Consider the following 922746-nt stretch of genomic DNA (forward strand, 5'->3'; position numbering starts at 1 on the left):
TACATACCTCCAAATGCAGCACCACCAACTACAACTAATATTAATAAAACTATAATAACTATTTTAAGTACATTTCCTTTTTTTGCGTTATCGCTCATTTTTTAGTGGCCTCCTTTTCATTTGCAACAATTAAAATATTTACTCTTCTATTTAAAGCTCTGTTTACTTCACTATTATTAGGAGCAATAGGTTGATATTCACCACAAGCAATCGATTTAAATCGCTCAGGATTCTTCTGCCCCTTAACATTTACAAAATATTCAAGTACATTCAAGGCTCTAGAAGAGGATAATTGCCAATTATTTGTATATTCATTGTTACTAATGGGCAAATTATCTGTATGTCCCTCTATCACAATGTCATTTGGCAAAGTAGCTATTAGAGAATTTATTGAATCTAACACCGGTTTACTATTATCTATAATTTCTACTTTTCCACTTTGAAATAATATATTTGCCTTAAGTTGAATAATAACTCCGCGACTATCAGTTTTTATCACTACCGTACCTTCTAGTTTTTTCTTTTTTATAAAGCTTTGAACCTTTTGATACACATCTTCTGTATCTTTACCAGCTGTTGTAGTGGGTACAGGTTCCCCAACTAATGGAACTTCTCCACTTTTTAAATTTAAATCTAAAATGCTCTTTCCTGTTTCCCCTGTGAGTACTGATTGAAGTGAGGTCGCAATTTGTTTGAACTTAGCTGCATCAACTGTTGAAAAAGAATATAATAAGACAAAAAAAGTTAGAAGAAGTGTCATGGTATCTGCAAAGGTACCCAGCCAAGCATCTGTTCGCATCTCTTCTCCACCAATTTTTTTTCTAGACATTGTCTGTCACCCCAGCTGCTTTGGCTTGCTCCTCAATAAATTTAGCTCTATCAACAGGTGATAGGTATGAGGTCAATTTTTCTTCAACAATTCTTGGATTTACTCCAGATTGAATGGCGAGTATTCCCTCAAGCATCATTTCCCGATTATTTACTTCAATGCTAGATTTATAATTTAGATTTTGCGCCATAGGAACCAATATTAAGTTTGCTAGTAATGCACCATAAAATGTAGTTATCAATGCTTTTCCCATACCAGAAGCCAGCGCTGAAGAATCATTTAGATTTGCAAGCATTTGAATAAGTCCTATAAGGGTACCAAGCATACCAAAAGCTGGTGCATACGCAGCCCAAGCTTTTAACATATTAGCTCCGTCACTATGGCGCCTTTCCATCTCTCCTATTTCTAGTTCCATAATCTCCTTTATTGTTTCAGGTTCTAGTCCATCCACCACCATTTGAAGACCTTTTTTTAAAAAGTTATTAGTTAATTGTGCCATTTCATCTTCAAGAGATAAAAGTCCTTCTCTTCTTGCTTTTTTAGATAGTGTTGTAAAGCTATTAATAATCTCAGAACTAGAAGATGTACTTTCTCTGAAAGATTGTACAATGACCTTAAGCACTTTATTCATTGCTGAAATAGGATAAGCTATGAGCAGTGCAGCAAAGGATCCCCCTACTGTAATTGCTATTGAGGCCGGATCATAAAATATTCTTAAACTTGTTCCACCAGATGCCATCCCCCATAAAGTTAGCCCAAACCCTACTACAATTCCAATAGTGGTTAAAATATCATGTTTTTTCATGCCATTGCCTCCTATAGCTTACCAGTAAATATCCTGTTTTTATATTTTATTATTTTATCAATCACTACGTCTGTACTCTCAAGCACAATGTACCTCTTGCCGTTTACTAAAGTTATTAATGTTTCTGGCATTGTTTCAATCTTTTCTATAACTTCAGCATTTAAGATAAATTCTTCTTTATTTAAGCCTGTAAGTTTTATCATGGGAACCTCCTATGATCTTATGTACTATAAATTCAAAGGAATTTGGTAAGTCTTAAATACTTTTAGTATTTGAAACTTACCAAAAATTCACTTTTAAATTTCAAGCCTTATGCTATCTTTTTAAGTTTATAATATCCTGTAATATTTCATCACCAGTGGAAATTGTCTTACCCGCTGCCTGGAAAGCTCTACTTGCAATTATCATATCAGTAAATTGCTCAGCTAAGTCTACATTTGACATTTCAAGCATTCCTTGAAGCATATCGCCGTAACCTGCGCTATTGTCTGGAACAGCTTTGTCAGTATTTTTTCCTGTCCTTACTATTGGAGCACCAGAGTTAGAAGTATTTTGATATATATTTCCACCTACTTTAGATAAACCACCAGGATTTTTAAAGGAAGCTACAGCAATTTGTCCTAATATTGCTACTTTACCACCCTCTAAAATAGCTTTTACTACTCCATCTTTTTCTATAGAAAATGTTTTAACCCTGACATCCCCATCACTAGTAGGAGGGACAGCATTAGCATCACCAAGAACAAAAATTTTCTCTGGTATAACAAGAGGGATTAGTGTTCCGCTTGGTTTTAAGGTTGTGCTATCTGCATTAACATAATTTAGAGTTGGCGACTTAGGTGGAGTAGTGGTTGACTTAGTCACGTCATAGTCTAAACTTGGCTTATCATCTACTTCACTAATAGCATAGCCTAGTACTCTTAATCCATCAGAATTCAATAAATTGCCTTCCTTGTCTAAAGTTAAAGCACCGTCTCTAGTGTAAAATAAATCCGTTCCACTAGGAGCATTTGCTGTATGTTCAGTTGGATCTACACCCACACCATCTGCGTTTGTAAGAGGCGTTTTACCTTTAGCTACCATTAAATATCCTTCACCATCCATAGCAACATCTAGATTTCTAGATGTTGGCTGCATGCCTCCTTGACCTACCAAGGTATCTATTCCTGCAACTTGTACTCCAAGTCCTACTTGCCTTGGGTTAATTCCTCCTTGACTTGCTCCCGGAGCTAGAGCTTGGGACATACTTTGGCTTACCATATCTTGAAATCTAACTCTTGAACCTTTAAAAGATGTAGTTCCCACGTTTGCTATGTTATTTCCTATAACGTCTAATTTAACTTGATTTGCTTTCATTCCACTTATTCCAGCATATAATGATCTTAACATAATATTACCTCCATTTTTTTAGCTAAATTCCAATAGAGTTTTAATGTAATTGCGATTTTTTATTATTCACTTTGCTTCTGTCTTTCCACAAAGTTAAGCCCCCTAAAAGGTCCAGCTTATATCATAACTACACTATCTATATTGGTTATTATATTTGTTTCGCTTTGATTTTTATCCATTGCGGTAATTACGGTCCTATTTTTAATACTGGTTATTAGGGCCATATCCTTATACAATATTAAGGATTGTTTTGCACCTTTACTGTCTGCCATATTTATTCCCTCGTTAATCTTCTTCATATCAGCATCATTAAAATCAATGTTGCGACTATTAAGCCTTTGTGCTGCATGAGAGGATATGGTGAAACATTCTTCTTTTTTTAATTGTTTATCTAAAACCTGTTTAAAATCTGTAATTTCTTTATTATCTTTAACATTATTTTTCTGTAAATTTACATAAGAATAATCCGAAAAATCTTTTGCATCGTACAGTTTACCATTTATTACTCTATATGACATAATATCACCTTACTATTTCCCATTAGGTACTTGTTCTTGCACTTTTATTATATTAGCATAATTTATATCCTTGGTAAGTTCTTTTCCATTTTCGTCCTGCCATGCAATGGTTAAATTGACACCATTTGCATCCCTAAAGACGCTTTTAACTGTACCCGTATACTTTTTACTATCTTTTCCATCAGTACCTTCTGGCACCAAAGCTTCCACCTGTTTACCCATTAAACTTACTGCACTTGAAAAGCTTGTGTTTCCATTTATATAATCCAATCTATAATCTGGTATATCTAAAATATCTGATAAGGAGTCCGCCGGAAAATCTTTTATAGAACCATCTATCAATTGCACTGATAATTTGGTTGTACCTGATTGTTTGTACACAGCTCTAACAGTTCCACCATACTGCATACCTTTTGCGTCAAAAGAATTAAGTGCCACTGTCTTTCCTACTAAGGAAGAAGCAGTTGAAAAGGACACAGTGCTATTTAAATTAGTCATTTGCTCTAGTGATGCAAATTGAGCCATTTGAGCTACAAATGCTGTACCATCTTTAGCCGTAGTTGGATCTTGGTTTGAAAGTTCGGCGGAAAGTATTCTTAAAAAAGAGTTCTTGTCCATTTCCTCGCCTTTTTTTACAATTCTAGTTCCTCTGTCAGTTGCTCTGGATAATTTATCTTGTTCTTCCTTGGTAACAGCTGTACTCCTAGGGTTAATTACAGGTGCTGTTATTGCTCCATCTATAGGCATATTTATCACTCCTTTATATATTTCGCGTACAAAGAACTAACTTATTTTTAAACAAATTTATTTACTTGATTTTCTTCTATAGCGTAGTTATTGCTTACAGAAATAGCTTCTTCTTCTAATCCACTATTTGTCCCTGAGTTATTATTTTTACTTCCATTGTTATTTTTCTCATTAGAGTCCTTATTAAAAAAGGTGGAATCCTCATAAATATTTATATCTAAGCTTTGAATTTTAATATCCATATTTTTTAACTTATCACTTATATCTTGAAGATTTCCATTTAGCAAATTAAAGGTGTCTTTATTTTGAGCAGATATACTAGCCTTCATGATTCCACTTTCCATAGTAAGCTTTATAGTTATTTCCCCAAGTTCCTTAGGATTCATTTTTACTGTTAAGTCCTTAATATTGTTAATTTCCATGAATTTAATATTTTTAATTACATCTACTGTAAAACTACTTTTATCAATGATTGTGTTTATAGTTTGAACCTTAGCAGTATCTGTGGCTTTTACAGTTTCAAATTGATTCATAAAATTAACTGCTTTTGTTATTTTCATCTCATCCTTATCTTTTCCAAGCAAATTGTTAAGAAATTTTTCTTCTGAGGAACTATTTCCTGAAAATTTACTTTCCTTAGACGAATCATTTGAGCTTTGTAACTGAACTTTAGGAATAGTTTCAGAAGTGTCCTTAGTGCTTTGCTGCATAATCTTTTTTAGTAGATTATCTTTAATTGATTTGTCCTCAATATTTACATTAAGGGCTTGCAAATTAGGAACCTTTAATAAGCTCAAATCTTTTTTTAACTCTGAAGTTACAGTAGTTAACTTTTGTAGCATATCGCTTATTTGAGAAGGTATAAGTTCTTTCCCTTTTGATTTTTCTAGCATTGAAATTATTTCAGTAAGGTCATTTTTTAATATGCCTTTTGCATCTGAAGTTAATTCTTCTCCACTCATTAACTTTGCTGCATCTATTAATTGTTCTGAGCCCATTAAGCTTTCTAGATTAATAGAATTAGAATCACCTTCCACGTTTATAGTTGCTGAATTTTCAGGAACATTTAGAAACATAGAACTTAGTAATTGAAGTAACTGCTGGAGTTGAGCCATTTGCGACCTAGATTTATCTGTGCTTTCCAACCCGCTTGATGAACCTTTAGAGGTTTGCTTAAGTTTATCTATAGCTACTTCTATGAGATTAATTATCTTTGATTTTAACTCAACATTCGCTTCAGAATTCTTCAAATCTTTTGGGGTACTGCTTTCAACTGTGCTCTTTTCAATGTCCACACTTTCAACATCTTTGTTTGCAACCTCATCACGCTGATTTTCATTGTTTGTTTTTTCTAAATTCCCCTCATTTACTTTCTGGTCATCCTCGCCCTTATTTACTTTCTGGTCATCCTCGTCCTTATTATTTACTTTCTGGTCATCCTCGTCCTTATTATACTTTTTCTGTACATTTTCATTGGAAGAATTCACAGATTTCAATTCATGGTTATCTAAAACCTTTTTAAAATCTTCACTTCTATTTGACGCCTTTGGAGCCTCTTGCTTTTTAGAAGTAGTATTGGTCATAACATTCATATTTACGTTCATTTTTTTCACCTCCTCTCCCTGTGGTTATTTCTAATAAAAGCATAAAGTGCAAACTCATCATTAGTTTTTTGCTCTATTAAATTTTGCTCTTTTATAAAAGCACTTTTCTGATTTTCTTTTAATATTTCAACAGTCTTTTTTTCAACTTGGCATTGTTTAAGTTCTCGTCTTTTTTGCTCTACTATCCCGTCTTTATCCTCTAAGACTACTGTGGTTTCGTCAATAGCCAAATTTAAGGCATTTAAATAATTTTGTTTCATTTTCTGCTGAACAATTGATTCATATGAATCTATATTTCTATGGACTTTATACTTTCCTTTTAAATTGTTTAGCTCCTCTTCCACAAGATTTCTTTCTCTTTGCGCTTCTTTAAAAACCAGTTTGCTTTTGTCTTCAATATCTTTTCTAATATCAAGAAGCTTTTGCAGTCTAAACTTATATATGTCTGCCAATTTGAAAACTCCCTTCCACTTATAACTTACCTAAAAACCCACTAATCAAATATATTTTTCAGCATATTTAAACTATCATTAAAATCTGTGGTTTCATTTATACCCTGTTTTAAATAAGACTCTATGCTATCGTTATACTTAATTGCCTTGTCAATTTTTGTACTACTTCCTTTTACATAGGCGCCGATATTTATTAAATCTTCTGAATCTTTATAAGTTGCCATAAGCTCCCTTGCTGTGGAGGCCGCTTGTTTATGGTCTACTGTAGCAATTTCAGACATTAACCTACTTACACTACCTAAAACATCAATAGCTGGATAATGGTTTTTAGCAGCAAGAGCTCTAGATAAAACTATGTGTCCATCTAGTATTCCTCGAACTGCATCTGCTATAGGTTCATTAAAATCATCACCATCAACAAGTACTGTATAAAAAGCTGTAATAGATCCCTTCTGTGACATTCCACTACGCTCCATTAATTTAGGTAACATTGCAAATACAGATGGTGTATATCCTTTAGTAGCTGGAGGTTCACCTATAGCTAGCCCAATTTCTCTTTGTGCCATGGCAAATCTTGTTACTGAATCCATCATTAGAATGACTTTTTTACCTTGATCTCTAAAGTATTCTGCAATAGCTGTAGCTGTAAATGCACCCTTGAGTCTTACAAGTGCTGGTTTATCAGAAGTTGCACATACGATAATTGATTTTTGCATTCCCTTTTCCCCTAAATCTTTTTCTATAAAATCCAGTACTTCTCTTCCTCTTTCTCCTATAAGTGCAATTACATTTACCTCTGCTTCTGCTTCTCTTGCTATCATTCCAAGAGTTGTACTCTTACCTACTCCACTACCTGCAAATATACCTATTCTTTGCCCTTCCCCGCAAGTTAAAAATCCATCAATTGCTCTAACGCCAGTAGGCAGCACCTCTGTTATTCTACGCCTTTTTAGTGGATCTGGTGGAGATGCATTAAGCGAATAAGTTGTATATTTACTAATTTCAGGTCCAACTAACGGATTACCCAATCCATCTAAAACTTTTCCAAACAATTCATCAGAGCATTTAACGCTTAAGGGACTTCCAGTTGGTACTACTCTGCAACCTGGTGATATTCCCACAAGTTCTCCAAGAGGCATTAGAATTACATCCTTATCGCGAAACCCAACAACCTCACACGAAATCTCTTCATTTGATATATTATAAATTTTACACACTTCACCTACAAAGGCCGTTATTCCTTTAACTTCAATAGTAAGTCCTATAACATTCTTTACTATACCTTCGGAATAAGTGTAGTTAATATCAGGAATTTTATTCATTAAATACTCAAAATTCAGATTTATCATAATAGTTCTCGCCTTTCTAAATCTATATTTGCTCTTCCTGAAAAACTTCTATTATTTTTTCTATACCGTAAGCTATGCTTACAATACTTTTACCCGTATCTTTTTCAATAACAGCAGTTCCATCATCTAAAAAATTATCTTCTATTACAAATATATCACCTTGAAAAGCAAGTTTTTGTTTCCAATTCTCAATTTCCTGCACTAAGGTAGCAAAATGAACACTATTACTTTTTATAATATAGGATTTTATATTTCTTTCAGCCTCTAGAGTATTAAAAATCATTTCGTTTAGGGCAGCTTTTTCTACTACTTCTCTTTTTAATATATTCTCAGCTATACTTACAACTAAGGCTTTTATATTCTGCTGCTTATCAATCAAATATTGATTATACTCACCTTTTGCTGCAGTTAATATTGAGTCAGCCATAGCTTTCACAATTTCTGCATCTGACATTGCTTTGACCATAGCTTCATTGTAGCCATTTTCATAGCCTTCCTTTTGCCCTTCTTTAAAGCCTTGAATTTTGGTATCTGCCGCATCCACAAAAGCTTTAGAAATGATTTTCTCACTTTCTATTCGTGCATTCTCTAATATATTGCCAGCTATGTTTTCAAAGCTTTCTATATTATCTCTTTTATTTCCATGACTTTCACCCATAATCTCGCCGTAAGTGACTTCTCTTAACTGGGTCTTTATTTCCCTATCGCCCTGCTCTACAACTCTTGAATTTTTTATGACTTTAAACGATGATTGCATCTTCGCCACCTCTTGAAAGTACAATTTCACCAGCCTCATCTAAACGCCTTAAGATACCAACAATTTTTTGTTGTGCTTTTTCAACATCCATAAGTCTAACTGGCCCTAAGAACTCCATGTCTTCTTTTAGTGATGCTGAGGCTCTCTTAGATTGATTTTTGAAGATACTATTAGCAACTTCTTCTGAACATCCCTTTAATGCAAGAGATAAATCCTTAGTATCTATTTCTCTTAAAATTCTTTGTATTGAAACATCATCTAAAGTGATAATATCTTCAAATACAAACATAGATTCTTTAATCTTTTCTGCAAGTTCTGCATCTTCTCTTTCTAGTCCTTCTGTAATATTCTTTTCAGTGGTTCTATCTACTTGGTTTAAAATATCCACAAGGGATTCTATTCCTCCAACCACAGCACTATCTGTTCTAATAACAGAGGATAATTTCCCATTTAAAACTTTTTCAATTTCCTTAACAACCATAGGAGAAATATTACTCATAGTTGCAATCCTATAGGATACTTCACTTTGCAAATCCAGGGGCAGAGCCGCCATTATCTGGGCAGCCTTGTCTGGTTGCATGTAACACATAATAAGCGCTATCGTTTGTGGGTGTTCATTAGATATAACGTTCAAAAGTTGATGAGCATCAGCTTTCCTTGCAATGGAAAAAGGTCTATATTGTTGTGTTTCTTCCATAACCTTGTCCAATATTTCCTTTGCCCTCTGGGACCCAAGTGCTTTTGAAAGTATATTTCTTGCATAATCAACTCCACCCTCTAAAAGAAAATCCTTTGCCTTATTCATTTCCATAAATTCATCTAGAATTGCCTGTCTTTGATCAGATTTAACTGATACTATATTAGCAATTTCATAGGTAATTTTTTGGATATCCTTTTCTGGCAATTTTTTTATTATCCCCGATGAAGCGTCCGGACCTAAGGTTATAAATAATATAGCCGCCTTTTGAATACCCGTAAGTTTTTCACCTTTAGCCACTATTTATCACCTCTCATCTTCAGTCAACCAAGACTTAATTATATCTGCAACCTGTTCTGGTTTCTCAGCAGCGTATTTTTTAACCTGTTTTTCCATATTGGATTTCTTATCATTAACTTCAAATTCAATTGGAGCAAAAAATTCTTGTTGCTTTGGAGCAATATTATCTCCAATTACCATATCAATGCCATCAGAAGCTTCTTCTCTGTTTTTACCTGACCTGCGTAGTGCCACAAATAATAAAATAAATAATAAAATAGCTCCTACTCCATATGCAATGCGTTTGTATAGTTCAGCTGAACTGGCTGCTTTATTAGCCTTTTCTATATCTACAAGTGCTTTTTCTGCGGCTTTTTTACTATCACTATTAAAATTCAAGCCTTCCACAGTTATAGAATCCCCTCGAGTTCCAGAAAAGCCTATAGCCTGAGCAACTAAATTATTAACAGAAGTTCTGGTATTTTGATCCAAATTACCATCTAGTACAACTGAGGTAGTAATTTTAGTAATCCCCCCAGGAGCTTTGACTGTATCTTCCACTACTTTTGAATTTTCATAATTTTTTGTTGAGTCTTTACTAACAACATTCCCATTTTTAGTGGTAGTAGGAGTAGAGTTTTGCGCTGCATTATCCACAGGACTACTGCTTAAATCAGTAGTAGTACTATCATTTATAGTCTGTGTATCATGTGAGCTTACTACGGTTCCCTGGGGGTCATACTTAACGATTTGTTTTTTAACTGCATCAAAATTGAGATCTGTATTAACTGAAACCCTTACTCCTGTTTTATAAACAGGCTCCAGCACCTTCATTATTTTTGCTTCCAAATTCTTTTCAACTTCATCTTTTACTTCTATTTGTTTATCCGTGGAACCAGTTAAATTATCTGCTTCCTTATCAAATAACCCCTCAGTTAAAAGTAAAAATTTATCAGATACTATGCTGACATTTTCCTTTGGAAGATTTTGTACAGCTCCGGTGAGCAATGCCACTATTGCCTTTACCTGTGCATTATTAAGCTTAGTACCCGCTTTAAGTTTTATTACAACAGAAGCACTAGCTGGCTCCGTTTCGCGAACAAAAGCTGTGTTTTCTGGTAAAACCAAATTAACCTTAGCTCCTTCAATTTCCGGAAAAGACTTAATAGCTCTTTCAATTTCTCCAGCTAAAGCCCTTTGGTACATGATTTTAGTTTCTGTATCCGTAGGTGCCATTTTTCCATTATCAAAAAGTTCAAATCCTTGGCTTCCCTCTGTAATCTTAACCTCTGACACAAGCTCCATTCTAAGGCTATCAATATCCGACTTAGGTACCAGTATGGAACTACCAGTCACCTTATATGTAACTTTTTTCTCTTTTAATTTTGCTAAAATAGCACTTGAATCCTCTGCCGTCATATTTGAAAATAGCACATCGTATTTAGTCGAAGATGCTAGTACTATAAAAGAACCAAGGGCCACTATAACTACGACCGCAAGTAAACTGTAAGCTATTTTTTTACTTTTACTTAAATCACCAAAACCTTGCGAAAGCTTTTTCCTCATTTCGAGAAGCTTACTCATACCCAGCACCCCTTACTATATCTGCATTCTATTAAATTCCTGGTAAGCCTCTACTAGCTTATTCCTGATTTGTACTGCTAGTTCTAGTGACAATTTAGCTTCCTCTGTAGCGAGCATTACCTTGTGTACATCCTGCTCTTCACCCTTTACAAACTTTTGAGTAATGTTATCTGATTCTATTTGTTTATCATTAACTTCACTTAATTTTTCTTCTAGGGTGTCTAAGAAATTAGTACTTTTCGTTGCACCTTCTACTGGGCTACTTTGAAGATCGTTAAATATTTTTGTATTATTGACATAAGCATTAATATTCATAAATCACTCTCCTATTTACCTATTTCTAAAGCTTTAGAGAACATATTTTTTATAGCATTCATGGAATTTACATTTGCCTCATATGCTCTTGTTGACGCAATCATATCCGCCATTTCATTCATAATATTTACGTTGGGCATAGTCACATAGCCATCTTTATCAGCATCTGGATGCGATGGGTCATAAACACGTCTTAAAGGCGAATCATCATCTACAATACCAACTGCCTTTACCCCTTTAAAACCATCTTTATATGTACCACTACTCTTATCTAATTCTTGTTGCAGATTCTCTTGAAATACAGCTATTTTCCTTATATAAGGTTGTCCATTTTCTCCCCTAGTTGTAGTTGCATTTGCAATGTTAGACGCTATGGTGTCCATCCTTAATCTTTCAGCGGTTAATCCACTAGAACTTATTCTCATTCCCCTAAAAACATCATTCATTTCTACTATTTACCTCCTCCAATAATATAACTTGTAAGTGCAATCTTACTATTAACTTGCTTAACTAGAGCATTAAACATTAGTGTATTAGCTGCTTGATTTGTCATTTCTAGGTCTATATCTACGTTGTTGCCATCTTGCCTCATACTGGTATTCTCGTCCCTTTTTACTGTAATATCACCACTACCACTGGCAGTTTGCATATGCTTCGAATTATCAGTTTTCATTATATCTTTACCCATGCTGTCATTTAATGTGTCTTCAAATGAAACATAGAATTTCTTATAACCTTTTGTATTAATATTTGCAACGTTGTTTGCTATAACCTTACTTCTAGTTGCGGAAGCATCCATACTTTTTTTCAACAAGTTATACGTATTTTCGCTTAGTGAACTTCCAATAATACCCACAATCACCATCTCCCATATTGTAGAATTAGACATATACTTTGAAATTCCTTCTTAAAATTTTAAATTTTACTAAAAACGACTATTTTTTTTTATTAGTCCTAATATATTCCACTATGATAATTACATTATATACTATTTTATTATCAAAGTGAAGATTTCTTTGTAATTTTTTATGAATTAAATTAACTTTAAAATTCAAACTGCCACATTTCACTGTTATAATGTATATTTTAGTGGTTATGTTTCGATTTTAACAATTATTATGGAGTTTTCTTTTTATTTACATTGCCCTTTTATATTATACATTATTGTTGTAATTTGTCTATTAAATTAACTAAATAAGGCAAAAAATAAATAACAAGTCAAAGATACAAATATCTTGACTTGTTATTTATTTATACATATTGTTTATAATTAGAATATTTGTTATTTTTCGTTCGTAATAAATTTAGTCATTTCAACTGTGGAGTAATTAAATTGATCATCTACCAAAACTGTATAGACAATGTAGTTTGTGTTTCTCTCTAATCCACTTATTGATATAGACGTCGACATAACTATATTAAAAGTAAAGTCACCCCTTTGTACAATTAAGCTATTATCTATATTTGGATAATTTAATAATTGTTTCTGATCTGGTGCCTGTGAATCGGCCTTCTGCACTACATAATAAGCTGTGGCAGCTTCTTTTACTTTAATATTAAGTAAGGCTGAGTTTACAGACACATTTCCCACATTAGGATTCTTGTATTCAAATCTTGGAGCATCTACGTCTAGGTCAGTGGTTAATATACCTGTACCTCCTCCTAGCGAATTTAGAAAGTATGCAAATTTACTCCTTAAATTTTTATAAGCAGCTGTTATATTCTTTTGACTTTCCTTTTTATTTTCTAGTGTATTGTTTATAATTTTTTCCACACTAGGTAGGTAAGCTGTTAAACTATTCATTTTGCTCAAGGTATCTTTTCTATCTGGACTAATTGTACCCACTGATGCTAACTTTTCATTTACCTCATTGAGTAAACTAATTAGTTCATCAGTCTTCAACATAATATTAACATAATATGCTGGTGAAACATTTCCAGCATTATCTACTACTACAATTGTATAATTTGGTTTTATACTATCTAAAGCAGCTTCTAGTCCAGTTGTATCTATTCTATAGGAAGTTTGATTTTTCACTTTGATTACTTTCCCATTTCCAGCTTTTACTGAATTCTCAAGTTGATCTATGGTAATTATACTGTCATAGTCTTTTACAATAAATACTCTTGCCTCTTCAGACTCTCCTGGCATCTTTGAATTTTCTGAAGTTTTAACTATAATCGGTTCTCCCGATTTTACAGCTATATTTGACAATAGTTCTAATGTTGACTTTTGATTATCTACTACAATACTGTCATTTGTATCTCTTAAAGAAGCTCCCCCCTCGAGTGATGCTCCCACACCATTAACTATAAATAACTTGTATTTTTTGTCTCGATATTCAGAACCATCTACCATACCTAAAGGTGCTTTGATAAATTTGTTCATTCCATCTCCAACTAATTTCGTAACGTCTTTGTTTTGCTTTTCCAAAGCTTTAAATGGATCATATGGATTAGAACCATCACTATTATACTTGCTATTCCATCCTGATTTTTCAATCCACTCTTTCGTATCTATATTTTCCCATTTCCATCCTTTTACTTGTGGAAGGTCTTCTACAGGTATAAGCCAAGCAGTTTCTCCTATAGCAGGTGCAACTGCTAATGTAATTTCTGTGTTCGCTTGCACTCTTTGTTCAATCATAATAGGCTTTTTAGGTAACATTTCTTCTTTGATAGTCACTATAGATGGAGTATCACTAGATACCCTACCTTCTACTTTTGGAACTCTTCCATAAACATCAGGACTTCCATAACCAGAATACCCAGTTGCTATATACACATCATAATTTCCAGCTTTAATTAGTGTTTTTTTACTATCAAGTTTACGAAGTTCTAATTTGTCACCAATTGATTTGTTATACAATTGTGTTCCATCCCAGGAATTAGACCTCATGCTATTTAAATTGTCCACAGCCTGAAAACTCTTCATATCTAATATTATCTTAGAAGGTACAATATAGACATATTGATCTAAAGGGCTATTTTTAACAGAAGGTGTCCAATTTGAAATTGTAAAATCCCTTACATCTACTCCTAAATTGGCATAATCAATATCTTTAGCAGCATTATCTCTTATTAGAGGGGCTTCTGCTTGTTTAACTTCTGTTGGTGCACTTTCAGCTCTTCCTAGTCTAGTTATAGTGACCCAAATACTTTTCCCATAAGCATCTAAATCTAATTTTGGAATTAATGCAATTTTATCTCTAGTTACTTTAGCTTCTCCTAATTTGTATTTAATTGCCTCATCACTATATACTCTTACTAGTTCTCCCTCTTGTATTTTACGTGATAAATAGCTTGCGGCCGTATCAATGTCCGCTACCTCAACTGAATCATTTTTACCGTTATTATTATAAATAGATATCTTATTAGTATCATTGAGCATTTCTGAAGGCAATACTAAATCTAAAGTTATAATTTTGTTATACCCAATTGCACTACCCTTATAGGTTCTAGTTCCATCTTTTACTGTTACCTTTACAGTATCCCAAATTACCACTAGTTGCTTCATAGTATTGTCACCCATTATAGCAGATACTTTTTCTGGTAGATATTTTTTCTCAAGAAATTTAATATCCTGATTAACATCACTAAATGCTACAACCACCTTTAAACTATCCATATTTAAAACATTATCTGTTGTGGTTTTGGAACCAATTTCTTGCGGTTTTATATTTATATTACCATTTAGAGCAACTCTAAAAAGTTTTCCTTTAGTTGTGTTGTAGTATATATTTCCTGCAACAATATTAATATATCCTACTGCATCCTCAGAAAGCTTAATTTTTTCTCCACTTCCATCAGTTTTAATCTTGTATAATTTATTTCCATCTTCAACATTACTATAATAAATCCACTCATCAAGTACATTTATATAAAAACCTTTGTTTATTTCTGAGGCCTTACCCTTGATTGCTACCACGCCACCGGTACCATCTTTTTTAACCTTGCTTATAGTTCCATTCCCTGAACAATAATAAACCCAGTCTCCGAATACTTGCAGACTAGTTGCATATTCATCACTTAATTTTCCTCTATAAGTTCCTTCTTTATTTATTACATAAGGTTTATGGCCATCAGCATGATTAATATAATAAATCCAATCTCCATCAATGTTAATATAAGCAACCTCACCAACTTGTGAATTGCTGCTGTTATTATCAGCTATAACTTGGTTACCATGATTTAGCACAGCATCAGAACCATTCTTCTTAACCTTATATAGTTTACCCCCATCTGAATGATTACTATAATAAATGTCCTCACCGGATAGTGTTATATAAGCTGCTTTATCATCTACCAATAACTGTTTTTGTGAACCATCTAATTTAGATTTATATAGTCTCCCTCCATCAGTGTAATTACTATAGTAAATATAATCTTGGGATACGTTTATATATTGGGCTTTTTCTTCACTAATTTTTTTATTAAACACTCCATCAAATGCCATTTTATAAAGCGCTTCCTTATCCGCTGGATTTGAATAGTAAATATATCCTTCTGAATCCAATGCAGCTATACCATTATTAACAATATTTCCGCCCGTATTTCCAGCTCCGAAGTCATCAAAGGTATATAGTGAGCATTGGGTTGTAAGGTTATACTGAATATTAAAATATCCTTTTGCAAGTACTGTTTTATCACTAGATAATATGGATATTTCTTCATTCATTTCACTAGAGGTATAAGCTATAATTTCCCCTATATTTTTAATGGAACTACTATGCTTTAACTTGAAATACATAGCACCTGGTACACCAACTAAATTAGTTGGTGTAACACTTATTAGTTTAACATCGCTTCTTACTACAATTTGTAAATCCACACTTGGTGATTGTAGCTTATACTCCTGAGTATTTGCATTCCATACGTATATGTGATTATTTCCTTTAGGATCTATATAAGTCATCTTATCATATTTTCTCGTTACATTAGTTCCATCTAATAAACCATATTTTAGTATACTTGAGAGCTGTTCATAATTTGCATCGTAGGTAAAATAAATATCATAACTACTATTTAAGATAATCTCATTAACTTCTTTAGAATGAGTTAATAAATAATCAGAGGAATATGCCTTGTCTGCAATTATAACCAGTCCATTTTCTCCTGGTAATCCAGCATATATATTTTTTATGTAAAAATCCATGATAGTTGGCTTTAATGTCTTTTCGCCATCTTTTGTCTTTATATTTGTAATTTCTATTCTATACCCCTTACCCTTTGTGTAATTCATATAGGGCTTAATTGTAAAAGACCTGTAATTGCTATAATCCACTATTAGACTAACCGATATAGCTTTGTCCGTAGCTTTATCATAAACTTTAACATTTTCATAATTTATAGAAGTTAAATCTACTTCTTTGTTAAAGTTTATCTTCCATACCTTATCAGGCATTACATTAAATTGATTAGCAATAGTCTTGCTATCAATTGATGTTGCGCCACTCGCCATACTTGAAACACAAAAGACACTTACCATTAGTACAAATATCAATGCACTAATAGTGCTTATAAATTTATTCTTTGTATACATAATTCACTCATCCCCCTAATTTAAAAAAACTCTATAATTTCATGTATTTCACTAAAATTCTTACACTGTTTATGGTTGAAGAAAAAAAAACTCAGAAAACTGAGTTCACTATCTAGATCTAAGATTCTCTAATACTCTTAAGGCATCCTGTGGTAATTTGTTTGATTGAGCCATCATAGCATTTCCAGCCTCAATAAGAATATTATACTTAGAGTATTCCATCATTTCCTCAGCCATATCTGTATCTCTTATACCACTTTCAGCGGATTGTATTTTATCTTCCATCTCTATTGTAGAATTATAGCTACTTTCAAATCTGTTCTCTAATGCTCCGTATTTACTTCTGGCACTGATAATAACATCAAGAGCGTTGTCTACAAGTGTTAGCGATCCGTCTATATTATTCACATCTATATTGACTGCAGTTCCAGTCTTAAGACCTAAGCCATCTGTAGTGAGTTTGTATTTTGGTATGTCAATTTTTTCTCCTACATTAGCACCTGTAGTGGTTTCAATTACTACTGACCCATCATTTTTACCACCTGTTAAAAGCTTAACTCCATTAAACTCAGTATTATTTGCCAAGTCATCTGCGGCATCTAACATTTGATTTATTTCCTTTTGGATTACTGCTTTATCCTCAGGAGTTGTAGCACCACCTGCTCCTACTAAGAGTTCTCTAACTCTTTGTAAGTTAGTAGTAATACCCTCAAGACCGCCTTCTGCAGTTTGCATCATGCTAACCCCATCTTGAGTATTTCTCGCCGCCATTTGAAGCCCTCTTATCTGCATTCTAAGTCTTTCACTTTGAGCAATGGCATTGGGATTTTCTTTGGAACTATTTATTTTAATACCAGAGGAGATTCTCCCTAAGGCAGAACTTTGCTTAGTAAGATTCTGGCTGTAGGCTCTATATATATTTAAAGAGGCAATATTCTTATTTAATCTCATAAAATCAACTCCATTAATTTTTTTTATTACTATCTTTTTTATTATATCGGATATATTTAACTTTACTTTAGGGATTTAGAGGTTTTTTCACTCCTTTACTTTCACTATCCCATTCTTTAAAAGCTTTACCATAATTTAAATACCATTAATATACAACCATATCAAATTCAAACAAGCTTAAGCAACTTTCATAGGAAACCATGGCATCTACTTCTGATATCCTATCACTGACTAGATTTCTATATAACATATATAGCTTTAAATGAAGATCTGGATTCGAATGCTTAACTTCTACCATTTTTTCAAATATGACATCCTCAACAGAAATTTTACTGTGTGGGCCAAGAATGCTAGAAACAAACCACTGCAGTTCCTCAATTTTTATTTTTAAATCCGGTTGATAACAAAGAAGACCTATTTCCTTTAGGTCTTTTATGATTTTCTCTATGGCTTCTACTTCAATTAACAGGGCCTTGTTGCTACCCATATAAAATCGCTCCTCTTGGTTTACAATGTTATTAAAGACTATTTAACTTTATTTATTGTTTCATTAATACTTCGTTTAAAATTGCAATAACTTTATATGAATTTCTATGAATGTTGTTTGATCTATTAATTCAAAATAATTCCTATAACAAAATAAGCAACAGTAGCTATTACTTTAGCTGCTGTTGCTTATTAAAATACTATTCTATATTTCATTTCCCGCTCCAATTATTTCTGTAGTTCTTCTCTTTCATTCATCAGTTCTCTATGCCCAAGTATCCAAGTTTTGTCCTACATTAGGGTCTACTGCAACGTTTAAATCATTTCTGTTATCTGAGTAGTAGTTTCCTTACCAGTCTCCATTGTCATCTTCATTACTACAATACCAGCTGACTCTTGTACTCTTGATTGACTCGTTGCCATTGATAATACTCCTATGTCCATAGCTATTCCTCCAATATTAGTTTTATTTTACACCGCTGGGTACTTGTAATGGCTTGCCTGAGCTTGCTACAGCCTTCAAGCTTCCTTATGTTAGGTGGCTGACACAATCCCTTTCCAATAAATGTATGAACGAAATGAATACGTTTATTGGTTACTTATACTTTTATTATAATTGCAGACTCCACATATGTTTTATATAATTCTCTGTTTTTGTTATTAAAATAAGATAATAGTCTATCACTACAAATCAATTTTTCTTTTACTTTACCTATATACATAGAATAGGTACTCCATTCATAATTCTGGGGCTTTTCAACCATCTTGGCTCTGACAGGATTCAGATGTATATATCGACTTGTTTCAAGCATTTGAGAATCTGATTCTATAAGTTCTGAAAAATATCTATCTTGAAATAAATGTCCAATATAGTTATATTTTTTATTATAGTATTTCGCATACTTACTACTTATTCTACCTATAAATTGTCCTAAAGGCTTATTTTCTGTTTTGATTATTATATGCACATGATTATCCATTAAACAATAGCATATTATTTCATATTTATCGTAGATATAATACTCCACCGTTTCTTTAATCAAAATTATATAATATGCAAAATCTTCTTTTTCTTTAAATATGTTATTCCTGTGATTACCTCTTGCAGTAACATGATAACTTGCACCAGGATACCATTCTCTTTTTATTGTTGGCATAATCAAAACCTCCACCTTATTTCCGTATTATTGATTATTGCCAAATTTCCAAAATTTACACCCCTGGGGTACTTGCGAAGGCTTGCCTAAGCTTGCTAAAAATTAAAAGTAGCCCTACCCACGAAAACAAAATAAGCACCAGCAGCTACTCCCATAGCCACTAATGCTCATTCTAATTTTCTTCCGTCTCTTGTTCTTCTGCTATCGCTATCTATTGCACTAACCTGTGCTGCCAAATTGTCTAGCCTATGATTCAAATTTCTTAGTTGTTGTGGAGTAACGACAGCCTGCTTACCTTGTTCCGCTATTTCTCTCATTTGTAACAGCTTTACTTCCTTGATGTTAAGCATCTTTTGCTTTTCCTGTGCCCACTTTATTTCCTGTTGTAGCTGTTTGTGTAGTTCTTCCTTCTTATCCTTCTGATTATCTGCAATTACATCTAAATTCTGTCCGATATTAGGATCTTCTACAGCATTATGTATCTTTTCTATCATTTGATTATCATTTTCTTTCCCTGTATGCATAGTCGTTTTCGTTTCTACTATACCAGCATGTTCTATATCAGCATGTTGTTGAACCTTTGATAGTGCTGCTATATCCATATGATTACCTCCTATCTACTATTTTTCCCAAATTACAGTTATCCTAGTTGGATGAGCCTGTTTAACATATTCCTCTAACAGTTTCATTTTTGCAGTAGCTGTCTATCCTGCACCCACTGCAACTCTTTCTCTAGTTCTTTTTATCTTTCATTACTACGCCCAAGTATCCAAGTTCTGTCCTACATTAGGGTCTACTGCAACATTCTTCATCATATCTGTAATCTGAGTAGCATTTTCTTTACCTGTATCCATTGCCATCTTCATTACCGCAATCCCAACATTTTCTTGTACTCTTGATTGACTCATTATCATTGATAGTGCTCCTATATCCATAGTTATTCCTCCTATTTTACATTATAGAAAAGAGCCAGAGTTTTCACCCTGACTCCTTAATATTACTTTTATAAGTTTATCAATTATCTTAATAATTGAAGAACTTGTTGTGGTTGTTGGTTAGCTTGTGCAAGCATTGCTTGAGCAGCTTGAGAAAGAATATTGTTCTTTGAGAATGTTGACATTTCTTTAGCCATATCAACGTCTCTGATTCTTGATTCAGCTGATGTCAAGTTTTCGCTTGAAGTTCCTAAGTTATTTATTGTGTGCTCAAGTCTGTTTTGCATAGCACCTAATGAACTTCTTTGACTAGAAACTTTCTTGATAGCATTGTTTACTGTTTCAATTGCAGTAGCTGCTCCAAATTTAGTAGAAACATCTACTGATTTTGTTCCTAAAGCTTCAGCTCTCATATCTGAAACAGAGATAAATGCTGTTTGTCCTGCATTTGCACCAATTTGAGTCATTATTGAACCATCTAAATCTGAACCTGCTGCTTCTTCTTTACCAAATACAAAAGTCATACTTTCTCCAACTTTCATGTTAGCTACAACGTCACCAACAGCTAAAGTAGTACCTCCTGTAATAAGAGCACCAGCAAATGTAAGAGTATCTTTATCTGTTACTGAGATATCAGCAGATACCTTACCATCAGGTCCAATAACTTTGTAATCAGCAGCAGTGTAAGCTCCTGCAGTTGCCTCTCCTATTCTCACTAGCATGTATGCTCCATCTTTTGCAGCAGCAGTAGCTGTAGTTCCAGCAACTGTATTCAAAGTGTCAAGGTCAGCAGTAACGATTTTTACACCTGAATTATTGTTTACTGTTGCAGTACCTTTTACTAATTCACTTACACCTTTTGCTGAACCATCCAACAATTTTTTAGTATTGAATTCTGTTGTATTACCAATTCTATCGATTTCAGTATTTAACTGTTTAATCTCTGATTGGATTTCTTTTCTATCAGAATCAGTATTTGTATCATTAGATGATTGTACTGAAAGTTCTCTCATTCTTTGTAGAATGCTGTGTGTTTCATTTAACGCACCTTCTGCAGTCTGTATTAATGATATAGAGTCTTGAGCATTAGCTCCAGCTTGGTCTAATCCTCTAATTTGTCCTCTCATTTTTTCTGATATAGCAAGACCTGCAGCATCGTCTCCTGCCTTGTTAATTCTTAAACCTGATGAAAGTTTTTCCATTGATTTACCAGCATTACTTGCGTTAATACCCATTTGTCTGTTAGCATTCATTGCGCCCATGTTGTGATTGATTATCATAATAATATTCCTCCTTGAAATTTTTGTAGGACATCCTTGTCCTCTATTTGATATTTATAGTTAAGCTCGTTGCGAGCCATACTAACTAAATTGTTGAAACGTTACTTTTGTAATTGTTGCTTTATTGTTGAATTTCATCATCCAGTGTTCTCAAGGCTTTTATAGTCCTTTCAACACCAAGTTGATTTTCAACAGTTAGGCAACTTTCTGCCGTCAATATTTGTTACTTACAACTGTGAAGTTTAATGTATATACAACTAACATCTTAATAGCTATTTATATTTTCAACTTCTATTATTTATATCGTAGACTAAATTATATACTTTATAGTTTTTTTAAAATTATTTTATAGATTTTAGTCTTTTATTCATTTCTATTATCATTATTACAGTTCTTCATAGAAAGTTTGTTAATATCAATTTGTATATTATCAACCTTATCCTCTATAGCATCAGGCTTTTCTGTATTTGCTGTATAACCATCATATAGTGAACCTATTTTAGTTTTCATTTCTCCATCCAATGTTGCTTCTAGCTTCTTTATTTCACTTTCAATACCATTTTGACCCCATAAAATTCTTCGGCAGTTTCTAGCGAGAATGTTAATATAAGCGTATACAATGGAGGTTGGTATGCTTCAAAATTTATTTTAAAAAGAGTTACCTACGGTATTTTAACCTCCATGGTATCACTCTCCATTTTTTCTAGTTTTAATACAATTAAAAATATTTCGAATATAAAAAACACTAGAATAATCTATTAAATTCTTCCAGTGTTTTCCCTTTTACTGCTATTTTTGATATAACCTATTCACGAAAATTCCCATCATTCCTATATTTGTTTATTAAACATGCTTGAATTAACATAAAAACTTTTATTATAATTGTTATTTGCATTTTTAGTTATTTGTATTTTATTTAATTCTTCCTTTGTACTTTCTTTCTTTGCTCTCATTAATTCCAATAATTCGTGTTGCACCTTTAATATATCCACTTCATCACATATACTCGCAAATTCTTCAGTGGTGTATTGTAGCTTTTCCATATTTTCAATAAGCATTTGTCTACTATCTAATAAATCATCTAATTTATAAATTTCGTCTTGCTGTAATGCTCTAATAAGTTCTATAGTTACCTGCTTGAATTGTACTAATCGCTGTGTCAATTCTTTCAAAATAACTTCCCCCTTCCATTTATTTTAGAAGGATTTTATTTTCCCCCGCCTAATTGTTGCGTTAACCAACTTGATTGGGAGTTCAGCTTATTCATAGCTGTTTCCAGTTTTGAAAACTTCAAAAAATAGCTATTCTCTCTAGATGATAAACTTTTTATCATCTCATTTATCTTTTTATCTTTCTTTATAATATCCTCAGATAATAAAGATTTAACATCCCCCTTTAGGCCTGCTTTTTGAACTAAAATGCCTTTTTTACCAGTTGATTTCGTATAATCTTGTAAAATATCATTTATTCTTTGAAATATACCTTGTTCTTTGTTTCTTGTACTTCTCTCTATACTTGTAGCATCTGCATTATATGAAGAATATGTTGTAGATTGCTTTGTAAACAAATTAGAAACCTGCTCACCTCTATTTTCAATAGCAGTTTTTAGTTTTTTCTCATCTATTATAATTTTCCCTCTTTGACTTGTATCCGGTGAGGTTGACAATCCGATTTCTGAAAGAGATATGCCTGCGCCTTCAACGCCTTCATAAAAAGTCCTTCTCATTGAGCTAAGCATATTTTCTAAATTTGGGTCACCATTTAACAATCCTTCTTTAGCCTTAATCTCCCATTGTTTAATCTCATCTTCCTTCATATCTTTCTTCTGTTCATCAGAAAGTGGAAGATACTTATATTGCTTCTTTTCATCAGTTTTTTGACTAACCTTATCCACTAGTTCATTATATTTATCTATGAAACCTTTAATTTTATCATAAGTTTTTTGGGAATTCCCAGTGACGGTAATATTATTTGTTGTGCCTGCCTTGGTTAATGTATAGTTAACTCCATCTATAGAAAAAGTATTACCTGGTTTTTCAACAGTTGTTGCTACAGCACCTATCCCTGGAGGAGTTATTATAACTTTAGCATCTTTTCCAGGGGTTACAGCTGCATTCAAATTTAATTTTGTTAAAACACCCTTTCCTCCGACCTCTGTTACATTTAATAATGCTGAACTTCCTGTTTGTAAACTCTCCATACTAAATTTTCCTGTTAGCTCGCTAAAATTTAGTTTAACAGCCCCAGTTGTACCTTGATTAACCGCATCTATTAATTGTGATATTGTAGCATCCTTTGATACAGTTATAGGGTTACTTTTTTTTGTTATACCATTAGAGTCTTTATAATCAAAAGTTAAAGTTCCACCATCTTCAATACCTAAGTCACTTAATTTTGTAGTATATCTATTAGGATTAATAACTTTCCCTACAAGATTATCCATATCGGTAACTACGCCCGTTGAAACCACTTTTACACTATCATTTGTTAAAGCATTAAATTTAATTCCAGCTCCGACTCCGGCTCCTTCTGACACAATTATCTTCCCATCTAATGTAGGTTGTTTAGCTAATTTATCATTTATATTAGCAACTAATGATTTTCTATCTGTTACTGGAGGAATATTATCAATAGTTATGCTTTCCTCTGTCTCTCCAACTTTAAACCTTATAGTTTTTCCTTGCCAATTTGCCAAAACAAAAGAGTCATTACTCTCATTTATTGCTACTCCATCTATCTTTGCCGCTGTAGCTAAATTTGTTACTTCCACTTTATAGCTTCCAGGCATAGCTCCCACAGACGCCGTAGCACTAACCCCAGCACTTTCTCCTGCTACGCTATTAGTAGCCGTTACATCAAACCCCGCATAGTTATTTTTACTTAACATATTAGTATCGGGTTTTAAGTTATCAAAATATGTGTCTTTAATAGCAGCTGTATCTGATAATATATCCCTATAAAGCTCCTGCCTCCACGATACTATTTGTCTATCCTGTTTCATCTTATCAACTTTCATGGTGTAAGGTTTCATCATTTGCTTTACTAGTGTTTCTGTATCCAGTCCTGAAGCCATCCCAGTAATTCTCATTTAATACAACCTCCTTTTACATAGTTGAGATTTAAAAATAATTTTTCTGCTACGCATAAAAATCTCCACTTTCCATTCTCAACTATCTACTTTCCACCTTTAGATACTTTATAAGCCTCATTCCAAGTATCTCTAACGTCTTCAATCAGTGGAATAACCTCATTCATAATCTCTTCACTTTTTTTAATATTAGCCTCCGTAAGTCGTCGAGTTATAAACTCATAAACTTTCATTAAACTCTCTGCCCATTCTCCACCTTTTGCCACATCCAAAGTTGCCATTAACTCATAAAATATATTTTGAGTTTTTACAATATTTTCGTGTGCCTTTTTAACATCTTTATCTAAGATAGCTTGTCTACCTATTTTTGAAAATTTTGAAGCCCCATCTACTAACATTAAAAGCAATTGATCCTTTGAAGCAAAATTAACACTATTATTTTTATAAGTACTGAATGCATTTCCATAAGCGTTCATTGCCATATTCCCTCACCTCTACTTTTTAGTATCTATAAAATTTCCCATAATTCTTTGCTCTTTTTCTAAAACCTCTTTAAAAACCTCTACGTCATATTGATTATTTATAAATGCACCTACAGTTATTTTATGGTTTTTCTTATATTTCAAAAGCTTACTACTAAATTCTTGGTAAGACTTTGAGTTATCTTTAGGATTTCTATCTTTATTTATACTTATTGAATCTTTTCTATGAACTACACCCGACTTTGTTGTATCCTTAACTCTCTGTCTTATTTCAACATCAATTTTATTTAATTTAAATTCCATAATACCCTCCCATCTTTATCCTAGTGGGTTACGCCTTTTAAGTCAAAATTCATGCCTTTTTATCTACTAAAACACCAGCCATTTCACACATTTTAGCTACCATATCTAGTATTTTTTTTGAGGGAAGTTCATTTATTACTTCATTAGTATTATTGTCTATTACCTTTACAATCATTTGGTTAAACACATCATGTTTTTCATATTGTAGATGGGTACTTTCACCCTCTAAAAATTTATTTATTTTATTTACTGCCTTCTTAACTTCTTTTTCACTATTATCTTTTTCACTTAGTGGATTATTACTTTCAGTAGGCTTTGAAACCCCAGTATTATTAGAAACTTTATAAGATTTATCAAAGCCCATAGTTTTATTTACACCAATACCTCCAATTTCCATGCTTTGCCCCCCAATTTATTTTTTTAATTTTTCTAAAGCTGACAAATCAAAAACCATAGCTCTTTGGTTTTCATCCGTCACTTCTTTATAAAGTTCTGACCTTAAAATGCTAATTTCTCTAGGTGCATTTATAGCAATTTTTACTGAGCCATTTTCAATTTTAACTATGGTTATTTCCACGTCTTCACCTATTAATAGGGATTCACCTTTTTTTCTACCTATTACTAACATTTATACATCCCCTTGCTTCTTTGGCGTAAAAAACAATTAACAATTGTCATCTTCTTTAAATAGAGGTTGTTTTATTTTGTATATATCATTATCTAATATTAGTTGTTCCCCTAATTTTTCTTTTATATTAATAATTATGGGAGCTTTTAGATTAGTAGTCATATCTTCAATATGTGAATTTAAAGTTACTGTAGTTAATACTAGTACTTCTTCCGGTTTATCTATTTGTAGTTCTTTTATATAGTTATCCGGTATTTTAAATTCGTAATCTTTAAGGATATTAAATGGAGATACTAATACTAACCCAACCTCAATAGCTTCAATTGAGTGTAATATACTAAAAATTTCATTACTTTCTAAAGGGAAAATTATAAAATTTTTCAATTCCTTAAATCCCGGTAAACCTTTTTTGAACACTATAACATCTTCATCACTATACTCTCTAACTCCATGATACTTAGTAATTAGCTCCATATTACAAATCAACTCCTTTTGTAAAAATCATTTTTCTCTTAATTTTCAACTCTCAACTATCTCAAGTAATCAAGTAATGAAGGCTGAAGTACCTTAGCGCTAGTTTGTAGCGATGCCATATATACAGTTTGCATAGTAGCATATTCCATTGTTTTTTCTGTAATATCTATATCTTCAGTTGCAGACAAGATTTCTGTCATATTAAAATTCTGATCTACATTTCTAGCTTCTGCGCTTTCCATTCTATTTTGTTTAGCACCAACCTCAGAACGGAGCTTTAAAATATTGGTCGTAACTTTTTGTATTCCTTCCAAGTCTGCATTGGTCAAAGCTTTAATATCATCAGCATAATTAGGATTAGCAGTGCCTGCTGAATCCGTCGGCTTCGAATCAAGATGACTAGTAATATCCCCTAATAATTTCATAAGATTCTCACCAGTACCCGTTCCATAGTTTATAACCTGTGATGCTGTAACATTATAATCCATAGTTACACCTTGGGATACTTCAACTAGGAGCTTTGAATTTATTTGATTATACTCTATAGTACTAGGGTCGGTATCAACTGGGGGATTGGGAACAACTAATTCCCCTCCACCAATCTTAGAATATACTAATTCGCTATTCAGCCCTCCGGTACCACCCGCTTTAGTTTCAGTAGGCTTAGTAGTTCCTCTTGTGCCTCCAAAAATATACTTACCATCAAAGCTGGTATTTAATACTTGTGAGACTTCCTGTACTCTTTGATTTATTTCATCTTTAATAGCTTGTCTTTGTTCACTACTGTAGCTACCATTTCCAGCAGATACTAAAAGTTCTTCAATTCTTCCAGCTACATTGCCTACATGTGATAATGCTGTATCAGTTGTGTCAAGCCAATTTGTTGTATTTTTAATATTACTATTATATTGTTTATTTGCATCTATATCTGAATACATCTGCATTATCCTGGAAGATTTAAAAGGATCATCTGAAGCTTTTGTTATTTGTTTACCAGAAGTCATTTGACCCTGTATCCTACTCATATTAGTCAAATTTGTTCTCATATCTCTTAAAAAATTATTTGAAAGCATTTTATTTGTTACTCTCATATCTTCACCCCTCACTTAATCCATGTAATTATATTATTTATTTTTTCAAGCCATTAATAACCACATCTAGAAGCTCATCCACGGTGGAAATAATCTTTGCGTTAGCTTGATAAGCATGTTGAAATTGAATCATATTAGCCATTTCTTCATCCAAGGATACACCTGATATAGATGTCCTTGATTCATCTAAGCCTGCTAATAGTAATCCATGGTTTTTTACAATTCTTTTTGCCTCTTGGGTCTGCACCGCGAGTCTATTCACGATATCCGTGAAATACCCACTAACTGTCATACCATTCAAATTGGACTTAACCATATTTACTCCTAAAGTAGCATCTAGATCAAATTTACCTGTTAAAAATTCTGCTCTTGTTTTGCCTGCATCAATGTCTTGAATTGCTAATCTAATATCTCTAAGACTTGAAATAGCCAGTGCTCTTTTCCCATCTGTTGGTCCTGGAGTATCCCCTATTCCAACCTTAATAAGCATAACATCATCAATAATCGCTTTCTTTATAGAAATATTTCCGGCATTAATGCTCTGTTCTCCAGCTGCAGTAGGATCCGTACTATTAACAAAAAATAAATCTTCCTCCGTGGCAGTTGCACTACCGCTATGCACCGCATTTATAGAAAATGCAATACCCTTAGCTAAATTATTCAACTCATTGACATACTTATCTATATCCGCTTGTACAGACATATAACCTTGTAGTTCTCCAGTTTTTGGAAGGAATAAATTTAACGTACCATCTGCTTTTTCAACATTTCCAGCCTTATCTGCCAAAAGCACCCTGCATTGATCTAACTCTTTATATTGTCCAGGAGTTAATTGCATGCTTATAGTTTCGCTTTTTTGGGACATATCTCCATTTTTATAATAAGTTACATTATATCCTTGCGTTGGATCATTTTTATCTTTTAGTTCAATACTGCTCACATAAGAAAACCTACTAACATCATCTTTGCCAATGGACTTTACAAGATATGCATCGTAACCATCCGCTTTAAGATCTTCTCCCCCAAGTCCTTTCTTATCAATAGAAATACCAAATTTTGCACTTAGTTGATCTACTAACAAATCCCTTTTATCCATTAAATCATTTGGTTCATTTCCACCAACTTTTACGCTTATAACCTGTTGATTTAATACATTTATTTGATCAAGCATATTGTTTATGTCTACTACGTTCTGCTTAATAACCTCTTGACTGTTGCCTTTTAATTTTATTAATTGATTATAAGTATTGTTTAGCTCATCAGTAAGTGCTTTGGATTGTTGTGCCACCACGGTTCTTGAATTTGAACTTTCTGGATGTAATGAAAGGTCACCCCAAGAATTGAATACCTTTGTGAGGAGAGTTGACACTCCTGTATCACTAGGCTCATTCATAATACCTTCAATTTGTGTAAGAAATTCCTCACGTCCCTCGTATAACCCGCTAGTTCCATTTTCCGTTCTTACCTGATAATCTAAAAAGCCATCTCTAATTCTTGATATAGATGAAATCTGTACACCAGTACCTAATTGACCTGGCCCCATAGCATTGTTCATGCTAGGCATACCAAAGGGCCTTGAAGCCTCCATTGTAGCCCTTTGTCTTGAATAGCCTTCTGTATTAGCATTAGCTATGTTGTGACTAACTACATCTAAAGCCTTTTGTTGAGCACTCATACCTCTTTTTGCTACATTAAAAGTTCCAAATAATCCTGACATCTCTTTCACCTCATACTATTTTTTTACTTTACCATACGCATTATAAATTGGTGTTTCACGTATTGGGTTTAATACATTCAATATTCTATTTGTAAAACTAAGTCCTTGTTTTATAAGTAACTCATTTGTATCCTTTTGTAGTACAACTTCCTGTAATAAGTTCTTAATTTTATAATAATTGTTTTCAAGCTCTTTATCTTTAAGTTCTTCAATTATGGACCCCATATCTCTGCTTTCTGTAAGCTTTCTTCGCTGCACTTCCATATGAGCTATGTTTTTATTAGCTTCTTTGATTTTGTTTACACAAGCTTCCAATCCAAAAATATCATTAGCAACTATACATCGGTGTTGCTCTTCAAGCTCTACTAACAGAACCATCACAGCTTCTATTTCCTGTATCATGACAACATTTAGTTTTTCTTTCATAACTAAATATCTCTCCCCTTCATAATCTCCATCATTCTACTAGCTGTTAATTTTGAATCCATCTTGTAGGTACCCTGAGATACTTGGTTTCTGATAGCTTCTATCTTAGCCTCAGAATTAATTGATTTACTATCCAATGATAATGCACTTAAGCTTTTTCCTGCAGGCGATAATTCTATGGTGTCTTTTTTTGCAGCAGTTAGCTTTGCTTCTGTTTTAGGTGTCTTGTTTTTGTAGAAACTAACCACATTATTCTTTACTCCATCTATTTTCATTCCTAATCACTCCTAGCTTTTTATATCTTAATACTAGATTCCTTCTAGTTTGTTCTATCTATTCCTATTATCGTATATAATCTTTCAAAGTTTATATACAATTTAATTATAAGTCAATATTAATAATTTATTTACTATATGTATTTATTTCTATGCGCTATTCCTAAAAGCATATTGCATTTATAATGCAAAAAATAAAAGGGAATAAATTTTCTTTATTCCCCAAATAAAAAAGGAATAACATAAATTCATTCCTTTCCTATACCTATATACTTTTTTCTTTAATCCTTATTTCATTCACTATTCAGATATAGCTTTAACTCTTTCTTCTCCACTAATTATACTAGTAATCCTAACTCCAAAATTTTCATCTACAACTACAACTTCACCGTAAGCTACCTTTTTACCATTAACTAATATATCTACTGGTTCTTCTGCTAGCTTATCAAGTTCAATTAGTGACCCAGTTCCCAAATTCAAAATATCTCTAATGTTCTTTTTAGTTTTTCCAAGTACTACGGAAATTTCTAATGGAACATCTAATATTAAGTCAATGTTTCTAGGCGAATTATAAACAGGAGATTTCGTTAGAGGCACAAATGCTGCTTGCCTAACTTCTACTTGCGGTTCCTGTCTTTCAATAGGTTTTGCGTAATATTCAGGTTGCACCGGAACACTGGTATAAGCTGCTTCCTGCTGCGCTGATGGTGCCGCAGGAGCTGGCTCTACTTTTGGTAATGCCTTCTCTGTACTAACTTCTTTAGGTGCTTCAACAACTTCTTCTGTACCCATCATAATATCTACTATTTTTTTAGCAGTTTCAACAGGGAGCACTTGCATTATAATGCTATCAACTAAATCGCCAATGGTCAATTTAAAGGCTACCTGAACAACTTCCTCATCTTCATCTATACTATCACTTAAGGGTGAAGTTGAGTCATCCCATATCTTAGATTGTGGCGGAGAAATATTTACTGTTCTGGCAAACATTGTTGCCATAGATGTTGCAGCAGAGCCAATCATCTGATTCATGGCTTCTGAAACAGCACTTGTTTCAATTTCTGAAAGCTCTGGTGTACCTTCTATTTTCCCATCTCCACCCATCATTAAACTAGCTATAACCGCAGCATCAGAGGTCTTCATTACTAAAAGGTTCCCCCCTGAGATACCACTTGTAAACTTAACGTCTAGTGCAATATTAGGCACTGCATAGTTATCTCTTAATTCTTTGAGTGTAGTGACTGTTACTACAGGCGTTGCTATATTTACTGGTTGACCCGTTATAGTTGAAAGAGCTGTTGATGCCGAGCCCATAGAAATATTTCCAACTTCACCTAGCAAATCTCTCTCAATTTCAGAAAGCTCAAACTTTTTTATAGGTTCTGAGCTCATTTCTTCCGAGCTCATGCCGCCACCATTTAAGAGAGCGTCGATTTCTTCTTGTGAAAGAAAGCCGTTACTCATAATTTTCCACATCCTTATCTATTATATCTAATATTTGAATTCCCCTGTTTTTACCTATAATACCTGGTTTACCTGTATAGCACAAACGTTCCTCTACAAACACTTTAACCGGGCTATCACTTGCATTATCTAATGTAATGACGTCCCCTTCCGTAAGTTGTAGAAATTCATTTACAGTAATATTTGTAGAACCGAGCATTCCTTTTATTGGAACGCTTACTATATTTAATCGCTCCTTTAATTTATTTCTAGATTCACTTACAATTTCTTCATCGTTTTCTCTAAACCAATATTGAACAACAAGTTTATCAAGCACTTTTTCAATACTTAAATAAGGTATACAAATATTTATAAAAGTACTATTATTGCTAAGTTCTACAGAAAAAGTAATTAATGCAACTGGTTCATTTGGCGCGAGAGTTTGATTAAGTGCAGGGTTAGTTTCTAATGCCTCTATCTCTGGTTCTACATCCAAAACATCTTCCCAAGCAAGTTTAAGGTTATCTATAAGCCCCGCATTAACATTTCTTAAAATATTTTTATCTATATCAGAAAATTCCTTGAGCTTAACTTTTCTGCTACCCATTCCCCCTAGAAGTATATCAATTACTTGAAAGGAAAACTGGGGATTAGTCTCAAATAATATAGACCCACTTAGTGGTGGCATTTTAAATACGGTTAAAATAGTAGGATTAGGAATTGAATGAATAAATTCCTCATAGGTTATTTGCTGAATGCTTTCAATTTTAACCTTTACATTATTTCTTAGCTGTGCGGATAAATAACTTGATATTATTCTTCCATAATTATCGTGAATGAGCTCAAGCGTTCTCAAATGGTCCTTTGAGAATTTTTGAGGACTTCTAAAATCGTATAATTTAATTCTGTGCTTTTCCTCTTCACCCGGGAGCTGATCTGGTTCTATTTCCCCAGAAGAAAGGGCAGATAAAAGTGAGTCTATTTCACCTTGTGATAATACTTCTGCCATATTTCTACCTCATTTCTCTGTATAAAATATGAATTTATCTTTTGGTAAGCTCTTATCTTTCGATTAGCTTACCAATCTCAATTAATGTTATTATTCTATCTTTAAAATTTATAACCCCTTTAATATAGGTTTTTTTTCTGTCAGTTTCAACTTTTTCAATTATTGATTCTTCTATTTCTAATACTTCATCAACTTGGTCTACAGTTACTCCTACAGATTCTTCTTGCAGGTTTAATATAATAATATTTTCTTGTGCGCCGCCCCCTTTTTCAATATCTAAAAGCAGATTTATATCTAAGAGAGAAATTATATTTCCTCTTAAATTAATTAAGCCCTTTATATAATCTGCAGACTTAGGTACCTTTGTTATTTCCATCATATCATTAATACTTTGAACTTTAGAAGCTTCTACTGCAAACTGCTCTTCATTAACTTTGAATACAACTACTTGCATAACTTTCCCCTCCTAGCCTACAACTTTTTTTATTGCCTCAAGTACTCTATCGGCTTGAAATGGTTTTACAATAAAATCTTTTGCTCCTGCTCTTATTGCATCCATAACCATACTTTGTTGCCCCATTGCGCTACACATAATTATTTTTGCAGCAGGATCAAAAGCTTTAATTACTTTGACAGCTTCAATTCCATCCATATCAGGCATTGTAATATCCATAGTTACAACATCTGGTTTTTCTACTTTATATAGCTCCACAGCTTTTATTCCATTACTTGCTTCACCCACAACCTCAAATCCATTTTTTTCCAATATATCTTTTATCATCATTCTCATAAATGCCGCATCATCAACAATTAATACTTTAGCCATTTTATATAACCTCCAATTAGTTTACACCTAGTGAATTTAGTATTTTCTCTAGTGATCCAGGCATTGGTATATAATAAAAATGCCCGTTTATTTTTTGATTTTCTTGTAAAAACTGTGTTTCTAAATCAAGTACATACTCATCAAATTGACCTGATTCAATAAATGTAGTAGATAGTATTGCGCCCATCATATCTAGTGCTACAGCTGGTACAGAAGGCAGAAGAACCAAATTCGTAAGTTTTGCTATGGCATTCATGAAAGAGCTTGAAATAATATTTCCTATTTCACATAATGCAGAACTTCCAATTTCCGTTATCTGCTGCTGCTGCGCGCCTAGTAAACTTGATATGATATTTAGTGCTGTTTCCTTATCTAGTGTAAAAAGTATATTACCTGGTATATCTCCAAGGACTCGTACAATTACACCAATTACAACTTCTTCAACTCCGATTTTAGCAAATATATCATCAAATGGAATAATATTTACTGATGGCACAGCCATATCTACTTTTTCATTCAGTAACTCTGATAAGGATGTAGCTGCATTTCCTGCACCAATATTACCTACTTCCTGTAGCACATCTAATTGCATAGCACTTAGCTCAGAATAGTCCATATATACCCTCCTTATACTAAAGCAGCAACGTCTAATATCAAGGTAACTAGTCCATCCCCTAAAATAGTTGCTCCTATATATTCTTTTAATCCTTGCAGTGTTTTTCCTAGAGGCTTTATTACAATTTCTTGTTGTCCTAGAAGCGAATCTACTAAAAGCCCTACTATTTTCTCTCCCACCTTTACAATAACAATGTATTTCTTATTTTTACTATTAGTTTCTACTTGCAATTTTTTATTTACTCTTACTAGTGGAATTACGGAATCGTTGTAAACAATAACTTCTTTATTATTAGTTTTTTTAATTAGTTCGTCTTTATAGTCTATTACTCTATCAATATAGCCAAGAGAAATAGCCATAGTTTCATCACCAATTTTCACAAGGAGTGCTTGAATAATTTGTAGTGTCAATGGTAATCTTATAATAAAAGATGTACCTTTGTCAATTTCACTTATTGCATCTACCGTTCCACCAAGAGCAGCAATTTTAGTTTTAACAACATCCATGCCCACTCCACGACCAGAAATATCTGTTACCTGCTCATTAGTGCTAAAGCCTTGTTCAAAAATCAAATTCTTTATGTCTGATTCCGACATTCCGTCAGTATTTATACCAACTTTATTCGCTTTTGCCTTGATTTTGGAAACGTCTAGCCCTTTACCATCGTCTTCAACCTTTATTATAGCTTTAGTACCTTCTGCATAAGCTATAAGTTTAATTGTTCCAATAGGATTTTTTCCTTTGGAAGTTCGCTCCTCTGAAGACTCTATACCATGATCTGCTGCATTACGAAGCAAATGTAATAGTGGTTCACCTATTTCATCAATAACTGTCCTATCAAGTTCGGTATCTTGTCCTTGTATTTGGAGCTCCATCTCTTTCCCAAGATCTTTTGACAAATCTCTTATCATCCTTGGAAATCTATTAAATACTACTTCTAGTGGAAGCATTCTAATTTTCATCACTAAATCTTGCAATTCTGAGGTGGCCCTAGCTACTTGTTCTAGTGTTTCATTTAGATCATTTAATTTATGAACACTGCTTATCTGTTCTAGTCTTGTTCTATGAATTACAAGTTCTGATACCATATTCATAAATTTATCTAATCTATCCAGTTCAACTCTCACAGATTGATGAGCCTTTTTATGAACTACCGCTTCCTTTTTATCCTTATTTATATCGACCTCTTTACCTTTAACATCCATGGTGGTCATATTTTTTACTGCACCTACATCAACTTTTGAAGCTTGTTCTATTCCTTTAAATTCTTCTGATTTATCATAGTGATTTTCCTTCGCTACATTAACCGAGGCATCCTCTACCATTACTTTCTCCACTTCAGAAATATTCAGCAAAATGTTGATAACCTCATCTTTTTCTTTACTAGTTATATAAATTAAATTTATTTCGAATTCAAAGTTTTCATTTTCTAATTCTTCAGCGCCAGGTATAGATTTAATTATTTCACCATATTCTTCTAAGCTCTTAAAAATGAGAAATGCTCTTGCTGACTTAAGCAGGGTATTTTCACTTAGTAGAATCTTTATTTCATAGGCATTGTACATTCTATCCATAGCTTGTTTAATAACATTAATGTCATATTCATTAAGAGAAATTCGCTCAGCACCATTATTATCGCTCTCCACTGTAACTGCGATTTCTTTTTTAATATTTTCAGTAGTGTCCTTTCCTTCTGCTATAGAATGCAGATCCTCTATTATATCCTCAATGGAAATTTCCTCTGAAATCCCCTCCGATATATTATTTACCATCTTTTCTAATGTATCCAGACATCTAAATAAAACAGTTACTACCTTTTCTGTCACTTTAAGCTTACCCTCTCTAAATTTAGAAAGAACATCCTCCATCTTATGTGTTAATTCAGCCATTTGGCTAAATCCCATAGTTGCAGCCATACCCTTTATAGTATGAGCTACCCTAAATATTTCATTTAGCTTGTCTATATTTTCTGGTTGTTGTTCTAAAATAAGAAGTGCTTCATTCAATGTCTGCAAATTTTCCATAGATTCTTCTAAGAACATTGACATATATTGCGATGTATCCATTTTTTCCCCTCCTTGTTGATTGTAAATGCCTTACATTTTTTTATAAATAAATGTTGATGCTTTTTCAAATCCATACTCTTTATAATTATATATACTCTCAGTGGCCCCAACAAAAAGTAATCCACCTTTTTTTAGTGACTCACTAAATTTTTTATATATTTTATCCTTAATATCTGCATTGAAATAAATAACTACATTTCGACACACTATTAAATCAAAATTGCTTTCATAATTATCTAAGATAAGATCATGCTTCTTAAAATCCACCATTTTTTTAATTACAGAATTAATGCAGTATTTATCACCCTTAACTAGGAAATATTTTTCAAGAAATTGTTTTGGTACATTTTTAACTTCTGCATAGACATATTCACCATTCTTTGCTTTTTGAAGTATTGTACTGTCTATGTCTGTAGCTACAATCCTATGACTCGCTCTTGGGTATAAATCATCCATAATCATAGCTAATGAATAAGGCTCAGCTCCAACAGAGCAGGCTGCACTCCAAATTTTAAGCCCTCCATTATATGAAAGTTCAGATTTAACTTTTTTTGAAAGCTCCTCGAATATTTCTGGATTTCTAAAAAATTCTGTTACGTTTATAGTAATAAAGTCTAAAAATTTCTGTTTTTGAGCCGCATCCCTCTTTAATAAACTAATATACTCTTCTACTGAACTCACTCCAACTCTTGACATTAAGCTTAAAATTCGCCTATGCAATTGATTGGATTTATAAGCGGCTAAATCTATTTTATATTCTTTTAAAACCCATTGCTGAAAATATATTAAATCCATAGCCATAATCATCTCCCCATTACAACTTTAGTGATTTCCTCAGCAACATTATCAAGGGGAACAACTTCATCTACTTTACCGGTTTCAAAAGCCGCCTTTGGCATGCCATATATGATACAAGTAGATTGGTGCTCTGCTATAGTAAATCCTCCATTGTCTTTAATAGCTGCTGTACCCTGCGCCCCATCTCGTCCCATGCCAGTAAGTATAACACTTAAAAGCCGTGATCCATAAACTTCCGCGGCGGATATAAAGAGCTTATCTACTGCTGGTCTAACTCCCCAAATACTAGGTTCTGTATTTAAATGTATCCTCTTATCCCTTCCTATTTCCATATGATATCCACCAGGAGCGATATAAACTACGTTTTTTGAAACTGTGTCTCCTTCCCCCGCTTCTACAACCTTTAGTTTACAGTTTAAATTAAGTCGCTCAGCAAAGGCCTTTGTAAAACCCATGGGCATATGCTGCACCACAAGGACTGGAACTCCTATATCTTCTGGCAGCGCAGTTATTACTTTATATAAGGCTTTAGGGCCGCCTGTGGAAGCTCCAATTACTACAGCCTCTACATAGTGCATTGTGGCTGTTCTACTGCGGAGGGTAGTCCCTGTGTTTGTAGCTACTTCATTTAATCCGATAGTACTATTCCTATTTAAGTCTATTCTACTTGATTTAACGCTTTTTTCTGACATTAAGGTGTTTTTACCCTCACACTGCATAAATGCCAGTTTTATTTTTTGCACCAATTCATCTCTAACTTTGTTAATGTCTAGTGATATTGCTCCAGATGGTTTTGCTATAAAATCGAAGGCACCTTGTTCAAGACATTCCATAGTTAATTCTGTACCAGCTTTAGAAACACTACTAAGCATAATAACCGGCACATTTATATTCATTTTTTTCAATTCCTTTAAAGCTTTTATACCGTCCATTTTTGGCATTTCAATATCCATGGTTATAACATCGGGTATTTTACTTACTATTTTTGTTAACAAGTCTTGCCCATTTTTTGCTGTATCTATAACTTCCATTTCTGCCTGCGCATTAATCATGTCAGAAACAATTTTCCTCATTAATGCTGAATCATCTACTACGATCACTTTAATTTTTTTTAACAATATATACCACCTCATTAACATTGCAATTAATCTAAATTTCCGTGGTTCCCATACCTACAGTTCTAATAAATAATGACCCACTTGTGGTATCAAATATTAAAGTTCTGCCTTTATTACCTCCAATGTCTTCTGAAAGTATTGGAATGGATAAACTTTTTAGTGCACTTTTTACCGCTATACCATTTCTATTTCCAATGTCCATGACTATTGTTTTATCTGGGAAATTAAACATGGAAGCTCCACCTGCTATTTTAGCTCTCATATTTTTGAGCGTTGCGCCTTTTTTTATCATAATCTCTACGAGTATGGGGATAGCTAAATCTGCAAATTTGATTTCGTTAGTTACTTTATTGAATTGGCTGCTATCTGGAAGCATTATGTGTGCCAATCCTCCAATACCTATATCTTTATCATAAATTGCAATGCCTACACAAGACCCAAGTCCCACGGTTATTAATTTATTTGGCGAAAAAGCCACATTTAAATCTGCAATCCCTACTTTTATTTCATTATATTCCATATTTACACCCTATTTATAATATTTGGATTTTTTCTTCTTCTGTCAATATAGCTGAAAGATTTAAGTATATAATTATTCTACCATCAATCTTAATAAGCCCCTTGATATATCTTCTGGATATTCCAGAAATGATTTCAGGTGAATCTTCTATGCTGTCCATCTTTACATCCTTAACTTCAGAAACAAAATCAACTATTATACCTATTTTACTATGGTTTTGCTTAGCAACTATTATCTTACTTCCTTCTTGTATCACTGCTTCCGGCAAATTAAATCTTTTTGATAGTGTTATAACTGGCAAAATCTTACCCTCATAATTTATAACACCTTCCACAAATTGTGGAGAGTCAGGAATTTTAGTTGACTTTTCGTATTCTAGTATTCTTTCGACTTCCATAATACCCGTAGCATAATACTCATTATTTATGCTAAAAATCAAAATCTTTATTTCTTGCTGCTTCATATTAAATCCCCCTACAATTGTAATTTATGGACTACTAATTCTCTGTTTTCATCTATAAATGCATGAACACTTTTACTAGGAGTATCCATTATGTATTCTCTTGTACCTATAATAAACCTAGTATTTGGATAAGCAACTTCTGCCCATATATGGCCATTATTTTCTACAATAAGCTTTGTTGCAACCCCTCCTAGTCCCCCAACTATTTTGCATTTAATTTCTTTTCCAGCTTTTATAACTCCACCTCTAGCTACACTTTTATCCTTTTGAAAGATTACACTATCACTTGCTTCTATTTGTGATATGTATTGTCCAATACCTCTAAAGATAATGTTACCTGAACTCTTAATTATTGAGTCTTGGCAATAGTCTAGCACTACATTAACAGGAAGAGTTAAATTCATGGAGAGTATAGCAATCTTATTATCAATAATTGTCACCACATCATTTAGTTCTTCATAGTTCTTGATATTAAGCGGACCTAAATTTAGTATTTTCTTTTTAATTATATATACTAGCTCATCCTGGTCCATGCCTTGTTTCAAAATCCTTTGAGCTACGCGAGTTGCAGTTTGAGGAAGTTTTTTAAATTTAGATTCTAGTAAAATTTTTATTAGTTCACCATCACTGGTATTTCTTTCTAAAAGGTTCATTTCTTTAAGTTGCCTTATAGAAGATGTTAATTTTGAAACATCGTTTTTCAGGCTATTTAAATCACTTAAATATTCTAAAATTAATACATCTTCTTTTCCTGCTGCAACATTTGCATGGATTACATTACCCTTTATCACAACATCACCACTGGCAATAATTTCTGCTTCTGCTACATTGTTTTTAATTAAAATGCAATTGCCGGATTCTACTTTCATACCTTCCAGTACACTGCCGGTTATAACTATATCTCCTACAAATTTAATATTTCCAGTTTTTAATTCCACATCTCCATTTATTTCATGAGTTTTATAAACGAAAAAAGTGTTTACCCTGACAGATGGTCTACCTTCACTTGTAGCCACCACAGTAAATTCATCTGAAAGCTGGCAACCTTCTCCTGTGGATAATATTATTTTTTTTGCAGCTTTAACTTTTATAATTTTGCCTGTAATATCTATTCCATCTTCTCCATTTTTTCCTGGACTTACAATAGCTAAAACTTGTCCTTTTTCTACTCCACTTACAGCACCTATAGCCTTGTAGTCTATAGAATCTACATTGTCACATTGCTGCTGGTCTTCTGCATTTACCTCATTGAATTTAATTTCCATACTATCATCTATTTCAGGTATAGGTTTCTTCCCAGTTGCAATTAACACTCCCGAAACTTCATCAGCCTTTGCACATTTTATAATGTTCATCTTTAAAATGCCATATGTAATATTATGATTTTGCAACTCATTTTTAATCTCGAGTTCTGTAAATTTCGGTGGCATAATTTCTTCTTTTACGTCTATTTCTAATGTGGCGGAGCTTTTGCTTTCAGCATCTTTTAGTTTATAAATGATAGTAGGATTATATACAATACTAATATAAGCTTCCATCTTGTCTTCACTTGTTCTTAAATTCATCTGCCTTTTAGCTTTCACTTCTTTAAATACAATTCCTATATTACTATCCTCATATACGGCAGTACTGCCACTTACGTTTTCTCCATTCACAGTTACTGTGATATTGTCACTCATAGAAATTGTTGCTGGTCTCCCACCTGGTTTAGGGTTTTTTACAATGACACTACCAAGGCGAATTTCTATAGTTCCATTTGTGACATCTTCAGCAGTATTTTTTATGTGTTCGTTTTCTTCATCATTTAAACCTTCTATTTCATCAATAGAAATTACAGCATGTTTTTTGAAAAAGCCACTTTTTTCCTCAAGTATCGTATATTTTATCTTTTCTACTGGAACCCCCAAACTAAAACTTGCAAGACTTAAACATTCCTGAATATTAGAGCCTTGGAATTTTTTGTCACATGCTTTAGCTACCAATATATACCACCTCTTTCTATAGAGAAATTATACCATAATTCTTCTATTCTTTTAATAACATTTCAATTGTTTTATTTGTTTATCGACCTATTTCCTATAAACTTTACAATTTTCTGTTTATCTTCTTTTAATTCATTTTGAAATCCCAGCATTATTGAATTTATTATTGGATTTTTTGAGGAATTAAAAGAAAATTCATCCACACTACTTATGGGTAGTACATTGGGTGAGGTTCCGGAAATAAAAAGTCCTGTTAAGGATTCAATGTCTCTTTTATGGACATTTTTTTCTTCAACTACTATATTTAACTTTTTGCAAGCCTTTATAATAAATTGTCTTGTTATGCCTGGTAAAACATTCTCTACCTTTGAAGTTAAAACTTTAGAGCCTATAACCATAAAAATGTTTGATCTACTACCTTCAGTAATAAAGCCAGCATCGTCCACTAGTATTGCCTCATACACGCTATTACTATCAATTTTCTCGTTTACTTTTTCTCTAAAGTCGCTATTTATAACTTTGGCATTAGGATTACTACGTTCCACCTGACACGTAATAGTTTTTACGCCTTCTTCGTATTGCTCTTTCGATGGGTATGCATGAGGTATGAAATATGCCAAAAATCTTTCAGTTAATGATTTGCTATTTTCATTGTGCACAGAATTAGGTTGATAATTGATAACTAATTTTATATTTCCCTGGCTTATATTATTTTTATGTATTAGTTCAAGAATTCCATCTATTATTTTTTCCTTTGTAATACATAAATTATATTTCATAATTTTTGCAGAATTTTCTAAGCGGCTTAAGTGCTCCATAAGAAATATAGGCACTCCATCACTTATCCTGATAACTTCATATAATGATTTTCCTATACTCATATTATAATTCTCAAATTCTTGCCTTTTCTTAAATTCGTCCCCAAATAAAAAGTATTCATTCATGCACTTGTCCATATATAGCTCCTCCTTTAAATTTTCTGGAGAGGTGAAAGTTATAAATTTCTATCTCTCTAGAATTTATTTTAAGTTATAACCTTTTTCTGGGTTTATACTACTATTTCCATTTTAGGATTTCAATTTTATCATGTGTTTTCCTGAAATTTATTAAGTAAGGATGACCCACCAAATTAAAAAGTGGCAAATCTGATAGAGAATCAGAAAACATATAAGAGCTTTCAAAATCCACTTCAATATTTTCCTTTTTCAAAACTTCTTTCAGTCTCTTTACTTTTTCTTCTCCCTTGCAATTTTCCCCCAAGATTTCATTTCTATGTAAGCCATTCTCCAGGGTAAACCTTGTTCCTATTACTTTATCTACTCCTTCTATGTTGTAGAGCTCCCTTAAATAGAATTCAGCAGATGCAGAAATTAAATAAATTTTGTAGCCCTCTACTTTCATCTTTTTTATCATCACAATAGCATCATTATATAGTATTTTACTTAACCTTTTTTCATAAAATTCTTTGACAATTTTTTTCATTTCATTTTCCTCTATACCATCAATGAATCGTATAAAGGTTTTCTTTACTGTTGAGGCATCATGGATCTTCAAAGCGTAAAAAATAGATGAATATATACTCTTAGGTAGATATTTTAATAATCTAGGATTTTTTCTCATCATAAAAAAATAAAATTCTACTAATGTCTCTCGTTTTGTTAGAGTGTAATCCACATCGAAAATAGCTAATTTTTCTTTCACTATTATATCTCCTCACTTATACCAACTTAATCTTACATTACTCTTATTGTACTCTATTTATATTATTATTAATATTGTTACCATTGAATCTCTATTCATTCCTTTATTTAAAGTTAAATCATCTTCTTCGAAGCTGCAATATTAACGACTTCAGAAGGAGATTTAGACTGCCACTGAATTTCCCTCTTTGTTATAGTACGTGAACCCGCTTATATAAATAGGAGACCTTCCTTCTAAAATGTCGTTAAAAAGAGCCGATGCATTTGCAACGACTCTTTTTATTGAACCCTATTTCTCTTCTTTAATCATTTCTTCATAATATGCAGTTACTTCTGCGAATTCTTCATCTTCTGGGATAATTAATTCGCCTGTTTCTTCATCTCCAATTACTTTGAAAAGATATATTGAATCGTCCTCAGGATTTTGAACTAATGCATATTCATTATCTTTATAAGTAAATCCATCTACTATTTCACATGGAACTACATTACCATTTTCATCTTCTAAATCTACAGTTAGTGCTTCTCCTTCGCCACAGCCGCAACCACAACCATCGTGTTCATCGTGATCATGACCACCACATCCACAGCCTTCATTTTCTTCATCTGAACCACATCCACAGCCTTCATTGTTTCCACATCCGCAGCCTTCGTTTTCTTCAGTTACGGAAGATATTTTTTTATCTTCATTCATAATGTGTTACCTCCTACATTTCAGTATATTTTATATTCTACCCTTAATTTGAAAATATTAAAAGTGTTTTTTTTAAATTTTATTGTTAAGTTATTGTTAAATCTTTTTATAATGTATTTTAACGACATTTCAGCATGGGCGATAATGATTTAATTACAAAGGAAGATGAAATTTAATTCATCTTCCTTTGACTTTGCAATTTTAAATACTATTTTTGATCAGCAAGTCTTTTGTAACTGTCTAATCTTTCCATAGCATCTTTTTCTGTTTTAACAAATAATGCTTCTGCTGTTTCTGGGTATATTTTTGCAAGTGAAGAATATCTTACTTCGCCCATTAAATATTCTCTAAATGAAGTAGTTGGTTCTTTAGAGTCTAGTATAAATGGATTCTTTCCTGCTTCTTTTAATTCTGGATTAAATCTATACATAGCCCAGTATCCAGATTCAACAGCTCTCTTAGTTTCAAATTGAGTACATCCCATTCCTGCTCTGATACCATGATTGATACATGGTGCATAAGCAATTATAAGTGATGGTCCTTTATAAGCTTCTGCTTCTTTTATAGCTTTTAGTGTTTGATTTTTATCAGCACCCATTGCTATTTGAGCAACATAAACATATCCGTAGCTCATTGCCATCATACCTAAATCTTTTTTCTTAGTTTTTTTACCTGTAGCTGCAAATTTTGCAATAGCTGCAGTTGGAGTAGATTTTGAAGATTGACCTCCAGTATTTGAATATACTTCTGTATCCATTACAAGAATATTTACATCTTCTCCAGATGCAAGTACATGATCAACTCCGCCAAAGCCTATATCATAAGCCCAGCCATCTCCACCAAATATCCATTGAGATTTTTTAACTAAATGATCTTTTTTACTAAATATTTCTTTTAATGCTTCATTATTATCTTTTTCAGATGCTAATAATGGTAACATTTTATCAGTTGCAGCTTTTGAACCCTCTGCATCTTGTTTGTTTTCAATCCATTCACTAATAGCTACTTTTAATGCATCACTTGTATTTAAAGTTAAGGCTTTAACTGCTGACAATTCAACCCTATCTCTTAATTGAGTAGTTCCAAGGAACATTCCAAGTCCAAATTCAGCATTATCTTCAAATAATGAGTTAGCCCAAGCTGGTCCTTGACCACATTCATTAACTGTATATGGTGATGCTGGTGAACTTCCTCCCCAAATTGAAGAACATCCTGTAGCATTAGCTATTAACATTCTATCTCCAAATAATTGAGTTATAAGTCTAGCATATGGAGTCTCTCCACATCCAGCACATGCTCCACTGAATTCCATTAATGGTTTTTCAAATTGACTTCCCTTAACAGTTGCAGTTCCCATTGGATTTTCTTTTTTAGATAATGATTGTTCGAATTTCCAATTTTTTATTTTTGCTGATTGTGTTTCATATGGTTTCATGATTAATGCTTTTTCTTTTGCTGGACATACTTCTGCGCAGTTACCACAACCAGTACAATCTTCTAAACTTATACCAATAGTGAAATTTAGTCCTTCAAAATTCTTTCCGCCTGCAGCTTTTTTACTTTCATAGCTTTCTGGAGCCTTTGCAAGTTCTGCGTCAGTTGCTAAGAATGGTCTTATTACAGCATGGGGACATACATACGCACATTGGTTACATTGTATACATTTATCCACTTGCCATTCTGGTACATTAACAGCAATACCTCTCTTTTCGAAAGCAGCTGTTCCTGCTTGTAGTGTTCCATCTTCTATTCCAACAAATGCACTAACAGGTAGGGAGTCTCCCTCTTGTCTGTTCATTACATCAGCTATATTTTTAATAAAATCCGGTCTAGCTTCTTTTTCAGTATCATTAGCGTCCACAGCCTGTTTCCAGCTATCTGGCACATTAATTTTAACAACCGATTCAATTCCTTTATCTATTGCAGCATTGTTCATGTTAATAACTTTTTCACCTTTTTTACCGTAAGATGAAATAACTGCTTCTTTAAGATACTTAACTGCATCTTCTACAGGAATAATGTCTGCAAGCTTAAAGAAAGCAGATTGCATTATCATGTTTGTTCTTCCACCAAGACCTATTGATTGCGCTATTCCAACTGCATCGATAATGTTGAAGTTAATATTATGAGTCGCAATATATTTCTTCATTGATGCTGGTAAATGTACTTCTAATTCTTCTGGAGTCCATATACAGTTTAATAAGAATGTTCCATTGTCTTTTATTCCTTTTAGAACATCATATTTATATATATAAGATTGATTACCACAAGCAACATAGTTTGCAGCATTTATTAAATATGTTGATTTTATAGCTTTCTTACCAAATCTTAAGTGAGAAACTGTAATTCCACCTGATTTTTTAGAATCATATGCAAAGTATGCTTGAGCATACATATTTGTATGGTTTCCTATGATTTTTATAGCACTCTTGTTAGCTCCAACAGTACCATCTGATCCAAGTCCCCAGAATTTACATTCTTTAGTTCCTTCAGGAGTTGTTGTTATTTCAGGTCCTGTTACAAGTGAAGTATTAGTAACATCATCAACTATTCCTACAGTAAATCCGTTTTTAGGAGATTCTGCTTTTAAGTTTTCAAATACTGAAACCATTTGTGCTGGAGTAGTATCTTTTGAACCAAGTCCATATCTACCACCAACTATAACTGGTCTGTTTTCTTTTTCATAATAAGCATTTCTTACATCTTGGAATAATGGTTCTCCAATTGATCCTGGTTCTTTTGTTCTATCGAGTACTGATATCTTCTTAACTGTAGAAGGTATGTATTTGAAGAAATGTTCCATTGAGAATGGTCTGAATAAATGTACCTTAAGTACTCCAACCTTTTCTCCTTTTGCATTTAAATAATCTATAGTTTCTTCAATTGTATCGCAAACTGAACCCATTGCTATTATTATTCTATCTGCATCTGCTGCACCATAATAATTAAATAAATGGTAGTCAGTTCCGATTAATGAATTTATTTTTCCCATATATGTTTCAACTTTTGCTGGAAGAGCATCATAGTATGAGTTTGAAGCTTCTCTTCCTTGGAAATATATGTCTGGATTTTGTGCCGTTCCACGAGTTACAGGATGCTCTGGATTAAGCGCATGATTTCTAAATGCATCTAGTGATTCTGTATTTATAAGAGAAGCTAGAGTTTCATAATCCCAAGTTTCAATCTTTTGTATTTCGTGAGAAGTTCTAAAACCGTCAAAGAAGTTTACAAAAGGAAGTTTTCCTTCAATAGCTGTTAAATGAGCAACTGGTGAAAGGTCCATTACTTCTTGTACGCTACCAGACGCAAGTAGTGCAAATCCAGTTTGTCTTGCAGCCATTACATCTTGATGATCTCCAAAAATATTAAGTGCATGAGTAGTTAACGCTCTAGCAGCTACATGGAATACTCCAGGTAGTAACTCTCCTGCTATTTTGTACATGTTTGGGATCATTAATAATAATCCTTGAGATGATGTAAAGGTTGTAGTTAATGCTCCTGTTTGAAGTGATCCGTGAACTGCTCCTGCTGCTCCCGCTTCTGATTGCATTTCCATAATTTTAACTTTTTGACCAAATACATTTTTTGTTTCCTTTGCTGCTAATTCATCACAATACTCTGCCATTGTTGAAGATGGTGTTATAGGATAAATTGCTGCCACGTCAGTATATGCATAAGCAACGTGTGCTGCTGCTGTATTACCATCCATTGTTTTCATCTTTCTCATTAATAAACCTTCTTTCATTAATAATATTGTAAAAGTGTTTTACGAAACTTTTTAAAGCTATTTTTTACATTTTCTTGTTTAGTTTGACCATAGGTCGTGCTTTTATTCAAAATACAAACTAAGTAATCTATAGATTACTTATAAATGATTTATAAATAATCTATAGATTACCGAGTCTATAGATTTATATTATTTAATGTTATTTAACTAAATTTTTTCCCATTTCTTCTGCTTCAACTAGTTGCTGCTTAGAAGGTGCTTCATTAATGGTTAATTTTTGTATAACATTAAATTCATAATCGTTCATTTGACTTTCCCATTTGTTCATAAACTCGCCATCATCCCATCCATAAGATCCAAATAATCCAGTAACTTTGTTACCTAGTGGTATCAATTTGAATTTATCAATGAAAGGTTGCATTTCCTTTTGTTCTATTCTATTGTTATCCATTGATGGACTTCCGAAAGCAACTACATCTGCCCTAGTTACATCTTCCACTGTAGCTTCACTAACTAGTTTAACTAGTACCTCTGCTCCTGCTGCCTCTGCACCTTTAGCTATGTGATTAGCTAGAACCTCAACATTTCCATTATTGCTCCAATAAATTATTGTCAATTTTCTCATTACTACCACCCCATGCTTTCATTATAATAGATAGTTTTAATTACCCTTTAATTATACATCATAATGAAAAATATTCAAGTTCTTTGTTATGAATATTGTATAAATATTGCATTATACTTTAATAATTCCTTAATAAAGTATATAACGGCTATTTTTCGCTAATTTTCGCCTAATTTATACTTTTCCCCACTTTTAATAACTACAGAACTGTAATCTTTTGAATCTAATAGCTCCTTAAAGCTCTTTTGAGCATCTACATCACCATGTACAAGAAAAATTCTTTTAGGTTTTATCTTCATATGGTCAATCCAATTAATTAAACCATTTCTATCTGCGTGACCAGAAAGTCCTTGCAAATTATATATTGAGGCAGCTACGGAAATATCTTCCCCGAAAATTTTAACCATTTTATTTCCATCTAAAATCTGTCTACCTAATGTCCCCTCAGCTTGATATCCTACAAATACTATAGAATTTTCACTTCTCCATAAACCATGCTTTAAATGATGTTTTATTCTACCTGCATCACACATCCCACTAGTAGATATTATTACCATACCCTTTTGAACCTCATTTAATTTCATAGACTCCTCTGCAGAATGAGTAAACTTAAGTCCCGCAAAACTCAGTATATTATTATCATGTTTTTCCATCTCTTTTGCCTCAGCATCAAAATATTCTCTGTTATTCTCAAAAATTCTTGTTGCTTTTTCAGCCAGTGGGCTATCCACAACCACAGAGAGGTTTTTAAGCATATCCTCATCAAAATAGGTGTTCAAGGCATATATAACCTCTTGGGTTCTACCCACTGCAAAGGATGGAATTAGAACATTCCCACCTCTTTCAAAAGTTTCTTTTACTATATTCGCCAGTTCCTTTAATACATCTTGGAAATTATTATGTACTTTGTCTCCATAGGTAGTTTCCATAATTACATAATCTGCACACTCTATAAATGTAGGATCATTTATAAGTGGAATGTTAATATTACCTAAGTCGCCACTATAAACAAGTTTTACAGGCGCTTCCCCTTTTTCTTCTACTTGAAGTTCAATAATCGCTGATCCCAGTAAATGGCCTGCATCTGCAAATACAATTGTTAAGCCATCAAAAGGTTTTATTTCTTCATTGTAAGGATAACTTTTAAAAAGCTTTAAACACTCTTCTGCACTTTTTAAGGAATACAAAGGCTCTATAGGCTCTAGCCCTTTTCTTTTAAGCTTCTTATTCTTCCAGGCAACATCCATCTCCTGAATGTGACCACTATCTGGGAGCATCACCTGGCATAGTTCCATTGTAGCCTTTGTACATAAAATATCACCTTTAAATCCACTCTCATATAATAGTGGGATTCTTCCACTATGATCTATGTGCGCATGGGATAATATCATTAAATCTATATCTGCTGGGTTAAATCCAAAATTCTGGTTTTTATCTCCCTCTCCATCTCTTCCTTGGTATAATCCACAATCCAATAAAATAGTTTTATCTCCTACTCTTAGCATATGGCATGAACCTGTAACACACTCCGCTGCTCCAAAAAAATTAAGTTCCATCTTATTCTCCTTTAATTTATATTATTATTTTTCACATATAATAAGCAAGGATATATTGTCATAATTACAGTTTACACTTTTTTTGGTTTTTTTATATAATAAATATTATTTAAAATAAAAAAAGATGAAGAAGTTTTACACTCTTCATCTTTTTCTATATTTTTCTATTAGATTAACTATCAAATCAATGCTATTTTCTGTGTTACTTGTATTCATTTTCCCAATATATTTTTCTGAGTCATTATACAATTCATTAATTTTCATTTGTAAATATTCAGGAGTTAACTCCTCATCTTGAATAACCATACTATACCCACTTTTTTCAAAAGATTTGGCATTAAGGATTTGGTCTCCCCTGCTGACACTCGCTGATAGTGGAACTAATAAATTAGGCTTTCTTAATGCTAAAAGTTCAAAAATTGCATTTGCGCCTGCTCTTGATACCACAAGATCCGCAGCAGCCAATAAATGAGGTAATTCATTCACTACATATTCAAATTGCACATAGCCAACTTTGTTTTGAACTGATTTATCCATATTATCCTTGCCACAAATATGAATAATATTATACTTCAAAATCAATTTGTCAAGCTTTGTCCTTATGGCTTCATTTATAACTTTAGATCCTAGGCTTCCACCAATAACCAGCAATATTGGTTTTTCATTTTTAAAGTCACATATTTCCTTAGCCTTTATTTTGCTTCCTAGAAATAATTCTCGCCTTATAGGATTACCAGTTACTACCCCTTTTCCACCTTTTATTTCATTTAAGGCCTCTGGAAAAGTTACACATACCTTTGTGCAATAGGGTGCGGCGAGTTTATTAGCAAGTCCTGGTGTAATATCACATTCATGTGCAATTACTGGCACCTTGGACAGGTATGCCGCAAGAACCACTGGTACAGAAACAAAACCACCCTTTGAAAAAACAATATCCGGTTTTTCAATTTTCATTATTTTTTTTGCTTCAAAAATCCCTTTAATTACTTTTAGTGGATCGGAAAAATTCTTTATATCGAAATACCTTCGAAGTTTCCCACTAGAAATAGGATAATATTTTATATTTTCACCCTCTATTATTTTTCTTTCAATGCCCTCTTTTGTCCCAATATATTGGATTTCATAACCTAACATTTTAAGTTTTGGTATAAGTGCAAGATTTGGTGTAACATGTCCTGCTGAACCGCCACCAGTCATTATTATTTTGTGCTTTTCCACTTTAACACTCCTTTAAAAAACATGCTTTGCTCAGTTTATTCTACATTATTATATACCAAATTCAATAAAAAGTTCTACTATTTATTAAAAATCGTGTTGTCCATAATTTTCTAAACAGTATATAATTTTCAAAACTACCCTTCAACTCACTATAATAAAAATGTAATCCCAGGATAAACTACTATCATACCAATAAAAACAAAATTAAAAAGGAGGAATTAAAATGGCAAACAGAACATTAGTACCACAAGCTAGAGAGGGATTAAACAAATTTAAAATGGAAGCTGCTCAAGAAGTTGGAGTTAATTTAACTAATGGTTACAATGGAGATCTTACTTCAAGACAAAACGGTTCTGTAGGCGGACAAATGGTTAAAAAAATGGTTGAGCAATACGAAAAAAACCTATAATTTAAATTTTAAATAAGTTGAGAGGTATATGCTAGTCATATACCTCTTAATTTTGATATTTTTATCTGAATCATATAAATATATGTATTTTTTTGATTCATTAAAATATAAGTAATATGTAATTATTTTTCAATTAATTAAGATTTTTCATATAATAACAACAATTAATTTAAAATGTTGTACTTGACTTATTTTCCTTCAATATTATATTATATATTTCAAATTTCTACACAAGATACTAACATAACACAAATAAAATATAAAAGGAGGAATTAAAATGTCAAATAGAACATTAGTACCACAAGCTAGAGAAGGGTTAAACAAATTTAAAATGGAAGCTGCAAAGGAAGTTGGAGTTAATTTAACTAATGGTTACAATGGAGATCTTACTTCTAGACAAAACGGATCTGTAGGCGGACAAATGGTTAAAAAAATGGTAGAACAATACGAAAACAATCTATAATTTAAATTAGTTGTTAAAGGGTATATGCTAGTCATATACCCTTTGATTTTGATTTTGATTTTGATTTTGATTTTGATTTTGATTTTGATTTTGATTTTACGTAAATCTTATAAAAATTTATAGTATCCTTTCATCTATTTAAAATATTTCATATATTTCATATATTTCATATAACTAAAGTTACAATTTAAAGTTTACTTGCCTTATTTACCACCAATATTCTATTATATATTTTAAGTTTCTGCACAAGATATCATCATAACAAAATAAAATATAAAAGGAGTGATTACCAAATGGCAAACAGAAAATTAGTACCTCAAGCTAGAGCTGGATTAAATAAATTTAAAATGGAAACTGCAAAAGAACTAGGTGTTAATTTTACAGATTACAATGGTGATTTAACTTCAAGAGAATGTGGCTCTGTTGGTGGAGAAATGGTTAAAAAAATGGTACAACAGTACGAAGAAAATTTATAATGATAGCTAAAATATAATAAAGACACAATGACGCAGGTCATTGTGTTTTTAATATTCAGCTTCGAAGAAGATGATTTAACTAAGTTTAAATTCTATGATTTTCAATTGAATAGATTTGTTCCCATTGTACTCATTTATTTGAGGTGTAAAAATTAAATCTAGTTTCATTCCTCTTGGATTTCCAAAATAATTCATATAGTCTTGTCCATAGGAATCTTTTAGCATTTCCATAAATTCATCTACTCTATTAAAAAATATTCCATCAATTGTTTTATTTGTTCCTGGCATTAAAAATTTTATTTTAATTGTATTAGCATTTTTCCCTAATATATCTATTTTTAAAACTGGAATGTTTTTTTCAGCAAGTAGTGGTGAGGGATTTCCTTTACCATAAGGCTCTAAAAGTTCTAATTCTTCAATTATCCCATAATTTATTCTATTTAGTGGCATTCTTTCATCGATTCTTACTTTAGGTATAATATCCTCATCCGTTAGCCTGCAGATATAATTTAACTTTTGCCTTAATTTTTCTATATTTTCCTCTTTTATAGAAAGACCTGCAGCCATTGGGTGTCCTCCAAATTTTAATAGTAGCTCTTCACATTTTATTAATTCCTCAAATAAATTGTATTCTTCAATGGATCTTGCTGAACCTTTAGGGTTGTCTCTTCCTTTAGTTAATATTATTGTTGGAACGTTAAAAGTTTCCCTAACACGCCCTGCTACAATTCCTGCGATACTCTCATGAATGGTATCTTTATAAATTACTAATACTTTGTCATTTCTAAAAGCTGAATGCTGCACAAGCTCAATTACCTTTTCCACATTTTCCGTTGTCATGTCTTGTCTTTTTTTATTAAGTTCAAATAATGTTTTAGCGAGTTCTGCTGCGCGAGTCTCATCTTCACAAATAAGAAGTTCAACTGAAATAGCCGCTGACTCTAATCTTCCTGTAGCATTTATGCATGGTCCTATTTGAAACCCAACATGATAGGATTTTATCTCTTTATCAGAAATGTTCAAAATGTCCTTCAAACATTTTAAACCAAGATTTTTTGTATTTGTTAACATTCCTAAGGCATTTTTAGCAATTATTCTATTTTCATCAATTAAATCTACCACATCACAAATAGTTCCTATTCCCGCTATTTCTATAAATTCCACTACAGCTTGTTTATTAATTCCAAGTTTTAAATATAGCGCTTGTACAAATTTAAGTGCAATACCTGCGCCACACAACTGTTTAAAGGGATAATTACAATCCACTTGTTTTGGATTAATAACTGCATCCGCTGGAGGAATCTTGAAAGTTCTAAGCCCCCTGCTATCTTCGTCAAAAGATAACTCATGGTGATCCGTTATTATAACTGTCATTCCTAGTTCTTTTGCCAATTTAACCTGCTCAGTTGCAGCAATTCCATTATCACAAGTCAAAACCACTTCAAAGCCTTCTGAACTAAGCTTTCTTATTCTATCACTATTTATCCCATAACCTTCAAGTTCCCTATCCGGAACATAGTATTCTACCAGTGCACCACATTTTCTTAATGATTTATACATTATAACAGTACTAGTAACACCATCCGCATCATAGTCTCCATATACTACTATTTTTTTCTTGTTTTCAATAGCGAGTTTAATTAATTCTGTGGCTTTTTCCATATCCTTCATTAAAAATGGATCATATAAATCCTCTAAACTAGCTGTCATAAATTTTTTTATATCTATTTTATTTTGAAATCCCCTATTAATTAAAATCTTAGCTATGACCTCACTTACCCCAGAGTCTTTTGCAAGGGTTCTAATGTCTTTAGAGGTACTTCTTATTAACCACTTTTTCTCCATATTTATCTCCTAATTAATTATTATTTCATATTTGGTTCTGAACTTTTATGGACAACAAAACTTAATGGGACCTAACCCTTTATGTCATTAAACCTTGCTAGGCATCAAGACTTGAATAGTAGCATTCACTAAAACTCTGTTTACTACTTCCATTATTTCCACTTCACTTATATTTTCCATCCCTTTAAATTCAGAAAAAATTACAGAACCATCTCCATACATAACTTCATATACACATAAATTCATACTAGTTTGAATAGATCTCTCTAACGCTAGCATCCTTCTTAATTTGTAACTTTTACATAGTTTTAAAACTGAGGCCTTTTCAAAATGGCCCTTTAATTTTTTAACTTCCTCAATTTGATTATTAATAATTTCTATGGTGTTATGTACATTTTCAAAGGAAGTCCCAAGGGTAATAGTAAAAAGTTTTATTCCTGTCTCATTTTTAATTTTACTACTTATATCATAGACAAGGCCTCTTTTAGTTCTAATTTCATCATATAGTATACTGCTTGTACCTTCTCCGAAAACCAAGCTAAATAGCTTTAGTGCACTAATCTCTCTATCATTTAAATTATGAATGGGGAAACAATATTGAATTTTAGCACCTTGCAAGTCATCTCTATATTGGAAGTAGGTACCTGGATTATTATTTTCGTATATATATTGCTGTGCATCTTCTATATGCTCATCTTCTTTAACTAGCTCAGTATTAAATGATTTTTTATTAAAATTACAAAGATACTTTTCCACTATGTCTGAAACACATTTAAAGCTCATAGAAGATATTACGCTCACTACGCAATTATCTGGGGCATAGTATTTGCAATAAAAATTTTTAATTCTGTCTACGGTAATGGAACGAATTGATTCTTCTGTACCTATAATTAAATTCTTTATTCTTCGCACATTAAACCCATTATAAAGCATGGAATCTTCGCAAAACTGATTAGAATCATCTTTCCACTCTTTTAATTCGGCGGAAATAACATCTATCTCTTCTTTGAACCCCTCCACTGGAAAAGTTGGATTCAAAAGTATATCCGAGTAAATTTCAAAACCCTTTTCAAAATCCTCATCTAATGTGGTTCCATAATATACTGCATAGGGATAATTAGTCATTGCATTACAAAATCCGAAGGTTTCATCACATAATTTATTAATCTGGTATTCCGTTCGGGAATTGGTACCCTTAAAAAGCATATGCTCAACCACGTGAGCAATTCCGAGTTCACTATTACCCTCACGATTTGCTCCAGCATTAAATCCTATGGTAAAGGAAGTTAAATTATTCTCTGCACTTTTATATAGTAACTTTACTCCATTTTTAAACGTAACTTTTTCCATTTAATCACCTTCTTTTTTTATTTTATTTATTTTTGTATTATTTTCGATTTTTTTGTTGTAAACTAATGTGTGTGGTAAATGACAATATTCACTTTATTAAAAGGGTGGTGAGTAAATTCTTAAACATATTTTATTTAAGAATAAAATTCTATGAATAAAAAGCATAAAAGAATACAGTCCTTGATTCAATTTATTAAGTATTCAATGGTTGGTGCTTCTAACATTATAATAGATATTATCATATTAAACATTCTTTCCTATACTACTGGCATAACTCATGGGAAAATATTATTTATTTTTAATCTTATAGCCTTCTCCGTTTATTCAGTTTGTGGGTATAAGTTAAATCAGAAATTCACTTTTAGTGGAACTCCACAAAAAAAAGCTTACTTTCAATACGCATCTGTACTATTTTTTAGTATGCTTTTAAATAGTTTTATGTTAATTTTATTAACTAGACACAACCCACTTGCTCATCATATGCATAGAGGATGGAATATAATGAAGTTAAATCATCTTTGGCTTAACATATGTATCCTAATAGATTCTATGACTATTGGTTTTCTTGGCTTCTTAATTAACAAATTTTTTGTTTTCAATAAAAAGAAAACACGCTAAAATAAGTTTTATTTAACTTTTTATTGCGTGTTTTATATTATTGTTTATTATCATCTTTTACTTATTATTTTTCAACTGTTGTTAACGTAACTTCCTCTACATAATCGTCTACTAGTGCATTAGTTAAGTTTTTGCCTCTACCTGCCCTATTCTGAACGTTTATATCCTGAAGTCTTATAGTCTTCTTTTCGCCTTTAAAAGAGCTCACGGTTAAACACAAATCTTGCTCAAAGGTTACAGCTATCTCATTTGAACCTTGGTCTTTTTTTGTTACTGCAGGTACCAAATCTACAAAAATAACTTCATCCTCATCATCTCTTAGGCTAATTCCTGTTACCCCTGAGGCAACTTTCCCCATAAAGTTAATAGTATTCACATTAAATCTTATGCACATTGCCTTTTTAGTCACCATTAGTATATCCTTATCTTCCTTATCACTGTTGATCTTTACAGAGGTTAATTTATCTTCTTCTGTCTTAAGCTTATATACCATGGCCCCGAAGAAATCTCCTTCTAATTCACAAAGCTTAGTTCGTTTTGTAAATCCTTTTTTAGTAAAGAAATATATACTTATGTCTTCATTGAAACTATCGATGGACACAATGTCTACTATTTTATCCTCAATATTGAAATTGTCAAGCAAGGTGTTAATAAATATACCAGTCTTATCAATATTCTGAATCATATAACTAGGTAATTTATGAACTGCGCCTTTTTCTGTAAATATAAGCAGTGTAGCAGATGATTTAGTATAGGTGCTTAAATGTGTATTGGTTTTTCTACTAGATATTTTTATTGCACCTTTTGCATTTATACTAATATAGAATTCTTTATAATCATATCCCTGCGTAAATTCTATTTTTACCACTTCATCCACTGAGGTGAGATTAAATAACTGAGTACCTATTGTATTTCTATCAATATCCTGAAGTACCGGCTCTTCCACAGAAAACTCCAACCCTTCCTTTGTTAATACCTTTAAGAAATTTTCTTGCCTTTCCTTATCAATTAACACAACATGAAGAAGTTTTTCATTTTCTCTTAGCCTTAAAGCAGATAATTTAGTATAGCTCGTCATAAATTTGTCCAAGTCTGTTTTCTTTATATTCCCTTTATTTGTAAAGAACATAAATTCCTTTTCAGCAGATAAATTTTCAGAGGAAAGTGTATCAACGATTTTCTCTTTTGTTAAATCTATACCTCGAAGTAGGGTATCAAGTCTTTCGCCTTTTTCCTTCCACTTATATTCCGGCACTAAATCGCCTCTTAGTTGATACATATTTCCAAGGTCTGTAAAGATCATTAAGGTATCTTTAGTACTTGCTCCGATTAAATATGTATTAAAATCTCCCTCTCTATACTCTATATCTTCTATATTAGTGTTAGACCTATTATAAGATTTCATAGGCACTCTTTTTATATAACCATCGTTAGATAGCGTTATCATAATATCCTCTACCATGATTAACTCTTCCACATCTATTTTAGCCTCATTATCATCTTCAATAATTTCCGAACGCCTAGGATCATTATATTTTTCTTTGATTTCTGAGATTTCCGTTTTTATTACTTTCAAAAGTTCCTTCTCATTTTCAAGAATTTTTTTATATCCTTTAATTAGTGCTTCCAGTTTTTTATATTCCTTTAAGAATATTTTTATTTCAAGCCCTGTTAGCCTGTATAGCATAAGTTCAAGAATTGCATCACTTTGAATACTCGAAAATCCAAACCTACTAATAAGGTTTTCTCCAGCATCCTTTTTAGATTTTGAACCCCTAATTATTACAATAATTTCATCCATTACATCTACTGCCTTAATAAATCCCTCTACAATATGGAATCTATTTTCAGCAACTGCTAGTTCATTTTGAGTCCTTTTAGTCACAACATCCTTTTGATGATTTAGGTAGTGCATTAATATGGTTTTAAGCCCCATAGTTTGAGGCTTTCCATTAGCCAACGCTACCATGTTAAAAGGTAAATTACATTGAAGTTCTGTTTTTTTCAACAGGTATTTAAGTACCTTACTCGCAGTTTCCTTATCTGTGGACTTTTTAAATTCAATTACAGATCTAAGTCCACTTCTATCAGACTCATCTCTAATATCTATGATGGACTCTAGTGCTTTTGCATGTTTTTTGTCCGCTGTCATATCAGAAATAGATCCAAGAAGCTTTGCCTTATTTTTTCTGTAAGGGAATTCTGTAATAACTATGCCAAGGCGTCCACTTTCTAATGTTTCAATTTTCATTTTAGAACGCAGAGTTACCTTTCCTTCACCACTCTCATAAGCAGCTTGTATAGCGTTTTTACCGATTAAAATGCCTCCTGTTGGTAGATCTGGTCCTTTAATATATTTCATTAGCTGTTTTGTAGTGATTTCCTCATTATCTGCATAAGCTAGCAATCCATCAATTACCTCGCCTAGATTATGAGGTGGTATGTTTGTTGCTATTCCTACAGCTATTCCAAAGGTCCCATTTACTAGCAAATTAGGATATCTAGAAGGCAGTACAGATGGTTCCTTTTCTGTATCAGAATAGTTATCTACCATCTCCACAACGCCTTTATCAATATCTCTTATCATTTCAAGAGCAATAGGTGAAAGCCTTGCTTCTGTATAACGCATAGCAGCCGCATTATCTCCATCTTGACTTCCCCAGTTTCCATGACCATCTATTAATGGTTTTCTTGTGGCAAAATCTTGGGCAAGTATTACCATGGCGCCATAAACAGAACTATCTCCATGGGGATGGTATTTACCAAGAATATCTCCAACTATTCTTGCTGATTTATAATAAGGCTTGTCTGGAAAGGCCTTTAGCATATATGCTCCATAAAGAATCCTTCTATGTACTGGTTTTAAACCATCTCGTACATCTGGTAGCGCTCTATCCCGGGCAACCTCCACGGCATATGGAAGGTAGTTATCTGGCATTGCTTCCTCTATAGGAGTCATTATTATATTATTGTCTTTAGGTACGTCAAATTTTTTTGCCATTTAATAAATCCCCCTTGCTAAAACTCAGCATATTTATACATGTAATTTTTTCTAGGTGCAACAACATCCCCCATAAGTAGCGAAACCATCTTTTCTGCCTTTGCTGCATCCTCTATAGTAACCTGCTGCAAGGTCCTAGTTGTTGGGTTTAGTGTAGTATCCCAAAGCTGATCTGGATTCATTTCTCCAAGACCCTTATACCTTTGGATAAGAGCACCTTTTCCAATTTCTTTTTTAGTCTGAACTAATTCCTCGTCACTATAAGCATACTTAGCCACTTCGCCATTTTTGCTCATCTTATAAACCTTATAAAGTGGAGGCATACCCATATAAAGATGGCCATTAGCTATTAGCGGCCTCATATACCTATAAATAAAAGTCATCCATAAGGTTCTAATATGATATCCATCAACATCCGCATCACTTAAAATTATTATCTTACCATATTTTAAATCTTTTTCATTATAATTATCTAAAACCCCTGTTCCAATGGCGGTGTTAAATATTTTTAACTCCTCACTTGCCAGTACATTTTCTAACTTTTGCTTTTCAGTGTTCATAATTTTACCTTTTGAAGGCATTATAGCTTGAAACCTTCTATCCCTGGCTTGCTTTGCACTTCCACCAGCTGAGTCTCCCTCCACCACTATAAATTCTGTAAAATCCGAATCTTTTAATGTACATACTGCAATCTTACCTGCAAGAGGAGCCGCTCCCTTACCTATTTTTTTTCTTTCAGCTTCATTAATTTTTTTTATTTTATCCCGCCTTGATGCGGCAGAAATAGCATTACTTATTAAGTTAGTGGCCATTTCTTTGTTGTCTTCTATCCACTCTAAAATTTTAGCAAAGCACAATTCATTCATCATGCTATATGCCTCATTATTTCCTAATTTGCTTTTAGTCTGACCTTCAAAGATTGGGTTGCTTATTTTAATTCTAACTATGGCAGTCATGCCTTCTCTTAAATCGTCACCTTCAAATTCCTTATCCTTATCTTTTAAAAGATTAAGCTTTTTAGCCCCTTCTTTAAATGCCCTTGTCATTCCTGTTTTAAATCCAGTTTCATGAGTCCCTGATTCTGTAGTTGGTATATTGTTAACATAACTGGCGATGTATTCTGTAGTAGAATCCGTAAATTGTATGCATACTTCGCCATATAATTGCATCCCATTGATTTCTTTTTCACCTTGAAAAAATATAGGATCCTTATGCAGAAGAGTTTTACTTTCATTTAGATAATCGATAAAATCTAGAAGGCCCCGCTCTGAGTGATATTCTTTTATAGGATTACCTTCTTTTCGATTATCTATAAATACTAAGGTAATTCCTTTATTTTGAAAGGCCAATTCTTGCAGCCTTTCATCAATTACATCTGATTTGAATTCCAGGGTAGTGAATACATCTTTATCTGGCATAAAAGTAACCTTACTACCTGTCTTTTTTGTTTCCCCAATGATTTTAAGCTTAGTCACTGGTGTACCAGGCATAAGTCTCTTTAACTCCTTATCATAAGAATATTCAAATCTTTGAGTGAAAATTTTACCCTTTTGACTTATTTCAACTAGCAGCCACTCCGATAATGCATTTACAACTGCAGCTCCAACTCCATGAAGCCCCCCGGAAGTTTTATAATTCTTATTATTAAATTTTCCACCAGTGTGAAGCTCAGTAAATACCATTTCTACACCAGATTTATTTTTTATAGGATGTATTCCTGTAGGAATCCCCCTACCATTATCAACAATAGTAACACTTTTATCTTTATTTAATATTATTTCAGCTCTATCACCAAAGCCGTTAGCTATTTCATCTATAGAATTATCTAAAATTTCCCATATGCAATGATGCAACCCTTTGCTTCCAGTAGAACCTATATACATACCAGGTCTTATTCTTACAGGCTCTAGTTTTTCTAGAGAAGTTAAGTCGGTTACATCATAGGTTTGAATTTCTTCCTTATCAAAACTCATATACATCCTCCAGTAATATTTTATTGTACATTTGTTATTTTATATGTTTATTTGCAAAAGGTAAAGGGCTTTAAATAAAAAAACAGAACATTAGTTTCTGTTTTTTGGTATTTTTATTCTTTTATATGATTTTAAACCAATTTTCTATTTCATTTGTGGCAGTTTTTATGTCTATTACCATAACTTTTAATTTATAATCGTATTTATTGGAGGTATGCATATACATAGGATCATAATGTTTAATCATAAGCTCGCGTACAACCTCATCATATTCTGATTTTAAAACAGATTGACAGTACCTGTCAACATTTTTTTCTCCAAGATATTTTTCCAGTCTTTTTAGACATTCAATTATTTCCTCATTACAGTTTTCAAATCTTGTATATTCCTTAACAATAAGATTTGTTCTAAACTCAATGTCTGCATCTACAAATAAATGTATACCTGTTTTCATTTTTTCAAATATAAAATCAGGTATCATAGTGTTTCCTATACGCTTGCTTTCTGCTTCAATAAACACAAAAGAACTTTTAGCTCCTTGCAACATATGATATATTTTAGATTCAAATGATTTTTGACTAGTGGTTTTTCCAAGTCCTACAGTCCCTAAAAGTGATCCTCTATGATTAGCAAAACCTTCTAGGTCTAAAACATCAAAGCCATCCTCTTCTAATTGTTTAAGTATTTCAGTTTTTCCAACACCAGTATTACCATGCAAAACAATATATTGAACACTATCATTAAGTCTTGGTAAATCTTCCATTACATACTTTCTATATCCTTTATAGCCCTCATTTATTCTCTCAGTATTTATGCCTAGGGAACTAAGTAGAATGCCAAGTACACCACTTCTCATTCCTCCTCTAGCACAAAATAACACGATTTTATCATATTGTTTATTAAGCTCTTTAATTTCATCATAAATATGGAGTAATTTTTTTGATGCTACTTCTAGCCCAATTCTCTTTGCTTTTTCAACACTTTCCCTTGTATATACAGTACCAATAATTTTTCTTTCCTCATCATCAAATAAGGGTATATTAATTGCCCCATTTATAGTTGCTTCCTCAAATTCACCTGGGCTCCTTACGTCAACTAATATATAATTTCCCTCTAGTTCTCCATATTCTATGGTTTTTAACATTAACTTTTCCTCCTTGTGGCTCTGGGGTAGAAAACAATTATTAATTGCTTTGTCCCATTTTATCATTTATCAAAATAACAACCGGCAGAATAAAGCTCTCCTGCCGGTTAATATGGTAATTCGCTGTAATTTCACTCTATTATTTTATCAGTTGTAGGCAATATTGCTGCAGCTAATCTTACAAGATATTTTAGGCTTTCACTATCTATGTTGCTTTGAAAATTTAATAATCCAATAGCGTTCTTTGCCATTTTAATAGCCTTTTCTTCTTTAAAGGCATTTTCGCTATTTTTGTAGTTTGATTCTACGTACTGAACTACTGCTGATACAATTTTAATAATTCTTTTTTCATTTTCACGTGTAGCTTCACTAGCAGATAGTCCTCCAAGTATTACATAAGCAAGCCCAAAATAGTCTTCCTGAATATTTATATCCTTATCCTTTAACAAGTAAACTAAGTAGCCAAGGCCTAATACTAAAAGCAGTATTAAAACATATTGAATAACTATCTCTATCATCAATATACCCCCCCTCATTTGAATTTATACTACTTTATATGCCATTCAAATGTGAAAGGGTACATTTTTTAATTAAATATAAAAATAATTATGTTTTATTTCTTAATTTTTATTATATCTCTATATTTTTATTATATCTACGATGGTCTCTATATGTGGAGTATGTGGGAACATATCCATAAGTACTACCTTTTGAACCTTATATCCGTTATCCATCATTTCCTTCAAATCAACTACTAGACTTTTAGGGTTACAAGACACATAAACTATGTGTGGCGCACCAAATTTTATAACATAATCTAAGGCTACAGGGTGAACTCCAGCTCTTGGTGGATCTAGAATAATGCAATCAGGTTTATCTTTAACTTCTTTAATAACCTTTGCTATATCCCCAGCTATAAACTCACAATTGTTAAGTCCATTAATTTTTGCATTTTCATTTGCAGCATCCACAGCTTCTTCTATTAATTCAATTCCCAAAACTTTTTTAGCTCTAGCTGCAACAATTTGTCCTATAGTTCCCGTTCCGCAATATAAATCAAAAACTACTTTTGATTCTGCTGAGCCTAAAAAATCCCTAACTAAGCTATAAAGTTTTTCCGCACCTTTTGTATTAGTTTGAAAAAAAGAAAAAGCATTTATCTTGAACTTAAGATCTAATATTTCTTCCATAATATAATCTTTTCCGTATAATATGTCAACTTTATCAGGGTGAACTGTATCTGCCAGGCCATCATTAAGCGTATGTATTATTCCTGTGATATTTCCATCACATTTTAATTCTTTTAGCATATTAGTTATTTCACTAAAATCAAAATCTATCTGAGTTGTAGTTACAATATTAACTAATACTTCACCAGTATTTTTAGCCTTTCGAATAACTAAATTTCTTAGATATCCAACACGCTCCATTATTTTATATTGTGGTATTTTTAATTCTTTAAAATAGTTTAATACTATTTTTAAAATCTCTCTAAAATCACCATCTACAATTCTACAATCATCCACAGTAACTATGCTGAAGCTTCTTCCTTTGAGATGCATACCAAGAGTTAATTCACCATTCTTTTGAAAGTCACCAAAGGTAAATTCCATCTTATTTCTATATTCAAATTGCTCCGGACTCTTTTCTATGCCTAAAAATTCAAAATCTTTAATTTCTGCAGCCTCAAACAACCTTAATACCTGTTGCTTTTTAAATTCTAATTGTTTTTCATAAGAAAGAAATTGATGGCTACAGCCTCCGCATAAGTCCGTAATATTGCATTGTGGCTGAATTTTATAGTCTACATCCTCAAGGACGCGTACAAGTTTTGCTTCCACACCATCCTGCTTCTTCTTTAACACCCTACCAATTACCTTTTGGCCTGGTAGTGTATTTTTAATAGAAACTTTTTCACCTTCGTAAAATGCTATGCCCTGCGCTGGAAATTCCATATCTTCTATATCAAATTCATATTCTTTTCTTTTTTGCATAGTTTTTTCCATGTCTCCTATCCCTTTGTAATAATTAGTCCGGATATTTTCTTACCAAGAGTACTAGATTTTTTACCACTTTCCATTATGCTCATATATAGTACCATAACCACCATAAAAATTATAAATGTCATTTGGAACTTTTGAGTTATAAAATATCCTGCTAATCTTAACAATGCATCTGCCACAAATACTGCTACTGTTGATATTCCTCCAATAACTACTAAATCTATAAGATTGGCTTTAAAAGTATCTATAAAGTTAGGTTTTATAGATTTGTAATCATTTGAATTTTGATTATCAATATCTATTAATTCTTCCTTTTGTCCTACAGATTTATTATTTATATCATCTGATTCCTCAATAACACTTTTGTTTAAGTCCTTTTGTTCTAACATTGTAAATCCTCCTCATATTCTACTATTATTTTTCATAACCTTATTTTATTAATCTGAAACGGGAGAAATACATATATTTTTTACTCCCATCTATATATAATACGTATTTATGTAGTATAAATCAAGAGGCTATTATGTCTCCACTGAAAATTTACAGGATACTTTTGTGCGGCACCCTAACTTTAGTTGAATTCATATATTTCTTTAATTTATATTAATAATCATTTATAATGATAGGGAAACCGTATATTTGCTTTTGATTTTAACAAAAATTAGGTAGGTGTTCTATGATTACTAAAATTATTCTTCTATGTATGGCTGGCTTTTTAGCATCTTTTGTAGATTCCATAGCTGGAGGTGGCGGCCTCATAAGTGTACCAGCCTTTATGCTTGCTGGACTCCCTCCTCATATGGTACTTGGTACAAACAAGTTTAGTGCCACTGCTGGTTCTTTTACTAGCTCTCTTGGATTTATAAAATCAGGTAAGGCAAATTTCAAACTTTTAAAATACCTTATTCCCTTTACTTTCATAGGTTCAATGCTAGGTGTTAAAGCAGTACTAAATATAGACCAAAAATTTCTAAATACACTAGTATTAATTCTTATCATGTTTATTGGAATTTATACTCTTTTTTCTAAATCTTTGGGACTCCAAGATAAATTTAAGGGACTTAGTAAAAAAAATGTGCTAGGTGGTGTTATCCTTGCTCTGTCTCTAGGTTTTTATGATGGTTTTTTCGGTCCTGGCACTGGTTCTTTTTTGGTCTTTGGATTTATAAATATCTTTGGGTTCAACTTTGTAACCTCCTCTGCTAACGCTCGAATTTTAAACTTTGTCAGCAATGTTACAGCCCTAATTTTATTTGCCCTTAGTGGTAAAATAAATTATATGTTTGGACTGCCCGTAGCAGTATTTATGATTTTAGGAGCTAAAATGGGAACAAGCGTTGCATTAAATAAGGGTTCAAAACTTATAAAACCTATATTTGTAACCATGTCCCTGGCTGTTGCCTTGAAAATGCTCATAAATATACTCCAATAATTACATAATAAATTCAAAAATAAAAAGTAGATGGCTAAACCCAACTACTTTTTTTATTATCATCTGATGCTATGTTATACTATTTTTTTAAGTTGCGAAGCCTTATATTCTTTTAAAAGTTTATTTTTAGCTACATCAATTATTATTACCTTAACGGTTTCATCGCAAATTTTAAATACCTTACCTTTTTCTTTTGTACCTATAATATTAACTGAGGTTCCTTGCATAAGTTTACTAACTTCACTATGGCCACAAAAATCACACTGCGTTTCACTATGAATCACCCTTTTACACTTCTTACAATAAAACAAGTTTGCCATTGAATACCCCCCATCTCTTATTAGAATTAAAATTATATATTCTAATATATTCAGCTTTTAACTTATTTTTCCTTTTAGATTAATAAATTTTTAATTTTTCTTAACTTCGCTAGGAAAGATAGGTTTCTTTATGTTAGAAACCACCATTTCAAATAATTTATCAATGTAATTGAATGCTATAAATTCACCATCCCCTATCATTTGTTTAATTTGCTTCTCACTAGCCCATTTTGCGTCTGCAACTTCCTCGTATTGAAGTTTTATATCCTTCATATCAACATTTTGCCTAACAAGCCAAATATCCTCAAAGCCACTAGAAAATTTAATGGTGAACAAAATCTCACCACTACTCATATCTAAATCAATTCCTAGTTCTTCCTTTGTTTCACGTATAGCTGCGACTTTACTACTATCCCCAACTACTGCAGACCCCGCAGCAGAACCATCCCACATATTAGGCCAGCCCTCTTTCCATGGCTGCCTCTTTTGGATTAAAAATTCTCCTCTGTCATTAACAATCCAAACATGAACCACCAAATGATAATCGCCTTCCTTCACAGGAACACCTCTTTCATGGGTGCGTCCAGTTTTTTCTCTATTCTTATCATAAATATCCCATAATTCCATAAAATTTTCCTCCTAAGAAAAAAGCAGATGATTTAATTCATCCACTTCAGATTATTATACTTTTCCTTGGTTATAATATTCAGCCACAATTTTAAACCCTTGCTTTTCTAATTCGCGCAATACAAATTTTTGAATAATATCAGAATGAATACTATCCTTTTGATAATTTTTCAAACCTTTTTCAATGCTCTTTGCTAAATTCTCGATATCTGATTCATTAAGAGGTTGATTCGCATCGTCTGAAGCTCTGTCTATGCTAGTTCTTATTCTGCTTAAATCAAATTCTTGAAGTCTTCCATCCCTTTTGATAACTTTCATAATTATCATCTCCTATGCATAAATATCACCCAATTATAATTTCTGTTATTACTACTAATAATATAAGACATTATCGCAATATTCAACCTTTTTTCAATTTTTGTAGGGACGATTCTCAATATCATTTTGAGAACCGTCCCTAAAGCCACTATCAAGAACATTAAAGGAATATAAAATTTCTCTTGCGCGCCTTGCAAAAGAACTCTAAACTGGAAATTCGATTAAGAAATTTCATATTCCTAATTCAGTTTTCCTACGTCTGTTCTATGATACATCCCCCATAAACTGAATTATCCGAGAGTAAATTTCAAAAGTAATTATTTACTATGTACAGCCATGCAAAAATGAATTTTATGGTAGGACTGTGTGAACAAACTAAAGTTACCAGAAATATTTAACATAAATCTACAGAAAAATTCCTGTAGGAATACTGATATTCCCTATGAAGTGATAGCAGTAATTCAACCCATATTCAAAAAAATGTTAAAAACAAATACAAGGATTTTTAAATCTATTGTGCGGAGCCACGAGGAATACCCAGAGGTTCTGCTGACACTTCTAAGACAGTGCGTCGAATTAGTACATTAAAATTTTTTTAATAGAATGCACTTATGATGTAATATAAAATAATAGTCATTTTAAATTTAGGTATTTTTTCTTAGATTATGCTAACAAAAGTATATATTGCGTAGAATGCGTTTGAACGTGCCTTAGTAATTTTAAAATAAATTTTAGAATCACTTGGCAAAGTGAACGCATTTTAGCAATATATACTTTTAGTTATAGCATAATATAAGAAAAAACTCTTAATCAAACTTTATATTTTTTAATTATAATCAGGAAGGTAAAAGCATGTAGGAGTGTGATAGATAGTATATAGTTAGTTTACAGACTCTTAGTTTATGTAGTGAAAATTTTTCGTAAGCAGCCCAGGACGGGCTGCTAGCACTTCTGAGACAGGACGTCGAATAAGTGCGGTAGAAAAATTTTCACGGAATAAACTTAGAGTCTGTTAACGAACGTTCTACTATCAGAACATCCTACATGCCGAACCTTCATTTTATACTTAAAATTATTTTCCTATATCTGTTCTGTAGTACATTCCCTCAAACTTAATTTTTTTCATATCAGTATAAGCTATTTCCTTGGCAATATCTAATGTTTCACCAATACCTGTTATTCCTAAAACTCTTCCACCAGAAGTCTTAAGAACACCATCTTCTTCTTTAGCCCCAGCTATGAATAACTTACCTTCTAGTTTATCCTGCTCACTTATCTCAAATCCAGTATTGTAGCTGACTGGATAACCTTTTGATGCAGCAATCACGCAGCAAGAATATCCACTTTTCCATTGTAAATCAAAGCTCTCAAGGTTCCCCTCAATAGCACTAATCACAAGCTCCACAAAATCACTTTTCATAAGTGGGAGCACAGCTTGAGTCTCAGGGTCTCCGAATCTCACATTATATTCAAGGGAATATACACCTTTACTTGTTATCATTATACCAAAAAATATTATTCCCCTATAATCCATTGCTTCTTCTTGAATTCCCACAAGGGTAGGCTGTAATATATATTTTTCAAACTCCTCTAATACTTTTTTGTTGCAATAGGGATTTGGTGCTATAACTCCCATACCGCCTGTATTAGGTCCCATGTCCCCGTCGAATATTTGCTTGTGATCTTTTGAGGATATAAATGGAAGTATTGTTTTCCCATCTGTTATAGAGAGAATAGATGCTTCTACACCTTCTAAAAACTCTTCAATTACAATTTTCTTACCGCTGCCTTTAAATATATCGAGTATCATAAAATCATTTATGCTACTTTTAGCTTCAATAAAATCATTGCAGATAACTACACCTTTTCCTGCAGCTAAGCCATCTGCTTTAATTACTATTGGATATTCGCACTTTTTCAAATATTCTAAAGCCTTAATTTCATTTTCAAAGACTTCATAGGCCGCTGTTTTTATACCATATTTCTTCATGAATTCTTTTGAATACGCTTTACTTCCCTCAAGTCTGGCTGCCTTTTGACTAGGCCCTAATATTTTAAGTCCATTTTTTTTGAACTTATCAACTATACCTTGTACCAGCAATTCCTCTGATCCAACTATTGTAATATCTATTCTGTTTTCCAAAGCAAAAGATAAAAGCTCATCTATTTTTGTAATATTAATATTCTCACACTTGTTTTCTCTTATCGAGCCGCCATTGCCAGGAGCACAATACACCTTTTCAACAGAGTTATTTTCTGCAACCTTTGATACTAATGCATGTTCTCTTCCCCCAGAACCAATTATTAACACCTTCATAATCCCATCTCCTATTATCTTAATAAGTCTCATGATGGAACAACCTGGTTATCCTCTCATGAGACTAATACTTAGAGCATATTCAGTTACTTTGGTAGATTAAGCCGTGATAACGGCTTATTAATGTTTAAAATGGCGAGTACCCGTAAATACCATTGAAATTCCATTTTTATCGCACATATCTATGGACTCTGCATCTTTAATAGAACCACCCGGTTGAATAATTGATGTTATGTTATATTTTGCAGCCAGCTCTACCACGTCTCCAAAAGGGAAGAATGCATCTGATGCCATTACATTCCCATTCCCTGCTCTTTCTAAGGCTTGCTCTGCTGCCCATATTCTATTTACCTGTCCTGCTCCAATTCCTTTAGTTACTCCATCTTTAACTACTACAATAGCATTGGATTTAACATATTTAACTACTTTCATTGCAAATATCAAATCTTTCATTTCTTCCTCTGATGGCTTGTTTTCTGTAACTACTTTAATATCATGAATTAATTTATCATCTGAACTTTGTACAAGTATGCCACCATCAACTTTAACCATCTGCATTTTGTCAGTTGCACCATTTGAACATAATATAACCCTTAAATTCTTCTTACCTTTTAATATCTTTAGAGCTGCCTCATCAAATGCTGGCGCAATAACCACCTCTAAAAATATCGCTGCAAGTTCCTCCGCAGTTTCACTGTCTACCTTTTTATTAAAAGCAACAATGCCACCAAATATAGACATGGGATCACAATCGTAGGCCTTTTTATATGTTTCAAGTACGCTACTTCCTATGGCAACTCCACAAGGTGTGTTGTGCTTTAGGCCGCAACAAGCAGTTTCCTCAAAATCACATACTACCTTCCATGCAATGTCCATGTCTTTTATGTTATTATAAGACAATTCCTTGCCATTTAACTGCTTAAAATCCTTCATAGCTCCATTTTCTGTGGTGCTAACATAATAAGCTGCGCTTTGATGTGGATTTTCACCATACCTTAAATCCATTTGTTTTTTATAAGAAACAGAAAGATATTCAGAGTATGTTTCTTCTCCAAGTAAGAAATTGCTTATAGCCGCATCGTAAGCTGATACTAAATTAAATACTTTACCTGCTAAATATTTTCTAGTTGCAAAATCTACTTCTTCTTTGGCATCCATTTTATTTATAATATTTTCATAATCTAATACGTCACTAAGTACTATAACATCCTTAAAGTTTTTAGCAGCGGCTCTGAGCATTGTTGGTCCACCGATATCAATAAATTCAACTTTTTCCTCAAAACTTATATTTTCTGTTACTTTATCAAAGAAAGGATAAAGATTAACTACTACCATATCAATAGGTTTTATTCCTTTAGCCTTGATAGTTGCCATATGATCCACATTATCTCTTATAGCTAAAATTCCACTATGTATTGTTGGGTGCAAAGTTTTAACTCTTCCGTCTAAAATCTCTTCAAAGCCTGTGATATCTGAAATTTCTACTACTTTTATACCATTGTCTTTTAAATATTTAAAAGTTCCACCTGTGGATATAATCTCTACCCCATTGTTTTGAAGTGATGTTGCAAGTTCTAAAATATTTTCTTTATCAAAAACACTTATAAGTGCTGTTTTAATCATAATTACTCCACCTCTCTATTAAGGCACATTTATTTTCATGTGCCTATGTCACATTCAAATACCTAGTACTTTTCTTCCTACAATTTTTATGGTTTTCTCGCTTATACATTTAATAGCTTCGGACAGTGCAATATGCTCTTGCTGTAAAACCCTTTTTTGCAATTGAATAGCCGTATCTTCACCATAAACCTTTACGACCTTTTGAATTATAATTGGTCCTGAATCTGTACCAGAATCTACAAAATGAACTGTACATCCTGAAACTTTAACACCATACTCCAGGGCTTTTTCATGAACCTTTATCCCATACATTCCCGGTCCACAAAAACATGGTATAAGGGCTGGATGAATATTAATTATTTTATTTTTAAATATCTCAAGAAGATCCCCTTGAAGTATCGACAGGAATCCAGCAAGAACTATTAAATCTACTCTACCGTCTAAAATTTTTAATATTTCATCTGAAAGCTTTCCACCATATTGTTTTTTATCCACTACATAGGTTTTTATATTTTTCGCTTTTGCTCTTTCTATGCCATATACATCACTCTTATCAGTAATCACCGCTTCTATGCAGCAGTTTAAATATCCACTTTCTATATTATCAATTATAGCTTGAAGATTGCTTCCGCTGCCTGATATTAATACGGCTATTTTAAGCAAACTCCGCCACCTCCAGCTTCAACGTGGCCAATTTTATATGCTCTATCTCCTAAATCCTCAATGGTTTTTATAACCTTTAGTGTATCACTATCTTCAACACATAATACATAGCCTATCCCCATATTATATGTATTAAACATATGTTCCTCAGTTACCCCAAGGGAAATAATATGTTTAAAGATATCTGGAGTGTTAAAACTGTTTTTATCAACTACTGCCGTAAATTTGTCACTAAACATTCTTGGTATGTTTTCATAAAAACCACCACCGGTTATATGTGCCATACCCTTTATATCAAATTTTTCTATAAGTTTTAGTACAGTTTTCACATATATTTTTGTTGGCGTTAAAAGTGTATTACCAATCTTATCTCCGTTAAATTCAATATCTAAATCTGGTATTAATTTTCTAACCAAGGAATATCCATTACTATGTAGCCCTGAAGACTCAATTCCTATAAGTGAATAACCATCTTTTATAGCAGAACCATCAATGATCTTGTGTTTATCTACTATACCTACTGTAAACCCTGCCATATCATATTCACCGTCTCTATAGAATCCTGGCATTTCAGCAGTTTCCCCACCAATAAGGGCACATCCAGCTTGAATACATCCCTCTGATACACCTTTTACAAGCTCTGCAGCTGTTTCAGCCTCGAGTTTTCCACAAGCTATATAATCTAAAAAGAAAAGTGGCTTTGCACCATGGCAAAGGACATCATTTACACACATAGCAACACAATCAATTCCTACAGTTCCATATTTTTTCATTCTAAATGCAATATCAAGCTTAGTACCAACGCCATCAGTACCTGAGACTAAAATAGGATTTTTATAACCCTCACCTATTTCAAACATACCAGCAAAACTTCCTAAATGATTTAAAACACCTTTTGTAAATGTACTTGCCGCAAATTCTTTTATTAATTTTACTGACTTGTATCCTTCTTCAATATTAACACCTGCATCTTTATAAGTTATCATGAATATCCCCTACCTTTCTAATCTTTCTTTATCACTTTCAAAGGGAGCTGATACTGGGTATCTGCCCTTAAAACAACCTAAGCAAAATTCAGTATTACCCAAGGATTCCAATAATCCCTCTATGCTTAAATATCCCAAACTATCTGCACCTATCTCTTGTCTAATTTCCTCAACGGAGACATTAGCTCCAATTAAATCTTTTCTATAGGGCGTATCTATTCCAAAATAACAAGGATATTTTACTACTGGTGAACAAACTCTAAAATGAACTTCTTTTGCTCCAGCTTTTTTTAATATCTCAACTAATCTTTTGCTGGTGGTTCCGCGAACTATTGAATCATCTATGAGAATAACTCTTTTACCTTCTACATTTATTTTTAGTGCATTTAGTTTTACGGATACTGCCCTTTCCCGAATTTCTTGAGTGGGACTTATAAAGGTTCTACCCACATATCTATTTTTTATAAGACCCATTCCAAAAGGTATTCCAGAAATTTTAGAATATCCTATTGCAGCCGCCATTCCTGAATCCGGAACCCCTACAACCATATCTGCATCTACAGGTGATTCTTTAAATAACTGCTCCCCTGCCAGCACTCTTGAAGTGTACACATTAATTCCATCAATAGTACTGTCTGGTCTTGCGAAATATATATATTCAAAGGAGCAAGTTGCATTTTTAGTTTTTTCTGCAAAATTAATGGAAGTAAGTCCATTTTCATCTATTATAACTATCTCACCAGGCTTTACGTCTCTTAAAAAGTCTGCACCTACTGCATCTAGCGCACAACTTTCCGATGCAATTACATAACTATTGCCTATTGTCCCTATACAAAGAGGTCTTATACCGTTTTGATCTCTAACGCCTATTAACTTTTCCTTTGTAAGCATAACTATTGCATAGGAACCCTTAATCGCCTGTATAGCATCAACTACGGCCTTTTCAACACCTTTTTTCGCACCTCTAGCAATTAAGTTTAATATAACTTCTGAATCTATTGAGGTTTGAAACATATATCCACAATCTTCTAAAAGCTCTCTTATGACATCTGCATTTACTAAATTCCCATTATGAGCAATAGCTATGTCTCCTAGTTTAAATTTACTTAAAAGTGGCTGCGCATTTTTTACTTCACTGCCACCTGTAGTGGAATACCTAACGTGTCCAATGGCCGCGTGCCCCTTCATTTCACTAATTTGTTTTTCATTAAAAACATCACATACAAGGCCCATAGCCTTTTCACAAATAAGTGTAGTTCCATCTGAATATACTATTCCAGCACTTTCTTCTCCCCTATGCTGCAAGGCATAAAGTCCATAGTAAGTTAAAGATGCTACATCTAAGTCCTTATCCGCTGAAAAAATACCAAACACACCGCATTCTTCTTTAAACTTATCTTCTTTAAAATCATTTTCTTTAATCTCATTTTCACTATCTGAAATGGATACTTCATCTAATTCTACAATTCCATTCAAAGAAATCCCTCCTTGTTTTCTAGTCTTTAAATATGTTTCCCGTTATTTGCATTTCACACATATATCTTATTTGTCACTAATTCTACTTAATATTTCCACGTAGGCCTCTGTAACATTACCTAAATCTCTTCTAAATCTATCTTTATCTAATTTTTCTCCAGTTTTAACATCCCAAAATCTGCAAGTATCTGGTGATATCTCATCTGCCAAAATTATTTCTCCATGAAATCTTCCAAACTCTACTTTAAAATCTATTAAATTAATATCTTTTTTAAGGAAAAGGTCCTTTAAAATATCATTTATTTCTGAAGCTAAATGGTATATCTCTAGTAATTCTTCAAAAGTTGCAAGTCCCATAGCTACTGCATGATAATCATTTATAAGTGGATCACCTAATTCATCATTTTTATAACTTAATTCAAACACTGTTGTTTGTAGCTTTGTGCCTTCTTCTATTCCATATCTTTTTGCCATGCTACCAGCTGCTACATTTCTTACAATTACTTCAAGAGGTATTATTTCAACCTTTTTACAAAGTTGCTCTCTATCACTTAACTTTTTAATAAAATGAGTTTTTACACCTTTTTTTTCTAATAATTCAAATAGTTCAGTAGTTATGCTATTGTTTAAAATTCCCTTATTCTCGATTTGAGCCTTTTTAATCCCATTAAAAGCTGTTGCATCATCTTTATAATATACTCTAATCTCGTCTTTATTATCTGTGCTGTACATTATTTTAGCTTTTCCCTCATATATCAATACTGAATCTCCCATTAATAACCACTCCTTAATATTTTTATTTTAAAATTCAAACTTTTCTTCATTCTCTGCTATAAATTTTTCTTTCATTTCTTTTCTATATTTTATTAATTTATTTTTAAGTTCTGAGTCTTTAAGAGATAAAATTTGAACTGCAAGCATTCCAGCATTATAGCTGTTATTAATGCCCACCGTAGCAACAGGAATAGCTTTTGGCATTTGTACTATTGAAAGTAGTGAGTCTATCCCCCCCATAGCGGCCTTAATTGGCACTCCAATCACTGGCATTACTGTTTGAGATGCAATTACTCCTGGAAGATGTGCAGCAAGCCCTGCGCCTGCTATAATGCATTCTACCCCTCTATTCTCCATTTCCTTTATTACTTGTACTAATCTCTCTGGTACTCTGTGAGCTGATAAAATATGTACTTCGTACTCCACATTAAATTCTTGAAGTACTATTGCTGCATTTTTCATTACCTCTTTATCTGATTTGCTTCCAAAAACAATTCCTACCTGCATTTAATTGCCTCCCTAAAATAAAATTACCAAATCTTATAACTACCAATAAAAAAAGGACTATACCATAAAAAAAATTATTCTAATGGTGTAATCCTGAATTAAACGCTCAATTCAAGATCCACCAATAGTGAGAAGTTACGGCTCCTCGTAGAAACTTCTAAGCCATATTCTTAGAAATATATTGATGAACTAATTTATTAATTTATATTTTCATATTAACATCTATTTTTCCATAAGTCAATATATTAATGCCATTGTTCATATTAACGTTCGTGTTTATATGCATATACGTACAATTATATACTTTATCAACATGAATCGTTCGTGTTTTTTAATATTTTAGTCCGTTTTTACTATGTTGAATTATAGAAATTCAAAAGCAGTAAGTATAAAAGTACTATACTTACTGCTACATCATATAAATTTTAGATTTTATTTAAAATAATTTACTCCTGCCTCAAATATTTTTTGGTCCTTTTCACCAATAATATTTGATGCAACATTTGAGCCTATTCTTTCAGAGTGACCCATTTTACCAAAAATTCTTCCATCTGCGCTAGTAATTCCTTCAATAGCGTACAATGACCCATTTGGATTAAAGTCTATATCATAACTTGGAGCGCCTTCAAAATCTACGTATTGAGTGGCCACTTGGCCATTCTCAAATAGTTTTTTAATAACTTCTTCGTTTGCTATAAATCTACCTTCTCCATGGGATACTGGGATGGTATGGATATCTCCAATTTTCAAATGACTAAGCCAAGGTGATAGGTTTGAAACTACTTTAGTTTGCACCATACGGGATATATGTCTACCAATTTCATTGTATGTTAAGGTTGGGCTATTTTCAGTTATATCAGTTATTTTTCCATAAGGGAGTAGTCCAAGCTTTATTAGTGCTTGAAATCCATTGCAAATTCCCAGCATCAAGCCATCTCTATTTTCTAATAGCTGACATATGCTTTCACTTATTATAGGATTTCTAAAAAATGTAGCCATAAATTTACCAGCCCCATCTGGTTCATCACCAGCACTAAATCCACCTGGTAGCATAACTATTTGGGAATTTCTTATCTTATCTGCTATTACTTTTATAGATTCTTCAATATGCCTTGATGATAGATTGTTTAATACTACTATCTCCACCTGAGCCCCAGCTCTTTCGAAGGCTTTCATAGAATCATATTCACAATTAGTACCAGGGAACACAGGAATTATAACTCTAGGCTTTGCAATTTTAATTATAGATCTGGATACTGATTTTAAATTTTCAACACTTACCTGGATTTTCTCATTCATATGATTTACTTTTGTACTATTTACTTTTGTAGAAAATACACTTTCTAATGATGCTTCCCAATTAGACAGAGCTTCTTCTAAACTAATGCTTTCTGAGTGCACAGAAATAACTGGCTTACTTTGAGTATTACCAAGTACTACAATATTTGCATTGTCTTTTATTAGCTCCTGAAGTACGCTGTTATCAATTTCCATTACTATACTGCCATAATCCTCTTTGAATATGCTCTCCACTTGAATATCCTCGTTAAATCTAAATCCTATATTATTACCAAAGCACATTTTCGATATAGCAGCTGACAAACCTCCAGTTCCTACTGCATAAGTGGATAAAGCCTTACCATTATCTATTAATTGTTTTACTAATTTATAGTTTTGACGAAGCTTCTCAAAATCAGGTAATCCATCCGCTCCAATAGTTGCGTAAATTAACACTACCTGGCTATCATATTTTTTAAACTCTGGAGATATAACCTTGTCTGTATTAACCAGATCTACTGCAAAAGATACCAAGGTTGGTGGTACATTCATATCATTAAAGGTACCTGACATGCTATCTTTTCCACCGATTGCAGCTATCCCAAATTGTTTTTGCACATGATAAGCACCAAGTAGTGCTGAAAATGGTTTGCCCCACTTAAGTGGATCCTTTGACAATTTTTCAAAGTACTCTTGGAAGGTGAGTTTAATATTTGCATAATCAGCTCCATTTGCTACTACCTTTGTTACAGAATCTATTACCGCATAGGCAGCACCATGGAAAGGACTCCATTTAGATAATTTAGGATTATATCCATATGACATTATTGTGCCAGTATTTGTATTTCCATTAAGCACAGGCAACTTTGCTACCATAGCCTGAATTGGTGTTTTCTGAAATTTTCCACCAAAAGGCATTAAAATTGTTCCCGCCCCAATAGTGCTATCAAACCTCTCAACTAAACCCTTTTGGCTACAAACGTTAAGATCTGACAAGGTCTCAATCCATAGTTTTTTTATTGATTTTGATTTTTCTGAATCTGTTTTTTTACCTTTTGAAAAGTAGTATTCACTTTCACTTGGTGCTTCCACTTTTACCTTAGTATATTGTTTAACTCCATTGGTATTTAGGAAACTTCTACTTACATCAACTATAGTTTTTCCCTTCCATATCATTTTAAGCCTGTTATCATCAGTTATTTGAGCTACTTCCACAGCCTCCAAATTCTCATCTTCTGAAAGTTTTATAAATATATTAACATCCTCACGTCTAACAACAACGGCCATACGCTCTTGGGATTCTGAGATGGCTAGTTCTGTACCATCTAGACCTCGGTACTTTTTAGGCACAGCATCTAAATTAATTACAAGTGCATCCGCCAGTTCCCCTATAGCTACAGATACCCCACCTGCACCAAAATCATTACATCTTTTTATTAATTTTGTAACAACAGGATTTCTAAATAGTCTTTGAATTTTTCTCTCTGTAGGTGCATTCCCCTTTTGAACTTCTGCTCCTGAAGTTAGTAATGAACTCTCACTATGCTGCTTAGAGGATCCAGTAGCTCCACCACATCCATCACGCCCTGTTTTTCCACCAAGAAGTATAACTACGTCACCAGAAGTTGGCTCCTCTCTAACTACATTTTCATAAGGTGCCGCTCCAATTACTGCCCCTACTTCCATTCTTTTAGCTACAAAACCCTCATCATAAACCTCGGAAACCAGGCCTGTAGCGAGTCCTATTTGATTTCCATAAGAGCTATACCCATGAGCAGCCTCAAGGGTTATTTTCCTTTGAGGTAGTTTTCCTTTAATAGTATCTGAAATTTTCACTCTTGGATCACCGCTGCCCGTAACTCGCATTGCCTGATACACATAACTCCTACCTGATAATGGATCTCTTATGGCTCCCCCAAGACAAGTAGCTGCGCCACCAAAAGGTTCTATTTCAGTAGGATGGTTATGGGTTTCATTTTTAAACATCACTAGCCATTTTTCTTTCTTTCCCTCAATGTCTGCTTCCACAATTATGCTACAGGCATTGATTTCATCTGAAACATCCAAGTCCTGTAATTTTCCTTTTTTTCTTAAGTCTTTCATCCCAATAACTGCCATATCCATCAGTGTAACATCTCTACCACTGGCACCATAAACAAACTCTCTAGTATCTAAATATTCTTTATAAGCCATTTTAATCCGTTTAGAATATTTACCCTCTTCTATGTCCACATCCTCTATCACAGTATTAAATGTTGTATGCCTACAGTGATCTGACCAATAGGTATCTATAACTTTTATCTCCGTTATAGATGGATCTCTCTTTTCAGTGTCTTTAAAATAATCCCTACAGTATTTTAAGTCTTCAAAGCTCATAGCTAGACCATTATCATTTAAGAATTGTGTTAAATTTAAATCATTCATATTAGTAAAGGAGTCTAATATATGTACTTGCTCTGGCTCAGTAAACTTTTGTTGTAAATCCACAGGCTTTTCCATATCTGTTTCTTTAGAGTCTACAGCATTTATGCAATATTCTTTAATCAACTCTATTTCGCTTTTAGCGATATTTCCCTTTAATATTATAACTTTTGCAGTTTTAACTATAGGCTTATCCTTTTGAGTTAAAATTTGTATACACTGGGCAGCTGAATCTGCTCTCTGATCATATTGCCCTGGCAAATATTCAATAGCAAATACGGTTTCACCTGCGTAAGTATTTATCTCTTCATCATAAACCTCATCTACTGTAGGCTCTGAAAATATTGTATTCCTAGATTTTTGATACTGATTCTCTGATATTCCCATAATATCGTATCTATTAATTAATCTAAGCCCTTCCAAGTTCGCTATAGCTAGATTTATCACCATATCTCTTAATAATTTTTCACCTTCAACATTATAGTTCGCTTTTTTCTCTACATATAACCTATATATTTTATTTTCCATGATTAATACCTCCAAAATATAAATTTATACGAATATTAAACATTAAATTTCTTTTATAATTCGTTATATTTATAGTATAGTATATTTTGTCTAATTATAAAAGCTTATTTTACTATAATTCTATACTTTTCTGATTTTAATACTTTTAAAAAACTAAATATAATGCAAAAAAACAGCATGGCATATATATACAACTATATACACAGCTACTTTCGTATTTAAATTTAATATATTTAAAATTTATGCTCTTCTAAACAACAAAAAAAAACACCCACTGTAAAGTGAATGTTTTTTATTGGTACGATTAAGCCTATAAGCCGAGTTCTGTATTAGACAATCATCTATCTAGGCCTATTGTTACCAATAAGCTCAAGCGATACACCCGAGAACGAGACGGGCAGTCCCATAATGTTCTCCTATTCGATCTTGCTCCAGGTGGGGTTTACATAGCCGCAAAGTCGCCATTGCGCTGGTGAGCTCTTACCTCGCCTTTCCATCCTTACTAGTATATTCAGAGGTTTAGCAAGCTAAACTACTAGAATACCTTTAGCGGTATATCTCTGTTGCACTTTCCTTAAAGTCGCCTTCACTGGGAGTTACCCAGCACCCTTGCCCTATGGAGCTCGGACTTTCCTCTCCACAATATTGCATGCAACATTGCGCAGCGATTGTCTGGCTTACTCGCATAATAATAATACCATAATATTAGCATAAATGCAAATGGTATTTTATACTATATAGTTTTATATGGATCCTGTGATTTTCGTGAAATTATAACTTCATTATCATACCCATCTTGTATCAATTGTTTTTTTAATTTTTCTCCAAATATTTGTAGCGGTGTCCACTCTGTTGCAAAATGCCCAGCATCAATTAACGCTATATGTTCTTCTTTTAGATCACTAACATGGTGATACTTAGTGTCCCCTGTAATAATGCAATCCGCACCTAATTTTATACTTTCATAAAAAAAATCTTCGCCACTGCCATTTATAATAGCAATAGTTTTTATTAAATCATTATGATCCCCTACATATCTTATAGCTTCTGTGTTAAATGTTTTTTTAACATTTTCACATAATTCACCTAAAATAATAGGCTGATCCAAGCACACTAATCTGCCAATACCTGAATGACTATCATCATAATTAAAGTTTTTTGATGGCTCTATAATCTTATAATTATTAAATCCTAATATCTCAGTAGCAATATCATTTAAACCACCGCAAGCAGAATCTAAATTTGTATGACTAGCATATACATTTATATCATTTTTAATTAGCTCAATAATTTTTCTACCTACTAAGGTATCCCTAGTAATAGTTTTAGGTTTCATGAAAAGAAGAGGATGATGATTTAATATAAAATTGCATCCATTATCCACAGCTTCTGAAATTACATCCATTGTGCAATCTAATGCAACTAAAATTTTTGTAACTGATGCATCACTGTCCCCAACCATTAGTCCAACATTATCATAATCTTCTTTTAGTGTAGCTGGGGCATAGTTTTCCATAATATCTTCAATAGTTCTTACTTTTAAAAACATTTTAAAAAACCCTTAAGTTTTTGTATAACATGATAGAGTTGCACTTTCCTATTTTTAGATAAAATTGTATCATCATTTAAACTATCATATACTTTTGAATATTTCAGTAATTTATACTCTATAAAACACTTCATAACTGCTTCTTTTTTATCTAATAATATTTTACTTATCTCATAATATATACTATCAAGTATTAGAGGTTTAGTATCATATTTCACCTTAATAATTTCATAAAACTTACCATCATCATTGCAAATTTCTTCATCAATGATATTATATCCAGCCACATACAAATACTCTCTTAAAACCTCTGCATTTTGAACTGGTTGAAGTATCATATATTTAAATTGTTTAACCACCTCTAAGTCAGCTTCTAAGATATCTCTTATTAAATTACCACCCATTCCTGCAATAATAGCTATCTCTGCCTCGCCCTTTTTAACTGTAGATAGTCCACTTCCCAGTCTACAACTAATTTGCGAACTAACGCCGCTTTCAGCAATATTATTTCTAGCCTTCTCAACGGGTCCTCTATTTATATCAGAGGCAATAGCACTTTTTATTACGTCATTCTTCACTAAATAGATAGGAACATACCCATGATCCGTTCCTACATCAATAACACTATCACATTTTTCTATCATACTTACAATTACATTTAATCTTATGCTAAGATCCATATTTCCCATCCTTATCTAAAGTTAATTAATATTTTAAACTGCATAATTAAAAATATCATGGCCACAATTAGTGACAAATATATAAATTTATATGCTGATTTTCTGTCATATTTTGCACTAAAATAGCTTGCATAATACATACAAAATAGCAATGCCATATTTAATACCCCGTAAATCATCTGGGTAAATGCAAATTGTTTGTCCGTCCCCATTTTTATTGGGTAGAAATTCGCATCAAAGTTTAAGGGCATACTATTAGGTATCATATGTTTTAAATATAATATAAATGGATTCAAGGTTAAAATTAACGTTAATATACTAACTATCATTAAAGGTATAATGAAATGCTTGTCTTTATGAAGGTTATAGCTATTATTTACTTTATATTTCCACTCTACTCTATTTACATTGTGATTTACTAGTGCTCCCTCAAATTTTTCATAATCTACAGGAGATACTGCATAATTCATATGCTGCGTTTTCAGATAAAAAACATTTTTATTATCTGTAACAAACATTCTAGATATGCCAATTTTATCAATAACAAATCTCCCCATAGCAAAGTTGCTAGCGGCTATACCATTAAGCTTAATCCCTTTAATTGTTCCACTTGACATAGTATATCCTTCAATTTCATTTAAGGGTATAATTACTTTTTTTAACGACCCAATAGCATAAATAGCAAAATTTTTGTCATCAATAGTGCATTTAAGTGATGAGTAAAGCAACATGAAGTATATTTGATATATATTTAATGACACTAATATAAGCTTTAACAGGCTAGCTACAATGTATGAATCGGTAAATTTTAATAATATTAAGATTAATATATTATATAGTGCAGTCATGAGTATAATATACCCTAGTCCGCGTCCTCCCTTAGATATATAACTATCCATTAAATCACCTTCTTAAGCTACATTATATCATATTTAAATCCATCTTGTAAATATTTACCCATAATTTTACATAAAGAAAAAAACACCTTAAATAAGGTGTTTAATCTAAATAATCTTTTAATTTTTTACTTCTACTTGGGTGTCTTAACTTACGTAGTGCTTTGGCTTCAATTTGCCTTATTCTCTCGCGAGTTACGTTAAATTCTTTTCCAACTTCCTCAAGAGTCCTTGCGCGTCCATCATCTAGTCCAAATCTTAATCTTAATACTTTTTCTTCCCTAGGAGTTAGGGTATCTAAAACATTGATTAATTGCTCTTTAAGCATTGTAAATGCTGCAGCTTCTGCCGGTGCTAGTGCATCATCATCTGGAATAAAATCACCTAAATGACTATCCTCTTCTTCGCCTATAGGTGTCTCAAGAGATACTGGTTCCTGTGCAATTTTCATTATTTCTCTAACTTTTGCCACAGGCATTTCCATTTTTTCAGCAACTTCATCTGGTTGAGGTTCCCGACCAAGTTCTTGAAGGAGTTGCCTTGAAACTCTAATAAGCTTATTTATAGTTTCAACCATATGCACAGGTATCCTTATTGTTCTCGCTTGGTCAGCTATGGCTCTAGTTATTGCTTGCCTAATCCACCAAGTAGCATAGGTACTAAACTTAAATCCTTTTCTATAGTCATATTTTTCTACAGCTTTTATTAACCCTAAATTACCTTCTTGAATAAGATCTAGGAATAGCATTCCCCGTCCAACATATCTCTTAGCTATACTAACCACTAGTCTTAAATTAGCCTCTGCTAGTCTTTTCTTCGCAACCAGATCGCCTTCTTCATTTCTTTTAGCAAGTTCAATTTCCTCAGCTGATGATAATAATGAAACTTTTCCAATTTCTTTTAAATACATTCTAACTGGGTCATCTATAGATATACCTTCAGGTATGCTAACATCAAGTTCTTCAGTTTCTGGTTCACTTTCAGCTTGAGCACCAGTACTAGGCGCCACTTCATTCATATCCCCAACAACATCTATTTCCATTGATTCTAAAACTTCATAAACCTTTTCTATTTGTTCTGGGCTTAGATCTATTTCATAAAGTTCATCCATTACTTCTTTATAAGTTAAGGATCCTTTTTTCTTACCTTTTTCAATAAGTTTCTTGACTATAGTCATTTTTGAGCTTTTATCCTTCATCATATTACCTCCTTTCTAAATACTATAATTGTTTTATATCTTTTTGCACGTCTATAAGTTTTTGGGCAAGTTTTATAGATTCTTCTAACAAACCTTTTGATTCATATTTTTTGATTTTATTCATAATTTCTTTTTTCGACTCCTCTAACTTGAATTTTTTTAGTTCTTTTATGCAGTCATTTATAAGTTTTTTATGATACTCTTCATCGCCATCAAATTCAATTTCCATAGTATTTATCCATTCTTTTGTACATTCTATATCATTACATCTAAACTCGATGTTTTTAATTTTTTCATCTTTTGCTAAATTTTTATATTCAACAATTAATTTATATATAATTTTATGACTTTCAAGTACTAATTGATCTATGGACAGGGTTTCTGTAATATAATCACAATTTTCCCCGCTTATAAACATGAACTTCAATAAATTTCTTTCAGCCTTAATATAAGCTGGTTCTAAATATAATTTTTGTCCAAAATCCTGTTGTATATTCATTTTTTGAGTTTTTTTTGAATTTTTGTCAATTTCTTCTCTTAATAAGTCATATATTGCTTGTTCTTTGATGCCTGTTTGTTCAGAAATCTTTTTTATATGAACATCTTTTTCAACAGGATCTAAATCTACAATAATTTCAGTTACCTTTTTAACATACTGTATTAGCATTTCACTATTCGAAAAATTTATTCCGTCACTTGCTCTTTTAATTCTATAATCTATTATAGGAAGAGCATCATCCACCAGTTTCTGAAAAGCCTGCTGTCCATTGTTTTTTATATATTCATCAGGATCCTTACCCTTTGGTACTATTAGCACTCTCAGATCAAAGCCTTCATTCCTTAATGTCTCTAGTCCCTTTAGTGTCGCTGCTTGACCTGCAAAATCAGCGTCATAGGAAATAATGACTTTATCTACATACTTTTTTAATAATTTTGCTTGATTAATAGTAAGTGCCGTACCAAGGGATGCAACGACATTTGAAAAACCATATTGATGAAGTGAAATACAATCCATATATCCCTCTACAATTATAATTGTTCGAGATTTATTATTTTTGATTACAAAATTCAATCCATAAAGATTATATCCTTTATGAAATAAGGTAGTCTCAGGTGAATTTAAATACTTTGGTTTTGAATCGTCTAAAACTCTTCCTCCAAATCCAATGACCTTCCCCTTATAATCAAACACAGGAAACATTATTCTATTTCTAAATCTATCATAATATGAACCTTTAGGACTTTTAATAATTAATCCTATATTTAGTAAATCGAGTTCAGAGTAACCTTTCTTTTTTAGGTATAATAACAAGCCATCCCATTTATCAATGGAAAACCCTAAACCAAATTTCTTCATAGTAGTTTCAGAGATTCCTCGGTTTACAAAATATGCTCCAGCTTTCTTATCCTTTCTTAAATTGTCATAAAAATACCTAGCAGCTTCTACATTAATATTGTACATTTTATTATATATGTCCTTTTGTACATTGTTTTCCTCATTGTCTATTTCTATACTAATGTTGGCTCGTTCAGCAAGGAGCCTTGCAGCATCAGGAAAAGTTACATTCCTCTCCTTCATAATATAACTAATTACATTCCCAGCTTCACCACACCCAAAACATTTATAAATTTGTTTGTCTTGAGATACAGTAAAAGAAGGACTCTTCTCATTATGAAAAGGACAAAGTCCAATGTAATTTCTTCCAGTTCTTTTAAGTTTAACACTTTCAGATATTACATCCACAATATCATTTTGTTCCTTTATTTTTCGGATGACATCTTCAGCAATCAATAATTTACTACCACCTTACTTATATAAATTCACAACGTATTCCTATTCGACAAAAAAGTGTATTATCCTTCTTTATATCCACTTTTTTTAATAATAATTATGCTTGCATATTATATATTCTTTATAAATTACAAATTTCCTTCAATATTTCTATTTTTTTATTTTTTTATTTTTAAATTCAGAATAAGTTCACTCTTATGGAAGTATTTACTGCTTTATTCTAATATTTTAATAAATAACAACTTTAGGGAGGTACAAATTATTAAAGAGCATTAAACAATAATCATCACTCATACCAGAAATATAATCTGCTACTCCTATATCTAATCCTTCCTCCTGAACTATACACTTGTAAAAGTCTGGCATTGCCTGTGGGTTGTTATAGTAGTATGTAAATACTTGCGTTACAACAAATTGAGCTTTTTGTCTTTCTTCCTTTAATATTTCTCCTTTATATATATTTTCAAACATAAAATTTCTTAAACCACCCAATGCACCTGATACGACTTCACTAAGTGATACCTCTATCTTATCCCTATCTAAGTTATTTAATGTATTAAAAATACAATCTCTAACTAAGGTATCTATTCGCTTGCCATGATTTGTGCCTAAAACTTCTAGGGCAGTCCTTGGTAACATTGACTCTTTTAATAATCCTGCTCTTATGGAATCATCTATATCATGATTAACATATGCGATTTTGTCGCTATACCTAACAACCTGACCTTCTAGTGTTTCAGCCTTTCCACTCTTTCTAGAAAAGCCACTATGATTGAGAATTCCATCTAGTACTTCCACGCTTAAATTAAGTCCAGCACCTAATTTTTCAATTTTTGTAAGCACTCTAATGCTATTTTCGTTGTGCCTAAACCCTCCTGGCAAAATATCATTAAGCACCTCTTCCCCATTATGAGCAAAGGGTACATGCCCTATATCATGCCCTAGCGCTATAGCTTCTATTAGATCTTCATTTAAACCTATACCTTTACCTATAGTTTTAGCTATTTGTGCAACCTCCAGGGTATGTGTAAGTCTTGTTCTATAGTGATCACTACTAGCCTTTATATATACTTGAGTTTTATGCTGCAGTCTCCTAAATGATTTACTATGTATTATCCTATCTCTATCTACCATATAGCAGGTTCTTACATCATCTAGCTCTTCTGATATTTTTCGTCCTTTTGAGTTTATAGATAAGGCCCCATAGGTCATAATTATATTACTTTCATTGGTTTCTATTCTTTGGCGAATGTTCATAAATTCCCTCCTGAACCGAAAACTATTTCTATAATTGCTTATATTATTTTTTTATACACCTTACTTAGTATTCTACAAATTAAATTAATTTCCCTTTTTTAATATTAAACGTATATTATATAAATTTTATTAATATCCTAATAATGTAATAATTTTTTAGGAGTGATATGATGCCCTCCACAGCTAAAAACATAAATAACATAGATTTATTATCTGAAGAAAACGTAAAAAAATACATCCTCCCTCAATATAACTTAACTAATGCTGATATATCGCAAATTAAATTTAAAGATACTGATAAACAAAGAGCTGTATATAAAGTGCAATACTTCGATGAATGCTATTGTTTAAAAAAAGTTTATTACAGCGTAAAGGATTTATTATTTGTATATTCAGCTATAGAATGGTTATATAGAAATGGTATCCATGTACCTCGAATCCTTAAGACAAAAACCAATAGCAGATATATAAACTACAATAATATGCTATTCATACTTACTCCCTGGGTAGATGGTATTAAATGTGACTACGATAATATAGATCATATACTAGCCTGTAGTAGCAATCTTGCAAATATGCATAAAGTAAGTATTAATTTCACCCCTATATGTGGTAGCAACATAAAGGAAGGCTACGGGACCTTAGGCACTTCAATGTATAAGCACTATGAAAGCCTTCTTAATTTCTCTAATTTAGCTTATAAATATGATGATGCTTTTTCGAGACTATATCTTGAGCATTTTGATTCGAGTAATAAGCTGGCTCAATGTTCTACCCACATTGCTTATGGTATGAACCAGGATAATCTTACAAAATCATTGTGTCATCTTGACTATGTTAATAAAAATATTATATTTGATACTAATAATGAAATATGGGTAATAGATTTTGATAAATGTAGAAATGATTATTGCGCCCATGATATTTCCTACTGTTTAAGGCGACTTCTAAAAAGAGACAGCACAAAATGGGATTTAGAGCTCGCAATAAGCTTTTTAGAATTATATGATAAAATTCTAACTTTAACCTTGGATGATTATAAATATATTCTTGTATATTTAGCCTTTCCCCAAAGGTATTGGAAAATATCAAGAGATTATTATGGTAATATTAATAAATGCAATAAAAAAGCTTTCTTAAATCTACTAAATAATTCAACTAACAAAAATGAATATCAATTAGATTTTGCTTTCGGGCTTAAAGCTTATATGGAAAATAAATTTAAAACAATTTTATAATTTATTCATAAGTAAAAAGCCACTGCAAAGCAGCGGCTTTTTGAGATAAATCTATTAACTACATCTTGGTGAAGACACTATTTTTTTCTTGGGTTATTTACTTCAGCTTGTGCAGCTATCATAAAAGACCAACCACTATATTTTACTATTATGGAACACTCTTGTAGCCATTGATATTATTAACTACTCCAATTTGTTAAAATCATTGCTATTCTTCTACAAGGTTTGTTTTAATATATTCAACAGCATTGTTACCTGCCATTCTACCACTATTTACAGCAAATCCTAGAGAATTGCCTGGTAAAACAAATACGTAGTCAGGGTTACAAATTGAATTTGCATCAGTTCCTGCGGCATATAATCCTGAAATAACTTTAAAATCATCGGTTACTACTTCTGTCATATCATTAATCTTAATTCCACCCAAACTTCCATATGCACTTGGTGCAAATTTTAAAGCGTAGAATTTCGAACCATCAATAGGAATCATATATTTATGATTTTTGCCAAAGTCCTTGTCTCCTGTTTTGCATGCTTCGTTGTAACTTTCCAACGTGGCTTTTAATCCCTCTTTATCAATACTTGTTTTTTTAGCCAATTCTTCAATTGAATCAGCAATAAATAAAACGTCACTTCCGTTTTTAATTGCTTCTTCCATTTCGTGATTAAAGTATGACATATCCATAGAAGATGTTACCACATTAATTAAATCTAAGCCATTCTCTTCATATTTTTTAATTAATTTATCATCAATAATTGAGAATGCAACACGGTTTTTCTGACGTGAAATAGCATTTACTGAAAATACTGGATTCTCAACAACTTCTTCATTGTAAAACCGTTTTCCATCTAAATTAACGAAAACATTAGGCTGACGGAAAGGCAGTTCTATTGGTGCATACCCTCCTGTATTTGGAGCAAAGAATACAAGTTCCATGTCCATATAATCTTTAGCTGCACCTGCATCCCATGCCATTTGAATTCCATCTCCAGTTAATCCTGGGATACGATATGAGAATAAGTCTTTTCCCCATTCATATGCAGTGTATTTCTTAATGAACTCTGGGCTATCTCCAAAACCACCTGTAGAAATAATAACTGCTCCAGCATAAACTTCTAATTCACCATCTTTATCATTAGCTGTTACACCAATAACTTCTCCCTCTTCTTTAATAAGACCCTTTACAGGTGTCTCTAATAATATTTTAACACCTAATTCGTCTGCTCTTTCTGTCATTGCTTTAATCATTGTAGCAGCTGCACGGAGTCCTGGATTTCCAGTTTTAGGCTTAACAATATGCCAAGTTGCTTCTGAGCCTGGAAAATATTTTGATGGTAATGCGAATTCCACGCCCATTTCCTGTAACCATTCAATTGTATCTGCTGACTGATCAATATATTTCTTAACTAATTTTGCATCTGATCTCCAGTGTGTATAGTCCATAAATTTTTCGAATGCTTCTTCTCTTGTAAGACCAATTAATCTTTCTTTTTGAAGTTTTGTTTCAACCCCAAGCAATCCCATTGCCATATTGGCACATCCACCTGTAGAATTGGCTTTTTCAAGCATCATTACCTGTGCACCATTTTCAGCTGCAGTAATTGCCGCTGCAAGTCCTGATGCTCCTCCTCCAATTACAACCACGTCTGTCTCAAATTCTCTCATGTTAATTTCCTCCTTTTATGTTATAAGTATTTATATTTATATTATTCACTTTTTCTACGTCTTTTGCGAGCCATCAATCCACCGCCATTTTCTATCTGCTTCTCAAAGCTTCCCACTGCAATCGGTTCAGATGGAACCTTAAGTACTACTGCTCCTGCTTTTTGAATTGCGAATGCTTCACATACTGTTACGCAATCTCCACATCTGTCACAAAGAGATGACCCAATCACATGAATTAAATCTTTGCCACCAGCAATTACTTTTTTAGGACACTTGTCTACACATTTACCACAGCCGTTACATTTTTCTGGTGCAACATAGTAACTGAAAAACTTCTTACATACTAAAGTATCGCATCTTTTTCTTTTTATATGTTTTTCAAATTGTTCCTGCTCATCTTCTATTATCTTTTTAGTGATTTTTCCAACTTCTTTACCATAATTACAGCAGGAACCTATGATTAAATCCTCTGACACTTCGGTTATAACTTCGATATCTCCATTGCGTCCAGTACCTTGGGTAATTCCTTCTGCCATTACATTAATCTGCAATATCCCCTCTCTGCAGATTACACATTCTCCACAGCTTGTACGTCTTATACTATCAGTAAATGCTCTCATCTTGTCAACAGGACATAGATTTTCTGCCTCTTGATTATATGCCTGAGTTACAAAATCCTTGATTTCTTCCACAGATGTTTGTTTCCATAATTTTCTTTCACGTAATGTCATACTTTTTCACCTCCTTTTATTTAACCTTGTACTGAGCCCATAATTTTGGTCTTGTAATCTGTGTACGCAAATCACACTGCAAGCATCTGTTTGCTTCCCTACAAGCTGAAGATTCACTTAAACAATGATTTACCTCTTTGAAGTTTTGAATACGGCTTTCAATAGCTTCACATCCATTTTTTTCTCTTTCAAGATATAAAAATTTTTCATCTTTACCAATGTATGGATCAAGCACAACATCTTCTGTTAATTTATCCTCAATTATTCCATCTCCACCCAATGCAACATCTATAGCAGACGCTGCTCTACGTCCAGCTGCAATTGCTCTAATTACAGAATTGGTTCCATATACTACATCGCCAACCGCAAACATATCACTGTCACTTATCTTCATTTCATCTTCAGTTACAATTGAATTGCCCCGTCCAGTAGGAACATTCCATCCTTCTGGTATTTCTGGTCTTTGTCCTATAGCAAAGATAACTGTATCTGCTGGTATAACATATTCTGAATCCGGTGCTATTTGAAGCTGCAATCTTTTATTTTCATCAAAACTAAATGATTCTACCTCCTGACACTTCACTCCTGACGCAGTAGTCCCGTCATTTTCAATATCCATAAATGTTCTGGAATTAAGGATTGTAATTCCTTCTTCTGTTCCTTCTTCTATTTCATCAGCACTTGCAGTCATATCCTCTCTGCTTTCAAGACAAGCAATTGTGACATCTTTTGCGCCTAATCGTTTTGCTACTCTTGCACAGTCAAATGCTACATTACCGCCGCCTAGAACTACTACTTTTTCTCCTAGGGGTACTGGCTTTTGAAGTGAAACTTTCTTTAGAAAATCTATATTTTCATAAACATTTTCACAATTAGCTCCGTCGATTGCTAAACGTATACCTTTTCCAGCGCCAATTGCTATTAAAATTTTGTCAAAGCCTTTAGCTTTTAAATCCTCAAGTGAAGACACATATGCATTAGTTACTATTTTAACTCCAATACTTTCTATCTCTGCGATTTCTGCCTTAACTGCTTTTCTTGGAAGACGATATTCTGGAATACCAGTTAATAACATTCCTCCAGCTACTGATGATTTTTCAAACACTGTAACCTCATGTCCGCATTTTGCAAGATTATATGCTGCTGTTAAACCTGCAGGTCCGCTACCTACAACTGCAACTCTTTTATTTGTTTTAGATTTAAAAGTAACTTTATCACGCCATAATCCCTGATCATGTTCAGCTGCAAATTTCTTTAATTCCCTGATTGATAAGGAATTATTGATTTCTTTTCTCCTACATGCATTTTCACAAAAGGCCATGCAAACATATCCCAATGAGTGAGGGAATGGTGCTTTTTCACGAATAACTGCAATAGCAGCCTGGTATTTTTCTTCTTTAATATATCTAATATATTTGGGAACATCAATATTTGCTGGGCATTCTGCCTTACATGGAACAAGACCAAGTTCACGATTGAAATTCTGTTTAAATACTCCCTCTTTATCCTGCAATGCTCCTGTAGGACAGACTTCTACGCAAGCTCCACAAAAACGGCAATTCTCTTTTGTTAGAGAATTGTGATTGCGAATGTCAACCATGATTCTATCATCTTCTGTCACTTCGTAATCTAGAACGTTGACCCCTCTAACTTCTTTACAAACTCGTACACAACGTCCACAGGACACACACCTATTCATGTCTCGTACAATAAGTGGGTTACATGTATTCACTGGTACACTATTTAATGTTCTTTTCAAACGAGAGGTACTTACTCCCAAGTATTGAATCAATGACTGTAATTCACATTTTAAATATTTCGAGCAAGTAGTACAATCATCAACATGATTAGCCAACATTAATTCCATTGATAGCCTTCTCATTGCATTTAACTTCTCTGTTTTTGTATGTATTACTATTCCATCTTCTACCTTAGTAGTACAAGCTGTCTTGATTTCGTCACATCCTTCTATTTCTACAACGCACAATCTACATGCGCCAATATCTGGCAAATCTGGATGATGACATAAATGAGGAATATACATGTCTGCTTCCAACGCTGCATTCAAAACGCTTTTATCTGATTCTACTTCTAAAGTATAGCCGTCAATTGTAATCGATACCATTTTCATTATTTACACTCCATTCCCATAATCTTTTCACTAAGTTATTTTATCTGCTTCCCTTAGGGAAGAATTAATACCTTTTTAAATATTTCTTCAACCCACTTGACTATTTTTTAACTATTAATTTATAATACAACTATAATCTTTGCCCTAAGGGCAAGGTCAATAGGGAAGTGTTAAAAAAATGACAAAATTATATTCTATCGGTGAAGTGTCTCGCATTTTGAATATACCACCAAAAGCATTGCGCCATTATGATGAGATAAATTTAATAAAACCTTCTTATATAGACGTAGATACAAGATATCGCTATTACAACTATGAGCAATTTTTTATCATTGATATCATCCGCTATTTAAACAAAATACTTTATGTTCCATTAGGAGATGTAAAAAAATTAATAGATGAGAATAAAGAAAATGACAAATTATTAACTCTTTTAGAGTCGCATAAAGAACAATTGGATAAAAAAATAGCCGAACTTAAATACTCTAAAAGAATCACAGATGGTTTGATAGCTGATATTAAATATCGAGAGAAGTATCCAGAAAAAAATGAAATATATGAACAGTATCTCATGAATCGTAATTTTTATTATATCAAACTAGATATTTCCATTTATGATATAGATAAGTACGTAAATCGAAATACTATTGATACCATCAATATAGATAATAGTGAGAACAACGTAATGTGTTCTATTTATTCCTTATCTAAATATGAAAAAACACAAAAGCTTCAGGTAAAAGGGTTTGGTATATTTTCCGACAAAAAAATCCCTGGATTAAAATCAAAAATCCTCCCTGAAGGCCGTTACATTACCAAACGGTTCCTTTATTCCGAAGAAAATTGTTCAGCCGCTCTGCGTGATTTGCTAAGATATGCACATACCACTAATATAAAACTTGATGATACAGTTTATTTAGTATCAAAAATGATCAACGTATCTGCTTCTTCAAAATACGATTATTACATGGACTTACAAATAATGCATCTTATATAAATCAATTGAACGAAAACCATAAGATACTTAATATGAAAAATGTTTTTTCACTGTTAACAGTTTAGGCTATTACAGTATTCCACAGAAATACATAGGAAATAACTATACTGTTATTGCATATTTATTACAAGTACGAAGTAATATTTAATTATATAAATAATACAACATATCATTTTGTATAAAAAACAGGGTATTGGAACTTAAAATTAAGTTCCAATACCCTATTCTTTTTATAGTGATAGCCTCAAATACCCATTATATAAAACTTTTTAAGCTATGCTTACACTATTTTTTTCTTGGATTATTTACTTCAGCTTGTGCTAGTGCAACCATAATAGACCAACCTCTATTTTTCACTATTATGGAACACTTCATGTAATTCAATACAAATCTAAAATTTTCCTTTCTAAATTATATATGCACTTTTTGTTTCGATTATGTTCTATGATAGTGTTGAATAAGAGATTATATTGAAGAGCTTGACCATCCCTTTTGTCATCTGCTTATTTGCAAGTTGCTGTTTTCTTCCATTCCCTTATGATATCGTACCTTCTAATATGGTGGCTCAGATTGATTTTTTACTTATATGTTAAAATTTAAGACATTGGCCATGACCAGTAGCCACAAATTTAGGATTTAATTGCGCTAAAGTCTGCTGAAGCTGTGCTCTTTGCTGAGGGTGCGGTACTTGCTGTGGTGTAATATTCTCTATTTCTGTTTGCCAATTACCTTCTATTACTGTACTGTGTGCATTTCCAAAGCGGAATACTAAATCACTGCTGAAGAATATTCCACGCTTGTTTTCCATGAGCAATAATCCTTCCCAAAGATGCATTTCAGATGGGTAATTGATGAATTCAAGCTCATAGCTATTAGAAATCAGTTTTTCTCCTGGTCTTTTAATTATTATATCATTTGTAATACCAAAGCCGCTTAGCTGTCTTGCTGTAACTTCCGAACAGATTGGCTTGACTTCAGGAAAATGCTTTAATATTAGTGACAGACCTCCACATTCATCTGATTCGAAGTGTGAAATAAAAATATACCTTAGTGTTCTACCAGCAAGAACATCTTTCAGCTGAGGAACCAAAGCTTCCGCCTGCTGTACACTGCCTGTATGAACCAATATAGATTCATCAGCTAATAAAAGATACTGATGAAAAGTAAGATCTATAGGTGGTACGTAAGAACTAAATTGATGTAAATCTTCATAAATACTTGACATTTATTTACCTCCTCCTGATAATTAGAATACAAATTTAAAATTTATTATTATTTTGTACAAATAATACATAGGTATTGATAACGTATATAGTTTTATTCTTCAACAACAGGAATCAAAAAAGCGCTAACATACAGATTTCTATCTGAGCGTAAAGCATGCATTTCTCCCGCAGGAACAATAAAAGCTTTACCTATTGTCAATTCCACTTCTCTATCCTCCAGCACACCAAAACCGTCACCTTTGATGCAGTAGAAAATTTCATCATGCTTTGGATGTTTGTGCAAAGCTACCTTCTTATCCGCAGGAATGTGATATACATTAGTTACAATGGATTTCTTAATGTTTTCTAAATTCATTTTTATTTCTCCTTTAATTGAAATTTTGATTTTAAAAATGATATTTTATTATATTTAAATCTAATGCTATGTTTAAGCTGCCCGTTGCATATGATTGTCTATGCTATTAATATTTCTATGACATAGAGTATAATAGCACAGTGTTGAAATCAATACGATTAAAGCAGATATAAAGTACATTAAATGGTAGTTTGTATGAGCTGCTATCATGCCAAGGATAAAGGCTCCTAGACCCATACCTGTATCATAGATTAAAAAGTATGTTGAAGTTGCAACCCCACTGCGGTTTCCAGGACATAGACTTACTGCCATAGTCTGAAAGGACGAGAAAAGCGTTCCATTGCCTACTCCGATAATTGCACCACTGGCCAGAAACATAAATGGCCCTTTTGCCAGTGCTAAACTAATAATCCCTACTATAAGAATGAAAAATGCCGGATAAATAACTGTATTCGCCCCGGAGCGATCGAATAATTTTAACACAAAAGGCCTAGATAATATAAGCATTATAGCATAACTTACAAAAAAGTAGGCAGCGACCTCTGAAGCCCCAATCTGTTTTGCATATATTGAAGAAAAAGTAGATATTCCTGCATAAGCAAAAGATACAAATGAACCAGCAATGGCTATTGACGCAACATTCGGTTCAAAATATCTTTTCAGACCCTGGTATTCCTGTACTATAACCTTTCCCTTTACTAATGTTTTAGGAATACGAACGATATTTCCAAATAAAAAAGATAATACAGCAAATATTGCAGTGGTGATAAAGAATAGTTTAAAGCTACCGTGTGCTATCATAGTAAGTCCTAGAAAAGGACCAATTACCATTGCCAAGTTCATAAAAGTAACGAAATACCCAAGCCCCTCTCCTCTGCGTTTTTCAGAAACGAGATCCGTAATAACAGTACAAAGTGCAGTATTGGCTAAGGCAAAACCAATACCATGGATAAATCGTAATATTAACAAACTAGAAAGATTCTTTACTTCAATATACATGATGCTGGCCACTAAAAACAAGGAAAGGCCTATGAGCAGCATTTTCTTTCTTCCGAGTTCATCTACCCATTTTCCGGCGAAGGGCCTGAATATCACAGACCCAATCAGAAACATGGTCGTAGCAAGACCTGCCTGCTGACCACTTCCACCCAATCCGTTGGTAACAAATAAAGGAAGTACTGCCATTTGAGAGTAAAATATCATAAATAAGAAAAAGCTGCTGATACAAATATATATATATTCCTTACTCCATACCCCATGTTCTTTCATATTTATTCCTCCATTTCATTATTGGCACTAACGTTGTTATGTGCGTTTATATTTTCAGCTATTTCTTCTAGTACTTCTTTCCATAAAGTTATTCTCTCCTCAGACAAACCTTTAAATACGCTTTCCATAATCTCTGATTCTATTAGAATTATTTTTTCATTCATTTCTTTTCCGCTTTCTGTTAGATACGCTAGAAATGATCTCCTATCTTCCTTATTGGGTCCCCTTCTTACAAGTTTCTTTTTCGCCAGTTGATCCAATAACCTGGTTATATTTGTCTGATCTTTCACCATTCGTATAGATAATTCCTTTTGACTTATGCCTTCCTGTTCTCCCAACCTTCGAATGACTCCCGCCTGCTCCGGTGTTAAATCGTAGGGTTTAAAAAAACTCATTGCAAACTGATTTAATTTTCGAGAAGCATTATTAAAGATAAATCCTATGTAATCATTAAGTTGCATTTTAACTCTCCTTTCTAAAAGTACTTGCTATAGCAATTATAATCACTGCATGTATATTTGTCAAGCAGTAGTAAAGCTTAGAACTTGCAGAGTTTTCACTATTACTCTTTTTAGTTGTAGATTTGAATTTTAATCTTTCAAATAATTTATTTAGCATTCCTTTATCCTATATTTTTGTGTAAAATAAGAAAGGGAGAAGCCACCTAGCAAAGTTTCTTCTCCAAATCTAAATAGAACTAAAAATAGCTCACAACCAAGTGGATTTTCTTAATGTTAAAGTTTCACAATATCTTACCCTCCCCGATTTATATTGCTGGGTTTAACTAATTAATTTATGCTATTTTTCACCCATGATTTTGTACCAAAATACAAAAAATCAAAAAAATAGGGTATTGACCTTAAGGCCAATACCCAAACTTTATTTTCTCTAAACCTTCATGTTATAAGGCTTTACGAGCTATCTTATACTATTTATTTTATTTTTTACTTGGTCTTGGATTATTAACTTCAGCTTGTGCAGCTGCAAGTCTTGCAACTGGAACTCTGAATGGTGAACATGATACATAATCAAGTCCAACATTGTGACAGAATTCAACAGAAGATGGGTCTCCACCGTGTTCTCCGCATATTCCAAGTTTTATATTAGGTCTAGCCTGGCGTCCAAGTTCAACAGCCATTTTAATAAGTTTGCCTACGCCTACTTGATCTAATTTTTGGAATGGATCAAATTCGTAAACTTTCTTTTCATAATAGTGTTTTAAGAAGGTTGCTGCATCATCTCTTGAGAATCCAAAAGTCATTTGTGTTAAATCATTTGTTCCAAATGAGAAGAATTCAGCTTCTTTTGCTATTTCATCAGCAGTAAGAGCTGCTCTTGGTATTTCAATCATTGTACCAACCATGTATTTTAAATCACTGCCCTTTTCAGCTATGATTTCATCAGCTACTCTTACTACTATATCTTTAACATATTTTAATTCTCTAACTTCTCCAATTAGAGGAATCATTATTTCCGGAACAATATTGTATCCTTTTCTATTCTTAACATCTATAGCAGCTTCAATAACCGCTCTAGTTTGCATTTCAGCTATCTCTGGATAAGATACTGCAAGTCTGCATCCTCTATGTCCCATCATTGGATTGAATTCATGTAATGATTCAACCGTAGCTTTTAGCTCATCAAAAGTTATTCCCATATCAATGGCTAATTCTTTTATATCCTCATCATCATGTGGTAAGAATTCATGTAGTGGTGGATCTAAGAATCTTATTGTAGCTGGTCTTTCAGCAAGTTCTTCATAGATTCCTATAAAGTCTTTTCTTTGCATTGGTAATAATTTTGCAAGAGCCACTCTTCTTTTCGCTTCGTCTTTAGCAACAATCATTTCTCTTATGCCCATTATTCTATCAGCATCAAAGAACATATGCTCTGTTCTGCATAATCCTATGCCTTCAGCTCCATATTTAACTGCTTGCGCTGTATCTTTTGGAGTATCTGCATTAGTTCTAACTTTAAGACTTCTTATCTCGTCAGCCCAGCCCATAAATGTTTCAAAGTAACCGCTTATTTCAGGTTCAACTGTTTTAATTACTCCAGCATATACATTTCCTGTACTTCCGTCCATTGAAATAAAGTCACCTTCATTATATGTTAGTTCACCTATTTTGAAAGTTTTCTCTTTTTCATTAACTTTTATATCTCCACAACCAGCAACACAACAAGTTCCCATTCCTCTTGCAACAACCGCAGCATGAGAAGTCATTCCGCCTCTTACTGTTAAGATACCTTCAGAGGCAATCATGCCTTCAATATCTTCTGGTGAAGTTTCAAGCCTTACAAGGACAACTTTTTCTCCAGCTTCGTGCCTAGTTTTTGCATCTTCTGCAGTAAAGCAAACTTTTCCACAAGCAGCTCCAGGAGATGCTGGCAGACCTTTGGCAATTACTGTAGAGTTCTTTAAATCTTCTACATCAAAGTTAGGATGAAGCAATGTATCTAGTTGTTTTGGGTCAACCTTCATCATAGCTTGCTCTTTTGTTAACATTCCATCTTCAACTAGTTCCACAGCAATTTTTAATGCAGCTTGTGCAGTTCTCTTGCCGTTTCTTGTTTGTAGGAAGTATAATTTCCCATCTTCAATTGTAAACTCCATGTCCTGCATATCTTTATAGTGAGTTTCAAGAGTATTAACAATAGCCATGAATTCGCCATATACTTTTGGCATATCTTTATGAAGTTGTGATATATCTTGAGGCGTTCTTATCCCTGCAACAACGTCTTCGCCTTGTGCGTTCATTAAGTACTCAGCATAAATTCCTTTTTCTCCAGTAGATGGGTTTCTTGAGAATGCAACTCCAGTTCCTGATGTTTCTCCCTTGTTACCAAATACCATTTCTTGAACACTTACTGCTGTTCCCCAATTTCCTGGAATGTCATTGAGTCTTCTATACACGTTAGCACGAGGATTATCCCATGATCTAAATACTGCTGTAATAGACTCAATTAATTGACTTGTTGGGTCACTTGGGAATTCTTCACCTTTATCTTCTTTATAGAATTCTTTAAATTGTATAACTAATTTTTTTAAATCATTAGCATCCAGTTCAGTATCGAATTTTACGCCTTTTGCTTCCTTCATAATATCCATAATGTTTTCAAAGTTTCTTTTTTCGACGCCCATAACAACGTCAGCAAACATTTGAATAAATCTTCTGTAAGAGTCATACGCAAATCTTGGGTTATTTGTTAGCTTTGCCATAACTTCTACTGTTTCATCATTTAATCCAAGATTTAAAATTGTATCCATCATACCAGGCATTGATGCTCTTGCTCCAGATCTAACTGATACAAGCAATGGATTTTCTAAACTTCCAAATTTCTTTCCAGTAATTTTTTCAAGATCAGCCATTTTAGAATGTATCTCATTAACAATCTCAGATGCAATTAATTGGCCATCTTCATAATATTTATTACAAGCTTCAGTTGTTACTGTGAATCCCTGTGGTACTGGAATTCCAAGGGTGGTCATCTCTGCAAGGTTTGCACCTTTTCCGCCTAGAAGATTTTTCATTGAAGCATTACCTTCGCTAAAAAGGTAAACATATTTTTTATTTTCCATTCCATACAACCCCTTCGATTATAAATTATATATGATAATGGGTATAAAGTGTCCAACCTAGAACAAACAGTACCCACTTTCACTCACTTTAGTTATTTAGCCATTTTCACCCATTTTCACAAATAATTTTGTAATATTAGTTTTGGATATTTTACCCATAACTTGAAATGTTTCTTTCCCACTTTCGAATTTCCTTTCTACCACAGGTAGACTGTCTACTTCGTGTTCTATAATCTTTTGTGCGGCTAAATAAATACTATCTTCTTTTTCAACAAACACTATATTGGGCATTCTAGTCATTATAATCCCTACAGGTACTTTGTGCATATCTGTACCACCCATAGCCATTTTAAGAAAGTCTTTTCTTGATACTGCCCCTACTAAATTGCCATTATTATGTATAAATAAAGTGCCAACATCATTCAAAAACAAATGTACTATAGCATCGTAAACCATTGTTTCTTCTGTTGCCATTATAGGTTTTGACATTACATCTTTAACTTTAATATTTCTTATATAATCATAAACTAAACTATAAGAGGGTTTCTTTGAATAAATATATCCTACCTTAGGCCTTGCGTCTAAAATACCTGTCATTGTGAGTATTGCCAAATCTGGCCTTAGTGCAGCCCTTGTTACTCCTAGCTTATTCGCTAAACGTTCACTAGTAATAGGTGGATTTTCTTTAACTAATCTTATAATCTCTTCTTGTCTTGGTGTTAGTTTTATTTTTCCCACCCTCTTTCTATTTTAACTTACTAAACATGATATATAATTTCTATTTTTGATATATTTGTTATATTTCCAATATTAGAAATACAAACGATTGCATAACGTATTATTATACTAGAATTTTACATACCATTTGTAACATTGTACCACATTTTTAATATATATTGTAGGGTTTTTTTATGATTTTTTGTTTAAAAAAATAAAATATTCCCATATTATTAATTTCTTATTAGCGATATTAAGGTAAAGTTATACAAATAGTTAAATTTTCCATTCTATAAAGCCAGCAATTGTCGATTGCTGGCTTTATAGAATGGAAAATCATTTTGATAGAGGTAGTTAAAAAGTGAAATTTTAAAATAAAATCATTATTTTTATTCCTTTTCCTCTGTTTTTTCCTCTTCTTTTACTTCTTCTTTGTTCTTATCAAATTTTACAGTATATTGGTATACATTTTCATTGCTATCATCTTTACTGCTTTTAGTAAAAGTATCTTTTTTGTCATTAAATTTTTCTTTTACGTCTTCACTCATATCGTTCATTTTACTTTTTACGTCTTCAACTGTATTTTTAATAATAGTATTAACTACTTCTATAGAACCATCTGCTTTAGTTATTTCAATAGTAACTTTGGTAAGTACTGCTGTTAATATTCCTATACCAATTAGCGCAGGCATAATATAGAGACTAATTAGACCTGCTGCAATACCAGCATTAACAGGTATGTCTACAACTACAGTTTCATCTTTTTTTATTTTTATTCTTGTAACATTTCCTTTTCGTACAATATCTTTTATTGTTGCTACAAGTTCATCCTTAGTAGAATACATTTCTTCCATATTAAATTTATTAACCCTTTTTTGCTTTGCTTCAATATAAATGAGTGCGTTAACTACGTCACTATCACATTCCTCTAATGCTTCCTTAGCCTCAGTATATGATACTCCTGTTCTCTCTTTTATTATGTCAATTTTTTCTAGTGTAATTTCTGACATTAAAATCATCCTCCTTATAATTTTTCTTGGTTAACAAATTTTTACTAGTTGTTATATTCTCTTAAATAATCAAACATTTCTAGACTCTTTGGTTTTCGTGCATAATTTTGAGAAATGATAATAGATAAAATTTTATATAACTCAAGCTTTGATTCTTTAGACACAACTATTCTATTAATCTTATCCATACCGAAATTATTTAAGAATTTTAATGTATTATATGTAGGGTTTGAAATATATATACTATTTACCTTTTCACAATCTTTACAAATAGGACCATAAGATTGTAAATCAATATTATTAGATATTGTTATTTTTTTTCTACATCTAACACATTGTTCAAAATCCAACCCATAACCTGTTGCCTTTAAAAGTTTTGTTTCAAACGCTCTTGCTAATATTTCTATATCCATAACGTCATTTTTTATAAAATAAAAGGCACTAACAAGATCTTTAAAAAGTTCACTATTAACATCTTCATTTTCCATGGATATATCAATTAACTCGTTAAAATACGAGGCATAAGTAATTGTGTCCAGGTTCCTTAACAATTGCTGAAAAGAATCTATAATTGTAACTTCATTTATTGTATATAAATTTTTACCTTTAAAAAGCACAAATTCGGCATAGCAGCAAGGTAATGTGGAGGACACATATTTACTTTTATTTTTCCTGGCACCCTTTGCTATGGCTGTTATTTTACCAAAATCCTCAGTAAAAAGCCAAACTAGCTTATCAGCTTCTTTAAACTCTTGTGTTTTTATGACAATAGCTCTAGTTTTTAAAATTGCCATAAAATCATCCCCTACTTATATCCCAATTCTTTCAAAATACTTGAAGTATCTCTCCATTCTTTTTTTACCTTTACCCATAATCTTAGGTTTACTTTTTCCCCTAAAAATTTCATTATATCTTGCCTTGCATAAGTAGAAATTTGTTTAAGTGTTTTTCCACCTTTTCCAATTATTATCCCCTTATGAGAATCTTTTTCACAAAGCATATTAGCTTCAATATGATACATGTTCCTTTCATCTCGTTTCATAGAAATAATTTCTATTGCTATTCCATGAGGTACTTCTTGGGACAATAGTTTCAAAGCCTTTTCTCTTATGATTTCAGTTATAATAAATCTTTCCTGTTGGTCTGTAATCATATCCTCTGGGTAATAAAGCGGTCCTTCTGGAATGTTCTCCACTACAAGTTTAGTAACTATGTCAACATTCTTACCTTTTATAGCAGCTATAGGTATTATTTCTTTAAAGTTAAAATACTCCGAATAACTCTGAACAGTTTTAGCTACCCTCTCTTGGGTATTCTCATCAATCTTATTGACTAATAAAAACACTGGGATATTACTGTCTTTTAATTGTTCAAGAATGTGCATATCACCTTTGTCAACTTCATCCCCAGGTGTAGTTATAAATAATATTACATCTACTTCACTGGTAGATTGTTGCGCCACTTTAACCATATATTCCCCTAGTTTATGTCTAGGTTTATGCATCCCTGGAGTATCTACAAATATTATTTGAGAATCTTTAGTTGTTAAAATAGTTTGTATATTATTTCTTGTAGTTTGGGGTCTATTAGACACAATTGATAATTTTTCCCCCATAATAAAATTTATTAATGTAGATTTACCTACATTAGGTCTTCCGATAATAGTTACGAATCCCGATTTAAACATATTTCCTCCTTCTGGTTATCTTAAGTAGATAGTATTTAGCAATCTCTTTCTATCTTACTTTAATAAATCTTCTTTAGTAAATGCGCCTGGTAATATTTCTTCCATATTCTTTATTATATAATCATCTTCACTTTTCACTAATATAATATCTATATCTTTTGTGGCAAATTCTACTATGACTTGTCTGCAAATACCACATGGATAGGTATGGGTTGACATATCTCCAACTATTGCTATAGCTTTAATTTTTTTATGTCCTTCCGATACAGCTTTAAAAATTGCAGTTCTTTCGGCACAATTAGTAGCACCATAAGAAGCATTTTCTATGTTGCATCCAGTATATATTGAGTCATCTTCCGTAATAACTGCTGCACCTACTTTAAATTTTGAATAAGGCACATAAGCATTTTCTCTAGCATCTATTGCAATTTTAGCTAACTTTTTATAATCCATTAATACACCCCTACACAATTAATTTAAGGCTCATGATAATAAATAACAATTAAAAATCACGTATACCAATTATATCATTAAATATTAGTATTTCAATAATATTATATATTATATTTTATTGGACTGAGTTGAACTACACATTATCCTAAAACTTTAAATAATAGCAAGGTTAATAGTGTCCCAAAAATGCCGCCAAAAATAACTTCTAAAATAGAATGAATTTGTGAATCAACTCTACTTTGTGCCACTATTGCAGCTAGCAAATAAGATAATACCATAATAAGTGGTTCCGTAGTTAATAAGGTTATTGCTGTGGCTACTGAAAAAGCTATGGTACTGTGACCACTTGGCATTCCTCCTCTAAATGGAGTTCCCTCATCATAAATTGATTTAACTACTACTGCAGCAATACAAACTATAACTAGTATAAAAAATATCATGTCAGGATTAGATTTTTTAAGCTTTGCCATCATTGTTTTATTAAAAGGGGTTAATCTATCCCAGAAGATAACATAGCCTACAAGGACTGCATTTATAGCAGTCACTAGCACTGCGCCTGCAGCAACATTCTTAGCAATCTTGGCTAAGGGGTGATAAAAATTTGTGGTAGCATCTATTGCACATTCTACTGCAGTGTTTATCATTTCAGCCACTATAACCAAGGTTATAGTCATGGTTATAATCAAAAGCTCTATCCTTGATAAGTCATAAAAAAAAGTGGCAGACAGCACTATTATTGTAGCTATCATATGTATCTTCATATTTCTTTGTGTTCTAATGGAATATATAATCCCCTCAATAGCGTAATTAAAACTATCAACCAATTTTTTAACTTTCATACTCAACCGCCTTTGAAAATATTGTAAGTAACCCAATTCTATTTAAATAATTATTAATATAATTTATCTAGATATCTTAAAATCACTCAATATTTCTTCTTCTCTTTTCCTCATAATTTTTTTCTCTGCCACCTCCATGTGATCATATCCTAACAGATGTAAAATTGAATGCACTGTAAGGTATGCACATTCGCGAATAAAGGAATGGCCAAATTCTTCACTCTGATGCCATGCTTTTTCTAGTGATAATGCAACATCCCCAATTACTAACCTTTCATCATTTAGATCACTTTGGTCAAATTTATAATTTATATACTCATCTTTAAACACCTTGTTTTGTGGATAATCCAGCATTGGAAACGATAGTACATCTGTTATTTCATCTATACCACGATACTTTAAATTTATTTTTTTAATTTCTTCGTTGTCAATTAATATAACACTTACTTCATTATCTATAAGAAGTTTTTCCTCTTTAAGTGTATATTCAATGACATCTTTTATGGCAGTTTCAAGCTCTGTTGTAACGTCTATCTTATTTTGCCTATTATCTATAAAAATCATACTTGTTTTACTCCTTTATTATCTTTTTCCCATTTATCCAAGGGATATTCTATTCTCTCATGGTATATTCCCGAAAACACTTTTAAAAATGCCTTTCGTATTTTTTCTAAATCTTTCAGAGTTAAATCACAATTATCTAATTGTCCATCATTTAGTCTGCCTTTTATTATCTTGTTGACCATTTCCTCAATTTTATTTTTTGTAGGATTTGGAATTGATCTCACAGCTGCTTCCACTGCATCAGACAGCATTATAATTGCGGCTTCGCGGCTTTCAGGATTTGGCCCCTGATATCTAAAATCCTCTTCCTTAATCTCATCTGGAGTCTCACTAGAATTTTTCATAGTTACATAGAAATATTTAACTAGTGTGGTTCCATGATGTTGTTGTATAACATCTTGGATCGCCATGGGTATCTTAAATTCTTTTGCAAGATCTAAGCCATCCTTTACATGTGAAATTATTATAAGTGTACTTAGATTAGGAGTTATCTTATCATGAGGATTATCATTTCCCAATTGATTTTCTTTGAAAAAATAAGGTCTCTTTATCTTGCCAATATCATGATAATAGGAAGAAACTCTGGCAAGCACTGGATTAGCACCAACTACTTCTGCTGCCACCTCGGATAAGTTCGCTACTAGCACAGAATGATGATATGTTCCTGGGGCTTCCAAAAGTAACCTCTTTAAAAGTGGGTGATTGGGGTTTGAAAGTTCTAAAAGCTTCACTGTAGTTACTATATCAAAAAAGCTTTCAAAAAACGGTAAAAATCCTATGGTAAGCACTCCAGATATAAGACTTGCAAGTGACACCATTCCAGCCTTTTTTAAAACATCAACTATACTATTACTTAGCAAAAATCCCATAGAAAGATAAAGGGCCAAGTTTATCATTGTAATATATATGGATGAATATAATATATCGTTTCTTTGTTGCATTTTCTTGAGTAACATAACCCCAATAATAGAGTTTAACACTGCTAATACAGTAATTTCAAAATTAAAATTAACTGCAACGCTAATTAGAATACAATTAAGAATATTTAAACCTATAGATACTTCATCGTCAATTAAAATGGCCATGAGCATTGGTATACAGGCTAGTGGAATTACGAACAGGGAAATTATACCTAATACTCTAGCCAGTAATATAGCTATTATACTAAGAATATTAAGCATAATTAATTTTTTTATATCCTTAAATATCTCCGGTTTATACTTATATAAATAAAACCATTGAAGTAATATGACTAAACACACTAGCCCTGCTAAACTTAAATATAAGGACCATTCAAAATTGGTGGTATTATCTAGGAGTCCTAATGATTGAAGCAGTGCCTTTTGCTGCGTGGTTATTGGTTCCCCTTCCTTTACAATAATTTGGTCCTTCTTAATCATGACAGGTTTAACGCTTTTTCTCGCAGCTTCCATCAGAAGCTCTGTTTTTTCTTTATCATATCTTGTATTAGGCCGAATTTCTGCATTTGCAATAGCCATCCCTATTTCTCTTATATCCTTTGTAAAATTCGAGTCGTTAAAAGCTGTAGCAATAATACCCTTCGCCATTATAATCTCTTCAGGCTTATCTTCATTAATTATAAATGATGCATTGAGTGTGGTCATTGTATCTATAAGAAATTGTTCTAAATCATCAGCCTTTTTCTGGTCTAAGCTTATTAAAACCTGATATTTTTCAATGTTAAAACCAGCAATTGGATTACTCGCCTTGAAATCTATTTTTTCCTTTTCTGATAATATCTTTCCAGTTGAACTTTTATTTAACTTGCTTACTGCAGAAAATAATTTCCTAAAACTAGCTATAGCCTTATCATTCACTGGGACTTTAATTGTTTTTTTCTCTACATTTTCTACAGCCTTAGTTTTACTAACTTCTGTGGATACTTCATTTTCAACTTCTCTAGGAGCTTTTATATCTATTTTTGCAATATCCCCCACATTTAGTGTATATTTTTGGGGAACTAAAGCTGTTACTAGAATCGAATACATAATAACTGCTGTAATTATAAAAATTAGATATGGCTTTGCTTTATTAAGCGTTATAAGTTCTCTAATATTTTTCATATTCTATCCCCACCTTTTCTTCTCAAGTATTCTAAAAAATATATGAAATATTATTATCTTTGAAATACTATTTATCTTTGATAATATCATTTATCTTCGAAATATTATTTATCTTCGGTAGCAATATTTTCTTCAGCAACAACCACTACTCTTATGATGTACTTATCTTTATCTTTTTTTACATCTACGATCTTATCCATAACCTTTACATTTTTATCTAATTTTTTTAAAATATTAGAATATATTTCCTCTGTTATCTTAGTTGCATCTGCATGTATATTTTTTTCCTGGACTTCATAATAAATTTCTTTGTCTATAAACTTATCGTTATTTTCTATTTTATCATAATTACCATATGGAATTAAGCTATTTTTGAGATAAATTTTTTTATTCAAAAATTTAATGTATAAATTACTTATACTATTTCCTGTTTTAATCCTTGATGTACTGGATAATGGAACTTCTTTTATCTCCTCGTAAAAAGTTTTCGCTATAACTTCTCCCTGCGCACGTACAGGGTAAAGACTTCCCTCTTTACCTTGCTCCCCCTTAACTAATATATCTCCCTTTTGTATTGAATCTCCTTTTATAACAACGGCTGTTCCTTCTGTGGTAAATACCCTAACTACTATACCATCTTTATTGGCTATCAAATCACGAGGTGTTCCATCCACAATTATAATAGGTGGTGATTGTCTTTCTATTACATCAACTTTTAGCTTAACACCTTCAATCCTAGCTTTTACCCACATTATCTCATCATTACTTCTTAGAATTCTATTTTCAATGTCGTAAACATCTATATTTTTCTTTCTGAGTCCCGTTGTAACTCCAAACCCCTTAATTTGATTACGTAATTCAAATGGGCTTATATAGTGTTCCGTACTAATTTCTATATTCCATACAAATGTAGATAAGTAATATATTATGCATGCAAACAAAATCACTCCAAGTAATAGTGCAGACCGACTTCTTATTTTCATTAAAAAAAAGGATAATCCATTCCTTCCTATAATAATAACTCTAGTATCCGTTTTTTTTGCAATTTTGCTAATTTCAACATAATCAGATAATTTAACATCTAACACTAGAGTTGTTATATTAACCTTTTTTATGTTTTTAGCTGCAATGCCATTTTTCCATAATAAATTAATAAATTTTTCCGGCATAAATGATTCAATTTCCATTGTAATAGTCCCTTTTTTATATTTTTTTAAATTATTCATTGCCTTCATACACAACAGATTTAAAGTTACCACTTAAAGTTATTGTGTTTCCCCCTATAAATAATATTTTAAAATTTTTCCCATATATAGAAATTGGTCCCACATTGGAATTTATCTTTATTTCTTCTTCCTCAAAAATTACTACACCTCTATGGTTTTCTATATTTATTTCATTATTGGCCAAAATAGTTATTTTGGGTAAATCTAGTAGTATATCCCTTGGCAAATCTAACTTACTCGCTATAGTTTCCTTTGTTTTAGAAAATTTATTTTCCATATATCCACCTCATAAAGTACTTCATATTAAATTTATGAAAAAAAAACACAAGAAATTACAGTTTTTAAATTTTATAATTTTCAAAGCAAAAAAAGACTCAGCACAGGCTGAGTCTTTTATTTATTTAAATATTGTTTTACTATTTCACAAGCAAGTTTACCATATGCTTTGCCCATAACTTAAGGCAACTCGGTAAACATAATTTTTTTCACGTGTTCCATGCTATTAGTTCCCAATTCTACTACTGTTTCTCTGAATGTCTCTAAAATTTCTAATTTATTTACTGCTGAGGAAGGTATTCGAACAAAATTTTATTTTATCTTGTTTGTTTCCATTATAAAAAATTCTATTTGAATTTTCTCTTTCTTGCAGCTTCTGATTTTAATTTCTTTTTAACACTTGGCTTTTCATAGTGCTCTCTTTTTCTTACTTCTCCAAGCACTCCACTTCTTGCGCATTTTTTCTTAAACCTTCTTAAAGCGTTCTCAATGGACTCGTCTGCTCCAACCTTAATTTCTGACATCATTATCCCTCCCTCCGCTAGCTCAATTCAATTTAAAAACAGCTAATGCGGGGCCTAAATAGCACATTTTTTATTATACAACACAATTTTACATAATGTCAACATTTTCATTGCTATTTTGATATATATAATGTATTTAAATATAGAATATACATCAAATTTTAACATTTAAAATTAGTTATATTTTAACCAGGTGGCCACTGAAGCATCCTGCCCCCCAATAAATGAAAATGCACATGCTGAACAGTTTGCCCCCCTTGCTGCCCACAATTACTAACAATCCTATATCCACTTTCTGAAATACCTAAAGTGACCGCAACTTCCCTTGCAACCATAAATATATGACCTATTAATTCTGATGACTCTTGTTTTAAGCAATTTAGGTCATCAATATGTTCCTTTGGAATAATTATAACGTGTATGGGTGCCTGAGGACTTATGTCATTAAATACTATAACTTTATCATCTTCATAAAGCACCTCACAGGGTATCTGCTTTTTTATGATTTTACAAAATATACAGTCTTCCACATAATCACCTCCTACTATCCTATTGCAATACTATCTTATTTAATATACTATTCAACATAAAGTTTTATTCTCCTGCTACATACATTTATTATTGCGCAATTATTCCGAGTCTTGAACTTCTCCAAGTATATAATCACCCATACATTCTGTGAATTTCGTCATATGAAATTCACCTGCTATATTTTTAGAGGCTCTTCCTACAACCTTTACATAGTTGTCAGTGTAGCCTTCATATTCATCTTCATTATTTTTAAATTTTTGCTCGTATAGTACATTCATGCATTTGCCACGGAAAGTATTTATATGTTTTTCTTCTAGCATATTATTAAGTGTAATAAGCTTGTTACTTCGCTCTTCTTTTATATTTCCATCAATCTGCTCTTTTATCTGTGCAGCTTTGGTGCCTTTTCTTGGGCTGTACTTAAAAATATGCATTTTTGATAGCTCTAATTCTTTTAAGAAATCATAGGTTTCATTAAATTCTTCCTTGGTTTCTCCAGGAAAACCTACAATTATGTCCGTAGTTATAGAAACACCCACTATATTTCGCCTTAAATTTTCTACTACGGTTTTATACTCCTGCGCTGTATACAGCCTATTCATTCTCTTAAGTGTCTGGTCACATCCGCTTTGAAGTGATAGATGAAAATGAGGACATAGCTTCTTAAATGACATTATTTTATCGATAACACCCTCTGTAAAGAAGGTTGGATCTATTGAACCTATTCTTATCCGTTCTATTCCTGGAACCTTATCCACTGCCTCTAGAATCCGAACTAAATTCCATCCGCCTTCTAAATCCAAGCCAAAGGATGCTATATGTATACCAGATAAAAGAATTTCTTTAAAGCCATTTTGGGCCAATTCATTAACTTCCGATATAATTTTTTCAGGTGACTTGCTACATACTGCGCCCCTTGCATAAGGTATTAAGCAATAAGAACAAAATCTATTGCAGCCATCTTGAATTTTCACAAAAGCTCTGGTTCTATCCTGATATTCACTAATATTTAAATCCTCAAATACCTTATTTTTTAGAACATCGCTAACCTGCACTACCTGTTTTGACTCCTCGCGAGCTCTATTTACCCAATAAACAATATCACCTTTATTTCGGCTACCTAAAACTACATCAACGCCTTCAATGCTTGCTACTTCCTCTGGTGCTATCTGTGCATAACAGCCCACCACGGCAATAATAGCATTTTCATTTGATCTTCTAGCGCGTCCTATCATCTGTCTTGATTTTTTATCACCCATATTAGTCACAGTACAAGTATTAATAACATATACGTCAGAAAAATCATGAAACTCAGCCACTTCATATCCTTCGCGAAGAAATTTTTCTACCATTGCTTCTGACTCGTACTGATTTACCCTGCATCCTAAAGTAGCGAAAGCAACTTTCATTCTATAATTCCCCCCAAATCTCCTAGTTCATACATTATCAAACTTAAACAGGTAAAACCTGCTGTCTCAGTTCTAAGTATTCTTGGTCCTAAAGTGATGATGCTAGCTCCTATTTCTTTTAATTTAATGATCTCACACTCTTCGAATCCACCCTCTGGGCCTATGACAATAGCAACTTTACTAATAGATTGTTTTTCTATGGTTTTCATTAATTTCTTTATACCATAGCCCTCTTCATTTTCATAGGGCACCACAACTAAATCCATTTGTTTTAAATTTTCTAATAAGTGATCAAATTCTATAGGCACATTAATTTGAGGTACCAAACTTCTTTTGCTCTGCTTACAAGCTTCAAGTGCTATCCTATTCCATCTATCTACCTTTTTGAATTCCGCAAGCTCAGTTTTAACTACTACTCGCTCTGTAATTATAGGTGTTATTGCCTTAACTCCTAGTTCCGTATTTTTTTGAACTATTAAATCCATTTTTGTTGATTTAGGCATACCCTGAAATAAGTATACTTCAATAGGACTTTCATTATTTATAGAGCTTTTTTCTAATAGATTTATATTTACCGATTTCTTATCTATTAAAGTTATTTCCCCTACATATTCACTACCTTCGCAGTTGTTGATACTTACCTTATCACCAACTTTAAGCCTTAATACCTTATATATATGTTTTACATCTTCGCCCTCAATAATAGCATTATTTTCTACTATATTAGCCTTAGGCACAAAAAATTTATGCATTATTTATTCTCTCCTCAACCTTATAGTTATTTTTCTATAACTTTGCAACTATACAAACCCATTCTCCCTCTATGTTTATCTCTTCAATTTTAAAACCACACTGAGTTAACTTATTTATTACCTCATCTTTTTTACTTAAGATTATTCCTGAGGAAATAAAATATCCACCTTCTACTATAAAGGATTTAACTTGCTCAGTTAAGAACATAATTATATCAGCCATTATATTAGCTATAACTATGGTGGCCTTTCCTTTAACAACTTCCATTAAGTCTCCGTATACTATCTCAATGTTATTTAAATCATTGTAACTAACATTTTGCTTTGCAGAATCTACTGCTACTGGATCCAAATCAACGCCTATGGTTTTCTTTGCCCCAAGTTTAGCCGCAGCGATAGACAATATACCCGACCCTGTTCCTATATCAAAAACAACTGATTGTTCGTCTACGTGCCTCTCAAGTGCTTTTATGCACATTCTAGTAGTCTCATGAGTACCAGTTCCAAATGCCATACCCGGGTCAAGCTCTACAATTATTTCACCAGGCTTTTTATCGTATTTTTCCCAGATAGGTTTTATAACTATTTTTTCTCCTACCTTTATTGGTTTATAATACTGTTTCCAATTATTTTCCCAATCTTGTTCCTTTACCTTCACTTCCGTAACCGTTCCTAAACCCTTATCTAGTCCAAACTCAGGCAATTTATTTACCCCTGTTTTAATTTCTTCCAAGTAGCTTTCAAATTTTTCATCTTCTTTATAGTATCCCTTAACTACAACCCCACTATTTGTGTCTATAATAGTTTCATCAAAATAGTCCCAATCTGTAGTATGATCTCGCCTGTAAATCATATCTAGTGGATCCAAAATAGAAACACCTTTTACACCAGTATTATATAGCATAGCTGACACTGCCTCAACTGCCTCACCGCTTGTTATTATAGTTACTTCAATCCAATCTTTATTCATAATTATTCTCCTTGCTTCTCCCTAAGGGTAGATATCATTTTTTATCCATATAAGTGTATCATTTTTGATATTTTAACACAATATTATAATAAAAAACTCCGTTTTATATAACGAAGTTTTTTATTATTAATTATTTACCTAATATTTTATCCACAAAAGACTTTTTACCATCTTCGCTAAAATCTATAATCTCACCACTAGCTTCCATATAAAGCTTTAAGGCTACCTTTTGCTTGTCATTCAAGGATTTTGGAACATCAACAATGACTTTTACGTATTCATCGCCTCTCCCATGTCCGTTAACTCTAGGTATACCCTTTCCCTTAAGTCTAAACACAGTACCAGATTGTGTACCTGCTGGAACTTTATATTTAACGTCCCCATCCACAGTTGGAACTTTAATTTCAGTTCCTATAGCTGCATATCCAAAACTTATATGAGATTCTATATGAATATCAATCCCATTTCTCTTAAAGGTTTTATGAGGAGTTACTCTGATATTTATATATAAGTCTCCTGATGGGCCACCTTTTTCTCCTGGTTCTCCTTGCCCTCTTAAGGGCATAACATTTCCTGTGTCAACTCCACCTGGAACATTAATTTTAATTTTTCTGTTTTTTCTCTCTTTTCCAGAGCCATGACAAGTTTTACATGGTTCAGAAATTATTTGACCACGCCCTCCGCACTTATCACAAGTGCTCATGCTAGCAAAGCTTCCAAAAGCAGTGTTTCTTTGAACTTTTATCTGCCCATTTCCACCACATTTGTCACAGGTTTTAGCAGAAGTACCAGCTTTAGCACCACTACCACCGCAATCATTACATTTTTCATTTTTGGTAACAGATATCTCTTTTTCAACACCAAAAACAGACTCCTCAAAGCTTAAATTTAAATTGTATTCTAAATCCGCACCTTTTTTGGGCCCATTTTGATTCCTTGAAGAGAAACCTCCTCCAAATATGTCTCCAAATATATCTCCAAAACCACCAAAGCCTGAAAAATCAGAGCCAGCATCAAAGCCTGCTCCAGCATCCGCTGAACCATATTGATCATATCTTGATCTTTTATCTGAATCAGATAAAACTTGGTATGCCTCATTCGCTTCTTTAAATTTGTCTTCTGCTGCTTTATTGTCTGGATTTCTATCTGGATGATATTTTAATGCAGCCTTTTTAAAGGCTTTCTTAATTTCTTCTTCACTAGCACCTCTTTCTATGCCAAGGGTCTCATAATAATCTTTTTTTGCCATGCTGTTTTTACACCACCTAAAATATATATGCTTTTATTATATAAAATATTGATTAAAATAATTCAATGGCATCTCTTCCAATGCCAACGGCATATTTTTTTATGCCGACGGCATGTTTTTTTATGCCGACATTACTAGTATATCGTTTTTCTACACTTATTGATATAATTTATTTAAATAAATTAAGGGAAGGGTAATTACCCCACCCTTATTTAAATGGTTTTATTGTTTATTTATCTTATTTTTTTTCATCTTCTTCTACTTTGAAATCAGCATCTACTACATTGTCATCATGTGGAGCATTTCCGCCCATGTCGCCAGCACCTTGATCTTGTGCTCCTTGTTCTTGCTGTGCTGCCTCTGCTTGGTATATTTTTGTAGTTACAGCATAGAAAGCTTCTGTTAACTCTTCAGTAGATTTCTTTATAGCTTCTGTGTCGTCTCCATCTTTTACTTTTTTAAGTGCTTCTAATTTGCCTTCAATATCTTTTTTATCATCTTCTGAAACTTTTTCTCCAAGATCAGTTAAGCTTTTTTCAGTTTGGTATACTAACTGCTCTGCGTTATTTTTAGCCTCAATTGCTTCTTTTCTTGACTTATCTTCTTCAGCAAATTTCTCTGCCTCTTTTACTGCTGCGTCAATTTCAGAATCACTTAAATTAGTAGAAGCTGTAATTGTTATTTTAGCTTCTTTTCCTGTTCCTTTATCTTTAGCTGATACATTAACTATACCATTAGCATCTATATCAAAAGTAACTTCTATTTGTGGAATTCCTCTTGGTGCTGCTGCTATTCCAGAAAGAGTAACCCTTCCTAATGTTTTATTCCCTGCAGCCATTTGTCTTTCACCTTGAACAATGTGAATTTCAACGGATGTTTGACCATCTGCCGCTGTTGAGAATACTTGACTCTTTTTAGCAGGAATTGTTGTGTTTCTTTCAATTAATGCAGTAGCTATTCCTCCTAGAGTTTCAATTCCTAGTGTTAATGGAGTTACATCAAGAAGTAAAACATCTTTAACTTCTCCAGTTAATACTCCGGCTTGAATTGCTGCACCAAGGGCCACACATTCATCAGGATTTACTCCCTTTGAAGGCTCTTTTCCAGTAAAGTTTTTAACTGCATCTACAACTGCTGGTGTTCTTGTTGAACCACCTACAAGCACAACTTTATCTATTTCACTAAGTGATAAACCTGCGTCTGCAAGAGCTTTTTTCATTGGCTCTATTGTAGCGTCAACTAAATCGTGAGTTAATTCATTAAATTTAGCTCTAGTTAAATTCATCTCTATATGCTTTGGACCTGTTGCATCTGCAGTAATGAATGGTAGGTTAATTGTTGTTTGCGTTGATGATGATAATTCGATTTTAGCTTTTTCAGCAGCTTCTTTTAATCTTTGAAGTGCCATTTTATCATTTCTTAAATCTATTCCATTATCAGATTTAAAAGTATCAGCTATGTGATTTACAACCCTTTGGTCAAAGTCATCTCCACCAAGCTTAGTATTACCATTAGTTGATTTAACTTCGAATAGTCCATCACCAAGTTCTAATATAGATACGTCAAATGTACCGCCGCCTAAATCATATACTAATATTTTTTGGTTAACATCCATCTTATCTAAACCATAAGCTAGAGCTGCTGCTGTTGGCTCGTTTATTATTCTCTTAACTTCAAGTCCAGCTATTTTTCCTGCATCTTTTGTTGCTTGTCTTTGGCTATCATTGAAATATGCTGGTACAGTTATTACCGCTTCTGTAACTGATTCCCCTAAATAAGCTTCAGCATCAGCTTTAATTTTTTGTAGTATATAAGCTGAAATTTCTTGTGGTGTATGTGATTTTCCATCAATATTTATTTTATGATCTGTACCCATTTCTCTTTTAATTGACATTATTGTTCTATCTGGGTTTGTAATTGCTTGCCTTTTAGCTACTTGGCCTACTAATCTTTCTCCATTAGCTTGGAATGAAACTACAGATGGTGTAGTTCTTGCACCTTCTGAGTTAGAAATTACTACGGGTTCTCCACCCTCCATAACTGCTACACATGAATTTGTTGTACCTAAATCTATTCCTATAATTTTTCCCATTATTATTTCCTCCTTGTATTCCTTTTAGTTTATATCATTATTATTTTAAGGTTTTATATTTTTTTATAATATAAATCTTTAATTTGCAACTTTAACCATACTATGTCTTAATACCTTATTTGCTCTTTTATACCCCTTTTGGTATACTTCAACTATTTCATTTGCTCCATACTGTTCATCTTCCACATGCATCACTGCATTGTGAAGATTTGGGTCAAACTCTCCTTCTGGGGCTAGTTCTTCCACTCCTAATTTATTAAAAGCATCATTGAATTGTCTTACCGTCATTTCTACACCAGTTCTTAGATCATCACCGCTTCCTTCAACAGAAAGTGCTCTTTCTAAATTATCTAGTACTGGTAGAACTTCTTTTAAAACATCGGCGCAAGCATCAGTGTATATGCCTTCCTTCTCTTTCACTGTCCTTTTTCTAAAATTTTCATATTCAGCCATTGTTCTTAAAAATTTATCTTTAATAGCAATAACCTCATTCTCTAATTTTTCGTTTTCTTCTTGTAGTTTTTTCATTTTTTTATTCATATCTTTCTCTTTTTCACTTTCTAAAAGTTCTATAAACTCTTCTTCTACTATTTCAGCTTCCTCTGGAGTTCCTTCTATATTACCCTCAGTTTCTTCAAGTTCAGTTTCATCAGCTGAGCTTGAATCTTCAAAGTCCATTGGTATTTTTTCTTCTTTTAAAATCTTTTCATTTTTACTATTATTTGTATGCACTCAACTATTCCTCCATTTCAGGCTCAAAGTAAATCTTTTTATTAAAATTTTATCTATGATCATCATAAATTTGAGCTATATTGTCATTTAATTCTTTAACTATTTCTGTTAACACGGATATAACTTTCCCATAGGGTATTCTTGTTGGTCCTATAACACCAATAGAACCCAGCGGTGTACCTGAGGCGCTATAAACCGCAGTTATAATACTGCATTCCCTAGCACATTCGACAAAATTTTCACCACCAATTTTGATTGTAATGTTACCTGTAATGTCTTTTGCATTTAGTAAACTATTTATACTTTCTTTATTATCTACTAAAATTAAAAACTCCCGAGCCTTATCAATATTGTTATATTCTGAGTAGTTAAATATATTTGTAGCACCCTGAATATATATTTCTGAAGTTTCCACTCCGGACAAACTATCATATAAGGCTGGAATAATACCGTCAAAAATTTCTTCATAAGAAGCTAAATTATTTTTTAAATTATTTATTACTTCTAAATTTATTTGTTCAATTGTAAGCTTCCCTAATCTAAAATTAAGTATATGGGTGAGTTTTTCTATGGTAGCACTATTAATGGGTTTACTAATCTTAATAACATTGTTTCTGATTATGCCACTATCGGTAATAATTACAAACAGGACACTTCCAGCATCTAGATTCATTAGCTGAATATACTTTATACAACTCTTTTGAACAGAGGGTGCCTTAACTATAGATGTAAGATTTGTAAGATGAGACAGCACTAGTGTTGCTTGTTTAACAATTTTATCAACCTCATATAGCGCAACATTAATAAGGTGATGTTTAATTATATATTGTTCCTCAGTTGATAATTCTGTGATTTGCATAAGTCTATCAACATATAATCTATAACCCTTATCTGATGGTTTTCTACCTGAGGAGGTATGGAGTTGTTCTATATATCCCATCTCTTCCAGGTCTGACATTTCATTTCTTATAGTAGCTGAACTAATACCTAAATCATACTTTTTAGCTATGGTTCTGGACCCTACAGGCTCACCATTGTTTATATAATCTGTAACTATAGCCTGAAGTATTTTAATCTTTCTTTCATCCATTTCCATAATATCACCTCTTTTATTAGCACTCACTACCATTGAGTGCTAACGAGTATGTATTAAAAGTATCATTTACTATGGTATTTGTCAATAACCCTCATTTTTCAATATAGCCATTTTATACTCATTGAGCCAGTTTATATTTATCATGCTCTATTTTTCTTTAATTTTCTAGTCAACTTCATAAAAGTTGAAGTGACCTATTTCATGTGGTCTTATAATTTTTTTCTTTTATTTATACCCTACTCTATAAAATGATTAGTAAATATATTGAGGTTTATGGTAGAAGAAACTCTGCCATAATTATATTAGATACTTCAATGCCTTCATGTGTTAAAAAAATATTATCATCATTTTCCACCATGAGTCCACAACTTGTATATTTACTTATTACTACCTCATAAACACTATGTATATCAATTTTAAATCTTTTTTGGAATTGACTTTTGCTAATGCCTATGGTCTTTCTAAGGCCCATGAACATAAACTCTTCCATGTCGTCTTTAGTTGAATTTTTCACTTTTTCTACTATTGCACTACCATGGACATTTATTTTCTCCATATATGCTTCTACATTTTCTTCATTTCTATACCTAAACCCATCAATATATGAATGAGAAGCAGACCCACAACCAATATACTCCTCCATTTCCCAATATACTAAATTGTGTCTACAAGCCATTTTGTCTTTTGCAAAATTTGAAATTTCATATTGTAAATATCCTTTTTCTCTTAAATATACTATTGTTTCATGGTACATAGCTCGATCTATTTCCTCATCTGGAAGCTTTAATGTCCCCCCCTCAAATCTTTTAAAAAAAGGTGTTCCTTCTTCTACTATTAAACTATAGCAAGATAAATGTTCTGGATTAAGTTCAGTGACGTTTTTCAATGTCTCTTGCCACTGCTCAAAAGTTTGACATGGCAGCCCAAACATTAAATCTACATTTATGTTATTAAACCCTAACTTCCTAGCCATTTCAAAACTTTGTTTGAAATCTTCTATAGTATGAATTCTCCCAAGGCTTTTTAGAAGCGAATCTTGAAAGGCTTGAAGTCCAATACTAAGTCTATTTACTCCCATTTTTTTAAAAAGCTCTAATATTTCCGTTGTAAAGGTTCCTGGATTTCCTTCTACTGTAAATTCTAAATCCCCGCGGGTATCTAATGCATCAATACTTTCTTTTATTATTCTCCAGCCCTCCAAAGATAAATAGGTGGGAGTTCCCCCACCTATAAAAATAGTTTTTATTTTTTTATTTTTTATACTATTAATTTCTTTGGCTAAGGCTACGGCATAATGTAGCATATGTTCCTCAATACCTGCAAAAGACGGAAAATCACAATATAAACACTTTTGCTTGCAAAAGGGAATATGTATATACAACGCAACTTCTTTCATATCTCATCCTCACTTTAAATATTAATATGCTTCAATCTTAATATTATATAAGCATTAATATTAAGATTAATCTACCTTAAGTATAGCCATAAATGCTTCTTGTGGAACTTCTACACTTCCAACTTGTCTCATTCTCTTTTTACCTTCTTTTTGTTTTTCTAATAATTTTCTTTTTCTTGAAATATCTCCGCCATAACATTTAGCTAAAACATCTTTTCTCATTGCTTTTACAGTTTCTCTTGCAATTATCTTTGCGTTTATAGCTGCTTGTATTGGAATTTCAAACATTTGCCTTGGTATGTGTTCTTTTAGTTTTTCACACATAACTCTTCCTCTATGAGAAGCTGTCTCCTCAGGAACAATCATAGAAAGAGCATCAACTTTCTCTCCTTTAAGCAAAATATCCAATTTTACAAGATTCGCTTTGATATATCCCTTTAATTCATAGTCAAAAGATGCATAGCCTTTTGTTCTTGATTTTAAGGCATCAAAAAAGTCATATACTATTTCATTAAGTGGCAATTCATAATTTACTACTACTCTAGTAGTTTCTATATAATTCATATCAATGTATACGCCTCTTTTTTGTTGGCATAACTCCATAACTGTTCCTAGATATTCTGATGGTGTTATGATAGAAGCTTTAACTATTGGCTCTTCCATATAATTAATTTCTGTAGGCTCTGGAAGATTTGTAGGGTTTGTTATTTCTATTAATTCTCCATTAGTTTTCATTACCTTATATATAACTGAAGGAGCGGTGGTAATAATATCTAAATTAAATTCTCTTTCTACTCGTTCTTGCACTATTTCCATATGCAGAAGCCCTAAGAATCCACATCTAAATCCAAAACCTAATGCAATAGAGGTTTCTGGTTCAAAACCTAAGGCTGCATCATTTAGCTGAAGTTTTTCTAGTGCTTCTTTTAATTCTCCATATCTGGCACCATCTACAGGATAAATACCACTAAACACCATAGGTATCGCTGGTCTGTATCCCTTAAGCGGTTCCTCAGCTGGTCTTGCAGCCTCTGTTACTGTATCCCCAACTCGTGCATCCCTAACATTTTTTATAGATGCAGTTATATATCCAACATCCCCAGCACTTAGCTCAGGTACGGGAAGATAATTTGGCACAAAAACTCCAACTTCTACTACATCATATATCTTATTTGTATTCATTAGCTTAATCTTTGTTCCTTGTCTAACTTTACCATCTCTAACTCTTATATAGCATACAACACCCTTATAGCTGTCATAGGAAGAATCAAAAATCAATGCTTTAAGTGGAGCTTCCGCGTCACCACTAGGTGGTGAAATCTTATTTACTACAGTTTCTAAAACATCCTCTATATTAAGTCCAGTCTTAGCTGAAATTAAAGGAGCGTCCTGAGCTTCAATTCCAATTACGTCCTCAATTTCCTTAATAACATCTTGTGGTCTTGCACTAGGAAGGTCTATTTTATTAATAACTGGTGCAATATCAAGGTTATTATCTAAAGCTAGATAGCAGTTTGCCAGGGTCTGAGCTTGAATTCCTTGAGACGCATCAACAACAAGCACTGCTCCTTCACACGCCGCTAAACTCCTTGAAACCTCATAGTTAAAATCTACATGTCCTGGAGTATCTATCAGATTAAATATGTATTCTTCTCCATTATCCCTTTTATAAATTAACCGAGCTGGTTGAGATTTTATAGTAATACCTCTTTCTCTTTCTAGGTCCATAGTATCAAGTACCTGTTCTTCCATCTCTCTTTTAGTTAGTGTACCTGTCTTTTCGAGTAGCCTATCCGCAAGTGTAGACTTGCCGTGATCTATATGTGCAACTATGGAAAAATTTCTTATGTATTTTTGTCTATCACTCTGCATTAATTTTTACCCCCGTTATTGTATATGAATTAATTATTATCTTTAGCATAACCTAACTATACTTTATATTCCACTTTTTATTATTGTTATGTGCCACAAAATATATTAGTTTTTACAAAACAACTTAAATTATATCATAAATGTCTAGAGCTTTGTCAACACAAAGTACTATTGCAAAGCAATTTATTTAGTTAAAGAGCTTAATATTCGTATTATTTTGAAAAAATCCCATTATATATCTCATCATATACTTCATTATATTTTTCTTTCATCTTATCAATAATTTTATTGTTCACATAAAATATATAGTTTACAGTCTCTATTTTTAGATCAATGGGTTTTAAAGTTAAATCTATTGTGAACTTTGACTTTTTTCTCAAATCTTTTGCCTTAGTAATATTAATTTCTGTGAATCCATATATAAATATAAAAAAGCAAAGCAACATAATAAGAATGTATTTAGTTCTACCTTTTTTTCGCATAAAAAGTGCCTCCTAGAGTTATCACAGATAGATAATAATTGCTAACTATTATCTTCACCTTAGTAAGGATGCACTTTTTAAAATATATTATTCACTTTTTCCATTTATTTGCTCTGCAATTATTCTAGCTAAATACTTACCAGTATTTTTTACCTCTTCAATAGTATTACTATTTGAACCTACTTCAATTAACACAGCATTATCACTTCTATTCTGATTATAGAAACCCATACCGTATTCATAAGTATATATTTCCCTGGGGTCTAAAAGACCCGTAAATAGTTTATTTGATATCCCTATCATGGAATCTATTAATTTCTTTTGTTTGGCATACTTAGGGTTTTTCTCTGTCACTACAAACATAAATTTAGCAACATTTTCCCCGTTTAATTTGGTAGTTACTGCCTTTATACTATCTCTATGTAAATCTATAATTAATTTAAAGTCTCCATATTCCTTTAAATATTTATCTAAAGTAGCTCCAGATTTTTTATAGGCCCCGTAATAATCTCCTTTATCATTCACAGTCTTATCATGTATGACTGCAATTCCATAATTTTTTTCTAGTTCCTCTTCTATTACATCTCCTACAGCCGTTACATTTATTGTTACATCCGAACTACTGCTAACTTTGGATGTATCTTTGTCTGAGGCTAGATAAGCTTCCGAGGTATGAGAATGATATATTAGCACTTCAGGCTTAGCATTATTTAAAGTTTTTTTCAATTTAGGATCATAAAGGTTTGCAATCACATTAGGTTTTTGAGTTGCAACTTCATTCTTACTTATTTGTTTATCTCCTAAATTAAAAGGGTTAAGAATAAATGTTTTTAATTTGTTCACTTCATTGCTATCCTTTTTTACATTTACATCCCCACTAATTTCATTTTCATTCAAATATGCAATTTCTTTTGTTATTATTGATATAGGATTAGAAATGTCTATTCCTAAAAATGATAGTGCTTGTAATTTTAAGCTAGTTTCATTTTTAATAGACTGATCTTGAGTGCTTACGGACTTAATTACAGATAATGTATTATTAACAGCCTTAACATAAAAGTAATTTATATAATTCCCTTCACTGTAGGCCTTAGTACTTTTAGGTAAAATGATCCCAAATAAAAAAATAATTAGTAATGTGAAAATACTAAAAGCAATTCTCACATTACTATCTTTTTTAATAGTGTATTTTGAAAAGTTCATTTTCATCCCCCCTGTTTTTACAATAATATGAGGGAATATAGAAATTTATTACTAGTTTAGGAACTTATTTATATCCTCAAGGTTCAGTGCTGGTTGCAAGGCTATATTAAGGCCGCTTGCAATGATTTTAGAAAGAGAATTTATAACCATATCAATTTCCTTTGGTGTAACTACAAGGTTACCAACATATGGATTTAATATCTCAGTTATCATCTTTTGTTTTTCCTGCTTATCGATGGATTTGAGCATATTGTAAAATTCTCCCCCTGCATTTGCAGTTCTAATCATCTCGTCAAGTACTAAATCAATGGTATCATTTGCTAGTGTTGCTGCATCCACTACTGTCGGAACCCCAATAGCAATAACAGGTACTCCCAGTGTTGCCTCGTTTATTTGCATCCTCCGATTTCCTATTCCTGCTCCAGGCGAAATCCCAGAAGTCCCTATTTGTATAGTTCTATTCACCCTATCCATTTTCCTAGAAGCTAATGCATCAATGCAAATTACTAAATTGGGTTTAATTTTTTCAACAATGCCTCTGATAATTTCACCAGTTTCCATACCAGTTATTCCTAGTACTCCAGGTGATATAGCACACACCGGCCTTATACCTTCATCTATGGAGTCCGGTACTAATTGTTTTAAATGCCTAGTCACCATTATTTTTGAAACAACTTTTGGCCCTATAGCATCTGGAGTTACATTCCAATTACCAAGTCCAACCACTAGAGCTGTCATACTATCTTCTAATTTTATTAAGGGCTTAAGTACCTTTCCCATTACAACACTTACCCTGTCCATAGCCTCACCATCATAGTGAACAAATTCTGGGATATCAATAGTTATATATGTACCTTTTGGTTTTCCCATCATTTTTTCTCCAACATCGCTTACTATTTTTACATTAGTAATTTTAATATCACCATCATTATACTCATCTACATCAACACCCGGCATCTCGCCATTACTGTCTGCACTGTATATCTCTTTAGCTTCCACTGCTAAGTCTGTTCTTATACTTATCATAATTTCACCTCAACTAATTTTTTAATATTAGCTTTTCCTAATAGTGTTTTCCTATTCTTATAAAAATATTTATTTTATTTAACATTTCTATAAAATTTAACATTATATTAAAATTTCTATATATAGGATAAATTTCACTTGAAGTGCTTTAATTTTAATGCTATAATATCAGTTGTCTATTGTCTAATTAATAGACTCGTATGCAGTTTTCCCCAAAACTGCTGATACGGATTAAATACAAAGGGGGGTGAAAATTAAATGGCAAATATCAAGTCAGCAAAAAAGAGAATTAAAGTTACTGAAGTTAAGACATTAAGAAATACAATGATTAAATCTGCTTTAAAAACTAAGATAAAGAAATTCGAAACAGCTGTCGTTACTGGCAATGTTGAAGAAGCTAAGGTTACATATGCAAACGTGGTTAAAGCTTTAGATATGGCTGTAACAAAGGGAATACTTCACATCAATAAAGCAGCAAGAAGAAAGTCAAGACTCGCAGCGAAGTTAAACAATTTAAGTTTAACTGCATAATAAATAACCGGTGATGTCCACCGGTTTTTATTTTTTTTGCTACATAACAGTCTTTATCATAAAGACTTCAATATTTATTTTATTATCAGTGGAAGTGCTTTTCAGTGTTTTTTCCGTATCAACACATAGTTCAATATTTCGCTTTAGAGCTTTTAAAGTAAACTTCATGCTCTGCGATATCATTTTTTCACATATATAAGGATGAAGCTTTAATTCATTAGCTAAAATTTCTTTTGATTTTCCGCTCTCAATACCTAATTTAATATTAAATAAAAGATTGAATTGTCGTCCCATCATAAATAATATGAGTGGAATCTTCTCTCCCTTATATATAAGTTCATTTAAAATATCCAGAGCCCTCTTAATGTTTTTCTGAGACAAGTAATCTACCAAATTAAAAATATCATTTTCACTCTTTTGAGGCATCATATCAAAAATATCATCTTTTGTAATATCTCTTCCCTCAGCATAAGAAATTAATTTTTCTATTTCATTAATTACAATATCCATATTATTGTCTACCTGATTACAAAATAGTGTAAGCTCCGCTTTTCCTATTTTACTACCTGCAGCTTCAAATAAATCCCTACATTTTTTTTGAAGAACTTCACCTCTTAATTTATCAACTTTTATAACACAGGCTTTTTTTTCTAATTTTTTAATTTTATTACTTGGCTTCTCTCTGTCACTTGAAAACACATAATATACAATTAGAACGCAATGAGGAGAGGGATTGCTTAAATATTCATTTAATAATTGGAAGTTCTCACCTTTCAAGTCCCCAGAACTTTTATTTGTGCCGCTATCATCTAAAAATGATGCTCTATATACCACCACTACTTTTTTATCGCTCATAAATGGCATTGTTTCACAAGCCTCAATAATTGTCTCAAAATCAGCTTTGTTACCATCAAATTTTGAATAATTTAAATCCACGAAATCACTTTTTAACACCTTATCAGTTATAAATTTAACATGGTGTTTTATTAATTTTTCATCTGATCCGCAAAATACATAACAATTATCTATTTCATTTTTCTTTAACTTTTTTTCTAAATCTGCAAAATTAATCAAAATATTTCCTCCAACTTCTATAAAAATTTAAAAAATTAATAATTTCAAAGCTTTATTTCCTATAATTATATATTTATTTATTATTGTACCTGTGGGTGTATAGGTTTCATCCACTTTCAGTTTTATAATGTTTTTATATACTGCAATTTCACTACCAGTATTATTAAATACCAGTTTATCATTAAAAGCCTCCAAATTAGGTTCTATATTTGATTTTTCTAAAAAGCATACCTGTGCTTCTAATTTATTACCGTGACTAATTAACCTAATATTACACCTGGCTGAAAGGTTCATAATTGAATCTCCACGGTAACCCCGAAAAACATTTTCTTTTTTTATAGGCACTTTTAAATCTTTAATATTGAAGTTACCTGTAGTCACTGCAATTGTATCATTTCTATATTGTACTAAAACTATATCATTGTTATTTACATTTATATAGCTAATCTCTGGAAAAACTTTATAATTTTGATATGCAAAAGCAAAAACAACACATAGGGGAAGGTACTTAAATTGCTTATATCCACTTTTAATTCCAAGATAACATAGATATAGCCCAAATACAACTAAACTTTCTATATAAGAAAAGTAAATTATTTCTGGTAACATTATGCCTAGGATTTTTTGAATGAATTCTATAATTGTTAAAATTGTATACAACCCGTAATTTATTAAATTAAGCAGTTCATGAAAACCACTAAGAACCAGTCCTATATTCCCTAAAACAACTACTAGGGTATAAAAAGGTAATAACAAGAAGTTGCTAAAAAGAAATCCTAGACTAAAAGTTTTCAGTGCAAAGACTGCGTAGGGCAATGAAAATATTTGAGAACTGATACTTAAACTAAAAGATTCGTTTAAACTGGCAGGCAGTTTATAGAGTACCTTTTTTATTTTCTTATTAAACATTATAATTCCAAGAACGCAAAGAAAGGAAAGCATAAAACCTATATCAAGAATAGAAAAGGGTCTAATTAACAATAATATAATTGCAGCTAGGCTAATAGATGAAAGACTATCGTATTTTTTATAAACTCTACTTGATATTTTCAGTATAAAAATCATTATAAAAGCTCTTATAGTAGGAGCTTGCCCTCCTGTAAATATCATATATGCAAAAGAAAATAAGAGAGCAATTTTATAACCAATAATAATTTCTAAGGTTTTATATACTATTGACATATGTAGTCCCGATACGCTTATAACATGACTAATGCCTAATTTTTTAAAGTCTTCCTTTTGAGTTTTTTCAATAAAGCTAGCATCTCCAAAGCATACACCCATAACTAGTGCAGTTTTTTCACTTCCGAGTACAAGATAAAATTTTTGGTATAAGTTTTCTCTAAAACTTTCAATCTTTGATATTAAGTCCTCATTACATATTTTATAATCTTTAACTGTATAGGTTCCAACTATACCTCTTTCATAAACCGGTACTTTTTTAAAATTGCCACTTATCCAAACATTTCTTCCCTCAGTTAATTTAAAAATATTGCCCTCCAAAATAATTTTCTTGTTATTAACTTTTGCATAGCAATAATAATTACTTTTGTCTGAAATTCTCACTTTAAGCTTTTGCGCCTTTGGTAAGTTAATATTAAAATAAGAATAATAATTTATAACCCCAATAATAAAAAAACAAGCTACCAGATAAAAAAATTTCTTCTCCATAGTAAAATGCATAACAGCCAAAAAAGATGCAGCTATAACTGCACCTAAAATAGGACTATTAATTAAAATTAAAAAAGTAAAGCATCCCATAAAAATTGACACTGCATAATACACTAAGGGTCTAACCATAATAAATTATCCTACTTAAAAATTTATTTATTAAAAAGAACATATTAATTTGTTCCATCCTTTTCTATTTCTATTATAATTTCAACATTGTGGATATTAGGAATGGCATGAATGTGTTTTACATGAGGTATTCCAGTTTTATTTCTTATTTTAAAATAGTTATAAGTAATTTCCTGCGCCGCACTTTCTGATAAACTATTATAATTAATAAAATAATCACTTTCTGGTATATCTAAAAAAATTGTGTTACTTCCTATTACCTTTGTTTCAAATATATTTTCAAGCATTTTCACACACACCTCCACAATTTTATTTTATCCAATAAATATTCATATTAATCAGGGTATTTTTACTTGTTTTTCATTTTTCGAGCACCCTTAGAAACTTTTTGACACCCTTGTTATATTTATCATATTAACTAATAACATTAACAAGGCACATGAAAATAAATATACACTGTAATACTAAATTAATAAGTAACAAACTATGTGAAATTTTATTTTTTGAAAAATGCTTTTCATATATTAGTGTTAAAGCGAATAGGTTTTGGTATAAAATAAAAATAACAAAGCCAATATGTTCTGTGCTACCAATAGCAACTTCACCTATCAAACCCGAAATTATAAAATATATTATGCTAGTTATAAAGGAATTCCTTATAGAAACTCTTTTTACATGCTTATAATTAATAATTTTCATAACCTTATCACTATTCCTATTTTGCAATAGAATTGACACCCCAGAGCAAGGTATAATTATAAAGTTCAAATATAAGAGATCAATAAGTGTAAACGGCATTTTCTCCCTAGTAATTAAGCTCACTAATATTATAAGAATTTCACTGAGCCCTACTGAACTAATAAATAGACCTAATTCACTTATATAGTTAATAATCTTTTTACTATGGTGAACTAAATTTATTATTTCACTGAAATCATTTTCTTGTAAAAATAAGCTTGATAGTTTTCGCACTACTGTGCTACATTCACTTCCTGTGGAAATTGAAATACGGGAATTATTAAGGTATTCCAAATCGGTTAGTCTATCCCCTACTGAAGCTATAGAATGCCCTTTATGATTTAAGGAATTCACAATTTCACTTTTATGTTTAGAAGAAATTTTAGAGAAAATGCTAACAGCCTCAATGTTTTTTTCAAATTCTTCTTTGTCCATATAATCTATTTCTATACCTGATAAAATTTCTTCTGTTTTGTGGGTAAGTCTTATTTGTTTTCCAAAAGCTAAACAAGCAAGCTTATTATCTTCTTCATCTATAATAAGCCTAATGTTTGCGTCCTCGCATTTCTCTATTGCAGCATAGGAATTATTTTTTATAGGATTCTCAAAGCCCATTAGACCTACAAAAACTAAATTACTTTCAATATTTTCATCAATGCTAGGTTCATAATTGAAATTTCTATATCCGAAAGCTATAACATTATACGCACTATTAGACATGCCTATATGAACACTTATAATAGTTTTAAGATCAGTTTCTTTAATTTCTTTTTCTACCCCATTAATTAAAATATGGGTACATTTATTTAATATGCTATCAAGACTCCCCGATACATTTGCTCTATACCTGTCCTCAATCTTATTTACAACAGTTTTTATCAACCTGTCAGAATCGTAGGGTATCTTAAAGATTCTTTTTTGCTCCATTTCTAACTTACTTTTTTCCGGGAATTTTTCATTAAAAAATTCAAGAATTGCATATTCTGCTAAGTTCTCAATAGAATTATCATTTCCCATATAGGCCTTTCCCTCAATACAAGTTTTAGCATCATTACAAAGCAATGCTATACTGGTTATTCTCTCCATAGTATCTTCCATAGCAATACCTTGTTTTTGCACATCAATAAGCATATTGTCACAGTACACTTGTTTAAAAATAAATATATTCTCAGAAATACACCCAATCTTCTTTGTAAATATTGTAGTAATGTTTGCAAGAAAGTATATAGCAGAAATATTCTTTATGAATATATTCTTCTTCTTAAATCCATTAAATATAATATTAAAAAATAAAAATAATATTATAATATAAATTGGCGAATAAAATGTCATAAAAACATATATAAGAGTATTTATAATATCATAGACTAAAAATTTATTATATAGGGTAAAAAGCAAGGTAATTGCACCCGCTACAATAGTAACTTTCGCTGCATTATTTGCAATTTTATTTAAGCTTTTAGTAAAAACCCTATTATCCTTTTTATATTCCAATAATGCACTTGCAATTTTACCAATTTGCGTGTTCATTCCTGTAGCAATAACTATACCTAGTCCAAATCCCCCAGTAACAATAGAAGATTTAAATACCATATTCTTTATTTGAGAAAGATTTATTACCCCTCCCTCTATTTTCATAGAGTACTTTTCCACTTCATATTTTTCACCGGTTACAGCAACTTCCTTTACCTTAAGATCTTCACATTCTGTTATTCTAATATCAGCTGGTACATAGCTACCATTTTCTAAAAAAACCATATCTCCAACTACTATTTCTTCACAAGCTATTTTACATCTCTTTCCATTTCGTAATACATATGAAAAAGCTGTATTTAAATTATCAATTGCCATTAAGCTTTTTTCTTCACTATAGTCTCCATTAATTAAATATACAACACTAATTATCATGATTAAAATTACAATGCATGCTATAATAGGTAACTTGTTATAAAATAACATAGCTATAAAAATGAATGATACAACCATCCATAATTGTCTTATTTCTTCAATAATCAAAGTTAAAAGGCTTTCAATTTCAGGCTTTAATATAAGGTTTTCGCCATGTTTTTCCCTCATATATACAATCTTATTTTCAGTTAGACCCAAATCAATGTCTGAATCTAAAATTTTCACTACCTTCGTCATTGTTTTTCCATACCATTGTTTCATATTACCCAACCTATCCTTTAGCATTTTTTATACAATATAATCTTCGTTGAATAAATAGGAGACTTTAGCATAAATAGCTAAAGTCTCACAATTTTAAAGTACAATATAGCAATTGTCTTACCTTATCAATTGGTTATTTTTAGATTGTCCCATTTCCATTTCTCCATCAGCGTATATGTACATTCCGAGGCCGTCTCTTTCATCATTTTGCCACTGACCTATATATTTATCTCCCTGAGACCAAGTATGGATTCCCTCGCCATGTCTAAGTCCATCTTTCCAGTCACCTACATAAGTATCTCCATCTGGCCAGCTGCAAATGCCCTGACCACATTTTTCACCATTCTCCCAATCCCCTGTATATTTTTCACCATCTGGCCAGGTATAAATTCCACTTCCATGTTTTTCATCATTATTCCACTGGCCTACATATTTTTCTCCACATGCCCATGTAAGAGTTCCCTCACCATGCATTTTATTATTCTTCCAAAGACCTACATATTTACTTCCATCCGTATAAATAAAAGTCCCTTGGCCATTTTTTACACCATTTTTTCTTTCACCCTCATAGGTTCCTCCGTGAGTATGTTCCTTTTGTGGAATTATCACATTATCTAACTTAACATTATGCATTGTTATTTTATTCATATTAGCTTTACTTAATTTTATATTTCTCATATGGTAATCGCTCCTTTTCCCTTGGCATACTTCACTTGTTATTTTATTTGCCATATATATATAATACTATATCATGCTTTCTTGAAAATTATACAATATTTTTTCGCAAAATAAAAACCTGTAGGAATTAATTCCTACAGGTAATTTTTATTAGATAATATTATCTTTGAAATCCTCTATTGTTTTGTTGTTTTTTAGCTCTTCTACAATCAGGACATCTTTGTGGTTCATTTTCGAATCCTTTTTCTTTGTAAAATTCCTGTTCACCCTCAGTGAATACGAATTCTTGTGAACAATCTTTGCATATTATAGTTTTATCTGCCATTTAAACATTTCTCCTTTTTAATTATATTAAGATTTAAGAGCTGATTTACTTTATATGCCTAAAAAGGTAATGTTTAAATCATATTAAATCTCGGTGTTGTTGATTTTGCAATCTCAACTCATTTAGAATAACATATATATTAGTGGTTTGCAATACTTTTCTTTAAAATACTTGAAAAAAATACTAACTATTCATTATTTACTAACTCTAGCTAAAGCTAAATTAATGGTTTCTTTAACAAGATCAATGGCTTGTAGTTTGCTATGTCCCTTATGTTTTATTTCTTCTTCTTCTTTTCTTGCTATTGCCTTAAATGGATATTCTTTTTCATTATTTTCAATAACTTCTATTACATAGCCTCTGTATTCTTCCATATTCCACCTCTTATTATTTATTTAAAATGTTGTTCTTAATCATATATTTCGCATATATTATTTAAAACTAAACAATAATTCAACTTAAAACTTCAAACATTTTAGCATAATTTATTATCCATAAATTTTCCTATTATATCCTCCTTTTCTAAATTCATTATAACACATTTTAAATAATTTGAATATTCTTTTATTAAAATTAACTTTTGCTAATCTTCTTCTTTTCTATGTTTCTTTTTTACTACTTTTAGCCTAAAAAAATCTTCTCTTTCTTTCTCTTCTAAAACTTCTGTAACAAACTTTACTATTTCCTCAAATTTAGGAATCTGTATATTTTGAAGTGCATTGGCTCTCTTTTGGGTTTTCTTTACTTCCATTGCTAATCTGTATACGGCATTTTCTACTTCTGCAAGCTCGTAAGTTAAATATTTTACATTATTAAATTCTTTCATGGCCTCATCAATGGATGCATTACTTCTGTAAAATCCATATCTTGGTTCTATTTCTTTTCTCTCGAAAGTAATTTTTGGTACTTCTACTCCCATTACACTTTTAAATAAAATTTCATAATCTTTAGCTTCTTCTACTGACATGGCTATGTCTTGTATATTTTTTATACCTGAATTTATGTTTGCAGATTCCAATGCCTTATATGCCTTTGAAAAAGTCATATTAACTTGATTTTGAAGTTCATGCGCCTTAGAAACATAAGACATCATTTCTCTTATTAATACATTTCTTTTTTTATCTAGTAGTTCAAAACCTTTTTCAGAAAAATCTAAGGAACTTTTAGCAGCCATTAAAGTAGATTTTGTTGGTGCAAAGGTTTCCATATTATTTCACCACTGCTTTATAATACTTTTCTAAAATTTTAGGTGAAACCCTATCCAGCTCACTACTCGGCAATATACCAAGAATCTCCCAAGCTAAATCTAAAGTTTCTGTCATATCCCTATTTTCATCAAAGTCTTGTTTCAAAAATTTTTCTTCAAAAGCTCTACCAAATTCCATATATATCTTATCTGTTTCCGAAAGCTCATCTTCTCCTATAACTTGTGCAAGTGCTATTACATCTTGCACCCTAGAGTATGCTGCAAATATTTGATTTGACGCGTCTCCATGATCTTCACGAGTAAAACCTTCTCCAATACCATCTTTCATAAGTCTAGAAAGGGAGGATAAAATGTTTACTGGCGGATATATATCTCTTTGTTGAATTCCTCTACCTAAAACAATTTGTCCTTCCGTTATGAACCCGGTAAGGTCTGGTACTGGATGCGTTATATCATCGTTTGGCATAGTGAGTATTGGTATTTGTGTTATACTTCCCTTTTTCCCTTTCATCATACCAGCTCTTTCATATAGGGACGCTAAGTCAGAATATAAATATCCTGGATAGCCCTTTCTACTAGGAACTTCTTCTTTTAAGGAAGATAGCTCTCTTAGTGCTTCACAATAGTTAGTCATATCTGTAAGTATTACAAGTACATGCATATCTTCTTCAAAAGCTAAGTATTCTGCAACAGTCAAAGCACATCTTGGAGCTATTATTCTCTCAACTATGGGATCATCTGCTAAATTTGTAAACATAACCACCTTTTCTAAGACTCCTGCTTCTTCAAAGCTTTTCTTAAAATAATTAGCGTCATCATACTTTATGCCCATAGCTCCAAATACTATACAAAAATTTTCATCTTCCTCGCTAGAAACTTTTGCTTGCCTTACGATTTGTGCAGCTAGCTCGTTATGAGCCATACCATTCCCAGAAAATATAGGAAGCTTTTGCCCCCTTATTAAAGTAGCAAGGCAGTCTATGGAGGATATTCCTGTTTGTATATAGTCTCTAGGGTATCTTCTAGCCACAGGGTTCATTGGCCTTCCATTTACGTCATATTTTTGTGAAGAATAAACTTCTCCCCCATTATCTCTTGGATCACCTATGCCGTTAAATTCTCTCCCTAATATATCCTTTGTAATAGCTATTTTAAAGGATTCCCCTTTAAAATGCACTGATGTATTTTCTACTGACATTCCAGTTGTTGTTTCAAAAACTTGTACTATAGCCTTATCTTTATAGATTTGAACAACCTTCCCCTTTTTTTTATATTTTTCATCCACCAATATTTCAACGATTTCATCATAGGCTACATTTTCTACATTAGAAAGTATAATTAAAGGTCCTTGCACTTTATTTAACATTAAGTATTCTTTTTTCATATTGCACCTCCTTGCTAGTCTCTGTAGGTATATTAATTATCCACCTATTTATATTTTGCTATAAGTTCCTCAAAATAACTTGATAATTCACTTTCTAAATCATCTATAAGTGATGGGTTATCATTTGGTATATTGTATTTCATTTTATAGAGCTTTTCCATTAATTCCTTATTCATTATAACGGATATTGGTATGCCAACTTTTACTGCCTTACCTCCATTATCATAAAAGGATTCTATAGCTTTAAGCATCTTATATTGTTTGGCTAATGGTACAAAAGTATCTACAGGATTATAAGCATTTTGCTGGAGGAATGCGATTTTAAGACATTTAGCTACTTCAATAATAAGCCTTTGTGCGTCCGGAAGCACATCTTCACCTACTAGTTTAACTATTTCCAGAAGCTTATTTTCTTCATATAAAAGCTTAAGCATCTTTGCCCTTAAATCCATTACGTCGCTCGCCACATTTTCCTCATACCAATCCTTTAGAAGTGTAGTGTATCCGCTATAACTAGATAGCCAATTTATTGCAGGATAGTGTCTTGCATAAGCTAGTTTTTTATCAAGGCCTAAAAAAGCTGAAACAAACCTTTTAGTATTTTGAGTTACAGGTTCCGAGAAGTCCCCCCCAGCAGGCGAAACTGCGCCAATTACAGTTACAGAACCCTCGCTGCCGTTTAAGTTTTCTACGTAGCCTGCTCTTTCATAAAACTCTGCTATTCTTGATGGTAGATAAGCTGGATACCCTTCTTCAGCAGGCATCTCTTCAAGTCTTCCTGATATTTCTCTTAGTGCTTCTGCCCATCTTGAAGTTGAGTCTGCCATTATAGCAACGTGATAACCCATATCTCTAAAATATTCTGCTATAGTTATACCTGTATAAATACTTGCTTCTCTTGCAGCTACGGGCATATTTGATGTATTTGCTATTAGCACAGTCCTATTCATAAGAGGCAAATTTGTTCTAGGGTCTATAAGTTTTGGAAAGTCTTCTAGAACTTCTGTCATTTCATTTCCTCTTTCTCCACAACCAATATATACTATAATATCCGCATCAGACCATTTAGCAAGCTGGTGCTGAGTTATAGTCTTTCCGGTACCAAATCCACCAGGAATGGCACAAGTACCGCCTTTTGCCAGTGGAAAGAATATATCTATAATTCTTTGTCCCGTGATAAGAGGTTTAAAAATAGTTTTTTTATCTTTTACTGGTCTTGGATTTCTTACAGGCCAATATTGATAAAGCTTAAGTTCATAAATCTTTTCGTCTTGTTTTAATTTAACAACCGTGGTTTCTATATTATAGTTACCATTTTCATTTACCTCAATTACAGTTCCAAACACCCCTGGTGGAACCAATATTTTATGCATTATTGATTCAGTTTCTTGAACATTTGCATATATATATCCTTCTTTTAATTCATCACCTAGTTTAACTGTAATTTCTACATACCAAAGTTTTTCTTCATCAAGAGAAATTAATCCTATACCCTCAGGTAAAAAGCCATGAGACATTTCATTTATTTTTTCAAGTGGCCTCTCAATTCCATCAAATATGTTTCCAAGTATTCCTGGTCCCAGTTTAAGAGAAAGAGGACTTCCAGTAGAAATTACAGGTTCACCTATTTTAAGTCCACTAGTTTCTTCATAAACTTGAATAGTTGCAAAATCTTCTTCCAATATTATGATTTCACCGATGAGCTTTTTAAAACCAACCATAACCATTTCTCTCATTTTAAAGCCCTTCATGTGCTCAGCTTTTATAACTGGACCATTTACTCCCATTATATTTCCTTCCATGTCTTTCCCCCATTCATAAATCAGTGGACAGATGCGAAATCTAGCTTACTCTATGGCTAGCATTTCCATAACTCTAACACCAATTAGTTCTTTGCTTTCTTCTAATTTGGAATATAGACTATTATCTATTTTAAATTTTCCTTCAATATCTTTTATTATTATGCCCCCTATAAAGTCTCCCTCTGAAATCTTTATTTCTGCATTTCGATCACTGTAATCTCTCTGCACGATTCCAATTTCACTTTGAAATTTTTCATAATCTTTTTTTAAAACTATAATATAATAGTTCCCTTTGTCTATTTCCTTTAAAGTCTTTTCTAATATACTTAGAAAATAAGGCTTATATTCCGTTAAAGACACAAATTCTACAAGCTTTTGTTTCAGATTTTCTAAAGCCTGATTAATCAGTTTTTCCTTGAGAGATAACACTTCTCTCTGCTTAGTAAGTCTTTCTTTTGCCACTATCGAATTTGCTTTAATATTAGATTTTTTTGTCACTTCCTTTTGAAGGCACTGCCTAAGCTCATCTATCTTTGCTTTTTCCATATTTATTCTTTTTTCAGCTTCTATACTGAAGACTTCTAATCTTCCCTCTTTTTCTTCATTTACCTTGTCATATATCATCTTAGAAAACAAACTTACCTTATCTTCAATGGTGGTCATAACCAACCCTCCTGCAAATTCTAATGCTCTTATTATAACTTAAGGCCTATAGCCTCTTTAACATATCTTAAAATAGCGTCACTACTCTTGCTCCAACCATGCCTGTCCGGAATTTCTACCAAAAGTAGTCTTTGCTTGGACAACTTTATTTTTCTTACTTCATCGGGTATTTTCGCTGCAATTTTCTCTGTTACTATTATTATTCCTATTGCCTTATCTTTCTTTAATTCTTCAATTTTTTTTACGATTTCCTCTTTTTCATGAAGAACAATGCCTTCTAGTCCTGCCATTTGCATACCTACAAATGTATCTACATTATCACTTATTAGATAACTTCTCATAACCCGCTCTCCTAAAATTACAATTTCGCAAGTATCATTATAGATACAATAAGTCCATATATAGCAATACCTTCTCCAAGACCTACAAAAATAAGAGTTTTCCCCAGTATCTTAGGATCTTCAGATACCGCACCTAAGGCTGAAGAACCAACGGCCCCTACAGCATAACCTGCACCAAGAGTTGCAAGTCCTGTAGAAAGGGCAGCTGCTAGATATCCAATTCCTGCAGCTGGGTTCACTGCTACTGCTACTGCAGCGTGAGCTACACTTGGAATATTTACTATTAAAGCCCCCATAATAACTGGTATAAATACACCTAAATTTATTTTAAGAGCTTTTTTAATTTTTTGTCTACCTAAAACATCTATCTTACTTTGCTCCACCACCCCATAAGTAATAGTAGCTATAACAACACAAAATGTTAACATTAATAATATAGTCATAATCGTTATTCCTCCTTATATTTTTTTATATGTGTCACTTCAATTTAACCTTCACAGGTTCAAAAGTAACACCCCCACCCTCATAATACCTACTAAACAATTCATAGTATTCCAGTCTTAGCCCTTGTATAAATACTATGAGCCCTTCAAGGCATATAATTATTACATTTCCAAGTACTAGTATTAGCACTGAAGCAACACCACTATTAGTCATAGAAGCTAGCGCAGCAAATGCAATAAACAAACCAACATGATTTAAAGCAAATGCACCTACTCTTACAAACGAGAGTGTATTAGAAAACATAGATAGTAAAGTTTCTACTACCTCAAAACTTGATTCTATAAAATAATCTTTAGCTCCAGCTTCAAATAATACTTTTTTACCTAAAATAATATTTGCTAGTGGTTGCTTTAACAATATCAATAATAGAAAGAAAATAAAATATATTATCCAAATGGTTGTTGGTAATAATGGATTTTTATAGACAATAGATACTACTAATGATAATGCTCCAATATAAAACATTAAACCTGCAAGACCTTCTTTTCCGAATATTGCCTGTTCTATGTCTTTTCGTCTTAAGCTATTAGTTATTCCTAAAACAAAACCTAAAATCAAGAAACCACATCCAAAAATTATTGTGGCAATTAGTATATCCTCAATATGTTCCATAGGCCTAATTAGAAGAGCTGGAATTACTGTTTCAGAGCCAAAAACACTTCCATATAAAAAACCAAATATAATAGAACTTATCCCAATCCTTTCAAAAATTCCACCAAAACTATTACTACCTAGCTTATTCTTAAGCAAAAACCCTGCTAATACCAATACTAATCCTTGTCCTATATCCCCAAACATAGCACCAAACATTAACGTATAGGTTATTGCCAAAAACATGGTAGGATCAATCTCATCATAACTAGGAATACCATACATCCCAACCATACTCTCAAACGGACTGAACAATTTATTATTTATAAGCATTGTTGGTGTAATTATATCTTTATTTGTTCTTTCATTAGGGTCCTTTCTAATAAATATAATTCTATCATCAAAGTTCGAAAGCAGCTTATTAAAGTTTTCCATATAGCTTTCAGGTATCCAACCAGAAATATAAAAAAATTCATTAGTACAAGCCGCACTTTTTTTTATTTCTCCAGACCTTTGCTCTAATTCATAACTATTTTGAATGTTTATTATAATTTCATAATTTTCATTTAGGAAATCATTAAGCCGTTTTTGAATTTCATCTATGGATTGTTGCACTTGGTTTATTTCTGCGCGTACTGTTACTGCCACTTCCCTCGGAATTCCTGTATAATGATCAGGCACTACAATTTTTTCGCAATTAGCAGATTTAAAAATTTTTTCCGTCTCTACTAACAAAAGTATTGGAGTAAATGCTATAAATATATCATAATCTTTTTCTGTATAGACAGATTGGATTACTGAAGGTATATTTTCATAATTGGCTTTTATTTTAAGCATATTTTGCTCTGGCACTTTGTATAAACCCATTTCAAAATTTTTCATAGTCGTAATATCTTCTATGGGAAGCTCTATTTTTTTTAAAAACTTTAGGGCCTCATAAGTGTTTTTAAGATAATGATCTTTCTCTTTCAAATCCTCGAGTTCTGTGTTTAAAATATTAAATCTTCCGTAGACTGACCATAATTGTTTTTCTATGGTGTCAAAATCAAATATCACTTCTTTAATGTGCTCTTTACTTATACCAAGGGTATTTTGAGCCTCTTGAAGTTTCTCAATATGTTTTAAACTAATATTATATTCTTTATCATACGCGTAAGGTCTTATATAATTTACGTCCATTATAACCTCTACATTATCCGAGGATGTTTTTAATATAAAATCTGACGAGTTTATTTCTTGAAAAGCACTTACTGGTTGCATACAGCCTTCAAGTGCTAACATTTTAGTTATTTTATCAAAATCTTCAATTTTCCCAACTAAATTAACCATATGCATTTTTTCTATAGACACAAAATCACCTCCTGCGTTCCTATACGATAGTTAAGAATTTATAACATGGACGAACCATAATTAATACACTCATTTGTGGTATTGCAATACCTCTTTTGTTCTATTATAGATATAATATCTCTTATTTCAATCCTATAAACAATAAGATAACTAATAACTACGCTAATATTTGTTTTATTTTCTCTAAGAATTTTATTGAAATATTTTTTTTGAAATTCTCGTTCTCGTTTTTCAATTAAATTAGGTTCATCCTTTTCATATATGGATGCATAGGGCGTTTTTTCTAATAGATTTTTAAATTCTTCTATATCATTTATGTAACAAAGTTTTCTAAGTTTCTCCTTAGAAAGTTTATACCCATTATAAATAGTATAGTTAAAAAGTTCCTCCGGAGGTATTTTGTAAAAAGTTTTCCCTCTATATATCCATCCTAAATTTAGAAGATCCGCTTCAAGACTAATAATACTATAGACTACTTCCTTGTTTTCCTTATCTAAATGCTGGAGTTCGCGTCGTATGGATGTAAAATAAACAAAATCAAGTTCCGTTTCAATTCTAAATAATCCTTTTGCACTTGTATCTTTAGCTAAATTTTTTAGGCTCTTATAATATATGCTACCTTTTAATCCGTCTATTACCTCTTCTACATTTTTTAAAGCTAATAAATAATCATACTTTATTGTATTTAACGTACTTCTTGCAATTAGCTTGTTTTCTATTTCTTCTTTACTTAGGCCTAAATTTTTACTTCTTATTATTACTTTTAAATCTTCTATTTCCCATCTCAAAAAAAGTGCTTTAATAAGATCCCTATATTCACCATTAAAATAATTTATAAATTTATTATAAGTACTTATATAATACTTATGTAAAATAATTTCTAAATCACCCCGATGAATCTTCTCTAAGTTATACCCTTCTAAAATTTCACCATAACTAGTTTCCTCTTTTAATACCTCAAGAGTGCTTTTAAAGTCTTTACAATTTAGCAATTTCAAATACTGGTCTTTGCTCATCCGCTTTCCCATCATAGCCCTTACCTTAGTATTTATGGCACTAAACTTAACAACACTTCCCATATATTTTCACTCCTATTGTGATTTTATTATTCTATTAAATATTTCATCAACTATTTTTAATTTATTTCTTTCATATTTCGTATTAATTATATTTAGTTCTTCTTCTTTTTCTTTTATTATGTTCTTAGATCTATTTTCAGCCTCTTTTATTATTTCATCACTTATAGTGCTTTTAATATTTTTAGATTCTTCTTGAAAGCTAACCTTCATATTCATTATAATTTTTTCTAGTTCAATTTCTTTTTCTTTTATCAATTCATCAATGCTATTTCTATAGCTTTCAGCATCTTTGTCTATACTCATTATTTTGTTCATTACAAATTCCAAAGCATCGCCCCCATTATTTTTAAAATAATCCATCGATTTGTTTTTTTCCTATAATAAAGAAAATAACTATCCTTTCATTATATTCTCTTTGAATAGTAATGTCTAAAGCTATTTTTGACATTATCTAAGCGTTTAGTAATGAATTTGAGTATTATTCCAATATATAACGTAAATAGCTAACTCTACCTGTGATTATCTCACATACCCACCTATAAACCTTGTCCTTTTAAACTATGTCTTTTTATTAACTGAATGTTGTAGTATAATTAAGTACTATTGCTAATTGTATTAATGAAGGAGGCTAATTATGAAGGATAACATAGAAGAAATTGAAGGTAACTTATTAAATTATCTTTATGAAAATAAAGCTGCATCCCCACAAAGTGTAGCAAAAATAAAATTGGGTATTGATTTAGGCAAGGGTAAGGGTGATCTTAGATTATTTAAGGCATCACTTGAATCACTAATTAATAAGAAGTTTATAAAAAAACAAGAGGACAGAGGGAATTATAAAATAAATGACACTGGAATCCAGCATATTGAAGGAAAAGAGAAGGTCGAAGAAAATTAAAAAAAGAGTTTAAATCTCTTTTTTATTCCTTAATAATATAGATAAAAAGGTTGACTATCTCTTATATAGTCAACCTTTTTTTTGCGCAATTCGCAATTAAAATTCATATTTTTTATGTAGTAGCCATGTGTTTTCTTGCCACTTATAAATTGATACATTATTAAATTTGCATTGAAAGCTACAAGGTTTAGTATTAACGTATTCCCAAATTTCAGGGTATATATCATTAATTTTTTTAGATGCAATGGTTACATGAAAAATCTTGTTTTTGCCATCTTTATTATCAAAGGCAATATAGGGCAATGAATCAATAGTATCAATGAGCTTGTCATGAAGTTCTTTCCCTTCCACAGACATTTCCACTTTCATATAAATAACCCGTAGGTCAAAGTGATCATAATTATTGATACCATAAGAAGCCCCGATACTCTCTTTGCTAAATATCTCTAATGCAATTTCTAAATCGTCAATACTTCCACCATATTCAAAAGGAGCTTTTATGGTAAAGTGCGCAGGCAATTTGGAGGATTTCGCACCGAATTTTTGAAATACTTCCCTCCGTAAATTATCATTTAAAATACCTGCTTTTCCATCTACTACACTTACTATTACATATCTCACTTTGTCACTTCCTAAATAATTCTTCTATTATTGCTTACAACAATGAAATTATAATTATGATAATAAAATTATGTGATTAAGCTGTGAAATCTACCTTCTAGCTTTAGCAACCTCAATATTTACTCTTCTTTTATGCAACTTATGACCAGAGCTATTTCTTAGGATATCATCAACAAGATTTTTAGGTACATCAATAAATGAAAATTTTTCTAAAATATCAATATTAAAAAGTTCATTTTTATTAATATTAGCAGTCTCGCATAGAAAGGCTATAATATCACTCGTCATAACTTCGTCCATTTTTCCGATAGATAAGAATAGTCTAACATTGCCTTCTGTTGATACAGAATCATCTGAATAGTTATTGTTAACTCCACTATAAAAAATAGTTTTTATTAGGGAAGCTGCTACATCATCTGCACCAAATTCACTAGTTAGAATTTTTCCAAGTGGAATAAAGTTATCATACAAATTTTCTGCTAAAGTTAATTTTATAGACTTTATAATAGTTTCTGACTTTGCTGCAAAAATATCTAGCATAGTAGGTATGCTTTTTTTAGTGATTACACTTTTAGTATCATTTTCAATTCTTCTTTTAGTAGATGATTCTCCTCTTGTAATAAGACTATAGGCTATACCTTCTTTATTGGCTCTACCAGTCCTTCCAATTCTATGGACATATGATTCACTATCTTGTGGTAAATCATAGTTTATTACATGAGTGACATCTTCAATATCTATTCCTCTTGCGGCTACATCAGTTGCTATTAAGTAGTTCAAATTACCATCTTTAAATTTTTTTAGAGTGTTCATTCTTTGGCTTTGTTTCATGTCTCCATGCATACCTTCTACACTGTACCCTCTAGGTTGTAATGCGACAACTAAATCATCAACACCCCTCTTAGTCTTGCAGAATAGTATACAAGTCTTAGGAGCATCAACATCAAGAATTCTACATAGTGATTCAAATTTATTTTTTAAATTTACTTCATAATAATATTGTTGTGTCTTCGCAACAGTCATAGATTTTTTTTCAATTGCGATAATTTTTGTATTAGTCTTCATATATTTTTTTGATAATATCTTAATAGCTCTTGGCATAGTGGCTGAGAAAAGCATAGTTTGTCTATCTTCACTTAAGTTACTTAAAATATCTTCAATATCTTCAATAAAGCCCATGTTTAACATTTCATCTGCTTCATCTATAACAAGAAATTTAGCATTGGCCAATTTCAAAGTACCTTTTCTAATATGGTCTAGTATTCTTCCAGGAGTTCCAACCACAATATCTACTCCTCTTTTTAAAGCTGAGATTTGTATAGCAATAGATTGTCCTCCATATATGGGTAATATCTTAATTCTTTCATATTTTGCAATTCGCTTAAGTTCTTCGGCTACTTGGATAGCTAGTTCTCTTGTAGGAGCTAAAACTATTGCTTGCACTTTTCCTGTTGATTTTTCCATTCTGCATATAATAGGTGCACCAAAGGCTAATGTCTTACCAGTTCCAGTTTGAGCCTGCCCTATAATATCAAAATCTTCCAAAGCAACTGGAATACTTTTTTCTTGAATGTCTGATGGGTATTGAAATTTTAAATCTTGTATAGCGTGAAGCACTAGTTCGTTTAGTCCTAGTTCATCAAATTTAATTTTGTTCATTCTTCTTCCTCTTTCATCTCGTATAGTATCAAATACGTCTCATATTAAAAGAGTATGTACAAAACAAGCAAATACTAAACTAAAAATGGAAATTTTAATTGTTTGTTATTTTTAAACTTTATATGCTATCGAATATTCTCTACAAACTGAATTTTTAATCCATTTGGATCCAATACGTAGAAAAACTTGTTATGTGGATTGGGCTGAAATGGTCCACTATGAATATCTATACCTTTGCCTTTAACAAAAGCCATCATTTTATCTACTGAGTCTACTTCAAATCCAAGGGAAATATCCTGTCCAAGGTTTACTTCTTTAATGGCTTCATTGCATATCAGTTCAACCTTTGTTTCCCCATCTCCTAAGAATGCAATTTCTACTCCTGGCCCTGCATTGAATCTTCTACTCACATTAAGCCCGACAATCTCCGTATAAAACATTAAAGATTCCTCTAAATTTCTAACCATTAATGTACTCCAGCAAAATTTCATAATTTGATTCCTCCCTTTTAAATTCTTTTATTATTTCTATATATACCCCTATTTTTCCTTCTGAATCTTAAATAAAAAGTGGCCTAGATACATAAAATTATGTATAGGCCGCAATATGTCTATTTAAATTGGCGGAAATTGCGACAGTTATCTCCCTGCTAATCTTTCTCTCCCCTGTTTTTTTGCAATAAACCACAACCTCATTAATATAAGTACACCAAGGGCACCAACGATGCCCTCTCCTATAAAAATAGCTCTTGCGGAAGAGGTATACATAGCAATTACAGATGGGAGTCCATCCCAAAGCCCATGCAACACAACCACGACAACATATGCTTCAATAACCCTTAAATTCAACTTAAATTTCCGCGGAGCACTTTCTCTTAAAAGTACACCTGCCAAAATAGCTGTCCAAGTACCATGACCTAATGGAGACAATATTCCTCTTAGTAGCGTTATAAATACAGTAGATGATAAACTTCCACCACTCTTTAAAAACATAGTAAAGGCATAACCTGAGCTCTCTAACGCTGCAAAGCCCATTCCTGCGGCTGCCCCAATAATTAAACCATCTAGCTCAAGGTCATGCTTTCTACTTCTGAAAATAACTAATACTCCAAGAATCTTTGCAAATTCTTCAATTATCCCTACCAACATAGTTGTTGAAAAGTTTAACTTATGAATAAAAATAGGTTCAAGTATTGCTGCTGCAAAGGTACCTAAGAACCCACCATAAAAGAAACCGGCAAGAGTCATAGCCATATTTACATTACTTAAGGTTCTTTTTTCATATAAAAAGGCCACATAGGTAACTGGTATAAGAAAATTGCCCAACATAACTATTGATGGAAACAGATTGGGGTTTTGTGTTAATACCAACACAACTAAACCTAATACGTAAATTATTAACCCTATTATTAATAATTTCCACCATTTATACCGTCTTTTTCTTAATTTTTCTTCCATATTTTCTAAAATCCTTTCTATTAAATTCTTTTAAAAATATAAGTTAAATTTAATATATATTGTCCCCTAATGACTAAAATTATAAATAATATTTTTGTTACGCAAGTAATATATTTTTCTAATAATTAAAACCACAAGCTTTTAATTAAACGGCTTGTGGTTTTTATTTTATAAAAATTTTCTTTATTACAATACAGAACTCACAAGTTTTTTTGTGTACTCATGAGAAGGTTCATTTAAAAGCTGTTTCGTATGTCCACTTTCAACTATCTTTCCTTTATACATAACTGCAATTCTGTCACATATATGTTTTACCACCTTAAGATCATGAGCAATAAATAAATAAGTTAAGTTTAATTCATCTTTTAGGTTGTCAAGCAAATTTAGTATCTGTCCTTGAACAGAAACATCAAGTGCAGATACAGGCTCGTCGCAAATAATAAAGCTGGGCCTTATAGAAATAGCTCTAGCAATACCAATTCTTTGTCTTTGCCCTCCACTCAATTGAAATAGGAACTTTAACTTATCACTTTCAGACAATTCTACTAGCCTGAGCAACCGAGATACTTCCTTATCCATATCCGAGCTTTTAACAATATGATGCAGTTTTAAAGGTTCCGTCAATAGTTCTTCTACTGTCATTTTAGGGTCCAATGCCCCTTGACTATGTTGGAATATAATTTGTAGTTCCTTTCTCATACTCCTCATATCATTATCATTTATTGCTGTCAGTTCTATATCCTTATAAAATATTTTACCTTCATCCTTTTATTATTTCTATATATACCCCTATTTTTCCTTCTGAATTTTAATAAAATCAATTTGAAGTTGGTTAATTTATATCTATTTACTACTGAATTTGGATACATTAATTGTAAATCGCCCATTAAAATCATAGAAAATAACCCTTCGGACAGTCTATATTTATTATTGAGACAGTCCAAAGGGTCATTTTGTTATTTTTTAGCTATCCACAATTGTTGATTTTCTGATAAGTATTTTTAAATTTTTATTTGTATTTCTCAATATATTCTAAAAGTGCCATGCTAACCAAATCCATGCTTTTATACTCTTTATATGTATCTGCAAAATCTTTAAACTGCCCCAAAACATCTGAATACAATCTAATAGTTGTGGTAGCCTTAAATTCTCCGTTAAGAATATCTTCATTAATTTTTAATTCTTGCGTTTGTGGTACATCAATTATAATTTTATAATCTGTTATTTGCTTTTCTGTTTCAGTTTTATCTGCTACTTTTTTCTGTTCTTTTACAAAGTCATAAGCTGAATCAATAGCTTCCTCTATGCTATCAGAATTAAAGCTCATGGAAGGAATTTCATCATCTAAAGTTAAACAAAATTTAGAACTTGATTGGATTTTCACCTTATATCCAGCATCTATTAGTTTTTCTAATTTATTCATTTCTCACACACCTTTTATTTATATTTTATTTTAAATATTTTTTCGAACCTCTTTTAGGATTATATTCTTCAGTTTGCTACCTAATATTTATAAATTTAATATGCCATACTTTAATATATATTATGTTTTATAATCATCTTCTTATGCATAAATTTAATGGTAATGTTTTAGGTATTGTATCAAATTGTTTTATACTATTTTTATTAATATTTCATGTAAAAAAATCACGCTAGGATAAGCGTGATTTTTTTATTAAATATATAATTTCCTGCATTATTTTTTATCTTTTTTTGACCATATTTTTAAACCTATAAGCAATCCAGCCCCAATTGTAGATGCAATTCCTGTATATATTGCTACTTTACCTGGGGTTGTTTTATTTTTGGGTGTTTTAACTGTCTTGTGATAATCTTCCATCAAATTTTCATACTGTTTCTTGTTGATATTTCCTATACCTATACCCATAACGCTACAATTCATGGCTGCAAAATAATTAATTTTTTCTGATATGTAACAGTTAAATGTATGTATTTTCTGAGGTGTTGAACTTCCATCATTCCATAATTCAACTCCAAATAATTCTTCATATATAAATTGATGTTGAAAAACAACTAAAGAGTAATTACCCCGTTTTGAGTGATATATATTAATATATCCATTTTTTGCAATTAGTTTGTCAATATGTCCTTTGTAGAAAACTAAAATGTTCTTAGATGAATTTTCATTCTTGATCTTATCAAATAATTCTCTGCCATCAAATGAATAAAATAATTCAACAGTAGTTATATCATTCTTCACTAATGCTAGTTTGATTATATCTATATATGAATCAATGTATTGTATATCTTCAGGAAGTTTATTTTTGTAATCATTTATTACCTTTTGAGTTTTTTTATTAAATAGACCATTGATAAATTCCATTTTATACACCTCTCTTCTTCCTTGTCAGTTTTGTTAGTCTTATTAGTTTATCATATTTTGCCCTCTTTGAGAATACTTACCCTATCATAATTTAATTTTCAAATGATTGTGTTGCATACTTTACCTGTAGTAGAAAATGCAACGCCAACACCAATCCGCTTGAATTTATCATTTAATATATTGGCTCTATTCCAGGGTGAATTCATCCAATCTGTACTCTACTATATGCTGAAAACAAATCCCATTTTTTATTAAAATCCATATTCCAAAACTTAATAAATATATTCTATGTATGTAGTGAACTCCCTTTTTTTCTAAAATGTTTTTGCATAAATGTAGTCCATCATGTTTTTATAATCATCAGCATTATATTCATCTTCACTAAATTCTTCACTAAGACACATTTCTAACTGCTCCCCTGTGGCTCCCATACCCATTTTTTTATCTACCCACATTTCAAAACGTTCCTTAATATCTCCCTCAAATTGGTTCCTGAAACTTGTATTATTTAGCATTAAATATCCCTCCTAAATAGATTTTTTAGTAAACCTTATACTAATATCATCCCCATTTTTAGGTGTTTTAATGCTTGTACGATTTCAGTTAGATTTAATTAATTTGCTCTAACCCCTTGTTTGTCAATCCGTTGTCAAAGCCAAAATAAAAAGCGGCCCAGATAACATAAAAATTATGTATCTAGGCCGCAATATGTCGATTTAATTGGCGGGAATATGTGTGAATCGAACACACCCATCGTGGTATTAGCACGACAACACAGTTTTGAAGACTGGCAGGCACACCAGCACCTATCTACTCCCAAGGACAGTGCTAATTATAGCATAATATTTCTTTATATTCAATAGTAATATGCATAATTCTGTCGAATTCTTTAATATTTAGTTCCTGTTCTAAATGTCTTTATACAATACCCTATCATTCTCTACCCTTTTAGTTAATTTAATTCCATCAAAATGCTCTAAAAGTGCTACTGCAAATTTTCTACTTGTGTCAAATACTCCTCTAGCTGAAGATGCTGCTATGCTGCCATTTTCTTTTATGTAATTGTAAACTATTGTTTTTGAGTTTTCATAATTTTCTTTTGTAAAAATACAATCCTCGGCTATTTTTATTAATTCTTCATTATCCATAAGTGAATCAAAAACCATTTTAAAGGCCTTTTTATCCTTTTCATTTATAGCTAAGTCAGTATATTTAGGTGTATTATATCTACCTTTATCATAAGCAGAAATAATGTTCTCTTTTAATTTTTCTTGCTCCACTGTATATTGTATCCTAAAATCGTATAAACATACAGATTTTTCATATACTTTTATGGAATTTCTATCTTCCATAAGAATTAACATTTCATCATAGATTTTTTGCTTAGTATTTTTGCCAAAAATCTTATTTTTGATCTCCTCTTTTGGCATACCTACCTTAAGTGGATTTTCATTATGATATGCCATTAAGATATTCTCTATTTCCTCAATCCTTTGCTTTAGAAAATTCTTATGTATGTATATTGCCTTATCTAAGGCCGTTAGTTTAATTATTATATTGTCCTCTACCAGTGTTTGTAATTTATTTTCTATGCTTTCTTCGTTTTTACCTAGTGCTTTTAAAATCACTGTAGTATCTGGGTAGTCCCCACTTAATTTTTTAACAGTATTCTCTAAAATATTTTCAGTCTTTCCACTTTCTTTAACTTTAAGTTCTTCTATATACTTTTCATTAAATCTTTTAGCCTTTTGCGCAACAGGTTCAATGACAATTCCACCGGCTATAGTATGCATAGGTGAATAGCTTCTAAGTACATATCTATCATTTCTTTGAGCATTTATGGATTTTTCCAGTCTTAATTGGACATAAGCACTTTCACCTGGCGCTATTTCTTCTTTATCTAATATAACAACCCTACAGAGGATTTCATCTGTTCCATGATATAATCTAACTCTCTGCCTATTAACTAGTGGTTTTTCTGCACTTTTTAGATAGTAAAGCGCACAATCTATTGAAAAAGAGGGTTCCATTATATTTAATTTAGAAACTACATCGCCTCTGCTTATTTCACTTAGTTTTATATTGGCTAGGTTTATAGCACATCTTTGCCCTGCTTCTCCAAACTCTTCAGGTTTATCATGAATTTGAATGCCGCGAACCTTTGTAACTACTTTTGAAGGATATACTTCTACAGTATCTCCCACCTTTATTCTTCCACTTATTATTGTTCCAGTTACCACCGTACCAAAACCACTTACAGAAAACACTCTATCCACAGGTAATCTAAAATGACCCTCTGTATCTTTAGCATCAACTTCTTCAGTGATTTTATCAATATCTTCTACAAGCTGCGCAAATCCCATTTTTGTTTTTGATGATACTGCATGAATAGGTGCATTCTCTAAAAATGTATCTTTAAATTCATCCCTCAAATCACCTTTAATCATTTCAATCCATTCAGCGTCCACGAGATCTGCTTTTGTAAGTACTATAATTCCTCTTTTAACATTTAGCAATTGCAATATTTCAAAATGCTCTCTAGTTTGAGGCATAATACCTTCATCCGCAGCTATTACGAGTAGTACCACATCTATGCTACTTATTCCTGCTAGCATGTTTTTAATAAATTTTTCATGCCCTGGAACGTCAATAATTCCAGCTCTTCTACCAGAGGGTAAATCGAAATAAGTGAATCCTAAATTTATAGAAATACCTCTGTCCTTTTCCTCTTTTAAAGTATCCGTCTCTCTACCGGTTAAGGCTTTAATTAAGGTAGTCTTCCCATGATCTATATGACCTGCCGTTCCTATAATAATATGCTTCATACAAGCAACATCCTTTCCATAAAAATATGGACATGTAAGCTAATTATACATTTTTCATGTTTTTAAAAGCCTCTACAATAAGTCCATAATCCTTTTCAAATAGTGTCCTAAGATCCATTATAACTTCATTATTATTAATTCTTACAATTATAGCTACTTCATTCATTCTTAAAGCCTCTTCTATTTGCTGCGCGCCGTAGCTTTCACTTTTTATTTTTATTACATAAGTTTCTATTTTTTCTGTGGGCATGGATCCCCCACCAACCATTGAGTAGTCATTATCTATTGTGAAAGTAAATTTATCAGTTTTATTTTGAAGTATTCTTTTTAGTTTTTTAGCTCTTTTCTTGAGTTCTTCCTTGCCACATAAAAGCATGTTTAAAGTCGGTATGTTTTTAATAGCCCCTGTTTCTTCTAAGTAATGCGTTAGCGTACCTTCTAAAGCTGCCAACGTCATTTTATCTATTCTTAGTGCCCTAGTTAATTGATTTTTTTTCATTCTATCAATATACTTCATCTTTCCTACTATAATTCCAGCTTGAGGACCACCTAGCATCTTGTCTCCACTAAAGGTTACTACATCTATACCCTTTTTTATGCTTTCCTGAACAGTTGGCTCATAGACAAACCCATATTTTGAATAGTCAATTAGCACTCCACTTCCTATGTCTTCAACTACTGGTATATCTTTTTCATTTCCTAGTTTTACTAAGTCTTCTATTGATACTTCTTCTGTAAAACCCATAATCTTAAAATTGGAGGTATGGACTTTTAATAGTACTCCTGTGTTTTCAGTAATATTATCTTTATAATCGTATAAATGAGTTCTATTAGTTGTACCTACTTCTACTAGTTTAGCTCCACTAAATTTCATGACCTCAGGAACCCTAAAAGAGCCTCCAATTTCAACTAATTGCCCTCTAGATACTATTGCTTCCTTTTCCCTACACAATGTATCTAGGGCAAGCATTACTGCTGCTGCATTGTTATTTACCACCATAGCAGCCTCTGCACCAGTTATCTTTATAAGAATATCTTCTATATGTGAATATCTTGACCCTCGACTACCTTTTTCAATATCATATTCAAGGTTGTTATAATTTTCGGCAACATTAACTACTCGGTCTATTGCATCCTTTGATAAAAGGGACCTGCCTAAATTTGTATGGACTACAGTTCCCGTAGCATTTATAACTTTTCTCAGTTTTGGACTATTCTTTTTATTTAATAGTTTAATAGAATGTCTTATTACTTCTTCTTTGGTTAAGGATTGTATTTCACCATCTAGAATTGCTTTTCTATAAACTTCTATAGTTTCTCTTAAAGAAGCTAATACAAGAACTCTTATATTGCTTTCCAACTGTTCTTTTATTGCTCCTTCTTGAAGTAGTTCATCTACCTTGGGTAAACTTCTTAATAATTCTCTATTCATTATATTTTCACCCCGCATTTATTTTGTTAATTAAATTAGTGCCTGCAGCGCTTTAGTATGGAGGATTTTTATTACTCCACAATTATATATTTATCTTGCAAAGGGATTACCTCTCCAATAATTTGTGATTGTAATTCTAATTCATTTAACCTACTCATGAGTTTTGTCGCCTCGTCACTTGTACAGGACACTAAAAGTCCACCTGAAGTTTGAGGATCAAATAATATGTCCTCTAACCATTCTGGTATGTTTCTAAGTTCATATTTACCTTCTAAGTATGCTTTATTGTTATAGTTGCCTGCAGGAACTAGTCCTATCTTTGCATACTCTTTAGCTTCTTTTATGTATGGTATATTTTCTTTGAATAATTTTAAACTTACATCTGATCCCTTAGCCATTTCATAGCAATGCCCCATAACACCAAAGCCTGTTATATCTGTACAAGCACTTATCTCATGCTGCATAATGATTTCTCCAGCATATTTATTTAAAGTACTCATAACCAAAACAGCCCTGTCATAAGCCTCTTTTGAAGCCATTTCAGCTTTTATTGCGGTACTAATTATACCAGTACCCAATGGTTTCGTTAAAATTAACACATCCGAAACATTACAGCCATAATTTTTAAGCACCTTATCTGGATGTACTATTCCCATAACAGATAGACCATATTTAGGTTCATCATCCTGTACTGAATGACCCCCTATTACTATTGCTCCAGCTTCTATTACTTTATCTGCTCCACCTTTTAAAATTTGTCCAAGTATCTCTATATCTAAACAATTAGGAAAACATACTATATTTAAAGCTAATGTTGGTTTACCTCCCATAGCATATACGTCACTTAATGAATTAGCTGCTGCTATTTGACCAAATGTATAAGGGTCGTCTACCACAGGTGTAAAAAAGTCTAATGTTTGAATTACTGCAATTTCATCGCTTAATTTATACACCGCTGCATCATCTGAGGTTTCAATTCCAACAATTAAATTTTCATTTTCCATTTTAGGTAATTTACCTAGTATCTCCGCTAAGGCCTCCGGCCCTATTTTTGCTGCTCAGCCAGAGGTTTTTGAAAGTTCAGTAAGTCTTTTTACCATGTTAAAACCCCCTTGTAATTCTCTATCATAGATAACAATTATTAATTGTTACTAAATCTTCAAGATAATTTTATACCATTACTCACTTTATGTCCACCTTATCTATAAATTTGCTTAAGGTCTTTTCTCCAATACCATCTACTTTTGTTAGCTCTTCTACAGACTTAAACCCTCCGTTTTCTTCCCTATATTTTATTATCCCATCTGCTTTAACGTCTCCTATACCTGTAAGCGTCATTAATTCTTCTTTATTTGCAGTGTTTATGTTTACAATAGCATTGTTTTTAGGAGAACTTGAAACTATAGGCTTACTAGTATTATTGGGGGGAATTTGTGTTTTAACTACCTCGCCCTTTTTATGAATCTCAACACAATCCTCATCATTTAACTTTATAGAAAGATTAGTGACTCCTAGATCTGCTTCTGGAGTAGGACCACCCGCTAGTTTTATAAGATCAATTACTCTACTTTCCTTTTTTATTTCATATACCCCTGGATTATTTACAGCGCCCTTTATATCTACTTTTATATTAATATCTTCTACTACATTTGATGAAACAGCTGTATTTGATTTTATAGCTATATTTGATTTAGTGGCAGCAACTCCCTTTGCATCTTTATTTTCAGAAGTTTTGTCAGTTTCTACAAATATATCTTTATAGTCTGTAGCATTAACGCTTTCTTTTGGACCTGACATTTTGTATCCAGCAATTATAAATACAATGCTTATGCATAGAATAACTATAGAACCAATTATTTTTTCTTTATTTTTCATAATTCCTCCTCTTTATTCTCTGTTACCATGGAACAATTTACCTTACATATAAAATTATTGACAATTTTTCGTAAATACTGTCGCTAACAAAGATTTATTTTGATATAATGTAAGTATTGAAAACTGGGAGGTAATCTATGAGGAAATTTATCATAATATTATTCACATCATTTTTTTTACTTTTTAATATAGCTCCAGCAGTACAAGCATTAATAACCCCTCCAGTGGCGTCCGCTGATAGTGTGGTTTTAATGGATGCCACTACAGGTAAAATACTTTATGAAAAAAATAAGAATTCTGCTTATCCCCCAGCTTCCACTACAAAGATAATGACTATACTTCTAGTCTTAGAAAAATGTAATTTAAGCGACGTGGTAACAGTAAGTAAAAAAGCAGAAATGACTGATGGTTCAAAAATATATCTCACTGAAGGCGAAAAGCTCCCTGTAAAGGAATTATTATATGGATTAATATTAGCTTCAGCTAATGATTGCGCTGTAGCCTTAGCAGAGCATGTAAGTGGCACCACAGAAAAATTTGCAGTGCTTATGAATGCGAGAGCAAAATCACTAGGTTGTAAAAGTACTAATTTTGTCAATCCCAATGGTTTATATAATGTTAATCATAAAACTTCTGCTTATGATTTAGCTTTGATTATGATGGAACTTACCAAACATGAAGAATATAAAGCCATGTCAACAACTCCTTCATATATGATGGCACCAACAAATAAATCTGTAGAAAAACGTCCTCTTTGGAATGGTAATAGACTAATACATAAAGGCGACAGCTACTACTATCCGGATTGTGTAGGTGGAAAAACAGGCTATACTATTCAATCACAGCATTCTTATATTGCCGTAGCTACTAGAAATGGTCAAAAGCTTATAGTGGCTCTTGTGCATGACTCCAAAAAGACTTTTTTTCCAGACAGTATAAAACTATTGAATTATGGATTTGATAATTTTGAGCTTTCTAAATATTTTAATAAGGATCAAGAAGTATCAAAATTAACTTTAGAGGATGGTACGTTGATTCCATTACTTGCCTCAAAGGATTTTTATGTTGTTAAAGCTAAAAATTCAACTGAAGCGGAAGCTCCGATAATTAAAACTGAGCAAAAAGATTTAAACAACTCTTCTATAACGAAAGGTGATGAAATAAGTAAGGCAACAATTACTTTTGGTAAGGATTCCTACAATTTAGATTTGTCTAGCGGAATCAATCACGCTAACCCACTATCCCTAAACAATGGGCTTTTAAAAGATGATTCAAAAAACTCCAAGAATTCCTTACTTTTAATTAACATAATAAAATATTTTGCAATTTTCTTGGCCGTGCTAATAGTATTTTTAAGATTAAAGCATATAAAAAGAAATAGATAATTTAAATAGTAAAAGAAGGTAACACATAAAGAAAGCCACAGGTTCATACTAAATAGTATATACCTGTGGCTTTCTTATATTTAACTTTCAGCTTTTAGTTTACATATCAAATTCGCTATATCCTCTGGAAGCTCCGTCTCAAGTATAAGCTCATCGCCAGTTCTTGGGTGTGGAATAATTAATTTATAAGCATGAAGTGCCTGCCTCTCAATATAACTTTCTTCTGAAGCTCCATAAAGGCTATCCCCATAAATTGGATGACCAATATGACTTAAATGAACACGAATCTGATGTGTTCTACCAGTTTCCAAAATCAATTTTAGAAGGTCTCCATTTTTATAAGATTCAATAACTTCATAATGAGTTACACTTCTTTGTCCCTCTTCCCAAACTTCCCTTGCTGCACCTTCTTCATTTGGTTTTCCAATAGGCAAATCAATAGTACCTGACTTGTTTTCCATATTGCCATGTACTACAGCCATATAGCTCTTCTCAAAGGTTTTGCACTGCATATCTTCGCTTTGCAACGTATTAGCCTTTTGCAGGTCTTTACTCTGCATGTCTCTAGCCAAGGCCATATGTGAAAATTGATTTTTTGCAATTATTATAAGACCTGAAGTATCCATATCCAATCTGCTCACTAGTCTAACAATGCATTTCTCATTTTTTTCTTTAAAATAATATGCAACTCCATTGGAAAGGGTTCCGAAGGGATACCCCTTTGTGGGATGAACCACTAAACCGGGACTCTTATTTATAACTATAAGGTCTATATCCTCATATACCACGTCGAGATTCATCTTCTCCGGTTCAATGTTTTGATGCTCATTACTCTTCATATCAATTTCTATTTTATCCTTTGAACTCACTCGATGATTTAACTTAGCCACTTTATCATTTACAGTTATTTTTCCACTAAGTCCTGAGCTTTTTAAAAATCTACTAGATAAATTCTCTGTAAACTTTAAATAATCTCTTAATTTCTCTTCATGAATATTTTCGACAACTATATAGGTTAATTTATTAGTCAACAGTAATTTATTACTGCACAATCGCGATTACTTCTATCTCTACTAATGCATCCTTAGGAAGTTTTGCTGCCTGAACGCAAGATCTAGCTGGGGGATTTGTAGTAAAGTATTTTGCATATACTTCATTCATATCTGCAAAATCATTCATATCCTTTAAAAATACTAGGGTTTTTACTACCTTATCTAAGGATGTTCCTGCTTCTTCTAGTATAAATTTTAGATTTTCTAAGGATTGTGCTGTAGCTTTTTTAATATCATCATTAATAAATTCTCCAGTAGCCGCATTTATTGCAAGGGATCCTGAAGTATATAATACATTCCCAACTTTTACTGCTTGAGAATATGGCCCTAGAGCTGCTGGTGCTTTAATTGTGCTTATAATCTGCTTTTCCATTTTTTTCTCCTCCTCATAACTTTAGTTAGTGTAAAAACTATCTAACTGTATATCATCGCTAGGTCAAAATATTAATACATATATTCATGGTCTTCACCTAACATAACTATTATATCAAAATTCTCCTGTTCTGACGATAAAAATTCAATATTATCTGTCTTAAAATCTTTTATAAGAGTAGTTTTTATGTCATTATTGCTATTATATACTATAATCTTAGTTTTACTAGTAGTCCCACCATTTTCTGTTACAGCCTTATTGTAACCTTTTGATACTAGATATGTTGAAAAATCACTGGCGAGTCCTGCTTTTTTAGTTCCATTAACTATTTTTATTCTGAGCTTTGATTTGTCAATATCTAGAACTTTATTATCATTTAATTTTGAAATGATCTCTTTATTTTTTGCGTCATCATATACTAAATATGATTGGCCGCTTATTGTCTTTAAATCACCTTTAACAGTATACATACTAAGCTGATCCTTATTTATGGTAGCAAATATGTATCCATATTTCATTATATCCTTAGCATCCATATTAGTTTCTACAGAACTTTGAATTGCTGATAAAATACTTGGAATCTTAATTACTATAGTGGGATTTTTCACTTTTTCCATGACTTTACTAATAAACATATGTTGATTTTCTATTCTGTCTAAATCACCATTTGCAAAGCCAGTTCCATCATTGTTTTTTCTCCATCTAAAAAATTCTTCAGCCTTTTTACCATTTAAATGAACTGTTGTACCCTTTTTAAAATGAATGCTTAAATTTTGCGTGGGGTCATCATAATTCATTGTTCTTGTTATATCCATATCAACACCACCAATAGCATCAATAACTTTCCTAAAACCTTCATAATTGATTTTACCATAGTAGTCAATTCTAATACCTAATAGCTTTTCAACAGCATCAACAGCAGAAGTTACACCACCAATAGCATGAGCAGCATTAATTTTTTGATTTTTTCCATCTATTGTAATTAGCGTGTCTCTAGGAATGGAAACCAAACTAATTTTTTTATCTTCTGCATTGTAATGTGCCACTATCATTGTATCTGTCCTTTTAGGATCATCTGCATTTGTGGCACCAGGAGTGCCTACATCAACACCCATAACTAATATGTTACAAGATTCTCCATCTTTAACTATTTGCTCTACCTCACCCTTACTTAACTTAGATGATATTCCTTTTTTAGATAAATCAACTGCACCATTATTAAAACTAGATAAATATAAATATAAAGCTCCAAAAATTAATACAAAGGCTACCACCACAAAAATAAGGGTACCCACTGCCATTTTTTTATAATTCACTGTTCTTTTTTCTTTTTTCTTTTCACTCATCTTCGCACCTTCTATTTTTACTTAATAAATAATTTCTTGCGTCAATTGTATCTATATGCAATAATTCCTTTTGGCTTATAACATATATAATGGTGTTCTCAAGAGACTGTATTACTGCTGCATCTAAATTAATATAACTTAAGGTTCTCAATGCTTCTACACCCTCGAATTTTCTTAATGGCTCAATGTAATCTGAAATATAAATTATTTTCTCTAAAATGCTCATGTTTTTTCTACCGGTAGTATGATACCTGATAGCCTTCAAAATATCATCATCTTGGATTTCCATTACTTCTCTGGCTATTAAACTCCCAACTACCCCATGCAAAATAGATGGATTATTTGTGTATATTTCGTCTATATGTATTTTATGCTCACTGGCCATTTTCATAAGCTGGTGGGCCTTCATATTCTTAGCGCAGTCATGAACTAATCCTGCAATTCTTGCACTTTCTATATTTTCTCCATATTTAACTGCCAGCGTTACCGCTGTTTCACTAACACCTAAACTATGTTTCAATCTGCTTTCGCTTAAATTCAATTGCAAATAATGAAAAATTTCCTTCTCATTCCACATTTAGCCCCTCCTAATATCCATCTTTTCAAGAAAATAATTACATATGGTTTTTCTCTTCTTTGCACAGCTTACTATTTATATAGATTGTGCACCTGTATAATTTCCTCAACGCCTCTGGGCAAAAGATAATTAACTTTCCTACCTGCTTTTATATTCTTCCTAATATTGGTTGAAGATATGTCTATAATTGGCATATTTATATAAATTATTTTCTTATTGAATTTTTGTTCTATATAAAGCCTCTGCACAGACACTTCTTCCGTTGTGAAGCCTGCCCTATTATAAACTACTAGCTTACAACTATTGAGAATTATATCTACATTTTTCCAATTAGCTAATTCCATTAAACTATCCACGCCAATTAAAAAATACCATTCTATATTAGGTTGCAATTCACTAAAAATTTCAACAGTTTTATAGGTATAGCTATTTTCTTTTTTATTTATTTCATAATCACTTATTTCAAATTGAGCTTCGGATTCTATTGCCCTTTTAACTAAATCATATCTAATTTGAGCATCTGTAATTTTTTTATTTTTTTTATGTGGTGGGTTTCCTGCGGGCATGAATATAACACTGTCTAAATGTAAATTGTATAACGCTTCATAGGCAATATGAATATGGCCGATATGAATTGGATCAAAAGTTCCTCCAAAAATGGCCTTTTTCAATGTAACACCTCTTTTATATTGTAGTCAGGAATTAAATATTTTTTCCTCTATGGAAAATAATAACACAAGTTATGATTTTCCATAGAGGAAAAAGCATGTAATTTTACATGCTTTTATGGTAATTCAATTGTGGGCTTTTTTAAAGACCTTTTATAAAATACGCATTTGCTTCCAATAGTTTGAACTGCCTCAGCGTCTATTGCCTCACTAATTATATCTGATGCTTCTCTAGCAGTGAGTCCACTATTATTTAGAACTTTAATTTTAATAAGCTCTCTAGATTCCAGTGCCTCATTTAACTGCTTTAAAAAGTTTTCTTCTACCCCAGCTTTTCCAAGCTGAAATATTGGTTGTAATGTATTGGCAAGAGTTCTTAAATAACTTCTTTGCTTACTTGTAATCATAACATCCTCCTAGTCACATTCTTATAAGATAAGAATTATTATTCCTTATCTTTTATAATAAGAATTCAAATTCAAAATTTTGTAATCTAACTGTATCTCCGTCTTGAATTCCTTTTGCAACTAGTGCATCAAATACTCCCTTGTTTTTTAATACCTTGTGGAAATATTTAAGAGAATCCGGTTCATTTACATTTACAGCATTTAATAATCTATCAACAAAGCTTCCTTCAACAACAAAAGTTCCTTCATCGTCTACATTAATAGTGTAGGTAAATCTCTTTTCTTCTATTATGAATTTATCTTCATCATTTATTACCAGTTCTGTAACTGGAATAGTAGATAACATTCTTGCTGCTTCTTTCATCAGTGCCTCTACGCCTTGACTTGTAGCTGCAGATATTTTAAATATTTTACTATTATCATATCCCATTTCGTTTAATTTTTTCTTAAAGTTTTCAAAGACTTCATCATCAAATAACATATCACTTTTATTAGCAGCTACTATTTGTGGTCTATCCCATAGTTTAACGTCATATTTTTTAAGCTCTTCATTTATCTTTATAAAGTCTTCTACAGGGTCTCTACCTTCAATTCCTGAAATGTCAACCACATGAATAAGCATTCTAGTTCTTTCAATATGTCTCAAAAATCCTATTCCAAGACCTACTCCTTCAGCTGCTCCTTCAATAATTCCTGGTATATCAGCCATAACAAAACTCGGTATACCTTTCACATTTACTACTCCTAAACTTGGTTTTAAAGTGGTAAAGTGATAATTAGCTATTTTAGGTGTTGCTTTTGAAACTACTGAAAGCAAAGTTGACTTACCTACATTAGGAAATCCTAGTAGTCCAACATCAGCCAGTAGCTTAAGTTCAAGCTTAATCCATCTTTCCTCTCCTGGCATTCCAGGTTCAGCAAAGTTTGGTGCTTGCCTTGTAGGTGTACAAAACTTAACATTACCTTTTCCGCCGTGCCCAGCTTTACAAACTGTATAGGTTTGACCATCGCGAGCTAAATCACACATTACTTTGTCTGTTTCAACATCTCGTACAATTGTACCCATTGGAACTTTTACAAACAATTTTTCTCCAGCTCTTCCATAACATTTAGACCCAGATCCTTGTACTCCATTTTCTGCTACAAACTTTCTTGCATAAGAAAAGTCTAATAGAGTAGTCATATTAGCATCTACTACGAGTATTACGTCTCCACCATCTCCGCCGTCTCCACCATCTGGTCCACCCAGAGCTATATATTTTTCTCTTCTAAACGAAACGGATCCATTTCCACCGCTACCTGATTTAACAAAAATTTTGGCTGTATCAATAAACATATATTTCACCTTACCTTAGCTCATTTTCTATTTTTTATATTAATTAAACTTTAGTTTCTTAGAATATTAATCTATAAGCTATATTATTATCAAAACCACATCTATAAATTTTAAAATCATCTATTTCTATATCTATTTGTTGCCATTCATCCATCCAACTTATTTCGCCTATCATTCCCTCATTATTAGTAACAAGTAAACTTTCGCCTAATTCATCTTGGAATATATAAATATAAACAAAGTTTTGACCAGTAGCTTCTATCTCCATAAATATAGTGTTAACTAAATCACTTTTTTTATTATATTCGTTTTCAAAAATCTTATCTTTAAAATTACTAATTTCAATATCTATTTCAACTTTAACTTCATTTGCCCATAATTTTTTAATGTTACTCTCAAGGCATAGTGAAAATCCATCATCTTGCAATTTATAAATTTCACTAATAATTTCATTTTGCTTCGATAATCTATCTATGTAATCCAAAGCACCTTGAGGTCTTTTAATTTGCAAATAACCATATATAACTTGAAGGTCATTCATGAAATCGTGCCTTTGTTTTCTAAGTAAGCTTATATAATTTTCTAATTCATTCATTACTATCCTCCGAAAGAGAATTTTAAAAAAGCACCCTTTAAGGGTGCCTTAAACTATTCAGCCATTGCAATTGCTTCTACTTCTTGATCAACAGGATAAACGCTTGCTTTTTTCTTAGTTTTTCCCATTCTTTCGAATTTAACAACTCCATCAACTTTAGCGAAAAGAGTGTCGTCTCCACCTATTCCAACATTGTTTCCTGGATGGATTTTTGTTCCTCTTTGTCTTACTAAAATATTTCCTGCAAGAACGAATTGACCGTCTGCACGTTTAGTCCCAAGTCTTTTTGACTCACTATCTCTACCGTTTCTTGAGCTACCTACTCCTTTTTTGTGAGCAAATAACTGAAGGTTAATAACTAGCATAGTATTACACCTCCTCTGTTTCTAGTTTTATATAATCACCATACGTAATTTCTATACTTTTAAGTCCAAGCATCATTGTTTCTAGTAAAACTTGACATCTTTCAATATCATCCAAAGTTTGATTTTCTAAATTTACATTCAGAAATCCATCTTCTATATAATACTTTACCTTAATTTTCAAAACTTCCTCAATCCCAATTACTGTAGTTTGAGAAATTGCTGAAATAGCAGAACAAATTAAATCTACATCTAACTGCTCTTCTTTTGGCATAGCATGACCTTTTATTTTAAAAGAAACTATTTTACCTGTTTTTCGAACAAATTCAACTTTTACCATAATTAAGCTTCAATCTTCTCGATTTGAATCTTAGTATATGATTGTCTATGTCCTTGTTTCTTTCTGTAATCTAACTTTCTCTTATACTTGAAAACTATAATCTTTTTAGCTTTTCCTTGTGCTAATACTTTAGCAACAACTTTTGCTCCTTCGACTAGAGGTTTCCCAACTACTAAACCATCTTCCTTGCCTACAGCAAGAATCTCATTTAATTCAATTGTAGTTTCAACTTCAGCATTCAATTTTTCAACGAATAAAACGTCTCCTTCTTGAACTCTGTATTGTTTTCCACCAGTAAGTACTACTGCGTACATAAATACACCTCCTTGATCCAGTCTCGCCATCCCAGGTACATACCACTATGTAAATTTATTGTAATCAAGTATGTTTCACAACCTTGTGTGAGCGGTCTACAAAAGACATTTTACCATATATCTGTACCTTTGTAAAGCATATTTAACCATATATCTTATATGTCTGCAAATTTCTTATTTGACTTGCGAAAATTAGCGATTCTACTTTGAATTTTTCTAAATGAGGTATAAAATCCACATATACACTATTTTCTAATGCTCCTATGAGCCTTACAAATTCTAAAACATCTTCCATAATATCCTTTTGGTATATTTGATCAATTTCTATATATATATCTTTTATGCCCTGTTCCTTATGAATCTTAGAAATTTCATTTTTTATCAAAAACTGAATATAGGATAATTTAACTCTACTACTTTTACCACCGCAATGCTTGCAAGGTTCCTCAATAAATTCGTATATAGACTTTCCACGCCTACGTCTTGCAATTTGAACTAAATTCAGCTGGGTAAAGGGATAAATTACGGTCTTATTTTTATCATCTGCAAATCCTACTCTTAGAGTATCTAGTATACTTTTCCTTACCTCTATATCCTCAATATCAATAAAATCTATTATAATGATTCCACTTAAATTTCGGAGTCTTATTTGTCTTGCAATTTCTTCTGCTGCCTCAATATTAGTACTTTGCGCAGTCTTTTGCAGCGAACGGCTCTTTACATTTTTTCCAGAATTAACATCAATTACATACATTGCCTCAGTTTTATCAATTACAATATTTCCTCCACATTTTAATGGAATCCTATGATTTCTTAGACTCAGAATTTCTTTTTCTATTCCATAATAGTCGAATAACATTCTGCTTTCATTATAAAGCTCTACTTTTACGGAGATATCAGATCTGTGCTCTGTAAATTTTTTTGCATAATCAAAATCACTTTCATTGTTTAATACTATTTTAAAAGTGTTTTTGTCTAAAATATCACGTAGAGTTCTGTTTAAAGCTCCAGCATCACTATATAGCAAAATAGGATTTCTTGAATACTGCGCATGTTTTATAATGCCCTTGTATATTGCATATAATTCTTCAACTTCATCATTTAGAATACTAAGGTCTACATCAAAGGCATTAGTCCTAATCATAACCCCTATGTCCTCTGGTTTATTTAACCCACTAGTCACCATAGCTTCAAAAGCACTATTGTTTATTTTTTTAGAAAAGCTTATGTCCTTATTCATGTTTACCACCACGCAGTAAACCCCTGCAATACCAAAGGCGCTAGTAACTTTTGCTCCCTTTTTATCTATTCCTTCTTTTAAAACTTCAACTATTATTTCCTCGCCTTTTTTAATCTTAGTATTATTAAACCTTTCATCTAAATACATATAACAATCTTTACTCTGCCCAATATCTATAAAAGCACACTTAATTGCTGGAACAATATTTTTTACTACCCCCTTATATATTTCTCCGGGGATAGGACCACTTGAATCCTCTTCTATGAAGCATTCCTTCAATTTGTTATTTTCTTTTATAGCTATTCTTAGAAATTCTTCTTGTCTTTCAATATATATTTCTTTCACTTTAACCCAGCTCCTGTTTTACTATTTTTAAAAAAACTCGCTAAGAGTGACTAATTTATCATCTTTCATTGCATACATTTCTTCACGTTCTATATCAACAAAAGCATCTTTATTAATAGACTCAATGTTTTCCACAATATAATCTGCTAATAAATGTGCAGATAAATTAGCGCGACTTCCACAAGCAATAAGCGCTGAAATAATAAGTATAGAGCCATCTACCTCATATTCAAATTTATAAGCTAGTGGTTTTATATTAACCATTTTTTCTCCACTTTTTTTACTAGTCTTAATAATGTTCCATTCTTCATTATTACAAAGGCTATTTAAAATTTCTATTACATCATCTTCCTGGGTGCACTTTAATTTAATTTTATATTTTGCAGCATCAATAATTGCCATAGCTTGTGATTGTTTTTTCCCCTCAACTGGTATAACTTTTACCACATCTAAAATTTTTATACCTCGAGGAGAGTTTTCATTCATTTTATCTTGAATATATTTTTCTTCTAATTCTGCACTTAAAACTATATCCATGTATTCACCCTTGGAATGTACTCCTACAGACAATGGCTGTGCAATAGACACCGCCATGTGAGGATTAAAGCCTTTTGAATATTCTATTGGAAGTTCTGCTCTTTTAATTATTTTTTGGAGAGTTCTCATTAAATCTAAGTGAGCAATAAATTTAATCTCACTATCTTTACTATACTTGATTAGATAACGCACTATGGAAACACGTCCCTTCTTTAAAATTAACATTAACACCGCAGTCTGTGCATCCTAGTTTACAATTTTGTGTTAATTCTGCTTTTTTAGCTTTTTCATTTTCTAAAATTAAGTACTCTTTATTTACTCCAATATCTATGAAATCCCATGGAAGTATCTCATCGTAACTTCGCTCTCTATAAGCGTAGAAACTACCATCAACATTGCATTCTTCTATGGCCTCTTGCCATAATTCAAATTTGAAATACTCAGACCAACCATCAAATTTTGCGCCCTTTTCAAAGGCTTTTATTATAACATCACAAATTCTTCTGTCCCCTCTAGCGATAACTGCCTCTAGGTATGAAACTATAGATTCATGATAGTTGTAGGTAACTGCCTTACTTGTTATAGCATACTTAACTGCTTTAATTTTTTCTACTGCCTCATCCATGGTGCATTGCGCAGCCCATTGGAAAGGTGTAAATGGTTTTGGTACAAATATAGCTGAGCTTGAAGTAACTCGGAGTCCTCTTTTTCTTACTTCTTTAGGGATTTTGAAGTATTCTCCTGCAACCTTATCTGATAACTCTGCAATACCACGAACATCTTCCATAGTTTCATAAGGAAGTCCCACCATGAAATAAAGCTTTATAGTTGACCACCCTGAAGCAAAAACACTGCTAGCAGCTTCCAATATTTTCTCTTCTGTAACACCCTTATTTATAATGTCTCTCATTCTTTGACTTCCTGCCTCTGGTGCGAAAGTTAAGCCAGTTTTTCTTGCCTTTTGTATTTCATTTATTAAATCCACAGAAAAAGAATCTATTCTAATAGATGGCAAGGATATGCTAACGTGGTTTTCCTTATTTTTTTCTATAAGTGTAGCTATAAGGTTTTGTATATCTGAATAATCACAAATACTTAGTGAACTTAGTGATATTTCTCTATATCCTGTACTTTTCAATAATATATCTGCTGCCTCTACAAGGGTAGCGGTGGTTTTTTCTCTTACTGGTCTATATATCATGCCCGCTTGGCAAAATCTACATCCATTGGTGCAGCCTCTAAATGTCTCGAGTATTACTCTATCATGTACTATTTCTATATATGGAACTACCATTTCTTCTGGATACGCAACCTGATTAAAATCTGCTACGAACCTTTTCTCAACGCGACTAGGAACATCATCGTATTTAGGTTTAAATTCGCGAATAGTGTTATCCTCGTTATAGGATACCTCATATAATGAAGGCACATAAATTCCTCTTATTTTAGATATTTCTCTTAGAAATTCACTTTTCATACCTTTGCCTTTGTACTTTTTATAAACATCTAACACGTCATTCATTATTTCTTCGCCTTCACCAATTTCAAAGAAATCCACTATATCATGAAGTGGTTCAGGATTATACGCACAAGGACCTCCAGCCATAATTATAGGTTCTTCTTCGCCTCTCTTTGAAGCTCTTATAGTTATACCAGACATATCTAGCATATTAAGTATATTAGTGTAACTCATCTCATATTGAAGAGTAAACCCTAAAAAATCGAATTCATTTAGCGAATCCTTGCTCTCTAGTGCATATAATGCTATATTATTTTCTCGCATTTGTTTTTCCATGTCTGGCCAAGGAGCAAAAGCTCGCTCGCAGTAGGTGTCTGCTCTAGAATTTAATACATGATAAAGTATTCTACTTCCTAAATGGGACATGCCCACCTCATATACATCGGGAAAGCAAAAAGCAAATCTTATATCTACACTTTCTATATCTTTATAGCAACAATTAAGTTCTCCGCCTACATATCTGGCAGGCTTTTCAACTTTAAATAAAATATCATCCGAAATTTTGTTCATAGAAATCCCTCCTAGTTTTTTCACTAAGGTAGCTAATAATTACACTTTATGTCTACCTAACGTTTCTTAGATTACATTATTTTATTTTAACACATGAAAGTTAAATCTCAAAATGAAAAATAATATTACAGCTTTGAAGAAGATGATTTAAGTATCTCAAATAAAATAACTAATGAACATAACAGCTTATTAAAGGCCGAAATATCCACTAGTTATTTTTCAGAATCCATTTCATAATGTAGCTTTTAGTTTCTTACTATTAATATATGAAAGTAAGCTTATATTACCATAGGCTTTTATCGCCCTAATTATTTCTTCTTCATACAAAATTTCCAGCACACTCATGTTTTCATCGAGTACCGTAAATATATTATACTTATTCTTATCTACCATACCTAGCGCCATTAATAAATCCTTGTTACAAAAGATAGATATACTTCTATTTTCTATATACCCTCTCTTTATAAATCTGTATTTCTTCTTGATAATATAGCCCATAATCAAATATACTATCCTTTCCTTCTCTTTTATTGAAGATATTAAAATAAATATAGAAATTAGTCCTAAGTTAAAGTTACTTTTTTTTGCTACCACACTTACAAAATATATAAACATGAAAATACTTCCGAGGGTCATGCTAACCCTAACAGAAATTTCATTAGCCTTTCTATATATAGTCTTAATACTAAGTATATCCCTAAGTACCCTTCCACCGTCCAGTGGAAAGGCTGGGATAAGATTAAAAATACCTATAGCTAAATTGCTGCTATATATTAAATGCAAATAAGGTATATTAAATAATATAAATAAAACATAAAAAACAGCTGCGAGTATTAGGTTTAATAAGGGCCCTGATAGTGAAATTATTATATCTTCTTTAGGACTTGCTTCATCTAAATCCTTCACCTTAAGTACTGCTCCTATAGGAAGTATTTCTATATCAAAACCCGAAAAGCCTAAAATTCTTGCAGTTAAATAATGCATTAACTCATGGATGAACACTAGAATAAAAGCTATTACAATTTCTCCTTTAAACCCTAATATTAACAATAAGATAATGTACGGCAGAAATAGCTTACTTATTCTTACCATTAATATCCCCCATAGTAATTACTAAATTGCGCAAGAAAAAACAAATTTTACTATAAATCATTAAAATCATTAAAGTCCAATATTTTTATCAATTAAATCATTTTCATTGGAAATTGTGTTTTTGATCTTTTCCATAAAATTCACTGTAATTACTCCTATATCTTTTATTTTAAAACCCTTAGCTTTATTTATTAATATACTATAATCATATTTTTTATTTAACACGTTCTTAGAATAATTATAAGCATATTGAGTTTTAGTGGTAACTACTACTTTGCACATGATTACAAGCATAAACAATATTAATACACCAATAAGTTCCCTTGTTAATCTTTTTATATAAAAATCCCATATTCTACTTTGTCCCATACTTTCACTAGAAAAATTATTTGTGCCCCTCTGTTTCTTAGCCAAATTATTATAATAGCTTTGATACTGCGTATTATAATTACCCATTTTATCCCCCTCATGCATTCTTTTACTATTTATATATATTTAAAATTTTCCATTTATATTACATATTATAATTAAAAAGAGAAAGTATATATTTATAATCTAAAAAAACAGCAATCATTGCAAAATATGCAGTGCTTGCTGTTTTTTGTTGCTTTATTCACGATTTCTTAAGCTTCTCATTAAAACTTCCGCTGTACCTAAATTCGTAGCAAGTGGAACACAATGGACATCACACAATCTAAGAAGTGCTGAAATATCTGGCTCGTGGGGTTGTACTGTAAGTGGATCTCTTAAAAAAATTATCATATCCATTTCCCCTTGTGCTAGCTTTGCACCTATTTGCTGGTCTCCTCCGAGTGGGCCTGATAAAAATCTGCTAACGGTCAGTCCCACTTTTTCGGTTATTAATTTTCCTGTTGTTCCTGTTCCGTATAACTCATGTTTCATCAGTGTATCCTTGTAACGATTTGCAAAATCAATAATATCGTCCTTTTTTTTATCATGTGCTATTAGTGCTATTCTCATATTTTCCCCCTCGTTAAAAGTTTATTTTCTTTTTCCTCATGCCTACATTTAGCACAAGTCCCAGTGCCATAAAGCCTGTTAAAAGCGAGCTTCCACCATAACTCATAAAAGGCAAAGTTATTCCTGTAATAGGCATAAGACCCATGGTCATACCTATATTTTGCATTATTGAAAATAATAAATTAGAAATAAATCCTACACAGATTACAATTCCAAAAACATCTTTAGAATTTTTCGCAATTTTTATTAATCGATATATTAACACTGCGTATAAAAGTATTAATACTAATGCACCAATAAGTCCCCACTCTTCTCCTAAAACTGCGAAAATAAAATCCGTATGGTTTTCTGGTACAGAATTAAATTGGACCCCTTTTCCAAAGCCGCGTCCAAGTATTCCGCCTGAGCCTAAAGCAAGTTTTGATTGAATAAGCTGAAGTCCATATCCTAGTTGATATTGCTCAGGATTTAGAAACGATGTAAGTCTTCCCTTCCAATAAGTTTTCATAAGTGGTGAATTCCATACTCCTACAATTAAAAGTATAATTGAGGTTAGCCCTCCAATTATAATCTTTTGATCTAGCCCTATACAATAAAATATCCCAAGTACTATAAAAAAACTAACCATAGTCATTCCCATATCTGGCTGAATAATAATTAATAGCATTGGCACTGCTGCATAAAATATAAGTGTAAATAAATTTTTAGGGTTATTAATTTTCCCTTCCATATCATCTAATTTTTTAGCAAGCATTATTATCATACCAATTTTAGCAAACTCTGAAGGTTGTATTCCTAAACTACCAATTTTTATCCAAGAAGTCGCACCCTTGGTAGTAGATCCCAAAACAAAGTCGTTTAGGATTAAAAATATTACACCTGCCCAATATATCAACACAGCGTAATTTTTAATTAAAATATAATCAAATATCAAAATAAAATACACTGTTATAAGCCCTAATATAAGCCATGCTATTTGCAATTTAAGATAGTATGTTCCATGCTCCTTACTAGTAGCACTATAAATATTTAAACATCCAAAAATCACGATACAAATTGCAAATATAATTGAACTATAATCCAATTCTCTTAAAAGTTTTTTATTAAGCTTTAGTTTCTGTAAAATCTTCATGCTTTGACCTACCTCCATTTCCAATATGATTATATCATATTGTGAAAAAAAAGCTATGCATAAGTTGTTAATTATACAGAGTCTTTACTAGCTTATCTTTTTATTTTTCTAATAGGAATACTTGCGATTAGTGCGGGCGCGCTTCCTTCACATTCTTCCGTTGTTGTTAATTTAACTTCAATTTCTCCGGTTTCTATTTCAGCGTATTTTGATATTACCGCTAGTATGTCAGCTTTAATCATTTCTAAAAAATCAGGTGAAAAGTCCGCTCTATCATGTATTAAAATCAGCTTCAATCTATCGCTTGCAATATCTTTTGAGAAAACCTTGCTAGAAAACAATTTAAATAAATTCATTAGAGTCCCTCCTCCTATATTCCTTTAAATATTTTTTTAAGAGAAGCAAAGAATCCCATCTCACTACGTGATGATCCATCTACTGTAGCGTATGGCACTTCAACTCCCATTATTCTTTTAGCAATATTTTTAAAAGCCATACCTGCCAAAGACTTTTCATCTAAAACTATCGGCTCCCCTTTGTTAGTTGAAATGGTAACTTTCCTATCATCTGGGACAATTCCTATTAATTTAATAGCCAAACATTCTATAATATCATCAACAGATAGCATATCTCCACTTTTTGTCATTTCATAGTTTATTCTGTTTATTATAACCTCATGTCTATCTAAACCCTTAGAATCCAATTTTCCTATTACCCTATCTGCATCTCTAATTGAAGTGAGTTCTGGATTAACCACTATAATAGCTCTATCCGCACCAACTATAGCATTTTCAAAACCTTGTTCTATTCCAGCTGGACAGTCTATAATAACATAATCAAATTCTTCTTTTAATTCATTTACTACTAGTAGCATATCTTTTATATTAACATCATTTTTGTCTCTAGTTTGAGCTGTTGGCAATAAATATAAATTGCTAAATCTTTTATCTTTTATTAAGGCTTGCTTTAGTCTGCATTTTTTTTCTATAACATCTACTAATGTAAATACTACTCTATTCTCAAGCCCCATTAGTACATCAAGGTTTCGAAGTCCAGTGTCTCCATCAATAACTACTACTTTTTTATCCATTGCTGCAAGCGCTGTTCCAATATTCGCTGTGGTGGTCGTTTTGCCTACACCACCTTTACCCGAAGTTATAACTATAGCTTCTCCCATGTTCATTACCTCCATTAAATATATTTATTCTCTAAATACGGTTCTACAATAATATTTCCATTTTTAATTTTTGCCACCTCAGGATATTGAGGCTTAAGGTTATCTTCTGGGGATCTTGTGACAATGTCACCAATTTTGAGTATTTGAGGTTCTAGCTTAAATGCAGCAATTATAGCTTTTTCATTACCATTAGTACCTGCATGTACAACCCCTCTTAAATTACCAAGGACAATTATATTTCCAGCTGCATATATTTCAGCTCCAGGATTTACATCCCCAACTATAACTATATTACCAGGATAATTTATACTTTGTCCACTTCTTATGGTTTTTCTCAAAAACTTAGTTTTCCCCTCATATATGCCTGTAAATAATTTAACAGTGGATTCATCTTGATCCTGAAAAATACAATCACTAATTAAAAATTCATCAAACAATATGTCTTTTAATTTTATACTTTCTTTTTCATTTATGTATTTAAGCTCAGTAGTGATTTTCAAAGTACTTCCTTTATAAAATCTTTTTCCCTGCGAAAGTTTAGAAACTAGTGACTCTAACATATCGTCAAAATCACTGAAATGATTCATATTTATAACTACATTTAATCCCTCTTTATTTCCTTTAATTATTATTTTATCTGTCACCATAATTTTAACCTCCTAGCTCTATTCTGGGGTTTATGGAACATTAAATAAATATCAATTTAGTATGCTATTTATTTTCATGTCTCTAAAGTAATTATTAACTGTTCCATCCATAATTGAACTTAAGCTAATATTTCAACATATTATCAGTAAATTCCTGCTTAATTTCAATATAAATATATATTTTTTATTTTTTTTCAATAGTTTTACTGTTTTAGGTGAAGATTTCTATGTTTTTTATATGCCTACCCATTAAATAAACTCTAACAAGTACATTGGTTAGAGTTTATTTAATATTTTAATTTATTTATAACTTATCTAATCATGACCATTGCCTGTTATTACAGTGGGTAACTTCACATTACTAGTTTTCTTATCTACATCATACATAAATTCATATTTAGGGGCTAGCTTAAGTAATTCTGCTTTAAAGTATTGCTCATAAACTGCTTTTGCAACTGGTGCAACAAATCCACCATGACCACCATCAAAAACCACTGCACAAATAGCTATTTCAGGTTTGTTATAGGGAGCAAATCCTATATAGTAACCATACGAAGTCCTTCCTAGTGCAGATTGAATATCCTCTTTAAAAGTAGCTGAACCCGTTTTCCCTCCATTTGGTATAGGGAAATCTCCAAAAGTATCATATGCCGTACCTCTAGCATCACTAGTAACTTCGAGCATTCCCTCTTTGATTATGTTAGTTGTTTTATTGCTTATTCCAGTCTTTTCTAAAATAACAGGCTTAGTTTCTTTAATTACCTTTCCATCTGGCTCTAAAATTTTATCGACTAAATGTAATTCATATCTATTTCCGCCATTTACCATGGTAGAAACATAATTTGCAAGCTGCAGAGGTGTAAAAGCATTAAACCCTTGGCCTATGGCTGCATAGTACTCATTAGCAACAGAATTAATTTCCACATTAGCAGAATTTATTTCTGTAAATATAGTATCAGCCATAGTTCTGATATTTATATCTGTATAATTATTCTTTTTTAATGATGGGGAAGCTTCAATAAGACCTTTTAGCGCACTTTGTACACTTTTTATAATTGATTCATAGGAACCCCTTGCGTCTTTTTTCATTTCAGTCTTAATAATATCAAGAAACACACTTTTGTTTTTATTTGTTTTTTTAATATCTTCTATTTCTTTGCTGGTTCCAATTTCCTTTTGCGAAACAAGATTAAGAGGTTTCTTTGCACTTTGTAAAGATTCCACAAGACTACTCCTATGAATATTAGCTAATATTTCTTTACTTGATTCATAATTATATACCTGTCCAAAGTTTTCTGGTATCTCGATGCCTGTAGCCGGTTTTTTATTACTACTGGGTTCTATACCAAGACCGAACTTCCAAGCATATTTTGCTAGCATGTCTAAACCAGTTTTGTTCTCTCCACCCTTTGCATAAAGTCTATCAGCTACATCATAAAAATAATAATTACAAGACTCCCTCATTGCCTTTTGAATGTTTACCCATGCATGTGAACCATGACTGACATTCCATATCCAACAAGCAGCAGTAACTGTCGGATATCGTTTAGTATATGGGCCATCATCGTATACTTTATAGTTCCCGTCTATAACGCCTTCTTCAAGTCCAGCGATAGCTGTCATAGGTTTCATTGCAGAACCCGGTGGTATTAAAGATTTAGTTGCATAATTGAATGTTGACTTTGGAAAAATATCATTATTATCCTTCCTAATTGTGGTATTACCCTCTATGCTTTTATCTAGTGGAAACATATAATCAAGTAGTATTTTTTCTCTTTGAGCCAAAGTTTTTTCCGCCATATCCCTATTAGTTAGCACTCCTTCAATATCCGCTAACCCTCTTTTTTGAATATACTCGAGTCCCATTTTCGCTATATTTGGATTTATATACAAATCATTCATTTCAGGAGTTAGCCCTCCAGATACTGCAAATAAATTAGGATCATATCCAGGTCTACTTGCCAGCGCTAATACCTTACCCGAATTAACATCAAGTACAACCACCGCACCTCTATTTGCATTAGTTGTATTTACATCCTTATCTATTCCTTGTTTTTGTCGACTGATCATCACTGCATCTAAAGATTTTTCTGCAGCATATTGCATATTTTTATCTATATTAAGTTGTATTGTTTGCCCGGGATAAATTTCAAGTTCCCCTAGGGTACTAACCTTACGTCCTTGTTTATTAACTGCAATACTTTCTTGCCCCTTAGTTCCCCTTAAAACATCTTCAAAGGCTGCTTCAATTCCTGAAGTACCTATATAATCCGAACTTATATCATAGCCTTGTTCCTCATACTTATCTTTGTCCCAAGGATTTATCTTAGAAATATATCCGAGGAAAGCTGACCCGAGATCACCATTCTTATAGACTCTAATCGGTTGAGTTGTAATACTAACACCTGGAATTTCAGGTTGCATTTGTTCAAAAATACCAGCGGTCTCAGGTGTTAAATTATTAGCGATAGTTATGGGCTTGTATCCAGAAAAACTCTGCATCTTTAAAGTATCCTTAACCAGCATATAGCGCCTAAGTACTTCTTTGCTTTTAGAAGCTATCATTTTAGTCATTCCGTATTGTTTTATTAGTTCATTAAAGACTTCCTCTGGAGTGATCTTTAAAAGAGCTAAATCAACTTTTTTAAGCTCCTCAGCATTTAGATCATCTTTCTTTTTACCATTATAAAGCTTTTTAATTACTATATCATCAAAGCCTCTATCTTTTTTAAATCTAAGTTCAATCCAATCCTGTGTTGTTTTATCTACAGTCTTACTAAAGTCAAAGCTGTACGACTTGGTCTTTTTATCTGAACTAGTCTTTACTTTAAGTAAAAACTCATCTGCCTGGACTTCCTTATTCTCATCAAGAATTTTAAATACATTGTCCATAGTGAGAAAGAAAGCATCTTCGCTCTCCTTTGTTTTAGTAAATGTTAATATATAGCTTTGTTTGCTTTCAGCGAATTTTTTACCATTGCGATCAATTATATCCCCTCTAGGAGCTACTGTTGATATTATCTTGTGATTTTGTTGATTTGCAGTTTCTCTATATAACTCGCCATTAATCACCTGTATATTAATTAGTCTCCAAATAATGGCGCCAAAAATCAAAATCATAATAATAATCAAAACATTAAATCTAGAAAACTCCTTCTTGTCTTTATTCTTCTTACTCACTATTTCACCAACCTTTTAAAATATTATTATAATTCAACTTAAGCTACTTGTTCCACATATTATTGGTAAATTCCTGCATAATTTGAATATAAGTATATTTTTTGTCAATATATTTACTATTTGTATATAAATTTTAATTTATTATATAATCCATAAATAAAATAAACTCTAACAAATTAATTTGTTAGAGTTTATTTAAAATTCCTATTTGTTTATAATTTATTTAATCATGACCATTGCCTGATATTCCAGTAGGTAGCTTCACATTACTAGTTTTCTTTTCTACATCATACATAAATTCATATTTAGGATCTAGCTTAAGTAATTCCGCTTTAAAGTACTGCTCATAAACTGCTTTTGCAACTGGTGCAACCCAGCCACCATGACCTCCATCAAAAACCACTGCGCAAACAGCTATTTGAGGTTTGTCATAGGGAGCAAAGCCTATATAATATCCATAGGATGTCCTTCCTAAAGCAGACTGAGTAACGTCATTAAAAGTAGCCGAACCTGTTTTACCCCCACTTAGTATAGGGAATTTTCCAAAAGTTTCATATGCTGTACCTTTAGGATCATTAGTAACTTCGAGCATTCCTTCTTTAATTAAATTAGTTGTTTCTGTACTTATTTTAGTTTTTTCTAAAACTACAGGCTTACTTTCTTTAATTGCTTTTCCATCTGAATCTAGAAATTTATCTACCAAGTGCGTTTCATATCTAGTTCCGCCATTTACCATGGTAGAAACATAATTCGCAAGCTGCAGAGGTGTAAAAGCATTAAACCCTTGACCTATGGCTGCATAATACTCATTAGCAGCAGTATTAATTTCAGTATTACAATTACTAATTTCCGAATATATAGTTTCTGCCATAGCTCTGATATCTCTCTCTGTATAATTATTGCTTTTTAATGCTTTAGAAGCTTCAATAATTTCATTTATAGAAACCTGAGAACTTTGTATAATTGAACTATAGGAATCTTTCTTATCTTTTTTCATTTCTGCTTTAAAGAAAGCCTGAAGCTTAAGTTTCTTTTCATTCAATTTTTTAATTTCCTGTATTTGATCATTAGTGCCATTTTCTTTTTGCGACACCGTATCAAGAGGTTTATATTTGCCTCCTATAGCATTTGTTCCCTTTTGCAAAAATCCTACCAGATTACTTATATGAATATTAGCTAATATTTCCTTACTAGATTCATAATTATATACCTGACCAAAGTTTTCTGGTATCTCTATACCTGTAGCAGGCTTTTCATTACTTTTAGGGTCTATTCCAAGACCGAATTTCCATGCATATTTTGCAAGTAGGTCCAGACCACTTTTATTCTCCCCACCCTTTGCAAAAAGTTTATCAGCTACATCATAAAAGTAATAATTACAAGATTCTCTCATTGCCTTTCTTAAAGATACTAATCCATGACCATAACCATGCTCATTATATAACCAACAGGCTGCAGTAACGGATGGGTACCTGCTATTGTATGGTCCATTATCATCTACTGTAGAATCCGCCGTTATAACACCTTCTTCTAGCCCAGCAATGGCAGTCAATGGTTTAAAAGTAGAACCAGGAGGTATTAGAGATTTAGTTGCATAATTGAATGTTGCTTTTGGAAAAATATCATTATTATCTTTCCTTATTTTAGAATTACCTTCTATACTTTTGTCTAGAGGAAACATATAATCAAGCAATATTTTTTCTTTTTCTGCTTTGGATTTCTCCGCCAAATCTTTATCTGTTAGTACACCTTTAATATTTGCAAGCCCTCGGTCTTGAATATACTTTGGTCCCATTTCATCTATTTTTGGATTTAATAAATTGTTAATTTCAGTAGATGAACTACCAGATATTGAAAACAGATTAGGATCATATCCAGGTCTACTTGCTAATGCTAATACCTTACCTGTATTAACATCAAGCACCACCACTGCACCTCTATTTGCATTTGTAGTATCTACACCTTGCCCCGTGTTTTTACCGGCTTTTTGTAGATTTACCATCACATCATCTAAAGATTTTTCTGCGGCGTATTGCATATTTTTATCTATATTAAGCTGTATTGTTTGCCCAGGATAAGTTTCAATTTCCCCAAGGGTACTAACTTTACGTCCTTGCTTATTAACTGCTATACTTTCTTGACCCTTAGTTCCCCTTAAAATATCTTCAAAGGCTGCTTCAATTCCTGAAGTACCTATATAATCAGAACTTATATCATAGCCTTGTTCCTCATACTTATCTTTATCCCAAGGATTTATCTTAGAAATATACCCTAAAAAAGCTGATCCTAAATCCTTATTAGGATAAACTCTAATTGGTTGAGTTGTGATACTAACACCTGGAATTTCAGGTTGCATTTGTTCAAAAATACCGGCAGCCTCAGGAGTTAGATTAGTAGCGATAGTTATAGGCTTGTATCCAGAAAAACTCTGCATCTTTAAAGTATCCTTAACCAACATATAACGCCTTAGTTCTTCTTTACTTTTAGAAGCTATCATTTTGTCCATTCCATACTGTTTAATTAATTCATTAAAGGCTTGCTCTGGAGTAATCTTTAAAAGCTCTACGTCAACTTTCTTTAGCTGCTCTGCATTTAAATCATCTTTCTTTTTATCCTTATAAAGCTTCTTAATAATTGCATCTTCAAAGCCCCTATCTTTTTTAAATCTAAGCTCAATCCAATCCTGTGTTCTTTTATCTACAGTCTTACTAAAATCAAAGCTGTATTCTGTAGTTTTTTTATCTGCACTAGTCTTTACCTTAAGTAAAAACTCATCTACCAGAATTCCCTTATTTTCATCAAGAATTTTAAATACATTGTCCATAGTGGGAAAGAAACTGTCTTCGCTTTCCTGGGTTTTAGTAAATGTTAATATATAACTTTGTTTACTTGTAGCTAATTTATTGCCGTTCCTATCAATTATATCACCCCTAGGAGCTACTGTTGATATTATCTTGTGATTTTGTTGATTTGCAGTTTCCCTATATAATTCGCCATTAATTACCTGTATATTTATTAGCCTCCAAATAATGGCACCAAAAATCATAATCATAATTATAACCAAAACATTAAATCTAGAAAATTCGTTTTTATCTTTATTTTTCTTACCCACTATTTCACCAACCTTTTAAAATCTCCACTCTTTCTTCATGTATTCCTTTTGAGAAAGTTTATACACAAATTTATACATGAAAATAGAAACTATCAAATTGTATATCCCACGATATAATACTACCTCAATATGTGTATATTGCTTTATCAAAAACATTATAGAAAATACCATTAAACCCTTTATAACACTTAACACAAAAGATGATACTATTGGCAGAAGTGCCTTTTCAGTAAATATACTTTTACCTATTTCAGCAGCTACAAGGCACATAAGCATATTTGTTAGCATATTGATTCCAGACCCATTTAAAAAATACAAATCCTGAAGGGCTCCAGTAAAAACGCCAATTATAACTGCATCTTTTGGAGAACTAACTATAGAATAACATAGTGCAAAAGTAAATATTAGACTTGGATATGCACCATTTATCTTAAGTAAAGGCATCAAAGTATTATCTAATATTAGAAATAGAATACATAAAAATACTAATGACAATACTCTTTTCATAATAAAATCCCTAATATTCTCTTCATAATACAACTCCTAATATTTTATTTCTCTAGTATCCTTAGGTACCACAATGAAAACTTCTTCAATCTTTGTAAAGTCAACGTATGGCTCTATTATAGCACTTTTCATTACTTCACCTTTATCCGAATAAACACTTAACACACTTCCTATTCTAATTCCAGCTGGATATATGCCCCCAAGTCCTGAAGTCTCTATTACGTCGCCCTTTTTTATAGCCGAATCTAAAGAAAGCCTCTGTATTTGTGCAAGCAATTTATTATTCTCATCTTTGTAACCTTTAACAATACCATTATTGTCTCCTGTTCTTTCAACAAGACCTGCCACTGCAATATTTTCATTAGATAAGCATTGAACAATAGCCCAATTATTACCTACAGAAGTAACCTGACCCACGAGACCTTCACCAGTCATAGCTATCATTCTTTTTTTTATGCCTTTATTTTCACCAACATTTATTATAAAACCATCGGAAAAATTATTCCCGCTTATTCCTTTTATGTCAGCACCTATGTAATTGTATTCAGTTCTTTTATCTGAAAACTTAAACATGCTTTTATAGCTTGCATTTTCTTTTATTGCAGCATCATATTCTAATGCTTTTGTTTGGAACTCGCTATTAGCTTTTTTTAGCTGCTCATTCTCTTTTTTAACATTTGAGAAGTTTGTTATAAATTTAAAAGAATTTCTTACTTTATAAAACCCATCATAAAATAAACCCTGCACTGAGTTTATAGTTACTCCCACACCGTTTTCCACGAAAGACATTTTTTCTCTATTCGCACTATACCCGATTATTGATAAAAATGTAACTGACAGTATTATAATAACTACTGCCAGTTTATTCTTTAAAAATTTCATCTATCTTCTTTTACTCATAACGTCTATGTTAACAAGAGCTTTTCCTGCTCCTATAGCAACACAGTCAAGTGGGTTTTCAGCTATGTGCACAGGCATATGAGTTTCGCGGTTTATAAGTGTATCTATTCCTTTGAGCAGTGCGCCGCCTCCAGTTAACATAATTCCTTTTTCCATTATATCGGATGCAAGCTCTGGTGGGGTTTTCTCCAATGTTGTTATTATTGCCTCTATTATTGCTTGAACTGGTTCACTTAATGCTTCTCTTACTTCCTTTTGTGTTACTTCTATAACTTTTGGAAGTCCTGATATTAAATCTCTTCCTACTATTGGCATGCTCATGTCATCATCCTCTAATACAAAGGCAGATCCAAGCTCAATTTTAATATTTTCTGCAGTTCTCTCACCTATCATAAGACTGTACTGTTTCTTAATAAACGCTATTATTGATTGATCCAGCTTATCCCCTGCCACTCTTAGAGACTTACTTGTTACAATTCCACCCAGTGAAATTATTGCTACCTCTGTAGTTCCGCCTCCAATGTCCACTATCATGCTTCCAGTTGGTTCATTTACAGGAAGTCCAGCTCCAATAGCTGCTGCCATTGGCTCTTCCATTAAATATGCCTCTCTTGCTCCTGCTCTTTTAGTCGCTTCCTCTATTGCTCTCTTTTCAACTTCAGTTACGCCTGACGGAAATCCAACTACAATTCTTGGGCTTGTAAATCCTTTTGAACTAACTTTACTTATAAAGTGCCTAAGCATTTTTTCAGTAATATCAAAATCTGCAATTACTCCGTCTTGCATAGGACGAATTGCAACAATGTTACCTGGAGTTCTACCTATCATTTGCTTTGCTTCTTCGCCAACCGCTAAAACCTTATTAGTATTTATGTTTATAGCTACAACAGAAGGTTCTCTTAAAACAATTCCCTTCCCCTTTAAGTAAACTAATGTATTTGCTGTTCCTAAATCTATTCCCATATCACGAGACGTTCCAAATATTCCCATTATAATTTCTCCTTTCGTATCTAAAGCATTCCCTTTTCTTTTAAACTTGTATAAGTTCCATTTCCAATAATTATATGATCAAGCAATTCTATCCCTAGTAATTTACCACATTCTTTAAGTCTTGCAGTAATGCTTATGTCTTCCTTGCTAGGAGTTGGATCTCCTGAAGGATGATTGTGACAAATAACCACGGAAGCACTACAGTTTTTAATAGCTTCATAAAAAACTTCTCTTGGATGAACTATTGACGTATTTAAATTACCAATCGAGATATCTTTTATGCTTATAATTACATTTTTTGTATTTAGCATAATTAACTTAAGATATTCTTTTTTCAAATATCTCATTTCTTCCATAAGATACTGTGCAACATCTTTTGGCGTTGTAATTTTATACTCTTCTCCAGATTTAAAACTTCTAAATCTTTTTGAAATTTCTGTAAGAGCCAAGAGTTGTGCTGCTTTAGCACTGCCAATACCCTTTAAATTCATAAATTCTTCTGCACTTGAACTTAAAAGTCCATTTAGTCCGCCACACTCAGAAATAATTCTACCACAAAGACTTATAATATTTTCATTTTTCGATCCTATTCTAAGTATTATAGCTAATAGTTCATTGTTTGAAAGTGTTTCAGCACCGTATCTTAATAATTTTTCCCTTGGTCTTTCATTTTGAGGCAAATCCATGATTTTGAACGTCATACCCATAAAACAACTCCTTTATAGATTGACCCCCATCTCCCTTAACATAAAATATAATTTATTAACCGGTAGCCCCACCACACTATAGTAGCAACCCTTTATCTCTTCAACAAATAAAGATGCTGCTCCTTGTATCCCATAAGCTCCAGCTTTATCAAAAGGATCTCCTGTTTCAATGTACTTGTTTATTTCGATCTGGTTGAGTTTTGAAAATTTTACTTCTGTACAAACATATTCAGTACTAATTTTTTGGTTTTCTGTGTTTATTACTGCAATTCCTGTGTAAACCTCATGCGTATTGTCACTTAAATCGCTAAGCATTTGAAAAGCTTCCACACTATCTTTAGGTTTTCCAAGAACCTTGCCCTTAAAATAAACAATAGTATCACAACCTATTATAACAGCTGGTTTGTTCATGCTGCTACAAATATCCATAGCCTTTCCTCTTGCTAAGTTCATAACGTAGTCCCCACAATTTCCAGAAAACGGTATGTCACTTTCTTTAAAATCACTTACCTTTATCTTAAAATTACTAGTTATTTTTTTTAATAGTTCCGCTCTACGAATCGAAGCAGAAGCTAAAATAATATCCACTACATCACTCCTAATATTTTCTATATAATATTATTGCCAAAATAATGCCTATAATAGACATAATATTAATATTAAAATTTATACCGAAAGTTATGGCTAATACTTTCAGATCTATAAGCATAGGATTACTCATGCCTATGGTGTATGTACTCTTCAAAAATTTCAGTGCATTTATATTATTTCCTAATAACTCACCTATAAAACTTCCAGAAATAGCTCCTATAAGTATGAAAAAAATAAAATATGAATTTCTTTTTTCTGCACTTTTCAAATTATAACCCCCACTTTACTTATATATCTTATACATTTTAACATTTAATAAATTCATTAACAAGTGTATAAACTATTATTCAAGAAAAGTTTATAATTAAAGTTCATTGAGTTAGCGTTGCAATAACTATAACGTTGAATTAAAAAAATACAAATAGATTATAAAAATCCATTTGCATTTTTTATATTTTAACTTATTTTACTTCATATTTCATCAAACTTCGTTACAATTTGTTTACAAAATACAAGAAAAATTAATAGCTATAGCTTTGATAGTTTCTTTATAAATTTATATATATATATATATCCTTCCTCTGTTTTTTCCTTTTTAACTTCAGCAGGCATTGCAGTTAAATAAGCTTTTATTTCCGCCATGGTTGCATAACTTGTACTTTTTTCATCTGCTCCTTGTAAAGATCCCAACCATTTTTTCAAATCAACAGTTTGAACTGCAGTAGTATCTTTTTCCGAAAGTTTATTTAATATTTTAAGGTCTGCATTTATCATTTCATTGATTTGTGAACTGGTGGAATCATTGCCAATTACTTTAAAATTAATTTTAGCATATTCTATTTTATTTGCTTGTAGCTGTTTAGTTATACTATCGATACTATCTTTGGGATAAATACCAAACAAAACTCTAACTGAACTCGCTTCTTCAATAATAAATGGTGTACCAAAGGTCATTAAACTATTTTTCAAGATCAATGCATTTGCCTTGTTACTAAAAACACCACATTGTATTCCTACATAGTCATTAATAATGCTTTCAGAAACTACTTTAGAAGCATCTGCAGGCTCTTTATTTGTTACCTTGTCCTTATCTAAACCTATTTTAGTAGTTTTATCATCTGCGGCTGCATTTGTACTATTCTTAGGTAATAGTTTGGAAAATATAGTGCCCAGTGCAATTGCTGCTATTATAATTAATATAAAAACCAGCATAAAATTATTTTTTTTCCTAGGTGGCTTATAATTATATCTAGTATATTTCACTCTAACATCTCCCAACTTAATAAATCCTTATTTAAAATATTATTATTTGAAAGCTAATTTTAGAATAAAAAAAAGAAAATAAATTAGGCATCTATTAAATAAAAAAATCCGACAAGTTCTGTCGGATTATATAATATCTAATTAAGTATTCTTCTAGCACCAGCATATCTTGTAGCGTAATAACTTTGACCTAAATTACTCACTGTAACTTTTCTACTTCCTGAGGAGGCATGTATAAACTCTCCATTCCCTACATAAATACCAACATGTGATACTGGGCCATCTGTATTAAAGAAAATCAAATCACCTTGTTTTAGGCTGTCTCTAGATACTGAACTTCCTTCACCTATTTGAGCACCTGTATAATGTGGTAAATCTACCCCAAAAGCATTATAAACATACTTTGTAAAACCTGAACAATCAAAAGATTTAGGTCCCGTAGCTCCCCATACATATGGCTTTCCAATAAAATCATAGGCATAAGAAATCAAATCGCTTTTGCTACCTGAAACTAATGAGTTCGTTGAAGTTTCACCTCTTGATAATCTTTTTTCTACTTCCTTTTTCTTTTTTTGCGCACTTCTATCCGGAACTTTAATAACCTTATCTGTTTTGAAAGTTGCAGAGCGAAGAACAACCTGTGTTGGGCCTTTAATGGCCACATCCGCTTTCACCATTTCCGTTTTCATACTTGTAAAAAGTCCTATGGTTAGTACAAAAATTGCCATTTTGACTAAGTTAAATTTAAAAATGCTCATTAGACACCCTCCTAAAGCTTCCGAAGTTAGCTGACGGGTTCGGGATGAAGGCTCCCTACTAATAAAATAATTACTATTTTCTAGATTAACCCCATATTTCTTGGTTCCTCCGTACCTATATATAAATAGGATTCAGCTTTATTTATTATAAATAATTACCATAGAAATGTCAATAATCTTAATGCCCTTTCAAAATAACTTTAGAAATGACCTATCTCACCTTCCACCACAATCTACTCTTATACTACTATCTAAGCAGTTACACTATTTAGAAAAGTGTGCCCCCCTTCTAAACGCGCTAATTAAACAAATTTCATTAGCAGATTATTTCTGGTGTCTTATTAATATATGTATGCATTATTTGGTTTTATTCATATTCAATTCTTTTTTCAAGATTAATATATCCTTGTCTTGGCTATTAATTTCCAAAAAATTACTTGTTACCCTACTTATTTCAAAGTTATTATTTTTCCATATTTTCAGCATACCATTATTATCAGCCGAAACAAAAGTATAGAAATTGCGTATTCCATAATTTTCATATAAATGTTTTAAAAATTCATTAATAATTGTAGTAGATATATCAAGATCATATAAATTAAATTCTATTAAATAACACATAATCCAGACTTCATTTGGATTTTTAAATTCTATTCTACCTTTAATAATTCCTATAAGTTCACCACCACGCATAACTTTAAGAAAGTACTCTCCCTCACTTACATAATATTCTAAATATCTTTGGTAAAATTCCTTAATACCGTAATCCTGTACAGCATCTTTATTAAACTCCTGTTGACTATTAACCCAATTTTCAATTTTAGTAATATCTTCTTTTTCTACACTCATGATGCTAACATCATCAAATACAATATCTATATTAAACATATTTACACCTCTTGAATAATTAGATTCTATGCTATTAATTAAATCCTATACTAATAATTAAATCCTACGCTAATAATTAATTCTACATTTCCTTTAAATTTCCTTCAATAAAAAAAAAGTAAATATTACTAATTTTCTATTCTTAATCTCGTAAAATTCCAGATAAAATTTATAACCCTATAAGTTTATATAGGGTTATAAAATATATAAGATTTATTTAATTGCACCTTATGTTGAACTTAAGATTATTTTTATTCCTCACTGTACATAAGTGTCAGTTTAACAATTCTTCTAACTATATCTCTTGCTTCTGCATAAGACATACCGCATCTAGTCAAAAGCCTAAATATTGCAGAATTATACCTCTCAATCCTTCTTACAATGGAATCAACATCATTATATTTCTGGTTAAATTTATTTGGATTATTATAGCCATCTTTAAAGGGATCTTTGTCTCCATACTTATCCATTTGTCTTAGCTCTTCATTCTCATCCCCATACTCTTTCATAGATGCATCCCCATACATCATAGCCATTGAATTAAACCCATTCGTGAACATATCTTCGTTAGATTGATTCATGCTCATATTTGGATTCATGTTCATATTTGGATTCATTTCAATATTAGGATTTACACCCTGCATGTAACCCATTGGCATTCCCATACTTGGGTTCATACCCATAATCGGCATGGCATTCATTTGCCCATATCCATATATCATAGGTTCAAATGGAATCATTTCATATTCTTCATTTATGTCTATATCCTCAAAGTTTCTATCCTCTAGATTCATCATTGCCCTCCCTATTTTCTAAATTACTAATACATTAACAATTTATGCTAGAGGTGTTGTTTTGATACTAACTTTTACAAAAAAAAAGAAAGGATATATTATCCAACTGCATTTCACATCGCTAAGTAATACTAATGCTTGTTCAAATGCATTTTACGTAATATACCTTTTCTTTAATGTGTTTAAATGAATAAAGAGGGGTTAATTACTCCCTCTTTATTGTGATTGCTACTTTAATCCTCTTACAGGTTTTCTCATGTTACTATCACCATTCATAGTAACAGGATTATTTTCTTTATTTTTAGCTGTTTTTTCCTGTTTTTCATCAGGATTATTCTTTACATTTTTCATAATTAACACCTCTCTCAGATGTTAGTTTTTCCATATTTCTTTTAAAAATTCATCTCTCCCGGATTTAGCTCTGTCTTCTTTATATTCTTCACTATTTTTGGTAGAAAAGTCTTGATGATAAATTTCTGCCTAATAAAAAAAAAGAAGCATTTACGCCTCTCTTGTGAACCTCACATAATTTAAATCACGTGCTTCTAAAATCACTCTTAGTTTTTCCCACGTCACAGTCCTCGTAACCTACTAACTCTATGGGCGTCTTACTTCGGATAGTCCCTACCCTAGAATTTTATTGTAGCATTATATAAAAACTAAAACAAAGGTAATTGTTGCCACTAACTCATGACTAAAAGTCACGGATTAGTGGCAAAACTTCAAGTATTCAAAAATCATAAAATCTTGGTGCGATAGACGGGACTTGAACCCGTATGGTCTCCCACACGCCCCTTAAACGTGCCAATGAATCAGCACCTCGCAACCCTCTGTTTTAGCCGTATTCGGTTAATTTACTCGTAAAACTATCACACGACCTTAGACGTATCTCTTATTTAAATTATACCTTTATTTCAATGTAAAATCAAGGTGTCATTATCTAGTTCAATGGTACAATCTAAGAGTGTTTGAAATACTCTAGACTATAAATACCAAAGTATCCTTGTCCTGCCGTTACAAGCCTTGGATACTTATAATTTATATATTCTGATATTCATTCATATCCGTTGATTTCATCGCGAAATAGACCTATTATAAATCATTCTATCGAACGGATGTTCACATATCTCCCAATTGCTTCATTCCTCTTTGCCAAGTAAATTTTGTAACAGACTTCACATTTTCTCAACGTGATGGAGGTGTCCATAATCCCTTTTAAGTATAGAAAAGAGGGTGTTATATCATATCCCGCGCTATTACCATATATCCTTTTGGTTATACTATTAAATGTTAATTTTAAATTAAGTATTAACCATAATAAACAGAAGTCTCTACATGAACATTTTATATGTAACTCCACATATTAAAAGGCGAATTATACTCTAAACTCCATTCAACCATCTTTTCTTCACAATCCTGGTCTTTAAACCCAATTTGTATATATAATTGTATTTTAGACCTATCCGTAAATGTGGATGGTAAATCAAACTCACCTGTATCAAACAATTCTTTAACAATATTATTTATTTCTGTCGTATCCATATCGAACTTTAAAGGTATAAGATTGAAACTCATTTCTTGGTCAGGAAATATATATGGCGCGATTTTTCTAGAATCATCATACATTCCATTATTATATACCCATCTATAGTTTACACTTAAATCCGTTGCTTCACTCTTACCAACATTTTTCAATTGTAATGATACATTCATATACACATGGTCATCTTCTTCATTATATTTGAAAATAGTTATACTATCATGTATATATACTTTCGGTGAACTCTCTATTTTGTAGGATAACTGACCAATTTTTCTAATTTGTTGGGTTTCACGAAGATAGAAGTATGTTATTACTGCTAATGTTACATTTGAGATAATCAAAATAATATCCCCTAACTTTAATGACTGAATCTGATTGAATAAAGAACCTATTCTTTCAATGTCCACTTTAAACGTAAGAAGACATAATATAAAAAATATGACCATTGGCATAATAACTTTTTTCATAAAAACTCCCCCCATTTTTCACCTTTCTATCGCTAAACTATTTAATTGTGTACATTCCCTAACTTACCACATATATTCATTATACAATCAATGGCACAACCTTTCAACTTTACTCTCACTTTGCTAACAATGAAAATAATCTACAACTAACTAGATGCTACTATTGGATGTTATCGAGGGATAGTTTCGGTTTTCTCAATCAATTTTATACACAACCTTAAATCTCCTTCAAATAGTTTCTTCATTGTTTGGGGCAGGATAATTAATGTTTTTGACTCAAAATAAAAAACAGAAGTTTATCACAAACTTCTGCCTTCTCTGTTTATCTTATAATATGTTAATTAAACGTGCTTAAATATCTAGTAAATACCCATCCTTTAACACATATATTTTCATCATCTGTATATTCTATCAATGTCCAATTTCTATCCTTATTTAAAACTCTCACTGATTGTCCAAATTTTAAATTATATATAATCCTAGAATTTGTGGAATTACTAATTCTAACATTCAAACAATCTGCCTTAACAAATCTATATTCATTTAATGCCATTTTCACATTTGAATCTTGACTCAAATTGATATAAGACTCTTTTATTACTTCCTTTTTTATATCCTTTATAATCTTATTTTTATCATTATACATTTCATACTTGCCTTGAATTTCTTGAACCGTAGTATTTATTACTGCCTTTGCATAATCAACATAATATGCATAGATTGGATAAATAAGAAACGTTATTATTAAAAAAACAATTACTGGGTGCTTAGTTTTTATTTTTTGAAGAACGTTTACAGTATTTTCTTCCCAAGAAATATCACTACTATTACATGAATTGAGTTCATCTATAGTTTCATTTAAATAATCAATTGTTCCATCTTCATTTATTTTCACATTACTGAAGTCTATATCCTTAAAATGTTTAAACCAATTGTTTTGATACGGTTTCATCATTGCGCTAATACCTAATGCCTGTGTACTAAGTGCTGAAATCCCACCAATATCTTTGAACTGATTGACCCAATTGTTTTGTAACTGAGTCACCTTTCCCACAATTCCCAGTGTTTGTGTAAGTGCTGAAAACATACTATTGTCTAAACCTTTGAACTGCTTGCCCCAATTGTTTTGCGTCTCTGCTATCACTGCACTTACACCCAATACGGGTGACATACTTGCTGAAATTCTATTGATGTCCTCGAGCTGCTTGCCCCACCTGCTTTGCATATCTGCTATCACTGCACTTACGCCCGATACCGCTGTCATACTTGCTGAAATTCTATTGATGTCCTTGAACTGATTACCCCACCTGCTTTGCATATCTGCTATCACTGCACTTACACCCAATACGGGTGTCATACTTGCTGAAATTCTATTGATGTCCTCGAACTGCTTGCCCCACCTGCTTTGCATGTCTCCCAACATTGCACTTACGCCCAATAATGGTGTCATACGTGCTGAAATCCCAGCAATGTCTTTGAACTGTTTGTCTAACTTATCAAATTGCTTTTTTGATGCTTCTTCATTTTCTTCGTCATTCCCCTCTTGATTTCCCACTATTTAATCCTCCATTTCATTAGTAATTTACCTATAAAAATAATTTTTCCTCATATTCTATTACACAACCGAACATATCACATATATTTATTATACAATTAATGGTACAATCTTACAACTTAACTCTCACTTCGCTAAAAATGTTAAATAATCTACAGCAGACAATATTTACTACTGTGAGATTTCATGGTGAGTAAGTTCATATCCTCAGTTAATTTTATAAGTACACGTAAATCTTCTTTATAGAATTTCTACTTTAATATAGCAGTTTTTTCCTGTCCTCTAAATTCTCTATATCATATTAGACCCAGTGTTGGAGGTACTATACTTATATATAGTGTTGGGCATGTAAAAATAAGGTGTAAAGTACCCCCCTCGGTATGCCTTGGTATCAAATATAACAAACAGGATTATGCCTGTTGTTACAGAATGGCAAAATAGACCACTTGAAAAAACATATTCATTTGTGTTTATGGACGCAATACATTACAAAGTTCGTGATGAAAAACATATTGTAATTAAAGCAGCTTATGTAGTACTAGGTGTAAATATGGATGGTGAAAAAGAGGTTCTTGGTATATGGGTAGGAGCAAATGAAAGTAGTAAGTTCTGGCTTTCAGTGCTTAATGACCTTAGAAACGGAGGCGTTCAGGACGTTTTAGTGTTTTGTATAGATGGCTTAAATGGATTTAAAGAAGCAATAGGATCTGTATATCCCTTTGCAAAGATACAACGTTGCATAATTCATCAATTAAGAGCAAGCATGAAATATATACCACATAAAGACAAAAAGGCTTTCGCCAAAGACTTAAAGGCAGTTTATAGCGCATTAAACGAGGATGTTACGCTTGAAAATCTAATATCTGAAAAGGAAAAATGGGGGAGTAAATATCCAAATGCAATAAAAAGTTGGGAAGATAATTGGGATAACCTTATAACTTTCTTTGTATTCCCAGATTATATTCGTAGAATTATATACACCACAAATGCTATAGAAAGTCTTAACAGCCAATTTAGAAAAGTCACAAAAACAAAACTTATATTTCCTAATGACGAGAGTCTTATGAAAATGCTGTATTTAGCTACTGAAAAGGTGAGTAAAAAATGGACTCGAGTATATTCAAATTGGGATGTGAATGGTAAAATAAAATGGAGAGATTTAGGCAAACAAAAAAGGAGAGAAATTACCAATATAGTACAATAATACTCCTTGCTCTGATAGAATAAAAGAGTTATTCATCAGAGGGGGAATGTAAAGTGAAGGTGTGGAAAGTGTTTGCTGAAATAAAAGAATTAAAGAATATAGGATTAAATAAATCACAGGTAGAAAGATATAGAGCCTGTAAATAATTTTGTGTAAACAGATTAAAAAGTACTCTTTCTTGGCAATAATTGAGATAAGCTAATTATCTAATATTGTAAGGAGGAGTATTTTTATGTCAGATATTTCTAAGGAAATTTTAAGAGATTATATTAATGAGCAAAAGTTTGCAAACCCAAATGAGGTTCTAGCTGCTATGAAGAGTATGTTCAGAGACGTTCTTCAGGAGGCGTTAGAAGCGGAGATGGATTTAGAACTTGGATATGATAAATATGATATATCGGAAAAACAAACTCAAAATAGTAGAAATGGTTACTCTAAAAAAACTGTAAAATCAGAACTTGGAACAGTAGAACTTAATATTCCACGTGATAGAAATGGTGAATTTGAACCTAAAATTTTGCCTAAGCATCAAAGAAATATAACTGGTATTGAAGATAAAATAATGGCCCTTTATGCAGCTGGAATGACTACAAGAGACATAGCAGAGCAAGTAAAAAATTTATATGATGTTGAGATATCCGCTGAAATGGTATCAAATATAACAAACAGGATTATGCCTGCTGTTACAGAGTGGCAAAATAGACCACTTGAAAAAACATATTCTTTTGTGTTTATGGACGCAATCCATTACAAAGTGCGTGATGACAAGCATATTGTAATAAAAGCTGCTTATGTTGTTTTGGGAGTAAATATAGATGGAGTAAAAGAGGTTCTTGGTATATGGGTAGGTGCAAATGAAAGCAGTAAGTTCTGGCTTTCAGTGCTTAATGACCTTAGGAATAGAGGCTTACAGAACGTTTTAGTGTTTTGCGTAGATGGCTTAAATGGTTTCAAGGAAGCTATAGGCTCTGTATACCCCTATGCAAAAATACAACGTTGTATAATCCATCAATTGAGAGCAAGTATGAAATATGTACCATACAAAGATAAGAAGGCTTTTGTAGCAGATTTGAAAGCTGTTTACGGTGCAGTAAACGAGGATGTTGCACTTGAAAATTTAATTTCAGCAAAAGAAAAATGGGGTAATAAGTATCCAAATGCAATAAAGAGTTGGGAAGATAATTGGGATAATCTTATAACTTTCTTTGTATTCCCAGATTATATTCGTAGAATTATTTACACCACAAATGCTATAGAAAGCCTTAATAGTCAATTTAGAAAAGTCACTAAGACAAAACTTATATTTCCTAACGACGAGAGTCTTATGAAAATGCTATATTTGGCTACGGAAAAAGTAAGTAGAAAATGGACTCGAGTATACGCAGATTGGGATCTTGTTATTAGCCAGCTCAATATATTATTTAGTGAAATCCTAAATGCAGGAGCGTAGCTTAGGGGACTCCGTCCCCAAACCCCTGAGGTTTATCGCTTTAGTTCTAACAGGAACGTTCAAAACGGGCAGCCCAAGGGGCCACCCGTTCCTGTATAGAAAATTAATAACCGCTCGGGTTGCTCCTCAGCATTGCCCTGTCCTGTTATTAAGCATGTATATTATTGACCAAATGTGCCAATAATATACTATAAAGGCATGACGAAGTTAAAATATTCGTCAACTTTAAATTACATTTTTTAACAAAAATATAAATCAATTTTTGACCATAGAAAGAGAATACACTCATAATGTTTTATTGTCGCTGGTCTTAAATTTCTAACTTTACAGTATCTTAAAAACTCATCGTATGCTTCATCAAATGTCTTTTGCCTATTATTTTTCATTTCAATCTTTACTCTTGCCATTTTTACCCTCCCATTTCAAAAAAAACAAAAACACGTCTACTGGAATAAACTCCCAATAGACATGTTCGTGATTTTGACACTTCTTCAAAAAATAAAAAAGTACCAACACCTTCAAAGTGCTGATACCACTGGTTTTAACATGGTGCGATAGACGGGACTTGAACCCGTATGGTCTCCCACACGCCCCTTAAACGTGCGCGTCTGCCATTCCGCCACTATCGCAAATATTGTTTTTAATATAAAGGGGAAAATCTTATAGTTATATTCGTTTATAAAACTTATAACTACAAGATTTATTATATATCAACTCAGTATAAATTGTCAATATACTAGTTTGTTCTTAAAGAAGTCTATGATTCGTTTGTTTTTAAAGAAGTCTTATATTTATCACCATATAATTTAAAATAAATATTATAATTTGTCTTTACCTTTTTTACATATTTATCAGTTTCTCCAAAAGGAATATTATCTATTTTTTTTCCATCCTTAGAGTATTGTTTATCACTAAGCCACTTTTGCACATTCCCACGACCACCATTATAAGCTGCTAGTACTAGCTCTATATCCCCATTGAATTCTGTATTTAGATTATTAATATACCAACATCCCATAGCAATATTAATTTCGTTATCATATAATTTTTCTTCCTTATAATCTTTTAATTTCATATTTTTAGCAATCCAAAGTCCAGTATCTGGCATTATCTGCATGAGCCCATAGGCACCTCTAGGAGAGATAGCTTTTTCATTAAAATTACTTTCTACTTTAATTACTGCTGCAACCAATAGGGGATCCACATTGTACCTTTGCGAATATTTAACTATGTGATCTTCATATTTCATTGGATAAAAGATTTTAAAAATACTTTTAATATTAATTAATATGATAACCAATAAAATTAAGGATAAAATTTTTATAATTGTTTTAAACTTCATTTTTTCACATTTAACCTTTCTAATTCTTTAATAATTAAATCTAGTTGTAACTTTGTGTTTTCAACGCTTCCACTATTATCAATAATAAAATCCGCGAACTTCTTCTTTTCATCTATTGGCATTTGGGCTCTTATTCTATCCATTGCTGCGTCTAAATCTAAAGCATCTCGAAGTATAATCCTTTGTATTTGAACGTGGCTACTTACCCAAACTAATATAGTTACATCCATACTGGTATGTAAATTATTCTCTATCAAAGTAGGCGCGTCAAGAAAACATAGCTTACAATTATTTTCTTCATAGGCTTTTATTCTATGATTTATTTCACTTATTATAAAAGGCATCATTATATTTTCAAGCTTTTTTCTCCGTATATCATTCTTAAATATGTAGTTTCCAAACTCTTTTCTCTTAAGTTGATCTTCCTCATCAAAAAACTCATACCCAAATTCCTCTTTAATTTGAGGGAGCACCTCAGGGTTTATTATAAAAATTTCTCTAGCTACAATATCAGCATCAATAATGGAAAGGCACTTTTCTCTTAGCATGTTAGTCACCGTGCTCTTTCCACTACCAATGCCACCTGTTATCCCTACCTTTAACATATGCAACTACTTAGCCTCATACCAAGTTTCTCCAATGCTTATTCCTACTTCTAGAGGAACTAAAAGCTTTATAACATTTTCCATCTGCTCTTTAACCAAATTTTCAACTTGCACAATCTCATCCTTATATACATTTAATATTAATTCATCGTGTACTTGAAGTATTAAAGTACTTTTTAATCCTGAGTCCTTTAATTTATCAAATACATTTACCATAGCTAGTTTAATAATATCTGCTGCACTTCCCTGTATTGGTGTATTCATAGCAAGCCTCCTGCCAAAGGACTGCACAATTTTATTTGATGAGTTTATTTCAGGGATAGCTCTTCTTCTATTAAAAATCGTGGTAACACAATTGTTTTCCTCAGCTTCAACCACTATATCTTCCATATACTTTTTAACATTTGGATATCTGTCAAAATACGCATCTATATAAATTTTAGCTTCTTTTCTAGATACATTTATATCCTTTGCTAAGCTAAATTCTCCAATACCATACACTATGCCAAAGTTTACTGCTTTGGCATTACTTCTCATAAGAGATGTAACCTCGTTTAAAGGTACATTAAATACCTCTGAAGCAGTTTTAGTATGAATGTCAGTATGGTTAATGAAGGCTTCAATTAAATTCTCGTCGCCAGATATATGAGCCAGTACCCTAAGCTCTATTTGTGAATAATCCGCAGATAAAATAACACACTTATCATTGTGTGGTATAAATACTCGTCTTATAGCTCTACCCATTTCATGTCTTATTGGAATGTTTTGCAAATTAGGTTCTGTACTTGATAATCTTCCTGTAGTCGCAACGGTCTGCATAAAGTTTGAATGTATTCTACAATCTGTATCAATTACAGCTTTTAGGCCCTCAATGTAAGTAGAAAAGATTTTTGTGAGCCCTCTATATCGAGTAATTTCTGTGATTATAGGATGCTTATCTACTAGAGCCTCTAAAACCTCTGCATTAGTTGAATATCCCGTTTTTGTCTTCTTTATAACTGGTAAATCTAATTTTTCAAATAATATCTTCCCTAATTGCTTTGGAGACTTTATATTAAACTCTTCTCCAGCTAGTGCAAAAATAGTGCCTTCCATTTCTTTTATTTCTTTAGCAAATTTTATGCCTAGTTCTTCAAGTTTATCCTTGTTTATTGTAAAACCCTCGGCCTCCATATATGATATAGCTTCAGTTAAGGGCTGCTCCACTGTATATAAAAGTTCTTCCATTTTATACTCTTTAATTTTTATTTCTAGTATTTCATAAAGGCTTTTTAGTAATGCTACTTTATTAATCTCTTTTGCATCACCCTCGCCTTCAATTCCGATTCTAAGATTTTCATTAATAAGAGATTCTAAACTATATTCACTTTGAGCTGAATTTATTAAATAAGCGGCTATCTCTGCATCAAATTTTACACCTTGTAGCACAATACCCATTTTATTAAACGCAGTGTATGCATTTTTTAAAGCGTGGCTTACCTTTTTAATATCCACACTTTCAAATAAAGTTTTTAATTGGCTTATAGTTTTTTCTTCATCTTCATTACATAAATCAATAACCTTAATAGTATAGTTTTTTTCCTTATAATTAATGTATATGTTATTTAAACACATTTTAGAAAATACGTTTGTGTCTCTAATATCAAAAGTTACATAAATAGTATCTTTAATTTCCACTATAAATTCCGCAAGCGCTGATAGTTTGTCTATTACAGTAGAATCCGCTGTGAATATTTCTTCAGGTGATTCCTGCTCATCTGTTATTTTGTTTATTAGTGATTTAAATTGTAATTTATAAAATAATTCTTTTACAGCACGTACATCATAATTTTCTTTTGATTTAATTGAATCTAAGTCTATTTCCATAGGCACATTTGTAATAATAGTAGCTAATTTTTTACTAAAAATAGCCTGTTCACTATAAGTTATTAAATTTTCCACAAGCTTTTTGCCACTAATTTTTTCAATATTCATAAGAACATTTTCTATACTCTTATATTCTTTAATAAGCTTATAAGCAGTTTTTTCACCAACTCCTGGCACACCTGGAATATTATCCGAGGCGTCACCCATTAAGCCCTTTACATCTATAAATTCAGTAGGGGTTACTCCGAAATCCTCTATTATACGATTTCTATCATATATTTCTTTTTCTGACATTCCCTTTTTATTTATTACAACTTTAACATTATCTGTAGCAAGCTGAAGTGCATCTCTATCTCCTGTCACTATAAAAACTTCTAATCCCTCTTTTTCTCCAATTACAGATAGTGTTCCTATTAAATCATCTGCTTCAAATCCATCTAATTCAAAAATGTCTATAGCCATTTTCTCTAAAAGTTCCCTAACTATAGAAAACTGTCCTATAAGCTCATCAGGCATTTTTTTTCTACCTGCCTTATAATCACTATACTCTTCATGACGAAAAGTAGGTGTCTTTCTATCGAAGGTCGTAACAATATAATCAGGTTCAAATTCCTCTTTCATTTTTAAGAGCATGCTTGTAAAGCCATAAACTGCATTAGTATATATCCCGTCTGAATTTGTTAGGGCTGGTAATGCATAAAAAGCTCTGTACATAAGACTATGACCATCTAAAATCAATAACCTTTCTTTAGACATTTTAAATCCCTTCTTTCTACTATGTTTGCAATTTTATTTTTAAAATATACTTAAATCTAATTCCTTAGATAATTCTTCTAAAACCTTTATACCACCAATACTATTACCTTTTTCATCAAGCGCAGGTCCAATTACTCCAACACCCATTCTTCTAGGTACTGCTGCCATTATGCCTCCACCTACACCACTTTTTGCTGGTATTCCTATATGTACTGCAAAATTTCCTGAACCATCATACATGCCGCAAGTAACCATTATAGTTTTAATTATTCTAGTGGCTTCTCTAGATAAAACTCTTTCATTTTTAGAAACTATTACACCAGAATTAGCAAGCATAGCTCCTATTCTTGCTATATCCCTACAATTGACCTCCATTGAACACTGTCTAAAGTATACATCTAAAACATCTTCCACATCACCCTCAATAACACCTGTACTCTTCATGAAATAGGCAAGTGATCTATTTCTATCCCCTGTAGCTTTTTCAGAGGTATAAACACCTTGGTTAATATTTATATCAGGATTACCTGTAATTTTTCTTGTAAATTTTAAAATCCTATTAAATTTTTCTTCTGCAGTATCACCTGTAATCAATGAAACTATTGCAATTGCTCCAGCATTTATCATTGGGTTTATAGGTCTTTGGTCAATATTTTTCTCTAAATTTATTATAGAATTAAAGCCAGCTTCTGTGGGCTCCATTCCTATTTTAGTAAACACATAATCTACTCCATTGTCAATTATGGCTAGCATAAGCGTGACAACCTTTGATATACTTTGTATTGTAAATTTTGTCTCATAATCCCCGGCAAAAAATTCTTCTCCATCAAGAGTAGTAACACAAATACCTAGTGCCTCTCCATCTGCTTTAGAAAGTTCTGGAATATACGAGGCAACCGCACCTTCCTTTGTAAAATGCCTATTCTTGTCAATAATAGTATCTAATATTCTTTTCATGTTATCCCCCTGCCTAAACAATACAATAAAATGTATTTTTTAAAATTAGTATTTACCTGTACACTACATATAATACTATACTTTGAATGGTATTTTCAATTCTTTGTGCAAATTAAAATGTTGACATTACTTAATGCGGAATGAATACCGTAAAGAAGACCAATGCGGATACACAAATTATTAAAAACTATATTTAACTATTGCATTAATTATAAACATATGGTAAAATAAATTTTGTCAGACATGCCGAAGTGGTGGAACTGGCAGACGCGCTGGACTCAAAATCCAGTGGTAGCAATACCGTGCGGGTTCGATTCCCGCCTCCGGCACCATATATTTTAAAGAAAGACTGTATCACTTAGCTTAAGAGCTATGTGATACAGTCTTTTTTATTAGTTTGCAACAATATTTGCAACAACTAGATTAAATCTATTTCTCCTACTAAAATTTTTAGAATCATTACCTTACCTTTATCCTCATAAACACTTAATACATTCCTATTCTAATTCCAGAAGGATATATGCGCCCAAGTCCTGATGTTACTATTAAATCGCTCTTTTCTATATCCGACTCTATAGAAAGACGTTCTATTTAGGGAGTCATGTATGAAGCTATTTTGCATGATGATACTATTTATACAGAAGTAGTTTTTTATATATTTAGTCTCCAAACAGTCCCCATTTTCATGTTTTAAACAACCCTCAAGAAATAACCAAACCCAGTAACCGCCGCAGTTACTAGGTTTCTATGGTGCGTGGAACAGGAGTCGAACCTGCGACCAACTGGTTCGTAAAGTGACGTTTTAAGTAATTCTAAATAGCCCTCAAACCGTCTTAAATACTCACTTTATTTTTTAAACTATACTTGTCTATCCCTATTAATATTAAACTATAAGGGGCAAATTAAAATGACCTGTTATTTTTCTTATCATTTATATAAATATCGAGTGCTTTAGTTTCTTTTATTACATAATAAAAAAGAATCAATTTATAAGCTTTCTATTATTCATACTTTTACATTGATTATTAATTTATAATACATTCAATGTAACAAGTCAACATGATATGTTACATTCAAATACTTTCAGTAAGGTTGTCCAAAGCTTCCTTAACCACAGAGGAATACACATGAGTATCACTGCTAATTTAATAATCTACAGCCATATCATCGGAAAAAATGACATTTCGCACGCAAAAAACTATTGGCCCATAAATGTGATTATGTTTTTTTATATCATAGTTTAATCCGTAAAAAGCCCAGGAAGACGACTTTTGTAATCAGCGCTAGGAGTTGTAAATTTATATCTTATTTGAAATTTTGAGAGAATGGGCCAAAACCTATATATATATATTCATTAACTTGAATTTTGACATAAATGATGGCAAAATCCCATGATAAACTTGCCATATTTAAAGGTATTTTACATACTCAGTCGAATTATATATAATATATTTTATAAACAAAGGGGGATTTTTCTATGACAATAATGATTTTAATAATTTTGGGGGCCGCTTACGGATATGGTTCATTTAGACTTGTATTAAAAAATTATGTTGATATGACCAACATTAAAGAAATTTCATATTCATTAGCATTCGGATTACTTACTTTTTTTCAACCAATAATTTCCCAAATATTATATTATAATGGAATAGGTATGCTAATGTCAATGCCAATGCTAATTTCAATAACAGTTTCATTAATTTTTCTATATGAAAGTAGCAAAGCTTATAAATCAAAGAAAAACGGTAAACATTTAACTAACGCATTTATGATATCAATTGTTATATTTATTATTTTAAGTATCTTCTTGAATATAATTATATCTTCGATTTTAGGTATAATTATATTAGCGAACTGGCTATTAATAAAGAAATTACCCCATGATATAAAATTTAAATTAAGCATAGTTTTTCTGATTATTGGTATTTTAATGTTGATTAGTGGAATAGTTGGCATAAATACAACCTCACAAAAAGCCTATCAGTTAGGAACTAGTATTGAAGATACAATTACAAACAATGTTAATACATATTTAAAAAATATTAGTGAAGATTTACAAAATGAAAATGAGATGTATTGGTGGCTAGCTTTAATTGGAGGATTTATTGCTTTAGAAGGAATTATTCTTTTCATAGGTTCAGGTAAAAAACAAAAACAAATAAGCAACAATTCAACAGAAAGAAATCGCACTACCAAGAATGAAAATTCGAACATTATAAAAGAAATTTCCAAACCCTTTAAAGATGATTTATTAGTTAATAAATCAAAAGAAACCGATTATGAATTGTCAAAAATTATATTTGAAAAATTAGATAAAGAATATAATTTACTAACTTTAAATATAATAACCCAAGAAAATTTTAATTCAAGAAAATCTAAAATATTAGATACGTTAAAATCAGAAATAATAAAGGAATGTATGCAAGATTTTATTTATACAATTTCACCTTTAGTTGATAAAAACATATTAACAATTACTGAAATCAAAGAAATATCTCAACTAATTGATAAAAAACAATTGCTTAATAAGCTAACTAATGATGAGTTATTTGAAATGTATTTAAATCCAAATTGTAACGATAATGACAATTTAACTCTTATTTCAGCTGAAATTAAAGGAAGAGGTTCTGATATAAATAAATTCAAACTAAGAAAAGAACTTATTGTTCTTAATGATATCGAGTTATTTTATAAATATAAAAACAATGAACTAGAAGTAGCTGCTGATATTTTGTATGAGCGTGGGATAGGTGTCAAAGACGTTATTTACATAAATAGAAAAACTAAAAAAAGTTTTGAAACTATTATAGAACAGTATGTTAATAGCAAAGATGTTTTATTAAAAGAAGCTAGCGATATTGTTTATCTTGGATTGTCTAAAGAGCAGTTATATGAAAAATTTTTATCTAGGCTAAATACGTTAAAAGAAAAGTTATATAAAAAAACTTTATCTATACGATATATGTTAAAAAACAATAAAAAATATATGCGTATTACTGGTATATGTGTTGTGATTATAATATGTTTTTTAAGTTGGCATTTTATTTTTAATCGTGGAATATTACCGGTTTCTAACACACCTAATGTTTCTCCGACAGTAGGAATTACTTTTTCTGATAAAAATTTAGAATTATTAATAAGAAGTTGTATTAATAAACCGACTGGCGATATTTTAAAGAGTGACCTTGATAATATAAGATTTATGGATACTCTCAATTTCAGTGGTAAAATTGCAGATCTTTCAGGAATTGAAAATTTGACTAACTTAACTACGTTAGATTTAAGTAATAATCTAATCACCAATATAGAACCTTTAAAAGGATTGACTAACTTAACTTGTTTGCATTTAAGTAACAATCAAATTAGCAATATTGAATCTTTGAAAGGATTAACTAAATTAGTTGACTTGAAGTTAGATAACAATCCGATTAGCAGCATTGAATCTTTAAATGTATTGACTAACTTAACTAACTAACTTAACTAGTTTGGGTTTAAGTAACAATCAAATTAGTAGCATTGAATCTTTAAGAGGATTAACTAACTTAACTTTTTTGGGTTTTGATAAGAATCAAATTAGCAATATTGAATCTTTAAGAGGATTGACTAAATTAGATTATTTGGATTTGAGTACCAATCAAATCAGCAATATCGAATCTTTAGTAGGATTGACTAACTTAACTTATTTGCATTTAAGTAACAATCAAATTAGCAATATTGAATCTTTGAAAGGATTAACTAACTTGGGTACATTGACTTTAAGCAATAATGAAATCCAAGATTATTCTCCAGTTAGTTCTTACTATGAAAAACTGGCAAGCCCCGATTTTACATTGCCATAAAGAATCCTTCCACATAATAAGATGTTATATTGAACCAAAAGAAGGAACCTTCTGGCTCCATTTGGTTCTTTCTTTTTAGATTTGATTTTCTTTTAGATAATTCTATATAACGGTTCGTTTAAAGTCAATATATTAACGAACTGATTATATGTATATTTGCCACCATATAATACCACTTTGAAGGCTATTAGTTTGCGTTCGTCTGCGGTATACTCCAAGCGAACTCGCTAAAATTATTTATGTATACAAAAATAGCCACTCTAAGCTCTTTCTTAATTTAAATTAAATTTAACACTCTAATTAAAAGTTTTATGATATATTCGACCTCTTCTGAACTCTCTTTAAGTTTAGATATTTCCAATGTACCAAATTTAATTGATATTGAATGTGCAGTTGAATTACCACTATCTCTATAAGAATTAACACGTTTTATAAAAGCCGTATCTAAATTTTTTTCTATATTTTTAAAATCCTCAAGTTTATTTTCAAAATTAGAAACTATTTGCGAAAAAGAATGGCATTTGTGATTATTAACGTCATAATATATTTCAATACTTTGGGCAGTATACTTTTTACGTAGAATATCTATCATTAAATTCTCCATAAACTTACGTAATAAAAATGGAATTACCGAATATATCCCAAAGTTGTATGCTCTGTTTATCTCATCATGTAAATCACGATAAAATCCATCTGGAACATCCACCAAATTAATAAATTTATTAAAGCTAATTTGAATTCCTTCTAATATTGTGCTATTACTATTATCTGAATTCATTAAGCTAATAAAATAAGCATTTTTAGTTGTAAATTCTTCCCCAGCACTTTTTAAAGCATTATTAAGAACGTATCCAACAAATGCTTTAGTTTTTTCTTCACCTACTTTATCAAATATTTTATTAAATGTCTCTAATACACAAGCAGAGTAATCGGGGTCCCTGAATGTTTGGCTCCTTAATAACCGTCCTCGTCGCACATACTCATCAACACCAAACATTTGAGAATGTACTTCCCATTCAGTATCCCAAGAAGCATCTGTTATTAATTTACATGCTATTGCTAAATATTGTTTCATCCTTTATGACCATTCCTTTCGTTTTCCTAAATTCACAAAGATTATGGATATTATAACTTCTAAAATATTCTATTTACACAATTCAACATGCATACATAATTATCCTTTATAATTTGTAGAGAAAATAAAAAAATCCAACCAACTGTTTCGTAATGTAGTAGCCAGTTTATTTCAACTAAGTTATATACCTGTGTTTGTCAATATAAAAGTTTAGCAATTGGTCTCGAAAAGTTGTGCACTTGCCAACACTAATTTTGTTCTTTTACAAAGGCTTTCGCCCAATCTTAATTAAAATTGAAGCCTATATGCACAACTTTTGGAGACCTTTTTCAAAAAAATATCTTTTATAGATTACCTGATTTTAAAATAATCTTACGAACTTGTTCGTAGATATCCTGTTCTTTCTTTTAAGAAGTTGTAGTTATTATTCATTATAAGAATAGCACTAAACCGCTAGCGCGGTGGTAAACCAAAATAAAATCAAATAAAGCTGATAATATAAGTATTTATTTGTTTATTGTATACAACTCCTTTAGATTGGAAAAAATTCAACTTTAAAGGAGTTGTTTTATTTATGACAAAAGAACAAGTTTTAGAAAAGTTAAAGTTTGATGTAGAACTCAGGGGTTTAAGCAAACATACTCAAGATGAGTACTATACCAAATGCAAAATCTTTCAAAACCACTTTGATAAACCCGCAACTGAACTTTATGAAAAAGATATTAGAGAATTTCTTCACTATCTCACAACAGAAAAAAAACTTACCTCTGGAAGTGTTAATTCCTATAATAGTGGACTTCGTTTTTTGTATGGTGTAACCTTGGATACTAATTTAAATTGTAAACAAATACCCCGCCACCGCAGAAATCGTAAGTTCCCAAATATTCTTACTAAAGATGAAATTCAAAGCCTCTTTAATGCCTGTGATAATTTAAGAGATAAATCCATCTTAATGACCCTCTACGGTGCAGGATTAAGACTTAACGAAGTCTCATGTCTAAAAGTTTCAGATATTGATAGTAAAAAAATGCAACTATTTATCCGTAATGGCAAAGGTTCCAAAGATAGATATGCATTACTTTCACAAGACAATCTAGAAATACTCAGAGATTACTGGAAAGAATACCACCCTAAAGAATGGCTTTTTTATAGCAGAAATAATACCGGCACCCATATTAACTCCAGATCAGTACAAAATATGTTTCACAAATACATAAAGAAAGCAAATATTACTAAACCAGTTACTGTACATTGTGTTCGCCATAGCTTTGCTACTCACCTACTTGAATCTGGAACAAGCATATTTCATATTAAACAGCTTCTTGGTCATTCGGATATCAGTTCAACCTGTTTTTATTTACATATGATAAACATTGAATCCTTAAATGTAAAAAGTCCTCTCGACATGTTGAAAAAACCAGCGAAAAAAACGCATAAGAATAATGATTGAAGTTCAAGATATTTTTCAACAATATGGTACAGAATATCGTGAAAAACATAAGCTTATGCTTGCTCAACTAAAAGCTATGTCTGCAATTGAAAAATGTAGGACTTCCCAATTAGGTGGTCATATAGACAAATGTGAAAGTTGTGGCAGTACTAAAATTTCTTACAACTCTTGTCGCAATAGACACTGTCCTAAATGTCAAAATCTTGCTAAAGAACGTTGGGTTGACTCTCAGAAAAGTAATTTACTTAACGTTGGATACTTTCATGTTGTGTTTACCATTCCAGATACCATAAATTTAATAGTATATCAAAATCAAAAGGAGCTACATGCTCTTTTATTTAAAGCTGTCGCTGAAACTCTTACAGAATTAGCATCTGACAAAAAATATCTAGGTGCAACACTGGGATTTACCTCTATTTTACATACGTGGGGACAAAATCTTATGCACCATCCTCATATTCATTGCATTGTACCCGGTGGAGGGTTATCTTCAATAGGAAAATGGGTAAGTAGTAGAAAAAAGTTTTTCATCCCAGTTAAAGTGCTTTCTCGCAAATTCAGAGGCAAATTTCTATATTATCTCAAACAACTATACAATGAAAATAAGCTTAATTTTTATGGTAGTCAGCAATATCTTTACAATGATAATGAATTTGAAAATTTACTTTCCTCTATATATTCAAAAGAGTGGGTTGTTTATTGCAAACCACCTTTTAAAAAAGCTGCATGTGTGGTTGAATATTTAGGTAGATATACTCACAAAGTTGCTATATCTAATAATCGTATCATCAATATTGAAAATGGTAATGTTACATTCAGATGGCGTGATTACAAAGAAAGTAGCAAGTGTAAACTAATGACCATTTCTTCTGATGAGTTTATCCGTAGATTTCTGATTCATATACTACCAAGTGGATTTATGAAAATTAGGCACTATGGTTTGTTAGGAAATCGAAACAAAACTACCAAACTTAAACTTTGCAAATACCTTACTAGTACACCTATTTTACTTAAAGAAAAAATATCAACGCTCCAGTTAATCAAAAATATCACAGGAAGAGATTTATCCAAGTGTCCATACTGTGGTTCAGACAACCTTAGTCGGTGTACATTATTTCCCAGATCTCCTCCTACAACTATACAAACTGCATAATATTAAAAAAATTGCATTATGGGGTAGGGGAAACTATGCCTACATTTCTATATTTAATGATGTTATTATGTGTTTATCACTTTGAACTTAACTATTTGTTCAACTAGCTCGTTAAATTTGGTATGAGGGGATTATTCAATCCCCATAAGTTCTAATTAAAATACCGCGGTTTCGTTCTATTTTAATTATCCAAAGTTAGGCGTACTTCTGTATTTTTTTCACACTCAGACTCTTATCTAGGGTTTGAGCTTTTTTTCGCGCCTAACTTCGTATAATTCGCTAAGAATAATGGGTAGTTAATATGACCCTTCCCCAATAAACTAGACACTCTAAACTCGTATTATCTCTTGTTTTCGTACAATAACTTAATATTTGGTTTTAAGCTACTTTAGCTTTTCGAGTAGCTTTATTATAATAGTCTTCAGGTGTCACATATCCATTTGAGGCATGGATTCGCTGCCGATTATAAAACACTTCAACATATTCAAATACGGCTGCACGGGCTTCTTCACGAGTCCTAAAGTGTGTACCATAGAGCCATTCACATTTTAATTTGCCCCAGAAAGATTCCATTGGTGCATTATCCCAACAGTTACCTTTTCGGGACATACTACATGTAAAACCATACTTTTTAATCAAATTTTGGTAGTCGTAAGAACAGTACTGTGAACCTCTATCCGAGTGTAAAATGACGTTTGAAGGCTTACCAGCACGTAGATATGCCGAATTCAATGCGTCAATAACTAATTCCTTTGTCATTCGTTCACTCATGGACAATCCAACAATTTTTTGTCCACATAAATCCAAGATTCCAGCGATATAAAGCCATCCTTCATCTGTCCACAGGTAGGTGATATCACTTACCATTTTTTCATTAGGTTTGTCCACAGAAAAGTCACGGTTGAGGATATTTTCTGCAACTGGAAGCTTATGGTTAGAATTTGTAGTGGCTATAAATTTCTTTGAAACCTTTGATTTTATGCCATTTTCACTCATGATATGTTCCACTCTTTTATGATTAATAGGACATTTACTTTTGGTGTTTAATATTCGTGTAATTTTTGTTGAACCGTAAACTTTATTGCTCTTTCCATGGATATCACTAATTTCCTTTAATAGAAGATTATTTGCTTTTGATCTCATGCTTTCTGGACGTTTCTCCCATGCATAGTAGCTGCTCCTAGAAACGGATAGGACCATGCATAGCTTCGCTAGATGGTAGTTCATGCGATTAGCCTTGATAAATAGAAATCTCTTTATTTGAGGTTTCTCGCGAAGTAGGCTGCCGCTTTTTTTAATATATCATTCTCCTCTTTGAGGTCCCTATTTTCTTTTTCAAGCTTATGAAATTTTTCATCTTCTGGGCTTAAGTGTCCACTACCTATAAATGGAGCCTTAGGAGATTTTCTATACTTATTTACCCAGCCCTGCATTGTGGTTGGCTTAACCCCTAAATCAGCAGCTACTTTTGACATCGACTCTCCTGTTTTTTCTAATCTCTTTACTGCTTCCATTTTAAATTCAGCACTATAACTTTTATTCATCAAAAATCATCCACCCTTCATTTTTAGTATAGCACGAGTTCCTCGTGTCTAACAAAGGGGGTATGGGTCAATAAATATAAATATTATCTACATATCCAATACGGATAATGTCACAAATACAGAAAAATATGTATTAACTAAACACACATTAAGCTAGTTTTGTTCAATCAGACAAAGTGGAATTTATCTCTTATTATATGAAAGATATAACATATAATCCAAAAATAATTTCATTATTAATTACATGTTATCAAAATTTTCTTGTAATCTTCTACATGTATACACATTATATTTCTCTGTATGCATAAAAGAATTGATCTTATAAAATTCCTCATATGTTTCATAAGAATCTATATATTGAAATAATGAAAAAAACTTAACTATATTATCAAAATAAATACCAGTATAAGATGACCAATATCTATCACCATATAACGCAAAATATTTTTCAATTAATTTATATAATTCAAACTGAGATTGATTAATTTCAAACCATTTCTGACTCAACAAGTTTTTTCTTTCAAAGTCTTCAGTTCTTATGCTATCTGTAGTCGCAATACCTATTTCCTTTGTATCAGCTTGAATAGCGTATGATATTCTTCCAATAAAGTTGCTTAATATATCAGAAATACGCACTCCAATCTTCCGCTTAGAATCTACTTCCTCTAATTTCCCATATGAGTAGTTTAAACCATATTGATAAACATGCGATTCTTTATCCATATATAAATAACAGTCAGAGTGCTCTATATTTATTTCTTTTAAATACTTATTAAATCCCTCATACACTAAAGTATAATCCCATGAGTATTTTAACTTTGTATCAAATCGAACTGGTAAATTATCTAATATATATAATAACTCCTTTAAAGTTCCTGTTTCATGCTTTTTTCTTGGAATATCTCTGGTTTTATCTATTACACTACTTAATAAATCCTTTATTTTATCAATCAAATCTTTTTCATACACTATATTCTCTTTAAAAAATTCAAGCATAACTGGAATACATCTATAATTATATAAAAACTTAATTAGTGAGTAATAAAACGCTTCAGTTTTTATAAAAGGCACATTAATTCCTTTAAATGATTGCTCAATTAGAATCTCAGTTTTACTAATCATTGTTATATGATAGTATGTTTTATTATCATATAACGTTTTAAAAAATTTTGAATAAAAAAACATCGCTTCTTCATTAAATGTTTTTAAACCATATGTAAAATTTCTTTTTTTAAAGCTTGTTCCTTTCACTTCCTGTTCATTATTGTATTCTCTTTTTTTCTTAAATTCATTCTCTATTATTCTATAATCCTCTAACAGGCAACTAATTTGATTTCTTGCTCCACCAATATAAACAGAAATATAAGTATCATTCTCGTTTTCTCCATAAATATTAACCGACTTATTCTTTTCAGTAATTTTACGTGTATGAAAAGATTCATCCCAATAAAATATGTATATCATAAAATCATCTCCTCAAGCTTCAACTCAAAATACAATCTTTAACTAAATAGCATCTATTTTAAAGAATAAATTACATAATTGTTTATATTTTTATTATATTTAGTAATTTTTTCTTTAGTTAAACAGCATTTTCATTTCAATAATATCATGATAGTCTAACCTACTTATTATTAACCCAATGGGTATATGGATAATAGGAAGTTGATAAACGGGTTAATATCTTGGATTGTTCAGTATAGATAGTACCATCAATTGTAAAATCATTTGCATTTTTTTACTTTATGTTAGTGTACAATATAATCGGAATACTATACCAAAAACCATGTCATTTATGATACGGTTCTCTGTATCAAATATTATGGTGTATTTATATTTATGTATATTATTTTTAGACTTTTTAACATACTTTTTATTCAATGCTAATAGATTTGGATATAAAATCCTCCAACAATGCAATAAATTCATTAATATGATTGTCATAAAAATACTTATTCCTATACAACTTACAATAATTTAATTCTTGGCCTATGCTAAAATGATCTGATAATTCGATATATTCCAATTCACTTGACCCATCTTTTTCATAATTTTTTCTCATATTATCTAATTTATTTATTATAAAATCTGTATTGTTACCATTTGATTTAATATAATCAATCCATTTATCAATTTTGATTTTATTTTTATATGCGTACGTTAAAACTTCCTTAATATCCATATACTTATTATAAACTTTATCCCCAAAAAGGATTTTAACTTCACTATCATCTAGTTCACTATAGGAATAGTTTAACAATTTAGCTATTACTGATAATCGCTTTTCATATAACCCTATCCCATTACTCATAGAAACTTGTTTATGTGCTGCATTTGCAGAACGATAATTATAAATACAAATAATTATAGTGGTCAAAACATAAATGGCTGTAATCATCACCATAATTGCACCATTATAATCCTGAACCAATTGAAACAATGATATAAGTTTCATGTTTACTTAGCCTCCTTCATAATTCTTTCAAAATGGTATAAATAAAAACAATAGCATAATGACTTTACTCTACTCCGTTCACTTGTCACTTCATTGAGATTTACTATAAAAATTTTATTCATAAATAGTTATTAATAAACAATTTGACCACAATAATCACATACATTTATTGTATACACCAAAAGTAACTTAATATTAAACCTATCTTGTTTTTTTAACTAGGTAAGTTATACATTTAAAAATTAAAGCAAGTTCTTCAGTCTAGTGATGCCAGATTAAAAATGAAGAGTATGAGCAAGTTTGCTGTAAGAAAATCCATCCAGGAGGATAGACTTAACATTTAAAATATATATGATCACTACTCCAAATATGTAAAGGTTGGTTTTGATGGATGCAAACCTCTCAGACTACTATATAAAAATCTCCATTACTTATGATAAGACTCAGCATGCCTCATTCTAAATTGATTAATTATTACTTACTATAAGTAACCCAATTAGCTTCCCATTATTAGCCTAATGGGTAGTTACCTGAATCAAATTTGAATATTCTAATTTGTAATTGTTATCTATTTAAAATTTTACAAAACAAATACACCTGAACAAAACTACCGTACTTTGAAAAATAAATTTTAAAGCTTTTTTATTTTTCGGCATTAAAATTACTAGATTATGATAAGATATTTTTTTAAAATTCACTTTTTCAAAACTTTATTTGAATTCATTTTTAAATAGCTAAAATCAAGATTTTGAACATATTCATTAACCAATTCTATTTTTTTACAATTCTTTATTTATACAATTTTCATATGAAGTCTTTATATAGTTTATAGTTTGCTCAATCGTTTTTATACTCCAGCGAGCAAATGTATCATTTAGGAGTTTTAAAGGCCATGAATTTGAAATTTCACGTAACACTACTTCCGAGCTTAAGTTTTTTAGTATTCCACTATTATTTTGCGGTGGAATTATTTTAATATATTCAACAGACTTAAAATGAACTAATTCATTCCTTATAGAAATGAGTTTGAACAAATCATTGTATAACGTTCCAATTTTAGGTGACCAATTACCATTGCAGAAAATATCTGCAATGACATTTATTTTATCAGTAAACCTTTCATTCCTTTGATATGCACAATGATCTTTTATCAATTCTTCAGGTATTTTTTCTCTAACAAACTTTGGTAATTCAGTTACTGGAATTGTTGTCAAAAAATAAATCAATTGGTTTAGAAATGCTTCTAGAGCAGAAACACTTAACATTAATGTTGATAAAGCAACACTTGTTTCTTTCATTAAATCATCAATAGGGCTATTTGCAATAAGTGATTTTGCTGACAATAGGTGAATACTAGCCATATCAGGCAGTTCATATACCTCTTCATATGCACCATTTTGAATAATTTCATACCAAGATAATCTAATTTCACCTTTGTTTAATTTTCTTAGTATTAAATTTAATCTACTTTTCTCATCTGTTAATGTTTTTTTAGATGTATCGTCAATTGCTTTGGCATAAGGGATAATGTTTTGTAGTCCTAATATCTTTTCTATTGATTCATATTCATAATCTGCTTCACCACAGCATTTTTCAAAAGTTTTTCCACTACCACATACACAATCTGATTTTGGACCAAATGATTTGCCATCTATATGTAATTTTTTAGAAATATCATTGATATTATTCATTTTACTTGCAATAAAAATAGCTACTGCTGAATTATCAGTTTTCTCAGAAATATGCATAGCGAATTTTAACACTTCTCTTGCTTTAGACATTTGCAAAGTCTTAACATAAATATCACTCAAATTTAGCAATGTTGATATTTCTTCTCTTGATGAGCCATATTTTCTTGTTAATTGTAAATCTCTCTTTGTATATGCTATGGCCTGCTTATAATTTCCTACTTTTAAGAAGTACAAACCTAATGAAGAAAAATTATTGGCAACACCAACCCAATATCCACATTTTATTTTTTGGTCTATTATTTCTTCCATTTGTACTAAACCTTGTTTTTGAATAGTTTCCGATTTATTTTTTAATAATATTGAAGCTTTATTAGATTTAGCGCCTAAATAATGATCTATATGATCATACTTACCCAATTCATAGTTTTCTATTAATTCATCATAAGTTTCAAGAATTTCACTATAATCCATGGCAACTCCAGTTTCTTCAGTATAATACATTAATATGCCCATTACTATTTTTGAATTTTCTAACAATATACCACTTTTTAAATTTGCACTAGATTTATCAGACCATTTAAGTAAATGAGTCATATTTTTAACCAATGTTACTGTTTCTAATGCTTCTCCCATATTCCCTAAATTTAATAAAACTTTTGCCTTAAGTGTTAATATAAATATTTCACCTTCATTACTCATTTTATTGAAATCAATTGAGTTATTTATAATATCCAAAGCTTTTTGATCTTGACCTACTAATATATAAAGTTGAGATATGTTATAATAAATCTCTTGTAATTTGGAATCACATAGATTAATTTTACTAATTAATTCCTCAATTAAATTGATACGTTGTTCTAATTCTCCGCGCTCCATATCTGAATTTCTAAGTGTTTCAATAATTAATTGGAGCAATTCGCTCTCCGATGAACTTTTTTTAAAACAGCAATTTTTATATTTTTTGCCACTCCCACATGTACATAACTTATTAGCCTGAGAATATTTTCCCATATGTTTCCCCCTATTGTTAAAATAAATAATACATTGATTGATTTAAAAGCAATATACTAACTAAAACTTTATACATTACGTTTATTATTTGATTTTCAAACTACACATTATAGACATAACCTTTCCAATTCATCTGATTTCTTTAGTAATTTTTACAGTTGATTATGACGAACTTTAAGAAAGAGACGACATAACTGAATCTAAAATTATGTTACCTCAATTCTACAAATTGGAATTTACAAATTGAAATCTTCAAAATCAATAAAATATGATTTATAAACGTCTCAACCGTTCTTCTAAATCTATATTAATTTTTTTCAGCATTTCGATAATTTCATCTTTATTTAATAACCATTTTATCTCATTTGCTTTCATACTTGTGATTAGTGGTTTTATAGTTTCCTTTGAAATTATATCATCGAAGAAAAACATTTCGAGTTTTTCTTTTTTACTCCAATCAACCACCTTCAAATCATCATTATCGAAATAGTTGCCATATTTCCCATTTGAAAAACAATTGTAAAGTGTTGGTGGCATTTGGTCATAATCATCGTACCGCTTATTATTTATACCCTGAACTGGCCATCTCATTACATTTGCTCTTGTTTCAGCCAATTTTGCAAAATAGTACATTTCTTCTACCACTTTCTCATTTCTAGGCAAATATATATCAATGTTACATTTGATTTTTTTCAAAAATCTATGTGGATCAGGGCCATATTTATCTTTCTTATAGAACTTTTCATCTGGATTCAAACAATCTAATACAAATTTCAGCGGTGTCCAAACAGAAAAAATGGTATCTGCACATAAATCTCCATTTAAATAAAGACAATCTAAATCATTTTCTGTTCTTGGCTCTTTTAGGCACATCCAATAGTTCAAAAAATTAATTATGTGATTATCTGTATAATTATCACCTAAATAACTCTGCATCTTGTTATCAACCATATAAACAACATCCTTTCTTGTATTTTACCATTCTGCATCTCGGTAAAAAATCTTATTTTGTCGTCAGCCTTACAAATTACTATTTGTCTGCATATTATATAAATAATTTTTACTTCGTCTTTTTTTACAAGTTTGACATAACTCTTTAACTTAGAAATGTCTTCAGATATCCTTGATATACCCCCCACCTATCAAGTCTTTCACATCTTTTGGACTTCCCATTATAACCATAATCTACAGTACCTAACTTCCATTAGCTATACAGTACAACCCACTTCATGGTTTAACATATATTTTATCTTATTTCGGCATAAAACTATTTTTTTCCTGCAATATTTGTAAAAATAGGTAAAAAAGAATAAAACTCTGAAATTATCCCAGAGCTTCATTAAATATTTTTAACTTTATAAATACTTCTTCACTACAGTTCTTACAAACTAGTACTCCACTTCTAATCTTTGTTACTACAAACTATTTAACAATCAAATGCAGACCTCATGTTATATTTAGTCTGCATTTAATCATTAGATTCTAAAGTTTATAATTCTATTTCGTTAAGTGCATCTCTTAGTTTTTTAATTCTTCTTCTGTTAGATTTACTCCCTACCCATCTTTTCATGTTCATTTTACAGGTAGAGCCTCGCTTCGCTCGGGTGAAAAATGGACAGGTTTCTCACCTCAGCTTGCTACAGTTATGATCGTATTCTAAAAATTTATAGTTTCAAACAAGTGAAACGTAGAGGTCAGAAACTCGTCCATTTTTCACGGCAAGTGGACAGGCCTATCAGCCACTTCGTCCCTCAGTAGCTGGGCTCGTTCACTTGCCACCATCCTACAAGTTTTAAAAAAAGTAGCTAGTCTTCGTAGTTTCCTTTTGGGTCATAATGCTTATGTTATTATATTAGATATACTTTATGAAATTTTATTATAATAATTATTTTAGTTTAAATATATTGTTGTTACTAATAGTATAGAGAATTGGGAAGTACAAGTTCTGGGCACGTATACCGTCACCAAAAAAAGAACAAGCTTCAGCATAAGAATCTCTAAATTTTCCATTGTTTTCGTCCCTCAAACCCTGGGAAACTAAGAGATTCTAATGCCAAAGCCGGTCCTTTTTTTGGTACCCGACGGCGTGCATCTATTCTAGTTAAATTTAAATTATCTATAATATAATTATTCTATTTTAATAATCAAAAAAATTCTAGTCTACGCAGCCCTTTCGATAAAGCTCGCTCCAGCCACCACCACCGCGACCTTTACCGAAAGGGCACTGTTATTCATAAAAGGTTCCTAAGTGCCCGTGCAATTAAGCTAAAGACCCGTGGCTCGATAAATTTCTAATACGAAATTTATCGACCCACTAGAATCTTAAATAGTTTTAAATAGTCGTTAATTTTAAATTTTAACTAACTGGATCTTGGCACGCATATGTAGTTTAATCATATCGTTCAATTAAAATACGTACACCAACAACTTTCATAACATCCAAATAAACATAGATTCAAAAGTTCCACTGGAGTTACCTTTCCCTTCCTTTTTAAAAACCCTTTATCATAAGCCATAGTATTAAATTTATCTTCAAAAAATATTTCCTTAACATCATAGATACTAATTTATGCTTTTATCCAAAGTCATTCCCATTATTATTTAAAATTAAACTATTATACCTTCTGACTATTGGATATTAATTGAAAATACTAGTTTGATGGCTCTAGGTAGAATCTCTGATTCACTAACATAAATTGTATGCGTTAGAAACCTGTTTATGTCTGCTATATCCGCCCTCGTATCAGACTTTCACTAACAAACTACTCCCAGGTCGGACACCCTAAAAAAGGTCAGCATTTATTATTGCTGACTTAGCTATCTATGATAGTAATATTATTAGATAGCTTTTATGACTTTCCTATATGAATATCATAAGTCTTTTCCCCTACAGCTTTAGCTGAATTTACATTAAACTCAACTTTAAGAATCTCTACTTCCGTTCTTGGTCTTTTATAGGAAATATTTACTTCGTCAGGTTTTTCAAAATTAATTTTTACTGCTTTCATTGCTTTAACAAGAATCTCTAGTATTTTTTCATAATTTTCATGGCTTTTATCTAACCCATCTTTCGTTGTTGTAAATGGTAGCGAATACTGGCTTTTTTCAGTAAGATTTAAATATCCTCTAAATCCATAATATTGCTCACTAAAGATTATATTTTCGTATTTATCACTTATTAACTTTAAATTCCAACCGGTTAATTTGCCTTTGTTTGTATCAACAACTAATCTTTCATTGAAGTATATATTCCAACCAGCTTCACTCATATTTTCTATGCCTTTATACACTTTAACATTACCTTTAAATTTATTAGTATTTATATCTTTTTCATATACTATAATATCATTATCTTTCTTAATGCCTATCTTTATTAGCTTTAATACACCCTCTTCTTTTAGATATATTTTAATACCTTTCGATATGCAATCCTTAAACTTTAATGCAATATCTTGTCTTAACTTTGAAATATATCCCTTTTTATTGAATTCACTTTTTATACCTTTATTAATTTTTGTGATTTTTATGGTTGTACCATTTATATAGGAGCTACAACATTCAGATAAATCTATTGCCCAATCTTGCTTTTTAACCCACTGATCTACGTCAATTTTTACCTTAAAATGATCTACATCCGTATGAGATTCTAATTCTATTAGCCTTCCTATTTTAAACATAGCTCTCTTCATTCCAACATTATATCTACCAACAATATTATCATACTCACATGAGTTTGTAGTGTCATTTCCGAACCTAAATACATTGCTTTTAGCACTATCTAAAGTTATTCCTCCACAATTATCTCTTATAATAAATGTATTATTTTCTATCTTTAAACTTATTTCAAATCCCTCTAGTGATTTGTACCCTCTAATTCGTTTTGCAGCATCAATTGAATTATCAATTAAATCAAAAATGGCACTCTCAAGTTTTATATCTCTAACCCAAGTTGTCGTAAAAAATTCTTTTCTTGGTAAAAGCTCAATTGAATTATCTATATTAATCATTCCTAATAATTACTATAGTATATTTTACTCTTCGTGATAGAAATTATGATTATAACCCCCATATTTTTTTATCAAACCCGTAGTTTAACAAACTTAATTACTTTTGGCATTGTGTATAATTTTCTATTTTGTATATATAATAGGGACTGTGTCAAAACAATCAAAAATCATTTTACCAAGCCCCTTCATAGCTACATATATTGTTCGTTTCACTTACAATCTATCTAAGTGGTCAGAGCCCTTACAAAAACTGGAACAGTTTTCGTTGCTTTATGAAGCCACCTATTTCTTTCTAAAATCAAATATTGGTTTCGGAATATTTTTCTTAACACTTGTTACTTTCTCATTACCTCTATCACCATTTTTCTTAGTGATTCTCTTTTTGGGGCTTTTAACAACTTTTTCTGATTTACTCAAGTCAAGAATATTTAGCTGTTCACTGTTATCTAATCCTAACTCAGCATAAAAATTTATCTGCTTACATTCTAAGCCAATATTCTCTTCATCTTTCGGCTTGGAGTCAACCATAATTGAAAGTACAGGATTAGTGGTTTCTTCTTCAATTGCTTGTATTTGCTCTGAATTTATTAAGTCAATAACATTTCCTACTTGTATATCATTAACATCTGCTTCTGCATCAACCTCATTAATGAATTCACCATTCCATTCCAGACGTATTTGTTCTGCTCGTCTTTTAATGCTGTCAATTAACCCGTCATTGGTAAGCATATTTGCATCAAGATATTCAGTCTCTGACAAATAATTAGGTCTAATTTCATTATTTTCAAGTTCTTCAAAAACCCATTTCATTGTATCATCTGGATTTCTGTAAAATTGACTCCCTCTTATTCTAATAAATTTCCAGCCTAGTCTTTCTAGAATCGCTTGTCTCTTCAAATCATTAGGTAGGTCATCTTGTGTATGCCATTTTTCTCCATCGCATTCTAAAGCAATATGCTTATTTCCATCTTCAATAACCATATCTATTCTATATGTGCCTACCTTCCATTGTGGTATAACTATGTAGCCTTGGTTCAAAAGACTTTTCATTACTTGTTTTTCAAAATCAGACTCAGCATGTTTTAGTCTTTCTTCATCTTTATCTACTGATGGGTTCATTGCATGTTTTATTAATCTAAGTCTTATATCATCTGGTTTAAGATCTATTTCCGGATTTAAAGAATGCACCACCCACATTTGGTCTTTTGCTCTACTAGCAGCAACATTATATCTTTTCCGAGCCAAGTCATTATTACCATCTTCACTTAGCAATCTAACTGGGCCACCTTTTTCGCTTGGGCCTTCAACAATACTTAGGAAAATCACATCTCTTTCATCACCTTGAAACTGAGATGCAGTTCCACATTGGATCTTACGGGATTCGTATTCTTTAGGATCAAGATTAAGCTGTAATAGTCTATCAATTTCATAAGCTTGTTCTTGCCCTAAAAGAGAAATGATCCCAAAGGTTTTCCCTTTATAAGCTTCATTTTCAACACACGCACATATCATTGCCGCAATGTGTTGTGCCTCAGTCTTATTAATTTTATCAGGCGATTTATATGCATTAGGAACTCTATATTCAATCACAGCAGGTTTTATTGCTACACCTGATGCATCTCTTAAAGGTTTTATTCTGCCATTGTAAGATAATTGATTACTAAACTCAATTATTTCAGGTAAACATCTAAAATGTTCTGTCAACATTAAAGGTTTAAATCCTGAAGCTTTTGCCATATCATAGACAGAAGTCTTACCATTAAATAAGTGATTATTAGGAATACCTTGTAAATGTTGTTCAATTAATGCATTAATTTCTTCAGTTTTTATTCCAACAGTATCAGGGCTTACTTGTTCATCATCACCTACAATAATAATTTTTTTCCCTAAATATAAAGCTGATAAAGATAATATACCTGCTTGACTTGCCTCGTCAATTATAACCACATCAAATTTATTTTTCTGTGGATCAAAATTCTCAGCTACACGATTTAAGGACATAATCCATACCGGTATAGCACTCTGACATAAAGGCATCAATTCCCTTGCTTTTTTTAATAGCATTGGGGCACTTTTACCAGTTCCTTTACCCACTTGTCTAATTGTAGCTCGCCATCCCTCAATGGCCTGAGTCTGAGCTTGAGTCTTATTCTTTATCTTTAAATGCCAAGCTTTTTCATAGGCAAGTCTCCTTGCATTTTGCATTAATAGGTCATTAATATTTCTCAATTCCTTTTGAATCATATTAGGATCATATCTATCAATTCGTTCAAGCTGGTTAGTAAGCTGACGCCACTTCCATGCTAGCTCTATGTCTTCTGGTAAATTATATTCGCCATGAATTCCATTTCTATTTTCAATAGCATGAGCCCATATTGGAGCATTTATCTTTAATTTCCTTATCAGTTCATTTCTTAAAGAAAATATTTTTCTTTTAGCATATAACTCAGTTATATTATAATAAGCCTCTTCATAAGCACTCACATCTTTTTCATTGACAGCGCGAATTAGTAGGTCAAATGGCTTTTTATATACTTTATACCCGTTCAAATCAAATGCATATTGATCCCACTTCTGTGTCAGTTTGTTTAGTAATTCAGAATTACATCTTTTACTTAAATCTGGTATGAAAATGCTTTTAAGTCGTTCTGAAATGGTTTCTATTGGCTGATCAATATCTATCACACAAAGTTCTTCAAACTTTATAATATCTTCCACATTAAATTGTACTTCTTGCGTTAACTTTATCCAATACTGTTCATGCCAATTTAATGATGACTGTATTTTTTTACGATGTTGTTTCACTTTTTGCTCAAAATCTTCTATATTTATAGCTGCATTTTCCGAGACTTCAAGTAGTAACTTATTAATTTTATTCAACAAGCTATTTCTCTTTAACTCATAAATAATTATTGCTCTAACTTTCTCAAAATCAGCTTTGTTTTCTATTTTTCTCTTATTATTAGTTATCCCATCACGAAGTCTTTTCCATTTAGGTTTTGTTACTCCAATAATAAAAGTCACTGGAATTTCTTTTCCAGAATCAATTATTTCATTTAAAATGACTACACTTTCCTCTAAAATTATTTGTTTTGGTATACATATATCATTATCGAATAAGATTTTTCTGTATTGTTCGTAGTTTTCCATTAGCTCATCTAATTCCTTAAAAACTATGGTCCATAAAGTAGTATATACTCCGTCTTTTATTGTTTTTGCTATAATAGCAAGCTGATATTCTTCCAGACTGTTTAGATCATCATAAATTAGTATTGCACTATTAGATATTTCTGATAGTATCTTTGTTTCAACATTATCTTTCAAAACAAGTTTTGGATTCCATCCAATAAGCTCCTCAGTTAATTTTATATAACTATCTGAATATAATTTAAATTCATCAAAAGACCATAAAAATTCTAAGGTTGGTAGTTCCTTACTTAACAAATTTTCTTCTTCAGTAGATATTTCTAGATTGGAATGATATAAATTACAAAAATCAACCACGGAAAGTGATAATCCTAATGTATCATCTTTCGTAGCTCCAGGTATATAATCATACTTACCATAGCCATCTTTTATAAACTTAGCAGCATTAATAGGTGTAACTGTCTGATTTGCAAATACAATATCTTTATATTCTAACGACCTAATTTGAAGAAGTTCTTGATTTTTTGTTTTTGATTTGTTAATAAGATCTTTTCTTTGAATTTCGAGTCTTTCAATTTTTTTCTTAGATTCATGTAAATCAAGTGATGTACCTTTTGCAGCAATTTCGTTAATGGCATCATCCATTTCTTTCTTTTGTGAACTGGAACTTAGTAGACTAATACACAAACTTTGGAGATTTATATCTTTGTTATACTTATCTTTGTATACTTTTTCTTTTAATACTGTTAGAGCTTTTTCTGTATGACTAGTTACAAGCACACTACTGCCTTGACTAAGAAGGTGACCTATAAGATTTGCTATGGTATGGGTTTTACCTGTTCCAGGTGGTCCTTGCACAAGAACTGCACCATAATTATTGAGATACTTAATTATTTTCAACTGCTCATTATTAGCTGGTAAGGTTAATAAAACATCTTCATCTATTCCACTTTGGTTCCAATTTTCACCAATGATTTCAACTTCCTGTTGCTCTTTATGATTACCTATCATATTTTCGAAAAAGTCTGGTAAAATAGCGTCTTCATTGCTCTCAATTTCTTCAATGATTTTATCAATAAACATAGAGAACCCTAGTGTTCTTTTTCTGAGAAACAAGATTGGTTCAGTCATAATCATAGGACCATTATAATTACTCTCAAAGCTTTCAACACATTTACCTTTTTCATCTAAAACATTAATAAGCCTCTGAAAAAGGCCCTTTGTGTTTGATGTATCTGCAATATGATACGCGTTTTTTTCAATATCTTGAATAATATTTGATAGCATTAATTGGTTAATTGATGGGATAATCCTTAGCATTGGTGTGTATAGTTCCGTCCTGAGCTCATCACATTTAACAATAAAAGATGGCTTATCCGCATCAAATTCTAAATGAACATTTTGAAGCAATACAGGATGATCAATAATTTTCAGGTCAGTAGTCCATCTAATACGTCCATCACCAAGTATAAGTTCTACGCTCTCAGATTCTTTCTTAATTTCAGAATATAGCTTAAATAATTTATTATATAAATCAAGTCCTTGTTGCTTTGGAATTTCTACTATTCTCCAATTTGTTCTTTCAGCTATCCATTTATCAAAAATCATCAGGCGATTCTCATCTTCATTAAAAAACTCTTCTTTATAACAAGCAACTAAGTTTGCTTTCCTAAACGCAGTCTTTTTCGCGCTACAATTAGGACATACCCATTCTTCAGAGATATCATCAAAGTCAGTACATACAGGAATATGAATGTCTTCATCTCCAACTTGTGGGTCATATATCCAATCACATTTAGAGCAAGCATACTTATATAAATGTATAGATCTAGCTATTACTTTTTCATAACGAACCTGTTCAACCCCAAGTTTTTCCCAACTGCCATCAATCCACTCAATAATTGATTCATCCGGAACAGGGCATGGCTCTAAAACAGGTCTTTTCACTTCCAATATTTTCAACCCATCAAAATCCTCAATATTATAAGCCGACCATACTTCCTTAATTTTCGGCAAATTTGAAATTTTCATACTCCACTTTTGATTATCAATTTCTGTTATAACTGGATTCGATAGTTCATTATAGTCTTTAAGAAAATTAAAAATACTTTTTATTTGAGCCACAGCTCTGCCTCCTGTTCTAAAGTTCTATGGAATTTAGAACTTGTTTAAAATTTTGCATTTCTTCCTCGGTCAAGGTTATCCCTTTGCCTATTTTACCTTCATCGTGATTCCAATCTCTTAAGTCAAACTTTCCAGGTCTATCATTCCAACTCACTTTATTTAATTCTTTTGTCCAATTACCTTTTTCAGAAAGAATTGCAATTCTTTCAACTATTTCATATTTTAAATCAGCCATTAATGTCCCCCCAAAAGCGTTCTTATATTATTAAAACAAAATAAATACATTTAAAATCCCAATATACATAACTGGCTTTACTATTTCTCTTATAAATCTAGTGTGATTATCTTCAAGAATATCTGAAACATTACCTTATTCTTATTCTATACCAATATCTATTGAGAAGATTCTTACTAAATTCCCCATCACTTTAATACCATTATAATTATTTCAACTAAATTATATAGCGGCCTTCCCTAATGCAATTATAGTATAATCCATATTTACCTAATATTCCATAAAAAGTTATAGATAGGTTCTCCCCTCATAATTAAACCTAAACAGAAAGCACAAGATGTATTGAATTCAATACATCTTGTGCTTTTTTATACATATTTATAATTACTGAATAGTTAGAATAATTTACAACACTCTATATTGCTGCATTTTTCATTATAAAACACTAGATAGCTTATATATCTATTATTGTACTCCTAAAGCCTTAAATACAGCATCTTCTGCGCCGCTGTAAAACATTATTTGAAATTTCGCATATAATTCAGGTGGCACTGTTGCTAAATCTCCCGCATTAAGCATTAGCAGTAAAATCTTTACCAGCTTTTAAATCACTAAAATACTCACTTCCTTTCGTTATATTCTCTTTTACGTGTATGACGATATTAGTTCATATTAAATTGTTATTATATACAACGTTTATTCTTAAGTTTATAAATCATCATTAAAAAAACTAGTATATTCCCATACTTTATTATATTTACTTGGATGCATTGGCTTATGACCTTTTGAATTTTTAAAGCAATAAGCTTTATGTTTATATTGTTTATTTTTCAATACTTTTAAAAGCTTATTTGTTTTATTTTCAAACATATTTTTAAAAGTTGAGTTCTCCCTGCATAGCTCTTTATTTATTCCCCATCCAACGAATATTTCATTTGCTTCATCAAGGTAACTTTTTATTTCATTCTTTTTTTCTAATTCATCATCTAAATTAATTAATTCCTCAGGTTTTGTTGTTTTATATGCAAATAAATTTAACACTATCATTTTATTAAATCCTTTTTTATCAAAGAATTCCATTAAAAAATCTACAGTGCCATCTCCCCTTAAATATGATGCATGACTTGGATTTAACATTATTGCTACTAAACATTTTTTTGAACCACTATCCACTCCCCACTCTCGTGATAAATAGTATCTATACTTTTGTTTCTCTTTAGTAACTATAAATTTTTCACATGATAAAATTTTTTCGTTTTTTATTTCAACCATATGTATCCCCCTTATTTTGTTTATTACATCAGTTTTATTATAGAGTTTTATAATTGTTCAAATAAAGTCGTTATTTAAGTTTATTTATTTTTTAAACATTGGTTTGTTTCATTTTTTTATCAATACCCTCCATAAAGTAAAAAATTGAATCTACTACAGTTTCATAAACCAATTTTGCTTCGTCTTCTGTAGCACCAACCTTAGAACCATGAGCAATTTCATTTCTCCATTTAAGAGCTTTCTTTTCCCAGTTGTTCCATGATGTGGACTTAGATAGTTTTATTTGATACAAATTCCACATTAACGGATTTACTTTTGTTGGAAGCTCAGTTGCTACTAAAAATCTTGAAATGCTATCTTCATCTAAACCATATTTTCTATAACCTTCACTTAAAGCCATATCAATATATATTTCAAAAGCTATTTCAGAAAACAATATACTTGTAAGAAAGTCTTCATTTATTAACTGTTCAAGTGCGAATTGAAGCATATCCATCCATGGAATATTATAATCATCAGTTTTAGCATTAATCATTATAAACACTTTCGTATTTTCACCAATTAGACTTTTATCCCCACCATCAGGTAGGGAAGTAAATATTCTAAACCCCTTTTTAGTGATATCAACTGCACCTACAAGAAAAGCTCCCATTGGCATAATCATTATCTTATAAATCTTTTTAATACTTTCAGGTAAATTAAAATATGTTTCATATCCAATTTTGACGTCTATAGTTTCATTAAACATATCATTAGCCAAAAAAGGAATTGGAATAAAATCTTCAAAAAATTTCAAACCATTTTTAAGACCTTCATAAACGGTAAATTGATTATTACATTCTGGATTTTGACAGGTAATAATAGGCTTTTCAAAATCACTTTGGTCAACTGACCAGCCCCTTGAACACTTGTTGCACTTCATCATAAATGCTCTAAGTTTTGAATGTTCCATAATTTATCCCCTCCTCAACTAATATAATTAGACAAGGAAAATTTTTTTCCTCTATGTTATTTAATTTTGTTTTTATATAATTATAAAATCTAAAACATAAGATTATGAAACATTTAATTAAGAGACACAAAAGAATGACTATAATTAACTCTACTTAGAATAGCTAAATTACTCATTTATCCTTGGCTTTATTTCCACATTCACATATAAAAAATATTTTATTATTATCATATCCCTATGTCTTAGGATAGTTGTCGTAAAGTCTATAATAGTCCATGGGATTTGGGGGACCAAGAGGAAGAATGATCAGTGCCTTCAGAAATCCAAACGTTTGGATTTCTGAAGGCACACCAATGCTACATTCATGCTCCTTACTGGTATCTCAGCTAAAGTTGCAAGTAATAGATTAGGGCATAGTACAATAAATATAACTATGGATTTGTATTCTCATGTATTAAAAGATATGAATGAAGATGCAGCAGATAGGTTGAATGATGTTATTTATAAATAAGGTTTTATACTATAGGTAAAACACCGAGATTATTATTTTATGATCTCGGTGTTTTTGTTTTAAGGACATTTCACAAAGAAGGCCCCCCAATTTCTATAATTTAGGAATAATTATTTATAATTGTTATCTGCCACAGGTGCATACAATGAATCGATACCTACTCTATCAAAAACAAAACTTCATTGGAAGTCCAACTCTCCTTCTGAAGTCTTAATATTTCAGTAGCGAATTCCCATAATAAAAACTTTTAAATTATAATTTTATTTACAACACATTAATGATTCTCGTCTATCTTTAATAATAAAAAATGTGCCTGGTCATGCAATTGTAGTCTATATTTTTCTATTTCCTCAATTGTATCAATATCTATTTCTCTTCCACCATGAACTAATTGATTTCTTAACTCACAAACGGTACTAATCCAATCTTGAGGTACTCCCCATAGATCTTGTGCACCTATATAATCCAAAAAACACTGATAAATCTTATTTTTAATTCCAGAACTTGTACGAAGCGTTTCAGTATGATATTTAGATCCTAAGATTTCAAATACATTCCAATAAGAAATAAATGTATCAATCGGATCTTCGCTCATCATGCCTTTTCTATATCAACTCATAGATTTTAGCAAAGGTTGAAGGTCTGCAGATTGTTGATAATCACGAGATTTATAAAAACACCTTTCAATCTGTTCCTGCTCAACAATTCTTTTAATAGTATAGTCTTTTTTATTGCGAGCATTAACATCATAGTAATACAAGAAAAGAGGCAAATCCAATTCACAGCATAAAACATCGACCATATTACTTAAAAAATATAGTGCTACTTTGTATGCAATAACAGCATTCGTAGCATATGCAGTAACACTAACAGTAATTCCTAATCTACTGTTTTGAATAACGATATCACTATAAAATTGATCCAAAAAACCCTTAGCTTGTCTTAAACTCATTCTACTCTTTACCTTTATATGTCCATCAACTTCAAATTTAACTTCCCAAATTAATCTAGGCATATTCTATCCCCCGCTTATATATAATTAATGTTGAAAATTCTTGTCTTAATAAATACCTTTTAATATAATATCTGTTTTTATTGTTGTAAATAATTCATTTATATCATTACAATTCTTCTGAATACATTCGTATTATATCTTCATTAAAATCTCTAAATCGTTTTAACTGCTCTATACGTTCCCTTATCTTTGTCTCTTTTACATCTTTATCTTCATCTACATCCAGGTCTAACAATTTTATAATAACCCCAGAATCTAAATTATCATATTCATCTACTACCGAAGCTCTAAGCCATTCTATGGTTTTCTCATCTGTAGCACAAACTGTAGCTTGTTTCAAAATATAATTTATCCATATCCGAGCTATCTTGTCAATTCCACTAGCCATATCCATCAAGCTATTAATTGACACTTGTCCTTCTGATTCCTCTTGATATTGCTGAGCATTATTTTGATTCAAAAAGAAGTAGCTCTCCTTCTCCGGGTTCATTCTCTCCAACGTTTTAAAAATAGGTTCAAATCTTTCAAATGGATTTTTATCAGGTTCGTAATAAGCACGATTTTTCCATAATTTTAATATGCTTTCAAAACACTTTTCTTCTGATATTGCCTTTTTCTCTCCGTCGGAATTCTCAATCTCTATCATTTGTTGTGCAATATAATGTGCCATCCATCGTGATAAAGTATCTACACTATCATCCAATCCTAGTTCATCAACTAGCATCTTTCCCAAATTCAATATTTCCATTTTCATCTGACAACACCCCTTCCCCAGATAACAAATAAATTTTATGTGCTGGTGGCATATATTTATCTTCTACAACAGTATTACTATATCTGTCTCTCACAACTCGTCTGCAAATTTGCACTTCCAACACTAGATTAAATCCTGTTTCTTTGCACAGATCTTTTAAAATATCCAACGTTGCAAGCATTCTCTTTCCTCTTAATATCTCTTTTTTTTCATACTCTCCAATTAAACGGCTCCAATTTTCGCATACTATTTTTACTTCTTTACGGTTACACTTATACCACTTATTTTTTAGTGAATTTTCTTCCAATCCTAATAATTCTTGATAGGTATCTCCCAGATCATAATCTGGATATGATATTTCACCTGCCCAAGGATCGAATCTATCAAGACCATCCTCTGTATTATCAGCTTTAATCCATCCCAACAGAACAAAAGGGTCAATATCACACTCCATACTTTCTTCTTTATAGTTTGGCAACTTATAATCATGTGAATTTTTGCAACTAACAAGTGCTGATAAAAGACCTTGTGATGCTTCTTTTGAAACAAGAGCTGAAGCTATTGATATATCTTCTCGGTACTGCCCTTGTCCATTTTCCCAATAACCTTTCACACATATTCTTCCATCCTTCATAACTAGATTATCTAAAAATTCAAATTTAGAGATGTTTGCTCTCCATTCTTTATCTTTTTCGTCATTCATCCATCGTGGTTCATCCAGAGGAACATTTCCTCGACAGTCCGCTAGCCAAAAACCATCCTGTCTAGTCAGACTATGCCGTTCTATCCATTCGTCCCAAGGATTTCTTTCATCCCAATCTTTTCTAAATATAATTGGCATTTTTTCAAAAAATCTAGCAGCAACTACAAACATTGCATGGTATGATAAGTAAAAATTATATCTTTCTACACTTGGATGCTGTTCATGTGAATGCCATGTTTTGTGCTCATACCGATGTGAATCCCACAATGAATGTCTTTGATCATGTACATAGCTACCATCATATAATATTTTCCATTCCTTGATAATTACATCACCGGCAAGTTTTGCTACTGTTTTCTCAGAGATGCCAAAAATCTTACCAAGTGGTTCAAACCAATATCTACCAAAGTCATATCCATGAGAAAACTTGACATCATCTTCTAAATCATCATTCTCGTAATTATTTTCTATTTTATCCCTATAATTAACTATATTTAAAGGAAACTGACTTTTTCCCATTAATAATATATTATCATATTCCTCCTTGCTATATGTATCAGGGAATGCTTTTTCAATACTTATCATAATATTTATAGCCTTCTTATGAATTAAAGCGTGAGGGATATTCCATTTCACATATTGAGAAAAAACATCAGCATATTGTAAAAATATTTCTGGATGCTCCATTGAAATTCTATCTACTGCAATTAATAAATATAAATGTGCATTCAAATTATAAAATGAAAATTTATTACTTCCAAAACAATCTACAGTATTCTTTTCGGCCCAAAGTAACAATGCTTTGATTTCATTATTACAGCCAAATTTCCCAAGCCTTTTGATGGCATGCACCGCATTCCATCGTGCCTCAGATTCAGGCGACCCAAGTGCAGACCAAATAAAGCCGGCAAAATTCATCTCAGGTGTATCAGCCGGCGTTAGCCATTCGCTCCATTTTCCATCTCCAAAATCATCATCAATACTAATTTCAAACCTGCTTAATGAAAACTCTAATAATGATCTTGCTTGTGAAGGAGTTATCATCTCTTGTATAGTTGTTACAAAATCGAAATACTCATCAGCTGTATCGATGTTTTCTTGCTTTGCTAACCCATCCACGATGCCCTCTGCAACTATTTTCATTTCATCATCACTTAATTTAACTGCAGAAAAAAACGCTATTTTTGAATACCAATTCAATAATTCACGTGAATGCATAGCTGCAATGGTTCTAATTATTAATGGCCATTTTCTTCTGAAACTTGGTTTATTCATCCACATTTCAGGTATATGTGGTAAAGCATCTGTTAACTCATAAAAACTAATAGAAGGAAGTTTAATAAACTTCTCCATGAACTCTACAATATTTTCTTGTGGTACATTGCTAAAGAAAATTTTCCAAAATACTTGCTTATTAAGATATGAATCTGAAATGTTTCGGAATCTAATAATTACTTCTTCGACATCCCTATCACTCATTAAATCTAATCCACCAAATATCGATTGTTTTTCGTCTTTAGTAATAACATGATGATTATATTTATCCTGAATGTGCATTTGCTTTAACTGTTCACTCTGATTTTTTCCCAACATCTTACACATTTCTAACACTTCATCATTTTCAATCATTGACTGATCAAGAAATTCTTTCAATTTATTCCATAAAGAAATTGGCATATCTAATATCTTGAAATACCTTATTGTTGCTTCTAATATATCCTTCCTGATTTTTTCTGCCTTAGCACTACTAATACAATTTATTGCTAAATTTAACATATCGCTATTTTTTATAAATGCAGATAAAGCCCATGTTGCTTCTGGTTTTATATAATTTGTTTTAGCGATTGTATTGGCTACAATTGGAAATTGGTCCTCAAACCACCCAACATCACGTTCTCTCCATCGACTTATTGCTGCTAGACCAGAAGCAGGAGATAGACTTGTGCATATTTTAATTGCTTCATCCCTATCCCAGTATTTCTCCCTTGCTATATTATCTCCAACCAACTCAGCGCAACGGATAAATCGATATGATAGCTCAGCTTCCTCGTTATATTCTTCTGAACAACGCTTTGCTATAACTGAAACAGCTTTCCAACGACTTGGTAGTTCATCTCCAAATCTTGAAACTTCTGTGATTGCCATATTAAAATATTCTGCTGCATCTGCTTTACTTATAGTCAAGGTTGCTCTTGCTAGTTCAACAAAATAATTTGCTTTTGTTTCTGTATCATCTTGAGATCTTATAATAGATTTGTACACATAGTCCTCTACATCATTTCGTATTACATTTAAATCATCTACTCGATTGGCCCCTCTTAAAGCTTGTATTCTTGAATCCATTAATATAGTATCGCATGACTGAATTCTATCTATGTAAAATGATTTAATTTCTTCTGGGGAACTTTGCTTGCTAAAAAGCATTATTTCAACACATACTTGTGCTATTTCAAATGGCAAGATATCATGCTTTCTGTATCTTGTACTCAATACTCCTTCAGTTTTAATACCTGCCTCATTTATAATACTATCTAATATATCATAATTTCCCACTAAAACACACAGCCTAACGTTATACCATGGCATTAATCCATAAAACACTTCTTTAATTTTTTTAACATCTTCTTCATCACTATATTTTTTTTTGTTAATCGTAAACTTTTCTGGAAGCCATTCCTCTTCCTTCGGATCACTAGATAATCCCAAATGCTTTCGTAAGGCTACAGTTCGCAAATAAACGATTCTTGCTTTATTTTTATAGTCACTATCAAAAGTAAGGGGTGCCCGTAAAGGAATGAATCGCTCTAACATCTTTAAGATTTTTTCACTATCAAGATGCCTAGCAATACATGCTTCTGCAAAAGAAAGCAATGCCTCCAATCTTTTATCATCATTAAAGTGATTATCTAAATTAGGAATTTTAAAATTATCTATATCAATCATTGATAGACATTTATCTAAAGATACTTTTTCTACAAAGCGTCCTACTTTTAACAATTCATTATTAATGCCTAATATAGCATATTCATTATTACATGATAGTATAGATATCTCGTCTACGTGTTCAAACCTTCCTAAGTCAATCAACTTCTTTATAAACCTACTGGAAATCTCAAAAACTAGTGATTCTGGGCTCCAGCCAGTCATAAATCTTACAGCTTCTTTAATCCCATTCAAGTTGTAATGAGCAAATATAAGTTCCACTATCTCATCTTCATGTAATTTATCTATATGAATTTTTTCTTTTTTTTCGTTTTTTCGATCTTCAAAATATAAGTCTAGCCAATGTTCTGCTGCCCTTAAATATGCACGTGCCTCGCCGTGATATTCCAAGATATTGGATAGTAATGAAGCAGAATAAACATTTTGTGAACCTTCCCAGGCTGCACTTATTGCTCTTTTAAATGCTAGTTCTTGCACCTTTTGTATATCTTGCAGTGGTGCGATTAAATCAATATTATTTTTAAATATCTCCAACTGGCGCTTATTACCTGCAGTTTCTTCTCCAGCAAGCATTGCCAACTTAGAAGCATCATAATATTGTTTTAATCTCAAAGCAGCCTTAAAGGCGAAATGCAAACGAAACATTTGGACATTTCTTCTATCGATAGGATTTTCGATTGGCAAACAATCCTCTGAAAGTGCCAGTTCTACCAATTCTCTATAGTACTCACCCTGTAGGTATAAAATTGGTAACACCTCAGCGACATATGTAAACTGAATTGCTAATGGTTTCAATTTTTCAATATAATCTCTCACTTGATTTACTGTTCCGAAATATTTTTTTCTAAACCACGTCTCAGTAGGCTCATCTCTAAATTGTACAACTGAATCAGAGACCCAAATGGGTCTACCTAAATCAGATATAAAGCTTCTAACTGTTGTTTCTTCAACTTCAGCCACAACTGCAAGGACTGAAATTGGTATAAATGGTGGCAATGATGCTAATCCACAACAAATTGCTTCAATTTGCTTTTGATAATCCTTTGAAAGCCTGTATTTAATCTTTTCAATTGCTCTATCTAATTGATATTCAATCTGCTTTTCAACTGTAGTACCTTTTGGACCCAATTCTTCTAAAACTCTATTTAAAATTCCATTTCCAAAAGCTATAGCATTTGCTTGAACACGAGGATTTCCAAAAGTTAACCGATGAAACTCTAATCCATCTTCTTCAGTAGCATTCGGAAAACTTTCCTTAAGATATCTAAATGTCTCATCTTTGTTAAAGGGTAACAATTCAAATTTATTTATTGAGTTTGAAGGTTCTAATAGTTCAATTCTCTCAGTCCTACATAGCACTATCAAATGACAATACTCTGGCAAATCTTCACGTAATAACTCATGAATAAAACATGTATCACCAAATTCATTGGCTACCATCTCAGCATTGTCCGCCGCATCAATTATGATAAAAAGTTTTCCATTTTCATTGCAACTTCTAATATTTTGAATTGATGTATTTAACCTTTGCAAAAACATCTTAAGTATTTCATCATCTAAAGCTATCGATAACGCAATTAAGGGATCACATAATCCTTTCCCGGCTAGTTCATTTGCAATTTGGACAATACCATCTCTATATCTATGTCTTGTCTGACTGCGATTTCTATAATTTCCCAAACCAAAGCAATCATACATAATTGTAACTGAATCTTTTGACAATAAATTTTCTAATACTATCACAAAAACTGATTTACCTATGCCGCCTGTTGCATGAACAATCACTGGCTCTTTTGATTTTACGATCTTACTTGATATTTCTAGATATTGACTTCTGATAATAGGTTCTTTTAGCCTTTCAAACACGGCAGGTGCTGGATATAAATCTCTCCTTGTAATACAGCCAAACCTCTTCAAAATATCTTCTGCACATATTATTCCGTCTGATTTTGGCAAAGCTTTCTCAGCTACTAATGCCGTTATTGAATCAATTTGAGGATGCCCTATATTCCCCGCTAACAATTTTCTTGTATCATATTGCAAATCTAGCCATTGGTTCTGAAAATCACCCAATCCATCTGAAAATTTAAGATGTTTGCAGAAATCTACCAACTCAGTGTCTTCTAATGTTGTATATTCTTTAAAAGTCTTTAAAAATTTCTTTCCGCATTCTTGATTCTTTTTAACTTTTTCCACTCCATCTTTAAAAACATCAGAAATATTTCTATTTGTTACAATATGAAAATCAATAATTTTGTTATCGTTCCTAGAATGATGGTCTTTATACCGTTTTGCGAAACCAACAACAGTATCTTTTAAATCACTCAAATTAAATGGAATGTTTTTATATAACGTTGTATGCTTCAGTTGATAATAATTAATCGCATCATTACCATCTTCTGATAAATAATATTCTGCTACATCAATAATGCATTCCCCTTCCAGATCCTGTTCTTTTGATCCTTCTATAACTATTGATTTAATGGGGGAAAATGGATTTAGCATTTTTAGGCAATATCTTGCTGCCCATCGATAATGAAAGGCATCACCAGCTCTTGAATATCTCACTATATCATTACTTTTTATCTTCTCTTTACTATTCATGCCGTTACTCGCCCCTATCTGTGTCTCTTTATAATTGTACAACAAACCTTCTTGTATGAAAGAAATTTTTACAAGTGTAACAAACACACCTTTTTAATAACGTTAATTTAAAATACTTCCCATTATTAGCCTAACGGGAAGATGCATAATAAGAAATTATACCTAATACAAATACATAAAAAAATATTTCAATTTCGTAAGTAAGATAAAACTCCTATAAACATCTTACATTCCAATTATAAGTTCTAGCGTTAGGTTTAGGCTGCATGCTTTTATTGTTCTGGTTAATTCACTCGAAGTTCATATTTTTTTGTTACCCACCCATCTAACGAACGCCGGAACCAAATATGAAAATATAACTTTTGTGCTATTTTCTATCTAATATTTCCTTTAGTTGTGCTATTAGCACATCGTCTTGCTTATTATCCATAAAGCCAAGCTGTTCTGCTATATCACGTCTTAATTTAAGAAAGGCTTCATCATTTAATCTACATTTGTCTTTTATATATCCTACAATAAGTTGCTTCACTTCATTCTCATCATTGAAATAATCCTTATTATCATTAAATAATTTTTTTATATAGCTATCTGGATATGCTATTCTCTTTTTAATTAATTCATCTACTTGATTTCTATGATAATTATATAGTGCTCCTATTTTAAACTTTTCAGTATGTAATGTTACATCTTTTGATTTGCCATGAGTTTTATCAATTGATATCTCATTTGTAAGAATATTTGCTTTAAATGAAAAATAATCATTTATACTATCTTCATAGGGATTAATATCATCAAATCCACTTTCTTTAGACCCTTTCAAAGATTGATTACATGATTTGCATACTGGTACTAAATTGTAAATTGACATAGAGAAGTAAGCATATCTACTTTTAGGTAAAAAATGATCAATGTCGGCTCTCATTTTTCCACTATCTGAAAAAATAGGAGTTATGTATTGGCGATTGCAATATGGACATACTCTTAGGCCACTTTCCATAACGAACGCATAATCACTCCATTCATCTCCAAAAATATCAATTTGCTTGAAATTATCCATTGTAATGTTAATATCTGTTAATTTCTTGAATTCTTTTTCAAATTCAACTGCTGATAAGACTTTTCCTATAGGCATTAATCTATTATTAATTTGGTTACTTAAATTGGGATAATTACTAATTAAAAGACCTACTATTTTTATCCGGACTTCTTCACAATTCTTACTTCGATTAGCTTCTTTCTTACCTTTTTTACTAATATAATAGTATAAATCTTTTACCTTAAAATTCTCATAACCAAATAATTTGTATAAATAACTATTATAAGACTCCTCTTTTGCATTATTTGAGCTTACTTTAAGCATTTTATAAATAATAGGAAAAAATTTCTTAATCTTTTCATTCAATTGTTTAAGATCATATGGTTTGCCTATTGCAAAAGCCTTATAGTTATTTTTAACAAAACCTATAAAATGATTATGTTGTTTTGTGAATTTTTTCTGGAAGCGAAAAACATCTAAATTAATTCGATGAGCTTCTCTAGCCGGATCATGTATATAATGTTGAGTTTTACTCTCAATAAGTTTAGGTAAGATTTTATTTTTAAAATAATCTTTGTGCCTCTCCTCTATTTTATTGGATAAATTAATCTTTATCATATATTAATTATCCTCCTGATTAGTATTTATTATATATTTAATTAATCTTTCTTTTTCGTCTTTGGATAAATCAGTATACTCACTTATAATATTTTTTAACCTTGTTGACTTATATTCATCTTCTATTTGTTGTATTTTAGATTCTAAAGAGATTTTTATTACCGATTCACCAATAATACTAATGATATATTTGCAATACTCTATATCTTCATAATACTTAGAAACATTAGATAATTGATTATCTATAATATAGTTTAATTTATCATAAACACCTCCGATAATTCTCTCAGAAAATTTCCCCATTGTGTTTTCTAAGTAAAATGAATCTTTAAATAAATTATAAATGTTTTGTCCAAATGTTTTTCCTTCTTTTTCCTTAACTTGTCCCTTTTCTAAATAAACAACATTAGTATCAGGTATATCTGCAAGAGTAATAGGCGAATGTGTTGTAAATATAACTTGAATTCTTTTCCCTGAAAACTGATTTTTAAGTTCATCTAATAGAAATTCAATAAAATTACTTTGCCATTCAGGATGGCAATATAAATCAATTTCATCAATTAATAACAATATGTTGTCTTTTGTACTCTTGATAATCTCTTGCGAAATGTGATTTAAAAATTTCAAGGTATTTAACCAAGAAAAGAAATTCAAATAAGACCTCTCTCCAGACGACATTTCAAGGTTATCAATTTTTATATATTTTAAAACAAAAGACTTCTCACTAAAAGCACATTTATTAATGAATGCTGTAAAGTTCAAATACAAGTCAGGATTATTCTCATAATTAATCACTTTTCCATAAATATGTGCCACATCATCCTTTGGCCAACCATTATTAAATTCATGTGTATTAACTATAATTTTACTATACTCTTCAATTTCGCTTACTGCCATTAAGTAATAATCTTTGTATTCGATACTGCTATGTTCTAAATAGTTACCTATGCATTTTATTACATCTTCGATTCCTTTAAGAGTTTTTAATTTACTACTAATACTTTCATCTATAAAATACAATTCAAACAGAAGATTTAAATATAATCCATCAATAATATTATTATAACTAATAGCAAAATTTCTATATAAAAGCTTCCAATTTTCTATCTTATTTTTAATAATACTAGGAAAATCTTGATTTGAATAATATGTAGATGGTGATTTACCAGGTACATTATGAATCAATTTTGGAGTAATAATGTTTGTAATATGTAACTCAGTCTGTATTTTTCCTTCAAAGGTCTTATTTTTTCTTAAAATATAATCAAAGTAAATAATATCGCATATCTCTTGCAGGTTTTGTTGAGTTTTTGTTGTAATAATCATATCCTGCAATCCATAAAAAAGATTGTCTTTAATTATTCCTATAGGAAACCCCACTAATTTTCTATAGAAACTTTTGGATAAAACCCCTATAGTCGAAATATTTAAAGCTACTTTACTTGTTTTACCATATTCCAAATAATACCCATTACTTTCATAATAACTACTGTTCGTCAAATAAACCTTTGTAATGTTAAATAACTCTTTTTCACTCTGCACAAAACTTCCAAAATCGTATTCGTCATTATTAACATTACTAATCAATATACCTTTCTGAACAACTTCTATATCATATTCAAAATTATGATAAACATTTAATTGCCATTTATCCTTCACTTTAAATCTAAAAACTTGAAGTGTTCTTTCAATTTCCTCCTGTTGTTTTTTAGTAATAAGATATTCTTCTCTTTCTTCCTTTTGGTTAGGCATAACTTCCATGTTATATATATAGTTTAGCAAAGTAGTCTTTCCTGAACCATTTTTACCAACGATTGCGCTAACATTACTAATAATGTCATTTTCAAAAATATTATAGTATAAATTATTATATTCTATACTTAACTTCCTTTTTTCTACATCAAATAATATATTATAAGATTTATTAAAACATACTCCACTTTTTTCAATAAAATTATTTTGTGTTTTATTTATCCATAAATAAATTAGCTCCATAATTACACTTCCTTTTGAACTATATACTTAATTAATTCTTTTTGCTCTTCATATGATAGTTTGTCATACTTTCCTATTATTTCACTGAGTTCTTCAGATTTACTATTGTTTTCTTGAAGTATGTCCGATGCTTTTTTTAGTTTCTCTTGCAAAGCAGATTTAATAATTGGCTCACCAATAAAACTAATAATTCTCTTTGCATCATCCATCTCTAAATCATTATATTTAAAAATATTTAGATTACTCTTTTCTACTATAATTGACTCCAAAAATTTACTTGCTTTTCTTATTTTTTCTTCTGCAAATTTACCTAGTACAAACTTCTCCTCCGATTCTTTTAAAAAAAATGCATCATTAAATAAAGTGTATATATTCTGTCCAAAGGTTTCCTTATGCAAATTTTTCGAATCATTTTTCCTTTGCTGCAAATATATAACATTACTCTTTGGAACATCCGATAATATAATCGGAGAATGTGTTGTTAAGATAATTTGTAAGTCACAATCCTTAAATATGGAAGGTAAAAAAAGTATTAGAGAATGAATAAAGAGTCTTTGCCACTCCGGATGATACGATAAATCTGCTTCATCAATAAGTAATAGTATATTATTGCACTTAGTTTCACCTATTGAGAAGTTGTTAACTACTTCCACTCCTCTACTACCATCTATTTTAGATTTTAAGGCTGAATATAATCTTGCATATAGACTTAAGAGGTTGTTTTCTCCAGAACTAAGTCCCCATGAAAAATTTAAATAATAAAATGAAGTACATGTCCTTCTATAAAAAACAAAAAATTCTTCAAATATTTCACGATTATTTTTTTCCATTTGGATTGAAAAAGATAAATGATTTATCAATCCCAATTCAGTCTTTGAAAAATAAAGGTTTAGTCTTTCATAATTTCGATTAAGCCATTCGACAAAATCTTTATATGGCTCAAGCCGTTCTGCATATAAAGAATTTTTTCTACTTAGATCTTTTTCTACTTCATTAAAAAAGCTGGTACAAAAAGATAATATATCTTCATTTTCATTTTCATTTAATGTTTCGTATGCCTTAAAAAAACTAAATAATTCAACTTCTCTTCTCTCTGGTACTATAGGTGACATAGCGATTTCTTTTATTACATTTAAAACTAAACTATTTACCATTAAATCACACCATGTCTGTTTACTATTCTGATGTAGCTTTTCATTAATCATATAGACAAGTTTATCTACTTTTTTATAAAAATTCTGCTTATATGGCGTCAAATTTTCACTTTCAATGTCCGCATATCTTTTTAATTGCTCACAAATATCCTTCATATAATGTTTATTGTCTACAAATGATACTTGAAGTTTATTAGGCATTTCAAAAGGGAGTATATTCTCAGAATTATTTGTTTTATAACTCTGTACAAAATCCAATTGCCTATAAATTTCATTATTGAAGAAATTAACTAATTTATCAGACGACAATTCTATATGACCACTTTCAACATTATTCTTATAATCGTGTCTTATCAGACCACCAATTGAAAAATCATATATCTGTCCATTTTTTTCATGCAAATAGTCGTTAATATCTAAAACATTTTGTAGATAGATTAATTTATTTTTTAGGAGTTCAGGCACTGAGTTGCCTTTATCTCTTTCATTACCAATTGTATTCATATAACTATATGGAAATATTTCAGGTTCTCCTAAATCTATTATATTATTTTCAATATGTAACTTATGTATAAAGTTCCCATTAACGAAAATTTTAATATTGGAACTCTCTTTATCAAAAAAAACAAAAAAACAACTTTTCTCTAAGTAGTTACCTTCATAGGAAATGCAATCTATAATACGTTTTAGTAGCGTTGTTTTTCCAGCTCCGTTATCTCCTACAATAACACTCAAATTGGTGATTTGCTCACCCCAAAACCCTAAACTTGAATTCATCCCTTTATTACAGATCAATGTTACTTCTTTCGGTCGATAACAAAATTTAAATTTATCACTAAAATTAAATTCTGTTTCTTTAAAACATTCATACTCTTCTATCCAAATATACAACAATTCCATCTCTTCACACCCATCTCTTTTATACTAATATTAGCTTTGAATATCTTCTGTTTTTTTATATTCTAGCAACTTTAAATTTAACTATCTCGCTTATTAATTTCCTTTATTGCCGGTGGGATTTCTGACCAATCAATATACTCTCCTTTAAAATCAAGTTCTTTTAGTAATATCCTTTCTAACAACGATGCCATACGCGTCCAAATGAGATAATCATCTTTTTCAAAAACATAATTACCATGTGCTGCAGTATTTCTCTTTTTAACGAAGTCTGATACCCAATCTTGTTCATAATCCAAATTATAATTTTTAAATAAATTACTTATTCTGGATTTAAGATTTCTTTGAATTAATGCCGATAATTTTTGTTTTATACCAGATTCATTAAAGTCAGACTTATCAATATCACCTAAAAGAGGGATTATGTTTCCTGACACCCATGATGCAAAACTCTGATCTATTTTTCTTCTCTCAACCTTTGTTATATAATGCGACTCTGTTTCAGGTATTACACATAGTACAAAATCTTCGATACAAGATCCCAATGAAGTGAATGGAGCTGGGAATACAAGTCTTTCTGAAGAAAAGTGCAACCCACTATGTAGCCTTTCAAGAGTTTTTCTCTTCTCTCCACTAAATCTAGCATATACACTAAATGTCTGCTTAATAAAGGATGTTAAATGAGGGTGCCTCATCTATAATATTAATGCTTAATTCTTCTAGTGTACTTACTATTGTGAACCCAATTTTACCCCTTCCACCTTTTTCTCCTTGTGGCCGTGTTAAAATACCTATTCTATCATCAGATAATTGAACTAGTCTCAAATCTTTCATTCCATCTGGTCCTACAAAAAATCTTTTTAATGAAGTTATATCATTGCCCTTATAAAATATAGTTCTCCACATTAAAGCACCTTCTACTTCTGTATGCTTGAATACTTCTACTCCTCCAATTAATAACTCTCCATTAATTCTTATGAAAAACGGATCTTGAAGTTGAAGCTTTGGGTATCCTTCTACTGGAATCCAATTTGCACCATCTTCTTGAAAAAAATATACTGTTGAACATTCACTATCTCTAGCTTCAACTCTACCTGCAATAATCAACTTACCCTTATCCATAAATGGAGCTGATATATTATATACATCATTTTCTCCTACATTAGTAAAATTTATTTTTCCTACATCATATATTTTAGGCTTTGATTTTAAATATTCATTTAATAATTCTTCGCAAGTTTTTATACTTCCATCTTAACAACTTATTACTTTAATTCCAAGCTACTTTTACTTGAATTATAATGTTTTTCAATTTATTATTATTGTGATCACTATTTGGGGTAGAGTCAAAAAATATTTCATGAATTAATATTTAGATTTGTTAATATAATTAAGTGATTAATATATTAAAGGAGTAAAGTTTTGAGAGTTTTTATTACTTTAGATATAAAAAAGTTGTTAAAACCCATTCTTTTAGTTGCCGCATGTTTCATTATGCTCTGGGTCTCTAGTAGTATTGTAAAATCTACTTCAACTATAATACAAATAGATAAAGAATACGTTATATTGGCTTACAATGATATTGGAATGCACTGTATTCAGTCTGATTACTCCTCTTTTATGATACTTCCTCCAGCAAATACTATTCGTGTACAAATATTTGAAAAAGGCATAAAGGAAGCCAAATTGATAAATGGTGGGGTAATAGTAGAGTATGTGGTTAATAATAATACTTCTTCCATTGATAAGATTAATTTTTGGGAATATGCAAAAGCTTATGGTTATAATTTAAAACCTAATGAAGGAATTACAGGTAATTACTTAAGCGGAACGTGTAAACTGTCTATGGATAAAAAATATTATGAGGCAGAATATATTCCCATCGCACCATATAATGATGGAAGCAAAATTATAAATCCATATCAAACCGTGACTATTACAGTGAAGAATGCAATAACTAAGAGGATTATTGCTGTAGAGGATGCAGTTGTTGCACCAGTTTCAACTGAAATGCTCTGCAGCAATTGTCATGGAAAAACTAATACAGATGCTAATATATTAAAAGCTCACGATAAAAATCAAGGCACTAAACTTTATGATGATTCAATAAACGGCACACCACACAGTTGTAATGAATGTCACCAAGACAATGCATTAAATGCTAAGGGGAAAGAAGGCATTCCAAGTCTTTCACTTGCAATGCACGATTATCATGCCTCTAAAATGACTATGTCAAGCCTCGAGATTACTTGCTATAATTGTCATCCAGGTGTGGAAACTAAATGTAACAGAGGAGTTATGGTAGCAAAAGGGTATACCTGCAGCAGTAGCAAATGTCATGGAGATATGGAGGTCGTAGCGAATTCTCTTAAACAGGGTAGACAGGCATGGCTTAATGAGCCAGATTGTGGTGATTGTCATGGAGAAAATTATGCATCTAATACTGATAAATTATACCGGCAGTCATACCTTCAGAATGGACCCGAGGCAATGAATGGTTATATTACCTGTGAGACCTGTCACAATAGTCCACATGCGGAATGGCCATCTACATTAGAGTTAGACAATCAAATACCTATAAAAATTTATGGTGTACCTGATTTTATTAGAAAATGTTCAGCATGTCATGAACAAAAGGGGAATGGAAAAATACACGGATATAAAGGAGTAGATTAAAAATGAATCTGGGTGAATTATTGCTTCTTATTGCTTTAATAATGAGTTTAGGAAATTTAATTGTAAGTTTATTCTTTAATAAAAATAAGTTTGTAAATTTTTATGCGAATATATTTTTATTTAGTTCTATATTTTGTATAACGGCTTCTACGCTACTACTTATTTATTATCAATTTACTTTCAATTTTCAATATGCTTATGTATTTAATCATATTTCAAGATCGTTAAAACCAATTTACCTTATTTCAGCTCTTTGGTCAGGACAGGAAGGCTCTTTTCTTCTATGGGCAATGATTGCAATGTGGATTAATTTGCTGGCACGTGGAGAGCATAAGTCCTATGTTGTCTACACCTTAATAAGTACCGTTATTTTGGTCTTGGCTTTTTCAAGTGCTCCATTTTCTCTTATGGATTACATACCAACTGAAGGAAGTGGACTCAATAAAGCGCTTCAGGATCCATGGATGGTAGTACATCCACCTCTTGTATTTATAGGATACTCTGCAATGGGGGTGCTATTTTCTCAAAGCTTTAGCAAATTTAATAGAAAATGGGTAATTGCTTCTTGGCTATTTCTTGGGGCTGGAATATTTTCCGGGAGTTTGTGGGCTTACCGAGCACTAGGATGGGGTGGTTACTGGGCATGGGATCCTATTGAGAATGCAGCTTTAGTTCCCTTTCTTATTTTAACTGCAATTGTGCATAATAAAAAAATATCTCATAAGCTTGCTATGATTCCTTTTATTTTAGCTGTCTTTGGAACGTTTTTAGCAAGAAGTGGAATTTTACAGAAGACATCAGTACATTCTTATGCCTCATCTTCAATAACATTACCACTCTTAATTGTATTCATTCTTTCGGTTTTAGTATTGATAGTGACCCTAGTAAAGGACAGGCTAAGGAATGGTCTTAGAGTTAAGGTTAAGGTTAACAAAGCAAAGACTTTATCAGCATTTCGTTATATTATATATATTTTTGCAGTATATATATTGTTTGGAACTGTCTTACCTATTTTTTCAGGAGTTTCAACTGAAATTAGTTTTTATACTCCAGCAGCATTGGGTTTTGCCATTTTTTCTTCAGTACTTTTTACAGTATACATGCGTAATTTATTTGAAAAGAATTTTCTAAAAATAATAATTATAAACACTATCATAATAATAATTATTTCTGCTACTACAGCTTTTTCATCTTTCCCATGGCTAATTATACTTTGGATATTGATGCTTCCACTTATCCCTAAAATAGTATTTTTCAGTACTTTTAAAAATATTTGGGCACACGTCTCTCATATTGGAGTTTTACTACTTATAACTGGTACTATTACATCTTCTGTATTTAGTGAAGAGGGAATTTTAATACAGTCAAATTTATCGAAAATCTCTTCAGGAAAAACTATGACTATTCATAAATTATTAGGTGATACCATCATTACTGAAGGTTTAAAATATACAACAAGACCTTTTATTTGGTTATTTTGGTTAGGAGGATTTATGATACTCGGGGGAATTCTTGGCGCACTTTGCTTCTCAAAAAGAGCAAGTAGTGAATCTTACCCTACACTGGGGTAGTTCTAGCTAATAGTCTTGGCACTTCATATTCCAAAAATAAGAACTAAAACAGTACCTAACTCTTTAAGCCCCATAAACGAGTGTTTGTGGGGCGGTATTAAACCTTTAAAAATAAGGCACCATTTTATTTTTGCCACAAATTCTGCTTCAGAAAGTCAATCATCATCTGCCACCCTTCCACAGCATCCGGCTTATCGCTCAATGTGAAGCCATGGACTGAGTCTTCAAAACGCTTATGGGTTACAGTTACGCCTGCCTGCAGAAGTTTATCTCTGAAATCCTCCGCTTCTTTGTAAAGCGAATCCCGGCCTGCTGTTAAGATCAGTGTGGGAGGAAATGATTGCACTTGGTCAATGGTAGCAAAAACAGGCGATATCAGCGGATTTTTTCTTTCCTCTTTGTTGTCGCAGTAGCATACATTAAATATGCGGCCCATTTTCGTAGATAGAGAACGTTTTGGATGTGGCTTAAGATATGGGTCCGTGAAAATATCTAATGGAGGGTAGTCCAATATCAGGCCTTTTGTGCCCAGCTCTTTCGTTTCAGCATCCTTCAGGCATATTGCTGTGCTAAAGTTAGCTCCGGCACTGTGACCGCCGATTGCAATCTTATCAGGGTCTATTCTAAACTCTTCTGCATGCTCCTTTGCATACTTTATTACTCCGTTTTTTTACTTTGCACTGCACTGTAAGTTCTTTGCACTTTTGATGTATTCCCATCCATTTCCTATCAGATTTGAGATAACTAGTGAATATCTAGCAAGAGTTTAGTCTATAATAGCTATATTGTAAAAAATAAAAAAAAGGTGTGATATTATGAATTCTATTATTTCTAGAGTTTCCTACTTAAACGGCTTAATTGAAGGATTAGGTATTACTAATGAAACTAAGGAAGGAAAAGCAATTACTGAACTTGCTAATATCCTAAAAGATATGGCAATAGAAGTTGAAGATCTTCAAAGAGCTCAAGAAGAAATTGAAGATTACATTGGTGCTATCGATGATGACTTATGTGACGTTGAAGATGAAATTTTTGAAAATGAAGATGAAAATGATGAGGATGAAGATGAATGTTGTGACGTTCATCTAGAATGCCCTCATTGTAATGAAACTATATATTTAGATAAAAATATTTTCAATGAAAAAGAAAAAATAACATGCCCAAGTTGCCATGAACTAATTGTATTAGATTGTGAAGATTAATTAAATTTTAGAATAGTATAAACTTTAAAGTTTATACTATTCTTTTTAGGTAAAGTAGGGGTAGTTTTTTTTTTTTTTAATTTCAAACAATCAATTATTAAGGGCAGACAAATATTAAAAATTTATAAATACTTAAATATATCATTTGAGTAAACAAATCCACATGATTTTCAAATATCTTGTGGATTTGTTTATAAATTATTGTATTAGGTTGTCGATGTAGTATTTTCCGATATTTCGGAAAGTGCGTCACCTGCTTCATTTACGAACTTAGGCTCAACCGCCAAATCTCCAAGAGAAAGTATTCCCACAACGGCGTTGTTATCAACGACTGGTAATCTTCGAATTTGATTTTCTGCCATCAAGTTTGCTGCTTCGTGTACATCCATGTTTAAATCCCCTGTTATAGGATTTAATGACATAATACTACTAACTTTAATACTTGAAATATTTTCACCTTGCGCTATAGACCTAAGTGTTATATCACGGTCTGTAACCATCCCTTCAATTTTACCATCTCTGCATACAGGAATTGATCCTACTTTTTTTTCCTTCATAATCTGTGCTGCTTTTTCAACAGTGTCATCAACATTTAAACTTGTAACTTCCTTAGTCATCACGTCTCTTAATTTCATAAAACCACCTCCAAATTTTATTTTAACCAATAGGTGTTTCTTTTATTTATAATTAAATATTTTTTTTATGGCTTATAGAAATAATGTGATGTAGTCACTAGCTAAATTAAATCGAAAAACAATTTTTTCCCATTAATCGGATAAAACAATATATTCGTCAAACTTAAACATTATCTCTTAAATCATTGCTTAATGAATATAACTGTACGAACTTCTATCCTAGCCACTGAACATTGATCGCATATGCACCTTGCATTAGTCTTGGTATAAAAGTAGGCATGGGAAGTAATATAAAAGAAGAAAAGAAAGCTGTGTATTCAGGTTATTGGCATTTATATAGATATAATCCTGATTTAAAACAAGAAGGTAAAAATCCTTTTGTATTGCATTCAAAGGAACCTATTTTGCCATATGAAGATTTTATCAATGGTGAAATTCGATATACTTCATTGAAAACAACATTCCCTAAAATAGTAGAAGAGATGTTTGCACTTTCTAAGAAGAATGACAAAGAAAGATATGAAACATATAAAAAATTAGCCGAATAAAAATTTTTAATGTGATTAGTGAAGAGCATAAATACATTTTTACAACATTTTTACAGGTATGAAAATGTATTACAAACACAAAATATATTATGAATTCACAATGAATGATAAGGGAGGAATAAATTATGAATAGAATTGATGATATAAAACTTGCAATGTATAAAAACTATATGTTAGCTGAATTAGGAGTTGAATTATATAAATTAAATAATAAAGATATTGAGTGTTTAGACGATGCAATATTATTTAGAAGTGAAGGAGATAAACTTAAGAATTTATTAAATTCTTATTAAAATTAAAATGATTAAATTTTATTAAATAGTATTAAATATGCAATAAGGTAATGATGAAATAATTCTGTTTAAGCCTTGAAACAGTTTTAATTTATATTTAAAGATGATAAAGATTCTAAAGATTGTGTCGTAGAATGGGAGGTGTCACAAATGAAAAATGAAATTAATAAAAGTAAAAAAAGTTATACAATAAGAAAAGTTGAAGATAACTTAAGTGGAATGTCAAATCATATTACGCAGGGATCAGATGTTGGTAGTGAGCCCTTTCCTTTTACAGAGGAAGATAGTCAACTGCCAACTACCCTAAAGGGATAGTGGCTTGTGAGTGAAAATTCAGAAGTCAGTTGAATAGCCTAAGTATTAAATTACTACATTATCTAAGAATATATAGGTACTTCAAGATACTTCGCTAGTCTTGAACACTACGAAGCCGACTAAATATTTCTGATTGGGTGAATGAATATCATTAATTACCCAATCATAATTGTCAATTCCTAATTCACTAGCAATTTCAATTTTAAATTTCTTTATTTTGTATAATCTTATAATATAATTTTTTAGCATCATCATAGTTAACAATTTATTCTCTATAAAATATTTAGTTGCATTTTTCATTATCACCTACATAAAAACTCTTTTCTCCTATTTTTATATCAATCAAAATAAACCCTCCTTCAGTGTAAAATATTCACCTTTTTATGATGATTATACCATATGAAATTTTCTTACATACACTAAATTAATTTGGTTATATTAACATTAGGATATTTATTTCTAAGAGGCAATTTTTTTCTGCACTCTTAATTCATGCAAGAAGGAGGTTCTTACAATGTCACATTTAGCTAAAAAAGATAATGTGGAAAGTAAAATTCCTAGCCAAGAAGCAAAAAAAGAATATGCTAAAACAAAGATAGAAGCTGGTAATGAAATAGCAGTTTCTAAAGATGTTAAAAAAATAGCAAAAATGTAAAAGTAAGTCTTCCTTAATATAAGTAGAAGGAAGGTGTCAAGGGCACCCTTCTCCTACTTATATTTTCACAAATTAAATTCCGTACAACCCTTGTTATTAGTAATATCTATGATTTTCCCTTAACCCATTAATTAAATATTCATTTTTTCAACTTCCGATTATATACATAATCGGCATACTTATGAAAACTATTAGTATATTCCTTTTGTTTTCATTACCGTTTAAAACTGAAGCATCACAATCACAATCACTGGTTCTTTGAAATATACACCTAAAGAATTAGAAGAAGCAATTTTACGTAATGGATTAGATGTTGTTCAAGTTGTTGAAACAAAGAAAAATATTTCTTATTGTATTATTTCGAGAATAAACTAATAAAATACAATACTGTGACACATTGCTCCATTAGACCTTTCACTTGCAGCCTCTCTCATATCCAATGTTGTTCCAGACTCTTTCTCTTTTAAATATTTTAATGCTATTTCAATATTGTCTAGTTTAGTTTTATATTCCTAGTTTCTTGCTTTCTTCGTTAACCTTTACTTTATCTTCTATTTTAGTATTATTAATAAAATCTTTCCAAACTTCATTTTCTGGTTTTATGTTATCCTTTATGTCACCATACTTTATTTCCAATTCTGCATAGTCACCAGCAGCATGATTAATTGCTATACCAATCCCAAAATAATCTTTCGTAAAGTAACCACAATATTCAAACGCAGCTGAATCAAAATAGCTAATTAAATCTTTATTTGTGGACAAACTCAATTCCTTTTCAATCAGACTTATAGCTGTCTTATCGTCTATTCCATTCAATGGCTTAGGTGTCCATACTCTATCTTTAACATTTTTAAGTTTTTCAGCAAAGTTATTATCTAAATTAATAAGATCTCTAAATTTAAGTATAGTTCCCTTTTCAATATTGATGTTTGTTGCATAAATATTGCTATCAGAATGCATTGACGTCTCAAGGCTGCCAATACCTTTGTATACTATACTTAGAAGCCTGGAGCTTTTCCACTTTATTTCATAGTTTGCATCTATAATTAAATCTTCTCTTTCCACATTAAAGTACGTTAATATATCATTTTTTATTAAGTCATTAATTCGTTTTTGCTTATTAACATCACTTAAATTGGCGATTTGAGGATAATTTATTTTAACTTTCTTATTTACATAGGTTTTAGTTATTATTTCAAAATTTAAAGCATTTGCTTTATCTGATTTATTTGCCGTTTGCGAAACTTCTGCATTTTGATTTATTATTTCGTTATTAGCCTGTTGCACCTTATTACTTGTAACCTTTGACGTACTTGTATTATTACTCATTGTTTTTGAGCCACAACCTCCAATAAAGATACTCAAAGATATTAATGAGATTAATATTATTTCCTTATTCATTTAATTATCCTTCCTTTTCGCACTTAATATAGTATCTCTATGAACTATTAAATGTTGCATTTTCAGTGACACGAAAGATAAATTTCTCATTATCAGAAAAAACATTAAGTCCAACTGAACTTTTGCATAGATTACATCCATAATAGTATTAATTATCTACACCTAATAGTTTAATACTTATTGGGTTATTAATATTTACAATTAAGTTACATATTATTAAAAAATAGTTACAGTAATGCTTTCGATTTAAAAGTTATTAGAAAGTAACAACTTCCAGTTTTACTTTGTCCTCAGGGAACGTAACAATGACTTGAAGTCTTTATTGTTATATAAATATTCTATAATGTAACGAATCCGTAACTTTGAATGTTATAACACCATATTTATAACAAATCAATTCATTCATTAATTTTAATGAGATAACAAAAGACTGCACTATTTTAAGTACAGTCTTAATTGCTCAATATAAGAAAGTATGAAGTCCAAGTAACTTTCAGAATAAATATCTACATTATTTGATGGATGCTTCATAAATTGACCGAATTGAATCAGATAACATCAAATTGAATTCTTTGTCTGTTTGCTGGGCTGTCAATCCTTGCGATAAGGCGCGTGAGAAGCTAGCTATCAGTTCGTTATTATGCGCAAGTTTTTCATTTGCTTCGCTTTGAGTGTATCCTCCCGATAAAGCCACAATCCGTAAAACATGCGGATTATCCATTAAATCGTGATAGAAGTTATCTACTGTTGGTATTGAAAGTTTAAGCATGACTTTGACGTCCTTGTCAAGGGCAGATAATTGATTGGAAATTTCAATTTTTAATAGTTTTTCTGATTTTCCCTTATCCGCGCTGTGGATATCAACCTCAGGTTCGATAATTGGAACCAACCCCGCTTCAGCTATTTTCTTGCCAATATCGAACTGTTGCTCAACTAATTTTCGAATTCCTTCTGAATTGGCTTCTTTAATGACTGAACGCATTTTTGTCCCGAAAATGTTTTTTTCAACCGCCCGTTTTAAGAGTTCATTCAAATTGGGAATTGGTTTCATGAGTTGAACACCGTTTTCAAGTTCAGCCAGCCCTTTATCGATCTTTAAAAAAGGCACAACGTTTTTGTTCTTCCAAAGAAAATCCGCGGTAAATTGATCACCAATTTTACGCTCCATAGTATTCTCAAATAAAATGGCACCCAAAATGTGCTCCGAATTGAATGCAGGGTTCGTGATAATACGAGCTCTCATTTCGTGTACCAAATTGAACATTTCTTCGTCATTTGAATAACAGTCTTTCGAAATTCCATACTGTAGAAGTGCAGTGGGAGTACTGCCCCCACTCTGGTCCAACGCAGCGATAAACCCTTTTCCAGTATGGATTCGATCCATTTGTTCCTGATTCATATAATTATCCCCTTTCATTTTTATTAACTGAATAATATCTTTAATTTTATTATAGCACTTCTTACGTACAGCTACATAGCTCTATTCTCATAAACAAGGAATTTGGAACCCCGTTTTTTTTATTCTTCATAACAAATAATTGGAGTTCCCTCTTCTATATTATCAAAAATGGTTTTAGCTAAATATATTGGAGCATTTATGCATCCATGGCTTCCTCTTCTCTTATATATCTCTCCTCCAAAAGAATATCTCCAGCTTGCATCATGTATTCCTATATTCCCGAAAAAAGGCATCCAATAAGTTACTGGAGCTTCATAACCAGGTCCAGTTAATGTTGCCCCCTTTTGTTTATAATTTAGCATATAAGTTCCAAGGACAGTAGAACGTCCTCTATTTGGATTCCCTGTTACTACAGAACCTTGTGTTATAAGCTTTCCATTTTTATAAAACCATAAATGCTGTCTTGTTATATTAACTTCTACATAAGTATTACCTATTTCATTTTCCGCCCTATATAAAGCCTTCTGAGTATATATAGGTTCTTTTTCAAATACATTACCAAGTTTTATATTTTCTAACAATGCTTCTGTTTCAGCCTCACGATTAATTTCCCATCCATAAAGTCCACCGCTAACTTCTACTATTTTCCCCATAGAGGTTTTAAATTTTCTTGCTATTCCAACGGTATCATATTTTTTACTCAATTTTTTAACATATTTCATAACTGCTATTTCGCTTATGACCGTTTCTAAATTTTTATCAACACTAAGCCACTCACTTATAATATTTCCATCTAATATTTCCACTTCACTTCCAAATTTATAAGTGATTTTTGCTTTCACATACTCATTTAGTAAATTCTTAGTAACAAGCGCTTTATCAGAACTTAAAGTGTACCTTGGATTTTCATAACAGTGGTCTTCATTTAAATCTAATTTTCTTACTCCTTTTAATATGCTCATTTCTATATCTTCATATAATTCATCTTTAATTATCTTATTTCCATATACTTCTTCAATGACTTTATAGGAACCATTTGTATACTTAAAGCTTACATTTTTAGGTTCTATAATATCTGTATTTAAACAATTTAATCCATTTATCTTATTTTCTAAATTATCTTTATTGTAAACAAATAAATCCTCAACATAATATTTTTGCTCCTTTAATAATGAAATTATCCATTTAAAGGAACTTAGCCACGGATAAACTTTATCAATACTATTTTTTTCATTGTACTCCATTCCTATATCTCGTCCTATTATTTCTTCTATTTCCCCATTTCTTTCTACTAACTGTAACTTATAATTTTTAACCTGATTTCTAATTATACCCTCTATATCTTCATGTGCTTTTAATGACACATCTACCCCATTTATTACTGTATTAAAAAAGGAATGCCTAGAAAAGTATAATGAAATAAGTAAATATATTAGTAAAATTGAAGCTATGAAAATAATAACATTTCCTGTACCCTTACTTTTAAAAAGCTTTTTTATATCAACATTCTTCATACCGATTTATACCTTTCGTCAAAAATTTAAACATAATAACTAGTATATAATATGTTTGTATTTTTGATTTTAAAACTAAATATACAGATAGTAAGCCTTAAATTCCTTAAATATAGGGTAAGCTCTTAGTTTGAACCTAGTAACAAAAGGGATACCACCTACTTTATCCTATAAGCCAACCATCTAGATAATCTTCCTACATTTTTAAAAGAAACTATATTGCAGAAAACTTCCGTTAGTTTTCCAAACTTCCTATAAAAAAAATTAAATGTTAAAAATGGAATCCATTGTTTTTTAGATTTTGGCAGTCTTTTCATTATATTTTTAAACGTGTACACTTCTTTATATATCCATAGATACCCATTATATAATTCCTCTGCTGTCATATTCTTGGGCTTGTATACAACACTGGCAGTATTATAACTCGCCAAATTAAAATCTACTATTCTATTTTCCGCGAGTAATGCTTTATATAACTTTGTGCCAGGGTAAGGAGTAAGTATATGGGAAGTTACAGTTTCTATTTTATTTTTAACTATCCATTCTAATGTACTCTTAAATATAAAGCCATCATCTTCATCTAATCCGAAAACAAAACTTGCATTTATCATTATTCCCCTCTTATGAACTTCATCTACAAGCTTCTCATATCTGCTTACACTATTTTGCACTTTATGAACACTTTCTAATGACTTACTATTTATACTTTCAAAACCTATAAAAAGACTTTGACAACCAGCCTCCTTCATTTCATCTAATAATTTAGGCATGTCCACTATATTAGAAGTAACCGCTGCGTTCCACTTTAATTTAAGAGGTTTTATTGCCTTTAATAATTCTTTTGTCCATTTGGGATTTCCAATAAAATTATCATCAATAAACATTATGTGTCTTGTTTTTAATGCATTTATATCTTTAATTACATCGTCTACAGGTCTATTAATATAAGTTTTAAGTACATTTTTGCAACTATTATAGCAGAAATCACATTGAAAAGGACATCCCCTACTTGTACTAATAATATTAGTATATAAGTATTTACTTTTATCAATTATGTCATAGTCAGGTGATACTATTTCTTTCCCAGCAATATTCTCCATATCATAATATATTTTTTTAAGAGAATTATTTTCTTTATCCTTAAGGATTTTTGCCCAAACTCTTTCAGCCATTCCAACACTTATTACGTCGAAACTATAAGCAGCGCCCTCTGGATCTGCTGTTATATGTATACCTCCTGCAATTACTGTTACACCACGGTTTTGGAACTCCTTTGATATTTCTACTGCTCTATTCATACCATCTACAGTAACAGTTATTGCTACCAAATCTACAGGTTCATTAAAATCTATCTTTTCAACATTTTCATTCTCAATAATAACTTCATGCTCTTTCGGCGTAAGATTTGCAATTGTTAATAAAGCGAGCGATGGAGACATTCTTGTTTTTAATTTTGTATCCATCGGTCTTTTCAGCATTGCAGGTTGAATTAATTTAATCTTCATATATTACCTCCAGACAAAACCTGTCCAATTTATATAATGTCTTAATAATTTTTACAGTTATTAATTATCTTTTTGCCATCACGCAATGTAAATTTACGACAATTGTCATATTATACTTGTTGCTAGATGTCTCTTCATAATCAAACAACACCTTATAAAATATATTATTAATATTATATCAGAATTTTTATTGAATAACAATAAAATATTATTGTTATTCAATGATATTTTGTAGTTCTTCTTATCTCTTTATAACCCTTGATATATCAACACTGTCAACATAGTACTTACTTTTTAACTTAGTTTAAGTAATACCTGTTTAACTTAACCTATAAGGGCAAAAAAAGGTGCAAATTTATTTTGCCACCTTATTAGTTGATGTAACCCGTATAATAGTTAAAAATTATTTTTTCTTAAATTCCTTATTATCTAAAATAATAACCCCTGACTTATCTTCCTTCGCTGCCTTCTTTGTGTGATTTACAAGTTGAATAACGTCCTTGTATGATTGTTTTGCTCCCTTTACAAGCAAGGGTACTCCTATAAAATCAATTTTTAGCCACCTAGAAAAAAATCCACCAAAGGTCATTGGTAATGGAACAGTTGGCGACGTATTGGAAAATATAATTTTCTCATTTAATAGATTTTGTTTATGAAGCATAGAAGATAAATTAAATAATCCTGGAATTAAAACCTTTGAACGTCCCCTGCCTACAACATAGACTTTGTTTCCATCTTCATCACTTCCATAATAAAAAAGTTCTCCACAATTGCCATATACTAACTTATTAAAGTTAGGTAATTCCAATATTTCATCCTTAGTCGGTTCTCGGGTTTCATCCAGCATTTTTAAGTGATAAGCAATTGCTAAAATAGATGAGTGGGTTCCTCCATAACAATTATATATGTATATTATTTAAATCACCTGATTTCTTATTTTTTTGATTTGTTTTAATAATTGTAGTATATGCATTAAACATCGATATTAATCATTCTTTGAACACACTTTCTCAAATGCCTTAAATGGACTCTAAGAGTAATTGTCGGAATGGAAATAACATTTAGTCTCTTAATAATTTCATTGATCTATGTGCACTTCCATCAGCATTAACAATATCATCATCTGTAAGGCCTGCCTCAACTGCAATATTATAAGCTTTACCAAAATCCCCTACATCCTCCGATTTGTGTGCATCACTACCCAATGAAAATTTAACACCCATATTCTTTAACTTTTTTATTGTTTCAATATCCATATTCCTATGAGCTCTGTTAATTTCCAATGCAGTATTTCTTTCAACAGCAACCTTTCCAATTTCGATAATATCTGGATTAACATGCTCTAAAGGATGATTTAATATTGTAATTTCATATTTTTTAATAGCATTAATTGCAGCTTCTGTATAATTCCTCAATAAAAATGGATTTTGTACTGCTCCAGGATGATAACCCACACAAATTATGTCCAGGTAATCAATTACTTCATCTTTAATATCTATATCCCCTTTTTTAGTAACAATATTACATTCTACGCCAAGAAGAATCTTAAAGTCATTCTCCTTCAATAATGAACTCTTATTAAGATCATCAATTAATTTACGTAATTTTTCATATTGATTTAGTTTCATCCCGAAGGTAATATGTTTATAACCATGGTCTGTTATGGCAATTTCTTTTAATCCTCTTTTTATTCCGGCTTTAACATTTGATTCAATACTTCCTTTTGCATGTTCTCCCAGAATAATATTAAATAAGGGAATATGTCCCTTTGCAATATTAGTATGAGTATGATAGTCTGCAATAATCTTAAAACTCATTTTATCCCCTCCATGGTTTAATATCTTTTAATTAACCGCTTCAAGATTAAATCTTTTTTAGTAATATCCACTATACCATCAATCAGTTCTTCTTTAGAAAGGCTCTTTAATATTTCATTTATTTCTGCATTTTTATCTGTTTCAATTATTACTTCATAATTATCATTTCCCTAAACTTCAAAAACATATTCATTATCTGCTTGTTCGTATGTTTCTACTATATTCCCATTGCTATAATAGTCATAACTTCTCTCAATAATCCTAGCATTCACATGTTTTTCGAAATTATTAATGTTCATATACTCCCCTGCATTCTTTTTTTCAAAGTTCATTTTAATTCATAACTGGAATACTTTTAATTTTTAACTTTTTTTATTATAATATACCTATAACATAAAATGGAGGAATTCAAATGAAGAGACGTAAAAATAAAAAGAAGAAATCTCCAGCAGATAAGGAATTTGATTTTGGTATATGTGAATTTAAATGCATTAATTGTAACCATCAATTTGAAGTTCCCTGGAAAGAAATATTTGAACTCCAAGAAATGACCCATGGCTTTGTGAGTTATGATTATATGAATAATGACTATATTGCTTGCCCTAAGTGTTATGAAAATGCTAATGAAGAATATTGTGATAATTGGTCACAGCCTTTTGATAGTGCAGACAAGCCTAAAAATAATGAAAATACTATTTCATCTGAAAAGTTTTATAATGACTGTGTTATAAAAATCGAAGATGATAGTATACCTTTTTAAGATATTCTTCCATTACAGAATTTGCCCATATTCTAAATTGGGTACCACGCGATAATTTCACCCTATATCCCACGATATACTTAACCAAACAGTTTTATCTTCCATATTCACATCAATTTTTGTTATGCCGTAGTGCAACGTAGAATCCTTGTTGATAAATTCTCTCAGCAATTTCTCTAGAAATTTTCACTATAGGCTTTGATTTTCCTAACAGATTTTCTTCTTTGTGAGTTTGCTTTTATGAATTGTATTTGGTATCATATGGTTTGTAACAACATTACAAAAAGCTATTAAAAAAGGTGGAGGAACAATGGATAATCAAGAGCAAAAACATCAGCGACGTGTTCGATATAAAGGCACTAACCCTAGATCTTATAAAGAAAAATATAAGGAACTGCAACCAGAGAAATATGCTGATACTGTAGCAAAAGTTATTCAAAAGGGCAGTACTCCTGCTGGTATGCATCGTTCAATTTGCGTAAAAGAAATATTAGAATTCTTACAAATTACTCCTGGGCAAACAGGACTTGATGTAACACTAGGTTATGGTGGTCATACTTTAGAGATGCTTAAATGTTTAAATTCAAAGGGGCACTTGTATGCAATTGATGTGGATTCTATTGAACTACCGCGCACCCAAGCGCGTTTAGAGAGCTTAGGTTATGGCTCTGAAATTTTAACAATCAAACAAATGAACTTTTCCGATATAGATCAAATTGCTTTCGAATCAGGGCCATTGAATTTTATATTGGCAGATTTGGGTGTCTCTTCAATGCAAATAGACAATCCTGAAAGAGGATTTTCATTTAAGAGTGAAGGGCCATTAGACTTACGGCTGAATCCTAATAGAGGTCAATCTGCCGCAGCTCGTTTAAAAACTATTTCGCTAGATGAATTACAAGGGATGCTTACAGAAAACGCAGACGAACCTAATGCTGCAGCAATCGCTCGAGCTATTATTTCCCAAATTAAAAAAGGAATAGACATATCAACAACAACACAACTCCAACAAATTATCAAAGATGCTCTGAAATTTATTCCGGGAAATAATAGTAACGATGCGATTAAAAAAACCTGTCAACGATGCTTTCAAGCATTGCGAATTGATGTCAATAATGAATTTGAAGTGTTATATGAATTTTTGGAAAAGCTTCCTACTACCCTTGCTGAGGGTGGGCGCGTTGCTATACTTTCATTTCATTCAGGAGAAGATCGTCTCGTTAAAAAATCTTTTCAACGCTTTTTTCGTGAAGGCGTCTATCGCGAAATAGCTCCCGATGCTATTCGGCCATCATCACAAGAATGTAATACCAATGGTCGTGCTCGCTGTGCTAAATTGCGTTGGGCTATAAAAGCATGATTTTTAATTTTCGGCACTTTATTTGCCTAAAAAGACAGCAATCTAGTCTTTTTTTATAATTCTAAATGATTTTATCAAAATAGCCTATTATAATCAATCTTCTTGATTATAATAGGCTATTAAAGGAAGAATGACACACTCCGTAGTTCATCGTTAGTGAATAATTTTCTTAAATGCGGCAAAAATTGTAGATTTAGAATTATTGCAACAATCTTCCTATAAAGCTGCATATGTTATATATTTTTCATAATTTGCGATTATCCTACACAATTATAAAACTTTATAAGAATTCATAGTATTCTACAACAATAAATAAAACTTATTTTAATTATTCTTACCGGCGATATTTATAGATTTGGATTCAGATGTTGAGCCGATAAAAACTATGTAGCACAAGAGGGCAATGAAAAAGCACAGTACTATAATTTTACTAGGTTTGATTTTCTCTTTTACTAAGTGTAATGCAGATTCTAAGTCAATATATGAATTTTCATAACTTATGGGCTTATTGAGGGCTAGTGCACTGGCAAATGTTTTATTATTGACACTATTTATTGAGTCTCCAGATCTTTGATCAATTGCCATGCAATTGAATCCTAGCTCATTCGACTTCGGAGCGATTGAAAGATACTCACCTCTACTAGATGTTTATTCCAAATGCCTACCCATGAAACTTCAATTTTATAATCTTTAAAAATATTTTTTAACTTTTCTTCTGAAATACCATCTAAATCATCAATTCCATCAGAGTATTCCTTCCTACTATCAGAGTCTCTTATTTTGTTCAAAGTTTCTTTTATAGACAAATATTATGACCTGGTTTCCTAAATCTAAACAAATCTGAACAAGTCAGAATATTCTAGATTTAGACACCTTCTCCTTCCATTAAAATAAATTTAATTTTTGAAGATAGATGCGAGCTTTTTACAGGTTTTTGCTCAGCTCCTAAATTTCCGAAGAAACTTCAGCAATCCCAGCGCGCCTTTAATTTTGATAAAATTAAAGTTCAGAAGAATTGGGGCAGTTAACCCAGCTTAGTAACTCACACAAGCCTTTCTCTACGTGTACTTGTGCAAGGATCTAGATTAAACATAAACTTATATTAAGCTAGAATCATATCTTTTATATTCTTACGATTCTCTATAAAGAATCTTGGATAACAATCCTTTTGCAAAATCATTTTCATTCTTTTTGAAACATTAGACCAATTACTCCATTCATTAGAATAATTAATATTTTCGTAAATCAGCTCTTCTTTTTTTATAGTTGGTATCGGTTTAAATAGGTTTCTATATAATCTAGGTACTTTTTCTTTAAATCCGTAGCTTCTTCTTGCTATAACCATAGCGGCACCATTATGAACATCCATACCAAATTGATGACAATACTTATACAAACCTATCTTACTTGTATACTGTGGTTTAACTTTAATAAATTCAACTCCATTTTTGTAACAAGCAGATTCTAATGTACAGAGCAACACTCTATAACAAAATTGTGCTGTTTTTCTAGCTATTTTAGAGTGAACATCTCTATCTTTAATAAATTTTAAATCTTCTACAGCTATTGCTGAACAATATGTTTGTGCTGTTAAGATTGCCTCTTTAACTAACTCACCACATAGATTAGTTCTTCTATTACCTCTTGCCGTCAAAAGTTCTGAGTTTTTTAAATAATGATGCCATTTATAATTTCCATTGTTATCTATCATGGTTAACGCCAACCCATCTGGATTAGTATCAATTCCTATAGTATAGTTATGCCCAGTACAAATTAAATCAGTTTTATCTAAATTAAAAGTAACATGTGCATACATTTTCCCTTCTTTAATAAGCAATTCAACTTGATAAGGTTCTTCCTTAGCCACTTGAGTTAATAGTGCAGGCTTATAATCAAATCCATTTATCTTACCAGTTTTCTTAGATAATTTTTGTGGTATATATATGGGAGTTAAAATCTTTTTATAAATTGGTTTTAACTTTGTATACGTTCCATCAGTTTTCAATCTAGGTTCTTTTACATTACATTCTAGTGTTGTTATTTCAAGAAAAGATTCTCCATTTTTAATAACAATTCTAAGATTAGGATTACCTTTTTTTGTTTTGTCCCCACGAGAAACAAATTGATTGTTTCGTCTACGCTGATATTCTTCCTTAGATATTAAGTCTTTGCAACGTTTGTAAAAGTTATCCTTTCCCCCAAATATAATTGAAGGTAACGTGTTATTTCTTTTATAATCCAAATAAGTACAAAGCTTTCTTAGTCTTTTATCTAGTTTAGATATGAGACCTTGTCTTTTCTCTGTTTTAACGCCTTTATCGAATTTTTTAAGAATAGCCTCTACCTTACCTTCATATTCTGTAATATTCAAATCTAATAATTTCTCTTGTGAAATCAGCGTTTGCCTAGCTTGTTCTATAGCGTCTTTGGATTGTCTTGAATTCAAACTATATTTTTTAGATATAATCTTATCTAAATTATAAATCTTAAATTCAGCATTAAACCTGTTTTCTTCAAGACGTTTATATGCATAATGTTTAGCTGGGCAAAAGTGTTCCATCATATCAACAATTATTTGAAAATGTTCAACGCTTGGATTGTAAAGTAAGCACCTTGAAGTTACCTTCATAATTATATTCACCACCTGTTCTACTCAGCTTTATTTAGAGCCAATTCATTTAAAGTCTTTTTAACTTTTCTCCCACCCCTAGCACCGTACAATTTAGCAGAAAAGCAGGTTATTATACTTATAATATCTTTAGTCATATCTTCGTTAACAGGGTTATTTTCATTACTTTCAAGGAATTCTACAATTATTCCTAGGTTTTTTAGCATTATTATTAAATAATTTAAACCAAATCTAGTTAATCTATCTGGATATTCTACAATTATTTTATTTATCCCATCTAAGTTAGATAACATTTTAATTAATTTTGGTCTTTTATCATTTAATCCTGAGGCTATTTCACTATATGTCTCAATAACTTCATAATTTTTATTTGAGCAATATTCTTTTAATCTTTGAGTTTGTCTATCCAAATTACCGCTTTCAAATTGTTTTTTTGTAGAAACCCTTGAATATATATAAACTTTATTATCTATATTTACAGTGGTATTCGCAACTCTGCCGAGCGTTAAAGTTTCTATTTCATCTAGTAAGTACCTTCTATGACCTTTTGGTGTTTTATAACTTTTAAGTATCCCTTCTTTGTCCCACACTCTCATAGTTTTAGGTGTTACGCCTAAAAATTGAGCAGCTTTCGTTATACTTACATATTCATGCATATATGATCACCTCTACTATTAGGTTAACCAATAATAGTATTTATATGTATATAAATGTTATTAAATGTTCATATATATTATAACTGCTTATACCTCCTTGTTAAGTATTACACAAATATTCCTTACTTTACATAATCCTATTGTTCTGTCAGATTATCTAACAAGTTCGACACAAAATTTATTTAATTATACCATTATTCCCTTAAATTAGGTTAAAAGCAAATGTATGCTTTTTATCTTATTTGGGGTAATGGTATCATCTGTGTCATATATTGAAAAGTAAAAATGTAATCATAGATAAGTCAGCAATATTTTCTACTCTAACAATGCCTTCACTATTATAAAACTAAAGCATATATTGATAGTAATAATTAAAGGAGGTCTTTAATGCTTATTCATGTAGTAAATGCAAGAGAGACATTATGGCAGATTGCAAACAACTACCGTGTCTCAATGACAGCAATAATAAACGTCAATGAGCTACCAAATCCCAATCAGCTTGTAATAGGTCAAGCATTGCTCATCCCAAGCGAAGATGTATTTCATACTGTGAAACCTGGAGAGTCATTGTGGAAAATTGCACAAACATATGGAACAACTGTTCAAATAATTCTCCAAAATAATCAGTTTGTAAATCCTTCTAATATATTTCCAGGATTATTAATATATATACCCGCTTCCAGGCATCGTATTCAATCTGGAGAAACATTATGGGCAATAGCCCAAATATATGGGGTTTCATTACAAAATCTAATAAAGGTTAATAATATTATTGATACAAACCTTGTTTACCCAGGTACTATATTAGTTATTCCGCATAAACAAAGGCCTCCTATGAGCGTAAATGCATATATATATGACTTGGGTGAAGACGCCGTTCCGATTATTAAAAAAGACGGTGAACATTTAACATACCTAAGTCCATTCGCTTATTTAATTAAAGAAGATGGAAGTCTTCAGGCAATTAATGATATTCCAGCAATACAAGCTGCTAAAGCGGAAAGAGCTATACCAATGATGTCCATTACAAACTTTACTGCAACCAGCAAAGGAGAAAACCTTGCAAATATTATATTAAATAGTCCTACAATTGTAGAAAGTTTACTTGCTGATATCATTAAAACAATGAAAGAAAAAGGATATATGGGAATAAATATTGATTTTGAAAATGTAATTCCAGCTGACCGTGAAGCTTATAATAATTTTCTTAAACGTGCAGTAAACAGCTTACATTCAGAAGGTTTTTTTATCTCTACGGCATTAGCTCCAAAAGTAAGTGGATCGCAGACAGGAACACTGTATGAAGCACATGATTATGAGGCTCATGGTAGAATTTGTGATTTTGTTATCTTAATGACTTATGAATGGGGTTGGAGAAAAGGTCCACCTCAAGCCATTTCGCCTTTAAATCAAATTAAGCGGGTTCTTAATTATGCTATTACGGTCATTCCTAGTGGAAAAACCTATTTTGGGTTCCAAATATATGCAAGAGATTGGCTCCTACCTCATATTGAGGGACAGGAAGCTGAAACATTCAGTTGTCAGGAGGCCATTTTAAGAGCTGTAAGATATGGTGCTGTTATTCAGTATGATACAGTTGCACAATCACCATTTTATCGGTACACAGATGAACAACTAAGAGCACATGAAGTATGGTTTGAAGATGCACGCAGTGCTCAAGCAAAGTTTGACGTGGTTAAAAGCTATAATTTAAAAGGAATAAGTTATTGGGTTCTAGGGTATCCATTTCCTCAAAACTGGGCTTTGCTTGAGGATAACTTTACTATCAAAAAAGAGAATTCCATACAAAAATTCTAAAAATCTCATTCTATATGGCATAATTAATATAACACAAGAAAAAATTGCTCACGTTATATTAATGTGAGCAATTTTTTTGATATTTTGCCTCCAAAACTCATATCATATGCAAAGCCAAAAGACGCCTTTAAAGAAACTGGTTTAAAGCTTGTGATCCACCTAATATTAGTTACCATACTTTAATTTATGTGCTAGACTTGTTAAATTATCTAGTGGGCCCATAAATATTCTTTTAATTTCATATGGGTTATCTTGTTTTGAAGTAAGTCCTGCATCTGTAGTTATTCCTAAATTACACCCTGCTGCTTTTGCTGCTTTTATTGTATTATAGTTGTATGCACCATAGGGATATGCCAAATAAACAACTTTTCTGCCTAATAGTTTTTCTAGTACTTGCTTTGTCTTAGTTATTGTAGCTAATTGATTTGTGTATGATAAAGTTGCTAAGTTTTCGTGCTTATTGGTATGATTTTCTACCCTAAATCCGTTAGCATCCATTTCTATTAACTGTTTTGAAGTCATCGAACCTGGATTTGTATCTATATCCTTTGATATCATAAATACTGTAGCCTTTTGATTATTTGCCTTTATTATTGGATATGCTAGTGTGTAATTATTTACATATCCATCGTCAAATGTTATTAATACAGGTTTCTTAGGTAAGGCTGTTCCCTTAGATAAGTTATCATAGAACTGATCTAAGGATATTGTATTATAACCATGTGTTTTTAGATAGTTCATCTGTGAGCTAAATGCTGATTGTAATATTACTAGACCATCTTGTTTAGCACTAATAGTTGTTAATTTATGATACATTAATACTGGTATTCTCTGAACTGTTGTTACTATTTTAATATAAGAACTTTCTACATATCCTGTTTTTCCGTTGTAACTTATTTTGTAAAAACCGTTTGAAGTTCCAAGAGTGTTTACCTTTGAATCCTTTGGTAATGGACCTATAATGGAGGAGCTGGATGAAGCAGTGCTTCTTACATTTATCGAAGATGACCTAATTAATACTCCTGTTGCTGCAAATACTATTTGACAGATTAAAGTTATTAATAATGCTACTATAAAAGCTATTTTCTTTTTCATAATTTATCTCCTTATAAACCTTTGACTTTTAATATGTCCTTTATAGCCTGTTTTGCCATTGTAAGTTATCTTGTAAAAATTATTTATCTTTCCGGTCATAATAATTTTGGTCCCACTTTTCATACTTCCCAATATAGAATAGTTTGTTCCTGCTCCACTTCTTACACTCAAGTCACTTCCTGTTGTTACCCCATACTGTGTTTCGTATACACTACCAAATACTTGCATATATTGACCCACACTACTTGTACTACTATTATAATTTACATTGTTGATACCTCCTACAGATATCAAGGTAATACCCATAATAGTAGTAGCTATAACTACTTTTGTTTTTAATGAACCTTGTTTAAATTGTGTTAAAATCTTAATATTTTTTAATCTAATTCCCCCTTGAAGCATAATATCATATACTATTGTTTATATCTTATCTAAAGTATAGGGGTGCTCAATGTAAAATAGGTTACAAAGAAGGTACAGTTTTTGCAGATATTTATCCTCTCTTTAATATACATCATTATTTTTTATCATTTATTCCTGTAACTCCAAATATAAATATTGCTAATTCAAAAATTGAGATAGATATAGTGACCTAATATCCTATTCACGTCAAAAGAAATTGACAGTAGCTACTGACTCAACTAGAAAAATATATACTACTCATGCGACGCATCGAATACAAACTGAATTTGTCTGTCAAAGGCTCCCTGGAGCCTATCTATCATTTTGTTAAAGGTATTGCCTAGTCTTTTAAGTTCATCATTATTGTTCTAACATCTTCTACTTGTTTATTTGCCTTAGTATACAAGTAATATTTTATTCCGTATAGAATTGAAGCATTTAAAATGAGTAATAGTAATGAAAACATCACAGCATAAACTATAGTTAGTTTATGCTGTGATGTTTGCACTCTTAATAATTTTAAAATTCATAATCAATCACCTTTAACAACATATCCAACACCTCTTACAGTAGTTATAAGTTTATCTTCAAATCCCTCATCAATTTTACTCCGTAAATACCTTATAAACACATATACTACATCGGTATCCCCCATGTAGTCATAACCCCATACCTCTTCTATTAATTGCGCCCTTGTAAGCCACATCAACTTTATATCCTTCATGATTTAATTACATTTCAACAAACATTGACATTAGCTTTTCATCTTCCACTAAAAGAATTTTAAAATCCTTCGAATTACCACCTTCTTTATAGAAAAATAGTGAGCTAGTAGCCCACTATATAATACTAATATACACTATTTTCATTCTCCGCAATCTGGGTCTGATCCATTTTTGTGATAATAAGGAAAATAACAATACTCAAAATTGTTATTAGGAAGATTGCACTGGTTCCTACCGTTCCTAAAGCAAGACCACCATCAGCACGGGGCTGTGATAAGAAGTCTCCAAGAGATGCACCAAGAGGACGTGTCAAGATGTATGCGATCCAAAAGGCGACTACTGCATTCAGCTTGAAGCGGTAGTGGGCAAATGCCACTACACCGATCAGTGCAGCAAACATGAACGCTGACTTCCAGTATCCAAATTTGAGACCTTCTGCTATGAGGTCACCAGCAGCAGTACCCAAAGCAAATGTGAACAAAATGGCAGACCAGTAGAACACTTCGCGCTTAGTCGTATAGATGCTATGAACGGATAGTGTCCTCTCCTTCGCATACCAAGCCGCAAAGGTCATCAGCAGTGCAATGAAAAAGATAATAGTGGTCGTTTCCAGAGGAACTCCGAAGTTGTCCACGAGGTTATCAGTGACCAGTGTACCGACTATACTTATCAGTACTACAGCGAGCCAGTAAATGCCCGTCACATACTTCCTCGACTTGAATTGAAAGAACAATGTAATAATCAAGATACCGATCATTATAAATGTCGTAATTGTCAAGCCCAAGTTCAAGTTTGTGTTCAGAAAATCTGCGGCGGTTTCCCCAACAGTTGTCGCCAGAACCTTAATGATCCAGAAGAAAATTGTGATTTCCGGAACCTTGTTGAGCATCTGTCTGCTTTTTGATTGAACGGATACGACTTCATCAGAAATAGTTGAATTTTTTCTATTATTATCTTTTTCCACTAAATAAACACTCCTTAGTTTTCATCATTTTGGTATTTATAACAAATGCGTAAACTTTTAAAAATAGTGAGCTATAGCATATAATTTTTATATGTCATTGTAGGATTTTACGTCTTAATCGGAATCTTATACCTACCTTTCCTCTTTTCATTATTTACATAGTACCTATCTTAAATTAAAAAAAATTAAAAATTAGATTAAAATTAGATTAGATATTACAAAATTATCTAGGAACTACATAGGTACCAGTTTATTTATATCTCTTCTTTTTTAACCCCCAAAAAAGCTTGAGCTGTACTAGAAGAAAATCACCTACGCCTTTCGGATTTTGTGCCTTTATTATTGAATATGCAATTTTGGGTGTAAACAATTTAGGATAATATACTATATACCGGTTTTCCCAAACTGTAGGCCCGTATTTTTTCTTATAATGGTATAAACCTTTAAATCCATAAAAACTATTAAGTTTTTTATATACAAATTCGAATAATTTACCAGCCACACCGCCCTCCTCAGCAGCATTTACCAGTGGTGCCAAACCTAATGTACCCCACTTTACTCCTTCTAATTTCATCTTATCAAAAGCCTCAATTGTAATTTTTTCCATAACTCCAATAGGAGCATTGTTCCTTCGCCTTGTAACATCTGCTAGATAACCATTCCCACCAATAAAAGGTGAGAATACAATAAAACCAAGCATCTCTTTTTCATTGTCATAGGCTGCAAAATATCTTCTGTCCATAGGATTATCCAGAGAGATTGTTCCTAACATAAAAGACAATTCACTGCTATTTTTGTTTTTAAGCCATTCATCTGAAACATCATTAATTTGCTGTTCAATTAATTTTTCCCTTTTCTCCAAGGGTTTATATTCTGATATCGTAACTCCTAAAGCAGAAGCATGATTTATCGCGTTTCTTATTTTAGCTGCTTTACCTCCTGCAAGGTTATATGTTTCAAGGTCAAACATAGCTTCCTCGCCACATTTTGTTTTGCCAAAACCAAGAAAAGTATATAACGGAATATGTTTTTCAAGTGTATGACAAAAACATATATCAAAATCATTTTGTTTGCAATGGGTTATAAATTCCGTTATAAGCAAAGGCATATCTTTGTCAGAGCATATTGGATCTCCAGCGCATACTGCAACTCCTGCAGCTGCAGTATATACTATTACCCCTTCAACGTTATAACTAAAAAAATATTTTTTGTCATCTTCAATAGCATTATATGAAAGAGAATTTTCACCGTATTTGTGAAGCAGTTTTCTTACCTTCTCTTTGTCAAATGCAGTGACAAAAGGCTGATCAAGAAATATACTATTCCTGAGACTTATTGGGTCAGACGCTCTTTTGAAATTTTTATAATTAAAAGCCAGAATTATAATAACAATAAATTCAACAATAATAGCAGGTTTAAATACGCTGTGAAAGTTGAGTACATGCATTAGCATTGAAACAGACAGCATACTTATCGAAATTAACCATGCCATTCTCATCCTTTTGTATAATCTGCAGCTTGTAAAAATCAATACAAATCCTGTAATAACAGAAATTGTTCTATGCAGTGCTAATATTTCGGGGCTAAAAAAGTAAAAGTATTTACTTATATACGAAACAACATGAATTCTATAATAATATTCATACAATATATTCTCAATTCCTAACATTACAGTGAGGAATACAGCAGTATTGATAATTATATTCCTAATAGCTTCGGTAATTACTCTTTTCAAAAAAACACATCCTTAAATAGTATATGATTGTATATGTAAACCCGTTTAAGGTGTCACTCTGGTTCTGACATTGTCTGCTGTTCAGAACCATTCATCTAAATTTATAACTTTATTAGGCTAGAGAGCCATGGGTAAGTGAGCTTGCTACTGCGATTGTGACGCGGCATGTTCACCTTCCTTAACATCCTTGCGGGTGACCGCCATGTAGCCGACAAGGCCTATGATTATAACCGTTAAGCCTAGGCTGACCAATCCAGTTCCCAGTCCAAGACCTCCGCGATTATGAGACACCCCCATCCAGTCCGCAAACGAGGCGCCAAGAGGACGCGTAACTATGTAGGCGAACCAGTAGGCGAAAATCTCGTTCAGACCAAACAGCCAGTAGGCCAAAGCCGGGATAGCAATCAAAAGGGCAAACAGTACACCCGCGAAGAAATAATAGATGTTATTTTAATGTTATTATGTTCTAAACTATATATTGGGAATCTTTCATCTCCGGTCTCCTTTCATTATTAGGATTTTCTATAAATTTCCCCTTATTACACACTATATATTTGTAACATTAAAAACAGATTAAAAAAGCCTTAGATTTAGTTTAAGAACTATTATAGATGTAAAAAAAACATCCTTTAGGATGCCAATATGCATTACTCCATTTATGCAGTTAATTAAAATATCCATGTTTTTCTCCTTTCGTTATCGGAACTTCTGTAAAATTTCCATATTTCATATTATATATTAGTAAAATTAACATATTATTTCTCTATTGGTACTGCATAAAATAAGCATACTAAACTTCCTATAACAATTAATAAACCTAAAATTGCGGGTAACGCCATAATTTCCACCCCTTTTTCTATTAATTTTTTATATCTATTATTACCATATTTTAAAATGGAATACAGATTTATGGAAATGTTATAAACCATTTCTTTAGAAAAAAAGGTCAAGTAATAACAAAGGAACAAATACTTGATAAGGTTTGGGCTCTTAAATGCATGTACCCTTCCATTTTAACTTTATTTTTGCTTTTGTAAGTTCATTTATTAGGAGTAGTACTGATATCCCAACAAGGATGCTAATACCGAAAATGGGTATAGGGATATATATAGCTATACTCTTATAAACCTAGATGGTTGCATTTAAGGGACGATATTTTTCTTAGCGTGCGAAATATCATTTTTGCGTATGCTACCAGAGCTCTCCGAGGGGAATGTAAGGGCGTTGACCTCAGAGAGCTCACACATAAACTTTATCCTGTAAAGTTTATGTAATATATAAAATTGGAATTATTGCTTCAGTTTATTATTTTTTGTGATACTTACTTAAGTTTTAAAATATTAAGAAATTTTTTAAGACAAATCTAAGAGTTTTTTAATGTAATTTTAATCTTAAATATCTATAATATAAAATATAATGAGGGTTTATTATTTGAATACTATAAACTTATCTTGTCTAATTATGTGTTTATATTTTATTTATCTGCTGTAATTAGTGATACTGTTAATTATCAAATAGAATGGAAATTTTAATATGCAGTAGAATAACAATTTATATGTTTAGTAGAGTAAGTCAAGATAACTTTATCAAGGCTATATCTATATGTTCATTATCCAACAGATGTTATAGCAGGAGCTATAATTGGAATATTATGCTAGAAATTAATCTTTATAATTTTATAGGAAGACCATGAGGCAAAGGTTGTTATTTTTTATTAAAATATATTATAGAAGGGATAGTTAAAAATGAATACGGAACTTTTCAGGTTAATAAATAATTTAGCAAATAAAAACATAATTTTAGATAAGACAATGATTTTCTTTTCCCAATATGTACCTTATATATTTATGGCAGTTATTGTAATAGTGTTTATTTTAGGAATTAAACAAAAAAAATATGAATATAGAAAAATTGCTTTTAGTACTGTTATTATAACAGTTATAAATTTAATGCTAAATTTAATCATTAGAAGTATATTTTATGTAGACAGACCTTTTGTTCATAATAAGGTGAATTTATTATTGCCTCACGATACAGCTTCATCCTTTCCAAGTAACCATGCTACTGGAACAATGAGTATAGCTTTAGGTTTAGGAAAATACAATAGGATACTTGGAATAATAATGACAATACTGTCAATGATTGTAAGCTTTTCAAGAGTGTATGTCGGACACCACTATCCCATGGATGTTATAGGATCATATATAATTGTTTTTGCAACAAGTTACATTTATAACTTGAAATTAAGAAGTAAAGTCGAGAATCTATATGAAATAGCTGAAAAGAAAATAGCAACAACATTAGGGGTTAAATCATTATACAACGAAGATTAATATTATTAAGATAACATGATCAAAATTTTAAGCTCATGTTATTTAAATTTATGGATAAAAAACTTTTAAATTTTAATATCTAACTCATAAGCATACACTCCTTTTTATGTTATTATTTGTTGTTTTATATTCGCAACAAGTATAACACTTAAAGTTAACTTTAAGTCAAGAGGTTATTTTTATAAGCAAAATTAACATATTATAAATTATCCTCATATAAACAGTTATCAACCGTAGATTACACTCTTCAATCTATCGTTTACTTTGTGATTGAGGCATAACTATTACTGTCACAAATTCTGATACCCGTTTACCTTTTTCATCCATCACTTTACTCAAATTATCTATTCGTTCCATCGAAGCATCTATTCTGGCAATCATTCCATTTTGTAAGCTTTGCATCTTAAGCCAATGCTTTTTTAATACCTCGCCAAAATTCGCTACCTCCATATTTTGATATATTGTACTTGATTTAAAATCATTTCTTACTATTGTCTAAATTCTACCACTTGGAGTAAACTCCAAGTGATAGCTTTTTAAAATTTTTCTACTCCAAGTCAAGCACTTTTTAATAGGAGAACTATTAAATATAAATAAAACTAAACCACTAAAAACGTTGGCAGACGAATACTTTTACGCCAATTTAAAAACTATTTTGTAAATTAATAAGAAAACTGTTTAATAATACCTTGTGCCATCATATCAGCCATTTCTAGAGCTTGACTTTCAATTTTGTCGTAAACTTTGATACCAGCTGCATAATCTTTGGTAAGCATGGCAATTGCTTCTGCTTTAACAAGTGCTAAATGTTCATGTAGCATTGCTTTCCAACTTTCTCTTGACCAATAAGGATTAATATTGCTTAGGAAATCAGCTATTTCATCAGCATTTTCGTACCATTTTTTTTCTGCTTCTGTGGCTGATTTGTTATCTCCTGCTTTAGCTGCCTTAACAAGCTGTGCTGCTATAACAAGATGGCTTTTTAATAAATCACTGAATTTTAAAGCATTTTTGTCTCCATAAAAAATCTTCAATGCATTAGCAAAATCTACTGGATTTTGTAGTAGCCGATTAACAACGAGGTCTTCATCTGGTAAACCAAAAACCATGCTCATTATGGCCATTCTTGTCCAGACTCCGTGCTGTTCCCAAAGCTTACGTATGTTATTCATTAAATCAACTTCTGCTTTAGTAATTTTCATTGGAATAGGGTAAAACCCTTTACGAAAATATTCATAGGGATATAAATACAAATTTATCACCACTCCTGAAATCATTATACTTTATTTTATGGTTATATAAGCAATATTGTTCTTGTCAAATTGGAAATCGCATCAAATTATTTGATATGTTTTTTGATACAAATAAAATACAACGAAGTATTGGTGGCGGTTGGAGCAAGCTTTATCGAAAGAGCTGCGTAGACTTAGGATTTTTCTTGATTATTAATATAGAATGATTAAATTAAAGACAATTTAAATTAAACTAGAATCAATACACGCCGTCGGGTACCAAAAAAAGAACTAGCTTTGGCATTAGAAGCTCTTAGTTTCCCAGGGTTTGAGGGACGAAAACAATGGGAAGCTTAGAGATTCTTATGCTGAAGCTTGTTCTCTTTTTGGGTGACGGTGTACGTGCCCAGACCTTGTCCTTCCAAATTCTCTATACTACAAACAACAATAATATATTTAAAGTAAAATAATTATTATAATAATATTTCATTAAAATTATTATATTGCAACCATACTGAGAATTCTTTGTTAAAAGCTAAATCTCCTCAAAAGAGGAGTTTTAGAAATTATCAACTATTTTAGTTTTTGAACTTCGGAAAGTGTGTTATCTAATGAATCTATTGCTGAAGTTAAAGCTTTTGTGTCCAGTGGCTTAATCTTTATTGCTGCATTTATTATCCCAAGAGGAGTCTCTACTTTCTCGTAAAGATCTTTATTCTTATCCTTTACACTATCCTCAATTGGCTTCCAATTTTCTTCTAACTTAGAGCTTTCTTTGATTGCTCCGTCTTCATTTTTGGCAACAAGCATTTCTTTCATATTCTTTAATGCATTACGCATATTTTTAGCTCCGTCTTCAATTGTAATATCTTTCTTACTTTCAGTTGACTGAGATTGATCAATCTTTAGTACCTGCTCAAGCTGCTCTTTTAGTTCAGCTATATTTTTACCAAGTGCTTTAGTATCAAGGGGTTTAATTTTAATTCCTGCATTTACCGCATCTAATGGCTCTTCAACCTTGCTGTATACCTCTTTGTTTTTATCTTTTACGGCATCCTCAATCGGCTTCCAATTTTCTTCCAATTTTGAACCTTCTGTGATTACTGCCGCCTCATCTTTAGCTTCTAGCTTTTCTTTCATTTTATTTAAAGCATCTATCATATTTTGCGTTCCTTCACTTATGGTAAGAGTTTTTTGTGACTCTTCAACCTTAGGCTGCACCTTAACTTGTGTATTTTGTTGTTCAGCTTTATTAGAAGCACACCCCGTAAGTGTAAGTACTGTTACTAATGCTGTTACTGCTACGAAACTTTTTAATTTTATCATTATTTTCCTCCTTTTAGTCGGAACCCGGGGTAATTAACCCATTCGTTCCACTCATCAATTACCCGTTAAAGTCCATTTAGGACTTTAACCCCCTAATTTTGTTTGAATTAATATTATTTTTAACTATCATAACTATAGCTCCCACTACTAAGACTATTTGTGGCACAACACTTTGCCAAGATGGATAAACAGCAAGCCATGATATAGTAGGTAAATTGTCACTTGAAGTTGCAGAAAGAACCCCTGCATTCTGTAAACCGTTAATTCCCATACCTGTAAACTTTAATCCTAGGTAAAAAACAAGGAGACTTGAAATTAGGAAAAAAGGTCTCATTGGAATACGTAGCCCTAACTTTAGCATTAGGAAGGCTACTATAACTAATATTGCAACACCTATGGCTATTCCTGATAATAATACAGGCAAGCCAACTGAAGATGCCATTCCTATATAAAACAGTACAGTTTCTGTACCTTCTCTAAACACTGCTAAAAAAGCTAGAAATCCTAATGAAAACAAACTTCCTTTAGCCAATGCCTTTGAACTTTTATTATGTATATAGTTTTGCCACTCATTTGCGCTTGATTTACTATGAAGCCAATAACTTACATAGATGAGCATCACAGCTGCAAAAACACCAGTCCATCCGGAAATTAAGAAGTTGTTATTTCCAAATGTTCCTGAACTAAACAATAGCTTAACTAAAATGGCTACGATAAAGCTTACAGCTAGCCCTATACCTACACCACCAAAAATCCATCCTTTCTTATCCTCATTTCCAGATTTTTTTAAAAATCCAAGAAGCGCCACAACCACTAGCAGTGCTTCTAAGCCTTCACGTAGAATTATTGTCATAACATCTACAATACTGTAAGTATTGTCACCTGCAACTTGAGACATATAACCAATCATTCTCTCTATAACCTTCAAAGCTTTCTCTGGTTGTTTTGGCTCCACTGACAAGTAAGCTTTTGAAGCAACCATATCTTTTTCAGCATCATTATATATTTTTTGAGATTGTGTTAAAATAACGCCTTCCACCTCTATCCACTTAGAACTAAAATCTTTCATGGATTTTAAGGCAGCATTATTATCTCCCTTTTTAATTTGATTCTTTGCATTCTCTAAAATTATAACTAAATCTTTAACTTGAACATTATTGTTACTTTTCTCGGTAGTTGAAACATTATATTTACCCTGAATAAAACTTTTGTTAGATTGCATTAGTTCTTTTAGTGCATCCAGTAATTTATCCTTTTGAACTGGTTCTTGAGAAAAAAGAAACTGTACCATACCCATTTTTTCTTCAATGTCACTATATGCTTGCTTTGATTGTGTTTTAATTGTATCTTCATAATTTACCCAAGCCTTAGTATATGTAGCGTAAGTTTCTTTTGCGGCATCTACCTCTCCAGATTTAACAAGGTTAAATGCTTTACTTAATACCGTATTTGCATCTGTTAAAGCAGTATTTGCATCTGAAGCCAGTACTGGCGTTGTTAGTATCAACATAGAAAGTACTGAAAACAATAACAAGTAAGTGATTTTTTTTAACATAATATGTAAGCTCCTTACAATTTTATTTATAGCATTTCATTATTATCCGTATAATTGCGTACTCCTTTTATATTATAGTTATATATACATGATAATAATTTTTAATAGCTATTGATATTCATTTTCATTGCCGTATTTATATTACGATACCCAACTAAAGTTGTCAAGTATTTACTAGAACAATAATATCCTAAATTTCTTTAGAAGCTTAATAATTATTCCATTTACCAAGATCTCATATTGCCCTATGGTAGATACCCTTTTGTGGGCCTGTGATTGTGCTACCAACCACTCCAATGGTTTTGATTACCACATTGTGACGAATGCTATGCTCACAATAAAAAATATACCAAAGCAAAAGCTTTGGTATATTTTTTTATTTATTTTCTATCGTATTATAAAAAGAGTACACCCATCTTCTATAAGTGGGTGGTGAATTTTCATTTGGCGTTAGCCAACCTTGTAGTAACCTCTTTTATTATTTTTTATAAATAAAGTAAATTGTTATATTTTTCTGGATATAGTAAATAATATTATTATGAATATTCAAGAGCGGAGGATTCATAATGACTAAAAAAATTACTAAATCAGCCTTATTTGGTGTTCAAAAACAACAACTTAAGCATTTAAATTCTAGCAATTATGAAGCTCTTAGAGGATTATGTTTTTTATCTAAAAACATGTATAACGTAGCTTTATATAATATTAGACAATATTATTTTACTGAAAAGAAGTTTCTTGGATACAACAGCAATTATCACCTATGTAAATATAATGAGAATTACACAATGCTTAATAGTAATTCAGCACAGCAAATGCTGAAAGTTGCTGATAGAAACTTCAAGTCATTTTTTGCTTTAATAAAAATGGCTAAAAAAGGAGAATATCAATATAGTGATATTAAATTACCTGGGTACTTACCTAAAGATGGATTTTTTAATCTTATCTTTAATGAATTTAATTCTTCTAAAGATAAATTTTCAGTACCAATGTCAACTACTTTCAAAAGGCTTTATGGTAAGGTTGAGATTAACATACCTTCAAATTTAAAAGGTAAGGCAATTAAAGAAGTTAGGATATTACCTAAAAATGATGCAAGGTTCTTTGAAATTCAATGGGTATATGAAATTGATGAGTTCAAAGGAAATTTAAATAAAAACAACACACTTGCTATTGATTTAGGAATAGATAATTTATGTGCTTGTACTATTAATGATGGTAAAGCATTTATAATTGACGGAAAAAAACTTAAATCCATTAATCAATGGGCTAATAAGGAAAATAGTAGACTCCAATCAATTAAAGATAAGCAAAAGATTAAAACGACCACTAAAGCTCAGAAGAAACTATGGAATAAAAGGAGTAATAGAGTTAATGATTATCTCAATAAGACCGTTAGGGTAATTATTGATTATTGTTTAAATAACGATATAGGTAGTATTGTAGTTGGTTATAACCCAACTATTCAAAGAAAAGTAAATTTGGGTAAAGTCAATAATCAAAACTTTGTTAATATTCCAATTGGTAATATAAGAGAAAGGCTGACTTATCAGAGCCAAAGATATAATATTAATTTAATAGAACAAGAAGAAAGCTATACTTCAAAAGCTGATTTTTTAGCAAATGATAGTATGCCTATTTATAGTGCTTTGAATAAGAAAAGATACTTATTTAGTGGTAAAAGAATATCAAGAGGACAATACAAATCATCTAAAGACTTGATATTAAATGCTGATATAAATGGCTCACTTAATATAATGAGAAAATCTAACATAAAACAAATTAACTTAAATCATAAAGAGTATTTAAACCCCATAAGGACAAGAATAGCTTAAATGTAGGCTGGGAATAGAAATATTTACAGTATAGGGCGTACTTGGACACGCCAAAAAGAATAAGGCTGCCTAATTTATTAGGTCCAAAGTTAAAGCAAACTTCTTTATAAAAAAGAATCCCCTTCCTCTACAGGTGGGGGAGGGTTCAAATATACTGTGTCCTTCAACAACAAATAAATCTGAACCAACTGTTAATATTAAGAAGAGTAATTTATATAAACATTTAATTTTTTCTATTATCTAAATCTACTTCTTTAGTTAATGCTATATCACATACTTGACCAAAATAAGCAAATTTTACTCCAAATAAATAAATAAATAAGTACTCCTAGCACTGCAAAATATAGAACTAAATATAATGGATTTAATATATAAGCAGGTACAGCACCATGCAATGTTATTGTTCCAAAGAACATAAATACGATTCCTGCTATCCATTTAATATAGGCCTCTGGTATATGTTTGCACATCCATGCTCCACCTAAAATTCCAATGCTATCTGCAACGAGCATTCCTACCGTAGTCCCCATCAAAATAAATAGAGGCCTATGATTTTCAGCTGCAATGGTTATAGTCATAAGTTGAGTCTTATCTCCCATTTCTGCTAAAAAGAATGCAATGGCCACTGTAACAATAGGCCCAAACCTTACTTTTTTATTGCCTTCTCCATTTAATTTGTCTCCACGAATAGTCCATAGTCCAAAAATCAAAAATGACACTGCTGCTACAATTTTTACAACATTCATTGGTATTACAGAACTTAAATAGCTTCCAGCAGCAACTGCTAATGAATGATTTAAAATTGTAGCTACTAAAACCCCGATAAGAACTTGTTTTGCTTTGTACTTGCTTGCCATAGCCATAGCAAGCAGCTGGGTTTTGTCCCCCATTTCCGCAACTACTACAAGTAATAAAGATTTAATAAATACTGTCATTATTCATCCTCCCAATTAAATAAATAATTTGAATAAAAACTAAAACTATCCTCCTTCCAACTTTTATTTTAGTTTTTATAAAAATATAGACTTTTAACACAATAAGAATACCCCATGCTAAATCCTTTTTTGATGCAAGTATAAGTAGTAAAAAAAAAGACCTCTAACACAATGAAAACATTGTGCTAAAAGTCTCACTTAACTAAAATTAGTTACGATAAAGCCAGACCAAAGGTCAGTATGTTGACTTTATCACCTTTTTCAAGGCAGCTACTCCCTCTTAACTTTGATTATTTATAACATCTTAATTTTACTATAAATTCAAATTAATGTCAATGAAAATCAACTTCAATATGTTGATTTAAAATAATCTCTACTATAATTCATATACCTTGTAACTCAGGCAAACTTATTTACTTGTCCGTTAAACCTTAAGACATGGGCCATGGCCCACAGCTACAAACTTTGGCTTTAATTTAGCTAAAGTCTGCTGAAGTTTTGCTTTTCGCTCTAAATCTGATACCTGATGCATACTAATACTATCTACTTCTGTCTGCCAATTGCCTTGTATCACCGAACCATTAGCTTTCCCCAGACGGAACACTAAATCACTGCTGAAGAATATTCCACGCTTATTTTCCATAAGTAGCAGTCCTTCCCACAGATGCATTTCCGAAGGGTAGTTGATGAATTCAAGTTCACAATCACCGAAATTTAGTTTCTCACCGGGCTTTTTAACTACTGTATCATTTGTAATTCCAAATCCACTGAGTTGCCTTGCTGTAACCTCAGAACAAATTGGTCTTGCCTCTGGAAAATGCTTTAAAATTAGTGATAGTCCTCCACATTCATCGGACTCAAAATGTGAAATAAAAATATATTTCAATTGTCTGTCTCCAAGAACAGCTTTAAGCTGTGGTACCAAGGCTTCTGCCTGTTGTATACTGCCTGTATGAACTAACATGGGCTCATCAGTTAATAATAAATACTGATGAAATGAAAGGTCAATAGGCGCAATATAACTGCTGAACTGATATAAATCCTCATAAATAGCCGACATATTATTGCCTCCTCTTATAAATTAGAATATGTTTTGAAAAAGTATATTAATAATAAATATACTTTGATTAAATACGAATATTATTCTTCCACAACGGGAATTAAGAAAGAAGTGACATACAAATTACTGTCTGAACGCAGGGCATGCATTACTCCAGCTGGGACAATAAAGGCTTTTCCAAAAGTCAATTCTACTTCACTATTTTCAAGTACTCCGAAGCCTTCACCTTTAATGCAGTAGAAAATTTCATCATGCTTTGGGTGCTTATGTAAGGTGACCTTTTTACCTGACGGAATGTGATATACATTATTTACAATAGAACTCTTAATATTTTCTAAATCCATGTTCATTTCTCCTTTAAATAAAATTTAATATATTTAAACTTAATATTGTTTGTTATAATTGTTTATATTTTCAACTATTTTACTTACTAGTTCTTTCAATAAAGCTCTTCTTTCTTCAGAAATTCCACTAAATGCAATATTCATTATTTCTTGTTCAGTTGGCATTATATTTTTATTCAGCCTCTTGCCCTTATCTGTTAGGTAAGTGAGAGATGCTCTTCCATCCTCTTTACTTTGTTTTCGTGATATTAAATCTTTTCGTTCTAACTGCCCTAATATTCTGGTTACATTTGTCTGATCTTTAGCCATTCGTATTGATAAGTCTTTTTGAGTTATACCTTCTTGTTCTCCCAATCTTCTAATGATTCCAGCTTGCTCTGGTGTAATATCATATGGTTTGAAAAAGCTTACAGTAAACTGACTAAACTTTCTATTAACGTTATTTAGAATAAAACCAATATACTTATCAAGCTCCAATTCCATTCCTCCAATTAATTACTTGCTATAGCAATTATATCTAACAGAAATTTTTAAGTCAAGCTTTTGGGGATTTGCGACATAAAAAATACCGTAAAATTTAAGAATAATACGGTATAAAGAACTTAATTTTTCCTCATAGGACTGCATGTTGTAAAAACTTTTTCTTGCCTCTTAAATCCTCATGCTCCATTCTCATAATTCTAGTTGGCCCAGTAATTTTTCTGTCTTCCATTTCAGTAAATAACACTTTTTCTTCTCTTTGATGGTGATTTTCTGCATCTAATATATTAAATATAACAGTCTTTAATGACTCTATTTCTTCTAAACTGTTATCATAGCTTTCAATATTTTGAATTTTAGTATTAATCTCTTCAAGTTGTGTCAAAAATTCATTGACATTCACATGCATTATTTTAAGTTACATATATATATAGATGAAATTTAGATGTAATAATTCATAGTATTATACAATTACATTCTTATTTAATTATATAGAATATTAATGTGAATTTCAAATATTTAACATATAATTATAAATTGTTTCTCAAATTCTAAATGAGACAATGCAGTATTTATGATAAATAAAGTTAAATAATACTGCGTTTGCGTTTCAATGGTATATGTAAGAGTCTTGATATTTTAGTATAAGTATATTAAGTTAAAGGCATTATAATATAGAATAATTAGTAAAGGAGATGTTTTTTATGAGTCAAAATAAAACCATAGCTGAAAAAAATCAAAATATTATACCTAATAGTGAAAATAGTCTGAGTCAAAATATGACTATAAAAGAAAAAGATCAAAGCCTTATTGCTAATAGTTTAGATAGTAAAAATGCTAAAAATGGATATAATGCTAATGGAAATGCTGGCGTACAGGCTGCAACGCAAGGAACTAGAAACAAAAACTAGATAAATCAAATTACTTAAAAATCTTAAAATGTGAAACACAGTAGATTTATACTTTCTCTACTGTGTTTTTTAGAATTAGATTTAATAAATATATTCAGGTAAAAAAATAATGAGTTTACCATTAAACTCATTATTTGTAAATATTCATTTTTTATTATATCCATTATTTATATAGCCCATCATCATCATTATTACAGCTATAAATATAGATAGTATTGCTGTAGTAAAAAATCTATCCGGTATTATATAACACAATCCACTCAACAAAAAAGTTGTGACTACAGAAATTTTTTTGAGCTTCTTTCTTCGCTTCTTACTTTTTATTCTCTTATTGATGTTATCTACGGGAGAAAAAATATACACAAGTAAAACAGAACTAGTCAATACTAATATTGAGGTAACGATATTTATCGATACATATTTACCAATAATGATTATTACCCAGAAAGTTATAAAACTAATAAAAAAACATCCCCAATAAGTTTTTGCATGGAATCCACCTGAAAATAATCTTATTGGACATAAAAATACAAAAGCAACTATGTAGTATTGTTGAAGTGAAAATAAATAGAATATAATATAATATGGAATAATCTTCGTAACTTCATCAAAAGAACAGAGTAATCCATATTCCATTTTTTTTAGTTCTAAGTCTGTAAATTGAGAATTAGTTTCAGAAATTTTTTTTACTATACAACCGATTAATTTATTCATTCGTCTATCCTTTTACATTATAAATTTAACTAAGAATTTAGTTTTCTGTGAAGCACGTTCTACAGATATGCTCCCATTATTACGCTCAACTAATTGTTTAGTAATATATAGACCATATCCATGCTCACCTTTTTGCTTAGTTTTTGTAGAAAAGCCTTTTTCGAAAATTTTGTTTTTTATTTCTTCAGGAATGCCCTCTCCATTATCTGCTATTTCAATGCAAAACTTGCTATCTTCTAAAAAAGTAGTAATAGATATTTCTTTATTTTCAGTATGTGATTTTAATTTGAATGCCTCAAATGCATTATCTACAATATTACTAATGATACTTATTAATTCGTCTTCTCTTATTTTTAACAAGCTAAAGGACTCATCAATTATTACCTTAAAATTTATTGCATTTTTAGTTGCATAATTATTTTTTATTGATAATAAACCATCTATATAATCATTTCCTGTATCTAAATATCTAAATGATGAATGAATTATGTCTGAAAGTTTTAATACATATTCATTTATTCGCTCAACGGTGTTAGGCTTGTTCAAGCAACACAATGCTTGTATAACATTTATATGGTTAGCATAATCATGTTTTTCTTGTCTAATTATATTAATTATTTCTTCCATATTTGAAATTTGATGCTCTTGAACTTTATATTTGTTATTTATATTTATCATTTTTTCTCTTTCTTTTAAGTATAGAAATGCTATTATTGAAAAAACAAAAAATATACTATAGACTAGCATATTATACATTTTGTTATTCTTAATATCTAAAACACTAAAGATTAAGATATATATAAATAGATTAAAAATTCCGATTTGTATTAAAAACTCTGAAAAAAGAGATTCTTCTTTATTAAGTAATTTATCTTTATAGTATATATTAAATTTAAAAAGTATTATGACAATACATACCTGTAGTAATTTGCATCCAATTAAAAAAATAAGTAAGTATTTAGAATTAGTCAAAATTTGATTTAATTCCACATTAAGAATAACCATTTCAATGAATTGAACTAAAGTTTCTGTAATAAATATTATTGAAAAAAACATAGAAAATATAATAGTCGAAAAATAAAGACTTATTTTTGTAATAAATGTTAATAGTAAAATAGAAACTACTATCATAATTAGTATACGATACACATCATTAACATAAAGTGTACTCAAATAAATTGCAAAAACATATATTATGCAAAATAACCCTGATTTTATTTTATATTCAATTATATACTTCTTTTTGTTAGTTAAAGAGCTAAAAACTCCTAATAATATTAACGCTTCTAATATATCAAGTATTATTTCTTTAGTCATATTCATATCTTCTCCTCAATAAAGTATTGACTCTTTTGTAATATTAGTGTCAATAAAATTCATGCGTTCTTTCCCAAAAGAGTCAACATTTTTACTTTAAAAATTCATCCGGACAATTAGGCTGATGTGAATGAAGTAGTGATGTTGGCACAATAGCCAATGTTCCAACAAATAATGCTATACATCCTATTATATTCATGGTTTTGCCAATTAATTTTTTCAATGTAACCCCTCCTTTCCCTAGAATTCACTAGTTTAAACTTGTTTTTTATTCACTATGTATTCTACAATAACAACTCATTTTCCTTTAAGTATCGTGTTACAAAAACCGACCTAAAACAAAAAAAATAAAGATTTTTCCCTGAGATTTGAGTTATTGTGTTGCCACTTGTAATTGTTTGTATACTCCATCACTTGCAAAGCATTTTGCCTGCACCTTGAATCAAAATTATTGCTGGATCTGTTTCTGCAGCAAGAACAGTATTTACATTTGCAAGATCAAAGTCTATATTTAATGCAACTTAAATCTTTGTACTGAGAATATTTTATTTATAGGAATAGTTGAAAGTGATTTTATCAATGATATAATAATACAATAAAATATTTCGGGCAATTGGAGAAAGTTTTCATAAAAAAAATTATATAGAATATAGGGTAGGTAAGATAATGAAAAATTATAAATTTAATTTAATTTTAGGGATAGCTTCTGCAGTTATCTTTGTATTGTTGATTATATTCACAAAGGGTTGGATGGATTTAATTCATCAGATGAAACATTTGCAAATTCAATGGATAATTGCTGCGGCCTTTTGTATGCTATTATATTGGATTTTTGAAGCTAAAATTTTGCAATGTATTTTATTTTTAACTGAAAAAGATTACAAATTTAAAAGAGCATTTAAAGTTACTATGATAGGCCAATATTTTAATTCAATTACTCCCTTTGCATCTGGTGGTCAGATAATGCAGTTTTATGCACTTACAAAACAAGGATTAGGAGCTGGTAGTTCTGGTTCAGCGTTGATGATTAAATTTATTATCTATCAAACAATATTAACTGTATATTCTTTAATTCTTATATTTTGGAAAGCATTTCTTTTCAGAAGTAACACCAACCATTTTTATTATTTAATAGGCGTAGGATTTGCAGTTCATGCTGGTGTAATTGTCTCCCTAATTGTATTTTCGACTTATCGCAAATTAACACACAAATTAATATTAGGGCTATCTAAAATATTAAAAAAGCTTAGATTGGTGAAGAATATATCAACCTTAGAAATGCGCATTAACGACAATTTAGACCAATTTCATAATAATATGGTGATAATAAAACATAAGAAAGTATTGGTTTTTAAAGCTTCTATTTATACAATACTTCAACTAACAATGTATTTTATTATTCCTTATTTTATCTATCTTAGTTTTGGAATGAAGGGTGCGCACATAGGCAGTATGATAGCCGGAACTGCATTTGTAATGATGCTAACTGCGATTGTTCCTTCACCTGGAGCCATGGGTGGCGCAGAGGGTGCTTTCTATATATTCTTTAGTTTATTTTTTGCCTCCAACAATATAATGGCCGCTATATTGTTATGGAGGTTAATTACATTTTACTCCTGCATAATTTTTGGTTTTTATGCTATTAAGAAGAATTAAACAAAGCTAATTAACACATACTAGCTAAGAAGATCTTTATTCAGGACTTAAAGTTGTAATATTACAACAATTTTAATGACATCTAAAACGTATCTACAGTAAGTATATAAAAGCATGAGGAGTAATATGTAACGTTTTTGTGAATAAGTTCACGAATTTAGTTGTATTTTGTCATAATTGGGCTAATTTCAAATTGAAGTTCTTGAATTAATACTATATAATATAAAAATATTGTAATGATAAATTCTATTATCGAGGTGTGTTTATGTTTTCAAAATTAAGAGAACTACTAATAGGTAAGACACTAAAAACAGAAGAATTAGAGGGAGAAAAATTAAATGTTTTTTGGGGACTACCTATTTTATCTAGTGATGCAGTTTCTTCCGTTGCATATGCAGGAGAAGAAATTTTAATTGTGTTAATTGGCGTTATAGGTGTTGTAGCATATAGATATATGTTTTATGCGGCGCTGTGTATTGTAATACTATTATTTATACTTGTTTTTTCCTACAGACAGACTATTGATAGCTACCCATGTGGTGGAGGCGCATATATAGTTGCAAAGGATAATCTTGGCACTATATATGGGCTTACTGCCGGAGCATCGCTTTCTGTAGATTATGTACTGACAGTTGCTGTAAGTATAAGTGCTGGAACTGCAGCATTAACTTCAGCTCTGCCCTCCTTGCTCCCTCATAAAGTAGCTATAGCTCTTGCAATGTTATTAATAATAACAATAGGTAACTTAAGAGGAGTGAAGGAGTCATCTAAACTTTTTGGAGTTCCAACATACTTATTTATTCTTTCTTGCATAGTACTTATTGTCACTGGCATTGTAAAGCACTTTATTTTTGGAATTACACCAGCACCGCTTTATCCAATACCAAAACAAATAGGTGACCTTACATTGTTCCTGTTTCTTAGAGCATTTGCTTCAGGATGTACTGCATTATCAGGGATTGAAGCGGTAAGTAATGGTATACCTAACTTTAAAGCACCATCATCAAAAAATGCAAAAGCTGTTTTGGCTTTACTAGCTTTTTTAATTCTATTTATTTTTGGTGGGTTATCTTTTCTAGCAACAATTTATCATCCAGTACCTCATCCAGATGTGACAGTATTTGCTCAAATTGCACAGCAAGTTTTCGGAAAAAACATTATGTTTTACACTATGCAAATTACCACTGCATTAATTTTAGTAATGGCTGCAAATACAGCCTATGCAGGTCTACCATTGTTACTTTCTTTAATGGCACAGGATGGATATGCTCCAAGGCAATTTTCTCAAAGAGGAAAGAGGCTAAGCTTTTCAAATGGGATTATACTACTCGGGTCAGCTGCTGCTATTTTAATTATTGTGTTTAAAGGTGATACTCATTTACTACTACCTTTATACGCAGTAGGAGTATTTTTATCTTTTACACTTTCACAGGTTGGAATGTTCTTAAAGTGGATAAGAATTAAAACACCTGGCTATAGACATAAGGCATTTATAAATGGATTAGGTGCTCTAATAACTTTCATTACGGTAATACTCATAGGCATGACAAAGTTTTTCCATGGTGCTTGGATAGTTTGTATTGTAATACCTTTACTTGTTTATCTTATGGTCAAGGTTAAACGACATTATACTAGTGTAGCAGAGCAACTTAAATTATCCTTAGAACAAAGACCTAATGAAGGAGTTACAACGAATAACAAGCAACATGTAATAATTCTTGTAGGGTCCTTAAATAAATCAACTTTAAAGGCATTAAACTGTGCTAAATGCTTATCACAAAATGTAGTTGCCTTTCATGTATCAACTGATACTGAAGCTACAGAAAAATTAGAACGAAAATGGGAAGAGTATAATCCCGGAATTTCATTAATAATAAAACATTCTTCCTATAGAGACATAATGAAACCATTAATGAATTTTATAGAATCTGAAGAACGTGCTTCAAAACATGGAGAAACTGTTACAGTAGTAATAACACAATTTATTACTACTAAGTGGTGGCATAATATACTTCATAACCAAACAGCACTCTTTATAAAGAGTATGCTATATAAAAATAGAAATGTAGCAGTGCTTACTGTCCCATATATAATAGAAGAGTAGAAACAGATTCGATTCTCGCCTCTGACACTTTTGTATTTGCAAAGCTAAAAACACCTAGGAATATTATCCTAGGTGTTTTTCTTCTTGTATTTGCCCCATCAAAATTTTATATCACCATTTTACCGCTCCATTTGCCACACCTATCTCCAAAGCAACCTACAGTTTTTTCTCCATCTTTTATTGCTATTACTTCGCAATTATTACCACAACCATTACACTCAATACTTCTAGGCACAAAATCATTAGCTGCTACTTCAAAGCCTTTAAAATTTGTTTTTCCCGTCCTCATAAGTTCTTCCTTTCCAAGCATTGCCGCTCCAATAGCACCCATTACATCATAGTGCTCTGGAACATAAATTTCAGTTCCTAGTGCTTTTTCAAAAGCTACTTTAATGCCTATGTTAGCTGCAACTCCACCTTGAAAAAATATTTTAGAGCGAATATCTTTTCCTTTCCCTACATTACTAAGATAATTCCGTACCATGGCTTCACAAAGGCCTCCTATTATGTCTTCCTCATTATACCCAAGCTGCTGCTTATGTATCATGTCAGATTCCGCAAATACAGCACATCTACCGGCTATTCTTACAGGCGCTTTTGACTTTAATGCATACTCTCCAAAATTTTCAATAGGTATCTCCAGCCGCTCTGCCTGCCTATCAAGAAAAGATCCTGTACCTGCTGCGCATACCGTATTCATTGCAAAATCTGTAACTATGCCATTCTTTAATAGGATTATTTTAGAATCTTGGCCTCCAATTTCTAATATGGTACACACATCTTTGTCAATTTCTAATGCTGCCACAGCATGAGCAGTAATTTCATTTTTTATTATGTCAGCGCCTATTAAAAAGGCAGCCATCTGTCTTCCACTACCTGTAGTCCCTACTGAACTTATTTGCTCACTATCATATTGCTCACTTAAAATTTTAAGTCCAAATTGGATTGCCTTTATTGGTTTACCTTTTGTTCTTAAATATAATTTTTCAATAACCTTTAAAGTATTGTCTAATAGTACAATATTTGTACTTACAGATCCTACATCAACTCCCATATAGTACATTGTTTTTCTTCCTTTCTAGCATATCTATAAATGCTTCTATTCTAGTAATATATCCTGCCTCTCCAGTCATTTCATCTACTACCAAAGTCATTATAGGAAAATCCTTGTCATTTGAAATTGCAGGCAAAATAGCTTTTGATACAATTTCTGGCATACATCCCATAGGGAAAATTTGAATTGCCCCATCAAAATTCTCTTTTTCTGCAAGTAGAACTTCCCCTATACATTCTCTAGCGTGCCCACCAATATAATACGGAAGATATTCTCTAGAGGCCATTCTTATGTCAATTGAGTTAATCTTAAGTGGGCTAAGTACTGCATCTTTAACCCACCAACTTGGAGTAAGCATTCTTTTAGTTGATACACCATAATCCATAAGTTTATCTTCTATATAAAGATTAGAAAATGGTTCGATTACAGTATAAATTTCACCAATAATTGCAATCTTCACTGGTGACTTATGTTCATTAATAGGAATAGCTCTAATTTTTTTCATATATCCTTTTAGGATATTTACCATGTCAGATGGTGTAATTGCTTTTGCAGCATTAATTTTACATTCTTTTAAAAGTCTCTTGAATTCTCCTTTGTTTACTTCATATCCCGTTAAATAATTTGCTGCAGTTTCGATTTTTTCTATTATCTCAATTACATCATAGGCTGTCTTTAGAGCTCTAATTTTTTGGACCTTACCTTTTGTGCTATTATTTGAAATCTTCGATAGACGATTTAACAATTCCTTTTTTCCTATGTCAAAAGGGCTATCAACTACAATAAAAGTTAGATTGTGCCCTATTTTCTTTAGAGCATTAATCTGTAATTCACAGTACTCACCAAATCTACAAGGCCCACAGCTACCAGGAAGAATTATGGTATCTGCTCCCATCTCAATGCTCTGCAAATAATTACCCATCATAATTTTATAAGGTAAGCACATTTCTTCTGGAGAGAATTTTGAACCTAGCTCTAACGCCTCATTGCTACTAAAAGGTGGAATTATGCATTCTATTCCCAGTCCATCAAATAGTGCTTTAGCTGCAAGATGTGTGTTGCCTAAATGTGGAAATGTTATTTTCATTATTCTTTTTCCTTTCAATCATATCGATAAAAGCCTCAATTCTTGTATCCAGACCGCCTTCACCAGTATGTTCATCAACTTTTAATATAAGTAGTGGAAAATCTCCAATTTTTTCTTTAATAAGCTCAAGTACCACAGAGTCAATTCCACAGGCAAATGAGGATATATATATTGCTCCGGAAGTCTCATTATCTTTTGCTATAGCAGTTGTAAATCCATAAGAATTTGTAGCAAAGGTCCAAAATGGTTTTTTAAAAAGAGCTTTTACTTCTAACTTAATTCGCTTCTCCTCTACATATTCTTCTGTTATTACCCCCACGCCCATTTCATTTAATTTTTTTACTATATTCATATTAATAAAAGTATCGTAAATATTATATGGATGACCTACTAGTGCAATAGTTATTTTAAATCCTTCATCTTTAATACCAAATTTAAAATTTCTCTGCTCTTCTAATGCACTGTTAAATGCACCTCTTATTTTACTAGTATCCTTCGTAATCATCCTCCCAAGTCTTTTGCACCAAGTATATAATTCCTTGTCACTGGTGGCATATATAGGTTCTGTCATAAGCTTTGGCATATTTGGAATGCTATATATTATCATTTCCGGAAGCCCACAAAACTTGGGACATATAAATTCCCGCGGGCGCACCCTCATAATTCTAGGTATTATTAATAAATCACATTTGTCCTTTATATCCATTATATGTCCATGAAATATCTTTATAGGCAAACAAGCCTCGTCAACACAGCATTTAACTCCTGCATTTAAAATATCCTTATTTGTATCCGCAGATGTAATTACTTCTGCACCGAGTTCAATTAAAAATCTTTCTATAAAAAGGTGGTATTTATAATATAGTAAGCCTTTTGGGACACCAACTTTCATAATTTCCTCCTTGTATTCTACTTTTTAGCACTTCTCTATTCTGAACTATTAATGTAAAAAATATTCCTAAAATATAAAAAACCTGGAACTTAACCTCCAGGTTTTTTACATTAATAATCCATTCCAAGTAATTCACCCTACTGTTTAACTTTAACTTTTAAGATAATCTTTTATTTAAAAATAAAAATATGCTAATATCCACATATTGTGTAATAAAAGATAATTTTGCAACATATTTTATTTACAAGGCAGTAGAAGGAAGTGATTATTTGAGCGTTAGTATAAAGAAATATATTTCAATTATAATATGTATTTTTTTCTCTTTAACCCTCTATGGATGTAAATATAAATTTAATAAAAATATTTTTATAAAAAATAAACCAAACACTTATTATTACACTAATTTATTAATGAAGGATTTATCTCTAGAAAAGCCAACAGAGCTTTATGCTCTTTATATGAATTTTTATAAGAAGAAGGACTTTTCTGTGGGGGATTTATCTACATTCACTGATTTTTTCAAATCATTAAATACTGATAGCTTCATACAAAAGCCAGCTAACCTGACAAATAAACCAATATATAAAATATTTTTAACCTTTAGTAAAAATAAATATATTATAAATGTATATAATGAAAATTTAATTTCCATTTATCCCTGGGATGGTGGCTATAGCATGGATTACATTGACACAACTAAAATGTACAAAGCTTATAATCTTTATGGACTCTGCAAATACCTTATACCTAAATAAGGTATTTGTTTTTTTTCTAGGATAATTGCATTATCCTCTATAAATAATCACATTATAAGTATATAATTTTGAATATAGATAATGCACATACAAATAAACAAAAATCCCATAACAATTGATAATTGTTATGTACAGAATATAACTACGAGGAGGTCATGCATGCAAGCTATAGATTTTAAAGAGATTAATCAAAAAATATCCAGAAAATTATTAAGCCCAAAATATTTGAAAACCCATGGTATCCCAAAAACTCTTGTAGAAAATTTTTTATCCAGCTCATGCTACATAGAAAACTTAAAAATTATGATAGAATGCGCGGATTTTACATGTACACGTACTCTTTTAATCTGTGAACAGGTTATGAGTGAGCTGTGCAATGATATATTACCTAAAGACATGCTGAGGTACTTATATAATTTTGCATTAAACAAGTCCTTTCCAGAGGCCGTAACCATGGTGCTGGGTAATAATCTAGAAACCGCCTCTGAACTATACCTAGCAGTTCTTAGAATTGTATGTAATGTACAAAAAAATTGTAGTGATAACACTTGGCAAAGTAACTACGCCATGAATTTTTTGCTGGAGGAAGAAATAGAGAATTTAGAAAATGACGATGAATATGTAAAATTTATTAAAGCTTTCAGGAAAGATTACGTCTATGAAATGATGAAACTAAATGGCGAGGTTTTTAAATATAATACTCTTGATCATATTTGTGGAGTACACTATCTTTCATTGCATCTCGCAAGGCAACTTAAGGACAAGAATGTTAAAATAGATTTAGGGAGAGTATCAGGAGCTGCTGCTGGGCATGATGTTGGAAAATATGGTTGCTTCGGTGATGATCTTAAAAGAGTTCCTCATTTACATTACTATTATACAGATCAATGGTTTAAAAAACATTGTATAAATTATATTAGAAATATTGCAATAAATCATTCTACTTGGGATTTAGAGCTTGAAAATCTTTCACTGGAATCGCTAATATTAATATATTCTGACTTTAGAGTTAAAAATCTTGAAACAAGCGAAGGTCCCACCATGAACATATTTTCCTTAGATAAATCCTTCAAGGTTATACTTGATAAATTAGAAAATGTGGATGAAAAAAAAGAAAAAAGATATAGAAGGGTATATGCTAAACTAAAAGATTTTGAAGATTATTTAGTCAGTATTGGCATCAACACGTCTCTAGAGAAAACGAAAAATCCGGAGATTCAGAAAACTCCAATCTATTCTTTGATGCAAGGACCTGATATAGTTCAAAACCTTAAATATCTTTCTATAAACCATAATATTAACTTAATGCATACCCTGCGTGATGAATTTTCTTTAGATGAAATATTAGAACAGGCTAGAAGTGAAAAAGACTGGAAAAATTTAAGACAATATATAATGGTATTTGAAGAATACTCTACCTATTTAACTCAAAAACAAAAGCTACAGACTATGAAGTTTCTCTATGATAATCTGACCCATCCTGAGGACGATATCAGACGTCTTTGTGCTCAGCTTATTGGATTACTTATAGCTATTTTTGATGAGGATTATAATAAGGAAATTCCCAAAAATGTAGATATAGAAAGCCCCAATATATCAAGTTCAGATTTATTTGTGGAATACTTAAACCTGCTACTTTATCCAAGTCACAAAATGATTATAGGTCATAGAACTTGGATGGGTTATAGCACTAAAATTATGGTTAACGCACTATTTAAAAATTGCAGAAAAAGCATGCTTATCTCCTACAGAAATATTATTCTTAAGTATTATGATGTATCACGTCCTAGTAATACAGAAACTCAATTGTTTTTATTAGAGACCGCAAAATATATTCCCATGGAACCATATGATGACAACTTGTCCACATTGTTTAAATATGTGATTTTAATGACAAACAAAAGAAGCAGTATTTTAAGACTTTCTGCCTTAGAAGTTATAAACTGCTTAATAATTAAGCTCCCAAAATTTAACTATTTAAAAGAAAATTTAATAGGTCAGTTTGCCAGTTACTACACTAAAAGTAAAATTCCCGCAGAAAATTTACTTAAACTTAGAATTTTTACTTTACTTAATATAAAAGCCTCTATTCCTATTTTTCAAGACTTCTGCGAGCAAGATTACGCAAAAATACCTGACATATTTTTAAGCAATTTAAAAACAGCAACCGATTGGATAAAAAAGAAAAACCAAATTGATTTATTATTAAATTATACTATAAATAAAGCCCCTTCAACAGGCCTTCACACAGCTATTCATTTTTGTAATTTGCTTAAAGTAAGTGCTGTAGAAAGTGTTCGTAATAGGGCAGGGATCTCCATACTTAAAATTATGCCAACACTTACACTACCTGAACGAAATGAAATTTCAGTAGAACTTCTTCGAGCACTAGAAATAGAAGGGCATAGATTTACTGAGTATATTCCGCCCTATCTAGGTGAAATACTTCTTTGGCTACAACCTGTGGAGTTAAATGAAATTATTGATGATTTGAAAATCAAAATAAAAATATCCAATGAAAATGTAAAACCTCTTTTTCTTAAGACTCTAGGTGTGTGCTTAGCTAATTATCCTAAGTATAAAAATAGATTTATTGAAAAGTCAGAGGATTATAATAATCGCCTATTAAATATACTTGGTATACTTTTAAACGGCCTAGCTGATTACAAAACAAAAGTTAAGCAAGCTGCTATAAGTACTTTTGGGAAAGATGTTTTTGGTTCTAAACTCCTATCTTTAGAGGAAAAAATTATTATATTTAAATTGTCTGCAAAAAAAATTCTTACATTAATTACAGAGGATGACACAGAAAAATTACTTTTCCTTACAAATTCCGCAGCACTGAATCATATATATAGATTTATATCAGATTTTAGCTTTTTTATAGGAGAAATCAATATACCTATTCCCTCAAAAACAGCTTTTTTCCCAGGTACCTTTGACCCATTTTCCCTTAGTCATAAAAATATTGCAAAATCAATTAGAAATATGGGTTTTGAAGTTTATTTATCTGTGGATGAGTTTTCTTGGTCAAAGAAAACCTTGCCAAATTTACTTCGTAAAAATTTGCTAAGTATGTCCATTGCAGATGAATTAAATATTTTTATTTATCCAGAAAACTTTCCAACAAATATTTCTAATCCAGAGGATTTGAAAGAGTTAAAGAAAAACTTTAGTGAATCTCAGGTTTATTTTGTTGCTGGTAGTGATGTTATATTAAATGCTACCTGCTATAAAAAACCTATAACTGAATTCTCTATACACAATTTTCCACATATAATTTTTGAGCGTGGAAAAAGCAAACAATTAGATGAGGCTACGAAAAAAATCCTTGGAGAAATTAAATTGATAAATCTCCCTTCTAGTTATGCTAGCATTAGCTCTAGTCAAATAAGGAATTATATTGACGATAATCGTGATATTTCAAGTTTAATCGATCCACTAGTTCAGCAGTATATTTATGAAAATGGTTTTTATCAAAGAGAGCCACAAGATAAGCTTTCACTGGCATACCCTCATATAGATATTGAATTTGCTGAAGAGTTTACTGAAGCTTTCATAAAAAAACTTTCTAATTCCTGTGATGACAAAGAACTTGTTTTCCAAATTTTAACTGAACTTTCGAAAAAAATAGCCCCAAAACTTGTAATAATTAAAAATATTCAAACCCATGAAATTCTAGGTTTTGCATCAATGCATTGGATTCGTTCAAATATTTTATACAGTGAATTGTATGATGATAAATTATCAAGATATGTTCGTGAAAATGCCTCTGGTAGAATTATTCTTATTGACCTAATGTATATAAACAATAAGGAAAAGAATAAAGAAAAGAATAAAATATTGGAACAAATACTTATTACAGAATCTTTAGCTTATGCATTATCTAAAGACTATGAATATGCAATTTTTAAGCCAATATTGCAAGAATTATATGCTCCTTCTTTAATAGAACTTCTATATTTGCATGGTTTTAAAAAAGTTGACACTACGGATCCTAGTTTAACGGCACTTGTGATAGATATGAATAACCCTTGCGTATTAAACTTAGATTTAGAAAATATTCTTAAGGAACCCTTTAGAAGCAGTGCAAGAGTAAAGCAAGTTATTTGTAGTACAAGAAAGAGTTTGCAGAAAGCTATTTCTAATTTGTATCCTGGTGAACTGGTATTATCCTTTGATAGTGATGTACTTCATCAGCAAATGATAAAAAAGGTTTGCAGTGAGAATAATGTTCCAATTAAAATGAGTCACACTAAACAAAATGGCGAAGCAATGTGTGTGCCTTATGGAGATATTCTTGATAGGTATATAGTTCCCAATACCGTTACTAAATCACTGCATACAGAAAAGTTTTTTAGGCCTGACATTAAAAAATTTCACATTGGAGAATTTCCTTATTACTTAAACCTTGAGCATCAAATTAAAATGATAAAGTCTTTTAATAGACCTGTAATACTGGTAGATAATATACTTCATAAAGGTTATAGGATGAAAGCTTTAGATCCTCTCTTAAAAAAGGAGGCGGTAAATGTGAAAAAAATCATTGCTGGTATCCTATCAGGACGGGGAAAAGATCTAATGGATATGCAACACCGCGATGTTGATAGTGTTTACTTTATACCCAAGCTTAAAATTTGGTTTAATGAGAATACACTATATCCCTTCATAGGTGGAGATGCGCTTTGGAGAGGCAGTTATCCAAAAAGGAACTTGCTTCCGTCCATTAATTTAATACTTCCCTATACTTATCCTGTTTTTATAAAAAATGCGATGCCTAAAAGCCTTTATGAATTATCAAGAGTGTGTATTGAAAATTCTATAGAGCTTTTAAGAGTTTTAGAAAATGAATATCATATTTTATATACTCGTAATTTAACTTTAGCTTCCTTAGGTGAAGTGTTTACTATTCCACGTTGTCCTGATATTGGACGCGATATGCAATATGATTTAAATATATCTCCCTCCCATTACCTAGAAAATGATTTACAACAATTAGGTAGATTAGATAATTTATTATAAAATATTGTGATAAACATAAGAATAAATAAAAAGAGGTGCTTAAAATGTTTTACTATATATGTCATGAGAAACTATTGATATCAAAGGAAGAATATCCGATTCAAGAGGAAATATCTGAGAGTGAAGCAGAAAAATATATTGGCATGATATATGCTCTTAATAAACTTAGCCCAGAACGTGGTCGCAGGAGTTTTTCTGTTTCCCATGAGAATTTTCTCTTTTTAAAAGAAGAAAATCTGAATTTACTTGTGAAGCCTGTAGCGCAGGCTTTAGGCCTTCCTCAGTGGCTAAAAACCGCTATTGAAAGTAATCGCGTTACATCTTTGAATACTATGTATCCTAATTGGGAACAGGTGTTAACCTATCATCAGCCTATTAAATGGAGAATAAATGTGGTAGGACTAGGTGATGTTGGTGGCACTTTGCTTACAGGTCTAAAACTTTTAGGTGTGGATAAGATTCAAAGTCTAGGTCTTTATGATAGAGATATAAATCGCAATGAACGCTACAAATATGAACTTAGTCAAATCCTTTCAGCAGACATGCATGAGTCTTCTATAAAAATAATCTCCTTAAAAGAGGAGGAAGTATTTGACTGCGATATGTTTGTATTTTGCGTATCCGTTGGAGTTCCTGAGGTTGGAAGTGAGTCTACAGATGTTCGACTAGTACAGTTTGAGGGCAATGCTAAAATTATTGGGCACTATGCCACCCTTGCAAGAGAAAATAACTTCAAGGGGATATTTGCTGTAGTATCAGATCCAGTGGATTTACTTTGCAAAAGTGCATATATTGAAAGCAATAAAGGCAGTGATGGTAATATGGACTTTATGGGCCTTGCTCCAGAACAAATTAGAGGATATGGCTTAGGGGTTATGAACGCTAGAGCCTGCTATTACGCCTCACAGCAAGATGCTACGAAACATTATATGAATGAAGGTAGAGCTTTTGGTCCCCATGGAGATGGCCTCATCATTGCCGATAGTATTATAAACTACAATGAGGTGCTTTCAGATGCACTAACTCATAGCACTAAGACCGCTAACTTAGAAGTTCGTTCTACAGGCTTTAAACCTTATATTGCCCCTGCGCTTTCTTCTGGTGCACTATCGATACTTGCAACCATTAATTCGAATTGGCACTACAGTGCTACATTTATTGGTGGTACTTTTATGGGTTGTAAGAATAGACTTCTACCTTCTGGAATTGAGCTTGAAACCTTAGAACTAAATGAAGTACTCTTGCATAAGCTAAATTCAACTTATAAACTTCTTAGTAAATCTCTATGATTTATTTGGTTTATTTAAGAAGAATATAGAAAGGGGATTTTTATGAAGGATTTATTTGTAATAGTACCAAGTAAAAATATATCTCCGATGCTTTCAGAAATGATATCAAAGGTTACTCGTTATAGCAATTATACTTTAGTGAAAGATTCTAACAATATTCCTGATCTTCAAAACAAGAAAATATTCTTTGCTTCTGAGAGCACAGATATTTGTTGTGATATTGCAATGTTGGAATTTTTCTCAAAACTATATAAAAAAGGTAATAAATGTCTTTCAGGTTCTGCTGCTGCAGTACTAGTTCATAGTAGTACTGAGCACGGTACCAAACGTACAAGTCAAGATATTATATATCTCGCAAACAACTTAGGTTGCTGCTTTATCGGGCACTGCGTAGTAGAAGCTACCTCTTCCCTTAGAAATTTTCTTACCTGGCAAAAAATTTTGAGTTTACCCTTAGAAGAAATTTGCTTGAACATGTGCTCTAGACTTCGAAACAGATTATTAGAATATAATCCAATTACCATAAATAATCCTAAAATATTAGTGCTATACTCAAGTCCACATAAAACTTCTAATACTTTGGATTTATGGCATATGGTAACGAAGAATCTTTCAGGTTATGATATTAAAGAACTACAAATAGAAAACGGAGAAGTTTTAGACTGTAAAGGCTGCTCTTATAAATTATGCACTCATTACGCCACGCAAAATAAATGCTTTTATGGAGGAGTCATGGTTGATGATGTACTTCCCTCCATTGAAAAATCTGATGCAATAATATGGCTATGTCCTAACTATAATGATGCAATAGCTTCCAATTTAACAGCTGTAATAAATCGGCTCACAGTACTATATAGAAAGATAGCATTTTATGATAAGAATATCTTTTCAGTGGTAGTATCCGGTAGTTCTGGAAGTGATTCTATTAGTAAACAATTAATTGGGGCCTTAAATGTAAATAAGGGCTTTACTTTGCCACCATATTTTTCTATAATGGCTATCGCTAATGACCCTGGTGAAATTTTTAAGGTTCCCCAAATTCATGAACTAGCTAAAGATTTTGCTGATAATATTAAAAAAGAAATAAAAGCCTAATATACTTCTATTTCATTTTAGGTATCTAAAAAAATAAACTAGCTACAGCTAGTTATTTTTTAAAGATGCCTTGATTTGAATTATAGTTTTATTCAAAATTGGATGAATAACATATGGTGCTATATCGCACAATGGCGCAAGCACAAACATTCTTTCCTGCATTCTTGGATGTGGCAATATTATTTCTTCTAGTGAACTAATAATATTATCATACAATAATACATCCAAATCTAAGGTTCTAGGACCCCATCTTATAACTCTTTCCCGTTTAAATTCCTTTTCTATAGATAACAGGAAGCGTACAAGCTCTAATGGATTTAAAAGTGTTTTCACCTCAATAGCACAATTTAAGAAGTCCTCTTGTTCTAGATATCCTACTGGTGTGGTTTCATAAAATTTTGATGTTTTTGTTATTTTAGTATGATGCGAATTATTAATAAGCTCTAGTGCTCCCTTAACGTTTTTTTCTTTGTCCCCCATATTTCCACCTATTCCAATATAAGAAGTATGCCAGCTTCTATCTACCTCTACTGCTGCATACTTAAGTGGCTTTCCGATAGGTGCCCAAGGCTTCTTGATTTTAACCACAACTCTTTGAACTAAATCGTATTTTAAAAGTATAAATTCCGCTAATTTTTCTGTAGCTTTCTCGATTAAATCGTAGCTTTCCTTTTTAAACTCTTCCTCAACCTGTTGGCAAAGCTCACCATAATGAACTGTTTTGGTTAGGTCGTCAGTAGTGCCTGCTTCTCTTAAACTAAGGAAAAGCTCTAGTGAAATTAAAAAACGTTGTCCTAAGTTTTTTTCCTCTTGAAATACGCCATGATGTGCGTAAACTTCTAAGTCTTTTATATAGATTTTGTCCATAATATTTTCTCCTTCATGTCACTCTTGTTTTCTTAAATTCTATATATAGCATCCGTCATAGCGCAAACTCTTTTATTCTCGAGTATATCATGCACTCTTATAAATTCGCAACCCTTCATTATCCCAATAGCTGTGGTTGCCAAGGTCCCCTCTAGCCTTTCACTTACAGGTAAATCCATTGCAAATCCTATCATGGATTTTCGTGAGGTTCCAAGCAGTATTGGATATCCTAAGCTATTTAGCTTTTCTAGGTTATTCATAGTTTTTAAATTATCCTCATAGCTTTTTGCAAACCCAATGCCTGGGTCTACTATTATATTTTCACGTTTAACCCCTGCCTTTATTGCAATTGAAATGCTTTCTTCTAAATCCGCTAATATATCCACCATTAAATTATTGTATTTTCTATTATCTCTATTATGCATTAAACAACAAGGCACATTATACTTAGCTGCGACTTTCGCAATGCACGCGTCCTTCTTAAACCCCCAGATATCATTAATCATAGCTGCTCCTGCTTTTATGGCAAGTTCTGCCACCTTACCTTTATATGTATCCACGGAAATAGGAACCTCTATTTCCCTCTTTAAAGCCTCTATAATAGGAACTACTCTTTTAATTTCTTCCTCTTCACTTACAAACTTATGTCCTGGTCTTGTAGATTCGCCGCCAATATCAATAATATCTGCTCCATCATAAACCATCTCTTTTGCATGCTTTATAGCTGCTTCAATATCATTAAATCTTCCTCCATCAGAAAAAGAATCCGGTGTAATATTTAAAATTCCCATTATATATGTTCTTTTTCCTATTTCAAAGTCTAAATTTCCTATTTTCATAAACTTCCTCCTATAAACATTAAATAATTATCTTCTAAAACAATAAATATATTTTTATAAAATTTAAATCTCGTTAGCTTACAATTTTCAACTAAGTTTTTAGTATGTTATCTTCATATTTTTCTTCTCCACTGGCCATTTGCAATCATAAATTGCACTGCACTTAGCACAATTTCTTGAAAGCTTGTCACTGCTATATAATATATAGCTTAAATTATTTAACTTTTCATTATTATTCCTATGATCTCCTATAGCATCTAGAATATCATCTATCTCCTGCATATCATATTCGCACTGCTCCAGTATATCTTTAGCAATCCTTACACTAGCGATATTATGAGGAATCATATTTTCATATTCTTCTCCTCGGCCTATATCATGCAAAAGAGCAGCTGCATAAATCATATATTTGGGTATATTAAAATTGTTTTCTAAACTTATTATGTACATAATTCTTGCCACATCTAAAAGGTGCTGCATATCATGCAAACAGAATCGTCTTTGTTTTTCTAAGCTTTCTATCTTTCTTAAATTATATTGAAAGCTATGATTTTCTATAATAAGATTGATTTTATCATTCATTAAATAATTATCTATGATTTCCACCCCTTTAGAGTAGTATATAGGCGCTTTGAAATAAATAACTAATCAGTATACTAGTCCAGTCTACTTTCATATTCTTTATTCCTTATTATTTTCTACATATCTATCATAATACCTTTTTATTTGTGATACAACCACACTTTCATTAAAAATTTTATCTCCGATTTTATTTATCTTCATTATGCCCATAATACTATTAGTTATAAAAACGCTCTGAGCTTCCATTAATTTATCTAATGTAAACTCTCCTTCTTGGATTGTAACTCCTATAGATAATGAGTTTTGTATAACAAAATCTCGTATAATACCCGGTAGTAATCCGCATTTAATCTTAGGTGTAAAAACAATTCCCTTTTGCTCAAAAAATATATTACTTATAGCTCCCTCACTTATAAATCCCTCTGTATTTAAAAATAGTGCTTCATTATAGCCTTTTTTAATAATCTTGTCCCGCTCAATTATATTCTCTACGTAATTAAAGGATTTCACATAAGTTAAATTCGAATATGCATTTCGCCGTGTCTCACTTAATCCTAAGGAAAACCCTGCATCATAATCACTTTGTTCATATGGAATTTCTCTTTTAGTAATTATGGTGTTTTTCTCAGATACCATAATCTTCAACACACAGTTTTTACAGCTAAGCTTTTCCACACCAGCATTAATTTCAGCTTCAGTAATCTTTTTATTTACACCAAGTGTGATAAGTCCACTATTTAATCTTTGTATATGAGCCCCAAGAAATATTGGTTTTTCTTTAACTAATATAGTCTCAAAGACTCCCTGTCCAAAGAAAAAACCACTATCTAAGGATATGATGCCTTCGCTTAAGTTCCCATTTATAAGTATCATAATACCCCCTTAGGTGCCACCCACGTGGGTGTACCAATCTATAAAACTCTCATCAGTGCCCTTGCTTTATCTAAGGTTTCATCATATTCACATTCTTCATCAGAATCCCAAGTTATTCCACCACCTACACCAAAATGAGCCTGATTATCTTTTATTAAGATTGTTCTAATAATTATATTCAAATCTACATTTCCGTCAAACCCCAAATATCCCAGTGCCCCCGTATATATATTTCGACCTACCGGCTCTAATTCATCAATAATCTCCATTGAACGTATTTTAGGTGTTCCTGTTATGGAACCTCCGGGAAAACAAGCCTTAATGCATTCTAGTGGGCTTATCCCCTCTTTTAACTGACCTACTACTGTAGATACCAAATGAAATACTGTGCTATACTCCTCTAATTTAAAAAGCTCTGTTACTTTAACTGAATTAGGCTTACATACTTTACTTAAATCATTTCGTTCTAGATCCACCACCATCAAAAGTTCAGCTTTGTCCTTTTCGCTGTTTATTAGTATGTTTTTATTTCTTAAGTCCTCTTCTGCATCCATTCCTCTTGGCATGGTACCTTTTATGGGTCTGGTTTCTACCATTCTATTTTTAATTGACAGAAATCTTTCTGGTGAAGAGCATATTATATTAAAATCTTCAAAGTTCATAAGTGCAGCAAAAGGAGCTGGATTTACATGTCTTAAGTCTTTGTATATCTCATATGTACTTTTACGAGTGTTACAACTAAATCTTTGAGTTAAATTCGTAATATATATATCTCCGCTTTTTATATAATCTCTTACCTTTGATACAGTATGGATATAATGATTCTTTTCAAAGTCTGAAGTAAATTTATTCACTATACTTCCTACTTCTTCATATGCAATTTCATGGCCATTTTCTATCCGCTCTGCAATACCTCGAATACTGTCTTTCTGCGGCTTAAGTATGCCTAGGGCAGTTATATAAACACTTTTGTAAAGATTATCTAAGATAATAATATTATCATAAAAATTATAGCAGCAATATGGTATATCTATATCCTCCTTGGCTATATTAGGTAGCTCTTCAATTTCCCTAGCAAGGTCGTAGGAAAAGTATCCCATACCTCCAGATACAAAGGGCAGATCAGTATTATTTTCTATAGAATATTCTTTTATAATTTTATCTAACTCTTCAAAGGTGTCCCCAATATATACTTCTTCGCCCTTATAGCACTGGCCATTTTTACTTTTAAATGTTAAAAAACAGTTGATCCCTATAAACGAATATCTTCCTAGTGTTTCCTCGTCCCTAGCACTATCTAATAATATAGTATTTAAATCCTCTTTAAATAGTGAATATATCTCAAATCCATCAAGCCTGGTGTGGAATTTTTCAATTAGCAGCTTCATTTTTTTCTCCTTAGTTTTTAACCTTTTTATTTTACATTCTAACCTCATCAATAAAATTTTTAAGAATTTCATGGCCATATTCCGTAAGCTCTGCTTCAGGATGAAATTGCACCCCTTCAACGTGATAATGCTTATGTCTTATTCCCATTATAACTCCGTCCTCAGTTTCACTAGTTATTTCTAATACCTCAGGCAGTGATGCTCTCTCTATTATTAATGAGTGGTATCTTGTAACCTTCATTGGACTCACAATATTTTTAAATATATATTTTCCTCTATGTTCAATTTCAAATACTTTTCCATGTACTGGCTGCGTTCCTTGAATAATTCTTCCACCAAACACCTTACCAATAATCTGATGTCCTAAACATACTCCTAAAATAGGTATGCTATCTTTAAAATGTTCTACTATTTCCATGCATTTTCCTGCTTGTTCTGGTGATTTTGGACCTGGTGAAATAATTATGGCTTCTGGTTTAATTCTCTCAATATCCGCAAATGAAATTTTATCGTTTCTATAAATTAATATTTCCTCACCTAGCTCTTCAAAGTATCTAACTAGGTTGTATACAAATGAATCATAATTGTCTATCATCAAAAACATAACCTATCTCCTATTCTCTTATAATTACCTATTATAGCAAATAATTTGAAGAAAATCATCAGGATTAAAATAAGAGCCATGATGGCTCTTATTTTTGGGGAAGGTAATCTTTTAATTGGTTCATAGCCTCTTCAGTAAGGCCTACTGTTTTTTCAGAGTTATCATCATATTTCAAAACAATTTCTCCTACATTATCTTTTATTATTGTAAAATTAGTTATTCTTCCTTTACCTGATTGGACTAAATCTTTTACTTCATCAATAATATTCATTATTAAAACACCTCCATTAAAATTATTTACTAAAAGTGGTTCATATATTCTTTAAAATTAAATGTATATTACTAATAATGTTATGAATTTGCTGAGTAATTATATTATTACTTGTAAATAATAATTATTATTTATTACAAACCCCTTTTAATATTCACCATTATTAGTTAAAATGATATTAGAAAGATAAAAATAAATAGAATATCATAATTATTTTTTAATTACTTGAATATTTTTTATGGTAAACTTTAAATTCGAGGTGATTATATGTACAATAGAGGTGATTTCCATCTTCATACAAATGCATCTGATGGAAAACTAAGTCCTAAGGAATTAATTTATACAGCTTCTACAAGAGGTTTAGATATTATTGCAATAACAGATCATGATACTACTTTAAATGTTGAAGAAGGAATTAGGGAGGGTTTAATTGAAAATATAAGGGTAGTACCTGCCATAGAGCTCTCCACTATTCACAATAAAGAAAGCATTCATATTTTAGGTTATTTTAAAGACGATAAGTATAAAAATGGAGTTTTTCAAAATTACTTAAAGGATATGGAAAATTATAGAGTATTAAGAGCTGAAAAAATAGTTGAGAATCTAGATACATTTTTCAAAATAAAATTAGATTACCAGAAAATTTTAGATGATGCTAAAGGTGTAATAGCTAGACCTCATATAGCTAAAGCTATAATCAATGCTGGTTACAAATATGATTGGAAATATATATTTGATAATTTGCTTTCAAACGATAGCCCTGCATACGTGCAAACCAAGAAAATTTCAACAGCTGATGGTATATCGATGTTAAAGAAAGTTAACGCATTAGTAGTACTTGCACACCCTGTGCTTATTAAGAATTCTTCTATAGATGAAATGTTGTGTTTTGATTTTGATGGTATTGAGGCCGTCTATCCAATAAATACAAAAAAACAAAAGTCTTTTCTAAAAGCAAAGGCTAAAGAATACAATAAGTTTGTTACTGCAGGTTCAGATTTCCATGGAATTACAACTTCAGATACAAGTCATGGTGTCATTGGTTCAGTTTTCCTAAGTCATAATGAACTAGCTATATTTGTAAACGAATTAGACAAATAAAAGGGATGTTTTCACATCCCTTTTTTTATTCACTAAATCTCAATTAAGAACGCTTCGTAAGCTCTACAAGCTTCATAAATATCTGCTTTACTTGCAATTTCCCATGGTGCATGCATGTTATGAAGAGCAACTCCTGAATCAATAACCTGCATACCATACTCAGCTAATATATAAGCTATAGTGCCACCGCCGCCTTGGTCCACTTTGCCAAGCTCTGATGTTTGCCATGAAATTTTATGTTTGGCCATTATAGCTCTAAGTTCTGCAATAAATTCTGGGTTTGCATCGTTGCATCCACCTTTTCCACGAGCTCCAGTATACTTGTTTAAAACTATACCTTTACCAAAGTATGCAGCATTACGTTTTTCCATAACTAATGGGAAGTTTGGATCAAAAGCAGCACTTACATCAGAAGATAACATTTTTGAATTAGCTAATGCTCTTCTTACTTTTAAATCACTATATTCTCCCATTAAATTAACAACTTCAGCTACTGTGTTTTCAAAGAATCTAGATTGCATTCCGGTTGCACCAATACTACCTACTTCTTCTTTATCCACAAGTAAAACAATACAAGTTTTATCTGTTTCTTTTATGTTCATTAATGCCTCATATGATGTATAAGCACAAACTCTGTCATCATGTCCATAGGCCATAATCATACTGCTATCTAGTCCATAACTCCTAGCACGTCCTGCAGGTACTACTTCGAGTTCAGATGATACAAAATCTTCTTCATCTATATCATATTTATCATTTAAAAGTCTTAATATATTTAGCTTAACTCTATTTTTAGCGTCCTTGTCTTCTACTGGTATACTTCCCATAAACACGTTTAAATCTTCGCCTTCAATACCTTTGTCTAAAGTCTTTTTCATTTGGTCTGCAGATAAGTGAATTAAAAGATCTGATATTCCAACTACTGGTTCTTTTTCATCTTCTCCTATTACTATATTTACTATTGTGCCATCTTTCTTAACCACAACGCCATGTATAGCTAAAGGTATAGTAACCCATTGATATTTCTTAACTCCACCATAATAATGTGTTTTAACTAATGCTAAATCAGAATCCTCATATAATGGGTTTTGTTTTAAATCCAGTCTTGGTGAGTCAACATGAGCACCTAAAATTTTAAAACCCTTTTCAATAGGCTCAGAACCGATTAAAAATAATGCTAAAGTTTTTCCCATGCAGTTTGCATAAACTTTATCACCAGCTTTTAATGTAGCGCCTGCATTTATATAAGTATCAATGTTCTTGTAACCGTTTTTTTCAGCTAAAATAGTAAATTCAGTTACACACTCTCTTTCAGTTTTACACTTTGACATAAAATCTATGTAATTGTCAGATAATGCGAAGACCTTTTTAAGATCACTTTTAGTGTATTTATCCCAAGCTAATTCATATTTTTTCTCTAAATCTTTAACATCAGACATGTTTAATTACCCCCCAATAGAATTACTTTTTATATTTACTATTCTACTAAATATTTTATTAAATTACAAACACCAAAACTGCCTTAAAAAAGTCTTTTTGGCTCTCATTGGTGCTAATTTTATCAAATCTTTCAAATCTTACAAATAAACAGTATCTTTATAGTGTTCACTATATATTTCTGAAATATTATTATCTGAAAATTGCATATTATCAAAATAATTTATTTTTTAATTTAATTATTACGAGCGGCGGTTACTTCTTCTATTCTCATATTTATGGTTTCAACAGGTGTTATCTTAGAATTTAAACTATATCTATAATTAGCTGCAGCAGCTTCTATAATCACTGCTATATTTCTACCAGGCCTAATTGGTAGCGTTATTTTTCTTAAAGGCACGTTTAGTATATCCATAAATTCATTATCTATACCAAGCCTATCGTATTCTTCATTCTCGTTCCACAGAGTAAGGGAAATCAATATGCTAATAGTCTTAGTGTTTAGAACGGAACTCATACCATAAATCGCTGGAATATCTATTATTCCCATACCCCTGACTTCCAGCATGCCTGAGGTTATATATGGACAACTTCCCATGAGTATACCATCAATTTCTTTAATGTCTACTGCATCGTCTGCAATGAGTCTATGACCCCTCTTTATTAATTCTAAGGCACATTCGCTCTTACCTATGCCACTTTCACCACTTAATAATATTCCAATACCATAAACGTCTACTAGAACCCCATGAAGTCTAGTTTCTGGAGCCAGCTTAGTGTCTAAGTAATTTGTAAGCTTACTTATAAATCTTGTAGAAATTAATTTAGTTCGTAAAACCCACTGTCCATTTCCCTTTGCTGCATTGAGAATTTCCGTATGAGGTTCCAAATGCCTAGTAAAAATAACACAAAGCGGATCTAATTTAAAATATTTGTTAATTCGTTTCTTCCTCAGCTCTACTTCCATGCAATCTAGAAAACTCCACTCTGCCATGCCTATTAATTGCACTCTCTTATTATCAAAATACTGGTAAAATCCTGCAATTTGAAGCCCAGGTCTATTAATATCACTAACAGTAATTAATTTACCCTTGTCCCCTTCTACTAAAATTTCCAAATTAAAATGCTCTATTAATTCCTCTATTGTAACAGCCATTAAAACTCCCCATTTCAAATAATTTATAAATTTATTGTTTTAGATCCTTCTGTTCTACTTTCACAATTGTATCTAATTGTGATCTAAAATTTCTTTTAACATTGTCAATATACCTTTGTCTTAATTCTTTTTGCTCTACCTTCTCCTCATCTGTAAGTCCCTGCTCTTTGCTTTTCTTATAAAGGAAATTTATCCTATTAGTTAACTCATCTATACTCATAATATCACTCCTATACTTTTTTCGACTTATTTATTATACCAAAAAATTATATTGCTATAATAGTAAAAATCAAACATATTCTATTTCTTATAATTATAGAACAAGAAAATTAAGACTTTTTTCGTCATTTACATATTATGTAAAATAGCTTTGTCAAACCCCTACATGGGTTTCCTTGGTATATTTTACCATATTGTGCTTAATTATTTTCCCAATTTATAGTCTATTTTGTAATTTTGTATATTTTATTGACTAAGAAAAAACCTAACATGATTTGAAAAATTTGGTATACTATATTTACTTTACAAAAATGAAATTTACGATAAGGAGTATAAATACATGAACAAGAGGTATAAAACTATGATTAACAAGTATAAATATGTAATCAAGAAGTATAAATATATGAATATTAAATTACGGCTTATAAAAAGAGAATTAGAATCATTAAGAATGATCCTACATTTTCTATTAAATTTTAAAAAGCCTACAGATAAAATAGTTGTATCTTGCAGTCAGCAATTAGATGAAGTTATCATTAAGTATGAAAAAGTTAAAGCCACTTGCAGAAAAGTGGCTTAACCCTCATTTTATTATTCTAAAAGAAGATTTATATATCTAATTCAAGTAAAATATCATCAATTTCTATATCTGCATCTTCACCATAAAAAACTACTGCGAATTCATTAAATTCATATGCATCTTGGGATATATCACAGCCAATAAATTCATACTCAATTCCCATTTGTTCCGCACATTCCTCCATAATATCTTCTACATTATCTGCTGCAATATCACTTAAATAAGGTAAAAAATACTCCTCATACCATTCCTCTTTATCCTTTTTAAAATCTCCTTCTTCATTCGCATAAGATGTAGCCGCTTCCATCTCTACTTTATCATAATAATATTTAAATTTTAAAGCTATGGTGTCCTTTTTATATTGAATTTCAGCTATATCTTTTAAATCATTTATTATTAAAAAATTTATTATATGTTGTTTATTCAAATAAATCCCCTCCATACTACATTTGTAAATTATTAATTACGACTTTATGCTTATTTAAATAATACTAGAAATAGCTTTATTTTTCTATAATAAATTGAAATAATATTAATTAATATATTTATATATCATATTCTTTACATTTGAATTACTTTTAATCCCTTATAAAAAAAGGAAAACTCCACTATTAAAGTAAAATTCCCCTTTTTCATCATAGATTTAATCAGTAAATTCCTAGTTTAAAAGTTGTAAATACGCTTCCACAAATTTGTCAGCCAACTCATATTCTTTGGTATCCGGAACAAAATTACATTTTAATCCTTCCTCTACCACTTTAAATTTTAAAGACTTTAGCCTTTGTGTAAGCATAGGAACTCCTTCTCCACTCCATCCATATGATCCAAAAGCTGCTGCAGCCTTACCTCTGTTGGTTATTGCACACACAAGAGATAAAACGTCCCAAGCAGGTTTTACAGCATCTTGATTAATAGTCGGAGAACCTATCATAATGCCACTAGCTTTTTCAATTAATTCCACAATATCGCTTAAATTCATGGATGTAATTTCATGAGCCTCAGCTTTTATACCATTCTCATTAATTTTCTCTGCTAAATATTTTCCAAGTTTTTCAGTATTACCATAAGCAGAAACATAAAAAATCTGAACATTTTTCTCTTTTATTTCCTCAATTTTAGCCCACTCTCTATAAAGGTCCACATACATTTTAGCATCATCTACATGTATAGGTCCATGGCTTGGTGCTATTATATCAAATTCTAAATCTTTGATTTTATCCAGGCCCATATTTATAAACTTTTTAAAAGGTCCCATTATAACATCAAAATAATATTTCATTTCATCAAAATAGTCACCTGAGCAGCCATCCGTTATGCAATTTACTGGTGAGTAGTGGCAACCCATTACATCACAAGTAAACAATATTTTTTCTTCCTTAACATATGTAAATATTGTATCAGGCCAATGTAAATTTGGTGCAGAAATAAATTTTAAAGTGTTTTTACCTAAAGAAATCTCTTCTAATGCTGGCTTACTATTAAATCCCTTATTAGTAATTTCTTTTAAATATTTTATAGCAGCGTTTGAAGCAACAACTACTGCCTCTGGATAAACTTCTAAGAACTTAGCTAACGAGCCACTGTGGTCGAGTTCTGTATGTTGAACAATTATGTAATCAACTTTTCTTTCTCCGATAACACCTTTTATTTTACCTAAAAACTCTTCAAAATAACCATCTTTAACACAATCTATTATAGCAACTTTTTCATCATCTATTATATATGAATTATAAGTAGTTCCTTTCTTTGTTTCCATTATAATATCAAATACCCTAAGCTCAGGATTGTTAACACCAATCCAATAAATATTGTCTTTTAACTTTGTTGTCTGCATACTCTAAATCCTCCTTTTGATTCTTTGGTGGTTTATCACGTTAATTTTATCTTTATTATTACAAGATTATATATACATATATTATCACATATATCAATGCTGTTCAACAAACAATAATTATTACAAAATAAATCAGGACAACCATGGTGGAATCTAGGGTAATCCTGGGAAATCATTAGGGACGGTTAACAATTATTTAATTTTAATTTATGCACAAATTCTTTTAAAAACATGTAAATTAAAATCGATAAAATTACCCATTTTTAACTTCCTTTCATTATCTTTTTCATGTTTTATATTGGTTTCTATATTTTAAAAAGCTTGTCCTATTTTATTTTATTTAAATATTATTATTTAATTCTCTATTTTTTTTATTTAATATAAGAAATTGATAGATGAAAATCCAAGTAAATATTCCTAAAACTTTTAACGGCTATTTTTAAATTGACTGCCAATCCTATTATTGAAAATTATACTAAACTACAAATAACCAAATTATTGCTAAGTACATACTTTGATAAATTCCCCAATAATATTTTCATATTTTTCGTCAGTTCCAATTAATTCAATACCGATGCTTGTTAATTTAGATATTCTAGCCTGTGTAATATTTCCAAGCACACCTGATATATCAATGGACTTAAAATTACCGAGGCTCTTCATTAAAACAATTGTTAATGCTTTTGCATGTAAAAGCTTTCTACTGTACTTAATATTAAAAAGACTCTTTGATATTTTCAACTTCAAGGATATGAATTCTATTATAGCTTCAGGCGTGAAATTTCTAAAAAGTATATTTCTTCCACTTCTATATTCTGTTTTTTCATCCTTAAATTCAATTTCTTCTTTTAATTTTTCGTCATCACATCCAAAAACAAGACTATAGTAGTTTTTCCTTGCATTTTCAAGTCCATCACCAAAAAATCCCAAGACAAATCCATAATCAACTATGTTGAAATGGTCACGTCTCTTACCAATATATATTCCTAAACTAGAAAAGGCATATTTTTCAGGACAATCTTTAAATTCACCTATATCTGTAGGGTTATTATGTATATATAACGATACAGTCTTCAAATATTGCTCATTATCAACTATTTTACTCTTGAATCTATCTTTAAAAAGATGTCCTTCCCTTTCATGTTTTTTATTAAAATACATTGCATAAGAAAAATTTATTCCGTGCATGACTTTTGATATATCTGCACCATTAGCATCAACCAATAAATGTGCATGGTTATCCATAAGGCAGTACCCGTAAATTTTAACATTATAAAGCTTTTTATACTTCTTTACAAAGGATAAATACTTTTCCTTATCTTCAGAATCCCTATATAAATCTACCTCACTGATACTTTTGCAGATAATATGAAATATAGCATCAGCTGCTTTTAATCTTTTCTTTCTTGCCATAGAAAATCACCCCTACTCATAAACTTTTCTTTAAATTATTGCCTACGAGTTGAGATGATATTCATATTCTTAAGTTAATAGTTTAAATAGTTGTTAACCGTCCCCAATGGTTGCCCAATGGTTGCACATTGATTGCTCAATGATTTTAGTCTAATAATGTTGAAGGTTTCCCTTTATAAAAGATATACTCCAAATGTAACGCCCTTGTAAGTACTACATATAATATCTTCTTGTCTAACTCGTTATCTCCATAATTTTCTTCGTCACAATTGTAAACAATACTGCAATCAAATTCTAATCCCTTAGTCATATATGAAGGTATTATTATTCTTTCTGACTGAAAGTTTTTATCAGTATTTTTTATTAACTCCCAATCATCTTTACTGTACTTTTTAAGTTGTGCTTTTATAAATTTACATTCCTTAAAGGTTTTTCCGATAACTGCTATGCTTTTCTTTCCACTACTCTTTACACTTTTCACTATTTCATCTAATTTTTCAGCAAAATCCTTTTCTAAGCTATAGGCTATTAACTCTGGTTTTTCACCGTGCCTTAGCACAGGACTCGCTGGTGTTATATAATTTTGTTGCTTTTGTAGTACCCTATTTGCGACATTTATTATTTCTATAGTAGATCTATAGCTTTGCGTCAGTGGAATATAATTTGCTTGTCCCTTGAAAACCTCAGTGATAAGCTTTTGCCAATTCTCAATGCCCTTATAATAATAAATCCCCTGTCCAATATCACCTACAATTGTGAAAGAATCATTAATTGCAATATTTTTAAGCATCAATAATTGAAAATTACTATAATCTTGAGCTTCATCTATTACGATATGAGAAAAATTAAATTTTTCCAAACCTTCAATTTTGTGTTTTAAATAAAGTAAAGCTGCTAAATCATCACTATCGATAATATTATCATTCATATTAATAATAGCTTCTGCTTTAATAAAGGCATATAGCTTTGCGGATATTTTTCTATCAGTAAGTTCATTAAAGATTTCTTCATCCACAAGTAAATTAAAATACAAGTCAATTACACTCTTTTGTGACCATTGTTTAAAATACTCATCCATGGCTTTTTTAGCATTAGCTTTGAAATGCTTTTTTTCCTCATCTCTTTTATCATAAAGTTCAATAATTTTCTTTCTTTTGGAAACATCATCATTAATATCTCTTTTTACGCTTTGGATGGATCTGTCATAGGTATCATCTATTTTTTCCATGATTTCTGGAATTAAATTCTTTAGCTTTAAATTAAAATATCTTCTAATTTCTTGTTTTCTTTTATTTACTGGGAAATGTATTAAATCCTTAGAGTATAATCTTTTTATTTCATTAGCATCAAATAATGTATACTGCGAGACTATAATATCCTCCACTTGGATATCTTTATTTTCTATATATTTTAAGTATCTATCCATAATGCTTTTAAATGTCATGCTTCCTTTAAATTTACTGCTAGTGGTTATAAATTTCACTTTGTCTTTATCCGTTTCTTCCATAACTGAAGAAAACTTCATATCCTTTGTATTGATTTTACCACCATATTTTAAGATGCTACAGGCAATATCCTCAAATGTGCTTTGTACAACACCACTTACGCCAAGACTAGGAAGTATATCAGAAATATAATCCAGGAATAGCTTATTAGGTGCTACAACTAAAATTTCTTGGGTTTCTAAATTTTCACTGTATTTATACATTAAATATGCTAGTCTATGTAGAGCCACTGTAGTTTTTCCTGAACCTGCAGAACCTTGTATTATCATCACTGTATTCTTACTTGCCCTTATAATTTCATTCTGTTCCTTTTGAATTGTAGCTACTACATCTTTGAGCTTACTTCCTATGCTTTGTTCTAAATTTATCTTTAAGAATTCATCTACTAATGCATTGTCCGTAGTTTCATCATTGGATGATCTTAAGATTATATCGTTAATACCTTCATCAAAAGCATTTTCTAACTTTTCTTCTTTAATAAGAAATTTACGTTTTAGAGATAGCTCACCTTCTACAAAACCTATAGGTGCCTTATAACTAACCTTACCTTGCTGCCCGTTATAATATAATTCTGCAATAGGTGCCCTCCAATCAATTACCTTTTCTTCTCCCTCACTGCTATCATTTAAAGCGAATTTGCCTATATAATAGCTCTCCTTGTCTCTTCTGCGCTCGCTAAAATCAATTCTTGCAAAATATGGTTTATGAACTGCTTCACTGTACTTTTGTAAATTCTTATTTGCAAACTCACAAACCTGCTGTGTTAAAGCTAATTCTTCATTATAGGTGCCACCAGAACTCTTCTTTAACATAGATACTTTTTTTTCTAACTCTTCTTGTTTTTCCGCCGCTAAATTAATTTGTTTATTTAACCACTGTACAGTTTCCTTTAGGTTGTTATTTTCAAATTCCATTTCACTCTTACTTATTGCCATTTCTTCAACTCCATTCTATAATGCATTTTGAAAAAAATAACTAATTCTTTAATAATAAAGATACTACATCATATACTTTAGTAGCATGAACTTTAAGGAGGTATTTATGAATATTTTAATAACTGGTGCGAAAGGTAATGTTGGAGCTTATCTTTGTAGTGTCTTGTCAAAGTCACATACTATATATGGTTTAGATAAAACTCAGCTTAACATAATGGATAAAATAGCTACTGAGAAAACACTAAATGAATTAAAGCCCGACTTTGTAATTCATACAGCATGCATAACAAATAAATATATTTGTGAGTATAATGAACCTTTGGCCTATGGTGTAAATACCCTAGGAACTTTAAATATTGCCAACTGTTGTAATTTTCTCAATATACCCATATTATACCTATCTAGCACAGATGTATACGGTGATATTAAATCTTCCCCCTATAGCGAGATTGATGAATGTATTCCAATAAACGCCTACAGCAAGAGCAAGTTAGGGGCAGAAGAATTAATCCAAACTATTTGCACCAAATATTTTATCCTTCGCAGCTCAAATGTATTTGGTGGCAATGATTGTTTTGTTAGAAAACTTCTAAAAGGTAAACATACTGCAATTTATCTGTTTTCTAATCCCACTCTTTCCATAACTTATATAGAAGATTTGACTGCAGTTATTCAGATGCTTCTAGCCACTGATAAATATGGAGTATATAACTATACAAATGAAGGTTGTTTATCAAAATCACAGCTAATAAATAGTATAATAGAATTAGGTAATCTTAATGTTCCATTGATTGTAAATTCAGATAAACTTTTATCAAATATCATCAAAGAACCTAAGTATACCTGCGTGAATAGTTCTCTTATAAAAGACTCCCTTAATATTGAAATTCCTCCTTGGAATGATAGACTTAAAGATTACATTAATAAGAAAAATTAAAATAGACTAGACTAATATACTAACTTGTTCACCTATAAATTTTAAATGTTAAAATTTTGTATCGCATTGACATTTAGACACTTTCGGAATAGAATATCAATATAGGTATACCCGCTATGGGTATGGAGGTGTTTTTATGTTAACTATGGACGATAAATCAATTAATGCTATTAGAAAATCAAATTCAGTTTTAGTGGCTAAGGCTGTAATAAATTCTTGTGGTTGAGGAGGCACACCTACAAGAAGTCTCTGGATTGAGACTCAGAAAAACTTTTCTCCCTCAGAACAATTTATTTTAATGGAATACGAGGATGTGAAGGTGTACCTTCATAAAAGCCTTATCCTAAGTAAGGATATACATGTATATCAAAAGATGAAGATTCCATTTTTCGGCTCCATATATGGAATCAAAGGTGTTAGATTATAAATCTCACTATATTTCTAAGTAACTATTTATCTACTATACCTGTGCGAATATTTCTTATATAATAAACTCCTTTGATATTGAAATTCCTTCTTAGAATTATATACTTAAAGATTGTATAAATAAATAACAAGTCAGTAGAGTAGTCTACTGACTTGTTATTTATTTATACTTTAATGGAATATGAGGGTGCTAAGGTATACCTTTATAAAAGGCTTACCCTAAGCGAGGATATACATGTATAAGTGTGAAAGCATTCAGGAGAAATTTCATACTTTATTAATTATTAACTAAATTCTTCATACTCAAATCTAAAACCCTAAAAGAGTGAGTCAATGCCCCTACAGAAATATAGTCAACTCCACTTCCAGCTACTTCCAAAATTTTATCTAAAGTTACATTTCCAGATGCCTCAACTAGTGCTTTTTTATTAATTAACTCTACGGCTTTTTTCATAGTTTTCACATCCATATTATCTAGCATTATAATATCGGCTCCAACTTCTAAAGCCTCATTAATTTGTTCTAAAGTTTCAACTTCAACTTCTATCTTTTTAACAAAGGAAACATTCTGGCGAATAATAGTAACCGCGGCCTTTATTCCTCCAGCAGCACTTATATGATTTTCTTTTATTAGCACACTATCTGAGAGATTGTATCTATGGTTACATCCTCCACCAATTTTTACAGCATACTTCTCGAATATTCTCATGTTAGGTGTAGTTTTTCTTGTATCTAAAATTTTCACTCCACTGCTTTTTAATTTATCTACATAAGTTTTAGTTAATGTGGCAATTCCGCTCATTCTTTGAAGAAAGTTTAATGCAGTTCTTTCGCCTATCAATATGTGTTTTGTTTTACCACTTAACCTTGCAATGCATTGTCCTTCACACACTTCGTCTCCATCTTTTTTAAAAAACTTTATATTAACTCCTCCGAGTATTTTAAAAACTCTCTCAAATACATGAAGTCCAGCTATTACTCCATCTTCTTTGGCTATTAAATCTACGCTACAGTTACATTCTTCCCCTATAATAAATTCCGTTGTGATATCGTTTTGAGGTACATCTTCTTTTATTGCCTCTATAATAAGATTATCAATAATTAACCAATTCATTCCTTATACCCTCTCCCATTTTCTTGAATTTATCTATAACTATAGTTTTATTAATTTCACTATAATCACTATTCCCCTTTTGTCTATTTATATCTTCTGAGTTTAGAAACATAGTCCTATCAATGGACTTATTTATAAACTCCGAAGCCCTTCTAGAAAAAACTAGAGCCTCCAATAGTGAATTACTTGCTAGCCTATTTGCTCCATGTACTCCCGTGCAGCTCACCTCACCGCAGGCAAATAAATTCTCCATGGATGTTCTAGAATGTAAGTCAACAGTAATTCCTCCCATGTGATAGTGTTGTACTGGGGTTACTGGAATTTTATGTTTTGTAATATCTATACCTCTTTGTAAACAGTGGTTGTAAATAGCAGGAAACCTATTAGTTATATAATCCTTGCCTTTAAATGAAATATCTAAAAACACAAAAGGCAAACCACCCTTTTTTTCTTCTCCATAAATTGCCTTAGAAACTTCATCTCTTGGTAGCAGTTCATCTACAAATCTTCTGCCATATTCATTTAGAAGTTTGGCGCCTTCCCCTCTTAGTGATTCTGATATCAGGAATTTCTCACAATTCACATTATGATCATATAGTGCAGTCGGATGAAATTGCACATAGTCTAAATTAGAGGTTTTAATGTTATGTCGCAAGGCAATAGCTAAGCCATCCCCTGTTAAGCTTCTTCTATTAGTTGAATTTTTAAAGAGACCTCCAATACCACCTGTTGCTAAAACGGTTGCCTTAGAATAGATATTCATTCTTTTTTCGCCTTTAGTTACCATGCCTCCAACACATCTATTGTTTTTAGTAATAATATCAACCAATGTAGTGTTTTCTAATATAGAAACATTTTTTTTATTTTTTAAAGCTTCTAACAAAGATAAGAAAAGCTCTTTTCCAGTTTCATCCTTACTATGAACAATTCTGCTGATGCTATGTGCACCTTCCTTTGTATATTTGAATTCTCCCTTTTCCACATCAAAGCTGGTTCCAAGATCTATTACTTTATTTATATTATCTATGGATTCATATACTAGAGTCTGCACTGCTTTTATGGAATTTTTAAATTTTCCTGCTTTTAGTGTATCCTGTATAAATAGATCGAAATCACTTTCATCTCTAGCTACTGAAATACCGCCTTGAGCTAAAAATGTATTGCATTTATTTACTACATCTTTAGTTATTAGAAGTATATTTAGATCTTCTCTTAAATTTAATGCGGCGTATAATCCAGCTGCACCAGTTCCAACTATTAGCACATCTACAAATACATCCATAAAATCACCTTGCCATTTCATGCATTGCTTTTAGACATTTCTCTGCGGCTCGTCTTACATCTTCGTCTAAGGTTATTTCATATTGTTTACTACGGAGACTGTTATAAACGTCCTCCAAGGTAGTTTTCTTCATACTTTTACATATCATAGGCGTCTTTGGTGTTATAAACTGCTTATTAGGATTTTTATTTTTTAGCTCGTAAAGTATACCTTCCTCTGTTACAATCATATATTTTTTGCCGGTGTCTTCAGAAGCGAATTTAATTATATCTCCAGTGCTTCCTATAAAGTCAGCTAGTTTTCTAATTTCTCTATTACATTCAGGATGAACTAAAATTTTTATATCACTATCACAATTTTTAACTTCCACAATCTCTTCTACACTTACAAACTCATGCACGCAGCAAAAACCATTCCATAAAATCATGTCCACACCGGTGGCTTTTTCATTTATATATTCGCCTAGATTTTTATCTGGTATAAAAATTATTTCCTCATTATTCAAATTATTAATTATTTTTAATGCATTGGAAGAAGTACAGCATATATCACTTTCAGCTTTAACTTCTGCTGTTGAATTTATATAACAAATAACCTTTGCCCTTGGATGCTCCTTTTTAAGTTCCCTTACATCTTCTCCATTAATCATATCTGCCATAGTGCATCCCGCGTCTATATTTGGAAGAAGCACTGTTTTTTCTGGTGAAAGTATTTTTGCACTCTCAGCCATAAACTTAACTCCACAAAATACTATAGTATTCTCATTACACTCTTTAGCTATTTTGCTGAGATAATAAGAATCCCCTACGAAATCAGCTATCTCTTGAATATCATCATTCTCATAATAATGTGCTAGAATCAAAGCATTTTTTTCCACTTTCAATTGTCGAATCTTTTCTTTTAACTCTTGCATTTATTTATACCTCTCTTTATGTATGTGTATACAAGTGTATATACACTTGTATTACATACTATAATAGCATTTGTGTAGTGATATATCAATATGCTCAGAAAAAAAAAGCATACCTTATGATATTGAAATCACATAGTATGCTCTTCTTACAGTATTATTTTTTACAATATATATCTTTTAAGAAGATTAAACTGTTCGACATGTAAGATGCTAAACAATTAATACTCCTCTAGTGCCCATTCCGCATTCAGAAATCTTCACAAAAGAGTTTATTCTTATATTAAGCTAAGAAAAGTATATATTGCGTAAAATGCGTTCGAACAAGCCTTAGTAATTCACAAATTATTTTATTTATAGATGCGTAAAGAAAAATGCATGTTTAAGCGATTTAGCGAGTTTGCATTTTTTAGCAGCTGTAAATAAAATAATTTGTAGAATTACTCGGCGCTGTGAGCGCATTTGTAGCAATATATACTTTTCGTTAACGCATAATTTAAGAATAATTACTCTTCTTCCTCTTCAGCTAGCTCATACATTTCTTCCGCTCTAGACATATACAGTATTCCATCTAAATGATCAATTTCATGACAGAAGGCTCTTGCTAGTAATCCCTCAGCTTTATAAGTTACTGGTTTTCCTTTAGTATTAATTCCTTCCACTGTAACATTTGTAGGTCTAAATACTTCCCCTTCATGTCCCAAATAGCTTAAACAACCCTCATAATCCTTTTCATTTCCTGACTGAGCTGTTATTTTAGGATTTATAAGTATTATTGGTTCTTCTTCTTCGTCTCCTAAATCAATTAAGATAACTCTTTTCAAAACACCTATTTGAGGAGCAGCAAGGCCTATTCCATTACCCTCATAAAGTGTATCCATCATATCGTCGATTAAGTTTAATATTTCCCCATTTACTTTTAAAACCTTTGCGCATTCTGTATTAAGACGTTTGTCCCCATATTGTAAAATCTTTCTAACTGCCATATCCATTCTCCTTTACTTATATTAATTGCTTTCATTAGCAATAAATTTTAATTTATTATATGTTATATTCTATTCTAAATCCTTGTATACATCAACTTATTTTTTACAAAAAAAATTAAGGTGTCATAAAAAACACCTTAATTATATCTTATTTATGTGGTAATTTTCTTAGCATCTGCTATTGCCTGAGCTTTTTCCATCATGCTTTTAACTTTCATAAGTCTAGTTAAAGCACCTCTTTCATTTTCTCCAAGCTTCATTCTTATATACTTTATAGTTTCTTGAAGCTGAGGGATGATCATGTATTCAAGGGCATTAACTCTTCTTCTAGTTTTTTCAATTTCGTCAGCCATGAGCTGACAAGATTTTTCTACCTCAGCAAGTTCTAAAAGCTTTGGCAAAATTAGATATAGCTTTTCTATGGCTCCATCAAGATCTGCTGAAGTACTAGCAAATCCATAGGGATATATACTGCCCGCATCATCTTCTAGTTTTCTTTTAAATTCCATTACCGGAACATTAACACCCATAAGATTTTTTGTGTCAACCTTTACGGAAATACTTTCTTTTGGATAAGCAATGGCTTCCTCTAGAAATTCTGAAGACATTAAGGCACTTGCCATAACAAAATCCTTAAAAGAGTTTTGTAATTCTTCTTCAACACTCTTCCTAAGTTCATTATTATGCTTTATTAGATCAATAAATCTTCTCATGAGTTCATCTTGTTTATCTTTTAATAATTTATGCCCACGAGCCGCTGTTGCTAATCTTTTTTTAAGCTTAGTCAGCTCCATTCTAGTTGGATTAACAGATAACCTTGCCATGTTTACTCACCCTCTTTTTTAGGTAAGTACTTCTCAAGATATTCATCTCTAATTCTCTTAAGTTCAGTTCTTGGTAGTATAGATAGGAGCTCCCATCCTAGATTTATTGTTTCATCTATAGTTCTATTAGTTTCAAAGCCTTGAGCTATATACTGTTTTTCAAATGCATCTGCAAATTTTGCATATGCTTTATCTGCATCAGACAAGGCTGACTCTCCTAAAATTACTGCTAGCTCCTTTGCTTGCTTACCTTGAGCATAGGCAGCAAATAATTGATTCATTGTATCAGCATGATCTTCTCTTGTTTTGTTTTTACCTATACCTTTATCTTTAAGTCTTGATAATGAAGGTAGAACATCTATTGGAGGCATAACGCCTTTTTTATAAAGTTCTCTACTTAAAATAATCTGCCCTTCAGTTATGTATCCTGTAAGATCTGGAATTGGATGAGTTATATCATCTTCAGGCATTGTAAGTATGGGGATTTGTGTTATTGAACCTTCAAGTCCTTTAATTCTACCAGCTCTTTCATATAACGTAGAAAGGTCAGTATAAAGATATCCTGGATATCCACGCCTACCTGGAACTTCTTTTCTTGCAGCTGAAACTTCACGTAGGGCCTCACAGTAATTTGTAATATCAGTCATAATTACAAGAACATGATATCCTTTTTCATATGCAAGATATTCAGCTGTAGTTAGAGCCATTCTAGGTGTAGCTATTCTCTCAATAGCTGGGTCATTTGCAAGATTCATAAATAATACAGTTCTGTCTATTGCACCAGTACTAGTAAAATCATCTACGAAAAATTGTGCTTCCTCAAAAGTTATTCCTATAGCTGCAAATACAACAACAAATTTCGACTCTGAATTTAATACCTTCGCTTGTCTTGCTATCTGAGCCGCAAGTTGAGCATGAGGAAGACCAGCTCCAGAAAAAACTGGTAATTTTTGTCCTCTAACTAAAGTGTTAAGTCCATCTATAGCAGAAATTCCCGTTTGAATAAATTCTGAGGGATAGTTTCTTGCTACTGGGTTTAAGGCTTCTCCATTTATGTCTAATTTCTTATCAGGAATAATTTTAGGTCCGCCATCTTTAGGCCTACCAAGTCCGTCAAAGACTCTTCCAAGCATATCTTCTGAAACTCCAAGCTCTAGTGGTTTACCTAAAAACTTAGCCTTACTGCCCTTTAGGTTAATCCCTGCTGAACTTTCAAATAATTGAACCATTGCTTTATCTTCATTTATTTCAAGTACTTTTCCACGACGAATGTCACCGTTTTGTAGTTCTATTTCAACTAGTTCATCATATCTAACTCCCTGGACTTTCTCTACAACCATAAGGGGTCCTACAACTTCTGATATGGTTCTGTATTCTTTAAGCACTAATAACCCCTCCTTCTGTAATTAACTTCTCTACTTCTTTAGATAAGTCTATATTTATATCATCTATTTTTGACATTTCAGTTTCAGGAATATATTTTGCTCTTGCTATTTTATCTCTTACTTCCATTTGTAATACCTTACTGAAATAAACCCCTGCTGCCAAAGCCTTTTGTGCTTCATCGTAAAATGCTAAAACTAACTTTAACATTTTATGTTGTTTATCCAAAGATGAATAAGTATCCACCTCATGGAAGGCATTTTGTTGCAAGTAATCTTCTCTAATTGACTTTGCAACCTCGAGTTTCAATCTATCTTTTTCAGAAAGCGCATCTATACCTACAAGTCTTACTATTTCTTCAAGCTTTGATTCCTCTTGCAGAATAGTCATAGCTTTCATTCTAAGTTCAACCCAATCCTCAGCAACATTATTATCTGTCCACTTACCTATTTTATCTAAATAAAGTGAATAAGAATCTAACCAATTTATTGCTGGAAAATGCCTTCTATAAGCAAGTTGTGCATCTAGTCCCCAAAACACCTTAACTATTCTAAGGGTTGCTTGAGTAACTGGCTCTGATAAGTCTCCACCTGGAGGGGATACTGCACCAATAACTGTAAGTGCTCCTACTCTCTCTCCATCTCCAAGACAAACTACCTTTCCTGATCTCTCATAAAAATCGGCTACACGTGAACCTAGATATGCTGGGTAACCCTCATCACCGGGCATTTCTTCAAGTCTTCCTGACATTTCACGAAGTGCCTCTGCCCATCTAGACGTAGAATCCGCCATTACCGCTACTGAGAATCCCATATCTCTATAGTACTCTGCAATAGTTATTCCTGTATAAACAGAAGCTTCTCTAGCTGCCACGGGCATATTAGAGGTATTTGCAATGAGCACAGTTCTTTTCATCAGTGATTCACCTGTTTTAGGATCTTTAAGTTCTGGAAACTCATTCAAAACATCTGTCATCTCGTTTCCACGTTCACCACAACCAATATAAACAATTATTTCTGCATCTGACCATTTTGCTAATTGATGCTGAACTACAGTTTTTCCACTTCCAAAAGGACCTGGAACACACGCAGTTCCTCCTTTAGTTACTGGAAAGAAAGTATCTATTACTCTTTGCCCTGTAACTAGTGGCTCTATTGGATTTAATTTACTAGCGTAGGGTCTTCCACGTCTTACTGGCCATTTTTGCATTAATGTAATTTTAGCAATGCCATCTGAAGTTTGTACTTCTGCAATTAATTCCTCTAAAGTAAACTCTCCTTCTTTTATAGAAGTAATAGTTCCTGAAATTCCATTAGGTATCATTATTGTTTGAGTTATAACACTAGTTTCAATAACTGTACCAATAGCAAATCCCGCTGAAACCTCATCGCCAACTTTAGCTGTAGGAACAAAATTCCATTTTTTAGTTCTATCTAAAGGTGAAACATTTACACCCTTTGTTAGGAAATTGCCGGCTATGGCTCTTATTGCTTCAAGTGGTCTTTGAATACCATCAAACATTGATTCCATAAGTCCTGGTCCAAGTTCTACACTTAGTGGTTCACCAGTAGACTCTACTGGATCCCCTGGTCCTAGGCCTGAGGTTTCCTCGTATACTTGAATTGAGGCTCTATCCCCTCTCATCTCGATAATTTCGCCAATAAGACCTTTTTCTCCAACCTTAACTACGTCATATATATTAGCTTCATCCATGTCTTTTGCAACAACTAATGGACCTGAAACCTTTACAATTCTACCAATTTTCAAGTTATCTCCCTACCTTTCTATAAAATATTTACGCCCACCGCTTTTTCCACATTATCTCTAATTCTTTGCATTCCTATGTTTAGTGAGCCTTGATTACTTGGTATTAATATAACGGCAGGAAGCATTTGTGCGTTATATCTTTTAATAGTTTCATCCAAATGCTGAGCTATTTGCTCTGTAACAAATATAACTGCATAATTATCTAATGCCATTTTATCTATAGTTTTTCTAGCCTCTTCAACCTCAATAACAGGATATACATCAATTCCAAGAGCTTTAAAAGCAAGTATTGAATCTTTATCTCCAACTACTCCTACTTTATGCATAAACCTCACGCACCCTTTCTCTTATAACCGCTGTATCAACGTTATTTAATTTTCCAACCATTATTATTCTTATTATTTTAATTTCTGTTTCCTTTGCTGCTATATAAGCAAATATTGGCTCAGGTCCAAAGGTTACATATTTAGCAGTTTTTAAACTTTTCATAATATAATTTTCTGAAAACTTTTCAAGAAGAGAAAGTTTTCCAGTTTTGATATAATCATCGATGCCTTGCTTTATAACTTCCCCATACTTTGATGATGCAAATTTAGCTGCCATATTTTCAATAGGCTCATCAAAGGCTCTTATTAAAATATCCATAGCCACAGCTCCACCGGGAAGTATAACCTCTTTTAAAAATTTTAAATCTTTTTCTTGTTTCTTCAATCTAATAACTGACTTTATATTAGAAAAATCTATACTTCTCACAACATAATCAATTATAAAATTATTTTTTGTTTCTTTTGCCCTAGCTAACATATCCGTATACATATATTGATCTACTATAATATCTATTTTTTGAGGATCTTTAAGTTCATGGTAGACCTCGCTCGCCTTAAGTATAGCATCCCTCATACTAGGGTTTAATTCTCTATAATCCTCTGTTATCATGTAGACCTTTAATTTTTCTATATCCACAGTACCTACAGGAATTAACATATGAGAAAGATCCTTGTCTAGTGCTCTGCCTTTTAACATTACCTTAATATTATGATAATCATATTTCAAACTCAAAATATCTACTATATCGGTATCTGGAGAAACATTATACATAAGCGAATATACTCTGTTTAACTCCTCTTTAAGTAATAAATTGTAGTCCTCTGGTCTTTTTACAGTTCCCATCAAACTTGCATATTCAGTTTCCTGCAAGATTTTAAGCACTTCTTCCGCAGAGGTACTATCAATCATTCTATCGATCTTTACTTTACCCAGGAGTCTTGTTTCTAGTACTCTTAGCCTAGCCACAGCTTGTGTAAAATTCATATTATCCATTTATGGCTATCCTCCTTGTTTTGCTTTTCGGAAGCTACCAATTATAAATTGCTAGCTTCCTTAAATTTAATTGAATAGTTCTTTAACTATTTCTGATTCAAGCTCATCTCTTAAGGAATTAACTAGACTTTCAAAAGTATTATTAATCTCTATACCATTTTTAATTATTATAAATCCACTTTTTATGTTCCTGTCCTCAGTGCTTACTTTTATTTCGCCTATTTTTCCGAGTGCTATCAATGCTATGTTTATTTCGGATAAATATTCCTCACTTACAAGGCTTATATATTTCCCAGGAAGTATTATTTCCTCGTTTCCAACTATTGACATTGATAAAAGATATCTTTTTATAAGTTCTAAATACTCTTCATCCTTTATGGCTAAAAGCTTTTCTAGCGCTTCTACAAATACCTTAGTAATCATTTTTTGCTTTGCCACTATGTTTTCATTTCTTACAGCTAACTGAGCGTTAGATATAATTCTCTGTTTAACTGTAACTGATTCAATTTTACTTTTTTCTAGCATTTGGCCTTTAAGTGCCTCTGCTTTTTTTATTTTATTTTCTACCATTAGTTTTCCATTATCATTAGCTTCTTTCAATATAGTCTCTGCTTTAATACTCGCATCCTCTATTATCTTAGCTGATAAGTTGTCTAAATTTGACATATATTCACTTCCTCTAACTTCTTAGTTTGAAAATTAGATTGTCTTACTTACTAAGATTATTGAAACAACGAATGCTAAAATCGCATATGTTTCAACCATTGCTGCAAGTATAATAGCTTTTGTGCTATGCTCTGGTTTTTTAGCAACTATTGCAATACCTGCCGCAGCTGTTTTAGCCTGAGATATTGCAGAATATAATCCTACAAACGCTATTGGTAAACAAGCCATAAATAAATACATTCCCATATCTAAAGTCATAGCTTTAGCTAATTTAGGTAAAACCATTAGTCCTATAACGAAACCATAAAGCCCTTGTGTACCTGGTAACAATTGAAGAATAAGACCTTTACCGAATTTTTCTGGTTCTTCAGTTGTTAGTCCCGCAACCGCTTCTCCAACTATACCTACACCTTTTGCTGATCCTATTCCCGGTAAAATTACCGCAAGTGCCATCCCAAGTGCTGCAAAAACATATCCACCGTTTTTTAAAGTAAATTCTATCAATGTCATAATTAATTCCTCCTTATATTTGCTTTTCTTTTATTACACTAATATATTGATTTTTTGGTTTAAATGCTATGAAGGCTTTCCCTCCACCTGCATAAAATTTACTAAAATACTCCACATATTGAAGTCTTGCACTATGGACAAAAGCTCCTAAAGCACTTAACAATAGGTTAAATGTTTGTGCGCCCACAAATATAAATACTCCAAAAATAATATTAAATGGTTTTGGTATCATTCCTATAAGCATATTAAAGGAAGCTGCTATAAATCCCCCAGAAAGTCCTAGCGCCATAAGTCTTGAATATGAAACCAAGTCCCCTATATAGCTTGATATACCATATAACCCGTATAGTCCTCCACCAAGCTTTGCACCTATTCCTTTATTTGCTCTTCCTTGGGTTAATACTAGTGCAACCATTCCTACAATCATAACCCATTTACCTATATTGATAACAGCAGGGCTAAGTCCTATAGATGATCCGCCTATTAATAAAAATGCTCCAGTTAATGCTGCGTACCATGTTAAAACATCATAAATAGCATCCATTGGTTTACCATTTTTTATTAGTATATATCCTTTAACTCCAAGACCAAAATAAATTTGTACCGCACCTATTACTATAGCTATAATAAGTAATTTCATTATATCTTCTCCAGGATTAATTAAACTTTTAAATTTAATTAAATCTCCAAAGAAACTCCCGTAAACAACTCCTGCTATTGCTGTTGGTATACTTAATAACCAGAAAAACTTAACAAACTTTCTCTGACCTTCATCTAGGTTAAATTTCTTTAATGCAATTGCGCAACCTATAAACATTACTAACCCATATCCAACATCAGCCAACATCATCCCAAAGAACAACATATAAAATGGTGTCATTACGGGTGTTGGATCTATCTCTGAATATTCAGGTAAACTATACATTGATATTATTATCTCAAAAGGTTCTACAATTGAATTATTCTTTAAGAGTATAGGCACGTCATTATCTTCACTTGTAGCATCTTCTAGCTCCAAATAAAAATCCCCATTAGTTATAGCCTTTATAGACTTTTCTAAATCACTTGCGAGTCCTGTTGGTACCCATCCCTCTATTGCAACTACACTTTCTGTCTTTAAGAAATTTTCACAAGCTGATGCTTTTATATGTTTATTGGATAAGTATTCAGATACTATTTTAAAATCCTCTAAATACTGACAGTTATCTTTTATTTCCAAATTTATTCTTTCTTCTTCCTTTGATATCTCTTCTAATCTTGCCTTATATTCGCGTACCACCTGTGCTGGAATTCCATCATATTTTAAATTAATATTACTGAAATTATAAAGTTTAAGTATTTCTTTAGCTTTATCTTCATAACCTTTATAGATTATAAGAATTACATTCATAGCCTCTTTTACTTCACTAATAATTTCTAAATATGAATATGGAATTTCACTTTCAAATTTTTCTCTGAAAGTATCTTTAAGTGCTTTTGGCAATGACCCCATTAGAAATATGGAAGAATCTAATGTTTTTAAATCTTCAAAAGGTGCATCCAGTGGTATCCAAGGCGTTAATACTTCTATTTCAGAATTGATTTTTGATCTTTCACTTTTCATTTGTAGTAAATAATCATCTTTTTCTTTTAGCTTCTTATAGTTTTCATTATAGTTTGATTTCTTAGCTAGCGCTTCCAACTGCCCATAATTCAATATGCTTTTGCCCTTGACTAAAGATTTTATAGCGCCTTGTTTTTCAGTATGCTTTAGTAATAGCTCAAGAGCAAATTTCACTTTTGCTTGTTCACCTTCTAAATAAGAAACTTTTTCATTTTCCGAGTCTTTTACAAGAGATTGTAAATGTTCTTCTTCAAACTTTTGTAGATTTATAAATTGAACATTTTCAAATTTGTGCAAGCTATCTAATAATGTTTCCTTTTGTGATTCGAAGGCGAATAATGTAAATTTACTCATTTTAACTATTGCCATTACTTTTCACTATCCTCTCAACCACCGTGTTAACTGCCATATCAAATTTACTACTTTCTAAATTGAGTATATTCTCTACCTCTATTTTACCTTTTTCAAAAATTGGTTCAGAACTTATTCTACCTTCTTCTTTAGCATTTTCAATTATTTTTTTACTCTCTTCTTTGGCAGCATCCAAAACCCTTTTGTACTGAGCTTCAGCTTCTATCTCAGATTTTTTTAATGTATCTTTACTACAGTCAATTGCCTTACTAATATTATCTGCTGCTTGCTGTTCTGCGTTTTTTATACTTTTTATTGCCTCTAATGCCAAAATATCACCACCTTTTTTCTAAAAAGGCACCTTCAAATAAATAACAGTTTGTTAGTCTATTTATTTTTATGTACCTAGATAGGTATAATGAGTATAGTTCAATTTTTAATACTAATTTATTATAATAAATACTAAGTATGGTATTTATTATAATACTTTATGTAGTATTGAATACAACTTGTATTATACTTAGTATTTTTAGAAATTTCAACTTCTTTTTTTTTAATTAATGAATATTCTTAATATTAACATATATTAATGTAATATATGTCATTTCGATTGAATAAAATTGTTTTTTTGTAATTGATTTATTATTTTTGTATTTAGCCTAAAATGGAGGTTATGTCCACAATATTATCCTCATCATTAATATTATAAATTAAATAATGAGGTTCCTCAGAAATAATATTATTATCTATATAATCTAAAATATTAATCATGAATTTCTCTACATGAATGTTATTTGCATTTTGCACAGTATTGTCTTGTAGAAACTTGTCCTTAATTGCTCTTTCTATTTCCTTATTCACATCTCTAAGCAGAAAATCAGGAAGCCACTTCTTTTTGTTATATTTAAGATAGTCATATTTAACAATCTCTTTTAAAGCCAAGTTTTCACCTTTAAGTTTTTCTTCGTTAAATTTTTCTTCATTAAATTCAATAAATATCTTATAGTAATCTACAGAAGATATACTTCTACTAAGATAACCTCTATCATAAAAAAACGTGCCTAAACACAAATAAAAATCAAAGACAGATTCAAATTTAGGAATAAAGTATTTTAATATAGTTTTAAATTTTTGAGAATTATAGTATTTATCCACCATCTCTTCAACTCTTTTTAGAAGAATGATTTCATCGTAACTTATATCCTTAGTTTTTAGCACCTCATAAGGGGGATAGTTCGAATGTACAATGCCCCATTTCTCTGCTTCATCTTTCATAGGTGCCCCTTTTAATATTTTAAGGAACCCAAGTTGTATTTCATCCGGCTCTATGGTGTACAAATCATTAAAAGACTTTTTAAAGGATTCAAAGTCTTCCCCTGGAAGTCCCGCAATTAAATCTAAATGTTGTTTTATATTACCGCATTTATTTAACTCCATGACCTGTTTTTTTATATCTTCAAAAACTACAAATCTATTTATATTTTTTAATACTTCATTATTTGTAGTCTGAACTCCTACTTCAAACTGAAATCTACCCTTTGGTGCTTTCTCTAAAAGTTTAAGTTGCTTATCACTTAATATATCCGCTGAGATTTCAAAATGAAAAGTGGTTTCAGTATCCAGACTCATTAAATATCCCCAAATTCCCATAGCGAATTCGTCACTACAATTAAAAGTTCTATCAACAAATTTTATGAGTTTTACCTTTCTGTCTATTAAAAACTTTAAATCTACTTTAACCCTTTCCACATCCATTAACCTAACTCCACGTATAGTTGAAGAAAGACAATACTTGCAATTAAAGGGACATCCCCTTGAGGATTCGAAATATACTATTTTGTTATTTAAATCATCATTAATGGTATATGGAAAAACAAGCTTATTTAAATCCATAAGCTTTCTTTTTCCTCCATACACTATTTCACCATTTTCTTTATAGTACAACCCTTTAATACCTTTAAGATCACTACGCGCTATCATATATTCTATAAATTCTCTGTAGGTTTCTTCCCCTTCTCCCTCAATTAAGTAATCTGCAAAACTATCTTTTAAATATTTTTCACTATCAAAAGATACTTCTGGTCCTCCATATAACAATTTAATATTATTATCTATAAGTTTGAGTAAATCAGATATCTGCTTAACATAATCTCGATTCCATATATAACAAGAAAAAGCCACAATATCCGCTTTTTCTGCTATAATTTCTTGAACAATTCGCTCTACTCTATCATTTATAGAAAACTCTCTTATAAGACACTGATAATTCAAATCTTTAGTAAATGCTTTTAAATACCTAATTGCAAGGTTACTATGTGTAAATCTGGAATTAATCCCTACTAATAATACTTTCATCTTTTGATTTCCCTCTCCTTTTGCATATCATGTAATAAATATTGTCTGAACTTTTCTTAGTTATTATTTCAAAATAAGGCTGCAGAATCTTAATTGTATTTTCTTTTGAGCTGTTTTTAAATAAATTTAAGTCTGTTAAATTTATTTCTTTTGTGCTTTTATCAGGTAACAGAATATTTATTCTAGAATTAAAAGTTTTAGCAAAGCCCTTATCTATGTCCCATATATATAATAACCCATCTTCTTTCAAAAATTTATATACATCTTTTATCATTTTTTTTCTGCTTTGTGTAAATTTCATATCACTTAGTGTAAGAAACATTACACAAGTGTCATAGGACCCCTCATCTATTTTTATCTTTTCTTCTATATACTCTACACTATTACTATCATCAATATATTGTTTACATATATTGTATATGATGCCATGATTAGAAAAACCTATGTCTAATAAATTCCCTTTGAAAATTTCTTTCTCTAAATTTATAAAAACCTCCCTTTTCAATTATTGACCCCCTCTTCAAATATAGTTTTATATATTTTACTTATTTTTAAATTATTCTTCAAAAACAAAATAATTCCTCTAAAATAAAGGAATTATTTCTTAATTTCATTATAAAAATTTAACATTAGCCCTGCTGTGGTCTTTTGTGCCCTCTGAACTATGAGTACAGATATCTTATTGTACTTCTCTTCTTTGATTTTTATATTTGCATAAGAATTATAGGTTTTATTCGCAAAAAATGCATTGTTTTTTATATAGTCTTCTATATTATCCTCTTGTATTATTTCATTTAAAATAGGGAAAGAATAGTCACTCATTAATTTACTTATAATCCAAAGTTCAAAATTCCTGTGACTTTTTAGGAGTTTATTGTTCACGTGTTGCGGAACTGTAGCATCTTGAATTAAATGGCAAGCTGCCCCAAAATAAAACACTGCTTGCCTAATATCTCCTGCCTCCACAAATTTCAAAGCGCTTTTATAATATTTTTGGAATTCTGTTAATGCATTTGAAAATCCATAAAGACCAGTGCCCTTATAGTGATGATAAAAATGATTTGAGCTCTTAAAATCTTGATCTGCCCAAGTAACCCCATTGTTTAATTCTTTTATATGTGATTTGTAAAAATTATGAACTTCACTATATCCCTGATTTTTTAATATCTCCACAGCTTGAATATTTATAAATTTATGGACAATACAGTGGGTCTTCATAATCTTCTTTTTAATTGGATTTACTGTTATCATTAAGGCTTTTAATGTTTTTCCATAAGTAGCTTCAATTTTTCTCTTCAACCTGCTCACCTCTTAATTTAGTATACACTAAATTGACTTTGAAAACATATTAATAATTTGCACAGTATATATTTACTCCATTCTAGTTCTTTTTGTCGAGTCCCGCAAGTATGCAAACTATTAAAGTTACCACAATAAATAATAAATAGTAAAAGAATCTTTGCGTCCCAATCCCTATTGCATTAATCTGTTTTTTTTCAATTGAGATTATATATCCGCTTTTAGAGTCGAGTATAATTAATTTATTATAAAACTTCATACTAGATATATAGGTGCCGCCTCCAAAGTTAATCTTTTCTTTAGGTGCATTAATTTTATTTAAACTATAGATACTATTATCATACTTTTCATAAAAATATATACAGTCTTTTTCTCCAAGCATTCCTTGTATGTCAACTGATAAGCCTACTAAACTATCTACTGTACTATGTTGGTAAATTGGTGCAGGTGGGTTTGTAGTAGGATGCTGATCTAAAATAAATGGTATATAGCTGTTATCTTTACCTTTAAATTTAGGGGAGCTTATTGGATCTCCACCAGTATAATCTGGAAAACCATACCATGTATTTTTTTTAATTTGATATATATAATCACTATCACCACTCACAGGTCTTAGACCTCTATCCTCCATTCCTCCAACAGCAACTATTATTTTCCCCTCACTATTGAAATCTATTCCTTTCATATTTCTTATACCCCAAGCAAAGTTTCCCTGAGCTCCAGTTTTTAAATTGTAAATTATTATAGATGAATTTCCAATCATATTTTCTGTTATAATTTGTCCCTTTATATTTTTAGTTTTATATGAAACAAATGATCCGGTTTTTTCCTCTCCGAAATTAATTCCTTTTATAGTTATACTTTTGGGTGTAATATCATGATTTTGAGGATAATTATCTAACCACGAATTGTCTGGTCCCACTACTCCAGAATTCGTTGCTGACCCTATAGTAACAAATAAATAATCTCCATTGATCCTAATCAAACTCTTATTATAATCCCCATAATTAGGTATATTCTTAATTATTCCACTATTTTCCTTCTTTTTTAAATCATAGGAATAGACCATTGCTCCGGATGCATAATACAACACATTATTGTTATAATCTAAACTAGTTATACTTAGATTCTTGTTGGTAAACACATTATATGCTTTGCCAGCTTTATCAATGTACTGTACACTGTCTTTGTAAGCCACGTAATAGTTCCCTTCACTGTCTCTCGCAAAATCTACTGCTCCAGTTAATCCCTTAAACAGTATCTGTGATTTTATAGCTTCATCTTTCACCGTCATCTTATATTCACTTAAAGAACTCTTTAATGTAAACAACGTAAAAGCCATTATAGCTAAAATTACTATAAAACCAATAGTCTTCTTCATACTTGCCCCCTAAATTATAAATACTCTAATCTATATATATTTACATAGATTAAAGTATATGTGTTAATAATTTCTAGCAATTTGTATATGGTCCCGTTCAACCTCAGATAAAGCGCGGAATACTTGTTTCACAATTGAATTGTTTACTTTTTTTCCCTGTTTTTCGTAAAACATAGCAGCATGAATTTCTCTACTTTCTGCAAGGTCCATTAAGCTTTTGTCGCTTTTATGTTTACTATAATCTATATTAACTAGTACAGGTATTTGTTTGAAACCTCCTAGCTTTTGGTGAACTATAGCATGCATATATTCAATCTTTGAGAGAGCCTGGAAAGTTTCTTTAACCGCCAAGCTATGAGAAAGCTTTACTGCGGCCTTATAAAATTCTGAATTAAATATTTCAAGCTTCATAGCATGATCTAATATTATTATAGTATTCTCATCTAAACTTTCAGCTGGAACTTTATAGATTTCACCTTCAGGTATTAAATAATTAGAACTAACACCACAAAACGGGCAATATTTTATATGTTCGCTTTCATTTTCTTCTAATAAGCCTTCATTATTTACATTGAAATTATTTACATTTATGTTCATCCCGCATATCAAACATTTCATCTTTCATTCTCCTTAATGCACACCAAGAAATTAACAAGTCCTATCCTAGTCCATTTTGACTTATTGCTTTTTTTATGTGACTAATTTTTACTAATAAAATTATTCTAACATAAAAGCTCTCCACTTGGAGAGCCTTTTACATAATAAATTTATTTACATAATAAATTTATACTATTACGTTTATATGCTTACTTATTTTCATGTGATTTTAGAATATAATCATAGTGCTTCACATACTAATTATTAATAACTGTTATCTACAAATGTGAAGAACAAGGAGGAGGCTTTTGTGATTAAAGATACTTTCTATAGAGACTCAATAATTCTCACCGTATCAAATTTAACTGCTGGAATACTCAGGTTTATGTTTTCAATTTTACTTTCAAAAAAATTAGGGGCAGAAGGTATGGGGCTATATAGCCTTGTAATGCCTATTTACGACTTATTCATTTGCCTTATTTGTGGTGGAATGGTAACAGCTATTTCAAAGGAAGCTTCAGCCTATTACGGAATAAACGATTATGGTAATCTTAACAAATCTGTACATACTGCCTTAGTTTTTGATTTTGCCTTTGCTATAGTAATAACAATTTTGGTATTTCTTTTTTCTCCTTACATTAGTACATATATAATTAAAGATCAAAGAACACTATATTCTCTTTGGGTTATTTGTCCTGCATTAATCTTTGTTGCTCTTTCATCTATATACAAGGGTTATTTCTATGGTATTTCAAATGTTAAAGTACCTGCAATCATAGATGTAGTTGAAAAATTTGTAAGAATGGCTATAATATTGGGCCTAATAAATTTTTTCGCATTAAAAAATGTAACTTCTACTGTAACTGCTGCTTATATTTCCTTAAGTATTGGAGAACTTATAAGTTTTATTCTATTATTTATCTTCTATGAAAAAAGCAAAAATAAATTTAGAAATTTCAGAAAAAAAGCTGAAGGTAGAGCTCAGCTTTTATTTAACGTTCTTGTTGTTTCATTGCCATTAAGCTTAAATGGGTTTTTAACCACAATAATTTCAGCACTGTCCACCTTGATTGTACCCCGCAGGCTAGTTTATGCAGGTATTGAATATACTGCAAGTTTGGCCCTAATAGGTAAGTTTTCAGGTATGGCTATGAGCATTGTGTTCTTCCCATTCATTGTTGTAATGTCTATGGCAACCATACTAACGCCAGATATTTCTAAAAGTGTTATTAAAAGTGATTACAATGCACTAGAAAGTAGAATAATGGAAGTTATAAAAATTTCATTTTTACTTGGTATTTCAACTATGATAATATGTTTATGTACTGGAGACTCCCTGGGAAAACTTTTTTTCGATAGATATGATTTAGGTATCTACATACGCCTTGCTTCATTAAGTTCACCCTTCATGTACATGGCTGGTTCAACCTTTGGAATTTTGAATGGACTTGGTAAACAAAAGACTCTTTTAATAAATTCAGTAATAACAGCCATTCTCCAACTTATCTTGCTATATATATTATTGGGTATTCCAAGTATAAACATTTTAGGCTATGGCATAACCCTCCTTATAACATCCGCAGTGAGCTTTATACTGAATATTATTGCCATCAAAAAAAGCTGCTATATACAGTTTTCAGGGGTGGAAATAACAATCAATATTTGTCTTAGCATATTCTTATACTTTATATTAAAAATTCTAGATAATACTATTCCAAATTCTATGTTTATTACTAAAAACATAGTGATTATTATCTCAGGTTTCTCTCTATTATTCTTTTCTCATATCCTAACAAAAAAAAGTAAACAAGTCTAATGCACTAATAGCAGTAGACTTGTTTACTTTGTTAGGTATTCTTTTTTTATCTAATTCTCTCCAAAATAGAATTAGGTATAAGTCTTATAATCTTACGTGGGAATACTTCTAAATCTTCTTTAGTTATTCCACCTATAAGCACTAATATTAAGAAATACGTTAATATGGCAAAAATCATAGCAATCAATATAGCAAGTGCATTTGCAAAATATCCTTCGCGAACAAAACTAAGTATAAAATTAAAGTGACCATACATTAGTTTTGCCACGATGGCCATAACACCTGAGGCTATTATTGGTTTAATTGCATGACTAAATAGATTAATTTTGACCTTTAGTACTTTGTTCATAGCAGCATAATTCAATATTAAGAGTATTGCAAAACTTACTCCATTGGCCATAACAGCACCTAATATATTAATGCTTGGTATTGCTACAAAAATATAATTAGTAATTATTTTTCCTATCAATCCAATTACTGCATAACTGGTAACTAAGTAAAGTTTTCCAAGCCCTTGAAGAATCGAAGTTTGAATAGCGACCACAGCCATAAGTATTATTATCACTGATCCATATATTAGTAATCTTGAAACATCAGAATCATATTGAAGTAATTCTATTATGGGTTTAGCTAAAACCGCAAGTCCAACTGCAGAAGGTACTGCCACTAAAAAACATAGCCTAAAGGCATAATTAACTTTATTTCTTACAGCTTTTTTATCTCTAAGTGCCATTAAGCTAGATATAGAGGGTAAAATAGTTATGGCCAGTGATGATATAATAGCTATAGGCACACTTATTAAAGTTGTATATTTACTCAATACACCCCATAAAACATCAACCTGTATTTTATCAATTCCAACATCTATCATTCTTGATTTAACTAACCATAAATCTATAATTAACCCTGATTGTTGTATCCCTAAACATACTGTCATTGGCACAGAATAACTTAATAGCTTTTTTATTAGCTTTTTAGTAGTTAATCTTTTTATATCTAATTTATTGTATCCTTTTGGAACTCTAAAAACTTTATTTTTCTCATAAAAATAGATCATATATAAGACTGCAACTAGTGCACCCACAGATGTTCCAATAGTTCCACCTGCCGCTCCTGCTGCTATGCCATATCTTATAAAATAAGCTGCAAAAGCTAAACTAAATATAGTATTAGCAATTTGTTCTAATACCTGAGATATAGCAGTGGGGGTCATATTTCCTCGGCCTTGAAAATATCCTCTATAGGCTGATAATACAGAGGATATTAAAATAGTTGGAGCCAGTGACATAATTGCGATTCTTGCAGTAGAACTTGCTGTTTTATCAGCAAAATATCCTGCGAAAATAAGCATTAAAATGGACATAATCATACCTAATATCAAAAGTAAAAATCTAGCTATTTTAAAAGTCTTTACTGCATCTTTATAATTTTCAATAGCTATAAGCTCTGAAACCATCTTCGAAATAGCCACAGGAATACCTGCATTTGTTAAAATATACATATATACAAATATACTGTAAGCAGAGGAATATACACCATACCCTTGATCCCCTAATATTTTGTTTAAAAAAGGTACATAGAGTAGGGATAAAAGCTTAACCATAAAACCTGCCGCAGATAATATAGCAAAGCCTTTTGTGGTAGATTGTTTATTTGAATTTACACTTTCACTCATTAAATCATCACCTTCGATACTGAAATATCGTTAAGACATTCTTTAAAATTTAAATACATCCTTTTTAATCTTTTTTAATACTGGTGGTAAACTTTCTGCAATAGTTTTATTTTCCATATAAGATAGTTCTTCTGGACAATTCTTAAATGTTGCCTTATATGCATATAGAAATTGGTAATCTAAACCGTATTTGTTATTAAAAAAACTATTCATTTTTTTATCTCCGTATTTTGAATCACCAACAATAGCATTTCCTAAATGGCTTAAATGTGCGCGAAGCTGATGACTTCTTCCTGTTAAAAGATTAATATCTATTAGTGAAAATGTACCACAGCTTTGAATATTTTTAACTTCCATCGCTATTCTTTTTGTATTTGGCATTTGAGTATCAAATACCTGTGATATATTTGCGTCCTCATCTTTACGTATATATCCCTCGTAAACACCGTCTTTAATTCTATTGCTTACTAGTGCCATATAAAATTTTTCAACGTTTCTTTCTCTTATCATCTCATTCAAAAGTTTGAGAGATTTGAAATTCTTACCAAATATAACTATACCTGAAGTATTTCTGTCTAGTCTATTGCATGGCGCTGGTGTAAAGGTTATTTCATTTTCTGGTTTGTAATCTCCCTTATCGAATAAATAAGAAAGCACATAATCTATTAAGGTAGCTTCGCCGCCCACTTTATCAGAATGAACTAAAACACCTGGCCATTTTTCCACCATCAATATATTAGCGTCCTCAAAGGTTATTTTTAAGTTATTATCAATTCTTTTAAACTCTTCCTTTTTAACATCGCTAGTAATATATTTTGTTTCAACAATATCACCTTCTACAAGTGAATGTTTTTCCTTAATTTTGCTACCATTGACCCTAATATCACCTTTTCTAAAAGCTTTATATATTTTGCTGAGTGGTACATCACCAAGTACTTTTCTCATGAATTTATCTGTTCTTTGTCCTGCTTCATTTGCTCCGATTTCTATCCTCATTCATATCCTCCTAATTCTTCTATCTCTTGTTCTTTTATATAATGACGAATCCTCAGATAATCTAATTTATTTTGTAATAAATCAACTTACACTTTTAAAAAACACATCAAGCATCAATTATATACTAATATAGGCTATGAATTCAATAAGAATTCGTAAGCTAATTTACATTGCATAGCTACACCTATTGATATACAACTCTCATCTATGTCAAATAAACTTCCATGAGCCGGATTTACTATACCTTTTTCCACATTACCACTTCCTAAAAAATAAAATAGTGCTGGTCTTTCATTGGAGAAATAAGCAAAACTTTCCACACCCATAGTAGGTTGGTCTAATTTATGTACATTATCCGCACCGATTACTTCACTTGCTTTTTTTTCAAACATGTCCGCTAAATTATCATTATTATAAAGACATGGGTAACTTTCCTCTATATTAATCTCACACGTCCCTCTCATAGAGTGCGTGGTGCCCTCTACTACCTGAACTAATCTCTTCTTTATATATTCTCTATGTTCACCTTTTGTAGTTCTAATAATTCCTGATATTATCACGTCTTCTGGTATAATATTTTGAGCTGTGCCCCCGTGAATGGAACCTATAGTAACTACTGCCGCATCTGTGGGTGGAATTTCGCGACTTACAATGTTTTGAAGAGATACAATAACATTACTAGCTATTACAATAGGGTCAATGGTCATGTGTGGGCTTGCACCATGTCCTCCACGACCTATTATTTTTATAGTAAAGGGATTTGATGCGGCATAGGCGTTTCCTCTTTTTAAACCAACGGTTCCTGCTTGTAACCACTCCTCAACATGAAGCCCAATAATAGCATCCACATTAGGATTTTCAAGTACTCCCTCTTTAATCATTAATGGTGCACCACCAGTAGTTTCTTCTGCTGGTTCGAAAAACAATTTTACATTACCTTTAATTTCATCTTTCATACTATTTAATATTTTGGCTGTCCCTAAAAGTATAGTGGTATGAGCATCATGTCCACAAGCATGCATTTTGCCTGCAATTTTCGATGTGTAACTGCATATTTTCTTATCCTCTAGGGGAAGTGCATCCATATCCGCTCTTAGCGCAATGGTTTTTTCACCCTTGCCTCTAATAATAGCACAAATTCCTGTTCCAGCTACTTCATAAAATTCAATGCCTTCCACTGATAAAAAGTCTTTTACCTTTTGAGAAGTTCTAAATAAATTAAAGCCCAGTTCTGGATTTTCATGAAGATCGCGCCTTATTTCTATTAACTCACTTTCAATATCCTTTGCCCTATCTAAAAAATTCAATATTTACACCTCTTTAATTATTAATCATCTTCAAAAATAACTGTTCTATTTTATTTTGTTTCTGATTCTATAATGCTATTTTCCCAATATATTTGTATTACATCTCCATTATTTAATGGCTGATAATAACTAGCTTTGCTTCCATTTAGCATAAGTATTAGGTTACCCTTTGAAATGGATAAATCGAATTCTACATAATTAAATATATCCACAAATACGTATTTATCTTTACTTTTGAGAGTAATATTTTTTTTATTAACTTCAACCATAACACTTAGCACTTCATTATCTAATTTAGTATGTACATTTTTTGTGTGAGCATCCCCATCCTTAGCTGTCAACCACTTCTTTTCTATTTCCTTGTGTATTTCAATGGGTAAATCCACTTGTTTGACCTTGATATCTTCTACGTCCAACACAGCATTTTGATCCTTTGCAATTACACTATATATTCTGTCCCCTTCTTTTATAACATAATCCACATGCAAATTTTTATTATTCATTTTAAAAGTTGAACCAGGTGCAATATTAGGGAAATTTTTTGCGTATTCCCCTATTGTAGTAGGAAATTCTATTTTAACATTATCATCTTCTTTTATTACAGTGTTTATTAAAGATTGTACACCATTAATGAATGCCACAGGCTCAAGGTTTTGTATTATATCCTCAAAATAAAAACTCACAGCTTGAATGTTCTTAACAAAGTCCATGATTTTAGGCTCAGCATTTCGTCCATCGATGCTAAACTCGACTACTATAATATCTCCTTCTTTTACCTCAGAATCAATATTACTAAGCATACCATTTATCTTGATTTCTGCCCCTTTAGCTAGAGTTCCAAAGGCCACTCGTTTTATTCCATCAACTGTAAATCTTATATTACGTCCGTTCTTACCAATTAATATTTTAGGGTTTATGCCTTCTTGCACCATTACATCCATAACTGTATGTTTATGGGAATTGAATAGGCTTATAATTTTGTCATTTATAGTGACATCAACAAAATCATGACCTAATCTCTTAATTGATATAAGTGCGATGCCTAAAACCGTAACTCCAATACTTCCCAGTTCGCCATCACAAATACAGTCAACCACTGCTTCGCGACCTTTAATTGCAACCCGTTGCATGGGCAGATTTAAAATTTTGGCAATATTTTCTTTTATGAAAGGCGTATGTGCTCCCCCACCTACTAGAAAAACAGCATTAGGAGCTTTTCCTCCATTTAATTCAATTATCTTATTACCAATTTCTTCTGAAATTTTCATAACTATAGGGCTAATTATTTTTAGTACTTCCTCTGGTCCTATTTCATTTTCAAAGCCTAAAACATCTATGTATTGAATTTTGTCTTTTCCGCTACATTGCTTTTTAATTTTCTCAGCAGTATTAAAATCAACTAAATATGCTTGTGCAAGGACCTCTGTTACCTCATCCCCAGCTGTTGGTACCATTCCATAGGCACTTATGGTATCTTTGCTACTTATTGCAATATCAGAAGTACCTGCACCAATATCCACTAATGCTAAATTTAGAAGTCTTAGGTTCTGAGGTACTGCAGCCTCCATGGCCGCTATCGGCTCTAACGTTAAACTAACAACCTCAAGTCCTGCCTTATTCATAACAACATAAAGGCTATCAACCACAGAATGTGGAAGAAAGGTAGCGATTATTTCTACTGCAATCTTTTCACCCTTGTGGGAGTTTAGATTTGAAATTATGTATCCATTTAAATAGTAATTTGTAACACTATACCCAACGCAATAAAGCATACCTTGAGTAGACTTGTTGACTTCATCCTCCGCCATTTTAACAGCAGTAAGTTCTAAACTTCTTATAATTTCCCTATTGATTTCTTTATCCTGGTCAACTTCTATTTCAGCCTTTATTGCAGTTGTCCTTAAAAATCTTCCCGCAGCAGCAATAGCTACTTTAGTTAAAGAGACATTTAAAATACTTTCTAATTTGCTTTTTACCTTTTTTACTCCACTAGCTACTAATTGAATATCATGAATTTGACCATCAACCATAGCTCTTTCTTCATGTTCTATATAGCTTTCAGCAATAACTCGAAATTTTTTCTCAGCTATTACCCCCACTGTCCCTATGATGGATCTTGTTCCTATATCTAAAGCAAATATTAGTTGTTCAACATTAACATTTGTTATCTCCATTTTTTATACCTCTTCCACACAAAATTATCAAGCTCATATTCTAAGAATATGAGCTTACTGAAATTATATAACATTATATAGCAACATTCAATAAAACTACTGCAATAACTTAATTACCCCACGGCTTTCTGATATATAAGGCAACTGTTTTATAATACTGTAAATGTATTTTGGTTTTACTTTATCTTCTTTTAAAACCTGTTCAAAGGATAATTCATTATAGTACAATAACTTGCACCAAAAATCTACAAAGTCATCTCTTGTAATAAAAATTATATTATCTCGTTCTTTAACTGTAAACCCACAGTTAAATCTCTCCAAAATTTTCACATCTGAGTATTCTTCATTTGATAAAATCCGGCCTACATCTTCCCACATTCTCTTAAATGCAACCATTATATCCCTCCTTAATAAACAAACAATTTTTATAGTATAACACATTTATATACTATGTTAAATATTACTTCTCATTACATTATATGTGTTATGCTTTTGCTTTGCAACTACATAATATAATACAAAAACCTCATATTCTAATCACAAACCATATTTTAAACTTTTGATATTAGTTAGTTATTATATAATACCGCCGAATCAAATACTTGTATATTTCTTTGTTTGTTTTTAGTGTCATTTTCAATTAAGCTACATATTATATACTGTCGAAGGACAAGGAGTGATATTATGTCAAAAGATCGTTGTAAAAAAGAACCACAATTTCACGACCATGAATTTGAAGGAAGCGTTAGAATAGCTGAATTAGGTACAGCTGATGCTCATAATCATAGATTTGCTGGAGTATCCAGTCCTGCAATACCAGTTGAAGGTGGACATGTTCATAAAGTTAAAACAAGAACAGACTTTTTTGATCACTTTCATATAATTGAAGCAGTTACTGGTCTACCAATACCTGTTGGCAATGATGGCAAGCATGTCCATTTTGTAGAGGCTGAAACTAATGTCGTTGATGATCATTTCCATGAGTTAATATTTGCTACACTTATAAATGCTCCAATATTTGAAGAAGAATGCTAGTATAAATGTAGTTGGGTTAAGGCATTACCGTAAAGGTAGTGCCTTCTTTAGTTTTAGGTTTGGAAATCTTCCTTAGCTTTTTCCTTTAAAATAAACTGAAACTCCCCTTCTAAATCTTTAATTCCGACTATTTATGTTTTCCTTTTTTCTTCATTTTAAGATTTCCTTTTCTACCAATAGATTCAGTAGGCTTATCCTTTGATGTTGCTTTGACACCCTTAGCCTTTTCTATAGCAGTATTAATAGAGTTTTTCCCTTTTGGAAGTGCCACAATAAATCCCTCCTTATATTGGAAACTCGCAAGTACACCATTGATTATTCTTAAAATTCAACATTACACCTTTGATATTAATGAGTTATTATATAATACCGCCGCATCAAATTTTCTTGTAATTCCACCCTCAAACTTCAAATCTAAATCTTTACTTGTAATGGAAATCACTTTTCCTTTGCCGAAACTTTTATGTAATAAAATATCCCCTTCTTGAAAAGGCAAATCTGTAGATACCCCTACAATCTTGCATTCCACAACAAATCGTGAGGTTTCTTTGACTTTTCCTTTTACATTTTTGGAAATGCATAACCAAACATTATCTATGGCTCTTGTAATTCCTACATAAAATAGTCTTCTTTCTTCTTCTATATTCTTATCCATGCTATTTACATGTGGTATATTCTCCTCATTACAATTAATGAGGTATACATTTTTAAACTCCATTCCTTTCACACCATGAATTGATTGCTTCAGCATAAATGATTTACTTAGAAGTGTTGATACAGGCTACTTTATACAATATTCCATGCTTTTATCTTTAATTTATTCCATACACATAACTATTATTTAATTATATCATATTGATAGGAATATATTCAATGTGTGAGTCAATGGAAACAATTAGTAGCTATTGAAAATTACTATTTTTTAATAATCACTACATTAATATATAGTTTTTTTTCATAAAAAAAGGGTAAGCCATTTAGCTGTACCCTTATAGTGTTTTTCATTTCTTTCACTTAAACCTCAACTGCACATACCCATTCATGCAATCTTGTCATTTCTATATATCCCTTAAGACTTTCCTTATCATTTGTTTCCAATTTTATAAGTGGTAATTGAACATAACACTCATCTTGTTGATAATTTATATTAACTTCTTGAACTTCATATTCATAAGGGTCTTTCCACACTGAGTCTGATATGAAATCTCCCTTATGAGGTACCACATTAGATTCAAAAGTTTTTGTGACATTTCTAAGACCTTTTCTAAAATCTCCTAAAGTTATTTGTTGACTAAGTATAATTTTCATTACAAATCCCATCCTCTCAAACTCTATTTAGTATAGATTTCCTTCAAAGTGTTCATTAAATCGCCTACCTGCTTGTAAATAATCTATTTTGTCAGTGAATATAATGAAGTTATCAAATTGTCCACGAGCTTCTACATTAGTTTTAAATTCTATTTTTAAAAGTGCACATATAACATCAGGTAAATATAAGTTGCAAAAGCTAAAATCATCACTGTAGAAATACCCTACTCTATCTAATTTCAATTTAATTAAATGAAGAGAATCTTGAATCGAAGATTCCAAACCCTTAATCTCCCGATTGTCATATATTTTATAGAAAAAAGGCTCTGGTTTCTTTCCTTTTCTATAAAATTCTTTTATTTCTCCGTCAATTGGTGCAGTTGCATATAAATATTTTTCATTTTGTTCCATATCAGTTTTCCCTTCTAAATTATTGTAGTTTTTAATCGCTCATCATTTTACGATATTCCATGGTTTTATTTCTAATTGTGTCAACTCTTTCTATCATTAAATCTCTAATTTCTATAAATTCAATTATTTCATCTTTTGTACAAATATACTCATTGGCTAGAGGACTTTGCATTGTGATTATTTTATTAGTAGCAATTTCAAATTTAGCTATTATTTTCTCTAAATCACCTATATGCCAATTACTCAATTTATCATCTTCAATATATTTTAAACACGTTTCATATGTAACATTGAAATTATTGGATAACATAAATGTCATAGATTTATCTTGTATTTGTCTATAGAAATCGTTGTAATCACTTCTGTCATCATTTTTTTTTGGATATGAAACAAAATATTTATATATACACTGTTGAAAATAAGGTTTGTGCTCTTTATTATCACGTATGTTTTTAACTCCCATCATATCTATCTGACTTATTAAAACTTTTTTAGAATCACCGTATTTAAACAACTCGACTAACCTCCCTTCTCTACATCCAATATTCTACAAAATAAGAAAAATACCTCTATTGAAATATTTTATTATTTGAATCCTACAAAAAAGAAAAAAAGAGTATAAAGGAAATTAATCCTCTATACTCTTTACCATTTGTATCCACAACTTTTACATTCCCATGTTTTTGTTAATTTACCCACTGAGAATATACCCCACATCCCTACACTTCCTGCTTTAGATATTCCACTAATCTTATTACACTTAACACTTTTGCAGTTTGGACATTTAATTAAACTATCATTAGCAACATAAGTTGATTTAATATTACTAGTTTCATTACTACCAACTAAATTAACCTTTGCCCCAATTGCTTCAAAATCTTGTTTAATCTGGTTTGCTCTATAAATATTTAAATTAGACATAAAAACAGAATTCTTATTATCAATTACATCTTTAGCTTGTTTCAGACCCCAATTTGTTAACTCTCTGATAAGTCTAATAGTTTTAATTGCTTGTGTAGAGCTTTCTAAAATTAAATTATAAGATGTGGGTTGTTCTGCTTCAACAACTTCTATCTTTTTTTCCTGTGCTTGTATTTTCATAGGTTCTCCACAATGAGGACAACTTAATGCATTTGGTGAAATATCCTTATCACACATTGGACATTTTATTAAATTACTCATAACAAAACTCCTTTTTATAATATAATTATATCTTACTATTTTATTAAACTTTTGTTTCCATTTATAGTAATTATATCATAAATATATATAAATTATGTAAAATTCTTATTAGTGCTATACTTTATTTTTTAACTGTGATTCCATATACCGTAATTTAATGTGTACCCTGAATACTTATTATTTGCCCAGATATGGTTCGCATTTTTAAAATTTAATCTGCCTATCGAATCAGCAGAATTCTTATTATGTACCATATTAAAAGTTGTGTCTAATTCCTCCATTATGCTAAAAACTCTAAATGTACCATCATCTAAGAGCCACAAATCGGTATGTGTTAAAATATTAAAACTTATTGTATTCTTTCTTATATAAACACTTCCATCATTTTCAAAATCATTCAAAATAATTGATAATACTGTTTTAGATTCAGTTTCTGGAGGAACAGAATTACAAAATAGAATGTTTTTATTAATTAAATCCCCTGCATCCTCAAAATCTTCTTTTTTTAAAGCATCTTTTGAATTGTAATATAACAATTTACATAAATTCTGGTTAGCACATAATTTTTTAGATATTTCCTGCACATATATATTTAATTCTTTAAATTTGCTCAATTTTAATCATCTCCTTTTATAAATCGGTCAAGCCCTTAATCCTAATTTGTTTCTTAATCACTGTACTTCCCATTGTTGCCACAAGTAAGAACGAACCCTTAACTGAAGTGTTGGCATTTAATCTACATGAAGTAGGTAATATATTGTCTATCAATATAATCAACATTTGTGATGTTATTGTAGGATTCAGTGAACTTTGCTCAAGAGTAAATGTAAATACTTCACCAGTAGTAATAGCTGTTAAATCATTATTAACACATTTCCACGTACGCAATGCACTCAAATTGATATAATCATATGAGCCAGTGGAACTAACTATTTGATATGTAGCTCCCACTATAACAGCAGTAATATTTACATTTAATATTGCTGCTACATTCTCAAATTTAACTGTAATAGCTGTTGTGCCTACTTTAATTCCTGTTATAAGACCTGTAGTATCTACACTACAAATAGTAGTATCTGAAACAACAAAAGTTAATGCAGGTGTAGTTATTACTGTGCTATTATTTCTGCATATTGTTTCAATTTGGAATGTTTTATTTTGTTCTATGTAAGTTATTGTGGTAGGTAATTCTATAGTAAAATTATTTCCAATAGGTGTAGTAATTACTGGGGTTACAGAATTAAATGCTAGTCCTGTAGTAAAATTGTCATCTACTCCACTAACATCGCTTTTTAATTTAATAATAATAACACCTTGTTCCTCGTTTACTACACTGCTAATATTATCAATTCCTAAAACACTCCATAAAGTGCCATTTAAAATAAATCTAAATCCTAATGGAACAGCTTTAATTATATTTAGTTGTGAATATCCAACTTGACAACTTAACTCATTACCAATTGTGGAAATGTATTTACCTTCTGCTATAGAAAGTGTTCCTTTATCTATAATAGAATTTATAGAAATTACTCTATCTATCCCATCAACTTTAGCCTTATATCTTAATAAGTTATTGCATTTCCTCATAATAGCCTTATAAATAGTATTGGTTTTGACTACTTCTGAAATTATAATCCATTTATAGCCTTGAAATTCAACTATATCACCCGTGTTGTAAGGTACAATAGTTTTTATCTTTTTATAATCTATTGTTTTGTCTTTCTGATTAGAAATTAAAGCTTGGACTTCTATATTATTAATAACTATTTTCTGTCCCATTGCATTCAATAAGTAGACAAAATTAGAATCATCATTAAATATATTCAATTTTAATCATCTCCTTATTAATTAGAAAACATATAAACAAAATTAGAACCACTATCATTAGTAGAAATAGCATCATCATTTGGAATCTGACGAATCTTCTTTTCTAATTGATTAATTCTACTTTGCAAGTTTTCAGCAAAATTTGAAATAGAAATATCATCATTTTTATAATTTTTCATAGTTGATGGACTATTTGCAATATCTTCTAATATAGATAAAGCAGTTTTAAGAATTATTTTTTTATTTGTATTTGAAGATGGAATATATTCATCTGTTGAGGTTGGTGATGGATTAGCTATGTCTGTTGAAACAGGAGTATTTTCTTCTAAATAAATTGCTAAATTAAAATCTGGTATATCAATCCCCTCTATTGCCATTTTGAGACGTTCTAAATTATCCAATTAAAACACCGTCCTTTATATTTACTAGATTATATTTCAATCCTAAATTGTGAAGTTCTGCTACAAATTTATTAAGTTGTTTATGATTTATTTGAGAATTATCTATAATTAAACTTATATGTGTATGAGATTGTGAATCGTTTGTTAGAATTATATTTGTATTTTCCATTATTATCAGTCCTTTCTTATTGTTGTTTTGGTTTTAATTATTGTAAATATTTATAAGTTATATTGGAATTTTATGTTATAATATTTAAGAAGCATTTGTTGAAGATTGGGGTATATCCAATATATAAGTAATTTCTAAATGCAACGTAAATATGGAGGGAAAAATGAGAAATACATACGAAAACAGTTTCGAAATAAACTTAACAAGTCATTTTATTCTGCCTAGTGTAAGTTCAGATACAATATCAATTCCACGATTATTAAATTTAGACGAAACCACGTTAAGAACCTTGATAAATTCTGCAATAGTTGATGTTTTTTCAAATTATATTATAACTTCAACCGATGAGGAGGCAACAATATCCGCAGACTGGAAAGATTATTTAGCTGATAATGAAAACTCTGAATCTTTTTCAATAAAAATAGCATTAAATACAGATAAATATTTATTTGATGATGGGATAGAAAACTATTTGTCTTATTATATTGAAGTATATTTGAATGAATTATTTTTGATATTAAATCTATCAATACCTGGAAGTATCACCCTTTTTCAAACAACTTTTAAGGTTAATGATTACACTACAAGAATTAAAATAGATAGCTATTTTTTTGCCGAATCTTTAGAATGGAGTAATGAAATTCATTGGCTTAATATAGTACCTATACCTATTAATGATGTTGCAACATGGTACAAGAGTTTAAATATAGGCATTAGACAAATATCAAAAACCAATTTAGAAAGGGTTATATTTTCATTACTACATGTCTGTAATGATGAATATGCAAGCCCTACTGGACTTATTTGGCTATCTCACTCACTGGAATCACTTTTTGGTTCTCCTAAAGCCTCAATATGTAAAACTATGATAGATAGAGCATATAAAATCTTGGGCAAGCCAGAAGTGAATTCTAAAAAAATAAAAAATATATTTAATGATTTTTATGATTTAAGAAGTAAATATGTGCATGGTGAATTTAATATACATCATCCATCTTATAATAATATTTTGGATGATGATATAGATGAGTATTATGATAAAATGACACCATCCTATAAAATCGGGTTTTCTATTGTAGTTGCATGTTTACAGTTAATGATATTAAATAATTGGAAAGGATTTAAGTTTAGAGAAGAATTTGACGGAGTATAATGCTTAAGTATTAAAGTTTAATAGTGATTTATTTATAATATCAAATTCAAAGGAAATGTGGAGGTTTACAGATGTTCTCATCAATTATTAATTATATAACATCTCATCCTGAAGTAATTTGGTCAGGATTTGGAATATTTGTACTAGGACTCATATTTACAATAACTAAATTTTTCGTAACTCATGAAATTATTGAAAAGAGTGAATATAAGAGTTTGCAAAACATTAAAAATAACTTCATTGATATTGAGAAATTAAAAAGTGATTTAGAGTTTAATCATGACCTTGGTATTTATATAGATATGAAAACCAATGAAAATTTCTGCCCAACATGTTTAACTAATAAAGATAAAAAGAATCATTTAAAAGAGATTACACATGAAGTCGGTATTTATTATCAATGTCCTGTATGTCGTGAGTCTTTTGAAAGTAAGGAATTTAAACGAAAACTGGACAAAGCAATTAAGCAAAGTGATATACGAACTAATAAATGTAACAATTGGTAATAAAAGTTTAATCGTGGCGCATAATACAAATTCACGAGCATGTATGGATAATACCGCTAATTAGCAAAAGAAAAAATCTTCACGATATTAATACATCTATAATATATGAAGGGGGTTCGATAAATGGCTGAAGAAACTAAAGAGTGGTTAGATTTTATCGTAAGACTAAATGACAGGGAAAGTAATAAAAAACGTGGTACTGGAATTACTCTTTGGGCTTTAATAGGAGTAGAAGCAGTTCTTCTTATAAAAATAATTGATTCTTTACCTAAAATTTTTATTAATAATAAAAGCATTATAATTTCACTTGTACTTATAACATTATTATTAAATTTTTCATTAAGTCTTTCTAGTATATGGAGTTTTTTATTATCAACTCTTTCATTTAATAAAAGCAGAAATATTATATCAACAGTAGATAAACAAAAGAACAATATAATGAAATTTTATATATATGTATTTATTATATTAACTATACTTATTAACTCATTAGTCATCATCTATACTCATAAAGTACTATGGGTATCCCCCTATTCGTATGCAGTTTCCTTTTTAATAATTAGTGTTATGCCAGATTTAATTAAATTTTTAAAAAGCCATAAAAAATATAAATCTAAATATATTATTTCACCAAATTCTTCTTTTCAGAGATTAGGGATTAATGTAATAAATTTATTATTTAATGCGATTGGTTTTTTTGTGTTAACTTTATTTGGATATATGGATTTTAATAAAGTATATAGCCTTCTAAATAACATTGAGTACCTAAAAACATCTATACAAATAGTAGCATTTTTAATTATTTTAATAATTTTAACGGAACAATACTTACAAAGCATTAAATATGAATGGTTAGAATGTTTAGAAAGACGCATTTTCATAGAAAAATTAAATGCAGACCAGATTAAATTGTTATTTTCAAAGGAATTCTTAGGTACCTCTGTAAGAGAATGGTTTTCAGATATAGAGGGTAGTATAAATATTAATAAACAGGATCTTGAATACAAAATGAATGAATTAAGTAACCGTGATATAAAAATTAAATCTAAAATGACAAAGAATTATTCAAAATTAAAAGAGTTAACATCTTGTAATAAAATTTGCACAGATTGTATAATAACAAAAGAATCCAATAAATTCCAAGAAATCATAGATATATCTAAAGAAAAAATCGCATTATTAAAAGAGGTAGAGTTATTTTATAATAAACGTGTAAAAAACGTACACGAATTTACTTCTCAGATAAAGCTTAACTATGAAGAATCACAATATTTAGATATTACAATGACCAGTATTGAAGTGGCTTTACAAAAGTATGAAGAACAGGAGCAACAAATAAATAAGGAGGCTTCAATTACATCAGAAAAATTTGAACAGTTTACTGCAAAATATCATCAAATATTAGGTATCGCAAATAAAAGTCAAATATAGCCCAATTATTAAAGGAAATCGTGTTTTTTTGATGTGCGTAAAATATTGACTCTACTAAACGAAATAAAAATCCGATAGGGGTAACAAGGTTTATTTTCTATTATATTTCGACAAATAAAAATACATAAAAATAGAAGGTAACTGTTGTCACCCTCTCGCCTTTGTGCATACTATAGGTTAAGATTGTTATACACATTCACTATATCATCTTTAGTAATGCCAATGTATCTTAGTGTAATTGCAGGTGTGCTATGATTGAATATCCTCTGTAATAGAGTTATATCAATCCCCTGCTTATAAGACCAATAACCGAACGTTTTACGTAGTGTATGTGTTCCTATAGTATCAGTGATACCAACTAACTTAGCACTATCACTGAGTATCTGCCATGCTTGAACTCTACTAATAGCTTTGTTCTCACCCTTCCTACTCTTAAACAGGTACATATCCATATCATAGCTAGCATCTAATGTAGATAGATACTCTTTAATAGCAGTAGATGTGCTCTTGTTGATAGTGAATGTCCTAACCTTATTAGTCTTACCCTCATGTACTGTAACCTCAGCCTTGACCTTATTGTTAGTAGTAAGTACATCTGATAACCTAAGACTAAGTAAGTCACTTACTCTTAGTCCAACGTTGATACCCATAACAAACAATAGATAGTCTCTCATACTGCTAGACTTGAGTACCCTCTTCATTAACTCTATCTGTTTCTTATCCTTTAAAGCATTTACTTCAATCATTAATACTACACTTCCTTATCTAACATATTATACTTACATTGTATGTTATGTTAGATTCAAATGCAATAGTATTATTAAATATATATTATATAGTCTATGACCATAGTCATAGACACATCTAACAGCATATGCCCAATCTAACACAACTACATTATGTTAGATTCAATTCTATTAAACAATAGATACAACACTCATATGGATATAAGCATTCGACATAATAAGACACCAATTATAATGAACATTAACTAAATGCAGCGTCTATTATTCTTCTTTTGAATAGGGATAAAATATGTGCGTAAATACATTTATAGTCAACCTAACTAATATCAACGTTTCTAACTACATACCCCTATTGGGTACATATATCATTCATACTATCATTATCTAATTATATGAACTATATACTATCCTACATATTACCATATCATTTACAACTATATTATAATGGTGAATAGAAACAATTGCACCTAACATGTAAAGGTAAGTCTATAGCATCATCTATATTAAATACCTCTCCATGATTACTAGCACATTCACTACATGTGTTAATATCCAATACACTATTATACATAACCCTTTCTACTCCCATCTCCTTATATACCTCTATTAAAGCCATATTAAATATTCTACTTACTTCATTATCTATTAATCTATTACTAACATTTACACCATCCTTAAAGTCTTTATCAATAGCTTTATTAATAACCTCAATAGACTTTCCTGAAATAAGGTTTTTTTTAATATTTGCCTGTTTCTGGTATACTAAAATCAATGCAGACCGGCCTTTAAAAAACCAAGCATAAAATGGAAAAATCCATTGCCAGCACCCCCAAAATATACTATCCTTTTTAGTGACGAAACTGAAAAGGAGAATAAGGAGATGCTAACAATGGAACACATATATCTTATCAGACATTTAAGGAAATTTGAAGGGAAAAGTTTAAGAAAAATTGCGGAAATTACTGGGCATGATTTTTCTACAGTTAAAAGATATGTTGATAAAGATGATTTTAATCTCGGCATGCCCACAAAACAAAAGCGTGAGGGAAAATTATCTCCATACAGAGAAATTGTTTTAAAATGGCTCACTGATGATAAGAAGGCTCCACACAAACAACAGCATACAGCAAAAAGAATACATGATCGATTAGAAGAACTTTACCCAAACGAGTTTAATGCTCATGAAAGATCCGTAAGAAAATTCGTTGCAAAGCTACGAAAAGAATTGGTGATGGTCACCGATGGATTTCTACCACTAGAGCATCCACCAGGTGAAGCTCAGGTTGATTTTGGAGAAGCTCGTTTTATCGAAAATGGTATTACATATGACGGTAATTATCTTAATATATCTTATCCCCATAGCAATGGTGGCTACACACAACTCTTTAAAAGCCAAAATCAAGAATGCCTATTGGAAGGTATGAAATCAATATTTGAACATGTTGGTGGAGTACCGATAGCTATATGGTTTGACAATATGTCTACAGCAGTTAAGAAAGTTAAGGAATATGGAAAGCGTGATTTAACAAATGGATTTATAAGATTTATGATGCATTATGGCTTTCAAAGTAATTTCTGCAATCCAAATAGTGGAAACGAAAAAGGGTCCGTGGAAGCAAAGGTGGGATATCACCGCCGAAATTTCTTAGTGCCAGTTCCGGAATTTAAGAATCTAAAAGACTTCAACAAAGAACTTCTTAAAAAATGTGATAAGGACATGAATAGAATGCATTATAAGGGCCATGGGTTTATCAAAGATTTATTTGAAGAAGATAACCTAGAGTTTTTTAAACTTCCCGATGTTCCGTTTGAGGCGTATTTGCACCAATTTGCAAAGGCAGATAATTATGGTAAAGCGAAGTTTGATGGAAGAATTTATTCAACATCTCCCAATATGGCAGGACAACAAATTATGTTTAAAGTTGGAGCCTATGACATTGATGTATTAGATTATAACAGTAATTTTATAGTTACTCATAGCAGGCTATATGGAGAAGAAAAAGAATCAATGATTTGGGTTCCTTATTTAGAACTTATGTCTAAGCGGCCTACGGCCCTAAAATACACAGGGCTCTTTAATCAATTACCTACACCCCTTAAAGAATATATGAATCAGTGTGATTATGTAACTAAAAAGCAAGCACTTAAATTATTTACCAAAATGACAGCAAATACAAATATAGATTCTGCAATAGCAGCATTCGAAGAAAGCATTAAATGTGGGACAAGTGATGTAGATAGTATTTGGGCTACATATTGCCGATTAACGGCTGGCCCTTTACCAGAACTAGAAATTTGTCTTTCTGAAACAGTACCAAAGCTTGAGAAGTACACTCCTGACATAACTGTTTATGATAAATTAATGGTTGCGGGAGGACTAAATCAATGAACTCAGATGTATTAATAAAACATTACTGCAAAGAACTTAGACTAGGAACTAGTTTTTATGAAAACTATGCAGAAATTCAAGCAACAGATTTTGGGGACTTCTTAGCACAGATATTAAAACGTGAAGCTGAAAATAGAGAAGTAGTTAGAAGAAATAGAAACCTTAAATCAGCTGGATTTGATGTTATTAAAACCTTTGAGGATTATATTTTTAAAGATATTCAAGTCCCTCAAGCAATTGATATTGATGATTTAAAAACCGGAGGTTTTATTGATAAGCTAGAAAATCTAGTATTATATGGACCTGTTGGTACTGGTAAAAGCCACATGGCAACTGCAGTAGGAGTTGCCGCTTGCTCTAGAGGCAAAAAGGTAAAGTTCTTTCGAACAGCAGCACTAGTTAATCAATTGAGTGAAGCAAAAGCTAAAGGTGAATTAAAACGTTTTATGCATCAGATTGAGAAAATCGACCTACTTATTTGTGACGAATGGGGCTACGTGCCCTTTGAAAAAGAAGGATCTCAGTTACTATTTCAAGTAATCTCGGAATGTTATGAAAAACGAAGTGTAATTATCACCACTAACTTAGAATTCAGCAAATGGAATGGTATTTTTTACGACGAAAAGCTTACCAGCGCCATCATTGATAGAGTAGTTCATCACAGTCACTTATTAGTTTTTAATGGTCCAAGCTACCGCTTAACACACTCAACCATGATTACCCAATAATGGAAACAGGGTGCTGGAAAAATTAAGTTCCGCACTGCATGGTTTTATACTTGCCAAAAACACAACGCTTAAAGTTTTATTATTTGCCAACAATTCTGATGCAACTTCTAATAAACTTAAATTTTCATTTTTCTTAATAGCACCTCCATCTGTAAAATCATTTAATACCTCAAAAATACCATCTATAAAATCTATCAAATAAGACATTCCTATTTTAAAAATATATTTAGCATTAAATTTTTCCTTATCAATTGGTTTATTATCTTTTATTTTTAACATAGTATCGTTATATTCTTTAGTAAAAGGTCGTTGGCTACAAGGAATAAAATTATAAAATATTCCGATACGGTCTTCTTCTTCAAGTACATCAATTATATTAAATAAGCTATTTAAAGGTTCATTGCTAGATTTATTAACTGCTAAACTAACTACATCTTTTTTATAATTCATTTGGTATTTTAAAGCATCTTGAGAAAACTCTTTAATTTCGGTGACTTCCTCTATTGCTACTTTTTTGAAAGTTTCTTGGATTTTTTCTTTAATTATACTCACATACTGACTTGGTATTATAAAATAAAAACTAACATCATCTTTGGTTATATCTATTAGATAAGAGCATTTTATTGGAGTTTCAAATACAAAATGCTTTTCTTCTTTTTTAATCCTATCAATTACACCTTTATACATATGGCTTATACTTTTAGCAATATTTGTGGAATTGTAGTTACGAATTGAGGTGTCTGGAATCAGTTTTAAAAAAATGTATTGAGGTTTTCTTATCTGAAAGTATTGAGATATTTTCATTGTCTTCATAATAAATTTAGCCCCCAGTTAATTGCTTGTATAAGCGTATAACTTAAAACACTTCCTGTAGTGTACTTTAAACCCTTCTCATGCCCAATTACATAAAACAAAATTCCACCTATACCAATCATAAGGCATACCCAGTATGAAGCTCCTGCAATAGCATTTACTATTAATATAGGATGAGTTAAATATTTTGCAGTTGCATCTATATAATCAAAAAATCTTTCTGCTTTATCAACTAATGGTACATTACTCATATCAAATATAGGATTTTGTAATGTATTTGAAGCATCATACATATTTTTAACTTTTAATTTTGTAACTTGTTCCTTTATTAAATCTAATTTTCTTAAAGTTTCTTTTTGCTCTAATAACATTTGTGGTATGTCTAAAGGTTTTACTATTTCAGGAACTACTGATAATAATCTACTCAAAAACATAATACATACCTCCTATGCGAATATACCTTTTACTAAATCCATAAGCCAAGGGAATAGATATAAACTGGCAAAAGCTAGTAGATTTTTCATAATTATTTTTGAAATGCTTTTAGTGTCTCCTGCCATAAGGCTTTTAATAATTTCACAAATACAAACTATCAAAATTAGCCAATAACCAATCGTCCTAGATATCCCCAACATCATATTTCCTGCTTTATTAACTTTATCAAGTGGATTTACTACTGCTAAAGTAGTTTTACAATACAACAAACTACCTAATACAAAAATAGTCATTTTCTTTAATTTAGTATCTGAATTAATTTTCTTAGCAAATTCTTCTAAACATTCTGCGTGTTTTCTACTTGGTGATTTATATTCCCAATTCATTGTGGTTCGATTATTATTGATAACCAATATTTCCATAAAAGCCTCCACATAATTATTAAAAAAAAAGGTTAAGCTATTATTGAGGTGATGAAGATGTGTATAGGTTCAGTAATTGTTCTAACTTACTTAGCTTTTGATTTTGGACTAGAATTAATGTCAAGATTAATGTAATTGTTAACATTGTGTTAATAAGTTTAAATATATAGTTAAAAAGTGTAACGTTTGAAATATGTGTGCATAAACTACAAGTGTAGCGTTGAAGTGTAACAAGACGGTAGCTTGAAGTGTCATAGGATAAGTCTAGCCATTGAGGTTAGGCTTTTTTTATGCCTTTTTATTGGATTCTTGTGCCAACATTTCTTTTAGTTGCTTTTCCATGTGACCATATTTCATGAAAAAAGAAATACAATCTTTTACAAAACAGACACGTCCTGAATGTGATATGCACTCGGAATACATTTTCATTTCTATTTCATCTGATTTGAAAGTTACATTTATAGCTGTAGCCATTCATTTCCCTCCTCTTAGCCTTGCTTAGTGTGTTTTATAATTCTAATATATTCTACTTAATGCCAATTGTTCCATATAAAATGAAATAATTTCATATTAAATGAATTTTAGTTATAAAAAAAGATATGGTCTATTCTTCATGCCATATCTCAATAATTTGCTTATTTAATATTTTTGAAATTTCAAAGGCTTTCTCTAAGCTAGGTGAATTTATTCCTGATTCCCATTGTGAATATGTCGATAACTTTACTCCTAGCATTTTAGCAAAATCAGTAACATTCATCATATATATTCTCATTCTAATTTCTTTAAGATTATTCCTTAAAACCATATAACCACCTCATCATTAGTTTATATATGTAAGTATTCTCCAAGAGTTAAAAAATCCCTTTATTAATAATTTAAGTGAATAAAGTTTTTAGAATGGTCTATAATTTAAATACCAATCCTTTTATTGTGTTTTAATAACGAAAAAAATAACAATACTGCACTGGGCTCCCCCTAGGTACAGTATTGTTATTTTTTTAATCTAATATCTAAATCTTAAATAATATCCACTTGCAGGTACTTAATTCATATTTAATCTCATATAGCCTTTCAGCTCCGTTAATTACACTCTGACACTTAAACACTAACATATTATTACCTGCCAACTTTTCTTTATCTACAGTAATTACTTTATCTATTTTAATTACAGAAATACTTTCGTCTTCATTAGTAGTTTTAAATCTTACGGGATGAATATTACCCTTTTTATCAGTCCAAGAAACCACTTCTATTGGTTTTGCTACTATTTTCATGCTACACCTCCAAAACATATGTTCGTATATATTATACATCATTTTACTGAAATTGGAAGGGGTAAAGTTTCCCTTTAAAATAAATTTTGATTTTACAGAAAATAAAAAAGCCCCAAGGCATCCCTTAAAGCTTATTACTATTCTTAAAATTTATTATTGTAAATATGTTTATTCTACTTTAAATTTCTATGTTTTTAATCATGTTCTTCAATACTTGATACTTGTTTAGGATTAATCAAAATTCTATTGTTCATATCTTCTCCAGTTATTAAAACACTTCTATCTTTAAATATACCATATTCATTTGTTACAATTTTTGTAACATCCTCTAAACTTAAATTATTACAAAAATACTCATTCCCATTAGCCATAATAATTTTAACCTTTTTCATCTTAAATCCCCCTCCTTAAATTTTACTTATTTTTTATATTATAACATATTTTTACCACAATATCTTTTATATATCTATCTACATAACCTATTTAAACATAAAAAAAGATACAATTAAGTTATGTATCTTTAATCTTTATATCTTTTTTTATATTTAATTCTATATTCTATGATTTATTTACTTATTTTCAATCTAATCTTTAGATTCTTTTTATTTAGCACATCTAAAGGATTAAACTTACAAATATCTTCGTTAAGGTCAATTGGTAAGAGATTAATATATCCCTCAGTTGTTTTTATGTTAGAATGTCCTAGGATTACTTTTAATCGATAAATGTCGCCATGATTTTTTATGAAGAAAGTAGCAAATGTATTCCTGAACGTATTTACACCACGCATTTTAACATTTCTATTCTTAAAATAATTACTCATATTTTGATGCAAAGTATCATAGCACATCTTTTCTTTATTCAGCTTCGAGAATAATAAATCTTCGCCACTTAAATTCATTACAGTTACATATTCTTTTAAAACATTCTTTAATGTAGAAGAAAGTGGAACTGTAATCTGCCTCCTAGTTTTCATATGCGTAAATAAAATTAGGTCGTTCGTAAAATTAATATCTTCTACTTTAACATTTAATAAAGTTTCTGAACGGCAACCTGTTCCAAATAAGAAATTAATTGTTACAAACATTTTATAATCTCCAACCAGACACTCATCTAGGTTCGGTTTCTTTAGCAATAAATTTAATTCATCTTCTGTGTAAATTATTTTTTTATCTGAATCAATACGAGGAATTTTCACTTCAAACTTTTGTAAATAATTACCATTAAAACAAAATGTTAAAAATGCTCTAGTCTTAATTACAAAACTTTTATAGGTATTCCCTTTGTATCCATTTTTCCTATAATAAATAACTTGATTTTCTATTTTTTGTTTAGTAAGTGTTTCTATATTCTCTGAAACATCTACTATTTTAGGTAATACAAATCTGTAAAACCTTATTTTACTTTCTATGGTTTTATCCCTTTGACCTATACTAACACAATAATTTAAATACTCTTTGTGACATTCATCAATTGTTTTATCAATACTTTTTCTCATGTTTTTTAGCTTAATTTTAGCCATTTTTATTCCATACCTCCACGTGTTTTTTTAATAGTTACGTGTATGGAGTCTTTTTAATGACTTTTCTTCTTCTATATCATAAACAATATTTTACACCTTTGATATTAATGAGTTATTATATAATACCGCCGCATCAAATTTTCTTGTAATTCCACCCTCAAACTTCAAATCTAAATCTTTACTTGTAATGGAAATCACTTTTCCTTTGCCGAAACTTTTATGTAATAAAATATCCCCTTCTTGAAAAGGCAAATCTGTAGATACCCCTACAATCTTGCATTCCACAACAAATCGTGAGGTTTCTTTGACTTTTCCTTTTACATTTTTGGAAATGCATAACCAAACATTATCTATGGCTCTTGTAATTCCTACATAAAATAGTCTTCTTTCTTCTTCTATATTCTTATCCATGCTATTTACATGTGGTATATTCTCCTCATTACAATTAATGAGGTATACATTTTTAAACTCCATTCCTTTCACACCATGAATTGTACTAAGTATTACAGCATCCTCATCTGTGCGTTTCTTTCCCTTACTAATTTCTTCTTTAACCTGCTCTACATGGGCTAGAAAAGCTATTATAGAGTTATACCCATCTATTGATTGCCTAAACTCTTCAATAACATCCTCCATCTCTCCTAAATCAATTTTAAACTTAGTACAATACTCTCTAATATAATCGTGATATCCTATATCTAAAACTATATTGTCTATAGCACTTTTTAAAGAAATTTTATTTAAAATATGAATACTCTTCTTTAACTTATCTAGCATCTTCATTTGAAACACCGGTACACCGGAAATTTCCTTAACGGTTTCAAAACAGTCTTCCTTAATTTTATTTCTTCTTAAATTATCTAAATTTAATTTACTTACATATCTAAAAGGCTTATTAATTATTCTAAGAAAGCTCTCTTTATCCGATTTATCAATACTTAGTTTTAAATATGCAATTATATCCTTACAAATGAAATGTTGAAAGAAGTCATATTCCTTATCTAAAAGCATAAAAGGTATTCTTTTTTTAATAAAAACATCCACTAAACTTCTACACTCTACGTTTGTTCTGTACAATATGGCGTTATCCCTATAATTTTTATCCTGTATTTCATGGCGACCTTGAATAAGGTTACTGATTTCCTCTGCCTGAGAGTTCTCATTGACATTATTAAGTACTTCAATACCGCCATCTTGCTCTTTAAATGCTGTTATGTTTTTTTCATTTCTCATGCTATTATTTTTTATAATATTCATGGATATTTCTACTATATTCTTTGGACATCTATAGTTAGTGGAAAGAGGCAGCTTGCCTCCCCCCTCAAAGTGCTCTGAAAATTTGACCATACACTCAGGATTAGAGCCTCTGAACCCATAAATACACTGGTCCTCATCCCCTACTGCAAAAATAGAATTATCCTGATTTAATAGTCTTAATATATCAACTTGCATAGAATCACAATCTTGAAATTCATCAACTAGTATATGCTTAAATAAAGCTCTGTAACCCGTTAGTATTGCATAATTTTTTATAAACAAATCTCTACAGCCTATTTGAAGATCATCAAAATCGAACAAATTTCTTTCTTTTCTATACTGTTCGTAAATATTATAAGCTGCTGTAAATATTCCCTTATCAATACTTGAATCAAAATTTTCTATTACTTTTCCACTCGTTTTAAATACAGAAATATTATTTATTACTTCCTTTACTTTTTCATCGCTTACCTCATCTAAATAGGACATCAGTACATTTTTTATTAGCTTATACACCTCTAGCGTATCTATTATGTTTATCTGTCCATAATAATTTTTAAGAATCTTATAAAACAAGCCATGAAAGGTTCCAAAAAACGGGACCCTCTCTTTGCCATTCATAGCAATATATCTGTTTTTCATATTAATAGCCGCGGCTCTAGTAAAAGTAATAACAATAATATTTTTAGGGTCAATGTTTTGTTCATTTATTAAATGAACAATTCTATTAACTATAACTACGGTTTTTCCTGAACCTGGTCCTGCAGTAATCAATAAATTTCTATTATCTGAAAAAACTGCTGCTCTTTGCTGCTCACTTAGATTTGAATTTATTTTATTGTTAATCACTTTATTATTCATATTATGTTTGTTCTCCACCTTCATACATCTACTTTAAATTACTCATATATTATGTTTATACCCAAAATACTATTGTAATAATCACACTTAAACATTAAAATATAAATATGTTATAATTCTATTATATACTTTTATTAAATTTCAAAGGGGAAAAAATTATGAAACACTCAAAAGATTTTAATGTGCAGAATGAAAGAAATCTAACAATGCTCGTAGACTTTTATGAATTGACTATGGGAAACGGTTATCTTCATAATAATGTTCAAGATAAAATTGCCTATTTTGATATGTTTTTTAGGCGTATACCTGACGGCGGCGGATATTGTATTATGGCCGGTGTACAACAATTAATTGAATACCTTTCAACCTTAAAATTCTCAAATGATGATATATCCTATCTGAAAAGTAAAAATATTTTTTCAGAAAAATTTTTAGATTATTTAAGGGATTTTAAATTTTCTTGTGATGTATGGGCTGTGCCTGAAGGGTATCCTGTTTTTCCTGGGGAACCCTTAGTTATAGTTAAAGGCCCTGTTATGCAGGCCCAATTTGTTGAAACAATGATACTCCTCACAATAAATCATCAAACCTTAATAGCTACTAAAGCAAGTAGAATATGTCGAGCTGCAAAGGATAGACCAGTTATGGAATTTGGTTCTAGACGTGCTCAAGGCTATGATGGTGCTATATATGGGGCTCGTGCCGCTGTTATTGGTGGTTGTGTTGGTACTGCCTGCACTATTGCTGACGAAATGTTTGGCATTCCAGCCCTTGGTACTATGGCCCATAGTTGGGTGCAGCTTTTTGATAATGAATACGATGCCTTTAAAGCTTGGGCTGAAACTTACCCTGATAACTGCGTACTGCTTATAGATACTTATAATGTACTACTCTCTGGTGTTCCAAATTCTATAAAGGTATTTAATGAGGTGCTTAAACCTATGGGTAAAAGACCTAAAGCAATTCGAATTGATAGCGGTGATATTACCTATCTAACCAAAAAAGTTAGAATAATGTTAGATGAGGCTGGATATGAGGATGTAAAAATCACCATTTCCAATTCCCTTGATGAATTTATTATAAGAGGTGTTTTGGAAAGCGGGGCACAAATTGATAGCTTTGGTGTAGGGGAAAGACTTATTACTGCAAGGTCAGAACCAGTATTTGGGGGTGTTTATAAACTTGTAGCTGTTGAAAATGATGGAGAAATAATGCCAAAAATTAAAATTAGTGAGAATGAAGAAAAAATCACTAATCCTGCGTTTAAAAAATTATATAGAATCTTCGACAAAACAACACACAAGGCCATTGCAGATTTGATTACCTTACACAATGAGGAAATTGATGAAAGTAAACCCCTTGAATTATTTAATCCTGTTTATACCTGGAAAAAGAAGAAAATTAAAAATTTCTATATAAAAGAGCTTATGGTTAAAATTTTTGAAAATGGACAGTCTATTTATGAATCTCCCTCTGTTATGGAAATAAAAGCATTTTCTGCTAACGAAGTGTCTAAATTATGGAGTGAAGTTTTAAGATTTGAAAATCCTCATACGTATTATGTGGATCTGTCCTCAGATTTATGGAATCTTAAGCAAGGTTTATTAAATTATTATTCAGAGACCTTTGAGGAGTAACATAAAAAAATTGTTATCTCACCTAAAGGAATACAAGGAGGAATTATGGAACAAACTTTAAAAATCAAACTTTCCAAAACTGCTCATGACAAGCTTATAGAAATGCTTAAACTCAGCGAAGAATATACCAGCGTAAGATTTATATACGCAAGCGGTTGTTGTAAATCTGCAAAAGTTGATATTTACTTAGACAATTTTAAAACCGGAGACATTAAAAATAATATTGATGATTTACCAATATTATATGATGAAACTCTTTTGGATAGCATTATAGAACTCACAATAGCGTATACTGATTCTAGATTTTGGATTAAAACAGTTTCCACAAAAGAGAGTGACACAAATTGTTCTAAGTCCCATAGTGACTCCTGTGGTGGTTGCTCTGGAAATTGTGGTTCACATTAGTTCTTATTTAACATAATAAAGAAGGAAGCCAATAATCATATGGTTTCCTTCTTTTTTAAAGAACGTTTAAAAAAGTATATATTACGTAAACTGCATTCGAACAAGCACTTTTAATTCTTAGATGATTTTATGAAAGATACGTTAAGAAAAGTAAATGTTTGAGCGAATAGCGAGTTTTTACTTTTTAGTATCTTTCATAAAATCAGCTTAGAATTACTTAGCGTAGAGAGTGCAGTTGTAGTAATATATACTTTTTATTATACATTTATTATTGGACCATCAATTTTTTGGAACAAATCCACAGTTTTCTTATAACTATCTTTGCAGGTAAGCTCAGGAAACCAAATGGCAATTTCACGTTCTGCACTCTCAGGGCTATCTGAGGCGTGAACTAAATTATGAGTTTTATCTAGTGTAAATTCACCTCTAATGCTTGCCAGTTCTGCTTTTACAGGATCCTTATCTCCATTGATTTTTCTTACTACATCAACGGCTTTTTCACCCATTAAAATCATTGCACACATTTTGCCTTCAGTAACATAATTTATCAATCCTTGAAAATATTCTCTTCCCTCATGTTCTCTATAATGCTCTTTAGCATCGTCCTTGGAGGCAGAAATCAATTTTAGCGCCACAATCTCTAGTGATTTCTCTTCATAATGATTAAGAATTTTACCAATAAGTCCTCGTTTTACTCCATCAGGTTTAATTAAAACCAAGGTTCTTTCCATTTAAACTCACTTCCCTGTTTTGTATTAGCTATAAACTAAATTATATCCTATTTTTAGAAATAATACACATACACCTATAAACAATCCTATGAATATTTTTCTTTATACAACATTCTTAATGGGGAGTTCTTATCCTCATTAAATAAATCATAGTCTGAAATATTCTTAATAGTAAAGGGTTTGAAATTTTTCAAATCAAGAAATGGGCATTTCCCTCCATTATCCGCCCATTTATAGAAAGCACACTCCTTAAAACAGTCTACATCTTCTTCCATAGTTGTTAGAAAAGGACACTGTAACATTTTAACACCCCACTCCCATAATTTGTTACTCTAGCAACATTGTTACCGTGGTAACATTATAAGACATTTCAACAATAAATTGAAGTGTTTTTTAAAAAAATTCATAATAATAATACAATTGATAAATATAGACCTAATTATTTATAGCATCCTCTAAATACTTCCACTCAACAACATCACCAGACTTTAATTTATAAGCTCCACAACTTACTCCTGGTTTAGAACCATTTACGTAATAACACCAGCCACTTAAAGGCCCCTTACCTCTGGCTTTAAGATTATTTATCATTGTCAAATAAACTGTTTCACCTCTCCCTGATACACTATAACTTATACCTCTATTGTCTAGTTCACTTAATGTGATCTCACCTACAGTTTTATTCTCAGTACTTACATTTATAGATAAAATTATCTTACCAGAGATATAATCTTTAATTACCAAATTAGGTTGCTTTTTAGGTTCAGGACTCTTTGCTCCTGCCTCTTTAGGTATCACCTTTGGAACAACTACATTTTCAGTACTTCTCGGTTTTGTTTGTGTTGTCTTTTCCTCTGTTTTATTAACTGTTGCATTTTTTACCACTGCTTCTGATTTGTTTTGGACACTTGTCTTTGCAGGTGCCTCCACAATTATTGGTTTTACATCCGGTTTATCATTTTCTTTAACATTAACTGCTGTTGAGGCTTGATTGTTAGCTTTTTGCACTACTGAACCACTTTTATTATAAAGGTACTTATTTTGCACAATTTTAGAAATACTTAATAAGCCTAAACTTACGAAGATAACTACAGCTATAAGTATTATTTTCTTTTTCATTGATATTCCTCTTTTCTATTGTGACGTCAAAGGGATTTTATTGTAAATATTATTTTTCACTTCTAACCACTCTTGTGTACAAAGCTCCTAGGGTCATAAACAACATCCCTAAAATTATTAGCAAGTTAGTATCAACAAATGTTCCAGTTGCAGGTAATTTATCAATTCCTACCTCATTTACACTTTTAACTGCATTTTTATTTTTAACTTCATTATTGCCTTTAACCGCATCACTACTTTTAGTATTTGATAGAGCAAAAATCGGCAAATTCTTCGAGTTAATATTACTAGAATAAAAATCATATTTCCCAGAAGTTTTATATTCACTAAGAGCTATTAGTGCACGGAGACTCTCTTCTGTAGATGTATAGTTTGATGAACCATCTTCTAATAAATGCTTAAATCCTCCGTCCGCAGCTTTAAAAGATAATAAGGCTGATACTAAATCACCTTTGGCTTTAGTGAATGTTTCTCCCTCTGGATTTATTCCTACAGAAGTAAGTCCTAATATAACAAAAGCTGTAGTTTCACTAGCTAAACCATATTGGCTGACGCTGTATCCACTTTGGTTTTGTAATGTAGACATTGTTTTAACTGCAGCATCAATAGAATCTTTGACTTCAGCTTTTGTATTGTAAAATTCTGATAGGGCATTTATAGCAGCCCCTGTCATATCTGGGTCTACTTTTTCGCCGTAATATGTCCATCCTACTATTTTATTTCCGCCTGCTTCATAGCTCAACTTAGATTTCAATATAATACTGGCCATTTTTTCCTTAGTCACTTTATAATTCTCTTTTATGTTTGCATAATTATAAGCAAAGATTCCAAACACAGCATCATTAATTAAAAATGTGTCCGCATCTCTATTAAACAATTCAGATACCAAATCGTATCCTTGAACATTATAAGGTGTAAACCCTGCAGCAGTGATACCCATAATTAATTTTTCTAGATCTGTATTACTTATATCTTTTACTCCAGTAGCCTTAATATCTTCAATACTTTGTTTTAAGAAACTAGTGTCTACCTTTTTTCCTAGCTTATTTAAACTCATAGCAGACCAAGTATTAAGTCCCTTTGCTGTAACATTTGACGCAGAGCTCGCAATTGCTTCAGAAATAGCTTTTGAATTTTTAGTATTATCTACATTTCCAGTTCCACTGTTCCCATTACCATTGCTACCTGAAGTTGCATCCTCTCCTATAATAAATTTTATTTCATCATAAACTACTTTTGGACATCCATCTGTTTTAAAATCATTTAGTTTAAGAATATGGGTTCCACTTTTCAGTCCTTCTTTAACGGTGATTTTATTATTAACGACTTGCACCTGATCACCATCAATCTCTGCCTTTATACCATTAATAGGCTGAATTACTGGTTTTCCAGTTGTATAATCAGTATACATATTATTTAAACTTATAGTAAGTTCCGCATTTGCATCTTTTGTGGAATATTCTATTTTATTTGAAGAAAGCGTTCCCATATCACCATAATAGAAAATAAGTTTATCCCCATTTTCTAATTTGGCAGCATCAATGCCTGTATTTATATCTTCATAATTATTATTTCTATTAATTGCATAAGACCATCCATCATATCCACCAAATTTACCACCCTTTACTCCATTAACTTCTGAAATAAATTTTCCGTACTTTCCATCTGTGGCAACCATAGGTATATTATTCAAATCTAAAACCTCTTTTAAAGCTTCAAACCCATTTGTTTTACTTGATTTTCCTGTTGTAATTACTTTATCAAAACTTTGAACCTGCACTGAAACCTCAAAATTACTTTCTACTCCAAAAGCCATGGTGCCAGCTCCTGTGAAAATTTGACCTATAACAAATAATAATACCAACGCCATGGTGTAAACCTTATTTTTCATTGTTTTTCTCATTATTTTTTCCCCCTCGAATTTTTTATCTATAGCTTTACTTTTTAATGTTTTTAATATAAGTAATGTCTAATTTACTTTTAAATCTTGTTAATACCTTGTAAAAGCTTTCATAGAAAATCATGGTAAAAATGAAATTTCCCACCGCATGCATTACATCAGCTGTAATGCTGGTTAAATATATGGTAAAAATGCCTTTTATACTAATTGGATCTAAAATTACAAGCACAGACCATAGATTCATTATCCAATCAAACAAAAAACCATATAGAAAACATATAATTGCAAATTTTTCTACAGAAAGTTTTTTGCTACTTTTACCTATTAACCCTGATATGGCACCAACGATACCCCAGGCTAGCATTTGCCAAGGGGTGTAAGGTCCTTGGCCAAGGAAAATATTTGAAATAAACGCTGCTGTACTTCCAACTAAAAACCCCTCATAAACCCCAAAAACTAATCCAGATAAGGCTACTAGAAAGGTTGTTGGCTGCACATTCATTATAGCTGCAAAGGGAATTCTACTAACTGCTGCAAATACGCTTAAGGTAGCTATAACTGCTATTTCTTTAGTACCCATAGAACTTTTTTCAAAATAAAAATAGCTTAAAAAAATTATTAAAAACACAGCCGCAGTTACACTTAAAGACATATTAATATAATGATCGAATTTAATACCTAGTGCTATTAATACCACTGGAATTAAAAATGTAAAATACATTGTAATTTTCTTCATTATTTCACCTTCAAATTTTTATTATTTAAAGGTGTCATTAATTTATTTAAGGGTGCTAAACTTTTACTTGCTATAAAGTCTTTTAAAGTAAAAATACTTGTATTCCTATTTCTAAAAATCTTATTAATGGTGGTGGTATAATAAATTCCACTGCCAAGAACCTCTTCCCTATTTCCATCTCCTACTATTTCACCATTAAACATCAATAAAAATCTACTGCAAAATTCTGATGCAAAATCCACATCATGAGTTATAAGTATTATAGAAGTACCATTCTTATTCAATTGTAGTAAGATTTCACCAAGCATTTTTTTTACTTTTCCATCTAACCCCCTAGTGGGCTCATCTAAAAGTAGAATCTTTGGCTTTAGTACCAAAATTGATGCTATGGCAACTCTCTGAATCTCGCCACCACTAAGATCCCTTGGGTTCTTATCCATTAATTTATAAATATCTAAAGCCTTTAGTGTTTCCTCTATAACCCCATTATCTTTGATGTTGTAATTATCTAAAGTAAACTTTAATTCTTCGTAAACTGTTTCTTTTGATATATAATCATTAGGATTTTGGGAAACATACCCTATAATCTTAGCTATATCCTTAATTTTAAGTTTTTTAATCTCTTTATACTCTCCGCTAAAACTCATAATGTTGTTTTTAGATAATTTTTTGCTATCCTCCCCCCATGCAAAAGATTTTTTTAACACTTTAATGCTACCACTATAGTTAATTAGTCCCATAAGTGATTTTAAAAAAGTGCTTTTTCCCCCACCATTAGCACCCAAAATACTAATAAATTCACCTTGTTTTATACTAAGGTTTAAATCTTTAATAGCTAAAATATCCTCATATTTACAGCATAAATTTTCAATTTTTATAATTTCTTCCTTACTAGATAAGACTTTTTCTAACAATGGAGTTTTATATTCATCTGTAGATGCTTCAATAGTCCTTCTTATGTCTTTTAAACCACAAGGCATATTAACAATGTCTAAGGCTTTGGATATCTTTAAATAACTGGGCAAAAAGTCCTGTAGTGCATCATTCTCTTGGTTATAAAACTCTTGTTTATTTCCTAAAAAAGCTATTTTACCTTTAGATAATACAAGAATCTCATCTGCAATATCAAACCATTTATGAATTCTCTGCTCAATGATAATAATAGTAATACCTAGCTCGTCGTTTATTTTTTTTATAAGTGCAATAACGTCCTCCGCAGCAGCTGGATCCAATTGTGAGGTAGGCTCGTCTAAAATGATACAATTTGGTAAATATACCATTGCAGAGGTTATTGCCACTCTTTGCTTTTGTCCACCAGATAAAGTGTTAATTTCTCTATTGGCTATATCTAATATATTAGAAAACTCCATGGCTTCCCAAATTCTTCTCTTGATTTCTGAACTCTCTACGCCCACGTTTTCTAGTCCAAAAGCAATCTCCCTATCTACCTTGTTCATTATTAACTGACTTTCCGGATCTTGAAAAACCATAGTTACTTCACGGGACCTTTTATTATGCTCCATTTCTATTATGCCTTGGCCGTTTATGTCTACACTACCTTGTATAGTGCCTCCATAAAAATTTGGTACAGCTCCTGAAATACATTTAGCTAAAGTAGATTTACCTGAGCCTGATTCTCCTACAACAAATAAAATCTTCCCTTTATCTAATTGTAAATTTATATCTCGTAATACAGGTTTCTGATCCTTTGGATAGTAGTAGGTTAATTGTTTAATTTCTATGTATGACATTTGATTTTCTCCCTATAGCATTATTTTTTAGTACCTCAATTAGCATAGTTGCTATTATAATTAGTAAAATTATAACACCTAAAATCCAGTAATTAATAAGTTGTGAAAAACTAACCTTCATATATATATCAAAGTTATCTATACCCCTTATATTTAATATTAAATAGAAAAGCAATGTGACTATGCTTGCTCCAATTAATAAATAATCTTTTATTTGGAGTTTAGGCTTATCATATACACTTCTTTCTCCACTTAAAAATCCTCTCACATAAGCTGCTTCCCCTATATCAAAAGCTCCTTCTAGAGAATCTTCTAATAAAACTGATAGCACTGGTATATTACTTTTGATTCTTTGTTTAAGCTTTTTGCTTTCAAAATCTACACCCCGTATGCTATATACTTCTTTTAAGTTTACAATTCTATTTTTCATATTAGGGAATATTTTTAGACTAATCATTATTGTTAATGTAGATTTTGGTATCTTAGAAGAAAAATATGAGGCAGCCACGTCAGAATCTATAATTATTCCAGCTACTGCAAACAAATAAATTACCACTAAAAGTTTAAAGGACAATATAACCCCATAAAGCAATGCCTCCAGTGTGAATTTTTCTCCAAAAAGATAAAAGAGAGTAGTATTTCCCTGTGCCACAAAAATCATATTAACTACTATAGCTAAAATGGAAAATGGAACAAAATATCTAAATCCATTTTTAAGCTTTTCTATATTTCCGCTATAAACCAAAGTAAAGGCACAAAACATAAAAATTAATAGTAGCAAAATCGGATTTTTACACAAAAAGGTTATTATAAGCAAATTTATACCTATTAAAGCCGCTGTTATAACATGAATTTTACTGTTTTTATTTTGCATAGTCCCTCCATTAAATCTACTTATACATGTGTTGCTCTTCCTTCTAAAATGACGTTAAAAAAACCGAACTTAAAAAGTTCGGTAAAGGTCTATAAAATATAACCCTTTACCTTCCCTCCGAAGGTATCGTATTCATTATAATTACAAAAGATATCCTGGCTTTCATTTCATCCTAAGGGTACCCTTCCCTAACGTTTTTAATAGCGTCAAGTGGTATTGTACCCGTCGTCCATGATTACAGTAGCGGGGGCTGCTGTGGCATTAAACCACATTCCCTCTTATAATTAATTTTTATTAAATTGTTCTTATAATATATATTATATTTCTTTTATTTGTAATAGTCTACATTTTTGTTAAAAACCGAAATCCTCACCAATTACAACTACTGTAATATCAGTTCTCATAGGCTTTCTTTTAATTACAGAATAAATCCTACAGGCTCTAGTATCCGCTCTGCAGTCGCTACAAACTCCAGTTTTAGTACAAGGATTTGGCATATCTAGTCTCTTACAATTCATTGGTGCCGCAATTTGTTCTAGTCTTTCAAAAGCAGAAGCTTCATTTTTACAAATTTTATTAACACCCACTACAACAATGACTTTTTTGGGTCCAAAGCTCATTGCCGCCACTCTATTCCCTACTCCATCAATGTTTACAAGTTCGCCCTCTAAAGTTACAGCATTAGAACTGCATAAAAAAACATCAGAAAGGAGCTCCCCCCTCATGGTTTCCATTTTTTCCTCTAATGATAAAGTCGGGTCACCATGATCTAATACATGTCCTCCCACTGACTTTACCTTTTCCTGTATACCAAGTTTTTTTACAGTCATGGATCCACCAAAACCTACTCGGTCACCCTTATGTACGCTATTCATTATAAATTCTGAAGCTTCCTCACCACTTTTGCAATAAAGAGCTGAAAAACCATTCTTTTTAAGAACATCTACTGTTTTTAAACCTATGGTCTCATTGTGCCAATTATGAATCTCTTTCATTTTTTTCCCCTCTTTTCAAAAATACTTTACATTAATTATATGTTTATTATACCTCTTAAGAATAAAAATTACTAAAGCTTATTCAAATTGATTTTACACATATATTGGATGGGATTTATATTATTGAAATATTGCATATAAAATATATCAATGATATAATTATAAATAGTAAAGGTTTTTTAATCAAGTACTCACTTATAAGTCACTTAGTATCCTAAGTGACTTAATAGTAACTTAGGATACTAATTTAATTAGTATTATAATAACAGTTATCCTATCCAGAGGGAAACTAGGAGGTAATCATGGGAGATAAACCAATGAAAATAAATAATAAAGAATACAGTTGTGCCATAGAGTTAACACTGGATATTATAGGTGGAAAATGGAAGCCAATTATTCTTTGGAAATTAGCAAAAAATGATGTATTAAGATTTAGCGAATTGAAGCGGTCTATGGGTGGCATAACACAAAAAATGCTAACACAACAGCTTAGAGAATTGGAAGCATATGAAATGGTTCATAGAAAAGTATATGCGGAAGTTCCTCCTAAAGTAGAATACTCTTTAACAAAACAAGGCAAAAGTGTAATGCCTATACTAGATGTTATGTGTAAGTGGGGAACAGATTATTTTGAAAGTGTTGTTTCTGACAAAGAAGAATAATTTTTTATAAAAAAGAGTGGATTTTCACTCTTTTTTTGATTTTTTAAAATTATACATGCTAGCAGTATAAAAGGCTTACTTATTAAGTATTTGAAATAAACATATGTTTTAACTTTTGGGGCATATTAATTATATAAAATGTGATTTTATAATCATTTTAGCAATTATATTTCTAAAAGGAGTGATTTTTTTGAATATAACAAGTATCTCTTTAGCCTATATATTCTTTGGAATTTCTATAATAGCCTTTGTATTTTTCTTATATTACAAATTTCTAGTAATTAGCACTGGTGCTAATAGTAAAAGACGAGATAAAATTATTGGCTCTATGAAAGACCCTGACAATTGGAGACATAGGAATAATATCATGGCTTTTATTTCTCTCTTTTGGGCTTTGGTCTCACAAGCTGCTTTTATTTATTTGAAATTTTTCAATAAGTCAGGATTAATTTCAATTATATATGTTTTTGTGTATATAGCAGTTGTTGTATTAAGTGTTTCAGTATTTATTAAGAAGAACAAGCTTGTGGGTAGTAAATAATTTATTCTATTAAAAAGAGTTGTAACAAAGCAGAAATTAATTTCTATTTTGTTACAACTCTTTTTTTATAAATTATCCACAGTATTAATTTAAATACTGCTACTATTTTGCAAAACCTCAATAAAGCTTTTAATAATCTGCGCTGTGAAACCCCATATTATATAGTCATTATATTCATAAAAATATTCATCCATATACCCTTTTCTAAAATTATAGTCTTTCCCACCATTTATTAAATGAAAGGGAAAACCGTCTTGATTTACAGGTCCTATTTCCATTTTATAAAGCAGTGGCTCATTCTCCAAAAAGAATTTTAATGGAACTTTAAATATGTGATTTACTTCATCAACGCTTGGGTTTATTTGTCCATATTTAAGTTTTCCAACAAATGCATACATTATATTTCCATAGGGGCTTATATAATAATCCATGTCTCCTATAACCTCAATTTGATCTCTTTCTAAATTTAATTCTTCCATGGTTTCTCTTATAGAAGTTTCCCTTGGGTTCTCATCTTCTTCCACTTTTCCACCAGGCAGGCAGACATCTCCTGGCTGACTCCTTAATTTAAGAGCACGCACCTCAAATATCAGGTCTAATTCTCCAGCCTCATCCTCCATAAGTAATATCATAACTGCACTTTCTTTAAATTGGCCTATTGGCTTAGAATTTCTATTTTTAAATATTTGTTCTATCTTATTTCTCATTTTAATCACCACCAAATTATATTCAAATTAATAATATCACACTGAATAGTTTATTAAAACAATTTATCGGTGCATAATTTATATTCTGGTGATATAATTGTAACTATAATACAATCTAGTTATTTTTATGTATTTAAATGAGTTTGTTTTTACAAGGGGGATAAAAAATGAAGAGAATATCAGCATTACTTGATCCTTATAGAGGATTACCCAAAGAAATATATGTAATTTTTGTTTCAAGAATTATAAATGCTATGGGCTGCTTTGTCATGCCATTACTTACCCTTATTCTTACAGAAAAAATTGGGTTGTCTAAGGAGATCTCAGGAGCTTACATTAGTGTATCTGGATTATTATTTATGCCTGCAGCTATTATTGGTGGTAAGTTAACTGATATTATTGGCAGGAAAAAAGTTATTATTATATTTGATTTCTTATCTGCAATGCTGTATATTGTTTGTGGATTTATGAACCCATCTATAAATATGATTTACGTATTAATGATTGCCTCTATGAGTATGGCTATAGCTGGTCCAGCTCATGACGCCCTTATAGCCGATTTAACTACCCCTAAAAATAGGGATGGTGCTTATGCGTTATCTTATATGGGTTGGAATATTGGGTTCGCCATAGGTCCAATCATTGGTGGACTTCTCTATGAAAATTATTTACCACTTATATTTATAGGGGATGCAGTAACTGCACTTATATCCCTTAGTTTAATATTTATTTTCATCAAAGAAACTATACATCTTACAAAACAAGAGGTTACAGGGGAAGGTAGACATTTAGAAACCAGAGAAGAAGGAACCATAATATCTGTGTTATTAAAAAGACCAATTCTCATATATTTTGCAATATGCACTTTGGGATACAATTTTGTTTATTCCCAGTGGTCGTTTATGATGCCCATACACTCAGCTCAAAATTTTTTAAGCCTGGGCGCCAAATATTATGGTTTAATGGCTGGATTTAATGGATTAATAGTTATGTTTTTTACTCCACTTATAACTAAAATGTCAGAAAACACGAAACATATTAGAAAGATGATTTATGGAGGTCTTTTATATGCATTTGGATTTGGCATGCTAGGCATTTTAAATACACTACCTTTCTTTTTTGTATCTGTTTTCATATTTACTTTAGGTGAAATTATTTTATCAATAAGTATTGCACCCTTTATTGCAAATCACACACCTATGTCCCATAGAGGTAGAATGAATGCCGTTCTTCCCATAATCTTTGGCATGGGCTATACTCTAGGACCCATAACCATGGGCAAAGCCTTAGGATATATCAGTATAGAATCTGCCTGGCTCATTTTAGGTATGATAGCCTTTATATCATCGATATTTATGTGTATGCTTGAAAAGTATGACGAAAAAGAAAAGAAAAAGAAAAGAGATATTTTCACCATCGTCGGCTAAACATATAATTTCATGTTCTTTTAAAATTAATAGTATTTTTTTCTTATATTATGCTAACAAAAGTATATATTGCGTGGAATGCATTGGAGCAAGCTTAGTAATTCTTAACTAAATTTTGTGAAAGATACGTTAAGAAAAGTTCATGTTTGAGCGCAGCGAGTTTGAACTTTTTAGTATCTTTCACAAAATTTTGTTTAGAATTACTTAGCGAAGCGACTGTATTCCTAGCAATATATACCTTTCGTTATAGCATAATATAAGAAAAAACTCTTAATTTCAAATAATGTTATAATTAGCCATTATTCAATGTACCTTGTTCTTAATATATTAAAATGATATACTAATTTTGTGTTTATCAGTAGATAAATATAAAATTTAACGTAAATGGAGAGATGAAAATTGAAAAGAATAAACAGACTTTTATTATTTGCACTAGTATTTACACTAATTTTTTCTACAACTGTTTTTGCTGCTGTTAAACCGCCGGAATTAATTGGTAAAGCTGCTATTTCTGTAGATATAGATACTAAAGAAATTATTTACACTAAAAACATTGATAATAAGATGTACCCTGCAAGTATTACTAAGCTTATTACAGCCTTGCTACTTGCTGAAAATAAGAAATCAACTGACAATTTGACCTATACAGCATCTGCAAAAGCACAACCAGCTTTTTCTTATAACCTAAATATTCATCCTGTAGCAGTGGGTGATACTATGTCCGCTGACAACGTAATGGATGGACTTCTTCTTTATTCTGGAAATGATATCGCATATATGATTGCAGATAACGTTGGTGGAAATGAAGTTAATTTTGCTAAAATGATGAATGCCGAGGCTGCGAAGCTAGGAATGAAAGGCTCTCACTTTATCACCCCAAATGGCTTGGATGATAAAAATGATCAACATTTTACAACCCCTTATGACTTAACTATATTAGGTAGAGCTGCTTACAAAAACGATAGAGTACGGGAATCTATGGCTAAAAAAACTAGCAAAATAAAATCTACTAATGGCCCTGAAGCTATTGTTGAAAATAGAAATAAACTCCTTGGGGTAGATGGTAACATAGGTGGTAAAACTGGCTATACAATAAAAGCTGGAAGATGTTTAGTTTCTATATACGAACGTAACGGTCGCCATATTATAGGCGTTGTTATGAATTCTGAGAATGACCCAAAAGATACAAAAGTCTTTGAGGATATGCAAAAACTAATTGACTGGAGTTATGCCGCTAAAAAAGATGTACTTGTTAAAAAAGATACTGTAGTAAAAACAATCTCTTCATCCTATAAGGTTATTCCATTCATAGGACCAGAAAGAATAGTTAATATTCCATTAGAGTCAAAAGAAGACGTGACTTCTTATACTAATGATGTCAAACCAGAAACTATTGTTAGTGCTAAGGGCATAAATCCGTGGAAGCTTAGTAAAGATACCTCTGTTGGGACTTTAGATTATAAACAAAGAGACTCTCAAAAGAGCTACAAGTTATATCCAATGATTTCAAAATCTACTCTTATTAAAGACAACATAGTAATATATTCCATTGTTGGTATTTTACTGGTTGTGGTTTTAGCTTTAATTGTGTTACTAATTTCTTCAATTAGAAGACGTAAAAACCGTGGTGGTAGAAGAATGAGTTTTAAAAGGAGATAAACGATGAATAAAGATTTTCAGCAATATACAGAAATCGCAGAATTATTAAAAGCTCTTGCCCATCCTGTGAGAATATGTATTATCAGAGGGCTTATGAACAAGGGAAGTTGCAATGTTAGCTATATGCAGGATTGCCTAAACCTTCCTCAATCCACCATTTCTCAACACCTTCAAAAACTAAAAGCTTTAGGAATTATCCAAGGTGAAAGAAATGGACTACAAATTAATTATAAAATTTGTAATCAGACCATAATAAATATAGTTAATGCAATGTTTCCTGATGAACCTTAACTCAAATTTATCAAAAGGCACGTAGTACTAAAAACTTAGTACTACGTGCCTTTGTCATAGTAGTCTACAAGAAAAGTATATATTGCTACAAATGCGTTCACTTCGCCAAGTAATTCTACAATTTATTTTATTTATTGCTGCTAAAACCCACAAACTCGCTACGCTCAAACATGTGGGTTTCTTCACGTAGCTATAAATAAAATAAATTGTGAATTACTACGGTTTGTTCAGACGCATTTTACGTAATATATACTTTTGTTAGCATCCTATGAGAAAAAGCATTACATTGGGACGCTCTAAACAACTTAGGGAAACATAACAATTAAGAATTGTTATGTTTCCCTAAGGGTAGTTTTTAGTTCTTTTGCAAGGCACGCAAGAGAAATTTCATACCCTCTTAAGTTTTCTGAAGTTAAACAACTTTCCATCCAAACTTACTAAAGTTACTCCCACTATTATGACAATGCACCCTACTACCTGCCAAACTGTAACAACTTCATGAAGTATGATTCCAGCTGCAACTAAACTCATAATAGGTTGTAAATTTATATATGTAGTAATGACAGTTGCCCCAAGGTCTTTTAGACAATGGACATACATTACATATCCTATGCAAGAGCAAAAAATAGATAAAAATATTAGATTTAAAACAACTTTTGTAGACGGAATTTGAAGTGGACTAAAAAACAGAGAAGGACTAAGAAATAAGGATCCCCACATGATTTCATAAGTAGTTATTGTGATAACCTTATAATTTCCCTTAAAGCTACTACAAACCATATTATAAATAACCCAGGCGAACACTGCTCCAAGTGCCATCAAGTCTCCTATATTCCCTTTTGATAATAAGCTTACTCTTTGCTTAGATGCAATTATTATTATAATACCAACTAAACTTAAGGTAGCACCAAATATTTTTCCATATGTAAGTTTTTCTTTATATATTATTCTTTGAGAAAATATAGTGAATACAGGTATAGTAGCAATTAAAATTGCCACATTTGATGCAGAGGTGTACGCTACAGAATAGTTTTCAAATATAAAATATATGGCCACTCCAAAAAGCCCGCCCAGTGCAAATTTTAATTTGTCCACTTTTAAAACTTTTTCTTCTGGAAATTTCACTTTTAATATTATAAATAAAATAATTGAGGCTAACGCAAATCTATAAAATGCTGATAATGTAGGACTTACCTCTTGTGATACAACCTTTATGCTTAAATAAGATAAGCTCCATATAAACATTAAGATTATTGCCATTACATGAGATATTCTTTTGTTTGTCAATATATCACTCCCCTTATTTTTCTTTACCGCGCATAAAAACAAATAACAAGTCAACCTGCAAATCTATTTTGACTTGTTATTTGTTTTATACTCTAAATATCATTATACTCTAAATATCATTATACTCAGAATTTCCCAAAATTACACTATATTTTTATTTCAAATATCCTGTCAAAATAATATGTAAGATATGGTTTTTGCAATTTTATCATTGTCAATATTGCATTTCTAGAGTATTATAGTATAGTATTGAAATATATTCTGTTGTTTATGATAATATCCACACCTATAAATTTCATTTTATTAACTATAATTTTTGTACTAACCTATGGAGGTGTCAATTTGAAAAAAGAATTTTCTCTAAGTAATGATAATGTATTGATAAATTTCACTGCAAAATACTGTAATAGTCCTGAAAAATTGTTAGAAAGTAATGGTTTTAAAAGAGTTTTTAACGCTTATCTTAAGAAAATAAAGAAGAAAAACTCAAATATCTATAAATATTTAATACAAAATGCTCACACAGAAAATGAGGATTTAGATGTTTTCGTGATACATTTGTTCAAACTCCTATCTGTATTAAATGTAAATGAAATTATAAATTTAAATACTAAATATAGCTCCCTTATAAATAGCAAAGATACTTTTATTGATTTTATAGAAGATTTTTATAGTTTTTGGAGAAAGCTTGAAAGATACACTGTAATTCAAAACAATAAAATTAATGAGGGCCTAGAGAAAACAAGCTTTATTGAGGCTAACAATGATTTTTCCATGCTTATACTTAATCTATATAGAAAAATTGAAGAGAATGTAGTTGGCCATAAACCTATGGTTTACAGACAACTGCCCGCAGGTGGTAATGCTGGTCTTATTGTTAATAATGCAACTTGGCCTATGCCCTCTGGATATGAAAAATTAAAAGACGTTCCCTTTATTGAATCAATAATGCTAGATTTACCTTATATAAGCTATCCTAAGAGAAACACTCGCGATGGTATTTTTAATGAATGTTTTGAAAACCCATTAGAGGATTGTACTCTAAGCACTGATCATTGGTTTTGTTACCCCGCTAAAGTAGGAACACTGCTTGCCTTCATATATGTTCACAGAGATTTTATGGCTCATGCAATAACTCTATGTAACCTATTTGAAATGGCAAGAGAAAAAGAATACAGGGGCATTAAACCGGATATAGTTTTTGTTTTTGGAGCTAAGGACTCTTTCCCTAAAGTCAAAACAGAATTTTATGAGGATAAGGAAAATGATATAATGCTTGGCTATATAAGCTATGGCGTTGAAATTGATTACTTCGGATATGTAAAAAAGATGGCCTTAACGCTTCATAACTTGATAATGATTAAACGAGGTAATTTACCAATCCATGGTGCTATGGTAAACATAGTTATGAATAATGGTAAAAGCGCAAATGTTGTTATTATGGGCGATAGTGGTGCGGGTAAATCCGAATGTTTAGAAGCCTTTAGAAGCTTAAGTGAAGATTACGTAAGTGACATGACCATAGTCTTTGATGATATGGGTGTTGTAACTATGAATGGCGGTGGAAAACCCTTAGGCTTTGGAACAGAAATTGGTGCGTTCGTAAGACTCGATGATTTAGATGCAGGCTATGCTTTTAAAGAAATTGATAGAAGTATATTTATGAATCCTGATAAAATTAATGCAAGACTTGTTATGCCTGTAGCAAGCTATAAAGATATTATTAAGGGATATCCTATAGATTTATTTCTCTATGCAAACAATTATGAAGAGGTAAAAGATGGCAATGAAGAAATTAATTTCTTCACAAATCCAATAGATGCTATTGATGTTTGCAAAAGAGGAGCAAGAATGGCAAAAGGCACCACTACAGAACTGGGTCTTGTAACCTCTTATTTTGCAAATCCTTTTGGACCTGTTCAAAAACAAGAACTAGTAGATGTACTTATAAAACAATACTTTGAAGAATTCTTCAAAACAGGAGTTAAAGTTGGACAAATTAGAACTTCCCTAGGCATAAAAGGTCAGGAAAAGGATGGACCTAAAAAAGCAGCTAAAAAATTATTTGAATTAATTATAAAGTAAAAGAATCATATATTGCAATGAAGATATAGGAACAGGCAAATCTAAAACTCGTTCCTATATCCTCTACCCAATATATGATTCTTTTCTTTTATATTTTGTGCATATTAAAATTAATGATAGAAACTATTCCACTCCTGTTTGAGGATTTTTATAAAATGTACTTACGGCATCAAAATTATTTTTAAGTCTTAAGCCATTGTTTAGTTTCAGTACTCTATCCGTATTTTTAATAATATAATTTTCAAGCTTATCCATGTACAAATTACCAGCAATTTCATTTTGGGTAACCATTGTTAACCCTTTTTCCCAACTAGCTGTTAATTCTGGATTTAGCAATGTAGGAATAGAATTTTTTACCACATCAAAAATGATTTCCCCAAGGAGCGTTGGCATAACTACCTGGGTTTTATTATTAGATTTAATGTATTCTATTTTTTCAAGTTTTGTTAAAATTCCTGAACGAGTAGCACTTGTACCAATACCAGAACCTTTTATATGCTCTCTTAGTTCTTCATCTTCAATAAGTTTACCTGCATTTTCCATGGCTATAATTATTGAACCGGTAGTAAATCTTTTAGGAGGAGAAGTTTTTCCCTCTTTTACAATTAAGTCCTCTAGATTAACGCTTTGACCTTTTTTTAAGGTACTTAAAAATTTCATATTTTTACTTTCGCTATCATTGCTATCATTTTCAGGTTTTAAAACCTCCAAATAGCCCATTTCAACGCATACCTTGTCTGTTGTGAAAAATCTTTCCTTGTCAATCTTGGTTATAACAGAAACCTTGCTATAAACAGCTGGGGGATAAAATATTGCAAGGAAACGTCGTAGCACTAAATTATAGATTTTCTTTTCTATATCCTTTAAAGACATATAACTTTGAAGACCTTCCCCTGTTGGAATGATAGCATAATGATCTGTGATTTTACTATCATCAACATATTTTGTTTTAGCTAAATTATTGTACCATTTTTTTTCTAGAATATTTCCAGCTATATTTTTTATTTCTTCATCGCCCTTAAAATTTGTTAGCTTTTGTATATTCTTATTTATTTCTTTTGCCACAGCTGTTGATAGTACTCTAGCATCGGTTCTTGGATATGTTAGCATTTTCTTTTCATACATGGCTTGAATATGACTCAGTGTCTGTTCTGGATTTATTTTGAATTTTTTAGAGCACTCATTTTGTATTTCTGCTAAATTAAAGAGTAGTGGAGCATTCTTATTTTCTTTCTTCTTTGTAACATTCTCAACCACAGCTTTGCCATCTATACTAGCATCACGAAGCTCTCCTATTAATTTTTCTGCTGTTTCTTGTTTTTTAAATCCACCCTCATTATAAAGAAGTGGTGAGTCAAAATACTCAGAGCCCTCTACCGCTTTCCATTCTCCATCATAAATAGATTCTTCATCTACCTTAAAGCTACCGATGATCTTATAAAAAGGAGTAACAATAAACTCTCTAACTTCTCTCTCTCTTTGAACCACCATTCCAAGCACACAAGACATTACTCGTCCCACTGCAATAACTATATAGTTTTTCCCAAGATAACCGCTTACAGTTTTCCCATAGACTAAACTTAGAAGCCTTGAAAAATTAATTCCCATTAGATAATCCTCTTTTGCTCTTAAATAAGCGGCTTCAGATAAACTATCATACTCTTTTAAATCCTTTGCTTCTTTAACACCGCGAATTATTTCCTCTTCCGTTTGTGAATCTATCCAAACTCTTCGTTTTTGTTTATTAGGATTCCCAGCCAACTCATCCACTAATCTATAAATGTACTCACCCTCGCGTCCAGAGTCTGTACAAACATAAATTCTATCAATATCCGCGCGTAGTAGTTGACTCTTAACTATATTAAATTGTTTTTTAACGCCCTCTATAACTTCATATTTATATGCTTTAGGTAAAAATGGCAAGGTATCTAAAGACCATTTTTTCAATTTCACATCATATTTTTCTGGATAGCTCATTGTAACTAGATGTCCCACACACCATGTAACAACAGCTTTATCAGACTCTATATATCCATCCGATTTTCTTCCATTTATTTTTAAGGCTTTAGCAAACTCTGCAGCAACACTTGGTTTTTCTGTAATAAATAATGCCTTACTGATACGTACCACTTCACTTTCCGTTAAATTACATTAATAATATCTGTCCTAAATGTCATTGATAATCCTATAAAAATTAATTATACCATTATTCGTACACCTAATTCAAAGGATAATTTAATGTACCTTATAGTGTTCTTAAATATTCTTGTAAATCTCCCCCAGTACTTTTTGTGAATTTACCCTTATCTAATTTAAAGTATTGTGCCTTTGCACACTGGGACTTTATTAATTCTACTAAGGTTGCATGACAAGTAAGCACAAAAATCTGATGTGTCTTTGCAAGTTTCTCTAAGGCCATAACTGTATTTTTAGTGTGTGCTATATCAAAATTAACAAAGGAATCGTCAAGAATAACTGGTAAACTTGGCTGAATTTCTTTTATTCTGCTTATACGGACTGCTAAAAATAATTGTTCTTTTGTCCCCCTACTTAATTCTTTTGAGCTAGCTACAATACTCTCATCTCGTAGTACTGTTTTAAAGTCCCCCTGCATTATATCCTCCATAGGCATAATATCTTTGTATTCTCCTGAGGTTATTTCACACAGAATATCACTAGCACCGCTTAAGAGCTTTTCCTTTGTATTTTCTAAAAATCTTTCTCTTATTTTTTCTAAGAATAGCGCTGCTGTATTATAAACCGCATATCTTTCTGCAAGTGGCCTTAACTGACTTCTTGCTTCTATAATGTTTTGCTCATATTGTAATAACTTGTCATCAGAATTCAATGCTTGAATCTCATCTTTTGTTGTCTGTTTTTCATTCCTTAAATCTTCTAATTGTCTTATCAATTCACTATTTTCAGTATTTAAAACATCATAATCAAAGTTCAGTTCAGAAGTACTCCCATACTGCTTGTATAATTCACCCAAGATTTCTAATAGCTTTTCATTTTCATCTTTTATTTTTATATTTTCATTTTCATAATTTTCTTGTACAAATTCTTTTCTTTCATAACTTATTAATCCTCTTATACGCTGACTTTTTACAGCTTGCAATAACTTTTCATTAATAATTTTTAATTCATTCTGATGGTTTACATATTTTATATACTTTTCACCCACACTTATATATTTTTCTAAGGATAAAATTATATTTTCACACTGATTTTCCTGTGAATTGTTTACCAGAGGAATATTTACATCTGAATTATCCCTAGCCAAAAATTCTTCTATTTCCCTCTGCACTAGATTTAATTTTGAAAAGCTCTTTTCAGTTTTTTCACATAGCATTAATTGCTTATATAAAACCTCTACCTTTAGTAATATATCATTGCAAATATTAGAGATATTATCTATAGCTAATCCACTTGTACTTATTTGTTCTGAATTTTTCATGTTATATTCAGTAAATTTATTAAGCACCTTATTAATATCATTTAAATATTCACTAGTAGCATTAAATTCATTGTCCAGTTTTTTCTTTAATAAATTATATTCGAATATTTCATCCTTTAAAAAAGCTGCAATTTTAAAATAATCTTTAATGCCCTCAACTGTTACTCTGGCATCAAGCTTTAATATATCTCTGTACTCATCCATGATGTTGTTCATTTCTATTGAATTTAAATCTAAATTTTTTAGTTCCCCAGTGGCTTTACTAAAAACTATCTCCAAGTTATTTATGCTAGCTTTAGTTTCCAAATTTCTATTTAGCAATAGCTTGCTATTTGAGTAATTCATAAACAAATATAATGCCGCGCCTATGCCTCCAATTAATATTATTGAAGATCCCAGTAATTTATCTATAAAAAACAATACAAGTCCTAAAATTATAGTGATTAGTGTAAAATAGAAATACTTTTTAGTATAAACTAAGTTATCAAATGGTTTTATTTGTTTTTCTAAAATTTCTCTTTCAATTTTACACTCTTCAATTTTTTTATTACAAACTACTATTTCGGCTTCTATTTTTCTATATTTTTCTATATTATCTGTTAAAACATCTTGTTGCACCTCATCACAATTAATTTGTTCCACAGTATTCAAACTTGACCAGTTATCGTTAGCTTTTTTAATTTTGTTCTTAAGTGCTTGTGTCTTTTCATAATATTCCTTTTTAATAATAAGTAAATTTTTTATCATTTCTTTAATGCCAGATAGCCCATTATAAAAGCAAGTAATCTCTACCTTCTTTTCAAGAAGCAACTCTTTAATGTTCTTATCCTTGGATGTTTGACTTTGAAATTCATCCTTGTCATTATTATACTGTTCTAATTCTTTAGTAAATTGGGTTTTTAGAGCCTTGGCTTTTTCTATATTATATTCTCTTATATCCTCTGGATTAAAAAAATAATTACGAAGCTCTACTTCCAGATTTTTTTTATTTTCATTAAGCTCATAATTATGTTTTAACATCTCTAATTTTATTATATTGTTATTAATATTTAGGAGCTCTTTTTCCTTTGAATTTATAGTATCCTGAAGCTTTGAAAATATATTTTTCTTTTGCACATAAGTATCTAGAAGTCCCATGGATTTTCGTCTTCCTTCTACGCTTTTTTTAATATTTTCTACGAAGGGCTTAAACATTTTAGTAGAAGGATTTCCACGAGTTCCACCAATCACATTTGCTTTTTCCCTTAGTTCCTTGGCAACTCCCGGTATTTTTATAATGTGCTTAAATCCCGCACCTAGTAGCATAGATTGAAGATTACTATCTTCCTTATCTGAACTCTTATTAAGTTCATCAAGACTTATAGTGAATAACTCTCTGTAGGTTGACTTATCAATATTATATAACCTTTTATTATCCTTAGCCTCTATAGCATTTTTATAAACTATCTCCGGATTACTAAATCCTTTTAACAATATATTTACTTCATTGCCCTCCTCTGATTGTAAATCGCATCGCACATCATATTGAAATTTAGGCGGAGGTAAATTGCTATTTTGAGAAAATCCATAGGGTATATTTCTAATTATCTGCATTAAGCTAGTTTTCCCGGACCTATTTGCTCCGCCAATAACTATTATACCTTCACCTATGTCTTCCAGCGCCTCACCTTGAAACACTCCAAAATCCCTAATGTCTAGCTGTGTTATTTTCAAATTCTCACCCCCTACATTATTTCTAAAGCCTCTACTAATTTTTCTATAACTAGTTCCCTCGCTTGCAATATTATATCCTCAATAATTTCCTCATCAAAATCAAATTTATCTTCATCTATATTTTCCGTATAAATTTGTTTTTTCCAAATGGAACCCCAGTTTTTAACAAGTTCCACTCTCTGCTCTCCCTCTTCCCTATATAATCTAATTACTTCATCTAAATCTGAAAAAATAGAGTTTTGCATTTTGAGACTTTCAAAATCTTGCATAAGTGGTGCGGTTCTAAATATTATGGAATCCACCCACAGAAAATATTTTTCTGGAGAAAGCTCTTCATTTATATCTTCTATAAACTGTTTATAATCCTCTTCCTTCATATGAGTTATTTTATCCTGCAGCTCCGTTCTTCCCTTTATTACCAATTGTAGGATATGTCCTTTAAATTCGTCATTTATTACTTCTTTGAGGTGAACAAATTCACTAGAAATTTTACAATGGCCATCTGTTACCTCCCTTGTTTTCTCTAAAATAAATCCAGTTAAATCACTAAAATTCTCTATCCTGTTGTCTTCACTAATTGCTATTTCTACTCTTTTATATATGATTGTTGCTACAGGCAAGAATTCCATATGAACAATTTCTTTCTTGCATACCTCAACGTTGAAAACTCCGCCTTGTCCCTGCTCTCCCATATCTCGTCCTTGAGGAATTCCTGGAAAAGCTATAATAGGCTTTGTATTTGTTAAAATATCGGTTTTATGAATATGTCCCAGTGCCCAATAATCTATATTAGGTACCATCTTAAGTTCCTCTAAGGTGCAAGGGACATAATTTTTATTATCCCCCTCCAATGCCGTATGTAGCATTGCAATATTAAAACTATCATTATCCAATATATAGTTTTCATAAATTTTGTCTCTTTCGGATCGAAGTTTATAGGATTTTCCAATAATTTTTGCTATAATTTCATCTTCTTTACATACTTCATAAATTTCTACACTATCTGAACTTAAAATATGAACATTTAGGGGCATATCAAACAATTCTTGCTTCTCATTTGCAGCATCATGATTACCGTAAATAACATATACACCTATATTTATTTCACTTAACCGTAAGCATTGATTAATAAAAAATCTATTCCCTCGCACAGACCTTAAACAACTGTCATATACGTCTCCACAAATCAATATGAAATCCACCTTATGCAGAATGGCAATATTGCATAACCTTTCAAAGCCGTTGTATACAGCATCTTTACAGAGGGCTTGTATTTCTTCTGGGGGGTTCCCATTTATATTAAGAAAAGATCCTAAATGCAAGTCTGCAGCATGAATAAACCGAAATGTTCCACTCATTAATTTTCCACCGCCTATTTCTTTTAGATGTTAATATAGATATTTTACCATAAAAACCAAATGTATATCTTACTCAACTAGATTGAAATTATATAATTTGCTATAATTTGAAAAAGTTTTAAGTTATAATAGTATTTATAGTAATTTATAGGTGGCATAACAATTGAGATTGTTATGTACTAAAGCCACAAGGGGGATATGTATATGAAATTTATAGATTTAAGAAGCGATACAGTAACGCAGCCTACACAAAATATGAGGCAAGCTATGTTTACAGCTGAGGTTGGAGATGATGTTTATAGTGATGATCCAACTGTAATTGCCCTAGAAGAATATGCTGCTAAACTTGTTGGAAAAGAAGCTGCACTATTTGTGCCAAGTGGTACTTTTGGAAATCAGCTAGCACTATTTACCCATTGTACTCGCGGTAATGAGGTTATTCTTGGTGATGATTGCCACATAGTGATACATGAAGTTGCTGGTTCATCAATAATTGCTGGAGTTCAACTTAGGACTCTAATCAGTAATAAGGGAGAACTAGACCCTAAACAAATCCAAGCTAGAATTAGAAAAGAAGATGAGGATATTCATTATCCTAGTACAGGTCTTATATGCATAGAAAATGCTCATTCTTGTGGTAGAGTAATACCACTTAGTACAATGGAAAAGATTTATAATTTAGCAAAAGAGCAGGCCGTTCCAGTTCATTTAGATGGCGCAAGACTTTTTAACGCTGCTGCATACCTAGATGTAGATGCAAAAGAAATTACTAAATATTGTGACACTGTAATGTTTTGCCTATCCAAAGCTCTTTGTGCACCTATAGGTTCTATACTTGCTGGAGATAAAAATTTTATTGCCAAAGCAAGAAAGAAAAGAAAAGTTTTAGGTGGAGGTCTCAGACAAGTTGGTATCTTAGCTGCTGCGGGACTTGTAGCATTGAAAGAGATGATTCCGCTGCTTAAAATAGATCATGAAAATGCTATATTACTGGGAGAAGAATTATCAAAAATCCCTGGTATATCAGTAAATAAAGAAGATACACATATTAATATGGTGTTTTTTGATATGAGTGCTACTGGATTTAGTAGTGATAAATTAGTCGAAAAATTTTATAACATTGGAATAAAAATTAATGGAGCAGAAGATGGATTAATGCGCTTTGTTACACACAATTGGGTTTCTAAAGAAGATATTGAATTTATTATAACCTCTATGAAAGATATTCTTGCGGGTAAATAATTCACAGTTTTTTCCAATGCTTTTTTGATGACTTATAGTATAATAAATTTAAAAAAGCATACAATAATGTTAATAGATGATTCAAAGTGGTTGAGCCAAGAGTGCTCCTAGACTGGAAATAGTTTTAGAGTATTCGGCCAAAGGTGTATACGATATCTACTAAGGTTTTTTATATGCCGGAGGGAAGATTATTATATGTTCTTAACAGCTGTATATGTGCCAATCGTACTTATACGGTTCTCCCGGATGGGTAATAGTCGAGCTAAGATGATATAGGTCGCCGCAGGTTTTATTAGTATATAACTAGGGGTTATTCTTATTCGAGAGATTATTGTAGCTCCCAAGGTGTTCTATATGGTCGAGTAAAGATGTGTACATGTGCCGTAATGCTCCTGGGGGTATGTAGGTATGTGTATAGGTTGTAGCGTAGATTGCTTTGAGTTGTCAAAAAATCCCTTGGGTTAAAAGGCAAGTTATTTTATAATAACTTGCTTTTTTTATTTTAGATCTCGAAATAAAAAACAAGTCAGTATGCTAGCATATTTGACTTGTTACTTATTTTGACGCTTCTATGTAAAAATTTATAAGGTAATAGTCTTTTAATATTATTTCTTTATCATTTCTATATTTTCACTCATAGGTTTACTAACATCAAAATGACCTTTGATACTCTCTACATTTTTTCCTTCAACAAGGAATTGAACCTTTTTTATCCCTAATTCCTTATCTAACACTAAGGTATTTATGATCGAAAACAAAGCCATTCCCTCGCCTGTAGAGCCAGCAGATATTTTTTGCGTTGCACTACTTTTAAAATCAACATAAGCTATATTTTCCTTAACTTGCACATCTATTATTTCTAAATCCACAGGCAATGTTGCAATTAATTTTCCTTCGCCTTCGCTTTGTGCATTAGGTCCTTTTACTAATTCCCCTACAATAGACTTTGCTGTAGCATTTTGTAAATTTCGTTTTACTCCCACTAAGTTCATAGCTTGATCATCACTAAAATACAGCACCACTTCACTACTTTTTATTTCTTCAGTTTTTGGTTCCACTTTAGTTTCTACTTTAGCTGTTACTGGTTCCTCTTTAACTATACTTTTTGAAGTATCCTCTTTTTTCGCCTCAGATTTTCCACAAGCAACCAATGTAAACATTAATACACTACATAATATTACTGAAAGAATTTTCTTCATTTTTGTCACCTTCCTAATAAAATATTATATTAATAATTAATAAATGCTAAAGATGAATATTTAAGCTTATTAGCAATTATAAATAAATTATATCATAGATTTTAGCCATATGTGGAAATTTTTATTAAAATTACCTTTTCTGCTCATAATAAGCTATCATATTAATAGAATTATTTTACTTTTTTTGCATAATAAAAACACATTGGGTAACAATATCTAATGTGTAGGTTTAGATCGGTTGAGCGAAGAGTATTACGAGGTTATAAATAGCTTTTTAATATTCGGCCAAAGGTGTACACTAGGTCGTTATGGCTTAATGTATGCCAGCGGGAAGATCATTACTTGTCTTGAAAAGGTTGTATGTTTGCATAACTGTGTATATAGGATCTTAATAGATGTTTAATGGTCGAGCTAAGACTAGATTGTGTGCCGCAGGCTCCAGTTGTAGTGTATAACATTATGTTTGCGTTATACTTTATTAATTAACTATGATGATAAGAGTTAGGGATTGTATATAGTCGGAAGATTATCTATGTTCTCCAAGGTACATCTTTTAATCGAGCAAAGATGTATGCATGTTGTGTAATGCTTATATATAGTCGAAAGATTATCCTTAGGTGTGTAGGGATGTGTATATGTTGTAGTGTAGATTGTTCTGAGCTTTCAATATATCCTAGGATAGGGCAGGTTTTAGCTAAACCTGCCCTTAACATTTTTAATAACAAATTCAACCAAATAATATTTCTATAAAGTAACTTTTTTACTTCACGCTAATTGCCCAAAACTTACATACCATTTAGAATATGTGGTTCCTTCCCCATCTTTATAAGTACCCTTATTATCCTTCACCATAATTGTTGCTCTTTTATTTATCTTATAAATGAAGCCATTATATTTTTTATTCTCCCGAGTGAAGCTCACCTTTTGTCCTATCTTAAAACCGTAATCCAACGAAATTATCTCCTTTTGACTTGGTAATTGATGATATACATCTGTATGAGCAAATATATTATTAACCATAGTTTTAAACCTGCGCTTTTTACAACTAGATTCACTATAAAGATGAAACTCTATTAAATGGCATAACTCATGTTCAAAAACTACTTGAAATGCCTCTAAGGAATCCGCTGTATTTATACCGGATACTATCTTGTCCCTATCTACCTTATAATATTGAAAAAAGAATTTTATGCCCATCCTTATTTCATAAGTTTTTTCGGTTTCCTGTAATAGTTTTATTTTCCTACTATATATGGTTTTTCCTGCAGCGGTGGTCATTCTAGTAGATAAAGAAAAAGTTATACTTTCCTTGAAATTGTCTCTAAAATAATAATTAAAAAATACTTCATCATACAAATGGAATAAAATTTTTATGTCCTGATTTGACATGCATTGTATATTTCCTGTATTCACATTTTCAGATTCAGACATAAATTTATTTCTTACAGTATCCCTCTTTTCAATTATTTCCTGTGCACTGTATTTTAAATCCTTTATATTTTGTCCTGTCATTGTCCTTACTTCCTTATTCTTAAGAGCTTAAAAAATAATTAATACTTATTTTTTAACACACTTTATTTTAACTAATAATTTCTAAATATAATATATCATAATTCTAAAATAATAACTATCTGCCTTTTATAAATACACGGACAAAAATCCCACATATATAAACTGTGGGATTTTTAGTAATCTTCAAAAATTCAAGTACTATTTAAATGGTTTTTAAAATTGCAGTATGGATTATATAATGAAGTGTATCTTTAGGTTCAATAGGATTTTCCCTTAACCTTTTGATAAATTCGCTCTGAATTTTAAATACATCTGTATTCTGCAATTGGAATTTAACTTCGATTTTATTAATTTCCTTGTCAATATTATCTTTATAAAAAGATAGTACTATATCTTTTTTGATAGACAATTTGAAAACTAATAATAAATTTACATAGTCTTCCTTATTTAAATCTAAATTAGTATTTTTTAACGATCTATTTAAAAACTCTAGTGATTTATTTAATTGATTAGTATACATTTTAATGTTTTCGTTACCTAGTACAAAGGCTAACATTGCTTGTGTAGTGTATTTAATATTGTTTTCTACGCTATGCTCAACATTAATGCCAAAGGCTCCACTAGCAAATTGATTAGAAGCCAATACTTTTAATAACTCATTTCTTTGATAATCAGCGTATTTATCGTAATCTTCTTTTAGTATTGATAAATCTTTATAATAAAATGCTGTTGATTCAGATTCTCCATCAAAACTTTCATAGGAAAGTTCTAATTTTTTTGTAGTTTTAACAGGTAGAATTTCTCTTATTCTTATACCTAGTATTGGGTCTTCCATTTCTTCATAAAGAATAAAGGAAGTTTCTTTGCAAATTATCCCGACTTTTTTAGAAATTTCAACAATTTTATTGTTCATTGCCTCTTGAAGTTCCCCACGTTCATATTTTACTCTATGTTGAAGGGATTCTATACGTTTTTTATACCATATTTTTTCAATTAAATTAACATTTTCTTCAAGTTCAAGATCATTTAGCATAATTATTCTTTGTATTCTATTCTTACCAACTTTTCCTTTTAAGGTAACAACCCCGCCCACTTCTCCGTTAACTTTAGCAAAAATCGAAAACGGTTCTTTATCATACATATATTTAATAGTTCTTGGGAATGTAGTTTCCACCTTCATTTTGCCCCAATCAATTTCAATATCAGTAACCTGAGGATTTTTAATTCTATTGAATTGTTTAAGTACCACATCTTCAATTCTTTCCCCTGGGTAAATAACTTCTGCGGCACCATAAGAAATACGAGCCAATTTATTTATGAAATAGCTATTTACTGAAGTATCTATTCCAAAAGGAAATATTCTACTTTCTTTGATGTTTTCTTCCACAAAGTTCAATATTTCTTTTTCATTTTCAACCAAATCATCTGTAAATAAGAATATTACATTTTCCTCTATTTCACTTTTTCCTAATAGTGCAAACTTTATTGCATCAAAAATCACTGCATTTTTTTCTGCTTTAAGTTCTTCAATCCATTTGCTGGCATTGCTTAAATTTTCTTCATTAAAATCAACCTTTGTCTCTTTAGAGAAAAAATGAAGTTTATCCCCAAAAGCACAAATATTAAAGGTATCTCCTAATGTTAAATTTCTTAAGCATAATTGAAGTGCATTTTTACCTTCTATTAATTTATTGCCACCCATTGACTGCGATATATCTAGAAGGAATATATAGTTTGAGCCTGATGATTTTTGCTCAATTTCGATATCAGGTATGAATCTTAAATATAAAATCCCTTTATCATCCCTTGGATAATCATATATCATTCCTGTAGTTTCTAACTTTTCTAGTTCTTCAAGTACAATTTCTAAATCCTTATCCATTCTTTGCTTGTTTCCATCTAAAGTTACTTTATATAAATTATTTTCTTCATATTCCACTTTTATTTTATGAGAAGAACACTTAAATTCTAATTTTGTTAAAGACTCAACAAGTAGCCTTAAAGTGAATTTATAGTTATTATCTTTATGGACGCTACCCTTTAAATTAGACTCTAAGGTATTATCTTTGGAAAGATTTATTGGAGCTATTATTGTTGGTATAACTAATTTTAAGTTTCTATTTTCGTAGCTAAGTTCTTCTATATATGATATTTTAATCTTTACAACTTCATTAGGAATTATCTTACCAATAACTATTCTAAATATATTATCACTAAATTCTTCCATCAGAAAGGTGTTATTATCCTTTTGTTTAAAATTTTCATATATTTTATTTGCTTCATCTTTATCTTGTATTAACCCCTTTATAGTCCTACCACCAAGCACTGCTTCAAAACCTGATATAACTGCTCGCTCTGGAATCGGGAAAGTGTAAATTGCCTCTACATCATTTGTTCCTTTATTTTCATATACATGGTCAATAGTATACTCAGCGAATTCACCACACAAATTTCCTCTTATATTAACTTCTTTTAGAATTATGTTATTCTTCAATTCTTCTCCATAGTTTGTATTATAATTTACCATTGTACCCCTCCTGATTTTATATCGCAAAGATTTAACCGAATCTTTAAAATATTATACATATATTTTATCATTAATAATAAAATTAGTCTTTGTATTTCTTAAAATAATTTTAAATTTATTCCATATTTTTACTATTTTAATTATATTATGAGCATTATTGTATCACTTTTCTTAAATAATACCTAATACATAATGTGTATTTTATTATGTCGCTAATATTTTATGCACAACTTCAACATTATATGTAATGGGTAATTATGCTTATTATTTTTGGAATAAGTATTTAATATTAAATTCCATCTTGAGTAACTTAAATTTATACCTTATAATCAATTAGTAGATTCTATTAATAATAATCACAATTTAATTCCTATGGAAAGGGGAAATTCTAAAATGAAAAATTGTATAGTAGCGCAATCAGGAGGTCCGACTTCTGTAATAAATGCTAGTGCTATGGGAGTGCTAGATGAGAATATTAACTCTCATTATTATGATAACGTTTATGCTGGCATAAACGGAATACAAGGTATTTTAAACAACCACATCGTAAACCTATCTAACATACCCTATGATGAGGTTAAAGGATTAAAATATACTCCCTCCTCTGGCCTTGGTTCTTGCAGATATAAGTTAAAATCCTACGAACAAAACCCTGAAGAGTACTTAAAACTTTTTAAAATATTAGAAAAATATGAAATTAAAACCTTCTTTTATATTGGAGGTAATGATTCACAAGATACAGTACATAAATTCAGTATTTACGCAAAGCAGCATAATAAGGATGTAAAATTTATTGGAATTCCTAAAACTATAGATAACGACCTACCTATTATGGATCATACCCCTGGCTTTGGAAGTGCTGCTAAACTAATTGCTACCTCAGTTCTAGAAAACTTCCTAGATGCCAGTGTATATCCTGCAAAAGGAGTCTTCATACTTGAAACTATGGGACGAGATACTGGTTGGCTGGCAGCTAGTGCTTGTATTGCAACTATTAACGGTAAACCTGCTGCAGATTTCATATATCTACCAGAAGTTGCCTTTAGTTCAGAGAATTTTTTAAAGGATGTAAGTAGAAAACTTACCGAGAAAGATCATGTTTTCGTAGTAGTCTCTGAGGGCATCCGAACTAAAGAAGGTAAATTTATAGGCGAAACATACGAAACTGGCCTTGATAAATTTGGTCATGCTCAACTGGGTGGTGTTTGTGCTTACCTTAAGGATTTAATTTTAACAACTAATACGGCTGAAAAAGTTAGAGTTTTAGAACTTTCAACAATTCAACGCTGTTCAATGCACTGTGCATCACAAACAGATATTGACGAAGCCTATGAAGTAGGCACCGCTGCTGTTACTTATTCTATTGACGGAATAAGCGGAAACATGATAGGTATAAAAAGGCTTTCAAACTCACCATATACATCTGTTCCTTTTGTACTTGAAACTGAAAAGGTTGCTAATAACATTAAATACTTCCCTCTAGAATGGATTAATGAGGAAGGTAATAATGTAACTCGTGAAGCTTATGAGTACACATTACCATTAATAATGGGTGAGCCAAAAATTTCTATAGAAAATGGCCTTCCAAAATACACGTTTTTAGAAGACCCATTTAAATTTTAAAGCAAAACCACCTGGTACTTTCAGGTGGTTTTATTTTTTTCATATAAGAAGTATTTACCTTCGCTGTTTAAAGATGCCTACAATAAAAAAATGATAGCATAGATGTATATCCACGCTACCGAGTTAAGGAATTTTAGTAAAAACAAATTATTAAATATTTACACTGCATTATATAACTATTTACTAAATTGTCTAAATTTATAATATCACAAATGTAATCATTTGCATATGTAATTTTTCACAAAAATGATGTATTTTTTTTGGATTAATTCATTTTTTTAATTTTTCCGACTTTTTATTTTAATGCAAATCCTATATATTTTATTTAAATATCAGCTTTTGTGGATATATTGAATATAAAATTAATATATTTTATGCTTAATAGATTCAATCTAGGATTTTTTAAAATAAAAAAAAGTCCTACGAAAAATTTTCATAGAGCTTTTTTAAAATTCAATATACTAGAATAATGGATTTTCATTACCATATTTAAAATAAATTAAAGAATTCAAAAATCTTTGATATTTATTAATTTCAGAACTAACTTCTCTGCCTCTAAAAACTACCATGGATATAACTTCCCACAAAAATACCCAGCCACCTATATTAAATCCTTGTTGTACCGTTCCTAAAATTATATTACCCCCTACAGTAGTACTTAAGAAAACAGACACTGCTAGAAGACTAAGTGATGTGAGTAAATATTTAAATAGTTTTTTATAATTATTATTTAAAACTTTAATCTCCTGATGTAAATAAAAGGAGTAGTAGGTTTTAATACCTGCAATTAACAATTCTTCTCGATTTACGTCTTTTCCCTCTTTGGGTAAGTAGAAACATATATCTACTCCATGTTTAGCGGGAATCTCTTCAAAACAGTTTTCAAGAAAATTTGCTAAATCCGGATCCATGTCTCTTTTTTTAAAAGGAGCATGATCCCAATCATTAAAAATATCATTATACTTGTCTAAAGCTACCTGTATAACATAATTTCCTGTACTAGTATTTTTCTCGTAAATTTTTTGAAGATAATCACTTTTTTTCGCTTTCATGGTTTTTTCCTTCCATTTACTATTCATGTTCTGCAATATATTTTGCATATTATCAACCCTTCATAACCATTCAGTTATGTCTCATTATACACCGATTCTTGTAAATAGCCAAATAGAGCCATTCTAGATAGTTGAAGAATTATTGAAACTATTCAAGTTATCCTCTAGTTTCCGTTAAAGTCCTTAGATTTAGAGTGCTACCTGCAGCTATTTCGTTAAATTTCATGGATCACTAACATAACCATGTTCAAACTTAATTTAATTCAAGGTGCCTAAGTACCAGTTTAAAATTTTATCCCCCCACAATATACTCAAAAAAGCAGCCATTATTATAGAGGGACCAAAAGGCATTTCAGATCTCCCATTTTTCTTCTTAAACCTCAATAAATAAACACCAATCACTCCACCAATTATAAAAGAAAAGAAGATCATAATTAGTGTTAATTTAAAACCTAAAAACAGACCACAAAGTCCACAAATTTCTGCATCACCCCAGCCCATACCCTCTGTTCCTAGAATAAGCTTGGATAATAAAATTATAATAATTATGATACCTGCACCTAATAAAGCACCATAAACATAAGTAGCTACTTGTTCCCGCATGTAAAAATTTACCCCTAGTAAAACAGCACCCATAGCTATTGCGAGCCAGGTGGTAGTAGTATACACTTCCATAGTATCATAATCTATCATAGCTATAACTAATAAAAAAGGTATAAGTATTAGATACCTTAAGAGAAAAATGCTTACTCCATATCGAAAGTAAGTCAATAAAAAAAGTATAGCAGTTGCGAGTTCTACTAGAGCATATCGAATAGATATCTTCTCCCCACAGCTCCTGCATTTACCACTTAAAAAAATCCAGCTAATCACTGGTATAAGATCATAAGACTTAATATTATTACCACAGGAAGTACAGTGAGAAGGTGGGTATGCTATACTTTCTCCTCTTGGAATTCTGTATATACATACATTTAAAAAGCTTCCTATTAATAGTCCTAGTATAAAAATAGTTATTGAAATAATACTTTCCATTGGATCACCTCGTTTAGTATTATTAAATATAATTTCACATGAATTTTGTAGATAAATATTAATGACATACTGCATATCCGCGAAACTCGTCCTTATTATTTTATAACTTTATTATGGACAACACAACATTATTTTGCATAAATCGTTATATTTTTACATGTAAATAGTTATGTTACTGTGGTTTATTGTTATGCCCCCACTTATATAAGTGGGGATTTTTCCTTCTTAAATTCCGCTAAAGGTAATTGTAAGATTATGTACATATTTTTTTTTGCTTTTGTGGATTAAAACTTTAGTTTTGCTTTACTATAAAATTGTTTTTAATTATTAATGCAATGGTGATTTTTCCAATTGTAAAATAATTTAATGCTATAAATTCAGAAATCTTTAAGCAAAAGTAAAACTGCAAATACTCTTACTTATCTGGATTTGTTGGATAACCTAACGTTGTTGGTGTAGGATACAACGTATAATTACCAGCAGCAACATAGTCATTTTCACCAGATACACCAATAGCTGCAGTATTAGCTAAAACTGTTACATTTTCATTAGTATCGATTTTCACAATAAACTTAGCATCTTTTATTGCCTTAACAACAGGTACAGTTTGAAGATAATCCTTTATCACAGTAGCTGACTCAGCAACATTAGTATCAGTTATTTCTACTCCAGCACTGTAATTAGTTTTTGTTATTTTTTCTTGAGCCATAAGTGCTACCGTAGCATCAGCAATAACCTTTGCACTAGCAATATCAGCTTTTATTTTAGCATCCTTTTGAATATTTCCATACTTAGGCACTGCTATTGCCGCTATCACAACAATAATCGAAATTACAATCATAAGCTCAATCAGTGTAAACCCTTTTTTCTTTTTTACATTTTTTTTCATTTTTAATTCCTCCTACTTTTATGTTTTTTATCTTAACTCCTTTTGAGAGCTAACAACTTAAGCTAGTTTATTTAAAACTTTATTCCCTATACCGATCCTTCTCCTATTTTCTGCTGGCACAAATACTACCCATAGACCTCATTACCGAAATTACACCCTAATGACTTTTAAAATTCTGTCCACTTTTTTTAAATTATAAACATACATTTATAATTATTTTTTACCCACTAAAAAATTAGCTATCTCCCCTTAAATGGACAACAAAAAACACACTCCTATTGAATATAAGAATGTGTTTTAGAAATAATTTGCTTCTTTTTAATTTTTACTTTTAATTTTATTTTCTTCTTTATTTGACAGGAGCTGTATAAACTCAAATTTATTATAGTGAAACAACCCTCTAGAAGTAATTTTCACTTCTGGTATTACCGGAAGTGCCATAAACGATAAACTTATAAAAGGATCATATTCATCACGTACTCCAAAGCTTCTTGCAATTCTACTAAGCCTCTTTAGATTTTCTGCCACCATATAGGGACTTTCAAAACTCATTATCCCTCCAATTGGCAAGTTTAACTGAGCAATAACCTTTCCCTCAGAAACCATAGCTATTCCACCACCAATAGTAATAAGAGTATTAACAGCCACCTCCATGTCCTTATCGTCATCGCCCACCACTATAACATTATGAGAATCATGAGCTATAGTTTGTGCTATGGAGCAATGTTTTAAACCCAATCCTTCAATGAACCCAACAAAATGTTTACCCGTATTATGATGCCTTTCAATTACTGCTATTTTTAATATATCTTTTTCTACGATCCTCTTTATATATCCAACTTCATTTTCTATTTTTCTTTGCACCAATTTTGTTTGCACAGAATTTGGAATTAATTTTATCACATTTATATTTTCAGCTGAACTTTTCACTTTGAAAATTTCACTTTTTATAAAATCCATATGCATTGAAGAATTTATCTTTAAGTTAACGTATTTTTTCTCCTGTAATTCTACATACTCCTTGCCATTTTTTATAATCTTTTTTATGTTTAAACCCTTTAGGTCCTCAAATAGCACCAAATCAGCTTTATATCCTGGAGCTATAGCTCCTCTATCCTTTAAATCATAGCACTTAGCTGCATTATAGGAAGCCATTATAAATGCCTTTATAGGATTAAGCCCCTGTTTTACAGAAATCCTAATACAATTATCTATAGAGCCAATTTCTAGTAAGTCATCTATATGCCTATCATCGCTGCAAAATAAAAATCTTCCGAAATTACGATTGTTAACAGCAGGAAGTATGTCTTTTAAATTTCTTGCTGCGGAGCCTTCTCTTAGCATAACGTACATTCCTCTACTAACTTTATGTGCGGCCTCCACAACATTAGTACATTCATGATCTGTTCTTATACCGCAACTTAAGTATGCGTTTAGCTCTTGCTTTGATATATTAGGACAATGCCCATCAATATGTTTATGCTTAGCCATATCTATTTTTTTTAACATATTCTCATCTAAATTTATAACTGCAGGTACGTCCATTACCTCGCCAAGCCCTAATACTCTATTATTATTTATTAATTCTTCTAAATCTTCAGCATTAAGAGTGTATCCACTATCCTCAATTTTTGTTGCTGGTACACAAGATGGTAGCATGAAAAAAATATCTATAGGCGCGTCCTTACTATTCTTTAGCATAAAACGAATACCATTCATTCCATCTATATTAGCTATTTCATGTGGATCTGCTATTACTGTAGTTACACCTTTTTTAATTACCACCCTTGCAAACTGCTGTGGCATAATCATGGAGGATTCTATGTGTACATGGGCATCAATGAACCCTGGTGTAACATATAAATCTGTACAATCAATTTCCACGTCCCCAGCGTATTCTCCAATGCCTATAATATTCTCACCAACTATTGCAATATCCCCTCTATCTATACTCTCAGTAAACACATTAACGAAATTTGCATTCTTTAGCACTAAATCTGCTTTAGCTCTTCCCATAGCTACATTAATGTTTTTCTTAACTTGCTCCACATGCTCTCCCCCTTCAATCTTTTTCTCATACTCCTTATATTAAATTATTACGGAAAGGGTCACAGTATTCCTATTCACTAAGTTAAGTATGAAATTTCTTGTTTCGAGTTCTTTTGCAAGGCACATAGAAGAAATGAAATTTTATGCATGCTAAAGGATTTAGATTATGATTTTTTTGCAAATAAAAAACACAGCTATTGCTGTGCTGTGATTTCTTCGGTTTTTAAATTTATTCTATTATACCAATCTATATATATATAAAATAAACTGACAACATCCTGTTGATTATATAATAATATCTTATCTTTTTTCTCTTGAGGCATTCTATTAATATAGTCATCATCTTTTACTATTTTACCAAAGGTTTTAGCTAAATTAGACCCACTTATTAATTCACTTTCGCGATCAATCTCAAATTTTTTTTCTAGAGCTTTAAGCCCAATACAAGTTCCTTCAGCTTTTTCATAACATTTTTGTAAATCTATTTCTTCAAAATACCCTTCTAATAAAAAATCTGTTTTATGTGCTTTTAATAAATAGTTTATAACTGTAAAATCATTGTTCCCTGAAAATGTAACGATGTATTTTTTATTATACTTCACTTTCATTTCTTCAAAATAACTTTTAGCTAGTGATAATATTTCTATAGCATCTTTTTTATTTTCTGCCATATATTGAGTAACCTTTAATTCCTTTGAAATTTCATCATAAACGCAACACCCAAAAACTCCAATACATATGGGCTTTTTATAAATGTAATGTTCTAAATCAAAAAACAATGCATTTTTAAAGAGTTGTTTATTTCCGTCTATGTCTAGTGAGCTTTCCATAGAAATTTCTCCCACTTTAACACTACTAAGTTTTGTAATCACAATATCACTCTTTTCTACTAAGTTTACTAACTTTCCTATCAAGTTTACTAAAGAACAACCCATAAATTTGCATATTTTTAATTTAAATCCCTGCTCAATCTATTTTATCACAATTCCACTATTATATGAAAGCATTTTAAAAAATTTATTGAATTCCCCTGTTATTTTACATTGACACCAATCGATAACCATGTTAAAATGATATTGAGAATTGTTTTCATTAAGGGGTGATTATTATAAGCATTTATGATTTAAAACCAGGAGATAAAGCACTAATTGATTCAGTTTGCGGCGATGAAAAGTTTGCTAAGAGGCTACTCGCCTTAGGATGCATAGAAGGTACTGAAGTAACTTTAAAAGCTACTGCTCCTCTAGGAGATCCAATAATTATAAATTTACGTGGTTTCAATTTAGCCATTAGAAAAAATGACGCTAAAAATATAAATATAAAAACTGCATAATTATTATGCCCAGAATACTATTAAGGAAATAGCATCTATATGGTTTTGTGCTTATTAAGCATATAAGCGACTTACAAGCGACATAATGAGGAGGATTTGAATGATCACTGCTGCACTACTAGGTAATCCTAATGTTGGTAAAACAACTTTATATAATTCACTTACAGGTTCTAACCAATACGTAGGTAATTGGGCTGGAGTAACAGTTGAAAAAAAAGAAGGCTTTATCGATAATAAAATTAAAATTGTTGATTTGCCTGGTATTTATGCCATGGATACTTATTCAAATGAAGAAAAAGTTTCCAAGGAATTTTTACAAAATGGTAATGTAGATGTAATCATTAATATTGTGGACGCATCAAGTCTTGATAGAAATTTATATCTTACCACACAATTAAAACAATTTAACAAACCAATAATTTTAGTATTGAATATGGTAGATGTAGCAATAGCTAAGGGTCTAGATATTGATTATAAGCTTTTATCAGAAAAACTAGGAGTAAAGGTAATACCTATAGTAGCTTCAAAGGATAAGGGAATTTCTGATGTTCGCGATTGCTTACTTAAAGAGGATTATATTACCGCCTCTTCAAATAGCCTAAAATTTAAAGACGAAAAGGAAACTTACGCATATATTGAAGTTTTACTAAAAACAATCATCAATAAAAAAAGCGTTAATAGCGTTTCTGTTACAGAAAAAATAGATAAAATTGTTCTTAATAGAATAATTGCTTATCCACTATTTTTCGGAAGTTTATTTTTAATTTTTATGTTTACTTTCAGTTGGGTGGGACAACCATTAGCTGATTTTCTAAGTAGCTTGCTTAATGATGATTTTGTTCCATTTTTAACTAAATTATTGGCTAATAACAGCCCATGGTTTTCTTCTCTATTAATTGATGGTATCATAGGTGGAGTAGGTTCCGTAGTAGTATTTCTGCCAGTTATCTTGGCATTATTCTTAGGTATTTCATTTTTAGAAGATAGTGGCTATATGGCAAGAGCAGCTTTTATTATGGATAAATTAATGAGGAAAATGGGTTTATCAGGTAAAGCTTTTATTCCCTTAATTGTTGGTTTCGGGTGTTCTGTTCCAGCTATAATGTCTGCTAGAACTCTAGAGAGTGAAAAAGACAGAAAACTTACTGCACTTTTAGTACCTCTGATGTCCTGCAACGCTAGGCTTCCAGTTTATGCATTGTTTGCATCAGTATTTTTTCCAGGGAGAGAGACCCTTGTGGTATTTTCATTATACTTAATGGGTATCGGTGTAGCCTTTGGAATTGGTATCTTATTCAAAAACACACTATTCAAAAAGGATGAAGAACCTTTTATTATAGAATTACCTGAATATAAATTACCTGAGCCAAAGAGCTTATTAATTCACACTTGGGACAAGGGTAAAGGTTTCTTAAAGAAAGCCGGTACTATAATCTTTTCAATTTCCGTAATAGTATGGTTTTTATCAAATTTTAACACCACAGGTATGGTTGATATAAATTCTAGCTTCTTAGCTGCTATTGGAAAATTTATAAACCCACTATTTATTCCGCTTGGATTTGCTTCTTGGCAAAATTCCATAGCACTATTAACCGGTCTTATGGCTAAAGAAGTAGTTGTAGGCACAATGGGAGTTATATATGGTAGCAATTTAACACATATCCTACCTAATTATTTTACTCCCCTATCCGCTTATAGTTTCTTAGCTTTTGTTTTACTCTACACTCCGTGTGTATCAGTAATAGCAACTATGAAAAAGGAATATGGAAATAAAATGGCCATTTTTTCACTAAGCTATCAATTAGTATTAGCCTGGATAGTTTCCTTCATAATATTTAATGTAGGCAGTTTTATAATCAGATAATAAAAAGAGGCTATTTTGAAACAGTATCGAGTCTAAAATATAGTGAGGTGATTTGCCGGTGGAATTTATTATTGTTTTCGTGATTGTTATTGTAGCTGGATATATATTCTATTCTAACGTAAAAAAACAAGCAAATGGCGATTGTGGTTGTGGAAACGGCTGTAAGGGTTGTAGTCAGAGCTGCGACACAAAGCCTTCTATTAAGAATAATAGTAAAATTCAATAAAAAACAGTCCCCTGGTACATTATTATTATAATGTACCAGGGGACTGTTTTTTTATGATAGTTGGATATTTACTACTTTTAGTGGCTGATTTGTATTTACATTATTATTTATAAGTGACATTTGTTTTTTAGCTGATTTTTCTTTCCTTTTTAAATCTAAATCATTTTCAATAGTATTAATCACTTTGAAAATTTTAGGTAAGTTTAGGACATCTTCATAATTGTGAAGCATGAGAATTTCTTTTAATTTTTCATCATGGTTTACAAGGTATTCATTATATATTTCAACGCTCCTGGCTCCATTTATTTCATCTCGCCTCTTAATTCCAGTAAACTTCTCTACAGTTTTTAAACTACAGTTCTTCATTCCCATTTTTTTATGAAATGGTCTTATAATCTTAAATAAATCAATATGTTCACTAGGCAATCTAAATCCAAGATTAAATCTACTCATCTTTCTAATTATGAAAGGTTCATCAAAAGCTGTACCATTATAAGAACACCATTTTTCAAAATTATTCATAGATTTCTTAAGCTCTTTCAAAATACGCTCTTCTTCGCAAGGCGATTCTGCAAAATATTGAACAATTTTAAATTGATCTTCATTTAAGTAATATCCCAAAGATATCAATACTATTTTATCGCGTTCAAAATCAAACCCTGTAGCTTCAATATCTAAATACGCAATAGTGTCCATCTTATATTTTCTAAAAATTTCCTTGGGTAAAATAACGTCAATTTCATATTCTTTGATAAACATAGTTCCCCCTAATCTATAAAAAAAGAAAAGTATTACAACAAATGTTTTTCTATTTGCTAAGTAATTCTAAATAAATTTTACATTTTTCTATACTCTAATAATACATTAAAAATAGGGTTATTGCAAATCATTGCAATAATGCACAAACAAATAAACAATATGACCCTATGTTTTGTTTATTTGTTTGTACCTACCCTCTCTATTCTACATTCTATCTACGACTTCTATACCTATAAGGTTTAAAGCATTCTTGATTACTTGGCAAGTAGCTTCTACCATTTTAATTTTTGCTTTTTTATTAGATTCATCTTCTAAATTAGCTATATTATGCTGATTGTAGAATTTATTAAAAGATTTAGCTACTTCAATAACGTATCTTGTAACCATAGATGGTTCTAATTTATCAATAGCATACATAATTGAATTTTGGAATCCTTCTAATTGCTTTACAAGTTCAAATTCTTCTTTAGAATCTAATTTATTGTAATCAAGCTCTACATTTGACTCAAGTCCCTTGTTATTCTCTTCAACTTTTCTTAATATGCTTTTTGCTCTTGCATAAGTATATTGAACATAAGGACCTGTTTCTCCATCAAAGCTAAGCATTTCTTCCCAATTAAAAACAATATCTCTTTCTCTGTGATTTTTTAAATAAGTGAATATGATAGCCCCTATTCCTACTTTTTTAGCTACCTCTTCTTTGTTTTCCAGTTCTGGATTTTTTACATTTATTATTTCAAGAGTTTTCGCCACCGCTTCGCTTAATAACTCATCTAAGAAAATAACATCACCTTTTCTTGTAGATAATTTTTTATCTGCAAATCTTACTGTACCAAAGGGTACATGTACGCAATCTTCTGCCCATTTATTACCCATAAGCTTTAAAGTAGTAAATACTTGTTTAAAATGAAGAGCTTGATCTTTTCCAACTACATAAATATTTTTATGAAAATCATAAGTTTTCTTTCTGTAAGTTGCTGCTGCTAAATCACGGGTTGCATATATTGTAGCCCCGTCTGCTTTTTTAATGATGCAAGGTGGCATATTGAATTCATCTAGCATTACTACCTTAGCTCCATTACTTTCTACAAGAAGACCCTTTGCATCAATGTCTGCAATTACATCATCCATTTTGTCACAGTAAAAGCTTTCCCCAGCATAAGAATCAAATTTAACATTTAGTGTTTCATAAAGCTTTTTAAATTCAACAAGACTTAAGTCTTTAAATTTAGTCCAAAGCGCAACTTCATCGATGCAACCATCTTCTAATCTCTTGAAGTACATTCTTCCTTCATCATTAAGTGCTGGATCAATTTCAGCCTCTTCATGGAATTTAACATAGATCCTTAATAATTCTCTAATGGGATCTTTCGCTAGAGCAACTTCGTCTCCCCAGTTTTTATAAGCATAAATAAGCTTACCAAATTGTGTTCCCCAATCTCCAAGATGATTAATTCCAATACAATTATATCCTTCAAAAGAAAGTATTTTATATAAAGAGTTACCGATAGCTGTAGTAAATAAATGTCCTACATGAAATGGCTTTGCTATATTAGGTGATGAATACTCTACTACCATATTCTTACCTTCACCCATTTTAGATGACCCGTATTGGTCTCCATCTTTTAATATTTTCTCTATAGTATTTTTAATAAATACTCCTTTGTCTAAAAAGAAGTTTACGTAAGGACCATAACACTCTATTTTTTCAAAACCCTGATTCTCAATTTTTTCTTTTAAATCTTTCGCTATAGCATTAGGTGCTTTTTTCATAGTTTTTGCTAATTGGAAACAAGGAAAAGCAAATTCTCCCATTTCAGGTTTTGGTGGTATTTCAATCAAATTCTCTATTGTTTCTATGTCTAAATCCACCAATTGTTTAATTCTTTCTGCAACTATTTTCTTATAATCCATATAATTTCCTCCTATTTTAAAACTCATGTATATTTTAATATAACAAAAAACCCATCTCTAAATAAAGAGACGGGTTATATTTCCGCGGTACCACTCTAGTTGACTATAAAGTCCACTCAATATTTTAACGCTCTTCGCGACTTACCCTATAAGAGTCAAAAGTTGTTCCTTCTAACTAGTTCAGGCAGCTTCTCCAAGGTTCTTTTCCTAAAATTAATTGGATTAATTTTGTTAAATAGTCACCCATTTAACTTCCTATACCTTACAAGGCTTACACCATCCCCTTGCTCGCTTTAAGATTAATAAGAAAGTACTGTCCTCTTCACAGAATTTAGTTATTATATTTATTTCATAATACATCATATTATATTACCACTAGTGCATTGTTGTCAACTATTTTTAAAAGATTCTCAATTCTAATAACTTTCCTTGATAAACTAGTGTATTAAAATATCCTTAATTAACTCTAACTCACTCTCTTGCCTTGCCACATTCTTTTATTAATCCTCACTTCAACATCATTGCCGTTAATTATTAGAGCATTTAACTGCCCTTCCGTTTTAATTATATTTTCTCCATCAATACTGATAATTTTTTGTTCTTTTTTTATAATTGGATTGCAACAACCCTTTTCTCTCCCATAATTAGCTGTTGGCCAATGACCAACTATTACATATTTAGAAAAAACTAAACCCTGCTCCAAAAACGCATCATTTTTCATGACTTTACTTGCATCCTGTTCTTCTAAATTTTCAGATGTAATACCAGCATGAGCAAATATAAAGTTTTGGGTTTCAATTATATGGGGTAATTGCTCTAACCACTCAATTTCACAACTGAAATTTTTCATTATCTGCTTCTTGATATACTTAATATCTGATTTTTCATTAACTTCAATTGATAGTTCATAGCACATTTCATTTAAAATACTATTTTTTTGCAATATCATATATCTTAAAAGATTTTCATCATCTTTTTGATTTTTGATATCCTCCCAAATTGTATCATGGTTTCCACTTACTATATAAACCTCATTTATCTTTGCTAGTTCAATAATGTATCTTAAGGTTTTTAAACTCATATTTCCTTTTTCAATCAAGTCCCCTACTAAAAATAGAATATCATGTTGTGTGTAGAAAACTTTTTCTAAAAGCATTTGAAAAAGATTTAGGTTACCATGTATATCACTTATTGCAATAATCCTTTAGTTCTTTGGTAATAAAACTTTTTTTACTTTAGCTTTAATGATTTTCTTCTCCCTTTAAACTATAATTTAATTATTATGACTCAAATTTCACAAAAAAAAATCGACTTAACCATTGATAAATCGAGGTTTTTTTAGCATTTCAATAGGAATAATTACTCATAAGAACAATATACCACTTATTCATAATAAAAAACACCTACCTAAGTAGATGTTCTTTGTAATACTTAAATTTTTATAAAAAAAATTATTAATTGTTCATTCTCCCAAATGTCCTTAAACTTTAATATACTCTGAAAACTTTTGCAAATCAGTAATAGGCTCTCTGCAATTAAAATTCTCGCAAATATAAGCAGTAGTTTTCCCCTTCAAGGGTTTATGTGCTTTTATTTCAGAATTAATAGCATTTAACCTTTCATCACCAGTATTTAAAACTACTGTTGCAAAAGGTAGGTAAGTGCTATTAATTTCTTTAATCATAGCCTTAGTTTCCACGTCTTGCTCTTGTCCGGAAAGTATAATATCCTTACCTGGTACCAAACTATATAATAATGCTGTCATAAAATAAGCATGAGCACTTTCTATAGTTTTAACCTTTGAAGCAAAAACTTCAAACTGCCCATATGCCTCATTTTCTAATTCACTATTAGAAGTTAATCTAGCAAGTCTTAACATATTTAATGTAGCCACTGAGTTACCTGAGGGCACTGCACCATCATATATATCTTTAGGCCTAACAATTAGCTCTTCACCATCAATCCCATATAAAAACAATCCACCCTGACCTTCATCTTTAAATAGCTTAAACATATTTTCATTAAGTTCTAGTGCTTTACTTAAATATTTTACATTAAAGGTGGCTTCATATAGTTCTATTAGTGCATGCACTACAAAAGCATAATCCTCTAAATATCCTAAGTGTGCTATTTCCCCCTCCCTGTATCTTGCCATTAATCTTCCACTTTCATTAATCATATTACTTAGGATAAAATCCATAGCTTTTTCTGCCTGTTGAATGTAACTGCTATTTTCAAAAATCCTTCCGCCATAAGCGAGCGCTGCAATCATAAGTCCATTCCAAGAGGTTAATATCTTGTCATCCTTATATGGATGGATTCTTCTTTCTCGATATTCAAGAAGCCTTAGTCTCATTTTTTCTAGTTTTTGCTGCAAATCTTCATTTATATTAGTGCCACTTTCCATACCTATGAGATTTGGGATATTCCGTCCTTCAAAATTGCCTTTTCCAGTTATATTGTAGTGATCACAATAGGTTTTATAAAACTGTTCACCTAATACTGGAGCCACTTCCTTAAGTGTTAACAAATAATATTTGCCTTCTTCTCCTTCACTATCTGCATCTTCAGCAGAGTAAAAAGCACCATCTTTCGAGGTCATATCTCTTGATATATAAGTAAAGATTTTTTCCGCCACTTCTTTGTAGAACTCATTACCTGTAGCTTCAAAAGCTTCAACATATACTGAGGCTAAAAGTGCATTATCATATAACATTTTCTCAAAGTGAGGTACTAACCATTTCTCATCAGTGGAATATCTTGAGAAACCAAAACCAATATGGTCAAAAATCCCACCCTCATACATGGCTTCCAGTGTTTTTTCTACCATTTCTAATGCTTTAGGCTCATTATAGTTTTTCCAGTATCTTAATAAAAATCGCAAATTGTGAGGTGAAGGGAATTTTGGAGACCTACCAAATCCACCATAATTCAAATCAAAAACACTATTGAAGCTATTATAAGCATTATGTATTTCTTCTTCCCCTATTTTCTCTCTATTAACCAATGCATCAATGCCTTTTATATGCTCTACTATTCTTTTACTAGATTTTACAATATCCTCTCTTTTCTCATTCCACTGCTCTGCAATAGAATTCAATACATCCATTATCCCTGGCATTCCATATTTACTTTCCGAGGGGAAATAAGTACCTGCATAAAAAGGCTTTTTATCCGGAGTCATAAAAATAGTTAAGGGCCATCCACCACTTCCTGTTAATGCTTGGCATACCGTCATATAGATACTGTCTATATCTGGTCGTTCTTCTCTATCTACCTTTATTGCTACGAAATATTTATTTAAAATAGCTGCTACCGATTCATTTTCAAAAGATTCTTTTTCCATTACATGACACCAATGGCAAGTCAAAAACTAGACCCAATCACGAGTACCCAATAGAAAGGAATATTGGTTTATCTTGTGCTTTTGCTTCAGCAAAAGCTTCTTCACACCAGGGATTCCAATTTACTGGGTTATATGCATGTTGTAACAGGTATGGACTCTTTTCATTAACCAATCTATTAGACTTTTCACGCATCTTCTGATTAGACATATTATCACGCTCCTTTCTTATGTTATTTTTATTACTATACCCAAAAATGCTACCGAATATAATCCAATAGCATTTTTTCTTTAATATTTCTTTTTCATTTTTAGATTAGCCCTAATATATAATGGAATGTAAGTAAATAATTTTAATGCCCTGAATAATAATCAATTAGTCCAGGATGTTCGGGATCATCTGGAGTCATATGCTTTGATAAAATATCTATCTTAACATCTGTATCCGGTGGATATAATTCCTTATCAATAATTATTAATTGCATATCCTTTAACTCATCTGACATAATCTCATATACAAACTTATAAAAACTTTCAAAGACTTCCTTATTTTCTCTTTCACTAATATTCTTCATCGGTGTATCAATAACTAGAATATTAGGAAAGGGAATATCTTGACTCTTAATCAATTTCTGTATCGCGAAAGCAAAGCAACATTTGAAAATTGTTTTCTTTCCACCACTACTTAGATTAATAAAATCCATTTCATTAATATCATTATCTTTAGTTAATATTTTAGGGTAAAAACTCTTTGTATCCATTGTCACATAGTCTGTAAGCTTTATTCCCGGGAATTTAACCTTATTAAGTATATTAATAAATACTTTCTTTAATTCTTCCAGTTTATTTTCTTGTTTGTTAGCCTCATCTTTAGCTATTCTAATCTCTTCTTTTTTATTAGTTTCATCAGTTTTTAGTTTTTGTACTTTAGAGTACAATCCTAATATCTTCATAGGCAGTACTTTTATCTTTTCCAAATACTTAATATCCGAACAAACCTCATATATTTGAATGTCAAACTTTTTGATATTCGATAAGTATAATGAATCATACTCTATTTCCTCTAAAGACAACCTCTTATCAAGTTCTGCTTTCCTTGGGTTGAATACATTTAATTCTTTTACTAGGATATCTCTTTGATTTGACATCTTTTCTATAGATAAATCTATCTCATTACGTCTATCACGCAAATCATTCTCAATAATATTATAATCTTCACTATCATTATATCCTAAGGGTTGCTTACATAATGAACATATCTCGATGTTCAATTCTATATTTTTTATATCAGAGCCACATTGTGGGCAGCTTACAAAATTAGCATCTTTCAATATTTCTTTAGCCTCATCAAGATTTTTTAATTTAATACTTGCATAAAAGTACTCTTCTCTAAGTTGCGTCCTACTTTCAACCTGCTTTGTTATTTCATAAATTGCATTCTCCAGTTCTGAAATATTAGATATACTTAATCTTATTTGTGTTCTTAATTCATCGACAATATGTTGATTATTGCGTGAAATCCCCTTTAAAGCATCCTCCCTTTTAGAAAGAATTTTATTTTTGTCTATCTCTAAATTTATAATCTTGTTTTCTATTGCTTCAACTTCATCAATATTATTTTCAATCAAGAAATTCGTTAATTGTGTAATGCTTACTTCAAAACCTTTTTTATTTGACTGTATATTAGATAAATCGTTTTCTAAACTGGCTATATGCTCATAATAAAATCCCAAGATCATTCTCATTACGTCCCTACTTGAATATTTGTAGTAACCACCTTTTTCTTCAAGATGAAAAAAGGAACTATCAATATTATCTTGATCTAAATACCAAAACAACATTATATTTTTGAAACTTAACCTAATTAATTCACTCTCTTGAGATATTTTGTTTCTCCTCACCTTTGGTGGAGTACACCCCATCAGATAAAATAACATATCTGAAAGATTTTCAATGTTTTCACCAGGTATAATTGTTTCTCCTTTAGTCCCGATTATAGGTACCATAACGTAGGAATTTTTCTTTTCTTCCTCCACTACACTACTCCACTCAATAAATACTTGGTTTTTATCTTCTTTATTACGAGTCAGTGAAACAGTATTTTCTGCAATCTTAAAATTTAAGGTAGCACCTAAAAATTCCTGTTGTAGTGCTGGTGTATTAATTAATTCTTCACCTAAACAAAAACTAATTAGCATAGTAATTGTTGTTTTCCCTGCACCCATCTTACCGTAGATGTATGTTATAGATTCAGAAAAAGGAAACTCTATTACCTTTTTACGACATTTAATTATTAATGAAGTCAATATCATTTTCATAAAATCACATCCATTTCTGCTTTAACTCTTAGTATTTCAGGAAAAGTTGAGTATATCATCTCAATTAATTTCTTTTGCGACCAACTTCCAAAAACGGTTTTTACAATACTACATCTTACAATTAGATATTCGTAGTCTTTTAAAATCTTAATCTTATTTGATGTATCAATGCCTTTAGAAGTAATCACTAAAACAGTTTTTTTTCCATCTGTATTAATCCGAATCAAATCTTTTGCACTCAATATATGCACTATCCTTCTGTATTTAAAATCCCATGGTGCAAAATTAAATTTCATCATTTTAGCATCAATAGAATTAACTTCATATGATTGCAATTTAAATTTCTTTTTGTAAATTGTTTTATTTCCTTGGGATTCTATGTTTTCTAATGCTTTATCAAGCGCAACAGGATATCTTAATAAAAAATCTAAAATAGCTAATTTTGTTATTCCTTCAATTTTACCCGTTTGATTTCTACCAGCAAAAGTATACATCAACATTAGCATTCGGACTATATTATTGGTATCATCGCTGTCAATATTTATTATTGTCTCTACTAAATTCCTACTCACTTTTCCACCCTCTTTCTGGAGTATCACTAAATTGAACTTCACATTCCCCAGTGAGTACTCCCACCATTCCTTTTAATATTTCATAGGGACAGTTGTCAACATCAGCAGCACGTTTTTCGGAAATTCTAGTCAATCTTTTTTCTATATTGGTTAACATCTTACTTCCATAAGCCTTTTTTGCACTCTTTGTTTCTACTTTTGCTTCTATAGCTTGATTTTTAACTATTCCTCTAATATGAGAGAAATCTTTTCTATCTGAACTATTTAAACTTTCTTTATGATAATTTTCCAAAAAATATTCTTCTGTTTTATCTCGTAGTTCATCTATCACCTCTATCGCATCTGGATCTATCATTCCACAATCCATTTTTATTTTCATAAGTTTCTTCCTATCTGGATCTAATGAAATCTTAGTATTTTCAAATGCCAAATAATATGCTCTACCAATAAAACTTTCTATAATGTTTTCAACCATCTCTTTTGTAATTCTTTTTGTATTTACTTGTGAATTAACTCCATTTTTTATTCTATCTCCATTTAATAAACTTATGTAATCATCAATAGGTTCCTTACACTTTTTTGATGATGCTGAATATACTATATATATCATTTTATCTAAAATATGTTTCAATTTTTCCACACTAAAATCAACACATAAATCAATTTTTGATAATACTTCTGTTATAATCTTTGATTCAATATCATCCAACCCTGGCATAATCTGAAATTCAGTTATTCTTAATGTTTCTATTACTTCTGAACGAGTTGCATTTGATTTTTTTTCTAACTTGCTTATATACTTATCTAGTGTTGATGGAGAAAATTTATAATCTGGTGGTTTCAGTTTTTGCAACATTTTAGCTAGTGTTTGTATACTTTCTCCTGTTTTATTTCTTAAGTAGTCACAGTTTGAAGTAAATACAAACTTTTCAAAACAACCTGGAAATTTTTTATTGTTTTCAATAAACCTACAAATACTATTCACAACTGCGTCGTCACTTAACTTAAATGGACCATCTGATAATTGACGTGTTTTAACTTGAATACCACGGAATTTGCCATTGTTCATTACACCAATAATATCCTCATGCTGTTCACATAAGATCTCTTCAAATGCAATTTTCTTAGAATACATTAAAAAAGCTAAATATGCTGAAACTGTATGTTGATATCTGAATCGCTTTTGAGTTTCATCTCCACAATCCTTTTCAGATAACTCTGTTAAAGGTGACCTTACCTCTTCAAGAGTTTCTTTACTTAAATCTGACAAATCTTTTATAACTTCTGTATTTATAAACAATCACCTCAGTAATTAATTATTTTTAATGAATTTAATAATATTACTACTTAATCAATAACTTTAATAAAACTCTGATTAAATATATTAAATTCACATCACTACAATAAAATTATTTATAGCTTGGACACTTACTCTACTCATTTTATTGAATTTGCAGAATTTAATGTTCGAATAAATATATTAACCTAAAAAGTTAATTATATTTAATTGTAACATAATTTTACAAATATAAAAAGAAAAAACCCCGTCTTCTTCCACTATATTACAAGTTTCATCTTCTAATTGGTGCTAAGTCATCAAAATAAAAGAAGGATATCATTACAATTTCTTAGTAATAACCTCCTTCTGAGAAATAGATAAAAATTATAACCCATCGATACCGATTGCTCTAACTTCATTTAATATATCTACAATTGGACTACAAACTTCTGCTTTTTTACACTTTCAAATGATAAATTTATGGTTACAATAGTCAATTTTTTACTTACTCCTAATGATAAATGACTAAACAAACACTTGAAATGTGTTAAATTTTATTAAGTTTACTCTACCACATGTTATCAAATAAAATTTATTTGCATTTTAATATCATCCCCATTACGTTCCCACACAATAGAGTAAATAACTACTTTGTATAAATTATTCAATTGTTCATTAGATAAATTACCCTCAGCTAATTTATCTGCAAATTCCTTAATTATACTTAGTCTTTCAGTAGTTTCTTTAGTGTCTGCATGCTTCAATTTTAACTCTAGAATTTTCATATCTTCTTTTAAATCAGAAATTTCTTTACTTATTGCAACTTTTGACTCTTTGTATTCATCTAGAGTATCTATGCCGGCCTGATAAGCTTCCTTTGCTCTTAATAAAACTGTTCCCTTTCTTTTTATTAGAGCTTCTTCCTCTTTAATTGACTCTTCAATGCCTCTTACATATGAATCGTCTATACCGTTAATCTCTTGAAGAATCTTATCTTCATACTTAATAAATTCTTGATTAACAGCCTCTAATACAATACTTGTAGAACCTCCACTGTTTCCACATTTATTACCACATGGGTCTACATACCAGCAAGGTTTTATTCTACATACACCATTTCTTTCTTTACGATCTTGCAATGTCATATTATGACCACATTTTGCACACTTAATTAAGAATGTAAATGGTAATATCGTTTTTATACCTGACCGCCTTTTAGGTGTCTTAGTATCTCTTGCTAAAAAAATTTGAATGCGTTCATGCTCCTCCTCAGTTTTTACTGCTTCATGTTTACCTTTTTTAACAATTTGATCTTCCTTCGGTATTACTTGAAACTTTCTTGCATCAGAAGGTTTTCTCTTATGACCATTTCCTATAGTTTTGTTGGTTACTATTTTACCTAGATGAGTTTCATCAGTTAATAATCTACCAATAGTAACACCAGACCACTTAGCTCCTTTAGGCGATTCAATTCCTCTTCTATTTAAATCAAAAGCGATATTACTTAAAGGTGTCTTATAGATTAAAACAGAATCAATAACCCCCCTATAGATTTTGAGTTTATCATCATTAACAACAAGGCTACGTTCATTAAATTTATCACCCCATTTTTGATACTCATACGGATATGGTGGTATTCCATTCGTCCAATAACCATCTATAGATCCTCTTTTTTTACCTCTGGATAATCTCTTTGTAATTTGCTTGTACTCCATTCGTGCAAAGAAAAATTGAAAATCTAGCATAATATCGTCATTATCATTAGTTAAATCCATTACTTTATCTACTATACATAGAAATGTATTGGAGCTTACAAGCGTATGCTTTATGTTTTCAAAATCGGAACTTTTACCTCTTCCAAGTCGATCTACATCTACTACTAGTACAGCATCATATAAGTCTTGCTTTACATCACTTAATAACTGCTGAATTTGAGGACGCATTTCAATTGTTGCACCTGAAGCAATCTCTTTATATATTCTGTACTTCCAATTGTTTTTGTCGCATACTTCTAATAATATATTTAAATGATTGGCTAAGTCCTTTTCAGTCTCCTCCGCACGTGACTTTCTCAAATATATAGCCACATCACTTATAATCACTTTTTTATCTGACATTATACCTACCCCTCCTTACAGCTTAAAAGCTCATTTAAATTAAGTGCAAACTTTCTAAGCGCCTGATGTGAAGGTGTGTTGTTTATAACTACAGTTATTCTCAATCCTTCGTGTTGTAGTATACCGTTACTACAAGTATTATCAACTTCTGATTTCATTTCTGTAGAAAAATCATTCTTTTCTTCATAACTATTAACTAACGTAGCGTTACCATTAGACATGAACCCCAACTCCCAATACCATATTTGAAGTATCAAACCTCATGTTTCTCTGATAATTCTCAATTAGCCCTATCCCTAATAAAGTTTTATTCCGTAAAAGTCTTAAAATATACCCCTTTTATAAAAAAAAGACCTTTATCTAGATTTTCGAAAACCTACAATAAAGGTCCATAACCATAAACCTGATTTCCAACACCCTTACCAAATATCTAATATATAAAAACAAAAGAATGCACCTACCAAAATAGCAACGATAAAAAATCCTGTTGTAAAAGGTTAGGTGCACATTCTACACTATAGAGCCACTACCTTTTTACTACTACCTTAGAGTTTGATGTGTTAGCAGCACACTTTAAAAACATTAAAATACGTTCATGCTCATCCACTGTTTTCACTGCCTCATGTCTACCTTCATAAAATATGTGACCTTGTTGAGGTATAGTTTCAAACTTTATAGTATTAACAGAGGTGCTCTTATGTCCATCTCCCCTTGTTTTATTTATAACTATTTTACCCAGATGTGTTTCATCTACTAATAATCTTCTTAGAGTAGTTACTCCCCAATTCACACCTCTAGGAGACGGCACCCCTATCTTATTTAATTCAATTGCTATTTCTGTTAGTGTTTTTTTGTTAATGATAATACCATTAACAATTTTTTTGTAGACTTTAAGCTTATCCGAGTTTACAACTAAGCTTCTAGGATTACATACATTTCCCCACTTTTGATACTCATATGGGTATGGTGGAATTCCATTTGTCCAATAGCCTGCTTTTGCACCTGATTTTTTACCTTTAGATATTCTATCACTAAGTTGTATATGCACCATATGCATCATTCTTGTATAGAGTGATTGAGTATAATCTAGAATACCCTCATCATTGTCATTTGTAAAATCCATTACTTTATTTAATATATATAAATCCGTATTAGAACTTACAAGTGTATGTTTTATTATTGCTAATTCTGTAATTTGTCTACTAAGAATTGAAACATCTACAACTAATACTGCATCATACAAGTTTTGAGTAACATCATTCAATAATTTCTTAATCTCAGGTCGTTTCTGAATTGTTGCGCCCGAAGCAATTTCCTTATAAATTGTAGACTTCCAACCGTTTTTCTTACATACTTCTAATAATATGTTTTGTTGTTTGAATAAACCCTTTTTACCTTCTCGTGCACTTGCCACACGTAAATAAATAGCTACATTGCTAATAATAGCTTCGCTCATACCTTCAACACCTTCATTGCTACTAACCAATACATTAACATTCTCTTTTAACATGCATACCAACTCCAATAACCATATTTGAGGAATAACACCTCATACACATGTAATCTAATGTCGCTATTCATGTCGCCAGTAATTCCCCCATTACCATCCTAATAAAAGAATATACCCCTTATTTAGTAAAACACCACCTTGAGTAATACAAACACCCTAAATCAATCTTCAACACAATATCAGTAAGACCAAATCATAAAATCAAAAAAAAAGAACACCTTCTCAAAACAGTGATGATAATATAATCAACTGTTAATCTTAGGTGTGTTTTTAGGATTAAAACGAAACTAGCTGTGCTAAACTTAGCACAGCTAGTTTCTAACGTATTTTATTTAAATTTCAAAACTGTCTTTATTCTTTTCCTGAATATCTACATTTATTCTTTGTTCTGCTCTTGTTTTCTTTTGTTTAATCACAATTACATATATCTTGATTTTCAATGCGATTACTCTTACTTTTAGTTACGTTATAAATTCAAATAATGATATAACCAATGTTATTATTGTCGTGGGCATCTGTTTTAGCTTCTAAATTTTTTATATACGTCTATATCGCTAAATCCATGTTTAGCGAAGTAGAATTTTACTTACTATATTTAGCTTAGTTTAATCCGTTTTCAATATTGTATACATTTTCCATGTAATTGATCAATTTATTAAAGTAATTTTTTTCAAATTTAAAAACCTCATTTCCGTAAATATGACCCTTCCCCAATAAACTAGACACTCTAAACTCGTATTATCTCTTGTTTTCGTACAATAACTTAATATTTGGTTTTAAGCTACTTTAGCTTTTCGAGTAGCTTTATTATAATAGTCTTCAGGTGTCACATATCCATTTGAGGCATGGATTCGCTGCCGATTATAAAACACTTCAACATATTCAAATACGGCTGCACGGGCTTCTTCACGAGTCCTAAAGTGTGTACCATAGAGCCATTCACATTTTAATTTGCCCCAGAAAGATTCCATTGGTGCATTATCCCAACAGTTACCTTTTCGGGACATACTACATGTAAAACCATACTTTTTAATCAAATTTTGGTAGTCGTAAGAACAGTACTGTGAACCTCTATCCGAGTGTAAAATGACGTTTGAAGGCTTACCAGCACGTAGATATGCCGAATTCAATGCGTCAATAACTAATTCCTTTGTCATTCGTTCACTCATGGACAATCCAACAATTTTTTGTCCACATAAATCCAAGATTCCAGCGATATAAAGCCATCCTTCATCTGTCCACAGGTAGGTGATATCACTTACCATTTTTTCATTAGGTTTGTCCACAGAAAAGTCACGGTTGAGGATATTTTCTGCAACTGGAAGCTTATGGTTAGAATTTGTAGTGGCTATAAATTTCTTTGAAACCTTTGATTTTATGCCATTTTCACTCATGATATGTTCCACTCTTTTATGATTAATAGGACATTTACTTTTGGTGTTTAATATTCGTGTAATTTTTGTTGAACCGTAAACTTTATTGCTCTTTCCATGGATATCACTAATTTCCTTTAATAGAAGATTATTTGCTTTTGATCTCATGCTTTCTGGACGTTTCTCCCATGCATAGTAGCTGCTCCTAGAAACGGATAGGACCATGCATAGCTTCGCTAGATGGTAGTTCATGCGATTAGCCTTGATAAATAGAAATCTCTTTATTTGAGGTTTCTCGCGAAGTAGGCTGCCGCTTTTTTTAATATATCATTCTCCTCTTTGAGGTCCCTATTTTCTTTTTCAAGCTTATGAAATTTTTCATCTTCTGGGCTTAAGTGTCCACTACCTATAAATGGAGCCTTAGGAGATTTTCTATACTTATTTACCCAGCCCTGCATTGTGGTTGGCTTAACCCCTAAATCAGCAGCTACTTTTGACATCGACTCTCCTGTTTTTTCTAATCTCTTTACTGCTTCCATTTTAAATTCAGCACTATAACTTTTATTCATCAAAAATCATCCACCCTTCATTTTTAGTATAGCACGAGTTCCTCGTGTCTAACAAAGGGGGTATGGGTCAATATGTTAACAGAAATGAGGCTTCATTTACAATAAAAATTTTCCGAATTTGATACATTTTTTGAGTTGCTAACGAACCATCTAATTTCAACATTTTTAAGAAGCAGTAGCTAATTGCTGATGTGCCCCTTGCAAAACAACTACAGAATAATCATACATTTCAGTATTTTTCACTGAAGCCACAAGATTCTTATAGTCTTCTAGCTGTCTTTGTATTTTTAATAACTGCTCAAACGTGTCCATTTATTCATTCTTCCTCCATTTCACTCAAAATCAAAAATTCAAAAACGTAAGTTTCGTATCCCACACAGTACCATCTTTTCGTATTAAAGAAGAGATCCAGTTATGATATGCAATACTAACTGAATGCTTTTTTTGCACAATTACATTCTTATTCTCTGGATTAGGTGCCCTTGAATCGATAATAATCGTAACCGAATCTACAGTAGAAATATATCTTTTATAGTTTCTGATTTCCCTTAGTACATTTGCATCTGGTTTTCCATGTTTCAGCATATCGGTGCTAGTTGCTGTGATGATCATGGTCTTTCCTTTTACTTCAATAACCGCATTTTCGTATACTGATCCTATGAATTTCACCAACAGCTCATAATTTTTATATCCATACAGATTTTCAATATAGACTACTAACGCATGAATTTCACTTTTAGAAACAAGATTTTCGTCTCTATGCATGATCACGTCTAAATGCCTTTCATAAGAGGTTCTGATTCCATATTTATTTTCCATTGCCATCAAGAGACCTCGGTTTATTGAATCGTAGTTTCTGCAAATATCAGAATCGTTCTCCTCATTTCTTACTGCATAGTTTTCCAACAAAATCTTATAGCACTGTATAAGAATTGCATTCTCGATTTTCTCAGTATCATCGCCTTTGATTTCTTTAGCGAGAAGCTTAATAAAAAACTCTGTTCTGGTCTTTGTAACATATGACATATCAAAGATATCTTCTACCTTATCTACATTGTTATACTTATCGAAGATATCAAGCACAACCATTACAAGGCTTATGTAATGCTCTGGCTCAATGATATCAACATAGGCATCATTCATCATGCCCTTAATCTTACTCTTAACAAAACGTTCAAAGCTTTTCTCTGCAGACGTTGCCTTTCGTGGTGTAGCGGAAACCTTTCGTTTTGCCACTCCATCATGATACTTATTCTCATCATCCAGCTCTCTTGGAATGAACAACCCTGTATTTGCCTGCAAGAAACGTCTCATAAAAATATTCCTGATTCTTGAAACCGCATTATACTGCTTATAAGCCACTCTATATTCGTCAGGGATTTGGACATCTACAATAAAATCCTCAGACTCGGCATCATCGCCTTCCTGCTCTCGCTTGATTTGATTGTAATAAGCAAGTTTCTTCTTATGTTCTTGAAACTCAGGCAGACAAGTTAGTTCCGCCTTTAATAAGTTACAACGATCCTCAATATATTTATCTCCATCAGAGTCTATATCAAAATCATCTAGCAACTTTTTGTCTGATTGCTTCACACGATTGCTTTCAAGAGCTGCTACACTATATGTCCAACATCGCAATATTTCTTTTTTGCCATCATAATGTAATGCAATTTCAAATACATCTGAAAGAGTTGACCTGCATTCCTCTGGAACATAAACAATTAGTTCCTGTTTAGAAATATCGAACTTAAGCTCCTGTTCACCAATAAACACCCGTAAATCTGTTTTAGTTGAAGAATAACTTAAATGAAGTTCAAGTCCTTCTTTGTCCTCTCCATACTTATAGATATAATTAACAGACTCCTGCTTCTCAAATGTCATGATATTGCTCACAAGCTTTTTTCCTTCCTGCAATTCCATATTTTCAAAGAAATAGTCAAAATCCTGCACATCGCCTACTTCAAAATAATCACATTCAATATTTCCGCCTTCTTCAAAAGATTTGATAAGTGCAGACTGGGTACAATTAGCACTTCCATAGAGGATATATGCTTTTTCCTTGGTTTTAAACAGAAAAATCTTACCATGATAAAAGTTGCTACTACTACCAGAAGAATTATCCTTAAAGCCATTAAAAGTGTCTATGTGAGTTGCTATGCTATGTTTGTCATTGTAATCAATTGGAAATGTGCTTTTCTCATTCTGAATATATAAATGAATATCAGCTTCGGGATAAGTTGTTTTCAATTCATGCAAAGCTGCCAATTCATTATCATAATATGGTACAGCAACACTTATATTCTCAACCTCACCAACAATTACTTCCTGCACCTGAGCCAGAATGGATTTCTGCATATTTTGTAGTAAAGATAATTGTCCGTTTTTCTCATCCTTATGGTAATAAATCAGGTCCTTTGTTTCCTTCAAAATATCATTGTCAAGCTGATAAGACACCTCATTTATTTCGTGAAAGAAATCAATTGCAGCCACAATAACATCCAAGTATTCCGGATGCTCTGGTGTATAATCTATAAAATTAAAAATCTCATTGTTAGTTGCATATCCAGATGTTTTAATATTGGCACTTCCTACAAACAGTCTGGCCTTCTTCTCACCCAAAAGCAGAATCACCTTAGGATGAAATGAACCAGGCATTTGTACAGGATTCACCATGTACTTGCGTCCAATGTGGCTGGTATCAACCTCCTGTAAAGCCTTTGCTAATTCCTTTGAATCCACAAAAAGCGACACCTTTTTAACATTATTAACATACAGACGATTTAATATTGCTCTCTCAAAAAAACTGATTTCAAAATTGAATGTTGTCATCAAAGCAATATCATAACCAGAACATTTTGCAAGCTCGTCTAATATGCTATATTTTTTCTCTTTCTCCGTCATCGCAATACCTCCTATAGCATATCCAGATCTTTCATAACCTGCATGAGCTGGATCATTCTTATTCCCTGAAAGTCCATCCCGAAATCATGTTTCTTTATATACAAGCCATCTATAATCTCATAATAGAAACCGTCTCTATTCTGTAGAATCTTTTCAAATGCTGTAATATAATGCTGCTTTACCAGCCACTGTTGCATCACAAACAGGATAAATTCCTTGATACTCTTATTCTTGAATTCATCCACAATATCAAATACCTCGTCCATGGAAATAGACTGGTTATCAACTCCATATGAAAAAAATGCTTTCTCATCTCCGAGGTCTGTTCTAATCCGAAATCGATTATATACAGATAAGATTATCTTTATTCCATTCTCAACACTTGAGGTAGAATTCTTTCCTCTTGCTGCATCGCTAATCATTGTCTCACGTTGTTCAAAGTCGTAAATACATTCTAAAATCACATCAGAAATCCTCTGTTCCAAATCCCACGAAAAATCAGAATACGATAATACATCTTCGAACCATATTTTCATTGTTATAGGCCTGGTAAGCTGTTCCAGCATATACTTCCATATCATTTCCAATCCGCTGGTAAAATACTGCCTGCCTACTACAATCTCCCACTCATTTATAATTGTTACCAACCCTGGAGAAATTACAACACTTTCATCTGCTGGTGTAATGTGGTCATAAAACAATACTCTACAGTCATCACGATTAAGAGATGTAATACCATAATTGTCATACAAGTATTTTATATACGCTGCACAATCTGTTAGTTTAGAATTTCTCTTTGTTTCAAAAAGTCCATGACGAAGCAAAGCTTTGCTTTCATCAAAGCCTTTCAAACTAATATTTATAACTTTTCCATATTCGAGCAGAACATCCTTTGGAACATCAGAATCATTTCTACGATAACTCTTATAATACTCGGTGTCCTTTATTACATTTTCAAAGGTGAGAGCCATTTGCTCTCCTTCCTTTGTAAGCTTTGGAAATTTATAGGTCTTATCAGACCCTGGATCAAAATCAATAACAAATAACATAGAAAAGCATCCGGCATTATAATACTGCATTCCACCAAATCTGGTCTTGAAATATGCAGGATTAAACGGATATGGTCCGTTCGGATTATCAAGAATATCCTGCTCTGTTTGTTGCTTACCAACAAGATTAGTCTGATCAGAATTAGGAATTAACATCGTTGCAAGCACAAAGAAATAGTCTTGTCTTTTTAAATATGTATCAAAAGCAGCATAGGATCTTTCTTCTATGCCGGAATACTTATAAAAATCATAGTAAATCCAAACTATAAAAGGCCAATAAAATGCTCTTGGAGTAACTGTATTGACAACAGGACATATTTCTCCTGAAATGGAAGTAGCAACACCCTCAATTCCAAGGCTATCTCTAGTTGTAAAATTTCTCGATATATTATTAAGTCTTGGCCCTTTCGGCATGCTGCTCACTTCCTCGTCTTATTCGTTATTCTCTAAAATACATACCCAATCTTATTAACACCTATCACCCTACGTTTCAGCATGATAATATAGATTGTTCCATAATCAGCTCTGTCAACGTTATGTGTCACATTGATTCTCTTCAATTCAATGAGAGCCACTTTTATGCTTGAATAGATATCTTATCAATCCCCAACTCTGTAAAAACTTCATTCGGAAATTCATAGCTTTTGCTAATCTGAATAGTTCTCTTTATTGCATAGGCTCATTACTTCATTTATCTTAGCTACTATTCTCAACTGTTCCATATATGGTGGCAGTCAGAAATCTAGCCTTTACTCCAATTATACATTCTTTTATAAACACTTACCATAAATTTCATTACTGTATTTAAAAATTAAACTTATTTACTTAAAGTTCCTTTTTGACTTATATTCTCCATTTAACCATTTCTTGTGCTAACTTTTTTACCTCTAAACATGCTTAGCTTAATTTTTGCTTGCATTATTCTAAAAAAAACAATTTTATTTCTAACGCTGATAGCCTCTTTTTCATTATCAAAATCCATTACGTTAGTTCTAATACATAAATATGTATTAGAACCAACAAATGTATTTTTTATTATTTAATAACTCCAATCTCCCCTGCTAACCCGTTCAGCATCTAATACTAATACACCATCATATAAGCCTTTCTTAGCATCCCTTAGTAATCTCTGAATTTCAGGTAGTTTACCCATTGTTGAACCTGAAGCAATAATGTCTTTATAGATTGTAGCATTCCAACCGTTTCCATTGCATACTTCTAGTAAGAAGTTTAGATTTTCAAGTAACCCTTTTTCATCTATTTCTGCACTTGCCACTCGTAGATAAAAGGCTATATTAGTAAAAATAGTTTTGTCCATATTTTCAACCCCTTCATTACTACTAACCAATACTTTAACATTTTCTTTTAACATGTATACCAACTCCAATAACCATATTTGAGGTTTAAAACCTCATGTATGTATACCTGAGGATGCATATTCATGTCCCAAATAAAGACCCCGTAGCACCAAAATGAAAATTAAACACCCCTTATATATCAAAACACCACCTCGAGGAGTACAAACACCATAGACTAAATTCTCAATACCATATTATTAATTATAAACACCATAGAAACAGAAAAATGTACCCTAATAAAACAGCGATGATAAAACATCCTACTGTAAAAAGTTAGGTGCATTTTATATATTAAAATGTCTTTTAAACCAATTGAAGCTTAATGGCTACTAATTTTTTGCTAATGTATTTTATCCATTTTTCTTTATATATGTTCCTTTGTATTTATTTCTTAATTACAATTACATTTATTTGTCTTAAAATTCTTATGTTGATGAAATTAATTCATGGTAAGAGTAGTATTTGAATATATACTATTTTCATTTTTGCTTGAATTAAGCGAACTGCTTGGAATTACATCTTGTAACCAATGCCAGTAAATAATCTCTGTTCTTCAACTCCTTATATACTTGTAATCGAGATTACTTAATTTTAAGTGTACTTATAAATAAATTTTTAATGTACCTGCTTATCTAAGAATTTACCTACTATTGTATTTTGAAAAATTATTGCTAAACATTATAGCTTCCTAACTTTGAAATAAAATGTGGGTAAATAGAAGTTATGTACCTGTAATATTTTTAATAAAAAAATCAAAATAGAAAACAAGTCTAAGCTAGTAGACTTGTTTGAATTTTAAGTATAATTTGTACTGTTGTTTTATATGTCTTTAATTAAAATCAGTTTTTTATTGCAGCTAAGAAAGTTAGATACATTCTATATTGCCTGTTAGTTTCAACAAGTACAGTTTTTTCAATTTCTTTGTACTTTTGAATTATTGTGTCTTTATTTTCTTTAAAAGAAGTTTGGTCAAGTTTACTGTGATGTATACCCTTCTTAATTAACATTAACTTCTCTAGATACCCTAAGCCTTCACTAAATGATTTAGTAAATTTTTCAATTGGATAATCCTTTGTACCAGTAAAATACATCTTTATTAAAATAGTAACCTTCTCCTCTAGATTTTTCTGACATTCCTTGTTTTCAAAAACATCCTTACACCAATCTAAATGCTCCATAGATATACACCACCCCTTCATTATCCGTTACTTATTCACTATTCCTAATATTTTCTGCAATGCTATTGCTTTGACTACTACAACTGGGTAAAGCTCAATTACACCCACCTTATTCTTTATTGCTACGCTTGTACAATTCTTCATAACTTCTTTATTTTTCATATTTACCCCATCCTCCATTTCTTTATTTTTCATATAACTCTAACCATCTATATAAAGTTGCCCTACCAATACCAAGTAGCTTGGCCATCTCTACCTTAGTTATAGAACCTTGCATAAGTTGAATATAATACTTTTCAAACGTCTTACTTAAATCATTTTTTGTGAGCTGAACTCTACCAAACCACTTGCCTGTTGAGGTTTTTCTCGTAGCCTTACATTTTTCAATACCTTGAATAACTCTCTCTTGAATTGATTCCCTTTCAAGTTCACCAATACTTCCAAAAATCCCTATTAGTAATTTGTAGGTAGAAGAATCACTGTCTATGCCTTCTTTAACGATGAGCACTCTGACTCCCTTAGCTATTAACAGTTCCATAATTTCAATTAAATCCTTTAGAGATCTTCCTAGTCTTGTGATACTTTCACAATAAACCACATCCCCAAAACTAAGTTCGACTATCATTTTATTTAACTGAGGCCGGTCTTTAACTTTTCCAGTCATCTTGTCAATGTAGGACCTGTCAAAAATAACATTCAATTTATCCAATTGAAAATCTTGCCTTCCAATAGTTTGCTGTTTTGTAGATACTCTCATGTATTTTACTACCACACAAACCCTCCTTCACTAATTCAATTTTTAATAGATATATGTACCATCAACCCTAGTTGTTGTATGATACACTGCAATAGGAGTAAAGGCAAGGCTTTATGGCCAGTTTTTAGCAATTTTTTTATGGCTTATCAAACTATAGAATGATGGACACTTAGAATGACATTGTTTTCCTATATATAACCAATAAGTAGAAATAAACCAACATAATCTAAGCCAAGGAGATTTAAGAAAAGAAAACACTTTCTTGTAAATGTATTTTTTAAAAATAGTATTTTAGTACTATATATAAAGTGACAATTCATGAAGATGTCTGTAGTCACAAATAAATCGATATGTTGAGGTTAAATATTCTTGATAAATACAAAAGCATTATATAAAGACGAATTTATACTAAGCCGCTTAAATCTTATTTTATATGTTGCCATAAATGTACGTTTTATATATCTTAATCTCCTAATGTTTAAAAATAACAGAAATAGCACTTTACTCATTGAGTTAAGTGCTATTTCAATAACGGCAATAATAATTTTGAATTACTTACTTATGCATAATCTTTATTTACTAAAATGTGGCTTCTGTTATTTATAATTACTACTATTCTTATTTCAGCTATTCCAAGACCCCAATATTCACCTTTGCATATTCTCTATCCATTTTATATAGCTCATCCCTAACACTTTGTCTAAGCGTTACCGCTGGCTTAACACAATATTTTATAAATTCTTCATTTTCTACAATCAAATCTGGAAATATTATTTTTAAATATGCTGCTGCTAAACGTACTATTGCTTTTCGATCTCTTAAATCATTGCAATTATTTAAATTCATATTCAAATTCACATAATCAGTGTATTGAGGTTCGCCCCTAAGATTGTGCAATATTTCGGAAAAAAAATCTCCTTTAAATCCAAGATTATTCGATGGAGTATCCTTAGATATTCTTGGCATTAGCCATCCCGGTATTATCCCATGTAATCTATCAATAAATGCAGTTTCTTGAAGAAAATTTGGTATCTCAGTAAAAATTCCTTCTTCCGAGTGCACTGGTTTAAGATTCTCATCAAGAGTTATATTCCCAAGCATAACGAATCCTGCTTCAGCACTAGCTTCAGTATTGCCTCTGCTAAATCTTCCAGATTCAAGATATACTTTAAGACCTGCAACAAGTTCTCCAGTAGAATCTCCCTGAATACTCTGTACTTCATCAAGTACAACTAAATCATATCTGGTAACAAGTCCGGGTGTATTATTGCCATTGTGATGAAACATAACAGCTGGTGACACTTTGCCGCCACCGATAACTCTGGCATATCTCGATACATTACCATATACAAATGACTTACCTGTACCTTTTGGAGCAAGTTCAATAAGATTTACTCTTGGCTCCACCATAGGGAGTATCCTAGTAATTAAAACATTTTTTTGTTCTTCATTATAAATTGTTGGATTAAAGCCCATGCTGGATAAAATTAGATCAATCCATTCTTCTGTAGAAAAATTTGCTCTACATTCTTTGAAATACTCTAAATCAATGCTTCCTACTTGGAATGGCTTAAATTCTCTCATCCACACTTGACCTTTGTCATTTGGTGCTGAAGGTGGTATATAAAATAAATCTGCAACTCCCCAGACCCCACTAGTAAGTAGCAACGTGTTCTTATCAACAATTTCATCACTTATAAATGCATCATTCATATCAAGAAAAGGAATTTTCAATACTCTTTTGCCTGATTTTAAATTTACTACTACACTATAATCGTCAAGTAACTTTACACTCTCCATATTAAGCAATCTATTTTTTATTTCTTCCTTCTGTCCCTTTTGAGGGAGATATTTATTTACAAAAGCTGATATTTTTTCTCTTGATTCTTCTGTAAGTTCACCATCTTCAAGAAAGTTATAAAGAATCCACTCTCCAACATAAGTGGGGATAGCTCTTGATGCAAACCCTGCTTTATGTATCAAATTTTTATTTATTACAACATCACCATAATAGTCATATGCAAGTTCTTCAAATTTGAGCATACACTTTTTACCTCCATTTCTTTAAAATAGATCATCTAAATTAATTTTATTTTCTTGAATAGATTTCATTTTAATTGAGAACTCATATTTTTCATCATGATTTTTCCCCATAAAATCGAATCTTACTTTAATAAATAATCTATCATTATCCAAATTTGATTGAGATCTTAAAATTCTAATTTTTTCCATAGTAATATCAATCTGAGATTCTTTATTAATTCTAGGTATTATTTTTACTACCTGTTGTATTTTTACATTTGAATTCAATATAGATATTTCAATATTATCTATAGAATATTCATTATGATTTTTAATAGTTAAATTAACGTTGCATGTATTGAAATATCTAAATTCGTTATGTCTAAGTATTATTTCTGGTTTAATTAATATAATATTAGTTCTCTCAAATTTTAATAAGGGTATAATATTTTCTTCTGGAGTTATACCACCATGTACATAAAAACTCAAATCAGTTTCCATGAACCGATTATACCCTTTAGCAATGAGATAATTTTCTTTTATTCCATAATGATTTCTATCTAAAACATAACATAAATGACCTATACTATTTTTAAAAATATCGAATTTTTTATCAGTAAGACCAATAAATCTGTATGCAGAGTCTTCCGACTTAGATTTATAATATTTTGAATCAATTAAATTCATCTGTTCTTTTAAAATTTTTGTGCTTCCATGATCAGAAGTAAAATAAATTTTGATTGTATTTTCTATGCTAAGCCTTTTAGCAAAGCTAATTATTTTATCAATCATAGCTATTAATTCTTCTTGTATTCTATAACTTATAGGCAACGCAGAGTTATTTTGACTTTCATGAAGAATTTTATCTATGCGTAAATAATTTAAAACATAAAGTTTAGCTTTTGCTTCTTGAATTGAATCTAACTTTCCGATATCCGATAAATACTGAACCTTTCCACCTATAAAACCTTCCCATTCACTGCACATTTTTTCATAGCTCTTATCTGCTGTGTTAAAGGGCTCACCACTAAATAGTGCAGTTTTTGATACCGAAGTTTCTGTAGGTATCATTGATATAATGGGTTTATCCATTGTATTATTAAATCCTTTTTGAATTAAATATGTTTTACACAAAGGCACAAATTTGTAGTTGAAATTATCTATAACTATTATAACTGAAACCTCATCATCTCTAATTGAAGGGCCTATATTAGTAAGCGTTTTATGGAGCATTCTACCCTCACTTGAAATTAGACTATCATAATTGTTAAAAATCCACTCTCCATACATAGACGAATATTTATCAGCTTTCAAATCAAAGTAATCATTAGATTCCAACCAAAATCTATACGGCAAATATGATTTAATTGCCCACGAAATCCAATCGTTAGTGCTATCTATATATTCAGGATTAATAATTATTGTAGGAGGAATAATATTACTGAGCTTTTCATTGAACATTATGTCTAGCTCTAAGCCATTTTTAAATTTAGCCCTAACCCTATTTAATAAAGACAAATCTATTACAGCTTTGTTTATTTTTAACAATTCATAAGTAAATTGAATTTCTTCATTGAAGAGCCCTGATAGTTGTTCAATTTCTTGAACTATATCTTCATATGATAATCCTATTAATTCCTTTTGATTTAAATAAATTTTAATGTTTCTTTGAATATCAACTATATCAGCACCTTTGGGAATAAAAGGGTCATATTTTAAGTTAATCTTGTCAAAATCTTTTGTTATATCCCCCACAATATCCATCATAATATTATTAGGATAGTTTTTAAGAATTAAATATTTATATAGCTTTGTATACAAAAGTTTATAATCTTCTACAAATAAACTAAAAATATTTTTTTCATAACCATCCAAGCAATTTTTTTCCCACTGCTGAATCCTTTTATTAAAAACTTTTTTAAGTATATTATTTTTATCCTTAACATTTATAATACTCAAATCAATATTTTTTAAAAAATCAACTATTTGATGAAAAGGGAACTTATTATTAGTAAAATACTCTCCAAGATAATAGATTAAAACATTGTCTTCAAAACTAAATGCTTTTTTAAAAAATATTTCATTTATTTTATTATACAATTCATCATTAACAATTTCGTCTTCGCTAATGTATTGAGGTATTTTGACATGAGTTAATTGTTCAAATCGCTCTTTGGGAGAATTGATTTTAATAATGATATTTTCCTTGTATTTTTCTTGCATCTTTTCAAAATAATTTAGACAGTTCTTATTCTTAATCACAACAATCATAGAAATATTTTCATGAATTGCATTTAGAATACTAACATATGCATCAACATAATCATCAATTCGCCTTACAATAATGTCACAAGAATCAGTGTAAGTTTTCTGTAAATCAGAATATATAATAATTTTTTCCATAGCTTACTCCTTAAATTCATTTAATAGAGCTTTTAAAGCTTTAATAAATTGTGCATCCTTCAAATTATAATTTGTTTTCACTTTATCAATTACGCTTCTTATACACTTAATAAGGCTTTCTTCATCCTTAGGCAACGTAACTTGAATTTCAGGTTCAGTCTCTTCAAGTGCATTTATCCCTATTGTATAGCCCGTCTTTGGTAGATATTTAGATATGTATATATTGTCCTTATTTACTAAATTTAATTTTATAACTTTACTAAATTTTCCTTCATTATCTACTCCACAAAAGCGAATCGTTTCGTCTTTTTTTGTATCATATTTAAATCTATTCACACTTTCTTCTCTTTGAGAATTTATATCTTTAGGATCACTACCATTTGATGTAATGTAAATTTTCATATTTTCTGAGTCTGGGATAATTTCCAGATTTATTTTCCCAATATATGTTACCTCCTTATTTACATCACTTAAAGAAGCATCATATACACTTTTACCAGTTAATTTATATTGTGGCATATTAACAGAATATAATCCCTGTTCAACATGAGTTTTTCCTGATTTTATTTTCTGAACATAAGAATCCGTCTTATTAATAGACCAATTTTTAACCTTACCTATATTGTAACTTTCTGGAAGTGTATCCATGAACAATTTCTCACAATCACTAAATTTACCAAAATGCATTACAAGAGGTTTACTATCTTCATTTTGAAGTTCATTCATAAAGCTTTTTTGAGATTCTGCCAATCCTTCCATCCATTTATCAATTGCACTATTTATCTCAGTATATGTTGCATCCTTAGCATCAAAAATATTTTTAATTTCAGTAAATAATTTATCGCGAATAATATAATACCCTTTCTCAATCTTTTCTTTATCTTTTTTGAAGTTTGATATTATTTCCGGAACTTTCTCTTTCAATATTAAATCCTGTATGTCATACCCGTATATTGTTTTTATATCTTCAAGAATAAAATCTCTTATATTTACCCTATCTATTTTATTAAATATATCAATAAATTTATTCAAGCCATTATTTATATATAAACTTTTATTTTTACATACTGGATCTAATCCTTTATACCAACTCATTAGTCTATCATATAGCTGATCTATAGTTATATTGGTTTCTACTGTATAGCTCTCATTTGTAAATTCTCTATATAATTCTTTAATAAAGAACGCTTCATGCTCTTCAATTTGTTTATATTCCATAACTGCGTTTTTATATTTTTTATAATATAATAAATCTAAAACAGAATCATAAGATGTAAGTTTTAAAGTGCCGATTTCATGTGCTTCTGGTAGAATACTTAGGCTATCTTTAAAATATCTTTTTACAAGAGCGAAAAACAATAATGCAGCATTATATCCTATACCATATGTTTTCATATAGTCTTCTATAAATCCCTGTGGCCTTATCTCTCCCTGAATATTCTTCAATTCATTGATCATTGAAAAAAGAGCTGGAAATATTTTTTCGTACTTACTTGTATCATACTCTATTTCACATAACACTTGAACCCCAACTGTTTGTATCTGCTTTATAATCCCATGCTGTAATAATACATTTTGTATATATCTAATATCACCATGATCTGCGGCATAATCTTTTCTATACTGAATAAATGGCTTGTTAAAATCCAGTAGGATTTCAACTGCTTCTCTTAATGCTGCATTTCCACCCTCTTTAAACACATGACTTTTATTAATATCTTCGTGATTTACTTTATTGCGCTTTGACTCATATATGCTTTCAAGCATTTTTAATACTGCTGCATCTTCATCATTTGCACCATTTGATAGCTCAACACCATTTTCGCCGTAATATATAACATTTTTGCTTGTAATATATTGTTTTAATTTATTAGTTAAATTTGCATCATAATACGATATTTGTTCTTTTAATATTCCAACATCTTGTCCAGAAAACTCTTTTCTATCAACAGAAAAAGCCGCTTTCAAGGAAAACACATCATCTAATATACTATTTTCCTCTATAGGCACCCCAACTACTATTTTCTCTGAGGGATTACTTTTGACCAGTATTTTTGCTTTCTTAACATCATCTTCAGTTTCGCAAAATACGTATAGAGCTATTCCTTCATAGCTTTTTTTAATATCTTTTTCGTTATCCATTTCTGAAAGTAACTCTTTATAATAATTTTGGTTTTCAATGTCTTTGACTTCACAAAATTTTCGTATAAGACGTTTGTCTTCTTTATTCGCAAAATTATATTTTACTGGCTCTAAGTAAAATTCATCCTTAAAAAATTTATTAGTTTTTTTAATTTCACTTTGTTTTATAATTAGTTCAATTTCAGCCATAACATTTTTAGGTGAATTAACCTCTACCTGCTTATAATCCCTTATAACACCACTAATATCGATAGCGTCATTCCTTCTGAATTCATAACAATGATTAGTATCATTAAGATAGATGATTTTTTTAGAACATGCTACTTTTAAGCAATATCCTAATTCTTTTTCTTTATTTTGTATATTCATATTCAATCCAAATTCAAGTGTCTTATCATTAATATCAACACCGATGATTTGATAAATCACCATTATTTTTAATACTTTATCGAACATTTTATCCTGTAATTCTGGACTTGCTATAGTTGATCTATTTTTGCTTAACTCCCTTAATGATGTTTCAAAATTTCTAACACATTCTTTTACTGTTTGTCTTAATTCCTGATTATCGGAATTGATTTTATCTTTAAAGTATTCAAAAAGTAAGTCAACTGTATAAAACTGCAGTTCACCCACATTATTTAAAATTTCTGTATTTCTTACAAAGCAATCATAAGAACCTTCATCATTTTTTTCATCTGCAAAAAATGTAATAACAGAACGATTATTTGATCCAACATCACTTGCTAATTTCATTAATGAATAAGTCGACATTGGATGCATAGGATATATGTTTTCAACAATTCTTATTCGAATCTTTGGAGCTGGTAACCAATTAAATATTTGCAAAGCTGTACACTCATTTGAAATTTGATTGAAGGTTGAACTTTTAGGTTTAATCACATTCTCCCAAAGTAATGATTTTTTCTGAGGATTGACAACTGCAGCAATAATTTCTTCTATTCCCTGTGTTTCTAAAGGTATTTCCTTGATTCTGTCATTTACTGTTAAAAAATCTTCTGTATTGTAAGCAGAATTATATGATGCGAAAGACCTATGGGTAGATGCAACAAAAATAACAGGAAAGCTGTTCATAAATGAAGCAGCACACATTTGTGAAAACTTTTGAAACTCATCAAGATCAAATCTTTTCCCTTTTAATTGATAATCAAATTCATCAAATAAAATAAGAATTCCAGCATATTTTTCTCTAATTAACTTTGTTTTTGAAAGTTGTTCTATTATTTCCACATAATTATCTTTGCTATATTCAAACTCAGATGTGGTGATTTTTTTATGTATTTCCTTAAATATATCAATTGCATCTTTATTATACTCAGACAGCTCTTGTATAAGCTTATTTACCGTCCAACTATCCTTTGTATTTTCTAAAAAGCTTTCAAATCTGTCATAAAAAAATCTATCACTACTTAACTTCCACTCATTAATTTTATTAATTGCCTGAAGATAATAACTGTCAATCTCTTGTCCAGATATTTCATCACGTGCAAGGGCTTCTCTTATTGCTTTTAAGACATATGTCTCAAAACTGTTTGTACCATAATCACAGATGCAAACAAGATATCTTCTTTCTTTTCTTACCTTTTTAAGTATTTCAGCTTTCTTTTCGATATCGTTTTCCTCTGATTCAGAATAATTTTTAAAAAACTCAGTCATCTCTTTTGTATCGGACTGGCTCTCGAAATAATTTGCAACCATCAATAGCAAGTGTGATTTACCTTTACCATAGGATCCAGAGATTATAAAGCTTCGTTTAGAATTTTTTGCATAAGCTCCTTCCGCAATAGTTTCAAAGGCTTTTCTATGAGCCTTGATTGGTTTGTAATGAGACATTCTTTCTTCTCTTAAAATTCTATCATTAAATTCTTTTTTTAAATCAACTTGAGCAGAATAACTATTCTGTATTTGTAGTAGTTCCTTAATTTTAGACATTAGTACTCACCCCCTGATGAATCTCAAATATACTCACTAACCTTTTATTTCCCTTATCATTGTCTTTAATTAATGTTTCACGTTCAAGTATACGATAATTATGCATAATAAATATGCAACATATATTAGATTGATTCTGGTCAACAAAACCTAAAAATTCTCTAAATTCATTTTCGCTCCATGTATTTATTAAAAAATCCATTTGGTCTATAACTAAGATTCCTTTATCAATTTCATAATATTCTTTTATTAACGAAATAAGTTTTGATGGTCCAAATATATCAATACTATTTTTCTTGTTAATATCTAATTCAAATATATTAAGTAAATCAAGATATCTTCCATTAAAAACATTTGAAATCATCATGGCAAGCTTTGTCTTTCCTTGCATAGGTGAACCATATATTATAAAATGCTTATATCTTTCTTTTAATTGTTCCTCAATAAATTGTTGAATATCCATACACTCCATCACCTATCCTCGGTAATATTTTTCAAGTACATCTTCTAATTTTAAATCATCACTTATTCTAATCTGATCTAAATCTCCTCTCGACTCAATACTAATAATTTCCATATTTTTGAGATTTTCTAACTTCCTCCTTAAAATATGCTCATCTATTATAAATATTTTTCCAGGAGAGTTATTCGAGTTACATAGATCTTTAATACCCAAAGAAGTTGCCCCCGGATAAAAAACATTTCTGTACAAAATTATTGAACATAATAAAATAAGCTCAGGAACATCTGAATTTCTATTAATGAAATATTTATCCTCATTAAATTCCAACAAATTCAACTTAGAAAATTTTTGATTAATATAAGCATCTAATATAACTCTTATTTCATCCCCTATATGATATTTATATGTATTTTCAGAGACACGATCTTCTAAATTTTCAAAAAGTGTAAGTAGTTCCGCCTTACTAACTTCATAAACATCATATAAATGATTCATTACTCTATTCCAAATTATCAAATACTCATTAGATGACTGAAGATAATGTAGTAACCATAGGGTGCCTTCATTTTGAAAATAATCGTCATACTTAAAAAGAATAATCCCTAAATCAGTTTTCTTTAAAGTTCTTTTTTTACTTAGCCCAATGTCAGCTAAATAATTCAAAAGCATTCTTGATTTTCTACGATTAAGACCAGTTCTAACAGATAACTGATCTAAATTAATGTTATCTTCAGCCTCATATCTACTTCTAAAAACACTTATAATCTGATCAAAGTACATATTAAAGCCATTTAATGCTTGAATTTTATATTTCATTTTACTCATCCTCTTCAGTAGATTCTTCACCCATTCTAAAACGAACATCATAGTTTTTAATAAATTCTATTTCCTCATTACATAATCCGTAAATATGCCCTATCAAATCATCAATTTTGTCAATAATTTTTTTGCTGTATTTGGGATGAAATTCTTTGAATTTTACAATTCCAACCTTTTCTCCAAGATTGACTGTCTTTTCCATTGAATTTTGCTTATAGCTTATCATTAGTTCCGTGCACAGTCTTTTGAGTTTGCTAATTGACTCATTATCAATTGATTCATAATTAATAGGAAATTCATCTATTTCCCTCTTAGTTAAATCCCTTTCATCTGAAAATAAAATCCAATACCAATAGAATAATGATGAGTTGAATAAACTTATAAATACAGAAGGTTCAATAAACTCTTCAAATAAAATATATTTATATTTCGTTGATGCTACATTTCCCTTCCTTTCACTATAAAAATCTGGCATGTAATCCAAAGCTTTGAGCCAATACCCAGATGTGGAATGAAATACTAAGAATTTAGATGAATTCTCTTTTTTTCCTTCATAATAGTCTTTAATTTTTTTACTTTTATTGTTAATAAAAATTTTTTCTATTATACTGTTTTCAATATTGCTAGAGACCTTTGCTATTGTCCCTTTTCTTAATTTAAAATATTTGCATTCTGTATATAAATTACATTTAAATAATTTTTTTCTTTCATACCAATACCAGCGTTTATGTCCACTTGTGTACACTTTACATTTTCGTATATCACTCTTTTTATTTCCATAAATAATTGCCAATCTTTGTTCAACTTTATTAAATATTTTGCATGGTCTTTTTGCAAAACTATCAATATATACTTCAGATGATGTATCCGTTATTAATTCTTGAAGCGAATTAAACTTCAAACCTGAAATAGCAGAAATAGGAATAATAAAGCCATATTTTCCATTATCTATTAAGTTTTTTAAATGATTTTCTATCATATAACTAAATAAATTATTACTTTTCAAAGTTTTAAATATGGAGTATTTAAAACTACTATCCGTACTTTGTACGTATGGTGGATTACCGATTCCTATGTCAAATCCACCCTTTTGAAATACTTCTGGAAATTCTAATTCCCAATGAAAAAAATTTTTATCCTTTGCTAATTCCCATAATTTATCCATGTTTTGTTTTTTAAAATCGTCAATAACATTACTCCTTAGTAAATTACCATATGTATTTTCATTTTTAATCCCACCCAAATATTGATTAGCAAGATAATAATCATATTTTTTCTTTGCAATTTTCAAGTCATTTTTAATTTGATCATAGATCTCATTCTGCCTTCCAACATTTGCTTTGGTAGCGCTACCTATATCATTTAGCTTCTTATATTGCCTAAGTATTGGTCTCATATAATGTTCATAAGATACTTCAAAAAGTGGATACTTTTCATCTTTTACTTCAACATGACTTCTATCAGTTCCAATGATACTGTCTCCTTCCTTTAGATGATGATCCAAAAATGACAAGGCTCTATCGTTAGATGCAGATATTAACCATAATGATAATTTTGCTAATGCAACCGATAATCCATTGATGTCTATTCCATAAATACAGTTTTCTACTACTTTTCTCTTCCATTGCTTAATGTCAACATTTTTTATGTCATCATCATTACTTTCCCAATCATTTTCAGCTATTATATTTACAATCTCATTTGCAACTTTATATGCTGCATTTACAAGAAAATGACCACTGCCCATAGCACTATCTATTATTGATAAAGTTAAAATTTTTTCATTAATAAAATTTAGTGTAATTTCATCTATTTGCATTTGTAATACTCTTTTGTTACTCTCCACTGGTTCATAAGATAATTGCTCTAGGAGTATTCTTCTATTTTCAAATAATTCTTTTTTTAGTTCTTCAAGTTTTTTTCCTACTGTATTTTCAACAATATATTCAACCACATCTTCTGGTGTATAATAAGCTCCCGTTTCTTTTCTTTCAAGAGCATCTTGAGAAAGGTATATACTGCCTTCTTCAAGTATATATTTCAAATCTGAATTTTGTAATTTCACTTCGGATTCTTTTAAATAATTTACCTTGCCTTTATTTTTTCTCTGAATCATGCGTTCCTCCGCAATAAAAAGGCGATATTCAAGTAACCCTTCATATATAGACCCTAAATTTCTAACAGAAAGATCTTTATATTCTATGATTTCAGAATATTTACCATTCTTGTCAAAATTATAAGATATTTCTGCAAGGCACTTAGTTAAACGTCCATTTGCTATCCTGTGTTTATTTAAGATGAGCTTGTCCTCATTATGGAATAGACCACCATTATAGCTTCTGTCAACATATATCCTTAATTGATTGTCTAATCTATTCCAAAAATCGTAACCATCTTTTATCTTATAAACATCACCTGCATTATAAATTTTTATTGCATCATCACATAATTTTTTATAACTATCAGTATAATCAGGATCGTTTTTCACAACTGGTAATAATCCTCTTGATTCAGCATATCCAAAAAAAAGTAATCTATATAATAATATTATTGCATCGTTATAAATTGCTTTCTTTTCTAGTTCAGTATAAGTTTCTTTAACCATATCTTCCTTAAGCCCATAACATAACTCTTTTAATATCTCTTCTGCTTTTCCCCTAAGTGTTTTTTCTATAATCTCAGCTTTTTTAGCTGATAAATCCTTTATATTTTCAATAATAAGTTGTCCATCTTTTTCGCAATATGTATGAACATTAAAGAACAAATAAAATAGTTTAAATGCCTCATCAGCTTGATTATTATTTTTTATACTTTCTTCTAGATCAATCTCCAAATAATTTTCATATGGACTAACATTATTAATGTTATAAATTCTCCATTTATAGCCGTTAGTTAACATTGCCCAATTTGCATCATGAGCTTTTGCAACTTTAATTGCTTTAAATGCATGATATTTCCCTTTTGTTGTCGTATCGACAGCCTCTTTCTTATCTATTAAATTGCATATTGCTACAGGTATTTCTGCTTCTTTTATAGTATCTACATATAATAATCTAGATGAGTTTTCTTTGTTTTTTTGAAATCCCAATACATCTAGTACTGAGTCAATATAATCTGCCCAAGGTTCATCAGAATAATCCCCTAAAACATATTCATCATTCCATTGCTTTATCTGTTTAAACGCAATTTCTATATTTTCTTTATCTACACTTTTTCCAGTGCTTTGTTCTTTTATATACTCTTTTATATAAGTCTCAGAAAATAAAAAATGGTTGTTAAAATAGCTCACTTGTATCCCCCGTTTTCAAAGTAATCATTCCCCAACATTTCATGTTATGTTTGGTGCTATTATCCACCAAATATAGCATTTAAATATATATGTCCAAAAATTATAAAATTATACTTATTAGTTTATCACTTACAGGGATATTTTTCTATGTTTTCTAAATATATATTTATTATATATTTATTATATATTTATTATTTACTTAGTAGCTATCTAGTCATTAATTTTAATTTGGTTCTATATTATTAAATTTACTGTCTCTAAAAAAGGCATCCAATCACTAAATGGTTGAATGCCCTTACTTCTGTTTTCCCCTCAATAATTACCAAAGCAATAAGTTAGTTACAATAATTCAACATAATATAACTATGCCTCTAGTTCCTTTATTACTGCTTCTATAGTGACTTTGCCAGTAATAAAATCCATAAACAATCTCCTTATATCATGATACTTGCTATCTTCACTCTCAAGTATATAACGAAGGAATGATATTTTTTCCATCCCTAACCCTTCAAGTGTGTTTTTTATTTCCTTTCTTGAAATAGACTTAAAATAGAATAATACATCAGTACAATTTTCCGGCTTTATTACAGTACTTTCTTTTGGCTCAGGAAGTAAGAGTTCTACCCCTTTTACGACAATGCCAAAAGTAGCTTTAATTTTGGTACCTTCCCTAAATTGAACTAAACCTTTTTCTATTTGACCTGCAAGGATTAGATCTACTGTGGAGATACCAACCATCCTTTCAAGTTTTTTTAGATTAGACAAAACTACTACATTTATGGCATGTTTTACTCTCTTTAAGTCTTTATCATTGCTAGGGTCTTGCCTTAGAATTTTAAGTACTTGTGAATATCTGTCACTAGTCTTCATAATTAGGTAATTATTAGTAGTAAAGTAAGTGTATAAAAAAGCTCTTAACTTTTCTCTCGATTTAGGATCAGTTACGTAGTTACAACTTAATATGAATCTACATACCTCATTCAAAGCTTCTATTTTTTGAAACTCTATAACCTTATCTTTTTCAGTATTTATCCTGTGCTTGGTTACTTCCTGTGCATGTAATACCTTTTCAACAATATTCATATGACACTACTCCTTCTCTTTACAAATTTATTAAAGTTAAGATGAATTAACGTTTAAGAAGATATATTAGTCAAACTACTCATAAACACTTTTACCTTCCAACAATTCTAAGAGTTCCTCTACTGTTTCTATCTCACCACTAAAATACTTGTAAATTAGTTTCTTTTGAATGCTGTACACAATGTCACTACTCTGGAGTATATAAAACAGAAATCCTATCTTATCAACATTTAAGGAGGTGATCTTTTCTTCTATACTCCTAGTTGAAAGAAGCTTAAGCTGATTTAATTCATATTTACAATTTATAAGATCTATATGAGTATTTACATTCGATGTAGGTATGATTTTAAACACTCCTTCAGGAAATAACTCATGTGTTTTAATTGAACCAATACCTACCCTAAACTGAAATAAAGCAGCCTGGACTTCTCCATTTTCAATTAAAGACAATGTGCTAATACCAATCTTCTTCTCTAATTTCCTTGCTAAAAGAGAAACCGACATCTCAACAGAATTTTTAGATACATTAAACCTTTGAGCGGTTAATGTATAGTCTAGTTTATGATTTAAGAAAAACTGAAGCTTTTCTTTAGCTTTAGTATGTGACATCCATTCATAGCTGATAATGTATCGTCTAATTTCATTTAGAGCCTCCAACTTATGTTGAATTAATTGAATTTTTTCACCATCCTCAATTAAAGCTAATTCTGTTCGTAAAGATATAATAGCGGTCTGTATTTTTCTAAATATCATTTATACTCACTCCCCCTTACGGAACTTCTTAACTTATAGTAAAAATTTCTAAAACTTATACTTACCTTTTTACATGGACCTATTTATTTTCTAAAATGCCTATTCTGAACCCTTCAGATATCAATTTTAAAAAATAAATATTAGTTTTAAAAATTTTAACTTTTTTTATAAGTTATTTTGTATAAGGAATATAGTAAAAAGTGACTAAAGTTGTTCTATAATAGAATGATTCCTGGTAATTTACTGCTATTTTCAGTATAATTTTTCTACCAAATCATAATTAAAATTTCTAATTGCATTGGAATTATTAAAAATGTTGATGTAATAAAAAAGCATACAGTTACTTGTGGTAGTACCATCAGAAATAAAAGCTACCTCCATATCATTTGTATAAAATCCAGTAATATAAACACAATTGCATAGAATTTATGTTTATTACTCCTACACTGAAAACTTCTTAGATACAGCCGGTTTTTATAATATAATTCATAATAATGCTTAATTTTAGGTTGATTTTTTTTATAATTGAAAGCTTTTTGATTTTTTACATTATAAAACAAATCATTACACACAAAATTTGGATGATTTGTTTTATAATTAAGATCAATTTATATGATTTACAATGATTTGCTTTATAATAAATCTCTATAGTTACAAATAAACACTGATTTATTTTATAATAAAAGGTCTACACTAATTATAGTGTAGACCTCTAAATAAATACCCCAGATTCATTTACGCTAGCAACTGACCTTTCTTCCACTCCAACCACGTATCAAAATACTCATCGGTTAAGATGCTATCGACTAAAGACCAATTATCTCTTTCTACTAATAAACTTACCTTTTCAAAAAACACTTCATTATATTCATCGGAACATAAAAAATCTATTGCAAAGCATCTCATTAATCTTAAAGTATAATCCTCTGCTTTGTCAAAAATATCTAGTATTGCGCGAAGATGGTTTGCTTTACAATAAGTTTCACCATTCGGAATAGTAGTCTCAGGCTCTACCCCCCAAGACTCAAATATAGAATCACTACTCTCTCTGAGGTCTAACTTTTTCCATGTTAAGTTTGCTGACTTCCAATTTCCAGGAGTGTTTAGTTTACATTTTAAACTCAAAGCATGTATTCCAGTAAGGTATTTCATTCTATACACCAGCCTTTTTTGATGTATTATACCGTTATAATAAGCTGATTTCAACGTATTATTTAATACGTCCAAAGAAAGCAGCATAATATAAAGCTTAGGCATCCTTAAAGAAGCAATACCCTGATATATCCTCAAGAATAAAAACTACAACTGTAACACTAACTAAGGCAAATGTGGACCCAAACTCCTATAGTTTATTGACTTTGGATACATAAAGTTTGATACACTCTCAAATAAATTTAATGATTTCAATAATTTACCTACAGAAATTCAGTTTAAAGAAACTATCAAGTATAAACAGTGACTTAAAGATATTTAAGTGGTGTTTTTGTAAAAATGATACAGTGCCATTTTCATTTCTTAAATATTAACACTTACCCAATCATCATTTTGAAAACATAAGATACTATAGTCTTTTACTGCTGTAGAATCCCACTCAGACGGATGTCTTAATAAAATTAAGAATATCTTCCCATTAATAATGCGTGCTATATCTTTTAATGAATTTATAAATTTAGCCTCATTATCACAAATTGAAACTATCATTATTTTCAATTTGCTGTTACCACAAACCAGCTTACTAAAATCAACTGCTATTTTAGTAGTATCTTTTTCAAACTCTGACTCTATTTCAACTACTGATTCTTTTATATATTTTACTGTTTTATTTTTTACTGATATAAGTGTATCTACTTTACATACGTGAATATCAAATAAAAATTCACATCTATTAAAATCTAAATTCTTTGACATTTCTTTTGAGAAAACAACAAATTTATCGCCTTTAGGAAATTGATATTTTAACTTTTCAGTTATAAACTCAATAAATTGGCTGCTTCTCATTTTGTTTTGTTTACCTTTATTAGTGTTTTGTATTTGTTTTGCAATCGCTTGCTTATATGCACTAAGTATAAGGTTAATTACTTCTAAATCTTCCATAAAGACCTCCTTTTAATAAATTTCTTATATTATCTACTTGTTTTGATTTTAATTTTCTACCTCCACATTATGTGAACTATCAAAAAAGTAAGTTGCACTCTTAACATTATTAACCCTTACAGATATACTTTTTTGATTTTTATAATCAAATGCAAATTTAAAAATGAATCCCCAAAAAGCACCAATCGCTTTCTTATCACTGTCTGTTAAATCAAAATTTAATAAGTCATTTGCCATTATAAACACCTTAACTGGTGGTATTTGTAAAATATCATTGCAAAAGATTATATTATTTACTAATTTAGCATCTTTAATTGTGTTAATACATTCATCCCAGATCAACCCTGAGTTTGGGAACTTGGAAAATGGCTTATAAACACTGGAAAACTCTGCATTAACTTTATTGATAATGTCTGCTGATGATAATTTCATACTAACACGCTCCTAATACCTTATTTATAACCCTAAGTTTATAAGGGTAATAAACTAAGTATATACTGTCCCCTTATTTCTGTCAATATGTATTATTAAAATTTATTGTGTCAATGATTTTTTATATATGATGTATGAAATTGGTCAATAAGTAATTAGGTTTAAATAGAGCAGGGGTGATGCCTTTCTCCATTAATAAATTAACTATTAGTTGGCACCCTCAGAATATAAATATTTCTTATAGATTACATAAAGTTCATAAATTTATGCTTAAAGTGTGCTTTTCCATTCAGCTGCTTAATATTACCTAGTTTTCAATGTTGCTCTCTAAGAGCTTTAAACAGTTAGAGTTTTCTATGGATTAGACTATACTATTATGTGATTAAGCTATTACACTTATAAGATATCCTATCATTATGCTATTAAAATATTCTAGTGCTTTAATATCATAATGCCTTAATTTCTATTTTTTAAACGTCCTAAACTTGTCATGACATTAGAGCCTACTTGGTTTATAAGTTTTGATAAACTTACAAATTATAATTTAAAATTTTGTATATCTATTACTAAAACTCTGACCCGCTATAGAGTAGAAGGCAATTGAGCTCTTTATAAATAGTATAAATACAGTTTAACTAGATTTTATAGATAAGCAGAATACATCTATAGACTTTTATGCAATGTAGGCACTTTGTAAGAGATTATTTATATACGCTAAGGTATTTGTAACCTAATAGACTTATTTTTCAACGCAGAGCGTTTGTGAAATACAATTCAAATGATTTTAACTATTTAATTGAATAGTTAAAAATGGCTCTCTTAGTATAATTGGAATTAGTGGTAAGCCTTGTCAATGTCATTTTTAATACTAATGTAAAGGCTGTATTATATCTTAAATGTGTATACTCGATGTAACTATGTTTTAATAGGTGCTTAAAAGTTAAAAGCTGAACTTTTATAAAAAGTTCAGCTAAGAGTATTGCTAGGCAGGACCAACTAGCCCAGTATCATACTATCTTTGTTTTATACAATTTCATTTTCTTCTAATGTCTTCCTTATACCACCCCATTTTGATGCCCAAATGGTAAACTTTTTACCATTTATAAATTCCACAATTAAAGATACACCACCTGTTAAGCTTATTTCTTCAGAAGTAAAGCTAACTATGTCTTCCATAGTTACATTTTTGTTAAACTTACCTTCAATGTATGCGGACTTTACAATATCTCCAAAAATACTAATTGCATAGTCGGTTACATTTATTCTCTCCACATACCTATAATCTATTGTAAAACCAGTGTCACAAATTGCATTTAGTTCTTTTAATTGTTGTTCAGTAAGACCACCTTCTACTATGGTTTCAAAAACAGAGTCAGTGTACATTTTATAATATTTATCTTTATTCCTTAAGTCTTTAAGTATTTTTGAACTGACATTAGCAAAATCTATTAAAAATTCTAGTTCATCTTCCTTTCTACATCCTTGCATAAAATCACACCTTTCCTTAAATAATACTTATATAGAAAGCAGCTATAAAGGCTACTTTTTATCGATTAAATAACTCTTTGTAGCTTACCATTTAACTCTTTTATGCCGACGTCCCCCTCCTCACTACTAGAAGGATCTGTTAGATTTTTTACAAAGCTTCTAAAATAAACTAATTCTTGGTCGTTGGTATCGCAGAATGGTGCTTCTTCATCTGTGCCTACTAGTAAAAAGTCGTTAAAGTGAAGTTTTAGGCCACCATTAAAAGTGTAAGTTTTATCTATCACACCTATAACCTTCATGTCTAAAAACTCTGTTTCTATTTTTTTAATTTCCTTTAGTTGTGTTTTTGTAAGTTCCTTAATGGATCCAGTTGCATCAAATCTATGAATTCTACCCGCTATAAATTCCTTATATAACAAAGGTAGCCTATCGCCCCAAGTTAAAGTCATACAATAACCTCCTAAATAATTTATTCTGCTTGATATTTGAATGGTTTATCCTTGATTAGATAACTTAAAATTTTATTCTACCTCTACGTACATCATAATAATGGATAAAGCTTCATCATATGAGTTACAACTTCTTACTCTTTCTACCATCTCTTTAGACTCAGCGTATAGCCCTTCTGTTTTTAATGCCTTACTCGCTATAGATAGTAAATTAAAGATATTTCCGTTTTCTCCTACTAATCTGCATGGTGGTTTTTTCATAATTGCACCTCATTTAGACCGTTAATTTCTTTATAATACTTGACTGTTCTTACAAACATATCGCCGTAGAATAATTCATCCCTTACTTCATCTGAGATAACTAACTCACCTTTGATTACTTTTGATAATATTACAAGGAAACTTAATTCAAATGGTAATTTCAAATTTAGAAATTGAATATACCTCTCTTGAACTTTGGAACGGTCAATCAAACCTTTCTCTGATATGAAATATATAAAGTAAGTGTTCTGCCAAGGTTCAGGCCACAACCAATCCTTTTTCGGTGTAGGTAAAGCTCCAATTACCCCAATATAATCACATGCTCGTTTATAACCACCATGTGTTTCACCAATTAGTAATACTATATCGCCTCTATTAAACTTCCTTCCGGCATCTGTATCATCATCTGTACTACCAAACTCAGCTAAATCTACTTCAAAAACCTGATTCGATATACTATCATATGAATATAATAAGTCTCCATCAGCTGAGAATAAATACTCGCTATTCTTACCTATTTCTCCAGAGTTCAAATCCTTAGACAATACTTGAAAATCGTATGCTGTGGTGTTAAAGCAATAAGTATTGTTTATGTCAGCAATATCATAATTACTATTACTAGTAATCTCTGAAAGGTCTATAGCTCTAATCCACGATATTGCTTTATCCAATGTATCAAATACTGCTTCAACCTCGACTTCACTTGAATGCTTATTTATAATTTTTGCTAAATATATCTGCATTTTTAAACCTCCCTAAGAAAGCCAAAATTCTCGTTCCAGTACCTAAGCTTTTTATTAACGTAATGTGCGGTAAGAAGATTACCTGTTATTTGCAGAGCACCCAATGTACCTTTAAACACGGCACCAGTATCAATAAAAATTTTATTCCCTTTCCGCAAAAACTTGTAATAGCCCTCTTTGATTGTGAAAGTAGGCGTGTGACCTACAATGAAAACTGTACTAAAATCATTAACTGCAGCACTATATATAAAAGAACGCCTAATCGAGGTAAAATCATATGCATTATGCTCTTTTAGCATGGTTTGCAGATTATCAAGTTTCTGCGGATTAATCCCAGAATGTGAAATTAGTAAGTCGATCTCATCTAAGTAATAGTAAAGTGGTAATAAAGTTAGGTAATTTAAAATATCCTTCTGTTCCTTATCTGTTAGAAGTTGATATGCCTTATACGTATCGTAGCCACCATCATTAACCCAGCGCGCTTTTTCACCTAGAGCTTTGGTTTTTAAATAGTTTAGCATCAATAATTCATGATTACCTGCCGTTACTTTAAAACCCTTTTGCATAACAAATTGTAACGTCTCTAAACTCTTGAGTCCTCTGTTTATTACATCTCCTACTATGAAGACATCTTCATCATGTACATTATCTAGTAGCATCTTTAACAGTTCTAGCTCACCATGAACATCACCGATAATTAACACTTGAATTTCTCCTTTCTATTATATTTTTGAAATGAAGCTTCATTTGTTTTCATTTAGTAGCAACTTTAACCAATGTATTTAGATAAAATAGTTTTTGTATACTTATGTGTTTTAACTCTGATTACGATGTTAGTCAAGGCATTTAAAAAATTAAAGAGTTTCAATTAGAAGATTAAAGATATATGAGGTTATAATGTGTTTTAGGGTAACTGCTGAAAGATTGAGGTTTTAGCTATACCCCTTCTACTTCTGTGCAGACTAATATACAACTGCCCACGATATGAATCATAATAGTAAGGTCTAAATTTAATATGTATGCAGCTGGTTGAGTACCAATTATTATGTCATCCAATTAAAAATAAGGTATTGTTCATTATAAATTTGTAATTTTAAAAAGTAAGTGTCGGAAGGACTATAAATAATGATTAGTCTTAAACTAACTGCTAAAATTATCTAACTTTTTAATTTGAATAGTTTTAGGCTCAAAATAAAAAAAAGTGGAGCTTGTGACTCCACTTACAGTATTTTATATATATCAAGTATTTGAAGCATACCAAACCCAATTCCTCATTTTCTTAAACTATAAATAAATTATGCTTGTATTGTTCTATATCCATAGCATTTACTCCAGCTTCATCCTTTTGCAATACTAGAATCCATCTTAAATCTGTTTGATTTCTATAAACTTTTATATTTGGTCTATCATCAGCTTGTGTACTAAATGGCAATTTACGTATTAAACTTGCTGGAAATTTAAATGCTACTAATTCATCAATACATACAAGTACAACACTATCTGCTTCTTTTAAATATTCTGCATTTAAAGTGAAAAACTCATACGAATCTTTTTTAAGCTCTATGAGCTTACTTGTAGTTATCAGTACATCTTCTCTTCCAACTTTGCATAAAGATTTTTTTTCACCATGTATGCCATCGTGAATTTCCTCTCCAGCAAATACAAATCTCTTAAGCCTATCCATGCAATCTTGATCATATATACTTTTATTCATATACTCCCCCAAATCATATTAATAAATGAAAGAATTTTAAAGTCCTAACATTATATCTATATTCTGGGATAAGTGTTGATATTCCAGTATTAAATAACTTATAATTTATCCATTAGAATTTATTGACCCTTAAAAAAAGATAATCTCTCGATTATCCTAATTTGCTTATATGGAGTTTTAATTATGCTAATAAATAGTATGATTCCTAGCCACTTAAGCTATATGCATATTGGTTGTCTTAATCTCCAGTATAATATTCTATCCAATCTTCAACAGTATCCTCAAAAATAAGCTCTTCATACTGTAATTCTGTCAATCTGTTGCCTTTAAAGTCATAAACCCCCCATTTCACCATGCAATCATTATTCAGCATATAATCATCGAAAGTAGCCCCTTGAACCAGCACATCCCCATCATTATACCCCACCTCTACTACACACTCACCCATCAAAATAACACCTTGATTACTATCATCGGAATTAAAAGTAGCATACTTACAAGGTAAAATAACATTTCCATCAATATCTTGTAGCCCCCACAATCTATTTTCTCCTAAAACCAATATTGCAAATATTTTTTCGCAATTTTCCCATAACACATAAGTAAAACCTAGTGGTATAATTAAACCACTCCTTACATCATGCTCAATATCATTATTAATTATCACGCCCATTGTTAACAGCTCCCTCGTCTTTACTTTATTTGTGTATACCTTAATAGTACATCTCCATACTAAACTCGCTAATAAAGTACAAAGACCCCCCAAAATAAAATAAAAGTGAAATTATTTACCTTTTAATAAACTCTGTTAACCCGCTCCCTATAATATATTAAATATAAGCTTCTACTAAACTTCATACCCTGTTTGTAAGAAGAGCCTCTCTATATTATTTTTTTCAAATACTTTATATTTAGCTCTTCTACAAACATGCAAACACAAGACGTTCATCAGTACTTGAAATTATATGTAGGCTCTCCCCAGAAATGACTAATTAAAATTCACCTTCTGAGAATTTACAACTAATTAATCTCAAACTGTTGGATTTATATATAAAATGACTGTACCACTGCACCTACTGTACCACTTGTCTTAGTTGTTTTGTTCACAGAATATGTAATTTTAGTATCACATATCTATTACATTGCGATGACTGAATTACAGATTTCTTGTTTGATATTTTTACTTATCCAGTTGCTTGAAATATATAATTGATATCATATATTAGAAATATTAATTTATCTTTATACTTATAATGTTTTATATTAGCCTTTTATTAATATTATCTAAAATAATTTAGCTTCTCATCCTTTAGCTTAAACCAGAGAAAGATAATCTTTCTATTATACTATGTTGTCGATGCAAACTGTACTAAAGTAATATACTATTTGGTATTTACACATTTAAATAAAACTTTTAAAAACACTAAAGTCTAATTTTTTTTTGCTACCGCTCCTGTTTATTTATTTAGGCGTTGAAATAATAATAGTTCAAGGTTGCCCTTGGAATCAAATGAGGTCTACCCTGGAGAAATAACTTAAACAAAGTCTACCAATTGGAAATTAATAAAGCATTTAATATTCTTATATAAAACTGACTGTACCAAATGCCCAACACCATATAATATCTAACTTTTTTAAAACCCTAAGTCATGAGTTCTATAACTCATGACTTAGGGTTTTTACGATGTATACTCCCTATTAAAAGAAGAAAAAGAGCAATTTACACTATTATTCATCCTCATCACACTTATTAATAAGTATTTAAATTATTTGATACGATTTACAAAATTGTCATTTACGTATTTTTCTAAAACAGCACGTGATTGTCTAAACATTAAAAGTACCTCTTTTAATTTAGCAAGTGTTATTGGCTTATCCCAATATAAATCTAAATCAGTCAACCCACCAAGATACACCGTGTATTTATTTATGCCAATGTGATCAATTTGAATTTCCAATTGCCTCTCTCCAACTTCAAACCTTGCATACCTATGGTAACCTGGTAAAGGCACATAATATCCACCTTTACCATTATGATAAGCATTAAATATAAGATTTATTATCCCATCTTTTATAAGACTGTTCAATTCGTTAGTGGTCATGTCCTTGGGCACCTTAGTAAAAATCGCTCATATTTTTCTAGGCTTTGAATTCTTATCTTCTTTCTCACTTTTAACTACCTTTTCTGATTCAACTTGGCACTTCATTAATACACCAACCCCTTTTTATTTAATCTTAACCTTTATATAAACGAGCTTCTTTTATAGTCATGAATTACTTTTATGTTTTGATTTTATAAACTTTGTTGCATATTATTTCTAGAAAATCTCATCTCACAATGAAATTACTCTAATTTCGCTAATGATGTAATCTAAATGGACCTTCTGAGTTGTTTAATATACTACTATAGAATTAAATTAACTGTTTCATCTATTACTGTTTCTCCGTTTGTTATATTAACCTATCCTTATTACAGAAACTTAAATTATAAAATAAAAATTACCAATAATTAATAACCCCTATGAATTTGCAACTACTTAATTTATTATAAAATACAGACTGTACCACTGTACCAACTGTACCACTTACACATATTAGCGTTTCACAGAATATGAACTTTTCTTAACCTAACATCAGGATTCCCACTTAAAACACTGAGATTCAGCAATTATGGAATTTCTTTTCTATCTTTTTTATTTTCAGTTGATTGAAATATTTAATTGGAATCATATATTCAAAATTATTAATTTATCTCTCTAATTATAATGTTTTATATTATACTTTTATTAATATTATTTAAAATAATTTAGCCACTCATGTTGTAACTTTAACCCATGAAGGTTAATTTTAATATTATAATATACTATCCTTAATAACTACATAAATGTTCAATACAATTTTATATGTATGCAATATAAAAAAACTTTTTGAACTTACAAAGTCAATGAATTATAAAACTAATGTCTTACTGTTTCCTTAGTGTGGTACTTAAAAAATAAAGCTTCCAATGTAGGCCTTGGAAGCTGTGTTGTCTAACTCTTGTTCTACCTTTAATTGAATAAAACTACTATTGAGAATATTTTATATCAAATTATTTGCTAGTTAAATAAGCTTTGTATATCATTTACACCCCAATCTAAAAATTACTGAATTATTTTTATTTTTTACTACTTTCAGCTGTCCACTGTTCCAATTTCAATGCCCTAATAATACGCAAAGTTTTTTTTGAATCATTATCATATAACTTTTGTTTTCCAAAATGCTACATATAATATCAGTCAGTTTATACTCTTTAATTAGATTAATTAATCTAGTCGTTGCCTTTACATATCTATAGCTCTTATCAGTTGATGTTAGACATATATCTATAAGTGTAATGATATCAACAAATTCCTCTGTTAAAAGATAATCGTAAATCTCTAAGAACTCATCAGTTATTTGTTCAGAATCGACATCCGTAATAATTGCATCAAAAGTGGAATCCAATTCGTAATATAGCACTGTTTCCGGCAAACCTATTCCGCCTTCTTTAAACTCTTTTGATGTTAATATAAAAATTTCTTTATTTGCCAATTCTAACCTTTCGTTTTTATTACATTTATAGCAATAAGCAGCAATATCAATATATTCACCTACCTTTCTTTCTGTAGTAGCTTGAATACACATTTCACCAATCCATTTTCTACCTTCCTCTGTGACTACAAAATTTTGTATACTCAACATACTCAATATTTCCATCACTTTTGGATTTGTACCTATTGTTTTATTTATAGAAAAGCTCGACATGTTAATACCTCCCTTTTTATCCAATTTTATATTTGACTCATATGTTTTAAAAGGCCACAGCTCCTTATTGAAGTAACTTTAGTGTAATCAGATGATTATCTATTTTATTGTGCTACTATAAAAATCATATCAATATATACTTAACTTTTAAAGCAGCACTAATAACAACTCAAACAATTATATTAATGAATTACTATACGATTTATAATGCGTAAAATCTGCTGCAAAATTGTATAGCCTTTGATCTATTTTTATTACATAAGCAGTTCCTCGATATTTAGGACAAAACGTGTATCTTATAGTCAATCTTTTCTGTTTTGCATCTCCACTAAGTAACAAACCTTTCTTTCTCCAGTTTCTTAGTATATCTTCCAATTCATTTTTACCCTCTATGTCTATAATTTTTTTGAGGGTATCTCCCTTTATTATTACAGCAGGATAGCCTGCTTTCCCATAATCAACCTCTAACACACCATCATCACTATTTTCATTAAATGGGTTTGGGTAATGCGGATATGCTTCTGGGTCATCTTGTATAGCTTTTAAAAGAACATTATAACAATCTATACTTTCTTCATCTAAACTTTTAAACTTATCCCCTTCACTTATTAGGTCTGTTTCATCATAAACTGAATAGAGCTGGTTAATCTTTAAATACTGTACATAAGCCACAATGTTCTTATAGATTTTGTCATCAACAATGCCTTTCTGCCTTAGGCACTTTCTTATATATTTTTCATTATCTTCAAATTCAAATTCATCTACATAAATAAACTTGTTTAATACTTTGTCACGTGTAGATTCAATCTGAAGTTTACTTGTTAGCTTCACCTTAAAACAATAGTCACCTGTTTTTTTAATGCAAACAAACAACTCTATCTCCCAGTGATTTCCAACAGGGTTTTCAATAACTTCAAATACCTCTTGCTTTACACTATTTAATTCTACAACTTCCTTCTTCTCAACTAAATCCTTGCCTCTGATGTCGCTAGACGCATATAAATCAATAGCTGCTATAGCTAGACATTTATTTGATAATTTTGGGTTTACTTTAGTTTTCATTGTAAATTCCTTCTTTCATTTTTAGTAGACTAAGTATTAGCGAGTGCTGCTACCCTGCCCCTGTTCCTATGACCTATGCATATAAAACTCTAATTGATCAAGACAAACAAATTATACATATTTTTATGCTTTAGTTGATTTTATGATAAACATGGTAATGTTAAAATAAGCATCACCATGTCAAACTTAATTTTTACAATAACTCTAAAACTCTATTAGACCCAATTCATAACCCGTAACAGTTACTTCCCTGAATCCAGTTGCTTCTATTTTTTGAGAAACAACATAAGCAAGAATGCTCCCATCTTTTGCCTGTTTAAAAATTCTGTTATACTCGTCTGCAATCCCTTTCATAATTTCATTCTCAGTAAGCTCTAAGTGATTAAATCCAATTTTTTTACAAATATTTTCAGGTATACAAAGGTATAGTTGCAACCCAATTGAATCCATCGCCTCTTCGGGTATAAATACATCGCTATTTAAGTTATAGTAGCTATCTATAACATGTATAACAATTAACCCATATCTTTCTTTCAAATCTTTAATAACTTCTTTTTCATCTCTACCCATAATCGCTATATAATCATTTGGGTTACTCTTGACAACTAATCCTCTTTTGTAAAACTCCGAAATTTCTACAGCTCCAAGCGCTGCTAAGACTTCAATACCAAGTAACTCACTTAATTCTTTGGGATTTTTTAAAAGGATCGATTTACTGTTAATTCTCATTACAAATTCCTCATTTCATGCTATTAGTAGACTAAGTAGTAGCGACCGCTTCTACCATGTCCCCCCCCTATTTAATATCTCAACATCTCGCTCCCTAATAATATATCCCGTACCCTACAGAACATCATTTGCACTTTTTCTTTTGCTTAAACAAAAGAAAAACAACTAATATTTAGTTGCTTTCTAATACGCAAACCTATACAAAATAAGAGGTTGTGGGTTGTTCTGTAATTCCATCTTATAATAGAAACTAATTAAAAAAATATCTGTAAATACTTTCTAAGGGCAGTTCCTGTAGTATTTTTAATGAAATTAGCCGCAATTTCCTTCGAATGCAGATCAAAACTCTCTTGTTAAATTTATTTAAAACCATACGTATGTTTATAAGTTTTTTATTATTACCTCTTTATCTGCATTTTGTAATTATATACCTTTTGGGATTCAAACCACTCAGCTTAGCAAATTTCTAGTATACTATAACACCTTTATATTTGAATCTACTTCATTAGCGCCACTGTTAACTATAACATCCAAGTGTATTATAAAATCTTTTAAAGCTTTTATTCCTTCAAGCTCTACATCACATAAATCTCCTATCGTAGAACTCCATCCACTCTTTGTTTTTATTAACCTGTGGTGACCCCAACTTTCTTTGAATTTCATTGTAATAATGTCAAATATCTTAGGGTCAGGTACAGCCTCAAATTTAATTATATTATCACCCGTAGCAAAGATAATGTCATCTTTCTCTATATGCCAAGTTATATAGCTTTCTGGGTGTATTTGAAATATTGGGTAACTATAATCTATGATTTTTATAAGTTCTATCTTATAGTCACTCCCCTCTGGAATATTCCTGTATAATGTGTCAAGTTTCTCTCTTGCAGTAGCCTCCTCATGTGAAGTACACCCTCTTTCTTGAGTCATGTTTTTTAAGGACTCCATCTTACTACTACTTTTTATTGGTACTTTTCTATAAGTGTCCTTATAGACCTTAGTACCACTAAATTCTTTTTGCTCATCTTCAGTTAGACTAACACATAATGTATACCCATTTTTTGTGCATAAACCTAGCCATGACTCAATATTAGTTCCAAGTAAACAACTATAATTCTTTGGATACTCATACATTAGCCAACCTCTAACCCTTAGTTCATGTGCTAATCTCAATTTTGCGACCCTTTTTATAGACTCATACTTATAATTTATCATAAAATCCACTCCCTTTTTATTGGATACTAGTGTTTATAATTTGCTAATAAAATTAGAAAAAAAGATACTAACTTCATATTGTTAATACCTTTTCAACTTATTTGTAAACCATTGGAAGCTTACTTTCTTTGATACTATTTGAATAACAAAACTGCACACAACCTTTTGTAATACCTATCTCTTAGTATCCAAGCATAAATTACAATCTTTCCAGAGTATTATTTTTCCTATTTCTGCTTCCTTTTGTTTTTTTGTTGTATTACCATGAAGTGCCTGATGATTTTCCCATGTGGTGTAAATAAGATTGTCTCTTGCATTATTATACTGATTAAAATCAATATGATGAATGTCCATAGCAGAGTTCTCCTGCATAGCATTTATTACATCAAAACCTATTTTAGTGGAAATGATCATTGAATGGAGTTTAATACGCACAGTACCATACTTTTCATCATCTATGACCATGGTTTCATAGTCACCTGTTCCTTTTTTATTAATTTTAGTTGAAATTTGCTGGTTGCTAAAATCCATAGTATCTACACCACGGGTTGAACTAGCATTGTAGATACATCTCCATCCATTAGCACTCTTTTTAGACTTAACATTAATACAGCCTTTGTCATATTCAATATCACAAAGTGAGTTATTCACAAAGTAAACTTTCCCTTTAGCCGTATCTATTAAAAGTGTATTATCTCCAACTAAACTACGATACACAGTACACGACTCTTGTTCCATATTAGTAATTACTTTAATCATGTAAATCTCACTATTTACTAACTTTTCTACCCCTTTAGCCCCTGCAAAACCAATAACCCCAGTTAATGAATCTGCTACCACTCTTGCTAGAATGCCCTTATTATTTTGTTCTTCTATTGTTAAGCCATCCTTTGACATACTAATCAACCTTCCTTCTAATTTAGTTACTGAAGAATTTCAGTACTTAGTTTTAACCTTTAGCTTTTATTCAATATCCTTTTATATTTATATTCCTGTTATCACATCACAATTGATTAGAACAGGCATGGATACTCTCTTATACGCCACTTCTATTCTCTCAAATCAACCTATTAAATGCTCTATTAATCCTCTTTAGTTTCTTCGGTTAGCTTGAAATAATCAGCTACCTGCTCATAGGTATAACACCTATGACCTCCCAATGTTTTGTGATGTGGCTTAAACTTACCTAACTTGTCCCAATAACGTAATACTTGTGGTGTTACATCTATTCGTTCCGCGAATTCTGTTATAGAATAAAATTTATTCATTCCCCTCGCCTCCTTATATTGAATATAAACTCATATCCACGCAAAATTTATAATCTCAGAAATGTTCTACTTTTTATACGATTTTTGGCTTAGTATCAGCTTTAATTATATTTCTCTTGCTTAAATCTAATATTATTGGCTTTCCTGTTTTACAACATACGAAAAAAAAGCCATGGAAAATGTCATGGCTTATACATTAGATTTTTTAAAAGTACCCCTCGCTAAACTACATTAGATCTGTTGATGATATATATACAAATTGTAAGACTTGTATCGAACTATAAGATTGTATATTGACTACCTGATTTTGAAGAAGTGCATGTTTATTTAGGGTTTGTTGATTACTTACATGAAAATCTGTATTGTTTGTTATGACTTACATATAAACAATCAATTAGTATAAATTAACCTTACTATTTATAAACTTATTACTGTACTTAAATGATGTTTTATTCCAATACATAAAAATAGGAAGTAGTTAATTGCTACTCCCTTGATAAATTATTTCCAACTATTTGTAACGGGATCTATCTCGTTATTCTTAACCTTTCGAAGCTCAGGTACAGAATCACCTATAACATAAACTCCATCATTTTTTATAATGTAAATATACTCCAGATTAGTCTCAATGGCTTTTCTTGCCTCATCTAAAACCCAAGCCTTAGCAACACTACTAACATGCTCTGGAGGCAAGAAAAATGACCCATTAACATTAATTATATATTTATTTAATTCATTCACTAAATCAGTATCTGTTTTCCCCTCCTTCTTAATCAAGAAATTAACATGCTGCTGCTTCTTAAACTGTACCCATTGCTTAAACACTTCTTCTATTTGCATACCAACTTTAAACACAGTTTTTAGTTCTGAACCTAAGCCTGCAGGATACCCATCATGATGCACATAAAACCCCTTGCCCTCTACTCTTTCATCAATTACTATTGCACGAGTACTCAATTTAACATCTCCTCATTATATTTAATATTAGACTAATACTTAATTACGACCATTACTGTAAATCTATAACTTCTACGCAACCTTCTATTTTAATAAATCAAATCAGTTTAATACTGCGTAATCAAGAACAACGTCACCATTAAATTCAAGATTCTCGAAATTTAAATACTCTTTTATTTAAAAATCAACTTCTCCTTAGTACCCTGTGATCTCAATTTTAAACAATATATATTGTCTAGCTTCAATAATCCAAATGACAATATGGAAAATATAATGGTACTGTAGAAATATAATATTACTTGATTTTTTAATTAGAATGATGTTACAGTAACCTGTAAGTACTAATGCCATTCCAATTCTATTTTTGGAATCCTCTCTTATTACTGATTTCACAAACAAGCATCCGGTATAAATTAAGAGGGTAGAATTTCTTATTACTTGAATTGTCTTTATGCAAATTAACTTAATGTAAGTGAAATATTAATATCATCTCTGTGTTAATTGTCTTTTTAATTTTTATTACTTCTTCTATTACTAATGAATTATTTTCCTTTATTAAATTACTACTCCTTAATTAATTTTCCACTTCAAATTGATTGTGAAATAATTTAAGATTATTCTATACCACTCTTCATTAACCAAGGTTAGTTAAGCTAATTGCTTACTACTATTAAGACTAATTTTAATTCCTTCTAGTAGAAACCCATTCATTAAAGTTTAAATAATTGTTAAAAACAGCCCATCTTTCTAAAATTTATATCCATTCTCCCTAAAACGTAAAATTTGAATTTTAATTGTTTTATATGTTACTTGAAATTACTAGAACCCAACTATTGAAATACCACATCATGAATTGATTGGCTTTGACAAGCGAATCAACCTCATTGACAACCTTTCAAGTAATAGATCAACGAGTAATGATAAGAATCACCTCTTAACAATTAATAATTATATAAATGATGCCAAAATTAATTACCCAACAGCAAAAGCACACCTCTCGATGTGCCCTTACTAAATAGATTCTACTTGGCTAATATATAATATGAGAAATTATTCGCCAATGCATGTGAGTCTAGAGTTGGTCCATCAGTTTTTACTGTTCCACCTAATATTACTCCATCTTCAGCGGTGTATACATCTGTGAAGATTGGTTTAGTTACTACATTTCCTTTTAAATCCATATAACCATAGATTGCACCTTCCTTGAATATAACCAATTCACTGTCACCTATTTTAAATGGACTATTTAAAAATTCATACTTAAAATCTAAAACTACTTTACCCGCTTTATCGATTATGCCCCAGTTTTCGCCCTTCTTTACTGCAGCATATCCATTTCTGAAGTTGTCGATTTCATTATACTGTGTAGCTATTACTGTTTTACCAGTTTTATCAATTGCACTGTATACCTTATCGTCTTTAGTCACCCATGCTAATCCATCTGGTGTGAAAGAAGATAATGCTGTGTAAAGTGCAGGTATAATTTTTTTACCCTTTATATCTATAAATCCAAACTTTGAATTTGTAGAAAATGCAGTCATCCCTTCACTATATCCATAAAGTTTATCTTTACTTTTATATATAATCTTACCTGAGTTATCAGCTATAAAATAAGTTTTTCTATTAGGCTCTGCAAACTCACCTAATGTGAGTGAACCATCTAATGAGTCTGTATAAGACATATCTATGTTTATTGCATAGTCATATATTCTCCCATCGCCACCATTTATCTCTGCTACGTTACCTACCACTACTTTGCCAGTTTTGTCTACAAGCTGTGTTTTGCCAGGTGTAGTAGTTGCAACGTCCCCAGTTAAAAGTAGTCCTTGATTATTGAATACTCCATTGTAGGCTGCTTTGGGTTCAAATACTACTTCGCCTTTAGGATTAATTACTTCATACTTATACATATACGTTGTAGCATCTTTATCATACTTACAAACTGCCAACCCTTGATTGAAAGGTGTTGGTGAATCATATTTTGCTTTAATTACAACAGTGCCCGTTTTTACATCCGCATAACCCCATTTCTTTACTGTTGTATCATACGCTGGTACTAACCCATCCTTAGAAGAATATAACATATTACCAGGTAGATCATTGGTTAAACCTTTAAGCTTGGTATAGGTTTCGTCTGTCTTGTCTAAAGTGTACAATACTTTAAACTTTCCTTCCTTGTCTACATAACCTCCTTTGTTGTCTTGCATTGCAAATGCATATCCATTTTTAAACTCCTGAGCTATTGTGAAATTTTCATCCGTTAACCTTGTAAGTCCACCTAAGTCAATACCTTCAATTGTACTAACTGGTTTAGTGGCTTCAGCAACGGGTGCCTTAATAGGTGTCTTTACTTCTACTTTTTTAACACCACAACCTGAAAATGTTGCACATGCTAAAGCTACTATTAAAAAGTAACTTGTTTTTTTAAACATATTATAACCCCTCTACTTTTTATTTTAATAATATTTATATATATCATTCCACCCATAGAATAAAACAGTTAAAATGGCAATAGATAATTATACAATCTAAACCACACGAATTTAATATGTGTAAGGTTATTCAAGTGACTTAAAAGTGTTACCGCTAATAATATTGCTAGAGTTTTATTTAATCTACTTTTCAAGCTTGATAAGATGGTTAAGTATTAGATTACTTGTACTGCTCCAAAATATCCTTTAAATACTCAGTCAAAGCTAACCTAACCACTGTACTTTTATCTGCGCCTGTTAATGCTGACTTTAGACCTATTGCCTTATAAAGTTCTTCAGTTAAATAATAAGACCTAGCTTTTAAATTACCTTTATTTTCTTTCTTTTTCTCTGAACTGTTACTTATAATTGAACTGACCACACTAGTTCCTCTAGTTTTTTCCCTGTCCTGTAAACTCATTACATCACTTCCTTAATAACAGCCAAAATCTTATCTACTATTTTTACATATTCTTTTGAGATATCTGAATTTGGTTTTCTTAAAACTACAGGTAATCCATCATAGATACCTTTGACTGCCTCAATAGTTTTCTTTATTACTCCAAGTACATTGTATTTCTGTTTTAATAATGACAGAATTTCATTACTATCTTTTACAGATTGCTCATACAATGTCGCTATAACTCCTATGATTTCAACCTTATTGTTGACAAGTTCTTTTAAATCCTTGATTGTTGTAGTGAGATTCTCAAGTCCACGATAGGATAAGTAATCTGTCTTACAAGGAATCAGTACAAAATCCGAAGCTACTATTGCGTTGATTGTTAAAATACTTAACTGAGGAGGACAATCTATCAGTATAAAATCATAATTCTGTCTTATTTGATTTAAGGCCCTTAATAACACCTTTTCTCTTGCTATCCTTGATTGTAGTTCCATTTCTAAAATAGATAAATCTATTTTAGATGATATTATTGATAAGTTTGAAATACTGCTTAATTTAAATATACAATTCTTTGTTTTTTCAGCATTTTTTTTTTAAATATCCGTTACATTAAACTTCATTTCCAAAGGCTCCATACCTACCGATATAGTTAATGATGCTTGTGGATCAAAGTCTACCATAAGAACCTTTAAACCTTTTGATGCAAGTACAGCCGCTATATTGAAAGTTGAAGTAGTTTTTGTTACACCTCCTTTTGAGTTTGATACTGAAATAATTTTACACATGTGCGGTTGACCTCCTTTGAATACAAAATTACTAAAGTGATATTAAAAAAACTTAAATAAGCTTTAACTCTGTCCTATGTTAACTCTGTAATGTTATAATGTCAGCAACTGTTTGAAATCTTTCAAAGATTTACCCCATTTTTTTACAATAATATTATACCGATTGAAGATAAAAAATAATACCTGTTAAAGTGTTATTAAAATATTTCCTTTGTTGCATCTTTAAATCAAATAAATAACACGTCGGAACAACTAACTGAAAGATCGTAATTCTTGATTATTTCACAACCAAATAAGGATGTTATTACCCCAATAAGTAATAACATCCTATATAAACTTATTTGTTATGTGTAATTTAAATAATGTATTGAGGGAATTTATAATCAATCACTCTACTAATCTTTTGATACCAATTGCTATAACTTCATTAAGTATATCTACAATTGGATTACAACTTTCTGCCTTTTTACGCACTAGTTTAATATAGGCTATGAGAAATTCCTTGGTATTAGCATCAGCAGTAGTTGCTACAAGCACTTCTAACTCATCGGCATACTTATGTAGTCTTTGAGATTTATACCAATTCTCCATCTGGTTCTCCATACCCTCAACTAAATTCTCTTTTTTACGCCTTTCCTCTTCAATAATCATAAGTTGTCTCTTGTTTTCTTCTTCTATTTCATATAGTTGTCTTTGCTCTTTGTGTTTTAATTCATTCTCATGGTCTTTTATAATATTATATATCTTTACCTTATTGGCTAATCTACATAATGCAATCAGTATTTCCCCTAATTGCTCCTCTAACTTAGTATTACTTGTGTCTTCAAACTTTAATAAAACCTCCGGAACCTTATTTCTTTCGGAAAAATTAAGTACTTCTTTAAACTCTATTGTAAGTTCTCCATTAAAGACTTTTTCATATGAGGGTCTAAGACTCTTTGTTATATTTTCTTGCTGAGAATCTGATAAGAATGATCGCCATTTTATTTTACCCTCTGATATTATGAATGAAACTGTGTATACATTCAAGTCAATAAATGCAATGTCTTCTTCTTCTTTTAACTCAACTAAAATTCTTCCTTCTAATTCCCTTATAGACTTAATAAAAGTATCCATAATTCGATATGCCCTACCAGTTTCTTTCTCGGATACATTAATTGGAATAACAGCTTTATTATTTTGATATTTTATTTTTGAATTACTGAACATACTAAAAGTAATATCTTTAAATTTATGTTCCGCATCACGAGCTTTTCGATATGCAATTTCACTTTGATGAGTCGTAATGAGTTCATCATATTTTTCTATTCTTTTGGGAACTCTAATTTTACTACACCAGTTTAGAAATCTTTTCTTTGATTCTGGTGTAAGCAAATCCATGCTATCTATTCCTTTGAGTTCTTCAACTGACAAAACTTCAGTATCAATATATTTTAAAATCTTACTATCTTCTGTAGTTTCTATCCCATACCCTTGATTCAGATACGCATTACTTTTTAATGGTGGTAACTTAGGTTTTTTGACTACTGATTTACCAGCATTAAGTTTGGCCCAATAACCTGTCGGTGGTAGTGGTATACAAAACCTTTTGCACCTTTTACGAAATCCAGTATCGGAGATTCCATAACGTTTCGCTACTGTTACTATAGGTTCTTTCCAAACCTCATTATATAGTTGCTCCCTTTGTTCACGGATGCTCATGTCATCAAATTCCATAGCTAGCCCTCCTGATAATCGAATGAAAATCCACCTCTAAGGAGATTATCTATCAACTCCTCAAGTGCATCACTATTTTTGACGTCATCTGGTACAAAGTAGCGCCGTTGATTATCATTCAAACATGTAGACAAGCAATCAACCAAATCTGAATTTTGGGGATAGTCAAACTTATTTAGATACTCTTTATCATCTTTATACATTCTTTCATATATACGTGGACCAGTAAGGGTACCAGTGATATGTATACCTATAATTAAATTTCTTATCTCTTTTAACTTACTAAATATATCTTCAAAATTATTCCTAGAGAAATTACTCTTATTTGCTAATTTAGATATATCAATTATAAGTTTTAATTTAAATTTCATTTCTCTAATAATATGCCTAATTCTAATGATATCATCGATTGACTCCATTAGATAATGTGGCTTGTTCCTACCTGCAGAAGGTCCATTCACAATGGCAATTTTCATACCTGTATATTTCTTCATATTCTTTTCTAATCTCTGATATTGTATAAAAAACTCCTCTTCATTATACGTTTGAGATCGAAATGGTGCCATTAACTCTAGAACATAAGGATTTCCATACTTCTTAAATGTAGCACTAAGATTATCTGTTACTAAGCTCATCATCTGAGCGTCTTTCCAAATACTATCACTATCATTGTTATAGGCAAGTCGTATAATGTAGGAACTACTTAGGTCAGACTTTAACAAACCATCCGTTGATATTACATAGACTAATTTACTTTTGATATCAGTCGGATATACGACTCCTTTATTTATAACTGGTAGTAGTATATTCATATTTTGCACCATACTTACCCTACCTGTTGCAACACAAAGATTTACATACTCAGGCCAATATTCAGAATCATGAATGGTATTTAATAACCAGTCGTGCATTAGTAACATTTCTAGTTCTCCTTTTCGGCCTTCGATAAATATTCGATGCAAATTATCTTTATATATATCCTCAATTCCAAATGCATTCTCATTATATCTGTGGTTATAATGGTTTATATAGCTAGAAACCTCTGTAATTCTATTATAAATGCGTTCAACATACTTTTCATAATAATTCCAAGTAATATTTTCTGCAAATTCATATAAATTAACTCCATATTTTCGATAGGTTTCCTGTATCCAGCTAACTAAGCCATTATCCAAAAACTTAAAATTAGAAATTGAAGGTTTTTCAGTTTGTTTTTTCTTTATTTCTTCAGCTAAAATTATAAGGTCATCTTTGTATTGTTCTATTCCAGTATTTCGCATCTTTGAGCTATTACAAAACTCGGTTACCACTTTCTCATAGTCGTTATACAAATAAAATAGCTCTATATATTTAATATCTTTAAGTGTGTTTTTTAATAATCTATCTATACGTGTTTTAGCTTTTAGATAATACTGTATTATAAACTCCTTACTTTTAGGTAAATCAGCTTCCACCTCATGTCTAATTTTTAATAATGTTTGCTCAGTTTTTATATTTTCATAATCATAAGCTTCTAGATTAAGATAATTATTAAAATACTCCATAACATAACTAATAACTTTTGACATATTTTCAGCATGGTTTCTGAAATTGAACTCATCTAATTTATCCTTTTTTTTCATCTGTAAAATATATTCTTCAACTGTTAGCATTAGTATCTCCTTTCTTTTAATCAAGTATGTTTAAGCAATTTTTTAAAGCATACTCTATTGATTTTGCCTAAATATCAATAACGTATTCAAAAGACTATAACATTGTCCAAAATTGCTAATGTATTATATGGATAGTTAAATTAAATTAAAATGAACCACCTCTTAAAAATACTCCTTCCTAAAGGATATACATTACCACTTCCCCTTCAAACTAGCGCAAAAAAGTAATAATTCCAAGAATTTACTCTCAGAATATATTAAGTAGCATTTAATTTTATGAATACAACTTCTTTACAATTCTCCTTACCCTAATACTAAATAAAATACAAACTAAGTAATCCATTGTACATAACCGAATGTACTAAAGCGTAAAGATTGTATTTTATAATTAAGTTTTAGACCAAATTATAATTAAAGTTAGGCTATTTCCTTTAGCCATAATTTGCAATTTTAACCTATAGGCATATTCTTTACAATGATGGTGCATATGTGTAGTAATTTAACTGAACGTTTAAATAAATATTCTCTAATAATTAATTTTAGATATAAAAAAACCCCTGAAATTAATCAAAGGCTTGTACTAATATAAATTAAATGTTATTCTTTGTGCTTATTGTATCTGTTATCACTTCTTTTATTTTTAAAGCTTCAATTTCTGATGCGGTTTCTAATTCAAGTAACTCATTTTTCGAATTCCTCATTAGACAATATTTATAAGTATAAAAATCTTTATTATTATAGTTTTTATTCGGATAAATTAAATGGTGATAATCTAAAAAAAATAAATTTATAATATTCCCTTTACGTGCTCCAATAAACCGCATACCATTAGGATACCCCAATTGCCACAAGTCTGCATCTGCAACTAAGTTTTTTATAATAGTATCTGCATTCTTATAATTACCATTTTGACAAATTATTAATTCTTTTAATATCTTTTTAATGAGTTCTATTTTATCGTTACCTTTTATCTCATGTGTATGAGTCCCTTTGCTGTTTCTCATATCATCAAAATTATTTTCAGAAAAATAACTCAATGCTTCAGTGAATATTCTTTGGTGATTATCAAAGGCATTATCTCTACTCTTTAAATAATTTGTAAAAATCCCTTTAACAGCACATGAGTATAATGAAAAAGGATTAGAAAAGTCAACCACTATATTTCCCTTAATCTCTTTAGGTCGTTTTTCTTCATTAATACTAGTCGGTTTAGAATTTTCATTTATTTTCATCTTAGATTTACTTTTAGCCATTAATTATCCCTCGAGCTTTTCCACATAATAATTAAATATTAACTTATCACTAATCTCTTCACAACACCAATCATTAGTAGAACATTTTGCCTTTTTTCTAGTTTTCTTCCATGGATCATGTTGATGAGTTATACTCTCTAATTGATTAGCATTATACTTACCATATATATTCCATATTTGGTCCAGTACATCTAAATCATCCTCTGTAAAATCAACCAATTTACCTTTATATTTACCTATATTATTAGCACCAAATTTTTTATAATCACTGTAAATTTGAGGACATACAGGTCCGTGTATCCATGCTTCAAATGATGCATCAAAAAGTTTTGTTTCTATCATATTTACACTATCATTCATCATTGCCAAATACCACGAATATGCAAAATACAATAACTTTTGTATTTTTTTAGGTGTTATTTTCTCGCTTTTAGACAAAAAATAATTGGCTATATCTTGAACCTCATATCTAATCTCCATTCTAACACCTCCATGTTATTTTTTATTATTTCCAGTATAATAAGAATTAATGCCTTCTAAATCATGCAATCAATAAATACATCAAACTTACTAACACTTAATTTTTGGCGACAACACTCAATTTTATTTTTTTTAAAAAAAACATTCCCTAAACAAATGTTTTTTATACACTTTAGTATGTTTTAATACTACAACTAACTAATAATAAAGTCAATAAATATGTATATTGCTTTAAATTGTTTATTTTGTTATTTATAATACTCTGCAAACGACTCATTACAATATATATTCATCTTCAAACTCTTTTAGTAACTTTAAAATAAATACTTTTTAAAAATCTTTCAGTAGAACAAAAATTTAGCATACAAGTATTCTAAATTCTCTACTGAATATTCTACTGCATTATTTTTAGTATCTATATTAATATATAGAATAAGCTTTTACTTTTATAGATATTTGATGTTTTAGTATTATTACTTCAATCTTACTGGCTTAAATAAATCACTAACTTAATGTCTACTGGCTTCAAAATCTATACCACTGACTATATTTATATTAAAAGCTACAACTTAATGTTTAGGTGCCTAAAAATTATGCTATACAAAATATTAACTGTAATTTTCATCTCACAATTGTATTTGCTTAGTGTTTCTAGTTAAATTTTATATCATAGGCTTAATATTTATTTTAGTAGCAATAATGCTTCCGCTGATAATTCTTTACGATTTTCAGCATTAGCTATTTCTAGTAACAGTTTAGCTCTTTTTATCGCCACTTGTATACTCGTAGTCATATTTTTAGAACCTTTCCATGCATTGGGAAGAAATACTTGAACATTTCCTCTTCTAAGTAGGTGTTCAGCTTCTAACTTTTTAAAATGTCCTATCATCCATTTATATTGCTCTTTATTTCTACCTCTCAACTCAATCTGAATATTCTTTTTTCTAATAAATATTTTAATTCTTGTTCCTCTAATAATCGCCTCAATATCTAATTCACCTGAATCGGCTATTTTAGGTGAGTCAAAAACAAGATTTGGAAAAGCCTTTTGTATTTCTAATAATGGCTCATCTAATTTTTCTGCAAGCATAGTTTGTAATTTCTCAATTCTATTTTGTCTTGCATGTGAATTTGCACTCTTTATTAAATCAAAACCATCTATGCAATCCCAATTGCTATAAGGTCTAAATCTTTCAGCATTCTCTCCTTCTACTATGTTTGTTAGATGCTTTAATCCATATACACTCTTTATTAGAAATGCCTCTAACGCTAAAGCTGTTGGCTCATCTAAATTTTTAGCAAGAATTCTTGCAATAGCATTGTAGCCATACCCCTGTTCAAATAAGTCTTTTAACCTTCTAATCTTTGGACTTTCTGCCTTTGAATTATTATATTCTTCTAATTCATTTTCAGCAATAGTACTTATATCAACATCCAAACCATCTGCTCCCTCACTTGACATCGCTTCTTTAAAGTGGCTTTTTACTCTATCCGCTATGCCTTTGCCTATATAAAATGGTTTATTATCGTTTGTAGGGTCAATTAATGCATATACATAGTATCTCATAATCCAATCTCTCCTAACATCATGTAAATTTACCCCAATTATTACTATTCATCCTCTATCTTTAACAAAAGTGCTTCTTTAGTCCATAAGAGTAGCTTCTATCTTACCTATTTTCTATTGTCTATCCTTACATCTGTAATTGTATTACAATCCGGATAATTTTTACATATCCAATAATGTCTAAAGTTAGCCTTTGAGTATTTAAACTTCATTTCAAATCTACAGCTTGGACAGTTTAAAGTTTCAACACGCTTTGTATACCCACAAGAGCAATACAATATTGGATATGAGAATTGCCTCTTAATGCGTAAAGATGAATTACAATTTGGACATCTTTCTTTATATTCAATATACCTATCTCGTTTATAATCACTAAATTCATTTACTTTCACAGTATCTTCAAGAAGAAAAGATACATCGGCGTCAAGCTTGCTTATAGTTATATTTTCAATAGGAAATTCACTATAATATTCTCTATAATAATCATTTTTAATAAAATATGCTCCTTCTTTTTCTTCTAAATAGTACCCACAACTTTCATACCCATAACCTTCATATCCTCTGTAACAACAGTAACTATTCTTGTCTACCTTATACATACCATTTACCCAAAATAAATTTACCCCTGCCTTTTCGCAATGTAACTTTATATTTAACATATAATCATCTATTGAATATTCTGGATGCATATCATGATAGTATCGATAAAGTAGATTTATTGCAAACTTAGTACCACTTTTACTAATTATTAAAATATCAACTGTCTCATTACTATCTATTTTGCTATCTACAGTAACCTCTGAATTATAATATCTAGTCCTTAAAGCATTATATAGTACTACCTTATCTTTTTTATAAGCTTCTGCAGCAATTCTTATTAGATTTACATCATATATACTATAAGATTTATTTTTCGTTCTTATTGAAATTGAATTAAGGTTAATATCATCTATAAATATACTTTCATCAATAGTAAGTTTGAATACCCTGCTCCCTTCCGAAGTTGAGAAACTTACTGAGCTACTGTACTCATAACCCATAAGCCAAAAATCTAGCACTCCAGACTTTAGGTATAGACTCCTTCTTTCAAATAATTCCGCTATAGTTATCCTAGAAAGTTGAACTTCAAAAGCCCACCTCTCTCCATCTGGATGTATAATCATAACATCAGAGCGTTGTTGCGTCTCTTCAACTTTATACTCTAGATAAACATTTGAATTGGGATAAAGCAATTCAAGCTTCTCCTTTATTTCAACTTTAGATCTCATGTGGTCAGCAGATTCATTCTCCCAATAAACATTTGGACATTCACATTTGTAGTGCGCAAAATGAGCTATTTTTACTCTCCCACTTTTAAAAATCACAGGGTTATTGCATTCTTGACATACCAATGCTTTGTCTTTAGATAGTTTCTTTAAATAATCTCTATTACATATATAAGAATAAACTATTTCATTATTAAATAAAATTTTAGCAACTAGCATAACTGATCGCCCCTTCAGTTAAATAATAACAATTTAAATAGGAAGATGCTAGTATTATTATATTTCACTAACGTTATGGTAGCAGAAGGTTGGGATAGAAAGAAAGCAACTGACCAAGCAGATGCCTTTTCATAGTGACTTAAAATTACTAATATCAACCCCAGAATTTAATACTAGTCCAATATTACCTTATTTGCCCATTGAACCACACGAGCAATATCTAAAGGCTAAAAAAGGGCAGAGTTTCCCTTTTTTATCTTTCTTCAATCTCATCTTTTTTGTTTTTTGTATATTATTTTTTGTCGCTTCGCTAATGTATTTATTTATTGTTCTTTCAACTTTAAGTCACAATATTTTTTTCTCCCCCTAACCCCCATAAAGTATATTTACCCATTTATTCCCCGATGGTAAATTTATTTTCAATTTGCATATATCCGTATGGTACTTTAACTTTTCAGTTGCTATAGGTAACAAAAACAAATGCTGTATACTTAGATATTTAATAACCTTAATAAATTGTATATGTATTATCTATCTGCTCAATATGACTAAGTCCTTGAATTTTGACTGCCTCACTATTGAGAATATTAATAAAAAATAATTTAAAAAGAGCATAAAAAGGCTTATCTGTGTAAAATTTTCAATCCATCTCCCTAAATTCCCGCCTACGCTGGCCACCAATACATCTAAAACAATCGGCCCATCCAAAATAACAATACTAGTTTTTGAATGCGTATATGAAACTCATCATTAAAGTAAAAGCCTCTGATACATTACTCTCAGAGGTTTTTGACTATTCTTTAATTTTATAAAAACAACCTTATTACACCTTTTGTAAACTAGTGCTTACTTACCAATCCTTCACAACAATTAATAGCTTCAACTAACGACATTTTACTAAAATCCTCATGCATTTCTTCTCTTTCGTAAGATTGTTCAGTCTTCTTATATTTGTTTAATACCGTTAATATCAATTCCAGCTACATATATTCCATAAAATGTGCTTCCCTTATAGGTAACAAATAGTTCTGTGCATCCGTCTCCGTATACCCTTAGGCTCCGCGATACCTATTGTGGGTGTAGTCTTATCTGCTTGGAATATCATATAACCTACTCACACAAGAGCGTTTAGCTCACTTACATTAAAAGAGTGCAGACGTCGACTAACAGCGTGCTGCATAAACTATATATTTAATCGACGTGGCCTCTTTATTATGATTCTACTCCTCTTCTGTTAAGATAAATCCAGTTTTCTTATCTAAATTAAACATAACAGGTTTATTAGATACTATGCCCTGAAAGACATAAAAAGCATTGTTGTTTTTCAAAAACGAAACATTCGATGCCCCTTCAACTCTCTCGATTTTAGCGCACATTGCTACAATTTCCAATTCAGTTAATTCGCGTTCTTGTGAAAACATTGCCATTATAACCAACTCCAATTCATTAATTTTAACTTTAACCAATTATAAATTAAAATCTTTCTTTAAATCTTCAAAGGTCTTTGAATTTTTAAACTCTTCTAGCTTATCCTTCACTCTATTATTAATTATCTCTTTCTGACTATCACTTGTTTCTAATACAGCCTTCTTTGCATTATTCAATATTTCTACTAATTCATTAATGCAAACACTTTCGATTATCTGATTTTCTGCGCTTATCACTCCTGTACCATTAATTATTTCCGTGTTTATCCATTTTTCATTCTGGCCTTTGTTATAAAGTGTGAACAAAATTATACCCATCATATTAGTTATAGTAGCATAGGTCTTTAATTCTTTATTAAAAAAGGTATAACTTACTATACCTCTATGAAAAGTTGTATGTGGCCTTGTTTCTACCAATTCATTAGTTATATTTTTAATATCCTCAAAAAAGAAGATATGATGTTCTATTCCATTGGCCGTAGACTGATTTTTTAATAGATAATTTCTCATTTCTTTTTCACTTGCAATTAAACAATCTAGGGTCTCTGTATCTAACCCTAATTCCTGAGAATGCTCAACAAAATCAAGTATATCTAAATATAGACTTCGCCAACTTACTGATGTCAAAAAATAATAAATATTACTATCATAATTAAATTCTTTAATATTATCTTTCATGTACGGATGAAAGAATGTATTTGCAAATTTGGTTTCATAAATGCTGAATAAATCCTCACAATCTCCACAAAGTAAATAGTGCTTTTCTCCATCCTGCACAACTTTATTAGGATTTTGCATATTCCTTATTGCTACCACAGAAGTCTTTTTCAAATATCTGATAACAAATTTAGGAACTATATGACTTAATTCCAATTTTTTCGCTTGCCTGCATAATGCACATGGACTACCTACCACAAAATCTCCCCCCTTTCTCTTTTTGCTTTAAGATATCATCAGTAAAAACTACTAAATTACTTTGAACAAACATTCCATATATCATTAATGATTTATCTATTGCTCTCCAGTATATAAATATTATATTACAATCCCCATCCCCATAAGGATTTACCATAAGATAAAATATGATTCTTTATCCCCTTGACCAGATAATAGTCAGTTTCTTTATCAACTAAATCACCTACTGATGCCTCTTTAAAATTACTTTTCACTCTATTGTTGATAATAGAATGGTTTATTTTCATTTATAGGATCAATTAACGCATATACGTAATATCTCATAAATTAAAAACCACGATTTTCATATTGTTTAACTTGAATTAGAAAATATAATACTAATTTTATTCCCAATCTTATATTTTTTTACCATGTTTAAAAATATTGTCCATATAGTTACTACCTCTTATTATTTTATTTATACTACGCATATTATTGGGTTTAACTATCTTATCTTTTAAATTTCTAAGTTTATTCTTATATATACACAAAAGGTCTTCAATTTCGTATGCCTTTAAACTAAATAATTCTTTTGGAATATTATTTATACTTATAGTTTTACTTTTTCCCATTATTCCTATTGCCCTTGCTCCTTTTAAAGTACCAGCATGTAAATATACTTCATCTGGGTAAATATTAAAAAATGAACCTATTCTTAAAGATGTATCATAAACTGCTAATTCTCCAAAACCTTTTTCTGATGATTCCTCTACTATATTAATAATTTCATTAAAATTCGAACATAATTTAATCTCATTAACCCTTGCTAATATCTTATCTTTAACTGAGTTCATCATTTGATTGTTTAATCTTCTTTGATGAGAATGCTTTACCCCGTTCGGTAATCTAGCTAATGTAGCACATACAATTACATCATTTATATTTCCTAACTTCTTATAACATTTAAGATAATTGTTTAAGTTTATTTTCCCATTCTTTTCATATTCTTTAACAAGCATTCTAATATTCATACTTCTCCCCCAAAAATATTATTTAAAGTAACAATCACCTAATAATACCATTATTATACTTATAATCAATTTATTCTACAACACATATATTTTTTCTTTTTCAACTAATATTTCTTGCATGTATAACATAAATAAAAATTCTTGTATTGTCAATTTATAAATTCTATTCAAGTCTTTGAATTTTCAGCTTCAACTGCATCAATTTGTTTAAAAAATCGCCTGTTATATATGATTTTTTTTCTGGACTCCTTAAAATATGCAAAATAAAAGTTATACTCAACACATTTATTTCATGCATTAAGATAACCTGTTGTAAAACTATATCAACTTGCTTACTTTTTTAGTTTTATTGAATACTACACCTTTACATAATCCATACTTTTCTGGCAAGATGTTTGATAACGATTTTATCAATATATCTTCTCTTGAGCTACCTTCACTTGCTCTATGATTTAATAAATGACATCTTTCAGACTCTGAAAATATTCTTTCACTTTCTTTTTTAAAATATTCTTCTTCGACTAACATCATATTATTTATCCTTTCAAAGCTTTATAGATATATCATCATATAGTCCTTTAATATTTGTGGGTTTATCTAAATATAAAACTCCGAGATTATACCTCAGAGCTTCATTTACTATTCTTTAATTTTATAAATACTACTTCACTGCAGTTCTTACATACTAAAATTAGAGTATCATCATCACAGGCTTTAAATTCATATCTTTCAATTGACTTATCGTTATTTATATCTTCTACGTTACCACATTTACAAAGTAATTTCATGTTACTCCCCCTGACATCATAATTACTTAATATTATAACATAAGTTGGGGTTAGTTCACTGCATCTGCACGCAGTTTGGCGGAAAATTATCAAGATACTAAAAATGAAATTATACCCTGATTGGTTAATCCTTTAATTAATTCAACTACTGTATCGGCAATATCTACAGTGGTATTATCTACATCGAGTTAGTTACATACACATATGTGTGTTTTGAGCCTTTTCATTGGCGGAATTAGCATCTTGATGTAGTTGGCCTCTGTTTGATAATTGTTTAAACTGTCTTGTTCGCCATGTTGTGCCTGATAGATCAGACCCTTTGGAGAATGCCTCAGTACCCCTTGACTATTTCATTGACTTACTTATAGAATTTCTACTTTAGCAAAATTATAGTTTATAAATATACATATACTTATCCTTAACTCTGTAAAATTCAGCTTTCTTTAGTATCCTTACATTAGTGCAATTTTGATTTTTTACCTTTGAAATATTAGAAATACTTTAATGAACTACATTAATAAAGCTATAAATTTAATTCATCTTTTACTAGGTTACTACTTCTTAACCTTCTTATATTTCCCACACTCATCTTTAATTAGATATCCTTGTTTGGTTAGGTAATCTAGATATGCCTTTCGCTTAAATGGGTCAGTGGTATTTGAAACTGCTTCAAAAATTCTTTCATTACTTCTACCACGTACCCAGTCCATTGCCTCATCATTTCTCTCCTGTTTTCTTTTACCTAATTCATTAAGGCTTGCAGTTTTATTAATTATATTACTATTCTTAACTTCTCATATAAGCCTATTATCACTTTTACCTTTTGCAGATTCAGCTGCAACATTATATTCATCTATTCTAAACTTAACCTCTTCGATCACAAATCTACCAATGCCTATTAGTACTTCTTTAAATCTCATTCTGTAGACTCCTCTATAAAAAAGTAATTCATATTAAATTTAAAACATTATATACCAAGTGTACTTGCAATATACTTATAAGCATCCTCTATATCATTTAAGTCTTTCTCAATCAGTACATCTAGCTCATTTGAAATATATTCCTGTCTCTTATTCGCATTAACTTTGAACAAGTCAATTTTATCAATAAGATATACAACAAGAGCCATAGACAGACCTGTAACAATACCTAGCACTACGGTAGCTATAATATCTGAAAACATTCCTATTATCGGAATTGACATCAATGATTTTTGAAGTACTTCTTCTATTGCTATTCCTCCAGTAATTATCAACCCCGATGCGATTAATTTAGAAACCTCGTGAGCAACCTCTTCTATAGACATATTTTCTGGATGTATAAACAACATCTTTAATGCTTTTAATAACGAATAAAAACCTTCTCTTATCATTCTAACAACTCTTTTACTTGTAGTAAAAAACACATTAACAATTACTGTTATCAAGTTTGAAAAAAGTCCACTTATGGCCCCACTTCCAAACCCAGCTACTACATCCTTCCACTTTAACATAACTCTATTAGCAATTCTCTCTAGCCTTTGCTTCAAATCTTGGATAAATTCATTATTAATTTTAATATCTTTTCTCTTTGAAAATATATCTTCAATTTCAGCAAATACTGCAAGTGAAAATTCTCTTAACATAATTCCTATAGACTGTTTAAATGCCATTTTCAAGCCTTCTTTTGCACTTGTTTTCCCTACATTAGAAACAAACTCTTTACTTGAATAATATTCAGTATTTACTTTCTTTTCAATAGCTTTTCTTGCGTTTTCCTCTAGTTTCCGCACATTTTCTTCATTTTCTACAATAGCATTTTTTTGTTCAAGTAACTTTTTATCTTTCTGATTCCTAGGTGACAATGGCTCAGTTTTATTATTCAAATAATTAAGCATATTTTGTCTTGCCTCTGGATTTTTAAGACTCTTCATCCTATCTAAATATTTACTCGGACTATCTGCGTTAATAGAACAATTTAGTTGACCATTTATATAACAAAGATTGCTATCATCATTTGCTATTTGAGATCCATCAGCTCTGGACAATGATACTGCTGGATCTTTACTAATATCGCTAGCAGAAATAATGTGCTCAATTGACACTATATCATCACTTTCAATCTCTAATCTTGTATACTCATCTATTATAGTTTGATTAGTATTTATAAGGTTTTGTATGTTTTTTCTGTGGTTCCTATAGTTCTCGTTACCATCATGATAATCTCTGCATTTATATTCACCTCTATCTTCATATCTCTTCTTATTTTCATCAGTAGCATATACCCCTTCACGCACATTATGAATTGTATCTACATTTCCACCCACTTTATCTGCAAATATAATTCCTGCAAGTCCAAAAGGTCTAATAATTGAATCCATTACAGACTTTTTGCAATCGTTAACCAACAAGTTAAGCCTTTCGTAGTCATATTTACCGTTAAGTATATTTAATAATTCCTTAATTTCTTTATCATTTACTATAGGATTAAGTTCAAAAGTATACCTTTCTTTTGAATCATATAAAAAGTTATCAATTACTTGATTTTCACTTTCAGAGTTTAGAAATTTATTAACCAATTCAACTTTAGGTACTATGTATAAATTAGGTCCTGGAATTTCTTTTTTCACAATATTTTTTTTAATACGTGTAAGTCTATCATTCAATTCTTTCGACATGATTTACTCCTCCTAAGCAGTTTTATATCTTTCATTCCAAGCAGTTCTAAATGCATCTTTCTGTTCCATATCTGTCTCATCGATGGACAATATAGCATCAACTACATCATCAAATATATACCAATGTATTTTTTCTACGGTATTGATTATTTTCATGGCATCTTTGAAGGTAGGCGTTTTAAGAAAGAGCTTTGATATATCTACTTTAATTCTATTTGGTAGTAAATTATACCCCAATCCTACAGTAAGCAGTTCAATTGTTTCCTTAGCCTCTTTACTTATTTCACCTTCAATATTTGCAGCAGCAATTCCTATAGCAAAAGCGCCCATTACAAAACTTTCTAACTGCTCATATTGTTTCAATCCTTCGCAGGACTTTGCAAACTTTTCACACAACTCTTTAAGTTTTATATCAAATTCAAGTTTAGCTTCTTGACGTCCTTCTTCTTTTATAGAGTTGTATTTCTTAGCGTCTTCATCAGATATATTTTCAAAATATTTTACTGCCGACCACCCTGCCGCCTCAGTAATAATTGCAGCAGTTGATGCATTTATTGTATTACCCCAGACTGGTATCCATCCGAAAAGCACTTGCGATATTCCTCTTCCAATTGCACCTGCTACAACAGTACTTAATATTCCAGCTGCAGCACTTTTTGTTAGTTTAACTTCCAAAACGGCACCAAGAGATATAACCATACTAACTTGTATTGGTGTTATAATTGCATTATCAGAAAGCGGTATTTGTGCTAATCCAGCTCCAACTGCAGCAGTTGATGCAGTTGCACCATGAATTATTGAATGACATTTTACCCTTTGTTCGTTAGTTAAAATCATTTTAATACTCTCCTTTACTCTTATATATTTTTTAATTCAAATACAATTTCCTTATTTATTTCAAAATAGGGCTTGTCTTAATATTCACATCACTATTCCCTCAAAGCAAACACCTTCCTATCTCCGTCTTTAAATAATCATTGTATATAGAATTAATCGTTCATCTTATATTTACGTGTTCTAATAAAAACTATTCCATCTCAACGTATAATTTAATGAGACCATTAGCATTTATCTTATGTTATTTCAACATATAACTATTCTTTTCCTGCTGACTTTGTAAAAATAGATAAATACTACTTCATTAAATTACTTGTATACTTACTAAAAGTAAAAGCCAGTCAGGGTGATTTAGCATCCTAATCGGCTCCTACTTTCTCTATTCAATTACAACTTAAGTAGCATACAACAAAAAATAAGTTATAATCCACTGAGTTCAACTCATTTAATACTATGTAATATATTCCACTGTAAATCAGTGGAATATTAAACATCTTAAGTGAAAAACTAGTAAAAAAAAATTATGACATGAATTTATTATTTGCTTAAACCTAGTGTTTTCAAGCGATTTAAGCGGGTCTAGTTTTCATTATGCCACCAATGACAAGTAGAATAGCCGATTGAAAGGAATATTGGTTTATCTTCTGCTTTTCCTTTAGCAAAGGCTTCTTCAGACCAAGGATTCCAATCTACTGGGTTATATGCATGTTGCAGAAGGTATGGAGACTTTTCATTAATTAGTTTGTTAGGCTTTCTGTTTTCTTTAATAGTATTGGGTTTAGTCATAGCTACAACAACTCCTATCGAATATGTATTAGAAATATTATGCCCAAGGTAACTACTTTGAGTCCCTAAAAATAAAGAATCATCATTTTATCCAAGTGGTTTGATTTTGTGTTGTAAATCTATATTAATACAAAACCACATGTGTCGTCCGATATGAATATTACGTACTTAAATTTTGTAGTTTGAAATCATTATTTCTTCTTCCACTTTTCATCTTCATACCAAGCTTTCCCACTATACTCATCCCATTGAGCAATTGATTTAGAATATGAAAGAGTAAGGTAGTAGCTACCAGCACCACCATCAATATCAAAGCAAATCTGATATTTTTTATCTTCATTCATCGGCAATTCTTCCATACTTGAAATGTAGCAATAACTACACAAGGTATTGTTTAAAATAGCATTATATTCATCAGGATTTGCGATTTTAGCTTCTACAGATTCAATTAAGACATTGTTAGAATCGTAGACTTTATAAGCATTAAAAACAATTTTCACTATGTTAAAATGTTCAAAAATAATTTCAGCATCTTTAATACACATATCTTTATCAAAACTATTTTGTGAGTTCTCTTTAGTTGCGTTGACCGCAGACAATTGCCATATCATATTTCCATTACCGAAAGCTATCTTTTCTATCTCAGCATCATGGTATTCAAAATGATTTAATTCATCAATCGTTATATATTTCAAACAGTTACCACTCCTTCTTAAACCATAATATTTATAATCCTTTATTTAGCAATAGATTACAAGTTACAGCAACTACCCACTATTAATAACCACATTTTATTTGATATAGATTTACTACTTGTGTCGTCCGTTAAGAAGATGACAAAGCAACTTTTTGCTTAAGAAACAAGAAAAGAATCAGAGTTTATGTACATTTTCAGTAATAAAATCCTTATAGAGGGATTTACAAAATGTCTCTATTGCAGTTTGGTCTGTTGTAAATATAAAAGTTAAACTATGTTCCGCAGATTTTCCATATATTGTTCCTAATATTGTAATATGACCTGTTTTATCCAAACAAAATTGTATATTAGAGCCATAACAAATATCATTTAGTTCTACCTGTCTCAACTTAAAATCATATAAATCTTTTATTTCCTTAACAAACCGAATGAAATCTTCAATGTTGTATTCAAACTCCGAAACCCCTGCAAAATCTCCTGAAATTACTTTAACACTAAAAATTGTATTATACGGATTCCCATTACTGTAATCTTCATAGGAAACCCTGATACTGCTAATAATTAGTTGCTCACAAGAATTTCCTGTAGTAATAAAGTATGATTTCAAGTTTATCACCTCTCAAAAATTATATTATACTTAATTCGTATTTTTTTACAATTGTTCATCACTCATAGTTTGCGATATATCCTGATTATTAATTTTAGAAAGGTGTTCTAAATACATACAACTTTCCTTATATACCTCACCAGAATGGTCACCATTAAAGTCCATGGATTTATCTATTTCTTCTAAATTATATTCTTTTAAATTGTGCTCTAAATCTGCAACTACAGCAATAAGTCTTAAATCTTCACTTGGAGTCCCTAATAAAATCGCTTTAGAAGAAAAAGTTCCAAAACCACTTTTTTCTGCTAAATATTCTGTTAATATCTCTAATATATCATCCGCATTAAACTTAAACAGCAATGCCTGCTTCTTTTTTTTACTTATGTATTTCCTCTTTTTCTTACTCATGTGTTTCCTCCATTTAATATTGTATTGCAATTACACTTTACGAAACAACTCTTACGAATATCATATCATTATTTTGATAATGCAATATACTTTTATAAATATCTCCAAACACAAAGTTGCTTAAGTTAAATATAATTATATTTAAAAGACATAAAAATAACACCAACAATTATGTTAGTGCTTATATAAAAACTTAAAGTTCAATACAAACTTAGCTTAAGCCATTGCTTTCAATGGTTGTTGTTTTTCATAAATTGCAGTGTTTAGGTCACATGACACCAATGGCATGTAGAATAGCCGATTGAAAGGAATATTGGTTTATCTTCTTCTTTTCTTTTATAAAAGCTTCTTCACACCAGGGATTCCAATTTACTGGATTATATGCATGTTGGAGAAGGTATGGAGACTTTTCATTAATTAATCTATTAGGTTTTCTGCTTTGTTTAATTGTATCTGGGTTAGTCATAGCTACAACAACTCCTATCGAATATGTATTAGAAATATTATGCCCAAGGTAGCTACTTTGAGTCCTAGGAAATAAAGAAGCAACATAACCTTATTACTTATTTAATATTGCCATAGATTTATATAGGGGTTGTTGCGTTATATGAGAAGATTCCGAATTAATTAAGTAATGCTTATGCTCATAATCCTGCGTTTAGACTTTTGATGTTTTATACTTCTCATATTGAATTGCCCATTCTTCTAATGACGACATGACAGGTAAAAATTTTACTCCTATTTCCGTTAAGGAATATTCAACTTTAGGTGGAATCTGTTTATATATCTCACGATGAATCATCTCATATTCTTCTAGACTTCGAAGTTGCTTTGTAAGTGTTGCTTGTGTTAAATTTGGTAGTTTTCGCTTTAGTTCTCCAAAGCGCATCGTCCCTTTACTCAAAAAATAAATAATTACCATATTCCATTTCCCACTAATAATCTTTTGAACTGAAGCAACTGGGCATTCAGTTATATTGCTCTCATTATATTCATTAATCATATGTCATCTCCCAATAGTATCTAGAAAGATACTATGTATTAAATATAATCGTACTTGTATGATGCTATTGTACTATGATAAATTAGAACTGTCAACAAACCACAGCCTATTAAAAAGTGAGGTATATATTATGAAAATTGCGATTTTTGGTGCCAGTGGTGGCATCGGTAAATTTGTTGTAAAACATGCATTAAATAAAGGATATGAGGTAGTTGCCTATGTGCGAAATCCATCGAAACTTAAGCTTTCCGATAAAAATCTGACAATAATCACGGGTGAACTAAATGACTATGAATGTATCGAGAAAGCCATTACTGGCTGTGATGCTGTAATCAGTGCACTGGGTGTTCCTATGAAATTCACTTATGAATCAATGGATTCTTTAGAGGGTCACATAAATATAATCAAGGCTATGAAGGGACTTGGTATTTCTCGCTTAATTGACTGGGCTACTCCGAGTGTGCATTATCCAAAGGACTCACGTTCCTTCATTACCATAATTCCTGGTATTATGGCGGGGTTTGTATTTCCAAAAGCAAAAAAAGAAATTATTGCTATTACCGATGCTATTCAGTCAGCAAATTTAGAATGGACTATTGTTCGTTTTATGGCTCCAAAAGACACATCATACACAGGCAATGTAAAAGTCGGCTTTGGTGACACGAAAATGAGTTTTAACATTTCACGTGAAGATATTGGAGCATTTATGGTAAAACAGGTAGAAAGCTTGGAGTACATGCAGTCCATGCCAATTATAGGCAGTTAATCACAGAATGTCTAGTTAAGATAACTTTAAATTATCTTGACTGGACATTTACTTCGTAATTTTTTACCATTGTGACGTAGTTTACGAAGATTGTGCAATAACCTAAAAGGGATTATTAGGATTGTAGGTATATATCAATTCTCTCCTTACCACTACCCAAATTGTGTCTTTTTAATGATATTAAACCGATTTCTCCTGTCTTCTTTAAATGCGTTCCTCCACAGGAAACTTTTGCAAATCCTTCTATATACCAATATCTTCTTTCGTTTTCTTCATCATCAAAAGCACTTAGTATATCTAAATTTGAGCTTATGATACTATTTGCTTTGCTAATGAGTTCTGGAAATATTTCAGAAATTTTCCCATCCCATAAAAAGTCTATCCTTGCTTTGTCGACAGTAATGTTTGCCCCCATCTTCTCAGGATGGTTGTAATTCTGATATACTAATTCCAAGATGATTTCTGCCGAAAAATGTAGTTTCATTAATCTATATCTCTTTTCCCAATCAATTATAACCTTGACATTTTGATTAAGTATTAAGTTATGATTATGCTCAATAGTATAAAAAATTTCTTTTCCTTCCTTTTTTGCTTCAATGATTTGAAATCCTCCTATGGTTCCTGAATCAGATTGTTGTCCTCCTGAAAAGGCAAAGGCAATTGTTTGGTCAAGAGTAATAATATTGTTATTTACACTCGTTACCTTTGTTTCAAGTTCTGTTAAATAAGGATTTCCCCAAAATAATTTCTTAACACTCATAATATAGCCTCTTTTCTATATGTACTTTAATCCGTAACTTTCTACTATTACGACACAAAATTCTTATTTAATTATACTAAATTAATCGTATTATAAATTTTTATTATACTTTGATATAATTTTAATCATTATAGGAATTAAAACAAAAAGCAGACCAAACCCTAATGCATCTAAATACATATTGTCAAAATATATGCCTATAGTCATAACTACTAAAGGTATTACCATAGAAAGTGCCCCTAATGCGGCTAAATATTTCTTTTTATAGATTATACCCACTAAACCAAGTATTGAAATCGATAAAGCTGCAACCATAATTATAACTCTTGCAATCTCTCCATATTTACCTACCATAAATTTACTAAAACTTATTGTCAGCAAAACTATGAATGCTCCTAAAAATCTTATATTTTTTTTCATATGTTTGCCTCCCTTCATTTGCGTAATATCTTACACCTGCGAAACAACTCTTATGAAGATTATAACATTATCTTACATGATGCTATATCCTTTTATAAATATCTTCATATATAAAGTTACTTTAGTTAATGCTGATTATTTTATAACTATATCAGATAATAACCATAAAAAAACGCACAAAAAATAACACCAACAATTATGTTAGTGTTTATGTAAAAATCAAAAATTTTATACAAACTCAGCTTAAGCCATTGAGTTACAATGGTTTTTCCTTTTTATAAATTGCAGTGTTTAGGTTACATGGCACCAATGACATGTAGAATAGCCGATTGAAAGGAATATTGGTTTATCTTCTTCTTTTGCTTTTATAAAGGCATCTTCTCCCCACGGGTTCCAATTTACTGGGTTATATGCATGTTGCAGAAGGTATGGGGACTTTTCATTAATTAGTTTGTTAGGCTTTCTGTTTTGTTTAATAATGTCGGGTTTAGTCATAGCTACAACAACTCCTATCAAATATGTATTAACAATATTATGCCCAAGGTAACTACTTTAAGTCCCTAAAAACAAAGAAGCAACCTAACTTTATTACTTCTTAATATATGCCAGAAATTTATATAGGGGTTGTTGCGTTATATATGAATATTGTTCAATAAACTATAGCATGTCTTTTATATAAGACTCTGTCTCATTTGACCATATTAAATCTAAATCATCTTTACAAAATGTGCCTAAATATATTGTTATGCCCTTCTTGTCAGAAAATTCAACCTCAACATATTTTGGGTTATATATCTCTAATATCGTGCCTTTCTGACCTTTTACCAATCCACCTTCGGGAAAATTACTTTTTAGAGCCACTACATCAAACAAATCCAATCTCATTAGCCTCCTCAATGTTTCTATGACACAATAAAATACGAGGTTGCAACAATCTCAAAACCATGATTATTGCAACCTTTATGAAGATTATGACTTACTATTTGTAGTTGTTAGTATACCAATTCCACCTAATAATGATAATATTGAACCCAAAATTCTGTACTTTATTATAGATTGTTCCAAATAAATTAAATACGTATTAGTATCCATACTACCTCCATGAGCCTTCATAATATTTGACATTTCATGGTCACCTAAATTTATGCTGCTCATTAGTATTATAAATCCTATGACAAAGACAACGCCAAAGATTAATAACTTACCAATAAATTGACTTATCTTTGAATCCTTCTTAACAGTCATATCTTCTTCATCAACTTCAGGTTTTTCAATTAATTCACACTCACAATCATTACAAATTGCATACCCCTCTTGATACTCACTTTTACAGTTTGGGCATATTAGCATACTTCCCCCCCCTATTTATTTATATTTTAATTCGTCATAGTCTAGAAAGATTCATCATCCCATAAATTGGCTTAATAAACATTTTATAAATATTATGTCTTAGTATAATTTTTAATCTGTAACGCTTTGATAACAGTTTCCTTAATAAAAGGACTGCAACATTTACCTAAAGGATTGTTAATTTCACATTTTCCATTCTTCATTGCTCCTGTAAGCTTATTAATATCTTTTATATTTTTTGCCCCATCATTAAGGACTGCATTAATAATTTGTTCTTCTGTTACTTTATTGCAGTAGCATATATATTTAGGGTTAGCGTCTTTTTTGTACCAAATGGGATATTTAATGTCTTGTTTTTTAAATATTACATTTGCCTCTAAATCATAATAAACAACATCACAATCTTCATTTAAGCAAATACCATAATTCCCCTCCTGTACCTTGCTTACAAGACTATTAAGAACAAAATGTTTAACAGTTATATCTTTAACCTCTTGGACGTGCTCCTTACATACAGGGCATACAGAAACTTGTTCCACTGTACCAGTAGATTTTCTCTTACTTGCTCAACAAGACGTTTTAATATTTGCATTTTGCATTATTTACACCTCCAAATATAAAGATTTATTTATAGTTACAGCACAATAATTAGTTGTGTAAATGTACCAAACAATAACCTTAATCCAGACTTTAACATCAAAACTTCCCCCTCGTATTTAGTTTGTAATTGATTATCATTGTGACGTGTTTATGAAGATTGTGAAGTAACTTTAGTAAATATCATATTCATAGTAATTATCGTTCTTACACATATTAGAACTATTTCTTTATAACAATCTTCATATTGTCTTTTAAATTAGTTTTATCGACTTCCATTAGCATAACCCATTTCCATTATAATTGATTTACTATTTAAGAAGGTTTAGTTTTTATGCTTTATTTTTAGTCTTTCCTTACCCTTAATGTGTTTCTTCTATCTGTTTATCCCGTTTTATAGTCTTTAATATAAAGCATGCTCCAATTCCTATTTGTAAAGTATATAACACAATTGGAACTATAGCCCAATATATATCATTTACCAATTGACCCAAATCTAAAAATAGCCTTATTACTGATACGTATGATGCTACACTTTGCACCCCACCTACTATAAGCAACACACCAACTATTATATAGTTCAACGATTTACAATCAATACTACTATCACCATGTACTTTTCTTTTTAGTACATTTGAAATTACCGCTAAACACAGTATAGTCACTACTAAGACTGCATACGTCAGTGCATTTGAACTAAGTGCCCCAAATAATTGCCTGCTATCTTTAAAAAGTAAATTTGAAAAAATTACGCTCAAAATAGTCACCATAGTGCTGATTATATAATAGAATAAGGCTACATCAACAGAAACTTTTATTTTTTTAATTTTATTCATGCTTTAACCACCCCTTTTATTAATATTCAGTAGAAAGTGATAATAGTTTTTTTTCATAACTTATTGGATTAAAATAACTTTTACATGATACTATATACTTTTATAAATATCTCCATACAAAAGGTTGCTTTAGTTAATCCTAATTATTTTATAACTACATTACTTAATAACCATTTAAAAAAGCACAAAAAAATAACACCAACAATTATGTCAGTGCTTATATAAAAGCAGTTTCGGTGGTTTTCATTTTTTATAAATTGCAGTGTTTAGGTTACATGACACCAGTAACATGTTGATTTACTACATAATCTTGTTATTTGTATCGTTCCATTTATTTTATATTTTGTCAATTATATCTAGAAAAACTATCAGATATAATCTGATAGCTTTCTTTCTATAAAAAGTTTATATCAATTTTTACATCAGCTCCATCCACACAATTGACTCTATAATATTAATTATCAAATACAATGCTCTTTGTCTACACATAAATCAATAGGCATCTAAAAATGCCACTGAATTTTTAATGGTCTTCGCCTTATATAACGCTTTATCAGCTGAATCTATAAAAGCACTTATATCCATTTCATTTCCAATTGAAGTAATTCCTATACTAGCAGTAACTTTAAAAAAGATATTATTATAAGAAAAATCATGGCTATGTATATTTCTTCTAATTCTATCTGCAATTTTAAATGCATCGTTGGTATTCACTCCAGGAAGAGTTATAACAAATTCGTCTCCACCCCATCTAGTGGCTATATCAATAGTTCTAATATTATATTTTAAAACATTTGAAAACTGTTTTAAGATTTCATCCCCTGCAATATGACCGTATGTATCATTAATATTTTTAAAGTTATCTAAATCTATCATTAGAAGAGAAATATGTGACGGCTCTTTTTTCAGTTGTTCCATTAAATCAGATATGCTCGCATAAAAAAAGTCCCTGTTGTTCAATTGAGTTAACGTATCTATATGCATAGATTTGAGAAAAGACCGTGTTACTTTTCCAAGCTTAAGTATGAATATAATATCAATACATCCTGATGATAACCATATTAGCAACATTAAATAATTAGGTAAGTATAATGTAGCTATGTATCCTAATATGTGTAAAAGTAATATGAATACTGATGATATGATGGGAAAAAACTTAATAAGAAGCTTATTCATTAGTAACACCCCCGCTAATATATACGTGGGCTACGCTAAATATAGGAGGGTACAAAAGTAAAATCTATTAAAAAGGGGACATCCATAGATTTGTGTAAATCAAATCTATGGATGTTTTTTTATGTATGATTAGCCTTTTGACTCCATGGGGACCAACTAACAGGATTGTTAGCATGCTGTAACAAATAAGGAGATTTTTCGTTTATCAATCCATTGGGTACTCTATTTAAGTTAGTCATTTTATCACCTTCCTTCTATAAACATAATAATCTTTACTATACCCAAGAAATAAGATGATACTACTTTTTATTATAGTAGTTTATATAGTGTAAGAATACCATGATAGTTATAAACCTTAAAAATACAAAGCATTACGACTTAAACTCATGAAATTGCAGATGAATTTTACTTGCCATTACATATTTATTAGCAGTTTAATTAGAACCATATGTTTGAGTTATTAAATGCACAGTAAGAGCTTTTCCTTGTACTGGATAACTTTCTGCTACTTCTCCATCAAATACTATTTCTGCTGTTTGTCCTACTATAATATCTGAAATGTCTAAAAGTGTACTTAGTTTATTTTCTGTTATTATTGTTCCTTTTGGTATTGTTACACTTGCTTTGTCGTATATAGTGTCATTCTCTACCTTGCCCTCCACTAGTATAGTAATGCTATCTTTACCATTCACGATTGACGTCACTTTACCTCGTATGCCTATCTTTACAACTTTTGTAATTCTTAGGCTATTTAAACGTGCATTTACTATTATTTCGTCACCACTTAATTTGTTAGTCTCTTTTATATCTCCATATGAAAAATAAATAGGTGCACCGTCTTCTAAAGCATATACTGCTACGTACAATCCACTACCTACATCTCTTGTTTTTCCTAACTGCTTAATTATTTCTTCAAATGTCATACCCTTTTTTATCTCTTTTACAGTTGCTTCTTTAACCTTTCCTATATCATTACTTGCATTTATTAAATTCTCTGTTTCATGTTTTTGTCTAAGTGCAACTTCATCAGCTCCTCCTTTTATACACCCTGTTAGTCCTATAAATGTGATTGCTATTAATAGTACTGTAATAATTCTGCTCATTTTACTTCTCATTAAATGCACCCCTTATAAATCTATCTGATTGATACAATTGCAATTTGCACATATATTCAATAACTTACGTGTGTCTACATTTTTGTCTATTTCTCTGTATAGCCCTTCTTTATTTCCACACTGTGGACATTCATCAATAGATTGTTCTTGCAGATTTTCAGAAGGTAACCAACTGCTCAAAAATAAAGAAGAAACATTTACCCATGGGGTTTGATTTTTAGCTGAAACCTTCTATTAATGCAAATAAAACACTTGTGTCGTCCATAAAGAATGTTGTGAACTAATATTTAATTATTTTGCTGTGAGTATCTTAATGAGGCCATCAATTGTACCGAACAGGCGATGTACATTTGGCAGCCAATAAAAAGATGATGTATCATCTGTACATTTAAAGTATTTATCATTTTCATGCCATATAAAAACTTTCTTGTCTAAGGCCAAAGCCATGCCTAATTCTACGTGGGTTCCTCGTCCCTGTGGAGTCAAGACAATAACCACGTCAGCTTCCTTCACACCTTGAAACTCTTTTTCTGCGACTTCTTTCAATAATTCTGTGCTAATGCTTTTTACAGAGCCATGTTGTGTCCAATCATATGTATGAGTCCATCCTTGTTCTTTTAACCTATCTCTTATATACTGAACCTGTTCATAGTTTTCTAACTTTGAAGCAATATAAAATTTCATAGATTAATATACCTCCAAATATTTATTTCTTGTCTTGTTACAAAGTGCTTGTTATTACGCCATTTCCTACAGTTGTGTCTCAAGTTTAGAAAGTTGCGATATAACATCACAGAATACTATCAATTAATTAAATAAGTAATTACTGATTTATTTGTTAAACCTAACTGCTCTGGAAATTCATTGTTTCTCTTTGATAAGATTGCAAAGTATCCTTCTTCCTCAAAATTTTCTTCCATATCTGCATTATTAAAACCCAACCCCATTATTAATTCATTATACAGGTCCTTATAACTTATTATATCATCTGCTGCCAGATGAAAAATGCCCTTTAAATTATGCTGAATTATGTAAGATACCTTCTTCGCTATCACTACATCTGTAATAGTATTTAAAATTAATTTCGGATAAATGATAACTTTTTCATTATTGGTCAGTGATTTTAATAACTCTTTCATTCTTGGAGAATCTTTTCCCCAAACTTGTGGGAGTCTCAATATACAAGCATTATCATGTAATATTCCAGTAATTCTTTTCTCACAATCTATTTTGAATTTTCCATATTCAGTACAAGAACTTGGCAAATAATCTTCATAATGAGGTTTGGTTAAATCATTATCAAAAACATTTGTAGTAGAACAAAAATATAATCTACCACTACTTTTCTTTAGATATTCAGCAATTTTTGTATGTAAAATCAACTGTTTATCATAATTTCCCCTTAAACATGATATTATAATTTCAGGTTCTATAGTGTTCAATATACTATTTATGTTATCCAGACCTTCAATATTCAATTTAACAATTCTATTTTGGTTCAATGGAATTGGGATTTGAAAGTAGGTTGCATAAGTCTCAAATTCCTTACATTTATTTAATTCAGTAATTATTGCCTTTCCTACAAGTCCACTTCCACCTAACACTAAAACCTTGTGCATAAAAATTATACCCCCCGATAGTTTATTTCGCCATAATATACAAGGTTGCAATAATTATAAAGGCACAATTATTCAACCTTTTTGAAGAATGCGAAGCAACTTAAATGAATATTATATCTTTAGTAAAATACCTCACATTAATAAATTCTCAGATGGGTTATTATCATCTGTAGAATAAACAATAAATCTCGGCTCCTCAGATAGACAGTTGAACAAACTTTCAATAGAACAGTCTTGCCTTTTAATACCAAGGCTATCTGCAATGATTTGTTGAATCTTATAGAAATTAGGCATATCTTCTACTCTTTCTTTTATACACAATTCTATTATTTTTTGTATATCCCCATTATAGTGCTTTAATAATTTTAATAAATCCATCCAAAATGGATAAAAAATAATTAAAGATAATAACTCTTTCAAGTTATTTGATAATTTACCTGATTGACCCTCTGAACTCACATAAGCAATAGGAACGTTTTCATCTTCTATATCACCAATACCGCCAATAAATCCATAAACACCGCCTCCTTTATCCTTAGCAAATATGTTAAATTGTTCTTTTGAGTAGAATAAGTAATCTTCTTCATTTTCGCACATTATAAAATCACAGTATTGTTCCAACAAAGAGTAAACAAGTTTTTCCTGCTTGGAGTGAGGTTTTTCTGTAAGTGTGATTGGAAGTAAATTCTCTTGTTTTACCTCTTTGTTTTGACCTTTTCTTCCACTAATAAAGTATGCAGTTGGCCCGTCTGCCATCTTATCTACTTTATCAAATCTATTAGCCATTTTATTAATTCCTCCTGTTATGAAGTCTAAGTTCATCATAGATTACTATCCCGCATTAACCATATATAACCATTATATATTTATCCCTTATTAAATATCAATATAAAACCGATATATTAAAAACCCACATCTAACTGATATGGGTTTACTACTTGTGTCGTCCGTTAAGAAAAATGCGTAATACTATTTTAGTTTATATATTACAAATGATAGTATTCCTAAAAGAAAATTGTTTCTTATCAATATATCTATTAACTATAATTTGAATTATTTATATTGATTTTCTGTATAATGAATCAGAAATGCAATGGTTGAGTTACATGAATAACAATAATGATTAACTACGATGTTGACATTTTATAATGCAAGTGATAATGTTCAATATATACAGTAGTATCATTATAAGCACTTGTGAGATTATGAGGTGATTTAAACTTGCGAATTATTATAACAAACACATCAGGAAAACCTATTTATGAACAGATTAAAGAACAGATTAAAACAGCTATTCTAAGTGATGAAGTATACGAAGGAGATACGCTTCCATCCATTAGACAACTCGCAAAGGATTTGAAAATTAGTGTAATAACTACAACAAGAGCTTACACCGATTTAGAAGAGGAAGGATTTATAGTAACTGTACAAGGTAAAGGAAGTTTCGTTTTACCTAAAAACAATGAACTTGTGCAGGAACAGCTTCTTCGTAAGATTGAAGATAATTTTTTAGTTGCCGTAAATACTGGTAAGATTGCGAGATTAACACGTAAAGAGTTGCTACAAATACTTGAATTTATATTGGAGGGAAATAATTATGAATAATGCCATTGTAGTTAATAAACTATGTAAGGATTATGGAGATTTCTCGCTAAATAATATCTCTTTTTCTTTACCAACTGGTTATATCATGGGATTTGTAGGTCAAAATGGTTCAGGCAAAACCACGACAATTCGTCTAATCTTAAACATGACTGCTCGTAATAATGGTAATATTAGAATATTTGAAATGGATAATATTTTAGAGGAACAAAAAATCAAGCAGGGTATAGCCGTTGTTTTGGATGACATCTTTTTTGTGGAAAACTGGAAAGTTTATGAGGTGGAAAAAGCTGTTAAAGGTTTTTATGACAATTGGGACAGCACATTATTTCATCAATATTTAAATAGTTTCAATTTACCCATCAATAAAAAGGTAAAAGACTTATCTCGTGGAATGAAAATGAAGTTAATGCTTGCCGTTGCAATGTCTCATAATGCGAAACTGCTAATACTCGATGAACCCACAAGTGGGCTTGACCCTGTAGCCCGTGATGAACTTCTCGAAATATTAAGTGCGTATATTTCTGATGGACAAAGAAGCGTACTTTTTTCTACTCATATCACATCAGATTTGGAAAAAATTGCAGATTATATAACTTTAATAGATAAAGGCAATATTTTCTACACTGGAACGAAGGATGATTTATTGGAAAGTTTTTATGTAATCAAGGGTGGTTTAGATGAATTGACGAATCAGATACAGGAGAAGATTATCGGAGTTACTACCCATAACACTGGATTTACAGGATTAATGCCCGCTTCTGAAGTCAAAGACTTATCTAAAAATATCATTGTAGAAATATCTACCATTGATGAAATTTTAGTTTATATAAGCAAGGAGGATAAAAAACATGGGCAACATTATTAATTCAATAAAATTAGATTACTATATTCTTAAGTCGAACTTTAAGATTATTTTAATCGTTGTCTTTCTTGCAACGTTTATTGGAATTATGACATCCAATCCACCTGTAATAATGTATGTCATTTCGATTTATTCGGCAAACTTTATGGGTAGCATTTTTTCCATATGTGAAAAAAATAAACTAAATAAGTTGTATGGAGTTTTGCCTATAGGGAAACAACAAGTTGTAATTGGACGATATTTATTTACTTTGGCGTTTGGTGTGTTAAATGGAGTTATGGCAATAGTCTTGACATTAATTGTAATATACTTCCGTAATATCAACATCAGCAATCTTGCCTTTATATCCTATTTATCTAGTTCTTTTCTTCTTTTTTGCGTGTTTATTTCTGTGCAATTTCCCCTTTATTTTAAATATGAGTATTCCAAAATAACTGCTGTCGCTATTTTACCACCTGTTATTTTATTTATAATTGGCATTACTTTGTTTAAAAAAAATGCAGAACTTTTTAGCCCAATAATTAAGTATTTTATTCAAAACCAGAATATGATTTGGCTGATAGGAATATGTGTAGGTCTTATTATCCTTAGTATTTCATGCGTTCTGTCATGTGTCATTTATAAAAATCGTGAGTTATGATGGCTTAAATCCCCTCCATTAACATGCATCTATAAATTTTTTTATGATTAATGTATTCAGTCGTGTTTTTTTAACATAGTCACTTTTAATTAAGGCTATGTTTAAGATAAATGTTGAAAATTGATGTTTTCTGAATGTTTAGGTATAATAGCCCATACGAAGTATTGTTTTTTAATACAGAAAAGGATATTGTAAAAACTAAACATCTTTTAGTCCAGTCACACATATCTCATTCTGATACAAAATTAAAGGATTTTAAAATCACAGAAGCAATTTATATATAACTATGTTAAATATTTGAATATTCCCATTAGTAAGGTAATGTGAATCAAAAGGAGGAGAATTCAATGATAATTGTTACAACTGAAAATATTACAGGGTATAAGGTAACAGAAATCATGGTTCAAATATCCCAAATGGGTTTAAAAGGACTGAAGAAGTAACCATAGACCCGAACACTAATAAAAAACTTAGAGTTTACTATAACCCTACTACTGGTGAAAGATTTTATCATGAGGAGGATAATGGCAGATAAATTTTTTCGTATTTGTGAATTAAGGGAATCTATTCTTGGCTTCCTTTAAAAATTTATCATATTATCAACACTGTTATTGAACATAGCTTTAATTAAAGTTACATTTAAAAAAGCATAAAAAATAACACTAACAATAATATCAGTGCTTATATAAAAATGAAAACTCAATTCCAACTCTGTTTAAGCCATTGAATATCAACGATTTATGTTTATTCACAAATTGCGGTGTTTAGGTTACATGACACCAATGACATGTGCATTGAGTGAACCAATTAACTATACCCAATAGATAAAAAGACAGGCTTATGTTCAGCTTGTGCCTTTCTAAATGCTTCATCAGACCATGCGAACCAGTTTACAGGATTATGTGCATGTTGAAGAAGATATGCAGATTTCTCATTTATTAATCTATTGGGTACATTTGTTAAATTGTTCATAGGGCAATCACCTCCTAATTTTTATTTGTATTAGTGTATAGTATATCCTAACAGCAGTGCTTTAAGTTCCAAAACAAAAACACTTACTTACCAATCTATTAATTATAAGAATATATGGTAGTATAAATATATAGGTTTAGTCACAGTTGTAATTTTTTGCGAAGAAAGAATATTGTGTTGATTTAAGTGCTATAGTATGCTAAAATTCATTTATATTTGCAGATTATAATTATATATAGTTTAGTTTTCTAGGGTTCCGCAGTTTATAACTGGCAGGTCCGAGAGAAAACGCACAGTTAATTGTGTACACGGAAGGATAAAAGCCTGGGAGATATTTTAGTAATATTTCTTATGGCTTTTTTTTTATTTTCTTTTAAATAAGCCATGAGATATTACTATACTAATCTTAAATACTAATCTAGGGAGGTAAAGTTTATGGAATGGATTTATTTAGTTATAGCAGGTTTTTTCGAAGTAGGCTGGGCAATGGGGCTGAAGTATTCACAAGGATTTACAAAAATATTACCTAGCATATTAACAGTTATAGGAATGGTTGCAAGTTTCTATTTTTTATCATTGTCTTTAAAAAGCTTACCACTAGGGAATGCATATGCAATTTGGACAGGTATAGGAACTGTTGGTACTGTAGTCTTAGGTATTATTTTATTTAAAGAACCGATTAATGTAATGCGTATGATTTGTATTGTATTTATAGTTCTTGGAATCGTTGGTCTAAAATTAATATCAATAGACCAATAATCGTATATAGTTTAGAAATAGCAAAAAATAAGTATAATATTACCGAAAGATAAGTGATAAGGATAAAATATTTAGCTATCTCATTTTAATATGAAGGAGGAATTTAAATGAAAAAGTTTGTCATTGAAGATGATTTTTGGAGCCTATTTCCTAATACAAAAATCGGGATTGTTATTTGTCATGGCATAGTTAATTCTATAAGAGATAAAGAGCAATATGCAGAAATGATTTTAGAGGCAGAAAAGGAAGCCTTAAAATATTTGAAAAATGCAGAATTTAGCAGTAACGAAGTTATAAAAGTATGGAGAGAGGCATTTCAAAAGTTTAAAACAAAGAAGGGTGCAAGGTCATCAATTGAGGCGTTACTAAAGAGAGTGCATAATGGAAACCATTTAGGGACTATTAATCCACTAGTTGATATTTACAACTGTATTTCATTAAGATATGCATTGCCTTGCGGTGGTGAGGATATCGATACATTTGCTTCTGATATAAGATTGACTAAGGCAGTTGGAAATGAAAATTTTGTTACATTAGGAACGGATAAAAGTGAACCACCATATGAAGGTGAGATAATATATAAAGATAATGAGGGAGCAATTTGCAGGTGCTGGAATTGGCGTGAATCAGTAAGAACAATGCTTACTGAAAATACAACTAATGCTTTTTTATGTATTGAATTAACTGATGAAAGTAGATTAATAGAATTTCAGGACGCATTAAAAGAACTAGCAAAAGCAGTACAAGGCAATTTAGGTGGAACAAGCAAAATTTCAATTTTAGATATCAATAATAAGGAAGTAGTAATAGAGTAATTTTAGGAGGATATAGTAATGGGTGGTTTTAGTTATAAAGAGATTTATATTGAAGATGGTAAAAGGGTACTGGAAGTAAATATACTGCCTGAAAAGCATTGTAATTTTGACTGCATATTCTGCCCTATTGGAAGGTCATATAATAAAGTAGATACACAACAGTCATTTGATGAAATGGATGACTCATTAAGGGAATTAGAAAGTATGATAGAAAATAATAAGGTATCAGATGCATTTAATCTAACTTCTATGTCTTACTTTTACTTTGCTGTGTACCCGCAAGTTTTTATACATTCAGCGGAATATGAGTTATAATATGTTTAATTACTTTAAAAATAAAAAACTAAAGGAAAAGGGTGTGTTATTATGAATATAGAAATTAAGCATGGTGTTAAAAAGTATTTATATGAAAAAAGTGTTCAAGATATTTATATAGAAATGGACAATAGAGGCGGATGCTGCTCAGGACCTGTTTTTGTTCCTGTAGTCAAGTTAGGCAAACCAGCTTATAGCAACATGTATGACCTAATTGTCAAAGATGAAATTACATTTTACTTTCCTAAAAAAATGAGTAATGAAGAAACTGAAAACATTACGATTAAGCTTCGGAATATTTTAGGTTATAAGTCTTTAATTGTAAATGGAATACTTGCTTATAAACAAAAAACATGGGAAAAGAAAAAATATTGAAAACTTTCTTTTTGCAATTATTGAATAGATTTTTATACATATTTATATTTTTTAATAACGAAACTACCATAAAATTTATTATTTAAACAAGTATGACAGATAAATCAAAACTATATCAGTTTGAGTCTAGAATCATATCTGATAGTTTTCCTATATGAATAGGTTTAGATTCAATCTTCTCCATCTTTCTAAGAGCAGTTACAACATTATTTTACATAATAAAATAAAAATTAACCTCTAAATTTTCTTGAAAGCACTTTCACTGGCACCGTTTTTAGCGGTTTAGTTCTTGAATACTATTACGAATTAACTTTAAAATTCAATTTAACAGAGCAAATAAATGCTCTGTTAAAAAAACACTAAATTTCAACCATTTGTTGTGACAGAGCCAAATAAAATAGATTTTTCAAACAAAAACCAATAACCTATATTTAAATCAGCTTCTCAGGAATAAATTTAGAAGAAATCCTCTTTATTAATATATAATCAATTATCAGGAGAACAGCACCTGCTGTAAACATAATAAAATTATTGAGCATAATTACACCTGTCATTTGCCCTACCAATAGAAGAATTACAGGAAGAACAAGAATGCCGCTTACCTGCTGTGCTTCCTGAAAGGTTTTTGACTTTGCTGATACCATCACAGTGAAGGTTAAGGATAACAAATTAATTGCAGGTGAAATCCAAAGTATGATAATGAGCCATTTTGTATCTGGAAAAATAAGTTCTCCAAAATATATGAAGCCACCTATATTGATTACTATGCCAAAAGCTATAAATGAAAGCAGAGTTATAATATAGGATGGTATAAAAACGCCTAAAATCTTTGCCCTTAGCAGTTGTTCCATGGATATTGGTGTATAAAGTAGTGTCTCCATTGTCTTATGTTCTTTTTCGCCTACTAAACTGCTGGCTCCAATAATTCCTGAACACATTATGGGAATTATAAGAAAGTATGATGGAAACAAATAATTTATAGCAATTTTTATTACAAGTTGTGCAGGGCTATATGCCTTATATTCAGAAGGCAGCTTTTTTAGAAGAGATCCGACCCCTCTTAAAATATCTGAAACATCCCCGATATAATTGACACCGATAATTAATGCCATAGGTATGAGTACAGTGAGAACTAAGGGTACTATAGCCATTGGCAGAATTACCTGTTTTGAACTTGTTATCTCATTTAAATCTTTTTTAATTAATGCTTTTTCACTTCTATCCATATTAACCCCTCCATTATTACAATGTTACACCGTCGGCTGTGCCTTTTATATACATAAAATACAGCTGCTCCAGGGACCATTTCTGTTGCAGCACCTCATAAATTTCCCCACCGTTTGCTATTATATTATGTATAATAGCATTCACTTCGGCGTCCCCTAAAATAGATTTACTATATAGATTATTCTCCTCATGAATAAGTCCAAATTTCTCATAAATATTTTTTCCCCTAATTTTTAATTGAAGACTTGCATTTTTCTTTGACGCAAGTTCATCAAAAGTACCGAAGCCAAGAACATTACCATTATTTATAAACCCATACAATGTGCAAATATTTTCAGCGTATTTTAACTGATGAGTGCAAAGAAAGATTGTAACTTTATTTTCCTGCGCAAGTTCTTTTATAAGTTTTGAGACATTAAGTGCATTTTCTGGGTCCAAGCCAGAAGTAGGCTCATCAAGAAATAAAATTTGAGGATTGTGAATAAGAGCTATAGCTAGAGAAACTCTCTTCCTCATCCCTGTACTTAAAGCTTTAACCTTCTTATTTCTTACATCTAGTAATTCCAGCCTTTTTAAAATGAAATTTGCGCGTTCCTTCAGCAGCTTTTCTTCCACACCATGCATTCTTCCAAAAAATATTAGATTTTCCTCAGCAGTAAGATTTTCATAGCAGGAAGAACTTTCGGTCATAACTCCACATAATCTATGGAGTTCAAGATTATGTTCATTCACAGGCTTTCCTAAAATTTCAGCATGACCTGAGGTTGATGAAAGAATTCCATTGAGAATTCTAACAGTAGTAGTTTTTCCTGAGCCGTTAGGACCAAGAAAGCCAAATATTTCACCCTTGGGTATGTTGAGACTTATATTATTTAAAGCATTTATCTTTCCATCATAAGATTTTATAAGATTCGATATATTTATTGCATTCATTTTTTTCACCTCACAATTATTAAACGTACAAAGGGACAAAAAGTTCAAAAAATGTGTAATCTATATGCTTTAGTTAATCCAGATTCTTTTAAGGCTCTATTACTTAATAACCATTAAAAAAGCACAAAAAAAACACAGACAATTATGTTAGTGCCTGGTCCCAGGAAATAAAGAAGTAATATAACCTTATTACTTCTTTTTATAATGATTACCTACATAAGAATGTTGTAACTTAGTATGTTTAATTTTCATGTGTATTTTTACCAATTTTCATAATGTATTAGGTCTTCAAGTTTCTTGCGTGAACGCGCCTTTGGTGTTTCATTTTTATAACCAAGAGTAATAATGCCAACTACATATTTATCAGAAGGTATATTTAAAATCGGTCTGATTTCGTCTTGCACAAACCATGCAACCCAACAAGTACCTAATCCTAAGTTGTCAGCTTCAAGTAAAACGTGTCCTACGGAAATTGATGTATCTCTAATTATCTGTTTAAGTTCTTCTTGTGGACTATTTTCATTTAACGATATATCTACATCTTCTTCCATTCTACAACGTATATCTGCTACACATACAATAAAAACTGGAGCAGATAGCATCCATTTTTGATTATGAGATACTTCAGCTAATTTTTGTCTGCTTAATTCCGATTTTACTACAATGAAATGCCAAGGCTGTGTGTTGCTACCAGATGGAGCAAGTCTTGCACTCTCAATTAACTGAATTATTTTCTCATTTTCAACTGGTTTATCAATATATTTTCTTATGCTTCTACGCATTTTAATCTCTTTAATCATACTGTTAGATTCCTCCCATTAAAATATAATATTTAAAATTGATATGTAATAAAATACTATTGCATCACAGTTTAATGCTCATTCCAAAATCTTTTTTGATGTAAATTAAGTAATCACTCCATACCTAATTCAGTAGTTATTTTTATAAATGCCTCTACAATTTTAGGATCAAAATACTTACCGGTCTGCTTCTTTATAAATTCTATAATCTCATCCTTCGTAACTGGCTTTTGATAAAAACTTCCATACATCATGGAGTCATAGGTATCAATAATTGAAAGAATACGTGAATTTAACGGAATACTTTCACCTATTAGTCCATGTGGATATCCACTACCATCCCAATTCTCATGGTGACATAGTACATCCTCAGCAATATGAGCTAAATCCTGAGATGTGCTAACAATTCGATATCCTATTTCACAATGATTCTTCATGATATTCCATTCTTCTTGTGTAATATCCCCATTTTTGTGCAATATATGCTCTGGCAAAGCTGTAATGCCTATATCATGGATTAATGCAAGAAGCTGTAAATTTTGGATATGGTATGTTGGTAATCCAAGCTCTTTTCCAAGTTTATATGACAATTCTATTAAGCGATCACTATGTGCTTTAGTTTCATGAGTTCGCTCATATAAGGTCTTTCTTAAAGATGATATTATGGAACTTTTTATACTCTTGCTTTCCATAAGTTTTATACTATACATTCTATCCTCTGCAGCTTTATAAACAGTGCTTATATTCTGATCTACATGATCTTTCGTAGAAAATCCTATTGAAACACTTGGTTTTATAGGATCTTCTTCTTCTTTGTTGCATTTAACCTTAATTCTGTCAACTATTTCTTCCGTTTCTACTATACCAGTTTCAGGTAATACAATTAGAAACTCATCTCCACCTACACGAGCTACAATATCATCTTTTCTACATTCACTTTTTAGTATATCTGCTATTTTCTTGAGTAATCTGTCACCTGCCTCATGTCCAAATCCATCATTTGTAAGCTTTAAGCCATTCACGTCCCCCATAATGATGGAAATAGGAAGATTTCTTTCAGTGTCCAATTTTTTAATAACTTCTTCATAGAATCTTCTATTATAAAGACCGGTTAATTTATCATTATAGCTTAAATAAATGATCTCTTCATTTCTTTTCATTAATTCCATTGCATTTTTTACCTTCAAAGGTAATGATATTTTCATTGCTTCCTCACTAAAAGGCTTTGAAAAATAGTCGTATGCTCCAAGGGTTAAAGCTTTTTCTATAGCTTGCTTATCTTCCAACCCTGTACAAACGATAACAGGTATATCCATTAATCTATGATCTTCTTTCATATCCTTCAATATCTGAAACCCATCCTTTACCGGCATCATAATATCCAAAATACACATGTGTATTTTGTTTAACACAAGCTTTTCATTAATATTTTGACCATCTTCAGCTTCAAACAGTTTAATCCCCTGAAGTCTTCTTTCAAGAATCTGCCGGATGACTTTTCTATCTACAGGAGAATCATCAATAATCATTATACTTCCTATCATAATCTCAGTATCCTCCCTTGCCATTTTCTCTTAAAATATATAATGATTTCTCTATTCCTTTCAATAAACTGCCGAGCAGTTCATTGCTTTCAATTCTCAGTGCTTCTTCAGCTTCCATAGCATGCTTTCCTATCTCTTTCGCTCTTACGTTTCCCGCCGTACCTTTTAATTGATGTAAAAGAATACCCACTTCTTTAAATCTATTATTAAGGATATTCTCTTTAATTTCCTTGATTAAACTTTCAGCATATGCATAAAATTCGTACAATAATTCTTCACAGGTTACCTTGTCTAATCCTGATGCGTTCATAAGAGAAAGTACAGTTTCTGAATAGGTATTTGCACTCTCTAGGGCCTTAGTGTCACTATCCTCAACACCACCATACCTTTTAAGCATTTTCGTCACCTGTTCAAAATCAATGGGCTTGCCCAAATATGCATCCATTCCTTTTTCTATGCATTTTTCTGCATCACCTTTCATAGCGTAGGCAGTCATGGCTACAATGATAGTATGTTTTCTATCCCCCTCTGCCTCACGAATCTGTCTTGTTGCTTCATAACCATCCATCACTGGCATTTGGCAGTCCATAAAAATGATATCATAGTTGCTATTAAAGCATGCCTTGACAGCTTCCTCGCCATTTATGGCGATATCACAACAGAACCCTTTCATTTTTAGTAACTTGATAAATAACATCCTGTTAACCTTATTATCTTCAACCAGTAATATTGTTAGCTTGCTATTATAAATAATTTCCTTTTTGCCTTCCATAATTGAATACTTCGTTGGTATTTTAACTTGGTTGTCTTCAGTTTTATTGAGAGTTATAGTGAAAGTAAAAGTAGTTCCTATTTCCTTTTCACTTACAAGATTTATTTTTCCATCCATCATTTCCACAATATTCTTACATATTGCAAGGCCTAGTCCAGTCCCACCATATTTTCTTGTAGAAGATGAATCCGCTTGTATAAATGGTGCAAAAAGCTTACTAATTTCTTGCTCAGTCATTCCGATACCCGTGTCCTTTACAGTGAATAATACTTCTATAGTCTCATCAGTTTGCTTGTTTAAGAAGGCTTCAATAAACACTTCACCATTATCCGTAAATTTTACTGCATTACTTATTAGATTACTAATGACCTGTCTTAACTTTGTGGGATCCCCTACTACAAACTGAGGAATGTCTGGCCTGATAAGTATATTAAGTTTAAGACCTTTTTCCTCTGCTCTGGTATTAAAAAAAATTACAGCCTTTTCTATAGTTGAATATATATCAAATGAAATATGCTCAAGTTCTAGTTTACCTGCTTCAATTTTTGAGATGTCAAGAATATCATTGACAACTGTAAGCAAAGTATCTGTAGAGGTTTTCATAATATCTATAAATTCCAGCTGTTCACTATTTAGCTCTGTATTCTCAAGTAGCTGTAAAAATCCTACAATTCCATTCATTGGAGTTCTGATTTCATGACTCATATTGGCAAGAAATAGGCTCTTTGCTATATTTGCTGCTTCTGCTGCTTCTTTTGCTTTTATTATTTCATTTTGTTCTAGTTTTCGCTGGGTGATGTCAGTAAAGGTTACTACTGCACCAATAACTTTCCCGTCATAATACTGAGGATAGGAAAAATATTGTACGGGGAAACAGTTACCATCAGCCCTCCAAAATACATCGTCCTCCACATGGGTGCGTTCACCTTTAACGATTGCGTTTAAAACTTTACATTCCTCCATTGGGAAGTTCGTTCCATCTGAACGCTTATAATGAATTTGCCAATGCATGCTTTTTCCCATTAACTCATCTTGATGTTTGTATCCAAGCATGCGGAGACAACTGGTGTTGCAGAAGGTAGCATTTCCTTTCAAATCCATACCATATATTCCTTCGGCAGTAGAGTCTAGAAGAAGTCGTATATTTCCCTCTCTCTCCTTTAGTGCACCGTTAGCTTTCTCAAGTTCTACCGTTCTCTCTTTTACTTTCTCCTCAAGATTATTGATGAGTATATATAGTTGTTCTGCCATTTTGTTGAATGCCTTCGATAATTTTCCTGTCTCATCATTTCTGAAAACCTTCGCTCTCTGTAAGAAGTCTCCCTTTGAAAATTTCTCTGTAGTACTTATCAAATTATAGGTGGGTTTTAGAATTATCTCTGTGATCTTCATATATATTAGTATGGATATAATAATTGCAATAATTGAGAATACTATGGAAATACGAATACTTTTTATCATATCTACTGTAAACTGACTTTCAGGAATACCTGTTATAATCAGCCAATCTAAGCCTTCTTTTTTATAATCCGTTAGATTTATATGTAGCCTATCATTTTTAGTTTTTACTGTAAAACTACTATTTGAATTGTTTTTGTAATTTTGATATGCCTCTATTATAGATTTATTGTCAATTTCTTCAATTTTTTTTCTTTCTACTTTCTTATCTGCAAGAATTTTGAAATTAGGCATATCAAGTGAATTTGCAACAAGTTTCCCTGTACTTTTCTCTACAATATAAGAAATAGCACTCTTGTCTTTTATAATTTCTTTCAAATAAATATTTATTTTTGAAAGAATAATATGTGTTCCGAGTACTCCTTGAAGTACACCGTCTTTATTATAAATTGGATAAGCAGCTGAAATTGCTAAATCATCCATAAAAAAATGTTTATACGCAGGAGAAAATACCGGTTTTTGTTTTTCTTTTGCGATTTTGTACCAATCTCTTGTACGGGGGTCGAATTTCCCTGCATCCACCGAAAATTTTCCTGCAGTCAAATCATTATTTATAGAATAGTACCAGGAATCCCCTTTAGTTTCAGCATCATTTTTCATAATCTCAATCTCATTTTTTTCGTTCCTACGAGCACCATAATATTCACCATTTTCGGTGCCGTAACTGAAACTATATACTTCCTGGTTATTTGATTTAAGAACTCCTACAAAAAACTTTTCACTCTCAATCTTATTGTAAATATCCACGACTTTATTTTCCATTAAATTATGGTTTGCTTCATTTATCTGCAAAGGAACATTAATGAATGTTTCTATTTTATTTGAAATCTCTTTACTTGTGTCATTCACCATTTCACTAATAATATTATCTGTAGATACTCTCCAATTTGAAAACAGTGTAAAACATATTATAAAAATCGTAGTTACCATAAGCATAATAAATGAACTAATAATTATGGTCCTTATTGAAATACTTCTTCTATCCATTTTTACCTCCGATATGCTCATGGACTTAAATTTTGTGTTTTCTCAAAAAAAACAGATATAATATATTGAAATTCATTATATTCTAAACTACTCTATACCTGCCACCTGCTTTAGCTTGATATATTTTTTTGTCAGCAAGCTCAATTATTTCGTCAATAGTTAGATATTCATTCTCATTACAAACTGTATGAACTCCGAAGCTACATGTCAACTGAATTCGTTCATTCCCAATATTGAATTTCTTTTTCATAACACTCTTTCTAATCCTTTCTGCAAGAGCTGTTGCAGCATCACTATCGGTATTAGAAAGGCATATCATGAATTCTTCACCCCCATATCTTGCTAGCCAGTCTTTACTAATACTGATGTGTCTCTTTAACTCTTTAGCAAATTCTCGCAATACTTGGCCCCCTATAATATATCCATATTTATCATTAACCGTTTTAAAGAAATCCAAATCCGCAAATATAACTGATAGCGGCTCATTTCTTAATGAAGAGTTTAATAAATCCACAGGTAGCTTTTCATTTATATATCTCCTATTATATAAATCCGTCAATTCATCCTTCACTGCTGCCTGATTCATATGTTCAATTGTAGATAACATCTTCACTTCATGTCCAAGTAGTTTTCCATCCCTCAGATACAAGCTATTGGTAACATCTTTAAACAATTCTACAACAAATTTTTTCTCTTGAATTGATATAGGAATTGCTATTACCATGTAAATCTCATTACCAATATGACCCATTTTAAAAATAGTATCATCCTCATTGTATGCCCTTATAGAGATACAGTTTTCGCAAATAATTTCCTTTTTCAAGAACTCATGACAAATGACATCAGTTTCACATAATTGACTTTCATTCAGCTCAAGAGCTTTTTTTCTCACTGGATCAACAATTCTTATAGACTGATATATTTTTTCAAATGGTTGAAGCTTATCTATAATAATATCAAATTCGTTCATATGCTCATCCCCCATGATAATTGTAACAAAATTACTTCTTTTTATTGACTGCAATATTAACAGATCCATTTCCTGGCTTTTATTTAACAGATCCATATCATCGTGAGGTTCTAAAACTATCAAATTATTAATGGTTTCCCTTAATAACTCCATTTTTTTATTCATTAACATTCCCCCCTAAACTAAACAGATTCTTCACTAAACTAATTTCCAGTAATTTTTCTATCTCACCCTCTGGAATTGGTTTACTGCAAATATAACCCTGAATTTTATGGCATTCCTGATTAATCAAATACTCCAATTGTTCCTGCCTTTCCACTCCTTCAGCTATTATACACATACCCATACTTTTGCCTAACATAATAATTTGACCTGTTAAGGTTTCGCTTATATTTTCACAGGTAATCTCATCTATAAACGACTTATCTATTTTCAAAGTTGATATAGGTAACTGTTTTAAGTAATTTAATGAAGAATAACCTGTACCAAAGTCATCCAGGGCAATTCTCACTCCCATTTCTCTTAGACTTTCTAATTTTATACCAATAGTTTCAAAAGATTCCATCAATATTGATTCTGTAATCTCCAATTCTAGATAATTAGGCTCAAGCCCAAAGAATTCAAGGATATCTACAACCATATCATTAAAATCGATCTGCAAAAGCTGTAATATAGAGACGTTTACTGATACGGTCAAACACGTGTAACCCTTTAAATGAAGTTTTTTCAAAAAAGCACATGAATTTCTTAAGATCCAAGCTCCCAACGGTATAATCAAATGAGTATCCTCTGCTACTTTAATAAACTTGAGGGGGGAAACAAAACCCAATTCTGGACTTTTCCATCTCATAAGAGCTTCAAGCCCCGTTATTTTATTTGACTCTAAATCAAGCTGCGGTTGATAATATATTTCAAATTCATTTTTTTCAAGCGCTGTATGCAAATACTTTTCAATATTCATTCTTTCTATAAGAACTTCATTCATTAACTGCTCATATACAACATATCTATTTCTACCTGCGTCTTTTGCCCTATACATAGCAATATCAGCATACTTAAGTAATTCTTCCAAATCATTACCATGCTCAGGACAAACAGTAATCCCAATACTTAAACTAACATGTAATACACTATTTATAACATGAAATTCTTCTTTAAAACCATCAATAATATGAGAAGCAAATACTTCTCCCGCCCCTTCTTCTTTAATATCTTTAATTATAATAATAAATTCATCACCACTGAGTCTATAAATAGAACAATTTTCTTTCAAGAGTGAAGCCAGTCTTTCACTTACTTTGATCATTAACTGATCACCAAAGTCATGTCCTAAAGTATCATTTATATACTTAAAATTATCTATATCAAGAAATAGTAAAGCTACTTTATTTTCAGTTAAAATAAAAATATTTTTGTTAGAGTTCTCAAACAATGAGAGTTTATTCGGAAGTCCCGTTAATGTATCATGAAAGGCAAGATAAGTGAGCTTTTCTTCACTTGTTCTGATCCTTTCATTAATTGTCAATACTTCATCATATTGTTGGCGTATCTCTTCGTCAGAAGCTTCTAATTCCTCATATATTTGTGTAAGTTCCTCATGACTGTCAAAAAGGTTTTTGTCCATTTTTTTTATTTGCCTGATATGAATTAACAGAATATACACAAAAGTAATTAATAGGATAAATACAGCTAAAACACTCAATACAAGTGTTTTATATGTCTCAAAAAAAGAAAATGGCTTGTTAATTATCTCATAATCTTTGGGAATCATGCTTAATGGTATATTAAATCTTTTTAACTGTTGAAAATCAAAGACAGACCGAGTGGTTTTCGGAGATGTAAAAGGAATATTATCTGGATTTTCTCCATCAAGTAACCGCACAGCCAAATTTCCTGCACTCATTCCTTGAAGCTTTCCACTCATCATCGTTCCGCCAACGGCACCATTATTTAAACCAAAGTCATATAAATGATATACTGGAACATTACTATTCTTACTAACTTCCCTTGATACATTTTCGAAATTCACTATTTTTCCATTAACATCACTGTAATAGGTAGTAACAAGAATAATACTATCGTCATTATAGCCCCTGACGTTTTTAATTAGTTCATCATAAGGTAGGTTATTCAGTGGAATAATGTTCAATTTCATATCCATTGCTTTGATTTTATCTATAACCAGTTCACCAGTAGATACTCCACTTTCTGAATTATCAAATAGTACATACACACTTTTTAAAGAAGGATTAATTTGCAAAGCCATTTTTATTGTATTTGTCGGATCAACTTCCTCAAGAACACCTGTAAGATTAACTTGCCCCCTTGTAATATTGGCAATACCATCCTGATTTACTCCACAAAATACAATTGGTGCATTTGAAAACAAACTTTTCCTATTCTCTAATGCAAATTCCAGCGCCGTATCATCCGTTACAATTAGTACGTCTATACGTTTGTTTTGATACTTGTATTTATAATACTCAAACAAATGTAATTTATTTTCATCTGTAGGATAGTTTTTCCAATCCATATACTCAATTATAGAAATATTGTTATTATGCTTTTTAAGAACATCAATAATACCATCAGTTTCATCTTTAGACCATGTTAATCCCTGATGGTATGAATTAATTACCAGAACATTTTTCTGATCGCTGATACCCTCTGCATACACATAGTTTGATAAACATGAACATAATAAAATCAGTGTAATTATTATTACAGCTATTTGCTTTTGTTTACAGCGTACATCGGTCACACATATCACCTCTATGGTTTTTACTAATTTATAAGCGCTAAGTTTTCTACTAAATAAATATAATGGAATTATTAAAACTATTTTTTTAAAAAACTTTATATTTATAAATTCGCTATAATAATAGTTTATCAACCATTTCTGACAGAATTATGACAAAAAAAAGAGCCAATAACCAATAAATCCTGGTTAACACTAGGTTTCAGGGGCTTAATGGTTTTTTTTGACTTATTTGAAAATTCATTCAACAAGAATCGACTTATATTTTGTTTTGTATAGAAACTTTTAACTTGGTCTTAGTACTAACTGTCGTACTCTATTCGAGAGATTTTCTAAGTTCGGCATACAGCTTGGCTGTATTACTTGCTGGGGTTACTTCCAACTCTCTTTGGAGTACTTTTGTATATCTATTATACTGTTTAATCAGTGATATTCTGTCCCTTTTAGCAGCATAAACCCGCATTAGGAGACAGTTTACTTCTTCATCGAGTTCGTTTTTTATTGCCATCTTTTTAAAAATTTGTAATGATATAGTAAGACTGTTATTTTTCAAGAGATAGTTTCCTAGTTTTTTTACAAAGTCCCAATGTACTTCGGAGAGTCTTTCTTTCTCAGGTAAAGACCAGTGGTAACCTTTATCTCCAAAAAGTTGACCTACAAAAAGCTTTTCTGTTTTTATTGCATCTTCAAGGTTGGATTCATTAATAATGCATAAAGCATTGACTCGGTTGTCGAAGTCTATGAAATCAATATAGATATCTTTGATATCTATCCTATAACTTTCATTGACAGAAATGACTGCTGATTTCATTTCATGGTGCAGCAAAGCCTTTCTTAGTTTATAAATAGTGGTATTCAGATAGGTTTCCGCATTATGCGGAGACATTTCCCCGAAAACATCCTCTATGACTCTCCATTTAGATACAAATTCCCCTTTATTTAAAAGCAGATAGGCTAATAATTCTAAGCTTTTAGAAGAAGTCAACTTCACACTCCCGCCGTCCACACCTCTAATATCTAAGCCTCCCAAACAATAAACTGATAGCTTGACTGATGCACCTCCATAACTATATGGTAGCGGAAAAATGAGTCTTTCTTTAATCCTTTTTATTGTATGTTCCAACCTTTCCTGGGAAACTGGCTTTACAATATAGTCAACGGCATGTACATCAAAGGCCTCCAGTGCATATTCCTTGTGGGAAGTTAAAAATACAATATCAATTCTCTCGAACTCTGACACAATTCTTCTGGCAAGATCTAATCCGCTCTCCTCCGGCATTTTGATATCTATAAAGGCAATATCCACCCTGTTTTCTTTTATGAATTTATAAGCTTGCGCAGAACTCTGAAAAGCTCCTGCGATCTCAATTTCTGGGACTTTTGAAATCATTTTCTTCATTATAAGCAACATTGATTTTTCATCATCTACTAAAATTACTTTCATTTTATCACCCCATAGTAAAATTTATTCACTAATTAGACCCTATTATTATATACTGTTCACTTCATGCTCTGATGATAAAGAGAAATAGAAGGTACTGTCTTTCTCAGTGATGCTGTCCATCCATCTCTGGTTTTCCCTGCACTGTACAAATTCCTTTAGAATTAGAATACCCAGTCTTGTTCCTTTTTTTACCACTGTATGTGCAGTGAAACCTATATGAGCTTCTCTAAAGAGTGTTTTAGCTTTATCAAGGTCAATACTTATACCGGTATCTCTGATCGTAACAATGACCTTTTGTCCTATTTGATGAGTCTTAATAGAAATCAATCCTCCACTGCTAGCAATCTTTACCGCATTGATCACAAGGTTCCAAAGTACCATCCCCAATATTTCCTTGTCTAAAAAGATGGTAACAACATCCTCGATATTATTCATAATTCTTACACCTTTAGTCAAATCATTTTCACTAAGCAGATTTATAGTTTCCTGAACAATCTTAATAATATCTCTATAAACTAATCCGTCCTTTTGATAATTTAACCACTCCAGCTGGTTTTCCACCATGAAGAAGGTGCTTTTGACCTGTTTTCTTACCTCATATATAATTTCTATATTGTCACTACTGTAATCATCCTCCAGTACTTCCATCATACTTACCATTGCTGCCATAGGACTCCGCATATCATGAGTAACATCTCTGAACAGCTTGTCCTTTAATTTATTTAGTTCTGTAAGTTGCTTAGTAGTACATATTAACTCTTCCTGCAGAATTTTATTTTCGTTTAAGGTCTTATGCATTTTTTTATTAGCTTTCAAGCTTCTTACAAGCAAAAGAATAACTACAAATTGAAGCATGACAAAGATAGACAAGATTATATAAATCATAACCAAACTGTGTTCATTAATCAATTGATGAAAAATAGAGTTTTCAGTTCCAGCATTGACTGTACACCACAATATATATATAAGTATTCCTATTAATAGCATTTTCACTGCACGTTTAATATCATTATCACCCATTTGTATGCCTCCTTATAATTTAAAAGAGATTGTCGAAACCTGTTTTAAGACTAACGTAGTTTTTGTTTATATATAGTATGAATTAAAAAGTTATTAATTACTAATTTAAATTATGGAGTAATGGCTTTACTACCCTTATATAGAAAAAATTCTATGTAATAAAGCAAAAGAGATATGTTTCAAACTTACCTAACCTCTTTCTAATAAACCTCTAGTTAATCGTTTACCAAATATGCCCTTGATGTCTGCTTTTAAGATTCTACCTTTGCAAGTGCATGTCTAAGTAATCTATCAAAAGTCTATTTTCTTTGTTTTTCAACTTCTCTTTATAAACATTATGAACAATATTTTTGATTATATCTTCTAAATACCATTATTCTACAAATAAGTTTGATTTCCTGCATAAAAACCTTTTATTTTTTCATCTGTTTCATAATCAAATCCATCAATAGCAATTCTATAATGATTTACGTTTGTTTTGATTGGATGACACCAATGGCAAGTTGAAAACTAGCCCCATCATCGAGTTCACCACATTCTTAAACTTATATTTAAATGATATCACTGGTTACATCAACGTATCAACCTATAACATTTTTCTGGAACGAAAATGCGCCACTCAGCTTTCGCTTTATGGCGCATTTTTTTATTACATTTCTCTTTTCATTTTAAAAACAACTGATATGATTTTTCTTTAAACTCATTAATAGTACTTATCTTTCAACACTAACTTGAGTATCTGCATATTTCAGCTTTAACTAAAGTTTAGTCTCACAATGACATAAAATCTTTAATGGTTCTATCTTAAAATTTGATTTCGCCAATATTTCTGGCCAAATCTTAACCATTTGGTATACCTTGTTTTTCGTCTCCTTTGGCAGCTTGTTCCAAGGTACAAGTGCAGGATTAGTTTTTTTCTTATTATCTTCAACTTCACCATACTTGAAGCCAACCTTTTTTCTATGATGATACCAACGCATATGCTCCTTTTCAGATAAGACATCTAATTCTTTAATTGTAAATTCTATAAATTCTGGTTTTTCTTTAACAGAAACAACATCATAATTAATTTTAAGTAAAGCGTTAGGAATATTTTTAGCTTGATCACGGTTGAAATTTTTAAGCTCTTCACTTAGATCCTGCCATAGCATTATAAAATCCTGATTTATATTTGTGTTATTTTCATTAAGCACTTTATGCTTTTCATATATAGCTGTTGCAAGACTTTCAATTTTTTCACTATAGAATGCATCATGCATTAAATGACGTGAAAATTGTTCTTCATCTACATGTAGTTTTAGCTGTTCTTTAGAAGGTAGATGAGATTGTTCCCATTTTTTCGCATTAGTTAACATGCTCATCTCGAGTATTGCTTCCATAGACCTTGATTCATGTTTATACCTTGGAATTTTAAGAAGCGCTCGTAATACCCCATTATCAATTTGAGCCTCTCCGTTATCATTTATAAGATGAGGTACTTTACGCTCCAAAAGTGAACGTAGCAGCATCGCCCTTCGAATTATAAATAAATGATCCCACTTATTATCAGTTTGATTTGGTCCAAGAATATTTACGTAACCCCTTAAACGGCTTAGAAAATCAGGACCTTTTGCATTTTTAAATTCAAGTAAAAACTGTTTTTCTTCTTTTTCATTTTCAAGGTCTTCTCCACAAAATCCTTTAAAAGTACTACTTGTTCCACCAGCAAATACAAAAATAGCTTTTCCAATAGGATGAATAGAATCTCCTTCTCTAAATACACCATCCTGCATAGGTGCTAAGAAATATTTTAACCATCCAAGTTTTCCTTCAATAGCTGAATCAAATTCATCAAAAAATACTAGTGGAATTTTTTCACCCAATGCAATATCTCTTACTTTATGAAAAGCATTTACTAAATCTAATGGTGTACTGAATTGAGATAAATTAAAATCTAATTTTTCAATTAAATTTGACGCAATACTATTAGCTACTTCCAGTATACCAAAAGATTTTCCAGACCCAGGAGTTCCAAATACCGCAATTGAAAGAGGCCGAACTGTGTTTTTAGTTGAGATATACTCAAGCATAAGATTTTTAATGCTCCTATAGCTTTCTATTTCTGCTTTATCAACTGTTGTTAACTTTCCAAAACGAGCTATTGGTATAAATTTAAGTGCATTTTTCACTCCATTTTTAACAGTATCATAAGCTATCTCTGCTAAGTTAGTAGAGCTTTTGTCCTTTAAAATGTACCAACAAGCACGACAATTAGGATTAGTTGAAGTAGGCACTAATACATCCTGTACATGCTCCGTATATACAAAATCATCTTCCTTTTCCACAAATATAGCAGAACTCGGAAATGGAGATTCGGAAACATTTTTACCAAATCCCTCAATAAAATATTTTTGAGCAGAAACAGTCCCTTCACGTATACCTATGCTTATTGATTCAGATAACTCTTCATTATCTTGATTTCCTGAAACAATAGCGCTTGCAAGTCCTGCAACAAAACTTGAGGTAAGTCCGTACATTTCACCTTGGGAGTCTTTAATGAAGCCTCCTTCAAATTCATATGGCAGGAAATACAATCTAATTTCAGGTACACCTTTATTTCTATAATAGATGGCACCTTCAAGACCAAAAGGTACTATAAGATGGCGACAATTTGCGAGAAAAGCAAGATTTGGATTATTATTAATTTGCCAAACAAAATCTTGTGATGTTCTTTCCCAAGAAAGACTTTTACTTATGTTAACTCCCTTCGAACGCAAATCATCACCATTTATAATTACTATTGTCTTTTCGTTATGAAATTTTTGCAGGTGTTTCCAAAGTGCACTAGAATCAATTGGATTAATCATTTTATACAAGATTATCGGTGATGTTTCGGATGATTTTAAAGCTAAAGGCCAAAATTCTTTATTAGAATTAAAGCCATTATTTTCATCATCTAATATAATTATATCTGCATTAGGGTCATCGTTAATAATAGGAAGTAACCTCGGTACACCAGACACCGGGCCTGTAAAACCCATAAAACGACTTATTCTATAAACTTTTTCATTATTGTTTTTATCATCAAATGTAGGAAAAAGCTCTACCTCTGCAGTAGAACTAAGATACTCTCCTGGTAGAATTAATTCTATATCATGCATCTGTGGTGAAAGTACAGATGCTCCTGTTGCCAAAGATACAAGTTTTGATAGAAGTAAAGCTTGTCCTGGTTTTAAAGTACCATGCATATTTAACTGAGTTTGCCAATTCAAACCTGTATTACTTTGAGGATATGTTATCCTCTGCAACAAATTCACACATATGTCGCCTGATACAACAATTTTTATATTTTTATTTTCCATATTTAAACTCCTATTTACATTTTTCATATGTTATTTATCTAAAATGTTATCTTAATTATCCTAAATGTACAATGGTAATTGTTGCATATTGATATCAGTAATTTCTTTAATCTAATAGCTGAATTTCATTCTTAATTAAATTAGCAAAATTCTGATTTTGTTCTGCAACTTTAATAATATATGATAGTACGTTACCTGGGTAATCAATTATTTCCTTTAACACTATACTTTCAATAGACCTTCTTGCTAATGAAACGCTGCAATTTTCATTATGACCTATCATACATTGCTTACACATTTTACATATAGATGCTATACATCTTGCCACCATTATATTATCATAATGTTTCATATCTTCTTTTGGGATAAGTTGTAATCCATCCTTAACAATTGTCATTCCATTTTTTTGCATTGAATTCACTACACTTAAAGCAAATCCAACATTACATTTTGCTTTAATGCACTGCGGTGTTTCGTAATCTTTACAGTCCAAACATATTTGTTGTAAATTACTAATTTCATTATTAATATAATTCATATTTTCCCTCTTTCTTAATTATACTCTACCTATTGTCAAATAGGTTATTTTATGTTCCTATAACATATTTACTATCTATAATGAGTAATATTAATAAAGAATGGATAGCTTGATTTTAACTATCCATTCTTTGTTAATATTAAAATTTTAAAGTAAAAACTAAAAATCCTTTGCTTGCTGTTGAGCCTTTTTAATTGCGTTTTCCACAATTGCTTCTACATCTTCACCAATAACATCTATCATGTCTGCTGCTATTGTAGTAAAATCAGTTATACCCATGAAGCCAAAGACTGTTCTTAAATATCTATCTCCCATTTCATACGCTGCAGCTGGCCCTTCTGAATATCCTCCGCCTCTTGTAACAATATGAACTGCTTTTTTTCCTTGACATAGACCAACTGGTCCTTCTGCAGTATATTTAAATGTGATTCCAGTAACACATACATAATCAATATATGCCTTTAGTATTGCAGGAATACTTAAGTTCCACATTGGTGCTGCAATTATATATTTATCTGCTTCAGCAAATTGGTATGCATATTTTAGAATTGGATGTTCTTTACCTTCACCAGGTGCCGGTCTATGAAGGCTAATACCTTCTTCTGTTAGAAATCCTATACCCTCTTTATATAAATCTAAAGTTATAATTTCATCATTAGGATTTAGTTCTCTATACTCTTCAACAAATTTGTCGGAAATTTTAAAAGTTCTTGATGTTCCTTCTGGTTTTGCATTTGCTTTAATATATAATACTTTACTCATATTTTTCTACCCCTTTAAAATTTATTAATAATATTTACAAACTAATTTTTGATAACTATCTTTGATCAAATTTCTATGATACTATGATATTGTAATATTATAATGTTACTTATTCAAGTACGCACTTTTTTGTCATACAGTGACAAAAAAGTTATCACTAACTAGCGAGGTGTTTAAAATGGAGCGTTTAACAAGTAGACATGAAGAATGTTATATGAAAGAAAAGTGCCTTCAGTATGAAAAGTGTCCGATGGTTCTAATTCAGGACATGATTTCCGGTAAATGGAAAATATTGATTTTGTGGTACTTGAGTTATTCGAAACTCAGATTTAGCGATATTCAAAGAAAACTTCCTAATGTTTCTCAAAAAGTGCTTTCACGACAGTTAAAAAGTTTAGAAGAAGATAATCTTATACACAGGAAGGTCTACCCTGTTGTACCACCTAAAGTTGAATACAGCTTAACAGATGTTGGTAGAAAACTAATTCCTATTCTAGAAACGTTTCATAAATTTGGAGCTGAATATCTAGAAGAGGGTCTTAATAAATAAAATAAGGATAAGGGTAATAATTACAAAAACAAAATCTAACCATCCGCTTTTATATTCTCTCAATCACTTGTTAGAATAATTATGTCCGTATAATTATTCTGCATGCACAATTATATTATCTTCTTATATTAAGCAAATCTTATTACCAGTAACATCTCGTTCTCACGTAAGTGGACGCTCAAATAGAACCATGAAACCAACTCTTAAAATATGGTTCCTATCACCCATAGTAATTATTAGTTTTTTAGACTATAATTATATAAAGTAAATTTCTAAAAGGGTGAATTTAGTGAAGAATATTGATAATAGAAGTAACTGTTTTTTTACTCAGTCTATTTTGGCTGATCTAGTTTTTATATTAATGAGAATATTTAATGGTGAAGATAGAACCGAAAAATTAAAAGAAATATATGATGAGGAGTATATCAATGATATACAAAATAACTACAGATATCTTGGTGAGATAATTTCATCGCTTCCGAATAAAGGGTATGAGCTGTTAGAGTTCCTGCTACTTAATAAACAGTTTAATAGTATTGAAGAGTATAAAAATAATGTTCTTAGCATGGAAAAGGTAGACTTCTTTTTCATATTTTATGGTCAGTTTATTGATAGCAAGTCCATAAATCTTGCTCTTGAAAATGAAGAGAATTTAAAGAAATTCTATTCTAAATATAATAATATTAGCCAAAGCTATATAGCTCTCAAAAGCTTATTTGCTGATAGGGAGTTACTAATGGAAGAGTTTTTTTCATGCTTAAATGCCCTTTATAATAATGGCTTTAAATCGTATTATGAAGAACAGCTAGATGATATCCAAGATATTTATCAGAAGATAGAGGATGTTTTTAAATTGAATGATCCCCTAGAAGTTTCTCAAAGCATCATGGGCAAAACCTTTAAAAATAGGGGCCCGTATGAGAACTTTATTTTTATACCAAGTTTTTTTATAAATGGCAGATCTGTTAGATTTTTTGGAAAGGATCAGATACTGATTTATTCTCCTTCATTTAAATCCCTTACCAAGAATGATTTAACTAAAATATTAAAAATAATCTCTGATGATACTAGATTTGAAATTATTGGGTTGTTATCAAAGAATAACCCTATGAATGGGAAAGAGCTTTCTATTGCTCTAACTCTAACAACACCTACAATCTCACATCATATTGAACAGCTTAAAGAAGCAGGTTTTATAAATGAAGAACGTATTAAAAACTCAAAATACTATAGTATAAATCCTAATTCTGTTAATAATTTTATGAAATGTCTATCTGAAAAACTTAAAACAATATAATAAAAAACTGTTAAACAGATTAAAATCTGATTTAACAGTTTTTTTCATTTATTGACAAAAATAATTTATCTGTATATAATATGATTATCTAATTAGATGTTTATGTTATTACATTGATTTAAGGGGGTTATATTTTTGAGTATAGCAATAGAAGTTAAGAACTTAAAAAGGGTTTATGCTGTAACTATTGGAATGACAAAGAAAAAAACTATAGAAGCCCTAAAGGGAATCTCCTTCACGGTAAATGAAGGCGAAATCTTGGGTCTTCTAGGTCCAAATGGTGCTGGTAAAACCACCACCATTAAGATACTTACAACTCTTCTAGCGCCATCTGAGGGCCAGGCTAAAATTTTTGGGTGCAACTGCTTTGGGCAGGAAAAACAAATAAGAGACAAAATAAATTTCATTTTTGGAGGAGAAAGGGGGCTTTATTGGAGGTTATCAGCCCGCGAGAATCTACAGTATTTTGGAGACCTATATAAGATACCAGGTAAAATCTTAAAACAACGCATCCCTGAGCTTATAAGTCTTGTGGGACTTGATGGGAGAGAATGCGAGAAGGTAGAAGGTTTTTCAAAAGGGATGAAGCAAAGACTTCAAATTGCTAGGGGACTTATAAATGACCCTAAAATACTCTTTTTGGATGAACCTACAATCGGTTTAGATCCAGTAGGTGCAAAGGATTTGAGAAATATTGTATTAAAATTAAAGAAAGAAGGCAAAACGATTCTACTTACCACCCATTATATGTATGAGGCTGATGAACTCTGTGATAGGATTGCAATTATAAATAATGGAGAAATCATTGACATAGGCACCTCCAGGGAGTTAAAGCTCAAATATCTAAGGGATGAAAAGGGATCTCTAGAGGATGTTTATATAAAGCTTATAGGGGGTGATAAAAATGCATAACATGAAAGTTGTATTTTCCACCTTCAAACTTCATTTAACACAATCTTTTTCAAGGGCTACCTTCAGATTTTGCATAATTGTACAACCTCTTATATATACCTTTATCCTGTATATGATGTACAAAGATTCCTCACAGGCTAATTACATTAATTATGTTATTTTGGGAAGTGGTCTTACCAGCTTGTGGAGCTCCATATGTTTTTCCTCAGCTGGTGACATTGAAAGAGAAAGATATGCGGGCACACTAGAAAACTTGTTTTGCTGTCCCTCAAGATTTACTAGCATTATAATCGGCAAAGTTTTGGCTAATACCTTCCTTGGCCTTACCGGTATGGCTCTTAGTCTAGTTTTTGCAAGGATATTTTTTAACGGCTCCCTATATATAAACAATGGATTGCTATTTTTTTTATGTTTCCTTTTGATGATTTTCTCTTTTATATGTATAGCTATGGTCATATCTCCTATATTCACTCTTTCGAAAAATGCAAGAGCACTTATGAATTGCCTCGAATACCCGATTTTTATTCTTTGTGGTTTTGTATTTCCTGTAGATTTTCTGCCGAATTTTGTTAAACCCATAAGCTATTTATTATCACCAACCTGGGCTATTAAAATACTTAGGGACAGCTCAATGGGGATAACGAATTATTCATTGTTTTATAAGGAAATAGGAATTTTATGCGTCATATGCTGTATTTATCTTATTATAAGCAAGTTGCTGTTTATAGAGATAGATAAAAATACAAGAATAAATGCTACCCTGGGGGTGAGCTAATATGGAGATGGTCGAAAGAGCTTATCGTAATGGATTATACACCTTTAAGGGGTTGTTTGGATTTTTAAAACCAGAGGTGTATGTGCTTGTTAAGGTTGTTAATCCGGTTTTTCAAGTTCTATTTTTCTCGCTTATAGCAAGGCATGCTTATGGCAATGTAGATATAACGCCCTTTATAGTGGGTAATGCATTTGTTCTATGTATGTACAATGCATTCTTTGGAGTTGGTTGTAATTTAATTAATGAGAGAGGCTATGGCACACTAAAGCTATTAATTGGATCTTCCTGTAACAAATTCAATGTATTTATTACCAAGTCAACCTTTCATATAATTGATGGAATTATTACTGTATCAATTGGGCTATTTACTGGGATAATTTTTTTTAATATCAAAATTCCTATGAATATATTGCCATATTTCCTTATATGTTTAATACTAGCCATATTCACAGCCTGTTCAATGGGGCTTTTGGTAGGTAGCATTGGTCTAATAACCAGAGATATAAACATGTTGCTCAATCTTTCTTCAATGATTCTCATGTCCCTATGTGGAGTAAATTTCAGTATTGAAAAGCTTCCTATTGTCTTACAACATATAAGCAACATTCTGCCACTGACAAATGCATTAAAAGCAAGTAAACTTCTGTTAAATGGTGGAATAATTAATTATGGGAAGGTTAATAGTTTATTGCTAAATGAGCTGCTTTTAGGTATAGGGTACTGCATAATTGCATATTTATCATTCAGGGCCATGGAAAAACTTGCAAAATGTAGAGCAACTATCGATATTTATTAACAGTTTGATGTTCAAAAATACACATGGTTTTTTGGACATAGTTTCATATTTTGAATACGTCAAATAGAAACAAGACATGTCATCACCTCATTGAAGTTTTGACATGTCTATGATTACTTAGACACACAATATTTAATTTCCTACCATAATATATAAATAATGTATACATATCCCTAACAGGAAATTTCCTGAATTCCTGCCATACTAAGCTTAGCAGAGGAACGTGGCTTTGGATTCTATAAAAGCTTGTCCCTATTTTACCAATCAAATTCGGGTTCGATATTTTATAATGTACATTTTGTTCGTATTTTACTTAAGTAATTTATGTACTTTTTATTTTACTCTTCTAGCTGTTACATAATCATCTCTTCCTAGAGTTGAAACTTTAATTACATCTCCTGTATGAGGAGCATGGATATAATTATTATCTCCAATGTACATACCCATGTGATGAGGATTAGCAAAAGTTCCAAAGAACACCAAATCTCCTGGTTTAAGATTATCCCTTGATACTTGTACCCCATCATTTATCTGATCAAAGGTGGTTCTTCCTATAGATATTCCAAAATGCGCATATACATATTGTGTAAATCCTGAACAATCAAAGCCTGCCGGTGAAGTTCCACCCCATAAATATGGTGTGCCAAGAAAGTTAGAAGCGTAGGCTATTATAGCACTTTCCGATACAGTCGTTGCACCCCTTGAAGGTGTATATTTAGGCGCCGATTTTCTTATTTCACTTATTTTCGTTATGCTTTTATTTACCGATACTTGAGGATCAATTATCTGCGCTGCAGAAATATCTTTCTCATTTTTTAGTTCAGCTATCAATTTATCCTGTAACCCTTTAGTAACAATTTCCTTGTTCTTTAGTTCAGTTATTAATTTATTTTGTGACTCTTTAGTAATCATTAGCTTATCTATCTTCTGCTTGTTTTCTACTTGCAAACTCTGCAATGATTCCTTTGTATTATTTAAACTTTGCTGCTTTTTATTTAGTTCTTTTTGAGCAGCTTCAAACCCACTCAACACTTCTTTATCAAACGCTATAACGGTTTTTATGTTATCTACTCTTGATACAAAATCTCCAAAGCTCTCTGAATCTAGTATTATACCCATATACCCATCGAATCCGTTTATGTACAAGACTCTCATTCTAGTATTAAATAATTCTTGTTCCTTCTGAGTTTCCTTTTCTACCTGCTTTACCTCTAATGCGGCGCTTTCGATTGACTTTTCAGTTTCAGATATTTTGACTTTATTCTCTTCTGTTTTAGTCATTATATTTTCAATTTCATTGTCAAATTCTTCTATTTTAGTTTCGACTTTTCCTCTTTCAGTTTGAATTTTCGTTAGTGAATCCTTCTGCTGTTGTAACTTCTCATTTGTTGGAGCCGCGAGTGCAGTTACATTCGAAGTAAAAATTAAAATTATTACAACTGCGAGGTTTCTCAGGACAATCTTCATATTACATCTCCTTCATTTGTTTATATTTTATAAATCTCAGAATTACTATATCAAAAAGTTATGTACTTATTATGAAGATTGTAGTTGTTTAAATGTTTTATTAAAACACTTCTTTTGAATAGTTGGCTTTCTAAAATCGCAATTGTATTAAAAAAAGCCCTGAAATACTTTTTGGCATTTCAAGACTTTCAGAAATAAACATTTTTGAATGCTCCATAATAAAGCATAAATGAGCCTGTAATTGTTGTGAACGCTAATTCAAATATTATAAATAATAAAACAAGTATGCTAAATTCAAACTAAGTCAACTTAAAAATTTAAATACAAAGAAATTTTGGATATATCCTTGTTGCAAAATAATGAAGATTATTTTTGAACACAATACCCCAATTATAAATCCCGCTATAACATCCGTTGGATAATGAACATATAAGTATAGTCTTGACAATGCTATCAAAATCGCCATTGACATAAATACCAATCTATATTGTGTAAAATACAAAGACAGCATTTCTGCAGCAGCGAAGGATGATAAAGTATGCCCTGAAGGAAAAGAATAAGATATTGGTTTTAAATTAAACATACTAAAGTTATCTTGCTTATTACAAGGTCTAACTCGTCTTACTATGTGTTTCACTATTCCTTCTCCAACAATTGTACCTATAATTAACGTTAAAAATATTGAATATCCAATTATTCTGTATGGTTTATCTACTATTAATGCAATAGCTATTATAACCCAAACAATTCCCATATTTCCCATAAATGTCAATACAGGCATTATAATATCTAAACATCTATTATGTACATACTTTTCAATTATAAATAGAATATAGTTATCAAATTTATTTATTTTTTTTTCAATATTAAGATACAAATTATCGCCTCTTTCTCTTATATGCCAGCCTTATTAATTATTATTATTATTATTACTATTATTTGCTATTCTAGCATTACCTAAGTACGATGCTATAACAATGCCTTTATCCACAATAATTCCATGTATATTATCTTTTATATACAATAATATAAACTATCAAATCTCAATGTTATGGATATCATTTTCACCTTCAGTTATAAGACAATTCTATATATTTTCCCGTATTTTATATTATATATTTGCAAGATTAAAAATAGATTAAAAAAGTCTTAAATTCAGCTTAGAATTATGATAAATTACAATAAAAAAACCACTAGCTATCAGACGAATCTGAAATCTAGATGGTTAATATTATAATTGCTTTAAAATATTCCTTTAATAAGTCTACTGGCGAAAGTGCCTCTAAGTCATTATTTTTTCTCAAATTAGCAAACAAACCTTCTTTGTAAACCCATTCTTCGAAAGTAAGCTCTGTTATATCATTTAAGTACCTTTTCTTTACGGAAGGTCCAATTGTTATTGTATTAAAATTCAGCCATGCGCTTAAACCGCTAAGTTACAATGGTTTTATTATAATTCACTTGAAAAATTTCATAGCAAATGGTGTATTATTTTTTTACTGAACATTTCTGCTAATGAACCATCATCAATTTTATATATCTTTAACGATATAAATCCATTATTCAACAATATTTTCTTTGATCCTATATTATTTGGGTCTGTTATTGCTGTAACTTGTTGTATACTCTTTGTTTCTTCAGCTTTATTTAATAATTCCCCTACAATTTCGCTTCCATACCCCTTTCCCCAATACTCAGGAAGCAATAAATATTCAACCTCCGCCTCAGTAAAATCATCGTTTATTGAGAGTGCACCTGATCCTATAAAAATATCTGTAGCTTTTTCAAAAACCTTAAAGTGTCCAAATTCCTTATGTATATTATTATTTTCTAACAAACGTTTGTAGTAGTTTTTTGCTTCTTCTAATAGAAACACTCTTCCATAATTCATTACCATTATTTTTTCATTTGAAACTAAGGTTAAAAAATATTGAAAGTCATCCTCTGAAAGAAATTTTTTAAAATATATTCTATTTGTCAATTTTCTACCCCCTTAATATTGGATATATAATATCCTTAAGATAATATCAATTCAATTCTATAAATAACAAATTTTTCTTGTATGATTAATGTATCATGATTAATTTAAAAAGTAAAGTTTACCTAAATTAGAGTATAAAAAAAACAGATCAACATTTTTATTGATCTATTTCTTAATTTAAAATTATTATTAATTTTTCGATAATAGTTAAACAAATAAATGTAATTGTTACTTTACAAAAACTACATTTATTGCTTTAATCAAAGCTTCAACTTTATCTCCTTGCTTAAATCCAGCATCTTCTAAACTTTCTCTCGTCATCACGGACGTAACTACTGGAGAATTAGTTCATCCATCCACAGTCATTTTAATTTGCGCCATTAATTGATCAGTTTTAATTTCCTCAATTCGTCCAAAAAATTTATTTCTTACACCAACTTCTATTATAAACACCTCCACTAAATAAGATGTTATAAGTATTGCCTATAGGTTTACTCTTATACATTCGAAGTTAATATTTGTCCTACATGCTTTGATCTAATGAAATGGTTTTGAGACAGAACCTAAATATAACAAGCTATTGAAGGCATTGTTAGGACATTTCAAATAAATTATCATCTGAATTTTCTTCATTGTCATCACTATTATGAAGATTTTCAGGAGCATCTGTTTGAATATAGGTCAATTGTCCTCCTGGATATACTCCATTGTTAGTGACTTTATAATAATCATGATTGTGCATAGGATAAAATTGTGGAAAGAAATTGTCATTAATAGCTAGAGATTCATCGAAGTTATCTACATAATTAACTGTTTTTATATTATTGAAGTTGACTGGTTGCGTCGGAATATTAGTTATTACACTGGGGTCTATATTCTTTATTTCTTGCATTTGCTTGCACAAAGGATGTATACAATCCTTCCCATTCACAATATAACTTCTATATTGTGGGCGTTTATCTTGGGCTTCTATCAATAGGTCAAAGGTTTCTCCTGAACCTATGGTGCATGTAAATCCCCTTTCAAGGCCTTCAAGTCCAACTAACTCTAGTTTTTCAGATATTTTCAAGAGTGGGCTTGGATTCGCATCCTTCCCAATTACTGTAAAATCACATCCATGGATATGCCATGGTACCACCTGATATCCCATATTAATCATCCTAAGCATGAGCATTTCTCCTGTTTTTACATGCACATAGGATTCATAGTTAAGCTGAGATACATCCCTATCATTGCATGGATTACGTGTTAAATGGTGTGGAAGCAAGGTGTCCGGAAAAGCACGCCCGTTTACAAGCCAAAAATCAGGTTTAAAATCAACTGGATTATAATTAACACCAGTTTCAATGCTATCATGCCATCTAGTATCTATATCAGAAAGCAACATTATATATTCCTTATCAAAATAAGAATGCACATCATTGTATGCAAAATTTCTATTTGTGGCAGTTTCACAAATATGCTCTTGCAGTTTTCCCTCAAAGAACCAGCGACCATTCCACAACCTTCTTATGCCCGCTATTGCAAGGCTTCTCATGGATGGATATACAATCAAGGCTCCATACATTCCCATTTGAACATGCTCAGAGGCTTCAACATGGCAGTGGTACATATATGTTCCTGGATGTTCTGTATCAAAAAGATAAGTTACCACAGGTGGTGCCATATCAAAATCTGTGCACATAGGAACTACAAATGAGGATTCTGGGAAGCCATCTAGTTGAGTGGCTACATGGGCACCATGCATATGAATAGTATGGGCATCCATAATTCCTGCAGTTGGCATGCCTAAATTTATCAAGGTTATATAAACTCTATCCCCCATTTCTCCCCAAATCACAGGTGAAGGTATGGTGGCAGTTCCTATCAAGTTTTTAAATTTTCCCCAATTACAAGATTTTGTCCAATCAAGATCTTCATTTATTACTTTACCATTAACCTTAAATAGCCCACCAACAAAACCATAGACATACACTTTTTTACGCTCAGATTCTAGTGGGGGCAGCTCAGGAGAGGTCGGAAGTTCTATAAAACCATCAGTAGCGGCAAGCACATAATGTCTAACACTCATTTAATTATCACTCCTGTTAATTTATTTCTGATCCATATTTAAAGATATCCTATTTTAGAAATAGGCAGCATTCTTAATATACAGCTTCAAATGTGTAGCGGCATCTTTAGTTTATAATATGACAGATATAATAGAACTGCTTCTATATTTAAGCAATCTCCGTTCTTATACAAAATTATTACAGCCCTTCAACTCTCAAATTTTAAAGTATAGTAAAAAAAGTGCAAATATTATGATTGACAATGCTTGGCTACAACAATCCCCTCATGTTTATCATCCAATATAATTCCATTAAAAAAGGTGTAGTTTCCTACACCTTTTAAACAATTACTAAGAATATATTTCCCTAGGGTACTAATATTTTTTTAAAATTTCAGTGAGCCTTGGCACAATTTCATACAAATCCCCCACTATACCATAATCTGCATGAGAAAATATTGGAGCTCTTTCATCAGAGTTAATAGCAACAATGATCTTGGCATCACGAATTCCACGCACATGCTGAACCTGACCAGATATTCCAATAGCTAGATACAAGGACCCTTTAAACTTCTGACCAGATATTCCTACATATCGATCAAGAGGCATCCATTCGTTTTCCTCAGCAATGGGACGAGAACAACCAACTTCAGCTCCCATAACTCCCGCCAAGGCTTCAATTATTGGCAAGTCTTCTTTGGCAACTAAACCACGGCCTATGCTGCATACTTTATCAGCATCGCTGATGTTCCCACCCGGATGTATAATGGAGTTCCCTTGGCTTTTGATATTTTCAATTTTAAGATGATTTATTAAGGTAGCAATTTTTTCTTCCGTAGAGCCTTCTTTTATAATAATGCCCTTACGGTTTTCCGTTAATACCTTTGTCACAGGTTTAATTTCTGCTACATTGGTGGCGCTATTAATAGCGCTCACTGCGGGAGCTTTTTTAGAATTGTGCAAAATAGAATGAGAAATAATTAGCTTATGAATTTCATTTGTACCTTCATATATTGTACAAATCTTAGCATCACGATACATACGTTCCACAGCAAAACCCTTTATATAGCCATAACCGCCATAAATTTGTACCGCATCATTAACAACTTCAAGGCAAACATCGGAAGCATAAAGTTTCGCCATGGCAGATTCTGTTCCATAGGACTTATGTTCTTGTTTTAGTTCAGCTGCACTGTATACCATAAATCGGGCAGCACGAATTTTAGTAGCCATATCCGCAAGTTTAAATGCGATGACTTGTTGTTCGCAAATAGGTTTTCCAAACTGAACCCTTTCTTTAGAATAATTCAGTGCCTTTTCATAAGCTCCTTGAGCAATCCCAAGTGCCTGCGCAGCAATACCAATACGTCCGCCCTCTAAGGTCATCATAGCAATTTTAAAGCCTTGTCCTTCTTTTCCTAGCAGGTTTTCTGCGGGTACTTTAACATCACGGAATAGTAGTTCCGCCGTAGCTGAAGAACGAATACCCATTTTATTGTAATGTGTACCAAAGGTAAATCCTTCTGAATCCTTTTCCACAATAAAAGCACTAATGCCTTTAGTTCCGATTCCTGGAGTTGTAACTGCAAATATTACATAAATTTCTGCATACCCACCGTTAGTTATAAATATTTTAGCTCCATTAAGTATGTAATGATCCCCATTTAAAACAGCTGTAGTCTCTGTATTACTAGCATCACTGCCTGCATTTTCTTCAGTTAGTCCAAAGGCGCCAATCTTATTACCGGAAGCAAGTGGCGTAAGATATTTTTTCTTTTGATCTTCTGTTCCAAATTCCATAATAGGCCACGATCCCAATGACACATGGGCTGATAATGCAACACCTACTCCTGCATCCACCCTGGACAATTCTTCCACCGCAATGGCATAAGTTAATATATCCATGCCAGCTCCACCATACTCTTTTGGATATGGAATCCCCATAATATTCAATTCTCCCATTTCCTTTATAATCTTTTCTGGGAAAATACTTTTTTCATCTAGTTGAAAGGCCATTGGTTCAATTTTTGTTTCTGCAAATTCTCTGACAGTATTTTTAATTAATTCCTGCTCCTTAGTCAAATTAAAATTCATTAACACATCTCCTATTATAATATTATTTTACAATAAACATAAAAAAAGAAATTTACAAATATGTTCTTCACCAATTTTCAAGTGACAACCACAATATGTCTTGCAGGGTACTTATGCCTGTTTAATTAATTTCAATTTAAACCTCAAGCGTCACTAAGGTCTATAATAAAAGCATGGATATCATAATTTTTTCGAGGTTGAAATATCTTTTTTTACTTTATAATACTATATTCTACAATTTTTGGTTTAATCCTTCTTATTTTTAGTTAATGTTCTATAATAATTAATATCTATTCATATTTTTTATCTCCTATGTGCTAAAAAGCTATGAGATATCATCCCATAGCTTTTCTAAACTACATCAAATCCATATATTTTATCAACTATCTTACTAGTAGAGTCATGCTCATCACAATGTATAGGATACTACATACTATATGAGATAGATTTATTAATCCATATAATATTAGCCATGCAACAATTATTATGTTGGACTGATGTAACTGCTTTTGGGTGGCTTTTTTCATCCTTTGGTATACCCAAAGCAGCAAGGCCAAAGGGACCGCTATCTTAATAATTAGACTTAATACTTGCATATCATTTACCACTGGTGCCATAATAGCATTTGCTTCTAGGAACATACCTGTATTGACTAAGAAAAGTGTAAATATTATATCAGTTAAATTCAGTATGTAGAGTGTAATTAATTTTTTCCTTATTGAATCCAAATCTCGTGTTTTTAATACACAAATAATAAAAGACATGTCCATCACCTCTATATTGAAGTATTGACCATGTGTTTAAGTTTTAAACTTAGATTAATTGAAGGCCGGTACATTAAGTATACAGCTCAATTTTTTCAAATTTATGTTTGATAATGTCTGGTTTCAACAGCCACCACCGTAACTTTGAGCAAATCAATAGAAAAAGACTCAATAGAGATTTCTCCCCATTGAGTACTCATTTGTTAACTCGCTATACTTTTAGATTTCTGTAATACCAATTATTAAAATACTATCATTTTTGAACATTTATATTTTGATTAACTGTAATATTGGTCCCATCATTCAATGTGGCTATAGCTTTAACAGTTAAAGTTATGCCCCAAACATTCCCGATTTTCAGCAATCCATCATTGCCAATATTTGCACTATTGCTACCAGTTACACTCCATTTTAATTGACTCACTCCTATGGAGGGTGTTGCAAGATTTCCCCCTGGATTTGCATAACAACTAAGCTTAAGACCACTTTTTCTAGTAATAGTGCTTCCACCAGTAATATAAATACTTGTTAGTTTAGGATTAATAGTAATATCCTTTGTTTTGGTTACATTTGAGCCATCCCTAGTTTTGGCAGTAACTACAACAATTATATTAGAATTTGTTGTTTTAGCAGTTAGTAACCCTGTATTTTGATCAATTATTGCTATTGAACTAGGTTGATCAATTGACCAAGTTACAGTTGGATCTGCAGCATCCACTGGATTTACACCACTTACTCTCATTTGAAGGGTTCCAACTCCATTGAAAATGCAATCGTAATTGGATACAATTGTAAAGGATGTTACTCTATTTATTGATAAGCCTGTTGTTGTCACTGTATAAGTTCCGCTGACCCCACTTCCATCCTGTGCAGTTGCAGTTACTTTAATATTTTTCCCTTGAATACCTGTAATAGTCTTTAGCAAACCATTTGTATCTATTGTAGATAAAGTACCGTCATCTACAGACCAAGTTACTGCTTTGATCGAAGCATCAGTTGGTGTCAAGTTACTTGTAAGTTGCAACATTCCACCATTAATTGATATAGAATTTAATGGTGCTGTTATACTTATTGCTTGTACTGGCTTAGCATTAATGTTAGTAATAATTGGTTCAGTTGTATACGCAATTACTGCTCCAGTCCCATTAACCAAAGTATGATCACCTATATTCAATAATAGTGTTGAAGATCCTAATTGGAAGGTCTGCTTTCTATAGGTCTCTTGAATATTAAACTCTACTGTTTTAGAATTTTTAATTTGAAATTGCAATGTAGTAATCATATTATTTGAAGTATTTCCCGATATATTTGTTATGTCTGTATTATAATATTGCTTTAGTATTCCATCATTACCAACATAAATATAATTTGTATTTGGATATGGAGTGGTAGGGAACTCCGCTAACACCACTGCATCGCTACTATACCTAAGTTCTTTTGTTATATAATCAGACGCAATCCTGATATTTGATTGTATATCTGATTTTGCAGAACCATTATTAAAAGAGGTACTTCCAAAGTCGCCCATAGAATAAGCCATTGTTAATACAATTCCAAGTATTGCTATAGTCACAATTAATTCAATAAGTGTAAATCCGGACTTAAAAGCTATTCTTTTCTTGCTATTAACGCGCAATTAGATTCACCTCCCTTTATGTGCAATAGAATACCTTTTTTTAGTTGGTAGTAAAGGTGGTTAATATTTTAGATCTACTACCATAAGTATAAGTTACATCAACCTGACGTCCACTTATTACAATGCCGGTATTTCCCGGGAAGGTCAAAGTAATACTTTTAGTTGAGGTTACTACATTGCTAGGTAAATTTGCTAAATCATTAATGTTACTTTCTATTTGATTTTGTGCGGTATAATGAGAAACACTTTTTTTCCCTGAGTTTGTAATTCCAACTATGCCACTTGTGAACATTGTCAGAAAAGCTATACTTATTATCCCCAGTAGCGCTATGGACAGAATAACTTCTATTAATGTGAAGCCTTTTTTATTTTTTAAATATTTTTTATATTTAATCATTTTCTCAGCCTCTTTTTTATAAATTAGCTCCATGTTATTGAATAATTTGAAATTTGTTGTTTAGGTGAACCAGGATAATTAGGATCTGTTATAGATATTTTGTCTAAACTACTGAAATCAGCATCGTTTAATATTTGTGTATCATTTGAATAATAGTACCATTGTGACTTGTATTCTATTCTCCCCCATTGACCCGTTTTATCAGTTCTAGGCACGCTAGCCGATGGTAGAACCTGTAAAATTAACTTTCCATCATTACTACCATTCCTATTCGTATCTATTGGATTATTAAAAATTAACATACCCGCATTTAATGTTAATGGATATTTAAAGTTCCAAATACCAGTTGTGAAATTTATAGCATCTGCCTGGTAATTTACAGGCCCATGAACAAGCTTTAACCCTGGGTCACTAACTAATACAGTTACTCCATTGTCCCCATGTACATGATTGCCTTCACTTCCTTGACCACTATTTGAACTATACCAGTTTAAACTGGCCCCAGAAACTGTAGGACCTGGTGGATCCGTAATCTGAGTGGTAACAGTTGTAATAGTTACAGTTGTTGTTTGAATAACGTTTCCTACAGTACCCACTGAAGTAATTATGGCAGTGACACTATCTGGATTTGCTATTGTGACCTCAAATTTGCCAATCATATTTGAGGTTGATGGCTGAATATCGACAAATTGGTTTGAATTATTTAAATACACAGGATTACATACTCCACTTGGTTTAATAACATTGGCAGGATTTTTCCATGCGCTTAAAGTTGCTTCTGCACCCGAGCGTGCAAGGTAATGGGCTTGTATTCTTTTATCTTCATAGGCTGCTTGTTTTGTTTCTGAAAGGCTAATATTTAATATGGCCGTACCAAGTATTGTCATAATAACCATAACCATAATAACAACAATCAAGGCAGATCCCTTATTTTTCTTTGATATCATAGGTTATGTCCCCCTTCAAATAAAATTAACAATAAAGTCACCTTAAAGTTCTAAATATTCCCATTTACTTATTAGTATAGTAAATGTAATTTCTATTAACCGAAATATCACCTTTTTCTTTTAGTATTTCAACTCTCGGTTTAATTTTGTCATCATCTAAAATATTCACAACAAGACTTTTATCAGTATCATTTGTAATTTTAATATTGACCCCTGATAAATCTGAGCTTATTCCTCTTTTTTGTGTAGCTATATCTAAAATTATGTTTTCTCCACTAGGTACAAATTCAATAGAATTGCTAAAATCTTTAGGATATGTTTCTATACCTGTTTTATATTTATAAAAATACTTACTACCTACCTTTGTAAAATAAAACTCCACTGGCTCTATTTTTTCACTGTCTGAATAAATATATGATTGCTTTGATTCGTCTTTTGCCTTTTCAATTGTTACAGTGTGTAAATTAGATGTTATAGGTTTTGCAGTCATAACAAAGTCATTTTTAATTTCATCTTTTGCTATTGTGATTTCTGCCTTATTTGCTATTATCCCATTTACATCTTTCACTTGATTATTTACTTGATTGTTCTCTTGATTGTTTGGTATTATTTCATTATTAACTTGTAATGAAGAGGATGATCCAAGAAAAGGATTCCCATTGCCGCTAGGTTTTTTATAGTCCCATTTAAAGTAATCATTATTATTAAGTTTAGGAACACCATAAAACTCTAATATAAGAGTTCCTGACACCTCACTGCCCGTTGCTCCAGTTAAGTTTATATTATTTATAATTATCTTTTTATCGTAATTTTCTACTTGCTCTATAAAGCTTATAAGTTCATCATACATACCCTTAAAATTAAGTGTAACTTGCATTTTATATGCACCACTAACTATTGAATTAATACTGCTTGTACTATCATTACTAGTGTTTGCTTTTTCACTATTAGAATCTTTTTTAGAATTACCATTAAAGGCGCTTACTAACTTGTCTAATTCATTGGTAGCATCTTTGCTTTTGTCTTGATTATTAGCAGTTTTGCTCGCATCTACTGGAACTGTAGTGCTTTCACTACTTACTTCTGAGAAACCTAATACATCTGCTTGAAGATTACTGTCTTTAATCATTTTATCTAAAATCATTATAATTTCTTCCTGCTTTATTGATGGAAATAGCTTATTTGTTTCATTAAATATTTTAGCATTTAAAATTGTATTTTGTTCATTTTTTTTATCTTTTGATGCAATCTTTGCTTTAACCTGCTCCCACTTTTGCGAATATGTATCTTTACTAGCTTTTAATTCAACTATCTTTTGATTTTGTTTTGTATAAACAAAATTATAAAAACCATAAGCAATTAACACTAATAATAAAGCTCCTAGTAGTATTTGTTCCCTTTTAGTTACTTTCATAATTATCAACGTCCTTTAAAGTACAATTTATACTAAAAGTAAGGTTTTCATTTTCTTTAGATGATGAATTTATGCTATCAATATGAACCTCTTTTACAATATCTAAGTTTCTTAAAGCCCGTTCAAATACTGCTACTGTCTCTCTATCTTTTCCTTCAGCTTGAAGTTTCACCCCACTAGCATCTAATGTCATCACTTTAAAATACACACCTTCAGGAACGCAGGAATTTATTTTATCTATTACTTTACTACCTACAAAATCACTATTATTTATGTCATCACTAATATTTACCACTATACCATAGTACTGATTCATTATAGCTAACTTCTTTTCTTCATTTTCTATTTCTTTTAACTTAACAATATTTTCTTTCGAATTTAAATTTTGCTTTATATCCACTATTTCTGAATTTAGTTTACTTATTTTAAAATAATTAAAGGCATAAGTAAAAGTTATGAATAAGATTAAACCTATATATAATACAACAGCATATAAATATTCTTTTTTAAAACCTTTTCTACTTCCCGTATAAGGAGCAAAAAAGTTAAAATCCTTCATAAGTTTCACCTACCTCAGTCTTATTATGGCTCCTATAGCGTTTAAATAATTGCTTAATTCTACATCTACTTTAGATGAATCTACTTTAAATATATCTAGTTTAGATTTGTGTACGTTAGATGCATTTATTTTAGAACAGTTTACATTACTTAAGCTCTGTATTTTAATAACAGGTAAGTTCAGTGCTTCTTTTATAAACATTTCTATACCTTTAAGACTTGAACTTCCTCCATAAATATATATCTTGTCTACTTTATTTCCTTGTTCTTTATTTTTATAATAATTAAGCAATCTTTCTATTTCGTGAATCCAATTCCGTACTTGTGTTTTTGCAATATCGTTTACCATTGAACTCTGTATATCACTTAGAGAATCTACTTCTAAATTACAACATTCCATCTTTTGCACTTCTGCTTCTCCTTCTGAAATAGATAATTGCTTAGCAATATCTATATCTATATGAGCACCACCATAAGTGATAATTCTAGTAAACTGCACATTCCCACCTTTGATAATATTCACATTTATGAAATCATATCCCAAATCTATAACTGCAACAGTATCTTCTAAACTGTAATTTTCATTGTTAACTTTTATATCTTCAATAAATAACTTATTAATACTATTTGAACTAATATCTAATGCAACTGCATTGCCCTTTAATCCCTTTATTAAATTATAATATCCATCTGCCATGGTTTTAGGATAAACTACCACTGTAACCTTTGCTTTTTTTACACCAACCTCTTCAAACTCTTCTAATACTTTATATTGCATTACATAATCATCAAACCTAATTGGTAAATATTTTTCCATTTGAAACTTAATTATAGAGTCCATATCTTCCTTTTTAGCTACTGGAGTATCAATGTCTCTAGTTATAATTAATGTGCTTTTTGTCGTGATAATAATACTTTTACATTTTATATTTTCTTCTTGCAGCACATCTAAAATTTCACTTTTAAATTTAGTTATATCTAAAATACTTCCATCATGATAGCAACCTACTGGAGTAATCATAGTGATGACTCTTTCAATGATTACATTTTTTTTACTTTGAATTCCTAGAACTATTTTTGTGTTTTTTGAACCTATGTCTAGGGATAAGACTTTTGAGTTGAACATTGGTGGTCACCTCTTTTTTAGTTTATTTAGTTGAAATGTTTAATATACACTTCCAGTTATTGTTAACTGTCCTAAGGTGGTAACAACAACTGGAAGTTTTTGTTTGTTATTTTTCTCTAGCTTTCGCTTATATCCCATTTGGTAAATTTTCGCTTTTCCCCCGAGGTGCTAGGAGATGACTGGAAGTCATATCCTTGCTATTGTTCGACTCAAATGGTTGAACTTACTATTTGCTAAGCAAATGCAAAGTACCTGTCACCAAGATTTAAATTCGTGTTAATTATGGAGTTACAGATACTACCCCTTCATCAGATACCGTAACAAGTATAGTTGTAGTCCCAGCTGTCTTTTTATTCGCTACAAGATTAGTCACTCTAGAATCATTAGCTCCTAATACTGCACCTGTTCCTGCAACTCCTCCAGAAGTAGCAGCAAACGAACCCGTATTACCGGCTACAGCAGACACGGTAACTACAGTTGTATGATTTGTACTATCACCTTTTATCTGCCCTTCAGCCAATAAAGTAGTAATCGCATTCCCAATTAAAACACCATATTGATGATCAGCGGCTGTCTTTGCTTTGTCTGTAAAACCTGAAAATCTAGGAATAGCAATTGCAGCCAATATCCCCAAAATCGCAATAACCACAATAAGTTCAATTAGAGTAAATCCTTTCCTCTTCTTTTTCTTCATTAAATCCATTTTCATTAAATTCACTTCCATTAATAATTCCCCCTTATAATCTAATATTTTAAATATATAATAATGACTTAACTACAAAATTTTCATATTAACTAATATTTATAATTACCCTGCACATATTTTGTAGTTCCATCATATTAATCAAACTATTACTGAACAGTCTTAGTCATATCAAACATAGGCAACATCATAGCAATAACTATAAATCCTATAACAACTCCCATTACTATTATCATAAGTGGCTCTATCATTGTAGTTAATCTTTTCAGTGACGCTTCTAGTTCTTCATCATAAAAATTTGCTGTCTTGTCTAATATGTCATCTAGTGACCCTGACTCTTCACCTATTTTTATCATGGAGTGTAGCATTACTGGAAATAGTGATTCATCTCCTATCGCCTCTCCTAAAGATACTCCTTTTAGTACTTTTTCTTTAATCACTTCTAAGCTCTTCTCTGCTACTTTATTTCCAACTACCTTTTGCACTACATCTAAGGCTTGTACCAAAGGTACACCACTAGCAAGTACTGTAGATAGTGTTCTAGTAAATCTAGATACTATTACTTTTTCTGTAGTATCTTTAATTATTGGTAATTTTAATTTTAATCCATCTAGTGATAATTTACCTTCTGGAGTTTTAGCATAAGTTTTCATACCATAAACTACTCCACCTATAACGACAATTAGTATGTACCATTTAGTTCGTATAAATTTACTTATCCCCATAACTATCCTGGTGGGTGCTGGTAGCGGAACCCCTGAGCCCTCAAACATTCCTGTAAAGGTAGGCATTATAAAGGTTAAAAGGAAAACTACTACTACCACTGATAAGCCCGCTAGTACCATTGGATAAACCATAGCACTTTTAAGTTGGTTGTTTATTTTATTTTCTTTTTCAAAATGAGATGCCATTCTACTCATTATTATATCTAGATTACCACTGACTTCACCAGTGTTAATCATATTTATAAGTAAATCGGGAAACACATCGTTATGCTTTCCAAGTGCTTCTGAAAGGGAGATCCCCTTCTGCACATCATCATGTGCTTCATTTAAGCATTTCTTCAATTTTTTGTTCTCTGCTTGTTTTTTTAAAACATCTAATGTATTAGAAATATTAGCGCCTGCATTTATCATAGTGTGAAACTGCCTGCAGAAAATGTATAAGTCCTTTGTTTTAACTTTTGAAAAGGCTTCAAATAAATCCTTCTGCTCACGTTCTAATGTTTCTTTAATTTCTATAGGATAGTAATTATTATCCTCTATCATGGCTAACACTTCATTTTTACTATTAGCCTTAAATGTTCCTTCTATTTTCTGCCCTTGATGGTTCATAACTTTATACTTAAAAGTAATCACTTACTCACCCCTTATTCCTTCAAATATGCTATCTTAACCAGTTCTTGAATGGTTGTCATCCCCTTCAACACTAACTCAGTACAGGATGTTTTTAGTGTCTTCATTCCATTTTCTATGCATATATCTCTTATTTCATCTACACTAGCATTACGCATGATGTATTCCCTGTGTTTACGAGTTACTTCCATTATTTCGTATACACCTATTCTTCCTGTATATCCACTGTTGTTGCAGTGTCCACAGCCTTTGCCTTTGTGAAGCAATAATTCTTCTGCTTTGTGAATGCCAAGGATTTCTTTATCAAAATCAGTTGCTATGTAAATTTCACTACACATTGGACATATTTTTTTTACAAGTCTTTGAGATATAATTCCTGCTATGGCACTAGCTACTAGGTAGGGTTGTATATCCATATCTATAAGCCTTACAATGGCTGAAGGCGCATCGTTTGTGTGAATTGTACTTAGAACTATATGGCCCGTTATAGATGCTCTGGTAGCTATTTCTGCTGTTTCATTGTCCCTTATTTCACCTATCATAACAACATCAGGGTCTTGTCTTAAAATTGACCTTAAGCCAGATGCAAAAGTTAGTCCTGCTTTTACATTTACATTTACTTGATTTATTCCATCTACTACGTACTCTACGGGGTCTTCCACTGTTATGATGTTTTTACTATTATCATTAAGTTCGCTTAATAAAGTATATAGTGTAGTGGATTTTCCACTACCTGTAGGTCCTGTAACCAGAATTATACCGTATGGATTTTTAATTATTCTTTCTACTTTTTCTAAATCATCTTCATTCATGCCTAGTTTTTCTTTACCTACTAAGAAATTTTCTCTATCTAGTACCCGGATAACAATCTTTTCACCGTGAATTGTTGGTAAAGTGGATACCCGTAGGTCTACCTTCTTATCATCTACAACTGTTAAAATTCTGCCGTCCTGTGGAATTCGCTTCTCTGCAATATTTAATTCTGCAAGTATTTTTATACGAGTTATAAAAGCATTAAATATATCTTTATTATATTTAGCTATCTCTTTCAAAGTACCATCTATTCTATATCTTATCTTTATCGCATTTTCAAAAGGTTCTATATGGATATCACTAGCTCTCAGTTTTATTGCATCACTTATTATAGAATCGACAAGTCTCACCGCTGGAGCACTTTTTATATCATCTAATTGTGCTTTATTTTCTTCCTTATCTTCATTTGTTCCTTGAGCTTTTGATAAATCCTCAGCAGCTTTCTTCGCATTTTGATTAGCATAATATTTATTAATTGTATCTTTAATATCTTTTGTTGTTGCAATATATATTTCAACATCGAAACTTGAAGATATCTTAACATCGTCTATTGCAAATATATTTAAGGGGTCAGACATGGCAACCTTTAATATATTGTCCTCCATACCAAAAGCAACTAAGTTATATTTTTTTGAAATACTTTCTGGAATTACTTGAACAAATTTTTGCTCAATATCTTGCATATCTAGATGCACTCTTTTTATAGATAGTTGTTGCTCTAGAACTTCTAAAATATCTTCTTCACTTAAAGTACCATCTTCAATAAGAAGTTCTCCTATCCTTTTCGCAGTGCCTTGCTGTTTTATTAGCACTTTTCTAAGTTGCTCTGGAGATATCTTTCTAGCTTCAACTAGTAAATCTCCCAATCTTTTTTTCGCCATACTCTTCATTGGCTATGCCCCTTTATCAACTTTTCATTTGAAATATTTCTATATAATAACTGTATTTATACTATTTTACCTTTTCTTCTATAATTATTTATTATTATTGTAATTGTAATACGATTAACAATTTATTACAACGTTTTTTCAAGCTAATCATACTAAACTAAACATTTTTTTCTATTGTTTTTTTTAGTTTACAAATTTCATTTATTTTCTTTAATTTTACTCGTTTTTTAATTAAATTGTCCTTTGATAATGCATGTTTTTCAGATGAATTTGGTATTTATATCTTCCTTCACAATTTGTATTTTTTTAGCTCCCTTCTATTCTTTCTCAACCATTTTTCTTACAATATTTTTACCAGCCTTCGGTCCTACCCCTGTTATTATATTGCCATCTCTTACTGCATAATTTGAGTTAAGCACTTCCCATATTTTAATACCTATATTTCTTTTCTTAGAGTATTTATTTAATTCTTTTCCTGTCCATATTGGTAGAGGTAGAAAACTAGAGTGGATCATTTTGAATTTTAATATAGCATGCTCCTGAAAAGTTGGAAACCCTGTGACTTTTTTATCTTGAATCAATGACACGCCATTTATATTTACAAAGGCTAAAGTTGAGGCTGCATGACATATGGACATAATTTTTTTGTCCCTTTTGTAAAATTCTAGAATAACCTTATGCAGTTTCTTATTCTTATTCATATCAAATAAAGAACCATGCCCACCGGCTAAAAATATTCCTTCATAATTGTTACAATTGATAACATCAATTGATATGGATTTATTTAATTTCTCTTGTAACTCATTTCCTATTTCAGAATTAGTTGATAGACTTTTAGATATTCCAAAACCAATTTTATTGATAATTGGTCGAACTACTATACTTAAAGGATCCACCTTTGGTTTTCCACCAGTTATGGTAGAAAAATCTACATGGTATCCATATTTTTTAAATTCCATGTAAGGAACTATAACTTCCTCCCAGGTATATCCCACTTCACTCACTACAAATATTATATTTTTCATTTAAATTCCTCCCACCCCTAAATTTTTATTATTTTAATTCGCAATTTTCTTCAACAGTCCTTATTAGTTTCTTTAGATTTTCTACAGATTCCTTTAGAGTTAAAAAATAGTAGTTTTCTATTCCCTTTTTCATTACATCCACTATTCCAGCTTGTTTCAAAATCTTAAGATGGTGGGAAACTGCTGGTCTTGATAATGCAATTTTTTCTGTTATAGCATTTACATTTAACCCTTCTGGTGTTTCAGATAAAATGAGAACTATTTCTTGTCTTTTTTCATCAGATAAGACCGAGAATAATGGAATACACTCTTTAAATATCATCATTACTTTTAAACTTTTTTCTTTGTTAGGCATTTTATTAACACCCATCCTTTCTAAACTTCAGTTGCTAATTTATTTATTTCTTCTGGTTCATGTACATAATTGCCCTGATGTACATTTAATGAAGCTTTGTACATTGCTAAAGCCAAATCTTTTGTTTTTGTAGGCTTGTATTTTTTAAGGTTGCCAATAAAAACAAAGGGTAGTATTTTGCATAAAGCTAGTGTAATTCTTTCCCCCAACCTAAAATCTTTTCTATCTCCCATAAGAATTGATGGCCTAAATATGTGAAGGGTATCCAAGTTCATATCTTTTAACTTTCTTTCTAATGTCCCTTTTACACTGTTATAAAAAATTTTAGACTTTTCATTAGAACCAAATGCAGAAATAACAAAGAACCTACCTTTTCCTGCCCCTTTTGTAATTTGAGCACTAGCCATTGGATATTCTAAATCAACCTTTTTGAAATTTTCTTTTGTTTTTGCTATTTTAATTGTTGTGCCGAGACAACAAAACACACTATCCACATCAAAGAGTGAATGATATTTTTCCAAGTTGTTAAAATCCACTATTTCTTGCTGAATTTTTTCACTATTTATATTTAGTTTTTTTCGTACTAATAGGGTAACTTCCTTATACTCTGATGAATCTATAAGTATTTTTGTTAAATCCTGACCCACCAGGCCACTAGCTCCAAGTACTAAAGCGCTTTTATTTCCCACTTTTTGCCCACTTCCTTTCTATTTTTAGTGTAGTAATTTGTACACTCATTAATTTTAATAATTTTTACTGTATGTTTATTAGTTTAATCTTATAAACCAATAATATATAAATAATGGTTACTTGTCAATAACTATTATTTAGAATTCCAAAGGATTTTATTGTTTACTTTTACCTCTCACTTATAACATTGCACTCATAAGTGGATAATCTTCTTCCCCTATGCCTCCACACATAGCACTTAGACCTGAATGAAGAAAACAAGACCGACGTATAGCTTTATCACCATACTTTAGCCTAATTTCATCCACTGCTTTATTAAGCTTACTATCTTTATCATAATCAAATGCGTCAAGTAAGCAGCACTGATAAAAATCATTACTACAAAAGTCAGTAATATGGACCCCTAGGTGCCTTATGTGGTTGCCCTTCCAGACATTATCAAATAGATAACAGGCTACCTCATATATTTTACGAGTAGAGTCTGTAGCTACTTGTATTTTTTTTTGACGGGAATAAGAAATTAAGTCACTTCCTCTTATACTCACAGAAACCACATTGCAACAGTTCTGAGAATTCCTAAGACGCATAGCCACTGTTTCACACAAAGATAATAGTACTTTATGCGCTGTATCACTATCTTCCACATCAAAAGCTATAGTTGTAGAATTTCCTATGCCTTTGATTTCAATGTAATTACTCTTTCTAACCTCAGACCTATCTATACCATTTGCATAATTATAAATTACTCCCCCATGACTCTTAAATTTATTCTTTAAAATTTCCAAATCATAATTTGCTAAATCTCCAATAGTATTAATATTTAAATTGTGCAATTTGGGTGCCGTAGCTCTACCTACCATAAACAAATCTTCAACAGGTAACGGCCACATCTTTTGTTTTATTTCTGGAGGAAATAAGGTGTGTATTCTATCTGGTTTTTTAAAATCCGAAGCTACTTTTGCCAAAAGCTTGTTATTTGATATTCCAATATTTACCGTAAATCCAAGTTCCTTTTTTATTCTCTCTTTTATAGTCTCAGCAAGTCCCATATAGTCTGGATACAAATGCTCCATGTTAGAAAAATCTAGAAAACTTTCGTCTATACTAAATCTTTGAATTTGCGGAGTATATTCTTGAAATATTTGGTTCATGGCTAAGCTGCATTTCATGTATAGCCAGTATCTAGGTGGTACAATTACTATACTGGGACATTTTGACCTAGCGTTATATAGTGTTTCCCCTGTTTGGATATTAAACTTTTTAGCAGGTATTGATTTGGTTAAAACAATGCCATGCCTACTTTCCTCATCTCCACCTACTACAGATGGTATTTCTCTTAAGTCTATTTTTTCTCCCTGTTGAAGCCTGTAAGTGGCTTCCCAAGATAAATAGGCACTGTTAACATCGATATGAAAAATTAATGCGCTCATATAATATCACCCTCTTTACTATCCTATTTTATTATCAGAACATACGTTCCCATGCTACTATTATATAATACTTTTCCTTCTATTATAAGTAGTTCTAGAAATTTTTTTTAAACTTCAGAAAATCTTTTTCATTCACTGTAGAATCTTCTTAAAATAAAACAAAAAGAACTGTAGTTAGATTTATAAATCAAATCTAACTACAGTTCTTAATTGCATATATTTATATACTTTTATCTATTTGAGATATCTTTGCGATTTTATTCTCAAGAAAAAGAAATTGAAAGTATCTTACTAAAACATAAAGGACAATTAAAACAGCTAGTATCTCTTGGAATTTAATTAAATATTTTAACATATGTATTGGTTGTTTAATTTTAACTAGATACCCATTAAATTGCTTCATAGCAATTGCGCTTATCACCATTGGAAAGGTGAGTGCAGAATAACTTGGGTAAAATTTAATTTTCAGAAGCTTTGGTAAATACGAAATCACCCCGAGAAACATTATAAGGGATAGACCAACTAAAAAGCCTACTATAAAATTATTTTTCATTGGAAAACATGCTAAATATCCAGCTAAACATAAACTAGCAGGAGCTGCAAATATTGCAATGGTTGGCATTGCTGGTTCTGGAATTCCCTTAATAAAGAATGTCCTGTAAATTACAATAGGTAGCAGACATAAATATGATATAAGACCAACCCAGAAAAACCCTTTTCCAAGGCTAATTAAATTATAGGCAGGTGCAGTCATACTTGCAACAACAATACCAACATAAACTACAAAATAACTTGGAAAAACTTTTTTTATATCAAAGTTAAAAATATAATTTATTGTAAAATAAATTATTAGAAAACAATGCAGTACTAATCCAAAGCACCAAATTCCAAAGGATATTGAAGGAGCATAGGGCTTTATATAAGTTGCCAAAATCATTAAACCCATAGTAAAAGTAGGTATTACACTGGCAACAACTGGGTTTTTAAAAGACTCTACTACTACTTTTGTATCAAAAGATATCTTTAATATAAGTAACAATAATATTAATGCAGATACAATTCCAAAGATGTTCCTGTACATAGCACCATAAGATAATAATAAATTGCCAGCTGCCGCTAGTGCTAACATCAGTCCCGCTATTGGTACTGGAGTTTTTTTAATCAAACTTTTCATATTTTTACCACCTTACTTCATCAATATTTACAAGGCCCAGTTCTCCCCCTGATACAGCCCCACAAACACATTTTGATTCTGCATCTCTTCTTATCTTTTTAATACTAACTTCCTTTTTCATTTAATTCCTCCCTTTAATAAAATAATCCACATACACTATATATGAAGCCTTACAGCAAGTCCAATAGATAATTGCAATAGGTCAGCCTTTATTTATTGCGAATACTAATAACAATTAATAATAAAAAATAAAATATCCTATTGACAATAAACGAATGGTCGTTTATTATATAATTATTAGAGGTGATCCAATGAGAAGAAAAGATGACGAAAAGGAAAAGAGCATAAAAGAAGCAGTGATTAAGCTAATACTAGAACAAGGTTTTCATGGTACTTCTATTTCAAAGATTGCAAAAGAGGCAGGGGTTTCCCCAGCTACTGTTTATGTTTATTATGAGAATAAAGAAGTAATGCTACGAGATATATATCTTGAGTATTCTGAAGAAATTTTAGATTATTTACTTGGCAAACTTTATAAAGAAATGGATGGACATGAGCTTATCGAAATGCTCACTAGAGGTTATTATACCTATATCCGAGAACATGGAGAAATATTTCATTTTGTAGATCAATTTTCAAGTTGCCCAGCCCTTGCTAGTCAATGTTCAGAACAAAAGAACATAAATAATTTAAACATACTCTTAGAAGAGATGAAAAAGAAAAGAGTGATTAAAAATTTTAGAAATGATAATTTGATAGCTATAATTTTTTACCCAATAAAATCTATTGCTATTAAACAATGTATTGGTGAATTTGAACAGGTTGAGCTCCTTGACGAAATGATTACGATAATTCAAGAGGCCCTACTTCTTTAATTATAAATTTTATACTAAAGCGAGAAAATTTTGTTAAACTGATAGCTGCAAAATGTCTCGCTATTAATCAATAAATAGTTAAACGAACATTCACTTATGAATATTATTAAAGAAAGGATGATTATAATGATGAATATAGATAAAAAAAATAAAGCTGGGATGGTAATACCCGTATCGGACATAGTTTTATTACCAGGAATGGCTTATACTTTGAAACTAAATAACATTAGTGAAGAGGAACTTGAAAATTTAGCTAAGAAGGAACAATTTAGTATTGCATTACCTTTAAAGCAAAACTTTAATCAAAGTCAGTTAAAGCTAGAGGATTTTTATAAGGTTGGAGTTTCCTTTCATGTAAATGGAATTGAAAAAACAGAAAAAGGATATCAATTGAAAATTAAAGTGCTAGATAGAGTAGAAATTAAAGATCTTAGTATAGGAAATGGGTTTACTCGTGTGGAATTTGAAATTGCACCAGATCTTATAGATCTTACAGAAAAAAGTCAAGAAGAAATGCTTGAATATGTGAAAAAGGTTACTCGTGAGGTTAGTGAAAATTTCAAGGGCTCAGACCAGTTCATGAAAATTGTAGAAGATCAAAAGGACTTAAATAAACTAATAGGTCACCTTACTCAATTTATGCCTCTTACAAATGAAGAAAAGTATGAGTTAATTGAAACTCAATCTTTAAAAGAAAGAAGCCTTAAATTTATGGATTACCTTCTAAAGCAGAAAGAATCTCTAAAATTGCAATTTGAGATGGCAGAAAAATTCACTGAAAAAGCTAACAAAAATTATAGAGAATCAGTACTAAGAGAGCAATTGAAAGCTATACAAAGTGAATTAAATGAAGGTAAAAGTGAAGGCTCTAAAAAAGACAAAGATTATGCAAGTAGGATTGAAGAGGCTCAGATGCCAGAGGAAATAAAAACTGCTGCCTTAGAGGAACTTGAAAAGTTAGAAAGTCAAAGTGAAAATAGTGCTGAATATAATATTATACGTAACTACTTAGATCTATTAGTAAAGCTTCCTTGGAAAAAAGCTGAACCTAAAGCTATTAATCTAGGAGAAGCAAGACGTATCTTAGATGAGCAGCATTACGGACTTGAAAAAGTGAAGGATAGAATAATACAACATTTAGCAGTTATGAAGCTTAGAAATGATAAAAAAGGTTCTATTTTACTACTAGTTGGGCCTCCTGGTACTGGTAAGACAAGTTTAGGAAAAAGCATTGCGCAGGCTCTTGATCGAAAATATATACGACTTAGTTTAGGTGGCATCCGTGATGAAGCTGAAATTAGAGGCCATAGAAGAACTTATATAGGTGCAATGCCTGGAAGAATTCTTCAAAGCATTAAAAAGGCAGGAGAGATAAACCCAGTTATGGTTTTAGATGAAGTGGACAAGTTAATGATGGGTTACAATGGAGATCCGGCCAGTGCATTACTTGAGGTACTAGATCCAGAGCAAAACAATAGCTTTACTGATCATTATTTGGATCTACCTTATGATTTGTCTGAGGTATTCTTTGTAGCAACAGCTAACTCACTTGACAATATTCCTAGACCACTACTAGATAGAATGGAGATAATTCCAATATCTAGTTATACTATGAATGAAAAATTCCATATAGGTAAAAATCACTTAATACCTTCAGTACTCGAAGAGCATGGATTAAGTAATGACCAATTAGTTATTGAAGATGAAGCACTACAAAAAATAATTAGTGAGTATACACTAGAAGCTGGAGTTCGCGGACTTAAAAAGCAAATAGCTACCTTAGCTAGAGTTGCTTCAGAGAAGATTGTATCTAATACAGTAGAGTTACCATTTAAAGTTACTGTGGATGCACTAGATGATTTACTTGGAAGAAAAGTTTCAAGCCATGATAAAGCTCAAGTGGATAACCCACCAGGAGTTGTTACAGGACTTGCTTGGACAGCTGTAGGTGGAGAAATACTTTTCATTGAAGCTACGGACATGCTAGGAACTGGACAAGTTACCTTGACTGGACAACTTGGAGATGTTATGAAAGAATCTGCAAAGATTTCCTTAAGTCTCCTTAAGTCAAGGTTACCAATTAATACTATAAACTTTAAGGAAAGAGATCTTCATATTCATGTTCCATCAGGCTCTACTCCTAAAGATGGTCCCTCAGCTGGAATTACATTATTCACTGCACTTGCTTCCCTTGTTACAGGCATAAAAGTGGATCCAAAGCTTGCAATGACAGGAGAAATCACTTTAAGAGGAGCAGTACTTCCAATTGGAGGTCTTAAGGAAAAATTACTTGGAGCTCAAAGAGCTGGAATAACAAAGATATTAATTCCAAAGGATAATTTAATTGACCTAAAGGATGTGCCTGAAGAAATTAAAAATCAATTAACCATTAAGACAGTAGAAACTGTAGAAGATGTACTTCGTGAAACTTTGGGAATATCATTACCTAGAGTAGAGCATGTATTTAACACTAATATATCTACGGTGGTCACTTTTAATTCAAATCAAATGTAGGGCATACATTAAAAAATAGATATTGAACATTGCTATATTATTTTTCACACGAAAAGCTATCACTGATTTTGAGTGGTAGCTTTTCTTATTTTTTATATTAAATGTTCATTTTGTTTTTATTAATTTATGGTGTATTATTGACATAAGTACATGACCCAAATATGAATGAAGGTGGTAGGAAATATGAATGAGACTATAAATTTATTAAAAGCTCACAAATCCATAAGAAAATATAAAGATCAAATTGTGGAAGCTGAAACCATAAAAACAATTATCGAATGCGCACAAAGTGCCTCAACTTCTGGTTTTATTCAAGCCTATACTATTATAAGTGTAGTTGATAAATCTAAGAGAAAAGATATAGCACATCTTGCAGGAGATCAAAGTTACGTGGAAGAGTGCCCATTATTTTTAGTTTTCTGTGCTGATTTAAATCGCATTAAAAACTGTTGTGAAATCAACCATAAAACTATGTTAGAAGGATATACAGAAACTTTTATTGTAGCAACTGTAGATGCTACGCTTGCTGCTCAAAATGCTTTAATTGCTGCAGAATCACTAGGACTAGGTGGAGTTTATATAGGTGGTATAAGAAATAATCCATCAGAAATGTGTAAGATTTTAAATATACCTTCAGGAGTATACCCTGTGTTTGGGATGTGCATCGGCTATCCAGATGATGCCCCAGATATAAAAGCAAGGTTACCTCTAGAGGTAATTTTAAAAACCGATGAGTATAATATAGATGGCGATGCTAAAAAAATAGAAGAATATGATGCGCAAGTTAGTGCCTATTATAAAAAGAGAACTAAGGGAAAAAGATCAGATACATGGACAAATCAAGTATCTGGTCTAATAGACAAACCTCAAAGACCACATATGAAAGATTTTTTAGACAAACAAGGATTTAAAATGAAATAATTTATAAATGTTTTTATAAAATGTTAAATATCCCTTATTACTTAGGCATTCTCTACAGGGAATGCCTATTATAACATTTGTATTTTTAACTTTCCATCCTCATAACTGGCCTTAACAATTTTCTTTGAATATAATTTTTGTGGAAGCACAAAATTTCGTTTTTCGTTCTTAATGGAAATACTAATCTCATCACCCTTTTGTAGTAAATTCAATTCACTTTTATCTACAAAAGGCATGTTTATATTTAAATAATAACTTTCATCTGTACTTGATTTTTCAACCTCAAAAATTTTATCCTTAAATAGCACTTTCTCCGGAGAAGCCTCTTTAAATATGCTCTCCCCCATATTGAGTAAGGATTCATAATTCCTAACCTCACTATGCATTAGCTCAGTTTTAAAGATTGGTACAGGGCTAAAACTTTCACTTATATCTTTAAGGTTTTCACTTTGAAGCTTCATCCACTTTTCGAAATACCCTTTCCCCCCCTCCTCTGAAATTATTTTATTAACAATTATTGCATCTACATTAAAATCATAAAGGTGCAAATAAGAAAAATTTCTTTTAGCTTCTTTAATAACAATCTTTTCTGGAGTAGTAACTATCCTAAGGCTTACCTTATCCTTCTGGAGCATTAAAGCATGCAGTTCATCAATTTTATTATAAAGGGTTTCAATTTCATCAAAAGTTTTATCATCAGGAACTGGAATCTTTATTGTACCTTCAATTATTGGCTTTGCAATTTTAGCCACCTTCCTTTTCATAGGAAAGATCTTCTCCATCCACCACTTAAAGAGCTCCGGGAATTTTAAAAGTGACATAGTTTCTCCAGTAGGAGCACAATCAACTATTAACACCTCATAATTATTTTCATCACTAATCTGCTTAATTTTAAGTAATGAAATTAGATCTTCAAAACCTGGGAACACAAGTAATTCTTCAACTTCAATGTTTTTTTTAGTTTTTGATAGCATCAATTTTTCTAAATATCCCTTAATATTTCCCCAAATAGCTCCATTTTCAATAAGAGCATCTACCTCTATAGCTTCTAAATTATCTGAAATTTTTGTGGGAATATTAGATAGCTTTATACCGAAAGCATCGCCCAGACTATGAGCTTGATCGGTACTCATTATGAGCACCTTTTTTCCCTGCTTTGCAATTAAGCAAGCGGTTGCTGCTGCAACACTAGTTTTTCCTACTCCACCTTTTCCTGTATATAAAATAATTCTCACTTTAATCCCTCCAATTCAATTATAGAAAATCAACCTTAACTTTTTTAATCTCTTTTTTTGCTTCTTCTTCATCTTCTTCAGAAAACTCCCGCATAACCTCCAAAGTAATATCACTTATAACCGTAGCTGTCTGTTTCTCAAATTTATTAAGCCTGCTTAAGGCTTTTTCAGGCAAAATATCCTTTATGATTTCATATTTTAGTTTTTCTATTTTTATCAATTTTTTAATTATTTCACTATTCATTTAATCCACCTTCTCCCCAAAATATATAGATAAATAATCCTCATTAAAATTGGCTTTACTTATTGAATACTTTCTAAGTGAACTTGGGCAAGGAATATTCCTCTTAAAATTACCTATTTTAATGGATATATCAGAACCAGTTTCATATACTTCTAAGGCTTTTTTATCTCCAAAGGGCACATATACTTGAAGCTTATAACCCCCTTCTACCTTTTCAAATTTCTCACTAAAAGTTATTTTTTGAACCTTTAATATATCTATAACATTCAGAGAATCTTTAGCTATTCTTTTTAGTCCGTAAATACCGTTAATATCTACCTCATACCATTTAATTTTAAACCTAGGCAGATTCAAAAATACCGAATCTATTTCTTCCATGTATTTTTTTTGAATACACTTCCACTCATCAAAAAAGCTATTGTCTATATCTTCTGGTATTATCCTATTAATATATATAGCATCTACATTGAAATTATAAAGATTTAAATACATATAGTTCCTCTTGGTCTCTTCAATAACCATTTTCTCCGGAATTGTAACAAGTCTTATACTACAAATCTCTCTGTTTTTTAATAAGCTTTGAAGCTCTGAAAGCAGTATATAAAGTTTTTCAATATCATTCATAGCCTGCTTATCCGGCATTTCTATTTTAAAAGCTATCTTAGAGATAGGTCTAAGCACTTTCATAGCGACCTTTCCAATAGGAAATAATTTTTCCATGTACCAGCTCATAAGCTCTGGGAACTTTAGAAGAGATATAGTTTCTCCTGTTGGTGCACTGTCCACAATTATTAGGTCATATATACCTTTGTCATGTAAATCTTTAATTTTCAAAAGACAAAATAGTTCTTCCATCCCTGGAAACACAACAATATCCTCAAAACTTTCTACTTGCTTTTCATCTTTAAAAACCATCATTTTTTTAAAAGCAGCTTGAATACTTCCATAATAATTCTCCATTTCATAATTAGGATCTATCTCAAGTCCCCATAAATTTTCCTGAATTTCAGTAGGCTCATTTTTTATATCCTGCATAAAAATATCACTTAAATTATGTGCCATATCTGTACTAACAATTAGTGTCTTTAAACCCTCCAATGAAGCTTTCAATGCATGAGCTGCTGCGATACTTGTTTTGCCAGTTCCGCCTTTTCCAGTAAAAATAATAATTCTTTTCATATTATCCCTCCTAATTTTAATTCTTTAAATGAATAGTTCTTTTATCGAAGTATTTTCTTTAAAAATAACTCAGTTACACTGAGCTCTCAGTATACTGAGTTCGTAGGTACTCTGCACTCGCGGTTTACACCGCGCTCGCAGTTTTCGCCGCGCTATTCAATATTTATTTTTCTTAGTTTTTTAACAGGCGTCTCTTCTTCTTTGACTGGGTTTACACCTTCCTTAAAAACGACCAGTATTTTGTTATAAATACTTAAAGCTGAAGAAATTTCTTCCTGAGTAAGTTTTCCGTAAATTTCAATAATATATTTAGTAATCATGGCCTTTTCCTTTTCAATTACTATCTTCGCAACATCTGTAAGGGTTATTAAAACTATTCTTCTATCCTCGTCACTTCTTACTCTTTCTACCATTAGCTTTTTTTCTAACCTGGCAATAACTCCTGTGGTAGTATTTAATGGTGCTATTATATATTCTGCTATTTCCGTCATATTAGCATTCTTTTTTCGATGCAAAAATAATAGTGCTAATATTTCATTCTTAGAGAAATCTAAGAATATATCACTCCACTGCTCTGGAAAAAACAAAACCTTAAACTCTTCAATATGATTAAAAATGATTTCTTCTATTTTGTTTATATCCATAAACGACCTCCAAAATAGTTCTTGTAGCGAACTATATTTTAATTCTATCACCGAAGTATTTTTCTGTCAATATAATCTCAGAAATTAGTCCTATTTCAACCATTCAGGTGCTTCTCTTATAATTGGCCTTATACCGTACTTTTCGTCAAAGTCTTTTAAAATGTTTTGCCTAGTTTCTGAGGATGTTTTAACATTAGAAATTAAATCTTTTGATATACCATAGGTAAATGGGCAATTAGCTAGACATATACCACAGTCTGTCCCTAAACTTCTCCATCTTCTATAGCACTCCTCAGCATTTATCTTCCACCTTAATATGCCTTCATCTTCTGCCATTTCGCTTTTAGGTATTGCCTTTCCTGGGCATGTCTTTGCACATCTTCCACAATCTAAACATAATTCTGTAACGCCAAAATCTTCTCGTACATCTGGTACAATTGGCATATCTGTGGTTACTATTCCCAGTCTAACACAAGCTCCATCTTCTTTAGTAATAAGTAGACCATTTCTTCCAAACTCACCCAACCCTGCATCTCTTGCTACCAGTGGTGCTACTACTAAATAGTTTCCGTCCATATGATTTCTAGCATCATACCCAAGTTCCCTAATATAATAGGAAAGTATCATTCCTATAGTTGCTGACTCTACATATCCTTTTGTAACAGCTATTGATTCTGGAAGCTTTGGTGCTCTCATAATCATTTCTTTATCCATAGCTACCGCAAACACAATTCCATACTTATGTTTTTTATTAATTTCTTCACCATAATTTTCTTCATGTCTTCCCCTATGAGTATAATAATGATAATCTTTCATTTCTGCTATACCAACTAATTTAGCATTATAAAACTTAGCTAGTCCTTTGATTTTTTCTGTCATAGCAACTGGGTCCACATCAGCTTTATTTTGTGCAACTTCACCTTCGCTGAATTTTCTTATATCATATAAATATTTAAAGGAAGCATCTACCATAGGCGAATTTATGCTATTAAACATCACTGACCCACGGCCTCCCATGGCTGGTAAACTTCTTAATGAATCATCACCTTCCTTTAAATCAGGTTTTTTACTATAATAATCATTATAAATTTCGCTTCCTTCACTATAATTCATTCTTGCAAACATTGTATCTCTCTCATCAAACCTTTTCATATATTTCCCCTTTTATGTTTTTTATAAATATCTTCAACTAACCACACCGCAATTATTACTCAGCTTTTCCAGTTAAGTACGGTGCATAAGTCATGTAGGCATGATTCTCCGTGATATATTCGTCCTTAATTAAACCTATATTTTGATTGTAAATTTTTCTATATATTTTATTATTTCTTACATATCCACCAAACATACCAGGTGTAATAGAATGTTCCTTCTCATAAACTTCATATTTATTCATTGACCCTTCTGTGCTTATCCATTCTCCGACTAAGTTATCCCTTGTTAGATATATTGCAAGTTGAAAGTCACTACTTGTCCCATTATAAATTTGTAGGTCTAGAGAGTTATACGCACAAGTTGCCCCAGTTCCAAAAGGTTGGCTTCTGTTAATATCTGGAAAAACATCGTGGCTATGTCTGTACCTTTCCGTTACAGTTAGATTAGTATGTAATGTCATCCAATATATAAGATTTGAAAGCTGACAAAGACCCCCTCCTACCCCAGCTTTAAATGTACCATCAGCACATAATACTAATCCATCTAAATATCCCTTTCTGTAAGTGGGCTTACCTATAAGCTTCCAATAAGAAAAAGTTTGTCCTGGTCTTATAACTATACCATTTAGTTTCGCAGCTGCAAGTTTAAGATTTGTGATTTTATTGTATTGAAGTATCATATCTACATCTTTAAGTTTTCTTAAAAGAGGTGTACTGTGAGTAAATAGAACATAGGAATATAATTTAACACTTGTATTCTTAGCATAATTTTTACCTTTAAAATACCACTGCTTGTATCTTTTAGCAGAGTAATACACGCTACCAAATAAGCGTCTTATTCTTGACCTTTTTATAGGTTTTTTCTCCAAATACATGATAACCTCAACCCCCAAAGCTAATATAGATATATTCTATTTACATAATTCAACAAACATCCATAATTATCCTTCAAGACTTACTTAAGAAACTAAGAAGTTCTGATATGCTATTCAAATTATCAATAAAATTACGGAATATTAAAAATATTTATACAATTTATATCTTTTAAAATAAGGTCCAATATGCTATAATTACTCAATAATAATTGTTATTTGCTTATTGTTTTAGCTAAATAAAATAGAACTGTTTTCTTACAACTTTTAGTTTTCTTTAAAAGTAAAAAAGAAAGGTGATGAGGTTATGAATAACAACACAAAAATATTTGTTAATTTACCGGTTAAAAATCTTACAAAATCCATAAATTTTTTCACTAAACTTGGTTTTACATTTAATCCTCAATTTACTGATAAAAATGCCACATGTATGAATGTTGGCGAAAACATATTTGTCATGTTATTGATTGAAAGATTTTTTAAAACATTCACAAAAAAAGAGATCTCCGATGCCAAAAAGAACACAGAAGTCATTGTTGCATTATCTGTTGATAACAAGGAAAAAGTTGATGAAATTGTAAATAAAGCTCTGGCTGCCGGTGGAAAAACCTCCAATAAACCCAATGATCAAGGTTTTATGTATGGATGGAGTTTTCAAGATCTAGATGGTCACCTTTGGGAGATAATTTATATGGATAAAAATATAGACACTGAAAATAAAGATTGAAGTACTTAATACCATAAAGTAAGAACCTGAGTATTAATTTCACTCAGGTTCTTACTTTTTTTATGACTCAAGTAAAGGAACTGTCGCCCTGCTCTCTCTTAGATAGATAAACCATTTATTTCACATAGTGTATTAATAACTGAAAAAATCAATATAGCTGCTAAGTTTGCTGTAATATCATCTTGGTCAAATCTTGGTGAAACTTCAGCAATATCAAAGCACACTACTTTATTTGATTTTAAAATATATTTTAGGTACTTTAGTACAAGTTCTGGATCTAGTCCAAGTGGCTGTGCTGCACTTACCCCTGGAGCAAAAGCTGTAGAAAACACATCAGAGCATATAGTTACATATAAATAATCTCTTAATTTTATGAAATCATCAATTTTGTTTATCACTTCACAATCATCACCATCTATAATATCCTTTGCAAGCATGTATTTAGCTCCTAGCCTATCCGCAGTTTTAAAAAGATCTATAGTATTACTGTGCTTTTGAATTCCAATACACATATAAGCGTATTGAAGATCTCTGTTGCTACAAATATCTGCTATTTGTCTAAACATTGTTCCGGAACTTGCTCCTTGTGTATAAGGTCTCAAATCAAAATGAGCATCGAAATTTACTATACCAATACTCGGTTGCTCACTTTTTTGTGATAAGTAATTTAATATACCCATATAATCTCCAAAAGCAACTTCATGGCCACCTCCTAAAACAATAGGGAAAAGGTTTAAGCTTAAAACTCTTTCTACTGCTTTGGCTAAAATATCTTGGCTTTCCAAAAGCGTGCAGTCTTCGCAGTATATATCTCCTGCATCAAAAAGTTTTACCTCCTGTGAAAAATTACATGGAAGGTTACCTAATGCACGTCTTATACTTTGGGGACCCTTTGCTGCTCCAGTTCTTCCTCTGTTAAGCCTTACACCTTCATCACAACAAAACCCAATAAAAGCAAAACCAAGTTTTCCAGTATAGGCAACTAAATCAGCATTTTTTAGATCTATTATATTTACACATTGGTGCCATCTAAAAGCATCATAATTGGTTTCACTATCAGTTCGTCCTTGCCAAACTGTCTCATCTGTTATTTTGTAATTTTTGTCAAACATATTATTTATCCTCCCAAACTCTTCATATATTTAAAATTAAAATACATTAGCAATCTATTTTAATTTTATTCTCCATAACTACAGCCTCTTATAAGATGCTATGTTATCTTTGTTTTTGAATATATATATTTTATTCTACAAAATATATTAAAAACCTTTATATAAAACTATTTTTTAAGTATCTTCATATTTATTTTAATATAGTACTTCCCAAATTAAGTTTACATAGTTGTAAGTATTTATTCTCATATACATGCTATAATTATACAAATAGTATATAGCACAATTAGATTAGCCAAGGAGGAGGAACATTATGCAACTTAGAACAATACGCAAATTAGTAACCGGAACCACTCAATACGATGGAGCCGGAGTGAAACTTGTTAGGGTTATTAGTAGCCCGGATGTTGTGGAGTTTGATCCATTTTTGATGTTAGACGCTTTTGACTCTTATGATTCATTTGATTACACAAAAGGTTTTCCGTGGCATCCTCATAGGGGAATTGAGACGGTTACTTACCTAATAAGTGGGGACATCGAGCATGAGGATAGTTTAGGAAACAAAGGAAACATATTAGATGGCTGCTGCCAATGGATGACTGCTGGAGGTGGAATCCTCCATCAAGAAATGCCTCAGCCCTCGGATAGAATGTTAGGTGTTCAGCTTTGGCTTAACCTACCCCGCAAAGATAAAATGGTAGCGCCAAAGTACAGAGATATAAGAGCAGATATGGTGCCTAAAATCCACGAAGCTGGTTGTACAATAGGAATTATCTCCGGACATTATAAGGGTAATTCAGGTTCAGTGCAAGGTGACTATGTAAAAATGATGTTTTTGGACGTGGATATGAAAGCTGGTGCAACTTGGCAATTAGAAACCACAAAAGATGCAACCTTGTTTATCTATATAGTAGAAGGTGAAGGCTGGTTTGATAATTCTGATGAGACTTTACTTTCTAGTAAAAGAGCAGTGCTTTTTAATAATGGCGACGAGCTATACGCCAGAGCATCAGAAAAAGGACTTCGTTTCCTTCTGTTTTCTGGAGCCCAATTAAATGAACCAATCGCATGGGGTGGTCCAATTGTGATGAATACCCAGCAAGAACTTAAGCAAGCCTTTAAGGATATTGATGATGGAACCTTTGCTAAGTGAATAGTCATAAAATCTTAATTTTAAATATTTGCAATTGGGGAAGTTTTTGTATATTATTAGTGTTATACTATTATTTACAATCTTATTGTAAGAGAAAACAAATAAGCAGATATAGACAGTCTCTGTTGACTGATCAAAAGGGAGGCAAATTATATGAAAAATTTTGCAAGTGCTGAAAAAATCGGATTAAGAAATAATGAAACAAAAAAACTTATTGTTGTATACCCATTCAAACCACAAGGTACAGATGCTGAAATCGATAAAACTGTTAAAGACTGGTATTACAAGCAAAGCTGTTCAGCTGAAGATGAGATTTTAAATGCCCATGTGGATTTTTTAACTGAATATGAAATGAAATCACATCAATAAATTAAATATTGCATTTACTTGTGTTTCATAATTTCTTATAGAATAAAGTAAATAACAAGCTAGGTATATTAAAATCCTTAACTTGTTATTTTACTTTATTTTCTTATTTTAAAAATACATCCCAAGTAACAAGCCTTGCGGTAATCATCCGAATTTAATACGCCTCTATATCGAGTATTTGTTAAGAATTTCCCATAATCTAAAATGCTCTCTTCTATTGAGCTATACTTTCTAAATTTAGCCATCACAGGAGTTTTAACTCCATTAATCATTTCATTAGTAAGAAATTCTTGAGCTTCAAATCCACAACCGTCTGTCCACTTAATACCAAATATATTGTTACCCTTAACAACCTTAAGCCAGCCTGTTTCTAGTATAGCTTGCGCCATAGTAACCGAAGGAAAAAGGCCATACTTTTCAAAAGCAACTAACGCCCCTGGTAAAATCTGTTTTATTATTTTTTCTTTATCCATGGATTGCTTCTCCTTTTATACTTTAATATTTAAATAGATGAATAAAATAATAATTTTGTAATATACAATCTCAAAATTACAAATTCAAATTGTATATTTATTTATAATATGTCGTATATGTCATATTGATAAGAATTAATAATAGTTGCAATGGAAACTAAAATGTTATATTATTAAATTAGTAGGAAGTGCAACTAATTTTGGAGGTATAAATAAATGAATGAAAATAGAAACTCTGTAGCAAGGTGGATTTCTCTTTTGCACAGACATGGCCATGAATATGTGGGAAGGCAACTTAAGCAATATAATATAAATAAAGGTCAATATATATTTTTAAATGCATTATATAAGAAAGATGGAATAAGGCAGGAGGAATTATCGGATTACCTTAAGATTGATAAAGGTACCACAGCGAAGGCTATTAAAAAGTTAGAGGATGATGAGTATATTATTAGAATAGTAGATGTGAAAGATAAGAGAGCCTATAATGTTTACCTTACTGATAAAGCATTAAAAATAAAACCTACGGTAAGAAAAGCTATGATGGCTTGGACAGATATTTTATTCTTAGGATTTAGTAAAGAGGAAAAGGAAACTGCCTTAGTACTATTAGAACGAATGGGTGAAAATGCCACCAACATAAATGACCATTTTACAGATGATGCAGCACATTAGGAGATGATAATAGTGGATATACTGGCTTCTGCTAAACGATTTATTAACAATAACTTTCATGCTCTCACACATAAGAATTATAGATATTTTTGGCTTGGACAATGTGTTTCCTTAATAGGTACTTGGACACAAAACATAGGTCAATCTTGGCTAGTGCTTTCCTTAACAGGTTCACCATTTTTACTTGGACTTGTTGGAACCATGCAATTTTTACCCGTAACCTTTTTCTCATTGTTTGCTGGGGTAGTAACAGATAAATTCCCAAAGAAAAAAATACTGATTTTCACTCAGACGGTATCCATGATATTAGCTTTTATATTATCTGGATTAGTGTTTACACATACACTAAAGTACGAATATATAATACTTTTAGCGCTATGTCTTGGATTTTGCAATACACTAGATATGCCAACTAGACAGGCTTTTAATATGGAAATAGTAGGTAAAGAGGATTTGATGAATGCAGTTGCTTTAAATTCTGCCACTTTTAATTTAGCAAGAATTATAGGACCAGCTATTGGAGCTATGCTTATGGGATACCTTGGAGCGGGATGGTGTTTTTTATTAAATGGTTTTAGCTTTATGGCAGTAATCTATGGACTGGTTCACATTGAAGCAGTGGCTTATGTAAGAATGAAGAGTTCTGAAAAAGGCATATTTAAGGAAATAGTTGATGGTCTTAAATATATAATAAAGAATCCTATTTTGGTAGAAACCTTGATACTCGTAAGTATTATGGGAGTATTTGTTTTTAACTACAGTGTTTTAATACCTGTATTTACAAAAAATGTACTACATATGGATGCAAAAACCTATGGAATTTTATTATCTGCGCTTGGTGCAGGTTCCCTTATTGGAGCACTTCTTATTACTTTTAAAAGTAAAGGCGGTCCAAATAGAATTCTTATGGTTGGTAGTTCTATTGCCATTGGCGTAATGTTAATTTTTACAGGCATGAGTAATTTATATTATCTTACTGCACTAAGTTTAGCTATAACTGGCATATTCAATATGTTTTTTTCCACCACAGCTAATTCCACGCTGCAGCTAAATTCTAAGGATGAATACAGAGGAAGAGTAATGAGTGTATATTCACTTGTGTTTGCTGGATTTACTCCTATAGGAAGCCTATTTTCTGGTTTTATAGCTGAGAAATATGGCGCTAGAGTTTGCTTTATACTATCGGGCGTTTGTACAATAGCATTGATATTGTTACTTGTGACATGGGTTAAACTTAGGAAAAAAGGAGTAAGCAGTTTTTCCTAATACTGCTTACTTTATATTTTTCACTTTATATTTTTTATTCAATACAAAATTAATCAGTATAAATATTAATTGAAGCCCAATCAAAATATTATATTGCCAATTGATTAGTGGATCTAAAAGAGTATATCTTCCAATTATAACAAAGCTCAATCCTGCTATTGTGTATAATAATCTTTGAGCAAGAAGATATTTTTTTAAGGTATTCTCATCTTTAATATTCTGTTTTTTTATAAACTTAGGAGTATTCCCAAAGACAATAGATATTACACCAGTAATTATCATAAGTAGACCCATTATTATATGAAACATGTTATCATCTCCCTGCTATTAGAATATGAGAAATAAAAGCCTCTTATTTAGTCTGTTAGATCTAAATGCCAGGCTTAATAATTTACTATATTAATTGTTCCATTAAAAATGTTAATCCTATTATAATTATGGCCGCTATAATAACTTGAACTCCACCTTTACTAAAAACTACCATATTGCCTTGAAGCATCCTTTCACTGTATGGTTTTTTATATCCTGTAAACATATTGGGATTTTGAAAATTACTTATAACTGCCCTTTCACTTGGAACAAATGCAGCTACACCCATAATAACAAATAATATTCCCATTATCTTCATACATTTAAAGAAATTTGCTCCATCAGAGTAAGCTAAAAGTGCAGATAGGGATAATGATATACTCAAAAGTATTAATATCTTAATTCCAATAAATTTTGCAATTTCTTTTATAACCTTATCCATATTTTATTCCCCCTCTATATTATAATTACTAGTTAAAAAAATCAATCTATTTCCTCGGTAATATAACCCTTTAATATTCTTCTAATGCTGTCAGCAAAACTATCAGCTGCACCCCAGTCAAAATTAAAAAGCATTCCTTGAGAACTACCAGTAGCAATGGACTTTACTATAGTTTTTCCATTAAAATTGTTCACTAGTACTACTAAAGCAGCCCTGTTCCCTGCTCTCATATAATATTTTTCAAATATTAAGGTTCCATTGTATTTGCCATCTCCTATGTCATGAAACTCTTCATAAACTAAGTCACTATTTTCTTCGCTTTTAACCATAGTCATTACCTGAGATGGAAGCAAACTTACAATAAAACTACATTTACTCATCAAATCCCCTCCTATTTATAACCATGTTATTTAATATTATTCTTATATAATAAATATTACCACTAAACCTAATATAACTCCATATCTCTTTAAAAAAATAAAGGCTAGGCAACGATGAAGGGAAAACCCTGCACTAATTACTCAACCTTTACTAAACTTTATTATCTGTTTTTATTTATTATTAAGTTAATGCCTTTTTTATTTTATCCAGTATAGCAAATACCTTTACTGAACACATATCCATTTTTTCGAGACCTTCCTCTGCTGCCATTATATCATTTTTTTGGTATGCAAGAACGGCTTCCTTTGCCACTTCATGTAGCTTCATATTTACTTTAGGCTATGTTTAATAACAGTGTTGATAATATGACAATTTTTAAGGGAAGCCAAAAATGGCTTCCCTTAATTCACATTTTATGAAAAATGCGTTGTAACTTAACTTCTATTTTGCCTTATCTACCAAGTTCAATTATATTCGCAATAAGTGACTTACATCTGCCGCAATTTTCTCCTGTACCTGCTCCTGTAGCTTCGCTAACCTTTTCTACAGTATCAGCACCATTTTTAACGGAATCAATCACAGTTTTAAGTGAAATTTTCTTGCAACCACAAACAGAAGAAAGGATTTGCGCAAGCTCACTTTTGCATCCTTCGCAAGTAGTGCAAACCCCTGTCTTTTTAACTAATTCTTCTACTGTTCTTGTACCTTCACACATTGCCTTTCTAATTGTTGAGTAATCAACACTATTTGTAATACAAATCATTCGGTTTCCTGCCATTTTAAATACGCTCCTTTAATCTTGAATATTTTAAAATAATGGTTTGTGAGAATGCTTTTTCATTCCATTGTAAATTATAACACTCTTTAATAAAATTGCACCGTAATATTTTACTATTGTGTCCGTATTTAATTATACAACATAGTAATGTAATTATTCGAATATTTAACAAAATTAAATATAAATTGCTTCCCTGATTTTAAAGTCTTTTAACTTTGTATCAGAATGAGATGTATGCGACTGGACTAATAAATGTTTGGTTTTTACAGTATCCTTCTCTGTATTAAAAAATTGTAACCATTTAAACATGTAGTTAGCAAGGTATTTTGTGGCTACGCTGTGAAAACTATACATCCATTCTTTTAGTTTACTATGAAAAGCATTTATGTGCTGTATATGGTAAATGCCTTCCTTATGCTTCCCACGTTTAATTTGTTGTAGTTCAACATCTGAATTTTGTGCAAATCTAATATAACTCTTGTGTGAATCAGTACAAAGGATAGATTCATCCTCAATCCTGCCTGTGAAGAGCCTTTCTAAATCTGTATGTTTCATTCTACCTTTACATATTAGTTCAGTCATAATATTTCCTACTCTATCAATGGCACATAGTAGATCTGTTCCTTTGATATACCTCTTTTTCTCTTTTCATCCTTACTGCTCCTACTGCCTTTAACCCCACGTTTATGAGGTTCTCGTGGCATTATAAAAGTAGTGCTTTTCTTATGATTTCCTTTAAAGGATTCTCTGAAAAATGCCTCGTCAACTTCTATAACTCCACCAACATTTCCAATACCCATATACACTCTGATAGCGTCTAAAAACTTATGCCTCCAATAAAAAGATGTAGGCACACTAATCTCGACTATCTCGGCACATTTTCTTATGGAATAACTATTTATCATACATTTAGAATATAATATCCACTTTTTAATATCTTTCTTACTGTTGTAACGGGGTGAACGTGTAAGGTCAGTAAAGGTCTTTCGGCAGGACTTACAGATATATCTTTGTTTGCCATTGAACTTGCCATTTCTTGATACTTCCTCATGCCACAGTGGGGGCAGACTTTTCCCTTGGAGAATCGGTTCTCTTTAACCTCGTTAGTAACTACGGTAGTAAAAGAACCTAATACAATAACTTCTTCAAGATAATTTAATATTTCTTCCTGTCCTGTTGTTCCTAAAGCCTCTATATCTTTCTTCACTGACGCTACACTTGGCATAATAAGACCTCCGTAATCCTTCATATAGTCTTATTACACCCAAATATTCAGAAAATATCAATTTTCAACATTTTTCTTAAACATAGCCTTACTTTAATATTAATATTGCTTATAATTTAAATTTTGAACTTGCTTACTTCATCAATCATTTCATTGGTCATACTGCTAAGTATTTGTGCTGCTGCTGCCACTTCTTGGGTAGCCGCGGTCATTTCCTCTGATGATGCTGCAATTTCCTCTGAAGAAGCTGAAACTTCAAGTGAAACTGCTGATACACCATCCACGCTACTCAAAATATTGTTTTTATCCCTATCTATGTCTTCAGCAGAAATTTTTACAGTTTCTATTTTAGGAATTACTTCATTCACTGATTCTATAATTTTTCTAAAAGATGTTATTGAACTGTTTATAATATTAACTTGGTTTATAAGTTCATCATCCATTTCCACAGAGTCTTGAACTATGACATCAGTATTTTTAGATATTACATTAATTAATTTACTAATACTCTCAGATGATAGCTTTGATTGTTCAGCAAGTTTTCTTATTTCATCTGCTACCACAGAAAATCCTCGTCCTGATTCCCCTGCTCTAGCTGCTTCTATAGCAGCATTCAGTGCTAATAAATTTGTTTGACCAGCAATATTATTTATTATATTAGTAATTTCATTTATTTCATTTATGTCTTTTGCAAGTCCAGTAATTTTACCGTTAAAGGTCTTGAATGAATCACTAACCTTTGTTACAGATTGATTTAATTTATTCATTTCACTGCTACTCTCATTTGCCATTGAACTGATTTCTCTAGAATTTGAATCTACAATCTTAATTTCACTAACCATCCCAGATAATTTATTGCTGAAATTATCAAGAATTTCTGTTACATTTATTAAATCCTCAGACTGTGTGCCTGTTCCTTCTGCAATTTGATTTATTGCTTCAGCCACATTTTGTGATGAGCTAGATATCTCTTCTGCAACTGAAGATAGATTCTCTGATTGCATATTAATATTTGAAGAATTATCTTTTATTCGATTAATCATTTGTCTTAGGGAATGTTGCATTGTTTGCATTGAACTTGTCATATCTCCAACTTCGTCCTTTAATGCTAAATACTTAGGAGAAACCTCTTCATTTAAAATACCCGTTGCTAATAAATCCAAATGCTTTGAAGTTGATTTTATGCCTTTAGATATATTATTAGCAATCATATAAACTATTCCAAGTCCAATTAATAAAAATAATATGGATGATACCATAACAGAAATTTTTAGACTATCCAGTTCTGATAACACCTCTGTCTTTGCTATTACAACTGCTAGTGACCACTGGGTTCCTTTAACTGGTGCATATCCTACATATTTGTCTATTCCGTCATACTTAAAATGATCTATTCCAGTTTCTCCCAAGACCATCTTCTTTTCAATATTTGCTAAAGATTGTAGCTTAACATCTTTTTTTGCCTCTTCAATAGGATTATACATTTTCATCACTAAATCTTTATTGCTATGTGCGATGGTTGCTCCATCTTTTCTTATCATGAATGCATTACCTGTTTCGCCAAATTTAACTTGATTAGTTAAATCGCTTAGTTTATTTCCGTCCCTTGTTGCAATTAATACCCCTACAACTTCATTATTATTTTTAATTGGCACTGCATATACCACTACTACGGACCCATCTGCTTTGCTTACTAATGGATCTGATACATTATTTTTACCAGACAACGCATTTTGAAAATATGGTCTTTCCTTAACATTAACACTTTTTCCAACGGTATATTTTACATCACCATTTTTATCTGCAATACCCATCTTTATATGTCCACTTCTTTTAACTTCTTCTAAAAGTATGGTCATTTTATTTTCCCACAAGTTTTTAGTATCTTTTATTTCATTACTTGCTGCTATAACCTCTAGTGAACTCAGCTGTCCTTCAACTATCCCTTGAATATTACTTGCTGATTGCACAGCAATTTTAGGTAGCGTCTTACCTAGATTGGAGGTTAGTGCCTTTGATGAATTCATGAAAGAAACTGTCCCAAGTCCTATGCATATAACCCCTATTAATAATCCTAAAAAAACTATTAATTTTGCTTTAATACTTTTCATATTTTTCCCCCTAGTTAATGTGTTTTAATTTACTTACAATGTGCATTTCCTTATTATTTTGCTTAAATATTCCAAGTTAAATGGCTTTGATATAAAATCATCCATTGAATGGCATAACGTCATTTACCCATTCACAGGATTGTAAATATGCTTTTAAAATAACATCTTCACCAAGTTGAAATTCTTTTGAATTTAACAGTACTTCATCCGGAAGGCTGTCTTGCTATAAATGTATCCATAAACCCCCCTTCTTAAGCCTTAATAATCTACTAAAATTTAAGCATAAAAAATTTTCTGAAATATCTTAAACTATTTGTTAAAGACTAATCCAGAAATTATCCCATTGTTTTTTAATTTCTTTTTCACTGATTTTTATATTAAATGCTATCATTCTATAGGTTTAATAGCTTTCAAATGCATTGTACTCAAATATGCATTCTTCTATACTTTTTTCTCCTTTTAACTTTCAATACACCCCTTTATTAATTTTTTATATATAATATTTCCTTCGTTAATAAAACAATTATATTTCTCTCTAACTTAGCCTAGTATTGCTTCAGGCGGAAACAAGTGAAATCTACACTTGCTAGTCCATTATAACATTGTTTTTTTTTACAATCAATACCATAATAATCTAATTTATTACATTTTTTTCTGTCATTTTTCGACAATTCAAAAAAAAGATAACATTTTAGACTTAAAATGTTATCTTTACCCACTTTGTGGAGCTAAACATGTATTATCTCCATTTGTTTCTTACAAACGTCATCTTGTGTATGTTAAAGTTCAATAGTCATACCATCATATGCAAACCTAACATTCTCGTATTCTTTCTCTAAATCACAATAGTCATCATATGATTTTCCCCAATCTTCTTCCAAATGTGTAATAATAACATTTTTAATCCCATATTCTTGTTTTATATTTATTACTTCATCTAATGTGAATAATTCACTATTTAATGGATTATTATCCTCTAATTTAAATCCATCCTTTAAAATTGTGCCAACAATTGTATTACCAATAATAAGACAATCTGCATCTTTGAATATTTCATTTGATGGGAAAGGTTTTACATCACATGGTGCATATATTAATTTCTTTCCTTTTTTCTCAAAGACAAAAATAGTTACATTGCCTTCTTTACTAACAGGAACAAATGAAATTTTAATATTTCCAATCATAATTTCATCATTAATACTTTCTCGTTTTATAAGATTCATTGATTCATAATAATCCAAAATAGAACCATATTTTGTTCTAATAGCATTTATATCATCTAATACATTGGGAAGTGCCATGATTTGGAGTGGATTATCACATTTTTTATTTTTTGATAAGCCAAGCCAATCAAGTCTAAGTTGTTCAATAACTCGAATACCTAAAGTATGGTCTGGGTCTAAATGGCTATAAAATATATAATCAATTTTCTCTATTTGTGAATTATTTAGAGCATGGGTTATATCTTCTGGTGTGTCAATTAGCAAACCAATATCTTGTAAAATCAAACTACAACCACATCTTGCATAAGGATAACCCATATCTCTTGCTTGATTACATACATTACACTTACATAATGGTCTTGGTGTACTAACACAGCCACCCGAACCTATAATAATAAATTTCATAGCGAACCTCCTAAAGTTAATAGCAGAGTATAATAAGCAATTTCTATCTCTGCTAGTTTTATTTTATAATGTACAAAATAGGATGCGGAAAAATCTGATGTTAAAAAACTGTCTGGCTCCTAACAAATTCATCTAATTAAAACTAAAACTTATATTAAAATTACCCTACTATTATATATATAAAGTCTTGATTCAAGAGAACCTCTCTATAATATATCCTAATTATCTATTTCAATATGCTCTGATACTCTACATTTAAGTAATTCAATCAATTCTTCATCCATAAATTGATAATCGTCAGGTATATCTAAACAAATTATGTTCTTATTATTAAGTAAATCACCAAACTTATTTTTAAGCCTTCTAGAATGTTTCTTCTCCATAACAAATACTATATCAGCCCATCCAATATGACCGTCTGTGACTTTAATACGGGCATTTGCTTCTGTCCCCGCTGACCTCACATCATACTGATTTATTCCATTAAATATTTTTTCTGCTGTTAGGCTTCGCCATTTGTTCTGACTACATATAAACAATAATTTTATATAAATCACCTCCCGATATAGTTATTGTAAAACTAAATTGTACTTTTAAGTATAGTATATATTACATTCCTATGAATAATTAACTCTCTTTAATTATTGAAATGTTGTAAATTTTCTTATCTCCATGACTCCCCCAAAAGTTTTTCAACTTTGCCTTATGCTCTTTACACACCTTTAACCCATCTTTTCTATTTTCTTGTTTTATTAACTTAGTTCTCAACCTCTTCCCACCTATTCCACTCACACTAAATAAGTCAAATTTTACTTATATTCTAATATTATCAAAACAAGCCCTAATATACAATATATTCGAAAATATGCTTTTATACTTTATTTTAATATATAAACTGCTTTCTTTGATTCCTCCTTAACCTTCCATATCCCTATCATTATATATTATTCTTAAATCAGCCCTATAAAAGCAATTAAGAAAAGGTGTTCGGATCATATGGTCAATCATTATTCTATTAAGTCCTTATTTTCATAACTCTTATTCCTACTATGTACACAATCAATAAAGTTTGGTTTTTCCCATTTACTACCTTTTCCCACTCTTTTCTATTCAAATTCTCACATAAATAAATCATAATAAAGTTTGGTTTCTTGAAATAAAGGCAGGAGCAAACTTGCAAGAATGTGGGTTGTTTTTCGTGTTGGATATCGGGTTAGTTTTCTGTTTTTTTAAGACCTGACAGTTAGGGGTTGTGGCTGCAAAAAAATAAAGACTGTACAAGCAGTGAAGGAAAATCTTTCACTGCTTGTACAGTCTTGACTAAACTTTATTGTTTTTAACCAAACTTGTTTCATTTCAACTAATGTTTATTGTTTGTGGACACTTAAAAATTTATTTACTCATTACCTCTTCCACTGCAACCGCAACTGCAACTGAAGCTCCAACCATAGGATTATTTCCCATTCCGATAAGTCCCATCATTTCAACGTGAGCTGGTACAGATGAAGAACCTGCGAATTGTGCATCTGAATGCATTCTTCCCATAGTATCAGTCATTCCGTATGAAGCAGGGCCTGCTCCCATATTATCTGGGTGAAGAGTTCTTCCAGTACCACCACCAGATGCAACTGAGAAGTATTTTTTACCTTGCTCATAGCATTCTTTTTTATAAGTACCAGCAACTGGATGTTGGAATCTTGTTGGGTTAGTTGAGTTTCCTGTAATTGAAACATCTACTCCCTCAGAATGCATTATTGCAACGCCTTCACGTACGTCATCTGCTCCGTAGCATCTAACTTTAGCTTTTTCTCCTGTAGAATAAGCTGTTTCTTTAACTATGTCTAATTTACCAGTATAATAGTCAAACTTAGTTTGAACATATGTAAATCCATTAATTCTTGAAATTATAAAAGCTGCATCTTTTCCAAGACCGTTAAGTATTACTTTTAGTGGCTCTGTCCTTACTTTATTTGCAGCTCTTGCAAGGCCAATTGCTCCTTCAGCAGCTGCAAAGGATTCATGTCCAGCTAAAAATGCAAAGCATTTAGTTTCTTCGCGAAGTAGCATAGCTGCTAAGTTACCATGACCAATTCCAACTTTTCTATCATCAGCAACAGAACCAGGTATACAAAAAGATTGAAGACCTTCGCCTATATATACTGCTGCATCAGCTGCTTTAGTACAGCCATTTTTAATTGCTAAAGCTGCCCCTACTACATATGCCCAGCAAGCATTTTCAAATGCTATAGGTTGAATTCCTTTAACTATTCCAAAAACATCGATACCTTTTTCTTCACAAATTGATTTTGCTTCTTCTAGTGAATTTATTCCATGTTTATTTAGTACAGGTAATATTTGATTTATTCTTCTTTCATAACTTTCAAATAAAGCCATTTAATTATTCCTCCTTCTTGTATTATTTATGTCTTGGGTCTATTACTGTTGTAGCTTCATTAAATCTACCATAACTTCCAGTAGCTTTTTCCATAGCCTCATTAGCATCCATACCCTTTTTAATCATATCCATCATTTTTCCAAGTTGGACAAATTTATAACCTATTATCTCATTGTTTTCATCTAATGCAATATTAGTAACATAACCTTCAGCCATTTCTAAATATCTTGGACCCTTAGCTAGTGTTCCATACATTGTACCAACTTGACTTCTAAGACCCTTACCTAAATCTTCAAGGCCAGCACCTATAGGTAGTCCACCTTCTGAAAATGCAGTTTGAGTTCTTCCGTAAACAATTTGAAGGAATAACTCTCTCATAGCTGTATTTATTGCATCACATACTAAGTCTGTGTTTAACGCTTCCAAAATAGTTTTTCCTGGAAGTATTTCTGCAGCCATTGCAGCTGAATGAGTACTACCAGAGCATCCTATTACCTCAACTAATGCTTCTTGTATTATGCCCTCTTTAACATTTAAAGTAAGCTTACATGCGCCCTGTTGTGGGGCACACCAGCCAATTCCGTGTGTTAATCCTGAGATATCTTTAATTTCTTTAGATTGTACCCATTTTCCTTCTTCAGGAATTGGTGCCGATCCATGATTAGGTCCTTTTGCAACACAAATCATTTCTGAAACTTCTGTTGAATAAATCATAATATTATCTCCTTCCTTATGTAGATGTTAATTTAACGTGTCTTAACATCTTTGGGAACTAAATAGTCCCACTGGGACAATAACTTAAATATGTTACCATTTCTATTTTAACAAAGAAACTCTAACTTAACAATAGCATTGTTATATAACATAATAATATCGTTGGATTTATTAATAAATAAATCCAGCGATATGTTTTAGGGCTTTCAATACAATTTTAGGATTTTTATTTCTTACGAAGATATTTTCTTATATCAACAGCAACTGCTGATACTATAATTACTCCTTTTATTATCTGTTGCCAATATGGATTAACTCCTATAAATGTTAACCCGTAATTGATTACACTAAATATAAATACACCTACTACAATACCTGGAACCGTACCAACACCTCCAGATACAGACCAACCACCCACAACGCAGGCTGCGATTGCATCCAGTTCATAACCATTACCATAATTATTTGTTGCTCCACCAGTTCTTGCGGCTTCTAGAACACCTGCTAAACCATAAAGAAGTCCTGCTATTACATATATTGTTAATAATGACTTACGTACATTAATACCTGAAACGGTTGCAGCTTCTCTGTTTCCGCCTATAGCATACACATCTTTACCAAGCTTTGTCTTATTTAAAACCACATATATTATTACAGTAACAATTGCCGCTATAATTACTACATATGGAATTCCTAAAAATGATCCTGTTCCAAGTTTAGAAAAATCAGCCCTTAGACCTCCTATAGGTTGTGATCTATTAGGAGCCATATCAAAATATATAGAATTTGCTCCATAAACAATAACCATTGTGCCCAGGGTTGCTATAAATGGTGGTACATCGAATTTTGATACTATGAAACCATTTAAAAGACCAACTATACCTCCTGCTAGAACACCTGCTAATATAGGGATTATTATGTTTAAATGACCTAAATTCGGGTAAAACTTACTTGTATATTCAGCAGCTTGAATCATTGAAGCAGAAATAACTGCGGCTAGTCCTACCACACGTCCTGCAGAAAGATCAGCTCCAGCAGTTAGAATTGCAAAACAAGCTCCTAGCGCTATTATTATTCTTGTTGAACTTTGAGTCAAGACATCACGAAAAGTACCCAATGAAATAAATCGTGGATCCTTTATAGCAATACCTATTATTAGTACTACTAGTACCACATATATAGCATATTGCTTTAAAAAAGCTTGTATATCTTTACCTGCGAACTTTTTCTTTTCCATTTCCATTTACCTTTCCCCCCTCACTATTCCATATACTTGCTAGCAAGTACCATTACAGCTTCCTCTGTAGCTGTTTTTCCATCAATAATACCTGAAAGATGACCTTCACACATTACCATTATTCTGTCAGACATACCCAAGAGCTCAGGCATTTCAGAAGATATCATTATAATACTTTTACCTTGATTTGCAAGTTCCGTAATAATTGAATAAATCTCAAATTTTGCACCTACATCGATCCCACGTGTTGGTTCATCAAGAATCAGGATCTCTGGAGCCGTAAGAAGCCACCTTGCTAATAATACCTTCTGCTGATTACCGCCAGATAAATTTTGTATAAGTTCTTTATATGAAGGTGTTTTTACGTTTAATTGCTTCATACTCTTTATGGAATCTTCTTTTCTCATTTTATCATCTAATATTCCCATTTTATTCAGATATTTTGACTGGTTTGCTATTACCATATTTTCCATAACTGATAGTACTGGAAATATACCCGTTGCCCTACGTTCCTCTGTAATTAAAGCCATATTATGTTTTTTTGCATCAATTGGCGACTTGATACTAACTTGTTTATTATTTATAAAAGTCTTTCCTGAATGCAAACTTCTAAGGCCAAAAACTGCTTCCATTAGTTCTGTTCTTTGAGCTCCTACAAGACCACCTACACCAAGTATTTCTCCCTTCCTTAAATTAAAAGAAACGCCTTTGAAGGACCTTGGATATGAGGAAGTAAATCCTTCAATCCTTAAAACTTCGTCACCAGGCACATTGTGTCTTTCAGGAAATCTATTAGTCAGATCACGACCTACCATCTTTTTAATTATCAAATCAGTTGTAAGTTCACTAGCATCCCAAGTTCCCATCATCTTACCATCTCTCATTATAGATACTTCATCGGAGATTTTAAGAATTTCTTCCATCTTGTGGGATATATAAATTATTGCAACTCCTTTTTTTTGTAAGTCGCGGATTATTCTAAATAAATGTTCTACTTCAGTTTCAGATAGAGATGATGTAGGCTCATCCATAATTATTACCTTTGCATTATAGGAAACCGCCTTTGCTATTTCCATCTGTTGCACTGTAGAAACGGATAAATTTCCTACAATTGTTTCAGGATTAACATCAAGACCAAGACTTTTAAAAAGTTCTTGTGTATCCTTGTACATTTTTTTCTCATCAACTAATTTAAAATGGCCAATTCCATGCATTGGCAAACGCCCAAGCCACATATTTTCCATTACATTACGAAATTTAACTGGGTGAATCTCTTGATGTATCATGGCAATGCCAAGATTTAGAGCTTCTTTCGAATTGTTTGTTATTACCTTTTCACCATTTAAAAATATTTCTCCTGAGTCCTGCGAATATATACCGAAAAGGCATTTCATAAGTGTAGATTTGCCTGCACCATTTTCGCCCATTAGTGCATGTACCTTACCAGCACGCACTTTAAGAGTTACATCATCTAATGCTTTTACACCAGGAAACGCTTTGGATATATTATTTAACTCTAGCAAATAATTATCTTCCTTCATTTTAATGCCTCCTGTATACCTTAATAATAAATTATACCTTAATAAAAAAAATTATAATTTCATTAACAAACCAAAGTACAATAGAAACCTATTGTACTTTAGTTGATTTTGGAACATTTTATATACTATAAATATAGAGGCTTATTTAGCATCACCCATATTATCTTTAGTTATTGATTTGTAATCAATCCATACATATTTATTATCTGTAAGAGTGTATCCAACATTTTCAGTAGTTGGAACCTTTCCTTCAGCAAGTAATTGTGAAATTTTGAAAGTTGCTATTCCTTGATTTTTAGCATCATTAAGTACTGTTCCAAGTAAAGTTCCATCAGCTAATGCTGCAAGTCCTGGAGCTGTAGCATCAACACCAACAACAGGCATGAATTTACCATCCTTGAAGTATCCTTTAGCTTGTAATGCTGATATAGCACCTAGTGCCATGTCATCGTTGTTAGCAAGTACTGCTTCGATTTTATCACCATTAGCAGCTAAAATTGATTGTAATTTATCTTGAGCTTTAACACGGTCCCACATACCAGTATCACTAGCTATAACCTTAACCTTTATTCCTTCACTTACTATTTCATCAATGGAAGATTTAGTTCTTGCAATAGCATCAGGGTGTCCTGGTTCTCCAGTTAGCATAACATAATCCATAACTCCATCTTTGTTTTTATCTGCTTCTGGATGAGCTTTCCAATAAGTAGCTAAAATCTTACCTTGCATTATTCCTGATTGTTCTGGTTTTGCTCCTACATAATAAAGTTTATCCCAAATATTCATGTCAGTAGCCGAAGGCATACGATTAAAGAATACAACTGGAATGTTAGCATTCTTAGCTTTAGTTGCAATAGCACCTGCAGCTGCAGAATCAACTGGGTTTATTTCAAGTGAATTTACTTTCTTAGTTATAAACAAATCTATTTTGTCATTTTGCGTTGCTGATGAGTTTTGACTATCAACAATTTCTACACTTGAATTAGCAGAAGTTGCAGCTGCAGATATAGCGTTACGAACACCTGTCATGAATGTATCATCAAATTTATAAATTGTGCATCCTATAGATACCTTTTTAGTATCAGTTGTTGTTGTTGTTGTAGTTGTAGTTTTACTTGAGCAACCTGCTAATATGGTCGCCATCATTGCAGATACTAGAATCATTGTAATTGCCTTTTTCATGAATTTCCCCCTCTAAATTTTAATGTAAACGTTAACCTGTATTAATAATAACATCAAAAGGGTTTAATATTAATACAAAATCCTACTGTAATATATTAAAATCCTATGGTGTTTTTCAATTTATGGGGGAATTAATAACTATTTATAAGCCTGCTGCGCTACATCGATATTATCTTTCATTATAGTCACGTAATGAATACGTACATACTTATTATTAGTTATTTTCCAAGAAGTACCATTAACAACATTCTTTCCATTTGCAGCATTTGTTACTAAATCGATTATTGCCCTGCCTTGACTGCTGGCATCATTTAATATTGTTCCAACCATGGTACCTAGTTTTATCTTTTTAACCGCATCTGGAATGGCATCTATTCCAACAACAGGAATAAATTTTTTTTCAGATAAATATCCTGCTTTTTCTAGTGAATCTAATGCACCAAGAGCCATAACATCATTGTTAGAAATTACAAATTCTATCCTATCATTGAATTTCGATATCCATCCATCCATTTTATCCTTTGCTTTTGCAGCATCCCACATGGCAGTAGCCTGTGCCAGCTCTTCTACAGGAATACCTGCCTTCTTAATTTCATCTAGTGCATATTTTGTACGTGCCTCCGCATCAGGATGCCCTGGCTCACCCTTAAGTAATACATATGAAAGCTTCCCATCTTGATTTTTATCCCATTTATTCTTATTTTCATTCCAAAGGTCAACTATCATTTTGCCTTGCAAAATTCCTGATTCCTTTGAATCTGTGCCTACGAACCAGGCTTTATCATAACTATTTAATACTGCTGCTTCTGGCTCTTTATTAAAAAATATAATTGATAAATTTGCTGCTTTTGCTTTATTTATTACAGCTTGTGCAGCTTTTGGATCAACTAAATTTATGGCGAGAGCTCTCGCTCCTTTTGAAACCATTTCATCCACTTGTTGTAACTGTATGTTTTGATCATTTTGAGAATCATTCATATTCAATGCTATTCTTCCATAGGCATCATTTTCCATTGAATTTCGTATATAAGACATAAATTCATCATCATATTTGTAAATGGCTGCACCTACTTTAGGTAAGCTCCCCTTATAACCAGTCTTTGAATAATCACTACTGTTTACACAGCCTTTGAAGATAGCTACTATAATAAACGACATTGCCAAAACTATTATGATTTTTTTTATATTATTCATTAGAGTTCTCCCTATATGTTTTTTTATATATTTATTGTGTAAAAGGAAATAATATCTTTTGATTTTCGGGTTTATACATATTGACCCTATCTATGACAACTAGTCCCGTGTCAACATACTTTGGAATTTTCTTGTTTTGCAGCTTTAGAACTGCATACTTAACTGCTAAATACCCCATACCAAATGGACTTTGAGTAACGGTAGCTTGTATTACACCACTTTCTAAAAATTCTATTTGTTCCGGAGTATTGTCAAATGTGATGACATTCACTTTTCCTGCAAGTCCTATTTCATCAATTGCTTTTGCTACGCCTATAGAACTAATATAATTTAATGCTATTATTGTATTTACTTTATCATCACCTAACACAAGTTTTTTTGTAAGTACAGATGCGCTCTCTGAATCTGCCGCCACATAATCCCTATATACCACCTTTAATCCAGGATTTTTTGAAATTATTGACTGCAAACCCTCTTCTCGCTCCTTATTATTACTTGAGCCTTTAACAAAATTAATAATAGCAATTCGCGAGCTTACACCACATAGTGAAACAAGCTTTTCACCCGCCATCTCTCCAGCCTTAACATTGTCTGTAGTGATATAACTGCTGATTTTGTTAGTATTTAATTTACTGTCTATGACGAGTACCGGTATTTCCGAGCTTATAGCTTTTTCAGTTACTTTTACAAGTCTATTATAATCACTTGGTGCCAATACCAGCGCATCTACTTTTCTTTCAATAGCCGCATTTACAAGGGCTATTTGTCCATCAATATCGGTTTCATCGCGAGGCGAAGTAAAGTCTATCTTTACATTAAATTCTTGAGCGGCAACCTCAGCGCCCATTCTAACATTTTTAAAGTAATCACCACTTTGAGTTTTTAATATTAATGATATCTTTTTGGGTTCATCCTCCCCCTTAGTACTTATATTTATAATTCCAAATAAAAAGGGTGATATAAGGAGTATAATAAACAAGAAAATTATTAAAATATTTTTTTTAGACATATTACAACACCTCAGCTCTATTCTTTTGTAAGAGGTAGCCAAATTTTAATTATAGTCCCCTCTTCAATTTCACTTTGTATTTCAAGCCCAAATTCCGTGCCATAGCTTAGCTGAATTCTCTCATGTACATTCTTTACTCCAACTCCTGACCCATTATTATCTTTTCCTTTATATTCAAGTAAGTGCTTTAATTTTTCCGGTTCAATCCCCAGTCCATTGTCAGATATCTCATATAATAATTTACCATTGGTAATGGAAGCTGATATTTTTATAAACCCTTCATCTATCATATATTCAATGCCATGATAAATTGAGTTTTCTATAAGGGGCTGCAATATTAACTTTAAGGTTTTATATTCTAGAACTTCCTCTTGTATTATAATTTCAAACACAAACTTATTTTTATATCTAATCTTTTGTATTATCAAGTAATTTTTTGCATGTTCCATTTCTTCACGAACTGTAATTATATTTTGACCCCTACTTATACTTATTCTAAATAATTTAGCAAGTGCGGTTACCATTGTTATTACACCATCATTTTTCTCATTTTCCGCCATCCAAACTATTGAGTCTAAGGTATTGTATAGAAAATGTGGATTAATCTGTGCTTGCAGTGCATTTAATTCGCTTTTCCTTTTCGCTTCTTGCTCTATTACTATTTGTGCCATTAGATACCTAACTTTAGAAATCATTAAATTAAAGGCTGTGGATAATCTTTCCACCTCATCTTCACCTTTTACGTCAATATATATATTAAAGTCTCCTGCTTCTACCATTTTCATGGACTCCTCTAACTGCTTTATTGGATGTGATATTTTAGCTGAAATAAATCCAAATATAAAAATAATTAATATGATACAAACAAATAAAATCCAGCCTATGAAGTTAGTACTAGTCTTTTTAAAATCCAATATTTCTGACATATATGCAACTGCTACTACCTTCCAATTAGTATAATTCACTGTTTTTATTGTGACTAATTGCTTTCCTTCGTCAGAGTTTTCTAGATAACTACCTAAGTAATCCTCACGATTTTCAGATTTTAAACCTATGTTAATAAGTTGTTGTTCTGGATGATATATTATATTATTATCAGAATCAACAATATAAATATATCCTCTTTTTCCTATAGATATGTTTTGGCATAGCTGTCCTATAGTGCTGTAATTCATATCAACTAGAAGAACTCCCCGCATCCTTTCGTTCCCTTTATAAAAATATATAACTCTACTTAATGAAACAACCCAATCATGCTTTCCAGTAAAAAGATTTTGAACATGAGGTAATGAGAACTTTAGGTTATCTGATTTATTTAGTGCTGATTTGAACCAGTCTTGATCAGTGATATTTACGTTGTCCTTTAATACTGACGTAGAAGATTCAATTATAAGTTCTCCCTTATCTGAAAAAACAGCTAGACTTGCAATATCTCCTCTGATATTCTGTATTACATTCATTTGATCTTTCAATTTACTATTTGGAATTTGTTGATTTAAATATATATTTTTATCTAATAAATTTGACACTTCCTTGGTACTCTTTAAATAGTACTCAATATTTGAATTTACTTGATTAACTAATTGCTTTGTACTAAGGGTAGCATTATCTTCTATAGATATAGAAAACTTATTATAAATTACAATTCCAACAAATAGCATAGCCAAAACCGTAATGAGTGTAAAAGATATGGTAATAATAAATTGTATTCCTCTTACTTTAAAGGTATTAACTGCAACATTATAGGGGTTCTTCAAAAATCGCACAATCTTGTTTCTCAAAATTTCATCTCCTCTTAGGTATGAAGAATATTGAATTTATTATTTCTATACTCAGATGGTGAAATTCCAAAATGTTTTTTAAAACAGTAACTAAAATAATTTGGCTCTGCATATCCAACCTTATAAGCAATTTCAAAAGACTTCAATTTTGTAGCCTTAATTAACTCCTTTGAAGCATCCATTCTAATTTGAGTCAAATAATTTATAAAGGTCATTTTTGTTTCTTTTTTAAAAATAAAGCTAAAATAGGTTGGACTTATATATAGATAATTACAAAGACTATTAATTGTTATACTACTATCACTATAGTACTTATTGATATATGCCTTAGTTTTTTCAACTAAAAGTGTACAACTGTCTTGCCTATCTTTTGTAATGTAGTTCATTATTTTGATAGAAATATATTCGAACCAATTCTTAACCTGATTTAAATCATTAAATTCATACAATTCCACGAATAAATTGTAATTTTCACCAAAAATATAGGTTAAATCAACATTTAAACTTTCTGCTGTTTTAATTATAGTTGTTAGGATTTCTAACAAATATATTTGAAAATGCTTAAAGGGTGCCTTTACATCTAAAAGTTGATAAAATAAACCATCTATTGTTTGAATAATTTCATTTTCTGTTCCTACTTTGATAGAACTTCTAAGGTCATGCTCCATAATCTCATCAAAAACTATTTTTTCACTGCTGCTTGGTTCAATATCTTCTATCCAAATAATTCGATTATTGCCCATGATAAATCTGTAGTCTAGTGCAAGAATAGCATTCTGATAGGAATCAGATATATGGGAAACATCACTTATAATTGTTCCAAGACCAATGGTAATAGTTAATTTTAAATACTTTTCAATATTCTGTCTTATTTCTTCAAGGGTAGATTGAACACTGTTAAAAATAACACCTCTATCCTCTTCTAGGTATGGACTAATTAATACAATAAGATCATTGTGTATAAAAACTATTCCTCCATCACGTTTGCAAAGGATTTCCTCTATTATATTAATAACTCCAAATTTGATCAAATCTACTTCATTACTATTATCAATTTTCTTGTCTTTATATTTAACTTTGCGATTAATATTTATAGCTGCTACAACAAATCGATTTCCCTTTAAATCAATATTATAATTCTTACATTTTTCCTCAATTTCCTCCTTATTAAGCTTGCTAGTAATTAGATAAGTAAGAAATTTTCCTTTCAAAATAGGCAAGCTCTTCACATAATATTCCTTCATTGCCTCCATGTCCTTTTTTCTTAACATCTCTTCATCAATCTGTGCTTTAACCCGTAAAAGCACCTCAATGAATTCTTTTGAGGAAACTGGCTTTAGCGCGTACTCAACAACATTTAAATTTACTGCCTTTTGAGCATATTCGAATTTATCAAAACCTGTAAGTATTATTATCTTAATTGTAGGAAATCGTTTTCTTAATTCTTCAGAAAGTTGAAGTCCATCCATAAATGGCATCTTAATATCAGTTATAACTACATCTGGAGTAAATTTTTCTGCCATTTCTAGGGCTTCTCTACCATTTTCAGCTTCTCCTACTAGTTCAAAACCATATTGCTCCCACTTTATCTTTTGTATTATACCTTTTCTTACTTCTTCTTCATCATCTACTAAAATTAATTTATACATATTGTCCCCCTATGTATCATCTATATTAATTTTTTATTAATTTTTAACTAACTCTCCATGTAATTATATCATATTATTACTATATTAATAAATAAGCTTATTAACTTGCTAACAAGCTCTGTTATCTATTAAAGTAACCAGTTTTTTTAAATTCAACAGGAATAATTAAATTATAAATGAAAACTATGTAAGTTAAATGAGCCTCAACAATTGTTGAGGCTCATTATATATATAAATGTTATATGTAAATGTTTGAAAACAAGAGAATTTAATGGTAAAATATACAAATGATATTATAAATTTTCATGAAATTATATTGATTTATAATTGTAAATATTAAACGTGGAATTCAGATTATAATAAATATTTTATCGAGGTGACACATGAACAAAAAGAGTATATCAAAAACACATTTTTATATCATTGTTGCAGCAAGTATAATTCTAATTTCTGCTTGTATTACAATTAAAATATCACTTGCGTATGGATTTTTAAGTAGTATTATTTTTACATCCACCATACTAATAAAATACAAATACACTTTAAAAGATATAACAGTTCTATTACTATCCGGGCTAAAAGAAGCATGGATGCTTTATGTGCTAATTCTACTTATTGGTGCAGCAGCTTCTGTATGGCTAGCCTCTGGTGTAGTCCCCTCTCTAATGTATTATGGTTTTGAATATATGAAAGGTATGAATTTTCTTCTTGCTACTTTTCTAATAGTTTCAGTAGTATCCATATTTATGGGTACTGCAATTGGGACAGTAAGTACTATAGGCATTGCCCTGCTTGGTGTTGGTAAAGGCTTTGGATTTCCCGCCCCACTACTTCTTGGAGTAATAATATCTGGTGCTTTTATTGCAGATAAGCTATCTCCAATCTCCGGTCTTTTTAACCTTACACTTACAACAACCAAAAGAAGCTATAAGGAAGTAATGACTGCCATGCTCCCAACCTTTATACCACTATTTCTAATTACCTCTATAGTATATTACTTAATAGGAAGAAATTTTAACATTAGCACCGGTTCTGAAAATCTTATATATTACCAGAATGTTATATTAGGGGGCTTTAAAATATCACCTTTTATTGCACTTCTTCCTGCAATAATCCTTATAATGTCTCTTTTCGGTTCTAAAACAATACCTACAATATTAATAGGTCTTTTTGCAGGTTGCCTAGTTAGTGTTTTATCTCAACATATGTCACTCACTTCATTGTTAAAATCACTTTTTTTTGGATACCATGGTTCTACTGCCTCGACGGAGCTTAATAAAATACTTATAAGTGGTGGTATTAAATCTATGATAGATGTAGTTCTTATTGTTATGGGGGCAGTTAGTCTGACAAGCCTATTTGAAAAAACTGGCATGATAGCACCTTTGATTGAAAAGCTAACCAGTGGTGTACGGACCAAGAGACAGCTTATTTTAAAAACGGCACTAATTAGTAGTTTCTTAACTATAATAACCTGCGACCAGACAGTTGGCATATTACTACCTGGGAGACTTCTACAGGATAAATATAGTGAGCTTGGTGTTGATACCACAATATTGGCGAGGACTATTTCGGATACAGGTACCATAATTGCACCATTAATGGTTTGGAATATTAATGCTCTTATATTAAAATCTCTGACAGGAATTTCTGCCACTTCCTATGCACCCTTTGCAGTGTTGTGTTATCTATCCCCTATTATTACAATAATTGTTTCATATAAACTCAAAGAAAAACAGAAATCATTGGAAGCATAAAATAATGCCGAGTATAAAAAACTTCTAGAAGTTTCTTATACTCGGCTAAATTAATTACTTAACTTTAAGTTAATTAGATATTTCTATTTTCCCACTTTTGATAAATTCATATAGAATATTATTAACTTTTACATTAATAGGACAATCACATTGAAGATTTATTTCTGTTTTATCCACTTTAATATCTACCTGAATATTAGCACCCTTATACAAAAGTTTAAATTTAAGTTGCTTCCACTTTTCAGGAAGCTTTGGTGTAAGTGAAATGTAATTTTCTTTTATTCTAAGCCCTGCAAATCCATAGACTATTGCCATCCAGGTTCCACCCATATTAGCAGTATGAATCCCATCCTTAGTATTACCATGGGTGTCATCCAAATCTAATCTTGCTGTTTCTATAAAATATTCATATGCCTTCTCACTGTAGCCTATCTTGGATGCCATAATGCTATAGGCAGCACAAGATAAGGATGAGTCATGAGTTGTTATTCTCTCATAATAGTCATAAGAATTTTTAATAGTCTGAGTGTCTGACTCATCTTCCACAAGAAAATGGGCGAGCACTGTATCTGCCTGCTTTAATACCTGATATCTGTAAATAGTTAATGGATGAAAATTTAATAACAGAGGATATTTTTCCTTTGGTGTATTTTCAAAATCCCATACCGCTTTAGATAAAAAGCTATCATCCTGGGCATTAATTTTAAGTTCATCATTATAGGGCAAACACATATTTTTATAGGCACGTGCAAACTGCTCTATTTCTTCTTCTGTCAAACTTATTTTATTACATAAGTTCTTTAGCACTTCATTGTCCTTTTCTAAGAGTTCATAATACAATTTTGATGCCCATTTTAAATTATATTTTGCCATGACATTTGTATAGTAATTATTATTTACTATGGCAGTATATTCATCTGGCCCTGTAACCGCATCAATTTTAAATTGCCCCTTGTGAAAATGCCCTATTTGAATCCATATTCTTGCAGTTTCAAATACAACCTCTGCTCCACACTCTTTTATAAAATTTATATCTCCTGTTGCTAAATAATATTGTATATAAGAATATGCTATATCAGCATTAATGTGGTATTGAGCAGTTCCACCTGGAAAATAAGCTGAACACTCCTCGCCTATTATAGTTCTCCATGGATAAGCTGCGCCCTTCTTGTGCCCAAGCTCTCTTGCTCTTTTCCTTGCCTTATCTAAAATGGTGTAGCGATATTTCAAGAGTCCCTTTGCTAGCTCCGGCTGGCATAAAGTGAAAAAAGGAAGAATATAAATTTCAGTGTCCCAAAAATAATGGCCTTCATAGCCTTCTCCACTTAATCCCTTTGCTGTTATGTTACTTTTAGAATCCTTACCTACTGATTGAAGAAGTTGAAATAGATTATATCTGAGCCCTAGCTTAAGTTTTTCATCTCCTTCGATATTAATATCTGCTAGACCCCAAAATTCATTTAAATAATCCCTTTGCGCATCTAATAATTGCTTGAACGGTTCTCCGCTTATCTTCTCTGCTATATCTATTCCTTGACTCACTAGATTTTTGTACCGCCTTGAATCTGTGTATACATTATATTTTGTAAAATTTATTATTTCACTCCCCGGCTCTGTTTTAAAAATAGTCTTTGCTACTTTTCCTGCCTTCTCCAAAGAAACCTCATAATTAACATTGCAACTATGCTTTGTAGTAACGGCTACAAACTTGTTAGAGTTCTCAGTTTCCGCTACTACCTGCATAATATCACTTTCTCCCACCATAGACACTACCGATAAAATGTTAGCATGCCCTGCTCCTAAACGAGGATCGCTTTCATCTGTAAAGTTTGTTACATCTCCATCAATTCCAGATTCTATAATAATTCCTTCATCAAAATTAACTTTTTCTATTTCGTAATTAATAGCGAATAATTCTAAGTATTTTAATGAAGCGAGTCTTGTTATCTTTATTTTAAGTTCTAATCCTCGCGGTGAAACCCACCATATTTCTCTAACATAGCACCCTGCTTTCATATCAAGGTATCTGCTCAGGCTTTTTACAGTTCCTTCAAACAGAGAAAACCTCTCTCCATTAATTATTATATTAACATTTTGCGCATCTGTAATATTTACAATTTTCTGCATGGTTTCTGGAAAAGCATAAGCTTTTTCACCATATTGTATAGGAACTTCTTCGTAAAATGCATTTATATATGATCCTCTAATTGTTTGATAATTATCAGGATATTTTTCTTCAAAGTTTCCTCTAATTCCTATATATCCATTTGAAACATTAAAAATACTTTCATTTTTTAAAAGATCTTCTTTATTTAAACTATTATCGCTAATAATCCATCCATTTCTCATAATGTCTACTCTCCTTCTGAGTTATGCATAATATAATTATAACTCTGAATTATTTAACAGCTCCAGCCATAACACCCTTAATAATATATTTCTGTGAGAACAAATAGAAAATAATTATTGGTATAATTGTAAGGACAAGTCCTGCCATTGCCAGATTCCATTGTATTGTAAATTCTCCGAAAAAATAGAAGGTTGAAAGGGGGATTGTTCGGAGACCTGGACTTCTAAGTACCAATGATGGCAGTAAATAGTCATTCCATATCCATATTACATTTAAAATAGCTACTGTAACTGTGATGGACTTTAGGTTCGGAAATACTATTCTCCAAAACACCTGAAATTTATTGCATCCATCTATCATTGCTGCTTCTTCTAGCGAACGTGGAAATGCCTTTATAAATCCATGATATAGAAAAATAGATAAACTGGATCCAAAACCAATGTACATAAAAATTAGTCCATAATAAGTATCTATCATTGAAAAATTAATAGCTTTGATTTCCCACCCACTCATGTACTGCATTAAAGGAATCATAACAGACTGAAAAGGAACAAGCATCGTTGCGATAAAAGTATATAATATGAAACTTCCAAGCTTTGAATTACTTCTTACTATTGCCCATGCTGACATGGATGAAAAAATTATTATTAAAACAATACTTATTATTGTCACAAATAGTGAATTTGACAATGCTTTTAGAAATTTCATTTTTTCTATTGCTGATATATAATAAGAAAAATCTAATGATGCAGGTAGCCCTATGGTGTCCGTAAAAATCTGTGCTCTACCTTTAAAAGAATTGACCACCATAATATACATAGGGAATAAGGTTAAAGCTGCTGAAAGAATTCCTAGTATAATAAAGATTGTAGATGCTTTGAATTTTTCTTTCATTACATGTCAACCTCCCTTTTCTTAGTAGTATAGATTTGTATAACAGTAATGACCATTATCACCAAGAAAAAGATGATAGACTTTGCCTGTGCCTGTGCATATTTGTTATAGCTAAAGGCTGTTGAAAAAATATTCATTGTAACTAGTTCAGTACTTCCAAAAGGACCACCATTTGTTAATGAAAGGTTTGTATCATATTGTTTGAAAGAATTTGACAGTGTAATAAATAAGCTTATTGTAAAAGCAGGTGCTATTAGCGGAAGGGTTATTTTTTTGAATTTAGTCCAGCTGTTTGCGCCGTCTATACTGGCTGCTTCCATAACATCCTCGGATATACTCTCTATAGATGCTATATATATTACCATTACATACCCTGCCATTTGCCATACCCCAACAACAACTAAGGCCCAAAAGGCTGCAGTAGGTTCATCTAGCCAATTAAAAAATATTTTTTCAGTATGTGTAATTACACCAAATTCTACAAAGAACTTTGTAAATATAAATTTCCATATAAAACCTAAAATAAGTCCGCCAATTAAATTAGGTAAAAAATATACACCTCTAAAAAAATTTTTACCCTTAACCTTTGAAGTTACTAGTAGTGCTAGTGAAAGTCCCACTATATTAACAAGAATAATCATAACAAAAGTATATTTTGTTGTAAGCTTAAAGGACGTGACAAACTTTTCATCTGCAAATACTGCGGCGTAATTTTTAAATCCTACAAAAGTTGATCCTTTAAAAGCAAAACCATCCCAATTTGTAAATGAGTATATTATTCCCATAACAAAAGGAATAATAACTACATTTATAAATATAAACAGCGAAGGAATAACAAACAAAGAAGTAGTTATTTTGCCTTTGAGTTTTTTATTCATTATTACACCCTCCATTTCTATTTTTTATTTTTCTTAGATTAAAAGCCTCTTATGGAGGCTTTTAATCTAAGAAGGTATGCTATTTCTTTGCTGCATTTACCCAAACTGCATTTATTTCATCTAATAATCCATCTGAATTTGTTTTACCTGCATAGAATTTTTCCATTGCACTTGAACAATCCTTGTCAACGCCTGCTGGGAAGAGATTAAAAGTCCATGGTATAGTCTTTCCCTTCTCTGAATACGTTGAAATTTCCTTTGAAAGAGTATTTAACTTGCTAGTATCAAAGTCATTGTATGCTGGAATAACCTTAAATTTATCAGTTACAAATGTTTGTCCAGCTGGCTGCGTAAATAACCAATCTAGGAACTTAATTGCTCCTGCTTGCTGTGCTGCTGTAGCTGCATTATTTACATGGAAGAAGTTTGTGTTTCCTACTGATAGTGATTCATTACCATTGATTGGCATTGGCATCATGCCATATTCAAAGCCTACCTTGTAATCATCAATTATTCCTTGTGCCCAGTTTCCTTGATGAATCATTGCAAATTTACCTTGTGCAAACCCTGCTACTTGATCGTCATAGCTGTCTTTTGCAAGATTTGTATATGGCTTTAACTTTGAAAGATCTTCTGCATATTGTTTAACTTCTGGAATGTCCTTTAGCTTTAATTCTCCACTTATAACCTTAGGAATAACCTCTTTATAGTTACTCATTGTAGCAAATGGCCAGTTAAATGGATGCATAAACTGGAAATAAGTTTCTTTTGCAAAGGCTATTGGGTTTTTAACACCTTTAATCTGTGCAAGTTTCTTGCTTGCAGCAACTAAATCATCTACTGACTTGATACTAGCTGGGTCTACCCCGGCTTCTTTGAACATTGCCTTATTATATATTAATCCGAATCCTTCGATTGCCAATGGTAGACCGTATAACTTACCATCCTTCATTGCATCATCTGCCTGTCCCTTAGCTACTTTTGCTGCTGATTTTGCAGAGTCCATTGGGGCCATATATTTAAAAAATTTATCAAACTCGCTGCCGCTTCCACAAGTAAAAAGTGTAGGTGCTTTTTCTGGACTTGATGCAAACTGTGACTGCAGAGTCGTTACCAAATTATCTCCTGCTGAACCTAAAATTTGAACTTCAACATCACTTTGAGACATATTAAAGGCCTTAGCTGCCTCTTCAAGTTGTGTTTGAATTTCAACCTTGTTTTGAATTACTGTAATTACTGCTTTTTCTTTTTTAACGGGATCAGTTGCTTTTGTATCCCCACTTTTTGAGGCACATCCAGTCATAGTTGATAATGCTAATACAATCGCCAAAATAGTACTAATAGATTTTTTCATGCTATTTCCCCCCATTTTTTATTTTATTTGTAGCTTAAAATACAACGAATACCTTTACACTCAAAATTTGATATAGTCAAAATATTCGAAGTATATTGACATTGTATCCAAAAAATCGTATGCTTTTTATACAATGTTAATATATTTTGCACTTTATTTGCGTTAATTTTTGTGAGGTGATAATTCTTTGGGGAATATTTATAAGAAACTTGAATATACAATGGCTAGAAATCGATACATCTCATATATCCATCCCCCCTATGCGCTTGAGTGTAAGCTGGTACAAGCTATTAAACAAATGGACAACGATAAAAGTATAGAGGCCTTGAAACAAATCAATTCTCTAGAACGAGCTCAACTGTCTAAAAGGCCTCTTAGTTCTCTTAAGTATTCACTTGTAGCTTCCTGTACACTTTTTACACGGGCTGTAATTGAAGCTGGACTAGATACTGAGACCTCCTTTATGTTAAGTGATTATTATATTAACCTTATTGACGAAACTACTATTCTATCTGAAGTTCAGGATTTAGAATACAAGATGTTAAATGATTTTATTATGGTTTTGAAAAAATACAAAGAAAATATTTATAATCCACTTATTAACCGAGTAATTACTTATATAAATAAAAATATAGAAAATAATTTATCCCTATCAGAGATTTCTTCCTTTGTAAATGTACATCCCAATTACCTGTGTGCTGCCTTTAAAAAAGAAGTGAGCAAAACTTTATCTGAATATATCAATGATCAGCGAATTATTGCCATTAAACTGTACATGAATCACGCAAATTCAAGTATCAGTGAAATAAGCTATGCTTTTAATTTCAGCCATGTAACTTACTTTCGTCGTTTTTTCAAAAAAAATACTGGACTAACACCAAGTGACTATAGGAAGCAGTGTTCAAGTACAAATTCCTTAGTGGAAGATGAATAAGTTCTTTACTTCTAAAGCATAATGCCACCCTTAAATTACTAAGGGTGGCATTATTAATGTTTAATATTTAAAATGATATTTGTAGGGAATAGGTGTTTTTCAAACAAAATAACCATTGATAGTCCAGCTTCAATTAACCCAATGATAAAAAATAAAACATGTAAAAAGACGATTGCATTCATCATAATGCATTGTACAACTATCCAAATCACTAAAGCCCAGCTAAAAACACTGCTTATATATCCTTGAAATCTTAGCTTAAATCTAAACATTAAAGCACTGATAATATTACCAAGACCAATTATAGTAAATAAGATAATCCCAGGTATAAAAAAATTATTAAATGGTGAATTTTTTAAAACATCAACTGAAATTCCAAGTGGTGTTTGAGGATTAGTAATAGCAGCGAGCCCTCCAGCCATGGCTCCTATTCCTACAAATAAATGTAAAGCAAATAACAACCGGTATACTTTCTTCATATAAGTCCCCCTATTTAAATTAAAAAATTAATATTTAAACGTAATTTTTATATATAATATTCCTACCCTCTTTATAATAATACCATAATTTTATTATTTAATATTACTCGTGTTACTAATTTTATCTAAAAGTTAAGCACATCTACTTTTTCTACATCTTTTATGGATAAATAAGCAGCAACTGCTCCTATAATTGCAAGGATAAGTGGAATTATGATAATAGTTCCTAATGAATTCTTACTATTCCCACTATTTAATAAACTTACTAATATAACTGATGTTACTATTGTGGCAGACCCCGATTTTCTTCTCATACCTACATATACAGGGATTAAACTTACAAAGGAAAAGGCTGCTGAATACACAACAATATTAATGAGGCTTTTCACTAAGATTTCCTGAGTTAATGGAACTTGAATAAAATTCACAAAGATATTTAAAATATACAAACTAAAATTTGCGAAAATACTAGATATAACCATTGATGTAAACGCAAATAATACTACAATAGCTAACTTTGCTATCATAATTTTTTTCCTGTTTATTGGATAAAGAAACATGATATTTATTGTTTTACTTTTGTATTCCCCAATTATTATCCTGGAAATAATCACTGCTGCAAAAATCGAGAAAGTCGCTCTTACAATAGTACCTGTAAGCAAAACAGCATCATTGTAAGTACTAAAGGGGACTTCCATATCAGCTTTTGAAGCAAAAATAACCATAAATAAAATCCCTGAAATAATTAAGTTTGCAATAATAACATTCCTTATATATCCAGTAATTTTATATTTTTTAATTTCTAATTTCATTAATTTAAGCACTTAACTCACTCCCTTCTAAAAGCTTTAAGAAATGATCCTCTAATGTACTGTTTTTCTTATTAATAGCTTCTATTTCAATACCCTTTAAAATTAGAGCTTTTGAAATATCCTTTTGAGCTAACTTTAAGTCATATATTCTAATTTTGTTATTATCTACAATTTTAAAATTAGAAATGTTCAAATCATTTTCTAGAATATAAGCAGCTTTTTTAAAATCCATAGTAATTATTTCTACATATTCTGTATTCTGTTCTCTAACAATATCCATAGAAATTTCTTCTATTAATTTCCCATTATTTATTATCCCTATAGTGTCTGCTATTTGCTCTATTTCACCTAAAATATGACTAGAAATTAAAATTGTAATATTGTATTCTTTGCATAGCATTTTCAATAAGTTTCTAATTTCCTTGATACCTATTGGATCAAGACCATTGATGGGCTCATCTAATATTAAAAACTCTGGTCTAGTTATAATTGCTCTGGCAATTCCTAGTCTTTGTTTCATCCCAAGAGAATAATCTTTAACGTCCTTATGCTCGATATCCTTCAAATTTACCAAATCTATCACCTTATCTATAGCACTTTTATCGTAATATCCCATATACTCACAATGAAGTTCTAGGTTCTCTCTGCCAGTGAGCTTATCATAAAATACAGGATACTCAATGATGCTTCCTATCCTTTTCAGTGTTTCATATGCTCCATTAGTAAGTTTCTCACCAAAAATTTCAATTTCTCCGCTACTGGGTTTAACAAGATTTACAATCATCTTCATAATTGTGGTTTTACCTGCTCCATTAGGACCTAAGAAACCATATATTTCTCCTTTTTTAATATTCATATTTACATTAGTTACAACTTCTTTATCTTTAAATTTTTTTACTAAATTTGTTGTTCTTAATAAATAATTCATGCTCTAGTCCTCTTTTCTTTATTTATTATAGTTTTCTAATCAACTATAATTTTATTATATTATATAGACTTCTCTTTTTTATTAAGTAAATCTTACAAAATTCTTAAGTTAAAAAACAAGCTGCTTTTCACTTAACACCTTGTTTTACATAAATTAATAAGTTATTCTCTTTAACTTAAAAGTAAAGCTAGTTCTATCATGGGGTTTGCTCTTTAGATAAATTTCTCCTCCTAATTTTTCAACAAGCCTTTTAGTTATAGTAAGTCCTAGTCCACTTCCTTGATATAATTTATTTCTTGAGTCTTCAAGGGTGTACATCCTCTCAAATACTCTTTCAAAATTAGTTTCATCAATACCCTTACCTTTATCCCAAATCTCTACATAGGTAAAGTTATCATCATAGCTTAAATTAAGGCCTATGCATTTACCATCGCTTCCATATTTAATAGCATTAGAAATTAAATTGTTCATTATTCTTTCCAAGGCTTCTAGATTCGCAAATACATAAATATTTGTTTCAGGAATCTCTATATTCACCTCATAACCTTTTGCAGTCAAATTTTCATAAAAATTTAGTATACTCTTTCTACAAACTTCATTGAGGTTAACCCTTGTAATAGGAATCTCTTTATCTCCTGATTCTAGTTTAGCTAAATCAAAAAACTTATTGATAAGTTCAATTACCTCAAGAGTTTTATTGTGCACCTTAGAAAGCAATATTTCTCTTTCTTCGCTTTCGATATCCAGGTCTAGTTTTATTGTTTCAATATACCCTAATACTACCGTAAGTGGAGTTTTCAAATCATGAGAAATATTTGAAAGCATTTTAACCATAGATATTTCTTTTTTTGTATAGTCTGCAAATACCTTTTGACTAAAATCTAAAAGGCTATTAATTGCTATAAGTAATTTTCTAAGCTCTTTAGCCTCAGTAACAACCAAAAGTTTCTCATTAGTTTTTTCACCTACAATTTTATTTAACTTGTTTACAATATACCCCAAATTAGTATTTCTTTCTCTTGCTGATATATATTGAAAAAGTATAATGCAAATTAAAATAACAATGATTATTAATAATATAGTAATCATTTAAATTACCTCCAGCTTGTACCCAATACCCCACAAAGTCTTTATATATTGTGGATTTGAGGGGTCCTCTTCTATCTTTTCTCTTAGCCTTCGGATATGTACATTGATTACATTCTCATCTCCAAAATACTCATCTTTCCAAATAAAACTATAAATTTGGACCTTGGTAAACACTCTATTAGGATTCTGAATAAACAATTTTAAAATATCAAATTCCTTAGAAGTAAGTGCAATAGCTTGATTATTTTTACTAACTAAAAAGTTCCCCACATCTATAGTTAGATTCCCAACCTTCATCACCATTGGGTCTTCTTTTTTTTCATTATTAGAATATTTTGTTGATCTTCTAATAGCGGCTTTTATTCTTGCGGAGAACTCAATCATAGAAAATGGTTTTGCTATATAATCATCTGCTCCCAGTCCTAACCCTATGGCTTTATCCACATCACTGTCTTTAGCCGACATAATTAAAATAGGTACTGAACTTTTTTCCCTGATTATTTTCATAGTTTCTATACCATCTAATTTAGGCATCATTAAATCAAGAATTATTAAATCAAAATCGTAATTTAAATATTTAAGAATAGCCTCTTCACCGTCAAAAGCAGTTTTTACTAAAAATCCATCCTTTATTAAATAATTCTTTACCATTTCGCTAATGGCAATATCATCTTCAACAATTAAAATTTTATTGTGCATAATGTGATACCTCTTTTCCTAGCATTTATTTCAACTTGTTATAGTAATGTTTGAAAAAACTCGAAATATCACCCCCAAAAATTACTCTTATTTATATTTTACTCTATAATTTCAATATTTTATATATGAAATTTAATTACTTTAAAATTGCAAATTTAGAAAAATAACCCGCTTTAAATGCTCTAAACCTCTATTTTATCTACTTCCTTTTTTCTATAATGATTTCTTTAAATTAAATAAATCATTATAGAATTTAATGTTGCATTTTGTATATTCCTTATGTTAGAATAAAATCTGTAAATCACAAAAATACTGGATACGTTTACATAGAAGCATTAATGATATTGCATTTATATATATGTTATAAAAATAAATTTTCTATGATGAATAGTATCCGCGAAATTTAAGGGGGGACTAATTATGACTACTACTACCATGAACAAACGAACTCCATTAACAGAAAACAAACAAAGCTTTCCTGCTGGATTCTGGTTCATCTCATTATTACAAGCATTTGAGAGATTCAGCTATTACGGCATGAGAGGACTTTTAATACTCTTTCTTGCAACCGAGGCCATTAAAGGCGGATTAGGCCTTGACAAAGCATCAGCAGCTGTAATATATGCAAACTTTACAATGTTTGTTTATTTTGCTCCATTATTAGGTGGTTATGTAGCAGACAAATTTTTGGGGAAAAGAAAAACATTTTTTATAGGGTCCATATTAATAGCAGGAGGGATGTTTTTACTCTTTGCTGCTCAAGGAAAACCCATGGTTATCTTATCACTTGCTATAATTACCATTGGTAATGGATTTTGGAAACCTAATATTACATCTATAGTAGGCGATTTCTATGGTAATAATGATCCAAGAAAAGACGGAGCTTACTCCATTTTTTACACATTTATAAATATTGGTGCTTTTTTCGCACCACTTGTATGTGGTACACTTGCAGAAAAAACTTTTGCAGTTACAAAGGGAACAGAAGTAATCAGTTATGGTTATAAGTATGGTTTCCTTGCAGCAGGGGCAGGAATGCTAATAGGAACAATTCTATATATATTATTTGCCAATAAATTGCTTGGTGAAGTTGGAAAATATAACGCAAAGGAATCTCTTGAAAAAGAACTAAGTAAAAAAGCTCTTGCGGCTCATAAACAAAACTTAACAAAAGAAGAAAAGAAAAGAGTCGTTGGAATTTTTGCTCTTGCTTTCTTTGTAATTCTTTTCTGGGCAGGATTTGAACAAGCTGGTTCAAGCTTAACAATTTATACAAATGACTTTATAAACAGAAACGTAGGTGGTTTTGAGGTTCCTACAAGTTGGTTCCAATCTATAAATCCATTCCTATGTGTTGTACTTGGACCACTTTTTGCAATGCTCTTTGTAAGACTTGCAAAAAGACCAAAAGGAGATATACCTACTGCAACTAAAATGGGATATGGCTTGATTCTTCTTGGCATTGGTTTTGCACTTATGGTTGGTGCGGCAATGCAAAGAGGTAATTCAGCAGATGCAGCAATTAAAGCAAATATTCTTTGGCTTATAGGCGCATATACTTTGCACACCGTTGGAGAAATGTTCTTATCTCCAGTTGGACTATCAATGGTTAGTAAGCTTGCACCTAAGCAAATCGCTGCTATTATGATGGGAGTATGGTTCTTTGCTACTGGTCTTGGTAATTACCTTGCAGGTATTTCTGCGGCCCTTGTTGAAACTTGGGGTGGACTTCAAGTATTTGGTTTCGTAGCTGTATTAACAATTTCAGCGGGAGTATTGCTTTGCTTACTTAGCCCAATTTTCATAAACCTTTTGAGAATGGAAGAAATCGAAGAGCAAAAAGAGCTTACTATGTAATTTAACAAGCAATATAAAATAAGGTTTCCCTTAAGTTAAAAAGGGAGACCTTATTTTTAATTTATAAACTTGGAATTCAATGAACCACAAAGCAAATACTCTTCCGATATTAACAGGAAAGGTTAATCCGCCAATACTGTAGAATAATCTACTGATTATACCCAATGCTCTTCATAATAATTAAAGCCGTGTCCTCTATAGCTCTTTTAGTAACGTCAATTGTTAAGCACCTTGTTTTTTTCATAATTTTTTCTGCATAATCTAACTCGTCTAATATTCTTGCATCATTAGCATATTGGAAGCTCGAATTAAGTCCATTAAATTTATCCATCCTATGTTTCCTTATTTCAATAAGAACAAAAGGATCTATTTTGAGGCCTATTATTTTCCTCCCAGGAATATTGTATAACTCCTCAGGAACAGGAATTTCAGGCATTAAAGGTATATTTATTGCTTTAATGCCTTTATTAGCTAAATACATACACAATGGAGTTTTTGAAGTTCTTGAGACACCTATAAGCACTACGTCTGCATGTTTTATTCCATTATAATCCCTACTATCATCATAATGTATAGCAAACTCCATAGCTTCTATTCTTTTATAATACTCCTCATCCATGTTCCATATCGCCCCTGGAATATAGTCTGGCTGTTTACCTAATAACTTAGAAGCCAGGCCTATTCCTGGCCCTAATACATTTGATACAAGTATTCCTTTTTCTACGCATCTTTGAACTAAAAATTCTTTTACATCTACCATTATTATAGTGGAAATAACCATTGCTTTGGAATTAGTATCTATTTTGCTAATAAAATTATTAACATCCTCAGCTGTTTTGATATGTGGTATTTTTTTTACTATTACACTATCTGGAAACTGACTTGCTACCGATTTAGCTACAAGTTCCGCTGTTTCTCCTATTGAATCCGATACCGCATATATTGTTAGCATAAATATCATCTACTTTCTTTTTATTTTTTCTTTTGTAATATAAGGTTAATATAGAAATTAAATTAAATTATCTCTTTTTAATAAATTGAATAAGGTTGGATTTAAGTTAAATTGACTCATTAAAGCATTAACCTCGGTTAGTGCTTTTTCTCTTTTATCCTTAGGTATATTAGCTTTTGAAGCTCTAATTAATATATTTTTAGGAGAATGGGATATATCTATAAATTCTAAAAGCTGAGTTTTATATCCAGCACACTCTAAAAGATTGGCTCTCACTGAATCTGTCATAAGTGCTGAAACTCTTTCTTGAACTATTCCATATCTTGTTAATATGGATAGTGACTCTGTTTTAATTTGGTTGTTAAATTCATGTTGACAACAAGGAACAGAGAAAATCATCTTACTATCCCACTTTATTGCATTATATAATGCATAATCAGTAGCTGTATCACAAGCATGCAAGGTAATAACCATATCAACACTATTATTATATTTGAATCCGTTTATATCCCCTAGTTCAAAATGTAAATTTTCATAATTGTATTTCTTTGCTATATCATTACATTTTTTAATAACATCTTCCTTAAGATCAAGACCAATCATTTTTACATTAATTTTTTTAATTTTAACAAAATAATAATATAACACAAATGTTAAATAAGACTTACCACAACCAAAATCTAATATAGTAAGTTCCTTAAAATCATTATTTTTAACCTCATCATCAATAATTTCAACAAACCTGTTTATTTGCTTATATTTATCATATTTTGAATTAACTACTTTGCCCTCTTTTGTAAAGATACCTAAATCTATAAGAGGCTCTATTATCATACCCTCTTTAAGAATATAATTTTTTTCTTTGTTATGTTCTTTATTATTAAGCTTTACATTATCACTTTTTTTCACACCTAAATGAACTTTACCTTTTTTAGATATTTTCAATTCAAATGTAATTGTATTTGACCAAGCATCAACTTGTTTATAATTAGATGATACATATTCTAAAAGTTTTTGTTCTAAAATATCTATCTCAATATTTTCATGGAAAACTTGCTTGTCAGTGGATTTTTCTATTTGGTAATATTGTTTTACATCATCTTCTTTTAATACAAATGTTATTTTATAGTATGGAGCATCTTTATTAATTTTATTACTAATAACTAATTTTATAATATCCCGTTGTACAATTTCATGGATTGCACCCTTTAATTCTTCCATTTCAACACACCTCATTATTTATTTTAGAATCACCTTACTATATAATTATATCATTAAACATCAACTAATTATTTTTAACATTTTATAGAGCATAAATTATTTAGAACATACAAAAAAGCTTTTAAATCAAGGTTAGAATTAAGTTGCAGTTTCGGTATAAATCCAGTAGAAGGTGAAGCTATAACTTATATTTACGCAAAATAAAAACCACTAAGTTAGACTTAGTGGTTTTTTCTTACCTGGCGACGACCTACTCTCCCACAAGGTTGCCCCTGCAGTACCATTAGCGCATTGAAGCTTAACCGACCTGTTCGGTATGGGAAGGGGTGTTACCTTCATGCCATAATCACCAGATTGAGAAAATTTATATTCTCTCAAAATTGCACAGTGAAATTTTCGCTTTATATATATTAAGGTCAAGCCCTCGACTTATTAGTATTAGTCAGCTGAACATGTTACCATGCTTACACCTCTAACCTATCAACCTGGTGTTCTTCCAGGAGTCTTACTAACACCGTGCTTACGCACGAGTTATGGGAAATCTCATCTCAGGGTGGGCTTCACGCTTAGATGCTTTCAGCGTTTATCCCTTCCAAACATAGCTACCCAGCGATGCCACTGGCGTGACAACTGGTGCACCAGAGGTTTGTCCATCCCGGTCCTCTCGTACTAAGGACAGCTCCCTTCAAATTTCCTACGCCCGCGACGGATAGGGACCGAACTGTCTCACGACGTTCTGAACCCAGCTCGCGTGCCGCTTTAATGGGCGAACAGCCCAACCCTTGGGACCTACTTCAGCCCCAGGATGCGACGAGCCGACATCGAGGTGCCAAACCTCCCCGTCGATGTGGACTCTTGGGGGAGATCAGCCTGTTATCCCCGAGGTAGCTTTTATCCGTTGAGCGATGGCCCTCCCACGAGGTACCACCGGATCACTAAGTCCGACTTTCGTCCCTGCTCCACTTGTAGGTGTCGCAGTCAGGCTCCCTTCTGCCTTTGCACTCTTCGCGCGATTTCCAACCGCGCTGAGGGAACCTTTGAGCGCCTCCGTTACTTTTTTGGAGGCGACCGCCCCAGTCAAACTGCCCACCTAACAATGTCCTGTGACCAGATTCATGGCCTCCAGTTAGAACCTCAGTACTGTCAGGGTGGTATCCCAAGGATGACTCCACACAGGCTGACGCCCATGTTTCTCAGTCTCCCACCTATCCTGTACAGACAATACCGAAATTCAATGCTAAGCTACAGTAAAGCTCTACGGGGTCTTTCCGTCCAATCGCGGGTAGCCAGCATCTTCACTGGCACTACAATTTCGCCGGATGTGCTGTTGAGACAGTGCCCAAATCATTACGCCATTCGTGCGGGTCGGAACTTACCCGACAAGGAATTTCGCTACCTTAGGACCGTTATAGTTACGGCCGCCGTTTACTGGGGCTTAAGTTCATACCTTCGCTTGCGCTAAGTAATCCCCTTAACCTTCCAGCACCGGGCAGGCGTCAGCCCCTATACATCAGCTTTCGCTTTAGCAGAGACCTGTGTTTTTGCTAAACAGTTGCTTGGGCCTATTCTCTGCGACCTACTTTCGTAGGCACCCCTTCTCCCGAAGTTACGGGGTCAATTTGCCGAGTTCCTTAACAGCAATTCTTCCGATGGTCTTAGGATTCTCTCCTCACCTACCTGTGTCGGTTTGCGGTACGGGCACCAATATCCTCGATAGAGACTTTTCTTGGCAGCGTGGAATCAGATACTTCAGGAATAAATTCCCTTCCCCATCACATCTCAGCGTTAAGAGCAAACGGATTTGCCTGCTTGCTCCGCCTAAATGCTTAGACACACATCCAATAGTGTGCACATCTTATCCTCCTGCGTCATCCCATTTCTAATAACGTCCATTGGTGGTATCGGAATATCAACCGATTGTCCATCACCTACGCCTTTCGGCCTCGGCTTAGGTCCCGACTAACCCTGAGAGGACGAGCCTTCCTCAGGAAACCTTAGGTTTTCGACCGTTAAGATTCTCACTTAACTCTCGCTACTTATGCCAACATTCTCACTTCTGTACCGTCCACCACTCCTTACGGTATGACTTCAGCCAGTACAGAAAGCTCCTCTACCGCGTACACATAGTGTACACCCATAGCTTCGGTGGTAAGTTTTAGCCCCGGACATCTTCGGCGCAGGATCTCTTGACTAGTGAGCTATTACGCACTCTTTGAATGAGTGGCTGCTTCTGAGCCAACATCCTAGTTGTCTTAGAAATCCCACATCCTTTTCCACTTAACTTACACTTTGGGACCTTAGCTGATGGTCTGGGCTGTTTCCCTTTTGACTACGGATCTTATCATTCGCAGTCTGACTGCCGAAATAAAAGTATATGGCATTCGGAGTTTGATAGAGTTCAGTAACTGTTGTCAGCCCCTAGCTCATTCAGTGCTCTACCTCCATTACTCAATTAATCGACGCTAGCCCTAAAGCTATTTCGAGGAGAACCAGCTATCTCCGAGTTCGATTGGAATTTCTCCGCTATCCACAGCTCATCCCATGGTTTTTCAACACCAACGTGGTTCGGACCTCCACGGAATTTTACTTCCGCTTCATCCTGGCCATGGATAGGTCACCCGGTTTCGGGTCTACGACATGCAACTATACGCCCTATTCAGACTTGGTTTCCCTTCGGCTCCGTACCTTAAGTACTTAACCTCGCTACATATCGTAACTCGTTGGCTCGTTCTACAAAAAGCACGCCGTCACACATATAAAGTGCTCCGACCGGTTGTAGGCACACGGTTTCAGGTTCTATTTCACTCCCCTTCCGGGGTTCTTTTCACCTTTCCCTCACGGTACTTCTTCACTATCGGTCACTAGGTAGTATTTAGCCTTGGGAGGTGGTCCTCCCTGCTTCCCACAAGGTTTCACGTGTCTCGTGGTACTCTGGATTAGATCTGACTGTTTTTCCTTTTCATTTACAGGCCTATTACCTTCTGCGGAGCAGCTTTCCAGCTATCTTCAATTAAGGAATTGCAGTATTTATGATCTATCCTCAACCCCTAGGTCAAAGACCTAGGTTTGGGCTCTTTCCCTTTCGCTCGCCGCTACTTAGGAAATCGATGTTTCTTTCTCTTCCTCCGGGTACTTAGATGTTTCAGTTCCCCGGGTCTACCTCTGCATACCTATTTATTCAGTATGCAGTACATAGTTGTTACTATGTGGGTTCCCCCATTCGGAAATCTTTGGATCACAGGCTATTTGCGCCTACCCAAAGCTTATCGCAGCTTAACGCGTCCTTCTTCGGCTCCTAGTGCCAAGGCATTCGCCATGCGCCCTTTGTAGCTTAACCTTTATCTATTGTCTATTTGCATAAACAATCTTATCTATTTACATAGACGTTTAATTAATTTTGCGAAATTGTATTAAATCCATCCATAACTACTTACGTAGTTTTAAACTTATTAAAACAACTTTAATTTCACTGTGCAATTTTCAAAGAACATTTTTAGAAAGATTAAATTTTTAGTTAACTCAGAAGAGTTAACTAAAATTAGTCTCTCAAAATTAAACAGAGAATAGGTTACGAGTAATTACAGTAGATGTTTTGCATTGACCGAAGTCTTTGCATCTACTCCCTAGAAAGGAGGTGATCCAGCCGCAGGTTCTCCTACGGCTACCTTGTTACGACTTCACCCCAATCATCAATCCCACCTTCGGCCGCTGGCTCCTTACGGTTACCTCACGGACTTCGGGTGTTACCAACTCTCATGGTGTGACGGGCGGTGTGTACAAGGCCCGGGAACGTATTCACCGCGACATGCTGATTCGCGATTACTAGCAACTCCGGCTTCATGTAGGCGAGTTGCAGCCTACAATCCGAACTGGGATGAGTTTTTGAGTTTGGCTCCACCTTGCGGTCTTGCATCTCTTTGTACTCACCATTGTAGCACGTGTGTAGCCCTAGACATAAGGGGCATGATGATTTGACGTCATCCCCACCTTCCTCCCGGTTAACCCGGGCAGTCTCACTAGAGTGCTCAACTTAATGGTAGCAACTAATGATAAGGGTTGCGCTCGTTGCGGGACTTAACCCAACATCTCACGACACGAGCTGACGACAACCATGCACCACCTGTCACCCTGTCCCGAAGGACTTCGCCCATCTCTGGGTTATGCAGGGGATGTCAAGTCTAGGTAAGGTTCTTCGCGTTGCTTCGAATTAAACCACATGCTCCGCTGCTTGTGCGGGCCCCCGTCAATTCCTTTGAGTTTTAATCTTGCGATCGTACTCCCCAGGCGGAATACTTATTGTGTTAACTGCGGCACCGAGGTTCGACCCCCGACACCTAGTATTCATCGTTTACGGCGTGGACTACCAGGGTATCTAATCCTGTTTGCTCCCCACGCTTTCATGCCTCAGCGTCAGTTACAGTCCAGTAAGTCGCCTTCGCCACTGGTGTTCTTCCTAATCTCTACGCATTTCACCGCTACACTAGGAATTCCACTTACCTCTCCTGCACTCTAGACACCCAGTTTCAAATGCAGCACCCAAGTTAAGCTCGGGTATTTCACATCTGACTTAAATGTCCGCCTACGCATCCTTTACGCCCAGTAAATCCGGACAACGCTTGCCACCTACGTATTACCGCGGCTGCTGGCACGTAGTTAGCCGTGGCTTCCTCCTCTGGTACCGTCATTATCGTCCCAGAAGACAGAACTTTACAACCCGAAGGCCTTCATCATTCACGCGGCGTTGCTGCGTCAGGGTTTCCCCCATTGCGCAATATTCCCCACTGCTGCCTCCCGTAGGAGTCTGGACCGTGTCTCAGTTCCAATGTGGCCGATCACCCTCTCAGGTCGGCTACGCATCGTTGCCTTGGTGGGCCGTTACCTCACCAACTAGCTAATGCGCCGCGGGTCCATCTCAAAGTGGAAACTCTAAAGAGAATCCTTTGATGTCTCAATCATGCGACCAAAACATATTATGCGGTATTAATCTCCCTTTCGGGAGGCTATTCCCCTCTTTGAGGCAGGTTACCCACGTGTTACTCACCCGTCCGCCGCTAATTCACCCCGAAGGGTTTCATCGCTCGACTTGCATGTGTTAGGCACGCCGCCAGCGTTCGTCCTGAGCCAGGATCAAACTCTCAATTTAAAAGTTTACACTTTTTATTTGAAATGAATAATCTGCGCCAACTGTTAAGCTGGTTAGCAAGCTCATTACATACTTTTTAGTCTTACGACTAAAATTACTTTTTTATCTAAAGTAATTAACTGGTCTAACGAAATATTATTTCGCTATTTTACCTATTTCTCTGTTTAATTTTCAAAGACCAATTTCATTTGTCATCATGTGACGACTTCTACTATTTTACTAGGTATTGCTTGTTTTGTCAATAACTTTTTAATATTTATTTTCATTGGAAAACTTATTAAAAAATAATTAACATCTAGCTTGCTTCGCCACTAATTGGTGACGACAAAAAATATTGTACCACATACATAATAACATAATCTCTGTGCACAGGCATTCTAACTAGATTATCATCATATTCCTAGGTATATGTTTAAATAAGTCAATATATCGTATTCAGATACGCATGGCTAATTATTTTAAATATAGTTGCATCCATATTTACTTTGGAATTAGGCATGCTACTACGGTTTTAGACCATTGCCTTCCTTAAAGCATCATCAACGGCGTGCATAATTCCATTACTTGTTCTTGTTGCCCCAGATACTGCATCAACATTTGTTGATTGGGCTTTTATAATTTTTTGTGAAACAATGTTCACTGGGGGTACAGTCGTATTAGCTTTTGGTGTTGTTTTATTAGTATTGTTATGAGGCTCTGTATCAGTTGGAATACTGGCACTATTTTGTGTTTTACTGTCTCCTTTATTAGCAGTTCTACCATTTGTAATGGAAGTACTATTTCCTGATTCTTTAATATTGGAACTAATGAGATTGCAAGTCCCACTACCTACAGCATATAACCCTGCAAAGGCAACAATTGCCACTGAACTAGCAAACGCCGGATCAATGTTTTCTTCATTAATAATAACTTTCGTATTTGCTCTTGGACAAACATCTACGCATTTGAAACAGTTTATACATTCTCCACTATTTACTTGATCCATTTTATAAAGATTTATTCCCATGGCACAACTATTTGTGCACAATCTACATTTCCCACATTTTTCTGTAAGTTTATCTATTTTAATTTTCCTAAACTTTGATATTATTGCAAACACTGCTCCAAGTGGACATAAATATCTACAAAAAAATCTTTCTATATATATAGCCCCTGCAGTTATAAATCCCAAAAGTACAAACCCAATAAAATAATCTGCTATAGCCTCTGGAAAATTAGTCATTTGTGCAAAAGCATCCCAAGGACTAGTGCTATCAGATAAAGCATTACCTTTTGTCCAAAGAACATAAATTATAAATACTAAAACTATATACTTCAAATATTTAAAAATTGCATCCAATTCTTTATTAATTTTAAATTTTGTTTTAAATACCTTACTAGAAATTATGTATAGAAAATCATTAAATGATCCAAATGCACAAAACCAGCCGCAAAAGAACCTTCCAAGGAATATTCTAATAGGTAAAATAACCAAAGCAGCAATTAATTTTGGAAAGGCATGAATAAAATTAAAATCCCCTTTAAGAATCATGCTAAGGCTAAATAGTACAAGCTTGGAAGTAAGATGAAAAAAGCAATCTGTATAATACGCCTAAATATTTGTAACTTTGATATCTCTATTAATAACTGATTGAGCAAATGGCCAAAATATAACAAAAACACCTTATACATGATATAGTTATACTACAAAGCATATAAGGTGTTTTCTCTTACACAATATTTAATTGAATTATTTTAAAGATATAGTTTATTTTGCAGCTTTTGCAGCAGCAAGAATTGCATTAAGATAACCATTTGTATCTGTAAGTGTAGCACTAGTTACTGCATCCACCTTTGGATCTGTTCCGTTGGTTTTAATTGCTGCTTCTAATTCTGCCACTGTTTTTCCGTCAGCAAATGCTTGAACAGCATCATAGTTAACATCAATTGCGATTGTTGCACCGGCGCTGTCTTTCATATTCTTACTATAAGCTTCTGCATTTGCTCTTTTTGATGCCAAAACCTTTGTTACGTCTGCATAATTCTTACCAAAATCCAAGTCAGAATTTGGAACTGCTATTGAACTAGCTTTAGTCATAAATTGATAATCATCTATGGATGCACCCACGATTTTATCGCCTGCCATTACTGTTACTGCTACAGTAAAGCATTTTGTTCCATGAGCAGCAGCTTCAACTCTTCCAATTTTCAAGGAATTTAGTGCTGAAGTTTCTACTTTAATTGGACTATTTTCTTTCGCAGTTTTTGCAGCTGCAACTATAGCAGAAAGATAGTTATTTGTATCTGTAAGCGTAGCACTTGTTACTACATCAACCTTCGGATCTATAGGGTTTGTTTTAATGATTGCTTCTAATTCTGCTACTGTTTTTCCCACAGCAAATGCTTGAACAGCATCATAGTTTTTGTCAATCGAGATTGTTGCGCCGGCGCTGTCTTTCATATTCTTACTATAGGCTTCTGCATTTGATCTTTTTGATGCCAAAACCTTTGTTACATCTGTGAAACTCTTACCAAAATCCAAGTCAGAATTTGGAACTCCTATTGAAGTTGCTTTAACCATAAATTGATAATCATCTATGGATGCAGCAACTATTTTATCTCCTGCCATTGCTACTACTGCAACTGTAAAGCATTTTGTTCCATGAGCAGCGGCTTCAGCTCTTCCAATTTTTATAGTAGTTTTCTCTGATATTACAACTGGTGGAACTGTTGGTGGTGTTGGTGTTACTACCACTGCATTTAACATTGCAAGAGTTTTTGGTCCAACCATTCCATCAACAACAAGACCATTCTTGCCCTGATAGCTCTTGACTGCAGCTAAAGTCAGCTTTCCAAGAATACCATCATCAACAAGGCTATATCCCTTACTGTTAAGTTTAGTTTGTAAAAGCTTAACATCAGCCCCCATAGAATTAAATTTAAGTAAACGAGTTACACTTATGGTTGCGGTAGAGGTAGTTATTTTGGTTGGTGTAGTTGTCGTAACCGGAACTGCTCCAGTAGCTGCTGAAACACCATCTACACCAAATGGTCCAATCTTTGGACTAGCTACTGCAATTGATATTGCAAAAATAGCTACTAAGGAACCACTTACTGGCTTTAACATTTTTTTCAATGAAATTCCCCCTTTAATTATGTTCTGTAAATGATATTTTTACTAAATAAAGATATCCCCTTGCTAGTTTAATAAAATAATTGCTTTGTTTGTTAATTATCAAACTTCATAAAATATCTTTATTTGCAAAAACACTATATACATATTATACCAAAAAGATATGTATAAGTACAAACAATATTCGAAATATTCTTTCTATTTATACGAAATATTAATACCACTTGTTTTACACTCGCTAATAGTCTAAAATTATAAATATAATCAGAAGATTTTTTTTCACATAAAGGAATCATTCAAAGATTATCTAATTAATAACTTGGTAATAATGTAAAATAAAAGAAGGTGACAAAATTAATAATAAACTTACTAAAAAAGATGTTGAAGAACTTCAAAAAGAATTTGATTATCGTAAAGGTCCCTTAACAATGGAAATTGCACGTGAAAAAATGATAGCTGCAGCTCATGGCGATAGAAGTGAAAATGCTGAATATAAAGCTGCCAAATCAAATATGTATGACAACTACAGAAGAATGGGTTATTTAATAAAAATGATTAGAACTGCTGAGGTTATAGATGATGTTATTGTTACTACTAATGGTGCAAATGTAGGTGATAAATTGCTGATAAAATTCGTAGGCACTGATGATATTGAAGAAATTGAACTTGTAACAACATTGCAAGTGGATATAGTAAATGGTAAGTTTAGTATTGAGTCTCCAATAGGACGAGTATTATTCGGAAAAGCCATCGGAGCTATAGTAGAGGTGGAATCTCCTGATGGAAATTATAAAATAGAGCTGGTAAGCATAACTAAATAGTAATTACATTCTTATTGACAACATTTAAAAGGGCTTTTCATCACGAAGAGTCCTTTTCAATAGCTAAATCCACCATTAAATTATAGTATTCCCTTTTCCTTTACTTCTTTTAACCACATTGGAAATTCATTTAATAATTTGTTATATAATTCTTCATCAGAAATCTTGTCTACGTCATCTAGCGAAAAGAAGTTTGCATTATCTACTACTCTTCCTGGCATAATATCAAGTTTTTCAAGAATTCCATAGTTTGCATTACCTATACCTATAAACTGCCAAAACAATGGGCATTTCGATGATTCAATCATTATCTGCTTTATTTCCTTATTTTTATGTATACCACCATCACTTATAAATACTATGAAGGCAGGATATTTACTTTTATTTTCCACGATATAGTATTTAATAACATCCTTCATCACTGGTGGCTCATCATTTGCGCCAAAAATTTTGCCATCAAACAGTCCCTGCTTATGTTTATCTAAAATCTCTCTATTGATATAGTTTTCATAATTATTCTCATTTACTGAAGGCAGCCTACGGAATCTATGGTCAAATATCCACATATCTAGAGTACCGTCATCATCAAATTTAGCGGCCACCGCTGCAATACGATCAATAACTTTTTGAACTTTACCCTCTTTATAGCAAGAAAACATGGAACGAGAAATATCTATTACTAATGCTACTCTAGCTACAACACCTATAAGTTTTTTCTTTTCTAATACTATTTCTACCTTTTTCTTTAAGAGGCTTATTTTTGATAAATTTATTTTAGGCTGAGCTTCAACATCAAGCTGCACATTGGTTTTAGTTACAGCTAGCTTTACTATTGATGACTTTATCTCAATTGGAGACTGTTGCTTTTCTTTTTTAACTGGTAATTGTACATTATTAGCGGGCTGGCTTTCCACCTCAACAGAAATTCCAAAGTTTTCACACAGAGCTCCGAGTCCGCCCTTAAACCCACCTCCAATAGCATTGAACTTCCAGTCACCCTTATTCCTGTATATTTCTGCAGCAACTATAGCTGTTTCCACTGTAAACGAATTGCTTATATTATAAGAGAGTACCTCTTCATTGGTTTCCTCATTAAATATACTAACTGCTATACCTTCAACCTGTTTAAAACTTTGAGCCTTTTTTAGGGAATCATGTATAGTTATTGTAAAGGCTATTCTTTCAATAGCATCAGGTATAGTTCTAAAGTTTATTTTTATTAGCTCATTTCCACAATTAGGCGAGTTTCTTATATGAGTAACAGAATTTTCAGCTCCACAGGGATTATTGTAGAATATAAAGTCCTCATCCTTTGCTACTTTGCCTGTATCCCCAAGAAGAAACGCAGCTGCATCAATTTCAAAATCCATTGGATTTGAATCAACTACCTTCCAAAACAACTGTACCCTTACTCTCTGAAGTTCAGAGTATGCTTTTGTCATGTCTACCTTTTGACCCTTTTTCACTAAAATGCTCATTACCTTTCTCCCTTCTTTATTTATTAGGCATTTTTAATATACCTTGCCACTTATAACTTGATTTAATTTAAAAATAAACTATCTATCTATAGCCCTAATCTTTCTTTAACATCTTCAAAGTTAGGTTCTTCTAAATATACCTTCTCATAATCTGATTTTGCCTTTGAGCCTTGTCCAGCTTCTTCATAAATTCTGCCACGAATATATCTTATTTGTAGGAGCAAGTCAGCTGGCCTATCTTTCTTTCGTCTTAAGACATCGGTTAGCTGTTTCGTTCCTGCATCCACGAGCCCAAGTGAATACAATGCAAACCCTCTAAGATAAATTATGTTAGTGTCTATAGGTTCATCATTATCAATATCCTTGGTTGCTTCTATTATGTCTGTTAAATGCTGTTTTACAGCTGGTTCATGGTGAGCTATTAAATCAATCATAGACAGACATATCACCTTATCACTGGGATTTTGATTCCATAATTCTTCCAATGAATTTATAGCCTCATTGTATTTTTCTTGGTTCTGATATGCCTCGACTATCGCTAAAGTCAAACCTTTAAAATCCAGATTAATTGGTATTTCAATATAATCAGTTATAGCTAAAGTTAATTCAAAATCACTATTAAACTTAGATATAGTCGTGCCTAGTTCATTTAATCTTTGCTTACATCTTGTTAAATAATCCTCAGCTACAAAATATTCTTCATTTCCAAGAGCTATATATCCTGCCATGAATAAGCTATCTGCATTTTCATGGTTTATGCTAAAAACTCTAAGTGCTTCATCATTTTTCCCCTGTGCAAAAGCTTTTATTCCCGTAAGAAAGCTCTTTTCCTGAGGAGACATGAATAGCCCCTGAAAAAATCCCAAGTTGGGAGCCACTGCAGAAGTACCACTATTCCCTGTTTGATTTCCATCACCTTGAATATTTCTACTATTGCCCCCCTTAGAACTTTTCTTATATCCTTTGTAAGTTGTATAATAAACGCCAGTACCTGGAATGCTGAAGCTGCTTCTTACTCCCTTGCCACCTAGGGTCATTTTCATCCCTTTTGGTCCAAATGAAAAAGATGGTCCTGATTTACTTAAATTCATGCTTATGCCTGGTAAAATATTTATTCTTTTATAAAATCTAAAACCCATACCTACACCTCCACATTATTTGGCAATTACTTTTACACATAATTCAATTATATACAAGTTGCTAATGCTATTAAAGAAATATAGTTGAAATAAGCACCAAAACTGTTGTTTCTGACTTTATAAATGATTGAAAAATAAAAAAAGCCACTAAATAGCTAAGCTATTTAGTGGCTAAAAATTATTATTTTACAATAGTAATATTTTCTGCTTGTGGTCCTTTTGGTCCTTCAACGATGCTGTAAGAAACTTTTTGTCCTTCTTCAAGTGATTTATAACCATCTGAATTTATTTGAGAAAAATGTGCGAAAACATCTACTCCGTCTTCTCCTGTAATAAATCCAAATCCTTTTTCTGAATTAAACCATTTAACTGTACCATTCATATATGTGTACCTCCGAAATTTTATTCTTAAACACTTTGTAATACCACACCTATAAAATTTCGTTATAAAAATACTATATTTAAAGAGTACTAATTATTTGAAATATATCTGTGTTGCTTTATTTACTATTCATTTAAGTTATGGCTTAATAATATCACAATTTATTATAAAAAGCAAGTTATACTAATATATTATCAATAAAGCTTGTCCGTAAGCTTTCAATATTAACAGTGAACTGCCCTTATATAAGGCAATTCACTGCTCTAAAAATAAATTAATTTATTTTTGTTTTATCCACTGAATGTAAGGACATTTTAAGAAATTCTCAATTAGTTGAAGCATTTGACTACTCCACTATTTATATTTGTTAATAAAGAGATTTAGTACAAATAAAATAGCACCCGTTATCTACATAATATATATAGCTTTACTTTTATTTTTAGTATAATAAGTCATAATAACATTTTTTTAGGACATTATAGAATGGCTTTTACTTTAGATAAACAGTATAATTATATATATAGTCAAACCCTAGCTCAAATTTAAATAAATAATGGTTTTATAAATTAATGAGTATAAAGGAGATTGAAATAATGAAGTATCGAAGTTATGGTAATACAGGAGAAATGGTTTCAACTTTAGGCTTTGGTTGCATGAGGTTACCTGAGGTTGAAATAAATGGAAAATGGTATATCAATGAAGAGGAGGCTTTACCACTACTTTTTAGTGGTTATGCAAATGGTATAAATTACTTTGACTCAGCACCCTATTACTGCCACAAAAATAGTGAGCATGCAGTAGGAAAAGCTTTAAAAAGTGTAAGAGGTAAGGTTAAGCTAACTACAAAGCTACCTTTGGATGATGTTAAAAAACCTTCTGATATGAGAAAATTTCTTGAGAACAGCTTAAAAACCATGGACACACCTTATATAGATTTCTACCATTTTTGGGGAATAAACAAAGGTTCCCTTGAGAATATTAAAACCAATGACCTTTTCAATGAGGCACGAAAAGCAAAAGAAGAAGGACTTATAAGACATTTAAGTTTTTCTTTCCATGATGATGCTGAAAACATGATTGATATTATAGATGCTGGAGAAGGAATTTTTGAATCTGTTTTATGCCAATATAATCTTCTTGACCGGAAAAATGAAAAATCTATTGCCTATGCCAGGAAAAAGGGACTAGGAGTGGCTGCTATGGGTCCTGTAGCAGGGGGTAGACTTGCCGCACCTACTGAACTTTATAAAAAACTTACAGGTAAAGAATCTATAGCTACCTATGAGCTTGCATTAAGATTTGTTTTGGGAAATGAAGATATAAGCCTTGCTCTATCAGGCATGGAAAATATGGATATGTTAGAAAAAAACCTTGCTATTGCAAATGTTGAGACTTATATGAATAATGCAGAAAGATACAAAGTTGGTATAGCTATGGAGGAGATTAAGCAGTTTTCAGAACTATATTGCACTGGCTGTAATTACTGCCAGCCTTGTCCTAAGAACATAATTATCCCTAAGATATTTAACATGTACACTTATCACAATGTTTATGGCTTAACAGGAGTAGCTAAGAAGGAATTTGAAGGCTATAAAAAGAACCCTGAAAAGGGTGCAATGCCAGACGCCTGCATAGATTGTGGTATGTGCGAAGTAAAATGTCCACAGCACCTTAAAATTAGAAAAGAATTAAAGAGAGTAGTTAATGTTTTAGAAGAAATTAAATAACATTTTTTTCTTAACTTTAAAATAAACATGACAGGAAGACTAAGGAGATGACTAAAAGTCTTCTCCTTAGTCTTCTGAGGTTTGAAGAGAGCACATTACATTTTAAATGAATTCTCTCGTCTTCTTTTCTTGCATCTAAAAATCCAACTCTAATTTGTGTAGTTATAAAATCTGCATCCACAAGAGCTGATGTCTAGAATATGAACTTCCATATTATAACTCAAGTAAAATTGATTTACGATTTTCATCAATTTATTTAGTTAAAATTAATAGTAAAAAATACAATTAAAAGTTTACTGGACCTATACCCAAAATAATATATATATGAAATAAAACTAATTAAAAAGTAATTGTTAATTTAGAAGGGAGTTAGATTAGTAATGATTAATAAGGCTATAATGTTTGCAACTATTTCGCATAGTAATCAGTGTAGAAAGGGTACAAATATCCCATATATTTTACATCCACTTGAAGCCGGAATTATTGTTTCACAGATAAAGTACGATGAGAATCTTGTCTGCGCTGCCATACTTCATGACATTACTGAAGATGTGCATGTTAGCTATAAAACACTTGAAGTGATGTTTGGTAAAAGAATAGCAGACCTAGTAAAATCCCAGAGTGAAGATAAGACGAAAAGTTGGACTTACAGAAAGACGCACACCATAGAATCAATGCGAGATGAAAAAGATGAAGATATAAAGATAATTTGCTTAGGGGATAAGCTTTCAAACATAAGGTCTCTGTACAATAACTATGAATTAGAAAAAGAAAATCTCTGGCAAAGGTTTAATGTTAAGGATAAAAACATGCATGGATGGTACTATAAAGGATTGGCTGAAAGTTTGAGTAGCTTGCATGATTTTAAAGAATATCAGGAATATAAGGAACTTGTTTATAGTGTTTTTTATGAATAAATAAAAAAATATTCATAGGTTAGGAAATTGTTGTAATTTTTTATAGGAGTTATGAATTATTATGATGAATGAAATTAATGCAATGGATAATGTACTTCAAAATCTGAGTTTGAGATTCATATCGTTACAAAAATATGATGAGCCTTTAAAACCCGGAAAAAATATAGGATTAAAAGAATATAATAATGTACCTAAATTACATTCACTATACTCCAATAATCCTCTAACATTTAATAATAAATACATTAGTATGAATACGGCTGATACAATTTTAAAAATAGCCCATATAAACAGTAGTAAAGTCACTCAAGAGGTTCTTGATACCTTACATAAACATATATTTGATAATAGTTCAGCATTTAGACTAGCACTTGTGTACAAAATAAGGGTAGCTTCATGAATGGTGAATTTATTGGATAATGCTTTTTAAAAAGTAGCCCTGAATAGTGTATAAAACTAAAATACAATAATTAAAATTTTACTGAATTCATATATTATTTGTGTTAGTATTTATCTAATAACTGTATTATAAATATAATCAACAATTTATTGCGGAGGCCAAAAATGCTTAAAAATATAATCTTTGATATTGGAAATGTATTACTAGAATTTAAACCACTGGATTATCTTAAAAGAACTTTCAACGATGATAATATTGAAAAGCTCCTTTACAAAGAAATTTTTCAAAGTGAAGAGTGGCTTCACCTAGATAGAGGTACATTAACTCAAGAGGAAGCAGTAAAAATAATATCTTTAAGAAACCCTAATAATGAAATACATATTAAGAAGTGTATGGATAATTGGATTGAAATATTGACACCTATTGAAGGCACAGTAAAAACCCTAAGCCAGCTAAAAGAAAAAGGTTATAACCTATATCTCCTTTCAAATTTTCACTCACTAGCTTTTGAAACTATTTGTACTAAATATGATTTTTTCAAACATTTTGATGGGGGTATAATATCATATAAAGAAAATCTTTTAAAACCTGAAGCAGAGATTTACACTAAACTTTTAGAAACTTATAAGCTAAATGCAGACGAGTGCTTATTTATTGATGATACCTTAGTAAATATTGAAGCAGCGGATAAACTTGGTATTAAAACAATTCATTTTAATCCACTAGTGCCACCCACGTGGCAAGTGGCAAGTTTACTCTTGTAAAAAATATTTTCAGCCTAGCTTCTAAACTCACAAAAAGACAAGTACATTAAATAATGACTTGTCTCTTTGTCTATATGTATCTACTTCATTAATTATTAAACCACTGAACTACACCTGATTTTAGCAAATATTTAGCCTCTACTATCTTTATATTTCCCTTTTTTAGTTCTTCTTTAATGATTTTTGAATGTTTTAGTTCACGACTAGAGTTATTAATGTTTTCATTGGTCACTTGTTCAACTAGATTTTCACCTTGTAAATTCTTAGATTTTACTTTTTTAACGGAAGGTTCTATCTTATCTATTATAGCTCCAATATTTCCATGTTGTTTTTTCCCACTTTCTTCCACTGCTGCCTCAACAGCACCACAATTTTCATGTCCCATTACAACTATAAGAGGGGTCTTTAAATGTTCCACCGCATATTCAACACTTCCGAGTTCTATCTTATCTATTACATTACCTGCCACCCGGACAACAAACAAATCGCCAAGTCCCTGATCAAAAATAAATTCTGGTGGTACTCGAGAATCTGAACAAGTGATAATTACTGCAAAAGGATGTTGACCATTAATTAATTCTTCCCGTTTTGTACTGCTTGTGTTAGCTTGCATTAGCACATTTTTCTGAAATCTTTCATTTCCGTCTTTTAATAGTATTAAGGAAACCTCTGGCTTTTTTATCTCTTTAATTTCTTGTGTTTTGGTCTCAATAATAGGAGCACCAAACGCAATGTTACTAATATTTAAACTACTCCCAATACTCGTAGCTACTATAAATAAAATAACGGAAATACGTGACAATATTTTTTTCACAATACAGTCTCCCCTCAATTATATATTTATATTGCCATTGTGTTTACCTTAATGTCTTCAATTTTAGTTAAATCTTCTTTTAAAGCAGATATTCCTGCTTCTTCACCACAAAGTTGTAATAAAATTAAACCTCTTTCTGCACATAAATCTTTGGACGTTTCATGTAGTCCTAGCCTCATGCTAATAATGCAACCATGTTTTGTTAAAATTTCTTGTAACTCTGGAGCAAACCTATTTCTTTTTTCTAAGGCAATAGCCATAATTGTAGTATTCATTATAAAAACCTCCAATAAATTATTATTATTATTATTAAGAAAATTAATTATTGTACAAATCATCCCCTTTAAAAATTTTGAGGTATCCTTTACTATTTGACTTTTATTGCAATTCTATACCTTTTTTTCATTATGTATAGTGATACAATTATGAATGAGATTATATTCATAACAAAATAAAAATAAAGACAACATTGTTACTCATTAAGAGGAACATCATAAAAATATACATAAGGCAGTGTGAAAATTAACTAAATTAATAAAAGGAGGGTGTTTTTATGCGATTGATAAAACTAATGAAAAATATAGCTATTGGAGCTACTGCAGCAGTGGCAGCGGTTACTGTACTTCCAATTGCAGGTGCGGTAGGAACAATTACCGCAACTGGCATTGTGGTGGCTTCAGTAGTTGGTGGAGTTGCGGGGGCTATTGACCATGTAAATGATGAAAAGAAGCATAATGATAATCAAACAATTTTATAATTCACAAATACCGTATTATTCAGGATTTCTTGATTTTACGGTATTTTTATGTTGATTTTATCCACAAACGTAGGAACTTTAATAGGTGCACTCAGTGGATATTTTGGTGAAAAACTTGATAATTTTATAATGAGAATTATTGAAGTTATAAAATAAATAACCGTTAGTTATTATGTTATAATTTCAATATTGGTTGGTTAAATAGCAGAAAATTTTAGATTAGTAATAAAAACAATAGGGGGGATATATATGAGTATCCAGGGAATAGGAACAAAATTAATGGAATTTGCAATTAAAAAGAGTACAGAATTGAACTTTAAAAACTTACTTGTAATCTTGCTTGAGTGGAATCTTCCAAGTATAAAGTTACTCCAAAAATTTGGATTTAAGGAATGGGGCTGTCTACCTGGAATTGCAGATTTCCATGGAGAAATATGTTCACACCTATATTATGGATTAAAGATATAGATAGATTTATTTTATAAATAGACTACATATTAACAATGTAGTCTATAATATTGCCATTAGAATTGGGATAACAAATAGAGTGCCTATAGTTGAAATTGCTATCATGAGCGAAGCAAAATTGTAATCAGAATCATAAGCCTTTGCAATTATTGCAGAATTAGCCATGACAGGCATAGCTGCTTGTACAACAAATACCGAACCCATAAGCTGTGGTATAGGAAACATAGGCAAAATTAGTATTACTAGCAGTGGTGATATTACAAATCTACCTATTAATATCCAAACTATATCCATGCTAAACTTTACAGATTTCAAATTTACGAGGTAAATGGATGCACCAATAAAAAACATGGATAAGGGAGTTGTAAGATTGCCCAAGTATTTACTGGTATCCATAATAAATGCTGGCAATTTAATATTTAATAACAGCAAAACCATTCCAACAAGAAACCCCATTAAAGGTGGAGACAATATCTTTTTGACAAAATCAATTGAAAAAAACTTTAACGCTTTTTTGTTCCCATCTTTAGTAATCTCGTATATACCTAAAGTCCAGAAAAAGGTGGTATTGGCTATGTAATAAAGCAAAACATAAGGCACACTCTTCTCTCCAAATAACGCAAGATTAACTGGAATTCCCATAAATATAGTATTTGAATTAAAAAACATGGACACAAAGAGTCCACGCCTATTATCTTTAACCTTTGCAATTTTAGCAAAAAACTTGGCAATAATAAAACAACAACCTATTGATAAGAAAGGAACTACTAGACCACTTGAGTCAGCTATAAGCTTATATTTTGTAAAATTGCTCAAAATTGTATTCAACATCATCATGGGAAGTGAAATGTTTACAACAATAGTTGTTATCAAATTAATTGCCTTTTCATCAAGTAAATTTTTATATGCTAAAAAATATCCAATCACAATCATTATCATTATACTTAGTACACTTTGATCTGCTGCAAAATTCATATAAAATCACCCCAAACTTTAATTAATGTCCTTTAATCTTTACAAATTTTTAGCTGTATTGCTAGTACTGGGAATCCTTTGACTGAAGCTATTCTATGCATCATTATATATTTCTTCCCGTTTATCAAAAATTTTGGAAATTCCTTTCCCGTTTCTAGGATTTCACATTCTTTTCCTTGCTCTATTAATTTCTCAAATACCTCAAAAGCCATTTCATCTGAGTTTTTATACATCTCATCTAATTGAAGATTTATTCCTTTGAAATTATTGTTATTAATATATATTATATCAACTTATTATTCCATAGAAATTATAAAATTTGTTATTATATAAATCCCATTTAAAATTGAGTCCTCGGAGGCATCAAAGTCTGGAGAATGAAGTGGGTGAATTCCTTTAGATCCATCTCCTATACCGAGTCTAAAATGTACTGATGGAACCTTTTCAGCAAAAAATGCAAAATCCTCTGCAGCAAAGGTTTTTTCTAAATGCAAAACCTTATCTACACCTATGAGTTTTTTCGTAATCTCAATAAATTTATTAGTGAGTAATTCATTACTTATTAATGGGGGGTATTGAAAATCATATTCCATTTCCACCTTGCAGCCATATTTCTCTGCAGATAACTTCGAATTTATTAATATATCATCATGCAATTTATTTCTAAGCTGATTACTAAAAGTCCTAACAGTACCTAAAACCTCACATTTTTCTGCTATTACATTATTAGCATTACCACATTTTATCGAAGCAAAAGTAATTATATGTGAATCCAAAGGATTATTTTCTATTCTAGATTGTATATTCATGCTTTGAATAAATTCAATGGCAGGATATATTGGATTTTTACATAAATGGGGCATAGCGGCATGCCCCCCCTTACCTATGAAGCGCATATGAAAATTGTCTACTGAGGCCATTGAGGCACCACTTGCTACTTCTATTGTTCCAACTTTTACATTAGGCCATACATGAAATCCAATCATATAATTAACCTTAGGGTCTTCAAGCACCCCTTCTTTTATCATTGGGTCAGCTCCACCTTCATTTTCTTCACCTGGTTGGAAAATAAACTTTACAACTTTATTAAACCCTAATTTTTTAAGTATTAGCACAGTACCTAAAACAATAGCCATATGATAATCATGGCCACAAGCATGAGAAACACCATTTACAGGTAAGGCATCCATATCTGCTCTAACTGCAATGCAAGTATCTCCAGAATTTAAAGTAGCAACCACTCCAGTCCTTACTAATACTTTCGTTTCAATATTTATATCTTTTAGAAAATCAATTATAATACCTTGAGTCTTATTCTCCTCAAAGGATAATTCAGCGTTAACATTTAGTTTTTTTCTTAAGTCTTTTATAGTACTAATATTTTTTGCTATTAACTCTTTAATGTCCAAATTATCACCGCCTACAATTATACGAAATCTTATTATAAGTTTATACCATAGATGTTAGAAGTATGCAAGAAAAAATAGTGTTTGGCTATCCATAGAATATCTAAAAGTATTTTTCCCTAATAGTTATATATTGTTTACATTATTGACACCTAATCGCAATAATTATTTAGTATTATATTAATTGAAGATGTTATTGTTAAGACCATATGTCAAATAAATCTTGGATCGAAATTTATAGTATAGCCTTTAAAGGCAGAAATGGAGACAATTTATTATGAAACCTGAATATGAAAGTGTGCCTGAAATGTCGAGATTTTCTTCTATCTTAATTGCTATATGTGTTGGCGCTTCAGTATTATCACTAGTTGGAATTAAAATACTTTTAACAGCTATGTAGCCCAGCTTTATACAGTAATATCATCATTTACTATTGCAGTAGAAACTGTATTTGGTATATGGTGTTTTTTTATTTTTACATAATCTTACCTTGAGTACCAGAAAATTTTACCTTTGCTAAAACGTAGCGTTTAAGTTATAATTTCATTAATAATGGAGGTGTTTTTATGAACGTTAATTTTTCTAATATTAATCTGAATACCATTATTATGTTTGCATTAGCTATATTACTTGCTTATCTTGGTATTGCTGTATTTAAAATAATTGGAAGAATACTAAGTATTACAATAGGTATATTCCTTTTAATATATGTGCTTCAACAAATAGGTATTACAGTACCTATATTAAGCGATATTCTTGGCTCTCTTTTACAATTGTTAAAGCCGATTATCGATCTTATAACAAATTTATTTAGTTCCGTTAAAATTAAATAACTGAAACAATAAAAAGCGATTATGTTTTCACATAGTCGCTTTTATTGATTTCTAAGCATATTTCATATTGAAAATTTGAACCTAGTTTATTTCCAGCCAAGTATGAGAGCTACTGCATGGTGTATGGCACCAGATATCTAGATCTTAAACAAAATCCATTTACAAGTTGCAATTTCATACTTAAGCTCAAATAATTTTATATCATTGCCAATTAAACTTTGACACTTATAAACAAGCATAAGGTTTCCTGCAAGTTTCTCAGTGTCTTTTACTATAACTTTATCTATTTTTATAACTTGCATGGGCTCATTAACCATTTGCATTCTAAACCTTATAGGCCTTATAGCACCTTTATCATCTGTATAAGAAACCATTTCTATAGGTAAAGCTAAAACCTTCATATACCTCCAACCCCTTCTATAACATCTAATTCATAAAAATCATTATCCCAAAAGCAGTAACCTTCTAAAGCTTTCAGAACATATGTTCGTAATTATTATATCAAACTTTCCGGATTTTTAGAAGTGATTTTTAAAATATAGTGAAGTAAGTGCCACCCACGTATATTCCCATCAGCTATAAGTTCATGCTTTTATCATTTAATAATTCAGTATCATCGCCCATTAGTTCCATACTTTGCTGTGACTTTTCAAAGCAGAGCTGATGCTGCAATATTAGCAATTTCATAAGAATACTTATACTACCAAGGAAATCATTGACATCCAACTGTGTCTATTATATAATAACAGTAGATAAGGAGGTGGTGTGCTTGAATATTCTTATATCAACCCTTTCACAAACGCCCATATATGGACAAATACAAACTCAGATAAAAGAAATGGTCCTCAAGGGAACCTTAAAATCCCAGGAGCAATTGCCGTCAATAAGGCTTATGGCAAAAGATTTGAAAGTTGGAATTATAACCGTAAAACGTGCTTATGAAGAACTTGAAAAAGAGGGTATTGTCGTCAATTTACAAGGGCGAGGATGCTTTGTAGCAGAGATTGACAGAAATAAAATTAAAGCAATACACATTGATATGCTTAAGGAAAGACTTCTTGAAATCAAAGACTTTGCAGACACAGTAGGCATATCATCCGTGGAAATGTTTAAAGTTCTAAATGAAATATATGGAGGTATTGAAGATGACAAATAATGCTTTGGAAATCAAAAACCTAGAAGCAAGTATAGGTAAGTTCTCTTTGCGAGATGTAAGCTTTCCATTGGAAAAGGGAACTATTATGGGGTTTATAGGAAGAAACGGTTCAGGCAAAACCACTCTTATTAAAACAATGCTTAATATGATTCCAAAAACAAGAGGAGATGTGTTATTCGACGGTACTGTGATGTATGGAAACGAAGAAATAGTTAAAGCAAAAATAGGGGTTGTATTTGATAGTTTAATCTATCCTCTCAATCTCAAACCTACTAAAATCAAAAAGATGATATCACCATTTTATAAAACCTTTGATTGCATTCGGTTTGAGGAGCTAATGAACCGCTTTGACCTTGACCCAAGTAAAAAGCTCTCAGCATATTCAAAAGGTATGCAGATGAAATTCGGAGTTGTAATGGCACTATGTCATAATCCTGAATTAATCATACTTGACGAACCTACAGCAGGTCTTGACCCTATTGCAAGGGCTGACGTGATGGATTTACTCTTAGAACTTATGCAAAAGGAGGAAAGGTCCATACTATTCTCAACACATATTACAAGTGATCTTGAAAAAATTGCTGATTATATAACCATGATTGATGAGGGTAAAATTGTTTTTTCTAATGGAAAAGATGAAATGCTTGATATGTATCTCTTAGCACATATTGATAAAGAGGCTATGACAGATGTAATCAAATCTGACCTTATAGGAATAAAAGAAACACCTTTTGGATATGAGGGATTATGCACCAAAAAATTAAAACTTCAGAATGTAGCAGGGATTAAAACTGCCAGACCTACAATTGAGGACATTATGCTTTACATGGTTGCAAAAAAATGAAGAGTATCAAAATAGCAAGCTTCAGAAAGTTTTACAAGGAGGTATAAAAATGCTAAAGAGATTTTTAAATTATCAGTTACTTTTAAGTAGTTCAATTGGTTTTGTTAATGCTAAAAAAACTTCAAAATCCCATTTTTTTATTCTATTTAGTTTTATTTTATTTATAGGGGTTTTTACTGGTAAACTAGCGAGATTTCTGGTGCAACTAACCTCCACTTTAACTTCTGTAACACTACCTATTTCAATGTTCATATCATACAAACTCTATAAAGGAAAGAGGTGCTTAGTATGTTAAAAAAATTCATTGCCTATCAAAAACTATTACTAAATTCAACGCCACCAATTGATATGACCTGGAAGAATCCATTGGAGATATTGCTTTATTTTTCCTGTATTTTTGCTGTAGTTTTTATGACTATTTATATATTTTCAGGAAATGCAATATTTACAAGCGGTAATTTAATAATTATTTTACCAATGGTAAGTATATGGATGATTAACCGCATACTTAATGGCCGTAACAGACTATTTGAAACTGTTCCTGTAACTAGGAGATATACAGTGATTAATATATTTTTATTGTCAATAATAATTATATTTATAGGTTTTTTACTGTATTGGTTTTCTATTATAGCTTTATTTGGTCTTATATTTGGGATTGCATATCTGCTAAATCCCCAAAGCATTACATCACCTCCAGAAACTACTGTCACTCAAATGGCAAAAGGGGATTTATTAATGGTTTGTATATTTGTAATAATCCTTGCTAGTGGAATTGCAATTACTTTTATAAAAAACAAAAAATTAAGGCTTTCCTGCTTTGCAGCGTTTACTACTATTGGTTATGGACTTTTATTCACTCTAAAATTTTCTATGCCTGTATCATCTGATTTAGGGAATGTTGAATTTCTTGAAAGTTTTTCTATAATGCCACAGGCAAATACAATTTTGATTTTTGTAGCAACTTCCACAATTATAATATGCATCGCCTCGGGTTTCATTGGATATAAGCTTTACGTGGGTAAATCAAATTTTTCCAATTACTATTAGTTTTTATTAAATAAACAGCTATGAGATTTCTCTCATAGCTGTTTATTTGTTTTTAATCATATTGCTACTTGCCACGTGGGCGGAACCTTCTTCTATATATGCTTCTCGTAAAAACTTGATTTCCTGCGCATGACCAGATAATTCAATTGGAGTTTCTAAAAAAAATGGTAAGTTACGTAGTTTGGGGTGATTAATGATTTTAATAAACACTTCTTTTCCAATTGAACCTTCACCAATTTTTTCATGGCGATCCTTATGGCTTTCAAAGGGATTTTTACTATCATTTAAATGAATTGCGTATAGCTTGTCAAGACCAATAATTCTATCAAACTCCTCTATGACCCCATCTAAATCATTAACTATATCATAACCAGCATCATAAACATGACAAGTATCCAGACATACACCTATTTTGCCTGAAAGCAAAACTCCATCAAGAATTTGTTTTAATTCTTCAAATCGAACGCCTACTTCTGTTCCTTTACCAGACATTGTTTCAAGAAGTACCGTAGTAGTTTGTTCTGGTTTAAGTACAATGTTCAGCATATTTATAATATATTCTATTCCTATTTTCGCACCTTGTTTCACATGATTACCTGGATGGAAATTATAAAGATTATTTGGTAAGTATTCCATTCTTTTTAAATCATCTTCCATAATTCTCAGTGCAAATTCTCTTGTGTGCTTATCAGCAGAGCAAGCATTTAAAGTGTATGGAGCATGTGCTAGCATTATAGCAAATTTGTTTTCTTTTGCTAGTTGTAATAGCGCTTCTACGTCTTTGGGATCAATTTCTTTTGCTTTACTACCTCTAGGATTACGGGTGAAAAACTGAAACGTATTAGCTCCTATTTTTAGAGCTTCTTCTCCCATAGCTTTATAGCCTTTCGACACTGATAAATGACAACCTATATTCAACATAATTTTTCCTCCGAAAACCCAATATACTTCAACAATAGCACACATTTTATATCTATTTATAGTGAATTATCCACAGTTTAATAACATTATAACTTGCCACTTGCCACGTGGATGGCACCAAATTATTCTATATACGCTTCTCTTAAAATCTTAATTTCCTGAGCATAACCAGCTAATTCATTTGGAGTTTCTAAAAAGAATGGTAAATGACGTAGTTTTGGATGATTAATAACTTTAATAATCACTTCTTTTCCAATAGAACCTTCACCAATTTTTTCATGGCGGTCTTTATGACTTTCAAATGGATTTTTGCTATCATTTAAGTGAATTGCACAAAGCTTATCAAGGCCGATTATTCTATCAAATTCATCTACAACCCCATCTAAATCATTAACTATATCATAACCAGCATCATAAATGTGGCAAGTATCAAGACATACTCCCATTTTGCCTGAAAGAGTGACTCCATCAAGAATTTGTTTTAACTCTTCAAAAGTTCTACCTACTTCTGTTCCTTTTCCTGACATTGTCTCAAGAAGTACTGTAGTTGTTTGTTCTGGTTTTAGTACAGTGTTCAGCATATTTATAATATATTCAATGCCCACCTCTACGCCTTGCTTCACATGACTACCTGGATGGAAATTATAAAGACTATTAGGTAAATATTCCATTCTTTTCAAATCATCCGCCATAACACTAATTGCGAATTCTCTTGTGCCTTCATCAGCGGAACAAGCATTTAGGGTGTATGGTGCATGAGCTAAAATTATAGCAAATTTATTTTCTTTCATTATTTCTAAAAGCGCTTCCACATCTTTTGGGTCGATTTCTTTTGCTTTACTACCTCTAGGATTACGAGTGAAAAACTGAAATGTATTTGCTCCTATTTTTAGAGCTTCTTCTCCCATAGCTTTATAGCCTTTTGATACTGATAAATGACAACCTATATTTAACATAATTAATCCTCCAGTAGTGTATTGATAGTGTTAGCACTATCAATACTTTATTTTTTTATTAAGCTTTCCCCATTTGTTGAAATTACTTCTTTATACCAATTAAAGCTTTTTTTCTTATATCTTTTTAATGTACCTGTACCATCATCATTACGATCTACATATATAAATCCATATCACTTTCTAAGTTCTGCAGTTGTTGCGCTAACAAGATCGATACATCCCCAGGAAGTATTCTACACCGTCTTCTATTGCCTCGGATACTTGAAGCAAATGATCATTTAGATAATTAATTCTATAATCGTCTATTACTGTTTTATTTCCATTTTCATCTGTTATTAATTCATCCACAGCACCTAAACCATTTTCCACAATAAATAATGGTTTTTCATAACGGTCCTGATACTCCCACGCCTAAAGGTATGGGGTTCTTAAATACATTATCTTCTCCTATACTCTCATTTATATAAAAACTATAAATTACAACATATAAGAACTAAACAACCTCTCTAAGACTTTCACTACCAATTATCCTAATGGATAAATTAACGATAGTATAAGGCTCATATCAAAACCTATTAAATTTTTTATTAATTTGTTTTTATATTCCCATACTTGATATTTTTTTATTATTACTGCTTAATAATCTATTAATTTCTTTATCATGCAAATGCTTAAAATTATCATAAGTTCCAAAACATAAATCCCTATCTATTTCTTCTAAATTTTCTTTTACATTCATTATTAAAAAACTACTATATAAGTCTCTTTGAATTTTAATTTCTTTATTATCGACATTGAATATATTCCAACGTTCACTTAATTCTTTTTTATTATACTTCTCATCAAAATGGTTATACTGTGATGCTTTTATTTTATAAGTATTAACTTTATATAATTCAGTATTATTCCACTTTAATTTATTGTCTAATATAGTTAAAAGCATACTTGGGGCTTTATTTGCTAAAGACTTTCCAAATCTTTTTTTCTTGTTAAATTTTCCTGTTTTCTCGTTAACGGTAGTATTTTGGGAACGTTTTTGCAATCCTTTATAGTTCATTGTTTCTACTAATATCCTATCCCCTAAACTCACTATTTTATTAGCTAAAATATTATGACTTTGCTTTTTTATATCAGCTTGTTTCCTTTGAATATCTCTTAATTCATTTTGAGTTTTAATATATTTATTTGATTTAACCCATATTAATTTTACACCATGTTTGATTGTTCCATTTTCATTAAAACTATTAGGATTATTAATTCTTCTTTGTCTATCTAGTTTTCTTAATAATCTTCTTTTAATTGTTTCAATATTATTAACCTCGGGTGCTAATTCTAATAATTTAACCTCATGTTTTGAGGCAATCCCTATAGTTTGAGTACCAATATCTATTCCAACATTACCCTTTCCAATACTATTTTTAACTTCCCCAGTTTCTTTATTATATTTAATAGGAGGGATACCATCTAAAACTAATTGAATATAATATTTATATTTTCCACGAATAAATTTTCTAACTATTCTACAATATTTAACTTCGTTTAATAGCGAAATTTCTGCATATTCATCGTTGTTTTTAACAATAAGGTTGATTTTAAGCCCATTCCAAATTAATTGATTATCTTTAAATCTAATCCCCGTTCCATTGGACTTCCCTTCAACACTGTTCATTTCTCCATATTTCTTAAAACAAACCTTATTTGCAGTATGGAACATTAATCCTTGAAATGCACTAAAACACCTTGAAGCTATCTTTTGAGTGCTGAAGCTATCTACGTTATTTTTAAAATGTTTTTGAATAGGTTTTACAAACTTATGAAGTGAATACTCCGTCAAACTATATTTTTTATTTAATTCATTAAATTGTTTATTACGTTCTTTTCCTTTAGCAATTTTAACAACTTTCTTATATTCCTTAGACTGTCTCATATAATTATATCTTTTATATAATTCTCCTAAACAGCTATTATATATATTCCTACTTATTTCTAATCTCTTATCTAAAATATCTTCTTGATATTTTTCTGTATCTAGTTTTAATGTTAATATATAATTTGACACAATATTCACCTCCTTTTAATATCTTGTTTTTTGATTTTCCACATATTTTTTTACCGTTTCACTACTCACATTTCCCGCAGTTGATATAAAATAACTTCTAGTCCATAAGCTAGGCATTTTCTTTAATTCGTTAAACTCGTCACGTATAAATTTGACCACATACTTAAATCTTTCTTCCATATTAGGTATTAAGAATATTTTTCTTCTATATCTTGGCAAAATATAAAATGATAATTAATTAAACTTATTGTAGTTTTAGTTGTTCTATATTCATTTTCCATAATTAAAGTATATCGCAAAATGTGTATGTGTAAACAACATTGTACACAAATAAAAAAATTAATTTCTTATGCTATCCATCCCACACCTCAAGGAGTGGGCTTTCCGCACAAATTCATTGTAAATTCTATTTTATCGGGGAGTAATCCTGCTTATAAATGATTAAACACCTCTGAATCTAAATTTGTCAAATATATTATCATTAATTAGTGTATCCGAAACTTACATATTAATATGTATAAGAGACTCCATAAAAATTAATTTCATGGAAGCTCTTAAATCTACTGACGTAACAAAATAAAAAAGAAGGCCATAAGCCTTTTTTAATTTTCGTAAAATTATGTTAAGATAATTTCACGTCTATATTAATTTCTCCATTTATCAAACAATAGGCTGTATCATCTTCAACCTTTAGATATATATCTAAGGTTTTAATTTCAGATTTTTTATGAGATTTTAACCATACATCATAAACTTTTTCTTGTATTAATTGATTGCTAAACTCTTTTCCCTGATATTGAACATAGAAACCACCATCTGTCTTTTTAGATACTGTTTTTTTTGTAGCAGCGCTTGCTGTAGTAGCTGCTCTAGTAGCTTTTGATTTAACATTTTTAACAATATCCTTCAACGCATTTATAGTCTTTTCCACATCTTCTTTTGTAATTGCCGCTTCTTCTGTTGAGCTCATAGCTTGTTTATCCGAAATCAATGTATTATTTTTTTCCATATACTTTACCCCCATTTACAAATACTTTTATATTGTCGTTACTATATTCTATATTTTTTCTAAAAACCCTTTTTTTAGGATATGAAAGTAGTGGGCTCACCTTTAATATATAGAAAAGTGGAAGTCTCATTTATACTTATGAGACCCCCACTTTATTTAAATAGTATTTTTATGCTATTTTACAATAATTAAGTCTTTTGGATAATGATTTAATACCTCACAACCATCAGCAGTCACTATTACTAAATCTTCTATACGTACGCCAACATCACCTGGTATGTAAATCCCTGGTTCTATTGAAAAGCACATTCCTACTTCCACTTTGTCAGTATTAGCAGAAGAAACATCTCCAAACTCATGGTCTTGAAGTCCTATAGAATGTCCTAACCTATGAGTAAAATATTTTCCATACCCTTTTTCTGTAATATAGTCTCTTGCCGCAGCATCTATGTCGCAGAATCTAACTCCTGGTTTAACTTTCTCAATTCCTCTTTTGTTAGCTTCTCTAACTATGTCGTAAACTTCTCTACTGTGGTCTGATACACTTTTGTAGAAAACGGTTCTTGTCATATCTGAGCAATATGAGTCTTTAATACAACCAATATCAATAACTACACTATCGCCTGCTTTAACAGTTGAGTTGTCCATTTCATGATGTGGATCCGCTGAGTTAGCACCATAACCTACTATTGGGTCAAAAGAATGTCCTTCTGCTCCAAGTTCTTCCCACATATCACCAAGCATTTTCCCCATTTTCTTTTCAGAATATTTTTTTGAAACAAGTTTAATCATCTTTTCAACAGCAATATCATTAAGCATTGATGATGCTCTCAAATATTCTTTTTCTACTTCATCCTTTGAGCTTCTTACTTTATCAATAATTTTAGAACCATTAACAAAAGCGCTACCACCTTTTAGCTCCATTAATCTTAATAAGAAATGCGCAGGCCAGTCTTTATCTATACCCATTGGCATATCTTTATCGATATGTCTTGAAAGAATTTCTATTGGTTTGTCCGTATCGCTATACCATATCTTTTCTACTCCTAAATCTTCACTTATAGGGAACAGCTCATTAATAAATAATTTATTGTTTCCATTTGTGTTGAGATAAAGTACAAGCATTCTCTCTCCAGCCAATATCCACTTACCTGTAAGATAAAAAATAGCATTTGAATCAGAAACTATCATCTGAGGTATTTTCTTATCCGCCATAATTTTTAAAACTTTGTTAAGTCTTTCCTGTATCATTAAAAATCCCTCCTAAATATTATGATTATATTTTCTGCATTATGCAGTCATTAAACCAGCTTTTTCTTTCATTTTTTTACTTACTCTTTTTTAATGCAATTCTAATAGTCAGTATATTATGTTATTTTTAATACATTATATCATACAAAATAATAATATACTTAACCTTTTTAAGTATATTAGTAATTTTTTAAGTAATACAATAATAATTTTAACTATCACCTTAATTATTTAAATAAAACTATATTTTTTTATTCATATTATTCTAGCATTATAGTGATTGTGATATTTCTTATATTGAAGAATTATTTTTAGTATGTTATTATATTAAATAATAGATATGGGCACTTTTGGTAAAATAAATAAAAAACTTAAAAATAATATATTGTTGTCAATGGTGGTAAACAGTAAAATTTTAGGAGTGAAATAATGATAGCTGAAATATCAGGAAAAATTCGTAATCTGAGAAAAGAAAAGGACCTAACCTTAAAAGATTTGAGCATGAAGACTGGTCTTTCAGTAAGCTTTCTATCTCAGGTAGAAAATGGCTATTCTTCACTTGCAATAACCTCACTAAAAAAAATTGCTGAAGCATTAAATGTTCCAATGAACTATTTCTTCAAGCCTCCTGAAATACACAATTTTTTAGTTAAAGCTGAAGAAGAAAAAGTATTTAAAATAGAAGGTTCAAATTCAGAATTTATTAGAATTAGCGGAGATTTTACTGGAAGAAAAATTGAATCTATGATAATCATTATTCCTCCAGAGCAAATGCATGGCAGCAAATCAAGTCACCCCGGTGAAGAATTTGTTTATGTACTTGAAGGAGCACTAATTGTTAATCTTGCTGGAATCGATTATTTAGTGAAAGTAGGCGATTCAATACAATATCCTTCAACTACTTATCATTCATGGATAAACCCACTTAATCAGAAAACAAAATTGCTTAGTATCGTTACTCCATTAATTTTTTAGTTCAATTTAAAAAAAGGCTATAAGCCTTTTTTTTTAAGATAATTTCAAGTCTATGTTGATTTTTCCATTTACCAGACAATAAGCTGTATCATCTTCAACCTTTAAATATACATCTATGGTCTTAAGTTCTGAAAGTTTATGCGTTTTAACCCACTCATCACGAATTTTTTCTAGTATTGTATGTTTGCTAATCTCTTTCCCTTGATATTGAACGTAGAATGCAACGTCCACTTTTTTTGCTTTTGTTTTTTTTGCAACACTTGTTGCAGCGGTCGCCACTTTAGTAGCTTTTGATTTAACATTTTTAGCAGTATCCTTAACCACATTAATAGTCTTTTCCACATTTTCTTTCTTGACAACATCAGAAGCCACTTTTATTGCTGCTTCGGCTTTCTCCTCTGTAGACTTTATAACTTTTTCTGCTGATGCCTTTACAGCCTCTTTAGCAGATGTTAAATTACTATTTTTTTTCATTTTTTTTACCTCCATTTATAAATTTTTTTTGAGTTTGTTATTATATTCTATTTATTTTTCAAAAACCCTTTTTTTGTAACAAATAAAATAATTATAATAAAAATATTTCTTTTGAATAACATACTACTTATAACTTCATTTTACAAACATTATAGTACTAATTCACAATAAATGGACTGGAATCCAATTAATAATGAAGAATATTAATAAAAGTAGTGGCATAATGGTATTCCACTATTCATAAAATGTACTAAACTTTTGTACTATAATTCGAATACTTGCTTAGAAACTAATGTATACTTTCACCAAATTTATTTACAAATTTCGAGTTTTCGTATCCACTTTCTATAAAGTAACTTCTTTTCTTAGTATCGCTTATTATCTCAAGGATAGGTTCTTTCTTAGAAATAAATATTTCTACTTTATCCCCATTTAATTCATAAAGTGTAATCGAATATGGGTATCTATTAATAGAAGTGTATCCTAAATCTTGATATGGAATTTTTCTTACATAAAAGGAATTAAGATAATTCTTTATTTCCTTTATTTTATCTTCTTTTGATGTTGTTGACATATCATAATGTAGCTCCTCACCTTTAAGTTCCCCTTCGTATAGAACAGCTATAGAAGAAGTTTCACTGTGATTAAAAGTTTTTTCTATAATTCCTCCTAATACTTTTGGCTGCAATAAATTATAGAAGCCATATATAGAAATCATTATAAAGAAAATTAATGCTAAAAATAACCTTATTTTAATGCTTTTCACTGGATATATTTTATCCAAATTCTCAATATTATTTATTTTATTCTTTTGCCTATTTTCTAGCTCTAAATTTGAATTATACCCTATATTAAAAGTGACTTTTGATATTTTACTATCATTATTATTCTTAAAATAACTAAGTATCATTGTTTTATTATTTTTTTTATAATCTATACTACTAATTTTATTCCATGAAATAAATCTTCCTTTTATAAATAAACCTTCATTTAAAATGAAATTATAATCATATAAACAAAATCCCCTACCTATTAGTATTATTGATAAAAAAGCGTAAATAGGATTTTTATTTTGCAATGATATAGTTATTAATATTAACCCTATAACAAACAAAAATATATATCTAAATTCTCTTTGTTCTATTCTTATTTTATGATGAAATCCTTTTGCTACTAGTATCCTGTAAAGAAAATAGTATATGCTAAGTAGCAAATATATTATTGGAAAGGAAAAGTACCATAATGGCAAAATATATTCTTTAAAATACATATACAGCCCCCAATCTATATTTATCTTTTTTTAATTATAACACAATATATTAAATTTATGTATAATATAACTATTTATTACTAACATATCCAAGCATTAAAAAACACATGGAATTCCATGCGTTTTTTTGATATTTGACTATAATTATTAAATATAGACTACTATTACCCCACAGCCTCTTCAAACTCAGAGGTATTTAAAAAATTTAGCTTTGTGGCTATAAATGCAAATTATCATAATGAAGGTGAATAGCAAGTATGAAATTTATCCGAAGTGACTTGCAATACGAAACGTCAAAACTATTGAAATTCCATTTAGAAATTCTTCTTTTGCGAATATAAAATTCTCGTAAGCTTGCACAGGAAGTGCAAGCTAGTGAACCTGAGGCAGGACGCCGAATGTGAACGTTAGAGAATTTTATATGAGCAAAAGATTAGGATTTCTTAATGGAATTTCTTGTTTTAAGTTCGTTTACAAGGCACGTAGGAGAAATTTCATACTTGTTTATATAACAGGTTTAAATCCTTTTAGTCTTAATGCATTTAGCAAAACTGATACTGAACTAAAGCTCATGGCAGTAGCTGCTATAATTGGACTGAGTAGTGGTCCATTAAAGATATATAAAACTCCCATGGCAACTGGGATACCTAATGTATTGTATCCGAAGGCCCAGAATAGATTTTCTTTGATATTTTTTATAGTCTTCTTGCTTAATTCTATTGCAGTTGCAACATCTCTTAAATCACTCCTCATAAGAACTATATCTGCGGATTCAATTGCAACGTCTGTACCTGATCCTATAGCTATTCCTATATCTGCTTGTGCTAGTGCTGGAGCATCATTTATACCATCGCCAACCATAGCAACTTTCTTGCCTGTGGCTTGAAGTTTTTTAACCTCATTTGCCTTATCTTCTGGAAGAACTTCTGCAAGAATTGTATCTATACCTACTTCTCTCGCTATAGCCTCCGCAGTTATCTTATTGTCTCCAGTTATCATTGCTACTTCAATTCCCATTTCATGAAGCTTTTCAATTGCTATCTTACTACTTTTTTTAACAGTATCAGCAACAGCTATAATTCCTGCTATTTTAGCATCTATAGCTATATACATTGGAGTTTTACCTTCACTTGCTAAATTGTGAGAGGTTTCTTCTAGGTTCTCTAGGGAGATATTGCTTTCTACCATAAGTTTTCTGTTTCCAAGTAAAATATCTCTGCCATCAATCTTTACTTCAATTCCATGTCCTGGTATTGCTTTAAAATAATCAAGGGTCTTAAATTCTACTTTATTATCCTGCGCAGCTTTTACTATTGCTTCTCCAAGAGGATGTTCAGACCCCTTCTCTGCTGAGGCGGCTATTTGAAGCAAGTATTCTTCTGTTATACTGTTTGTAACAATTATATCTGTAACCTTTGGCGTGCCTTCTGTTATAGTTCCTGTTTTATCAAAAACTATAGTTTGTATTTTATGAGCTGTTTCTAGGGCAACCCCACTTTTTATTAAAACTCCATATTCTGCACCTTTTCCTGTACCAACCATTATTGCTGTTGGAGTTGCAAGGCCTAATGCACAAGGACACGCGATTACAAGTACAGAAATGAAAATAGTTAAAGAAAATATTGCAGTTTCTCCTGATAGGTACCAACTTACGCTAGATAAAAGTGCCAGTCCCATAACAACCGGAACAAAATATCCTGAAATTATGTCAGCCATTTTTGCAATTGGAGCTTTAGAGCCTTGGGCATCTTCTACAAGCTTTATAATTTGAGATAAGGCTGTATCTTTTCCAACTCTTGTTGCCTTATATTTTATAGTTCCATTCTTATTAATACTAGCTCCTATAATTTTATCACCAACAATCTTTTCTACTGGCATGCTTTCCCCTGTAATCATAGCTTCATCTACAGCAGTAATTCCGTGGACCACTTCACCGTCTACAGGCATTTTTTCACCAGGCCTTACAAAAATTATGTCGCCTACTTCAACTTCTTCTATAGGCATTTCAATTTCTTTTCCTTCTCTTATGATAATAGCTGTTTTAGGAGCTAGCCCCATAAGTTTTTTTATAGCTTCGGAAGTCTTTCCTTTTGTAACTGACTCTAAATATTTACCTAATGTAATAAGAGTTATAATAACTGCTGCTGACTCAAAATATAAGTCATATGCATAATCTACATTTCCGCCAAAAATTTGTACTATAGCAAATATTCCATATAAAAACGCTGCTGATGTACCCATTGCAATTAGTGTATCCATATTAGGGCTTCTTCGTATTAAGGACTTAAATCCCACCCTAAAGAATCTATTCCCTGCAATCATAACTGGTATTACTAAAACTAATTGTAAAATTGCAAAAAATCTAGGACTACTCATAGGATCTATAAAACTTGGAAGATGATACCCAAATTTTTCAGCTATCATATGTCCCATAGATATAAATAGCAATGGCACTGTGAACATTACAGAAATAATAAATTTATTCCATAACAGTTTTATTTCTTTTTCTTTTCTCACTTTATCAGCATCCACAGTAGTTTCACCGTCAAAAATTTTGTAGCCTGCTTTTTCTACGGCTTTCTTTATATCTGATATTCTAACCTTTGATGGTTCATAGGTTATATTCAATTTTTCAGTTGCATAATTTACATTTGACTCTATTACTCCATCTAGCTTTTTAGTAACTCTTTCAATGGCTTTAGAACAAGCCGAACAAGTCATACCTTCAATTTTAAAAGACCTATTATTTGATTCAACTAAGGCCTTATAACCTGCCTTTTCTACAGATGCTTGAATATCAGGTACAGATATTTTTGCTTCATCATAATTTATAGTAAGTTTTTCTGTAGCAAAATTCACATTTGTCTCATTTACTCCATCTAGCTTTTTAGTTGCTCTTTCAACTGCTTTAGCACAAGCTGAGCAGGTCATACCCTCTATTTTTAATGACTTTGTCGTCATAAATTTCCCTCCTATAATTAAATATTAAAACACTATTTATTCATTATTTTAGATAAAAGTTCTATAATTTCATCTATTTTCTCATCTCCATTGTCTAGCTTAACTGCTTCCATAACACAGTGATGCATATGTTGTTTTAAAATTAGCAGATTTGCTTTTTTTAAAAGGGCTTGGGCTGCAATGATTTGGTTAGATATATCAACACAGTATCTACCATCTTCCATCATTTTCATTATTCCCTCAATTTGTCCTTTAGAAGTTTTTAATGCTTGTAATGCCTTGACTTTTTCTACATTCATTTAACCCTCTCCATATCCCCCCCCATACTGGGGGTATCTTATAATTATATTATACACCCTTAAGTGTATAATACAAGGGTGATTTACCTTAGACTATTTTAATTTAAACCCTTTAACTAATTGGTCATCTTTGCTTTCCATGTTATCTTTTCCAGCTACTTCTAATTTAAATCCGGAACCTTCAAGCTTTTTAACATCTACTCCTGCTTTAATTAGTGGCTCTGCCTTAAGTGCAAATTCCATGTCCTCATCAGATGATCCTAAAACCTCTGCAAAGTGTACTGCATAACCCTCTCCAAGCATTAGCATATAATGTTTTTCATCTTTCAAGTATTTAATTAACATTGGATCCTGCTTTAAAAGTCTTCTTAGTGCATCTTCTGAACCATTTGAAACTTCCTTTTTATCACTTACATTGTAAGTTTTAATTAAACGATTAGGCAAATCTACGCCATCCACTTTTGCTGCTGGTTCATACAACCACTCATTTTTGTCTAATTTAGTTACATCCAGGCCTGCCTTTACAAAAGGATCCGCCAGCATTACCATAGCGAAATCTGCTTTATTTGCTGAAGTGTCTTTAGTCCATTCAAACTTTTCTCCACTAGACAGCTTAAATCCCCAATGTTGTAGTGCCTTATGGAAACCCATATTTGCTGGATATGTCTTAATAATGGTATTAAAGGCTTTAAGACCATTATCTACGTCCGTATTTTCTGTTGATGTCTTATTTCCTGTTGCTGCTTTGCTACACCCGACAAAGGATAAAACTATCACTGAAGAAAGAACTAAAGCTAATATTTTTTTTGTATTTTTCATTTAATTACAACTCCTTACATATATTTGTTAATCGATAAGTATATAATAAATAAATCTTATGAAGACAGTGTGAAGAAATAAAAGAATTTGGAAATTTTTTATTTTAAAATTGTTATGCAATTTTATATTCACACTTAATAAAACTCAGAATATATTAAAGTACCAGCTATAACTTCTTTTATTTGACGATTTTAAAAAAGGAAGTCCATCACCTAGATGTGGTGGTATTAATACCAAAGCAACTCCAATACTTAAGTTAAAGTGTAGAATTTCTTCTTAAAGTGCCGATTTATGGCGCTTTAGTTGATTTTTAAACTTTTACTTAGGCACAGGAAAATAAATAACGATCATTCTAACCAGTTATTTATTTGAATGTGCCACGATACAAAAGGAGGTTATATATATGAGTCATAGACATAATAATTGTTGTTGTAACAATAATCGTTGCTGTAAACCTGTTTGCAGATGTGAAAATAGTTGCGGTAATAACTGCGGAAACGGCTTTGGAAATGGTTGTGAAGGCTTTGGAAATGGATTTGGTGGCGGAAGTGGCATCTGGTTAGTTCTTTTACTTTTAGGCCTTGGCGGACGAGGAGGTAGAGGCTGCGGCGGTGGCTTTGGTGGCTTGTTTTAGTTAATTAAAAAAGCACTTCTAATAGAATTCTATTAGAAGTGCTTTTCTTTATTTATACATAAGTTCTAATTCTTTTTGAACATCATCGCTTTCTTGGAATTCATCATAAGACATTACTTTATCCATTATGCCCTTAGGGGTAATTTCTATTATTCTATTTGCAACTGTTTGAACTAACTGATAATCATGCGATGTAAGCAAAATTGTTCCAGTAAAACTAGTTAAACCATTGTTTATAGCAGTAATAGACTCTAAATCTAAATGGTTAGTAGGCTCGTCTAATATTAATACATTAGCATTACTAAGCATCATTTTAGAAAGCATACATCTAACCTTTTCTCCACCAGACAAGACACTAGATTGTTTAAGAGCTTCTTCTCCTGAGAAAAGCATTCTTCCTAAAAATCCTCTAATAAAGCTTTCTGCCTTTTCCTCTGAAAATTGTCTGAGCCAATCAACTAGGCTACAATCTACAGCATTAAAATATTCTGAGTTATCCTTTGGTAAATAAGCTTGGGAAGTAGTAACGCCCCATTTAAATTCACCACTATCTGGCTCCATTTCACCCATTAATATCTTAAATAGCGTAGTTTTAGCTATTTCATCTGCGCCTGTAAATGCAATCTTATCTCCCTTGTTAACTATAAAAGACAAATTATCAAGAAGTGTTACTCCATCTACAATTTTAGTTAAATTTTCAACTACTAATAAATCATTTCCTGCTTCTCTTTCTGGCTTAAAACCAACAAAAGGATATTTACGAGAAGAAGGTTTTATATCATCTAAAGTCAATTTATCTAATTGTTTTTTACGAGAAGTAGCCTGCTTTGCTTTAGAAGCATTAGAGCTAAATCTAGCAATAAAGTTTTGAAGTTCTGCAATTTTTTCTTCTTTTTTCTTATTTGAATCTTTAGCCATTTGAAGGGCCAACTGACTTGACTCATACCAGAAATCATAATTTCCAACAAATAGTTGAATTTTACTAAAATCTATATCTGCAACATGTGTACATATTTTATTTAAAAAATGTCTATCATGAGAGACAACTATAACAGTACTATCAAAATTCAGCAAGAAATTTTCAAGCCACTTTTTAGATTTTGCATCTAAATTGTTTGTAGGCTCATCCAATAATAAGATATCTGGCTTACCAAATAGTGTTTGAGCAAGCAATACTTTTACCTTTTCTGATCCTGTTAGTTCCTTCATTTTTTTGCTTTGAAGCTCTTCAGTTATACCAAGACCCATTAAAAGAGTTGAAGCTTCTGATTCCGCTTCCCATCCATTAAGTTCTGCAAATTCACCTTCTAGTTCTGAAGCTCTAATTCCGTCTTCATCAGTAAAATCTGGCTTTGCATATAGGTCATCTTTTTCTTTCATTATTTCAAAAAGTCTTACATGTCCCATCATTACGGTTTTAATAACTTCATGTTCATCAAATTCAAAATGATCCTGCTTTAATACTGCTAATCTTTCTCTTGGTGGAATGATAACTTCTCCAGTATTAGGTTCAATTTCACCTGATAATATTTTAAGAAAAGTTGATTTACCAGAACCGTTAGCACCAATTAATCCATAACAATTACCTGGTATAAATTTTATATTAACATTATCAAATAATTTACGTGCACCATATCTTAAACTTACATTGTTTGTACTAATCATATCTTTATAAATACCTCCATACATTAAGTAATTCCATTATAGTCGAAACTACCAAGCCATTATACCACACGCAAGGATAGTAGGCTAATGAAATTTATTCCTAATTTATTTATTTTTAATGAATTTATTAGCGTTGGATATTTGATTTTGGATCCTTTCTGCGCGTTTAGCTTTAGGCGCATCCTGTGGATCAATAATTCTTCCCATGTAGATATCCTTTTGCACTATTTCTATATTAAAATCTTTTTCATAGGTTTTAATAAGATCAAGCTCTCTCTCTTCAGCTATAGATAGTGCCAGGCCCCTTTGACCCATTCTTGCTGTTCTACCTACTCTATGTAAATAATCCTTAGAGTTCTCTGGTATATCAAGGTTAAATATATGTGTTACTCCTTGTATATCAAGCCCTCTAGCTGCTAAATCAGAAGCCACCAAAAGTTGAATTTTCCCTACATTGAAATCCTCAATAGCTTTCTTTCTATTTTCTTTTTCAGAGGTTCCATGAATTCCGACCACTTTTAATCCATGATAGCTAAGCTTTGAAGTTGTAATTTCTACCTCATCACTTTTATTTATAAATATTATTGCTTTTTCAGGGTTTGTTGCACTTATAAGTTTCCTTAAAAGTATCAATTTTTCTCTCTTTTCAACTAGGAAATACATGTGCTCTATGTTAGGGTTTACAACGCTTTTATCCCCTACTTTAATAACCTCTGCATCTTTCATTAGTGTTTTAGCAATTTCTACAGCTTTTGGTGATACCGTAGCCGAAAACAACATAATCTGCCTATCTCTAAGGGTAGTTTTTATTATAGCCTTTACACCCTCTATGTTATTTTCATCTATCATTCTATCGCCTTCATCTATTACAATAGTCTTAACTCCATGTGATTTTAGTTTCTTCATAGTTATAAGTTCTAAAATTCTTCCTGCAGATCCAACTATTATATGTGGTTTTTCCTTAAGTGACTCTAGCTGCCTTTTGATGTTAACATTGCCTATTATGCTAGTAGATTTTACTCCTGAAGCCGAGTTTTCCGATAGAAGTTCTATCTGCTTATGTATTTGCATTGCAAGTTCGTGAGTAGGCGCAAGTATAATTGCTTGAATATCCTTTGATGTAATGTCTATTTTCTGAAATATAGGCAAAAGATACGCTAATGTTTTACCCGTGCCCGTTTCTGATTCCCCTATGATGTCTTTGTTTTCAAGTCCAAGGGGAATAGCCTTTGCTTGAATTTCTGTAGGGCTTTCAATTCCTTGCTTTTTTAAACCTTCTATAAGGCTCTCTTGTAATCCTAATTCTACAAATGATTTATCCATATTTTCTCCTTTTTCTAAGAAATTTTATTGTTTGAGTGTTTAAATATAGCTGCTTTTATAGCTAAATAATCTACTTCCTTTGGTAGCGCGTCTTTAATAGGTTTTAACTTTGAAGCTCCAATTTTTTCTATGACCTCTATAATAAGTGCTTCATGATCTTTTGGAATAAAATCATCTAAATTCACTTCAAAACCCTCATAAGCACATTTTAATATATGATCTTGTACTGTAAGACTTTTCAATTGCCTCTCTAAAATTATGTCCTTTATGCTTTTACCCTCTTTATACATATTATAAGTAATAACATAGCTAGGCACCTTATCTTCATTTTCGTCCTTCTGTTCTACCCCGAATTCATTTAAAGCCGTTATATCAACTTCTTCATTATATAGTATTTCTTTCTTGAATTCTATATTATTTTCACTCATATATTTTTTTATAACTTCAATAAATTCCTCTCCATACTTATTAAGCTTAGATTCTCCTACCCCTTTGATGTTAAGCATCTCCTTCTTATTTACAGGGAAATATTCGCTCATTTCTCTTAAGGCACTATCTGCAAAAACAATATATGGTGGGACTTTTTCTCTCTCGGATATTTCTTTTCGAAGTAAGCGCAGTATTTCAAATAAGCCGGTATCCTTAGCTGCCTTAGCTTTTCTTTTCTCAACCTTCTGATAGACTTTTTCTTGATTTTTGAGCACTGCCACAGCTTTCTCTTTTAAACGAACCACTGGAAATTGACCATCTGCAAGAGAAAGATAGTCTTCTGCCGTAAGCACGTTTATAAGGTCTCTTATCTCTTTAACAGTATATTGCTTTATTATTCCATAGGTGGATAGTTTCTCGAATCCAAGGTCCAAAACTTTTTTATTTTTAGAACCTCGTAACACCTCTGCAATTAATGTAGTACCAAACCTCTCCTTCATCCTAAGGATGCAAGAAAATATTTTTTGTGCCTCAACAGTTATATCCACCAGTTCACTTTCATCATTGCAGGTACTGCAATTCCCACACTTGTCTTCAACATTTTCTTCACCAAAATATTCTAAAATAAACTGTCTAAGACACCTAGTGGTATGTGAATAATCCACCATAGCTTGAAGTTTCTTATATTCGCTTATCTTTCTTTGCGGTGATATGGTGCTTTGTTCTATAAAGAATTTTTGAAGTAGTACATCTGCAGCAGAAAATAATAATATGCATTCACTGGGCTCTCCATCACGGCCTCCACGTCCTGCCTCTTGATAATAAGCTTCCATGCTCTTTGTTAAATTATAATGAATTACATATCGAACATTTGATTTGTCTATTCCCATTCCAAAAGCATTTGTAGCAATAATAATGTTTATATCATCATACAAAAACTTTTCTTGGTTTTGTTTCCTCTCTTCATCTCCTAGCCCTGCATGATATTTACCAACATTATATCCTTTTTTATGTAAAAGCTCATAAAGATTATCAGTTTCTTTTCTTGTAGCGGTATATATTATCCCCACTTTGTCTTTGTTATCTTCAATATATTTTAATACAAAATCTCTTTTGTTTTCTCCACGAATAACAGTAAAGCTTAAATTTTCTCTATTAAAACCAGTTACATAAACATCTGGTTGTCTTAATTCTAGTAACTTTATAACGTCTTTTCTTACGGCCTCTGTGGCTGTGGCAGTAAAGGCCGCTATAATTGGTCTTACAGGCAGTTTTCTTATCAAACTAGAAATAGCTGAATAACTAGGCCTGAAATCATGTCCCCATTGAGATACACAATGAGCTTCATCCACTGCTAAAAGCGATATTGTTAATCTATTTAACATACTACAAAAAAAATCTAATTCTAGCCTTTCAGGTGCAACGTAAAGAAGTTTAAATTCTCCCCTAGAAGTCTTATCAATTCTTTCATTAACTTCATTAATACTTAATGAGCTATTTATATAGGTGGCCGCTATACCTACACTATTTAAGGTATCTACTTGATCCTTCATAAGCGATATAAGTGGTGATATTACAAGAGTTACTCCAGGGAGAAGCAGTGCAGGTATCTGATAACAAACTGATTTTCCAGCACCCGTAGGCATTACAGCAAAAGTATCAACTCCACTTATAATACTCTGTATTACGCTCTCTTGTCCTTTTCTAAAACTATCATACCCATAATATTTCTTTAATTTTTCTTGTGCCTTACGTAACATATATTTTTACCTCTCATCCCTAATAAATTCTTATAATAGTATAACATTATTTTTAAAACTTTGTACCGATATGGTGACGAACTTTGTATTTCTTGTAAGCAAAAAATCTATTCATAATAATTTTCGCCAATTTTATAAATTTAAAACATAGTTAGCACTAAACTTTCATCCAATAATATATATATAAATAATATAACACAATAAAAAAGTATATATTACGTAAAATGCATGTGATGATGCACTAGGTAATATATACTCTTTTTTACTTGCCTATTATTATTTTGTTTTTAAAAAAAAGATCATTAAAATCATTTGCCATAATTACATCATTTGAAATTGTATATAGCATTTCATCTATAAATAAAATTCTTTGAATATTCCTATCATAACCGCTTACATACCCGTCTATATTTACATCTGTAGGTAACAGGTGAGTTATGGTGCCACGAAGTTTAAATCCATTTACTAAATCAATATTGTATACATAGGCCCCTTGAAATACTTGTTTACTATAAATACCTTTATTTTCAACATTTCCTCCATTTATCATAACAGAGATTGGAAAGGCTAAAATATTCATATCCTTTGAAAATAATAGTGCTTTGTGATTATATATTGCCTCAGAGGAAGTTCCAGCGTCACCGATAACAGTACTAAATTTCTCCTTTGGATTTTTATAATCAGCAACATCAAATAGAGATAATTTAACACCACTCTCAGTAACTCTGCCATCTACCTCCTGTGTATCCTTGCCTATGCCTATAATATGATTTTCATCATAAGGCTGAAGGTAACTACTATATCCTGGTATTTTTAGTTGTCCCAAAATAGATGGATTACTTGCATCCTTTAAATCAATAACAAAAAGAGGATCAATATTTTTATAGGTAACTACATATCCCTTATCTCCCATAAATCTCACAGAATAAATCTTTTCTCCTATAGCCATATCTTCAAGTTTGCCTTTGAGTTTTAATTCCGCATCTAAAATATAAACATTGTTCTTACTACCCACTTCACCATTTGCATTCCATGCTGAGTTAGTAGTTGTTGCAATTCTAAAATAGTTATTATTCTCATCCATTGAAAACTGATTTAATACGGTTCCGTTTACTTGTCCCTTTGCCATAAATTCAAATTTACCATCTTTAAGTTGAAATTTATATATATTAGTTTTATCCACTGCTGCCACCTTCTCTGGCATCAATGTATTATTAATATATCTATTGTTATCCTCTGCTGATATATATAGATTTTCCTTAGACATATATATGTTGCCACCACCACCTAGACATGTATAAATCGTTGCAGGTGTTTTCACATTTTCTAAATTCATCGCTGTAAGTATCATATAGCTAGACTTTATAGAATTTTTTAAATAATGAATATCCGCATAATCAATGTTTATATATCCATCTCCTACTGCAGTATCAACATAACTAGGGGTAATCTTAGCTATATTTTCACTATAATAGTTTAAATAATCATTAGAAACAAGATATAACATATCTCCTATTTTTCTTGTAGCCATTGCATTTCCATCCACTTCTACTTTTCTAATTTGTTTTATATTATTTATATCCCTTATATCATAAACTATCACTCTAACAGTGTTTTTCCATAAAAACGGCCTAGCTATCATAGCTACATCTTTAGTATTTATTGCGCTTTGTGTTTCATTAGCTTTAACTCTGGCATCATTGGGCTTTTGCAATGAATCATTATAATTACAATTGTACCTACCACAGGTAAATCCGTTACCGCACTAGATACTGTAAAATCCATTTCCAAATTATTTTTCAAAAGTTTATTACCTGTCCCATTTTCAATGAAACTATTTATATAAATTGTATATTTTTCACCTACTGAGTATTTTTTACTTGGAATAAGCTGCACACTTTTTTTATCCTCATTTAGCTGTAGTGTGATGTTTATTTCAATGCCTTTTGAATCTTTAATAAAAATATTATCCTTCACAATAGTTTCAGCGTTTAATGCTTCATTGAAAATCACTGTCCATATTTTATCGCAAGGAACGCTCGCTTTCATAGGCAATTTCACAGTATCATTTATACTTGTGGCTAAACCTATGGTTGGAAAACCAAATAAAAATACTAAAATAAGAATGGCAACCTTTTTATAATATCTACTTATTTTTTTCACTGATTTCCTCCTCTTTTTTATAGGATCTTTAATAATTCGCAGATAATATTCACCTTATTATATACTTTTTTACTTATATATGCTTAATTTGTATATTTATTACTTTTGTATTATATACGGTTATAAATCTCATATAGTTGCAATAAAACAGGGTAAAAACTTAATTTCGTAATATATATTTTAAAACCTGAAAACCAATATAAATCAATTCAAAAAAATAGACTTATTCTTTCATTTCACAATGTAAAAAAATAAAAGAATAAATCTATAGTAAATCAATTGTGTTTTAATCCCAAAACATTTTCAGCTATAGCTAAAACTTCATCAAAATAAAAAGGCTTAGTAAGGTATTTATCACATAATACGTCGTTGCCTCTATTTTTATCTTCTGTTTGTCCCTTTGCAGTTAGAAGTACTATGTAAGTATGGAGTAGCTTTAATTCTTTTTTCACTATATTACATACCTCATAACCATTTATTTCAGGCATCATAATATCTAAAAATACCAAATTTGGTCTCTCACTTATTATTATACCAAGTGCTTTCTTTCCATCGTCTGCAAGAAGTATTTCTACCCCCTGGTCTTTGAATTCTTCAAGTATTTCCTCTAATAATAACCTATTATTGACTTCATCATCTACTATTAGTATCTTTTTCATTTTCACCCCTCAGCTTTTACCATTACATATTAATCACATTACATATCGATTATTTTTTTAAAATCCTTAACGTAGTGTCTACTCACAGGCACTTCTTCTTTCCCTCCTTCTATTTTCAATATAAAAGTACTATTAAACCAAGGAACTATTTTATGAATTTTATCTAAATTAACCAAATAACTTTTATGACTCCTGAAGAAATTATGATTGCTTAATTTACTTCCTAATTGATTTAAAGTGTATTGTGTTGTAAAATTCGCATCTTTAGTAAAAACAAGCACCTCTTTATTTAACACTGTACAATATAATATATCCTGTGGATGTACAAGATATATGCATTCATCCTTCCAAAGTGGTATCTTTTTCATCCCCTTAATTTCTTGTTTTTCAGGAAATATATTATTATAGCTACATATGGGTATATTTTCATCACAATTATATCGTTCATTTATTTTTTCCATGGTAATCTGAAGTCTTTTCTCCGAAAATGGTTTCAAAACATAATCAATAGCATTAATTTCAAAAGCTTTTACGGCATACTTATCAAATACTGTTGCAAATATGATACTAACTGGAAAATCCATCTTACATATTTCTTCAGCTAAAGTAAATCCATCAATCTCTGGCATTTCTATATCTAGAAATACAATTTCCGGTTTAGTTTTTTTTATAAATTCTAAAGCGGTTAATGCATCCACGTACTTACCTATAATTTCTATCTCATTGTTTTTACTTAAAATAAAACTTAGTTCCTCCAAAGACAATTTTTCGTCATCTACTAAAACTACTCTTAACATATAAACCCCACCCATATTTAAATTTCATTATAATAATAAAAGCAAATTATACTTTACAATCTTACTTCACCCTGAAAATATTGTCAATTTAATGTTATAATCAAACTTTTAAGTAAATATATTGAAATTAAACAGTGCTATTCATATTTTATATTTTCTATTGGTATATATACTGTTAGGCAGGTCCCAATGTTTAATTTACTAATTACTTCTAACTTTGCATTATATAGTTCACTATATTGAGACTTTAAAGATGAAATTGAGCCCTCATTTTCATCTTTAAATAACCCCCTTATTTGAACATCATCCATACCCACACCGTCATCTTTGATTTTTATTACTATTTTTTCACTATCACGCACAACCGTAAAGATTATTGTTCCTCCATTATTTTTTTTTAAAATTCCATGGATAATTGCATTTTCTATTAAGTTGTATAATGAATTTTTAGGGATTAAAAAATTTACATCTCCTTGGATATCGTACACAATATTTAATCTATGGTCAAACCGGACCTTTTGAATATACAAATAAGATTTTATATACTCTATTTCCTCATGCAAAAAAACGATTCCATCAGTTACATCAAAATTAAATCTTAGATAGCTGCTAAGTTCTAAAACAACTTTCCTAGCTTCTTCAGAATTTTCCCTACACAAGGATAATATGCTATTTAATGTATTAAAGAGGAAATGTTGATTAATTGAGGGTACTATTTGTTTAGTGGACTTATTAATTTCAATGTTGCTTACACTATTTGATTTGTTTTTTTCATGTACTCTCACAGATTTTTTCTCTCCTTATAACCATTTATGTTACAGATTATTATGCATATTACATATTACGTGCCGTATGCAATTTTTAAAACATATTGTTTTTATGTCTAGTAAGTATATCGATAAATTTTGTAAATACCTTAGTGAAAAATTATATATTCTACCAATTCGTTTCTCACAGGTGAATTTTCTTTGAAAAAATTTTAAGATTGTTTTAAATTCATGTAAATTATAATCTTTATTAATTATCTCCTTTACATTTTCATATTATTAATTTACTATTAATTAAGAGAATTCTATTAATTAATGAATTCTATTAAAGTATAGAGGAGGTTTTTAATTATGGCAGCTGCACATTCGTTTGACATAGTATCAGATGTAGATTTACAAGAGGTAGACAATGCAATAAATCAGGCATTGAAAGAGATCAAACAAAGATATGATTTTAAAAACACTATTACTGAGATCAACCTAGTGAAAGAAGATATTAAAATAATATCTGATGATGACTTTAAATTGAAATCGGTTATAGAAGTTCTTGTAAGTAAATTAATTAAAAGAGGTATATCTGGAAAAGCATTAGATCTAGGCAAGCAAGAACCTGCTACCTTAGGTTCTGCAAGACAAACCGCTAAAATTGTAAAAGGTATTTCTACAGAAAAAGCAAAAAAAATAATTGCAGAGATTAAAGCTAGTAAAATTAAAGTTCAAGCTCAAATTATGGATAACCAACTAAGGATTACTGGTAAGGACCTTGATGATTTGCAAGAAGTAATGACACTTGTAAAATCAAAAGATTTTGATATTGCACTGCAGTTCACAAATTATAGGTAGTTACATGTTAAAAGGCTAGTACTGATGGTGCTAACCTTTTTTTTATTTTATTTAGTGCTATTTTTGTTTTATACATTCTAATATTTTACACTAATTACAATTGATTATATTTATTGTATTTTTATAAAAAATTATGTATAATATAGATGGCATTATAATACCGTGAAAAATGACAGACTTTTCTGGACTTTTTGCATAATACGTAAAAGTTTATTAATTTTTATTATTATTATTAAATATTTACATAATCCTATTGACGTTTTATGTTAGTTTTGCTATAATTTAATTATAAATAAGTCGAAAGATGTTTGAGGAGGAAATTATATGAAATCAACAGGTATAGTAAGAAAAGTGGACGAACTTGGAAGAATTGTTATTCCTATAGAATTAAGAAGGACTTTGGATATAGATATCAAAGATGCTTTAGAAATCTATGTAGATGGTGAACAAATCATCCTTAAAAAATATGAGCCAGCTTGTATTTTCTGTCAAAACGCAAGAGACGTTGTAAACTACAAAGGTAAGAATATTTGTAAAGATTGCCTAGCTGAGTTAGGTTCAGGCAAATAATTTAAGAAAATTTTAGTTTATTTAAGCCATGGCTTAAATAAACTAAGGTATAAATCAAAAGAACAAAAGAGATTCCTTTTATTAGGATATCTCTTTTGTTCTTTTATGTTTTCAACCTAAACTCACTAGAACACTTAGAGCAAGTTACAATAATTTTACCCTTTCCTTTCGGTAGTCTTAACTTTTGTCTACATTTAGGACAACTAGTTATTATATACTTTCTTCTTTCTTTTAATTTTTCCATTGGATTATATTTCTTAATCTTAGCATTAAGTAGTTCCACATTTTTCACAATATTAATTAATTTTATGTTTTTTTTGAAATTATTCATTTTACGATCAAAACCTCTTTTGGTGCTTTCAAAAACAAATCTTTTATTATTTCTCCCCTGTAGCTTAGTTGATTTACTTCTCCAAATTGAATAGATAATAAGTGCTGTTCCTAAAATCCATGCATACCCAGTTACAAACAAAAATATTCCTAATATTAAGGTTATTTTTGAAAATCTATCCCAGCCATAATATTCTCTAGAAAACTTAACAGACATTTATACTATTCCTCCTATTATTCTCTAGTGTAAATAACAATTTACAAATGTTATTCCTCTTCTTATTCATATTTACATTCTAGCACTATAATGCTTAAATCATTATTAATTTTCTGTAAAAAATATCCGTAAAAAGTTCACAAATTTATGTAAAAATTTTTATTTAATTACATTTCATATTTAATTACTTAATTGCGGTACTTTAATAAGGTTTTAATTGACTGTCTAAATTTGCGGGTATATAATTATTCGTGTGGCGAAATATATTCAAAAGGTTAATGACTATATTTTCTCACTCTATAAAATTATGAGGAGGTTTAAATTTGAAGGAAAATTATGATGAAAATATAATCAAAATCGAATTTTTATTAAGAAAAGTATGTTTTGGTATTAAAAAAAGAGGTAGAGGTATCCTTGAAGAATATAAAATTACTCCACCTCAATTTGATGCCCTACAATGCTTAATAAACAATGGGGGATTAACTATAAGTGACCTTAGCTTAAAGCTCTTTCAAGCTCCTAGTACAATTACTGATTTAGTGGACAGAATGGAAAATAGTCAACTTGTAGAGCGATCTCGAGATGTAAAGGATAGAAGAGTAGTTAGAGTTAGTGTACTACCAAGAGGTTATGATGTTATTGATAAAGTAGTGAATGAAAGATGTGAATTTGTAAGTGAAGCATTGAAATCAACAGATTCTGATAATAGAATAGAATTCATAAAATATTTAGACATAATATACAATTCTGCCTTTTGTTCTTGTGAAAAAAAATAATTTACTATTAAATCAGCACCTGCGGTGCTGAAATGTCATTAAAAAAATTTTAGAGGTGTAATTATGGTTGCTATGTTTGAAAAATTTTTTAATAAAAAACATAAATTTTCCATTCAAGACTACAATATTATTTATTATACTTTAAACGGCATATTATTTACTATAGTAGTAAATCTGTACAAACCATTTGCCAGTAAATTTATATTTAGACTTGGTGGAACGGACTCTCATGTAGCTCTTTCTACTTCATTACCAGGTTTAATAGCTGTATTTGTTACAATACCTTCATTAATATTCATGAGTAATTCATCAAACAAGAAAAAAATTATGGTTAATTTTTTTTTAGGTAGCAGATTATTTATTTTATCCTTCGCAACAATTCCTTTTTTCCCAAAATCACTACAGCCTATGGCTTTTGTTATTTTATCATCTTTAATGAATTTTCCTGAATCTGTATCTTCAACCGCTCTGCAAAGTTTTTCTGGGGATATCTTTGTTGAAGAAATGCGCCCTACAGCAATATCTGCGCGTAATAAATTTTCTACATTGGCCCAAATTATTAGCGTACTTATAGTTGGTAGAATCCTTAAGGGTTTTGGTGATTCAGGCAATGGAATTATCATGATGTATCAAATATTTTTTTTGTTAGCTTTTATAATTGGTTTATTTGAAATATATACTTTCAATAAAATAAAGGAAACCTCCTGTTCGCCAAAGTTAAATATAGATTTAAAAAGTGCATTTTCAGAAATATTTAGTAATAAACAATTTAATATTTTTCTTGTTTGCTCATTACTTTTTCATTTTGGTTGGCAAATGGGCTGGCCACTCTTCAGCATTTATCAAATAAAATACTTGGGTGCAGATGAATGGTGGCTTACCCTTCTTACTGTATCCTCATCTATAGTTATGTTCTTCAGTTTTGGTTTTTGGAAAAAGCTAATTCACAAGAAGGGAAACTCTTTTGTTATGTCCACTGCTACCCTTGGAATGGCAGCAACTCCTATACTTTTTGCGTTATCTCCAAACTTATACATAATTACAATAACGGGATTAATTACGGGATTTTTTACTGCGGGCACTATTACTGGTTTACTTACTTCACTTTTAGAAGTTACTCCTGAAAAAAACAGAATTTTATATATTGGAGTTCATGTAACGTTAACAAATATTACATTATTCTTAGCACCCACCCTGGGTGATTTTATTCTTAGCCACACAAATATTTATTTTGTACTATGCGCCTCTGGCTTTTTTAGATTAATTGGTAGCATTTCATTCTTTATTAGAAATAAAAAAACCACTGCTACAATTACCCTCTCAGAATAATGCCTTAAACAAACATATTACAACATTTATGCCCAAATATTTTATTAAATAAATTGTTGTAATATGTTAATTAAATTTCAATTTCAAGAAGCGTTATTCCATATTTTATACTTTTTGTCGAACGAATTTGTGGTTTTTCACCTTTATTCTTTATCATATTAAATTTTAAAAAAATCTATTGACTATTTGTGTTAATCATGTTATTCTTTAAATAAGAAATAAGTCGAAACACAACAACAGTGTAACTGCTAAAGATAAAGCTTATTTCGATAAAAACCTACAAAGATTAAAATTCCCCAAAAACAAAAGATAAGAAGGAAGCTGTTTACTTTATAAATATTTAGCAATGATGGTGATTATTTGTACTAATATTGATGCTAACAAACATAGAACTATTATCGTATTCATGGTTGTAAATATCTTATATTAATCTAGATATATTTGTAGCAATTATGAGTATTTAGTTTCCTTTTCTTTATCCCCCCAATATACCTTGTAAAAAATTATTTACATAAAAAAAACTTGAGCAAATGCTCAAGTTTTTTTACTTTATTTCCAAAATTCATAAATCTGCCTTTTGACATCTTCAGCATTATTAATTTTAAGATAATCATCCCATTGCTTTGGAAATAGTCGTATATACCTTTGGTGAAGAAATCTATCATCTATTAACAGCACCATACCTCTATCTTCTTCTGTTCTAATTACCCGCCCCGCTGCCTGTAACACTTTATTCATTCCTGGGTACATATAAGAATATTCATAACCGCAATTGCTTTTATTATCATAGTATTCTTTAATAATTTCTTTTTCAAAGCAAATCATAGGGAGTCCTACACCTATTATTATTGCACCAATTAGCCTGTCACCTTTTAAATCAATGCCTTCCGAAAATATACCACCTAAAACTCCAAAACCTAAAATATTTTCAGAGTCAATATCACTAAATTTTTGGAGAAAAGCTTCTCTAGCATCTTCAGTCATAAAACTAGTTTGAATTTTTACTTTAGTTTGTGGATATTTTAGAATAAACATATTACTCACGACTTCCATATATTTATAAGAAGGAAAAAACACCATATAATTTCCATTTTTAGCGCTTATTACAGCATATATGTATTCTACTATTTTGGAATAACTATTTTCTCTATATTTATATTTAGTGGAAACATCCTTAGCTACCATTACTTCAAGGTTTTTTTTATGGAAGGGAGAATCTAAAGTTAGATGGTAATCTTCGCTTTCTCCGCCCAAAATTTCTTTAAAGTATAATAATGGTAGAAGCGTTGCAGAGAAATATACCACTGATTTTCCTCTTTTTGATGCTTCCCTCAAAAGTTTAGATGGATCCAGGCAAAACATCTTTAACACTACGTCTTCCGCAGTACTCTCCACATAGGTTACATATTTATCATCATAAAGTTCAGCTATGCGAATAAAGCTTAAAGAATTAAAATACAAGTCTAAAAAATTATCAAACACTTCAGATTTTTCATTTTTTGTCAGCCATACTTCTAATATTTTAGTAAGTTTATTAAGAAGATTATATATATCCTCAGGCTGAGACTTTTGTTTGTAATATCCATCTTCATTGCACATTTTCTTCATAGAAAGCATAAGTGCATTTAACTTATTCAAAACTTTATACAAGTTATCGTCGCGACCCTTTATTTCTTTTTTTAACTCTAGAAGTGGTTTTTTATGAAACTCGCAGGAAAACATTTCGCGAGCTCTATCCACTAGGTTATGAGCCTCATCAACCAAAAAAGTATAATCTCCATTATTATCCATGAAGAATCTCTTTAGGTAAACTCTAGGGTCAAACACATAATTATAATCGCAAATAACACAATCAGACCATAGTGTTAAATCCAATGAAAATTCAAAGGGACAAACATTATACTTATTTGAATAAATCTCAATTACTTCTCTACTAAATGTATTTTCATTCTCCAGAATGTCTAGTAGAGCCTCATTAATTCTGTCAAAATGTCCTTTTGCAAATTTACATTGCTCAGGATTACAGGCACTGCCCTTACTAAAACATACTTTATCCTTTGCTGTTATTGTAATAGTCTTGAATTTAAGTCCATTGCCCTTCATTTTATGGAAGGCATCCTCGGCAACTTGTCTTGTTATAGTTTTGGCTGTTAAGTAAAAAATTTTTGAAGTATAGCCTTCTCCCATGGCCTTAACTGCTGGAAACAGTGTAGATATAGTTTTACCTACTCCAGTTGGAGCTTGCAAAAACATTTTCTTATGTTCTACTATTGTCTTATATACAGAAACAGACAGTTCCCTCTGACCTTCCCTGTAATTATCAAAAGGAAATTTCAAATTTTTTATAGTGTTATCTCTTGTTTCATTCCAATCACTTGTAATATTGGCCCATATAAAATAGTTAGAAATAATTTCATCGAAAAATTCTTGGAGTTCTTTAATTGAAAAAACCTTAATAAATCTTTTAATTTTTTCATTATCTATTTGGTAATAAGTTAATTGTACATTAATAACCTGAAGATTATTTTGAGTCCCATATATATAGGCATAACACTTGGCTTGAGCCCAATGAAGACCATTATGATCCTCATGCAGTAATTCTAAATCTTTAGTAACTGTTTTGATCTCGTCTATAGTGACCTCATTATTTTTTATTAGAATACCATCAGCACGCCCGTCAATTACAATATTGCCACCATTGTATGGTACACTATGCTTTAAACTTACTTCGGACAAATATTCTTCTCCAAGAAATACAGAATATTTTTCTCTGTTTTCCTTTTGAATTTTCTGATGTGCTTTGGTACCCTCTACAGCTCTATTACTGCCCATAAACCTCATATCTAAATCCCCAGCGCGCAATACAAACTCTACTAAATTGCGCACAGATATTTTTATATCTCTATTTTTCTCCATAAATTATACCCTCTTAATAAGAATTACTACCAATAAGCTCTAGTTGTTTTTTTGCGACTCTATTTCTTCATCTAATTCATTTAGATAAGTCCATCTCACCATCAAGTGTTCAAGTTCTACTCCTATTTCCTTTTGCTGACCCACTAGCTTTTGCAAATATTCAAAATCACTACTGCCACTATTAATTTTTTTATTAATCTCTTCCAATTCTGCTTCCTTTTCCTCAATTTTTTCATCAATTTCCTGGAATTCCTTCTGCTCTTTAAAAGTAAACTTCAAAGGCTTATCTTTCTTGTCTTCCTCGTTTTTACCTTTTTTTTCCTCTTTAATTATTACATTATTATCTTGGAGTAAATTTAAATTTTTTTCTATATATTCTTGATACTCAGAATAATTTCCTACAAATTGAATTATTTTTTCATTACCTTCAAAACTAAATATTTTCTCTGAAACTCTATCTAAAAAATATCTATCGTGGGATACAGCTATAACCACACCAGCAAATCCATCTAAATAATCTTCTAGTATTGCTAGGGTCTGAATATCGAAGTCATTAGTGGGTTCATCTAAAAACAATACATTTGGAGCTTCCATAAGAATTCTTGATAAATATAATCTTCTTTTTTCCCCACCAGATAATTTAGAAATAAAAGAATACTGAGTAGTTCCATCAAATAGAAATCTCTCCAGCATTTGGGAAGCTGTAATCTTTTCTCCATCTGCTGTAGATATATATTCTGCTCCTTCGCGAATATAATCAATGGCCCTCATATTTTCATCCATAGCACCATTTTCTTGATGAAAATAGCCAATTTTAACTGTTTCTCCCCATTCTATTTGGCCCGAGTCCTGACTTATCATTCCACTTAAAATATTCATAAGTGTGGACTTTCCAATACCATTAGGTCCTATAATGCCCACTTTATCTCTCTTTGTAAATATGTGACTAAAATCTGCAATTAACTTTTTTTCACCATAAGCTTTATAAATGCTCTCTACATTAATAATCTTTTTACCAAGCCTAGTTGATGCAGAAGATAATTCTAACTTATCATTTGAAATATCTATTTTTCCATCTTGAAGTTCCTCAAAGCGATCTATTCTTGCCTTTTGCTTTGTAGTTCTAGCCTTTGCCCCACGCCTTATCCAAGCTAGTTCCTTTTTAAATAAACTCTCTCTTTTCCTCTCTAGTGCATCCATTAAAGCAATTCTTTCAACTTTCTTTTCTAGAAACACACTATAATTTCCCTGGTAACTATATAAATTGCCACGATCAAGTTCCAGAATCTTATTTGTTATCCTATCTAGAAAATATCTATCATGGGTAATCATAAGTAGTGCACCTTTTCTATTATTCAAAAAGTTCTCTAACCAATCTATTATTTTATTGTCCATATGATTTGTAGGCTCATCTAAAATTAACAAATCAGAAGGAGTAATTAGTGCACTACATAGGGCAACTCTCTTTCTTTGTCCACCAGAAAGGTTTCCTATACGCTCCTTAAAATTGGTTATACCGAGCTTTGTTAATATAATCTTGGCTTCATTTTGAACTTGCCATCCATTACAAGCATCCATTTTATTATTGAGGTTCATTAAAGACTTTTGAAGCATTTCATCCTCTGGGGCCATTTGTAATTTTTCTATTGTAGCTTCATATTCTCTTATAACCTTCATAACATCAGTATCACTTTTGAAAATCTGCTCCAGCACTGTAGCTTCTGGGTCAAATTCAGGATCCTGAGGTAAATATTCTATATTAACCATACTGCCCTTTAAAATTCTTCCGTTGTCCGGAACTTCAAGTCCAGCTATTATTTTTAAAAAAGTGGATTTTCCCGTACCATTAACTCCGATTAATCCAATTTTATCTCCATCACTTATACCTAGTGATGCACTATTAATGAGTATTCTCTCACTATAACTTTTACTCACTTCTTCTATTGTTAATATATTCATACGTACCACCCTTTTCATGTTATAACTTTATACTTTAATTATACCCAAATAAACACCCCAGTGATAGTGGAAATTTATAATAGGCAAATTTCCACTATCACTGGGGTATATTTATTTAAGTTTAAACTCCATTTTTACAGGGTTATGATCCGTATATTATTAACTCCTAATCCATACTTTCATTATAATAAATATGAGCAAACTCATAACTAAGGCAGCTCCAATCATTATAGGCATCAATATCTGAAATTGTGCTATAATAATGGCTAAAATATCCTTAAATCCTATTTCTTTATTATATTGCACTTTCTTACAGAGCAAATCTTGAGCTTTTATTCCTTTGAGTTCTCTTTCCATTTTCATAGCAATTTCCCTCCCTTACTTTCGCACATCAAATAAATTACACTTTGCATAAATATATATTTTCATGCCCTAAATTACTCTTACAGCAGATGGCATGCTACAAAATGTTCTCCTCCTACATCTTTATACTGGGGGCACTCATTTTTGCACCTTTCCATGACATATGGACATCTTGTATGAAATTTACAGCCTGGCGGTGGGTTTGCAGGACTTGGTATATCTCCCTTTAGTATAATTCTTTCTCTCCTTAATGTTGGATCTGGTAATGGTACTGCAGATAGTAATGCCTTTGTGTATGGATGAAGCGGATTGTTATACAGTGCTTTCTTTGGTGCAAGTTCCACCAAAGATCCTAGATACATAACCCCTATTCTATGGCTAATATGTTTTACTACACTTAAATCGTGGGAAATAAATAAATATGAAAAGCCCATCTTTTCTTGAAGATTGCACATTAAATTTACTATTTGAGATTGAATAGAAACATCTAGTGCGGATACAGGTTCATCTGCCACTATAAATTCAGGATTTAATATAAGAGCTCTTGCTATTCCTATTCTCTGCCTTTGTCCACCTGAAAATTCATGTGGGTACCTTCTTATATGATAAGGAGCAAGTCCACAAATCTCCAAAACTTCTTGCACTCTAGAAGCAATTTCATTCTTAGGTAATATTCCATGATCTATTAGTGCTTCTCCAACTATTTGCCCTACAGTAAGCCTTGGATTAAGTGAGCTATATGGATCTTGGAAAATTATTTGCATTTGAGGCCTTATTTTTCTTAAATCTTTTTTTGAAAGTTCAAACACATTTTGATTTTTAAAATATACATCCCCTTCTGTTTTATTTAGAAGTCTTAGTATAGTTCTACCAACTGTAGTTTTACCACAACCCGATTCACCAACTAGTCCCAAAGTTTCTCCTTTATTTATATATAGAGATACTCCATCTACAGCTTTAACATAACCTACAGTCTTTTGAAGTATTCCACCTCTAATAGGAAAATATGTTTTTAAATTTTCTACTCTAACTACTGATTCTTGCACTTACTCTCCCCCCCTCGTTCCTTCGTAGTACAAAACAATTATTAATTGTTTTGCCCATCATATAAAAAGCAGGCTACCTTATGTCCTAGTCTTATCTCTTTAATAGGCGGTTGCTGCTTTCTACAAATATCTATAGCCTTCGGACACCGTGCGCAAAAATAACATTCTTCTGGCATATTAATCGGGTTTGGAACTTGTCCCGGTATTGAGTATAATCTATCTACATCTTTATCTAGTGAAGGTTTAGATTTCATTAAGCCTTCAGTATATGGATGCATTGGATTCTTAAATAACTCAATGACAGGTGCTTCCTCAATAACCTTACCAGCATACATAACTACTACATATTCTGCCATCTCAGCTATTACTCCAAGGTCATGAGTAATAAGCATTATTGAAGTATTAAGTTTTTTCTTTAAATCCTTCATAATATCAAGTATTTGTGCTTGAATTGTTACATCTAAAGCAGTTGTTGGTTCATCTGCTATTAAAAGCTTCGGGTTACAAGATACCGCCATTGCAATCATGGCCCGTTGGCGCATACCTCCACTAAGCTCATGAGGATAACACTCCACTATCTCATCTGCTCTAGGTACCCCAACTAGCTTTAACATTTCTATTGCCTTTTTCTTAGCTTCAACTTTATTTGACTTTTGATGAAGCATAATTACTTCTTCTATTTGGTACCCTATAGTAAATATAGGATTTAATGAAGTCATAGGTTCTTGAAATATTACGGCAATGTCATTGCCCCTGATTTTTCTCATTTCATGGTCCCTTAGTTCTAATATATTTTTATCTTCAAATAGAATTTCGCCCTCAACTATTTTCCCTGGTGGTGACGGAATTAATCTCATTATAGACATTGCCGTAACGCTTTTACCACACCCTGATTCTCCAACCACACCTATTATTTCGCCTTTCTTAATATTAAAACTAACATCGTCAACCGCTTTTACAATTCCGTCCTCTGTATAAAAATATGTTTTTAAATTTTTTATTTCAATTAAATTTTTACTCATAGTATGCCTCCTAAACCTTTAGTTTTGGATCGATGGCATCCCGAAGTCCATCTCCAAATAAATTTATGCCCATTACCGTTAAGAAAATGCATATACCAGGAGGCGCCCAAATCCAGGGTTTGAATTGTAATATATAAGAATTATTAACTGCCTGAACCATTTGACCCCAAGATGGTGTTGGTGGAGTAACTCCAAGTCCTAGAAAACTCAATGTTGATTCCGTTAAGATTGCACCACCTATACCTAAAGTAGCTGAAACTATAATAGACGCAAAGGTATTTGGAAGTAGATGACTAAATATTTTTCTTCTATCCCTAAGGCCTAGTGCTTCTGCTGCTTGCATAAACTCCTGTTCCCTAAGAGATAGTATTTGGCCTCGAACAATACGGCAAAGCCCTGGCCATCCAATTAATCCTATAATAAACATAACCACGTACATCCTATACTCTGGAGGAACTTTTAAATCTGACATTACTGCCGCCAGCATTATAAGTAGTGGAAGTCCTGGAAAACATAAAAATATATCAACTATTCTCATTATTATGCCATCCACTATTCCACCATAGAAGCCTGCTATTCCGCCTAGTATACTTCCAATTAGCACTTCAACAAGTACAGCCAGGATTCCTACTGAAAGAGAGATTCTACCTCCATACATAACTCTTACTAAAACATCTCTTCCCACATCATCAGTACCCAAAAGATGGTTAAAAGATGGATTTGCTGATACATTGTATAAATCTAAGGTTTCCATTTTATAAGGTGATATTAATGGTCCAATGAAAGACATAAGTATCATAAAAAAGAGTATATACATTCCAAACATAGCTAGTTTATTCTTCTTTAATCTTTTTCTTATTATCTTCCAAGGGCTTAAAATTTCTTCTTTTTTAATTTTCTTTACTTTGGGTTTTACTTCTAGTTGCATTTTGACACCTCCTATTTAAGCCTTATTCTAGGATCTACTACAGCATAAGTAACATCAGCAATTAAGTTTCCAATCAAAGTTAACACTGCAAACAAGATATTTATCCCCATCATAAGTGGATAATCTCGTCCACTTACTGCACCAATATCTATAGGTCCTATACCTGGCCATAAAAAAATGCTTTCTGTAATAAAGGCTCCAGAAAATAATGCAGGTAGCCAAAATCCCAGTAGTGTAATAACAGGAATCATTCCATTTCTAAGAGCATGTTTATATATAACCACTTTTTCCTTAAGCCCTTTGGCTCTAGCAGTTCTTATGTAATCCTGCCTTATTACTTCTAGCATACTGGATCTTGTGTATCTCATAAGACCTGCAACACTACCTAAAGTAAGTACAATTAGCGGTAGTATCATATGACGAGCTACATCTAGCCCATAGGAAATACCTGCTGCTGTACTTCCCGCGGTGCTCATGCCAGAAACTGGCAATATTCTAAGATCTACAGCGAAGACTTTTATAAGAAGCATGCCAAAAAAGAAAGAAGGCATAGAAATACCTATCAGGGCAAATATGGTGAAAAATCCATCAAATTTTGAGTACTGTTTAGTAGCAGAAACTACTCCAATTGGAATTGAAATTAATACACTTAGTATTAATGATAGTATAGCTAAGTAAAAAGTATTCCAGATATATGTGTTCATAACCTTTCCTACCGGTTGTTTAAAATTAGTAGATTCACCAAAATCCCCACGAAGTACTCCACCTGCCCATCTAAAATACTGCTGGGGCACTGATAGATCTAGTCCCATTTGATGTCTTAATTCTTGTTTTCTTTCTGGTGTTAAATGTGGATCCATTTTACCTGTTAATGCATCCCCTGGTGCCAACTGCAATATGAGAAATATTACTATAGATACCCCTATTAAAACTGGTATCATTTGCAGTAATCTTCTAGTTATATACTGCCTCATGATAATCCCCCTTTATAAACTATGCTTGGGTTTAACCAAGCATAGTAAAATATACTAATAAAATTTTTCTTAATTATTTAGCCTTAGGCTGGATTAATTCTGCTTCTGCAATTTGATAAGTAAAATCAATATATGGAGAGATACTTATACCTTTAACTCTTGAACTTACTGCCCACATCATTTTACTTTGATCTAACAAAACATATGGAGCCTGCTCTGTGAAAAGTTTTAACCAAGCTTGATATAGTTTCTTTCTTTCTTTTGTATCCGTAGTCTTAAGAGCATCTGCCATCAATTTTTCACTTTCTGCATTTATCCAACTTCCTGGATTGTATCCACCTAGCTCTGCTTGTTTAGCTGAGAATAATCCTGATGGATCCGGGTCAATACTTAAAGCCCAAGACATATTATACATTTCAAATTTTTGCTCATCAAAAACCTTTGTACATAGAGTGTTGAATTCCATTAATTCAGGAATAACATCTATTCCTATAGCCTTCCAATTATCTTTTACTATTGGAATTAACATTTCAACATATTTACTTCCTTGATAAGTCATCCAATGAATTTCGAACTTTTTACCATCCTTATATCTAAAGCCATCATCCTTTTTAAGCCAACCTGCTTCTTCTAACAATTGATTTGCTTTTCCAGGGTTAAATTCATATTTATTTATATCATCAGTATATGCCCAAGAAACCTGGGACACTGGTGCATTACAAACCTCAGCATAACCTTTATATCTAGCGTCTATAAACCCTTTTCTATTTAACCCATAAGTAAGTGCTTGACGTACTTTCACATCTTTAAATTTTTCATCTTTAAGGTTTAAACCTATAAACCCATATCCATTGTCTGGGTAAAGTTGCATTTCTATAAAGCCTGCAGTCTGAAGCATTTGAATATTCTCTGGTGCAGCTCCAATTCTATCAATATCTACTTCACCAGCGGATAGTGATTGAATATTAGTCTGGGCATTAGTAACTTTTAGTATTACTTTGTTAATCTTAGCCTCACCCTTCCAATAAGTAGGATTTTTCTCAAAATCAGCTTCTTGACCTGCCTTATAATCTTTAAAAAGATATGGACCACTACCCATTGGTTTTAAAAATGATTCTTTTAATTTATCTATATTACCCTTTTCAAATGTGTAATAGCTCTTACACATAATTCCATAACCAAAATCAGAAATTAGAGCCGGTGCTTTAACATCTGTTAATGTAAAGGAGATTGTATAGTCATCTATAACCTTTATGCCTTGAACAGTTTTAGCATCGCCTTTATTATATTCCTTGTATCCAACCAATTTATCTACTGCATCTGATCTTGGTCCGTCATACTTCGGGTCACAAATAGAGGTAAAAGTAAATTCCACATCTCTCGCAGTTAATTCTTCTCCATTGCTAAATTTAATGCCTTTGTTTAAAGTGAAAGTATAGGTTTTATTATCCTCTGAAATCTTCCATTTCTTAGCTACTTTCCCTATAGGATTTCCTTGCACATCATTAGACATTAACCCCTCAAACACTAAGCTAGTAACATAACTATCATCTACTGAGCTTGTATATATAGGATTAAATTTCCCTTCTGGTGCTGTAAACCCAATAATTAAAGTATCTTTTCTGTTTCCCGCTGTTTGTGGCAATTTTTCTGGATTTGCAGCAGCTAAAACTTCTGATGCTTTTAAATCCTTTCCTGCTCCCCCACTAGCACCTTTCCCACAACCTGAAAACAATAGAGTCATTGACATAGCCAAACACAAAAATCCAACAACTTTCTTTTTCAATGCTTCTTCCCCCTTTATATTTCATAGACTCTAATTTTGCTACCTATATAATTATATGGGTAACAATCATTTTAATGTTACATTTCATCAATTTATGTAAATTATAGTACATTTGTTATATATTGGCAATATTTACTCTTCGACTTCTATTTTCCTTCTACTTTCCATTTTTTTTAAAAATAACAATAGTTTTTGAAATAATATAAAAAAGACTCACAATTTTTTTAAAATTGTGAGTCTTTAAGAAATATATTCTTCACCTCATATTCACTTATTTTCTAAAGTTTTAAACCACATATTAATTATAAAAATATCCTGCCATTTTATGGCACTATATATTTAATTACAACACCTTGCTTAATGCTTTTTCCCTTTGCATCCAATATACTATCATTGACTATTAAGTAATAGGTTTGTCCTTTTTTTAGCTGTTCATTTGGCGTTACTATTACGGATTTATTATCAACATCTAATTTTATTGGAATTCTTTTTCCTGTACTCTCTTCCATAAGTTCAATTCCTTGCGACTTTATACTATCGTAATCTATAGGCATATTAAAATTGATGGTAAAATGTTTATCTACATTTATGTCTTTTTTTAAGTCAGTTAATATTTTATAATTAGAAAAGCCCTGATAAATTTTATTGCTTAGCTCTTCACTTGTGATTTTTTGCCAACCTACATTACTTCCACGATAAGCATTATAAGATGAATTTTTGCTTAGTATGTAATTAAATTCAGTCCAATATTCATCACTTCTAGCCATTTTAAGGTTAATATAAAATTCTTTGCCATCCAAATCAATCCTCATATAGCCACTTTTGTCTTTAGGCACACTTGTACTACTTAGAAGTAAATTTGCTACCTTCAAAGAATCCACCCCATCAGCCGCTACTTCAAAATCTGGAGACACCCCCCTCTTGTGAATTATATTTCCATAAGGAGAGTAAAATTTTTCCACAGTAAGCTTAAGATAGCTACCATCAGACAATGGGAAGAGTTGCTGAGCAACACCTTTTCCATAGGTTGTTGTGCCTATAAAAGTTGCCTTGTCATAATCCTTAACAGCAGCTGCTAATATCTCAGATGCACTAGCAGAATATTCATTTATTAAAAAAATTATTGGCTTGTCCATAATTTTTCCATGATCTTCAGCTAAATATTTAATTTTTTCTCCAAGTTTATCCTCTATAATAATCCCTGGAACATTGCCAATAAAATGGCCTGCTATATCTAGTGCTGTCCCCAAATATCCCCCACCATTATACCTCAGGTCTATAATGTAGCTATTAGCTCCCAAATCATCCATTTTCTCTAAGGCTTGCGAAAATAAAGCACCAGTATCCTCCCCAAAAGACAGGATAGATATGTACGCTGCCTTACCTGCTAGCATTTCGCTACTTACTGTTGGTGACTTTATTTCTCTGCGCTGAATATTGAAATTAAGTACTTCTGTGCCTCTTTTAACTACAATTTTCACATAAGTACCTACAACGCCTTTTATAAATTTTATGGCTTCCTCAGTAGAGGAAATTCCAACTAAACTATTGTTATCCACTTGTACAATAAGATCTCCTACCACAAGTCCCGCACCTAGTGCTGGAGAATTCTCGATAACCCTAGATATCCTTATTCCTTCAGGCACTAGGTCAATTCCAATACCTATTCCACTAAATGTATTATTTATACTATCTACAAATTCTGCATACTCCTTCTTTGTAAAATAATCGGAATAGGGATCATTAAGTCTCTTCACCATTTCAGTTAAATCCGGTGCATTTAATACGTAATCTGACACTGTGTTTACATAGTTACTTTTTATGATATCTTTACCTTCTTGCAGTACAGTAGGCTGAGCTAGTACCTTTGCATATATAGGATTTAAAAATAATAATATTAGGAATATACTTAATACCTTTTGAAATTTTTTAATATTTATAAATGATTGCTTTTTCATACCCTATCTCCTGTCAATAATAATTTTTACCTTTGTTACATAACCCTTTAATACTTTGCCTTTTAATAATTAATTGCCTTTTTAATCCAATAAATAGTTATAAATATATAATACTACAATTAATTATATAGAGTAAATGTAAATATTAAAAATACACTAAAAAAAAGAACTATTTCTAGTTCTTTTTAATATATGACTTTTTATAAAATTTTCGCTAAGAATTCTTTTGTTCGATTATTGGTAGGGTTATTAAAAACTTCCTCTGGTGTTCCATCTTCTACAATATATCCATTGTCCATAAATAACACTCTACTTCCTACTTCTTTAGCAAAGCCCATTTCATGAGTTACAACCACCATAGTCATACCATCCTCAGCTAGTCCCTTCATTACCTCGAGAACTTCTCCTACCATTTCAGGATCTAGAGAAGAGGTAGGCTCATCAAATAGCATAACATCTGGCTTCATAGCAAGTGCTCTAACAATTGCTATTCTTTGTTTTTGTCCTCCTGATAATTGGGCTGGGTAACTATTCGCCTTATCTCGAAGGCCAACTTTTTCAAGTAGTTCAAAAGCTAATTTCTCTGCACTTTGTTTTGAAAGTTTTTTAACCTTAATAGGTGAAAAAGCTATGTTATCTAAAATTGTCATGTGCGGAAAGAGATTAAACCCCTGAAAAACCATACCCATCTTTTGTCTTTGAATATCAATATTATTATGTTTACTTATTATTGAAACCTCTTGAAAATATATTTCACCAGAAGTTGGTTGTTCAAGCAAATTTAAGCATCTTAAAAAAGTGCTTTTTCCTGAACCACTTGGCCCAATAACTACCACAACTTCTCCTTTTTCTACATGAATATCAATACTCTTAAGTACTTCCAATTTTCCAAAACTTTTCTTTAAGTTACAAACTTTAATCACTAATTTTCAACCTCTCTTCCACACGTTTCATAAATTTTGAAAGTGTAAATGTCATAGCAAAATATATAAAAGCTGAAACTAGTAATGGCTCAAAAGGCTTGAATATGTTCCCTCTTACCGTATCTGCATTATAAGATAACTCATGAATTCCTATTATGGAAACTATAGAAGATTCCTTAATAATCACTATAAATTCATTTCCTAGCACTGGTATTATAGTCTTAATCGCTTGTGGAATTATTATATTTATCATAGCCATGTTATAAGACATACCTAGCGACCTAGCCGCTTCCATTTGTCCCTTATCAATAGAATTTATTCCTCCACGAATAATTTCTGCTACATAAGCGGAACTATTTATAGAAAGAGCGATAATTCCTGCTACCATATCTGGCAATTGTACTCCAGCATAGGGCAAGCCATAAAAAATAATATATAACTGCACTAAAACCGGTGTTCCTCTTATAATCTCAATATATGTTGATGCTATCATGTTTAAAATTACACTTTTAGATATTTTCATTAGTGCAAAAATAGTTCCACCTATAACTCCTAAAAATACAGAAAAAAATGCAATTATTAAGGTAAATTTAGCACCATTTATAAAAAACATGTAGTATTCACTCAAAAATGAAAAATCCATATAATCCTCTTCTCCTATTCTGTGATGCTATTCGCATCTGTAACTAACTTATCAATAGCTTTATTTTTAATTAATTTAGTAATAGTGGTATTTATTGAACTTACTAAATCTTCATTGCCTTTCTTTACTGCTACAGCCGAACCCTCTTCTCCAGTTTTAAGCTGTATTTTTGATAATGCTAAAGATGAATTTTGTTTCACATATGCTTTTGCAACAGGTAATTCAACAATTACAGCATCAACTTTTTTAGTAGATAAAGAAAGCATAAGGTCTGATACTTTTCCAAGTGGTTTTATATCGGAAGTTGTAAGCTGCACCTTTGCTAATTGTTCTTGTACCGCACCCTTTTGCACTCCTACTTTTTTACCCTTTAAATCTCCTAATGATTTAATTGCACCTTCATCTTCAGCTCTTATAACAACACATTGAACAGCTGTATAATAAATCGTAGAGAAATCCACATTCTTTTTTCTATCTTCTGTAGGCGTCATCCCTGCTGCAACAAAATCTATGTTTCCTGTTTCTAAGGCAGCCAGTAGGCCATCAAACTTCATATCCTTTATTTCAAGCTTTACGCCTAAATCCTTTGCTACTTCTTTTGCTATTTCTATATCAAACCCCACAATTGTGTCCTTACCTTGAATTGATTTATGAAATTCATAGGGTGGATAATCTGCACTTGTACCAATTACTATTTTCCCCTGCTCTTTTATCTTGTCCACCTTTGAAAGTCCAGCAGATGCTTTTCCCTGTGCGCACCCAGACAAACTAAAGGCCATTAAAATCGTTATTATCATACTAATTATCTTTTTACTATTAATATTCTTCATATGTTATTCCCCCTCGTATATATATTACATCTATAATAATACATTGTATTGCATAAATATACAATATGTATTTTTAATATTTATAAATTATTCACAGTATAAAGTCCTATATTCCTTTGTACTGTAAACGTTTTTACTATTTTATATCAATTTTTATGGATTTTATAGTTCTTTACGCGTTGTATATTCGTGTATATTAACGCATAAAAAAAACCGCCTTTCGGCGATAATTTAACTGTATTTTATGAAATGAATTTATTTTTTATCCCTAGTTAAAAGCGGATTACTAATTTTCCTTTGTTTAGCTAAAGTAATTTGGTATTCTATCAATTTGTTTTGCAAATCAATTATTTTATACTTAGAAGATTGGAGCTTAAATTTAATTTCTTTATTTTCTACTTTTATTTTTCTATTTTCTTCAATACATATTTTCGTAGACTCTTTCATTACTTCTAATTCTTGCCCAATTCTTATATTCTCTTGCTCTAAGGTTTTTACATACTCACCATTTTCTATATTTTTGAATTTATTTTGCAATTCTTGATTATATGCTTCCATATGATTTAATTGTTTTTTAAAATCTTCTAATTGCAAAGCATATTCCTTATCCTGCTTTTCTAAAGATTCGCTTTTACTCAAAAGCTCCTTGCAAAGTGAACGACTTTTGAACATATCATCGCCTAAATTTAAAGCAGTTAAAATTGCTGCTGAGGAAGTGCTAAGCTTTTCATTGTTACCCATTATGTTCTTTATTTTCTTATCAACATAACTAGCTACCATATGTAAATATTCTTCTCTTTCTTCACCTTTTAAATTATATTCATTACCATTTATCCTTATTGTTATAACGTTCATCTAAAACACCCTCTTAGACAGATTAGTTATATTCATTGTACCACAATATATCTTTTAATAGAACCAATATTTTGAAATTAATTCACAGAATATTTCTTTAATATTCCAGCCTAAAATAAAAACTCTCTTATTTCTAAGAGAGTTTTTATTTTTAAATTATTATCTAAGCTGCGCACCTAGTTTATGTTCTAGCGATCTTAATATTTTTTCGTGTACTTTGTTTACTTCTTCATCTGTTAAAGTCTTATCTTCACGTCTATATACTATAGCGTAAGCTATGCTCTTCTTGCCTTCAGCTATTTGCTTGCCCTTATACACATCAAATAACTTAGTGCTTTCTAAAATATTTCCACCTTGTTTTACAATTACATCTTCAATATCTTGAACTAGAATTTCATCATCAACTATAAGTGCAATATCTCTTGTTACAGCAGGGAATTTTGGCAGTGCACTATATTTTTTATTTAAATCCGCATGTTTATATAGAATATCTAGGTTTAATTCCGCTATATAACATCTTTGTTCCACTTCATAGTTCTGTGAAACGGTAGGATGAATTTCTCCAACCACACCTATAAGTTCTCTCTTTACATATAAATTCGAGGTTTTTCCAGGGTGATAAGTCGGATTCTCACTTTCCCTTTTGAATGAGATGTTTTTTATTCCTAAACTATCTATTACATTTTCCACTACACCTTTTAAATCCAAATAATCAACATTTCCATACATTCCAATAGTTAATATATTTCTCTCTTCTGGAAGTTTTTCTAAATCTTCATTTGGTATATATACTTTGCCTATTTCGAATAATCTAGCTTCTTCATTATTTCTTGAATAATTCCGACCTAAACATTCCATCATAGATGCTATGGTTGTAGTCCTCATTATACTATAATCTTCTCCTAGTGGATTTTTTATAGTAACTACTTTTCTAAGCTGACTATCTTCTGGCACTAAAATTTTATTAAATATTTTAGGACTTACAAAGGAATAGCTTATGGATTGATTAAGTGCACTACTGATTAAAGCAAGTACTACCTTATCCTCTAATTTTTGCTTTTCACTTTTTCCACTTTTGGAAGTTGCACAATTAGGTACAGTTGATGGTATATTATCATAGCCATATATTCTAGCTATTTCTTCGGCGATGTCTTCTCTGATATTAATATCAGATCTATTTGTAGGTACCTTTATAACTAGTAATTCACCTAATATTTCTGTGGCGAGCTCCAATCTATCAAGGTATTTTTTCATTTCACCTTTTGATATATCAGTTCCTAAAAAGTAATTAATCCAATTTGAATCTACTTCTAAAGTATGAGGTTTTAAAATTTTTGGATATACATCTATACATCCTTCCATTATTTCACCCGCACCTAATTCTTGTATTAAATGGCAAGCTCTATCCATAGCCATTTGGACCATATTAGGGTCTAAATCTTTTTCAAATTTCGAGGATGCATCAGTTCTTAACGATAATTTTTTAGAAGCGAGTCTTATATTTACTCCATCAAAGTTTGCACTCTCAAATATTATACTTGTGCTATCATCTTTAATTTCTGAATTTAAGCCTCCCATTATACCTGCAAGACCTATAGTTCTATCTCCATCTTTAATATTTAAAATACTATCATCTAATTCTCTTTCTACCTCATCCAATGTAATAAATTTTTCGTTAGGGTTAGCTCTTTCAACAACTATATTATTAGTAATAATTTGCCTAGCATCAAATGCGTGCATAGGTTGACCAAGCTCGAGCATTACAAAGTTTGTGATATCCACTATGTTATTTATAGGTCTAAGCTCTGCTTCTATAAGCCTTTCTTGCATCCATTGTGGAGACGGCTCTATTTTAACATTTCTTATACCCTTTAACATGTATCTTCTGCAAAGTTCATCTTTAATATTAACCTTATAAGTATCTTCCACATTCTCAGCGCAAGTAGCACTATAATCAAGGGCAGGTTTTCTATATTCACTGCCTAAAGTTGCAGCTGTTTCTCTAGCTATGCCTAGAACACTTAAGCAATCTGGTCTATTTGAAGTTATTTCAAAATCTATTAAGACACTTTGAAGCTTTAAAACTTCTTTTATGTCTTTTCCAATAGGTGTATCTCCTGGAAGTATCATTAGTCCATGAATAGGTTCATCCCCTGCAATTCCTAATTCTTCCTCAGAACAGAACATACCATTTGACATTATACCACGAAGCTTCCCTTTTTTTATTTTTAATCCTCCATGCAAACTTGATCCATGAAGTGCTACTGGTATAATATCTTGCTCTTTCATATTAGTAGCTGCTGTAACAATTTGTATTGGACCTTCTAGTCCTATATTTACTTGACATACAACTAATGAGTCAGCATCAGGATGTTTTACTATTTCTATTATTTTACCTGTAACAACATTTTCAATTTCAGCGCCGGATATAATAATTTCTTCAACTTTTGAACCAGACATAGTTAGTTTGTCGCCCAGGTCCTTTGGTGAAATATCTATATCAACATAATCTTTAAGCCATTTAACTGGAACTTTCATTTAATATCCTCCTAGCATTGTATTTGTACTAAACAATTATCAACGGTTTAGCCTCTTGCATTCTTATAAGTACTGTAATAATAAATTTACATTTTAGAATTGTTTTAAAAATCTCATATCACTTTCATATAGTGCTCTAATATCATCTATTCCGTATTTTAACATAGTGATTCTATCAAGACCAAATCCGAAAGCAAATCCGCTATAAACTTCTGGGTCAATTCCACAATTTCTTAATACGTCAGGATGAACCATTCCACAACCCAAAAGTTCTATCCAGCCACTACCTTTGCAAACCTTACATCCTTTCCCATTACACACAAAACAAGTAGCATCCATCTCTGCTGATGGTTCTGTAAATGGGAAATGATGCGGTCTAAACTTCATTTCCATTTTATCGCCAAACATCTTTTTGGTAAATAGCTCTAGGGTTCCTTTTAAATCCGCAAAAGTAATACCCTTATCTACTATAAGTCCCTCAATTTGATAAAATATTGGTGAATGAGTAGCATCTACTGCGTCAGATCTATAAACTTTACCTGGAGAAATCATTTTTATAGGCGGTTTCTGGATTTCCATTGTTCTTATTTGTACTGGCGAGGTTTGAGTTCTTAAGACTATACTATCATTTATATAAAAGGTATCTTGTTCACCTCTTGCTGGATGATTTTTAGGTATGTTTAAGGCCTCGAAATTATAATAATCCCTCTCTACTTCAGGGCCCTCTTCAATAGCGAATCCCATAGATAAAAATATATCATTAACTTTTTCAAGTGTTAAATCTAATGGATGTCTTTTACCTACTGTTTGTTTTTTCCCTGGCATAGATATATCTATAATTTCACTTTTCAGTCTTGTTTCTACCTCATGGTTTTTTAATTGATCTGAGGCTTTAGTTATAAGTGTTTCTATGTCCTCGCGAACTTCATTTGCTAGCTTACCAACAATTGGTCTTTCTTCATTTGATAGCTGTCCCATACCCCTTAATATTTGTGTAAGTTCACCTTTCTTACCTAAATACTTAACTCTAATATTTTCTAATTCTGTTTTACTTACAGCTTCTTTTAATTCTTGCAGTGCTGCAGCTTTTATGGCTTCTAACTTTTCCTTCATAATGAATGCTCCTTTCATATTTATGTAATTTTTACAGTTAATATCTTACAGTTAATATTTCTTTATAAAACAAAAAAAACCGTCCACAATGAAGGGACGGAAAATCCGCGGTACCACCCTAATTGACTAAAATATAGTCCTCTTAGATAAATTTATCGATTCTACCCGCTAGCAGCTACTTTATTTCACTGTTAGAACTCTGGAGTGAACTTCGATATAAAAATTTCCTTTAGAAGCTCTCAGTCTAAGGCTTCTTATCCCTGTAAGTATTCTTATATTTACTCTCTCCGTCACAGTTTATTGTTATTAATTAATTTGTGAAAGTATACAAAACAGTATAACCACAATTACAAAAAAAATCAACTATAATTAAAAAAATTCTATTTATTTTTTTGTCTCACTACTTCATACATCATAATTGATGCAGCAACTGCTACATTTAAAGATTCTGCACCACCAGGCATAGGAATTTTAATTTTCAAATCACACAGTTCATAAACTTCATCACTAATTCCATTTCCTTCATTTCCAACTGATATAATAACTTTTTCTTTTAAATCTACCTCATAAAAGTTTTTATCAGTATCGAGTGAGCTAGCAACTAGTTTAAAACCACTATTTCTAAGTTTTTTCACCAATGATAAATCATTATCATAAAGAATAGGTATTTTAAAAATAGAGCCCATGGTTGCCCTTAAAGTTTTCTCATTATAGATATCCACAGTGCCTTTTGTAATTAAAACCCCTAATGCCCCAGCCGCATGAGCAGTTCTAATTATAGTTCCCATATTACCAGGATCTTGAATTTTATCAGCAAGAATATAGAACCCCTGGTCATATTTAATCTCCACGGATTTGTTGCAAACAACAGCCATAATACCTTGTGGATGCTCTGTATCACAAATGCTTTTAAATAAACTATCACTAATACTATAAACTTTAGTATTACTTTGTAGCCTGTTTTTCAAAGAAGAGTTTTCATATTTTGGGCCTCCGCTTTCACTTACAAAAATATTCATCACTTCAAAATCGGAGTCTATTGCTTCCTGCACAAATCTAAAACCCTCAACTAAAAACATATTACTGCTTATTCTATATTTCTTTTCCTTTAACTTTCTAATATCTTTAATCAATAAATTATCTTTACTCTGAATTTGTTCCAAATTAAATACCCCTTATTTAACTAGACTTTCTAATTTATTTAATTCTTCAATACTACCTATAGCCACAATGATATCACCTGACTCAATAATATTATCAGCAGACGGAGAAACATCAATATCATTATTTCTTTTTATAGCCATTACATTTATACCATATTGAGCCCTGATATTTAATTCTCTAAGGGTCTTATTATGCCATTCTTCTGGGCTAACAACTTCAGCAATACTATAATCAGGAGACAATTCTATATAATCTAATATGTTTGATGATACTAAGTTATGAGCAACTCGTACACCCATATCTCGTTCTGGAAAAACAACTCTATTTGCACCTATTTTATATAATACTTTAGCATGTAGCGCATTAGTTGCTTTTGTAATTACATATTTTACTCCGAGTTCCTTTACTAAGAGTGTTGCCAAAATGCTAGATTGGATATTAGTACCTATGCTAATAACTGCACAATCAAAATTACGAATACCAAGAGCTCTTAAACTATTTTCATCATTTGCATCAACTTGAACCGCATGCGTAACTTTATCTGAAATGTTCTGAACTACATCCTCATCAAAATCAACTGCCAATACATCATTTCCTAGTGAATATAATGTTTCAGCTACAGACGTCCCAAATCTTCCAAGTCCTATAACAATAAACTGTCTTTTACTCATTAACTCCACCCCTATCCAATTAAAATTTTACCTTCTGGATACTTTATAGTTCCAGATTTAGAGTTTTTACTTTTAGCTAATGCCAATATTATAGTAAGCGGTCCTACTCTCCCCGCATACATGGTGAGGGCTATTATTATCTTACCTACAAATGTTAATTTTGTAGTTAATCCTAAGGTTAACCCAACTGTAGCAAATGCTGAAGTAGCCTCATATAAAAAGTATTCAAAAGGAAGGCCCTTTTGCTCTGTAATAGATAATATCATGGTAACTATTATAACAAGTGCTAGAGAAATAACAGTTATTGCGAAGGCTTTATACACAATATCCTTGCTTATGCGTTTTTGAAATACTTCAGTATCTTCACGTCCTTTAACCACAGATACTACTGTCATAAAAAGTACAATAGCAGTAGCAGTTTTTATTCCGCCAGCAGTGGAACCAGGAGATCCACCAATAAACATTAAAATTATTGTTAAAAACTTGGCCCCCATAGTCATTTTATCTAATGGAATAGAATTAAACCCAGCCGTTCTTGGAGAAACTGATGCAAAAATAGAAGATAAAAATTTGCCCTTTATAGACATTCCTTGCATGGTGTCAGGGTTATTCATCTCAAAAATATACATAAGTATCGCTCCCCCAACAATTAACACAAGGGTGGTATATATAACTACTCTAGAATGCAGTGACAACCTTTTAAGTCCCTTGGAATTATATATTTCTGCCCATACATAAAATCCTAAACCACCTATTGCTATTAATGCTGAAATTGTCAATATTACTACAGAATTATCTGCATAAGCAGTAACACTACTGAAATTACCCATCAAATCAAATCCAGCATTGCAGAAAGCAGAAACTGCATGGAATATGCTATAATAAATTCCTTTGGCTAGTCCAAATTGAGGAATAAATTGTGTTGAAAAAAGAACTGCACCTATTCCTTCAACTGAAAATGTAAATATCAGTACATATTTGGCCATTTTAACTAAACCTTGTAGTGAATTAACATTCATAGCTTCCTGCATTATTAGTCTTCCCTTTAATGTTATTCTTTTCCCTAAAATCAAAAAAACTAGTGTGGTAACAGACATAAAGCCAAGACCACCTATTTCTATAAGAAACATTATCACTGTTTTACCAAAATATGTCCAATATGTTCCTGTATCTAAAGTTACTAGTCCTGTAACACATACAGCAGAAGTAGATGTAAATATACAATCTATAAAGGGTGTAATTTTACCACTCTTAGAAGATATAGGTAGACTAAGCAATATTGCACCTATAAATATTACTGTAGCAAAACCTATTGCAAGTATCTGAACAGGAGTATATATGTTTTTCTTTTTAATAGCCTTAATACCTGATTCCAAATTAACCACCTCTAAATTTTACCAATAATCCCATATTGATATATTATAGCACCAAACATATTTTAAAGCTAATTATATTGTTTAATATGTTTTTGTGAATAATACAATAAAAAATGTAGCCTAAAGGCTACATTCATATAAATAGTTTTAAGCTTGTAATTGTTTTTTTGCAACTTCTACTAATTCAGCAAAAGCTTTTGGATCATTTATAGCAATTTCAGAAAGCATTTTTCTGTTAATATCTATGCCTGCAAGTTTCATTCCATTCATAAATCTTGAATATGAAAGGTCACTAAGTCTTGAAGCCGCATTGATTCTAGCAATCCAAAGTTTTCTAAAATCTCTCTTTTTTAATTTTCTTCCTATGTAAGCATTTCTTAATGCTCTTATTACCGATTCATTAGCTGTTTTAAATAACTTACTTTTTCCACCGTAGTAGCCTTTTGCAAGTTTTAATACTTTTTTATGGTTTTTACGAGCGTTAACTGCCCTCTTTATTCTTGCCATTTAATATTCCTCCTAATCACCATTCAATTATAAGTATGGTAACAATTTTCTCATTGCTTTCATTTGAGTTGTTGAAACAAATGCAGTTTTTCTAAGATTTCTTTTTCTTTTTGAACTTTTCTTTGTTAGTATATGGCTTTTAAAAGCTTTCGCTCTTTTTAACTTTCCTGTACCTGTTTTCTTAAATCTTTTTGCTGCGCCTCTATGTGTCTTCATTTTAGGCATAATAAAATTCCTCCTCTCGGTTATGCTCTTTTAGGAGCTAAAATCATTATCATATTTCTTCCCTCTTGTCTAGCTGGCTTCTCAACAATATAAATATCACCAATTTTTTCTACAAAAGAGCTTAATATCTTATGTCCTACTTTTGAGTTTTCAATTTCTCGTCCTCTGAATCTTACAGTTATTTTAACCTTATCTTCATCCAACAAGAATTTTTTAGCATTGCTAGCCTTGATTGCAATATCGTGGTCTTCTATGGTTGCACTTAATCGTATTTCTTTAAGATTTACAACCTTCTGTTTCTTTTTAGCTTCTTTTTCTTTTTTCTGTTGTTCATAGATAAACTTACCAAAATCCATTATTCTACAAACTGGTGGTTTTGCAGTAGGTGACATCATAACTAAATCCATATCTTTTTCTTCTGCAAGTTTTAAAGCATCTTTAGTATTCAAAATACCAAGTGCAGAACCATCAAATCCTATAACTCTTATTTCTGCGTGTCTTATTTCTTCATTCATCATGAAATCTTTGTTTTTACTAATAGTTTTCACCTCCTAAGTGTATTCAGAAAATTTCATATTATTAAAATAATAAAAAGGACAGCAAATGCCGTCCTTAATAGTAACAAATTTAAATTACTAATTTAACCTAACTAGCATTACTGTTAGGTGAGAAACGGCTGTTCCTTCTTGTGAAACACAATTTTATTATATTAAAATGTTTTTTTATATTTTCATTCACAACAATTAAAACTATACTATTTAAGTCTTTGTTTGTCAATACTTTTTTGTTTTTATTTTAAATATACTTATAATACTTACATAAAGACCTTTGACTTGTTATTTTTTTTGAGATACCACAATTACCATATGTTTATACCATTTTTTATCTTTTCACATTCAGTGCACTCATCACAATAATAAACTCTATCTACAAAGACCTTGCTTATAGTTTGTAACAATTCTTTATTTTTACAATTCTCTGCGCAGTGTATAATTACTTTCTTAGGAGCACTAGTTATCATTGTACTTATTATAATTTCTTCTGTATTTTCTTTTGAATCAAATTTAACTTTTGGTAGTTCCATTAGCATATCTCCTGCTAAATCATTTCCCTCTTCATCTCTTAAATAATAATCTCCATTTTTTTCAATTAGAATATTAACCTCGCCTACCTTGCTCTCCTGAATTTCAACAAAGTATTTAAGCAACTTTATAAACTCATTATATTCTTTTTCTACCATATATTCTTCTACAACTTTATCAACTATACACTCTAAATCCATCTTTAGTTCTTTTGTCCTAAAGGTTAAAAATCCGCTTATATTAATTTCATTATTTTCTTCTATACATTTAGTTATTTTATCAATAATATTATTTTTTCTATTTATGCAATATACCATATTAGGTCCAGATATTTCACCCTCACCGAGTAATGCTACTTGTATCTTAGGTTTAATCTGTTTTATTTCATCATATCGCAGAAAAAAATAAGTTTCCGTTAGAAAATTATTCATTTCTTTTTTACAAAATTCCATTATTACTATTTTATATAACATATTAGCAATATTTAAATTAAATGCTTTTATACTGCTATCGCTTAAGTTGTCGTCGCTACAAAAGAATTTTATGAAGTGAGTATCTTCTATTATACTCTCTGCAATGCCTAAAATCATTCTTTTATGTTCAAAACACTTTTTAATGTCTTTGATTTCATTAATAATGCATTCCACACTGCTATTATATACAACAGTTAATAAAAGCATTTCGCACACTCCCTTCTCATAAGATAGTATGTGTGTAAAATTAATGGATATGCAAGATACATTAAACAATTATCGACATATTGCAATTTACAATAGCTTTGTGTTATAAAGTAATCTATAGAATAAAAAAATATTTGAAAAAAAGAGGAACAAAATGAAAAATCTTATTGTCGATTTTAGAATTCATAATGAAGAAAGTGAATATTTAATATCTAAAGGGTATAACTTACTTATTTGCCCTCCTAGTAACCTTTTATATGAGGCTGTATGTGGTCACCCAGATATGCTCATGCATATTTTAGACCATAGTATCATGGTCCATAAGGATATGGATATTGAATTTATAAAAAAATTAGGTTCATTAAAATACAAAGTTTTTAAGTCAAATTCAACTTTGCAAAGTTCATACCCATATAATATAAGTCTTAATGCATTGTGCATAGACAATCTTTTTGTTCACTTTCTTAATTATACTGATACTAATCTTCTATCACTTTTAAAGAACAAAAAAATAATAAATGTTAAGCAAGGCTATACAAAATGTTCTACTTGCATTGTAAATAATCATGCAATCATCACTAGTGACCTCTCTATTGCAAAAACTTTAAGCCTTGAAAAAATAGATGTATTATTAATCCCTCCTGGCGATATTCTTCTACCTGGACTTAACTACGGTTTTATTGGTGGTGCAACAGGCCTTCTTTGCGATAATGTCTTAGCTTTCTATGGCCACTTAGATCACTACCTGTATGGTAAAGAAGTATTAAAATTTCTGAATAAGCATAAGGTAGAACCTGCGTTTTTAAGAAATGGAAAACTCATTGATAGAGGTAGCCTTTTTAAGGTCTAGCAAATTTTTTTCTTATAAGATGCTATAACTAAAAGTATATGTTGCTGGAATGCTTTTGTTAGCATCTTATAAGAAAAATCGTTAGTTTGAAAAGTAATTATTATTTTAGAAGGTTAATTATCTTACTTATGCGATGATTCTTTTTCTTTGCTACTTGTTATTAATTCACTATATATATATATCATAATAATAACAAAACTTAAAGCAACAAAGCCAAAAGACAGAATTTTATTATCTATAAAATCCGCTATAATAGGCATTGCTACGAGAAAATAGATTATAATTAAAGGGTATGCTAATTTTATCAGTTTTCGAGTTTTCATAAATTCAGACATACTAGTAATAACTAAAAGTATTGTCATTATTGGTACCATCGTTGTTGGTAATTCAATTTTCATCAGCATCATTATAACTCCAGCCAAACCACCAATAAATAAGAATATTTCTAGTACTATTGTTATTGATTTCAATTTCATAAATATCATCTCCATCCTAAAGCATTATTAAATATATATGATGGAATAACTACCTTCATGATTAAACTAATTATTAAATGATGTCATATTCTCTTATTAATGTTTCCTTAAATATCCTGAAATCAACACCATTTTTTACTTAGTGCAGAGGTCTTAAATTGTTAAGAAATGATTATAAAATAAAATAAAAAAGCAGTCCATATACTGAAATATCAGCATATGGACTGCTTTTTACTGCTTTGGAGGCGCCACCCGGATTTGAACCGGGGAATAAAGGTTTTGCAGACCTTGACCTTACCGCTTGGCTATAGCGCCATTAATTAAAACAATTTAAAAGTTGGAGCGGAAGACGAGATTCGAACTCGCGACGTTCACCTTGGCAAGGTGACGCTCTACCACTGAGCCACTCCCGCAACACTGGTGGCTAGACCAGGAATCGAACCAGGGACACGAGGATTTTCAGTCCTCTGCTCTACCGACTGAGCTATCCAGCCTTATTAATTTTATTAAATTCCTTGAATTTAAATGGCGACCCAGAACGGACTCGAACCGTCGACCTCCGCCGTGACAGGGCGGCACTCTAACCAACTGAGCCACTGGGCCATATGTGGTGGGAACAACAGGGTTCGAACCTGTGACCCTCTGCTTGTAAGGCAGATGCTCTCCCAGCTGAGCTATGCTCCCACATATTTTCATCAACTACTATAGTCTACATCATTTCATAAAACTTGTCAACAACTTTATGTGTTAACTGTTTTTCTTACTTTATTGTTTACTTTATAGCCACTGAGTACATTTATATATTACAAAATTTTGTTGTAGTTGTCAACAAGATCTATAGCGAGTATTCCTAGTTGTTTCACTTATGCTCCTGAATTGTCAAATTCGCTCTACTTTCCTGTGTTTTTCAACATATGGTAAACTACGTAGATATTACTATAAAGTATAACTTAGTTTTATAAAATAAAAGGAAGGAGAACACATATACTACGCTTTCTCCTTTAAAAAAATATAAGTTAATCTATGAATTAACGTTTTTCAGTAATTGCCCAATATCTTCATGATTAAATTCATAATTTTTATTACAAAAATGACATTTAATTTCCTCAGTTTTACCATCATTATATAATTCTTCTAGGTCCTTTTTACCTATACTTATTAATGCCCTCTCAACTCGCTGCCTAGAACAATCACATTTATATGTTGGCACAATCTCTTCAAGTATTTTAAGTTCCATATCTTCAAATATAAATTGTAAAATTTCTTCAATAGACATTCCTTTTGCTATGAATTCAGTTATAGATGGAACTTCTTCAAGTCTATATGTTATTATATCAGCCAAGAATTCATCTGCACCAGGCATCATTTGGATTATAAACCCTCCCGAAGCTTTAATACTCATGTCCGTATCCACTAATACCCCAAGCCCCACAGCTGACGGCGTCTGCTCTGAAACAGTAAAGTAATAAGCTAAATCATCTCCAATTTCTCCAGTGCTGATTGGTACTTGACCTATATAGGGCTCCTTTAGTCCCAAATCTCTTATAATTCTTAAATAACCATCCACACCAATTGCAGAACTTACATCAAGTTTTCCCTTGCTATTAGCTGGTAAATCTACATCAGGATTTCCTATGTATCCTTTTACACTTGAATCTGCATGAGCAGTTACTACCACCCCTCTAGCTTTTCCTCCACCATCTATTTGCAAGGTTAAACTATCTTCCTTCGACTTTAGCATAGTTCCCATAAGTGTCCCGGCTGTTAGCATCCTACCTAGGGCTGCCGCTGCAGTAGGAGCGCATAGATGCATACCTACCCCCTCATTTACTAAATCCGTAGTTATGGCTGCAATTATTCTAACCTGACCACTCTTTGCAGTAGCTCTAACCAATTTATCCATATACTAATACCCCCTATAATCTTTTGTTGTTTTTTGACTTGCATAGCACATAACATATTCGCTCTGTGTTATCTCTTACTTCTTTATCTTCATAGTTATCCATTTTTTTAATTATTTCAAATCCGATTTCTTTTATGACATTTTCTATATATTGTTCTTTATAAGCTCTTTCTGAATGCTGCTCATCAAACCTTCTGTATACTTGTCCTTCTTTCACAAAAAAGGTTAAATTCATTTGTACTATATCATTTTCTAAATAATTCTCCCAAATATACACGACTTCATCCGAATCATAATTATAAAGATTATTACCAAGCACATTAGTAAGTTTATAATAAGAATTAATATCAAAAATAAATAAACCATCCTCTTTTAATACATTATAGACCCCTAGTAGATACTTTTTAAAATTTTCTTCTTCTAATATATAGTTAGTAGAATCCAAACAGCAAGTTATGAGATTAAAAGTATTATTCAAATTCAATTCACAAATATCTTGGCATACAAATTTTGCTTTTATCCCTACGTCCCTTATTTTTTTTTCTGCTTCACAGAGCATATCGCAAGATAAATCAACTGCCCATATTTGCTTAAATCCGCTTGCAATTTCTACAGTAAGATTTCCTGTGCCACAGGCCAAATCCAAGTAACTCGACCTATCAACTTCATATTCACTGCAAATACATAATATCTTTGAAGCCCATGTTTTATAATCAATATCAGAATTTACAAGTTCATCGTATATATGAGCAAACTCTTTATAACAATTCATTTTAACATTTCTCCTTTTTCAAAGGTTTCCCCGTTTAAAACTATAATGGTATATAATATTCTAACCTATATACCAAATATTGTCCAAAATAATTTGCTCGCTTTTTTTAAAAATCTTCGTTTTTAGGAAGATTTTTGCTCTTCTTTTTTCTTGTCATTAATCCCCCAACTCTTCCCGTTTCCTCTGCTGTTAGTCCACTCCAACCACAGGCTTCTATCTTTTGTGTTAATCCTAATTCTTCAGCTATTTCATACTTTAAAGTTTCCCTAAGCATTTCGTTTTTAGTTAACTCTTTGTTTGTTCTTAATTTAGCTTTAATGACTTTTTTCAAAGGCGTTTTTCCCATGATACCCTCCAATTGTAATATAACATCTAATCTTTTTTATAATTCAATATCTAATATTTATATTTTCTACAATTCGGAGTCCTTTTATTCATAATAAAAAAATAATAGGTAGAGAATACATAGAATATACTATGTTGCCTACCTATTATATTAAGTAAATGATTCAATTTTTAAATCTATTTTTGAAAATTCGTTGTAAAATAAAAAGATAGTAGGATAATATTACCCCACTATCTTTTCATTTGTAATCTAACTTATACTACTTTCTTCCATCAGTATAAGCATATTTAAAGTCTTGAGCTCCAAATAATGGTGTCATAATACGTTTAGTGTATTTAGCTCTGTATGTGTTTCTCATTCTATATAAATATGGTGATATAACTGCATCATCTACAAGTAATATTTGTTCTGCTTGTTTAAATGCCTCTGTTCTTTTTTCTGGATCCGTTGTATTACTAGCATCTTTAATTAAAGCATCATACTTTGCATTTGACCAACCAGTTGGAACTATCTTAGCTCCAGTAACCCACATATCAAAGAATGTATTTGGATCATTGTAATCGCCTATCCATGCAGCACCAGCTATTTGATAATCCGCACTCTCAGTTCTCTTTTGATATACTGCCCATTCAACATACTCCATCTTTATGTTTACGCCTAAGTTTTTCTTATACATTGCTTGATCGAATTCAGCTAATTCCCTTTCTCTAGCACTTGTGTCACCACGTAAGTAAGTAAATGTAGCTTTTGCTGGATCTGGATCTGCTCCAATTTCTTTTAGACCTTCAATTAACAATGCCTTAGCATCTGGATGGTCTTCTTTGAATTTCTTAAATGGTTCTACACCAACTTTTTTCCTGAAATCTTGTCCATCTATTTGAAGTGTTGGTGGACACCATCCATATGCTGGCTGAGCTAATCCCCTAAATGAAACTTTAACTACATCTTCTCTATCAGCAGCTAAACTGAACGCCTGTCTTATTTTAGCATTCTTAAAATATTTATCCTTCTGATTAAAGTACATATAGTTTGTTCCAGGTGTGTTTACCCTTACTACATTGAACTTACCTGTTTTATCAAATTTCTCTATCCATTCTTGCTTAGTAACTGCAGCATAATCAATACTACCATTAAGTAAGGATCCCATTCTAGCAGTTTCTTCTTTTACAATATTAAGAGTTAGTTTCGAAAGTTTAACTGAATCTTTATCCCAATATGTTGGATTTTTTTCGAATTCCATCTTACTTAGATGTGCCCAATTTTTTAGTACATATGGTCCATTGAATACCATTGTATTCGCTTCTGTACCAAATTTGTCTCCTTGAGCTTTAACTATATCTTCTCTTTGAGGATACATAACCTTAAAGTAAGTTAAATCTAAAAAATATGGACAAGGTTTATCTAATGTGAATTCTATTGTCTTATCATCTATTGCTTTTACTCCTACTTCTTCAGCTTTTGCTTTTTTAGAATTATATTGTTGAGCATTTTTTATAGGGAATAAGATAAATGCATATTGTGAACCAACTTCTGGATTAAGGGATCTTTTAATTGCATATTCAAAATCCTTAGCTGTTACTGCTTTTCCATCTGACCATTTAAAATCTCTTAAATGGAATGTCCATACAGTTTTATCTGCATTAGTTTCCCATTTTTCAGCTCCTGCTGCTTTTATAACATCTACACCTTTGTCATCTTGCTCTATTCTAGTTAAACCTTCCATACAGTTAACTAAAGCGTCTGATGCATTAACATCAGTTGCTAATGTTGGGTCTAGTGATTTTGGCTCAGAAGTTAATATACCATTTAAATATTGATTTGCGTCCATTTTAACTGCAACATCTGTACCAGGTTTTGTTGCTTCTGGTGTTACAGTTTTCTTTCCACAACCTACTAATGCAATTGAAGCAGTTAGTGAAAGTGTTAGTAAAGTAGCCATTAATCTTTTTGTTTTCACGAAAAAACCCCCCTTTAATATGTTTAGACTTATAATAAGACTTTATAAAATCTTATTATTAAATTTGGATAATAAATATATAAATCATAATTTATTTATATTAAAATAAATTTATGATATAACCTAATTAACTTTATTAGCATCAAATATATCACGTCTATTATATTCTGTATATTCTCTATACTGCCATTTAACATACTACTTAAATTCATATTCTCATAATATACTATACATTTTAGAAAATCAAGTATAATTTTCTAAATATAGCAATTATAACTCCTTTTACCGTTATCTTTTTAAATATTTTGAATCTTCACTATACTGTACACCAGTAATTTTAATCAAATAAATGACAAGCAACAAAGTGCTCTTTTTCTATTTCTTTAAGAATTGGTGTTTCTTCACTGCAAATTGGTTTTGCATATCTACATCTAGGTGTAAATCTGCAACCTGGTTTTGGATTTATAGGACTTGGAACTTCGCCCTCTAGTTTAATTCTAGCTTTATTTCTTTCAACTTCTGGATCTGGTACTGGTATTGCTGATAATAGAGCTTGAGTATATGGATGAAGCGGTTTTTCATATAGATCATGGCTACTTGCAAGCTCCACCATTGCTCCAAGATACATTACTCCTACTCTATCAGATATATGCTTAACCATTGATAGGTCATGAGCTATAAATAAATAAGTGAGTCCTAGCTCCTGCTGGAGTTGTATCAATAAGTTAACAATTTGCGCTTGAATTGAAACGTCAAGAGCTGAAATAGGCTCATCACATACTATAAAATCTGGTTCTATAGCAAGGGCCCTCGCTATTCCTATTCTTTGTCTTTGTCCACCTGAAAACTCATGTGGAAACCTTGAACCATGTTCTTTATTAAGCCCTACTAATTGTAAAAGTTCATATACTCTGTTAGTTCTTTCTTGGCCAGTGTATAAATTATGAATATCTATGCCCTCACCAATTATATCCCCAACAGTCATTCTTGGATTTAGTGAAGCGTAAGGATCTTGAAATATTATTTGTGATCTTCTCGCAAAATTCTTCTTGGCTTTCTTATCTAATTTATGAACATTAATTCCATCAAATAATACTTCTCCACCAGTTGCGCTATACATACCCATTACTGTTCTGCCACAAGTAGTTTTTCCACAACCAGATTCCCCAACAAGTCCTAGTGTTTCACCTTTTCTTATGAAAAAGCTAACGTCATCCACCGCTTTTAAAGTAGCATTTTTACCAACTTGAAAATATTTTTTAAGATTTTTAACCTCTATTAAAATTTCATTATTATTAGACATTATCTATCACCTCTTAATGCTGAAGGAATATCAATCTTTGGTGCCATAGAATGTTTTAACCAACAGGAAACTTCATGGTTTTCACTCAAAGTTGTAACTTCTGGCATTTCTTCTCTACATATTTGCATACAATACTCACATCTCGCTGCAAAAGGACATCCTATTGGTGGTTTAATTAAATCAGGTGGTGTTCCTTGCAGAGAATAAAGTTTGCCTTTGTTTTTCGTGTCGAGTCTTGGAACTGATTGTAACAGTGCCCAAGTATATGGGTGTTGTGGATTTTTAAATATTTCGTCTGTTGTTCCATGCTCTATTATTTGTCCTGCATACATTACTTGTATTCTATCTGCAACGTCTGCAACAATTCCTAAATCATGAGTTACAAGGATAACTGCTGTTCCAAGCTTTTCTTGAAGATCCGAAATAAGATCCATTATTTGAGCTTGTATTGTAACATCAAGAGCCGTTGTTGGTTCGTCAGCTATAAGTATTTTAGGATTACAAGCTAGCGCTATAGCTATCATAGCCCTTTGCCTCATACCACCTGAAAATTCATGTGGATATTGGTGAGCACGTTTATCTGCATCAGGAATATTAACTAGATTCAACATTTTTATTGCTTCATTCATAGCTTCAGTTTTGCTCATACCTCTGTGTATAATTAAGCTTTCTGCTATTTGTTTTCCAATAGTCATTGTTGGGTTTAGTGACGTCATAGGGTCTTGGAATATCATAGAAATATCCGAACCCCTGAGCTCTCTAAGTTCTTTTTCTGACATCAGACTAATATCCTTGCCATCAAATAGTATTTTTGAACCTTCTTTTATATCGCCTGGTGGCTCTGGAATTAATCTCATTAGTGATTTTGAAGTAACAGTTTTGCCACATCCAGATTCTCCAACTACAGCTAAAGTCTCTCCTTTTTTCAAGTAAAAAGAAATACCTCTTACTGCTTGCACCTCACCAGCATAAGTATGAAACGAAACTCTTAAGTCTTTTACATCTAATATCTTTTCCATAATTTTCCCTCCCTATTGACGTAATCTTGGATCTAGCGCATCTCTTAAACCATCACCAAGCAATGTAAATGATAACATAGTTAAACTAATAAATAGCGATGGGAAGAATAATTGATAAGGATAAAACATTAAGTTTCCTTGCGCTGTTGCTGCTAGTGCTCCCCAACTTGTATTTGGTGATTGAATTCCTTGCCCTAAAAAGCTTAAGAAAGCTTCTCCAAATATAAATCCTGGAACGTCGAAAGTAATAGCTACTATCATTATTCCTAGTGTATTTGGAAGTAAATGTTTTGCAATAATTCTTGAAGGATTAGCACCGAGGGCCGCTGCAGCTAGCACATATTCCTGTTCTTTTATTTGTAACAACTGTCCACGTACAAGTCTTGCCATGGAAACCCATCCTGTTATAGTCATGGCAATAATAATAGCCATAATACCTTTTGATAATATTAGTGAAACTAATATTACAACTACTAGATAAGGAATACTTGCAAGTATCTCAACTATTCTCATCATAATATCATCGATAAATCCACCGGAAAATCCAGCTATTCCACCATAAATACTACCTACTACAGTATCTACTAAAGCTCCTAGAACTCCTATGATTATAGAAACTCTACCACCAGCCCAGACTCTTGAAAACACATCACGTCCAAGATTGTCTGTTCCAAACCAATGCGTCCAGTTAGGCCCAACGTTTATTAAATCATTATTTGTAATTTCGAAACTAAACCCATTAATATATTGTCCAAAAGCAGTCATTAGTGCTATTAAAATTAGTATTACTAATGACAATATAGCCACTTTATTTTGTTTTAATCTTCTCCATGCGTCTTGCCAATAAGTAATACTAGGTCTTAATATTTCATCAGCATTAGCGTTTTCACATCCAATTATTATAAACTTTTCTTTCGATAACTGTGCCATACTTTCCCCTCCTATCTTTTTTCTCCAGTTAATCTTATTCTTGGGTCAATCAGTCCATATACTATGTCTACTAGAACATATGCAATTATTACTAATGCACATATGAAGACTGTTTGCCCCATAATCATGGAGTAATCTCTATCTCCTACTGAAGTTACAAAATTAAAACCAAATCCTGGAATTGCAAATATACTTTCTATAACAAAAGCGCCTACAAATATACCCGCCAGTTGTGGTCCTAAAATTGTAATGGCCGGAAGTATGGCATTTCTAATAACATGTTTCCATACTAAGCTAATTTTTGTGATACCTTTAGATTTTGCAGTTAATATATAATCTTGTCCTATTATATCAAGAGTATTAGCTCTCATATATCTTGCATATGTAGCTATAGAACCAAAGCTTAAGGCTATACTTGGTAATATGGTGTATTCAAACCCACCCCATCCCGTGGTTGGAAGCCACATATTTTGGATTGTAAAGAAGTATTGCAGTAAAGAAGCCATAACAAAATTGGGTACAGAAACACCTAATATCGCTATAAACATAACCAGATAATCTGGCCATTTTCCTCTATTAAAAGCAGCTAATATTCCAAGACTTACCCCTATAAAAAATCCCATTGCAACCGCTTGTATACCTAATCTTGCAGATACTGGTGCATATGTTTTTATAACATCAGTAACTTTTCTTCCTGGGTAAGCAAGTGATTCGCCTAAATCTCCATGAAGCACAATGTTTTCTACAAACTTACCATATTGTACTATGACTGATTTATTTAAACCATATTTTTCATAGTAATTTGCTTTTATCTGTTCTGGCAATTTTCTTCCAAGGCTTGCTAATGGATCTCCTGGAATAGCATGTATTAGCATAAATGTGATGGTAGCTACTATCCAAAGAGTAACAAACATATAACCTAATCTCTTAAGTATAAATTTAAACATTTTTAAAACCCCCCCATCATTAATTTTTACGAAATCTACTTTGTTTCTGTACACCATAGAATCATAATATAAAGCCAAGTGAACCTTTTCATTTATGTAGGTTTATTTAAAATAATAAAACAGCTCGTCCACGTTCTTTTTATTAGTAAAAATAAAGTTATATAATGAATTGGTTTTTCTTAATTGCAAAAGTATTTACATTGTAAATATTCCAACAATTTTGAATTTAACTATTTTTGTTCTTGTTTAGTTTACATGATATATCACTTTAAAATGTAAATCAAGGTAAATTCCATTTTATAATGGCCACTTTGCAAATATTTAATGTTATTTGCAAAATTAATAATTTTGCTAAGTTTAATTAAATTTTATTTGAAATTTTTACTTTTATACGACATTATCTGTTATTTTTCTACATTTTATTCGTTCACTTCATCAAATTAACTTATCAATATACCCTTTTGCTTTTCACTAAAATTCCCCCTTAAATTTTTCTATGTGTTTATATAGCAATAAGTAAAAATACTTATGAAGCCCGAATGAAGATTTTTAAGAATAAAATATTTTCATTATTAAAAAAAAGCTATTTAAGATATCTTTTAAAGTCAGTCTGAATTTGAAACGCATGAAAACTTTCACAAACTATAATAGGAAAAGAGAACTTGTATCAATTTAGCGTATGCATGAAACCGTTTTATTGAGATTTAACACAGAATGAAATCCTTTTCTTGTTACTTAATCTAAAGGAAATTTTATAATTACTTATAGCCCTAATATATTGAACAATGTGATATTTTAACCATTTTATTCATTTATTTCATTTTTCTTTTTTTCATATTATCACGGTTTTTGTAACTTGTCAAACTAATTTGTCGTTTTAATTATGTTGATAATGATGATATGATGTTAACAAAAATATCCGTATTATTATTTCATAATTATAATATTATGAATACTTTCTTGCAAGCTTTATATTTTAGATTTTCATTTTTTTTTTTTAAAGTATATATATTTTCACATAGGGGCTATATAATATAGTAAAGAAAAACATTTTAGTGATAATGCATGTGCCATTTTAATTTTATTATTAAATAAACATTAAAAAATGCTTCACTAAAAGCAATTTGAATTAATAAATATATAGTAATAGAAATAAAATAGTATATGGATAATAATTATTATTCTTCATATAACTACGAGGAGGTAATCACATGAGTATTTTTAAAGGTTCTGGTGTTGCAATAGTCACTCCATTTAATGAAAGAGGAGTAGATTTCAAAAAACTAGAGGAATTAATAGAATGGCAGATTAGCAGCAAGACAGATGCTATTATAGTATGTGGTACTACTGGTGAAGCTTCTACTATGACAGAGCAAGAAAGAAAAGAAACTATAAAATTTGTAGTTGATGTAGTTAATAAGAGAATCCCAGTAATTGCAGGTACAGGAAGTAACAACACTGCCGCTGCCATAAGCATGAGTAAATGGGCAGAAGCAATAGGAGTAGATGGCCTACTTGTAATCACACCATACTACAATAAAACTACTCAGAAAGGCTTATTTGAACATTTTAGTGCAATTGCAAATAGTGTAACTTCACCAATAATAATATATAACGTTCCTTCAAGAACAGCTCTCAACATTACCCCGCACACACTTCTAAAATTATGTACGCTGCAAAATATTGTAGCAGTTAAAGAAGCAAGTGGCGATATAAGTCAAATAGCACAGATCAAAGCCCTATGTGGAGATAGAATGGATATTTATTCAGGTAACGACGACCAAGTTATACCTATACTTTCCTTAGGTGCTATTGGTGTTATATCTGTTCTTGCTAATATAATTCCTACAGACATGCATAATATGTGTGAATTATATTTAAAGGGTGAGCACGCAGAGGCTCTAAAAATTCAACTTGGATACCTTGCTCTTAACAGCGCTATATTTATAGAAACTAATCCCATACCCGTAAAAACAGCTATGAATCTTATGGGACTTAAAGTAGGACCTTTAAGACTACCATTGTGTGAAATGGAAGAAAGTACACTTCAAATTCTTAAAAAAGAGTTAAAAGCATATAATATTCTTTTAAAGGAGGAGATTTAATGATTAGAATGCTTCTAAATGGTTGCAATGGAAAAATGGGAAAAGTTATTTCTGAAATGGCTAAATCATCCACTACTATTTCAATTGTTTCTGGTGTTGACAGAAATTCATCTAATTTAAGCTATCCATGCTATAACAGCATAGATGAATGTACGGATGAAATAGATGTAATTTTAGATTTTTCAAGACCGGACGCTCTAGATTCTCTTTGCAAGTATTCCAAAGAGAGAAATATACCTATTGTGTTCTGTACCACTGGTTATACCTCAGAGCAACTATCTAAAATTCATTCGCTTAGTAGCGAGATTGCAGTATTTCACTCTGCAAATATGTCTATAGGTATAAATATTATTAATAATATGTTGCGGAGTATAAGCAACACGCTTTATAAAGATTTTGACATTGAGATAATTGAAAAGCATCATAATCAAAAAGTTGATGCTCCTAGTGGAACTGCTCTTCTTCTTGCAAATACAATTAAAGACTCTATTAAAGAAGAAACTACATTCGTAAATGGAAGAAATGGATTAGCTAAAAGACAACCTTCGGAAATAGGGATTCATGCGGTGCGTGGTGGAAATATTATAGGTGATCATGAAATCATATTTGCAGGCATTGGAGAATGTATTGAAATTAAGCATACTGCAATATCAAGAGAAGTTTTTGCAATAGGTGCATTAAAGGCATGTGAATATATATACGGAAAAGAAAAAGGTCTATACAGTATGGATGATGTAGTTAATGTATCACTTTAGCTTTTAATAAGTAAAATAGTCTTGGAACAGAGAATCAATCTGTTCCAAGGCTATTTTATATTACTTAGAGGGGTTTTAACATTTCAATCCATTTTTCCATTCTATCCAAACCCTCTTTTAGCACTTCTAGACTATAAGAATAAGAAATCCTAATGAATCCTTCTCCTCCTGTTCCAAAAGCCGACCCAGGGACCACTGCAACTTTCCCTTCATATAAGAGTCTATTGCAAAACTCCTCACTATTCATAGAAAATTTTAATATAGATGGAAATATATAAAAGGCACCCTTAGGAAGATTTACCTCCATCCCCATTCCAATTAATCTTTTATATACGTATTCTTTTCTCTTCTCAAACTCCACTTTCATATTGTCCACATCATTCATGGAAGAAAGTAATCCCGCATAGGCACCCCACTGAGATATTGAGGTTGCACAAGAAACATTATACTGATGTACTTTCATTATATTATCCATAATATATTTACTTGCACAAAGATATCCAACTCTAAGCCCTGTCATGGAAAACATTTTAGAGAATCCACTCACCAAAATAACTCTATCTCTTAATTCATTAATTTGAGCTACAGAATAGTATTTTTCATAGCATAATGAGCTGTAGATTTCATCACTTATTATATGAATATTTTTTTCTTTTAGAATTTTAAAAAGCTTATCTCTTTCCTGAAGAGATAATGCTGCCCCAGTAGGATTAGAAGGATAAGACACCACTAAAAGCTTTGGATTTTCCTCATTGATAAGTTTACTTAGGGCTTCAAAATTAATAGTAAAATCACTATTAAGATTATAATTAACCACTTCCGCTCCAAAAAGCTTTACACAACTCTCGTAGGCTGGATAAGCAGGTGTTGGCACCAGCACTTTATCTCCAGCATTTAAAAATGCTGCAAATGTACACATTAGTGCCTCACTTCCACCAACAGTGACAACTATCTCTTCAGCTGAATAGTTAATATCCATACTACCTAAAAAATTTGAAATTTCACTTCGCAATTCGGGAATGCCAGCATTTGCTGTATACTCAGTTTTATTTTCATTTATAGCGGAAGTCATGGCCATTTTAATATTTTTAGGCACTGGGAAATCCGGTTGACCTAGGGTTAGTGAAATTGCACCTTGAACCTTTGAAACCTTATTAAAAAATTTTCTAATTCCAGAAATTTCTACCTGGTTTACATTATTTGAGAATACATTATTTGAAAATATATTATTCATAAAATCATCCTTTACTTGTGTTTGAGTTATTGTTATTTTACTATATAAACGCGCAAAAATCAGTAGTTTTATAATTTTTATATGATAATAATAATATTTTCCTTTAAATAATCTCCATTTTACTATATTATTTATAAGGTACATAGTTTTATTTTAGAATTTTACTTTTAATTTTATCTATGTTCTTATGAGCAATAACAAATTTAAGTTTTAAGCACATGAAAATATATGCATAAAAACAACAATTTGGCTTAATACTTATAATACGAAAGGAGAATAAATATGAACTATGATTTAACAGACCCTTATGAAATTGCAAGATACATAAAAGAAGCAAAAAAGGCTACCCCAATTAAACTATATATCGATGGAGATTTATCACAATGTGAATTTGGAAATATAGAAAATTTTGGTAGTGGTAATTTTTATATGCTTTTTGGTGAAAGTGATGAGGTATCAGATTTTCTAATAAAGTATAAAGATAAAATCAAAAAATTCAAACTTGAGCAAGACAGACGAAATTCTGCTATTCCTTTAATGGACTTAAAAAATATTGACGCAAGAATTGAACCAGGTGCAATTATAAGAGATAAGGTTAAAATAGGTAAAAATGCAGTTATAATGATGGGCGCTGTAATTAATATAGGTGCTGAGATTGGCGATGAAACTATGATAGATATGAATGCTGTAGTTGGGGCAAGAGGAAAACTTGGCAAACGAGTTCATCTAGGTGCAGGTGCCGTAGTAGCCGGAGTTCTAGAACCACCAAGCAAAAGCCCTTGTGAAATTGGGGACAATGTATTAATTGGAGCAAACGCTGTAATACTTGAAGGAGTAAAAATCGGTAAAAATTCAGTGGTAGCAGCTGGTGCCGTAGTTGTAAATGACGTTCCTGAAAATGTTGTAGTTGCTGGAACACCCGCAAAAATAATAAAAAATGTGGATGATAGTACTAAAGAAAAGACTAAGCTACTTGATGATTTAAGAAAATAGAGAAAAGAGCATATATTACTACAAATGCAATTCACTGCGCTGAGTAATTCTAAACTAATTTTATTGAAAGATACTAAAAAGTACAAACTCGCTAAACGCTCAAACATGTACTTTTCTTAACGCATCTTCCAATAAAATTAGTTTGAATTACTAACGCTTGTTCATATGCATTTTACGTAATATATGCTCTTTTATACAGTTTAAAAGAATGACTAAAACTTATTCAATGAATCTTACCTGTTTTTAAAAGACTAAAATTGAAAATTTATATTATATATACTAGATAGCGTCTAGAGCTTCAAAGTCTTGCTCTTCATCAATCATCATATCTGATTCTACTATGTTCTCACCATCATTATTAACCTTTTCCATCTTTGATATAGATACTTCATATGCCACTTTTCTTATAACTTCATCATCAGATAATTTCTTTTGATATTCTCTACTCTGCAGTCTTCCCCAAATCCTTATATTATCCCCTACTTCAAGACTTTTGCAAAATCTGGAATTCCGTCCCCAGGCAATTGTAGGTATATAATCAGATTTATTATATAATCTGTTAACTGCGAGTAGCATGTCTGCAATCTCTCTTCCAAAAGGTGTTGTCCTATATACTGGACTTTTGCAAATATATCCATCTAAAAATATTTGATTTGGATTCTTACTGCGTTCTTCACAAATTTTAATATCTCTAGCAAATACTGTTAAGATTAGTCTATTAGATCCGTCAACAAATTTATTGTAAGATCTAAGTTGGCCTTCAACTATAAATTCATTTCCTATATTGATACTCATACCTGCGATTAACCGCTCAGAAATTGTTATAGTTAAAATGTCTGTTGTTTCACTTAGTCTCCAAACCTCAAAATCAAATACATAAAACCCTTCCCCATACATTTCATGACTAAATTTTAATTCAGATACTACCTTTCCTTCTAAATAAATCTTGTTATTTAACATAACATTATCCATCATAACCCCTCTTTCCCTTAGTTTTTTTAATAAGCTTTCCTTAGAATATAAGTATTCAGTTTTTTAATGTAATATACCAAATAATATTATAATTTTGTTTAACTCTTTAAATAAATAACTTTTATTTTATTTAAATATTCCCCATGTATGTTTTTGCAAAATTATGATTATTTAGTATTTCCATTATAATACAAATACCTAGCAACTTTCAACATATTTAATTTTTATTTTTGTATTTGTTTTCCTTCTATATTTATAGAGTAATTGTTCTTATATATCAAGTCTGATATTTTAACAAATTCAAAGCCCGCCCCTTTTAAATATTCTAAAATTCTAGGCAGATTCTCTGGTGTATATTTCGCATCATTATGAAATAAAAGAATGGACCCAGGCTTAGTCTTTTTTACTATTCTATTAAACTCAATATCTGCCCCTTGCTCTTTCCAGTCAATACTGTCTACATCCCATTGAATACAATAATGATTTGTTGCTTCTACAGTATCAATGACTAAATTATTATACTCTCCAGATGGACATCTAAAAAGAATTGTTTCTTGTCCCGTTACAGACATTATTTTAGCATCAGTTATGGCTATTTCTTCAATCATTTTCTCTTTAGATATTGTAGTCATAATAGGATGCTTATTAGAATGATTTCCTATTTCGTGCCCTTTTTCATACATGGTCTTTAACTTATCTGGATATTGGTCTACCCACGCTCCAACTAAAAAAAATGTTGCTTTAGCATTGTATTTATCTAATATTTTTAAAATATCATCTGTTCTATCATTACCCCAGCTTGCATCAAAAGAAATTGCAATTTTTTTATCTTTAGTATCTACAGAATATATTGGTAATTTACGTTGTTCACCCATAAATACACCTTTAGTTTTAAAATTATAAACACCTAAAGTTATTAAAGTTCCAATAAAAAGCACAAAAATAAGTATTATCTTCTTTTTTATGTAACTCGTACCCATGCTATATCCCCCTCATATTCTATAGGCAACAGCAGTTATAAACCACTCCTCCCTTCTATATTTATACTTTAAATTTATATTCTAAAAGTTGAAATATATGTATAGTTTAATTTATAAAATTTATTTCATATTAATTTCTATAAATCATCACTTGTAAAAATATGTATGAATTATTAAAAATTAAAAGCACCGATTCATTTCGATGCTTTTTATGTTATAATGTTTATAGTTAATTTTAAATGAAATAAAATAGTTCATAATTGTTTTATACTAAGCAGATTACAAGGAGGAAATGATATGTTTGAAGATGCTTTAGACTTAGCTGAAAATAAGCTTCTTTTACTTTATATATTTTATAAAATAAAGCTCCCTATTTCTAATATTCAAATAACACAAATTATTCTAGAAAATAATTTTATAAATTATTTTACATTGCAACAATATATGACGGAACTTATAGCATCTAACCTTCTTGAGCCTACTGAGCAAAAGGGCAAACATAGATTAGTCATATCGCAAAAGGGTGACAATGTTCTATCTCTATTTAAAGGAAGAATTTCTGAAACCAAGATGCAACTTATTGATGACTACTTGAAAATCCACCTTGAAAATATCAAAAAAGAGCTTACAGTTAGTGCTGATTACACAATAGAAAGCAATAATAATTATTTAGTTAACCTAATTGCGTCAGAAGATAATTTTACACTTATAGATATAAAACTTAGTGTGACGTCTAACAAGCAAGCACGGGATTTGTGCAGCAAATGGCGAGAAAATCCATCTGAATATTATAATAAGATAATAAACCTTCTCATAAATGATTAATTTTTATAGAAGTGTCATTCCTGTGGGCTCTCCGCCAATAGAAATGGCTTTTTTATTTTCAGTTAATTTATCAATTCTAAAAAGTAAATTGTTATAGTTATCACCTACATACAAATACTTTTCATCTTCCAGGATTCCTCTAGGCATACCACCAATTTTTATTTTTTTTATTTCTTTATAATTATTTATGTCTAGTATACTCACCGTTCCATCTCCAAAATTTGATATATAGCAGTATCTTTCATTACAATACATATCCACAGGTGAATTACCAACAGGTATATTGTATAATACGTTGTAGTTTTTTAATGAAATAATGCTTATACTTCCTTTGTTGTCCATACCAATATTACTTTCACAAACTAAAATATAATTTCCATCTGGCGTAATTAGGGCTTTAGTAGGATATGCCCCTACCCTAAGGTTTTTAATATTTCCCTTAGGAGCACAATCTATTATTGTTATACTATCACTATTCATATTTGCTACTATAATTAGATTCTTTCTTTTGCAAATATAAATACTATGTGGTAAATTGCCACACGGAATAGCTTCTACAATGTGTCTTTTTTCTAAATCAAAAACTATTATGTCATCGCAATCTCCACAAATTACATAAGCTTTATTATCATAAACTGATAAATCATTACAGTGCATACCTATAAAATAACTTTCAGTTTCATAATTATCAATATCAACTATAGAAATACTATTATCATAACTATTAGCTGTTATGAGTTTATTTTCATAAACATATATGCCATGAGGACCAATTTTTTTGAGATTTCTTTTATCCAAATATATTTTTTTTTCTTCTATAAATAAATCCAAGTTAACTTTTGATATGCAATCTGATGAAGTACTACATACATATAACTTTCTCAAATCCCTCACCTCCTCATAACCATAATATGAAAATAGTAATAATCTGCTAACACTGTTTTCATAAAAATTATTAATGGTGTTTATTCAAGATAGTTTCCAAATTCGAATTAAGAATTTTTTACTTATATTTCTTTATTTCTTGAAATAAAGATACTTTATAGTATATAATAACTTTTGTGATTATTAAAATCACAGAAGATGGAGGGTTACATTATGTATAGTTATGCACCAAAAGGAGTATGTTCCAATACCATAAATTTTGAAATAGTAGATGATAAAATTACTGAAGTTGTTTTTACAGGCGGATGCCCAGGAAATTTAATTGGGATTTCAAGCCTAGTAACAGGAATGAGAGTTCAGGAAGCTATAAATAGACTTAAGGGGATTAGCTGTGGTAATAAAAGTACTTCTTGCCCTGACCAGTTAGCATTAGCACTTGAGGAATTAGTTGTAAATGCTTAATTAAACCACACTAAAATAAATATCACGTCAAAAATGCTATTTATTTTAATGTTCTTAATGAACAAAGGCACATATTATTTATTAATATGTGCCTTTGTTCATATTTAAATCATCATCTGCGATGCTGCAATATTAACGACTTCAGAAGGAGATTTATTTAAAGCTACAGTATTTCGTATTATTTTCCTCATATCTCCCACCATATATAGTGAACCGCACACTAATAATAAATCCTCTTCGCCACAATAGCTCAATGCTTTTTTATATGCACTCTCATAATTTTCAATTGCCTCACAACCCGTGATGTATTTTTGTACTTGTACTTTTAATTTTTCTGAAAGTTCTGCCCGTTCGCTGTGGGGTGTAACGGTAATTACTCTACTTACCTTTGGAACTATAGTCATTATCATCTCTTCAACTTGTTTATCTGCAAGGATACCTAAAATTAATATGATTTTGTTGTAATTAAAATACATGTCAATACTTTCAGTAAGGTTTTTTATTCCATCTATATTATGTGCTCCATCTATAACAACTAAAGGCCTTTTATTCATTACTTCCAGTCTTGCTGGCCATTTTACATTTGATAGACCCATTAAAATATTATCCTTACTTATTGTAGCGCCTTGCAATATAAGCTCCTCTATTACATGAATTGCTACGCAGCAGTTTAATAATTGATGCTTTCCTAAAAGTGAAAGTTCAATAATATAATCATTATTTAAAGTTCGAACTTTCAACTTTTGAGTTACAACATTATTATTGCTATATGCTGTTCCCTCCAATGAAGTGATTGCAACCTGCTGTAAATTTTCTTTTCCTAAATATGTAGATGATTCCTTGGCTACTTTTATTAATTTGCAATTTTTTTCTATACATATTCTTTCTATTATCTCTTCGCTTTGCTTTTGTTGTGGAAACATAACTACAGGAATTCCTTCCTTAATAATACCTGCTTTTTCATAAGCAATTTTATCAATAGTATCACCTAATATTTGAGTATGGTCCAAGCTAATTGATGTAATAACACTTAAGATAGGTATAATTACATTTGTTGAGTCGAGCCTTCCCCCCAAGCCTACTTCCACTACTGCAAAATCTACCTTATTTTTATAAAAATATAAAAATCCTGCACAAGTAATGATTTCAAATTCTGTTGGGTTACCATATCCAAGTTCCACTACTTTTTCTACTGCCTTTGAAACCTCTGTTATAATATGGCTTAAATCTCCTTTAGAAATATTCACATTATTTATTTGCATCCGCTCTTCAAACTCTTCAATAAATGGCGAAATATATGAGCCCACCTTATATCCGGCTTTAACCAAAATATTAGTCACCATAGCTGTAGTAGAGCCTTTACCATTAGTCCCTGCAATATGTATACATTTTAATTTTTTATGTGGATTTCCTATAAGTTCTAATATTTTTTCAGTTCTCTCAAGCCCAAGTTTAGTGCCAAACTTGGCTGTGTTTTTTATATAAGCCATAGCTTCATTATAATTCATATTTATCAGTCCTTTCAAAATGGTATAACTAGATGGGGACAGTTAACAACTTTTTGACGTCTCTTAAATTCTATACCAACTTGGGGACACTTAACAACCTTTTATTGATATATTTTTATTTTTATTGTTAAATCATAATTTTCAGTACTGCAATATTAACGACTTCAGAAGGAGATTTAGACCACCACTGATGTTTTACTTTTGTTGCAATATGTAACTCTACTTATAAGTAGGAGTCTTTTAAGCAAAAGGGGATATGTATATTTAATACATATCCCCTTTACTAGAATCTATTTCAAATTTTCTATACTTTGAATTACTGCCTTATACATTTCTTTATATTTGTCACCCTTAGCTCTTTCTTCTTCTACAACTTCTACTGGAGCTTTAGCTGTAAATCTTTCATTACAAAGTTTCTTCTCAACTCTGTCAATTTCTTTTGCTAGTTTTTCTTTTTCTTTGTTTAATCTTTCTAATTCTTTTTCTAAATCTACAAGCTCAAGTAGTGGCATATATACTTCAGCACCCTTAGTTACTACTGTGACTACATTTTCTGGTGCTTCTTCTTTAGAATTTAAGAATACTACTTCGCTTGCTGAAGCAAGTTTTTGGAAATAAACTAATCCCTGCTCAAACGCTTCTTTTCCTTCTGTAGCATATATAAATGTTTTGGCTTTTCTTGAAGGTGGTACATCCATATCCGCTCTAGCATTTCTTACGTCTTTTATTGCTTCAATAATATAGTTCATGCTTTGTTCTGCGTTTTCATCTTTAAGAACCTCTTCATACTCTGGCCATTTAGCAATAGTTATAGATTCAAACTCATTATCTAAATGAGTATAAATTTCTTCTGTTATAAATGGCATAACAGGATGAAGCAATTTAAGTCCAGTTTTTAATACATTGTTTAATACATTAAGAACTATGCCTTTTGCCTCACAATCCTCTGCGTATAATACTGGTTTAACAAGTTCAATATACCAATCACAGAATTCTGTCCACATAAAATCATTAACCTTTTGAAGAGCTATGCCTATTTCAAACTTCTCGATATTTTCTGTAACTTCTTTTACTACAGTGTTCATTCTTGATAATATCCATTGGTCTGCAATAGTATAGTTTTTATTATCTTTGTATTGTGACATTAACTCTTCATTTACGTTCATCATAACAAACCTAGAAGCATTCCAAATTTTATTTGCAAAATTTCTCGCAGCCTCTACTCTTGATTCATAGAATCTCATATCACTACCTGGCGCATTTCCTGTAGCAAGTGAGAACCTTAGTGCGTCTGCGCCGTATTTTTCTATTACTTCTAATGGGTCTGTACCATTGCCTAATGACTTAGACATTTTTCTTCCTTGATCATCTCTAACCATTCCGTGCATTAATACCGTTTCAAAGGGTACTTCCTCTAAATTATAAAGTCCTGAGAAAATCATTCTTGCAACCCAGAAGAATATAATATCATATCCTGTTACTAAAACACTTGTTGGATAAAAGTATTTTAAATCCTCTGTATTGTTTGGCCAACCAAGTGTTGAGAAAGGCCACAATGCTGAGCTAAACCAAGTATCAAGAACATCTTTATCCTGCTGCAAATTTATACTATTACATTTAGTGCAGTTTGTTGGTCCCGTTGATGCAACTATTATTTCTCCACAATCTTTGCAGTACCACACTGGAATTCTATGCCCCCACCACAACTGCCTTGATATACACCAATCTTGAATGTTTTCCATCCAATTGAAGTAGGTTTTATCAAATCTCTCTGGAACAAATTTAGTTTTCTTTTCACGTACAGCCTCTATAGCTGGCTTTGCAAGTGATTCCATCTTAACATACCATTGTTTAGATAACAGTGGCTCTACAGTGGTTGCGCATCTATCGTGAGTACCTACATTGTGAGCATGGTCTTTTATTTTAACTAATAGCCCCGCACTATCTAAATCTTCTACAATAAGCTTTCTTGCCTCATATCTGTCAAGTCCTGAATATTTTCCATAGCCTTCACATATAGTTGCATTTTCATTTAGAACCACTATTTCAGGTAGATTATGTCTCTTTCCTATTTGAAAGTCATTAGGGTCATGGGCTGGAGTGATTTTAACTGCACCTGTTCCAAAATCTAAATCAACGTAATCATCTGCAACTATTGGTATTTCTCTATTTACAAGAGGTAAAATCAATGTTTTCCCTACTAAATGTGCATAACGTGAGTCTTTAGGATTTACTGCGACAGCAGTATCCCCGAGCATAGTTTCCGGTCTTGTAGTAGCTATTTCTAAGAATTCATCACTACCAACTACTGGATATTTTATATGCCAAAAGTGACCGGCTTGCTCTTCAAATACTATTTCTGCATCTGAAATTGCCGTCATACATTTAGGGCACCAGTTTGTTATTCTATTACCTTGATAAATAAGCCCATCCTTATATAATTTGACGAAAACTTCTCTAACTGCATGATTTAAGTTTTCATCCATAGTAAAGCTTTCCCTTGTAAAGTCAGCAGAACAACCCATTTTCTTTAATTGTCCTCTAATTTTTTCTCTATATTCACCAGTCCATTCCCAAACTTTTTCAAGGAAGGCTTCTCTTCCCATTTCTTTTTTCACAAGACCTTTCTTTAGAAGTTCATTTTCAACCTTTACTTCTGTTGCAATACTAGCATGATCTTCTCCTGGAAGCCACAGTGTGCTATACCCTTGCATTCTTTTAGTTCTTATTAAAATATCTTGAAGAGTATTATCAAGAGCGTGACCTAAATGTAATTTTCCTGTGATATTGGGTGGTGGCATCATAATTGTAAATGGCTTTTTATTCTTATCCACATCTGGAGTAAAGTATCCTTTTTCTTCCCACCCTGCGTAAAGTCTTTCTTCAAAATCCTTGGGATCATAATTCTTAGCAATATTATTATTTTCTTCCATAATTGATTCCTCCTTATTTATAAAATCCGACATAAAACCAGTATCACTTTAGGACAGCTGACAGCTGACAGTTCCCCTGAAACTCTTAATTTCCAAAAAAACAAAAAGAGCCTTCGTCTATAAAAGGACGAAGAACTCGCGGTACCACCTTTTTTCCTGCAAATCTACAGGCTCTTGATAATTTAACGATTAAGATAACCGTCTTTGTCTACTACTTATTATTACATAAATTCAACAAAGAAGCTCCGAAGCTACCTTCAAGGTTTTTCATATAGAAGATCTTACAACCTATGGATCTTCCTCTCTTAATATTAATTTCCCTTTACTCCTCTTCATCTAAGCTTTTTAAGGATTATAAAATTTTAATTTGTTCTTAATTATATCTCTTCATTTATATATATGTCAATATATTTCATTATTTAATTTAGATTTAATTTAGAATTAATTTAGAATGTCACATCTACTTAATATTTCATATTATATAACCATAACAACTTTATAATATGGAGGTATCTATGAAGATTAAAAAAAATTCAATTTTTTCAATACTTTTATCTCTTGCCTTAATAACCACTTTATTTTCTGGATGTAAAATAGGCACTAATGATGCTCTCGTAAAAGTAAAATTAAATGAAGTAGTTCGCTCTATTTTCTATGCTCCTATGTATGCAGCTATTTCTCAAGGTTTCTTTAATGAAGAAGGTATTCAAATTGATCTTTCAACTGGTCAAGGAGCAGACAAAACCATGCAACAAGTTTTAAGTAATGCTGTAGACATAGGTTTCTGTGGACCAGAACAAGTTATTTACATCTATAATCAAAAACGGGAAGACTATCCTGTAATTTTCGCACAATTAACACAAAAGGATGGGGCTTTCTTAGTATCTAGAAATGCGCAAGCAGATTTTAACTGGGAATCCTTAAAGGGTAAAACTGTAATAGGTGGAAGACCTGGCGGAGTACCTGAAATGGCTTTAGAGTATGTTTTAAAAAATCATGGAATTGATCCTGTCAAAGATATAAACCTTATTACTAACCTAGCATTCACAGCTACTGCTGGCGCTTTCAAAGGCGGCACAGGTGATTACGTTACTCTTTTTGAGCCTACTGCTAGTATGATGAAAAAAGACAATTCCGGACAGATTGTAGCCTCCATAGGCGCGTCTGCTGGTACTATGCCTTACACCTGTTTTTTTGCTACAAAATCTTATATAGAAAAAAATCCAGTAATAATAGAAAAGGTAACTAGGGCAATTTATAAAGGTCAAAAATGGGTAAGTAGTCATTCTGATGAGGAAGTAATTACTTCAATTAAGTCTTTCTTCCCTGGTGCAGATGAAGCTGTACTTATTGAGTCTATTAAGAATTATAGAAATATAAATGCTTTTTCACCAAACCCAATATTAAAACCTGATGATTTAACAAAACTTATGGATATAATCCAATCTTACAAAGCAGATTTAATCCCACAAAGACCTGCCTTCGATAAAATAGTCAACAATACATTTGCCGAAAAAGTAGTAAAAGATCTAAAATAAATAACAAGGCTAAACAATGAAGGTTCGGAACTTAGGATGCTCAGATAGTTGATAATTCGTTAACAGAATCTAAGTTTATTACATGAACTAAGATTCTGTAAAACTCATTATATACTATCTTTCACACTCCTAAATGCCGAACCTTCATAATTATAGTTACTTATACATATTTACTTAGATTTCCATTCTGTGTTGAAACTTTCTATAAGCATCCCAGAAGACATAACAATTATTTATTGATACGTCTCCACCCCTAAGAAATTTCCATAGGGCTGCTTAGATTATGCTAACAAAAGTATATATTGCGTAAAATGCGTTGGAACAAACCTTAGTAATTCTCAATTTATTTTATTTGCAGGTGCGTAAAGAAAAATGCATGTTTGAGCGATAGCGAGTTTGCATTTTTTAGCAGCCGTAAATAAAATAAATCGTAGAATTACTTGGTGAAGTGAGCGCATTTGTAGCAATATATACTTTTCGTTATAGCATAATATAAGAAAAATTTCTTAATGTACTTTCTACTCGACTTCGTCTAAGTTTTCAGCCCCTATGTTTTGCATATTAACTGTTCTTCTTTTTAATCTACTTTGTTCTGATGTCTCAAACAAATACTCCTTAATTGCATCAGAATTTTTAATATGCTTTAACACTAGCGTTGGGTGAGTTACATCCCCAGTATGACATATAATTGTTCCAAGCCCAAATACTCTCTCAAATAAGCTCTTATTTAAAGTTGTATCTTGGATTTTATATAGATAACAATCATTTATCTCCCTGTTTATAAATCCTTCTTGTATAGTTAACTTATCCTCTTGAATGTTATATAATGTAAATGTAAATGGTAATCCAAATAGCATTAGCCTTTTTCTTTCTTTAAATGCTATGTTATTTTTAATTTCCCGTTCCATAATGTACACTCCTTCATTTTACTAGTCTATTTTTTTATCACTAGCCACTTCCTCGTGAGCATCTTTAACCTCTATTTCACTCTCAAGATTTTTTAAAGCAGCAGACATCATGAGTTTTATTCTATTAATTTGATTTACTTCACTGGCACCTGGATCATAGTCTATAGCAGTTATATTAGCGCCTGGAAACCGTCTTTTTAATTCTTTAATCATTCCTTTACCCGTAACATGATTAGGAAGACAAGCAAAAGGTTGCATACACACTATATTTTTGGTACCACTTTCAATAAGCTCTACCATTTCACCAGTCAAAAACCAACCTTCACCTGTTTGATTGCCCAAGGATAAAATTGGTGCTGCACCCTTTGCTAATTCTTGTATAGTTTTTGGTGCATGAAATCTTTTACTATGATCTAAAACTAATTTCATATGTTTTCTAAAACTTTCTATATATCCAATTGCCACGTTATTTAATATTTTATCCTTCTTGCTCATTCCTAAATATTCATATTTAAAATTAGCATCAAAAGCGCAGTAAAGGAAAAAGTCAATTAAATCAGGCATAACCGCCTCCCCGCCTTCACTTTCAATAACATCTATAATGTTATTATTAGCTATAGGATGGAATTTAACTAAAATCTCTCCTACAAGGCCTATCTGAGGTTTTAAAATATTTTTAAGTTCTAGATTATCAAAATCAGCCACTATTGAAGATATATTATTTTTAAATTCTTTACTACTTCCCTTTATTACTGCTTGTTTGCAAATTTTTACCCATTTTTCATAAAGTAAATTAGCTGAACCAAGTATCCGTTCGTATGGTCTAACCTTGTAGAGCACTCTCATAAGTAAATCTCCGTATACCAAGGACATTAATGATTTTTTAACCAATGAATGCGTAAATTTAAACCCTGGATTTGACTCGAGGCCAGCAGCATTTAATGATACCACTGGAACTTTCGGGAATCCTGCTTCCTTTAGTGCTTTCCTAAGGAAGCCAATATAGTTTGTAGCCCTGCATCCTCCACCAGTTTGAGAAATTATAACAGAAGTATTTTCTATATCATATCTACCTGATTTTAGTGCATGAATTATTTGTCCTACTACAATTATGGTTGGATAACAGGCATCATTATTTACATATTTTAAGCCTTCCTCTACAGCCTCAGTATCCACTGAAGGTAAAATCTCTAAATTATATCCTGATGAATTAAATGCTTCCTGTACAAATTGAAAATGTATTGGAGACATTTGTGGAGATAAAATAGTGTGTGTTTTTCTCATTTCTTTAGTGAATATAATCCTGCTTGTGGCCTCTTTAATTTTTTTAGGCACAGTCCCATTTTTATCTCTTTCATTAAGCGCGGCCTTTAATGATCTTATTCTGATTCTTGCTGCTCCCAAATTATTTCCTTCATCAATTTTTAAAGTCGTGTATATCTTTCCACTACTGCCTAAAATCTCTTGAACTTGGTCTGAGGTAACTGCATCAAGACCACAACCAAAAGAATTTAGCTGAATAAGCTCAATATTTGGCTCTTTTGCTACAAAACTAGCTGCAGCATATAATCTAGAATGGTATACCCACTGATCTACTATTCTTAGTGGCCTCTCAACAATACCTAGATGAGCTACAGAATCCTCTGTAAGTACAGGCATATCGAAATCAGTTATTACACTTGGGATACCATGATTAATTTCTGGATCTATATGATAAGGTCTTCCAGCGAGTACTATGCCCTTCTTTCCAGTCCTCCTAATATATTCTACTACTTCCTCACCTTTTCTTTGAATATCCAATTTCACATTTTCAGTTTCTGTCCATGATTTTTTAACCGCCATTGCTATTTCTTTTTTATTAATTCCAAAACTAGCAAACTCATCAGCGAGTCTCACAATTAGACTTTTATTATTGTCTAAAGATATAAAAGGACTTAGGAACACAATATCTCTTTCCTTCAATATATCCATGTTGTTTTTTATTACCTCAGGATATGACGTTACAATAGGACAGTTGTAGTGATCATCCGCTCCTTGTTGCTCCTTTTTTTCATAAGGAATACAAGGATAGAATATAGTGTCTATTCCCTTATTTATAAGACTCATTATATGTCCATGTACTATTTTAGCAGGGTAACAAGCCGATTCTGAGGGTATAGTATCTATTCCCATTTCATATATCTGTTTAGATGATCTTTGGGACAATTCTACCCTAAATCCTAAAGTTGTAAAGAAAGTAAACCAAAATGGATAATTCTCATATATATTAAGAACCCTTGGAATTCCAATTACGCCTCTTGTGGCATCTTCCTTCTTTAGTGGGGTATAATTAAATATTCTTTTATATTTATAGTCATATACATTAGGAATCTCTTCTTTTTTACCGCTAAGACCTAGTGCTTTTTCACAGCGATTACCGGATATAAATTCCCGGATCTTATCAAATTTATTAACCGTAAGAACACACTTATTTGCACAATTTTTGCATCTACCCATGGTGGTTTCTACCTTAAAGCTATCCAATTGTTCGAGTGTTAATAATGTAGAAAGCTTCCCGTCTTCAGTTCTTTCTTTTGCAATAAGTGCAGCCCCAAAAGCTCCCATCAGACCTGCAATATCTGGTCTAACTGCTTCTCTTCCTGAAATAAGTTCAAAAGCCCTAAGTACTGCATCATTATAAAAGGTTCCGCCTTGAACAATTATCTTTTTACCCATGTCCTTTGGATCTCTTATTTTAATAACTTTGAGCAGAGCATTTTTTATCACTGAATAAGAAAGACCTGCTGATATATCACCTACAGATGCACCTTCCTTCTGAACCTGTTTAACTCTGGAATTCATAAACACTGTGCATCTTGAACCCAGGTCCACTGGACTTCTAGAACTTAATGCTACATTTGCAAAATCTTCTATTTCCATGTTTAAAGAATGAGCAAAAGTTTCTATAAAAGAGCCACAGCCAGAAGAGCAAGCTTCATTTAGAAGTATACTATCAATGACACCATCTTTTATTCTTAAACACTTCATATCTTGTCCACCAATATCTAATATAAAATCTGCTCCTGGCAGAAAAAATTCCGCCGCCTTGTAATGAGCTATAGTTTCAATTTCTCCAATATCTACTTTTAATGCTGCCATTATTAATCCTTCACCATAACCTGTTACCGCTGAATTCCTAATAATTACATCTTTTGGTAAAATATCATATATATTTTTCAATATTTTTCTAACTAAAGTTAAGGGATTACCTTCATTACTTCCATAATAAGAGTATAAAAGTGCACCATCCTCATCTATTAGTGTAGCTTTAGTAGTAGTAGACCCCGCATCTATTCCCAAGAAACAATCCCCTTGGTATCCCGCAAGTTCTCTTCTCGCTACCTTATATTGACTCTGCCTCTTATTAAAAACTTCTAGTTCTTCCTCATCTAAAAATAGTGGCCTAAGCCTTTGAACTTCCTGTACTGATGCTTCCTTTAGCTTTGGAAGTTGCGTCTTTAATTCTTCAAATGAAATAGTGTACTCATCCTTTGATGCCATGGCAGCTCCTAGTGCAACAAACAGCTGAGAATCCTTTGGAAAAATAATTTCTTCCTCTGTTAACTTTAAAGTTTCAATGAACCTTTGTCTTAGTTCAGACAAGAAATATAATGGCCCACCTAGAAATGCAACATTCCCTTTAATTGGTCTACCGCAAGCAAGTCCACTAATAGTTTGATTAACTACTGCCTGAAAAACTGATACAGCAATATCTTCTTTTGCAGCACCCTCATTTAATAAGGGTTGAATATCTGTTTTTGCAAAAACTCCACATCTAGCTGCAATAGGATATATAGTTTTGTGGGCCTTCGCAAGTTCATTAAGTCCTGTGGCATCCGTTTGAAGCAATGACGCCATCTGATCAATAAATGCACCAGTACCTCCAGCGCATGTACCATTCATTCTTTGATCAATTCCCCCATCAAAATATATAATCTTTGCATCTTCTCCACCTAGCTCAATAGCCACATTGGTTCTTGGAATAACATTTTCTATAGCATATGCGCTAGCTACTACTTCTTGAATAAATTTAATATTTAGCCATTTAGATAAAGCTAGTCCACCGGAGCCTGTCACCATTATAGTAATATTGCAATCTTTAAAATTGTTATACGCCTCATATAAAATATCAGCTATTGTACTTTTTATATCTGAAAAATGCCTCTGATACTTACTATATATTATTTTTTCCTGCTGATTCAGCACTACTATCTTAACTGTAGTAGATCCTACATCTAATCCAACATTTAATATTTTTTTCATAATTATCTTCTCTTTCCCCGCAAGTTTGGATTTATTCTTATTTTTAACCTAATATTTAATTATATATGTTTATGCCGCCCCATACAATCTTCATATTTTTTCAAATTACTTAATATTTGAGTAAATAGCCTAATTGTTCCTATATCAATATCCTTAGTCTTCAAAAACTAAATTTATTTTGTTCAAGACTCACCCTCCATATTATAATTTGTATTAATTACATATTATTCAAATTCTATGTAAATATCAACTACATTTACAGAAAATTAACATATAAGTATATTATATTATAACTCAATAGTGCTAATATTTCAAAGCTTACTCAAACTTTATTATTTAAACCACCTATGAGAAAATTCTAGGATTAAAAATAGACTAAAATGTCGTTAACAATACATTATTAAAACTCATATACTAAAGTATAACTTTCTAGGAGATGATAAAGTGATTAAAGTAGAGATTAATAATATATCCATGAATTACCATTCACTAACTGCAGAAACCCCTGCTTTAAAGGATATCTCATTTGGTGTACAAGAAGGTCACTTTTTAAGTATTGTAGGACCTTCTGGCTGTGGAAAATCAACGCTATTAAATATAATAGCAGGCTTAATTACTCCCTCTAAAGGAGAGATAGTAATTAAAAGTTTTGATGATACTTCAAGCTTTTCAAAGATTGGATATATGTTTCAAAAGGATCAATTATTCGACTGGTTAACTATATGGGACAACGTACTTTTAGGTCTTAAAATTAACCATTGTATTACGGAAGACAAGATGGATATGGTGAAAAATCTTTTAACAAACTATAATCTCTGGGAATTTAGAAATCATCATCCTAAAGAATTGTCTGGAGGTATGCGCCAAAGAGTTGCTCTAATTAGAACCTTAGCATTAAGGCCTGAAGTACTTCTTTTAGATGAGCCTTTCTCAGCACTAGACTATCAAACTAGGTTAAACATTAGTGATGAAGTTTATGAAATTATAAAAAAAGAAAAAAAGACTACTATAATGGTAACTCATGATATATCAGAAGCTATCTCTATGTCCGATGAGATTATTATTCTTTCAAGTAGGCCTGCTGTAGTTATTAAAAACATACCCCTTAAGTTTGAAGAAAATTTTTCTCTTCCTTTAAAACGTAGAGAAGCTCCAAGTTTTAGAGTTTATTTCAATGAAATTTGGAAGGAGATGAACCGTAATGCTGATTCAAAGCGATGAACACAAAAATTATATTAAAAGTGTAAAAAGAGAAAAATACTGTGTTATTCTTACACGATTAGTAATACTAATTGCTTTTTTTAGTTTATGGGAAATAGCTGGCAGGCTAAAATGGATTGATTCTTTCTTAACAAGTACACCCTCAAAAATGTATGCCTCACTTTTACAAATATATGCTGAAGGTACATTGCTTTATAACATCTTTATTACCTGTTTTGAAACAATAGTTGGTTTTATACTTGGAACAATTTTTGGTGCTTGTATTGCAATTCTATTATGGTGGTCGGATTTCGTTTCAAGAGTTTTGGATCCATATTTAATAGTATTAAATGCACTACCTAAAGTAGCACTTGCACCTATTATTATATTTTGGGTAGGCAATGGAATAAAGGCAATAATAGTAATTGCTCTTTTAATATCAATAGTTGTAACTATAATAAGCATACTGAGCGGCTTTAAAGAAGTTGATGAAGATAAAATTAAACTTTTAAAAACCTTTGGAGCTTCTAAATTTCAAATACTAATTAATCTAATTATTCCTGCATCCATCCCAACTCTTATTTCTGCACTTAAAATAAATGTAGGTCTCTCATGGGTGGGTGTAATAATGGGTGAATTCTTAGTTGCGAAAAACGGTCTAGGATTTCTTATAATTTTCGGTGGACAAATTTCTCAACTAGATATGGTAATGATGAGTATAGTTATACTTTCTATCTTAGCTTACCTCATGTATGAAATGGTTGCATTTATAGAAAGAAAAGTAGTAGGTAAGAATAAATAAAATTTTATTTACATTGAATATATTTATAATCCTTGGGCAGTATTTATATGGAATATTAAATGCAAAATAGTAATATCATTATTTAGGCACATTAAAATAAATAATAGCCCAGTATGCTAATCTATTTTGCATCTTTGACCTGTCATTTGTTTTTATAGTACATTCAGATAACAAATTTATAACTCATTAGAGAACTATAACTCGTTAGAGAACTATAACTCATTAGAGAACTATAAGGAGGAGAATAATGGACTACTTTCAAAAGGCTAACGACATATACAATACTAAGGATTATAATAGAGCAATTGCTCTATATAAAAAGGCTGCAGAAATGAAAGACAATGAGGCTGGTGCTCTTTATAATAGCGCAGTATGTTTTATTCACCTAAAGGAATATGAAAAAGCAATACCACTATTTCATGATGCTATAGACCTCCGCCCAGAAAGCAAATACTTCTTCAATTTAGCTTATTGCTATGCCATGTGCCTCAACAAGCAGAAGGCATTATATTACTTCAATACTGCTTGGACATTAAATAATGAGGATGAGGATTGCGAAAAAGCCATTAATTTATTATTAAAAAGCTATAGAATAGCCCCCTAAAACACTGGGAGCTATTCTATAATAAATTATTTACATTAACTTTCCTATTTTACCATTCTCCTACTATACTCTCTTCCTTATGGTCGATAACAAATCTTTTACTATCAAAATAGTCTCCACCAATTAAAAATGTAGGATCTACATTAATCCATTTATTTTCTTCTTCTATATATACTTGATTCCAAGCATGACTAACCCAATTATTACCATTAAATCCCTGACCAGTTATAATTCTTACCTTTATATTATTAGCCCTGCACATAGCTACAAGTAGACATGCATAATCGAAGCATATTCCCCTTTTGGAGTTAAATGTTGGAATTGCACCGGATTTTACACCTAAATCATTATTTAATACTCTATTTGCTTTTGCATCATCATAAACTACTTCACTACCTACCCAGTTATAAATAAGCTCTGCTTTTTGCCTAGTTCCATTTTTATTCTTTGTGAGATTAGTTGCAAACTTATTAATTTCATCATTAGATTGAACCCCTTGCTCCAGAGTAACGCCATTATAATAAGTTATAACATTTTGCTTGTTTTGTACATTAGGCTCCTGAGCATTTGCTTCTTTTACTACAATTTTAAAGGAGTTATTAACAATATTGGGAAGCTGTTTCGCAAGCTTTGAATTAGTCAATGGAATAACTACCTCTTTGGATATATAATTATATAATTGTGACCCTTCCAAATACTTATTGTATGAATCAGTTATCTTAAGAAGTGACAGAGTATTCAACATAAAAGTAATAACAATTACATAGCATATTGCTTTTGGTACTTGAAATATTGCGCCTACTACTCTTTTAAAAACATCACTTTTATTTTTCAACTTATTCTCTATAGTGTCAAACAAAGGATAAATAGTAATGTGGCTAATAAGATTAACTACAAAATTTATGACTGTATAAATTATTAATACCACTAGTGGCATTAATAACACATAAATCACTAATGGTTTATTATTAATAAACTCTATAGCTTTTAAAGGTATACTTTTATATATTTTTTCATACATACCCTCATTATGCTGAATAAAGATTTTTTTTGTATAGTAAATGCCTACAAACAGCGCACTTAGAAAAGAAACACTTTGAAAAGCTCCCTGAATAGATCCTTTTAAATTTTCAGATGAAAATTTATATATAAATCCTTTAATTACAGGGTATATAAAGAATAATAATAAAATTAAAGTTATGGGTTCCCTAAACAAATCTATCACCTGCTTTCGTTATTATGCATTTTGAACAAAGTTGCAATTTGCCAAACTCCTATAAATCTTCCACACCATTAATTAAATCTCCTAATACTTTTTTAATTTCCTCCCACTTGTAGCCTCGCCTTAAAAGGTAGTCTCCTAACTTTTTATATAGCTTTATTTTCGCGGGCTCTGACTTAATTAATATGTTGTACCTTTTATTAGCAAGTTCAAACAGTTTATTATAATCATCTTCATATGTATCTTCAGAAGTTTCTTTATTTTTAAGTTCCTCATTGTTATCATTTTTAGTGATTTTATCTAAAACCTCATTTACTATTCCATAATCATATCCATTTCTAACTAAATAGTCTGCTGTTTTTTTATAAAGCTTTAATGCATCTTTTTCACTCTTAGCTAATGTTACTATTCTTTTTTCGCCAAGTATCAAAGCCGTTTTAAGCTGCTGCTCAGAAGTTACTTTATTAAGGGCCTCTATAATTAACTCTTTCGGAAGAAATTTTTTTAGCAGTGCAAATTTAATTTTATTTTTCCCACTAGTCTTAATTTTTTCTTTTATATATAAGTCCACAAATCGCTTATCGCAAACAAATTCATACTGCTTTAAAAACTCCATTACCCTATCTATAGTCTTAATATCAAATTCTTTTGCTGTTAATTTATCTACTACTTGTTTAGCTGATTTAAAGCTTCTTTCTAAAAAATGAAGTGCGCAGTTTTTTCCCTTTATATAATTATCTTCATCAATTATATCTTGCAGCCCCTCTTTTTCAATGGTTGCTCCTTTTGTAATATTGTGGATATACACAAGTGCTGCATCACAGGCAAAGGCGAATTCATCATTCATATAAATGTTAACTCTATCTTTGTTGTTTTTTTGAACTTCAATTTTTGTTATAACACTACTCAAAACTAACCTCTCTTTTCCGGTAAAAATATGTGAATTGTTGGCTTTTGTAATACTTTTCTAGAAATATTATATAGGTCCTTACTTTTAATATTCCCCATATTTTTCATATCTTCAGTAAACTGATATATATCTTCATTTTCCATGGCCTGATGAATTACATAATTACCAAGATCCGTAGAATCCTCAATGGTTGATGCTATAGCAGTTTTTAATATTTTCTTCATTAAAGCTATGGTATTATCATCAAAAACTATTTTTTCACTTTTAATATCCTTAATGGCAGAATCAATTACTTCAATAGCCTCATCCACATCTTCTTCTGAAACCGATGTATAAATATACAGTGTTTTAACGTTATTTGAAGTATCTAAATGAGTATAGGCATCATAAGACAATCCTCTTTCTTCCCTAAGTTCTCTAAATAATATAGAGTTAGCACTTTCTCCAAATTTATAGTTTAGTATTCTAAGTGCTAATTCCTCATCTTTAGATAGTTCGTTAAAAGTATATAAATATAGTATGGTACTTTGCTCGATTTCTTTTTTATATGATATTTCTTTTACAAATTGATGATGCTCATATGTTATTTTTTTCTTCTCGAATTTCTTTTTACTCCAACTACCAAAATACTTCTTTACCATATTTATTATGTCCTCATGTTCAAATGGGGATACAATAGATATAAAAGAATTATTTGGCACGTAATATCTATTATAAAAATCAACAAGTTGTTTTCTTGCAACTTTTTTTATTATGTTTTCATTACCTATAGTATCCTCCCTAAGCGGACTATAAATAAATGCAATCTCATTTACCCGCTTAAAGCTTAAGTCTTCAATGTCATCATTAATTGTTCTGATCTCAGCTAATATGACTCCTCTTTCCTTTTCAATTTCCTCTTTTGGAAAGTTTGAATTTAAGAGCATATCTCCAATCAACTTTACTGCATTATCTAATTCTTCATTTAAAATTGTAGCACTATAAACTGTACAATTAAAATCCGTATATGCATTATATTCTCCACCCAAATTTTCTAAATCGCTGTTTAGTTTTTCATTAGTTCGGCTAGAAGTCCCTTTAAAAAGCATGTGCTCTATAAAATGTGCTATTCCCTTTTCATTTTTTTCTTCATAAAGTGAACCTATATTGACTCCAGCATGAATTGCTGAAATTTGACTATCCTTTTTAATAGTAATGAGGTTAATCCCATTACTTAATTCTGTTTGCTGCGTATTAAAAATTTCTTTATTCATCATATTCTCCTTTAAAAAAACTGCATTATTTAACTTATATATCATCTTTGAATGAACTATGAACATCAAAAAATAAAGTTATATATAGATTAACTATATCATACTTTTAGTTATTTTAGACTATTTTTTAACCAATATTCTTTTATCACTTAAATGTAGCAAATAGATATTCTTTCATTTATATATGTTACCCAAAGTTTGGAAATCTACTTAGGTACCCTAAACTAAAGCTAACGACAATAAATCTTATAACAATTTAAAACTAGAGTAAATTCCCTATGCAATGTGATAAATTCATTTGACTAATACCGAATTATATAGTAGAATTAAAGTTCGGGTCGAATACGCATAGACAGTTCGTAACCATCCTGTCTCAAAACAAAACTATGGAGGCACAAAAATGAATATTAAATTAAATGAAGGAACCATATCTGTAAAAATAAGAAGAATTGTTTTTGCAGCAATGGTAGCTGCTATTTATGCAGCTTTAACTCTGAGCTTATCGTTTTTCAGCTTTGGAGTTATTCAATATCGTATTGCTGAAGGACTTACTATCCTACCTTACTTTGCATCTTTTTCAATCCCAGGGCTGGTAATTGGTTGTATAGTTTCTAATATCATAAGTCCACTAGGTATTATGGATATGATTTTCGGTTCCCTTGCAACATTTATAGCCGCGATTTCAACTTACTATATTGGTAAAAGCAAACTGAAATTCAAAAGAATACTTGCTCCATTACCGGCTGTAGTAATTAATGCCCTTATTATAGGCATTATGTTAAAGCTTTTATATTTTAAAGACATGCCCCTTTTACTTTGTATGCTGCAAGTTGCATGGGGAGAATTGGTCTGCTGTTATGGAATTGGATTACCTCTTATTTATGTTATTGAAAAGAACTCAATTTTGAGGAATTTTTTTAAATAATTGAAAAAAGCAATTTAATTTTGCTTTTTTAGTTTAATATTTGTTATTCTGTATATACTTTAATATGAGATGTATTTGATACTTTATGAGAGAAAGAGGAATTTTAATGAACAAAATTGAAAAACTTAAATTTGATGAACTAGGACTAAGCGAATCAGTACTACACGCTATACAGGATTTGAAATTTGAATATCCATCTGATATCCAAGAAAAAGCTATTCCAGTTGTATTAGAAGGCTTTGATATTATAGGTCAGGCTCAAACAGGAACTGGTAAAACATTAGCCTTTGGTGCACCTATTTTAAGCAGAATGGAAAGACCAAATGGAAAAGTTCAAGCAATAATAATGTCTCCAACAAGAGAACTTGCTGTTCAAGTTGCTGAAGAACTTTCACGTATTGCAAAACATGAAAGAGTTAAAATATTGCCAATCTATGGTGGTCAATCTATTGATAGACAAATATCAGCTCTAAAAAGAGGAGTAGATATTGTTGTTGGAACTCCTGGAAGATTACTAGACCATATTAGAAAAGGCACTTTAAAACTTGCCAATGCTAAGTTTCTTGTTTTAGATGAAGCTGATGAAATGTTAAACATGGGCTTTATTGAAGATATTGAAAGTATTATAAGTAATTTAAGTGAAGATAGACAGACTTTACTTTTCTCAGCTACTATGCCAAGAGCTATTAAAATATTGTCTAAAAAATATATGCATCCTGAAACAAAGATTATTTCAATCGAAAAGAAGTCTTTAACCGTTTCTAAGATTAAGCAATATTACTATGAAGTAAATCCAAAAACTAAATTTGAATCATTATGTAGAATTCTTGATGTTGATGCTCCTAAGACTTGTATACTATTCTGTAAAACTAAAAAAGGTGTAGATGAGTTAGTAGACGCATTACAACCAAGAGGATATACAGTAGAAGGTATGCACGGAGACATGAAACAAAGTCAAAGAATGAACACTCTAAAAAAATTCAAAGATGGTAATCTAAATTACCTAATTGCAACTGATGTAGCTGCAAGAGGAATAGATGTAGAAAATGTTACTCATGTAATAAATTATGATCTACCACAAGATAGTGAATCATATATACATAGAATTGGAAGAACTGGTAGAGCTGGTAAAGAGGGTACAGCTTATAGTCTTATTACAAGACGAGAAGCATCTGCTATAAGACAGATTGAACGTGATACTAAAAGTATAATCACTAAGAAAACTGTACCTACTATAACAGATATTTTTGCAGCAAAATCAGAAACTATTTTAGATTCTATAAAATTAGTTTTAGATGAAAATTTATATGAAAACTTTCTTCCACTAGGTAAAGGTCTTATAAAAGAATTCGGAGCTGAAGATGTAGCTGCTTCTCTAATAAAAATTATATTTGATAAAGAAGTTAACTATAACTATGCAGATGATTCTGTAACAACAACATTAACAGATAATGTTAGATTATTCCTTTCTATCGGAAGAATGGATGAAGTTATGACTAAAGATATTATATCTTTCTTATGCGAGACAGCTAATATTAATAAAAATGAACTTGGCCGTATTGATATTTTAGATAAATTCTCATTTTTAGATGTACCTTCAAATCTAGTTGATTCAATCCTTAACAATAGTTCAGGTAAGAAGTTAAATAGTAGAAAAGTAAATATTGAGGTTGCTAAATCTAGAAGATAGATTTCACAACTGAAAAGAGAGCCCTTATTTATAAGGGCTCTCTTTTGTTTTGCAAATTTTAAAACATTTTTTTACCTTTAATTATTTTATCAAGTTTAATTATTTTATAGCATATTTAAACATACAATATAAATGGGGTGATAATAATGAGTAAATTTAAAAAATTGCTTTATACACTAATTTTTATCTTATTAATTGAGGTATTACTAATATATATAATATCTAAATAACTTATTTTTTATCCTACTATTTTTATCATACTAAATTTGCTTTGTATATTTCTTCAAAAGTGCATAGTCTTTGTACAATTCTATTGCTCTTAATATGTCTTGGTGCTAAAATAGTATAAATTGTTGTGCTATACTCTGGATTTTCTTCTTCATCCTCAATAGAAAAGTCAATAGTCTTAACTTTTATCCCCATACCCTCAAAGTACTGTTCTAATTTTTCTACCATATTTTTCTTGTTGCTATATTGAATTTCAATTTTAATAATATTACTGTTCTTAAAAAGCCTAGCTTCAAAAGTCTTAAAAAATACTAATACTATAAAAACACATATAGTTGCTAGTATAGTTAAAGTATAATACCCCAGTCCAACTGCAAGTCCAATGCATGCCACTGTCCAAATACTTGCCGCAGTAGTAAGTCCTTTTACTGATCCCTTCTCATGTATAATAGTCCCTGCCCCTAAAAATCCAACGCCAGTTATAACTTGTGCCCCCAGTCTTCCAATATCTGCTTTTAATGCATTTTGGAGTTCTGGATGCTGAATTATCATATTGGTTGCATCTTGAATTGAATATAATTGTATCATTGAGGTAACGGCAGCACCTAAGCATACTAGAATATGCGTTCTAAAACCTGCTGGTCTATTTTTAGCTTCTCTCTCATATCCAATTAAGCCGCCAACTACAACTGCAAGGGCAAGCCTTATTGCTACTTCATATGCTAACATGTATATACCTCCAAATATTTTTTCATATTCTATTATAATTAATTAAAAGCTAATATGTGCATAGTTACATATACCATATTTCCTCTTTGCTTGTAGAAACGCCAATTGAAAATAAACCCATTTCCTTAGCAGCTCTAATAAGGCTACTTTTAGTAGTTATAATTCCGTCTGGCTGGATCTTTTCATTTATTTATTTTAAAGCACAAACATTTCTTGAAAACCCTTCAATTAAATCCAAATGCACATATACACTTTTACCATGAGTTTTTATACGATTAACGATTTCTTGTAAATTAAAGATACTTCCTGTAAGCAAGAAAATAATTTAGCAGGGAGATTTTATGGCTTTTTCTAACTTTTCCAAATTATTTACCGCAGCAATTACCGGGTTTTCTCGAATTTTATTATAAAATTCATTTTCCATATTTCTCACTCCTTTTATCATAATTTTAAAGATTCCTAATTTAATAAATATTTAAAACAACATTTTCTCTAAAGCAATTATATCACACTAGCCTGCAACATTAAATTATCACCTTTGGTACTGCATTATTAATGGATTCACAAGGTAATTTTGTAAGAAAAAAGCAACCAATTGGTTGCTTTTTTCTTGATTTAATTTAGATACTTTAGCTCAATGCTATTTGACTTTAACCAGGCTCTAACAAACTCATTTATACAATTATCTTCATATTTATACCATTCTTCTGTTTTATTTTGTTTATCCATTAAAACATGCTTAAACTTCTTTATAGGTTCTTTACTATTTAATGCCTTATTTAATTCTTGTTTTAAATCTGAATTACTAATTAGGCTATTTACATATTTTTTCATTGTCCTTATATAAAAATCTTCATCTATGAGAGGAGTACTTATATATCTATTAACGTTGTCCTCGCTAATAAGTATGGCTACCCTAACAAATTCTTTTAACCAATTATCAAAGGTATCTTCTTTTAATGTTCCCTTTTCTAAGGCTAAACTCACTTCTGTAGGAATATATATGACTTCTCCGGTTCTTGTGTCTAAAAAACTTTTTCCTAAATTATCATCTTCATGTGAAATTGTTTCTATAAGTGCTTCTATATCAATATCTACTGTATTCAAAATTTTACCTCCTGCCTTTAGTTTTCATTTTAATAATCTATAATAAAAACCCAATAAACCTTAATGGTTTATTGGGTTTTGATCAATAAATCCTTATAATTTATTGGATTATGGAAAGTAAACTTTAACGGTTTATTTGAAAGTTATTTACTCATCAAAAGTTGATTCGTATTCTTCTAATACTCTTTCAAACTCTTCTTCGTCTTCTACTGCAATATATTCCTCTTTGTCATCTACCGTTGTAATTTTATAGACAAAAGCATCCTCTTCATCTCCTATAGGAGCTAATAGCGCATATCTATTTTCATCTAATTCAATGATTTCTACTAATTCAAAATCAACCTTTTCGCCATCTTCATCCATCATTGATATAATTTTATTATCTTCCATAAACATTCTCCTTTCAATCGTATTAATCATATTATACCGTTAATCTAGCCAATATGTCTATATGAAAATTAGATTTTAACTATATTTTGAACTTAATCATCTTTAAATTATTCTAGTCTATTTTATTTCAGATATCTTATTATATATTCACTTGTTATACCCATAAATTCCTCTTACAGAAACTTCTCCTGAAACAATATATTCTAACAATCCTTGTTGATTTTCAACAACTAATTCACCACTATCACTTATATCTATTGCCTTAACCTTTGTTACTTTTCCTCTATTTACCAATTGAATCTCTTTTCCTATAAGTAAGGAATTTTTTCTACAAATCTCCATAGTTTCGGATACATTGCCATTTTCCACAAAATCATTGTATAACACCTCAAAAGTGTTTAAGACATTGGCAAGCAAAAGCTTTCTGTTCATATATTTACTACTCTCTATTTTAAGTGAAGTAGCAACATCTTTTAGATCGGTTGGTAAATCTTTTTCTTCCAAGTTTACATTTATACCAATTCCCATAACTAAATAATTAATATGATCTATTTCTCCACTCATTTCTGTTAATATACCACATACTTTTCTGCTGCTTAGTACTATATCATTAGGCCACTTAATACTAGTTTTAATGCCCATTTTCATAATAGCCTCTTGGACAGCTGCTGCCCCTATTAAAGTTATTTGCGATATATTTTCTGTAACTATGTTTGGTCTAAGTATTATTGACATCCATATGCCCTTATATTTAGGAGATATCCAATTTCGCCCTAGCCGTCCACGGCCTGTTGTTTGTTCTTCGCTTATTATAACTGTTCCGTGCTCTTCTCCGCTCTCAGCTAATTTTTTGGCAATAGAATTGGTTGAGCCTATAGAATCATAGTGAATTATATTTTTACCTATGTACTGCGTAGTTAGGAAGTCTTTAATCTCCTCAAAGGTAAGTATATCTGGTGAGGAGATTATCCTATAACCTTTTCTTGAAATTGCTTCAATTTCATAGCCATCTTCTTTAATTGTATTTATATATTTCCATATAGCAGCGCGACTAACTCCTAGCTCTTCACTTATTTTTTGTCCAGATATAAAATCATTTCCACTTTCCTTAAGTAACTTAAGAATTTTCCCTTTCATAATATGCACCCCCCATTGTTTTGTTAACCAAGGTCTGATTAAGCTATTTTATATTCTTCTATATTCTTCTATATTCTTCTTGCTTATATCTATATTCACCTTTAAGTGCATAGTCAATGGCCTCTAATAACTGACTTTTATCTCTTGGCAATGTTCCCGAAAGTGCTATATAATTTGAAGCATGATTGCTCCTAAAGACACAGTCAGTAACTTCTACATTTTGCAAGAATTCTTTTGTCTCATACATTATTTCTTTTGGAGTTAATACATGAAATTTACCCTTTTGTACATCTTCATATAGTGGAATTCCATTTTCTAACATTAAAGTTAATAAACCTAGATAATCTGGGTTTATGGCACTTATAAGCTTTGCAGACTCTATTGCATGCTCTCTTGCTTTTAACTTGCCTCCTATTCCTGAAATTAGAGTAACAGATAACTTTATCCCACTTTCTTTAACCTTTTGCCCTGCCATGAGCATCTCACCTGCAGTTACTCCCTTATTTATACTTTTTAATATTTCATTACTCCCAGATTCAACCCCTAGATACACAATGCCAATACCAAACTCTTTAAGTTCACTAAGTTCATCCAAAGATTTTCTTAAAATATCATTAGGGGTACCATAAATCCCCACTCTTTCACACTCAGTAAACACTTCTCTTATTTTTGATAATATAGATTTTAATTTACTAGTTTGTAGCACTAGTGCATCTCCATCAGCCAGAAAAACTTTCTTTACTATTCCATAGGTTAATTTAGCCTGCTCCAAATCTTCAATAATATCTTTTAAATCACGTATTCTAAACTTTTTTTCTTTGTACATCTCACAAAAGCTACACCCATTATGTGAACATCCAATAGTAACTTGTACTATAAGACTATGCGCCTCACTGGGTGGTCTATATACTACACCTTCATATCTCACCGTAATCATCTCCAAACTGTCTCAGACTCCCCCTAGCTAATGCGAGGGGTTCTTTTGTACTCCATAAATATCTCTCGTTGAATACTCTATAAGTATACCATATGTTTTTATAGAAAATTAGGACTTTATAGATGTGTCTTAGTAGTTTTTGAAATTAGGATTATATTATTAAAAGTATGTATTATGTAAAATGTATTTGAACAAGTTCTAGTAATTCACAATTTATTTTATTTATAGCTGCGTGAAGAAAAGCGCGTGTTTGAGAGAGTTTACATTTTTTAAAAGTCTTTGAAATTCGAATTTTATTGATAAAAGTATATATTATGTAAACTGCATTTGAACAAGCTATAGTAATTCACAATTTATTTTGTTGTAGCTACGTGTAGAAAAACGCATGTTTGAGCGTCAGCGAGTTTGCGTTTTTTAGTAGCTATAACAAAATAAATTGTAGAATTACTTGGCGACGTGAATGCAGTTGTAACAATATATACTTTTACTTAGTAAACTACTTAGAACCCTCTAAATACTTCTCGCACTTGCGGATAAAAGCTTTAATATTTTCCTTTTCCTCTTTGATTTTAACATCATTGAGCTCACCCCTACCAAGTCTATCGCACTCTGATAACAGTGCAATTTCTTTGATGGATATTTCTGAAGTCATGCTTTTCACATTCCCAAATGGTAAATCTTTCATTACAAAAAGAGTTTGCATATGCCACCTAACTAGAGCCACAACCTGTTTAATAAAATCTTCCTCCTGTGTAAATGTTTCAAGAAATTTCCTACAAAGTTCTGCACCAACCGTATCATGGTCATAAGATGTTATTTTGCCTTTTCTAATTTTTGTAGTAGGGGCTTTCCCGAGATCATGTAATAATGCACCCCACATAAATGCTCTAGGATTTTCACTTAAGCCTTTTACCTTTGCTGCATTATCTACAACTAACATTGTATGTATCCATACATTTCCTTCTGGATGATGCTCTGGTGATTGCGGAATTTCTACCAAGCAGCTTAATAGTGTATAAGGATATTCAGTAAATACGCTCTCATTATTTATTATTTTATTGAAATATATAGAAGGCTTCTCGTCTTCTATTAGATGCTTTTCAAATTCTTCAAACATTTTTATCATTTATTAATTCCTTTCTTTTTATTATTCTTATTTATACAATCCTCTATTATTATATTATAACAAAAATAGCAGGTCTTTATTATCATATTTTAGATAATAAACACCTGCCACTTTGTTTTGGTATATCTCTATTAGTTATTATTCTGACTTAACTCCACCATATTCACTTTTTTTAGTTTCAAAAACGCTTTCATTATATGCGCTTTCTTCAACAGATTGAATTATTTGATTTTTAGAATGTGCATTTTTCAACTTTGTGTCTTTTTTAATATAATCACGCAAATTTTCCTTGCTGGCTTGCTCCTGATCCTTCATTTAAAACCCTCCTACCAATTATTACTAAGCTTGGTGCTCATTATACTTATCTAACACTTTTTTAAACTCAGCTCCAAGGCCTATAGACGTGTATTCCGTTTCACCATTCTTTACAACTGATCTGTAAGCATAAGCCTCATCAGAATCCTTAGGCCCAACTATCACATATTCATTTCCATCCATTTTAATAGCATCAATCAATTCTAAATCTACTTTCTTGCCAAATTCATTTAGTACTGTTATTGTTTCATTAGTTTTCATATAAATACCTCCTTTCACATAGACACATTCAAATACATAATAATTGAATAAGTGATGAATATTTATTTTTATGTGCCTTATTATGTTGTGTCTAAGTGAAGGTTTTATACCAAATTTTTATAATAATTCTTATAGATGCAGATAACTTAAAGAAGATAGATGTAAAGTATCTTTTTTATTTCTTATATTCATGTTGAATTATAGCTAAAAGTTTCTCTTTGCTATTAAGTTCTGGATTTTCTAAGGTTTTATCTAAAAGAAATTTAAGCATCTCCCCTATCTCTTTCCCTGATTTAATAGAAAATTCACTCATTAAATCTCCGCCGTTTACTGCAAGATCACTTACTGATAGTGGAACTTTAGATTCTAAAATAGCCATTGCTCTTTCTTCTACTCTACTAATTTCGCCTAAACGGATTTCAGAAGACTTAGAACCCAGCGCATCTGCTCTCTGCAAGGCGAAGAGGTCACGTACTAAATCTACACCAACTCTATTAATAAGGCGTTTTACAGAAGCATCTGATGGTTTTGTAAGTACATTCATATGTTCCTTTACTAAAATGCTGATTTTACTTATACTTTGATTATCGAATTTAAGTCGTCTAAGTATTTGCTGGCACATTATAAAGCTTTTTTTATCATGGCCATAAAAATGACCTATACCCCTCTTATCTATAGTAAAACAATTTGGTTTAGCTATGTCGTGTAACAATGCTGCCATTCTTATATTTAATGACTGCGGGCTGTTTTCCACAACTGCTAAAATGTGTTCAAATACATCTTTGTCATGGTGAGGATTTTTCTGATTAAATCCTACGGCCTTTTGAAGTTCTGGTAGTATAAATTCTAATAGTTTAGTCTCCTCTAGTCCTCTTAAAGCTTTTGTAGAGTTATTGGATACCATCATTTTACATAGTTCATCTCTAATTCTTTCATTACTTACATTTAAAATAAGGTTAGAATTTGCTTTTATAGCCTCTAGTGTTTTTTCCTCTATATGAAAATCTAATGACGCTGCAAAACGAATAGCCCTAAGCATTCTTAGTGCGTCCTCTTGAAACCTTTTATTCGCCTCTCCTACAGCTCTAATTATTTTATTTTCTAAATCCAACCTGCCACCAAAATAATCAATAAGACCATGCTGCTCATTAAAAGCCAGTGCATTTATAGTAAAATCTCTTCTAGCTAAGTCTTCTTTTAAATTTAGAACAAATGTAACACCCTCCGGTCTTCTATTGTCTAGGTATTCGCCGTCTATTCTGTATGTTGTAACTTCGTATCCATCTCCATTTATCATAACAGTGACAGTTCCGTGTTCTATACCTGTAGGTACCGTTTTATCAAAGATTCTAATAATATCTTCAGGCAGAGCATTAGTAGTTATATCATAGTCCTTAGGCAGGGCTTTGCCAATTTTACAATCACGTACACTTCCGCCTACTATATAAGATTCATATCCATTATTTTCCAAACATTCTAAAATGATTTTCACATCTATTGGTATATGCATTTCTATGTTTTTATCAATCATTCCAATCACCCTTTATTTTTTTACTATAAGTTGCATAAAAATAAATATCAATTCATGCTGATATTGTTTATACTTAATATTTATTTTAATGTTCCTTATCTTAAATATACATTGCTATAGGTATAATTTCAATTATAGGATTATTAATGTCTATTTGACTCTTATCATAATCCCTAATTAAATTAGTACTTTTTAGAAATCTATTTTTAAATTCTTGAAAATACCCCTCATCCAAATAATCAAAATATGTGCCACTGAGCAAACTATTGCTATTGTTTTCATTTTCCTTTGAAATCCTTACAACTTTACCAAGCACAGTGATTTTAGCACCTTCAATATAATCTAAATTATCCGCCATATATTTTATCTCTATGGGCACTATAACCTTTGTGTTGCTATTACCTATGCTACTACTGATGAATTTTAAACATTTTTCTCTTTTGCAGTTTTCCATATCATCTTTCAGAATTTTTAAAACTTGCATCTTAACTTTATGATCTTGACTTTCATCACCATTTTCTGTATTTTCAGGTGAGAAAGCCAATTGCATTTCCATCACCCTTATTATATCTTCTATATACTCTATAACTGGATTTTTATACAATGCACCCGTAAACTGAATAAAATCGAATTCCACTATATTCTTTACATCATTCTCATTATTTATAATCTTTAACATACTTTGATCGTTTAGTATGTTTTTTATTCTTGACAGTATTGTTATCACAATTGAAACTCTTTCTTCAATTTTCTGCGACGAGAATTCATTTACAAGTTGAACATTTAAGTCACCCTGCATTATTTTACCACAAGTAAGTTCATATAGCGGTGTAATAGTGCTAATCGTTAATTGCTTTCTAGTGGTTTCACTTTTAATCTCCGCAAATTCCTGTATTACAATTGTATATAAATTATTTATCAAATCTCCATTAATATATAGTGGTATTAGCGCTCTATTGTCCATGCCTCTTATACCCTCCGTAAAAATAGTACTCCTACACAGTTTATATTTTTTTCCTGTGAATTAGAACAGTTTCTTTATTTGGGGACTTATGGACACTTTTTATTCTTAAGCATTACTGATTTCACAACTGAAGTTTCGCCATACTTTCGCCTAAGATTATCTATAGTTTTATCTAAATTTCTTTTCCTTTCATCATAAGCATTATCAATATCAAAAATTGATGTTTGCTTGAAATTATCCTCACATAAATTATTAAGAGAAACTCCGAGTAATCTTATTGGTTCTCCCTTCCATAATTCATCAAAAAGGTTTTTAACTGTTTCTAGTATTTCCTGCGTTGAATCTGTAGCATTATTTAAAGTCTTACTGCGAGAAGAATCATTAAATTCCTGATTTCTTATAGTCACACAAATACAATAGGAACACTTTTTTATATTTCTTAATCTAGTTGATGTATGTTCTACCAATGATAATAATACTTTATAGGCTTCATTTTTACTTTTAATATCATCCGATAATGTAGTGGAATTGCTTATTCCTTTTACCTCATATTTATTCCATTTTACCTGCGAATTATCTATACCATTTGCATATTTCCACATCACATACCCACTACTTTTAAAGTGATATTTCAAAATTCCCACATCATACTGAGCTAAATCCCCTATAGTAAATATATTTAAATTATTAAGCCTAGGAACAGTTCTCTTTCCCACCATGAAAAGCTCTCCTACTGGTAGATGCCACAATTTTTTTTCAATCTCCGTCTTAAAAAGTGTATGTATTTTATCAGGCTTTTCAAAATCAGATGCCATCTTAGCTAGAAGTTTAACATCTGATATTCCAATATTTACTGTAAATCCTAGTTCTGCCTTTATCCTATCCTTAATTTCACAAGCTAGCAAAAGGGCTGCTTCTTTTGAAGTATTATAATTTGTTACATCTAAAAAGCACTCATCAATAGAGAATTTCTCCACATAAGGTGTATAATCACTAAAAATTTCCCTCATACTCCTACTACACCTTTCATATAAACTAAAGTCAGGTGATATAACTACAAGGTCTATACATTTCTTTCTTGCAGTAAATAAGCTTTCTCCTGTTATTATTCCATTTTTTTTAGCTAACATAGATTTTGCGAGTACTACACCTCTTCGCGACTCTTCGTCCCCTCCTATTACAGCGGCTATATCCCTGAGGTCAATATCCGAGCCTTGCATAAGTTTCTCTGAAGCGCTCCAAGAAAGAAAAGCTGAATTAACATCTATATGAAAAATAAGTTTCTCATTTAATTTAAGCATCTAATCTCATCCTTTATACTATAAATATTTTAATTTTTAAAATGTACCTAATTAGATTATATAGAATTTTAGCACAAAAAAGCAACCTATCCTTAATTAAAGAATAGATTGCACTTTGAATTATTTCTTGTATGTTAGTATAAGCCTTATGCTTTAGTATTATCTTTTATAAATTTCTTTATCTCATCTGAATCACCAAGCGATAATACTGGCTCGGATAGTTTTATGCACTCTTCATAGTTAGAATTTGTAACAGCTTTACGTGCTCTTAATATTGAAGATGCACTCATACTTAATTCATCTAGTCCAAATCCAAGTAGCACCGGAATAAGATTAGTATCTCCAGCCATTTCACCACACATACCCACCATAATTCCTGCCTTATGTCCATTATCTATTACAGTTTTAATAAGTCTTAAAACCCCTGGATGGTAGAAATCATATAAATATGATATTTTCTCATTCATTCTATCAACTGCAGTAGTATACTGAATCAAATCATTTGTACCTATACTGAAAAAATCCACCTCTTTAGCTAATATATCTGATATTAATGCCGCAGAAGGTATTTCAATCATAATGCCCACTTGGAGATTTTCATTAAATACTACGCCTTCTGATTTAAGATCATTTTTACACTGTTCTAAGATTTTTTTAGCCTTTCTCAGTTCCTGAAGACATGATATCATAGGAAACATGATTTTAAGGTTGCCATAGGCAGATGCCCGAACTAGTGCTCTTAATTGAGTTATAAATATATCTGTTCTATCAAGACAAAGTCTTATAGCTCTATATCCTAAGAAAGGATTCATTTCACTTTCCATAGGCAAATAATCTAATTTCTTGTCTCCACCAATATCTAGGGTTCTTATAATGACAGGTTTTCCACTCATCTTTTCAAGAACTGACTTGTACTGCTCAAACTGCTCTTCTTCAGTGGGAAGAGCAGTTTTTGACATGTATAAAAACTCTGTTCTAAATAATCCTATAGCTTCTGCACCATTTCGAGTAACAGATTCTAAGTCTTCTACAGAACCTATGTTGGCAGCAAGCTCAACTGTTTTGCCGTCTAGTGTAGTAGATTTCATAGTGGCATACTTAATTAGTTGATTTTTAGCTTCAATGAATTCTATTCTTTTAGCTTTGTAATCATTTAAAGTTTTCTCATCAGGATTAATAATAATTATTCCCTCTTCTCCATCTACAACAATTAAATCGCCATCTTTAATTTCTCTTAGGCTAGCACCAACACCTACAACCGCAGGTAGCTCCAAAGAGCGTGCAATAATGCAAGTATGAGCAGTTTTTCCTCCTATTTCAGTTACTAACGCCAAAATTTTAGTTTTATCAATTTGTGCTGTATCAGAGGGAGTAAGGTCCTTTGCTATTAATATACACTCATCTTTAATATCTGCAATTGAAGTTGCACTTATTCCCATTAGTATATTTAATACTCTTTTACTTACATCCCTAATGTCTGCAGCTCTTTCCGTCATATATTTATTTTCCATAAGCTCGAAAATAGCTGCTGTTTCCTCTGCTACAGTTTGTAATGCATATTCTGCATTGAATTTATCAGTGGTAATTTTCTTTTGAATAGAACCTATGAATTCTGGATCTTTAAGCATAAATAAATGAGCTTCGAATATTTCAGCCTTTGCGCTTCCTAATTTTTCTTTTACATCACTATTTATTATTTCCAGTTGCGTCATCGCTTGTTGCAATGCATTATTAAACCTAGCTAGCTCACCCTCAAAGTCCACAACCACGCTTTTATTAATTTCTACAACTTCTTCTCTAATAACTAATGCTTTTCCTATAGCTATTCCAAAGGATGCACCTATTCCTTTTAACATACATCAATTCCTCCTAGTAGTCCTTTAGAAAGATAACAATCTTCAATTGTTTTTTTCCTATTATTCAAGTCCTTGTTCTATAAGTTTTACCATAGCTAATGCAGCGGCTTCTTCATCATCACCGGTTGCTTTTATTGTTATTTCATCATTTTTAACAGCTGCCATACACATTATAGCTACTATACTTTTAGCATTATACTCATTGCCATCTTTTACTATAAGTACTTCTGATTTAAACTTAGAAGCCTCTTTAACTACTGACAATGCCGGTCTTGCATGTATTCCTGTTTCACTTTTAACTATTGCTTTTTTTTCTATCATAATATACGCACCCCTATTTCTTTAATTTTACTATTATTACTTCATTATTTTTATCTACATTTCCTAGTTTAAATTCTACAGATTCCATTATTTCATTATCTGTAAGAACTAACACACATAAATTAGACTTAGCTTTAGTTTTTATTAACTCATTATCAAATGATAATAATTTATCTCCAGCCTTGACTTGCTTACCTTTTTCGGTGAAAGCTTCAAAGCCTTCGCCCTTCATTTCTACAGTATCAATACCAATGTGAAGTAATATCTCTACGCCTTCTTTAGTTTTTAAAACGATAGCATGTTTTGTAGGGAATACTTGCAGAATTTCACCATCAGCTGGTGCATATAAAATCCCTTCTGTAGATTCAAATCCTATTCCATTACCTAACATTTTTGTAGAAAAAACCTCATCAGGTATTTCTGATATGTCAAAACATCTTCCCACAACTGGAGATTTAATAATCATACTCTTTTCTTCTTTACTTTTTTTATTAAAAAAACCAAACATTTTTATCATCCTCGCCTTCTCTAAGGTAGCTAACAATTAATAATTGTTAGACTCCTAAATTTACTTAATTATGAGATTTCATTTTTAATTTTTATAATTTATATAAATATTAGTTTGTGCATTGTTTAGCATTTTAAATACATTTATTAAGAATCTACAAAAGTGACTTAATCCAGTAAACTGGCTGGCTTCTAAAATACTATTAAAAAAAAAGACATAACCTAATAAGATGCATTAAAAGCATTTTATATGGTTCATGCCTGATCTAATCAGTAACACACCTAATATTATAAACATTATTTTTTTAATTTGATTGCTTTAATCTATAAATATGCAATGACATATATCCAACTTCATCTTCGCAAACTTCTTTAAAAAGCTTTTCTGATATAAATTTACATACCTTCTTAGAAATTTCATACTCTTCACTCATTGAAGTTTTAACGGATTCTAACATTACATTTTTTAAAACCTTATCATTTTCAATTCTATCTAGTGCATATCTTAAATGTGATACTAGCCTCGCATATTCCATGGATTTTTGATTAGTATTTATTCCAAGTAGCTCTTGAATATATTCCATTACTTCTTTAATAATTCTAGTATATTTAAGGCTTTGAGACACTTCTTTATTAACTCTAGCAGAATGTACATGAAGAGTAATAAAACCGATTTCACTTTCTGGTAGCTCTACATTTAATTTTTCTTTAATAAGTTCTGAACCTTTTTCTGCTATGCTATATTCTTTAGGATATAACGTCTGTATTTCATTTAAAAAAGGATTAACTATATCAATTCCAAGTTCTATTCTTTTCATTGCAAAACTAATATGGTCAGCCAGCCCAACATGTATACGTGAAGTTAACTTTTCTTTTAAAATATCTTCTGCAAGAGAAATTATTTCTTCTGTTACTGCCAAAATTTTGCCTTCTACATTATTAAGAATTTCAACATAGTTAGCTTTTTCACTATCATCAATTTTAATAAACTTCTGCTCTATAGTACTTGCTTTAGTTATAAGTTCACCAGGTTTTTTACCAAAACCTATTCCTTTACCAAAAAGCACATAGACATTATTGTTTTTTTCAGAAACAACAACATTGCTACTAAGAGATTTTAATACTTTATAATCAATATCCATATTAACATTACCTCTTCTATAGTTTAAAATACATTTTGAAAATATTCAAGCGTTTTTCAAAATATATTCTTAAAAATTTAAAATTCAGTACATAATTTGTCGCATTTTGTTAATTAAATGCTTTAAATCACTGTTTTCTTCTTTAAATTACCATATTATTATTTCTAATATTGTATAATATAACACAATTATTGCATATATAAGGAACTCTAGCACATATAAACTATTTCACACTTAAGTATATAAAATCACTAAATTTACTATACTACAAATAAAATCCTGACTTTTGTCAGGATTTTATAATATGCTTTTTCATGGCCATAAGATAATAATCACGCTGAAACTCATTATTAAAAGTTTTCTCTAGTTCTTTTAATTTTTCTGTTTCTCCTTGTGATAAATCAGCATAAGCTATACCATTAGAATCTTTTAAGTACTCTTTATCCATTAAAATCACCTCATGATTATTCTACCCTTAAAATCTATTCTTATGTAAAATTATTATGCCATGAAGTTAATTATAAATACAAGCACCCTAAACTTCTTTAGGGTGCTCCATTAAAATTCTAAGCCATAAACATTTTCATATCCTCTTCCACAGTTGAAATTCCAGCTATTCCAAAATTCTCAACTAACACATTAACAACATTTGGGGATAAAAATGCTGGCAATGTTGGTCCTAAGTGAATATTTTTAACGCCTAAGTGTAATAAGGCGAGTAGTACTATTACAGCTTTTTGCTCATACCATGCAATATTGTATGTTATTGGTAACTCATTGATATCAGATAGTCCAAATACTTCTTGAAGTTTCATTGCTATAACAACTAATGAATATGAGTCATTACATTGACCTGCATCTAGAACTCTAGGAATTCCACCAATATCTCCAAGTTCTAATTTATTGTATCTGTATTTTGCACATCCTGCAGTTAAAATAACCGTATCATTTGGTAATTCTTTTGCAAATTCAGTGTAGTATTCGCGACCTTTCATTCTTCCATCGCAACCAGCCATTACAAAGAACCTTTTGATTGCGCCTGTTTTAACAGCATCTACAACTTTATCAGCTAGTGCTAATACTTGATTATGAGCAAAACCTCCAACTATTTCTCCTCTTTCAATTTCAATTGGAGCACTACATTTTTTAGCATGCTCAATTATTGCTGAAAAATCTTTTGCATTTCCATCTATTCTATCTTCTATATGCTTCATACCATCAAATCCAGCTGCTCCAGTAGTATAAACTCTATCCTTATAAGAATCCTTTGGAGGAGTTATACAGTTTGTTGTCATTAGTATTGGTCCATTAAAGCTTTCAAACTCTGAATCTTGCTTCCACCATGCATTTCCGTAGTTACCTACAAGATGAGCATATTTTTTGAAAGCTGGGTAATAGTTTGCTGGTAACATCTCACTATGAGTATATACATCTACTCCTGTGCCTTCTGTTTGTTTTAATAGTTCTTCCATATCTTTTAAATCATGTCCACTAATTAATATAGCCGGGTTGTTTCGAACACCTATGTTAACCTTTGAAATTTCAGGATTTCCATAAGTAGTAGTGTTAGCTTCATCTAATAATGCCATAGCGTCTACTCCATACTTACCACACTCAAGTACTAATGCCACCAACTCATCAACAGATAGGTTATCATTAGTTGTTTGTGCCAATCCCTTTTGCATATATGCATATATATCGTTATTTTCATACCCTAAATTATATCCGTGCTCAGTATATGCCGCTATTCCCTTAATACCATATATTACTAATTCTCTTAGTGATCTTACATCTTCATTTTCTGTTTTAAGTACTCCCACATTCATAGATTTACTTTCAAACTCTGAGGCACTACCTGTCCATGTTGCACATTCAGGTAAATTTCCATCTATTGCTCCACCAGCATTTAATAGTTCACCTTTAATTACTTCACGTAATTCTAATGCTTTTGTTATTGTTTGTATAAATCTACTTTTATCAAAATTTGCATTTGTTATAGTCATGAATAATCCGTTTGCTACAAATTTATTTACTTCTTCATTTTCTATCCCTAGTTTCCTTGCTCTTGTGCTGTAGATTGAGATTCCTTTTAAAACATAAATTAACAGATCCTGCATATTAGCTAGATCATCTGTTTTACCACAAACTCCTCGAGTTGTACAACCTGTTCCCTTTGAAGCTTCTTGACATTGATAACAAAACATACCCATTTTAAATTCCTCCTGTTATTTTTCTGGAATGACAACAATTTTGTATAATTGTCTTCCATATATTTTAAATTTATTGTTTTGAATAATTAATACTGATATAAACAATTTGATACTTATTTTTGAACTATCTTCAGTATACTTTTATACAGATATAAAGTCGGTAACAAATGTTACATAATAAAAGTTTTTTTCTTATACATTTCGCCTGTACACATAAAAAAACTCAGCATGATTAGGAGTATATCTCCATTAAACCTTAACATTGAAATTTTTGTATTAATATGGTATTATTACTATGTATGAATAATAAGAATAGGAGTAAATATTGTGAAAAATTTAAATATTAATAAACTAGTAAAAGCTAGTCTCTTCCTTGCCTTAGCTATAGTTTTTCAGGTTATAGGAAAAACTGCACCTCAAATAAGCCAATTTTTTGTTGGGCCAGCCATTAATGCAATACTTATACTTACAGCTGCAATTTGTGGAGGTGTTTATGGAGTATTTGTAGGCTGCTTAACTCCACTGCTAGCTTGGTTAACTGGACAACTCCCTAGCGCTTTTGGCCCTTTTATCCCCTTTATAATGATTGGTAACATACTATTTGTTCTTTGTTTTGTACTTGTGTGGAAACGAGGTAAATATGGCAAATACTTAGGAATTATACTTGGCGCTTTTATAAAATATATATTTTTATCAGTTTCTGCATCAAAGCTTATCCCCTTGTTCAAGCTAAATATACCTGTAAAAATGGCGAATATGCTAGTTATTTCTATGGGTATACCTCAACTTATAACTGCACTCATTGGAGGAGCTTTTGCATTAATACTAATTGAAATTTTAAGAAAGAGAAAAGTCTATATGTAGGCCTTTCTCTTTTTTCTTAGGGGGACGGTTAACAACTAATTACATTTTTCATTAATTAGTTGTTAACCGTCCTCACTCTCTTTCCCATTTATAATTAACCCAATCTTAACATTCCGTAATCTTTCTTAAAAAATTGTTTAAAATCATAAAACAATTAACATAAATAGTTAAAACTTAACACTAACTTAACATTGTTATGATAAAATTTCATAGAAACGCAGGAAATATTCTTTTTAAAAGGAGAGTTAATATGGATTATAAGATGATTTTTCAACTTTTGGGTGGTTTAGGACTATTTGTATATGGGATGAAGCTTATGGGGGATGGTCTACAGAAGGCCGCAGGAGAAAAATTAAAAAGAATGCTGGAAATTCTAACTAGCAACAAGTTTTTCGCCGTACTTGTCGGTGCAGGGGTTACTGCAATTATTCAAAGTAGTAGTGCAACTACAGTAATGACTGTAGGTTTTGTAAATGCAGGACTTATGAATTTATTTCAAGCTGCTGGGGTTATTATGGGAGCAAACATAGGTACTACAATGACCGCTCAACTTATAGCCTTTAAACTTACAGATATAGCACCATTTATTCTTGCTATAGGTGCCGTTTTAGTTATGTTTAGCAAGAAGAAAAAAACTAGAGATATTGGTGAAATCGTTCTAGGTTTTGGTATATTATTTGTAGGTATGTCTATGATGGAAACTTCTATGAGACCTTTAAGTCAACTAGATAGCTTTAAAAACCTTATTGTGGTACTCGGAAAATATCCACTCATGGGAGTTCTTGTTGGTCTTGGTATGACAGCAACAGTTCAAAGTAGTAGTGCTACTATTGGAATATTAATGGCACTTGCTGCAAATAGCAGTATTTCCCTTGGTGTTGCACTTCCTATTCTATTTGGAGATAATATTGGAACATGTGCTACTGCGCTACTCGCAAGTATAGGAACAACTAAAAATGCTAAGAGAGCTGCACTTATACATTTAATCTTTAACACCACAGGAACAATATTGTTTATGCTAGCTTTCAAACCAGTGTTAAAAATTGTTCCAATGTTTGGTGGAGATATTCAAAGGCAAATTGCCAACGCACACACATTGTTCAATGTAACAAATGTATGTATTCAAATTTGGTTTATAAATGTTTTAGTTAAGATTGTTAATAAATTAGTTCCAGGAGAGGATGAAAAATCATCTGCTCTAGTACTCGAATACTTAGATGTAAGACTCCTGGAAACTCCTGCAATTGCTGTTGGACAAGTTATTAAGGAAATTAGTAGAATGGGAAAACTCGCCTCTGAAAATCTTTCTAATGCAATGCAAGCTTTTTTAAATTCTGATGAAAATTTGATGAGCTCAGTTATTGAGCACGAGGTAACCATAAATTATCTTGAAAGAGAAATAACTGGTTATATGGTATCTCTTTCAAATACTCCTCTATCAGAACATCAATCTGAAATCATTACTTCATTATATCATGTAGTAAATGATATAGAGAGAATTGGGGATCATGCTGATAACTTAGGTGAACTTGCTAAACTAAAGATGGATAGTAACCTCTCTTTTTCAGAAAAAGCAATATCTGATCTTGCACATATGTTTGAAACTGTAAAATATTGTGTTGATAATTCCATAATAGCTTTAGAAAATTCTGATGTGCAAGCTGCCCGCAAAGCCATGGATGTAGAAGAGAATATAGATGACATGGAAAAACAACTTAAAAATGATCATATAGCTAGATTAAATAACTTTGAGTGCACCCCAGCTGGTGGCTCAGTATACCTAGAGTTGTTAACAAATCTAGAAAGAGTCGGAGACCATTCAAATAATATTGCACAAATGGTTATTAATTCTAAATAAATTTTCAAAAAAAAAGATTAGGGCATAGTGTAAAACTAAACCCTAGTCTTTTTTTATGTTTGCGATTTATCAATTCTTTTATTTTTTAAGTACTATTATTGTTAACTACTCTAAGATATTTGTTTGGCCTTACATATATTACTTAATTCCACTTCTATTATATTTTGTACATATTCTGCTAAACCCTGTTCCTGCTCTTTACTTAAGCCATACAAATAAATAGGTTTATGTATAACCATATTTATTTTGTTTCCCATAACTTTTCTGCCTACTTCTAATACATTATAACTTCCATCTATTGTTATTGGCACTATGCACGCTCTAGACTTTGTTGCCAGTTTCATACTCCCTTTTTTAAATGAATTCATTTTAGATTTTAGACTTCTTGTACCTTCCGGAAAAATCAACATAGAATACCCTTGGTTTATCTTTTCCACACCTTCTTGAATAGTTTTAATTGATTCTCTAGGACTTTGCCTATTTATATAAATTGATCCTATTGATTTTAACCAACTGCTAACCAATGGTATCTTTTTTATTTCTTTCTTAGCCACAAACCCAAAAGGTTTATCAATATAAGCAAGTAATGCAAATCCATCAAAAATAGCTTGATGATTTGCTATAAAAACACAATTCTCCACTGGTATATTTTCAGTACCACTGACTTTCACACTAGTCTTAGTTACCCTCAAAACATATTTTGAAATTTTTTGTGCTGCTCTAAAGGCAAGTATTTCAGACTCTTTAGGTGATTTTTTTTGTATGTATTTTATTTTAATTAAGTTAAGAGATGAAATACACAAATATATCGAAAAATATAAATACCATAATAATTTTATCATAAATTTCCCCCCATGGTAATTTCTTTAACTATCAGCACATTCTACGGGCGTTACACTTCTAAAAATAACTAATATACCTACTAGCTTTTTAAAAAGACCACTTATATGCAAATATACCTTATGATTTTATCAAACATCACAAAAAATTGATATGATTTTGTAATAATTTATACTCAACAGAGTATTTCTTTTTACATTTATGTTACATTTTTGTTACATTTTTCTCTATTCATTGACAAAAACTACACAAAGTATATGATTGTAGTATATTATAAGATTTTTCATCTTTAAAGGAGGCAACATTTATGATACTTACAAAATGGTATGAAAAAAGAAAAAAAGAAAAACAAAGAAAATTAAAAATTCAAACTGCAAAAAAAATACTTATTGGAACCGCAGCAGGAAGTGTCAGTGGATTACTCGGTGGTTTACTTTTTTCTCCTAAATCTGGTAAAGAAACTAGAAAAGATATTGCTAACTCATCAAAAGAGATTACAAACAATATTAAAGAAAAAACCATAGAACTTAAAGAAAACATTAACGATAATGTAACAGATGCTAAAGTTAAAATCAAACAAAAAAGTGCGGACCTTAAGGAAGCATTAAACAATAAAGTTTCAGATGCTAAAGATAATGTAATAGATGCTAAAGTTAAAGTTTCTCAATATTTGAATGAAAAAAAGACTTCAAAAGCAATTTTTGAAACAGTGGATGCTGTGGCTGAAACAGCTAATGAAGCAGTAGATAATATTTTAGGACAAACCGAATCAATTGAAAAAGACAGTAAAAAATAACCAAAATTTATAAGAATAGTGGTGCTATTAATGTATGTAAATTTTTTTAAATTAGGACAAGGTATATTAATTTTTCTTGGTATAGTCATTTTAATTATACTGATAGTAGGTTTGTTAAAACTCATTAAAACTATATCAAGTGTAAATTCAATCATCAAAAAGAATGAAGATAGTATTGATGAAATACTAGAATTTCTACCAAAAACCTTTAAAAACTTATATGAAGTAACTGACAATATAAAAGATGTTACTGAGGTAGTAGTTCAGACAACTGCCACCGCTCTTGGAGCAACAGAATCTATTGAAAAATATTTAGTATATATAGTAGATATTTTAACTATCATAAAAAAGATATTTTCAAATAAAAAGTAGGAGATTTACTTCCTACTTTTTATCTTTATTCTTCAATATCTTAAGTCGCTCTTTAATTTTTTTCTCATATCCATTATCAAAAGCTTCATAGTATAATGTACCAACTAGTTCCTCAGGCAAATATTGCTGCTTCACATAATTTCCTTCATAGTCATGAGGATACATGTATCCTAACCCATGACCTAATTTCTTTGCCCCACTATAACTTTGATCCCTTAAATGAGCGGGTATCCCACCTATGTTTTTTTCTTCTACATCTTTAAGTGCTTTATTAATTGCCATATACGATGCATTGCTCTTAGGAGCGCATGCGATATAAATTGCAGCTTGAGATAAAATAATTCTTGCTTCAGGCATCCCCACAAACTGAACAGCCTGAGCTGCATTATTTGCTACCAGTAGTGCAATAGGATCTGCATTTCCCACATCCTCAGCTGCAGCTATTACAATTCTCCTAGCAATGAATTTAGGATCCTCACCGGCATATATCATCCTAGCTAAGTAATGAATCGCAGCATCAGGATCAGAACCTCTCATGCTTTTAATAAAAGCAGAAATCACATCGTAATGTTCGTCTCTATTTTTATCATATTTAATATGTTTTTTTTGCAGACATTCCACTACAACCTCAAGGGTTATGTTTATTTTGCCTAGCTCATCTCTATCTGTAGTGAGTACTGACAACTCCAAGGCATTAAGGGCGCGCCTTGCATCACCATTTGCCATATTTGCAAGATAATCTATAGCTTCGCTATCCATACAAATATTAGTATTTCCAAAACCCACTTTTTTGTCCTCTATTCCACGTATAATAATGTTTTTAATATGTTTTTCTTCCAAGGGCTCCAGTTTAAATAGCATAGACCTAGAAATTAATGCATTATTAACTTCGAAATATGGGTTTTCTGTGGTTGCCCCAATTAATACTATTGTACCCTTCTCAACATATGGTAATAATGCATCCTGTTGAGCTTTATTAAATCTATGAATTTCATCTATAAATAAGATGGTTTTAATGTCATACATTCCCAAATCATTCTTTGCCTTTGCCACCACTTCTCTTAATTCCTTTAGCCCATCTGTAACCGCATTAAGTCTAACAAAATTAGATTTTGTTGTATTTGCAATAACTTTAGCCAAGCTAGTTTTGCCTGTACCTGGTGGACCATAAAGTATTAATGAAGTTATTTTATCAGCTTTAATTGCTCTCCATAAAAGCTTTCCCTTGCCTAAAATATGCTCTTGCCCTACGTAATCTTCTAACTTTTCTGGTTTTAATCTTTCAGAAAGTGGCGCATCTTTTAGTAAGTTTTTTTCCGCTTGTAATTCAAATATATCCATATAATCACCTCTTAGGAACATTCAAATAAATAACAAGTCAATATGTTAGACTATTGACTTGTTATTTGTTTTCATGAGTCTAAACCCTTTATTTTGTTTCCTAACTGCATTATAATTCATAAAACTATTATTTTAGTGATTTTTGCTTTAGTTTTTCTGTCATCTCATGTAGTTTGACTATTCCAGCTTCTCTCAGTCTCTTGTTTTCATCTTCAATGGATTTTGTTTCTTCGATACCTTGCATAATTGTATTCCAAGTTTTCTCTAGAGTTTCAATTTTTACACTTGTGCCTCCAGCGAGTTTTGCTATGTCTACACTTTGACTTCTTATGTTTTCAGCATTTTTCATTAATAACTCGTTAGTAGTTCTATCAAGTTCAGCTAGTGAATCTGCTACTAGCTTTTGTTTTTTTAGTGCAATAGCTTGAATTATTCCATTTTTAAATACAGGTATAGTTATTATAAAAGCAGAATGTACTTTAGATATCAACTTATAATTTCCTCTTTGAATCATTTTAATCTGAGGAGCAGTTTGTAATGATACCATTTTAGCCATTTCCAAATCATAGATTCTCTGTTTTAACATTTCAAGAGTAGCTTTAAAATTTTCGTAATTAATTACATTTATTTGTTCTCCATTAGTTGCTAGGGACTCAAGTTTAGGAAGCTCTCCACTTTCACTTTTTTCAACAATCATATTTCCTGCAGCAATGTATTTTTCTAATTCTCCGTAATACTCAAAATTTTGATTATATAGGTTTTCAAGCATTAAGTTAGAGTTGTTTATCTCCACCTTATATCCACTAAGTTGAGTATAAATTTTATCTATTTCTCCTCCAATGGTTTTATACTTACCCATCATTTTATCTATAGCCTTAGCTGGTTTACTAAACAACTTTCCGAGGAAACTAGTTTTGCTTTCTTCAAAATCTTGTTTGTCAAACTTTTTCATTATACTTGTAAGTTCCTTTATCATAACACCTGAATCTTCAACACTACTGGTTTTAATAGAGTTTAATATTTGATCTGCAAATTTGGATATTTGCTGTGCTGGTTCATTTCCAAATTCTAATATGGCATTTGCATCTTTAATATTTAAATTTGATGCAATTTGCATCACCTGTGGTGAGACTTTAAGTTGATTGTTTATGCTAATAGCCTTTTTTTCTATATCCTCTTCTTTTATTATAAGTACTCCATTATTGTTTTCCATGTTTATCACTCCTCTTATCTATTTTCCTGATTTATTTTCAGATCTTTATACCCTAGCATAAAAATCAAAATTCACTATCAACTATTCAAGTATTAGTTGTGGAAAAAATTCTCGAAAAAACTTTTTTTCTTTTCAACATGTTTTTTAAAGTGTAGTTCAAAGCTTACATTCTCTAATCTGTGAATATCATATTGCTGTGGATAAATAAAGTTCTCTATGTCGTTGTATCCTGATGGATTATATATGATTATATCTATTCCCATAGAATTCATAAAGGTAAGCATTATACAATCTTCAAAGGATAAATTACCATTTTCCTCATTATTATAAACTATAATTTTAGGAACTTCTTCTGGGTAATCATAGGCTTGCAATAATTCAAGTACCGCTGTATCTAGATTTATAAGCACAGAAAAAATATCCACTTGTAAATCCCTTAAATCTTCCTGTTCAACATTTATTATTACAGGACTTAAGCATAGTTCTTTAATTTTCTGGGCCATATTTTTTTGAAGTCCGAGTCTTAACTCCTTATATTTCCACCACGACGAATTCATCATTTCCTCTATATTAAATTCTGAAAAGGCATTATTAGGATATATCAGATTAAACTTCCCATATTCCAAATGAACTACATCCATTATAGGCAGCTCATTATAAAACTTTGTATATTTTTGAGTCACTACATCATTAATTTCTTTCCAATAAATTTCAATATCCTCATGAGTGCCACAAACTTTAGAAAACATATTGGGTATAACTACAGTTGAGTCTTTAACGCTCCAGCCTTCTCTAATATATGCTTTTTCCTTCATCCATATATATATTTCTTCATAGGTAGTATTAAGTGTTACTGCCTGCAGATTATAATCCGCAAATTGCCAAGGTCTGTAAAATCCAGAATCATCTGTAAACAGTGTTTTATTAAGCTCTTCCTTAGCATTATATGCACTGGTCTTAATCCTCTCTTCTATACCAGTAGGAAAAGATTTTATTTCCCCTTTATAATTATAAACAATTTCCATAGAAAAGGCATTGAATTTATCGATTTCTTCAAAGGTTCCAGCATCTTTAGGATTAAAGTATAAAATATCACAACCCAAGGTTGATAGTAATATCAAATAGAAAACCTCTGCTTTTGTAATGTCCCCATAAAATATCACTTTAGGATTAATATTAATATAGTCAAACTTTTGGAATAGACCTTTGGAATAAATTTTTATCCAATGAATCATATAATTTATAATAAGTTTAATATTCTGATTGTCTATTGCTTGATTACTCTTAATATAATATTCTAAGAGTCCTTTCAAATTATTTTTAATTTGTTGAAGTAAAACTTTGTTAGGTAAATCCGGAAAAAGCCCATTATCACTTATTAAATTTATAATTGTGGGTACATCTATAATTTCAGTTTGAAATGCCTTTGCCCAAATATCATTCAATACATTTTGCAAAGTTATGTTAATGTCTTTATCCAATCCATCGCTAAATCGCATATAACCGGGTCCTATTTTCTTTAGTTCTTTGTCTAATTTATATAGGTTCTCATAGTAATCAATTTCATTTGTTTTTATACCTATAAACCTATAAAAATAACAGGGAATATTTACAACATTAGAATTATATTGAAATTTGCTTCTTTTACAAATTTCTGTTTTTAAACTACTTATAATATCTTCTTTAATTTCTAAATTAATGCTATGAATCTCTAAATTATTTAAACTATTCTTTTCCATATTCACCTTACCTTTTCAATTGTTTATTCTCGTAAATATAGTTCTTTTATCTATATATAAGTATACCATATTAAACCCATGTTGTTCATTATAATATATTGAAAAAATTCCATTTTAATATATTATAATTAGAATTTTTTGAATAATCTGACTATATTTTATAGGTTTTTTTTCTGAAAAAGCATTCTTTTATACTCATAAATGGTGTAATATATATATAGTATAGTGCATTTTATATGCACATTAATAATAAAATAATATCATTTTTACATTATTTGATATTATTTTGTTATGTAATCATCATTTTAACTAAAAATCAGTAGAATGTAACTATCAATTTATTATTGTTATCTACCCTAGAACCACTAATGTAGTAACAACTAATAATTGCTAGGTCCAAAGAGAACTACAAGGAGGTTTATTATGGGACTTTTGACTTTCAAAAAAGGTATTCACCCTAGTGACAAAAAAGACTTAAGTAAGGACAAAGCAATTCAAAATTTGCTTCCAAAGGGCAACTTAGTGTTTCCTATGCAACAACATATAGGAGCGCCTTGCGATCCACTAGTAAAAAAAGGTGATAGAGTATTAGCCGGACAAAAAATAGGTGAATCCAAAGCTTTTGTATCTGCACCAATATATTCAAGCATATCCGGAACAGTATTAGATGTAGCCCCTAGATTACATAGTAATGGAACCATGGTGACGTCCATTATTGTAGAAAACGATAACATGTACGAAGAGGTATTTACCCTGACTCCACATAGTGATTATGAAAAGCTATCTAAAAATGAGCTATTGGCTATTATTAAAGAAGCTGGAATAGTGGGTATGGGTGGAGCCGGATTTCCAACACATATTAAGCTTAATCCGCCGGAAGGTAAAATCATCGACAGCATTATAGTAAACGCTGCTGAATGTGAACCCTACTTAACCTGTGATTACAGAATGCTTCTGGAAAAAACAGATGAGATTGCTGAGGGCTTAAAAATTATTCTTCAAATGTTTCCTGGTGTAAAAGGTTATCTTGCAATAGAAACTAATAAACCTGATGCAATTGAGGCAATGAAAAAAGCTTTAGCAAATGTTGATAACGTTGAAGTTACTTCAATGCTTACAAAATATCCTCAAGGAGCAGAAAAACAATTGATTTATGCAATTACTGGTAGAGAATTATCTTCTGGAAAGCTTCCTGCAGATGTTTCCTGCATAGTTCAAAATGTTGATACTGTGTTTGAGATTTACAACGCTGTAGTAAAGGGCAAACCCCTTACAGAGCGAGTTCTAACTGTAACTGGAGAAGCAATTAAAGAGCCTTTGAATTTAAGAGTTAAATTTGGAACTTCTATAAGTGAAGTTATCGATGCTGCTGGCGGATTCAAAGAGGACCCTGTTAAAGTACTTTCAGGTGGCCCTATGATGGGAACAGCCTTAAGTTCTCTAGACGTTCCTGTAATAAAAGGAACCTCTGGCATACTTTGTTTAACAAAAAATCAAGCTAAATTAGAAGAGGAATCCAGTTGTATAAGATGTGGAAAATGCATGAGTGTTTGTCCTATGTTTTTAAACCCTACAAAACTTAACTCTTTAGTTTTAAGAGGTGAATATGAAGAGTTTGAAAAATTACATGGTATGGATTGTATCGAGTGTGCTTGCTGCTCATATGTATGTCCAGCTAAACGTCATTTAACTCAAACCTGCCGCGAAGGCAAACGAACAATAAATATTAATAGAAGAAAAAAATAGATAGAGGTGACTTATATGTATACAGTATCTTCATCCCCACACATAAAATCAAATGATTCAGTGCAGGGTATAATGAGAGACGTAATAATAGCATTAATACCTGCTACCTTTGCCGGAATATATTTCTTTGGAATGAAAGCATTTTTAGTTACATTAGTATCAGTGCTATCATGTATTGCAGCAGAAGCGCTATGGCAAAAACTTACTCACAGAAAAATTACAATAGGAGACCTTAGTGCTGTTGTAACTGGTTTATTAATTGCTTTTAACTTGCCTGCTGCTGTTCCACTTTGGCTTCCTGCAATTGGAGGGTTTTTCGCAATAATTATTGTAAAACAATTCTTTGGTGGTATAGGACAAAATATAATGAATCCAGCTTTGGCTGCTAGAGCATTCTTACTTGCTTCATGGCCAGTTCACATGACTAATTTTACCCTTGATGGTATTTCTACTGCTACACCCCTTGCAATACTTAAAACTGGTGGTAGCCAATTGCCTAGCCTAATGAATGTTTTTATTGGTAATGTAGGTGGTTGTATTGGTGAAACTTCTGTAATTGCATTATTAATTGGTGCTGCTTATCTACTATATAAAAAAGTTATAAGCTTGCATACACCAGTTGCATATATCGGTAGTGTATTTATTTTAACACTTATACTCGGCAGAAATGGCTTAATGACTGGAAATGCTATATATGAAATTTGTGCTGGCGGATTAGTGCTTGGTGCTTTCTTTATGGCAACAGATTATACAACCTCACCAATGACAAAAAAAGGACAAGTTATATTTGGAATTGGATGTGGACTTTTAACAACAATAATTCGTTTATATGGTGGTTATGCTGAAGGCGTATCCTATTCTATATTAATAATGAGCTTATTTGTTCCATTCATTGATAAGTTTACTGCTCCACGTATTTTTGGGGAGGTGAAATAATTGAAAGAGAATATAAAATTAGGTTTAATTTTACTTTTAATTACTGGAATTGCTGGATTCTTACTAGGTGGTGCCTATGAAATAACTAAAGCACCTATAGCTGCATCCATTGAAGCTGATAAACAAGCTGCTATGAAAGCAATATTACCCACTGCTGATAAGTTTGAAAAGGCAGATGTAAAAATCACTGATAAAGTTTCTGAGGTTAATGCTGGTATGAAGGGTACTGAAATAGCTGGATATGCTATTAAAGTTGCTCCAAAAGGATATGGCGGCCCAGTAGAAATCATGGTTGGAATATCAACTGACGGAAAAGTTTCTGGAATTAAAATTTTATCTCACACTGAAACTCCTGGTCTTGGTGCTAATGCTCCAGAGCCTAAATTTTCAGATCAGTATAAAAATAAACCTACAAAAGGCAAATTAGAAGTTGTAAAAACAGTTCCTTCAAAAGACAATCAAATACAAGCTCTTACAGGCGCCACTATTACATCGAAAGCTGTAACCCTTGGTGTTAATGAAGCCATTGATTTTTACAATTCTTCATTGAAAGGAGCTAAAAAATAATGGGTAAACTTCTTGAAAGATTAAAAAACGGTATATTAACGGAAAATCCACTATTTGTACAAGTTCTAGCTACTTGCCCTACCCTAGCTGTTACTACCAGTATACAAAATGGTATAGGTATGGGACTTGCATCTACAGCGGTGCTTATTGGTTCTAATCTTTTTATATCGGTATTAAGAAAAATAATCCCTGAAAAGGTTCGTATACCAGCTTATATTACAATAATAGCTGCTTTTGTTACATTAATACAGTTTTTATTGCAAGGATTTGTACCTTCTCTATATAAGTCACTGGGAATTTTCATTCCACTTATAGTTGTAAACTGTGTAATTCTTGGAAGAGCTGAAGCCTATGCTTCTAAAAATAAAGTACTTCCTTCAGTTTATGATGCTATCGGAATGGGACTTGGATTTACTGTAGCATTAGTAATCCTTGCATCAATTAGAGAATTACTAGGAGCTGGTTCACTATTTGGATTTAAAATATTTGGAAACTCCTTTGAGCCTGCTATAATTATGATTTTAGCACCTGGAGCTTTTATTACTCTAGGGATTATAATGGCCTTATTAAATCAAAAGGCAATCAATGAAACAAATCAAGTTAATAATAAAATTGCACATTTTCATGAGATTGATCCAGTAACTGGTGAATGTACTGGATGCGGTTCATGTGCTCACAGTTGCAAAAAATAACATTTAATTTTTTAAGAAAGGTGGATTAAAATGAAACTATTTTCAATCTTTATAAGTGCATTTTTAATAAATAACTTCTTACTAGTTAAGTTCCTTGGAATATGTTCTTTTCTTGGAGTTTCTAAAAAAACTGAAACTGCAAAAGGAATGGGACTGGCAGTAGTGTTTGTTATGTTCTTAGCTTCATTTTTGTGTTATGGAGTCTTCAATTGGATTTTGGTTCCTTTAAATATAACCTATTTATCAACCCTAGCCTTCGTATTAGTTATCGCTGCACTAGTACAATTTGTTGAAATGGTTATTAAGAAAACTCAACCAACTCTTTATAAAGCGCTCGGAATATACCTTCCATTAATAACAACTAACTGTGCCCTTCTTGGTATGGCTGTTATAAATATAGGTGAAAAATATAACCTAATAGAATCTATGGTTAATGCTCTTGGTGCTGCATTTGGATACATGCTTGCCATTGTACTTCTTGCAGGTCTAAGAGAAAGAATGGAAGAAAGTGATAATATGCCACTATGCTTTAGAGGTCTTCCTATTTCACTAGTAACAGCAGGACTCATGGCTATTGCTTTCTTAGGCTTTAGTGGTTTAAAATTGGGGGGTATTTAAATGGATATTAATAATTTAATTTACCCAATAATAAGCATTGGTGGTATGGGTCTTGTATTTGGAGTAGTACTTGGTTACGCTAATAAAAAATTCCATGTACCTGTTGATCCTAAAGTACCACTAGTTAGAGAAGCATTACCTAGCGCAAATTGCGGAGCATGTGGATTTGCTGGTTGTGATGCTTATGCTGCAGCCGTAGTTGAAGGAGGCACACCACTAAATTTATGTTCAGTAGGCGGAGCTTCTGTTGCTGAAAATATCGGAGAAATAATGGGAGTATCAGTTGAAACTTTAAATCCCCAAGTTGCCTTCGTTAAATGTAAAGGTACATGTAACGTTGCAAAAGAAAAATATGAGTATGATGGAATTCGCGATTGTCGCCAAGCAGTTATTGCACCCGGTGAAGGCCCTAAGGCTTGCTCAGATGGTTGTATGGGCTTTGCAAGCTGTGTAAGAGCTTGTGAGTTCAATGCACTTCATATCATTGATGGTGTAGCTGTAGTCTATAAGGATAATTGTGTAGCTTGTGGCGCCTGTATTGCAGTATGCCCTAAGAATCTAATAGAGTTTGTGCCAGCTTCTCAAGAAGTACTTGTTGAATGTAACTCAAAATCAAAAGGTAAATCAGTTAAAGAGAATTGCGAAGTTGGATGTATTGCTTGTACCATGTGTGTAAAAGTGTGCCCAACGGAGGCAATTGTTATGGTTAATAACTTAGCTACAATAGATTTTGAAAAATGTATACAATGTGGCCTATGTGCTACAAAGTGTCCAACAAAAGCTATCTCTAAACCTCTAAAAGCTCATGAAAATGTGAGTGGCCAGAGTGAGGCAGTAAGCAAATAGTTATAAAAAAGATACTAAGATTTTAATCTTAGTATCTTTTTTTTACGATTTTAAAGATAATCCTGAATTTTCAATTTTATAAGCTACAAGATATTATTATTCAGTTATAGGAATCCATATTTCACAAGTATAATCATCAGAACTTGTGTCTCCTGGAGGGTAAACCTCAATTTCATAATCAGCTGCTCGTTTATACTCATATATTGGAAACCATTCAGTTGTTATTCTTGTCCACATTGCATCAATTGAGTGCTCCTTATCGCTTAAACTCCCTTTTGCAGTAAATATTACCCATTTATTCGCTGGAATAGTATACGTCTGCAAATTTGTTAAAACATTTGTATCTGCTTCGGCACCGATTGCAAGTAAAGTTTCTCCATTTTCCAGTGTTTTTGTGAAACCCATCTGCCACATAGGCGCGCGATAAAGCTTGTAATCATTGCTAATTTTCTCATCGGTACCACCGTTTAAAAACTCTTCCCATGTATTCCAAACTTCACCAGAAGCCTCTTTCCAGTCATTTGCCATAGTATTTGCTGATTGCCTCTTGATATTCTTAACCATTCCAACTAGATTTATGCCTTGTTTTTCTTCAATACGATATTCCATCTCAACATCTCCTTCAATTGAAATATGAAAAGTGATGCGTGAATGGGCTTTAAGTTTTACTCCCAAAGTTCGCGCTACCTTAGGAGTTACACCATGCATTCCGAAAAAAGCACGAGTAAATGCATCTGGTGAATTATATCCATACTTCATAGCAACATCAATCACTTTCGCATTACTACTTTGTAAATCTAATGCTGAAAGGGTTAATCGTCTTCGACGAATATATTCAGACAGAGATATACCTACGACGTAGGAAAAAACCCGTCCAAATTGATGCATTGAGCAACAAGCAATTTTTGCTACTTCATCATACATAATCTCATCAACTAAGTGTTTTTCAATATAATCCACTGTTTCTGTCATTCTCTCAATCCACTCCATCCCACATCATCCTTTCGTACTTAATTGTAACAAAGGTAATTCTAAACTACCCTGCATTCTAAGTACAAATATGTAGGGTATATATACAGAATGTAGATTACTTCGTTATTTTATACGACTACATTGCCTCAATTAATTCAAAACCATTTGCTAAAAAAATAAAATTTGTGGAATGATTATCGTACCCTTTAGAGGAATAATAATAATAATAGTAATAACAATTAATAATAGGATAGGAAATTTATCCGAAGTGACTTGCAATATGAAACGTAGAAACTATTGAAATTTCATTTAGAAATTCTTGCTTTGCGAATGTAAAATCCTCGTAAGCCTGACAGGAAGTCAGGCTAGCGAACCCGAGCCAGGACGGCGAGTGTGAGCGCTAGAGGATTTTACATTCGCAAAGCATTAGAATTTCTTAATAAAATTTCCAGTTTCAAGTTCATTTGCAAGGCACGTAGGAGAAATTTCCTATCCCTTTTTACAATCTTTTATCTAGTATCAGTATTTTTTCTAATCTATTTTTTAATACACTAGCTAAAGTTCCAATAAAATACCCCGTAACAATAGCTGAAATTAGTAATACTGGTAAATACAAATAAATTCTTAAATCTTTAATTATGAAGGCAGCCACCAGTAGCTGACCTACATTATGAAAAATAGCTCCACATACGCTGATTGTTGGTAGGCTTAGGACATTCTTAAGATACTTATATAGTAATATCATTACTATATTACTAAGTAATCCACCAGCGAAACTGAACAAAAGAGCCGATAAACCTCCTCCAAAAATAGAACCTAATACAGTTCTTAGAACCATTATTAAAAGCGCTTCTTTCCACCCAAATAAAATTAATGCAACTAAGGATATAGAATTAGCAAGTCCTAATTTTATTCCTGGAAATAGCACTGGAATTTGAGCCTCAATTAAATAAATAACTAAGGCTATTGCCACTAATATACTAAGTAAAACCATTTTTTTAGTCTTTCTCATATTATCACCCGCATCTTTTTCATTTTAAAATGTCCCAGCATCAATGCTGTTAGTTTTTTGTCCATTAATATTAATTATAAGTTTAAAAGGTAAGCATACAATCATCTCACCTGGTTTTGAAATCCATCCACTTTTAACACACTCTTTATGTGGACAATCTGCATCACTAATACTAATACTATTATGTTTAACTGATATTGTATTAAAATGGCCATTAGCTGTCTTAAAAGTGAACTCTTCCGGCTTAACTACCTTATTTAAATCAATAGTTTTAATAACCTTGCCTTCGCGTTTAATAACCGCAATATTTTCCGACCCTTTAATTGAAGTTTTATATATTGAAGCTGCGCCTAAGGCTACTACTACAATAACTAAAAGTACTATTCCAACTACTTTATCACCTTTTTTCATAAATAAACTCCTTATTTGTCAAATTAAAGCTATCTTTAAGCCCCGCTGTAACATATACTTTTTTATCCTTGGTAATAAAAATCGCGTCAACACCTTTGATCGACTCTATCAATTTAAGTCCTTTTGAGAGTCCCAATATATATGTACTTGTAGATAGTGCATCTCCATCTATTGACTTATCTGATACTATTGTTGTACTTATAAGACCGGCCTCTGATGGATATCCCGTTTTCGGGTCAAATATGTGATGATAACGCTTACCATTCGCAATAAAATATCTTTCATAGTTTCCTGATGTAACCACGGATTTATCAGTAACACTAATAGTTCCTATGTATTGTCCCCGTGTATCCAATGGATTCTGTATCCCTATATTCCAGCTAGTTCCATCTGTTTTACTTCCTACAGCAAAAACATTACCACCTAAATTTATAAGTGCACTGCTAATCTTATTATCAATTAAAACTTTTTTTAGCTCATCTGCTGTATACCCCTTTGCAATAGCACCTAAATCTATAGCTTGTCCAGTCCGTCTTAACTGAACTGTAGAATTTTTCTTATCTAAAAGAATATCCTTATAGTCAACTAGCTTTAACTTTTCTTGAATTTCATCTTTCGACGGAACTCTCTCCTTATCTGTTCCTATTCCCCATAGTTTTACAATTGGTTCTATTGTTGCATCAAGGGCCTCACCTGATAATTTACTATATTGAACTGATTTTTCTATTACGGAATAAGTATCTCGGCTAAGCTTTTGCCCTGAAATTCCTGCCTTAGCATTTAATTTTGTAATTTCAGAAGTTTCAATATTAACAGACATTTTGCTTTCGATGTCGCTAATTCTTTTTAAGGCTAGCTCTGTTGCTTTTTCTGCATTTGTACCATAGATCTTTAATTGAACAACTGTCCCCATCATATAGGTTTCTTTTTCAACGGGTTTAGTATTGCTTTTACAAGATACTAAAAATATCGAAGTTGACAATAATAAAAGCATATACAATGTTTTGCGTGAACTTTTTATGATATCTCACCATCCCTAGCTTATTTTAAATACATTATACCATATATATACTTTAAGTAAATCTCTTCCTATAACATGAATCGCAGAAAATTTTAGCCTAAAATAAAAACGCCGGAACAAAGTCTCAGCGTTTTTAGCCATTACGAAAACTATAGTTAATTTATGTGATTTTTTTCTTATTTGTTCTTTAATACAGCTCTTAAACTTGCAAACGATAAACCTGCTATTAAACCCCACATTACCAACATAAAACCTAGCGCTTGACCACTCATATTTATTCCTCCTTATATTTCTCTGGAGTAGATAACAATTATTAATCGTTATCTCTCCTTGTATTTTTTTAGAGTAGGCAATAACAATTATTACTTTCTTATAAGAACCTTATTTTGAACAATCTCTTCACCATAAATACCCTTTAAACTCTTATAAGTTCCAATAAAGCCTATGATAAATACCACCACTAACACTATTCTTGCCCCATTTACCCAGGGAATTAGCTCTGGTGTTTTTGCTACAAAACTTGGTATTAATTTAAAATAGCCTTCTTGAATGTATGATATAGTTGATCCAATTAAAATAACTATTATTACTGCTGGAGTTACAAATTTGATCATAACACTATACATCCATTTTGGTGCTTTCCAGTAAGATCCATGATTTATCTCCTCTAATGGACTATCTTTCATGAGCCAACCAGCTACAATTATTTCTATAAGACCCATTACAACGAGTAGATAGGTACCAACCCAGTTATCAAGCTCTGTGAAGTAAGCAAGTTCAGCTGTTTTCGTAAGTATTGGCTCTAAGCAAACTGGAAGTCCAACTATTATATATCCTAAGAAAACAAGTAAGGATGCCTTCTTCTTTACCATACCCATACCTTCTTCTAAAATTGTTACAAGATAATTATACATAGCAATAGCTGAAGTAAATCCAGCAAAGAATAATATTAGAAACCATAGTGTTCCAAGTAGTCTACCACCATCCATAACTCTAAAAATATTAGGTAGAGATATAAAAGATAGTCCTACTCCTGAACTTAGACCTTTTACGCCCATGAAAGCATAAGTAATTGGTATTGCAATACTTCCACCTAGTACTACTTCTGCAAACTCATTTAATGAAACTGTTGTCAACGCTGAAGTTACAATATCATCATCTTTCTTTAAATAAGAAGCATAATTTTGAATTATTCCCATACCTAAGGATAGTGTAAAGAAAATTTGCCCTGCAGCTGCAAGTGCTGCTTTAAAACTTAAATCCGCCCATCTTGGAGTCCAAAGATAATCTAGCCCCTTTATAGCAGACCAATCTGGGTTAACTGGTGATCCTATAGTTAACGCTTTATAAATTAATATTATTCCAAATATATATAGAGCAGGCATCATTAGTTTTGCCCATGCTTCTATACCCTTTTCAATTCCCCTAGTAACTGCAAAAGCTAAAAATGATAAACTAATGATCCAAAAAGTAAATACATAAACAGGATTTTGTATATAGTTCGCAAAAAACTGCGATGTGGTCACAGTCATATCTGAGTACCCACCAGTGGCAGATAAAAAGCTATAACCTAGTGTCCAACCTATTAAATGATTGTAATATGAATTTACTAGTAGTGTAACTCCGATAACTATCATTCCGCATATAGAACCTAAAATAATTGCACGTCGTGGCTTAATCTTGTCTCTTGATTGAATATAAATCATAAAACCTACAGTGCCATGTCCATATCTACCACCAAGTCTTCCCATCATCCATTCTACTAGCATTAATGGTATTCCTATCAAAATAAGAGCCATTACATAAGGAATCATAAACGCTCCGCCACCGTATTTTGCAGCTTGATAAGGGAATCTCCAAAAATTCCCAAGACCGACTGCATTTCCAGCCATTGCTAGAATAAGTCCAATTTTCGAACCCCAATTTTCTCTTTTTTGAACCATTATTATCCTCCCTCTTGTATTATTATTAATAATATTTAACTATTTATAATATATTATTAATATTCAAATATATTACAATTTAAATGTCAATTTTTTAGCAAAATACAATCATTATTAAATATTATTAAGTACTATTCATTTTATTCTCAAATTTCGGGGCTTAACTCTTTATTTTCTTATTTACAATTGTGTATAAAGAAAAAAAGGTGCATAATTTAACTTCTGCACCCACTTTTGAATATAATATAGCTATACATTTTCCACCTTAGAATTTTTGGACAACTAAAAACGCTGAAACAAAGTCTCAGCGTTTTTAGTCATTGTAAAAGTTATGTGAAAAGTTCTTTATGTCTACGCAATTTTACAAACACTATTACAGATAAACTAATCATTAGAATACTTAATAAGAAAAATACAATAGTAAATGTTCCAGCTTTAGTAGCTGATATATTATATTGTGCACTCATTTGAGCAATTTGGTTAGCTCTATCAGCAAAAACACGTATAGAATATCGTATCCATAGCACTGAAATAGCAAAAGATAACGGAACTATTGCCATCGCTATTAAATATCCGCTTTTCCTTCTCTTCTTCATACCTATAAGTCCCATAAATATTGGGAGAATAAATAGTAAAGGCATAAGAAATCCAGTAAATTGTGAAGATAACATTAAAAACAAAGCACATAAAAGTGTAAAATAAAAAGTAATTTTTCTCATAGCTATAGCATCATCAATACTCATACATCTTCACTCTTTTCTTATTGATTCTTTAATACAGCTCTTAAACTCAAAGCTGATAAAGTGAATATACTGCCCCACATTACTAACATAAAAGCTAATGCTTGACCACTCATATTTATTCCTCCTTATTATATCTAAAGTAGTAACAATTATCAATTATTACTACTTTAGTATTTCTATTGGGTATATAACAATTGTTAATTGATATTCCCCCTAGATTAATTACTTTCTTATAAGAACCTTGTTTTGTACAACCTCTTCTCCATAAGTAGCTTTTATACTTCTATAAGTTCCAATAAATCCAATGATAAATACCACAACTAATACCATTCTCGCACCATTTACCCAGGGAATTAACACCGGTGTATTTGCTACAAAACTTGGTATAGCTTTGAAATATCCTTCTTTAAAGTATGATATAGTTGATCCCCATAAAATAATTATTATTACTGCAGGTGTTATCCATTTAATCATAACACTGTACATCCATTTAGGTGCTTTCCAGTAACCTCCAATATTTATCTCGTCCAATGCATTATCTTTCATAAGCCAACCAGCTACAATTATTTCTATAAGTCCCATTATAACCAGTAAATAACTACCAACCCAGTTATCAAGCTCTGTAAAATAAGCAAGTTCCGCAGTTTTCGTGATTATTGGCTCTAGTGCAACTGGAAGTCCAACTATTACATATCCTATGAAAACTAAAACAGCTGCCTTCTTCTTTACCATGCCCATACCTTCTTCTAATATTGTTACTAAGTAATTATACATTGCAATAGCTGAAGTAAACCCAGCAAAGAATAATAACATAAACCATAGTGTACCCATTACTCTACCACCGTCCATAACTCTAAAAATATTAGGTAGAGATATAAAAGATAGTCCTACTCCTGAACTTAGACCTTTTACGCCCATGAAAGCATAAGTAATTGGTATTGCGATACTTCCGCCAAGAATTACTTCTGCAAATTCATTTAAGGAAACTGTTGTCATTGATGAAGCTACAATATCATCCTCTGATTTTAAATAAGAAGCATAGTTTTGAATTATTCCCATACCTAATGATAGTGTAAAGAAAATTTGTCCCGCTGCTGCAAGTGCGCCCTTGAAACTAAAATCTTGCCATCTTGGAGTCCAAAGATAATCCAAACCTTTTATAGCCGACCAATCAGGGTTAACTGGTGATCCTATAGTTAATGTTTTATAAATTAATATAAATCCGAATATATATAGAGTTGGCATCATTATTTTTGCCCAAGATTCTATACCTTTTTCAATTCCTCTTGTAACTGCTAGTCCTAAAATTGCTAAACTAATGATCCAGAATGTAAATACATAAGCAGGGTTTTGTATATAATTTGCAAAAAACTGCCCTGTGCTTACAGCCTTATCTAAGTATCCACCAGTGGCAGATAAAAATGCATAGCCTAAGGTCCACCCTATTAAGTGATTATAATATGAATTTACTAGTAGTGTAACTCCAATAACTAACATTCCACATATTGAACCTAAAATAATTGCACGTCGTGGTTTAATCTTATCCCTTGATTGAATATAAATCATAAAACCTACAGTTCCATGTCCATATCTTCCACCAAGTCTTCCCATCATCCACTCTACCATCATTAACGGTATTCCTATTAAAATAAGAGCACCTACATAAGGAATCATAAAAGCTCCGCCACCGTTTTTAGCAGCTTGATACGGGAACCTCCAAAAGTTACCAAGTCCAACTGAATTTCCTGCCATCGCTAGGATCATTCCAATTTTCGATCCCCACTCTTCTCGTTCTTTAGCCATAATTAACCCTCCCCTTGTGTATTTATTAATAATATATTAATTATTTATAAATTATTAATATATTATCAAATTTTTCAGAAAATTGCAAGCATTGTTAAATTTTTTTCATTTTATTTTTTGTTTCATAAAATTAACTTATATTTACAAATGCATATTTTCAAAACATTAAATATGTACCCCATTGTAGTTACAGACAATACAAGTAAATTCTTAACTATTTTATATTGAAAATTCAAACAAATTATTCAATTAATGCTCATCAACAATTTTGTAATAATGAAAAAATTGAAACTAATGATATTTTTTTAACAATTAAAAGTCATTTTTCACTACATATACTATCATTTAAATTAAAATAGAATCAAAACATTCGGGATCTCGCATAAGCCTATCTATTTTTTAGCTTTATGTGCAATTATATATAAGAACGTAAAAATAAAGGTACAGAATTTAATTCTGTGCCTTTATTTAATAAATATATAATTCTAATATGCTCTTTGGTCTCCATTTAATAGATTCTCAATTTCTACCGCTATCTCACGGCCTTTTTTGTAGGAGTTAAGTCTATCTTGTGGTATAGAGTCTTTATATGTGTCCTCACCAGAAAGAAAATCTATGATTCCTTTTTTTGCACTTGGCACATCTCCAACGTGGTCTAATCCATTAACTTCTCTTATTTTTGAATAATCCATGAATATTCCTCCCTATATGTCTTGCAAATACTGATAATTATTAATCTTCAGTATCGTAAGTATTATAGTTATAGGTTTCCCAATTTAGAATTTTTGATGTATTAATATATTCCTCACGATATAACATTATACTCTGATAAATATAAATTTTCTTAACACCCATTCCAATTATTGACATGGAAAAATTTTTATGGTAACATTATACGAAAGTATTTGAATTTTCAATTAATTTAATAGGGGGGCTTATAAATGAAAAAGAAAAAATTAGTTTCTACTTTGCTAGTAGCTTTGTTTTTATCAACAAATGTACTTGCTGGATGTTCAAAAAAACCTCAAACTCAAACTGAAACTCAACCTCAAGCTGTAGAGAACAAGACACCACAAGTTTTAAATTATTATACTGTAGATGAACCAGAAACCTTGGACCCACAACAGATGACTGGATCACCTGACTTTCAGATTGCAAATATGTTTATTGAAAGTTTAGTTCGTTTTGGTAAAGAAGAAGGTAAATATGAACCAGGAGTTGCTAAAAAGTGGAGTTTAGACCCTGCAACCAATACTTACACTTTTGAGTTAAATAAAGATGCAAAATGGTCTGATGGAACAGTAGTTACTGCAAATGATTTCTTCTTTGGATGGAAGCTTGCACTTGATGGAAACAGTCAGTATGGATTTATGATCACTGATTACATTGTAGGAGCTCAAGATTACGCCGATCTTACTAGTGAAGGGTTTTATTCAGAAGCAAATGCTACGTTTAAAGCTTTAGTTGCTAGCAGAGATGCTGAAAAGGACAAAGTAAAAAAATCAGCTTTGGCTGCTAAAGTTACTGATGCTTTAAAGGCAATGCCAGCAGATCTAAAAACAGCATTTGATGCAAAGAAAAAGGATTTGTGGTCAAAGGTTGGAATCAAAGAGAATAATGGAAATATTGAAATTAAACTTTCAAAAGTATGCCCATATTTTGTGGGATTAACTGCTAATTCTGTTTATTGTCCTGTAAATGAGAAATTTTACAATGATCATAAGACTGACTACACTCTTGAAGCTGCAGGGTTAAACAGTAATGGACCATGGATAGTTAAAGAATGGAAACATAAGGATAGCTTTACTTTAGAAAAAAATCCAAATTACTGGAATAAGAGTAATATAAAAATTGATACAATTCATTTGAAAGTTGTTATTGATGTTGCTACAAGAACAAATCTTTTAAAGACAGGTGCTTTAGACGGTTCAGCAATTCAAGCTAATGATTTGAAGACATTCCAAGATAAAGCAGTGCTTGATCAATACAAACTTCAAGATTTAATTGATATGCCTGATTATACTGTATTCTATCTTGAATTTAACCACTTTAACAATCCAGTAACTTCTAATTTTAATATTAGAAAGGCTATATCTTTAGCTATGGATCGTAAGGGTTTAGTTGAAAATGTTACACAAGGCGATATTGCTGCGCTTGCAGTAGTTCCGGTTTTCTTCCCAGGCCTTAGTAAACCATTCCGTGAAGAAAATGGCAACACTTTAATTGAAGATAATCAAAAGGATACGGCTAAAGCGGCTTTGGCAGCAGGGCTAGCAGAGTTAAAACTAGCTAAATTACCTACTATAGATGTTTTAACAAATCAGTCTGATATTGGTAAGAAACAAGGCGAAAAGTTACAATCAGATTTAAAAGAAATTGGAATTGACATTAATCTTGTGCCAGTTGCATGGGGTGATAAATTAACTAGATTGAAGGCTGGAACATTTGGTATCTGTGCTAGTGGTTGGGGACCTGATTATATGGATGCAATGACATATCTTGATTTATTTGAATCAAAAAATGGAAATAATCATGGTAAATATAGTAACCCGGATTATGATAAATTAATTAATAATGCTAAAAATGAATCAGATGCTAAAAAGAGAATGGATTATTTATATCAAGCTGAAAAAATGTTAATGACTAATATGGTTATTGCACCTCAATACTACAGAACACTTCATATCACATTTAGGGATTATTTAAATGGCGTTGTTATTAGAGGCGCTGGCCCAACTGTAGATTTTTATTGGGCTAATATAGATATGACAAAGAAGACTGGTGACAAATCTAAGTAAATTTAATTATTAATAGTTAAGGTGGGGTATATGTTATTTAAACGTATATCTTTCCTTTTATTAATAGGTAAATGGGTAACTTAGTATTTTTCTATATACAGGAGGTTAAATAATGGTTAAATACATTTTAAAAAGAATCTTTTACGCAATAATCACAATTTTATGCATAGCAACTATAACTTTTGCATTAATGAAAGCTCTACCCGGAGATCCCTTCCATAATGAAAAAATGAAACCTGAATTAAGACAAGCTTTATTGCAAAAATATGGATTGAATTTACCAGTTTCCCAGCAATATTTAAAGTATATGAATAATTTGGTTCATGGGGATCTTGGACTTTCTTATAAATACGTTAATCGTCCAGTATCTGAAGTTATTAAAAATAGTTTTCCTAAGTCCTTTGCTTTAGGGTGGAGAGCCATGGCATACTCTTCTATTTTCGGAGTACTTTTTGGTGTAATAGCAGCCTTAAAACATCAGAAAGCGCCAGATTATATTATAATTTTTATTTCTATTATAGGAGTATCTGTTCCAAGTATTGTTATGGGACCACTACTCGCCTACTATTTTGGCGTGAATTTAGGGTGGTTGCCAGTTACCGTAACCAGCAGTGAACTTTCTATGATTTTACCATCCTTTACTTTAGGCCTTGGTACTCTAGCCTTTGTAGCTAGATTAATGCGTTCAACTACCCTTGAAGTACTGGGGCAAGATTACATACTGACTGGAAAATCGAAAGGATTATCCACTTCTAAAATTGTATGGAGCCATGTAATTCGAAATGCTATAATGCCAGTTATTTCAGTGCTTGGACCATCTTTTGCAGCTATTATAACAGGCTCTATTGTTATTGAAAATGTTTTTGCTGTTTCAGGACTTGGGGGATATTTTATATCCACCATCACAGACCAGGATTATTCTATGACTATGGGTATAACACTGTTCTATGCAGTGCTTATAATAGTATCTATTCTTTTAGTAGATATTGCATATGGATTAGTTGATCCAAGACTTAAAGTATCAAGTAAGGGGGGCGAATAGCTAAATGGATAAAATTGAAAAGGAGCAATTTCAGCATGTCGGTAAAAATCTAGCAGCTGCTCAGAGTATAAAACGCCCAAGTATGTCATATTTACAAGATGCCTTCAGGAGATTAAAAAAGAGCAAGCCATCTATAATATCCTTTTGGATTTTAGTTGTATTGATTATTATGGCAATAGTTGGCCCAATGATTTCAAAATCACTTTATGGACATACTTATAGAACCCAAAACTTAAAGCTACAAGATCAAACCTTTATTCTTTCAAATCAGCGGAGTTTAAAGCTATCTTCTAATTCCGTATTTTCCTATGAAAAATATAAACCTAACCTCAGAAAAACAAAATTAGAATTTAAAAATGTTAAATTGAAAAACCAAGCTGGAAAGCTAAGTTTTCATATTGGTGATAAATCTGAGGAATCCTATCAAGGGGATCAAAAGGAATATAAACTAGAGATAACAACAACTACATCAGATAATTGGGATTCAATTATAAAGAAATTAAATATTGAAGCGGAAAAAATTTTAAAAGAAGACCCAGATTTTAGAGGAGTCACTTTCAAAAAAAGTAATAACAATATAACTCTAGAAACAAAAGGCGAAAAAAAGTTCAACAGTAAATATTGGCTTGGAACTGATGATCTTGGTAGAGATTTATTTACTAGGTTATGGGAAGGCTCAAGAGTTTCTTTCCTGATTGCGATAATATCAGTGTTGTTTACAGTGTTATTTGGTGTTGTTTATGGAGGAGTATCTGGGTACATAGGTGGAAGATCTGATACTATAATGATGAGAATTATTGAAATTCTCATGGTTATTCCAGATATGCTATATATTATGTTATTGTCTATTGTATTTCCCAGAGGAGTTGTAACCATTACCCTTGTTCTTGCATTTACAAGCTGGATGGGAACTGCCATATTGGTTCGTGGAGAAGTTTTGAGATTAAAACACAGTGAATATGTAATTGCATCACAAATTCTAGGTGCAGATTCAAAAAGAGTTATTTTTAAACATTTGATTCCAAATTGTATGGGGCCAATTATAGTTAACATGACTATGATGATTCCAAGGATGATTTTTGCAGAGGCATTTTTAAGTTTCATCGGTTTAGGCGTACCAGCACCATATGCGTCTCTCGGAGTTCTAGTTAATGATGGGGCAAAGATTTTTTATCAATACCCGCATTTACTTATAATACCATCGATCGTTTTATGTTTAATTATGCTTTCATTCAATATACTTGGTGATGGACTAAGAGATTCACTTGACCCTAAACTTAGGAAATAGGAGGTTAATGACTTGAGAAAAAAGATATTAGAAGTGGAAAATTTGTATGTTTCTTTTGATACGTATGCAGGTGAGATTCAAGCAGTTCGTGGCGTTTCCTTTGAATTGTTTGAAGGAGAGACTTTAGCTATTGTTGGAGAATCTGGTTGTGGGAAATCTGTAACTGCGAAATCTATAATGAGACTTAACCCAGAGCCGCCTGCACGTTTTAAAAGTGGAAAAATTATTTTTAATGGTGAAGATATACTTGCTAAGTCTGAAAAGGAAATGAGAGAAATTAGAGGTAACCAAATTGGTATGATATTTCAGGACCCTATGACTTCTCTTAATCCTACAATGTCAATTGGAAATCAGATAGTAGAAGGATTAAGGACGCATAATAGCACTCTTACAAATAAACAAGCCCATAAGGTAGCTCTTGATATGTTAAAGTTAGTTCAAATACCAAATGCAGAAGAACGAATTAGCGAATTCCCACATCAGTTTTCTGGTGGAATGCGTCAACGTGCTATGATTGCAATTGCATTAGTGTGTAATCCTAAACTTCTTATCGCTGATGAACCTACAACTGCGCTGGATGTAACAATTCAAGCGCAAATATTGGAATTAATGAAGGATTTACAGACAAAGATAAATACCTCTATTATAATGATTACTCATGATTTGGGTGTAGTTGCTAATATTTCACAAAGAGTAGTAGTTATGTATGGTGGAAAAATCGTAGAGTATGCAACTACTAATGAGTTATATTATAATCCAAAACATCCATATACTTGGGGACTTTTAAGTTCAGTACCAAGGGTTGATATTGTTAAAACTCAAAATAGATTATCGTCAATAGAAGGTACACCACCAGATTTATTTGCGCCTCCCTCTGGATGCCCATTTGCAGATAGATGTGAATATTCAATGAAAATTTGTAGGGAAAAGATGCCACCTGATTTTATTATTAGTGAGGGACATGGAGCAGCCTGTTGGTTAAACCATCCTGATGCTCCAAAAGTAAATGCACCTAGTCTTTTTACAGGAACAAAGGAATCTACTGAAAAGAGAGGTGAAATTTAAAATGGTTGAAATAGATAAAAAAGAAATACTTCTTAGCGTAAAAAATTTAAAAAAATATTTTCTTGTAGAAAAAAATCAATATTTAAAAGCTGTTGATGATGTAAGTTTTGATATTTATAAAGGTGAAACACTAGGTCTCGTAGGAGAATCAGGTTGTGGTAAATCTACCTGCGGGCGAACTATTTTAAGAATTTATAACCCTACAGCAGGTACTGTTGAGTTTGATGGTAAATCTGTTCATAGCCTAAAAGGAAAAAATTTAAAGGAATATAATAGAAAAGCACAAATGATTTTCCAAGATCCATATGCTTCTTTAAATCCTAGAATGCTTGTATCTAATATTATTGCAGAAGGTATTGATATTCATAATCTTAGCCAAGGAGAACAGCGAAAGAAAAGAATTGATGAGCTTTTAGAATTGGTTGGTTTAAATAGCGAGCATGCAAATAGATTTCCACATGAATTTAGTGGTGGGCAGAGGCAGAGAATAGGAATAGCTCGTGCTCTTGCAGTAGATCCTGATTTTATCGTATGTGATGAACCTATATCAGCATTAGATGTTTCTGTTCAAGCTCAAGTAGTAAATTTACTTCAGGAATTACAAACAAAATATGGTTTAACATTCTTGTTTATTGCACATGATCTTTCAATGGTTAAATATATTTCAGACAGAGTTGCAGTAATGTATCTTGGTTCCATAGCAGAACTTGCCAAAAGTGATGAATTATACAGAAAGCCACTTCATCCTTATACGGAGGCGTTGCTTTCATCAATTCCACTACCTGATCCAATTGTTGAAAAGACTAGACAAAGAATAGTGCTTGAAGGTGATGTTCCTAGTCCTATAAACCCTCCTATTGGATGTAAGTTTGTTGATAGGTGTAATAGAGCTATGGATATTTGTCGCGATAATAGACCTAAGATGGTAGAGATAGAACCAGAACACTTTGTTGCATGTCATTTATATGATAAAAAACTCTAATCTTAGAACTAATTCCTACAAATTATAAATGAGCACTATGAAAACCTATTGAATTTTAATAAGTTTTCATAGTGCTCTATTATATTTTGTAATTTGAAAAATTCCGTATACATTTTATCTTTGATATAACTCCTTTTTTATATACTACATTATAAAAATATAATATAATAAAGTTATAGTAGTATTTGATACCTAGCTAACGATTATATAATCTAATAACAGAAACAAGCAAGGAGGCTTTCATATTGAAACGTAGCTTCAAACTATTTATACTTTTACTTTTTACCTGTATTTTCATAGCTTCTGTCACTACAACTTTTTTCTCTGATAAATATACATTTTTATCCACAAACGATAATAAGTTACCTTCTGTTATTCCCACACCTCATATAATACCTGGTTTCAAACTTGGTGATGAATTATTATTCACAAAACATAATGAGTTGATTAAGGGCAAAAAAATTGGCCTTGTTACAAATCAAACTGGAGTAAATAGCACAGGTAAAAATATAATCACACTATTTTCCAACTATAAATCTGCAAGCTTAGTAGCCTTATATAGTCCTGAACATGGTCTTAATGGACAAGCTAAGGCTGGTGACTATGTAAAATCATATATTCACCAAAGCCTAAATATTCCCGTCTATAGCCTCTATGGAGATACAAGAAAGCCTACTAAAGAAATGCTCTCAAACATAGATGTACTTATTTTTGATATTCAAGATATTGGCGCACGTTCTTATACTTTTATATCCACATTAAACTACTGCATGTTAGCTGCTGCGGAGTATAATAAACCTATTGTTGTTTTAGATAGACCTAATCCATTAGGTGGTAAAATTATAGATGGTCCCATACTTGAGGATAAATATAAGACTTTTGTTGGAGTAGATAATTTGCCAATATGTCATGGAATGACAGTAGGCGAGTTAGCCAATTTTTTCAATCGTAAAATAAATGCTGACCTCACTGTTGTTCCTATGGAAGGCTATGGCAGAGATATGATTTTTCAAGATACGAAATTAAAATGGATTAAGAGTTCTCCGCGCATGCCAGATATTGATTCAGTTTTTAGCTATGCTGCTACGGGTATTGGAGAAGGTACTTCTATAGTCCAACAGGACTTCTTTAAATGGATAGGTGGCACTGGTATTAACTCAGATAAATATGCCAAACTATTAAATGACGCTAACTTGCCAGGAGTAAAATTTATCTCTGAGAATAAAGTTGATTCTGGCGGTGTAAAACTTGAAATAACTGATTATCATAAATTTAACCCAGCTAAAACAGGCATATACGTTCTTGCATATGCTCACTCATTAAATAATTTCAAAATACCTAAAAGCGGTAAAACCATTGTAATGTTTGATAAAATCATGGGCACGGATAAAATTGGAACCTATTTAGAAAAGGGATATACACCGCAGCAAATAGAATCCACTTATCAAACTGCTTTAGAGAACTTTAAAAAAGAAAGACAAAAGTATTTAATTTATGAATAAAAATCTAAATCAGAAGTAATAGCTTTTTTTCTTAGGTTATACTATAACGAAAAGTACATATTGCTGGAATGCTAGTGCTTCGCTAAGTTAATTCTAAAATTTAGAATTAACTATTCCCCTTTATCATTCTTTCTCATATAATATTTTACACACTTTTAATGTTATTAGGCTTATTTTTCTAAGCGGAAGCCTACTAATACAGCCTTCTACAAATTGCATAAATGAAAAGCATATGTTATAATTACATAAATTTTATAGTATATAAATGTTTTATGCCACAATTGTTTGATATATTTGCAATACTGCAATAATTTATGGGGGTACTTATGGAAATTAATCTTAAGGATAATTTAAGAAAAAATATGCTTCATCAAAGAAAAAACATGAAGATGGAGAATGTAAGTGTTTTTAGTAATAGAATCATAGAAACAATTATGAAATTACAAGAATTTATAAATTGTAAAAATATTATGTTATACTTAAGTTTCGATAATGAAGTAAATACATATACCCTTGCTAAGTGGTGTTTAGATAATGGCAAAAAAGTAATCGTACCCTATTGTATAAAAGAGACGCGAGAAATTATACCTTTTGAAATAAATAATCTAACAAATGATCTTACTAAATCTTCTTTTGGTATTATGGAACCAAAACATAATTTACTGAAAAAAGCTGATATTGAGGATATAGATTTAATCATAGTTCCTGGTGTAGCATTTGATGAACATTGCAATAGACTAGGCTTTGGTGCAGGGTATTATGATAGGTTTTTACCTAAAAGAGAAAAAAACACTTCTATTATAGGTATATCCTATGACTATCAAGTAATTAACAAAATCCCCACAGATGTTTATGATGTGCCTCTAGATCTCATAATCACTGAAAAAAGAATAATATCTAGATTATACTAGTATTGGAGGTGACCCCTTTGGAAAAAAGAATAGCTGCTTTCTTTGATATTGATGGTACTCTCTATAGGGAAGGTTTAATTACAGAAGTATTTAAAAAATTAATCAAAAGCGAACTAATAGAAAATGATAGATGGTACAAAGAAGTAAAACCCTTTTATGTTAAATGGGATAAGCGAATAGGAAATTATGACAATTATTTGCTTAAGATGGCTGATATTTATAGTGAAGCCATAATTGGACTTCATAGAACTCAAATTGAATTTATTGCGAGCCAAATTATCAAGCAAAAGGGAGATAGAGTTTATACCTACACCCGTGATAGAATTAAATGGCATAAAGACCAAGGTCATATAATTATTACTATATCAGGTAGCCCCATTGAACTTGTACGCGAAATGTCTATAAAATACGGTTTTGATGATTATATAGGAACAAAGTATATATTGAATGAAAATGATATTTACACTGGTGACATTATACCCATGTGGGATAGTGCTAGTAAACAAACTGCCATAGAAAACTTTGTTAGTAGATATAATATTGATTTGGACCAAAGTTATGCTTATGGAGATACGTCTGGGGATTACACTATGTTAAAGTCAATTAGTAACCCCACAGCAATAAACCCTACTAAAGAACTGCTACTAATGATTTTAGGGGATGATGAATTAAAAGAAAAAATTAATATAATGCTAGAAAGAAAAGATGTGGTATATAAGCTACGCCCAGAACACATCGAAATATAATATTTTTACTTATTATTCTTTTTTCTACCAAATAACCTTTGATTTGCAAAAAAAACTACTATATAATATTATTATATAGTAGTTTTTTTATCATAATTGTCATAATATAGTATATTTTGTTTTGAAAGGAGTTCTCAAATGCTTTCGGATTTATTTGTTAATGCTACAATACTAATTTCCTTTATTTTTTTAAGTAGTCAGATATTTAAAAGAAATTTTCTTAACTTATCAGTGTCCTATAAAAATAAATTTTTATTCGGATTGACACAAGGTATACTAGGAGTTATCTTAATGTTATTTACTATTCAAGTTACCCCTAACGTTATTATGGATTTTCGTCATATTGCAATACTCCTCGCCGCTCTTTATGGTGGTGGATTTGCTTCAATTATTACTGGAATCACCATTGCTATATTTAGAATAATCTATTTTGGTGTAAGTACTCCTGCAATTATAGCATCTATCAACATGTTTAATATGGCTATTGCATGTGCACTGCTATCAAAATTAAAACTAAATCAATTTAAAAAATGGGTCTATATGAACTTTGTGAGCTCGTTAATTATTACCAGTTCGTTTTTATTAATTATTAAAAATGTAATATTACTTCGTCAGACCCTTGTTTACTTTTGGCTTGGCTCTTTTATTATTGGAATTCTAGCCTACTATATATCCAATTACATGAATACTTCAATTAATTTACTTAATAGATTAGAACAGGAATCAACTATAGATTTTCTTACTGGTCTAAATAACGTTAGACAATTTGATAATTCACTAAACGAATCTTTTGTGAATGTTAAAAATAAAAATGAGCGTTTGTCTATTTTAATCATCGACATAGATTTTTTTAAAAAGGTAAATGATACTTATGGTCATTTAGCCGGTGATTCTGTATTACAGCAATTAGGAATTATATTTTCTACCTTTTGTAGAAGTTTTGATATTGTATCTAGAATTGGTGGCGAAGAATTTTCTGTTATATTACCTGATTGTCCAAGCCTTCAAGCCATAGAAGTCGCAGAACGATTAAGAGTAGCTGTAGAAACCCATAAATTTATTATATCTGATGAAATTAAAATTAATATTTCTGTTTCTATAGGTGCTGCTACTTACCCTGACAATGTATTCGATTTGGAAGATCTTATTAGAGAGGCCGATAATGCATTATATTCTGCTAAACATTCGGGGAGAAATAAAGTATGTCAGCCCTAAGATTTTTGCTTTAAATTAAAAATGAATCAGAATAGAAGTAAAAGCTTCTATTCTGATTCCTTTTTATTAGAAAATTTTTTTCTAGATATCATTGAATAAATAATCGATATTGAAACCACACATACAGATGATATAAATATTATATTCATCTTAAAGGCTGGTAACCATAGCCCAAGGAAAGTCCCAAATAACATTATCCCACCCATAGAAATTAAAGCAAGCTTATTTAGTTTTATATACTCAGCTTTATTAGCACCCTTATATTCCTTTCGATATTGGTTATCAAAATTCAAGCCAGCTATAATACTCACCACACCTGTCACAATAAATACAATAGATATGATAGTAAACATACTTTCCATCCCCATTTAAAATCATCCTCTCATGATTATTAATTATTACTATATTAAGGATATTATATCATATATATACATAAAAGTGAAATCAACTCAATAGCAATCATTAAATTCAATTATTTTTTCTTTGAGAATTTTTTCTTAGATATTACTGAATAACTAATCCATATTATTAATAAACTTCCCATTGTTATATTTGTTATTATATCTTTAAATGATGGTATACCTTGTCCGAGGAAAGTTCCAAATAAAATCATCCCTCCCATTGAAATTAAAACAAGCTTATTTAATTGTATATATTCTGCTTTGTTTTCACCTCTAAAATTTTGACCTTGCTTTTTCTCAAAATTCAAGCCAGAAACAATAGCAGCGGCCCCCATCATAATAAATATAATAGTAAAAATACTATCACCAAATCCCATTTTCAATACCCCCTTATACTACGTAATAATTATCTAAGCTTCATTTCTTGTCCTATAATTGACTTCCAATTATCTATAATTGGTTTTATAATATTGGGTCCTATCTTTGATATGAAAACTAGTTTAGATTCTCCTTCTTCTAAGTTCAATAATTTAAAATCAATTTTCCTATTAACCACATCCACTTGATTCCAGCCATCTTCTAATTTGAAAAACCCTTTTATTCTATAGCTCTTCTCAGAAACGCTATTTATAAATTCAGTTAGTTCTTCTTTAGTTACTTGTCCATTAAAAGTTAAATTTAAACTTTTAGGTTTGCTTTCAGGTGTATTAGTAGTTTCTTCATCTTCTGTCCATTGATTTTTCATTAAATCCTGACTAAAGAAATCATAGCTTAGTTCACCAAAGCTACATTCTTGAATTTCAACTTTAGAATTAATTTCTGAAATTCTATTTTTAATCTGAAAAAGTGTCTCTTCATTAACTAAATCTGTTTTATTAATTACAACCAAGTGACAGTGTTTAAGCTGTCTTTCTACTGTTTCCAAATCTTCTATTTGATCTAAAAAATGCAGAGCATCCACAAGGCAAATGGCTCCTTTATAGTCATAAACATTGCCCACAACAACCTCTACCCCGCTTAATACATCTCCAATATTAGACGGATCTGCAAGTCCAGAACTTTCTACAAATAAATATTTTAATGATTGTTTCGACATTTCAATCATAGCATGTGCAAAAGATAATTTTAGGCAAGAACAAAATATAGAACCCTTATTTATTTCAATTAACTCCATGCCTTCCTTCTTAATAATTTGTCCATCTATACCTATTTTCCCAAATTCGTTCATTATCACCCCAACATTTTTATCTGATAAATTATTAAGCACATTCGTTAGAAATGTGGTTTTACCTGCACCCAAGAAACCCGTTAGTAAATACAAGTTTATTTTATTTTATTTTCCAATTGTCTCCCTCTTCTCTAATAATCAAAATTTATTATGATTTTTTTGTTGCTGCCCAACTCCTTACCCCTTTTATCTTTCATTTTTTCACCTTCTATTATAAGGTAGAATTGGTATATATATAAGTAAATTATAAAATATTAATATATAAAGGTCAATGAAAAAAGAGATTCAGTAAATTATAATAAAAAAAGGAGAATTTAATATAGTAACCCACATTAAACTCTCCAATATGTTTCATTTTTTTACGTGCTAAACACTAAATTTCTTTTAATAAATTTGCCATTTCTATTGCGGATACAGCAGCATCATAGCCCTTATTACCAGCTTTAGTTCCTGATCTTTCAATAGCTTGCTCAATATTTTCAGTAGTAAGCACTCCAAAAATAACTGGAACTCCTGTTTCTAGTGATACAGATGCAATTCCTTTAGTAACTTCACCAGATACATATTCATAATGAGATGTAGCACCCCTTATAACTGCTCCTAAACATATTACACCATCATAATTACCAGACTTAGCCATCTTTTTTGCAACTAATGGTATCTCAAAAGCACCAGGCACCCATGCAATTTCAATGTTATCTTCTTCCACACCGTGACGTTTTAATCCATCTAGTGCTCCTGATAATAATTTTCCACCTATAAATTCATTAAATCTCGCTATAATAATTCCAAATTTTAAACCTTCTGATATTAATTTACCTTCATATGTTTTCATTGTAATTCCTCCTATTAATTTTGATATTTTAGTTTTTGATATATTTTCATAAAATAAACAACTTATATTTATTTTAATTTAAGTATGTGTCCCATTTTTTTCTTTTTAGTTTCTAAATAAAACTTATTTCTTTCATTATGATTCATCTCAATAGCCACTCTTTCAACTATATCAATACCATAACCTGAAATACCTGTTATTTTTTTAGGATTGTTAGTCATCATTCTTATCTTTTTAGCACCGAGCAGCTCCAATATCTGAGCTCCTATACCATAATCTCTCATATCTACCGGAAATCCTAAAGCTAAATTTGCTTCTGCAGTATCCATTCCACTATCTTGAAGATTATAAGCCTTTAGCTTATTAATTAATCCAATTCCGCGTCCTTCCTGTCTCATGTAAACCAAAATTCCACACTCCTGCTTTGCTATTGCTTTCATGGCTGCATCATATTGTTCCCCACAATCACATCTCATAGACCCCAGTGCATCTCCAGTAAGGCACTCAGAGTGTACCCTAACAAGTACAGGTTTGCTACTGTCTATTTTCCCTTTTACTAATGCTACATGATGTTCTCCATTTATCTTATTAACAAATCCATAGATTTTAAATTCTCCATATCTAGTTGGCATTTTAGCTTCTGTTACCATCTCTACAAGGCATTCAGTTTTTCTTCTATAAGCAATTAAATCTACTATAGTAATTATTTTTAAATCATGCTTTTTCACATATTCCATCAGCTGCGGAACTCTAGCCATTGATCCATCATCATTCATTATTTCACAAATTACCCCTGCAGGATATAATCCAGCAAGCCTTGCCATATCAACTGCAGCTTCAGTATGTCCAGCCCTTTTTAACACTCCACCCTCTCTTGCTGCTAGAGGAAATACATGTCCTGGTCTATTAAAATCCTTTGCGGTAGCCTGTGGGTCTACAACCTTTAATATAGTAGTAGATCTTTCTGCTGCGGATATTCCTGTAGTAGTACTTATAGCATCAATAGAAACTGTAAATGCTGTTCCATGAACATCAGTATTGTTTGTCACCATTTGCTTTATATTTAATTTATCTAATCTTTCTTTGGTTGTTGGCATGCATATAAGCCCACGGGCATATGTAGCCATAAAATTTATGTTTTCCTTAGTAGCTTTTTCCGCAGCTATTATTATATCTCCTTCATTTTCCCTATCCTCGTCATCTACCACCACAATCATTTTTCCATTTTTAACATCTTCTAGTGCTTCCTCAATAGTATTAAATTTAAACATTACTACACCCCTTAATTTTTTTAATTATTGCTTTATGCTGTGAAGAAGATTTATTAAAATCCATTTTCCAGAAGATAATCCATACTTATAGGTTTCTTTTCCTTTGGAGCTTCTCCATATTTTAATAATTTTTCAACATACTTTGCTAACATATCACTTTCAAGATTAACCTCATCGCCTATTTTCTTATTTAATAGTGTAGTTTCTCCTTTTGTATGAGGTATAATTGATACTTTAAATTTTTTTCCATCCACATATGCTACAGTTAAACTAATACCATCAATGGTTATTGAACCTTTATGTACAATATATTTTAATATTTCCACTGTCGTTTCTACAGACACCCAAGTGGCGTTGTCTTCTTTATAAAACTCTACAATGGTTCCGATTCCATCAATATGTCCACTTACTATATGGCCCCCTAGTCTATCACTAGCCCTAAGTGCCCTTTCTAAATTAACGGTGGAACCAGGTTTCAATTTCCCCAAATTACTGCTTCTTATAGTTTCTGCCATTACATCTACACTAAAGCTATTTTTATTAAATTCTGTTACAGTAAGACAAACTCCATTGGTATTAATACTATCTCCAATCTTTGTGCCTTCAATAATTTTTGTAGCTTTTATTGTAATTCTCGCGGACTTAACACCTTTTTCAATTGACTTTATCTCCCCAATTTCCTCAATCAAGCCAGTAAACATTTTTACACCTCCTCTATAATTGCTATTCCAGCTTTAAACTTTTTTGATATAACCCTCTATCATAATGTCTTCATCAAATTTAGTTACTTCAGTATCCAAAAGTTTAATAGAATCTTTCACATATTCTATTCCCTTGCCTCCTACGCTGGTTTTGCCAGAAGTTCCTCCAAATATTTGGGGAGCTATAAAAGTAATTATTTTATCAACTACACCGGCCTCTATTGCAGAATAATTTAAAGTGCTTCCACCCTCGAGTAGTATACTATCTATTCCCATTTCACCTAGTACAGTCATTAAATGCTTCAAATCTACCCAATTATTTTTACTCTGAGTTACAATAACTTCTGCACCCTTTTGTTTTATAGCTTCGATTTTACTCTTATCAGCGAATTCTGTTGTAACGATAATAGTTTTTGTTTTTTCATCACATTTTAATACCTTTGCCTCTAAGGGTATTCTTGCCCTACTATCTATAATTATTCTAGTGGGATTTAAGCTAAGTAAACCCTCTCTTCTTGTAGTTAGCTCTGGGTCATCTTTTAAAACAGTTCCAATCCCCACCATAATTCCTGTTACCATTTGCCTTAATTCATGCACATAGGCTCTAGATTTTTCATTACTTATCCACTTTGAATCACCGGTAGAGGTTGCTATTTTTCCGTCTAGAGTCATAGCAGTTTTCATAATACAAAAAGGTTGTTTCTCTGTTATGTACTTTATAAAAATTTCATTTGTTTTCATTATTTCTGTATCCATTATGCCTGTAATCACTTCTATACCGTTCTTTCTAAGAATTTCTATGCCTCTACCTGCAACCAGTGGGTTAGGGTCTATCATTCCAATTACCACTTTTGATATTTTATTTTTCACTATAGCATCAGCACAAGGTGGCGTTTTACCATAGTGAGAGCAAGGCTCCAAAGTTACGTACATGGTTGCCCCTTCTACATCGCAGGCGGCATTTTTAAAAGCATTTTCTTTTGCATTTGCAAAAGCGTTGACTTCTGCATGTGGTCCACCAAAATATTCATGATAGCCTTCACCGATTATTCTATTATCTTTTACAATAACAGCACCCACTAGTGGATTAGGATTTACAAACCCTACTGCTTTTTTAGATAATTCAAGTGCTCTTTTCATATAATAATTGTCCAATATACCACCCCTAATTCTATAATTGTAGTGTAGTCTTCATAGTTTTTCTTTTCTTAGTATGCATAATTTTCATGGAATAAAATCATATAAATTAATAAAAGCCCTGAAAACAATGTTTTCAGGGCTTAATAAGCTGAATATATTTAATATCAAAATACAAAAGCATCTTCACAACTATTTACATAGTTAATAAATTAAAACCTTTTATATCTATCATTATTCTCCTTCTCTCATCCAGACTTTACTGTCGGCTCTGGAATTCTACCAGATCTACCTTTCGGCTCGCGGGCTATACCGCCGGTTAGGAATCTCACCTACCCTGAAGGATCTATTTAATTTTCAACTTAAGAATAGCACTTTGTGATTTTACTGTCAAGTGTATATAATAAGAAATTTATTCTTATTGGTATAGGATAAAATGAAGAGGTATTTATTTGTTTTTCTTTTTTACTTGTTCGTGATTTTCAATATTCACATCTTTGGTACGCATATCTTTGTCGTTATCTGTTCTCTTAATTCCTACTGAAGACAATTGTTCGTTAGTAAGTTTCTTATTTACAGTCATTTAAAACACTCCCCTTTCTTCTTTATATTTTCCACCAGAAGAGAGATTTATACTAATATGCTATTCCAAATCTATTAATAAAATTTTTAAACGTCTTTGTATCTTAATAATTTAAATTAATTGTCGAAAAATCGATTTCATTATCATATTTAGATTTATTTTCGATTTTTTACTTTACAAAGTTAACGCGTTAAAGTAAAATGATATTTATAGAATTTATAGCTTGTACAAAAGAAAAAAAGGAGTGTTAATATGAAAATTAAATTAAAAGTACTAATAGTGGCAATGTTTGCAAGTATTATTTTAACTGCCTGTGGTAGCAAAAACACCACAGATACTTCATTAAAAGATATAAAAGAAAAGAAAGAACTTATAATTGGTCTTGATGATAATTTCCCACCAATGGGATTTAGAGATAAAAGTGGTGAAATTGTAGGCTTTGACATTGATATGGCAAAAGAAGTAGGAAAGCGAATGGGCGTAAAAGTAACCTTTAAGCCTGTAGAATGGGATGGTGTTATATTAAGTCTAAATAATAAAGACATTGATGCTATATGGAATGGATTAACCATAACAGACACGCGAAAAAAACAAATTGCTTTTTCTAAAGTATACCTTCAAAATAAGCAAATAATTATCGTAAAAAACAAATCAAATATTTCCAGCAAAATTGATTTAAAGGATAAAACTGTAGGTCTTCAAATGGGTAGTAGCAGTGAAAGTGCTTTAAGTTCTGATTCTCCGCTTTCTAAGTCATTAAAAGAGGTTAAGAAATACTCAAACAATACTGAAGCACTACTGGATTTAAACGCTGGTCGTATTGATGCTGTTATAGTTGATGAGGTAGTTGGAAGATACTACACTAATAAAAAAACCGGCGATTATAAAGTACTTAATGAAAATTTAGGTGTAGAAGATTATGGCGTAGGTATAAGAAAAACTGATACAAGCCTTACTGCAGAAATAGATAAACTTTTAGGCGAAATTAAAAGTGATGGAACCGCCAATACTATATCAGAAAAATGGTTTGGCAAAGATATTACCAATAAATAATAATTATGAATTTTTTCGGAATGGAGTGTTATATTTGGCTAATTATATAGACATTACAACTTATATTTTAAAAGGGAGCCTCTTTACAATTGAATTGTATTTTGCAACAATAATTTTTTGTATACCTCTTGGAATAATAGGTTCACTAATTAAAGTCTCGAATTTAAAAATACTTGGTAAAATTGTAGACATCTATACTTGGTTTTTTAGAGGAACGCCCTTACTTCTTCAACTTTTTTTCACATATTTCGGATTACCTATTATCGGTATTAAATTTTCTCCTTTTACTGCAGCAACTCTTACCTTTTCTTTGAATTACGGAGCGTATTTTACTGAAATATTCAGATCTGGTATTCAATCCATCGATAAAGGTCAATATGAGGCTGCCAAAGTATTAGGAATGAATTATAGACAAACTATGTCAAAAATAATACTACCACAAGCCTTTAAACGGATAATTCCTCCTACTTGTAATGAGGGAATCACTCTAATAAAAGATACGGCTCTAGTAGCTGCCATCGGATTACAGGATTTACTAAGAGCTGCTAGAGAAATTGTGACTAGAGATTTTACAATCACTCCTTTCTTTATTGCTGCAATAATATATTTAATATTTACCTCACTTGTTGTCATGGCTTTTAAAAAGCTAGAAAAAAAGTATTCAGTTTACGAATAAATAAGAACTGACTAAACAAGAATAACCCGCTAAATGAAGGACGGTGCTACTATGGATTTACTTAAGCTAAGTAATATAAATAAAAGCTTTGACAAAAACCAGGTTTTAAAGAATGTATCCCTAAGTTTAAAAGAAGGCGAAGTAATATCTATTATTGGTCCTTCTGGCTCTGGAAAAAGCACTCTTCTTAGGTGCATAAGTTCGCTTGAACAAATGGATAACGGCATAATTGAATTTAATGGCATAGCTATTGCAGACGCTCAAAAGAAAATTGTTAATATTGAGGCAATTGATGCACGTAAAAAAATAGGTATGGTTTTTCAAAACTTCAATCTATTTCCTCATAAAACAGTTCTAGAGAATATTATTGAAGCTCCCATTTTAGTAAATAATATAGATAAAAAAGATGCCATAAAAATCGCAGAAAAACTGCTCACAAAAGTAGATTTACTTGATAAAATAGATTCTTATCCTTGTACTCTTTCAGGTGGACAAAAACAGAGAATTGCTATTGCTAGGGCTCTTGCAATGAATCCGGGGTTAATTCTTTTTGATGAACCAACTTCTGCATTGGATCCTAAACTCACCAGTGAAGTTTTGAAAGTCATAAGAAATCTCGCCCTTGAAAAAATATCACTGGTGGTAGTAACCCATGAAATGGAGTTTGCAAGGGAAATCTCAGATAGAATTATTTTTATGGAAAACGGGGAAATACTAGAAACCTCATCTCCCGAATTATTATTCTCTATTCCTAAACATCCAAGAATTAAACAGTTTTTAAATTTAGCCTAAAAATAGTAATTTATTAATTAATCAAATTCATGAAAAAAAGATTATCTATATACTAAATATAGATAATCTTTTTGATTTATTATAGAATTTCTATTTAAGAATTAAATTTAGAGCTTGATCCAAATCAGCAATAATATCTTCAACATTTTCAAGACCTACTGCTAGTCTTATTAAACCATCGGTTATACCAGCCTCTAATCTTTCCTCCTGTGAATATGGTGAATGAGTCATTGAAGCTGGATGCTCAATAAGTGTTTCAGCATCCCCTAAACTAACAGCTATACTGCAAAGCTGAGTTGAATTTAAAACTTTTTTACCTTCCTCAATTCCACCCTTTATTTCAAAAGCAATAATAGCTCCTGGAAGATTCATTTGTTTTTTTGCCAGTGCATATTGAGAGAAACTTTTAAGTCCCGGGAAATATACATTTTCTACTGCTGGATGAGCTTCTAAAAATTCAGCTACAGCCATTGCATTTTGGCAGTGTCTTTCCATTCTTATTTCTAATGTTTTCATTCCTCTTATAATTAAAAATGCATCAAAAGGACTTAAGCAAGATCCTGTCATATCCTTAACACCAAATAATCTAACTTGATCAATAAATGCTTTAGATCCAACAGCAAAACCAGAAATTACGTCACCATGTCCATTTATAAATTTAGTTCCAGAGTGTATTACAACGTCTGCACCTAGCTCTAATGGTCTTTGTATGTATGGAGTACTAAATGTGTTATCAACCATTACTATACAATTTTCTCGCGCGTGAGCAAGCTTTGATATTTCCTGAATATCTGTTATAAGTAATGTTGGATTTGCAGGTGTTTCTAAGAAAATAACCCTTGTATTTTCTTTCATAGCATTTTTAACCTCTTCTAAATTAGAAGCATCAACAAAAGTAACTTCAACGCCATATCTAGAAATACCATGAGCCAAAAACGCATGAGTACAACCATAAATAGTTTGTGCTGCGACTACATGATCTCCAGCCTTTAATGCTGTCCACATAGCTGAAGATATAGCCCCTATACCCGATGCCATAGACATACATGCTTCTCCACCTTCAAGCATTGCCAACTTTTCTTCGAGTACTGTATTAGTAGGATTACCAAGTCTTGTATATATATATCCTTCTTCTTCTCCTGCGAATCTTCTTCCACCTTGCTCAGCTGAATCAAAAACAAAGGTAGCTGTTTGATGTATTGGAGTAGCTAGTGAGCCGTATTGATCCTTCTTATTTCCACCATGTATTGCTTTAGTTGCGAATCCACTATTACGTAAATGTTCTGTACTCATTATAATTCCTCCTAAAGTGATTATTACTTTATATAAATATATAAGCAATAATGCTGCCACTTTATAGTAAATGCCTTTTTAATTCATATTATAAAATTCTTTAAACATATGAAAATAAATAGCTTTTTATCTATAGAATGTACCTATGGGGTTTAACTAAATGTTTCTATATAATTTCTAATATTAATATTGAGAAAATGGGAATTAAATTAATACTATAAAAAACATGGATTGTATTTTATTTAATGCAGTGGAATTTTTTATAACCACAAGCGAAGTAAAAGTGTAAAATATTATTTCCATTTGGAAATAATATTTTACACTTTTACTTAAATTTAGCATTCATGTATTTTATATTTTTTAATTTTATTTATAATAGTGGTGTGTGAAACCCCTAATTCCTTTGCAGTTTTTCTCAAGCTTTTATTTTTAGATAGTGCATTTATTATAGCCTGTTTTTCACAAATTTCCACCACTTCTTTAAGCAATAAATCACTATGCACATCCAAATCAATTTTATTTTCTTCCACACGTGCGACCCCTATATCCATAATAAGATTCTGAGAAGATATATATTGTCCATCACACAAATTCATAGCCCTCTCAATTACATTTTGTAGTTCACGTATATTACCTGGCCAATTATATGCCAGTAATTTATTTATAAAAGAAACTTCTGCGCCCTTTATATCTTTGTTTAATCTTTTATTAAATTTAGAAATAAACAATGTAACTAAGGATGAAATATCCTCTAACCTATCTCTGAGGGGTGGAATAACTATTGGAATGACATTTAATCTATAATATAAATCTTCTCTAAATTTTCCATGCAAAAGCATCTCTTCCAAATTTCTATTAGTAGCTGCAATAATTCTTACATTTACCTTCTCTTCTTTTGTACTACCAATTTTTCTAATAACTCCTTCTTGAAGGACCCTTAAAAGCTTTGCTTGCAGCACTATAGACAGTTCTCCTATTTCGTCTAAGAACAAGGTTCCACCATCTGCCTCTTTAAAAAGACCTTCTTTTCCGCTATTCATGGCCCCTGTAAAGCTACCCTTTACATACCCAAATAGCTCGCTTTCTATTAAATTATCTGGTAGGGCCGCACAATTTATAATTACAAATGGTTTGTTTTTCCTACTACTTAAACTCTGAATTGCCTTTGCAAATAGCTCCTTTCCGGTACCACTTTCACCTCTAAAGAGTATAGTAGAATCTCTCTTAGCTACAGTTTCAACTATTTTTTTCACAAACTCAATCTTATTGCTATTTCCTACAATTTCTTTAAATGCACCTTCAGTAGTTCCAGCGATAACATTTGCAATTTCTATGGCTTTATGAATATCTTTAATAGAGGCAACTGCAGCTACGGTAATATTATTATCATCTACAATTGGTCTTCCTGTAGTTAGGTAATGTACTTCTCCTCTTTCTGTTTCAACATTCACTTCCACATTGTCATACTTTACCCCACTATTTATAAGTTCCACAGCTGGGGCATCCCCACCTATTAACTTCCTAATATCAGTGCCTATAACCTCATCTTTTTTACAATGAAATACTTTTTCGCAATAATTATTGAAAATATCTATTTGAAATTTTTTATTTATAACCATTATTCCTTCATCTACTGAATCTAAAATAGCCAAAAGCTTTCTTTCATTCTCTTCATAATTAAGTAAGTCCATTTCATTTACCATAATAACATCTTCTATTGCAATAAGCTGCTTTTTTAATGCTTCCTTCTCAGCGTAATCAATATTTTGCATTTTAACACAAATCTTTTTAGGAAACACTTCTACGGAAAGGAGGTTTATTGCTGCCTTATAAATTTTCTCTAATATCGTTACAGTTATTCCTAATCTGTCTTTAGTTATTATTTCAAATCTAGTGTTATTCTCCATATTCTCTCCTCCAGACTTCCTCTTTTACCTAAAATTATAGCATACAAATAGATATACTTGTATGCTTGGTTTTCTTTATGCTTACGCTATATTAAACAATTTATTAGAAATTAATGAATTAGAAATCTAAAAGATCTTAGCTTACCTCTGAAGGTTTTTCTTCCCTCCGTCTTTGAATTACTCTCCATAGAATATCAATAATTACACCCACTGAAGTTCCTATAGCATACCCTAATAAATCACTCCAGGAAAATACATATCCTAATACCAATCCACCTAAAGTTGTTTTTCTTATATTATCTATCCAGTTAGCATGGTATAATTGGCTCAATTCAATAAGATAGCAAAATGATATTCCTATTAATGCAACTGTCTTTGTTCCACTCTCTTTAAAAACAAATCCAAATCCAATAAAAATCATTAACGCCCACAGCGCATCACCCAAATATATATTCAAGAAAGCTGGTAGTACATTCGCCAGCTTTCTTGACCCTAACCCTAAAATAATTACAATAATTATCATAACTAAATACAATAACCTGTTCCGTTTGTAAATCATATCTTACCCTCACCCCAAATTGACTAATAAGTTCAAACCGATTTTTAAATTTTAGCTAATTTTGATCTATAATTTTCATAGCCCTATATTTAGAATAGTTAAATTCATACCAGAAGTACCCTTGTGATAAATCTTTCTTCACATCTTCTAAATAATTATTAACTTCTTTCGCAACCTCTGGGTTAGAGTCATCTTTTAGCTTTAATATCTCTGGAATAACATCATAGGATAAAGACCTTAAATATTGCACATCAATTTTCTGAGTTTCATAATATATGTCTATGTTCTTACTCGCAATTATTTTATCTACATTAATGTAATTTACTAATATAAACATGCTTAAACCAATTACGATTATTGCCTTATTAAGTGGCATGTTCCTTTTCCAAATCCCTATTAATGCCACTATAAATAACATAAATAGCATTAGCATAAATATATGAACGAAAATTCTTAAATAAGTAAATCCATAGGTTTGTTCATATAATGACATCTTATAATGAGCTGAAAATAGCATGTTAAAAGTAAAGGCTACAAGTATTGTTAAGAATATATTAGATACATTATTTATTGTTTTATTATCTTTTTTAATAAATTTCATACTGGTGAGCAATATAGTAAAATTAATTATTGTAACAGCCACAAGCTCAAAAAATCCTTTTCTTGCATATTCTGAGTAAGTGAATTCTTGTGGAATAAAATTATTCCCACCACCATAAAGATATGAAAACTGCACTATTGAAAATAAAAGATATACTATATTTATCATAAAAATAATTGTTAAAATAGTAACCGGCTCCCATTGTATATCCTTCCTGGTATTCTCACCTTCGTCGCAGGTATATTTAAAACTCCATATATATGAAAAGATAATAATGAAAGCTATGATAATAACCATTAAATGATTTATAATTTTTCCTAAGCTTATATTCTCAAATCCGATTGAAAAATTACTTACATAGCTTTTGAATACCATATCCGCTGATGTTAATAAAACTAAAATTACAATTAATAAAGGTATAGAAATAATTACTCCCCTTAAGATATTTTTATTTGTAGAACTTAGTTCTTTTTTGTTTTTTCTAGTTATATTACCTTTTATAAAAATGAAAGGCTTATAAGCATTTTCTGCAATAGATTTAGAAGTTCTGCTAAATACTCTTTTTATTATATATATATTATCCCACTTTATGTTCTCATACCTAATTAATACTGTACTTACCGCAGTAAGTACTAATATCATAATCCCATTAAAAAAATTCAAAACATAATTTGAATGAATAGAGTAATTTAATGCAATTAACAAAGTAGGAATAATCAATCCAAACCCAATACTTTTTTTAAACCAAACCTTTCCCCGAACACTCCATAAGAAAAAACCCATGAACATAACATAAAAAATAGGAATAGAAATACCAGCTTGTTTGCCAGTAAAAAATATTTCATATATTATTGATAAAATAAGAGCAATGACTATAGTAAGCATTTTTTCATTCATGCTAATTTGAGAATCTATGTTTTTTACTTCTTTTTTACGTTTTTTCTTTAATAGTTGCATATTGTCATACTTATAATTTGGATATGAAAACACTAACTTTTCAACTGATTTTAGCCAATCTCCACTGTAATCTTGCTCTATACATTCTTCTAATAAAAGTCTTAAATAACTTATATCAATTCTATGGAATTTTTCTTTTTCAGATAAATGAATCCATTGAAGACCTTCCATTTTTAAATCACCTAAAGATTTTTTAGTTTCTTTGGTTGAAATATCAAACTTATCATTCGGATTTTCTATACTAATTAAGTAAGTTGATGTGTCTGAACATAACTCTTTATTAAATTTAAGAATAACTTTATAAGGCACATTTATTTGCTCTGCAATCTCACGAGCAATTGCATTATTAGCAGTTTCCCCTTCATTAATTTCTCCTCTAACGAAAAAATTAATTGGTTGCTTATTCTCTTTATAGCCATATGCCATAAGCAGCATATTGTCTTTTATAATAATAGCTTGCACATGCTCTTTCTCCATTATAATTCCCCCCATTATTCTAATACTCTTCCTTATTTTAATACTCTTCCTTATATTCAAGTATATCCCCTGGTTGGCAATTCAGTTCTCTACAAATAGCTTCTAATGTACTAAATCTAATGGCCTTTGCTTTAGAAGTCTTTAATATAGATAGATTTGCATTTGTGATTCCCACCCGAATTGCCAGTTCTGACAGTGATGTCTTTCTTTTTGCCATCATAACATCTAAATTTACGACAATTGCCATATTCATCCTCCTCGTAGTTCTCTGGAGCATAACAATTCTCAATTGTTATGCTCCTATATTGTAAATTCATTTTCTTCTTTCACTTCAACAGCCTGCTTAAATACCTGTGATAAGATTAAAATAAACCAGCCAGCAAAAAAGAATATTAAAAATTCTATATCAGTGTGTATTCCACTGGAGTCAACATAAGCAAAATTGTAATTTTTATATTGACCATTTATAAAAAAGTTTAAAGCATAACAAACTGACACCGAAAAACACAATAGCGATATTCTTTTCAAACAAAGCACATTATCTCTAATAAAAGGTGTTACATTTATTAGAGAATTGACTATTTTTCTAAGATTAAATAAGATTAATATAACGGAGATTCCTCCTATAATAAATAAAATACATGTAATAATAAATCTGCCTGAGGACATATCTACTGCTTTTTCCGTTAAGGTTTGTTTTAACATTATAAAATAAACAGCTATACCAATTATAATCATAATATCTAATGATATTTTTAATAGTGAAGCTAAAGACATCTTCCCATAATATTTCATACCATATTCCTCCTGTACTAATATTTCCTACAATTTCAATTTTACTACATTCTAAATTGTTTTTCAATGTATTTTTATTGTTTTTCAATAAATTTTCATTTAAAATTCAGTTTAAAATATGTGAAAAAAAAGAGACTAAGTCTTAAAGTTATGTTAACAACTATTAAAAATGTAGCTTTTAATTGTAGCTTTTGATATAATATAAGTTGATACATATGACATAATTGGAGTTTTATATTTTTGTAAAATAGAGAGGATGATTAAATTAAGATGCTTTATTATTTAACAAATTCTATGCATTGGGCTTGGGTTCAATTTTTTACTTTCATTTCAAACTCTTCAGACCCTGTTCCTCAGATTTTAATAAGCCTATTGGTTTTTCTTATATTATATCTTATGAATAACAAATTAGAAGCAATTTGCTGTGCATTTAATATCTGTGCCACTGGTTTTACTAACTTAGTACTTAAAAACACAGTAAAAAGATATAGACCCATGGAAATACGATTAATTGATGCTCATGGCTATAGTTTCCCTAGTGGACATGCTTCTATTTCTACTGCTATAGGTATTGTACTTATTTACTTTATCTTTAAACGGATAAAAAATAAAAAAACCGCCTATTTATTGAGTAGTTTGATAGTAATATATTTAATTCTTGTTGCAGTTAGTAGGGTTTATCTGGGCGTTCACTATCCAACAGATATTCTTGGTGGATGGGTTATAGCTATAATATGGTCTTATATTACTATTTCCGCTTATAAGTTTTGTATGAGCAAAGGCGTAAATAAATTTTTGGATAAATATTTCACTGTTAAATTTAATATTTTTAAAAATAAAGCAAAATCTAGTTAGCTTTACTAATCCAATAAAGCCCTAATTATTCATAATTGAATAATTAGGGCTTTATATATATGTGTTGTCGTTAAACCCATCTGTATTAAAATATACCCTTTGTTGAAGAATGATTTAAAAACTTCTTTACAAACAAAAATAATAGTTTTATAATGAATAGTAGTTCATTATAAATGAATCATGATTCATTACAGGGGGATATATACTATGCCAAAGATAATTAAAGACCTAAAAAAAAATATTAAACAGTCCGCCATGGAGCTATTTATTTTCTATGGTTATGAACAAGTTGATATGAAGATGATATCTAAAAAATCTGGAATAGCAGTTGGTACACTTTATAATTATTATAAAAGCAAAAAGTTTCTTTATATGGATATTCTTGAAGAAAGCTGGCAAAGTACATTTTATAAGCTTGATGAAATAAGTAATCTTACTATTCCCGCCAAAGAAAAAATAAAAAAATTAATATCTACTTTGTACGAAGATACCGAAACTAGAAATGGTCTAGGAAAACACTTCCTAGGTAATTCACCTTTTGAATTAAAAGAGGATGAAAATTTTAATATTCTAAAAAATAATTTGCTCACAAAAGTTAATAATATAATTAGCTCTGTTAGTAAAATAGACACACTAAGTAATTGTAATAACGTAAATATTATGTTAACTGAATCATTACTAATATTAATTTTAACAACATTCGAAATTCATCCTGAAAATAAAAATGACAATATTAACTTTTTGGTTGAATTTATAAATTTATCTATTAAATAAGGAGATGATTTTTATGAGTATTTATCTTTATCTATTAGCAATAATTACAGGCATTGGTACAGGTGTTATTACAAGCCTTATTGGTGCTAGTGGTGTTATGATTATAGTTCCCATTTTAACTATGCTTTTTTCAGTTAGTGCTCACACAGCTATTGGTACTAGCCTTTTCGTAGATGTAATAGCATCTTTAACTGTATCTTATTCATATTATAAAAGTGGAAATATTGAACTAAAATCCGGAATATGGATAGCTATAACTTCTATTTTTGGTGCTCAACTTGGAGCAATGTTCGCAAGCAACATGGGCGATAGTAACCTTAGTTCAAGCTTTGGTATTGTGCTTCTTTTAGCAGGTTTTGGTATGTTACGTAAGGGCCTTAAAAATAAGAAAGCTGAATCAAATGAGCCAAAGAAATTTATTAACTTCAAACATGAGTGGCAGAAAATAGCAGTTGCTTTAATTATTGGGTTAGGCATAGGAATATTAAGCGGAATATTCGGAGCTGGTGGAGGAGTTATGATCCTTTTAGCTTTAATAATGATATTATCTTTCCCTCTTCATAAAGCCATTGGTACTTCTACATTAATAATGGCTATAACAGCTCTTTCCTCTACTATTGGTTATGGAGCTAGAGGAAATATAGATTTCACCTTAGGATGTATAATAAGTGTAGGTGCAGTTATTGGTGGTGTAGTAGGTTCACGCTATGCTAATAAATTCAATGAAAATACTTTACAAAAAGTTGTAGGTATATGCTTTATGGCTATGGGTATAATTATGACTGTTATTGCGCGTCTATCGTAAATTTCAGGTTAAGTATAAGGGTGTTTCTATTTTGTGCACCTCTTCGAAAATCATACATGCATATTAAAGCTGCAACTAAAATTCTGTTAAAATACTGGATATTGAGTTTCTTAATCTAAAAAAAACACACCTCTACATGAGGTCATTGAAAAGCTTATAGTTTTTCAAGAGAATCAAATAGTTGCATAAAAAAGATGACTCAAATTTTATTCTTAAATTTTAGAGTCGTCTTTTTTATTAATTTAATTCCTTCTCTATTTACTAATCACTTATTAATTGTAATCCCATTATGAATATTTCTTAAGTATATTTATACCTTCCCAGTAATAATCAGGTGCTTGTATTTTAGCCCAACTACATATACTAAGTCCTTCATAAAGTTCATATAATTGCTTTTTCTTCTCTAAATCATTACTAAATTTCATGTATTTTTCATAACCTAGTTTAAAAGCCTCTGCAAATTTTTGATTTTCATCTGTTAGTTTATAGTAGCAATCAATTATTTCTGAATCTCTATCATATGGAACGCAATATTCAAAATCAATTAATGCTGAAAGTTCCCACTTGTTATTTACTTTTTTAACAAGAATATTTCTTTCTCCAAAATCGCCATTATGAAGGTATGACACTTTAACATCATCTACTAAGTTAAGCTTTCCCTTTAAAATTTCTGCACATTGTCTTTGAAGTGGCTCTTCCTCTAAACGTTGGTCAAAGAGCTCCTTCAAAACTGCATCAACATTTTTTCTAAAAAGCCTAGAAAAATCTTTTATATTATCGATGCTTTTTCCATCCTCATCCCAATTACCAAAGAAATCAAAGGTCTTTAAGCTATGTATTATACCTAGCTGTTCTCCCATTTCTTCATATATTTCTTTTACATTATCTTCACTCATAACATCTTTAACTTTGGCAAATACTTCACCCTCTTTATGCTCCATAAAAAGCCACTCTGTACCATCGCAAAGTTTGCCTAGCTTTAAGATTTTAGGTGCTTTAACACCACTTTCTTCAAGAAACCTTAACGAAGCCACTTCCCTATTCCATCTATTTTTTTTGTAATAAATCTTAATTACTCCTATTATTCCACTTTCATTTTTAACGATATAAACAAGGTGTCTTTGAAGGTCATGATTTCCTATTGGTACTACTTCTATATTCTCATTTAATAATTTTGAAACTATTTCTTTAATTTGTCCATCTGAATAATTTAATATATCCACTTCTTCTCATCTCCTAACTTAGGTTCCGTTAACATATTACTTTACTTAAATACCTTAAATCAAAGCGATACAGATTTTTCCTATATATTTTCTACTTAAAGCTAGATCTTCACCTTGCTTATATCCCTTTGGTATTCGTAACTTCACAATGCTTTTTCCATCTTTCTCAAGAGTAAGATTTTTTTCAGTAAACTCAAACATTTCTTCTAAAATCCCCTGTGGAAACTCCTTCATGCCAATATGAAAGAAATCTTCTCCACTTTCTTCACCTTCAGCACTTACAACCGATATTATCTTTCTATTTTGCTCCCAAATACAATTGTACTTTCCCATTTTTCAATAGAAACTTCATTCATTATTCTAGCCATAGATTTTGAAAAGTTCCAACGCTCAATTGTCCAATTACGCCCTTTTCCAATAGTTTTAAATGTATCCACTAAAAAATCTCTTACTCTTATAAAATCATTTGCTTCATATTTTTAAAATTTATATTCATAAACTTGCCTCCAATTATATTTTTTTATTTAATTGATTTAATTTGCTAATCCTCTTTTATAAAAGTTAAAATCTTATATTTATTAACAGGCTCTAATGATTTATATAGAAAGTTTGCAGTAAAGGGCTCTGCTCCAGTATCTATATAAACCATGTTGATTCCCCCATTCTTCAATCTTGAAAACACATTACTTAACATTGCTTTAGCTAGTCCTTTACCTTGAAAATCAGGATGTGTTCCAACAGGATCAATTTCTGCCATCTTATTTTTCCAGTCAGGCCATACCGTGCAAAATGAAGTACACTGTTCATCTGGTGTCATTATGATAATATTCCAATCATAATAATAACCAGGTGCCTGCGACTTAGTTTTAAACCGTTGTTTACTTGAACCCGCATGAGGAAAAGTAGCATCTTTAGTTGTAAAAAACGTATCAAAATCTTTTAATTCTGATAATGAACTCACTCGAAACCCTTGTTTTAACTGTGTCTTTGGTAATGCTCGCGACATGTCATATGCATAAATATTTTTCGAATGACACTTATAGTGAAAACCAGCCGATTTTAAGTTCTCAATTCTATGAGTATCTTCCTCTAATGCAAAGGTTGTCCGATTTCCTGCATGTCTGTTATTTATCCATTGAATAATATCTTTTTCCACTTCTCTATAATTAGGATTCACTTGAATGTGAAATTCCTCTTCTCCATATTCTGAAATACAAAACCCAACTAGTTTCCCATTATTGCTACGCCACAATCTTACCTTGTCTGATAATATTTTTATATCCTCTTCAGATCTATTGAAATTGTGTGCATAGTGCCAATTCTGAAATCGGCTAAAAAACCAATTAATAGGTGCACTATTGTGGGAATAGCTATCAATTAATAAACTTTGCATTTCTTTTAGCTCATTATCTGTATGTGTATATTTACAAGAATTATATTTCATGATTTATCTTCTCCTTTAAATCATTACCTTCGGCGCTGTTATTAATGACTTCAGAAGGGAATTTCAATTTCCACTAACTCTTACTTTTTTCTATTGAATACATCAGTTCACCATCATATGAACTATCTTTTGCTTCTTCATCCTCTATTACATATTCAAAAATCATTCCCATCTTACCCAACACTCTTTTTGAAACTTCATTATCTCTATTCACAGTTGCAACTATCTTATCAATATTCATATTTCTAAAACTATATTCAATAATGGATTTTCCAATTTCCGTTGCATATCCCTTTCTATAACATTCTTCAAACAACCCATAGAATATTTCATTTTCAGTTGTATTATACGAAAGTGGAAATAATCCAACAAATCCTACGCATTCATTGTTATCTTTTGAGATTACTAATAAAAGAAATCCTTTAAAATCAAAAGCTGTACTTTCTTTATACCTATTTAATATCCTTTTCATTAATTCTTCACATTCAGTTAGAGTTCTTTCTTTCGCAAATGGAACGTACCTCATTATCTCTTCATTATTTACTATTCTATACAATTGACTAAGGTCATTCTTTGTAAAATTTCTAATTACTAAGTGCTCTGTCTCTATTTTTACATTTTCATACATACTTTAAACTCCTCCCTCCTCATTAATGCACCAATCAACACATATCTGGTAAGCATCCCAATCCAAATCATCTTAATCCCAATATACTTTTATCTCATTAATCCCGTTTATATATGCTGCATATGCTCTTGTATGCCCATCTGTAAAAATTATTTTGTTATTTAATTTTTTTATAGGTATTGCCTCATAACTATTAATATCTTCTGGCTTGAACCAGCTTAAAACCTTTTGTAACTTCATTGAATTTACATATAATTGACTTGGTTGTATCTCATATAAATTCATTATTATCTCTTTGTTCATATTAATCTCTCCCCTTTATGCTATGTGGGCATTTAATATTTTTTTGTTATTTACTAAAACATTACTTGTAAATTTATAAATTTAAAAACCATCTAATTTAAAATATTTGTAAAGTTTATTAACCGTCCCCTAATTTATAACCTACTCCAATATAAATCTTAGTGCCCTCTCTAATTTATTATCCAAGTCTTCTGGATACCAGTGCCCTATTCCACCATTGATATAATATTCATAAGAAACATCTAACTTTTTTAATATTTCCATCATTTCTTCTACAGCTTGCACTGGTACATCCTGTTCTTCGTCCATGAACACCCATTTAACATTTCTTTGAAGAGCTGATTTCACATTCTCTTCAGTAAAGGTTTTCGGTTTTATGAACATAAAGCAATTGCCCCTTTTATAGGAATTATATCAGATAATGCAATATCAATAGTCCCTATTGCTCCACCTGAAAATCCGCCAATTATAATATTTTCATCATCAATAGAATACTGCTTGGATATTTCATCATAACAAGCTTTAAACTCCTTATACAGTGTACTATTCTTCCAGTTCTCATAAGATCTCCCCCTAAAACTTCTCTCTTTTCTAGGGGACGGTTAACACCTTATTGTCTTTATTTCCAAACTTTATAAATTTCAGAACAGCCTCTTAGTTAAAAACACAATATAATTGTTAACCGTCCCTATTTAGTTATTTTCACAAATTAACTTCTCTAATATTTTATTACCTCTTATATTCTTAGGATTTAATTGGACTGATTTCCTATAACTCTCTATAGCTAATTCCTTATCACCACTAATTAAATATATTTCTCCCAAACTATCATGTAGATTAGATGATTGTGGAAATATAACCACTGAGATTTTCAATAATTCAATAGCTTTTTTAATTCTTTTTCCCCCTAAAAGCCTATAAGCAAGAGAATTAAATTCACCCTCAATAACCAAATATTCTTCAATAGAATTTTCTTTTATCTCATAATACTCTTTTACAGCTATTTCAAAATTATTATTAACCACCGTTTTTAGTATATGGTGAGCAAGCGAATCTTTTATACTCTCAACTTCATTGCCCAAAACTATATTCATAACATAGGAGCATATATTATTAAGATCTACATAATCCGAATTCGTCATCATAACTACTGCTGCTCCTATTTCAGGTAAAAGAACTAAGTTACTTAAAAATCCTGTATCACGACCACTATGAGATTTAACCTTAATCCCTTTGTATTCTCCTAGAAACCAAGCTAAGCCAACTTCTGATGTATATCCTCCCCAACCTGTAACTGCTTGAGCTCTCCAAAGTTCTAAGTAGCTTTGTGGTTCTAATATCTTAGCTCCCTTAAATCTTCCCTCCCCCATATTAGCAATTGCATAATTACATAATTCCACTACATTTGAGCATAATGTAGAACTTGGACCATGTGCACGATTGTAGGGAAAAACTTCACTCACCCTTACTCTGTATCCTTCCTCTAAATCTAAAATGTGAGGAGTTGTGAGTAATTCTTTTGAAACTAATGGTTTTAAAAAGTTACTTTCTTTCATTTCAAGTACATTTAAAATGTTTTCTTTCATATAATCCTCAAAAGACACTCCAGAAACCTTTGCAATAACATCACCTAGTATTTCAAAAGCAATGTTGCTGTAAGCAAACTTTTCCCCAGGTTCCCACATCAATTCATATCCCTTTATATTTCTAACATACCTTTCTAATGCTCCTTCATCATATTGAGGTTTGTCCCATTCATAATCCTCTTCATCTGGCATACCTGATATATGGCTTAGCAACTGCCGAATAGTAATTTTCTTGTATCTATCATCTTTAAGCTGAAAGTAAGTCAAATACTCAGTTAAGAGTGAATTTAACTTTATTTTTCCTTTCTGGACTAATTGCATTATTCCTGTAGCTACAAAGGTCTTTGATACTGATGCCATGTGAAATAATGAGTACTCATTTATGGGTTCTTTAGTTTCAATATTCTTTGCTCCAAAACCTTTTGTATAAATAACTTCATTATCATAAACCACACCTACTGCTAAACCTGGAATAATGTTTTTACTCATAAATTCCTTAAGTACCTTATCCAAGTTTTCTATTATTTGATTTTTCATTTCCACAATTATCTCTCCTTCTCCTATTTGAATTTCGAATTATTCTTGTAACCTGTTATTTTGCAAACTTCAAATAATTGTTAACCGTCCCCAATGATTTTTGCCCTCCCTTTCTGCAAAAAAATTAAGGACATAGATAAACATTCATTCATCTACATCCCTAAGAATTCTTAATATCTATGTTATATATACCAATTGTGCATCTCTACTAATTAAGTATCTCTACCAATTGACTTAACATAAATACTAAAAATAAAAAGCTGTGTTATCAAAGACAACACATCCTAAACTTCAAATTATTATAAAGTGCGTTTGACTAATTTTGTACTTGTCTTCATAAAGGCATATAAACCCTTCTATGAACAACTCTACAGTAATTATCTAGCCAAATATGTTTAACTAAAATATAGTCTATAAAACACTCACTTAATATTAATGAAAATTAAAGGTTTGTAATTGATGTTGATTCATATCTATATAATTAAAATCTAAAAAATCTAAATCATATAACCCTGAATATATTTAAATTTTAGTATGCAATTGATTTTTTTATTGCAACACAAATAAACTTAATATAACTGTGGTTATAAGTATTTTGTTATGATTTTTTATTGTTTGATTTTAAACTTATTAGACTAGACTCAACATAATCATTATATATACCCCTCTTATTTCTCATTATTTACATTGTATTATATATTTTTCCATCAGTCAATGATTTACCGATTTAATCTCAATAGCGGCTCTAATAGTTAATTTATCATTTTAAAATCAGAATCTAAATTATCCAATTGAGTCTTCCACTTTGATGATTTATAAACTTTATTGTCTGTAGTTACCACCAGGCATGAGACACCGGAAAGACTATCAATAATTTTTAATCCTTTATCTACCCCAGATACAAAAGTAACTTTTGTAAGAATGTCTGCAAGCATATTACAATCAGGAATACTACTGTCTATAATTATGGTATCGCTCATAACTCCAGCATCTGCTGGGTATCCAGTATATGGATTCAATATATGATGATAGCGCTTTCCATCTTTTATAAAAAATCTTTCATAATCTCCAGATGTAGAAAGTGCATTTTGAGACATCTTAATTATACCAGTATATGCAGCATTTCTTTCTTTTCTTGGGTGTTGAATTCCAATGGCCCATAATGTCTTATCAGGCTTTTCTCCCATTGTATATATAGAACTTCCACCAAGATTTATAATGGCGCTCTTAATTTTATATTTTTTAAAAACTTTTACAACCTCATCTGCAGTGAAACCCTTAGCAACGCCTCCAAGATCTATAGACATACCTGGTTTCATTAGCTTAACACTACTATTTGCATCATTTATGCTGATGTCCTTATAATTTACAAGTGCTATTTTTTCTTTGATTTCAGAGGCAGTTGGAATCCTCTCATCCTTTGTACCAATTCCCCAAAGCTTTATAAGTGGACTTACTGTTATATCGAAGTACCCAGCTGTAAGCTTAGAGTATTCTAGTGAGGTTTTTATAATCTTAATAATCTCAGGATGTACCTTTACATATTCTTTTCCTGCAGCATCATTGATTTTATTAACATCACTGGTACTAATTGAAGAACTTGCTATCTGTTCAATTTCATCTACTCTTTTATAAGCTTCCTCTATGGCTTTATTAGCCTTAGAACCATAGACTATTAAATGCATAGCGGTATCCATTTTAATAGCTTCTTTGTCAATCTTCTGGTCTTGTTTTGAACATGCAACCATTGGTATGATTAAAAGCATACACAGTCCCAGAGCGAATATCTTTTTTATCATCTGTTCCCCCCCCTAAATGAATTATTTGTAAAATATCTATCAATATTTTACCATACTTTTTATTTAAAAAAAATAGTAACAAGTACTATTTTATTTAATCAAACCCACCACGTGATTAAAATTATTAGCTCATGCTGGGCGCACAAAAAAAACAGCATAATGAAAAATTATACTGTTTTTGTAATCAAACTGAGGCATTCCCTATAGGGAATGCCTCAGTAGTAACATATTATTTATCTAAACCCTTAGCTATAACTTCTTTAATTTCTGTTTTTATATGCTCTGCTCTTGTTCCGAATATTGCCTGAATACTGTCACCAACTTCAAGAACACCAGCAGCTCCTAATTTCTTAAGTTGTGCTTTATCAACATTTTTAGCATCTTTAACACTTACTCGTAAACGAGTAATACAAGCATCTAAATTTGTGATATTTTCTTTTCCACCTAATGCTTTTAATACCTCTATTGCATGTTCTTGACCTTTAGGACTAGTTTTTACAGTACTTGCATCTTCTTCTTCCACATCATCTTCACGACCTGGAGTTTTAAGATTCCATTTTCTTATAACAAAACGGAAGCCGAAGTAGTAAACTAATGCAAACACTAAACCTACAGGGATTACTAACCACCAAGCTGTTCTATTTGGAATTACACCATATATTAAGTAATCTAAAAGTCCACCTGAGAATGACATTCCTATTTTAACATTTAAAAGTTGCATTGTCATAAAGGATAATCCTGCAAATATACAGTGAATTCCGAACAATACTGGTGCTACGAATAAGAATGAAAATTCAATTGGTTCTGTAATACCTGTTAGGAAAGCAGTTAAAGCTGCTGATACCATAATACCAGTTACAAACACCTTCTTTTCAGGTTTTGCTTCATGAATCATTGCAAGTGCTGCTGCTGGAAGCCCAAACATCATAAATGGGTATTTACCAGTCATAAATGTACCTGCTGTAAATGGTACACCATCTTTTAACTGAGCCATGAATATAAGTTGGTCTCCGTTAACTAATTGACCAGCTTTGTTTATATACTCACCAAATTGATACCAAAATGGATTATAGAAAATATGATGTAATCCAAATGGGATTAATGCTCTTTCTATTACTCCAAATACAAAGGCTGCTAATGTTGGGTTAGCATCAATCATACTTCTCGAAAAAGTAGTTAAACCATTTTGGATTGGAGGCCATACAAAACTCATTGCAATACCTATTGCAATTGCACATACTGCTGTAACTATAGGTACAAATCTCTTACCTGCAAAGAATCCGAGGTAAGAAGGTAATTCGATATTGTAATATTTTTTATATAATTGCGCTGCTACGATACCTATTATAATACCGCCAAATACTCCTGTTTGAAGTGTTGGAATACCTAGTACACTTGCAAACTGTGGGTGTGTTCTGTTTATTAATTCTGGAGTAACACCAGCAACAATACCTAATGTTTTGTTCATTATTAAGAACCCAACTATTGCTGCAAGTCCTGCAACTCCTTCGCCATCAGCAAGGCCTACTGCAACTCCTACTGCAAATAACAATGCAAGGTTACCAAAAATAACATCTCCAGATTGTTCCATAATTTTAGCTACTAATTGGAACCAACCAGCATTAAACATCGGAATCTTTGTTAATATCTGTGGATTTTGAAACATGTTACCAAATCCAAGTAATAATCCTGCCGCTGGTAAAAGTGCTACCGGAAGCATTAAAGCTTTTCCTACCTTTTGTAAAACACCAAAAGCTTTTTTCATTTATATTCCCCTCTCTTTTGTGGCATGTTAGCAAAAATAAAAGGCATGAACAAAGTCATATTAATAGCTATATCTAAGTTTAGATATTAAACTATAATGACTTATGCTCATGCCTGATAATATCAGTAACACGCAAATTTACTTATTAAATTATTTTTCTCACTGTAAACTTTTACACATAAGCTTACACTCTAAACTTAATTAACATACTGATTACGTAATACAATCATAATATCACATATTAGTTTATATTTCAACATTTTTTTTAATGTTTTTAAATTTCTGTGGAGAATCTATGTTTTTGTATTAGATTTTAATATATTTTTCTGGTTATGGTTTGTTAACCCTTTTGCTTATTTAATATATTTTATTTAAAAAAATTATCACATAATATGTTTTACCCTACCTTATGATATAATATGCAATATTAATCATTTCTTCCCATGGTGCATTACCATCAACACTGTACTTTTTACCTCCATTTTCCCAAAACAACTTTACATAAGGTGTTTCCTTAATATCAAAGTTTGGTCGTAATATATATTTAACTGGAATACTATTTATATTTATAATCATATTCTTTTCCGCTACAACTTTTGATTCTGAACTAATATTTTCACCTAATCCATAACTATAATTTATGTTGTTATATTCAGTTACCCTAAAATACTGAAAATTATTTCTATAAATAATTTCATATAGTTCATATGAATTATTACTTACTTCTGGTACTAAAATTTTTTCCATAATAAAATCTTTAGGTATATAAGAAGGATTTTTTATACTCTCCCCAAAAATATTTCTTGCTTCTTGTAAAGATAATGTTCTCATTTTAGTTTCTTCATTGACTTGCACGTCATTTTCCTTTGGTAACACTAAAGAATTATCTTTAGTAGCCTCCTTTATCAATTTTTCACTATCGATTATATCTTTATTGGTAGCAACAATAATGTCTTTATCCCTTTTGTCACTTAGCATTGAACTTTCTATTTTTGAAGGTATTATAGTCTTATCATTTAAAGTAGTTTTTTCTTTTTCCTGCTTTTCTTCTTTACTGCTTTTATTAACTTGACTACCTTCTACTATTTCAGCGCTAATAATTTTATTGCTTTCAGCTTTCAAAATACCCGCTTTATCCTCAATAATTGCTGTATCCATATAGGGTTCTTTTAATGTTTTAATGTCTTTACCGCCGGTATTCATGGTTGCTACTTCATTGTGTATTAACTTGTTTTTATTATAAATAGGGTACATTATGAATCCCATAAATAAACAAGCTACCATAGTTAAAGTTATAGGAAGAAAGGCTTTATGTATTGAAATACTACTCTTTTCGTCCAATTTTTCTAGTGTTTTTAACTTTAATTTCTCACTTACCTTTATTTCTTTTAGTTCCCTATTAATCATATCTGTTAACCCATCTAAATTATCCCTCATATTCAATCCTCCCAGTAACATTCTTTTTTAGTAACTCTCTCGCTCTAAATAATCTAGTTCGTATTGTTCCCTCTGGAAGCTTTAACATTTCACTAATTTCTCTAGTAGTAAATCCCTCATAATAATATAAAATAATTACTTCTTTATATTTAATAGATAAGTTCATAACCTGATGGAGTAGTTCTCTGGACTCCATAGATTTAATTATACCATCATCTAAACTTTCAGCATTGTACTGCTCATTATAAATTTCCCTGTCATAATCTCTATCGCTATTTAGGAGAACCCTCTTTATCCAAAAACTTTTAAAATAGTCTTTACATACATTGATAGTTATTTTCATAATCCAAGTTTTTTCACTACTATTTCCTTTAAATGAATCATATTTTTTAAATACTTTTATAAACACTTCTTGGAAGATATCCTCAGCCTTATGCCTATCTTTAACGTATAAAAATGCTACTCTAAGCACATCATCTCCATAGCAATTAATAAGCCTCTCTATTTCCTTATGAATATCCTTTTTTTCTTCGTTGTCCTTTTGAACTAAAGACGCAATAGGCACCTACATCACTCCCATCCTAAATATTAGACGACAATAAAATGGATTTTGTTTCATTAATACTATAATAATTTCTTTTAAGTGAAAATAATAGTAATTTATATAATTTTCTATAAAATAAAGATAAGCCAACAAAAATGCTTATCATTTTTGTTGACTTATCTTTTAAATAATATGTTTATTTTTTCTAAAATTCAGAGTAACCTAAGTATCTCTTTAGGATAGTTGACAATTGATACTGCTCGCTATCTCTATTTTTTGGATTAACCTAATGTATTGCCCTTTTGATTCTTTTTCTGAGTTTTATCTTTTGTATCCTTAGAACCTGATTTCTTTTCTCCACCTTTTTTAGCCATGTTAATCACCTCTTTAATATATTTTAAAATCATAGTGCTTAGAAATACTAGTTAGTATACTCTAATTCCCATTGATAAAAATAACCGGTCAATATGTTATTTTTTATAATGGTCTTGCTATATATTTCTTCTAATATTATTTACACTTTATCTGATTTAATACATATTAGAGGCTATTAACATAATATATTTATTTATAAATTTCCATTTCACAAATAGCCTTTTCAACTAGTCTATCAATATCTAAAACTGTTTCGGACTTAATTATCTCAATTAACCTTGGCTTTGTTTTTGGATGTTTTGGCACAAAAATTGTACAACAATCCTCATAAGGTAAAATGGAGGTTTCATATGTTTCTATTTTTCTTGAAACGTCCATGATATCTATTTTGTCCATAGCAACTAGTGGCCTAAAAACTGGTCTGTCCGCAACATCATCACTTACTACAAGACCTTCCATAGTTTGACTAGCTACTTGCCCTATGCTTTCTCCTGTAGTTACAGAATTTATGTTGTATTTTTCTGCAAGTGCACATGCAAGTCTCATCATAAATCTTCTCATAATTATTGTTAATTCATCTTCTCTACACTTTTCTATAATTTGCATTTGAATTTCAGTAAAAGGGACTACATACAAGGTTAATTTTCCAGTGTATTCTTTTAAAATATTAGTCAATTGCTTTACCTTATCCTTCGCTCTTTCGCTAGTATAGGGATGACTATGATAATAAACTGCATGCAGTTCTACACCTCTTCTTGCCATCATATAACCTGCCACAGGAGAGTCTATTCCCCCAGATAACATAAGCATAGTGCTACCATTCATTCCATAAGGTAATCCGCCCACTGCCTTTATTCTTTTAGCATAAACATATGCTTTACTCCTTATCTCAACATTTATGATGCATTGTGGATTATGAACATCTACAGTTACTTCTTCACTATTTTGTAATATGTAAGCCCCTACTTTTCTGCTTACTTCCAATGAATTTGGGCTAAAGTTTTTGCTTGCTCTGTTAGTTGCTACCTTAAAAGTTTTAGCTGAAGTTTCTGCTAGCTCCAAGAGTGCTTGCTTTTGAATATTTTCAAGGGTTGCTTCAATTTCCGTAACTATGCAAACCTCCATTATTCCAAAAACATTTTTAACCTTTTCTATGATTTTATCCATTTGCTGTGAGCTTATAAACCATCTTCCTGAGTCCTCAACAAATTCATAATCTAAGCCTATTAGTACATTTTTTATATTATCCTTAAGTTTTTTTTCAAATTTACCTCTGTTGAGTCCTTTTAAAAAGATTTCCGGGGCATATTTTACCAAAATTAATTTTCTCATCTATTAGCACTCCTCTTTTTCTTATATGAAATGTCGCTTCTCATCACCTGCGGTGCTACCAATTATCTTTTGTTTAGCTTTCTTAAAAATTTTAATGATTTATCCAGTTCCACTACCACATAGTCTATTTGTTCTTTATTATTGTACTCAGAAAAACTAAACCGTATAGTTCCCTTTTGCTCCTCTAAATTTCTTCCAAGAGCCTTTAATATTTCACTACTTTTATTAGGGCTTTTAGCTGAACATGCTGAACCTGTAGATACATATATGCCTTTTTCTTCTAAGCAGTGAAGAAGCACTTCCCCTTTAACACCCTTGAATGAAGCACTTAGTATATAAGGTGTAAAACTAGCTTCTAACTTACTATTAATTATTACATCATCTAGCTGCGACAGTTTATCTATGAAATATTTCTTTATCTCTAAAACATTGTTGAAATTCGCATGCTGATTTTTGCACATAATTTTTGCTGCGGTTCCAAATCCAACAATTCCAGCAAGATTTTCCGTACCCGATCTTAAATTTCTTTCTTGCCCTCCACCGTTTATTAAGCTATTAGGTATAAGACCCTTGCGTACATATGCAAATCCAATTCCGCGAGGTCCGTGAATTTTGTGTGCACTAGTAGATAATAAATCAATTTTAAATTTTTCTACATCAATAGGTATCTTTCCATAACTTTGCACTGCATCTACATGAAACTTAGCCCTATTACTATTCTCTTTAATTAATTTTCCTATAAATTCAAGGTCCTGTATAACCCCTACCTCGTTGTTAACATGCATTATACTAACAATTTGCGTATCGCGAGTTATGCTGCTCTTAAGCTGCTCTACATTAATTCTACCATTTTCATCTACATCAATATATGTAACCTTTGCTCCTAAATCTACTAACGACCTAAAAGTGTTCGCCACACTTGAATGTTCAATTTTAGTAGTTATTATATGAGACGTAGATTTCACAAAACCTTTAATAAGAAAATTATTACTTTCGCTTCCTCCTGATGTAAATATTATTTCCTCACTTGTAGCATTTATACTTTTAGCAATATTTACTCTTATCTCCCTAAGTTTTTGCTCTGCCTTAAACCCTAAACTATGAGCTGAAGATGGATTGCCATAATAATTTCTCATAGTACTACATACATCATCAATAACCTCTTCATAAGGCATGGTAGTTGCACTATTATCTAAATATACTTCCATATTTCTATCTCTCTCCTCTTCAAAAATCCAATAAACACACTTAATTAATTCATAGTGTTTTGCTCTGATATACTCAATTATAAATATTTTAATTATTAATGTCAATAAATAAAAAACATTCATTTGGGCTAACGTCAGTTTTTATGGTAAAATAAATTATCTAAAAATATTATTTCTCTAGTAAAATTCAAGTAATCTCATTGATTTTATGAATTTATTTTAAAGGGGATGCATCTATGAAACCAACGATTAAAAGTATAAGCATTTACGCTCTAAAACCAGGTATGAAATTGGCTGAAGATTTAATACTAAACGGCCTAACTTTAGTTGCAAATGAAATTGCATTAAATAGTTCCATGATTAAAAAAATATTAGAATTTTACCCATCAGACACTATATACATAAATGCCCTGGATGAAAAACCCCTGGTTTCTAGTTCAAAAAATTCAAGACGAAAAAATTTAATCGAAACTGAAAATGTATTGAATCATTTTACAAATCGTATAGATAATTTTTTAAATAGCATAGAAAAAAATAAGGAATTAGACCTAACAGAAGTAAGGACTATGTCTAAACAGATTTTAGATAATCTTACTGATTATGATTCTATTTTAATGAGTATAACAAATTCTAGACATATAGATGAGTATCTTACAAGGCATTGTGCAAATGTTGCACTTTTAAGTTCTATGTTAGGTAAGTGGCTTAATTTTTCTAATAAGGATTTGACACTTTTGACCTATGCAGCTTTTCTTCATGATATTGGTAAAACGAAAGTTGACCAAACTATATTAAATAAGCCATCAAAACTAACAAAATTAGAATTTGAAGAAATTAAAAAACATACGGTTTACTCTTATGAGCTTATACGCAACACTCCTTATTTAGATGAGTCTGTAAGCTTAGGTGTGCTAATGCATCATGAACGTTTAGATGGTTCAGGCTATCCTCTCCATTTAAAAGAAGATAAAATTAATGCCTTTGCGAAAATAATAGGAATTACAGATATGTTTGATGCTATGACCTCTGACAAAGTCTATAGCAAAAAACAAAACCCCTTTGTGGTGTTAGAAATTATGCAACATGATTGCATGGGTTTATTTGATTATAATTACCTGACTACCTTTATAACACAAATGTCAAATTACTACACTGGTGAAATGGTTAAACTAAGTAATGGTTCCATAGGAAAGATAATTAAAATAGACACAAATAATATTTCCAGGCCGCTGATATCTATTGATTCAAACTTTATAGATTTAAGCATTGAAAAAAATATATTTATTACGGAACTTCTGCCTTAGGCACATTGAACTATACCTATTATTTTAAGTCTCCCTATTTGTCATATTAATTTGTAATTTTTTAGTATGAAATCTTTACAAATTTATTTGTATATGTAATACTAAGATTAATTGATGGTAAATTATTACATTAATATCGATAAAAGGGAGCTGTTTATATGAGAAGGCTTTTTCCCAATATTTTAATCATAATTTTTATTTTATTTTTATCTTTTAACACAAGTAAAATTATCTATGCTAGTGTTACTCCTAATATATATAAGGTGGATTTTGCAAGCCCACGAGTATATGAGGGTTGTACTCAAAGTATAGATATTTACACTAAAGCAAATTCAAAAATTCAGTATAAGTTTTGGCTTTATTCTAAAGAAGATGATTTATGGCAAGAGCTAACTACAAACTATACTAATGCCCAGGCACCAGAAAAAGCTTTTACCTTTACAATTCCTAAATTAAAATTTGGACAATACACTTTATCTATATGGGTGAAAACAGCAGACAAAGACCCAATAAACAAAAATGGGTATGATAATTATTATGCTTATAATTTTCTTTGTAGTCATTATGATGGACAATTCTATAACAGATCTTTAGACAAAATAAAAACAGAAAAGCCCTATATTCCTAGTATTGAAAGAGTAGTGGCGCAGGTTCCATATCTTCAGGCGGGAAATTTTCAAACCTTCCAAGTATTCTCTAAAGGTTTTGAAGATGTTCAATATAGAGTTTGGCTTAACAATAAAAATCAAAATACTTGGGTGGAGCTTACTAGTGGATATGTTGAGCCTCAGTACGCGCAAAGCGTGTACAGCATATCAACGCCAAACCTCTCCCTTGGCGATTATACTTTGTCCTTGTGGATAAAAAGAGCCAATAAACAGCCCTTAAATGTTAAGGGGTATGATGATTATGTATCCTTTAATTTTAATTGTAATGAAAAAAGCAATGAAAGTAATATTACTCATTTTACTAAACTAAAAAACAATTATGAGTTAAATGAAAAAATAGAATTTACTAATATTCCAGAAACAAAAAAACAATATAGATACAGTATATTCGATGCTTTAAATAATAAACTAATAATACCCCTTAGTGATTATAAAAATAACGTAACATGTGGTCCCCTTAAAGAAGGTGTTTATATATTACAGCTAGATATAAAAACCTTCACTGAAATAAAAGTGGACAAAGACCCTGCACTACCTGATATCCAAAATTCCGATTTAGACTCCGTGCAACCAAGTATAGATGAAAAAAAGTACGAATATAAAAGAGTAGAAACGATTAATAAATTAATTGTATTTGGAAAGCCTTATAAAAAAAGTACAGGTAAATTTATTTATCTAACCTTTGATGATGGCCCATCTACAAATGTTACACCTAAAATATTAGATATTTTAGATAAATACGATATAAAAGCCACTTTTTTTGTTACTGGCATTAATGCAGATGCTCATAATGACCTAATAAAGCAAATTTATAAACGAGGCCATGTTATTGCAAACCATAGTTACAGTCATAATTACAGTAAAATATATGCAAATGTCACTTCACTTATAGGTGAAATTGAAAAAACCTATAACATTATAAAAAAAATCATTCCCACTTACAATACTAAAATCTTCAGATTTCCTGGAGGCTCACAAGGTAAAGATGATAGCTTAAAACTAGCAGTTATGAAAGATAACTACACATATTATGATTGGGATGCTTTGAACGGAGATGCTGAAGGTTATTTAGTTTCTAAAGACAAACTTATATCAAGGATAAAAGAAACGTTAAACCCTAAGTCTTCAGCAATTGTACTAATGCATGATTCTAATGTAAAAACTACCACTGTGGACGCACTTCCAACTATAATAGAATATTTAATTAATAGTGGATATGAATTCAAAACACTATAAGAATTTAAAAATCAACTTATTATTTATTAAAAATAACAAGGCAAAGATGCTTTATACGTTAAAGGAGTTCTAATCATGAAAAATATAGACAAAAAAAAGAGTATTCTCGCTGATATGTCTTTGCTAGTCGTCGCAATTGTTTGGGGTGGTGGATTTATAGCTGTAAAAGGTGCTTTAGATAGTATTACACCTTTTTATATTATGGCAATGCGTTTTGGTATTTCTACGATAATTATGCTCTTATTTTTCAGAAAGAAAATTAAGCACATTACTAAAAATCAGCTAGCGGTTGGAACTTTGGTTGGACTTCTCTTATTTTTAGGCTTTACTGCTCAAACTATCGGTATGAAATATACAACTGCTGGTAAAAATGCTTTTCTAACCGGCACTAATGTAGTTATTGTACCCTTTCTTTATTGGGCAATTAGCAAAAGAAAACCTGATATCTATTCGTTAGTTTCAGCTTTTCTATGTTTTATTGGAATCGGTATGTTAACCCTAGATGGAGGCATACGTATTAGCCTTGGGGACGGTTTGACCTTAATATGCGCAGTATTTTTCGCAGCTCATATAGTTTCTGTTGGATTTTTTACGCAAAAAGTTGGCGCCATAACCCTTGTAATAATACAGTTAGGTTCCGCTGCAGTATTCTCACTAATAGCTGCACTAATCTATGAACCAATGCCAACGCATTTGAATTCAGATACAATATTTGCAATTGGTTACTTAGCAATTTTTAGTACAATGTTTGCATTTATTATACAGAACGTAGCCCAAAAGTATACCACATCTACTCACGCGGCTATTATTTTATGCTTAGAATCAGTCTTTGGTTCTATTTTATCTGTATTCATGCTTAATGAAATATTTACATCAAAGATGATTATAGGCTGCTTAACGATATTTATGGCAATTATAACAACAGAAACTAAATGGGATTTCGTAAAAAGAAAGAAAATATCCGCTAGTAGTTAACCCCTAACCATGTCTTTCCTTCTGAAATGTCGTTAAACTAAATAATAGGATAGAATTAGCTTCTGTACATGAAGATATAAATAACCCATGGGTAAATTCATTACCCATGGGTTATTTATATCTCAACGATATGATATTTAAATGCATTTATAACTGTAGTGGTATTATAAATCATTTTTCTGGCACCTTTTCCATACTCCAGATGCTGGTGACCGTAAAAAAAGAATTTTGGGGAATATTTATTTAAAACATCTATAAATACTTCAAAGCCTCGATGACAAGGATCTTTTGCATCCCCCATTCCTTTTGCTGGTGAATGGGTTACTAATATATCAAACCCTTTATTCTTCCATAAACTCAATTTTAATCTTGCAATCCTTTTTTGCATTTCCTTTTCTGAATATTGAAAAGGACCTTTATTATAATCAATAGATCCTCCAAGGCCTAGTATTCTGAGATTTTTATAAACAAAAATCTTATCATCAATAGGGATACATCCAGCTGGTGGTTTTTCTAAGTACCGTGCATCATGATTACCATTAACATAAAGTACTGGTGCTTTAATCATATCAGCTATATATTCTAGATAATCTGCTTTTAAATCTCCACAGGATATTACCAGCTCGATTTCACTAAATCTTTCATAATCAAAGTGATCCCAAATATAACTATCTTCAATATCTGAAACTAATAATACTTTAATTTTAACCACCTACTTATCTTTTGAAATTCTATTCTTCACTAGGAAGCTCTCCCACTACATTATCTACAAACCAGTCCATATATAACATGTCCTCGTAGTTTCCTATGTCGCCATCCTTAATCCTAATTTCATTCTCAGTGTCATACACTGGTCCAGCAAAAGTATGAAATCTGTTTTCAATAATTAGTTCTCTCATAATATCTACTAACTTTTGAGTTTGGATGGGCACATTATGTTTTGAATAGATTATATCCACAAGGCCCGAGTCCATTCCCCACCAAAAGCTTACACGTTTAGATTCAGTACTAAATATACCTTTAAAGCTACCATTTACGATATTTCTAAGTATTTTCTCATAAAACTCTCCTAAGTCCCATGTAATTAAGCCATAGTTCACTTCAGGTATCCATTTTTCTTCTTTTTCGCTATATTTTAGTGAATATAACCCAAAGTCTTTTGACCCCTTTCCTAAAGCTGTTAGGTCATTTTGCATTATAAGATCTGCGCCCACACTTTGAAGTTCTTGAATTAATTCTTTAGAATGATTTACATCCCCTGTTTCATTAAGCCAAGAAATCATAACTTTGGCATTAGGATTTACTGTTTTAACACCTAGTGCAAAAGCATTAATCCCTGTTATAATCTCTGTTTCATTATAAATATCTATATATCCAATAATGTTTGATTTTGTAATTGTACCTGCAATAAGGCCCATTAAAAATCTTGGTTCATGGGAGCGAGCAAAATAAGTACTTACATTTCTAAAAGCCTTTACTGGAGAGCAGTTAAAAAACTTAATATTGTCATATTTTAAAGCTGCTCTTAAAGTAATGTTAAGGAAATATGAGCATGTAGTAAATATAATATCATAATTTTCTTCACATAACTCGCTTAGTCTTTCATAGCTATCACCATCATTTTTAAAATTATCTATAACGGTAGTTTCGATTTCACTACCTAATTGTTTTTCAGCGTACATTCTTCCTAGATTATGAACATAGCTCCAGCCTGAGGTAGCAATAGTTTTTTCAAAAACAAATGCCACTCTTAACTTTTTATGTGGAGTTACTAAATTTGTAAATGACATGATAACATTTTTCTTATGCACATCAAAAGGCTCTGTTTGAATATCTACTGCATTATTTTTTGATAGTATCTTAAGTTCTGTTAAGAATTTTCCAACTCTTAATTTTCTCTTTGTTTCTATAAATTCATCTGAAATACCATATATTTTTATATACTCTAGAAATGCATCCCCAGTGGTAATATTTAATTTATCTCCACCTAATTCATAAAAGGTATTCCTAAAGGGTGAATAAACATTTTTTAAAAAATGTTCGTATTTGTTTGAAAATAAGGTAAGCTTTGGATCATATTCATCCAAATACTTGAAAAGTAGTGGAAAGCTACCCTCCCTGGTAAACCAAATAGCATTTATCCCTGTGCTATTGTTAAAATCTAAAAACTCATAATATATTGTGTTATTTAAATCCATCTCGTCCCTTTTAGGAACTAATCTAGTAATTTCTCCTTCTATTGCATAAGCATCTACATATTTTAATACGCTTACCCTCTTATTTCCCTCCATAACATAAAATTCATTCATGTATTCATAAATTTTTATTGGATCAGTTATTCCATCATTAATATGATGGACATAGACTGCTTGCCATTTCGTAGAAAACTCACTATCTTCATTAGCAAGTGGAAGGAAATTCATTGCAAAATCCCTACTCCTTGTATAAAAATAAGTTCCTACTATCTTTTTTAATGGAATACTTTTTATTCCTAGGGGAATCTCTGCTACTACGTCTAGTTTTTTTAAAATACTGTCTAAGGATGATATGTGCCCTGAATTTCCTTTTGATATATCCATGTAATATCTAAGTTTAGCTAATTTACTAGCCTTTTTATATTCATCAATAGCTGAAAAATTCATCATACTCACTCCTTAGTGTGTTTTTATAAAGACATCTTTAAAAAAATAATAGTCCATATGCTAGTCTATTTTTGTACCAGCATTTCAATAAACACATAATTATAAATTAACTACCGCCCTCGAGGAATATGATTTATGATTATTTTCACTCATATATCCAACCGCATAGGATTTACCTAAACTATTTCCAGCTATAGTTACTTTATATCTTGCAATAGCTTTTTTCTTTTGGAAAATGTTTTGCTGCTTTTCAAAAGACTGAATACACTCCTTATGGATTATAACTGTTTTTCTATCTAATTTCCTAAACCGCATAACCACAAAATCATTACCATAATACATACCATTATCATTAAATCTTATATTGTGCCAAAGTAATAAAATAGGTATTATTATAAAAATACAGTATCCATAAGGAAGAAACATGGCTATTAGCCCTATTATCATAACCTCTTGTACTAATCTAAATAATAGAAATCCATTTAATGCTTTTGGGGAGGAATTCCTTAATTCATAAGTTATATTCATTTCAGGCAAAATATCCTCAAAAAACTTATTAAGCACTTTACTTTTGGCTATAGGGCAAATCATTCTGCACTCACCCTTACCATTTCCACTATCCATAGTTTCCACCTTTAATGAAAAATAACCTAGTGGTTTTTTAATAACACCCTCCACTATTACTAAACTTTGAATTCCTTTAACAGGAATAATTATTTCCTTTTTGTGGAATAACCCATAGGTTAGTTTTATATTGTCCACCTCTCTTATAACTTTAAAATTATAATATTTTATTATAGTTACAATAGTACATAATAACCATGAAATAAGTAACATACTAAAAATTATTATATCTCCCATATTAAAGTTAAAAGCTACTACTATAGATAATCCAAGGAAGATTATACTAGAAATTGTTGCCATCATAACTAAGTCTTTTAAAGATGAAGTAAATTCTTTTGTGCACCCTTCTAATTGAAATTCATTTTTATTTTCGTGTTTATTTTTTAATTCTCTCATATACCTCTCTCCTGAACAATTTTTTCAATGCTGAGCTGAGCTTTCTTTCCTACTTCACTTTCCAAATAAGGAATTATATAATATCCTCCAGAAGTATGCACAGTTAAATTTATAAGCTTATACTTTTTTAATATCTTTCCTTGCTTCATATCTGCGTACTTAACTTTTTTCATAGGAATAACTACATTTTTTTCATTAAATATTCCATATCTTAAAATAATTTTTTCAGCGTCCATTTCATATCTATATTTTTCATATTTATATTTTGTCATAAATATTGAATTTATTAATATTATTAGTGTTAATCCATACATACTAAAAGTTATTACATATTTCCATAGAATATTGAATTCTAAACATATATTTAATGTTACAGCAATTGCTAAAAATATGCCTGTTGCAATTAATCCTTTGATTGTCCATATTTTTCGTGAATATGCTGAAATTTTTTTCATACTAACCTCCATAAAATTACAAATAATATATTGTCCCAGTACAGTTTACTTCTAAACCATCTTTATACTCTTCGTAGTCAATATATGCACCTTTAAGTTCTATAACATTTTCATGTATCTCAAATTCTTCTATACTTATTGTTTCTATTACATTATTTTCATTAGAACAAGTAGCTAATGTATCATAGTAATCTTCTTCTATATTATATATAATTACTGTACTTAATATTCTAAAGGTTGCTCTTCTCACAATTGCTTTATCGGGATGTTTTGTAGGTATTGTACTACTATTTTTTTTATCTTTAAAAAACAAATCCACCACCCTCCATCCTCATTTTTATATTTGTATACTTATATTAAAATAGCATTACTCTATTTACTTATTACCATTATACCTTATTGTTAATGCATAATTACTATTTAATGTGTTATTTTAGTATTTTAGCCTAAAATTCATGTAAAGTCCATTATTAAATCCATTAATATTAAGTGGTTATAAATCTTTTATAAACACTTTACATATCATTTATTAACTGGTCTCAATTTTAATAGATTATACATCGCTAAATAAAAAAAACATGATATAATGAGATTGTAAGATAACTGGTAAAATAATTTTTTTTAAAGGATGGGTAAAATATGAACATAGCTTTTTTTCTTACGCCTAAAAATCAAGTTGTTTATGAAAAACCAAGTTCAACAATGAGGCAAGCATTAGAACGAATGGAATACCATAGGTATGCTGCTGTTCCCTTAGTCAATGAAAAAGGTAATTATGTAGGTACTTTAACAGAGGGTGATTTATTATGGAAACTAAAGAATACTCCAAATTTAAGTTTTAATGATACAAGTAAAATTTTAATTAGTGATATCCCAAGGCATATCACTAACACAGCAGTATTAATTAATTCAGACATAGAGAGTTTAATCTCACTCGCAAAGGATCAAAACTTTGTTCCTGTTGTAGATGATAATAATATCTTTATAGGAATAATTAAAAGAAGTGATATAATAACTTATTGTTTTAATTTATTATATGATAATAACGAAAATAAAGAATTTAAATTAATAGCAACATAAATCACCCATGGAAATAAGCAAAACACCTATACTAGTTCATTATCTAGTATAGGTGTTTTGTTTTATAAAAGGCTAGCAGCTTCCTTATCTAAAATAATTGTTACATCATTATGTAGTTGAAGAATAGAAGCCGGTACCTTAGGGCTTATTTTCCCTTTAAGAGCTCTTTCTATTGCTTCAGCCTTGCTTATTCCATTGGCAAGCAAAATGATTTTCTTGGAGTTCATTATTGTCTTTATTCCCATACTTATGGCTTTTACTGGTACATCCTCTATTGAGTCAAAAAACCTAGAATTAGCTTCTATAGTCTGTTCATCAAGATTAACTAAATGTGTTTGCGCCTCAAAATTTACATCTGGTTCATTGAATCCAATGTGCCCATTTCCACCTATACCAAGCACTTGCATATCAATGCCATTAGCTTCTTTTATTTTATCCTCATAGTCCGAGCATACAGCATCAACATTCTCTGCCATACCATTGGGCACATTAATATTTTCCATGTTTATATTTATATGCTTAAATAAATTATCAATCATATAACTATAATAACTTTCAGTATTTTCTCTATTAAGTCCATAATATTCGTCCAAGTTAAAGGTCGTAACCTCTTTAAAATCCACTTCATTTTTGCTATACAATTGGATTAATTCCTTATACATTCCAAGTGGAGTGTCCCCAGTAGCCAGGCCTAATACACTATCCGGCTTTAACATTACTTGACTTGCAACCATCATTGCAGCTTTTTTACTCATTTCTTCATAATTATCTACTACTATTATTCTCATATTTGCACCGCCTCATAATAATACTCAACATTTTACTTTTGAGTTTGGAACACTATTTCCCCTTCAACTATTGTTAAAAATACATCTATTTCTTCATCAAAAATAACTATATCCGCGTCAAGTCCTACCTCTAAACTCCCTTTTTTATTATCCATATGAATAACCTTTGCTGGAACATTCGATGCCATGGCTACTGCCTCATAGATTTCTAAATCACTGTGATTCAGCATATTTTTTACACCCTTATTTAAGGTTAAAACACTTCCTGCCAAAGTACCATCTTCAAGTTTTGCGGCTCCATTTTCAACTATTACCTTCTGTCCGCCAAGATCATATATACCACACTTCATACAGCCAGCTCTCATAGAATCTGTTATAAGTACAATTTTATCCTTTTGCTTTGCATTTATAAGTATATTAAAAATTGCTGGATGAATATGTATCATGTCTGCTATTAATTCACAGGTTATATCACTTGTAAAAATTGCACCTACAATACCTGGTTTTCTATGATTCAAGGGAGTCATAGCGTTGAATGTATGAGTTGCATGGGTTATTCCATGCTCAATAGCCTTAAGTGTCTCTTCGTAGCTTGCATCTGAATGGCCTATTGACAAGGTGATTTCAGAATTACTTTTTACCTTTTTCATAAAATTATGGTTTTCATCTTTTTCTGGTGCCAGAGTTATAATTTTAATAATATCTAAATAATCCACTATAACATCATAATTTGGTTCTATAATATTGTCTGACTTCTGAGCCCCTTTGTGCTTTTCATTTATGAATGGCCCCTCCATATGTGCCCCTAAAATCTTTGCTCCCTCATTGCCCTTTGACATTGCTTCTCTTATAGCATCTAAAGCATTATATATACTATCACGATCCATAGTCATTGTTGTAGGTAGATATGCTGTTACTCCATTTGCGGCTATTGTTGTACTTATAACTCTTAAGGCTTCCGAGCTTGCATCCATAGTGTCATAGCCTCCTGAGCCATGAATATGAATATCAATAAAGCCAGGTGAAACATATTTACCCATAGCATCTATCACTTGTATATCTTCCTTATATTCTTCTTTATACTCTTTTTTATACTGTAGGAATTCTTCCTCAGTTATAATATTTGTAATTTGTTTTTCGAAAATTATTACACTATCATGCATTATTCTATCTTTCATAATAAGTCTTCCATTAACTATAGCCTTAATTTTCATCACCTCATCATATATTTTATTTGAAATTAATATGCTTGTTATTTATTTTTATGTATCTAATTACTATAATATTGCTAATGCCTTCGCTACATTTCCCTTGCACTTATCTAAGGCTTCTTTTGCTTTTTCAAGAGTCACGTCGCTCTTGATTTTAACAATGCACACTTTAGGATCATATTCGCAGATTTCTAAAGTTTCATTTACTGTGGTGTCATCCACACCTGTGGCAATTTTCACTATTTCACGTACCCGCTCTTGTAGTTTTTTATTAATAGGTCGTACATTAACCATTAAATTAGAATAAGTTTTGCCTAGTTTAATCATAGCTACAGTGCTTAACATATTTAAAACCATCTTTTGTGCAGTTCCAGCTTTCATTCTAGTGGACCCTAGTATTACTTCTGATCCAACCTCTATAGCTATAGTAACTTCACAAATGTCTTTAATATTACCCTTTGAGTTACACATAAGCGCTATAGTTTTACAACCAATTGATTTCGCATATTCAATAGCAGATACAACATAAGGTGTATTTCCACTAGCCGTTATACCTACTAAAACATCTTTTTTATTTATATTTACCACTTTTAAATCATCAACAGCCAATTCTGGTTCATCCTCTGTATGTTCAAGCCATCCGCTTAAGGCTTCCACTCCGCCAGAAATAATTCCTTGAACCATAGAATCATCCACTCCAAATGTGGGAGGACATTCTGAAGCATCCATTACTCCTAATTTTCCACTGGTGCCACTACCAATATAAAAAAGTCTCCCACCTTCTTCAAAACTTTCAATGATCAATTCTACTGCTTTTTCTATGTTACTAAGCTCTTTTTCAATAGCTATTGCTATCTTTTTGTCCTCATCATTTACCTTTTTAAGAATTTCAAAGGTACTCATTGCATCTAAATTTAATTCATCTTCTTTACCCTTTTGCATAAAAAACCTCCTTATTTAAATCTATGACTCTTTGAGTAGATAATAATACTGATTATTTTTCTCTTATTTTAAGATTATTTGATATTTATACTTATCACTTCTATATATAGCCTTGGTATACTCAATAGGCGTTTCATTTTCTAAATAAGTGGTTCGTCTAAATATTAATGCTAAAGCAGAGTTTTCTTGATGTAGCAGTTTACTTTCATATTCATTTAGCATTGTTGGTTCAATGGTTTGCTTTGCTTTATCAGGGTGATACCCATACTTTTCACGAAATATCTCATATAATGATTTATTTTCAATGATATCTCTAGTCATTCCATTAAATAAATAATATGGAAGCCATGCTGTTTCGATTGCAACTGGTTGCTCATCACTAAATCTCAGTCTTTTAATTTCAATGATTTTATTTTCATCTTCAGGCATTTTCAGTTCAAGTCTATGTTTCTTTGTTGCTTCTATAAGCTTAAATGATAATATTTTAGTTTTTGATACTACACCATTTTCTTGCATTTGCTCAGTAAAACTTTGAAGTTGTGATATTTCACGATTAACCTTTGGTTTAGACACAAAAGTTCCTTTTCCCTGTTCTCTATAAACTAAACCCTCATTTACTAAGGACATAATAGCCTTGTTTACTGTCATTCTGCTAACTCCTTGGATTTCGCAAAGTTCTCTTTCTGTTGGAATAGATTGTCCTGGCTTTAAATCTTCATTTTCTATCATTTCTTGTAGTATTTCTTTTATCTGATAATGAAGTGGTATAGGATTGTCTTTTGAAACTTTTTTCAAAATTTCCCCTCCTCAATTAGGAATAACTTTTTGTATTCATAATCATAGTCATATGCTACTATAATGTTATGTTGTCATGTTGTATATACCAATTGTATTTCAGATCTGTTTTTTTTACAACCTATTTGAGTAAATTTTTATTAATTCAATTATATAGTTCATAGTAATGCTTGCAACAAATGTTGATGAAGCTCATGCTGATAAGATATTAGTCCAAACAATTTTTGATGTTAAACTTTCAATACTAATGATAAAATCAAAATTAAATAAAGATGCAGCAGAAAAATTGCTTATGGAAAATAGTGGTTATATGAAAAAAGCATTATAAACTACATTAATAAAGTAGAACTTAGGAACATATAAAAAGGATAACAAGAATTTTAGTTCTTGTTATCCTTTTTTATATTTTTAGCTTTAGATTATCACCTAGTATGCTGAAATGTCTTTAAACCTTCATTGCTCTCATAGAATTTAACACCGCAATTAGGGCAACCCCTACATCTCCAAAAACAGCTTCCCACATGGTCGAAATTCCGAAAACCGCCAATACTAAAATTGCTATTTTTACACTTAGTGCAAATATAATATTTTGCATAACAATCCTCTTTGTTCTTTTAGCAATCATAATAGCTTCAGCGATTTTCGAAGGTTCATCAGTCATTATCACTATGTCTGCAGCTTCTATGGCAGCATCAGAACCTACTCCACCCATGGCTATCCCCACATCTGCTCTTGCAAGCACTGGAGCATCATTAATGCCATCACCTACAAATACTATCTTTCCTTTAGGTGACTTTTTATTTTGCAGTATTTCCAGCTTCTCAACCTTCTCATGTGGAAGTAATTCTGAGTAAACTTCATCTACACCTAATATTCTTCCAATACTTTCTGCTATATCTTTATTGTCACCTGTAAGCATTACTATTTTCTTAACGCCCATAGATTTCAAACTAGCTATGGCACGAATAGAGTCTTCTTTTATCTCATCAGAAATTATAATGCTACCTGCATATTTCTTGTCTATAGCTACATATATTATGGTTCCTACATTTTCAACTTTACTATAGGAAATTTTCTCACTATCCATTAACTTCGAATTACCAGCTAGCACACATTTTCCTTTTACCCCAGCTTTAAGACCTTTTCCAGCTATTTCTTCCACATCTTTAATATCTTCCTTGCATACATCTTTGCCATAAGCTTTTAATATAGAAATTGCAATAGGATGATTTGAATAGCTTTCTGCGCTGGCCGCATACTCCAATAATTCTTCACTGCTTATTTCACCTTCCGCATGTATTTCTGTAACCACAAATACTCCTTTAGTTAGTGTTCCCGTCTTATCAAAAACCACTACTTCAACACTATTTAATGCCTCCAAGTAATTTCCACCTTTGACCAAAATACCATTTTTAGATGCCCCGCCTATTCCTCCAAAAAATCCAAGTGGAATAGATATCACTAGTGCACAAGGACAAGATACTACTAAAAATACCAATGCTCTATATACCCACATAGAAAAAGTAGCTCCAGGTATTAAAAGAGGTGGAATTATTGCAAGTACAGTCGCACTTACAACTACGATTGGCGTGTAATATCTTGCAAATTTAGTTACAAAGTTTTCAGTTGGCGCTTTTTTACTGCTAGCATTTTGCACTAAATCTAGAATTTTGGAAAGAGTTGATTCACCAAATTCTTTCGCAACTTCTATAGTTAATAATCCATTTTTATTTATACAACCAGCTAAAATTTCATCCCCACTTGCAACTTCTCTAGGAACTGATTCACCAGTTAAGGCAGCTGTATCTACTAAGGACTTACCTTCTATAATAATTCCATCTAAAGGTACTTTTTCTCCTGGCTTTACAATTACAATATCCCCTATGTGTACTTGCTCTGGATCTACCTTAACAATTTTATCTCCAAATTTTTTATTTGCATAATCTGGTCTAATATCCATAAGTGCAGATATGGACTTTCTTGATTTATTTACAGCTGCTTCTTGGAAAAACTCTCCTACTTGATAAAAAAGCATAACCCCAACGCCTTCTGGAAATTGTCCAATTGAAAAAGCTCCAACTGTAGCCAGTGCCATTAAGAAATTTTCATCAAAAACTTCGCCTCTTAATATATTTCTTATTGCAATTATAAGGACTTCTCCACCAATTAATAAATAGCTTATAAGGAATAATGAAAATTCGACCCAATAATCTAATTTCAAAACCAATGCTATGGTGAAAAGTATTATACCTACAGAAAATGCTATGATTTTATTTTTGTTTTTTACTTGTTCCTCATCATCACGGACCTGATTTTGTAACTTTCCCTCAGGTTTAAATGTTTTTTCATTGTTTGATATAAGCACAACATCAGGTTCTATCCTCTTAACTATTTTTTTTATTTCATCTATAATTGATAATATTTTATCTTCGCCTTGGATTTGGATAATTAAGTTTTTACTAATAAAATTAACATTTGCATCTACTACGCCATCTATCTTTTTACAATGAGCTTCAATTTTATTTGCACAATTAGCACAACATAGACCTTCTAAAATGAATTCTCTTTTTATTATAGTCTCCATTTTTTCCCCCTTATCAACTTTTATGTATTTTCCATTATGCATTTTCCATTATGCATTTTTCTTGATACTATAGAATATTATTTTAGTTCTTTTATGTGTATAAGTCCTTGGTCGAAAATTTGTTTAACATGTTCGTCATCCAAGGAATAGTACACAACTTTACCTTCTTTTCTATACTTCACAAGTCTAGCATTCTTAAGTACACGAAGTTGATGTGAAATAGCTGATTGGGTCATATTAACAAGCGCAGCTATATCACAAACACACATTTCAGTTTGAAATAATACGCAAAGAATTTTAATTCTTGTACTATCCCCAAAAACTTTAAAAAGATCTGCGAGGTTATATAGTGTTTCCTCTTGTGGTATTGATTTTCTAACTTTTTCTACCACATCTTCATGTATAGTCGTGCAACTACAAAACTCTATTTTGTTTACCATCTAATTTCCCTCCATTCATATGAACGTATGAATTGTTGTTCATATGTTATATTATATTCCACTGATTAACACTTGTCAACATTCCTTTGAGTTTTATTTGGTTTTTTTTGGGGACGGTTAACAACTATTTAAATCATCGGCTTAAATAATTGGGGACGGTTAACAACTATTTAAATCATCGGCTTAAATAATTGGGGACGGTTAACAACTATTTGAACTATTAGCTTAAGAACTTGAATATCATCTTAAAAGATTGGCAAGGATTTAAGAAAAAGTTTAAATGGAGAGGTGATTTTTTATGGCAAGAACAGAAAGATTAAAAGCGCCTGATGCTATATTTCATATTATGTGCAAAAGTATCAGCGAGGTAGATTTATTCAGGAGTTCTGAAGATAAGGAAAAGTATTTATCACTTGTTAAGAAGTATAAAAAGCTCTATAATGTTAAAATTTACGGGTACTGCCTTATGGATAACCATGCACATTTATTGGTTGATGCTAATGGCGCAGATATATCAAAAGTCATGCATGGCATAAATTTTTCTTATGCAATGTACTTTAATAAAAAACATGAAAGAGAAGGACATCTATTTAAAGATAGATTCAAGAGCATAATAATTGATAATGACCAATACTTGAAGACAGTATCATTATATATACATAATAATCCTACAGATATATGTGGTTTTAAAGATTGTCCTGAAAAATATGCTTTTTCTAGTTTAGGAATATATATTGGTAAAAAACGTGACCATTTCAACATAGTTGATTATGGATTTGTCTTGGGCTTTTTTGGTAACTCCCTTAACGCTGCAAGGAAAAACTACTATAGCCTTGTTTTTGGATGCAACGACGAAAAATTAAAAGAAGAAATTGAATTTAAAGATGAAAAAACCGAATATAGAAGTGGAAGAAATATACTTTTTAGAAATTTCACTCTTGAAGATATAATAGAGTTCATAACCTCAAAAATGAATATATCAAAAATTCTTCTTAATATTAAGTACAGTAGAAAGCTTGTACATGCAAAAGCATTAACAATTGTTCTAATGAGGAGCCTTGGAAATTTTAAGTCCAGTGTAATATCCGGCGTGCTTGGAAACATTACACAGGCTAGAATATCAAAATTAAGTTCTTTTGGTATAGAATTAATTTTAACTGAAAAAAAATTCGAAAATATTATTGAGGAATTTATTAAATGTTATGCTTAGTAAGGTATTAATTAATTTGAATTTAAATATTAGGCTTATTATTTGATTTAACCATAGTTAATTAACCTTAATTAAAATTATTTACTGTAGTTATACATTTATTAAGGTGTGGTAATAATAAAAAAATATGGAATATTATAAATGTATACTTAATTTCTTAAAGTAGGACAAGCTTAAGGAAAATATTATCGTTTTGATTTTTTAAAATAAAAATCATCTAACTAAAGCAGTAATAAATAAATTTATTATTCAAAAGGTACAAGTTTTTATAGAAAACTTGTACCTTTAAAATGATAAATCATTGTTAACCGTCCCTATTTTATCATTGTTAACCGTCCCCATTTTATCAACAGTAAAATTAAAACCATTCACTTACATCATTTAAAATTTTAAAATTTGTTAAATCATAATGAAGTGGTGTTACTGTAACATAGCCCTCTTTAAAATATAATGTATCAGAATCCTCCTCATGAATATCTTTTAATTGACCCTTAATTTCATAATGAGTTTCATTATTTTCTCCAGCAATTCCGGTATAGCAGTTGTTATACAATCTACTACCAATTTTACATACTTTAATTCCTTTTATTTCATTCTCCTTTAGAATTGGAACATTTACATTTAACACAATGTCATTCTTAATGTTATTGGCCTTAGCCGTAAGCAATATTTCTCCAGCATATTTTGCAGCCATTTCATAATTTTCAACATCTTTATTAATCTGCATAGATATGGCCATAGATGGCACTTTATAGATAGATGCTTCTATAGCTGCAGAAACTGTTCCAGAATATAAAACATCCGTACCTAAATTTAACCCTTTGTTGATTCCTGATACTACCATATCTATTTTTCCATCAATAAGTTTATTGATGGCGATTTTTACACAATCGGCTGGTGTCCCATCTACACTAAAAGCTTTTGATTCTAAGCCTTCTAGCACAACTTCTTTTACAATAAGCGGTCTTGAAAGAGTTATTGAATGCCCGCAGGCACTCCTTTCATTATCTGGTGCTACTATAATTACTTCATGATTTTTTTCCAGTGCTTTTGCTAGTGCATATATCCCTTTTGCATTTATACCATCATCGTTTGTAATCAACAATCTCATTCTTCTTCCTCCTTTAACTCACCTAGGCTTCTTAATAATTATTAATTTATATCTGCTAAGCTAATTAATACATTATTTAAGTGGTATGTATTAAAATAGCTTAGATAATTTTTAAGAACTCATTAACTTAAGCTATTATATCTTATATTATATGTTTAATAGGAATATATATCTATCATTTTGTGAAAAGAGTACACCCTCTTCAGTAAGTGGGTGGTGAATTTTCACTTGGCGTTAGCCAACTGTATGATTATTTATTTTATTTGCATAATATAATAAAATAAATAGTTATATTTTTATTGTTTTTGTAACATAATAGTAATATCAAATATTTGATAAAGGAGGAATTTTAAATACCTAAGAAACCTACTAAAAAAGTATTATTTGGTGTTCAAAAACAACAACTTAAACATTTAACAGTTAATGAATATAAAGCTTTAAAAGAATTGTGTTTTTTAACTAAAAATATGTATAATGTAGCTTTATATAATGTTAGGCAATACTATTTTAATGAAAAAAAGTTTCTTAGTTATGAAAATAACTATCATAGTTGTAAGACCAATGAGAATTATTCCATGCTTAATTGTAATTCGGCTCAACAAATTATGAAAGTTGTTGATAGAAACTTTAAGTCTTTTTTTGCCTTAATTAAAATGGCTCAAAAAGGTGAATATCAATACAAAGATATTAAATTACCCAAATATTTACCTAAAGATGGATTTTTTAATCTTATTTTTAGTGAATTTAATACTTCTAAAGAGATATTTTCAGTACCAATGAGTCCTATTTTCAAAAGACTTTATGGCAAAGTTGAAATTAAGATACCAACAAATCTAAAGGGTAAAGCAATTAAAGAAGTTAGAATACTTACTAAAAATAAAGCAAGGTTCTTTGAAATTCAATGGATATATGAAATTCCAGAGTTCAAAGGAAATTTAGATAAAAACAATGCACTTGCTATTGATTTAGGCATAGATAACTTATGTACTTGCACGACTAATAATGGTAAAGCCTTTATACTTGATGGTAAAAAGCTTAAATCAATCAATCAATGGGCTAATAAAAAGAATAGTAGACTTCAATCAATTAAAGATAAGCAAAGGATTGAAAAGACTACTAAAGCTCAAAGAAAGCTATGGGATAAAAGACACAATAAAGTTAATGATTATCTTAATAAAACTGTAAAGATTATTATTGATTATTGCTTAAACAATAATATAGGTACTATTGTAGTAGGTTATAATTCAACGCTTCAGAAAAAGTGCAATTTAGGAAAAATTAACAACCAAAATTTTGTTAATATTCCAATAGGTAATATAAGAGAAAAATTAAGTTATCAATGTCAAAGATATAATATTAATTTAATAGAGCAAGAAGAAAGTTATACATCAAAAGCTGACTTTTTGGTAAATGACAATATTCCTGTTTACAATAGTTTTGATAAAGAAGTACATACCTTTAATGGAAAAAGAACAACTAGAGGACAGTATAAATCAAGCATAGGAATAATATTAAATGCTGATGTTAATGGTTCACTTAATATAATGAGAAAAGCTAATATAAAAAATATTAACTTAGCTAATTGTGAATACCTAAACCCAGTAAGAATAAAAATAGCTTAAATGTAAGCTGAGAGTAGAAATACTTACAGTATAGGGCGTACTTGGACACGCCAAAAGGAATAAGGCTACCTAAATTATTAGGTCGAAAGATAACGCAAACTTCCTTATAAAAAAGAATCCCCCACCTCAGCGTAAGCAGGTGGAGGGAGGGTTCAAGGGCAAGTATTAATTCATCTTTATATTTTGAGATGTTAACTCAACTCATTTCAATTATCTCATATTTGCACTTGCTATCAGCAGGTACAAAGAAATATAAAAAGATTGACAGATAAACTGCCAATCTTTCTATATTTCTTTGTATCTTATTGTTTTATTAAAACAATTTTTTCTGCAAATCCGATTGGTGGTAGACTTCTAGTTAATATCCCACCATAATATGCTGCAACTTTAGAATCTTTCTTAATATCAATTGCTTTAAGTTCCACACCTGTTTTAAAATCTACAATTTTAGTTTTCTCACTTATATTAAGAATAATATTATCAAAGCCACTTTCCCCTATTCTTTCACCTTTTATTTCAATTCTACTCTCTTTTTTGTCTTCTGATGTATAAATATTATCTACAGTTCCAATTGTCCCCATTTCATATTTTGTTTCACTAATAACTATTTTTTTGGCAACTCCTATTGGTGGTAGGCTTTTAGAAAGCATACCATCATAGTAAACTTTCACGTTTGCATCGTTTTTAATTGCCTCTATTGTTAATTTATTACCACTCTTATCACTTATAATTTCAGTTTTAGAATTTATAATAAAGTTTATGTCACCATAGATATTGTCTTTAGATTTTTCTCCCTTAACCGATATCATAAGCTCGTTTTTGCTTCCTTCGAGAATATTGATATCACTAATCAATCCAGTAGCTGTAGCACTTAATTCTTTATCTTGTTTATTAGACAGTATAACAATTTTTTGGGGAGTTGCTATAGGTGGCATACTCATAGTGGTAATATTATAATAAGCTATAACTCTAACCCCTTTTTTTATATCTTTATAGCTTACCACTTTACCAGTTTCACTATCTACAATTTTAGTTTTTTCACTTATCATAAGATTAGTATCTATTTGATTATTCATAAGCGCCATGATTTCTTTTCTTCCTTTATCCGTTTTATCTTTTGTGGTTTCTTTGTTTTCTTTCATTAGTGAAACATCAGTAATTATTCCATAATTGCATGATCCACATTTATCCTCACCTTGCTCTACTATTATCATATTAGCAGTGCTCATTGGTGGAATGCTGGCAGTGACAGCTGGTCCGTAATAAGCCTTTACTTTTACTCCATCTTTAATGTCACTTATATTTAATTTTTTACCGTCATTTGAACTTATTATCTCAGTATCATTATTTACATTTAGTATAATCTTATCATTAATCTCATTATTTGATTTATCATTTTTAAAAGTGAATTGAAATCTACTTTCAGATGATTTCACATCTGAAACTATTCCTTCTGTACTGTTAAAATTCATTTGTGGATTTTTCTGACTAATTGCTTGAATCTTTAAATTAGTATCGTTTTTGGGTCCGCTCATGGTATTTGCAGATGCTAGGATAGAATTTCCCGTTATAAATACCCCTAAAGTTAATATGGCTATTGTTTTTTTTGTAAAATTCATAATATTACCTCCAATTTTGTAATCTCAATGTAAAATCTATTATATTCCTATATAATTTTATACTCCTTAACATACTAGACGACACATCCAGAAAAAACGTTTCAAATTTATCTACAAATTTTCAATATAAAGTTAATATTACCATTTACGACCTTTATCTTCTTTTAGTGGGTACTGAATGAATAGCCTCACCTTTTAACCCTAATACCGCTTCTTCGAAAGCTTCAGACAAAGTTGGATGCGCATGTATCATACTAGTAATGTCATCTACCTTCATATTATTATTTATAGCCATAGCACCTTCATGAATTAAATCTGAAGCATGTGGGCCCATTATATGAACTCCAAGAATTGTATTATCAAGTGAGGCTATAACCTTTATCAGCCCTTCGCCTTCACCTAGTGCAAGCGCTTTGCCATTAGCGCCAAATAAAAACTTACTTGTTTTATACTCCATTCCTTTTTCTTTGGCTTCATTTTCTGTTATACCAACGCAAGCAATCTCTGGAAATACAAAAATGCAACTTGGAATTATTTCACTAGAATGTGGAGTAATATAGCCCATAATTTTTTCTGCTACTTTTTTACCTTGGTGTGATGCCACATGAGCAAGCATGCTTTTTCCATTCACATCGCCAATAGCATATATATGTGGGATGTTAGTTTCATGATTTTCATCTACCACAATAGCATTTCTATTAAGTATTATACCTAATTTTTCAATATCGAGTCCCTCAGTCATAGGTGTTCGCCCAACGGACACAAGTACCTTGTCTGCCGTAAACACAATTTTTCCACTTTTTCCTTCTGCAGTTACAATTAGGTCTTCATTATGTTTTTCAATACTAATTACCCTTGTATTAGTATTAATATCCATACCTTTTTTCTTAAGTGAAACACTAAGTCTCTTTGTTAAATCAGTATCCACTTGGGCAAGAATACTTGGCAAAAACTCTATTATAGTTACCTTTGATCCTAAAGCATTAAATATCCCTGCAAATTCCATACCTATAACCCCACCACCTATGATGGCTAAATTATTAGGAACTTCTTTAAATTCAAGTATATTTTCACTTGTAAATACTCCTGGTAGAGTTATACCCGGTATATTAGGTATTGATGGCACAGACCCCGTTGCTATAATTATATTTTTCGATGTTATTTCTCTTAATTCTCCATCCTTAAGTAAAATAGAAACTGTATTATTATCTTTTAGTGAAGCTGTTCCTAAAATTATATCTATATTATTGGCCTTTAATAATTGTTCTACCCCACTTACCAGTTGGCTCACTATTTTGTCTTTTCTGTTTTGAATTTCTTCTACGCTAATACTATAACTATCAACCTTTATTCCGAATTCTGTAATATTTTTTAAAGTATTTAGAATCTCAGCATTTCTATATAGCACCTTTGTAGGAATACATCCTCTATTTAAGCAGGTGCCACCAAACTCAGCCTTTTCTATAATGCAAACCTTAGCACCAAGTTGCGCTGCTCTAATAGCCGCAACATATCCCCCAGGCCCTCCACCAATTATTACTATATCTTTATCCATCACTACTCCCCCTGTAAATTTTGTTTTCATAGTTAAAATTCGGGATAGATAAACTATCCCGAATTTTTTCTTAGATTGTTTTAGTATATTTTAAAACTGGATATCTAGCAGCCTTGACTTCATCAAGCCTTCTAACACTAGTATTATATGGAGCCCTCTTTAGTAACTCAGGATTTTCTTTTGCTTCCTTTGAAATACTTATCATAGCTTCAATAAAAGCATCCATAGTTTCGAGGCTTTCTGTTTCCGTAGGCTCTATCATAATTGCATTATCTACAATTAGAGGGAAATATATTGTAGGTGGATGGTATCCATAGTCTAAAAGTCTCTTAGCAATATCTAATGTAGTTACTTCGCTTAGTCCCTGTTCTAACCCACCTAAAACAAATTCATGCTTGCAGACTTTATCAATTGGTAAATAATAATAGTCTTTCAGTTTGCTTTTCATATAATTTGCATTAAGCACGGCCATTTCACTTGCCTTTTTTAGTCCCTCAGCGCCCATTGAGAGTATATAAGTATATGCGCGAACAAGAACTCCAAAATTTCCGTAAAAACTCTTTATCTTTCCAATAGATAGTGGTTTATCGTAATTAAGAGTAAAGTTTTCTCCGTTTTTTTCTACTATTGGCATAGGTAAATATGGTATAAGTCCACTTTTAACTCCTACTGGTCCACTTCCCGGTCCACCACCGCCATGAGGTGTAGAAAATGTTTTATGAAGGTTCATATGAACCACATCAAAGCCCATATCTCCTGGTCTTGCCATACCCATAATGGCATTTAAATTTGCTCCATCATAATATACAAGCCCGCCCGCTTCATGCACTAGTTTTGATATTTCTTTAATATTCTCATCAAAGAGTCCCAAGGTGTTCGGATTCGTGAGCATTAGTCCTGCTATTTCTTCGTTTAATACTGATTTCAAACTATCTAAATCTACGTTACCTTTTTCATCAGATTTAATTTCAACAATATCAAAGCCTGCAACATTTGCACTAGCTGGATTAGTACCATGAGCTGAATCTGGTACTATAATCTTTTTCCTTTTTAAATCTCCTGCATTTTCATGGAAAGCCTTTATAATCATAAGGCCTGTAAGCTCACCATGAGCACCCGCTGCAGGTTGAAGTGAAACCTCATCCATGCCACAAACTTCAGATAATTTCTCACTAAGTTCATACATTAATTGTAAGGATCCTTGAATGGTTTTTTCATTTTGATAAGGGTGAATTCCTGTAAATGAAGGAATTGACGCCATATCTTCATTAATTTTCGGGTTATACTTCATAGTACAAGAACCTAATGGATAAAACCCAGTATCTACGCCATAATTTTTATTAGACAATAGAGTAAAATGCCTTATAACATCTACTTCACTTACTTCCGGAAGGGTTACATCTTTTTTACTTAGTAAATGTTCAGGTATCATTTCTCTAATATCCGTACTCTCTACATCACAAGGAGGTAATTTATAGCCTTGTCTTCCCTCTTTTGAGATCTCAAATATTAATTTATTATACTCTTTCATTTTATCCCCTCCATTGCAGTTATTAGCCCATCAATTTCCGATTTTGTTCTTTTTTCTGTTACACACAGTAGTAGAGCATTTTTATAATCTGGGTAATTTTTCTCTATATCATATCCGCCAAGTATATTACTCTCTAATAATTTATCATTAATAACACTAGCACTTTCCTGTCCCTGAATCACAAATTCCTTAAAGAAAGGTTTATCAAATACTGGCTTGTATTTTTCTAGTTTAATAATTTCATCAAAAGCATAATGTGCCTTTTGCATACTTTGATATGCTACTTCTTTTAATCCCTGTTTTCCCATAGTTATAAGATAAATTGCAGCAGTTAATGCATTTAGTGCTTGATTTGAACATATATTTGAAGTTGCTTTTTCACGCCTTATATGTTGTTCTCTAGCTTGAAGTGTTAAAACAAAGGCTCTTTTTCCATCTACATCAACGGTCTGGCCTACAATTCTTCCAGGTATTTTTCTCATAAGTTTTGTAGTAGTTGCCATGAATCCCAAATAAGGTCCACCAAAATTCATTTGGTTTCCAAGAGATTGACCTTCTCCTACCACAATATCTGCTTTTATTTCTCCTGGAGTTTTTAATATAGCAAGAGATATAGGATCTACACTCATTATTAATAGCGCTTTGTTATCATGAGTAATCTTTTCAACCTCAGTCATATCTTCAATTATTCCAAAGAAATTAGGGTTTTGAACTATAACTCCTGCCACGTTGCTGTCTACAAGCTCTTTTAATTTTATAGTATCAGTAACTCCATCCCTTTCCTCTACCTCTATTAGCTCAATATCTTTAAATTTTGTATAGGTATAAAGAACTTTTCTTATTTCTGGGTGCACAGTTTTTGATACAATTATGGTTTTTCTTTTTGTGCTTTCAACAGCCATAATAGCCCCTTCAGCGCAAGCAGTAGCTCCATCATACATAGATGCATTTGCAACATCTAGTCCTGTTAAATCACATATTAAGGTTTGATATTCAAAAATAGCCTGAAGGGTACCTTGGCTTATCTCTGGTTGATAAGGCGTATATGCTGTATAAAATTCAGATCTCGAAATTAAATGCTTTATTATAGAAGGTATATAATGATCATAAACTCCCGCTCCTAAAAAGCAAACTAACTCCTCGGTGCTTTTATTTTTACTCCAAATGGCTTTTAAGTGCCTCTGTACTTCCAGCTCTGACATAGATGGATTTATATTTAATTCTCTATTTAATTTAACATCCTTAGGTATATCTGAGAACAGTTCCTGCACTGACTCTATACCGATGGATTTTAACATTACCTTTTCGTCTTTCAACGTATTAGATATATATGGAAACATATTATTTCTCCTTACTGCAATATTCACTATATTGCTCTTCGTTCATAAGTTCATTTATTTCTTCCATATTATTAATTTCTATAAGGAGCATCCAATTTTCATAACAGTCGTCATTTACTAATACTGGATTATCTACTATAGCATCATTTATATCTATTACCTTTCCACTAAGTGGAATAATCATGTCGGAAGCTGCCTTAACAGATTCAATTACCCCAAAAGCTTCCCCACTTGTAAATTCTGCATCTATCTCAGGTAGCTCAACAAATACAATATCTCCAAGTGAATGTTGTGCAAAATCAGAAATTCCCACATAAGCCTTATTTCCTTCAACTTTTACCCATTCATGATCATTACTATAAAATAATTCTTTTAATGTTTTCATTTACAATCCCCCTAAATATTTATTTATTATAATTCTTTTTATAGAATTTTTTACTTATTACTTCAGCTTTTAATGATTTATCCCTAATTACGATTTCTATTTCTGTGCCTAACTCACAATATTCAGCATCAATTAGTGCAAGCCCTATATTTTTCTTTAATGTAGGTGACAAATATCCAGTTGTTACCACCCCGATTTTTTCTCCTTGCACTCGAACCTCATATCCATGTCTTGGAATTCCTCTTTCCTTCATCTCAAAGCCTACTAATTTCCTTTTGAGGCCTTCTTCCTTTTGCTTAACTAGTGCTTCTTTACCTATAAAACTATGCTTTTGAAGCTTCACAAAAAAACCAAGTCCTGCTTCAAGTGGAGTAATATCCTGAGATATTTCATTTCCATACAGCGGCAAACAAGCTTCAAATCTTAATGTATCTCTGCAGCCCAGGCCTGCAGGTTTAAGTCCATCTTCCTCGCCTATGCTAAGTAGTTTATGCCATAACTTTTCTATTTCTTCCTTAGACGTGTATATTTCAAATCCATCCTCACCGGTATATCCGGTTCTTGAAATAAGACATTTTATGCCGTCTACAATCACATCTCTTTTACAATAAAAAAACTTAATTTCATCTAAATCTGTATCGGTTATTTTTTGAAGTATCTTTTGAGCCTTTGGTCCTTGAATGGCAAGTTCTGCCACGTAGCCAGAAATATTAGTAATCTCCACATTATACAATTGTTTATTATCTAGCATCCATTGAAAGTCTTTCTCTATATTTCCTGCATTTATAACAAGGTAAAAATGGTCATCTGAGAATTTATATACTAAAAGATCATCAACTATCCCTCCATTTGTATAGCACATAAATGTATATAATATTTGATTGTCTTTAAGTAGCGCAACATCATTTGTAACTAAATTCTGCACAAATTCAAAGGCCTCTGTTCCACTAATATCTACTTCACCCATGTGTGACACATCAAAAAGTCCAGCATTACACCTTACAGCTTCATGCTCAGTAATTATACCCTCATATTGTACGGGCATTGCCCATCCCCCAAATTCAATTATTTTTCCACCGTACTGACTATAAGTGTTATATAACGGCGTTTTCTTTAAATTATCCAACATCCTTCCCCCTTCTGTTTTGTAGAATATATTAAACAAAATATAAAAACAGAGATACAACGACATAAAAATACCCTCATGTCATTGTATCTCTGTATGTTTACCTGAGAGTTTCTACTTTACTAGTATTGCTCGCACGGTGCCAATAATTGGACTTTCCAGAGTTTCATCAAATATCGATATGTTTGCCTGAAAGCTTCTATAAGAAAATGACTATTTCTTATATTTCTCCTTCGGCTATCCCTAAATAGATATCTCTCGATATTATCATCTGCCTATATATAATTGTATGATATAGTATATTAATTTAATTGTACTATACTAATTAAACGTTTTCAATATATTGGTTAGAAATATATAATTTTCTTTATAATGATTTTTATCATCTTATATATTTCATTATAATAACTTATTTGATATAATTCAATTGAATATATACATTAGTTCATAATGTTCAACAAATTTAAGATAAGGGGGAAACTGATATGATTTATATAAATAACACAAATACTAATCCCTATTTTAATATGGCTGTGGAAGAGTATATACTAAAGGAATTTAAAGAGGATTGCTTTATGCTCTGGCGAAACCAGCCTTGTATTGTTGTGGGAAAAAACCAAAATACTCTATCAGAAATTAACATGGACTACATAAAGGCAAATAATATTCCTGTAGTAAGAAGATTATCTGGTGGAGGCACTGTTTTTCACGACTTAGGTAATTTAAATTTTACCTTTATCAAAAATGATAGTGAAGGTAATTTTAATAATTTCAGGAAATTTACCATGCCCATTTTAAATGTCTTAACTTCTCTTAACATAAATGCAGAGTTTAGCGGAAGAAATGATCTTACTATTGAAGGCAAGAAATTTTCTGGAAATGCTCAATATAATTACAAAAACAGAGTTCTTCACCACGGAACCTTGCTTTTTTCATCAAATATTACTGATTTATCAAAGGCATTACAAGCTAACCCACTAAAATTCCAAGACAAGAGTATTAAATCCGTATTAAGCAGGGTAACAAACATAAGCTCCCACTTAAAAGAGCCTCTATCTATTTTGGAATTTGAAGCTTTGATTAAGAGCTATATTATTACAGAAAACAGTTCAGACTCCTTATATGAATTTACTGAATATGATTTAGAAAATATAAATAAGCTTGCCTCAGAAAAATATTCTACTTGGGAATGGAATTTTGGTCATTCTCCAAAATATAATTTCATAAATGAAAAAAAGTTTTCATTTGGTACAATTGAATGCAACATGCAAGTACAGCATGGAATAATAAAAGATATTAGCATATATGGTGATTTCTTTAGCAAACTTGATGTCTCAGACATAGAAGCTAAACTTATAGGTGTAAATCATGTAGAATCTGAAGTTAAATCAGCACTTTCAGGCTTTAATATCTCTGATTATTTTTCAAATGCCATAGTAGAAGATATTTTGAGTTGTATGTTTTAAAGAATATAATTCTTATTTTACATATTTAAACTTTAAATCCAATAAAGTAATTAATTTCTTTTCAAAGTATTATATGTATAAAAGATTCTTGTTGACTAAATTTAATTTTCCTATTAAAATAATAAAGAACTAATAAAATTAATATTTTTGGATGACAATTATTGGAGATATCCACATTGGATAACCGTAGAAGAAAGAAATAAATCTATGCTTATGGTTTATTTTGAAACTTTCAGGTATTAGGCATCTTAAAAAAACAGACTAGTATACAGACTAGTTAATGTTATAAAATGCCTTGTACAATAATTCGACATACCCCTGGAGAGACTGCTTAAATGTGGCATCAACGGAGCAACTTAGATGATTATCTAAGGAAACTTTCAGATAAAAGGACAGGGAGTAAAAAGGCAGTGTTTTTGTTGCCCTTTTACTCCCTGTTTTTATATATTTTAATGACTTTTTATGAAGAAAAGCCTATACACGCAATTATTAATAATCTTCTAAAGTCTTTAATTAATACCATTTCTCCATTACTCCAATACTAACAAAAGAGAGGATGATTTATTCTGGAAACATCAGACAAACTAAGTTCTATCAATAATTCACCAAAAACACTAAAGAAAGAAATCGGCTTACTAGAAGCCATTACCCTAGTTATAGGTATGGTTATAGGTTCAGGAATTTTCTTTAAACCTTCTATTGTCTTTAGAAATGCAGGGTCTCCAACTATGGGAATACTTGCATGGGTAGCGGGTGGTATTATAACTATGGCTTCTGGTCTTACTATAGCTGAAATAGCAACAGCTATTCCCAAAACTGGAGGTATCTTTATATATCTTAAAGAACTTTATGGAGAAAAATGGGCATTTTTATTTGGTTGGGTACAAACCGTTATTTATGTACCTGGCGCTTCTGCTGCTTTAGCAATAGTCCTGGCAACTCAAGCTACTAATTTTGTACCTATGAGTGGATTGCAGCAAAAACTATTTGCAATATTAATGCTATTTGTTATCACCACTGCAAACGTTGTATCAACAAAACTTGCTAGTAAAATTCAGTTCGTTGCAACTGTTGCAAAACTAATCCCAATTTTTATTATTATTGCTTTAGGCCTTATAAAAGGAACAGCTCACAGTTTTTCTCTACCAGTAGGGACTGCTGCAGCTGGGGCTGGGTTTGGAGCAGCTATGCTTGGAACACTTTGGGCTTATGATGGCTGGGTAGGTGTATGTAATATAGCAGGTGAACTTAAAAACCCTAAAAAGGACATACCAAAGTCCATAATTTTAGGGGTAACCGTTATTATGACAGTATATGTTTTATTTAATTTAGCAATTATAAACATAGTTCCTATCACAGATGTTATAAAGTCTAATAAAGTAGCTTCTGATGCTGCAACAATTTTATTTGGAAAATCTGGTTCATTATTTATCACTGTTGGTATATTAATTTCAATCTTTGGAGCATTAAATGGTTACCTAATGACAGGAGTTAGAATACCTTTTGCCATGGCACAGGATAAACTTTTACCTTTTGATAAATTCTTTGGAAAAGTTAATGAAAAATATCAAACTCCATTGAATGCTTTTATGTTTGAGATAGGGCTTGCTTGCTTATATGTATTTAGCGGTTCTTTTGATACCTTAACTAATCTTGTTGTCTTTGTTTTATGGATTTTCTTCACAATGGCAGTAGCTGGTATCTTTATATTAAGAACAAAACATAAAGATTTAGAAAGACCTTATAAAGTACCATTTTACCCAATAGTTCCACTTATCGGAGTTATCGGAGGTATATATATTCTAGTAAGTACGCTTATGACTGATACTTCAAACGCACTTATAGGACTTGCAATAACTTTAATTGGACTTCCTGTATATTGGTATATTAAGAAAAAGAAATAAAATAAAAAGAAAAAGTATATATTATTACAATTGCAATTCGCTATGCTAAGTAATTCTAAACAAATTTTAATTAAAGATACTAAAAAGTACAACTCGCTATCGCTCAGACAGTACTTTTCTTAACGTATCTTTAATTAAAATTAGTTAAAAATTGCTAACGCTTGCTCAAATGCAATTTACATAATATATACTTTTCTTAGCACCCTAATGGATTGATAATATTAGTAACGAAAAAAGCACAGAATAATTTCTGTGCTTCTTTCGATACTGTTATGACTGTAAGAGGTATGCTTAAAATAGCACCTAAATAGTAAGTATGAAATTTCTCCAAAGTGACTTGCAATAAGAAGCGAAAAAACATTGAATTTCCATTTAGAAATTCTTCTTTTGGAAATATAAAATTCTCGTGAGCCTGCCAGGACGGCAGGCTAGCGAACCCGAAGCAGGACGCTGAGTGTGAGCGGCAGAGAATTTTATATTTCCAAAAGATTAGAATTTCTAAATGGAATTTCACGTTTCGAGCTCTTATTGCAAGGCACGTAGGAGAACTTCTATACTTCTCTTACATCTCTTTTTCCAGCATCTCTAACAATTCATCAAATCTTCTTATAGTATCCTCTAAAGGTTTTGGAGTGGACATATCTACCCCTGCCTTTTTAAGTATATTTATTGGATAGTCACTTCCACCACTTTTTAAGAACCCTTTATATCTTTCTACAGCACTTTCGCCCTCTTCAACTATCATTTTACTGAAAGAATTAGCTGCTGCAAAACCTGTAGTATATTGATATACATAAAAATCATTATAAAAGTGAGGTATTCTTGACCATTCCATATCTATACCTTCATCTACAACCATATCTGCTCCAAAATATCTTACGTTTAAATCATGATAAGTTTTACATAAATCCTCTGGAGATAATGGATTGCCCTTTTCTATACTTTCATGAGTTATTTTTTCAAACTCTGCAAACATACATTGTCTAAATACTGTAGTCCTTATTCCTTCTAATTGCTGATTTATTAAGAACAATCTTTTTTTCTTATCTGTTTCATTTTTAATTAAATAATCTATTAATAGGCATTCATTAGTTATTGATGCTACTTCTGCACAAAATAACACATACTCAGAATATATATAGGGTTGAGTCTTTCTTGAATAATAAGAATGAATAGAGTGCCCCATTTCATGAGCAAGCGTTGACACATCATTCAATTGGTAATTATAGTTTAAAAGTACGTAAGGCATACTGTCATAGCAGCCCCAGGAATATGCCCCTGTACGTTTGCCCTTATTTTCAAATACGTCTACCCAACCTTCACTAATTCCTTGTTTGAAAATATCTAAATACTCTTGCCCTAGTGGTTTAATACCATCGAGTGTTATTTTAACAGCATCAGCATATTCAATATGATCTACTTCTACATCGACAATTGGCACATATAAATCATACATATGAATTTCATCAAGCCCTAGCAGTTTCTTTTTAAGGCTTACGTATTTATGAAGTGAAGATAAATTATTATTTATAGTATCCACCACATTATGATAAACCTCTACCGGAATATTATTAGGCTTTAAAGAACTTTCTAATGCGCAGGTATAATTTCTTGTTTTTGCATTAAATACAAAATTCTTTATTGAAGATGTTAAAGATGTTGTTAGTGTATTTTTAAATCCACTATAGGTTCCAAATAATGCATCGAAGGCGTCTTTTCTTACTCTTCTATCCTTTGATTTTATAAAACTACTGTAATTTCCTTCTGTTAATTCAACCTCATTACCACTTTCATCTTTTATACTTGGAAATGTCATGTCTGCATTTGTAAGCATTCCAAATATATTTCCTGGTGCATTTAAACAGTCACTAACAGAAGCCAAAAGCTTTTCTCCCTCTGCACTTAAAATATGAGGTTTTTGATCTAAAATATCTTTTAAATAGAATTCATATAGTTTAAGCGCTGGAAGCCTTCTAATCGCCTCATCTACAGCTCCCTCTGGTAATGATAATAATTCAGGAACAAAAAATGCTGTGACACTGGAAACTTCTGCCGCATAAGCATCAACCTTATTTTTAAGAACTTGAAACTCAGCCTTAGCCGTATCCTCGTCCCCTCTTAGATGAGCATATACAAGTAATCTATCTAAAAGTTTCCCAATTTCTACATCGCTTTCTAAAAATAATAATAACTCCTCAGCCTTGCCCAATTTTCCTGAAAACCTTTTCATTTCTGGAGCCTTAGATTTTAATATTTCAAAATCTTCTTCCCACGCCGCAGAAGTCGCATACATCTTATCAACTTTCCACTTATACATACTATTGATTTCATCTCTTGTCTTAAGCTTTTTAACTTCACTCACTAAAATTTCCTTCTTTCATTTTTAAAATTTAAACTCTACTAACCTAAATTAGTAGGTAACATATTATAACTATATTATCATATAATTGAAAAAGATTCTACAATCTAAAAAACCTCACATTTTGTGAGGTTTTTAGTTGTACATTTGAATAAATAGGCTACCATACTGACTTATTATTTACTTATTTGTGTCTAACTATACCACAACTACATTTCTGCACCCATTATGGTTGACTGTCTCGACCAGTTTCCTCATAATTTCATCATTAGGTGTATAACTGTTTATCATATCAAGTCGAACACCAATTTGCCTGTATTTTATAAGTTTATATCTTATATCCGGATTTAAGATCGCGATAAGCTTGCTGATTTTATCTACATTGTTATAGTTATCTAAGACTTCTGGTACAATAACCGTTCTAATTTCATAAATTTTATTTATCTTTGCTAAATATTTTACATTTTCTATGACAGTGGCGTTTCCCATACCCGTAAGCCTCGTATGCTCCTCATTATTATAGGCTTTTATATCTACCATTGCCATATCCATAACGTCCACTAGCTCCTGATGGTCCCATAGTGGCACCGAACCATTAGTATCCATAAAACATGTTAACCCCATCTTTTTAACTTCTCTAAAAAGATTGGTTAAAAACTCACTTTGAAGGGTACACTCACCACCTGAGACTGTAATTCCAGATATGAAAAATTTATTTTTCTCTATCTCTCCCACAACTTCTTCTACAGTCATGCTTTGTGCTTTAGGTGAACTATTCCTTTTGCAAACCTTTAAACATTCATCACATTTACTGCAGGCTGTTTTATCCCATACTATATCAGAGCCCTTGAATTGTAGTGCGCTATAATGGCAAGCGTTCACGCAGGCCCCACAATTATTACAAACATTTATAGTTTCCGGATTATGACAATAAGAGCAATTGAAATTGCACCCTTGCAAAAATATAGCAGTCCTATTTCCTGGCCCATCCACAGAGCTGAAGGGAATAATTCGATTAACTAGTCCCTTAATCATTTTTTCTTATTTTTCGGTCATACACCTTTTGATTAAGAACAGCCCCAAGTCCTAATGTCACTGTATCCTGTAGCACCTGCTGTCCCTTTTGTAATTTTTCCATTTCTGATCTTTTAACAAGATATCCTGTAATTCTTATTACATCGCAATCTGTAGAATATGCTGAAAAATATCTCATTTGCTGTTTAAAAGCACCTTTGATAATATCTAGCACATACTCCGGATTACTTTTAACTGTACTATCAAAATTAAATATATCACCAATTCCCGAAGGAAAAAATTTATGAAATTTAGCTGCCTCTACTATATGCTGAGGAAGCTCCGGTTCATCCCCAATTGGAATTCTACATCCTGGACTTATCCCCATATCAGTATCAATACCCACTTGAGCATGTAATAAATATTTACCTTTAGATATAGTGCAGTTATGGTCATTGTGTTTATTAACCTCATCTTCTAACTTTTCAATAATCTTATAACCTAGATCATTCGCAATTTTCCCATGTCCAAATCTATTTTCTAGTTTAGAAGCGTCAATAAAATAATTCACACATTCTGCTAGTCCAAACATGCCAAACATAGCAGTAAAGTTATCTTTATGGATTAATCCTTCTTTTACCAAGAAATTAGTTTCAAAGAACCCGCTTTCCTCTACTAAAAATCTAATCCTTTCTTTCATATAACCAGCCATTTTCTCTACTGCATCCGGCAATGTTACATTTATAAATTCATCTTGATTTTTTGCTTTTTTAGCAAGTCCAGCTAAATTTAATCTAGATAGTGTGTAGCTTCCCCCACCTATTGTTAATCCATTATAGCAACTGGCTATAGCGTAGTTTCCATCAAACTCCTTAGAGAACATCTCATGGTTAGCAAAACTTGGTTTTGCAGTTATTAGTGCAGTATTAATTGCATCAATAGCAAAATCATCTGAGGTATCAGTACTATATTTTAAAGTTAGGTTAGGAATTGCATTTTGCAATTCTCTTTCTGCTCTTAATATCAATCTTCCTGCTTTACTATCTTTTGGTCCTATATTTGCATGGCAAAATGAATCTGTTATAGTTCTATCTATATGTGTTAAAAATAATTTTATAGCGTGAAAAGCTTCTTCTTCATTAACCACAAAGGGTTCCAAAAGTAAATCAATATTTCCTATATATACTGGAAATGAAGAAATTGATGGTACATGATTGTATAATATTAATAAATTATTTGTAGCCTCCCAAATATCCGAAGGTGGCGTAAGGCCTAAAAATTCACTTCCATTTTTCATAAACTTTTCGTAATTAGGTACTATATACCTAGGTCTATAAGGTGCATGTCCTTCAAAAAGATCACATATTATTCCCTCATCACGAAGGAGTTGAGTACTTGGTTTAATATTTAGAACATCTATACTATTTTCTGCCGCTCTTGCAAGAGTTAGTACCTTTTGTTCATAAGTTAGGGTCCCATTTTTAATAATTTCTAAAATGTTGTCCATTATAACACCATCCATTTAAATTATTTTAACCGCATTTTCAAATGGGTTGTTTAACATATAAGTATTTTAAATAATTATATGTTGTTAATTATATTTTATATTTAATCTCTTGTTTTTGCAAAGTTTTTCTATGTTAATCCATAAGAATTATTTTATAAGTATAATTATGGTTAGATACCGCTATTTTACTGGTAGGATACATGGCAATAAGTAATGATATATTACACGAATTATTGTAATTTATGTTATTATTAGTATATAAGTAAACTATAATTTAGTAGACACTTAGTGCATGTTTTTGCAGAGGCCACAAGAAGTGTTAATTGGTTCAGGTGTGATAGTTCCGAAGGAACATAGAGAAACTTTATTTGATTTATCAGATGGAATGTTACAACTTATATAAAAACTAATAAGAATGGGGGAATATATCAGTGATAGAAACGACACGTCTTTATATAATTGATGCAATAGAAGCGGATATTGAAACTATTATTAATTTGGAAAATCATAAGGACAATCGCGATTTCATATGGCTTGGTACATATGAGGCGCATAAAGCTGAAATTGAAGATAAAAACCACTTACTTTTTGTATTTAGACAAAAAGAAGATAATTTTATTGTTGGATTTGCATTAATTAGATTAGATTTTAAATCTGAAGTCTTTGAACTGAGAAGAATTGCTATTTCTAATAAAGGAATAGGATATGGCAAGGAAGTTATGTCTGCATTATTAAAATATGCATTTGAAGAAATAAATATTAATCGTTTTTGGTTAGATGTATACCCTGATAATATCATAGGAATTAAACTTTATGAAGGGCTTCTAATGCATCGTGATGGAATTCTAAGGCAGAACTATAAATCTGAAAGAGGTTATTTGGATCAAATCATATATTCTATGCTAAAAAATGAATATTTTCAAAATGTCATAGAAAATGCAACAAAAATTAGCCAGAGTTAGTACCTTTTATATTATTTAATAATTATATTTATAATTAATTACTAAATACATACATCCATATTTATAGGATGCATTTATAATCATTAATGAAAAATTATGTAAGAGTAGATAGATAAAAAGTTTTTTTGATTCTGCAGACAATGTATGTAAACTCTGTTTTAGGATTTACAATTATATGGTGATGTGATATAGTCTAATTATAGTATGTCACATCGTTACATGTCATAACTAGACTTAATGCAAATAAGGAGTGTTTATATGGATAAGCTAATTAAAACTTTCCTGCCTATGACTGAAACAGCTTATTATATTTTATTATCATTAACGGAGCCTAGACATGGTTACGCCATAATACTACATGTTGAAGACATAACAAATGGAAGAATTAAGTTAGGTTCAGGAACAGTTTATGGAACCCTTACAAAGCTACAGAATAAGGGAGTAATTTCAATTTTTTCTGATGAAAAAAGACGTACCGTCTATGAAATAACTGAAGTAGGGAAAAAACTTATTCTTGCAGAAATAGAGAGAATAAAAGAACTCCATGAAAATGCAGTAAGATTTGAGGGGGATTTTTATGAGTAAGAGGGTATTTAGACCATTCTGGAGCCTTGATATTATAGAAACTGAAAATTGGTTATGTGAAATGTCAGCTAAAGGTTATTCCTTAAATAAGATTGAAGATATAACTAAAGTATTTGTCTTCGAAAAAGGCGAAATGAGCAGAGTACACTTTAGCATTTGCCGTCATAAAACAGGGATTAATGTTGCTTCGCAATCATTACTTACAAGCGGATGGTATAGTGTTTACACAAATGGAAAATGGACCATACTAGCAAATGAAAATGATGAATCTCAAATAAAAATACATCCTTCAAGAGAAAGTCTACTAAGTAGAAGTCGTATTATAAAATACTCTATAGGATCACTATTGACGTTGTGGTTAATGATGTCAATAATGCCAATGCTTTTACTTACCGAATTACTTTTTAATTCTCACAATGTTTCTTCGAATGTTACTTATATGCCAGGGGCTAAATTATCAATAATATTAATTTTATTAGTTTTAATATTATTAGTTTACATTATGATAAAACTTAATAAATCAGATAAAAAGCTTCATATAGAAAATGGTGCAGATTTAAATCTGAGCTTTACAATACCTAAAGACACAATAATAGATTATAAAGCAGAAAGAAAACTGCGTAAAGATGGAAAAGCTATTAAGAAAATTAAACTAGGTTGGTTTTATTCTCCAGATAAAACAGAAGAATGGCTTGAGAACATGGAAATGAAGGGTTATAACCTATATAGAATGAGCAGATCAGGTTCTACTTTTCACTTTATGAATGGAGAACCAAGAAACGTTAAATATTCTTTAGATTTTCAAATTACTGTAAATGACAGCTATTTTGAAATTCATAAGACTAACGGGTGGAAAATGATATTTACAAGTTTTTCAAGTTTTACAAAACATACATTATGGGGAAAAGAATATTCAGATGAAAAGCCAGCTTTATACTCGGATAATAGTCATATAATAAAACATGCAAAAAAGCAATGTATGGTGTATTGCATGTTATTTACTCCCTTAATTATAATGTATTTATTCATAATCGGCTCAAACATAAAAATGTATTTAGAAGGTTTCCCAATAATATGGCCAACATTAATAATATTTTCGGTATGCATAATTGAATTTGGATACTTTGTTATAAAATCTTTAGGCTACTATTTAAGAACTAGAAAGAGATTTACTTAAGAAGAAATTTTAAAATGCCTTTGTAAAATAAAATGTTTTATATTAGATGGAGGAGATAAAATATTCTTATACGCGATATGATTTTACCTAGGTATATGTAGTTTCAGCATTTTATCGAAAACGGAATGGTTACAACAAATTGGGATGAAGTTGATTTGCCTAATATAGTTATAGTATTTAAATAATAAGTATGAACTCTCTCCATAGTTGCTTGCAATAAGAAGCGAAGAAACATTGAAATCCCATTTAGAGATTATTCTTTTGCTAATAGAAAGATTCTCGTAAGCTTCCACAGGAAGTGGAAGCTAGCGAACCTGAGGCAGGACAACCAATGTGAACGCTAGAGAATTTTCTATTCGTAAAAGATTAGAATTTCTTAATGCGATTTTCAGTTTCAAGCTCTTATTTCAAGGCACGCATGGGAACCTTCATAGATTACTTAAACTACTCCTTACCCAAGCTTAGCAAGTTCCACAGCTATTTGTGCTCCAACTTTAGCATTATTATATACTAATTGAATATTTGAATCTAGGCTATCTCCACCAGTAAGCTCTTTAACTTTTCCAAGTAAGAACGGTGTACTTTCTTTTCCTTTAATTCCTTTTTCATCTAGTTCTTTTAAGGCCTTAGTTATAGCATTAGTTATAACATCATAATCCATCTCATACTCCACTGGAATTGGGTTAGCTATAACCATGCCACCATTTAATCCTAAATCCCATTTTGCCTTTAAGGCTAAAGCAAGTGTGTCCGCTGAATCTATACGATAATCTACTCCAAACCCACTTTTTCTAGTATAGAAAGCAGGAAGTTCATCTGTACCAAATCCAACAACTGGAACACCTTGAGTTTCTAGATACTCTAAAGTTAGTCCTATGTCTAAAATAGATTTTGCCCCTGCACAAATTACAGCAACACTCGTATGTGCCAATTCTTGAAGATCTGCTGAAATATCAAAAGTCTGCTCTGCTCCTCTATGAACTCCACCTATACCACCTGTAGCAAAAACCTTAACCCCTGCAAGTGCAGCAATTATCATTGTTGATGCTACTGTAGTGGCTCCGTCTGCCTTATTGGCTATTATAAAAGGAATATCCCGTCTACTGGTTTTAATTACATTTTTACCACTTCCAAGTATTTCTATTTCCTCTCTAGTTAAACCTACCTTTAGTCTTCCATTAAGAATTGCAATAGTAGCTGGTACTGCTCCATTTTCTCTTATTATTTCTTCTACCTTGAGTGCTGTCTCAACATTTCTTGGATAAGGCATTCCATGAGATATAATAGTAGATTCTAAAGCCACTACTGCTCGCCCTTCTTTTAATGCCTTTGCAACCTCTGGTTTAATATCTAAGTAATTTGTTAACATAATCCTATCTCCTTCATCTTCGTATTTATATTTTCTACTGATATGTTAGGGTTAATAGTATTTTCATGAGACAGAGCGAGTATTGCTGCACTCATAGAAAATCCGGTGCTGTATCTTATATCAAAATCATTGAAATGACTATAAGCTAAAGCTGCCAAAAAAGCATCCCCTGCTCCTGTTGCATTAACTACATGTATCTTGGGACTTCTTATATGATTAGAATTAATCCCATCATCATAATACATACCTTCCTCCCCAAGACTTATAAACACTCTTTTAACTCCTTTTTGTAAAAAGTAATTTGCTACACTTTTTAAATCGTTTTCATTGTTTATTTTAATACCTGATAACATTTCAGCCTCAAGCCTATTAGGTTTAATTGTATGAAAATAACCAATGAAATCCTTTACTTTTTTAGCTTTAGTTGTAGACACCGTATCTAGGAAAAAATCCACACCCTTATAATTAGTTAAAATATATTCAATAGTGTCCTTTGGAATATTTGTATCAATAATACAAATCTTTGAATTTTCTATTATATTCTTCTTATTTTTAATAAAATCCACACTAACCTTGTCCATAATATCCATATAGGCTATTGCTACCATCATATCTCCACTACCATCTAATATTGATAAATATGTGGAAGTAGCATGTTCACTTAAAATAAGGGAATCTTCCATATTAAGATTAATTAATCTTGACTCTTCTAATATTTTCCTTCCATATACATCATCACCTACTGCACTAATAAGCTTAGTTTCTATTCCTAATTTCACTAGGTTTTCACCAATATTTCTTCCCACACCTCCAAAGGAAACTTTTACCTCTCCTGGATTAGAGTCCTTTAATATTAAATCATTATTCGGAAACCCCTGAATGTCAATATTAGTTCCACCAACAATACTTATATAGGGCTGTTCACGTAGGATATAACCCTTACCCACAACATATCCTTTTTTTAGTAAATTACTAATGTGAACCGCCACACTGGAACGTGTAATTCCTAAGGAATCAGCTAGTTCCTTTTGGGAAATCATAGGATTTTTCTTGATCAATTCTAAAATTTCTTGCTCTCTATTTGTCATAGCCCTCTCCTTAATATATGTTTAGTAGATAAACATTAGCTTATTCATATTCTATCATATATGTTTTTGTTTTCCAAGTGAATTATGTGAATTTTCATAAAATAATCAAAATTCTTTTAATGTCACAATAGGATATTCATTTTAAAATTGCAAATACTATTAGTTGATATGAGTAAAAAATATATATTGTGCTATATGAATTAATTGCCCCAGAGAATAGCAAGGAGGTTTTATAGTGTGCTTAGAAAATTTATCTAATGAAAAATTTAAACAACTAGAGGATTTTATAAAAACCGTTCCTAATGACCGTAGTTCTTTAATCGAAGTCTTACATAAATCGCAACAAATATTTGGCTATCTTCCTAACGAAGTTCAGGATTTCGTTGGAGAAAAATTACATGTTCCTACAGCCTCAGTATACGGTGTTGTAACCTTTTACTCCTACTTCACTACAGTTCCAAGAGGTAAATATGTTATAAACATATGCACTGGAACGGCTTGTTTTGTTAGGGGAGCTGCTGATATATTAGGTGAGTTTGAAAGAAGGCTGAGCATATCTGCTGGAGAAACTACCCCGGATAAAAAATATACTATTGAAACACTTAGATGTGTAGGTGCCTGTGGACTTGCTCCAGTAGTAACAGTTAACGGTAAAGTTTTTGGTCATTTTAAAACCAATGATGTAATTAAAATTTTAGAAATGTACTCATAATAGGAGAATTATAGCAATTTATAATTGTTATTTTCACTAAAAAAAAGCGAGGAGGATATGCCTTGAATAAAATCAATTCTTTTGAACAACTTGCGAAAGCTCATGAGGATTTTACGCAATTATTAAAGCTCAGAAAATTCTCACATGAGCAAGAGATAAGCGTAGAACATACTAGATGTAAGCGTGAAATACTAGTTTGTGGTGGAACTGGGTGCCAATCTGCTGATAGTTCACTCATTATTGATAACTTGAACGCAAAGATAAAAGAGTCAGGATTATCTCAGGAAGTAACAGCACATGTAACAGGTTGCTTTGGATTTTGTGAAAAAGGTCCTATTGTAAAAATAGATCCTGACAATGTGTTTTATGTTGAAGTAAAACCTGAGGATACTGATGAAATAGTGCAGCAGCATTTGCTTCATGGTAATGTAATTGAAAGATTATTATATGAGGAACCAACTTTGAAACAAAAGGTTAAAAGGCAAGACGAAATATCCTTTTATAAAAAACAGAATAGAATTGCACTTAGAAACTGTGGTCTTATTAATCCTGAAGATATAAAAGAATCAATTGCTGAGAAAGGTTACATGGCCCTAGGCAAAGTTATTACTACAATGTCTCAGGATGATATTATTAAACTAATCTCTGATTCTGGACTTCGAGGACGTGGTGGCGGTGGTTTCCCTACAGGGAAAAAATGGTCTTTTGCTAAAAAATATGAAGCTCCGCAAAAATATATCATATGTAATGCAGATGAAGGGGATCCTGGTGCTTTTATGGATCGTTCCATACTAGAAGGGGATCCTCATAGTGTATTAGAAGCTATGGCTATTGCGGGATTCGCCATAGGTGCCTCCCTAGGTTATATATATATAAGAGCTGAGTACCCACTCGCAATTGATAGACTTAAAATAGCTATTGAACAGGCTCGCGCTTGTGGTGTTTTGGGTAACAATATCTTAGGAACTAACTTTAGCTTCGATGTGTACTTAAAATATGGTGCAGGTGCCTTTGTGTGTGGAGAAGAAACTGCCCTTATAAAATCCATTGAAGGATATCGTGGAGAACCCACAAATAAGCCACCCTTCCCAGCTGAAAGTGGTCTTTGGGATAAGCCTACAAGTGTTAACAATGTAGAAACCTTTGCATGCATCCCCGCCATTATAAATAAAGGTTCAGAATGGTTCAGCTCTATAGGAACAAAAACTTCTAAAGGAACCAAAGTTTTTGCTCTTGCAGGCAAAATCAATAATGTTGGTCTCGTTGAAGTTCCAATGGGAACTACACTCCGAGAAATCATATATGATATTGGCGGTGGCATTAAAAATGGACGTGAATTTAAAGCCGTTCAAACTGGTGGCCCTTCTGGAGGGTGCATTCCAGCTTCTCTTTTGGATACACCAATAGACTATGAATCACTAAATTCTATAGGCTCCATGATGGGCTCTGGTGGGATGATTGTAATGGATGAGGATAACTGCATGGTGGATATTGCAAAATTCTATCTCCAATTTACTTTAGAAGAGTCTTGTGGTAAATGCACTCCTTGTAGAATAGGCAATACTAGATTGTACGAAATAGTAGAAAAAATAACAAAAGGTAGAGCTACCGAGCAAGATATAGCTAATTTGAAGGAGCTTGGTCAAATTATAAAGGATACATCTCTTTGTGGCCTTGGCCAAACCTCTCCAAATCCTGTTCTAAGTAATCTAAAATATTTTGAAGAGGAATTCAATGCTCATGTACGAGATAAACACTGTCCTGCTGGAGTATGTAAAGAATTATTAATGTATGAAATAACAGACAAGTGTATAGGTTGCACTCGTTGCGCTAAAATTTGTCCCGTTACCTGTATACATGGAAAAGTTAAAGAGCTCCATGTTATTGATCAAAATAGATGCATTAAATGTGGTTCATGCTATGAAGTATGCCCAGTAGATGCCATAATCAGAAAATAAAACTTAAGAGAGGTGAAAACTTTGAATTTAGTAACTCTAACTATAAATGATAAAAAAATTGAAGTAGCAGAGGGCTCTTCTATTTTAGACGCAGCTAAAAGTCTTAATATTCGCATACCTACCTTATGTCATTTTAAACTTCATGATGACAAAACTATAAATGATCCTGGTTCCTGCAGAGTATGTGTAGTAGAGGTAGAAGGTCGCAGAAATTTAGCTCCTGCCTGTTCCACTCCTGTTGCTAGCGGAATGGTTATAAAAACTAATTCTATAAGGGCAATAAAAGCACGTAGAGCAGTAGTTGAACTCTTTCTTTCTAATCATCCTAAAGAATGTTTATTATGCGAAAAAAATCTTCACTGTGAACTTCAATCACTAGCAGCAGAAATGGATATACGCGAAATTAGATATGTTGGTAAAATGTCTCATTATCCAACAGATAATTCAAGTTATTCAATTATAAGAAATCTTGATAAATGTATTTTATGTAGGCGCTGTGAAACTATGTGTAATGAAGTTCAAACCTGCAGAGTTTTATCTGGAATCAATAGAGGTTTTATAACTAACGTAGCTCCTGCTTTTAATGCACCTATTGCTGAAACGAACTGTACTTTCTGCGGTCAGTGTGTTGCAGTATGCCCAACTGCAGCTTTAACAGAGGTTAACTTTACACCAAATGTTTGGGATGCTATAAATGCTAAGGATAAAATAGTGGTAGTACAAACTGCACCAGCTATAAGAGCGGCTCTTGGAGAAGATTTTGACTTAGAACCAGGTACAGTAGTAACTGGTAAAATGGTATCAGCTCTACGAGCCCTAGGATTTGATTATGTTTTTGATACAGACTTTGCAGCTGACTTAACTATAATGGAGGAAGCTAGTGAATTTGTACATAGGCTAGAACATGGTGGTACCTTACCTATGCTCACCAGTTGCTGCCCAGCATGGATAACCATGTTAGAACACGACTACCCTGAAATGTTAGATATTCCTTCAACTTGCAAATCGCCTCATCAAATGTTTGGAGTTATAGCTAAAACATATTTCGCAGAAAAAATGAATATAGATCCTAAAAAAATGGTAGTAGTATCTGTTATGCCTTGTCTTGCCAAAAAATATGAAGCTGCAAGAGATGAACTAAAGCATGATAATTTAAGAGATGTTGATATTGTAATAACCACTAGGGAACTCGCAAAAATGATTAAAGAGGCTGGTATTGACTTTAATTCTCTTGAGGATGATGATTTTGATAACCCACTGGGAGAATCCACAGGAGCCGGAGTTATCTTTGGAGCTTCCGGAGGGGTTTTAGAAGCCGCTGTCCGCACTGCTTATGAGTGGATTACAGGTGTTACCGGTCCAGCATTACAGTTCCACTCTATTAGGGGGCTTGAAGGCAGTAAAAAAGCAACTCTTAAAATAAAAGACACCGATGTAAATGTAGCAGTAACCAATGGCCTAGGTAATGCCAGAAAATTACTTGAATCTATAAAAAATGGTGAATCTACCTACCATATAATAGAGATCATGGCATGCCCAGGTGGTTGCATTGGTGGCGGAGGCCAACCATATATTTACGGTAATAGTGATATTCTTAAAAAGAGAGTAGAGGCTATTTACAGTGAAGATGATAATAAAGTCATAAAAAAATCTCATGAAAACCCTTATATTCAAAAGCTCTATAGTGAATTTTTAGGGGAACCTTATGGTGAAAAAGCTCATGAGCTACTTCATACTCATTATGTTAATCGAAAATATCAAAAGATGAAACAATATGAACCTAAGTAATATTTCAAAAAAAATTAATGGCTTACCACTTGTGATGATGTAGTAAGCCTATTTAATATCTTTCTACTATTAATAGAATTATAAATTTCTTTAATATAAAAAAATGATAATTTTATACTTAAGTATTTTATCTTAGATTATGCTAACAATATATCCTTTTAGTTATAGCATAATTTAAGAAAAAATTGATTAACTTATATTGTTTTTTAAATGAGCGTTAAGCCATATTATTACATCCTTAATTACTTCTTCCCTATTAGTCTCGTTAAGCATCTCATGTCTTCCATCTTTATAAAGCTTATAATTTAAATCCACCACTCCATGTTGTTTATAAGTTTTAACCAATTTTAGAACACCCTTACCATTTTTTCCTACGGGGTCTTTAGCTCCTGAGAATATATAAATAGGTAAATCTTTAGGAACATTTTTAATTTCCTTGTTGTCTGCTATACTCTTAAGTCCACCTAAAAAATCATAGAAAAATCCCGCTGTAAACACCGTCCCACAGAATGGATCATCTATATATTTATCTACTTGTTTGTTATCCCTACTTAACCAATCAAAAGCTGTTCTATTTGGCTTAAAGGAATTGTTATAGCTTCCAAAAGATAATTTATCTAATTTTTTACTTTTGCCAGCTCTTCCAATTTTCTTGATCTCGCCCTTTGCTATTAGCCTTGCTATATCTATAGTAATTCCCTGTTTACCACAGGATCCTGAAATAATTGCGCCCTTTAATTCACTTCCATATAAACAAATATATCTTTGTGTCAAGAAAGATCCCATACTATGGCCAAATAAAAATATAGGTAAATTGTGATTTTCTTCTTTAATTCTTTCATTCAGTTGATGCATATTTTCAACCATTGAATTAAAGCCATCCTCACCTAAGTCTCCTAATTTGGAAGCTTCACCTGCAGTTTTCCCATGCCCTCTATGGTCATTAGCATAAACAATAAAACCCTCATTTGTTAAAGCCCTTGCAAAGCCTTCATACCTGGCCGCTGTTTCTGCCATTCCATGGGCTATCTGAACTACCCCCTTAACCTGTACATTCTCATCTGGTAGCCATTTGTATACAAATATTTCTAAGTCACCCTTGTCCACAATCTTAAAATTTTCTACTTTCATAACCCCAGCCCCCTATATTTTTTTATAAAAATGCTTATATTAGCCACAAAATTATAATTCATAGCAATTTTATCACACTATATCTTATCTATATTTTTTGATATTATTAAATCCACTCGTGACCTTATAACCACCTTTGCAATCTTCATACACTACTAATGTAAGTCTACACCATTTTTGTAAAACTATAAAGATTTATTCTTTGTTTTCCATCTACCAAATCGTGGACATGCACTGCATTTGCGCGATCTTTTAAAAACCAACTAATTAGTATTCTAATTTTTTTCAGATGACTAGTATTTTTTTATTTTTTTTATAATAGGTCAAATTTTAGACACAAAAAACCACACTTAATAAATCTATCGTTAGACAGATTTGTTAGTGTGGCCCTCATTTCTCTTAGCCATATTTCATGTTTACTCTCACTAAAATTATATCACTAAATTATACATTTGCAAAGCAATATTATTTAAATTCTAAAATTAATATTATACTATAGTATATTGAAAATATATAAATGCTTATTTTTCCAGAGCTTTATATTCTACCTCTATATATTTATCTTCATCGTAAAATCTTTCTGTTTCCCCATAAATCCTTATATTTGTTTGTACAGCATTTTCAGCAATATATTTTGCAGTATTTATAGTTGCAATAATAGTTGTATCTGCTACAACCGCAGTTATCGCTGCTGTTATTTTTGTAGTTTTCCCCACCATTTTAGAAGCTATTGTACTATACTTCTTCGTGCTTACAGCTAATTTCTTACTACCTGATTTTTCTGCAATAGCAGATATAACATTACCCGTTACCTCAATGCTATGCTCAGCGGTATTTCCAACTAATTTTCCAGCACCATATATTATTTTTCCCACCATTGTCATCATCATCACCATACCTATATTTAATACTCTTATATAGTGTCACCTGACCTAATAGTATTATACCATATTTTTCAAAAATTATTGGTTAATATATTGTATCTGTATTTATAATGAAACTCTATAATCATGAAGGTTCTCCATGTAGGAGTAAGGCATATAGTACCTAATAAGTTTTACAGAACCCATAGTCCTCTACATCATAAATTTCCGTAAGCACCTAGGAAGTTAATTATTTACTACTTTTAGAAATAATGAGATGATAGGAAATTTCGATCCAGTGACTTGCAATAAAAATCAATGAAACTATTGAAATTCAATTTAGATATTTTTTCTTAGATTATGCTAACAAAAGTATGTATTGCGCAGAATGCATTCGAACAAGCCTTAGTAATTCACAATTTATTTTATTTGCATTTTTTAGCAACTGTAAATAAAATAAATTTTAGAATTACTTGACGAAGTGAGAGCATTTCCAGCAATATATACTTTTCGTTATAGCATAATATAAGAAAAAACGCTTAATCAAATTTCTAGTTTGGAGTTCTATTGTAAGGCACGTAGGAGGAATTCCCTATCTTCCCATTAATATTGTGTATTTCTTACATTATTAAGTGCATTATATACACCTACAGCCAATTGTTCCATTGTTGTATTGTCCTTTGGCTTAAATTCATTGTTTTCTATTTTTATAAAACCAAAAGCCTCTGCAATAGCAACATATCCTAAATTACCCTTACTTATTTGAGCTATATCTTTATAATTAATTTTAAACAAATCACTGTGCTCAGCCAATTTGCTATAATTAGTAAATTTAACTAAGGTTTTAGCTAGCTCCTCTCTAGTAACTAATTTGTCTCCTATAAATTCCCCATCTGAGTTTTCCATAATTCCATAGGATACAGCCATTTGAAGGTATTTATAGTTTACATCAGATTTTGCAATGTTTGAGAACTTTAAATCTGCAGTTTTTTCTGCCATATATGGTGTATATCCTCTTGCATTTACTAACATTTTGATTAAGTCAATTTGGGTAACTTTTTTATCTAATTTAAAATCACCAGTTTCTATTAATCCTTTAGATGCTAAAATGCTTAATTCTTTTTCTGCCTTACTACCTTTGATTTTCTCTTTAAACAATTCTATATTTTGGTCAATAATTTCACCATTATAATTTATAAACTTACCCGTAAGAGCATCAATACTTGTATAATCATACATCCCACTAGCATCGCCAAGTTTATAAGCGAGTTTCATTTCTAATTCTGGTTTTTCTGGATTATCACTTTTATTTATTTGAGTATAAACCAGGACTGGTTTATACTTACTAAACATTATTTCACTTGCATTTTGCACACTTATCGCATTTTTAGTATCTGGAAATTTAATATTCTTATCCCAATTAGAATTTAAACTATTCATTTCGCCAGTTACAGCGCTAAACCCAACATTTATAGTGTTTTCATTAAATTCTATGCCATTTTCTAATCTAGCAAAGTTAAAATAATAATTTCTTTCCCCCATTTTATCATAACCATTATAACTATAATGAAGTTGCTCTGTTTTTAATTGTTTTACTTTATCGGGATAATACTTTGCAACTGCCTCTATAGCCTTAGCATATGCCTGTTCCCAGGATAATTTAGCAACGAATTTTCCACCTCCATTATAATCCTCATTAGAATATTTATAACAATTTGCTATTTCTCCAGTTAAAGCATCTATTGATACATTCCCACTTTCGTTGTATTTTCCTGCATCCCCTTTACTGAAAGATGCACTCCAAGTTTTATTAGTTGAACTGCCAAAGTTTTCAGGATATTCTTGATATCCTAACCCTTGAATTACATAACCCTCACCATAGATCTTATTTATGAAACTTTTTATTATAGTTCCTGCTTCCTCTTCTTCTATTGCCTTATCTCTAGGTGTTACCACTTTTGCACTATTATAAAATAAAGTTTTTTCTTTTTCATTTAAATCTTTTATTACAGGACCGCTAGCATTATTAAATGGATCAATAAACTTGCCATCTTTAGCATCTAACATATTTCCTTTACTGAATTCTGGCACGTATACTACTTTTATATTTCTTTTATTTTCATAATACTTATAATTTTGTGTAAAAGCCATGAATTTCAAAGTCATTTTTGCTCCACTTTTAAAAGCTTCAACAGCAGTTTTGGAATCTACTATGGCTTTAATCTCTGGAAATTTTAAATCTGTATTCCAATTATTATTGTAAGAAACTACCTTCCCAGATACCCCATCAACTTCTATATTTATATTATTACCATCAAATTCTATACCATTAACTTTATTTACATAGTTAAAATTATAATTAGGTGATCCATAATTTCCTAAATTATTATAATTTCTTTTATTTAATTCATCGTATTTATTTGGTTGAATTTTTTTAACAAAATCATCACTAATTTTTTCTGCTTGCATAATTGTTATTGTTGGAACCGTATTTTCTTCATTTGCGTTACGTTCATAATTATTTGCTTGAGTAACTTCACCAGTTTCTGCATTTAAGGTAACATTAATGCTAATAGTTTTTGCCATATTATTCATTTGCCAATTAATATTCCAGGAGCTACTCTGCTTCCCATTGTAATTTGATGTATTAAAGTTACTTGTTTGTGTTAATTTACTCTCATCTATTTCTGTATTAAAATAAGTTTTCATCATTCCCTTTGCAATTTCTTTTGCTTTTTCCTTTGATATTTTAACACTCTTCTCAGCTTCACTATTTGTTGTAATTGCAGTCCCGGTGGTTGTGTTTGTGGTTATGATGGGTGTAACTTGTGTTGGAGCATTTGTCATTGTTTTTGCAAAAGTTGAAGTTGTACTAGTAAAGATTAATGCTGATGCTAATAGTATTGAAAACATTTTTTTCCTGTTCATGATAATTCCTACCTTTCAATATAATATTTTATTATTTTATATATAAATCTATCTTTAGTTGAAAAGTATACTTTGTATAATTTTATTCTCATTCATATATATATATTATAGACGATTACAAATTTAATTTAGTTACATATAAATTACATTTATTTCTATTTAAATAAATTTTTTTCAATTATATTTGCAACTTTATAAATCTTTTAAGGTATTGTATAATGGATAATGTTATAGAAAAAAAGGCATGGGAGTGAAAATATATGACAAAGACTATTTTTAAAGGCAGTGCAATGCTAAATCCTGTTCCTGTAGTATTAATTACCTCAAAAAATAAAGAGGACAGCGTAAATGTTTTTACGGTAGCTTGGATAGGAACGGCTTGTACTAAACCTCCAATGATAACTGTAGCCATAAGGCCTGAAAGGCTTTCCTACGAATATATAAAAGAAAGTGGTGACTTTGTAGTAAATTTGCCTAATTCTAAAATGGTTAGACAAGTTGACTTTTGCGGAGTACGCTCAGGACGGCAAATAGATAAAATTAAAGAAATGAACTTTCTTATTGAAGACAGTGTGGATGTCACAGCACCTTTAATTTCTGAATGCCCAATATCTCTAGAATGCAAGGTTAAAAGCATTACCCCTTTAGGTACCCACCATTTATTTTTAGCTGAAATTGTAAATACCCATGTAGATAATAGCTTAATAGATTTTAATGGAAAAATCCATTTTGAAAGTGCAGATCTTATTACTTATTCTCATGGTGAATATTTTAGCGTTAATTCTAAACCTTTAGGTAAATTTGGTTATTCAGTTCAGAAAAAAGTCAAAAAACCACATAAAAAGAAAGCCTGATTTCTCAGGCTTTCTTTTTATGTGGTTTCTTTTTATATTAATTTCTTGTCCATTGATATATTTCCCATTGTTTTATTTTCTACTGTTTTATTTTCTATTGTTTTATTTTCAACGTTCTTAGTCATTTTCAACATTTCAGCTATAGCTGATATACTACCTAAACTTGATAATGTTTCAAGTGGAAGTATAAGTTTATTAGCAGGATTCTTAGCCATTTCTTTAAGAGCCTCAATTTGTTTTAATGCTATTACTGTTTCGTTTGTACCTGACTCTATAATAGCTGAATTTATTCTTCTTATTGCATCTGCCTCTGCGAATGCAATTTCTGATATAGCTTTGGCCTTACCTTCAGCTTCAAGAAGTTGTGATTCTTTCATTCCTTCTGCACGTCTAATATTTGCTTCTTTTTCAGCCTCAGCATTTAATATTTGAGCTTGTTTATGTCCTTCTGCTCTTTCAATTTGACTTTGTTTTTCACCTTCTGCGGTAAGGATAAATGCTCTCTTATCTCTCTCTGCTCTCATTTGTTTTTCCATAGCCTGTTGAATTTCAGTTGGTGGAATTATATTTTTTATTTCTACCGATAATATTTTTATACCATAAGCATCTGTAATTTCATCGATTATTTCAAGAAGTTTTAAATTTATTCTATCTCTTCCTGATAATACTTCATCTAAAGTCATATCTCCACAAATATTTCTCATATTAGTAATAGTTGAGTACACAATACCCGATTTATAATCTTCAATATTGTATACCGCATCCCTTGAGTTAACAACCTTATAGAATATAACATTATCAATTGATATATTAACATTATCCTTAGTTATAACATTCTGTGGTTGTATGTCTAATATTTGTTGCTTAGTAGAAATCCTTCTTCGAACAAAATCTGCAAAAACAATTGTTAAATGCCAGCCTGGCTCTAAAATCCTATGAAACTGACCGAACCTCTCTACTAAAACAACTGATCCAGTGTTAACAATTTTAATAGATGATAAAATCGCAATAATTATTATTAACAATATAAATAAACCTATAAATGATCCAACATTCATTACAAATTCCTCCTTAAATTTTAGTACAAGTTATACCTTAGCTATTAATAACTTATTTCCTTCGATACCAATAATTTGAACTAAGTCCCCTTTTGTTAAAGGCTTACCTACGTTTTTTACAGTCCAATAAATTCCTTGGAATTTAATACTTGCTTTTATATCAATATCTTTTGTTATTGTAAATTCAGTACCTATATACGCTTCTTCCATAGTTGGTGTTCTGCTTACAGTTTTCTTTATAGTTCTCTTGACTATTGGATATCCGACAGCCATAAACACTGCACTAACTGCTACAAAAATAATGGCTTGAACAACTACTGGTGCATTAAAGGCTATTGAAATTATTGCTGCAACTGCACCTATAGCAAACCAAACAAACATAAAACTACTCGTTACAATATCAATAGCTAGTGCCCCTAATGCTATAACTACCCAAATCACCATTGACTCCCATTCCATGTTGTACTCCCCCTTTCGCATATCAATTTATTTTAAACATTAGGACATTACTAATCCTTATTTAATTATATCCCTTTTGTGCACTTTATGACACCATTTTCTGTAATAATATTACACCAAAAACTTTATGTGGTATTAATATATTAATATACTATTATATATTATTTTTTATACATAATAAAGTTTAGTTTTAGTACACTATGGGTTATTTAATACCCTATAAACGCTATTGTATAGTTTTATCACAGGTTTGCATTCATTATCTCATTAATTTAAGCTTTTAATAAAATATCAGAATAATTTCACAATAAAATATAAAATAGTTTGGGGACGGTTAACAATTATTTAACCTAAGGTAAAATAATTGTTAACCGTCCCTACTAATGAATCTAAGATAATGATATAATTTTAGTGAACATTGGTTATATAAAGTCAATTTTACAAATACTATATTTGAAAAACCAAAGAAAGGTCGTGAACTAGTTTGAATACTTCTTTTATTAAGGTTTCTGCTGCTTGCCCTGTGGTAAATGTGGCAGATATAGAATTTAACTTAATTAACATAAAAAGTTGCATCGGAGAGGCTTTAAAAGAAAAATCAAAATTCATAGTTTTCCCAGAACTTTGCATAACAGCTTACACCTGCGCAGATTTATTTTTACAACAGGAGCTACTTAAAAAGGCTGAAAGTGCAATTGAATCTCTGTGTGAATTTTCTAAAAACAAAGATATACTGATTGCTGTAGGGTCTCCACTACATTTTAATAATTGTCTATATAATTGTGCTTATGTAATATTTAAAGGTACCATTTTAGGAATAGTACCAAAAAGCTATATTCCTAACTACTCTGAGTTTTATGAAAAAAGATGGTTTACTGAGGGTCTTGGCGTTATAAACAAAATTGTAAATCTTTCTTTTGCAAAAGGCATCCCCTTTGGAACAAATTTATTGTTTACCAGTAATAATATTAAATTTGGTTTTGAAGTTTGTGAGGATCTTTGGGTAACCATTCCTCCAAGCAGCTATTTAGCACTTCAAGGTGCAAATATAATTGCTAATTTATCTGCATCTAATGAACTCGTTAGCAAAGCTGATTACAGAAAATCCTTAGTTTCATCTCAGAGCGCAAGATGTATGTGTTCTTATTTATATGCATCCTCTGGTGTTTTTGAATCCTCCACAGATTTGCTTTTCAGTGGACATCTATTAATTAGCGAAAATGGCATTTTACTAAAAGAAAATAATAGATTTCAAAGAGAAAATGAAATTGTTACTTCTATTATAGATATAGATAAGTTAAATAGTGAAAGGTTAAAAAATATCAGTTTTAGAAATAGTACTTCCATATGCCCTTTTGACGTTTGCGAAATTCCTTTTGAATTTTCAAGCACAGAATTCGGGGTTTTTGATAGAACTATCGATAAGCATCCTTTTGTTCCTTCTAATCAATACCTGCGTGAAATACGTTGCAAGGAAATATTTAATATCCAGTCCTCGGCTCTTGCTAAAAGATTCTCTTATACTGGACTTAATAAAGCTATAGTTGGGATTTCAGGCGGACTTGATTCAACTCTTGCACTACTAGTTATAGCTAAAACCTTTGATATGTTAAAGCTGCCAAGAAAAAATATTATTACTATTACTATGCCTGGTTTCGGAACTACAGATAGAACCTATCTGAATGCCATAAACCTATGTAAACATTTAGGTACAGAGTTTAGAGAAATTAATATAGTAGATGCTTGTTTGCAACATTTCAAAGACATAAATCATCCAATAGAAAAACATGATGTAACTTATGAAAATGTTCAAGCAAGAGAAAGAACTCAAATTCTTATGGATGTTGCTAATAAAGATGGTGGACTATTAATAGGAACAGGAGATTTATCTGAACTGGCTTTAGGTTGGTGCACATATAATGGAGATCATATGTCTATGTATTCTGTTAACTGCTCAATTCCTAAGACACTGGTTCGATACTTAGTTAAGTATGTAGCAGATAAAGAAGCCTCAGTGGAAGTTACAGATATACTTTTAGATATACTTGACACTCCTGTAAGTCCAGAACTTCTACCTAGTGATGCGAATGGTGAAATTGCTCAAAAGACTGAAGACATAGTAGGACCCTATGAACTACATGACTTTTTCCTTTACTATTTTATGAAACAAGGAGCTTCTCCTAGTAAAATATTATTCTTAGCAAAAGAGGCCTTCAAAGAAGATTATAGCGAAGAGGTAATCATCAAATGGTTAGATAAATTTATAAAAAGATTCTTTACACAACAATTTAAACGTTCAGCCTTGCCAGATGGTCCTAAAGTAGGAACTATAAGTGTATCTCCAAGAGGAGATCTTCGAATGCCATCTGATGCTAGTTTTAATTCCTTCCTTCAAAAATAATAAAAATATACATTATATTATATAAGGGGCTTTAAACGCTCCTTACCAGGTTTGCTAACAAATATTTTTATGCGCAAAAAAAGTATATATTACGTATAATGCATTCACTTCGCTTTAGAACTTCTTACAAAGTGAATACATTAATAGTAATATATACTTTTTTCTTTTTTATTTATAAATATCTACAATAAGTCCTGCAATTTCATCAATGGTATTAGCTACGTCAAGGTTTTCTTTTTCTTGGCTCAGTAACATTTGTGTTAGTTCCTCTAGTTTGACATCCACAGTATCCACCGTTATAAAATACTGTGTTTGCCAAAAGCTAATATCCTTTTTAACCTCGTACATATGTTTTAAAACAGAGTCTAAGTATTCTCTAATTAAATTTTTATATGCTCTCACATCTGCGAAACATTTTGTAATACACAATCTATTTCCTTTCTTTTTTATGTCCTCCATCATGTCCTTCAATTGTTCCTCTGATTTTTGTTGCCTAGCAAAGCTAAAATTTTGAGAAAAATCTTTTTTACTAGATACGGTTTTCTTGTCTGAAGTAATAGTTGAATTTCTTCTAGCTCTTGATATTTCCAATTTCTTCACCCCCTAGTTTATGCAAATCAATTGTTATAAATGTTTTTACATCATTATATACATTATATCGGATTTTCCAAAAAAAAATATACACAATAGAAAATTCTTTTACTGTAAATTTGCCAATTTTTTTTTATATTAGTATAATAATATGGTAAATAATATAGATTATAGATATAGGTTTTTGTTTTTAATTAAAGCTAAAAAACACTATTTCTAGCTATATAACTATAAATTAAAATTCTTAGGGGTGAAACAAATGAAAAGATTACTAATTATGTTTTGGACTTTTTTTAAAATAGGAGCTTTTACCTTTGGTGGAGGTTATGCCATGATACCACTGATTGAGATGGAAGTCGTCAATAAAAAAAAGTGGCTATCTAAAGAAGATTTCTTAGATATAATTGTTATTTCGCAGACTTTTCCTGGAGCCTTAGCTGTTAATAGTAGTATATTTATAGGCTATAGAATTAGCGGACTGCTTGGAGCAATCATCGGACTTCTAGGAGTTGTTTTACCCTCATTTTTTATAATACTATTGATTGCAGTTTTTTTTATGAAATTTAGAGATTATTATTATGTGGATTTAGTTTTCAAAGGCATCTCTGCTGCAGTACCAATGCTTATACTCATAGCTGTTGTAAGCTTATCCAAATCTTTAAAGAAAAGCTATGCAAATCTTGTTATAATTTTAGTTTCCATGGCAAGCATATTATTCTTAAATGTACACCCTGTCATAGTAATACTTTTATCTGGATTATACGGGGTTATATTTCTCGGAAAGAAGGTGAAATAAATGTCTAATCTAATTCAAATTTTCTTATCCTTCTTAAAAATAGGTGCCTTTAGCTTTGGTGGAGGCTATGCCATGCTTCCACTTATCCAAAGAGAAATTGTAAATAGCCATAATTGGATTACTTATAAAGAGTTTATTGACATTATTGGTATATCACAAATGACTCCTGGACCTATAGCCATAAATTCAGCTACTTTTGTAGGTTTCAAGGTTTCTGGTATATTAGGTAGTATTGCTGCAACCCTAGGTGTAGTATCCTTTTCATTTCTCTTAGTTTCCATAGCTAATCACTATATTGTTAAATTTAAAGAGTCCTACATAATGAAGGCTGCACTAGCAGGAATGAGGCCTGCGCTAATTGGTCTTATAGTTTCTGTATTCTTGTCCCTTGGAAAAGAATCTTATAAGGACATTAAAAGTGTAATAATTGGATTCATAATTTTGGGACTTCTTCTTACAAATAAAATTCATCCAATTTTAATAATAATAATTTCAGGGGTATTGGGTATTGGTTTTTATGGTTTAATACCTATCTGAAACTATTTCTAATCATTTTCTTCGTTTTCAATATACTTACATTTTATATTATAATATAACAATTTTCTTATTTTAAATAAATTCAGATATAATTACAAATACTAAAAGTCGAGGTGATATTAATGTTTTTCAACAAAACTATTGAGGAAGTTTTAAAAGAATTAGATACGAATCCAATAACAGGACTTTCTCAAAAGCAAAGTGAACTAAATGTAGAAAAATTTGGACTAAACCAATTAACAACTAAAAAACCTAAAACTCTAATAGCAATGTTTTTTGCTCAATTAAATGATATTTTAATTTATATTTTACTTGCAGCTGCTGTGATTTCCGCCCTCCTTGGTGAAACAAGTGATGCAATAATAATTGCTATTGTAATTATTATTAATGCTACAGTAGGAATTATTCAAGAGTCTAAAGCAGAAAAGGCTCTTGATGCACTAAAAAAATTATCTACGCCTAAGGCTGTAGTTAAAAGAGATGGGCAGTTAAAAGAAATCCCATCAGAAGAAGTTGTACCTGGAGATATTATTATTATTGATGCTGGAAGATATGTGCCCTGCGATCTAAGACTTATTGAAGCTGCAAATTTAAAAATAGAAGAATCTACACTTACAGGAGAATCTGTGCCCGTGGATAAAGATGCTTCTCTAGTCTTAACAGGCGAGGATATACCTCTGGGCGATCAAAAAAACATGCTCTTCATGTCTACCCTTGCAACCTATGGTAGAGGTGTGGGCATAGCTGTATCTACTGGAATGGATACTCAAATAGGTAAAATTGCTAAGATGCTTGATGAAAAAGTAGATGAGGAGACTCCCCTTCAAAAGAAACTAGCACAACTTGGTAAGTACCTGGGAATAGGAGCTCTATTCATATGTGCTCTCATGTTTATAGTTGGTGTTCTTCAAAAGAGAGATCTTTTTGAAATGCTACTCGTTTCTATAAGTTTAGCTGTTGCCGCTATTCCTGAAGGTCTTCCTGCTATAGTAACCATAGTTCTTGCTATGGGAGTTCAAAAGATGATAAAGGAAAATGCTATTGTACGGAAATTGCCTGCTGTTGAAACTTTAGGTTCAGTAAATATTATTTGTTCAGACAAGACAGGAACTTTAACTCAAAATAAAATGACGGTAACAAAATTCTATGCTGATGGTCACTTAGGAGCTATAGACAGTTTAAACATTAATCATAATGAGCATAAGCTCTTACTAGAAAATCTTGTTTTATGCAACGATGCCACTTACTCAGAAAATTCAAAGACTGGCGACCCCACAGAAATTGCTCTATTGCAAGCTGGGGTAAACTATAGCATATTTAAAGACGAATTAGAAAAAAACCATAAAAGAATTGACGAGATTCCTTTTGATTCAGATAGAAAATTAATGACTACTGTAAATAAATATGATAATGAATATTATGTAATGACAAAAGGTGCTATTGATAATCTATTAAATCTATGCACAAAGGCATATATTAAAGGCAGTATAATAGAAATCACACCAACCATCAAAAGTGAAATATTAGCTGCTGCAAATAATATGTCTGACAATGCACTAAGGGTTCTAGGTGCCGCTTATAAAATTCTTCCCACTTCTCATGTAGAGATTGATTCATTAGAAAATAATTTAACACTTATTGGCCTTGTAGGTATGATAGACCCTCCTAGGCTAGAGGTTAAGGATTCTATTTCCCTATGCATGAAGTCTGGAATAAAGACTGTAATGATAACTGGCGACCATCAAAACACAGCTTTTGCTATAGCCAAAGAATTAAATATTACTAATGATTCTTCTGAGGTTATATCTGGAACTGAGCTTGATAAAATGTCTGAAGAAGAACTGAGCAATAGAATTGAAAGTATAAGGGTATTCGCAAGGGTGTCCCCAGAACATAAAGTGAAGATTGTACGCGCTCTTAAAGCAAAAGGAAACATTGTATCAATGACTGGTGACGGGGTAAATGACGCACCCTCTCTTAAAATGGCAGACATAGGAGTCGCCATGGGTATAACAGGTACTGATGTGGCTAAGGGCGCTGCCGATATGATATTAATAGATGATAACTTTTCAACTATTGTTGCTGCTATAAAAGAGGGAAGAAACATCTTCACAAATATCAAGAAAACTATAATATTCCTTCTATCCTGTAATATTGGAGAAATTATAGCTCTGTTTCTTGCCATACTTTTAGGCTGGGCGTCGCCACTTAGACCTATCCATATATTATGGGTTAACTTAATCACTGATACACTGCCGGCTTTAGCCTTAGGTATAGATCCAGGCGACCCTGATGTAATGAAGTATAAACCTCGAAATCCTAAGGATAGTTTATTTAAGGGTGAATCCTTAAATTTACTTTTTAATGGATTGCTAATTGGTATATTAACCTTAACCGCATTTGTAATAGGTGCAAAATATTATAGTGGAACAAGTACTTTATTCCCACTATTCCCTAAAAATCTTTCAGAAGATGCATTAAAACATGCACAAACTATGGCCTTTGTAGTACTTAGTGTATCTCAACTAGTTCATTCACTAAATATGAGAAATGAAAAAAAATCTATATTCCAAATAGGTTTATTTTCAAACAAATATTTAATTGGTGCTATAGTTCTTGGTATCCTACTACAAGATTTTGTAATAACAATACCAGCGCTAGCAAACGCTTTTAGTGTTCATTCACTAAGTTTAATGGATTGGGTTTTTGTTACTATTCTATCACTTATGCCACTGCTCTTAAATGAATTTATAAAAATATTCAAACGTAGCTCCTCCGTATTATAAGGAACTAACTTAATAAGTATCCTTTTGAAGTCTTTAATATTGCAACCTCGAAGAAGATGAATAGCTTCGCAGGTTATGATTTAATTGTATAAAAAGTAAGAGTCTGATGATTTACTCATCAGACTCTTACTTTTTTGAAAAACATGAAAGATAAGAAATTATTTTAATCTAGTACCTTCTTCATCCTGAAGGATTAGATCACTTTTCATAAGGCCGCCCAATGCTCTTTTAAAGGCGTTTTTGCTGGTTTTAAAAACTTTCTTTATATCATCTGGAGAACTCTTATCATTGTATGGCATAGATCCATTAGAGCTATTTAAATATTCTAATATTTGCTCTTCAACTACATCTCTTTCTTCTAGTCTTGGCTTTCTTACTGTTAAGTCCATTTTACCATCTTCATAATATTTTTTTACTCTTACTTTTAATCTATCTCCAGGCGTTATATTCATATAATTCTCATTTCTTAGAATAACCCCTCTATAAATATCATCAATAGCTATCATTACAGTACCATTAGTCTGAATTCCGTATACTGTACCTTCCACTTCATCATCAATCTTATATGAATCTGTCTCATATAAATATTTATCAACAAAAGTAGTGGCTGCAATTCTTCCAGTCTTATCTAAATATATATAGAAAAGATATTTTCTTCCTGTTTCTAATTTGTAATTTTCCTCCTTAAAAGGAACCAATACATCTCTTTCTAGACCAATTTCTACAAAACTCCCTATTGTAGTCATGTCAATTACCTTAAGATAAGCTAAATCTCCAACCTTTGCAAGGGGTTTTTTTAAGGTTGAAATTAATCTATCACTTGAATCTCTGTATACAAAGGCTTCAACCTCATCATCAATATTAAGCGCCCTACCTAAGGTGCTTTTCATTGGAAGTAGTATGTCATCACTAGTGTTTCCTGTACCAGCGTCTAAATAGTACCCAAATTCTGCACGCCTTACTACTTTTAAATTATTTAAATCTCCTATGTTTATCATTTTATAATCTCCTACCTCTTATTTAAACTTTTGACCAATCTATGTATTTGTTAAGTTTAGAAACAAATTGCACTAAATATTTTTCTTCAAGCTCTGTAAATCTTCCTAGCTCTGGACTATCTAAATCTAAAACTCCATAAACTACACCGTCTTTTATTATAGGTATAACAATTTCTGAATTTGTTGCAGCGTCGCAAGCAATGTGTCCTGGAAATTCATTTACATTTTCTATACGCTGAAGTTTTTTTGTAGCTACTGCTGCTCCACATACACCTTTACCTATTTCTATCCTGTTACACGCTGGAAGGCCCTGGAACATTCCAAGCACCAATGTATTTTCGCGTAGTATGTAAAACCCTGCCCAATTTAATCTATCCATAACTGCTTTAATAATTGCAGCAGCATTTGATAAATTTGCTAAATTATTTTTTTCTGAGCTGAGCTGTCCTTCTAAAACAATAAGCATATATTTATATTTCTGCTCATTTGTCATCTTTTCTATTCCATTTAATTTTATCATTTTCTCACTCCTTAAAAACAAGAACTCCCTGCCTTCTAAATCCCTACTTCTATTGTAGTGAAAAAACCATCAAAATAAAAGCTATTTTTAAAAATAAAAGGCAGTTAACACCTTAATTATTCAAATAGTTGTTAACCGTCGCCATATATCCACTTTTATTTTATTATATATTTCATTGAAAGTTGTACATAATGCTCCGCGGATTCTTTTAATCCTTGTTTTTCTTCTATGGTTAGTTCTCGAATTATCTTTGCGGGCACTCCCATGCAAAGAACACCAGAAGGTATCTTCTTCCCTTGAGTGACTAAGCTACCAGCACCGATTATAGTATATTCTCCTATTTCAGCCCCATCAAGTATAGTGCTACCCATACCAATTAAAGTATTACTTGAAATTTTACAACCATGTATTATAGAATTATGTCCTACAGTTACATAATCTCCTATATACACTGGAAAATCCTTATTAGTATGCACCGTGCAATTGTCTTGAACATTTGAATAAGCACCTACAGATATATGATCCATATCCCCTCTTAATACAGCCCCAAACCAAATGTTACTGCATTGTCCTATAAATACATTTCCTATAACATCTGCACTTATAGCCACAAAAGATTGCTTGTGTACAGTAGGTATTTGTCCATTAAATTGATGTATCATAAGTTTCCGATCACCTCTTCTAAAATAATAAATACATATATATTATACCCGATATTATATAATTTTAACTATAATTCGTCATATTTTTGGTTAATAGTTCATGTTGAATTATATACTATTTTATTATATAATAGCATTCAATTTTCATATTATTCTAATATATAATACATTGATTTTTATAATATTTTAATATATAATACCATATATAGTGATGAATTTGTTTGTATTCACTACATATTGTATACCATGCTGCTGTTTCAGTTCTATCATATAATATGGAGTTAAACAATTAATAGTGCTTCTAGCTTAGTAATATCAAGCATGTAGAAATACATTTCACATAATCTAGATTTAATTTTAAATATCAATAAAATAATCGGAGGTGAACATACTAGCTTTTTTTAAGCTAGTATTAATTATGGCGGAAATAAAAAGTTTATTTAAAAGATTTTATACAGGTGCATTAGAAGAAGATAAAAATATTACGGTTTTTGATTTATTTGAGTGGAAAAAGGTAGATGTTTTTTTAAAGGACCATAAATCTAACAAAGTACTTTTAGATATGAAGGATTTGGAATTTCCAGAGCATTACTCACAAAATTCTTGTGATATTATTGCTTCAAAATATTTTAGGAAATCCGGTGTTCCAGGCACGCTAGGTTATGAGAATAGTATGAAAATGGTTGCTCATAGGCTTGTTAATTTTTGGTGTGAATCCTTAATTGATGAAACAATTATTAAAACCCAGGAGGAAAAAAGCATTATTTATGATGAATTAGTTTATGCATTTTTAAATCAAATGTTTGCTCCAAATTCTCCTCAATGGTTTAATACTGGACTTAATCTATCTTATGGAATAAAAGGTGGAACTTTAGATAATTTTTATTATGATGAAAGTGAAAAAAAGATTGTTAAAAGCGAAGATGCTTATACAAGAACCCAAGCTTCAGCTTGCTTCATTCTCTCAATTGAAGATAAATTACTTGGCAAACACTCAATATCTGAGCAGTATGTAACAGAAACTAAATTATTTAAAGGCGGTTCAGGTACCGGAACTAACTTCTCTAGTATAAGAGGTAAAGGTGAAAAATTATCTAGTGGTGGAGTTTCTTCAGGCCTCATGAGTTTTTTAAAAGGCCTTGATAGAAATGCAGGGGCAATAAAATCTGGCGGAACTACAAGACGTGCTGCTAAAATGCTATGTCTTGATATTGACCATCCAGAAATAATGGAATTTATGACTTGGAAAGCTAAAGAAGAAGATAAAGTGCGTGCTCTTACTAAAATGGGTTATGATGGTAGCTTTGAAGGAGAATCTTATGAGACTGTCTCTGGTCAAAATGGAAACAACTCCATAAGATTCTCAGATGAATTCATGATGAAGGTGGATGGACTTTCAAAAAATCCTAAACAGACTATTACTCTTAAAGGAAGATCTGATAGCTCAGTTAATAAAGATATAAACGTCAACGAACTATGGGATACCTTTAACAAAGCTGCTTGGCTATGTGCAGATCCTGCTCCTCAGTTTGATGATACTTTTAATGCATGGCACACTTGCCCTGCTGGAGAAGATGGACAAGTTAATGCAAAGCACAATAGAATTAATTCAACTAATCCTTGTGGAGAATATGCATTTTTAGATGATACTTCATGTAATTTAGCCTCTATTAATATTTATAAATTTTATGATAGTAAAACTAAAAAATTAGATATAGATGGTTATGTTCATTTAATAGGACTTACTCAATTAATTCTTGAAGCTTCCATACATTGGGGCCAGTTTCCTACGGAAGATATAGCAAGAAAAACCTACTTATTTAGAAGCACAGGACTTGGGATTGCAAACTTATCTTCACTACTTATGGTAATGGGATATGCTTATGACTCAGAAGATGCTAGAAATTTAGCTTCTACGTTAACTGGAATAATGACTGGGCAATCTTATTATGTTTCATCCCTAATAGCAAAAGAACTAGCTCCTTTTGAAAAATATGAAATTAACAAACCATATATGCAACTGGTTATAAGAAATCACGCTAGAGCAGCTGGAGCACTAGATACTAAATTTGAAAATTTAAATTATAAGCCTATAAAAGTTAACCACTCTCTTTTAAATAAAAACTCTCTAGGATATATGGGCGAAACCTTAAAAAATTGTTGGTCAAAAGCATTAAATAGTGGTGAAAAATACGGTTTTAGAAATGCTCAAGTTACCGTTATAGCTCCCACTGGTACTATTTCCTTTGCCATGGATTGCGGTGCAACATCTATAGAACCATATTTCAGTCATTTCATTTATAAAAAATTATCTGGCGGCGGTTATATGACCATGGTTAATCCAGTAATTAAAGCTTCCTTAGATAACTTAGGATACTCTGAAATCCAAACAAATGAAATTTTAGATTATATTCTAAGAAAAGAAAAAGTTGAGGAAAATGGATTTGAATACGAAAAAATTATTGATGGTAAAATCGAGGGCGCTCCACATTTAAAACCTGAACATTTACCTATCTTTGATACAGCAAACAAATGCGGTAGTGGAAAAAGATATATTCCATTTATGGGACATGTTCTCATGATGGCAGCAATAACTCCAATGATATCAGGATCTATATCAAAGACTGTAAATTTACCTAAAAATGCCTCTATAGAAGACTTTAAAGAAGTTATATTGAATTCTTGGAAACTAGGTGTAAAAGGTATAGCCTTATATAGAGATGGTTCAAAGGCAAGTCAGCCTTTAAATACTACCTTATCTCAAGATAAAGAACTATCACTTGAAGATTTATCCTATTCGGATCTTTTAAAGAAAGCAAAGCAGCAGCAAGAAATATCCAATCATTCTACAAGAGAAAAGCCAATTGGAATCCGTTATGGCACTACACATCCTGCTCAAATTGATGATGTAAAAGTCTATACTACGGTAAATAGGCGTTCAAATGGAGAGATCTCTGAAATATATATAACAACAGATAGAGAAGGTACTATTATTACTGGACTTCTCAATTCCCTTTCAAAGTCTATTTCAGTAATGCTTCAGTATCACGTACCTGCAGAAGATATTTCTAAAATGCTTCGCGGACAAAAATTCGAACCTTATGGTTTTGTACAAAAACATCCTTATATTAAGTCTGTTTCATCTATATCTGATTTAATTAGCAAGATAATTGATATAGAATTAGGTGACTATACGAGATGTCAAATTAAACCTGAAAGCTATGAAAACACTAATATTCCTAAAAATCCGCTAATGCCAGATGAAAACGAAATTTCAGCTAGCTTAGTAGAAACTGAAAATGTATCTTCCTTCGAAAACACTGAAAAACCTAAAGGGGAAAGGTTATACTCTGAAACCTGCTCTCATTGTTCAAGTACTAAACTTGTTAAAAGTGGTACTTGCAAGGTTTGTCTAGATTGCGGAACAACTACGGGGTGCAGCTAGCCCCAAACTAATTCAACCAAATGCAGTAGACATACAACTTTGACCTTTACTAACACAACTTTTACCTTTATTGGTACAACTTTGAGCTTTACTAAAAAATGCATATTTATGCATTTGTATTCAAGTAAATAAATAGTCATTTCCTTTCAGTTAATATATGATTATTGTTTTTACAAATTATACACCATTATAAATATTTTTAAATAAATAAAATAAAATATAAATAAATATAGTTTTTACATTTTGCCCTTTGAAGGAAACTTCAAAGGGTTTCTTTTTTTCAAAATTATTTATAACAATATTGAACTGTAGTGCAATATTGTTATAAATAACCACCTTCCTTACCATCATACGGCACTCCATTAGCAGGATCTTCGTAGTGCTGTTTAAACCAAGATACCATTATCGTTACTTCATTTCCCACAGGTTTAGAACTCTGATTTATAATTTCTAATGCATTTATTAAAGCTGGATCTAACTGAAATTTATTTGCTATTTTATATGCATTTACTATAGCCGGACTTAACTTAACTCTGTTTGCTATTTTCAATGCATTTTCAATTGCTGGATAAAAGTAATTTAAGTTACTTAATTCCTCATCATCCAAATTCGAATTTAACAAATCTTTTTCTATTACAACTGACTCTCTCTCTAACTCTTTAGTGTCTTCTATGGTATGTAAACCTGAAATATAATTTATAAATTTCTGAGTAGTAATAGTGTGAAATTTTTGATTAGTCTCATCAAAAAATTCCTTAATTAGTTCTTTTCTGGGTCCTAAATCGTATTCGTGAAACTTATCACACCAATCAGATTTTCTGTCATCTGATACAAATAAGATATCCTTTTGTTTATCTTTTGCAATATTCATCATTTCTTTCCATATAATAAAATCTCCATAACAATTTGGCACTGACTTATTTTTATCCTCATATCCTGGAGGTGTTTGAACTTCATATCTCTTTTTCCCTAACTTATATATTTCCTCTAAATCAGCTTTTTAAATGGACTATTTATCTTACCATCAAATATCTCTAATATTTTATCTATAATAGGATCAACATCAATTATAAAAGTTTTGTCAATATCAACATTATATGAATCTATTTTATCTTCTATTTCTTTTTTAGTATTCGTTAATATATCCATAACACTATTCTTTAAATTAATTTCATGCTTTATTAAATTACAAGAATCTTTATTTTTTGATGTGAAATTATCTCTCACTATATTACTTAGTTCTGTAATTTTTATATTCAGTTCTTTTTTAAATCTTCTTTAAACTTAGATTTATTATATATTATTGTTAACCTATTATTATAAAATTCTTGTACTGATTGATATGTTAAAAATAGCCTGTCTTTTACGACATCTAATATTTCAAAATATTTTTCTCTATTATCATTATTAAATCTATATATGTTTAATAATGCATTTGCATCTAATATTATTATCCCATTTTTAAGTATGCTATCTGTGGAACCATTTTTCTCCATGTTATATTCAAAAAACACTTGTTTTATATTAATTCCTCCAATACTTTTCTATTAATATTGATTTCATACAAATTTAATATTTTTATAAATCCTAAGAGAGGACATTTGTAAAACGCAGAATTACTCCATTACTTTAGTAATTCTAACAGTTGTTTGCGTCGTCAGTTATGAAATATGCGAACTAACTTATTTAAAATAATATATTGAAGTAGCTTATTATATTATTTAGCTTTGATTAATCAATAAAGATATTACAAATTTTTTTAATTATTCTCTAGATATCTTCCCCTTATACTCTTTAGTAAATAGAAATGGTAGGAATACAATAGTGCAAAAGATTAAACTTAGTAATAAGTCCTTTAGTGAAATTGGCTTACCATAGGCACTACTGGCATCAATAAAAATACTGTTATTAATTAAATGAATAATTATAACTGACCAAAGGTTTCTAGTTTTCATATAGACAAATCCAAAGAAAATACTAATCAAAATACAATAGCCAATATGAGATAGTACACAATAAATAGGGGTGGATGGACTGTATAGCATAAAACAAAGTGGTAAATGCCATATCCCCCATATAAATCCTAATATAATAACACCAAGTTTTTCACCGAATAAAACTTGAAGTTTTGGCTGTAAGTATTCCCTCCATCCCAGTTCTTCTCCAAAGAATAATATAAAGGAGGAGAAAACACCAATTGGCACAATAATAATAAGTAAAGGGACTGTATGCATAGTCTTTTTTAGTATTTCAGATAAATTACTATAAGCAAGTCCACTAAATATAACTATAATTAATCTAAGTCCAATATACAATAAACCCAATAATATAACATTCTTAAAGTTCTTTCCAAAAACCATACTAATTTTTTCAAAACAATTATCTTTATTAATCTTTATCATAAAGAAAGCAAATATACTAACTATAGTTACGAGTATCACTATAACATTAGATACATGAGCTGGAAAAGCAAAAACTCCAACAATCAATATAACGATAGATAAAATACTGTAAATAATATAGAGCTTAAAGAAGCTCATTAATCCCTTGGGGATATTATCTTTATCATAATAAATTTTTACCCCAATGGCAGCTAATGCGGGATAAAGCATCTGCACTGATGCAAATGCTTGGACACCACTGGCATCAATATGTTTGTAAACAAAAAACATTAATATACCCATACTAAATGTAATTGAAAAGGTAACTAATAAGAATGCTACTATTTCGTTTTTATTTTTATTCGACTTTGTATCCATAGAATCTCACCCTCACCATAAATTATTTAGAAGTATTATAAAATTTTTTCAACTCATTCTTTACTTCGTTTGAAAGATTATGCCATCGGATTCCCTGTATTGCGCCTTTTAACGCATATAACCTATTTATGCAAGCAGAGTCATTAATACTCTTATTCTGGGCCAAGCTTGCTTACTTCCAATTTCAATTAAATATTTAACCTTTTCTACTCCATTCATTACTGATGGGTTGCATTTTTTTACCATTGTAAAGCAATATATTTACTTAATTATACTATTAATAATATAATATCCATATTGCTTTAAAAGATATAAATGACGTGAAATGAACAGTATTTGACTATTTGTACATCTGGCCTATAGCCACAAAGTGAAAGTAACTCAATTACTATTGTGTTACATTCGCTTTAGTTTTCATCATTAGGTTAGTAGGTAGTTTATAAATATTTCGCAGTAATTAATAAAATTAATCAAGTTTCATTTTAACATATTAAAAATTATTATACGTCTCTTCTCCAGTTCTTCTAATAGTGATTTATTTTTGAATTGTTATTATCTAAAGTTAAATTTATTAATCAACAAATTTAAATAATTCTTCAACTGTCGTATTGAATACCTTGGCTATATCCATAGCTAATTTTAGGGATGGATTATATCTCCCATTTTCTAAATGTACTATAGTTTCTCGTCTAACTTCCACTAATTTTGCAAGTTCAGCTTGCTTCATTAATGCTTTCTCTCTATATTCTTTAATGTTTGTATTTAGAATTGCTCAACAGAGAACCCCATTCTCTTAAATAAATCAACAATAAGCCCTTCAAACATATATCCATCTAAATTATTAAAATTCACAATCTTCACTCCAATTAATATAATTATTTATTTATAAAATTTATTATAATTCTCATTATCTTCTTAAAATTATTTAAACAACAAAATAGAGTCAAATTTTTACCTGTCTCTATTATTTTACCATAAATTACATTTAAACTTATAAAATTGTTTTAAATTTTTACTATTGTTTATAGATTACCTCAATAATATAATCATTTTCCTGGCATAGTCCTTTGTATTCATCTAATTTCCAGTATCTAAATCTATAGTTATCAATTTATTTTTATCCTCAATATTTATTTGCTCTCTTATACTATCAGGGTAAGATATAAGGCTTTCATTCCATTCTTTCATTTATTGTATTTTCCATGTTAATTTTAACATATTAGTTTTTCTTCATCACTCAATTATTCTTACCCCTAGCAGATATATAGTTACATTGTGCTAAACATACGTTCTTGTTAAGAGTAATAATATCAAAAACCGTAAAAATTACTTGTATATTATCAATCAAAGTTTATATTATACTTACGAACTTATTTTAAACTTAAAGGAGTGTCTTTAATTGATTCAAACCGTACTCTTATTTCTGCAAAGAGTTATAAAAACATATTGGATTATTACTATATAAAAAACACTAATATTTGTATATAATCATGTTAGAGTTTAATTGAAAAATAATTATGAAATAAAGGGGTGAGTTTTAGTGAGGCTAAATGTCTTACTATGAAGCATTTATGAAGAATAAAAAAGAAGTTAATTTTACAATGGAACAGTTAGCAGATTTTTTAAAAAGATATCCTGTTCATGGTTTAAAAGATTCTAATTATGTTATGCAAGATGAAACAGATGTCTACTTGGTTGCATTTAAATACTATGTAGAACATGGCGAAGACATAATGGCTGATTATTATAGAATTAAAGACACAGCATTTACTGCCTATAATATGGATGTATATAGAGAATATTATAGTCATGGTTATCAATCGTTTGATATATTACGAAATATAATATCAGATCTTAAATTTGTCATTAATTATGATGTTACTTGGAATGCAGATTTAATTCTAAATACAGTAGGTTTCAGCAGGGAAAATCTAAAAAAATGCCTATATGAAATAGAAAATGACTTTCCTAAACATGCGGAAGAAAATAAATTAAATAAGAAAAAAGAACATGAAAACTATATAGAAAAATACTATGAAACAGAAAGAACTTTAACTAAAGAGGATTTAGATATATTCTTTAATAAAACTATCATGGAAGAAATGAGTTCAAATATAGATAAGAACATAGTTGATGTTACAAATATAAAGTATCCACTTTTAGTATTCTTTTATAAAGATAATAAGATTATCTCTATAAATAAAGTTGTTAAAGGTCTTGAGGCATCCTTAGTAAATCATAAAAAAAGTAAAGATTTTGATAGTTATACCTATATTTATATTAATGAAGGTATTATTGATGATATTTTATCAGAAGCATTTATAAGAATTAACCCATCTAACATGATATCAAATGCGATTACTATAAAGAATTCAATATATAGAACATTAAAACAAATTAAACAAAGATATAAAGATAAAACAAGCCTATATTTAAAGGATTTGTTTTGTGAATTCCCCATAAATAATGGAGAGTTTAAAGGTGCTATGGATAAATGTGGTTTTAAATATGATCCTAATGACGGGACTAACTGGTACTTTAATATATCTAAAAAGTTTCCGATATTATTAGTAAAATAGATACACTTATACAATTATTTAAGACTATATTAGAGCAAACTCATAATGTAAATGTTATAACTTTGGCACTATTCTTTTCTTATTATATCTTTGTGGAATACATTTCTCATGTATTTTAATGTTGAATGTAGGATTCACCTTATATAAGCAACAATCGGTGTTATACTATATTTATAAAGTAAAACTATGGGGAGTGGGGCAGTATGAAGAACAAGGAAGAGGATAAAATTGGAACATGTGCTTTGTGTAAAAAGGAGAATTGTACTTTAGAGTTAAGTCATATTATACCTAAATTTGTTTTTAGGAGAATTATTAAAAAATCTGCTACTGGATTTATGCGTAATCCTTTTAATCCAGATGAAAGAATTCAAGATGGGGACAAACAGTATCTATTATGCGGAGATTGTGAAGATTTATTTAATGTTTCAGAAACATTATTTGCAAATAAAATTTTTCACCCATATAAGGGAGATGCTTTAAAGGAATTTAAATATGAAGAATGGTTAAGTTTTTTTATTTCTTCTGTTAATTGGCGTAATCTTTATTTAGATGTTTTAGATTTCAAGTCAAGTAATTCAATATCGGAGCAAGAGTTAGATGTTCTAGTTGAAAGTGAAGAGATCTTAAGAGATTATTTACTTAGTAGAACAAAAAATATATCTGGACTGTAACTTTCAAAGATTATAATGGATACTATGTTATATCTAATATTTCGGGAATTTTAATATGTACAATTCTAAAAAAACCCAGAAAAGAAAAGTGGAAAAACACTTATATAAAAATTAAAAAGGGAAGTTATAAGGTTGGAAAGCAAAGAATAAAAAGCCCAGTAATGGGAGATGTAATGAAGTATATGAATGAATGCAGAACGGCTCAAAAAAAAATATCAGAAGAACAATCCGCTAAGATAATAAAAGTTATTGAAAAAGATCCACAAAAGTATATGAACAGTGAAATATATAAGAATCAGTTATTAGATAGAAAACTGAAGAAAGATTAAACAGTAATTTTATGCATAAAGATACTTAATATACATTCCTAGTACACCTCATAGTTGTACGCAAGAAAAAACCACCTATACGTTCAGTACAGGTGGAGTTGTATTTGTTACATTTATTAGGCTACCTAGTTTCAACGTTTATGAGGGTTTTCAGGATACCCCATAGTTGTACGGCTACTAATGCAAAGCCCTCAATTATGAGGGCTTTGCATTTGCAAAATAACGGGGACAGTTAACAACTAATCATACTATTTCATTTTCAAATTAACTCTTTTTTATTAAAGGATGCTAACAAAAGTATATGTTGCATAGAAATGCATTTGAATAAGCCTTAGTAATTCATAATTTATTTTATTTTCAGATGCGTAAATAAAAAAGCATGTTTGAGCGGAGCGAGTTTGCTTTTTTAGCATCTGTAAATAAAATAAATTGTAGAATCACTTGGCGACATGAAAGCATTTCAAGCAATATATACTTTTCGTTATAGCATCCTCTAATAAAAAATTTTAGTTCAAATAAGATATTCAAAGGAGATGTTAAAATGCCTGCATACATCAACGGAAACATTATAACTTTAGATGGAGACAAATTATGTGAAGCATTTTATGTAGAACATGGTATTTTTAAAGCAGTAGGCACTAATGAAGAAATATTGTGCTTATCTAAGCCAAATGACATCATAGTTGATCTTAAAGGTAATACCGTTGTTCCGGGCTTTAATGATGCCCATATGCATTTTTTAAACTATGCTACTCAAAAGAATAATGTTAACTTATTAAATATCCCCTCTATTGATGAACTCATAAGTGTAACTAAAGAACACATAAAAGCTCGTAGTATTTCAGATGGGCAATGGATAATTTCTAGAGGTTGGAATCATAATTTATTTTCCGAAAGAAGACTTCCAACTAGATATGACCTTGATAAAATAAGTAGGTCGCACCCTATATATTTTGCCAGAATATGCGGCCATATAGGAGTGCTTAATTCTAAGGCCTTAGAATTACTAAATATCAACTCCAAAACTAAAAATCCAGAGGGTGGTATTATTGACAGTGAAAATGGAATTCCAACAGGAATACTTAGAGAAAATGCACTGAATTTAGTCTCAAGCGTGCTACCTAAAATGCCCAAGGAGGAAATTAAAACCTTATTAAAGTCCGCTTTTATGGATGCTCTAAAGGTAGGTATTACCACCATCCAAACTGAAGATCTAACGCACTGCGGATGTTTGCAGAACTTACTGGAAGCCTATAGAGAATTAGAAGTAGAACAAGCTCTTCCCCTAAGATTTATTCTACAATTAAACTTGCCTAATGAGAAAAGTCTATCAGAAGCGATTAATTTAAAATTAAAATCCACTTTAGGAAGTAATATGTTGAAGATAGGCCCCGTAAAATTATTTCAAGATGGATCCTTAGGTGGTAGAACTGCTGCTATGAAAGAGGAGTACTGCGATGTAGCCACTACAGGCGTTTTAATTTACAACCAGGCTTCTCTAGATAACATTACTAAACTTGCGCATAATGCTGGCTTTCAAATAACTATCCATGCTATAGGAGATAATGCTACAGAAACTATTTTAAATTCTTATGAAAAAATAATAACTGCCTCTGAAAATAAAGATTTGCGATTAACCATAGTTCACTGTCAGTTCACTAACGATGAATTACTTAACAAATTTAAAAAACTAAATATAGTGGCTAACGTTCAACCTTCCTTTGTTATGACTGATTATCCTATTGTAGAAAGTGCAGTTGGGAAAACCCGTGCAGAAAAAAGTTATGTTTGGAAAGACATGTTAGGTTTAAATATTCCAGTTGCCTTTAGCTCCGATGCACCAATTGAGAGTTTTAACCCTATAGAAGGTATATATGCAGCAGTTACTAGGAAAGATTTAAAAGGGTACCCTAAAGAAGGCTGGTACAGTTCTCAAAACTTAACTGTTGTTGAAGCTTTAAAAGCCTATACTCTAGGTTCTGCTTACATGAGCTTTGAAGAAGATATTAAAGGCAGTATATCTATAGGAAAATTAGCTGATTTTGTTGTCTTGTCAGAGGATATTGTGCATACTGAAAAAGACAATATAAAGAATATAAATGTTTTACAAACCTACGTAGGTGGCGTAAAAATGTTTTAGGGACAGTTAACAACTAATGTGCATAGCACAGAAAAAGGAGTATAAATTTCATATAGAAATTTATACTCCTTTTAAAATTATTTTTTATTGTTACTATTATTATTGTTTTTAATTCTATTGGGTTTAGCCTTAGGCCTCATTACAATGTCGGCCTTCTTATCTTTTTTAGAACCTATTGTATAATTTGTAGTTGGAACATTTCTCTTTTTAATAAAGCCTGACAAATCCATAAACCATAAAAATAAGAATACAAATACTCCTGGTATCACATAGTTTGCTACATATTTTGGCATAGTTGGCCATACAAGCATAGGAACCACAAATAATACCATAGCGAGCCCAAGTATTATCCACTTGTTAACCTTTACCTTATATAGTACATAAGTTTTTAATACATTATATACCACAAGAACAACAATTGAAAATGCCACGATGCTAAGTATTGTTATAAAGGTACTCATTTTATCCCCTCTTTTCTATAATTTGCATGAAAATAAACGTATACTATACATTATCAAACATTTTTCAATATATATCAATAGCTTATGCATTAATTTATATATTTATATTTGTATTCGAAAAAAAATATGATAAAATATTTGTGGGTAGTATCGAACACGAACTGCACCGAATTGTTTAGCATATTATTAGCGGCTTTATCCACATCGGTGGCATAATCCACAGTGGTGGCTAATCCATTAAAACAGCTTAGTTTGTTTTTTCTGCTCATATCTTTATGAATGAGACAGCTATACAGGAGTCTTCCACCCTCAGATACCTGAGGTTACTGTATTACATTGGAGGCGATATTATGGTTATCGGCTTTATTTGTTGTGGAAAGGTAGGTTTTTCCCTTGGAAAATATTTTTCCTTGAAAGGAATAACGTTATCTGGATACTATAGTAAATTATACAAAGATGCTAAAGAAGCATCTGAATTTACTAACTCAAAAGCTTATGAAAACATTAATGATTTGGTACGGGATAGTTCAATGATTTTTATTACTACTCGCAGAAATTATCAAATTTAGACTTAACTAATAAAATAATATGTCATACTAGTGGTTCCTTAACCTCTAGCATTTTTTTAGATAAAAACAATTCAGATGCATTCGCATATTCAATTCACCCTATTTTCCCATTTTCTGATAAATATAATGCTTATAAGAACTTACAAAATGCTCGTTTTTCTATCGTATTATGAAAAGGGTACACCCATCTTCTATAAGTGGGTGGTGAATTTTCATTTGGCGTTAGCCAACCTTGTAGCAACCTCTTTTATTATTTTTTTATAAATAAAGTAAATTGTTATATTTTTTTGGATATAGTAAATAATATTATTATGAATATTCAAGAGCGGAGGATTCATAATGACTAAAAAAATTACTAAATCAGTCTTATTTGGTGTTCAAAAACAACAGCTTAAGCATTTAAATTCTAGCAATTATGAAGCTCTTAGAGGACTATGTTTTTTATCTAAAAATATGTATAACGTAGCTTTATATAATATTAGACAATATTATTTTACTGAAAAGAAGTTTCTTGGATACAACAGCAATTATCACCTATGTAAATATAATGAGAATTACACTATGCTTAATAGTAATTCAGCACAGCAAATGCTGAAAGTTGCTGATAGAAACTTCAAGTCATTTTTTGCTTTAATAAAAATGGCTAAAAAAGGAGAATATCAATATAGAGATATTAAATTACCTGGGTACTTACCTAAAGATGGATTTTTTAATCTTATCTTTAATGAATTTAATTCTTCTAAAGATAAATTTTCAGTACCAATGTCAACTACTTTCAAAAGGCTTTATGGTAAGGTTGAGATTAACATACCTTCAAATTTAAAAGGTAAGGCAATTAAAGAAGTTAGGATATTACCTAAAAATGATGCAAGGTTCTTTGAAATTCAATGGGTATATGAAATTGATGAGTTCAAAGGAAATTTAAATAAAAACAACACACTTGCTATTGATTTAGGAATAGATAATTTATGTGCTTGTACTATTAATGATGGTAAAGCATTTATAATTGACGGAAAAAAACTTAAATCCATTAATCAATGGGCTAATAAGGAAAATAGTAGACTCCAATCAATTAAAGATAAGCAAAAGATTAAAACGACCACTAAAGCTCAGAAGAAACTATGGAATAAAAGGAGTAATAGAGTTAATGATTATCTCAATAAGACCGTTAGGGTAATTATTGATTATTGTTTAAATAACGATATAGGTAGTATTGTAGTTGGTTATAACCCAACTATTCAAAGAAAAGTAAATTTGGGTAAAGTCAATAATCAAAACTTTGTTAATATTCCAATTGGTAATATAAGAGAAAGGCTGACTTATCAGAGCCAAAGATATAATATTAATTTAATAGAACAAGAAGAAAGCTATACTTCAAAAGCTGATTTTTTAGCAAATGATAGTATGCCTATTTATAGTGCTTTGAATAAGAAAAGATACTTATTTAGTGGTAAAAGAATATCAAGAGGACAATACAAATCATCTAAAGACTTGATATTAAATGCTGATATAAATGGCTCACTTAATATAATGAGAAAATCTAACATAAAACAAATTAACTTAAATCATAAAGAGTATTTAAACCCCATAAGGACAAGAATAGCTTAAATGTAGGCTGGGAATAGAAATATTTACAGTATAGGGCGTACTTGGACACGCCAAAAAGAATAAGGCTGCCTAATTTATTAGGTCCAAAGTTAAAGCAAACTTCTTTATAAAAAAGAATCCCCTTCCTCTACAGGTGGGGGAGGGTTCAATGAAGGACCTGAAATCATATACAGGCGCTTGAAGCTTTTATTCATTCTTTAGGTAATAAATCTTTTGTTATTAATAAAGAGGATAAGGCCCTTTACCACTTAGCTAGCGTCACAGTATCAAATTTAGTATTATCTTTAATTAATACTGGGTGCAGTTACTTAAGTCAATGTGGTATTAGTGAAAATGATGCGCTGCAAGCATTATTGCCCTTGCTTCAAAATAATATTGATAATATAAAAACCAAAGGCTTCATTAATGCTTTAACTGGTCCTATTGAAAGAAATGATTTAAACACAGTAAAACAGCATATCGGCGCTATACCACCAGAAGATATCAAAATGTATAAAAATTTATCACTAAAGCTACTAGTTTTATCCATGGGTCATATTGGTCTAACTCCTCAATCTGTTAATATGTTTGGAGGCATTAAAGTCCAAGGTAAAAATATTATTGATGCAAAAAAACTTATTGAAGATGCAAAAAAAATAGAAGCAGCAGGTGCCTTTGCTCTTGTACTTGAATGTATCCCCTCAAGACTTGCAGATAGGAAATATCTATACCAACTATTGGAATCGGTGCTGGTGGTGGCTGTGACGGGCAAATTTTAGTATATCAGGATATGCTTAATATGTTCTCAGATCTCAAACCTAAGTTTGTAAAAAACTTTGCAAATGTTGGAGATCTCATGAGAGATGGATTTAAATCCTATATTAAAGAGGTTAATGAAGGAACTTTTCCCGGATCAGAACACTGTTTTAAAATAGATGATGAAATTTTAAACAAACTATGGCGAAATAAAATAATTTTTTATAATGCAGTAATAATTTTTTAAAAATTGCAAACACTAATACTGCAAACTTAATTAAAAAAGGAGATGTGTAAGTTGAAAGCATTAGATACTACTGCACTTGTATTAGTTATTATAGGAGCTGTAAATTGGGGGTTAATTGGATTTTTCCGATTTGACCTAGTATCAAGCTTATTTGGTACTGGAACAGCATTTACTAGAATTATATTTTCTCTAGTAGGTATAGCTGGCCTATATTCTTTATCCTTCTTAGGAAGAGACAGAGATAAAGACATTGACAGAACTGAGGTTAAATAACCACTAAATAAATATTCTAACCATGATAAAAAAGAAGTTGAAATTTAAAATTCAGCTTCTTTTTTATTTGAATAAATTTCATACGCTCTACTTTGAGAACTTTTAAGTAAATCTTAGCTGAACCAAGGCAGTTTTATCCATAACTCTTATTACAATTAAACTATAGGAATCTTTTTTGTTTATGTCTTGTATAATCTTTAAAAATTTTTCATTTAACATCATTAATTTAATACCTGTTTTACTTTGAATTTCATAACCCTTTGAACCTTTTACTATAAATAGATTGTCCCAGGGCTGAGGAATATATTCACTAAAATTTATCTCGAAAATTATTCCTTCTTTCTGAAGTAATCTTATTAGACTATTATATTCATCATGTAACACATCATTTGTACATTTTAATTTTTGCACTGCTGAATTATTATTCTCTAAAAAATTATTTTGCTGCATTATTTCTAATTCATATTGTGCTTTTTTAAGGTCTAGCTTCTTTATTTTATTCTTAATTGTCTCTAAATAGTAGTTATTGGTGCTTTTATCCATTAACTTTACCTTGCCTTTCTTAGCATTCTTTAGGTAGAATATAATCGAGGTGATTATATATGAATGAATTTATAGATTGGATTATTTCCAACTTAAAATATGTTGGTAAAAAAAATAAACTATTTCTAATGGAATTTTATAATAAAATAAACCTTTTAATCAATAATAATTTTACTTTAAGCAAAATGTATAAACCAATTATCAAAGAAAAAACGGACATAAACAAAAAACTTCAAAAAACACTGAGGGTTTTAGATAATAAAAATAAGGAAGTTCAAAAAAACATGTTAAAACTTGAAAATCAAAATACACTATTACAATCTAAAATATCTATAATCCAAGACCTCATGACCAAAAGACACGACTAATTATTAATAAAGTGTTGCAATAATAACAAACATTTCCCAATCAATAATATACTTATCTTTTGTTAATACTATAATGAGGCACAAACAAATAAATTGCAAGAGTATATTCTTGTTGTTTATATAGTATGCCTAATCTAACAATCTTAAAGCGAGGTGTTTCATATTGTTTGATAGTATGTGCCAAGATAAGCATTACAAAAATTTATTTAATGGTGATTGGGTTACGTCTAATAATACCATAGATATTTTCTCTCCTGTAGACAACCATTTAGTAGGTAAAATACCAGCTACGAACAAAGACGAAGCTAATATGGTTATTGCAAATTCAAAAGCTTCTCAAAAGATTTGGGCTAATATGGCCATTAGCTCTCGTGCATCAATTTTGCATAAAGCGGCTGATTTACTTGATGAAAATGTTGATTACTTATCTTACATTATGCAAGTAGAAATTGCTAAAGACAAACATTCCTGCATTGCTGAGATAAAAAGGACTGCTGATTTTATAAGATTTACTGCTGATGCTGGTAAAAATTTAGAAGGTGAAACTATAGGTGCTGATAATTTTCCCGGTTTTAAGAAAAACAAAATCTCCTTCGTCACCAAAGTCCCAGTTGGCGTTGTCCTTGCAATTTCCCCCTTTAATTACCCTATTAATCTTGCTGCTTCTAAAATAGCCCCAGCCCTTATCGGTGGAAATAGTGTAATTTTAAAGCCTTCCACTCAAGGAGCTATTAGCTCACTCCATCTAGCAGCAATTTTTCATGAAGCTGGAGTTCCACATGGAGTTTTAAACACAATAACAGGAAAAGGCTCCGAAATAGGTGATTATTTAGTAACCCACAAGGATATTAATTTTATAAATTTTACTGGAAGTACGCAGGTAGGAAAGCATATAGCTGTAATTGCTGGTATGGTACCTATGATTATGGAACTTGGTGGCAAAGATGCAGCTATAATCCTCAGCGATGCAGATATTGAAAGTGCTGGAGAAGATATCGTTACAGGTGCCTTTAGCTATTCTGGCCAAAGATGCACCGCTGTTAAAAGAGTTTTAGTTATAAATGATGTTGCAGATAACCTCATAAGTGAATTAATGAAAAATATCAAATTACTTAAAGTAGGAAATCCAGAAGATGGCTCCGAGATAACCCCACTCATAGATAACAAAGCTGCAGACTTTGTTCAAGAGCTCATTGACGATGCCATACACCATGGTGCAACGTTATTATGTGGAAATAAGCGAATTAATAATCTTATTTACCCAACCTTATTTGATAACGTTACTACAGATATGAGGCTCGCTTGGGAGGAACCCTTTGGCCCAGTACTCCCAGTTATTAGAGTTAAAGACATTGAGGAAGCTATTGAAATAGCTAACAGATCTGAATATGGTCTTCAAACCTCTATTTATACTAAAAATATAGATGATGCCTTTAATATCGCGAGTAGACTGGAGGTAGGCACCGTTCAAATTAATAATAAACCCGAAAGAGGGCCTGACCATTTTCCTTTTTCTGGAACAAAATCCTCTGGTATGGGTACCCAAGGCATAAGATATAGTATTGAAGCTATGACTAGATCAAAAGCTACAGTTTTGCTTATAAATCCATCACAAAATTTAAAGAAGTAGCTTTTAATTAAAAGCTACTTCTTTCATTATTTCTTCTCATTTTCCACATTTATATTTGTTTGGATTATATTTTTTACTAATTCTGAAATCTCCGCTTTTTCTTCCTTTGACATTTTATCCATATATATAGGTTTGTCTATTATAAGCTTTGCATTAGCCTTTTTAACTTTTCCGTTATTACCTTCCATGGCTTTATTTGTATCATAAAAGGTTATAGGAATAATGGGTACCCCTGCTTTTATTGCGAGCCTCATGCTACCCTTCTTAAATTCCCCCATATTATTACTTCTACTTCTAGTACCTTCTGGAAAAATAATCATAGAATATCCATTTTTTAAATTTTCAACACCCTCTGAAATTGATTTTAAAGCCTCTCTTGGATTTTCTCTATCCATAAATACAGAATGAATTTGCCTCATCCAATAGCTCATTACTGGTATTTTTTCCATTTCCTTTTTAGCAACTGCTCCTGTGAGTCTATCCATACTAGATAATATCACTGGTATATCAAGATTACTTTGGTGATTTCCAACAAAAACACAAGGTTCATTTGGTATGTTTTCTTTTCCTATCACAGTTAAATTCAAACCTGCAATCCTAATTACAAAATTAGACCAATCCCTAACTACCTTAGATAGATACGCATCCACCTCTTCTGTAGTTTTATGCTTTTTTAAGCTATTAAGTTGTACTTCCTTAAAACCTTTCCCAATCAAATCAATAATAAGACGCAAATAAAAATATACCGTTCTCATATCTCTGTTCCTTTCATTTTAAGATTAAATTATAAATACAACTATAATTATACTAGTTAATAGCCCTTAATTCAAATTTTTCCACTTAAGAATAAGTAAAGTGTAATTCGAAGCATGGTTTTTTCTTAAATATTGATATTTTTTTATTTAAGTGGATAAAATTATTTATGTACTTAAAATACTATATAGGAGATTAATCATATGCCAAAGAAACCCTGGTTAAAATATGCCTTAATTTGCTCTTTATTAGTTTTCCTAACTATATCTATAGCTATAGTTGTAATTTATAAAAATAATATAAAAACCACCATAAACTTGGAAAACAAAATGGTCACTCATTTTATTGATGTAGGACAGGGTGATTGTATCCTTATTCAAGTAAATAACAAAAACCTATTAATTGATAGTGGTACCAGCGATTCAAATACAGAATTAATTAGGTATCTAAAAAATAATAACATTACAAAACTGGACTACATAATTGCAACTCATCCCCATGATGATCACATAGGGGGTATGGCTAGTGTAATTAGAGCTTTTAAAGTGGGTGAATTTTATGCTCCTAAAGCTACATCTTCCTCCCAATCCTTTGAAGATATGATTAGAGCTTTAAAAAGTAAAGGTCTTAAAATAAAAATAGCTAAACCTAATATAACATTAGATTTAGGACCGGGTGTCACCTGTCTTATGCTATCACCTAATAGAACCACCTACAAAGACACTAATAATTACTCCTGCGTCCTAAAGGTATCTTATAAAAATTCAACTTCTTTGTTTACAGGTGATATCCAAAAACTAAGTGAGGATGAGATATTAGATAAAGGTTATAATTTAAAAGCTGAAGTTCTTAAAGTAGCTCATCATGGTAGTAATTCATCCACCACGCAAGAATTTTTAAATAGAGTTTCACCAAAAATTGCGGTAATAAGCTGTGGAGCCTATAATAGTTATGGTCATCCAAATAGTGAAACCCTAGATAAGCTTAAAAAATTAAATTGCATTATCTATAGAACTGATTTAGATAAAAATATTGTACTCATAAGCGATGGTATAACTACAAGTAGATTTGGAGGAAACTGACACCGCTCTAGGTCCCATATACCTCCATCTATCTCTAATCTTCTTTCCAGATATCTTCTAAATTTATCATATTTAGCGAATGCACTTTCAACCCTTTAATTTTATTATTAAGTGCGTAGGAAACACATATATGTGATAAGAAAATATATGGTGCATCTTCAACCATCTCTTTTTCTATGTTGCACATAAGTTCTCTATATTTATAAGGATTTCTACTTTTCTTAGCTAAATCTAGCATTTCCATTAATCTAGGGTTATTGTAGGTATTCTTAATAGAAGTATTATTTATATCTATTAAGGGTTCTATGAAATTATCAGCTGTGCCTGAGTCTCCGAGCCACCCATATAGTTGCATATCATAATTCCCACTTTGTTTACTGTAAGTCTCAGCATCTAATTCTATTACATTTAAGGTTATTCCAATTTCCTTCAGGTTGATTCCAATTATATTAGCCAACATATATTGTAGTCCATTTTTATTTTCATTTATAGTTACTGGAAAGCTTAATGTACCAGAACTAATGTTATTTTTTTTCATAAGTTCCTTCGCCTTATTTAAATCTCTCCTATAACCCACTAATGTACTATTATCAATAATACTTGTTGGGAATATTCCTTTTGCAGCTATTTCAGTATTCGCTAACCCCTCCACTATAATTTTTTCCTTATCAATACAATAATTAATGGCTTGTCTTAAGCTTTTATTCCTTATTAACACGTTATTACTCTTAAAATTAAATAGTATAAATCTAGATCCTATACATTCTGTTCTTTTTATTTCATAACCTGCATTTGCTACCTTACTTATATTATTAGCGCTTACCTCAACATAGTCTAATTCATTCTTTAAAAAATCATCAATACTATTGTCAATTCCCCCTCTAACAATAATTTCATCCATTAGTGCCTCACCTAGTGGATAATCCTTAACTTTTTTTAAAATTAATTGTTTATTTTCTATGTCCTGCTTGAAAAATTCATAAGGTCCTGCACCCACTGGATTAGAATTTAAATTATTTATTTCCTCTTTGCACAATATTGAACAAGAACAGTGTGCTAAATTGTTTACAAAAGAGCTATAGGGATACTCTAGTACTATCTTTAGGTTATAATCACCCTTAAGGACTATACCTTCTACTTCAGACTTTTTCCCCGAATAAAAATCTTCTGCTCCCTTAATAAAGGATAAAAACCATCTGTTAGGCGAATCTAATTTCTTGCTTAATAATCTCTCATAGGAATACTTAATATCTTTTGAAGTTATGTTCCTTCCATTGTGAAATTTCATATTTTTTCTCAAATTAAAATTCCAAGTAATATCATCATCTTCAACATGCCAATTTTTAGCTAGTGCTCCAATAACTTCTGTACCTATTCCAAACTGAACCATACCAATGTTAATAGGCGATATTGATTTTGTAGTAGCTATCTCTATTGCCATAGCTGGATCAAAATTCTTTGCCTGGGCTGAGTACATAGTGAAAGTAGATTTTGTAGCTAACTCCTCATTACTATTAAACTGACTAAGTTCATTTAAATTTTTTATTGTGTCTTTAAGAATGTTCAATGAGGCCTTTTGTCTATCTACATTAACTGATATGTTTTCATTAAAGTTTTTTACCCTAACAGATGCTAGTACCATATCATTTATTACAGATGTCATATATTCATTTTTATTTGACTGTTCTTTAACTGCATATGCAATGTTCTGTGATATTGTTTTAGTGTCCTCTACGGATTTCATCATATAATCTATAGCTTTGCCAGCATCCTTAGCTGTATTAGTACTATCTACAACCTTTGTAATGCCTTCCATAATTATATCTAAAGTCTCATCAGTTACTTTACTAATATCTAAAATAATATTATCTATTTCATTTGCTGAAATAGAACTGTTCTCTGCTAATTTTTTAACCTCTCCAGCAACTACTGAGAATCCTCGTCCTGCATCCCCTGCCCTTGCTGCCTCGATATTTGCATTTAGAGATAGTAGATGTGTAGTTTTAGCAATGCCTTTTATAGTACCCACAATACCTTTAATTTTATTTGATTTTTCCACAAGTTCCATCATAATGGATCTCATATTTTCTACTGTTCTCTGAACATTTTGTATACTCTCCATAACATTTACTACTGACTGTTGCCCAAAAACTGCTTTTTCTAATGTACTATCTATAATAGTTATTGTTTCATCTACTTTAGCATTCACTTCTTTAGAAAACTCGCTAACTTCAAAGGAAGCTCGAACCGTTTTTTCTATATGATTATTTTGCCTATCCATTTCCATATTAATATCTTCTACAGATTTAAGTAGTATCTCAGTTACGTCTAAAGACTCTTCCACATCCTTGTCAGCCTTCATAGTTATAAGTTTTTGATATTTTTGGCGGTTAACAATCTTTGTTAATTGTCCCCTATCAATTAACCCAATTTCATTTTGCTCTGCCTCTTTATACATTAATGATTGTTTTTTAAAAAGCATCATAGTCCCCCCATTCTTCCTAGTATTCAACCCTAGTATTCAATCCTGGTATTTTTTATATTTATCCATATAATAACATAATATTCAAACTTATTCCAGTTCCCTTTCATACTATTTGTAAAAATATATAAGTTCACGAACTCTATTGTATTTTTAAGCATAAAAAAATAACCAGCGTAATAGCTAATTATTTTTTAAAAATTCTTTTTAATATATTACTTTTAATTTAGGCTATGTTAGACATAAATAGTGATATTGTATATATTTTTGCAGAATGTGTCATAATAAGGTGATAAATACATTCATGAGGTGGCCAAGGGAGAGGTCTGCCCTCATTGTAATTCAACTCATGTTTTAAGAATGGCAAGTTAAATGGTAAGCGAAACCTTTGTAGCCGAGTCGTTCAAGGGTAATCATAAAAAAAGTGGTATAAGCAATGAACAGATATGTGTAGCCACAGCAATTGATAGAAACAATAATATTATCCTTGAAATGGTATGTAAGGGCAGGGTTGTTTGAAATCTATGTTATAATTAGTATATAAATAAACTATAATTTAGTAAACACTTGTAAAATATGATGAAGCAAAGATTATTTATATGTGCGAGCGTTTATATGGAGGTAATATTTTGAATAATATATTAAATAAAAGAAATATACATGCCAGTTTCCATATTGGGTTGATTGTAAAGAGTTTATACGATATAGGAGAAGTGTTATGTGGTATTTTGTTGATTTTTCTAACACCTGAAAGAATGAGTAAACTCATAACATTTATATCAAAAAATGAGTTATATGAAGACCCGAATGACTTTATAATGAATTATCTTGTTTCTTTTAGCCATGTATTCTCAATCAGTATGCAACATTTTACATCGTTTTATTTATTGACGCATGGGACAGTTAAAATTCTTATTTTAATTCTTTTGTGGAGAAAAAAGATATGGGCATATCCTATGTCTTGTGTAATATTCATGGCTTTTATTGTTATCCAAATGCAACATTTCATCCAAACTCATTCCATTATGCTTTTGGCTTTAACACTAATTGATGTTGTAATGATTGTACTGACCATTTTAGAATATAGAAATATTAAAACAGATAAAGTTAACAATGCAGTATAAGCATTATCTGAGGTTGTGTTGTTTTACAGTTTTCTTATATAGTTCATCAATTATAAATTTACGATACTTTAATAATAAGGAAACGTTTATTGGCTTGTCTATTTACGACAAGCCAATTTTATATAGTTTATCCTCAATATTGTCTAACATAGCCTAAAATTAAGCCAAAAATAACAATGGTGGGTCTAAATGGACTCGAACCATCGACCTCACGCTTATCAGGCGTGCGCTCTAACCAGCTGAGCTATAGACCCATGATAACCTTATCATACAGGGACTTTTTAAGTATAGTACCTATCTTTTGTCTTGTCAACACTTTTCTATATTTTCTGTCAATTTATCACCTGCCGCACTTACAACAGTAGTTAAATAGTCAGTATTAACTTTCTCCTACGTGTCTTGCAAGCGAACTTGAAACTGGAAATTATATAAGAAAATTACTAATTAATGAATTATATTTTTAAATTCTGCTTTCATAAATAACCTTCAAGGAATAATAATTACTGATGTAAAGAATACTATAAAATATGGAGGATGTTAATTATGAAGAAAAAAATAATTATAGCACTATTATTTGCAAGCCTTATATGTATGCAACTTCCATCATATAGTGTTTATGCAATTACAAATAAACCACTTCAACATTCAAAGGAAGAATTATATCAAGATATTTTTTGCTCTCTGCTTATGCCATATATACAGAAATCTGTTGGTGATTATTATACAAAATTTCTAACTGATATACCAGGAGTTGACCCTTGGAATATTGATATTTTAAGTGTTGAAAGACCTAATGGTTATCGTACATTTGTTTTTGTGATTAAAATGGAGGTAATCCCATATGTTGGACCACATCTTGGTGTAGGAGTTGACCGTATTACAATTACTGTGGATGGAACTGGTGAAGTAAAGGTAACTAAATTTGAACATATTAGTAGTTATTATTTAGAGTTACCTCCTAATTATCAAGATATTATAAAAAAAGATATTAAAACTAATTAACAATTTAATATTACGAAATATTATTTTAAAGCGAATTAATAAATAAAAGTAGCAGAAGTTATAATATTATAACCCCTGCTATTTTCTTTGCTAAAATACATATTATTTCATGGGCTAATTATTATGTAGATTATAGAATAAAAAACCTTTTATTTCTATGCGCGACAACGCAGATAAAAAGGCATATTTAATAAAAATTCTTAGATATGCCTTTATTTATGCGAGCTCCTATCATCAACGCTTATCTACCGCATATAAGATTTTTATACAATAGCTATTCAAGATATAATTAAAATCAAATACAAAGATTTTTAAATCTATTGTTCGGAGTATGAGATTTGAATTAAATATTTTTTCTTAGATTATGCTAACAAAAGTATATATTGCGTAGAATACTTTGAACAAGCCTTAGTAATTCAAAATTTATTTTATTTGCAGGTGCGTTAAGAAAAACATTTGTTTGAGCGTAAGCGAGTTAATGTTTTTTAGCACCTGTGAATAAAATAAATTTTAGAATTACTTGGCGAAGTGAAAGCATTCCTAGCAATATATACTTTTCGTTATAGCATAATCTAAGAAAAAACCTCTTAATCTATTTCCAATCCTTATCAATAATATCCCACATCATCTTCCCAACCCTAGATATAGTAGTTATTCCATAAACATTGTTAGGCAAGTTGTTAGCCATTACTGTAAAAAGGAAATTCCCCTTTTCAATCATAATTATTGATGTATCATTTTCAACAGTATCAAGGCTACCCCCTTTATTTGCAATATTTTGTTGAATCTGCTTTGGTACATAAAACGGTAATTTATTCGTAACCTGTTGTTTTTTTAATATTCTTAAAAGCAAATTACTATTTTCTTCATTTAAGTATTGCTTTAGATATAGTAGTTTAAAACACTTACTTAAGTCAAAACTACTAGTAATATTTTCTAACTCATCCTGTTCCAACTTAGCATCTGTTGTAATCCTTTTCAACTTAGTGTTTTTAAGGCCCATACCCACAAATAATTCATCTATTCGCTGCATGCTCAAAATTTCAATTATTTTATTTGCTGCAGTATTATCGCTTTGTATAAGCATTGCTATTAATAAGTCATAAAGTGAATATTCTTTCCCTGAAAGCTCATGTATAATTCCATTTGAACCGTGGGTCTTATCCTCTGCTTCTATTTTAATTTTAGATTGTAAATCTATTTTCCCATCTTCCACTTCTTTAAGCAAAACCATAGCTAGTGGTAATTTTATACACCCAGCTGATACCATTTCTTTATTCTCATTCAACCCATAAAGATATCCACTATTTATTTCTTCAAAATAAAAACTATAAGTACCTTCTCTTGTTTCTAAATACTTTTTTATAACTTTCATAATATCCTCCTGGTTTTATCTGGAGTACAACAATTGCTGTACTCCATATTTTAATGCAATGCTAAAGTGGCCTATTAATCTAATCTCCAAATGAAATTCCAATGCTTCTAGCTACTTTAACTAATTCGCCGCTGGGTTCTACATTTTTCGTATCTCCTATAACATTTTCTAAATGTGCATAAGATATTTTATTTCCTGTAAGACAAACCATATTTCCAAATTTTCCAGTGCTTACTAAATCAACAGCCGCCACACCATACCTAGTAGCAAGCATTCTATCAAAGGATGATGTTATTCCACCTCTTTGGATATGACCAAGGACCGTACATCTAATTTCATGATTTTTCACTAATTGTTCTAACTGGTAAGCTAATTTGTTGCCTATTCCACCTAGTCTTATTGGATCTGGGCTATCTGCAACTATTTTACTAACTACAACGTCCCCGCCTTTTTCCTTTGCACCTTCTGCAACCACAATAATACTAAATAATTTCCCCTCTTTTTCACGTTGTTCTATCTTCTTAACAATTTTACAGATATCAAAATCTATTTCAGGAATTAAAATTACATCTGCTGATCCTGAAACACCTGACTCTAGTGCAATCCAACCTGCATTTCTTCCCATAACTTCCAGTATCATTATCCTATGATGCGATTCAGCTGTAGTGTGGAGTCTATCAAGGGCATCTGTTGCCACACCTACTGCAGTATTAAATCCAAAAGTAAAATCTGTAGATGCTAAATCATTGTCTATAGTCTTTGGAACTCCTATTACCTTAACACCTTTTCTTCCAAAATCCCTAGCGCTTGTAAGTGTACCGTCTCCACCAATAACTATTAGCGCATCCACGCCTTCTTTTCTCATGTTTTCAATTGCTATGTCTGATACATCTTTTTTAACCTTAATACCATTTTCTTCAACAGTATAATCAAACAAATTATCTTTATTAGAACAATATAATATAGTTCCACCTTTATGTTGAATTCCTGACACTGTCTCTAGTGTTAGTGGCATTGTTTCATTCTTATATAATCCTCTATATCCAAATCTATAACCAATTACTTCATAACCATAATTTAAAATTGCATTACGAGTAACGGCCCTAATTACTGCATTTAATCCTGGACAATCTCCCCCACCAGTTAATACTCCTATTTTTTTTATTTTCTGCGCCATATACATTCCCCCAAACTCTATTTGACTTATTATACACCTTAAAGCGGAAAATATAAATGATGCGCTGCTATTAGTGAAATATTCTCAACTTTTCACAAATAGCATAGCTTAATAAAATAAAATATCATAATTTAGAATATATTGGGGTATAAAATGGGTAAAATTGAATATTGATAGAATATTGTGTAGCACATTAAATATTAAAGCAACATATTATTTCAATTACTAACTAAAGCTAAAGAAGTTATTCATCAACTTTAGCCCTAAACCATTATTACTTATATTGAAATATTAGCAAATTTAATTAAAAATAACAATGCTATACCAACGATTATTCTATAAATAGCAAAAACCTTCATAGGTTTCTTCTTTAAATAAGAAACAAATTTTTCAACTACAATTAAAGCAACTAAAAAGGCCGTTACAAATCCAATAACCAAAGTAATAATTTCACCACTACTAAAATTCATTCCACTTTTAAATAGTGTTAATGCTGTAGCTCCGACCATAGTTGGTATTGCGAGGAAAAATGAAAACTCAGTTGCAGCAACTGTAGAAACACCACAAATCCAACCTCCCATTATAGTAGATGCTGACCTAGACATACCTGGCCATAGTGCAAAGCATTGAAATAATCCTATTTTAAATGACTGTTTAATAGTTATTTTCTCTATACTTTTTGTTTTATCCAAATGCCTAAATTTATTTTCTATAATAATCATTAGAATTCCACCAACTACTAAAGCCAAGGCTACAGTGCCTGGATTAAAAAGATATTCTTCTATTTTATCTTTTAGAAGAAAACCAAATACTGCAGCTGGTAAAAATGCCACTATAATGTTAGTCCAAAACTTAATTCCTGAGGGTTTTGCCTTAAAAAACTCCACAACTGAACTCCATATTTTATTCCAATATAAAACTATAATTGCAAGAATAGCCCCGAGTTGTATGACTACCTCAAATGAATTTGCAAATGCACCTTTGAAATTTATCATATTTCCCACAATAATCATATGCCCCGTGGAGGAAATAGGTATAAATTCTGTTACTCCTTCTACTATAGCTATTATTATAGCTTTTAGTACCAATATAATGTTTAAATCCATGTATCATCCGCTCCTTATAGCAATAATTTATAAAACCTTTTCCATTATACTATATTCAAGCAAAGAACATAGTTAGAATTTAATTTATTGTTTAAATGTTTATTTTTCTATTATCACTTCCCTAAGCAGCGTCTTACCATCTTGTGATAATTTAATAGAATTTACTCCTTTGACAATTTGCAGGTCAATAAAAGTATCTACCTTTATATAGTCACGGCCATTAACGCTTATGAAATACTTTGTAAGCATATAGCTATTCATAAAAGCTCCAACCGTAAAATTATCCACTTCTTTCGTATCATTTTTTAAGTCTTTCTTTGCAAATATTAAAGTTGGGATTTTCTCCACACCCGTATTCACATAATCTATTTTAGGAGATGTTTTAAACACTTGCGGTTTATTGACAAATATAGTAGGTTGAATAAACCCCTCCTTTGTTTCTAACCTTGGAAGTTGCCCTTCTTTCAAAAAAGTAAGTTTGGAATTGCTCTTTAGCTCACCATATTTATTATTATCCACAGATATACTATAGCTTTCATAATAGCTCTTCATATTTTTGACATACATCTTAGTACCTTTTAAAGGGGCGATTTTAACTGCGTCTATTCCCTTGCTTATAATTTCAACAGCACTTAGTGGAATCTCTGCATCTGTCATATAAGATCCATTGACACCATCTATCATTATCCATTTATTGTAATTGTCACTCCATATTTCACATACATTAAAATAGGATTTCCCACTAATTTTTTTATCAGTGCTTCTTAATACCCCGCGCCGTACATTAATTCCAACAGACGCTAAACACTCTTCATAAATAATTGCATAATCACTATCTGATATTTTAGCTCCTCCAAAAGCTGCCCCCATTATTTCTAAAGCATTTTTATCACTAGTCATGGAGGTACTTTGTGCTTTTACTTTTCCATTAATAAATTCCATGATTTTTATAGAGTTATCAAACTGATCTTTTTTTTCATCTATAATTTTATCTAGTCCATAGGTTTTTTTAAGTTTTAATAAGTTTTCATTCTGAGGATTTAAGTAATAAAAATGAATATTATCTCCACTATAAAAATTTTCCCATTTAGTAATTTTTAAACCCTCTTCCCTACCATTTAAATCAGATTTAGCTTTAAAATTCCAAAAAATTATAGCTGCTGTTATAAGAATAAAAAATAAAATTCTATAAGGAATACTATTTTTTTTCATAAATCCTCCTTATTATTTGCATTGTTCAATAATAAATTATAAAGTGTTCTCTACCTTACAATAGATTCACATTTATTTAATGAGTATATCATATTTTTAGCAAAAATTACATAAAAAACCCACGGGATTTATTGCAATCTTTTCCGTGGGATTTTTGTATTATATACTTAATGGACCAGCTTGCTTTATGCTCTCTGAAACTCCTTTAAATTTACTGAAGTTCAAAGTAAATTTAGAGGCAAGTTCTCGAGCTTTTAAATTATAAGCTTTTTTATCTCCCCATGTATTTTCTGGATTTAATATTTCAGAGGGAACATTTGGCACCGCTATTGGCACTGCTACTTTAAATATTGGATGCTGTGTATAAGCCACACTCTTAAGCGTGCCATCAAGTGCTGCTTTTACCATGGATCTTGTATAGGACAGTTTCATTCTTGAACCTACACCATATCCTCCACCACTCCAACCAGTGTTTATAAGAAATACCTCAGTATCATGTTTATCTATTCTCTCACCTAAAAGTTTTGCGTAAACAGACGGCTTCATTAGCATAAAAGGTTCTCCAAAGCAAGATGAAAAAGTAGCTTTTGGCTGCGTAATTCCACGTTCTGTGCCCGCAAGCTTACTTGTATATCCTGAAATAAAATGATACATGGCAGCTTCCTTGGAAAGCTTTGAAATTGGTGGAATAACTCCAAAAGCATCTGCTGTTAAAAATATTATGGTACTAGGATGTCCACCAATTCCACTGAGTTCTGCATTTGGGATATATTCTAGTGGATAAGCTCCTCTGGTATTCTCTGTTAATCTACCATCATCATAATCAGGCATCTTATTATCATCAATCACAACATTTTCAAGCAATGCTCCAAATTTTAATGCTGAGTAAATTTCACTTTCTTTATCTTTATCTAACTTTATAGTTTTAGCATAACATCCGCCTTCAAAATTAAACACTCCGCTATCACACCAACCATGTTCATCATCACCTATAAGCTTTCTTTCTGGATCAGCGGACAGCGTAGTTTTTCCTGTACCTGACAAGCCAAAAAATACTGCAGTCTCACCATCTTTACCTATATTAGAAGAGCAATGCATTGGAAATACACCTCTTAGTGGCAACAGAAAATTCATTATTGAAAAAATAGATTTTTTAATTTCTCCTGCATACTGCGTTCCACCAATTAACACAATTTTCTTATCGAAATTCACTAGAATAAAAGCTTCAGAGTTTATTCCGTCAATTGCTCCTTTTGCCTTAAATCCAGGAGCCGCAATAACTGTGAATTCTGCCACATGATTATTAAGCATTGCTTTATCTGGCCTTCTAAATAATTGATTAGAAAGCAATGCCTCGGAAGCAAGCTCATTTACTACTCTAATAGGTAGTTTATATTCTTCCATAGCACCAACGTAGCCATCAAATACAAATAATTCTTTATCACCTAAATATTCACTTACTTTACGATACAAATTATCAAAAACCTTTTCTTCTATAGGTAAATTTACCTCTCCCCAATTTATTAATTTCACAACACTTTCTTGTGAAACTATAAATCTATCCTTAGGAGATCTTCCTGTATATTTCCCTGTATTTACAGCCAATGCACCCGATTCTGTTAAAGTACCTTCACCTCTTAGCAATGCAAAACTTACCAAGTCTGATACCGGTAAATTCCTATATATTTTTTTTGATGTTTTTATGTTTAAATAATTTAAATTTTCTAAATAATCCACAATACTACCCCCCGGTTACTATATTAACATGACTATTAATTTTAGTTATTATACTAATATATTACAACATTTCGAGAAAAACGCAAGAAAAAAATTATTAAAATATGGATTTAACGTTTTTATGAATACGTTCCTTCATTATGCTAAATTATCACTTTTATAGCATACTCTTTTTATCTTTTATGGCGCACTAATATATTTAATAAACACACTTCCTTCACTGAGGCTATAAGTGATTTCATCCAAATATATGAATATAAAACACCATGACACACTCTTCTATTTTGTTGTTCCCACATAATTTTTTTAATTAATAACATTGTTTAATATTTGTCAAAATGAAGAATATTAGTTTTTAAAAATCACGCAATAAAAAAAGTATATATTAAATCAAATTGATTTGATTTAATATATACTTCACCAAAGATGCTAATATCTAATTTTATCCTGCAGCAAAAATTATTTTCTTATGCTATATATCGCATATACTACGAGTCCAGTCCCAATTATTTGCATATACCCAATTTGCTCATGTAATATAAAAAATGATACAAGCATTGCAGTAGGTATTTCCAAATTTCCTATTATAGATACCTTTAACGAACCTATATGCTTTATGGCCGCATATAATAATGTTAAAGGGATAATTTCGCAAAATATTGCAAGTATTGTGGTATAACCAAGTAAACTTAAACTTACATCACCCTTAAAAACAAATATCGGAAACTTGTATATCATAAGGGATATTAATGAAAAAAAAGTAGAATAGGCATTAATAGCAAGTGGTTCAAGGCCTTGCAATTTTTCTTCACTATAAATATTCATAAAGGCATAAAACATTGCACATATTAAGGCAAATACTACCCCCCTAAGAGAATATTTAAAATTTCCAAATAGTATATCTAAAGTTAAAACACAGCCTAAAAATGCTAAAACCACCGCAAATAGCTTTTTATAGCTTAGAGAATTCTTTTTGAAGACAGTTGAATATACAAATACCATTAAAGGGTAAGTGTACAATAATATAGCCACCATTTGCATTGGTAAATACTTGAAAGATGTATAATAAAACACAGTCATAAATGTATTACCAACGACACCAAGCACAGCCAATCTTAATAGTTGCACCTTTGTTATAAAAAATGACTTTTTGTCGAAAATATACATAAGTATGAACATTAATGGCACTGCTATTATATATTGAAGTGTTAATAAACTTATAGAATCAATTCCCCCCACAAAAGCTAGTTTTACAAATAGCCCTGCGCTACCAAATAATATAGCAGAAAGAATTGAATAGATATATCCTTTTTTCAAAATAACACACCTTTCGGTTATTTAATAAAATAGTACAAACTCAGGGATTTTTAATTCTTGATTAGCTTTTCCCTTGGTATAGCTTTCTTTTAATTTCTGCGCCTTATCATAATTCTCCACAATGACTTTTTTAGTGTAGTCATCATAAGAGTCATTCAAACCCTGATAGGCTTTACTTATATTGTAAAAGCCCCTTTCTAAATCCTGCTTATAAGTTATATAATAACAGCCAGCATTATTTAAAGTCAAAATATCTTCTTCATCCACATGATATGCACTATCAATTTCCACTTTAGCTTCTACTGGTTTATTTTCAGTCATGTATATGGTTGCTAAGGTTCTATGATACTTAGGCATTAGTTCATTTAATTTGATACATATCTTTAAGATTTTTATTGCATCATCCGTTTTTTTATCATCAAGTTTAATTAGTGCCATATTATATTTTATCTCTGCATCCTGTGGTTTTATAAGTGATGCTAAATTAAAATATTCTAGGGCTTTTCCACTATTATTAGCCTTGTACCAATAATAGTTTGCTAAATTAAGCATTATATTATAATTATAAGGCTCTTTAGTTAGAGCTGTTCTAAAATAAGGCTCTGCTGCTAATTTGGCGGACTCCTCTTTCAATATTTCCGGCATTAAAAATCCATAATTATCTGGGTATTCTTTGTTAAGCTGAATAGATTTATTGCAATATTCTTTAGCCTTTTTATAATCTTTCTTATAAAGATAATACCAGCCTGCGCTATGATAGGCTCTGTAATCATTTGGATGCTGCAAAATTAAATTTTGAATTAATTTATCAGACTTTTCTAGTTCATTCATGTTTTTGTAAACATTAGCTTTTATTAATTCAATTTGCATATTGCCTACATTTTTACTAGAGAGTTCATCAATTAATTTATTTGCCTCACCTACAGTGTCCGCACCTAGCGAATATATCTTAGCTAACCACATTTTATAGGATAGATCATTCGGATACTTTTTTGAAAGCGCAGTTATATTTTGCAATAGAGAATCCTTATTATATAACGCTACCTGGGCTAGTACATCATATATCTTGTATTCATCCTTATTTAATTCCCATGCATTCTTTAATACACTATATCCCTCTTCCCATTTACCCACTAGCATTAACATTCTAGCATATTCTGCAGTGTCATAGGAAGATTTTATATCCACTGGATAGCTTATCATAAGTTCATTTGCGCTATCAACCTTATTATTTCCCATATAAACGGTAAACATAGTTTTTATTAAACCTTTGTCTTTAGGGTATTTTTTTAATGCAATCTCCCCATCTTTAAGTGCTTGCTCATACTTACCATTTATAAATTCCGTTAATACCATAAAGTTATAACTCTCACCATCTATTTGTTTATACTTCTTTGAAATATCCATATATTTTAATGAGTTCACTAAATCATTTTTAACGGAATAAACTTCAGCTATTTTAATATTCCATTTTGGTGAAAGTGAATCCTTCTTTGCAAGATCACTATATTTTTCAATAGCTAAATCATATTCCTGATTGTAAAAATGTTTTTCAGCCTCAGAAGCTAATTTACTTAAATCTGGCGTTTTTTGTGTTATAGTTATAAAGGTAACGCTCATAATTGTAACACACAAAACAATTAAATAAAGCGATATTTTTTTACCTCCTACCTCTTTTAATTTACTGCTATTTAAAATGGACTTTAGTTTATCTAATTTCACCATAACTCCACCTCTTTTAAATTTGCAGGCTTTAGAAAATTGTTAATTTTATGTATAAATCAATTAACTAATCCTTACAATATGCACTATAGTCATATTCTAACAAATACATAGGTAAAAAGCTAGAGTATTTGTTCAACATCACATTAATAGGTTAGACATTTAGCCTACAATGTTATAAAATTGTATTGACTTAAATATAGAAATATTTATTGTGCAAGAGTGTACACTTACAAAAATGGGGGTGTTTTTTTGAAAAGATCACATAAGAGAAAATTAAATAAAAAAAAGGCAATAAGGAATATATCTTTACTACTATTTATTTCTGTGATTTTAACTTTAGTTACCATTAAAACTATTTCTTTTTCTTTGAAGAAGTTTAATGCAAGCCATGCTAGTTCTAATGAAGAAAAAAAGCAGCCTACAGGTAAAGCTACTTCCAAAAATGATAATAAACCTGTGGGTTCTACCCCTGTAGATAAACCTAGTGTGGTGAAAAATACTGAAGTGCTCCTCTCCGCTGTAGGAGACTGCACTATAGGAACTGATAGTAAATTTAATTATGCTACTAGTCTTCCTGCTATGGTAACGAATTCTAACAAGGATTTTTCCTATTATTTTAAAAATGTATATAGTATTTTTAGCCGCGACGATGTTACCATTGCTAATTTAGAAACAACCTTTACAGACTCAAATGACAAAGAGGAAAAACAGTTTAACTTCAAAGCCACTAGTGATTTTGCTAAAACCTTAACTTTAGGCTCTATTGAAGGTGTTAATCTTTCTAATAACCATATTTATGATTATAAAGAAAAAGGATTTCAAGACACAAAGCTTGCCCTTACAAAAGAAAAAGTAAAATACTTTGGAGAGAACGCCAAATGGATAACAAAAATAAAAGGGCAGTCCTTTGGATTTTTAGGCTATAGGGGTTGGTCCACAGACCAAAGCTTTCTTAATAAATTAAAGGGTGATATTCTTGAATTAAAAAAGACTAACTCAGTTGTAGTTATAAACTTTCACTGGGGAAATGAAAACCAATATTATCCAATAGATGCACAAAAACAGCTGGCGCACTTTGCTATCGATAACGGTGCAGACATAATCCTTGGACACCACCCCCATGTAATTCAAGGCATTGAACAATATAAGGATAGGATTATTGCATATAGTTTAGGAAATTTCTGCTTTGGTGGTAACTCTAATCCAACGGATAAGAACACCTTTATTTTTCAGAGTAATTTAAAGTTCACCAATAATAATTTAACCTCTATTGGTGTACGTGTTATCCCTTGTAGTATATCCTCAGTTGAATATAAAAATGACTATTGCCCAACGCCACTTCAAGGCGCGGCTAAGGTAAATTTACTAACTAACTTAAATAAGCAATCCCCAAATTCAGGTTTTAAAATAAGTGATGAATTTTTCTATATAAATGTCAATAATAACCAATAGAATAATAGTTAATTTAATAATTACAAATAAATAATACGCAAGTTAATAAGTACAATTAAAGGATGTGTTGGAAATTAAAATTCAGTCATTGCTCAGTATACTCGCTTCAAAATTTATTATGAAATTATCTGTGGTTTTATTTAAAGGTGGCACAAATTTCCCGGGCAAAATTGCCTTAAAGCTTGACCCTGATATTTTGAAAACCATAGCTAATAATTATGAGGTTATTCTCGTAACCGGTACAAATGGAAAAACAACCACCACAAGCATGATTTATAGCATTATAAAAGATAGTGGTAAACCAGTAATTACTAATAATACTGGTGCAAATATGTATACAGGAATAGTTGCTTGTTTTATTTCTAATTATTCTTTCAAAAAATCTACACAGAAGAAAATTGCTGTTATAGAAGTAGATGAAGCCAACGTTAAGTTTGTAACTGATTATATATCACCCACTATTATTACTATTACTAATCTATTTAGAGATCAGTTGGACAGATATGGTGAGGTATATACAACTCTTAGGAAGATACTGGAGGGCGTAGAAAAAACTCCTACCTCCACTCTTATACTTAATGGAGATGAATCCCTACTTGGAAACTTAAACCTTAAAAACCCTATGTTATACTATGGTTTTGGTACAAAGGTTAATGAAAACAAAATTGTAGATATAAATGCAGATGCTAAGTTTTGCACGATTTGTAAAGCACCTTATGAATATAACTTTATTACCTATAACCATCTAGGCGATTTCCATTGCAGCAAATGTGGATATAAGCGCCCAGCACTTGCATATTCCGTAGATAAAATTGTTGATTTAACTACCAGTGGTTCTACTGTCCATATAAATAATAAAGAGTATTACATAAACCAGCCAGGTACTTATAATATTTATAATGCCCTATGTGCTTATTCCGTAACTAAGGCGCTAGGCATAAAGGAAGATATTATAGAACATGCTCTTAAAACTGTAGCTAGTAGCTTTGGTAGACAAGAGACCTTAAATATTGAAGGCAAAGAGGTTAAAATAATATTAGTTAAGAATCCTGCAGGTTATGATGAAGCTGTAAACACTATTAACCTGGACAAAAGAAAAATAAACTTATCTCTTCTGTTAAATGATAATTATGCAGATGGTAAAGATGTCTCTTGGATTTGGGACGTAAATTTCGAACGTTTAACTTCACTTAATATTAATAAAATAATGATATCTGGAATACGATTGTACGATATGGCAATAAGACTTAAAGTAGCAGGCTTTCCAGCAGAATCCTTCCTCTTATGTAAAGACGAAGAAGCCTTACTACATCAAATTAAAGCTTGTGATGGCGAAATAGTTTATATACTAGCTACCTATACTGCCATGATAGACCTTAGAAAATTTTTACACGCTAAAGGCCACATAGATAAAATTTGGTAGTATATTGAAGTTTAGAAATTTAAGGATAAAAAGTTTAAAGATTTAAAAATTCAAATAGAAGGTGAATAATATGGAAATCAACATTTGTCATTTATATCCAGACCTATTAAATGTATATGGGGATGTAGGAAATATTTTAATATTAAAACACAGGGCGGAAAAGCGAGATATAAAAGTAAATATTGTTAATATATCCATGGATGATATTTTTACTGCAGAGGATTATGATATTGTATTTTTTGGTGGAGGACAAGATTATGAGCAAGCCATTGTTTCTCCTAACTTAATAGAATTTAAAAAATCTGCCATTGATGACTATATCCAAAGTGGAAAAGTATTTTTAGCTATTTGTGGAGGATATCAATTGCTTGGGAAATATTATACTACCCCCGATGGCGAAAAGCTTGAGGGTCTTGGTATTTTAGATATTTACACCGAAGGCGGAGATAAACGTTTCATAGGAAACACTGTTATTCACAATGAAGCTTTTGATGAAACTTATGTAGGTTTCGAAAATCATTCTGGAAGAACTTATATTAATGACTTAAACCCACTTGGCAGGGTTCTAGTTGGCTATGGTAACAACGGAGAAGATGGTTATGAGGGCTGCGTATATAAAAACACCTATTGTACTTATTTCCATGGCTCTCTTTTATCTAAAAATCCTGAACTTGCAGACAGGATACTTACATTAGCATTAAACAACAAGTATAGTGAGATAGCCCTAACAACCCTTGACGATAGTTTAGAAATTAAAGCTAAAGAATTTATAATAAACAGAGAAACTTCAAATAAATAGAAAAATCTCAAATAAATAAAAAAAAGAGATGTAGGTTTAGGTAAATCCCAAATCTACATCTTTTTTTCTAATTGTATAGCTAAACTAAAATACTTTATAGATTCTGCTACTGAACCAAGTTTATGGTACATACTTCCCATTTCTAAATATCGAGTATATATATCTTGTTTCCCACCAAATTTTAATAGGGAATCTAAAGATAAATTCATATACATTTCTGCACTAGATGACTGCTCCTGTCTATCAAGAATAATAGCTTTGTAATAATAGCTTTTTTCGATGAATTTAATATCATCCAAATTAATTGCATAATTTAAAACTTCATCAGAAATAGTCTTCGCCAGCTCCAGTACATCGTTTTCAATAAGTTCATTAACACAATCAAGCATAAAGCTAACTAGTCCTATCATATTATCCCTAGGATAGCAGCTAAGTCCCTTATTTATATATTCAATCCCTCTATCTTTCATATTACAGTCAAACATGGTGGAACCATAATTGTAAATAGCTTTTGCCTTACTAGACGCTTTATCTTTATATAACTCATAGGATTTTTTTTCATATTCCTCAAACTTGCCATTTTTCATTCTTATAGATAGCATAGCAAGCATATGATATATCTCAGCAGCTTTAAAATCCGTATCAACATACTGTACCAGGTCTAAAAGTGTTATTCCTACTTCATACGCCTGCTCATAATTTTTAAGCATTATATTACAAGCCGCTTCATTATAAGTGACTATAATTAATTTTTTATAATTAAGAATCTCACTATCCCTTAGCCTTCGCTTAACACTACTATAGTAGCTAGATGCTTGAAGATATTCTTCCTTTATATATAAATGTCTTGCCATGTCTATATAATAGGTCAACTGATTATCGTCTATAGTTGTTTTTAAATATAAATCATAATACTCTGAAGTTATTGATTGAGTCTTCTCAAAGTCCCTTTTATCCAAGTAAAAATTAAACAACATGTGTATTAGTTCAATAGCCAATTCATAGTAATTATACTTATGTGCAAATTCTAAATTGTAACAAGCTTTAGATTCAAACCCATCTTTCATAGAGTCGTGGTCATTTTTGACCTGCTCTCTCAATACTTTAATATTTTCCTCTACTTGTTCGAATACATTTTCATTTAAATATGCAATATCTATGTCCAATTTTTTGCTAATCAATTCTAGTATCCAAGGTTCTGCCATAACTTTGTTGTTTTCTATGCAACTCATTTTAGATACTGAGATTTTGTCATCGCACATCTCTCTCAAGGTATACCCTTTATATATTCTAGTCCTTTTTATCTTTTCTCCCGTTGATAATATTTCCATTCTCATCACCTATCTACAGATTAAATAACTATTCTATGGAACTCGCCATAAAATAGTTTCATTAAAATTATTTAATTATCCCTAATTTGTTAAATAATTCCACACCTTCGTTCAGATATTTAGCTGCATCCTTATCTCGGCCACCATCAATATAGAACTTTCCAAGCATTATTGATATCTCAGCCGCTTCTTTTACCTGCTCTTGCTGCTTTACAAAATTTAGCGCTAGTAATAGTGTATTTTCTGCTTCATTCATATTGCCTTCTAATAAATCTATTCTATATTTTAATAAATAATATTGGCATAATGCACTATGATTACCATCTTCTATAAATTCAAAAATTTGCTGCAACGCATCTTTCGCTTTACCTACAGCCTTAAGCTTAATATAATTTTCGCATATATTTACTAAGGTATCTATTAACTTTGAGTCATTACTTTTTTGTCTGATTTCCTTGGCTTTATTTAAGTGTATAAAGGATTGTTCCATGTTTTCAAATTCATAAAATAACCTGCCTAAATTGTTCTCGATTTCAGCAATATAGTTTAAATTATCAATTTCATAAAATACTTTTAAAGTAATTTTTGAATACTTTATAGCATTTTTAATATCGCCTTTTTCATTATATTCATTTGAGAGTAATAAGAGTGAATTAGCATATTCTTTTTTACTATCGATTTGCTTAAACTTTTCTTGAGCTAAATAAGAATATTTTATAGCATTCTCCACGTTTTCTAATTTAAAATAAGTGTAACCAATGTAGTAATATATTTCACCGAGTAAAAAATCGTTTCCCATTTCATTGTCTACAAAAACTTTTTCTGCTTGTTGAAAATAGCTTGAAGCTGATTGGTAACCCTTAAGTTCAAGTGTTATTTTTCCGAGTTTAAGAAAAGTCTTAATTATTTCTTCATAAGAGTTGTTTTTAATAAAGATAACATTTGAGGAAAGAAAAACTTGTTGTGCAGACGCAATCTCTTCCCTAGCCATGTATATATCTCCTCTTAAGGATAAATTTCTTGCTTTTCGATATTCCAATTTGTATTTTTCAGAATAATATAATGATTTTTCAATATTTTGCTCAGCCTGTACTAAATCCTTATTTAGAATAAGCGCTTCAGCAATATTTTCATAATACAAACATATTTTTTCAGCTTGAGTTTCTTCTGACTCCATTAGATATTCCACTGTTGTATTCAAAGTATTCGCTAAATATTCTAATAAATCCATACTAGGATTAGATTTGCTAGACTCGACAAGACTAATTTGTCCTGGAGTTATTCTATCTCCTGCAAGGTCTTTTAATGTCATATTGAGTTCTTTTCTTTTCCGCTTTATCTTTTCACCTAAAGACAATATTTCCATAATCACTCTTCCTTTACTGTATGGTAATATATACTATTATTACTTAAAACAACCTTAGACAATTTTAATTCAATTATAACATAGTTTCCGTTTAAACTGCAAAATATTTGAAAAAAATTTAGAATTTTCAGTAATAAAATTAAAAACTCCAAACCACAGATTTTTAAGTATGGTTTGGAGCCTTTTTAGTGATGTTTATAATATATAATCCTTTACGCTATCGTACATATCTTCTGCCATGTTTTTTACCATTTTACCGGTTTTTCTAACTCTTCTTTTTGTGCCTCTATCCATGTTAGGAACTAACATTGCACTTGCAACTGCTCCAATTATAGCACCTGTTGTAATTGTTGATATAAATTTACCACCCATAAGTAACACATCCTTTCTTTATTTATTCTTTATAGCATGTGCATTTTTAAAATAATTAGTCTATTTATTACCTTCTAATAAAAAAATAATAAAATCCATCTTTTCTGTGCCCGTTAAATTATTTATTAAGCCTTTGGCTACTTGTGGATTTATTTTATATTCACAAGCAATCTCATCATACCCATAATCTTTAATTTCTGTATTATTTTTTTCACTAAAATTAGAATTAATAACAATTATATTTTTTTCTCCCTTGGGAGCTATTTTCACGATCTCTTCCTTTACCTGCTCACTTGCTACATTTATAATATTTTTTGTCAACCATTTTTCTACAGTCTTATCTGAATTTATTCCTAATTTTTCTTTGCATTTTTCATCCACAAGCTCATTAAATAAATCTCCTGTATGACTATCTACCTTTACAAATATAACTTCTAGTCCATTACTCATAAGTTGTTGCATTTCCTTGTAATATTCCTTTGAGGATTCCTCTTTCCGTTCCCAAAACCCTGTAGCATGGTAGCAAATCCCTACATAATCATGGAATATTACTACCTTTTTTTCACCTATGGACAGGGCATACTGAGCCCCTTTTATTGCTCCTTCGAGTTCCCCTGCTATTTGCCTTATGTTTTTTGCTGATTCACTTTTCCCAGCCCCACTCTCTATATGTACAACTACATCTTTCAAAGCAGCCACCATTCCATAAGAATACTCCTGCGTTGAAGAATTATAGCTTCCATCAACATAAACATGAAGACAATCTTTTGGATAAGTGTTATCTGCTTTTTTCAATGAATTCCCTGCATCGCATAAAAACTTTTCAGCTTCGTTTATGTCCTCAAAACTCTTATATTTAGCGCCTTTTACGCCTTTTACATATTTTAAGCACTCTGCCCAAGTGTTAACTATTCTATTTTCTATTTTTTCATTAGTACTAGAATTAAAGCCTTCTTTTATTGCATAAACTTTCTTTCCCATATTATCCATTCTCCTTATCCTAAATCTATCATAAATAAATTATACAACAAATCATGAATTTATCAATTGCATTTTTTACATTATTTACATTTCCAAATTCTATGAGTATCGTTGGACAAGTCTCTATAAAGATATTATAATAGCCATTATAGTCCGTATCGCTTAAATAGATTTTTAGTACAGACTATATTACTTCAATGTATTTTTGGTATAGTTTATAAAATTAATAAACTATAAACAATAACAAATATAATAGTACAACCTTTAAAACCGTAAAAAAAATAAAAGATATGATATGCGAAAGGATGGTGAATGAGGCGATGTCTCGACTATATTAAAGATATAGTAGTTTTCTCGCTTCGAGCTTATGAATAAAATTAAAAACAAGTATATTTTACTTCCTGTTATCACTGCAATTTTTTCGTTAGTATTTCTCATTTTTGTGAGTAATACCTTTAAAATATCTAAAGATAAATTATATGTGGATTTTCTTAAAGATACCACCGCAAATAATATCTCTACTGTATATGTAACTACTTCTCCGAAAATTCAAGTTAAACTCAAAGATGGCACTATTTATCAAACTGATAATCCAAGAACAAATAATTTCAAAGAAAATTTATTAAAAAGTGGTATAAATGTTTCAGAGCAAACTCTAACAAATCCTGCTGAAGTGGCCTCAATTGCAGGTTTTGTTATATCACTTATAGTGCTTGGAATTATGGCCTTTAAATCCTCAAAGATAAAATCGAAAAGCATGTTCTCAGCTACAAATCTTGATGTGACCGCAGTAGAGGATATAGGTTTTAACTTTGAAAATGTAGCAGGCAACGAAGAAGCTAAAGATAGTGTACAGGATGTGGTAGATTTCCTTAAAAATCCTAAGAAATACTCAGCTTATGGAGCTAGAATGCCAAAGGGAATAATCTTATATGGAGATCCAGGAACAGGTAAAACCTTACTTGCAAAAGCTGTGGCTGGAGAAGCAAATGTACCTTTTTATGCAGTATCCGGTTCTGATTTCGTTCAGATATATGTAGGGGTAGGTGCCGGTAGGATTAGAAGCTTATTTAAGAAAGCAAGAAGTCATGGCCGCGCAGTTATATTTATTGATGAGATTGATGCTATTGGTAAGAAAAGAGATAATGGAACTGGTGGCGGTTCTGACGAAAAAGATCAGACCCTTAATGCTCTACTCACAGAAATGTCTGGTTTTAATGAAACAGAAGGTATAGTTATAATTGCAGCAACTAACAGGCTTGATATGCTAGACCCGGCACTTCTAAGACCTGGCCGTTTTGATAGACATATTGAAGTTACCTTACCTGATGTATCTGCTAGAGAGAAAATTTTAAAACTTCACCTTAATAATAAACCTATTAAGGATATAGATTATAGTGAATGGGCACATAAAACTACATCTTTTTCAGGTGCAAAGCTTGAGAACTTAGCTAATGAAGCAGCTATTATTGCTTGCAAGGACAATTCTCAATTTATTGAAAATGAACATTTGGATAAAGCTTATTCAATAATGCTTGCTGGGTATGAAAAAGTTGACAGGGGTTATATTAAAGATCAGGATAGAAAAATTACTGCCTTCCACGAAGCAGGACATGCTTTGATTTCACTAAAAATGCTACCAAAGGATAAAGTATCTAAAGTAACTATTATTCCAACTACCAAGGGTGCAGGCGGTTATACTTTAAGTATTCCTGAAGATAAACTGTATATGAACAAGGAACACTTAAAGAAAAAAATAATGGTACTCTTAGGTGGTAGAGCTGCTGAAGAAATTATTTTTGGCAGAGATCACGTAACCACTGGTGCATATAATGATTTACAAAGAAGTACTCAACTTGTAACAACAATGATAACAGAATACGGCATGGGTGAGTCCCTCGGACTACTTACTATGGACAAATTAAATGACTCAGGTTTTACAAATCAAGAAGCGGCATTTTCAGAATGTAAAAATTTAATCTCAGAATTATATGAAGAGGTTAAGGCTATCCTAATGGATGGAAAAGAATCATTAGAGGCTGTGACAGATTTATTAATCCAAAAAGAAACTATAAATTATGAAGATCTAATTAATATTATTGGAGACAAAAACAATAATGTTGCATAAAGCCATTCAGCCCCCCAGGGCATAACCTTGGGGGGCTGAATGTATAGTAAAACTCTGAATGGCCTGTTTATATTGCTTTGCTAAATTAAAATCACACAGAGTAATTCCCGGTGTGATTTTTTTGCCTAACTAACCCTCAGTTTTAAAACTAACTAAAAAGGCTATAAGCATTCCACCAAGAAGTCCACCTGCATGAGCAAAATTATCAATGTTTGGTAGTGTTGCTCCTATAAATATATTTATAAATATAACTGATAAAATACTTCTTATAAAAGCATTTCCTGTTTTACCTTTAGACTTAATTGCAAAAACAAGTACTGCACCAAGGAGTCCAAAGATTGCACCAGAGGCTCCAATAGAAACACTTGTTGAAAAAATATAACTAAATATAGAGGCGCATATACCGGATATAAAATAAATAACTACATACTTTGCCTTTCCATAAACCTTTTCAATCATTGGCCCAATAGCATAAAGTGAATACATGTTCGCACCTAAATGCACAATGCCACCATGTAAAAACATACAAGAAATAAGCCTATAATATTGTCCTTTTGCTATTAGATAATTAACTTTCGCTCCAAGCAAAATTAGAACATTAGTATCACTATTAAATATGCTCCCTTTTGCGTAAACATAGCTCAAATAAGCTGTAATCACATACATTATAACATTTATAGCTATAATCCCTATTGTAATCCAGGGTTTATCCTCTAAACTTATTTTTTCACTTTTGCTTTGCAAATTGTTATTACTCATGACGCTGGCTAGTTCCTGCACCACTTGCAAATTAACATTTTCGGAATAGTTTACTTTTTTATCTTTTAACTCTACGCGAATCATAGGTTTTTCTAATAAATTATTAATAGAAAGCGCTTTCGTATCACTTTCCATACTAAATTCATCCTCTGAGAATAATATATATATGTTATTTTTGTCTTCTGGAATATCATATTGTTTTAATTCATTTATGCTCTGCCCTGTAATAAATATTAGTCGATAGGTCGCTTCACTAATATCTTTGCTAACTGTCCAAAGCTCAGAATTACCATCCACACTTCTAATGTCCTCTAATAAATATCCATATTGCTGGGTAAGACCCTTTATAACAATTTTTATATTTTTTTCTTTCATATTTTTCTCCTATAGTGTGCCACCCACGTGGCAAATGGCAAGATTTACTTGCCACTTGCCACGTGGGTGGCACCAGTATCATATTATTGACTGCACTACAATGTTTTGGTATAGTATCAAATCTATTTCATAAAATTTGATAGGTTTTCTAGTCTCAGCTTCATAAAGTACCCGTATCACAGGCCTATCAGGAAAATTTTTATTTTGCTTAATAACGTATCCTTCAATTCCGTTGGATAGCCTTAAGCAAACCCCTAATGGAAACACTGAAAAGGTTTCTTTGAATCTTTGTACTATTTCTTCATCAAAGGCATTTCCACATCCAGCTAAAATTAGTTCATAAGCATCGCTAGGATTAAATTTCTCTCTGTAGGTCCTGTCATTACTTACAGCATCATAAACATCACAAATACAAATTATTTTTGCAAACTTAGAAATTTCATTGCTAGTAAGTCCAAAAGGATATCCATTGCCATCAACCCTCTCATGGTGGTGTTCCACTGCTTTTAAAACTTCAGTGGATATAGAAAAATTCTTTTCTAAAATGTTTCTTCCATAAGTAGGATGCTTCTTAATTTCTTCAAACTCTTCAACCGTTAGTTTACCTGGTTTAGTTATGATATCTTTAGGAACTTTAGTTTTGCCTATATCATGGAGGATTGCTCCAATGCTGAGCTCCTTTAATTCACTTTCCTTAAGATTCATTGACATTCCAAGAAAAATCGCCATAATTCCAGTATCTATAGAGTGAAGATAGGTGTAGTTATCAAAAGTTTGAATATCGTACAAACTTTTATTTACATCACCCATCTCAATAATATGATTAACTAAGTCTTCCACTACTGCTAAGGACTCCTTAGTACCTTTCCTATCTCCCACAGTTACATTTTTCATTATCCTAGCCATATTTTTCATGGTTATTGCTTTTAAATCACTTAATTTTTCATCTTCTATTGATATATCATCTAACCGAGCATCTTCTACATATACATAAAAAACACCTAAATCTTTTAATTTTTCGATATATTGCTTCGTTAATTTAACTCCTGTTCTTAGCAGAATACTTCCGTCATTTGTAAATATATTTCGCCCTAAAATTTCATCAACCTTTACTCTATTAATAAATTCAAGTCTCATGGCAAACTCCTATACTATTTATATTCTTCTTCTTTTCCTTTGATTTTTTCAAAAACTTCCTTGAGTTCTTGCTTTATTAATTCACATATTTCAATTATAGCTTCACGAACTTCCATATGTTCTTTTGAATACTTGAACCTAACTACCCAAGTTGGGTTATACTCATCATCCACAGCCTCAATAGAATATCCTTTATCCCTGAAGGCTTCTTCATTAAAATAATCATAAATTGCTGTAAATTGCCATTCTTCCACATCATCATGAGTATCAAAAAACAAGTTTATCAGTTCTCCATAATAATTTAATTTTGTAACGAACTGCGCACCTTCAGAAGCTTCATAGCTTCCAAGTTCCTTAATAAATTGATTAGTATCTTTATCTATTTCCATTAGTACCAATGAAGAAAATTGCATAAAACTCATCCTCTCTTATTTTTTACATTTGTCACATTCCTTGCATTCCCTGCAAATGCCTTTTAAATAAACATGACTTTCTGTAAGCGTTATTCCTGTCTTTGCTTTTATTTGTTCTTCTATTTGAGGTATTGGGCAATCTATAACCATTTCCTTATGACATAAATCACACTGAATTATATGTTTATGAGCATTTGTAATTAGGGTATAGTTATACATATTGTTTCCCAAGTCAAATTTATTTAAAATCTTTTTACTTTCAAGCAAATCTAGAGTCCTATATACCGTGGACAAATCTATTTTTATGTTGTCCTTTGTAAGTATAGAAAATATGAGATTTGCATTTATAGCCTCACTACTTGCCAGAATAATTTCTAATATGTTTTTTCTTGACTTAGTAACCTTAATATTATTATCTTTTAAATATGAAATTGCATTCATTTGCATCACCTTACTAAATTATTATAACAATAACAATTATAATATACCTCAATCCTGCCCTCAATACAAGCAGTGCTTGAAATATTACATTAAAAATTTCTCATTATATAGCTCCTATATTACAAAAGGCTCCTACAAAAGTAGAAGCCTTTCTAAATCAACTAAAGTGGTTAGCCACAAAAGTGGGTTAATTATTTGATTTCCTTAAGTATTGCTATTAAGTAACTCCACATTCTATCTGTTGAAGAGATACTTAGGTGTTCCTTAGGAGTGTGTACATCAAAAATGTTAGGTCCAAAAGATATTTGATCAATCTTACCATCAAATTTTTCACTAATTAATCCACACTCAAGCCCTGCATGTATAGCAGCTATTTCAGGTTTCTTGCCATTTATATCATTATACACTTTTTCTAGTATAGTCCTGATTTTGGAGTCTGGATTATATTGCCATTCTGGATAATCAGATTGAAATTCAATAACTGCTCCTGTCATTTCTGCAAGTACTATAGTTTCATCACATATTGCTTTCTTTAAAGTCCTTACAGAACTTCTTACTGCAGAGTCAAATACTACCTCTTTATCAGATGTGGTAAGAACTCCTATGTTGGTTGAACTTTGTACAAGGCCTTCAATTGCCATACTCATATTTTTAACTCCATTTGGAATTAAGAAAAGTATTTGAAGGGCTTTTGTTGCAGTATCATCACAAAAAGTTCTCTTTACTTTATCTTTTAATATCTCCACTGCTAAATTAACTTCTGGATCAGTTGAATTTAGTTCGTTTTTTAATATAGTATTCCACTGTGATATTTTTTCATCAACTATTGCTTTATCATTTTCTCTAAACAATATAATAGCATCAGCTTCACGAGCAATTGCATTATTTTTAGCTCCACCATTTAAGGCATTTATTTTGAAGTCAATAACTGATTTTAAATCCATTAAGAAACGTCCCATAAGCTTTATAGCGTTTCCTCGTTCTTTATTGATTTCCATTCCAGAGTGGCCGCCGTTTAAACCTGTTAATTTTATTTCACAGTTTATAAAGCTTTTATCTGCTTCCTCCCAAGTTATTGGAAGTTTTATTTTTTCTCTTACTCCGCCGGCGCAACTTACTAAAAGCTTGCCTTCTTCTTCTGAATCTATATTTATTAATATTCTTCCATCTAAGTTTTTAGGGTCTATAGCTTGAGCTCCACCCATACCTGTTTCTTCTTCAGTAGTTACTAATAATTCTAGTGGTGGATGAGGAATATCAGTAGACGCAAGCACTGCAAGACCAAATGCCACTGCAATACCATTGTCAGCACCTAAAGTAGTCCCATTAGCTCTTAAAAAGTCACCTTCTACAATAAACTCAATAGGATCTTTTTCAAAATCATGAACTGTTGCTGTGTTTTTTTCACAAACCATGTCCATGTGCCCTTGAAGTATTATAACAGGAGCTTTTTCATAGCCTTTTGTTCCTGGTTTTTTGATTATAACGTTTAATGCCTTATCTTGTATAACCGTCAATTTATGTTCCTTTGCAAAGCTAACTAACCAATCACTTATTGCTTGCTCGTTTCCAGAGCCTCTTGGAATTTCATTCATCCCTTTAAAATATTTAAATGCCTCATATGAATTTAAACCTTTTAATTTTTCTAACATTTTTATCATCCTTTCTTAAAAAAACATCATTTTTAGTCCAAAAATTATTAAGATTATCCCCCCAATATAGTCCGCATATCTGCCTACAACTTCTATCTTTTTTAAATGCTTAGAAATTATAAAGGCCAGTGTAGACATTATAAGAGTTATTCCCCCAATAAACAATGTATCTTTAAATAATATAACCTTTGTTATATTATTTAATACTGTAAAACCTACCACCATTGCATCTATACTTACTGACACGCCTAAAATAAAATACATCTTAGGTCTCAGAAGTGGACACTTCCCGCCATCTTCAATACCTTCTTTAATCATAACCACTCCAACGAAAGATATAATCATACCTCCAATTATGCTTGGCATGTTGGCTACATATGTGTTGAAAAGGAACCCAGCGTAAGCCCCTATATATGAAAATAGAAATTGAAATAACCCAAAGGAAATAATAAAGCCTATCTTATTTACTAATTTAGTTTGACTATTTAAGCCTATACATAAAGCTACTCCAAAAGCATCTAAAGATAGCGCTAAAGCAATTGTAAATAATGGGTATAGATCCATGAATTATCCTCCCAAAGTAATACTCTACAATATATTTAGTCTAATTACTCCATTATTATTCCAATTTTCTGATTCATCATGTATAGCTTTTCATATACCATTATCGATTATTAATGCTTTCTTGTCAACTGTGGTTTATGATTTTTTCTCCAATTAAAATTATTTTTTACTTTCCATTAAAGTCATTTATTTAATTATTAGTTGTCTATATTGCCTCTTATGGATTATAATATAAAAGGACTTATTCTAGGAGGTGTAGCAATGCTTTCAATATATAGCAGTGCAGAAAATAGACAATTGTCAAAGCTAGAAAATATAGAGCCAGGTTGTTGGATTAATATGATAGATCCCTCGGATGAAGAATTAATATTCGTATCAAAAAAGACCAATGTGCCTATGGATTTTTTAAGGGCTGCTTTGGACGAAGAGGAAACCTCTCGTATTGACATAGATGATTGCACATTAATTATTGTGGATATTCCTTTTACAGACATGGATGATAATTCACTAACTTATGATACGTACCCTTTATCTATGATCCATACTGATAAAGTTATAATCACAGTATGTTTAAAAAATAGCAAAATATTATCAGATTTCACTGAAAGAAAGGTTGGCTCCTTCTTTACTTTTAAGCGTTCAAGATTTATGCTTCAAATCTTATATAGAATTGCTAATTATTATTTAATATACTTAAGACAAATCGATAAGAAAAGCTATATGGTAGAGAAACAGTTACATAAATCTTTAAAGAATAAAGAGCTTCTCCAGCTACTGGCCCTGGAAAAATCGCTTGTGTACTTTTCTACTTCTTTAAAAGCAAATGAACTCACCTTAGAAAAAATGCTTAAACTAGACATTCTTGAAAAGTATGAAGACGATAATGACGTACTCGAGGATGTTATTATAGAAAACAGGCAGGCTATAGAGATGTGTACTATTTATAGTAATATTTTAAGTGGTACTATGGGTGCCTACGCTTCTGTTATATCAAATAACCTTAATATAGTAATGAAGCTTCTCGCAGCCATTACTATAGTTATGGCTGTGCCTAATATGGTTTCCGGACTATATGGTATGAATGTAGCAGGAATACCCTTTGCTACAAACGCCTTTGGCTTTTGGTATGTAGTAGCACTAATTTGTTTTATCGGAGTATTTGCTATTTATTACTTAAATAAAAAAGATATGTTTTGAAAAATTGAAACTAAATTGGTATTTAAATCGTAATATACTATGGTATGATTAACTTACATATGAATTCACATTATTTATAACTGTGAATTTAAACTTTATAAACGAAAGGGGGGTATACTTATGAGAAAGAAAAAAATTCTATGTGCAGCTCTAGTTATTGCAGCACTTTCTACTATATCTGCAATGAAAACTTATGCAGCTTCAGCAGCAATGCCTGATGGTACTGTAGTTATTGGGAGTAAAGCCTTTGATTTGAGTTATGTAAATGACCCTAAAAACCTAACTGAGATTTCCTCATTAATAGTGGCTGGTGGCGGAATATATGTTAAAGGTTTTAATAAAATCTGGATTGATAATACAACCGGGAAAGCTTTAAGCGCTAGCAGTATTCCTAGTGTAACTTATACAGATAATTCTGGCGTTGTAACCAAGTATGCAGCTGGGGACATAATTGACAGTGCTACAGCAAGCACATTAGAAGTAATTAGTATAGAGTAACAGTTCTTGAACTGAGTACTATCTTATGAAATACTTTTATAAATAGAAGAGGAGAGCTAGGTTAAAACCTATCTCTCCTCTTCTATTAATTAAGGTGCTTTTTCACCTTCATTTTATTTAACTGGGGCTCCCTTTTGAAGCTTCAAATCCACTGAATATGCCTCTTTACCATCTGCTTTTATAAGCTTTATTACTACTTTGTCATTTACTTTCCTAGTTGGAAAAGCTGTAGTACCTTTGCCTAAGACTTCCCTTTGTGTTGCAGGTTTCTGATCATAAAAAACCTGATATTTTACAGCACCCTTATACTCTTTTTTTCCAGCATCTGTAAGCGTTACATTTACTACAGAGCTAAAAGCCGCCTCTCTTACAGTGGCAGTTATAAGTGAAGCCACCTCTACTTTATTTCCTTCAGTGGTCGTAACTGGTGCTATAGTTTGAGATTTATTTTTTATGTAAAACACACCTGCAATTACTCCTATAGCTACTATAATAACTGCTATACTAAGTACTTTTTTATTAATGTTTTTTTTCATAATGGTCTTCACTCCTATTTCTCTATAAATGATTGTATTTATTTTTTATCGTATAGTTTAATATTTAATTTCTTAAGGACCTTCTTATTTTCACTCATTAGGTTTATAACTACTTCACTTCCAGCTTTCTGAGCAGGAAAAATAGTTGTTTGTTTGTTTGAAATACTTTCAACCTTTGATATTGGCTCATTTGCCAGAAAATATTGATAGTATTTATAAGTACTTTTAAAATTACTGCTGTCTATAACAATTTGTGCTGTAGTTCCAAAATTTGCAGCTTTAACAAAGACTGCAATGCCCTCTTCACTACTTATAGCTTTCGCAATTTCGTCTTTGGCTTGCTGCGCAGTAGCTTTATTATCAACAGTTGTGACCTTTTCTGCTACTTTGCCTGAAGAAGCTTTTGAATCACCTGAAGAAGCTTTTTCATTATTCTTTTCTAACTCTTCCTTCTTTAAGGCTTCCTTCTTAAGCTTCTCAGTGCTTATAGTATTTTTTTTGTTGTCAGCATTAATTTTATTATCCTTAGATTTATTAAAAAAGAAAAATAAAATTATTATTAATGTAATTACCGCCAATAAAATCACTACTTTTTTAGTATCTTTTCTGCTAATTTTCATCCTTTGTCCTCCTAAACTATGCTTTAAAATATACTTTGCAGTTACTTATATCATAATCCTTATTAACAATATAATCTTCTGTGATCGTAAAATCATAAACTTTCGCTTTATGAGGATTTACATTTACATTCTCAATATCAAATACTCCCTTAGCAACTACTTCATCTTTTTCATCAACAATTAATATTGGAAGCCTCTCTAATTTTACAATTTTATCGCAACCATTAAGAATTAAGAAAACTATAGAAATAGAATTATCCATGCACTTTAAAGTTTTAAACACCTCAATATTAACATCTCCAGATCTAATTAAAGGTAAGTTATTTAAGAATTTTGTAAAGCTATTTTTTAAATCACGGTCCATATTTTCAGGTAACTCTTCCAGCTCAACCTTTACAGTATTTATAGCACTAATAGATTTTTCAAATTGTATTTTCCAATCATCCATTGGAATTGTATCAACAAATACGTTTGCCTTATCAAAGTAAATTTTGTATGGTCTTGCAGAAAGTGGAGGTAATATTCCAAAATCATGCATTTCCATAATTTGCTTTGCTAGCACCTCACCCTTTTGGTTTATAATTACTAGTGGAACTTTGTCGAAATTAATTTGCTTTGATAATCCATTTCTTAAATAAACACTAACCTCAATTTTATCTCCCATATCAAAGGTGTATATACCATTGATAGATACTTGTCCATCTTCCAGTGGTGGAAGCTCAGCTAACTCCTCATTCAAAAATTCCTTTTGGAAATCAGACATAACCCCTTTATCATATTCATTAAGATGCAGATCTATTCTTACTGCTTCCTTTTCTGATATTATTACAGTATCATCTTTTTTCATACTAAATTCCTCCTAATAGGTTCAATTCTAATATTTATCCTTACAAATTACAGTCTATTATATCATATAACTCTAATTAAATAATAAATTTTCATTTTAATTGCCCACTATAAAATACGTTAAAACCTGCAAATAGTTGCATTTAATTTTAAGAGTAGAAAATGAGCTACCTCAAAATGATTTTTTAATTCATTAAACGATAACTTGAGAATCATTTTTATTAAGGTCAGATGAATTTTGAATTGCTACACCTGCCATGTAATAGTCTTTATTAACAAATAATGAAAATAATTATCTATTAATTAAGAATGTCACTTGTATTTCAAATAGAATTATGATAACATAAATATATACAAATATATACATATTTTAGGCTAATTATATACATTAATTAGCCTAACTTTACAATTAAATAGGGGGATTGCGTATGGATATAATTCAATTTTTAAAAGATCTATTTATGCTCAAGTTTGTTCCAGAACTTGGCATGAATGCAAGCTACGGATTACTGTTTGTACTTGGCCTATTAACATCTTTTCATTGCTTAGGGATGTGTGGTGGCATTGTTATCTCCCAAACAATAGAAAAAGAAGAAGCAGAAGATAACGGGGTAAACACAGCAGTTAATAAGAAAGCTTGGTTTATTCCTTCCGTATCATATAATGTGGGACGGGTTCTTGCCTACACCTTGGTAGGAGGTGTTGTTGGAGGTCTTGGTCAAATAGTCAGTTTTTCTGGTATTTGGAAAGGTATTATTCCTATTTTAGGTGGATTATTTATGATAATCATGGGGATTAATCTTCTTGGAATTTTCCCCACATTACGTAAACTAAATATTCGTATGCCATATTTTGCAGCAAGAAAAATTAAAGGTAACAATAAGTATACCCCACTATACATTGGCCTATTAACAGGACTTATGCCATGTGGACCACTTCAAATCGTTCAATTGTACGCTCTAGGCACCAGAAGTGTTTTTTATGGAGCATTGTCTATGTTTGTCTTTTCTTTAGGAACCGTACCCATGTTATTTGGCATAGGTGCCTTCAGCACCCTAATCAATAAAAAATATACTAAACAAATATTAAAACTCAGCTCAGTTTTTGTTATTATTCTAGGCTTTATTATGGTTAGTAGAGGTTTTGCACTATCAGGGATGAAATCGATGCCAACAATGAGTTCAAAAACAGCAATCTCTCAAAATGAAGAGATCTCTCATATTGAAGGAACCAATCAATTGGTTTCAACCTCAATAAAATCCGATAGCTATCCTCCAATAATTGTTCAAAAGGGCATCCCAGTAAGATGGACAATCAATGTAAAGGCTGAAAACTTAAATAATTGTAATAAGTCTATTATTATTAAAGCATTTAAGCTTGAAAAAGATCTTATTGTTGGAGAAAACATTGTGGAGTTTATACCTGAAAAGGAAGGGGATATTGTCTATACCTGCTGGATGGGTATGATTAAAAGTAAAATTACAGTGGTTGATGATTTAAGCAAAGTAAGTAAATAAATCACAAGACATAAAAATATAAAATACAGGGAGTGAATAGATGAGTGAAACAACTTCCCTAAAGGTATATGGTATGACCTGTGCATTATGTACCATTACTATAGAAGAAAAACTAAAAAAATTAGATGGTATTAATACAGTAACAGTCAGCTATGCATCTGAAAAATCAAAAATAGAGTATGATCCTTCCACTATTGGATTACCAACCATTATTAAAGCCATTGAGTCCTTAGGATTTTCAGCTGAAGACAGTTCAGAAGCTTCAAACCACCCGGGCAGGAGTAAAAGCGAAGAGGCTAGAATTAAGCTGAGGAACCTTGTGATTTTGTCTGCATTACTAAGCTCACCTTTAATTTTTGCTATGCTTTTAGATTCATGGAACTATCTTGTGGATGCGATTGCACCTACCTATGTATATAAGCTTATGCCCCTGGTAGCACATATCCGCATAAATGCTTCTTTTATTTATAATTGGAAATTCCAGTTCGCTATAGCCACCTTTGTTCAGTTTTTTATTGGATATCGATTTTATAAAAACGCATATTATGCCCTACGTGCTAGAAAAACCAATATGGATTTGCTAGTTGCAATAGGAACTACAGCAGCTTATTTATTAAGCATCTATAGGGTAACTCTCGGAAAACCATTGAATTACATACCAATGAAAAGTGTTTTCGGCGAATATGTAGTGATGAATAATACGTATTTTGAAGTTTCTACCGTCATAATTACCCTGGTACTACTAGGAAAATATATGGAAATGATAGCTAAAAGTAAAACATCAGAGGCAATGCAAGCACTTATGACGTTAAAAGCAAAAACTGCCAGAGTGCTCCGTGACAACCTAGAAGTTGATATTCCCATAGAAGAGGTAATTATTGGAGATATTATCGTGGTAAGACCAGGAGAAAAGATTCCTGTGGATGGCATAATTACAGAAGGCTATTCTACCGTAGATGAGTCAATGCTAACTGGTGAAAGTATCCCTTCAGATAAAAAGGAAAATGATTCTGTGGTAGGAGCTTCTCTTAACAAGAATGGTACTTTTAAATTTATAGCAACCAGAGTAGGTGAGGAGACCGTCCTTGCAAGCATCATTAAAATGGTTGAAGAAGCTCAAAGTAGTAAAGCTCCCATCCAAAAGATTGCAGATGTTGTAAGTGGTTATTTTATTACATTTGTGCTACTTGCAGCCGTACTTACTTTTGATGTTTGGTACTTCTTCATATTGGGAGGTCACTCTAACTATCTAGCGAAACCTATCATTTTTGCAGTTTCAGTCTTGGTTGTTTCTTGCCCCTGTGCCTTAGGGCTAGCAACCCCTACCGCCATTATGGTAGGAATGGGAATTGGTGCACAGCGTGGTATTTTAATAAAAAATGGCGAAATGCTTGAAAAAGCCTGTAAAATCAATATGATTGTTTTTGATAAAACTGGAACTATTACTACTGGTAAATTAGAAGTAACTGATATTATTTTGCTTACAAAGCAGCAGAATTCTGAAAACGAATTAGATGTTTTAATGCTCGCAGCTAGGGTTGAAAAGAAATCAGAGCATCCCCTAGGAGTAGCTATTTATGAAAGTGGAAAAAGCAGGAATAAATATATAGAGCTTGAAGATCCAGAAGAGTTTAATGCTATACCTGGACAAGGAATCCACGCCATGGTCTGCGGAAAATCTGTTTTAATTGGAACAAAGGCTCTTATGGAAGAATATCATATTAACATGCAGCATTTAGATGATATAATTTCTCCCCTACAAAAAAATGGAAAAACAACTATTCTAATGGCAGTGGACAAAACATTAGTGGCTGTATTTGGTCTAAGAGATAGTATTAAAGACAGTGCAATAGCTACAATCTCCACCCTTGAAAACATGGGAATTGAGGTTTGCATGATTACCGGGGACAATGAAATAACAGCAAGAGCAGTTGCAAATCAGATTGGAATAAAAAATGTAATTTCTCAGGTGTTACCACAGCATAAAGCTCAGCAGGTTGAAAATCTTAAAAAGCAAGGAAAGATAGTAGCTATGGTTGGAGATGGGATAAACGATGCACCAGCACTTGCCGCTTCTGATATAGGCTTTGCTATAGGCACAGGGACAGACGTAGCCATTGAAACTGCCGATATTATTCTTTTAAGAGAAAATCTTAATACAATACCCGAGGCTATACAGTTATCTAGAAAGACTATGAGAAAAATAAAGCAAAATTTATTTTGGGCTTTTATATATAATATTATCGGTATCCCCTTTGCTGCCCTTGGACATTTGAATCCAATTATTGCAGCAGCTGCAATGGCATTTAGCTCAATTTCCGTAGTGTTTAATTCCCTTAGTCTTAAAAGGTTTAAACCAAAAGTAGAAATACTCTAACGGTCCAGTATCATATTTTTTAAAATAATCATTAGCAAATATCCCATGATTTTTATGATTGACGCAAAGATTTATGCAATATATAACTTATTTGGATTGGGATATTAATGATTTATATATATTTTAGTTGAGTTTTATTTTTAGGAGGGCTTAGAATGAAATTTATTAAGTTAAAAAAGCTAGTCAATGAAAAAACCTTCAATCGAGTTCTTGTTGGTGTCATAACTGTCTCACTAGTTTTTGGTGTGGGTGGTCAATTGTATGCACCAGCCGCTGCAAGCGTAGCACCTGGAATGAATCCAGGTGGAGTTCCCGACTATTTTGGAACAGTACCAAATTATGCAAATAGCCCCCTACCAGAAGTAGATTCTTCTGGCAATGTAATACCAGGTACTGGAATACGTAAATTTGTTGACTCACTTCCAGGACTTGGAGCTGCCAATGCAAATAATTTAGGCAACTATTTGCCTGTTGGTGTCCCAGATACAACAACCTATCCAGGATCTGACTATTATGAAATTAACCTGGTAGAATATTCACAAAAGCTTCATTCAGATTTACCACAAACTAAACTTCGTGGATATGTTCAGGTAAATACAACAGACCCTACAGTAAGTAAACCTAGCTATATGGGACCAATAATTGTAGCTCAAAAGGATCGACCAGTACGTATTAAATTCACCAATAAGCTTCCTATCGGAGAAGCTGGGGATCTTTTCCTACCTGTTGATACTACCCTTATGGGAGCAGGAATGGGTCCAAATGGAGTTGATATGTATACACAAAACCGCGCCACACTTCATCTCCATGGTGGTATCACTCCTTGGATTAGTGATGGTAGTCCTCATCAATGGATTACACCAGCTGGCGAGAACACACCTTATCCTACAGGTGTTAGTGTGAAGAATGTACCTGATATGCCAGATCCAGGTCCAGGCTCTATGACATTTTTCTATTCAAATCAGCAGAGTGCTAGGTTAATGTTCTATCATGATCATTCTTACGGACTTACAAGGCTTAATGTTTATGCTGGAGAGGCTGCAGGATATATGATCAAAGACGATGCTGAAAAAGCATTAATAGCTTCTGGAGATATTCCAAGTGATGAAATACCTCTAATTATTCAAGATAAAACTTTTGTTCCAAATGATACCCAATTAGCTAAAGAGGATCCCACTTGGGATACTGCTAAATGGGGAGGCATGGGAAACCTATGGTTCCCACATGTTTATATGCCAAATCAAAACCCTTATGATAATTCCGGTGCAAATACAATGGGACGATGGGATTACGGTCCATGGTTCTGGCCACCATACACTGGATTACAGTATGGACCAGTTGCCAACCCATTAGCTGGTATAAATGGTGAACCACCAATGAACCCAGGAGTACCAAATGTATCAATAGTACCTGAGTCATTTTTAGATACACCAGTAATTAATGGTGCTGCATATCCATATCTTGATGTTCAGCCAAAACCTTACCGTTTTAAGATTCTTAACGCAGCCAATGATAGATTCTTTAATCTACAACTTTATACAGCTAAGTCAAACAGCAAAATGTGGAATGCAAATGGTGCCCTTGCTGATTCAGATGCAGGAGAAGTAAATATGGTTGACGCGGTTAAAACCGCAGGCTATCCTGCCACTTGGCCAACAGATGGAAGAGACGGCGGTGTTCCAGATCCTGCTGCAATTGGACCAAATATAGTTCAAATTGGAACAGAGGGCGGTCTTTTAACAACACCAGCAGTTATTCCAGCTCAACCTATTGATTACGTATACAACCGTAGAGATATTATTGTTTTAAGTGTATCAAGTAAATCTCTATTTATGGGACCAGCTGAAAGAGCAGATGTTGTCATTGACTTTACAAAGTATGCAGGTAAGACCCTAATACTTTATAACGACTCAGCAGCACCAGTTCCAGCCTTTGATCCACGTAATGATTATTATACTGGAAATCCAGACCTTACCTCCTCAGGAGGAGCTCCTACAACACTTCCTGGTTATGGTCCAAATACCCGTACCATTATGCAAATAAAGGTTGCGGCAGCCCCAGCTCCAGGATACAAGCTATCAGACATTAAAGTTACAAATGCAGGAACAGGTTATACTTCTCCAGTAGTAACTATAGATGCTCCAGTAGCTACTTCTGGTGTTACAACTACAACGGCAACTGCTACAGCATTAAGTGCAGTTGATGCCATAACCGCTAATAATCTAGGGTCAGGATACTCAACCGCTCCCCTAGTTACCCTAACAGGTGGTGGTTCTAAAACTCCTGCAACCGCTAAGGCAACAATTAAAATCGCAAATATAGCAATATCAAGTTCGGGAGTAGGTTATAAGACTGCACCAGCAGTTACCATTAATGATTCTGCTGGAGGTACTGGCACAGGTGCTAGCGCCAAAGCAACCTTATCTCTTACTGGTATATCACTTACTACCCCTGGTACAGGTTATACTTCAGTTCCAACTGTCGCTATATCTGATTCAGCAGGTGGGACGGGCACTGGAGCTAATGCTACAGCAACCATAGACCCAGCAAGTGGAGCAGTTACAGGTATTTCAATAACAAGTGCTGGCATCGGATATACGACACCAATTGTAACCATAACTGGCGGAGGCGCAACTACAAGCGCTACAGCCACAGTACTTGGGAAGCTAGACAATATAATGCTTACAAGTCCTGGCACTGGATATACTACTCCTATTATTTCATTAACCGGAGGTGGCGCCACAACTAGTGCGACTGCTGTTATAACTAGTGTGGTTGACAAAATCCTTATTATCAGCCCAGGAGCTTCATATACTTCTGCTCCAACTGTCGCCATCTCAGGTGGAGGTGCTACTACAAATGCTACAGCTACCGCAACTATAAAAATTGTAGCTTTTAATCTTACTAATGAAGGAAAAGGTTACCTTGTAGCTCCAGCTGTTCATATAACAGATATAACCGGAACAGGCGCTTTGGCTACCGCTACTCTTGGTGAACCGCTAGCGCTCTTAAATAAATCGGTACCTATAGCCTTCAAGGCATCCCAAAATCCACTAATAGTGCCTGATGGAACTTATGTTAGAATTCAAGATAATTCTCTTAAATTCACTCCACCAGGAACAAGTACTCAGCTAAGTTTACCGCTAGGTTCTAAAGCAATCCAAGAATTATTTACAATGGATTATGGAAGAATGAATGCAACTCTTGGTGTAGAATTGCCTAATACAAACATTAGAAATCAAACCACCATTCCTCTAGGCTATCTAGATCCAGCCACAGAGGTGCTTCAAGACTCAGTAACCCCAATGTCTCCAGTTGCTGGAGATGGAACTCAAATATGGAAGATAACACATAACGGCGTTGATACCCATGCCATCCATTTTCATCTTTTTGATGTTCAGCTTATTAACAGAGTAGGCTGGGACGGCGCTATCAGAAAACCGGATGCTAATGAAATGGGATGGAAGGATACAGTTAGAATGAATCCACTAGAAGATTGTATAGTTGCATTTAGACCAGTGGCTCCAAAAATAAACTTCGGACTTCCAGACAGCATAAGGCCACTTGATCCAACTGCACCGCTTGGCACAACAACTCAATTTACGGGTATTGATCCTACTACTGGTAATCCTAAAGTTGTTACCAATGTTATGACTAACTTTGGTTGGGAGTATTTATGGCATTGCCACCTACTAGGACATGAAGAAAATGATATGATGAGGCCAATGGTGCTTAATGTAGCTCGCAGGTTGGCTATTGCACCTGTTGTTACTTTCACAAGAACTGCAGCACCTGTAACTCTTAATTGGACAGATGGGACACCAGGAAATGCTCCATCCTCCCTTGGAAATCCTTCAAGTGAGATAGGCTTCAATATAGAGAGGGCTACAATTGGTAGTAATGGCAAACCTGGAACTTATGCAAAAATAGGTTCAGCATTAGCTAATAAAACAAGCTATACGGACTTATCTGCAAATTCAACTACTAGTTATAGCTATAGAGTTATTGCTTTTAATGCAGCAGGAAATTCAATTTCTATACCAATAACTATAAGTTCACCACCTGCAGCACCAACAGAACTCGTTGCATCAGTGCAACCGGGACCTAAGGTTAATTTAACCTTTACAGATAATGCTACAAGTGAAACTGGCTTCAATATTCAGCGTTCTGTTAATGGAGGTGCATTTACAGCTCTTGCTACTCTAGGGTCAAATAATAATACAGGTTTAGTTTATTATACTGACGTTAATGTTACAAAAGGTTCCACCTATGATTATAGAGTAATTGCAGTGAAAGGAACCCAATTATCAAATTATTCAAATACTGCAAGTGTTACTATTCCAACTACTCCTGTAGCACCATCTTCATTGACGGCAACTGCTACTACAGGAGGAAATAACCGGGATAATGTTACACTTACTTGGGTTGATAATTCAAGTAATGAGACAAGTTTCATATTGCAAAGAGCAGATAATTCAACTTTTACAAACAATACAAATAATGCAAGTATTTCTGCAAATACAATGACAACACAACAAACTGGATTAAATCGTAGAATGACGTATTATTACAGGCTTCAAGCGGTTAATCAAAGTGGAGTATCTTCCTGGAGTAATGTTGTAATTGTAAGAACTCCATAAAAATAAATATATTTTCAAGAAAAGAGAGAAGGACATCAACTGTCCTTCTCTCTTTTCGACACCATTCGAGTCACCCCCGAGGGTCTTATTATTCGTATGCTAAGGCATCTATCGGATTTAAATTTGCAGCTTTGTTGGCTGGATACATTCCAAAAACCACTCCAATTAAAAGTGAAATTCCAAATGAAAGTATGATCCAAGGAATTGAATAGACCTCTGGCACCAATTTCAAACCACCTATAACAAATTTTATAGTACAAACGCCCGCAATTATCCCCATAATACCACCTATACCTGTAACCATAAGGGCTTCAATTAAAAACTGTGTTAATATGTTACGTTTTTTTGCTCCAATGGCCTTTCTAACTCCTATTTCTCTAGTTCTCTCCGTTACGGAAACTAACATAATATTCATTATTCCTATTCCACCTACTACAAGGGATATACTTGCTATACCTGCAAGAACCACTGTAAGGGTTGTTGTAATTGAATTAAGTGAAGATAGAACCGCCGTCATATTGGTAACTCTAAAGGCATTGGTACTTTTATAAATCTTAGTCAGAAATGTAGTTAAGATTGTAACAGATTGATTTACAGTAGTAGCACTAGTTGCCTGAGCAGAAAAGCTTTTGATAACAGCTGATTTGCTAAGCTTTGTTGCTACACTTATTGGTATAATAACTCTATCATCCGTTGAGGAGTCCACTCCATTTGCGGTTTGGGTGAGAACTCCAACAACCTTAAATTGCTGTCCTGATATTTTCATAGTCTTTCCAATGGGGCTTTGGCCTTTAAAAATATCATTAGCAACAGCTGTTCCTATAACTGCTATCTTTTGATTATAATCAATATCCAACTGGATCAAAAATCTACCCTCTTGGACTGTGGTACTATTAATGTTTGCATACTCAGGACTCGTACCCAAAACTGAAGTGGATCTACTTAAATTTCCTGATTTTACTGTACCATTACTGGAGGCCTGAGGAGCAATATCAGAAATTATAGTACTATTGTCACTTTGAAATTTTTTGAGCTCAGCATAAGTAACATTTCTGTTGCTACCTCTTCCTGTTATATTTATATTTATTAAATTTGAACCAAGCCCAGAAAGTGAGCTTGTTATACTAGAGGTACTTCCCTGTGCAACACCTACAGCAATAATTACTGAAGCTACACCAATTATAACTCCCAGCATAGTAAGGAAAGATCTTACCTTATTTGAGACTATACTTTTTATAGCCATTCTATAAGCTTGAATAAATTTCACTATACCAACTCCTTGTCCTCAGTAATTTGACCATCTGATATTCTTATAATACGTTTTGCCACAGCTGCAAGATCATTATCATGCGTTATTAAAATGATCGTATTACCATTTGAATTAAGCTCTCTCAAAATACTCATTACTTCTATTCCAGTTTTACTGTCTAGTGCTCCAGTAGGCTCATCTGCAAGAAGTACTGGAGGTCTTGTTACTAGTGCTCTAGCAATAGCTACTCTTTGTTGCTGACCTCCTGATAGTTCACTAGGTCTATGGTGCATTCTTTCTTTAAGGCTAACCGTTGCTAGAGCTTCCATTGCTCTGCGTTTGGCTTCCTTATTGTGGACTCCTTGATAAATTAGTGGTAGTTCCACATTTTCCAGTGCCGATAGTTTTTGGAGTAAATTAAATTTCTGAAATATAAATCCAATTTTAAAATTTCTTATTTCTGCTAGGTTATCATCCTTTAATCTGCTCACTTCAAGGCCGTCTAATCTATAACTACCAGAAGTTGGTACATCTAAGCATCCGAGCATATTCATAAGGGTAGATTTCCCTGAGCCAGAAGGCCCAACTATGGCAACAAATTCATGTAAGTTTATATGCAAACTTATGCCATTAAGTGCAGTTACTTTATTTTGTCCCATGGTATATATCTTGTACATATCAGTTATTTGAATCATTAATTTCCTCTGCCTCCTCCGCCACTAAAGCCACCGCCGCCCATGCCACCTACTCCAGTTGTAGCAGCCTTAGTTGTAGTTGTAGACGCAGCCTTAGTTTCTGGTAAAACAACCACATCTCCTTCTTTTAAACCACTAGTAATTTCAATAGAATTGTCATTATTTAATCCAACTTGGACCTCAGTTAGTATTGAACCAGCATAATAGCTTTGCACTTTATTTGTAGCAGTACTTGAAGTACCACTGGTTCTTCCTGAAGCTCTACCACCAAAACCAGAAGCGTTACCATTAGAAGCTATTTTAGTACTTACTGTAGCTTCACTCCTCTTACTATTTCCATTAGTAGTTGTACTAGTTGGTGCCTGTCCATACCCTCCACCATTTCTTGTCATTCCTGCTGGTGCAGAACCTGAACCTGCTCCCTTAAGGTACACAAAACTTTTTCCATTAAGTGTAGTTATCGCTTCTATAGGTACATACAAAATATTTTCCTTATTAGATACTTCTATTTCACCATTTGCATTCATTCCACCCTTAAGCTTATCTAAGTTATCATTAACTTTAACAGTTACTATAAAAGTGGTTACTCCATTTTCTGAGGTTCCAGTTACTGCAACTTTTGCAACCTCTCCAATTACAGGAGTTTTTAAAGTAGCTGGAAGTGCATCTACAGTAATACTTGCTTTCTGCCCAACCTGAAGCTTAGCTATATCTAGCTCATCCACAGGTACATCAAATTGCATTTGCGTTGGATCTGAAACATCAGAGATCTCATCGCCTGCTTTAACAGTATCGCCAACTTTGTTAGTTATTTTTGTTATTACTCCAGCAATAGGAGCTATTATTTTATAATTATTAAGTTGCTTTGCTTTTAAATCCATCTCAGTTTTAGCATTTGCGAGTTGTAGATCTGAGTTCTCTTTAGCTCTAGTAATATCAGCATTTTTCATTTTTAAAAGTACTTGTCCTGAATAAACCTTTTGATTTTTTGTAACTGAAATACTTTGGACTGTTCCACCAGTTGAGCTTGTAATATTCTGCTTTTTCACATAATCCAGGGCTGCTGTGCCAGTGCTTGATACTGTACCCTTTGCAGCTAAAATATCCGCACTTGCAGTCATTGCTCCTAAAAGATCACCTGGATTATTAATTTGAATTTCAACATTGCTTGCCTGTCCACCTAAGTTATTTCCACTTGACTGGTTATTTATATTAGTCACACTTCCATTTACGGTCTTCTTTAATGAAGTTATATATACTTTGGCAGTCTGACCAAGGGCTATTTGACCCATATCTGAAGCATTATAGCTTAACAATACTTTAAGTTTTGTGGTATCAGCTATGGTAACAACTGTACCTCCCTTTTGAACTGTATCTCCTTGATTTACTGCAATGTCACTAATAAGTCCGCTTAAAGTTGCTTTAATTGATAGATTATTTACTGCATCATCACTTGAACCCGCTGATATTTGATTTTGTTTATAACTATTCAAATTTGAATTCACTGTTGTCTGTGCATCAGTATCATCTAATTCATATATTATATCCCCAGCTTTAACTATATCTCCTTCTTTATAATTAACCTTTGTAACTGTGGCACCTATTTTCGAATATATTTTACTGTCGTTTGTAAAATATATAGGACCTGAACCAGTTACTATCACATTTAAATTTCCTTTTTTTGCAATAGTAGTATTCTGATTAATTACAGCCTTTGAAGCAAAAAATTTATTCTGTACTATACTACTTTTGTATACTGCAACTATAGCTATAACCATTACTACAAGAATAATTACTTTTTTAATAGTTATTTTTGAAACCCCATCCTTGAACTTTGTACGTAAATTTAATTTCAATACTTTTCACCTTCCATTCATGTTCATTAGAGTTAATATTTATTAGAGCTATTTATTTAAAATTAATCTATATGATGTTTTTGCATCCTATAAATTAATGCGGAGCGAGTAATTGATAAAAGCCCAGCCGCCTTACTCTGATTTTGACCACTTAATTTTAGGGCTTTTAAAATTAACTCTCTTTCTACAACTTCTAAATTTATACCTTCCTCTGGAAAATAAATAATTGGTTCTTTGATATTTTTTCTTTGACCAAGTATTTCCATAGGAAGATTGTTTACCCTAAGTGTTTTTTCCTCACTTAAAATTACAATTCTTTCTACCACATTCTCCAGCTCACGTATATTACCAGGCCAATGATAATTTTTAAGAAACTTAATGGCTTCAGGTGTTATTTCAGATATTTTTTCTCCTATATCATATTTTTTAATAAAATAATCTACTAAATCTATAATATCCTCTTTCCTCTGTCTTAAAGGTGGTAATTCAAGGGGAAGCACATTTAATCTGTAATATAAATCTTCTCTAAAGGTTCCTTCGTCAATTGCCACAGCTAAGTTCTTACTAGATGTAGCAATAATTCGAACATCAATTTTAATATTGCTATTACTACCAACTCTTTGAAACTCTTTTTCTTCTATTAATCTAAGTAACTTTGCTTGGATACTTAAGCTCATTGCCCCTACTTCCTCTATAAAAATTGTGCCATTATCTGCTAACTCAAATTTTCCAAGGGTTCTTTCCATTTCTCCTATTAAATTAGTTTTTTCACTTCCAAAGAGTTCACTGTCAATTGTGATTTCAGACTCAGTACTGCAGTTATAGACTACAAAAGCATAATTTTCTCTATTGCTCTTCTGATGTATTCTTCTTGCAAGCAATTCTTTTCCAGTTCCATTTTCACCAGTTATAAGCACTGTAGCTGTAGTTTCTGCTACCTGAGCAATGGATCTAAATACTGAATTTACCCTTTCATTATTACTAGAAAACCTGGTGTCATCAATATCTTTTATAACTTCACCTCTAAGATAGCTGAGCTCTCCTCTAAGCCTTCCCATTTCCATAGCCTTCTGAGCTTGAAGCAATAGCTCATCCACATCAAAAGGTTTTGTAATATAATCAAAAGCCCCACGTTTCATGCACTCGATGGCTGTATCTATACTGCCATGAGCTGTAATGATGATAACAGCTACGTGCTGCTGTATTTTTTTTAATTCTAATAGCAAGTCCATTCCATCTATATCTGGGAGTCGCAGGTCTAAAAATATCAAGTCATAACTTTGCCTTTGCATTTCTAAAAGTCCCGCTTTTCCAGAAAGGCATAGTGAAACCTGGTTACTAGTAGGTTCAAAGGCTTTTTTAATGACCCAACCTATATACTCTTCATCATCTATCACTAAAATCTTACCCAACACTATCACCTTCCTTATCACTAATTGGTAATTCTACAACAAAATTTGACCCTTCACCTTTTTTACTGGTAACTTTTATATATCCGCCATGCATTTCAATTATCCCGTTGCTTATTGCAAGTCCAAGTCCTGTGCCCTTTGGCTTAGTAGTATAATAGGGATTAAATATATTTTTTATTTCCAGTTCATCCATTCCTACTCCTGTATCTTCAAAATAGGTTCTTACCCATTTATCATCTTTTTCAGTTCTTATACTTAGAGTTCCGCCAGCCTCCATAGCTTCACAGGCATTTAAAATCATATTAACAAAAACCTGTTTGATTTTATCACAGTCCATTAAAAGCTCCGGCATTTCATCTTCTAATTCCAGGTTTAACCTTACATGCTTTTCTCCAATATATTTATTGGTGAAGGACAAAACTCCATTTATCAAAACATTAATGTTAAGTCTCATCATTAACTGTTTTGACGGCCTTGCGTAATCTAAAAGCTCTTGGATAACATTATTTTCTCGATCAGATTGTTCCACAACTATTCTTACATACTCCTCTAAGCCCTCTACATTTTTAAAGTTTTTTTCCATGAGCTGAACAGTTCCTCTTATTATGCTTAATGGATTCCTAATTTCATGTGCTACTCCTGATATCATTTGTCCTAGAGACGCAAGCTTTTCTGACCTTTTTAGCTGTTCCTCTAACCTTTCTTTCTTTTCAAGGGAATTCGCCATAATATTAATTGATTTTGCAACCTTACCTATATCACCGTCCATGGGATCAAGCCTATAGGAAAGGTCCCTTGACATAAGTTCCAGCCCACGTCCAATTTTATAAATACTTTTATTTGAGTTATTTACTATTATTATCATTAAAATTAGTCCTATTATTAGTCCAGCCGGTCCAAATATACCTACATATGCGAGTACCGGCCTCTCATAACGGAATTCAGGTGGAATAGCTGTAGCAACCCAAGTAACACCAGTAACCTCTGAATTATATTTTATGGCATGAAAACACATTAAAATTTCTCGGTTTTTATAGTTTATATATTGAACTTTATCTTTTTTCGTTTCTGCTACTTCATCTAAACTTTGAAAAAATTCACTTCCCGGTTGCTCTTGCGGTAATGTCATAGCATTGCTATGAATATTGCCAAAGGTATATGTCTTTTTATATTTCGGTAGATAGATTCCGAGGCTTGTCTCTCTTACTGTCCTAGAAAATGATTTAAGCTTTGAAGCTAATTCTTCGCCATCTTTTGATATGTCCTCTTTGTTTTGATTTAAATTGTATAACTGCTCCTTGTTCAAATTTTCATCTATGTATAGCAATAAATTACTTTGCCTATCCTCTTGCATGGTCCTAAATACTTTTGAAGCTTTAGAGGGAAATACAAGGCTCCAGGTTAATACCCCTGCAGGAACCATTAGTACTATTAATAATATTAGTATTATTTGAAACCTTAGTCCTTTATTTAATATCCATTTCAGCATGATTATCCCCACTTTTTTATTATCGTTAAGTTAAAAGCTGTCTGCTTTTAAACTTTCATTTACCTTTATATGAGATTTTCCTTATCATTGTAATATATTATATATTATATAGCGAAAAAATGTATGAAAGCAAACAATGACTGTTTGTTTTCATACACTTTTTTAATCAACATGAACCATTTTAAGGATAACTTTATGCAATGCTACATATCTTTATTTATAATGGGTTTTTGCTAACGAAATGAGCTTACTACTAACTACTTTTGCTTATATAAATTTAAAAAGTTAGAAATTTTATTCTCGCAGTAATAAAATGCTATTCCTAAAAATACACATGAAAGTATATTTACTGGAATAGTAAAGTAAAGAGTAATACTAAAGTAGCTTTTTAGATGTCTCGTCACATTTGGTAGAAATATAAAAAATACTGATTGAAATAAAAAAATATGATATGACCTTTGACCGATTTTTGCTAATACCAGGCCAATAAATGTTCTCGAATATGCTGGTAATTTATTTAACCCAACTAACACTAAGACAAATGGCCACACAAATGATGGTGCATTTTGGCTTTTCCACGCATGAAACACAGGTAGATTTAACCCGAAATAGTTTATGCTAGTTATATATATTAAGCTAAATAAAGCTCCCACAAAAAGTATTTTTCTATTTTTTATCTCATACAAGGCCAAATAAACTCCTAGTGCTACTATAAACAAATATCTGATTGCTACAACTCTATAAATAGAATTAGATATATTAGCATAATATGAAAATAGTTCAAAACCCATATTTATAATAAAGGATGATATTAGCATAAAGTATCTATTATATTGTGCAGCCTTATAGAGCAAAGGAATTATTAATATTAATTGTAGTATTATAGGTATAAAATAACCTCCTGGTCCCCAACCTCCTATTATAAAGTTATAAATTATGTCCTGCTTTGTTATGGGCATTTTTAAAATTATGATGACAAGTAATTGCAATATCCAAATATAAGCATAGGGCACTAAAATCTTTTTAATTCTTTTAGTTAAATATGCTCTTTCATAACAGCTTTTCAAATTATTCATCCCACGAATTACATAGGAGTGTGTAGTGTTGTATCCAAATAAAAACAAAAAAACTGGAACTGCCTGTAATATATAATAGGGTGCCCCAATAAAATCTAGTTGTTTCACTGTCATAGTATGTATAAGTATTACAAAAATAATAGCAAGACCTTTCAAATAATCAATTTGTAATATACGTTGCATAAACGGCACCTCTGCTTTTTATTTAATTGAACCTACCTCAAACATTACCACACTGCGATTACAAAAGAAAGACCCTGCAGAGATATCTCTACAGAGCCTTTCTTTTAAATACCATTGCCTTATTTGTTAATTGAATCTGGCTTACTTAATCTTGACTTTTTATTTAGAAATAACACCATCTTTAACATTATTTCCATTTGTATCTGCTAAGTTTGAAGCTTTTAACTCAACAGTAATTGTATCTGTTAATGAGTAGTCGTTAGTAGTTTTAATAGCCACCTCACCACTAGCATTTACAGTAGCTACTGCAGGAGCAACAATTCCATTAATTCTCACAATAACTCCTGTAGGAGCTGCCTGTGCTACAAGTACTTCAGAGAATCCAACAGTTAAATTTCTGCTATCAACTACAGTTACTTTTGAAGCTATTGGAGCAACACTTTCTTTTAGTGGAACTAGTACAGTTGCTTTGCCATCTTTCAAAGTATTTCCAGCCGCATCTACAACATTCTTAGCTTCAAGAACATAGCTACCATTAGCAGTGATAGATCCTTCAGGTAATGTGAATCTTACTTTTTTAGTACCATCTACAAACTGAAGTTCAGTTCCAGAAGGTAATGCTTTTCCGCCAAGAGTATAGTTAGCAGCAATTGTTGCTGACGCAGTAACGTTTGAAGCATACTCAGCTGTGAATACTCTATTATTAGTATTATCAACTACAACTGGTGTAGTTCCAAAAACTAATGAAGCTGTAACTGTTCCAGGTAAAACTTGGAAAGTACCAGATGTAGCATCAAATGTAATAGCAGTTCCATTTACATTTCCAGACATGTCTGTTACAGATCCAGCCGCTAATTGGAAAGTGTATGCTGAGTTACTATCTAAGTCCATATCAACTTTAATAGTATTCTTTTCAAAACCCTCAATTTTACCGTTACCATCAACATCAAAACCAGTTCCAGCAACTTCATTTATAGCTGTCACAGCTCCAGTAGTATAAACAATACCGTTTTTAGTTTTTAGAGTTAAATTACCGTTAACTTTTACTGGTTCGTTAAAAGTAAGGTATAGTGCATCTACATCTGTAGTAACAGCTGTATTATCAGCTACCAACAATTTAGTTGAATTAGATGAAAGAGTAGCAGGAGTTGTATCTTTAGCTAGAGTAGCATTGAATTCAAATGCATCTCCAGCATTGGAAGCTAGATCCTTTTGTCCTTCTACTTTAACAGTTGTATTTATGAATTTCGCTGTATCTAAAGCAGATACTGCATCTAGAGTGAATTTAGTTTTATCAGTAGTATCTTTTATTTGAGCATCAGTTAAGTAGAAAACACTAGTTCCTACAGTTACTTTTGCATACTCTTCAACAGTTGTGTTTGGACCAACAGTTGCATCAAGATTTTGCTTAGATAATTCTTCTGAGAAATCAAAAGTTATTTCAGTTCCATTAACTGTAGAAGATACAGTTGGCTTTGAACTATCAACTACTAGTTTAGCTACTGTAAAGTTAACAGCGATAGGGTTGGACATATTTCCAGCGAAATCAGTTGCTCCGACAATATCTACTTTATAAGATTTATCAGCAGTTAATCCTGTGATTGTTAGTGTGTTATCAGATAATGTATATTGAGTAGTAGCAAGTTGAACACCATCCAAACTTACTGTTCCTTGATCTTTTACTGGTTCATCAAAAGTAATAACAGCTGTAGTTCCTTTTGCATCAATAGATTTAACAGCAAGTGGAGTTGTATCTACAAATGTAAGCAATGTGTTGAACTCAGGAGTTAGAACAGTAGTATCAGCTTTTGTTTTTATTGGTGAAACTGTAACTTTAGCATTTGATACATTTAACTCGTCAGCAGTTGTTAAAGTAACAGTTTTGCCATCTTCTGCAACTACTGCCTTTGTAATACTTTCCCCAACAACATCATATTTTGTTGTAATTGCAGCATCTGTAGCATCAACTGCCATGTTAAATTTAATTTCAAGAGTTCTAGCGTTAACTGCACTTACTGATGTTACAGTTGGAGTAGTTACTGCATCTTTATCTCCAGCAGCAAATGGAACTTCTTTATTATCAATGCCTTTATAAGTTACAGCTGGTATCATACTTGCTGCTACTTTTAATCCTGTAACATTGTCTACCCAATTTCCGTCAAAACCTTTAACATAAATTGTACCACCTTTAACTATTTCATTAGTGATTTCAGCAAGATTTGCTGGATCATTAACGTAATTTATGTCAAATGCTTTGTTTCCTATTACCACAGTACCACTAGCCATTGCAGCAAACGCTGAGAAAGATGTTGTTCCTGCTATCATTACAGCAGCGAGAACTGAACTTGTAATTTTCTTATTCATATAATTCTACCTCCGATTATTTTAGTTTGATTTTAATATTTTTTATTAACTACCCCTAATTAAATTTTAATTAAGGATTAAAGTTCTTTTAAAAGTTATTACTGAGCAGCTACTAAAGCTACTGGTTCTGTTGTTGCAATTACTGTTCCAGCTGCATTAAATAATTTAACTATAACTTTATCTCCAACCACTTTTGCTGGAAAAACTGTTGTAGTTGTTCCTAATTTAACATTAGCTGAAATAGGATTTTCGCCATCAAATAATTGATAATTAACTGCTCCCTCTTGAGTTGAAGTAACAGTGGCTAAAGATCCAACCCCAGTAACAGATGGTTTTACTGTTGCTTTAACTTCTACTTTAGTAGGTTCAACTGGTGCTTTAACTATAATTGTTCCTGCTTGTCCTAGATCTACTGGTATTTCTTTAACTACTGCTTCACTTGCATCAAGTAATTTAACATTTACTTTATCGCCTGTAACTTTTGCTGGGAAAACCGTTGTAGATGTTCCTAAGTCAACAATAGCTGATATAGGCGTTACGCCATCAAATATTTGGTATTTTTTAGCTGTAGGAAAGTTTTTAACGCCATCAGCTGTTAAAGTTACACTTCCTATTGCTCCAACTCCAGTAACAGATGGTTTAATAGTAGTTTTAAATATTTCTTCTGTTGCATCGGCTTTAACAGTTACCACTATTGTTTTCCAAGCCTCATATGTACCATATGTTGACTTTTGATTAGCTACTGTTTTGTCTTCTGCTAAATAATTTTTCCAAGTTGTTGAATTAATTGTGTTAGCATGTACAACTACAACGTAAGTACCTGCTGTTTTAAATGTGTATGAAGGAGTTTCACTATATAATGATGCTCTCTTTGTCCATACCCCAGTTTTTGTATCTAGTATGTGTAATCTGTATGTGTATGGTCCTTCAATTCCTGATAATCCTTCTATTTTGTTAAAAGTTAATTTCAATCCATTAACATTGTAATCTGGATTTCCATTAGCATATACTCTGTTAGCGTCATCTTTAGCAACGCAGTTAAGTGCTGCTGAATAGTAAGTATCAAAGCTACCAAGGCTATTTGATTTAACGCCTGTTGTTCCAGCTTTTTTTACCCAAACTGAAAGTTTGTGTTGTCCTAATGTATATTTTGCTGTTTCTGGTAGCACATAAGGTGTCTTAGCATCTACTGGTGCTGTGTATCCCTTTGTTAATTCCGTCCATGCTTTACCATTGAATTGAAATGCTCTGTATTGAACATCACCTGTATAATTTGAAGTTACTGTAAATTTCTCAGTATCCCCTACTATTAGTGGTGAATGTTCTATCCCAACATAATTTACCGTTGGAAAAACTACTGTTGCAGCTTTTGCTGTAACATTTCCTAAGATTCCAGCCATTACAAATATTGCTGCCATGAATACGCTTAGTGATTTTTTGATTTGTTTCATATGATTTGTACCTCCCATTAATATATACTTTTTATTTTTTAAAAATAAAAACATAATAATAATTGTAGTCTCTTTAAAAGAGTACAATTCTGTCTTCTTTAACTACACCCCCTAAGGAGATATTTTTTTTGTTACTATAAAACCGAGTAATTCTGCTTTAAAGTAACGTAGTAGTTAAAGACTTGATAATTTTTAGTTTCACGAAATTTTTAATTAAATTATTGAATTTTGCAGAATACTTTTGATAATTAAATGAAATTTTTATAATATTAATATTATAAAATCTTGTTAATAACTTAAAACTTGTACAATTTAGTTTTTTAAAAAATTGTATCATTATATTCCATTTTTTAAGGTTTGTTTTAACATTTTAGCCTTCAATGTTATATATCCTACACAAAATTCCCTAAAAGGATTTTGTATGCAAATAACAAACTAATTGTATTATAACCCTAATATGTCGAATTGCAAGAGGTAAGATAATCCATATTTATAGGTAAGTTAATCCATTATTTACATTCACTATAATCAAATTTACTTTATTTGAAAACCTACTTAAAACAAACCCGAACCCTGTCGAAACAGTGAACGAAGGACATTTGAAATTCTTTACTGTAAATGAGATGTCAATACTATATTAAACTCTCTTGTTAAAATATTGCATAGAGGTTTTTTAGTGCTATTTCCTCCTTAACTTTTATGAAAAGTGAAAAATTTACCAGTATAGCTTTAATTCAAATAACGTCTTATTGTAAAATCTAAGCTTTTTAAATAAAGTAGTAAGAAACAATTTACAACCAATCTATTTTTTCCCTTCCAATTTATTCTTTTATTGTTTCGACACTATTCGAGTTATTTCAAACAACAATTTTATCAAAATAAAAACAAAAATATCTACAATTTATTTTTATAATTAAATAAATTGCAGATATTTAAACATATATTTGAGCTTTCGTTTTTTTCTTGTGAACAAATTCAAAAATATTGATTCTCTTTTATGAGCTATAATTGAGTGTGATTTTCAATGTATTGGTATACTTTACTCTTGATATAGTTACATTGCCATCTTCTAATGGCTGTCTTAATGAATCTAGAGCTTGTTTGTTAAATTCTGCTATCTCATCTATCCAGATATAAATTTTCAGTGAACTTGCTTGATTTTTTATTATCATTGTATTATTATGATGCAATAGCCGAATCTTTCAAAGAAAGT

846 protein-coding genes, 9 tRNA genes, 3 rRNA genes, 1 other RNA gene, 20 pseudogenes, 8 riboswitches and 3 other annotated features (2 of these 890 running past the window's edge) are annotated in these 922746 nt (G+C 31.3%); of the genes and pseudogenes, 184 read left to right on the forward strand and 695 right to left on the reverse strand.

Features of this window, described 5'->3' with window-relative positions:
- The 54 genes from fliL to G9F72_RS17455 form a co-directional block, all read right to left on the reverse strand.
- A protein-coding gene (gene fliL / locus G9F72_RS17190) for a flagellar basal body-associated protein FliL (protein WP_164955856.1) crosses the window boundary here: on the reverse strand, positions 1-98 show its 5' portion. The gene continues 361 nt to the left of window position 1, outside the view; only the first 98 of its 459 coding nucleotides appear in the window; the start codon lies at positions 96-98; its stop codon lies off the left edge, out of view.
- Positions 95-829, reverse strand: coding sequence for a flagellar motor protein MotB (locus G9F72_RS17195; RefSeq protein WP_164955857.1), 735 nt, complete (start codon positions 827-829; stop codon positions 95-97). Before G9F72_RS17195 ends, fliL begins: the two co-directional genes overlap by 4 nt.
- Positions 822-1634 carry a motility protein A gene (locus G9F72_RS17200; RefSeq protein ID WP_164955858.1) on the reverse strand — a complete coding sequence of 271 codons (813 nt, stop codon included), beginning with the start codon at positions 1632-1634 and terminating at the stop codon, positions 822-824. Before G9F72_RS17200 ends, G9F72_RS17195 begins: the two co-directional genes overlap by 8 nt.
- A gap of 11 nt (positions 1635-1645) precedes the next feature.
- Positions 1646-1837: a flagellar FlbD family protein gene (locus tag G9F72_RS17205; RefSeq protein WP_164955859.1), complete on the reverse strand. Its 192-nt coding sequence runs from the start codon at positions 1835-1837 to the stop codon at positions 1646-1648.
- Between the two features lie 112 nt (positions 1838-1949).
- Positions 1950-3023, reverse strand: coding sequence for a flagellar hook-basal body complex protein (locus tag G9F72_RS17210; protein ID WP_164955860.1), 1074 nt, complete (start codon positions 3021-3023; stop codon positions 1950-1952).
- Between the two features lie 116 nt (positions 3024-3139).
- Positions 3140-3541, reverse strand: coding sequence for a TIGR02530 family flagellar biosynthesis protein (locus G9F72_RS17215; RefSeq protein WP_164955861.1), 402 nt, complete (start codon positions 3539-3541; stop codon positions 3140-3142).
- Between the two features lie 12 nt (positions 3542-3553).
- Positions 3554-4288 carry a flagellar hook capping FlgD N-terminal domain-containing protein gene (locus G9F72_RS17220; RefSeq protein WP_164955862.1) on the reverse strand — a complete coding sequence of 245 codons (735 nt, stop codon included), beginning with the start codon at positions 4286-4288 and terminating at the stop codon, positions 3554-3556.
- A 47-nt stretch (positions 4289-4335) separates the two neighbouring features.
- Positions 4336-5892, reverse strand: coding sequence for a flagellar hook-length control protein FliK (locus G9F72_RS17225; protein ID WP_164955863.1), 1557 nt, complete (start codon positions 5890-5892; stop codon positions 4336-4338).
- Positions 5893-5897: 5 nt separating this feature from the next.
- Positions 5898-6344, reverse strand: a complete 447-nt coding sequence (gene fliJ / locus G9F72_RS17230) for a flagellar export protein FliJ (RefSeq protein WP_164955864.1) — start codon at positions 6342-6344, stop codon at positions 5898-5900.
- Positions 6345-6385: 41 nt separating this feature from the next.
- Positions 6386-7693 (reverse strand): flagellar protein export ATPase FliI, encoded by a 1308-nt coding sequence (gene fliI, locus G9F72_RS17235; RefSeq protein WP_164955865.1) that lies wholly within the window; start codon positions 7691-7693, stop codon positions 6386-6388.
- A 22-nt stretch (positions 7694-7715) separates the two neighbouring features.
- Positions 7716-8450, reverse strand: coding sequence for a hypothetical protein (locus G9F72_RS17240; RefSeq protein WP_164955866.1), 735 nt, complete (start codon positions 8448-8450; stop codon positions 7716-7718).
- Positions 8434-9447: a flagellar motor switch protein FliG gene (gene fliG / locus G9F72_RS17245; protein WP_164955867.1), complete on the reverse strand. Its 1014-nt coding sequence runs from the start codon at positions 9445-9447 to the stop codon at positions 8434-8436. Before fliG ends, G9F72_RS17240 begins: the two co-directional genes overlap by 17 nt.
- Before the next feature lie 6 nt (positions 9448-9453).
- Positions 9454-11010: a flagellar basal-body MS-ring/collar protein FliF gene (gene fliF, locus G9F72_RS17250; RefSeq protein ID WP_164955868.1), complete on the reverse strand. Its 1557-nt coding sequence runs from the start codon at positions 11008-11010 to the stop codon at positions 9454-9456.
- Between the two features lie 15 nt (positions 11011-11025).
- Entirely contained in the window at positions 11026-11325 is a 300-nt protein-coding gene (fliE, locus tag G9F72_RS17255) for a flagellar hook-basal body complex protein FliE (protein WP_164955869.1), read from the reverse strand.
- 11 nt (positions 11326-11336) lie between these two features.
- The gene (flgC, locus tag G9F72_RS17260; RefSeq protein ID WP_164955870.1) at positions 11337-11771 is read right to left on the reverse strand and encodes a flagellar basal body rod protein FlgC; all 435 of its coding nucleotides are present in this window, start codon (positions 11769-11771) and stop codon (positions 11337-11339) included.
- A 5-nt stretch (positions 11772-11776) separates the two neighbouring features.
- Entirely contained in the window at positions 11777-12214 is a 438-nt protein-coding gene (gene flgB / locus G9F72_RS17265) for a flagellar basal body rod protein FlgB (protein WP_318010956.1), read from the reverse strand.
- 393 nt (positions 12215-12607) lie between these two features.
- Entirely contained in the window at positions 12608-16867 is a 4260-nt protein-coding gene (locus tag G9F72_RS17270; RefSeq protein WP_164955871.1) for a DUF5050 domain-containing protein, read from the reverse strand.
- Between the two features lie 108 nt (positions 16868-16975).
- Positions 16976-17818, reverse strand: a complete 843-nt coding sequence (locus G9F72_RS17275; protein WP_164955872.1) for a flagellin — start codon at positions 17816-17818, stop codon at positions 16976-16978.
- Positions 17819-17963: 145 nt separating this feature from the next.
- Complete coding sequence (locus G9F72_RS17280; RefSeq protein WP_164955873.1) at positions 17964-18305, reverse strand: hypothetical protein; 342 nt, start codon at positions 18303-18305, stop codon at positions 17964-17966.
- Between the two features lie 314 nt (positions 18306-18619).
- Complete coding sequence (locus G9F72_RS17285) at positions 18620-18748, reverse strand: YjfB family protein (RefSeq protein WP_224676155.1); 129 nt, start codon at positions 18746-18748, stop codon at positions 18620-18622.
- Positions 18749-18903: 155 nt separating this feature from the next.
- Entirely contained in the window at positions 18904-19461 is a 558-nt protein-coding gene (locus G9F72_RS17290) for a transposase (protein WP_164955874.1), read from the reverse strand.
- A 167-nt stretch (positions 19462-19628) separates the two neighbouring features.
- On the reverse strand, positions 19629-20063 hold the full coding sequence (locus tag G9F72_RS17295; RefSeq protein WP_164955875.1) for a hypothetical protein: 435 nt from the start codon (positions 20061-20063) through the stop codon (positions 19629-19631).
- Positions 20064-20216: 153 nt separating this feature from the next.
- On the reverse strand, positions 20217-20396 hold the full coding sequence (locus G9F72_RS17300; RefSeq protein ID WP_164955876.1) for a YjfB family protein: 180 nt from the start codon (positions 20394-20396) through the stop codon (positions 20217-20219).
- Between the two features lie 83 nt (positions 20397-20479).
- Entirely contained in the window at positions 20480-21676 is a 1197-nt protein-coding gene (locus tag G9F72_RS17305) for a flagellin (RefSeq protein ID WP_164955877.1), read from the reverse strand.
- Between the two features lie 363 nt (positions 21677-22039).
- Positions 22040-22186, reverse strand: a complete 147-nt coding sequence (locus G9F72_RS17310) for a hypothetical protein (RefSeq protein ID WP_164955878.1) — start codon at positions 22184-22186, stop codon at positions 22040-22042.
- A 320-nt stretch (positions 22187-22506) separates the two neighbouring features.
- Complete coding sequence (locus G9F72_RS17315) at positions 22507-22848, reverse strand: hypothetical protein (RefSeq protein WP_164955879.1); 342 nt, start codon at positions 22846-22848, stop codon at positions 22507-22509.
- A gap of 35 nt (positions 22849-22883) precedes the next feature.
- Positions 22884-24764, reverse strand: coding sequence for a flagellar filament capping protein FliD (gene fliD, locus G9F72_RS17320; protein ID WP_164955880.1), 1881 nt, complete (start codon positions 24762-24764; stop codon positions 22884-22886).
- 86 nt (positions 24765-24850) lie between these two features.
- On the reverse strand, positions 24851-25246 hold the full coding sequence (gene fliS / locus G9F72_RS17325) for a flagellar export chaperone FliS (RefSeq protein WP_411955939.1): 396 nt from the start codon (positions 25244-25246) through the stop codon (positions 24851-24853).
- Positions 25247-25258: 12 nt separating this feature from the next.
- On the reverse strand, positions 25259-25549 hold the full coding sequence (locus tag G9F72_RS17330; protein ID WP_164955881.1) for a hypothetical protein: 291 nt from the start codon (positions 25547-25549) through the stop codon (positions 25259-25261).
- Positions 25550-25598: 49 nt separating this feature from the next.
- Positions 25599-25946, reverse strand: coding sequence for a flagellar protein FlaG (locus G9F72_RS17335; protein WP_224676156.1), 348 nt, complete (start codon positions 25944-25946; stop codon positions 25599-25601).
- Positions 25947-25961: 15 nt separating this feature from the next.
- The gene (gene csrA / locus G9F72_RS17340; protein WP_164955882.1) at positions 25962-26177 is read right to left on the reverse strand and encodes a carbon storage regulator CsrA; all 216 of its coding nucleotides are present in this window, start codon (positions 26175-26177) and stop codon (positions 25962-25964) included.
- A 36-nt stretch (positions 26178-26213) separates the two neighbouring features.
- Positions 26214-26651, reverse strand: a complete 438-nt coding sequence (fliW, locus tag G9F72_RS17345; protein ID WP_164955883.1) for a flagellar assembly protein FliW — start codon at positions 26649-26651, stop codon at positions 26214-26216.
- Positions 26652-26707: 56 nt separating this feature from the next.
- Entirely contained in the window at positions 26708-27742 is a 1035-nt protein-coding gene (gene flgL / locus G9F72_RS17350) for a flagellar hook-associated protein FlgL (RefSeq protein ID WP_164955884.1), read from the reverse strand.
- A gap of 37 nt (positions 27743-27779) precedes the next feature.
- The gene (gene flgK / locus G9F72_RS17355) at positions 27780-29459 is read right to left on the reverse strand and encodes a flagellar hook-associated protein FlgK (protein WP_164955885.1); all 1680 of its coding nucleotides are present in this window, start codon (positions 29457-29459) and stop codon (positions 27780-27782) included.
- Positions 29460-29474: 15 nt separating this feature from the next.
- Positions 29475-29885: a flagellar protein FlgN gene (locus tag G9F72_RS17360; RefSeq protein ID WP_164955886.1), complete on the reverse strand. Its 411-nt coding sequence runs from the start codon at positions 29883-29885 to the stop codon at positions 29475-29477.
- Between the two features lie 2 nt (positions 29886-29887).
- Positions 29888-30160, reverse strand: coding sequence for a flagellar biosynthesis anti-sigma factor FlgM (gene flgM, locus G9F72_RS17365; protein ID WP_164955887.1), 273 nt, complete (start codon positions 30158-30160; stop codon positions 29888-29890).
- A gap of 300 nt (positions 30161-30460) precedes the next feature.
- The gene (gene fliY, locus G9F72_RS17370) at positions 30461-31624 is read right to left on the reverse strand and encodes a flagellar motor switch phosphatase FliY (RefSeq protein ID WP_164955888.1); all 1164 of its coding nucleotides are present in this window, start codon (positions 31622-31624) and stop codon (positions 30461-30463) included.
- Positions 31617-32612, reverse strand: coding sequence for a flagellar motor switch protein FliM (gene fliM / locus G9F72_RS17375; RefSeq protein WP_164955889.1), 996 nt, complete (start codon positions 32610-32612; stop codon positions 31617-31619). Before fliM ends, fliY begins: the two co-directional genes overlap by 8 nt.
- A 52-nt stretch (positions 32613-32664) precedes the next feature.
- Complete coding sequence (locus G9F72_RS17380) at positions 32665-33066, reverse strand: chemotaxis protein CheW (protein WP_164955890.1); 402 nt, start codon at positions 33064-33066, stop codon at positions 32665-32667.
- Positions 33067-33078: 12 nt separating this feature from the next.
- Positions 33079-33438 carry a response regulator gene (locus tag G9F72_RS17385; protein ID WP_164955891.1) on the reverse strand — a complete coding sequence of 120 codons (360 nt, stop codon included), beginning with the start codon at positions 33436-33438 and terminating at the stop codon, positions 33079-33081.
- Between the two features lie 16 nt (positions 33439-33454).
- Positions 33455-34054, reverse strand: a complete 600-nt coding sequence (locus G9F72_RS17390) for a chemotaxis protein CheC (protein ID WP_164955892.1) — start codon at positions 34052-34054, stop codon at positions 33455-33457.
- An 11-nt stretch (positions 34055-34065) separates the two neighbouring features.
- Complete coding sequence (locus G9F72_RS17395) at positions 34066-36120, reverse strand: chemotaxis protein CheA (RefSeq protein ID WP_164955893.1); 2055 nt, start codon at positions 36118-36120, stop codon at positions 34066-34068.
- 30 nt (positions 36121-36150) lie between these two features.
- Positions 36151-36915 (reverse strand): CheR family methyltransferase, encoded by a 765-nt coding sequence (locus G9F72_RS17400; protein WP_164956080.1) that lies wholly within the window; start codon positions 36913-36915, stop codon positions 36151-36153.
- Between the two features lie 8 nt (positions 36916-36923).
- A complete protein-coding gene (locus G9F72_RS17405) occupies positions 36924-38051 on the reverse strand; it encodes a chemotaxis response regulator protein-glutamate methylesterase (protein WP_164956081.1) in 1128 nt (375 codons plus the stop codon).
- A gap of 16 nt (positions 38052-38067) precedes the next feature.
- Positions 38068-38556, reverse strand: a complete 489-nt coding sequence (locus tag G9F72_RS17410; RefSeq protein WP_164955894.1) for a chemotaxis protein CheD — start codon at positions 38554-38556, stop codon at positions 38068-38070.
- 13 nt (positions 38557-38569) lie between these two features.
- Positions 38570-39019, reverse strand: a complete 450-nt coding sequence (locus tag G9F72_RS17415; protein ID WP_164955895.1) for a chemotaxis protein CheW — start codon at positions 39017-39019, stop codon at positions 38570-38572.
- 11 nt (positions 39020-39030) lie between these two features.
- Positions 39031-41001, reverse strand: a complete 1971-nt coding sequence (locus G9F72_RS17420; protein WP_164955896.1) for a flagellar assembly protein A — start codon at positions 40999-41001, stop codon at positions 39031-39033.
- A 71-nt stretch (positions 41002-41072) separates the two neighbouring features.
- Positions 41073-41957 (reverse strand): aminotransferase class IV, encoded by an 885-nt coding sequence (locus tag G9F72_RS17425; RefSeq protein ID WP_164955897.1) that lies wholly within the window; start codon positions 41955-41957, stop codon positions 41073-41075.
- Between the two features lie 100 nt (positions 41958-42057).
- On the reverse strand, positions 42058-42708 hold the full coding sequence (locus tag G9F72_RS17430; protein WP_164956082.1) for an HAD-IB family hydrolase: 651 nt from the start codon (positions 42706-42708) through the stop codon (positions 42058-42060).
- Positions 42709-42990: 282 nt separating this feature from the next.
- A complete protein-coding gene (locus tag G9F72_RS17435; RefSeq protein ID WP_164955898.1) occupies positions 42991-43395 on the reverse strand; it encodes a DUF1292 domain-containing protein in 405 nt (134 codons plus the stop codon).
- A gap of 208 nt (positions 43396-43603) precedes the next feature.
- On the reverse strand, positions 43604-47122 hold the full coding sequence (gene nifJ / locus G9F72_RS17440) for a pyruvate:ferredoxin (flavodoxin) oxidoreductase (protein WP_164955899.1): 3519 nt from the start codon (positions 47120-47122) through the stop codon (positions 43604-43606).
- Positions 47123-47321: 199 nt separating this feature from the next.
- Positions 47322-47747 carry a flavodoxin gene (locus tag G9F72_RS17445; protein ID WP_164955900.1) on the reverse strand — a complete coding sequence of 142 codons (426 nt, stop codon included), beginning with the start codon at positions 47745-47747 and terminating at the stop codon, positions 47322-47324.
- A 158-nt stretch (positions 47748-47905) separates the two neighbouring features.
- Positions 47906-49303 carry an MBL fold metallo-hydrolase RNA specificity domain-containing protein gene (locus G9F72_RS17450; RefSeq protein ID WP_164955901.1) on the reverse strand — a complete coding sequence of 466 codons (1398 nt, stop codon included), beginning with the start codon at positions 49301-49303 and terminating at the stop codon, positions 47906-47908.
- 144 nt (positions 49304-49447) lie between these two features.
- The gene (locus G9F72_RS17455) at positions 49448-50521 is read right to left on the reverse strand and encodes an undecaprenyldiphospho-muramoylpentapeptide beta-N-acetylglucosaminyltransferase (RefSeq protein ID WP_164955902.1); all 1074 of its coding nucleotides are present in this window, start codon (positions 50519-50521) and stop codon (positions 49448-49450) included.
- A gap of 223 nt (positions 50522-50744) precedes the next feature.
- On the opposite strand from G9F72_RS17455, the gene G9F72_RS17460 reads away from it, so the two are divergent.
- The 3 genes from G9F72_RS17460 to G9F72_RS17470 all read left to right on the forward strand — a co-directional run bounded on the left by G9F72_RS17460 (position 50745) and on the right by G9F72_RS17470 (position 51869).
- Positions 50745-50930 carry an alpha/beta-type small acid-soluble spore protein gene (locus tag G9F72_RS17460; protein ID WP_124998098.1) on the forward strand — a complete coding sequence of 62 codons (186 nt, stop codon included), beginning with the start codon at positions 50745-50747 and terminating at the stop codon, positions 50928-50930.
- A 277-nt stretch (positions 50931-51207) separates the two neighbouring features.
- A complete protein-coding gene (locus G9F72_RS17465) occupies positions 51208-51393 on the forward strand; it encodes an alpha/beta-type small acid-soluble spore protein (protein WP_164955903.1) in 186 nt (61 codons plus the stop codon).
- Between the two features lie 293 nt (positions 51394-51686).
- Positions 51687-51869, forward strand: coding sequence for an alpha/beta-type small acid-soluble spore protein (locus tag G9F72_RS17470; protein WP_164955904.1), 183 nt, complete (start codon positions 51687-51689; stop codon positions 51867-51869).
- A 75-nt stretch (positions 51870-51944) separates the two neighbouring features.
- On the opposite strand, the gene recJ is transcribed toward G9F72_RS17470, so the two are convergent.
- Positions 51945-53714 (reverse strand): single-stranded-DNA-specific exonuclease RecJ, encoded by a 1770-nt coding sequence (gene recJ, locus G9F72_RS17475; protein ID WP_164955905.1) that lies wholly within the window; start codon positions 53712-53714, stop codon positions 51945-51947.
- A gap of 87 nt (positions 53715-53801) precedes the next feature.
- Complete coding sequence (locus tag G9F72_RS17480) at positions 53802-55064, reverse strand: M16 family metallopeptidase (protein WP_164955906.1); 1263 nt, start codon at positions 55062-55064, stop codon at positions 53802-53804.
- 150 nt (positions 55065-55214) lie between these two features.
- Between G9F72_RS17480 and G9F72_RS17485 the strand changes: the two genes are divergently transcribed.
- The gene (locus G9F72_RS17485) at positions 55215-55682 is read left to right on the forward strand and encodes a GtrA family protein (RefSeq protein ID WP_164955907.1); all 468 of its coding nucleotides are present in this window, start codon (positions 55215-55217) and stop codon (positions 55680-55682) included.
- A gap of 64 nt (positions 55683-55746) precedes the next feature.
- On the opposite strand, the gene G9F72_RS17490 is transcribed toward G9F72_RS17485, so the two are convergent.
- The 6 genes from G9F72_RS17490 to G9F72_RS17515 all read right to left on the reverse strand — a co-directional run bounded on the left by G9F72_RS17490 (position 55747) and on the right by G9F72_RS17515 (position 64192).
- A complete protein-coding gene (locus tag G9F72_RS17490) occupies positions 55747-58683 on the reverse strand; it encodes a DNA topoisomerase IV subunit A (RefSeq protein WP_164955908.1) in 2937 nt (978 codons plus the stop codon).
- Positions 58684-58700: 17 nt separating this feature from the next.
- Positions 58701-60656, reverse strand: coding sequence for a type IIA DNA topoisomerase subunit B (locus G9F72_RS17495; protein ID WP_164955909.1), 1956 nt, complete (start codon positions 60654-60656; stop codon positions 58701-58703).
- Positions 60657-60777: 121 nt separating this feature from the next.
- Positions 60778-61800 carry a tRNA 2-selenouridine(34) synthase MnmH gene (mnmH, locus tag G9F72_RS17500; protein WP_164955910.1) on the reverse strand — a complete coding sequence of 341 codons (1023 nt, stop codon included), beginning with the start codon at positions 61798-61800 and terminating at the stop codon, positions 60778-60780.
- A 131-nt stretch (positions 61801-61931) separates the two neighbouring features.
- The gene (locus tag G9F72_RS17505; protein WP_164955911.1) at positions 61932-62318 is read right to left on the reverse strand and encodes a hypothetical protein; all 387 of its coding nucleotides are present in this window, start codon (positions 62316-62318) and stop codon (positions 61932-61934) included.
- Between the two features lie 120 nt (positions 62319-62438).
- Positions 62439-63794, reverse strand: coding sequence for a 23S rRNA (uracil(1939)-C(5))-methyltransferase RlmD (gene rlmD, locus G9F72_RS17510; protein WP_164956084.1), 1356 nt, complete (start codon positions 63792-63794; stop codon positions 62439-62441).
- Positions 63795-63811: 17 nt separating this feature from the next.
- The gene (locus G9F72_RS17515; RefSeq protein WP_164955912.1) at positions 63812-64192 is read right to left on the reverse strand and encodes an RDD family protein; all 381 of its coding nucleotides are present in this window, start codon (positions 64190-64192) and stop codon (positions 63812-63814) included.
- Between the two features lie 287 nt (positions 64193-64479).
- Here G9F72_RS17515 and G9F72_RS17520 point away from each other — a divergent pair, with 287 nt between their 5' ends.
- Positions 64480-65235, forward strand: coding sequence for a TSUP family transporter (locus G9F72_RS17520; protein ID WP_164955913.1), 756 nt, complete (start codon positions 64480-64482; stop codon positions 65233-65235).
- A gap of 74 nt (positions 65236-65309) precedes the next feature.
- On the opposite strand, the gene G9F72_RS17525 is transcribed toward G9F72_RS17520, so the two are convergent.
- From G9F72_RS17525 to G9F72_RS17610, 18 genes are all read right to left on the reverse strand, one after another.
- The gene (locus G9F72_RS17525; protein WP_164955914.1) at positions 65310-65555 is read right to left on the reverse strand and encodes a hypothetical protein; all 246 of its coding nucleotides are present in this window, start codon (positions 65553-65555) and stop codon (positions 65310-65312) included.
- A 90-nt stretch (positions 65556-65645) separates the two neighbouring features.
- Entirely contained in the window at positions 65646-66182 is a 537-nt protein-coding gene (locus G9F72_RS17530) for an NUDIX hydrolase (protein ID WP_164955915.1), read from the reverse strand.
- A 54-nt stretch (positions 66183-66236) separates the two neighbouring features.
- Positions 66237-66500 (reverse strand): ATP cone domain-containing protein, encoded by a 264-nt coding sequence (locus tag G9F72_RS17535; RefSeq protein ID WP_164955916.1) that lies wholly within the window; start codon positions 66498-66500, stop codon positions 66237-66239.
- A gap of 1072 nt (positions 66501-67572) precedes the next feature.
- Positions 67573-68817, reverse strand: a complete 1245-nt coding sequence (gene purD, locus G9F72_RS17540; RefSeq protein WP_164955917.1) for a phosphoribosylamine--glycine ligase — start codon at positions 68815-68817, stop codon at positions 67573-67575.
- A gap of 120 nt (positions 68818-68937) precedes the next feature.
- Positions 68938-70440 (reverse strand): bifunctional phosphoribosylaminoimidazolecarboxamide formyltransferase/IMP cyclohydrolase, encoded by a 1503-nt coding sequence (gene purH, locus G9F72_RS17545; RefSeq protein WP_164955918.1) that lies wholly within the window; start codon positions 70438-70440, stop codon positions 68938-68940.
- Between the two features lie 54 nt (positions 70441-70494).
- Complete coding sequence (purN, locus tag G9F72_RS17550; protein ID WP_164955919.1) at positions 70495-71103, reverse strand: phosphoribosylglycinamide formyltransferase; 609 nt, start codon at positions 71101-71103, stop codon at positions 70495-70497.
- The gene (purM, locus tag G9F72_RS17555; RefSeq protein WP_164955920.1) at positions 71091-72089 is read right to left on the reverse strand and encodes a phosphoribosylformylglycinamidine cyclo-ligase; all 999 of its coding nucleotides are present in this window, start codon (positions 72087-72089) and stop codon (positions 71091-71093) included. The genes purN and purM overlap by 13 nt, the downstream gene beginning before the upstream one ends.
- Positions 72090-72098: 9 nt before the next feature.
- Positions 72099-73532: an amidophosphoribosyltransferase gene (gene purF / locus G9F72_RS17560; RefSeq protein ID WP_187356035.1), complete on the reverse strand. Its 1434-nt coding sequence runs from the start codon at positions 73530-73532 to the stop codon at positions 72099-72101.
- 99 nt (positions 73533-73631) lie between these two features.
- Entirely contained in the window at positions 73632-74339 is a 708-nt protein-coding gene (gene purC / locus G9F72_RS17565; protein WP_164955921.1) for a phosphoribosylaminoimidazolesuccinocarboxamide synthase, read from the reverse strand.
- Between the two features lie 27 nt (positions 74340-74366).
- Complete coding sequence (gene purE, locus G9F72_RS17570; protein ID WP_164955922.1) at positions 74367-74846, reverse strand: 5-(carboxyamino)imidazole ribonucleotide mutase; 480 nt, start codon at positions 74844-74846, stop codon at positions 74367-74369.
- 105 nt (positions 74847-74951) lie between these two features.
- A riboswitch (purine riboswitch) is annotated at positions 74952-75050 on the reverse strand.
- 228 nt (positions 75051-75278) lie between these two features.
- Positions 75279-79073 carry a phosphoribosylformylglycinamidine synthase gene (locus G9F72_RS17575; protein ID WP_164955923.1) on the reverse strand — a complete coding sequence of 1265 codons (3795 nt, stop codon included), beginning with the start codon at positions 79071-79073 and terminating at the stop codon, positions 75279-75281.
- Between the two features lie 297 nt (positions 79074-79370).
- An RNA gene (gene rnpB, locus G9F72_RS17580) (RNase P RNA component class A) lies at positions 79371-79757 on the reverse strand.
- Between the two features lie 49 nt (positions 79758-79806).
- A complete protein-coding gene (locus G9F72_RS17585) occupies positions 79807-80622 on the reverse strand; it encodes a Nif3-like dinuclear metal center hexameric protein (protein WP_164955924.1) in 816 nt (271 codons plus the stop codon).
- A complete protein-coding gene (locus tag G9F72_RS17590; RefSeq protein WP_164955925.1) occupies positions 80613-81302 on the reverse strand; it encodes a tRNA (adenine(22)-N(1))-methyltransferase in 690 nt (229 codons plus the stop codon). Before G9F72_RS17590 ends, G9F72_RS17585 begins: the two co-directional genes overlap by 10 nt.
- 11 nt (positions 81303-81313) lie before the next feature.
- Positions 81314-82201, reverse strand: a complete 888-nt coding sequence (locus G9F72_RS17595; protein ID WP_164955926.1) for a PH domain-containing protein — start codon at positions 82199-82201, stop codon at positions 81314-81316.
- Positions 82202-82301: 100 nt separating this feature from the next.
- Positions 82302-83396, reverse strand: coding sequence for an RNA polymerase sigma factor RpoD (gene rpoD, locus G9F72_RS17600; protein ID WP_164955927.1), 1095 nt, complete (start codon positions 83394-83396; stop codon positions 82302-82304).
- A gap of 22 nt (positions 83397-83418) precedes the next feature.
- Complete coding sequence (dnaG, locus tag G9F72_RS17605) at positions 83419-85188, reverse strand: DNA primase (RefSeq protein ID WP_164955928.1); 1770 nt, start codon at positions 85186-85188, stop codon at positions 83419-83421.
- Between the two features lie 228 nt (positions 85189-85416).
- Positions 85417-86445 carry a deoxyguanosinetriphosphate triphosphohydrolase gene (locus tag G9F72_RS17610; RefSeq protein ID WP_164955929.1) on the reverse strand — a complete coding sequence of 343 codons (1029 nt, stop codon included), beginning with the start codon at positions 86443-86445 and terminating at the stop codon, positions 85417-85419.
- A 170-nt stretch (positions 86446-86615) separates the two neighbouring features.
- On the opposite strand from G9F72_RS17610, the gene G9F72_RS17615 reads away from it, so the two are divergent.
- Entirely contained in the window at positions 86616-87683 is a 1068-nt protein-coding gene (locus tag G9F72_RS17615) for a CotS family spore coat protein (RefSeq protein WP_164955930.1), read from the forward strand.
- Between the two features lie 208 nt (positions 87684-87891).
- Here G9F72_RS17615 and G9F72_RS17620 read toward each other — a convergent pair whose 3' ends face one another.
- The 3 genes from G9F72_RS17620 to G9F72_RS17630 are packed head-to-tail and all read right to left on the reverse strand — an operon-like array spanning position 87892 to position 92211.
- The gene (locus tag G9F72_RS17620; RefSeq protein WP_164955931.1) at positions 87892-89349 is read right to left on the reverse strand and encodes an FAD-dependent oxidoreductase; all 1458 of its coding nucleotides are present in this window, start codon (positions 89347-89349) and stop codon (positions 87892-87894) included.
- Positions 89350-89390: 41 nt separating this feature from the next.
- The gene (locus G9F72_RS17625; protein ID WP_164955932.1) at positions 89391-90080 is read right to left on the reverse strand and encodes an NADH-ubiquinone oxidoreductase-F iron-sulfur binding region domain-containing protein; all 690 of its coding nucleotides are present in this window, start codon (positions 90078-90080) and stop codon (positions 89391-89393) included.
- A gap of 16 nt (positions 90081-90096) precedes the next feature.
- Complete coding sequence (locus G9F72_RS17630) at positions 90097-92211, reverse strand: FAD-dependent oxidoreductase (protein WP_164955933.1); 2115 nt, start codon at positions 92209-92211, stop codon at positions 90097-90099.
- 178 nt (positions 92212-92389) lie between these two features.
- On the opposite strand from G9F72_RS17630, the gene G9F72_RS17635 reads away from it, so the two are divergent.
- A complete protein-coding gene (locus tag G9F72_RS17635; protein ID WP_164955934.1) occupies positions 92390-93208 on the forward strand; it encodes a MerR family transcriptional regulator in 819 nt (272 codons plus the stop codon).
- Positions 93209-93797: 589 nt separating this feature from the next.
- On the opposite strand, the gene G9F72_RS17640 is transcribed toward G9F72_RS17635, so the two are convergent.
- The 30 genes from G9F72_RS17640 to gpr all read right to left on the reverse strand — a co-directional run bounded on the left by G9F72_RS17640 (position 93798) and on the right by gpr (position 123828).
- Positions 93798-94433: an MBL fold metallo-hydrolase gene (locus G9F72_RS17640; protein ID WP_164955935.1), complete on the reverse strand. Its 636-nt coding sequence runs from the start codon at positions 94431-94433 to the stop codon at positions 93798-93800.
- Between the two features lie 92 nt (positions 94434-94525).
- Positions 94526-94789: a cupin domain-containing protein gene (locus G9F72_RS17645; RefSeq protein ID WP_164955936.1), complete on the reverse strand. Its 264-nt coding sequence runs from the start codon at positions 94787-94789 to the stop codon at positions 94526-94528.
- Positions 94790-94861: 72 nt separating this feature from the next.
- The gene (locus G9F72_RS17650; protein WP_164955937.1) at positions 94862-96058 is read right to left on the reverse strand and encodes an MFS transporter; all 1197 of its coding nucleotides are present in this window, start codon (positions 96056-96058) and stop codon (positions 94862-94864) included.
- Between the two features lie 2 nt (positions 96059-96060).
- Positions 96061-96519 carry a MarR family winged helix-turn-helix transcriptional regulator gene (locus G9F72_RS17655; RefSeq protein ID WP_164955938.1) on the reverse strand — a complete coding sequence of 153 codons (459 nt, stop codon included), beginning with the start codon at positions 96517-96519 and terminating at the stop codon, positions 96061-96063.
- Between the two features lies 1 nt (position 96520).
- Entirely contained in the window at positions 96521-96676 is a 156-nt protein-coding gene (locus G9F72_RS17660; RefSeq protein WP_164955939.1) for a hypothetical protein, read from the reverse strand.
- A gap of 319 nt (positions 96677-96995) precedes the next feature.
- Positions 96996-99638: a pyruvate, phosphate dikinase gene (ppdK, locus tag G9F72_RS17665; protein ID WP_164955940.1), complete on the reverse strand. Its 2643-nt coding sequence runs from the start codon at positions 99636-99638 to the stop codon at positions 96996-96998.
- 96 nt (positions 99639-99734) lie between these two features.
- Positions 99735-100367 carry a helix-turn-helix transcriptional regulator gene (locus G9F72_RS17670; protein WP_411955963.1) on the reverse strand — a complete coding sequence of 211 codons (633 nt, stop codon included), beginning with the start codon at positions 100365-100367 and terminating at the stop codon, positions 99735-99737.
- Between the two features lie 377 nt (positions 100368-100744).
- Positions 100745-101365 carry a DUF4342 domain-containing protein gene (locus G9F72_RS17675; RefSeq protein ID WP_164955942.1) on the reverse strand — a complete coding sequence of 207 codons (621 nt, stop codon included), beginning with the start codon at positions 101363-101365 and terminating at the stop codon, positions 100745-100747.
- 44 nt (positions 101366-101409) lie between these two features.
- Positions 101410-102159, reverse strand: a complete 750-nt coding sequence (recO, locus tag G9F72_RS17680) for a DNA repair protein RecO (protein WP_164955943.1) — start codon at positions 102157-102159, stop codon at positions 101410-101412.
- 11 nt (positions 102160-102170) lie between these two features.
- The gene (gene era / locus G9F72_RS17685; RefSeq protein WP_164955944.1) at positions 102171-103052 is read right to left on the reverse strand and encodes a GTPase Era; all 882 of its coding nucleotides are present in this window, start codon (positions 103050-103052) and stop codon (positions 102171-102173) included.
- Positions 103053-103106: 54 nt separating this feature from the next.
- On the reverse strand, positions 103107-103505 hold the full coding sequence (locus G9F72_RS17690; protein ID WP_164955945.1) for a cytidine deaminase: 399 nt from the start codon (positions 103503-103505) through the stop codon (positions 103107-103109).
- Between the two features lie 140 nt (positions 103506-103645).
- Positions 103646-104344 (reverse strand): diacylglycerol kinase, encoded by a 699-nt coding sequence (locus G9F72_RS17695; RefSeq protein ID WP_164955946.1) that lies wholly within the window; start codon positions 104342-104344, stop codon positions 103646-103648.
- Between the two features lie 63 nt (positions 104345-104407).
- On the reverse strand, positions 104408-104908 hold the full coding sequence (gene ybeY, locus G9F72_RS17700) for an rRNA maturation RNase YbeY (RefSeq protein ID WP_164955947.1): 501 nt from the start codon (positions 104906-104908) through the stop codon (positions 104408-104410).
- Positions 104905-106992 carry an HD family phosphohydrolase gene (locus tag G9F72_RS17705; protein WP_164955948.1) on the reverse strand — a complete coding sequence of 696 codons (2088 nt, stop codon included), beginning with the start codon at positions 106990-106992 and terminating at the stop codon, positions 104905-104907. Before G9F72_RS17705 ends, ybeY begins: the two co-directional genes overlap by 4 nt.
- Positions 106993-107096: 104 nt before the next feature.
- A complete protein-coding gene (gene yqfD, locus G9F72_RS17710) occupies positions 107097-108218 on the reverse strand; it encodes a sporulation protein YqfD (protein WP_224676157.1) in 1122 nt (373 codons plus the stop codon).
- Positions 108211-108495: a sporulation protein YqfC gene (yqfC, locus tag G9F72_RS17715; protein ID WP_164955950.1), complete on the reverse strand. Its 285-nt coding sequence runs from the start codon at positions 108493-108495 to the stop codon at positions 108211-108213. The genes yqfD and yqfC overlap by 8 nt, the downstream gene beginning before the upstream one ends.
- 346 nt (positions 108496-108841) lie before the next feature.
- A complete protein-coding gene (rpsU, locus tag G9F72_RS17720; RefSeq protein WP_124998347.1) occupies positions 108842-109018 on the reverse strand; it encodes a 30S ribosomal protein S21 in 177 nt (58 codons plus the stop codon).
- 185 nt (positions 109019-109203) lie between these two features.
- Positions 109204-109548: a histidine triad nucleotide-binding protein gene (locus tag G9F72_RS17725; RefSeq protein WP_164955951.1), complete on the reverse strand. Its 345-nt coding sequence runs from the start codon at positions 109546-109548 to the stop codon at positions 109204-109206.
- Positions 109549-109647: 99 nt separating this feature from the next.
- Positions 109648-110958: a tRNA (N(6)-L-threonylcarbamoyladenosine(37)-C(2))-methylthiotransferase MtaB gene (gene mtaB / locus G9F72_RS17730; RefSeq protein ID WP_164955952.1), complete on the reverse strand. Its 1311-nt coding sequence runs from the start codon at positions 110956-110958 to the stop codon at positions 109648-109650.
- A complete protein-coding gene (locus G9F72_RS17735; protein ID WP_164955953.1) occupies positions 110955-111710 on the reverse strand; it encodes a 16S rRNA (uracil(1498)-N(3))-methyltransferase in 756 nt (251 codons plus the stop codon). Before G9F72_RS17735 ends, mtaB begins: the two co-directional genes overlap by 4 nt.
- Positions 111711-111744: 34 nt before the next feature.
- Positions 111745-112680, reverse strand: coding sequence for a 50S ribosomal protein L11 methyltransferase (prmA, locus tag G9F72_RS17740; protein ID WP_164955954.1), 936 nt, complete (start codon positions 112678-112680; stop codon positions 111745-111747).
- Positions 112681-112810: 130 nt separating this feature from the next.
- Entirely contained in the window at positions 112811-113929 is a 1119-nt protein-coding gene (dnaJ, locus tag G9F72_RS17745) for a molecular chaperone DnaJ (protein ID WP_164955955.1), read from the reverse strand.
- 238 nt (positions 113930-114167) lie between these two features.
- Entirely contained in the window at positions 114168-116021 is a 1854-nt protein-coding gene (dnaK, locus tag G9F72_RS17750) for a molecular chaperone DnaK (RefSeq protein WP_164955956.1), read from the reverse strand.
- A gap of 78 nt (positions 116022-116099) precedes the next feature.
- Complete coding sequence (gene grpE / locus G9F72_RS17755) at positions 116100-116753, reverse strand: nucleotide exchange factor GrpE (protein ID WP_224676158.1); 654 nt, start codon at positions 116751-116753, stop codon at positions 116100-116102.
- 49 nt (positions 116754-116802) lie between these two features.
- On the reverse strand, positions 116803-117849 hold the full coding sequence (gene hrcA, locus G9F72_RS17760; RefSeq protein WP_164955957.1) for a heat-inducible transcriptional repressor HrcA: 1047 nt from the start codon (positions 117847-117849) through the stop codon (positions 116803-116805).
- Between the two features lie 271 nt (positions 117850-118120).
- A complete protein-coding gene (hemW, locus tag G9F72_RS17765) occupies positions 118121-119245 on the reverse strand; it encodes a radical SAM family heme chaperone HemW (protein WP_164955958.1) in 1125 nt (374 codons plus the stop codon).
- Positions 119246-119311: 66 nt separating this feature from the next.
- Positions 119312-121117: a translation elongation factor 4 gene (lepA, locus tag G9F72_RS17770; RefSeq protein WP_164955959.1), complete on the reverse strand. Its 1806-nt coding sequence runs from the start codon at positions 121115-121117 to the stop codon at positions 119312-119314.
- A gap of 212 nt (positions 121118-121329) precedes the next feature.
- Entirely contained in the window at positions 121330-121599 is a 270-nt protein-coding gene (locus G9F72_RS17775) for a hypothetical protein (RefSeq protein ID WP_164955960.1), read from the reverse strand.
- Positions 121600-121686: 87 nt separating this feature from the next.
- Entirely contained in the window at positions 121687-122802 is a 1116-nt protein-coding gene (locus tag G9F72_RS17780; protein WP_164955961.1) for a stage II sporulation protein P, read from the reverse strand.
- Positions 122803-122853: 51 nt separating this feature from the next.
- Entirely contained in the window at positions 122854-123828 is a 975-nt protein-coding gene (gpr, locus tag G9F72_RS17785; RefSeq protein ID WP_164955962.1) for a GPR endopeptidase, read from the reverse strand.
- 258 nt (positions 123829-124086) lie between these two features.
- On the opposite strand from gpr, the gene rpsT reads away from it, so the two are divergent.
- Positions 124087-124359, forward strand: coding sequence for a 30S ribosomal protein S20 (gene rpsT, locus G9F72_RS17790; RefSeq protein ID WP_164955963.1), 273 nt, complete (start codon positions 124087-124089; stop codon positions 124357-124359).
- Positions 124360-124398: 39 nt separating this feature from the next.
- Here rpsT and holA read toward each other — a convergent pair whose 3' ends face one another.
- From holA to G9F72_RS17870, 16 genes are all read right to left on the reverse strand, one after another.
- On the reverse strand, positions 124399-125433 hold the full coding sequence (gene holA / locus G9F72_RS17795; protein ID WP_164955964.1) for a DNA polymerase III subunit delta: 1035 nt from the start codon (positions 125431-125433) through the stop codon (positions 124399-124401).
- 27 nt (positions 125434-125460) lie between these two features.
- Complete coding sequence (locus G9F72_RS17800) at positions 125461-127233, reverse strand: ComEC/Rec2 family competence protein (RefSeq protein ID WP_164955965.1); 1773 nt, start codon at positions 127231-127233, stop codon at positions 125461-125463.
- A gap of 44 nt (positions 127234-127277) precedes the next feature.
- On the reverse strand, positions 127278-127526 hold the full coding sequence (locus G9F72_RS17805; RefSeq protein WP_164955966.1) for a hypothetical protein: 249 nt from the start codon (positions 127524-127526) through the stop codon (positions 127278-127280).
- Between the two features lie 121 nt (positions 127527-127647).
- Positions 127648-130140: a cation-transporting P-type ATPase gene (locus tag G9F72_RS17810; protein WP_164955967.1), complete on the reverse strand. Its 2493-nt coding sequence runs from the start codon at positions 130138-130140 to the stop codon at positions 127648-127650.
- Positions 130141-130257: 117 nt separating this feature from the next.
- The gene (locus G9F72_RS17815; protein ID WP_411955964.1) at positions 130258-130788 is read right to left on the reverse strand and encodes a phosphatidylinositol kinase; all 531 of its coding nucleotides are present in this window, start codon (positions 130786-130788) and stop codon (positions 130258-130260) included.
- Positions 130789-130978: 190 nt separating this feature from the next.
- The gene (locus G9F72_RS17820; protein WP_124998203.1) at positions 130979-131143 is read right to left on the reverse strand and encodes a zinc-ribbon domain-containing protein; all 165 of its coding nucleotides are present in this window, start codon (positions 131141-131143) and stop codon (positions 130979-130981) included.
- A gap of 194 nt (positions 131144-131337) precedes the next feature.
- Entirely contained in the window at positions 131338-131517 is a 180-nt protein-coding gene (locus G9F72_RS17825) for a hypothetical protein (RefSeq protein WP_164955969.1), read from the reverse strand.
- A 209-nt stretch (positions 131518-131726) separates the two neighbouring features.
- Positions 131727-132350 (reverse strand): V-type ATP synthase subunit D, encoded by a 624-nt coding sequence (locus tag G9F72_RS17830; protein WP_164955970.1) that lies wholly within the window; start codon positions 132348-132350, stop codon positions 131727-131729.
- A 1-nt stretch (position 132351) separates the two neighbouring features.
- A complete protein-coding gene (locus G9F72_RS17835) occupies positions 132352-133734 on the reverse strand; it encodes a V-type ATP synthase subunit B (protein WP_164955971.1) in 1383 nt (460 codons plus the stop codon).
- A gap of 44 nt (positions 133735-133778) precedes the next feature.
- Positions 133779-135536 (reverse strand): V-type ATP synthase subunit A, encoded by a 1758-nt coding sequence (locus G9F72_RS17840; RefSeq protein WP_164955972.1) that lies wholly within the window; start codon positions 135534-135536, stop codon positions 133779-133781.
- A gap of 45 nt (positions 135537-135581) precedes the next feature.
- The gene (locus G9F72_RS17845; RefSeq protein ID WP_164955973.1) at positions 135582-136199 is read right to left on the reverse strand and encodes a V-type ATP synthase subunit E; all 618 of its coding nucleotides are present in this window, start codon (positions 136197-136199) and stop codon (positions 135582-135584) included.
- A gap of 32 nt (positions 136200-136231) precedes the next feature.
- Entirely contained in the window at positions 136232-136540 is a 309-nt protein-coding gene (locus G9F72_RS17850) for a V-type ATP synthase subunit F (RefSeq protein ID WP_164955974.1), read from the reverse strand.
- Positions 136541-136557: 17 nt separating this feature from the next.
- The gene (locus tag G9F72_RS17855; protein WP_164955975.1) at positions 136558-136983 is read right to left on the reverse strand and encodes an ATP synthase subunit C; all 426 of its coding nucleotides are present in this window, start codon (positions 136981-136983) and stop codon (positions 136558-136560) included.
- A 34-nt stretch (positions 136984-137017) separates the two neighbouring features.
- A complete protein-coding gene (locus G9F72_RS17860) occupies positions 137018-138985 on the reverse strand; it encodes a V-type ATP synthase subunit I (RefSeq protein WP_164955976.1) in 1968 nt (655 codons plus the stop codon).
- A 38-nt stretch (positions 138986-139023) separates the two neighbouring features.
- A complete protein-coding gene (locus tag G9F72_RS17865) occupies positions 139024-140064 on the reverse strand; it encodes a V-type ATPase subunit (RefSeq protein WP_164955977.1) in 1041 nt (346 codons plus the stop codon).
- 12 nt (positions 140065-140076) lie between these two features.
- Positions 140077-140379, reverse strand: a complete 303-nt coding sequence (locus tag G9F72_RS17870; RefSeq protein ID WP_224676159.1) for a hypothetical protein — start codon at positions 140377-140379, stop codon at positions 140077-140079.
- Positions 140380-140698: 319 nt separating this feature from the next.
- On the opposite strand from G9F72_RS17870, the gene G9F72_RS17875 reads away from it, so the two are divergent.
- Positions 140699-140962: a hypothetical protein gene (locus G9F72_RS17875; protein WP_164955979.1), complete on the forward strand. Its 264-nt coding sequence runs from the start codon at positions 140699-140701 to the stop codon at positions 140960-140962.
- A gap of 96 nt (positions 140963-141058) precedes the next feature.
- Here the strand turns inward: G9F72_RS17875 and G9F72_RS17880 are convergent, their stop codons facing one another.
- From G9F72_RS17880 to G9F72_RS17945, 14 genes are all read right to left on the reverse strand, one after another.
- Entirely contained in the window at positions 141059-141583 is a 525-nt protein-coding gene (locus G9F72_RS17880) for a 2'-5' RNA ligase family protein (protein ID WP_164955980.1), read from the reverse strand.
- Between the two features lie 90 nt (positions 141584-141673).
- The gene (locus G9F72_RS17885) at positions 141674-143242 is read right to left on the reverse strand and encodes a DEAD/DEAH box helicase (protein WP_164955981.1); all 1569 of its coding nucleotides are present in this window, start codon (positions 143240-143242) and stop codon (positions 141674-141676) included.
- Positions 143243-143367: 125 nt separating this feature from the next.
- On the reverse strand, positions 143368-143733 hold the full coding sequence (locus G9F72_RS17890; RefSeq protein WP_164955982.1) for a VOC family protein: 366 nt from the start codon (positions 143731-143733) through the stop codon (positions 143368-143370).
- 147 nt (positions 143734-143880) lie between these two features.
- Positions 143881-144699 (reverse strand): PrsW family glutamic-type intramembrane protease, encoded by an 819-nt coding sequence (locus tag G9F72_RS17895; RefSeq protein ID WP_164955983.1) that lies wholly within the window; start codon positions 144697-144699, stop codon positions 143881-143883.
- Between the two features lie 186 nt (positions 144700-144885).
- Positions 144886-145452 carry an ATP-binding cassette domain-containing protein gene (locus G9F72_RS17900; protein ID WP_164956087.1) on the reverse strand — a complete coding sequence of 189 codons (567 nt, stop codon included), beginning with the start codon at positions 145450-145452 and terminating at the stop codon, positions 144886-144888.
- Between the two features lie 256 nt (positions 145453-145708).
- Positions 145709-146122 carry a hypothetical protein gene (locus tag G9F72_RS17905; protein ID WP_164955984.1) on the reverse strand — a complete coding sequence of 138 codons (414 nt, stop codon included), beginning with the start codon at positions 146120-146122 and terminating at the stop codon, positions 145709-145711.
- Between the two features lie 273 nt (positions 146123-146395).
- On the reverse strand, positions 146396-147043 hold the full coding sequence (locus G9F72_RS17910) for a hypothetical protein (protein ID WP_164955985.1): 648 nt from the start codon (positions 147041-147043) through the stop codon (positions 146396-146398).
- Between the two features lie 98 nt (positions 147044-147141).
- The gene (locus G9F72_RS17915) at positions 147142-147249 is read right to left on the reverse strand and encodes a CAP domain-containing protein (protein WP_164955986.1); all 108 of its coding nucleotides are present in this window, start codon (positions 147247-147249) and stop codon (positions 147142-147144) included.
- Between the two features lie 108 nt (positions 147250-147357).
- Entirely contained in the window at positions 147358-147558 is a 201-nt protein-coding gene (locus tag G9F72_RS17920; protein WP_164955987.1) for a hypothetical protein, read from the reverse strand.
- Between the two features lie 206 nt (positions 147559-147764).
- Positions 147765-147861, reverse strand: a tRNA-Sec gene (locus tag G9F72_RS17925).
- A 90-nt stretch (positions 147862-147951) separates the two neighbouring features.
- Positions 147952-149868, reverse strand: coding sequence for a selenocysteine-specific translation elongation factor (gene selB / locus G9F72_RS17930; protein ID WP_164955988.1), 1917 nt, complete (start codon positions 149866-149868; stop codon positions 147952-147954).
- Between the two features lie 43 nt (positions 149869-149911).
- Positions 149912-151300 carry an L-seryl-tRNA(Sec) selenium transferase gene (gene selA, locus G9F72_RS17935; RefSeq protein WP_164955989.1) on the reverse strand — a complete coding sequence of 463 codons (1389 nt, stop codon included), beginning with the start codon at positions 151298-151300 and terminating at the stop codon, positions 149912-149914.
- 71 nt (positions 151301-151371) lie between these two features.
- Positions 151372-152400: a selenide, water dikinase SelD gene (gene selD / locus G9F72_RS17940; RefSeq protein WP_164955990.1), complete on the reverse strand. Its 1029-nt coding sequence runs from the start codon at positions 152398-152400 to the stop codon at positions 151372-151374.
- A gap of 82 nt (positions 152401-152482) precedes the next feature.
- The gene (locus G9F72_RS17945; protein ID WP_164955991.1) at positions 152483-153175 is read right to left on the reverse strand and encodes a helix-hairpin-helix domain-containing protein; all 693 of its coding nucleotides are present in this window, start codon (positions 153173-153175) and stop codon (positions 152483-152485) included.
- 137 nt (positions 153176-153312) lie between these two features.
- Between G9F72_RS17945 and G9F72_RS17950 the strand changes: the two genes are divergently transcribed.
- Positions 153313-154560 (forward strand): D-alanyl-D-alanine carboxypeptidase family protein, encoded by a 1248-nt coding sequence (locus G9F72_RS17950; RefSeq protein WP_164955992.1) that lies wholly within the window; start codon positions 153313-153315, stop codon positions 154558-154560.
- Between the two features lie 80 nt (positions 154561-154640).
- On the opposite strand, the gene G9F72_RS17955 is transcribed toward G9F72_RS17950, so the two are convergent.
- The 36 genes from G9F72_RS17955 to G9F72_RS27450 all read right to left on the reverse strand — a co-directional run bounded on the left by G9F72_RS17955 (position 154641) and on the right by G9F72_RS27450 (position 188365).
- Positions 154641-155591 carry an RluA family pseudouridine synthase gene (locus tag G9F72_RS17955; RefSeq protein WP_164956088.1) on the reverse strand — a complete coding sequence of 317 codons (951 nt, stop codon included), beginning with the start codon at positions 155589-155591 and terminating at the stop codon, positions 154641-154643.
- A 10-nt stretch (positions 155592-155601) separates the two neighbouring features.
- Entirely contained in the window at positions 155602-155985 is a 384-nt protein-coding gene (locus tag G9F72_RS17960; protein WP_164955993.1) for a RidA family protein, read from the reverse strand.
- Between the two features lie 71 nt (positions 155986-156056).
- On the reverse strand, positions 156057-157331 hold the full coding sequence (locus tag G9F72_RS17965) for an LCP family protein (RefSeq protein WP_164955994.1): 1275 nt from the start codon (positions 157329-157331) through the stop codon (positions 156057-156059).
- Positions 157324-157908, reverse strand: coding sequence for a bis(5'-nucleosyl)-tetraphosphatase (symmetrical) YqeK (yqeK, locus tag G9F72_RS17970; protein WP_164955995.1), 585 nt, complete (start codon positions 157906-157908; stop codon positions 157324-157326). Before yqeK ends, G9F72_RS17965 begins: the two co-directional genes overlap by 8 nt.
- A gap of 71 nt (positions 157909-157979) precedes the next feature.
- The gene (gene nadD, locus G9F72_RS17975; protein WP_164955996.1) at positions 157980-158579 is read right to left on the reverse strand and encodes a nicotinate-nucleotide adenylyltransferase; all 600 of its coding nucleotides are present in this window, start codon (positions 158577-158579) and stop codon (positions 157980-157982) included.
- A 113-nt stretch (positions 158580-158692) separates the two neighbouring features.
- Positions 158693-158983 carry a ribosome assembly RNA-binding protein YhbY gene (gene yhbY / locus G9F72_RS17980; RefSeq protein WP_164955997.1) on the reverse strand — a complete coding sequence of 97 codons (291 nt, stop codon included), beginning with the start codon at positions 158981-158983 and terminating at the stop codon, positions 158693-158695.
- A gap of 52 nt (positions 158984-159035) precedes the next feature.
- Entirely contained in the window at positions 159036-160319 is a 1284-nt protein-coding gene (obgE, locus tag G9F72_RS17985) for a GTPase ObgE (RefSeq protein WP_164955998.1), read from the reverse strand.
- A gap of 58 nt (positions 160320-160377) precedes the next feature.
- Entirely contained in the window at positions 160378-160914 is a 537-nt protein-coding gene (locus tag G9F72_RS17990) for a Spo0B domain-containing protein (protein WP_164955999.1), read from the reverse strand.
- 53 nt (positions 160915-160967) lie between these two features.
- Positions 160968-161279, reverse strand: coding sequence for a 50S ribosomal protein L27 (gene rpmA, locus G9F72_RS17995; RefSeq protein ID WP_164956000.1), 312 nt, complete (start codon positions 161277-161279; stop codon positions 160968-160970).
- 4 nt (positions 161280-161283) lie between these two features.
- Positions 161284-161616 carry a ribosomal-processing cysteine protease Prp gene (locus G9F72_RS18000; RefSeq protein WP_164956001.1) on the reverse strand — a complete coding sequence of 111 codons (333 nt, stop codon included), beginning with the start codon at positions 161614-161616 and terminating at the stop codon, positions 161284-161286.
- A 2-nt stretch (positions 161617-161618) separates the two neighbouring features.
- A complete protein-coding gene (rplU, locus tag G9F72_RS18005; protein WP_164956002.1) occupies positions 161619-161930 on the reverse strand; it encodes a 50S ribosomal protein L21 in 312 nt (103 codons plus the stop codon).
- A 142-nt stretch (positions 161931-162072) separates the two neighbouring features.
- Positions 162073-163515, reverse strand: coding sequence for an Rne/Rng family ribonuclease (locus tag G9F72_RS18010; protein WP_164956003.1), 1443 nt, complete (start codon positions 163513-163515; stop codon positions 162073-162075).
- Between the two features lie 27 nt (positions 163516-163542).
- A complete protein-coding gene (locus G9F72_RS18015; protein ID WP_187356028.1) occupies positions 163543-164277 on the reverse strand; it encodes a TIGR03936 family radical SAM-associated protein in 735 nt (244 codons plus the stop codon).
- Positions 164222-166081: a TIGR03960 family B12-binding radical SAM protein gene (locus G9F72_RS18020; RefSeq protein ID WP_164956005.1), complete on the reverse strand. Its 1860-nt coding sequence runs from the start codon at positions 166079-166081 to the stop codon at positions 164222-164224. Before G9F72_RS18020 ends, G9F72_RS18015 begins: the two co-directional genes overlap by 56 nt.
- A 231-nt stretch (positions 166082-166312) precedes the next feature.
- Positions 166313-167173, reverse strand: a complete 861-nt coding sequence (locus tag G9F72_RS18025) for a M50 family metallopeptidase (RefSeq protein ID WP_164956006.1) — start codon at positions 167171-167173, stop codon at positions 166313-166315.
- 69 nt (positions 167174-167242) lie between these two features.
- Entirely contained in the window at positions 167243-167629 is a 387-nt protein-coding gene (locus G9F72_RS18030) for an endopeptidase (protein ID WP_164956007.1), read from the reverse strand.
- Positions 167630-167782: 153 nt separating this feature from the next.
- A complete protein-coding gene (locus G9F72_RS18035; protein WP_164956008.1) occupies positions 167783-168154 on the reverse strand; it encodes a methylglyoxal synthase in 372 nt (123 codons plus the stop codon).
- A gap of 13 nt (positions 168155-168167) precedes the next feature.
- Entirely contained in the window at positions 168168-169280 is a 1113-nt protein-coding gene (gene rodA / locus G9F72_RS18040) for a rod shape-determining protein RodA (RefSeq protein WP_411955965.1), read from the reverse strand.
- Between the two features lie 98 nt (positions 169281-169378).
- Positions 169379-169642: a cell division topological specificity factor MinE gene (minE, locus tag G9F72_RS18045; protein ID WP_164956010.1), complete on the reverse strand. Its 264-nt coding sequence runs from the start codon at positions 169640-169642 to the stop codon at positions 169379-169381.
- Positions 169643-169656: 14 nt separating this feature from the next.
- On the reverse strand, positions 169657-170463 hold the full coding sequence (gene minD / locus G9F72_RS18050) for a septum site-determining protein MinD (RefSeq protein ID WP_164956011.1): 807 nt from the start codon (positions 170461-170463) through the stop codon (positions 169657-169659).
- 14 nt (positions 170464-170477) lie between these two features.
- A complete protein-coding gene (minC, locus tag G9F72_RS18055) occupies positions 170478-171110 on the reverse strand; it encodes a septum site-determining protein MinC (protein WP_164956012.1) in 633 nt (210 codons plus the stop codon).
- 315 nt (positions 171111-171425) lie between these two features.
- Positions 171426-174290 (reverse strand): penicillin-binding transpeptidase domain-containing protein, encoded by a 2865-nt coding sequence (locus G9F72_RS18060; RefSeq protein WP_164956013.1) that lies wholly within the window; start codon positions 174288-174290, stop codon positions 171426-171428.
- A 223-nt stretch (positions 174291-174513) separates the two neighbouring features.
- Entirely contained in the window at positions 174514-177402 is a 2889-nt protein-coding gene (locus G9F72_RS18065; RefSeq protein WP_164956014.1) for a penicillin-binding transpeptidase domain-containing protein, read from the reverse strand.
- 15 nt (positions 177403-177417) lie between these two features.
- Complete coding sequence (mreD, locus tag G9F72_RS18070) at positions 177418-177909, reverse strand: rod shape-determining protein MreD (RefSeq protein ID WP_164956015.1); 492 nt, start codon at positions 177907-177909, stop codon at positions 177418-177420.
- A 36-nt stretch (positions 177910-177945) separates the two neighbouring features.
- Positions 177946-178791 (reverse strand): rod shape-determining protein MreC, encoded by an 846-nt coding sequence (gene mreC, locus G9F72_RS18075; protein ID WP_164956016.1) that lies wholly within the window; start codon positions 178789-178791, stop codon positions 177946-177948.
- Positions 178792-179799: a rod shape-determining protein gene (locus G9F72_RS18080; protein ID WP_164956017.1), complete on the reverse strand. Its 1008-nt coding sequence runs from the start codon at positions 179797-179799 to the stop codon at positions 178792-178794. It lies immediately after the preceding gene.
- 20 nt (positions 179800-179819) lie between these two features.
- Positions 179820-180506 (reverse strand): RadC family protein, encoded by a 687-nt coding sequence (gene radC, locus G9F72_RS18085; protein WP_164956018.1) that lies wholly within the window; start codon positions 180504-180506, stop codon positions 179820-179822.
- A 12-nt stretch (positions 180507-180518) separates the two neighbouring features.
- Positions 180519-181094: a Maf-like protein gene (locus G9F72_RS18090; protein WP_164956019.1), complete on the reverse strand. Its 576-nt coding sequence runs from the start codon at positions 181092-181094 to the stop codon at positions 180519-180521.
- A 10-nt stretch (positions 181095-181104) separates the two neighbouring features.
- Positions 181105-181365, reverse strand: coding sequence for a DUF4321 domain-containing protein (locus tag G9F72_RS18095; protein WP_164956020.1), 261 nt, complete (start codon positions 181363-181365; stop codon positions 181105-181107).
- A 260-nt stretch (positions 181366-181625) separates the two neighbouring features.
- Positions 181626-182360 (reverse strand): SPOR domain-containing protein, encoded by a 735-nt coding sequence (locus G9F72_RS18100; protein ID WP_164956021.1) that lies wholly within the window; start codon positions 182358-182360, stop codon positions 181626-181628.
- 137 nt (positions 182361-182497) lie between these two features.
- Positions 182498-183118: a C40 family peptidase gene (locus tag G9F72_RS18105; RefSeq protein WP_164956022.1), complete on the reverse strand. Its 621-nt coding sequence runs from the start codon at positions 183116-183118 to the stop codon at positions 182498-182500.
- A riboswitch (cyclic di-AMP (ydaO/yuaA leader) is annotated at positions 183118-183266 on the reverse strand. Its footprint overlaps the gene before it by 1 nt.
- 209 nt (positions 183267-183475) lie before the next feature.
- The gene (locus G9F72_RS18110; RefSeq protein ID WP_164956023.1) at positions 183476-184006 is read right to left on the reverse strand and encodes a GNAT family N-acetyltransferase; all 531 of its coding nucleotides are present in this window, start codon (positions 184004-184006) and stop codon (positions 183476-183478) included.
- Positions 184007-184257: 251 nt separating this feature from the next.
- Positions 184258-184800, reverse strand: coding sequence for a hypothetical protein (locus G9F72_RS18115; RefSeq protein WP_164956024.1), 543 nt, complete (start codon positions 184798-184800; stop codon positions 184258-184260).
- A 228-nt stretch (positions 184801-185028) separates the two neighbouring features.
- Positions 185029-185151 carry a hypothetical protein gene (locus G9F72_RS27155; protein ID WP_263486959.1) on the reverse strand — a complete coding sequence of 41 codons (123 nt, stop codon included), beginning with the start codon at positions 185149-185151 and terminating at the stop codon, positions 185029-185031.
- A 993-nt stretch (positions 185152-186144) separates the two neighbouring features.
- Positions 186145-186810: a hypothetical protein gene (locus G9F72_RS18120; protein ID WP_164956025.1), complete on the reverse strand. Its 666-nt coding sequence runs from the start codon at positions 186808-186810 to the stop codon at positions 186145-186147.
- A 337-nt stretch (positions 186811-187147) separates the two neighbouring features.
- On the reverse strand, positions 187148-188365 hold the full coding sequence (locus G9F72_RS27450; RefSeq protein ID WP_164956026.1) for an SH3 domain-containing protein: 1218 nt from the start codon (positions 188363-188365) through the stop codon (positions 187148-187150).
- Between the two features lie 385 nt (positions 188366-188750).
- Here G9F72_RS27450 and G9F72_RS18130 point away from each other — a divergent pair.
- Positions 188751-189569: pseudogene (locus G9F72_RS18130) on the forward strand (IS256 family transposase); the annotation flags it as partial.
- A 232-nt stretch (positions 189570-189801) separates the two neighbouring features.
- Positions 189802-191019, forward strand: coding sequence for an IS256 family transposase (locus G9F72_RS18135; protein WP_164956027.1), 1218 nt, complete (start codon positions 189802-189804; stop codon positions 191017-191019).
- Between the two features lie 239 nt (positions 191020-191258).
- Here the strand turns inward: G9F72_RS18135 and G9F72_RS18140 are convergent, their stop codons facing one another.
- From G9F72_RS18140 to glsA, 6 genes are all read right to left on the reverse strand, one after another.
- Positions 191259-191426: a hypothetical protein gene (locus G9F72_RS18140; protein ID WP_164956028.1), complete on the reverse strand. Its 168-nt coding sequence runs from the start codon at positions 191424-191426 to the stop codon at positions 191259-191261.
- Positions 191427-191566: 140 nt separating this feature from the next.
- Positions 191567-191648 (reverse strand) — tRNA-Leu (locus tag G9F72_RS18145).
- Positions 191649-191776: 128 nt separating this feature from the next.
- Positions 191777-192361, reverse strand: coding sequence for a lytic transglycosylase domain-containing protein (locus G9F72_RS18150; RefSeq protein WP_164956029.1), 585 nt, complete (start codon positions 192359-192361; stop codon positions 191777-191779).
- Positions 192358-192966, reverse strand: coding sequence for a dephospho-CoA kinase (gene coaE, locus G9F72_RS18155; protein ID WP_164956089.1), 609 nt, complete (start codon positions 192964-192966; stop codon positions 192358-192360). Before coaE ends, G9F72_RS18150 begins: the two co-directional genes overlap by 4 nt.
- Positions 192967-192972: 6 nt before the next feature.
- Positions 192973-195588 carry a DNA polymerase I gene (gene polA, locus G9F72_RS18160; RefSeq protein ID WP_164956030.1) on the reverse strand — a complete coding sequence of 872 codons (2616 nt, stop codon included), beginning with the start codon at positions 195586-195588 and terminating at the stop codon, positions 192973-192975.
- A gap of 39 nt (positions 195589-195627) precedes the next feature.
- The gene (gene glsA / locus G9F72_RS18165; protein ID WP_164956031.1) at positions 195628-196545 is read right to left on the reverse strand and encodes a glutaminase A; all 918 of its coding nucleotides are present in this window, start codon (positions 196543-196545) and stop codon (positions 195628-195630) included.
- Between the two features lie 245 nt (positions 196546-196790).
- Between glsA and G9F72_RS18170 the strand changes: the two genes are divergently transcribed.
- Positions 196791-196877 (forward strand) — tRNA-Leu (locus G9F72_RS18170).
- A gap of 154 nt (positions 196878-197031) precedes the next feature.
- On the opposite strand, the gene G9F72_RS27650 is transcribed toward G9F72_RS18170, so the two are convergent.
- On the reverse strand, positions 197032-197136 hold the full coding sequence (locus G9F72_RS27650) for a rod shape-determining protein MreC (protein WP_411955966.1): 105 nt from the start codon (positions 197134-197136) through the stop codon (positions 197032-197034).
- A gap of 886 nt (positions 197137-198022) precedes the next feature.
- On the opposite strand from G9F72_RS27650, the gene G9F72_RS18175 reads away from it, so the two are divergent.
- Positions 198023-200023, forward strand: a complete 2001-nt coding sequence (locus G9F72_RS18175; protein ID WP_164956032.1) for a leucine-rich repeat domain-containing protein — start codon at positions 198023-198025, stop codon at positions 200021-200023.
- 10 nt (positions 200024-200033) lie between these two features.
- Positions 200034-200387 carry a leucine-rich repeat domain-containing protein gene (locus G9F72_RS18180; protein ID WP_224676160.1) on the forward strand — a complete coding sequence of 118 codons (354 nt, stop codon included), beginning with the start codon at positions 200034-200036 and terminating at the stop codon, positions 200385-200387.
- Positions 200388-200664: 277 nt separating this feature from the next.
- Here G9F72_RS18180 and G9F72_RS18185 read toward each other — a convergent pair whose 3' ends face one another.
- Positions 200665-201462, reverse strand: a complete 798-nt coding sequence (locus tag G9F72_RS18185; RefSeq protein ID WP_164956034.1) for a hypothetical protein — start codon at positions 201460-201462, stop codon at positions 200665-200667.
- A 574-nt stretch (positions 201463-202036) separates the two neighbouring features.
- Between G9F72_RS18185 and G9F72_RS18190 the strand changes: the two genes are divergently transcribed.
- Positions 202037-202912: a tyrosine-type recombinase/integrase gene (locus G9F72_RS18190; RefSeq protein WP_164960228.1), complete on the forward strand. Its 876-nt coding sequence runs from the start codon at positions 202037-202039 to the stop codon at positions 202910-202912.
- Entirely contained in the window at positions 202905-204065 is a 1161-nt protein-coding gene (locus G9F72_RS18195) for an IS91 family transposase (protein ID WP_224676161.1), read from the forward strand. The genes G9F72_RS18190 and G9F72_RS18195 overlap by 8 nt, the downstream gene beginning before the upstream one ends.
- Positions 204066-204443: 378 nt before the next feature.
- Here G9F72_RS18195 and G9F72_RS18200 read toward each other — a convergent pair.
- The 10 genes from G9F72_RS18200 to G9F72_RS18250 form a co-directional block, all read right to left on the reverse strand.
- Positions 204444-205609, reverse strand: a protein-coding gene (locus G9F72_RS18200) for an IS3 family transposase (protein WP_224676264.1) whose coding sequence is annotated in 2 segments (ribosomal slippage) — positions 204444-205351 and positions 205351-205609 — 1167 coding nt in all. Because the reading frame shifts where the segments join, the coding sequence is not laid out codon by codon here.
- A gap of 240 nt (positions 205610-205849) precedes the next feature.
- Positions 205850-207073 (reverse strand): hypothetical protein, encoded by a 1224-nt coding sequence (locus tag G9F72_RS18205; protein ID WP_164959912.1) that lies wholly within the window; start codon positions 207071-207073, stop codon positions 205850-205852.
- Between the two features lie 409 nt (positions 207074-207482).
- Positions 207483-208064 carry a hypothetical protein gene (locus G9F72_RS18210; protein ID WP_164959911.1) on the reverse strand — a complete coding sequence of 194 codons (582 nt, stop codon included), beginning with the start codon at positions 208062-208064 and terminating at the stop codon, positions 207483-207485.
- 779 nt (positions 208065-208843) lie between these two features.
- Positions 208844-210766 (reverse strand): SEC-C metal-binding domain-containing protein, encoded by a 1923-nt coding sequence (locus G9F72_RS18215; protein WP_164959910.1) that lies wholly within the window; start codon positions 210764-210766, stop codon positions 208844-208846.
- A 273-nt stretch (positions 210767-211039) separates the two neighbouring features.
- Complete coding sequence (locus tag G9F72_RS18220; protein ID WP_164959909.1) at positions 211040-211717, reverse strand: hypothetical protein; 678 nt, start codon at positions 211715-211717, stop codon at positions 211040-211042.
- A 1898-nt stretch (positions 211718-213615) separates the two neighbouring features.
- Positions 213616-214773 carry an ATP-binding protein gene (locus G9F72_RS18225; RefSeq protein WP_164959908.1) on the reverse strand — a complete coding sequence of 386 codons (1158 nt, stop codon included), beginning with the start codon at positions 214771-214773 and terminating at the stop codon, positions 213616-213618.
- A 282-nt stretch (positions 214774-215055) separates the two neighbouring features.
- Positions 215056-220044, reverse strand: coding sequence for an AAA domain-containing protein (locus tag G9F72_RS18230; RefSeq protein ID WP_164959907.1), 4989 nt, complete (start codon positions 220042-220044; stop codon positions 215056-215058).
- A 16-nt stretch (positions 220045-220060) separates the two neighbouring features.
- Positions 220061-220279, reverse strand: a complete 219-nt coding sequence (locus G9F72_RS18240; RefSeq protein WP_164959906.1) for a YdbC family protein — start codon at positions 220277-220279, stop codon at positions 220061-220063.
- A 708-nt stretch (positions 220280-220987) separates the two neighbouring features.
- Complete coding sequence (locus G9F72_RS18245; RefSeq protein WP_164959905.1) at positions 220988-221551, reverse strand: DUF1643 domain-containing protein; 564 nt, start codon at positions 221549-221551, stop codon at positions 220988-220990.
- 91 nt (positions 221552-221642) lie between these two features.
- Positions 221643-222503: a hypothetical protein gene (locus G9F72_RS18250; RefSeq protein WP_164959904.1), complete on the reverse strand. Its 861-nt coding sequence runs from the start codon at positions 222501-222503 to the stop codon at positions 221643-221645.
- A gap of 364 nt (positions 222504-222867) precedes the next feature.
- Here G9F72_RS18250 and G9F72_RS18255 point away from each other — a divergent pair, with 364 nt between their 5' ends.
- Positions 222868-223014, forward strand: a complete 147-nt coding sequence (locus tag G9F72_RS18255; RefSeq protein WP_224676162.1) for an integrase — start codon at positions 222868-222870, stop codon at positions 223012-223014.
- 274 nt (positions 223015-223288) lie between these two features.
- Here the strand turns inward: G9F72_RS18255 and G9F72_RS18260 are convergent, their stop codons facing one another.
- The 9 genes from G9F72_RS18260 to G9F72_RS18300 all read right to left on the reverse strand — a co-directional run bounded on the left by G9F72_RS18260 (position 223289) and on the right by G9F72_RS18300 (position 237978).
- Positions 223289-223612 carry a HEPN domain-containing protein gene (locus tag G9F72_RS18260; RefSeq protein ID WP_164959903.1) on the reverse strand — a complete coding sequence of 108 codons (324 nt, stop codon included), beginning with the start codon at positions 223610-223612 and terminating at the stop codon, positions 223289-223291.
- 12 nt (positions 223613-223624) lie between these two features.
- Positions 223625-224029, reverse strand: a complete 405-nt coding sequence (locus G9F72_RS18265; protein WP_164959902.1) for a hypothetical protein — start codon at positions 224027-224029, stop codon at positions 223625-223627.
- 106 nt (positions 224030-224135) lie between these two features.
- On the reverse strand, positions 224136-224783 hold the full coding sequence (locus G9F72_RS18270; protein ID WP_164959901.1) for a hypothetical protein: 648 nt from the start codon (positions 224781-224783) through the stop codon (positions 224136-224138).
- Positions 224743-231033 carry an ATP-binding protein gene (locus G9F72_RS18275; protein ID WP_164959900.1) on the reverse strand — a complete coding sequence of 2097 codons (6291 nt, stop codon included), beginning with the start codon at positions 231031-231033 and terminating at the stop codon, positions 224743-224745. Before G9F72_RS18275 ends, G9F72_RS18270 begins: the two co-directional genes overlap by 41 nt.
- 367 nt (positions 231034-231400) lie before the next feature.
- Positions 231401-232687 (reverse strand): HNH endonuclease domain-containing protein, encoded by a 1287-nt coding sequence (locus G9F72_RS18280; protein WP_164959899.1) that lies wholly within the window; start codon positions 232685-232687, stop codon positions 231401-231403.
- A 3-nt stretch (positions 232688-232690) separates the two neighbouring features.
- The gene (locus G9F72_RS18285) at positions 232691-234682 is read right to left on the reverse strand and encodes an AAA family ATPase (protein WP_164959898.1); all 1992 of its coding nucleotides are present in this window, start codon (positions 234680-234682) and stop codon (positions 232691-232693) included.
- 2 nt (positions 234683-234684) lie between these two features.
- The gene (locus tag G9F72_RS18290; RefSeq protein ID WP_164959897.1) at positions 234685-236736 is read right to left on the reverse strand and encodes an AAA family ATPase; all 2052 of its coding nucleotides are present in this window, start codon (positions 236734-236736) and stop codon (positions 234685-234687) included.
- A 77-nt stretch (positions 236737-236813) separates the two neighbouring features.
- On the reverse strand, positions 236814-237428 hold the full coding sequence (locus tag G9F72_RS18295; RefSeq protein ID WP_224676163.1) for a HEPN domain-containing protein: 615 nt from the start codon (positions 237426-237428) through the stop codon (positions 236814-236816).
- A complete protein-coding gene (locus tag G9F72_RS18300) occupies positions 237397-237978 on the reverse strand; it encodes a DUF1861 family protein (RefSeq protein ID WP_164959915.1) in 582 nt (193 codons plus the stop codon). Before G9F72_RS18300 ends, G9F72_RS18295 begins: the two co-directional genes overlap by 32 nt.
- Before the next feature lie 177 nt (positions 237979-238155).
- Between G9F72_RS18300 and G9F72_RS18305 the strand changes: the two genes are divergently transcribed.
- Together G9F72_RS18305 and ccsA are read left to right on the forward strand one after the other, a co-directional pair.
- Positions 238156-239409 carry a hypothetical protein gene (locus G9F72_RS18305; RefSeq protein WP_164959895.1) on the forward strand — a complete coding sequence of 418 codons (1254 nt, stop codon included), beginning with the start codon at positions 238156-238158 and terminating at the stop codon, positions 239407-239409.
- Positions 239410-239411: 2 nt separating this feature from the next.
- Complete coding sequence (gene ccsA, locus G9F72_RS18310; protein WP_164959894.1) at positions 239412-240980, forward strand: cytochrome c biogenesis protein CcsA; 1569 nt, start codon at positions 239412-239414, stop codon at positions 240978-240980.
- Between the two features lie 124 nt (positions 240981-241104).
- Here the strand turns inward: ccsA and G9F72_RS18315 are convergent, their stop codons facing one another.
- Positions 241105-241638: an alpha/beta hydrolase fold domain-containing protein gene (locus G9F72_RS18315; RefSeq protein WP_164959914.1), complete on the reverse strand. Its 534-nt coding sequence runs from the start codon at positions 241636-241638 to the stop codon at positions 241105-241107.
- A gap of 157 nt (positions 241639-241795) precedes the next feature.
- Between G9F72_RS18315 and G9F72_RS18320 the strand changes: the two genes are divergently transcribed.
- A complete protein-coding gene (locus tag G9F72_RS18320) occupies positions 241796-242182 on the forward strand; it encodes a CD1247 N-terminal domain-containing protein (protein WP_164959893.1) in 387 nt (128 codons plus the stop codon).
- Positions 242183-242388: 206 nt separating this feature from the next.
- Here the strand turns inward: G9F72_RS18320 and G9F72_RS18325 are convergent, their stop codons facing one another.
- Positions 242389-242817, reverse strand: a complete 429-nt coding sequence (locus tag G9F72_RS18325; protein ID WP_164959892.1) for a CBS domain-containing protein — start codon at positions 242815-242817, stop codon at positions 242389-242391.
- A 233-nt stretch (positions 242818-243050) separates the two neighbouring features.
- Between G9F72_RS18325 and G9F72_RS18330 the strand changes: the two are divergent.
- From G9F72_RS18330 to G9F72_RS18340, 3 genes and pseudogenes are all read left to right on the forward strand, one after another.
- Positions 243051-243365 (forward strand): annotated as a pseudogene (locus tag G9F72_RS18330) (hypothetical protein); the annotation flags it as partial.
- A gap of 125 nt (positions 243366-243490) precedes the next feature.
- The gene (locus G9F72_RS18335) at positions 243491-243658 is read left to right on the forward strand and encodes a hypothetical protein (protein ID WP_164959891.1); all 168 of its coding nucleotides are present in this window, start codon (positions 243491-243493) and stop codon (positions 243656-243658) included.
- Between the two features lie 150 nt (positions 243659-243808).
- A complete protein-coding gene (locus tag G9F72_RS18340) occupies positions 243809-243973 on the forward strand; it encodes a hypothetical protein (RefSeq protein WP_164959890.1) in 165 nt (54 codons plus the stop codon).
- An 81-nt stretch (positions 243974-244054) separates the two neighbouring features.
- On the opposite strand, the gene G9F72_RS18345 is transcribed toward G9F72_RS18340, so the two are convergent.
- Positions 244055-244273 (reverse strand): hypothetical protein, encoded by a 219-nt coding sequence (locus G9F72_RS18345; RefSeq protein ID WP_164959889.1) that lies wholly within the window; start codon positions 244271-244273, stop codon positions 244055-244057.
- Positions 244274-244487: 214 nt separating this feature from the next.
- On the opposite strand from G9F72_RS18345, the gene G9F72_RS18350 reads away from it, so the two are divergent.
- Positions 244488-244628 carry a hypothetical protein gene (locus tag G9F72_RS18350; RefSeq protein WP_164959888.1) on the forward strand — a complete coding sequence of 47 codons (141 nt, stop codon included), beginning with the start codon at positions 244488-244490 and terminating at the stop codon, positions 244626-244628.
- Positions 244629-245132: 504 nt separating this feature from the next.
- Here G9F72_RS18350 and G9F72_RS18355 read toward each other — a convergent pair.
- From G9F72_RS18355 to G9F72_RS27165, 7 genes are all read right to left on the reverse strand, one after another.
- Complete coding sequence (locus tag G9F72_RS18355; protein WP_164959887.1) at positions 245133-246029, reverse strand: DUF4163 domain-containing protein; 897 nt, start codon at positions 246027-246029, stop codon at positions 245133-245135.
- A 511-nt stretch (positions 246030-246540) separates the two neighbouring features.
- The gene (locus G9F72_RS18360; RefSeq protein WP_164959886.1) at positions 246541-247428 is read right to left on the reverse strand and encodes a fructose bisphosphate aldolase; all 888 of its coding nucleotides are present in this window, start codon (positions 247426-247428) and stop codon (positions 246541-246543) included.
- Positions 247429-247547: 119 nt separating this feature from the next.
- Positions 247548-248942 carry a L,D-transpeptidase/peptidoglycan binding protein gene (locus G9F72_RS18365; protein ID WP_164959885.1) on the reverse strand — a complete coding sequence of 465 codons (1395 nt, stop codon included), beginning with the start codon at positions 248940-248942 and terminating at the stop codon, positions 247548-247550.
- Positions 248943-249100: 158 nt separating this feature from the next.
- The gene (locus G9F72_RS18370; RefSeq protein WP_164959884.1) at positions 249101-250447 is read right to left on the reverse strand and encodes a B12-binding domain-containing radical SAM protein; all 1347 of its coding nucleotides are present in this window, start codon (positions 250445-250447) and stop codon (positions 249101-249103) included.
- Positions 250448-250850: 403 nt separating this feature from the next.
- Positions 250851-251363 (reverse strand): DUF3189 family protein, encoded by a 513-nt coding sequence (locus tag G9F72_RS18375; protein WP_164959913.1) that lies wholly within the window; start codon positions 251361-251363, stop codon positions 250851-250853.
- A 145-nt stretch (positions 251364-251508) separates the two neighbouring features.
- Entirely contained in the window at positions 251509-252264 is a 756-nt protein-coding gene (locus G9F72_RS18380; RefSeq protein ID WP_164959883.1) for a PHP domain-containing protein, read from the reverse strand.
- Positions 252265-252434: 170 nt separating this feature from the next.
- The gene (locus G9F72_RS27165; protein ID WP_263486963.1) at positions 252435-252563 is read right to left on the reverse strand and encodes a hypothetical protein; all 129 of its coding nucleotides are present in this window, start codon (positions 252561-252563) and stop codon (positions 252435-252437) included.
- Positions 252564-252676: 113 nt separating this feature from the next.
- Between G9F72_RS27165 and G9F72_RS18385 the strand changes: the two genes are divergently transcribed.
- Positions 252677-253024, forward strand: coding sequence for a hypothetical protein (locus G9F72_RS18385; RefSeq protein WP_164959882.1), 348 nt, complete (start codon positions 252677-252679; stop codon positions 253022-253024).
- Here the strand turns inward: G9F72_RS18385 and rhuM are convergent.
- Positions 252990-253097: a RhuM family protein gene (gene rhuM / locus G9F72_RS27655; RefSeq protein WP_224676302.1), complete on the reverse strand. Its 108-nt coding sequence runs from the start codon at positions 253095-253097 to the stop codon at positions 252990-252992. The genes G9F72_RS18385 and rhuM overlap by 35 nt on opposite strands.
- 237 nt (positions 253098-253334) lie before the next feature.
- Here rhuM and rsmH point away from each other — a divergent pair, with 237 nt between their 5' ends.
- A complete protein-coding gene (gene rsmH, locus G9F72_RS18395; RefSeq protein WP_164959880.1) occupies positions 253335-254384 on the forward strand; it encodes a 16S rRNA (cytosine(1402)-N(4))-methyltransferase RsmH in 1050 nt (349 codons plus the stop codon).
- A gap of 324 nt (positions 254385-254708) precedes the next feature.
- On the opposite strand, the gene G9F72_RS18400 is transcribed toward rsmH, so the two are convergent.
- The 4 genes from G9F72_RS18400 to G9F72_RS18415 all read right to left on the reverse strand — a co-directional run bounded on the left by G9F72_RS18400 (position 254709) and on the right by G9F72_RS18415 (position 257669).
- Positions 254709-254969, reverse strand: a complete 261-nt coding sequence (locus tag G9F72_RS18400) for a hypothetical protein (protein WP_224676164.1) — start codon at positions 254967-254969, stop codon at positions 254709-254711.
- A gap of 11 nt (positions 254970-254980) precedes the next feature.
- Positions 254981-255172, reverse strand: a complete 192-nt coding sequence (locus G9F72_RS18405; RefSeq protein ID WP_224676165.1) for a hypothetical protein — start codon at positions 255170-255172, stop codon at positions 254981-254983.
- Between the two features lie 314 nt (positions 255173-255486).
- Positions 255487-257013: an IS200/IS605 family accessory protein TnpB-related protein gene (locus G9F72_RS18410; protein ID WP_224676166.1), complete on the reverse strand. Its 1527-nt coding sequence runs from the start codon at positions 257011-257013 to the stop codon at positions 255487-255489.
- A 20-nt stretch (positions 257014-257033) separates the two neighbouring features.
- Positions 257034-257669: an IS607 family transposase gene (locus G9F72_RS18415; RefSeq protein WP_164960093.1), complete on the reverse strand. Its 636-nt coding sequence runs from the start codon at positions 257667-257669 to the stop codon at positions 257034-257036.
- A gap of 387 nt (positions 257670-258056) precedes the next feature.
- On the opposite strand from G9F72_RS18415, the gene G9F72_RS18420 reads away from it, so the two are divergent.
- Entirely contained in the window at positions 258057-259487 is a 1431-nt protein-coding gene (locus G9F72_RS18420) for a LysM peptidoglycan-binding domain-containing protein (RefSeq protein ID WP_164960094.1), read from the forward strand.
- 165 nt (positions 259488-259652) lie between these two features.
- Here the strand turns inward: G9F72_RS18420 and G9F72_RS18425 are convergent, their stop codons facing one another.
- The 6 genes and pseudogenes from G9F72_RS18425 to G9F72_RS18450 form a co-directional block, all read right to left on the reverse strand.
- Complete coding sequence (locus G9F72_RS18425; protein ID WP_164960095.1) at positions 259653-260582, reverse strand: polysaccharide deacetylase family protein; 930 nt, start codon at positions 260580-260582, stop codon at positions 259653-259655.
- 3 nt (positions 260583-260585) lie between these two features.
- Positions 260586-260984 (reverse strand): SH3 domain-containing protein, encoded by a 399-nt coding sequence (locus G9F72_RS18430; RefSeq protein ID WP_164960096.1) that lies wholly within the window; start codon positions 260982-260984, stop codon positions 260586-260588.
- 532 nt (positions 260985-261516) lie between these two features.
- Positions 261517-261684: pseudogene (locus G9F72_RS18435) on the reverse strand (winged helix-turn-helix domain-containing protein); the annotation flags it as partial.
- Between the two features lie 149 nt (positions 261685-261833).
- Positions 261834-262673 carry a hypothetical protein gene (locus tag G9F72_RS18440; RefSeq protein ID WP_224676167.1) on the reverse strand — a complete coding sequence of 280 codons (840 nt, stop codon included), beginning with the start codon at positions 262671-262673 and terminating at the stop codon, positions 261834-261836.
- Between the two features lie 250 nt (positions 262674-262923).
- Positions 262924-264408: a bifunctional lysylphosphatidylglycerol flippase/synthetase MprF gene (locus G9F72_RS18445; RefSeq protein WP_164960097.1), complete on the reverse strand. Its 1485-nt coding sequence runs from the start codon at positions 264406-264408 to the stop codon at positions 262924-262926.
- Positions 264409-264552: 144 nt separating this feature from the next.
- A complete protein-coding gene (locus G9F72_RS18450; RefSeq protein ID WP_318010957.1) occupies positions 264553-264816 on the reverse strand; it encodes a hypothetical protein in 264 nt (87 codons plus the stop codon).
- 1169 nt (positions 264817-265985) lie between these two features.
- Between G9F72_RS18450 and G9F72_RS18455 the strand changes: the two are divergent.
- Together G9F72_RS18455 and G9F72_RS18460 are read left to right on the forward strand one after the other, a co-directional pair.
- Positions 265986-266066: pseudogene (locus G9F72_RS18455) on the forward strand (phosphatase PAP2 family protein); the annotation flags it as partial.
- An 87-nt stretch (positions 266067-266153) separates the two neighbouring features.
- Complete coding sequence (locus G9F72_RS18460) at positions 266154-266741, forward strand: undecaprenyl-diphosphatase (RefSeq protein WP_164960098.1); 588 nt, start codon at positions 266154-266156, stop codon at positions 266739-266741.
- 252 nt (positions 266742-266993) lie between these two features.
- Here the strand turns inward: G9F72_RS18460 and G9F72_RS18465 are convergent, their stop codons facing one another.
- The 4 genes from G9F72_RS18465 to G9F72_RS18480 all read right to left on the reverse strand — a co-directional run bounded on the left by G9F72_RS18465 (position 266994) and on the right by G9F72_RS18480 (position 270854).
- Positions 266994-267191, reverse strand: a complete 198-nt coding sequence (locus tag G9F72_RS18465; RefSeq protein ID WP_164960099.1) for a hypothetical protein — start codon at positions 267189-267191, stop codon at positions 266994-266996.
- Positions 267192-267403: 212 nt separating this feature from the next.
- Positions 267404-267913: an acetylglutamate kinase gene (locus tag G9F72_RS18470; RefSeq protein ID WP_164960102.1), complete on the reverse strand. Its 510-nt coding sequence runs from the start codon at positions 267911-267913 to the stop codon at positions 267404-267406.
- Positions 267914-268546: 633 nt separating this feature from the next.
- Positions 268547-269299 (reverse strand): hypothetical protein, encoded by a 753-nt coding sequence (locus G9F72_RS18475; protein WP_187356123.1) that lies wholly within the window; start codon positions 269297-269299, stop codon positions 268547-268549.
- 76 nt (positions 269300-269375) lie between these two features.
- The gene (locus tag G9F72_RS18480; RefSeq protein WP_164960100.1) at positions 269376-270854 is read right to left on the reverse strand and encodes an FTR1 family protein; all 1479 of its coding nucleotides are present in this window, start codon (positions 270852-270854) and stop codon (positions 269376-269378) included.
- A 566-nt stretch (positions 270855-271420) separates the two neighbouring features.
- Here G9F72_RS18480 and G9F72_RS18485 point away from each other — a divergent pair.
- Positions 271421-272689 (forward strand): RNA-guided endonuclease InsQ/TnpB family protein, encoded by a 1269-nt coding sequence (locus tag G9F72_RS18485; protein ID WP_224676169.1) that lies wholly within the window; start codon positions 271421-271423, stop codon positions 272687-272689.
- 269 nt (positions 272690-272958) lie between these two features.
- On the opposite strand, the gene G9F72_RS18490 is transcribed toward G9F72_RS18485, so the two are convergent.
- The 5 genes and pseudogenes from G9F72_RS18490 to G9F72_RS18510 all read right to left on the reverse strand — a co-directional run.
- Positions 272959-273624: a TMEM165/GDT1 family protein gene (locus G9F72_RS18490; protein ID WP_224676170.1), complete on the reverse strand. Its 666-nt coding sequence runs from the start codon at positions 273622-273624 to the stop codon at positions 272959-272961.
- 424 nt (positions 273625-274048) lie between these two features.
- Entirely contained in the window at positions 274049-274684 is a 636-nt protein-coding gene (locus G9F72_RS18495; protein ID WP_164959726.1) for an MBL fold metallo-hydrolase, read from the reverse strand.
- A gap of 80 nt (positions 274685-274764) precedes the next feature.
- A complete protein-coding gene (locus tag G9F72_RS18500) occupies positions 274765-275028 on the reverse strand; it encodes a cupin domain-containing protein (protein WP_164959725.1) in 264 nt (87 codons plus the stop codon).
- Between the two features lie 39 nt (positions 275029-275067).
- On the reverse strand, positions 275068-275505 hold the full coding sequence (locus G9F72_RS18505) for a MarR family winged helix-turn-helix transcriptional regulator (RefSeq protein ID WP_164959724.1): 438 nt from the start codon (positions 275503-275505) through the stop codon (positions 275068-275070).
- Between the two features lie 151 nt (positions 275506-275656).
- Positions 275657-275914 (reverse strand): annotated as a pseudogene (locus tag G9F72_RS18510) (hemerythrin domain-containing protein); the annotation flags it as partial.
- Positions 275915-276212: 298 nt separating this feature from the next.
- Between G9F72_RS18510 and G9F72_RS18515 the strand changes: the two are divergent.
- A complete protein-coding gene (locus G9F72_RS18515; protein ID WP_164959722.1) occupies positions 276213-276419 on the forward strand; it encodes a hypothetical protein in 207 nt (68 codons plus the stop codon).
- Between the two features lie 144 nt (positions 276420-276563).
- On the opposite strand, the gene G9F72_RS18520 is transcribed toward G9F72_RS18515, so the two are convergent.
- The 3 genes from G9F72_RS18520 to G9F72_RS18530 all read right to left on the reverse strand — a co-directional run bounded on the left by G9F72_RS18520 (position 276564) and on the right by G9F72_RS18530 (position 278673).
- Positions 276564-277133 (reverse strand): accessory gene regulator B family protein, encoded by a 570-nt coding sequence (locus tag G9F72_RS18520; protein ID WP_164959721.1) that lies wholly within the window; start codon positions 277131-277133, stop codon positions 276564-276566.
- Between the two features lie 12 nt (positions 277134-277145).
- On the reverse strand, positions 277146-278450 hold the full coding sequence (locus G9F72_RS18525) for a sensor histidine kinase (protein ID WP_318010958.1): 1305 nt from the start codon (positions 278448-278450) through the stop codon (positions 277146-277148).
- Between the two features lie 91 nt (positions 278451-278541).
- Positions 278542-278673: a cyclic lactone autoinducer peptide gene (locus G9F72_RS18530; protein WP_224676171.1), complete on the reverse strand. Its 132-nt coding sequence runs from the start codon at positions 278671-278673 to the stop codon at positions 278542-278544.
- A 443-nt stretch (positions 278674-279116) separates the two neighbouring features.
- Here G9F72_RS18530 and G9F72_RS18535 point away from each other — a divergent pair, with 443 nt between their 5' ends.
- Both G9F72_RS18535 and G9F72_RS18540 read left to right on the forward strand, forming a co-directional pair.
- Positions 279117-280106 (forward strand): YbhN family protein, encoded by a 990-nt coding sequence (locus tag G9F72_RS18535; protein ID WP_164959719.1) that lies wholly within the window; start codon positions 279117-279119, stop codon positions 280104-280106.
- Between the two features lie 265 nt (positions 280107-280371).
- The gene (locus tag G9F72_RS18540; RefSeq protein ID WP_164959718.1) at positions 280372-282210 is read left to right on the forward strand and encodes an APC family permease; all 1839 of its coding nucleotides are present in this window, start codon (positions 280372-280374) and stop codon (positions 282208-282210) included.
- A gap of 106 nt (positions 282211-282316) precedes the next feature.
- On the opposite strand, the gene G9F72_RS18545 is transcribed toward G9F72_RS18540, so the two are convergent.
- The 3 genes from G9F72_RS18545 to G9F72_RS18555 are packed head-to-tail and all read right to left on the reverse strand — an operon-like array spanning position 282317 to position 285243.
- Positions 282317-283273, reverse strand: coding sequence for an acyl-CoA dehydratase activase (locus tag G9F72_RS18545; protein WP_164959717.1), 957 nt, complete (start codon positions 283271-283273; stop codon positions 282317-282319).
- Positions 283254-284351 (reverse strand): acyl-CoA dehydratase activase-related protein, encoded by a 1098-nt coding sequence (locus G9F72_RS18550; protein ID WP_164959716.1) that lies wholly within the window; start codon positions 284349-284351, stop codon positions 283254-283256. Before G9F72_RS18550 ends, G9F72_RS18545 begins: the two co-directional genes overlap by 20 nt.
- A complete protein-coding gene (locus G9F72_RS18555) occupies positions 284305-285243 on the reverse strand; it encodes an acyl-CoA dehydratase activase-related protein (RefSeq protein WP_164959715.1) in 939 nt (312 codons plus the stop codon). Before G9F72_RS18555 ends, G9F72_RS18550 begins: the two co-directional genes overlap by 47 nt.
- Before the next feature lie 269 nt (positions 285244-285512).
- On the opposite strand from G9F72_RS18555, the gene G9F72_RS18560 reads away from it, so the two are divergent.
- From G9F72_RS18560 to G9F72_RS18575, 4 genes are all read left to right on the forward strand, one after another.
- On the forward strand, positions 285513-285998 hold the full coding sequence (locus G9F72_RS18560; protein WP_164959714.1) for a DUF4883 family protein: 486 nt from the start codon (positions 285513-285515) through the stop codon (positions 285996-285998).
- Between the two features lie 159 nt (positions 285999-286157).
- The gene (locus G9F72_RS18565; protein WP_164959713.1) at positions 286158-291020 is read left to right on the forward strand and encodes a cytidyltransferase; all 4863 of its coding nucleotides are present in this window, start codon (positions 286158-286160) and stop codon (positions 291018-291020) included.
- Positions 291021-291064: 44 nt separating this feature from the next.
- Positions 291065-292309, forward strand: a complete 1245-nt coding sequence (locus G9F72_RS18570) for a lactate/malate family dehydrogenase (protein WP_164959712.1) — start codon at positions 291065-291067, stop codon at positions 292307-292309.
- Positions 292310-292351: 42 nt separating this feature from the next.
- The gene (locus tag G9F72_RS18575; RefSeq protein ID WP_164959711.1) at positions 292352-293404 is read left to right on the forward strand and encodes a flavodoxin family protein; all 1053 of its coding nucleotides are present in this window, start codon (positions 292352-292354) and stop codon (positions 293402-293404) included.
- Positions 293405-293452: 48 nt separating this feature from the next.
- On the opposite strand, the gene folK is transcribed toward G9F72_RS18575, so the two are convergent.
- The 7 genes from folK to G9F72_RS18610 all read right to left on the reverse strand — a co-directional run bounded on the left by folK (position 293453) and on the right by G9F72_RS18610 (position 298828).
- Positions 293453-294271: a 2-amino-4-hydroxy-6-hydroxymethyldihydropteridine diphosphokinase gene (gene folK / locus G9F72_RS18580; protein WP_164959710.1), complete on the reverse strand. Its 819-nt coding sequence runs from the start codon at positions 294269-294271 to the stop codon at positions 293453-293455.
- Between the two features lie 32 nt (positions 294272-294303).
- Positions 294304-295110 carry a dihydropteroate synthase gene (gene folP, locus G9F72_RS18585; protein WP_164959709.1) on the reverse strand — a complete coding sequence of 269 codons (807 nt, stop codon included), beginning with the start codon at positions 295108-295110 and terminating at the stop codon, positions 294304-294306.
- A 99-nt stretch (positions 295111-295209) separates the two neighbouring features.
- Entirely contained in the window at positions 295210-295692 is a 483-nt protein-coding gene (locus tag G9F72_RS18590; RefSeq protein WP_164959708.1) for an HD domain-containing protein, read from the reverse strand.
- Between the two features lie 99 nt (positions 295693-295791).
- Positions 295792-296565 carry an aminotransferase class IV gene (locus G9F72_RS18595; protein ID WP_164959707.1) on the reverse strand — a complete coding sequence of 258 codons (774 nt, stop codon included), beginning with the start codon at positions 296563-296565 and terminating at the stop codon, positions 295792-295794.
- A gap of 38 nt (positions 296566-296603) precedes the next feature.
- The gene (gene pabB / locus G9F72_RS18600) at positions 296604-297953 is read right to left on the reverse strand and encodes an aminodeoxychorismate synthase component I (protein WP_164959706.1); all 1350 of its coding nucleotides are present in this window, start codon (positions 297951-297953) and stop codon (positions 296604-296606) included.
- 31 nt (positions 297954-297984) lie between these two features.
- Entirely contained in the window at positions 297985-298557 is a 573-nt protein-coding gene (locus tag G9F72_RS18605) for an anthranilate synthase component II (RefSeq protein ID WP_164959705.1), read from the reverse strand.
- Between the two features lie 88 nt (positions 298558-298645).
- Positions 298646-298828, reverse strand: coding sequence for a hypothetical protein (locus G9F72_RS18610; RefSeq protein WP_164959704.1), 183 nt, complete (start codon positions 298826-298828; stop codon positions 298646-298648).
- Between the two features lie 267 nt (positions 298829-299095).
- Here G9F72_RS18610 and G9F72_RS18615 point away from each other — a divergent pair, with 267 nt between their 5' ends.
- The gene (locus tag G9F72_RS18615; RefSeq protein WP_164959703.1) at positions 299096-299929 is read left to right on the forward strand and encodes a PHP domain-containing protein; all 834 of its coding nucleotides are present in this window, start codon (positions 299096-299098) and stop codon (positions 299927-299929) included.
- Positions 299930-299961: 32 nt separating this feature from the next.
- Here G9F72_RS18615 and G9F72_RS18620 read toward each other — a convergent pair whose 3' ends face one another.
- The 3 genes from G9F72_RS18620 to G9F72_RS18630 all read right to left on the reverse strand — a co-directional run bounded on the left by G9F72_RS18620 (position 299962) and on the right by G9F72_RS18630 (position 302742).
- Positions 299962-301368 carry an aminopeptidase gene (locus tag G9F72_RS18620; protein WP_164959702.1) on the reverse strand — a complete coding sequence of 469 codons (1407 nt, stop codon included), beginning with the start codon at positions 301366-301368 and terminating at the stop codon, positions 299962-299964.
- A 233-nt stretch (positions 301369-301601) separates the two neighbouring features.
- Positions 301602-302522 carry an HPr(Ser) kinase/phosphatase gene (hprK, locus tag G9F72_RS18625; RefSeq protein WP_164959701.1) on the reverse strand — a complete coding sequence of 307 codons (921 nt, stop codon included), beginning with the start codon at positions 302520-302522 and terminating at the stop codon, positions 301602-301604.
- 31 nt (positions 302523-302553) lie between these two features.
- Complete coding sequence (locus tag G9F72_RS18630) at positions 302554-302742, reverse strand: DUF896 domain-containing protein (protein WP_164959700.1); 189 nt, start codon at positions 302740-302742, stop codon at positions 302554-302556.
- A gap of 339 nt (positions 302743-303081) precedes the next feature.
- On the opposite strand from G9F72_RS18630, the gene G9F72_RS18635 reads away from it, so the two are divergent.
- Positions 303082-303321 (forward strand): aspartyl-phosphate phosphatase Spo0E family protein, encoded by a 240-nt coding sequence (locus G9F72_RS18635; protein WP_164959699.1) that lies wholly within the window; start codon positions 303082-303084, stop codon positions 303319-303321.
- A gap of 28 nt (positions 303322-303349) precedes the next feature.
- Here G9F72_RS18635 and G9F72_RS18640 read toward each other — a convergent pair whose 3' ends face one another.
- The 4 genes from G9F72_RS18640 to helD form a co-directional block, all read right to left on the reverse strand.
- Entirely contained in the window at positions 303350-303748 is a 399-nt protein-coding gene (locus G9F72_RS18640; protein ID WP_164959698.1) for a hypothetical protein, read from the reverse strand.
- Positions 303749-303979: 231 nt separating this feature from the next.
- Positions 303980-305155 carry an FprA family A-type flavoprotein gene (locus G9F72_RS18645; protein WP_164959697.1) on the reverse strand — a complete coding sequence of 392 codons (1176 nt, stop codon included), beginning with the start codon at positions 305153-305155 and terminating at the stop codon, positions 303980-303982.
- Positions 305156-305656: 501 nt separating this feature from the next.
- Positions 305657-306568 (reverse strand): transposase, encoded by a 912-nt coding sequence (locus G9F72_RS18650; RefSeq protein WP_164959696.1) that lies wholly within the window; start codon positions 306566-306568, stop codon positions 305657-305659.
- A gap of 145 nt (positions 306569-306713) precedes the next feature.
- Complete coding sequence (helD, locus tag G9F72_RS18655) at positions 306714-309008, reverse strand: RNA polymerase recycling motor HelD (protein WP_164959695.1); 2295 nt, start codon at positions 309006-309008, stop codon at positions 306714-306716.
- Positions 309009-309114: 106 nt separating this feature from the next.
- On the opposite strand from helD, the gene G9F72_RS18660 reads away from it, so the two are divergent.
- Positions 309115-309945: an SDR family oxidoreductase gene (locus tag G9F72_RS18660; protein WP_164959694.1), complete on the forward strand. Its 831-nt coding sequence runs from the start codon at positions 309115-309117 to the stop codon at positions 309943-309945.
- A gap of 703 nt (positions 309946-310648) precedes the next feature.
- On the opposite strand, the gene nadC is transcribed toward G9F72_RS18660, so the two are convergent.
- The 18 genes from nadC to G9F72_RS18750 all read right to left on the reverse strand — a co-directional run bounded on the left by nadC (position 310649) and on the right by G9F72_RS18750 (position 328740).
- A complete protein-coding gene (nadC, locus tag G9F72_RS18665; protein WP_164959693.1) occupies positions 310649-311485 on the reverse strand; it encodes a carboxylating nicotinate-nucleotide diphosphorylase in 837 nt (278 codons plus the stop codon).
- A complete protein-coding gene (locus G9F72_RS18670; RefSeq protein WP_164959692.1) occupies positions 311466-312767 on the reverse strand; it encodes an L-aspartate oxidase in 1302 nt (433 codons plus the stop codon). The genes nadC and G9F72_RS18670 overlap by 20 nt, the downstream gene beginning before the upstream one ends.
- Before the next feature lie 4 nt (positions 312768-312771).
- Positions 312772-313680 carry a quinolinate synthase NadA gene (gene nadA / locus G9F72_RS18675; RefSeq protein ID WP_164959691.1) on the reverse strand — a complete coding sequence of 303 codons (909 nt, stop codon included), beginning with the start codon at positions 313678-313680 and terminating at the stop codon, positions 312772-312774.
- 503 nt (positions 313681-314183) lie between these two features.
- Complete coding sequence (gene def, locus G9F72_RS18680) at positions 314184-314663, reverse strand: peptide deformylase (RefSeq protein ID WP_164959690.1); 480 nt, start codon at positions 314661-314663, stop codon at positions 314184-314186.
- A 152-nt stretch (positions 314664-314815) separates the two neighbouring features.
- Positions 314816-315487, reverse strand: a complete 672-nt coding sequence (locus G9F72_RS18685; protein ID WP_164959689.1) for a V-type ATP synthase subunit D — start codon at positions 315485-315487, stop codon at positions 314816-314818.
- Between the two features lie 2 nt (positions 315488-315489).
- Positions 315490-316872 carry a V-type ATP synthase subunit B gene (locus G9F72_RS18690; RefSeq protein ID WP_164959688.1) on the reverse strand — a complete coding sequence of 461 codons (1383 nt, stop codon included), beginning with the start codon at positions 316870-316872 and terminating at the stop codon, positions 315490-315492.
- On the reverse strand, positions 316865-318637 hold the full coding sequence (locus G9F72_RS18695; protein WP_164959687.1) for a V-type ATP synthase subunit A: 1773 nt from the start codon (positions 318635-318637) through the stop codon (positions 316865-316867). The genes G9F72_RS18690 and G9F72_RS18695 overlap by 8 nt, the downstream gene beginning before the upstream one ends.
- Positions 318638-318654: 17 nt before the next feature.
- Entirely contained in the window at positions 318655-318963 is a 309-nt protein-coding gene (locus G9F72_RS18700; RefSeq protein WP_164959686.1) for a V-type ATP synthase subunit F, read from the reverse strand.
- Positions 318956-319957, reverse strand: coding sequence for a V-type ATP synthase subunit C (locus G9F72_RS18705; protein ID WP_164959685.1), 1002 nt, complete (start codon positions 319955-319957; stop codon positions 318956-318958). Before G9F72_RS18705 ends, G9F72_RS18700 begins: the two co-directional genes overlap by 8 nt.
- A 66-nt stretch (positions 319958-320023) precedes the next feature.
- Entirely contained in the window at positions 320024-320623 is a 600-nt protein-coding gene (locus G9F72_RS18710) for a V-type ATP synthase subunit E (protein WP_164959684.1), read from the reverse strand.
- Positions 320624-320656: 33 nt separating this feature from the next.
- Positions 320657-321133 (reverse strand): V-type ATP synthase subunit K, encoded by a 477-nt coding sequence (locus G9F72_RS18715; protein ID WP_164959683.1) that lies wholly within the window; start codon positions 321131-321133, stop codon positions 320657-320659.
- A gap of 13 nt (positions 321134-321146) precedes the next feature.
- Positions 321147-323105, reverse strand: coding sequence for a V-type ATP synthase subunit I (locus G9F72_RS18720; protein WP_164959682.1), 1959 nt, complete (start codon positions 323103-323105; stop codon positions 321147-321149).
- On the reverse strand, positions 323092-323418 hold the full coding sequence (locus tag G9F72_RS18725) for a hypothetical protein (RefSeq protein WP_164959681.1): 327 nt from the start codon (positions 323416-323418) through the stop codon (positions 323092-323094). The genes G9F72_RS18720 and G9F72_RS18725 overlap by 14 nt, the downstream gene beginning before the upstream one ends.
- 323 nt (positions 323419-323741) lie before the next feature.
- Positions 323742-325442, reverse strand: coding sequence for a B12-binding domain-containing radical SAM protein (locus tag G9F72_RS18730; RefSeq protein ID WP_164959680.1), 1701 nt, complete (start codon positions 325440-325442; stop codon positions 323742-323744).
- Complete coding sequence (locus G9F72_RS18735; RefSeq protein WP_164959679.1) at positions 325417-325947, reverse strand: class I SAM-dependent methyltransferase; 531 nt, start codon at positions 325945-325947, stop codon at positions 325417-325419. Before G9F72_RS18735 ends, G9F72_RS18730 begins: the two co-directional genes overlap by 26 nt.
- A gap of 92 nt (positions 325948-326039) precedes the next feature.
- Positions 326040-326741: a zinc dependent phospholipase C family protein gene (locus G9F72_RS18740; RefSeq protein ID WP_164959678.1), complete on the reverse strand. Its 702-nt coding sequence runs from the start codon at positions 326739-326741 to the stop codon at positions 326040-326042.
- An 82-nt stretch (positions 326742-326823) separates the two neighbouring features.
- Entirely contained in the window at positions 326824-328122 is a 1299-nt protein-coding gene (locus tag G9F72_RS18745; protein ID WP_164959677.1) for a hypothetical protein, read from the reverse strand.
- Between the two features lie 63 nt (positions 328123-328185).
- Positions 328186-328740 (reverse strand): ferritin family protein, encoded by a 555-nt coding sequence (locus G9F72_RS18750; RefSeq protein WP_164959676.1) that lies wholly within the window; start codon positions 328738-328740, stop codon positions 328186-328188.
- A gap of 289 nt (positions 328741-329029) precedes the next feature.
- Between G9F72_RS18750 and spoVB the strand changes: the two genes are divergently transcribed.
- Positions 329030-330535: a stage V sporulation protein B gene (spoVB, locus tag G9F72_RS18755; RefSeq protein WP_164959675.1), complete on the forward strand. Its 1506-nt coding sequence runs from the start codon at positions 329030-329032 to the stop codon at positions 330533-330535.
- Between the two features lie 46 nt (positions 330536-330581).
- On the opposite strand, the gene G9F72_RS18760 is transcribed toward spoVB, so the two are convergent.
- The 5 genes from G9F72_RS18760 to G9F72_RS18780 form a co-directional block, all read right to left on the reverse strand.
- The gene (locus tag G9F72_RS18760; RefSeq protein WP_164959674.1) at positions 330582-332210 is read right to left on the reverse strand and encodes a polysaccharide biosynthesis protein; all 1629 of its coding nucleotides are present in this window, start codon (positions 332208-332210) and stop codon (positions 330582-330584) included.
- A gap of 42 nt (positions 332211-332252) precedes the next feature.
- Positions 332253-333206, reverse strand: a complete 954-nt coding sequence (locus G9F72_RS18765; protein WP_164959673.1) for an RluA family pseudouridine synthase — start codon at positions 333204-333206, stop codon at positions 332253-332255.
- 134 nt (positions 333207-333340) lie between these two features.
- Complete coding sequence (locus tag G9F72_RS18770) at positions 333341-334513, reverse strand: M20 family metallopeptidase (RefSeq protein ID WP_164959672.1); 1173 nt, start codon at positions 334511-334513, stop codon at positions 333341-333343.
- Positions 334514-334563: 50 nt separating this feature from the next.
- Positions 334564-336687: a cell division protein FtsA gene (locus tag G9F72_RS18775; protein WP_164959671.1), complete on the reverse strand. Its 2124-nt coding sequence runs from the start codon at positions 336685-336687 to the stop codon at positions 334564-334566.
- Between the two features lie 96 nt (positions 336688-336783).
- The gene (locus G9F72_RS18780) at positions 336784-337083 is read right to left on the reverse strand and encodes a hypothetical protein (RefSeq protein ID WP_164959670.1); all 300 of its coding nucleotides are present in this window, start codon (positions 337081-337083) and stop codon (positions 336784-336786) included.
- Between the two features lie 288 nt (positions 337084-337371).
- Here G9F72_RS18780 and G9F72_RS18785 point away from each other — a divergent pair, with 288 nt between their 5' ends.
- On the forward strand, positions 337372-337722 hold the full coding sequence (locus tag G9F72_RS18785; protein WP_164959669.1) for a YmaF family protein: 351 nt from the start codon (positions 337372-337374) through the stop codon (positions 337720-337722).
- 127 nt (positions 337723-337849) lie between these two features.
- On the opposite strand, the gene G9F72_RS18790 is transcribed toward G9F72_RS18785, so the two are convergent.
- The 10 genes from G9F72_RS18790 to G9F72_RS18835 form a co-directional block, all read right to left on the reverse strand.
- Positions 337850-337993, reverse strand: a complete 144-nt coding sequence (locus G9F72_RS18790; protein WP_164959668.1) for a hypothetical protein — start codon at positions 337991-337993, stop codon at positions 337850-337852.
- A gap of 63 nt (positions 337994-338056) precedes the next feature.
- On the reverse strand, positions 338057-338473 hold the full coding sequence (locus G9F72_RS18795) for a 3'-5' exonuclease (protein ID WP_224676172.1): 417 nt from the start codon (positions 338471-338473) through the stop codon (positions 338057-338059).
- 263 nt (positions 338474-338736) lie between these two features.
- On the reverse strand, positions 338737-339030 hold the full coding sequence (locus G9F72_RS18800) for a hypothetical protein (protein ID WP_164959666.1): 294 nt from the start codon (positions 339028-339030) through the stop codon (positions 338737-338739).
- 27 nt (positions 339031-339057) lie between these two features.
- Positions 339058-339441: a hypothetical protein gene (locus G9F72_RS18805; RefSeq protein WP_164959665.1), complete on the reverse strand. Its 384-nt coding sequence runs from the start codon at positions 339439-339441 to the stop codon at positions 339058-339060.
- A gap of 31 nt (positions 339442-339472) precedes the next feature.
- Complete coding sequence (locus G9F72_RS18810; RefSeq protein WP_164959664.1) at positions 339473-339955, reverse strand: hypothetical protein; 483 nt, start codon at positions 339953-339955, stop codon at positions 339473-339475.
- Between the two features lie 131 nt (positions 339956-340086).
- Positions 340087-340623, reverse strand: a complete 537-nt coding sequence (locus G9F72_RS18815) for a ribosomal protein L7/L12 (RefSeq protein WP_164959663.1) — start codon at positions 340621-340623, stop codon at positions 340087-340089.
- Between the two features lie 128 nt (positions 340624-340751).
- A complete protein-coding gene (locus G9F72_RS18820) occupies positions 340752-341237 on the reverse strand; it encodes a hypothetical protein (RefSeq protein ID WP_164959662.1) in 486 nt (161 codons plus the stop codon).
- Positions 341238-341253: 16 nt separating this feature from the next.
- Entirely contained in the window at positions 341254-342450 is a 1197-nt protein-coding gene (locus G9F72_RS18825; protein ID WP_164959661.1) for a hypothetical protein, read from the reverse strand.
- A gap of 17 nt (positions 342451-342467) precedes the next feature.
- Positions 342468-342851 carry a hypothetical protein gene (locus tag G9F72_RS18830; RefSeq protein WP_164959660.1) on the reverse strand — a complete coding sequence of 128 codons (384 nt, stop codon included), beginning with the start codon at positions 342849-342851 and terminating at the stop codon, positions 342468-342470.
- Positions 342844-343020 (reverse strand): hypothetical protein, encoded by a 177-nt coding sequence (locus G9F72_RS18835; RefSeq protein ID WP_164959659.1) that lies wholly within the window; start codon positions 343018-343020, stop codon positions 342844-342846. Before G9F72_RS18835 ends, G9F72_RS18830 begins: the two co-directional genes overlap by 8 nt.
- 163 nt (positions 343021-343183) lie before the next feature.
- On the opposite strand from G9F72_RS18835, the gene G9F72_RS18840 reads away from it, so the two are divergent.
- The 3 genes from G9F72_RS18840 (at position 343184) to G9F72_RS18850 (ending at position 346110) form a co-directional block, all read left to right on the forward strand.
- On the forward strand, positions 343184-344173 hold the full coding sequence (locus G9F72_RS18840) for a HEPN domain-containing protein (RefSeq protein ID WP_164959658.1): 990 nt from the start codon (positions 343184-343186) through the stop codon (positions 344171-344173).
- Positions 344174-344244: 71 nt separating this feature from the next.
- Positions 344245-344679: a hypothetical protein gene (locus G9F72_RS18845; RefSeq protein WP_164959657.1), complete on the forward strand. Its 435-nt coding sequence runs from the start codon at positions 344245-344247 to the stop codon at positions 344677-344679.
- A 123-nt stretch (positions 344680-344802) separates the two neighbouring features.
- Positions 344803-346110: a hypothetical protein gene (locus tag G9F72_RS18850; RefSeq protein WP_164959656.1), complete on the forward strand. Its 1308-nt coding sequence runs from the start codon at positions 344803-344805 to the stop codon at positions 346108-346110.
- A gap of 170 nt (positions 346111-346280) precedes the next feature.
- On the opposite strand, the gene G9F72_RS18855 is transcribed toward G9F72_RS18850, so the two are convergent.
- Together G9F72_RS18855 and G9F72_RS18860 are read right to left on the reverse strand one after the other, a co-directional pair.
- On the reverse strand, positions 346281-346856 hold the full coding sequence (locus tag G9F72_RS18855) for a site-specific integrase (RefSeq protein ID WP_164959655.1): 576 nt from the start codon (positions 346854-346856) through the stop codon (positions 346281-346283).
- A gap of 439 nt (positions 346857-347295) precedes the next feature.
- Positions 347296-347628 (reverse strand): minor capsid protein, encoded by a 333-nt coding sequence (locus tag G9F72_RS18860; RefSeq protein ID WP_164959654.1) that lies wholly within the window; start codon positions 347626-347628, stop codon positions 347296-347298.
- Between the two features lie 108 nt (positions 347629-347736).
- Between G9F72_RS18860 and istA the strand changes: the two genes are divergently transcribed.
- Together istA and istB are read left to right on the forward strand one after the other, a co-directional pair.
- On the forward strand, positions 347737-349245 hold the full coding sequence (istA, locus tag G9F72_RS18865) for an IS21 family transposase (RefSeq protein WP_164959653.1): 1509 nt from the start codon (positions 347737-347739) through the stop codon (positions 349243-349245).
- Entirely contained in the window at positions 349242-349973 is a 732-nt protein-coding gene (gene istB, locus G9F72_RS18870) for an IS21-like element helper ATPase IstB (protein ID WP_164959652.1), read from the forward strand. Before istA ends, istB begins: the two co-directional genes overlap by 4 nt.
- On the opposite strand, the gene G9F72_RS18875 is transcribed toward istB, so the two are convergent.
- The 9 genes from G9F72_RS18875 to G9F72_RS18915 form a co-directional block, all read right to left on the reverse strand.
- Entirely contained in the window at positions 349953-350777 is an 825-nt protein-coding gene (locus G9F72_RS18875; RefSeq protein WP_224676173.1) for a hypothetical protein, read from the reverse strand. The two genes, istB and G9F72_RS18875, sit on opposite strands and share 21 nt — an antisense overlap.
- Before the next feature lie 5 nt (positions 350778-350782).
- Entirely contained in the window at positions 350783-351220 is a 438-nt protein-coding gene (locus G9F72_RS18880) for a hypothetical protein (RefSeq protein WP_164959650.1), read from the reverse strand.
- Between the two features lie 12 nt (positions 351221-351232).
- A complete protein-coding gene (locus G9F72_RS18885; RefSeq protein ID WP_164959649.1) occupies positions 351233-351643 on the reverse strand; it encodes a hypothetical protein in 411 nt (136 codons plus the stop codon).
- A gap of 288 nt (positions 351644-351931) precedes the next feature.
- Positions 351932-352117, reverse strand: a complete 186-nt coding sequence (locus tag G9F72_RS18890; RefSeq protein WP_164959648.1) for a hypothetical protein — start codon at positions 352115-352117, stop codon at positions 351932-351934.
- A 130-nt stretch (positions 352118-352247) separates the two neighbouring features.
- Positions 352248-352448 carry a helix-turn-helix transcriptional regulator gene (locus G9F72_RS18895; protein ID WP_164959647.1) on the reverse strand — a complete coding sequence of 67 codons (201 nt, stop codon included), beginning with the start codon at positions 352446-352448 and terminating at the stop codon, positions 352248-352250.
- A 205-nt stretch (positions 352449-352653) separates the two neighbouring features.
- Complete coding sequence (locus G9F72_RS18900) at positions 352654-352917, reverse strand: hypothetical protein (RefSeq protein ID WP_164959646.1); 264 nt, start codon at positions 352915-352917, stop codon at positions 352654-352656.
- Positions 352918-353111: 194 nt separating this feature from the next.
- Positions 353112-353309 carry a hypothetical protein gene (locus tag G9F72_RS18905; protein WP_164959645.1) on the reverse strand — a complete coding sequence of 66 codons (198 nt, stop codon included), beginning with the start codon at positions 353307-353309 and terminating at the stop codon, positions 353112-353114.
- Between the two features lie 173 nt (positions 353310-353482).
- Positions 353483-354439, reverse strand: a complete 957-nt coding sequence (locus tag G9F72_RS18910; protein WP_164959644.1) for a tyrosine-type recombinase/integrase — start codon at positions 354437-354439, stop codon at positions 353483-353485.
- 90 nt (positions 354440-354529) lie between these two features.
- Positions 354530-356557 carry an ATP-dependent helicase gene (locus G9F72_RS18915; RefSeq protein WP_224676174.1) on the reverse strand — a complete coding sequence of 676 codons (2028 nt, stop codon included), beginning with the start codon at positions 356555-356557 and terminating at the stop codon, positions 354530-354532.
- Between the two features lie 158 nt (positions 356558-356715).
- On the opposite strand from G9F72_RS18915, the gene G9F72_RS18920 reads away from it, so the two are divergent.
- Positions 356716-358194: a nicotinate phosphoribosyltransferase gene (locus G9F72_RS18920; protein WP_164959643.1), complete on the forward strand. Its 1479-nt coding sequence runs from the start codon at positions 356716-356718 to the stop codon at positions 358192-358194.
- Between the two features lie 45 nt (positions 358195-358239).
- The gene (locus tag G9F72_RS18925) at positions 358240-358599 is read left to right on the forward strand and encodes a hypothetical protein (protein ID WP_164959642.1); all 360 of its coding nucleotides are present in this window, start codon (positions 358240-358242) and stop codon (positions 358597-358599) included.
- Between the two features lie 257 nt (positions 358600-358856).
- On the opposite strand, the gene ndk is transcribed toward G9F72_RS18925, so the two are convergent.
- The 8 genes from ndk to G9F72_RS18965 all read right to left on the reverse strand — a co-directional run bounded on the left by ndk (position 358857) and on the right by G9F72_RS18965 (position 366705).
- Complete coding sequence (gene ndk / locus G9F72_RS18930) at positions 358857-359330, reverse strand: nucleoside-diphosphate kinase (protein ID WP_164959641.1); 474 nt, start codon at positions 359328-359330, stop codon at positions 358857-358859.
- An 86-nt stretch (positions 359331-359416) separates the two neighbouring features.
- On the reverse strand, positions 359417-359632 hold the full coding sequence (locus tag G9F72_RS18935; RefSeq protein ID WP_164959640.1) for a hypothetical protein: 216 nt from the start codon (positions 359630-359632) through the stop codon (positions 359417-359419).
- Between the two features lie 133 nt (positions 359633-359765).
- Entirely contained in the window at positions 359766-360449 is a 684-nt protein-coding gene (locus G9F72_RS18940) for a DUF4430 domain-containing protein (protein WP_164959639.1), read from the reverse strand.
- A 49-nt stretch (positions 360450-360498) separates the two neighbouring features.
- The gene (locus G9F72_RS18945) at positions 360499-362352 is read right to left on the reverse strand and encodes a DUF4430 domain-containing protein (RefSeq protein WP_164959638.1); all 1854 of its coding nucleotides are present in this window, start codon (positions 362350-362352) and stop codon (positions 360499-360501) included.
- 34 nt (positions 362353-362386) lie between these two features.
- A complete protein-coding gene (locus G9F72_RS18950; protein ID WP_164959637.1) occupies positions 362387-363085 on the reverse strand; it encodes an ECF transporter S component in 699 nt (232 codons plus the stop codon).
- Positions 363085-364836 (reverse strand): ABC transporter ATP-binding protein, encoded by a 1752-nt coding sequence (locus tag G9F72_RS18955; RefSeq protein WP_164959636.1) that lies wholly within the window; start codon positions 364834-364836, stop codon positions 363085-363087. The genes G9F72_RS18950 and G9F72_RS18955 overlap by 1 nt, the downstream gene beginning before the upstream one ends.
- Positions 364817-365710 (reverse strand): energy-coupling factor transporter transmembrane component T family protein, encoded by an 894-nt coding sequence (locus G9F72_RS18960; protein WP_164959635.1) that lies wholly within the window; start codon positions 365708-365710, stop codon positions 364817-364819. Before G9F72_RS18960 ends, G9F72_RS18955 begins: the two co-directional genes overlap by 20 nt.
- Before the next feature lie 127 nt (positions 365711-365837).
- Positions 365838-366021, reverse strand: a riboswitch (cobalamin riboswitch).
- A gap of 42 nt (positions 366022-366063) precedes the next feature.
- Positions 366064-366705 carry a lactate utilization protein gene (locus G9F72_RS18965; RefSeq protein ID WP_164959634.1) on the reverse strand — a complete coding sequence of 214 codons (642 nt, stop codon included), beginning with the start codon at positions 366703-366705 and terminating at the stop codon, positions 366064-366066.
- 302 nt (positions 366706-367007) lie between these two features.
- On the opposite strand from G9F72_RS18965, the gene G9F72_RS18970 reads away from it, so the two are divergent.
- Both G9F72_RS18970 and G9F72_RS18975 read left to right on the forward strand, forming a co-directional pair.
- A complete protein-coding gene (locus G9F72_RS18970) occupies positions 367008-367367 on the forward strand; it encodes a winged helix-turn-helix transcriptional regulator (protein WP_164959633.1) in 360 nt (119 codons plus the stop codon).
- Positions 367368-367557: 190 nt separating this feature from the next.
- On the forward strand, positions 367558-367908 hold the full coding sequence (locus tag G9F72_RS18975; protein ID WP_164959632.1) for a hypothetical protein: 351 nt from the start codon (positions 367558-367560) through the stop codon (positions 367906-367908).
- Positions 367909-367997: 89 nt separating this feature from the next.
- Here G9F72_RS18975 and G9F72_RS18980 read toward each other — a convergent pair whose 3' ends face one another.
- The gene (locus tag G9F72_RS18980; protein ID WP_164959631.1) at positions 367998-368615 is read right to left on the reverse strand and encodes an NUDIX hydrolase; all 618 of its coding nucleotides are present in this window, start codon (positions 368613-368615) and stop codon (positions 367998-368000) included.
- Between the two features lie 167 nt (positions 368616-368782).
- On the opposite strand from G9F72_RS18980, the gene G9F72_RS18985 reads away from it, so the two are divergent.
- The 3 genes from G9F72_RS18985 to G9F72_RS18995 all read left to right on the forward strand — a co-directional run bounded on the left by G9F72_RS18985 (position 368783) and on the right by G9F72_RS18995 (position 371992).
- Positions 368783-370042, forward strand: a complete 1260-nt coding sequence (locus G9F72_RS18985) for an MFS transporter (protein ID WP_164959630.1) — start codon at positions 368783-368785, stop codon at positions 370040-370042.
- A 399-nt stretch (positions 370043-370441) separates the two neighbouring features.
- Positions 370442-371701, forward strand: a complete 1260-nt coding sequence (locus tag G9F72_RS18990) for a D-alanyl-D-alanine carboxypeptidase family protein (protein ID WP_164959629.1) — start codon at positions 370442-370444, stop codon at positions 371699-371701.
- Between the two features lie 3 nt (positions 371702-371704).
- On the forward strand, positions 371705-371992 hold the full coding sequence (locus G9F72_RS18995; RefSeq protein ID WP_164959628.1) for an ArsR/SmtB family transcription factor: 288 nt from the start codon (positions 371705-371707) through the stop codon (positions 371990-371992).
- A 387-nt stretch (positions 371993-372379) separates the two neighbouring features.
- Here G9F72_RS18995 and G9F72_RS19000 read toward each other — a convergent pair whose 3' ends face one another.
- Positions 372380-373279, reverse strand: a complete 900-nt coding sequence (locus G9F72_RS19000; protein WP_164959627.1) for a DMT family transporter — start codon at positions 373277-373279, stop codon at positions 372380-372382.
- 342 nt (positions 373280-373621) lie between these two features.
- Here G9F72_RS19000 and G9F72_RS19005 point away from each other — a divergent pair, with 342 nt between their 5' ends.
- A complete protein-coding gene (locus G9F72_RS19005; protein ID WP_164959626.1) occupies positions 373622-375364 on the forward strand; it encodes a phosphoenolpyruvate carboxykinase in 1743 nt (580 codons plus the stop codon).
- A gap of 123 nt (positions 375365-375487) precedes the next feature.
- On the opposite strand, the gene G9F72_RS19010 is transcribed toward G9F72_RS19005, so the two are convergent.
- The 3 genes from G9F72_RS19010 to G9F72_RS19020 form a co-directional block, all read right to left on the reverse strand.
- Positions 375488-377485, reverse strand: coding sequence for a DNA topoisomerase (locus G9F72_RS19010; protein WP_164959729.1), 1998 nt, complete (start codon positions 377483-377485; stop codon positions 375488-375490).
- 124 nt (positions 377486-377609) lie between these two features.
- Positions 377610-380534: an AAA family ATPase gene (locus G9F72_RS19015; RefSeq protein WP_164959625.1), complete on the reverse strand. Its 2925-nt coding sequence runs from the start codon at positions 380532-380534 to the stop codon at positions 377610-377612.
- 11 nt (positions 380535-380545) lie between these two features.
- Positions 380546-381892 (reverse strand): exonuclease SbcCD subunit D, encoded by a 1347-nt coding sequence (locus G9F72_RS19020; protein ID WP_164959624.1) that lies wholly within the window; start codon positions 381890-381892, stop codon positions 380546-380548.
- A gap of 204 nt (positions 381893-382096) precedes the next feature.
- On the opposite strand from G9F72_RS19020, the gene ltaE reads away from it, so the two are divergent.
- Positions 382097-383134, forward strand: a complete 1038-nt coding sequence (gene ltaE / locus G9F72_RS19025; protein ID WP_164959623.1) for a low-specificity L-threonine aldolase — start codon at positions 382097-382099, stop codon at positions 383132-383134.
- 605 nt (positions 383135-383739) lie between these two features.
- On the opposite strand, the gene G9F72_RS19030 is transcribed toward ltaE, so the two are convergent.
- The 3 genes from G9F72_RS19030 to G9F72_RS19040 form a co-directional block, all read right to left on the reverse strand.
- Positions 383740-384333 (reverse strand): GerMN domain-containing protein, encoded by a 594-nt coding sequence (locus G9F72_RS19030; RefSeq protein WP_164959622.1) that lies wholly within the window; start codon positions 384331-384333, stop codon positions 383740-383742.
- Between the two features lie 765 nt (positions 384334-385098).
- Positions 385099-385845 (reverse strand): SprT-like domain-containing protein, encoded by a 747-nt coding sequence (locus G9F72_RS19035; RefSeq protein ID WP_164959621.1) that lies wholly within the window; start codon positions 385843-385845, stop codon positions 385099-385101.
- Positions 385846-386047: 202 nt separating this feature from the next.
- Positions 386048-388372 (reverse strand): VIT and vWA domain-containing protein, encoded by a 2325-nt coding sequence (locus G9F72_RS19040; RefSeq protein ID WP_164959620.1) that lies wholly within the window; start codon positions 388370-388372, stop codon positions 386048-386050.
- Positions 388373-388765: 393 nt separating this feature from the next.
- Here G9F72_RS19040 and G9F72_RS19045 point away from each other — a divergent pair, with 393 nt between their 5' ends.
- Positions 388766-389995: a 6-phosphofructokinase gene (locus G9F72_RS19045; RefSeq protein ID WP_164959619.1), complete on the forward strand. Its 1230-nt coding sequence runs from the start codon at positions 388766-388768 to the stop codon at positions 389993-389995.
- 461 nt (positions 389996-390456) lie between these two features.
- On the opposite strand, the gene G9F72_RS19050 is transcribed toward G9F72_RS19045, so the two are convergent.
- From G9F72_RS19050 to G9F72_RS19070, 5 genes are all read right to left on the reverse strand, one after another.
- Positions 390457-391095 carry a hypothetical protein gene (locus G9F72_RS19050; RefSeq protein WP_164959618.1) on the reverse strand — a complete coding sequence of 213 codons (639 nt, stop codon included), beginning with the start codon at positions 391093-391095 and terminating at the stop codon, positions 390457-390459.
- Between the two features lie 210 nt (positions 391096-391305).
- Complete coding sequence (locus tag G9F72_RS19055; protein ID WP_164959617.1) at positions 391306-392082, reverse strand: prepilin peptidase; 777 nt, start codon at positions 392080-392082, stop codon at positions 391306-391308.
- A 415-nt stretch (positions 392083-392497) separates the two neighbouring features.
- Positions 392498-392971, reverse strand: a complete 474-nt coding sequence (locus tag G9F72_RS27455) for a prepilin-type N-terminal cleavage/methylation domain-containing protein (RefSeq protein WP_164959616.1) — start codon at positions 392969-392971, stop codon at positions 392498-392500.
- A 318-nt stretch (positions 392972-393289) separates the two neighbouring features.
- A complete protein-coding gene (gene ade, locus G9F72_RS19065; protein ID WP_224676175.1) occupies positions 393290-395020 on the reverse strand; it encodes an adenine deaminase in 1731 nt (576 codons plus the stop codon).
- Between the two features lie 194 nt (positions 395021-395214).
- Positions 395215-395892, reverse strand: coding sequence for a ribonuclease H-like domain-containing protein (locus tag G9F72_RS19070; protein WP_164959615.1), 678 nt, complete (start codon positions 395890-395892; stop codon positions 395215-395217).
- A 236-nt stretch (positions 395893-396128) separates the two neighbouring features.
- Here G9F72_RS19070 and G9F72_RS19075 point away from each other — a divergent pair, with 236 nt between their 5' ends.
- The 3 genes from G9F72_RS19075 to G9F72_RS19085 all read left to right on the forward strand — a co-directional run bounded on the left by G9F72_RS19075 (position 396129) and on the right by G9F72_RS19085 (position 398443).
- Entirely contained in the window at positions 396129-396353 is a 225-nt protein-coding gene (locus G9F72_RS19075; RefSeq protein ID WP_164959727.1) for a ferrous iron transport protein A, read from the forward strand.
- A gap of 100 nt (positions 396354-396453) precedes the next feature.
- Positions 396454-398217, forward strand: a complete 1764-nt coding sequence (feoB, locus tag G9F72_RS19080; protein WP_164959614.1) for a ferrous iron transport protein B — start codon at positions 396454-396456, stop codon at positions 398215-398217.
- A gap of 58 nt (positions 398218-398275) precedes the next feature.
- On the forward strand, positions 398276-398443 hold the full coding sequence (locus G9F72_RS19085) for a FeoB-associated Cys-rich membrane protein (protein ID WP_164959613.1): 168 nt from the start codon (positions 398276-398278) through the stop codon (positions 398441-398443).
- Between the two features lie 51 nt (positions 398444-398494).
- Here the strand turns inward: G9F72_RS19085 and G9F72_RS19090 are convergent, their stop codons facing one another.
- From G9F72_RS19090 to G9F72_RS19425, 72 genes and pseudogenes are all read right to left on the reverse strand, one after another.
- Positions 398495-399202 (reverse strand): ribonuclease H-like domain-containing protein, encoded by a 708-nt coding sequence (locus G9F72_RS19090; protein ID WP_164959612.1) that lies wholly within the window; start codon positions 399200-399202, stop codon positions 398495-398497.
- Between the two features lie 204 nt (positions 399203-399406).
- Positions 399407-401116: an arginine--tRNA ligase gene (gene argS / locus G9F72_RS19095; protein WP_164959611.1), complete on the reverse strand. Its 1710-nt coding sequence runs from the start codon at positions 401114-401116 to the stop codon at positions 399407-399409.
- Positions 401117-401582: 466 nt separating this feature from the next.
- Entirely contained in the window at positions 401583-402317 is a 735-nt protein-coding gene (locus G9F72_RS19100) for a metallophosphoesterase (protein WP_224676303.1), read from the reverse strand.
- A 279-nt stretch (positions 402318-402596) separates the two neighbouring features.
- A complete protein-coding gene (locus G9F72_RS19105) occupies positions 402597-404462 on the reverse strand; it encodes a thioredoxin domain-containing protein (RefSeq protein WP_164959610.1) in 1866 nt (621 codons plus the stop codon).
- 37 nt (positions 404463-404499) lie between these two features.
- A complete protein-coding gene (locus G9F72_RS27460) occupies positions 404500-404670 on the reverse strand; it encodes a DUF255 domain-containing protein (protein ID WP_164959609.1) in 171 nt (56 codons plus the stop codon).
- 142 nt (positions 404671-404812) lie between these two features.
- Complete coding sequence (locus tag G9F72_RS19110; protein WP_164959608.1) at positions 404813-406777, reverse strand: AAA family ATPase; 1965 nt, start codon at positions 406775-406777, stop codon at positions 404813-404815.
- Positions 406774-407349, reverse strand: coding sequence for a hypothetical protein (locus tag G9F72_RS19115; protein ID WP_164959607.1), 576 nt, complete (start codon positions 407347-407349; stop codon positions 406774-406776). The genes G9F72_RS19110 and G9F72_RS19115 overlap by 4 nt, the downstream gene beginning before the upstream one ends.
- Entirely contained in the window at positions 407342-408649 is a 1308-nt protein-coding gene (locus G9F72_RS19120; protein ID WP_164959606.1) for a dsDNA nuclease domain-containing protein, read from the reverse strand. Before G9F72_RS19120 ends, G9F72_RS19115 begins: the two co-directional genes overlap by 8 nt.
- 560 nt (positions 408650-409209) lie before the next feature.
- The gene (locus tag G9F72_RS19125; RefSeq protein ID WP_164959605.1) at positions 409210-410745 is read right to left on the reverse strand and encodes a recombinase family protein; all 1536 of its coding nucleotides are present in this window, start codon (positions 410743-410745) and stop codon (positions 409210-409212) included.
- Between the two features lie 5 nt (positions 410746-410750).
- Entirely contained in the window at positions 410751-410966 is a 216-nt protein-coding gene (locus G9F72_RS19130) for a hypothetical protein (RefSeq protein ID WP_164959604.1), read from the reverse strand.
- A gap of 305 nt (positions 410967-411271) precedes the next feature.
- Positions 411272-412255 (reverse strand): recombinase family protein, encoded by a 984-nt coding sequence (locus G9F72_RS19135; protein ID WP_164959603.1) that lies wholly within the window; start codon positions 412253-412255, stop codon positions 411272-411274.
- Positions 412256-413031: 776 nt separating this feature from the next.
- A protein-coding gene (locus tag G9F72_RS19140) for an IS3 family transposase (protein ID WP_224676264.1) occupies positions 413032-414197 on the reverse strand; the annotation gives its coding sequence in 2 pieces (ribosomal slippage) (positions 413032-413939 and positions 413939-414197; 1167 coding nt in all).
- Positions 414198-414362: 165 nt separating this feature from the next.
- On the reverse strand, positions 414363-414509 hold the full coding sequence (locus tag G9F72_RS19145; protein WP_164958321.1) for a hypothetical protein: 147 nt from the start codon (positions 414507-414509) through the stop codon (positions 414363-414365).
- A gap of 30 nt (positions 414510-414539) precedes the next feature.
- Positions 414540-416948 (reverse strand): hypothetical protein, encoded by a 2409-nt coding sequence (locus G9F72_RS19150; protein ID WP_224676176.1) that lies wholly within the window; start codon positions 416946-416948, stop codon positions 414540-414542.
- A 161-nt stretch (positions 416949-417109) separates the two neighbouring features.
- Positions 417110-418561 (reverse strand): hypothetical protein, encoded by a 1452-nt coding sequence (locus tag G9F72_RS19155; RefSeq protein ID WP_164958323.1) that lies wholly within the window; start codon positions 418559-418561, stop codon positions 417110-417112.
- A gap of 442 nt (positions 418562-419003) precedes the next feature.
- Positions 419004-419129 (reverse strand): hypothetical protein, encoded by a 126-nt coding sequence (locus G9F72_RS27175; RefSeq protein WP_263486982.1) that lies wholly within the window; start codon positions 419127-419129, stop codon positions 419004-419006.
- A 57-nt stretch (positions 419130-419186) separates the two neighbouring features.
- Positions 419187-419519, reverse strand: coding sequence for a recombinase family protein (locus G9F72_RS19160; RefSeq protein WP_164958324.1), 333 nt, complete (start codon positions 419517-419519; stop codon positions 419187-419189).
- An 825-nt stretch (positions 419520-420344) separates the two neighbouring features.
- Complete coding sequence (locus G9F72_RS19165) at positions 420345-420683, reverse strand: hypothetical protein (RefSeq protein WP_164958325.1); 339 nt, start codon at positions 420681-420683, stop codon at positions 420345-420347.
- Positions 420684-420710: 27 nt separating this feature from the next.
- Positions 420711-420878, reverse strand: a complete 168-nt coding sequence (locus G9F72_RS19170; protein ID WP_224676177.1) for a hypothetical protein — start codon at positions 420876-420878, stop codon at positions 420711-420713.
- Positions 420868-421455 carry a recombinase family protein gene (locus G9F72_RS19175; protein ID WP_164958326.1) on the reverse strand — a complete coding sequence of 196 codons (588 nt, stop codon included), beginning with the start codon at positions 421453-421455 and terminating at the stop codon, positions 420868-420870. The genes G9F72_RS19170 and G9F72_RS19175 overlap by 11 nt, the downstream gene beginning before the upstream one ends.
- Positions 421456-422067: 612 nt before the next feature.
- Complete coding sequence (gene brxL, locus G9F72_RS19180) at positions 422068-423483, reverse strand: BREX system Lon protease-like protein BrxL (protein ID WP_164958327.1); 1416 nt, start codon at positions 423481-423483, stop codon at positions 422068-422070.
- Positions 423484-423504: 21 nt separating this feature from the next.
- The gene (locus tag G9F72_RS19185) at positions 423505-425865 is read right to left on the reverse strand and encodes a PglZ domain-containing protein (RefSeq protein ID WP_164958328.1); all 2361 of its coding nucleotides are present in this window, start codon (positions 425863-425865) and stop codon (positions 423505-423507) included.
- Between the two features lie 3 nt (positions 425866-425868).
- A complete protein-coding gene (locus G9F72_RS19190; protein WP_164958329.1) occupies positions 425869-429960 on the reverse strand; it encodes a hypothetical protein in 4092 nt (1363 codons plus the stop codon).
- On the reverse strand, positions 429953-430423 hold the full coding sequence (locus G9F72_RS19195; RefSeq protein WP_164958330.1) for an AAA family ATPase: 471 nt from the start codon (positions 430421-430423) through the stop codon (positions 429953-429955). The genes G9F72_RS19190 and G9F72_RS19195 overlap by 8 nt, the downstream gene beginning before the upstream one ends.
- Positions 430424-430435: 12 nt before the next feature.
- On the reverse strand, positions 430436-431239 hold the full coding sequence (locus tag G9F72_RS19200) for a DUF4007 family protein (RefSeq protein WP_164958331.1): 804 nt from the start codon (positions 431237-431239) through the stop codon (positions 430436-430438).
- Between the two features lies 1 nt (position 431240).
- Positions 431241-434531: an Eco57I restriction-modification methylase domain-containing protein gene (locus G9F72_RS19205; RefSeq protein ID WP_164958332.1), complete on the reverse strand. Its 3291-nt coding sequence runs from the start codon at positions 434529-434531 to the stop codon at positions 431241-431243.
- A gap of 363 nt (positions 434532-434894) precedes the next feature.
- Entirely contained in the window at positions 434895-435614 is a 720-nt protein-coding gene (locus G9F72_RS19210) for a hypothetical protein (RefSeq protein WP_164958333.1), read from the reverse strand.
- A gap of 75 nt (positions 435615-435689) precedes the next feature.
- Positions 435690-436367 carry a hypothetical protein gene (locus tag G9F72_RS19215; RefSeq protein WP_164958334.1) on the reverse strand — a complete coding sequence of 226 codons (678 nt, stop codon included), beginning with the start codon at positions 436365-436367 and terminating at the stop codon, positions 435690-435692.
- 735 nt (positions 436368-437102) lie between these two features.
- Positions 437103-437624 (reverse strand): hypothetical protein, encoded by a 522-nt coding sequence (locus G9F72_RS19220; protein WP_224676178.1) that lies wholly within the window; start codon positions 437622-437624, stop codon positions 437103-437105.
- Between the two features lie 258 nt (positions 437625-437882).
- The gene (locus G9F72_RS19225) at positions 437883-438461 is read right to left on the reverse strand and encodes a hypothetical protein (protein WP_164958336.1); all 579 of its coding nucleotides are present in this window, start codon (positions 438459-438461) and stop codon (positions 437883-437885) included.
- 48 nt (positions 438462-438509) lie between these two features.
- Positions 438510-438893, reverse strand: coding sequence for a hypothetical protein (locus G9F72_RS19230; RefSeq protein ID WP_164958337.1), 384 nt, complete (start codon positions 438891-438893; stop codon positions 438510-438512).
- A 1023-nt stretch (positions 438894-439916) separates the two neighbouring features.
- Positions 439917-440381 carry a hypothetical protein gene (locus G9F72_RS19235; RefSeq protein ID WP_164958338.1) on the reverse strand — a complete coding sequence of 155 codons (465 nt, stop codon included), beginning with the start codon at positions 440379-440381 and terminating at the stop codon, positions 439917-439919.
- Positions 440382-440446: 65 nt separating this feature from the next.
- Complete coding sequence (locus G9F72_RS19240) at positions 440447-440830, reverse strand: hypothetical protein (protein WP_164958339.1); 384 nt, start codon at positions 440828-440830, stop codon at positions 440447-440449.
- Between the two features lie 72 nt (positions 440831-440902).
- Complete coding sequence (locus tag G9F72_RS19245) at positions 440903-441091, reverse strand: hypothetical protein (RefSeq protein WP_164958340.1); 189 nt, start codon at positions 441089-441091, stop codon at positions 440903-440905.
- A complete protein-coding gene (locus G9F72_RS19250) occupies positions 441088-441834 on the reverse strand; it encodes a hypothetical protein (RefSeq protein WP_164958341.1) in 747 nt (248 codons plus the stop codon). The genes G9F72_RS19245 and G9F72_RS19250 overlap by 4 nt, the downstream gene beginning before the upstream one ends.
- Before the next feature lie 2 nt (positions 441835-441836).
- A complete protein-coding gene (locus G9F72_RS19255) occupies positions 441837-442538 on the reverse strand; it encodes a metallophosphoesterase (protein ID WP_164958342.1) in 702 nt (233 codons plus the stop codon).
- Positions 442539-443113: 575 nt separating this feature from the next.
- Complete coding sequence (locus G9F72_RS19260; RefSeq protein WP_164958343.1) at positions 443114-443548, reverse strand: hypothetical protein; 435 nt, start codon at positions 443546-443548, stop codon at positions 443114-443116.
- Between the two features lie 238 nt (positions 443549-443786).
- Positions 443787-444221, reverse strand: a complete 435-nt coding sequence (locus tag G9F72_RS19265; RefSeq protein WP_164958344.1) for a hypothetical protein — start codon at positions 444219-444221, stop codon at positions 443787-443789.
- Between the two features lie 1093 nt (positions 444222-445314).
- Positions 445315-445650 (reverse strand): hypothetical protein, encoded by a 336-nt coding sequence (locus G9F72_RS19270; RefSeq protein ID WP_164958345.1) that lies wholly within the window; start codon positions 445648-445650, stop codon positions 445315-445317.
- A gap of 1093 nt (positions 445651-446743) precedes the next feature.
- Complete coding sequence (locus tag G9F72_RS19275) at positions 446744-447334, reverse strand: hypothetical protein (protein WP_164958346.1); 591 nt, start codon at positions 447332-447334, stop codon at positions 446744-446746.
- 177 nt (positions 447335-447511) lie between these two features.
- Positions 447512-448396 (reverse strand): hypothetical protein, encoded by an 885-nt coding sequence (locus G9F72_RS19280; RefSeq protein ID WP_164958347.1) that lies wholly within the window; start codon positions 448394-448396, stop codon positions 447512-447514.
- Between the two features lie 204 nt (positions 448397-448600).
- Complete coding sequence (locus tag G9F72_RS19285) at positions 448601-449125, reverse strand: hypothetical protein (protein WP_164958348.1); 525 nt, start codon at positions 449123-449125, stop codon at positions 448601-448603.
- Between the two features lie 474 nt (positions 449126-449599).
- The gene (locus G9F72_RS19290; RefSeq protein ID WP_164958349.1) at positions 449600-450337 is read right to left on the reverse strand and encodes a hypothetical protein; all 738 of its coding nucleotides are present in this window, start codon (positions 450335-450337) and stop codon (positions 449600-449602) included.
- A gap of 174 nt (positions 450338-450511) precedes the next feature.
- Complete coding sequence (locus G9F72_RS19295) at positions 450512-451234, reverse strand: hypothetical protein (protein ID WP_164958350.1); 723 nt, start codon at positions 451232-451234, stop codon at positions 450512-450514.
- Positions 451235-451419: 185 nt separating this feature from the next.
- On the reverse strand, positions 451420-451605 hold the full coding sequence (locus G9F72_RS19300) for a MerR family DNA-binding transcriptional regulator (protein ID WP_164958351.1): 186 nt from the start codon (positions 451603-451605) through the stop codon (positions 451420-451422).
- Between the two features lie 501 nt (positions 451606-452106).
- Complete coding sequence (locus tag G9F72_RS19305) at positions 452107-452562, reverse strand: hypothetical protein (RefSeq protein ID WP_164958352.1); 456 nt, start codon at positions 452560-452562, stop codon at positions 452107-452109.
- 1022 nt (positions 452563-453584) lie between these two features.
- A complete protein-coding gene (locus G9F72_RS19310; protein WP_164958353.1) occupies positions 453585-454994 on the reverse strand; it encodes a WG repeat-containing protein in 1410 nt (469 codons plus the stop codon).
- A 220-nt stretch (positions 454995-455214) separates the two neighbouring features.
- The gene (locus G9F72_RS19315) at positions 455215-455454 is read right to left on the reverse strand and encodes a hypothetical protein (protein ID WP_164958354.1); all 240 of its coding nucleotides are present in this window, start codon (positions 455452-455454) and stop codon (positions 455215-455217) included.
- Positions 455454-456224: pseudogene (locus tag G9F72_RS19320) on the reverse strand (ParA family protein). The gene G9F72_RS19315 and the pseudogene G9F72_RS19320 overlap by 1 nt, the downstream one beginning before the upstream one ends.
- A gap of 387 nt (positions 456225-456611) precedes the next feature.
- Positions 456612-457940 (reverse strand): hypothetical protein, encoded by a 1329-nt coding sequence (locus tag G9F72_RS19325; RefSeq protein ID WP_164958355.1) that lies wholly within the window; start codon positions 457938-457940, stop codon positions 456612-456614.
- A 2-nt stretch (positions 457941-457942) separates the two neighbouring features.
- Positions 457943-459592 (reverse strand): hypothetical protein, encoded by a 1650-nt coding sequence (locus G9F72_RS19330; RefSeq protein ID WP_164958356.1) that lies wholly within the window; start codon positions 459590-459592, stop codon positions 457943-457945.
- 590 nt (positions 459593-460182) lie between these two features.
- Positions 460183-460845 (reverse strand): hypothetical protein, encoded by a 663-nt coding sequence (locus G9F72_RS19335; RefSeq protein ID WP_164958357.1) that lies wholly within the window; start codon positions 460843-460845, stop codon positions 460183-460185.
- A gap of 3 nt (positions 460846-460848) precedes the next feature.
- The gene (locus G9F72_RS19340; RefSeq protein WP_164958358.1) at positions 460849-461325 is read right to left on the reverse strand and encodes a Panacea domain-containing protein; all 477 of its coding nucleotides are present in this window, start codon (positions 461323-461325) and stop codon (positions 460849-460851) included.
- A gap of 682 nt (positions 461326-462007) precedes the next feature.
- Positions 462008-462892 (reverse strand): GIY-YIG nuclease family protein, encoded by an 885-nt coding sequence (locus G9F72_RS19345; protein ID WP_164958359.1) that lies wholly within the window; start codon positions 462890-462892, stop codon positions 462008-462010.
- A 107-nt stretch (positions 462893-462999) separates the two neighbouring features.
- Complete coding sequence (locus G9F72_RS19350; RefSeq protein WP_164958360.1) at positions 463000-464376, reverse strand: competence protein CoiA; 1377 nt, start codon at positions 464374-464376, stop codon at positions 463000-463002.
- Between the two features lie 1220 nt (positions 464377-465596).
- Entirely contained in the window at positions 465597-465803 is a 207-nt protein-coding gene (locus tag G9F72_RS19355; protein ID WP_164958361.1) for a hypothetical protein, read from the reverse strand.
- A gap of 39 nt (positions 465804-465842) precedes the next feature.
- Positions 465843-466718: a hypothetical protein gene (locus tag G9F72_RS19360; protein ID WP_164958362.1), complete on the reverse strand. Its 876-nt coding sequence runs from the start codon at positions 466716-466718 to the stop codon at positions 465843-465845.
- Positions 466708-466875 carry a hypothetical protein gene (locus G9F72_RS19365; RefSeq protein WP_224676179.1) on the reverse strand — a complete coding sequence of 56 codons (168 nt, stop codon included), beginning with the start codon at positions 466873-466875 and terminating at the stop codon, positions 466708-466710. Before G9F72_RS19365 ends, G9F72_RS19360 begins: the two co-directional genes overlap by 11 nt.
- A complete protein-coding gene (locus tag G9F72_RS27180; RefSeq protein ID WP_263486988.1) occupies positions 466844-466972 on the reverse strand; it encodes a hypothetical protein in 129 nt (42 codons plus the stop codon). The genes G9F72_RS19365 and G9F72_RS27180 overlap by 32 nt, the downstream gene beginning before the upstream one ends.
- 141 nt (positions 466973-467113) lie before the next feature.
- Entirely contained in the window at positions 467114-467728 is a 615-nt protein-coding gene (locus tag G9F72_RS19370; RefSeq protein WP_164958363.1) for a hypothetical protein, read from the reverse strand.
- A 318-nt stretch (positions 467729-468046) separates the two neighbouring features.
- Positions 468047-468259, reverse strand: coding sequence for a DUF6602 domain-containing protein (locus G9F72_RS19375; RefSeq protein WP_164958364.1), 213 nt, complete (start codon positions 468257-468259; stop codon positions 468047-468049).
- A 101-nt stretch (positions 468260-468360) separates the two neighbouring features.
- The gene (locus G9F72_RS19380) at positions 468361-468516 is read right to left on the reverse strand and encodes a hypothetical protein (protein WP_164958365.1); all 156 of its coding nucleotides are present in this window, start codon (positions 468514-468516) and stop codon (positions 468361-468363) included.
- A gap of 554 nt (positions 468517-469070) precedes the next feature.
- Positions 469071-469226: a hypothetical protein gene (locus G9F72_RS19385; protein ID WP_164958366.1), complete on the reverse strand. Its 156-nt coding sequence runs from the start codon at positions 469224-469226 to the stop codon at positions 469071-469073.
- Positions 469227-469310: 84 nt separating this feature from the next.
- Positions 469311-469436 carry a hypothetical protein gene (locus G9F72_RS27185; RefSeq protein WP_263486989.1) on the reverse strand — a complete coding sequence of 42 codons (126 nt, stop codon included), beginning with the start codon at positions 469434-469436 and terminating at the stop codon, positions 469311-469313.
- Positions 469437-469483: 47 nt separating this feature from the next.
- The gene (locus tag G9F72_RS19390) at positions 469484-471172 is read right to left on the reverse strand and encodes a hypothetical protein (RefSeq protein ID WP_164958367.1); all 1689 of its coding nucleotides are present in this window, start codon (positions 471170-471172) and stop codon (positions 469484-469486) included.
- 12 nt (positions 471173-471184) lie between these two features.
- Positions 471185-472009: a YcjF family protein gene (locus tag G9F72_RS19395; RefSeq protein ID WP_187356081.1), complete on the reverse strand. Its 825-nt coding sequence runs from the start codon at positions 472007-472009 to the stop codon at positions 471185-471187.
- A 591-nt stretch (positions 472010-472600) separates the two neighbouring features.
- Positions 472601-472795 (reverse strand): annotated as a pseudogene (locus G9F72_RS19400) (DUF255 domain-containing protein); the annotation flags it as partial.
- A gap of 191 nt (positions 472796-472986) precedes the next feature.
- Entirely contained in the window at positions 472987-473490 is a 504-nt protein-coding gene (locus G9F72_RS19405) for a hypothetical protein (protein ID WP_164958369.1), read from the reverse strand.
- A 177-nt stretch (positions 473491-473667) separates the two neighbouring features.
- Positions 473668-474099: a hypothetical protein gene (locus G9F72_RS19410; protein ID WP_164958370.1), complete on the reverse strand. Its 432-nt coding sequence runs from the start codon at positions 474097-474099 to the stop codon at positions 473668-473670.
- Positions 474100-474144: 45 nt separating this feature from the next.
- Complete coding sequence (locus G9F72_RS19415; protein ID WP_164958371.1) at positions 474145-474507, reverse strand: hypothetical protein; 363 nt, start codon at positions 474505-474507, stop codon at positions 474145-474147.
- A gap of 268 nt (positions 474508-474775) precedes the next feature.
- Complete coding sequence (locus tag G9F72_RS19420; protein WP_411955940.1) at positions 474776-474973, reverse strand: DUF255 domain-containing protein; 198 nt, start codon at positions 474971-474973, stop codon at positions 474776-474778.
- A 192-nt stretch (positions 474974-475165) separates the two neighbouring features.
- A complete protein-coding gene (locus tag G9F72_RS19425; protein WP_164958372.1) occupies positions 475166-475510 on the reverse strand; it encodes a winged helix-turn-helix transcriptional regulator in 345 nt (114 codons plus the stop codon).
- 58 nt (positions 475511-475568) lie between these two features.
- Here G9F72_RS19425 and G9F72_RS19430 point away from each other — a divergent pair, with 58 nt between their 5' ends.
- The gene (locus G9F72_RS19430) at positions 475569-476276 is read left to right on the forward strand and encodes an NAD(P)-dependent oxidoreductase (RefSeq protein ID WP_224676180.1); all 708 of its coding nucleotides are present in this window, start codon (positions 475569-475571) and stop codon (positions 476274-476276) included.
- 115 nt (positions 476277-476391) lie between these two features.
- On the opposite strand, the gene G9F72_RS19435 is transcribed toward G9F72_RS19430, so the two are convergent.
- The 14 genes and pseudogenes from G9F72_RS19435 to G9F72_RS19500 all read right to left on the reverse strand — a co-directional run bounded on the left by G9F72_RS19435 (position 476392) and on the right by G9F72_RS19500 (position 484935).
- On the reverse strand, positions 476392-477036 hold the full coding sequence (locus tag G9F72_RS19435) for an alanyl-tRNA editing protein (protein WP_164958374.1): 645 nt from the start codon (positions 477034-477036) through the stop codon (positions 476392-476394).
- A 90-nt stretch (positions 477037-477126) separates the two neighbouring features.
- Positions 477127-477456, reverse strand: a complete 330-nt coding sequence (locus tag G9F72_RS19440) for a hypothetical protein (RefSeq protein WP_164958375.1) — start codon at positions 477454-477456, stop codon at positions 477127-477129.
- Positions 477457-477753: 297 nt separating this feature from the next.
- Positions 477754-477951: pseudogene (locus tag G9F72_RS19445) on the reverse strand (DUF255 domain-containing protein); the annotation flags it as partial.
- Between the two features lie 162 nt (positions 477952-478113).
- Entirely contained in the window at positions 478114-478335 is a 222-nt protein-coding gene (locus G9F72_RS19450) for a DUF4926 domain-containing protein (protein ID WP_164958376.1), read from the reverse strand.
- Positions 478336-478425: 90 nt separating this feature from the next.
- Positions 478426-478806 (reverse strand): hypothetical protein, encoded by a 381-nt coding sequence (locus tag G9F72_RS19455; protein WP_224676181.1) that lies wholly within the window; start codon positions 478804-478806, stop codon positions 478426-478428.
- A 92-nt stretch (positions 478807-478898) separates the two neighbouring features.
- Positions 478899-479405 (reverse strand): Csac_0668 family 2Fe-2S cluster-binding (seleno)protein, encoded by a 507-nt coding sequence (locus tag G9F72_RS19460; RefSeq protein WP_318010959.1) that lies wholly within the window; start codon positions 479403-479405, stop codon positions 478899-478901.
- 360 nt (positions 479406-479765) lie between these two features.
- Positions 479766-480239, reverse strand: coding sequence for a hypothetical protein (locus G9F72_RS19465; protein WP_164958378.1), 474 nt, complete (start codon positions 480237-480239; stop codon positions 479766-479768).
- Positions 480240-480731: 492 nt separating this feature from the next.
- Positions 480732-481415 (reverse strand): GGDEF domain-containing protein, encoded by a 684-nt coding sequence (locus G9F72_RS19470; RefSeq protein WP_164958379.1) that lies wholly within the window; start codon positions 481413-481415, stop codon positions 480732-480734.
- Positions 481416-481546: 131 nt separating this feature from the next.
- Positions 481547-481654: pseudogene (locus G9F72_RS19475) on the reverse strand (DUF255 domain-containing protein); the annotation flags it as partial.
- Positions 481655-481849: 195 nt separating this feature from the next.
- A complete protein-coding gene (locus G9F72_RS19480; RefSeq protein ID WP_164958381.1) occupies positions 481850-482530 on the reverse strand; it encodes a hypothetical protein in 681 nt (226 codons plus the stop codon).
- A 12-nt stretch (positions 482531-482542) separates the two neighbouring features.
- Positions 482543-482710 carry a hypothetical protein gene (locus tag G9F72_RS19485; protein WP_224676183.1) on the reverse strand — a complete coding sequence of 56 codons (168 nt, stop codon included), beginning with the start codon at positions 482708-482710 and terminating at the stop codon, positions 482543-482545.
- A 111-nt stretch (positions 482711-482821) separates the two neighbouring features.
- Positions 482822-483214 carry a nucleoside 2-deoxyribosyltransferase gene (locus tag G9F72_RS19490; RefSeq protein WP_164958382.1) on the reverse strand — a complete coding sequence of 131 codons (393 nt, stop codon included), beginning with the start codon at positions 483212-483214 and terminating at the stop codon, positions 482822-482824.
- Positions 483215-483333: 119 nt separating this feature from the next.
- The gene (locus G9F72_RS19495) at positions 483334-484149 is read right to left on the reverse strand and encodes a sugar nucleotide-binding protein (protein ID WP_164958383.1); all 816 of its coding nucleotides are present in this window, start codon (positions 484147-484149) and stop codon (positions 483334-483336) included.
- A 132-nt stretch (positions 484150-484281) separates the two neighbouring features.
- Positions 484282-484935 (reverse strand): hypothetical protein, encoded by a 654-nt coding sequence (locus G9F72_RS19500; protein ID WP_164958384.1) that lies wholly within the window; start codon positions 484933-484935, stop codon positions 484282-484284.
- 435 nt (positions 484936-485370) lie between these two features.
- Here G9F72_RS19500 and G9F72_RS19505 point away from each other — a divergent pair, with 435 nt between their 5' ends.
- From G9F72_RS19505 to G9F72_RS19515, 3 genes are read left to right on the forward strand one after another with little or no spacing between them, the layout of a single operon-like run.
- Positions 485371-485754 (forward strand): GntR family transcriptional regulator, encoded by a 384-nt coding sequence (locus G9F72_RS19505; protein ID WP_164958385.1) that lies wholly within the window; start codon positions 485371-485373, stop codon positions 485752-485754.
- Positions 485747-486619 carry an ABC transporter ATP-binding protein gene (locus G9F72_RS19510; protein ID WP_164958386.1) on the forward strand — a complete coding sequence of 291 codons (873 nt, stop codon included), beginning with the start codon at positions 485747-485749 and terminating at the stop codon, positions 486617-486619. The genes G9F72_RS19505 and G9F72_RS19510 overlap by 8 nt, the downstream gene beginning before the upstream one ends.
- Complete coding sequence (locus tag G9F72_RS19515) at positions 486603-487256, forward strand: ABC-2 transporter permease (protein ID WP_164958387.1); 654 nt, start codon at positions 486603-486605, stop codon at positions 487254-487256. Before G9F72_RS19510 ends, G9F72_RS19515 begins: the two co-directional genes overlap by 17 nt.
- Positions 487257-488066: 810 nt before the next feature.
- Here G9F72_RS19515 and G9F72_RS19520 read toward each other — a convergent pair.
- Positions 488067-488228: pseudogene (locus tag G9F72_RS19520) on the reverse strand (DUF255 domain-containing protein); the annotation flags it as partial.
- Positions 488229-488465: 237 nt separating this feature from the next.
- Positions 488466-488561: riboswitch (guanidine-I (ykkC/yxkD leader) on the forward strand.
- Positions 488562-488663: 102 nt separating this feature from the next.
- Here G9F72_RS19520 and G9F72_RS19525 point away from each other — a divergent pair.
- The 4 genes and pseudogenes from G9F72_RS19525 to G9F72_RS19540 all read left to right on the forward strand — a co-directional run bounded on the left by G9F72_RS19525 (position 488664) and on the right by G9F72_RS19540 (position 490492).
- Positions 488664-488987, forward strand: coding sequence for a DMT family transporter (locus G9F72_RS19525; RefSeq protein WP_164958389.1), 324 nt, complete (start codon positions 488664-488666; stop codon positions 488985-488987).
- 107 nt (positions 488988-489094) lie between these two features.
- Entirely contained in the window at positions 489095-489802 is a 708-nt protein-coding gene (locus G9F72_RS19530; protein WP_164958390.1) for a B3/4 domain-containing protein, read from the forward strand.
- A gap of 18 nt (positions 489803-489820) precedes the next feature.
- Positions 489821-490024, forward strand: a pseudogene (locus G9F72_RS19535) (radical SAM protein); the annotation flags it as partial.
- 144 nt (positions 490025-490168) lie between these two features.
- Positions 490169-490492, forward strand: a complete 324-nt coding sequence (locus tag G9F72_RS19540; protein WP_164958391.1) for a CC/Se motif family (seleno)protein — start codon at positions 490169-490171, stop codon at positions 490490-490492.
- 431 nt (positions 490493-490923) lie between these two features.
- Here the strand turns inward: G9F72_RS19540 and G9F72_RS19545 are convergent, their stop codons facing one another.
- The 12 genes from G9F72_RS19545 to G9F72_RS19600 all read right to left on the reverse strand — a co-directional run bounded on the left by G9F72_RS19545 (position 490924) and on the right by G9F72_RS19600 (position 509046).
- Positions 490924-491718: an ABC transporter permease subunit gene (locus tag G9F72_RS19545; RefSeq protein ID WP_164958392.1), complete on the reverse strand. Its 795-nt coding sequence runs from the start codon at positions 491716-491718 to the stop codon at positions 490924-490926.
- A 16-nt stretch (positions 491719-491734) separates the two neighbouring features.
- Positions 491735-492652, reverse strand: a complete 918-nt coding sequence (locus G9F72_RS19550; protein WP_164958393.1) for an ABC transporter ATP-binding protein — start codon at positions 492650-492652, stop codon at positions 491735-491737.
- Positions 492653-492912: 260 nt separating this feature from the next.
- Positions 492913-493452 (reverse strand): nitroreductase family protein, encoded by a 540-nt coding sequence (locus G9F72_RS19555; protein ID WP_164958394.1) that lies wholly within the window; start codon positions 493450-493452, stop codon positions 492913-492915.
- 113 nt (positions 493453-493565) lie between these two features.
- Positions 493566-494996, reverse strand: a complete 1431-nt coding sequence (locus tag G9F72_RS19560) for a diguanylate cyclase (RefSeq protein WP_164958395.1) — start codon at positions 494994-494996, stop codon at positions 493566-493568.
- 4 nt (positions 494997-495000) lie between these two features.
- Positions 495001-498213 (reverse strand): ATP-binding protein, encoded by a 3213-nt coding sequence (locus G9F72_RS19565; protein WP_164958396.1) that lies wholly within the window; start codon positions 498211-498213, stop codon positions 495001-495003.
- 82 nt (positions 498214-498295) lie between these two features.
- Positions 498296-499348 (reverse strand): GGDEF domain-containing protein, encoded by a 1053-nt coding sequence (locus G9F72_RS19570; RefSeq protein ID WP_164958397.1) that lies wholly within the window; start codon positions 499346-499348, stop codon positions 498296-498298.
- Positions 499341-501944: an ABC transporter substrate binding protein gene (locus G9F72_RS19575; protein ID WP_164958398.1), complete on the reverse strand. Its 2604-nt coding sequence runs from the start codon at positions 501942-501944 to the stop codon at positions 499341-499343. Before G9F72_RS19575 ends, G9F72_RS19570 begins: the two co-directional genes overlap by 8 nt.
- 313 nt (positions 501945-502257) lie before the next feature.
- Positions 502258-503385, reverse strand: coding sequence for a response regulator (locus G9F72_RS19580; RefSeq protein ID WP_164958399.1), 1128 nt, complete (start codon positions 503383-503385; stop codon positions 502258-502260).
- Between the two features lie 45 nt (positions 503386-503430).
- Positions 503431-504405, reverse strand: coding sequence for a sensor histidine kinase (locus tag G9F72_RS19585; protein ID WP_164958400.1), 975 nt, complete (start codon positions 504403-504405; stop codon positions 503431-503433).
- A gap of 758 nt (positions 504406-505163) precedes the next feature.
- Complete coding sequence (locus G9F72_RS19590; protein ID WP_164958401.1) at positions 505164-507746, reverse strand: RyR domain-containing protein; 2583 nt, start codon at positions 507744-507746, stop codon at positions 505164-505166.
- Between the two features lie 106 nt (positions 507747-507852).
- A complete protein-coding gene (locus G9F72_RS19595) occupies positions 507853-508284 on the reverse strand; it encodes a hypothetical protein (protein ID WP_164958402.1) in 432 nt (143 codons plus the stop codon).
- A gap of 159 nt (positions 508285-508443) precedes the next feature.
- Complete coding sequence (locus G9F72_RS19600; RefSeq protein ID WP_164958403.1) at positions 508444-509046, reverse strand: FMN-dependent NADH-azoreductase; 603 nt, start codon at positions 509044-509046, stop codon at positions 508444-508446.
- A gap of 178 nt (positions 509047-509224) precedes the next feature.
- Between G9F72_RS19600 and G9F72_RS19605 the strand changes: the two genes are divergently transcribed.
- The 5 genes from G9F72_RS19605 to G9F72_RS19625 all read left to right on the forward strand — a co-directional run bounded on the left by G9F72_RS19605 (position 509225) and on the right by G9F72_RS19625 (position 513376).
- Positions 509225-509596 (forward strand): winged helix-turn-helix transcriptional regulator, encoded by a 372-nt coding sequence (locus tag G9F72_RS19605; protein ID WP_164958404.1) that lies wholly within the window; start codon positions 509225-509227, stop codon positions 509594-509596.
- 289 nt (positions 509597-509885) lie between these two features.
- Positions 509886-510893 (forward strand): ArsR/SmtB family transcription factor, encoded by a 1008-nt coding sequence (locus G9F72_RS27465; RefSeq protein WP_164958405.1) that lies wholly within the window; start codon positions 509886-509888, stop codon positions 510891-510893.
- Positions 510894-511028: 135 nt separating this feature from the next.
- The gene (locus G9F72_RS19615; protein WP_224676184.1) at positions 511029-511805 is read left to right on the forward strand and encodes an ABC transporter ATP-binding protein; all 777 of its coding nucleotides are present in this window, start codon (positions 511029-511031) and stop codon (positions 511803-511805) included.
- Positions 511806-511920: 115 nt separating this feature from the next.
- Complete coding sequence (locus G9F72_RS27660) at positions 511921-512580, forward strand: ABC transporter permease (RefSeq protein ID WP_411955967.1); 660 nt, start codon at positions 511921-511923, stop codon at positions 512578-512580.
- A 1-nt stretch (position 512581) separates the two neighbouring features.
- Positions 512582-513376 carry an ABC transporter permease gene (locus tag G9F72_RS19625; protein ID WP_164958407.1) on the forward strand — a complete coding sequence of 265 codons (795 nt, stop codon included), beginning with the start codon at positions 512582-512584 and terminating at the stop codon, positions 513374-513376.
- Positions 513377-513709: 333 nt separating this feature from the next.
- Here G9F72_RS19625 and G9F72_RS19630 read toward each other — a convergent pair whose 3' ends face one another.
- From G9F72_RS19630 to G9F72_RS19725, 20 genes are all read right to left on the reverse strand, one after another.
- Complete coding sequence (locus G9F72_RS19630; RefSeq protein WP_164958408.1) at positions 513710-514843, reverse strand: NlpC/P60 family protein; 1134 nt, start codon at positions 514841-514843, stop codon at positions 513710-513712.
- 304 nt (positions 514844-515147) lie between these two features.
- Positions 515148-515720, reverse strand: a complete 573-nt coding sequence (locus G9F72_RS19635) for a phosphatase PAP2 family protein (RefSeq protein ID WP_164958409.1) — start codon at positions 515718-515720, stop codon at positions 515148-515150.
- Between the two features lie 594 nt (positions 515721-516314).
- Positions 516315-516824 (reverse strand): GNAT family N-acetyltransferase, encoded by a 510-nt coding sequence (locus G9F72_RS19640; RefSeq protein ID WP_164958410.1) that lies wholly within the window; start codon positions 516822-516824, stop codon positions 516315-516317.
- A gap of 592 nt (positions 516825-517416) precedes the next feature.
- Positions 517417-518895 carry a multicopper oxidase domain-containing protein gene (locus tag G9F72_RS19645; protein WP_164958411.1) on the reverse strand — a complete coding sequence of 493 codons (1479 nt, stop codon included), beginning with the start codon at positions 518893-518895 and terminating at the stop codon, positions 517417-517419.
- Positions 518896-519249: 354 nt separating this feature from the next.
- Positions 519250-520968: an acyl-CoA dehydrogenase family protein gene (locus G9F72_RS19650; protein ID WP_164958412.1), complete on the reverse strand. Its 1719-nt coding sequence runs from the start codon at positions 520966-520968 to the stop codon at positions 519250-519252.
- A gap of 383 nt (positions 520969-521351) precedes the next feature.
- Positions 521352-521732 (reverse strand): DUF5658 family protein, encoded by a 381-nt coding sequence (locus G9F72_RS19655; protein ID WP_224676185.1) that lies wholly within the window; start codon positions 521730-521732, stop codon positions 521352-521354.
- Between the two features lie 253 nt (positions 521733-521985).
- Positions 521986-523368 carry an Ig-like domain-containing protein gene (locus G9F72_RS19660; protein ID WP_164958413.1) on the reverse strand — a complete coding sequence of 461 codons (1383 nt, stop codon included), beginning with the start codon at positions 523366-523368 and terminating at the stop codon, positions 521986-521988.
- A gap of 40 nt (positions 523369-523408) precedes the next feature.
- Positions 523409-523765, reverse strand: coding sequence for a prepilin-type N-terminal cleavage/methylation domain-containing protein (locus tag G9F72_RS19665; protein WP_164958414.1), 357 nt, complete (start codon positions 523763-523765; stop codon positions 523409-523411).
- A gap of 23 nt (positions 523766-523788) precedes the next feature.
- Entirely contained in the window at positions 523789-524712 is a 924-nt protein-coding gene (locus G9F72_RS19670) for a PilX N-terminal domain-containing pilus assembly protein (protein WP_164958415.1), read from the reverse strand.
- A gap of 64 nt (positions 524713-524776) precedes the next feature.
- A complete protein-coding gene (locus G9F72_RS19675) occupies positions 524777-526126 on the reverse strand; it encodes a hypothetical protein (RefSeq protein ID WP_164958416.1) in 1350 nt (449 codons plus the stop codon).
- Positions 526113-526685, reverse strand: coding sequence for a PilN domain-containing protein (locus G9F72_RS19680; RefSeq protein WP_164958417.1), 573 nt, complete (start codon positions 526683-526685; stop codon positions 526113-526115). The genes G9F72_RS19675 and G9F72_RS19680 overlap by 14 nt, the downstream gene beginning before the upstream one ends.
- A gap of 9 nt (positions 526686-526694) precedes the next feature.
- A complete protein-coding gene (gene pilM, locus G9F72_RS19685) occupies positions 526695-527810 on the reverse strand; it encodes a pilus assembly protein PilM (RefSeq protein WP_164958418.1) in 1116 nt (371 codons plus the stop codon).
- 280 nt (positions 527811-528090) lie between these two features.
- A complete protein-coding gene (locus tag G9F72_RS27470) occupies positions 528091-528519 on the reverse strand; it encodes a type II secretion system protein (protein WP_187356083.1) in 429 nt (142 codons plus the stop codon).
- 143 nt (positions 528520-528662) lie between these two features.
- Positions 528663-529871 (reverse strand): type II secretion system F family protein, encoded by a 1209-nt coding sequence (locus tag G9F72_RS19695; RefSeq protein ID WP_164958420.1) that lies wholly within the window; start codon positions 529869-529871, stop codon positions 528663-528665.
- Between the two features lie 11 nt (positions 529872-529882).
- Positions 529883-531571, reverse strand: a complete 1689-nt coding sequence (locus G9F72_RS19700) for a GspE/PulE family protein (RefSeq protein WP_164958421.1) — start codon at positions 531569-531571, stop codon at positions 529883-529885.
- Positions 531572-531888: 317 nt separating this feature from the next.
- Positions 531889-532596, reverse strand: a complete 708-nt coding sequence (locus G9F72_RS19705; RefSeq protein ID WP_164958422.1) for a DJ-1/PfpI family protein — start codon at positions 532594-532596, stop codon at positions 531889-531891.
- A gap of 28 nt (positions 532597-532624) precedes the next feature.
- Positions 532625-532951 (reverse strand): ArsR/SmtB family transcription factor, encoded by a 327-nt coding sequence (locus tag G9F72_RS19710; RefSeq protein WP_224676186.1) that lies wholly within the window; start codon positions 532949-532951, stop codon positions 532625-532627.
- 20 nt (positions 532952-532971) lie between these two features.
- Positions 532972-533640: an NAD(P)H-binding protein gene (locus G9F72_RS19715; protein WP_164958423.1), complete on the reverse strand. Its 669-nt coding sequence runs from the start codon at positions 533638-533640 to the stop codon at positions 532972-532974.
- A gap of 180 nt (positions 533641-533820) precedes the next feature.
- Positions 533821-535071 (reverse strand): DNA polymerase thumb domain-containing protein, encoded by a 1251-nt coding sequence (locus G9F72_RS19720; RefSeq protein WP_164958424.1) that lies wholly within the window; start codon positions 535069-535071, stop codon positions 533821-533823.
- Between the two features lie 220 nt (positions 535072-535291).
- Positions 535292-536245, reverse strand: coding sequence for a TDT family transporter (locus G9F72_RS19725; RefSeq protein WP_164958425.1), 954 nt, complete (start codon positions 536243-536245; stop codon positions 535292-535294).
- 311 nt (positions 536246-536556) lie between these two features.
- On the opposite strand from G9F72_RS19725, the gene G9F72_RS19730 reads away from it, so the two are divergent.
- The 3 genes from G9F72_RS19730 (at position 536557) to nfsA (ending at position 540555) form a co-directional block, all read left to right on the forward strand.
- Positions 536557-537120: a TetR/AcrR family transcriptional regulator gene (locus tag G9F72_RS19730; protein WP_164958426.1), complete on the forward strand. Its 564-nt coding sequence runs from the start codon at positions 536557-536559 to the stop codon at positions 537118-537120.
- A gap of 126 nt (positions 537121-537246) precedes the next feature.
- Positions 537247-539634: an endopeptidase La gene (lon, locus tag G9F72_RS19735; protein ID WP_164958427.1), complete on the forward strand. Its 2388-nt coding sequence runs from the start codon at positions 537247-537249 to the stop codon at positions 539632-539634.
- A gap of 183 nt (positions 539635-539817) precedes the next feature.
- Positions 539818-540555, forward strand: coding sequence for an oxygen-insensitive NADPH nitroreductase (gene nfsA / locus G9F72_RS19740; protein WP_164958428.1), 738 nt, complete (start codon positions 539818-539820; stop codon positions 540553-540555).
- A gap of 68 nt (positions 540556-540623) precedes the next feature.
- Here nfsA and G9F72_RS19745 read toward each other — a convergent pair whose 3' ends face one another.
- From G9F72_RS19745 to G9F72_RS19770, 6 genes are all read right to left on the reverse strand, one after another.
- Entirely contained in the window at positions 540624-541790 is a 1167-nt protein-coding gene (locus G9F72_RS19745) for an ArsA family ATPase (protein ID WP_164958429.1), read from the reverse strand.
- A 19-nt stretch (positions 541791-541809) separates the two neighbouring features.
- Positions 541810-542034, reverse strand: coding sequence for a hypothetical protein (locus tag G9F72_RS19750; protein ID WP_164958430.1), 225 nt, complete (start codon positions 542032-542034; stop codon positions 541810-541812).
- A complete protein-coding gene (locus G9F72_RS19755; RefSeq protein ID WP_164958431.1) occupies positions 542035-543213 on the reverse strand; it encodes an ArsA family ATPase in 1179 nt (392 codons plus the stop codon).
- Positions 543214-543365: 152 nt separating this feature from the next.
- Complete coding sequence (locus G9F72_RS19760; RefSeq protein ID WP_164958432.1) at positions 543366-543857, reverse strand: MarR family transcriptional regulator; 492 nt, start codon at positions 543855-543857, stop codon at positions 543366-543368.
- A 90-nt stretch (positions 543858-543947) separates the two neighbouring features.
- Entirely contained in the window at positions 543948-545009 is a 1062-nt protein-coding gene (locus G9F72_RS19765) for a 4Fe-4S dicluster domain-containing protein (RefSeq protein WP_164958433.1), read from the reverse strand.
- Positions 545010-545064: 55 nt separating this feature from the next.
- Positions 545065-545886: a VanW family protein gene (locus G9F72_RS19770; RefSeq protein ID WP_164958434.1), complete on the reverse strand. Its 822-nt coding sequence runs from the start codon at positions 545884-545886 to the stop codon at positions 545065-545067.
- 304 nt (positions 545887-546190) lie between these two features.
- On the opposite strand from G9F72_RS19770, the gene G9F72_RS19775 reads away from it, so the two are divergent.
- Positions 546191-546610 carry a VOC family protein gene (locus G9F72_RS19775; RefSeq protein WP_164958435.1) on the forward strand — a complete coding sequence of 140 codons (420 nt, stop codon included), beginning with the start codon at positions 546191-546193 and terminating at the stop codon, positions 546608-546610.
- A 98-nt stretch (positions 546611-546708) separates the two neighbouring features.
- Here G9F72_RS19775 and hutG read toward each other — a convergent pair whose 3' ends face one another.
- On the reverse strand, positions 546709-547722 hold the full coding sequence (hutG, locus tag G9F72_RS19780) for a formimidoylglutamase (protein ID WP_164958436.1): 1014 nt from the start codon (positions 547720-547722) through the stop codon (positions 546709-546711).
- A gap of 313 nt (positions 547723-548035) precedes the next feature.
- On the opposite strand from hutG, the gene G9F72_RS19785 reads away from it, so the two are divergent.
- Both G9F72_RS19785 and G9F72_RS19790 read left to right on the forward strand, forming a co-directional pair.
- On the forward strand, positions 548036-548875 hold the full coding sequence (locus G9F72_RS19785; RefSeq protein WP_164958437.1) for a pirin family protein: 840 nt from the start codon (positions 548036-548038) through the stop codon (positions 548873-548875).
- 153 nt (positions 548876-549028) lie between these two features.
- Positions 549029-549244: a hypothetical protein gene (locus tag G9F72_RS19790; protein ID WP_164958438.1), complete on the forward strand. Its 216-nt coding sequence runs from the start codon at positions 549029-549031 to the stop codon at positions 549242-549244.
- 95 nt (positions 549245-549339) lie between these two features.
- Here the strand turns inward: G9F72_RS19790 and G9F72_RS19795 are convergent, their stop codons facing one another.
- Complete coding sequence (locus G9F72_RS19795; RefSeq protein ID WP_164958439.1) at positions 549340-549717, reverse strand: glycoside hydrolase family 73 protein; 378 nt, start codon at positions 549715-549717, stop codon at positions 549340-549342.
- Between the two features lie 216 nt (positions 549718-549933).
- Between G9F72_RS19795 and G9F72_RS19800 the strand changes: the two genes are divergently transcribed.
- Positions 549934-550392: a MarR family winged helix-turn-helix transcriptional regulator gene (locus tag G9F72_RS19800; RefSeq protein WP_164958440.1), complete on the forward strand. Its 459-nt coding sequence runs from the start codon at positions 549934-549936 to the stop codon at positions 550390-550392.
- A gap of 3 nt (positions 550393-550395) precedes the next feature.
- On the forward strand, positions 550396-551658 hold the full coding sequence (locus G9F72_RS19805; RefSeq protein WP_164958441.1) for an MFS transporter: 1263 nt from the start codon (positions 550396-550398) through the stop codon (positions 551656-551658).
- Positions 551659-551664: 6 nt separating this feature from the next.
- Here G9F72_RS19805 and G9F72_RS19810 read toward each other — a convergent pair whose 3' ends face one another.
- From G9F72_RS19810 to G9F72_RS19900, 19 genes and pseudogenes are all read right to left on the reverse strand, one after another.
- The gene (locus tag G9F72_RS19810; RefSeq protein WP_164958442.1) at positions 551665-551967 is read right to left on the reverse strand and encodes a hypothetical protein; all 303 of its coding nucleotides are present in this window, start codon (positions 551965-551967) and stop codon (positions 551665-551667) included.
- Positions 551968-552052: 85 nt separating this feature from the next.
- Positions 552053-552409, reverse strand: a complete 357-nt coding sequence (locus G9F72_RS19815; protein ID WP_164958443.1) for a hypothetical protein — start codon at positions 552407-552409, stop codon at positions 552053-552055.
- A gap of 41 nt (positions 552410-552450) precedes the next feature.
- Positions 552451-552789: a DUF6054 family protein gene (locus tag G9F72_RS19820; protein WP_164958444.1), complete on the reverse strand. Its 339-nt coding sequence runs from the start codon at positions 552787-552789 to the stop codon at positions 552451-552453.
- A 181-nt stretch (positions 552790-552970) separates the two neighbouring features.
- Positions 552971-553117, reverse strand: coding sequence for a hypothetical protein (locus G9F72_RS19825; protein ID WP_164958445.1), 147 nt, complete (start codon positions 553115-553117; stop codon positions 552971-552973).
- Positions 553118-553241: 124 nt separating this feature from the next.
- The gene (locus G9F72_RS19830) at positions 553242-553568 is read right to left on the reverse strand and encodes a (2Fe-2S)-binding protein (protein WP_164958446.1); all 327 of its coding nucleotides are present in this window, start codon (positions 553566-553568) and stop codon (positions 553242-553244) included.
- A 174-nt stretch (positions 553569-553742) separates the two neighbouring features.
- Positions 553743-554793, reverse strand: a pseudogene (locus tag G9F72_RS19835) (IS1595 family transposase).
- 116 nt (positions 554794-554909) lie between these two features.
- Positions 554910-556904, reverse strand: a complete 1995-nt coding sequence (locus tag G9F72_RS19840) for a methyl-accepting chemotaxis protein (RefSeq protein WP_164958447.1) — start codon at positions 556902-556904, stop codon at positions 554910-554912.
- A 779-nt stretch (positions 556905-557683) separates the two neighbouring features.
- The gene (locus G9F72_RS19845; RefSeq protein ID WP_164958448.1) at positions 557684-558532 is read right to left on the reverse strand and encodes an MBL fold metallo-hydrolase; all 849 of its coding nucleotides are present in this window, start codon (positions 558530-558532) and stop codon (positions 557684-557686) included.
- Positions 558533-558750: 218 nt separating this feature from the next.
- Positions 558751-559071: a low molecular weight protein tyrosine phosphatase family protein gene (locus G9F72_RS19850; RefSeq protein ID WP_224676187.1), complete on the reverse strand. Its 321-nt coding sequence runs from the start codon at positions 559069-559071 to the stop codon at positions 558751-558753.
- Between the two features lie 88 nt (positions 559072-559159).
- Positions 559160-559300 (reverse strand): hypothetical protein, encoded by a 141-nt coding sequence (locus tag G9F72_RS19855; protein WP_164958450.1) that lies wholly within the window; start codon positions 559298-559300, stop codon positions 559160-559162.
- 624 nt (positions 559301-559924) lie between these two features.
- Positions 559925-560926 carry a GGGtGRT protein gene (locus G9F72_RS19860; protein WP_164958451.1) on the reverse strand — a complete coding sequence of 334 codons (1002 nt, stop codon included), beginning with the start codon at positions 560924-560926 and terminating at the stop codon, positions 559925-559927.
- A gap of 22 nt (positions 560927-560948) precedes the next feature.
- The gene (locus tag G9F72_RS19865; protein WP_164958452.1) at positions 560949-561641 is read right to left on the reverse strand and encodes an iron-sulfur cluster assembly scaffold protein; all 693 of its coding nucleotides are present in this window, start codon (positions 561639-561641) and stop codon (positions 560949-560951) included.
- Positions 561642-561867: 226 nt separating this feature from the next.
- On the reverse strand, positions 561868-562884 hold the full coding sequence (gene mglC / locus G9F72_RS19870) for a galactose/methyl galactoside ABC transporter permease MglC (protein ID WP_224676188.1): 1017 nt from the start codon (positions 562882-562884) through the stop codon (positions 561868-561870).
- Positions 562885-562901: 17 nt separating this feature from the next.
- Positions 562902-564419, reverse strand: coding sequence for a sugar ABC transporter ATP-binding protein (locus tag G9F72_RS19875; protein ID WP_164958453.1), 1518 nt, complete (start codon positions 564417-564419; stop codon positions 562902-562904).
- Positions 564420-564560: 141 nt separating this feature from the next.
- Positions 564561-565601, reverse strand: coding sequence for a galactose ABC transporter substrate-binding protein (locus G9F72_RS19880; RefSeq protein ID WP_164958454.1), 1041 nt, complete (start codon positions 565599-565601; stop codon positions 564561-564563).
- A 138-nt stretch (positions 565602-565739) separates the two neighbouring features.
- Positions 565740-566795, reverse strand: coding sequence for a galactose ABC transporter substrate-binding protein (locus tag G9F72_RS19885; RefSeq protein WP_164958455.1), 1056 nt, complete (start codon positions 566793-566795; stop codon positions 565740-565742).
- A gap of 31 nt (positions 566796-566826) precedes the next feature.
- Complete coding sequence (locus G9F72_RS19890) at positions 566827-567804, reverse strand: substrate-binding domain-containing protein (protein WP_164958456.1); 978 nt, start codon at positions 567802-567804, stop codon at positions 566827-566829.
- A 17-nt stretch (positions 567805-567821) separates the two neighbouring features.
- The gene (locus G9F72_RS19895) at positions 567822-569585 is read right to left on the reverse strand and encodes a sensor histidine kinase (RefSeq protein WP_164958457.1); all 1764 of its coding nucleotides are present in this window, start codon (positions 569583-569585) and stop codon (positions 567822-567824) included.
- A gap of 14 nt (positions 569586-569599) precedes the next feature.
- Positions 569600-571234, reverse strand: a complete 1635-nt coding sequence (locus tag G9F72_RS19900; protein WP_164958458.1) for a response regulator — start codon at positions 571232-571234, stop codon at positions 569600-569602.
- Between the two features lie 383 nt (positions 571235-571617).
- Between G9F72_RS19900 and G9F72_RS19905 the strand changes: the two genes are divergently transcribed.
- Positions 571618-572991, forward strand: a complete 1374-nt coding sequence (locus G9F72_RS19905) for a Na+/H+ antiporter NhaC family protein (RefSeq protein WP_164958459.1) — start codon at positions 571618-571620, stop codon at positions 572989-572991.
- Positions 572992-573060: 69 nt separating this feature from the next.
- On the opposite strand, the gene G9F72_RS19910 is transcribed toward G9F72_RS19905, so the two are convergent.
- The 4 genes from G9F72_RS19910 to G9F72_RS19925 all read right to left on the reverse strand — a co-directional run bounded on the left by G9F72_RS19910 (position 573061) and on the right by G9F72_RS19925 (position 578467).
- The gene (locus tag G9F72_RS19910) at positions 573061-575340 is read right to left on the reverse strand and encodes a glycoside hydrolase family 65 protein (RefSeq protein WP_164958460.1); all 2280 of its coding nucleotides are present in this window, start codon (positions 575338-575340) and stop codon (positions 573061-573063) included.
- Between the two features lie 49 nt (positions 575341-575389).
- Positions 575390-576235, reverse strand: a complete 846-nt coding sequence (locus G9F72_RS19915; protein WP_164958461.1) for a carbohydrate ABC transporter permease — start codon at positions 576233-576235, stop codon at positions 575390-575392.
- Positions 576235-577113, reverse strand: a complete 879-nt coding sequence (locus G9F72_RS19920) for a carbohydrate ABC transporter permease (protein WP_164958462.1) — start codon at positions 577111-577113, stop codon at positions 576235-576237. The genes G9F72_RS19915 and G9F72_RS19920 overlap by 1 nt, the downstream gene beginning before the upstream one ends.
- Before the next feature lie 79 nt (positions 577114-577192).
- Positions 577193-578467 carry an ABC transporter substrate-binding protein gene (locus G9F72_RS19925; RefSeq protein ID WP_164958463.1) on the reverse strand — a complete coding sequence of 425 codons (1275 nt, stop codon included), beginning with the start codon at positions 578465-578467 and terminating at the stop codon, positions 577193-577195.
- Positions 578468-578765: 298 nt separating this feature from the next.
- On the opposite strand from G9F72_RS19925, the gene G9F72_RS19930 reads away from it, so the two are divergent.
- Positions 578766-579401, forward strand: a complete 636-nt coding sequence (locus tag G9F72_RS19930; protein WP_224676189.1) for a helix-turn-helix domain-containing protein — start codon at positions 578766-578768, stop codon at positions 579399-579401.
- A 53-nt stretch (positions 579402-579454) separates the two neighbouring features.
- On the opposite strand, the gene G9F72_RS19935 is transcribed toward G9F72_RS19930, so the two are convergent.
- The 5 genes from G9F72_RS19935 to G9F72_RS19955 all read right to left on the reverse strand — a co-directional run bounded on the left by G9F72_RS19935 (position 579455) and on the right by G9F72_RS19955 (position 583408).
- A complete protein-coding gene (locus tag G9F72_RS19935; RefSeq protein ID WP_164958465.1) occupies positions 579455-579880 on the reverse strand; it encodes a hypothetical protein in 426 nt (141 codons plus the stop codon).
- 125 nt (positions 579881-580005) lie between these two features.
- Positions 580006-580704, reverse strand: a complete 699-nt coding sequence (locus G9F72_RS19940; protein WP_164958466.1) for an ABC transporter permease — start codon at positions 580702-580704, stop codon at positions 580006-580008.
- Positions 580697-581620 (reverse strand): ABC transporter ATP-binding protein, encoded by a 924-nt coding sequence (locus G9F72_RS19945; RefSeq protein ID WP_164958467.1) that lies wholly within the window; start codon positions 581618-581620, stop codon positions 580697-580699. The genes G9F72_RS19940 and G9F72_RS19945 overlap by 8 nt, the downstream gene beginning before the upstream one ends.
- A gap of 153 nt (positions 581621-581773) precedes the next feature.
- Positions 581774-582709 (reverse strand): sensor histidine kinase, encoded by a 936-nt coding sequence (locus tag G9F72_RS19950; RefSeq protein ID WP_164958468.1) that lies wholly within the window; start codon positions 582707-582709, stop codon positions 581774-581776.
- Positions 582710-583408 carry a response regulator transcription factor gene (locus tag G9F72_RS19955; protein ID WP_164958469.1) on the reverse strand — a complete coding sequence of 233 codons (699 nt, stop codon included), beginning with the start codon at positions 583406-583408 and terminating at the stop codon, positions 582710-582712.
- Between the two features lie 420 nt (positions 583409-583828).
- On the opposite strand from G9F72_RS19955, the gene G9F72_RS19960 reads away from it, so the two are divergent.
- Entirely contained in the window at positions 583829-585265 is a 1437-nt protein-coding gene (locus G9F72_RS19960; RefSeq protein ID WP_164958470.1) for a peptide MFS transporter, read from the forward strand.
- 148 nt (positions 585266-585413) lie between these two features.
- On the opposite strand, the gene G9F72_RS19965 is transcribed toward G9F72_RS19960, so the two are convergent.
- The 7 genes from G9F72_RS19965 to G9F72_RS19995 form a co-directional block, all read right to left on the reverse strand.
- A complete protein-coding gene (locus G9F72_RS19965; protein WP_164958471.1) occupies positions 585414-586217 on the reverse strand; it encodes a pyruvate, water dikinase regulatory protein in 804 nt (267 codons plus the stop codon).
- Positions 586218-586274: 57 nt separating this feature from the next.
- A complete protein-coding gene (locus G9F72_RS19970; protein ID WP_164958472.1) occupies positions 586275-587438 on the reverse strand; it encodes a class I SAM-dependent methyltransferase in 1164 nt (387 codons plus the stop codon).
- Positions 587439-587675: 237 nt separating this feature from the next.
- Positions 587676-587792, reverse strand: a 5S ribosomal RNA gene (gene rrf, locus G9F72_RS19975).
- A gap of 58 nt (positions 587793-587850) precedes the next feature.
- Positions 587851-590775 (reverse strand): 23S ribosomal RNA (locus tag G9F72_RS19980).
- A 290-nt stretch (positions 590776-591065) separates the two neighbouring features.
- Positions 591066-592581: ribosomal RNA gene (locus G9F72_RS19985) — 16S ribosomal RNA — on the reverse strand.
- Together the 16S, 23S and 5S rRNA genes form the textbook arrangement of a ribosomal RNA operon.
- Positions 592582-593092: 511 nt before the next feature.
- On the reverse strand, positions 593093-594112 hold the full coding sequence (locus tag G9F72_RS19990) for a 4Fe-4S binding protein (protein ID WP_224676190.1): 1020 nt from the start codon (positions 594110-594112) through the stop codon (positions 593093-593095).
- Between the two features lie 216 nt (positions 594113-594328).
- Complete coding sequence (locus G9F72_RS19995) at positions 594329-595687, reverse strand: peptidoglycan-binding domain-containing protein (protein ID WP_224676306.1); 1359 nt, start codon at positions 595685-595687, stop codon at positions 594329-594331.
- A 359-nt stretch (positions 595688-596046) separates the two neighbouring features.
- On the opposite strand from G9F72_RS19995, the gene G9F72_RS27475 reads away from it, so the two are divergent.
- Positions 596047-596514 (forward strand): GreA/GreB family elongation factor, encoded by a 468-nt coding sequence (locus tag G9F72_RS27475; protein WP_224676307.1) that lies wholly within the window; start codon positions 596047-596049, stop codon positions 596512-596514.
- Positions 596515-596594: 80 nt separating this feature from the next.
- Here G9F72_RS27475 and G9F72_RS27665 read toward each other — a convergent pair whose 3' ends face one another.
- From G9F72_RS27665 to G9F72_RS20015, 4 genes and pseudogenes are all read right to left on the reverse strand, one after another.
- Positions 596595-597428 (reverse strand): vWA domain-containing protein, encoded by an 834-nt coding sequence (locus G9F72_RS27665; RefSeq protein WP_411955968.1) that lies wholly within the window; start codon positions 597426-597428, stop codon positions 596595-596597.
- A pseudogene (locus G9F72_RS27670) lies at positions 597429-597992 on the reverse strand (TerD family protein); the annotation flags it as partial.
- Between the two features lie 86 nt (positions 597993-598078).
- Positions 598079-599131, reverse strand: a complete 1053-nt coding sequence (locus tag G9F72_RS20010) for a DUF4236 domain-containing protein (RefSeq protein ID WP_164960074.1) — start codon at positions 599129-599131, stop codon at positions 598079-598081.
- A 181-nt stretch (positions 599132-599312) separates the two neighbouring features.
- Positions 599313-599513 carry a cold-shock protein gene (locus G9F72_RS20015; RefSeq protein WP_125004432.1) on the reverse strand — a complete coding sequence of 67 codons (201 nt, stop codon included), beginning with the start codon at positions 599511-599513 and terminating at the stop codon, positions 599313-599315.
- A gap of 593 nt (positions 599514-600106) precedes the next feature.
- Between G9F72_RS20015 and G9F72_RS20020 the strand changes: the two genes are divergently transcribed.
- Positions 600107-601240, forward strand: a complete 1134-nt coding sequence (locus tag G9F72_RS20020) for an aldo/keto reductase (protein WP_164960073.1) — start codon at positions 600107-600109, stop codon at positions 601238-601240.
- An 88-nt stretch (positions 601241-601328) separates the two neighbouring features.
- On the opposite strand, the pseudogene G9F72_RS20025 reads toward G9F72_RS20020, so the two are convergent.
- A pseudogene (locus tag G9F72_RS20025) lies at positions 601329-601427 on the reverse strand (hypothetical protein); the annotation flags it as partial.
- Positions 601428-601620: 193 nt separating this feature from the next.
- Here G9F72_RS20025 and G9F72_RS20030 point away from each other — a divergent pair.
- The 3 genes from G9F72_RS20030 (at position 601621) to G9F72_RS20040 (ending at position 603321) form a co-directional block, all read left to right on the forward strand.
- Positions 601621-602157 carry an HD domain-containing protein gene (locus tag G9F72_RS20030; RefSeq protein WP_164960071.1) on the forward strand — a complete coding sequence of 179 codons (537 nt, stop codon included), beginning with the start codon at positions 601621-601623 and terminating at the stop codon, positions 602155-602157.
- Positions 602158-602218: 61 nt separating this feature from the next.
- Positions 602219-602557, forward strand: coding sequence for a hypothetical protein (locus G9F72_RS20035; RefSeq protein WP_164960070.1), 339 nt, complete (start codon positions 602219-602221; stop codon positions 602555-602557).
- 164 nt (positions 602558-602721) lie between these two features.
- Positions 602722-603321: an HAD family hydrolase gene (locus G9F72_RS20040; RefSeq protein ID WP_164960069.1), complete on the forward strand. Its 600-nt coding sequence runs from the start codon at positions 602722-602724 to the stop codon at positions 603319-603321.
- An 88-nt stretch (positions 603322-603409) separates the two neighbouring features.
- On the opposite strand, the gene G9F72_RS20045 is transcribed toward G9F72_RS20040, so the two are convergent.
- Together G9F72_RS20045 and G9F72_RS20050 are read right to left on the reverse strand one after the other, a co-directional pair.
- The gene (locus G9F72_RS20045) at positions 603410-604135 is read right to left on the reverse strand and encodes a carbonic anhydrase (RefSeq protein WP_164960068.1); all 726 of its coding nucleotides are present in this window, start codon (positions 604133-604135) and stop codon (positions 603410-603412) included.
- 26 nt (positions 604136-604161) lie between these two features.
- A complete protein-coding gene (locus tag G9F72_RS20050; protein ID WP_164960067.1) occupies positions 604162-604410 on the reverse strand; it encodes a hypothetical protein in 249 nt (82 codons plus the stop codon).
- A gap of 278 nt (positions 604411-604688) precedes the next feature.
- On the opposite strand from G9F72_RS20050, the gene G9F72_RS20055 reads away from it, so the two are divergent.
- Positions 604689-604892: a hypothetical protein gene (locus tag G9F72_RS20055; RefSeq protein ID WP_164960066.1), complete on the forward strand. Its 204-nt coding sequence runs from the start codon at positions 604689-604691 to the stop codon at positions 604890-604892.
- Between the two features lie 249 nt (positions 604893-605141).
- Positions 605142-605360 carry a GNAT family N-acetyltransferase gene (locus tag G9F72_RS20060; protein WP_187356120.1) on the forward strand — a complete coding sequence of 73 codons (219 nt, stop codon included), beginning with the start codon at positions 605142-605144 and terminating at the stop codon, positions 605358-605360.
- A gap of 42 nt (positions 605361-605402) precedes the next feature.
- Here G9F72_RS20060 and G9F72_RS20065 read toward each other — a convergent pair whose 3' ends face one another.
- From G9F72_RS20065 to G9F72_RS20075, 3 genes are all read right to left on the reverse strand, one after another.
- Positions 605403-606335, reverse strand: coding sequence for an AEC family transporter (locus G9F72_RS20065; protein ID WP_164960065.1), 933 nt, complete (start codon positions 606333-606335; stop codon positions 605403-605405).
- 32 nt (positions 606336-606367) lie between these two features.
- Positions 606368-606568, reverse strand: coding sequence for a hypothetical protein (locus G9F72_RS20070; RefSeq protein ID WP_164960064.1), 201 nt, complete (start codon positions 606566-606568; stop codon positions 606368-606370).
- 63 nt (positions 606569-606631) lie between these two features.
- The gene (locus tag G9F72_RS20075) at positions 606632-607744 is read right to left on the reverse strand and encodes a M20 family metallopeptidase (RefSeq protein WP_164960063.1); all 1113 of its coding nucleotides are present in this window, start codon (positions 607742-607744) and stop codon (positions 606632-606634) included.
- Positions 607745-608018: 274 nt separating this feature from the next.
- Here G9F72_RS20075 and G9F72_RS27210 point away from each other — a divergent pair, with 274 nt between their 5' ends.
- Complete coding sequence (locus G9F72_RS27210) at positions 608019-608141, forward strand: hypothetical protein (RefSeq protein ID WP_263486996.1); 123 nt, start codon at positions 608019-608021, stop codon at positions 608139-608141.
- A 166-nt stretch (positions 608142-608307) separates the two neighbouring features.
- Entirely contained in the window at positions 608308-608574 is a 267-nt protein-coding gene (locus G9F72_RS20080) for a hypothetical protein (RefSeq protein WP_164960062.1), read from the forward strand.
- Between the two features lie 137 nt (positions 608575-608711).
- Here the strand turns inward: G9F72_RS20080 and G9F72_RS20085 are convergent, their stop codons facing one another.
- Positions 608712-608975: a hypothetical protein gene (locus G9F72_RS20085; protein WP_164960061.1), complete on the reverse strand. Its 264-nt coding sequence runs from the start codon at positions 608973-608975 to the stop codon at positions 608712-608714.
- Positions 608976-609343: 368 nt separating this feature from the next.
- Here G9F72_RS20085 and G9F72_RS20090 point away from each other — a divergent pair, with 368 nt between their 5' ends.
- Positions 609344-609730 carry a GntR family transcriptional regulator gene (locus G9F72_RS20090; RefSeq protein ID WP_164960060.1) on the forward strand — a complete coding sequence of 129 codons (387 nt, stop codon included), beginning with the start codon at positions 609344-609346 and terminating at the stop codon, positions 609728-609730.
- Positions 609720-610574, forward strand: coding sequence for an ABC transporter ATP-binding protein (locus tag G9F72_RS20095; RefSeq protein ID WP_164960059.1), 855 nt, complete (start codon positions 609720-609722; stop codon positions 610572-610574). Before G9F72_RS20090 ends, G9F72_RS20095 begins: the two co-directional genes overlap by 11 nt.
- Before the next feature lie 72 nt (positions 610575-610646).
- Here the strand turns inward: G9F72_RS20095 and G9F72_RS20100 are convergent, their stop codons facing one another.
- A complete protein-coding gene (locus tag G9F72_RS20100; RefSeq protein ID WP_164960058.1) occupies positions 610647-610826 on the reverse strand; it encodes a hypothetical protein in 180 nt (59 codons plus the stop codon).
- A gap of 36 nt (positions 610827-610862) precedes the next feature.
- Here G9F72_RS20100 and G9F72_RS20105 point away from each other — a divergent pair, with 36 nt between their 5' ends.
- Positions 610863-611624 carry a hypothetical protein gene (locus G9F72_RS20105; protein ID WP_164960057.1) on the forward strand — a complete coding sequence of 254 codons (762 nt, stop codon included), beginning with the start codon at positions 610863-610865 and terminating at the stop codon, positions 611622-611624.
- Positions 611625-611666: 42 nt separating this feature from the next.
- Here the strand turns inward: G9F72_RS20105 and G9F72_RS20110 are convergent, their stop codons facing one another.
- From G9F72_RS20110 to G9F72_RS20140, 7 genes and pseudogenes are all read right to left on the reverse strand, one after another.
- Entirely contained in the window at positions 611667-612545 is an 879-nt protein-coding gene (locus tag G9F72_RS20110) for a deoxyribonuclease IV (protein WP_164960056.1), read from the reverse strand.
- A gap of 122 nt (positions 612546-612667) precedes the next feature.
- Positions 612668-613501: a deoxyribonuclease IV gene (locus tag G9F72_RS20115; RefSeq protein ID WP_164960055.1), complete on the reverse strand. Its 834-nt coding sequence runs from the start codon at positions 613499-613501 to the stop codon at positions 612668-612670.
- Between the two features lie 47 nt (positions 613502-613548).
- A pseudogene (locus G9F72_RS20120) lies at positions 613549-613897 on the reverse strand (family 1 glycosylhydrolase); the annotation flags it as partial.
- Between the two features lie 202 nt (positions 613898-614099).
- Positions 614100-615560, reverse strand: coding sequence for a transposase (locus G9F72_RS20125; RefSeq protein ID WP_224676191.1), 1461 nt, complete (start codon positions 615558-615560; stop codon positions 614100-614102).
- Between the two features lie 15 nt (positions 615561-615575).
- A pseudogene (locus G9F72_RS27675) lies at positions 615576-615695 on the reverse strand (transposase); the annotation flags it as partial.
- Between the two features lie 487 nt (positions 615696-616182).
- Complete coding sequence (locus G9F72_RS20135; protein ID WP_164957788.1) at positions 616183-616569, reverse strand: DUF6465 family protein; 387 nt, start codon at positions 616567-616569, stop codon at positions 616183-616185.
- Positions 616570-616743: 174 nt separating this feature from the next.
- Entirely contained in the window at positions 616744-617820 is a 1077-nt protein-coding gene (locus tag G9F72_RS20140) for a M24 family metallopeptidase (protein WP_164957787.1), read from the reverse strand.
- A 429-nt stretch (positions 617821-618249) separates the two neighbouring features.
- Here G9F72_RS20140 and G9F72_RS20145 point away from each other — a divergent pair, with 429 nt between their 5' ends.
- A complete protein-coding gene (locus G9F72_RS20145; RefSeq protein ID WP_164957786.1) occupies positions 618250-618795 on the forward strand; it encodes a helix-turn-helix domain-containing protein in 546 nt (181 codons plus the stop codon).
- Positions 618796-618828: 33 nt separating this feature from the next.
- Here the strand turns inward: G9F72_RS20145 and G9F72_RS20150 are convergent, their stop codons facing one another.
- The 5 genes from G9F72_RS20150 to G9F72_RS20170 all read right to left on the reverse strand — a co-directional run bounded on the left by G9F72_RS20150 (position 618829) and on the right by G9F72_RS20170 (position 624618).
- Positions 618829-619269: a DUF6465 family protein gene (locus G9F72_RS20150; protein ID WP_164957785.1), complete on the reverse strand. Its 441-nt coding sequence runs from the start codon at positions 619267-619269 to the stop codon at positions 618829-618831.
- A gap of 289 nt (positions 619270-619558) precedes the next feature.
- Positions 619559-620539, reverse strand: coding sequence for a hypothetical protein (locus G9F72_RS20155; protein ID WP_164957784.1), 981 nt, complete (start codon positions 620537-620539; stop codon positions 619559-619561).
- Between the two features lie 504 nt (positions 620540-621043).
- Entirely contained in the window at positions 621044-623500 is a 2457-nt protein-coding gene (locus G9F72_RS20160) for a heavy metal translocating P-type ATPase (protein ID WP_164957783.1), read from the reverse strand.
- A gap of 32 nt (positions 623501-623532) precedes the next feature.
- Positions 623533-623799, reverse strand: coding sequence for a metal-sensing transcriptional repressor (locus G9F72_RS20165; protein WP_164957782.1), 267 nt, complete (start codon positions 623797-623799; stop codon positions 623533-623535).
- Between the two features lie 93 nt (positions 623800-623892).
- Positions 623893-624618, reverse strand: coding sequence for a hypothetical protein (locus G9F72_RS20170; protein WP_164957781.1), 726 nt, complete (start codon positions 624616-624618; stop codon positions 623893-623895).
- A 403-nt stretch (positions 624619-625021) separates the two neighbouring features.
- Here G9F72_RS20170 and G9F72_RS20175 point away from each other — a divergent pair, with 403 nt between their 5' ends.
- Positions 625022-625252 carry a ground-like protein gene (locus tag G9F72_RS20175; protein ID WP_164957780.1) on the forward strand — a complete coding sequence of 77 codons (231 nt, stop codon included), beginning with the start codon at positions 625022-625024 and terminating at the stop codon, positions 625250-625252.
- Positions 625253-625300: 48 nt separating this feature from the next.
- On the opposite strand, the gene G9F72_RS20180 is transcribed toward G9F72_RS20175, so the two are convergent.
- The 8 genes from G9F72_RS20180 to G9F72_RS27480 form a co-directional block, all read right to left on the reverse strand.
- A complete protein-coding gene (locus G9F72_RS20180) occupies positions 625301-626917 on the reverse strand; it encodes an ABC-F family ATP-binding cassette domain-containing protein (protein WP_164957779.1) in 1617 nt (538 codons plus the stop codon).
- A gap of 105 nt (positions 626918-627022) precedes the next feature.
- Complete coding sequence (locus tag G9F72_RS20185) at positions 627023-628240, reverse strand: DEAD/DEAH box helicase (RefSeq protein ID WP_164957778.1); 1218 nt, start codon at positions 628238-628240, stop codon at positions 627023-627025.
- A 14-nt stretch (positions 628241-628254) separates the two neighbouring features.
- The gene (gene recQ / locus G9F72_RS20190; protein ID WP_164957777.1) at positions 628255-630429 is read right to left on the reverse strand and encodes a DNA helicase RecQ; all 2175 of its coding nucleotides are present in this window, start codon (positions 630427-630429) and stop codon (positions 628255-628257) included.
- A 262-nt stretch (positions 630430-630691) separates the two neighbouring features.
- Positions 630692-632143, reverse strand: a complete 1452-nt coding sequence (locus G9F72_RS20195) for a beta-propeller domain-containing protein (RefSeq protein WP_164957776.1) — start codon at positions 632141-632143, stop codon at positions 630692-630694.
- Positions 632089-632592 carry an Ig-like domain-containing protein gene (locus G9F72_RS20200; protein WP_164957775.1) on the reverse strand — a complete coding sequence of 168 codons (504 nt, stop codon included), beginning with the start codon at positions 632590-632592 and terminating at the stop codon, positions 632089-632091. The genes G9F72_RS20195 and G9F72_RS20200 overlap by 55 nt, the downstream gene beginning before the upstream one ends.
- Positions 632593-632867: 275 nt before the next feature.
- Positions 632868-633251 carry a two-component system response regulator gene (locus tag G9F72_RS20205; protein ID WP_164957774.1) on the reverse strand — a complete coding sequence of 128 codons (384 nt, stop codon included), beginning with the start codon at positions 633249-633251 and terminating at the stop codon, positions 632868-632870.
- Between the two features lie 38 nt (positions 633252-633289).
- A complete protein-coding gene (locus G9F72_RS20210) occupies positions 633290-634048 on the reverse strand; it encodes a LytR/AlgR family response regulator transcription factor (RefSeq protein WP_164957773.1) in 759 nt (252 codons plus the stop codon).
- Between the two features lie 137 nt (positions 634049-634185).
- Positions 634186-634833: a sensor histidine kinase gene (locus G9F72_RS27480; RefSeq protein WP_164957772.1), complete on the reverse strand. Its 648-nt coding sequence runs from the start codon at positions 634831-634833 to the stop codon at positions 634186-634188.
- 333 nt (positions 634834-635166) lie between these two features.
- On the opposite strand from G9F72_RS27480, the gene G9F72_RS20220 reads away from it, so the two are divergent.
- Together G9F72_RS20220 and G9F72_RS20225 are read left to right on the forward strand one after the other, a co-directional pair.
- Positions 635167-635658, forward strand: a complete 492-nt coding sequence (locus G9F72_RS20220) for a YajQ family cyclic di-GMP-binding protein (protein WP_164957771.1) — start codon at positions 635167-635169, stop codon at positions 635656-635658.
- A gap of 324 nt (positions 635659-635982) precedes the next feature.
- On the forward strand, positions 635983-636228 hold the full coding sequence (locus tag G9F72_RS20225; RefSeq protein WP_125004371.1) for an AbrB/MazE/SpoVT family DNA-binding domain-containing protein: 246 nt from the start codon (positions 635983-635985) through the stop codon (positions 636226-636228).
- A gap of 103 nt (positions 636229-636331) precedes the next feature.
- On the opposite strand, the gene G9F72_RS20230 is transcribed toward G9F72_RS20225, so the two are convergent.
- The gene (locus G9F72_RS20230; RefSeq protein WP_164957770.1) at positions 636332-636775 is read right to left on the reverse strand and encodes a hypothetical protein; all 444 of its coding nucleotides are present in this window, start codon (positions 636773-636775) and stop codon (positions 636332-636334) included.
- Positions 636776-637098: 323 nt separating this feature from the next.
- Between G9F72_RS20230 and G9F72_RS20235 the strand changes: the two genes are divergently transcribed.
- Both G9F72_RS20235 and G9F72_RS20240 read left to right on the forward strand, forming a co-directional pair.
- Positions 637099-637551 carry a MarR family winged helix-turn-helix transcriptional regulator gene (locus G9F72_RS20235; protein ID WP_164957769.1) on the forward strand — a complete coding sequence of 151 codons (453 nt, stop codon included), beginning with the start codon at positions 637099-637101 and terminating at the stop codon, positions 637549-637551.
- A gap of 63 nt (positions 637552-637614) precedes the next feature.
- Positions 637615-638880, forward strand: coding sequence for an MFS transporter (locus G9F72_RS20240; protein ID WP_164957768.1), 1266 nt, complete (start codon positions 637615-637617; stop codon positions 638878-638880).
- A gap of 549 nt (positions 638881-639429) precedes the next feature.
- Here G9F72_RS20240 and G9F72_RS20245 read toward each other — a convergent pair.
- The 22 genes from G9F72_RS20245 to ytxC form a co-directional block, all read right to left on the reverse strand.
- The gene (locus G9F72_RS20245) at positions 639430-641796 is read right to left on the reverse strand and encodes an ATP-dependent DNA helicase (RefSeq protein WP_164957767.1); all 2367 of its coding nucleotides are present in this window, start codon (positions 641794-641796) and stop codon (positions 639430-639432) included.
- A 39-nt stretch (positions 641797-641835) separates the two neighbouring features.
- Positions 641836-643755, reverse strand: a complete 1920-nt coding sequence (locus tag G9F72_RS20250; RefSeq protein ID WP_164957766.1) for an ABC-F family ATP-binding cassette domain-containing protein — start codon at positions 643753-643755, stop codon at positions 641836-641838.
- Positions 643756-643914: 159 nt separating this feature from the next.
- The gene (locus G9F72_RS20255) at positions 643915-644118 is read right to left on the reverse strand and encodes a hypothetical protein (RefSeq protein WP_224676192.1); all 204 of its coding nucleotides are present in this window, start codon (positions 644116-644118) and stop codon (positions 643915-643917) included.
- A gap of 80 nt (positions 644119-644198) precedes the next feature.
- Positions 644199-645164 carry an ABC transporter ATP-binding protein gene (locus G9F72_RS20260; RefSeq protein WP_164957765.1) on the reverse strand — a complete coding sequence of 322 codons (966 nt, stop codon included), beginning with the start codon at positions 645162-645164 and terminating at the stop codon, positions 644199-644201.
- Positions 645165-645205: 41 nt separating this feature from the next.
- The gene (locus G9F72_RS20265; protein WP_164957764.1) at positions 645206-646186 is read right to left on the reverse strand and encodes an ABC transporter ATP-binding protein; all 981 of its coding nucleotides are present in this window, start codon (positions 646184-646186) and stop codon (positions 645206-645208) included.
- A 10-nt stretch (positions 646187-646196) separates the two neighbouring features.
- Positions 646197-647114 (reverse strand): oligopeptide ABC transporter permease, encoded by a 918-nt coding sequence (opp4C, locus tag G9F72_RS20270; protein ID WP_164957763.1) that lies wholly within the window; start codon positions 647112-647114, stop codon positions 646197-646199.
- An 11-nt stretch (positions 647115-647125) separates the two neighbouring features.
- Positions 647126-648088, reverse strand: a complete 963-nt coding sequence (locus G9F72_RS20275) for an ABC transporter permease (protein WP_164957762.1) — start codon at positions 648086-648088, stop codon at positions 647126-647128.
- Positions 648089-648161: 73 nt separating this feature from the next.
- Entirely contained in the window at positions 648162-649874 is a 1713-nt protein-coding gene (locus G9F72_RS20280) for an ABC transporter substrate-binding protein (protein WP_224676193.1), read from the reverse strand.
- A gap of 323 nt (positions 649875-650197) precedes the next feature.
- Entirely contained in the window at positions 650198-651832 is a 1635-nt protein-coding gene (locus G9F72_RS20285) for a S41 family peptidase (RefSeq protein ID WP_164957761.1), read from the reverse strand.
- Between the two features lie 200 nt (positions 651833-652032).
- The gene (locus G9F72_RS20290) at positions 652033-652755 is read right to left on the reverse strand and encodes an amino acid ABC transporter ATP-binding protein (RefSeq protein ID WP_164957760.1); all 723 of its coding nucleotides are present in this window, start codon (positions 652753-652755) and stop codon (positions 652033-652035) included.
- Positions 652748-653398 (reverse strand): amino acid ABC transporter permease, encoded by a 651-nt coding sequence (locus G9F72_RS20295; RefSeq protein WP_164957759.1) that lies wholly within the window; start codon positions 653396-653398, stop codon positions 652748-652750. Before G9F72_RS20295 ends, G9F72_RS20290 begins: the two co-directional genes overlap by 8 nt.
- 14 nt (positions 653399-653412) lie before the next feature.
- Complete coding sequence (locus G9F72_RS20300; protein WP_224676194.1) at positions 653413-654228, reverse strand: transporter substrate-binding domain-containing protein; 816 nt, start codon at positions 654226-654228, stop codon at positions 653413-653415.
- Between the two features lie 255 nt (positions 654229-654483).
- A complete protein-coding gene (zapA, locus tag G9F72_RS20305; protein WP_164957758.1) occupies positions 654484-655083 on the reverse strand; it encodes a cell division protein ZapA in 600 nt (199 codons plus the stop codon).
- 159 nt (positions 655084-655242) lie between these two features.
- A complete protein-coding gene (pheT, locus tag G9F72_RS20310; protein WP_164957757.1) occupies positions 655243-657621 on the reverse strand; it encodes a phenylalanine--tRNA ligase subunit beta in 2379 nt (792 codons plus the stop codon).
- Positions 657622-657714: 93 nt separating this feature from the next.
- Positions 657715-658734 (reverse strand): phenylalanine--tRNA ligase subunit alpha, encoded by a 1020-nt coding sequence (pheS, locus tag G9F72_RS20315; protein ID WP_164957756.1) that lies wholly within the window; start codon positions 658732-658734, stop codon positions 657715-657717.
- 89 nt (positions 658735-658823) lie between these two features.
- Positions 658824-659037: a binding site (T-box leader), on the reverse strand.
- 77 nt (positions 659038-659114) lie between these two features.
- A complete protein-coding gene (locus G9F72_RS20320; RefSeq protein WP_164957755.1) occupies positions 659115-659897 on the reverse strand; it encodes a TrmH family RNA methyltransferase in 783 nt (260 codons plus the stop codon).
- A 12-nt stretch (positions 659898-659909) separates the two neighbouring features.
- Positions 659910-660569 (reverse strand): potassium channel family protein, encoded by a 660-nt coding sequence (locus G9F72_RS20325; protein ID WP_164957754.1) that lies wholly within the window; start codon positions 660567-660569, stop codon positions 659910-659912.
- A gap of 11 nt (positions 660570-660580) precedes the next feature.
- Positions 660581-661945: a TrkH family potassium uptake protein gene (locus G9F72_RS20330; RefSeq protein WP_224676195.1), complete on the reverse strand. Its 1365-nt coding sequence runs from the start codon at positions 661943-661945 to the stop codon at positions 660581-660583.
- Positions 661946-662092: 147 nt separating this feature from the next.
- On the reverse strand, positions 662093-662452 hold the full coding sequence (gene rplT, locus G9F72_RS20335) for a 50S ribosomal protein L20 (protein WP_164957753.1): 360 nt from the start codon (positions 662450-662452) through the stop codon (positions 662093-662095).
- A 27-nt stretch (positions 662453-662479) separates the two neighbouring features.
- Entirely contained in the window at positions 662480-662677 is a 198-nt protein-coding gene (rpmI, locus tag G9F72_RS20340) for a 50S ribosomal protein L35 (protein WP_164957752.1), read from the reverse strand.
- A gap of 20 nt (positions 662678-662697) precedes the next feature.
- Complete coding sequence (gene infC / locus G9F72_RS20345) at positions 662698-663225, reverse strand: translation initiation factor IF-3 (RefSeq protein ID WP_164957751.1); 528 nt, start codon at positions 663223-663225, stop codon at positions 662698-662700.
- 34 nt (positions 663226-663259) lie between these two features.
- Positions 663260-663371, reverse strand: a sequence feature (ribosomal protein L20 leader region).
- A 165-nt stretch (positions 663372-663536) separates the two neighbouring features.
- Positions 663537-664439: a putative sporulation protein YtxC gene (gene ytxC, locus G9F72_RS20350; protein ID WP_164957750.1), complete on the reverse strand. Its 903-nt coding sequence runs from the start codon at positions 664437-664439 to the stop codon at positions 663537-663539.
- A 154-nt stretch (positions 664440-664593) separates the two neighbouring features.
- Here ytxC and G9F72_RS20355 point away from each other — a divergent pair, with 154 nt between their 5' ends.
- Positions 664594-665289 (forward strand): DUF6873 family GME fold protein, encoded by a 696-nt coding sequence (locus G9F72_RS20355; RefSeq protein WP_164957749.1) that lies wholly within the window; start codon positions 664594-664596, stop codon positions 665287-665289.
- Between the two features lie 122 nt (positions 665290-665411).
- Here G9F72_RS20355 and G9F72_RS20360 read toward each other — a convergent pair whose 3' ends face one another.
- The 14 genes from G9F72_RS20360 to G9F72_RS20425 all read right to left on the reverse strand — a co-directional run bounded on the left by G9F72_RS20360 (position 665412) and on the right by G9F72_RS20425 (position 674942).
- Positions 665412-665765, reverse strand: coding sequence for a hypothetical protein (locus tag G9F72_RS20360; protein ID WP_224676196.1), 354 nt, complete (start codon positions 665763-665765; stop codon positions 665412-665414).
- Between the two features lie 240 nt (positions 665766-666005).
- Positions 666006-666080, reverse strand: a tRNA-Cys gene (locus G9F72_RS20365).
- Positions 666081-666103: 23 nt separating this feature from the next.
- Positions 666104-666178 (reverse strand) — tRNA-Gly (locus tag G9F72_RS20370).
- A 5-nt stretch (positions 666179-666183) separates the two neighbouring features.
- Positions 666184-666259, reverse strand: a tRNA-Phe gene (locus G9F72_RS20375).
- Between the two features lie 32 nt (positions 666260-666291).
- Positions 666292-666368, reverse strand: a tRNA-Asp gene (locus G9F72_RS20380).
- A 5-nt stretch (positions 666369-666373) separates the two neighbouring features.
- Positions 666374-666449, reverse strand: a tRNA-Val gene (locus G9F72_RS20385).
- A gap of 337 nt (positions 666450-666786) precedes the next feature.
- Positions 666787-667668, reverse strand: a complete 882-nt coding sequence (gene hslO / locus G9F72_RS20390) for an Hsp33 family molecular chaperone HslO (RefSeq protein ID WP_164957747.1) — start codon at positions 667666-667668, stop codon at positions 666787-666789.
- Positions 667669-667681: 13 nt separating this feature from the next.
- Positions 667682-668440, reverse strand: a complete 759-nt coding sequence (locus G9F72_RS20395; protein WP_164957746.1) for a class I SAM-dependent DNA methyltransferase — start codon at positions 668438-668440, stop codon at positions 667682-667684.
- A gap of 106 nt (positions 668441-668546) precedes the next feature.
- A complete protein-coding gene (locus tag G9F72_RS20400; RefSeq protein WP_164957745.1) occupies positions 668547-668786 on the reverse strand; it encodes a small, acid-soluble spore protein, alpha/beta type in 240 nt (79 codons plus the stop codon).
- 259 nt (positions 668787-669045) lie between these two features.
- A complete protein-coding gene (locus G9F72_RS20405) occupies positions 669046-670743 on the reverse strand; it encodes a peptide ABC transporter substrate-binding protein (RefSeq protein ID WP_164957744.1) in 1698 nt (565 codons plus the stop codon).
- Positions 670744-671080: 337 nt separating this feature from the next.
- Complete coding sequence (locus tag G9F72_RS20410) at positions 671081-672046, reverse strand: ABC transporter ATP-binding protein (RefSeq protein WP_164957743.1); 966 nt, start codon at positions 672044-672046, stop codon at positions 671081-671083.
- Positions 672046-673065 (reverse strand): ABC transporter ATP-binding protein, encoded by a 1020-nt coding sequence (locus tag G9F72_RS20415; RefSeq protein ID WP_164957742.1) that lies wholly within the window; start codon positions 673063-673065, stop codon positions 672046-672048. The genes G9F72_RS20410 and G9F72_RS20415 overlap by 1 nt, the downstream gene beginning before the upstream one ends.
- A gap of 12 nt (positions 673066-673077) precedes the next feature.
- Positions 673078-673995 carry an ABC transporter permease gene (locus G9F72_RS20420; RefSeq protein WP_164957741.1) on the reverse strand — a complete coding sequence of 306 codons (918 nt, stop codon included), beginning with the start codon at positions 673993-673995 and terminating at the stop codon, positions 673078-673080.
- A gap of 11 nt (positions 673996-674006) precedes the next feature.
- Positions 674007-674942, reverse strand: coding sequence for an ABC transporter permease (locus G9F72_RS20425; protein WP_164957740.1), 936 nt, complete (start codon positions 674940-674942; stop codon positions 674007-674009).
- 1211 nt (positions 674943-676153) lie between these two features.
- On the opposite strand from G9F72_RS20425, the gene dapA reads away from it, so the two are divergent.
- Positions 676154-677047: a 4-hydroxy-tetrahydrodipicolinate synthase gene (gene dapA, locus G9F72_RS20430; RefSeq protein WP_164957739.1), complete on the forward strand. Its 894-nt coding sequence runs from the start codon at positions 676154-676156 to the stop codon at positions 677045-677047.
- Positions 677047-677802 (forward strand): 4-hydroxy-tetrahydrodipicolinate reductase, encoded by a 756-nt coding sequence (gene dapB / locus G9F72_RS20435; RefSeq protein WP_164957738.1) that lies wholly within the window; start codon positions 677047-677049, stop codon positions 677800-677802. The genes dapA and dapB overlap by 1 nt, the downstream gene beginning before the upstream one ends.
- 64 nt (positions 677803-677866) lie before the next feature.
- Here the strand turns inward: dapB and G9F72_RS20440 are convergent, their stop codons facing one another.
- Positions 677867-679036, reverse strand: coding sequence for a pyridoxal phosphate-dependent aminotransferase (locus tag G9F72_RS20440; protein ID WP_164957737.1), 1170 nt, complete (start codon positions 679034-679036; stop codon positions 677867-677869).
- 282 nt (positions 679037-679318) lie between these two features.
- Between G9F72_RS20440 and dapD the strand changes: the two genes are divergently transcribed.
- Complete coding sequence (dapD, locus tag G9F72_RS20445) at positions 679319-680029, forward strand: 2,3,4,5-tetrahydropyridine-2,6-dicarboxylate N-acetyltransferase (protein ID WP_164957736.1); 711 nt, start codon at positions 679319-679321, stop codon at positions 680027-680029.
- A gap of 279 nt (positions 680030-680308) precedes the next feature.
- Here the strand turns inward: dapD and G9F72_RS20450 are convergent, their stop codons facing one another.
- Together G9F72_RS20450 and pdaB are read right to left on the reverse strand one after the other, a co-directional pair.
- Entirely contained in the window at positions 680309-681001 is a 693-nt protein-coding gene (locus G9F72_RS20450) for a single-stranded DNA-binding protein (protein WP_164957735.1), read from the reverse strand.
- Between the two features lie 224 nt (positions 681002-681225).
- Positions 681226-681981, reverse strand: a complete 756-nt coding sequence (gene pdaB / locus G9F72_RS20455) for a polysaccharide deacetylase family sporulation protein PdaB (protein ID WP_164957734.1) — start codon at positions 681979-681981, stop codon at positions 681226-681228.
- A 297-nt stretch (positions 681982-682278) separates the two neighbouring features.
- Here pdaB and G9F72_RS20460 point away from each other — a divergent pair, with 297 nt between their 5' ends.
- Positions 682279-682806 carry a DUF4364 family protein gene (locus tag G9F72_RS20460; RefSeq protein ID WP_164957733.1) on the forward strand — a complete coding sequence of 176 codons (528 nt, stop codon included), beginning with the start codon at positions 682279-682281 and terminating at the stop codon, positions 682804-682806.
- Positions 682807-682809: 3 nt separating this feature from the next.
- On the opposite strand, the gene G9F72_RS20465 is transcribed toward G9F72_RS20460, so the two are convergent.
- A complete protein-coding gene (locus G9F72_RS20465; protein WP_164957732.1) occupies positions 682810-683691 on the reverse strand; it encodes a YncE family protein in 882 nt (293 codons plus the stop codon).
- Positions 683692-683904: 213 nt separating this feature from the next.
- Here G9F72_RS20465 and G9F72_RS20470 point away from each other — a divergent pair, with 213 nt between their 5' ends.
- Complete coding sequence (locus G9F72_RS20470) at positions 683905-684153, forward strand: TIGR03905 family TSCPD domain-containing protein (RefSeq protein ID WP_164957731.1); 249 nt, start codon at positions 683905-683907, stop codon at positions 684151-684153.
- 104 nt (positions 684154-684257) lie between these two features.
- On the opposite strand, the gene G9F72_RS20475 is transcribed toward G9F72_RS20470, so the two are convergent.
- Positions 684258-685661 (reverse strand): bifunctional folylpolyglutamate synthase/dihydrofolate synthase, encoded by a 1404-nt coding sequence (locus G9F72_RS20475; RefSeq protein ID WP_164957730.1) that lies wholly within the window; start codon positions 685659-685661, stop codon positions 684258-684260.
- A gap of 290 nt (positions 685662-685951) precedes the next feature.
- Positions 685952-688594, reverse strand: coding sequence for a valine--tRNA ligase (locus G9F72_RS20480; RefSeq protein WP_164957729.1), 2643 nt, complete (start codon positions 688592-688594; stop codon positions 685952-685954).
- Positions 688595-688714: 120 nt separating this feature from the next.
- Positions 688715-688942 (reverse strand) — a binding site (T-box leader).
- 167 nt (positions 688943-689109) lie between these two features.
- On the opposite strand from G9F72_RS20480, the gene G9F72_RS20485 reads away from it, so the two are divergent.
- Entirely contained in the window at positions 689110-690132 is a 1023-nt protein-coding gene (locus tag G9F72_RS20485; RefSeq protein ID WP_164957728.1) for an ABC transporter substrate-binding protein, read from the forward strand.
- Between the two features lie 518 nt (positions 690133-690650).
- On the opposite strand, the gene G9F72_RS20490 is transcribed toward G9F72_RS20485, so the two are convergent.
- Together G9F72_RS20490 and G9F72_RS20495 are read right to left on the reverse strand one after the other, a co-directional pair.
- Positions 690651-691040 carry a PH domain-containing protein gene (locus G9F72_RS20490; RefSeq protein ID WP_164957727.1) on the reverse strand — a complete coding sequence of 130 codons (390 nt, stop codon included), beginning with the start codon at positions 691038-691040 and terminating at the stop codon, positions 690651-690653.
- Between the two features lie 21 nt (positions 691041-691061).
- Positions 691062-695342, reverse strand: coding sequence for a 2-hydroxyacyl-CoA dehydratase (locus G9F72_RS20495; RefSeq protein WP_164957726.1), 4281 nt, complete (start codon positions 695340-695342; stop codon positions 691062-691064).
- A 444-nt stretch (positions 695343-695786) separates the two neighbouring features.
- On the opposite strand from G9F72_RS20495, the gene G9F72_RS20500 reads away from it, so the two are divergent.
- The 3 genes from G9F72_RS20500 (at position 695787) to G9F72_RS20510 (ending at position 697948) form a co-directional block, all read left to right on the forward strand.
- A complete protein-coding gene (locus G9F72_RS20500; RefSeq protein WP_164957725.1) occupies positions 695787-696563 on the forward strand; it encodes an ABC transporter ATP-binding protein in 777 nt (258 codons plus the stop codon).
- Positions 696544-697344: an ABC transporter permease gene (locus tag G9F72_RS20505; protein WP_164957724.1), complete on the forward strand. Its 801-nt coding sequence runs from the start codon at positions 696544-696546 to the stop codon at positions 697342-697344. Before G9F72_RS20500 ends, G9F72_RS20505 begins: the two co-directional genes overlap by 20 nt.
- Positions 697345-697591: 247 nt before the next feature.
- Positions 697592-697948: a tetratricopeptide repeat protein gene (locus tag G9F72_RS20510; protein ID WP_164957723.1), complete on the forward strand. Its 357-nt coding sequence runs from the start codon at positions 697592-697594 to the stop codon at positions 697946-697948.
- 49 nt (positions 697949-697997) lie between these two features.
- Here the strand turns inward: G9F72_RS20510 and G9F72_RS20515 are convergent, their stop codons facing one another.
- From G9F72_RS20515 to G9F72_RS20525, 3 genes are read right to left on the reverse strand one after another with little or no spacing between them, the layout of a single operon-like run.
- Positions 697998-699164 (reverse strand): transglutaminase domain-containing protein, encoded by a 1167-nt coding sequence (locus G9F72_RS20515; RefSeq protein ID WP_164957722.1) that lies wholly within the window; start codon positions 699162-699164, stop codon positions 697998-698000.
- 58 nt (positions 699165-699222) lie between these two features.
- On the reverse strand, positions 699223-700080 hold the full coding sequence (recX, locus tag G9F72_RS20520; RefSeq protein WP_224676197.1) for a recombination regulator RecX: 858 nt from the start codon (positions 700078-700080) through the stop codon (positions 699223-699225).
- Between the two features lie 2 nt (positions 700081-700082).
- The gene (locus G9F72_RS20525) at positions 700083-701333 is read right to left on the reverse strand and encodes a M16 family metallopeptidase (RefSeq protein ID WP_164957721.1); all 1251 of its coding nucleotides are present in this window, start codon (positions 701331-701333) and stop codon (positions 700083-700085) included.
- A 400-nt stretch (positions 701334-701733) separates the two neighbouring features.
- On the opposite strand from G9F72_RS20525, the gene G9F72_RS20530 reads away from it, so the two are divergent.
- Positions 701734-702258 carry a QueT transporter family protein gene (locus tag G9F72_RS20530; RefSeq protein ID WP_164957720.1) on the forward strand — a complete coding sequence of 175 codons (525 nt, stop codon included), beginning with the start codon at positions 701734-701736 and terminating at the stop codon, positions 702256-702258.
- A 115-nt stretch (positions 702259-702373) separates the two neighbouring features.
- Positions 702374-703948, forward strand: a complete 1575-nt coding sequence (locus G9F72_RS20535; RefSeq protein WP_164957801.1) for a DEAD/DEAH box helicase — start codon at positions 702374-702376, stop codon at positions 703946-703948.
- A gap of 255 nt (positions 703949-704203) precedes the next feature.
- Here the strand turns inward: G9F72_RS20535 and G9F72_RS20540 are convergent, their stop codons facing one another.
- The 19 genes and pseudogenes from G9F72_RS20540 to hcp all read right to left on the reverse strand — a co-directional run bounded on the left by G9F72_RS20540 (position 704204) and on the right by hcp (position 720010).
- Positions 704204-704905, reverse strand: coding sequence for an MgtC/SapB family protein (locus G9F72_RS20540; RefSeq protein WP_164957719.1), 702 nt, complete (start codon positions 704903-704905; stop codon positions 704204-704206).
- Positions 704906-704969: 64 nt separating this feature from the next.
- Positions 704970-705221, reverse strand: a pseudogene (locus G9F72_RS27680) (glycerol-3-phosphate responsive antiterminator).
- Positions 705222-705230: 9 nt separating this feature from the next.
- On the reverse strand, positions 705231-705329 hold the full coding sequence (locus tag G9F72_RS27225; protein ID WP_164957717.1) for a glycerol-3-phosphate responsive antiterminator: 99 nt from the start codon (positions 705327-705329) through the stop codon (positions 705231-705233).
- A 191-nt stretch (positions 705330-705520) separates the two neighbouring features.
- The gene (locus G9F72_RS20550) at positions 705521-706012 is read right to left on the reverse strand and encodes a UPF0158 family protein (RefSeq protein WP_164957716.1); all 492 of its coding nucleotides are present in this window, start codon (positions 706010-706012) and stop codon (positions 705521-705523) included.
- 147 nt (positions 706013-706159) lie between these two features.
- A complete protein-coding gene (locus G9F72_RS20555) occupies positions 706160-706402 on the reverse strand; it encodes a DUF1292 domain-containing protein (protein ID WP_164957715.1) in 243 nt (80 codons plus the stop codon).
- Positions 706403-706549: 147 nt separating this feature from the next.
- A complete protein-coding gene (locus tag G9F72_RS20560) occupies positions 706550-707539 on the reverse strand; it encodes a biotin--[acetyl-CoA-carboxylase] ligase (protein ID WP_164957714.1) in 990 nt (329 codons plus the stop codon).
- A 58-nt stretch (positions 707540-707597) separates the two neighbouring features.
- Positions 707598-708467 (reverse strand): radical SAM protein, encoded by an 870-nt coding sequence (locus G9F72_RS20565; RefSeq protein WP_164957713.1) that lies wholly within the window; start codon positions 708465-708467, stop codon positions 707598-707600.
- 505 nt (positions 708468-708972) lie between these two features.
- The gene (locus G9F72_RS20570) at positions 708973-709602 is read right to left on the reverse strand and encodes an HD domain-containing protein (RefSeq protein WP_164957712.1); all 630 of its coding nucleotides are present in this window, start codon (positions 709600-709602) and stop codon (positions 708973-708975) included.
- Positions 709603-709740: 138 nt separating this feature from the next.
- On the reverse strand, positions 709741-709917 hold the full coding sequence (locus G9F72_RS20575; RefSeq protein ID WP_164957711.1) for a hypothetical protein: 177 nt from the start codon (positions 709915-709917) through the stop codon (positions 709741-709743).
- Positions 709918-709941: 24 nt separating this feature from the next.
- Positions 709942-710178: a DUF1292 domain-containing protein gene (locus G9F72_RS20580; protein ID WP_164957710.1), complete on the reverse strand. Its 237-nt coding sequence runs from the start codon at positions 710176-710178 to the stop codon at positions 709942-709944.
- 175 nt (positions 710179-710353) lie between these two features.
- Positions 710354-711709 (reverse strand): CCA tRNA nucleotidyltransferase, encoded by a 1356-nt coding sequence (locus G9F72_RS20585; RefSeq protein WP_164957709.1) that lies wholly within the window; start codon positions 711707-711709, stop codon positions 710354-710356.
- Positions 711710-711809: 100 nt separating this feature from the next.
- Entirely contained in the window at positions 711810-712673 is an 864-nt protein-coding gene (locus tag G9F72_RS20590; RefSeq protein WP_164957708.1) for a hypothetical protein, read from the reverse strand.
- A gap of 86 nt (positions 712674-712759) precedes the next feature.
- Complete coding sequence (locus G9F72_RS20595) at positions 712760-713974, reverse strand: DNA polymerase IV (protein ID WP_164957707.1); 1215 nt, start codon at positions 713972-713974, stop codon at positions 712760-712762.
- A gap of 146 nt (positions 713975-714120) precedes the next feature.
- Positions 714121-715830 carry a phosphoenolpyruvate--protein phosphotransferase gene (gene ptsP, locus G9F72_RS20600; protein ID WP_164957706.1) on the reverse strand — a complete coding sequence of 570 codons (1710 nt, stop codon included), beginning with the start codon at positions 715828-715830 and terminating at the stop codon, positions 714121-714123.
- A gap of 60 nt (positions 715831-715890) precedes the next feature.
- Positions 715891-716151, reverse strand: coding sequence for an HPr family phosphocarrier protein (locus tag G9F72_RS20605; protein ID WP_164957705.1), 261 nt, complete (start codon positions 716149-716151; stop codon positions 715891-715893).
- A 13-nt stretch (positions 716152-716164) separates the two neighbouring features.
- On the reverse strand, positions 716165-716659 hold the full coding sequence (locus G9F72_RS20610; protein WP_164957704.1) for a PTS glucose transporter subunit IIA: 495 nt from the start codon (positions 716657-716659) through the stop codon (positions 716165-716167).
- A 304-nt stretch (positions 716660-716963) separates the two neighbouring features.
- Positions 716964-717800 carry a PRD domain-containing protein gene (locus G9F72_RS20615; RefSeq protein ID WP_164957703.1) on the reverse strand — a complete coding sequence of 279 codons (837 nt, stop codon included), beginning with the start codon at positions 717798-717800 and terminating at the stop codon, positions 716964-716966.
- A 289-nt stretch (positions 717801-718089) separates the two neighbouring features.
- The gene (locus tag G9F72_RS20620; RefSeq protein ID WP_164957702.1) at positions 718090-718248 is read right to left on the reverse strand and encodes a polynucleotide phosphorylase; all 159 of its coding nucleotides are present in this window, start codon (positions 718246-718248) and stop codon (positions 718090-718092) included.
- 118 nt (positions 718249-718366) lie between these two features.
- On the reverse strand, positions 718367-720010 hold the full coding sequence (hcp, locus tag G9F72_RS20625; protein ID WP_164957701.1) for a hydroxylamine reductase: 1644 nt from the start codon (positions 720008-720010) through the stop codon (positions 718367-718369).
- Positions 720011-720337: 327 nt separating this feature from the next.
- Here hcp and G9F72_RS20630 point away from each other — a divergent pair, with 327 nt between their 5' ends.
- Both G9F72_RS20630 and G9F72_RS20635 read left to right on the forward strand, forming a co-directional pair.
- A complete protein-coding gene (locus G9F72_RS20630) occupies positions 720338-720874 on the forward strand; it encodes an ECF transporter S component (RefSeq protein ID WP_224676198.1) in 537 nt (178 codons plus the stop codon).
- A gap of 250 nt (positions 720875-721124) precedes the next feature.
- Entirely contained in the window at positions 721125-722732 is a 1608-nt protein-coding gene (locus tag G9F72_RS20635; protein WP_164957700.1) for a Na/Pi cotransporter family protein, read from the forward strand.
- A gap of 110 nt (positions 722733-722842) precedes the next feature.
- Here the strand turns inward: G9F72_RS20635 and G9F72_RS20640 are convergent, their stop codons facing one another.
- The gene (locus tag G9F72_RS20640) at positions 722843-723574 is read right to left on the reverse strand and encodes a lysophospholipid acyltransferase family protein (RefSeq protein WP_164957699.1); all 732 of its coding nucleotides are present in this window, start codon (positions 723572-723574) and stop codon (positions 722843-722845) included.
- Between the two features lie 305 nt (positions 723575-723879).
- Here G9F72_RS20640 and G9F72_RS20645 point away from each other — a divergent pair, with 305 nt between their 5' ends.
- Both G9F72_RS20645 and G9F72_RS20650 read left to right on the forward strand, forming a co-directional pair.
- On the forward strand, positions 723880-724368 hold the full coding sequence (locus G9F72_RS20645) for a YtxH domain-containing protein (protein ID WP_164957698.1): 489 nt from the start codon (positions 723880-723882) through the stop codon (positions 724366-724368).
- A 30-nt stretch (positions 724369-724398) separates the two neighbouring features.
- Positions 724399-724740, forward strand: coding sequence for a hypothetical protein (locus tag G9F72_RS20650; RefSeq protein ID WP_164957697.1), 342 nt, complete (start codon positions 724399-724401; stop codon positions 724738-724740).
- 12 nt (positions 724741-724752) lie between these two features.
- On the opposite strand, the gene G9F72_RS20655 is transcribed toward G9F72_RS20650, so the two are convergent.
- The 3 genes from G9F72_RS20655 to G9F72_RS20665 all read right to left on the reverse strand — a co-directional run bounded on the left by G9F72_RS20655 (position 724753) and on the right by G9F72_RS20665 (position 729033).
- Positions 724753-726081, reverse strand: a complete 1329-nt coding sequence (locus tag G9F72_RS20655) for a replication-associated recombination protein A (RefSeq protein ID WP_164957696.1) — start codon at positions 726079-726081, stop codon at positions 724753-724755.
- A 127-nt stretch (positions 726082-726208) separates the two neighbouring features.
- Positions 726209-727294 (reverse strand): toxic anion resistance protein, encoded by a 1086-nt coding sequence (locus tag G9F72_RS20660; protein WP_164957695.1) that lies wholly within the window; start codon positions 727292-727294, stop codon positions 726209-726211.
- A 92-nt stretch (positions 727295-727386) separates the two neighbouring features.
- Positions 727387-729033, reverse strand: coding sequence for a YceG family protein (locus G9F72_RS20665; protein ID WP_164957694.1), 1647 nt, complete (start codon positions 729031-729033; stop codon positions 727387-727389).
- A gap of 423 nt (positions 729034-729456) precedes the next feature.
- Between G9F72_RS20665 and rsxC the strand changes: the two genes are divergently transcribed.
- From rsxC to G9F72_RS20695, 6 genes are read left to right on the forward strand one after another with little or no spacing between them, the layout of a single operon-like run.
- Complete coding sequence (rsxC, locus tag G9F72_RS20670) at positions 729457-730779, forward strand: electron transport complex subunit RsxC (protein ID WP_164957693.1); 1323 nt, start codon at positions 729457-729459, stop codon at positions 730777-730779.
- Between the two features lie 15 nt (positions 730780-730794).
- Positions 730795-731715 carry an RnfABCDGE type electron transport complex subunit D gene (locus tag G9F72_RS20675; RefSeq protein ID WP_164957692.1) on the forward strand — a complete coding sequence of 307 codons (921 nt, stop codon included), beginning with the start codon at positions 730795-730797 and terminating at the stop codon, positions 731713-731715.
- Entirely contained in the window at positions 731716-732282 is a 567-nt protein-coding gene (locus G9F72_RS20680) for an RnfABCDGE type electron transport complex subunit G (protein WP_164957691.1), read from the forward strand.
- Positions 732282-732974 (forward strand): electron transport complex subunit RsxE, encoded by a 693-nt coding sequence (gene rsxE, locus G9F72_RS20685; protein ID WP_164957690.1) that lies wholly within the window; start codon positions 732282-732284, stop codon positions 732972-732974. The genes G9F72_RS20680 and rsxE overlap by 1 nt, the downstream gene beginning before the upstream one ends.
- Before the next feature lie 30 nt (positions 732975-733004).
- Complete coding sequence (gene rsxA / locus G9F72_RS20690; RefSeq protein WP_164957689.1) at positions 733005-733592, forward strand: electron transport complex subunit RsxA; 588 nt, start codon at positions 733005-733007, stop codon at positions 733590-733592.
- A 6-nt stretch (positions 733593-733598) separates the two neighbouring features.
- The gene (locus G9F72_RS20695) at positions 733599-734438 is read left to right on the forward strand and encodes an RnfABCDGE type electron transport complex subunit B (RefSeq protein ID WP_164957798.1); all 840 of its coding nucleotides are present in this window, start codon (positions 733599-733601) and stop codon (positions 734436-734438) included.
- A 96-nt stretch (positions 734439-734534) separates the two neighbouring features.
- Here G9F72_RS20695 and G9F72_RS20700 read toward each other — a convergent pair whose 3' ends face one another.
- The 8 genes from G9F72_RS20700 to G9F72_RS20735 all read right to left on the reverse strand — a co-directional run bounded on the left by G9F72_RS20700 (position 734535) and on the right by G9F72_RS20735 (position 743035).
- Positions 734535-735428, reverse strand: coding sequence for a helix-turn-helix domain-containing protein (locus G9F72_RS20700; protein WP_164957688.1), 894 nt, complete (start codon positions 735426-735428; stop codon positions 734535-734537).
- Positions 735429-735909: 481 nt separating this feature from the next.
- The gene (locus G9F72_RS20705) at positions 735910-736422 is read right to left on the reverse strand and encodes a Gx transporter family protein (RefSeq protein ID WP_164957687.1); all 513 of its coding nucleotides are present in this window, start codon (positions 736420-736422) and stop codon (positions 735910-735912) included.
- A gap of 24 nt (positions 736423-736446) precedes the next feature.
- On the reverse strand, positions 736447-736833 hold the full coding sequence (locus G9F72_RS20710) for a NusG domain II-containing protein (RefSeq protein WP_164957686.1): 387 nt from the start codon (positions 736831-736833) through the stop codon (positions 736447-736449).
- Positions 736820-737827: an FAD:protein FMN transferase gene (locus G9F72_RS20715; protein WP_164957685.1), complete on the reverse strand. Its 1008-nt coding sequence runs from the start codon at positions 737825-737827 to the stop codon at positions 736820-736822. Before G9F72_RS20715 ends, G9F72_RS20710 begins: the two co-directional genes overlap by 14 nt.
- A 389-nt stretch (positions 737828-738216) precedes the next feature.
- Positions 738217-739797, reverse strand: a complete 1581-nt coding sequence (locus tag G9F72_RS20720; RefSeq protein ID WP_164957684.1) for a sodium-dependent transporter — start codon at positions 739795-739797, stop codon at positions 738217-738219.
- A 329-nt stretch (positions 739798-740126) separates the two neighbouring features.
- The gene (locus G9F72_RS20725; protein ID WP_164957683.1) at positions 740127-740540 is read right to left on the reverse strand and encodes a hypothetical protein; all 414 of its coding nucleotides are present in this window, start codon (positions 740538-740540) and stop codon (positions 740127-740129) included.
- Between the two features lie 222 nt (positions 740541-740762).
- A complete protein-coding gene (locus G9F72_RS20730) occupies positions 740763-742343 on the reverse strand; it encodes a sodium-dependent transporter (RefSeq protein ID WP_164957682.1) in 1581 nt (526 codons plus the stop codon).
- 485 nt (positions 742344-742828) lie between these two features.
- Positions 742829-743035 (reverse strand): hypothetical protein, encoded by a 207-nt coding sequence (locus tag G9F72_RS20735; protein ID WP_164957681.1) that lies wholly within the window; start codon positions 743033-743035, stop codon positions 742829-742831.
- 249 nt (positions 743036-743284) lie between these two features.
- Between G9F72_RS20735 and G9F72_RS20740 the strand changes: the two genes are divergently transcribed.
- From G9F72_RS20740 to G9F72_RS20780, 9 genes are all read left to right on the forward strand, one after another.
- Positions 743285-745141 (forward strand): ABC transporter substrate-binding protein, encoded by a 1857-nt coding sequence (locus G9F72_RS20740; RefSeq protein ID WP_164957680.1) that lies wholly within the window; start codon positions 743285-743287, stop codon positions 745139-745141.
- Positions 745142-745253: 112 nt separating this feature from the next.
- On the forward strand, positions 745254-746183 hold the full coding sequence (locus G9F72_RS20745; protein ID WP_164957679.1) for an ABC transporter permease: 930 nt from the start codon (positions 745254-745256) through the stop codon (positions 746181-746183).
- Between the two features lie 4 nt (positions 746184-746187).
- Positions 746188-747471, forward strand: coding sequence for an ABC transporter permease (locus G9F72_RS20750; protein ID WP_164957678.1), 1284 nt, complete (start codon positions 746188-746190; stop codon positions 747469-747471).
- 12 nt (positions 747472-747483) lie between these two features.
- Positions 747484-748536 (forward strand): ABC transporter ATP-binding protein, encoded by a 1053-nt coding sequence (locus G9F72_RS20755; RefSeq protein ID WP_164957677.1) that lies wholly within the window; start codon positions 747484-747486, stop codon positions 748534-748536.
- Position 748537: 1 nt separating this feature from the next.
- Entirely contained in the window at positions 748538-749518 is a 981-nt protein-coding gene (locus G9F72_RS20760) for an ABC transporter ATP-binding protein (RefSeq protein WP_164957676.1), read from the forward strand.
- Between the two features lie 245 nt (positions 749519-749763).
- Positions 749764-751020, forward strand: a complete 1257-nt coding sequence (locus tag G9F72_RS20765; RefSeq protein WP_224676199.1) for a DUF1343 domain-containing protein — start codon at positions 749764-749766, stop codon at positions 751018-751020.
- Positions 751021-751346: 326 nt separating this feature from the next.
- Positions 751347-751931 carry a 5-formyltetrahydrofolate cyclo-ligase gene (locus G9F72_RS20770; RefSeq protein WP_164957675.1) on the forward strand — a complete coding sequence of 195 codons (585 nt, stop codon included), beginning with the start codon at positions 751347-751349 and terminating at the stop codon, positions 751929-751931.
- 17 nt (positions 751932-751948) lie between these two features.
- Entirely contained in the window at positions 751949-752677 is a 729-nt protein-coding gene (locus G9F72_RS20775; RefSeq protein WP_164957674.1) for an HAD-IB family hydrolase, read from the forward strand.
- A 138-nt stretch (positions 752678-752815) separates the two neighbouring features.
- Positions 752816-753892, forward strand: coding sequence for a GGDEF domain-containing protein (locus G9F72_RS20780; RefSeq protein WP_164957673.1), 1077 nt, complete (start codon positions 752816-752818; stop codon positions 753890-753892).
- A gap of 47 nt (positions 753893-753939) precedes the next feature.
- On the opposite strand, the gene G9F72_RS20785 is transcribed toward G9F72_RS20780, so the two are convergent.
- The 8 genes from G9F72_RS20785 to G9F72_RS27230 all read right to left on the reverse strand — a co-directional run bounded on the left by G9F72_RS20785 (position 753940) and on the right by G9F72_RS27230 (position 760048).
- The gene (locus G9F72_RS20785) at positions 753940-754260 is read right to left on the reverse strand and encodes a hypothetical protein (RefSeq protein ID WP_224676200.1); all 321 of its coding nucleotides are present in this window, start codon (positions 754258-754260) and stop codon (positions 753940-753942) included.
- Positions 754261-754364: 104 nt separating this feature from the next.
- The gene (locus G9F72_RS20790) at positions 754365-754670 is read right to left on the reverse strand and encodes a hypothetical protein (protein ID WP_164957671.1); all 306 of its coding nucleotides are present in this window, start codon (positions 754668-754670) and stop codon (positions 754365-754367) included.
- Positions 754671-754699: 29 nt separating this feature from the next.
- Entirely contained in the window at positions 754700-755614 is a 915-nt protein-coding gene (locus tag G9F72_RS20795) for a GTP-binding protein (protein ID WP_263487011.1), read from the reverse strand.
- A 280-nt stretch (positions 755615-755894) separates the two neighbouring features.
- Positions 755895-756356: a 6,7-dimethyl-8-ribityllumazine synthase gene (gene ribE / locus G9F72_RS20800; protein WP_164957670.1), complete on the reverse strand. Its 462-nt coding sequence runs from the start codon at positions 756354-756356 to the stop codon at positions 755895-755897.
- Between the two features lie 68 nt (positions 756357-756424).
- Complete coding sequence (locus tag G9F72_RS20805; protein ID WP_164957669.1) at positions 756425-757627, reverse strand: bifunctional 3,4-dihydroxy-2-butanone-4-phosphate synthase/GTP cyclohydrolase II; 1203 nt, start codon at positions 757625-757627, stop codon at positions 756425-756427.
- Positions 757628-757680: 53 nt separating this feature from the next.
- The gene (locus G9F72_RS20810; RefSeq protein ID WP_164957668.1) at positions 757681-758328 is read right to left on the reverse strand and encodes a riboflavin synthase; all 648 of its coding nucleotides are present in this window, start codon (positions 758326-758328) and stop codon (positions 757681-757683) included.
- A gap of 33 nt (positions 758329-758361) precedes the next feature.
- A complete protein-coding gene (gene ribD / locus G9F72_RS20815; RefSeq protein ID WP_164957667.1) occupies positions 758362-759483 on the reverse strand; it encodes a bifunctional diaminohydroxyphosphoribosylaminopyrimidine deaminase/5-amino-6-(5-phosphoribosylamino)uracil reductase RibD in 1122 nt (373 codons plus the stop codon).
- Positions 759484-759701: 218 nt separating this feature from the next.
- Positions 759702-759814, reverse strand: a riboswitch (FMN riboswitch).
- A gap of 99 nt (positions 759815-759913) precedes the next feature.
- Positions 759914-760048, reverse strand: a complete 135-nt coding sequence (locus G9F72_RS27230; protein WP_263487013.1) for a hypothetical protein — start codon at positions 760046-760048, stop codon at positions 759914-759916.
- 252 nt (positions 760049-760300) lie between these two features.
- Between G9F72_RS27230 and G9F72_RS20820 the strand changes: the two genes are divergently transcribed.
- From G9F72_RS20820 to G9F72_RS20830, 3 genes are read left to right on the forward strand one after another with little or no spacing between them, the layout of a single operon-like run.
- Positions 760301-761101: an amino acid ABC transporter substrate-binding protein gene (locus G9F72_RS20820; RefSeq protein ID WP_164957666.1), complete on the forward strand. Its 801-nt coding sequence runs from the start codon at positions 760301-760303 to the stop codon at positions 761099-761101.
- Between the two features lie 34 nt (positions 761102-761135).
- Positions 761136-761777: an amino acid ABC transporter permease gene (locus G9F72_RS20825; RefSeq protein ID WP_164957665.1), complete on the forward strand. Its 642-nt coding sequence runs from the start codon at positions 761136-761138 to the stop codon at positions 761775-761777.
- Between the two features lie 51 nt (positions 761778-761828).
- Positions 761829-762569, forward strand: coding sequence for an amino acid ABC transporter ATP-binding protein (locus tag G9F72_RS20830; RefSeq protein ID WP_164957664.1), 741 nt, complete (start codon positions 761829-761831; stop codon positions 762567-762569).
- Positions 762570-762659: 90 nt separating this feature from the next.
- Here the strand turns inward: G9F72_RS20830 and megL are convergent, their stop codons facing one another.
- From megL to G9F72_RS20860, 6 genes are all read right to left on the reverse strand, one after another.
- On the reverse strand, positions 762660-763862 hold the full coding sequence (gene megL / locus G9F72_RS20835) for a methionine gamma-lyase (protein WP_164957663.1): 1203 nt from the start codon (positions 763860-763862) through the stop codon (positions 762660-762662).
- A 335-nt stretch (positions 763863-764197) separates the two neighbouring features.
- Positions 764198-765769, reverse strand: a complete 1572-nt coding sequence (locus G9F72_RS20840; RefSeq protein WP_164957662.1) for a sigma 54-interacting transcriptional regulator — start codon at positions 765767-765769, stop codon at positions 764198-764200.
- Between the two features lie 136 nt (positions 765770-765905).
- Entirely contained in the window at positions 765906-766328 is a 423-nt protein-coding gene (locus G9F72_RS20845; protein ID WP_164957661.1) for a DUF2809 domain-containing protein, read from the reverse strand.
- A 55-nt stretch (positions 766329-766383) separates the two neighbouring features.
- Positions 766384-768363 (reverse strand): DUF4153 domain-containing protein, encoded by a 1980-nt coding sequence (locus tag G9F72_RS20850; RefSeq protein WP_164957660.1) that lies wholly within the window; start codon positions 768361-768363, stop codon positions 766384-766386.
- 37 nt (positions 768364-768400) lie between these two features.
- On the reverse strand, positions 768401-768610 hold the full coding sequence (locus G9F72_RS20855; protein WP_164957659.1) for a helix-turn-helix domain-containing protein: 210 nt from the start codon (positions 768608-768610) through the stop codon (positions 768401-768403).
- A gap of 53 nt (positions 768611-768663) precedes the next feature.
- A complete protein-coding gene (locus tag G9F72_RS20860) occupies positions 768664-769158 on the reverse strand; it encodes a DUF2975 domain-containing protein (protein WP_164957658.1) in 495 nt (164 codons plus the stop codon).
- Positions 769159-769452: 294 nt separating this feature from the next.
- Between G9F72_RS20860 and G9F72_RS20865 the strand changes: the two genes are divergently transcribed.
- The 3 genes from G9F72_RS20865 to G9F72_RS20875 all read left to right on the forward strand — a co-directional run bounded on the left by G9F72_RS20865 (position 769453) and on the right by G9F72_RS20875 (position 771592).
- The gene (locus G9F72_RS20865; protein ID WP_411955969.1) at positions 769453-770013 is read left to right on the forward strand and encodes a phosphatase PAP2 family protein; all 561 of its coding nucleotides are present in this window, start codon (positions 769453-769455) and stop codon (positions 770011-770013) included.
- A gap of 207 nt (positions 770014-770220) precedes the next feature.
- Positions 770221-770787, forward strand: a complete 567-nt coding sequence (locus G9F72_RS20870) for a TetR/AcrR family transcriptional regulator (protein WP_164957656.1) — start codon at positions 770221-770223, stop codon at positions 770785-770787.
- 13 nt (positions 770788-770800) lie between these two features.
- Positions 770801-771592 carry a sulfite exporter TauE/SafE family protein gene (locus G9F72_RS20875; RefSeq protein ID WP_164957655.1) on the forward strand — a complete coding sequence of 264 codons (792 nt, stop codon included), beginning with the start codon at positions 770801-770803 and terminating at the stop codon, positions 771590-771592.
- 287 nt (positions 771593-771879) lie between these two features.
- On the opposite strand, the gene G9F72_RS20880 is transcribed toward G9F72_RS20875, so the two are convergent.
- From G9F72_RS20880 to G9F72_RS20950, 14 genes are all read right to left on the reverse strand, one after another.
- Entirely contained in the window at positions 771880-772815 is a 936-nt protein-coding gene (locus tag G9F72_RS20880; RefSeq protein ID WP_164957654.1) for an aminoglycoside phosphotransferase family protein, read from the reverse strand.
- Between the two features lie 54 nt (positions 772816-772869).
- Positions 772870-773148 carry a hypothetical protein gene (locus tag G9F72_RS20885; protein ID WP_164957653.1) on the reverse strand — a complete coding sequence of 93 codons (279 nt, stop codon included), beginning with the start codon at positions 773146-773148 and terminating at the stop codon, positions 772870-772872.
- Complete coding sequence (locus G9F72_RS20890) at positions 773106-773252, reverse strand: hypothetical protein (RefSeq protein WP_164957652.1); 147 nt, start codon at positions 773250-773252, stop codon at positions 773106-773108. The genes G9F72_RS20885 and G9F72_RS20890 overlap by 43 nt, the downstream gene beginning before the upstream one ends.
- Before the next feature lie 104 nt (positions 773253-773356).
- Entirely contained in the window at positions 773357-774259 is a 903-nt protein-coding gene (locus tag G9F72_RS20895; protein WP_164957651.1) for a GNAT family N-acetyltransferase, read from the reverse strand.
- Between the two features lie 73 nt (positions 774260-774332).
- Complete coding sequence (locus tag G9F72_RS20900) at positions 774333-774887, reverse strand: GNAT family N-acetyltransferase (protein ID WP_164957650.1); 555 nt, start codon at positions 774885-774887, stop codon at positions 774333-774335.
- A gap of 72 nt (positions 774888-774959) precedes the next feature.
- Positions 774960-775190, reverse strand: coding sequence for a hypothetical protein (locus G9F72_RS20905; protein ID WP_164957649.1), 231 nt, complete (start codon positions 775188-775190; stop codon positions 774960-774962).
- Between the two features lie 141 nt (positions 775191-775331).
- Complete coding sequence (locus tag G9F72_RS20910; protein ID WP_164957648.1) at positions 775332-775574, reverse strand: hypothetical protein; 243 nt, start codon at positions 775572-775574, stop codon at positions 775332-775334.
- Between the two features lie 308 nt (positions 775575-775882).
- Complete coding sequence (locus G9F72_RS20920; RefSeq protein ID WP_224676310.1) at positions 775883-777313, reverse strand: serine hydrolase domain-containing protein; 1431 nt, start codon at positions 777311-777313, stop codon at positions 775883-775885.
- A gap of 752 nt (positions 777314-778065) precedes the next feature.
- Positions 778066-779112: an FAD:protein FMN transferase gene (locus G9F72_RS20925; protein ID WP_164957646.1), complete on the reverse strand. Its 1047-nt coding sequence runs from the start codon at positions 779110-779112 to the stop codon at positions 778066-778068.
- Between the two features lie 229 nt (positions 779113-779341).
- On the reverse strand, positions 779342-780877 hold the full coding sequence (ptsG, locus tag G9F72_RS20930; RefSeq protein ID WP_164957645.1) for a glucose-specific PTS transporter subunit IIBC: 1536 nt from the start codon (positions 780875-780877) through the stop codon (positions 779342-779344).
- 402 nt (positions 780878-781279) lie between these two features.
- Positions 781280-782314, reverse strand: coding sequence for a hypothetical protein (locus G9F72_RS20935; protein ID WP_164957644.1), 1035 nt, complete (start codon positions 782312-782314; stop codon positions 781280-781282).
- Positions 782304-782879: a sigma-70 family RNA polymerase sigma factor gene (locus G9F72_RS20940; protein ID WP_318010960.1), complete on the reverse strand. Its 576-nt coding sequence runs from the start codon at positions 782877-782879 to the stop codon at positions 782304-782306. The genes G9F72_RS20935 and G9F72_RS20940 overlap by 11 nt, the downstream gene beginning before the upstream one ends.
- A 543-nt stretch (positions 782880-783422) precedes the next feature.
- Positions 783423-784565 (reverse strand): tRNA uracil 4-sulfurtransferase ThiI, encoded by a 1143-nt coding sequence (gene thiI / locus G9F72_RS20945; RefSeq protein WP_164957643.1) that lies wholly within the window; start codon positions 784563-784565, stop codon positions 783423-783425.
- A 62-nt stretch (positions 784566-784627) separates the two neighbouring features.
- Complete coding sequence (locus G9F72_RS20950) at positions 784628-785773, reverse strand: cysteine desulfurase family protein (protein WP_164957642.1); 1146 nt, start codon at positions 785771-785773, stop codon at positions 784628-784630.
- A 236-nt stretch (positions 785774-786009) separates the two neighbouring features.
- Here G9F72_RS20950 and G9F72_RS20955 point away from each other — a divergent pair, with 236 nt between their 5' ends.
- From G9F72_RS20955 to G9F72_RS20965, 3 genes are all read left to right on the forward strand, one after another.
- The gene (locus G9F72_RS20955; RefSeq protein WP_164957641.1) at positions 786010-787077 is read left to right on the forward strand and encodes an HD-GYP domain-containing protein; all 1068 of its coding nucleotides are present in this window, start codon (positions 786010-786012) and stop codon (positions 787075-787077) included.
- A gap of 158 nt (positions 787078-787235) precedes the next feature.
- Positions 787236-788981 (forward strand): polysaccharide deacetylase family protein, encoded by a 1746-nt coding sequence (locus G9F72_RS20960; protein ID WP_164957640.1) that lies wholly within the window; start codon positions 787236-787238, stop codon positions 788979-788981.
- A 75-nt stretch (positions 788982-789056) separates the two neighbouring features.
- On the forward strand, positions 789057-789956 hold the full coding sequence (locus tag G9F72_RS20965; protein ID WP_164957639.1) for a DMT family transporter: 900 nt from the start codon (positions 789057-789059) through the stop codon (positions 789954-789956).
- Positions 789957-790071: 115 nt separating this feature from the next.
- On the opposite strand, the gene G9F72_RS20970 is transcribed toward G9F72_RS20965, so the two are convergent.
- The 5 genes from G9F72_RS20970 to G9F72_RS20990 all read right to left on the reverse strand — a co-directional run bounded on the left by G9F72_RS20970 (position 790072) and on the right by G9F72_RS20990 (position 794386).
- A complete protein-coding gene (locus G9F72_RS20970; RefSeq protein ID WP_318010961.1) occupies positions 790072-790668 on the reverse strand; it encodes a metallophosphoesterase in 597 nt (198 codons plus the stop codon).
- 19 nt (positions 790669-790687) lie between these two features.
- Positions 790688-792598 (reverse strand): BMP family ABC transporter substrate-binding protein, encoded by a 1911-nt coding sequence (locus G9F72_RS20975; RefSeq protein WP_164957638.1) that lies wholly within the window; start codon positions 792596-792598, stop codon positions 790688-790690.
- Positions 792599-792697: 99 nt separating this feature from the next.
- A complete protein-coding gene (locus tag G9F72_RS20980) occupies positions 792698-793618 on the reverse strand; it encodes a PH domain-containing protein (protein ID WP_164957637.1) in 921 nt (306 codons plus the stop codon).
- The gene (locus G9F72_RS20985) at positions 793615-794073 is read right to left on the reverse strand and encodes a PH domain-containing protein (protein WP_164957636.1); all 459 of its coding nucleotides are present in this window, start codon (positions 794071-794073) and stop codon (positions 793615-793617) included. Before G9F72_RS20985 ends, G9F72_RS20980 begins: the two co-directional genes overlap by 4 nt.
- Positions 794074-794089: 16 nt before the next feature.
- On the reverse strand, positions 794090-794386 hold the full coding sequence (locus G9F72_RS20990; protein WP_164957635.1) for a hypothetical protein: 297 nt from the start codon (positions 794384-794386) through the stop codon (positions 794090-794092).
- A 326-nt stretch (positions 794387-794712) separates the two neighbouring features.
- On the opposite strand from G9F72_RS20990, the gene G9F72_RS20995 reads away from it, so the two are divergent.
- Positions 794713-795153, forward strand: a complete 441-nt coding sequence (locus G9F72_RS20995) for a CBS domain-containing protein (RefSeq protein ID WP_164957634.1) — start codon at positions 794713-794715, stop codon at positions 795151-795153.
- Positions 795154-795215: 62 nt separating this feature from the next.
- On the opposite strand, the gene nagB is transcribed toward G9F72_RS20995, so the two are convergent.
- The 4 genes from nagB to G9F72_RS21015 form a co-directional block, all read right to left on the reverse strand.
- The gene (gene nagB / locus G9F72_RS21000) at positions 795216-795941 is read right to left on the reverse strand and encodes a glucosamine-6-phosphate deaminase (RefSeq protein WP_164957633.1); all 726 of its coding nucleotides are present in this window, start codon (positions 795939-795941) and stop codon (positions 795216-795218) included.
- Positions 795942-795973: 32 nt separating this feature from the next.
- On the reverse strand, positions 795974-797149 hold the full coding sequence (nagA, locus tag G9F72_RS21005) for an N-acetylglucosamine-6-phosphate deacetylase (protein ID WP_164957792.1): 1176 nt from the start codon (positions 797147-797149) through the stop codon (positions 795974-795976).
- A 69-nt stretch (positions 797150-797218) separates the two neighbouring features.
- On the reverse strand, positions 797219-798094 hold the full coding sequence (murQ, locus tag G9F72_RS21010; protein ID WP_164957632.1) for an N-acetylmuramic acid 6-phosphate etherase: 876 nt from the start codon (positions 798092-798094) through the stop codon (positions 797219-797221).
- Positions 798095-798157: 63 nt separating this feature from the next.
- Positions 798158-798892 carry a GntR family transcriptional regulator gene (locus G9F72_RS21015; protein WP_187356070.1) on the reverse strand — a complete coding sequence of 245 codons (735 nt, stop codon included), beginning with the start codon at positions 798890-798892 and terminating at the stop codon, positions 798158-798160.
- Positions 798893-799055: 163 nt separating this feature from the next.
- On the opposite strand from G9F72_RS21015, the gene G9F72_RS21020 reads away from it, so the two are divergent.
- Positions 799056-799217 (forward strand): hypothetical protein, encoded by a 162-nt coding sequence (locus tag G9F72_RS21020; protein WP_164957630.1) that lies wholly within the window; start codon positions 799056-799058, stop codon positions 799215-799217.
- Positions 799218-799334: 117 nt separating this feature from the next.
- Here G9F72_RS21020 and G9F72_RS21025 read toward each other — a convergent pair whose 3' ends face one another.
- Both G9F72_RS21025 and G9F72_RS21030 read right to left on the reverse strand, forming a co-directional pair.
- A complete protein-coding gene (locus G9F72_RS21025; protein ID WP_318010962.1) occupies positions 799335-801473 on the reverse strand; it encodes a heavy metal translocating P-type ATPase in 2139 nt (712 codons plus the stop codon).
- A 77-nt stretch (positions 801474-801550) separates the two neighbouring features.
- Positions 801551-801913, reverse strand: coding sequence for an ArsR/SmtB family transcription factor (locus G9F72_RS21030; protein ID WP_164957628.1), 363 nt, complete (start codon positions 801911-801913; stop codon positions 801551-801553).
- A gap of 298 nt (positions 801914-802211) precedes the next feature.
- Here G9F72_RS21030 and G9F72_RS21035 point away from each other — a divergent pair, with 298 nt between their 5' ends.
- Positions 802212-803123 (forward strand): transposase, encoded by a 912-nt coding sequence (locus G9F72_RS21035; RefSeq protein ID WP_164957627.1) that lies wholly within the window; start codon positions 802212-802214, stop codon positions 803121-803123.
- Between the two features lie 358 nt (positions 803124-803481).
- On the opposite strand, the gene surE is transcribed toward G9F72_RS21035, so the two are convergent.
- Positions 803482-804234, reverse strand: coding sequence for a 5'/3'-nucleotidase SurE (gene surE / locus G9F72_RS21040; protein ID WP_164957626.1), 753 nt, complete (start codon positions 804232-804234; stop codon positions 803482-803484).
- Between the two features lie 353 nt (positions 804235-804587).
- On the opposite strand from surE, the gene G9F72_RS21045 reads away from it, so the two are divergent.
- Positions 804588-805856 (forward strand): RNA-guided endonuclease InsQ/TnpB family protein, encoded by a 1269-nt coding sequence (locus tag G9F72_RS21045; protein ID WP_164957791.1) that lies wholly within the window; start codon positions 804588-804590, stop codon positions 805854-805856.
- 302 nt (positions 805857-806158) lie between these two features.
- Here G9F72_RS21045 and G9F72_RS21050 read toward each other — a convergent pair whose 3' ends face one another.
- The 6 genes from G9F72_RS21050 to gcvT form a co-directional block, all read right to left on the reverse strand.
- Positions 806159-807475, reverse strand: a complete 1317-nt coding sequence (locus G9F72_RS21050; RefSeq protein WP_164957625.1) for a hypothetical protein — start codon at positions 807473-807475, stop codon at positions 806159-806161.
- A 154-nt stretch (positions 807476-807629) separates the two neighbouring features.
- Positions 807630-809030, reverse strand: coding sequence for a dihydrolipoyl dehydrogenase (gene lpdA / locus G9F72_RS21055; RefSeq protein WP_164957624.1), 1401 nt, complete (start codon positions 809028-809030; stop codon positions 807630-807632).
- A 70-nt stretch (positions 809031-809100) separates the two neighbouring features.
- Complete coding sequence (gene gcvPB, locus G9F72_RS21060; protein ID WP_164957623.1) at positions 809101-810561, reverse strand: aminomethyl-transferring glycine dehydrogenase subunit GcvPB; 1461 nt, start codon at positions 810559-810561, stop codon at positions 809101-809103.
- Positions 810558-811901, reverse strand: coding sequence for an aminomethyl-transferring glycine dehydrogenase subunit GcvPA (gene gcvPA / locus G9F72_RS21065; RefSeq protein WP_164957622.1), 1344 nt, complete (start codon positions 811899-811901; stop codon positions 810558-810560). Before gcvPA ends, gcvPB begins: the two co-directional genes overlap by 4 nt.
- Before the next feature lies 1 nt (position 811902).
- Positions 811903-812286: a glycine cleavage system protein GcvH gene (gcvH, locus tag G9F72_RS21070; protein ID WP_164957621.1), complete on the reverse strand. Its 384-nt coding sequence runs from the start codon at positions 812284-812286 to the stop codon at positions 811903-811905.
- Between the two features lie 19 nt (positions 812287-812305).
- Positions 812306-813412, reverse strand: coding sequence for a glycine cleavage system aminomethyltransferase GcvT (gcvT, locus tag G9F72_RS21075; protein WP_202054862.1), 1107 nt, complete (start codon positions 813410-813412; stop codon positions 812306-812308).
- A gap of 167 nt (positions 813413-813579) precedes the next feature.
- A riboswitch (glycine riboswitch) is annotated at positions 813580-813683 on the reverse strand.
- Between the two features lie 214 nt (positions 813684-813897).
- Here gcvT and G9F72_RS21080 point away from each other — a divergent pair.
- The gene (locus G9F72_RS21080; RefSeq protein WP_164957619.1) at positions 813898-814878 is read left to right on the forward strand and encodes a lipoate--protein ligase; all 981 of its coding nucleotides are present in this window, start codon (positions 813898-813900) and stop codon (positions 814876-814878) included.
- A gap of 308 nt (positions 814879-815186) precedes the next feature.
- Positions 815187-815284: riboswitch (glycine riboswitch) on the forward strand.
- A gap of 160 nt (positions 815285-815444) precedes the next feature.
- On the forward strand, positions 815445-816782 hold the full coding sequence (locus tag G9F72_RS21085) for an amino acid permease (protein WP_164957790.1): 1338 nt from the start codon (positions 815445-815447) through the stop codon (positions 816780-816782).
- A gap of 562 nt (positions 816783-817344) precedes the next feature.
- On the opposite strand, the gene pepF is transcribed toward G9F72_RS21085, so the two are convergent.
- The 3 genes from pepF to G9F72_RS21100 all read right to left on the reverse strand — a co-directional run bounded on the left by pepF (position 817345) and on the right by G9F72_RS21100 (position 821662).
- Positions 817345-819144, reverse strand: coding sequence for an oligoendopeptidase F (gene pepF, locus G9F72_RS21090; protein WP_164957618.1), 1800 nt, complete (start codon positions 819142-819144; stop codon positions 817345-817347).
- Positions 819145-819339: 195 nt separating this feature from the next.
- On the reverse strand, positions 819340-820176 hold the full coding sequence (locus tag G9F72_RS21095) for a YjjW family glycine radical enzyme activase (protein ID WP_164957617.1): 837 nt from the start codon (positions 820174-820176) through the stop codon (positions 819340-819342).
- The gene (locus tag G9F72_RS21100) at positions 820169-821662 is read right to left on the reverse strand and encodes a YjjI family glycine radical enzyme (RefSeq protein WP_164957616.1); all 1494 of its coding nucleotides are present in this window, start codon (positions 821660-821662) and stop codon (positions 820169-820171) included. The genes G9F72_RS21095 and G9F72_RS21100 overlap by 8 nt, the downstream gene beginning before the upstream one ends.
- A gap of 431 nt (positions 821663-822093) precedes the next feature.
- On the opposite strand from G9F72_RS21100, the gene G9F72_RS21105 reads away from it, so the two are divergent.
- The 3 genes from G9F72_RS21105 to G9F72_RS21115 all read left to right on the forward strand — a co-directional run bounded on the left by G9F72_RS21105 (position 822094) and on the right by G9F72_RS21115 (position 824386).
- Complete coding sequence (locus G9F72_RS21105; RefSeq protein ID WP_164957615.1) at positions 822094-822624, forward strand: GNAT family N-acetyltransferase; 531 nt, start codon at positions 822094-822096, stop codon at positions 822622-822624.
- A gap of 258 nt (positions 822625-822882) precedes the next feature.
- Positions 822883-823209: a PadR family transcriptional regulator gene (locus G9F72_RS21110; RefSeq protein ID WP_164957614.1), complete on the forward strand. Its 327-nt coding sequence runs from the start codon at positions 822883-822885 to the stop codon at positions 823207-823209.
- A complete protein-coding gene (locus tag G9F72_RS21115; protein ID WP_164957613.1) occupies positions 823202-824386 on the forward strand; it encodes a DUF2812 domain-containing protein in 1185 nt (394 codons plus the stop codon). The genes G9F72_RS21110 and G9F72_RS21115 overlap by 8 nt, the downstream gene beginning before the upstream one ends.
- A gap of 451 nt (positions 824387-824837) precedes the next feature.
- On the opposite strand, the gene G9F72_RS21120 is transcribed toward G9F72_RS21115, so the two are convergent.
- Together G9F72_RS21120 and G9F72_RS21125 are read right to left on the reverse strand one after the other, a co-directional pair.
- On the reverse strand, positions 824838-825755 hold the full coding sequence (locus G9F72_RS21120; RefSeq protein WP_164957612.1) for a pseudouridine-5'-phosphate glycosidase: 918 nt from the start codon (positions 825753-825755) through the stop codon (positions 824838-824840).
- Positions 825749-826843 (reverse strand): PfkB family carbohydrate kinase, encoded by a 1095-nt coding sequence (locus tag G9F72_RS21125; protein WP_164957611.1) that lies wholly within the window; start codon positions 826841-826843, stop codon positions 825749-825751. The genes G9F72_RS21120 and G9F72_RS21125 overlap by 7 nt, the downstream gene beginning before the upstream one ends.
- 235 nt (positions 826844-827078) lie before the next feature.
- On the opposite strand from G9F72_RS21125, the gene G9F72_RS21130 reads away from it, so the two are divergent.
- From G9F72_RS21130 to G9F72_RS21140, 3 genes are all read left to right on the forward strand, one after another.
- On the forward strand, positions 827079-827555 hold the full coding sequence (locus tag G9F72_RS21130) for an NAD(P)H-dependent oxidoreductase subunit E (RefSeq protein WP_164957610.1): 477 nt from the start codon (positions 827079-827081) through the stop codon (positions 827553-827555).
- A 62-nt stretch (positions 827556-827617) separates the two neighbouring features.
- Positions 827618-829513 (forward strand): NADH-quinone oxidoreductase subunit NuoF, encoded by a 1896-nt coding sequence (nuoF, locus tag G9F72_RS21135; protein WP_164957609.1) that lies wholly within the window; start codon positions 827618-827620, stop codon positions 829511-829513.
- 21 nt (positions 829514-829534) lie between these two features.
- A complete protein-coding gene (locus tag G9F72_RS21140) occupies positions 829535-831301 on the forward strand; it encodes an NADH-dependent [FeFe] hydrogenase, group A6 (protein WP_164957608.1) in 1767 nt (588 codons plus the stop codon).
- A gap of 189 nt (positions 831302-831490) precedes the next feature.
- Here G9F72_RS21140 and G9F72_RS21145 read toward each other — a convergent pair whose 3' ends face one another.
- The 3 genes from G9F72_RS21145 to G9F72_RS21155 form a co-directional block, all read right to left on the reverse strand.
- Positions 831491-832432 (reverse strand): alpha/beta hydrolase, encoded by a 942-nt coding sequence (locus tag G9F72_RS21145; protein WP_164957607.1) that lies wholly within the window; start codon positions 832430-832432, stop codon positions 831491-831493.
- Positions 832433-832953: 521 nt separating this feature from the next.
- Positions 832954-833328: a hypothetical protein gene (locus G9F72_RS21150; RefSeq protein ID WP_224676203.1), complete on the reverse strand. Its 375-nt coding sequence runs from the start codon at positions 833326-833328 to the stop codon at positions 832954-832956.
- 570 nt (positions 833329-833898) lie between these two features.
- Positions 833899-836223: a YcdB/YcdC domain-containing protein gene (locus tag G9F72_RS21155; RefSeq protein WP_164957605.1), complete on the reverse strand. Its 2325-nt coding sequence runs from the start codon at positions 836221-836223 to the stop codon at positions 833899-833901.
- A 260-nt stretch (positions 836224-836483) separates the two neighbouring features.
- Between G9F72_RS21155 and G9F72_RS21160 the strand changes: the two genes are divergently transcribed.
- Complete coding sequence (locus tag G9F72_RS21160; RefSeq protein ID WP_164957604.1) at positions 836484-837077, forward strand: flavin reductase family protein; 594 nt, start codon at positions 836484-836486, stop codon at positions 837075-837077.
- 32 nt (positions 837078-837109) lie between these two features.
- Here G9F72_RS21160 and G9F72_RS21165 read toward each other — a convergent pair whose 3' ends face one another.
- A complete protein-coding gene (locus G9F72_RS21165; RefSeq protein ID WP_164957603.1) occupies positions 837110-838135 on the reverse strand; it encodes an SPFH domain-containing protein in 1026 nt (341 codons plus the stop codon).
- Positions 838136-838165: 30 nt separating this feature from the next.
- Positions 838166-838594, reverse strand: a complete 429-nt coding sequence (locus tag G9F72_RS21170; protein WP_164957602.1) for an NfeD family protein — start codon at positions 838592-838594, stop codon at positions 838166-838168.
- A 484-nt stretch (positions 838595-839078) separates the two neighbouring features.
- Between G9F72_RS21170 and G9F72_RS21175 the strand changes: the two genes are divergently transcribed.
- A complete protein-coding gene (locus G9F72_RS21175; protein WP_164957601.1) occupies positions 839079-840995 on the forward strand; it encodes an NAD(+) synthase in 1917 nt (638 codons plus the stop codon).
- 168 nt (positions 840996-841163) lie between these two features.
- On the opposite strand, the gene G9F72_RS21180 is transcribed toward G9F72_RS21175, so the two are convergent.
- Positions 841164-841586 (reverse strand): YaaR family protein, encoded by a 423-nt coding sequence (locus tag G9F72_RS21180; protein ID WP_164957600.1) that lies wholly within the window; start codon positions 841584-841586, stop codon positions 841164-841166.
- Between the two features lie 259 nt (positions 841587-841845).
- Here G9F72_RS21180 and G9F72_RS21185 point away from each other — a divergent pair, with 259 nt between their 5' ends.
- The 3 genes from G9F72_RS21185 to G9F72_RS21195 all read left to right on the forward strand — a co-directional run bounded on the left by G9F72_RS21185 (position 841846) and on the right by G9F72_RS21195 (position 845705).
- The gene (locus tag G9F72_RS21185) at positions 841846-842382 is read left to right on the forward strand and encodes a chromate transporter (RefSeq protein WP_164957599.1); all 537 of its coding nucleotides are present in this window, start codon (positions 841846-841848) and stop codon (positions 842380-842382) included.
- Positions 842383-842919: a chromate transporter gene (locus G9F72_RS21190; RefSeq protein ID WP_164957598.1), complete on the forward strand. Its 537-nt coding sequence runs from the start codon at positions 842383-842385 to the stop codon at positions 842917-842919.
- 122 nt (positions 842920-843041) lie between these two features.
- Complete coding sequence (locus G9F72_RS21195; protein WP_164957597.1) at positions 843042-845705, forward strand: cation-translocating P-type ATPase; 2664 nt, start codon at positions 843042-843044, stop codon at positions 845703-845705.
- 158 nt (positions 845706-845863) lie between these two features.
- On the opposite strand, the gene G9F72_RS21200 is transcribed toward G9F72_RS21195, so the two are convergent.
- The 3 genes from G9F72_RS21200 to G9F72_RS21210 form a co-directional block, all read right to left on the reverse strand.
- The gene (locus tag G9F72_RS21200; RefSeq protein WP_164957596.1) at positions 845864-846703 is read right to left on the reverse strand and encodes a S1 RNA-binding domain-containing protein; all 840 of its coding nucleotides are present in this window, start codon (positions 846701-846703) and stop codon (positions 845864-845866) included.
- Positions 846704-846725: 22 nt separating this feature from the next.
- Entirely contained in the window at positions 846726-847223 is a 498-nt protein-coding gene (locus G9F72_RS21205; protein ID WP_164957595.1) for a GAF domain-containing protein, read from the reverse strand.
- A gap of 155 nt (positions 847224-847378) precedes the next feature.
- Positions 847379-847885: a gamma carbonic anhydrase family protein gene (locus tag G9F72_RS21210; RefSeq protein ID WP_164957594.1), complete on the reverse strand. Its 507-nt coding sequence runs from the start codon at positions 847883-847885 to the stop codon at positions 847379-847381.
- Between the two features lie 418 nt (positions 847886-848303).
- Here G9F72_RS21210 and G9F72_RS21215 point away from each other — a divergent pair, with 418 nt between their 5' ends.
- On the forward strand, positions 848304-851330 hold the full coding sequence (locus G9F72_RS21215) for a vitamin B12-dependent ribonucleotide reductase (RefSeq protein ID WP_164957593.1): 3027 nt from the start codon (positions 848304-848306) through the stop codon (positions 851328-851330).
- Between the two features lie 322 nt (positions 851331-851652).
- Here G9F72_RS21215 and G9F72_RS21220 read toward each other — a convergent pair whose 3' ends face one another.
- From G9F72_RS21220 to G9F72_RS21250, 7 genes are all read right to left on the reverse strand, one after another.
- Entirely contained in the window at positions 851653-852312 is a 660-nt protein-coding gene (locus G9F72_RS21220; RefSeq protein WP_164957789.1) for a PIN-like domain-containing protein, read from the reverse strand.
- 5 nt (positions 852313-852317) lie between these two features.
- Complete coding sequence (locus tag G9F72_RS21225; protein WP_164957592.1) at positions 852318-852557, reverse strand: hypothetical protein; 240 nt, start codon at positions 852555-852557, stop codon at positions 852318-852320.
- Positions 852558-852586: 29 nt separating this feature from the next.
- On the reverse strand, positions 852587-852826 hold the full coding sequence (locus G9F72_RS21230) for a PIN-like domain-containing protein (RefSeq protein ID WP_224676204.1): 240 nt from the start codon (positions 852824-852826) through the stop codon (positions 852587-852589).
- A 267-nt stretch (positions 852827-853093) separates the two neighbouring features.
- Positions 853094-854089 (reverse strand): CPBP family intramembrane glutamic endopeptidase, encoded by a 996-nt coding sequence (locus tag G9F72_RS21235; RefSeq protein WP_164957590.1) that lies wholly within the window; start codon positions 854087-854089, stop codon positions 853094-853096.
- Positions 854090-854111: 22 nt separating this feature from the next.
- On the reverse strand, positions 854112-854255 hold the full coding sequence (locus tag G9F72_RS21240; protein WP_224676205.1) for a TfoX/Sxy family DNA transformation protein: 144 nt from the start codon (positions 854253-854255) through the stop codon (positions 854112-854114).
- A gap of 405 nt (positions 854256-854660) precedes the next feature.
- Positions 854661-854858: a helix-turn-helix transcriptional regulator gene (locus tag G9F72_RS21245; RefSeq protein ID WP_224676313.1), complete on the reverse strand. Its 198-nt coding sequence runs from the start codon at positions 854856-854858 to the stop codon at positions 854661-854663.
- A complete protein-coding gene (locus G9F72_RS21250; RefSeq protein ID WP_164957588.1) occupies positions 854852-854941 on the reverse strand; it encodes a restriction endonuclease in 90 nt (29 codons plus the stop codon). The genes G9F72_RS21245 and G9F72_RS21250 overlap by 7 nt, the downstream gene beginning before the upstream one ends.
- A 719-nt stretch (positions 854942-855660) precedes the next feature.
- On the opposite strand from G9F72_RS21250, the gene G9F72_RS21255 reads away from it, so the two are divergent.
- The 4 genes from G9F72_RS21255 (at position 855661) to G9F72_RS21270 (ending at position 859808) form a co-directional block, all read left to right on the forward strand.
- Positions 855661-856668, forward strand: coding sequence for a hypothetical protein (locus G9F72_RS21255; protein WP_224676206.1), 1008 nt, complete (start codon positions 855661-855663; stop codon positions 856666-856668).
- Between the two features lie 203 nt (positions 856669-856871).
- Positions 856872-857339, forward strand: coding sequence for a hypothetical protein (locus G9F72_RS21260; protein ID WP_202054861.1), 468 nt, complete (start codon positions 856872-856874; stop codon positions 857337-857339).
- A gap of 161 nt (positions 857340-857500) precedes the next feature.
- A complete protein-coding gene (locus G9F72_RS21265; protein ID WP_224676207.1) occupies positions 857501-857668 on the forward strand; it encodes a hypothetical protein in 168 nt (55 codons plus the stop codon).
- Between the two features lie 541 nt (positions 857669-858209).
- Positions 858210-859808 (forward strand): amidohydrolase, encoded by a 1599-nt coding sequence (locus G9F72_RS21270; protein ID WP_164957586.1) that lies wholly within the window; start codon positions 858210-858212, stop codon positions 859806-859808.
- A gap of 77 nt (positions 859809-859885) precedes the next feature.
- Here the strand turns inward: G9F72_RS21270 and G9F72_RS21275 are convergent, their stop codons facing one another.
- Positions 859886-860269: a hypothetical protein gene (locus tag G9F72_RS21275; protein WP_164957585.1), complete on the reverse strand. Its 384-nt coding sequence runs from the start codon at positions 860267-860269 to the stop codon at positions 859886-859888.
- A 350-nt stretch (positions 860270-860619) separates the two neighbouring features.
- On the opposite strand from G9F72_RS21275, the gene G9F72_RS21280 reads away from it, so the two are divergent.
- The 4 genes and pseudogenes from G9F72_RS21280 (at position 860620) to G9F72_RS21300 (ending at position 863701) form a co-directional block, all read left to right on the forward strand.
- A complete protein-coding gene (locus G9F72_RS21280; RefSeq protein ID WP_164957584.1) occupies positions 860620-860838 on the forward strand; it encodes a hypothetical protein in 219 nt (72 codons plus the stop codon).
- Between the two features lie 339 nt (positions 860839-861177).
- Positions 861178-862446 carry an RNA-guided endonuclease InsQ/TnpB family protein gene (locus G9F72_RS21285; RefSeq protein ID WP_224675993.1) on the forward strand — a complete coding sequence of 423 codons (1269 nt, stop codon included), beginning with the start codon at positions 861178-861180 and terminating at the stop codon, positions 862444-862446.
- A gap of 218 nt (positions 862447-862664) precedes the next feature.
- Positions 862665-863428, forward strand: a pseudogene (locus G9F72_RS27685) (DUF2520 domain-containing protein).
- 51 nt (positions 863429-863479) lie between these two features.
- A complete protein-coding gene (locus G9F72_RS21300; RefSeq protein ID WP_164958308.1) occupies positions 863480-863701 on the forward strand; it encodes a DUF378 domain-containing protein in 222 nt (73 codons plus the stop codon).
- Between the two features lie 102 nt (positions 863702-863803).
- On the opposite strand, the gene G9F72_RS21305 is transcribed toward G9F72_RS21300, so the two are convergent.
- Positions 863804-864244 (reverse strand): hypothetical protein, encoded by a 441-nt coding sequence (locus G9F72_RS21305; protein WP_164958307.1) that lies wholly within the window; start codon positions 864242-864244, stop codon positions 863804-863806.
- A 59-nt stretch (positions 864245-864303) separates the two neighbouring features.
- Between G9F72_RS21305 and G9F72_RS21310 the strand changes: the two genes are divergently transcribed.
- Together G9F72_RS21310 and G9F72_RS21315 are read left to right on the forward strand one after the other, a co-directional pair.
- Entirely contained in the window at positions 864304-864612 is a 309-nt protein-coding gene (locus G9F72_RS21310; protein WP_164958306.1) for a hypothetical protein, read from the forward strand.
- Positions 864613-864775: 163 nt separating this feature from the next.
- A complete protein-coding gene (locus tag G9F72_RS21315; protein ID WP_164958305.1) occupies positions 864776-866242 on the forward strand; it encodes an NADP-dependent glyceraldehyde-3-phosphate dehydrogenase in 1467 nt (488 codons plus the stop codon).
- 26 nt (positions 866243-866268) lie between these two features.
- Here G9F72_RS21315 and G9F72_RS21320 read toward each other — a convergent pair whose 3' ends face one another.
- Positions 866269-866997 (reverse strand): lysophospholipid acyltransferase family protein, encoded by a 729-nt coding sequence (locus tag G9F72_RS21320; RefSeq protein WP_164958304.1) that lies wholly within the window; start codon positions 866995-866997, stop codon positions 866269-866271.
- 201 nt (positions 866998-867198) lie between these two features.
- Between G9F72_RS21320 and G9F72_RS21325 the strand changes: the two genes are divergently transcribed.
- Positions 867199-868077, forward strand: a complete 879-nt coding sequence (locus G9F72_RS21325; RefSeq protein ID WP_164958303.1) for a ComEC/Rec2 family competence protein — start codon at positions 867199-867201, stop codon at positions 868075-868077.
- Positions 868078-868111: 34 nt separating this feature from the next.
- On the opposite strand, the gene G9F72_RS21330 is transcribed toward G9F72_RS21325, so the two are convergent.
- Positions 868112-870559: an ABC transporter substrate-binding protein gene (locus tag G9F72_RS21330; RefSeq protein WP_164958302.1), complete on the reverse strand. Its 2448-nt coding sequence runs from the start codon at positions 870557-870559 to the stop codon at positions 868112-868114.
- A gap of 375 nt (positions 870560-870934) precedes the next feature.
- Here G9F72_RS21330 and G9F72_RS21335 point away from each other — a divergent pair.
- Positions 870935-871072 (forward strand): annotated as a pseudogene (locus tag G9F72_RS21335) (IS1595 family transposase); the annotation flags it as partial.
- Positions 871073-871188: 116 nt separating this feature from the next.
- Entirely contained in the window at positions 871189-871683 is a 495-nt protein-coding gene (locus G9F72_RS21340; RefSeq protein ID WP_164958301.1) for a DUF2127 domain-containing protein, read from the forward strand.
- Between the two features lie 177 nt (positions 871684-871860).
- Here G9F72_RS21340 and G9F72_RS21345 read toward each other — a convergent pair.
- Positions 871861-871937 (reverse strand) — tRNA-Ile (locus tag G9F72_RS21345).
- A 289-nt stretch (positions 871938-872226) separates the two neighbouring features.
- Between G9F72_RS21345 and G9F72_RS21350 the strand changes: the two genes are divergently transcribed.
- Positions 872227-872685 carry a DUF3888 domain-containing protein gene (locus tag G9F72_RS21350; protein ID WP_164958300.1) on the forward strand — a complete coding sequence of 153 codons (459 nt, stop codon included), beginning with the start codon at positions 872227-872229 and terminating at the stop codon, positions 872683-872685.
- A 592-nt stretch (positions 872686-873277) separates the two neighbouring features.
- Here the strand turns inward: G9F72_RS21350 and G9F72_RS21355 are convergent.
- The 7 genes from G9F72_RS21355 to G9F72_RS21385 form a co-directional block, all read right to left on the reverse strand.
- Complete coding sequence (locus G9F72_RS21355; RefSeq protein ID WP_164958299.1) at positions 873278-874060, reverse strand: serine hydrolase; 783 nt, start codon at positions 874058-874060, stop codon at positions 873278-873280.
- A 79-nt stretch (positions 874061-874139) separates the two neighbouring features.
- Entirely contained in the window at positions 874140-875237 is a 1098-nt protein-coding gene (locus G9F72_RS21360) for a 6-phosphofructokinase (RefSeq protein ID WP_164958298.1), read from the reverse strand.
- A gap of 278 nt (positions 875238-875515) precedes the next feature.
- The gene (locus tag G9F72_RS21365) at positions 875516-876343 is read right to left on the reverse strand and encodes an undecaprenyl-diphosphate phosphatase (protein WP_164958297.1); all 828 of its coding nucleotides are present in this window, start codon (positions 876341-876343) and stop codon (positions 875516-875518) included.
- Positions 876344-876442: 99 nt separating this feature from the next.
- Positions 876443-877555: a hypothetical protein gene (locus tag G9F72_RS21370; RefSeq protein WP_164958296.1), complete on the reverse strand. Its 1113-nt coding sequence runs from the start codon at positions 877553-877555 to the stop codon at positions 876443-876445.
- Between the two features lie 159 nt (positions 877556-877714).
- Positions 877715-879292 (reverse strand): phosphoenolpyruvate carboxykinase (ATP), encoded by a 1578-nt coding sequence (pckA, locus tag G9F72_RS21375; RefSeq protein WP_164958295.1) that lies wholly within the window; start codon positions 879290-879292, stop codon positions 877715-877717.
- 459 nt (positions 879293-879751) lie between these two features.
- On the reverse strand, positions 879752-880609 hold the full coding sequence (locus tag G9F72_RS21380; protein ID WP_224676208.1) for a DMT family transporter: 858 nt from the start codon (positions 880607-880609) through the stop codon (positions 879752-879754).
- A gap of 21 nt (positions 880610-880630) precedes the next feature.
- The gene (locus G9F72_RS21385; RefSeq protein WP_164958294.1) at positions 880631-882334 is read right to left on the reverse strand and encodes a tetratricopeptide repeat protein; all 1704 of its coding nucleotides are present in this window, start codon (positions 882332-882334) and stop codon (positions 880631-880633) included.
- 249 nt (positions 882335-882583) lie between these two features.
- On the opposite strand from G9F72_RS21385, the gene G9F72_RS21390 reads away from it, so the two are divergent.
- The 3 genes from G9F72_RS21390 (at position 882584) to G9F72_RS21400 (ending at position 886008) form a co-directional block, all read left to right on the forward strand.
- On the forward strand, positions 882584-883786 hold the full coding sequence (locus G9F72_RS21390) for a CapA family protein (RefSeq protein ID WP_164958293.1): 1203 nt from the start codon (positions 882584-882586) through the stop codon (positions 883784-883786).
- A gap of 64 nt (positions 883787-883850) precedes the next feature.
- Entirely contained in the window at positions 883851-885209 is a 1359-nt protein-coding gene (locus tag G9F72_RS21395) for a MurT ligase domain-containing protein (RefSeq protein WP_164958292.1), read from the forward strand.
- Positions 885210-885279: 70 nt separating this feature from the next.
- On the forward strand, positions 885280-886008 hold the full coding sequence (locus G9F72_RS21400; RefSeq protein ID WP_164958291.1) for a type 1 glutamine amidotransferase: 729 nt from the start codon (positions 885280-885282) through the stop codon (positions 886006-886008).
- 53 nt (positions 886009-886061) lie between these two features.
- Here G9F72_RS21400 and G9F72_RS21405 read toward each other — a convergent pair whose 3' ends face one another.
- The 4 genes from G9F72_RS21405 to G9F72_RS21420 form a co-directional block, all read right to left on the reverse strand.
- Positions 886062-887339 carry a helix-turn-helix domain-containing protein gene (locus tag G9F72_RS21405; RefSeq protein WP_164958290.1) on the reverse strand — a complete coding sequence of 426 codons (1278 nt, stop codon included), beginning with the start codon at positions 887337-887339 and terminating at the stop codon, positions 886062-886064.
- A gap of 67 nt (positions 887340-887406) precedes the next feature.
- The gene (locus G9F72_RS21410; protein ID WP_164958289.1) at positions 887407-888705 is read right to left on the reverse strand and encodes a helix-turn-helix domain-containing protein; all 1299 of its coding nucleotides are present in this window, start codon (positions 888703-888705) and stop codon (positions 887407-887409) included.
- Between the two features lie 195 nt (positions 888706-888900).
- A complete protein-coding gene (locus tag G9F72_RS21415; protein WP_164958288.1) occupies positions 888901-889077 on the reverse strand; it encodes a YtxH domain-containing protein in 177 nt (58 codons plus the stop codon).
- Between the two features lie 60 nt (positions 889078-889137).
- The gene (locus tag G9F72_RS21420; RefSeq protein ID WP_164958287.1) at positions 889138-890058 is read right to left on the reverse strand and encodes a viroplasmin family protein; all 921 of its coding nucleotides are present in this window, start codon (positions 890056-890058) and stop codon (positions 889138-889140) included.
- Positions 890059-890425: 367 nt separating this feature from the next.
- Between G9F72_RS21420 and G9F72_RS21425 the strand changes: the two genes are divergently transcribed.
- Positions 890426-892186: an ATP-dependent metallopeptidase FtsH/Yme1/Tma family protein gene (locus tag G9F72_RS21425; protein ID WP_164958286.1), complete on the forward strand. Its 1761-nt coding sequence runs from the start codon at positions 890426-890428 to the stop codon at positions 892184-892186.
- Between the two features lie 129 nt (positions 892187-892315).
- Here the strand turns inward: G9F72_RS21425 and G9F72_RS21430 are convergent, their stop codons facing one another.
- The 6 genes from G9F72_RS21430 to G9F72_RS21455 form a co-directional block, all read right to left on the reverse strand.
- On the reverse strand, positions 892316-893320 hold the full coding sequence (locus G9F72_RS21430; RefSeq protein WP_164958285.1) for a rhomboid family intramembrane serine protease: 1005 nt from the start codon (positions 893318-893320) through the stop codon (positions 892316-892318).
- A gap of 78 nt (positions 893321-893398) precedes the next feature.
- On the reverse strand, positions 893399-894457 hold the full coding sequence (locus G9F72_RS21435; protein WP_164958284.1) for an HD-GYP domain-containing protein: 1059 nt from the start codon (positions 894455-894457) through the stop codon (positions 893399-893401).
- A 14-nt stretch (positions 894458-894471) separates the two neighbouring features.
- Positions 894472-894870 carry a DUF6762 family protein gene (locus tag G9F72_RS21440; protein ID WP_164958283.1) on the reverse strand — a complete coding sequence of 133 codons (399 nt, stop codon included), beginning with the start codon at positions 894868-894870 and terminating at the stop codon, positions 894472-894474.
- Positions 894871-894885: 15 nt separating this feature from the next.
- Positions 894886-895311, reverse strand: coding sequence for a Fur family transcriptional regulator (locus G9F72_RS21445; RefSeq protein WP_164958282.1), 426 nt, complete (start codon positions 895309-895311; stop codon positions 894886-894888).
- 191 nt (positions 895312-895502) lie between these two features.
- Positions 895503-896963 (reverse strand): aminoacyl-histidine dipeptidase, encoded by a 1461-nt coding sequence (locus G9F72_RS21450; RefSeq protein ID WP_164958281.1) that lies wholly within the window; start codon positions 896961-896963, stop codon positions 895503-895505.
- Positions 896964-896978: 15 nt separating this feature from the next.
- Positions 896979-897527, reverse strand: coding sequence for a manganese efflux pump MntP family protein (locus G9F72_RS21455; RefSeq protein ID WP_164958280.1), 549 nt, complete (start codon positions 897525-897527; stop codon positions 896979-896981).
- A gap of 261 nt (positions 897528-897788) precedes the next feature.
- On the opposite strand from G9F72_RS21455, the gene G9F72_RS21460 reads away from it, so the two are divergent.
- Complete coding sequence (locus tag G9F72_RS21460; RefSeq protein ID WP_164958279.1) at positions 897789-898724, forward strand: magnesium transporter CorA family protein; 936 nt, start codon at positions 897789-897791, stop codon at positions 898722-898724.
- Positions 898725-898844: 120 nt separating this feature from the next.
- A complete protein-coding gene (locus G9F72_RS21465; protein WP_164958278.1) occupies positions 898845-899222 on the forward strand; it encodes a hypothetical protein in 378 nt (125 codons plus the stop codon).
- Between the two features lie 113 nt (positions 899223-899335).
- Here the strand turns inward: G9F72_RS21465 and G9F72_RS21470 are convergent, their stop codons facing one another.
- The 3 genes from G9F72_RS21470 to G9F72_RS21480 are packed head-to-tail and all read right to left on the reverse strand — an operon-like array spanning position 899336 to position 901225.
- Positions 899336-899758 (reverse strand): hypothetical protein, encoded by a 423-nt coding sequence (locus G9F72_RS21470; protein ID WP_164958277.1) that lies wholly within the window; start codon positions 899756-899758, stop codon positions 899336-899338.
- A gap of 38 nt (positions 899759-899796) precedes the next feature.
- Positions 899797-900378 carry a hypothetical protein gene (locus tag G9F72_RS21475; RefSeq protein WP_164958276.1) on the reverse strand — a complete coding sequence of 194 codons (582 nt, stop codon included), beginning with the start codon at positions 900376-900378 and terminating at the stop codon, positions 899797-899799.
- A 16-nt stretch (positions 900379-900394) separates the two neighbouring features.
- Positions 900395-901225 (reverse strand): SLAP domain-containing protein, encoded by an 831-nt coding sequence (locus G9F72_RS21480; protein ID WP_164958275.1) that lies wholly within the window; start codon positions 901223-901225, stop codon positions 900395-900397.
- A gap of 427 nt (positions 901226-901652) precedes the next feature.
- On the opposite strand from G9F72_RS21480, the gene G9F72_RS21485 reads away from it, so the two are divergent.
- The 3 genes from G9F72_RS21485 (at position 901653) to G9F72_RS21495 (ending at position 909758) form a co-directional block, all read left to right on the forward strand.
- Positions 901653-902741 carry a sulfite exporter TauE/SafE family protein gene (locus G9F72_RS21485; RefSeq protein ID WP_164958274.1) on the forward strand — a complete coding sequence of 363 codons (1089 nt, stop codon included), beginning with the start codon at positions 901653-901655 and terminating at the stop codon, positions 902739-902741.
- Between the two features lie 40 nt (positions 902742-902781).
- Positions 902782-905118, forward strand: coding sequence for a heavy metal translocating P-type ATPase (locus G9F72_RS21490; protein ID WP_164958273.1), 2337 nt, complete (start codon positions 902782-902784; stop codon positions 905116-905118).
- 155 nt (positions 905119-905273) lie between these two features.
- Positions 905274-909758: a multicopper oxidase domain-containing protein gene (locus G9F72_RS21495; protein ID WP_202054870.1), complete on the forward strand. Its 4485-nt coding sequence runs from the start codon at positions 905274-905276 to the stop codon at positions 909756-909758.
- A gap of 88 nt (positions 909759-909846) precedes the next feature.
- Here the strand turns inward: G9F72_RS21495 and G9F72_RS21500 are convergent, their stop codons facing one another.
- The 9 genes and pseudogenes from G9F72_RS21500 to G9F72_RS27690 all read right to left on the reverse strand — a co-directional run.
- Positions 909847-911025 carry an ABC transporter permease gene (locus tag G9F72_RS21500; RefSeq protein WP_164958272.1) on the reverse strand — a complete coding sequence of 393 codons (1179 nt, stop codon included), beginning with the start codon at positions 911023-911025 and terminating at the stop codon, positions 909847-909849.
- On the reverse strand, positions 911025-911702 hold the full coding sequence (locus G9F72_RS21505; RefSeq protein WP_164958271.1) for an ABC transporter ATP-binding protein: 678 nt from the start codon (positions 911700-911702) through the stop codon (positions 911025-911027). The genes G9F72_RS21500 and G9F72_RS21505 overlap by 1 nt, the downstream gene beginning before the upstream one ends.
- Positions 911702-913558 carry an efflux RND transporter periplasmic adaptor subunit gene (locus G9F72_RS21510; protein WP_164958270.1) on the reverse strand — a complete coding sequence of 619 codons (1857 nt, stop codon included), beginning with the start codon at positions 913556-913558 and terminating at the stop codon, positions 911702-911704. The genes G9F72_RS21505 and G9F72_RS21510 overlap by 1 nt, the downstream gene beginning before the upstream one ends.
- Positions 913559-913620: 62 nt before the next feature.
- The gene (locus tag G9F72_RS21515; RefSeq protein ID WP_164958269.1) at positions 913621-914970 is read right to left on the reverse strand and encodes a sigma-54-dependent transcriptional regulator; all 1350 of its coding nucleotides are present in this window, start codon (positions 914968-914970) and stop codon (positions 913621-913623) included.
- On the reverse strand, positions 914963-916459 hold the full coding sequence (locus G9F72_RS21520; RefSeq protein WP_164958268.1) for a two-component system sensor histidine kinase NtrB: 1497 nt from the start codon (positions 916457-916459) through the stop codon (positions 914963-914965). The genes G9F72_RS21515 and G9F72_RS21520 overlap by 8 nt, the downstream gene beginning before the upstream one ends.
- Before the next feature lie 257 nt (positions 916460-916716).
- On the reverse strand, positions 916717-917718 hold the full coding sequence (locus tag G9F72_RS21525) for an acyltransferase family protein (protein ID WP_164958267.1): 1002 nt from the start codon (positions 917716-917718) through the stop codon (positions 916717-916719).
- 159 nt (positions 917719-917877) lie between these two features.
- Entirely contained in the window at positions 917878-920082 is a 2205-nt protein-coding gene (locus G9F72_RS21530; protein WP_164958266.1) for an S-layer homology domain-containing protein, read from the reverse strand.
- A 98-nt stretch (positions 920083-920180) separates the two neighbouring features.
- Positions 920181-921533 (reverse strand): hypothetical protein, encoded by a 1353-nt coding sequence (locus tag G9F72_RS21535; protein ID WP_164958265.1) that lies wholly within the window; start codon positions 921531-921533, stop codon positions 920181-920183.
- 1025 nt (positions 921534-922558) lie between these two features.
- Positions 922559-922657: pseudogene (locus G9F72_RS27690) on the reverse strand (ATP-binding protein); the annotation flags it as partial.
- A gap of 57 nt (positions 922658-922714) precedes the next feature.
- A riboswitch (cyclic di-AMP (ydaO/yuaA leader) is annotated at positions 922715-922746 on the forward strand; it runs 95 nt beyond the window's last position.

This window comes from Clostridium estertheticum, assembly GCF_011065935.2.
GTDB lineage: Bacteria > Bacillota > Clostridia > Clostridiales > Clostridiaceae > Clostridium_AD > Clostridium_AD estertheticum_A.

Excerpts from the sequence above, each read along its gene's own strand:
- G9F72_RS18000 (WP_164956001.1), bottom strand. The coding sequence starts at position 161,616 with ATGGTAAAAGTTGAATTTGTTCGAAAAACAGGTAAAATAGTTTCTTTT.
- G9F72_RS17485 (WP_164955907.1), top strand. The coding sequence starts at position 55,215 with ATGAATAAAAAGCATAAAAGAATACAGTCCTTGATTCAATTTATTAAG.
- G9F72_RS19815 (WP_164958443.1), bottom strand. The coding sequence starts at position 552,409 with ATGGATAAGGTTATAAAAGAAATTGCAAAATTTATTGGAATTAAGATA.
- G9F72_RS21170 (WP_164957602.1), bottom strand. The coding sequence starts at position 838,594 with ATGGAATGGGAGTCAATGGTGATTTGGGTAGTTATAGCATTAGGGGCA.
- G9F72_RS19600 (WP_164958403.1), bottom strand. The coding sequence starts at position 509,046 with ATGAGTAAAGTATTATATATTAAAGCAAATGCAAAACCAGAAGGAACA.
- G9F72_RS20700 (WP_164957688.1), bottom strand. The coding sequence starts at position 735,428 with ATGGAGTGGATTGAGAGAATGACAGAAACAGTGGATTATATTGAAAAA.
- yqfC (WP_164955950.1), bottom strand. The coding sequence starts at position 108,495 with ATGGAAAATAAATTTTCTAAAACAAAGGAAACTATAGCGAGTAAGTTA.
- G9F72_RS20995 (WP_164957634.1), top strand. The coding sequence starts at position 794,713 with ATGAACATAGCTTTTTTTCTTACGCCTAAAAATCAAGTTGTTTATGAA.
- G9F72_RS20845 (WP_164957661.1), bottom strand. The coding sequence starts at position 766,328 with ATGATTTACAAACGGAACAGGTTATTGTATTTAGTTATGATAATTATT.
- G9F72_RS20705 (WP_164957687.1), bottom strand. The coding sequence starts at position 736,422 with ATGAGAAAGACTAAAAAAATGGTTTTACTTAGTATATTAGTGGCAATA.
- helD (WP_164959695.1), bottom strand. The coding sequence starts at position 309,008 with ATGGCAATAAGTAAGAGTGAAATGGAATTTGAAAATAACAACCTAAAG.
- G9F72_RS19325 (WP_164958355.1), bottom strand. The coding sequence starts at position 457,940 with ATGGAATTTGATGACATGAGCATCCGTGAACAAAGGGAGCAACTATAT.
- G9F72_RS21095 (WP_164957617.1), bottom strand. The coding sequence starts at position 820,176 with ATGATTAAGGGACTAGTTAATCGAATTATTCCCTTCAGCTCTGTGGAT.
- G9F72_RS18485 (WP_224676169.1), top strand. The coding sequence starts at position 271,421 with ATGACTAAAAAAATTACTAAATCAGCCTTATTTGGTGTTCAAAAACAA.
- G9F72_RS20165 (WP_164957782.1), bottom strand. The coding sequence starts at position 623,799 with ATGAATGTAGAAAAAGTCAAGGCATTACAAGCATTAAAAACTTCTAAA.
- G9F72_RS18920 (WP_164959643.1), top strand. The coding sequence starts at position 356,716 with ATGAAACACTCAAAAGATTTTAATGTGCAGAATGAAAGAAATCTAACA.
- G9F72_RS17810 (WP_164955967.1), bottom strand. The coding sequence starts at position 130,140 with ATGAAACAATGGTATGGAAAAACAATGACGAAGGTAGTGAAAATTTTA.
- G9F72_RS19900 (WP_164958458.1), bottom strand. The coding sequence starts at position 571,234 with ATGTATAAATTAATTTTAGTAGATGATGAAGAAGAAGTAAGAAAAGGT.
- murQ (WP_164957632.1), bottom strand. The coding sequence starts at position 798,094 with ATGCAAAAGGGTAAAGAAGATGAATTAAATTTAGATGCAATGAGTACC.
- G9F72_RS17950 (WP_164955992.1), top strand. The coding sequence starts at position 153,313 with ATGAGGAAATTTATCATAATATTATTCACATCATTTTTTTTACTTTTT.
- rpsT (WP_164955963.1), top strand. The coding sequence starts at position 124,087 with ATGGCAAATATCAAGTCAGCAAAAAAGAGAATTAAAGTTACTGAAGTT.
- G9F72_RS19785 (WP_164958437.1), top strand. The coding sequence starts at position 548,036 with ATGCAACTTAGAACAATACGCAAATTAGTAACCGGAACCACTCAATAC.
- G9F72_RS19380 (WP_164958365.1), bottom strand. The coding sequence starts at position 468,516 with ATGAAATTACTTTGTAAATGTGGTAACGTAGAAGATATAAATAACGAT.
- G9F72_RS20220 (WP_164957771.1), top strand. The coding sequence starts at position 635,167 with ATGGCAGCTGCACATTCGTTTGACATAGTATCAGATGTAGATTTACAA.
- ltaE (WP_164959623.1), top strand. The coding sequence starts at position 382,097 with ATGAAATTTATAGATTTAAGAAGCGATACAGTAACGCAGCCTACACAA.
- G9F72_RS18965 (WP_164959634.1), bottom strand. The coding sequence starts at position 366,705 with ATGAAAGAGATTCATAATTGGCACAATGAGACCATAGGTTTAAAAACA.
- G9F72_RS20725 (WP_164957683.1), bottom strand. The coding sequence starts at position 740,540 with ATGAGTATTGATGATGCTATAGCTATGAGAAAAATTACTTTTTATTTT.
- G9F72_RS20150 (WP_164957785.1), bottom strand. The coding sequence starts at position 619,269 with ATGAAAAAAAATAGTAATTTAACATCTGCTAAAGAGGCTGTAAAGGCA.
- G9F72_RS17595 (WP_164955926.1), bottom strand. The coding sequence starts at position 82,201 with ATGGATAGTTATATATCTAAGGGAGGACGCGGACTAGGGTATATTATA.
- G9F72_RS17335 (WP_224676156.1), bottom strand. The coding sequence starts at position 25,946 with ATGGAAATTGGAGGTATTGGTGTAAATAAAACTATGGGCTTTGATAAA.
- opp4C (WP_164957763.1), bottom strand. The coding sequence starts at position 647,114 with ATGCAACTAGAAGTAAAACCCAAAGTAAAGAAAATTAAAAAAGAAGAA.
- rpoD (WP_164955927.1), bottom strand. The coding sequence starts at position 83,396 with ATGAAGGATAAAAGCTCAAAAATGACTATAGTCAAGAAACTTATTGAA.
- G9F72_RS19560 (WP_164958395.1), bottom strand. The coding sequence starts at position 494,996 with ATGATAGGAAGTATAATGATTATTGATGATTCTCCTGTAGATAGAAAA.
- G9F72_RS20230 (WP_164957770.1), bottom strand. The coding sequence starts at position 636,775 with ATGTCTGTTAAGTTTTCTAGAGAATATTATGGCTGGGATAGATTTTCA.
- G9F72_RS20570 (WP_164957712.1), bottom strand. The coding sequence starts at position 709,602 with ATGATAAAAATGTTTGAAGAATTTGAAAAGCATCTAATAGAAGACGAG.
- pilM (WP_164958418.1), bottom strand. The coding sequence starts at position 527,810 with ATGTTCAACTCAAAAGTCTTATCCCTAGACATAGGTTCAAAAAACACA.
- G9F72_RS18185 (WP_164956034.1), bottom strand. The coding sequence starts at position 201,462 with ATGAAACAATATTTAGCAATAGCATGTAAATTAATAACAGATGCTTCT.
- G9F72_RS17915 (WP_164955986.1), bottom strand. The coding sequence starts at position 147,249 with ATGAATTCACCCTGGAATAGAGCCAATATATTAAATGATAAATTCAAG.
- G9F72_RS19295 (WP_164958350.1), bottom strand. The coding sequence starts at position 451,234 with ATGTCAAAGGATGGCTTAACAATAGAAGAACAAAATAATAAGGGCATT.
- G9F72_RS20035 (WP_164960070.1), top strand. The coding sequence starts at position 602,219 with ATGATGAATGAAATTAATGCAATGGATAATGTACTTCAAAATCTGAGT.
- G9F72_RS17610 (WP_164955929.1), bottom strand. The coding sequence starts at position 86,445 with ATGAACATTCGCCAAAGAATAGAAACCAATGAAAGTAATATAATTATG.
- G9F72_RS18105 (WP_164956022.1), bottom strand. The coding sequence starts at position 183,118 with ATGAGCATTTTTAAATTTAACTTAGTCAAAATGGCAATTTTTGTACTA.
- rsmH (WP_164959880.1), top strand. The coding sequence starts at position 253,335 with ATGGATAATCAAGAGCAAAAACATCAGCGACGTGTTCGATATAAAGGC.
- G9F72_RS20900 (WP_164957650.1), bottom strand. The coding sequence starts at position 774,887 with ATGTATGAAAATGTAAAAATAGAGACAGAGCACTTAGTAATTAGAAAT.
- G9F72_RS18550 (WP_164959716.1), bottom strand. The coding sequence starts at position 284,351 with ATGAAAATAACATTTCCACATTTAGGCAACACACATCTTGCAGCTAAA.
- purC (WP_164955921.1), bottom strand. The coding sequence starts at position 74,339 with ATGGGAGATTCAGTATTGATATATGAGGGAAAAGCTAAAATAATGTAC.
- G9F72_RS19755 (WP_164958431.1), bottom strand. The coding sequence starts at position 543,213 with ATGAAAAGAATTATTATTTTTACTGGAAAAGGCGGAACTGGCAAAACA.
- G9F72_RS19675 (WP_164958416.1), bottom strand. The coding sequence starts at position 526,126 with ATGAAAGTAACTAAAAGGGAACAAATACTACTAGGAGCTTTATTATTA.
- G9F72_RS20895 (WP_164957651.1), bottom strand. The coding sequence starts at position 774,259 with ATGAAATATAATTCTTGTAAATATACACATACAGATAATGAGCTAAAA.
- G9F72_RS21420 (WP_164958287.1), bottom strand. The coding sequence starts at position 890,058 with ATGGGAAAGAAAGTTTATGCAATAAAAGAAGGCTTTAATTCTAGTACT.
- G9F72_RS19160 (WP_164958324.1), bottom strand. The coding sequence starts at position 419,519 with ATGTTAAAAGAAAATGTTAAAGTATTGGTTAGTAGTAATGAAGGGGTT.
- G9F72_RS18370 (WP_164959884.1), bottom strand. The coding sequence starts at position 250,447 with ATGAAGATTAAATTAATTCAACCTGCAATGCTGAAAAGACCGATGGAT.
- G9F72_RS18475 (WP_187356123.1), bottom strand. The coding sequence starts at position 269,299 with ATGATAAAATTAAAAAGTTTCGTAGCAGTAACAGCATTAGTAACAGTA.
- G9F72_RS19585 (WP_164958400.1), bottom strand. The coding sequence starts at position 504,405 with ATGGGTGATAATGATATTAAACGTGCAGTGAAAATGCTATTAATAGGA.
- G9F72_RS18945 (WP_164959638.1), bottom strand. The coding sequence starts at position 362,352 with ATGAGAAAAACAATGAAAAATAAGGTTTACACCATGGCGTTGGTATTA.
- G9F72_RS17875 (WP_164955979.1), top strand. The coding sequence starts at position 140,699 with ATGAAGGATAACATAGAAGAAATTGAAGGTAACTTATTAAATTATCTT.
- G9F72_RS19820 (WP_164958444.1), bottom strand. The coding sequence starts at position 552,789 with ATGAGTAAATGTAGTTTTATTGTAAGTTTGCTTCCATCTCAGGTAATG.
- pdaB (WP_164957734.1), bottom strand. The coding sequence starts at position 681,981 with ATGGGTACGAGTTACATAAAAAAGAAGATAATACTTATTTTTGTGCTT.
- rplU (WP_164956002.1), bottom strand. The coding sequence starts at position 161,930 with ATGTACGCAGTAGTACTTACTGGTGGAAAACAATACAGAGTTCAAGAA.
- G9F72_RS20355 (WP_164957749.1), top strand. The coding sequence starts at position 664,594 with ATGAAAAATCTTATTGTCGATTTTAGAATTCATAATGAAGAAAGTGAA.
- G9F72_RS20325 (WP_164957754.1), bottom strand. The coding sequence starts at position 660,569 with ATGAGTAAAAGACAGTTTATTGTTATAGGACTTGGAAGATTTGGGACG.
- G9F72_RS18635 (WP_164959699.1), top strand. The coding sequence starts at position 303,082 with ATGAACAAGAGGTATAAAACTATGATTAACAAGTATAAATATGTAATC.
- G9F72_RS21450 (WP_164958281.1), bottom strand. The coding sequence starts at position 896,963 with ATGTTAGAAAAATTAAAAGGTTTAAATTCATATGAGGCATTTAAATAT.
- G9F72_RS18175 (WP_164956032.1), top strand. The coding sequence starts at position 198,023 with ATGACAATAATGATTTTAATAATTTTGGGGGCCGCTTACGGATATGGT.
- G9F72_RS19510 (WP_164958386.1), top strand. The coding sequence starts at position 485,747 with ATGAATAATGCCATTGTAGTTAATAAACTATGTAAGGATTATGGAGAT.
- G9F72_RS17850 (WP_164955974.1), bottom strand. The coding sequence starts at position 136,540 with ATGAGAAGTTATCTAATAAGTGATAATGTAGATACATTTGTAGGTATG.
- G9F72_RS21275 (WP_164957585.1), bottom strand. The coding sequence starts at position 860,269 with ATGAGTACCTTTATAACAATACTTAGCATCGTGGCATTTTCAATTGTT.
- G9F72_RS17290 (WP_164955874.1), bottom strand. The coding sequence starts at position 19,461 with ATGCCAACAATAAAAAGAGAATGGTATCCTGGTGCAAGTTATCATGTT.
- G9F72_RS19330 (WP_164958356.1), bottom strand. The coding sequence starts at position 459,592 with ATGCTAACAGTTGAAGAATATATTTTACAGATGAAAAAAAAGGATAAA.
- selB (WP_164955988.1), bottom strand. The coding sequence starts at position 149,868 with ATGAAGCATATTATTATAGGAACGGCAGGTCATATAGATCATGGGAAG.
- G9F72_RS18915 (WP_224676174.1), bottom strand. The coding sequence starts at position 356,557 with ATGAATAATAAAGTGATTAACAATAAAATAAATTCAAATCTAAGTGAG.
- G9F72_RS19190 (WP_164958329.1), bottom strand. The coding sequence starts at position 429,960 with ATGTCTAAAATTAAGGAACTACTACAAATACAGAATAGTTATTCTGCT.
- G9F72_RS21205 (WP_164957595.1), bottom strand. The coding sequence starts at position 847,223 with ATGATAAAATTAAATGGAATAGAAAAGATGACAAATGAGCAGAAATAT.
- G9F72_RS21355 (WP_164958299.1), bottom strand. The coding sequence starts at position 874,060 with ATGAAAGTTATAAAAAAGTATTTAGAAACAAGAGAAGGTACTTATAGT.
- G9F72_RS21365 (WP_164958297.1), bottom strand. The coding sequence starts at position 876,343 with ATGGATTTAAACATTATATTGGTACTAAAAGCTATAATAATAGCTATA.
- G9F72_RS20030 (WP_164960071.1), top strand. The coding sequence starts at position 601,621 with ATGATTAATAAGGCTATAATGTTTGCAACTATTTCGCATAGTAATCAG.
- G9F72_RS18285 (WP_164959898.1), bottom strand. The coding sequence starts at position 234,682 with ATGGAGCTAATTTATTTATGGATAAATAAAACACAAAATAATTTTATT.
- G9F72_RS20185 (WP_164957778.1), bottom strand. The coding sequence starts at position 628,240 with ATGGATAAATCATTTGTAGAATTAGGATTACAAGAGAGCCTTATAGAA.
- G9F72_RS27175 (WP_263486982.1), bottom strand. The coding sequence starts at position 419,129 with ATGGATTTTGATAATGAAAAAGAGGCTATCAGCGTTAGAAATAAAATT.
- G9F72_RS18875 (WP_224676173.1), bottom strand. The coding sequence starts at position 350,777 with ATGAAAATATCTCAATACTTTCAGATAAGAAAACCTCAATACATTTTT.
- G9F72_RS17735 (WP_164955953.1), bottom strand. The coding sequence starts at position 111,710 with ATGCATAAATTTTTTGTGCCTAAGGCTAATATAGTAGAAAATAATGCT.
- G9F72_RS18900 (WP_164959646.1), bottom strand. The coding sequence starts at position 352,917 with ATGAAAATAGTAGCAAAACCAATAGAAGTGGTTTCTTGGACTGATAAA.
- G9F72_RS20805 (WP_164957669.1), bottom strand. The coding sequence starts at position 757,627 with ATGTTTAAATTTAATACTATTGAGGAAGCACTAGAAGATGTTAAAAAT.
- G9F72_RS17845 (WP_164955973.1), bottom strand. The coding sequence starts at position 136,199 with ATGACCACCATTGAAGATAAGGTAAGTTTGTTTTCTAAGATGATATAT.
- G9F72_RS19990 (WP_224676190.1), bottom strand. The coding sequence starts at position 594,112 with ATGATTCTTAAAGGGGATTTTAATTTTATTCATGCCTTTCCAAAATTA.
- G9F72_RS20910 (WP_164957648.1), bottom strand. The coding sequence starts at position 775,574 with ATGTTCATAAAACCGAAAACCTTTACTGAAGAGAATGTGAAATCAGCT.
- G9F72_RS19570 (WP_164958397.1), bottom strand. The coding sequence starts at position 499,348 with ATGAATAAAAAAATGGAGTTATTAAGGGAAACCATTAATAATTTGATA.
- G9F72_RS21325 (WP_164958303.1), top strand. The coding sequence starts at position 867,199 with ATGCCAAAGAAACCCTGGTTAAAATATGCCTTAATTTGCTCTTTATTA.
- G9F72_RS21190 (WP_164957598.1), top strand. The coding sequence starts at position 842,383 with ATGTCTAATCTAATTCAAATTTTCTTATCCTTCTTAAAAATAGGTGCC.
- G9F72_RS20135 (WP_164957788.1), bottom strand. The coding sequence starts at position 616,569 with ATGGAAAAAAATAATACATTGATTTCGGATAAACAAGCTATGAGCTCA.
- G9F72_RS18015 (WP_187356028.1), bottom strand. The coding sequence starts at position 164,277 with ATGTTAATTTTAAAGAAGGGACGTGTTTCCATAGTGCGTTATCTAATC.
- G9F72_RS21195 (WP_164957597.1), top strand. The coding sequence starts at position 843,042 with ATGTTTTTCAACAAAACTATTGAGGAAGTTTTAAAAGAATTAGATACG.
- G9F72_RS21230 (WP_224676204.1), bottom strand. The coding sequence starts at position 852,826 with ATGGAGAAAAATGGTTCCACAGATAGCATACTTAAAAATGGGATAATA.
- G9F72_RS19880 (WP_164958454.1), bottom strand. The coding sequence starts at position 565,601 with ATGAAAAAGGCAATTACAATGATTCTAGTATCTGCAATGATGGCGACC.
- G9F72_RS19350 (WP_164958360.1), bottom strand. The coding sequence starts at position 464,376 with ATGCTAGTTGCTAAAATTTTATTTAATAATGAAATAGTTTATTCTTAT.
- G9F72_RS27460 (WP_164959609.1), bottom strand. The coding sequence starts at position 404,670 with ATGTCTAATCAGAAGATGCGTGAAAAGTCTAATAGATTGGTTAATGAA.
- polA (WP_164956030.1), bottom strand. The coding sequence starts at position 195,588 with ATGTCTAAAGAAAGGTTATTGATTTTAGATGGTCATAGTCTTATGTAC.
- G9F72_RS18780 (WP_164959670.1), bottom strand. The coding sequence starts at position 337,083 with ATGGTTGCATTTAAGAGAATGTGGGAAGATGTAGGCCGGATTTTATCA.
- G9F72_RS20735 (WP_164957681.1), bottom strand. The coding sequence starts at position 743,035 with ATGGATTATTCAAAAATAAGAGAAGTTAATGGATTAGACCACGTTGGA.
- G9F72_RS19225 (WP_164958336.1), bottom strand. The coding sequence starts at position 438,461 with ATGGAAGATTTAGAAGTAATTAACCTTATACTTAGTGCATATAAGCAA.
- nfsA (WP_164958428.1), top strand. The coding sequence starts at position 539,818 with ATGAATGAGACTATAAATTTATTAAAAGCTCACAAATCCATAAGAAAA.
- G9F72_RS19435 (WP_164958374.1), bottom strand. The coding sequence starts at position 477,036 with ATGAGTGTTAAGAAATTATTTTGGGGAAATCCTTATTTAACAGAACTT.
- G9F72_RS19045 (WP_164959619.1), top strand. The coding sequence starts at position 388,766 with ATGAAAAATTGTATAGTAGCGCAATCAGGAGGTCCGACTTCTGTAATA.
- G9F72_RS17210 (WP_164955860.1), bottom strand. The coding sequence starts at position 3,023 with ATGTTAAGATCATTATATGCTGGAATAAGTGGAATGAAAGCAAATCAA.
- G9F72_RS17270 (WP_164955871.1), bottom strand. The coding sequence starts at position 16,867 with ATGTATACAAAGAATAAATTTATAAGCACTATTAGTGCATTGATATTT.
- G9F72_RS17650 (WP_164955937.1), bottom strand. The coding sequence starts at position 96,058 with ATGAAAGAACATGGGGTATGGAGTAAGGAATATATATATATTTGTATC.
- G9F72_RS19960 (WP_164958470.1), top strand. The coding sequence starts at position 583,829 with ATGACTACTACTACCATGAACAAACGAACTCCATTAACAGAAAACAAA.
- G9F72_RS20745 (WP_164957679.1), top strand. The coding sequence starts at position 745,254 with ATGGTTAAATACATTTTAAAAAGAATCTTTTACGCAATAATCACAATT.
- G9F72_RS19220 (WP_224676178.1), bottom strand. The coding sequence starts at position 437,624 with ATGCCTAAGCTTTATATTATGCTGCTTTCTTTGGACGTATTAAATAAT.
- G9F72_RS18360 (WP_164959886.1), bottom strand. The coding sequence starts at position 247,428 with ATGAATCAGGAACAAATGGATCGAATCCATACTGGAAAAGGGTTTATC.
- G9F72_RS19540 (WP_164958391.1), top strand. The coding sequence starts at position 490,169 with ATGAATATAGAAATTAAGCATGGTGTTAAAAAGTATTTATATGAAAAA.
- G9F72_RS17895 (WP_164955983.1), bottom strand. The coding sequence starts at position 144,699 with ATGGAAGAAAAATTAAGAAAAAGACGGTATAAATGGTGGAAATTATTA.
- G9F72_RS17870 (WP_224676159.1), bottom strand. The coding sequence starts at position 140,379 with ATGAACAAAATAATGAGTATAGACAAAGATGCTGAAAGCTATAGAAAT.
- G9F72_RS18495 (WP_164959726.1), bottom strand. The coding sequence starts at position 274,684 with ATGTCGGCTATTTATGAGGATTTATATCAGTTCAGCAGTTATATTGCG.
- G9F72_RS18980 (WP_164959631.1), bottom strand. The coding sequence starts at position 368,615 with ATGAGAAATAAGATAGAACAAATATTTAAAAATAGAAATTCTAAGCCA.
- G9F72_RS17890 (WP_164955982.1), bottom strand. The coding sequence starts at position 143,733 with ATGAAATTTTGCTGGAGTACATTAATGGTTAGAAATTTAGAGGAATCT.
- G9F72_RS19135 (WP_164959603.1), bottom strand. The coding sequence starts at position 412,255 with ATGTTAAAAGAGAATGTTAATGTATTGGTTAGTAGCAATGAAGGTGTT.
- G9F72_RS17630 (WP_164955933.1), bottom strand. The coding sequence starts at position 92,211 with ATGAAAATGGTATCGATTACAATTGACGGCTATACTTTAGAAGTAGAA.
- G9F72_RS19215 (WP_164958334.1), bottom strand. The coding sequence starts at position 436,367 with ATGATATTTAGAAAAATACAGACCGCTATTATATCTTTACGAACAGAA.
- G9F72_RS17310 (WP_164955878.1), bottom strand. The coding sequence starts at position 22,186 with ATGAAAACTAAAATAGGTTCACTATATGATGGTTATACAGCAAATACA.
- G9F72_RS17695 (WP_164955946.1), bottom strand. The coding sequence starts at position 104,344 with ATGAAAGTTAAAAAATTGGTTGATAGTTTTAATTACGCTATTGAGGGG.
- G9F72_RS21320 (WP_164958304.1), bottom strand. The coding sequence starts at position 866,997 with ATGAGAACGGTATATTTTTATTTGCGTCTTATTATTGATTTGATTGGG.
- G9F72_RS18480 (WP_164960100.1), bottom strand. The coding sequence starts at position 270,854 with ATGTTAAAAAAAATCACTTACTTGTTATTGTTTTCAGTACTTTCTATG.
- G9F72_RS18150 (WP_164956029.1), bottom strand. The coding sequence starts at position 192,361 with ATGAAGTTTAAAACAATTATAAAAATTTTATCCTTAATTTTATTGGTT.
- G9F72_RS19235 (WP_164958338.1), bottom strand. The coding sequence starts at position 440,381 with ATGCAAGGATGTAGAAAGGAAGATGAACTAGAATTTTTAATAGATTTT.
- G9F72_RS20175 (WP_164957780.1), top strand. The coding sequence starts at position 625,022 with ATGAGTCATAGACATAATAATTGTTGTTGTAACAATAATCGTTGCTGT.
- G9F72_RS19800 (WP_164958440.1), top strand. The coding sequence starts at position 549,934 with ATGAATGAAAATAGAAACTCTGTAGCAAGGTGGATTTCTCTTTTGCAC.
- G9F72_RS19125 (WP_164959605.1), bottom strand. The coding sequence starts at position 410,745 with ATGTCAGATAAAAAAGTGATTATAAGTGATGTGGCTATATATTTGAGA.
- G9F72_RS20975 (WP_164957638.1), bottom strand. The coding sequence starts at position 792,598 with ATGAATTTTTCAGCTATTGATGAATATAAAAAGGCTAGTAAATTAGCT.
- G9F72_RS19725 (WP_164958425.1), bottom strand. The coding sequence starts at position 536,245 with ATGAAAAGTTTGATTAAAAAAACTCCAGTACCAATAGCGGGACTGATG.
- G9F72_RS20115 (WP_164960055.1), bottom strand. The coding sequence starts at position 613,501 with ATGTTAAATATAGGTTGTCATTTATCAGTATCAAAAGGCTATAAAGCT.
- G9F72_RS21215 (WP_164957593.1), top strand. The coding sequence starts at position 848,304 with ATGGCGGAAATAAAAAGTTTATTTAAAAGATTTTATACAGGTGCATTA.
- G9F72_RS18250 (WP_164959904.1), bottom strand. The coding sequence starts at position 222,503 with ATGGAACATTCAAAACTTAGAGCATTTATGATGAAGTGCAACAAGTGT.
- G9F72_RS19515 (WP_164958387.1), top strand. The coding sequence starts at position 486,603 with ATGGGCAACATTATTAATTCAATAAAATTAGATTACTATATTCTTAAG.
- ppdK (WP_164955940.1), bottom strand. The coding sequence starts at position 99,638 with ATGGAAAATAAAAAATATGTTTACCTTTTTAGCGAAGGTAATGCTTCA.
- G9F72_RS18425 (WP_164960095.1), bottom strand. The coding sequence starts at position 260,582 with ATGAAAAAGAAAATAGCTTTTATAGTAGCATTATTAATAACTTTAATC.
- G9F72_RS19945 (WP_164958467.1), bottom strand. The coding sequence starts at position 581,620 with ATGAATTATTTATTAAGAACAACAAATTTAGTAAAAAAATTTAAAGAT.
- G9F72_RS19490 (WP_164958382.1), bottom strand. The coding sequence starts at position 483,214 with ATGAAATTTTATATTGCTTCAAAGTTAGAAAACTATGAACAGGTTCAG.
- G9F72_RS18700 (WP_164959686.1), bottom strand. The coding sequence starts at position 318,963 with ATGCATAAAGTAGGAGTAGTTGGAGATAAAGATTCAATACTTGCTTTT.
- G9F72_RS19105 (WP_164959610.1), bottom strand. The coding sequence starts at position 404,462 with ATGGAAAAAGAATCTTTTGAAAATGAATCGGTAGCAGCTATTTTAAAT.
- G9F72_RS27210 (WP_263486996.1), top strand. The coding sequence starts at position 608,019 with ATGAAACCTGAATATGAAAGTGTGCCTGAAATGTCGAGATTTTCTTCT.
- G9F72_RS17965 (WP_164955994.1), bottom strand. The coding sequence starts at position 157,331 with ATGAGTGAAAAGAAAAAAGAAAAAAGAACAGTGAATTATAAAAAAATG.
- G9F72_RS19530 (WP_164958390.1), top strand. The coding sequence starts at position 489,095 with ATGAAAAAGTTTGTCATTGAAGATGATTTTTGGAGCCTATTTCCTAAT.
- G9F72_RS19605 (WP_164958404.1), top strand. The coding sequence starts at position 509,225 with ATGGAGCGTTTAACAAGTAGACATGAAGAATGTTATATGAAAGAAAAG.
- G9F72_RS19840 (WP_164958447.1), bottom strand. The coding sequence starts at position 556,904 with ATGAAAAGTATTAAAGCAAAATTAATAGTTTTTTTAGGATTATTAATA.
- hutG (WP_164958436.1), bottom strand. The coding sequence starts at position 547,722 with ATGTTTGACAAAAATTACAAAATAACAGATGAGACAGTTTGGCAAGGA.
- G9F72_RS18295 (WP_224676163.1), bottom strand. The coding sequence starts at position 237,428 with ATGAGGCACCCTCATTTAACATCCTTTATTAAGCAGACATTTAGTGTA.
- G9F72_RS20720 (WP_164957684.1), bottom strand. The coding sequence starts at position 739,797 with ATGGTTCAAAAAAGAGAAAATTGGGGTTCGAAAATTGGACTTATTCTA.
- fliF (WP_164955868.1), bottom strand. The coding sequence starts at position 11,010 with ATGAGTAAGCTTCTCGAAATGAGGAAAAAGCTTTCGCAAGGTTTTGGT.
- G9F72_RS18345 (WP_164959889.1), bottom strand. The coding sequence starts at position 244,273 with ATGAAAAATGCAACTAAATATTTTATAGAGAATAAATTGTTAACTATG.
- G9F72_RS17960 (WP_164955993.1), bottom strand. The coding sequence starts at position 155,985 with ATGGAAAAGCAGATTATAAGCACAATTAAAGCACCAGCAGCTCTAGGG.
- thiI (WP_164957643.1), bottom strand. The coding sequence starts at position 784,565 with ATGAGAAAATTAATTTTGGTAAAATATGCCCCGGAAATCTTTTTAAAA.
- G9F72_RS19915 (WP_164958461.1), bottom strand. The coding sequence starts at position 576,235 with ATGAAAGAAAAATTCAAAGCATCTACAATCTTTATTATACTAGGAATT.
- G9F72_RS18765 (WP_164959673.1), bottom strand. The coding sequence starts at position 333,206 with ATGAGGATAGAAATCGGAGCAAATGAAGCAGGACAAAGAACAGATAAA.
- rsxE (WP_164957690.1), top strand. The coding sequence starts at position 732,282 with ATGGGTAAACTTCTTGAAAGATTAAAAAACGGTATATTAACGGAAAAT.
- G9F72_RS20730 (WP_164957682.1), bottom strand. The coding sequence starts at position 742,343 with ATGGCTAAAGAACGAGAAGAGTGGGGATCGAAAATTGGAATGATCCTA.
- G9F72_RS18380 (WP_164959883.1), bottom strand. The coding sequence starts at position 252,264 with ATGAGTTTTAAGATTATTGCAGACTATCATACTCATACTAATATTGCA.
- G9F72_RS20050 (WP_164960067.1), bottom strand. The coding sequence starts at position 604,410 with ATGAATACTACAATTATGGCTATTGCCTTAGAAAAAAGAAATAGGTTT.
- G9F72_RS19885 (WP_164958455.1), bottom strand. The coding sequence starts at position 566,795 with ATGAATAATATAAAAAAAATCATAATAGTTTTGGCAATGTCGTTTATT.
- G9F72_RS20155 (WP_164957784.1), bottom strand. The coding sequence starts at position 620,539 with ATGTATTTTAAAGAATATATTTTGCCATTATGGTACTTTTCCTTTCCA.
- G9F72_RS17225 (WP_164955863.1), bottom strand. The coding sequence starts at position 5,892 with ATGAACGTAAATATGAATGTTATGACCAATACTACTTCTAAAAAGCAA.
- G9F72_RS18840 (WP_164959658.1), top strand. The coding sequence starts at position 343,184 with ATGAGAAATACATACGAAAACAGTTTCGAAATAAACTTAACAAGTCAT.
- G9F72_RS18590 (WP_164959708.1), bottom strand. The coding sequence starts at position 295,692 with ATGAATGATAAAATCAATCTTATTATAGAAAATCATAGCTTTCAATAT.
- G9F72_RS20250 (WP_164957766.1), bottom strand. The coding sequence starts at position 643,755 with ATGAATATATTAACAATAGAAGAAGTGAGTAAAAGTTATAGTGAGAGA.
- zapA (WP_164957758.1), bottom strand. The coding sequence starts at position 655,083 with ATGAACGTTATAACAATAAGGATAAATGGTAATGAATATAATTTAAAA.
- G9F72_RS20665 (WP_164957694.1), bottom strand. The coding sequence starts at position 729,033 with ATGGAAAAGAATAGTTTAAATAATTTAGAGATTCATAGCATTAATTTA.
- G9F72_RS18940 (WP_164959639.1), bottom strand. The coding sequence starts at position 360,449 with ATGAAAAAGAAAATAATACTTATAGCTGTAGTTATCTTCGTAAGTTTA.
- G9F72_RS17920 (WP_164955987.1), bottom strand. The coding sequence starts at position 147,558 with ATGCTAAATAATACAAGTTTCAGGAACCAATTTGAGGGAGATATTAAG.
- G9F72_RS18020 (WP_164956005.1), bottom strand. The coding sequence starts at position 166,081 with ATGAACAAAATTTCGGATGATATTTTATTTAAAGTTGAAAAGCCTGCC.
- G9F72_RS19860 (WP_164958451.1), bottom strand. The coding sequence starts at position 560,926 with ATGGCTTTATTTGAAAGTTATGAAAGAAGAATAAATCAAATATTACCT.
- G9F72_RS18470 (WP_164960102.1), bottom strand. The coding sequence starts at position 267,913 with ATGAATAACATACGTAAGCTTTGGGAACAGCACGGAGTCTGGACAAGA.
- G9F72_RS20110 (WP_164960056.1), bottom strand. The coding sequence starts at position 612,545 with ATGTTGAATATAGGTTGTCATTTATCAGTGTCGAAAGGCTATAAAGCT.
- G9F72_RS18670 (WP_164959692.1), bottom strand. The coding sequence starts at position 312,767 with ATGGATGTATTTGTAGATGTGCTAATAGTTGGAACTGGTGCAGCTGGA.
- G9F72_RS20660 (WP_164957695.1), bottom strand. The coding sequence starts at position 727,294 with ATGGAAAACAATAATGGAGTACTTATAATAAAAGAAGAGGATATAGAA.
- G9F72_RS19245 (WP_164958340.1), bottom strand. The coding sequence starts at position 441,091 with ATGAAAAAACCACCATGCAGATTAGTAGGAGAAAACGGAAATATCTTT.
- def (WP_164959690.1), bottom strand. The coding sequence starts at position 314,663 with ATGGCAGTTAGAAAGATTTTACAATATGGGGACAAACGTCTTAATACA.
- G9F72_RS19500 (WP_164958384.1), bottom strand. The coding sequence starts at position 484,935 with ATGGCTAATAGATTTGATAAAGTAGATAAGATGGCAGACGGGCCAACT.
- G9F72_RS20985 (WP_164957636.1), bottom strand. The coding sequence starts at position 794,073 with ATGAAAAAAATTTCAGCATATTCACGAAAAATATGGACAATCAAAGGA.
- G9F72_RS18850 (WP_164959656.1), top strand. The coding sequence starts at position 344,803 with ATGGCTGAAGAAACTAAAGAGTGGTTAGATTTTATCGTAAGACTAAAT.
- G9F72_RS20830 (WP_164957664.1), top strand. The coding sequence starts at position 761,829 with ATGGATTTACTTAAGCTAAGTAATATAAATAAAAGCTTTGACAAAAAC.
- G9F72_RS19285 (WP_164958348.1), bottom strand. The coding sequence starts at position 449,125 with ATGAGAATTAACAGTAAATCGATCCTTTTAAAAAATCCCAAAGAATTA.
- G9F72_RS21425 (WP_164958286.1), top strand. The coding sequence starts at position 890,426 with ATGAATAAAATTAAAAACAAGTATATTTTACTTCCTGTTATCACTGCA.
- G9F72_RS18110 (WP_164956023.1), bottom strand. The coding sequence starts at position 184,006 with ATGTTTAATATAGATATTGTATTTGATGATGTTAGCATCATGAGTGTA.
- G9F72_RS21100 (WP_164957616.1), bottom strand. The coding sequence starts at position 821,662 with ATGGACAACATTTTAGAAATTATTAAAAATGGGACCCTAACTTATGAA.
- G9F72_RS21430 (WP_164958285.1), bottom strand. The coding sequence starts at position 893,320 with ATGAAAGAAAAAAATATAAAAATTGTTATAAAGGGTCTTACCCAGCAA.
- nadC (WP_164959693.1), bottom strand. The coding sequence starts at position 311,485 with ATGAATTGGTTAATTATTGATAATCTTATTATAGAGGCAATAAAAGAA.
- purE (WP_164955922.1), bottom strand. The coding sequence starts at position 74,846 with ATGCAGGTAGGAATTGTTTTTGGAAGCAAATCAGATAAAGAGGTAATG.
- G9F72_RS18805 (WP_164959665.1), bottom strand. The coding sequence starts at position 339,441 with ATGGAACAAAATGAAAAATATTTATATGCAACTGCACCAATTGACGGA.
- recO (WP_164955943.1), bottom strand. The coding sequence starts at position 102,159 with ATGGCAATTTTAAAAACTAGAGCTATTGTCATAAAAACACAAGAGTTT.
- G9F72_RS19165 (WP_164958325.1), bottom strand. The coding sequence starts at position 420,683 with ATGGAGCATTTAGATTGGTGTAAGGATGTTTTTGAAAACAAGGAATGT.
- G9F72_RS20020 (WP_164960073.1), top strand. The coding sequence starts at position 600,107 with ATGAAGTATCGAAGTTATGGTAATACAGGAGAAATGGTTTCAACTTTA.
- fliS (WP_411955939.1), bottom strand. The coding sequence starts at position 25,246 with ATGGCAATGAACGCTTATGGAAATGCATTCAGTACTTATAAAAATAAT.
- G9F72_RS20040 (WP_164960069.1), top strand. The coding sequence starts at position 602,722 with ATGCTTAAAAATATAATCTTTGATATTGGAAATGTATTACTAGAATTT.
- G9F72_RS21350 (WP_164958300.1), top strand. The coding sequence starts at position 872,227 with ATGAAGAAAAAAATAATTATAGCACTATTATTTGCAAGCCTTATATGT.
- fliI (WP_164955865.1), bottom strand. The coding sequence starts at position 7,693 with ATGATAAATCTGAATTTTGAGTATTTAATGAATAAAATTCCTGATATT.
- G9F72_RS20015 (WP_125004432.1), bottom strand. The coding sequence starts at position 599,513 with ATGAATGGTACAGTTAAATGGTTTAATTCAGAAAAAGGATTTGGATTT.
- yqeK (WP_164955995.1), bottom strand. The coding sequence starts at position 157,908 with ATGTGGAATGAGAAGGAAATTTTTCATTATTTGCAATTGAATTTAAGC.
- G9F72_RS19315 (WP_164958354.1), bottom strand. The coding sequence starts at position 455,454 with ATGAGTTTACAGGACAGGGAAAAAACTAGAGGAACTAGTGTGGTCAGT.
- G9F72_RS21415 (WP_164958288.1), bottom strand. The coding sequence starts at position 889,077 with ATGGGTGGTAAATTTATATCAACAATTACAACAGGTGCTATAATTGGA.
- G9F72_RS18720 (WP_164959682.1), bottom strand. The coding sequence starts at position 323,105 with ATGGCAATAGTTAAAATGAGTAAATTTACATTATTCGCCTTCGAATCA.
- argS (WP_164959611.1), bottom strand. The coding sequence starts at position 401,116 with ATGGATTATAAGAAAATAGTTGCAGAAAGAATTAAACAATTGGTGGAT.
- nagB (WP_164957633.1), bottom strand. The coding sequence starts at position 795,941 with ATGAGAATAATAGTAGTAGATAATTATGAAGAAATGAGTAAAAAAGCT.
- G9F72_RS17575 (WP_164955923.1), bottom strand. The coding sequence starts at position 79,073 with ATGGAAAATAAAATATATAGGTTATATGTAGAGAAAAAAGCGAACTAT.
- G9F72_RS17990 (WP_164955999.1), bottom strand. The coding sequence starts at position 160,914 with ATGAATGAATTAGAAAATTATATAAGCTTACTTAGAAAACAAAGGCAC.
- G9F72_RS17380 (WP_164955890.1), bottom strand. The coding sequence starts at position 33,066 with ATGCAAGTAGTTGTATTCAAAGTTAATGAAGAGCAGTTTGCAGTAGAA.
- G9F72_RS20255 (WP_224676192.1), bottom strand. The coding sequence starts at position 644,118 with ATGAAAATGGAAAGAGAACTCAAAGGAATAAAAGCTCAAGATTTGCTC.
- G9F72_RS19720 (WP_164958424.1), bottom strand. The coding sequence starts at position 535,071 with ATGAGCGCATTAATTTTTCATATCGATGTTAACAGTGCCTATTTATCT.
- G9F72_RS20785 (WP_224676200.1), bottom strand. The coding sequence starts at position 754,260 with ATGGGGATGGAAAGTATGTTTACTATCATATCTATTGTATTTATTGTG.
- G9F72_RS21155 (WP_164957605.1), bottom strand. The coding sequence starts at position 836,223 with ATGAACAGGAAAAAAATGTTTTCAATACTATTAGCATCAGCATTAATC.
- hslO (WP_164957747.1), bottom strand. The coding sequence starts at position 667,668 with ATGGATAAATTGGTTAGAGCTACTGCAAAGAGTGGTCAGGTTAGAATA.
- G9F72_RS20505 (WP_164957724.1), top strand. The coding sequence starts at position 696,544 with ATGCTGATTCAAAGCGATGAACACAAAAATTATATTAAAAGTGTAAAA.
- brxL (WP_164958327.1), bottom strand. The coding sequence starts at position 423,483 with ATGCTCAAATTTGAAGAACTTGCATATGACTATTATGGTGATGTTGTA.
- G9F72_RS20480 (WP_164957729.1), bottom strand. The coding sequence starts at position 688,594 with ATGGAAGAAAATAATAATATTGCTAAGAATTATGATCCCAAGGATTTT.
- G9F72_RS18685 (WP_164959689.1), bottom strand. The coding sequence starts at position 315,487 with ATGGCAAGGTTATCTGTTAATCCAACTAGAATGGAGCTGACTAAGCTT.
- mtaB (WP_164955952.1), bottom strand. The coding sequence starts at position 110,958 with ATGAAAGTTGCTTTCGCTACTTTAGGATGCAGGGTAAATCAGTACGAG.
- G9F72_RS17220 (WP_164955862.1), bottom strand. The coding sequence starts at position 4,288 with ATGCCTATAGATGGAGCAATAACAGCACCTGTAATTAACCCTAGGAGT.
- G9F72_RS19645 (WP_164958411.1), bottom strand. The coding sequence starts at position 518,895 with ATGAGTGTTAGACATTATGTGCTTGCCGCTACTGATGGTTTTATAGAA.
- G9F72_RS20885 (WP_164957653.1), bottom strand. The coding sequence starts at position 773,148 with ATGGGAAAGTACAATTGTATTTGGGAGCAAAATAGAAAGATAATATCG.
- purH (WP_164955918.1), bottom strand. The coding sequence starts at position 70,440 with ATGATTAAAACAGCACTTATAAGTGTTTTTGATAAAGAAAATATTTTA.
- G9F72_RS20560 (WP_164957714.1), bottom strand. The coding sequence starts at position 707,539 with ATGAAAGGGAAAATTCTTAAGTTACTTAAGGAAAGTGGAAATGATTTT.
- G9F72_RS21475 (WP_164958276.1), bottom strand. The coding sequence starts at position 900,378 with ATGAAAATTAGCAGAAAAGATACTAAAAAAGTAGTGATTTTATTGGCG.
- G9F72_RS20525 (WP_164957721.1), bottom strand. The coding sequence starts at position 701,333 with ATGAATAAAGAAATTTTTAATACGCAGCAAACAGAATTAAGTAATGGG.
- G9F72_RS19905 (WP_164958459.1), top strand. The coding sequence starts at position 571,618 with ATGAACAAAAAGAGTATATCAAAAACACATTTTTATATCATTGTTGCA.
- G9F72_RS21410 (WP_164958289.1), bottom strand. The coding sequence starts at position 888,705 with ATGGAAATATTGTCTTTAGGTGAAAAGATAAAGCGGAAAAGAAAAGAA.
- G9F72_RS17820 (WP_124998203.1), bottom strand. The coding sequence starts at position 131,143 with ATGGCAGATAAAACTATAATATGCAAAGATTGTTCACAAGAATTCGTA.
- G9F72_RS18595 (WP_164959707.1), bottom strand. The coding sequence starts at position 296,565 with ATGATACTTATAAATGGGAACTTAAGCGAAGGCATCATATCCTTAGAT.
- G9F72_RS19495 (WP_164958383.1), bottom strand. The coding sequence starts at position 484,149 with ATGCACAAGGTTTTAGTGTTAGGTGGAAGTGGACTTGTAGGAAAGGCA.
- G9F72_RS20585 (WP_164957709.1), bottom strand. The coding sequence starts at position 711,709 with ATGATTGATAAAAACATAGAAATGCATATACCAATAGATGTGAAAATC.
- G9F72_RS18570 (WP_164959712.1), top strand. The coding sequence starts at position 291,065 with ATGTTTTACTATATATGTCATGAGAAACTATTGATATCAAAGGAAGAA.
- G9F72_RS18195 (WP_224676161.1), top strand. The coding sequence starts at position 202,905 with ATGATTGAAGTTCAAGATATTTTTCAACAATATGGTACAGAATATCGT.
- G9F72_RS21265 (WP_224676207.1), top strand. The coding sequence starts at position 857,501 with ATGGGAGATGTAATGAAGTATATGAATGAATGCAGAACGGCTCAAAAA.
- era (WP_164955944.1), bottom strand. The coding sequence starts at position 103,052 with ATGTTTAAATCGGGATTCGTAACTATTATCGGAAGACCTAATGTAGGT.
- G9F72_RS19300 (WP_164958351.1), bottom strand. The coding sequence starts at position 451,605 with ATGAATAAATTTTATTCTATAACAGAATTCGCGGAACGAATAGATGTA.
- G9F72_RS20530 (WP_164957720.1), top strand. The coding sequence starts at position 701,734 with ATGAATATTAAATTAAATGAAGGAACCATATCTGTAAAAATAAGAAGA.
- G9F72_RS20510 (WP_164957723.1), top strand. The coding sequence starts at position 697,592 with ATGGACTACTTTCAAAAGGCTAACGACATATACAATACTAAGGATTAT.
- G9F72_RS27155 (WP_263486959.1), bottom strand. The coding sequence starts at position 185,151 with ATGAAAAATGTAAAGAATAATCCTGATGAAAAACAGGAAAAAACAGCT.
- glsA (WP_164956031.1), bottom strand. The coding sequence starts at position 196,545 with ATGAAAAGAATATTAGATACTATTATTGACAAGAATAGGCATTTTACA.
- G9F72_RS18355 (WP_164959887.1), bottom strand. The coding sequence starts at position 246,029 with ATGAATAAGGAAATAATATTAATCTCATTAATATCTTTGAGTATCTTT.
- G9F72_RS20495 (WP_164957726.1), bottom strand. The coding sequence starts at position 695,342 with ATGAAAAAAATATTAAATGTTGGATTAGATGTAGGATCTACTACAGTT.
- G9F72_RS27185 (WP_263486989.1), bottom strand. The coding sequence starts at position 469,436 with ATGAGATTTAAAGAAGTACTAATAGGCATTGGTAGATTTGTGATCGAA.
- G9F72_RS18815 (WP_164959663.1), bottom strand. The coding sequence starts at position 340,623 with ATGAGTAATTTAATAAAATGTCCAATGTGTGATAAGGATATTTCACCA.
- hemW (WP_164955958.1), bottom strand. The coding sequence starts at position 119,245 with ATGAAAGAAGTTGCGTTGTATATACATATTCCCTTTTGCAAGCAAAAG.
- purD (WP_164955917.1), bottom strand. The coding sequence starts at position 68,817 with ATGAAGGTGTTAATAATTGGTTCTGGGGGAAGAGAACATGCATTAGTA.
- G9F72_RS20300 (WP_224676194.1), bottom strand. The coding sequence starts at position 654,228 with ATGAAGAATATTAATAGTAAAAAGATAATTAGTATGATAATAACGATT.
- G9F72_RS21260 (WP_202054861.1), top strand. The coding sequence starts at position 856,872 with ATGAAGAACAAGGAAGAGGATAAAATTGGAACATGTGCTTTGTGTAAA.
- fliW (WP_164955883.1), bottom strand. The coding sequence starts at position 26,651 with ATGGAGCTAATTACTAAGTATCATGGAGTTAGAGAGTATAGTGATGAA.
- G9F72_RS19280 (WP_164958347.1), bottom strand. The coding sequence starts at position 448,396 with ATGAAAACTAAAGTAAACCCAAAATTATCAAATAAATGTCTAGCTATA.
- G9F72_RS21360 (WP_164958298.1), bottom strand. The coding sequence starts at position 875,237 with ATGGCGCAGAAAATAAAAAAAATAGGAGTATTAACTGGTGGGGGAGAT.
- G9F72_RS18615 (WP_164959703.1), top strand. The coding sequence starts at position 299,096 with ATGTACAATAGAGGTGATTTCCATCTTCATACAAATGCATCTGATGGA.
- G9F72_RS19765 (WP_164958433.1), bottom strand. The coding sequence starts at position 545,009 with ATGAAAAGGTTTGATGAGAGAGATACAATGTTTGCAAGAATGAATTAT.
- G9F72_RS17910 (WP_164955985.1), bottom strand. The coding sequence starts at position 147,043 with ATGGAATTTATCAATGGTCTATTTAATAAAAAAACTCAAAAGGTAATA.
- ccsA (WP_164959894.1), top strand. The coding sequence starts at position 239,412 with ATGAATCTGGGTGAATTATTGCTTCTTATTGCTTTAATAATGAGTTTA.
- G9F72_RS18465 (WP_164960099.1), bottom strand. The coding sequence starts at position 267,191 with ATGGAGGTAGCGAATTTTGGCGAGGTATTAAAAAAGCATTGGCTTAAG.
- G9F72_RS21185 (WP_164957599.1), top strand. The coding sequence starts at position 841,846 with ATGAAAAGATTACTAATTATGTTTTGGACTTTTTTTAAAATAGGAGCT.
- G9F72_RS17390 (WP_164955892.1), bottom strand. The coding sequence starts at position 34,054 with ATGGACTATTCTGAGCTAAGTGCTATGCAATTAGATGTGCTACAGGAA.
- G9F72_RS18745 (WP_164959677.1), bottom strand. The coding sequence starts at position 328,122 with ATGAAGAAGACTATTGGTTTTATAGTAATTTTAGCTATAATGGCTTTT.
- G9F72_RS20140 (WP_164957787.1), bottom strand. The coding sequence starts at position 617,820 with ATGATACAGGAAAGACTTAACAAAGTTTTAAAAATTATGGCGGATAAG.
- G9F72_RS19415 (WP_164958371.1), bottom strand. The coding sequence starts at position 474,507 with ATGAGTAAGAAAAAGAGGAAATACATAAGTAAAAAAAAGAAGCAGGCA.
- G9F72_RS17450 (WP_164955901.1), bottom strand. The coding sequence starts at position 49,303 with ATGGAACTTAATTTTTTTGGAGCAGCGGAGTGTGTTACAGGTTCATGC.
- G9F72_RS20980 (WP_164957637.1), bottom strand. The coding sequence starts at position 793,618 with ATGAGAGAATTAAAAAATAAACACGAAAATAAAAATGAATTTCAATTA.
- G9F72_RS18705 (WP_164959685.1), bottom strand. The coding sequence starts at position 319,957 with ATGGATAATATGAATTTTACACAAGCTGTGGCTAGGCTAAGAGTACTA.
- G9F72_RS18660 (WP_164959694.1), top strand. The coding sequence starts at position 309,115 with ATGAATATTTTAATAACTGGTGCGAAAGGTAATGTTGGAGCTTATCTT.
- G9F72_RS20780 (WP_164957673.1), top strand. The coding sequence starts at position 752,816 with ATGCTTTCGGATTTATTTGTTAATGCTACAATACTAATTTCCTTTATT.
- G9F72_RS20760 (WP_164957676.1), top strand. The coding sequence starts at position 748,538 with ATGGTTGAAATAGATAAAAAAGAAATACTTCTTAGCGTAAAAAATTTA.
- G9F72_RS20240 (WP_164957768.1), top strand. The coding sequence starts at position 637,615 with ATGGTTGCTATGTTTGAAAAATTTTTTAATAAAAAACATAAATTTTCC.
- G9F72_RS17830 (WP_164955970.1), bottom strand. The coding sequence starts at position 132,350 with ATGGAAACCTTTGCACCAACAAAATCTACTTTAATGGCTGCTAAAAGT.
- G9F72_RS21160 (WP_164957604.1), top strand. The coding sequence starts at position 836,484 with ATGACAAAGACTATTTTTAAAGGCAGTGCAATGCTAAATCCTGTTCCT.
- G9F72_RS19630 (WP_164958408.1), bottom strand. The coding sequence starts at position 514,843 with ATGAAGATTGTCCTGAGAAACCTCGCAGTTGTAATAATTTTAATTTTT.
- G9F72_RS21035 (WP_164957627.1), top strand. The coding sequence starts at position 802,212 with ATGGCAAGAACAGAAAGATTAAAAGCGCCTGATGCTATATTTCATATT.
- G9F72_RS21235 (WP_164957590.1), bottom strand. The coding sequence starts at position 854,089 with ATGGATACAAAGTCGAATAAAAATAAAAACGAAATAGTAGCATTCTTA.
- G9F72_RS19200 (WP_164958331.1), bottom strand. The coding sequence starts at position 431,239 with ATGAAATATAAAATTCAAGCATTAAATGGCTTTAATATGTACTTTGAT.
- G9F72_RS21255 (WP_224676206.1), top strand. The coding sequence starts at position 855,661 with ATGAAGAATAAAAAAGAAGTTAATTTTACAATGGAACAGTTAGCAGAT.
- G9F72_RS20460 (WP_164957733.1), top strand. The coding sequence starts at position 682,279 with ATGTTTGAAGATGCTTTAGACTTAGCTGAAAATAAGCTTCTTTTACTT.
- G9F72_RS18025 (WP_164956006.1), bottom strand. The coding sequence starts at position 167,173 with ATGGTAAGAATAAGTAAGCTATTTCTGCCGTACATTATCTTATTGTTA.
- G9F72_RS21480 (WP_164958275.1), bottom strand. The coding sequence starts at position 901,225 with ATGAAAAAAGATGATACTGTAATAATATCAGAAAAGGAAGCAGTAAGA.
- G9F72_RS19995 (WP_224676306.1), bottom strand. The coding sequence starts at position 595,687 with ATGTTAAAGCCAGTAAGTGGTTCCTTAGTAGCTATTTTTGCAATATCA.
- G9F72_RS19545 (WP_164958392.1), bottom strand. The coding sequence starts at position 491,718 with ATGGATAGAAGTGAAAAAGCATTAATTAAAAAAGATTTAAATGAGATA.
- G9F72_RS21490 (WP_164958273.1), top strand. The coding sequence starts at position 902,782 with ATGAGTGAAACAACTTCCCTAAAGGTATATGGTATGACCTGTGCATTA.
- G9F72_RS18885 (WP_164959649.1), bottom strand. The coding sequence starts at position 351,643 with ATGGAAATATTGGTTATCAATAATAATCGAACCACAATGAATTGGGAA.
- G9F72_RS17865 (WP_164955977.1), bottom strand. The coding sequence starts at position 140,064 with ATGGGAAGTGTTGTTAAGTTTAGTGCCATAAATACTAAGGTAAGGGCT.
- G9F72_RS18960 (WP_164959635.1), bottom strand. The coding sequence starts at position 365,710 with ATGCAAAATAAAAACAGTAAAATTCATGTTATAACAGCGGCTTTAATA.
- G9F72_RS18775 (WP_164959671.1), bottom strand. The coding sequence starts at position 336,687 with ATGGAGATAACAAATGTTAATGTTGAACAACTAATATTTGCTTTAGAT.
- G9F72_RS18555 (WP_164959715.1), bottom strand. The coding sequence starts at position 285,243 with ATGAAAGTTGGTGTCCCAAAAGGCTTACTATATTATAAATACCACCTT.
- mnmH (WP_164955910.1), bottom strand. The coding sequence starts at position 61,800 with ATGTTAAAAACCATAGAATATGGAGAACTAGAGGGAAATTATATATTA.
- flgK (WP_164955885.1), bottom strand. The coding sequence starts at position 29,459 with ATGTCAGGATTATTTGGAACTTTTAATGTAGCAAAAAGAGGTATGAGT.
- G9F72_RS18270 (WP_164959901.1), bottom strand. The coding sequence starts at position 224,783 with ATGAAAATGGAAATATTGAATTTGGGAAAGATGCTAGTTGATGAACTA.
- G9F72_RS21270 (WP_164957586.1), top strand. The coding sequence starts at position 858,210 with ATGCCTGCATACATCAACGGAAACATTATAACTTTAGATGGAGACAAA.
- G9F72_RS20400 (WP_164957745.1), bottom strand. The coding sequence starts at position 668,786 with ATGGGAAAAACGCCTTTGAAAAAAGTCATTAAAGCTAAATTAAGAACA.
- G9F72_RS18220 (WP_164959909.1), bottom strand. The coding sequence starts at position 211,717 with ATGGTTGATAACAAGATGCAGAGTTATTTAGGTGATAATTATACAGAT.
- G9F72_RS18365 (WP_164959885.1), bottom strand. The coding sequence starts at position 248,942 with ATGAAGAATGTTGATATAAAAAAGCTTTTTAAAAGTAAGGGTACAGGA.
- G9F72_RS18800 (WP_164959666.1), bottom strand. The coding sequence starts at position 339,030 with ATGAAAATTATACTTAGTCAACAAATAACTTTAGGAGATTTTAGAAAA.
- G9F72_RS18925 (WP_164959642.1), top strand. The coding sequence starts at position 358,240 with ATGGAACAAACTTTAAAAATCAAACTTTCCAAAACTGCTCATGACAAG.
- G9F72_RS20855 (WP_164957659.1), bottom strand. The coding sequence starts at position 768,610 with ATGGCAATTGTCGTAAATTTAGATGTTATGATGGCAAAAAGAAAGACA.
- G9F72_RS19910 (WP_164958460.1), bottom strand. The coding sequence starts at position 575,340 with ATGAGAAATGGATGGATTATTAGCGATAATAGTTTAAATAAAGAAGAT.
- G9F72_RS19750 (WP_164958430.1), bottom strand. The coding sequence starts at position 542,034 with ATGAATAGTGAAATAATTAAAAAATTGATAAAAATAGAAAAACTAAAA.
- dapB (WP_164957738.1), top strand. The coding sequence starts at position 677,047 with ATGATTAGAATGCTTCTAAATGGTTGCAATGGAAAAATGGGAAAAGTT.
- G9F72_RS19730 (WP_164958426.1), top strand. The coding sequence starts at position 536,557 with ATGAGAAGAAAAGATGACGAAAAGGAAAAGAGCATAAAAGAAGCAGTG.
- hprK (WP_164959701.1), bottom strand. The coding sequence starts at position 302,522 with ATGGCTGTTACAATAGAGGAATTAATAGAGCATTTTAATTTGGAAATT.
- yqfD (WP_224676157.1), bottom strand. The coding sequence starts at position 108,218 with ATGAATAATTTAAAAAAATATAAAAAAGGGACTATTACAATGGAAATT.
- G9F72_RS17655 (WP_164955938.1), bottom strand. The coding sequence starts at position 96,519 with ATGCAACTTAATGATTACATAGGATTTATCTTTAATAATGCTTCTCGA.
- G9F72_RS17615 (WP_164955930.1), top strand. The coding sequence starts at position 86,616 with ATGCCCTCCACAGCTAAAAACATAAATAACATAGATTTATTATCTGAA.
- G9F72_RS19130 (WP_164959604.1), bottom strand. The coding sequence starts at position 410,966 with ATGTCTAATGGTAACGCTACGTTAGTTAATAGTTATGAAGAAAAGAAT.
- G9F72_RS21280 (WP_164957584.1), top strand. The coding sequence starts at position 860,620 with ATGGTTATCGGCTTTATTTGTTGTGGAAAGGTAGGTTTTTCCCTTGGA.
- G9F72_RS20555 (WP_164957715.1), bottom strand. The coding sequence starts at position 706,402 with ATGGAAGATAATAAAATTATATCAATGATGGATGAAGATGGCGAAAAG.
- G9F72_RS18955 (WP_164959636.1), bottom strand. The coding sequence starts at position 364,836 with ATGTCATACATAGAAATTAAACAATTAACCTACTACTATCCAAAGGAT.
- flgC (WP_164955870.1), bottom strand. The coding sequence starts at position 11,771 with ATGAATGATGTTTTTAGGGGAATGAGAATAAGTTCTAGTGGATTAACC.
- G9F72_RS17405 (WP_164956081.1), bottom strand. The coding sequence starts at position 38,051 with ATGAGGTGGTATATATTGTTAAAAAAAATTAAAGTGATCGTAGTAGAT.
- G9F72_RS20275 (WP_164957762.1), bottom strand. The coding sequence starts at position 648,088 with ATGAGGCAGTATATAACTAGAAGATTACTGCAAATGATACCAGTTTTA.
- G9F72_RS19265 (WP_164958344.1), bottom strand. The coding sequence starts at position 444,221 with ATGGGCGTGATAATTAATAATGATATTGAGCATGATGTAAGGAGTGGT.
- G9F72_RS18255 (WP_224676162.1), top strand. The coding sequence starts at position 222,868 with ATGCTCCTTACTGGTATCTCAGCTAAAGTTGCAAGTAATAGATTAGGG.
- G9F72_RS17445 (WP_164955900.1), bottom strand. The coding sequence starts at position 47,747 with ATGAGAAAATTGACAATAATTTATTGGAGCAATAATGGAAATGTTGAG.
- G9F72_RS19385 (WP_164958366.1), bottom strand. The coding sequence starts at position 469,226 with ATGGACTGGGTACGTGGTAGAAGTAATGAAAGAATTTTTGAAGCAGTT.
- G9F72_RS21080 (WP_164957619.1), top strand. The coding sequence starts at position 813,898 with ATGATTTATATAAATAACACAAATACTAATCCCTATTTTAATATGGCT.
- G9F72_RS18835 (WP_164959659.1), bottom strand. The coding sequence starts at position 343,020 with ATGGAAAATACAAATATAATTCTAACAAACGATTCACAATCTCATACA.
- G9F72_RS19290 (WP_164958349.1), bottom strand. The coding sequence starts at position 450,337 with ATGATAAATTATAAGTATGAGTCTATAAAAAGGGTCGCAAAATTGAGA.
- G9F72_RS21485 (WP_164958274.1), top strand. The coding sequence starts at position 901,653 with ATGGATATAATTCAATTTTTAAAAGATCTATTTATGCTCAAGTTTGTT.
- G9F72_RS19230 (WP_164958337.1), bottom strand. The coding sequence starts at position 438,893 with ATGAAATTATCATCAGCAGACATTATCAATAAAGTTAATGCAGAGTTT.
- G9F72_RS21120 (WP_164957612.1), bottom strand. The coding sequence starts at position 825,755 with ATGTTAACAAATTACTTAGATATTAAACCAGAGGTTGCAAAGGCATTA.
- G9F72_RS21370 (WP_164958296.1), bottom strand. The coding sequence starts at position 877,555 with ATGAAAAAAAATAGTATTCCTTATAGAATTTTATTTTTTATTCTTATA.
- G9F72_RS18490 (WP_224676170.1), bottom strand. The coding sequence starts at position 273,624 with ATGACAGTATTTATTAAATCTTTATTACTTGTAGTAGTTGCGGAAATG.
- G9F72_RS18245 (WP_164959905.1), bottom strand. The coding sequence starts at position 221,551 with ATGGTTGAAATAAAAAACGAAAAAATTTTATCATGTGAAAAATTTATA.
- G9F72_RS18500 (WP_164959725.1), bottom strand. The coding sequence starts at position 275,028 with ATGGATTTAGAAAATATTAAGAGTTCTATTGTAAATAATGTATATCAC.
- G9F72_RS20450 (WP_164957735.1), bottom strand. The coding sequence starts at position 681,001 with ATGGATAATGTTATGTTAAATAACAAGATTTATTTAGAAGGAAAGGTA.
- G9F72_RS20865 (WP_411955969.1), top strand. The coding sequence starts at position 769,453 with ATGCATTGGGCTTGGGTTCAATTTTTTACTTTCATTTCAAACTCTTCA.
- G9F72_RS17635 (WP_164955934.1), top strand. The coding sequence starts at position 92,390 with ATGACAAAATTATATTCTATCGGTGAAGTGTCTCGCATTTTGAATATA.
- G9F72_RS19580 (WP_164958399.1), bottom strand. The coding sequence starts at position 503,385 with ATGAAAGTAATTTTAGTAGATGATGAAAAATCAATGTTGCTTATAATG.
- lpdA (WP_164957624.1), bottom strand. The coding sequence starts at position 809,030 with ATGGATAAAGATATAGTAATAATTGGTGGAGGGCCTGGGGGATATGTT.
- G9F72_RS20170 (WP_164957781.1), bottom strand. The coding sequence starts at position 624,618 with ATGAAAAATACAAAAAAAATATTAGCTTTAGTTCTTTCTTCAGTGATA.
- G9F72_RS18985 (WP_164959630.1), top strand. The coding sequence starts at position 368,783 with ATGAAGAGAATATCAGCATTACTTGATCCTTATAGAGGATTACCCAAA.
- G9F72_RS19590 (WP_164958401.1), bottom strand. The coding sequence starts at position 507,746 with ATGGAAAATAAAAATATAAAAATTGTTGTATCAGGCGACATATGTGTG.
- ptsG (WP_164957645.1), bottom strand. The coding sequence starts at position 780,877 with ATGAAAAAAGCTTTTGGTGTTTTACAAAAGGTAGGAAAAGCTTTAATG.
- hcp (WP_164957701.1), bottom strand. The coding sequence starts at position 720,010 with ATGGGTATGTTTTGTTATCAATGTCAAGAAGCTTCAAAGGGAACAGGT.
- G9F72_RS20615 (WP_164957703.1), bottom strand. The coding sequence starts at position 717,800 with ATGGATATTGATTATAAAGTATTAAAATCTCTTAGTAGCAATGTTGTT.
- G9F72_RS19365 (WP_224676179.1), bottom strand. The coding sequence starts at position 466,875 with ATGGTAAATCCTTATGGGGATGGGGATTGTAATATAATATTTATATAC.
- coaE (WP_164956089.1), bottom strand. The coding sequence starts at position 192,966 with ATGTTAAAGGTAGGGATAACAGGTGGCATTGGTAGTGGAAAGAGCACG.
- G9F72_RS19795 (WP_164958439.1), bottom strand. The coding sequence starts at position 549,717 with ATGGATAAAGAAAAAATAATAAAACAGATTTTACCAGGGGCGTTAGTT.
- G9F72_RS21020 (WP_164957630.1), top strand. The coding sequence starts at position 799,056 with ATGCTTGCAACAAATGTTGATGAAGCTCATGCTGATAAGATATTAGTC.
- G9F72_RS18605 (WP_164959705.1), bottom strand. The coding sequence starts at position 298,557 with ATGTTTTTGATGATAGACAATTATGATTCATTTGTATACAACCTAGTT.
- G9F72_RS17215 (WP_164955861.1), bottom strand. The coding sequence starts at position 3,541 with ATGTCATATAGAGTAATAAATGGTAAACTGTACGATGCAAAAGATTTT.
- G9F72_RS19830 (WP_164958446.1), bottom strand. The coding sequence starts at position 553,568 with ATGGCAGGAAACCGAATGATTTGTATTACAAATAGTGTTGATTACTCA.
- G9F72_RS19875 (WP_164958453.1), bottom strand. The coding sequence starts at position 564,419 with ATGAAGGAAGATAATTATTTGCTAGAGTTAAATAATATATCCAAAGCG.
- G9F72_RS19345 (WP_164958359.1), bottom strand. The coding sequence starts at position 462,892 with ATGAGATACTATGTATATGCATTAATTGACCCTACAAACGATAATAAA.
- G9F72_RS19390 (WP_164958367.1), bottom strand. The coding sequence starts at position 471,172 with ATGTCGAAAGAATTGAATGATAGACTTACACGTATTAAAAAAAATATT.
- feoB (WP_164959614.1), top strand. The coding sequence starts at position 396,454 with ATGATCACTGCTGCACTACTAGGTAATCCTAATGTTGGTAAAACAACT.
- gcvPA (WP_164957622.1), bottom strand. The coding sequence starts at position 811,901 with ATGTTTCCATATATATCTAATACGTTGAAAGACGAAAAGGTAATGTTA.
- G9F72_RS19470 (WP_164958379.1), bottom strand. The coding sequence starts at position 481,415 with ATGAATAAGCTTCTTATTAAGTTTTTTCCCATCATATCATCAGTATTC.
- G9F72_RS18190 (WP_164960228.1), top strand. The coding sequence starts at position 202,037 with ATGACAAAAGAACAAGTTTTAGAAAAGTTAAAGTTTGATGTAGAACTC.
- fliY (WP_164955888.1), bottom strand. The coding sequence starts at position 31,624 with ATGAGTAACGGCTTTCTTTCACAAGAAGAAATCGACGCTCTCTTAAAT.
- G9F72_RS21050 (WP_164957625.1), bottom strand. The coding sequence starts at position 807,475 with ATGAATTTTACAAAAAAAACAATAGCCATATTAACTTTAGGGGTATTT.
- G9F72_RS20580 (WP_164957710.1), bottom strand. The coding sequence starts at position 710,178 with ATGAAAACTAATGAAACAATAACAGTACTAAATGAATTTGGCAAGAAA.
- G9F72_RS19865 (WP_164958452.1), bottom strand. The coding sequence starts at position 561,641 with ATGATTTATTCAACAGAAGTTTCAGAAATGATTTGTGTTGCAAAAGGA.
- G9F72_RS17280 (WP_164955873.1), bottom strand. The coding sequence starts at position 18,305 with ATGGGTAGCAACAAGGCCCTGTTAATTGAAGTAGAAGCCATAGAGAAA.
- G9F72_RS20790 (WP_164957671.1), bottom strand. The coding sequence starts at position 754,670 with ATGGGATTTGGTGATAGTATTTTTACTATTATATTTATTATGATGGGG.
- G9F72_RS17330 (WP_164955881.1), bottom strand. The coding sequence starts at position 25,549 with ATGGAATTTAAATTAAATAAAATTGATGTTGAAATAAGACAGAGAGTT.
- mreC (WP_164956016.1), bottom strand. The coding sequence starts at position 178,791 with ATGAAATTTTTAAAGAATAAACTGGCAGTAGTTATTATAATACTGTCA.
- rpmI (WP_164957752.1), bottom strand. The coding sequence starts at position 662,677 with ATGCCTAAAATGAAGACACATAGAGGCGCAGCAAAAAGATTTAAGAAA.
- G9F72_RS20640 (WP_164957699.1), bottom strand. The coding sequence starts at position 723,574 with ATGATAAAATTATTATGGTATTTATATTTTTCGATATATTTGTGTATT.
- G9F72_RS17945 (WP_164955991.1), bottom strand. The coding sequence starts at position 153,175 with ATGAAAAATAAAGAAAAAATAATTGGTTCTATAGTTATTCTATGCATA.
- G9F72_RS18275 (WP_164959900.1), bottom strand. The coding sequence starts at position 231,033 with ATGAATAGTAAAGAGAAGATAAAAAGTAATGATATAGTGAGATATTCA.
- G9F72_RS19375 (WP_164958364.1), bottom strand. The coding sequence starts at position 468,259 with ATGATGTTAGTCGAAGAAGAATATTTTAAAAAAGAAAGTGAAAGAATA.
- G9F72_RS17645 (WP_164955936.1), bottom strand. The coding sequence starts at position 94,789 with ATGAATTTAGAAAACATTAAGAAATCCATTGTAACTAATGTATATCAC.
- megL (WP_164957663.1), bottom strand. The coding sequence starts at position 763,862 with ATGAGTACAGAACATTTACGTAATAGTGGATTCGCAACTAAAGCAATA.
- surE (WP_164957626.1), bottom strand. The coding sequence starts at position 804,234 with ATGAGATTGTTGATTACAAACGATGATGGTATAAATGCAAAAGGGATA.
- G9F72_RS21150 (WP_224676203.1), bottom strand. The coding sequence starts at position 833,328 with ATGGTGATGATGATGACAATGGTGGGAAAAATAATATATGGTGCTGGA.
- G9F72_RS20105 (WP_164960057.1), top strand. The coding sequence starts at position 610,863 with ATGTTAAAAAAATTCATTGCCTATCAAAAACTATTACTAAATTCAACG.
- G9F72_RS19775 (WP_164958435.1), top strand. The coding sequence starts at position 546,191 with ATGAATAACAACACAAAAATATTTGTTAATTTACCGGTTAAAAATCTT.
- G9F72_RS19565 (WP_164958396.1), bottom strand. The coding sequence starts at position 498,213 with ATGGATAGAAGAAGTATTTCAATAAGGACCATAATTATTAGTTCATTT.
- G9F72_RS18540 (WP_164959718.1), top strand. The coding sequence starts at position 280,372 with ATGTTTTCAAAATTAAGAGAACTACTAATAGGTAAGACACTAAAAACA.
- G9F72_RS19420 (WP_411955940.1), bottom strand. The coding sequence starts at position 474,973 with ATGACTAACCCAGATACAATTAAACAAAGCAGAAAACCTAATAGATTA.
- G9F72_RS21305 (WP_164958307.1), bottom strand. The coding sequence starts at position 864,244 with ATGGATAAAAGCACCAATAACTACTATTTAGAGACAATTAAGAATAAA.
- G9F72_RS17490 (WP_164955908.1), bottom strand. The coding sequence starts at position 58,683 with ATGGCAAAAAAATTTGACGTACCTAAAGACAATAATATAATAATGACT.
- G9F72_RS18140 (WP_164956028.1), bottom strand. The coding sequence starts at position 191,426 with ATGGCAAGAGTAAAGATTGAAATGAAAAATAATAGGCAAAAGACATTT.
- G9F72_RS18525 (WP_318010958.1), bottom strand. The coding sequence starts at position 278,450 with ATGACTAAAGAAATAATACTTGATATATTAGAAGCGTTAATATTATTA.
- G9F72_RS20205 (WP_164957774.1), bottom strand. The coding sequence starts at position 633,251 with ATGAAAAAGATACTAATAGTAGATGATGAAGTCAATAATAGGTTATTA.
- G9F72_RS18120 (WP_164956025.1), bottom strand. The coding sequence starts at position 186,810 with ATGAAAAAAGTTATTATGCCAATGGTCATATTTTTTATATTATGTCTT.
- G9F72_RS19340 (WP_164958358.1), bottom strand. The coding sequence starts at position 461,325 with ATGGAGATTAGATATGAGGTTCAAGATATAGCCAATTATTTTTTGTCT.
- G9F72_RS19950 (WP_164958468.1), bottom strand. The coding sequence starts at position 582,709 with ATGATTACTATATTATTAATAATCATTGTTATTTTAATTTGCATTATA.
- rpsU (WP_124998347.1), bottom strand. The coding sequence starts at position 109,018 with ATGTCAGAAATTAAGGTTGGAGCAGACGAGTCCATTGAGAACGCTTTA.
- G9F72_RS19110 (WP_164959608.1), bottom strand. The coding sequence starts at position 406,777 with ATGAAAATGATATTGACTTCATTAATAATTAAATGTCGTAAAAAGGTA.
- G9F72_RS20935 (WP_164957644.1), bottom strand. The coding sequence starts at position 782,314 with ATGAGGGATAATTTAGATGGGTTAACAGATATGATTAATAGGGAACTA.
- G9F72_RS21110 (WP_164957614.1), top strand. The coding sequence starts at position 822,883 with ATGGATAAGCTAATTAAAACTTTCCTGCCTATGACTGAAACAGCTTAT.
- G9F72_RS20810 (WP_164957668.1), bottom strand. The coding sequence starts at position 758,328 with ATGTTTACTGGCTTGATTGAGGAAATTGGGGAGATAAAGTCAATTGAA.
- G9F72_RS18080 (WP_164956017.1), bottom strand. The coding sequence starts at position 179,799 with ATGGGAATATTTGGAACGTCTCGTGATATGGGAATAGATTTAGGAACA.
- G9F72_RS19810 (WP_164958442.1), bottom strand. The coding sequence starts at position 551,967 with ATGTTTCATATAATAATGGGTCTACTTATGATAATTACTGGTGTAATA.
- minD (WP_164956011.1), bottom strand. The coding sequence starts at position 170,463 with ATGGGAGAAGCTATAGTTATAACTTCGGGTAAAGGTGGTGTAGGCAAA.
- G9F72_RS20620 (WP_164957702.1), bottom strand. The coding sequence starts at position 718,248 with ATGGATAAAGAGTACTTAAAAGATTCTAATGGTATAGCTTATGCTGAT.
- G9F72_RS21165 (WP_164957603.1), bottom strand. The coding sequence starts at position 838,135 with ATGAATGTTGGATCATTTATAGGTTTATTTATATTGTTAATAATAATT.
- G9F72_RS18340 (WP_164959890.1), top strand. The coding sequence starts at position 243,809 with ATGAAAAATGAAATTAATAAAAGTAAAAAAAGTTATACAATAAGAAAA.
- G9F72_RS20875 (WP_164957655.1), top strand. The coding sequence starts at position 770,801 with ATGAGTATTTATCTTTATCTATTAGCAATAATTACAGGCATTGGTACA.
- rlmD (WP_164956084.1), bottom strand. The coding sequence starts at position 63,794 with ATGCAAAAAAGAAAAGAATATGAATTTGATATAGAAGATATGGAATTT.
- G9F72_RS19185 (WP_164958328.1), bottom strand. The coding sequence starts at position 425,865 with ATGGAAAAAATTATTATATATTCTGATTTACAGAAAACTTACACTGAT.
- nifJ (WP_164955899.1), bottom strand. The coding sequence starts at position 47,122 with ATGAGAAAGATGAAAACAATGGATGGTAATACAGCAGCAGCACACGTT.
- G9F72_RS20655 (WP_164957696.1), bottom strand. The coding sequence starts at position 726,081 with ATGGATATATTTGAATTACAAGCGGAAAAAAACTTACTAAAAGATGCG.
- G9F72_RS20605 (WP_164957705.1), bottom strand. The coding sequence starts at position 716,151 with ATGATAGAAAAAAAAGCAATAGTTAAAAGTGAAACAGGAATACATGCA.
- G9F72_RS19935 (WP_164958465.1), bottom strand. The coding sequence starts at position 579,880 with ATGAAGAAAGTATACCGGTTGTTATTTGCTTTACATTTATTTGTAGGA.
- G9F72_RS19760 (WP_164958432.1), bottom strand. The coding sequence starts at position 543,857 with ATGGATATAAACAAAATAGAAGAAATCATTTTTAATCATATTGAAGAG.
- G9F72_RS19550 (WP_164958393.1), bottom strand. The coding sequence starts at position 492,652 with ATGAATGCAATAAATATATCGAATCTTATAAAATCTTATGATGGAAAG.
- G9F72_RS17435 (WP_164955898.1), bottom strand. The coding sequence starts at position 43,395 with ATGAATGAAGATAAAAAAATATCTTCCGTAACTGAAGAAAACGAAGGC.
- G9F72_RS17530 (WP_164955915.1), bottom strand. The coding sequence starts at position 66,182 with ATGGAATTATGGGATATTTATGATAAGAATAGAGAAAAAACTGGACGC.
- G9F72_RS19655 (WP_224676185.1), bottom strand. The coding sequence starts at position 521,732 with ATGTCTTTTATTATTTGTGTATTAAAAACACGAGATTTGGATTCAATA.
- G9F72_RS19425 (WP_164958372.1), bottom strand. The coding sequence starts at position 475,510 with ATGATTAATGAATATAATGAGAGCAATATAACTGAATGCCCAGTTGCT.
- G9F72_RS20575 (WP_164957711.1), bottom strand. The coding sequence starts at position 709,917 with ATGAAGGATCAGGAGCAAGCCAGCAAGGAAAATTTGCGTGATTATATT.
- G9F72_RS18880 (WP_164959650.1), bottom strand. The coding sequence starts at position 351,220 with ATGTTTTTGAGTAGATTATTATCAGTAGTTCCTGAAATAGTAAAACCT.
- G9F72_RS18280 (WP_164959899.1), bottom strand. The coding sequence starts at position 232,687 with ATGATAAAGATTAATTTATCCAATAAAATAGAGGAGAGGCACAAAGAT.
- G9F72_RS19970 (WP_164958472.1), bottom strand. The coding sequence starts at position 587,438 with ATGGAAGAATTAAAGGGTGCAATCCATGAAATTGTACAACGGGATATT.
- G9F72_RS18795 (WP_224676172.1), bottom strand. The coding sequence starts at position 338,473 with ATGCTGAAGCAATCAATTCATGGTGTGAAAGGAATGGAGTTTAAAAAT.
- G9F72_RS21445 (WP_164958282.1), bottom strand. The coding sequence starts at position 895,311 with ATGAATGCAATTTCATATTTAAAAGATAATAATATTAAGGTTACTAAG.
- G9F72_RS18410 (WP_224676166.1), bottom strand. The coding sequence starts at position 257,013 with ATGAAGGTAACTTCAAGGTGCTTACTTTACAATCCAAGCGTTGAACAT.
- rsxC (WP_164957693.1), top strand. The coding sequence starts at position 729,457 with ATGGGACTTTTGACTTTCAAAAAAGGTATTCACCCTAGTGACAAAAAA.
- G9F72_RS17520 (WP_164955913.1), top strand. The coding sequence starts at position 64,480 with ATGATTACTAAAATTATTCTTCTATGTATGGCTGGCTTTTTAGCATCT.
- G9F72_RS18610 (WP_164959704.1), bottom strand. The coding sequence starts at position 298,828 with ATGAATATTATTGATGAAGTAAAAGATTTAGTCCAATCAGGTAAAGGA.
- ribE (WP_164957670.1), bottom strand. The coding sequence starts at position 756,356 with ATGAAAACATATGAAGGTAAATTAATATCAGAAGGTTTAAAATTTGGA.
- flgM (WP_164955887.1), bottom strand. The coding sequence starts at position 30,160 with ATGAAAATAGATGGAGTAAAGAATAATGTGGTTAGTTTCTACAAAAAC.
- G9F72_RS21535 (WP_164958265.1), bottom strand. The coding sequence starts at position 921,533 with ATGAAACAAATCAAAAAATCACTAAGCGTATTCATGGCAGCAATATTT.
- G9F72_RS19040 (WP_164959620.1), bottom strand. The coding sequence starts at position 388,372 with ATGGTAAATTATAATACAAACTATGGAGAAGAATTGAAGAATAACATA.
- G9F72_RS19525 (WP_164958389.1), top strand. The coding sequence starts at position 488,664 with ATGGAATGGATTTATTTAGTTATAGCAGGTTTTTTCGAAGTAGGCTGG.
- G9F72_RS20265 (WP_164957764.1), bottom strand. The coding sequence starts at position 646,186 with ATGAGTAAAAATTTAATTGAAATAAAAAATTTAAAAACATATTTTTAT.
- G9F72_RS21025 (WP_318010962.1), bottom strand. The coding sequence starts at position 801,473 with ATGGAGACTATAATAAAAAGAGAATTCATTTTAGAAGGTCTATGTTGT.
- G9F72_RS18710 (WP_164959684.1), bottom strand. The coding sequence starts at position 320,623 with ATGTCAAATTTAGACAACTTATCAGCTAAGATAATAGAGGATGCGAGT.
- G9F72_RS18565 (WP_164959713.1), top strand. The coding sequence starts at position 286,158 with ATGCAAGCTATAGATTTTAAAGAGATTAATCAAAAAATATCCAGAAAA.
- G9F72_RS18890 (WP_164959648.1), bottom strand. The coding sequence starts at position 352,117 with ATGGCTACAGCTATAAATGTAACTTTCAAATCAGATGAAATAGAAATG.
- selA (WP_164955989.1), bottom strand. The coding sequence starts at position 151,300 with ATGAATAGAGAATTATTAAGAAGTTTACCCAAGGTAGATGAACTACTT.
- G9F72_RS19275 (WP_164958346.1), bottom strand. The coding sequence starts at position 447,334 with ATGTCGAGCTTTTCTATAAATAAAACAATAGGTACAAATCCAAAAGTG.
- G9F72_RS17360 (WP_164955886.1), bottom strand. The coding sequence starts at position 29,885 with ATGAAAGAAAAACTAAATGTTGTCATGATACAGGAAATAGAAGCTGTG.
- G9F72_RS17305 (WP_164955877.1), bottom strand. The coding sequence starts at position 21,676 with ATGATAATCAATCACAACATGGGCGCAATGAATGCTAACAGACAAATG.
- G9F72_RS17480 (WP_164955906.1), bottom strand. The coding sequence starts at position 55,064 with ATGGAAAAAGTTACGTTTAAAAATGGAGTAAAGTTACTATATAAAAGT.
- G9F72_RS21330 (WP_164958302.1), bottom strand. The coding sequence starts at position 870,559 with ATGCTTTTTAAAAAACAATCATTAATGTATAAAGAGGCAGAGCAAAAT.
- G9F72_RS20085 (WP_164960061.1), bottom strand. The coding sequence starts at position 608,975 with ATGAAGGTTTTAGCTTTACCTATAGAAATGGTTTCTTATACAGATGAT.
- G9F72_RS17660 (WP_164955939.1), bottom strand. The coding sequence starts at position 96,676 with ATGCTAAATAAATTATTTGAAAGATTAAAATTCAAATCTACAACTAAA.
- G9F72_RS19195 (WP_164958330.1), bottom strand. The coding sequence starts at position 430,423 with ATGGATATTCAACAATTTATTGAGGAACAATTAAAAGAAAGATATAAG.
- G9F72_RS17205 (WP_164955859.1), bottom strand. The coding sequence starts at position 1,837 with ATGATAAAACTTACAGGCTTAAATAAAGAAGAATTTATCTTAAATGCT.
- G9F72_RS20210 (WP_164957773.1), bottom strand. The coding sequence starts at position 634,048 with ATGTTAAGAGTAGTTTTAGTAGATGACGAAAAATTGTCTTTGGAGGAA.
- G9F72_RS21440 (WP_164958283.1), bottom strand. The coding sequence starts at position 894,870 with ATGCAATTTTCTTCATTGGTACTAATGGAAATAGATAAAGATACTAAT.
- G9F72_RS21405 (WP_164958290.1), bottom strand. The coding sequence starts at position 887,339 with ATGGAAATATTATCAACGGGAGAAAAGATAAAAAGGACTAGAATATAT.
- G9F72_RS18240 (WP_164959906.1), bottom strand. The coding sequence starts at position 220,279 with ATGGCTGATTTAAAATATGAAATAGTTGAAAGAATTGCAATTCTTTCT.
- G9F72_RS18535 (WP_164959719.1), top strand. The coding sequence starts at position 279,117 with ATGAAAAATTATAAATTTAATTTAATTTTAGGGATAGCTTCTGCAGTT.
- G9F72_RS20540 (WP_164957719.1), bottom strand. The coding sequence starts at position 704,905 with ATGTTAGCATATGAAGTAGCAATAAGGCTTGCCCTTGCAGTTGTAGTT.
- G9F72_RS20095 (WP_164960059.1), top strand. The coding sequence starts at position 609,720 with ATGACAAATAATGCTTTGGAAATCAAAAACCTAGAAGCAAGTATAGGT.
- G9F72_RS18320 (WP_164959893.1), top strand. The coding sequence starts at position 241,796 with ATGAATTCTATTATTTCTAGAGTTTCCTACTTAAACGGCTTAATTGAA.
- G9F72_RS18855 (WP_164959655.1), bottom strand. The coding sequence starts at position 346,856 with ATGATTGAAGTAAATGCTTTAAAGGATAAGAAACAGATAGAGTTAATG.
- G9F72_RS19310 (WP_164958353.1), bottom strand. The coding sequence starts at position 454,994 with ATGTTTAAAAAAACAAGTTACTTTTTAATAGTAGCTTTAGCATGTGCA.
- G9F72_RS27230 (WP_263487013.1), bottom strand. The coding sequence starts at position 760,048 with ATGACTGTAAATAAGAAACTTACTAACGAACAATTGTCTTCAGTAGGA.
- G9F72_RS19925 (WP_164958463.1), bottom strand. The coding sequence starts at position 578,467 with ATGAAAAAATCTATTAGTACTATTTTGGCGATTGTATTAGCATTATCA.
- hrcA (WP_164955957.1), bottom strand. The coding sequence starts at position 117,849 with ATGGAAATGGATGAAAGAAAGATTAAAATACTTCAGGCTATAGTTACA.
- G9F72_RS18895 (WP_164959647.1), bottom strand. The coding sequence starts at position 352,448 with ATGGTTTTAAGGAATAATCTTAAAGAAATTAGAATGAGAATATATATG.
- G9F72_RS18205 (WP_164959912.1), bottom strand. The coding sequence starts at position 207,073 with ATGATATACATATTTTATTGGGATGAATCTTTTCATACACGTAAAATT.
- dapD (WP_164957736.1), top strand. The coding sequence starts at position 679,319 with ATGAACTATGATTTAACAGACCCTTATGAAATTGCAAGATACATAAAA.
- G9F72_RS27225 (WP_164957717.1), bottom strand. The coding sequence starts at position 705,329 with ATGGAAAATGAATTTTATAATAAAATTCGAGAAAACCCGGTAATTGCT.
- flgB (WP_318010956.1), bottom strand. The coding sequence starts at position 12,214 with ATGTCTAATTCTACAATATGGGAGATGGTGATTGTGGGTATTATTGGA.
- G9F72_RS19930 (WP_224676189.1), top strand. The coding sequence starts at position 578,766 with ATGGACAACGATAAAAGTATAGAGGCCTTGAAACAAATCAATTCTCTA.
- G9F72_RS18385 (WP_164959882.1), top strand. The coding sequence starts at position 252,677 with ATGAAGAGACGTAAAAATAAAAAGAAGAAATCTCCAGCAGATAAGGAA.
- obgE (WP_164955998.1), bottom strand. The coding sequence starts at position 160,319 with ATGTTTATTGATACAGCCAAAATTTTTGTTAAATCAGGTAGCGGTGGA.
- G9F72_RS17585 (WP_164955924.1), bottom strand. The coding sequence starts at position 80,622 with ATGTTTTTAAAAGTAAGAACTATTGAAGATATTATGGAAAACTATGCC.
- G9F72_RS18630 (WP_164959700.1), bottom strand. The coding sequence starts at position 302,742 with ATGAGTATAGATGAGTTAACTAATAGGATAAATTTCCTTTATAAGAAA.
- recJ (WP_164955905.1), bottom strand. The coding sequence starts at position 53,714 with ATGGAGAAAAAGTGGTTAATAAGAAGTACCTCTAAAGACATTAGAACC.
- G9F72_RS19440 (WP_164958375.1), bottom strand. The coding sequence starts at position 477,456 with ATGAAAAAAAATATAAGATTTTTAGGAGCATTCATAGTTTTGCTGACA.
- mreD (WP_164956015.1), bottom strand. The coding sequence starts at position 177,909 with ATGAAAAGAGTATTGTCATTAGTATTTTTATGTATTCTATTTCTAATA.
- folK (WP_164959710.1), bottom strand. The coding sequence starts at position 294,271 with ATGGACAAAATCTATATAAAAGACTTAGAAGTTTACGCACATCATGGC.
- G9F72_RS19555 (WP_164958394.1), bottom strand. The coding sequence starts at position 493,452 with ATGATTAAAGAGATTAAAATGCGTAGAAGCATAAGAAAATATATTGAT.
- G9F72_RS20440 (WP_164957737.1), bottom strand. The coding sequence starts at position 679,036 with ATGAATAATATATTTTCAAATAATGTATTCTCAAATAATGTAAACCAG.
- G9F72_RS17525 (WP_164955914.1), bottom strand. The coding sequence starts at position 65,555 with ATGGCAAACTTGTTTTATTGTAAGAAGTGTAAAAGGGTGATTCATAGT.
- gcvPB (WP_164957623.1), bottom strand. The coding sequence starts at position 810,561 with ATGAAAGAGTATAATAAATTAATATTTGAGATCTCAAAAGAGGGAAGA.
- G9F72_RS17840 (WP_164955972.1), bottom strand. The coding sequence starts at position 135,536 with ATGGAAGGAAATATAATGGGAGTAAATGGTCCAGTTATAAAAGCTGAG.
- ptsP (WP_164957706.1), bottom strand. The coding sequence starts at position 715,830 with ATGTTAAAAGGAATAGGTGCATCCTTTGGAATAGCTATAGGAAAAGCA.
- gpr (WP_164955962.1), bottom strand. The coding sequence starts at position 123,828 with ATGATAAGTATAAGAACAGACTTAGCAGTGGAAGCTAAAGAGATATAC.
- G9F72_RS17200 (WP_164955858.1), bottom strand. The coding sequence starts at position 1,634 with ATGAAAAAACATGATATTTTAACCACTATTGGAATTGTAGTAGGGTTT.
- G9F72_RS17905 (WP_164955984.1), bottom strand. The coding sequence starts at position 146,122 with ATGAATAAATTAGAAAAACTAATAGATGCTGGATATAAGGTGAAAATC.
- G9F72_RS19355 (WP_164958361.1), bottom strand. The coding sequence starts at position 465,803 with ATGGCAATGTTTTCACAAGAACGCGAATTAACTGAATTGGAAATTGTA.
- dapA (WP_164957739.1), top strand. The coding sequence starts at position 676,154 with ATGAGTATTTTTAAAGGTTCTGGTGTTGCAATAGTCACTCCATTTAAT.
- G9F72_RS17705 (WP_164955948.1), bottom strand. The coding sequence starts at position 106,992 with ATGAAAAATATTAGAGAACTTATAACGCTTAATAAAGCAAAGCCATAT.
- G9F72_RS17825 (WP_164955969.1), bottom strand. The coding sequence starts at position 131,517 with ATGGAAGAATACAGAGGCTATGTAATAGAAGTTATTGAAAATAATGAA.
- G9F72_RS18730 (WP_164959680.1), bottom strand. The coding sequence starts at position 325,442 with ATGAAAGTATTATTAGTAGGGATTAATTCCAGATTTACACATAGTAAC.
- G9F72_RS18905 (WP_164959645.1), bottom strand. The coding sequence starts at position 353,309 with ATGAAAAAGGTTAAAATTATTATGGCTAATGGGAATGAGTATTTTTGT.
- G9F72_RS18910 (WP_164959644.1), bottom strand. The coding sequence starts at position 354,439 with ATGGCTAAAATTAAGCTAAAAAACATGAGAAAAAGTATTGATAAAACA.
- G9F72_RS21200 (WP_164957596.1), bottom strand. The coding sequence starts at position 846,703 with ATGATAAACATAGGAGATTTAAATAATTTAAAAGTAGTAAGGCGTGCA.
- G9F72_RS19030 (WP_164959622.1), bottom strand. The coding sequence starts at position 384,333 with ATGAAGAAAATTCTTTCAGTAATATTATGTAGTGTATTAATGTTTACA.
- G9F72_RS21495 (WP_202054870.1), top strand. The coding sequence starts at position 905,274 with ATGAAATTTATTAAGTTAAAAAAGCTAGTCAATGAAAAAACCTTCAAT.
- G9F72_RS20060 (WP_187356120.1), top strand. The coding sequence starts at position 605,142 with ATGAGTATCCAGGGAATAGGAACAAAATTAATGGAATTTGCAATTAAA.
- G9F72_RS18260 (WP_164959903.1), bottom strand. The coding sequence starts at position 223,612 with ATGATGAGCGAAGATCCGATTGATACATTTATTTCTTATTGGAATGTA.
- G9F72_RS19965 (WP_164958471.1), bottom strand. The coding sequence starts at position 586,217 with ATGCTAACAATATATGCGGTATCGGATTCAATAGGAGAAACAGCGGAA.
- G9F72_RS19595 (WP_164958402.1), bottom strand. The coding sequence starts at position 508,284 with ATGAATTATATTAATAATGAAATTAGTAATTTACAACAAATATGTTTG.
- G9F72_RS21465 (WP_164958278.1), top strand. The coding sequence starts at position 898,845 with ATGAGAAAGAAAAAAATTCTATGTGCAGCTCTAGTTATTGCAGCACTT.
- G9F72_RS20595 (WP_164957707.1), bottom strand. The coding sequence starts at position 713,974 with ATGCTTAAATTAAATGAGAAACTTATTTTTCATATAGATGTTAATTCA.
- G9F72_RS19770 (WP_164958434.1), bottom strand. The coding sequence starts at position 545,886 with ATGTATTTGGAGAAAAAACCTATAAAAAGGTCAAGAATAAGACGCTTA.
- G9F72_RS20645 (WP_164957698.1), top strand. The coding sequence starts at position 723,880 with ATGATACTTACAAAATGGTATGAAAAAAGAAAAAAAGAAAAACAAAGA.
- G9F72_RS18715 (WP_164959683.1), bottom strand. The coding sequence starts at position 321,133 with ATGACATTGATAGAATTTACTTTAAAAAACGGTGGATATGTTTTTGCA.
- G9F72_RS18325 (WP_164959892.1), bottom strand. The coding sequence starts at position 242,817 with ATGAAATTAAGAGACGTGATGACTAAGGAAGTTACAAGTTTAAATGTT.
- G9F72_RS18420 (WP_164960094.1), top strand. The coding sequence starts at position 258,057 with ATGCTTATTCATGTAGTAAATGCAAGAGAGACATTATGGCAGATTGCA.
- pabB (WP_164959706.1), bottom strand. The coding sequence starts at position 297,953 with ATGAAGCTGCTAATTGAAAAATTCCACACCAGGCTTGATGGATTTGAG.
- fliE (WP_164955869.1), bottom strand. The coding sequence starts at position 11,325 with ATGAATATTAATGCTTATGTCAATAATACAAAAATATTTAACGATCTT.
- G9F72_RS19145 (WP_164958321.1), bottom strand. The coding sequence starts at position 414,509 with ATGGACACGTTTGAGCAGTTATTAAAAATACAAAGACAGCTAGAAGAC.
- G9F72_RS21400 (WP_164958291.1), top strand. The coding sequence starts at position 885,280 with ATGGAAATCAACATTTGTCATTTATATCCAGACCTATTAAATGTATAT.
- G9F72_RS20420 (WP_164957741.1), bottom strand. The coding sequence starts at position 673,995 with ATGGCACAGTTATCGAAAGAAAAGTTTATAATAATTGGATGTGAAAAC.
- G9F72_RS17800 (WP_164955965.1), bottom strand. The coding sequence starts at position 127,233 with ATGGTTAGACCCTTAGTGTATTATGCAGTGTCAATTTTTATGGGATGC.
- G9F72_RS20965 (WP_164957639.1), top strand. The coding sequence starts at position 789,057 with ATGAAAAATATAGACAAAAAAAAGAGTATTCTCGCTGATATGTCTTTG.
- G9F72_RS17470 (WP_164955904.1), top strand. The coding sequence starts at position 51,687 with ATGGCAAACAGAAAATTAGTACCTCAAGCTAGAGCTGGATTAAATAAA.
- G9F72_RS17535 (WP_164955916.1), bottom strand. The coding sequence starts at position 66,500 with ATGAAAGTTATCAAAAGGGATGGAAGACTTCAAGAATTTGATTTAAGC.
- G9F72_RS20080 (WP_164960062.1), top strand. The coding sequence starts at position 608,308 with ATGAACGTTAATTTTTCTAATATTAATCTGAATACCATTATTATGTTT.
- istB (WP_164959652.1), top strand. The coding sequence starts at position 349,242 with ATGAACTCAGATGTATTAATAAAACATTACTGCAAAGAACTTAGACTA.
- G9F72_RS19210 (WP_164958333.1), bottom strand. The coding sequence starts at position 435,614 with ATGAATATTGTTGAAAAGGTATTACATGCACAGGAAGTAACCAAGCAC.
- G9F72_RS19455 (WP_224676181.1), bottom strand. The coding sequence starts at position 478,806 with ATGCTAATATGCCCAAACTGTAAAAGTGAGTATCAAGAGGGGTATGCA.
- G9F72_RS18995 (WP_164959628.1), top strand. The coding sequence starts at position 371,705 with ATGAATAAAGATTTTCAGCAATATACAGAAATCGCAGAATTATTAAAA.
- pheS (WP_164957756.1), bottom strand. The coding sequence starts at position 658,734 with ATGAAGGAAAAGTTAGAAGCCATAAAAGCTGCAGCACTGCAAGAATTA.
- G9F72_RS19790 (WP_164958438.1), top strand. The coding sequence starts at position 549,029 with ATGAAAAATTTTGCAAGTGCTGAAAAAATCGGATTAAGAAATAATGAA.
- G9F72_RS17425 (WP_164955897.1), bottom strand. The coding sequence starts at position 41,957 with ATGGACAAGTGCATGAATGAATACTTTTTATTTGGGGACGAATTTAAG.
- G9F72_RS18335 (WP_164959891.1), top strand. The coding sequence starts at position 243,491 with ATGAATAGAATTGATGATATAAAACTTGCAATGTATAAAAACTATATG.
- G9F72_RS19465 (WP_164958378.1), bottom strand. The coding sequence starts at position 480,239 with ATGAATAAAATTAAAAAAATAAAAGTTTCTGTTGATGTAGCCTTATTC.
- G9F72_RS17295 (WP_164955875.1), bottom strand. The coding sequence starts at position 20,063 with ATGGATATAGCAGCACTATCAAAGGTTCAACAACATGCTGATATAGAA.
- G9F72_RS20675 (WP_164957692.1), top strand. The coding sequence starts at position 730,795 with ATGTATACAGTATCTTCATCCCCACACATAAAATCAAATGATTCAGTG.
- yhbY (WP_164955997.1), bottom strand. The coding sequence starts at position 158,983 with ATGATTACAAGTAAGCAAAGAAGTTATTTAAGAACTCTTGCCAATACA.
- G9F72_RS19270 (WP_164958345.1), bottom strand. The coding sequence starts at position 445,650 with ATGACCACTAACGAATTGAACAGTCTTATAAAAGATGGGATAATAAAT.
- folP (WP_164959709.1), bottom strand. The coding sequence starts at position 295,110 with ATGAAAATAGGAAATTTAGACTTTGAAATAGGAAAAAGAACATATATA.
- G9F72_RS19050 (WP_164959618.1), bottom strand. The coding sequence starts at position 391,095 with ATGCAAAATATATTGCAGAACATGAATAGTAAATGGAAGGAAAAAACC.
- G9F72_RS17300 (WP_164955876.1), bottom strand. The coding sequence starts at position 20,396 with ATGGATATAGGAGCACTATCAATGATAATGAGTCAATCAAGAGTACAA.
- G9F72_RS19680 (WP_164958417.1), bottom strand. The coding sequence starts at position 526,685 with ATGAAGGATTTTAACTTTTTTGCTCCTTATACGGGAAGTAGAAAAGGT.
- G9F72_RS20750 (WP_164957678.1), top strand. The coding sequence starts at position 746,188 with ATGGATAAAATTGAAAAGGAGCAATTTCAGCATGTCGGTAAAAATCTA.
- G9F72_RS19155 (WP_164958323.1), bottom strand. The coding sequence starts at position 418,561 with ATGCCGAAAGGGCCAAGACTTAATAATATATCGAGAAATTTTACAACT.
- G9F72_RS17625 (WP_164955932.1), bottom strand. The coding sequence starts at position 90,080 with ATGACATTACGTGAAAGAAAATTATGGAAACAAACATCTGTGGAAGAA.
- G9F72_RS19090 (WP_164959612.1), bottom strand. The coding sequence starts at position 399,202 with ATGTTTATCAAAGAATATGAAATTGACGTTATTTTACCCAAGGAAATT.
- G9F72_RS18845 (WP_164959657.1), top strand. The coding sequence starts at position 344,245 with ATGTTCTCATCAATTATTAATTATATAACATCTCATCCTGAAGTAATT.
- G9F72_RS20920 (WP_224676310.1), bottom strand. The coding sequence starts at position 777,313 with ATGAAAAATCAAATAATAGAAAACTTGGATAAGGTACTTAAGGAATTT.
- G9F72_RS20770 (WP_164957675.1), top strand. The coding sequence starts at position 751,347 with ATGGAAATTAATCTTAAGGATAATTTAAGAAAAAATATGCTTCATCAA.
- G9F72_RS21460 (WP_164958279.1), top strand. The coding sequence starts at position 897,789 with ATGCTTTCAATATATAGCAGTGCAGAAAATAGACAATTGTCAAAGCTA.
- G9F72_RS17815 (WP_411955964.1), bottom strand. The coding sequence starts at position 130,788 with ATGAATAAAATAACAATGCATAATGTTAAGTTAGATAATGTGATAATT.
- G9F72_RS18035 (WP_164956008.1), bottom strand. The coding sequence starts at position 168,154 with ATGAGAATAGCACTAATAGCACATGATAAAAAAAAGGACGATATTATT.
- G9F72_RS20715 (WP_164957685.1), bottom strand. The coding sequence starts at position 737,827 with ATGCTTTTATTATTGTCAACTTCGATATTTTTAGTATCTTGTAAAAGC.
- G9F72_RS20360 (WP_224676196.1), bottom strand. The coding sequence starts at position 665,765 with ATGAAATTGAAATCAATAACAATAGTACTAGAAATATTCTTATTTATT.
- fliM (WP_164955889.1), bottom strand. The coding sequence starts at position 32,612 with ATGGCAGAAGTATTATCACAAGGTGAAATAGACTCACTTTTATCTGCC.
- G9F72_RS18545 (WP_164959717.1), bottom strand. The coding sequence starts at position 283,273 with ATGTACTATATGGGAGTTGATGTAGGATCTGTAAGTACAAATATTGTA.
- dnaJ (WP_164955955.1), bottom strand. The coding sequence starts at position 113,929 with ATGGCAAAAAAAGATTATTATGAGACCCTTGGCATAGAAAGAGGTGCT.
- G9F72_RS21125 (WP_164957611.1), bottom strand. The coding sequence starts at position 826,843 with ATGACAAATAGAGAGCAAGAAATTTTAGAATTGATCAAGAAAAATCCT.
- G9F72_RS17285 (WP_224676155.1), bottom strand. The coding sequence starts at position 18,748 with ATGGACATAGGAGTATTATCAATGGCAACGAGTCAATCAAGAGTACAA.
- G9F72_RS17395 (WP_164955893.1), bottom strand. The coding sequence starts at position 36,120 with ATGGATACATCGCAATATATGTCAATGTTCTTAGAAGAATCTATGGAA.
- G9F72_RS20415 (WP_164957742.1), bottom strand. The coding sequence starts at position 673,065 with ATGGAAAAGATATTAGATGTAAAAGACTTAAGAGTTTCGTTTCATACT.
- G9F72_RS19890 (WP_164958456.1), bottom strand. The coding sequence starts at position 567,804 with ATGTCTAAAAAAAATATTTTAATAATTTTCTTGTTTATTATACTCCTT.
- G9F72_RS18515 (WP_164959722.1), top strand. The coding sequence starts at position 276,213 with ATGAGTCAAAATAAAACCATAGCTGAAAAAAATCAAAATATTATACCT.
- G9F72_RS18350 (WP_164959888.1), top strand. The coding sequence starts at position 244,488 with ATGTCACATTTAGCTAAAAAAGATAATGTGGAAAGTAAAATTCCTAGC.
- G9F72_RS17620 (WP_164955931.1), bottom strand. The coding sequence starts at position 89,349 with ATGAGAGAATTTGAGACAGACGTGGTTGTAATTGGAGGAGGAGCATCA.
- radC (WP_164956018.1), bottom strand. The coding sequence starts at position 180,506 with ATGGGTATGACGTTCAAAATCATGGATTTGCCTCAAAATGAAAGACCA.
- G9F72_RS17275 (WP_164955872.1), bottom strand. The coding sequence starts at position 17,818 with ATGAGATTAAATAAGAATATTGCCTCTTTAAATATATATAGAGCCTAC.
- G9F72_RS20955 (WP_164957641.1), top strand. The coding sequence starts at position 786,010 with ATGAAACCAACGATTAAAAGTATAAGCATTTACGCTCTAAAACCAGGT.
- flgL (WP_164955884.1), bottom strand. The coding sequence starts at position 27,742 with ATGAGAGTAACAAATAAAATGCTTTCAAATAATTTTTTAAGAGATATG.
- G9F72_RS19480 (WP_164958381.1), bottom strand. The coding sequence starts at position 482,530 with ATGAGAAGTAAAATGAGCAGAATTATTACAGTACTATTAATAGCAATC.
- G9F72_RS20650 (WP_164957697.1), top strand. The coding sequence starts at position 724,399 with ATGTATGTAAATTTTTTTAAATTAGGACAAGGTATATTAATTTTTCTT.
- nadA (WP_164959691.1), bottom strand. The coding sequence starts at position 313,680 with ATGCAAGAGTTAAAAGAAAAGATTCGACAATTGAAAGTGGAAAAAAAT.
- G9F72_RS18400 (WP_224676164.1), bottom strand. The coding sequence starts at position 254,969 with ATGGCAATTGATCAAAGATCTGGAGACTCAATAAATAGTGTCAATAAT.
- G9F72_RS21030 (WP_164957628.1), bottom strand. The coding sequence starts at position 801,913 with ATGGTAAACAAAATAGAGTTTTGTAGTTGCACGACTATACATGAAGAT.
- purM (WP_164955920.1), bottom strand. The coding sequence starts at position 72,089 with ATGATAACTTATAAAGATGCAGGTGTTAATATTGAAGAAGGATACAAG.
- G9F72_RS19260 (WP_164958343.1), bottom strand. The coding sequence starts at position 443,548 with ATGAATAAAAGTATATATGATCAAGATTGCATGGATAGGCTTAAGAGA.
- G9F72_RS20395 (WP_164957746.1), bottom strand. The coding sequence starts at position 668,440 with ATGAATTGTTATAAAGAGTTTGCTCATATATACGATGAACTTGTAAAT.
- G9F72_RS18750 (WP_164959676.1), bottom strand. The coding sequence starts at position 328,740 with ATGAAATGTTTGATATGCGGGATGAACATAAATGTAAATAATTTCAAT.
- G9F72_RS21470 (WP_164958277.1), bottom strand. The coding sequence starts at position 899,758 with ATGAAAAAAAACATTAATAAAAAAGTACTTAGTATAGCAGTTATTATA.
- G9F72_RS17780 (WP_164955961.1), bottom strand. The coding sequence starts at position 122,802 with ATGAACTTTTCAAAATACACTATTAAAAAAGATAGTAATGTGAGAATT.
- dnaK (WP_164955956.1), bottom strand. The coding sequence starts at position 116,021 with ATGGGAAAAATTATAGGAATAGATTTAGGTACAACAAATTCATGTGTA.
- G9F72_RS19170 (WP_224676177.1), bottom strand. The coding sequence starts at position 420,878 with ATGAAAAATAAAGAAATGGAGGATGGGGTAAATATGAAAAATAAAGAA.
- G9F72_RS20245 (WP_164957767.1), bottom strand. The coding sequence starts at position 641,796 with ATGGAGAAAAATAGAGATATAAAAATATCTGTGCGCAATTTAGTAGAG.
- G9F72_RS17460 (WP_124998098.1), top strand. The coding sequence starts at position 50,745 with ATGGCAAACAGAACATTAGTACCACAAGCTAGAGAGGGATTAAACAAA.
- G9F72_RS17690 (WP_164955945.1), bottom strand. The coding sequence starts at position 103,505 with ATGGATTATAAAAAGTTAGCTAAAATTGCAATAGATGCTAGAGAAAAT.
- G9F72_RS19665 (WP_164958414.1), bottom strand. The coding sequence starts at position 523,765 with ATGATTAAATATAAAAAATATTTAAAAAATAAAAAAGGCTTCACATTA.
- G9F72_RS19625 (WP_164958407.1), top strand. The coding sequence starts at position 512,582 with ATGGAGATGGTCGAAAGAGCTTATCGTAATGGATTATACACCTTTAAG.
- G9F72_RS17240 (WP_164955866.1), bottom strand. The coding sequence starts at position 8,450 with ATGCAATCATCGTTTAAAGTCATAAAAAATTCAAGAGTTGTAGAGCAG.
- G9F72_RS21210 (WP_164957594.1), bottom strand. The coding sequence starts at position 847,885 with ATGATACATCAATTTAATGGACAAATACCTACTGTACACAAGCAATCT.
- G9F72_RS27660 (WP_411955967.1), top strand. The coding sequence starts at position 511,921 with ATGTACAAAGATTCCTCACAGGCTAATTACATTAATTATGTTATTTTG.
- G9F72_RS27165 (WP_263486963.1), bottom strand. The coding sequence starts at position 252,563 with ATGAACATTAATAATTTCGAAAAACATGTGAATGCTAGGATTATTGAG.
- csrA (WP_164955882.1), bottom strand. The coding sequence starts at position 26,177 with ATGTTAGTAATAGGTAGAAAAAAAGGTGAATCCCTATTAATAGGTGAA.
- G9F72_RS20860 (WP_164957658.1), bottom strand. The coding sequence starts at position 769,158 with ATGAAATATTATGGGAAGATGTCTTTAGCTTCACTATTAAAAATATCA.
- ndk (WP_164959641.1), bottom strand. The coding sequence starts at position 359,330 with ATGGAAAGAACCTTGGTTTTAATTAAACCTGATGGAGTAAAACGAGGA.
- G9F72_RS17415 (WP_164955895.1), bottom strand. The coding sequence starts at position 39,019 with ATGAAGCAGCAAGAAATAAAGATTTTGATTTTTAGCATAAATAATGAG.
- G9F72_RS20950 (WP_164957642.1), bottom strand. The coding sequence starts at position 785,773 with ATGGAAGTATATTTAGATAATAGTGCAACTACCATGCCTTATGAAGAG.
- G9F72_RS18415 (WP_164960093.1), bottom strand. The coding sequence starts at position 257,669 with ATGCATGAATATGTAAGTATAACGAAAGCTGCTCAATTTTTAGGCGTA.
- mglC (WP_224676188.1), bottom strand. The coding sequence starts at position 562,884 with ATGGAAATGGAAAAGAAAAAGTTCGCAGGTAAAGATATACAAGCTTTT.
- G9F72_RS17505 (WP_164955911.1), bottom strand. The coding sequence starts at position 62,318 with ATGATAGAGATAGTTATTCAATATGTTTTAATACTGCTTTTAGTATTA.
- G9F72_RS20960 (WP_164957640.1), top strand. The coding sequence starts at position 787,236 with ATGAGAAGGCTTTTTCCCAATATTTTAATCATAATTTTTATTTTATTT.
- G9F72_RS21505 (WP_164958271.1), bottom strand. The coding sequence starts at position 911,702 with ATGATTCAAATAACTGATATGTACAAGATATATACCATGGGACAAAAT.
- G9F72_RS18645 (WP_164959697.1), bottom strand. The coding sequence starts at position 305,155 with ATGCAGACAACAAAGTTAAAAGACAATATTTATTGGATTGGTGTTAAC.
- lepA (WP_164955959.1), bottom strand. The coding sequence starts at position 121,117 with ATGCAGAGTGATAGACAAAAATACATAAGAAATTTTTCCATAGTTGCA.
- G9F72_RS20285 (WP_164957761.1), bottom strand. The coding sequence starts at position 651,832 with ATGAAAAAGCAATCATTTATAAATATTAAAAAATTTCAAAAGGTATTA.
- G9F72_RS21385 (WP_164958294.1), bottom strand. The coding sequence starts at position 882,334 with ATGGTGAAATTAGATAAACTAAAGTCCATTTTAAATAGCAGTAAATTA.
- G9F72_RS18970 (WP_164959633.1), top strand. The coding sequence starts at position 367,008 with ATGGGAGATAAACCAATGAAAATAAATAATAAAGAATACAGTTGTGCC.
- G9F72_RS20925 (WP_164957646.1), bottom strand. The coding sequence starts at position 779,112 with ATGATAAAAAAGATATTCGCTCTGGGACTGTGTATGCTTTTAATCATA.
- G9F72_RS18135 (WP_164956027.1), top strand. The coding sequence starts at position 189,802 with ATGTCAGATATTTCTAAGGAAATTTTAAGAGATTATATTAATGAGCAA.
- G9F72_RS27470 (WP_187356083.1), bottom strand. The coding sequence starts at position 528,519 with ATGAAAATGGATTTAATGAAGAAAAAGAAGAGGAAAGGATTTACTCTA.
- G9F72_RS18115 (WP_164956024.1), bottom strand. The coding sequence starts at position 184,800 with ATGAATCTAGAGGATAGAAACTTTGAGGATATAGACATAAATGAAGAA.
- rplT (WP_164957753.1), bottom strand. The coding sequence starts at position 662,452 with ATGGCAAGAATAAAGAGGGCAGTTAACGCTCGTAAAAACCATAAAAAA.
- G9F72_RS18460 (WP_164960098.1), top strand. The coding sequence starts at position 266,154 with ATGAATACGGAACTTTTCAGGTTAATAAATAATTTAGCAAATAAAAAC.
- lon (WP_164958427.1), top strand. The coding sequence starts at position 537,247 with ATGATGAATATAGATAAAAAAAATAAAGCTGGGATGGTAATACCCGTA.
- G9F72_RS17515 (WP_164955912.1), bottom strand. The coding sequence starts at position 64,192 with ATGTTAGAACAAAAGGACTTAAACAAAAGTGTTATTGAGGAATCAGAT.
- G9F72_RS21525 (WP_164958267.1), bottom strand. The coding sequence starts at position 917,718 with ATGCAACGTATATTACAAATTGATTATTTGAAAGGTCTTGCTATTATT.
- G9F72_RS20225 (WP_125004371.1), top strand. The coding sequence starts at position 635,983 with ATGAAATCAACAGGTATAGTAAGAAAAGTGGACGAACTTGGAAGAATT.
- G9F72_RS17775 (WP_164955960.1), bottom strand. The coding sequence starts at position 121,599 with ATGCGAAAAAAAGGTAGAACTAAATACATTCTTATTATGTTGCTTTGC.
- G9F72_RS18265 (WP_164959902.1), bottom strand. The coding sequence starts at position 224,029 with ATGCCTAGATTAATTTGGGAAGTTAAATTTGAAGTTGATGGACATATA.
- G9F72_RS19955 (WP_164958469.1), bottom strand. The coding sequence starts at position 583,408 with ATGCACAATAAAATTTTAATTGTTGAAGATGATATTGCCATTAGCGAA.
- G9F72_RS20740 (WP_164957680.1), top strand. The coding sequence starts at position 743,285 with ATGAAAAAGAAAAAATTAGTTTCTACTTTGCTAGTAGCTTTGTTTTTA.
- G9F72_RS20160 (WP_164957783.1), bottom strand. The coding sequence starts at position 623,500 with ATGACGACAAAGTCATTAAAAATAGAGGGTATGACCTGCTCAGCTTGT.
- G9F72_RS20425 (WP_164957740.1), bottom strand. The coding sequence starts at position 674,942 with ATGTTTAAATTTATACTTAAGAGATTAGGTTATATGTTTGTTACTCTT.
- G9F72_RS20145 (WP_164957786.1), top strand. The coding sequence starts at position 618,250 with ATGATAGCTGAAATATCAGGAAAAATTCGTAATCTGAGAAAAGAAAAG.
- G9F72_RS17640 (WP_164955935.1), bottom strand. The coding sequence starts at position 94,433 with ATGTCAAGTATTTATGAAGATTTACATCAATTTAGTTCTTACGTACCA.
- G9F72_RS18935 (WP_164959640.1), bottom strand. The coding sequence starts at position 359,632 with ATGTTACAGTGTCCTTTTCTAACAACTATGGAAGAAGATGTAGACTGT.
- rpmA (WP_164956000.1), bottom strand. The coding sequence starts at position 161,279 with ATGCTAGTTATTAACCTTCAGTTATTTGCTCACAAAAAAGGAGTAGGT.
- G9F72_RS17590 (WP_164955925.1), bottom strand. The coding sequence starts at position 81,302 with ATGGATCTTAGCATAAGATTAAATGTAATTGTAAGTATGATAGAAAAA.
- G9F72_RS17675 (WP_164955942.1), bottom strand. The coding sequence starts at position 101,365 with ATGTCAGAAATTACACTAGAAAAAATTGACATAATAAAAGAGAGAACA.
- G9F72_RS20410 (WP_164957743.1), bottom strand. The coding sequence starts at position 672,046 with ATGTCTAATAATAATGAAATTTTAATAGAGGTTAAAAATCTTAAAAAA.
- G9F72_RS19920 (WP_164958462.1), bottom strand. The coding sequence starts at position 577,113 with ATGAATAAAAAACTCAAAGGCAAAATAACTACTTCTTTGTTTGTTATT.
- G9F72_RS20590 (WP_164957708.1), bottom strand. The coding sequence starts at position 712,673 with ATGGACAATAGAGCGCTAATACCACTATATATTAATGGAGATTTGATA.
- G9F72_RS20070 (WP_164960064.1), bottom strand. The coding sequence starts at position 606,568 with ATGTATAAAAACTCAGATGAAATGGCTTTTGAGGTATTTGAGAAATTA.
- G9F72_RS19250 (WP_164958341.1), bottom strand. The coding sequence starts at position 441,834 with ATGCAGATATATTTAGCAAAAATTATAAATAAGCATTCAAGTGAAGTC.
- G9F72_RS18030 (WP_164956007.1), bottom strand. The coding sequence starts at position 167,629 with ATGGGTAATTATAATACGCAGTATCAAAGCTATTATAATAATTTGGCT.
- G9F72_RS21520 (WP_164958268.1), bottom strand. The coding sequence starts at position 916,459 with ATGCTGAAATGGATATTAAATAAAGGACTAAGGTTTCAAATAATACTA.
- istA (WP_164959653.1), top strand. The coding sequence starts at position 347,737 with ATGCTAACAATGGAACACATATATCTTATCAGACATTTAAGGAAATTT.
- G9F72_RS19430 (WP_224676180.1), top strand. The coding sequence starts at position 475,569 with ATGATGCTATTGTACTATGATAAATTAGAACTGTCAACAAACCACAGC.
- G9F72_RS17410 (WP_164955894.1), bottom strand. The coding sequence starts at position 38,556 with ATGGAATATAATGAAATAAAAGTAGGGATTGCAGATTTAAATGTGGCT.
- G9F72_RS19395 (WP_187356081.1), bottom strand. The coding sequence starts at position 472,009 with ATGATTTTAACTAACGAACAAAGGGTAAAATGTCATTCAATAATTCAT.
- G9F72_RS19700 (WP_164958421.1), bottom strand. The coding sequence starts at position 531,571 with ATGAAGAGTATGGCGAAAAAAAGATTGGGAGATTTACTAGTTGAAGCT.
- G9F72_RS20010 (WP_164960074.1), bottom strand. The coding sequence starts at position 599,131 with ATGGGTTTTAGATTTTATAAAAGAATAAATATTTTACCAGGCATAAGC.
- G9F72_RS19805 (WP_164958441.1), top strand. The coding sequence starts at position 550,396 with ATGATAATAGTGGATATACTGGCTTCTGCTAAACGATTTATTAACAAT.
- G9F72_RS19035 (WP_164959621.1), bottom strand. The coding sequence starts at position 385,845 with ATGACAGGACAAAATATAAAGGATTTAAAATACAGTGCACAGGAAATA.
- G9F72_RS20850 (WP_164957660.1), bottom strand. The coding sequence starts at position 768,363 with ATGGAGAAAGAGCATGTGCAAGCTATTATTATAAAAGACAATATGCTG.
- G9F72_RS18520 (WP_164959721.1), bottom strand. The coding sequence starts at position 277,133 with ATGAATAAATTAATCGGTTGTATAGTAAAAAAAATTTCTGAAACTAAT.
- G9F72_RS17885 (WP_164955981.1), bottom strand. The coding sequence starts at position 143,242 with ATGAACAAAATTAAATTTGATGAACTAGGACTAAACGAACTAGTGCTT.
- G9F72_RS21530 (WP_164958266.1), bottom strand. The coding sequence starts at position 920,082 with ATGAATAAGAAAATTACAAGTTCAGTTCTCGCTGCTGTAATGATAGCA.
- G9F72_RS20870 (WP_164957656.1), top strand. The coding sequence starts at position 770,221 with ATGCCAAAGATAATTAAAGACCTAAAAAAAAATATTAAACAGTCCGCC.
- prmA (WP_164955954.1), bottom strand. The coding sequence starts at position 112,680 with ATGAATAAAGATTGGATTGAAGTAACTATAATAACAAGCGGTGAGGCA.
- recQ (WP_164957777.1), bottom strand. The coding sequence starts at position 630,429 with ATGTTACGTAAGGCACAAGAAAAATTAAAGAAATATTATGGGTATGAT.
- G9F72_RS20635 (WP_164957700.1), top strand. The coding sequence starts at position 721,125 with ATGGATTATAAGATGATTTTTCAACTTTTGGGTGGTTTAGGACTATTT.
- G9F72_RS17835 (WP_164955971.1), bottom strand. The coding sequence starts at position 133,734 with ATGAAAAAAGAATACTTAATGTTAAATAAAGTGCAAGGACCTTTAATT.
- gcvH (WP_164957621.1), bottom strand. The coding sequence starts at position 812,286 with ATGAAAACATTAAAAGAATTATTTTATAGTAATGATCATGAATGGGTA.
- G9F72_RS21435 (WP_164958284.1), bottom strand. The coding sequence starts at position 894,457 with ATGAGACTTGAATTTATTAATAGAGTAAAGGTTGATGAAATTTTAGGG.
- G9F72_RS19335 (WP_164958357.1), bottom strand. The coding sequence starts at position 460,845 with ATGGCTAAAAGTAAATCTAAGATGAAAATAAATGAAAATTCTAAACCG.
- G9F72_RS20485 (WP_164957728.1), top strand. The coding sequence starts at position 689,110 with ATGAAGATTAAAAAAAATTCAATTTTTTCAATACTTTTATCTCTTGCC.
- rsxA (WP_164957689.1), top strand. The coding sequence starts at position 733,005 with ATGAAACTATTTTCAATCTTTATAAGTGCATTTTTAATAAATAACTTC.
- G9F72_RS20100 (WP_164960058.1), bottom strand. The coding sequence starts at position 610,826 with ATGAACATTGAAATAGGTAGTGTTACAGAAGTTAAAGTGGAGGTTAGT.
- G9F72_RS20710 (WP_164957686.1), bottom strand. The coding sequence starts at position 736,833 with ATGAAAAAAGGTGATAAAGTAGTTGGAATAGTACTTTTAGTTATTGTA.
- G9F72_RS18225 (WP_164959908.1), bottom strand. The coding sequence starts at position 214,773 with ATGATTAATATAGATAATTCAATTGAGCTTTTACCAAGAAAAGAATTT.
- G9F72_RS20820 (WP_164957666.1), top strand. The coding sequence starts at position 760,301 with ATGAAAATTAAATTAAAAGTACTAATAGTGGCAATGTTTGCAAGTATT.
- G9F72_RS19240 (WP_164958339.1), bottom strand. The coding sequence starts at position 440,830 with ATGACTTTAACTTGGGGCGATAGGCTACCTTTGTTATATAAGGAATTT.
- G9F72_RS19825 (WP_164958445.1), bottom strand. The coding sequence starts at position 553,117 with ATGAAGCTACATGAAGTGGCAAAGGAAGCCGTTCTTGCATACCAAAAA.
- G9F72_RS20905 (WP_164957649.1), bottom strand. The coding sequence starts at position 775,190 with ATGAACAAAGAGATAATAATGAATTTATATGAGATACAACCAAGTCAA.
- G9F72_RS20840 (WP_164957662.1), bottom strand. The coding sequence starts at position 765,769 with ATGGAGAATAACACTAGATTTGAAATAATAACTAAAGACAGATTAGGA.
- G9F72_RS17400 (WP_164956080.1), bottom strand. The coding sequence starts at position 36,915 with ATGGATTTAATATATTTTCAGCAATGGGTTTTAAAAGAATATAAAATA.
- G9F72_RS17195 (WP_164955857.1), bottom strand. The coding sequence starts at position 829 with ATGTCTAGAAAAAAAATTGGTGGAGAAGAGATGCGAACAGATGCTTGG.
- G9F72_RS18950 (WP_164959637.1), bottom strand. The coding sequence starts at position 363,085 with ATGAAGAAAATTACAATGTATTTTACATTTTTAATTCCAGTGGTATTA.
- G9F72_RS19650 (WP_164958412.1), bottom strand. The coding sequence starts at position 520,968 with ATGAATTTTAATTTGACTAAGGAGCAGGAATTAATTAAAAATACTGTC.
- G9F72_RS21310 (WP_164958306.1), top strand. The coding sequence starts at position 864,304 with ATGAATGAATTTATAGATTGGATTATTTCCAACTTAAAATATGTTGGT.
- G9F72_RS20295 (WP_164957759.1), bottom strand. The coding sequence starts at position 653,398 with ATGGATTTTTCATTTTTGAGTGAATACTACATGTTTTTTATAAATGGT.
- G9F72_RS20470 (WP_164957731.1), top strand. The coding sequence starts at position 683,905 with ATGTATAGTTATGCACCAAAAGGAGTATGTTCCAATACCATAAATTTT.
- G9F72_RS17855 (WP_164955975.1), bottom strand. The coding sequence starts at position 136,983 with ATGACTATATTATTAATGTTAACATTTTGTGTTGTTATAGCTACTATT.
- G9F72_RS20055 (WP_164960066.1), top strand. The coding sequence starts at position 604,689 with ATGCGATTGATAAAACTAATGAAAAATATAGCTATTGGAGCTACTGCA.
- ytxC (WP_164957750.1), bottom strand. The coding sequence starts at position 664,439 with ATGCTTTTATTAACTGTTGTATATAATAGCAGTGTGGAATGCATTATT.
- G9F72_RS21285 (WP_224675993.1), top strand. The coding sequence starts at position 861,178 with ATGACTAAAAAAATTACTAAATCAGTCTTATTTGGTGTTCAAAAACAA.
- pheT (WP_164957757.1), bottom strand. The coding sequence starts at position 657,621 with ATGAAAGTTCCAGTTAAATGGCTTAAAGATTATGTTGATATAGATATT.
- G9F72_RS21115 (WP_164957613.1), top strand. The coding sequence starts at position 823,202 with ATGAGTAAGAGGGTATTTAGACCATTCTGGAGCCTTGATATTATAGAA.
- G9F72_RS17465 (WP_164955903.1), top strand. The coding sequence starts at position 51,208 with ATGTCAAATAGAACATTAGTACCACAAGCTAGAGAAGGGTTAAACAAA.
- G9F72_RS19710 (WP_224676186.1), bottom strand. The coding sequence starts at position 532,951 with ATGCCTAACAAAGAAAAAAGTTTAAAAGTAATGATGATATTTAAAGAG.
- ybeY (WP_164955947.1), bottom strand. The coding sequence starts at position 104,908 with ATGATTTTTATAGATAATAGGCAAAATAAGATAGACGTTACAACAGAG.
- G9F72_RS19670 (WP_164958415.1), bottom strand. The coding sequence starts at position 524,712 with ATGATATCAAAGAAAAATAAGGGATCTGCCTTGATTGTTGTTATTATG.
- G9F72_RS18760 (WP_164959674.1), bottom strand. The coding sequence starts at position 332,210 with ATGAGTGAAAGTGTAAATTCAAATAAACAATCTACCACAAAAGGCTTT.
- G9F72_RS19055 (WP_164959617.1), bottom strand. The coding sequence starts at position 392,082 with ATGGAAAGTATTATTTCAATAACTATTTTTATACTAGGACTATTAATA.
- G9F72_RS19845 (WP_164958448.1), bottom strand. The coding sequence starts at position 558,532 with ATGAAATTTATTATTATAGGTTCGGGTGGCTGTGTTAGTACACCAAGA.
- G9F72_RS17495 (WP_164955909.1), bottom strand. The coding sequence starts at position 60,656 with ATGAGTTTTGATAAGGAAGAAATTCAAACCTATGATGTAACCGACTTA.
- G9F72_RS20065 (WP_164960065.1), bottom strand. The coding sequence starts at position 606,335 with ATGAATTTTGCAGCAGATCAAAGTGTACTAAGTATAATGATAATGATT.
- minC (WP_164956012.1), bottom strand. The coding sequence starts at position 171,110 with ATGGTGACAGATAAAATAATAATTAAAGGAAATAAAGAGGGATTAAAT.
- G9F72_RS19705 (WP_164958422.1), bottom strand. The coding sequence starts at position 532,596 with ATGAAAAATATAATATTTGTAGTGAGTGAAGTGGGATATACCTGGGAG.
- G9F72_RS18210 (WP_164959911.1), bottom strand. The coding sequence starts at position 208,064 with ATGAAACTTATATCATTGTTTCAATTGGTTCAGGATTATAATGGTGCA.
- G9F72_RS18785 (WP_164959669.1), top strand. The coding sequence starts at position 337,372 with ATGTCAAAAGATCGTTGTAAAAAAGAACCACAATTTCACGACCATGAA.
- G9F72_RS20180 (WP_164957779.1), bottom strand. The coding sequence starts at position 626,917 with ATGATTAGTACAAACAATGTAAGTTTAAGATATGGTGCACGTAAATTA.
- G9F72_RS19020 (WP_164959624.1), bottom strand. The coding sequence starts at position 381,892 with ATGAGTGGAACATTTCGGTTTATTCATGCTGCAGACTTGCATTTAGGA.
- G9F72_RS17385 (WP_164955891.1), bottom strand. The coding sequence starts at position 33,438 with ATGGCTAAAGTATTAATTGTTGATGATGCGGCATTTATGAGAATGATG.
- G9F72_RS18650 (WP_164959696.1), bottom strand. The coding sequence starts at position 306,568 with ATGGCAAGAAAGAAAAGATTAAAAGCAGCTGATGCTATATTTCATATT.
- G9F72_RS21455 (WP_164958280.1), bottom strand. The coding sequence starts at position 897,527 with ATGGATCTATACCCATTATTTACAATTGCTTTAGCGCTATCTTTAGAT.
- G9F72_RS18430 (WP_164960096.1), bottom strand. The coding sequence starts at position 260,984 with ATGCTTCAAGGGGGAATTAGATTAAAAAATATTAAGATTTTAACACAA.
- G9F72_RS18575 (WP_164959711.1), top strand. The coding sequence starts at position 292,352 with ATGAAGGATTTATTTGTAATAGTACCAAGTAAAAATATATCTCCGATG.
- G9F72_RS18290 (WP_164959897.1), bottom strand. The coding sequence starts at position 236,736 with ATGGAATTGTTGTATATTTGGATAGAAGAGTATGAATGTTTTAAAGAA.
- G9F72_RS19370 (WP_164958363.1), bottom strand. The coding sequence starts at position 467,728 with ATGAATATTAGAATGCTTGTTAAAGAATATGAAAAGAATGGGAAAATA.
- minE (WP_164956010.1), bottom strand. The coding sequence starts at position 169,642 with ATGAATTTATTTAAATTGTTTTCTAGCAAGGTTTTCTCAAAAGATATT.
- G9F72_RS18620 (WP_164959702.1), bottom strand. The coding sequence starts at position 301,368 with ATGTCTGATGTTAAAGATTTAGAGAAAAAATATGAATTAGCTTGGGAT.
- G9F72_RS20610 (WP_164957704.1), bottom strand. The coding sequence starts at position 716,659 with ATGTTTGGTTTTTTTAATAAAAAAAGTAAAGAAGAAAAGAGTATGATT.
- G9F72_RS20475 (WP_164957730.1), bottom strand. The coding sequence starts at position 685,661 with ATGAATTATAATGAAGCTATGGCTTATATAAAAAACACAGCCAAGTTT.
- G9F72_RS21145 (WP_164957607.1), bottom strand. The coding sequence starts at position 832,432 with ATGAAAGTAGAAAATTTTAAGATTGTGGACAAGGGTGACTTAGAAATA.
- G9F72_RS18215 (WP_164959910.1), bottom strand. The coding sequence starts at position 210,766 with ATGGGAAAATATTCTCAGGCTAATAAGTTATGTACATGTGGGAGTGGC.
- G9F72_RS20490 (WP_164957727.1), bottom strand. The coding sequence starts at position 691,040 with ATGGAACGGGAAATTAAAAATAACATAGCATTTAAAGAAAGAAAAAGG.
- fliD (WP_164955880.1), bottom strand. The coding sequence starts at position 24,764 with ATGAGAATTACTGGGATGGCTTCAGGACTGGATACAGAAACACTAGTA.
- G9F72_RS27455 (WP_164959616.1), bottom strand. The coding sequence starts at position 392,971 with ATGAAAAAAAATGTAAAAAAGAAAAAAGGGTTTACACTGATTGAGCTT.